Origin of the sequence: Pseudomonas putida NBRC 14164 (assembly GCF_000412675.1) — a bacterium.
In the GTDB taxonomy this organism is placed as follows: domain Bacteria; phylum Pseudomonadota; class Gammaproteobacteria; order Pseudomonadales; family Pseudomonadaceae; genus Aquipseudomonas; species Aquipseudomonas putida.
In genome coordinates this window covers 1,522,568-2,442,151 of the sequence record NC_021505.1, presented here as the reverse complement: position 1 = coordinate 2,442,151, position 919,584 = coordinate 1,522,568, and the positions used below count along the sequence as shown (strand labels likewise).

Annotated in this window: 839 protein-coding genes, 12 tRNA genes, 1 other RNA gene and 9 pseudogenes (1 of these 861 running past the window's edge); 406 read left to right on the top strand and 455 right to left on the bottom strand. The window is 62.4% G+C overall.

Annotated elements, in window-relative coordinates:
* Positions 1-99 precede the first annotated feature (99 nt).
* A complete protein-coding gene (locus PP4_RS10900; protein ID WP_016499233.1) occupies positions 100-483 on the top strand; it encodes a nuclear transport factor 2 family protein in 384 nt (127 codons plus the stop codon).
* Between the two features lie 69 nt (positions 484-552).
* Positions 553-1,623, top strand: a complete 1,071-nt coding sequence (locus PP4_RS10895; RefSeq protein WP_016499232.1) for a maleylacetate reductase — start codon at positions 553-555, stop codon at positions 1,621-1,623.
* Positions 1,624-1,681: 58 nt separating this feature from the next.
* On the opposite strand, the gene PP4_RS10890 is transcribed toward PP4_RS10895, so the two are convergent.
* The gene (locus tag PP4_RS10890; protein ID WP_016499231.1) at positions 1,682-2,596 is read right to left on the bottom strand and encodes a LysR family transcriptional regulator; all 915 of its coding nucleotides are present in this window, start codon (positions 2,594-2,596) and stop codon (positions 1,682-1,684) included.
* 157 nt (positions 2,597-2,753) lie between these two features.
* On the opposite strand from PP4_RS10890, the gene PP4_RS10885 reads away from it, so the two are divergent.
* Positions 2,754-3,626: an intradiol ring-cleavage dioxygenase gene (locus PP4_RS10885; protein WP_016499230.1), complete on the top strand. Its 873-nt coding sequence runs from the start codon at positions 2,754-2,756 to the stop codon at positions 3,624-3,626.
* 61 nt (positions 3,627-3,687) lie between these two features.
* Complete coding sequence (locus PP4_RS10880; RefSeq protein WP_016499229.1) at positions 3,688-3,993, top strand: Dabb family protein; 306 nt, start codon at positions 3,688-3,690, stop codon at positions 3,991-3,993.
* Between the two features lie 143 nt (positions 3,994-4,136).
* On the opposite strand, the gene PP4_RS10875 is transcribed toward PP4_RS10880, so the two are convergent.
* The 3 genes from PP4_RS10875 to PP4_RS10865 all read right to left on the bottom strand — a co-directional run bounded on the left by PP4_RS10875 (position 4,137) and on the right by PP4_RS10865 (position 9,141).
* Positions 4,137-5,495: a carbohydrate porin gene (locus tag PP4_RS10875; protein WP_016499228.1), complete on the bottom strand. Its 1,359-nt coding sequence runs from the start codon at positions 5,493-5,495 to the stop codon at positions 4,137-4,139.
* Positions 5,496-5,719: 224 nt separating this feature from the next.
* On the bottom strand, positions 5,720-7,183 hold the full coding sequence (locus PP4_RS10870) for a sugar porter family MFS transporter (RefSeq protein WP_016499227.1): 1,464 nt from the start codon (positions 7,181-7,183) through the stop codon (positions 5,720-5,722).
* Positions 7,184-7,590: 407 nt separating this feature from the next.
* Entirely contained in the window at positions 7,591-9,141 is a 1,551-nt protein-coding gene (locus PP4_RS10865; RefSeq protein ID WP_041167685.1) for a PAS domain-containing protein, read from the bottom strand.
* A gap of 278 nt (positions 9,142-9,419) precedes the next feature.
* Between PP4_RS10865 and PP4_RS10860 the strand changes: the two genes are divergently transcribed.
* A complete protein-coding gene (locus PP4_RS10860) occupies positions 9,420-9,791 on the top strand; it encodes a response regulator (RefSeq protein WP_172439607.1) in 372 nt (123 codons plus the stop codon).
* 36 nt (positions 9,792-9,827) lie between these two features.
* Here the strand turns inward: PP4_RS10860 and PP4_RS10855 are convergent, their stop codons facing one another.
* Positions 9,828-10,532, bottom strand: coding sequence for an NUDIX domain-containing protein (locus PP4_RS10855; protein WP_016499224.1), 705 nt, complete (start codon positions 10,530-10,532; stop codon positions 9,828-9,830).
* 138 nt (positions 10,533-10,670) lie between these two features.
* Here PP4_RS10855 and PP4_RS10850 point away from each other — a divergent pair, with 138 nt between their 5' ends.
* Both PP4_RS10850 and pncB read left to right on the top strand, forming a co-directional pair.
* On the top strand, positions 10,671-11,321 hold the full coding sequence (locus tag PP4_RS10850; RefSeq protein WP_016499223.1) for an isochorismatase family protein: 651 nt from the start codon (positions 10,671-10,673) through the stop codon (positions 11,319-11,321).
* The gene (pncB, locus tag PP4_RS10845; protein ID WP_016499222.1) at positions 11,318-12,517 is read left to right on the top strand and encodes a nicotinate phosphoribosyltransferase; all 1,200 of its coding nucleotides are present in this window, start codon (positions 11,318-11,320) and stop codon (positions 12,515-12,517) included. Before PP4_RS10850 ends, pncB begins: the two co-directional genes overlap by 4 nt.
* A gap of 42 nt (positions 12,518-12,559) precedes the next feature.
* Here pncB and PP4_RS10840 read toward each other — a convergent pair whose 3' ends face one another.
* Positions 12,560-13,447, bottom strand: coding sequence for a LysR family transcriptional regulator (locus tag PP4_RS10840; RefSeq protein ID WP_016499221.1), 888 nt, complete (start codon positions 13,445-13,447; stop codon positions 12,560-12,562).
* Positions 13,448-13,558: 111 nt separating this feature from the next.
* Here PP4_RS10840 and PP4_RS10835 point away from each other — a divergent pair, with 111 nt between their 5' ends.
* On the top strand, positions 13,559-14,620 hold the full coding sequence (locus tag PP4_RS10835) for a YeiH family protein (protein WP_016499220.1): 1,062 nt from the start codon (positions 13,559-13,561) through the stop codon (positions 14,618-14,620).
* Positions 14,621-14,813: 193 nt separating this feature from the next.
* Positions 14,814-16,187: a nucleotide 5'-monophosphate nucleosidase PpnN gene (ppnN, locus tag PP4_RS10830; RefSeq protein WP_016499219.1), complete on the top strand. Its 1,374-nt coding sequence runs from the start codon at positions 14,814-14,816 to the stop codon at positions 16,185-16,187.
* 157 nt (positions 16,188-16,344) lie between these two features.
* Here the strand turns inward: ppnN and PP4_RS10825 are convergent, their stop codons facing one another.
* Entirely contained in the window at positions 16,345-17,490 is a 1,146-nt protein-coding gene (locus PP4_RS10825) for a GGDEF domain-containing protein (protein ID WP_016499218.1), read from the bottom strand.
* Between the two features lie 165 nt (positions 17,491-17,655).
* Positions 17,656-18,585 (bottom strand): LysR substrate-binding domain-containing protein, encoded by a 930-nt coding sequence (locus tag PP4_RS10820; protein WP_016499217.1) that lies wholly within the window; start codon positions 18,583-18,585, stop codon positions 17,656-17,658.
* A gap of 101 nt (positions 18,586-18,686) precedes the next feature.
* Between PP4_RS10820 and PP4_RS10815 the strand changes: the two genes are divergently transcribed.
* The gene (locus PP4_RS10815) at positions 18,687-19,652 is read left to right on the top strand and encodes a DMT family transporter (RefSeq protein ID WP_016499216.1); all 966 of its coding nucleotides are present in this window, start codon (positions 18,687-18,689) and stop codon (positions 19,650-19,652) included.
* A gap of 48 nt (positions 19,653-19,700) precedes the next feature.
* Here the strand turns inward: PP4_RS10815 and pssA are convergent, their stop codons facing one another.
* The gene (pssA, locus tag PP4_RS10810; RefSeq protein WP_016499215.1) at positions 19,701-21,029 is read right to left on the bottom strand and encodes a CDP-diacylglycerol--serine O-phosphatidyltransferase; all 1,329 of its coding nucleotides are present in this window, start codon (positions 21,027-21,029) and stop codon (positions 19,701-19,703) included.
* A 180-nt stretch (positions 21,030-21,209) separates the two neighbouring features.
* Between pssA and PP4_RS10805 the strand changes: the two genes are divergently transcribed.
* Positions 21,210-22,217, top strand: a complete 1,008-nt coding sequence (locus tag PP4_RS10805; RefSeq protein WP_016499214.1) for a GlxA family transcriptional regulator — start codon at positions 21,210-21,212, stop codon at positions 22,215-22,217.
* A gap of 67 nt (positions 22,218-22,284) precedes the next feature.
* Here PP4_RS10805 and PP4_RS10800 read toward each other — a convergent pair whose 3' ends face one another.
* The 3 genes from PP4_RS10800 to katG form a co-directional block, all read right to left on the bottom strand.
* The gene (locus PP4_RS10800; protein ID WP_016499213.1) at positions 22,285-23,619 is read right to left on the bottom strand and encodes an MFS transporter; all 1,335 of its coding nucleotides are present in this window, start codon (positions 23,617-23,619) and stop codon (positions 22,285-22,287) included.
* 181 nt (positions 23,620-23,800) lie between these two features.
* Positions 23,801-25,012, bottom strand: coding sequence for a M24 family metallopeptidase (locus PP4_RS10795; RefSeq protein ID WP_016499212.1), 1,212 nt, complete (start codon positions 25,010-25,012; stop codon positions 23,801-23,803).
* Positions 25,013-25,267: 255 nt separating this feature from the next.
* On the bottom strand, positions 25,268-27,523 hold the full coding sequence (gene katG / locus PP4_RS10790; RefSeq protein ID WP_016499211.1) for a catalase/peroxidase HPI: 2,256 nt from the start codon (positions 27,521-27,523) through the stop codon (positions 25,268-25,270).
* Positions 27,524-27,828: 305 nt separating this feature from the next.
* Between katG and PP4_RS10785 the strand changes: the two genes are divergently transcribed.
* The gene (locus tag PP4_RS10785; protein ID WP_016499210.1) at positions 27,829-28,731 is read left to right on the top strand and encodes a LysR family transcriptional regulator; all 903 of its coding nucleotides are present in this window, start codon (positions 27,829-27,831) and stop codon (positions 28,729-28,731) included.
* Between the two features lie 8 nt (positions 28,732-28,739).
* Here the strand turns inward: PP4_RS10785 and PP4_RS10780 are convergent, their stop codons facing one another.
* The gene (locus PP4_RS10780; RefSeq protein WP_016499209.1) at positions 28,740-29,618 is read right to left on the bottom strand and encodes a DMT family transporter; all 879 of its coding nucleotides are present in this window, start codon (positions 29,616-29,618) and stop codon (positions 28,740-28,742) included.
* Positions 29,619-29,864: 246 nt separating this feature from the next.
* Here PP4_RS10780 and PP4_RS10775 point away from each other — a divergent pair, with 246 nt between their 5' ends.
* Positions 29,865-30,689: an aldo/keto reductase gene (locus PP4_RS10775; RefSeq protein ID WP_016499208.1), complete on the top strand. Its 825-nt coding sequence runs from the start codon at positions 29,865-29,867 to the stop codon at positions 30,687-30,689.
* A 173-nt stretch (positions 30,690-30,862) separates the two neighbouring features.
* Here the strand turns inward: PP4_RS10775 and PP4_RS10770 are convergent, their stop codons facing one another.
* The 5 genes from PP4_RS10770 to PP4_RS10750 form a co-directional block, all read right to left on the bottom strand.
* Positions 30,863-32,959 (bottom strand): putative bifunctional diguanylate cyclase/phosphodiesterase, encoded by a 2,097-nt coding sequence (locus tag PP4_RS10770; RefSeq protein WP_016499207.1) that lies wholly within the window; start codon positions 32,957-32,959, stop codon positions 30,863-30,865.
* 163 nt (positions 32,960-33,122) lie between these two features.
* Positions 33,123-33,617 carry a GNAT family N-acetyltransferase gene (locus PP4_RS10765; protein WP_016499206.1) on the bottom strand — a complete coding sequence of 165 codons (495 nt, stop codon included), beginning with the start codon at positions 33,615-33,617 and terminating at the stop codon, positions 33,123-33,125.
* A 184-nt stretch (positions 33,618-33,801) separates the two neighbouring features.
* A complete protein-coding gene (gene catA, locus PP4_RS10760; RefSeq protein ID WP_016499205.1) occupies positions 33,802-34,737 on the bottom strand; it encodes a catechol 1,2-dioxygenase in 936 nt (311 codons plus the stop codon).
* A 43-nt stretch (positions 34,738-34,780) separates the two neighbouring features.
* Positions 34,781-35,071: a muconolactone Delta-isomerase gene (catC, locus tag PP4_RS10755; protein ID WP_016487549.1), complete on the bottom strand. Its 291-nt coding sequence runs from the start codon at positions 35,069-35,071 to the stop codon at positions 34,781-34,783.
* 21 nt (positions 35,072-35,092) lie between these two features.
* Entirely contained in the window at positions 35,093-36,214 is a 1,122-nt protein-coding gene (locus PP4_RS10750; RefSeq protein WP_016499204.1) for a muconate cycloisomerase family protein, read from the bottom strand.
* Between the two features lie 135 nt (positions 36,215-36,349).
* On the opposite strand from PP4_RS10750, the gene PP4_RS10745 reads away from it, so the two are divergent.
* Positions 36,350-37,222: a LysR family transcriptional regulator gene (locus PP4_RS10745; RefSeq protein WP_016499203.1), complete on the top strand. Its 873-nt coding sequence runs from the start codon at positions 36,350-36,352 to the stop codon at positions 37,220-37,222.
* Between the two features lie 126 nt (positions 37,223-37,348).
* Here PP4_RS10745 and PP4_RS10740 read toward each other — a convergent pair whose 3' ends face one another.
* Positions 37,349-38,752 (bottom strand): amino acid permease, encoded by a 1,404-nt coding sequence (locus PP4_RS10740; protein WP_016499202.1) that lies wholly within the window; start codon positions 38,750-38,752, stop codon positions 37,349-37,351.
* Between the two features lie 87 nt (positions 38,753-38,839).
* On the bottom strand, positions 38,840-39,871 hold the full coding sequence (locus tag PP4_RS10735) for a histone deacetylase family protein (protein WP_041167684.1): 1,032 nt from the start codon (positions 39,869-39,871) through the stop codon (positions 38,840-38,842).
* A 123-nt stretch (positions 39,872-39,994) separates the two neighbouring features.
* Here PP4_RS10735 and PP4_RS10730 point away from each other — a divergent pair, with 123 nt between their 5' ends.
* Positions 39,995-40,477 carry an Lrp/AsnC family transcriptional regulator gene (locus tag PP4_RS10730; protein WP_016499200.1) on the top strand — a complete coding sequence of 161 codons (483 nt, stop codon included), beginning with the start codon at positions 39,995-39,997 and terminating at the stop codon, positions 40,475-40,477.
* A 41-nt stretch (positions 40,478-40,518) separates the two neighbouring features.
* Here the strand turns inward: PP4_RS10730 and PP4_RS10725 are convergent, their stop codons facing one another.
* Positions 40,519-41,430 carry a LysR substrate-binding domain-containing protein gene (locus PP4_RS10725; protein ID WP_016499199.1) on the bottom strand — a complete coding sequence of 304 codons (912 nt, stop codon included), beginning with the start codon at positions 41,428-41,430 and terminating at the stop codon, positions 40,519-40,521.
* A gap of 97 nt (positions 41,431-41,527) precedes the next feature.
* Between PP4_RS10725 and PP4_RS10720 the strand changes: the two genes are divergently transcribed.
* The 5 genes from PP4_RS10720 (at position 41,528) to PP4_RS10700 (ending at position 48,009) form a co-directional block, all read left to right on the top strand.
* On the top strand, positions 41,528-42,619 hold the full coding sequence (locus tag PP4_RS10720; protein ID WP_016499198.1) for a tartrate dehydrogenase: 1,092 nt from the start codon (positions 41,528-41,530) through the stop codon (positions 42,617-42,619).
* Positions 42,620-42,813: 194 nt separating this feature from the next.
* Complete coding sequence (locus PP4_RS10715; RefSeq protein WP_016499197.1) at positions 42,814-44,412, top strand: BCCT family transporter; 1,599 nt, start codon at positions 42,814-42,816, stop codon at positions 44,410-44,412.
* Positions 44,413-44,532: 120 nt separating this feature from the next.
* Positions 44,533-45,654 carry an aromatic ring-hydroxylating oxygenase subunit alpha gene (locus PP4_RS10710; protein ID WP_016499196.1) on the top strand — a complete coding sequence of 374 codons (1,122 nt, stop codon included), beginning with the start codon at positions 44,533-44,535 and terminating at the stop codon, positions 45,652-45,654.
* A gap of 78 nt (positions 45,655-45,732) precedes the next feature.
* Positions 45,733-46,704 (top strand): PDR/VanB family oxidoreductase, encoded by a 972-nt coding sequence (locus PP4_RS10705; protein ID WP_016499195.1) that lies wholly within the window; start codon positions 45,733-45,735, stop codon positions 46,702-46,704.
* Positions 46,705-46,929: 225 nt separating this feature from the next.
* Positions 46,930-48,009: a helix-turn-helix domain-containing protein gene (locus PP4_RS10700; RefSeq protein ID WP_016499194.1), complete on the top strand. Its 1,080-nt coding sequence runs from the start codon at positions 46,930-46,932 to the stop codon at positions 48,007-48,009.
* Between the two features lie 76 nt (positions 48,010-48,085).
* Here PP4_RS10700 and PP4_RS10695 read toward each other — a convergent pair whose 3' ends face one another.
* From PP4_RS10695 to PP4_RS10620, 16 genes are all read right to left on the bottom strand, one after another.
* On the bottom strand, positions 48,086-48,919 hold the full coding sequence (locus tag PP4_RS10695) for a helix-turn-helix transcriptional regulator (protein ID WP_172439629.1): 834 nt from the start codon (positions 48,917-48,919) through the stop codon (positions 48,086-48,088).
* Between the two features lie 53 nt (positions 48,920-48,972).
* A complete protein-coding gene (locus PP4_RS10690) occupies positions 48,973-50,385 on the bottom strand; it encodes an aminotransferase (protein ID WP_016499192.1) in 1,413 nt (470 codons plus the stop codon).
* A gap of 33 nt (positions 50,386-50,418) precedes the next feature.
* Complete coding sequence (locus PP4_RS10685; protein ID WP_016499191.1) at positions 50,419-51,522, bottom strand: polyamine ABC transporter substrate-binding protein; 1,104 nt, start codon at positions 51,520-51,522, stop codon at positions 50,419-50,421.
* A gap of 236 nt (positions 51,523-51,758) precedes the next feature.
* Complete coding sequence (locus PP4_RS10680; protein ID WP_016499190.1) at positions 51,759-52,460, bottom strand: NAD(P)H-dependent oxidoreductase; 702 nt, start codon at positions 52,458-52,460, stop codon at positions 51,759-51,761.
* A 43-nt stretch (positions 52,461-52,503) separates the two neighbouring features.
* A complete protein-coding gene (locus PP4_RS10675; RefSeq protein ID WP_016499189.1) occupies positions 52,504-53,916 on the bottom strand; it encodes an aldehyde dehydrogenase family protein in 1,413 nt (470 codons plus the stop codon).
* Positions 53,909-55,099 carry a pyridoxal phosphate-dependent aminotransferase gene (locus PP4_RS10670; protein WP_016499188.1) on the bottom strand — a complete coding sequence of 397 codons (1,191 nt, stop codon included), beginning with the start codon at positions 55,097-55,099 and terminating at the stop codon, positions 53,909-53,911. The genes PP4_RS10675 and PP4_RS10670 overlap by 8 nt, the downstream gene beginning before the upstream one ends.
* 24 nt (positions 55,100-55,123) lie before the next feature.
* A complete protein-coding gene (alr, locus tag PP4_RS10665) occupies positions 55,124-56,353 on the bottom strand; it encodes an alanine racemase (RefSeq protein ID WP_016499187.1) in 1,230 nt (409 codons plus the stop codon).
* 34 nt (positions 56,354-56,387) lie between these two features.
* Positions 56,388-57,995 carry a 5-guanidino-2-oxopentanoate decarboxylase gene (locus tag PP4_RS10660; RefSeq protein WP_016499186.1) on the bottom strand — a complete coding sequence of 536 codons (1,608 nt, stop codon included), beginning with the start codon at positions 57,993-57,995 and terminating at the stop codon, positions 56,388-56,390.
* The gene (locus PP4_RS10655; protein ID WP_016499185.1) at positions 57,988-60,105 is read right to left on the bottom strand and encodes an acetate--CoA ligase family protein; all 2,118 of its coding nucleotides are present in this window, start codon (positions 60,103-60,105) and stop codon (positions 57,988-57,990) included. Before PP4_RS10655 ends, PP4_RS10660 begins: the two co-directional genes overlap by 8 nt.
* A 17-nt stretch (positions 60,106-60,122) precedes the next feature.
* Entirely contained in the window at positions 60,123-61,283 is a 1,161-nt protein-coding gene (locus PP4_RS10650; RefSeq protein ID WP_016499184.1) for an acyl-CoA dehydrogenase family protein, read from the bottom strand.
* A 32-nt stretch (positions 61,284-61,315) separates the two neighbouring features.
* Entirely contained in the window at positions 61,316-62,110 is a 795-nt protein-coding gene (locus PP4_RS10645; protein ID WP_016499183.1) for an enoyl-CoA hydratase/isomerase family protein, read from the bottom strand.
* Positions 62,111-62,351: 241 nt separating this feature from the next.
* On the bottom strand, positions 62,352-63,758 hold the full coding sequence (locus tag PP4_RS10640; protein ID WP_016499182.1) for an amino acid permease: 1,407 nt from the start codon (positions 63,756-63,758) through the stop codon (positions 62,352-62,354).
* A 196-nt stretch (positions 63,759-63,954) separates the two neighbouring features.
* Positions 63,955-66,207 carry an ATP-binding protein gene (locus PP4_RS10635; protein ID WP_016499181.1) on the bottom strand — a complete coding sequence of 751 codons (2,253 nt, stop codon included), beginning with the start codon at positions 66,205-66,207 and terminating at the stop codon, positions 63,955-63,957.
* Positions 66,204-66,989, bottom strand: a complete 786-nt coding sequence (locus PP4_RS10630) for a substrate-binding periplasmic protein (RefSeq protein ID WP_016499180.1) — start codon at positions 66,987-66,989, stop codon at positions 66,204-66,206. The genes PP4_RS10635 and PP4_RS10630 overlap by 4 nt, the downstream gene beginning before the upstream one ends.
* On the bottom strand, positions 66,986-67,702 hold the full coding sequence (locus PP4_RS10625) for a response regulator (RefSeq protein ID WP_016499179.1): 717 nt from the start codon (positions 67,700-67,702) through the stop codon (positions 66,986-66,988). Before PP4_RS10625 ends, PP4_RS10630 begins: the two co-directional genes overlap by 4 nt.
* Positions 67,703-67,775: 73 nt before the next feature.
* On the bottom strand, positions 67,776-68,420 hold the full coding sequence (locus PP4_RS10620; RefSeq protein WP_016499178.1) for a TetR family transcriptional regulator C-terminal domain-containing protein: 645 nt from the start codon (positions 68,418-68,420) through the stop codon (positions 67,776-67,778).
* A 102-nt stretch (positions 68,421-68,522) separates the two neighbouring features.
* Here PP4_RS10620 and PP4_RS10615 point away from each other — a divergent pair, with 102 nt between their 5' ends.
* Positions 68,523-69,269, top strand: a complete 747-nt coding sequence (locus PP4_RS10615) for an enoyl-CoA hydratase-related protein (protein WP_016499177.1) — start codon at positions 68,523-68,525, stop codon at positions 69,267-69,269.
* 211 nt (positions 69,270-69,480) lie between these two features.
* On the opposite strand, the gene PP4_RS10610 is transcribed toward PP4_RS10615, so the two are convergent.
* The 4 genes from PP4_RS10610 to PP4_RS10595 form a co-directional block, all read right to left on the bottom strand.
* Positions 69,481-70,536, bottom strand: coding sequence for a lipocalin-like domain-containing protein (locus PP4_RS10610; protein ID WP_016499176.1), 1,056 nt, complete (start codon positions 70,534-70,536; stop codon positions 69,481-69,483).
* Positions 70,526-72,979 carry an ABC transporter permease gene (locus PP4_RS10605; RefSeq protein WP_016499175.1) on the bottom strand — a complete coding sequence of 818 codons (2,454 nt, stop codon included), beginning with the start codon at positions 72,977-72,979 and terminating at the stop codon, positions 70,526-70,528. Before PP4_RS10605 ends, PP4_RS10610 begins: the two co-directional genes overlap by 11 nt.
* Positions 72,979-73,644, bottom strand: coding sequence for an ABC transporter ATP-binding protein (locus PP4_RS10600; protein WP_016499174.1), 666 nt, complete (start codon positions 73,642-73,644; stop codon positions 72,979-72,981). The genes PP4_RS10605 and PP4_RS10600 overlap by 1 nt, the downstream gene beginning before the upstream one ends.
* Before the next feature lie 123 nt (positions 73,645-73,767).
* Positions 73,768-74,628, bottom strand: a complete 861-nt coding sequence (locus tag PP4_RS10595; RefSeq protein WP_041167683.1) for a DMT family transporter — start codon at positions 74,626-74,628, stop codon at positions 73,768-73,770.
* A 514-nt stretch (positions 74,629-75,142) separates the two neighbouring features.
* Between PP4_RS10595 and PP4_RS10590 the strand changes: the two genes are divergently transcribed.
* Positions 75,143-76,210 (top strand): aromatic ring-hydroxylating oxygenase subunit alpha, encoded by a 1,068-nt coding sequence (locus tag PP4_RS10590; protein WP_016499172.1) that lies wholly within the window; start codon positions 75,143-75,145, stop codon positions 76,208-76,210.
* Between the two features lie 12 nt (positions 76,211-76,222).
* On the top strand, positions 76,223-77,173 hold the full coding sequence (locus PP4_RS10585) for a PDR/VanB family oxidoreductase (RefSeq protein WP_016499171.1): 951 nt from the start codon (positions 76,223-76,225) through the stop codon (positions 77,171-77,173).
* Between the two features lie 6 nt (positions 77,174-77,179).
* Here the strand turns inward: PP4_RS10585 and PP4_RS10580 are convergent, their stop codons facing one another.
* The 6 genes from PP4_RS10580 to mdlC form a co-directional block, all read right to left on the bottom strand.
* Positions 77,180-77,893 carry a GntR family transcriptional regulator gene (locus PP4_RS10580; RefSeq protein ID WP_016499170.1) on the bottom strand — a complete coding sequence of 238 codons (714 nt, stop codon included), beginning with the start codon at positions 77,891-77,893 and terminating at the stop codon, positions 77,180-77,182.
* A gap of 280 nt (positions 77,894-78,173) precedes the next feature.
* Positions 78,174-79,127 carry an IS110 family transposase gene (locus PP4_RS10575; protein ID WP_016499057.1) on the bottom strand — a complete coding sequence of 318 codons (954 nt, stop codon included), beginning with the start codon at positions 79,125-79,127 and terminating at the stop codon, positions 78,174-78,176.
* A gap of 367 nt (positions 79,128-79,494) precedes the next feature.
* Positions 79,495-80,748 (bottom strand): OprD family porin, encoded by a 1,254-nt coding sequence (locus PP4_RS10570; protein WP_016499169.1) that lies wholly within the window; start codon positions 80,746-80,748, stop codon positions 79,495-79,497.
* A gap of 119 nt (positions 80,749-80,867) precedes the next feature.
* Entirely contained in the window at positions 80,868-82,343 is a 1,476-nt protein-coding gene (locus PP4_RS10565; protein ID WP_016499168.1) for an aldehyde dehydrogenase family protein, read from the bottom strand.
* Between the two features lie 14 nt (positions 82,344-82,357).
* Complete coding sequence (locus PP4_RS10560) at positions 82,358-83,698, bottom strand: MFS transporter (RefSeq protein WP_016499167.1); 1,341 nt, start codon at positions 83,696-83,698, stop codon at positions 82,358-82,360.
* Between the two features lie 55 nt (positions 83,699-83,753).
* On the bottom strand, positions 83,754-85,340 hold the full coding sequence (gene mdlC, locus PP4_RS10555; protein ID WP_016499166.1) for a benzoylformate decarboxylase: 1,587 nt from the start codon (positions 85,338-85,340) through the stop codon (positions 83,754-83,756).
* 117 nt (positions 85,341-85,457) lie between these two features.
* Here mdlC and PP4_RS10550 point away from each other — a divergent pair, with 117 nt between their 5' ends.
* Positions 85,458-86,354 carry a LysR family transcriptional regulator gene (locus PP4_RS10550; RefSeq protein ID WP_016499165.1) on the top strand — a complete coding sequence of 299 codons (897 nt, stop codon included), beginning with the start codon at positions 85,458-85,460 and terminating at the stop codon, positions 86,352-86,354.
* On the opposite strand, the gene PP4_RS10545 is transcribed toward PP4_RS10550, so the two are convergent.
* Positions 86,351-87,682, bottom strand: a complete 1,332-nt coding sequence (locus tag PP4_RS10545) for an MFS transporter (RefSeq protein WP_016499164.1) — start codon at positions 87,680-87,682, stop codon at positions 86,351-86,353. The genes PP4_RS10550 and PP4_RS10545 overlap by 4 nt on opposite strands.
* Positions 87,683-88,245: 563 nt before the next feature.
* On the opposite strand from PP4_RS10545, the gene mrdA reads away from it, so the two are divergent.
* The gene (gene mrdA, locus PP4_RS10540) at positions 88,246-90,141 is read left to right on the top strand and encodes a penicillin-binding protein 2 (protein WP_016499163.1); all 1,896 of its coding nucleotides are present in this window, start codon (positions 88,246-88,248) and stop codon (positions 90,139-90,141) included.
* 234 nt (positions 90,142-90,375) lie between these two features.
* Here the strand turns inward: mrdA and PP4_RS10535 are convergent, their stop codons facing one another.
* From PP4_RS10535 to PP4_RS10515, 5 genes are all read right to left on the bottom strand, one after another.
* Positions 90,376-91,092: an ABC transporter ATP-binding protein gene (locus PP4_RS10535; RefSeq protein WP_016487587.1), complete on the bottom strand. Its 717-nt coding sequence runs from the start codon at positions 91,090-91,092 to the stop codon at positions 90,376-90,378.
* Positions 91,089-91,862, bottom strand: a complete 774-nt coding sequence (locus PP4_RS10530; RefSeq protein ID WP_016487588.1) for an ABC transporter ATP-binding protein — start codon at positions 91,860-91,862, stop codon at positions 91,089-91,091. Before PP4_RS10530 ends, PP4_RS10535 begins: the two co-directional genes overlap by 4 nt.
* A complete protein-coding gene (locus PP4_RS10525) occupies positions 91,859-93,106 on the bottom strand; it encodes an ABC transporter permease subunit (protein ID WP_016499162.1) in 1,248 nt (415 codons plus the stop codon). Before PP4_RS10525 ends, PP4_RS10530 begins: the two co-directional genes overlap by 4 nt.
* A gap of 10 nt (positions 93,107-93,116) precedes the next feature.
* Positions 93,117-94,055 carry a branched-chain amino acid ABC transporter permease gene (locus PP4_RS10520; protein WP_016499161.1) on the bottom strand — a complete coding sequence of 313 codons (939 nt, stop codon included), beginning with the start codon at positions 94,053-94,055 and terminating at the stop codon, positions 93,117-93,119.
* 130 nt (positions 94,056-94,185) lie between these two features.
* Positions 94,186-95,334 carry a branched-chain amino acid ABC transporter substrate-binding protein gene (locus tag PP4_RS10515; protein WP_016499160.1) on the bottom strand — a complete coding sequence of 383 codons (1,149 nt, stop codon included), beginning with the start codon at positions 95,332-95,334 and terminating at the stop codon, positions 94,186-94,188.
* A gap of 330 nt (positions 95,335-95,664) precedes the next feature.
* Between PP4_RS10515 and PP4_RS10510 the strand changes: the two genes are divergently transcribed.
* On the top strand, positions 95,665-96,390 hold the full coding sequence (locus tag PP4_RS10510) for a FadR/GntR family transcriptional regulator (RefSeq protein WP_016499159.1): 726 nt from the start codon (positions 95,665-95,667) through the stop codon (positions 96,388-96,390).
* A 192-nt stretch (positions 96,391-96,582) separates the two neighbouring features.
* Here PP4_RS10510 and PP4_RS10505 read toward each other — a convergent pair whose 3' ends face one another.
* The 9 genes from PP4_RS10505 to PP4_RS10465 all read right to left on the bottom strand — a co-directional run bounded on the left by PP4_RS10505 (position 96,583) and on the right by PP4_RS10465 (position 108,637).
* Complete coding sequence (locus PP4_RS10505; RefSeq protein WP_016499158.1) at positions 96,583-98,031, bottom strand: NAD-dependent succinate-semialdehyde dehydrogenase; 1,449 nt, start codon at positions 98,029-98,031, stop codon at positions 96,583-96,585.
* 61 nt (positions 98,032-98,092) lie between these two features.
* Positions 98,093-99,778 (bottom strand): thiamine pyrophosphate-binding protein, encoded by a 1,686-nt coding sequence (locus PP4_RS10500; protein WP_016499157.1) that lies wholly within the window; start codon positions 99,776-99,778, stop codon positions 98,093-98,095.
* Between the two features lie 25 nt (positions 99,779-99,803).
* Complete coding sequence (locus PP4_RS10495; RefSeq protein WP_016499156.1) at positions 99,804-101,000, bottom strand: NAD(P)/FAD-dependent oxidoreductase; 1,197 nt, start codon at positions 100,998-101,000, stop codon at positions 99,804-99,806.
* Between the two features lie 136 nt (positions 101,001-101,136).
* A complete protein-coding gene (locus PP4_RS10490; RefSeq protein WP_016499155.1) occupies positions 101,137-101,949 on the bottom strand; it encodes an NAD-dependent epimerase/dehydratase family protein in 813 nt (270 codons plus the stop codon).
* Between the two features lie 25 nt (positions 101,950-101,974).
* Positions 101,975-103,177 (bottom strand): pyridoxal phosphate-dependent aminotransferase, encoded by a 1,203-nt coding sequence (locus PP4_RS10485; protein WP_016499154.1) that lies wholly within the window; start codon positions 103,175-103,177, stop codon positions 101,975-101,977.
* Between the two features lie 3 nt (positions 103,178-103,180).
* On the bottom strand, positions 103,181-104,845 hold the full coding sequence (locus PP4_RS10480) for a hydantoinase B/oxoprolinase family protein (RefSeq protein WP_016499153.1): 1,665 nt from the start codon (positions 104,843-104,845) through the stop codon (positions 103,181-103,183).
* 23 nt (positions 104,846-104,868) lie between these two features.
* Positions 104,869-106,944, bottom strand: a complete 2,076-nt coding sequence (locus PP4_RS10475; RefSeq protein ID WP_016499152.1) for a hydantoinase/oxoprolinase family protein — start codon at positions 106,942-106,944, stop codon at positions 104,869-104,871.
* A 195-nt stretch (positions 106,945-107,139) separates the two neighbouring features.
* Complete coding sequence (locus PP4_RS10470; RefSeq protein WP_016499151.1) at positions 107,140-107,895, bottom strand: SDR family oxidoreductase; 756 nt, start codon at positions 107,893-107,895, stop codon at positions 107,140-107,142.
* Positions 107,888-108,637, bottom strand: a complete 750-nt coding sequence (locus PP4_RS10465) for an SDR family NAD(P)-dependent oxidoreductase (RefSeq protein WP_016499150.1) — start codon at positions 108,635-108,637, stop codon at positions 107,888-107,890. The genes PP4_RS10470 and PP4_RS10465 overlap by 8 nt, the downstream gene beginning before the upstream one ends.
* 84 nt (positions 108,638-108,721) lie before the next feature.
* Here PP4_RS10465 and PP4_RS10460 point away from each other — a divergent pair, with 84 nt between their 5' ends.
* The 4 genes from PP4_RS10460 (at position 108,722) to sfnR (ending at position 112,430) form a co-directional block, all read left to right on the top strand.
* Positions 108,722-109,312 (top strand): TetR/AcrR family transcriptional regulator, encoded by a 591-nt coding sequence (locus PP4_RS10460; protein ID WP_016499149.1) that lies wholly within the window; start codon positions 108,722-108,724, stop codon positions 109,310-109,312.
* 250 nt (positions 109,313-109,562) lie between these two features.
* Positions 109,563-110,123 (top strand): FMN reductase, encoded by a 561-nt coding sequence (gene msuE, locus PP4_RS10455; protein WP_016499148.1) that lies wholly within the window; start codon positions 109,563-109,565, stop codon positions 110,121-110,123.
* 9 nt (positions 110,124-110,132) lie between these two features.
* The gene (locus PP4_RS10450) at positions 110,133-111,320 is read left to right on the top strand and encodes an acyl-CoA dehydrogenase family protein (protein WP_016499147.1); all 1,188 of its coding nucleotides are present in this window, start codon (positions 110,133-110,135) and stop codon (positions 111,318-111,320) included.
* A gap of 9 nt (positions 111,321-111,329) precedes the next feature.
* A complete protein-coding gene (gene sfnR / locus PP4_RS10445; protein WP_016499146.1) occupies positions 111,330-112,430 on the top strand; it encodes a sigma54-dependent transcriptional activator SfnR in 1,101 nt (366 codons plus the stop codon).
* 110 nt (positions 112,431-112,540) lie between these two features.
* Here sfnR and PP4_RS10440 read toward each other — a convergent pair whose 3' ends face one another.
* Positions 112,541-113,167: a glutathione S-transferase family protein gene (locus PP4_RS10440; protein WP_016499145.1), complete on the bottom strand. Its 627-nt coding sequence runs from the start codon at positions 113,165-113,167 to the stop codon at positions 112,541-112,543.
* Between the two features lie 165 nt (positions 113,168-113,332).
* Between PP4_RS10440 and PP4_RS10435 the strand changes: the two genes are divergently transcribed.
* From PP4_RS10435 to PP4_RS10420, 4 genes are all read left to right on the top strand, one after another.
* Positions 113,333-114,652 carry an NAD(P)/FAD-dependent oxidoreductase gene (locus PP4_RS10435; protein ID WP_016499144.1) on the top strand — a complete coding sequence of 440 codons (1,320 nt, stop codon included), beginning with the start codon at positions 113,333-113,335 and terminating at the stop codon, positions 114,650-114,652.
* Positions 114,653-114,664: 12 nt separating this feature from the next.
* A complete protein-coding gene (locus tag PP4_RS10430) occupies positions 114,665-115,447 on the top strand; it encodes an NAD(P)-binding domain-containing protein (protein ID WP_016499143.1) in 783 nt (260 codons plus the stop codon).
* A 222-nt stretch (positions 115,448-115,669) separates the two neighbouring features.
* Positions 115,670-117,046 carry an MFS transporter gene (locus PP4_RS10425; protein WP_016499142.1) on the top strand — a complete coding sequence of 459 codons (1,377 nt, stop codon included), beginning with the start codon at positions 115,670-115,672 and terminating at the stop codon, positions 117,044-117,046.
* Positions 117,047-117,058: 12 nt separating this feature from the next.
* Positions 117,059-117,409, top strand: coding sequence for a cupin domain-containing protein (locus tag PP4_RS10420; protein WP_016499141.1), 351 nt, complete (start codon positions 117,059-117,061; stop codon positions 117,407-117,409).
* Positions 117,410-117,636: 227 nt separating this feature from the next.
* Here PP4_RS10420 and PP4_RS10415 read toward each other — a convergent pair whose 3' ends face one another.
* On the bottom strand, positions 117,637-118,695 hold the full coding sequence (locus tag PP4_RS10415; protein WP_016499140.1) for a GlxA family transcriptional regulator: 1,059 nt from the start codon (positions 118,693-118,695) through the stop codon (positions 117,637-117,639).
* Positions 118,696-118,895: 200 nt separating this feature from the next.
* Here PP4_RS10415 and PP4_RS10410 point away from each other — a divergent pair, with 200 nt between their 5' ends.
* The 4 genes from PP4_RS10410 to PP4_RS10395 all read left to right on the top strand — a co-directional run bounded on the left by PP4_RS10410 (position 118,896) and on the right by PP4_RS10395 (position 123,253).
* The gene (locus PP4_RS10410; RefSeq protein WP_016499139.1) at positions 118,896-120,287 is read left to right on the top strand and encodes an NAD(P)/FAD-dependent oxidoreductase; all 1,392 of its coding nucleotides are present in this window, start codon (positions 118,896-118,898) and stop codon (positions 120,285-120,287) included.
* A 10-nt stretch (positions 120,288-120,297) separates the two neighbouring features.
* Entirely contained in the window at positions 120,298-121,266 is a 969-nt protein-coding gene (locus PP4_RS10405) for an NAD(P)-dependent oxidoreductase (protein WP_016499138.1), read from the top strand.
* Positions 121,263-122,714 carry an aldehyde dehydrogenase family protein gene (locus tag PP4_RS10400; RefSeq protein WP_016499137.1) on the top strand — a complete coding sequence of 484 codons (1,452 nt, stop codon included), beginning with the start codon at positions 121,263-121,265 and terminating at the stop codon, positions 122,712-122,714. Before PP4_RS10405 ends, PP4_RS10400 begins: the two co-directional genes overlap by 4 nt.
* 221 nt (positions 122,715-122,935) lie before the next feature.
* Entirely contained in the window at positions 122,936-123,253 is a 318-nt protein-coding gene (locus PP4_RS10395) for a DUF2388 domain-containing protein (protein ID WP_016487609.1), read from the top strand.
* Positions 123,254-123,374: 121 nt separating this feature from the next.
* Here the strand turns inward: PP4_RS10395 and glcC are convergent, their stop codons facing one another.
* On the bottom strand, positions 123,375-124,139 hold the full coding sequence (gene glcC, locus PP4_RS10390; protein WP_016499136.1) for a transcriptional regulator GlcC: 765 nt from the start codon (positions 124,137-124,139) through the stop codon (positions 123,375-123,377).
* Between the two features lie 195 nt (positions 124,140-124,334).
* Between glcC and glcD the strand changes: the two genes are divergently transcribed.
* The 7 genes from glcD to pdxR all read left to right on the top strand — a co-directional run bounded on the left by glcD (position 124,335) and on the right by pdxR (position 132,895).
* On the top strand, positions 124,335-125,834 hold the full coding sequence (glcD, locus tag PP4_RS10385; protein ID WP_016499135.1) for a glycolate oxidase subunit GlcD: 1,500 nt from the start codon (positions 124,335-124,337) through the stop codon (positions 125,832-125,834).
* Positions 125,834-126,886, top strand: coding sequence for a glycolate oxidase subunit GlcE (gene glcE / locus PP4_RS10380; protein WP_016499134.1), 1,053 nt, complete (start codon positions 125,834-125,836; stop codon positions 126,884-126,886). Before glcD ends, glcE begins: the two co-directional genes overlap by 1 nt.
* A gap of 9 nt (positions 126,887-126,895) precedes the next feature.
* Positions 126,896-128,131, top strand: a complete 1,236-nt coding sequence (gene glcF / locus PP4_RS10375) for a glycolate oxidase subunit GlcF (protein ID WP_016499133.1) — start codon at positions 126,896-126,898, stop codon at positions 128,129-128,131.
* Positions 128,124-128,522 (top strand): heme-binding protein, encoded by a 399-nt coding sequence (locus PP4_RS10370; protein ID WP_016499132.1) that lies wholly within the window; start codon positions 128,124-128,126, stop codon positions 128,520-128,522. The genes glcF and PP4_RS10370 overlap by 8 nt, the downstream gene beginning before the upstream one ends.
* A gap of 140 nt (positions 128,523-128,662) precedes the next feature.
* On the top strand, positions 128,663-130,834 hold the full coding sequence (locus PP4_RS10365) for a malate synthase G (protein ID WP_016499131.1): 2,172 nt from the start codon (positions 128,663-128,665) through the stop codon (positions 130,832-130,834).
* A 206-nt stretch (positions 130,835-131,040) separates the two neighbouring features.
* A complete protein-coding gene (locus PP4_RS10360) occupies positions 131,041-131,379 on the top strand; it encodes a hypothetical protein (RefSeq protein WP_016499130.1) in 339 nt (112 codons plus the stop codon).
* Between the two features lie 82 nt (positions 131,380-131,461).
* On the top strand, positions 131,462-132,895 hold the full coding sequence (gene pdxR, locus PP4_RS10355; protein ID WP_016499129.1) for a MocR-like pyridoxine biosynthesis transcription factor PdxR: 1,434 nt from the start codon (positions 131,462-131,464) through the stop codon (positions 132,893-132,895).
* Here the strand turns inward: pdxR and PP4_RS10350 are convergent.
* The gene (locus tag PP4_RS10350; RefSeq protein ID WP_041167680.1) at positions 132,888-134,084 is read right to left on the bottom strand and encodes a cyanate transporter; all 1,197 of its coding nucleotides are present in this window, start codon (positions 134,082-134,084) and stop codon (positions 132,888-132,890) included. The two genes, pdxR and PP4_RS10350, sit on opposite strands and share 8 nt — an antisense overlap.
* Positions 134,085-134,285: 201 nt before the next feature.
* Between PP4_RS10350 and PP4_RS10345 the strand changes: the two genes are divergently transcribed.
* Positions 134,286-134,723: a carboxymuconolactone decarboxylase family protein gene (locus tag PP4_RS10345; RefSeq protein ID WP_016499127.1), complete on the top strand. Its 438-nt coding sequence runs from the start codon at positions 134,286-134,288 to the stop codon at positions 134,721-134,723.
* A gap of 129 nt (positions 134,724-134,852) precedes the next feature.
* Here the strand turns inward: PP4_RS10345 and PP4_RS10340 are convergent, their stop codons facing one another.
* Positions 134,853-135,863, bottom strand: a complete 1,011-nt coding sequence (locus PP4_RS10340; protein WP_016499126.1) for an AraC family transcriptional regulator — start codon at positions 135,861-135,863, stop codon at positions 134,853-134,855.
* Between the two features lie 168 nt (positions 135,864-136,031).
* Between PP4_RS10340 and PP4_RS10335 the strand changes: the two genes are divergently transcribed.
* From PP4_RS10335 to PP4_RS10325, 3 genes are read left to right on the top strand one after another with little or no spacing between them, the layout of a single operon-like run.
* Positions 136,032-137,216 (top strand): acetyl-CoA C-acyltransferase family protein, encoded by a 1,185-nt coding sequence (locus tag PP4_RS10335; RefSeq protein ID WP_016499125.1) that lies wholly within the window; start codon positions 136,032-136,034, stop codon positions 137,214-137,216.
* A gap of 13 nt (positions 137,217-137,229) precedes the next feature.
* Positions 137,230-138,078 (top strand): 3-hydroxybutyryl-CoA dehydrogenase, encoded by an 849-nt coding sequence (locus PP4_RS10330; protein WP_016499124.1) that lies wholly within the window; start codon positions 137,230-137,232, stop codon positions 138,076-138,078.
* A 12-nt stretch (positions 138,079-138,090) separates the two neighbouring features.
* Complete coding sequence (locus tag PP4_RS10325) at positions 138,091-138,672, top strand: TetR/AcrR family transcriptional regulator (protein ID WP_016499123.1); 582 nt, start codon at positions 138,091-138,093, stop codon at positions 138,670-138,672.
* Positions 138,673-138,781: 109 nt separating this feature from the next.
* Here the strand turns inward: PP4_RS10325 and PP4_RS10320 are convergent, their stop codons facing one another.
* The 5 genes from PP4_RS10320 to PP4_RS10300 are packed head-to-tail and all read right to left on the bottom strand — an operon-like array spanning position 138,782 to position 145,281.
* Positions 138,782-139,159 carry a response regulator gene (locus PP4_RS10320; RefSeq protein ID WP_016487624.1) on the bottom strand — a complete coding sequence of 126 codons (378 nt, stop codon included), beginning with the start codon at positions 139,157-139,159 and terminating at the stop codon, positions 138,782-138,784.
* Between the two features lie 44 nt (positions 139,160-139,203).
* The gene (locus tag PP4_RS10315) at positions 139,204-140,430 is read right to left on the bottom strand and encodes a hybrid sensor histidine kinase/response regulator (RefSeq protein ID WP_016499122.1); all 1,227 of its coding nucleotides are present in this window, start codon (positions 140,428-140,430) and stop codon (positions 139,204-139,206) included.
* The gene (locus PP4_RS10310; RefSeq protein WP_016499121.1) at positions 140,424-140,999 is read right to left on the bottom strand and encodes a chemotaxis protein CheB; all 576 of its coding nucleotides are present in this window, start codon (positions 140,997-140,999) and stop codon (positions 140,424-140,426) included. The genes PP4_RS10315 and PP4_RS10310 overlap by 7 nt, the downstream gene beginning before the upstream one ends.
* On the bottom strand, positions 140,996-141,817 hold the full coding sequence (locus tag PP4_RS10305; RefSeq protein WP_016499120.1) for a CheR family methyltransferase: 822 nt from the start codon (positions 141,815-141,817) through the stop codon (positions 140,996-140,998). Before PP4_RS10305 ends, PP4_RS10310 begins: the two co-directional genes overlap by 4 nt.
* Positions 141,814-145,281 (bottom strand): response regulator, encoded by a 3,468-nt coding sequence (locus tag PP4_RS10300; RefSeq protein WP_041167679.1) that lies wholly within the window; start codon positions 145,279-145,281, stop codon positions 141,814-141,816. Before PP4_RS10300 ends, PP4_RS10305 begins: the two co-directional genes overlap by 4 nt.
* Before the next feature lie 241 nt (positions 145,282-145,522).
* Here PP4_RS10300 and PP4_RS10295 point away from each other — a divergent pair, with 241 nt between their 5' ends.
* Complete coding sequence (locus tag PP4_RS10295) at positions 145,523-145,873, top strand: response regulator (protein WP_016499118.1); 351 nt, start codon at positions 145,523-145,525, stop codon at positions 145,871-145,873.
* Between the two features lie 129 nt (positions 145,874-146,002).
* On the opposite strand, the gene cobF is transcribed toward PP4_RS10295, so the two are convergent.
* Both cobF and PP4_RS10285 read right to left on the bottom strand, forming a co-directional pair.
* On the bottom strand, positions 146,003-146,752 hold the full coding sequence (gene cobF / locus PP4_RS10290; protein WP_016499117.1) for a precorrin-6A synthase (deacetylating): 750 nt from the start codon (positions 146,750-146,752) through the stop codon (positions 146,003-146,005).
* 67 nt (positions 146,753-146,819) lie between these two features.
* The gene (locus PP4_RS10285; protein WP_016499116.1) at positions 146,820-148,109 is read right to left on the bottom strand and encodes an OprD family porin; all 1,290 of its coding nucleotides are present in this window, start codon (positions 148,107-148,109) and stop codon (positions 146,820-146,822) included.
* A gap of 361 nt (positions 148,110-148,470) precedes the next feature.
* On the opposite strand from PP4_RS10285, the gene PP4_RS10280 reads away from it, so the two are divergent.
* From PP4_RS10280 to PP4_RS10270, 3 genes are all read left to right on the top strand, one after another.
* Positions 148,471-148,833, top strand: a complete 363-nt coding sequence (locus PP4_RS10280) for a histone-like nucleoid-structuring protein, MvaT/MvaU family (RefSeq protein ID WP_016499115.1) — start codon at positions 148,471-148,473, stop codon at positions 148,831-148,833.
* A 219-nt stretch (positions 148,834-149,052) separates the two neighbouring features.
* A complete protein-coding gene (gene gloA / locus PP4_RS10275; RefSeq protein WP_016499114.1) occupies positions 149,053-149,580 on the top strand; it encodes a lactoylglutathione lyase in 528 nt (175 codons plus the stop codon).
* A 97-nt stretch (positions 149,581-149,677) separates the two neighbouring features.
* Positions 149,678-149,920 carry a hypothetical protein gene (locus PP4_RS10270; protein WP_016499113.1) on the top strand — a complete coding sequence of 81 codons (243 nt, stop codon included), beginning with the start codon at positions 149,678-149,680 and terminating at the stop codon, positions 149,918-149,920.
* 124 nt (positions 149,921-150,044) lie between these two features.
* Here PP4_RS10270 and PP4_RS10265 read toward each other — a convergent pair whose 3' ends face one another.
* Positions 150,045-150,866 carry a shikimate 5-dehydrogenase gene (locus tag PP4_RS10265; RefSeq protein WP_016499112.1) on the bottom strand — a complete coding sequence of 274 codons (822 nt, stop codon included), beginning with the start codon at positions 150,864-150,866 and terminating at the stop codon, positions 150,045-150,047.
* Positions 150,867-151,027: 161 nt separating this feature from the next.
* Between PP4_RS10265 and PP4_RS10260 the strand changes: the two genes are divergently transcribed.
* Positions 151,028-151,372 (top strand): hypothetical protein, encoded by a 345-nt coding sequence (locus tag PP4_RS10260; protein WP_016499111.1) that lies wholly within the window; start codon positions 151,028-151,030, stop codon positions 151,370-151,372.
* 94 nt (positions 151,373-151,466) lie between these two features.
* The gene (locus PP4_RS10255) at positions 151,467-151,649 is read left to right on the top strand and encodes a hypothetical protein (RefSeq protein ID WP_016499110.1); all 183 of its coding nucleotides are present in this window, start codon (positions 151,467-151,469) and stop codon (positions 151,647-151,649) included.
* 96 nt (positions 151,650-151,745) lie between these two features.
* Here PP4_RS10255 and PP4_RS10250 read toward each other — a convergent pair whose 3' ends face one another.
* On the bottom strand, positions 151,746-152,060 hold the full coding sequence (locus PP4_RS10250; protein WP_016499109.1) for a hypothetical protein: 315 nt from the start codon (positions 152,058-152,060) through the stop codon (positions 151,746-151,748).
* Positions 152,061-152,224: 164 nt separating this feature from the next.
* Here PP4_RS10250 and PP4_RS10245 point away from each other — a divergent pair, with 164 nt between their 5' ends.
* The gene (locus tag PP4_RS10245; protein ID WP_016499108.1) at positions 152,225-153,049 is read left to right on the top strand and encodes a S24 family peptidase; all 825 of its coding nucleotides are present in this window, start codon (positions 152,225-152,227) and stop codon (positions 153,047-153,049) included.
* Positions 153,050-153,087: 38 nt separating this feature from the next.
* Here PP4_RS10245 and PP4_RS10240 read toward each other — a convergent pair whose 3' ends face one another.
* Entirely contained in the window at positions 153,088-153,411 is a 324-nt protein-coding gene (locus tag PP4_RS10240; RefSeq protein WP_016499107.1) for a DUF1654 domain-containing protein, read from the bottom strand.
* 242 nt (positions 153,412-153,653) lie between these two features.
* Between PP4_RS10240 and PP4_RS10235 the strand changes: the two genes are divergently transcribed.
* Entirely contained in the window at positions 153,654-154,328 is a 675-nt protein-coding gene (locus tag PP4_RS10235) for a polysaccharide lyase family 7 protein (protein ID WP_016499106.1), read from the top strand.
* A 186-nt stretch (positions 154,329-154,514) separates the two neighbouring features.
* Positions 154,515-154,751, top strand: coding sequence for an Arm DNA-binding domain-containing protein (locus tag PP4_RS10230; RefSeq protein ID WP_016499105.1), 237 nt, complete (start codon positions 154,515-154,517; stop codon positions 154,749-154,751).
* Between the two features lie 709 nt (positions 154,752-155,460).
* On the opposite strand, the gene PP4_RS29510 is transcribed toward PP4_RS10230, so the two are convergent.
* Entirely contained in the window at positions 155,461-155,760 is a 300-nt protein-coding gene (locus PP4_RS29510; RefSeq protein WP_041167678.1) for a hypothetical protein, read from the bottom strand.
* Positions 155,761-156,349: 589 nt separating this feature from the next.
* On the opposite strand from PP4_RS29510, the gene pbpG reads away from it, so the two are divergent.
* Positions 156,350-157,276, top strand: coding sequence for a D-alanyl-D-alanine endopeptidase (gene pbpG, locus PP4_RS10220; RefSeq protein WP_041167677.1), 927 nt, complete (start codon positions 156,350-156,352; stop codon positions 157,274-157,276).
* 86 nt (positions 157,277-157,362) lie between these two features.
* Here the strand turns inward: pbpG and PP4_RS10215 are convergent, their stop codons facing one another.
* Positions 157,363-157,809 carry a hypothetical protein gene (locus PP4_RS10215; protein ID WP_016499103.1) on the bottom strand — a complete coding sequence of 149 codons (447 nt, stop codon included), beginning with the start codon at positions 157,807-157,809 and terminating at the stop codon, positions 157,363-157,365.
* 173 nt (positions 157,810-157,982) lie between these two features.
* On the opposite strand from PP4_RS10215, the gene PP4_RS10210 reads away from it, so the two are divergent.
* The 9 genes from PP4_RS10210 to PP4_RS10170 all read left to right on the top strand — a co-directional run bounded on the left by PP4_RS10210 (position 157,983) and on the right by PP4_RS10170 (position 165,527).
* On the top strand, positions 157,983-159,317 hold the full coding sequence (locus tag PP4_RS10210) for a lysine N(6)-hydroxylase/L-ornithine N(5)-oxygenase family protein (RefSeq protein WP_016499102.1): 1,335 nt from the start codon (positions 157,983-157,985) through the stop codon (positions 159,315-159,317).
* Between the two features lie 176 nt (positions 159,318-159,493).
* The gene (locus PP4_RS10205; protein ID WP_016499101.1) at positions 159,494-160,687 is read left to right on the top strand and encodes a PepSY-associated TM helix domain-containing protein; all 1,194 of its coding nucleotides are present in this window, start codon (positions 159,494-159,496) and stop codon (positions 160,685-160,687) included.
* Entirely contained in the window at positions 160,684-161,223 is a 540-nt protein-coding gene (locus PP4_RS10200; RefSeq protein WP_016499100.1) for a hypothetical protein, read from the top strand. The genes PP4_RS10205 and PP4_RS10200 overlap by 4 nt, the downstream gene beginning before the upstream one ends.
* Positions 161,220-161,540: a hypothetical protein gene (locus PP4_RS10195; RefSeq protein ID WP_016499099.1), complete on the top strand. Its 321-nt coding sequence runs from the start codon at positions 161,220-161,222 to the stop codon at positions 161,538-161,540. The genes PP4_RS10200 and PP4_RS10195 overlap by 4 nt, the downstream gene beginning before the upstream one ends.
* Entirely contained in the window at positions 161,537-162,106 is a 570-nt protein-coding gene (locus tag PP4_RS10190; RefSeq protein WP_016499098.1) for a DUF6162 family protein, read from the top strand. Before PP4_RS10195 ends, PP4_RS10190 begins: the two co-directional genes overlap by 4 nt.
* A 16-nt stretch (positions 162,107-162,122) precedes the next feature.
* Positions 162,123-163,025: a metal ABC transporter substrate-binding protein gene (locus PP4_RS10185; RefSeq protein WP_016499097.1), complete on the top strand. Its 903-nt coding sequence runs from the start codon at positions 162,123-162,125 to the stop codon at positions 163,023-163,025.
* Positions 163,022-163,771 (top strand): metal ABC transporter ATP-binding protein, encoded by a 750-nt coding sequence (locus tag PP4_RS10180; RefSeq protein ID WP_016499096.1) that lies wholly within the window; start codon positions 163,022-163,024, stop codon positions 163,769-163,771. Before PP4_RS10185 ends, PP4_RS10180 begins: the two co-directional genes overlap by 4 nt.
* Complete coding sequence (locus PP4_RS10175; RefSeq protein ID WP_016499095.1) at positions 163,768-164,667, top strand: metal ABC transporter permease; 900 nt, start codon at positions 163,768-163,770, stop codon at positions 164,665-164,667. The genes PP4_RS10180 and PP4_RS10175 overlap by 4 nt, the downstream gene beginning before the upstream one ends.
* A complete protein-coding gene (locus PP4_RS10170) occupies positions 164,664-165,527 on the top strand; it encodes a metal ABC transporter substrate-binding protein (RefSeq protein ID WP_016499094.1) in 864 nt (287 codons plus the stop codon). Before PP4_RS10175 ends, PP4_RS10170 begins: the two co-directional genes overlap by 4 nt.
* Positions 165,528-165,700: 173 nt before the next feature.
* Here PP4_RS10170 and PP4_RS10165 read toward each other — a convergent pair whose 3' ends face one another.
* From PP4_RS10165 to PP4_RS10145, 5 genes are all read right to left on the bottom strand, one after another.
* Positions 165,701-166,753, bottom strand: a complete 1,053-nt coding sequence (locus PP4_RS10165; protein ID WP_016499093.1) for a DUF1615 domain-containing protein — start codon at positions 166,751-166,753, stop codon at positions 165,701-165,703.
* Between the two features lie 26 nt (positions 166,754-166,779).
* Positions 166,780-167,331 (bottom strand): hydrolase, encoded by a 552-nt coding sequence (locus PP4_RS10160; protein ID WP_016499092.1) that lies wholly within the window; start codon positions 167,329-167,331, stop codon positions 166,780-166,782.
* 57 nt (positions 167,332-167,388) lie between these two features.
* Positions 167,389-168,108: a thioesterase II family protein gene (locus PP4_RS10155; protein WP_016499091.1), complete on the bottom strand. Its 720-nt coding sequence runs from the start codon at positions 168,106-168,108 to the stop codon at positions 167,389-167,391.
* On the bottom strand, positions 168,105-168,326 hold the full coding sequence (locus PP4_RS10150) for an MbtH family protein (RefSeq protein WP_016499090.1): 222 nt from the start codon (positions 168,324-168,326) through the stop codon (positions 168,105-168,107). The genes PP4_RS10155 and PP4_RS10150 overlap by 4 nt, the downstream gene beginning before the upstream one ends.
* 131 nt (positions 168,327-168,457) lie before the next feature.
* The gene (locus PP4_RS10145) at positions 168,458-168,859 is read right to left on the bottom strand and encodes a hypothetical protein (protein WP_041168003.1); all 402 of its coding nucleotides are present in this window, start codon (positions 168,857-168,859) and stop codon (positions 168,458-168,460) included.
* Positions 168,860-169,070: 211 nt separating this feature from the next.
* Between PP4_RS10145 and purU the strand changes: the two genes are divergently transcribed.
* The 8 genes from purU (at position 169,071) to PP4_RS10105 (ending at position 177,222) form a co-directional block, all read left to right on the top strand.
* Complete coding sequence (purU, locus tag PP4_RS10140) at positions 169,071-169,937, top strand: formyltetrahydrofolate deformylase (RefSeq protein WP_016499088.1); 867 nt, start codon at positions 169,071-169,073, stop codon at positions 169,935-169,937.
* A complete protein-coding gene (gene folD, locus PP4_RS10135; RefSeq protein WP_016499087.1) occupies positions 169,934-170,845 on the top strand; it encodes a bifunctional methylenetetrahydrofolate dehydrogenase/methenyltetrahydrofolate cyclohydrolase FolD in 912 nt (303 codons plus the stop codon). The genes purU and folD overlap by 4 nt, the downstream gene beginning before the upstream one ends.
* Positions 170,827-172,068, top strand: a complete 1,242-nt coding sequence (locus PP4_RS10130; protein ID WP_016499086.1) for an FAD-dependent oxidoreductase — start codon at positions 170,827-170,829, stop codon at positions 172,066-172,068. The genes folD and PP4_RS10130 overlap by 19 nt, the downstream gene beginning before the upstream one ends.
* 11 nt (positions 172,069-172,079) lie before the next feature.
* The gene (locus tag PP4_RS10125) at positions 172,080-172,385 is read left to right on the top strand and encodes a sarcosine oxidase subunit delta (RefSeq protein WP_016499085.1); all 306 of its coding nucleotides are present in this window, start codon (positions 172,080-172,082) and stop codon (positions 172,383-172,385) included.
* Entirely contained in the window at positions 172,382-175,285 is a 2,904-nt protein-coding gene (locus PP4_RS10120) for a 2Fe-2S iron-sulfur cluster-binding protein (RefSeq protein WP_016499084.1), read from the top strand. The genes PP4_RS10125 and PP4_RS10120 overlap by 4 nt, the downstream gene beginning before the upstream one ends.
* Positions 175,286-175,288: 3 nt before the next feature.
* Positions 175,289-175,894, top strand: coding sequence for an aminomethyltransferase family protein (locus PP4_RS10115; protein ID WP_016499083.1), 606 nt, complete (start codon positions 175,289-175,291; stop codon positions 175,892-175,894).
* Positions 175,895-176,065: 171 nt separating this feature from the next.
* Positions 176,066-176,488, top strand: a complete 423-nt coding sequence (locus PP4_RS10110) for a nuclear transport factor 2 family protein (protein ID WP_016499082.1) — start codon at positions 176,066-176,068, stop codon at positions 176,486-176,488.
* Positions 176,485-177,222, top strand: a complete 738-nt coding sequence (locus tag PP4_RS10105; protein WP_016499081.1) for an SDR family NAD(P)-dependent oxidoreductase — start codon at positions 176,485-176,487, stop codon at positions 177,220-177,222. Before PP4_RS10110 ends, PP4_RS10105 begins: the two co-directional genes overlap by 4 nt.
* A 69-nt stretch (positions 177,223-177,291) precedes the next feature.
* Here PP4_RS10105 and PP4_RS10100 read toward each other — a convergent pair whose 3' ends face one another.
* Complete coding sequence (locus tag PP4_RS10100) at positions 177,292-178,176, bottom strand: LysR family transcriptional regulator (RefSeq protein WP_016499080.1); 885 nt, start codon at positions 178,174-178,176, stop codon at positions 177,292-177,294.
* A gap of 146 nt (positions 178,177-178,322) precedes the next feature.
* On the opposite strand from PP4_RS10100, the gene PP4_RS10095 reads away from it, so the two are divergent.
* On the top strand, positions 178,323-179,342 hold the full coding sequence (locus tag PP4_RS10095) for an alpha/beta hydrolase (RefSeq protein ID WP_016499079.1): 1,020 nt from the start codon (positions 178,323-178,325) through the stop codon (positions 179,340-179,342).
* A gap of 152 nt (positions 179,343-179,494) precedes the next feature.
* On the opposite strand, the gene PP4_RS10090 is transcribed toward PP4_RS10095, so the two are convergent.
* Complete coding sequence (locus tag PP4_RS10090; RefSeq protein WP_016499078.1) at positions 179,495-179,788, bottom strand: DUF1330 domain-containing protein; 294 nt, start codon at positions 179,786-179,788, stop codon at positions 179,495-179,497.
* Positions 179,789-179,866: 78 nt separating this feature from the next.
* On the opposite strand from PP4_RS10090, the gene ribBA reads away from it, so the two are divergent.
* The 7 genes from ribBA to PP4_RS10055 all read left to right on the top strand — a co-directional run bounded on the left by ribBA (position 179,867) and on the right by PP4_RS10055 (position 187,982).
* Positions 179,867-180,988, top strand: a complete 1,122-nt coding sequence (ribBA, locus tag PP4_RS10085) for a bifunctional 3,4-dihydroxy-2-butanone-4-phosphate synthase/GTP cyclohydrolase II (protein ID WP_016499077.1) — start codon at positions 179,867-179,869, stop codon at positions 180,986-180,988.
* Between the two features lie 355 nt (positions 180,989-181,343).
* Positions 181,344-182,369 (top strand): ABC transporter substrate-binding protein, encoded by a 1,026-nt coding sequence (locus PP4_RS10080; RefSeq protein ID WP_016499076.1) that lies wholly within the window; start codon positions 181,344-181,346, stop codon positions 182,367-182,369.
* Positions 182,366-183,283: an ABC transporter permease gene (locus PP4_RS10075; RefSeq protein WP_016499075.1), complete on the top strand. Its 918-nt coding sequence runs from the start codon at positions 182,366-182,368 to the stop codon at positions 183,281-183,283. Before PP4_RS10080 ends, PP4_RS10075 begins: the two co-directional genes overlap by 4 nt.
* Before the next feature lie 6 nt (positions 183,284-183,289).
* Positions 183,290-184,099, top strand: coding sequence for an ABC transporter permease (locus PP4_RS10070; RefSeq protein WP_016499074.1), 810 nt, complete (start codon positions 183,290-183,292; stop codon positions 184,097-184,099).
* Positions 184,100-184,118: 19 nt separating this feature from the next.
* Positions 184,119-185,267 carry an ABC transporter ATP-binding protein gene (locus PP4_RS10065; protein ID WP_016499073.1) on the top strand — a complete coding sequence of 383 codons (1,149 nt, stop codon included), beginning with the start codon at positions 184,119-184,121 and terminating at the stop codon, positions 185,265-185,267.
* Positions 185,268-185,452: 185 nt separating this feature from the next.
* Positions 185,453-186,760, top strand: coding sequence for a substrate-binding domain-containing protein (locus PP4_RS10060; protein ID WP_016499072.1), 1,308 nt, complete (start codon positions 185,453-185,455; stop codon positions 186,758-186,760).
* A gap of 166 nt (positions 186,761-186,926) precedes the next feature.
* Complete coding sequence (locus tag PP4_RS10055) at positions 186,927-187,982, top strand: TerC family protein (protein WP_016499071.1); 1,056 nt, start codon at positions 186,927-186,929, stop codon at positions 187,980-187,982.
* Between the two features lie 21 nt (positions 187,983-188,003).
* Here the strand turns inward: PP4_RS10055 and PP4_RS10050 are convergent, their stop codons facing one another.
* The 3 genes from PP4_RS10050 to PP4_RS10040 form a co-directional block, all read right to left on the bottom strand.
* On the bottom strand, positions 188,004-188,393 hold the full coding sequence (locus PP4_RS10050) for a hypothetical protein (protein WP_041167676.1): 390 nt from the start codon (positions 188,391-188,393) through the stop codon (positions 188,004-188,006).
* The gene (locus PP4_RS10045) at positions 188,386-189,786 is read right to left on the bottom strand and encodes a PAAR domain-containing protein (protein WP_016499070.1); all 1,401 of its coding nucleotides are present in this window, start codon (positions 189,784-189,786) and stop codon (positions 188,386-188,388) included. The genes PP4_RS10050 and PP4_RS10045 overlap by 8 nt, the downstream gene beginning before the upstream one ends.
* A gap of 163 nt (positions 189,787-189,949) precedes the next feature.
* Positions 189,950-191,179, bottom strand: coding sequence for an acyl-CoA dehydrogenase (locus tag PP4_RS10040; RefSeq protein ID WP_016499069.1), 1,230 nt, complete (start codon positions 191,177-191,179; stop codon positions 189,950-189,952).
* Between the two features lie 139 nt (positions 191,180-191,318).
* Here PP4_RS10040 and PP4_RS10035 point away from each other — a divergent pair, with 139 nt between their 5' ends.
* Together PP4_RS10035 and PP4_RS10030 are read left to right on the top strand one after the other, a co-directional pair.
* Complete coding sequence (locus tag PP4_RS10035) at positions 191,319-192,245, top strand: LysR family transcriptional regulator (protein ID WP_016499068.1); 927 nt, start codon at positions 191,319-191,321, stop codon at positions 192,243-192,245.
* A gap of 192 nt (positions 192,246-192,437) precedes the next feature.
* On the top strand, positions 192,438-193,592 hold the full coding sequence (locus PP4_RS10030) for a cysteine desulfurase family protein (protein WP_016499067.1): 1,155 nt from the start codon (positions 192,438-192,440) through the stop codon (positions 193,590-193,592).
* Between the two features lie 7 nt (positions 193,593-193,599).
* Here the strand turns inward: PP4_RS10030 and PP4_RS10025 are convergent, their stop codons facing one another.
* The 6 genes from PP4_RS10025 to PP4_RS10000 all read right to left on the bottom strand — a co-directional run bounded on the left by PP4_RS10025 (position 193,600) and on the right by PP4_RS10000 (position 197,851).
* Entirely contained in the window at positions 193,600-194,037 is a 438-nt protein-coding gene (locus tag PP4_RS10025; RefSeq protein ID WP_016487683.1) for an RES family NAD+ phosphorylase, read from the bottom strand.
* On the bottom strand, positions 194,034-194,483 hold the full coding sequence (locus tag PP4_RS10020; protein ID WP_016487684.1) for an antitoxin Xre/MbcA/ParS toxin-binding domain-containing protein: 450 nt from the start codon (positions 194,481-194,483) through the stop codon (positions 194,034-194,036). Before PP4_RS10020 ends, PP4_RS10025 begins: the two co-directional genes overlap by 4 nt.
* Positions 194,484-194,589: 106 nt before the next feature.
* Positions 194,590-195,366: an SDR family oxidoreductase gene (locus PP4_RS10015; RefSeq protein ID WP_016499066.1), complete on the bottom strand. Its 777-nt coding sequence runs from the start codon at positions 195,364-195,366 to the stop codon at positions 194,590-194,592.
* Positions 195,367-195,536: 170 nt separating this feature from the next.
* Positions 195,537-196,457 (bottom strand): LysR family transcriptional regulator, encoded by a 921-nt coding sequence (locus PP4_RS10010; RefSeq protein WP_016499065.1) that lies wholly within the window; start codon positions 196,455-196,457, stop codon positions 195,537-195,539.
* A 292-nt stretch (positions 196,458-196,749) separates the two neighbouring features.
* Entirely contained in the window at positions 196,750-197,472 is a 723-nt protein-coding gene (locus tag PP4_RS10005) for a hypothetical protein (RefSeq protein WP_016499064.1), read from the bottom strand.
* Positions 197,473-197,551: 79 nt separating this feature from the next.
* Positions 197,552-197,851: a DUF3077 domain-containing protein gene (locus tag PP4_RS10000; protein WP_041167675.1), complete on the bottom strand. Its 300-nt coding sequence runs from the start codon at positions 197,849-197,851 to the stop codon at positions 197,552-197,554.
* 198 nt (positions 197,852-198,049) lie between these two features.
* On the opposite strand from PP4_RS10000, the gene PP4_RS09995 reads away from it, so the two are divergent.
* Positions 198,050-198,673, top strand: a complete 624-nt coding sequence (locus tag PP4_RS09995; RefSeq protein ID WP_016499062.1) for a glutathione S-transferase family protein — start codon at positions 198,050-198,052, stop codon at positions 198,671-198,673.
* A 152-nt stretch (positions 198,674-198,825) separates the two neighbouring features.
* Here PP4_RS09995 and PP4_RS09990 read toward each other — a convergent pair whose 3' ends face one another.
* Positions 198,826-200,001 (bottom strand): MFS transporter, encoded by a 1,176-nt coding sequence (locus PP4_RS09990; RefSeq protein WP_016499061.1) that lies wholly within the window; start codon positions 199,999-200,001, stop codon positions 198,826-198,828.
* Between the two features lie 94 nt (positions 200,002-200,095).
* Here PP4_RS09990 and PP4_RS09985 point away from each other — a divergent pair, with 94 nt between their 5' ends.
* The 3 genes from PP4_RS09985 (at position 200,096) to PP4_RS09975 (ending at position 202,752) form a co-directional block, all read left to right on the top strand.
* Positions 200,096-201,007: a LysR family transcriptional regulator gene (locus PP4_RS09985; RefSeq protein ID WP_016499060.1), complete on the top strand. Its 912-nt coding sequence runs from the start codon at positions 200,096-200,098 to the stop codon at positions 201,005-201,007.
* Between the two features lie 214 nt (positions 201,008-201,221).
* On the top strand, positions 201,222-201,713 hold the full coding sequence (locus PP4_RS09980) for a DUF1543 domain-containing protein (RefSeq protein WP_016499059.1): 492 nt from the start codon (positions 201,222-201,224) through the stop codon (positions 201,711-201,713).
* A 61-nt stretch (positions 201,714-201,774) separates the two neighbouring features.
* A complete protein-coding gene (locus PP4_RS09975) occupies positions 201,775-202,752 on the top strand; it encodes a D-2-hydroxyacid dehydrogenase family protein (RefSeq protein ID WP_016499058.1) in 978 nt (325 codons plus the stop codon).
* A 71-nt stretch (positions 202,753-202,823) separates the two neighbouring features.
* Here the strand turns inward: PP4_RS09975 and PP4_RS09970 are convergent, their stop codons facing one another.
* From PP4_RS09970 to PP4_RS09960, 3 genes are all read right to left on the bottom strand, one after another.
* Positions 202,824-203,777, bottom strand: a complete 954-nt coding sequence (locus PP4_RS09970; RefSeq protein WP_016499057.1) for an IS110 family transposase — start codon at positions 203,775-203,777, stop codon at positions 202,824-202,826.
* Positions 203,778-204,098: 321 nt separating this feature from the next.
* Positions 204,099-204,485: a hypothetical protein gene (locus tag PP4_RS29710; protein ID WP_115283627.1), complete on the bottom strand. Its 387-nt coding sequence runs from the start codon at positions 204,483-204,485 to the stop codon at positions 204,099-204,101.
* A 497-nt stretch (positions 204,486-204,982) separates the two neighbouring features.
* A complete protein-coding gene (locus PP4_RS09960; RefSeq protein ID WP_016499055.1) occupies positions 204,983-205,861 on the bottom strand; it encodes a WYL domain-containing protein in 879 nt (292 codons plus the stop codon).
* 357 nt (positions 205,862-206,218) lie between these two features.
* On the opposite strand from PP4_RS09960, the gene PP4_RS09955 reads away from it, so the two are divergent.
* From PP4_RS09955 to PP4_RS09920, 8 genes and pseudogenes are all read left to right on the top strand, one after another.
* The gene (locus tag PP4_RS09955) at positions 206,219-206,464 is read left to right on the top strand and encodes a hypothetical protein (protein ID WP_016499054.1); all 246 of its coding nucleotides are present in this window, start codon (positions 206,219-206,221) and stop codon (positions 206,462-206,464) included.
* A gap of 59 nt (positions 206,465-206,523) precedes the next feature.
* A complete protein-coding gene (locus PP4_RS09950; RefSeq protein WP_016499053.1) occupies positions 206,524-207,522 on the top strand; it encodes a 5'-nucleotidase in 999 nt (332 codons plus the stop codon).
* Positions 207,503-207,781, top strand: a pseudogene (locus PP4_RS09945) (MarR family winged helix-turn-helix transcriptional regulator); the annotation flags it as partial. The gene PP4_RS09950 and the pseudogene PP4_RS09945, both read left to right, overlap by 20 nt.
* A gap of 440 nt (positions 207,782-208,221) precedes the next feature.
* Positions 208,222-210,381 carry a TonB-dependent receptor gene (locus PP4_RS09940; RefSeq protein ID WP_016499051.1) on the top strand — a complete coding sequence of 720 codons (2,160 nt, stop codon included), beginning with the start codon at positions 208,222-208,224 and terminating at the stop codon, positions 210,379-210,381.
* 46 nt (positions 210,382-210,427) lie between these two features.
* Entirely contained in the window at positions 210,428-212,008 is a 1,581-nt protein-coding gene (locus PP4_RS09935) for a flavin monoamine oxidase family protein (protein WP_016499050.1), read from the top strand.
* Positions 212,009-212,024: 16 nt separating this feature from the next.
* Positions 212,025-212,522 carry a RidA family protein gene (locus tag PP4_RS09930; protein WP_016499049.1) on the top strand — a complete coding sequence of 166 codons (498 nt, stop codon included), beginning with the start codon at positions 212,025-212,027 and terminating at the stop codon, positions 212,520-212,522.
* Between the two features lie 153 nt (positions 212,523-212,675).
* The gene (locus PP4_RS09925) at positions 212,676-215,066 is read left to right on the top strand and encodes a TonB-dependent receptor plug domain-containing protein (protein ID WP_049824911.1); all 2,391 of its coding nucleotides are present in this window, start codon (positions 212,676-212,678) and stop codon (positions 215,064-215,066) included.
* 202 nt (positions 215,067-215,268) lie between these two features.
* The gene (locus PP4_RS09920; protein ID WP_016499047.1) at positions 215,269-216,039 is read left to right on the top strand and encodes an SDR family NAD(P)-dependent oxidoreductase; all 771 of its coding nucleotides are present in this window, start codon (positions 215,269-215,271) and stop codon (positions 216,037-216,039) included.
* Between the two features lie 43 nt (positions 216,040-216,082).
* Here PP4_RS09920 and PP4_RS09915 read toward each other — a convergent pair whose 3' ends face one another.
* The 3 genes from PP4_RS09915 to PP4_RS09910 form a co-directional block, all read right to left on the bottom strand.
* Positions 216,083-217,036, bottom strand: a complete 954-nt coding sequence (locus PP4_RS09915; RefSeq protein WP_016499046.1) for a FliH/SctL family protein — start codon at positions 217,034-217,036, stop codon at positions 216,083-216,085.
* Between the two features lie 318 nt (positions 217,037-217,354).
* Complete coding sequence (locus tag PP4_RS29350) at positions 217,355-217,513, bottom strand: hypothetical protein (RefSeq protein WP_167332718.1); 159 nt, start codon at positions 217,511-217,513, stop codon at positions 217,355-217,357.
* A 169-nt stretch (positions 217,514-217,682) separates the two neighbouring features.
* Positions 217,683-218,501, bottom strand: coding sequence for a hypothetical protein (locus PP4_RS09910; protein ID WP_041167674.1), 819 nt, complete (start codon positions 218,499-218,501; stop codon positions 217,683-217,685).
* Positions 218,502-218,710: 209 nt separating this feature from the next.
* Here PP4_RS09910 and PP4_RS09905 point away from each other — a divergent pair, with 209 nt between their 5' ends.
* Both PP4_RS09905 and PP4_RS09900 read left to right on the top strand, forming a co-directional pair.
* Positions 218,711-219,988, top strand: a complete 1,278-nt coding sequence (locus tag PP4_RS09905) for a bifunctional O-acetylhomoserine aminocarboxypropyltransferase/cysteine synthase (protein WP_016499044.1) — start codon at positions 218,711-218,713, stop codon at positions 219,986-219,988.
* Positions 219,989-220,052: 64 nt separating this feature from the next.
* Entirely contained in the window at positions 220,053-220,817 is a 765-nt protein-coding gene (locus tag PP4_RS09900) for a hypothetical protein (protein ID WP_016499043.1), read from the top strand.
* 439 nt (positions 220,818-221,256) lie between these two features.
* On the opposite strand, the gene PP4_RS09895 is transcribed toward PP4_RS09900, so the two are convergent.
* Complete coding sequence (locus tag PP4_RS09895) at positions 221,257-221,616, bottom strand: hypothetical protein (protein ID WP_016499042.1); 360 nt, start codon at positions 221,614-221,616, stop codon at positions 221,257-221,259.
* A gap of 243 nt (positions 221,617-221,859) precedes the next feature.
* Entirely contained in the window at positions 221,860-222,327 is a 468-nt protein-coding gene (locus PP4_RS09890) for an anti-virulence regulator CigR family protein (protein ID WP_016499041.1), read from the bottom strand.
* A 173-nt stretch (positions 222,328-222,500) separates the two neighbouring features.
* On the opposite strand from PP4_RS09890, the gene PP4_RS09885 reads away from it, so the two are divergent.
* The 4 genes from PP4_RS09885 (at position 222,501) to PP4_RS09870 (ending at position 229,910) form a co-directional block, all read left to right on the top strand.
* A complete protein-coding gene (locus tag PP4_RS09885) occupies positions 222,501-224,201 on the top strand; it encodes an FAD-dependent monooxygenase (RefSeq protein WP_016499040.1) in 1,701 nt (566 codons plus the stop codon).
* A gap of 11 nt (positions 224,202-224,212) precedes the next feature.
* Complete coding sequence (locus PP4_RS09880; RefSeq protein WP_016499039.1) at positions 224,213-224,395, top strand: hypothetical protein; 183 nt, start codon at positions 224,213-224,215, stop codon at positions 224,393-224,395.
* 126 nt (positions 224,396-224,521) lie between these two features.
* Entirely contained in the window at positions 224,522-225,811 is a 1,290-nt protein-coding gene (locus tag PP4_RS09875; RefSeq protein ID WP_016499038.1) for an MFS transporter, read from the top strand.
* Between the two features lie 886 nt (positions 225,812-226,697).
* Positions 226,698-229,910: a T6SS effector BTH_I2691 family protein gene (locus PP4_RS09870; protein WP_016499037.1), complete on the top strand. Its 3,213-nt coding sequence runs from the start codon at positions 226,698-226,700 to the stop codon at positions 229,908-229,910.
* 305 nt (positions 229,911-230,215) lie between these two features.
* On the opposite strand, the pseudogene PP4_RS27880 reads toward PP4_RS09870, so the two are convergent.
* Positions 230,216-230,512: pseudogene (locus tag PP4_RS27880) on the bottom strand (amino acid permease); the annotation flags it as partial.
* A gap of 138 nt (positions 230,513-230,650) precedes the next feature.
* Between PP4_RS27880 and PP4_RS09860 the strand changes: the two are divergent.
* Complete coding sequence (locus tag PP4_RS09860; RefSeq protein ID WP_016499035.1) at positions 230,651-231,559, top strand: LysR family transcriptional regulator; 909 nt, start codon at positions 230,651-230,653, stop codon at positions 231,557-231,559.
* An 86-nt stretch (positions 231,560-231,645) separates the two neighbouring features.
* Here PP4_RS09860 and PP4_RS09855 read toward each other — a convergent pair whose 3' ends face one another.
* From PP4_RS09855 to glsB, 3 genes are all read right to left on the bottom strand, one after another.
* Positions 231,646-232,170, bottom strand: coding sequence for a GNAT family N-acetyltransferase (locus PP4_RS09855; protein WP_016499034.1), 525 nt, complete (start codon positions 232,168-232,170; stop codon positions 231,646-231,648).
* A gap of 142 nt (positions 232,171-232,312) precedes the next feature.
* The gene (locus PP4_RS09850) at positions 232,313-232,723 is read right to left on the bottom strand and encodes a hypothetical protein (RefSeq protein ID WP_156859473.1); all 411 of its coding nucleotides are present in this window, start codon (positions 232,721-232,723) and stop codon (positions 232,313-232,315) included.
* A 259-nt stretch (positions 232,724-232,982) separates the two neighbouring features.
* Positions 232,983-233,891 carry a glutaminase B gene (glsB, locus tag PP4_RS09845; protein WP_016499031.1) on the bottom strand — a complete coding sequence of 303 codons (909 nt, stop codon included), beginning with the start codon at positions 233,889-233,891 and terminating at the stop codon, positions 232,983-232,985.
* Positions 233,892-234,174: 283 nt separating this feature from the next.
* Between glsB and PP4_RS09840 the strand changes: the two genes are divergently transcribed.
* On the top strand, positions 234,175-237,234 hold the full coding sequence (locus PP4_RS09840; protein ID WP_016499030.1) for an autotransporter domain-containing protein: 3,060 nt from the start codon (positions 234,175-234,177) through the stop codon (positions 237,232-237,234).
* A 234-nt stretch (positions 237,235-237,468) separates the two neighbouring features.
* On the opposite strand, the gene PP4_RS09835 is transcribed toward PP4_RS09840, so the two are convergent.
* Positions 237,469-238,338 (bottom strand): DMT family transporter, encoded by an 870-nt coding sequence (locus tag PP4_RS09835; protein WP_041167673.1) that lies wholly within the window; start codon positions 238,336-238,338, stop codon positions 237,469-237,471.
* A 121-nt stretch (positions 238,339-238,459) separates the two neighbouring features.
* On the opposite strand from PP4_RS09835, the gene PP4_RS09830 reads away from it, so the two are divergent.
* Positions 238,460-239,842 (top strand): aminotransferase-like domain-containing protein, encoded by a 1,383-nt coding sequence (locus PP4_RS09830; RefSeq protein WP_016499028.1) that lies wholly within the window; start codon positions 238,460-238,462, stop codon positions 239,840-239,842.
* A 149-nt stretch (positions 239,843-239,991) separates the two neighbouring features.
* Here PP4_RS09830 and PP4_RS09825 read toward each other — a convergent pair whose 3' ends face one another.
* The gene (locus PP4_RS09825; protein ID WP_158490996.1) at positions 239,992-242,184 is read right to left on the bottom strand and encodes a multicopper oxidase family protein; all 2,193 of its coding nucleotides are present in this window, start codon (positions 242,182-242,184) and stop codon (positions 239,992-239,994) included.
* 347 nt (positions 242,185-242,531) lie between these two features.
* Here PP4_RS09825 and PP4_RS09820 point away from each other — a divergent pair, with 347 nt between their 5' ends.
* The 4 genes from PP4_RS09820 to PP4_RS09805 all read left to right on the top strand — a co-directional run bounded on the left by PP4_RS09820 (position 242,532) and on the right by PP4_RS09805 (position 247,069).
* On the top strand, positions 242,532-244,010 hold the full coding sequence (locus tag PP4_RS09820; RefSeq protein WP_016499026.1) for a tyrosinase family protein: 1,479 nt from the start codon (positions 242,532-242,534) through the stop codon (positions 244,008-244,010).
* Positions 244,011-244,018: 8 nt separating this feature from the next.
* Positions 244,019-244,804 carry a copper chaperone gene (locus PP4_RS09815; RefSeq protein WP_016499025.1) on the top strand — a complete coding sequence of 262 codons (786 nt, stop codon included), beginning with the start codon at positions 244,019-244,021 and terminating at the stop codon, positions 244,802-244,804.
* A gap of 166 nt (positions 244,805-244,970) precedes the next feature.
* Positions 244,971-245,798, top strand: coding sequence for a helix-turn-helix transcriptional regulator (locus PP4_RS09810; protein ID WP_016499024.1), 828 nt, complete (start codon positions 244,971-244,973; stop codon positions 245,796-245,798).
* Positions 245,799-245,905: 107 nt separating this feature from the next.
* Positions 245,906-247,069 carry an AAA family ATPase gene (locus PP4_RS09805; protein WP_016499023.1) on the top strand — a complete coding sequence of 388 codons (1,164 nt, stop codon included), beginning with the start codon at positions 245,906-245,908 and terminating at the stop codon, positions 247,067-247,069.
* 151 nt (positions 247,070-247,220) lie between these two features.
* Here the strand turns inward: PP4_RS09805 and PP4_RS09800 are convergent, their stop codons facing one another.
* Entirely contained in the window at positions 247,221-247,937 is a 717-nt protein-coding gene (locus PP4_RS09800; protein ID WP_016499022.1) for a hypothetical protein, read from the bottom strand.
* A 215-nt stretch (positions 247,938-248,152) separates the two neighbouring features.
* Here PP4_RS09800 and PP4_RS09795 point away from each other — a divergent pair, with 215 nt between their 5' ends.
* The 5 genes from PP4_RS09795 (at position 248,153) to PP4_RS09775 (ending at position 253,568) form a co-directional block, all read left to right on the top strand.
* Positions 248,153-248,332, top strand: coding sequence for a hypothetical protein (locus PP4_RS09795; protein WP_174370177.1), 180 nt, complete (start codon positions 248,153-248,155; stop codon positions 248,330-248,332).
* Positions 248,333-248,814: 482 nt separating this feature from the next.
* Entirely contained in the window at positions 248,815-249,057 is a 243-nt protein-coding gene (locus tag PP4_RS09790; RefSeq protein ID WP_016499020.1) for a hypothetical protein, read from the top strand.
* A gap of 162 nt (positions 249,058-249,219) precedes the next feature.
* Positions 249,220-249,483, top strand: a complete 264-nt coding sequence (locus tag PP4_RS09785; RefSeq protein WP_003250694.1) for a DUF3077 domain-containing protein — start codon at positions 249,220-249,222, stop codon at positions 249,481-249,483.
* 612 nt (positions 249,484-250,095) lie between these two features.
* A complete protein-coding gene (locus PP4_RS09780) occupies positions 250,096-252,285 on the top strand; it encodes an AAA family ATPase (RefSeq protein WP_016499019.1) in 2,190 nt (729 codons plus the stop codon).
* Positions 252,282-253,568, top strand: a complete 1,287-nt coding sequence (locus PP4_RS09775; protein WP_016499018.1) for an McrC family protein — start codon at positions 252,282-252,284, stop codon at positions 253,566-253,568. The genes PP4_RS09780 and PP4_RS09775 overlap by 4 nt, the downstream gene beginning before the upstream one ends.
* A 320-nt stretch (positions 253,569-253,888) precedes the next feature.
* Here the strand turns inward: PP4_RS09775 and PP4_RS09770 are convergent.
* The 9 genes from PP4_RS09770 to thrS all read right to left on the bottom strand — a co-directional run bounded on the left by PP4_RS09770 (position 253,889) and on the right by thrS (position 261,378).
* A tRNA-Pro gene (locus PP4_RS09770) sits at positions 253,889-253,965 on the bottom strand.
* 116 nt (positions 253,966-254,081) lie between these two features.
* Positions 254,082-254,438, bottom strand: coding sequence for a MerR family transcriptional regulator (locus PP4_RS09765; protein ID WP_003250681.1), 357 nt, complete (start codon positions 254,436-254,438; stop codon positions 254,082-254,084).
* On the bottom strand, positions 254,419-254,721 hold the full coding sequence (gene ihfA, locus PP4_RS09760; protein WP_003250679.1) for an integration host factor subunit alpha: 303 nt from the start codon (positions 254,719-254,721) through the stop codon (positions 254,419-254,421). Before ihfA ends, PP4_RS09765 begins: the two co-directional genes overlap by 20 nt.
* Positions 254,722-254,725: 4 nt before the next feature.
* Complete coding sequence (gene pheT, locus PP4_RS09755) at positions 254,726-257,107, bottom strand: phenylalanine--tRNA ligase subunit beta (protein ID WP_016499017.1); 2,382 nt, start codon at positions 257,105-257,107, stop codon at positions 254,726-254,728.
* Between the two features lie 31 nt (positions 257,108-257,138).
* Positions 257,139-258,155, bottom strand: a complete 1,017-nt coding sequence (gene pheS, locus PP4_RS09750; RefSeq protein ID WP_016487883.1) for a phenylalanine--tRNA ligase subunit alpha — start codon at positions 258,153-258,155, stop codon at positions 257,139-257,141.
* 109 nt (positions 258,156-258,264) lie between these two features.
* The gene (gene rplT / locus PP4_RS09745) at positions 258,265-258,621 is read right to left on the bottom strand and encodes a 50S ribosomal protein L20 (protein ID WP_009394046.1); all 357 of its coding nucleotides are present in this window, start codon (positions 258,619-258,621) and stop codon (positions 258,265-258,267) included.
* A 27-nt stretch (positions 258,622-258,648) separates the two neighbouring features.
* On the bottom strand, positions 258,649-258,843 hold the full coding sequence (gene rpmI / locus PP4_RS09740) for a 50S ribosomal protein L35 (protein ID WP_003250667.1): 195 nt from the start codon (positions 258,841-258,843) through the stop codon (positions 258,649-258,651).
* Positions 258,844-258,904: 61 nt separating this feature from the next.
* The gene (infC, locus tag PP4_RS09735) at positions 258,905-259,456 is read right to left on the bottom strand and encodes a translation initiation factor IF-3 (protein WP_016499016.1); all 552 of its coding nucleotides are present in this window, start codon (positions 259,454-259,456) and stop codon (positions 258,905-258,907) included.
* Positions 259,456-261,378 (bottom strand): threonine--tRNA ligase, encoded by a 1,923-nt coding sequence (gene thrS, locus PP4_RS09730; RefSeq protein WP_016499015.1) that lies wholly within the window; start codon positions 261,376-261,378, stop codon positions 259,456-259,458. The genes infC and thrS overlap by 1 nt, the downstream gene beginning before the upstream one ends.
* Before the next feature lie 337 nt (positions 261,379-261,715).
* Between thrS and PP4_RS09725 the strand changes: the two genes are divergently transcribed.
* Both PP4_RS09725 and PP4_RS09720 read left to right on the top strand, forming a co-directional pair.
* On the top strand, positions 261,716-262,021 hold the full coding sequence (locus tag PP4_RS09725) for a hypothetical protein (RefSeq protein ID WP_016499014.1): 306 nt from the start codon (positions 261,716-261,718) through the stop codon (positions 262,019-262,021).
* A 163-nt stretch (positions 262,022-262,184) separates the two neighbouring features.
* Complete coding sequence (locus PP4_RS09720) at positions 262,185-262,397, top strand: cold-shock protein (protein ID WP_016499013.1); 213 nt, start codon at positions 262,185-262,187, stop codon at positions 262,395-262,397.
* A gap of 137 nt (positions 262,398-262,534) precedes the next feature.
* Here PP4_RS09720 and PP4_RS09715 read toward each other — a convergent pair whose 3' ends face one another.
* On the bottom strand, positions 262,535-262,852 hold the full coding sequence (locus PP4_RS09715) for an I78 family peptidase inhibitor (RefSeq protein ID WP_016499012.1): 318 nt from the start codon (positions 262,850-262,852) through the stop codon (positions 262,535-262,537).
* Between the two features lie 274 nt (positions 262,853-263,126).
* Here PP4_RS09715 and PP4_RS09710 point away from each other — a divergent pair, with 274 nt between their 5' ends.
* Entirely contained in the window at positions 263,127-263,339 is a 213-nt protein-coding gene (locus PP4_RS09710) for a hypothetical protein (RefSeq protein WP_016499011.1), read from the top strand.
* Here PP4_RS09710 and PP4_RS09705 read toward each other — a convergent pair.
* The 7 genes from PP4_RS09705 to PP4_RS09675 all read right to left on the bottom strand — a co-directional run bounded on the left by PP4_RS09705 (position 263,311) and on the right by PP4_RS09675 (position 270,322).
* On the bottom strand, positions 263,311-264,312 hold the full coding sequence (locus tag PP4_RS09705; protein WP_016499010.1) for a nucleoside hydrolase: 1,002 nt from the start codon (positions 264,310-264,312) through the stop codon (positions 263,311-263,313). The genes PP4_RS09710 and PP4_RS09705 overlap by 29 nt on opposite strands.
* A gap of 138 nt (positions 264,313-264,450) precedes the next feature.
* Positions 264,451-264,849 carry a D-ribose pyranase gene (rbsD, locus tag PP4_RS09700; RefSeq protein ID WP_016499009.1) on the bottom strand — a complete coding sequence of 133 codons (399 nt, stop codon included), beginning with the start codon at positions 264,847-264,849 and terminating at the stop codon, positions 264,451-264,453.
* A complete protein-coding gene (gene rbsK / locus PP4_RS09695) occupies positions 264,846-265,754 on the bottom strand; it encodes a ribokinase (protein WP_016499008.1) in 909 nt (302 codons plus the stop codon). Before rbsK ends, rbsD begins: the two co-directional genes overlap by 4 nt.
* A 15-nt stretch (positions 265,755-265,769) precedes the next feature.
* Positions 265,770-266,792, bottom strand: coding sequence for a LacI family DNA-binding transcriptional regulator (locus PP4_RS09690; protein WP_016499007.1), 1,023 nt, complete (start codon positions 266,790-266,792; stop codon positions 265,770-265,772).
* 4 nt (positions 266,793-266,796) lie between these two features.
* Positions 266,797-267,792, bottom strand: a complete 996-nt coding sequence (locus PP4_RS09685; protein ID WP_016499006.1) for an ABC transporter permease — start codon at positions 267,790-267,792, stop codon at positions 266,797-266,799.
* Positions 267,789-269,342 (bottom strand): sugar ABC transporter ATP-binding protein, encoded by a 1,554-nt coding sequence (locus PP4_RS09680; protein ID WP_016499005.1) that lies wholly within the window; start codon positions 269,340-269,342, stop codon positions 267,789-267,791. The genes PP4_RS09685 and PP4_RS09680 overlap by 4 nt, the downstream gene beginning before the upstream one ends.
* A 20-nt stretch (positions 269,343-269,362) precedes the next feature.
* Positions 269,363-270,322 carry a sugar ABC transporter substrate-binding protein gene (locus tag PP4_RS09675; protein WP_016499004.1) on the bottom strand — a complete coding sequence of 320 codons (960 nt, stop codon included), beginning with the start codon at positions 270,320-270,322 and terminating at the stop codon, positions 269,363-269,365.
* A gap of 404 nt (positions 270,323-270,726) precedes the next feature.
* Between PP4_RS09675 and PP4_RS09670 the strand changes: the two genes are divergently transcribed.
* Entirely contained in the window at positions 270,727-271,815 is a 1,089-nt protein-coding gene (locus PP4_RS09670) for an asparaginase (protein WP_016499003.1), read from the top strand.
* Between the two features lie 150 nt (positions 271,816-271,965).
* Here PP4_RS09670 and hpaR (PP4_RS09665) read toward each other — a convergent pair whose 3' ends face one another.
* Both hpaR (PP4_RS09665) and hpaA read right to left on the bottom strand, forming a co-directional pair.
* On the bottom strand, positions 271,966-272,388 hold the full coding sequence (hpaR, locus tag PP4_RS09665) for a homoprotocatechuate degradation operon regulator HpaR (protein ID WP_016499002.1): 423 nt from the start codon (positions 272,386-272,388) through the stop codon (positions 271,966-271,968).
* Between the two features lie 156 nt (positions 272,389-272,544).
* A complete protein-coding gene (gene hpaA, locus PP4_RS09660; protein WP_016499001.1) occupies positions 272,545-273,450 on the bottom strand; it encodes a 4-hydroxyphenylacetate catabolism regulatory protein HpaA in 906 nt (301 codons plus the stop codon).
* A gap of 171 nt (positions 273,451-273,621) precedes the next feature.
* Here hpaA and PP4_RS09655 point away from each other — a divergent pair, with 171 nt between their 5' ends.
* From PP4_RS09655 to hpaI, 8 genes are all read left to right on the top strand, one after another.
* On the top strand, positions 273,622-274,281 hold the full coding sequence (locus tag PP4_RS09655; RefSeq protein ID WP_016499000.1) for a fumarylacetoacetate hydrolase family protein: 660 nt from the start codon (positions 273,622-273,624) through the stop codon (positions 274,279-274,281).
* A 10-nt stretch (positions 274,282-274,291) separates the two neighbouring features.
* On the top strand, positions 274,292-275,056 hold the full coding sequence (locus PP4_RS09650; RefSeq protein WP_016498999.1) for a fumarylacetoacetate hydrolase family protein: 765 nt from the start codon (positions 274,292-274,294) through the stop codon (positions 275,054-275,056).
* A gap of 5 nt (positions 275,057-275,061) precedes the next feature.
* On the top strand, positions 275,062-276,522 hold the full coding sequence (hpaE, locus tag PP4_RS09645) for a 5-carboxymethyl-2-hydroxymuconate semialdehyde dehydrogenase (RefSeq protein ID WP_041167996.1): 1,461 nt from the start codon (positions 275,062-275,064) through the stop codon (positions 276,520-276,522).
* Between the two features lie 190 nt (positions 276,523-276,712).
* Positions 276,713-277,636 carry a 3,4-dihydroxyphenylacetate 2,3-dioxygenase gene (hpaD, locus tag PP4_RS09640; protein ID WP_016498997.1) on the top strand — a complete coding sequence of 308 codons (924 nt, stop codon included), beginning with the start codon at positions 276,713-276,715 and terminating at the stop codon, positions 277,634-277,636.
* Positions 277,637-277,699: 63 nt separating this feature from the next.
* Positions 277,700-278,104 (top strand): 5-carboxymethyl-2-hydroxymuconate Delta-isomerase, encoded by a 405-nt coding sequence (locus PP4_RS09635; protein WP_016498996.1) that lies wholly within the window; start codon positions 277,700-277,702, stop codon positions 278,102-278,104.
* Between the two features lie 54 nt (positions 278,105-278,158).
* Positions 278,159-279,466: an MFS transporter gene (locus PP4_RS09630; RefSeq protein ID WP_016498995.1), complete on the top strand. Its 1,308-nt coding sequence runs from the start codon at positions 278,159-278,161 to the stop codon at positions 279,464-279,466.
* 17 nt (positions 279,467-279,483) lie between these two features.
* A complete protein-coding gene (hpaH, locus tag PP4_RS09625) occupies positions 279,484-280,287 on the top strand; it encodes a 2-oxo-hept-4-ene-1,7-dioate hydratase (protein WP_016498994.1) in 804 nt (267 codons plus the stop codon).
* Positions 280,288-280,297: 10 nt separating this feature from the next.
* Positions 280,298-281,101: a 4-hydroxy-2-oxoheptanedioate aldolase gene (gene hpaI / locus PP4_RS09620; protein WP_016498993.1), complete on the top strand. Its 804-nt coding sequence runs from the start codon at positions 280,298-280,300 to the stop codon at positions 281,099-281,101.
* A gap of 149 nt (positions 281,102-281,250) precedes the next feature.
* Here the strand turns inward: hpaI and PP4_RS09615 are convergent, their stop codons facing one another.
* Both PP4_RS09615 and PP4_RS09610 read right to left on the bottom strand, forming a co-directional pair.
* Positions 281,251-282,180, bottom strand: coding sequence for a p-hydroxyphenylacetate 3-hydroxylase reductase component (locus PP4_RS09615; RefSeq protein ID WP_016498992.1), 930 nt, complete (start codon positions 282,178-282,180; stop codon positions 281,251-281,253).
* 79 nt (positions 282,181-282,259) lie between these two features.
* Positions 282,260-283,429 carry a p-hydroxyphenylacetate 3-hydroxylase oxygenase component gene (locus tag PP4_RS09610; protein ID WP_016498991.1) on the bottom strand — a complete coding sequence of 390 codons (1,170 nt, stop codon included), beginning with the start codon at positions 283,427-283,429 and terminating at the stop codon, positions 282,260-282,262.
* 202 nt (positions 283,430-283,631) lie between these two features.
* Here PP4_RS09610 and PP4_RS09605 point away from each other — a divergent pair, with 202 nt between their 5' ends.
* A complete protein-coding gene (locus PP4_RS09605; RefSeq protein ID WP_016498990.1) occupies positions 283,632-284,231 on the top strand; it encodes a TetR/AcrR family transcriptional regulator in 600 nt (199 codons plus the stop codon).
* Positions 284,232-284,242: 11 nt separating this feature from the next.
* Here PP4_RS09605 and hpaR (PP4_RS09600) read toward each other — a convergent pair whose 3' ends face one another.
* On the bottom strand, positions 284,243-284,665 hold the full coding sequence (hpaR, locus tag PP4_RS09600) for a homoprotocatechuate degradation operon regulator HpaR (RefSeq protein ID WP_016498989.1): 423 nt from the start codon (positions 284,663-284,665) through the stop codon (positions 284,243-284,245).
* 107 nt (positions 284,666-284,772) lie between these two features.
* Between hpaR (PP4_RS09600) and PP4_RS09595 the strand changes: the two genes are divergently transcribed.
* A complete protein-coding gene (locus PP4_RS09595; RefSeq protein ID WP_016498988.1) occupies positions 284,773-286,071 on the top strand; it encodes an NAD(P)/FAD-dependent oxidoreductase in 1,299 nt (432 codons plus the stop codon).
* Here PP4_RS09595 and feaR read toward each other — a convergent pair.
* The 3 genes from feaR to PP4_RS09580 all read right to left on the bottom strand — a co-directional run bounded on the left by feaR (position 286,050) and on the right by PP4_RS09580 (position 289,196).
* Positions 286,050-287,033, bottom strand: coding sequence for a transcriptional regulator FeaR (gene feaR, locus PP4_RS09590; protein WP_016498987.1), 984 nt, complete (start codon positions 287,031-287,033; stop codon positions 286,050-286,052). The two genes, PP4_RS09595 and feaR, sit on opposite strands and share 22 nt — an antisense overlap.
* A 113-nt stretch (positions 287,034-287,146) precedes the next feature.
* Positions 287,147-287,719 (bottom strand): DUF3156 family protein, encoded by a 573-nt coding sequence (locus PP4_RS09585; protein ID WP_016498986.1) that lies wholly within the window; start codon positions 287,717-287,719, stop codon positions 287,147-287,149.
* A complete protein-coding gene (locus PP4_RS09580) occupies positions 287,700-289,196 on the bottom strand; it encodes an APC family permease (protein WP_016498985.1) in 1,497 nt (498 codons plus the stop codon). Before PP4_RS09580 ends, PP4_RS09585 begins: the two co-directional genes overlap by 20 nt.
* A gap of 367 nt (positions 289,197-289,563) precedes the next feature.
* Here PP4_RS09580 and PP4_RS09575 point away from each other — a divergent pair, with 367 nt between their 5' ends.
* The 6 genes from PP4_RS09575 to PP4_RS09550 all read left to right on the top strand — a co-directional run bounded on the left by PP4_RS09575 (position 289,564) and on the right by PP4_RS09550 (position 297,040).
* Positions 289,564-291,051 (top strand): aldehyde dehydrogenase family protein, encoded by a 1,488-nt coding sequence (locus PP4_RS09575; protein WP_016498984.1) that lies wholly within the window; start codon positions 289,564-289,566, stop codon positions 291,049-291,051.
* A gap of 179 nt (positions 291,052-291,230) precedes the next feature.
* Entirely contained in the window at positions 291,231-292,541 is a 1,311-nt protein-coding gene (locus PP4_RS09570) for an alginate export family protein (RefSeq protein WP_016498983.1), read from the top strand.
* A 212-nt stretch (positions 292,542-292,753) separates the two neighbouring features.
* Positions 292,754-293,971: a multidrug effflux MFS transporter gene (locus PP4_RS09565; RefSeq protein WP_016498982.1), complete on the top strand. Its 1,218-nt coding sequence runs from the start codon at positions 292,754-292,756 to the stop codon at positions 293,969-293,971.
* A 125-nt stretch (positions 293,972-294,096) separates the two neighbouring features.
* Positions 294,097-295,236, top strand: coding sequence for a tyramine oxidase subunit B (locus PP4_RS09560; RefSeq protein ID WP_016498981.1), 1,140 nt, complete (start codon positions 294,097-294,099; stop codon positions 295,234-295,236).
* Positions 295,237-295,267: 31 nt separating this feature from the next.
* Positions 295,268-295,690 carry a RidA family protein gene (locus PP4_RS09555; RefSeq protein WP_016498980.1) on the top strand — a complete coding sequence of 141 codons (423 nt, stop codon included), beginning with the start codon at positions 295,268-295,270 and terminating at the stop codon, positions 295,688-295,690.
* 54 nt (positions 295,691-295,744) lie between these two features.
* The gene (locus PP4_RS09550) at positions 295,745-297,040 is read left to right on the top strand and encodes an NAD(P)/FAD-dependent oxidoreductase (protein WP_016498979.1); all 1,296 of its coding nucleotides are present in this window, start codon (positions 295,745-295,747) and stop codon (positions 297,038-297,040) included.
* 61 nt (positions 297,041-297,101) lie between these two features.
* On the opposite strand, the gene PP4_RS09545 is transcribed toward PP4_RS09550, so the two are convergent.
* A complete protein-coding gene (locus PP4_RS09545) occupies positions 297,102-299,147 on the bottom strand; it encodes a TonB-dependent receptor family protein (protein WP_016498978.1) in 2,046 nt (681 codons plus the stop codon).
* A gap of 200 nt (positions 299,148-299,347) precedes the next feature.
* Between PP4_RS09545 and PP4_RS09540 the strand changes: the two genes are divergently transcribed.
* On the top strand, positions 299,348-299,590 hold the full coding sequence (locus PP4_RS09540; RefSeq protein ID WP_016498977.1) for a DUF1654 domain-containing protein: 243 nt from the start codon (positions 299,348-299,350) through the stop codon (positions 299,588-299,590).
* 6 nt (positions 299,591-299,596) lie between these two features.
* Positions 299,597-300,289: an endonuclease gene (locus PP4_RS09535; RefSeq protein ID WP_016498976.1), complete on the top strand. Its 693-nt coding sequence runs from the start codon at positions 299,597-299,599 to the stop codon at positions 300,287-300,289.
* A gap of 3 nt (positions 300,290-300,292) precedes the next feature.
* Here PP4_RS09535 and PP4_RS09530 read toward each other — a convergent pair whose 3' ends face one another.
* The 4 genes from PP4_RS09530 to PP4_RS09515 form a co-directional block, all read right to left on the bottom strand.
* Positions 300,293-300,718, bottom strand: coding sequence for a bifunctional (p)ppGpp synthetase/guanosine-3',5'-bis(diphosphate) 3'-pyrophosphohydrolase (locus tag PP4_RS09530; RefSeq protein ID WP_016498975.1), 426 nt, complete (start codon positions 300,716-300,718; stop codon positions 300,293-300,295).
* Between the two features lie 248 nt (positions 300,719-300,966).
* Complete coding sequence (locus PP4_RS09525) at positions 300,967-301,536, bottom strand: SPOR domain-containing protein (protein ID WP_016498974.1); 570 nt, start codon at positions 301,534-301,536, stop codon at positions 300,967-300,969.
* A 132-nt stretch (positions 301,537-301,668) separates the two neighbouring features.
* Positions 301,669-301,745, bottom strand: a tRNA-Val gene (locus tag PP4_RS09520).
* 169 nt (positions 301,746-301,914) lie between these two features.
* Positions 301,915-301,991, bottom strand: a tRNA-Val gene (locus PP4_RS09515).
* Between the two features lie 203 nt (positions 301,992-302,194).
* Here PP4_RS09515 and PP4_RS09510 point away from each other — a divergent pair.
* Positions 302,195-303,478: an NAD(P)/FAD-dependent oxidoreductase gene (locus PP4_RS09510; protein ID WP_016498973.1), complete on the top strand. Its 1,284-nt coding sequence runs from the start codon at positions 302,195-302,197 to the stop codon at positions 303,476-303,478.
* 94 nt (positions 303,479-303,572) lie between these two features.
* Here the strand turns inward: PP4_RS09510 and PP4_RS09505 are convergent, their stop codons facing one another.
* Positions 303,573-304,307: a peptidase C39 family protein gene (locus PP4_RS09505; protein ID WP_016498972.1), complete on the bottom strand. Its 735-nt coding sequence runs from the start codon at positions 304,305-304,307 to the stop codon at positions 303,573-303,575.
* Between the two features lie 165 nt (positions 304,308-304,472).
* Here PP4_RS09505 and PP4_RS29345 point away from each other — a divergent pair, with 165 nt between their 5' ends.
* A complete protein-coding gene (locus PP4_RS29345; protein WP_016498971.1) occupies positions 304,473-304,649 on the top strand; it encodes a hypothetical protein in 177 nt (58 codons plus the stop codon).
* A 61-nt stretch (positions 304,650-304,710) separates the two neighbouring features.
* Here the strand turns inward: PP4_RS29345 and PP4_RS09500 are convergent, their stop codons facing one another.
* Positions 304,711-305,463, bottom strand: a complete 753-nt coding sequence (locus PP4_RS09500) for a TerC family protein (protein WP_016498970.1) — start codon at positions 305,461-305,463, stop codon at positions 304,711-304,713.
* A gap of 29 nt (positions 305,464-305,492) precedes the next feature.
* The gene (locus PP4_RS09495) at positions 305,493-305,732 is read right to left on the bottom strand and encodes a hypothetical protein (RefSeq protein ID WP_019473606.1); all 240 of its coding nucleotides are present in this window, start codon (positions 305,730-305,732) and stop codon (positions 305,493-305,495) included.
* 131 nt (positions 305,733-305,863) lie between these two features.
* Here PP4_RS09495 and nhaR point away from each other — a divergent pair, with 131 nt between their 5' ends.
* The 3 genes from nhaR to PP4_RS09480 all read left to right on the top strand — a co-directional run bounded on the left by nhaR (position 305,864) and on the right by PP4_RS09480 (position 308,834).
* The gene (gene nhaR, locus PP4_RS09490; protein ID WP_016498968.1) at positions 305,864-306,757 is read left to right on the top strand and encodes a transcriptional activator NhaR; all 894 of its coding nucleotides are present in this window, start codon (positions 305,864-305,866) and stop codon (positions 306,755-306,757) included.
* 105 nt (positions 306,758-306,862) lie between these two features.
* On the top strand, positions 306,863-308,074 hold the full coding sequence (gene sstT / locus PP4_RS09485; RefSeq protein ID WP_016498967.1) for a serine/threonine transporter SstT: 1,212 nt from the start codon (positions 306,863-306,865) through the stop codon (positions 308,072-308,074).
* 112 nt (positions 308,075-308,186) lie between these two features.
* A complete protein-coding gene (locus PP4_RS09480; RefSeq protein WP_016498966.1) occupies positions 308,187-308,834 on the top strand; it encodes a YceH family protein in 648 nt (215 codons plus the stop codon).
* Between the two features lie 4 nt (positions 308,835-308,838).
* Here PP4_RS09480 and PP4_RS09475 read toward each other — a convergent pair whose 3' ends face one another.
* From PP4_RS09475 to PP4_RS09440, 8 genes are all read right to left on the bottom strand, one after another.
* Positions 308,839-309,027: a hypothetical protein gene (locus PP4_RS09475; protein WP_016498965.1), complete on the bottom strand. Its 189-nt coding sequence runs from the start codon at positions 309,025-309,027 to the stop codon at positions 308,839-308,841.
* 155 nt (positions 309,028-309,182) lie between these two features.
* Positions 309,183-310,745 carry an alkyl hydroperoxide reductase subunit F gene (gene ahpF / locus PP4_RS09470; RefSeq protein ID WP_016498964.1) on the bottom strand — a complete coding sequence of 521 codons (1,563 nt, stop codon included), beginning with the start codon at positions 310,743-310,745 and terminating at the stop codon, positions 309,183-309,185.
* Positions 310,746-310,870: 125 nt separating this feature from the next.
* The gene (gene ahpC, locus PP4_RS09465; RefSeq protein WP_004375926.1) at positions 310,871-311,434 is read right to left on the bottom strand and encodes an alkyl hydroperoxide reductase subunit C; all 564 of its coding nucleotides are present in this window, start codon (positions 311,432-311,434) and stop codon (positions 310,871-310,873) included.
* A gap of 273 nt (positions 311,435-311,707) precedes the next feature.
* Positions 311,708-313,063, bottom strand: coding sequence for a glutathione-disulfide reductase (gorA, locus tag PP4_RS09460; protein ID WP_016498963.1), 1,356 nt, complete (start codon positions 313,061-313,063; stop codon positions 311,708-311,710).
* Positions 313,064-313,160: 97 nt separating this feature from the next.
* A complete protein-coding gene (gene galU, locus PP4_RS09455; protein ID WP_016487927.1) occupies positions 313,161-314,000 on the bottom strand; it encodes a UTP--glucose-1-phosphate uridylyltransferase GalU in 840 nt (279 codons plus the stop codon).
* Between the two features lie 297 nt (positions 314,001-314,297).
* On the bottom strand, positions 314,298-315,212 hold the full coding sequence (locus PP4_RS09450) for a c-type cytochrome (RefSeq protein ID WP_016498962.1): 915 nt from the start codon (positions 315,210-315,212) through the stop codon (positions 314,298-314,300).
* Positions 315,209-315,859, bottom strand: a complete 651-nt coding sequence (locus tag PP4_RS09445; protein ID WP_016498961.1) for a c-type cytochrome — start codon at positions 315,857-315,859, stop codon at positions 315,209-315,211. Before PP4_RS09445 ends, PP4_RS09450 begins: the two co-directional genes overlap by 4 nt.
* 77 nt (positions 315,860-315,936) lie before the next feature.
* Positions 315,937-316,299: a hypothetical protein gene (locus PP4_RS09440; protein ID WP_016498960.1), complete on the bottom strand. Its 363-nt coding sequence runs from the start codon at positions 316,297-316,299 to the stop codon at positions 315,937-315,939.
* 160 nt (positions 316,300-316,459) lie between these two features.
* Between PP4_RS09440 and PP4_RS09435 the strand changes: the two genes are divergently transcribed.
* The 8 genes from PP4_RS09435 (at position 316,460) to csrA (PP4_RS09405) (ending at position 322,273) form a co-directional block, all read left to right on the top strand.
* Positions 316,460-316,762: a DUF1883 domain-containing protein gene (locus PP4_RS09435; RefSeq protein WP_016487931.1), complete on the top strand. Its 303-nt coding sequence runs from the start codon at positions 316,460-316,462 to the stop codon at positions 316,760-316,762.
* 7 nt (positions 316,763-316,769) lie between these two features.
* Positions 316,770-316,940, top strand: a complete 171-nt coding sequence (locus tag PP4_RS29340) for a hypothetical protein (protein WP_016498959.1) — start codon at positions 316,770-316,772, stop codon at positions 316,938-316,940.
* 23 nt (positions 316,941-316,963) lie between these two features.
* Positions 316,964-318,040: an NAD(P)H-dependent flavin oxidoreductase gene (locus tag PP4_RS09430; protein ID WP_016498958.1), complete on the top strand. Its 1,077-nt coding sequence runs from the start codon at positions 316,964-316,966 to the stop codon at positions 318,038-318,040.
* 170 nt (positions 318,041-318,210) lie between these two features.
* Entirely contained in the window at positions 318,211-318,969 is a 759-nt protein-coding gene (gene modA, locus PP4_RS09425; RefSeq protein WP_016498957.1) for a molybdate ABC transporter substrate-binding protein, read from the top strand.
* Positions 318,969-319,649: a molybdate ABC transporter permease subunit gene (gene modB / locus PP4_RS09420; protein ID WP_016487935.1), complete on the top strand. Its 681-nt coding sequence runs from the start codon at positions 318,969-318,971 to the stop codon at positions 319,647-319,649. The genes modA and modB overlap by 1 nt, the downstream gene beginning before the upstream one ends.
* A gap of 1 nt (position 319,650) precedes the next feature.
* On the top strand, positions 319,651-320,742 hold the full coding sequence (gene modC, locus PP4_RS09415; RefSeq protein ID WP_016498956.1) for a molybdenum ABC transporter ATP-binding protein: 1,092 nt from the start codon (positions 319,651-319,653) through the stop codon (positions 320,740-320,742).
* A 57-nt stretch (positions 320,743-320,799) separates the two neighbouring features.
* Positions 320,800-321,822, top strand: a complete 1,023-nt coding sequence (locus tag PP4_RS09410) for a DNA topoisomerase IB (protein WP_016498955.1) — start codon at positions 320,800-320,802, stop codon at positions 321,820-321,822.
* A gap of 253 nt (positions 321,823-322,075) precedes the next feature.
* The gene (gene csrA / locus PP4_RS09405) at positions 322,076-322,273 is read left to right on the top strand and encodes a carbon storage regulator CsrA (RefSeq protein ID WP_004375914.1); all 198 of its coding nucleotides are present in this window, start codon (positions 322,076-322,078) and stop codon (positions 322,271-322,273) included.
* Between the two features lie 43 nt (positions 322,274-322,316).
* Here the strand turns inward: csrA (PP4_RS09405) and PP4_RS09400 are convergent, their stop codons facing one another.
* From PP4_RS09400 to PP4_RS09385, 4 genes are all read right to left on the bottom strand, one after another.
* Complete coding sequence (locus PP4_RS09400) at positions 322,317-322,670, bottom strand: response regulator (RefSeq protein ID WP_016498954.1); 354 nt, start codon at positions 322,668-322,670, stop codon at positions 322,317-322,319.
* 11 nt (positions 322,671-322,681) lie between these two features.
* On the bottom strand, positions 322,682-324,127 hold the full coding sequence (locus tag PP4_RS09395; protein ID WP_016498953.1) for an ATPase domain-containing protein: 1,446 nt from the start codon (positions 324,125-324,127) through the stop codon (positions 322,682-322,684).
* Between the two features lie 5 nt (positions 324,128-324,132).
* Positions 324,133-325,293, bottom strand: coding sequence for a two-component system sensor histidine kinase NtrB (locus PP4_RS09390; protein WP_016498952.1), 1,161 nt, complete (start codon positions 325,291-325,293; stop codon positions 324,133-324,135).
* Positions 325,294-325,375: 82 nt separating this feature from the next.
* The gene (locus PP4_RS09385) at positions 325,376-325,651 is read right to left on the bottom strand and encodes a hypothetical protein (protein WP_016498951.1); all 276 of its coding nucleotides are present in this window, start codon (positions 325,649-325,651) and stop codon (positions 325,376-325,378) included.
* Positions 325,652-325,853: 202 nt separating this feature from the next.
* Here PP4_RS09385 and PP4_RS09380 point away from each other — a divergent pair.
* Together PP4_RS09380 and PP4_RS09375 are read left to right on the top strand one after the other, a co-directional pair.
* A tRNA-Leu gene (locus tag PP4_RS09380) sits at positions 325,854-325,938 on the top strand.
* Positions 325,939-326,042: 104 nt separating this feature from the next.
* Positions 326,043-326,456: a DoxX family protein gene (locus tag PP4_RS09375; RefSeq protein ID WP_016498950.1), complete on the top strand. Its 414-nt coding sequence runs from the start codon at positions 326,043-326,045 to the stop codon at positions 326,454-326,456.
* Between the two features lies 1 nt (position 326,457).
* Here PP4_RS09375 and PP4_RS09370 read toward each other — a convergent pair whose 3' ends face one another.
* Complete coding sequence (locus PP4_RS09370; RefSeq protein WP_016498949.1) at positions 326,458-326,655, bottom strand: hypothetical protein; 198 nt, start codon at positions 326,653-326,655, stop codon at positions 326,458-326,460.
* Between the two features lie 382 nt (positions 326,656-327,037).
* Here PP4_RS09370 and adhP point away from each other — a divergent pair, with 382 nt between their 5' ends.
* The 19 genes from adhP to PP4_RS09275 all read left to right on the top strand — a co-directional run bounded on the left by adhP (position 327,038) and on the right by PP4_RS09275 (position 343,766).
* Positions 327,038-328,048 carry an alcohol dehydrogenase AdhP gene (gene adhP / locus PP4_RS09365; RefSeq protein ID WP_016498948.1) on the top strand — a complete coding sequence of 337 codons (1,011 nt, stop codon included), beginning with the start codon at positions 327,038-327,040 and terminating at the stop codon, positions 328,046-328,048.
* Between the two features lie 72 nt (positions 328,049-328,120).
* The gene (locus tag PP4_RS09360) at positions 328,121-328,327 is read left to right on the top strand and encodes a DUF6434 domain-containing protein (protein ID WP_016498947.1); all 207 of its coding nucleotides are present in this window, start codon (positions 328,121-328,123) and stop codon (positions 328,325-328,327) included.
* A 469-nt stretch (positions 328,328-328,796) separates the two neighbouring features.
* Complete coding sequence (locus PP4_RS09355) at positions 328,797-329,474, top strand: thermostable hemolysin (RefSeq protein ID WP_016498946.1); 678 nt, start codon at positions 328,797-328,799, stop codon at positions 329,472-329,474.
* Positions 329,464-330,930, top strand: a complete 1,467-nt coding sequence (locus PP4_RS09350; RefSeq protein ID WP_016498945.1) for an AMP-binding protein — start codon at positions 329,464-329,466, stop codon at positions 330,928-330,930. The genes PP4_RS09355 and PP4_RS09350 overlap by 11 nt, the downstream gene beginning before the upstream one ends.
* An 11-nt stretch (positions 330,931-330,941) precedes the next feature.
* Positions 330,942-331,622 (top strand): TenA family transcriptional regulator, encoded by a 681-nt coding sequence (locus tag PP4_RS09345; protein ID WP_016498944.1) that lies wholly within the window; start codon positions 330,942-330,944, stop codon positions 331,620-331,622.
* Positions 331,609-332,415 (top strand): SDR family oxidoreductase, encoded by an 807-nt coding sequence (locus tag PP4_RS09340; protein WP_016498943.1) that lies wholly within the window; start codon positions 331,609-331,611, stop codon positions 332,413-332,415. The genes PP4_RS09345 and PP4_RS09340 overlap by 14 nt, the downstream gene beginning before the upstream one ends.
* Positions 332,412-333,053 (top strand): hypothetical protein, encoded by a 642-nt coding sequence (locus tag PP4_RS09335; RefSeq protein WP_016498942.1) that lies wholly within the window; start codon positions 332,412-332,414, stop codon positions 333,051-333,053. The genes PP4_RS09340 and PP4_RS09335 overlap by 4 nt, the downstream gene beginning before the upstream one ends.
* 2 nt (positions 333,054-333,055) lie before the next feature.
* On the top strand, positions 333,056-333,718 hold the full coding sequence (locus tag PP4_RS09330) for a response regulator (RefSeq protein ID WP_016498941.1): 663 nt from the start codon (positions 333,056-333,058) through the stop codon (positions 333,716-333,718).
* The gene (locus PP4_RS09325) at positions 333,715-335,079 is read left to right on the top strand and encodes a sensor histidine kinase (protein ID WP_016498940.1); all 1,365 of its coding nucleotides are present in this window, start codon (positions 333,715-333,717) and stop codon (positions 335,077-335,079) included. The genes PP4_RS09330 and PP4_RS09325 overlap by 4 nt, the downstream gene beginning before the upstream one ends.
* Before the next feature lie 173 nt (positions 335,080-335,252).
* A complete protein-coding gene (locus PP4_RS09320; RefSeq protein WP_016498939.1) occupies positions 335,253-336,242 on the top strand; it encodes an aldo/keto reductase in 990 nt (329 codons plus the stop codon).
* Positions 336,239-336,829, top strand: coding sequence for a flavodoxin (locus tag PP4_RS09315; RefSeq protein WP_016498938.1), 591 nt, complete (start codon positions 336,239-336,241; stop codon positions 336,827-336,829). Before PP4_RS09320 ends, PP4_RS09315 begins: the two co-directional genes overlap by 4 nt.
* A 24-nt stretch (positions 336,830-336,853) precedes the next feature.
* Positions 336,854-337,846 (top strand): aldo/keto reductase, encoded by a 993-nt coding sequence (locus tag PP4_RS09310; RefSeq protein ID WP_016498937.1) that lies wholly within the window; start codon positions 336,854-336,856, stop codon positions 337,844-337,846.
* Positions 337,847-337,905: 59 nt separating this feature from the next.
* Positions 337,906-338,373, top strand: coding sequence for a (R)-mandelonitrile lyase (locus PP4_RS09305; protein WP_016498936.1), 468 nt, complete (start codon positions 337,906-337,908; stop codon positions 338,371-338,373).
* Between the two features lie 229 nt (positions 338,374-338,602).
* Positions 338,603-339,376, top strand: coding sequence for a carboxymuconolactone decarboxylase family protein (locus PP4_RS09300; protein ID WP_016498935.1), 774 nt, complete (start codon positions 338,603-338,605; stop codon positions 339,374-339,376).
* Positions 339,377-339,497: 121 nt separating this feature from the next.
* Positions 339,498-340,442, top strand: coding sequence for an alpha/beta hydrolase (locus PP4_RS09295; protein ID WP_172439568.1), 945 nt, complete (start codon positions 339,498-339,500; stop codon positions 340,440-340,442).
* Between the two features lie 49 nt (positions 340,443-340,491).
* Complete coding sequence (locus PP4_RS09290) at positions 340,492-341,544, top strand: alpha/beta hydrolase (protein ID WP_016498933.1); 1,053 nt, start codon at positions 340,492-340,494, stop codon at positions 341,542-341,544.
* An 82-nt stretch (positions 341,545-341,626) separates the two neighbouring features.
* Positions 341,627-342,520: a LysR family transcriptional regulator gene (locus tag PP4_RS09285; RefSeq protein WP_016498932.1), complete on the top strand. Its 894-nt coding sequence runs from the start codon at positions 341,627-341,629 to the stop codon at positions 342,518-342,520.
* 177 nt (positions 342,521-342,697) lie between these two features.
* A complete protein-coding gene (locus tag PP4_RS09280) occupies positions 342,698-343,417 on the top strand; it encodes an SOS response-associated peptidase family protein (RefSeq protein ID WP_016498931.1) in 720 nt (239 codons plus the stop codon).
* 28 nt (positions 343,418-343,445) lie between these two features.
* Positions 343,446-343,766 (top strand): hypothetical protein, encoded by a 321-nt coding sequence (locus PP4_RS09275; protein WP_016498930.1) that lies wholly within the window; start codon positions 343,446-343,448, stop codon positions 343,764-343,766.
* 100 nt (positions 343,767-343,866) lie between these two features.
* On the opposite strand, the pseudogene PP4_RS09270 reads toward PP4_RS09275, so the two are convergent.
* Positions 343,867-344,510: pseudogene (locus PP4_RS09270) on the bottom strand (putative metallopeptidase).
* An 87-nt stretch (positions 344,511-344,597) separates the two neighbouring features.
* On the opposite strand from PP4_RS09270, the gene PP4_RS29500 reads away from it, so the two are divergent.
* Genes PP4_RS29500 through PP4_RS09260 form a run of 3 tightly spaced genes read left to right on the top strand, consistent with a single transcriptional unit; the run spans position 344,598 to position 345,558 of the window.
* The gene (locus PP4_RS29500; protein ID WP_080642775.1) at positions 344,598-344,840 is read left to right on the top strand and encodes a Pathogenicity locus; all 243 of its coding nucleotides are present in this window, start codon (positions 344,598-344,600) and stop codon (positions 344,838-344,840) included.
* On the top strand, positions 344,824-345,084 hold the full coding sequence (locus PP4_RS29825; RefSeq protein WP_041167671.1) for a type II toxin-antitoxin system HicA family toxin: 261 nt from the start codon (positions 344,824-344,826) through the stop codon (positions 345,082-345,084). The genes PP4_RS29500 and PP4_RS29825 overlap by 17 nt, the downstream gene beginning before the upstream one ends.
* Before the next feature lie 48 nt (positions 345,085-345,132).
* The gene (locus tag PP4_RS09260; RefSeq protein WP_016498927.1) at positions 345,133-345,558 is read left to right on the top strand and encodes a type II toxin-antitoxin system HicB family antitoxin; all 426 of its coding nucleotides are present in this window, start codon (positions 345,133-345,135) and stop codon (positions 345,556-345,558) included.
* A 256-nt stretch (positions 345,559-345,814) separates the two neighbouring features.
* On the opposite strand, the gene PP4_RS09255 is transcribed toward PP4_RS09260, so the two are convergent.
* From PP4_RS09255 to PP4_RS09215, 9 genes are all read right to left on the bottom strand, one after another.
* Positions 345,815-346,177, bottom strand: a complete 363-nt coding sequence (locus tag PP4_RS09255; protein WP_016498926.1) for a hypothetical protein — start codon at positions 346,175-346,177, stop codon at positions 345,815-345,817.
* A gap of 301 nt (positions 346,178-346,478) precedes the next feature.
* A complete protein-coding gene (locus PP4_RS09250; protein ID WP_016498925.1) occupies positions 346,479-346,841 on the bottom strand; it encodes a VOC family protein in 363 nt (120 codons plus the stop codon).
* Between the two features lie 353 nt (positions 346,842-347,194).
* Positions 347,195-347,392 (bottom strand): hypothetical protein, encoded by a 198-nt coding sequence (locus tag PP4_RS09240; RefSeq protein ID WP_016498924.1) that lies wholly within the window; start codon positions 347,390-347,392, stop codon positions 347,195-347,197.
* Positions 347,393-347,418: 26 nt separating this feature from the next.
* Positions 347,419-348,303: a hypothetical protein gene (locus PP4_RS27485; protein WP_016498923.1), complete on the bottom strand. Its 885-nt coding sequence runs from the start codon at positions 348,301-348,303 to the stop codon at positions 347,419-347,421.
* A complete protein-coding gene (locus PP4_RS27480; RefSeq protein WP_016498922.1) occupies positions 348,300-349,193 on the bottom strand; it encodes a hypothetical protein in 894 nt (297 codons plus the stop codon). The genes PP4_RS27485 and PP4_RS27480 overlap by 4 nt, the downstream gene beginning before the upstream one ends.
* Before the next feature lie 70 nt (positions 349,194-349,263).
* Positions 349,264-349,743 carry a hypothetical protein gene (locus PP4_RS28720; protein ID WP_016498921.1) on the bottom strand — a complete coding sequence of 160 codons (480 nt, stop codon included), beginning with the start codon at positions 349,741-349,743 and terminating at the stop codon, positions 349,264-349,266.
* A 330-nt stretch (positions 349,744-350,073) separates the two neighbouring features.
* On the bottom strand, positions 350,074-350,415 hold the full coding sequence (locus PP4_RS09225; protein WP_016498920.1) for a hypothetical protein: 342 nt from the start codon (positions 350,413-350,415) through the stop codon (positions 350,074-350,076).
* A gap of 12 nt (positions 350,416-350,427) precedes the next feature.
* Positions 350,428-350,928, bottom strand: a complete 501-nt coding sequence (locus tag PP4_RS09220) for a hypothetical protein (RefSeq protein ID WP_016498919.1) — start codon at positions 350,926-350,928, stop codon at positions 350,428-350,430.
* A 55-nt stretch (positions 350,929-350,983) separates the two neighbouring features.
* Positions 350,984-351,358: a DUF3168 domain-containing protein gene (locus PP4_RS09215; protein ID WP_016498918.1), complete on the bottom strand. Its 375-nt coding sequence runs from the start codon at positions 351,356-351,358 to the stop codon at positions 350,984-350,986.
* Between PP4_RS09215 and PP4_RS09210 the strand changes: the two genes are divergently transcribed.
* A complete protein-coding gene (locus tag PP4_RS09210) occupies positions 351,358-351,582 on the top strand; it encodes a hypothetical protein (RefSeq protein ID WP_016498917.1) in 225 nt (74 codons plus the stop codon). The genes PP4_RS09215 and PP4_RS09210 overlap by 1 nt on opposite strands.
* On the top strand, positions 351,579-352,037 hold the full coding sequence (locus tag PP4_RS09205) for a single-stranded DNA-binding protein (protein WP_016498916.1): 459 nt from the start codon (positions 351,579-351,581) through the stop codon (positions 352,035-352,037). The genes PP4_RS09210 and PP4_RS09205 overlap by 4 nt, the downstream gene beginning before the upstream one ends.
* Positions 352,038-352,322: 285 nt before the next feature.
* Here PP4_RS09205 and PP4_RS09200 read toward each other — a convergent pair whose 3' ends face one another.
* Positions 352,323-352,922 (bottom strand): hypothetical protein, encoded by a 600-nt coding sequence (locus PP4_RS09200; protein WP_016498914.1) that lies wholly within the window; start codon positions 352,920-352,922, stop codon positions 352,323-352,325.
* A 97-nt stretch (positions 352,923-353,019) separates the two neighbouring features.
* Between PP4_RS09200 and PP4_RS09195 the strand changes: the two are divergent.
* Positions 353,020-353,437 (top strand): annotated as a pseudogene (locus tag PP4_RS09195) (hypothetical protein).
* A 230-nt stretch (positions 353,438-353,667) separates the two neighbouring features.
* On the opposite strand, the gene PP4_RS09190 reads toward PP4_RS09195, so the two are convergent.
* Entirely contained in the window at positions 353,668-354,612 is a 945-nt protein-coding gene (locus PP4_RS09190; RefSeq protein WP_162471771.1) for a hypothetical protein, read from the bottom strand.
* A 28-nt stretch (positions 354,613-354,640) separates the two neighbouring features.
* Between PP4_RS09190 and PP4_RS29975 the strand changes: the two are divergent.
* A pseudogene (locus PP4_RS29975) lies at positions 354,641-354,706 on the top strand (DUF2786 domain-containing protein); the annotation flags it as partial.
* On the top strand, positions 354,698-355,294 hold the full coding sequence (locus PP4_RS09185; RefSeq protein WP_420793719.1) for a DUF7168 domain-containing protein: 597 nt from the start codon (positions 354,698-354,700) through the stop codon (positions 355,292-355,294). The pseudogene PP4_RS29975 and the gene PP4_RS09185, both read left to right, overlap by 9 nt.
* Before the next feature lie 87 nt (positions 355,295-355,381).
* On the opposite strand, the gene PP4_RS09180 is transcribed toward PP4_RS09185, so the two are convergent.
* Entirely contained in the window at positions 355,382-355,603 is a 222-nt protein-coding gene (locus PP4_RS09180; protein ID WP_016498909.1) for a hypothetical protein, read from the bottom strand.
* Positions 355,604-355,723: 120 nt separating this feature from the next.
* On the opposite strand from PP4_RS09180, the gene PP4_RS09175 reads away from it, so the two are divergent.
* The 3 genes from PP4_RS09175 to PP4_RS09165 are packed head-to-tail and all read left to right on the top strand — an operon-like array spanning position 355,724 to position 357,611.
* Positions 355,724-356,275 carry a hypothetical protein gene (locus PP4_RS09175; protein ID WP_016498908.1) on the top strand — a complete coding sequence of 184 codons (552 nt, stop codon included), beginning with the start codon at positions 355,724-355,726 and terminating at the stop codon, positions 356,273-356,275.
* Between the two features lie 39 nt (positions 356,276-356,314).
* Positions 356,315-356,560, top strand: coding sequence for a DUF4224 domain-containing protein (locus tag PP4_RS09170; protein ID WP_016498907.1), 246 nt, complete (start codon positions 356,315-356,317; stop codon positions 356,558-356,560).
* A gap of 1 nt (position 356,561) precedes the next feature.
* Positions 356,562-357,611 (top strand): phage integrase, encoded by a 1,050-nt coding sequence (locus PP4_RS09165; protein WP_016498906.1) that lies wholly within the window; start codon positions 356,562-356,564, stop codon positions 357,609-357,611.
* Positions 357,612-357,711: 100 nt separating this feature from the next.
* On the opposite strand, the gene PP4_RS09160 is transcribed toward PP4_RS09165, so the two are convergent.
* Positions 357,712-357,785 (bottom strand) — tRNA-Cys (locus tag PP4_RS09160).
* 154 nt (positions 357,786-357,939) lie between these two features.
* The gene (sohB, locus tag PP4_RS09155) at positions 357,940-358,959 is read right to left on the bottom strand and encodes a protease SohB (RefSeq protein ID WP_016498905.1); all 1,020 of its coding nucleotides are present in this window, start codon (positions 358,957-358,959) and stop codon (positions 357,940-357,942) included.
* Positions 358,960-359,157: 198 nt separating this feature from the next.
* Here sohB and PP4_RS09150 point away from each other — a divergent pair, with 198 nt between their 5' ends.
* The 4 genes from PP4_RS09150 (at position 359,158) to PP4_RS09135 (ending at position 362,298) form a co-directional block, all read left to right on the top strand.
* On the top strand, positions 359,158-359,868 hold the full coding sequence (locus PP4_RS09150) for a histidine phosphatase family protein (RefSeq protein WP_016498904.1): 711 nt from the start codon (positions 359,158-359,160) through the stop codon (positions 359,866-359,868).
* Positions 359,869-359,924: 56 nt separating this feature from the next.
* Positions 359,925-360,242: an SCP2 sterol-binding domain-containing protein gene (locus PP4_RS09145; RefSeq protein ID WP_016487959.1), complete on the top strand. Its 318-nt coding sequence runs from the start codon at positions 359,925-359,927 to the stop codon at positions 360,240-360,242.
* A gap of 185 nt (positions 360,243-360,427) precedes the next feature.
* Positions 360,428-361,495, top strand: coding sequence for a phosphotransferase family protein (locus PP4_RS09140; protein ID WP_016498903.1), 1,068 nt, complete (start codon positions 360,428-360,430; stop codon positions 361,493-361,495).
* Positions 361,496-361,530: 35 nt separating this feature from the next.
* Positions 361,531-362,298: an SDR family oxidoreductase gene (locus PP4_RS09135; RefSeq protein WP_016498902.1), complete on the top strand. Its 768-nt coding sequence runs from the start codon at positions 361,531-361,533 to the stop codon at positions 362,296-362,298.
* On the opposite strand, the gene PP4_RS09130 is transcribed toward PP4_RS09135, so the two are convergent.
* Both PP4_RS09130 and PP4_RS09125 read right to left on the bottom strand, forming a co-directional pair.
* On the bottom strand, positions 362,299-363,120 hold the full coding sequence (locus tag PP4_RS09130) for a class I SAM-dependent methyltransferase (protein WP_016498901.1): 822 nt from the start codon (positions 363,118-363,120) through the stop codon (positions 362,299-362,301). It abuts the gene before it with no gap.
* A gap of 127 nt (positions 363,121-363,247) precedes the next feature.
* The gene (locus PP4_RS09125; protein ID WP_016498900.1) at positions 363,248-363,598 is read right to left on the bottom strand and encodes a hypothetical protein; all 351 of its coding nucleotides are present in this window, start codon (positions 363,596-363,598) and stop codon (positions 363,248-363,250) included.
* A gap of 116 nt (positions 363,599-363,714) precedes the next feature.
* Here PP4_RS09125 and PP4_RS09120 point away from each other — a divergent pair, with 116 nt between their 5' ends.
* Positions 363,715-364,005, top strand: coding sequence for an RcnB family protein (locus tag PP4_RS09120; RefSeq protein WP_016498899.1), 291 nt, complete (start codon positions 363,715-363,717; stop codon positions 364,003-364,005).
* Between the two features lies 1 nt (position 364,006).
* Here PP4_RS09120 and PP4_RS09115 read toward each other — a convergent pair whose 3' ends face one another.
* Positions 364,007-365,167, bottom strand: coding sequence for a GGDEF domain-containing protein (locus PP4_RS09115; protein WP_016498898.1), 1,161 nt, complete (start codon positions 365,165-365,167; stop codon positions 364,007-364,009).
* Between the two features lie 224 nt (positions 365,168-365,391).
* On the opposite strand from PP4_RS09115, the gene PP4_RS09110 reads away from it, so the two are divergent.
* The 4 genes from PP4_RS09110 (at position 365,392) to PP4_RS09095 (ending at position 369,660) form a co-directional block, all read left to right on the top strand.
* The gene (locus PP4_RS09110) at positions 365,392-365,577 is read left to right on the top strand and encodes a hypothetical protein (RefSeq protein ID WP_016498897.1); all 186 of its coding nucleotides are present in this window, start codon (positions 365,392-365,394) and stop codon (positions 365,575-365,577) included.
* Between the two features lie 73 nt (positions 365,578-365,650).
* On the top strand, positions 365,651-366,043 hold the full coding sequence (locus tag PP4_RS09105) for a glycine zipper domain-containing protein (RefSeq protein WP_016498896.1): 393 nt from the start codon (positions 365,651-365,653) through the stop codon (positions 366,041-366,043).
* Positions 366,044-366,267: 224 nt separating this feature from the next.
* Positions 366,268-368,097 carry an SLC13 family permease gene (locus tag PP4_RS09100; RefSeq protein WP_016498895.1) on the top strand — a complete coding sequence of 610 codons (1,830 nt, stop codon included), beginning with the start codon at positions 366,268-366,270 and terminating at the stop codon, positions 368,095-368,097.
* A gap of 138 nt (positions 368,098-368,235) precedes the next feature.
* Positions 368,236-369,660, top strand: a complete 1,425-nt coding sequence (locus PP4_RS09095) for a GGDEF domain-containing protein (protein ID WP_016498894.1) — start codon at positions 368,236-368,238, stop codon at positions 369,658-369,660.
* A gap of 1 nt (position 369,661) precedes the next feature.
* Here PP4_RS09095 and PP4_RS09090 read toward each other — a convergent pair whose 3' ends face one another.
* Positions 369,662-370,423 carry a sulfite exporter TauE/SafE family protein gene (locus PP4_RS09090; RefSeq protein ID WP_016498893.1) on the bottom strand — a complete coding sequence of 254 codons (762 nt, stop codon included), beginning with the start codon at positions 370,421-370,423 and terminating at the stop codon, positions 369,662-369,664.
* 98 nt (positions 370,424-370,521) lie between these two features.
* Here PP4_RS09090 and PP4_RS09085 point away from each other — a divergent pair, with 98 nt between their 5' ends.
* The gene (locus PP4_RS09085; protein WP_016498892.1) at positions 370,522-371,445 is read left to right on the top strand and encodes a LysR family transcriptional regulator; all 924 of its coding nucleotides are present in this window, start codon (positions 370,522-370,524) and stop codon (positions 371,443-371,445) included.
* Between the two features lie 113 nt (positions 371,446-371,558).
* On the opposite strand, the gene PP4_RS09080 is transcribed toward PP4_RS09085, so the two are convergent.
* Positions 371,559-371,753, bottom strand: a complete 195-nt coding sequence (locus tag PP4_RS09080; protein ID WP_016498891.1) for a hypothetical protein — start codon at positions 371,751-371,753, stop codon at positions 371,559-371,561.
* Between the two features lie 672 nt (positions 371,754-372,425).
* Here PP4_RS09080 and PP4_RS09075 point away from each other — a divergent pair.
* A complete protein-coding gene (locus tag PP4_RS09075; RefSeq protein ID WP_016498890.1) occupies positions 372,426-372,611 on the top strand; it encodes a hypothetical protein in 186 nt (61 codons plus the stop codon).
* A gap of 164 nt (positions 372,612-372,775) precedes the next feature.
* On the opposite strand, the gene PP4_RS09070 is transcribed toward PP4_RS09075, so the two are convergent.
* The 6 genes from PP4_RS09070 to nicC form a co-directional block, all read right to left on the bottom strand.
* A complete protein-coding gene (locus tag PP4_RS09070; RefSeq protein WP_016498889.1) occupies positions 372,776-374,068 on the bottom strand; it encodes an OprD family porin in 1,293 nt (430 codons plus the stop codon).
* A 140-nt stretch (positions 374,069-374,208) separates the two neighbouring features.
* The gene (locus tag PP4_RS09065; protein WP_016498888.1) at positions 374,209-375,522 is read right to left on the bottom strand and encodes an MFS transporter; all 1,314 of its coding nucleotides are present in this window, start codon (positions 375,520-375,522) and stop codon (positions 374,209-374,211) included.
* Between the two features lie 207 nt (positions 375,523-375,729).
* On the bottom strand, positions 375,730-376,371 hold the full coding sequence (locus PP4_RS09060) for an N-carbamoylsarcosine amidohydrolase (RefSeq protein WP_041167667.1): 642 nt from the start codon (positions 376,369-376,371) through the stop codon (positions 375,730-375,732).
* Between the two features lie 15 nt (positions 376,372-376,386).
* Positions 376,387-377,139, bottom strand: a complete 753-nt coding sequence (locus PP4_RS09055) for a maleate cis-trans isomerase family protein (protein WP_016498886.1) — start codon at positions 377,137-377,139, stop codon at positions 376,387-376,389.
* 13 nt (positions 377,140-377,152) lie between these two features.
* A complete protein-coding gene (gene nicD, locus PP4_RS09050) occupies positions 377,153-377,959 on the bottom strand; it encodes an N-formylmaleamate deformylase (RefSeq protein WP_016498885.1) in 807 nt (268 codons plus the stop codon).
* Entirely contained in the window at positions 377,956-379,104 is a 1,149-nt protein-coding gene (gene nicC, locus PP4_RS09045; protein WP_016498884.1) for a 6-hydroxynicotinate 3-monooxygenase, read from the bottom strand. The genes nicD and nicC overlap by 4 nt, the downstream gene beginning before the upstream one ends.
* A 321-nt stretch (positions 379,105-379,425) precedes the next feature.
* On the opposite strand from nicC, the gene PP4_RS09040 reads away from it, so the two are divergent.
* The 4 genes from PP4_RS09040 to PP4_RS09025 all read left to right on the top strand — a co-directional run bounded on the left by PP4_RS09040 (position 379,426) and on the right by PP4_RS09025 (position 385,192).
* On the top strand, positions 379,426-380,478 hold the full coding sequence (locus PP4_RS09040; protein WP_016498883.1) for a 2,5-dihydroxypyridine 5,6-dioxygenase: 1,053 nt from the start codon (positions 379,426-379,428) through the stop codon (positions 380,476-380,478).
* Between the two features lie 70 nt (positions 380,479-380,548).
* Positions 380,549-381,025, top strand: coding sequence for a MarR family winged helix-turn-helix transcriptional regulator (locus PP4_RS09035; protein ID WP_016498882.1), 477 nt, complete (start codon positions 380,549-380,551; stop codon positions 381,023-381,025).
* 133 nt (positions 381,026-381,158) lie between these two features.
* Positions 381,159-381,632 carry a (2Fe-2S)-binding protein gene (locus tag PP4_RS09030; RefSeq protein WP_016498881.1) on the top strand — a complete coding sequence of 158 codons (474 nt, stop codon included), beginning with the start codon at positions 381,159-381,161 and terminating at the stop codon, positions 381,630-381,632.
* Positions 381,629-385,192 carry a molybdopterin cofactor-binding domain-containing protein gene (locus tag PP4_RS09025; RefSeq protein WP_016498880.1) on the top strand — a complete coding sequence of 1,188 codons (3,564 nt, stop codon included), beginning with the start codon at positions 381,629-381,631 and terminating at the stop codon, positions 385,190-385,192. Before PP4_RS09030 ends, PP4_RS09025 begins: the two co-directional genes overlap by 4 nt.
* Before the next feature lie 3 nt (positions 385,193-385,195).
* Here the strand turns inward: PP4_RS09025 and PP4_RS09020 are convergent, their stop codons facing one another.
* Together PP4_RS09020 and PP4_RS09015 are read right to left on the bottom strand one after the other, a co-directional pair.
* Entirely contained in the window at positions 385,196-385,834 is a 639-nt protein-coding gene (locus PP4_RS09020; protein ID WP_041167666.1) for a TetR family transcriptional regulator, read from the bottom strand.
* A gap of 111 nt (positions 385,835-385,945) precedes the next feature.
* On the bottom strand, positions 385,946-387,112 hold the full coding sequence (locus PP4_RS09015; RefSeq protein WP_016498878.1) for an MFS transporter: 1,167 nt from the start codon (positions 387,110-387,112) through the stop codon (positions 385,946-385,948).
* Between the two features lie 283 nt (positions 387,113-387,395).
* Here PP4_RS09015 and PP4_RS09010 point away from each other — a divergent pair, with 283 nt between their 5' ends.
* Entirely contained in the window at positions 387,396-388,613 is a 1,218-nt protein-coding gene (locus PP4_RS09010; protein WP_016498877.1) for an amidohydrolase family protein, read from the top strand.
* A gap of 188 nt (positions 388,614-388,801) precedes the next feature.
* On the opposite strand, the gene PP4_RS09005 is transcribed toward PP4_RS09010, so the two are convergent.
* Together PP4_RS09005 and PP4_RS29820 are read right to left on the bottom strand one after the other, a co-directional pair.
* The gene (locus tag PP4_RS09005) at positions 388,802-389,680 is read right to left on the bottom strand and encodes a LysR substrate-binding domain-containing protein (protein WP_016498876.1); all 879 of its coding nucleotides are present in this window, start codon (positions 389,678-389,680) and stop codon (positions 388,802-388,804) included.
* A gap of 129 nt (positions 389,681-389,809) precedes the next feature.
* Positions 389,810-390,460 carry a methyl-accepting chemotaxis protein gene (locus PP4_RS29820; RefSeq protein WP_371321161.1) on the bottom strand — a complete coding sequence of 217 codons (651 nt, stop codon included), beginning with the start codon at positions 390,458-390,460 and terminating at the stop codon, positions 389,810-389,812.
* A gap of 1,903 nt (positions 390,461-392,363) precedes the next feature.
* Here PP4_RS29820 and PP4_RS08995 point away from each other — a divergent pair.
* Positions 392,364-393,059 carry a 3-oxoacid CoA-transferase subunit A gene (locus PP4_RS08995; RefSeq protein WP_016498874.1) on the top strand — a complete coding sequence of 232 codons (696 nt, stop codon included), beginning with the start codon at positions 392,364-392,366 and terminating at the stop codon, positions 393,057-393,059.
* An 8-nt stretch (positions 393,060-393,067) separates the two neighbouring features.
* Positions 393,068-393,709: a 3-oxoacid CoA-transferase subunit B gene (locus PP4_RS08990; RefSeq protein WP_003251131.1), complete on the top strand. Its 642-nt coding sequence runs from the start codon at positions 393,068-393,070 to the stop codon at positions 393,707-393,709.
* 240 nt (positions 393,710-393,949) lie between these two features.
* Here the strand turns inward: PP4_RS08990 and arfB are convergent, their stop codons facing one another.
* The gene (arfB, locus tag PP4_RS08985) at positions 393,950-394,363 is read right to left on the bottom strand and encodes an alternative ribosome rescue aminoacyl-tRNA hydrolase ArfB (protein ID WP_016498873.1); all 414 of its coding nucleotides are present in this window, start codon (positions 394,361-394,363) and stop codon (positions 393,950-393,952) included.
* 405 nt (positions 394,364-394,768) lie between these two features.
* Between arfB and PP4_RS08980 the strand changes: the two genes are divergently transcribed.
* Together PP4_RS08980 and PP4_RS08975 are read left to right on the top strand one after the other, a co-directional pair.
* The gene (locus PP4_RS08980) at positions 394,769-395,011 is read left to right on the top strand and encodes a hypothetical protein (protein WP_016498872.1); all 243 of its coding nucleotides are present in this window, start codon (positions 394,769-394,771) and stop codon (positions 395,009-395,011) included.
* A 21-nt stretch (positions 395,012-395,032) separates the two neighbouring features.
* Positions 395,033-395,302 carry a DUF3077 domain-containing protein gene (locus PP4_RS08975; protein ID WP_016498871.1) on the top strand — a complete coding sequence of 90 codons (270 nt, stop codon included), beginning with the start codon at positions 395,033-395,035 and terminating at the stop codon, positions 395,300-395,302.
* Between the two features lie 114 nt (positions 395,303-395,416).
* Here the strand turns inward: PP4_RS08975 and trbK are convergent, their stop codons facing one another.
* A complete protein-coding gene (trbK, locus tag PP4_RS08970) occupies positions 395,417-395,665 on the bottom strand; it encodes an entry exclusion lipoprotein TrbK (protein WP_016498870.1) in 249 nt (82 codons plus the stop codon).
* Between the two features lie 90 nt (positions 395,666-395,755).
* Positions 395,756-395,843 (bottom strand) — tRNA-Ser (locus tag PP4_RS08965).
* Positions 395,844-395,977: 134 nt separating this feature from the next.
* Here PP4_RS08965 and PP4_RS08960 point away from each other — a divergent pair.
* The 8 genes from PP4_RS08960 (at position 395,978) to PP4_RS08925 (ending at position 401,989) form a co-directional block, all read left to right on the top strand.
* A complete protein-coding gene (locus tag PP4_RS08960; RefSeq protein ID WP_003251184.1) occupies positions 395,978-396,649 on the top strand; it encodes a Bax inhibitor-1/YccA family protein in 672 nt (223 codons plus the stop codon).
* A gap of 337 nt (positions 396,650-396,986) precedes the next feature.
* Positions 396,987-398,366 carry a nucleobase:cation symporter-2 family protein gene (locus PP4_RS08955; protein WP_016498869.1) on the top strand — a complete coding sequence of 460 codons (1,380 nt, stop codon included), beginning with the start codon at positions 396,987-396,989 and terminating at the stop codon, positions 398,364-398,366.
* A 174-nt stretch (positions 398,367-398,540) separates the two neighbouring features.
* A complete protein-coding gene (gene tusD, locus PP4_RS08950; protein WP_016498868.1) occupies positions 398,541-398,933 on the top strand; it encodes a sulfurtransferase complex subunit TusD in 393 nt (130 codons plus the stop codon).
* Between the two features lies 1 nt (position 398,934).
* Positions 398,935-399,294, top strand: a complete 360-nt coding sequence (gene tusC / locus PP4_RS08945) for a sulfurtransferase complex subunit TusC (protein ID WP_016498867.1) — start codon at positions 398,935-398,937, stop codon at positions 399,292-399,294.
* Positions 399,294-399,590 (top strand): sulfurtransferase complex subunit TusB, encoded by a 297-nt coding sequence (tusB, locus tag PP4_RS08940; protein ID WP_016498866.1) that lies wholly within the window; start codon positions 399,294-399,296, stop codon positions 399,588-399,590. The genes tusC and tusB overlap by 1 nt, the downstream gene beginning before the upstream one ends.
* Positions 399,587-399,922 carry a TusE/DsrC/DsvC family sulfur relay protein gene (locus tag PP4_RS08935; protein WP_016498865.1) on the top strand — a complete coding sequence of 112 codons (336 nt, stop codon included), beginning with the start codon at positions 399,587-399,589 and terminating at the stop codon, positions 399,920-399,922. The genes tusB and PP4_RS08935 overlap by 4 nt, the downstream gene beginning before the upstream one ends.
* Before the next feature lie 11 nt (positions 399,923-399,933).
* On the top strand, positions 399,934-400,935 hold the full coding sequence (locus PP4_RS08930; protein ID WP_041167993.1) for a glycosyl transferase family protein: 1,002 nt from the start codon (positions 399,934-399,936) through the stop codon (positions 400,933-400,935).
* Positions 400,936-401,029: 94 nt separating this feature from the next.
* Positions 401,030-401,989, top strand: coding sequence for a glutathione S-transferase family protein (locus PP4_RS08925; protein WP_016498863.1), 960 nt, complete (start codon positions 401,030-401,032; stop codon positions 401,987-401,989).
* A 129-nt stretch (positions 401,990-402,118) separates the two neighbouring features.
* On the opposite strand, the gene cysG is transcribed toward PP4_RS08925, so the two are convergent.
* The 6 genes from cysG to PP4_RS08895 all read right to left on the bottom strand — a co-directional run bounded on the left by cysG (position 402,119) and on the right by PP4_RS08895 (position 409,703).
* Positions 402,119-403,510 carry a siroheme synthase CysG gene (cysG, locus tag PP4_RS08920; protein WP_016498862.1) on the bottom strand — a complete coding sequence of 464 codons (1,392 nt, stop codon included), beginning with the start codon at positions 403,508-403,510 and terminating at the stop codon, positions 402,119-402,121.
* On the bottom strand, positions 403,511-404,791 hold the full coding sequence (gene serS / locus PP4_RS08915; protein ID WP_016498861.1) for a serine--tRNA ligase: 1,281 nt from the start codon (positions 404,789-404,791) through the stop codon (positions 403,511-403,513).
* Positions 404,792-404,821: 30 nt separating this feature from the next.
* Entirely contained in the window at positions 404,822-405,196 is a 375-nt protein-coding gene (gene crcB / locus PP4_RS08910; RefSeq protein WP_016498860.1) for a fluoride efflux transporter CrcB, read from the bottom strand.
* The gene (locus PP4_RS08905) at positions 405,193-406,518 is read right to left on the bottom strand and encodes a replication-associated recombination protein A (RefSeq protein ID WP_016498859.1); all 1,326 of its coding nucleotides are present in this window, start codon (positions 406,516-406,518) and stop codon (positions 405,193-405,195) included. Before PP4_RS08905 ends, crcB begins: the two co-directional genes overlap by 4 nt.
* Positions 406,519-406,530: 12 nt before the next feature.
* A complete protein-coding gene (lolA, locus tag PP4_RS08900) occupies positions 406,531-407,154 on the bottom strand; it encodes an outer membrane lipoprotein chaperone LolA (RefSeq protein WP_041167665.1) in 624 nt (207 codons plus the stop codon).
* A 62-nt stretch (positions 407,155-407,216) separates the two neighbouring features.
* Positions 407,217-409,703 (bottom strand): DNA translocase FtsK, encoded by a 2,487-nt coding sequence (locus PP4_RS08895; RefSeq protein WP_162471773.1) that lies wholly within the window; start codon positions 409,701-409,703, stop codon positions 407,217-407,219.
* A 442-nt stretch (positions 409,704-410,145) separates the two neighbouring features.
* Here PP4_RS08895 and aat point away from each other — a divergent pair, with 442 nt between their 5' ends.
* The 3 genes from aat (at position 410,146) to infA (ending at position 411,910) form a co-directional block, all read left to right on the top strand.
* Complete coding sequence (aat, locus tag PP4_RS08890; RefSeq protein WP_016498856.1) at positions 410,146-410,826, top strand: leucyl/phenylalanyl-tRNA--protein transferase; 681 nt, start codon at positions 410,146-410,148, stop codon at positions 410,824-410,826.
* Positions 410,827-410,882: 56 nt separating this feature from the next.
* The gene (locus PP4_RS08885) at positions 410,883-411,590 is read left to right on the top strand and encodes an arginyltransferase (protein ID WP_016498855.1); all 708 of its coding nucleotides are present in this window, start codon (positions 410,883-410,885) and stop codon (positions 411,588-411,590) included.
* A gap of 101 nt (positions 411,591-411,691) precedes the next feature.
* Entirely contained in the window at positions 411,692-411,910 is a 219-nt protein-coding gene (infA, locus tag PP4_RS08880; RefSeq protein ID WP_002553999.1) for a translation initiation factor IF-1, read from the top strand.
* Positions 411,911-412,082: 172 nt separating this feature from the next.
* Here the strand turns inward: infA and clpA are convergent, their stop codons facing one another.
* The gene (clpA, locus tag PP4_RS08875; protein WP_016498854.1) at positions 412,083-414,353 is read right to left on the bottom strand and encodes an ATP-dependent Clp protease ATP-binding subunit ClpA; all 2,271 of its coding nucleotides are present in this window, start codon (positions 414,351-414,353) and stop codon (positions 412,083-412,085) included.
* Between the two features lie 30 nt (positions 414,354-414,383).
* Positions 414,384-414,746 carry an ATP-dependent Clp protease adapter ClpS gene (gene clpS, locus PP4_RS08870; RefSeq protein WP_016488124.1) on the bottom strand — a complete coding sequence of 121 codons (363 nt, stop codon included), beginning with the start codon at positions 414,744-414,746 and terminating at the stop codon, positions 414,384-414,386.
* 230 nt (positions 414,747-414,976) lie between these two features.
* On the opposite strand from clpS, the gene cspD reads away from it, so the two are divergent.
* Positions 414,977-415,243 (top strand): cold shock domain-containing protein CspD, encoded by a 267-nt coding sequence (cspD, locus tag PP4_RS08865; RefSeq protein WP_016498853.1) that lies wholly within the window; start codon positions 414,977-414,979, stop codon positions 415,241-415,243.
* Between the two features lie 70 nt (positions 415,244-415,313).
* Here cspD and icd read toward each other — a convergent pair whose 3' ends face one another.
* The gene (gene icd / locus PP4_RS08860) at positions 415,314-416,570 is read right to left on the bottom strand and encodes an NADP-dependent isocitrate dehydrogenase (protein WP_016498852.1); all 1,257 of its coding nucleotides are present in this window, start codon (positions 416,568-416,570) and stop codon (positions 415,314-415,316) included.
* 412 nt (positions 416,571-416,982) lie between these two features.
* Between icd and PP4_RS08855 the strand changes: the two genes are divergently transcribed.
* From PP4_RS08855 to PP4_RS08800, 12 genes are all read left to right on the top strand, one after another.
* Complete coding sequence (locus PP4_RS08855) at positions 416,983-419,208, top strand: NADP-dependent isocitrate dehydrogenase (protein ID WP_016498851.1); 2,226 nt, start codon at positions 416,983-416,985, stop codon at positions 419,206-419,208.
* Between the two features lie 202 nt (positions 419,209-419,410).
* Positions 419,411-419,851, top strand: a complete 441-nt coding sequence (locus PP4_RS08850; protein WP_016498850.1) for an NUDIX hydrolase — start codon at positions 419,411-419,413, stop codon at positions 419,849-419,851.
* 57 nt (positions 419,852-419,908) lie between these two features.
* Complete coding sequence (mnmA, locus tag PP4_RS08845; protein ID WP_016498849.1) at positions 419,909-421,033, top strand: tRNA 2-thiouridine(34) synthase MnmA; 1,125 nt, start codon at positions 419,909-419,911, stop codon at positions 421,031-421,033.
* Positions 421,030-421,656 (top strand): high frequency lysogenization protein HflD, encoded by a 627-nt coding sequence (hflD, locus tag PP4_RS08840; protein ID WP_016498848.1) that lies wholly within the window; start codon positions 421,030-421,032, stop codon positions 421,654-421,656. Before mnmA ends, hflD begins: the two co-directional genes overlap by 4 nt.
* A gap of 230 nt (positions 421,657-421,886) precedes the next feature.
* Positions 421,887-423,257: an adenylosuccinate lyase gene (gene purB, locus PP4_RS08835; RefSeq protein WP_041167991.1), complete on the top strand. Its 1,371-nt coding sequence runs from the start codon at positions 421,887-421,889 to the stop codon at positions 423,255-423,257.
* A gap of 81 nt (positions 423,258-423,338) precedes the next feature.
* Complete coding sequence (locus PP4_RS08830) at positions 423,339-424,505, top strand: ribosomal protein uL16 3-hydroxylase (RefSeq protein ID WP_016498846.1); 1,167 nt, start codon at positions 423,339-423,341, stop codon at positions 424,503-424,505.
* Entirely contained in the window at positions 424,498-424,926 is a 429-nt protein-coding gene (locus tag PP4_RS08825; RefSeq protein WP_016498845.1) for a GNAT family N-acetyltransferase, read from the top strand. The genes PP4_RS08830 and PP4_RS08825 overlap by 8 nt, the downstream gene beginning before the upstream one ends.
* Positions 424,927-425,124: 198 nt before the next feature.
* Positions 425,125-427,086 carry a DNA topoisomerase III gene (locus PP4_RS08820; RefSeq protein ID WP_016498844.1) on the top strand — a complete coding sequence of 654 codons (1,962 nt, stop codon included), beginning with the start codon at positions 425,125-425,127 and terminating at the stop codon, positions 427,084-427,086.
* Positions 427,087-427,366: 280 nt separating this feature from the next.
* On the top strand, positions 427,367-428,656 hold the full coding sequence (locus tag PP4_RS08815; protein WP_016498843.1) for an NAD(P)/FAD-dependent oxidoreductase: 1,290 nt from the start codon (positions 427,367-427,369) through the stop codon (positions 428,654-428,656).
* A 173-nt stretch (positions 428,657-428,829) separates the two neighbouring features.
* Entirely contained in the window at positions 428,830-429,660 is an 831-nt protein-coding gene (locus PP4_RS08810) for an alpha/beta fold hydrolase (RefSeq protein ID WP_016498842.1), read from the top strand.
* Positions 429,661-429,891: 231 nt separating this feature from the next.
* Positions 429,892-430,782 carry an RHS repeat-associated core domain-containing protein gene (locus PP4_RS08805; RefSeq protein WP_016498841.1) on the top strand — a complete coding sequence of 297 codons (891 nt, stop codon included), beginning with the start codon at positions 429,892-429,894 and terminating at the stop codon, positions 430,780-430,782.
* Positions 430,783-430,928: 146 nt separating this feature from the next.
* Positions 430,929-431,708: a TSUP family transporter gene (locus PP4_RS08800; protein WP_016498840.1), complete on the top strand. Its 780-nt coding sequence runs from the start codon at positions 430,929-430,931 to the stop codon at positions 431,706-431,708.
* On the opposite strand, the gene nudC is transcribed toward PP4_RS08800, so the two are convergent.
* Positions 431,676-432,506: an NAD(+) diphosphatase gene (gene nudC / locus PP4_RS08795; RefSeq protein WP_016498839.1), complete on the bottom strand. Its 831-nt coding sequence runs from the start codon at positions 432,504-432,506 to the stop codon at positions 431,676-431,678. The genes PP4_RS08800 and nudC overlap by 33 nt on opposite strands.
* 36 nt (positions 432,507-432,542) lie before the next feature.
* Complete coding sequence (locus tag PP4_RS08790; RefSeq protein ID WP_016498838.1) at positions 432,543-433,355, bottom strand: crotonase/enoyl-CoA hydratase family protein; 813 nt, start codon at positions 433,353-433,355, stop codon at positions 432,543-432,545.
* A 150-nt stretch (positions 433,356-433,505) separates the two neighbouring features.
* On the opposite strand from PP4_RS08790, the gene nhaB reads away from it, so the two are divergent.
* From nhaB to PP4_RS08760, 6 genes are all read left to right on the top strand, one after another.
* A complete protein-coding gene (nhaB, locus tag PP4_RS08785; protein ID WP_016498837.1) occupies positions 433,506-435,008 on the top strand; it encodes a sodium/proton antiporter NhaB in 1,503 nt (500 codons plus the stop codon).
* A gap of 258 nt (positions 435,009-435,266) precedes the next feature.
* Positions 435,267-435,890, top strand: coding sequence for a dihydrofolate reductase family protein (locus tag PP4_RS08780; RefSeq protein WP_016498836.1), 624 nt, complete (start codon positions 435,267-435,269; stop codon positions 435,888-435,890).
* A gap of 71 nt (positions 435,891-435,961) precedes the next feature.
* Positions 435,962-436,507 carry a lipocalin family protein gene (locus tag PP4_RS08775; protein ID WP_016498835.1) on the top strand — a complete coding sequence of 182 codons (546 nt, stop codon included), beginning with the start codon at positions 435,962-435,964 and terminating at the stop codon, positions 436,505-436,507.
* A 69-nt stretch (positions 436,508-436,576) separates the two neighbouring features.
* Positions 436,577-436,882, top strand: coding sequence for an NIPSNAP family protein (locus tag PP4_RS08770; protein ID WP_016498834.1), 306 nt, complete (start codon positions 436,577-436,579; stop codon positions 436,880-436,882).
* A gap of 16 nt (positions 436,883-436,898) precedes the next feature.
* Positions 436,899-437,858: a ribonuclease Z gene (locus PP4_RS08765; protein ID WP_016498833.1), complete on the top strand. Its 960-nt coding sequence runs from the start codon at positions 436,899-436,901 to the stop codon at positions 437,856-437,858.
* A 34-nt stretch (positions 437,859-437,892) separates the two neighbouring features.
* The gene (locus PP4_RS08760; protein WP_016498832.1) at positions 437,893-438,420 is read left to right on the top strand and encodes a P-loop NTPase family protein; all 528 of its coding nucleotides are present in this window, start codon (positions 437,893-437,895) and stop codon (positions 438,418-438,420) included.
* 111 nt (positions 438,421-438,531) lie between these two features.
* Here PP4_RS08760 and PP4_RS08755 read toward each other — a convergent pair whose 3' ends face one another.
* Positions 438,532-439,815 carry a Zn-dependent hydrolase gene (locus PP4_RS08755; protein WP_016498831.1) on the bottom strand — a complete coding sequence of 428 codons (1,284 nt, stop codon included), beginning with the start codon at positions 439,813-439,815 and terminating at the stop codon, positions 438,532-438,534.
* Between the two features lie 11 nt (positions 439,816-439,826).
* Positions 439,827-441,332, bottom strand: a complete 1,506-nt coding sequence (locus PP4_RS08750; RefSeq protein WP_016498830.1) for an NCS1 family nucleobase:cation symporter-1 — start codon at positions 441,330-441,332, stop codon at positions 439,827-439,829.
* Positions 441,333-441,676: 344 nt separating this feature from the next.
* On the opposite strand from PP4_RS08750, the gene hydA reads away from it, so the two are divergent.
* From hydA to preA, 3 genes are all read left to right on the top strand, one after another.
* Positions 441,677-443,116, top strand: coding sequence for a dihydropyrimidinase (hydA, locus tag PP4_RS08745; protein WP_016498829.1), 1,440 nt, complete (start codon positions 441,677-441,679; stop codon positions 443,114-443,116).
* Positions 443,117-443,281: 165 nt separating this feature from the next.
* The gene (locus PP4_RS08740) at positions 443,282-444,649 is read left to right on the top strand and encodes an NAD(P)-dependent oxidoreductase (RefSeq protein WP_016498828.1); all 1,368 of its coding nucleotides are present in this window, start codon (positions 443,282-443,284) and stop codon (positions 444,647-444,649) included.
* Complete coding sequence (gene preA, locus PP4_RS08735; protein WP_016498827.1) at positions 444,650-445,924, top strand: NAD-dependent dihydropyrimidine dehydrogenase subunit PreA; 1,275 nt, start codon at positions 444,650-444,652, stop codon at positions 445,922-445,924.
* Between the two features lie 117 nt (positions 445,925-446,041).
* Here the strand turns inward: preA and PP4_RS08730 are convergent, their stop codons facing one another.
* From PP4_RS08730 to gnd, 5 genes are all read right to left on the bottom strand, one after another.
* A complete protein-coding gene (locus PP4_RS08730; protein ID WP_026034333.1) occupies positions 446,042-446,662 on the bottom strand; it encodes a TetR/AcrR family transcriptional regulator in 621 nt (206 codons plus the stop codon).
* Between the two features lie 154 nt (positions 446,663-446,816).
* Positions 446,817-447,104: a HigA family addiction module antitoxin gene (locus tag PP4_RS08725; RefSeq protein ID WP_041167664.1), complete on the bottom strand. Its 288-nt coding sequence runs from the start codon at positions 447,102-447,104 to the stop codon at positions 446,817-446,819.
* 256 nt (positions 447,105-447,360) lie between these two features.
* Positions 447,361-449,157 (bottom strand): glycoside hydrolase family 15 protein, encoded by a 1,797-nt coding sequence (locus PP4_RS08720; protein ID WP_016498824.1) that lies wholly within the window; start codon positions 449,155-449,157, stop codon positions 447,361-447,363.
* Between the two features lie 144 nt (positions 449,158-449,301).
* Entirely contained in the window at positions 449,302-450,807 is a 1,506-nt protein-coding gene (gene zwf / locus PP4_RS08715) for a glucose-6-phosphate dehydrogenase (RefSeq protein ID WP_016498823.1), read from the bottom strand.
* A complete protein-coding gene (gene gnd, locus PP4_RS08710) occupies positions 450,804-451,787 on the bottom strand; it encodes a phosphogluconate dehydrogenase (NAD(+)-dependent, decarboxylating) (protein WP_016488154.1) in 984 nt (327 codons plus the stop codon). Before gnd ends, zwf begins: the two co-directional genes overlap by 4 nt.
* Before the next feature lie 203 nt (positions 451,788-451,990).
* On the opposite strand from gnd, the gene PP4_RS29290 reads away from it, so the two are divergent.
* From PP4_RS29290 to PP4_RS08670, 9 genes are all read left to right on the top strand, one after another.
* Entirely contained in the window at positions 451,991-452,158 is a 168-nt protein-coding gene (locus PP4_RS29290; RefSeq protein WP_016498822.1) for a DUF6026 family protein, read from the top strand.
* Positions 452,159-452,700: 542 nt separating this feature from the next.
* A complete protein-coding gene (gene glgA, locus PP4_RS08705) occupies positions 452,701-454,260 on the top strand; it encodes a glycogen synthase GlgA (protein WP_016498821.1) in 1,560 nt (519 codons plus the stop codon).
* A gap of 14 nt (positions 454,261-454,274) precedes the next feature.
* Positions 454,275-456,017, top strand: coding sequence for a malto-oligosyltrehalose trehalohydrolase (gene treZ, locus PP4_RS08700; RefSeq protein WP_016498820.1), 1,743 nt, complete (start codon positions 454,275-454,277; stop codon positions 456,015-456,017).
* Positions 456,014-458,083: a 4-alpha-glucanotransferase gene (gene malQ, locus PP4_RS08695; protein ID WP_016498819.1), complete on the top strand. Its 2,070-nt coding sequence runs from the start codon at positions 456,014-456,016 to the stop codon at positions 458,081-458,083. Before treZ ends, malQ begins: the two co-directional genes overlap by 4 nt.
* Entirely contained in the window at positions 458,080-460,854 is a 2,775-nt protein-coding gene (locus tag PP4_RS08690) for a malto-oligosyltrehalose synthase (RefSeq protein WP_016498818.1), read from the top strand. The genes malQ and PP4_RS08690 overlap by 4 nt, the downstream gene beginning before the upstream one ends.
* A gap of 14 nt (positions 460,855-460,868) precedes the next feature.
* A complete protein-coding gene (locus PP4_RS08685) occupies positions 460,869-461,153 on the top strand; it encodes a DUF2934 domain-containing protein (RefSeq protein ID WP_019470132.1) in 285 nt (94 codons plus the stop codon).
* 152 nt (positions 461,154-461,305) lie between these two features.
* Positions 461,306-463,459: a glycogen debranching protein GlgX gene (gene glgX, locus PP4_RS08680; protein ID WP_041167663.1), complete on the top strand. Its 2,154-nt coding sequence runs from the start codon at positions 461,306-461,308 to the stop codon at positions 463,457-463,459.
* Between the two features lie 181 nt (positions 463,460-463,640).
* The gene (locus PP4_RS08675; RefSeq protein ID WP_016498815.1) at positions 463,641-464,435 is read left to right on the top strand and encodes an endonuclease/exonuclease/phosphatase family protein; all 795 of its coding nucleotides are present in this window, start codon (positions 463,641-463,643) and stop codon (positions 464,433-464,435) included.
* A 319-nt stretch (positions 464,436-464,754) separates the two neighbouring features.
* The gene (locus tag PP4_RS08670) at positions 464,755-465,831 is read left to right on the top strand and encodes an autotransporter domain-containing protein (RefSeq protein WP_016498814.1); all 1,077 of its coding nucleotides are present in this window, start codon (positions 464,755-464,757) and stop codon (positions 465,829-465,831) included.
* A gap of 102 nt (positions 465,832-465,933) precedes the next feature.
* On the opposite strand, the gene glgB is transcribed toward PP4_RS08670, so the two are convergent.
* The 3 genes from glgB to PP4_RS08655 all read right to left on the bottom strand — a co-directional run bounded on the left by glgB (position 465,934) and on the right by PP4_RS08655 (position 473,641).
* A complete protein-coding gene (gene glgB, locus PP4_RS08665; protein WP_016498813.1) occupies positions 465,934-468,144 on the bottom strand; it encodes a 1,4-alpha-glucan branching protein GlgB in 2,211 nt (736 codons plus the stop codon).
* Positions 468,145-471,462: a maltose alpha-D-glucosyltransferase gene (gene treS / locus PP4_RS08660; RefSeq protein WP_016498812.1), complete on the bottom strand. Its 3,318-nt coding sequence runs from the start codon at positions 471,460-471,462 to the stop codon at positions 468,145-468,147.
* A gap of 160 nt (positions 471,463-471,622) precedes the next feature.
* The gene (locus PP4_RS08655) at positions 471,623-473,641 is read right to left on the bottom strand and encodes an alpha-1,4-glucan--maltose-1-phosphate maltosyltransferase (RefSeq protein ID WP_016498811.1); all 2,019 of its coding nucleotides are present in this window, start codon (positions 473,639-473,641) and stop codon (positions 471,623-471,625) included.
* Positions 473,642-473,780: 139 nt separating this feature from the next.
* Here PP4_RS08655 and PP4_RS29330 point away from each other — a divergent pair, with 139 nt between their 5' ends.
* From PP4_RS29330 to PP4_RS08645, 3 genes are all read left to right on the top strand, one after another.
* Complete coding sequence (locus PP4_RS29330) at positions 473,781-473,942, top strand: hypothetical protein (RefSeq protein WP_016498810.1); 162 nt, start codon at positions 473,781-473,783, stop codon at positions 473,940-473,942.
* A 98-nt stretch (positions 473,943-474,040) separates the two neighbouring features.
* Positions 474,041-474,277, top strand: a complete 237-nt coding sequence (locus PP4_RS08650; protein ID WP_016498809.1) for a hypothetical protein — start codon at positions 474,041-474,043, stop codon at positions 474,275-474,277.
* A 415-nt stretch (positions 474,278-474,692) separates the two neighbouring features.
* Positions 474,693-475,553: an RHS repeat-associated core domain-containing protein gene (locus tag PP4_RS08645; RefSeq protein ID WP_016498808.1), complete on the top strand. Its 861-nt coding sequence runs from the start codon at positions 474,693-474,695 to the stop codon at positions 475,551-475,553.
* A 199-nt stretch (positions 475,554-475,752) separates the two neighbouring features.
* On the opposite strand, the gene PP4_RS08640 is transcribed toward PP4_RS08645, so the two are convergent.
* Positions 475,753-477,435 (bottom strand): AMP-binding protein, encoded by a 1,683-nt coding sequence (locus PP4_RS08640; protein ID WP_016498807.1) that lies wholly within the window; start codon positions 477,433-477,435, stop codon positions 475,753-475,755.
* Between the two features lie 320 nt (positions 477,436-477,755).
* On the opposite strand from PP4_RS08640, the gene PP4_RS08635 reads away from it, so the two are divergent.
* From PP4_RS08635 to PP4_RS08620, 4 genes are read left to right on the top strand one after another with little or no spacing between them, the layout of a single operon-like run.
* Complete coding sequence (locus tag PP4_RS08635; protein WP_016498806.1) at positions 477,756-478,919, top strand: isovaleryl-CoA dehydrogenase; 1,164 nt, start codon at positions 477,756-477,758, stop codon at positions 478,917-478,919.
* 19 nt (positions 478,920-478,938) lie between these two features.
* Positions 478,939-480,546: a carboxyl transferase domain-containing protein gene (locus tag PP4_RS08630; protein ID WP_016498805.1), complete on the top strand. Its 1,608-nt coding sequence runs from the start codon at positions 478,939-478,941 to the stop codon at positions 480,544-480,546.
* Positions 480,547-480,549: 3 nt separating this feature from the next.
* Entirely contained in the window at positions 480,550-481,365 is an 816-nt protein-coding gene (locus PP4_RS08625) for a gamma-carboxygeranoyl-CoA hydratase (protein WP_016498804.1), read from the top strand.
* A complete protein-coding gene (locus tag PP4_RS08620; RefSeq protein WP_016498803.1) occupies positions 481,362-483,314 on the top strand; it encodes an acetyl/propionyl/methylcrotonyl-CoA carboxylase subunit alpha in 1,953 nt (650 codons plus the stop codon). The genes PP4_RS08625 and PP4_RS08620 overlap by 4 nt, the downstream gene beginning before the upstream one ends.
* A 336-nt stretch (positions 483,315-483,650) precedes the next feature.
* On the opposite strand, the gene PP4_RS08615 is transcribed toward PP4_RS08620, so the two are convergent.
* Together PP4_RS08615 and PP4_RS08610 are read right to left on the bottom strand one after the other, a co-directional pair.
* Positions 483,651-484,307: a LexA family transcriptional regulator gene (locus PP4_RS08615; protein ID WP_016498802.1), complete on the bottom strand. Its 657-nt coding sequence runs from the start codon at positions 484,305-484,307 to the stop codon at positions 483,651-483,653.
* Positions 484,308-484,352: 45 nt separating this feature from the next.
* Positions 484,353-485,006: a LexA family protein gene (locus tag PP4_RS08610; protein ID WP_016498801.1), complete on the bottom strand. Its 654-nt coding sequence runs from the start codon at positions 485,004-485,006 to the stop codon at positions 484,353-484,355.
* A 130-nt stretch (positions 485,007-485,136) separates the two neighbouring features.
* On the opposite strand from PP4_RS08610, the gene PP4_RS08605 reads away from it, so the two are divergent.
* A complete protein-coding gene (locus PP4_RS08605) occupies positions 485,137-485,448 on the top strand; it encodes a DUF6124 family protein (RefSeq protein WP_016498800.1) in 312 nt (103 codons plus the stop codon).
* Between the two features lie 433 nt (positions 485,449-485,881).
* On the top strand, positions 485,882-486,397 hold the full coding sequence (locus tag PP4_RS08600) for a DUF4880 domain-containing protein (RefSeq protein WP_016498799.1): 516 nt from the start codon (positions 485,882-485,884) through the stop codon (positions 486,395-486,397).
* Positions 486,398-486,416: 19 nt separating this feature from the next.
* On the opposite strand, the gene PP4_RS08595 is transcribed toward PP4_RS08600, so the two are convergent.
* Positions 486,417-487,394 (bottom strand): LysR family transcriptional regulator, encoded by a 978-nt coding sequence (locus tag PP4_RS08595; RefSeq protein ID WP_016498798.1) that lies wholly within the window; start codon positions 487,392-487,394, stop codon positions 486,417-486,419.
* Positions 487,395-487,549: 155 nt separating this feature from the next.
* On the opposite strand from PP4_RS08595, the gene PP4_RS08590 reads away from it, so the two are divergent.
* The 9 genes and pseudogenes from PP4_RS08590 (at position 487,550) to PP4_RS27830 (ending at position 497,984) form a co-directional block, all read left to right on the top strand.
* Entirely contained in the window at positions 487,550-488,860 is a 1,311-nt protein-coding gene (locus PP4_RS08590; RefSeq protein ID WP_016498797.1) for an MFS transporter, read from the top strand.
* Complete coding sequence (locus PP4_RS08585; protein WP_016498796.1) at positions 488,860-489,618, top strand: class II aldolase/adducin family protein; 759 nt, start codon at positions 488,860-488,862, stop codon at positions 489,616-489,618. The genes PP4_RS08590 and PP4_RS08585 overlap by 1 nt, the downstream gene beginning before the upstream one ends.
* A 1-nt stretch (position 489,619) precedes the next feature.
* Positions 489,620-490,552: a 2-hydroxyacid dehydrogenase gene (locus PP4_RS08580; protein WP_016498795.1), complete on the top strand. Its 933-nt coding sequence runs from the start codon at positions 489,620-489,622 to the stop codon at positions 490,550-490,552.
* Between the two features lie 26 nt (positions 490,553-490,578).
* A complete protein-coding gene (locus PP4_RS08575) occupies positions 490,579-491,595 on the top strand; it encodes a histone deacetylase family protein (RefSeq protein ID WP_016498794.1) in 1,017 nt (338 codons plus the stop codon).
* 193 nt (positions 491,596-491,788) lie between these two features.
* Positions 491,789-493,135, top strand: coding sequence for an OprD family porin (locus PP4_RS08570; protein ID WP_016498793.1), 1,347 nt, complete (start codon positions 491,789-491,791; stop codon positions 493,133-493,135).
* A gap of 268 nt (positions 493,136-493,403) precedes the next feature.
* On the top strand, positions 493,404-494,630 hold the full coding sequence (locus PP4_RS08565; protein WP_016498792.1) for a hypothetical protein: 1,227 nt from the start codon (positions 493,404-493,406) through the stop codon (positions 494,628-494,630).
* Between the two features lie 838 nt (positions 494,631-495,468).
* The gene (locus PP4_RS08560) at positions 495,469-495,873 is read left to right on the top strand and encodes an InvB/SpaK family type III secretion system chaperone (RefSeq protein WP_016498791.1); all 405 of its coding nucleotides are present in this window, start codon (positions 495,469-495,471) and stop codon (positions 495,871-495,873) included.
* Between the two features lie 46 nt (positions 495,874-495,919).
* Complete coding sequence (locus PP4_RS08555) at positions 495,920-497,410, top strand: hypothetical protein (RefSeq protein WP_016498790.1); 1,491 nt, start codon at positions 495,920-495,922, stop codon at positions 497,408-497,410.
* Positions 497,411-497,485: 75 nt separating this feature from the next.
* Positions 497,486-497,984 (top strand): annotated as a pseudogene (locus PP4_RS27830) (transposase).
* Here the strand turns inward: PP4_RS27830 and PP4_RS08545 are convergent.
* From PP4_RS08545 to PP4_RS08430, 25 genes and pseudogenes are all read right to left on the bottom strand, one after another.
* Entirely contained in the window at positions 497,940-499,874 is a 1,935-nt protein-coding gene (locus PP4_RS08545) for a hypothetical protein (RefSeq protein ID WP_016498788.1), read from the bottom strand. The pseudogene PP4_RS27830 and the gene PP4_RS08545 sit on opposite strands and share 45 nt — an antisense overlap.
* Before the next feature lie 11 nt (positions 499,875-499,885).
* Complete coding sequence (locus PP4_RS27825; protein WP_016498787.1) at positions 499,886-500,284, bottom strand: type III secretion system chaperone; 399 nt, start codon at positions 500,282-500,284, stop codon at positions 499,886-499,888.
* Positions 500,285-500,569: 285 nt separating this feature from the next.
* A complete protein-coding gene (locus tag PP4_RS08540) occupies positions 500,570-501,016 on the bottom strand; it encodes a hypothetical protein (protein ID WP_016498786.1) in 447 nt (148 codons plus the stop codon).
* Positions 501,006-501,725, bottom strand: coding sequence for an oxygen-regulated invasion protein OrgB (locus PP4_RS08535; RefSeq protein ID WP_167332717.1), 720 nt, complete (start codon positions 501,723-501,725; stop codon positions 501,006-501,008). Before PP4_RS08535 ends, PP4_RS08540 begins: the two co-directional genes overlap by 11 nt.
* On the bottom strand, positions 501,697-502,269 hold the full coding sequence (locus PP4_RS08530; RefSeq protein ID WP_016498784.1) for a hypothetical protein: 573 nt from the start codon (positions 502,267-502,269) through the stop codon (positions 501,697-501,699). The genes PP4_RS08535 and PP4_RS08530 overlap by 29 nt, the downstream gene beginning before the upstream one ends.
* A 108-nt stretch (positions 502,270-502,377) precedes the next feature.
* Positions 502,378-502,830, bottom strand: a pseudogene (locus PP4_RS08525) (EscU/YscU/HrcU family type III secretion system export apparatus switch protein); the annotation flags it as partial.
* A gap of 1 nt (position 502,831) precedes the next feature.
* Entirely contained in the window at positions 502,832-503,611 is a 780-nt protein-coding gene (gene sctT / locus PP4_RS08520; RefSeq protein ID WP_016498782.1) for a type III secretion system export apparatus subunit SctT, read from the bottom strand.
* A 6-nt stretch (positions 503,612-503,617) separates the two neighbouring features.
* A complete protein-coding gene (locus PP4_RS08515) occupies positions 503,618-503,872 on the bottom strand; it encodes an EscS/YscS/HrcS family type III secretion system export apparatus protein (RefSeq protein WP_016498781.1) in 255 nt (84 codons plus the stop codon).
* A gap of 9 nt (positions 503,873-503,881) precedes the next feature.
* On the bottom strand, positions 503,882-504,544 hold the full coding sequence (locus PP4_RS08510) for an EscR/YscR/HrcR family type III secretion system export apparatus protein (protein ID WP_041167661.1): 663 nt from the start codon (positions 504,542-504,544) through the stop codon (positions 503,882-503,884).
* Positions 504,537-505,445, bottom strand: a complete 909-nt coding sequence (locus PP4_RS08505) for a FliM/FliN family flagellar motor switch protein (RefSeq protein ID WP_016498779.1) — start codon at positions 505,443-505,445, stop codon at positions 504,537-504,539. Before PP4_RS08505 ends, PP4_RS08510 begins: the two co-directional genes overlap by 8 nt.
* Complete coding sequence (locus PP4_RS08500) at positions 505,442-506,428, bottom strand: SpaN/EivJ family type III secretion system needle length determinant (RefSeq protein ID WP_016498778.1); 987 nt, start codon at positions 506,426-506,428, stop codon at positions 505,442-505,444. Before PP4_RS08500 ends, PP4_RS08505 begins: the two co-directional genes overlap by 4 nt.
* Positions 506,425-506,880: a hypothetical protein gene (locus PP4_RS08495; protein ID WP_016498777.1), complete on the bottom strand. Its 456-nt coding sequence runs from the start codon at positions 506,878-506,880 to the stop codon at positions 506,425-506,427. Before PP4_RS08495 ends, PP4_RS08500 begins: the two co-directional genes overlap by 4 nt.
* Entirely contained in the window at positions 506,864-508,165 is a 1,302-nt protein-coding gene (gene sctN, locus PP4_RS08490; RefSeq protein WP_016498776.1) for a type III secretion system ATPase SctN, read from the bottom strand. Before sctN ends, PP4_RS08495 begins: the two co-directional genes overlap by 17 nt.
* A gap of 11 nt (positions 508,166-508,176) precedes the next feature.
* A complete protein-coding gene (locus PP4_RS08485; protein WP_016498775.1) occupies positions 508,177-510,228 on the bottom strand; it encodes an EscV/YscV/HrcV family type III secretion system export apparatus protein in 2,052 nt (683 codons plus the stop codon).
* A 21-nt stretch (positions 510,229-510,249) separates the two neighbouring features.
* Positions 510,250-511,353, bottom strand: a complete 1,104-nt coding sequence (gene sctW, locus PP4_RS08480) for a type III secretion system gatekeeper subunit SctW (RefSeq protein WP_016498774.1) — start codon at positions 511,351-511,353, stop codon at positions 510,250-510,252.
* Position 511,354: 1 nt separating this feature from the next.
* Positions 511,355-512,914: a type III secretion system outer membrane ring subunit SctC gene (gene sctC / locus PP4_RS08475; protein WP_016498773.1), complete on the bottom strand. Its 1,560-nt coding sequence runs from the start codon at positions 512,912-512,914 to the stop codon at positions 511,355-511,357.
* 106 nt (positions 512,915-513,020) lie between these two features.
* Positions 513,021-513,545, bottom strand: coding sequence for a helix-turn-helix domain-containing protein (locus PP4_RS08470; RefSeq protein WP_080642770.1), 525 nt, complete (start codon positions 513,543-513,545; stop codon positions 513,021-513,023).
* A gap of 620 nt (positions 513,546-514,165) precedes the next feature.
* Positions 514,166-515,584: an IS1182 family transposase gene (locus tag PP4_RS08465; protein ID WP_016498256.1), complete on the bottom strand. Its 1,419-nt coding sequence runs from the start codon at positions 515,582-515,584 to the stop codon at positions 514,166-514,168.
* A 137-nt stretch (positions 515,585-515,721) separates the two neighbouring features.
* Positions 515,722-515,797: transfer RNA gene (locus PP4_RS08460), tRNA-Gly, on the bottom strand.
* 63 nt (positions 515,798-515,860) lie between these two features.
* A complete protein-coding gene (pgsA, locus tag PP4_RS08455) occupies positions 515,861-516,421 on the bottom strand; it encodes a CDP-diacylglycerol--glycerol-3-phosphate 3-phosphatidyltransferase (protein ID WP_016498771.1) in 561 nt (186 codons plus the stop codon).
* Positions 516,422-516,454: 33 nt separating this feature from the next.
* The gene (gene uvrC / locus PP4_RS08450; protein ID WP_041167660.1) at positions 516,455-518,278 is read right to left on the bottom strand and encodes an excinuclease ABC subunit UvrC; all 1,824 of its coding nucleotides are present in this window, start codon (positions 518,276-518,278) and stop codon (positions 516,455-516,457) included.
* A gap of 6 nt (positions 518,279-518,284) precedes the next feature.
* Positions 518,285-518,924, bottom strand: a pseudogene (gacA, locus tag PP4_RS08445) (response regulator transcription factor GacA).
* Positions 518,925-518,987: 63 nt separating this feature from the next.
* Positions 518,988-519,377 (bottom strand): helix-turn-helix domain-containing protein, encoded by a 390-nt coding sequence (locus tag PP4_RS08440; RefSeq protein WP_016498767.1) that lies wholly within the window; start codon positions 519,375-519,377, stop codon positions 518,988-518,990.
* A 121-nt stretch (positions 519,378-519,498) separates the two neighbouring features.
* Positions 519,499-519,930, bottom strand: a complete 432-nt coding sequence (locus PP4_RS08435; RefSeq protein ID WP_016498766.1) for a GNAT family N-acetyltransferase — start codon at positions 519,928-519,930, stop codon at positions 519,499-519,501.
* Positions 519,931-520,072: 142 nt separating this feature from the next.
* On the bottom strand, positions 520,073-520,459 hold the full coding sequence (locus tag PP4_RS08430) for a DUF488 domain-containing protein (protein WP_016498765.1): 387 nt from the start codon (positions 520,457-520,459) through the stop codon (positions 520,073-520,075).
* Positions 520,460-520,586: 127 nt separating this feature from the next.
* On the opposite strand from PP4_RS08430, the gene PP4_RS08425 reads away from it, so the two are divergent.
* Positions 520,587-522,203: an inorganic phosphate transporter gene (locus tag PP4_RS08425; protein ID WP_016498764.1), complete on the top strand. Its 1,617-nt coding sequence runs from the start codon at positions 520,587-520,589 to the stop codon at positions 522,201-522,203.
* Between the two features lie 310 nt (positions 522,204-522,513).
* Positions 522,514-523,509, top strand: coding sequence for an IS110 family RNA-guided transposase (locus tag PP4_RS08420; protein ID WP_016497900.1), 996 nt, complete (start codon positions 522,514-522,516; stop codon positions 523,507-523,509).
* 51 nt (positions 523,510-523,560) lie between these two features.
* Here the strand turns inward: PP4_RS08420 and PP4_RS08415 are convergent, their stop codons facing one another.
* The 3 genes from PP4_RS08415 to PP4_RS08405 form a co-directional block, all read right to left on the bottom strand.
* Entirely contained in the window at positions 523,561-524,256 is a 696-nt protein-coding gene (locus PP4_RS08415) for a glutathione S-transferase N-terminal domain-containing protein (protein ID WP_016498763.1), read from the bottom strand.
* Positions 524,257-524,343: 87 nt separating this feature from the next.
* Positions 524,344-524,841, bottom strand: coding sequence for a PaaI family thioesterase (locus PP4_RS08410; protein WP_016498762.1), 498 nt, complete (start codon positions 524,839-524,841; stop codon positions 524,344-524,346).
* 57 nt (positions 524,842-524,898) lie between these two features.
* Positions 524,899-526,281 carry an amino acid permease gene (locus tag PP4_RS08405; RefSeq protein WP_016498761.1) on the bottom strand — a complete coding sequence of 461 codons (1,383 nt, stop codon included), beginning with the start codon at positions 526,279-526,281 and terminating at the stop codon, positions 524,899-524,901.
* A 255-nt stretch (positions 526,282-526,536) separates the two neighbouring features.
* On the opposite strand from PP4_RS08405, the gene gcvA reads away from it, so the two are divergent.
* Both gcvA and PP4_RS08395 read left to right on the top strand, forming a co-directional pair.
* Entirely contained in the window at positions 526,537-527,433 is an 897-nt protein-coding gene (gcvA, locus tag PP4_RS08400; RefSeq protein ID WP_016498760.1) for a transcriptional regulator GcvA, read from the top strand.
* Between the two features lie 235 nt (positions 527,434-527,668).
* Entirely contained in the window at positions 527,669-528,919 is a 1,251-nt protein-coding gene (locus PP4_RS08395) for a 2-aminoadipate transaminase (RefSeq protein ID WP_016498759.1), read from the top strand.
* Between the two features lie 3 nt (positions 528,920-528,922).
* Here the strand turns inward: PP4_RS08395 and PP4_RS08390 are convergent, their stop codons facing one another.
* A complete protein-coding gene (locus PP4_RS08390) occupies positions 528,923-529,225 on the bottom strand; it encodes a hypothetical protein (protein ID WP_016488209.1) in 303 nt (100 codons plus the stop codon).
* A gap of 140 nt (positions 529,226-529,365) precedes the next feature.
* Here PP4_RS08390 and PP4_RS08385 point away from each other — a divergent pair, with 140 nt between their 5' ends.
* Together PP4_RS08385 and fusA are read left to right on the top strand one after the other, a co-directional pair.
* The gene (locus PP4_RS08385) at positions 529,366-529,791 is read left to right on the top strand and encodes a hypothetical protein (protein WP_016498758.1); all 426 of its coding nucleotides are present in this window, start codon (positions 529,366-529,368) and stop codon (positions 529,789-529,791) included.
* 73 nt (positions 529,792-529,864) lie between these two features.
* A complete protein-coding gene (gene fusA / locus PP4_RS08380) occupies positions 529,865-531,976 on the top strand; it encodes an elongation factor G (RefSeq protein WP_016498757.1) in 2,112 nt (703 codons plus the stop codon).
* Between the two features lie 130 nt (positions 531,977-532,106).
* Here the strand turns inward: fusA and PP4_RS08375 are convergent, their stop codons facing one another.
* Entirely contained in the window at positions 532,107-533,549 is a 1,443-nt protein-coding gene (locus PP4_RS08375; RefSeq protein WP_016498756.1) for a SulP family inorganic anion transporter, read from the bottom strand.
* Between the two features lie 83 nt (positions 533,550-533,632).
* On the bottom strand, positions 533,633-535,342 hold the full coding sequence (locus PP4_RS08370; RefSeq protein ID WP_016498755.1) for a S8/S53 family peptidase: 1,710 nt from the start codon (positions 535,340-535,342) through the stop codon (positions 533,633-533,635).
* 128 nt (positions 535,343-535,470) lie between these two features.
* Here PP4_RS08370 and PP4_RS08365 point away from each other — a divergent pair, with 128 nt between their 5' ends.
* The 16 genes from PP4_RS08365 to nuoN all read left to right on the top strand — a co-directional run bounded on the left by PP4_RS08365 (position 535,471) and on the right by nuoN (position 554,664).
* The gene (locus PP4_RS08365; protein ID WP_172488770.1) at positions 535,471-536,235 is read left to right on the top strand and encodes a secretin N-terminal domain-containing protein; all 765 of its coding nucleotides are present in this window, start codon (positions 535,471-535,473) and stop codon (positions 536,233-536,235) included.
* Positions 536,236-536,728: 493 nt separating this feature from the next.
* Positions 536,729-538,054 (top strand): isocitrate lyase, encoded by a 1,326-nt coding sequence (aceA, locus tag PP4_RS08360; RefSeq protein ID WP_012273289.1) that lies wholly within the window; start codon positions 536,729-536,731, stop codon positions 538,052-538,054.
* A 592-nt stretch (positions 538,055-538,646) separates the two neighbouring features.
* The gene (locus PP4_RS08355; RefSeq protein WP_041167659.1) at positions 538,647-539,309 is read left to right on the top strand and encodes a lysoplasmalogenase; all 663 of its coding nucleotides are present in this window, start codon (positions 538,647-538,649) and stop codon (positions 539,307-539,309) included.
* 381 nt (positions 539,310-539,690) lie between these two features.
* Positions 539,691-540,104, top strand: coding sequence for an NADH-quinone oxidoreductase subunit A (locus PP4_RS08350; protein ID WP_003251427.1), 414 nt, complete (start codon positions 539,691-539,693; stop codon positions 540,102-540,104).
* Positions 540,105-540,114: 10 nt separating this feature from the next.
* Positions 540,115-540,792 (top strand): NuoB/complex I 20 kDa subunit family protein, encoded by a 678-nt coding sequence (locus PP4_RS08345; RefSeq protein WP_012313769.1) that lies wholly within the window; start codon positions 540,115-540,117, stop codon positions 540,790-540,792.
* Positions 540,793-540,871: 79 nt separating this feature from the next.
* Positions 540,872-542,653 (top strand): NADH-quinone oxidoreductase subunit C/D, encoded by a 1,782-nt coding sequence (nuoC, locus tag PP4_RS08340; RefSeq protein WP_016498752.1) that lies wholly within the window; start codon positions 540,872-540,874, stop codon positions 542,651-542,653.
* Positions 542,654-542,655: 2 nt separating this feature from the next.
* Entirely contained in the window at positions 542,656-543,153 is a 498-nt protein-coding gene (nuoE, locus tag PP4_RS08335; RefSeq protein ID WP_012273294.1) for an NADH-quinone oxidoreductase subunit NuoE, read from the top strand.
* Positions 543,150-544,529: an NADH-quinone oxidoreductase subunit NuoF gene (nuoF, locus tag PP4_RS08330; protein ID WP_016498751.1), complete on the top strand. Its 1,380-nt coding sequence runs from the start codon at positions 543,150-543,152 to the stop codon at positions 544,527-544,529. The genes nuoE and nuoF overlap by 4 nt, the downstream gene beginning before the upstream one ends.
* A gap of 133 nt (positions 544,530-544,662) precedes the next feature.
* Positions 544,663-547,377: an NADH-quinone oxidoreductase subunit NuoG gene (nuoG, locus tag PP4_RS08325; RefSeq protein ID WP_016498750.1), complete on the top strand. Its 2,715-nt coding sequence runs from the start codon at positions 544,663-544,665 to the stop codon at positions 547,375-547,377.
* Positions 547,374-548,381, top strand: coding sequence for an NADH-quinone oxidoreductase subunit NuoH (gene nuoH, locus PP4_RS08320; RefSeq protein WP_012273297.1), 1,008 nt, complete (start codon positions 547,374-547,376; stop codon positions 548,379-548,381). The genes nuoG and nuoH overlap by 4 nt, the downstream gene beginning before the upstream one ends.
* A gap of 11 nt (positions 548,382-548,392) precedes the next feature.
* Complete coding sequence (gene nuoI, locus PP4_RS08315) at positions 548,393-548,941, top strand: NADH-quinone oxidoreductase subunit NuoI (RefSeq protein ID WP_003251442.1); 549 nt, start codon at positions 548,393-548,395, stop codon at positions 548,939-548,941.
* A 10-nt stretch (positions 548,942-548,951) separates the two neighbouring features.
* Positions 548,952-549,452 (top strand): NADH-quinone oxidoreductase subunit J, encoded by a 501-nt coding sequence (gene nuoJ, locus PP4_RS08310; protein WP_016488224.1) that lies wholly within the window; start codon positions 548,952-548,954, stop codon positions 549,450-549,452.
* A gap of 3 nt (positions 549,453-549,455) precedes the next feature.
* Positions 549,456-549,764 carry an NADH-quinone oxidoreductase subunit NuoK gene (gene nuoK / locus PP4_RS08305; protein ID WP_003251446.1) on the top strand — a complete coding sequence of 103 codons (309 nt, stop codon included), beginning with the start codon at positions 549,456-549,458 and terminating at the stop codon, positions 549,762-549,764.
* Positions 549,761-551,614: an NADH-quinone oxidoreductase subunit L gene (nuoL, locus tag PP4_RS08300; RefSeq protein ID WP_016498749.1), complete on the top strand. Its 1,854-nt coding sequence runs from the start codon at positions 549,761-549,763 to the stop codon at positions 551,612-551,614. Before nuoK ends, nuoL begins: the two co-directional genes overlap by 4 nt.
* A gap of 40 nt (positions 551,615-551,654) precedes the next feature.
* Entirely contained in the window at positions 551,655-553,187 is a 1,533-nt protein-coding gene (gene nuoM / locus PP4_RS08295; protein WP_016498748.1) for an NADH-quinone oxidoreductase subunit M, read from the top strand.
* Positions 553,188-553,194: 7 nt separating this feature from the next.
* Entirely contained in the window at positions 553,195-554,664 is a 1,470-nt protein-coding gene (gene nuoN, locus PP4_RS08290) for an NADH-quinone oxidoreductase subunit NuoN (protein ID WP_016498747.1), read from the top strand.
* 81 nt (positions 554,665-554,745) lie between these two features.
* Here the strand turns inward: nuoN and PP4_RS08285 are convergent, their stop codons facing one another.
* On the bottom strand, positions 554,746-555,009 hold the full coding sequence (locus PP4_RS08285; protein WP_016498746.1) for an ogr/Delta-like zinc finger family protein: 264 nt from the start codon (positions 555,007-555,009) through the stop codon (positions 554,746-554,748).
* A 179-nt stretch (positions 555,010-555,188) separates the two neighbouring features.
* On the opposite strand from PP4_RS08285, the gene PP4_RS08280 reads away from it, so the two are divergent.
* Entirely contained in the window at positions 555,189-555,581 is a 393-nt protein-coding gene (locus PP4_RS08280; protein ID WP_016498745.1) for a helix-turn-helix domain-containing protein, read from the top strand.
* Here PP4_RS08280 and PP4_RS08275 read toward each other — a convergent pair.
* Genes PP4_RS08275 through PP4_RS08265 form a run of 3 tightly spaced genes read right to left on the bottom strand, consistent with a single transcriptional unit; the run spans position 555,578 to position 556,540 of the window.
* Positions 555,578-555,940 carry a hypothetical protein gene (locus PP4_RS08275; protein WP_016498744.1) on the bottom strand — a complete coding sequence of 121 codons (363 nt, stop codon included), beginning with the start codon at positions 555,938-555,940 and terminating at the stop codon, positions 555,578-555,580. The two genes, PP4_RS08280 and PP4_RS08275, sit on opposite strands and share 4 nt — an antisense overlap.
* Entirely contained in the window at positions 555,933-556,280 is a 348-nt protein-coding gene (locus tag PP4_RS08270; RefSeq protein WP_016498743.1) for a head completion/stabilization protein, read from the bottom strand. Before PP4_RS08270 ends, PP4_RS08275 begins: the two co-directional genes overlap by 8 nt.
* 11 nt (positions 556,281-556,291) lie before the next feature.
* Positions 556,292-556,540 carry a helix-turn-helix domain-containing protein gene (locus PP4_RS08265; RefSeq protein WP_041167982.1) on the bottom strand — a complete coding sequence of 83 codons (249 nt, stop codon included), beginning with the start codon at positions 556,538-556,540 and terminating at the stop codon, positions 556,292-556,294.
* Positions 556,541-556,760: 220 nt separating this feature from the next.
* Between PP4_RS08265 and PP4_RS08260 the strand changes: the two genes are divergently transcribed.
* On the top strand, positions 556,761-558,833 hold the full coding sequence (locus PP4_RS08260; protein ID WP_016498741.1) for a TonB-dependent receptor family protein: 2,073 nt from the start codon (positions 556,761-556,763) through the stop codon (positions 558,831-558,833).
* Between the two features lie 121 nt (positions 558,834-558,954).
* Here the strand turns inward: PP4_RS08260 and chrR are convergent, their stop codons facing one another.
* Positions 558,955-559,515: a class I chromate reductase ChrR gene (gene chrR / locus PP4_RS08255; protein WP_016498740.1), complete on the bottom strand. Its 561-nt coding sequence runs from the start codon at positions 559,513-559,515 to the stop codon at positions 558,955-558,957.
* Between the two features lie 157 nt (positions 559,516-559,672).
* Here chrR and PP4_RS08250 point away from each other — a divergent pair, with 157 nt between their 5' ends.
* Positions 559,673-559,891, top strand: coding sequence for a hypothetical protein (locus tag PP4_RS08250; protein ID WP_016488235.1), 219 nt, complete (start codon positions 559,673-559,675; stop codon positions 559,889-559,891).
* Here PP4_RS08250 and PP4_RS08245 read toward each other — a convergent pair.
* From PP4_RS08245 to PP4_RS08230, 4 genes are all read right to left on the bottom strand, one after another.
* On the bottom strand, positions 559,875-562,124 hold the full coding sequence (locus tag PP4_RS08245; protein ID WP_016498738.1) for an Orn/Lys/Arg family decarboxylase: 2,250 nt from the start codon (positions 562,122-562,124) through the stop codon (positions 559,875-559,877). The two genes, PP4_RS08250 and PP4_RS08245, sit on opposite strands and share 17 nt — an antisense overlap.
* A 175-nt stretch (positions 562,125-562,299) precedes the next feature.
* Complete coding sequence (dnaQ, locus tag PP4_RS08240; protein ID WP_016498737.1) at positions 562,300-563,058, bottom strand: DNA polymerase III subunit epsilon; 759 nt, start codon at positions 563,056-563,058, stop codon at positions 562,300-562,302.
* 51 nt (positions 563,059-563,109) lie between these two features.
* Positions 563,110-563,556 (bottom strand): ribonuclease HI, encoded by a 447-nt coding sequence (gene rnhA / locus PP4_RS08235; protein ID WP_016498736.1) that lies wholly within the window; start codon positions 563,554-563,556, stop codon positions 563,110-563,112.
* Positions 563,557-563,571: 15 nt separating this feature from the next.
* Positions 563,572-564,345 (bottom strand): class I SAM-dependent methyltransferase, encoded by a 774-nt coding sequence (locus PP4_RS08230; RefSeq protein ID WP_016498735.1) that lies wholly within the window; start codon positions 564,343-564,345, stop codon positions 563,572-563,574.
* Between the two features lie 85 nt (positions 564,346-564,430).
* Between PP4_RS08230 and gloB the strand changes: the two genes are divergently transcribed.
* The 11 genes and pseudogenes from gloB (at position 564,431) to PP4_RS08175 (ending at position 579,253) form a co-directional block, all read left to right on the top strand.
* Complete coding sequence (gene gloB, locus PP4_RS08225; RefSeq protein WP_016498734.1) at positions 564,431-565,210, top strand: hydroxyacylglutathione hydrolase; 780 nt, start codon at positions 564,431-564,433, stop codon at positions 565,208-565,210.
* A 100-nt stretch (positions 565,211-565,310) separates the two neighbouring features.
* Positions 565,311-566,741, top strand: coding sequence for a lytic transglycosylase domain-containing protein (locus PP4_RS08220; protein WP_016498733.1), 1,431 nt, complete (start codon positions 565,311-565,313; stop codon positions 566,739-566,741).
* 265 nt (positions 566,742-567,006) lie between these two features.
* On the top strand, positions 567,007-568,836 hold the full coding sequence (locus PP4_RS08215; RefSeq protein ID WP_016498732.1) for an extracellular solute-binding protein: 1,830 nt from the start codon (positions 567,007-567,009) through the stop codon (positions 568,834-568,836).
* The gene (locus PP4_RS08210) at positions 568,833-570,668 is read left to right on the top strand and encodes an extracellular solute-binding protein (RefSeq protein WP_016498731.1); all 1,836 of its coding nucleotides are present in this window, start codon (positions 568,833-568,835) and stop codon (positions 570,666-570,668) included. Before PP4_RS08215 ends, PP4_RS08210 begins: the two co-directional genes overlap by 4 nt.
* A gap of 1 nt (position 570,669) precedes the next feature.
* Positions 570,670-571,743 (top strand): microcin C ABC transporter permease YejB, encoded by a 1,074-nt coding sequence (locus PP4_RS08205; RefSeq protein ID WP_016498730.1) that lies wholly within the window; start codon positions 570,670-570,672, stop codon positions 571,741-571,743.
* 1 nt (position 571,744) lies between these two features.
* Positions 571,745-572,764, top strand: a complete 1,020-nt coding sequence (locus tag PP4_RS08200; protein WP_016498729.1) for an ABC transporter permease — start codon at positions 571,745-571,747, stop codon at positions 572,762-572,764.
* 1 nt (position 572,765) lies between these two features.
* On the top strand, positions 572,766-574,376 hold the full coding sequence (locus PP4_RS08195) for an ABC transporter ATP-binding protein (protein ID WP_016498728.1): 1,611 nt from the start codon (positions 572,766-572,768) through the stop codon (positions 574,374-574,376).
* A 238-nt stretch (positions 574,377-574,614) separates the two neighbouring features.
* Positions 574,615-574,878 (top strand): annotated as a pseudogene (locus tag PP4_RS08190) (DUF3077 domain-containing protein).
* A 182-nt stretch (positions 574,879-575,060) separates the two neighbouring features.
* Positions 575,061-575,528 (top strand): helix-turn-helix domain-containing protein, encoded by a 468-nt coding sequence (locus PP4_RS08185; protein WP_016498727.1) that lies wholly within the window; start codon positions 575,061-575,063, stop codon positions 575,526-575,528.
* Positions 575,525-576,100 carry a PIN domain-containing protein gene (locus PP4_RS08180; protein WP_016498726.1) on the top strand — a complete coding sequence of 192 codons (576 nt, stop codon included), beginning with the start codon at positions 575,525-575,527 and terminating at the stop codon, positions 576,098-576,100. The genes PP4_RS08185 and PP4_RS08180 overlap by 4 nt, the downstream gene beginning before the upstream one ends.
* 222 nt (positions 576,101-576,322) lie before the next feature.
* Positions 576,323-579,253 carry an aminotransferase gene (locus tag PP4_RS08175; protein ID WP_016498725.1) on the top strand — a complete coding sequence of 977 codons (2,931 nt, stop codon included), beginning with the start codon at positions 576,323-576,325 and terminating at the stop codon, positions 579,251-579,253.
* 3 nt (positions 579,254-579,256) lie between these two features.
* Here PP4_RS08175 and PP4_RS08170 read toward each other — a convergent pair whose 3' ends face one another.
* Positions 579,257-580,492, bottom strand: coding sequence for a flavin monoamine oxidase family protein (locus PP4_RS08170; protein WP_041167657.1), 1,236 nt, complete (start codon positions 580,490-580,492; stop codon positions 579,257-579,259).
* 80 nt (positions 580,493-580,572) lie between these two features.
* Here PP4_RS08170 and PP4_RS08165 point away from each other — a divergent pair, with 80 nt between their 5' ends.
* Positions 580,573-581,478, top strand: a complete 906-nt coding sequence (locus PP4_RS08165) for a LysR family transcriptional regulator (RefSeq protein WP_016498723.1) — start codon at positions 580,573-580,575, stop codon at positions 581,476-581,478.
* Between the two features lie 103 nt (positions 581,479-581,581).
* Here the strand turns inward: PP4_RS08165 and PP4_RS08160 are convergent, their stop codons facing one another.
* The 14 genes from PP4_RS08160 to PP4_RS08095 form a co-directional block, all read right to left on the bottom strand.
* A complete protein-coding gene (locus tag PP4_RS08160; RefSeq protein WP_016498722.1) occupies positions 581,582-582,277 on the bottom strand; it encodes a response regulator in 696 nt (231 codons plus the stop codon).
* Positions 582,274-584,928, bottom strand: coding sequence for a sensor histidine kinase (locus tag PP4_RS08155; protein WP_016498721.1), 2,655 nt, complete (start codon positions 584,926-584,928; stop codon positions 582,274-582,276). Before PP4_RS08155 ends, PP4_RS08160 begins: the two co-directional genes overlap by 4 nt.
* A 133-nt stretch (positions 584,929-585,061) precedes the next feature.
* Positions 585,062-585,619, bottom strand: a complete 558-nt coding sequence (gene kdpC / locus PP4_RS08150; protein WP_016498720.1) for a potassium-transporting ATPase subunit KdpC — start codon at positions 585,617-585,619, stop codon at positions 585,062-585,064.
* Positions 585,620-585,629: 10 nt separating this feature from the next.
* Positions 585,630-587,684 carry a potassium-transporting ATPase subunit KdpB gene (gene kdpB / locus PP4_RS08145; protein ID WP_016498719.1) on the bottom strand — a complete coding sequence of 685 codons (2,055 nt, stop codon included), beginning with the start codon at positions 587,682-587,684 and terminating at the stop codon, positions 585,630-585,632.
* A gap of 9 nt (positions 587,685-587,693) precedes the next feature.
* A complete protein-coding gene (gene kdpA, locus PP4_RS08140) occupies positions 587,694-589,388 on the bottom strand; it encodes a potassium-transporting ATPase subunit KdpA (RefSeq protein ID WP_016498718.1) in 1,695 nt (564 codons plus the stop codon).
* A 9-nt stretch (positions 589,389-589,397) separates the two neighbouring features.
* A complete protein-coding gene (kdpF, locus tag PP4_RS08135; protein WP_003251485.1) occupies positions 589,398-589,487 on the bottom strand; it encodes a K(+)-transporting ATPase subunit F in 90 nt (29 codons plus the stop codon).
* Positions 589,488-589,719: 232 nt separating this feature from the next.
* Positions 589,720-590,772, bottom strand: coding sequence for an AI-2E family transporter (locus tag PP4_RS08130; protein WP_016498717.1), 1,053 nt, complete (start codon positions 590,770-590,772; stop codon positions 589,720-589,722).
* A gap of 12 nt (positions 590,773-590,784) precedes the next feature.
* On the bottom strand, positions 590,785-591,579 hold the full coding sequence (locus PP4_RS08125) for a DUF4892 domain-containing protein (protein WP_016498716.1): 795 nt from the start codon (positions 591,577-591,579) through the stop codon (positions 590,785-590,787).
* Between the two features lie 109 nt (positions 591,580-591,688).
* Positions 591,689-592,543 (bottom strand): alpha/beta hydrolase, encoded by an 855-nt coding sequence (locus tag PP4_RS08120; RefSeq protein ID WP_016498715.1) that lies wholly within the window; start codon positions 592,541-592,543, stop codon positions 591,689-591,691.
* Entirely contained in the window at positions 592,540-593,328 is a 789-nt protein-coding gene (locus tag PP4_RS08115) for an alpha/beta fold hydrolase (protein WP_016498714.1), read from the bottom strand. The genes PP4_RS08120 and PP4_RS08115 overlap by 4 nt, the downstream gene beginning before the upstream one ends.
* Positions 593,329-593,421: 93 nt before the next feature.
* A complete protein-coding gene (locus tag PP4_RS08110) occupies positions 593,422-593,808 on the bottom strand; it encodes a hypothetical protein (RefSeq protein WP_016498713.1) in 387 nt (128 codons plus the stop codon).
* A 101-nt stretch (positions 593,809-593,909) separates the two neighbouring features.
* Entirely contained in the window at positions 593,910-594,368 is a 459-nt protein-coding gene (sixA, locus tag PP4_RS08105) for a phosphohistidine phosphatase SixA (protein WP_016498712.1), read from the bottom strand.
* Positions 594,365-594,712 (bottom strand): DUF4389 domain-containing protein, encoded by a 348-nt coding sequence (locus PP4_RS08100; protein ID WP_016498711.1) that lies wholly within the window; start codon positions 594,710-594,712, stop codon positions 594,365-594,367. The genes sixA and PP4_RS08100 overlap by 4 nt, the downstream gene beginning before the upstream one ends.
* Before the next feature lie 36 nt (positions 594,713-594,748).
* Positions 594,749-595,774 carry an NAD(P)H-dependent glycerol-3-phosphate dehydrogenase gene (locus tag PP4_RS08095; RefSeq protein ID WP_016498710.1) on the bottom strand — a complete coding sequence of 342 codons (1,026 nt, stop codon included), beginning with the start codon at positions 595,772-595,774 and terminating at the stop codon, positions 594,749-594,751.
* A gap of 209 nt (positions 595,775-595,983) precedes the next feature.
* Between PP4_RS08095 and PP4_RS08090 the strand changes: the two genes are divergently transcribed.
* The 5 genes from PP4_RS08090 (at position 595,984) to fabB (ending at position 602,904) form a co-directional block, all read left to right on the top strand.
* Positions 595,984-598,131: a TonB-dependent receptor plug domain-containing protein gene (locus PP4_RS08090; RefSeq protein ID WP_172488771.1), complete on the top strand. Its 2,148-nt coding sequence runs from the start codon at positions 595,984-595,986 to the stop codon at positions 598,129-598,131.
* Positions 598,131-599,021 carry a hypothetical protein gene (locus PP4_RS08085; RefSeq protein ID WP_016498708.1) on the top strand — a complete coding sequence of 297 codons (891 nt, stop codon included), beginning with the start codon at positions 598,131-598,133 and terminating at the stop codon, positions 599,019-599,021. Before PP4_RS08090 ends, PP4_RS08085 begins: the two co-directional genes overlap by 1 nt.
* On the top strand, positions 599,018-600,949 hold the full coding sequence (locus PP4_RS08080) for an ATP-binding protein (protein ID WP_016498707.1): 1,932 nt from the start codon (positions 599,018-599,020) through the stop codon (positions 600,947-600,949). Before PP4_RS08085 ends, PP4_RS08080 begins: the two co-directional genes overlap by 4 nt.
* 207 nt (positions 600,950-601,156) lie before the next feature.
* Complete coding sequence (fabA, locus tag PP4_RS08075) at positions 601,157-601,672, top strand: 3-hydroxyacyl-[acyl-carrier-protein] dehydratase FabA (RefSeq protein WP_016498706.1); 516 nt, start codon at positions 601,157-601,159, stop codon at positions 601,670-601,672.
* Positions 601,673-601,683: 11 nt separating this feature from the next.
* Entirely contained in the window at positions 601,684-602,904 is a 1,221-nt protein-coding gene (gene fabB, locus PP4_RS08070; RefSeq protein WP_016498705.1) for a beta-ketoacyl-ACP synthase I, read from the top strand.
* Between the two features lie 158 nt (positions 602,905-603,062).
* Here fabB and PP4_RS08065 read toward each other — a convergent pair whose 3' ends face one another.
* Entirely contained in the window at positions 603,063-604,070 is a 1,008-nt protein-coding gene (locus PP4_RS08065; RefSeq protein WP_016498704.1) for an amidohydrolase family protein, read from the bottom strand.
* A 117-nt stretch (positions 604,071-604,187) separates the two neighbouring features.
* On the opposite strand from PP4_RS08065, the gene PP4_RS08060 reads away from it, so the two are divergent.
* A complete protein-coding gene (locus PP4_RS08060; RefSeq protein ID WP_016498703.1) occupies positions 604,188-605,051 on the top strand; it encodes a pirin family protein in 864 nt (287 codons plus the stop codon).
* Positions 605,052-605,167: 116 nt separating this feature from the next.
* Here PP4_RS08060 and PP4_RS08055 read toward each other — a convergent pair whose 3' ends face one another.
* The 4 genes from PP4_RS08055 to PP4_RS08040 form a co-directional block, all read right to left on the bottom strand.
* Complete coding sequence (locus PP4_RS08055; RefSeq protein WP_016498702.1) at positions 605,168-605,893, bottom strand: dienelactone hydrolase family protein; 726 nt, start codon at positions 605,891-605,893, stop codon at positions 605,168-605,170.
* Positions 605,894-605,971: 78 nt separating this feature from the next.
* Complete coding sequence (gene htpG / locus PP4_RS08050) at positions 605,972-607,876, bottom strand: molecular chaperone HtpG (protein WP_016498701.1); 1,905 nt, start codon at positions 607,874-607,876, stop codon at positions 605,972-605,974.
* Positions 607,877-607,945: 69 nt separating this feature from the next.
* Positions 607,946-608,428: a PaaI family thioesterase gene (locus tag PP4_RS08045; protein ID WP_016498700.1), complete on the bottom strand. Its 483-nt coding sequence runs from the start codon at positions 608,426-608,428 to the stop codon at positions 607,946-607,948.
* A complete protein-coding gene (locus PP4_RS08040) occupies positions 608,425-608,901 on the bottom strand; it encodes a PaaI family thioesterase (protein ID WP_041167656.1) in 477 nt (158 codons plus the stop codon). The genes PP4_RS08045 and PP4_RS08040 overlap by 4 nt, the downstream gene beginning before the upstream one ends.
* 154 nt (positions 608,902-609,055) lie before the next feature.
* Between PP4_RS08040 and PP4_RS08035 the strand changes: the two genes are divergently transcribed.
* A complete protein-coding gene (locus PP4_RS08035; protein ID WP_016498698.1) occupies positions 609,056-609,358 on the top strand; it encodes a hypothetical protein in 303 nt (100 codons plus the stop codon).
* Between the two features lie 67 nt (positions 609,359-609,425).
* Here PP4_RS08035 and PP4_RS08030 read toward each other — a convergent pair whose 3' ends face one another.
* The 11 genes from PP4_RS08030 to sdhC all read right to left on the bottom strand — a co-directional run bounded on the left by PP4_RS08030 (position 609,426) and on the right by sdhC (position 623,443).
* Positions 609,426-610,175 (bottom strand): DUF599 domain-containing protein, encoded by a 750-nt coding sequence (locus PP4_RS08030; RefSeq protein ID WP_016498697.1) that lies wholly within the window; start codon positions 610,173-610,175, stop codon positions 609,426-609,428.
* Positions 610,176-610,422: 247 nt separating this feature from the next.
* The gene (gene brnQ / locus PP4_RS08025; RefSeq protein WP_016498696.1) at positions 610,423-611,736 is read right to left on the bottom strand and encodes a branched-chain amino acid transport system II carrier protein; all 1,314 of its coding nucleotides are present in this window, start codon (positions 611,734-611,736) and stop codon (positions 610,423-610,425) included.
* Between the two features lie 373 nt (positions 611,737-612,109).
* On the bottom strand, positions 612,110-612,994 hold the full coding sequence (gene sucD, locus PP4_RS08020; protein WP_003254203.1) for a succinate--CoA ligase subunit alpha: 885 nt from the start codon (positions 612,992-612,994) through the stop codon (positions 612,110-612,112).
* Positions 612,994-614,160 (bottom strand): ADP-forming succinate--CoA ligase subunit beta, encoded by a 1,167-nt coding sequence (gene sucC, locus PP4_RS08015; RefSeq protein ID WP_008091914.1) that lies wholly within the window; start codon positions 614,158-614,160, stop codon positions 612,994-612,996. The genes sucD and sucC overlap by 1 nt, the downstream gene beginning before the upstream one ends.
* 172 nt (positions 614,161-614,332) lie before the next feature.
* Complete coding sequence (lpdA, locus tag PP4_RS08010) at positions 614,333-615,769, bottom strand: dihydrolipoyl dehydrogenase (RefSeq protein ID WP_016498695.1); 1,437 nt, start codon at positions 615,767-615,769, stop codon at positions 614,333-614,335.
* A 93-nt stretch (positions 615,770-615,862) separates the two neighbouring features.
* The gene (odhB, locus tag PP4_RS08005; protein ID WP_016498694.1) at positions 615,863-617,083 is read right to left on the bottom strand and encodes a 2-oxoglutarate dehydrogenase complex dihydrolipoyllysine-residue succinyltransferase; all 1,221 of its coding nucleotides are present in this window, start codon (positions 617,081-617,083) and stop codon (positions 615,863-615,865) included.
* 42 nt (positions 617,084-617,125) lie between these two features.
* Positions 617,126-619,957, bottom strand: coding sequence for a 2-oxoglutarate dehydrogenase E1 component (locus PP4_RS08000; protein ID WP_016498693.1), 2,832 nt, complete (start codon positions 619,955-619,957; stop codon positions 617,126-617,128).
* Between the two features lie 245 nt (positions 619,958-620,202).
* Complete coding sequence (locus tag PP4_RS07995) at positions 620,203-620,907, bottom strand: succinate dehydrogenase iron-sulfur subunit (RefSeq protein WP_008091906.1); 705 nt, start codon at positions 620,905-620,907, stop codon at positions 620,203-620,205.
* 11 nt (positions 620,908-620,918) lie between these two features.
* Positions 620,919-622,691 (bottom strand): succinate dehydrogenase flavoprotein subunit, encoded by a 1,773-nt coding sequence (gene sdhA / locus PP4_RS07990; protein ID WP_016498692.1) that lies wholly within the window; start codon positions 622,689-622,691, stop codon positions 620,919-620,921.
* Between the two features lie 3 nt (positions 622,692-622,694).
* A complete protein-coding gene (sdhD, locus tag PP4_RS07985; protein WP_016498691.1) occupies positions 622,695-623,063 on the bottom strand; it encodes a succinate dehydrogenase, hydrophobic membrane anchor protein in 369 nt (122 codons plus the stop codon).
* Positions 623,057-623,443: a succinate dehydrogenase, cytochrome b556 subunit gene (sdhC, locus tag PP4_RS07980; RefSeq protein ID WP_008091902.1), complete on the bottom strand. Its 387-nt coding sequence runs from the start codon at positions 623,441-623,443 to the stop codon at positions 623,057-623,059. Before sdhC ends, sdhD begins: the two co-directional genes overlap by 7 nt.
* Before the next feature lie 352 nt (positions 623,444-623,795).
* Between sdhC and gltA the strand changes: the two genes are divergently transcribed.
* The gene (gene gltA, locus PP4_RS07975) at positions 623,796-625,085 is read left to right on the top strand and encodes a citrate synthase (RefSeq protein WP_016488282.1); all 1,290 of its coding nucleotides are present in this window, start codon (positions 623,796-623,798) and stop codon (positions 625,083-625,085) included.
* 100 nt (positions 625,086-625,185) lie between these two features.
* On the opposite strand, the gene PP4_RS07970 is transcribed toward gltA, so the two are convergent.
* The 9 genes from PP4_RS07970 to PP4_RS07930 form a co-directional block, all read right to left on the bottom strand.
* Positions 625,186-625,791: an START domain-containing protein gene (locus tag PP4_RS07970; RefSeq protein ID WP_016498690.1), complete on the bottom strand. Its 606-nt coding sequence runs from the start codon at positions 625,789-625,791 to the stop codon at positions 625,186-625,188.
* A gap of 33 nt (positions 625,792-625,824) precedes the next feature.
* A complete protein-coding gene (locus tag PP4_RS07965) occupies positions 625,825-626,079 on the bottom strand; it encodes a YkgJ family cysteine cluster protein (protein ID WP_009684718.1) in 255 nt (84 codons plus the stop codon).
* A 129-nt stretch (positions 626,080-626,208) separates the two neighbouring features.
* Positions 626,209-626,688, bottom strand: coding sequence for a hypothetical protein (locus PP4_RS07960; RefSeq protein ID WP_016498689.1), 480 nt, complete (start codon positions 626,686-626,688; stop codon positions 626,209-626,211).
* 64 nt (positions 626,689-626,752) lie between these two features.
* On the bottom strand, positions 626,753-628,195 hold the full coding sequence (locus tag PP4_RS07955; RefSeq protein ID WP_016498688.1) for an aminotransferase-like domain-containing protein: 1,443 nt from the start codon (positions 628,193-628,195) through the stop codon (positions 626,753-626,755).
* 279 nt (positions 628,196-628,474) lie between these two features.
* On the bottom strand, positions 628,475-629,287 hold the full coding sequence (locus tag PP4_RS07950; RefSeq protein WP_016498687.1) for an OmpA family protein: 813 nt from the start codon (positions 629,285-629,287) through the stop codon (positions 628,475-628,477).
* Positions 629,284-629,637, bottom strand: coding sequence for a DUF4398 domain-containing protein (locus tag PP4_RS07945; RefSeq protein WP_016498686.1), 354 nt, complete (start codon positions 629,635-629,637; stop codon positions 629,284-629,286). Before PP4_RS07945 ends, PP4_RS07950 begins: the two co-directional genes overlap by 4 nt.
* A 9-nt stretch (positions 629,638-629,646) precedes the next feature.
* The gene (locus PP4_RS07940; protein WP_016498685.1) at positions 629,647-630,468 is read right to left on the bottom strand and encodes a substrate-binding periplasmic protein; all 822 of its coding nucleotides are present in this window, start codon (positions 630,466-630,468) and stop codon (positions 629,647-629,649) included.
* Positions 630,469-630,543: 75 nt separating this feature from the next.
* Complete coding sequence (locus PP4_RS07935; RefSeq protein ID WP_016498684.1) at positions 630,544-631,473, bottom strand: electron transfer flavoprotein subunit alpha/FixB family protein; 930 nt, start codon at positions 631,471-631,473, stop codon at positions 630,544-630,546.
* Positions 631,474-632,223, bottom strand: coding sequence for an electron transfer flavoprotein subunit beta/FixA family protein (locus PP4_RS07930; RefSeq protein ID WP_016498683.1), 750 nt, complete (start codon positions 632,221-632,223; stop codon positions 631,474-631,476).
* 532 nt (positions 632,224-632,755) lie between these two features.
* On the opposite strand from PP4_RS07930, the gene PP4_RS07925 reads away from it, so the two are divergent.
* Positions 632,756-634,438: an electron transfer flavoprotein-ubiquinone oxidoreductase gene (locus PP4_RS07925; protein WP_080642769.1), complete on the top strand. Its 1,683-nt coding sequence runs from the start codon at positions 632,756-632,758 to the stop codon at positions 634,436-634,438.
* Positions 634,439-634,811: 373 nt separating this feature from the next.
* Here PP4_RS07925 and PP4_RS07920 read toward each other — a convergent pair whose 3' ends face one another.
* The 3 genes from PP4_RS07920 to PP4_RS07910 form a co-directional block, all read right to left on the bottom strand.
* The gene (locus tag PP4_RS07920; RefSeq protein WP_016498681.1) at positions 634,812-636,137 is read right to left on the bottom strand and encodes an MFS transporter; all 1,326 of its coding nucleotides are present in this window, start codon (positions 636,135-636,137) and stop codon (positions 634,812-634,814) included.
* Between the two features lie 73 nt (positions 636,138-636,210).
* Positions 636,211-636,690, bottom strand: coding sequence for a response regulator (locus PP4_RS07915; RefSeq protein ID WP_016498680.1), 480 nt, complete (start codon positions 636,688-636,690; stop codon positions 636,211-636,213).
* 168 nt (positions 636,691-636,858) lie between these two features.
* On the bottom strand, positions 636,859-637,335 hold the full coding sequence (locus PP4_RS07910) for a sigma-70 family RNA polymerase sigma factor (RefSeq protein ID WP_016498679.1): 477 nt from the start codon (positions 637,333-637,335) through the stop codon (positions 636,859-636,861).
* A 239-nt stretch (positions 637,336-637,574) separates the two neighbouring features.
* Here PP4_RS07910 and PP4_RS07905 point away from each other — a divergent pair, with 239 nt between their 5' ends.
* Genes PP4_RS07905 through PP4_RS07895 form a run of 3 tightly spaced genes read left to right on the top strand, consistent with a single transcriptional unit; the run spans position 637,575 to position 642,137 of the window.
* On the top strand, positions 637,575-638,747 hold the full coding sequence (locus PP4_RS07905) for an efflux RND transporter periplasmic adaptor subunit (protein ID WP_016498678.1): 1,173 nt from the start codon (positions 637,575-637,577) through the stop codon (positions 638,745-638,747).
* Positions 638,748-640,718: a MacB family efflux pump subunit gene (locus PP4_RS07900; RefSeq protein ID WP_016498677.1), complete on the top strand. Its 1,971-nt coding sequence runs from the start codon at positions 638,748-638,750 to the stop codon at positions 640,716-640,718.
* 3 nt (positions 640,719-640,721) lie between these two features.
* Positions 640,722-642,137 carry an efflux transporter outer membrane subunit gene (locus PP4_RS07895; RefSeq protein WP_016498676.1) on the top strand — a complete coding sequence of 472 codons (1,416 nt, stop codon included), beginning with the start codon at positions 640,722-640,724 and terminating at the stop codon, positions 642,135-642,137.
* A gap of 138 nt (positions 642,138-642,275) precedes the next feature.
* Here PP4_RS07895 and pvdP read toward each other — a convergent pair whose 3' ends face one another.
* Entirely contained in the window at positions 642,276-643,895 is a 1,620-nt protein-coding gene (gene pvdP / locus PP4_RS07890) for a pyoverdine maturation tyrosinase PvdP (protein WP_016498675.1), read from the bottom strand.
* A 186-nt stretch (positions 643,896-644,081) separates the two neighbouring features.
* Here pvdP and PP4_RS07885 point away from each other — a divergent pair, with 186 nt between their 5' ends.
* Positions 644,082-645,428, top strand: a complete 1,347-nt coding sequence (locus tag PP4_RS07885) for a dipeptidase (protein WP_016498674.1) — start codon at positions 644,082-644,084, stop codon at positions 645,426-645,428.
* 17 nt (positions 645,429-645,445) lie between these two features.
* Positions 645,446-646,738, top strand: a complete 1,293-nt coding sequence (gene pvdN / locus PP4_RS07880) for a pyoverdine-tailoring periplasmic protein PvdN (RefSeq protein ID WP_016498673.1) — start codon at positions 645,446-645,448, stop codon at positions 646,736-646,738.
* Between the two features lie 49 nt (positions 646,739-646,787).
* Here the strand turns inward: pvdN and PP4_RS07875 are convergent, their stop codons facing one another.
* Positions 646,788-647,756, bottom strand: coding sequence for an alpha/beta hydrolase (locus PP4_RS07875; protein WP_016498672.1), 969 nt, complete (start codon positions 647,754-647,756; stop codon positions 646,788-646,790).
* Between the two features lie 141 nt (positions 647,757-647,897).
* Here PP4_RS07875 and PP4_RS07870 point away from each other — a divergent pair, with 141 nt between their 5' ends.
* Both PP4_RS07870 and PP4_RS07865 read left to right on the top strand, forming a co-directional pair.
* On the top strand, positions 647,898-649,019 hold the full coding sequence (locus PP4_RS07870) for a cupin-like domain-containing protein (RefSeq protein WP_016498671.1): 1,122 nt from the start codon (positions 647,898-647,900) through the stop codon (positions 649,017-649,019).
* Positions 649,020-649,103: 84 nt separating this feature from the next.
* Positions 649,104-649,361, top strand: coding sequence for an SIP domain-containing protein (locus PP4_RS07865; protein ID WP_016498670.1), 258 nt, complete (start codon positions 649,104-649,106; stop codon positions 649,359-649,361).
* Between the two features lie 153 nt (positions 649,362-649,514).
* Here the strand turns inward: PP4_RS07865 and PP4_RS07860 are convergent, their stop codons facing one another.
* From PP4_RS07860 to PP4_RS07850, 3 genes are all read right to left on the bottom strand, one after another.
* Complete coding sequence (locus PP4_RS07860) at positions 649,515-650,906, bottom strand: aspartate aminotransferase family protein (protein WP_016498669.1); 1,392 nt, start codon at positions 650,904-650,906, stop codon at positions 649,515-649,517.
* Positions 650,907-651,120: 214 nt separating this feature from the next.
* Entirely contained in the window at positions 651,121-652,443 is a 1,323-nt protein-coding gene (locus PP4_RS07855; protein ID WP_016498668.1) for an ATP-binding protein, read from the bottom strand.
* Complete coding sequence (locus PP4_RS07850) at positions 652,440-653,123, bottom strand: response regulator (RefSeq protein WP_016498667.1); 684 nt, start codon at positions 653,121-653,123, stop codon at positions 652,440-652,442. Before PP4_RS07850 ends, PP4_RS07855 begins: the two co-directional genes overlap by 4 nt.
* Before the next feature lie 258 nt (positions 653,124-653,381).
* Between PP4_RS07850 and PP4_RS07845 the strand changes: the two genes are divergently transcribed.
* The 3 genes from PP4_RS07845 to PP4_RS27820 are packed head-to-tail and all read left to right on the top strand — an operon-like array spanning position 653,382 to position 655,506.
* On the top strand, positions 653,382-654,728 hold the full coding sequence (locus tag PP4_RS07845) for a DUF6861 domain-containing protein (RefSeq protein WP_016498666.1): 1,347 nt from the start codon (positions 653,382-653,384) through the stop codon (positions 654,726-654,728).
* A gap of 18 nt (positions 654,729-654,746) precedes the next feature.
* On the top strand, positions 654,747-655,364 hold the full coding sequence (locus PP4_RS07840; protein ID WP_016498665.1) for a GAD-like domain-containing protein: 618 nt from the start codon (positions 654,747-654,749) through the stop codon (positions 655,362-655,364).
* Between the two features lie 22 nt (positions 655,365-655,386).
* Positions 655,387-655,506 (top strand): GAD-like domain-containing protein, encoded by a 120-nt coding sequence (locus PP4_RS27820; RefSeq protein WP_231859014.1) that lies wholly within the window; start codon positions 655,387-655,389, stop codon positions 655,504-655,506.
* Between the two features lie 23 nt (positions 655,507-655,529).
* Here the strand turns inward: PP4_RS27820 and PP4_RS07835 are convergent, their stop codons facing one another.
* Genes PP4_RS07835 through PP4_RS07815 form a run of 5 tightly spaced genes read right to left on the bottom strand, consistent with a single transcriptional unit; the run spans position 655,530 to position 661,662 of the window.
* On the bottom strand, positions 655,530-656,102 hold the full coding sequence (locus tag PP4_RS07835; protein WP_041167655.1) for a nucleotidyltransferase family protein: 573 nt from the start codon (positions 656,100-656,102) through the stop codon (positions 655,530-655,532).
* Entirely contained in the window at positions 656,099-657,070 is a 972-nt protein-coding gene (locus tag PP4_RS07830) for an XdhC family protein (RefSeq protein WP_041167654.1), read from the bottom strand. The genes PP4_RS07835 and PP4_RS07830 overlap by 4 nt, the downstream gene beginning before the upstream one ends.
* 2 nt (positions 657,071-657,072) lie before the next feature.
* Entirely contained in the window at positions 657,073-658,299 is a 1,227-nt protein-coding gene (locus PP4_RS07825) for a c-type cytochrome (RefSeq protein WP_016498662.1), read from the bottom strand.
* 2 nt (positions 658,300-658,301) lie between these two features.
* Positions 658,302-658,838: a (2Fe-2S)-binding protein gene (locus PP4_RS07820; RefSeq protein ID WP_016498661.1), complete on the bottom strand. Its 537-nt coding sequence runs from the start codon at positions 658,836-658,838 to the stop codon at positions 658,302-658,304.
* Positions 658,831-661,662, bottom strand: a complete 2,832-nt coding sequence (locus tag PP4_RS07815) for a xanthine dehydrogenase family protein molybdopterin-binding subunit (RefSeq protein ID WP_016498660.1) — start codon at positions 661,660-661,662, stop codon at positions 658,831-658,833. Before PP4_RS07815 ends, PP4_RS07820 begins: the two co-directional genes overlap by 8 nt.
* Before the next feature lie 248 nt (positions 661,663-661,910).
* Here PP4_RS07815 and dsbD point away from each other — a divergent pair, with 248 nt between their 5' ends.
* Genes dsbD through dsbG form a run of 3 tightly spaced genes read left to right on the top strand, consistent with a single transcriptional unit; the run spans position 661,911 to position 665,222 of the window.
* Entirely contained in the window at positions 661,911-663,626 is a 1,716-nt protein-coding gene (gene dsbD, locus PP4_RS07810; RefSeq protein WP_016498659.1) for a protein-disulfide reductase DsbD, read from the top strand.
* The gene (locus PP4_RS07805; RefSeq protein ID WP_016498658.1) at positions 663,626-664,462 is read left to right on the top strand and encodes a TlpA disulfide reductase family protein; all 837 of its coding nucleotides are present in this window, start codon (positions 663,626-663,628) and stop codon (positions 664,460-664,462) included. The genes dsbD and PP4_RS07805 overlap by 1 nt, the downstream gene beginning before the upstream one ends.
* 1 nt (position 664,463) lies before the next feature.
* The gene (gene dsbG / locus PP4_RS07800) at positions 664,464-665,222 is read left to right on the top strand and encodes a thiol:disulfide interchange protein DsbG (RefSeq protein WP_016498657.1); all 759 of its coding nucleotides are present in this window, start codon (positions 664,464-664,466) and stop codon (positions 665,220-665,222) included.
* Between the two features lie 135 nt (positions 665,223-665,357).
* On the opposite strand, the gene PP4_RS07795 is transcribed toward dsbG, so the two are convergent.
* Positions 665,358-678,311: a non-ribosomal peptide synthetase gene (locus tag PP4_RS07795; RefSeq protein WP_016498656.1), complete on the bottom strand. Its 12,954-nt coding sequence runs from the start codon at positions 678,309-678,311 to the stop codon at positions 665,358-665,360.
* Positions 678,312-678,617: 306 nt separating this feature from the next.
* On the opposite strand from PP4_RS07795, the gene PP4_RS07790 reads away from it, so the two are divergent.
* The gene (locus PP4_RS07790; RefSeq protein ID WP_016498655.1) at positions 678,618-679,148 is read left to right on the top strand and encodes an RNA polymerase factor sigma-70; all 531 of its coding nucleotides are present in this window, start codon (positions 678,618-678,620) and stop codon (positions 679,146-679,148) included.
* Positions 679,149-679,201: 53 nt separating this feature from the next.
* Here the strand turns inward: PP4_RS07790 and PP4_RS07785 are convergent, their stop codons facing one another.
* Both PP4_RS07785 and PP4_RS07780 read right to left on the bottom strand, forming a co-directional pair.
* Entirely contained in the window at positions 679,202-680,215 is a 1,014-nt protein-coding gene (locus PP4_RS07785) for a GNAT family N-acetyltransferase (RefSeq protein ID WP_016498654.1), read from the bottom strand.
* 63 nt (positions 680,216-680,278) lie between these two features.
* On the bottom strand, positions 680,279-681,079 hold the full coding sequence (locus PP4_RS07780) for a substrate-binding periplasmic protein (RefSeq protein WP_016498653.1): 801 nt from the start codon (positions 681,077-681,079) through the stop codon (positions 680,279-680,281).
* A 171-nt stretch (positions 681,080-681,250) separates the two neighbouring features.
* Between PP4_RS07780 and PP4_RS07775 the strand changes: the two genes are divergently transcribed.
* Together PP4_RS07775 and ppnP are read left to right on the top strand one after the other, a co-directional pair.
* A complete protein-coding gene (locus PP4_RS07775; RefSeq protein WP_016498652.1) occupies positions 681,251-681,802 on the top strand; it encodes an exonuclease domain-containing protein in 552 nt (183 codons plus the stop codon).
* Positions 681,803-681,875: 73 nt separating this feature from the next.
* The gene (ppnP, locus tag PP4_RS07770) at positions 681,876-682,160 is read left to right on the top strand and encodes a pyrimidine/purine nucleoside phosphorylase (protein WP_016498651.1); all 285 of its coding nucleotides are present in this window, start codon (positions 681,876-681,878) and stop codon (positions 682,158-682,160) included.
* Between the two features lie 114 nt (positions 682,161-682,274).
* Here ppnP and PP4_RS07765 read toward each other — a convergent pair whose 3' ends face one another.
* Positions 682,275-682,967, bottom strand: coding sequence for an alpha/beta family hydrolase (locus PP4_RS07765; RefSeq protein ID WP_041167653.1), 693 nt, complete (start codon positions 682,965-682,967; stop codon positions 682,275-682,277).
* Between the two features lie 50 nt (positions 682,968-683,017).
* Here PP4_RS07765 and ccoN (PP4_RS07760) point away from each other — a divergent pair, with 50 nt between their 5' ends.
* The 16 genes from ccoN (PP4_RS07760) (at position 683,018) to PP4_RS07685 (ending at position 698,671) form a co-directional block, all read left to right on the top strand.
* Positions 683,018-684,442, top strand: coding sequence for a cytochrome-c oxidase, cbb3-type subunit I (gene ccoN, locus PP4_RS07760; RefSeq protein WP_016498649.1), 1,425 nt, complete (start codon positions 683,018-683,020; stop codon positions 684,440-684,442).
* Positions 684,443-684,455: 13 nt separating this feature from the next.
* Positions 684,456-685,064, top strand: a complete 609-nt coding sequence (gene ccoO, locus PP4_RS07755) for a cytochrome-c oxidase, cbb3-type subunit II (RefSeq protein ID WP_016498648.1) — start codon at positions 684,456-684,458, stop codon at positions 685,062-685,064.
* Between the two features lie 5 nt (positions 685,065-685,069).
* Positions 685,070-685,273, top strand: coding sequence for a cbb3-type cytochrome oxidase subunit 3 (locus PP4_RS07750; RefSeq protein WP_016498647.1), 204 nt, complete (start codon positions 685,070-685,072; stop codon positions 685,271-685,273).
* Positions 685,270-686,211 (top strand): cytochrome-c oxidase, cbb3-type subunit III, encoded by a 942-nt coding sequence (ccoP, locus tag PP4_RS07745; RefSeq protein WP_016498646.1) that lies wholly within the window; start codon positions 685,270-685,272, stop codon positions 686,209-686,211. Before PP4_RS07750 ends, ccoP (PP4_RS07745) begins: the two co-directional genes overlap by 4 nt.
* A gap of 446 nt (positions 686,212-686,657) precedes the next feature.
* On the top strand, positions 686,658-688,100 hold the full coding sequence (gene ccoN, locus PP4_RS07740) for a cytochrome-c oxidase, cbb3-type subunit I (RefSeq protein WP_016498645.1): 1,443 nt from the start codon (positions 686,658-686,660) through the stop codon (positions 688,098-688,100).
* A complete protein-coding gene (ccoO, locus tag PP4_RS07735; RefSeq protein WP_016488340.1) occupies positions 688,100-688,708 on the top strand; it encodes a cytochrome-c oxidase, cbb3-type subunit II in 609 nt (202 codons plus the stop codon). The genes ccoN (PP4_RS07740) and ccoO (PP4_RS07735) overlap by 1 nt, the downstream gene beginning before the upstream one ends.
* Positions 688,709-688,713: 5 nt before the next feature.
* Positions 688,714-688,905 (top strand): CcoQ/FixQ family Cbb3-type cytochrome c oxidase assembly chaperone, encoded by a 192-nt coding sequence (locus PP4_RS07730; RefSeq protein WP_024718181.1) that lies wholly within the window; start codon positions 688,714-688,716, stop codon positions 688,903-688,905.
* Positions 688,902-689,882, top strand: coding sequence for a cytochrome-c oxidase, cbb3-type subunit III (gene ccoP / locus PP4_RS07725; RefSeq protein ID WP_016498644.1), 981 nt, complete (start codon positions 688,902-688,904; stop codon positions 689,880-689,882). The genes PP4_RS07730 and ccoP (PP4_RS07725) overlap by 4 nt, the downstream gene beginning before the upstream one ends.
* Before the next feature lie 317 nt (positions 689,883-690,199).
* Complete coding sequence (gene ccoG / locus PP4_RS07720) at positions 690,200-691,615, top strand: cytochrome c oxidase accessory protein CcoG (protein ID WP_016498643.1); 1,416 nt, start codon at positions 690,200-690,202, stop codon at positions 691,613-691,615.
* A gap of 15 nt (positions 691,616-691,630) precedes the next feature.
* A complete protein-coding gene (locus PP4_RS07715) occupies positions 691,631-692,158 on the top strand; it encodes a FixH family protein (protein ID WP_016498642.1) in 528 nt (175 codons plus the stop codon).
* 155 nt (positions 692,159-692,313) lie between these two features.
* Entirely contained in the window at positions 692,314-694,788 is a 2,475-nt protein-coding gene (locus tag PP4_RS07710; protein ID WP_016498641.1) for a heavy metal translocating P-type ATPase, read from the top strand.
* Entirely contained in the window at positions 694,767-694,982 is a 216-nt protein-coding gene (gene ccoS / locus PP4_RS07705; RefSeq protein ID WP_016498640.1) for a cbb3-type cytochrome oxidase assembly protein CcoS, read from the top strand. Before PP4_RS07710 ends, ccoS begins: the two co-directional genes overlap by 22 nt.
* Positions 694,975-695,658: a sulfite exporter TauE/SafE family protein gene (locus PP4_RS07700; RefSeq protein WP_016498639.1), complete on the top strand. Its 684-nt coding sequence runs from the start codon at positions 694,975-694,977 to the stop codon at positions 695,656-695,658. The genes ccoS and PP4_RS07700 overlap by 8 nt, the downstream gene beginning before the upstream one ends.
* Before the next feature lie 105 nt (positions 695,659-695,763).
* Positions 695,764-697,146 carry an oxygen-independent coproporphyrinogen III oxidase gene (gene hemN / locus PP4_RS07695; protein WP_016498638.1) on the top strand — a complete coding sequence of 461 codons (1,383 nt, stop codon included), beginning with the start codon at positions 695,764-695,766 and terminating at the stop codon, positions 697,144-697,146.
* 186 nt (positions 697,147-697,332) lie between these two features.
* Positions 697,333-698,067 (top strand): Crp/Fnr family transcriptional regulator FnrA, encoded by a 735-nt coding sequence (gene fnrA, locus PP4_RS07690; protein ID WP_012273416.1) that lies wholly within the window; start codon positions 697,333-697,335, stop codon positions 698,065-698,067.
* A 55-nt stretch (positions 698,068-698,122) separates the two neighbouring features.
* Complete coding sequence (locus tag PP4_RS07685) at positions 698,123-698,671, top strand: adenine phosphoribosyltransferase (protein WP_016498637.1); 549 nt, start codon at positions 698,123-698,125, stop codon at positions 698,669-698,671.
* A 41-nt stretch (positions 698,672-698,712) separates the two neighbouring features.
* Here the strand turns inward: PP4_RS07685 and recR are convergent, their stop codons facing one another.
* The 3 genes from recR to dnaX all read right to left on the bottom strand — a co-directional run bounded on the left by recR (position 698,713) and on the right by dnaX (position 702,059).
* The gene (gene recR, locus PP4_RS07680) at positions 698,713-699,315 is read right to left on the bottom strand and encodes a recombination mediator RecR (RefSeq protein WP_016498636.1); all 603 of its coding nucleotides are present in this window, start codon (positions 699,313-699,315) and stop codon (positions 698,713-698,715) included.
* Positions 699,316-699,584: 269 nt separating this feature from the next.
* On the bottom strand, positions 699,585-699,920 hold the full coding sequence (locus tag PP4_RS07675; RefSeq protein ID WP_041167979.1) for a YbaB/EbfC family nucleoid-associated protein: 336 nt from the start codon (positions 699,918-699,920) through the stop codon (positions 699,585-699,587).
* A 63-nt stretch (positions 699,921-699,983) separates the two neighbouring features.
* Entirely contained in the window at positions 699,984-702,059 is a 2,076-nt protein-coding gene (gene dnaX / locus PP4_RS07670; RefSeq protein ID WP_016498634.1) for a DNA polymerase III subunit gamma/tau, read from the bottom strand.
* Positions 702,060-702,207: 148 nt separating this feature from the next.
* Here dnaX and PP4_RS07665 point away from each other — a divergent pair, with 148 nt between their 5' ends.
* From PP4_RS07665 to PP4_RS07655, 3 genes are all read left to right on the top strand, one after another.
* Positions 702,208-702,951, top strand: coding sequence for a substrate-binding periplasmic protein (locus PP4_RS07665; protein WP_041167978.1), 744 nt, complete (start codon positions 702,208-702,210; stop codon positions 702,949-702,951).
* Between the two features lie 492 nt (positions 702,952-703,443).
* Positions 703,444-703,638 (top strand): hypothetical protein, encoded by a 195-nt coding sequence (locus PP4_RS07660; protein WP_041167652.1) that lies wholly within the window; start codon positions 703,444-703,446, stop codon positions 703,636-703,638.
* Positions 703,639-703,670: 32 nt separating this feature from the next.
* On the top strand, positions 703,671-703,850 hold the full coding sequence (locus PP4_RS07655) for a hypothetical protein (RefSeq protein ID WP_016498630.1): 180 nt from the start codon (positions 703,671-703,673) through the stop codon (positions 703,848-703,850).
* Between the two features lie 15 nt (positions 703,851-703,865).
* On the opposite strand, the gene PP4_RS07650 is transcribed toward PP4_RS07655, so the two are convergent.
* Complete coding sequence (locus PP4_RS07650; RefSeq protein ID WP_041167651.1) at positions 703,866-704,354, bottom strand: DUF2938 domain-containing protein; 489 nt, start codon at positions 704,352-704,354, stop codon at positions 703,866-703,868.
* A gap of 83 nt (positions 704,355-704,437) precedes the next feature.
* Here PP4_RS07650 and PP4_RS07645 point away from each other — a divergent pair, with 83 nt between their 5' ends.
* The 3 genes from PP4_RS07645 (at position 704,438) to PP4_RS07635 (ending at position 706,076) form a co-directional block, all read left to right on the top strand.
* A complete protein-coding gene (locus PP4_RS07645; RefSeq protein WP_016498628.1) occupies positions 704,438-704,848 on the top strand; it encodes a helix-turn-helix domain-containing protein in 411 nt (136 codons plus the stop codon).
* Positions 704,849-704,946: 98 nt separating this feature from the next.
* On the top strand, positions 704,947-705,372 hold the full coding sequence (locus PP4_RS07640) for a hypothetical protein (RefSeq protein ID WP_016498627.1): 426 nt from the start codon (positions 704,947-704,949) through the stop codon (positions 705,370-705,372).
* Positions 705,373-705,515: 143 nt separating this feature from the next.
* Positions 705,516-706,076, top strand: a complete 561-nt coding sequence (locus PP4_RS07635) for a hypothetical protein (RefSeq protein WP_016498626.1) — start codon at positions 705,516-705,518, stop codon at positions 706,074-706,076.
* A 440-nt stretch (positions 706,077-706,516) separates the two neighbouring features.
* On the opposite strand, the gene PP4_RS07630 is transcribed toward PP4_RS07635, so the two are convergent.
* The 6 genes from PP4_RS07630 to PP4_RS07610 all read right to left on the bottom strand — a co-directional run bounded on the left by PP4_RS07630 (position 706,517) and on the right by PP4_RS07610 (position 716,075).
* Positions 706,517-707,602, bottom strand: coding sequence for a type I restriction endonuclease (locus PP4_RS07630; RefSeq protein ID WP_016498625.1), 1,086 nt, complete (start codon positions 707,600-707,602; stop codon positions 706,517-706,519).
* 273 nt (positions 707,603-707,875) lie between these two features.
* An RNA gene (gene ffs / locus PP4_RS27575) (signal recognition particle sRNA small type) lies at positions 707,876-707,972 on the bottom strand.
* A gap of 292 nt (positions 707,973-708,264) precedes the next feature.
* A complete protein-coding gene (gene ligA / locus PP4_RS07625; protein WP_016498624.1) occupies positions 708,265-710,595 on the bottom strand; it encodes an NAD-dependent DNA ligase LigA in 2,331 nt (776 codons plus the stop codon).
* A gap of 232 nt (positions 710,596-710,827) precedes the next feature.
* Positions 710,828-711,718, bottom strand: coding sequence for a cell division protein ZipA (zipA, locus tag PP4_RS07620; protein WP_041167650.1), 891 nt, complete (start codon positions 711,716-711,718; stop codon positions 710,828-710,830).
* Positions 711,719-711,923: 205 nt separating this feature from the next.
* Entirely contained in the window at positions 711,924-715,412 is a 3,489-nt protein-coding gene (gene smc, locus PP4_RS07615; RefSeq protein ID WP_016498622.1) for a chromosome segregation protein SMC, read from the bottom strand.
* A gap of 3 nt (positions 715,413-715,415) precedes the next feature.
* Entirely contained in the window at positions 715,416-716,075 is a 660-nt protein-coding gene (locus PP4_RS07610; RefSeq protein WP_016498621.1) for a GntR family transcriptional regulator, read from the bottom strand.
* 268 nt (positions 716,076-716,343) lie between these two features.
* On the opposite strand from PP4_RS07610, the gene xdhA reads away from it, so the two are divergent.
* From xdhA to guaD, 4 genes are all read left to right on the top strand, one after another.
* A complete protein-coding gene (gene xdhA, locus PP4_RS07605; protein ID WP_016498620.1) occupies positions 716,344-717,798 on the top strand; it encodes a xanthine dehydrogenase small subunit in 1,455 nt (484 codons plus the stop codon).
* On the top strand, positions 717,791-720,190 hold the full coding sequence (gene xdhB, locus PP4_RS07600) for a xanthine dehydrogenase molybdopterin binding subunit (RefSeq protein ID WP_016498619.1): 2,400 nt from the start codon (positions 717,791-717,793) through the stop codon (positions 720,188-720,190). Before xdhA ends, xdhB begins: the two co-directional genes overlap by 8 nt.
* A 149-nt stretch (positions 720,191-720,339) precedes the next feature.
* On the top strand, positions 720,340-721,185 hold the full coding sequence (gene xdhC, locus PP4_RS07595; RefSeq protein ID WP_016498618.1) for a xanthine dehydrogenase accessory protein XdhC: 846 nt from the start codon (positions 720,340-720,342) through the stop codon (positions 721,183-721,185).
* Positions 721,186-721,195: 10 nt separating this feature from the next.
* Positions 721,196-722,500, top strand: coding sequence for a guanine deaminase (guaD, locus tag PP4_RS07590; protein WP_016498617.1), 1,305 nt, complete (start codon positions 721,196-721,198; stop codon positions 722,498-722,500).
* Here the strand turns inward: guaD and aqpZ are convergent.
* The gene (aqpZ, locus tag PP4_RS07585) at positions 722,497-723,195 is read right to left on the bottom strand and encodes an aquaporin Z (RefSeq protein WP_016498616.1); all 699 of its coding nucleotides are present in this window, start codon (positions 723,193-723,195) and stop codon (positions 722,497-722,499) included. The two genes, guaD and aqpZ, sit on opposite strands and share 4 nt — an antisense overlap.
* A gap of 235 nt (positions 723,196-723,430) precedes the next feature.
* Positions 723,431-724,186 (bottom strand): GntR family transcriptional regulator, encoded by a 756-nt coding sequence (locus PP4_RS07580; RefSeq protein WP_012273431.1) that lies wholly within the window; start codon positions 724,184-724,186, stop codon positions 723,431-723,433.
* 283 nt (positions 724,187-724,469) lie between these two features.
* Between PP4_RS07580 and PP4_RS07575 the strand changes: the two genes are divergently transcribed.
* On the top strand, positions 724,470-725,819 hold the full coding sequence (locus PP4_RS07575; RefSeq protein WP_016498615.1) for an NCS2 family permease: 1,350 nt from the start codon (positions 724,470-724,472) through the stop codon (positions 725,817-725,819).
* Positions 725,820-726,010: 191 nt separating this feature from the next.
* Here the strand turns inward: PP4_RS07575 and uraH are convergent, their stop codons facing one another.
* Positions 726,011-726,364, bottom strand: coding sequence for a hydroxyisourate hydrolase (gene uraH / locus PP4_RS07570; RefSeq protein ID WP_003254328.1), 354 nt, complete (start codon positions 726,362-726,364; stop codon positions 726,011-726,013).
* A 399-nt stretch (positions 726,365-726,763) separates the two neighbouring features.
* On the opposite strand from uraH, the gene puuE reads away from it, so the two are divergent.
* From puuE to PP4_RS07535, 7 genes are all read left to right on the top strand, one after another.
* Positions 726,764-727,690: an allantoinase PuuE gene (gene puuE / locus PP4_RS07565; protein ID WP_016498614.1), complete on the top strand. Its 927-nt coding sequence runs from the start codon at positions 726,764-726,766 to the stop codon at positions 727,688-727,690.
* Positions 727,690-728,205 carry a 2-oxo-4-hydroxy-4-carboxy-5-ureidoimidazoline decarboxylase gene (uraD, locus tag PP4_RS07560; RefSeq protein WP_016498613.1) on the top strand — a complete coding sequence of 172 codons (516 nt, stop codon included), beginning with the start codon at positions 727,690-727,692 and terminating at the stop codon, positions 728,203-728,205. Before puuE ends, uraD begins: the two co-directional genes overlap by 1 nt.
* A 49-nt stretch (positions 728,206-728,254) precedes the next feature.
* Positions 728,255-728,758, top strand: coding sequence for an ureidoglycolate lyase (locus PP4_RS07555; RefSeq protein WP_016488365.1), 504 nt, complete (start codon positions 728,255-728,257; stop codon positions 728,756-728,758).
* A gap of 43 nt (positions 728,759-728,801) precedes the next feature.
* Complete coding sequence (locus PP4_RS07550) at positions 728,802-730,130, top strand: urate hydroxylase PuuD (protein WP_016488366.1); 1,329 nt, start codon at positions 728,802-728,804, stop codon at positions 730,128-730,130.
* 213 nt (positions 730,131-730,343) lie between these two features.
* On the top strand, positions 730,344-731,699 hold the full coding sequence (locus tag PP4_RS07545) for a nucleobase:cation symporter-2 family protein (RefSeq protein WP_012273436.1): 1,356 nt from the start codon (positions 730,344-730,346) through the stop codon (positions 731,697-731,699).
* Between the two features lie 140 nt (positions 731,700-731,839).
* Entirely contained in the window at positions 731,840-732,625 is a 786-nt protein-coding gene (locus tag PP4_RS07540; protein WP_041167649.1) for an outer membrane protein OmpK, read from the top strand.
* A 355-nt stretch (positions 732,626-732,980) separates the two neighbouring features.
* On the top strand, positions 732,981-733,763 hold the full coding sequence (locus tag PP4_RS07535; protein WP_016498611.1) for an outer membrane protein OmpK: 783 nt from the start codon (positions 732,981-732,983) through the stop codon (positions 733,761-733,763).
* A gap of 78 nt (positions 733,764-733,841) precedes the next feature.
* Here the strand turns inward: PP4_RS07535 and PP4_RS07530 are convergent, their stop codons facing one another.
* Complete coding sequence (locus tag PP4_RS07530) at positions 733,842-734,156, bottom strand: hypothetical protein (protein WP_016498610.1); 315 nt, start codon at positions 734,154-734,156, stop codon at positions 733,842-733,844.
* Positions 734,157-734,309: 153 nt separating this feature from the next.
* On the opposite strand from PP4_RS07530, the gene PP4_RS07525 reads away from it, so the two are divergent.
* The gene (locus PP4_RS07525) at positions 734,310-736,253 is read left to right on the top strand and encodes an LTA synthase family protein (protein ID WP_016498609.1); all 1,944 of its coding nucleotides are present in this window, start codon (positions 734,310-734,312) and stop codon (positions 736,251-736,253) included.
* Between the two features lie 132 nt (positions 736,254-736,385).
* On the opposite strand, the gene PP4_RS07520 is transcribed toward PP4_RS07525, so the two are convergent.
* Positions 736,386-737,300 carry a DUF808 domain-containing protein gene (locus tag PP4_RS07520; protein WP_016498608.1) on the bottom strand — a complete coding sequence of 305 codons (915 nt, stop codon included), beginning with the start codon at positions 737,298-737,300 and terminating at the stop codon, positions 736,386-736,388.
* A 132-nt stretch (positions 737,301-737,432) separates the two neighbouring features.
* On the opposite strand from PP4_RS07520, the gene PP4_RS07515 reads away from it, so the two are divergent.
* Positions 737,433-738,044, top strand: coding sequence for a TetR/AcrR family transcriptional regulator (locus PP4_RS07515; RefSeq protein WP_016498607.1), 612 nt, complete (start codon positions 737,433-737,435; stop codon positions 738,042-738,044).
* A gap of 135 nt (positions 738,045-738,179) precedes the next feature.
* Here the strand turns inward: PP4_RS07515 and PP4_RS07510 are convergent, their stop codons facing one another.
* Entirely contained in the window at positions 738,180-738,620 is a 441-nt protein-coding gene (locus PP4_RS07510; RefSeq protein ID WP_016498606.1) for a GlcG/HbpS family heme-binding protein, read from the bottom strand.
* Between the two features lie 257 nt (positions 738,621-738,877).
* Here PP4_RS07510 and gcl point away from each other — a divergent pair, with 257 nt between their 5' ends.
* From gcl to PP4_RS07465, 9 genes are all read left to right on the top strand, one after another.
* Entirely contained in the window at positions 738,878-740,653 is a 1,776-nt protein-coding gene (gene gcl / locus PP4_RS07505) for a glyoxylate carboligase (RefSeq protein ID WP_016498605.1), read from the top strand.
* A gap of 54 nt (positions 740,654-740,707) precedes the next feature.
* Positions 740,708-741,490, top strand: coding sequence for a hydroxypyruvate isomerase (hyi, locus tag PP4_RS07500; protein WP_016498604.1), 783 nt, complete (start codon positions 740,708-740,710; stop codon positions 741,488-741,490).
* A 152-nt stretch (positions 741,491-741,642) separates the two neighbouring features.
* Positions 741,643-742,536: a 2-hydroxy-3-oxopropionate reductase gene (locus PP4_RS07495; RefSeq protein WP_016498603.1), complete on the top strand. Its 894-nt coding sequence runs from the start codon at positions 741,643-741,645 to the stop codon at positions 742,534-742,536.
* Between the two features lie 178 nt (positions 742,537-742,714).
* Complete coding sequence (locus tag PP4_RS07490; protein ID WP_016498602.1) at positions 742,715-743,989, top strand: glycerate kinase type-2 family protein; 1,275 nt, start codon at positions 742,715-742,717, stop codon at positions 743,987-743,989.
* Positions 743,986-745,401: a pyruvate kinase gene (pyk, locus tag PP4_RS07485; protein ID WP_016498601.1), complete on the top strand. Its 1,416-nt coding sequence runs from the start codon at positions 743,986-743,988 to the stop codon at positions 745,399-745,401. Before PP4_RS07490 ends, pyk begins: the two co-directional genes overlap by 4 nt.
* 207 nt (positions 745,402-745,608) lie before the next feature.
* Entirely contained in the window at positions 745,609-746,481 is an 873-nt protein-coding gene (locus PP4_RS07480; RefSeq protein WP_041167648.1) for an urea transporter, read from the top strand.
* 45 nt (positions 746,482-746,526) lie between these two features.
* Positions 746,527-747,348 carry an ion transporter gene (locus tag PP4_RS07475; RefSeq protein ID WP_016498599.1) on the top strand — a complete coding sequence of 274 codons (822 nt, stop codon included), beginning with the start codon at positions 746,527-746,529 and terminating at the stop codon, positions 747,346-747,348.
* A gap of 213 nt (positions 747,349-747,561) precedes the next feature.
* Positions 747,562-748,560 (top strand): sulfate ABC transporter substrate-binding protein, encoded by a 999-nt coding sequence (locus PP4_RS07470; RefSeq protein ID WP_016498598.1) that lies wholly within the window; start codon positions 747,562-747,564, stop codon positions 748,558-748,560.
* Between the two features lie 173 nt (positions 748,561-748,733).
* Positions 748,734-750,758, top strand: a complete 2,025-nt coding sequence (locus PP4_RS07465) for a mechanosensitive ion channel family protein (RefSeq protein ID WP_016498597.1) — start codon at positions 748,734-748,736, stop codon at positions 750,756-750,758.
* A gap of 120 nt (positions 750,759-750,878) precedes the next feature.
* Here PP4_RS07465 and PP4_RS07460 read toward each other — a convergent pair whose 3' ends face one another.
* Both PP4_RS07460 and PP4_RS07455 read right to left on the bottom strand, forming a co-directional pair.
* Positions 750,879-751,805, bottom strand: coding sequence for a class I SAM-dependent methyltransferase (locus PP4_RS07460; protein WP_016498596.1), 927 nt, complete (start codon positions 751,803-751,805; stop codon positions 750,879-750,881).
* Between the two features lie 145 nt (positions 751,806-751,950).
* Positions 751,951-752,847, bottom strand: coding sequence for a DMT family transporter (locus tag PP4_RS07455; RefSeq protein ID WP_016498595.1), 897 nt, complete (start codon positions 752,845-752,847; stop codon positions 751,951-751,953).
* A gap of 133 nt (positions 752,848-752,980) precedes the next feature.
* Here PP4_RS07455 and PP4_RS07450 point away from each other — a divergent pair, with 133 nt between their 5' ends.
* The 3 genes from PP4_RS07450 (at position 752,981) to PP4_RS07440 (ending at position 756,251) form a co-directional block, all read left to right on the top strand.
* Entirely contained in the window at positions 752,981-753,418 is a 438-nt protein-coding gene (locus PP4_RS07450; protein ID WP_016498594.1) for an Lrp/AsnC family transcriptional regulator, read from the top strand.
* 555 nt (positions 753,419-753,973) lie between these two features.
* Entirely contained in the window at positions 753,974-755,506 is a 1,533-nt protein-coding gene (locus tag PP4_RS07445; protein WP_016498593.1) for an NCS1 family nucleobase:cation symporter-1, read from the top strand.
* 16 nt (positions 755,507-755,522) lie between these two features.
* Positions 755,523-756,251, top strand: coding sequence for an aspartate/glutamate racemase family protein (locus tag PP4_RS07440; RefSeq protein WP_016498592.1), 729 nt, complete (start codon positions 755,523-755,525; stop codon positions 756,249-756,251).
* A gap of 120 nt (positions 756,252-756,371) precedes the next feature.
* Here PP4_RS07440 and PP4_RS07435 read toward each other — a convergent pair whose 3' ends face one another.
* The 16 genes from PP4_RS07435 to ccmA all read right to left on the bottom strand — a co-directional run bounded on the left by PP4_RS07435 (position 756,372) and on the right by ccmA (position 769,237).
* Positions 756,372-757,565, bottom strand: a complete 1,194-nt coding sequence (locus PP4_RS07435) for a D-amino acid dehydrogenase (RefSeq protein ID WP_016498591.1) — start codon at positions 757,563-757,565, stop codon at positions 756,372-756,374.
* Positions 757,566-757,609: 44 nt separating this feature from the next.
* A complete protein-coding gene (locus PP4_RS07430) occupies positions 757,610-758,272 on the bottom strand; it encodes a hypothetical protein (RefSeq protein WP_016498590.1) in 663 nt (220 codons plus the stop codon).
* A 713-nt stretch (positions 758,273-758,985) separates the two neighbouring features.
* Positions 758,986-759,324: an FKBP-type peptidyl-prolyl cis-trans isomerase gene (locus PP4_RS07425; protein ID WP_016498588.1), complete on the bottom strand. Its 339-nt coding sequence runs from the start codon at positions 759,322-759,324 to the stop codon at positions 758,986-758,988.
* A gap of 82 nt (positions 759,325-759,406) precedes the next feature.
* Positions 759,407-759,814, bottom strand: coding sequence for a GFA family protein (locus tag PP4_RS07420; RefSeq protein ID WP_016498587.1), 408 nt, complete (start codon positions 759,812-759,814; stop codon positions 759,407-759,409).
* A gap of 79 nt (positions 759,815-759,893) precedes the next feature.
* Positions 759,894-760,682 carry a PhzF family phenazine biosynthesis protein gene (locus tag PP4_RS07415; protein WP_016498586.1) on the bottom strand — a complete coding sequence of 263 codons (789 nt, stop codon included), beginning with the start codon at positions 760,680-760,682 and terminating at the stop codon, positions 759,894-759,896.
* A gap of 49 nt (positions 760,683-760,731) precedes the next feature.
* Positions 760,732-761,670, bottom strand: a complete 939-nt coding sequence (locus PP4_RS07410) for a 2-hydroxyacid dehydrogenase (protein ID WP_016498585.1) — start codon at positions 761,668-761,670, stop codon at positions 760,732-760,734.
* 221 nt (positions 761,671-761,891) lie between these two features.
* Complete coding sequence (locus PP4_RS07405; RefSeq protein ID WP_016488394.1) at positions 761,892-762,308, bottom strand: hypothetical protein; 417 nt, start codon at positions 762,306-762,308, stop codon at positions 761,892-761,894.
* 12 nt (positions 762,309-762,320) lie between these two features.
* Entirely contained in the window at positions 762,321-763,517 is a 1,197-nt protein-coding gene (gene ccmI, locus PP4_RS07400; RefSeq protein WP_016498584.1) for a c-type cytochrome biogenesis protein CcmI, read from the bottom strand.
* Positions 763,510-763,986 (bottom strand): cytochrome c-type biogenesis protein, encoded by a 477-nt coding sequence (locus PP4_RS07395; RefSeq protein WP_016498583.1) that lies wholly within the window; start codon positions 763,984-763,986, stop codon positions 763,510-763,512. The genes ccmI and PP4_RS07395 overlap by 8 nt, the downstream gene beginning before the upstream one ends.
* Complete coding sequence (locus PP4_RS07390; RefSeq protein ID WP_016498582.1) at positions 763,983-764,519, bottom strand: DsbE family thiol:disulfide interchange protein; 537 nt, start codon at positions 764,517-764,519, stop codon at positions 763,983-763,985. The genes PP4_RS07395 and PP4_RS07390 overlap by 4 nt, the downstream gene beginning before the upstream one ends.
* A complete protein-coding gene (locus PP4_RS07385) occupies positions 764,516-766,504 on the bottom strand; it encodes a heme lyase CcmF/NrfE family subunit (RefSeq protein WP_016498581.1) in 1,989 nt (662 codons plus the stop codon). Before PP4_RS07385 ends, PP4_RS07390 begins: the two co-directional genes overlap by 4 nt.
* A complete protein-coding gene (ccmE, locus tag PP4_RS07380; protein WP_016498580.1) occupies positions 766,501-766,956 on the bottom strand; it encodes a cytochrome c maturation protein CcmE in 456 nt (151 codons plus the stop codon). The genes PP4_RS07385 and ccmE overlap by 4 nt, the downstream gene beginning before the upstream one ends.
* Positions 766,953-767,129 (bottom strand): heme exporter protein CcmD, encoded by a 177-nt coding sequence (gene ccmD, locus PP4_RS07375; protein ID WP_012273475.1) that lies wholly within the window; start codon positions 767,127-767,129, stop codon positions 766,953-766,955. The genes ccmE and ccmD overlap by 4 nt, the downstream gene beginning before the upstream one ends.
* Entirely contained in the window at positions 767,126-767,893 is a 768-nt protein-coding gene (locus PP4_RS07370) for a heme ABC transporter permease (RefSeq protein ID WP_016498579.1), read from the bottom strand. The genes ccmD and PP4_RS07370 overlap by 4 nt, the downstream gene beginning before the upstream one ends.
* 46 nt (positions 767,894-767,939) lie before the next feature.
* A complete protein-coding gene (gene ccmB, locus PP4_RS07365) occupies positions 767,940-768,608 on the bottom strand; it encodes a heme exporter protein CcmB (protein WP_012051653.1) in 669 nt (222 codons plus the stop codon).
* Positions 768,605-769,237 (bottom strand): cytochrome c biogenesis heme-transporting ATPase CcmA, encoded by a 633-nt coding sequence (gene ccmA, locus PP4_RS07360; protein ID WP_016498577.1) that lies wholly within the window; start codon positions 769,235-769,237, stop codon positions 768,605-768,607. Before ccmA ends, ccmB begins: the two co-directional genes overlap by 4 nt.
* A gap of 264 nt (positions 769,238-769,501) precedes the next feature.
* Between ccmA and PP4_RS07355 the strand changes: the two genes are divergently transcribed.
* The 3 genes from PP4_RS07355 to PP4_RS07345 all read left to right on the top strand — a co-directional run bounded on the left by PP4_RS07355 (position 769,502) and on the right by PP4_RS07345 (position 774,150).
* Positions 769,502-771,058: a flagellar hook-length control protein FliK gene (locus PP4_RS07355; RefSeq protein WP_041167647.1), complete on the top strand. Its 1,557-nt coding sequence runs from the start codon at positions 769,502-769,504 to the stop codon at positions 771,056-771,058.
* Positions 771,055-771,396, top strand: coding sequence for an EscU/YscU/HrcU family type III secretion system export apparatus switch protein (locus PP4_RS07350; RefSeq protein ID WP_016498575.1), 342 nt, complete (start codon positions 771,055-771,057; stop codon positions 771,394-771,396). Before PP4_RS07355 ends, PP4_RS07350 begins: the two co-directional genes overlap by 4 nt.
* Positions 771,397-771,465: 69 nt before the next feature.
* On the top strand, positions 771,466-774,150 hold the full coding sequence (locus PP4_RS07345) for a dermonecrotic toxin domain-containing protein (protein WP_016498574.1): 2,685 nt from the start codon (positions 771,466-771,468) through the stop codon (positions 774,148-774,150).
* Positions 774,151-774,235: 85 nt separating this feature from the next.
* Here the strand turns inward: PP4_RS07345 and PP4_RS07340 are convergent, their stop codons facing one another.
* From PP4_RS07340 to PP4_RS07005, 68 genes are all read right to left on the bottom strand, one after another.
* On the bottom strand, positions 774,236-774,631 hold the full coding sequence (locus tag PP4_RS07340) for a DUF2802 domain-containing protein (RefSeq protein ID WP_016498573.1): 396 nt from the start codon (positions 774,629-774,631) through the stop codon (positions 774,236-774,238).
* Position 774,632: 1 nt separating this feature from the next.
* Positions 774,633-775,112: a chemotaxis protein CheW gene (locus PP4_RS07335; RefSeq protein ID WP_003254393.1), complete on the bottom strand. Its 480-nt coding sequence runs from the start codon at positions 775,110-775,112 to the stop codon at positions 774,633-774,635.
* Positions 775,113-775,155: 43 nt separating this feature from the next.
* A complete protein-coding gene (locus tag PP4_RS07330; RefSeq protein WP_016498572.1) occupies positions 775,156-776,049 on the bottom strand; it encodes a CheW domain-containing protein in 894 nt (297 codons plus the stop codon).
* Complete coding sequence (locus tag PP4_RS07325; RefSeq protein WP_016488407.1) at positions 776,049-776,837, bottom strand: ParA family protein; 789 nt, start codon at positions 776,835-776,837, stop codon at positions 776,049-776,051. Before PP4_RS07325 ends, PP4_RS07330 begins: the two co-directional genes overlap by 1 nt.
* A gap of 217 nt (positions 776,838-777,054) precedes the next feature.
* Positions 777,055-777,912 (bottom strand): flagellar motor protein MotD, encoded by an 858-nt coding sequence (motD, locus tag PP4_RS07320; protein ID WP_016498571.1) that lies wholly within the window; start codon positions 777,910-777,912, stop codon positions 777,055-777,057.
* Positions 777,913-777,915: 3 nt separating this feature from the next.
* Positions 777,916-778,656, bottom strand: coding sequence for a flagellar motor protein (locus PP4_RS07315; RefSeq protein WP_016498570.1), 741 nt, complete (start codon positions 778,654-778,656; stop codon positions 777,916-777,918).
* On the bottom strand, positions 778,656-779,780 hold the full coding sequence (locus tag PP4_RS07310) for a protein-glutamate methylesterase/protein-glutamine glutaminase (protein ID WP_016498569.1): 1,125 nt from the start codon (positions 779,778-779,780) through the stop codon (positions 778,656-778,658). Before PP4_RS07310 ends, PP4_RS07315 begins: the two co-directional genes overlap by 1 nt.
* Positions 779,781-779,826: 46 nt before the next feature.
* A complete protein-coding gene (locus tag PP4_RS07305) occupies positions 779,827-782,070 on the bottom strand; it encodes a chemotaxis protein CheA (protein ID WP_016498568.1) in 2,244 nt (747 codons plus the stop codon).
* Positions 782,071-782,082: 12 nt separating this feature from the next.
* Positions 782,083-782,871, bottom strand: coding sequence for a protein phosphatase CheZ (locus tag PP4_RS07300; protein ID WP_016498567.1), 789 nt, complete (start codon positions 782,869-782,871; stop codon positions 782,083-782,085).
* A gap of 20 nt (positions 782,872-782,891) precedes the next feature.
* Positions 782,892-783,266: a chemotaxis response regulator CheY gene (locus PP4_RS07295; protein WP_161775562.1), complete on the bottom strand. Its 375-nt coding sequence runs from the start codon at positions 783,264-783,266 to the stop codon at positions 782,892-782,894.
* 120 nt (positions 783,267-783,386) lie between these two features.
* The gene (fliA, locus tag PP4_RS07290) at positions 783,387-784,127 is read right to left on the bottom strand and encodes an RNA polymerase sigma factor FliA (RefSeq protein ID WP_016498566.1); all 741 of its coding nucleotides are present in this window, start codon (positions 784,125-784,127) and stop codon (positions 783,387-783,389) included.
* Positions 784,124-784,957 carry a flagellar synthesis regulator FleN gene (fleN, locus tag PP4_RS07285; protein ID WP_016498565.1) on the bottom strand — a complete coding sequence of 278 codons (834 nt, stop codon included), beginning with the start codon at positions 784,955-784,957 and terminating at the stop codon, positions 784,124-784,126. Before fleN ends, fliA begins: the two co-directional genes overlap by 4 nt.
* 93 nt (positions 784,958-785,050) lie before the next feature.
* Complete coding sequence (gene flhF, locus PP4_RS07280; protein ID WP_016498564.1) at positions 785,051-786,364, bottom strand: flagellar biosynthesis protein FlhF; 1,314 nt, start codon at positions 786,362-786,364, stop codon at positions 785,051-785,053.
* A gap of 11 nt (positions 786,365-786,375) precedes the next feature.
* A complete protein-coding gene (gene flhA / locus PP4_RS07275) occupies positions 786,376-788,505 on the bottom strand; it encodes a flagellar biosynthesis protein FlhA (protein ID WP_016498563.1) in 2,130 nt (709 codons plus the stop codon).
* Positions 788,506-788,728: 223 nt separating this feature from the next.
* Entirely contained in the window at positions 788,729-789,871 is a 1,143-nt protein-coding gene (flhB, locus tag PP4_RS07270; protein WP_016498562.1) for a flagellar biosynthesis protein FlhB, read from the bottom strand.
* A 2-nt stretch (positions 789,872-789,873) separates the two neighbouring features.
* Entirely contained in the window at positions 789,874-790,650 is a 777-nt protein-coding gene (gene fliR / locus PP4_RS07265; protein WP_016498561.1) for a flagellar biosynthetic protein FliR, read from the bottom strand.
* A 7-nt stretch (positions 790,651-790,657) separates the two neighbouring features.
* On the bottom strand, positions 790,658-790,927 hold the full coding sequence (gene fliQ / locus PP4_RS07260) for a flagellar biosynthesis protein FliQ (protein ID WP_012273497.1): 270 nt from the start codon (positions 790,925-790,927) through the stop codon (positions 790,658-790,660).
* Between the two features lie 21 nt (positions 790,928-790,948).
* The gene (gene fliP, locus PP4_RS07255) at positions 790,949-791,716 is read right to left on the bottom strand and encodes a flagellar type III secretion system pore protein FliP (protein ID WP_016498560.1); all 768 of its coding nucleotides are present in this window, start codon (positions 791,714-791,716) and stop codon (positions 790,949-790,951) included.
* Positions 791,716-792,150 carry a flagellar biosynthetic protein FliO gene (gene fliO / locus PP4_RS07250; RefSeq protein ID WP_016498559.1) on the bottom strand — a complete coding sequence of 145 codons (435 nt, stop codon included), beginning with the start codon at positions 792,148-792,150 and terminating at the stop codon, positions 791,716-791,718. The genes fliP and fliO overlap by 1 nt, the downstream gene beginning before the upstream one ends.
* A 12-nt stretch (positions 792,151-792,162) precedes the next feature.
* Positions 792,163-792,627, bottom strand: coding sequence for a flagellar motor switch protein FliN (gene fliN, locus PP4_RS07245; protein ID WP_041167975.1), 465 nt, complete (start codon positions 792,625-792,627; stop codon positions 792,163-792,165).
* 47 nt (positions 792,628-792,674) lie between these two features.
* Positions 792,675-793,643 carry a flagellar motor switch protein FliM gene (gene fliM / locus PP4_RS07240; RefSeq protein ID WP_013973595.1) on the bottom strand — a complete coding sequence of 323 codons (969 nt, stop codon included), beginning with the start codon at positions 793,641-793,643 and terminating at the stop codon, positions 792,675-792,677.
* A 9-nt stretch (positions 793,644-793,652) separates the two neighbouring features.
* Complete coding sequence (fliL, locus tag PP4_RS07235) at positions 793,653-794,150, bottom strand: flagellar basal body-associated protein FliL (protein ID WP_016498557.1); 498 nt, start codon at positions 794,148-794,150, stop codon at positions 793,653-793,655.
* Between the two features lie 155 nt (positions 794,151-794,305).
* Entirely contained in the window at positions 794,306-795,562 is a 1,257-nt protein-coding gene (locus PP4_RS07230; protein ID WP_016498556.1) for a flagellar hook-length control protein FliK, read from the bottom strand.
* A gap of 72 nt (positions 795,563-795,634) precedes the next feature.
* Positions 795,635-795,982 (bottom strand): Hpt domain-containing protein, encoded by a 348-nt coding sequence (locus tag PP4_RS07225; protein ID WP_016498555.1) that lies wholly within the window; start codon positions 795,980-795,982, stop codon positions 795,635-795,637.
* Between the two features lie 48 nt (positions 795,983-796,030).
* Positions 796,031-797,722 carry a fused response regulator/phosphatase gene (locus PP4_RS07220; RefSeq protein WP_016498554.1) on the bottom strand — a complete coding sequence of 564 codons (1,692 nt, stop codon included), beginning with the start codon at positions 797,720-797,722 and terminating at the stop codon, positions 796,031-796,033.
* Positions 797,723-797,730: 8 nt separating this feature from the next.
* Positions 797,731-798,036 (bottom strand): STAS domain-containing protein, encoded by a 306-nt coding sequence (locus PP4_RS07215; protein WP_016498553.1) that lies wholly within the window; start codon positions 798,034-798,036, stop codon positions 797,731-797,733.
* A gap of 123 nt (positions 798,037-798,159) precedes the next feature.
* Complete coding sequence (gene fliJ, locus PP4_RS07210) at positions 798,160-798,612, bottom strand: flagellar export protein FliJ (protein WP_016498552.1); 453 nt, start codon at positions 798,610-798,612, stop codon at positions 798,160-798,162.
* Positions 798,613-798,618: 6 nt separating this feature from the next.
* Positions 798,619-799,974 (bottom strand): flagellar protein export ATPase FliI, encoded by a 1,356-nt coding sequence (fliI, locus tag PP4_RS07205; RefSeq protein ID WP_016498551.1) that lies wholly within the window; start codon positions 799,972-799,974, stop codon positions 798,619-798,621.
* Positions 799,964-800,758: a flagellar assembly protein FliH gene (fliH, locus tag PP4_RS07200; RefSeq protein ID WP_016498550.1), complete on the bottom strand. Its 795-nt coding sequence runs from the start codon at positions 800,756-800,758 to the stop codon at positions 799,964-799,966. The genes fliI and fliH overlap by 11 nt, the downstream gene beginning before the upstream one ends.
* A 178-nt stretch (positions 800,759-800,936) precedes the next feature.
* Positions 800,937-801,956: a flagellar motor switch protein FliG gene (gene fliG / locus PP4_RS07195; RefSeq protein WP_016488432.1), complete on the bottom strand. Its 1,020-nt coding sequence runs from the start codon at positions 801,954-801,956 to the stop codon at positions 800,937-800,939.
* A complete protein-coding gene (gene fliF, locus PP4_RS07190) occupies positions 801,949-803,727 on the bottom strand; it encodes a flagellar basal-body MS-ring/collar protein FliF (RefSeq protein ID WP_016498549.1) in 1,779 nt (592 codons plus the stop codon). The genes fliG and fliF overlap by 8 nt, the downstream gene beginning before the upstream one ends.
* 15 nt (positions 803,728-803,742) lie before the next feature.
* Positions 803,743-804,075: a flagellar hook-basal body complex protein FliE gene (gene fliE / locus PP4_RS07185; RefSeq protein ID WP_003254438.1), complete on the bottom strand. Its 333-nt coding sequence runs from the start codon at positions 804,073-804,075 to the stop codon at positions 803,743-803,745.
* A gap of 217 nt (positions 804,076-804,292) precedes the next feature.
* Positions 804,293-805,648: a sigma-54-dependent transcriptional regulator gene (locus PP4_RS07180; protein ID WP_016498548.1), complete on the bottom strand. Its 1,356-nt coding sequence runs from the start codon at positions 805,646-805,648 to the stop codon at positions 804,293-804,295.
* On the bottom strand, positions 805,648-806,865 hold the full coding sequence (locus PP4_RS07175) for a sensor histidine kinase (RefSeq protein WP_016498547.1): 1,218 nt from the start codon (positions 806,863-806,865) through the stop codon (positions 805,648-805,650). Before PP4_RS07175 ends, PP4_RS07180 begins: the two co-directional genes overlap by 1 nt.
* A 211-nt stretch (positions 806,866-807,076) precedes the next feature.
* A complete protein-coding gene (locus PP4_RS07170; RefSeq protein ID WP_231859013.1) occupies positions 807,077-811,939 on the bottom strand; it encodes a glycosyltransferase in 4,863 nt (1,620 codons plus the stop codon).
* 81 nt (positions 811,940-812,020) lie between these two features.
* Positions 812,021-813,427, bottom strand: coding sequence for a glycosyltransferase family A protein (locus PP4_RS07165; RefSeq protein ID WP_016498545.1), 1,407 nt, complete (start codon positions 813,425-813,427; stop codon positions 812,021-812,023).
* A complete protein-coding gene (locus PP4_RS07160) occupies positions 813,424-814,365 on the bottom strand; it encodes an FkbM family methyltransferase (RefSeq protein ID WP_231859012.1) in 942 nt (313 codons plus the stop codon). Before PP4_RS07160 ends, PP4_RS07165 begins: the two co-directional genes overlap by 4 nt.
* A 5-nt stretch (positions 814,366-814,370) precedes the next feature.
* The gene (locus tag PP4_RS07155; protein ID WP_080642767.1) at positions 814,371-815,537 is read right to left on the bottom strand and encodes a class I SAM-dependent methyltransferase; all 1,167 of its coding nucleotides are present in this window, start codon (positions 815,535-815,537) and stop codon (positions 814,371-814,373) included.
* Between the two features lie 74 nt (positions 815,538-815,611).
* Entirely contained in the window at positions 815,612-816,955 is a 1,344-nt protein-coding gene (locus PP4_RS07150) for a polysaccharide pyruvyl transferase family protein (RefSeq protein ID WP_016498542.1), read from the bottom strand.
* Positions 816,952-818,031: an NAD-dependent epimerase/dehydratase family protein gene (locus PP4_RS07145; protein WP_231859011.1), complete on the bottom strand. Its 1,080-nt coding sequence runs from the start codon at positions 818,029-818,031 to the stop codon at positions 816,952-816,954. The genes PP4_RS07150 and PP4_RS07145 overlap by 4 nt, the downstream gene beginning before the upstream one ends.
* Positions 817,982-818,965: a class I SAM-dependent methyltransferase gene (locus PP4_RS07140; RefSeq protein WP_229610047.1), complete on the bottom strand. Its 984-nt coding sequence runs from the start codon at positions 818,963-818,965 to the stop codon at positions 817,982-817,984. Before PP4_RS07140 ends, PP4_RS07145 begins: the two co-directional genes overlap by 50 nt.
* Before the next feature lie 47 nt (positions 818,966-819,012).
* Positions 819,013-819,648, bottom strand: a complete 636-nt coding sequence (locus tag PP4_RS07135; RefSeq protein ID WP_016498539.1) for an HAD family hydrolase — start codon at positions 819,646-819,648, stop codon at positions 819,013-819,015.
* Positions 819,648-821,477, bottom strand: a complete 1,830-nt coding sequence (locus PP4_RS07130; protein ID WP_016498538.1) for a thiamine pyrophosphate-binding protein — start codon at positions 821,475-821,477, stop codon at positions 819,648-819,650. Before PP4_RS07130 ends, PP4_RS07135 begins: the two co-directional genes overlap by 1 nt.
* Position 821,478: 1 nt before the next feature.
* A complete protein-coding gene (locus tag PP4_RS07125) occupies positions 821,479-823,005 on the bottom strand; it encodes an N-acetylneuraminate synthase family protein (RefSeq protein ID WP_016498537.1) in 1,527 nt (508 codons plus the stop codon).
* A complete protein-coding gene (rfbH, locus tag PP4_RS07120; RefSeq protein WP_016498536.1) occupies positions 823,005-824,330 on the bottom strand; it encodes a lipopolysaccharide biosynthesis protein RfbH in 1,326 nt (441 codons plus the stop codon). The genes PP4_RS07125 and rfbH overlap by 1 nt, the downstream gene beginning before the upstream one ends.
* Positions 824,323-825,390, bottom strand: coding sequence for a CDP-glucose 4,6-dehydratase (gene rfbG, locus PP4_RS07115; protein WP_016498535.1), 1,068 nt, complete (start codon positions 825,388-825,390; stop codon positions 824,323-824,325). Before rfbG ends, rfbH begins: the two co-directional genes overlap by 8 nt.
* Positions 825,381-826,151, bottom strand: coding sequence for a glucose-1-phosphate cytidylyltransferase (gene rfbF / locus PP4_RS07110; RefSeq protein ID WP_016498534.1), 771 nt, complete (start codon positions 826,149-826,151; stop codon positions 825,381-825,383). The genes rfbG and rfbF overlap by 10 nt, the downstream gene beginning before the upstream one ends.
* 334 nt (positions 826,152-826,485) lie before the next feature.
* A complete protein-coding gene (fleQ, locus tag PP4_RS07105) occupies positions 826,486-827,961 on the bottom strand; it encodes a transcriptional regulator FleQ (RefSeq protein ID WP_016498533.1) in 1,476 nt (491 codons plus the stop codon).
* 168 nt (positions 827,962-828,129) lie between these two features.
* Positions 828,130-828,423, bottom strand: a complete 294-nt coding sequence (locus PP4_RS07100; RefSeq protein ID WP_016498532.1) for a hypothetical protein — start codon at positions 828,421-828,423, stop codon at positions 828,130-828,132.
* Positions 828,424-828,439: 16 nt separating this feature from the next.
* On the bottom strand, positions 828,440-828,841 hold the full coding sequence (gene fliS, locus PP4_RS07095; RefSeq protein WP_016498531.1) for a flagellar export chaperone FliS: 402 nt from the start codon (positions 828,839-828,841) through the stop codon (positions 828,440-828,442).
* A gap of 127 nt (positions 828,842-828,968) precedes the next feature.
* Positions 828,969-830,357, bottom strand: a complete 1,389-nt coding sequence (gene fliD, locus PP4_RS07090) for a flagellar filament capping protein FliD (RefSeq protein ID WP_016498530.1) — start codon at positions 830,355-830,357, stop codon at positions 828,969-828,971.
* Between the two features lie 83 nt (positions 830,358-830,440).
* A complete protein-coding gene (locus tag PP4_RS07085; RefSeq protein WP_016498529.1) occupies positions 830,441-830,797 on the bottom strand; it encodes a flagellar protein FlaG in 357 nt (118 codons plus the stop codon).
* Between the two features lie 76 nt (positions 830,798-830,873).
* Positions 830,874-832,316 (bottom strand): flagellin N-terminal helical domain-containing protein, encoded by a 1,443-nt coding sequence (locus PP4_RS07080; protein WP_016498528.1) that lies wholly within the window; start codon positions 832,314-832,316, stop codon positions 830,874-830,876.
* A 401-nt stretch (positions 832,317-832,717) separates the two neighbouring features.
* On the bottom strand, positions 832,718-833,647 hold the full coding sequence (locus PP4_RS07075) for a ketoacyl-ACP synthase III (RefSeq protein WP_012273519.1): 930 nt from the start codon (positions 833,645-833,647) through the stop codon (positions 832,718-832,720).
* Between the two features lie 280 nt (positions 833,648-833,927).
* Positions 833,928-835,490 carry a flagellar hook-associated protein 3 gene (locus PP4_RS07070; RefSeq protein ID WP_016498527.1) on the bottom strand — a complete coding sequence of 521 codons (1,563 nt, stop codon included), beginning with the start codon at positions 835,488-835,490 and terminating at the stop codon, positions 833,928-833,930.
* Positions 835,491-835,503: 13 nt separating this feature from the next.
* Positions 835,504-837,546 (bottom strand): flagellar hook-associated protein FlgK, encoded by a 2,043-nt coding sequence (gene flgK / locus PP4_RS07065; protein ID WP_016498526.1) that lies wholly within the window; start codon positions 837,544-837,546, stop codon positions 835,504-835,506.
* A gap of 12 nt (positions 837,547-837,558) precedes the next feature.
* Positions 837,559-838,713, bottom strand: a complete 1,155-nt coding sequence (gene flgJ / locus PP4_RS07060) for a flagellar assembly peptidoglycan hydrolase FlgJ (protein ID WP_016498525.1) — start codon at positions 838,711-838,713, stop codon at positions 837,559-837,561.
* 11 nt (positions 838,714-838,724) lie between these two features.
* The gene (locus PP4_RS07055) at positions 838,725-839,834 is read right to left on the bottom strand and encodes a flagellar basal body P-ring protein FlgI (protein WP_041167972.1); all 1,110 of its coding nucleotides are present in this window, start codon (positions 839,832-839,834) and stop codon (positions 838,725-838,727) included.
* A 12-nt stretch (positions 839,835-839,846) separates the two neighbouring features.
* Entirely contained in the window at positions 839,847-840,542 is a 696-nt protein-coding gene (gene flgH / locus PP4_RS07050; protein WP_016488460.1) for a flagellar basal body L-ring protein FlgH, read from the bottom strand.
* 36 nt (positions 840,543-840,578) lie between these two features.
* Complete coding sequence (flgG, locus tag PP4_RS07045) at positions 840,579-841,364, bottom strand: flagellar basal-body rod protein FlgG (RefSeq protein ID WP_016498523.1); 786 nt, start codon at positions 841,362-841,364, stop codon at positions 840,579-840,581.
* Positions 841,365-841,411: 47 nt separating this feature from the next.
* Positions 841,412-842,152 carry a flagellar basal body rod protein FlgF gene (locus PP4_RS07040; protein WP_016498522.1) on the bottom strand — a complete coding sequence of 247 codons (741 nt, stop codon included), beginning with the start codon at positions 842,150-842,152 and terminating at the stop codon, positions 841,412-841,414.
* A 159-nt stretch (positions 842,153-842,311) separates the two neighbouring features.
* The gene (locus PP4_RS07035; protein ID WP_016498521.1) at positions 842,312-842,494 is read right to left on the bottom strand and encodes a hypothetical protein; all 183 of its coding nucleotides are present in this window, start codon (positions 842,492-842,494) and stop codon (positions 842,312-842,314) included.
* 155 nt (positions 842,495-842,649) lie between these two features.
* A complete protein-coding gene (flgE, locus tag PP4_RS07030) occupies positions 842,650-843,972 on the bottom strand; it encodes a flagellar hook protein FlgE (protein ID WP_016498520.1) in 1,323 nt (440 codons plus the stop codon).
* 28 nt (positions 843,973-844,000) lie between these two features.
* A complete protein-coding gene (gene flgD / locus PP4_RS07025) occupies positions 844,001-844,702 on the bottom strand; it encodes a flagellar hook assembly protein FlgD (protein ID WP_016498519.1) in 702 nt (233 codons plus the stop codon).
* A gap of 12 nt (positions 844,703-844,714) precedes the next feature.
* Positions 844,715-845,158: a flagellar basal body rod protein FlgC gene (gene flgC, locus PP4_RS07020; protein ID WP_016498518.1), complete on the bottom strand. Its 444-nt coding sequence runs from the start codon at positions 845,156-845,158 to the stop codon at positions 844,715-844,717.
* A gap of 2 nt (positions 845,159-845,160) precedes the next feature.
* Entirely contained in the window at positions 845,161-845,571 is a 411-nt protein-coding gene (gene flgB / locus PP4_RS07015) for a flagellar basal body rod protein FlgB (protein WP_016498517.1), read from the bottom strand.
* 367 nt (positions 845,572-845,938) lie between these two features.
* Positions 845,939-846,766: a protein-glutamate O-methyltransferase CheR gene (gene cheR / locus PP4_RS07010; RefSeq protein WP_016498516.1), complete on the bottom strand. Its 828-nt coding sequence runs from the start codon at positions 846,764-846,766 to the stop codon at positions 845,939-845,941.
* Positions 846,767-846,815: 49 nt separating this feature from the next.
* The gene (locus PP4_RS07005; RefSeq protein ID WP_016498515.1) at positions 846,816-847,745 is read right to left on the bottom strand and encodes a chemotaxis protein CheV; all 930 of its coding nucleotides are present in this window, start codon (positions 847,743-847,745) and stop codon (positions 846,816-846,818) included.
* A gap of 77 nt (positions 847,746-847,822) precedes the next feature.
* Here PP4_RS07005 and flgA point away from each other — a divergent pair, with 77 nt between their 5' ends.
* The 4 genes from flgA (at position 847,823) to PP4_RS06985 (ending at position 850,392) form a co-directional block, all read left to right on the top strand.
* On the top strand, positions 847,823-848,575 hold the full coding sequence (flgA, locus tag PP4_RS07000) for a flagellar basal body P-ring formation chaperone FlgA (protein WP_041167646.1): 753 nt from the start codon (positions 847,823-847,825) through the stop codon (positions 848,573-848,575).
* 162 nt (positions 848,576-848,737) lie between these two features.
* Entirely contained in the window at positions 848,738-849,052 is a 315-nt protein-coding gene (gene flgM, locus PP4_RS06995) for a flagellar biosynthesis anti-sigma factor FlgM (RefSeq protein WP_016498513.1), read from the top strand.
* 49 nt (positions 849,053-849,101) lie between these two features.
* On the top strand, positions 849,102-849,569 hold the full coding sequence (locus tag PP4_RS06990) for a flagella synthesis protein FlgN (protein ID WP_016498512.1): 468 nt from the start codon (positions 849,102-849,104) through the stop codon (positions 849,567-849,569).
* 79 nt (positions 849,570-849,648) lie between these two features.
* Positions 849,649-850,392: a flagellar brake protein gene (locus PP4_RS06985; RefSeq protein ID WP_016498511.1), complete on the top strand. Its 744-nt coding sequence runs from the start codon at positions 849,649-849,651 to the stop codon at positions 850,390-850,392.
* A gap of 168 nt (positions 850,393-850,560) precedes the next feature.
* Here the strand turns inward: PP4_RS06985 and PP4_RS06980 are convergent, their stop codons facing one another.
* The 3 genes from PP4_RS06980 to bkdR all read right to left on the bottom strand — a co-directional run bounded on the left by PP4_RS06980 (position 850,561) and on the right by bkdR (position 853,951).
* Positions 850,561-851,901 (bottom strand): MFS transporter, encoded by a 1,341-nt coding sequence (locus PP4_RS06980; protein WP_016498510.1) that lies wholly within the window; start codon positions 851,899-851,901, stop codon positions 850,561-850,563.
* Between the two features lie 128 nt (positions 851,902-852,029).
* Entirely contained in the window at positions 852,030-853,268 is a 1,239-nt protein-coding gene (locus PP4_RS06975) for a glutamine synthetase family protein (protein WP_162471783.1), read from the bottom strand.
* A gap of 197 nt (positions 853,269-853,465) precedes the next feature.
* A complete protein-coding gene (bkdR, locus tag PP4_RS06970; RefSeq protein WP_012273540.1) occupies positions 853,466-853,951 on the bottom strand; it encodes a Bkd operon transcriptional regulator BkdR in 486 nt (161 codons plus the stop codon).
* Positions 853,952-854,149: 198 nt separating this feature from the next.
* On the opposite strand from bkdR, the gene PP4_RS06965 reads away from it, so the two are divergent.
* From PP4_RS06965 to lpdA (PP4_RS06950), 4 genes are read left to right on the top strand one after another with little or no spacing between them, the layout of a single operon-like run.
* Positions 854,150-855,382: a 3-methyl-2-oxobutanoate dehydrogenase (2-methylpropanoyl-transferring) subunit alpha gene (locus tag PP4_RS06965; protein ID WP_016498508.1), complete on the top strand. Its 1,233-nt coding sequence runs from the start codon at positions 854,150-854,152 to the stop codon at positions 855,380-855,382.
* A gap of 1 nt (position 855,383) precedes the next feature.
* On the top strand, positions 855,384-856,442 hold the full coding sequence (locus PP4_RS06960; RefSeq protein ID WP_016498507.1) for an alpha-ketoacid dehydrogenase subunit beta: 1,059 nt from the start codon (positions 855,384-855,386) through the stop codon (positions 856,440-856,442).
* Positions 856,443-857,714 carry a dihydrolipoamide acetyltransferase family protein gene (locus PP4_RS06955; RefSeq protein WP_016498506.1) on the top strand — a complete coding sequence of 424 codons (1,272 nt, stop codon included), beginning with the start codon at positions 856,443-856,445 and terminating at the stop codon, positions 857,712-857,714.
* A gap of 2 nt (positions 857,715-857,716) precedes the next feature.
* Entirely contained in the window at positions 857,717-859,096 is a 1,380-nt protein-coding gene (gene lpdA, locus PP4_RS06950) for a dihydrolipoyl dehydrogenase (protein WP_016498505.1), read from the top strand.
* A gap of 115 nt (positions 859,097-859,211) precedes the next feature.
* On the opposite strand, the gene PP4_RS06945 is transcribed toward lpdA (PP4_RS06950), so the two are convergent.
* Positions 859,212-860,210: a sensor domain-containing diguanylate cyclase gene (locus PP4_RS06945; protein ID WP_016498504.1), complete on the bottom strand. Its 999-nt coding sequence runs from the start codon at positions 860,208-860,210 to the stop codon at positions 859,212-859,214.
* A gap of 215 nt (positions 860,211-860,425) precedes the next feature.
* Between PP4_RS06945 and PP4_RS06940 the strand changes: the two genes are divergently transcribed.
* The 3 genes from PP4_RS06940 (at position 860,426) to PP4_RS27570 (ending at position 862,672) form a co-directional block, all read left to right on the top strand.
* Positions 860,426-860,950 (top strand): hypothetical protein, encoded by a 525-nt coding sequence (locus PP4_RS06940; RefSeq protein ID WP_016498503.1) that lies wholly within the window; start codon positions 860,426-860,428, stop codon positions 860,948-860,950.
* Positions 860,919-861,173, top strand: coding sequence for a hypothetical protein (locus PP4_RS06935; RefSeq protein WP_041167645.1), 255 nt, complete (start codon positions 860,919-860,921; stop codon positions 861,171-861,173). The genes PP4_RS06940 and PP4_RS06935 overlap by 32 nt, the downstream gene beginning before the upstream one ends.
* Positions 861,174-861,262: 89 nt before the next feature.
* Positions 861,263-862,672, top strand: a complete 1,410-nt coding sequence (locus PP4_RS27570; protein WP_016498502.1) for an amino acid permease — start codon at positions 861,263-861,265, stop codon at positions 862,670-862,672.
* Here the strand turns inward: PP4_RS27570 and PP4_RS06920 are convergent.
* Positions 862,651-862,727 (bottom strand) — tRNA-Arg (locus PP4_RS06920). The genes PP4_RS27570 and PP4_RS06920 overlap by 22 nt on opposite strands.
* A gap of 111 nt (positions 862,728-862,838) precedes the next feature.
* On the bottom strand, positions 862,839-863,432 hold the full coding sequence (gene phnN, locus PP4_RS06915) for a phosphonate metabolism protein/1,5-bisphosphokinase (PRPP-forming) PhnN (RefSeq protein ID WP_041167642.1): 594 nt from the start codon (positions 863,430-863,432) through the stop codon (positions 862,839-862,841).
* A 344-nt stretch (positions 863,433-863,776) separates the two neighbouring features.
* Here phnN and PP4_RS06910 point away from each other — a divergent pair, with 344 nt between their 5' ends.
* Positions 863,777-864,103: an Arc family DNA-binding protein gene (locus PP4_RS06910; RefSeq protein ID WP_003254499.1), complete on the top strand. Its 327-nt coding sequence runs from the start codon at positions 863,777-863,779 to the stop codon at positions 864,101-864,103.
* 184 nt (positions 864,104-864,287) lie between these two features.
* Here PP4_RS06910 and mgtE read toward each other — a convergent pair whose 3' ends face one another.
* The 8 genes from mgtE to alaS all read right to left on the bottom strand — a co-directional run bounded on the left by mgtE (position 864,288) and on the right by alaS (position 871,105).
* The gene (mgtE, locus tag PP4_RS06905) at positions 864,288-865,730 is read right to left on the bottom strand and encodes a magnesium transporter (RefSeq protein WP_016498500.1); all 1,443 of its coding nucleotides are present in this window, start codon (positions 865,728-865,730) and stop codon (positions 864,288-864,290) included.
* A gap of 432 nt (positions 865,731-866,162) precedes the next feature.
* Positions 866,163-866,239: transfer RNA gene (locus PP4_RS06900), tRNA-Arg, on the bottom strand.
* Positions 866,240-866,312: 73 nt separating this feature from the next.
* Positions 866,313-866,389, bottom strand: a tRNA-Arg gene (locus PP4_RS06895).
* A gap of 71 nt (positions 866,390-866,460) precedes the next feature.
* Positions 866,461-866,537, bottom strand: a tRNA-Arg gene (locus PP4_RS06890).
* 106 nt (positions 866,538-866,643) lie between these two features.
* Positions 866,644-866,734, bottom strand: a tRNA-Ser gene (locus PP4_RS06885).
* Positions 866,735-866,806: 72 nt separating this feature from the next.
* A complete protein-coding gene (gene csrA, locus PP4_RS06880) occupies positions 866,807-866,995 on the bottom strand; it encodes a carbon storage regulator CsrA (RefSeq protein ID WP_003254503.1) in 189 nt (62 codons plus the stop codon).
* Positions 866,996-867,160: 165 nt separating this feature from the next.
* Complete coding sequence (locus PP4_RS06875) at positions 867,161-868,396, bottom strand: aspartate kinase (protein ID WP_016498499.1); 1,236 nt, start codon at positions 868,394-868,396, stop codon at positions 867,161-867,163.
* Between the two features lie 84 nt (positions 868,397-868,480).
* Entirely contained in the window at positions 868,481-871,105 is a 2,625-nt protein-coding gene (gene alaS / locus PP4_RS06870) for an alanine--tRNA ligase (protein ID WP_016498498.1), read from the bottom strand.
* 307 nt (positions 871,106-871,412) lie between these two features.
* Here alaS and PP4_RS06865 point away from each other — a divergent pair, with 307 nt between their 5' ends.
* Positions 871,413-872,606 (top strand): M91 family zinc metallopeptidase, encoded by a 1,194-nt coding sequence (locus PP4_RS06865; protein ID WP_016498496.1) that lies wholly within the window; start codon positions 871,413-871,415, stop codon positions 872,604-872,606.
* Positions 872,607-872,648: 42 nt separating this feature from the next.
* On the opposite strand, the gene astE is transcribed toward PP4_RS06865, so the two are convergent.
* The 13 genes from astE to acs all read right to left on the bottom strand — a co-directional run bounded on the left by astE (position 872,649) and on the right by acs (position 887,338).
* Positions 872,649-873,656, bottom strand: coding sequence for a succinylglutamate desuccinylase (gene astE, locus PP4_RS06860; RefSeq protein WP_016498495.1), 1,008 nt, complete (start codon positions 873,654-873,656; stop codon positions 872,649-872,651).
* A gap of 10 nt (positions 873,657-873,666) precedes the next feature.
* The gene (locus PP4_RS06855; protein WP_016488488.1) at positions 873,667-873,957 is read right to left on the bottom strand and encodes a hypothetical protein; all 291 of its coding nucleotides are present in this window, start codon (positions 873,955-873,957) and stop codon (positions 873,667-873,669) included.
* A 14-nt stretch (positions 873,958-873,971) separates the two neighbouring features.
* Positions 873,972-875,321, bottom strand: a complete 1,350-nt coding sequence (gene astB / locus PP4_RS06850) for an N-succinylarginine dihydrolase (protein WP_016498494.1) — start codon at positions 875,319-875,321, stop codon at positions 873,972-873,974.
* A gap of 23 nt (positions 875,322-875,344) precedes the next feature.
* Positions 875,345-876,808, bottom strand: coding sequence for a succinylglutamate-semialdehyde dehydrogenase (gene astD, locus PP4_RS06845; protein ID WP_016498493.1), 1,464 nt, complete (start codon positions 876,806-876,808; stop codon positions 875,345-875,347).
* The gene (gene astA / locus PP4_RS06840) at positions 876,809-877,837 is read right to left on the bottom strand and encodes an arginine N-succinyltransferase (protein ID WP_016498492.1); all 1,029 of its coding nucleotides are present in this window, start codon (positions 877,835-877,837) and stop codon (positions 876,809-876,811) included.
* Between the two features lie 78 nt (positions 877,838-877,915).
* The gene (gene aruF / locus PP4_RS06835; protein ID WP_016488492.1) at positions 877,916-878,935 is read right to left on the bottom strand and encodes an arginine/ornithine succinyltransferase subunit alpha; all 1,020 of its coding nucleotides are present in this window, start codon (positions 878,933-878,935) and stop codon (positions 877,916-877,918) included.
* Between the two features lie 135 nt (positions 878,936-879,070).
* Entirely contained in the window at positions 879,071-880,291 is a 1,221-nt protein-coding gene (locus PP4_RS06830; RefSeq protein ID WP_016498491.1) for an aspartate aminotransferase family protein, read from the bottom strand.
* Positions 880,292-880,634: 343 nt separating this feature from the next.
* Positions 880,635-881,615: a transcriptional regulator ArgR gene (argR, locus tag PP4_RS06825; protein WP_016498490.1), complete on the bottom strand. Its 981-nt coding sequence runs from the start codon at positions 881,613-881,615 to the stop codon at positions 880,635-880,637.
* A gap of 98 nt (positions 881,616-881,713) precedes the next feature.
* Positions 881,714-882,478, bottom strand: a complete 765-nt coding sequence (locus PP4_RS06820) for an ABC transporter ATP-binding protein (protein ID WP_016498489.1) — start codon at positions 882,476-882,478, stop codon at positions 881,714-881,716.
* A gap of 22 nt (positions 882,479-882,500) precedes the next feature.
* Positions 882,501-883,199, bottom strand: coding sequence for an ABC transporter permease (locus PP4_RS06815; RefSeq protein ID WP_016498488.1), 699 nt, complete (start codon positions 883,197-883,199; stop codon positions 882,501-882,503).
* Complete coding sequence (locus tag PP4_RS06810) at positions 883,196-883,885, bottom strand: ABC transporter permease (protein ID WP_016498487.1); 690 nt, start codon at positions 883,883-883,885, stop codon at positions 883,196-883,198. Before PP4_RS06810 ends, PP4_RS06815 begins: the two co-directional genes overlap by 4 nt.
* Positions 883,886-883,973: 88 nt before the next feature.
* The gene (locus PP4_RS06805) at positions 883,974-884,759 is read right to left on the bottom strand and encodes an ABC transporter substrate-binding protein (protein WP_016498486.1); all 786 of its coding nucleotides are present in this window, start codon (positions 884,757-884,759) and stop codon (positions 883,974-883,976) included.
* Positions 884,760-885,376: 617 nt separating this feature from the next.
* Positions 885,377-887,338: an acetate--CoA ligase gene (gene acs / locus PP4_RS06800; protein ID WP_016498485.1), complete on the bottom strand. Its 1,962-nt coding sequence runs from the start codon at positions 887,336-887,338 to the stop codon at positions 885,377-885,379.
* A gap of 397 nt (positions 887,339-887,735) precedes the next feature.
* Between acs and PP4_RS06795 the strand changes: the two genes are divergently transcribed.
* Positions 887,736-887,990 (top strand): DUF2790 domain-containing protein, encoded by a 255-nt coding sequence (locus PP4_RS06795; RefSeq protein ID WP_003254526.1) that lies wholly within the window; start codon positions 887,736-887,738, stop codon positions 887,988-887,990.
* A 151-nt stretch (positions 887,991-888,141) separates the two neighbouring features.
* Here PP4_RS06795 and PP4_RS06790 read toward each other — a convergent pair whose 3' ends face one another.
* Positions 888,142-889,701, bottom strand: coding sequence for a sigma-54-dependent phenylalanine hydroxylase transcriptional regulator PhhR (locus tag PP4_RS06790; RefSeq protein WP_016498484.1), 1,560 nt, complete (start codon positions 889,699-889,701; stop codon positions 888,142-888,144).
* A 255-nt stretch (positions 889,702-889,956) separates the two neighbouring features.
* Here PP4_RS06790 and phhA point away from each other — a divergent pair, with 255 nt between their 5' ends.
* The 4 genes from phhA to PP4_RS06775 all read left to right on the top strand — a co-directional run bounded on the left by phhA (position 889,957) and on the right by PP4_RS06775 (position 892,852).
* On the top strand, positions 889,957-890,745 hold the full coding sequence (gene phhA, locus PP4_RS06785) for a phenylalanine 4-monooxygenase (protein ID WP_016498483.1): 789 nt from the start codon (positions 889,957-889,959) through the stop codon (positions 890,743-890,745).
* Between the two features lie 40 nt (positions 890,746-890,785).
* A complete protein-coding gene (locus tag PP4_RS06780; RefSeq protein ID WP_016498482.1) occupies positions 890,786-891,142 on the top strand; it encodes a 4a-hydroxytetrahydrobiopterin dehydratase in 357 nt (118 codons plus the stop codon).
* Between the two features lie 291 nt (positions 891,143-891,433).
* Positions 891,434-891,562, top strand: coding sequence for a hypothetical protein (locus PP4_RS29675; protein ID WP_016488505.1), 129 nt, complete (start codon positions 891,434-891,436; stop codon positions 891,560-891,562).
* A 90-nt stretch (positions 891,563-891,652) separates the two neighbouring features.
* Positions 891,653-892,852, top strand: coding sequence for an MFS transporter (locus tag PP4_RS06775; RefSeq protein WP_016498481.1), 1,200 nt, complete (start codon positions 891,653-891,655; stop codon positions 892,850-892,852).
* Between the two features lie 137 nt (positions 892,853-892,989).
* Here the strand turns inward: PP4_RS06775 and ydiJ are convergent, their stop codons facing one another.
* Positions 892,990-896,010 (bottom strand): D-2-hydroxyglutarate dehydrogenase YdiJ, encoded by a 3,021-nt coding sequence (gene ydiJ, locus PP4_RS06770; RefSeq protein WP_016498480.1) that lies wholly within the window; start codon positions 896,008-896,010, stop codon positions 892,990-892,992.
* Positions 896,011-896,162: 152 nt separating this feature from the next.
* Here ydiJ and PP4_RS06765 point away from each other — a divergent pair, with 152 nt between their 5' ends.
* Positions 896,163-897,047 carry a LysR substrate-binding domain-containing protein gene (locus PP4_RS06765; protein WP_016498479.1) on the top strand — a complete coding sequence of 295 codons (885 nt, stop codon included), beginning with the start codon at positions 896,163-896,165 and terminating at the stop codon, positions 897,045-897,047.
* Positions 897,048-897,228: 181 nt separating this feature from the next.
* Here the strand turns inward: PP4_RS06765 and PP4_RS06760 are convergent, their stop codons facing one another.
* The 6 genes from PP4_RS06760 to PP4_RS06735 all read right to left on the bottom strand — a co-directional run bounded on the left by PP4_RS06760 (position 897,229) and on the right by PP4_RS06735 (position 903,743).
* The gene (locus tag PP4_RS06760) at positions 897,229-898,647 is read right to left on the bottom strand and encodes an amino acid permease (protein ID WP_162465267.1); all 1,419 of its coding nucleotides are present in this window, start codon (positions 898,645-898,647) and stop codon (positions 897,229-897,231) included.
* A 645-nt stretch (positions 898,648-899,292) separates the two neighbouring features.
* Positions 899,293-900,360 (bottom strand): 23S rRNA pseudouridine(2605) synthase RluB, encoded by a 1,068-nt coding sequence (gene rluB / locus PP4_RS06755; RefSeq protein WP_016498477.1) that lies wholly within the window; start codon positions 900,358-900,360, stop codon positions 899,293-899,295.
* 274 nt (positions 900,361-900,634) lie between these two features.
* A complete protein-coding gene (gene scpB / locus PP4_RS06750; protein ID WP_016498476.1) occupies positions 900,635-901,402 on the bottom strand; it encodes an SMC-Scp complex subunit ScpB in 768 nt (255 codons plus the stop codon).
* Complete coding sequence (locus tag PP4_RS06745) at positions 901,389-902,114, bottom strand: segregation and condensation protein A (RefSeq protein ID WP_162471782.1); 726 nt, start codon at positions 902,112-902,114, stop codon at positions 901,389-901,391. The genes scpB and PP4_RS06745 overlap by 14 nt, the downstream gene beginning before the upstream one ends.
* 125 nt (positions 902,115-902,239) lie before the next feature.
* Positions 902,240-902,869, bottom strand: a complete 630-nt coding sequence (locus PP4_RS06740) for an L-threonylcarbamoyladenylate synthase (RefSeq protein ID WP_041167971.1) — start codon at positions 902,867-902,869, stop codon at positions 902,240-902,242.
* Positions 902,870-902,882: 13 nt separating this feature from the next.
* Positions 902,883-903,743: a PHP domain-containing protein gene (locus tag PP4_RS06735; RefSeq protein ID WP_016498473.1), complete on the bottom strand. Its 861-nt coding sequence runs from the start codon at positions 903,741-903,743 to the stop codon at positions 902,883-902,885.
* A gap of 67 nt (positions 903,744-903,810) precedes the next feature.
* Here PP4_RS06735 and PP4_RS06730 point away from each other — a divergent pair, with 67 nt between their 5' ends.
* The 5 genes from PP4_RS06730 to PP4_RS06710 all read left to right on the top strand — a co-directional run bounded on the left by PP4_RS06730 (position 903,811) and on the right by PP4_RS06710 (position 907,445).
* On the top strand, positions 903,811-904,404 hold the full coding sequence (locus tag PP4_RS06730; protein WP_041167641.1) for a septation protein A: 594 nt from the start codon (positions 903,811-903,813) through the stop codon (positions 904,402-904,404).
* Between the two features lies 1 nt (position 904,405).
* A complete protein-coding gene (locus tag PP4_RS06725; RefSeq protein ID WP_012273585.1) occupies positions 904,406-904,705 on the top strand; it encodes a YciI family protein in 300 nt (99 codons plus the stop codon).
* A gap of 143 nt (positions 904,706-904,848) precedes the next feature.
* Complete coding sequence (locus tag PP4_RS06720; protein ID WP_016498471.1) at positions 904,849-905,526, top strand: response regulator transcription factor; 678 nt, start codon at positions 904,849-904,851, stop codon at positions 905,524-905,526.
* 101 nt (positions 905,527-905,627) lie between these two features.
* On the top strand, positions 905,628-906,044 hold the full coding sequence (locus PP4_RS06715; protein WP_016498470.1) for a Spy/CpxP family protein refolding chaperone: 417 nt from the start codon (positions 905,628-905,630) through the stop codon (positions 906,042-906,044).
* A 60-nt stretch (positions 906,045-906,104) separates the two neighbouring features.
* On the top strand, positions 906,105-907,445 hold the full coding sequence (locus PP4_RS06710) for a sensor histidine kinase (RefSeq protein WP_041167640.1): 1,341 nt from the start codon (positions 906,105-906,107) through the stop codon (positions 907,443-907,445).
* A 127-nt stretch (positions 907,446-907,572) separates the two neighbouring features.
* Here PP4_RS06710 and PP4_RS06705 read toward each other — a convergent pair whose 3' ends face one another.
* Positions 907,573-908,130, bottom strand: coding sequence for an NAD(P)H nitroreductase (locus PP4_RS06705; RefSeq protein ID WP_016498468.1), 558 nt, complete (start codon positions 908,128-908,130; stop codon positions 907,573-907,575).
* Positions 908,131-908,232: 102 nt separating this feature from the next.
* Here PP4_RS06705 and PP4_RS06700 point away from each other — a divergent pair, with 102 nt between their 5' ends.
* Positions 908,233-909,687 carry a TrkH family potassium uptake protein gene (locus tag PP4_RS06700; protein ID WP_016498467.1) on the top strand — a complete coding sequence of 485 codons (1,455 nt, stop codon included), beginning with the start codon at positions 908,233-908,235 and terminating at the stop codon, positions 909,685-909,687.
* Here PP4_RS06700 and PP4_RS06695 read toward each other — a convergent pair.
* A complete protein-coding gene (locus tag PP4_RS06695; protein ID WP_041167639.1) occupies positions 909,644-910,705 on the bottom strand; it encodes an AraC family transcriptional regulator in 1,062 nt (353 codons plus the stop codon). The genes PP4_RS06700 and PP4_RS06695 overlap by 44 nt on opposite strands.
* A gap of 154 nt (positions 910,706-910,859) precedes the next feature.
* Between PP4_RS06695 and PP4_RS06690 the strand changes: the two genes are divergently transcribed.
* Positions 910,860-911,171: a DUF962 domain-containing protein gene (locus PP4_RS06690; RefSeq protein ID WP_016498465.1), complete on the top strand. Its 312-nt coding sequence runs from the start codon at positions 910,860-910,862 to the stop codon at positions 911,169-911,171.
* Positions 911,172-911,198: 27 nt separating this feature from the next.
* On the opposite strand, the gene PP4_RS06685 is transcribed toward PP4_RS06690, so the two are convergent.
* Positions 911,199-911,996, bottom strand: a complete 798-nt coding sequence (locus PP4_RS06685) for a UDP-2,3-diacylglucosamine diphosphatase (protein WP_016498464.1) — start codon at positions 911,994-911,996, stop codon at positions 911,199-911,201.
* Between the two features lie 127 nt (positions 911,997-912,123).
* Between PP4_RS06685 and PP4_RS06680 the strand changes: the two genes are divergently transcribed.
* Both PP4_RS06680 and PP4_RS06675 read left to right on the top strand, forming a co-directional pair.
* Entirely contained in the window at positions 912,124-912,891 is a 768-nt protein-coding gene (locus PP4_RS06680; protein ID WP_016498463.1) for a helix-turn-helix transcriptional regulator, read from the top strand.
* Between the two features lie 234 nt (positions 912,892-913,125).
* Positions 913,126-914,016, top strand: coding sequence for a DMT family transporter (locus tag PP4_RS06675; RefSeq protein ID WP_016498462.1), 891 nt, complete (start codon positions 913,126-913,128; stop codon positions 914,014-914,016).
* Here the strand turns inward: PP4_RS06675 and PP4_RS06670 are convergent, their stop codons facing one another.
* Positions 914,017-914,298: a SelT/SelW/SelH family protein gene (locus PP4_RS06670; protein WP_016498461.1), complete on the bottom strand. Its 282-nt coding sequence runs from the start codon at positions 914,296-914,298 to the stop codon at positions 914,017-914,019.
* Positions 914,299-914,365: 67 nt separating this feature from the next.
* On the opposite strand from PP4_RS06670, the gene PP4_RS06665 reads away from it, so the two are divergent.
* Positions 914,366-916,552: a patatin-like phospholipase family protein gene (locus PP4_RS06665; protein ID WP_016498460.1), complete on the top strand. Its 2,187-nt coding sequence runs from the start codon at positions 914,366-914,368 to the stop codon at positions 916,550-916,552.
* Positions 916,553-916,585: 33 nt separating this feature from the next.
* Here the strand turns inward: PP4_RS06665 and PP4_RS06660 are convergent, their stop codons facing one another.
* The gene (locus PP4_RS06660) at positions 916,586-917,023 is read right to left on the bottom strand and encodes a MarR family transcriptional regulator (RefSeq protein ID WP_016498459.1); all 438 of its coding nucleotides are present in this window, start codon (positions 917,021-917,023) and stop codon (positions 916,586-916,588) included.
* A gap of 150 nt (positions 917,024-917,173) precedes the next feature.
* Entirely contained in the window at positions 917,174-919,321 is a 2,148-nt protein-coding gene (recQ, locus tag PP4_RS06655; RefSeq protein ID WP_016498458.1) for a DNA helicase RecQ, read from the bottom strand.
* A 245-nt stretch (positions 919,322-919,566) separates the two neighbouring features.
* On the opposite strand from recQ, the gene PP4_RS06650 reads away from it, so the two are divergent.
* Positions 919,567-919,584, top strand: the start of a protein-coding gene (locus PP4_RS06650; protein WP_010955200.1) for a YecA/YgfB family protein. The gene runs 570 nt beyond the window's last position; only the first 18 of its 588 coding nucleotides appear in the window; it begins with the start codon at positions 919,567-919,569; its stop codon lies off the right edge, out of view.

Genomic DNA, 919,584 nt, shown 5'->3' with positions numbered 1-919,584 from the left:
TTTCACAGGTGAAATAAAGATTTCCCGAAAATCGGTTTTTAACCGATAAAGGTAAATATACGCTGACCCGATCAAGTACAAGGTTCAGGTCAGTCCAGCATGATCCACATCACCGAAGAGATCAGATCTCACATTCATGATCTGGAAGGTCGTCGATATCGCGCCATGCTTGAGGGCGATATCGACACCTTTATCGCCCTCTCCCACCCGGACCTCGCCTATACCCACTCCACAGGTGTCATCGACTCGCTATCGAGTTATGTGGCCAAGTGCAGGGACGGCTACTACCAGTACCTCAACCTCGACGTCCCCATCGACAACATTCAGGTCCTCGGCAACGTTGCGATTGTGCACGGTCGAATGGCCGGTGAGATCGTAGCCGGCGGCACTCACAAAACGCTGAATAACCGCACCCTTTCCATATGGTCGTCATTGGGTGGCGAGTGGAAGTTTCTGGCCTACCAGCCGACCCCCATCAAATAGCGCACCGTAATTCATCTGCAGCGCTCCGCCTGCTGCCATTTGCAGTCAACAACAATAGGACTAGAACCCGTGGCTATCGCGAATTTCACCTACACCGGTCTTCCTTCCCGCGTCATCTTCGGAAAAGGCTCTCTTCAGCAACTCGAAGCTGAAATTGATCACCTGGGATCGCGCCGTGCGTTGGTACTCTCGACTCCAGAACAGCGCAGCCAGGCAGAACGCATCGCTGACATGTTGGGCTCTCGCGCTGCCGGCATCTTCGACAAAGCCGTCATGCACGTCCCAATCGAAACGGCGCGTGAGGCTCGTGAGGTTGCTCAAGCGCTGGGGGCTGACTGCGCTGTGGCCATCGGCGGCGGCTCGACCACCGGCCTGGGTAAAGCGATTGCCCTGGAATCCGGCCTGCCAATTCTTGCAATCCCGACCACCTACGCCGGCTCCGAAATGACCTCGGTGTATGGCCTGACTGAAAACGGCATCAAACGGACGGGCAAAGACGTGCGCGTTCTGCCGAAGACCGTCATCTATGACCCTGAGCTGTCGGCGACCCTTCCGGTCGAATTGTCTGTAACCAGCGGCATGAACGCCATCGCACATGCCGCGGAAGGGCTGTACGCCCAAGACGGTAACCCCGTGATGTCGCTGATCGCAGAAGAAGGCATCCGAGCAATGGCTGAAGGCCTCAAGCTGATCATCGAGAACCCGGAAGATCTGGATGCCCGCTCTGACTGCCTGTACGGTGCCTGGCTGTGCAGCACCGTCTTGGGCAACGTCGGTATGGCGCTTCACCACAAGCTCTGCCACACCCTGGGCGGCAGCTTCAACCTGCCTCACGCTCCAACGCACACCATCGTGCTGCCGCACGCTATTTCATACAACTCAGAAGCAGCACCTGAAGCGGCTGCCCGCATCGTTCGAGCCCTGGGCGGTAAATCTGCCTCGGCTGGACAGGCTCTGTACGACCTGTCCAAATCCTTGGGTGCGCCACTGGCGCTCAAGTCTCTGGGTGTTAGCGAAGCTGATATGGATCGCGCCACAGAAATTGCGTTAGCCAACCCATATTGGAACCCTCGCCCAATCGAGCGGGATGCGATTCGCGAGCTGCTTCAGAATGCTTATGAAGGTAACCGCCCGATTTAAGTTGCGGACTTTCCTTAACCCACTCAATCCTCGTGCGGGGGGCTGAGTGGGTCTTTTTTTAGCGAGTCCAATAGCGCTCGTAGCCTTCCTTCTTGAAATGCTCCAGCAAGAAGTCGATGAACAACCGGGTTTTGGCAGGCATGTATCGACGATCTTGGAAAGCAAGGTTGATCGTCAGTCGCGGCAGGTCCCAATCATCGAGAACAGGTAGCAACCTGCCAGCAACCAAATCGTCGTAGATAATGTATTTGGGCTGCACCAAAATTCCCGCACCAGCTAGCGCAGCCGCCCTGACTATCTGACCGTCATTCGATTCCATCGAAGGCTGAATCTTGACCGAAGCTCTCTCTTCTCCCCTGGTGAACTCCATCGAGTTGGGATGGTTGGCGTGGCTATAAATAAGCAGGTCGTGATGCTCGAGGTCGGCCACTGTTTGTGGAGAGCCACGCTGGGCCAGGTAGGACGGTGATGCTGCAAGTACTCTTCGCGTCTGCGCCAAGCGCCGAATCGTGATGTTGGAGTCCGCTTCAAACTCCCTGGTACGGATCGCGAGATCAATCTCGGTATCCATGATGTCGTAGTAACGGTTGGCACCGATGATCTTCACCTTGATACCCGGGTACAGACGCTTGAATGCCGGCACCAGAGGCGCCAGGTGCAGCATGGAGAAGGAAATCGTCGCAGTGATGGTGAGGGTACCGGTGGGCTCAACCAACGCCGCATTCACCGACGCTTCAGCCTCCGCCCATTCGGCGAGCAGCGCCTTACACCGCCCGTAAAAATCATGACCCGCGTTGGTCAACGCCAAGCGCCGGGTATTCCGGTCGACGAGACGGACACGAAGCCGACTCTCGAGCGCAGCCAGGTGACGGCTCGCTGCAGCATTGGAAATGTCCAACTTCTCAGCAGCCTTACTCAGCGTTCCCAGCTCCGCTGTCTGGACGAAGAGCTCAATCTCGGTGTAGCGATCCACGGGCTGCCTCTCAGTTTTTCACGGGTGAAACAAAGAATTTCATTGTCAGTATTTTATTCCACTGGGAAGCACTTTAGCGTAGTTACACCAATTCGAAAATGCTGGGGGAGCACCCCGACATCGCCGATTACAAGAAAGAAGGAACCAGGGGCAACCAATGAGAAATCTGGACGAACACACGATTACCCAAGCTGTTTTGACACGAAACGCCAACGCTGATGACGCGCGTCTGCGCGAGATCATGACCAGCCTGGTTCAGCACCTTCACGCTTTCGCTCGTGAGACCAAACTCACCGAGCCAGAGTGGGAGAAAGGCATCGAATTCCTGACTGCAGTGGGCCAGATCTGTTCTCCGACACGCCAGGAATTCATCCTTCTCTCGGATACGCTGGGCCTGTCCACCCTCGTGACGGCACAGAACCACAAGAAGCCAGACGGCTGCACTGAAGCCACCGTGTTCGGCCCATTCCACGTGCAGAATGCCCCGCAGTACGACCTCGGCGCCGACATCAGCGATGGTTTGCCGGGCGTGCCGTGGTATGTACGCGGCTCTATTAAAGACATTGATGGCAACCCAGTGCCTCACGCTGTCATCGAGGTATGGCAGGCTGACGACGCCGGCTTCTACGACGTCCAGAAACCCGAACTCGGCCAAGAGACTTATCAGGGCCGCGCGGTGCTGCAGGCAGACAGCGAAGGCCTCTACCACTTCAAGACCATCGTCCCTGAGTGCTATCCGATTCCCCACGATGGCCCGGTAGGCAAAATGCTGCAGGCGCTAGACCGCCACCCGTGGAGACCTGCGCACCTGCACTTCATGATCATCTCGCCGAACCATGAGCGCCTGGTAACCCACGTCTTCCGTGAGCATGGTGAGTACCTGGATTCCGACGCCGTATTCGGTGTCCGCTCCTCGCTCATCGCCGACTGGGTAGAGCATCAGCCAGGGGTTGATCCATACGGTGAGAAAGTCGACACCCCGTACTTCACGCTCGACTTTGACTTTGTTCTGAATCCTGTCACCCGATAACAAAATTCCACTACAGCCCGAGCAAAATTGCTTGGGCTTTGCCCTTCCATGGAGCACCAACATGCAACCTGTCAAACACATTGTCATGTGGAATTTACGCGGTGACAGCGAACAAGAACGCACCGAAAACATTCATAAAGTGAAGCAAGAGTTTGAAGCAATCCGGCACGAGATTCCTGGCCTCAAGCTTCTCGAAATCGGTGTCGACTTCAGCAAGATCGACTACGCATGCCATGTCGTCCTGTACTCAGAATTTGTGTCGGCTCAGGCGCTCCAGGACTACGCGACCCACCCCGCGCACATTCGCGTGAAAGAAGCACTGGGGAACCTGCGTACACATCGCTACCAGGTTGATTACGTAGGCTAAACCCACGACAAAGGAGCCCGTTCACTGAACGGGCTTTTTATCGCCTGTTGATTCTCTGCATGCAGCATCATGAGACACTACCCACGATTGGCGCCCAACAAAAAGCCCGACATAAATGTCGGGCTTGTTGCTCTAGGATCGGCTTAGAACTTAACAGCCATCTTCAGGCCCGCAACCACCGCACTGTCGACCTCATCCACGCCACCCGGGTGACGAATGTACTGAAGGTTCGGCCTCAGGGTGAGCCAGGGCGTTATTGCAAACCCGTAGTAGATCTCCGCATCGTATTCGGTATCACGGATAGGCATGAACGCCGGGTTGTCGTAGTCACTGATGTCAGCGAGCTGGTTGGTGAGGCTCGCCTGCTTGGCGACTGCTGGATTGACGTGGATGCGTGCGACCCCAAAGCCGAAGTCATCCTTCGGTCGTGAGTCGAACGGGCCTTTATACGACACACCTGCCTGAACGAAATTGTCGACCAGGTTGGTTTCCTTATCGTGCATCGTGGCATTGAAGAAGACAGACAGACCTCGATCAGTGGAACCACCGCGAGACGTCAGCTGTTGCTGGATGACTATCCAAGCCCCGTGCTTGCTGCCGTGACTCTGGAATGCGCCACCTGAGACCGGCTGTGGCTGGCCGTCGGCGCCGTCGAAGACATCGTCAGCCTTCGCATTGCTGTAGTAATACCCAGCTCGATATTCGCCTGGCAAGCCATTTACCTTCGGTGTCCAGACCAGCTCTACAGGGAACAAGGCCCCCTCAGCACCACTGCCGCTGAGCTTGAAGCCATTGCCGGTCTCAAGGTAAGAGGAGTTGACCTCAAAGGCCCCCACCTGCGCATATACCTCTGGTGTGATCTTGTACTTCACCCGCGCTGCCCATTGGCTTACAGGCCAGTTGTACCAAACGGAGCCCGCCCAGTTCGCCACCTGGGCACCGCAGAAGGCGTTGTTCTGGAAATCGCAGGGGAAGGCGTTGAAGTCCTCACCTTCACCGAAGCGCCCGAATTTCACATCCAGATCACCCTCCAGAAACTCCTGGCTCAGCCACATCTGGGTCAGGCGCCAGGTCTGTCCACGGCCATACACCTCCTGAGTCGAGCTGAGCATGCCTGCGCGTGGATCACCAATCCGGTCCCCCGCCAGGTTGCGACCGGTGCGCTCGGTAACCATCAGCTGGAACTTCGCTCCGTGCCATCCGGCAAGCTTGTTCATGTCAAGGGTCGTCCCCAGGGCGAGCTGGTCGGTATAGCGCGCAGTCTTGTCCTTGTTGTACCCACCGTGCAAATTTGCAGCGGCCTCCCCCACATACTCGACTGTGATATCAGCACCCTTGTCGTGCAGCTCAGACCTCAAACCGCCCCAGTCACCAGACAAGTAGTTTGAGGCATCAAATTTTTCATCAGCCCTTACATGATCCGACATTAAACCAATTAACCCCAATACAGTAACACCCAGCAGAAGACGCGGATTAACGGGACGAAGATAAACGACTGGCATATACTCTCCTACGGTACTTTTATTATTGTTACTTAAGGCGGGCTTATCGGCAGCAAGCCCCAATGCCTGAACGACACGCAAACGAGCTCGCCCCCACGCGCCAAGCAGTGAAAGCAAGCAATGAACGAGAGGGATTAAGCGGACGAATTTAACGGGGATGGCATTAATACCCAGTGGCACTACGCTTCGGTAGCGCCACTGCGATTTCAACTACTTACACAGTTTCACCAGGAAATACTCGCATTAGGTTTAACGCCCGCCTCTTGAAGAGCATCGCCCTTGCCACCAAAGCGACGCTCCATGAGCCGCTCGATCTCTTCTAGCGAAAGCCCCTTGGTTTCAGGGATGCAGCGCAGGCAGAAGATGATGGAAAAGACATTCACCACTGCGAACAGGAAGAAGGTCATTCCGCCGAAATAGCTGAGAGCAATCGGGAAAGCAAAGGCCACGATAGCGTTGAAGATCCAGAACAAGCCAACCGCGATCCCGTTCATGACGCCACGGGCGTGGGTGGGGAAGATTTCCGACATCAGCACCCAGTAAACGGGGCCGATGCACATCTGCATGAAGAAGAGGAACACCAGAATGCCGGACAGGGCCAGATAGCTCTGCGTGAGCGAGCTCGGCATGAAATTGATGACGATACCAAGGAAGATTTGGGTCAGGACTACAACTGCAAGACCCAAGAGCAGCATCGGACGCCGACCCATACGGCTAATAGCCCACATCCCAATCATGCAGGCTATTACCGAAATGACCCCATTGCCAATCGTAGCGACCAGCGCCGCACTGGTACCCATACCAGTGGATTTTAGAATGCTCGGTGTGTAGTACATGAAGGCGTTGACGCCAGTAGCCTGGATAACGAAGCCAAGACCGATACCCACCAACAGCAGCTTCATCAGCCAGGGCTCACTGAGCTTGCTGACAAGGCTGGTATGAGTCCGCTCGAAACTGCACTGCTCGACGATTTCCCGCACCTCTTCATCGGTTTCTTTTTCCGTATCCCGAAGACCGAGCAACACCGTGCGAGCCTCGTCAACGCGGCCTTTGGCAACCAACCAGCGTGGCGAGGTCGGAACGAAATTTGTACCCATGTACAGCAATGCTGCGGGAATCAAGGCAATGGCCAGCATGTATCGCCAGATGGCAGGGTTCTCAAACAGGTGGGCCAGTAGTGCGCTGGACACGTATGCCAAACACTGCCCAGAGACGATCATCAACTCGCTCTGGCAGACCAGTCTCCCCCGATGCTTAGGGCCGGCGAGCTCGGCGATGAACACAGGAACGATGGAGGAAGCCCCGCCGACAGCAATGCCCAAGGCGAAGCGAATCATGATCATGGCCCAGATACTCGGGGCCAGCGCGCTACCGATAGCGCCGAAGGCAAAGAGGAGGGCCAGGAGCTTTAGAACAAGAAGGCGCCCGTAGCGGTCCGCCAGTTGACCGGCCGCAAACGCCCCAATCGCGCCACCAAAGATCAGAGAGGATGCAACCGCACCCTCAGTCACAGGGGTCAAACCGAGCCCCCCCTGACCAGGGTCGAGTGTCATGAATGGAAGAGCGCCAGAGATCACGCCGGTGTCGTAACCGAAGGCAAGAGAACCCATGGTTGCGATGGCCGCTACGCGCCAGAGGATCTTGGATTTTTGGCTAGGCAAGGCATGGTCGCCAGGATGCATGATCATCTACCTTTCTTAGAGTTATTAATGTATTTGGTAGTGGGAGGCTATCCCCCCTATAGCCAAAAAAAAACTGACTCAGGGGGAAATGTGTTTTTCAGTAGTGAAATTCTGTTCAGCTAAAGCGCCTGCATTGTTTCATTGACAACGCAGACGCAATGAGGAGCTGCCTTCGAAGCGGTAGCAGGCGTCGCAAACATGGCTAGTCACCGCCAAGTCCAGGTGCTCGTACCTTTGACCGTTAGTGCCGATACGGCACGCGGCCCGGGCCTGGTTTCAGATCAGGCTGATAACGAAGGCATACTTGACGGCGAACGCTGACCTGTCAGCAAACCAGGGCCCTGCTGGCTCTGGTTTGCTCCTGCATGGCCAACCTGGAGCGCGGTGCGGGCCAAGGCGGATTCAACTGCCCCCTACAGCTTGAACTTCACACAAATCGTACTGTTCTCGGCTAGCCGGTCCAGCGTAATTGCATTGGCCCCATACCCTGAATAGCTTTTCACCAGCCGCATGCCCAGGCCTGTTCCGCTTGGTTCGGGATAAGACTCCGGAAAGCCCTCCCCCTCGTCCCTTACCGTAATGACAGCATGGTCGCCTGCATCCTGGACGCTCACGCCTATGGTGCCCTTGCCGTACTTGAGGGCATTGGTAATCAGCTCGGAAATGACCAGGCCCAACGGCGCCATCCGCTGTGGAGGGAGAATGAAAGCGTCGGCATCGAGAACGATCTTTCGCTCAGCCAGCGCCGCCCCCAGGTCACTCAACAAGGCGCCAAGATACTCTGATGCCAGAACACCCTGGGTTTCTGCGGTCTGATAGAGGCGTTCATGCACACTGGCTATCGTCAGCACACGGCTCGCCGCCGTCTGCAGCTGGATCTTGACCGCCTCATCCGCCGACAGGTTGGCCTGAAGCTGCAGCAGGGTGTTCACCAGGTGCAGGCTGTTCTTCACCCGATGGTGAATCTCTTCGAGATAGAGATCGCTGTCGCTCAGCTTGGTATTCTGCACGGCAATCAGCGACAGCAACTGAGCCTCATGCTGATGCCGCTCGGTAATGTCCCGCGACACTGCGATCAGCCTGTCCACCTTGCCCTCGGTGCTGAGAATGGGCGCAATGGTGACGTCCCACCATCTCGGCTCATCGGTGGCCGTAGGGCAGTAGGCCTCAAACCTTGCCGACTCGCCGGCCACGGAACGCGCCATGGCATCACGCACCACCGCCCTGGAGTCATCAGGCCACAGCTGGGCCCAAGGTTTGCCCCGCACCTCTGCCAGCTCGCCGATGTGCATGAGGCACATGCCGGCCTCATTCATGAATTCGATGTCGCCGTGCGTGGTGAGGATCTTTACACAGTCCGGACTGGCATTGAGCATGCTCTCGGAATAGCGGTCCGGTAACTGATCATCCGCCGCATTTGCCAGGCGCTCCACGGCCATGGAGATGACGTTGGAGATACCCTCGAGGAATACCAGGTCGCTTTCGATGAAGTCGTCACCGTCGGTGCTGTCCGCCTCCAGCACACCAAAGGGCCTGAGCGCACCCCGGATGGGCACGTTGATGGCGCGTTCGATACCGTACTTTTTCAACAGGTCCGGCGTGCGGAAGCGTTGCTCCTGGCCCAGATGGTTGGAAAGCACCGGCCGGTAGGTGGAAATGGCATAACCCGCCGGACTGGCCACATCCCCACCGACCTTGGCGTGGCCGATATCCGAGGGATCCCAACCGACGCCGTGGGTCAGCAAAAAGTCGTCACTCCCAGGCAAGGGCATCAACACCTTGGCAAAACGCGTGTTCATGCCGTTGGCCACCACGCTACAAGCCTGCGTGAGCAAAGTATCGAGATTCGTCGACCTGAGCGACGACACACCATACTCCACCACCAACTGATGCTGCTTGTGTAAACGGGCCTGTGACTTCTGTAGTGCAAGCCTGATCATTTCATCGGGAGGCAGTTGATGCATGGGTTCATCCACAGCTGGCCAATATGGAAGATTATTTTCGAGCGTGCCTTTCGACACCGTAGACCCTGCGCACGTGCCGGACCGGGATCGAAAAAGTTTCGTGGCTTCATTTACCAACGATCCTGGATCGATGGCAATGACGAAAACCGTCTAAGCGCGACGGTAATGGGCAAGTATAGATCGCTGGGCTTGCCAACAACCCAAGCACCACCCGTCAGCCGCACGAAACCAGTGGTCATGGCCGCTGGCCGTATGGCTACATGATCGGGGTTTTTATTATGGCTCGCAGTGTATTGGTGGTAGAGGATGACGAGTTGATCCGAACGCTCGCCTGCGAGGCGCTGGAATCGCTCGACCTCGACGTGCACAGCTGTAGTTGTGTCGATGAGGCGATAACAGTGCTGGAAACAATGGCCCACCTGGACCTCGTATTGACCGATATCCAGATGCCTGGCCAACTCAATGGAGTGGATCTTGCCCACCTGATCATTGATCGTTGGCCTGCTACCGCCGTGATCGTGATGTCGGCCGGCCAACTTGATCCCGGCGTTCGCCTGCCTGAGTGTTCAACGTTCCTGTCCAAACCCTGGACGGTTGACCAGTTACTGAACGCTGTTGAGCGACAGCTATCGCCTAAGGCAAGTGTTTAGACATCGGCATTTCTGCCAGGTCAGCTAGCTCCTCATTTATCCGCTTTCAGGTAACAAACTGCGGTCAAACATGAATGGCTTCCCCCCCTGCGGCGTGTACTGATACACCTGCTGCGGCCTGCCCAGCCTAGGCTGGTGCTTCTCCCCCGTATCCCTCACCCACCCCAGCTCGCGTAAACGCTCCAGGCGTTTGCGCACAGAGGTACCGTTCACCGCCTGGCCCAGGCAAGCCTGCACCGCCCCGAGCGCATCCTGCACTGTAAACTTCTGCGCCAACAGGTAAAGCGGCAGGCTGCTGTACACCGTCTTTGCCGCCAGCCGTTCGCGGGCCCGCTCCACCAGCAGATTGTGGTCAAAGGGCAACAGCACCTTGCGCCCCAGCACACTGTCCAGATCGAAAAACGCCAGTTGCTCGCCTTCGACGGCCTGCGCGGGGTCGAGCAACGCCAGGTAATAGGTGCTCAACGACCACCCTCGTGGATCGCGAAATGCATTGCCCTCGGTACCCACCTGCTCCATGTAGCACGGTTGCACCCGGGCCTTCTCGTGCAGGGCCCGGCTGGCGGCATCCTCCAGACTGGTGTCGGGGGTACGCCCATTTACGATGACCCCGGGCAAGGCCCATTGCCCGGCATGCGGCTCGCGCTCACGACGGTGCAACAACACTTCCAGATGCTGGGCATCAGGGGCCAGGCGCAGGGCGACAATGTCGACACTGGCCAGGACTTCGACTGTACTCACCGTGCAGCTCCTTGTTCAGTAGCACAATAATCCACCAGAGCATCTAAGTAAGGCAACCACCAACCCCATATCGCTTTCCACTTGACACACTTAATACACCAGGTGAATTATATAGCCATTCCAGCAAGGAGAACCGCCATGAAGATCGCCAGTTTCGATGTCGACGCGCAAAACGGCTTCACTGCTAACGCCCCGCTGGAGCTGCCCGTGCCCGAAGGCGACGAAATTGCGGCTGACCTGAACGACATGGCCTTGCGCGCCGACCTGCGCCTGGGCAGCAAGGACGCGCACCCGGCCAACGCCGCCTGGGTGGTCGCCGACCCTGCGCACATGCTGCAACCCCTGCAACTGGCCAACGCCGACCTGACCTGGGTCAGCCACTGCGTCCCCGGCACACCGGGCTTCGCGCTACTGCCCGGCCTGCCCGCCCCCATCGACTATGACTACTTCGTGTGGAAAGGCGTCGAACCTGACCTGCACCCCTACGGCGCCTGCTACCACGACCTGGCCGAGCGCCGGTCCACCGGGGTGATCGAATACCTCAAGGTACAGCAGGTGGGCGCGGTGATCGTCGGCGGCCTGGCCCTGGACTACTGCGTCAAGACCACCGCCCGCCAGTTGCGCCAGGCCGGCTTCCAGGTGCTGCTCTACCTGCCGGCCTGCCGCGCGCTTACCCAGGCCGGGGCCATCGAGGCGTGTGGTGCGTTGGCCGCCGAGGGCGTGATCCTCTGCGGCGACGAGGACGCGCTTGACCACCAGCTTGCCCTGATCAAGGAAGACCGCCCATGAGCGACAGTGTTTTTGGCCCACGCATCATCCAGAACCTGCTGGACACCGACTTCTACAAGATCACCATGATGCAGGCGGTGCTGCACAACTACCCCAACGCCGAGGTGGAATGGGAGTTTCGCTGCCGCAATGGCGAAGACCTTTCCCCCTACCTGGCCGAGATCCGCTATCAGGTGGAGCAACTGGCCGAGGTTACCGTCACCCACGACCAACTGGCCTATCTGGAAAAAATCCCCTTCCTCAAGCCGGACTTCATTCGCTTCCTCAGCCTGTTTCGCTTCAACCTGCGCTATGTCCAGGTGGGCCTGGATGGCGCCGGGCAACTGGCAATCCGCGTGCGTGGGCCGTGGTTGCACGTGATCCTCTATGAAATCCCGCTGCTGGCGATCATCAGCGAAGTACGCAACCGCTACCGCTATCGCGAAGTGGTGATCGAGCAAGTTGGCGAACGCCTGTACCAGAAGCTGGACTGGCTCAAAGCCGAGGCCAGCGCCGATGAGCTGGCCGGCTTCCAGCTGGCGGACTTCGGAACCCGACGGCGCTTCTCCTACCGCGTGCAGGAAGAGGTGGTGCACATCCTCAAGCACGATTTCCCCGGGCGCTTCGTCGGCACCAGCAATGTGCACCTGGCCCGCGAGTTCGAGCTCAAGCCACTCGGCACCATGGCCCACGAATGGTTCATGGCCCACCAGCAGCTCGGCCCACGCCTGGTCGACAGCCAGGCCGCTGCGCTGGAGTGCTGGGTACGGGAGTACCGCGGGCTGTTAGGTATTGCGTTAACCGACTGCATCACCATGGATGCCTTCATAGGCGATTTCGATCTGTACTTCGCCAAGCTGTTCGATGGCTTGCGGCACGACTCGGGCGATCCACTGGCATGGGCGGAAAAAGCCATTGCCCACTATGAGCGGCTGGGGATCGACCCGAGGAGCAAGACCCTGGTCTTTTCCGACGGGCTGGATTTTGCCAAGGCGCTGGGGCTGTACCGGGCGTTGCATGAACGGATCAATGTGAGCTTTGGCATTGGCACCAAGCTCACGTGTGATATCCCAGGGGTTGAGCCGATGAACATGGTGATCAAGATGACCGGCTGCAATGGGGCGCCAGTGGCGAAGATTTCCGACAGCCCGGGCAAGACGCAATGCCGGGACGAGAATTTTGTTGCTTATCTGAAGCATGTCTTTCATCTGAATTGAGGGTGCCTGCACCGGCCTCTTCGCGGCACAAGGCCGGTACAGTCAACCGACCTGTTGCATACCCACACACAACTCAAGAAACCGCGCCGCCGCCCGCGATGGCGTCGCGGCATGCGGCATCAGAATGGAAAACCGCCTGACCAAAGGCTGCGGCGCAACCTGCAACCTGTGCAGCGCCCCATCCTCATGGCGGATGGACATCGCCGACACAAAGCCAACCCCCATCCCCGCACGCACCGCCTCCTTCACCCCTTCCACCCCGGCAATTTCCAGCGCTACGCGCATCGCCACACCATCACGGGCAAACGCCCGCTCGACAATCTGCCGCACTCCCGAGCCGCTCTCGCGCAGCACCAGCGGGTAAGCACCCAGCGACGCCAAGGCCTGCTGGTCACTGCCTGCCAGCGGATGACCACTGGGCACGATGGCAACGATCTCGTCCTCGCGCCAGGCCGTCACTTGCGTGCCCAAGGGCAACTCCTGCCCAGGCGGCCCTTCGATCAGGGCGATGTCGACACTGTCCAGCGCAGCGACGATCTCTGCCGTGTTGCCGTGCGATGTAGTCACCAGCACGTCCGGGTGGCGGGCATGGAAGTCGGCGATCAGGTAAGGCAGCAGGTAGCTGGCAGGTGTGGTACTGGCACCGATACGCAAGGTACCGCGCTCCAGGCCACGCATGGCCTCACGCAGTGCCCTGGCCTGGCGGAAGGTTTCGCGCAGGCGCTCGGCATGGGCCAGCAACTGCTCGCCGGCTGCCGTCAACCGCACACCACGGCCGGCACGCTGATACAGCGGCTCGCCAAAAGCCTCCTGCAGCAGCTTGAGCTGGCCGGACACCGCCGGCTGCGACAGGTGCAGCGCCTGGGCCGCATGGCTGATGTTGCCGTGCTCGGCGACAGTGGCAAATGTTATCAGTTGTTCTGGGGTCATTATTCAAAAATATCAGCTAAACGGATATTTGCCATTCCAAATTACGATTTTTTATAAGCTTATAACCAGATTAACGTAGGCCTTGTCGAAATACCTTTCCGGAGGACTCACATGGCCACGGTTCCGTCCCACCCCGCTTATTCGCCTACCCTCTCTACCCGAGGGCGGCTCAACGGCATCCTGTTCGTCGCGCTTTTTGCGCTTGCAGTCACTCAGCTGGCGGCCTTGCCTGCCATCGCCAACCTGGGCATCAGCCCGTTGATTGTCGGCATCGTCGCCGGCGCGCTGTACGGCAATGCCTTGCGCGATGGTGTACCGGCCAGCTGGGCTGCCGGCATAAACTTTTCGGCCCGCGGCCTGCTGCGCATTGCCGTGGCCTTCTTTGGCCTGCGGGTCAGCCTGCAGGAAATCGCCGAAGTCGGCTGGTCGGGGCTGCTCGTGTCGTTGCTGGTGGTGTCCAGCACCCTGCTGATCGGCCTGTGGTGTGGCATGAAGCTGTTCAAGCTGGACCGCGATACCGCTCTGCTGACCGCCGCTGGCAGCGCCATCTGTGGCGCCGCCGCCGTGCTGGCCTTCGAATCGGCACTGCGCAGTGCACCGCACAAGAGCGCCATGGCCGTCGGCAGCGTGGTGTTGTTCGGCACCTTGTCGATGTTCCTCTACCCGCTGGCCATCAACGCCGGCTGGCTGCACCTGGACACCCTGGGCGCCGGGCTTTTCCTGGGCGGCACTATCCACGAAGTCGCTCAAGTAGTGGGCGCAGCCAGTAACGTCAGCCCTGAAGCCACCCACATCGCCACCATCGTCAAGATGACCCGGGTGATGCTGCTGGTACCGGTACTGCTGGTGGTAGGCCTGTGGATCAGCCGCTCGCGCAAGGCCGGCCAGGCGCAGGGCAATGGGCGCATTGCGATGCCCTGGTTCGCCTTCGGCTTCCTTGCCCTGGTGCTGGTGAATTCACTGCAGGTACTGCCGGGTAGCGTGACCCAGGCGGTGAACAGCCTCGACACTTTTGCCCTGACCATGGCCATGACTGCACTGGGTATGGAAACCCGCTTCAGCCAGATTCGCCAGGCCGGGCCAAAGGCGCTGGCTACCGGGGCGATTCTGAACCTGTGGCTGGTAGGCGGTGGCTTGGCAATTACCCTCGGCGTGCAGAAGCTGTTGGGATAAATCGGGACCGGGTTGGCTTCTTCGCGGGCTCGCCCGCTTCCACAGGGATCCGCACTGTACCTGTGAGGGCGGGCAAGCTCGCGAAGAAGCCAAACCGGTCTCAAGGTTTTTCACCAGCCCCCTCGTTGCCGTCCACATTTCTCGGTATGGTGTTGTCAAAGAAGGATGTTTTACCCGCACAGGAAAGACTTAGATGCCTCAACGCAATGTCATCAATGCATCCGTCAGCCCCAAAGGCAGCCTGGAAACGCTGTCACAACGTGAAGTGCAGCAACTGAGTGAAGTCGGTACCGGTAGCCTTTACACCCTGTTCCGCCAGTGCGCCCTGGCCATCCTCAACACCGGCGCCCATGTCGACAATGCCAAGACTATCCTCGAGGCCTACAAGGACTTCGAGGTTAAAATCCACCAACAGGACCGCGGCGTGCGTCTGGAGCTGCTGAATGCCCCGGCCGACGCCTTCGTCGATGGCGAAATGATCGCCAGCACCCGTGAAATGCTGTTCAGCGCCCTGCGCGACATCGTCTACACCGAGAGCGAGCTGGCCAGCCAGCGCATCGACCTGGAAAGCTCCCAGGGCATCACCGATTACGTGTTCCACCTGCTGCGCAACGCGCGCACCCTGCGCCCGGGTGTGGAGCCGAAGATGGTGGTGTGCTGGGGCGGCCACTCGATCAGCACCGAGGAATACCAGTACACCAAGAAGGTCGGCCACGAACTGGGCCTGCGCAAGCTGGACGTGTGCACCGGCTGCGGCCCTGGCGTGATGAAGGGGCCGATGAAAGGCGCCACCATCGCCCACGCCAAGCAGCGCATGCATGGCAGCCGCTACCTGGGCCTGACCGAGCCGGGCATCATCGCCGCCGAGGCGCCCAACCCGATCGTCAACGAGCTGGTGATCCTGCCGGACATCGAGAAACGCCTGGAAGCCTTCGTGCGTGTCGGTCACGGCATCATTATCTTCCCCGGCGGTGCCGGCACGGCCGAGGAGTTCCTCTACCTGCTGGGCATCCTCATGCACCCGGACAACCACGACGTGCCGTTCCCGGTGGTGCTCACCGGCCCGCGCAGCGCCGAGCCTTACCTGCAACAATTGCATGCCTTCGTCGGCGCCACCCTGGGCGAGGCGGCGCACTGCTTGTACGAAATCATCATTGATGACCCGGCCGAAGTTGCCCGGCACATGGTCGAAGGGCTCAAGGAGGTCAAGCAGTTCCGCCGTGAGCGCAACGACGCCTTCCACTTCAACTGGCTGCTGAAGATCGAAGAGAGCTTCCAGCGCCCGTTCGACCCGACCCACCAGGCCATGGCCGAGCTGGACCTGCGCCGCGAGCTGCCACCCCATGAACTGGCTGCCAACCTGCGCCGGGCTTTTTCGGGCATCGTTGCCGGGAACGTCAAGGACAAAGGCATCCGCCTGATCGAGGAACACGGGCCGTATCAGATCCACGGCGACAGCGCTGTACTGGACCCCCTGGGCCGGCTGCTACAGGCCTTCGTCGACCAGCACCGCATGAAACTGCCCGGCGGCGCAGCGTATGTGCCGTGCTACCAGGTAGTAACCTGACACCCGCTGCCTGAACAGTCATCCCAGGCTATTGGGGCCGCTTCGCGGCCCATCGCCGGCAAGCCAGCTCCCACAGGGCCCGCGCAATACTGAAGGTCTGCGCAGTACTTGTGGGAGCTGGCGTGCCGGCGATGGGCTGCGCAGCAGCCCCATTAGTCTATTGGTTGAGGTCAGCCATCGGCCGCTCAACAAACCGAATGCTATCGCGCCCACTGCGTTTGGACTGGTACAAGGCCACATCCCCCTGCTCGATCAACGCCGCCAGGCTCGCCGGCGGCTGGTCGAACAGGTTCACGCCGATGCTCAAGGTAACCGCGTGCGGCGTAGGCACGGTCTTGCTGGCATACTGCTGAAATTGCTCACGCAAAAACCCACCCAGCTCCATGACCCGCTCGCTACTCGCCCCGCTCAACAAGATGACGAACTCATCGCCGCCCAACCGCGCGGCCAGCGCGCGCTCGGGTAGCACCGTACGAATCATCTCGCTCAGGGCAATCAGCAACCGGTCCCCGGCGATATGCCCGTGCAGGTCGTTGACCAGCTTGAAGTTGTCGATGTCGATCAGCAGCAACGCCCCGGGCTGCGCCGGGCTGACGTCCTTGAAGAAATGCCCTGCCCGTACCTCCAGCGCTCGCCGGTTGTACAGCGCGGTCAACGGGTCGCGGGCTGCCAGCCGGGCAATCCGCTCCTCGCGCCGATAGCGCACTGTGCCGGTCATCGACAAGGCAATCAGCATGATCGCCATCGCCCCCTCGACCAGGGAAATCTGAATGATCATCCCGCCAAAGGTGGCCAGGTCAATCAACGTTCCCGGCGTGATCGCAATGACCGCCTTGGCCACATAGAACAGCCCGTGAACCAGCAGTACATAACGCAGCTGCACGGCCCCGACACTCAGCGACTTGCCGTGGGGCCGCAACAGGAAGCTGGCCTTCAGCGTCAATGCCGCCACCAGCAACGAGTTGACCATCAGCATCACCTTCGACCACTGCGGCCCTACGGGCAACAACAGCAAGGCGAACCAGACCACCACAATCATCAGCCAGGCCCGCGACAAGCGGTCCTGGGTAAAGCGCAGTACGCCCATCAGGAAAAAACAGTGTGCCACCACCAGCAAACCGTTGGCGAACCAGATGCCGATGAACAACAACCCGACCCCGCGCAACAAGGCCAGGATACAACCGACAGTAATAGTGGCAAAACCGGCACTCCAGAACAGCAGTGAGGTTTCGCGGACACTGCGCCACTCAATCGCCAGGTACAGGGCAGCCGCCGCTGCCAGGGCGACCGAGATGGTCAGCATCGTGGGTGGATCTAGCGCCATATACGCATTGGCCTATCTGGTTAACGAGGAAAAGGCCCGATTGTATGCGCTCGTGATGACTTTTCAGAGGGGCCTTGCACGGTTGACTGCAAATGATAGCCCAGCCCCTGTAGATAGAGGCATGCCAGCAATATCATTTTGACATCAAGGCACAGTGTTCACTACAGAAATCGCAGTGGTCTCGCCCCCCTCAAGCCCGGAGAGAAAACTCACCAGTTGCCGCCCATGCGAGCTCAATTGCTCCCAGTCACGGAAGCACAGGCGAAGCTCCAGGGTGGCCCAGCTTTCGGCCAGGGCCACCCTGCGCACCGGCAGCTCCTGTTCGGCGCGAAGGGCCGCTGTTTCAGGCAGCATTGCCACCCCTGCACGCTGTGCCACCAACTGAGCGATCGCCTCGAAACTCGGTGCACGCACCCGAACCTTCAGGGGCATGGCCAGCTTCATCGCCATTTCCTCGACAAAACGCTGCATCGGCCGCTCACCCGGGAGGCAGATGAACGCAAAGCCCAAGGCGTCGACCAGGCGTAGCTGCTCGCGCCCGGCCAGTGGATGACCGGCAGGCACCAGCATCACCAGGCGCTCGGTGCGAAACGGCAGCGATACCACGCCCTCACTGTTCAGGATGCCGTCATACACACCGATCTCGCATTCGTTGGCCACCACTACCCGCAGCACATCCACGCTCTTGTGCTCGACCAGCTGCAGGTCGACTTCCGGGTAGTCCGCCAGGAACGGCCCCAACACGGCGGGCAGCAATGTGCTGTTGGTCACGGTGGAAGCCGCCAGGCGCAAGGTGATGCGGTGCTCACCAGACAGCTCTTTCAAGGTGCCCTGCAGCTTTTGCGCCTCAGCGAGGACGGTTCGCGCGCCCTCGAGCACCAGTCGCCCGGATGGCGTTAGCTGCATGCCAGCGGCATTACGGATGAACAGCGCCAGCCCGCAGCGCTCTTCCAGCAGGCGCAGGCGATTACTGGCGGCCGATACGGCCACCGGAAAGGTGGCAGCCGCCTTGCTCAGGCTGCCTGTGGCAGCGATGGCCAGCAGCAGGCGCAGGTCAGTCAGGTCGAATGGCATGACTTCTCCAAAAGCGAACACCCTGTTCGATTAAAAGCGATTCTAGCTTAGCCGCCTTCTGTTCAGAATAAGCCCTGTCATTCTTCTGCTTCGGGTACTCCATGAACGCATTACGCAGCCTGATCCAACGCCAGATGCAGAGCGGCGCCTTGTACGCCGTGCTGGCCGCCCTGGGCTTCAGCTTCAAGGCGATTTTCGTCAAGCTCGCGTACGCTGCCGGGCCGGTGGACGCCATCAGCCTGCTGGCGATGCGCATGGGGCTGGCGCTACCGTTGTTCGCCTGGCTGGTATGGGCCAGCCGTAGCCAAGGCAGCGCCCCGCTCAAACTGGGCGACGGTTTGCGTGTGTGCTTGCTTGGGCTGCTGGGTTATTACCTGGCCAGCCTTTTCGACTTTTATGGTTTGCAGTACATCAGCGCCGGGCTCGAGCGGCTGATCCTGTTCACCTACCCGACGCTGGTGCTGGTGTTCCAGGCCATCGCCCTGCGTGAGCGGCCAAGCCTGCGCACCTTGTCGGCCATGGGCCTGTGCTACCTGGGGCTGGGCATCGCCTTCGTCCACGACGTCAGTGTCGCCGGGGTTGGCCAACAGGTGGTGCTGGGCTCGCTGTGGGTGTTCGCCAGTGCGGTGACCTACGCGCTGTATTATTCCGGCACCGGGATGATGCTCAAGCGGATGGGCTCGATGCGCCTGGCCGGGCTGTGCGGCACCGCGTCGTCGCTGATGGTGCTGGCGCATTACCTGCTGGTGGCACCGGTCGGGCAGCTGTGGCAGTTGCCGGGCGCGGTGTGGGCCAACGCCGGGTTGATGGCGGTGTTTTCCACGGTATTGCCGATCTACTGGGTGGCGCTGGCAATCCAGCGGCTCGGGCCGACTCACACTGCGGCAGTGGGCAACCTGGGGCCGGTGCTGACGGTGTTGGCGTCATGGGCACTCTTGAGTGAAGAGATTTCGCTGTACCAGGTCATCGGGCTGGCAGTGGTGCTGTTTGCAGTGTCGCGGCTCAAGCCGCAAAGCAAGAAGAAAGCCGAGATAGCCACAGCGACCGAACCGGCACGTTCTCTGTAGGAGCGGCCTTGCCGGGACGCTCCTGCGAAGAGCGCACCCGACAAATCATCAGAGCACCCGCTTGATCAACGGCTCCAACCGGCTAAAACGCAACCGCCGCAGAAGCTTGCGTACTTCCTTGGGGTGTTCGGCCTTCACCCCCAAGGCCTCTGCCGAGGCAATCTTCGGCGCATGCCGGCGTAGCTCGGTCAGCTCCGCTTCCCGTGGCGCCAGCCATTGCCCTTGCGGGTCATCGATCAGCAGGCCGTTTTCCAGGTCCAGGTTGAACCCGCGCGGGTTCAGGTTGTTCCCGGTCAGCAGCGAATAGCGCTGGTCGGCCCACACGCCCTTGGCATGGAAGGTATGCCCGGGATCGTTCCAGATCCGCACTTGTAGCTGGCCGCTGGCAATCGCCGCATGGCGGCGTCGGGCGAAGGCACGCAGGTTGTCTTCGTACAGATAAGGCAAGGCGCCACTGGCACTGAACGGCTCACCCGGGGCGATATAGAAGTCGTTGGCCGTGCGGTCACCGACGATCAGCTCGACGTGCACCCCCCGCTCCAGCGCATGGTCAAGCTCGCGCATGACCACACGCGGCGGGTTGAAATACGGCGTACTGATGATGAGTTGCGTGCGCGCCGCCGCCAACAGGGCGCACATTGCCCGGTTCAACGGGTTGCCACGGCCCACGCCCAGCAGCGGAATCACCCGCAACCCCTGCCCTGCCACGCTGGCTGGTGCCTCGTAGGCCATGCGCCGCAACCGCGCTCGCAAGCGCCGGATATCGCCGCGCAGGCTGCGGGTGGCAGGTTGTGCAGGCAAGTCGAGGCGTGGTGTAGCGGTGTGGTGCAACAGGCGCTGTACCAGGTCGACCATGGCGTCGGCAAGCCCCGGCGACTGGAACAGGTGGTAGCGGTCCAGGCGATAGCGGTCGAAGCGGTGCAGGTAGACGTTGTTCAGGCTGGCGCCGGTGTAGATCACGCAATCGTCGATGATGCTGCCCTTCAAGTGCAGCACGCCGAACAGCTCGCGGGTCTGCACCGGTACCCCGTGAATGACGATATCCAGCCCGCGCAACTGGCGCTGGGCCTGATACCAGGCAGCGTTACCCGGCTGGCGCCCGCCCCCCAGCAGACCACGGCGGGCACGGAACCAGTCGACCACGATGGTGATTTCCAGGCCTGGCCGCTCGGCCTTGGCCTGGTACAAGGCATCCAGCACTTCCTGGCCGGCCTCGTCTTCCTGCAGGTACAGTGCGACGATGACGATGCGCCGGGTCGCGGTGCGGATGCGCTCGAGCAGGCAGGCGCGGTATGCCTTGGCATCGGGCAGCACCTGGATCGACTCGGGCGATATGGCGTAGCCTGGCAATGCCGCCAGCATGGATTCGGGGTTCACGAACGATCACCTTCTCTGTGCAATCACTGTCGGCCCTGCCAGCCGGCGGGGCCATTCCTGGCCGCTGCGCCCGGGGTGTAAGATCAACCCGGCAACGACCTATAACAACAAGAACCACGCGAGGCTGTATTTCTTTCTGCCCCTGACGAACTCTGCCTCAGCTTGCACAGGAACAGCGCAATGGTCCACCCCGCTTCTACAAACCTGTCGCCGTCTATTGTAAAGAGTTGTTCCGTAAAGACCTTCGGCTTTCTGATTTTGCCCAATTTCACCACCATCGGCCTGGCGTCGGCGGTGGAAACCCTGCGCATGGCCAACCTGGCCGCGCGCAAGCCTCTGTTTCGCAGCGTGCTGATTGCCGCAGACGAGGCACCCGTGGTCGCCAGCAACGGCATGCGGGTACTGCCCGACTACAGCATCGCCAACGCTCCGGAGCTGGACACGTTGCTGGTGGTCGGCGCCAACCCGATCGACCGTGGCCGTAGCAGCCGCCCGCTGATCGACTGGTTGCGCAAGCTGGCCCGCCAGCACCTGCCATTGGGCGGTATCTGCACCGGTAGCTACTTGCTGGCCAAGGCCGAACTGCTCAAAGGCTACCGCTGCACCATCCACTGGGAAGACCTGCCGACATTGCAGGCGCACTTCCCCGGCATTGTCATTTCCAGCCAGCTGTTCGAACTGGACCGCGACCGTTATACCTGCTCGGGCGGTGTGGCAGCCATGGACATGATGCTGCAACTGGTGGCCCGCGAACCCGGGGGCCAGGACATTGCGGCCAAGGCGGCAGAGCTGTTGCTGTGCGACCGGGTGCGGGGCGAGCGCGATCGCCAGCGGGTACCGCTGCGCACCCTGCTTGGCAGCGCCCAACCCAAGCTGAGCCAGGTGGTGGCGATCATGGAGGCCAACCTGGAGGAACCATTGGGGCTCGAGGAGCTTGCCAGCCTCAACGAGGTGACCGTGCGCCAGCTGGAGCGGCTGTTCCACAAGTACCTGCAGCGCACGCCCAGCCAGTATTACCTGGAGCTGCGGCTGTCGCGGGCGCGGGAGTTGCTGCTGCGCAGCGATGTGCAGGTGCGCGAGGTGGCGCTGGCCTGCGGGTTCAGCTCGCCGGCGCATTTTTCCAAGAGTTACAGCCGGTTCTTTGGCTTGTCACCGCTGGGGGAGCGACGGCAGGCTTCGCTGCATTAATTCAAGTTTTTACTGGTTTTACCGGCCTCTTCGCGGGCATGCCCGCGAAAAGGCCGGTACAGGTTAGTTAATCCTCCAGGGCGGAATGTGCGGTCTCCCGACACATCAGCATGGCTACCAGTGCCACCAGTGCTGCTGCCAGCAAATACCCCGCCGGCGCCAGCTTGCTGCCAGTCACCTGAATCAGCCAGGTAGCAATGAACGGTGCAGTCCCGCCAAACAGCGCGTTGGCCACATTGAAGCTGAGGGCAAACCCACTGAAGCGCACGCGGGTCGGGAAAATCTCGGCCAGCAGGCACGGCAAGGTTCCGTCGTTCATTGCCAGTATCGCCCCGAAGCAAATCTGGATCGCCAGGATGACCAGCAGCGGTTGCCCGTCAAGCAGGCGGAACAACGGCACGGTCAGCCCCAGGAACAACAGCGAAGCCACCACCAGCATGGTCTTGCGGCCAAACCGGTCGGACAGCCGCCCCATCAGGAAGATCAAGCCAATATAAGTGGCGAGCGATACTGTCGAAGCAATGAATGAATCCCGCTCGCTCATGCCCATTTCACTGGACAGGTAGGTCGGCATGTAGCTGAGCAGCAGGTAGAACGCCACCGCGTTCAGGCAAGTAACGCCAATGCCGATGGCCAGGCTGCGGCGGTGCTGGCCCAGCAGCTCGCGCAGCGGCGTCGGGCCCATGCCGGCCTTGTGTTCCAGGCGCTGCTCCATCTCCAGGAACTTGGGCGTGTCCTGCAGGCTCATGCGGATATAGCGCCCCACCAGGCCGAACGGCGCCGCCAGCAGGAACGGCAGGCGCCAGCCCCATTCATGCAGGGCTTCGCTGCTGAGCAGTTCGTGCAGTACCGCCACGAACGCCGCACCAAACAGCAACCCCGCTGCCGTGCTGGCCGGCACGATACTGGTGTACAGGCCACGCCGGCCGGCCGGCGCGTATTCGGCCAGGAACGCCGCAGCACCGGCGTACTCGCCCGACGCAGAAAAACCCTGCACCAGGCGGATCAGCAACAGCAGCGCCGGCGCCCACAAACCGATTTGCGCATAACCAGGCAGCAGGCCGATGCAGAAGGTCGATACCGACATGATCAGGATCGACCACGACAGTGCGTTGCGCCGACCATGGCGGTCGCCAAAGTGCCCCCAGACGATACCGCCTAGCGGGCGGACCAGGAACGACAGGGCAAACACGGCGAAGGTTGCCAGCAGGCCGGTGGTCTTGTCGGTCTGCGGGAAGAAGGTGGCGGCGATGATGGTGGCCAGGTAGCCGTAAGCGGCGTAGTCGAACCACTCGACGAAGTTACCCATGAAACTGGCCCGGGCGGCCTTGCGCAGGGCCTGGCGTTCGGCGTTGTGTGCGGGACCGGCGACGGCGGATGGGTCAAGTGTGGTGCTGGACATGACGGGTACCCTCTGGTTCTTTTAATTGGAGGCAGGGTCTGGTGGTCATACAGTGATATTTTTGTTGTCCGGGTTGGCCTCATCGCCGGCAAGCCAGCCCCCACACGGGACTCCACAGGCATTGCATGCTGTGCAGTATCTGCAGGCGCTGGCTTGCCGGCGATGAGGCCAGCTGCGGTCTTTATTTGCGAATGATGTTGTGCTCCGGCCCATACGGGAACCTGGTGATGTTCTCGGCGCCGTTGTCATTGACGATCAGGATGTCATGCTCGCGGTACCCGCCCGCCCCCGGTCGCCCCTCGGGCAGCATGATCATCGGTTCGATCGACACCACCATGCCAGGCTCCAGCACCGTGTCGATGTCTTCGCGCAGCTCCAGCCCCGCTTCGCGGCCGTAGTAGTGGCTCAAGGTGCCGAACGAGTGGCCATAGCCAAAGGTGCGGTACTGCAGCAGGTCGTGGCGCAGGAAGATTTCGTTCAGTTCACGGGCGATGTCGCTGCAGCGCATGCCTGGGCGTACCAGTTTCAACCCAGCCTCGTGCACCTCCACGTTGGCCTGCCAAAGGCGCAGGTATTCATCCGGGCAATGGTCGAGGAACAGTGTGCGCTCCAGCGCGGTGTAGTAGCCAGCGATCATCGGGAAACAGTTGAGGCTAAGGATTTCACCCTTGCCGACGCGACGGCTGGTCACCGGGTTGTGCGCGCCATCGGTATTGAGCCCGGACTGGAACCAGGTCCAGGTGTCCATCAGCTCCGCATCGGGGAAGCGCCTGGCAATTTCACGGACCATCGCCTGGGTGGCATGCAGCGCTACTTCATACTCCGGCACCTGCTCGCGCAGCGCCTCGACCACCGCCGCACCGCCAATGTCGGCCACCTGCGCACCGTGGCGGATCAGCGCCTGCTCCTCAGCCGACTTGATCATGCGCATGCGCATGCACGGCGCGCCAATGTCCAACAACTCGGCTTTGGGGTAGCAGGCGGCCAGCTTGGCGTGGTTCTGCAGGTTGAGGTGGTCGTGTTCGACGCCGATGCGCGAGGCCAGCGGCAGCGCCTGCTGGATGGCAACGAAGTAGTTGTCGCGTTGCCAGTCGGTGTAGACGATGTTGTCAGTGCCGACCGTGCGCCGCCAGGGCTGCCCGCCATCGATATTGGCGCTGATCGAGACGACTTTGTCCTGGGTGATCACCAGCGCATATGGGCGGCCGAACGAGCAGTAGAGGAAGTCGCTGTAGTAGTTGACGTTGTGATACGACGTGAAGATCGCCGCTTCAATGTCCTGCTCGGCCATGTAGGCCCGCAGCCGGGCGTGGCGGGCTGCATATTCCTGCGCCGAAAAGGTCGGCTGCACCTTGTCGCCATTGCGGATTTTCAGGGTCTTGGGCATTTGCATGGTCGGGGTTCCTTGTCGTTGTGAGCACGCTGTTCAGGCCGGCCGCCTGAGAAGCATTGCAACAGAACCGACGAGGACGCTTTTGTATCTATCCGACCTGGAATTGGCGGGATCACCAGGGCCAAGGGGCTGCTCTGCAGCCCATTCGCGGGCTTGCCCGCTCCCACAGGATTTTCACCGCCTTGAGAGGCTGCGCTGTACCTGTGGGAGCGGGCAAGCCCGCGAATGGGGCGCAACGCGCCCCCCGCAACACCGTTACTTCAGGTCAAAACGATCCAGTTCCATGACCTTCTGCCAGGCGGCCACAAAGTCCCGCACGAACTTGTCACCCCCATCACTGCTGCCATACACCTCGCTCAACGCCCGCAGCTGGGCATGCGAACCAAACACCAGGTCAACCCGGCTACCACTCCACTTCACCTGCCCGGTCTTGCGGTCGCGGCCTTCGAAGGCCTCGTTGTCCGCCGAGGTCGGCTTCCATTCCACGCCCATGTCCAGCAGGTTGCGGAAGAAGTCGTTGCTCAGGGTGCCGGGCTTGTCGGTGAACACGCCCTGCTTGCTGCCGCCATGGTTGGCGCCCAGCACGCGCAGGCCGCCAATCAGCACGGTCAGCTCCGGCGCCGTCAGCGTCAGCAACTGGGCCTTGTCCAGCAGCAGCTTCTCAGCCTTGACGCTATAGCGGGCCTTGGTGAAGTTGCGGAAGCCATCGGCCAACGGCTCCAGCACGGCAAACGACTCGACATCGGTCTGCGCCTGAGACGCATCGACGCGGCCCGGGCGGAACCCTACGCTGCCCGTGTAACCGGCGTCCCTGGCGGCTTTTTCAACGGCTGCGGTACCGGCCAGCACGATCAGGTCGGCCAGAGAAACCTTCTTGCCGCCGTTGTTGAACTCGCCCTGGATCTTTTCCAGCGCCGCCAGCACTTTATCTACACCCTGGTTTGCAGCCCAGTCCTTCTGCGGTGCCAGGCGCAGGCGGGCGCCATTGGCCCCACCGCGCTTGTCGGAGCCACGGAAAGTCGACGCGGATGCCCACGCGGTGGAGACCAGTTCGCCCACGCTCAAGCCCGAAGCCAGGATCTTGGTCTTGAGATCTGCGATGTCTTGCTCGCTGATCGTGGCTGGATCTGCCTTGGGCAACGGGTCTTGCCACAGCAACTCTTCGTTGGGCATTTCCGGGCCCAGGTAACGGGCCAGCGGGCCCATGTCGCGGTGGATCAGCTTGTACCAGGCACGGGCAAAGGCATCCGCCAGCTGGTCCGGGTTGTCCTTGAAGCGACGGGCGATCGGCTCGTAGATCGGGTCGAAACGCAGCGCCAGGTCGGAAGTAAGCATCGACGGTGCGTGTTTCTTGCCCGGATCGTGGGCATCCGGCACGGTGCCTGCGCCTTTGCCCTCTTTCGGCCGCCACTGGTGCGCACCGGCCGGGCTCTTGGTCAATTCCCACTCAAAGTTGAACAGGTTGTTGAGATACTCGTTGCTCCACTTGGTCGGGGTAGAAGTCCAGGTCACTTCCAAGCCGCTGGTGATGGTATCCCCGCCTTTGCCGGTACCAAACTTGTTGGGCCAACCCAGGCCCTGCAGCTCAAGGCCCGCAGCTTCCGGCTCGGGGCCGACGTTGTCCGCAGGGCCGGCACCGTGGGTCTTGCCAAAGGCGTGGCCGCCGGCGATCAGCGCCACGGTTTCTTCATCGTTCATGGCCATGCGGCCAAAGGTTTCACGGATGTCCTTGCCCGAGGCCACCGGGTCGGGGTTACCTTCCGGGCCTTCCGGGTTCACGTAGATCAGGCCCATCTGCACGGCGGCCAGCGGGTTTTCCAGGTTCCGCTCGGCCGACAGGTCACGATTCTGTTCTTCGCCGTGCTTGGCCGGCTCGGCCACCAGGTCACCCTGGCCTGGCGGCTGGGCCTTGACCTGTTCCTTGCCGTAGCGGGTATCGCCGCCCAGCCAGACCTTTTCCGAGCCCCAATACACATCTTCGTCCGGCTCCCACACATCGGCGCGCCCGCCAGAGAAACCGAAGGTCTTGAAGCCCATGGATTCGAGGGCAACGTTACCGGTGAGCACGATCAGGTCGGCCCAGGAAATCTTGTTGCCGTATTTCTGCTTGATCGGCCACAGCAGGCGCCGGGCCTTGTCGAGGCTGACGTTGTCCGGCCAGCTGTTCAAAGGGGCGAAACGTTGCTGGCCAGAACCCGCACCACCGCGGCCATCGCCGATGCGGTAGGTGCCCGCGCTATGCCAGGCCATGCGGATGAACAACGGACCGTAGTGGCCGAAGTCGGCGGGCCACCAGTCCTGCGAGTCGGTCATCAAGGCGGTCAGGTCTTGCTTCAGGGCCTGGAAGTCGAGGCTCTTGAACGCCTTGGCATAATCGAAGTCCGGATCGGGGCTGGATTTCGACGAATGCTGGTGAAGAATGCGAAGGTTGAGCTGGTCAGGCCACCAGTCACGGTTGGTGGTGCCGCCACCTGCGGTTTGATGGAACGGGCATTTCGATTCGTTCGACATCTGCGGGTACCTTTGGGTCGGTTATCCAGATTTCCGGTCTATGCCAGGTGTTCTTTCAGCCGAGCGTGTGGGCTCGTGCTACCCCTCATCAGGTCTACACGGGGCCACGGGAAAGACTAGACGAGCTTGGGCAGAGTTCTAATAGAGTGGCTGTTAGGGGTTGATAGGCTGGCTCTGTCAGGTTTGCTGGTGCTGGCCTCTTCGCGGGTGAACCGCTAAGAGGCCGGCACATTCATACAAGGCAAGCAGGCCAGCGGCGTGCTTCAATACACCGCCAAGCCCTCTATATCCGGAACCTGAGCCCAATGAACCGCAACGACCTGCGCCGCGTCGACATGAACCTGCTGGTGCTGTTCGAAGCCCTGATGATCGAACGCAACCTGACCCGTGTCGGTGAAAAGCTGTTCATCACTCAGTCCACCGTCAGCGCCGCCCTCGCCCGCCTGCGCGAACTGTTCGACGACCCGTTGCTGATCCGCAGTGGCCGGGCCATGGAACCCACGCCAAGGGCCCTGCAGATCTTTGCCGAACTGGCGCCAGCGATGGACGTGATTTCCGCCGCCATCAGCCGCGCCCGCGAATTCGACCCGGCCAGCAGCTGCAATGTGTTCCGCCTGGGCCTGTCGGACGATGCCGAGTTCGGCCTGTTCCCGGCCTTGCTGCAGGCCCTGCGCGAAGAAGCCCCGGATATCAGTGTGGTGGTGCGCCGGGCCAACTTCCTGTTGATGCCAGGCCTGCTGGCCAGCGGCGAAATCTCGGTAGGTGTGAGCTACACCACCGACCTGCCGGCCACGGCCAAACGCCGCAAGCTGCGCGACATCGGCGTGCGCGTGCTGCGCGCCGACGACCGCCCCGGCCCGCTTACCCTCGATGAATACTGCGCGCGCCCGCATGTGATGGTGTCGTTCTCCGGCGACATGAGCGGCAACATCGACCTGGACCTGGCGCGCATCGGCCGTTGCCGCAAGGTGGTGCTGGCGGTGCCGCAGTTCGGCAGCCTGCGCGCCCTGCTGCGCAACACCGAGCTGATTGCCACCGTGCCGGACTACGCCGCCTGCGCCCTGGCCGACGACGGTAGCCTGCGCGCCGACCCGGCGCCGTTCGACATCACCGAGGCCGAACTGTCGATGGTCTGGAGCGGCACCCAGGACAACGACCCGGCCGAGCGCTGGCTACGCGAACGCATCTTGCAGTTCATGGCCCGGTAGCTAATCACTCACTTCTTGCGCTGCATCCACGCCGCGCCCAGCCCACTGAGGCAGATCACCGAAATACCCACCAGGCTCAGGGTATCCGGCACCTGCCTGTAGATGATTACCCCCAGCAGCCCGGCAAACACGATCTGGCAATAGCTGAACGGCGCCAGCAACGCCGGGGCTGCATGGCGGAAAGCCTGGGTCAGCAGCAGGTGTGCAGTCATGCCAAAGCCACCCAGCGCCAGCATCAGCAGCGCATGGTCCCAACGCGGCGTCTCCCAGAAGAACGGCACCAGCGCACTCATCGCCAAGGTGTTGCACAGCCCTGCATAGAAGTTGCTGGTGGTCGGGCTGTCATGGGCTGCGAGGATGCGCGTCAGCAACTGATAGAAGCAGAAGCCCAGCGCAGAGCCGAACGGGTACAGGATTGCCGGGGTGAACATCGCTCCACCCGGGTGCACCACCACCAGCACGCCGATAAAGCCCATCACCACCGCCACCCACTGCCCCACAGTCACCCGTTCTTTCAACAAAGGTGCCGATAACGCGGTGACCAGCACCGGGGCAAGAAAGTTGACCGCAGTGGCCTCGGCCAGCGGCAGGTATTGCAGCCCAGTGGTAAACAGCAGGCTGGTGCTCAGCAGGCTCAAGGCCCGCAGCGTCTGCAACACCGGGCGGCGCGTACGCAGCACGTTAAGGCCTGACTTGGGCAGGAAGATGCCGGCCATCAGCAGCGTATGCACCACGTACCGGGCCCAGACCACCATGACGATCGGGTACAGGCCGCCGAGGAATTTGGACAAGGCATCGTGGCTGGCAAACAGCAACGTCGCCACCACCACCAAGGCGATGCCGCGCAGGGGTTGGTTGACGCCGGACAGCGGTGTACTGGAACTCATGGCTCTCTCGATGACGGCGCGCCAGCAGGCAAGCCCAGGGAAGGCCGCACAGGCGTGGCCTGGCGGATGCGACTGCTCGAATTCTAGAAGAGATGCCGCAGCATAAGGAAGTTCATTTGCCGCTTGTCCACGCCGGCTGCAATTACTGTTCGCTGATCGACCACTTTGTGCCTTGAACGCATGGCCCGCGCCTCGCTGATCACCCACCATCGAGTGCGAACCCTGCACACCCTACAAGGAATTTACATGCAAAGGCTCACCACCCGTAGCGGTCTGGACCTGCCAGCAATCGGCTTGGGCACCTGGCCAATGACCGGCACCGAATGTACCCAGGCCGTGCACCAGGCGCTGGACGTGGGTTACCGGCACATCGACACTGCCACCGCCTACGAAAACGAAGCGGCCGTTGGCCAGGCCCTGCGCGACAGCGACGTGCCACGCGAGCAGATCCACCTCACCACCAAGGTGTGGTGGGACCGCCTGGAGCCCAAGGCCATGCGCCAGTCGCTTGAAGACAGCCTGCGCGCCCTGGGCACCGAGCAGGTCGACCTGTTCCACATTCACTGGCCCGGCAAGGACTGGGACCTGGCACGCAGCATCGACACCTTGGTAGCGCTGCGTGACGAGGGCAAGGCGCGCCACATTGGTGTGGCCAACTTCCCGCTGGGCCTGCTGCGCCAGGTGGTGGAAACCCTGGGGGCGCCGTTGTCGGCGATCCAGGTGGAATACCACGTGCTGCTCGGCCAGCAACCGCTGCTGGACTATGCCCGCCACCATGACCTGTTGCTTACCGCCTACACCCCGCTGGCCCGCGGCCAGGCGGCGGCGCAGCCGGTGATCCAGGCGATTGCCCGCAAGCACGGCGTGCTGCCCAGCCAGGTGGCGCTGAAGTGGTTGCTGGACCAGGACGGTGTGGCGGCGATTCCAAAGGCCAGTAGCCGCGAGAACCAGCTGGCCAACCTGGCAGCATTGAACGTGCAACTGGACGACGAGGATCGCGCGGCGATTGCCCAGTTGCCGAAAGATCAGCGGGTGGTGAGCCCGCCGTTTGCGCCAGACTGGAATAGCTGAAATTCGTAAGCGCGACACGGACCTTGTGGGAGCGGGCGTGCCCGCGAAGAAGCCAACTCGGTGGCTGGCACCGGCTGCGCCGGTGTTCGCAGGCATGCCCGCTCCCACAAGGATTGCACAAGCTCTTAAAATTTGAGCAAGACAATTACCCCCACAATGGGCTGCGTGAGCCGTCAGCCTGGCGTAATGACCTGCTTCAACCGCTCACTCGCCGGTGCCGGCCGCCCGTACAGGTAGCCCTGGAAATGCGAGCACCCTTCCGCCGCCAGCCGGCGCATCTGCTCTTCCGACTCCACCCCCTCGGCCGTGGTCTTGATCATCAGGCTGTTGGACAGGTCGGTAATGGCACGGATGATCGACATCGCCTCACGGCTTTCGCACATGTCATGCACGAACGACTTGTCGATCTTGATCCGGTCGAACGGGAACGACCGCAGGTAGCCGAGCGATGAATAGCCGGTGCCGAAATCGTCCAGCGAAATGGACACGCCCAGGTCTTTCAGCGCGCGCAAGGTGCGCACGTTTTCCTCGCTGTTACCCAGCAGCACCGACTCGGTGATTTCCAGTTCCAGGCGCTGCGCCGGCAGGCCCGAGTCGGCCAGGGCCAAGGCCACAACCTGCACCAGGTTGGCATTCTTGAACTGCACCGGCGACAGGTTGACCGACACCGTCTGCTCGCTGTCCCAGCTGGCCGCTTCCTGGCAGGCCAGGTTCAAGGCCCGGGTGCCCAGCTCATGAATCAACCCGGTTTCCTCGGCAATGGGGATGAAGTCCATGGGCATCACCATGCCACGGCTCGGGTGCTCCCAGCGCAGCAAAGCCTCGTAGCCAGTGATGCAATGGGTCTGCTGGTCGACCACCGGTTGGTAGTGCAGTTGCAGCTGGCCCAGGTGCAGCGCAGTACGCAGGTCGGTTTCCACCAGGCGGCGCTGGCGGGCTGCAACGTCCAGTTCCACCTCGAAGCACTCGTAGCGGTTTCGCCCGTTGCGCTTGGCCTCGTACAGCGCCATGTCGGCATAGCCGAGCAACTGCTCGGCCTGGTCATTGTCATCGGGGGCAATGGCAACGCCGATGCTCACCCCCACCGTGAACTGGTGGCCTTCGATCTGGAACGGCGGGCAAATGGCATTGATCAGGCGCTGCGCGGTGTTGCACGCGGCATCGCGGCCATCAAGCCCGGTCAGCACCACGGCAAACTCGTCACCGCCCAGGCGGGCCAGGGTGTCGTGTTCACGCAGCTCACGGCGCAGGCGCTTACCCAACTCACGCAACAACTTGTCGCCGAAGGCATGGCCCAGGGAATCGTTGATGTTCTTGAAGTTGTCCAGGTCCAGGCACAGTGCAGCGGTCAGCTTGGCGTTCTCGCTGCCACGCACCAGCGCCTGGCGCAGGCGTTCGTTGAACAGCGTGCGGTTGGGCAGCCCGGTGAGCGCGTCATGGTGCGCCATGTGGTGGATCTGCGCGTGAGCGGCCAGTTCCTCGGTGGCATCTTCGGCAACAAACAGCACGTAATCAGCCTGGCCTTCGCGGTTCTGGCTGAGCAAGGTACGGCTGCGCAGGGTACGCGGGCCACGGGCGGTGTCGACCCGGGTCTCGGCAGCATGGCCCTTGGTGCTACGGGCACCACGGGCCAGTTGCTGCTCAAGGTAGTCGGCAGCCGCCGGGCTCAGGCACTCGCCAGGCAGTTGGCCGATCATGCTGCGCTCTGGCCCGCCGAACAGGCGCTCGGCCTGCTGGTTGGCCAGCAGGATACGCTGGCTTTCCAGGTCCTGGACGATGACGCTGGCGGGGATATTGGCAATGACCGAATCCAGGAACTGCGAAAGCTTGGCCATTTCCTGGCTGTACTGCTCGGCCAGTTCCTTGGCCTGCAGCAGCTCCAGCTCCTGACGGCGGCGTTCGGAAATGTCGCGGGTAACCTTGGCAAACCCCACCAGTTGGCCGGCATCGTCGTACACGGCGTCGATCACCACATGGGCGTGGAAGGCCGAGCCATCCTTGCGCAGGCGTGAACCGATCTCTTCAAAGCGCCCGGTGCTGCGCGCCTGCTCCAGGTTATGCGCGGGCAACCCGGCGGCGCGCTCGGCATCGGTGTAGAACAGAGAGTAATGCTGGCCGACGATTTCCTCGGCGTGGTACCCCTTGGCACGCTGAGCGCCGGGGTTCCAGTTGGCGACGACACCTTCGGGGGTGAGCATGTAGATGGCATAGTCCACCACACTCTGAATCAATAGCCGGTACATGATGTCGGGGCTTGCGACTAACGACATGAACTTTACCTGAACCTTCGAAGCGCATGAAAAGGGACCCCGGCAAGCAGTGGCCGGGTTTTTGAAAGCGTTGATGGCATTATGCCGCTCATGACGATTTTGTGAAGTAGCTCACAAAAATGTCGCTATTCCTCTTCAAGGACGAACGAAGGCGGGCAAGCCCTCAATGGCGGGCGCCGCTCACCAGGAAACTGAGCAGGTCCGGTTCATCAGCCAGGGCAATGGCCTGCGCCGGGCGCGACAGGTTCGCCAGCACGGCCTTGCAGAACGCCACGGCCGGGGCATCATGTGCGTAGCACCGCAGCAACCAGTCGCCCTCGCCGCCCAGCAGCTGCAACGCCACCGCCTGGCCGATGCCCTGGCGGCGGTACTTTTTCAGGATGAACAGGTCAGCCAGTTCCAGCGCTTCGATGCCCGGCAATTCGCTGCGTTCCACCAGTACGAAGCCGGCGATGAAGCCGTCCGCCAGCACCAGGTAGGCGCCCCAGCCGTCGTCCTGCCAGTAGCGGTGCAGGTGCTCGTCGTGGATATAGAAGCGGCCGTCCACTTCGACGTCCTCCTGCTCCCAGTCGGAGGACTCGTAGGAATAGAACTGGTAGAGGTTGCGGATCAGCGGGGCCTGGTCAGCGGTGGTTGGCAGCAGCGCAATGGGCAGCATGGGGTGGGGCTCAGGCAAAAGGTCGATTCTAGATCACCGGGCCTAACAGCAAAAAGCCCGGGCCCTCCCCGCACGGAAAGGCCCAGGCAAAAACACAGCGAAAAATGGTCAGCATTTTGGGGGCGCTGTGCGCCCCTTTCGCGGCCTTGTGCCGCGAACGGGCTGCACAGCAGCCTCAACGGTTTCAGCCTTCCTGCAACGCACGCGGCCGGTGGCTGCGTGCCTCGGCCTCCACCGCCGTGGCCCCCTGCAGGTGGAAGTCGAACGCCAGTTCGGCAAAACGCGCGCCTTGAACGCCGCGGTCACGCGCCGCCGCAGCATCCTCGACAAAACGCAGCTCGCCGATCAGCCCGTCACGGGTGGCGTAGGCAAAGTCGTCCCACAGGTACTTGTCACCCTCGAAGTTGATCTGCGTGGTCAGATGGCGGTGCCCGGGTGCCGAGATGAAGAAGTGCACATGCGCCGGGCGCTGGCCATGACGCCCGAGCAAGTCCAGGCATTCCTGGGTCGGGCCCTGCGGGTCGCAGCCATACCCCGATGGCACGATGGAGCGCGCACGGTAGCGGCCCTCGGCATCGGTGATGATGCGGCGGCGCAGGTTGTACTCGGACTGGGTCGAGTCGAAGTACGAATAAGTACCTTGGGTGTTGGCGTGCCAGAGGTCGACGGTGGCGCCGGCCAGCGGCTTGCCTTCGGCGTCGAACACCTGGCCTTTCAGGAACATCACCACCCCTGGGTCGGTGCCGTCGTCCATGCGCGCTTCGCCTTGTACCAGCGGCGCCCCGGCGACATACAGCGGGCCTTCGATGGTACGCGGGGTGCCGCCACCCAGGCCGGCTTCGGCATCCTTGGCGTCCTGCAGCAGGTCGAGGAAGTGCTCGATGCCCAGGCCTGCAGCCAGCAGGCCGGCTTCGTTACGGCCACCCAGGCGGTTGAGATAATCAATGGCGTGCCAGAACTCGTCTTCGGTGATTTCCAGGTCTTCGACCAGGCGCGCGGTGTCTTGCAGCACACGCAGGATGATCTGCTTGAAGCGTGGGTTGCCTTCGGCGTGGTCCAGGCCCGCCACTTTATTGAAGAAGGCTTGAATGTCGGCAGTGTGGGAAATTTTCACGGTCATCGGGCGTACCTCATATTGTTCTTGTCAGGTAGACAGGTGCGTATCAGCGGTCGTCGCTGTGGATCGACGAGGGATGCCGGCACAGGCCGTCGACCTCGATGTCCATGTACGGGAACAACGGCAGTTGCATCAGGGTGTCGTGCAACGCCTCGACGCTGGGCACATCGAACACGCTGTAGTTTGCGTAGTGCCCGGCAATGCGCCACAGGTGGCGCCAAGTCCCTTCACGTTGCAGGCGCTGGGCCAGTTCCTTTTCATCGGCCTTGAGCTGGGTAGCCTTGGCCGGGTCCATGTCCACCGGCAGTTTCACGGTCATCTTCACGTGGAACAGCATGATTATCTCCTTGTTTGCTGATCAGCGACGGGCGAAGCGCGCCAGGCGCTGTTCGTCCAGGGTCAGGCCCAGGCCTGGGGTACGGGGAATGTGCAGCTGGAAGTCGCGATATTGCGGCGGCTCGTTGACGATTTCTTCGGTCAGCAGCAGCGGGCCGAACAGCTCGGTGCCCCAGGTCAGTTGGCGCAAGGTAAGGAAGGCGTGGGCCGAGGCCAGGGTGCCGATCGAGCCCTCGAGCATGGTGCCGCCATACAGGCCGATACCGGCGGCCTCGGCGATTTGCGCAGTGCGCAGCACAGCACGCGGGCCGCCGTTCTTGGCGATTTTCAGGGCAAAGATGCTGGCGGCGCCGTCGGCGGCCAGGCTGAAGGCATCCTCGACGCTTTCGATGGACTCATCGGCCATGATCGGTGCAGGGCTGCGCTGGTTCAGGCGCACCTGGCCACCGCGGTTGATACGCGAAATCGGTTGCTCGATCAGGTCGATGCCGTTGTCGCCAAGCACCTGGCAAGCGCGGATGGCCTGGGATTCGTCCCAGTACTGATTCACGTCCACTCGCACACTGGCGCTGTCGCCCAGTTCGCGTTTTATCGTCACCACGTGTTTGAGGTCCTGCTCCACCGGGTTGGCGCCAATCTTCAGCTTGAACACCCGGTGACGGCGAATTTCCAGCATGTGTCGGGCTTCGGCGATATCACGGGCCGTGTCGCCACTGGCCAGGGTCCAGGCCACTTCCAGGCTGTCGCGCACGCGGCCGCCCAGCAGTTCGCTGACCGGCAGGCCCAGGCGTTTGCCCTGGGCGTCGAGCAAGGCGCTTTCGATACCCGACTTGGCAAAAGTGTTGCCCTTGGCCAGCTTGTCAAGCTTGAGCATAGCGGCGTTGATGTTGTCCGCCGCCAGGCCGATCAGCGCCGGGGCCAGGTGGGCGTCGATGTTGGCCTTGATGCCCTCGGGGCTTTCGTAGCCATAGGCCAGGCCACCGATGGTGGTGGCCTCACCGATACCTTCCACGCCATCGCTGCAACGCACACGCAATACCACCAGGGTCTGCTGCTGCATGGTGTGCATTGCCAGCTTGTGCGGGCGAATGGTCGGCAGGTCGACGATAATTGCATCAATACGTTCAATCAGCGCGCTTGTCATTGTTGCCAGGTCCCGTCAGGTCGGGCTGCCAGTTGCAGGCCCGATTGGTGCATTTACTTGATTGTTCAAGGATTGCGCGAGACCCTGATGACCGTCCAATATCAAATGAATCTCCCACCATACCCTGGAGGTCTGATGGAGCTGCGCCACCTGCGTTACTTCAAGGTCTTGGCCGAGACCCTGAACTTCACCCGCGCCGCCGAGCTGCTGCACATTGCCCAACCGCCCCTGAGCCGGCAGATCAGCCAGCTGGAGGACGAGCTCGGCACCTTGCTGATAGCGCGCGAACGCCCTCTGCGGCTGACCGAGGCCGGCCGCTTCTTCTATGAGCAGACCTGCACCGTACTGCAGCAACTGCAGAACATCAGCGACAACACCCGCCGCATTGGCCAGGGCCAGCGCCAGTGGCTGGGCATCGGCTTTGCCCCCTCGACCCTGTACAACGTGCTGCCAGAGCTGATCCGCGAGCTGCGCCAGGACAGCGAGCTGGAACTGGGGCTGAGCGAGATGACCACGCTGCAGCAGGTGGAAGCGCTGAAGAGCGGGCGCATCGACATCGCCTTCGGGCGCATTCGCATCGAGGACGCGGCCATTGCGCAACAGGTCCTGCGTGAAGACCCGCTGGTGGCCGTGCTGCCCAAGGGCCACCCGCTGGCGGGCAGCCCGCTCAGCCTCGCCCAGCTGGCTGGCGAGGCGTTCATCCTCTACCCGGCCAACCCCCGGCCCAGTTATGCCGACCACGTGCTTGCGCTGTTCGCCCAGCACGGCATGAGCATCCGCGTCAGCCAGTGGGCCAACGAACTGCAGACGGCCATCGGCCTGGTGGCCGTCGGCGTGGGGGTAACCCTGGTGCCAGCATCGGTACAACAGCAGCACCGCACCGATATCGAGTATGTCGGCTTGCTTGATAGCAGCGCCGTCAGCCCGATCATACTTAGCCGGCGCAAGGGTGACGTGAGCCCGATCGTGCAGCGGTGCCTGGGGTTGATCGCCCTGCAGATCGGGTGAGTAAAACCAGAAGCCACGCGGGACCTGTGGGAGCGGCTTTAGCCGCGAACACCGGCGCAGCCGGTGCCATGCACCGCGTTGGGGCCTTCGCGGGTGAACCCGCTCCCACAGGGATATGTCATCCGCTCAGGGGTGTGCTGCGCGGCGGCGGTAGGCCAGCAGCAGGAACACGAACCACAACGGCATCACGCACAGCGCCAACCGGGTATCCGGCTGCAGCGCCAGCAGCACCAGCACAAAGCCGAGAAAACCCAGGGTGGTGATGGCCATCGGCACCCCGCCCGGCAACTTGAACGCCGAGGCATCGTGCGCAGACGGGTTGCGTTTGCGATAGGCAAGGTACGCCGCAAGGATCATCGACCAGGTAAAGATCACCAGGATTGCCGAAACGGTGGAAATCAGCGTGAACACCGTCATCACCTCCGGGATGATGAACAGCAGGCTCAACCCGATCAGCATGCATACGCCGGAAAACACCAGGCTATACACCGGCACGCTCAGTGCCGAAAGCCTGGCGAACAGGGCCGGCGCGTTACGCCGCTCGGCCAGCCCGAACAGCATCCGGCAGCCCGAGTAGACACCACTGTTGGCCGAAGAGGCTGCCGAGGTCAGTACCACGAAGTTGATCATGCCGGCCGCCGCGGGGAAGCCGGCCAGCAGGAACAGCTCGACGAAGGGGCTGCGGTTGGCCGGCACCTCGGCCCACGACACCACGCTGATGATGCACACCAGCGCCAGGATGTAGAACAGCAGAATGCGCAAGGGGATGGTGTTTATGGCCTTGGGCAGCGAGCGATGCGGGTTCTTTGCCTCGGCGGCGGTGGTGCCGATCAGTTCGGTGCCGGCAAAGGAAAACACGGCAATCTGGAAGCCCGCAAAGAAACCGCTGATGCCATGGGGCAGCACCGCACCCGGCGCGACCACGTTGGACAGCGAAGCAACCACGCCATTAGGTGAGGTGTATGAGGTCGCGATCATCACCGCCGCCGTGATGATCAACAGCACGATGGCGACGATCTTGATGATGCCGAACCAGAACTCCACCTCGCCAAAAATCCGCACCGCCAGCATGTTCAGCCCCAGCAGCACGAACAGGGTGAAGAACGCGGGTAGCCAGGCCGGTGCATCGGGGTACCAGTACTGGAAGAACCCGGCCACCACGACCACGTCGCCGACCACCGCCACGCTCCAGCTCAGCCAGTACGACCAGCTCAGCACAAAGCCGGCGCGCGGCCCCAGGTAATGGGCAACGATGTCGGCGAACGACTTGAAGCGCAGGTCGGACAACAGCAACTCGCCCATGGCGCGCATGACGAAGAACACGAAAAACCCGAGGATGGCGTACACCAGCAAAATCGAGGTGCCGGACAGCGCGATCACCTTGCCGGAGCCCATGAACAGGCCGGTGCCGATGGCGCCGCCTATGGAAATCAGCTGAATGTGGCGGTTTTCCAGCGTGCGTTGCAGGTGCCCTTCACGGTCGGGCGTTACCGGTTTGCTTTGCTCAAGGCTTGCGGGCATGTCTTGCATGGCGACCTCTTGTTATTGTTGGCCTGTCACATGTCGCGGTGCCGTGGCAAAGCCCTTTACAGGCTTCGCCACGGCTTGTTACGCGGGTTAGCGCGCGCTTTCGAACCCTTGCAGGGTGTTCACGGCATTGATGCCGATTTCGTCGACCATGTAGCCGCCTTCCATCACGAACAGGGTCGGGATACCCGCACTGGCGATCTCGGCGCCCATGCGCAGGAAGTCTTCGCTGGTGAGCTTGAAGTGGCTGATCGGGTCATCCTCGAAGGTGTCGACCCCCAGCGACACAACCAGAAACTGCGGCCTGTGCGCGACGATGCGCTTGAGTGCATCCTGCAAAGCCGGCTGGTACTGGGCCCAGCGTGTGCCCTTGCCCATCGGGTAGTTGGCGTTGAAACCCTCGCCAGCGCCTGCGCCTTGTTCATGGGCGTAGCCGGAAAAGTACGGGTAGGACACGTGCGGGTCGCCATGCAGGGAGGCGAAGAAGACATCGGGGCGATCGTAAAAGATGTTCTGTGTGCCGTTGCCGTGGTGGAAGTCCACATCCAGCACGGCAACGCGTTTGGCGCCTTGACTGAGGCAGCGCTCGGCTGCGATGGCGGCGTTGTTCAGGTAGCAGTAGCCGCCCATGTATTCCCGTGCTGCATGGTGCCCCGGTGGGCGGCACAGGGCGAAGGCGCTGTCGGCACCGTCGATGATGCGCTGCATGCCGGTCAAGGCAACGTTGGCGCTGCTGCGCACCGCCTCCCAGGTGCCGGCGGTGATCGGGGCCCCCGCGTCCATGGCATAGAAGCCCAGCTTGCCGTCGATGAAGCCGGGCTCACGGTCGATGGCCAGGTCGCGCACTGGCCACACCAGCGGCAGCGCATCGTGGGTTTTGCCGGTGTCGGCCCATTCCGACCAGGCACTTTCCAGGAAGCTTACATAGCGCTCGCTGTGCGCCGCCACGTAGCAGCCACGGTCGAAGGCCTGTTCGGCAATGACATCGCCAAGGCCGGTGCTGTGCACCCGGGCCAGCACGGTGTCGGCACGCTGGGGGTTTTCGAACGATGGCGTAATGGCGCCGTCCTTGAGTTCCGAGCCATGGTGCAAGCGGTGGTTGTTGCTAAATACTGTCAGCACACGAATGTCCTTTTCCAAGGGGTTACCGGATAACCAATTTTCGCGACAGAGCGGTGAAAATGCTTTGCTTTATGCTCAATCAAACCGGATGCTTGAGCAAAGTATTCACAAGGTTGGTTACCTATGAGCAAAGCCTTTGCTATTGAACAACTGGACGACACCGACCGCGAGCTGCTGCGCCTTCTGCAGGAGGACGGCACCCTGTCGAGCGCTGCGCTGGGCGAGCGTTTGTCGATGACCGTGACGCCCTGCTGGCGCAGGCGCAAACGGCTGGAGGAGCTGGGCATCATCAAGGATTACCAGGCCAACCTCGACCGCAGGAAGCTGGGCTACGACGTGATGGCGTTTGCCCAGGTGCGCTTTGGCAACCATTCGGCCAACGCACCGGATGAGTTCGAGCAGGTGATCCTGAAGCTGCCGCAGGTGCTGTCCTGCCACAAGGTTACCGGCGAGGCTGACTATGTGCTGACGGTGTTGGCAAATGACCTGGAAAGTTATGGGCGATTCGTGGAAGAGGTGTTGCGTCGTCAGCCAGGCATTGCCTCGATCCAGTCGAGCCTGGCGCTGCGCGAAGTGAAGGCGGTTTCCCGAATACCCGTGCCCTGAAGGCCTTTACCCAACCTGCTTTTGACTTTTGTGGGAGCGGCCTACTCCGGCAAGCTGTACCGCTCGGCAAAGTAATGACGGAAAAAGTCCACCGCCACCCGCACCTTGGCCGAGCTGGCCAGCGGCGAGGTGTACACCGCCCAGATGTCCGCCGGCTGGTGATAAGCCTCCAACACCTGCACCAGGCGCCCGTCCTGCAAGCTGTCGTGCACGTCCCACCATGAACGCAGTAGTATCCCGCGCCCGTCCAGGCACCACTGGTGCGCCACTTCGCCATGGTTGGTCGACAGGCCGCCGGTCACCCGCACGCTTTCTTCACCCAGCGGCCCCATCAGTTGCCACACGCCGAACGGGTGGTCGCGCTCCTTGATCACCAGGCAGTCGTGGCTGCCCAGGTCGCCCAGCACCTTGGGCGTGCCGCGCCGCGCCAGGTACGCCGGGGCGGCGCACAGTACCCGGCGGTTGCGGGCCAGCGGCTTGGCGATCAGGTTGGGGGCAATGGCGTTGCCCACGCGGATGTCCAGGTCGACACCTTCGGCAATCAGGTCCACCAGGCGGTCGTGCACATCCAGGCGAATGTCCAGCCGCGGGTAGCGCTCGGCCAACTCCGACAGAGCCGGCGCCACGAAGCGCCGACCCAGCCCCAGGCTGCTGGCAATGCGCAACTGCCCGGTCGGCTCGCGGTGCTGGGCACTGATGTCATCGCCCATGCGCTGCACGGCGTCGAATATCTGCAAGGCCCATTGATACACCCGCTCGCCCTCCTCGCTCACCGTCACCCGCCGGGTGGTGCGGTGCAACAGGCGCACTTCCAGGGTTTGCTCAAGCACGCGAATGCGCTTGCTGATGTACGCCGCCGACATGCCCAGCTCGTCGGCAACGGCCGCGAAGCTGGCGCGCTTGGCCACTTGCAGGAAGATATTGAGGTCGTCGAGGCTGGGCAGATTGTTCACGTATCGTGTTCCAAGAATCAATGATTGGCCAGATTATCTCCAGGCCAAGCCCTTATAGCATGGCCAGCACCTGTTCCCTAGACAACGAGTGCACCCCATGAGCAAGACCTTCAGAATCGCGGCAATCCCAGGCGACGGCATCGGCAACGAAGTACTGCCTGAAGGCATTCGGGTGGTCGAGGCCGCTGCGCGCAAGCATGGCCTGGACATCAGCTTCGAGTTCTTCGAGTGGGCCAGCTGCGACTACTACCTGGCCCACGGCAAGATGATGCCGGACGACTGGTTCGAACAGCTCAAAGGTTTCGACGCCCTGTACTTTGGTGCCGTGGGCTGGCCAGACAAAGTGCCGGACCACATCTCGCTGTGGGGTTCGCTGCTCAAGTTCCGCCGCGACTTCGACCAGTACGTGAACATTCGCCCGGTGCGCCTGTTCCCCGGCGTACCCTGCCCGCTGGCTGGTCGTGAACCCGGCGACATCGACTTCGTTGTCATCCGCGAAAACACCGAAGGCGAGTACTCGTCGCTGGGCGGGCGCATGTTCGAAGGCACCGAGAACGAGTTCGTGCTGCAGGAATCGGTGTTCACCCGCCGTGGCGTCGACCGCATTCTCAAGTACGCTTTCGAAGTGGCCCAGACCCGCGAGCGCAAGCACGTCACCTCGGCCACCAAGTCCAACGGCATGGCCGTGAGCATGCCGTACTGGGACGAACGCACCGCCGCAATGGCAGCCAATTATCCGGAAATCAGCTGGGACAAGCAGCACATTGATATCCTCTGCGCCCGCTTCGTACTGCAACCAGACCGCTTCGATGTGGTCGTGGCCTCGAACCTGTTCGGCGACATCCTGTCCGACCTCGGCCCGGCCTGCGCCGGCACCATCGGCATCGCGCCATCGGCCAACCTGAACCCCGAGCGCAAGTTCCCGTCGCTGTTCGAGCCGGTGCACGGCTCGGCCCCGGACATCTACGGCAAGAACATCGCCAACCCGATCGCGATGATCTGGTCCGGTGCGCTGATGCTCGATTTCCTCGGCAACGAAGGCACCGACCCACGCTACCGCGCTGCCCATGATGACATCCTCAAAGCCATCGAGCAGGTCATCGCCGCCGGTGACGTAACCCGCGACATGGGTGGCCAGCAGTCTACCCAGCAAGTGGGCCAGGCCATCACCGCGCTGATCGAAGCCTGATGTACCCGGGGCCGATTGTCAGGAGTGTCTGACAATCGGCCCTTTGCCTCTTGCGAGCGGCGTGGATTGTATGCAAAATCTGTTAACCATTAGATATCAGTTAACTTATAGTTAACAACCAAGGAAGGAGTGGTACCGCAACACCCCGGATGCCTGCCGGGTATAACAAGTACGCCAACGTCCAGGAGACGATGATGTCGCACAAGAATAAAAAGATTGATGTGTTCCTGATTACCGTGAGCCTGATCGCCGTACTGCTCACCGTGATCGGCCTTGCAGCCTTCCCCGCCCAGGCTGAAAGCGCCGCCAACCAGTTGTTCGAGCTGTCCACCCGCACCTTCGGTACCAGCGTGCAGGTGCTGGTGTTTGGCAGCACCCTGGCCGTGCTGTACCTGGCCTTCAGCAAGTACGGCAACATCCGCCTGGGCAGTGGCAAGCCTGAATACGCCACCGCCACCTGGGTGTTCATGTTCATCTGTGCCGGCATGGGTTCGTCGACCCTCTACTGGGGCGTGATGGAATGGGCCTACTACTACCAGACCCCGGGCCTGAACATCGCCGCGGCCACCCCCAAGGCACTCGAGTACAGCGTGGGCTACTCGTTCTTCCATTGGGGTATCAGCGCCTGGTCGATCTACGCCCTGGCCTCGCTGGCCATGGCCTACCACTTCCATGTACGCAAGAAGAGCGGCCTGAACCTGGCTTCGGTTATCGAAGCGGTGACAGGTTTCAAGGCCACCGGGCCGGTGGGCCGTACCGTCGACCTGATCTTCCTGCTGACCATGATGGGCGCACTGACCGTGTCGCTGGCCCTCACCGCCTCTACCCTGACGCGCGGCCTGCATGACCTGACCGGCACCCCGGATACGTTCACCGTGCAATTGATGGTGATCGGCGGCGTGGCGGTGATGTTCTCGCTCAGCTCCTACATCGGAATCGATGGTGGCCTGCAGCGCCTGAGCAAGATGGTGTGCATCGGCGCGCTGGTGTTTGCCGCGGTTGTGCTGTTGGTGGGCCCGACCCAGTTCACCCTCAACAACACTGCCAACTCGATTGGCCTGATGATCCAGAACTACGTGCACATGAGCCTGTTCACCGACCCGGCGGGCGACGGTGCCTTTACCCGCAACTGGACGGTGTTCTACTGGCTGTGGTGGGTGTCGTACGCCCCGGGCGTGGCCATGTTCGTCACCCGCGTTTCGCGCGGCCGGCAGATCAAGGAAGTGGTCCTGGCCCTGCTGCTGGGGGGCAGCTTCGGTTGCTGGTTCTTCTTCGGCGCGCTGGAAAGCTACAGCATGCACCAGTTCATCACCGGCGCCGTGGATGTGCCGAAAATGCTCGCCGAACAAGGCGGCGAATCGGCCGTGACACACCTGCTGCTGGCCTTGCCGTGGGGCCAGGTGTTCCTCGGTGTGTACCTGTTCATCATGGCCATCTTCTGTGCTTCGCACATGGACGCCGCGGCTTATGCGGTGGCTGCCACCAGCACCCGCAACCTGCGTGAAGGTGACGACCCGACACCCACCCACCGCCTGTTCTGGTGCGTGGTGCTGACCCTGGTGCCACTGGCCATGCTGTTCGCCAAGGCCTCGCTGTCGACCATGAAGACCGCCGTGGTGCTCACCGCAATCCCGTTCATGGTGATTCTGCTGGTGAAGATCTATGGCTTCTTCAAGTGGATGATCGCCGACTACGGCCAGGTACCGGCCCACGTCATCGAAGAAGAGGCTGCACGGATGGCCGGTGAGCAACCTGCCGAACATGCCCCGCGCAGCGCTGCTGCCGTGCATTGATTCAATCAGAGGGGCCGTACTGCGGCCCCTCTGAAAGGCTGCAAATTTTTTTGCCTGACCTGTTAACCAACAGGTACGCGTTAACCAACAACTATAAACCGAGCTTGTGAGAAAACTGTCATGAACGACTTCAAACGCCTGCCCGCCGATTTCTGTGCGAACGCCGACGAGGCCTTCACCATCCCGGCCAATTTCTACACCAAGGCCGCAGTGTTCGAACACGAGAAAGAAGCCATCTTCGCCCGCAGCTGGATCTGCGTGGGCCACCGCAGCGAAGTTGCAGACAACAATGCCTACATCACCCGCGACGTGATTGGCGAAAGCATCATCGTCGTCCGTGGCCGTGACAGCGTGCTGCGTGCGTTCTACAACGTCTGCCCGCACCGTGGCCACCAGCTGCTCAGCGGCAGCGGCAAAGCCAAGAACGTCATCACCTGCCCGTACCACGCCTGGACCTTCAAGCTCGACGGCGAACTGGCCCACGCCCGCAACTGCGACAACGTGGTCAATTTCGACAAAGAGAACTCCACCCTGGTGCAGCTGCGCGTCGAGGAATACGCCGGCTTCATCTTCATCAACATGGACATGGATGCGGGCTCCGTCGAAGACCAGCTGCCAGGCATGCAAGCACGCATGCGCGAAGCCTGCGCGGTAATCGACGACCTGCACCTGGCGGCGCGCTTCGTCAGCGACACCCCGGCCAACTGGAAGTCGATCGTCGACAACTACCTGGAGTGCTACCACTGCGCCCCGGCCCACCCAGGCTTCTCCGACTCGGTCGACGTCGGCCAGTACAGCCACACCATGCACGGTAACTGGACCCTGCAATATGGTCTGGCCAAGCCTTCGGAGCAGTCGTTCAAGTTCGACGAAAACGTGAAAGACCCGTCGTTCGCCGGTTTCTGGGCCTGGCCGTGCACCATGTTCAACGTGCCGCCAGGGGCCAACTTCATGACCGTGATCTACGAGTTCCCGGTCGATGCCGAAACCACCCTGCAGCACTACGACATCTACTTCCTCAACAAGGACATCACCGAGGAGCAGCAGAAGCTGATCGACTGGTACCGCGAAGTGTTCCGCCCAGAAGACCTGCGCCTGGTCGAGAGCGTGCAGAAGGGCCTGAAGTCGCGTGGTTACCGTGGCCAGGGCCGGATCATGGCCGACCGCGAGCGCAGTGGCATGAGCGAACACGGCATTGCCCACTTCCACAACCTGATCGCCGTGGCCCACCTCGACGATTGATGGCAACCGCTCCACGTTTATTTGCACGTAAAGGTGCGCGGCAGGGCCTGCCGTGCACCCAGGCAGTCGAGGTGAACCATGGCCAACACTTATGAAATGTTCAGCGTACGCGTAACCGACGTGGAACACGCTACGCCGCTGATCAAGCGCTTTACCCTGGCCCGCGAAGACGGCGCGGCGATGCCCGCCTTCACCGGCGGCAGCCACGTCATCGTGCAGATGCAAGGCGCTGACGGCAGCCAGTTCAGCAACGCCTATTCGTTGATGAGCGACCCGCGCGACACCCGCAGCTACCAGATCGGCGTACGCCTGGAAGAGCAGTCCAAGGGTGGTTCGGCGTTCATGCACCAGCAGGTGGAAGTCGGCACCCGCCTGACCATCTCCTCGCCCAACAACCTGTTCGCCCTCGACCCTTCGGCTGGCCGCCACGTCCTGATTGCCGGCGGCATCGGCATTACCCCGTTCCTGGCGCAACTGCATGAGCTGGAAGCTGGCAGCGCCGATTACGAGCTGCACTATGCCTTCCGCGCGCCTGAGCACGGCGCGTTCCAGGACCAGTTGGCCAACGGCCCGCACGCCGCCAACACGCGGTTCTACATCGACAGCCTCGACCGCAAGCTTGATCTGGCCGCCCTGTGCGCGGGGCTGGACGAGCAGGCGCACTTGTACGTGTGCGGCCCCAAACCGCTGATCGACGCGGTCATCGCCTGCGCCGCCAAGGCCGGCATTGCCGAGCAGCGCGTGCATTGGGAACAGTTTGCCGCCACCCCGGTCACCGGCAGTGCTTTTACCGTAGTGCTGGCGCAATCGGGCGTGGAACTGCAGGTGGAAGAAGGCATGACCATTCTGCAGGCCATCGAGAAGTCCAAGGCTGCCAAGGTCGAGTGCCTGTGCCGAGAAGGCGTGTGCGGTACGTGCGAGACGGCCATCCTTGAGGGTGAAGCCGAGCATTACGACCAGTACCTGAGCGATGAAGAGAAAGCGGCGCAGCAGAGCATCATGCTGTGCGTTTCCCGCGCCCGTACGGCGCGGCTGGTGCTGGACCTTTAACAACCGCCCGGCTGATGTTGCCTGTACTGGCCTCATCGCCGGCAAGCCAGCTCCCACATGGACCGCATCGTCCTGTACCTGTGGGAGCTGGCTTGCCGGCGATGAGGCCAGTGCAGGCAAGACAAGGTCATTCCCCCAGAAGAGGCAGCGTGAGGACCCGTCAACCAAAAGTTGACAGCTTGGGTATACTGGCAGGCTCTTGGCCCAGATCAGGACACCCTGCCGATGTTGGAAAACAGCTTCGCCTTCCGCCTCAAGGAACTGCTCGAGCATCACAAGCTGACCCTGCAAGCCGTGGGCACGGCGTTGGGCATTTCGCGCACCGCCGTGCACAAGTGGACCCGCGGCGGCGAGATCGACTACGACAACCTGCGCAAGCTGGCCGACTTTCTCAAGGTCAACTGGATCTGGCTGCGCTATGGCGACGAAGCACTGCAGAACATCCAGCAACCGCAGGTGGTCGAGCTGCCGATGACCGACGTGCGCCGGCGCCTGACCGCGGAGATCATGGAAAGCGAAACGCGCATGAAGCTGGCCCAGGAAGGCGCGCGCATCGTCACCTGGGAATGGAACCTGATCAGCGACGAAGTCACCTACTCGCCCAACGTCGAGCAGGTCTATGGCTGGCCGGTCCACCACAACGAAGACTTCTGGAAGCACCTGCCCAACGAAGACGTGCAGCGCATGCAGGTGATGTACGCCGACGCGGTGGCCGACGGCAGTGGCTGTGAATGCGACTTCCGCATCACCCGCCCGGACGGTGAAGTCCGCTGGATTTCTTCCCGCGCCACAGTGGTGCGCGACAGCGCCGGGCGCTCGGTAAAGATGGTTGGCATCAGCATGGACACCACCGAACGCCAGGTGGCCCAGCAGGCGCTTAGCCAGAGCGAGGAGCGCTTCCGGGCGATCTTCGAGCTGGCCTGGGGTGCCCTGGCCTACATCGACCCGGACGGCACCTGGCAGCGGGTGAACAACAGCCTGTGCGAGTTGCTGGGCTACAGCGCCGATGAACTCTACGGCATGACCTTCCAGCAGATCACCCACGCCGACGACCTGGCGCAGAACCTGCAGCTGCTGCAACGCATGCTGGCCGGCGAAACCGAGCGCTACGAAGTGGAAAAACGCGTGCGCCACAAGAACGGCGAGTACATCTGGGTACGCGCCCGCACCTCGCTGCAGCGCCGGGACAACGGCGAACCGGAACACCTGATCAGCGTGTTCGAAGACATCAGCGCCGAGCGCCAGGAGCATGAACGGCTACAGGCGCACATTGCCGCCCTGGAAGCCCGCCTGGCGGCTTCGTGAACTACCCGAAATTTCAAAACTGACGCGATTGCTGTGGGAGCGGGCATGCCCGCCCCCACAGGGACCGCAAAAACTTCTAGATTTTCAGCTGATCGCCGCGCAGCCAGTCGATAAACCGTGCAAACAACTCGGACTGCGAGTTGATCTCCAGCTTCAGGTACAGGTTCTTGCGGTGCATGCGCACCGTCTCCGGTGAGATGCCCAGCTCCAGCGCGGTCGACTTCACCGAGTGCCCGCGCAGGATCATGTGTGCCACCTCCCGCTCACGGTCGGTCAGCACCTGGCAACCAAAGCTGTCGAACGCTGCCTGCAGGCTGCCGTGTTCGGCCGATGCTGCGCCGGGCTCCAGGTTATGCCGGGCATAACGCCCCAACAGTTCTCGCACCATGGGCTCCAGCGCCCGCAGCAGGTCGACCTGCCCGGCACTCAGAGGCGTGCCGCTGCAACCCTGGAACAGGCTCAGCGACAACTTGCGGCCAGCGCTGAGGTCGACGATGTAGTAGCTGTCTTCGCTGCAACCGGTGCCCAGGTAATAGGCCTTGTAGTAGTCGCTGTCGAAGAAGTTGTCGGGGGCGATTTCCTGCAGGTGGTAAAAGCCTTCGGCCAAGCCGCTTTGCACGGCCAGGCAGAATGGGTCGAGCAGGTAGCCGGCACTGAAATAACGCTCAAGCACCGCGGCACGGTGCAGCTCGGGGATGCCTTGCTGGTACAGCAGCTGCGGCGCCCGCCCCTGGCACTCAAGGCTGATCATCATCGATTCAACCTGCACCAGCTGGCCGATGGCAGCGGCCACATACTCCAGCGCCTCGGGCGTATCGCTATTGGCCAGCGCACGCTGCAGCGCCGCATGCCATTGCTGCAGCGCGCCCATTGTCAGGGTAAGCGGGGTGTCGGGAGTGGCCTGGGTCATGCCCGGCAGTCTAGCCTGCCAGGCACGCCCCCGCACAGCCCTTTGCGCCAGGTTCATCGGCCTTGGTACAGACCAAGCGCAGTCAGTTCGCGCGCGGTTTCGAGGATGCACTGGCGCAAGGTCTCGACGATCTCGTCCACCTGCGCATGGGTGACGATCAGCGGTGGCGACATCACGTTCAGGTGCATGATCGGGCGCACCAGCAATCCGCGGGCCTGGGCCTTGCTGTGGATGCGCTCACCGATGTTCACCTCATCCGGGAACAGCGCCTTGCTGGCCTTGTCGGCCACGAACTCAACGCAGGCCATCAGCTTCATGCAACGCACATCACCCACCAGCGGCAACTCGCGCAGGCTTTGCAGGCGCTGCTCCAGGTAGCCACCCACTTCCTTGACGTGATCGAGCAGTTGCTCGCGCTCGATGATCTCGATGTTCTTCAGCGCCGCTGTACAGCACACCGGGTGACCACTGTAGGTAAAGCCATGGGTGAAGCAGCGGCCCTTGCCCGGCTCGGCAATCACTTCCCAGATACGCTCGGAGAAGATACACGCGCCCAGCGGCAGGTAGGCCGAGGTCAGGCCCTTGGCGGTGGTGATGATGTCGGGGGTGACGCCAAACAGTTCTTCGCTGGCGAAGAAGGTGCCCAGGCGCCCGAACGAGGTCACCACTTCGTCGGCGACGAACAGGATGTCGTAGGTCTGGCACAGCTGCCACATGCGCTGGAAGTAGCCCTCGGGCGGAATGATCACCCCGCCCGAGCCCATGATCGGCTCGGCGAAGAACGCCGCCACATTGTCGGCCCCCAGCGACAGGATCTTGTCCTCGAACTCGGCCACCAGATAGTCGAGGAATTCGGCCTCGTCCATGTCGTGCGGGGCACGGTACGGGTTGGGGTTGGAGACGTGGTGGATCAGGTCGTGGTGATAGTCGAACTCCGGCACCCGGTCGGCGGCCTTGTTGCCGATCGACATGGTCAGGGTGGTAGAGCCGTGGTAGGCGTTGTAGCGGGCAATGATGTGCTTCTTGTGTGGCTTGCCGCGGCAGTTCTGGTAGTACTGGATCAGCCGGTAGGCGGTGTCGACAGCGGTCGAGCCGCCGGTGGTGAGGAACACATGGTTCAGGTCGCCCGGCGCCAGCCGCGCAAGCTTCTGGCACAGTTCGATGGCCACGTCGTTGGCCATGTCGGAGAACGGGTTGGAATACGCCAGCTGGCGCACCTGGTCGGCGATGGCCAGAGCCATTTCCTCCCGGCCCAGGCCGATGTTGGTGCACCACATGCCGCCGACGGCATCGAGGAAGCGGTTGCCGTGGGTGTCACGAATGTAGGCGCCCTCGCCGGCCACGATGTTCAGCGCGCCTTGCTCGCGGTGCTCGTCGAACACATGGTAGCCGTGCATGTAGTGGGCCTTGTCGGCCTCCACCAGCGGGTCGTGGGCGATAGCGAATGCTTTGCTTGGGGTGGCCATGGGCAGCTCCTTGGCGAGAATTTTGGGCAGTGTTCAGAAACCGGTCTTGACGGTGCTCCAGACCCGGGTGATGGCGCGCATGTCCTTGGGGCTCTGGGTTTTCTGCGCGAACAGGCGCTCACGGGTTTGTGCGTCGGGGTAGATGGCCGGGTCCTGGCGGATATCGTCACGCACCAGCGCGGTGGCGGCGGCGTTGCTGTTGGCGTAGTGGATGTAGTCAGTGACCTTGGCCATGGCCTGCGGCTGCAGCAGAAACTCGATGAAGCGGTGGGCGTTGGCCGCGTGCGGCGCATCCTTGGGGATGTACAGGTTGTCGAACCAGATCAGCGAACCTTCCTGGGGGATGAAGAACGACAGCTTGATGTCCTTCTTCGCTTCCACCGCACGGGCCTGGGCGGTGGCGTAGTCACCGGACCAGGTCAGCGCCAGGCAGACATCGCCGTTGGGCAGGCTGGTGAGGTAGTTGACCGAGTCGAACTTGCGAATGTAGGGGCGGATGCCCAGCAGCAGTTGTTCGGCTGCCTTGAGGTCGGCGGCCGACGCGCTGCGCGGGTCCTTGCCCAGGTACTGCAGGGCCAGCGGGATGACCTCGGTGGGCGCGTCCATCAGGGTGACGCCGCAGTCGGCGAAGCGCGAGACGATCTTGGGGTCGAACAGCATGGCCAGCGAACCGATCGGCGCGTCGGGCATGCGCGCGGTGATCTTGTCGACGTTGTAGGTGACCCCCGAGCTGCCCCAGGTATAGGGCGCCGAGTACTTCAGGCCAGGGTCGTAGCCCTGCAGGTTGTTGACCACCTGCTGATCGAGGTTTTGCCAGCTGGGCAGTTGCTGCTTGTCCAGTGCCTGGAACACGCCGGCGCTGATCAGCGGGGGGACCAGCGAGGCGTTGAGCATGACCAGGTCGTAGCCGGAGCGGCCAGTCAGCAGTTTGGTCTGTACCGTTTCGTAGCCGTCGAAGGTGTCGTAGATGACCTTGATGCCGGTGGCCTTCTCGAAATCGGCCAGGGTGGTTTCGCCGATGTAGTCGGTCCAGTTGTACAGCCGTAGCGTGTTGGCGCTGTCCACCTCTGCCGCCTGGGCCAGGCTGGCACCAGACGCCAGCAGCAGACCACCAATCACCTTCAGTACCTTGCGCATGGCAACTCCATCGTGTGAGTGCTCCGAGATCGAGCCGATGGGTTCACTATCGAGGGATTTGCCGAGGGGCAACATACCCCGAATGTGTGGGTGGTCGTTTTTGAGCAGGTAAGTCTTGTAACAAATTAACTGGCCTCATCGCCGGCAAGCCAGCTCCCACAGGAAAACCACAGTCCTGAGGCCTCGTGGTCTTCCTGTGCGAGCTGGCTTGCCGCCGATAAGGCCAGTGCGGGCGATCACACCAGTGGGTACAACGCCTCATCGAACTGGGTCAGGCGGGGGAACACCAATGGCTGGTCGTCCGCAAGCTGCTCCAGGCGCTGCCGGTATTGCTGCAAAAAATCTTGCCGCGCCTCGGCGCTGATGTAAGGCACATGCCAGGCCACAAACGGCGGCAGCACCTCGAAACCCACATAGGCGAGCGTACCCCGCAGTATCGGCCGCAGCATGTCTTCCAGCGGGCCATGAATCGCCCCTTCGCCAAACATGTGCTCACGCCCGCCCAAGGTCACGGTCACCAGCGCCTTCTTGCCCGCCAACCCGCCCTGGTCGTAGAAACGCTTGCCGCCATAGCACACCCCCGACACCAGCACACGGTCGATCCAGCCCTTGAGCATGGCCGGGGCCGAGAACCAGAAGATCGGGAAGTTCAACACCAGCAGATCGGCCCACAACAGCTTGTCCAGCTCCTGCTGGATGTCCGCGGCAATGGCACCACGCTTGACCCCCTGGCGTTGCTCCAGGGCATACACCAGGTACTCGGGGTTCTCCCGCTGGGTAAAATCATCGGCGCTGGCCACCGGGTTCCAGCCCATGGCGTACAGGTCGCTGACCTGCACCTGGTGGCCCTGGGCGCGGAAGGCTTCCACGGCCTGGTCCCGCAGGGCAGCGGTGAACGATTGCGGCTCGGGGTGAGCGTGGACGATCAGTACATTCACAAACATTCTCCTTACACAAAACAGGTTGTCTTGCAGCGGTGGCTCAGCACTGTACGGCTTTCACCTCGACGAACTCCGCCAGGCCCTCTTCGCCCCACTCGCGGCCGTTGCCCGACTGCTTGTAGCCACCGAACGGCGCCTGGTAGTTGAACCCGCCACCGTTGATGAAGCACTGCCCGGCCCGTATCTGCCGCGCCAGCGCAAGGCCATGCTCGCGGCTGCCCGCCCACACTGCGCTGGACAGGCCGAACGGCGAGTCATTGGCCAGCGCCAGCGCCTGGGCCTCGTCGGCGTAGGGGATCAGGCACAGCACCGGGCCGAAGATTTCTTCCTGGGCAATGCGCATGCGGTTGTCGACGTCGGCGAACAACGTGGGCGCCACGTAGAACCCGCGCTCCAAGCCGCCGTGATCGCCACCGCACACCAAGCGCGCGCCCTCCTCCTGGCCCTGGCGAATGTAGTCGAGCACCGTGCGCCGCTGGCCTGCCGAACACATCGGCCCGAGGAAACTGGCCGGGTCACGCGGGTCGCCCATGACCAGCGCGCGGGTTTCGGCCTCGGCGATTTCCAGCGCCTCGGCGTAGCGGCTGGCCGGCAACAGCATGCGGGTCAGTGCCGTGCAGGTCTGCCCCGAGTTGATCATCACGTCCTGCACGCCGTGGCGCACCGCAGCGTGCAGGTCGGCATCGGCGGTAATCAGCAACGGTGATTTGCCACCCAGCTCCAGGCACACCCGCTTCACCGTCGGCGCGGCCGCTTGTGCCACCCGCACCCCGGCACCGGTTGAGCCGGTGAACGACACCATGTCCACCTGCGGGTGCCGGGCGAGGGCTTCACCGACTTTGGCACCTGGGCCGCTGACCAGGTTGAACACCCCTGCCGGCAGGCCGATGGCGTCGATCATTTCGGCCAGCACAAATGCGTGCAGCGGCGTTTCCTGGCTGGGTTTGACCACCACCGTGCACCCGGCAGCCAGGGCCGGCGCCAGCTTGCCGATCATCTGGTGCAGCGGGTAGTTCCACGGGTTGATGAATGCGCACACGCCAACGGCCTCGCGGTACACCAGCGAATTGCCGATTTCGCGCACCTCATCCATCAGCCCGGCCAGTTCGGCGTACTGCGCAAGGCCCACAATCGGGCCTTCGACCTGCACCGCCTGGCACCACTGCACCGGCATGCCCAGCTCGTCGGTAATAACCTCGGCCATTTGCGCCGCACGGTTTTTCAGCTGTGCGGCCAATGCCCGGATGTACCCGGCGCGCACGCTGGACGGCGTGCGCGACCAGCCATCGAAGGCCCGCCGCGCCGCCATCACCGCCCGCTCGACATCGGCCTCGGCGCCCAAGGGTACCCGGCCAATGGCCTGTTCGGTGGCCGGGTCGATCACTTCAGCCATGCCCTGCCCGCTCGGCACCTGCCAGGCGCCATCGATGTACAGCCGCGCATACTCACGCATGGCCGTACTCCCGTTTCAGCTCGTCGGCACAGCGGGCAATGCGCTGGCAGGCATCGACCAGCGCCGCATCACCCAGCACCAGGCCCAGGCGGATATGCCCGGCAGCGCTGGGGCCGAACGCTTCGCCGGCGAGCACCGACACGCCCTGGCGGTCCAGCAGGCGGTCGGCAAAGGCCTGGGCACTTACGCCGGTCTCACGGATATCAACCATCACGAACATGCCACCATCGGGCTTCAGTGCCTTCAGGCCCGGGCAGCCGGCCAGCTGTTCGCACACCAGGTCACGGCGCTGGCGGTAGGCCTCGCGCATGGCGGCCAGCTCGGACAACGGCTGCTCCAGCGCCACCACGGCGGCGTCCTGAATGAAATCGGGCGAGCCATACAACATGCACAGGGCGAGGTTTTCCAGGTGGGCGGCCAGCTCGGCCGAACCCACTACCCAGCCCACCCGCCAGCCGGTCATGGCATGGGACTTCGACAAGCTGTTGAGGGTGGCGGTGCGTTCGGCCATGCCCGGCAGGCTGGCAGGGCTGACATGCTCGCCCTCGTACAGCAATTCGCTGTACACCTCGTCAGAGATCAGCCACAGGTCGTGGGCGATGCACAGTTCGGCCAGTGCTTCCCAGGTAGTACGGGGCAGGCTTGCCCCCGACGGGTTATGCGGGCTGTTCAAGGCCAGCGCGCGGGTGCGCGGGGTGATGCGCTCGGCCACGTCATGCGGGCATACCCGAAAACCGTTTTCCGGCTTGACCGGCACCGGCACCACCTTGGCACCACAGGCACCGAACACCGCCTCATAGGTCACATACATCGGTTCGGCGACAAGCACCTCGTCGCCTGGGTCCAGTACGCACTGGGCCACGCAGTACAGCGCGCACTGGGCCCCTGCCAGCACCGTCACCTGGTCGGCGTCGACGGCCTGGCCGCTACGCAGCTGGTGGCGCCTGGCGATGGCCTGGCGCAGGGCCAGCTTGCCGCGTACATCGGCGTAATGGGTGTGACCCGCCCGCAGGCTGTCGATGGCCGCCTCGACAATCGGCGCGGGGGTGTCGAAGTCCGGGTCCCCCACCGACAGCAGCAGGATGTCCTTGCCCTCGGCCTGCAGCGCCAGGGCGCGGTAGTGGATGTCCCAGGCCGCAGCCCCGTCACCGGCGATGCGTTGGGTAAGCTTGGCGTAGCGCATGGCAATCTCCCTTCTTTGGCGGTTTCAGTCGACGAGGATCTTCGGGTTGGAACTGCCCCACACGGTGTACAGGTCGGCCAGCAGCGCGCCGTTGATTTCTTCCATCTCGGCCTGGGTGATTTCGCCCCCGGCCTGCTTGCCGAACAGCACCACTTCGTTGCCACCCTTCACGTCCGGGAAGTCGGTGACATCGACCATCAGCGTGTTCATCGACACCTTGCCCACCACCGGTATGCGGTGGCCGTTGATCAGCACATGGCCCTTGTTGGTGAACACCCGGCGATAGCCATCGGAATAGCCGACGGTGATGTTGGCCAGGCGCGAATCACGGGCCAGGGTGAAGGTGCGGTCGTAGCCGACGGTGTTGCCGGCCGGGTAACTGTGCACCGCCGCCACGTGCGACTTGAACTGCATGGCGCGTTGGTACTCGGTGCGCGCCGGTACGGTGTCACCGAACAGCGCGCCACCGGTGCGTACCATGTCCAGGCGCGCCTCCGGCACCTCCAGCGTAGCGAACGAGTTGGCGGCGTGCAGGGTGAGCGTGCTGCGGTCGAGCTTCGCGTGCTTGATCAACCAGTCGGTCTGCTCGTTGAAGGCCGCCAGGCCCTTGCGCACATCGTCCTTGTCTTCCACGGCGAAGTGGGTCATCAGCGCGACCAGTTTGAGGTGCTTCTGGTCGGTGATCTGCAGCGCTTCGCCACGGCCGGACCAGGTGGCCATCTCCACCCCGTTGCGGCTCATGCCGCTGGAGTTGAGCGCCATGTGAATGCGCAAGGTCTTGCCATGGCGCGCGGCGACGGCATCGACCTGGCGGGCAAATTCGGCGCTGCCCACCAGCTCTTCCATGTCGTACTGCAAGGCATCTTCCAGCTCGCTGAGGCTGGCCAGGCGTACCCGCACCAGTTGCCCGGTGAAGCCACTGGCGCGGACCACGCGGGCCTCCTCGTTGCTGGCCACCGCCACGCAGGGCACGCCCTGGGCGATGATCGATGGCATTACCAGGCCGATACCGTGGCCATAGGCATCGGCCTTGAGCACGGCGCACAGCTTGGACTTGCCGGCCAGCTCGGCCTGCAGGGTGCGGATGTTGTGCTGCAGAGCGCTGGCGCTGACTTCGACCCAGGCGTTGCTGTTTTGCACGGTCAGGGCGTTTGTACCGTTGTCCATCGACAGCGGGGGGGCGGCATACAGTGGGGCTTGGCCGGTGATCAGCAGGGCCAGGGATGCGGCCAGAAGTGTACGGCGAAATGGCATGTAGGTTTCTCTTGTTCTTTTGGTTTGTGCGCCCTTAACAGACGCAGGTGTGTTTGAGTTCGATGAAGGTCACGCCGGGTGTGGCGAAACCGCTGGCCAGGTCGGCCTGCAGCGCGTCCAGGTCACGCGGCTGGCGCACCGCGCAACCAAAGGCACGGGCCAGGCCGATGAAGTCCGGGTTACGCGGCAGCACGCCGACGGGCTCGATGTTCAGGCCGAGCATGTCATCGCGGATCTGCCCGAGGGCGTCGTTGTTCCACAGCAGCACCACCAACGGCCGGTCCAGTTCCTCTACAGCCGTGGCCAGCTCCTGGGCGGTATAAAGGAAACCGCCGTCGCCTACCAGCACCAGGCCTGGGCGATGGTCGGTGGCAAGCATGCCGCCGATACCGGCCGGCAGGCCGTAGCCGAGTGTGCCGTAGCCGGTAGGATGCAGCCAGCTGCGCGGCGCCCGGCTGGCGAAGGCGTAGTTGCCGGTGTAGGCCAGTTGGGTCATGTCGCTGCTGATGAACGCATTGTCGGGCAGCACGGCGGCAATGCGGTCCAGAATCGCCTGATGGGTGGCCTGCAACGGTGTATGCCCATTACGAATGGCCTGGCGCAGGTTGCTCACCGCTTCGCTGGCCTGGGCCGGGTCTCGATCGAGTGCTGGCAGGTGTTCGAGCAAGCCGGCCAGGGTTTGCCGGGCATCACCTTGCAAGGCAATGGCACAGGGGTAGAAGTCGTTGAACTTGCGCGAGTCGATGTCCACGCGCAGCAGCTCGCCAGTGATCGGCAGGCGCTCGCGCCAGAAGTCGGTATCGGCCATTTCGGTGCCCACGGCAAGCACCACATCAGCCTCGCTGATCAGCCGCCAGCCAGGTTCCACGCACAGGCTGGAACCGGCATTCAGGGGCGCCTGCGGCGGCAGCAGGCCCTTGCCGGCCACGCTGGTGAATACCGGTGCCGCCAGCCGGGTGCTCAACTGCGCCAGTTGCTCGGCCGCGTGCAGCGCACCGCCACCCGCGATGATCATCGGACGCTTGGCCGCTGCCAGCTTCAGGGCAGCCTGGTCGAGGGTTTCGCGGCACGGCTGGCCACGCTCGGGGCGGCGCGCCACCTCATCGCTCCAGTCACGGCTGACGGGTGCGGCCAGCACGTCCAGCGGCACCGAAATGTGCACCGGGCGCGGCCGTTCACTGTCGAACACGGCCCAGGCACGGGCGATCAGCTCGGGCAGGTCATCGCCGCGCAACGCCACGGCCGAAAACGCGGTGATCGGCGCAGTCATGGCGCGCTGGTCCTGGGTTTCATGCAGGCAGCCCCAGCCTTTGCCCAGGCTGGCGGTATGGTTGACGCTGGAAATCACCAGCATCGGGATGGAGTCAGCATAGGCCTGGCCGATGGCGGTGGCGGCGTTTGTCACCCCCGGGCCGGTGATGACAAAGCACACCCCCGGCTTGCCGCTCACCCGCGCATAGCCGTCAGCCATGAAGCCTGCGCCCTGCTCGTGGCGGGTCAGCACATGGCGGATACCACTCCCCGGCAGGCCGCGGTACAGCTCCAGGGTGTGCACCCCGGGGATGCCGAACACGGTTTGCACGCCGTAGTTGGCCAACAGGCGCACCAGCGCCTGGCCGGCAGTCAGGGTAAGGTCATTCATGTCGTTCTCCTTGCGCCTGGCCGAGGCGGATCAGCGCGTCGACCGCGGTGGTGCCGTGGGCACCGACCATCAATGGGTTCACATCAAGCTCCAACAGCTGCCCGGCGTTTTCGCAGGCGTAATCGGCCACCGCACGGATAGCTGCAACCAGTGCGTCGAGGTCGGCGGCCGGGCGGCCACGGAAGCCTTGCAGCAGGCTGGCACTGCGCAGGTTCAGCAGTGCGGCGCGGATGGCGCTGTCGGTGGTGGGCAACAACAGGCTGACACTGTCCTTGAGCAGTTCGACCAGCACGCCGCCGGCACCGATCACCAAGGCCAGGGCAAAGTCGTGTTCACGTTTGATGCCCACTATCAGCTCGGCCAGCGGGGGCTCGGCCATGGGTTCGAGCAGTACCTGATCGAACGCGACGTGCGGGGCGTAGGCAGCGATGCGCTGGCGCATCTGCACCAGTGCGGCTTCCAGGGCGGCGGCATCACGCAGGTTCAACGCCACCGCACCGGCCTCGGTCTTGTGCGGCAGCTGTTCGCTGACCGCCTTCAGTACCAGCGGGTAACCCACGCAGGCGGCGTCTGCCACGGCGCGCTCGGGCGTACTCAGCACGCCCGCTGGCACCGGCAAACCGAAGGCGCGCAGGGCGTGCTTGGCTTGCCATTCGTCCAGCAACCGGCTTTCGCCCGTGAGGGCTTGGGGGCACAGCGGTACCCGTGCGGCCTCGCCTTGCTCCAGCAACCGCCGGCGGTTGCGCTGGTAGGCGACAATGCGGCCCCAGGCCGCCAGGCCGTCTTCCACGCCCTGCAGCGCAGCAATGCCCCGGGCATGCAGGCGCTCACGCGCACTGGCGGGCAGAAGCTCCGGGAAAGCGGAGGTGACAAAACCGATCTTGCCGTGACGCTCCAGCGCGTCGCAGTACAGCGCCAGCAGCAGGTCGCACTCCTTGCGTTCGCCAGTGAAGGCCGCCGGGTAGTCCAGCACCAGCATGGCGGCATCAGCTGCCCCGCTCAGGGTGCTGTCAAGCATGCGTTGCAGGGCCGCTTCATCGCCCCAGATGGCAGTAGTGAAATCCAGCGGGTTGACCAGGTTGGCATAGGCCGGCAGCACTTCGGCCAACTGCGCCACCTGCCCTTGTCCCAGTTTCGGCAGACTCAACTGGTTGCGTTCGGCATAGTCGGCGATCAGGCCAGCATCGCCGCCTGAGCAGGCCAGCGCGATCAGTTCCCCATTTGCCGGCAAGCGCCCGCAAGCGGCGGCCTTGAGCGTTTCGACAAAGCTCACCGGGCCGCTGACGCGGATCACGCCCAGGCGCTGGAACAGGCTGTCGTACAAGGCATCGGAGCCGGACAACGAGCTGGTGTGGCTCAGCGCCAGTTCAGCGCCGATCTGCGACACGCCCGTCTTCAGGGCAATGACCGGTGTACCCTGCTGCAATGCCTTGTAGGCTGCGCGTGCAAAGCCCGGCACGTTCTTCAAGCCTTCCAGGTGCAGCCCGATGGCCGTTACCCGTGGGTCGTCGAGCAGCACGTCCATCAGCTCGGCCACGCCCAATTGCGCCTGGTTGCCGACCGAGGCCATATAGGCCACCGGCAGCGAGCGGTCGCTCATGGACAGGTTGTAGGCGAAGTTGCCGCTCTGGGTCAGGATCGCCACGCCCTTCTCCACCCGCTTGCCGCCATGGGCCACCGGCCACAGGGCGGCACCGTGCAGGTAATCGAGCAGGCCATAGCAGTTGGGGCCGAGCAGGGCCATGTTGCCGGCCGCAGCGAGCAGGCGCTGCTGCAACTGGCGGCCCTCTTCGCCGCTTTCGGCAAAGCCGGAGGCATAGCAGATGGCACCACCGGCGCCACGCGCGGCCAGCTCGGCAACGCACTGCAAGGTCAGCTCACGGTGGGTGGCGATGAACACCGCGTCCGGGGGGTAAGGCAAGTCGGCCACGCGGGCAACGCAAGGGATACCTTCCAGGCTTTCATGCTGCGGGTTGACCAGCCACAGCTCGCCGCCGTAGCCACCTTCGGCGCAGCGCTTGAGCGCCCGCGCCATGCTGCGCCCACCAACGAAGGCCAGGTGCCGGGGCGCCAGCAGGCGCTTGAGGTTGTCACGAATCGATTGCGACATGGGTGTTCTCCTGGCGCTCAGCGCAGCAGCGGGCGCAGCAGTTCGCGGGCGATGATGTGCCGCTGGATTTCCGAGGTGCCCTCCCAGATACGCTCGATACGCGCGTTGCGCCAGATGCGCTCGACCGGCCCTTCGTCCATCAGGCCCATGCCGCCGAAGATCTGCACGGCTTCGTCGGCCACCTTGCCCAGCACTTCGCTGGCAAACAGCTTGGCCATGCCGGCTTCACCGTCGGTCATGCTGCCCTGGTCCATCTTCCAGGCCGTGTGCAGCGTGAGCATTTCGGCGGCGCGAATCTGTGTGGCCATGTCGGCCAGCTTGAACGACACGCCCTGGTAGCTGCCGATGGCCTGGCCGAACTGCTTGCGGTCGGCGGCCCACTGCAGCGACAGGTCGAGGGCGCGCTGGGCTTGGCCCACGCAGTTGGCCGCGACCATCACCCGGCCGGCGGTAAGCCAGGCGTTGGCCACTTCCCAGCCCTTGCCGACTTCGCCCAGCACCTTGCTGGCCGGCACCCGGCAGTCGTCGAAGAACAGCTCGTAGGTGTGGTAGCCACGGTTGCTCACGCACTTGGGGCCGCGGCGGATGGTCATGCCCGGTGTGCCGCGGTCCACCAGCAGCGCCGTGACCGCATTGCGCTTGCGCCCGTTGTGCTCGTAAGTGTCGGTGACCGCGAAGACAATCGCGAAATCGGCGTGGCCGGCGTGGCTGATGAAGTGCTTGCTGCCGTTGATGACAAAGTCATCGCCCTGGCGCACGGCGCGAGTCTTGATGGCGTTGGCATCGGAACCGGCACCCGGTTCGGTGAGGGCGAAGCAGTCGGTTTTCTCGCCCTGCACACAAGGCAGCAGGTAGTCGTTGATCTGCTCGTCCTTGCAGGCCATGAGGATTTTCGACGGGCGTGCGACAAACACGTGCAGCGCCCAGGACACCTTGGACAGCTCACGTTCGATCAGCGCCTGGGACAGATAGTCCAGGCCACCGCCGCCGACTTCCTCAGGCATGTTGAAGGCATAGAACCCGGCGGCGATGGCCTTGCCACGGATGTGCGCGGCCAGCTCTGGCGACACGGCATCGGCGCGGTCCACCGCTTCCTCATGGGGCAGCAACTCTTTGGCAGCAAAGCTGCGTACCGCTTCCACCAACATTTCTTGTTCTTGGGTCAGTTGGAAATTCATCTGCGAAGGTCCTGGTCAGGGTCGGTATCGGGTTACTGGCCGGTGAAACGGGGGGCGCGGCGTTCAACCGAGGCTTGCAGCGCCTCGGCGCCATCCTGGCTGCGGCCGCACAGCAGGCCGGCGTGGCGCTCGGCCTCCAGCTGCTCGGCCAAGGTGCGGCGGGCGCCGTCGCGGATCAGCTGCTTGGTCTGCGCATAGGCGAACGTCGGGCCATTGGCCAGGCGCCCGGCCAGCTCGGCCGCCACGGCGGGCAGTTGCTCGTCGGCGCAGACTTCGCTGACCAGCCCGGCCGCCAAGGCACGCTCGGCGCCCCACAGTTCATCGAGGAACAACAAGCGCTTGGCCTGCTCGCTGCCGATCAGCCGTGGCAAGTGCCAGCTGGCGCCGGCATCGGGGCTGTAGCCCATGCTGGTGTAACCAGCCTTGAAGCGCGCAGAAGCGGCGGCGATACGCAGGTCGCAGCACAGGCTGAGGTCCATGCCCCCGCCCACGGCGGTGCCGTTGATGGCGGCGAGGGTGGGCTTGTCGAGGCTGTGCAGGCGCAACATCAGGGCGTGGGCGGTTTCGGTCCAGCCGTAGCTTTCCAGGGTGCCCGCGGCTTCGGCGGCAGCCCATTCGGCCAGGTCGGCGCCTGCGCAGAAGCTGCGGCCGCTGCCGGTAATCACCACCACGCGTACGGCCAGGTCGCTGTTGTGGCTTTCGAGCAAGGCGTGCAGTTGCTTGAGGGTGGGAATGTCCAGCGCGTTGCGTTGCTCGGGGCGGTTGAGGGTGATCCAGGCAACGCCGGCTTCGACTTTGCTCAACAGTGACGACGACGGGGTGGTCATGGGGGGCCTCGGTGTTGTTGTGATGGTTTTGGGAGGGCTTGATGAGGGAGATACTAAACGAGTGTTCAACAAGGCGGGATGGGCTGTTACAACTTCGCACAACTCGGTTTTTGCTGTTACGCGGGTTTCTTTAGGCATTGCATTTTCGTTGCCTGTGAGATCGAGCGCCGCCCGCGCGGCGCTCGATCTCACAGACAATAAAAATGCTTCGCCGAACACTTACAACCAACGCCCAACGGCATCAAACGCCAGGCGCGCTCGGCTCAAAGGCACCCTGCCGGCGGCGATTGACGAAGAAGTACGCCGCGTAGCACAGGGCAATAAAGCCAAAGCCCCAGTACAGCGACGGCCGCTGGGTTTCATCCAGTGCCAGGAACACAAACAGCGAGCTGCACAGGGTGATGCACAGCAGCGGCACCAGTGGGTACAGCGGCGCCCTGTACTTCAGGTCCTGCAGTTGCCCACCTTCACGCAGGTAGGCCTTGCGGAAGCGGTACTGCGCCAGGGCGATGACGATCCAGGTCACGGTGCCGGACATGCCGCTCACCGCCATCAGCACCATGAACAGGGTGTCGGCGGCAATGAAGCTGGTCATAAGCGACACCAAGGCAAAGCACAGGGTGATGCTCAGCGCCCGCAGCGGTACGCCGCGCTTGCTCAGCGGCGCCAGGCTTTTCGGCGCCATGCCGCTCTTGGACATCGCCCACAGAATGCGCGTAGACGCATACAGCCCAGAGTTGCCCACCGACAGGATGGCGGTGAGGATGACGAAGTTCATCACGTCGGCAGCAAAGGGAATGCCGACCATGTCGAACACCTGCACGAAGGGGCTTTCCATCAGGCCGGCCTGCTCGAACGGCACAATGGCCGACAGCACGGCAATCGCCAGCACGTAGAAAATCAGCACACGGAACACCACATTGCGCACCGCCCGCGGGATGCTCTTTTCCGGGTGCTCGGTTTCACCGGCCGCCACGCCCATGATTTCACAGCCCTGGAACGCATAGACCACGGTCATCATCACCGCGAACACCGCCGACAGGCCGTGGGGGAACAGCGACTCGCCCACCAGGTTGTCCAGCATCGGCGCCGGTGCCCCGCTGCTCAGCGGGATGGCGCCAAAAATCACCAGCAGGCCAATGATGATAAAACCAAGGATGGTCGCCACCTTGATGCCCGAGAACCAGTACTCGGCCTCGCCAAAAGCGCGAGTGGCCAGGGCGTTGAGGCCGAACAGCACGACCACGAACAGTGCCGACCAGTACCAGATCGGCACCTCGGGGAACCAGCGGGTCATCAGCATGCCGGCAGCGGTGAACTCCAGGCCCACGGTAGTGGCCCAGCTCATCCAGTACACCCAGCCGATCATGAAGCCGGTGGCCGGGCCGATGAACTTCGTGGCGTGGGCCTGGAACGAGCCGGACACCGGCATCTGCACCGACAGTTCACCCAGGCAGACCATCACCAGGTACATCAGCAAGCCGGCCACCAGGTACGCCAGGATCGCGCCCACCGGCCCGCCCTGGTTGATGGTCACGCCCGAACCCATGAACAGGCCGGTGCCGATCACCCCGCCCAGCGACAGCATGAAGATGTGCCGGCTTTTCAGGGCGCGGGTGAGCTGGATTTTTTCGTGGTTGTCAGTCATGGCGCACCTCGCCATTGCGGCAGGTGCGGGGGGCGGTACGAAGGAGGGGCTGAGCGCTACGGCATGTCATTATTCTTGTCTCCAATAAGCCTCATGGACCGCGTGCAACACGGTTGCCATGGATTATTGGAAACGGATGTAAGGTGCCGTTGTACGAACGGATCGAAGATGTAAAAAGTCGTAAGATTTTTGTACGTCAGCTCTGGATCAACTGTTCCAGGGTCGCACGGGCCTGGCCGAGCTGGTTTGCCAGTGGCTCGGCAAGTGCGTTCAGCGCCTGCCCGTCATGCTGGCGGGCTGCGTCTTCCAGGCGTCGCAACAGCGCAGCAAGGCCAGAAAAACCCAGGGAATCGCAACTGCCGGCCAGGCGATGGGCCAGGTGCAGCACTTCGGTAAAGTCCTGGGCCGGCAGCGCCTCGGCCAACCCCGTGGCGTGCTGTTCCAGTGACTGGTGCAACACCTTCAGCAGGCCTTGCAGCTTCTGCTCGCCCAGCAGCGAGCGGTGGGTGGCCAGCAGCGACCAGTCCATGTTCGCGTCAATACCGGCCTCTTCAGTCGGCTTCGCGTCGGCCAGCGCCTGGCGCAGGTTGGCCAGCCGCAGAGGCTTGGCCAGCACACCTTGCATGCCGGCTTCCAGGTAACCCGACACTTGCCCCGGTTGCACGCCAGCAGTCAGCGCCACTATCCGGCTGTAGTGGTTTGGCCCGGGGGTGGCCCGAAGCTGCCGGCAAAGTTCCACCCCGCTCATGCCGGGCAGGTGAACGTCGAGCAGGATCAGGTCGAAGCGCCGCTGAGCGCACAGCTGCAGGGCCTGCCCGGCATCCTCGGCAAAGCTCACCCGGTGGCCATCGCGCACCAGCAGGCTGCCCGCCACCTCACGGTTCAGCGCGACGTCCTCGACCACCAGGATATCCAGGCTGGCGCTGACCGAGTGGGCCGGGGTATTGGCCGCAACGGGCTGCCCAAGGGCGATGTCGAGTTCGAACCAGAAGCAGCTGCCCTGCCCTTGCACACTGTCCAGGCCAATGCAGCCCCCCAGCTTTTCCACCAGGTGCTTGCAGATCGCCAGGCCCAGACCGGTGCCGCCGTAGCGGCGGGCCACGGCTTCGCTGGCCTGGACGAAGCGGTCGAAGATTTTTGCCTGTACAGCCGGCTCGATGCCGATGCCATTGTCACTGACAGACAGCCGCAGGCGCTGCGTGGTCGCATCGCTGGCCAGCACCTGTACCTTGAGCCGCACCTGGCCGTGCTCGGTGAATTTGATGGCATTGGCCAGCAGGTTGCTGAGCACCTGACGCAGGTACTGCTCGGCGCCGTGCTGGTAACCGGCCAACTGCTCATCAACCTCCAGATGCAGTGTGTCGCCGTTGTCCGCAGCCATGGGTTCGAGCAGCGCCAGCACTTCCTGGCACAATTGGCGCAGCGAAAAGCCGACCAGCTCGGCGCGGCTCTCCCCTTCTTCGAGCCGGGCGAAGTACAGCACTTCGTTGAGAATTGCCAACAGCCCCTCGCCGGCCTTGTACAAGGCTTCCAGGCGCTGACGGTCGGCTGCATCCAGCCGGCCACCGCGTAGCAGCTCGGCCATGCCCAGGATACCGTTGAGCGGGGTGCGCAGCTCGTGGCTCATGGTTGCCAGAAAGCGCGACTTGGCCAGGTTGGCGGCCTCGGCGTCATCCTTGGCCCGGGCCAGGCTGGCGGTACGTCGCTCGACCATGGCCTGCAGTTCGTCGCGCTTGTCTTGCAACGCCAGGCGGTCGCGCTCGCGGCGTTCAATGTCGCTGAGAATGGCGCGGCGCATATCGTCCAGGGCATTGGCCACCGTGTCGATTTCGTCAGGGCGCGATGAACGGCGGCGCCCCAGGCGCAACGGTTCCTGCCATTGGCCGGCGCCAATACGCCGGGCGAACTCGGCCATCACTTGCAGATGGCGGGTGACCAGGCGATAGAACAGCCCCGACAGCGCCACTGCAAGGCCGCACAGGAACACCCCCATCCACAGCAGGCTGGCAAGGCCGGTGGCATACAACCGATGGTGCACCGCCCCCAGGTCGATACTCACTTCCAGCTCACCCAGGTGCCTGGCGGGGCCCGAGGGGGGCTGATAATCCAGGGGGAAGCGCTCGATGCGCAGCGGCCCCTTGGGTTCGGCCTCCCCTCGCAGCAGTTGAAAATCGTCGCTAACCAAGCGCACCCGGGCCACGTCGGAAAAATCCACCAGGCCGCGCAATTGCGTATCGAGCTGCGCCTCGTCGAGGTCCCACAGGCTGCGCTCCAGGCTGGCGAGGTAGCCGGCGCGGATCAACGCCATGCGTGCCTCGATGTCGCGCATCTCGCGGCGGTATTCGAAATACAGCTGCACGCTACTGGCCAGAACGGTAAAGCACAGGCTGAACAACAGGATGAACCGAAGCAGGCGGCGCAGCAGGCCATCGGTGTGCAGGCGAATCATCGGGCATCCGCCGGCAGGTTGATCATGTCGCGGTAGGTGACCTCGCTCTGCTCCAGCCAGCGCGTGATCTCGCCAGCCTGGTTCATGCGCCGCAACTGCGCGTCTATTTCATCCATGTGCTGGCTCAGGGGTGATTGCCGCGACACGGCAACGCGCAGGTAGTCCACACTCAGCGCGCTGGGCAATACGCGGATGTCCTGCGCGCCTGGCAGGTGCTCGATGAACAGTTGACCGGTGCGCCGCTCCTGGATCACGTAGTCGATGCGCCCGCGGATCAGCTTGCCGAAGTTCTGCTGGCTGGAAGACACCCGCTCGATGTTCTGATGCCGGGCGACGAAGCGGTCGAATTCGGCGCCGTAGCTTTCGCCGTACAACAGGCCGCCGCGGTAACCGGCCAGGTCCTCCAACTGCTGAAACTGCACTGGCCATTTGCGGTTGTAGAACACAGCCACTTCCTCGCGCACTACCGGCTCCGTGGAAAAATGCATGCGCTGGTCACGTTGGTCGCTGTTGTAGGCCAGCACCACGTCTACCCGCCCGGCGGCAGCGTCCATCAGGCAGCGCTTCCAGTTACCCAGCACCACGGTCTGCACGTCGTAGCCCATGCGTGCGAACAGTTCGCGCACCACGGTTGGCGCCAGGCCACGCACCTGGTGGCCGTCGCTCCAGGACATCGGCGGGTACACCGGGTAATCGCAATAGCGCACCGTCTGTGCCGCACCGGCCGGCACACTGAGCAACGCCAGCGCCATCCCCCAGGCACGGCGGGCGCGGTGGGTCATGCGGCCACGCTGGCAGTGAACAGGTAGCCGGTGCCGTGAATGGTGATGATCAGTTGCGGCTCGGCCGGGTCATCGTGCAGCTTGCGCCGCAGGCGGCCGACCAGCACGTCGATGGAGCGATCGTTGGGCACCCACTCGCGGTTGCGAATCTGGTCCATCAGCTGGTCGCGGCTCAGGGTATGGCCGCTGTTGCGCAGGAACACGCTGAGCAACTGGAACTCACCGTGGGTCAGCAGGGTTTGCCCGCCGCGTGGGTCGATCAGGCGACGGCGGTCGGTGTCCAGCGCCCAGTCGGCAAACTGCTTCAGCGACTGAGCGCAGGCCGGTGCCGGGTGCACTTCGCGGGCATGGCGCACGCGGCGGATCAGGTTTTTGGCGCGTGATACCAGCTCGCGGGGGTTGAGCGGTTTGATCACGTAGTCGTCGGCGCCGCATTCCAGGCCGACAATGCGGTCGATGTCGTCGTTGCGGCCGGTGATGAGGATGATGCCCACCTCCGAGCGCACCCGCAGCTCGCGGGTCAGGGTGAGGCCGTCCTTTCCGGGCAAGCGGATGTCCAGCAGCACCAGGTCGACATCCTGGCTGCCAAGCAGGGCTTCGGCCTTTTCTGCCGTGTCGGCACAGTGAACGTCGTAGCCTTCCTGGGACAGATAGGCCTGCAGCAAGTCACGAATAAGCGGATCGTCATCGACGATCAATACCCGAGGCGTCATTGCGTGTTGTCTCTTTTTATTGGTGTTGTTCTACACACTCGCGCCAGCAGCGTACTCGTTACTGAACAGACGATCAACAGCCCTCGGGCAGGCTGAAGCGCCGCCGACCACCGGCCTGCAGGCCATCGACCCAGGCCTCGCAGATAATCACGCCCTGCTCGGGGGTGAAGGTGCCGGGGTTGAGCCCCGACTCCAGCCACAGGCCATCGAGCAGGGCACTAAGGCTGATGGCCGCGAGGTCGGCATCGAAGCCCTGCCAGCCCTCCTGCGTGGCCAACTCGGCCAGCAACCGGCTCAGCTCCTTGCGGTACTCGCCATAGGAATGATCATGCACCTGGTTGATCGCATCGGCCGTCTTGACCGCGCCCCAGAAGGCCAGCCAGGCGTCGAGCAGCTGCGGGTCGAGCAACTCTGCGCAAAACGAGGCGCGGAAAAACGCCGACAGCCGCTCCCGGGCATTGGGCGCGGCCTGCGCCATGGCTTCACGCAGCAGCCCCATCACCCGCCCGGTGACGGCCAGGTAGGCTTCGGCAACCAGCTCGTCCTTGCCAGCGTAGTGGTGGCTGATCAGCCCGACCGAGACCCCGGCCTCGGCCGAAATCTTGCGGATCGAAGCCCCTTGGAATCCGTGGCGTTTGAGGCACACCAGAGTCGCTTCGACCAGGTTGGCCTTGCGCAATTCCGGCAGCATGCGGTGGTAGCGGGCTTCCTGGCTCATCAAGGGTTCTCGGTTCAGGGGCTGGACTGAACGACTGTACAACAAGCCGGACTGCGTGATAAACCCTTGGCACACGTACCCACAACAACAAAAGCGGCTGCCATGAACGACCCGATCACACGCGAGCTGGACCAAGGCCTGCTGACCCTGGCCTTCAACCGCGCGGACAAGCTCAACGCCCTGAACACCGCCATGTACCAGCAACTGGGCGACCTGCTGCTGGCAGCGGGTGAAGACCCTGGCGTCGATGCCATTATCATCACCGGTGGCGCCCACTGCTTCACCGCTGGCAACGACCTGCGCGACTTCCTCGACAACCCGCCCACTGACCTGGACAGCCCGGTGTTCCGCCTGATGCGGGTGGTCATGGGGCTGGACAAGCCGCTGATCGCGGCAGTCAGTGGCGCAGCAATCGGCATCGGCGCCACCTTGCTCCTGCATTGTGACCAGGTGCTGGTCAGCCGCTCGACCAAGCTGCGCATGCCTTTCGCACCGTTGGGGGTGTGCCCGGAGTTTGGCTCCAGCCTGTTGCTGCCACGCTTGCTTGGCCAGGCCCGCGCCGCCGGCCTGCTGCTGGGTAACGCGTTGCTGGATGGCGAACAGGCGGTTGCCTGGGGGCTGGCCAATGAGCTGCATGAAGATGGCGAAGAGTGCCTGGCCGCAGCGCGCAAGCTGGCACGGCAGCTGCAAACTTACCCGCAGGCGGCGCTGCGCATCAGCAAGCGGCTGATGAAGGACAGTCAGCGGGCGGAGCTGGAGGCCACGGTGGTGCGGGAAAGCCAGTTGTTCATCGAGTGCTTGCGCACCGAAGAAGCACGCGCCGTGTTACGGCGGCTGATCAAAGATTGAAACGATGACGCGCCCCTTGTGGGCGCGACTGTGTTGCTCAAACCTTTCAAGTTCGCGCGGTACCTGTGGGAGCGGGCATGCCCGCGAACACGGGCATAGCCCGTGCCATCCACCGAGCAGACTGCTTCGCGGGCTTGCCCGCTCCCACAAGTACCGCGCAGGTTTGGGCCATGCTGTATTTGTGGGTGCATGATCGCGGGAATGTGTTGCACTAGTACCCGGTCATCTCCAGATACCCGCGCCCACCGGCATTCCCGCTCAACCGCACCGGCCCTTCCCAGTACGGGAACCGTGTGTCCATCCAGGCCTGTGGTTCCACCGCCTCGACCTGCACATCCACCCCATGCGCCGGCACCTGCACCCGCCAGCGCGTCGGTACCTGTTTGCCATTCTTCTGCTCGGCCCAGGCCAGGGCCTGCAACTGAACCTGCGCGCCTTGCAGCGCTACCACTTCACCTTGCGGGCCAACCCACGTGCCGGCGCGGTAGGCATCGCCCTCGGCCTGACGCACCTGGAACAACATCAGCCTGGCGCCACTGTCCAGGTGCAGGGAAAACCAGTCCCACCCCGTTTGCCCGGCCGCCAGCGGCTGGCTGCTCCATTCCCGGTCCAGCCAGGCCTGGCCGGTGACCGCGATGCACATGCCTCCACGCTCTACCTCCCCGTGCACACGGTAAAACGGCTGGCTGTAATAGTAAGAGGCCTGCCCCTTGCCGGATTTCTCGCTGTAACCCTGGTCGCCGTGCAGCACCAGGGGGCGATCACTGCGCAAACGCAAGTCGTAGCGAAAACCTTCGCCACCGGCAGCCATTTGCAGGCTTTCGATGCCCGCCCTGCCCTGCAACGACCAATCATTGATCCAGGCACGGAACGGCTGGGCCTGCACGCCGGCCTGGCCGATACCGCCGCGCGCCAGGGTTTCGCCAGACTGGTGACCACCCGGCCCGGTCAGGGCCGCGTGCCCCATCCACAGGTTGGGGCTGTTCCAGTCGGTGGTTTCAGGGCCGGGGCGCAGGGCCGAGCGGAACAGGGTCCACTGGGCGCCCCAGTCACGCCCCTGGGCGTCCTTGAGGTTGGCAGTGACGTACCACCATTCGATGCGAAAGCCATCGTGTGCGCCATGGTCACGCGGGAATTCCAGGCGATGCGCGCGGGCCACCTGGTTGAAACCGTCCGCCTGCTGCCCCAACCCGGCATAGCTTGGTGGCGCCGGCGGGTCACAAGCGCATAGCAGGCCGCATAGCAACAGCAAGGCGTTACGCTTCATCGGTAAACGGCCTCAACAGTTCGCGGGGCTGGCGGCGCGCCAGTTGCCACAACGGCCAGGCGCTGGCCAACAGGCTGGTGAACAACCCCAAGGCGGCCAGTTGCAGCAGCTGCACGGGGAATACGTAAAGCGGCAGGCGCCAGCCGAACGCCTGCACGTTGACCACCGCCACCAGGCACCATGCCAGCAACACCCCCAACGGGATTGCCAGCAGTACCGTGAAACTGCTCAGCATCAGTGTCTGCCCCAAGCTCAGCCACACCAGTTGGCTGCGCTGCACACCCAACGCCCACAGGGGCGCCAGCTGGCTCAGCCGCGTCTGGCCCAGCGTCAGCAGGTTGATGAACAGCGCCACCCCGGCCACGCCAAGCGTGAGGCTGTTGAGCGCGGCAGTGGCGGCAAAGGTGCGGTTGAACACCTCGGTAGACCAGCGTTTCAGGCGCGCCTGCTCCACTACGCGGCTGTCGTCCAAGGCGAAGTGCTGCTGCAACGCTGCCTTGATGACGGGCAATTGTTCAGCGGGCAGATCAACGCTCAACCCGGTCAGCGTGGCCTGCGGCCATTGCTTGCGCAACCAGCTGGCATTGACCAGCACGTGCCCCTTGGGGTTACCGTAATCGGCATAGATCCCCACCACTGTCATCGCCTCTGAAGGCAGCGCCAGGCGGTCGCCCAGTTGCACCCTCAGGCGCCTGGCCAGCTGTTCGCTGAGCATCACCGCATGCCCGCCGGCCAACGCTTCCCAGGCGTGAGGCTTCTCCTGCAGCAACGGCCAACGCTTCAGGTATCCCGGGTGATCGACGATGCCCTGAAGCTGCACCGGCCAGCCCTGCAACTGCGTTTCTACGCGCCAGCCGGGCAGCACCACACTGGCTGCCGATTGCTGCCCTAGCCATTGCGCAATTTCCAGACCTTGGGCTGTATCCCGAGGGCTGACGTACAGGTCGGCAGACAGGCGCAGGTCCAGCCAGCCGACAAAGGTCTTGCGAAAGCCTTCGGTCATGCTGCCCACGCCGACACTGGCAGCCAGCGCCAGCAACAGTGCCATCAGCGCCAAACTCAGTGCCGGCAGTTGCTGGCGGCTATCGGCGACGAACCATTGCGCCAAAGGCCGCCGGCAATACCGCGTCAGCAAGGCCAGAGCCCGGTCGAGCAAGGCCGGCAACAACAGCGCCGCCGCCAGCAACAGCCCAGCAAGCATGGCAAACGCGCTGGCCAGGCGGTTACCCAGCACGCCACAGCCCAAGGCCAGCAGCAACAGGACGCCCGCTATGCAAGCCTGGCGCCTCAACCATGGCCCCTGCGCCAGCCGCCAAGCCTGAGGCTGCGCCAACGCCAGCAATGGCAACCGGGCTGCACGTAACACACTGCCCAGCCCTGCCAGCAATGCCCCCAGCACACTCACAAGCAGCCCCACCAGCCACCACCACGCGGGCAGGCTCAGGGTACCGGCAACCTGGGCGCCGTACAGGCCGCGCAAACTGGCTGCCACATCGGGCAACAACCACGCGGCCAGCACATACCCGCTGGCCACACCGGCCAGCCCGCCCAGGACGGCGAACAGACCCAGCTCCAGCATCAAGGCGCACAGCAGGGTGTTCAAGCTGACGCCACAGGCGCGCAGATTGCGGATCAACCCACGCCGCTGTTCTAGCGCCAGACCGATTGCGGCATGGGCGATAAACAGGCCCACGACGAACGCCAGCAGGCCGAGAGCAGTCAGGTTGAGGTGAAAGCTGTCAGTCAGCCGCTGCAACCCGCCGTCGTCCTGTTGCGGTTGCAGTTCGAGGTAAACCGCAATATCAGCAGGCAGCGGCCCTGGCTTGCCGGCCACCAGCAATCGCGACAACTGCTCAGGCGCGTGCAGCAACCGCTGGGCATGGCCGATATCGACCACGATCACCCCAGGCGCCAATGCAGGCTGCAGGATCATGGGGGGTAGCAATTGCCCTTCGCTGTCGCGCACCGCTGCCCCCCGCTCTGCGCCCAGTTGCCGCAAGGTGTCTGGCCCCGCCCACGCTTGCCCGGGCGTGCCGATGAACGCTTGCACATCGAATGCTTGCGGCTGCACACCGGCAATGCTGCTGGCCGGCGGCAGGCTCAAAGGTTCGATGCCCAACAGGCGCACACTGCGCGCGGGCTCCCCAGGCAAACGCAAGCGCCCTTCCAGCACGGGCGTTACTGGCCAACCCTGCTTGCGCAATTGCACGTAAAGCCCTTGGTCGAAGCGCTCACCGTTGCGCGGCACCAGCTGCGCCTGCAGCGGCCCGGCCAGCACGGCACTGGCGCGGGCGTAGTCGCTGCGTGCCTGGCTGTTCAGCGCCTGCACGCCCGTCCACAGCGCCGTGGCCAGCCACAGCCCGGTGAAGATGCTGAAAAACTGCACACGATGGCGCCGCCAATGGCTGAACAACGCCAACAGGGCCAGCGACAAAAGCCTCATCACCCCGACTCTGGCTGAACGTGACCGGCCTGCAGCTGGCAACGCCGCTGCAAGCGTGCCGCCAGCCGGGGGCTGTGGGTCACCATCAGCACACCGCTGCCGGCCTCGGCGACCAGTTGCAGCAACAGGCTCAGCACCTCGTCGCTGCTGGCTTCGTCAAGGCTGCCGGTGGGTTCGTCGGCCAGCAGCCAGGCCGGGCGCCCAGCCAGGGCGCGGCCGATGGCGACCCGTTGCTGCTGGCCACCGGACAACTGCTCAGGGTAGCGCGCCAGCAAACCTGCCAAGCCCAACTGCTCTGACAGGTAACCCACCCATTGTGGGTCATGCCTGCCAGCCAGCCTGGCCTGAAAGGCGAGGTTCGCCGCCACGTCCAGGCTACTGATAAGGTTATATTGCTGGAACACCAGGCCAATCCCCTCCCGCCGCCACTGCGCGAGCGACGCCTCGGAACGGCCGTCGAGCGGGACGTCGTCGATCAGGATGCGGCCGCTGTCGGCACGGTCCAGGCCGGCAATCAAGTGCAGCAACGTGCTCTTGCCGCTGCCCGACTCCCCCATCAGCGCCAGGCTGCTACCGCGTGGCAGGCGCAGGTCCACCCCCTGCAGGACAGGGAGCGGGCCTTGGGGGGTGGGGAATGATTTGTGGAGCTGTTCGATGGCGAGCATCGACGGGCCTTTATGGTGTGCGTCTGCTTAGTAATAGCAGGTCCGAACCGCAGGGGTGTACAGTCATCCCCGTCGCAGTTATGTTTTCTTCCCTCCGTGATTCATCTTGGGTTGACGTAGCGCCTACAGCAGATGCAGCACTACCGCGCCTAGCAGAACGAAACTCACGCCCAACAACTGCCCTGCCGTTAAACGCTCTTTATAGAACACATAGCCGAGCATGGCCGCCACACCGCCAGAAAGCGTACTAATAACCGTTACAACGGCAATCGAACCCTCAACCACCCCAAATGAAAACGCTGCGAAACCACCCAGATTGAAAAGACTGGCACCGCTCAAGGCGCCGTAATCTTTTAAGGTCAAATTGGTACCCCCTCGAAAATTACGATACATAAGCAACAGAAACAGAGCGCCCACGCAGTAGTTCAACCAGAGCATGTTGACTGGGCCTACAGCGGGCAGCGCATATTTACCTTGAACCCAGAAACTGAAGCCGTAAAAACCAGCTGCCAGCAGCGCAAAAACAATTGCCTGCCCCTCGCGTCGGTTTAAGCGAGACGCGGGATTGCTGTGCCCCAGGCCCACAGCCATCACACCAAATGCGCAGATGGCGATCCCAATCAACTGATAGGCAGTCAAGCGTTCACCCCCTGCCCAAGCCAAGATTGTTGTGACGATGCCGTAGGACGTGACCACTGGCGCAACAATTGCGGTGCGTCCCTCGGTTAACGCCTTGGCCAGGGAGAGAGCGCCGAGTAGCGTCAACACCGCCGCGACAAGACAGAGGATCACGGATTCTACACTGACTGCGACAATCGAATTGAGGCTGCTTGATTGCAAAGCAAAAATACTCAGAATCACCAGTCCCAATACCTGGCTGTAGAGCACTGAACGCCTGATACCAAGTGACCTGCCATTTACGCTCACCAAATAATCTGTAGCCCCCCAACATAAGGCTGCCACCAAGCCCATTACCACATCCACTTCGACACCCCTTTGTTGTATTTAGCGGGCCTCACTTCGCGTACACCTATTATGTTTGCGACCACTTCATTCAATAAGCCGCTTGATGGCGCTGTCAATGGCGTGTATTGCAACTAAGCGTGACGAGAGTCATCACGTAGGAATCATCTGATCTTAGAAAGATCCTTTAGCCTACAAGAAATCGAACAATGCTTAGGTCACTTATGTCATCTACATAACTCGCAATCAAATGACACAGGCGCCGCCGGTGTTCGCGGGCAAGCCTGCTTCTACAGAGGGTGGGTCAGCCCTTGCCTCTTGACCTAGGCACACGTCCACCTGCCTTCAAGACCTGCCGCTGAAACCGCACCATCTCCTACCGACAGTGACCTGACGAATTGGCACCAATGGATCCATTGGTGCGTTCGATAACCGCACATGACTCGCCATTTTTATGCGGAATGTGTTGACCTCGCTCCAACACCAAAGCTCTAATGGATCCATTAAATAAAAACAAAACCCTGGAGAGCCCCCCATGTACCCCAAAAACACCTGGTACGTCGCCTGCACCCCCGACGAGATAGCCGCCAAGCCCCTTGGCCGGCAGATCTGCGGCGAGAAGATCGTGTTCTACCGCGCCCAAGAGAACAAAGTGGCCGCCGTCGAGGACTTCTGCCCCCACCGTGGCGCGCCGTTGTCGTTGGGCTATGTCGAGGACGGCAACCTGGTGTGTGGCTACCACGGCCTGGTCATGGGTTGCGACGGCAAGACCGTCTCGATGCCGGGGCAGCGGGTGCGTGGCTTTCCCTGCAACAAGACCTTTGCTGCCGTCGAACGCTATGGCTTCATCTGGGTCTGGCCCGGCGACCAGGCACAAGCCGACCCGGCGCTGATCCCGCACCTTGAATGGGCGGTGAATGATGGGTGGGCATACGGCGGCGGGCTGTTCCACATTGGTTGTGACTACCGGCTGATGATCGACAACCTGATGGACCTCACCCACGAAACCTACGTGCATGCCTCCAGCATCGGCCAGAAGGAAATCGACGAGGCGCCGCCAGTCACCACCGTCACCGGCGACGAGGTGGTTACCTCCCGGCACATGGAAAACATCATGGCCCCGCCCTTCTGGCGCATGGCCCTGCGTGGCAACGGCCTGGCCGACGACGTGCCGGTGGATCGCTGGCAGATCTGCCGCTTCACTCCGCCCAGCCATGTGCTGATCGAAGTGGGCGTAGCCCATGCCGGCAAGGGTGGCTACCACGCCGAGGCCCAGCACAAGGCGTCGAGCATCGTGGTGGATTTCATCACCCCGGAAACCGACACCTCCATCTGGTACTTCTGGGGCATGGCACGCAACTTCGCCGCCCACGACCAGACCCTGACCGACAACATTCGTGAGGGCCAGGGCAAGATTTTCAGCGAAGACCTGGAGATGCTGGAACGCCAGCAACAGAACCTGCTGGCCTACCCCGAGCGCAACCTGCTGAAGCTGAACATCGATGCTGGCGGCGTGCAGTCGCGCAAGGTGCTGGAGCGGATCATCGCCAAAGAGCGTGCGCCGCAACCGCAACTGATCGCTACCAGCGCCACCCCTGCCTGAGGAACAGCCGACATGATCGATGCCGTAGTGGTGTCCCGTAACGATGAAGCGCAAGGTATTTGCAGCTTCGAGCTGGCGGCAGCGGATGGCAGCCTGCTGCCGCCGTTCAGCGCTGGCGCGCATATCGACGTGCACTTGCCCGATGGGCTGGTGCGCCAGTATTCGCTGTGCAATCACCCCGAAGAGCGCCACCGCTACCTGATTGGCGTGCTCAACGATCCGGCCTCGCGGGGCGGCTCACGCAGCCTGCATGAGCAGGTGCAGGCCGGTGCACGGCTGCGCATCAGCGCGCCGCGCAACCTGTTCCCGCTGGCCGAGGGCGCGCAGCGCAGCCTGCTGTTTGCCGGTGGCATCGGCATTACCCCGATCTTGTGCATGGCCGAGCATCTGTCCTACAGCGGACATGATTTCGAGCTGCACTACTGTGCCCGCTCCAGCGAGCGTGCAGCCTTTGTCGAGCGCATTCGCAACGCGCCGTTCGCTGATCGCATGTTCGTGCATTTTGACGAGCAACCGGAGACCGCACTGGATATCGCCCAGGTGCTGGGCAACCCGCAAGAGGATGTGCACCTTTATGTATGCGGGCCCGGCGGGTTCATGCAGCATGTGCTGGCCAGCGCCAGGGGGCTGGGCTGGCAAGAGGCCAACTTGCACCGCGAGTATTTTGCTGCGGCGCCAGTGGATGCCAGCAACGATGGCAGTTTCTCGGTGCAGGTGGGCAGCACGGGGCAAGTATTCGAGGTGCCAGCCGATCAGACCGTGGTGCAGGTGCTGGAACAGCACGGTATCGAGATTGCAATGTCGTGCGAGCAGGGTATTTGCGGCACCTGCCTGACCCGCGTGCTGCAGGGCACGCCGGACCACCGCGACATGTTCCTCACCGAAGAGGAGCAGGCGCTGAACGATCAGTTCACGCCCTGCTGCTCGCGCTCGAAAACGCCGTTGCTGGTGCTGGATATCTGAGCCGGTTTACGACGAGGGCAGGATAACCTTCATGCCCGCGTCTGGCGTTGCCCCGCCAAAGGTCTCGGCGTAGCGCAGGGTGGCATTGGCGTGCTCGCGCATGATCGCTTCGGCGCGGGCACCCTGGCGGTTGCTCAGGGCGTCGAACACCGCGTGGTGCTGCATATGGGCGAAGTTGAAGCGCCGGTATTCGCGGGCCAGGTCATGGCGGTCCACCGCCAGTGCGGTGACCGACGCGAACGGCAGGTGGTCGTTGCGCGCCAGGGCATCGGCGATGGCCGGGTTGTTGCTGGCTTCGATGATCACCTGGTGAAAGCGCATGTTCAGGTCGTGGTAGGCCTGCAGGTCTTCTTCGGTCACGAAGCCCTTGTCGAACAGCTGGTCGCCATCGACCAGACACTGTTGCAGCGCCGCACGTGCTGGCGCTGACAAGCCACGCTCTGCGGCCTGGCGAGCGGCCAACCCCTCCAGTACGCCGCGTACCTCGACCGCGCCAGCGATATCATCGGCGCTGACCGAGCGCACCTGAAACCCCCGGCCGCCAAAGCGCACCAGCAGGCCTTCCTGCTCAAGGGTACGAAACGCCATGCGCACCGGCATGCGTGAGACGCCGAACAGTTCGGCGGTAGGAACTTCCATCAGGCGCTCGCCGGCCGCCAGCTCGCCCGAGGCGATCATCTTGCGCAGCGCAACCAGCACCATTTGACCGGGTTTGCTCATCCAGGCTACTTCCAGGGGCATGAGCGGGCATCTTAGCGCAAGCCGAGGGGTTGCTGCAGGCCTGTTCGGAGTGCACCCCACAAGGCTGAGAAAGATGTGTTTGCGGGTTCACCCGCGAAGCAGGCAACGCTGTGCCTGGCACCGCCTTCGCCGGTGTTCGCGGGCATGCCCGCTCCCACAGTGATTGCACTGACTTTCAGGTGTTGCGCAAGGACAGTTGTCCCACAGGTACTGCATAAACCTGAAGCCTGCGCGGTACCTGTGGGAGATTCTATGGTTTTCAGCAAGGCGCTTTCCCACCCTTGGTGACATATTCGTCCTGATTCTTCATCAGGGCGAATGCCACTCGTGCAAGCTTCCTGGCCAGGATTACCAACGCCTGGGTTGTTGCTTTACCCGCATTGCGATGTTGTTCGTAGATCCCTTTCCAAGTGGCCGTCCGGCTGGCTGACATCGCCGCGTTATGCAGCAGGCGACGGATTTCTGAGCAGCCTCGCTTGGTAAGGCGACGACGTCCATTCTTCTGCCCAGAATCAATCACTCGTAGATCCATTCCCAGGAATGCAATGTACGAATCACTGCTCTTGAACTCGCCCCGCATAAAAGCCATTACCAAGGCAGTGGCCGTGAGAAACCCAATACCCTCTACCGCCTGGCAGCGAGCAACTTGCTCGTGCAGCCCTGCTTCGCGCAGCACTTCTTTAATTTTCTTTTGGATCAACAAATCCAGCCGGTCTATCGATTTTACAAAGGTTGTGAAGGCGGCTTTCAAAAGGGCTTCATTAGCCCAGCTCTGGGTCATCGCCGTGCGGGCAGTCACCAAGGCCGCTCGGCGTCGCAGAAGGCTCTGAAGCTTGCCGTAGACGGCGGGAGGGGGAGTCCAAGGGCGGAGGTCTTCCCCCTCGTTTCTCAAAAATCGGGACAACAACCGAGCATCAGTGGGGTCCGTTTTTACCCGCACACCCACGCTTTTGCGGTAGTTGCTCAGTTGGAATCCATCAATGACATAGACCTCGAAACCCAGGCTATGGGCCAGCTCAACCAAGTCCAGGTGGTAAACATTGGTCGCCTCAACAGCAATTGCCGTGTTGAGAGGCTGTTGCTTCAGCCATTTCTTGATTTCCGGTTTGGTATTTTTCACCTTGATGATCTCGTCGCGATCATCGTGATGAATCACTAATTCTGCTTTCGCGACATCCGCACCCACGATCAATTTGCCAACCTGCATTGCCACGGGAGCCTCCTCACGTTATGGTTTTTTGGCTTGAAGGGGTTTCACCAAGAGGCGCTGGCTTGCTTCTATCGTCGTTTGCAAACGATGCATTCTTTATCGGCGCTTTGGTGGAAGGGGTGGGGCGATGTCTCCCACGGTCTGTACTGCTGTGAACAGTCAGAATCGGGCATTTAGTCCCACCACCCCTTCAAGTCTAACCATACAAGCGGGCGTGCCCGCGAAGAACCCTGCGCGGTGGATGGCACCGGCTCCGCCGGTGTTCGCGCTAGCGCTTAGGTGCTGTGCAAGGCAGTTGCCCCCATAGGTACTGCATAAGCCTGAAGCCTGCGCGAACCTGTAGGACCGTGCTCACCGGGCACATTGCTGCTTACAGCGTCAGCGGGTAGCTGACGATCAGTCGCGTCTGGTCGAAATCGCTGTTGAAGCTGCGCCGGTTGGTGGCGTTGTTCAGGCGGATGTTGAGGTTCTTCAACGCCCCGCTCTGGAACGTGTAGTTCACCTCGGTATCACGCTCCCACTCCTTGCCATTGCTGCCCGCCGCCGTGGTGGCATTTTCGCCATGCCCGTAACGCACCATGGCCAATAGCCCAGGCACACCCAGCGCGGCAAAGTTGTAGTCGTAGCGCACTTGCCACGAGCGCTCGTCGGCGTTGCTGAAGTTGCCGTTGAACATGTCGTTGCCCAAGGTGCGCCCGCTGCTGCCGTACACCGACATCCACTGGCTGTCGCCACTCACTTTCTGCAACCCCACGTACAGCGTGTGACCACTGTGCGAAGCTGACAGCAAGGCGTAGCCCGTGCGGCTCTGGATATCGCCGATGCGCGCCTGGCCGTCATCACGGTCGATGAAGTAACCCAGGTTGGCCCCCAGCGTCCACTCGCCCACTCGCTGGCTGTGCAGCAGGTTGAAGTAGCTTTGCTGGTATATGTCTTCCAACTGCGAATGCCACGCGCCGATCAGGGTGCGCTGCTGGTTGAAGCGGTACTCGGCGCCGGCGTAGTTGAAGCCGTCCGAGGTGACCCCGGGCGCGGCCCAGGCAGAGAGGTCCTGCATATCGGACGAGTTGCGCAGGCTGACCTCGCGGTACTGGCCGGCTTGCAGGCTCAGGCCTTCGATTTCCCGCGAGTCGAACATGGCGCCACGGAAGGTCTGCGGCAGCAGGCGGCCATCGTCGTAGCGCAGCAGCGGGATATCCGGCAGCAGTTCACCCACCTTCAGCTCGGTCGATGAAATACGCAGCTTGGCCGCCAGCCCTGCGCGGCCATAGTTGTCGGCCGCACGCCCGTCGTCGTGCACCGGCAGCAGTTCGGAACCGCTGGTACCGCGGCCACTGTCCAGCTTCATGCCGAACATGGCGATGCCATCCAGGCCCACACCGATCAGCCCCGGGGTGTAGCCGGAGCTGAACTTGAAGATGAAGCCCTGGGCCCATTCTTCGACTTTGCTCTTGGCCGCCCCCGGGTCACGGAAATCGCGGTTGAAGTAGTAGTTGCGCAGCGTCAGCCCGGCCTTGGCATCTTCAAGGAAGCCCCCCTCCCCGGCCCAGGCCGGCAAACCCAGGCCAAGCGCCAGCGAAACCGCCAGGGCCGAACGGGCAAGGGTGCAGTGTGTGTGCATCATTATTATTGTTCTCCGCGTTACTTGGGCGCAGCCACCCCCCGCAGGCTGCCCAGAGCCCGTGGTCGAATGGCTGCATGAATGCCCGGCCTGGGCCGGGCGCTACTCAGTGGCTCAATGCATCAGAACGGATACTGGCGCGGCACGTGCTGCACGCTTACCCAGTGATCGCGGGTAAACTCGTCGATGGCCCAGTCCCCGTTGAAACGGCCAAGCCCCGAGTTCTTCTCACCGCCGAACGGCGCGTTGGCCTCGTCGTTCACCGGGATGTCGTTGATGTGGCTCATGCCTGCACGCACCTGGCGGGCAAAGCGCACGGCACGCTCCAGGTTGCGGCTGAACACCGCGCTGGAAAGGCCGAATTCGCTGGCATTGGCCAGCTCCAGGGCATGCGCTTCGTCACGCGCGCGCAGCAAGCCCACCAAGGGGCCGAAGATTTCGTTACGCGCAAGGTCCATGTCGACGGTGACCTCGCCATACACATGCGGCGCCAGCAAGTTGCCGTCGACCCCGCCCTCGTACAGCGGCTCGGCACCTTCGCCGCGTGCCAGGCTGATCTTGTCCTGAAGGCCCTGCAGTTGCCGGGCATTGATTACCGGCCCGATCACTGTAGCTGACGAGTCCGGATCGCCTACCACCAGCGCCCTGACACGCTCGACGAAGCGCTGCGCAAAAGCGTCGTAGAGGCTGTCGTCGATGATGATCCGGTTCACCGCCATGCAGATCTGCCCCTGATGCAGGAACTTGCCAAACACGGCAGCATTCACCGCCTGTTCAAGGTCGGCATCGTCCAACACCACGAACGGGCTGTTGCCGCCCAGCTCCAGGGCAACGTGCTTGAGGTATTCGCCACCGCTCGCAATACGGCCAATGCCACGCCCCACCGGGGTGGAGCCAGTGAAGGTGATCAGCGCCGGCACCGGGTGCTCGACAAAGGCATCACCGATATCGCCGCCCGCGCCGACCACCACGCTGAGTACGCCGGCTGGCAACCCGGCCTCTTCGAAAATGCGTGCCAGCAGCAGGCCGCCGCACACCGGGGTGTCGCTGGCAGGCTTGACCACCACGGCATTGCCCAGCGCCAGCGCCGGGGCAATCGAGCGCTGGGTCAGGTGCAGCGGGAAATTCCACGGGCTGATGACCCCGACCACACCCAGGGCGCTGCGGTACACGCGGCTTTCCTTGCCCGGCACGTTGGACTCGACGATGCGCCCATGCACCCGCGACGGGAACGATGCCGACTCCAGTGCAATCGCCCGCGCCGCGCCCCATTCCAGCTGCGCCTTGAGCCGGGTACTGCCGGATTCGCGGATGATCCAGTCGATGATCTCGTCGCGGCGACGATCAAATATCGCCACCACTTCGTACAGCACCGCCGCGCGTGCGGCGGGGCCCAGTGCCGCCCATTTTGACTGTGCCCGGGCTGCCTCCAGATAGGCGGCATCCAGGTCGGCACGACTGGCCTGTTGGACCTCAAGCAATAAGTCGCCGTTGTATGGGTTGTACACATTCAGGGGCTTGCCGGCACTACCGGCGCGCCACTCGCCGGCAATCGGCAGCAGTTGAAGGTCTTGATAACGAGGGCAATTGGCAGACATGCAAGGCTCCTTGGTCAGCACGTAGGTTTGTTGGCAGCTTCAGGCTCACTGGCCTGTTGTGGCGCACGCACCTGGATGAAGGCGATGGCAAGCGCACCGATCACCCCAGGCAGGGCGAAGGCGAGGAAGTTTTGCTGGATCGGCAGTTGCATCGACAGCAGGCTGCCACCCAGCATGGGCCCGGCGATGGCGCCGAGGCGGCCGATACCGGCAGCCCAGCCCACCCCGGTGGAGCGGATGTGCGCCGGGTAGGCGATAGAGGCATAGGCATGGATTACTGCCAGAGTGCCGATGGTGGTAGCGCCGGCGACCAGCAACAGCAGGTTGAGCAACAGCGGGCCCGGGTTGAGCCCCAGCGCCGCCAGCGACAGCGCTGCCAGCACGAAGAACAGCGCCAGCGTGCGCTGCACCCCCAGGCGGTCGGCGAGCCAGCCACCAAACAATGCACCCACCGTGGCGCCAATGTTCAGCGTCACCAGAAACGCCAGGCTCGAGCCCAAGGGGTAGCCGCCCTGCGCCATCAGCTTGGGCAACCAGGTATTGAGGCCATAGCTCATCAGCATGCACATGGCGAACGCCACCCATAGCAACAAGGTGGCCAGGGCCTGACCAGGGCCGAACAACTGCGCCAGGCGCGCCTTGTCTACCGGTTGGTCGCTGCCCGCCAAATGTAGCTCGGTGCCCGGGCGAAACCCCGGGTCGACCTTCGCCAGCAACCGTTCAAGCTCGGCACGGCGCCCCTTGAGCTCAAGAAACGCCGCCGACTCCGGCAGGTAGCGCAGCATGAACGGCACGGCCAGCACCGGCAGCACAGCCACATAGAACACAGCTTGCCACCCCCACTGCGGGATCACCGCGATTGCCAGCAAAGCCGACAGCACTGCGCCCACCGAATAGAAGCTGGACATCACGGTGATCATGGTGCTGCGCCGCCCTTGCGGGGCGAACTCGCTGATCAGGTTGACGGCGCTGGGCACCAGCGCGCCCAGGGCCAGCCCGGTCACCAGGCGGCAGGCACCGAGCGCCAGCGGGGTTTCTGCATGCCCGGTCATGAACGCCGCCAGGCTGGCCAGCAGTGTGGTGAGGATGATCAGTTTGCGCCGGCCGAAACGGTCGGCCAGTGGCGCCAGCAAAGTACCGCCGAACAGCATGCCGAACAGCGCACAGCTGCCGAGCGTGCCGGCTTCGATGGCGCTAAGTTGCCATTCCTGCATCAGGCGTGGCACCACCGAGCCGTAAATCACCATGTCATAGCCATCGAACAGCATGATGAAACAGCCCCACAGCAGTATCAGCAGGTGCGTGCGATTGAAGGGTGCAGCATCGATCACTTCACTTACGGAAGTCGTCTTCATAGCCACCTCGGTTCTTGTTTTTGTGGGTGTCGCGTGGTGTGCGTGTGTGTCGGGTTCAGGGCTCGATGGTCTGGGTCGGCACTTCGATCAGCACTGGCCGGTCGCTCTCCAGCGCTTCACGCAAGGCCTGGGCGAAGGCGCTGCCAGTGGCCGCATGCACCGCCTGCACGCCATAGCCACGGGCGATGGCGCAGAAGTCCAGGCCAGGCACGTCCAGCCCGGGCGCATCGTTGACGTCGAGCACATCGGCGAACCAGCGCAATGCGCCGTAGGTGCCGTTCTTGAGGATGATGAACACCACCGGGATGTTGTATTGCGCGGCGGTCCACAACGCGGTGATGCCATAGTTGGCCGAGCCGTCGCCGATCACGCCGATCACCTGCCGGCCAGGCGATGCCAGCTGCACGCCTACGGCTGCTGGCAGGCCAAAACCCAGGCCACCGGCTGCGGGGAAGAAATAACTGCCCGGCTCACGCATTTCCACGCGGCGCCAGAACGCACCCACGGTAGAGGTGGACTCCTTGACGTAGATGGCGTCCTTGGGCGCCAGGGCGTTGAGCAGGTCGAACACTGTTTCAGGGCGCAACAGGCCACCGTCATCCGCCACCGGTTCAGCAGCAGGCAAAGCGGTGGGCATCTGCCGCACGCTCTGCGGCACGCCGTCCAGCACGGCCTCGAGGGTAAGCGCAATGTCGCCGACCAGGGCGTCGCCCATGGGCGCGCGCGCCGCTTCGCCCGGGTCACAGGTCAGGTGCAGCAGCTCGCAGCCGGCCGGCAGGTAGTTGCCTGGGGCGAACTGGTGGTAGCGGAACACCGGAGCCCCCACCACAAGGATCAGGTCGTGCCCGGCCAAATTGTGGCTGATGCCGGCAATGGCTGCCGGCAAAACCCCGCGGAAGCACGCATGCCGAGTGGGGAACGGGCAGCGCGACGCCGAAGGCGCGACCCAGGCCGGCATGCGCAGCTTCTCGGCCAACTGCACAGCCAGGCCATTGGCGGCGCTGCCATCGACATCCGGGCCCAGCACCAGCACCGGGTTGCGCGCCGCTGCCAGGCGTTCGCACAGGTGCTGCAGCTGCGCAGGCGACGGCAGCCCGGCACTGCTCACCTGGCGCCGTGCCAGGTGCTCGACACCGCTTGGCGCTTCGCACGCCCAGTCGTCATAGGGGATCGACACGTACACCGGCCCGCGTGGTGGCAAGTTGGCGGTGTGGATCGCCTGGCTCAGGGCGCGCGGCACGTCCTGCGCGGTAGCGGGCTCGTGGCTCCACTTGACCAGTGGCTTGGGCAGCTGTGCGGCATCGACATTGGCCAGCATCGCTTCCACCCCGATCATCGAGCGCACCTGCTGGCCGGCGGTAATCACCAGCGGGCTGTGCGAGTACCAGGCATTGGTGAGGGCGCCCATACCATTGCCGGTACCGGCAGCCGCGTGCAGGTTGACGAAGGTGGGCTGGCCGCTGGCCAGTGCGTAGCCATCGGCCATGCCGACCACGGCGCCTTCGTGCAGGCCGAGGATGTAGCGGAAATCCTCCGGGAAGCCCTTGAGAAACGGCAGCTCGTTGGAGCCGGGGTTGCCGAAGATGGTGGTCAGGCCATGCTGGCGAAGAATGTCGTAAGTGGCGCCGTGAACAGTTTTCATAAAGCCCCTTGCAGCTTGTTTTTGGAATTCGGGTTACTTTTGCAGCCACGGCCAGATTGATCAAATTGATACTATCTTTACCAAAAATAAAACCTATCTATGCGAAGCCAGTGCCCCATGAGCCACATCGACCTGAACCTGATCCGCACTTTCGTCACACTGTACGAGGCCCGCAGCGTCACTCTTGCCGCCGAGCGCCTGTTCGTCACCCAGCCCTCGGTCAGCTATGGCCTGGCCCGCCTGCGCGAACTGTTTGACGACGCCCTGTTCAGCCGCACGCGTGACGGCATTCAGCCGACCTTTGTTGCCGAGCAGCTGTACGGCACCCTGCGTGACGCACTGACGCGCATCGAAGGTGCTGTGCAGAGCACCCGCCAGTTCGACCCCGCGACCACCGAACGCAGGTTTCGCATCGCCCTTTCCGACCTTGGCGAAATGGGCTTCTTGCCGCTGATTCTGGCGCGCCTGAACCGCGATGCCCCGCAGGCGGAAGTCGAGGTGCTGCCACTGCAGGTGGACCAGGTGGGCGACTGGCTGGCCAGCGGCAAGATCGACGCCGCCATCTGCCGCCCGCCGGTGCCGGGCACGCGCAGCCAGGTACTGATGCGCGAACGTTATGTATGCCTGCTCAGCTGCGACCACCCTCGCATCGGCAATGAACTGAGCCTTGAGCAGTTCATTGCCGAACGCCATATCAGCGTTACCCGTACCACCGGCCACGGCAGTGTCGAAGACGTGCTCACCAGCATGCAGTTGCAGCGGCGCATCAGCCTGCAGGTGCCGCACTTCTCGGTGCTGCCGAAGATCATCCCCGGTACCGACCTGCTCGCCGTGCTGCCGGCACAGATCGGCCGGCTGTTCATGCAGGACGGGGGTTTGAAAATGCTTGAGCTGCCGTTCCAGGTTGCCGAGTTCAACGTGTCGCTGAACTGGCACCCCAACAGCGACAACTCCGCCGCCCTGCAATGGTTCTACGCCACGGTCGCCCAAGCGATCATCGATGGCCAGGCTTAGGCGTCGGCCAGCACTGGCCGCGCGGTGCTGGCCGCGGGGCGCAGCAACAGCAGGCAACCGGCGGCAAGCACGAAGACGCTGGCAAACACCCCGTACAGGTGCAGCGGTTGCCAGCCGCCATCGAGCAACATGCCGGCCACGGTCGGCGACAGAATTGCGCCCATGCGGCCAATGCCGATGCCCCAGCCCACGCCGGTAGCGCGCACCGAGGCGTCATAAACCACCGGCGACAGGGCATACAGGCCGGCCACGCAGCCATTGGAGAACAGCCCGATCAGCAACCCCAGCGCCAACGCGGCACTCACCGACGCGCCATTGACCACGAACAGCACCAGCAGCACCGCCGTGATCAGCATGAACAGGGCCAGCACGCGGGTGAGTGGCCAGCGCGAAGCCAGGCCACCGATCAGCGCCGCGCCAAGGATGCCGCCAACACTCAACAGCACCCCGCCGGTGATGCCCTGCTGTGCCGACAGGCCGGCGGCAACCAGCAGTTTCGGGGTCCAGCTCATGACGAAGTAGAAGCCGAACATGACCAGGAAAAACAGCAACCAGATCACCAGGGTGGTGCGGCGCATGGCAGGTGTCAGTAGCTGCCGGAAGCCGCGGGCGGCGCCCTGCTCCCTTGCCATGGCTGTTGGCAGTTGTGCCAGCGCCGGCTGGCCAAGGCGCGCGGCCAGGCGGTTGACCCGTGCCAGGGCATTGGCCGGGCGACGCGCCAGCAGAAAGTCCAGCGACTCCGGCAGCCACAACAGCACCAGCGGGATCACCAGCACGGTGACAATGCCGCCAAACAGGAACACCGAGCGCCAGCCCCAATGCCCCAGCAGCCATACCGCCAGCAAACCACCCAGCGTCGCCCCCAGGGCATAACCGGTTGACTGCAAACTCACCGCCAGGCCGCGCCAGCGTTTGCTGGCGTATTCGCTGGCAATCACGTTGCTGCTGGCCAGGATGCCACCGATGCCCAGCCCGGTCAGGCCACGCAGCAGCGCCAGTTGCAACGGGCTCTGGCTCATTGCCGAGAGCAGCATGCCGATGCCGGAAAGCGCCAGGCACAGCAGGATCAGCGGGCGACGGCCAAAGCGGTCGGCCCACGGTGCGAGGAACAACGAACCGGCCGCCATGCCGAACAAGCCGGCGCTGAGCAGCAGCCCGACCTGTGCGCCGTTCAGGGTCCACTCGGCAGACACCGACGACGCAGTGAAGGCCATGACCAGTACGTCAAAGCCATCGATCATGTTGAGGACGATGCAAATACCAATGGCCAGGTACTGGAAGCGGCCCATCGGGTCGTTGTCCAGGCGTTGCTTGAGATCGGTATTCATGGAGTCACCTGCCGGTTGGCCACAGGCGGGAGGACAGATGCGCACGCGCAGGCAAGACGGGGGGAACCCTGACAGTTCCGGGCCGCTGGATAGCCATTCATGACTGAACCCTTTTTGTAATTGTTATTGCATACGGCAGGAGGGCTCCGGCCGTTGTCAGGCGCTAATCAACCAGATAATGGATCCACAAACAACAGGCCGTATGCGATCACTCCCACAAAATCTCTCATGACCAAGGATGAAAATTGAGATTCAGTGCATTTTATTCTTGTTTATCAGTAAGTTAATAATTTAACGCTTAGTCCAATTTTCGTTCGTTTACCGAACACTACATATCTATGGATCCATAAAACACTAAAAATCCATATCTGCCCCTTAAGGACCAAGGTGCCATGAACAAATCTTCATGTTCCCCGCCAGCGCCCTGATTGCGGGGCGAACAGCCGTTATCCACCCAGCGCCAGCCGCCGCTCGCCTTGAGGGCGCGGTGGCTGTTGCGTAGCATCCCCGGCCCGATCGCGCGCCCGCACAGCCGCCGCGATACCTGCTGAAAAGAGCTACTGATGCCACAACCCATCCCCCTCAAGGACCACGAAAAGGAAAAGCACCTGGTCAATCGCCGGCTCCTGGCCTGCGCCATCCTGGTCTTCAGCCTGGTCGCCGTGCTGGTGGGGCGGCTGTATGTCTTGCAGGTGCTGCAGCACGACCAGCAGACCGCCGTGTCGGAAAACAACCGTGTGCACGTGCTGCCCATCGCCCCCGAACGCGGGCTGATCTACGACCGCAACGGCGTGGTGCTGGCCGACAACAAACCCAGCTTCGACCTGACCATGACCCGTGAGCGGGCCGGCGGCGACTCGGCCAAGGTGCTCGACACCCTCACCCAGGTGCTAGGCCTGACCGAAGACGACCGTAAGCAGTTCGACAAAGACCTGCGCCGTGGCCGCAAGCCGTTCGAACCGGTGACCCTGATGGTGGGCCTGAGCGAAGAGCAGATCGCTCTGGTGGCGGTGAACCAGTTCCGCCTGCCGGGCCTGGAGGTGGAACCGCAGTTCATCCGCGAATACCCGCTGGCTGGGCATTTCGCCCACTCGGTAGGCTACGTGGGTCGCATCAACGAGAAAGAAGCCAAGGTCCTGGACAGCACCGAGTACCGTGGCACCCAGTCAATCGGCAAGACCGGTATCGAGCACTTCTACGAAAGCCAGCTGCATGGCCACGTGGGCTACGAGGAAGTCGAGACCAACGCCCAGGGCCGGGTGATGCGCGTGCTCAACCACAAGGCCCCGACCCCGGGCCAGGACATTGTCCTGACCCTGGACGCCCACTTGCAGGTAGCCGCAGAAAAGGCGCTGGGCGACCGGCGTGGCTCGGTGGTGGTACTGGACCCGGCGAACGGCGATGTGCTGGCAATGGTCAGCAACCCCAGCTTCGACCCCAACCTGTTCGTCAAGGGCATCAGCTTCAAGCAGTACGCCGAACTGCGCGATTCCATCGACCGCCCCCTGTTCAACCGCGTGCTGCGCGGCCTGTATGCCCCGGGCTCGACGGTGAAGCCGGAAGTGGCCATCGCCGGCCTCGACAGCGGCGTGATCACCCCGGGCAGCCGGGTGTTCGACCCGGGCTACTACGAGCTGCCCAACTACGACCACAAGTACCGCAACTGGAACCGCAGCGGCGACGGCTGGGTGGACATGTACACCGCCATCATGCGGTCCAACGACACCTACTTCTACGACCTGGCGCACAAGCTGGGCATCGACCGCCTGCATGACTACATGGCCGAATTCGGCCTGGGCCAGAAGGTGTCGCTGGACATGTTCGAAGAGGCCTCCGGACTGATGCCGTCGGCCCAGTGGAAGCGCGCCACCCGGCGCCAGGCATGGTTCCCGGGCGAAACCCTTATCCTGGGTATCGGCCAGGGCTACATGCAGGTCACCCCGCTGCAGCTGGCCCAGGCCACCAGCCTGCTGGCGAGCAAGGGCGTGTGGCATCGCCCGCACTTGGCCATGACCGTGGGTGGCGATGCGCCGGTGGACCCCAACCCGATGCCCAACATCGTGCTGCACGACAAGCATGCCTGGGATCAGGTCAGCCAGGGCATGCAGATGGTCATGCACGACCCGCGCGGTATTGCCCGCGCCGCTGCGGCAGGCGCGCAGTACCGGATCGCCGGCAAGAGTGGTACCGCGCAGGTGGTGGCGATCAAGCAGGGTGAGCGTTACAACCGCAACAAGACCCTGGAGCGCCACCGCGACAACGCCCTGTTTGTCGGCTTTGCACCTGCCGACCACCCGAGTGTGGTGGTGGCGGTGATGATCGAGAACGGTGAGGCTGGGGGCCGGGTGGCGGGGCCGGTGGTGCGCGAGGTGATGGATGCTTACCTGCTGGATGAGCAAGGGCACTTGAAGCCGGAGTATGCAGGCGGTGCAAGTGGCCGTAACGTGCCACACATCTGAGAATTCGGGGCTGCTTCGCGCCCAATGGCTGCGGTGCGGTGCTGGGCTCGGGGAACCTGCCTGGGAGGAAATCGGGCATGGGCCTACTGGCCTCTTCGCGGGCACGCCCGCCCCCACAAGTACTGCACAGATCCTGAGGCCTGTGAGATTCCTGTGGGAGCTGGCGTGCACACGAAGAGGCCAGCAAGGCAAACACTCAACCCCAGGGCAAGTCCTCTTGTCATTGTGATTGGATCATTCGCCCAGGTAGGCCTTCTTCACCTGGTCGTCATGCAACAAGGTCTTGGCACAGCCTTCCAGGCTGATACGGCCGCCATCGATCACGTAGGCGCGCTGGCAGGTCTGCAGCGCCAGGCGGGCGTTCTGCTCCACCAGCAGTAGCGTTACCCCGCCCTTGACCACCTCGACGATGGTTTCGAAAATCTTCTGCACGATGATCGGCGCCAACCCCATGGAGGGCTCGTCCAGCAACAATAGCTTGGGCCGCCCCATCAGTGCCCGTGAAATGGCCAGCATCTGCTGCTCGCCACCCGACATGGTGCCGGCCAGCTGAAAGGCACGTTCTTTCAAGCGCGGAAAGATACCGTACATGCGTTCGATGTCGGCACCGATGGCGTCCTTGCCGTCGCGCCGACTGAAGGCCCCCATCTCGAGGTTTTCGTGCACCGTCAGCTTGGGGAAAATGCCCCGCCCTTCCGGCACCAGCGCCAGCCCTTCGCGGATCAGGTCATGGCCCTTGATCGCCGCGTGCGCCTTGCCATCGAAGGTGATGCTGCCGGCGCTGGGCTTCAGCAAGCCGGCCAAGGTTTTCAGGGTGGTGGTCTTGCCGGCGCCATTGGCGCCGATCAGCGCCACCATCTCACCCTCGCCCACCGTCAGGTCGATGCCCTTGATGGCCTGGATAGCCCCGTAGCTGACCTTCAGGTCACTCACTTGCAGGATGTTTTTCATGCCACTGCCTCTGCACCCAGGTAGGCCTCGATCACGCGTGGATCCTTGCGCACGTCGGCCGGCAGGCCGTCGGCGATCTTGCGGCCGAATTCCAGTACGGTGATGTGGTCGCAAAGGCCCATCACCAGCTTCACGTCGTGCTCGATCAACAACACTGTCTTGCCATCCGCCTTCATCTTGCACATCAGCTGGCGCAAGCCTTCGGTTTCCGAAGCGTTCATCCCCGCCGCCGGTTCGTCGAGCGCAATCAGCTTTGGCTCGGTGGCCAGCGCCCGAGCGATTTCCAGGCGGCGCTGGTCGCCGTAGGACAGGCTCTTGGCCAGTTCACCGGCCAAGTGGCCGATGCCGACGTAGTTCAGCCAGTAACGCGCGGCCTGGCGGATTTCCCGCTCTTCACGCACACAGGCCGGGGTACGCAGAATTGCGCCGAACACACCACTACGGGTGCGCACGTGGCGGCCGATCATCACGTTTTCCAGGGCGGTCATGTTGTGGAACAGACGGATGTTCTGGAAGGTGCGGGAGATGCCTGCCTCCACCACCTTGTGCGGTTTGCTGATGCGCAGTGGCTTGCCGTCGAACATCACCCTGCCCTGCTCGGCCCGATACAGCCCAGTGAGCACGTTGAACAGCGTGGTCTTGCCGGCGCCATTGGGGCCCAGCAGGCCGCGGATCTCGCCGCGACGGATGCTCAGGTCAATGCCATGCAGGGCCTGCAGGCCACCGAAGAACTTGCTCACCTGATGCAGCTCGAGAAGGAAATCGCTCATGCCTTGTCCGCCTGTTTGATCGGGAGTTCGAAGGAGGCTTCGCTGGCCGGTCCATTGATTGCAGTGCTGAGCACCGCAGGCGCCGGCTCGGCTTCAGGGTCGTCATCGTGCAGTTCGGCACGGCGGCGACTGGACGGCCAGAGTCCTTCGGGGCGAAAACGCATCACCAGGATCAGCGCCAGGCCGAATACCAGCATGCGCAGGGTTGAGGCATCCAGCACGTTGCGCAGGATATCGCGACTGATGAAGGTGACGTTGTCCATCACCCACGGCTGGACCCAGTTGACCAGGTCGCGGAACAGTTCGGGCATCACCGACAGGATCAGCGCCCCCAGCACCACGCCCCGGATCGAGCCCATGCCGCCGAGCACCACCATGGCCAGGACCATGATCGACTCCATCAGGGTGAACGATTCGGGGCTGACGAAACCCTGGTAGCTGGAGAACAGCACACCGGATACCCCGCCAAAGGTCGCCCCCATGGCAAAGGCCAGCAGCTTGAGGTTGCGCTTGTTCAGGCCCATGGCCTCGGCCGCCACTTCGTCTTCGCGCAGGGCCATCCAGGCGCGGCCGATACGCGACACTTCCAGGCGCTTGGACAGTACGATGCAGAGAATGACGACGAACAGGAAGAACAGGTAGTAGCTGATCACCGGCGACACGGGCAGGCCGAACAGGCTCCAGCTTTGCTGCAGCGACAGCACCGGCGTTGCCCCGGCACCTGGCGCGTGCGCCCATGCCCCGAAGTCGACGTGCAGCGGGGCAATGTTGCTGATGCCCTGGGGACCGTTGGTGAGGTTCACCGGCTGGTCCAGGTTGTTCATGAAGATGCGAATTATCTCGCCGAAGCCCAGGGTGACGATGGCCAGATAATCGCCGCGCAACTTGAGTACCGGCGCACCGATCAGCACCCCGCAAATGGCCGCAGCCAGGGCAGCCAACGGGATGATCACCCACACCGGCCAGTCCAGCACAGCCTCAAGCAGGCCGGCCATTTGCAGGTGGGGCGAAGCCAGCAGTGCGTACAGGTAGGCACCAATGGCGTAGAAGCCGATGTAGCCCATGTCGAGCAGGCCGGCATAACCGATGACAATGTTGAGGCCCAACGCCAGCAGCACGTAGAGCATGGCAAAGCCAAGAATGCGCACCCAGGTAGGGCCCAGCATGGGAATGGCCTCGACCAGGAACGGCAAGGCGATGAAGCCGAGAATCAACAACAGGTACTGGGTCTTGAGGTTTTTCATGACTGCCTCCTCACGCCCGGTCAGCCTGGCGTTCGCCAAGCAGCCCATTGGGCCGGAACAGCAACACCAGGATCAGCACCGCAAAGGCGAAGATGTCCTGGTAGTTGGCCCCCAGGAAGCCGCCCGTCAACTGCCCGGTGTAGCCTGCCGCCAGCGATTCGATCAGACCCAACAACAGGCCGCCAGCCATGGCCCCGAACAGGTTGCCGATACCGCCAAGCACCGCTGCGGAGAACGCCTTCAGGCCCAGTAGCAAGCCCATGTAGGCATCGGCCTGGCCGTAGTTGATGGCGCGCATTACCCCGGCGATGGCACCCAGGCTGGCGCCAATCAGGAAAGTGGCGCTGATCACCCGATTGATGTTGATGCCCATCAGCCCGGCCACTTCCTGATTCTGCGCGGTGGCGCGCATGGCTTTGCCCAGGCGGGTCTTGTCCACCAATAGCCACAAGCCAAGCATGATCACCACGGCAACCAGCATGATCGAGAGCTGCACGTTGGTGACAGTGGCGCCGAACACGTCCACGGGCCGCGTCTCTACCACCTCGGGGAAGGTCTTGTAGCCGCGCCCCCAGATCATCATCGCCAGGTTCTGCAAGGCGATGGAGATGCCGATGGCAAGGATCAGCGGGGTCAGCCGCGGGGCTTTGCGCAAGGGCCGATAGGCGTACTTTTCCATGCCCTGGGCCAGCAGCATGCACACCACCACAGCAGCCATGATTGCCAGCAGCAACGTGATGATGCCAGGGGCAAAGCCGGCGCCAGCGAGCATTGTCAGTACCGAAATGGTGACCATGGCGCCGATCATCACCACCTCGCCGTGGGCGAAGTTGATCAGGCCGATGATGCCGTAGACCATGGTGTAGCCCAAGGCTACCAGGGCATAGATGCTGCCCAGCACCAGGCCGTTGAGGACCTGTTGCAACAAGATATCGAAATTACCGTCCACGCGCTGAATCCTCGAAACTGCGTTGTCGTCGGCGCGCGGCGGCTCAGCGCCACACGCCGACTGGCCTGGCAGGTGGGAAAAGTCTTCTTGTTATGTCGCAGGCGTGCGCCCGCTTGTTATGGGGTGAAACTCAGTCGCGTTCGACCGACAAGGTTTTCCAGCCACCGTCGGCGAACTGGAACACGGTGGCAGCCGGGTTCTTCAGGTTGCCCTTGTCATCGAAGGCGATGGTGCCGGTGACGCCGTCATAGCTCTGGCTTTTGAGCACTGACAGATACACTTTGGGGTCGTCGGAACCGGCCTTGACCATGGCGTTGATCGCGGCCCAGGTGGCGTCATACGCAGCGGGTGACGACTGCACCACACCCACGCCGAACTTGTCCTTGAGCTTCTGTTCGAAGGCTGCCCCTTTGGGCATGTCCAGCAGCGGCGTGCCATAGTTCCAGGCATAGGTGCCTTCGGCGGCGCTGCCAGCCATCTGCTTGAACGAGTCATTGGGCAGGTTGCCGATGTTCATGAAGCGCGCCTTCAGGCCCAGGTTCTTCATCTGCTTGGCCATGGGTGCTGCCTGGTAGTCGAGTGCCGCGAAGAACACCGCGTCGGCCTTTTGCGCCTTGGCAGTGGTGAGGATGGCGTTGAAATCGGTGGACTTGTCGTTGGTGTACTCACGCACCACCACATTGCCGCCAGCCGCCTTGACCGCCCTGGTCACCTCGTCGGCCAGGCCTTGGCCATAGGCGGTGCGGTCATCGAAGATGGCGATGCGCTGGGCCTTGAGCTGGCTGACGAGGTAGTTGCCGGCGTAGCGGCCCAGGGTGGCGTCGTCGTTAACCGTGCGAAACACCGAAGGGATGCCCTGCTGGGTCAAGGTGGGGTTGGTGGCCGAGGGCGAGATCTGCGGGATGCCGGCGGCGGCGTAGATCTTCGAAGCCGGGATGCTGGTGCCGGAGTTGTAGTGGCCGATCACCACCGCCACTTTCGAGTCCACCAGGCGTTGCGCCACCGCCGTGCCCGTGCGTGGGTCGGCGACATCGTCCTCGGAGACCAGTTTGAACTGGGCCACCTTGTCACCGATTTTCAGTTGCTGCTGGTTGGCCTCTTCCACGGCAATCTGAATGCCATGCTCGACGTCCTGTCCCTGGTGCGCCGAAGGGCCGGTCAGAGGGCCGGCGAAGCCGATCCTGACAACTTCACTGTCTGCTGCGTTTGCCGTCCCCATGGCCATCAGCAATGTTACCGCGGTCGCGAGGGCTGTACGCCCTCCCTTGTTGTTATTCATGCTCAGCTCCCAGTAGTGATTGGACGAACCTCGACATCGCTTACCGCATGCGAAATGGCCGGAACGCCATCGCACTTGTAAGATAACAGTCAGCAGGCAACTGTCAATGGGTGTATGCTACGCGAGAAGGTAAAAATAATTTTCCCGGCGACGAGATCTGCGTGGTCAAGAAGTGGGGCATCAGACGAGCTAGTAAGATGTTTGATAACATATGCCGACAACATCACCGCTGGTTGGCTACGGATCCCGCCGCAAGGGGCATGAGGGCTGCGCGCAACCTGCCGGAGAATCAACCGTGATGAGCCAATCAGTTTCAGGAGCAACCCTTCTATGAATGCGTCGTTAGGCACGCGTCGCGCCAATCTGGCGGAAATCGTGATCCAGGAGCTTTCCAGCCGGATCGACAATGGCACCTACGGCCCGGGCGACAAGCTGCCGTCCGAACAGGCGCTGTGCAAAGAGTTCAACGTCAGCCGCCCGGTCATCCGCGAAGCGGTGGCCTCGCTGCGCCTGGGCGGTCGCCTGATTGCCCGTCAAGGTGTGGGCGTATTCGTGGTCGAGCAGGATGTGAAACGCATCGGCTTTGCCATCGACAGCGTTGTCGATGACGTACGCGCTGCGGCGCAGATCCTTGAATTGCGCCTGGGGATCGAGGCGGAATCGGTGGCCCGCGCCGCCGAGCGCCGCAGCCCGGCCAGCATGGCGGCGATCACCGAGGCGTTCGACCGCTTCAACTCGCTGGACGGTGCCACGCAGGAAGAGGAAGCCAAGGCCGACTTCGAATTCCACCTGGCGATTGCACGTGCCACCAACAACCCGCATTTCACGCAATTGCTGGAAGCGCTGGGGCCGGACATCATCCTTGACCTGAACCTCAAACATGGCCAAGTAACCGGCAAGAACCGCCAGGCACACATCAAGAAAATTGCCCGCGAGCACGGGGCAATCCTGTCAGCGATCAGCATGGGCGATGTGGCCAGCGCACGTACGGCGCTGCGCAAGCACCTGGAAGAAAGCCTGTCGCGCTACCAGCGGCTGCTCGACAGCAAGGCCTGATCGTAACCCTGTGTCGGCCTCTTCGCGGGCAAACCCGCTCCCACATTGACCGCACGGCCTTCAAATCATGCGCCGTACCTGTGGGAAATTTCCACAGGTGCCATGCAGATCTTGAGACCTGTGCAGTGCCTGTGGGAGCGGGTTTGCCCGCGAAGAGGCCGGTACAGGCAACCTCAGGGGCTCAGGAATGCCTTATAGCCCAAGGCACACATACTTGAGCTCCAGGTAATCCTCGATCCCGTAGCGTGACCCTTCCCTGCCCAACCCCGAGGCCTTCACCCCACCAAACGGCGCCACTTCGGTCGCCACCACGCCGACGTTGACCCCGACCATGCCGTACTCCAGCGCTTCCGTCACCCGCCAGATGCGCCCGACATCCCGGGCATAGAGGTAGCAGGCCAGGCCGAACTCGGTGTCGTTGGCCTGGGCAATCACCTCCTCCTCACTGCCGAAGCGGAAGATCGGCGCCACCGGCCCGAAAATTTCCTCGCGCGCCACGCGCATGTCCGGCGCCACATCCGCCAGCAAGGTCGGCTCGAAGAAGGCCTCGCCCATCGCGTGCCGACGCCCTCCCGTCACCACCCGCGCACCGGCCTCCACAGCCTCGCCGACCAGCCGTTCGACACCACTGGCCGCACGCCCGTCGATCATCGGCCCGACCTGTGTACCTGGTGCATCGCCCCGCCCGACGACCAGCTCACCCACGCGCTCGGCAAAGCGCGCCACGAAGCGCTCGTAGATGCCGTCCTGGATATAGAAGCGGTTGGCGCACACGCAGGTCTGCCCGCTGTTGCGGAACTTGGCGATCAGCGCGCCTTCCACCGCCTTTTCCAGGTCGGCATCGTCGAACACGATGAACGGGGCGTTGCCGCCCAGCTCCATGGTCACCTTCTTCACCGTTGCCGCCGACTGCTGCAGCAACTGGATGCCGATGGGGGTCGAGCCGGTGAACGACAACTTGCGCACCACCGGGCTGGCCGTCAGCTCGCCGCCAATGGCCGCCGAATCGCCCGTCACCACGCTGAGCACACCCACCGGGATACCGGCACGCTCAGCCAGCACGCACAGTGCCAGCGCGCTGAACGGGGTTTGCGAAGCGGGCTTGAGCACCAACGTGCAGCCCGCCGCCAAAGCCGGCGCCGCCTTGCGGGTGATCATCGCCGCCGGGAAGTTCCAAGGTGTAATCGCCGCACACACACCAATCGGCTCCTTGGTCACGATCAAGCGCCGATCAGCGTTCGGCGAAGGAATCACATCGCCATAGATGCGTTTGCCTTCCTCGGCATAGAACTCTACATAAGCGGCGGCAAAGGCAATCTCGCCACGGGATTCGGCCAGCGGCTTGCCCTGCTCGGCGGTCATGATGCGCGCCAGGTCTTCCTGATGAGCGAGGATTTCACGGAACCAGGCCTGCAGCCGGGCGGCACGCTCCTTGGCAGTCAGCGCCCGCCACGCTGGCAAGGCGCACTCGGCAGCCGCGATGGCACGGCGGGTTTCTTCTGCCCCCATCCGCGGCACATGGCCCAGCACTTGGCCGGTGGCCGGGTTGGTCACGGCAATGCGCTGGCCGCTGTCAGCCGCCAGCCATTTTCCATCGATATAGCAAACTTCACGCAGCAGATCACGATCGGCAAGTTTCATGTCGATTGGCTCGTTCGAATAATGAAAAAGGTGGGGCCGGACCGCCCCCACCTGAGGTGAATCAGCGCTTGGCTTGCAGGGCCTTGTCGCGAATCTGGCTGAGGGTCATGCGCGGGGTCAGGGCTTCGGGGTCGACCTGCACTTCGATCAGCGCCGGCTTGCCGGACACTTGGCAACGCTCGAAAGCGGCAGCGAAGTCCTCGGTACGGGTAACGGTTTCACCGTGCAGCCCATAGGCGCGCGCCAGGGCGGCGAAGTCCGGGTTGTGCAGTTCGGTGCCGGACACCCGCCCAGGATAGGTGCGCTCCTGGTGCATGCGGATGGTGCCATACATGCCGTTGTTGACCACCACGGTGATCACCCGTGCGTCGTAGTGCGCCGCAGTGGCCAGTTCCTGGCCATTCATCAGGAAACAACCGTCACCGGCAAACGCCACCACCGTGCGCTGCGGGTAGGTCAGCTTGGCCGCCACTGCCGCCGGCACGCCGTAGCCCATCGAGCCGTTGGTAGGCCCGAGCAGCGTGCGGAATACGCGGTGCTGGTAGCCACGGTGCACCCAGCCGGTGTAGTTGCCGGCACCACAGGTTAGGATGCTGTCGGCCGGCAGGGTCTTGTTCAGCCAGGCGATCACTTCGCTCATCTGCACATCACCCGGCGAGCGCGGTGTTTCGAAGTTGCCGCGGTAGCCGCTGTTCAGGCTGGCGACCCAGTCGGCGAATGCCGCCGGGCGCACCGCCTGCAAGGCAGCGGCCTGGGCCAGGAAGCTGCCGGGGCCGGCATTGATGCCCAGGGTCGGCTGGTAAACGCGGCCGATCTCCTCCGCGCTGGCATGTACATGCACCAGCGCCTGCTTTGGCGTTGGAATGTCGACCAGCGCATATCCGCCCGTGGTCATCTCACCCAGGCGGGCACCCACCACAATCAACAGGTCAGACTGCTTTACCGCATCGACCAACACCGGGCCGGCAGCCAGGCCCAGGTCACCGGCATAGTGCGGGTCGGTGTTGTCGAACAGGTCCTGGCAGCGGAACGACGCCGCCAGTGGCAGGTTCTGCGCCTGCACGAAGCGCTTCAGGTCGGCCACCGCCTGGTCGTTCCAGCCACCGCCACCGGCAATCACCAGTGGCCGCTGGGCCTTGGCCAACAGCGCCTGCAATTCGCCCAGTGCCTGGGGCGCCGGAGCAGCCTCGACACGCTGGGCCGGGCGCGCATCGGCGACCTGCACCAGGTCGGTGAGCATGTCTTCTGGCAGCGCGATTACCACCGGACCAGGGCGGCCACTGATGGCGCGCTGGAAAGCCTGGTTGACCAGTTCGGGAATGCGCGCGGCATCGTCGATCTGCACCACCCACTTGGCCATCTGGCCGAACATGCGCCGGTAGTCCACTTCCTGGAAGGCTTCGCGTTCGATCTGGTCACGGGCCACCTGGCCGATGAACAGCAGCATCGGCGTGGAGTCCTGGAACGCGGTGTGCACGCCCACCGAGGCGTTGGTGGCGCCTGGGCCGCGGGTGACGAAGCAAATGCCTGGCTGGCCGGTCAGCTTGCCGTAGGCTTCGGCCATGTAAGCAGCACCGCCCTCCTGGCGGCAGACGATCAGGTCGATCTCATCCTGCACATCGTGTAGCGCATCGAGCACTGCCAGGTAGCTTTCACCTGGCACGCAGAACGCACGCTCGACACCATTCACCCGCAGGGCATCGACCAGTACCTGGCCGCCACTGCGCTTCACTTCGGAGTTGCTCATTGTTGTTCTCCCTAATGCGCTGCGGTCAGATGACCGAATCTTCCAGGAACGGCTTGTTGTCGATCACCCGCTGGTAACTCAGCGCGCCCAGGTCGAGCGACCGGTAGCCGCCATAGGTGATCAATTCGGACAGCCCGCGACCAATGGCCGGTGCCTGCTGCAGCCCATGCCCGCTGAAGCCATTGCAGAACAGGAAGTTGTTAACCTCGTTATGCGGGCCGACGATGGCGTTGTGGTCCAGCACGCAGAAGTCGTAGTGCCCGGCCCAGAAGTTGACCACCTTGATGCCTTCGAACGCCGGCACCCGCTCAGCGAGGATCGGCCACACCTCTTCGTCGAACTCCTCGTGCAGCACGTCGAAATCTTCGAAGTCCACTTCCGGGTCGTTTTTCGGGTAGGTACCGCCCAGGTAGAACTTGCCTTCGGGGCGGAAGAACACCCCGGTCGGGTCGATGGTCAGGGGCACGGTGCCTTCCAGCGGGGTACGGCAATCGAACACGAACAGCGAGCGGCGGCGCGGCTCGACCGGGATACCCAGGCCGGCCATGCGCGCCACCTTGGTACCGCGGGTACCGGCACAGTTGACCAGCAGGCCGCAGCCGATGCGCTCTCCGCTGGCCAGTTGCACGCCGGTAATCCGGTCGCCTTCACGCTGGACACTCACCACTTCGTTCTCGATGTACTCGATGCCCATCGAGCGCGCCTTGCGGCGGAAGCCGTTGAGCATGCCCAGGCTGTCGAACCAGCCTTCGCCGCTACGCCCGTAGCTGGCACCGGCGAGGCTGTCGATGTTCACCCAGGGGAATTTGCGCTGCAGCTGCTCGGGGTCGAGCAAGTGCACGTCGGCGCCGTGGGATACCTGGGTATCGTGCAGGCGGCGCAGCACTTCGTAGCCTTTGTCATCACCCAGAAACAGGTAGCCGTTCTCGTGGAAGGCCAGGTCCGGGCGATCGCCATCCACCTCCATCACTTCGGGGAAGCTGCGCACGAACTCGGCACCGAATCTGGAAATTTCGATGTTGATCGGGTTGGAGAACTGCTGGCGGATCGAGCTGCTCGATAGCGCGGTGGCCGACTTGTTGTAGGTCCAGTCACGCTCGATGACCAGTACCGAACCGTTGAAGTCCGGGTTGTTGGCCAGGAAGTAGGCGGTGGCGCTGCCGTTGACCGCGCCACCGACGATCACCACATCGTAATTCTGTTGTTTAGCGGTGGAAGCCATGGAGTTAGCTCTCTCCTGATGTTGTGATATACAAGATTCACACTCGCCACGCGGGCTTCTTTTGCCCGCACCGGCCTCTTCGCGGGTAAACCCGCTCCCACAATGGGCCGCGCTGTCCCTGTGGCAGACGAGGCGATTATTTTGGGTCTTCGAAGTGCCCGGCGCCGGCGAAGTTGCCCCCGTGGTAGCGCGCGGCCGGTTCGTTCGGATCCAGTGGCGGGTGCTCGGCCAGCACCTTGTCACGGTAGTCGTCGGCGCTGTCCTTGGGCACGTAACCGATGGACGAAGCCAGGCGGTTGTCCCACAGGCTTTCGCGGTTGGCCGACATGCCGTAGATGATCATGTGCCCGACCCGCGGCGCCAGCAGCGAGCGCTCGGTGAGCTGGGCGAAGTCGTCGAACGACAGCCAGGTAGCGAGCATCCGCCGGTCCAGTGGCTCGGGGAACGACGAGCCGATGCGCAGGTTGACCGACTCGATGGCGAACTTGTCCCAGTAGTAGCGGCCCAAGTCCTCGGCGAAGCACTTGCTGACGCCATACAGGCTGTCGGGGCGGTGCGCGGCGGTTGCGTCGATGGTTTCGGTGCGGTCGTAGAAACCGATGGCGTGGTTGGAGCTGGTGTACACCACACGCTTGACGCCATTGCGCCGTGCCGCTTCGTAGATGTTGTAGGTGCCAACGATATTGCCGTTGAGGATCTTGTCGAAGGTGTCCTCCACGGGTACGCCACCCGCATGCACGATGGCGTCGACACCTTCAGTCAGCGGCAGCACATCGTTGAAATTGGCCAGGTCGCAACGCACCAACTGTTCATGGGGCGCAGCGTGGCCCATCTCGGCGATGTCGGTCAGGCGCAGCTCGTCGGCGAAGGCGGCCAGGTGCTTGCGCAGCACGCTGCCAAGGCGTCCGGCGGCGCCAGTGATCAGCAGTCGTTTGAAAGGCTTGCTCATGTCTTACCTCGAATGCTTGGTGGGGTCAGGACAGCGCCGCGAACGCATCGCGCAGCTGCCCCAGGGCTTGTTCCAGTTCCTGCCGCGAAGTGGCGAACGACAGACGAAGGTAGGGCTCAAGGCCAAACGCCGAACCCGGCACGGTCGCGACCTTGCCAACCCGCAGCAGGTAGGCCGAAAGGTCGGCATCGTTACCAATGACCTGGCCATCGGGGGTGCGCTTGCCAATGAAGGCACTGACCTCAGGGAAGGCATAAAACGCGCCCTGTGGCATCTGCAATTGCAGGCCCGGGATCTGCGCCAACCCCTGTACCACCAGCGCGCCACGCGCCTGGTACTCGCGGTTGGCTTCGCGCACGAAGTCCTGCGGCCCATTCAGCGCCGCCACGGCCGCCAGCTGCGAAATGCTCGACGGGCAGGTGGTGGTCTGCGATTGGGTCTTGTTCATCGCCACCACCAGGTCTTTTGGACCGGCGGCGTAGCCAAGCCGGTAGCCGGTCATGGCATAGGCCTTGGACACACCGTTGATCAGCAAGGTGCGCTCACGCAACTGCGGGCAAGCCGTGACGAAGGACACGAACGGCTGATCGCCCAGCACGATGTGCTCGTAGATCTCGTCAGAGATGATCAGCACGTTCGGGTGCCGCTCCAGCACCGTCCCCAACGCAGCAAACTCTTCCCGGGTGAAAATCGCACCGCTCGGGTTGTTCGGCGAGTTGAGCATCACCCAACGGGTGCGTGGGGTGATGGCAGCTTCCAGCTGTTCGGGCTTGAGCTTGAAGCCCTGCTGCGCGCTGCACGGGATGACCTTTGGCACGCCACCATTGAGCAGGGCCATGTCGGTATAAGACACCCAGTACGGCGCCGGGGTGATTACCTCGTCACCCGGCTCGAGCGTAGCGAGGAAGGCATTGAACAACAGTTGCTTGGCACCATTGCCCACGCAGATTTCGTCCAGGCCATAGACCAGATCGTTTTCCCGGGCAAACTTGTCGACGATGGCCTGGCGCAACACTTCAAGGCCATTGGGCCCGGTGTAGTGGTTGTTGCCCGCGCGCATTGCCTGGTACGCGGCCTCGATCACGTGAGCCGGCACGTTGTAGTCTGGCTCGCCAAGGGCCAGGTTGATGACCGGTTCGCCCTGGGCCAGCATCTGCTTGGCCAGTACCGACACCGCCATGCTTGGCGAGCTTTTTACCGCACGCACGCGGCTGCTTTGCACGTCCATTTTCTAGCGCTCCTGGGCGGCGTCGAAGCCGTAGTCGTTGCGTGCCTGTTCGGCGCTGATGTAGCCCGCACGCACATCGCGTTCAACCTGTCTGGGGTCGCGCTGGCGCGGGTCACCGTAGCCACCCCCACCGGGCAGGCGCAGCACCAGGCGACGCTCGGCAGGCACGAACTGCTGGCCCTTGCCGCGCAGCAGGCTGCCATCGTCCAGGCCGACAAAACCTTCGGCGCCCGCTTTGCCACCCTCCAGGCCGCGTGCCGGGTACTGGATACGGTCGAACATGGCACTGAAGCGGAAGCTGTAACCCTCGGCCGCCGACACTTCGATCTCCTGGCCCAGGCCGCCGCGCAACTGGCCGGCGCCACCAGAGCCTTCACGCAGCTCCTTGCGCCACACCACCACCGGGCCAGCATGCTCGGTGGCTTCCACCGGCATGGTGTGCACGCCGCTGGGGAACGCCGTGGCACTGAGGCCATCCATCGCCGAACGGGCACCCATGCCGCCACTGTTGAACATCAGCATCTCGGCATTCCGGCCAGTCGGGTTGCTTTCCAGCGGGCGCACGCTCAGGTGCAGGTTCCACAAGGCACTGGCGCCCTCGGCCGGCACTTTGCCGGGCAGGCACTTGTGCAGTGCGCCGAGCACCAGGTCGGGCACGAAATGGCCCAGCACATGCCGCACCGACACCGGCGCCGGGTGCTTGGCGTTGAGGATGCAGCCTTCCGGCGCAGTGACCTCGAACGGCGCCAACGATGCAGTGTTGTTCGGGATTTCCGGCGCGACGATGCATTTGAGGCCATAGCAGGCATAGGCCTTGGCGTAGCCCAGCGGCACGTTGATGCCGAACTGGCTCATGCCCGAAGTGCCGGTGAAATCGCTCTTGATGCCGTCGGAGCCAACAGTGAGGGTCACCACCAGGGTCACCGGCACGTCGTAGCCATCCAGGGTCATGCTGTTGGTGTAGGTACCGTGGGGCAACGACTTGAAGCATTCAAGGGTAGCGCGGCGGCTGTGCTCCAGGATGAAGCCACCGATGTGTTCCAGGTCATCCAGCTTGAACTCTTCGAGCATGTCCAGCAGGCGTTTGTGACCGGTCTCGTTGCACGCCGACAGCGCATAGAAGTCGCCGACTACGCGGTCGTTCTCGCGCACGTTGTTGCGCAGGATGTTGATCAGGTCGCGGTTGACCTTGCCGCGCTCGAACAGCTTCATGATCGGAATGAACAGCCCTTCCTCGTACACCTCGCGGGCATCGGGGCCAAAACCGCGGCCACCGATGTCCACCACGTGGGCGGTACTGGCGAAGTAGCCGATCAGCCTGCCTTTGTAGAACGACGGCGAAACGATGGTGATGTCGTGCAGGTGGCCGGTACCCTTCCACGGGTCGTTGGTCACGTACACATCGCCTTCGAAGATGTTATCTTCGCCGATGTCGTTGATGAAGTGCACCACCGCCTCGGCCATGGTATTGACGTGGCCCGGGGTACCGGTGACTGCCTGGGCCAGCATGTTGCCGGCGCGGTCGAACACCCCCGCAGACAGGTCGCCGGCTTCACGTACGCTGGTGGAAAACGCGGTGCGGATCAGGGTCAGCGCCTGCTCTTCGACCACCGAGACCAGGCGGTTCCACATCACCTGCATTTGAATGTCGATCAAAGTATCGCTCATGGTTCTGGATTCCGAATCAGGCGTTAGCGGCGCACGACCAGCAGGCAGCCGTCTGGCTGGACCGTGGCGGTGAAGTTGGAGGTGACGAAGGTCGAAGTTTCGCGCTCGACGATGATCGCCGGGCCGTCCATACGGGCACCGACCTGCAGGTCTTCGCGTGGGTAGATGCTGGCTTCGACGAAACCGCCAGCGGCCACGTCGAACACCTGGCGCCGCGTGACTTCGTGGGCGCGGTAGGCAGCGCCCACTTCTTCGATGCGTGCCACCGGCGGCAGCGGCGAACTGGCCCGGACCGACCAGCTGACGATCTCGATGTCCGGCCCTTCGATGGGGCGGCCGAAGAAGCGGGTGTAGGCTTCTTCGAAGCGCGCCTTGAACTCCACCGTGTCGGCAGCGCTGAAGGCTTTGAAAGGCAGCGCAACGGGGATTTCCCAGCCCTGGCCGACATAGCGCATGAATGCGGTGCAATCCATTTCCGGCTCGCCTTCCGGCATGCCCTGGCGCAGGAAGCCCAGCGACTCGGCTTTCATCTCGTCGATCAGGCCGTTGACTTGCGCGGCCTCGAACTCGGACAGGCGCACGAAGGCGCTGCGTACGGCCTCATAGCCGAACGGCGCACGCAGGAAGCCAATGGCCGAGCCCACCCCGGCACCGGCCGGGACGATGAAACGCGCCACGCCCATTTTTTCGCACAGCCGCGCAGCGTGTAGCGGGCCTCCACCACCAAAGGTGATCATGGTGTAGTCGGCGATGTCTTTGCCGCTTTCCACCGCGTGCACACGGCCCGCGTTGGCCATATTCTCGTCGACCACTTCGCACACACCGAACGCTGCTGTGTCGGCCTGCATGCCCAGCGGCTGGCCGATCACCCGGGCCATGGCGTTGGCGGCGTTGTCTCGGGACAGGCGTAGCGCGCCACCGGCGAAGTTGTCGGCATCCAGGCGACCAAGCAGCAGGTTGGCGTCGGTGATGGTCGGTTCCAGGCCGCCACGGTCATAGCAGGCCGGGCCAGGCTCGGAAGCCGCGCTGTGCGGGCCCACGCGAATCTGGCGCATGCTGTCGATGCTGGCGATGGAACCGCCACCCGCGCCGATTTCGACCATTTCCACCACCGGGATGGAAATCGGCATGCCGCTGCCCTTCTTGAAGCGGTAGGTACGTGCAACTTCGAAGGTTTTCGCGGTTTTCGGCACCTGGTCTTCGATCAGGCAGATTTTTGCGGTGGTGCCGCCCATGTCGAACGACAGCACGTTCTCCAGCTGGTAACGGCGGGCGATGTCGGCAGCAAAGATAGCACCACCGGCCGGGCCGGACTCCACCAGGCGCACCGGGAACTCGGCTGCGCTCTGCACCGAGATGATGCCGCCGCCGGAGTGAATCATGAACACCGGGCAATCGGCGCCCTCTTGCTTGAGGGTAACCACCAGGCGGTCCAGGTAGGATTTGATCAGCGGCTTGACGTAGGCATTGGCGCACACGGTATTGAAGCGCTCGAACTCGCGCATCTGCGGCGAGACTTCACTGGAGATGGAAATCGACAGCTGCGGCAGGCGCGCCTGCAGGGCATCGCGCAGCTGGCGCTCGTGGGCGCCGTTGACGTAGCTGTGAATGAAGCCGATGGCGACGCTCTGGTAGTTGCCTTCGGCGATGCGCTCGACCAGGGCATCGATTTCGGCCTGCGCTGGGGCAATCAGCACTTGGCCTTTGACATTCAGGCGTTCACGCAGGGTGTAGCGGTGTTCGCGGTCGATCAGCGGCGGCGGCAGGACGATGTTGATGTCGTACTGCTCGAAGCGGTTCTCGGTGCGCATTTCCAAGGTGTCGCGCAAGCCTTCGGTGGTGATGAAGGCTGTGCGTGCGCCACGGCGCTCGATCAGGGCGTTGGTGGCCAGGGTGGTACCGTGGATCAACTGATCAATGTCCGACAGCGCCAGGCCTGCCTGCTCCACCACCTGGCGCACGCCGGTGAGGATGGCCCGCTCGGGCAGCTCATAGTCGGTCAGGATCTTGGTCGAATGCAGCACGCCGTTCACGTCCAGCGCGATATCTGTGAAGGTCCCGCCTATGTCCACGCCGACCCGGCATGATGTCGCAGTCATCGTCATATCCCCTGCAGTGCTTTGTAGTTTTCTCGACCGGCTGAAACGGTCTTCATGTAAGTTATATGTTGTCTTACAGGTGGTCAAGCATCTCTTTACTCGAATCTTGCCTTCCTATGCCGGCTTCTGCGGGAGCGGTTCATTGAGGGGTCGAACCGCCGCGAAGAGACCGGCACAGGCAACACAACTGCTAGATCAACCCGCAGTCTTGACCATCCGCCCGCCACCCACCGCCTGCGCCGTGGGGAACACTTCCAGCCGCGACACATCCACCTGCCGGGGCATCTTCAGCGCCGCCAGCAGCAGCTGTGCGATGTCTTCCGGCTGGATCGACTCGTAGCCGTCATACAGCTCGCTACCCGCTGCCTGCATGCCCATCGCTGCCTTGTACAGCTGGGTCTGCACCCTGCCCGGGGCAATTTCGGTCACCCGCACCCCGCTGCCCAGAAGGTCACAGCGCAAGGCATCGCAGAACAGGCTGACGCCGGCCTTGGACGCCCCGTACACCGCCGCACCAGGGTGCGGCGCACGGCCAGCACTGGAACCGATGAAAAACAGATGCCCCCTGCCCCGCCCGACCATGCCCGGCAACACCTGGCGCGCCAGGTGCAGCGGCGCCTTGAGGTTGATGTCGAGCATATTGTCGATTTCGGCTTCGTCGATGTCCTGGAACGCCGCACGGGTAGACAGAATGCCCGCATTGTTGACCAGCACATCCACCGCCTGCCCGTCCAGCGCGGCAGCCAGCGACCGGTAGTCGCGCACATCCGCCTGCAAGGTTGTCACACCTGGCTCGCCAGCAAGCTCCGCCAGCGCCTGCGGGCTGCGCCCCACGGCAATCACCTGCAGGCCGGCGTCACGCAGCGCCAGCACGATGGCCTTGCCGATACCGCTGGTAGCCCCGGTGACCAGCGCGCGCTGGTAGCCCTCGGGGAATGCGACTTCAGGCATAGATGTAACCCCCGCTGACAATCACGTTTTCCCCCGTGGCATAGCTGTTGCGGCTACTGCCCATCATCACGATCCACTCGGCGATTTCTGCCGGCTCCGCCGCGCGGCCCAGCGGGTTGGCGGCGGCCAGTTCGCCAAGGAAGCCCAACTGCTTGGCGCGCTCGGTGGCAAAACCGGCCGGCGCCACCGAGTTGACCAGGATCTGGTCCTTGGCACAGGCCTGGGCGAACGATTTGGTCAGGCTTACCACCGCAGCCTTGGTCGCCGCATAGTGGGCGTTTTGCGGGTGGGCCTTGAAGGCATCAACCGAGGTGACGTTGACGATGCGCCCGGTCACCTCCGGGGCTGCCACGTACTGCTGCATGTGGCGCACCGCCGCGACCATCATGTGGTAGGTGCCCTTGATGTTGACGGCGTTTTCCAGGTCCCACTCATCGTCGGTGATCTCGAAGATGTCCTGGCGCGGGTAGATGGCCGCGCTGTTGACCAGGCAATGCACCCGCCCCAGACCTTCGACGATCTGGACAAAGGCTGCGTGGGCGGTGTCCTTGCGGGCAATGTCACCGACTGCGATTGCCACCTCCACGCCCTGCCCGCGCAGCTCTTCTGCAGCTTGTACCAACAATTGCTCGTTGCGGTCGATCAGGCCGATTTTGCCAGCCCCACGCTTGACCATCAGTCGGGCTGTTTCCAGGCCCAGACCCGAGGCACCACCTACGATCACCACCGTTTGATTATCCACAAAACACCTCCGCGATTGAGTCTTTACGTAAGATGCCTGTTGTCTTACATTTGGTCAAACATCAATTCGCCGACAGGTGCTGCCATGCCCGCTTCCAGCCTTTCGCCCGTACCCACCCCACACGCCCGGGACCGCTTGCTGGACGCGGCTACCGCGCTGTTTGCCAGCCATGGCTACCAAGCCATCGGCCTGCGTGACCTGGCCAGCCACCTGGGCCTGCGCGCCGGCTCGCTGTATCACCATATCGAGAGCAAACAGGGCCTGCTGTTCGAGCTGATCGAGTCGAGCCTGACCGACCTGCTGTACGAAACCCGACAATGCCTCAAAGGCGCCGGAGCGACCAGTGAACGTTTGCCCTGTTTTGTGCAGGCCTTTGTGACTTACAGCCAGGCCAACCCGGACAAGCTGGTGTTGCTGATGCGGGAGGCCATGAACCTGAACGAGGACCAACTGTTGCAAGTTGAACAGTTGAAAGCTGAATACATCGGGCTACTCAGCGACATCGTCGCCGCCGAGTGCGGCCTGACGACACCGCGCGCGCGGTCGATTGCCCATGCAGTGATGGGCTTGCTGTGCGGGCAGGCGCAATGGGGGAAGGTAATGACGGCCAGGGAGCAACTGGTGACCTTCGTGCAGGGCATCGTCGGTACTGGCAAAACAGCAGTACCACAATAAAATGGAATAACAATATAAATTCTTATTCTTTTTTTACTAGAGAATAATCCTCTATAACTTTCCCCACTGCACAGCCGCCAACACTTGGCCAACTGTTGGCAGCGCAACAACCGATCAACACGAAACACCCGTCCGGCAACAGCAGCACGCTCTTTTAGGCTGTTAACTTGTTGATTTATATGTATTTTTCTAATTCGGCACGACGATTGCTCAAGCAAAGTCCCGCTCAACCAGAACCGGAGACCTGCCCATGAGCACCCCACTGAACGTCGTAGCCCTGTCCGGCGGTACTTCCCGCCCTTCGCGCACCCTGGCCCTGACCGAGGCGATCCTCGCCGAACTGGGCGAGCACCTGCACATAAAGCCGCACCTGATCGAACTGGGCGACATCGCCCGCCCGCTGGGCAGTGCCCTGTGGCGCAGCGAACTGCCCGAGACCGTCGAACAGCAGCTGCGCCTGGTGGAAAAGGCCGACCTGCTGGTGGTGACCACCCCCGTGTACCGCGGCAGCTTCACCGGCCACTTCAAGCACCTGTTCGACCTGATCGGCCAGGACGCCCTGGTCGACACCCCGGTACTGCTTGCCGCCACCGGTGGCAGTGAACGCCATGCACTGGTGCTCGACCACCAGCTGCGTCCGCTGTTCAGCTTCCTGCAGGCCCTGACCCTGCCCATCGGCGTGTTCGCCAGTCAGGCGGAACTGGCCGACTACCAGGTGTCCAGCGATGCCCTCGCCGCCCGTATCCGCCTGGCCGCCGAACGAGCCGTGCCGCTGTTCGGCGCCCACCACGCATTGCGTAAAAGCGCCTGAGGAGCGGCCATGAATGCACCGGTAAATGCCCCCCTGCGCCCGGCCCTGGCCATCGCCCGAGAACTGGCCGGGCAGTTTGCCCAGACCGCCGTCGAGCGCGACGAGCGCGGCGGCACGCCAAAAGCCGAGCGCGATGCCCTGCGTGGCAGCGGCCTGCTGTCGCTGGTAATCCCGCAGGCCTTCGGCGGCCAGGGCGCCAACTGGCACGACACCTTCGCGGTGGTGCGCGAGTTCGCCCGGGTCGACAGCTCCATTGCCCATGTATTCGGCTTTCACCACCTGATGCTGGCGACCGTGCGCCTGTTCTCACGCCCGGACCAGTGGCAGCCGTGGTTTGAACAGACCGCCCGCAAACAGTGGTTTTGGGGTAATGCCCTGAACCCGCTGGACACGCGCACGGTGGTCAAGCACTTCGACGGCTGGTGCGAGTTTTCTGGCAAGAAAAGCTTCTGCTCCGGCGCCAGCGACTCGGAAATGCTGATCGCCTCGGCGGTGGACGAACGTGCCGGCGGCAAACTGCTGATCGCCGCCATTCCCAGCGGCCGCACCGGCATCAGCCTGCACCGCGACTGGAACAACATCGGCCAGCGCCAGACCGACAGTGGCAGCGCCACGTTCGAGCGGGTGCGGGTCGAGCACAATGAACTGCTGCTCGACCCGGGCCCCCTGAGCACGCCGTTTGCTGCCCTGCGGCCGCTGATTGCCCAGCTGCACTTCGCCAACCTGTTCCTCGGCATTGCCGAGGGCGCCTTCGACGAAGCCCGCCAGTACACGCTGAAAGAAAGCCGGCCGTGGTTCCGCTCCAGCGCCGCCAGCAGTGCCGAAGACCCTTACGTGCTGCGCCATTACGGCGAGTTCTGGGTCGGCCTGGAAAGCGTGCGCCTGCTGATCGAAAGGGCCGCGCGCCAAATGGACGCCGCCTGGGCCAAGGAACACGCGCTCACCGCCGAGGAGCGCGGCGACCTGGCCCTGGCCATCGGCACCGCCAAGGTCGCCGCCAGCCGCCACGGCCTGGACATCTGCAACCGCCTGTTCGAAGTCACCGGTGCCCGTGCCACCCATGCCTCGCTGCGCTTCGACCGGCACTGGCGCAACCTGCGCACGCAAACCCTGCACGACCCGGTGGACTACCGCATTCACGAACTCGGCGAGTGGGCCCTCAACGACAAACGCCCTGCCCCATCCTTCTACTCCTGAGGACTGCCCATGCAACTGCTGACCCTCCCCCCGTCACCGACACTGGCTACCTCGATCAGGGCGACCGCACAGGTCTTCGAAGACCCCAGGTCGCAGGCGCTGCTCGCCCACTTGCAACAGGTCGCCCCCAGCGAGGCCAGCGTCCTGATCATCGGCGAAACCGGCACGGGCAAGGAGCTGGTCGCACGGCACATCCACAACCTCAGCGGCCGGCGCAACGGGCCGTTCGTTGCGGTCAACTGCGGCGCGTTCTCTGAATCGCTGGTGGAAGCCGAACTGTTCGGCCATGAAAAAGGTGCCTTCACCGGCGCCCTGTCGGCCAAGGCCGGCTGGTTCGAGGAGGCTAACGGCGGCACGCTGTTCCTCGACGAGATCGGCGACCTGCCGCTGCCGATCCAGGTCAAGCTGCTGCGCGTGCTGCAGGAGCGCGAGGTGGTGCGGCTCGGGTCGCGCAAGAGCATCCCGATCAACGTTCGGGTATTGGCCGCGACCAACGTGCAGCTGGAAAAGGCCATCAACGCCGGGCATTTCCGTGAGGACCTGTACTACCGGCTGAACGTGGTGACCTTGCAGTTGCACCCGTTGCGCGACCGCCCGGGTGACATCCTGCCGCTGGCCCGGCACTTCATCCGCAGTTACAGCGACCGGCTGGGCTACGGGCCGGTGGAACTGAGCCCCAAAGCCCAGGCCAAGCTGGTGGAATACAGTTGGCCGGGCAATATCCGCGAGCTGGAAAACGTGATTCACCACAGCTTGCTGACCTGTGGCGAAGGTACGATACAGACACAGGACCTGCGTTTGTCCAACCTGCGCATCGAGCGGCAAGAAGAGGAGCCGACATGCAATGGGGTGGAGGATTTGCTGCAGCGGGCGTTCAGCCGTTTGTACGAGGAGCAGTCGGGCGACCTGTACGAGAAAGTGGAAAACGCCCTGCTGCGCTCGGCCTATCGGTTCTGCCATTACAACCAGGTGCATACCGCGCAGTTGCTGGGGTTGTCACGCAACATCACGCGCACGCGGCTGATTGCGATTGGCGAGCTGGTGGTGAACAAGCGGCGCGGGCAGGAGCAGCAGGTGCTGGATAACCGGGTGGTGCGGTTGTCGATCTGAGGCTTGTAGTGCCTGAGCTGGCCCTTTCGCGGCTAAAGCCGCTCCCACAGGGACAGCGCAAGCTTAAAGCTTATGCAGTAACTGTGGGAGCGGGCGTGCCCGCGAATGGGTCAGGATGCCGTGCGCGGCATCAGCTCATAAGGGTGCTTCCACCCTGGCAGCCCCTGGATTCGCGCCTTCCACGCCTCTATATGGGTGAAGTCTGCCAACGCAATGCCAGTGTCCTCCGGCATGAACACGTACCCTGCCAACGACAGGTCGGCGATGGTCAGCCGGCCGCCGACCATGAACGGCGTCTTCGCCAGGTGCGCGTCGACAATGCGGTAAGCCGCCGTGGCACGCTCCCGCAGGAACCGGGTCACGTCCGTTTCGCCGGTGTTCTTCAGGCAGAACAGGAAGCGCAACGCGGCGTAATAGCTGGTGAACTTGTGGTTGTCGAACAGCATCCAGCGCCAGATCTCGCGCTTTTCGTCATCGTCACGCGGGCCGAACTGGCCGGTCTGTTCGGCAAGGTATTCCAGGATCAGCGCAGACTGGGTGAAGGTCTTGCCGGCGTGCTCCAGCACCGGCACCTCGCCCTGCTCGTTCACCTCGTCACGCCAGGTTTGTTCCCTGGTCTGGCCATGAAAGAAGTCGACGAACACCGGCTGCCAGTCCTGGCCCGTGAGTTCAAGCATCAGCGCAGCCTTGTAGGCGTTGCCGGATTCGGCGAAGCAATGCAGCTTGTAGTCGGGCATGGTGGGACCTTCAATTTCCTTTGAATGATCTGTAGCCCGAGCAAATCACGCCCGACCCGAAACGGTCAATGCCCTCAGCCAAAACATCCCATTCCCCGTCCCTCCCGTCATAGTCCCCGCCCAACCGCCAATGCCATAGTGGAGAAAACAACACGGATAAAAACCATGTACAGAAACACCTCTACCCCCGCGGACGACAACGGTTGCGGCTGGTTCCACCTCAGCCCGCCGCGCCAGCCACGCGCCGCGCACCAGGGGCGGAGCGAGGCGCGCTGGGTGGTGCTTGGCGCGGGCTTCACCGGCCTGGCCGCCGCGCGGCAACTGGCCTTGCATCACCCTGACGACGAAGTGATCCTGGTCGACGCCCAGGAAGTCGGCTTCGGCGCCTCGGGGCGCAACTCCGGGTTTGCCATCGACCTGCCCCACGACATTGGCGCCGCCGACTACATCGGCGACCTGCCCACGGCGCGGATGAACCTCAAACTCAACCTGCGCGCGCAGGCGATCTTGCGCGAATTGATCAACCAGCACGGCATCGACTGCCAGATCCGCCCGGACGGCAAGTACCAGGCGGCCGTCGAAGACAAAGGCCTGGCGGTGCTCGAAGCCTACCGCAGCGGCCTGGAAAAACTCGGCCAGCCTTACCAGATGATCGATGCCCGCGACCTGCCCGAGCACTTCGGCACCACCTTCTACCGCAAGGCGCTGTACACCCCGGGCACCCAGTTGCTGCAACCGGCGGCCCTGGCCAAAGGTCTGGCCGACAGCCTGCCGGGCAACGTGACCCTGCATGAACGCACCACCATCACCCACATCGAGCAGGACCGGCGCATCACCCTCAAGCACGCCAATGGCCAGGTCGTCGCCGACCAGCTGTTGCTGACCAACAATGCCTTCGCCTCGTACTTCGGCTTCCTGCCTGGCCGCCTGCTGCCGATCTTCACTTACGCCAGCATGACCCGCCCGCTGACCGAGGACGAACAAGCCCGCCTGGGCGGCAAGAACACCTGGGGCATCATCCCGGCAGACCCGTTCGGCAGCACCCTGCGGCGCACCCCGGACCAGCGCCTGCTGGTGCGCAACAGCTTCAGCTTCAATGCCGACGGCCGCGCCAACCCACGCCACATCGCCCGTGCCGGGCGCCAGCATCGCGATTCGTTCGAGCGGCGCTTCCCGATGCTGTCGGGCATGGCGTTCGAATACACCTGGGGTGGCTCGATGTGCCTGTCGCGCAACCACCTGTCGCACTTCGGTACCCTCGCACCCAACGTGCATGCGGCGCTGTGCTGCAACGGCCTTGGCATCACCCGTGGCACCGCTACCGGCAGCCTGCTGGCTGACTGGCTGAGCGGCGAGCGCGACGAGCTGATCGACTTCCTGCTGGGCTCCGCAGGCCCCAACCGCAACCCGCCGGAGCCGCTGCTGAGCGCGGGCGTCAACCTCAACCTGCACTGGGGCCAGCGCCGTGCCGGCCTGGAAAGCTGACAAGGAGGCACCATGCATAGCCTTGGCATTCTCGGGGTGGGCGAACTCACCGAAAAAGTGGTCATCGGCCTGCGTCGCAGCGGTTTCGAGGGCCCCATCCTGCTGTCACCCCGCAATGCGCAACGGGCAGCCCTCCTGGCCCAGGAGCATGGCTGCCAGGTGTTGCCGAGCAACCAGGCAGTGGTCGACCAGGCAGATCTGGTGATCCTTGGCGTGCGCCCGCATTCGCTCGCCGAACTGGCAGATGAGCTACACCTGCGCCCCGGCCAGCGCCTGGTTTCGCTCGCCGCCGGGGTCAACCTTGCACAGCTGTCCACTGCGTTCCCTGGCGCCCTCTGTGTGCGTGCGATGCTGTCGTATGCGGCGCAGTACAACCAGTCCACGGTAGTGGTTTGCCCACCCGATGCGCTCACCACCCAGTACCTGGGGCCACTGGGCAAACTGGTGGTGCTGCACGGCGAGCCAGAATTCGAACTGGCCACCGTGGCGGCGTGCATGAATGGCTGGTTCTACTTCCTGCTGCACGACCTGCAGCAGTGGCTGATGGACAAAGGCCTGCCCGCAGCCGAAGCGCGTGCGCTGGTGCTGGGCAACCTGCAAGACTGCGTGGCCAGTGCCGGGCAGCAGCCAGCGTACACGCTCAAGGCCTTGGGCCAAGCCATTGCCACCCCGGGCACCTTTACAGCCGATGGCCTGGCGGTGCTGATGCATCAGCCGGTAAGCGCCACCTGGGGGGCGGCATGCGAGGTGGTGCTGGACGGGTTGTTGACGCGGTCAGGGCTGGCCGGGCACTGAGCGTCACAGGGCCGACGACAGCATCGCCGGCCCCGCCTGCCGCTACACCCGCGCCGTGTCCTTCTCAGCGCCTCAGCCGTATCTGCGCAGCAGCTCCACCGTCCGCACCACCCACAGTCATCCCATCCCATGACTCGTCCGAGCCGTTATAGGGCGCCCGCGCCAGCCGGTGCCATAGTGCCGCCACGTTAGTGCACCACATAACAACAAGAGGTAAGCCGTATGTCCGTTTCCAAACGCTCCGTAGAAGATGCGCCGCTCAACGGGTTCCACCGCAAACTGACGGTCTATTCCGCTGGCGGGCCTTTTCTCGATGGCTACGTACTGAGCATCATCGGCGTCGCCATGCTGCAAATTACCAATGCCTTGCAGCTGTCGGCCCTGTGGGAAGGGCTGATCGCCGCGTCAGCATTGATTGGTGTGTTCCTGGGTGGTTTTCTCGGTGGCTGGTTCACCGACAAGTACGGGCGCAAGGTCCTGTACCTGAGCGACCTGGTCGCCATCGTCGGTTTTTCAGTGGCGCAGTTCTGGGTCGAGTCGGCCTGGGCCCTGTTCGCCTGGCGGTTGCTGATCGGTATCGCGGTCGGTGCCGACTACCCGATCGCCACGTCGTTGCTGGCCGAGTTCCTGCCACGCAAGCAACGTGGGCCGTTGCTGGCGGCCATGGTGCTGATGTGGTTTGCCGGTGCCGCCGTGGCCTACATGGTCGGCGAACTGCTGCTGCGTGTGGGCGGTGAAGACGGTTGGCGCTATGTATTGGCCAGCGCCCTGATACCGGGTGCGCTGTTCCTGATTGCCCGCAGTGGCACACCGGAATCGCCACGCTGGCTGCTAAGCAAAGGCCGAACCGCCGAAGCCGACGCCGTGATCAAGAAAGTCTATGGGCCAGACTACTCCATTGCCGACCTTCCGGAGCAGACCACCGATAAGCCGGTGTCGGTGTGGTCGCTGTTCCACTCCGGTTACGGCAAGCGCATGGCCTTTGTCACCCTGTTCTGGACCTGCGCGATCGTGCCACTGTTCGCCATCTACTCGTTCGCCCCCAAAGTGCTGCAGGCACTGCAACTGACAGGCGACTGGGCGGCCTTTGGCTCCATCGCCATCACCTTGCTGTTCACCCTGGGCTGCCTGCTGGCCACCAAGCTGATCAACCGCCTGGGACGGCGAAACATGCTGATCCACAGTTTCCTCTGGTCGGGCATGTCGCTGGTGCTGCTTGGGGTGTTCCCGGATGCCTCGCCAACGACCGTACTGGTGCTGTTCGGCGCCTATGCCGTACTGATCGGCGGCGCCCAGGTGCTTGAATATGTCTACCCCAACGAGTTGTTCCCGACCGAAATCCGTGCGTCGGCGGTGGGCCTGGCCACTTCGTTGTCACGCATCGGCGCGGCCGTGGGCACGTACCTGGTGCCGATATCCCTGGCCTCCTACGGCATTGCCAACACCATGTTCGCTGCCGCCCTGATCTCGCTGTTCGGCGCCCTGATTTCCTGGTGGCTCGCCCCCGAGACCAGCAAGCTCGACCTACAGCAAGCCGCGGCGCTTGGTAACCCCACCCGCACCTCTACCGCTACCAAACCCGCTGTTCGTAAAGCCTGAAGGAGCCTTTTCGTGAACCAAGTACTGACTGTCGTGCGCAATGCCCCCCTCGCGTCGCTGGGTGCCCCTGCCCCGGCCCGCCTGCCGATCGGTGAACCCGTCGCCCAGGCAGCCACCGCCCAGGACCAGACCGACGAAGCCGTCGGCGCCAGCATCGGCGTATGGGAAAGCAGCCCGGGTGTGTTCCGCCGGCACCTGAAAAACCGTGAGTTCAGCCACATTGTCAGCGGCTGGTGCACCTTCACCCCCGACGGTGGCGAGCCGGTAGAGCTGCGCGCCGGCGACGCAGTGCTGTTTCCGGAGAACTGCGAGGGTGTCTGGGACATTCGCGAAACCCTGCGCAAGACTTACGTGCTGTTCTAAGGAACAAATAGATGATCGAACGTATCAGCCCCGGCAAACGGACCAGCCGGATGGGGATGCAGGTCATCGGCCAGCTCTGACACCCACGCGGTCCCTGTAGGAGCGGCCTTGTGTCGCGATGGGCCGCAAAGCGGCCGCGGCAATCTGTGCTGAATGTGCGATCCTGGGGCTGCTCTGCAGCCCTTTCGCGACGCAAGGCCGCTCCTACACCCGACCGCGATAGCTTGTTAGGGCTCCGGGTCCAACCCCGCCTTGTCGCCATGCCAGTCAAACCGCTCCACTTCATGCCTGCGCTTGCGGAAGCTGTACGGCGTCTCACCGTACTGCTTGCGAAACCACAAGATAAAGTGCGACGCATCGGAAAACCCGCACGCCAACGCAATGGTGGTGATGTTCTGGCTGGTGTTCACCAGCAACCGCCGGGCATGGTCCAGGCGCAACTTGCGCCAGTAGTTGGCCGGCGGCTCCTGGGTATTAGCCACAAATTCACGGTGCAACTGCCGGGGGTGGGTGCCCACCGCTTCAGCCACGGCCTTGAGCGTCATCGAGGCATCCAGGTTGGCGCGCATGAAGCTGATCGCCCGCTGCACGCGGTCGTTCTGGTACACGCATTCGCTGGCCGTCTTGTCCTGCTCTTCGGCGCGCTCATCCACCAGCAGGTATTCCAGCCCCTTCTGCGCCCGCACTGCGCCGCAATGCCGGCGGATCAGGTTGGCCGCCAGGTCAATGGCCGTGCCGCCCGGGCAGGTGATGATGCCGCGGTCGTCCACGTAGCTCTTGTCGATCACCGCCGTGGCCAGTGGAAAACGCTCCTTGAACTCGTCACGCAAGGTGAAATGCAGCGCACAGCGCCGACCATCGAGCAGCCCGGCTTTGCCAAGCACGAACGACCCCGAGCACAAGGCAATTATCGGGATATTCGCCGCATGCACCTCACGCAGCGCATCCAGCAGCCAGGCCGGCGGGTTGCGAGTTTCGTCCAGCAGGCCACCGGCCAGCACCACATAGTCATACTGGGCAAACAGGTTAAGCGGCTTGGTCGGCGAAATGGGCATGCCGCAACTGGCGGTGATCGGCCGGTCGTCCAGCGTCATCCAGTCCCACTGGCAGAACACCTGCTGGCTGCGGAATGACTTGTCCGCAGCAAAGCGCAGCGAGTCCACCAAGCCCGCCACCGGCACCAGGGTGAAGTGGTTCATCAGCACGAAGCCTACCCGCAGTTCTGGCTTGACCTGCGCAGTGATGACGGGGGCTTTTACCGGTTCTTCTTGTTGTTCGGCAAACATGAACGCTGGCCTCGTGACATCCTTAATGGCGCCATTCTAAAGCGCGCCCTGCGTCCGTCATATCATATGCATCCCCACAAATAGGAAATGCGTGACAAAAGGCGGCGCCGTTCTATCAATTGTCATGGCTGTAATATCAGCGCACTCGCCCGGCTGAGCATCATGCAGGCACAAGACAAACATGCTCAGAGGCACCCCTCATGTACCGTGGATTCTGGTATGCCCAGGCGCTTGACCTGGACAACGACCTGGCCCCTGCCCTGCAGGACTCGATTCAAGCCGACGTGTGCATCGTCGGCGGTGGCTTCCTTGGCCTGTGGTCAGCTATCCGCCTGAAACAGGCGCACCCGGAAAAAACCATCGTCATCGTTGAGCGCGACCGCTGCGGCTCGGGTGCCAGCGGGCGCAACGGTGGCGTGGCCACCAACTGGTGGGGCAAGTACCTGTCGGTGCGCAACATCTGCGGTGATGTCGAAGCGCGGCGCATCTGCGAAGCCGCCGAGTCGGCCATCGACGAGATCGGCAGCTTCTGCCAGGAGCACGGCATCGACGCCCAGTACCGCAAGGACGGCTGGCTGTGGACGGCCACCAACCAGCGGCAGATGAACTCCTGGCGCGTGCTCACCGACGGCCTGCAGAAACTCGACGTAAACCCGTTCCAGGAACTGGACCGCCAGACCATTCGCGGGCGCGTCGGCTCGCCACTGGTGCTGGGTGGCATCTTCGACCCCAACGCGGCCACTGTGCAGCCCGCCATGCTGGCCCGCGGCCTGCGCCGCGTGGCACTGAAACTGGGCGTGCAGATATTTGAGAAATCGCCGTTCACTCACCTGCAGCGTGGCAAGCACCCTGTGGTGCACACCGCCAAAGGCCATGTAAAAGCCAACCACGTGGTGCTGGCGCTCAACGCCTGGGGCGCGCAATTCCCCGAGCTGCGCCGGATGATCGCGATCATGTCCAGCGACATGGTCGCCACCGCGCCGGTCAAGGCCAAGCTCGACGCCATCGGTTTCAGCGGCGGCGAATGCATGACCGACTCGCGCACCGTGCTCAACTACTGGCGCAACACCCCTGACGGGCGCGTGGTGTTCGGCAAGCCGCTGGGCCAGTTCGCCTATGCCGGGCGCATTGGCGACCTGTATGAAAAACCCTCGCCGGCCGCCGACAAGGTCGCTGCCGAACTGCGCCGCCTGTACCCGCAGTTGCAGGATGTACCGGTGGTCAGCAGTTGGACCGGGCCGATTGACCGGGCCATGAAGGGCCTGCCCAACTTCGGCTACCTCGACCATCACCAGACCGTCAGCTACGGCATCGGTTTTTCCGGCAACGGCGTGGCCACCACTGTGTTTGCCAGCCGCATCATCAAGTCGTTGGCCACCCATGCCAACGACGAGTGGGCCAACTGTGGCCTGGTCAACCAGAAGATGAAGCTGCTGCCGCCAGAGCCGTTGCGCTTCATTGGTGCGCACCTGGTACGCGATGCGCTGGTGCGCAAGGAGTCGCTGGAAGACCACGACCAGGACGCCGGCTTCATCACCCGCCAGCTTGTGGGCATGGCGCCCGCCGGTTACGTGCCCGCGCAGAAAAAATAAGGACAAGACCGTGAGCGAACATATCGTCTTCCTTGACGACGAAGGCCTGGCGCCTTCCACCCGCCTCAAGCGCCCCGACTGCGATCACAGCTGGCAGCAGTACGCCTACACCCACCCCGACCAGGTGTCGGAGCACCTCAAAGACGCGACCGTGGCGCTGACCTGCAGCGTGCCGCTGCGCGAAGAGCACTTGCGCCAGTTGCCCAGGCTGAAGATGATCTCGCTGGCCCTGACCGGCCGCGACATCGTCGATGTCGACTACTGCGAAGCCCACGGCATCGAAGTGTCGAGCGTACCGGGCTATGCCGCCAACACCGTGGCCGAGCACAGCCTGGCGATGATCCTTGAGCTGTTCCGCCGCCCGGCCGCGTTCACCCGCCTGATGCGCCAGGTGCATGCCGGCGACAAGCCGTACCAGAACATCTACTTCAACCACCGCATCCGCGATGTGCGCGACAAGCAGTTGGCAATCATCGGCAGCGGCCCGATTGCCCTGCGCCTGGCACACCTGGCGCGGGCATTCGGCATGCAGGTGCTGTTCGAAGACCGCGGCGGCAAGCGCCAGGGCGCCGATTGCCGGCCGCTGGCGGAGCTGCTGAAAAGCTGCGACGTGCTGTCGATCAATTGCCCGCTCACGCCAGAAACCCACAACCTCATTGATGCGGGGCAACTGGCATTGATGAAGCCCGATGCCATCGTGGTCAACACCGGCCGCGGCGGCGTGGTAAACGAAGCGGCGCTGATTCAGGCGCTGCAACAGGGGCGCCTGGGCGGTGTGGCGCTGGATGTAGTGGAAGTGGAGCCGCTGCACCCCAGCAACCCGTTGTTCGACCTGATCGACCGCGACGACTTCCTGCTCAACCCGCACATCGCCTGGAGCAGCGAAGACGCCATGCAGCAACTGATGGACAGCGCCGTGGACAACATCAGCGACTTCGTCGCCCGCCAGGTTTCTGAAAAAAGGATTCGCACCGCATGACCCTTGCCACCAAAAGCAGCTACGTCGATGGCGCCTTCGTCCCGCTCGGCAGCAGCGCCGACGTCCTGGAAAACCGCAACCCGTCCAACCCGGGTGAAGTGATAGAGCGCTTCGAACGCGCGGATCAGTTGCTGACCGAGCGGGCCATCACCGCTGCCCGCCGCGCGCAACCGGCGTGGGCGCGCAGCAACCCGCAGCAGCGTGCCGACGCGCTGGATTTCATCGGTACGGAAATCCTCGCCCGCCGCGAACAACTGGCAACCCTGCTTGCCCGCGAAGAAGGCAAGGTGCTGCGCGAAGCCCTGGGCGAAGTGGAGCGTGCCGGGCGCTCGTTCAAGTTCTACGCCCAGGAAGCGCTGCGTGCCGAAGGCGAGAAGTACCAGTCAGTGCGCCAGGACGTGGGGATCGATGTGTTCACCCAACCACTGGGCGTGGTCGGCATCATCGCTCCGTGGAACTTCCCCATCGCCATCCCGGCGTGGAAGATCGCCCCGGCGCTGTGTTTTGGCAACTGTGTGGTGTTCAAACCGGCCGAACTGGTGCCATCCTCGGCCTGGGCGCTGGCCGACATCATCTCCCGCGCCGGTTTGCCGGCAGGTGTGTTCAACATGCTGATCGGCCCGGGCCGCAGCGTCGGCGATACCATCATCCGTTCGCCGTTGGTCGATGGCATCAGCTTTACCGGCTCTGAGCATACCGGCCGGCAAATTGCCCGGCTGGCCGCCGAAGGTATGAAGAAAGTGCAGCTGGAGATGGGCGGCAAGAACCCGCTGATCGTGCTGGACGATGCCGACCTGGAACAGGCAGTGGAGGTGGCGCTGAACGGTTCGTTCTACAGCACCGGCCAACGTTGCACCGCCAGCTCGCGGGTGATCGTGACCGAAGGCATTCATGATGCCTTCGTCGCACGCCTGGCCGAACGCACCCGCGCACTGGAGGTAGGCGATGCGCTACAGGCCAGCACCGACATCGGCCCGGTGGTCGACAGCCGGCAGCTGGAGCAGAACCTGGCGTACGTGGCCGCCGGCCTTGAACAGGGCGCGAAACTGGTGTGTGGCGGCGAGCGGATCGACAACCTGGCAGGGGCGTACTTTTTCACTCCGGCGCTGTTTACCGAGGTGACGCCGGACATGCGCATCTACCGCGAAGAAATTTTCGGGCCGGTGCTGAGCGTACTCAAAGTGCGTGACCATGACGAAGCGTTCGCTGCCGCCGAGGACACGGCGTTTGGCCTGTCGGCCGGTATCGTCACCACCTCGCTGCGTCATGCCGAACATTTCAAGCGCAACAGCTCGGCGGGGATGGTGATGGTCAACTTGCCGACTGCCGGGGTGGATTATCACGTGCCGTTCGGGGGGAACGGGGCATCGAGCCTGGGTTCGCGTGAGCAGGGGACGCATGCACGGCAGTTCTTCACCCGGGTGAAGACCACCTACCAGTTGGCCTGAACGGGCCGGGGGGCTGCTGCGCAGCCCAATCGCGACACAAGGCCGCTCCCACACAAGGTCCTGCGTATGCCGATCCATGTGGGAGCGGCCTTGCGTCGCGATTGGGCCGCATGGCGGCCCCGACAATCTCCAGCCCGCAAAGGGAACTACCTGCACTGCTCGGCTCTCTTAAGCACTGAGTGGTTTATTTCCCTGTGCTTCACGCTACTGGAGAACACGTCATGCGCCACCTACTCCTCGCCCCTGCGCTGCTGCTCCTGCTGCCTGCCGGTGCTGCCCTGGCCCGCGTCGATGCGGGCGACGTCGCCACCTCGGCCGGTGTTTCCGCTTCGCTGTATTCGACCTTCAAGGACGACAAACGGATCATCCCGGCCCGTGACGAGCTTTCGGCTTTCGTCGCCAGCGGCGGTGCGATCCGTGGCGCCTATGTAGAGTCGGCGCTGGAACAGGCCCGCAAGGATCATCCGGGGCTGCAGGCCAATGATGAAGAGCTGGCCAGGGCTATTCTTTCCCAGGATGACCGTATAGCCGATCATTGAAGTCAGCCAGTACCGGCCTCTTCGCGGGTAAACCCGCTCCCACAGGGACTGCACAGCCTTCAGATCTAGTGCGTTTCCTGTGGGAGCGGGTTTACCCGCGAAGAGGCCGGCACAGGCGACTTCACCCCCAGCCATCCATGCGCATGGTCGCCCTGACCAGGCGCTGCTCTTCCTGTTCGATCTCCCGCAAACTGTCGCGTATCCCGTTGATATGCTCACGCGCCGCCCGCTGCGCCTGCTCCGGCAGTTGCTCCATCACCGCGTGATACAGCCGCGCATGCTGCCGATCAATCTGCCGTTTCTGCGCAGGGCGGCAATACAGGTTGTTGACCGATGCAAACACGGTGCTCAAGGTCAGGTCACTGAGCGATTGCAGGGTATGTACCAGCACCGGGTTGTGCGACGCCTCGCTGATCGCCCGGTGGAAGGCATGGTCACGGCGGGCGTGCTCACGGGCGTCCAGCGCCTCTGCCGCCTCGTGGGCCGCCAGCATTTCTTCATAACGCCGGCGAATCAGCAAGCGGTCGACCTCGGTGGCGCGTAACGCCGCCAGCCGCGCCGACTCGGCCTCCAGCAACGCCCGCACCTCCAGCAGGTCGAACAGCGTGCGTGGCTGCGAGCTGAACAGGTGCATCAACGGTGTGGTACCCGCCTGCCCCGTCAGGTCGGCAACGAACGAGCCTCGCCCCTGCTCGGTGTCGATGATGCCGCGCCCACGCAAAATGCGTAGCCCTTCGCGCAGGGCCGAGCGTGAACAACCCAGCTTATCTACCAACCGCCGCTCCGAAGGCAGGGCCTGGCCCACCTTCAGCACGCCATCGACGATCAGCCGCTCCACCCGCTCGGCCACCTGGTCGGCGACCTTGGCCTTGCCATCAGTAACCACTGCGCACCCTCCTGCTGGTAGGACCAGTTAGACCACCTGCCCCAATCTAGCCGGGTAAACCCATCAATCACCAGTACCCGGAAGAAAAACTGGTAGGACCAGTGCCTGCCATGCTCGACCACTGCTGCTGGCACGCGCAGGCTGCAACGGTGACCGCTTTGCCAACAACAACAAAAACCGTTGCCGAGTGAGCCGATGAATATCCTGTACGACGAACGCGTCGATGGCGCGCTGCCCGCCGTGGACCAGGCAGAGCTGCTGCAGGCACTGCGAAGTGCCCTGCCGGACCTCGATATCCTGCACCGCGAAGAAGACCTCAAACCTTACGAATGCGATGGCCTGTCGGCCTATCGCACGGTACCGCTGCTGGTAGTACTGCCCGAGCGCCTGGAGCAGGTGCAGACGCTGCTCAAGCTGTGCCACCAGCGCGGTGTACCGGTGGTCGCGCGTGGCGCCGGTACCGGCCTGTCGGGCGGTGCCCTGCCGCTGGCCAAGGGTATCCTGCTGGTGATGGCACGCTTCAACCGTATCCTGGAGGTCAACCCGCAGGGCCGCTACGCCCGTGTGCAGCCCGGCGTACGTAACCTGGCCATCTCCCAGGCCGCCGCACCCCATGGTATGTACTACGCACCAGACCCCTCCTCGCAAATTGCCTGCTCCATCGGTGGCAACGTCGCCGAGAACGCAGGTGGCGTGCACTGCCTGAAGTACGGCCTGACCGTGCACAACCTGCTCAAGGTGGACATTCTCACGGTCGAAGGGGAACACCTGACCTTGGGCAGCGATGCCCTGGACAGCCCCGGCTTCGACTTGCTGGCGCTGTTCACTGGTTCTGAAGGCATGCTCGGCATCGTCACCGAAGTCACCGTTAAACTGCTGCCCAAGCCTCAGGTGGCAAGGGTGCTGCTGGCCAGCTTCGACAGTGTCGAGGACGCTGGCCGGGCGGTGGCCGAAATCATCGCCGCCGGCATCATCCCAGGCGGCCTGGAAATGATGGACAACCTGGCCATCCGCGCTGCCGAAGACTTCATCCACGCCGGCTACCCAGTGGACGCGGCGGCCATCCTGTTGTGCGAACTGGATGGCGTGGAGGCCGATGTGCACGACGACTGCGAACGGGTGGCCGCCGTGCTGACCCAAGCCGGCGCGCGCGAGGTGCGGCTGGCCTGCGACGAGGCCGAGCGCGTGCGCTTCTGGGCCGGGCGCAAGAACGCCTTCCCGGCGGTGGGGCGCATTTCCCCGGACTACTACTGCATGGACGGCACCATCCCCCGCCGTGAACTGCCGCGGGTGCTCAAGGGCATCAGTGACCTGTCCAGCGAATACGGCCTGCGCGTGGCCAACGTGTTCCACGCCGGCGACGGCAACATGCACCCGCTGATCCTGTTCGATGCCAACCTGCCCGGCGAGCTGGAGCGGGCCGAAGCCATCGGCGGCAAGATCCTCGAACTGTGCGTGGCGGTGGGCGGCAGCATCACCGGCGAGCACGGCGTAGGCCGCGAAAAAATCAACCAGATGTGCGCGCAGTTCAACAGCGATGAAATCACCTTGTTCCACGCGGTCAAGGCCGCCTTCGACCCCCAGGGCCTGCTCAACCCCGGCAAGAACATTCCCACCTTGCACCGCTGCGCCGAGTTCGGCGCCATGCACGTGCACCACGGCCAACTGCCGTTCCCCGACCTGGAGCGCTTCTGATGAGCATGAACCGCGACATCAGCCAGGCCCTGCTGGAGCAGGTCAACCAGGCCTTGAACCTGGGCACGCCACTGCGTATCCAGGGCAGCAACAGTAAGGCCATGCTCGGCAACCCGGTGGCCGGCGAAGTACTCGACACCCGCAGCCACCGTGGCATCGTCAGCTACGACCCGACGGAACTGGTGCTCACCGCCCGGGCAGGCACACCGCTGCGCGACATAGAAGCAGCCCTGCACGAGGCTGGCCAGATGCTGCCCTGCGAACCCCCACACCTGGGCCCCGAGGCCACCTTGGGCGGCATGGTCGCGACGGGCCTGTCCGGCCCCAGGCGGCCGTGGGCCGGGTCGGTACGTGACTACGTGCTCGGCACACGGGTGATCACCGGTCACGGCAAACTGCTGCGCTTTGGTGGCGAGGTGATGAAGAACGTGGCCGGTTACGATGTATCTCGGCTGATGGCGGGCAGCTTTGGTTGCCTGGGGTTGTTGACGGAGGTGTCCCTGAAAGTGCTGCCTCGGCCGCGCGAATGCCTGAGCCTGCGCCTGCCGATGGGCTGCCACCAGGCATTGGAAGCGCTGGCCGAGTGGGGGCAGCAGCCACTGCCGATCAGCGCCGCCTGCCATGACGGCGACGCGCTGTACCTGCGCCTGGAAGGCGGTGAAGGCTCGGTGCAGTCGGCACGCCAGCGCCTGGGCGGCGATACCCTCGACAGCGGTTTCTGGAGCGACCTGCGCGAACAGCGCTTGGCGTTCTTCAACGACCCTGCGCCGCTCTGGCGCTTGTCACTGCCCAACGCCACCGGCGAGCTGCACCTGCCCGGCCGGCAACTGATCGACTGGGGGGGCGCCCAGCGCTGGCTGAAATCCAGCGCACCGGTGCAGGCGATTCGCGACCACGTCGCCAAGGTGGGTGGCCACGCCACCTGCTACGCCCCCGGTGCAGCCAGCAGCGCGCCCCTGCCCGCCGCATTGATGCGTTACCACCGCGCCCTCAAGCAGCAGCTCGACCCCCAGGCGGTATTCAACCCTGGCCGCCTGTACCCGGACCTGTGAGGCCAGACCATGCAAACCAACCTGAGCGAAACATCCCGCCAGCTGGCCCGCGCCGACGAAGCCGAAAGCATCCTGCGGTCCTGCGTGCACTGTGGTTTCTGCACCGCCACGTGCCCCACCTACCAGCTGCTGGGCGATGAACTGGACGGCCCGCGCGGGCGTATCTACCTGATCAAGCAGATGCTCGAAGGCGAGCCGGTAACCGCCAGCACCCAACTGCACCTGGACCGCTGCCTGACCTGCCGCAACTGCGAAACCACCTGCCCATCCGGGGTCAGGTACCACGACCTGCTGGACATCGGCCGCGCCGTGGTCGAACAGCAGGTACCGCGCCCGCTTGGCCAGCGCCTGCTGCGCCAGGGCCTGCGCGCGGTGGTGCCGCGCCCGGCACTGTTCAAGGCCCTGACCCGCGGCGGCCAAGCCCTGCGCCCGCTGTTGCCGGCCACGCTCAAGCGCAAGCTGCCGGCGCGGATAACCCCACCCGGCCAGCGCCCGACACCGCGCCATGTACGCCGGGTGCTGATGCTGGAAGGCTGCGTGCAGCCGGCACTGTCGCCCAATACCAATGCCGCCGCCGCACGCCTGCTGGACCGCTTGGGCATCAGCATCGAACCCATCCACCAAGCCGGCTGCTGTGGCGCGGTGGACTACCACCTCAATGCCCAGGAGCAAGGCCTGCAACGTGCACGACGCAATATCGACGCCTGGTGGCCAGCCATCGAAGCAGGCGCCGAGGCCATCGTGCAAACCGCCAGCGGCTGCGGCGCGTTCGTGCGCGACTACGGCCACCTGCTGGAGCACGACCCGCGCTACGCAGCCAAAGCAGCAAGGGTCAGCGCCCTCTCCCGCGATCTGGTAGAAGTATTGCGCGATGAGCCGGTCGAGCAACTGGGCCTGTGCGCCGAACAACGCCTGGCCTTCCATTGCCCCTGTACGCTGCAACACGCCCTGAAACTGGGGGGCGCGGTAGAGGCGCTGCTGACGCGCCTGGGCTTTACCCTGACCCCGGTGCCGGACGGCCACCTGTGCTGCGGCTCGGCTGGCACCTATTCGCTGACCCAGCCGGCGCTGTCGCTGCAACTGCGTGACAACCGCCTCAACGCACTGGAAAGCGGCAAACCGCAAGTCATCGCCACCGCCAACATCGGCTGCCAGGCCCACCTCGATGGGGCCGGGCGCACGCCAGTACGGCACTGGATCGAAATCGTCGAAGCAGCCTTGAACCCGGAGACCCCTCATGCATAGCAAGTTCGTTATCGGCCAGGCCGAAGTCGCCCGTGTGCTGACCGCCGCCCGCCAGGAAGCCCTGGCTCAACACTGGAACGTGACCATCGCCGTGGTCGACGACGGTGGCCACCCCCTGGCCCTGGAGCGCATGGATGGTTGTGCGCCGGCCAGTGCCTACATTGCCGTGGAAAAAGCCCGGACTTCCGCGCTGGGGCGCAAGGAAACACGGGATTACGAGGAAATGGTCAACGGTGGCCGTACCGCATTCGTCACCGCACCGCTGCTGACCAGCCTGGAAGGTGGCGTGCCATTGCGAGTGGATGGCCAGGTGGTGGGTGCCATTGGCGTGTCCGGGGTCAAGTCCGAACAGGATGCCCAGGTGGCCAAGGCTGGGGCGGCTGCCCTCTGAGTCCTGTAGCGGCCTCTTCGCGGGCTTGCCCGCTCCCACAGGTCCCGAACCCACGCAGTAACTGTGGGAGCGGGCAAGCCCGCGAAGAGGCCCGCACAGGCAACTGATTTCCCGAAGAAAGACAATCGAGCGGACAGACAATGCCAAACCACCAACTCCAGATCGCCCCCACCCTCCAGCGCTTCATCGAAGACGAAGTCCTCCCCGGTACCGGCATCGAAGCCAACGCCTTCTGGCAAGGTTTCAGCAACCTGGTCCACGACCTCGCCCCGCAAAACCGCGCCCTGCTCGCCGAACGCCAGCGCCTGCAAACCGAGCTGGACAACTGGCACCGCCAGCACCCCGGCCCGATCCACGACATGGCCGCCTACCAGCACTTCCTGCAGGGCATCGGCTACCTGGTCGACGCCCCCGAACACGTGCAGATCAACACCGCCAAGGTCGACCGCGAAATCGCCGTGCAAGCCGGCCCGCAGCTGGTCGTGCCGCTGAGCAATGCCCGCTACGCCCTCAACGCCGCCAACGCCCGCTGGGGTTCCCTCTACGATGCGCTGTACGGCACCGATGCCATTGCCGAAACCGCTGGCGCCGAACGCGGCCAGGGCTACAACCCGGTACGCGGCGCCAAGGTGATTGCCTATGGCCGGCAGTTCCTCGACGCTAGCGCCCCACTCGACGGTGCGTCACACAGCGACGCCAAGGCCTATGCGATCAACCAGGGTACGCTGCACGTGACGTTGGCCGACGGCCGCCAGGTCGGGTTGCAGAATCCAGCACAACTTCATGGCCACCAGGGTGAGCCGAGCACACCCACGGCGATCCTGTTGCAGCACCACCGGCTGCATTTCGAAATCCGAATCGACCCGACCAGTGCAATCGGCCAACAGGACCTGGCCGGGGTCAAGGACATCGCCCTGGAAGCCGCGCTGACCACCATCATCGACTGCGAAGACTCGGTAGCTGCCGTGGATGCCGACGACAAGGTCAACGTCTACCGCAACTGGCTGGGCCTGATGAAGGGCGATCTCAGCGAGCAGGTCAGCAAAGGCGGCAAGACCTTCAGCCGCACCCTGGCCGCCGACCGCCAGTACCAGGGTGCAAACGGCCACCCCCTGACGCTGCCGGGCCGCTCGCTGCTGTTCATCCGCAACGTCGGCCACCTGATGACCAACCCGGCCATCCATGACCGCGATGGCCGGGAAATCCCCGAAGGCATCCTCGATGCCGTGGTCACCAGCCTGATCGGCCTGCACGATCTCAAGCGCCGCGGCAACTCCCGCGAAGGCAGCCTGTACATCGTCAAGCCGAAGATGCACGGGCCGGCCGAAGTGGCCTTCGCCGACCAGCTGTTCGGCCGTGTCGAGGCCCTGCTGGGCTTGCCTGCGCATACCCTGAAGATGGGCATCATGGACGAGGAGCGGCGCACCAGCGTCAACCTCATGGCCTGCATCGCCAGTGCCGCATCACGGGTGGTGTTCATCAACACCGGCTTCCTGGACCGCACCGGGGACGAGATGCACAGCGCCATGGAAGCCGGCGCCATGCTGCGCAAGGGCGACATGAAAGGCAGCGCCTGGATCCAGGCCTACGAACGCAGCAACGTGCTGGTCGGCCTGGCCTGTGGCCTGCGCGGCAAGGCGCAGATCGGCAAGGGCATGTGGGCCATGCCTGACCTTATGGCGGCCATGCTCGAACAAAAGGTTGCCCAGCCAAAGGCCGGTGCCAACACCGCATGGGTACCGTCGCCCACTGCCGCCACGCTGCATGCGCTGCACTACCACCAGGTAGACGTCGCCGCCGTGCAACAGGCGCTTGAACAGCTTGACCTGGGCGCCCAGCGCCAGGCGTTGCTGCATGACCTGCTGAGCATTCCGGTCAGCCCCGAACGGGCGTGGAGTGCCGCAGATATCCAGGCCGAGCTGGACAACAACTGCCAAGGCATCCTCGGTTACGTGGTGCGCTGGGTCGAGCAAGGGGTCGGCTGCTCCAAGGTGCCTGACATTCACGATGTGGGCCTGATGGAGGACCGCGCCACCCTGCGCATTTCGGCGCAGCACATTGCCAACTGGCTGCACCATGGGGTGGTGGATGACGAACAGGTCGAAGCGAGCCTGCAGCGCATGGCCAGGGTGGTCGACCAGCAGAATGCCGGGGACCCGGCGTATCGGCCGATGGCGGCCGGTTTCGAGGCATCGCATGCCTTCCGCGCTGCGCGGGAGCTGGTGTTCAAGGGGCGTGAGCAGCCGAGTGGCTATACCGAACCGTTGTTGCATGGCTGGCGGTTACGCTTCAAGCAGGAGGTTCAACGCTAGATGAGGCTACGCGTCCCCAACACGGGATCGGTGCAGGCCGGCGAAGTTTGCCGCCGGCCTCTACCACCTGCCAGTCAAGGGCGGTAGTTCGGCGCATTCAGAAATTTCCCACAGCCCTCTCGGAAGCGTCCTACTTGCTGCCTCTGCACGCAGAAAACAAGATCGGTGCTGGACAACGCAAGGTCGCGATCCAGAGGAGGTTCCGTATGCACCTGTACGCCCGCTCCATTGCCGAACTGCGCAGCAGCCTGCGCGAAATGCTGACCCATGACATCAGCAACCCCGACGAAGACCCCCACCTGTCGGGGGTGATGTTCTTCTGCGCCACCGACGAGCACTCTCGGCAACTGATCGAACGTATCGAGTTGCTGGCCAGCGAGGTGTTCTTCGACCCGAACGGGCGGGCCATTACCGAACACCTGAAAGCTGCCGCAGTGGATGGCGTGCGTATCAAGCGCAACCGCCAGGCGCCAGCGGACGAGACAGTGATCCGCATCGCGGTGGCGGACAAGGGCTATATCACCGTGAGCACCGCCCGGTTCTGAGCATTTTGGGGCTGCTTTGCAGCCCCATGCCCTTCCCTGTCCAATCCGCTATCCTGAGCACTCCCCCGCTCCGGACCACCCCATGGAACTGCACATTCGCCTGGAAGGCCGCAAAGGCCTGGCCGATCAGCTTTACCAGCAACTGCGCGCCGGTATCGACAGCGGCCACCTGGCCGCTGGCACCCAACTGCCGCCCACCCGACTGCTGGCAGAACAACTGGGCGTATCGCGCAAGACCGTGGCCGAGGCCTACTCACGGCTGACCTACGACAACCTGCTCAGCGGCGTGGTCGGCCGTGGCACGTTCATCACCCCGCGCCAACCACTGCGCAACCATGAGTCCGCCAGCATTCCCCTGGCCGGTGCCGCATCCCTCGAACGCTGGCAGCAGCGCGCCACCGTGCTCGCCCAACGCCAGCTGCAAACGCCCTCGCGCTATGACTTTGTCGGCGGGGCATCGAGCAAGTCGCAGTTCCCGTTCGACCAATGGCGCAGCTGCCTGAATTACGCCCTGCGCCGCAGCCAGCGTCACCCCGAACGGCAGTTCCAGGCGCAGGGCCTGCCGGAGCTGCGCGAAGCTATTGCCCACCACATCGCCTACGCCCGCGGCGTGCACTGCAGCGCGGCCGACCTGCTGGTGTGCAACGGCGCCCAGCAAGCGCTGGACCTCATCGCCCGGGTACTGGTCGAGCCAGGCTGCCAGGTGGCTATGGAAGACCCCGGCTACCCGCCGGCACGGCAACTGTTCCTGGCCCTCGGGGCACGCCTGCAATCGGTGCCGGTGGATGATGAAGGCCTGTGCGTGGAGCAGATCGCCGACGGCACCCGGCTGATCTACGTAACACCCTCGCACCAGTTCCCGCTGGGCATGCCCATGAGCGAGCCGCGCCGGCATGCCCTGCTGGCGCGAGCTGCCGGGTTGGGCGCACTGATCATCGAAGATGACTACGACTGCGAGTTCCGCTACCACGGGCCAGCCTCGGATGCCCTGCAGCGCCTCGACCGGCATGGCCTGGTGGCCTACGTGGGGACCTTTTCCAAAACCCTGCTACCCGAGTTGCGGCTGGGTTATGCCGTGCTGCCACCAGCCGTGCTGCAGGCCGCCTGCGTGGCAAAGCACCTCAGTGACTGGCACAGCCCGACTTTGCTGCAGTGGGCGTTGGCGCGCTTTTTGGGCGAAGGCCACCTGAACAAGCACATCCGCCGCTGCCACGAGGTCTACAGCGCTCGCCGCGAGCGCATCCTGGCGCGCCTGGGTGGCGACCTGGCACCATGGTTCAGCCCAATCCCCGCCAGCGCCGGGTTTCACCTCAGCGCCTTGGCTGCGCCCGGGGTGGATGTGGAACTGCTGGCCAACCTCGCACGCAAGGTAGAGGTCGGCCTGTATTCACTGGCGCCATTCTTCAGCGAAGCGCCGGCGCGCCCGGGGCTGTTGCTGGGCTTCGGCGCCATCGAACTGCTGGACATCGACCCGGCACTGGACCGGGTGCGCGATACCCTGCAACGCCTCAGTTGACTGGCACGGGCTTGCCTGTTGGGGCTGGGCGCGCGATGGCTGCGGCATAGCCACGCGGGTTGAAGCAGGTGGTCACCAGCAGCATGGCCAGCACCGTCACGGTGAGCAGCGTCCACGACGCCTGGAAGTCGCCACTCATGTCACGCAGCCAGCCGGTGATATACGGCACGATACCGGTGATGATGAAGCCGATGCCCTGCACGAACGCCGCCAGGCTGCCGGCCTCGGCGGGCGTCTTCAGGTGCTCCAGGGTCAGCGTCAGGCTTTGGCTGAAGCAGGCGCCCAGGCCAAAACCGATCATCGCAACCCACAGCCCCGAAGCCTGCGTAGGTGCCAGCAGCAGGCCGAGGAAGCCGGACAGCTGGATTGCCAGCGCCAACCACAGGCCTGGGCGGCGGTCAGCCCAGCGCCGCAGCAACAGCGGCAAGCCCAGTGCACCGGCTACCTGGAAGACCGTCATCAGGCCAACCAGGTCTGCGCCGCCCTGAGCGCTGCCGCCGTGCTCGATGTGGTACGCCGGCAGCCAGGCCACCATGCTGGTATAGCCGCCATTGATCAGGCCGAAGTACAAAGCCAGCAACCAGGCCCGGCGCGTGCCGAACCAGTGCCCGCCAGCGGCCCCGACCAGCTTTGGCGGCCCCTGCCGAGGCCGCAGCACGGCCCAGGCCAGCAGCGCCAGCAGTGCCGGGATCGCCCACAGGCCAAGGCCGACCTGCCAGTGGCCGAAGTGGCCGCTGATATGCGGGCCAAGCACGGCGGCCATGCCGCCGCCACTCATCAATGCCGCCGAGTACAAACCCATAGCCCCCGCAAGGCGGCTGGGGAACCAGCGGTTGACCAGCCCCGGCATCATGCCCTGCACCACCGCCACCCCCAGGCCGGCGACCACAGCACTGGCAATCAGCGCCCAGGCGCTATCTAGTTGCAGTCGCCACAGGCAGGCCAGCGCAATGGCCGCCAGGCCTGCGAGCATGCCGCCGTGCTCGCTGATCCAGCGTCGCAGCCACGGCTGCAGCAACGGCACCAGGCCCATGCACAGCACCGGCAACGCCGTCAGCAGGGCGGCCTGCTGGTAGCCCAGGCCGGTGCTGGCGCGCATGGGTTCGAGTAACGGGCCGATACTGGTCAGGATCGGCCGCAGGTTCAGCGCCAGCAGAATCACCAGCAACAGGTTCAAAGCAGCTCTCATTGTGCATCGGTTCTCTGGTAGCAGGACCGGGCCATTATCCCGGCTTGCCAGCCCTGGCAGAAATGAAGAGATTGGATGCTTGTCAGTGGCCACCTGAATGGACGATTGGCCTCCGGCTTATGTGTGCAATTGGCTATCGGGGAGGCCAGAAGGCAGCGCTACAGTAGAGCCATTCCCACCCCACACCTTTTGGAGACAGCCATGCACAACCGTATCGAATGGGCCAAGCACGCCCCGGAAGCCTACAAAGCCATGGTCGGCCTGGAACAGGCCCTGGCCAAGAGCGGCCTGGAAAGCTCCCTGCTGGAGCTGGTGCGCCTGCGGGCCTCGCAGATCAACGGCTGCGCCTACTGCGTCAACCTGCACGCCAACGATGCACGCAAGGCCGGTGAGACCGAAGCACGCTTGCAGACCTTGAGCGTGTGGCGCGAAACCGCCTACTTCACCCCGCGTGAACGTGTGGCGCTGGCCTGGGTCGAGAGCCTGACCCGCCTGCCGGAGCGTGGGGCACCGCAGGGGGAATATGAAGCCTTGCAGGAGCACTTCGAACCGACCGAAGTGGCCAACCTGACCCTGGCGATTGCCACCATCAATGCCTGGAACCGCTTCGGGGTCGGGTTTGCCATGGTGCCGGCCTGATCATTCATTGATCGCCGTACCGGCCCTATCGCCGGCAAGCCAGCTCCCACAGATACTCCACAAACCTCGAATATCATGGGGGACATGTGGGAGCTGGCTTGCCGGCGATAGGGGCCGTACAGGGAACAACTAACGCCCGGCCAACCGCGCCCTATAGCTGCCGGGGCTCTGCCCGGTCCACTTCTTGAACGCCCGGTGAAACGCACTCGGCTCCTGGAACCCGGCCTGCTCGGCTATCTCGGCAATGCTCAACACCCCCTCGCGCAACCGCTCGAAGGCCATCGCCCGGCGCACCTCATCCTTGATCTGCTGGTACGACCGCCCTTCCCGCTCCAGCTGCCGGCGGAACGTACTGGCACTGATCCCCTGCAACTGCGCCAGCGCCGCCAAGGTCGGCCACTGCCCATAGTGCCGGGCGCGCAAATGCCGGTACACCTGCGCCACCAGTCCGTTCTGGTTGCGAAAACGGATCACCAACCCCTGCGGCGCACTGCGCAGAAAGGTTTTCAGGGTCGCCAGGTCCTGCACCACTGGCAAACGCAGGTAGGCGCTGTCGAACTCCACTTCGGTACGCCCGCTGCCCAGGCGCAGGTCCGGGCCCCACAACAGCAGGTCGTCGTCCTGGGCCGGGCGCGACACGGCCAGCTCGGTGCGGTCGATGGCGATGCGCCGCCCGGCCAGCCAGCACAACATGCCGATCATCAGCACCAGGTAGGTTTCCTCGGCATACACCCGGGTCAGTGGGTCGGCGATGTTCGACTGCACGCTGATCAGCGCGCGCCCAGCGCGCACCGTCAGGCTGCCGCGCAGGTCGCGCAGGAACAGGCCGAAGCCACCCAGGCACTGGCGCAAGGCCTTTTCCAGGTTTGGTTCAAGGATCAGCCCCCGGCAAATCAGGGCGAAACTGCCCAGCGGCATGCCATGGCTGTCGAGACGGAAGAACTCGTCGTCCAGCCGCTGAATCTGTGCCAACCACAGCTCGGAGAAGGCCTTGGCCGGTACGCGTGCCTGGGGCTGTTCGAGCAGTTGCGGGTCGATGCCCACGGCACGCAGCTGCGCATCACGCTCGGCTGGGCAGTCGCGCAGGGCGTGGAGCATGGCATTGAGAAAGTACACGGCGACCGAATCGCTATCGCGCATGGTGGTTTTCGCTGTCTATGCTGAGTGGCAAAAAGTGCCAGGTTGTTTGAACAGATCCGGCATAGGCTGCAACAGAGCCTTTGCCTAGACTCGACCCCACTCCGGGACCGCCGGCCATTCTCGCAGAGCCTGGCCCGGTCCCGCCATGCCTAAGCTTACGGAGCCTCTATGAGCAGCCCAGAAATCTACGTCGTCAGTGCCGTGCGTTCCGCCATCGGTGGTTTTGGAGGCTCGCTCAAGGACCTGCCCCTGGCCGACCTGGCAACTACCATCACCCGCGCCGCCATCGAGCGCTCGGGCGTGGCCGCCGAGCAGATCGGCCATATGGTCATGGGCACGGTGATCCCGACCGAACCGCGCGATGCCTACCTGTCGCGGGTTGCCGCGATGAACGCCGGCATCCCCAAGGAAACACCTGCCTTCAACGTCAACCGCCTGTGCGGCTCGGGCCTGCAGGCCATCGTCTCTGCCACCCAGTGCCTGCTGCTCGGTGATGCCGATGTGGCCGTTGCCGCCGGTGCCGAGTCCATGAGCCGTGGCCCGTACCTGCTGCCGCAGGCACGCTGGGGCGCGCGCATGGGCGACCTGCAAGGCATCGACTACACCGTCGGCGTGCTGCAGGACCCGTTCGAACACTTCCACATGGGCATTACCGCAGAAAACGTCGCCGCCAAACACGGCATTACCCGCGAAATGCAGGATGAACTGGCCCTGACCAGCCAGCGCCGCGCCGCCCGCGCCATTGCAGAAGGCCGTTTCGACAGCCAGATCGTCCCGCTGGAGCTGAAAAGCCGCAAAGGCACCGTACAGTTCGCCGTGGACGAGCACGTGCGTGGCGACGTTACCGCCGAGCAACTGGCCGGCATGAAGACCGTGTTCAAGAAGGACGGCACCGTGACTGCAGGCAACGCCAGCGGCATCAACGATGGCGCGGCCGGCCTGGTGCTGGCCAGCGGTGACGCGGTGCGTCGCCTGGGCCTGAAGCCGCTGGCGCGCCTGGTGGGCTATGCCCACGCCGGTGTCGAGCCCGAACTGATGGGCCTGGGCCCGATCCCGGCCACCCGCAAGGTGCTGGAAAAGACCGGCCTGAAACTGCAGGACCTGGACGTGATCGAGTCCAACGAAGCGTTCGCCGCCCAGGCTTGCGCCGTGGCCCGCGAGCTGGGCTTCGACCCGGAGAAGGTCAACCCCAACGGTTCGGGCATTTCCCTGGGCCACCCGGTGGGCGCCACTGGCGCGATCATCGCGACCAAGGCCATCCATGAACTGCAGCGCATCCAGGGCCGCTACGCCCTGGCCACCATGTGCATCGGTGGCGGCCAAGGCATTGCCGTGGTCTTCGAGCGCGTCTGAGGGAGCCTGACACATGAGTATTGAACAGATCGCCGTGATCGGCGCCGGCACCATGGGCAATGGTATTGCCCAGGTGTGTGCAGTAGCTGGTTACCAGGTGCTGCTGGTGGATGTTTCCGACGCGGCGCTGGAGCGCGGCGTGGCCACCTTGAGCAAGAACCTCGAGCGCCAGGTCAGCAAAGGCACCCTGGGTGCGGACAAGGCGGCGGCGGCAAAAACACGCATCCGCACCAGCACCGACTACGCCCAGCTCAGCAGCGCACAGTTGGTGATCGAGGCCGCCACCGAAAGCCTGCAGCTCAAGCAGCGCATCCTGCAGCAAGTGGCCGCCAACGTCACCAACGACTGCCTGATCGCTACCAATACCTCGTCGCTGTCGGTCACCCAGCTGGCCGCCAGCATCGAGCACCCCGAGCGTTTCATTGGCGTGCACTTCTTCAACCCGGTGCCGATGATGGCGCTGGTCGAGATCATCCGCGGCCTGCAGACCAGCGACAGCACCTACGCCCAAGCACTGGTGGTAACCGAAAAGGTCGGCAAGACGCCGATCACCGCCGGCAACCGCCCAGGCTTCGTGGTCAATCGCATCCTGGTGCCGATGATCAACGAAGCGATATTCGTGCGCCAGGAAGGCCTGGCCAGCGCCGAGGACATCGACACCGGCATGCGCCTGGGCTGCAACCAGCCCATCGGCCCGCTGGCCCTGGCCGACCTGATCGGCCTGGACACCCTGCTGGCGATCATGGAGGCCTTCCATGAAGGCTTCAGCGACAGCAAGTACCGCCCTGCCCCGCTGCTCAAGGAAATGGTCGCGGCCGGTTGGCTGGGGCGCAAGACCGGCCGCGGTTTCTTCACCTACTGAGGACAAGCCGCCATGCCCCCGGTCAATGCCGCAATGCGCTGTGCCAGCTTTGAGGAGCGACGTGACCGGGCCATGGCGCTGTTTGCCGAAAAGGGCTTTGGCCAGGTCAGCATGCGCGAGCTGGCGGCCCATGTGGGGCTGACGGCAGGCTCGCTGTACCACCACTTTCCCAGCAAGCAGGACCTGTTGTACGACTTGATCGAGGAGTTGTACGAAGAACTGCAGGCCACTTTGGACCAAGGCCGCCGGGCCATGGCACGCGGGGCCTCGGCACTGGGCTGCCTGATTGCAGCACACTGGCAATTGCATGCCGAGCGGCCGATGCAGTTTCGGCTGGCGGAGCGCGACTTGTGCTGCCTGAGCGATGACCAGCAGGCGCGCCTGGCCTTGTTGCGCAAACGTTATGAGGCGGGGTTGCTGAGGCTGATCGCGCCGCAGGCGAAGTTGCAGGGGCAGGCACTGGTGGCCACGGCGCATGTGGTGGCGACGCTGCTGAACCAGTTGCCGGGGATGTTGAAGGCATTGCCCGAGGAACAGGGGCTGGGGCTGATGGAGAGCATGTTGGCAGGTGGTATAGAGCGGACCCTGCGATAGCCTTTACTGGCCCTATCGCCGGCAAGCCAGCTCCCACAGTTACGCTGCAGATCTCAAGGCCTGTGCAGTACTTGTGGGAGCTGGCTTGCCGGCGATGGGGCCACCCGCTTTAACGCAAAAGTCTCTGGATCTGCTCGTGCAAGGTGTCCAGGTCAAACGGTTTGGCCAGGATCGGTGCTTTGCGGGTGATCGGGCTGCCTGACTCGAGAATCTCTGCCGGGTAGCCACTGATGAAGATTACCTTCAGGTCCGGGCGCAGCTTCACCGCTGGCTCGGCAATCTCCACCCCGGAGATGCCACCCGGCAAGCGGAAGTCCGTCACCATCAGGTCCAGGTGCGGTTTGCTGGCCAGGATGGCAAACGCCTGCTCGCCATCTTCGGCCACCAGCACGTGGTACCCCTCACCTGCAAGGTAATCACGCAAAATCATGCGAATCGCCGGTTCATCCTCGACGACCAACACCACATCTTGTGCATCTTCACTCATGTTAACGCCTTGAAATTCTTACAGTTGGCCATCAGACCCCAGGCTTACGCAGAGGTTGCCCGAGCCTGGTCGTTTTGTTCTTTGAATGTTGCCAGCGGCAATTGCAGGGTGAATGTGGCGCCCTTGCCTTCCTCGCTTTCAACCCGTATCCGGCCACAGTGCGCCTGCACGATCTGCTCGGAGATGTACAACCCCAAGCCCAAGCCCCCGCTGGCTTGCTGGGCAGCGACCCGCTCGAATTGCTGGAAGATCCGCTGCTGGTTGGCGGCGCTGATACCGATGCCGTGATCCTGCACCTGCACCCAGGCCATGCCCTCCTGCTCGAACACCCGCACCTGCACCGGTTTGCGCTCGCCGTAACGCATGGCATTGGACAGCAGGTTGGCCACTACTTGTTCAATCCGGAATTCGTCCCACTCCCCCTTCAATGCTTCACAGCGCTGCAGTTCGATGTGTGTGTCCAGGGCCATGGCCTGGGCGGTGAAGTTTTCCACCAACCCGCGCACCAGCTGGCCGAGGTCGAACAGCCTGGGACGCAGCGACAATTTACCGGTACGGATGCGCGAAACATCCAGCATGTCTTCGACCAACCGGATCAGGCTGTTGATCTGCCGCTCGTCGCGCTCGACCATGGCCTGCAGCTTGTCGGCGCTGAAGGCGTCCAGGTTGCCCCGTGCCAGGTGCATCTTGCGCAACTGGGTTTCCAGGATCAGGCCATTGAGCGGCGTACGCACCTCGTGGGAGACGATCGACATGAAGTCGTCACGCATGCGCACTGCATGCTCCAGCTCACATCGCGCCACCTGCAGCTGGCTGAGCAACAACTCTTGCTCCTGGCGGCTATGCTCCAGGGCCTCCAGCTGCCGGCCCAGCACCTTGCGCTGGCGGAACAGGTCGACGAACACCGAGACCTTGCTTTTTACCGCCAGGGTATCGAGCGGCTTGTGCAGAAAGTCCACGGCGCCGCTCTCGTAGCCCTTGAAGGCATAGTTCATCTCCCGGCCTGCGGCGCTGACGAAAACGATCGGGATGTTCTTGGTCTTGTCGGTGCCGCGCATCAGCTCGGCAAGTTCGAAACCGTTCATGCCCGGCATCTGCACATCGAGGATGGCCAGCGCGAACTCGTGCTCGAGCAGCAACGACAACGCCGCTTCGGCAGACTGGGCCTGGTGCACCTCGCGGTCGTCGCCCTGGATCAGGGCATCGAGCGCCAGCAGGTTTTCCGGCAGGTCGTCGACAATCAGCAGTTTGGCGGTGGTGTGGCTTAGCATGCGCTGTATTCCAGGGTCGCGAGCAGCTGCCCGATACCACTCAGAGTAAGGATATGGTCGGGCTGGTGCAGGGCCAGGGCGGCCTCCGGCATCAGGGCGACCTGTGCGTCGCGAGGGTCTTGGACTATCGTGCGGCCCCCATTGTTCTTGATATAGGCAAGGCCCCTGGCGCCGTCTTCGTTGGCACCGGTGAGCAGCACACCTAGCAGGCCGTCGCCATAGGCATCGGCCGCCGAGATGAACAGAAAATCGATTGCTGGACGCGAGAAATGAACGGGTTCTTCCTGGCTCAGCGACAGCGTCAGGTCGTGTTCCACCGACAGGTGGTAACTCGGACCCGCCACATAGATCTGCCCGCTGCTGATGCGTTCCTTGTCACGTGCCTCGTGCGCCGGCCGATGCAGCCGACGCTGCAGCACTTCGGCCAGTTGGCTATGGCGGTCGTCCGGCAGGTGCAGCACGCAGAGCACAGGTAGGGCGAACGCCGGTGGCAGCGCGCCGAGCACTTCAAACAATGCAGCCACGCCGCCAGCCGAGGCGCCGATCACCACTGCGCGTACGCCGTTCATGACTTACGGAAGATCCGTTCGGGCTTGACCAGCGGCTCGAACCGGTCGCTGTAGGCCGAAAAGTCCACCGACTCCTTGCTGCCCAGCACCAGGAAACCCCGGTGGCAGAGCGACTCATGGAATAGCCCGAGGGCGCGGTCCTGCAGCTCCTTGTTGAAGTAGATCAGCACATTGCGGCACGACACCAGCTGGGTCTCGGAGAACACGCTGTCGGTGGCCAGGCTGTGGTCGGCGAAGGTCACGTTGTCGCGCAGGCTGCTGTCCATGATGGCGTTGCCATAGGCCGCTGTGTAGTACTCGGTAAAGTCACGACGGCCACCGGCCAGACGGTAGTTTTCCTCGTACTCGCGCATGCTCTGCATCGAGTAGATACCCTGCTTGGCCCGGTCCAGCGAATGCGGGTTGATGTCGGTGGCGTAGATGATGGTGCGCTCGAGCAGGCCCTCCTCACGCAACAGGATGGCCATCGAATACACCTCCTCGCCTGTGCTGCAGCCCGCGATCCAGACCTTGATCGAGGGCCAGGTACGCAGCAGCGGCACCACTTCGTTGCGCACGGCAAGGAAGTGGTCAGGGTCGCGGAACATCTCGCTGACCGGGATCGTCAGGTACTGCAGCAACTGCATGAACATGCCGGGGTCATGCAGCACGCGCTCCTGCAGCGCCGATACAGTCAGGCAGTCGAACTGGCGCAGCGCATGCAGGATCCGGCGCTTGATCGAGGCGCCGGAGTAATTGCGAAAATCGTAGCTGTACTTGAGGTAGATGGCCTCGATCAGCAAGCGGATTTCAATGTCGGTGTTACGTTCGCTAGTCAAATTCGCTCCAGTTGCGGCAGCCATACACGAATCAACGAGAACAAACGGTCCAGGTCGATCGGTTTGGCCAGGTAATCATTGGCTCCGGCCTGCAGGCAACGCTGCTGGTCATCCTTCATGGCCTTGGCGGTCACGGCGATGATCGGCAGTTTGCGCCAGCGCGGTTGCTGGCGAATCAGCCGGGTGGCCTCGAAGCCGTCCATTTCCGGCATCATCACGTCCATCAGCACCAGGTCGATGTCGTCATGCTGCTCCAGGCGCTCGATGGCCTCGCGGCCGTTACGGCCAATCTCGACGATGGCACCCTTGTGTTCCAGGGCACTGGTCAGGGCGAAGATATTACGCACGTCGTCGTCCACCAGCAGCACCTTGCGCCCCTCGAACACCTTGTCGCGGCTACGCGCAGTCTTGAGCATGCGCTGGCGTTCGTTGGACAGCTGCGATTCTACCTTGTGCAGGAACAGCGTCACTTCGTCGAGCAGGCGCTCCGGCGAACGCGCGCCCTTGATGATGATCGACCGCGAGTACTTGAGCAGGTCGGCTTCTTCTTCGCGGGTCAGGTTGCGCCCGGTGTACACGATTACTGGCGGGAAGGAGCGGATATCCTCGGCGGTCATGCGCTTGAGCAGCTCGTTACCGAGCATGTCGGGCAGCTTGAGGTCGATGATCATGCAGTCGTAGATGTTCTCGCGCAACAGCGCCAAGGCATCCTGGGCCATGGCCACGGCAGTGATCTCGATATCGTCGTCGCCAATCAGCCGGGCGATGCTCTCGCGCTGCAGGTCGTCGTCTTCCACCAGGAGGATATGCTTGAGCTTTTGCGTAAGCTTGGCTTCCAGGCGAGCGAAGACTTCTTTGAGTTCTTCGCGACTGGTCGGTTTCACCGCATACCCTACCGCGCCCATGTGCATGGCCGCCTCGACGCGGTCTTCCACCGAAATGATGTGCACCGGGATATGGCGGGTGCCGGCCTGCTCCTTGAGGCGCTGCAGCACGGTCAGGCCCGAGTGGTCGGGCAGGCGCATGTCCAGCAGGATGGCGTCCGGTATGTACTGGGCCGCCAGCTCGAAGCCTTCGTCGGCACCATGGGCCACCAGGCAGCTGTAGCCCAGTTCGTGCGCAAGGTCGAAGAGGATGCGGGCAAAGTTGGGCTCGTCTTCGATCACCAGAATGCACCGGGTATCGAAAGGTGCCCGCTCGCGATCGTCGGCAAAAGTCGGCGCCGGGCGCAGGGTGGTAGCGGCCACAGGCACTTGCGGCGCAGGTGGCAACGCGTCGACGGCAGGGCGCAGGCTTTGCGGCTCGATATCTTCAGCCTCGGCGGCATAGCGTTCCGGCAGAATCAGGCTGAACACACTGCCCTGGCCCGGGGTGCTCTCGACATTGATCTGGCCACCAAGCAAATGCGCCAGGTCACGGGAAATCGACAGCCCCAGGCCGGTGCCACCGTAGCGGCGGTTGCTGGTGCCATCGACCTGATGGAAGGCGCCAAAGATCGCCTGCTGCTGATCGGCAGCAATGCCGATGCCGCTGTCACGCACCGCGAACACGATACCATTGCCAGCCTGGAAGCTGACGTTCATGCTGACCTGGCCACGCTCGGTGAACTTGATGGCATTGGACAACAGGTTCTTGAGGATCTGCTCAAGGCGCTGACGGTCCGTGAACAGGGTGGTCGGCACCTGCGGCTCGACCTTGACCTCGAAGGCCAGGCCCTTGTGGCCGGCAAGCGGCTGGAACATGCCGCGCAAGCCTTCTGCCAGGCGCTCGACCTGGGTGGTCTCGGGGCGTACTTCGAGTTTACCGGCCTCGACCTTGGCAATGTCGAGAATGTCGTTGATCAAGTTGAGCAGGTCGTTGCCGGCCGAGTAGATGGATTCGGCGAACTTGACCTGCTCCTCGCTGAGGTTGCCTTCGCCGTTTTCCGCCAACAGCTTGGCCAGGATCAACGAGCTGTTCAGCGGCGTGCGTAACTCGTGGGACATGTTGGCGAGGAATTCGGACTTGTACTTGCTCGAGCGCTGCAAGTCGTCGGCGCGGGCCTGCAACTCCACCTGCGCCCGGCCCAGCTCATCGTTCTTGCGGTCGAGCGCATCGGTGCGTTCCGACAACTGCTCGTTGGTCTGCTCCAGCTCGGCTTGTTGGGTCTCCAGGTGGGCCTGGGACTCCTTGAGCACTCGTGACTGCTCTTCAAGCTCTTCGTTGGCAGTCTTGAGTTCTTCCTGCTGCACCTGCAGCTCTTCATTCAGTTGCTGGGTTTCGGCCAGCACTTCCTGCAGGCGCTGACGATAACGGGCGCTTTCGATGGACATGCCGAGGTTGCCGCCGACGCGCTCCAGCAGCTCTTCATCGCGTTCTTGCAGAGGGCGCAGGAAACCCAGCTCGATCACCCCGTTGATCTGACCGTCTTCGGTGGCCGGCATCAGCAGCGCACTGCGCGGCAAGCCGCTGCCCAGGCCGGAACTGAGGCGATAGAAGTCTTCTGGCAGGTCGTCCAGGCGCAAAAGGCGGCCTTCGCGCACCGCCTGGGCCAACAGGCCGTCGTGGTCCAGCCTGATCTGCTCGCGGGCCTGCTCTTCGGCACCCAGGCCATAACAGGCCACCCGCACCAGGCGGCCATGCTCGTCGCGCACATACACGGCGCCCACCACGCTGCCCAGATAAGAAGCGAAGAAGCGCAGGATGTTGTCGCCGAGCATGGGCAAGGTCAGTTGACCGAGCACCTGTTGAGCCAGCTGGGTCTGGCCATTGCGCAACCAGGCCTGGTGCTCCAGACGCTGCGCCGAGCGCTGCTGGGCCTGAAGGTTTTCATCGTAGCTGGTCGACAGGGCCAGCAGGTCTCGACGGCCGAGGTACGCCAGCAAACCACTGAGGCTGACGATGAACAGCACGAAGGCCGAAATCGCCGTCACAGTAACCGAGCTGACCGTTTCGTTCCGGGCCATGCGCAGCTGTTGTTCGGTGCTGATCAGGCCATCGAATTCCTTGCGGATTTCATCGGTGATGCGCTTGCCCCGGCCATTGCCGATTGAGGCCTGGTAATCGCCCTGGCTGCGGCGCAGGGTGATCATCTCGTTGCCGAAGTCGTTCCAGGCGTGCTGCAAGGCAATCAGCCGGTCGATGCGATCAACCTGCTGCGGGTTGTCCTCGACCATCGCGCGCAGGCTTTGCAGGCTGCCGAGAATACGTGGCTTGGCCACCTCGTAGGGGTCAAGGAAACGCTCGTCACCCGTGATCAGGAAGCCGCGCATACCGGTTTCCATGTCGATCGACAGTTTGACCGTCTCGTTGGCATTGCCGATCACCCGGTCGGTGTGCTCGACCCACTGCATGGCCGAAAGCAGGTAATTGATCACCGCGACGAAGGCCACCGCGCCCAGCAGGCCAACCCCCAAGGGTAGGCCGATGTTACGGCTCAACAGTTTGCGGAAGCTTCGCTGGTCCATCGAGGCTGCTTGAATCATGTGAAAACGCCCGAGCAAGAAAAGTCCATTGGAAAAGAGTGGCGGATTGTTGTTATCTGCCACTGCGCCGTCCTGATAAGCGAGTCTAACCAGCTTTACCGGGTCTGGCAGGGCATTTAGCCAGTATTTGAAGGCGCAGTGCGCCAATCGTTCCATCTGATTGCAGGGATCGGTATCCTCGGGAACTTCTGCTGCCAACCGGAGCACAGATTAAAGACATTCATTGCACAGGACCCAAACCATGCACCTTCTGGTAGTCGAAGATGACGACATCGTCCGTATGTTGATGGTCGAAGTGCTCGACGAGTTGGGCTACTCGGTCATCGAAGCCGAAGACGCCGCAGCCGCGCTGCGGGTGCTCGAAGACCCGAACCAGACACTGGCACTGATGATGACCGATGTGGGTTTGCCGGACATGCGCGGTGAGGTACTGGCGGGCAAAGCACGCGAGTTGCGCCCGTTGCTGCCCGTGCTGTTCGCCAGTGGCTATGCCGACAGTATCAATGTGCCCGAGGGCATGCACCTGATCGGCAAGCCGTTCAGCATCGAGCAGTTGCGCGACAAGGTGGTGGCCATGCTCGGTCCGGTTTGAGATTGGGACTGCCTGTACCGGCCCCTTCGCGGGTAAACCCGCTCCCACAGGGACCGCACCGTTTCGAACGCTGTGGAGTCCCTGTGGGGGCGGGTTTATCCGCGAAGAGGCCAGTACAGGCAACACAGCTCAGAGCTCCCTGCGCAACAGATAGGTATCCATGATCCACCCCTTGCGCCGCCTCTCCTGCTCCCGCACTTCCAGTATGCGTGCCTTCACCGCCTGCAAGGGCCCGGCAATCAGCACTTCATCCTCGGTCCCCAGGTACGCGCCCCAGTAGATCACCAGCTCCGGGTCATCAAGCTGGGCAAACGCGCACTGCCCGTCGAGCATCACCACCACATTGTCGATAGGCCCCTGCCTGGCCAGGCGCCGCCCTGGCAGCACGGTCAGGGGCTCGCCGATGCGGTTTAGTGGCACCTGGTGCCGCGCCGCCAGCGCCTGCACACTGCTGATGCCAGGGATGACCTGCAAGCGCAACGTCACGCCATGTTCGCGGACCAGGTCGAGAATGCGCAGGGTGCTGTCGTAAAGGGTTGGCTCGCCCCACAGCAGAAAGGCGCCGGTTTCCCCATCGCCAATCTCCTGCTCGATCAGTTGGGCATACAGCGCAGCTCGCTGTCGATGCCAGTCCTGCACCGCGCCCAGGTAGTCATCCGCCTGGCCATCCCGCAAGGGGTCGGCCACCTGCACCAGGCGATAGCCACCCTCGGGACGGTAGCGTTGCAGAATGGCCTTGCGCAGGCGGACCAGCGCATCCTTTTCGCCGCCCTTGTCGAGCACGAAGAACACGCAGGCGCTACGCAGCGCATCCACTGCTTCGTAAGTGATCTGGCGCGGGTCACCCGCACCGATGCCAATCAACAACAGGTCTTTCATTGCCCTGCCCTTTGCGGGAACCAGCAGCCATTGTCAGGCGGCCGCCGGTATTTGGCAAAAAGCTCGCCTAGAAGATCGAGAAGTTGTAGCTGACAATGACACGTGTCTCATCCATGTCACGCGCCCACTTCTCATAGTTGCTGCGATAGGTGGAATTACGCAGGCGCACGCTGACATCCTTGAAAGTGCCACTTTGCACCTGGTACTTGAACTCGGTGTCGCGCTCCCATTCCTTGCCTTCGGCGCTGCTGCCCGGCACCTTGATATTGTCGCCGTTGATGTACCGGGTGAAGAAGGTCAGGCCGGGCACGCCCAGCGCCTTGAAGTCATAGTCGTAACGCACCTGCCAGGAACGCTCCTGAGCGGCGGCGAAGTCGTTGACCTGGGCATAGTTGACCAGGTACGGGTTGCTGCCATCCAGGTAGGGCATGGCGCTGTCGCCATACATCCGCTGCCGGCCGGCACTGATCTTGTGGCCGCCCAGGCTGTAGCCGAGCATGCCGCTGAAGGCGCGATGGTCGATTGCACCCGCGCGGGCATTGCCAATGTCATCACTCTTGATCAGGCGCAGGTCAGCCGACAGGCTGCCCACCGCCAACGGCTGGCTGGCGACCAGGCCGAGGAAGTGCTGGCGGTAGATGTTTTCCAGCTTGGCCACCTGGTACTGGGCACTGATTCGCTCGTTGAAGCGGTAATCGACACCAGCCAGGTCGAAGTGGTCGGCTTCGATATCGCAGGCATAGCGCTTGTTCTTGCAGTGCACGCGAATGTCCTGGCGGTCGGTCGAATCCCGTGCGGTGTATTTGTCCAGGCGGGCCAGGGTGAACTTCAAGTCGCGCACTTCCTCAGACGTGAGCATGGCGCCATGGAACATGGTAGGCAGCAGGCGGCCATCGTTGTATTTGAGCAAGGGCACATCGGGCATCATCGAGCCGTACTTGAACACGGTATTGGACACCTTGACCTTGGCCGCCAGCCCCATCTTCGCGTACTGGTCAGCCGAGTGCCGAGGATCATGCCCGGAAGAAGGCAGCAAGCCGCTGTTACTGTCGGCCGGGCTGGAGTCGAGTTTGAAACCGAACATGCCCAGCGCATCCACGCCAAAACCTACCGGGCCCTGGGTATAACCCGACTGCACATTAAGGATGAAACCTTGTGCCCATTCTTCCCGCTTGGACGCACCTTGGCTGGAACTGCTATGGCCGTCACGAAAATCCCGGTTGAAATAGACATTGCGTGCTTCAATCTTGGCGCTGCTGTCTTCAAGAAAACCGGCGGCCTGGGCGTTGACGCCGGCACACAACAGGAACAGGCCGGCAACACGGCGCCCAGGGGCGAGGGGGAAAGGGGAAAACATGCGAGGGAACATCCAGAATCAAAGGCGAGATTACACACTGTGGCACGAACTGGCCACGGCACTGCGACAAGGCCGAACAATCGCCGGCCATCATCTGAAATGATCGCGCAAAGGCTCTGGCACAGGCCATTGGACCATGGTCTAAACGTGCCGAAGGGCAGGCGCAAAAAACCCGGAAAATACCGCACGCAAAACTAGGAAAGTTCCCGCCTTACTTACAAAAGTTAGCAGTTTACCAAGTACCCATGAATGACTACACTCGATATCAGCGAACAGCGGAACCCACCCGCGTGGCTGGCGTTTTTATGCGTATTCAATGTTCGTCACGCCCTGCCACGACCGACGTACAGGAGTGATTACAGTGTCCAGACTTGCAGAGTTTCGTGCTGCCGAAAAAGCGCTCCAGGAGCAGATCGCGCAACTGGAAGCCTTGAAAAAGGATGCCGGCCTCAAACGCGAAATCGAATTCGAGCAGAAACTAGTCGGCCTGATGAAAAGCTATGACAAGAGCCTGCGCGATATCATCGCCATCCTCGACCCCAAGGCGGTAAGCAGGGGTACCAGCACAGCGCCCAAACAACAGCGCCGTCCGCGCGTGGTAAAGGTTTATCAGAACCCGCACACCGGCGAGCGGATCGAGACCAAAGGTGGGAACCACCGGGGCCTCAAGGCCTGGAAAGAACAGTACGGGGGCGCCACGGTAGAAAGCTGGGTACGCGGATGAAACGTCCACACTTGCTTCACACTTTTTTCACAAGGGCTGGCTCAGTATCGAGACAGCTAAAGGACTAGCGACCCCACGCGCCCGCACATGCGGGCCTCTAATTCTAGCGCCCTGCCTTGTGCAGGGCGCTTTCATTTGCGCAATCAGCGCACTGCCGTATCATGGCCAGCCTGTCTGTTTTGCCGGTGCCCTGCGCCCGGCCCCGTCTCAGGAGTTCCCATGAGCCTGCACGATCTGCAAACCCTGCCTGGCGTCACCGCCCAACCGGATGCCGCTACCGCCCAATTCGTCTTCAACCACACCATGCTGCGGGTCAAGGACATCAAGAAGTCGCTGGACTTCTACACCCGCGTGCTGGGCTTCCGCCTGGTGGACAAGCGCGATTTCCCGGAAGCCGCCTTCAGCCTGTACTTCCTGGCCCTGGTCGACCCGGCGCAGATTCCCGCTGATGACGCCGCACGCCACCAGTGGATGAAGTCGATCCCTGGCGTACTGGAGCTGACCCACAACCACGGCACCGAAAACGATGCCGAGTTTGCTTACCACAACGGCAACACCGACCCGCGCGGGTTTGGCCACATCTGCATCTCCGTGCCGGATGTGCGCGCAGCTTGTGCGCGCTTCGAAGCACTGGAAGTACCCTTCCAGAAACGCCTGCAGGACGGGCGCATGAACCACCTGGCCTTCGTCAAGGACCCGGACGGTTACTGGGTCGAAGTGATCCAGCCGACCGAGCTCAAGGGCTAAGCGTTCGTCGTCGTTCGCTCGTCGGGCCGGGAACTCCCGGCCCCTTGCTGTGGTATATGAAGGTAACTGCTTCACATGCCACAGCGAGGTAAGGACGATGCAATCTCTTCACTGTGAATACCGCGAGCACACCATCACCGCCAGCGTGATGCCCCACCCCGACTCCCCCCTGCCCTACGCCGCCGGCTGCATGATCACCGCGCCCGACGGGCATACCAGCAAGCGCCTGTCGATGCCAATGAAGTTTTTCTCCAGCCTTGAGAATGCGCAGCATGTGTCGCTGGCCCATGGCCGGGCCCTGGTCGACCAGCAGCTGGATGACGGGCACAAGGTGTTCTGACATTCCAGCTCCCTGTACCGGCCTCTTCGCGGGCTTGCCCGCTCCCACAGGGAACTCACGCACTGACATGTGTGCAATACCTGTGGGAGCGGGCAGGCCCGCGAAGGGGCCAGCACAGGAGTAACTAGATATCCCGGGCGTAAGCCACTGCCGCATCTACCTGCGCCCGCGTCGGCCGGATACCCGTGTACAGCACAAACTGCTCCAGCGCCTGCAGCGCAATCACCTCCAACCCGGTAATCACCGGCTTGCCCAACGCCTGGGCCCGGCGGATCAACGGCGTCTGTGCCGGCATCGCCACCACATCAAACACCCGCTCCGCCGCCGCTATGGCCTGCTCGGAAAACGCCAGCGCCTCTGCCTCCGGCCCGCCTGCCATACCGATCGGCGTCACGTTCACCAGCATCGGCGGGCAGATGTCGCCCAGCTCCGCCACCCATCGATAGCCGCACACATCCGCCAGTTGCCGACCGGCCTGCTCGTTGCGCGCAACGATGATGCCTTCTGCAAAGCCGGCATCACGCAGGGCACTGGCCACGGCCTTGGCCATCCCACCACTGCCACGCAAGGCAAAGGCGGTGCCCGGATCGACCTGATGCTGCGCCAGCAACTGGCGCACGGCCAGGTAATCGGTGTTGTAGGCTTTCAGGTGGCCATCGGTATTGACCAAGGTATTGACCGACTCGATGGCCGCTGCCGACGGGTCGATTTCGTCGACCAATGCCATGCAGGCCTCCTTGTACGGCATCGACACGCCGCAACCGCGGATACCCAGCGCGCGGATCCCCGCCACCGCCGCAGGCAGGTCATCGGTGCGCATGGCCTTGTAGTAGAAGTCCAGGCCCAACTGCTGGTACAGGTGGTTGTGAAAACGAACGCCGAAGGTGCCGGGGCGGCCGGCCAGGGAGATGCACAGCACGGTATCCCTGCTGGGAGTTGTCGACATAACCTGCTCCTTTGTCATAACTGAAACGTTTGTTCAGCGTAACAGAGCCAACCACTGGTCGTCCCTTACACAACCTTTACCGTTCCCCTGTGCTCAGCTGACAGAGACTGGAGTCATATTAGTAAGGCCCCGAACGTGGGGTTTCTCTGCGAGGTTGCTCTATGAACCGTCACATTCCCGGAATCGCCCTGCTGGTCGGCGCCTTGGCCATCAGCGGGCCCGCTGCTGCCCACGGCGGCCATGGCGGCGGTGGCTGGTATGGGCCGGGCCCGCTCCTGGGTGCGGCGGTGGTCGGCGCTGTGGTAGGCGCGACGGTTTATGGCGGGCGTGACCGTACGGTGTACGTCGAACGCCAGCCGGTCTATTACGGGCCGCCGCCGGTCTACGTGCAACCACCGCCGCAGCCGGTGTATTACCAGCCGTACTACGCGCCGGCACCACCGCCCCCGGGCTACCGCACCTACTACGGCCCGCCCCCGGTGTATTACGGCCCACCGCGCTGGTAAGGGTTGATAGAACTAATGACCACTATCGAGGAAGTTGATTTCAAACCGCCCAGGCTGCTGCGTATGGTAGAGCCATGTTTCACAGGAGGTCCTCATGGCCACTATCCAGATCATGTCCGTTGTCGGCAGCGCCGTCCCCACTTCACTGCGTGAGCAGGGCCTGCTGGCATGCTGGTACCTGGTGCGCAACGGCGAAGCCGTGAGCGGGCCAATGCCATCCCTTGCCTCGGCCCAAGCCCTGGCTGAACAGCTGCAACCAGGCACCTTGGTCGCCTGACCGAATTTGTTGTGCGTTGCTCCCTACGCCCTTATGGCCCGCCAATTTGGCGGGCTTTTTTTTGGTTTTTGCCGGCCCTGTCACCCCAATGTTGGCTCAGCGTTGTGAGCTACGCCGCAGCTGGCTCGTCAGCGCCAGCACTTTGCCTTGCAGCCGCCCTACGGTCAGCACCAGATCGTTGCGCTCCCTGGCGAGCTGATCAGCTTTGGCTTCTGCCTCTCGCCGGGCGTCCCGCTCAATGTCCAGCAACTCGGTCAGGCGGCGGATAACTGCAATATCTGCGTTGTCCATCGCACGCTCGGCTGCATCCCGGGACAGCCACTTGCGCAGCCATAGAAATGCACCTAGCAGCACAGTGCCCGTGCCGCTCAGCCAAGTGACTGTGCCCGGGCCGAGGTCAGTCGGATCCATGTAAACCTCTTTACCGATGATGATGCGACGAGCCCTGGACAAAAATGCCTCAGTGGCTTTTCTTGTTGATGGATTTAATTTAGCCTACAGCTAACATTGCAACAAGAGCTAATTTAGCCATGCGCACATTTAGCAGCAAGCTAAACACTGGCATGCTTCGTCCTATGGACATCTACGACATTCGCAAGCACAACCTGGTCAAGCTTATCGGCAGCCAGAAGAAGGGATCCTGCGCAGAACGCTGGGGGATGGCGCCTGCACACCTGAGCCAGATTCTTTCCGACAAGACCGCGAAAAACCTGGGCGATGATGTGGCCCGCAGAATCGAGGGCATCGAAGGCCTGCCCCGGGGTTGGTTCGACGCACTGTCGGCAGGCGACCCCGTGCAGCCGTCGGTCGAAGCGGGCGAAGGCAAGCTTTCGGCGGCCGACCTGGTCATGCAGATGCTTGCCCGAAGCGGCAAGGGAATCCCTGAAGAAACCCGGCAAAGGCTGCTGGCCGCTGCAGAAGAACCGCAGGATGCCACGCTGATAAAGGCTGACTTTGTTCGCCCGGGCCTGGTCGGTGACGAAGTGTGGATTGCCCACTACGATGTGCGGGCCGCCATGGGCGGTGGCCAGATCCCCCACGACTACCCCGAGATGTTCAAGGACGTTCGCGTCAGCCCCAGCCATCTTCGCGAGCTGGGTGTGGCGTTCACTGAACACCACCACCTGAAGATGATCACCGGCTGGGGCCAGTCGATGGAGCCGACCATCAAGCACCGCGACCCGCTGATCGTCGATGTCAGCATCCGCGAGTTTGTCGGCGATGGCATCTACTTCTTCTCCTGGGGTGATCACATCTATATCAAGCGATTGCAGATCGCTGACGATGACCACTTCGAGATGATTTCCGACAACTCGCGGCACAAGGACCGCATGATTCGCCGGGAAGAAACCTACATTCAGGCCAGGGTGCTCTTGGTGTGGAATGCGCACCTGGTATGAAGCCGAAGCCCGCCACCCAGGCGGGCTTTGCATAACGCTCAGAAAGGCGCTGCCGCTTCAACCTCCTCCTTGCTGAACTGCTCGACGATAAAGTCGTCACGCTCCTCCACACTGCTACGCTCCCAGCGCACGGTGACGCTTTCGTCGTCGTTGAACGTCAGGTCCAACTCAGGCGTGTCGGACAGCAGGCCCATCACTTCCTCCCACTCCGCATCACCGTCGGAATCCAGGCGATGCACGACGACCCAGCGCTGCGTCTGTGCGAGCGGGTGGTTGATCATCGACGACACCCGCAGGCCAAGCCGCTCTACTCCGGTCATTTCCTGATGCTGCTGGGGTGCTGCATTCATGTGCTTAGACATATTCTCATCCTGATAGCTGTATATTCGTACAGTGCTCGACGAAAGCTTATCTCACCCCCAAATCCAGCGTAAAGCCCTGTCACAGAAAAATTTCGCCAGCAGGTAATTTGTCTCAGAGCGAATTTATTTAGCTGCCAGCTATTGACCATATTTTAGCTTGAGGCTAATTTTCGATTCGACAGCCAGATGCAAGGCTGCTCGATCGGTTCATCCTTCAAGCCACTTTTTCGTCAGGAGCTCCCATGACCGTAGACATCAGCAACCTCACCATCGCCACCCCGGTGGCCGTCTCCTCAACCAATCCTGTAGCACTCGAACTCAACGGTGCCGAAGCGATCGCGCGGTTGCCGAGTGTGGTAACGGTACTCAGCGATGGCTCGATCCAGCTTTCAGCCCCTACCAAAGGTGCTTCGAGCAAAAGCACCCACAGGACCCGCTGCGAGTGGACAGAAACCGAAGACTGGACATTGTCCAGCGCCCAGGATCACTGGAATCGCCAAACCATGACCCTGACCAAGGTCAACTCGGCGCTGAAGGTGGTGATCGCCCAGATGCACGTGCGTGGGGATGACAGCCCGCCGGTGAAGGTGTTCTGGAACAAAGGCAACATTACCCTGGGGTTTCGGCGGACCTACAACCAGACCGACCCGGTAAACTCGACCGTGCTCAAAGGGGTGCCTCTGGGGGCGCAGTTCAACGTGAGCATCCACACCACGTCTGCAGGCGTGGTGAATGTAACGGCCAAATGCAACGGGGTGTCCGGCGCCTCTGGTGATTTACAGCTCGACAGCACTTGGGCGTCGCGCCTGTTCGAATTCCACGGCGGCATCTACAACCAGGTTGACTACACCGATGCAACGCCGGCCACTGACGGCTCGGTCTGCATCATCAGCGAGCTCTCGCTGATCCATCGCTGAGCGTCGAAAGCCGGCAACGCATCCCGATGCCCCGCCCGTCACAAATGGCATCGGGACGCCGGCTGACCAAAAGCGCGTGGTTGACACGCGTGACACGCCACGCCATTGATTAGTCTCGATGAGTCATATTGTTGCCTCCCCGCTCTCAGACTAATAATTAGCTATCTGCCTGGGGAGGTGCGAAACATGCAACCAAGATTCGTTATCGTTCCTGCTGTGCCAGTGGAAGGCGAGTCCTTCTGCATTGGCAACCGGTTCTATGCCGCTACAACTTCGGGCGGCTTCGATATCTACGACAACCAGGAGAAACAGCGGCTCAAGCGCGGCTTTATCAACAAGTCCGAGGCCGCGACTGCGTGCGCATTGATGAACGCCGAATCACGCAATCCAGCGGCGCAGTTCCCGATCTTGCGCACAGATTGATGTGCGGTATCACGCTGCCTTAACGCTAGCGGCTGCAGCGGATCAGTCCGCCCGGTGAAGCGGCAGGAAACAGGCGCTCGAAAGGGCTTGCAGTGTCATGTCGCCGTGCCGTAGATTTGCCCGATCCTGTCATTCCTGCTGGTGTTGAGGAGTGACGCTGAAGCCCAACACTCAGTTGGGCTTTTTCGTTTTTGCGACAGGGCCATTTTTCAGGGTGTGCCGATTGTTGCGATTCATTAAAAGAAAGTTCTCCAGAATGCTGCGAAAGTGGTTTGTATACCTTGCGGTTGCAGGGCTGGCGGGTAACTACAGCCGCTTGTTCGATCATCTTTCAATCTGGAAACCTTGGCGCTTGGCCAAGGGCATAGCGGCCCACCTCATCGCATCCTGACGCGCTGCCCGCCAGCGCCTTCCTCTACTCAACCAGCCCCCCCCCGCCCGGCGAGTTCGAGTCGTCCAAGGGTCAAATTTTTACCCAGCTCATAATCTGGTTTCCATGTAGCCACATTGTGACCTTGGCGCGGTCTTGTCCGGCGACAATCACCGCGCAAGTCGAGTGCAGGCAGTAGCCGTTGAGCGTCGGCGATATTCCGGATCGCACTTCCCCTTGTTTTTGACAGTCCGCTCTGCTGCAGCATGTTTCTCTGGTGATAGGGGCCAATTGATGTAGAGCACATTTGTACTCCAGTCAGCTTTAACCCGTCTCCCTCTATTTCGAGACGGCGAGAAGATCGGCGGCAGGAGCGCCCTCGGCAGCGATCCGACGAGCTTGCGCCACTCCCCTAGCAAGGATCCTCGTCATCGACTCGCCTGGCTGAGAGGTGAATGCCTCTTCGTATAAAGCCATCCCTGACCGCGCATAAATCCCCAAGAACATCTGCGTCCCGCCAGGTCGGCAAGGCCTCACCCGAACATCAATACGAGTGCCGTCACTCAGTGTTTCTTCATGACTTTGGTGGTGCAGTGTAGGGTCAGCCCAAGCCCAATACACGTGGCCCCTCATTCGCATAAAGCTCTCCTTCATTGCCGGCTGGTGGTTGGTGGAACCAGGACTGGCAGACCCCTTCATTTGGAATTAGGCCTATCCAACTAGCTTGACCACTGGCCACGAACGAAAGCTCCATTTTTTTACGCCACTGGCCTCTATTCACTGCCGCGATATTGGCGACCAAGGAATACCCGCGTCCGAAAATTGAGTTGGACTCGAAGCTATCGAGGCAGCGGCCAAGGCTGCGGCGGCGAAGGCGTCGTCAATCTGGTAGCTGACTACCTGAACTACGAGGGGCCAGACGCTGGGCGTCCATTTCCACGGCATCGATTGAGTCGCCGCGCAAGAACAAGAAGCAGGTAGACCCCTCCACGCTCGAGTGGATGCACGATAACTTGTCCCGGTGCAACCCGGTGTTCGCGGCGTTCTCCGAGCGAAACTGGAAAACAACCTAATTGGTACAGAATTGGTAAAGGATTAAATTTCGTTCACCTTGCGCCCTTTAGTCATAAGGCATTCGACAGCAATTCAGCCATACTCCAGAATGCATCGGTTTTTGGGGAAAACCCTTGCACAGCCAACGACATACCAACTTTTAGTGAGCCTCAACGTGAAAACATCCCTGTCCATCCTCAGCCTGCTGCTGTTGCTCACAGGTACCGCGACCCTTCCGTCGACTGCTGCTGCACAACCCCCGGCTCAAGTCCAACGTGACCCGTCCAAGTTGCATCTGGCTTCAGGTAGCGCCCTGCTGATCGACCTGAATACCAACCAGGAGCTGTATTCGAGCCACGCCGACCGCGTGGTGCCGATCGCTTCGGTAACCAAGCTGATGACAGCGATGGTGGTGCTGGATGCCAAGCTGCCCATGGATGACATGCTCACCATGACCATTGCCAACAACCCGGAAATGAAAGGCGTGTATTCGCGCGTGCGCCTGGGCAGCCAGCTCGACCGCCGCGAAACCCTGCTGATTACCCTGATGTCGTCGGAAAACCGTGCCGCCAACAGCCTGGCCAACGCCTACCCCGGCGGCTATCCGGCGTTCATCAAGGCGATGAATGCCAAGGCCCGCAGCCTGGGCATGGCACATACCCGCTACGTCGAGCCGACCGGCCTGTCGACGCAGAACGTGTCCACCGCCCGCGACCTGGCCAAATTGCTGATGGCTTCGCGCAAATACCCGATGCTGAGCGAGTTGTCGACCACCCGCGAGAAGACCGTGGCCTTCCGCAAGCCTAACTACACCCTGGGCTTCCGCAACACTGACCACCTGGTAAACAAAAGCAACTGGGACATCAAGCTGACCAAGACCGGGTTCACCAACGAAGCCGGGCACTGCCTGGTGCTGCTGACCCGCATGGACAACCGCCCGGTGGCCATGGTCATCCTCGACGCCTTCGGCAAATACACCCACTTCGCCGATGCCAGCCGCATGCGTCAGTGGCTGGAGACCGGTGCCGCCAAGCCGGCACCGGCAGTGGCCATGCAGTACAAGAGCGACCGGCAGAACAAGGGGCGCGTGGCGTCCGAATAACCGCCTGCCACTGGCGCTGTGTGTAGGAGCGGCCTTGCGGCCCATCGCGACGCAAGGCCGCTCCGACAGGTTATTGCGCCAGACAGTCAGGCCGTGGCGCTGACCATCCCGCCCGAGCTGCTGCCACCCTCTTGCTGCAACAGCTCCAGTAGCTGCGCCGTGGCAGCCATGATCTGGCCGTTGATGGTTGCAATGCTCGCCTGCTTGGCGCCCACCGCAGCCGCCTTGGCAGCGTCATCCATCTTGCTGTTCTGCAACGCGGCCAACTGCTTCTGCTCCTCGACAAGCTGCTTCTGCAGGTCCTTGATCAGCTGACGCAGCTCGGTTACGGCCTCGGACTCACCACTGTCTTCACTGTCCGTAGGTTGCGCCTGGCTACCCGCAGAAACCTTCATGCTGTCGCTACTGATGCTCAAGGGGCCCAGTGCCTCGCCAGCCTGTTTTGCCTGTTCGCGTTCGGTCGTTGCGTTCGCGCTCAGCGTCTGCGCTGAAATGCCATTGATCATCAGGTTGCTTGCCGTGATTCCGCTCATGTCGATTCCCTGCTGAAAGATAGGTCCTTGCCGTAACCACCCTATCGGCCCCCCCTCGCAGTTCTTTAGCCCGCTTAAATTCCCCCGCGACTGGCTCGTTCCAACACATGTACTTGCGCAGGAGCCGGAGCCCCGGCGGGCGTCCATATTCGACCATTCAGGGAATCGCAGCCATGAGCCAGTCCTCACAGCAGGAAACCATCAAAGATCTGATCGGCGTGGGCTTCGGCCCTTCCAACCTGGCCTTGGCCATTGCCCTGGAAGAACTCGCCGAGTCCCAGGGCCATGCCCTCGACGCACTGTTCATCGACAAGCAGCAAGACTACCGCTGGCACGGCGAAACCCTGGCCACCCAGAGCGAGCTGCAGATCTCGTTCCTCAAGGACCTGGTGTCGTTGCGCAACCCCACCAGCCCCTACAGCTTCGTCAATTACCTGCACCAGAAGCAGCGCCTGGCCGACTTCATCAACCTCGGCACCTTCTACCCCTGCCGCCTGGAGTACAACGACTACCTGCGCTGGGCCGCCGAACATTTTGCCACCCAGGCGGTGTATGGCCAGGAAGTGCTGCGCATCGAACCGGAGGTGCAGGCTGGCCGTGTCGAGCACCTGCGCTTGGTCTCGCGCGACGCCCAGGGCCGCGAATACAGCCGCCGCACCCGCTCGGTGGTGGTCGGCAGCGGCGGCACGCCAAAAATCCCGGAAAAGTTCGGTGCCTTCAAGGACGACCCGCGGGTATTCCATCACTCCCAGTACCTGAGCAGCCTGAACAAGCTGCCGTGCACAGCCGGCAAACCGATGCGCATCGCGGTGATCGGGTCGGGGCAAAGCGCCGCCGAGGCATTCATCGACCTCAACGACAGCTACCCGTCGGTCAAGGTCGACATGATTCTGCGTGGCTCGGCGCTCAAACCCGCCGACGACAGCCCCTTCGTCAACGAGATCTTCTCGCCGGACTACACCGACCTGGTCTACAACGAACCGGCCGACCAGCGCAGCAAACTGCTGGGCGAATATCACAACACCAACTACTCCGTGGTGGACCTTAACCTGATCGAACGTATCTACGGCATCCTGTACCGGCAGAAGGTCGCCCACCAGCACCGTCACAACGTGCTGTGCCGCCGCCAGGTCGAAGCCGTTGTGGCTACCCGCGAAGGCCTGGAACTGACCCTGCGCGACCTCGCCACCGGCCAGCAGCAAACCCACCGCTACGACGCGGTGATTCTCGCCACCGGCTACGAACGCCGCTCGCACCGTGACTTGCTGGCACCGCTGGGCGGTTACCTGGACGACTTCAGCGTTGACCGCAACTACCGAGTGCTGGCCAGCCCCGACCTGCAGGCCTCGGTGTACCTGCAGGGCTTCTGCGAGAACAGCCACGGCCTGAGCGACACGCTGCTCTCGGTGCTGCCGGCCCGCGCTGCGGAAATTGGCCGTGCGCTGTACCAGGACCTGGCGCAGCTGCACGGCAAACCGCAACCTGCCGTGGCCCTGACCCGCGCCTGACCCCTCTGCAACATCTCTTTTCAAGGCCGGCTGACGCCTCGCGCGCAGGCCGGCCTTGCGCTTAGAAACATTTGCTTGCATTTAAAACGGCAGGTTTTCAATTCTCATTCGTCCTTATCAGTACAGCCCTCTTTGGTTGGGCACACGCTCGACCACCCAATGCAGAAGACCGTCTGATGGCCAAATCACCGAAAAAATCCAAATCCAGGCTGTGGTTCCTGGTCCATAGCTGGCTCGCCCTGCCGATCTGGTTCTTTGTGCTGATCGTCTGCTTTACCGGCATGCTCGCCGTGGTCAGCCAGGAGATCGTCTGGCTTGCCAACTCCGATGTGCGTGCCAGCAAGCCCTACGCCGACGCCGAGCGCCTCAGCTTCCAGCAGGTACTGGACGCCATGCACAAAGCCGATCCGGACATGGTCGTGGAGTCGCTCAGACAACCCGACGGCTCTCACTTTGCCCTCACGGCGGATGTGACATTGCCAGACGGCACCAGCCCGACGCTGTACGTCAACCCGTACACCGGCGCCATCCAGGGCAAATCCCCCGACTTCAACTTCGAAGGCTTCACCCGCGCCCTGCACGGCTGGTGGCTGGTGCCCTTCACCAACGGTTTCAGCTGGGGCTGGTACCTGGTGTCGATTCTCGGCTTGCCCATGCTGGCATCGTTGGTAACCGGGCTGGTGGTGTACAAGAAGTTCTGGAAGGGCTTCTTCAAACCGGTACGCACGGGGCATGGCTCGCGCATCTTCTGGGGCGACTTGCATCGCCTTGCGGGCGTCTGGTCGATCTGGTTCATTGCGGTCATTTCCATTACCGGTACCTGGTTCCTGATCCAGGCAATCCTGTTCGACAACCACATCACCATTTCCAGCCGGCCCATCGTGCCGGTGATCGCCCGCGAAGATGTGCCACAAACACCCGATGGCAGCCCTGCCCCGCGCATCGACCTGGATGAGGCAGCGCGCATCGCCGGCCTGGCGATCCCGGGCCTGGAAATCAGCTTCATTTCGTTGCCGTCCACCGCTTACAGCCATGTTTCAATGGGCGGGCGTGGTTGGTATCCGCTGATGTTCCAGAGCGCCGACGTCAACCCTTACACGCGCAACGTCGACAGCCAGTTCCTGCTCAGCGACCGCTCGACGCTGGAGTTCGTCACCGAGTCCATGCGCCCCTTGCACACCGGCGACTTCGGCGGCCTGCCGATCAAGCTGATCTGGTTCTTCTTCGGCCTGGTGCTCACCCTGATGGTGTTCAGCGGCTTGCTGATCTGGACCAAGCGCACCGCGCAGGCCACCGCCGCCGCCCTCAAGCGCAGCGAACGCACACCCCGCGCTGCGCGCGCCCAGACCTCCCTGGAGACCCAACCATGAGCCACGCACAGGCCGTGCCCGCCCGCCCACTGAAGCAATGGTGGCTGAAGTGGCGTTTTCACCTGAACATCCTGTTGATCCTGGTGCCGCTGGGCTTCATGCCCAAGTATTTCAACGACGCAAAGCTGTTCCGTGGCGACGCCGGGCTGGGGGCCAACGTGATCACCGGTATCCAGGCAGGCCCCTATACCCTGGACCTGGCTGAACTGCGTGACGAAGCACCACGCCAAGACGGCCCGGCTGGCAATTTCAAATCCTTCAACGCGGCGCTATGCAAAGCCTGCATCAATGACGTCAAGGCCGTTTACCTGCGCATTGGCAAACCGCGCAGCCTGCGTGCCGCCGGCACGATCTTCTTCGGTGCGCCTTATCGCATGGGCACCAACCTGCCCATCCCGCCCCGCACCAAACCCGACGCACAGATCTGGATCACCCTGGAAGGCTGGGACGGCAGCATGCACCAGGCGTCGGTCCCGCTGGCCAAAGCATCGCCAGCCACCGTGGCCTGGCTCGAAAAACAAGGAGGCAAGAAATGAAACAGCTGATGCGAACCCTCGCCCTGCCCTTGCTGGTGCTGGCCGCCGGCCCTGCCCTGGCGCACAACCCGATGTGCGAATGCGAAGAAACGGCCGGCGGCCAGGTCACGTGCACCGGCGGTTTCTCGGACGGCAGCGGTGCCCCGGGGGTGACCCTGGATGTGATCGGCTATGACGAGCAAGTGCTGGTCGGCGGCAAGCTTGGCGACGACTCGACGCTCACCTTCAAGCGCCCGGACGGCGAGTTCTACGTGCTGTTCGATGCAGGCCCCGGGCACGTTGTTGAAGTCGACTACGCCGATATCGCCCAGCCATGAGCCGCGCCCAAGTGATTCGCCCGGCCGGCGCCGGGCACGAAACCCTGTACGTGCTTTTGATCAGCCTGCTGATTGTGGTGCTCGCTGCCAGCGTAGTGCTGCTGCGTGGCGAGCGCGAAGACGAACAGACCATCGCCAGCCACCAGATCGACGCCCGGCGCGACCTCACCGCCGCCGAACAAGGCCTGTACACCGACCTGCGGGTGGCCTTCGACGAAATCCAGCTGTTGCGTGAAGAAAACGCTGCCGTGCCTAGCGTGCAGGCCCTGGCCGAAGAAGGCCTGCCACCCTTCGTGGTCGATGCCGGCAGCCAGAGCCGCGGCGGCCACCAATGGTCGTGGCTGGAGCCCGGCGCTTACCTGGGCCGCAGCCAGGCCCCGGAAGTCGCCGGCAGCCTGCTGCTGATCCTGCCGGCCGACAGCACTGGCCAGGCCGATGTCTGGCTGCGCCGCGACAGCGCCGCCATGACCCCGGACGACCTCGGCCAGGCAGCCCTGATCGCCGCGGGCTGGCAGCAGGTGGTCAGCCACTACGACGCCGGGGTTACCCGCGAACACCGCCACTGAACCCAAGGACTTCCCCATGTTCCGCTCCGCCCTCGCCCTGCTCCTGGCCCTTGCCCTGCCGGCAATGGCCCTGGCCGATAACGGCAAGCCGCTGCGCATCGGCATCACCCTGCACCCCTACTACAGCTACGTGACCAACATCGTCGGCGACAAGGCCGAAGTGGTACCGCTGATTCCAGCGGGCTTCAACCCCCACGCCTACGAACCACGGGCCGAGGACATCAAGCGCATCGGCACCCTGGATGTGGTGGTGCTCAACGGTGTCGGCCACGACGACTTCGCCGACCGCATGATCGCCGCCAGCGAAAAGCCCGGCATCAACACCATCGAAGCCAACCAGAACGTGCCGTTGCTGGCGGCCACCGGCATTGCCGCCCGTGGCGCAGGCAAGGTCGTCAACCCGCATACTTTCCTGTCGATCAGCACCACCATCGCGCAGGTCAACAACATCGCCCGCGAACTGGGCAAGCTCGACCCGGACAACGCCAAGCTCTACACGCAAAACGCCCGCGCCTACGCCAAGCGCCTGCGCGCGCTACGTGCCGAAGCCCTGGCCAAGGTCACCGAGGCGCCCAGCGCCACCTTCCGGGTTGCCACCATCCATGCCGCCTACGACTACCTGGTACGCGACTTCGGCCTGGAGGTGACGGCCGTGGTCGAGCCTGCCCATGGCATCGAGCCCAGCCCGGCCCAGCTGAAAAAGACCATCGACCAGCTCAAGGCCCTGGACGTGCAGGTGATCTTCTCGGAAATGGACTTCCCGTCGGCCTACGTCGAGACCATCCAGCGCGAATCTGGCGTGCGTCTGTACCCGCTGACGCACATCTCCTATGGCGAATACACCAAGGACAAATACGAGGTGGAGATGAAGCGCAACCTCGACACCGTGGTCCGCGCCATCCAGGAGAACCGCGCATGACCGCCGCCGCCAACCTGGTGACGGGCTTCGGGCCGCGCATCGAGTTCGCCGGCATCGACCTGACGCTAGGCCGCACACGCATCCTGGAACAGGTCGGTTTCAGCGTGGCCGCCGGCAGCGTGCACGCCATCGTCGGCCCCAACGGCGGCGGCAAGAGCTCGCTGATCAAGACCCTGCTCGGGCAGATGCCGCATCAGGGCCAACTCACCCTGCATTGGCCAAGCGAACGCGAAGTGATCGGCTATGTGCCCCAGGCATTGGAGTTCGACCGCGGCCTGCCAATGACCGTGGACGACTTCATGGCCGCCATGTGCCAGCGCCGCCCGGCCTTTCTCGGCCTGTCGCGCCGTGTGCAACCGGCTATCGACGCGGCTCTGGCGCAGGTCGGCATGCTCGACAAGCGCAAGCGGCGCATGGGTGCGTTGTCCGGGGGCGAGCGCCAGCGCGTGCTGCTGGCCCAGGGCCTGATCCCCGAGCCGCAGTTGCTGGTGCTGGACGAGCCCATGTCGGCACTCGATGAGGCCGGTATCCAGGTGTTCGAGCAGTTGCTCAAGGGCTGGCGCCACGCTGGCACCACCGTGCTGTGGATTGAACACGACCTTGAAGCCGTGCTGCGCCTTGCTGACCGGGTAACAGGCCTGAGCCGCAAGGTGCTGTTCGACGCCCCACCCGCCCAGGCCCTGACCCCGGAGCGCCTGCTCGGCCTGTTCTCCGTTCACCCGCGTAGCGAGAGCCTTGCCTCATGAGTTTTGAAGCATTTCGCCAACTGGTCCAGGAATGGGCTACCGCTGGTTACCTGCCCGAGGCACTGGCCTACGGTTTCGTGGTCAACGCCCTGCTGGCCGGCATGATGATCGGCCCGGTGCTGGGCGGCCTGGGCACCCTGGTGGTGGTCAAGCGCTTTGCCTTCTTCTCCGAGGCAGTGGGCCATGCCGCGCTGACCGGCGTGGCCATCGGCATCCTGCTGGGCGAGCCCTACACCGGCCCCTATGGCAGCCTGTTCGGCTACTGCCTGCTGTTCGGTATCTTGCTCAACTTCCTGCGCAACCGCACCGGGCTGTCGCCGGACACGCTGATCGGCGTGTTCCTGTCAGTGTCGCTGGCGCTGGGTGCCAGCTTGCTGCTGATGCTGGCTGGCAAGATCAACGTACACATCCTCGAAAACGTGCTGTTCGGCTCGGTGCTGACCGTCAGCGGCCAGGACCTGGTGGTGTTGGGCATCGTCGCGGTACTGGTGCTGGCCTTGGCGCTGCCGCTGTACAACCGCATCATGCTGGCCAGCTTCAACCCACAGCTGGCGGCCGTGCGCGGGGTAGCGGTGAAAACCCTGGACTACCTGTTCGTGGTGCTGGTGACCCTGGTGACCGTGGCCGCCGTGAAGGTGATCGGGGCCATCCTGGTCGGTGCGCTGCTGGTCATCCCCGCTGCCGCCGCTCGCCTGGTGAGCCAGTCGCTCAAGGGCTTTTTCTTCCTGTCGGTGGTGATTGCCACCATCAGCACCCTGTTTGGCATCCTGCTGCCGATCGTTTTCGACCTGCCGGTGCCGTCAGGCGCCGCGATCATCCTGGTCGCCGGCATGTGCTTTGCCCTGGCCGCCCTGGCCCGCGCCCTCGTCCCCCGCCTGCAAGGAAACCCGGCATGAACTTCAAACGCCTGACCCTGGCGCTGGCGCTGGCCGGCCTGCCATCGCTGTCTTTTGCCACACAAGTGCTGACCACCCTGCCCGTCACCCACAGCCTGGCCAGCGCCCTGCTCGACGGCACTGCAGTACAGCTAAAACGTGCGGCGCCGGCCAACCTGCCGGCCAGCCGCCAGCCGTCGTACTTCAGCGGGCGCGGTGGCGCCAGCCTGGAGAAAGCCGCACAGCAGGCCGACGCGGTGATCGGCGTGCGTTCGATCTGGCGAGACGACCCGCTGTACCCAATGGCCCGGCGCAGCAACATCCGCATCGTCGAAATCGATGCCGCACGCCCGGTGGACGGTGCGCTGCCAGGGATTGCGGTCTCGGGTGATGACGCCTATGGCGCCTACCCCTGGCTCAACCCGACCAACCTGGGGCGTATGGCGGATGTGGTGGCCAACGATCTGGAGCGCCTTGCCCCAAGTGACAAAGCGAAGATCCAGGGCAACCTGGCGGGCCTCAAACGCCAGTTGCTGGAGCTTTCGGCCAGCAGCCAGACACGCCTGGCCAAGGTCGACAACCTGACCGTGGTGAGCCTGTCCGACCGGCTGGGTTACCTCGCCAGCGGGTTGAACCTGGACGTGGTGGAGCAGCCGCTGCCGGCCGAGTGGGATGCTGCCGCGCTCAAGGCGTTGGAGGAAAATCTGAAAGCGCAGGATGTAGCGTTGGTGCTGGACCACCGCCAGCCGGACGCGGCGGTGGCCGAAGTGATCAAGGCAGCCGGGGCGAAGCTGGTGGTGGTGGAGAGTGACCCTGACGATGCGTTTGCAGGGTTGAAGGCCAGTGTCGACCAGGTGGTGGGGGCATTGGGCGAAAGCTGATGGTGCCTGCGCCGGCCTCTTCGCGGGTAAACCCGCTCCCACCGGGACCTCACTGCCTTCCGAACCAATGGTATCCCTGCAAAGGCCTTGAGGTACTGCACTGACCTCATGGTCAGTGCCAACCCTGTGGGAGCGGGTTTACCCGCGAAGAGGCCGGCAGAGGCAACACATGACTAACGCTTCATGCACCGCTGATAACGCTCATCCACCCGCCCGGCAAACCATGCCGTGGTCAGCTTGCGGGTGATCTTCGGGCTCTTCAGCTCGATCCCCGGCAATACAGCCCGTGGCACCGGTTTACCGGCCTTGGCATCCGCCAGGGCAAATACTCCGCTGTACAGTTTGCTGTCTTCGAACGCCAGGCTGTCGCCCTCCTCCAGCTGGCTGCGAATCTGCGGGTTACGCAGCCCCAGCTTCACCCCCAACTTTCTCGCGGCCTGCTCGGTGGTGCCTGGCATGATCGCCCCCGGTGCAATCAGGTCGCCGTCCAGGGCAAGCGGCACGCCGGTCGCCTTGCTCAATGCCGCCTGGAACGCCGCGTTGCGGCTGGCGTACCAGCCTGCGTTGAAGTCGCCAAAACGGTACAACTGGCGTTCATAACTGGCCGGGTAGCCCAACAGGTGGGCAATACCGAAATACATACCGCCGCGCCGGGTGAACACTTCCTGGCGAATCGTGCCGTCATGGCTGTAGGGGTAAGCCTGCGCATGCTTCTCGGCGAAGTCGATGCTGACCTGCATCGGCCCGCCGGTGTGCACCGGGTTCAGCCCGCCCAGCAAAGTCTTGCCCAGCGGTACACGGGCAATGACCTCGTCATACAGCTCGCTCAGCTGCTTCTCGCTGCGCACTGCCTGCAAACGCTGCTGGTAGCTCTGGCCGTTGCCCGAAGGGGTTTTCAGAGCGCCGTCGACCAGCAGCCTGGGAACATGCAGGCGTGCGGCACGGCGGTCGATTTCCTCACGGGCGATACGCCCCAGGTTGGGCACCTGCGGGTCGGCAGTGAAGGTCGACTCTTGCTCGGTCACCGCCAACACGGCGCACAGGTTGCTTTTGCTCGGTGCAATGCGTTGGGCTTCGAATGCCACTTGAATGTCCCTGGCCCAGCCCTCGCGGTCCCTGGTCTGCGCAGGCAGCAACCGCAGCAGCTGGGCGCGGACCTTGGCCGGGTCTGCTTCCGGTGCTTCTTCACGGCGCCCGGCACAACCTTGCAGCAGCGCCAGGGCCATCAACCCGGCAGCCAGTAACCGGCCGTTCAGGGCTGTTCACCGACCAGGTAGGTTTTACTGATGTGGCGGAACAGCGGGTGGCTAGCACTGCCCATCAATTCGAACAGCACCATCTCGCGGGTCACCACCTGGGCCCCGGCAGCACGCATGCGCGCCAGCCCCGCCGCCTTGCTGGCCGGCGTGCGGCTGTCGCAGGCATCCTCGACCACGAACACCTGCTTGCCCAACGCCAGCAGGCCAAGCACCGTCTGCAGCACGCAGACATGGGTTTCCATACCACAAACGATCACCTGCTCACGCGCCATCAGGCTGGCCGGCAGGCATTCGGCGGCCACGCAGGAAAAATGGCTTTTTTCCACCACTTCGGCTGCCGGGGCTGCGGCCAGAAGATCCGCCACGGTATGCCCCAGCCCTTTGGGATACTGCTCGGAAATCACCGTCGGCAACTTCAGCTCGGCAGTCGCAGCCAGCAACCAGCGGGCCCGTGCCCGGGTGCCCTCGGGGTCGCTCATGGCGCCGATGAGTTTTTCCTGGATGTCGACGACCAGCAGCGTGGCCTTGTGTGGATCGATCAGCATTGTCCGCCCCTTGCCTGGGAAAAGGCCTAGCCTCCCCCAGGCAAGCGGTAACGTCAATCAGGCAGAAAGCCGAAGCGGTTCCAGCGAAGCAGTCAGCGCGCCGAGCACGTGGTCCTCCTGCTCATGGATGAAGAAGTGGCCGCCCGGGAACATCCGCAGCGAGAACTCGCCGTGGGTTTCCTGGCGCCAGGCCTGCAATTGCTCGTCGCTGGCCCGGTCATCCGCGCCGCCCAGCACGTGCAGCGGGCACTGCAACGCCGGTCGCTGGCGGTAGGCGTAGGTGCCGCAGAGCAAAAAGTCCGCGCGCAGGGTGGGCAAGGTCAGGCTCATCAACTCCGCGTTGGCCAGCACTTCCTCGGGCGTACCCTGAAGCTCGCGCAACTCGTTGATCAGCTCGGCGTCACTCTTGGGCTCGCGCCAGTTCTTGCCGTCGTAGTCCTCACGCCGCGTGGGCGCCGCCGTGCCGCAGGCGAACAGCGCCAAGGGTGGCGGGCAGCCCAACGCCTGCAGTTCATGGGCCAGCTCGAAGGCCAGCAGCGCGCCCAGGCTGTGCCCAAGCAGCGCATAGGGGGCACTGGCCGCCAGGCGCTGCTCGCTGGCCAGTTGCCGGGCCAGGGCTTGCATATCGGTGTGCAGCGGCTCGGCCATGCGCGCACCACGACCGGGCAGCTCCACCGGGCGCACTTGCAGCCAGGCTGGCAGCTTGCGCCGCCAGCGGCTGTAGACCATGGCGCTGGCCCCGGAATACGGCAGGCACAGCAGGTTCAGGGCAGTCACTGAGTAGCGGCTTCGGCCATTTTCTGACGCAGGCTCAGCGGGCGCATGTCGGTCCACACCTCGTCGATGTAGGCCAGGCAGTCCTTTTTCAAACCACTCTTGCCCACGGCACGCCAGCCGTTGGGGATGGCCTTGTAGTCCGGCCAGATCGAGTACTGCTCTTCGTGGTTGACCACTACCTGGAACTGAATATCGTCGCGGTCGAAAACGGAAGTCATTGCCTGTCTCCTTGAATGGTAAGTGCCGCTGCACGCCTGGTGCAGGGGGGCTTTCAAGTAGACGTAGCAAGCGTTGAAAAAATTAGAGGAACTGACGCGCTACCGTGTGGGAGCGGTGCAGAAATCAAAGGTCAGGCATCACGCAGCAGGTCGTGGGTATCCAGCAGACGGAAGGCCACCTGCGGGTTGCGCTCCAGCCCGCGCCGAATTGCTGCCGGGATCGACTGCCGGGTCTTGCGGCACAGACCCGGCTGGTCATCCAGTTCAATGACGATACCGCGCATGGTCCGCACTTCGTTGTAGCCGGGGGCAATGTGCACGCGGATGCCGAGGTTTTCGTACAGGCGTTGCTGCAGGCGTTGCAGGTCCTCGAGGTCCTTGAGGTTTTCCAGGCGTTCAAGCAGGCGCTTTTCTTCCTGTCGGGTCAGCAGGAGGATGCGCCGGGCCGCCTGCGGGTGATCGACCAAGTGTTCGCGGCCGCAGTCGCAGGCACCAGGAGGGCAAGGTTGGCGCAGAGGCGGTGGTGTGGTCATGGAGCAAGCATAGCCCGGCAAAGGCCTCAAAAAAAACTTTCCTGTCAGGATAAAAAATTTCACAAACCGCTAGACCGGCCCCCCTCATTTCGCCTATAAATCGCCTAAAGGAAATTTATATTCCTACGAAGAAACACCACTTCGCCCTCTCGCGAAGCTTCTTTTGCCCTTGTGCCCGACCTGCCCCACTCCATCACGAGGCCTATCCGACATGCACCCCGCTCCCGATCACTTCATCCTGCGCGTCAGCTGCCCGGCCGTGTCTGGCATCGTCGCCGCGGTGACCACCTACCTGGCCGAGCACGGTTGCTACATCAGCGAGATGGCGCAGTTCGACGACGAGGACAATGGGCGCTTCTTCATGCGCGCCGTGTTCCGCTTCAACACCGGTATCAGCGGTGACACGCCGCAGCTGGAGGCCGGCTTTACCGACGTGGCCCAGCGCTTCGACATGCAATGGAGCCTGCACAGCAGCGCCCGGCCCATGCGTGTGCTGCTGATGGTGAGCAAGTTCGACCACTGCCTGTCCGACCTGCTGTACCGCCACGCCAAGGGCGAGCTGGACATGCACATCACCGCCGTGGTTTCCAACCACCTGGACCTGCGCCCGATGGCCGAGCGCCAGGGCATTCGCTTCGTCTACCTGCCGGTGAGCAAAGACACCAAGGCCGAACAGGAAGCCGCGCTGCTGCGCATCGTCGAGGACACCGGCACCGAACTGGTGGTGCTGGCGCGCTACATGCAAATCCTCTCCGATGACCTGTGCCGCCAGCTGTCGGGCCGGGCGATCAACATCCATCACTCGTTCCTGCCCGGTTTCAAAGGGGCCAAGCCCTACCACCAGGCCTACCAGCGCGGGGTCAAGCTGATCGGCGCCACCGCCCACTATGTGACCAGCGACCTGGACGAGGGCCCGATCATCGAGCAGGAAGTGCAGCGCGTTGACCACGCCTACGCGCCAGACGACCTGGTGGCCATCGGCCGCGACACCGAGACCATCGCCCTGTCCCGCGCCGTGAAATACCACCTGGAACACCGGGTGTTCCTTAACCACGACCGCACGGTGATCTTCAAATGAGCGCCCTTCCCAGCGTCAAGCTGATCGACGGCAAGGCCACCGCCGCGCGGGTGCTGGCCGAAGTGCGCGCGCAGGTGCAGGAACTGCGCCAAGGCGGCGTGCAACCAGGCCTGGCCGTGGTGCTGGTGGGCGCCGATGCCGCCAGCCAGGTGTACGTACGCAACAAGGTGCTGCGCGCCGAAGAGGTGGGCATCCGCTCGTTGGAACATCGCCTGCCCGCCGACACCACCCAGGCCCACCTGCTGACCTTGATCGACCGCCTTAACCGCGACCCGGAGGTAAACGGCATCCTCGTGCAACTGCCGTTGCCCGCGCACATCGACGAGCACTTTGTTTTGCAAGCCATCAGCCCGCTCAAGGACGTGGACGGCTTCCACAGCGAGAACGTTGGTGGCCTGGCCCAGGGCCGCGATGTGCTCACCCCGTGCACCCCCAACGGTTGCATGCGCCTGCTGCGCGACGCCTGTGGCGAGCTGCGCGGCAAGCATGCGGTGGTGGTCGGCCGCTCGAACATTGTCGGCAAGCCCATGGCTGCCCTGCTGCTGCAGGCCGACTGCACGGTGACCGTGGTGCACTCGCGCAGCCGCGACCTGCCGGCGCTGTGCCGCCAGGCCGACATCCTGGTGGCCGCAGTGGGCAAACCTCGGCTGATAGGCGCCGACTGGCTCAAGCCCGGCGCGGTGGTGATCGACGTCGGCATCAACCGCGTCGATGACGGCGGCCACAGCCGCCTGGTCGGTGATGTCGACTTCGCCGCTGCCCTGCCCCAGGTCGCCGGCATTACTCCGGTGCCCGGTGGCGTCGGCCCGATGACCATCGCCTACCTGATGAAAAACACCCTGCTCGCCCTCGACCTGCAGCAACAGGCCGCCCACCAGGAGCGCACCGCATGCCTTTCGCCCTGCTGAAATACGGCCTGAGTGCCGACTACCCGGTGGAGGTCGACCTGCCGCCACCGTGCGAACTCAAGCCTCGTTATGACGTGGTGATCATTGGCGGCGGCGGCCATGGCCTGGCCATCGCCTACTACCTGGCCAAGTACCACGGCGTGACCAACGTCGCCGTGCTGGAAAAGGCCTACCTGGGAGGCGGAAACACCGCACGCAACACCGCGGTTATCCGCTCCAACTACCTCACCAGCGAGGGTGTGCGCTTTTACGCAGAATCGGTGCGCATGTTCCAGAACCTGTCCAACGAGTTCGACTTCAACATCATGTATTCCGAGCGCGGCCAGCTCACCCTGGCGCACACCGATGCCACCGTGCGCGCCTTCCGCCAGCGTGCCGAGGTCAACAAGCACTTTGGCGGGCGCACCGAAATGATCGACCGCCAACAGATTCGCGAACTGGTGCCCAGCCTCAACCTCGACCCTGGCCACCTGCCGGTGCTGGCAGGCCTGTGGCACATCGACGGTGCCACTGCACGCCATGACGCAGTGGCCTGGGGCTACGCCAAACAGGCGGCCAAGCGCGGCGTGGAAATCCACCAGCTGACCGAAGTACAGGACCTGCTGATTCGCAATGGCCGCATCGAAGCGGTGAAGACCAACCGTGGCACGGTGCAGTGCGGCTGCGTGGTCCAGGCCGTGGCCGGCGCCAGTTCGCTGCTGATGGCCAAGGCAGGCATCCGTGCGCCGATTCACACCTACCCGCTGCAGGCCATGGTCACCCAACCGTTCAAGCCATTTCTCGATCCGCTGGTCAGCTCGTCGGCGCTGCATTGTTATGTGCAACAGACCAGCCGTGGGGAAATCGTCTTTGGCGGCGGCTCCGACCCGTACCCGCTGTACAACACCCGCTCCACCCTCGACCTCAAGGAAAGCCTGCTGGCCCACGCCATCGAGATGTTCCCGTTCATGGCCAACGCCAAGCTGATGCGCCAGTGGGCCGGGATGACCGACATGACCCCGGATTACAGCCCGATCATGGGCCTGTCGCCAGTGCACAACTACTACCTGGATGCCGGCTGGGGAACCTGGGGCTTCAAGGCCACGCCCATCTGCGGCAAGACCATGGCCGAGCTGGTGGCCAGCGGCGGCAAGGTACCCGAAATGATCGCCCCCTTCGCCCTGGAGCGCTTCAGCCGCTTCCAGCAAGTCAACGAAATGGGCGCCACTGCGGCCAGCCACTAGGAGCAACGACGATGAAGATCCTGACCTGCCCCTTGAACGGCCCGCGCAACATCAGCGAGTTCACCTACGGCGGCGAGTTCAAGCACATGCCCGACCCGGCTAGCTGCAGCGACGCCGAGTGGGCCGACTATGTGTTCAACAGCGACAACCTGGCCGGGGTGGTGACCGAGTGGTGGCTGCACAACGCCTCCAGCTACTGGTTCCTGGCCGAGCGCCACACGGGAAGCGACCAAGTGCTGCGCACCTTCGACCCGAAAGCACTGTTCGACCGCCGCGTCGACTTCACCCCCGCCGCCACCCCGGAGATCGCCGGATGAACAGCCCTACCCGCCTCCCCGTGCCCATGGGCCTGCTGATCGACCGCGAGCGGCCCCTGCGCTTCGAGTTCGACGGCCAGGCCTGCCAAGGCTTTGCCGGTGACACCATTGCCAGCGCCCTGCTGGGTAACGGCCGCTGGCTGCTGTCGCGCTCGTTCAAATACCATCGCCCACGCGGCCCGCTGAGCATGGCCGGCCAGGACGCCAACACCTTGGTGCAATTGCCTGAAGAACCCAACGTGCTGGCCGACCTGGAAGCCGCCCGCGAGGGCCAGGTGGTCGAAGGGCAGAACTTCAACGGCAGCCTGACGCAGGACCGTGACGCCTACCTGGGCAAGTTCTCACGCTTCATGCCGGTGGGCTTCTACTACCGCTCTTTCTACAAGCCCAAGGGCATGTGGAAGGTATGGGAGCCGCTGATTCGCAAGAAGGCCGGCCTGGGCGTGCTCGACCTTGGCTTCAAGCCGCAGTACTACGACAAAGCCTACCTGTTCGTTGATGTGGCGGTCATCGGCGGCGGCCCCGCCGGCCTGCGCGCCGCGCTGGACGCGGCCAATGCCGGGGCCAAGGTGCTGCTGATCGAACAACAGCCTGTGCTGGGTGGCTCGCTTGCCTACGCCCGCTTCGACATCGCCGGCACCCGCGCCGCCAGCCTGCGCCAGGAGCTGCTGGCCACCCTCGAGGGCCACCCGAACATCCAGGTGCTGCTGGAGGCCACCTGCAACGGCTGGTTCACCGACAATTACCTGCCGGTGATCCAGCACAAGCGCTTGTACAAGGTACGCGCCAGCCGTTGCCTGGTGGCGGCCGGTTCGTTCGACCAGCCGGTGGTGTTCCGCAACAACGACCTGCCGGGGGTGATGCTGACCAGCGCCGCCCAGCGGCTGATGAAGCTGTACGCGGTCAAGCCGGGCCAGCGCGCGGTGATCCTCACCGGCCACGATGATGGCTACCTGGCCGCCCTCGACCTGCAGGAGCAAGGCGTGGCTGTGGCTGCCGTGGTCGATATGCGCGCCGCGCCAGCCGATGCCGCACTGGCTGCCGAACTGAAGCGCCGCGATATTCCCGTGCACCTGGGCAGCACGGTGTACGAAGCGCTGCACGAAACAGGCATGCGCCATGTCAGCGGGGTGGACATTCGCCCGATCACCGGCCAGGGCAAGGTCGGCGCGCATGGCCTGCGCCTGGCCTGCGACTTGCTGTGCATGTCGGCGGGCTACATGCCGGTGTATCAGTTGCTGTGCCAGGCCGGTGGCAAGCTGGCTTATGACGTCAACCGTGACGAGTTCACCCTCAGCCACCTGCCGGCCGGGCTGGATATCGCTGGCTCGGTAAACGGCCGTCACTCGCTGGCAAACGTGCTGGCCGATGCCACACGCGGGGCCGCCGATGCACTGGCAGCGCTGGGCCTGCAAGCGCCGTCGCAGCCTGTGTTCAGCGCCGAAGCCAAGGTCAATTTCCCCTGGCCGATTTTCCCGCACCCCAAAGGCAAGGATTTCGTCGACTTCGACGAAGACCTGCAAGTGCGCGACATCGTCAACGCCACCCGCAGTGGCTACCGTGACATACAACTGGTCAAGCGCTTCTCCACGGTCGGCATGGGCCCGTCCCAAGGGCGCCACTCGGCGCTGCCCACTGCACGCCTGGTCGCCCATGCCACTGGCCGCAGCATCAGCGAGACCGGGGTGACCACCGCGCGCCCACCGTTCCAGGCCGAAAAACTGGCGCATGTCGCCGGTCGTGCCTTCGACCCGTACCGGCAAACACCCATGCACCGTCGCCACCTGCAAGCCGGGGCGAAAATGATGCCTGCCGGTATCTGGCAACGTCCGGCTTATTACGGCAAGCCAGAGGAACGTGAGCGCTGCATGCAGGAAGAAGCCCGCCATGTGCGGGAAAAAGTTGGCCTGATCGACGTTTCTACTCTGGGCGGCCTGGACGTACGCGGCCCCGACGCTGCAGAACTGCTGGAGCGCGTATACACCTTCGGCTTTGCCAAGCTGCCTGTCGGCCGCACCCGCTATGCGCTGATGACCAACGAACAGGGCGTGGTGATAGACGACGGCGTCTGTGCACGCCTGGGCGAGCAACACTTCTATGTCACCGCCACTACCAGCGGTGTCGACCGCATCTACCAACAGATGCTGAAGTGGAACGCGCAGTGGCGCCTGAACGTGGACATCACCAACGTTACCGCCGCCCTGGCCGCCGTCAACCTGGCCGGGCCACTGTCACGCCAGGTGCTGGCCAAGGTGTGCGAAGACGTGGACCTGTCGGCAGAAGCCTTCCCCTACCTCGGCGTACGCCAGGGCGAGGTGGCTGGCATTTCGGCGCGCATCCTGCGGGTGGGTTTCGTCGGTGAACTGGGCTATGAAGTGCATGTGCCGGCGCGCCATGCCGAACGCTTGTGGGACGCCCTGATGCAAGCCGGTACGGACCTGGGTATTCGCCCGTTCGGTGTCGAGACCCAGCGCCTGCTGCGCCTGGAAAAAGGCCATGTGATCATTAGCCAGGACACCGACGGCATGACCCACCCGGCAGAGATCGACATGCAGTGGGCCATCGGCCGCAAGAAGCCGTTCTTCATCGGTAAGCGTTCCATCGAAATCCTTGAGGCGCAGCCGCTCAAGCGCAAGCTGGTCGGCTTCACCCTGCCACAGGGCAGCCCGCAGCCACTTGAGGGGCACCTGGTACTGGACGGGCTGGACATCACCGGCAATGTCACTTCCTGCGAGTACTCGCAAACCTTGGGGCAAATCATCGGCCTGGCCTATGCCGGCGCCCACCAGGCCACCCCCGGCACGCACATCCCGATCCGCGTGGAAGGCGGCGCGATGGTGCACGCCAAGGTGGTGCAACTGCCGTTCCACGATCCCGACAACCTGCGCCAGGAGCTCTGAGCCATGACCAGTTTGCAAGCCGAAGCGTTTATCCCTCGCAGCCCGCGGGCCGAGTTGTTGCACACCTGTGCTTTGACCGACCTGACCGATGTGGCAAGGGTCGGCTTTCGCGGGGGCGACAGTGCTGCCTACCTGCAGCAACGTGGCTACCGTTTACCTCAGCAGCCGAACCAGGCCGCGCGTCAGGACGACGGCGGCTGGGTAGCGCGGTTGTCGCAAACCGAGTACCTGTTGCTGGGCAGCCTGGCCGACGAAGGCGCACGGGTGGCTGCCGCGGAAGCCGAGTGGGTGCAGGATGCACAGCGTAACTACCTGCTGCCGCGCCAGGACAGCCATGCCTGGTTGCAACTGTCAGGGGTGCATGGCAGTGCGGTGATGGCCAAGTTGTGCGGGGTGGATTTACGTGCCGGGGCGTTTCCGGTCGGGGCGGTAGCGCAGACTTCAGCGGCACGGATCAATGTGATTGTGGTGAATGTAGGCAGTGATGAGCGGCCGGCGTTGCAGTTGCTGTTCGATCGGGCATCGCTGGCTTACTTGCGCGAAGCGATGCTGGATGCCATGGATGAGTTCGATGGCGGTTTGATCGGGCTGGGCGAGCTCACCACATGATTTTCTGCGCCAGGGAGATCGAGCGCAGCGCGGGCGGCGCTCGATCTCTCAGGCGCTGAAAAGCTCATGTCGAACGAACACACCCTGTACAGAATAATTATTCTGTATAGATTTCTACAGAGACCTGCACTATACCTTGTACAAAGAACCTAACTTGTACAGGTATTGTGCATGTCCAGCTACCTGCAATCCTTCGCCGAACGCTTTGCCACGCTCGATACACACAACCTCGACTTGCTGAACGACCTGTACAGCGAGGACGTAGCATTTCGCGACCCTCTGCACCAGCTCACCGGCCTTCCCGCGCTGCGGGCTTATTTCGCCCAGTTGTACGCGAAGGTGCCCGAGTGCCATTACCGCTTCGAAGGCACCGACGAGCTGGAACCGGGCCACGGCTACATTCGCTGGACCTTGCAATATCGCCACCCGCAGCTGGCCCGTGGCCAACTGATCAGCCTGCAGGGGTGCAGCCACCTGCGCTGGCATGAGCGGGTGCACTTTCACCAGGATTACTTCGACGCCGGCGCGCTGCTGTACGAGCATGTGCCGGTCATGGGCCGCGCCATTCGCTGGCTTAAAGGCAGGCTGGCATGAGCCGTTGCTGGCTCACCGGTGCCGGCAGCGGCATTGGTGCTGCGCTGGCATTGCACTTGCTGGAGCAAGGCCATCAGGTGGCGTTGGGTGCACGCCACGCAGACAAGCTGACGGCACTGGCCGCGCAGTTCCCGGGGCAGGTACTGCTGACCGTGGGCGATATCGACCAGCCTGGGCAGGTGGCGCAGATGGCCGGGGAGATCGAGCGCGCCTGGGGCGCACTGGACCAGGTGATCCTCAATGCGGGCACCTGCGAGTACCTGGAGCCGGGGCACTTCGACCCGGCGCTTGTCGAGCGAGTGATACGTACCAACCTGACCGGCACCAGCCTTTGCCTGGCCGCCGCCCTGCCGTTACTACGCCGCGGCCAGCAGCCACACCTGGTGGTGATGGGCAGTTCGGTCAGCTGGTTGGCGCTGCCGCGCGCCGGCGCCTATGGCGCGTCGAAGGCGGCATTGCGGTATCTGGTCGAGTCCCTGCGCATCGACCTGGCGGGCGAAGGTATCGATGTCACCCTGGTCAGTCCCGGCTTCGTCGACACCCCCCTCACCCGCCGCAACGACTTCCCCATGCCCCAGCTATGGAGCGCCGAACGCGCCGCCACTCATATCATCGCGCGCCTGCCACGCCGGCCGCTGGAAATCGCCTTCCCCGCCACCTTCATATTGGTGCTGCGCTTGCTGGGCGCTTTGCCGGCGCGCTGGCGCCTCAAGCTGGGCCGCCATCTGGCTTGATCCTGGCGTCGATCCGGACGCTCGCCTTGCCGCTGGCGTTGCGCTTCGCGGCAAGGTGCCGAGGCTGGCCTACAACTGCACCAAGCGCTCGCGCAAAAAGCTCACAAACCCCTGCACCGGCCGCGCCACCTGCCTGTGCTGCGGATACACCGCTGATAACTGCAAGGCAGGCGGCGTCCACTCTTCAAGCACATTCACCAGCCGCCCATCCGCCAACGCCTGCCCAACGATGAAGGTCGGCAGGTAGGTCACCCCCATCCCGGCGATAGCGGCATCCCTGAGCAACTCGCCGTTGTTCGCGCGCATGCGCCCTGTCACCTGAATCGCCTGCGCCTTGCCGCCCTGGCGGAACTGCCACTGCACCTGGCGAGAATGACCATAGGGCAGGCAGTCGTGCCCGGCCAGATCCTCCGGTTTTAGCGGTACACCCCGCGCCTGCAGGTACGCCGGGCTCGCGCAATACACCCGCTCGACACTGGCAATGCGCCGCGCAATCAGGCTGGAGTCCTCCAGCGCGCCAATCCGCAGCGCCAAGTCGTAGCCTTCGCCGATCAGGTCCACGGCACGATCACTGAGGTCCACCTCGACATCGACTTGCGGGTGCAATTGCAAAAACTCGGTCAACAGGCAGCCCAGGTGTGACATGGCGAACGACAGCGGTGCGCTCAGCCGCAAGGTGCCGCGCAGGGCCTGGGCCTGGCCGCTGATGTCGTGTTCCACCTGCTGCACCTCGCCCAGCAGGCGCAGCGCCGACTGGTAGTAGTGCTGGCCCAGCGGCGTGGCGTCCAGGCGCCGGGTAGAGCGGTTGAGCAGGCGTACGCCCAAGCGCTCTTCGAGCTGCATCAGGCGCCGGCTGACCGATTGCTTGGACATGCCCAGGCGGTCGGCGGCGGCGGTGAAACTGCCGGCCTCCATGACCTGGGCAAAGATGCGCATATCTTCGTAGGGGTTCATTGTCTCGCTCATGGTGACAGTCAAACGCTTTATAGCGGCTTTTTCCCGCCAGTGCATCTGCCTAACCTACGCACAAGTCGCAGCGATGGCCCAACAGGCCAGGCAAGACGCCCACTACCAACACTTGCATGGAAAAGGATTCGCTCATGAACATTGTCCACAAAACCCTTACCGCCTCCCTTCTGGCCCTGTCCGTTTCCAGCGCTTTCGCTGCGGGGAGCCCTGGTGTCGAGCAGCACACCCAGGCGTTTCTCGAAGCCCTGGAACAAGGCGGCGGCAAGCCTCTGGAACAACTCAGCCCGAAAGACGCCCGGGCAGTGCTGACGGGGGCCCAGGCATCGGTCAAGGTCGACCTCTCCGGTATCGAAGTAAAGGAACGCACCGTCCAGGCCAGCGGCGAGTCGATCAAGCTGCAAGTGGTCCGCCCGGCCAATGTGAAGGGTGACCTGCCAGTATTCATGTTCTTCCACGGCGGCGGTTGGGTGCTTGGCGACTTCCCGACCCACCAGCGGCTGATTCGCGACCTGGTCGTCGGCTCGGGTGCGGTGGCGGTCTATGTGGACTACACCCCGTCGCCGGAAGCGCACTACCCGACGGCGATCAACCAGGCCTACGCTGCGACCCGCTGGGTGGCCGAGCATGGCAAGGAGATCGGCGTGGACGGCAAGCGCCTGGCGGTGGCCGGCAACAGCGTTGGCGGCAACATGGCGGCAGTAGTGGCGCTGAAAGCCAAACAGGCCGGCACCCCTGCCCTGCGCTTCCAGCTGTTGCTGTGGCCGGTGACCGATGCCAGCTTCGAGACGGCATCGTACAAGCAGTTTGCCGAAGGGCACTTTCTGACCACCGGGATGATGAAGTGGTTTTGGGACAACTACACCACCGATGCCAAGGCGCGGGAACAGATCTACGCCTCGCCGCTGCGGGCCAGCAGTGAACAGCTCAAGGGCTTGCCGCCAGCGCTGGTGCAAACGGCTGAGTTCGATGTGTTGCGTGATGAAGGCGAAGCGTATGCACGCAAGTTGAACGCTGCTGGGGTAACCGTTACCTCGGTGCGCTACAACGGCATGATCCACGACTACGGCCTGCTCAATCCACTGAGTCAGGTGCCAGCGGTGAAGGCAGCCATGCGCCAGGCGGCCGGTGAACTCAAATTCCACCTTAAATAACCTTACCCCCCAGACGGCAGAGGCTGGAATGCCGTCAGGCAGGTCCGGCCTCTTCGCGGGTAAACCCGCTCCCACAGGTACACCACAGAACTGGAACTTTGTGGTGTACCTGTGGGAGCGGGTTTACCCGCGAAAGGGCCATCAGCCCAACATCAGGGCTCAAACCCTTCGACAATGATCACCTCTGCCTTCGCCACCCCCTGGCGATGGCTGCACGCCTCCTGGTAAAGCGCGGACCGATAACACGCCACCGCCTGCTCGTAAGAATCGAACTCGATCACCACGCTACGCTGAGGGGTAGGCCGCCCTTCCATCGCCTCGCTGCGCCCGCCACGTGCCAGGAAGCGACCGCCGAATGCCTCGAAGGCTGCCGGCGCGCGTTGGGTGTACTGCTGGTACTGCTCGGGGTTGGTCACGTCCACATGGGCGATCCAGTAGGCCTTCATGCGCTGCTCTCCTGTTAAGGCGATATTTGTGTATGATGGTATACCATAAAAATCACCCCACCACAGTGAGCGTGCAACATGGCATTCAACACCATCGAGGAGCTTCTCGAGGACTACCGGCAAGGCAAGATGGTCCTGCTGGTGGATGACGAGGACCGGGAAAACGAAGGCGACCTGCTAATCGCCGCCGAGCGTTGCGACGCCCAGGCCATCAACTTCATGGCCCGCGAAGCGCGTGGCCTGATCTGCCTGACCCTGACCGACGAACACTGCCAGCGCCTGGGCCTGGAACAGATGGTACCCGCCAACGGCAGCGTGTTCAGCACGGCGTTCACCGTGTCGATCGAGGCGGCCACCGGCGTCACCACCGGCATCTCCGCCGCCGACCGGGCGCGCACCGTGGCGGCGGCCATGGCTGCCAACGCCCGCCCCGAAGACCTGGTGCAACCCGGCCACATCTTCCCCTTGCGCGCCCGCGAAGGCGGCGTGCTGACCCGCGCCGGCCACACCGAAGCAGGTTGCGACCTGGCGCGCCTGGCCGGCTTCAGCCCGGCGTCGGTAATCGTTGAGGTGCTGAATGACGACGGCACCATGGCCCGGCGCCCCGACCTGGAAGTGTTCGCCGCCCGGCATGGCATCAAGATCGGCACCATCGCCGACCTGATCCACTACCGCCTGAGCACCGAGCAGACCATCAAGCGCATCGGCGAGCGCGAGCTGCCGACCGTGCACGGCACCTTCCGTCTGGTCACCTATGAGGACCGCATTGAAGGTGGCGTGCACATGGCCATGGTCATGGGCGACATCCGCCGCGAGCAACCGACCCTGGTACGGGTGCACGTCATCGACCCATTGCGCGATCTGGTCGGTGCCGAATACGCAGGCCCCGCCAACTGGACACTGTGGGCGGCGCTACAGAAGGTGGCCGAGGAAGGCGCTGGCGTGGTGGTGATCCTGGCCAACCATGAATCCTCCCAAGCCTTGCTTGAGCGCATACCACAGCTGACACAGCCGGTAAGGCCGTACCAGCGTGGGCAGTCGAAGGTGTACTCCGAAGTAGGCACCGGGGCGCAGATCCTGCAGGACCTGGGCGTGGGCAAGCTGCGTCACCTGGGGCCACCACTGAAGTACGCCGGCCTGGCAGGGTATGAGCTGGAGGTGGTGCAGAGCATCCCGTTCGAGCCAGGCCTCCCGACCTGACACAGTCCCCTTGTAGGAGCGGCCTTGTGCCGCGAAAGGGCCGCATAGCGGCCCCGTCAATGTGTGTGTCGACGCTGAACCCCTGGGGCCGCTGTGCGGCCCTTTCGCGGCACAAGGCCGCTCCTACAAAGGGTTGCGGCGGTTGGTAAAGGCCGGGTGATGGCCGGTCGCCTCATACCTCTTGCCAAAAGTTTGGAATACCATAATATGGTATCCCGTAGACCTTGAATCTGCAGGCCGGCACCTACAATCACAAACGGCCACCAAGACACTTTGTTTTAGCTGCTCCCCGAACACTGTTGGCGGGCGCACCACAAGCCCCGCCTCGAATAACAAAAGCAACGAGGGCGTAACCATGCTGTTGAGCAAACGTGTAACCGCAGTGCTGTCCGCCAGCCTGCTGACCCTAGCATGTCAGGCCGCCCAGGCCGCTGACAGCCTGAACTTCGTCAGCTGGGGCGGTACCACCCAGGACGCCCAGAAAGAAGCGTGGGCCGTACCCTTCACCAAATCCACCGACATCAAGGTCGTGCAGGACGGCCCCACCGACTACGGCAAGCTCAAGGCCATGGTCGAAAGCGGCAACGTGCAATGGGACGTGGTCGATGTCGAAGCCGACTTTGCCCTGCGCGCCGCCAGCGAAGGCCTGCTGGAACCCCTCGACTTCACCCAGATCAAGCGCGACAAGATCGACCCGCGCTTCGTCTCCGACCATGGCGTCGGCTCGTTCTTCTTCTCCTTCGTACTGGGCTACAACGAAGGCAAGCTCGGTGCCAACAAGCCGGTGGACTGGACTGCACTGTTCGACACCAAGACCTACCCGGGCAAACGCGCCCTGTACAAATGGCCCAGCCCGGGCGTGCTGGAACTGGCCCTGCTGGCCGACGGCGTAGCGCCGGACAAGCTGTACCCGCTGGACCTGGACCGCGCCTTCAAGAAACTCGACACCATCAAGCAAGATATCGTCTGGTGGGGCGGTGGCGCCCAGTCGCAGCAGCTGCTGGCCTCGGGTGAAGCCTCGCTTGGCCAGTTCTGGAACGGCCGTGTCTATGCCCTGCAGCAAGACGGTGCACCGGTGGGTGTGAGCTGGAAACAGAACCTGGTCATGGCCGACTTCCTGGTCATCCCCAAAGGCGCAAAGAACAAGGACGCGGCCATGAAGTTTCTGGCCAACGCCAGCAGCGCCGAAGGCCAGGCCGAGTTCGCCAACAAGACCGCCTACGCCCCGGTCAACGTCGACAGCGTGGCCAAGCTGGACAAGGACCTTGCGCCCAACCTGCCAACTGCCTACGCCCAGGACCAGGTCACCCTCGACTTCGCCTACTGGGCCAAGAACGGTCAGGCCATCGCGGCCCGCTGGAATGAGTGGTTGGTCAAATGAAAGTCGCCATCAACGCCCTGCATAACGCGCAAGGTGCCCCCACGGGCACCGGCGCCCCCGGAACGGCCCCTCGCCGCGCCAGCCTGAGCCAGCGCTGGAAGGGCAGCCGCAACCTGCTGCCGGCCCTGCTGTTCCTTGGCCTGTTCTTCTTCGCCCCACTGGTCGGCCTGTTGCTGCGCGGGGTGCTGGAGCCAACGCCGGGGCTGGGCAACTACGAGCAGCTGTTCGCCAACTCGGCCTACGCACGGGTGCTGTTCAACACCTTCTCGGTGGCCGGTGTGGTCACCCTGATCAGCGTGCTGCTGGGCTTCCCGCTGGCCTGGGCGATCACCCTGGTGCCCAAGGGCTGGGGCCGCTGGCTGCTGAACATCGTGCTGCTGTCGATGTGGACCAGCCTGCTCGCGCGCACCTACTCGTGGCTGGTGTTGCTGCAAAGCTCGGGTGTGATCAACAAGGCGTTGATGGCCATGGGTATCATCGATACCCCGCTGGAAATGGTGCACAACCTCACCGGCGTGGTAATCGGCATGAGCTACATCATGATCCCGTTCATCGTGCTGCCGCTGCAGGCCACCATGCACGCCATCGACCCGATGGTGCTGCAGGCCGGCTCCATCTGCGGCGCCAGCCCGTGGACCAACTTCTGGAAGGTGTTCCTGCCACTGTGCCGTTCGGGGCTGTTCTCCGGCGCGCTGATGGTGTTCGTGATGTCGCTCGGTTACTACGTCACCCCGGCACTGCTGGGCGGGGCACAGAACATGATGCTGCCCGAATTCATCATCCAGCAGGTGCAGTCGTTCCTCAACTGGGGCCTGGCCAGCGCCGCCGCCGCACTGCTGGTGGCGATCACCCTGGTGCTCTTCTACCTGTACCTGAAGCTGCAGCCGGAATCCCCGGTTGGCAACGCGAGGTAAACCGCCATGCTCCTGTCTCCCAATGCCATGGGCCGCCCGCTGCGTACGGGCCTGTACCTGACCACCGGGGTCATTGCGGCCTTCCTGTTGCTGCCGGTGGTGTTCATCGTGTTGCTGTCGTTCGGCTCGTCCCAGTGGCTGGTGTTTCCGCCCCCGGGCTGGACCTTCAAGTGGTACGGCCAGTTCTTCTCCAACCCAGAGTGGATGGACGCCGCACTGGCCAGCCTGAAAGTGGCCGTGCTGACCACCGTCGCCGCCGTGCTGCTGGGCCTGCCCAGCGCCTTCGCCCTGGTGCGTGGCCGCTTCCCCGGCCGCGAGCTGCTGTACGGGCTGTTCACCATGCCGATGATCGTGCCGCTGGTGATCATCGCCGTGGCGGTGTACGCACTGTTTCTCAAGCTCGGCTACACCGGCACGCTGTTCGCCTTCGTGGTCAGCCACGTGATCGTCGCCCTGCCCTTCACCATCATCTCGATCATCAACTCGCTGAAGCTGTTCGACCAGTCGATCGAGGATGCCGCAGTGATCTGCGGTGCCTCGCGCCTGCAGGCGATTTTCAAGGTCACCTTCCCGGCCATTCGCCCGGGGATGATCGCCGGCGGCCTGTTCGCCTTCCTGGTGTCGTGGGATGAGGTGGTGCTGAGCGTGATGATGGCCAGCCCCGACCTGCAGACCCTGCCGGTGAAGATGTGGACCACCCTGCGCCAGGACCTGAGCCCGGTCATCGCCGTGGCCTCGACCCTGCTGATCGGCCTGTCGCTGCTTGTCATGTTCATTGCCGCCGCCTTGCGCCGGCGCACCGAAACAAACGCCTGAGCGCGCGGAGAAAACAACAATGAGTGCAGTGATCAAAGACAACGCGCCAGGCAAGACCCTGGTCAGCCTGCGCGGCCTGAACAAGCACTACGGCGACTTCACCGCCGTGGACAACCTCGACCTGGAAATCCAGGACGGCGAGTTCCTGACGTTCCTCGGTTCCAGCGGCTCGGGCAAATCCACCACCCTGTCGATGCTGGCCGGCTTCGAAACCCCCAGCAGCGGCGAGATCCTGGTAGACGGCCAGTCGCTGGTGAATGTACCGCCGCACAAGCGTGACATCGGCATGGTGTTCCAGCGTTATTCGCTGTTCCCACACCTGAACGTGCGCGACAACATCGCCTTCCCGCTGGCCATCCGCAAGCTGAGCGCCAGCGAGACCAAAAAGCGGGTCGACGCCATGCTCAAGCTGGTACAGCTGGAGCAGTTCGCCCACCGCAAGCCGTCGCAGATGTCTGGCGGGCAACAGCAGCGCGTGGCGATTGCCCGGGCACTGGTGTACGAGCCACGCATCCTGCTGATGGACGAGCCGCTCGGCGCGCTGGACAAGAAACTGCGCGAAGACCTGCAGGACGAACTGCGCCAACTGCACCGCCGGCTGGGTATCACCATTGTCTACGTCACCCATGACCAGGAAGAAGCCATGCGCCTGTCGCAGCGCATCGCCATCTTCAGCCACGGCAAGATCGTCGGCCTGGGCACCGGTTACGACCTGTACCAGAACCCACCGAATGCCTTTGTCGCTTCGTTCCTGGGCAACTCCAACTTCCTGCGTATCAAGGCCAGCAGCAATGGCGCCGGGAGCTTCGAGGGCCAGCCAGTGGCCATTCGCCTGACCCCAGGCCTGTCCCCCTCGCAGGATGCACTGATCATGGTGCGCCCGGAAAAAGCCCTGGCCCTGACCGCCGAACAGGCTGCGCGCGAGCCGCTGCCGGCGGGCTGGAACGAGGTCAGTGCCAAGGTTGGCGAAGTGCTGTTCCTGGGTGAAAGCCAGACCTGCCATGTGGTGACTGCAGGCGGTACCGAGCTGACGGTGAAGGCACTCTCGGCCGCAGGCATGCCGATGCAGCCGGGCGACACCGTGAAGGTGCGCTGGGCGGTGGCGGATGCGTGCATCTATACCGAGTGGGCCGAGAGTGATTTGAGCAAGTCTGCCGGGGCGCATTGAGATAACCGGGGCCGCTTTGCGGCCCTATCGCGACGCAAGGCCGCTCCCACAAGGAATCGCGGTCGTCTGTGGGAGCGGCCTTGTGTCGCGAATGGAGGGCAGAGCCCTCCCCTACGCTCTGTCACATTATCATCACGCCACTGTCGTAATCTGCCGGCCAACTCTATGCCACAGGGCCACCCGGCATGCCCCGCCTGCTTGTATTGCTGCTCACCCTGATCCCGTTTGCGACCTTGGCCGAGCCCATGCACATGCGTGCGCAAGGCTCCAACACCATCGGCGCGGCCTTGCTGCCAGCGCTGGTGAAGGGGCAATTGCACGCGCAGCAAGCCACCGCCATCGAGCAGCAACCCGGCAAGCGGGCCAACGAGACCGTGATCACCGCACGCGATGCACATGGCCAACCCGTGCGCATCGACATCGCTGCCCACGGATCCAGCACCGGCTTCATCGCCCTGGGCCGGGGCGAGGCCGACCTGGCAGCCGCCTCGCGGCCGATCAACGACAGCGAAGTACGCCAGCTGCGGGCCTTGGGCGACCTGCGCGCAGCCGCTGCCGAGCAAGTCATCGGCCTGGATGGCGTTGCGGTTATCGTCCACCCCGACAACCCGATGCCGCAACTCAGCACTCAGCAACTGGCGCAGATTTTCTCCGGGCTGATCCAACGCTGGGAGCAATTGGGTATTGCTGGCGGCGCCATCCACCTGTACGCCCGTGACGACCGCTCCGGCACCTTCGAGACGTTCAAGGCGCTGGTGCTGGAGCCCCAGCACAACGAGCTATCGACCAAGGCCCGGCGTTTCGAGTCCAGTGACGAGCTGGCCGCGCAGGTGGCCACCGACCGCCAGGCCATCGGCTTCAGCAGCCTGGCTGCGGTACACGGGGCCAAGGTGCTGGCGGTAGCCGAAGGCGACGCACCGGCCATGCTGCCGGAGCGCGCGCTGGTAGCCAGTGAAGATTACCCGCTGTCACGGCGCCTGTACTTCTACCTGCCGGCCAACCCCAAGCCACAGGCCAGGGCCCTGGCCGACTTTGCCCAGAGCCCGGCCGGCCAGGCGATCGTCGCCCAGCAGGGCTTTGTTTCGCAGCAGATCAAGGCCCTGGCAGTAGCGCCCCTGGCCGACATGCCGCCGCGCTACCGCACCCTGGCTCAGCGCGCGCAACGGCTGAGCGTGAACTTCCGTTTCCAGGAAGGCAGCGCCAGCCTCGACAACAAGGCCCTGCGCGACGTGCAGCGGGTGGCCGAGTACCTGCGCCAGGCTGGCAAGCTGCAGAGCAAAGCGGTGCTGGTAGGGTTTGGCGACCCCAAGGAAACGCCTGGCCGCGCCGCCCTGCTCTCGCGCCTTCGGGCCCAGGCGGTACGCCGCGAGCTGGCGCGCGATGGCGTGGAGTTGCTGGAAGTGACGGGTATGGGCGATGAACTGCCGGTGGCCGGCAATGAGCTGGAGCAAGGGCGACTGCGCAATCGGCGGGTCGAGGTGTGGGTGTATTGAATTGATGCAGTGGGCTCCGGCAAAGAAATGTAACAGCTCCCCATTCGGTATCTCCTGCAATCGGGTCTAGGCTCAAATTCATGTGATACCGGGCCCCTCTGACGGCTGCCAAGCCGCCATGTCGGATCACTGTTGCCATGCAACGTCGACATTCAAGGAGGGGCTCATGACAGCTCTGCAAGCATTCCTCACCACCCCTGTACTCGGTACCAGCGCCTGGTTGTGGCTGGTGTTCATGGCCATTGTCATCGGTTTGCTGGTGCTCGACCTGGGCGTGCTGCACCGCCACGACCGGGAAATCGAGATGCGCGAAAGCCTGCTGCTGTACTCGGGGTACTTCAGCGTTGGCGTGTTGTTCGGCGCCGGGGTCTGGTACCAGCTGGGCGCCCAGTCGGCGCTGGAGTTCTATACAGGTTTCCTGGTCGAGCAATCGCTGTCGATGGACAACGTGTTCGTCATGGCGATGATCTTCAGCTACTTTGCCATCCCCCGACGCTACCAGCATCGCGTGCTGTTCTGGGGCATCCTGGGGGTGGTGTTCCTGCGGGCGATCATGATTGGCGTGGGCGCCGCGTTGGTGCAAAACTTTGCCTGGGTGCTGTATATCTTCGGTGCCTTCCTGTTGTTTACCGGGGTGAAGATGGCGCTTTCGAAGGAAGACAGCCACCCTGACCTGGCCAACAACCCGATACTCAAGTTCGTGCGCCGGCACATGCGGGTCACCGACCAGATCCACGGTTCGCACTTCTTCGTGCGCCAGACCCCGCCCGGGCACAGCAAGGCCCTGCGTTACGCCACCCCGTTGTTCCTGGCACTGGTGCTGATCGAACTGGCCGACCTGGTGTTTGCCGTCGACAGCGTGCCGGCGATTTTCGCCATTACCCAGGACCCGTTCATTGTCTACACCTCGAACATCTTTGCCATTCTTGGGCTGCGTTCGTTGTACTTCGCGCTGTCGGCGTTGATGCACCGGTTTGTTTACCTCAAGTATGCGTTGGCGCTGGTACTTATCTTCATTGGTTGCAAGATTTTCTATCACGGCATGGTGGGCAAGGTACCGGCGCTGCTGTCGTTGGGGGTAACGTTCGGGTTGCTGCTGGGTGGGGTGGTGGTTTCGTTGGTGAAGACGCGGGGGGAGAAGGCGGAGATACAACCCAAACAGCCTGCGAATGCCGATGGTGAATTTAGCAATAAAAAGGAAGACCCGCAGATGCGGGTCTGAAGTTACGAATCTGGGCGGAGATCATTTCTTTATAATGAAATACCCCACCACCCCCCAGACTGATGAGATCAGGATCAGCCAAAGAGCTGCTCCTAATTTTCGCCTCAACTTGGGCGGAAACCTTTCAAGTTCCGCCTCCTCCAACCATCCCAAGCGCAAATGAAGCCAAGGAAATGTAACCAACGCGCTGACCGTGCTCATCAGTAGACATCGAGACCTCAGATTCCCTCCGCCCCACACGGGCTTCATCTGTTCGAGGTAGGGATTGCTGGTAATCGCTGAAAGAGCAATATCAAAATCCGTTGACAGCGCGATCTGTACATTCATAGCAATACCGACAAGGCCGATAATGAAGGGCGCGACTAAGAAAGCTATGCGCAAGTATGGAGACCAGCTATCAAAGTCAATCATCCATCACCTCATAAATCATTTCACCGACCTTCTCCCCAGCTGCGCCAATACCCATAGAGCCTGCCGCAGAGCCGGCGCCAATCGGGACAATCCCGCATACGGGAACACCAAGGCCGCCGGTACCCACCGCGAAAACACCGCATAGCGCGGCAGCGGCAGCACCTGCGATGTAACCTCCCACCATCCCTCCTCCTAAGCCACCAGCGAAACTACCCGTTTCAGTAAATCGGACTTTCCGGCAGTCATCAGTTTCACCTGCAACACAGACCTCTTGCACTTTCAGAGAAGATGACGTAGCCCCCAGCCCAATTGCAGCATACCCACCATATTCAAGATACTTGCTCAGCCGCACCACCTTATCCAGATGCGTTGCATACCCCGGGATTTGCCCCGGCCCGCCCGCTTTCGAGCAGTGATGGACTAGACTCTTGGTCGAAATATTCAAGCTCTTCCTCAAGCGCTCATAGCTCCCAAGGTTCAACTGCTTGTTCAAAAATGCCGTTTTCAACTGCCCATCCAGCTGCTGCAGAAGCCGCCGCCGTTCCGCGAAAAAGCCCGGGCTGTTCAGATGGCCGTGGCGCATGAACTCCCGCTGGTGCAACTGCTCGATACTGGTCAATGTATGACTGACCTGTTTCAAACCTTGATCGAGCATGTCCTTGCCGACGCCCATGGACAGGCTGGCGTTGCTGAGCAAGCCGGCGATTTCGGCCTGGTGCTGCATCATGAAATCCGCTTCGGCGTAGTCGAGCACCTCCAGAGCACGCCGCGCATGCTGCGCAGCCGCCATCAGTTCTCCCTCTTCGCGCGTACAGGCATTGGCGTTGTCAGGATCACCGATAACGAAGATCTCCCCAGCCTTGAAGCCTTGCTCAAACGTCGGGTTGAGCCTTTGCAACCGGGAGATCGGCAAAGTGGCATCATGCTCGGCCAATTGCAGCAGCACCTGGGGGAACGACATGCGTCGAGGAACTACATAGAAACCAGGCTCCAGCGAATCGGGCAGTGCACCTAGGACGGCTCGGGGGAGGCGCTCGGGGTAGGCGGTGGCTGACGGCGGGTTTAAGTGGGTGTTGGTAGGCCCCGCAATGGAATACATGGAAGGCGGTGCTTCATATAACGGTGCGACCACCCGGTTGCTGCCCGGCGAACAGCCACAGACAACCAGCGCACCATCCATGGCCACCCGCTGGCCATCGGAAATAAAGTGATCCACACCTTCAGCGACAGTTCCCACCTGCCCACAAAGAGGGCATGGCGTGGTGTGGTCGCCCTCACGGAGCACCATTCGGCCTTCGTCCAGGTAGCCCGCCCCGGTCGCAATACAGACAGCACCCGTTGTAGTGACATCACCATCTACCGCCTGACCCTTTCCCTCCAAATTGACGCGCATCCCTAAACTCCCTGTACCTGGTTACGGTTGAAAACCTATCACCAGCAAGGGAAATTCAGGGGGCCTCAGCCGAAATTCAGATACTTCCTACACATTGCGGGAGTTTGTGCGATCACTGTGGGAGCGGGTTCACCCGCGAAGAGGCCGGCTCAGGCTGACGACTTCATCGCCCGCTACGCAACAGCTCCACCGGCACATACTTGCCAATTTCATATTTGCCAATCGCCGCCCGGTGCACTTCATCCGGGCCGTCGGCCAGGCGCAGGGTGCGCTGCATGGCGTACATGTAGGCCAGCGGAAAATCGCCGCTCACCCCTGCCCCGCCATGCATCTGGATCGCCCGGTCGATCACCTTCAACGCCACGTTTGGCGCCACCACCTTGATCTGCGCGATTTCGCTGCGGGCCACCTTGTTGCCGACGGTGTCCATCATGTACGCCGCCTTCAACGTCAACAGCCGCGCCATGTCGATTTCCATGCGTGAGTCGGCGATCTTGTCGACGTTGCCACCCAGCCGTGCCAGTGGCCGACCAAAAGCAGTACGCTCCACCGACCGCTTGCACATCAGCTCCAGCGCACGCTCGGCCATGCCGATCGAGCGCATGCAGTGGTGGATACGGCCCGGGCCAAGGCGCCCTTGAGCAATCTCGAAGCCGCGCCCCTCGCCGAGCAGCACACTTTCATAAGGCACCCGTACGTTCTCGAAAAGCACCTCGGCGTGGCCATGAGGGGCATCGTCATAGCCGAACACCGGCAACGGGCGGACGATCTTCACGCCCGGCGCATCGGTGGGCACCAGCACCATCGAATGCTGCTGGTGGCGTGGGCCTTCAGGGTCGGACAGGCCCATGAAGATCATGACCTTGCAACGCGGGTCGCAGGCGCCGGAGGTCCACCATTTGCGGCCATTGATGACCCATTCGTCGCCGTCACGCACGGCAGTGGCGGCCATATTGGTCGCGTCCGAGGAGGCAACGTCCGGCTCGGTCATGGCAAACGCCGAGCGGATCTCACCGCGCAACAACGGCTCCAGCCACTGGCGTTTCTGCGCTTCGCTGCCATAACGCACCAGCACTTCCATGTTGCCGGTGTCCGGCGCCGAGCAGTTGAACGGCTCCGGCCCGAGCAACGAGCGGCCCATGATTTCCGCCAGCGGGGCGTATTCCAGGTTGCTCAGGCCGGCGCCGTATTCCGATTCGGGCAAGAACAGGTTCCACAGCCCTTCGGCGCGGGCCTTGGCCTTGAGTTCTTCCATGATTGCCGTGGGCTGCCAGCGGTCGCCCTCGGCAACCTGGCGCTCGAACACGGCTTCGGCGGGGTACACGTAGGCGTCCATGAACGCAGTAACGCGCTCGCGCAGTGCCTGGACCTTGGGCGAATAGGCGAAATCCATCGGGGCTACCTTCACGGTTCGGAGTACATGGGCAGAGCCTAGAGCAGCGGGGCCCCATCCACCTAGTCTATTTTCCGCGTGTATAAACATTCATAACCGATATATGATCGGCCAATAATTCCAACAAAGAGCGGCGCCCATGAACCTCAGCAAGGTCGACCTCAACCTGTTCATCGTGTTCGATGCGATCTACACCGAAGCCAACCTGACCCGCGCCGGGCAGATTGTCGGCATTACCCAGCCTGCAGTGTCCAACGCCCTTTCGCGGCTGCGCGAAACCTTCAATGACCCGCTGTTCGTGCGCACCGCACAAGGCATGGTGCCCACGCCGATGGCGCAGAACATCATCGGCCCGGTGCGCAACGCCCTGGCACTGTTGCGTACGTCGGTCCAGGAAAGCCGCATCTTCAACCCGCAACAGGCCAACAAAACCTTCCGCATCAGCATGACCGACCTGACCGAGGCGGTCATCCTGCCGCCGCTGTTCCAGCGCCTGCGTCGCCTGGCGCCGGCGGTGCTGATCGAAAGCTTCCTGTGCAAGCGCCGCGAGACCACCAAGGAACTCGCTGCCGGCCGCCTGGACTTCGCCATCGACGCACCCCTGAACACCGACCCGCAGGTGCGCCACGTCAAGCTGATGCAAGACCGCTATGTGTGCGCCCTGCGCCAGGGCCACCCACTCGCTGACAGCAAACTGACCCTCGACAGCTACCTGGGCATGACCCATATCCATATTTCCAGCCGCCGCAACGGCCTGGGTTACGTCGACCTGGCGCTGGGCAAGATGGGGGTTCAGCGCAAGGTCGCCCTGCGTTCGCAGCACTACCTGATGGCGTCGCAGGTGTTGCAGCAGACCGACATGGCGATGACCGTTCCCGAGCGTTTCGCCCGTCGCCATCAGTTGCGTTACCAGCCACTGCCAGTGGAGGTGCCCGCACTGGAAACGCACCTGTACTGGCATGAAAGCACTGATCAGGACCCGGCCAACCGCTGGATGCGCGAGCAGATCACCGAATTGTGCGAACGCGTGGTAGACGAGGAAGAGAAGGCCCTGCAGCCCGCCTGAAGCTGCCTGCGAGAGGCGGCCCATAGCCTCGCCCTCCTGAAGAAAAATATTCTATCAACGGTTCGAAAGAGAGAAATTTTTCTCACGCCCATTGAGAAAATAGCGGCGGGAAGCGAAAAATATCTCAGCCATGGCGGATACGCTTACCCCATCAATCGCCGATTTCACGGCGACAGACATGGACCCGCCCCAATGCCCAGCGCCCCACTCTATTTCGATTATGCCGCCACCACCCCCGTCGACGATCGGGTCATCGAAACCATGCTTGCCTGCCTTGGTAGCGAGGCCAACTTCGGCAACCCGGCGTCCAGTGGCCACGCCTACGGCCAGGCTGCCCGACAGGCCGTGGAGCAAGCCCGCCAGCAGGTGGCCGAGCGCGTCGGCGCGCAAGCCGACAACCTGGTCTGGACGTCGGGCGCTACCGAATCCAACAACCTGGCACTCAAAGGCATTGCCCAAGGCTTCGACCAGCCTGGGCACCTGATCACTAGCCAACTGGAGCACAAAGCCGTGCTCGACACAGTGGCCGAACTGGAGCGCCAAGGCTGGGCCGTGACCCGCCTGACGCCGGATGCCGCCGGCCTGATCCAGCCTGCAAGCGTGCAGGCAGCGTTGCGCGCCGATACCCGCCTGGTATCGTTGATGGCGGTCAACAACGAGCTGGGCACGGTTACCGATTTTGCCGCCATCGGCCAACAGGTGCGTGCCCACGGTGCCCTGCTGCACGTGGATGCCGCACAGGCCGTAGGCAAGCTCGCCATCGACCTGAACGCGATGGCCGTGGACCTGATGTCGCTCTCGGCGCACAAGGTTTACGGGCCAAAAGGGATCGGCGCGCTGTATGTCGGGCCACGCGCCCGTACGCTGATGCGTGCGCAGATGCACGGCGGCGGCCATGAGCAGGGCCTGCGTTCCGGCACTCTGGCAACCCATCAGATCGCCGGCATGGGCAGCGCCTTTGCCCTGGCCGGCCAACCAGGTGACAGCGAGCACCAGCGCCTTGAGCAACTGGCCACACGCTTGCGCGATGGCCTGCTGGTTTTACCCGGCGTGACCCTTAACGGCAGCGCCAGCCAACGCATCCCCCATACCCTGAACCTGTGCATCGACAGCAAGGGTTTCAACAGCGCGGCACTGGCAAGCGAGCTGGCCTTGTCGACCACCTCGGCCTGTAACTCGGCGAGCAACGCCGCCTCGTATGTACTGCTGGCACTGGGGCTGGACGAACGTCAGGCACGCAACAGCGTGCGCTTGAGCATCGGCCGATTCACCACCGAGGCGCAAGTAGACCAGGCGCTCGCCGTGTTTGACCGAGTGCTGACGAGGGCGTCGGCTGCACTGTGGTGAACACGCGCTAGAACAAGCGGCTGTCCGGGGTAAAATCCTCGACCTGGATTTTCGCGCGCTGCGCCTGCGCGTGCCGTGGGTTGAACAGGTAGTTGATGGTGCTGGGCATGATCGCGCTGGGCACCGGCAGCAACAATGCCGAGCAGTCATCCAGAAAGCGATTGCCCAGCGCCCGGGTCAACTCAGGCTGAGCGGACCAGCCGGGCTGCAAGGCGGGCAGCTGCGCTTGTGAAACCGTGTCGGGCAATTCGATACGGATCAGGCGCATGGTGGTAGGAAAATCCTCGGGGTCGATCTCCAGGTGCACCAGCACCTCGAGCATGGCCCCGGAAGGGCTGGTGGCGGCATACACTACCGGCCGGCCCGCCTGGTGCCAGCGGCCGCTTACACGCAACCCCCCAGTGCCACTCAAATCTGCATAGGCGCTGATACGCCACAAAATCACAGGCCAAAGCCCTCGGCAATCTGCAGCAGCATCTCTTCCACCTGAGTGGTGCCTTGCTGGGTGGTGAGCATCTGCATGGGCGTCAGCCCCGAGAAGCGTTCCTTGGGCTTGGACAGCCAGCGCTTGGCCTTGTCCGCTTCACCGAACACGGCTTCGGCCATGGCGGTGATGTGGGCCGAGCGGAACAGCCGATCACTCTCTTCCACGGTCAGCGGCTGGTCACGCTCGATACGGGTTTTGAGGGTGCGCAGGGGAATGATCTGGTCCCGCTCCACCGGGGTGAACACACCACGCTCGGTCAACTTCACCAGCCAGGTGGCGGCAAACCCATGGGTGATGCGGGTGTGGATTTCGAAGTCACTGGCAAGTTCGGGTATCTCCAGCAGCGCCTGCAGGCGCGCCCGGTACTCGTGGTAACCGTTGTCGCGAAGCACTTCGGCAAGCATGGCATACTCCTGTTTCGGCGTTTGCCGACAAGTATGCGGTATTCGCCGGATCATTGCCAGTTTGCCTGCGGCCCTTCGTTGTGGGGGCAATGCGCCCCCGCACCTTTTAGAAGGTACCCGGATACGCCCCGCCATCGATCAGCAGGTTCTGCCCGGTGATATAACCGGCATGCGCACTGCACAGGAACGCACAGTACGCACCAAACTCCCCGGCATCGCCAAAGCGCGCCGCCGGGATGGCCTTGCGCCTGGCCTGGGCGGTGGCTTGCACATCGCCACCCGCCGCCTGCAAAGTCTTTTGCAAACGCGCCGTGTCGAACGCCCCAGGCAGCAGGTTGTTCAGTGTCACATTGCTGCCCGCCAGGCGCTGCTGCCGGGCCAGGCCAGCAATGAAACCGGTCAGGCCACTGCGTGCGCCGTTGGACAAACCGAGGATGTCGATCGGCGCCTTCACCGCGCCAGAGGTGATATTCACTACCCGGCCGAAACCGCGCTCGGCCATGCCGTCGACCACCGCCTTGATCAGCTCGATGGGGGTGAGCATGTTGGCGTCCAGCGCCTTCAGCCAGTCGTCACGCCCCCAGTCGCGGAAGTCCCCCGGTGGCGGGCCACCGGCGTTGTTGACCAGGATGTCGACCTGCGGGCAGGCCGCCAACAGCGCCTGGCGCACCTGGGCATCGGCCACATCGCCGGCCACGGTAAGCACCTCGATGCCCGGGCAGGCCGCACGCAACTCGGTGGCGGTCTGCTCCAGGGTGGCTTGGGTGCGGGCATTGATGACCAGGTTCACGCCTTCTTTGCCAAGCGCCTCGGCGCAGCCTTTGCCCAGGCCTTGGCTGGCCGCGCAGACGATGGCCCAGCGGCCGGTAATGCCTAGATCCATTGGGTTGCTCCTTGATGCAATAGGGTTACAGGGGTACTGGCAGGCCGTTCCGGGGGTAATCTAGAGCACAGGCAGGGCCGCCGATAATGAAAAGAGCTGATCCACCAATAACCATCGCTTATCCCCACCAGCCCGCCAGCAATGGGCTGGAGGGCGAGCGCCGTCAAACTTCAATTGGCCGTCAATTCCTCTACCAGCAACCGCGCAGCTGGCGATAGCGGCGCCGCCACACGGTGCACGATGCCGAACGGCTCGCTCAACGCCCGTAGCTGCACCGCCAGCGACACCAGCAACCCGCGCTGCTCGGCAAACGCCGCCACGGCACAGGGAATGACCGCCACCAGCGTCGGGTCATCCTCCAGCAGCATGAACGTCGCGAAGGTGGAGAAGGTTTCCAGCGGGTAGCGGGGCACCTCCACCCCTGCCTCGCTCAACTCGCGCTCCAGCGCCTGGCGCATGGGCATGTTCGCCGGGTAGACCACCCAGCGGTAATGGCTCAAGTCGCTGATCGCCAGTGCCGCTGCCCCGGCAAGCGGATGCTGCGGGTGCGCGACCACCACCAACGGCTCCTGGGCCAGTTCGACAAAGGTATAGTCCGCCGCGTTGCGGCCCAGCCCCGGCCGGCAGATGGCCAGGTCCAGGCGCCCCTCGTCCAGCTGGCCGAGCAGGTTGGCGCTGGTATTCTCGGCAATTTCCACCGCCAGCTGCGGCTGCTTGCGGCGCAAGCGCCCCAAGGCGCTGACCAGTGTCGGCATGGCCCCCATGATGCTGCCCACCGCCAGCCGCCCACCCTGGCCCTGGACGATGCCTAGCACCTCTTCGCGCAAGTGCCCCAGGTCGCTGTGGATCAGCCGCGCATAGCGCACCACGCAACGGCCCACGTCATTGGCTACCAGGCCGCTGGGCAGGCGCTGGAACAATGGTACCCCCAGCACCTCCTCCACCTCGCGCAACGCCTTGGTGGCCCCGGGCTGGGAAATGGCCATGGCTTCGGCCGCCTTGTGCAGCGAACCACAGCGATCCAGCTCGATCAGCAGGCGCAACTGACGCAGGCGCAGGCGAGAAAAAATGGAATCCAGGGAAGGGATCATCAGGCAGGCTCGAGATGGCTCTTGTAATGCCGAGCACTATAGAGGGTCGTCAACGGGGGTGTGTTGAGTTTCAAGCAAATGATCCTTGATCGCAGAACACGCATGTCACACCGTTATGCTGCGCTGTCGCCCGTGGAACAAGGCTTTGGCAAGCGCAGCTTTATCCTGTGGGAGCGGGCGCGCCCGCGAAGAGTGCGACGCGCTGCATGGCACCGGCTGCGCCGGTGTTCGCGGGCTTGCCCGCTCCCACAGGTGCCCCGCCCAATCAGATATTTATGTTCGAGTGAGGCGTTTACCGCGGTTTACGCCGCGCCAGGCAGGCATAACCCAGGCCCAGCACGCTGACCGCCAGTACGCCCAGCAACACCATCAACTCGCGGCTGTAGCGGGCCACCATGGCCGGAAAACCGATGACCTCGTGGTACACCTGCACATTGGCCACTCCGTCGGCGTGGCTGATGCTGACCCCGCCCTGGCGGATCTGCAGATAGTCTGCATCGAAATAGACCCAGACCTTGCACGTGCCACCCGGCTCGATGGCCGGGATGTCCACCTGCGCGGTAGCGGCCTCCAGCAGGGTGTCGTTGCCGGCAGCATCACGCACCTGCACCAGGCCCTTGGCTGGCAGACGGATCTTTACCTCCCGTACCGGCGCGTCACCACTGTTGCGCAGTTCGATAAGCAAGCCGGTACGGTGATCGACCAGCCCGGCCTCGAAGGGCTTGGCGAACAACTGCGCATAGGGTGCCTGGGCCATTTCAATCAGGCGCTCGACCTGATCGTGGCTCAGACCGCCCTGGCCGATACTGTTGATACGCCCCTGCAACTGCTCATACTTGAGTTGCTCGCTGGCTTTGCTTATGCGCTCGCTGAACTGGGTGGGATAGGTGAGGTAGGCATAGGTGAGTGACGCCTCCAGGCGCGGGCTGCTCCTGAGCAACACGTAGGCGGTCAAAAGCACCATCAGGCCTAAAAGCACGGCTACGAGGAGTTTCCCCACCTTGTCCCAGCTCAATGCAAACTTCCTTCTGTGGTGATACAGACGATTCAAACCGCCCAAGGGTGCCAAGTTAAGGGCCCCCAGGCAAGCTTGACTAGGGTTCGCGCTCACCTTCACGCGCCTGACGCACCTGCAGCAGCTGGCCATCGATCAGTGCTTTGGCCATGCCGGCCAGATAGAACGTGGCCTGCATCATCACCTTGCGGTCGGCTGGCCTGTCGATGGCCTTGCGGGTAATTTCAGTGATGCAGCCCATGATGCCCGAGGCCTCCGTCAGTGCGGCCCTCATTGGCAGCTGCGGTTTCATCTGCACCAGTTCGGCATCGGCGTTGCCAAACCGGCTCGCTGCACGCACGACATTGAGCTTGCGGCTTTTCGGGGTGTCGTTGTCCATGTCCATTCCTCGGGGTTACGAGCATACCCAGCCTAGGACGCCACCTCCCCCATCACAATGACCAGCAGGATGGAAAGAACCACTTTCGGAAATGGACTACACGAACCCCATGAAATGGGCGCTCTGCCACCGATCAGCCCCTTGACCGGCACCTGCCAGTGTCGGACGATCAACCTCCCCCACACCAGGACGAACACCATGCTACGGATACTGGGCAGAGCTTCTTCCATCAATGTGCGAAAAGTCCTGTGGGCCTGCGCCGAGTTCGAGGTCGCATTCGAGCGCGAAGACTGGGGCTCTGGCTTCCAGGCCACTGACAGCGCGGAGTTCCTGGCATTGAACCCCAACGCCATGATCCCGGTGATCCAGGATGGCGACTTCACCTTGTGGGAGTCCAACAGCATCATCCGCTACCTGGCCAACCGCTACGGTGCCACCGCGTTCTACCCCGACGATGCCCAGGCGCGGGCCAGGATCGACCAGTGGATCGACTGGCAGGCCTCGGACCTGAACCGCTCGTGGAGCTACGCATTCATGTCACTGGTCAGGCACTCCCCCTCCCACCAGGACCCGCAAGCACTGGCCGCCGGTTGCGCCGAATGGTCGCGCTACATGCATATCCTCGACCGCCAACTGGCCAGCACCGGTGCCTACGTAGCCGGCAGCCAGTTCACCCTGGCCGATATCCCTATCGGCCTCTCGGTCAACCGCTGGTTCGAAACGCCGTTCGAGCACCCGCACCTGCCAGCGGTTCGCGATTATTACGAACGCCTGAGCGAACGCCCGGCCTATCACCTGCATGGCCGTAACGGTACGCCCTAACGTACAACCCCGGTTTTCACTGCATTTCAGCCCTATCGCGACACAAGGCCGCTCCCACAAAGACCGCGCAGCACCTGAAGCGTGCGCTGTACCTGTAGGAGCGGCCTTGTGCCGCGAAAAGGGCGCACAGCGCCCCCGGCGATCTCGGCTTGTTACACCACAACCTGCCCCGCCGCTGCCACCACCCGCCCACGCCAGGCAAACAGCAACACCATCACCAACCCCAGCGCCGCCATCGCCGCGCCCGCCAGGGAAATCGCCGGGTAGCCCAAACCTGCGTTGATCACTGCGCCACCCAGCGCCGCGCCAATCGCATTGCCCAGGTTGAATGCACCAATGTTCACCGCCGATGCCAGGTTGGGCGCATCCTTGGCTGCCTCCATCACCCGCATCTGCAGTGGCGGCACCAGTGCAAAGCTGGCCGCGCCCCACACCAGGATCGCCAAGGCCGTCGGCAGCGGCCAGTCCAGCACCAGCGGGAACACCAGCAGCACGCCAATCAACAACGCCAACGACACGATCAGCGTGCGGTCGATCGAGCGGTCTGCCGCCTTGCCGCCCCACACGTTGCCCAAGGTCAGGCCCACACCGAACAACACCAGCATGGCTGTCACGAAGGTGGTGGACGCCGCCGCCTCGCTCTGCAGGATCGGCGCAATGTAGGTGAACACCGTGAACATCGCACTGGAACCCACCACCGTCAGCAGCAACGCCGCCAGTACGGGGCCGCGGCCCAGCACCCGGATTTCGGCCATGGCCCCGTCACCTTTGGGCGACGGCACATTGGGCAGCGCGTACCAGAGCGTGGTCATCGCCACCAGGCCAAGCCCGGCAATACCCCAGAATGCCGTGCGCCAACCCAGCATTTCACCAAACCAGGTCGCCAGCGGCACGCCGCCGATGGTGGCCAGGGTCAAGCCCATGAACATTGCCGCCACCGCCCCGGCGCGCTTCTCGGGCGGTACCACGCTGGCCGCGACAATCGAGCCGATGCCAAAGAAGGCACCGTGGTTGAGCGAGGTGACCACACGGGCCACCAGCAGGCTGGTGTAATCGCTGGCCAGGGCCGACATCAGGTTACCCAGTGTGAAAATGGCCATCAGCCCGATCAGCAAATAACGCCGCGGGATCTTCACCGTGGCCAGAGTCATCAGCGGTGCGCCGATGAGCACGCCAATGGCATAGGCACTGACCAGCAGCCCGGCAGCGGGGATGGAGACGCCAAGGTCAGTGGCGATACTGGGCAACATGCCCATGGGGGCGAACTCGGTGACACCGATGCCAAAGGCACCGATGGCAAGTGCGACGAGAGGCGGATTGATACGCATGGCAAGCTCCTTATCTATGCCGCAAATGCTACGATCCATTTCAAAAGCGCACTAGACTGCTTTTTTGCCAACCACCTTTGCGCACGAGGCACAAATGGACTTCAGTGGAAGATCCGGCGAGATGGAGATATTTGCCAGGGTGGCGCAAGAAGGCAGCCTGTCGGCCGCCGCGCGGGCACTGAACCTGACGCCTTCTGCGGTCAGCCGCATCATCGCCCGCACCGAACAGCGCCTGGGCACCCGCCTGCTGCTGCGCACCACCCGCGCGATCACCCTCACCCCCGAGGGTGAGGCGTACCTGCGCGGTGCACGGCGGGTGCTGGCCGACATGCTCGAAGTGGAAGAAGCCATCACCGACCAGGGCGTGCCGCGCGGGCGCTTGCGGGTAAGCGCTGCGCTGGGCCATGCCCGGCTGACCGTGGTACCGCTGCTGGCGGCCTTCAGCGCACGTTACCCGCAAGTGCTGGTTGACCTTACCCTCAGTGACGAAGTGGCCGACATTCTCGGCGGCCAGGCCGACGTGGCATTGCGTTTCGGGCACCTGCCGGACAGTTCATTGAGCGCCCGCGCCATTGGTGAAACCGGCCAGGTGGTGGTTGCCTCGCCCGAGTACCTGCAACGCTGCGGCACCCCGCTTGAGCCTGAAGACCTGGCCCGGCATAACTGCCTGCGCTTCAACTTCCGCCGTGCCGCGCCCGACTGGCCGTTTCGCCGCGACGGGCAGGTATTCTCGTTGAAGGTGACGGGCAATATCGAATGCAGCAGCGGCGAAGCCTTGGCGCAACTGGCCAGGATCGGTGCCGGCGTGGCACGCATCGGTACCTTCACGGTGGTCGACGACCTGGCCAGCGGGCGGCTGGTGCCATTGCTGGAGGCGTACAACCCTGAGGACCGCGAGCCGATCCATGCGGTGTTCGTCGGTGGCCAGGCGATGCCGGCGCGGGTGCGGGTGTTTGTGGATTTTCTGGTAGAGCACCTGTCTGGCGGCCTGCGCAATCCCTTGTAATCGGTGGACTCGTCCCCGGCGAGGCGTCACAGTGCCACGGTGGCATTCGAGTAAGCCAACGGCAGCGCGGGCGAGAAGGGCGAAGCCCCTGCCATCCACCGCGCGGCCTGCTTCGCGGGCATGCCCGCTCCAACAATGCTCAGGCATCGCTTCATCGAACTGGCTGTGGCTGGGTACAATGCACTTTCACTCAATGCCACGCAAAGGACCGCCCATGCTTTACGTCGTCATGCTCGGAGGCCGCCACCCCGGCGCCAAGATCGAAGTCCACGACGTGGTATTCGCCCAGGCCGACACCTTCGAACAGGCTTACCCGCAGCTGCGCCAGGCCTGGTTCGGTAGCGCGAAAGGCTTGCACATCGATTCGTGGCTGGAAGTGCACGGCGTGGACGGCCAACGGATCGAACTGCGCCCGGACGCCCCCGCCCGCAGCGCACTGCACCTGTACTTCATCAACCTCGGCGGTTACGAGCGCGATGTGTTCGGCGAGGCGCACCGCTACCTGCTGGTTGCCGCCCACAACAAGACCGAAGCCAAGGCCCTGGGCAAGCAGCGCATGCAGGCACACTGGCTGAAGCCGCACACCGACGCCTTGCTCGATGTCGACGACTGCCTGGCAATCGACCAGGTGGGCGGGCAGTTCGTGCACCTGGTCGAAGGGGCGCATGAGCCGGTGGTGATGCGCAGCGACTACATCCTGATCTGACGTTGATGCGCGCAGTTGGGTTATCTTCGACGCTTCACTGTACCGCCAGGGCCAGACCACCATGCGCATTGTCATTCCCGACGACTACCAGGATGTGATCCGCACGCTCGATTGCTTCGGCAAGCTGAGCGGGCACGCTGTCAGCGTGCTTCATGAGCGCCAGCCGGCCACGCTGGAGCAACTTGCAGCACGCTTTGCCGATGCCGACGCACTGGTACTCACCCGGGAACGTACCCGCATCGACGCCGCCCTGCTCGACCGCCTGCCCAACCTCAAGCTGATCAGCCAGACCGGCAAGGTGTCCAGCCACCTGGACCTGGCTGCCTGCACCGCACGCGGCATTGCGGTGACCGAGGGGCGCGGCTCGCCGGTGGCGCCTGCAGAACTTGCCTGGGCGCTGATCCTCAATGCCCGCCGGCAACTGGTGCCGGCCATCGATGCTTTCCGCCAAGGCCAATGGCAGGTCAATCTGGGCCAGGCGCTGGCCGGCCAGCTGCTGGGTATTTGGGGCTACGGCAAGATCGGCCAGCGTCTGGCGCGTTATGCCCAGGCGTTCGACATGCCTGTGCTGGTGTGGGGCAGCGACAGCAGCCGCGCCGCAGCCCAAGCCGATGCCCATCGCGCTGCTGCCTCGCGTGAGGCATTCTTTGCCGAAGCGGATATTGTCAGCCTGAACCTGCGCCTGTCCGACCAGACACGCCACGGGGTGACCTTCGACGACCTGTCCAAGATGAAGCCTGACGCCTTGCTGGTGAACGTCAGCCGCGCAGAACTGATTGCCCCGGGGGCATTGCTACAGGCACTGGATGCTGGGCGGCCGGGTTTCGCGGCGGTGGATGTGTACGAGGAGGAGCCGCTGCTCGACCTGGCCCATCCGCTGCTGCGCCACCCACGCGTACTCAGTACGCCGCACCTGGGGTACGTGGAGAAGAACGGCTACGAGCTGTACTTTGGCGATGCCTTCGACAATGTGCTGGCGTTTTTCGAAGGAAAGCCAAAGAACGTTGCCAACCCTGAGGCCCTGGCAGCTCGACGCTGAGCCCTGCGGGAGCCACTGTCGTGTTAAAAATGTCAGAGTCTGCGCGATCACTGTGGGAGATTCTATGGTTTTCAGCAAGGTGCTTTCCCACCCTTGGTGACATATTCGTCCTGATTCTTCATCAGGGCGAATGCCACTCGTGCAAGCTTCCTGGCCAGGATTACCAACGCCTGGGTTGTTGCTTTACCCGCATTGCGATGTTGTTCGTAGATCCCTTTCCAAGTGGCCGTCCGGCTGGCTGACATCGCCGCGTTATGCAGCAGGCGACGGATTTCTGAGCAGCCTCGCTTGGTAAGGCGACGACGTCCATTCTTCTGCCCAGAATCAATCACTCGTAGATCCATTCCCAGGAATGCAATGTACGAATCACTGCTCTTGAACTCGCCCCGCATAAAAGCCATTACCAAGGCAGTCGCAGTGAGAAACCCAATACCCTCTACCGCTTGGCAGCGAGCAACTTGCTCGTGCAGCCCTGCTTCGCGCAGCACTTCTTTAATTTTCTTTTGGATCAACAAATCCAGCCGGTCTATCGATTTTACAAAGGTTGTGAAGGCGGCTTTCAAAAGGGCTTCATTAGCCCAGCTCTGGGTCATCGCCGTGCGGGCAGTCACCAAGGCCGCTCGGCGTCGCAGAAGGCTCTGAAGCTTGCCGTAGACGGCGGGAGGGGGAGTCCAAGGGCGGAGGTCTTCCCCCTCGTTTCTCAAAAAACGGGACAACAACCGAGCATCAGTGGGGTCCGTTTTTACCCGCACACCCACGCTTTTGCGGTAGTTGCTCAGTTGGAATCCATCAATGACATAGACCTCGAAACCCAGGCTATGGGCCAGCTCAACCAAGTCCAGGTGGTAAACATTGGTCGCCTCAACAGCAATTGCCGTGTTGAGAGGCTGTTGCTTCAGCCATTTCTTGATTTCTGGTTTGGTATTTTTCACCTTGATGATCTCATCGCGATCATCGTGATGAATCACTAATTCTGCTTTCGCGACATCCGCACCCACGATCAATTTGCCAACCTGCATTGCCACGGGAGCCTCCTCACGTTATGGTTTTTTGGCTTGAAGGGGTTTCACCAAGAGGCGCTGGCTTGCTTCTATCGTCGTTTGCAAACGATGCATTCTTTATCGGCGCTTTGGTGGAAGGGGTGGGGCGATGTCTCCCACGGTCTGTACTGCTGTGAACAGTCAGAATCGGGCATTTAGTCCCACCACCCCTTCAAGTCTAACCATACAAGCGGGCGTGCCCGCGAACACCGGCGAAGCCGGTGCCATCCACTGTGCAGGATTCTTCGCGGGTGAACCCGCTTCTACAACGACCGCGCAGGCCTCAGGTTTGCCGTTAAGTTGCGTTCAACCGAACAGGTTCAGCCCCAGCGCAAACACAGCCACCGCCAACGCCACCAGCGGCACTGCATTGCGCTCCAGATACACCGCCCAGCCCGTCCCGCACACCTGCTGCAATTGCAGCTCGCATTCACGCTGGCGCTCCACCAGGCTGGCCAAATGCGTCTCGACGCTATCAACGCGCTGAGCCTGGGTGCTGGTCGCCAGCGCAAGCCTCTTCAAAGCCGTCGTCACCGTGGTAGACAGCGCTTCCCGTGCCAGGTTGCTGGCGGCCAGCTGCTCCTGGTACTGCTCAAGGCTCTTGCGGATTGCCCCTTCCTTTTGCACGCGGGCCAAGGTACTTGCCACCAGCTTGCGGTTCTGCACCTCGGCACTGGCCTGCAGCGCGGCCATTTCGATTTCATGCTGGCCTTGCACACTTGCCAGGCGCTCCACCGCTTGCCTGCACAAGGCATGACCATCGGCCAGCGCCAGCAGTTCGTCGAGCTGTTGCCTGAGTTCGCGCAACACCCTCAGTGGCCCCTGCAGGTCGCCATCCGGGGTCGCGACGCCTGCGTTCAAACGTTCTATTTCGCCCGCCAACGCATCGTTGAGGCCACGCAGTACCTTGTTATCGGAAGTAGCGTCCAGACTGCCAAGGGCGGTCTCGATCACCCTGTCCACAATCGGCTTCGCGACCGGGGTCAGAGTGCCGTGTTCGTATAGCTGGTTCATCAATTCCTATCCGGATACAGCGGTAAGGGGCGGAAAGCTATCAAATTGGCATCACTGGATCCACTGATGAACGAGAGATTTGAGTGGTTGATCTGTAACGGGGAGGTCTGCACTGCGTGGCCGCGTGCAGTACAGGCACCTGCCCTGCGGCCCCGTTACCTGCCGTTGCCCAAGCTTCAATCAAGGTTCAGCCAAGGCTTCAGTTCGGCCCGGTTCGCCAGCACCAGCTGCTGCGCTTCGGGCCTTGCATCATGCATGTTGGGGTTCACCCCGAAGCGCTTCACCACATACTTGACCAATGCCTGGGAGCTGCCCACCACCAACTGCCCGTCGGTCATGCCGTAGTCCACCTCGATGATGGCCCGCTGCGCGGGTGTCAGGCGTTCGTCCGGCTTGAAGATCACATCGACCGGTGTGTTCCATTCCACGTCCTGGTCGATACCATTCTCGGTCTCCTCCTCGTGCACATCTGGCACACCACGGAAACGGCTGAGTACAAAGTCGCGGTACATGCGGTTCTTTTCGCAATAGGCCCGCACGTGCCAGCGCATGCCGGTGTACACCAGCGTGTGCGGGGCGATGATGCGTCCCTCGAGTTCGGGGGTGTTGAACGACACGTAGTCGATGTCCAGGCGACGCTTTTCGCGGCAGGCCTTGAGCAACGGCCGCAGGACCTCGGGTTTGACCGAGCGGTCGGGCACCTTCAGCACTTCGGTGTGGGCATAGGCCAAGGCCAGGCCTTCGATATGTGGGGCGCGTTCGTTGTTCTGGTTGAGCAGGTCGAGGTAGGCGCTGGCGCTGTCGTCGATGAACAGCGGCTTGAACTGTCGGGTCGGGACATAGCCTTTGATCTGCTTGTCGTAGACCAGGTTTTTCGACGCGTAGTCATTGATGTAGGTGTTGATGTCCTTCGACGCCTGCTGGCGGCTGATGCCGAAGCTCTGGATCAGGTGATTGGTGGTCAGCCGACCTTCCCACCAGACCACCGTCTCGATCAACCGGTAGCGCAAGGCCAGGTCCCAGCGGGTTTGCTCCATGCGTTGCGTGCGTTTCATGTCGGCTCCTGTAGGGTGGCAACAAGCACCTCGATAGATGACGTGTCGCCTGATCATACATATCCATCCGTTTGCACATCAAGCCTGACAGATATGTAAAGTAAACAGGCATATGCTGACAAAATCGTTCATCGCCGCTGTGATACAGCGCGATTGCAGCCAAGGGCTTGTCTAGCGCGGCGTCGCCGGCAGCCATGATGCCAAATCGCCTTCAGCACTCATCCTAAACTGCCCGCAAGCAGCCCGCCGGATATGCACCATTGCTTTACCTGTACAAGTCTCCATTATCGACATGTAGTCTTTATGGACATATCGTTTCGCTTACCGGCAAACTGCCACTACCCAAGGAAGCGTCACATGGAAGCTATCGAAATCTCTCTGCTGGGCGTCTGCGGTATCACCCTGCTGCTGGTGTGTCTGCAGCACGCTCGCCAAGGCGAGATGTGGGACCTGCTGCAAGGCGACCGCGAGCTGGAGCGCTCCGCTCGCATCCATAAACAGGAAAACCGCGAGCTGCAGTCCGCGCTGCGTGCAGAGCGCGAGCATGTGAGCCAGTTGCAGCGCCAGGTTCAGGTGCTGCTCGGACTGGTGCCGGAGGCCTGAGGGCTTTCGTCACCGCGCAGGCGTACACTTGCCATCAGCACAGGCTCAGGAGTTGCTCAATGCCCTACCCCATCGAACAGAAACTGGTCATTGGCGTTGCCTCGAGTGCGCTGTTCGACCTTACCGTCTCGGACGACATCTACAAGACCCAGGGTGTCGAGGCGTACCGCCATCACCAGCAGCAGAACCTGGACGAGCCATTCCCCAAAGGCGTGGCGTTCCCGTTCATTCGCCGCTTCCTGAGTATCAACCAGGCCTTCCCCGAGCAACTGCCGGTAGAGGTGGTGCTGCTCTCGCGCAACTCCCCGGAAACCGGCCTGCGGGTATTTCGTTCGATCAACCATTATCAGCTGGACATCACCCGCGCGGCGTTCATGTCGGGCCGCTCGCCCTATGAGTACATCCCGGCATTCAACGCCTCGCTGTTCCTCAGTGCCAATGAGGAAGATGTGCAGAAAGCCATCGACGCCAACTACCCGGCCGGGCGGGTACTGCCGACGCGCATCTACGATGACGAGATCGACACCGAATTGCGCGTAGCCTTCGACTTCGATGGCGTGATTGCCGACGACGAGGCGGAGAGCGTGTACAAGCGCAACGACAACCTGGATGACTTTCAGGAGCACGAGCGCGTACACAAGGGCATTCCGCATTCGCCAGGGCCGCTGGCGGACCTGTACCGCAAGCTTTCGCTGATACGCATGCTGGAGGACCGCAAGCTGGCCGAGAACCCGGACTACAAGCGGATCTTGCGGATTGCCATTGTCACGGCGCGCAATGCGCCTTCACATGAGCGGGTGGTGACGACGTTGAAGGACTGGGGCGTATCGCCGGACGAGTGCTTCTTTCTCGGCGGCATGGAGAAGCCCAGGGTGTTGTCGATTCTGAAGCCCCATGTGTTCTTCGACGACCAGCGCAGCCACTTGCAGTCGCCGGCGGGGGATTTGCCGATGGTGCATGTGCCGTTCGGGGTGGCGAACAGGGGGCGTTCAATGACGCTCTCCCCGCACGACACGCCTGTGCGGGAGCAGGACGACACCGGCGTTGCTGCAGGCTGACCTGGCGCGCTCGCTGGCGATCGAGCCACCGCAGGTGGTGCCCCTGCTGAACAAGCTGGAAGAACGGGCCTTGGCCGTGCGCGTGCGGTGCAAGCCGGACAAGCGGTCTTACGGGATCTTCTTGAGCAAGGCGGGAGAAGCGCTGCTCAAGGAACTGAAGCAGATCGCCAAGGACAGCGACCGCGAGGCGACCTCGGCGCTGGATGATGAGGAGCGGGATCAGTTGTTGCGGTTGTTGACCAAGATTTACCAGGAGTGACGCTCAGGCGCAGGGGTGCAAACAGGAGACAGCTAGCCCCCTGCGTTGGCCAAAGACGTTTGCTTTTCATCCTTGAGGCTTACGAACCTTGGCCCGCAGCGATTCGAAGTAACCCTCGTCGGCACGGGCGCCAGCCGCCGTTGCGCCACCCGCAAGCAACAGGTTCATGGCCACTCGGCGCCTGAAAACCACCTCTATCTCAACCATAAAATGCATTTATTGAATTTTAGGCATTTTTATTAATTCATTTTAATAATATTAGCTTAGACGCAAAAAGTATTTCAAAACGTTTTTTCATAGAGATATGTTCTCACCAGACCGACCCCTGACTGGCGGAGGCAAAGGAACCTAATACCTCCTTGCGCCTCGGTCATCACACCCGGCTGCGGTATTCAGGTATCCGAAATCCCACTCGATGCTGGTTATCTGGAAGCTGCAGCATGAAGCCTTTGCCCTACCCTGTACGCCCTCACCTGTCCGCCGCCGTTGCATTTGCCCTCTTCACGCCCACGACCTTCGCCGAGCCTGCCCAAACGCCGGGCGACAAGCTGCCAACCGTCACCGTCACAGCGGAGCACCGTGAAGAGAACCTGCAGAAAACCCCGCTGGCGATCAGCGCTTTCGACGAGCGCACCCTGCAGGATGCGCAGATCAACAACATCCGCGACCTGTCCGGTCGGGTGCCCAACCTCACCCTGAACCGCCAGTCCATTTCCTACAGCGCACAAACCTACGGCATACGCGGTATTGGCGAGACCGACCCGATTCAGGAAGCGGCCGTTGCGGTATACGCCGATGACCTGTACATCCCGCGGGCGATTTCTTCGATGCTGGACTTCAACGACGTGGAGCGCGTTGAAGTGCTGCGCGGCCCACAAGGCACCCTGTACGGGCGCAACAGTGCAGCCGGCGCGATACGGGTAATCACCCGCGACCCGACCCAGCAGGCCCGCGCCTTCGTCGAGCTGGGTGCCGGCAACTTCAACGCACAGAACGGCCGCCTGCTGGTCAGCGGGCCATTGGTGGACAACACCCTGTTCGGCAGCTTCTCGGCCATACGCCTGACCCGCGACGGCACCGTGTACAACCGCACCCGTGACAAGGACGTCAACAACATCGACATCCAGTCCTACCGCGGCAAGCTGCGCCTGGCCCCGCAGGATTCGCCCTGGGACGTGCAACTGACCCTGGCCGGCACCTTCGACCGCGGCGATACCACCAGCTATACCCCCTTCAACCCGGCCAACGGCCATTTCGACAAGTTCAAGACCTACAGCAGCCTCGACCCGAAGAACAAGCTGGACCAGGGCAGTGCGGTGCTGCGCGCGATCTACAGCATCGATGACCATCTGAACTTCAAGTCGGTCACGGCCTGGTCCGAGTTCGACCAGCCGGTGGACTACGACAACTCCGGCCAGGCCAACAGCGGCACCGCGTCGCCGATCCAGAACAACCTGATCACCTACAAGCAGCGCTACGCCACCCAGGAGTTCCAGCTCAACGGCGAATACGACAGGTTCAGCTACACCCTCGGTGTGTACCTGTACAAGGAGCGCTTTCGCGCCGAGCGCGACAGCCTGACCTTTTCGGTGGCGCAAAACCGGGTCAATGCCAGCGGCCAATACAGCACCACCGATACCGAAAGCTACGCGTTGTACGGCCAGAGCAATTACAAGCTCACCCCTCGCCTGTCGCTGACCACCGGCCTGCGCTTCACCCACGAGCACAAGAATTTCGATTACAGCAACTACGCCATCACCACCGACCGGGTAATCACCGGCACCAACTTCGCTGCCGAAACCAGTGATTCCTGGGCATCCCTCAGCCCCAAGATCGGCCTGGAGTATGCCTGGAGCGATAACCTGGTGCAGTACGGCTATGTGGCCCGGGGCTTCAAGGCCGGCGGCTTCGACAACCGCGCGCCAACCCGCGCCGCTGCCGAGCAGGGCTTTGATCCGGAAAACGTCACCACCTATGAGGTGGGCTTCAAGGGCGACTTTGCCGATGGCCGCCTGCGCAGCAACATCGCCTTCTTCTATAACGACTACGACGACCTGCAGACCAATGCCTGGGACCCGGCCATCAGCGCCAACCTGCGTACCAACGTCGGCAGTGCCCACACCTACGGCGTGGAGCTGGAAAACACCGTGCTACTGGCACGCGACCTGCGCCTGACTGCCAATCTGGGCTACCTGAAAAGCCAGTACGACGACTTCCAGAATGCCAGTGGCCCAGGCGTGAGTGCCGACGGCAAGGAAATGATCTTTGCACCGGAATGGAACGCCAGCCTTGGCCTGAACTGGACGGTGCCCGTCAACCTGCCGGGTGAGCTGGTGGCCAACACCGACTACCAGTACCAGACCCGCTCCTACGCCAACCCGCTGAACGCCGATATCTACGAAGTACCTGCCCAGGGCTTCTGGAATGCCAGCACCAGTTATGCCAGCGCCGACGGCCACTGGACCACCACCTTGTCGGTCAAGAACCTGCTCGACCGCGCCTACCCGCAAAGCATTGCCTACTCGGCCGCCAGCCGCACCGCCTATTACTCGGTCAACGACCCACGCACCGTGCTGCTGAGTGTGCGCTACGAGCTGTAGCGCCGCGCTGAACGGACTCACTTTCCACTTGCAAGGAGAACACACCATGGGCTTGACCCGTAGAGACCTTATTGCCCACCTGATGGCCGCTGGCAGCTACGGCGCCGCGCTTGGCAGCCTGTCCGCGCTGGGCCTGTTGCCTACTGCGGCCACGGCCAGCACCTTCCAGCCGCTGGGCCTGCCGACCACGTCCGGCAACGGCAAGCGCGTGCTGGTGGTGGGGGCTGGCATCAGCGGCCTGGTGGCAGCCTATGAACTTGGCAAAGCCGGTTTTGAGGTGCGCGTGCTGGAAGCCCGGGAGCGAATCGGCGGGCGTGCGTGGACGCTGCGCAACGGCGACGAGGTACTGCACAATGACGGCAGCCGCCAGCAGGTGCGTTTCGACAACGGCCACTATTTCAATGCAGGGCCCGCACGCCTGCCCAGCCATCACCTGACCATCCTCGGCTACTGCCGCGAGCTGGGCGTCCCGCTGGAAGTGCTGGTCAACAGCAGCCGCAACGCCCTCGCCCAACCGGACCTTGCGCAGCCACCGTTACTGCTGCGCCAGGCGGTGAATGACACCCGTGGGCACCTCAGCGAACTGCTGTCGCGCAGCATCAGCGGCAAAGCGCTGGACAAGGAACTGGACACCGGCGACCAGAAGGCCCTGTTGGACTTTCTAAAGGTATACGGCGACCTCGACGAGCAGCGCCATTACAAGGGCTCGGTCCGCGCCGGCTATACCCGCTTCGCCGGGGCGGGCGACCAGACCCCGATCCAGCGCCAGCCCGTGGCACTCAGACAACTGCTAAACCCTAACCTGATGCTGCCGCTGGTATTCGACGAGATCCCGGAGTTTTCCGCCACCATGTTCCAGCCGGTCGGCGGCATGGACCAGATTGCCAAAGCCCTGTACGCCAAGGTGCAGGACAAGGTGCAACTGCACGCCGAAGTGCTGGCAATCCGCACCGGCGACAACGCGAGCCAGGTTACCTGGCGTGACCGTCGCAGCGGCAAGACCCAGGTGGAAACCGCCGACTACGCCATCGTCACCATTCCCCTGCCACTGCTGGCCCGGGTCGACCACAACTTTGGCAAGACCACCCAGGCGGCCATCGCCCAGGCCAAGCCAGACCTGGCCAACAAGGTGGCATGGCAGGCGCCTCGTTTCTGGGAAAGCGAGTTCCAGATCTACGGCGGGCTCTCCTACATCAACCACGAAGCGCGGCTGCTGTGGTACCCCAGCGACCACCTGAACAGTGCCCAGGGCATCCTGGTGGGCACCTACAACACCGGCGAAGTGGCGCGCACATTCGCCACGCGTTCGACAGAGCAGCAACTGGCGTCGTCGCGCCAGGCCGTGGAGTCGCTGCACCCGGGCCATGCCGGCAAGTTGCAGCGCGGGGTGGCGGTGAACTGGTCCAAGGTGCCGTTCAGCGAAAGCCCATGGATTGTCCACGACGTGCTGGCCGAACCCGGCTACTCGCACCTCAACCAGCCCCAGGGCCGCACCTGGCTGGCCAGCGATGCACTGGCCCATGGCGGGGTGGGCATCTGGCAGAACAGCGCTGCGGACTCGGCACGCCATGTGGTCGGGCAGATCGCCCGGCACGCCCTGCAACAGCAACGCGGCGTCGCCGCCTGAACAAGGAAGCCCTCTGATGAACAAGACTGCCCTGCTGCTTGGAGCCTTCATGTCACTGTCCGCACTTACCGCCCAGGCCGACACCATCAAGCGTGTCGACCCGCCAGGCTCGAAGTTCCCCATTTCGCAACTGGTCACCGTACCCGCCGGCACCTCGCTGACCTTCGTCAGCGGCACCTTGCCCGACGTTGCCGACCCCAAGGCACCACCACAGACCATTGCCGCCTATGGCAACACCGAAACCCAGACCCGCTCAGTGCTGAAAAAGATCCAGGCTGCGCTGCAAAGCCAGGGTCTGGGCCTGGGTGACGTAGTACAGCTGAGGGTGTTTCTGGTAGGCGACCCGGCCACCGAGGGCAAGCTGGATTTTGCCGGGCTGCAAGCCGCCTACACCGAATTTTTCGCCACTGCCGAGCAACCGAAAAAGCCAACCCGCACCGCCTTGCAGGTGGTGGCCCTGCCCCTGCCGGGCGCCCTGGTCGAGATCGAAGCGGTCGCTGCAAAAGCGCCCTGATACGCCGCTAGCCAATTTCCCCTATTGCTTGCCTGCCGGGGCCACCCGGTGGGCGGCCCCTGTGCACCCGCTGTTCGACAGCGCTCATGGAGAGCGAACATGCTTCACGCCTTGAAACTGCCCAGCCCGCGCCTGCAACCCGCACTGCTGACCATGGCCCTTGGTACCACCGGCCTGGCCGCGCCTGACGCATTTGCCGAGGGCGCTGCCCAGGCCACGGCCCCGTCACAGCTGGGCACCGTGATCGTCACCGGCAACCGCGGCTCGGAAAAACGCACCGTCACCACCAGCCCGGTGCCGATCGATGTGATCAGCGCCAAGCAACTGCAGCAAACCGGCAAGCCCGGCCTGATGGAAGCCCTCAGCGCCACCGTGCCATCCTTCACCCTGCCGGAAAAGACCGGCTGGGACGCCAGCGGCATGGCCCGTGCGCCCAGCCTGCGCGGGCTGAATGCGGCCCAGGTGCTGGTACTGGTGAACGGCAAGCGCCGCCATACCAGCGCCACCCTTAACATCAGCGGCATCCATGCGGGCGCAGCACCCACCGACCTTGACCTGATCCCCATCAGCCTTATCGACCACGTCGAGGTACTGCGCGATGGCGCAGCCGCACAGTACGGCTCCGACGCCATCGCCGGGGTGATCAACGTGATCCTCAAGGCCGACGCTTCCGGCACCTCGGTGACCAACGCAGGCCAGGGTTACGACGGCAAGAAGCAGACCGTGCAGCAAGGCTTGAACAAGGGCTTCGAGGTCGGTGACAGCGGCATCGTGCAGCTGGCCCTGGATGCGCGCAGCCAGAACGACGACAACAAGGCCAGCGCCAACGGCTACAGCTATGCCGAAGCCTTCGACAAGGCCGGCAAGTCGACCTACGGCGGCTACGGCACGCCGAAGATCAACCTGCTGACCCTGGGCTACAACGCCGAACTGCCGCTAAGCGACGACCTGACCCTGTATTCCTTCACCACCTATTCGCACCGCAAGGCCGAGCAGGGCCAGAACTTCCGCCTGCCGACCATCACCAACACCATCACCACCGGCCCCAACGGCTACCCCGGTGGCTACACGCCCACCTGGTACATCGAGGAAGATGATGTGCAGGGCGCCTTCGGCGCCAAGGGCAATGCCGGGGAATGGGCCTGGGACCTGTCCAGCACCTACGGGCGCAACGAGGTGCTGCAGGGCACCACGCACAACCAGAACGCCTCGCTGGGCGAGGCCACGCCCAACCATTTCGAATCGGGCACCTGGATTGCCACACAGCTGACCAGCAACCTGGACCTGCAACGCAGCTTCGACATCGGCCTGGACAAGCCGCTTGACCTGTCCTGGGGCCTGGAACACCGGCGTGATACCTATCAGGTGCGCGATGGCGACTGGGCCTCGTGGGCCAACGGCGGCTACTGCCGTGCGCCCGGCGACTGCGCCGCCTCCGGTGCACAGGTCACCAACGGCATCTCGCCGGACGAAGCCACCAGCACCAGCCGCAACAGCGTGGCCAGCTACATCGAGGTCGGCTTCAACCCGCTGCCGCAGTGGTACCTGGGCAGCGCGCTGCGCTATGAACACTACAACCGTGGAGTGGGTGCCACCCGCAGCGGCAAGCTGACCACCCGCTACGACTTCACCCCCGAGCTAGCCGTGCGCGCCACGGTCAGTAACGGCTTTCGTGCACCTTCGCTGGCCAACAGCCTGTTCAGCGCCCGCTCGACCACCTACGGCGTGGTCAATGGCGTATACCAGTCGATCAACTACGGCGTACTGCCGGTGGACTCGGCGGCAGCCAAGGCATTGGGCGCCACCGCACTCAAGCCCGAGCGCTCGACCAACTACAGCCTGGGCCTGACCTACCAGCCTGCCCCGCAGCTGTCGTTTACTGCGGATGCCTACGTGATCAATGTGCGCGACCGCATCACGCTCACCGGTACCCTGCTGGGCGACGAAGTGACCCAGGCGCTGCTGGACAACGGCATCGACTCCACCTCTGGCGGACGCTATTTCACCAACGGCGCCAGCACCCGCACCAAGGGCCTGGACCTGGTGGGCAATTTCGACCAGAACCTGGGCAACTGGGGGCAACTGAAATGGACAGCTGCCTTCAACTGGAACCAGACGCAGATCCTCAGCTACAAGGAGAACGTCACTATCCAGGGCACGGACTACAGCCTGATGGACCGCCAGGCGCGCAACTTTTTGACTGAGGTGCAGCCGCACACCAAGTTGATTCTGGGCGCCAACTGGCAACGCGAGCGCTGGACCAGCAACCTCACCCTGACCCGCTATGGTTCATGGCGTGAAGTGAACTCGGCGACCGACCGCAGCCTGGACCGGGAGTACAAGGCGCGCTGGATCACCGATATCGACGTGGGGTATCAGCTGACCAAAGACCTCAACCTGGCCGTGGGGGCGCAGAACCTGTTTGATGTTTACCCCGAACGGCAGAACCCCAGCAGCAAGACCATGACCAAGGGGTATGGGGCCTATTCGCCTTATGGCTTTACCGGGGGTTACTACTTCACCCGGCTGACTTACAACTTCTGATATGCACCGTTTGCAGACTGGGGCTGCTGCGCAGCCCATCGCGACACAAGGCCGCGCCTACAGGAATTGCGATCGCCTGCAGGAGCAGTCTTGTGTCGCGATGGGCCGCAAAGCGGCCTCGAAAAACCCAAACTAGAGAGCATATTTAAAACAAAAGACCATGCCGGTAGGCTAGATTCATTCGAAACATGAGGCGCCCCCAATGAGCCTGATCCCCGGGTTATCTGACAAAGCCCACGTGCTGATATGTGGTGCCAGCCGAGGTATCGGCCTGGCACTGTGTGCGGCGTTGCTGGCCCGCGATGATGTAAGCCGGGTCTGGGCTGTGTCGCGACACGCCCGCACTGCTGACGGCCTGCTTGCGCTGGCCCAGGCACATGGCGAACGCGTGGTACAGCTAGATTACGATGCTCGCGACGAGCAGGCGCTGGCTGCGCTTGCAAGCGAGGTGGGCCTTGCCTGCCCGCACCTTCACCTGGTTATCAGCACACTCGGCATCCTCCAGCAGGAGGGCACCAAAGCCGAGAAATCACTGGCCCAACTGGACCTCACCAGCCTGCAAGCCAGCTTCGCCACCAATGCATTCGCGCCGATCCTGTTGCTCAAGCATCTGTTGCCACTGCTGCGCAGTCAGCCCGCCACCTTTGCAGCCCTGTCGGCCAGGGTTGGTTCGATCGGCGACAATCGACTGGGCGGCTGGTACAGCTATCGCGCGAGCAAGGCGGCGCTGAACCAGCTGCTGCACACCGCAAGCATCGAACTGAAACGCCTGAACCCGGCCGCCACGGTGCTGGCACTGCATCCGGGGACTACCGATACCGAGCTGTCGCGGCCATTTCAAGGGAATGTGCCGGAGGGGAAGCTGTTTGAGCCGGCGTTTGCGGCACAGTGTGTGATTGAGCAGGTGGGGCGGCTTGGGCCGTCGGAGACTGGCAGTTTTTGGGGGTGGGATGGCGAGCGGATAGCGTGGTGAGCTAGCAGGCCAACCCCGCGCTGAGGAGCGCCAAGCCCTTTCATCAATCTCGGGAAGGCTCGCCTTCATCAAGGTCATCCGGAACATCAACCAAAACCGGCCTGATGGTGCTGCCATCCATGATGAGGGACGTGATCAGATCGGGAAATGGTCCACATAAAGGATAGCGTGCTTGAGCCATGGAACTTATGTGATGGACGCGGCGCATGACAGTAAATAGCTGATCACTAAACTGAGGCGCCCAAACCTGCAGATCGGCATCCCTGTCCGGCGAAGTACCAATGAGGCCTGCCTTCAACGCGTACTCCAACCGGTCAAAATAATGCCGCTCGAATGAAGCCTGGACATTCACAGCCCTTGATAGCGCGTGGGGCTCCTCCTGTTCTTCGAATGCAGCAAAGACGGCAGTCATAACCAGCATTGTGTGGTTGAACACACGCACGAGGGTTTTATTGGCTTCATCAACCCATTCACGATCGGTTTCCAATTCGCGAGCATAGACCTGCCCACTCTTCAAGCAATCAACCAACTCTGAGACTTGCTGGTGCATTCGCTGGCGCTGCTGCTGACCATCCGTGTTCTCTACAACAAGCGCTTCCAGCCTCTTTTCTTGCCCCTCAATAAAAGCGGCGCATTCTTCGCCGTACGCCCTTAACCGATCGCTATAACCCTGCAGCTCAGCATTTTCTGAAGTCAATGTATCGACCTGCGCGTCCTGCGCTTCCAGCAGCGCTTTCAGCTCATCGATATGAGCTTCTTGGTGCAGAACCTGTTTTTCCAGTTCATAGGCATGTGCGTGCATCTGCTGCATTACAGCCGTTTGATAATTCACTTGCAGGCGCAATTCATCAATCATCCCACCCGCTTCATACCACGCCTGGTCATAGCCGATCTGCTCACCTTTTTTGCGCCCGTCGCTGTGACCTTCGTCATAGCCCAGCTGATGACCTTGCTGCCGGCCAGCGATGAGCCCATCGGTATAGTTTCCGTAGTACATGAATGTGCCTGAACGCCTGGAGAGCCACTGTAGGGAATTGAGCCAGGAATACTGAAGGAAGCCTGAACGACATCATTTTGTCATCATCGGAACGACAGCGTCCAACGGCTGCTCGAATCGGCGAGCACCACATCGCGAAGGGTTACGCGGGAGGTAGAACTTGGGCAGCCGGAGGGGAGCGGCTTCTAGGGGCAGGATGGCAAGCAGCTAGCTGGAGAGGCGAACGAGCGGTCGGCCCTGCAAGTGCTGATGAATGCTCTCGCGCCGGGTGCCCAGTTGCATCCCGGCCGAGGCAGTGCGTTCCATCGCGATGTCAGCTCAGCGAGGGCCGCCGCCCTGATGGCCGCCGAAGCCACCGCCACCGTGGCCACCACCGTGACCGCCGCCACCGCCCGGCGGCATGAACATCCAGCAACCCGACAGGCTAGATACCAGGACTGCAACCAGGGCTGCACGGAAAAGCTGTTTCGACTTCATTGGAACGCTCCACAGGGTTAGATCTGCTGCCTGCCAGTAGCCGGTTCGGCAGCGGGCGGATTCTAGAGCTGTGGGGTGATGGCACAGGGAAACTTTGCATAACTTTACAGTTGGCGCAGTCATCAGGGCGTAGTGAACAAGTCTTGCCAGCGCTTGGGCCGGCGGGTAGTCAGCATGTGCCGGTGTCGCGCTCCTGCAGCAACTTGCGGGCTTCGCGGGCCAGCTTGTCGAGACGGTCGACCAACTCGACCATCACTTCCAGCGTGTCCGCTTCTTCATCCCGCTCGTGATTCTTCCTGACCGCAGCGATGCATTCACGCATGGCCGGCGACCAGCGTTCCTCGGCTTCTTCGCTCAGGGCAATAAGGGTATTGATGCCTCGCCGCGCCCCCGAGGTAATGTCCTGCGCTTCGGCGGCGAGCTCCGTGGGTGCGGCCAGCCGCACTTCGGGCTCATAGGCGCTGTCTTCCTCAACGCCCCCCACCTCTGCCTCATCAGCCGGGCAGGCAGCCTTGACCAACGCGTCGGTCAGCTCGCGAATGTCATCGCTGAGGAACTGCACGGTGGCCAAGTGCGTATTGCGGCGCGGGGCCTGCGGCAGAAAGAACTGCACCTGCTCGCCTTCGCCCAGTACCGCGTCGCTCCACTCGCGCAAGGTCTGCCCATAGCTGAAGCGCGGGTAGTTGACCCGCGGGTAGAGGCGCTCGATCACTTCATCGCTGAGTGAGCTTGGGTCCACCATGACCCCGTACTTGTGCAGGAGGTCGAAGGCGACTTTGTAACGCGGGGTCAGCAGCTTGCGGTTGATGCCCTGATGAAATGGCGCCGACAAGGTGCGCATTGCGTCGTTCAGGGTTCGGTTATCCAGCACCCCGACCAGCTCGCCCAAGGTGTCTGCGTCGCTGGCACCTTCTGGTACCACCCAGTCGGCCATCAAGACACGTGCTTCATCCAGCGCCTGGGTGATCGTTTTTACAGCGTGTGGCATGGGAAATCCCTTTTGTATAAGCGTCCATGCACAGGGCCTGGAACACTGCATGATATCTTTTTGATATTGCAGCGGAGATTGCCTATTTATGCCGGCTTCGGCAAGCCGCGCCCGAGGGCTGCGGTATGGCGCCACCACGACGTCCTTGACCCACTTCCCCCGCCGCCGCATGCTCGAACGCTTCCACCCCACGCTCAAGGAACGATTGCATGAAGCTGGAAACTCTCGCCATCCACGCGGGCTTCAGCCCCGACCCGACCACCAAGGCAGTGGCCGTACCGATCTACCAGACCACCTCCTTCGCCTTCGACGACACCCAGCACGGCGCGGACCTGTTCGACCTGAAAGTGGCCGGCAACATCTACTCGCGCATCATGAACCCGACCAACGATGTACTCGAAAAGCGCATGGCAGCCCTGGAAGGCGGGGTTGGCGCGCTGGCGGTGGCCTCGGGCATGGCGGCCATCACCTACGCCATCCAGACCGTCGCCGAGGCTGGTGACAACATCGTCTCGGTGGCCAAGCTGTACGGCGGCACCTACAACCTGCTCGCCCACACCCTGCCGCGCATGGGCATTCAAACCCGTTTCGCCGCCCATGACGACATCACTGCGCTCGAAGCCTTGATCGACGCACGCACCAAGGCGGTGTTCTGCGAATCCATCGGCAACCCCGCCGGCAATATCGTCGATATCGCCGCACTGGCCGAAGCCGCCCACCGCCACGGTGTGCCGCTGATCGTCGACAACACCGTGGCTACCCCGGTGCTGTGCCGACCGTTCGAACATGGCGCGGACATCGTCGTGCACTCGCTGACCAAGTACATCGGCGGCCACGGTACCAGCATCGGCGGCATCGTCATCGACTCCGGTACGTTCCCCTGGGCCGATAACAAGGAACGTTTCGCCCTGCTCAACACCCCCGACCCGTCCTACCACGGCGTCACCTACACCGAAGCCTTCGGACCCGCCGCCTTCATTGGCCGCTGCCGCGTGGTGCCGTTGCGCAACACTGGCGCTGCGCTGTCGCCGTTCAACGCCTTCCTGATCCTGCAAGGCCTGGAAACCCTGGCCCTGCGCATGGAGCGCCACACCGAGAACGCGCTGAAGGTCGCCCATTACCTGCAAGCGCACGAGCAGGTGGCCTGGGTGAAGTACGCCGGGCTGCCCGACCACCCCGAGCATGAACTGGCCCAGCGCTACACCGGCGGCAAGCCGGCGTCGATCCTGTCGTTCGGCATCAAGGGCGGCCAGGCAGCCGGTGCGCGTTTCATCGATGCGTTGCAACTGGTGGTGCGCCTGGTGAACATCGGCGATGCCAAGTCTCTGGCTTGCCACCCCGCCTCCACCACCCACCGCCAGCTCAACGACGAGGAGCTGGAAAAGGCCGGCGTGCCGCGGGACATGGTGCGCCTGTCGATAGGCATCGAGCACAGTGACGACATCATCGCCGACCTGGCCCAGGCCCTGGAGGCCAGCCGCGGGTGAATCATCCGCGCCCTACCCAATGCCGACGGCGGGCGCACCGTCATCTAGCCTGGATACACCCGCAATGACCTTGTTCTACCTGAAACTTATCGTCACCCCCCTGCTGATGTGGGCCATCTCCCTCGCCTCGCGCCGCTGGGGCGGTTTGCTGGGTGGGTTGCTGTCCGGCCTGCCGATCACCTCGGCACTGGTAATGACCTTCCTGTGCCTGGAACAGGGCAATGCCTTCGCCTTGGGCGCGATACCCGGCGCACTGGGCGGCCTGGCGGCAGTGCAGGCCACCTACACCTTCTACCTGTTGGCCACGCGCAGGCTCGGCACCGCCGCAGCCGTGCTGCTGGCGTTGCTGTGCTATGGCGTGGCCGCCTATGCGTTTACCCACTGGGGCAACCTGTACCTGTCGATTGCCGTGGCACTGGTGCTGATCGGCGTGCTGATACGCGCCAGCGGCCGTGAGCCCAAACCCGACACTCTGAGCCGCAGCCGTCAGCGATTTTGGGAGATCCCCCTGCGCATGGTGTCTGCTACTTGCCTGCTGATGATCATCACCAGCCTGGCCAGTTGGTTGGGCCCGGCGACCAGCGGGATGCTCGCCCCGATACCGGTGATTGCCTGGCCGCTGGTGGTGTTCGCCCATGTACAAGCCGGGCGGGCCGGGATGGTAGCGATGGTGCGGGGCAATGCGATCGGTGCGGTGGGGGTGATCGCGTTTTATCTTGTGCTGGCGGCGCTGCTCGAAGTGTGGGGCGTTGGCCTGACCATCGGGGTGGCCATGCTTTGCGCCGTAGTGCTGACCGTTGGGCTGGCTACCCTATTACGAAAGCGTTGATGCGCCAGAGGGGCTGCTGCGCAGCCCATCGCAGGCAAGCCAGCTCCCACAGGGACGGTGCAACGTCTGAGCCTGGCGCCATACCTGTGGGAGCGGGCTTGCCCGCGAACACCGGCGCAGCCGGTGCCATACTCCGCGCAGGATGCTTCGCGGGTAAACCCGTTCCCACAGTGGCCGTGCCAGATCAATGAATTGAGGTAACCCCATGAAGTATCAGATTCGCAGGGCGCGACCAGAAGATGCTGCGGATATTAGCCGAGTGATCATCGCTGCCCTGCGGCAAACGAATGCAGCGGACTCCGATGCCGCGACCACGCCAGGGTCGAGCACTCGTTCAGCGAAGCGGGCATTGCTGGCCTGCTGGAGAAACGCCTGATCATGATGGCAGGGCCTGGACGCCTTGTAGTTGTTGGCATCAGGCCCTGTAAGGCAAATTCCATCAACGCGGTTGAGGATGCTCGGCGGATACCGAGTTATTGGCCTCCACGTCTTTCATTTCCTCTTCAATCGGGCCTTCATCATCTGCGGGTAACGGAACCTCTCCATCACCTGCACCCGCCTGCTCATCGTTGGTTCTTGCGGTACCGTTGTCCCGGTCGAGCTGCCCGTCCTGGTCCGAACCGGGATTGCCGGGAGGTGGGTCCCAGTCTACCGGGCGCTTTTCGGACCAGGCTTCACCGACGCCTTGCTTAGGCTCGGACTCGGCTTGATCAAGGCCCGAGCCGTGCCCCCCTGCGTCGGTGGTATTTTCCGTAGGCCCCGGGTACGGCGAGTCCGGGCCATTGTGGTCGATTGCCATGGGCGTTCTCCTGGTTGCAGCGCAGCGATGGTGCGCTTGTTGTTCAGAGAGAAATCGGCAGGCGTGAGTGCCTTGTGTTCGACCGGTGGTGCAAAAGGCCGGGCTCGCGGCTTTTGCTTGCCAGGTTGCTAGCGGGCGGCATTACCAGGCTTTTTGCGCCATCACCCAAGTGAAGCACCATCAAGTAAAGCGCCGCTTCGTGCAGGGCGAGTTCGTCCTGTTTCAGTTCAAAAGCCTGCGGCCCTAGTCGAACGCCCCGTTCAACACCTCATAGATGATCCCGGTCGCCACAGCGACCAGAATCAGGTCCGCGCCCGCCTGCATCCACTCATAGCCGTCATAGTGCGGCAGCTGCCCCACCAGGCGGCCATCCAGTTTTTTGGCGATTCCGGGCGGCAAGGGCTTGCCGCGCGCAAGGTTCTTCTGAATGCCTGGAGGCAATGCGGGGCCTGGGCTCCAGTAACTGCGGTGGCCACCGACAATGCCCAGCACATCACCGCGGTCGATGGACGGGCCGGCGTGCCAGTCATTGCCACCAGCGCTCTGCTTGTGGCCACCCGTATTGCCCTGGCCTTGGGAGTGTTGAGCCTGGCCCTTGCCGTGCCCCTGACCTTGGCCCTGGCCTTTGCCGTTACCCGGGTCAGCGAGCGCCGGGCCAAAGGCCAAGCCCAATGAGGTGAGAACAGCTGTAAGGACTGTTGATCTGGCCATGTGAGCATCCGTTGCGCGAAGAGTGGCCCAGATTATAGACAGTGGGCAGCGCCTGCTTCGCTCTGCAGGCTGTGGAAATAGCAGTTGTCCCCTCAAGGGGACATCGCTGGCTGTCGCCTCGAGTACAGTCAGTTGCACACCTGAAAAGCTACAAAAATAAGGATGTGCACCACATGCATCAGCCCCATAGCGAGCCGCGTCGTTCCCTCTATTTCAACTATCAAGTCTTCCCCGCCCATACGGCCAGCGTCGGGGCCGCCCGCGTTGAACGCAAACCTGTAGTGGTGGTAGGCGCCGGCCCGATCGGCCTGACCACTGCCCTGGACCTTGCCCGTCATGGCATAGCCTGCGTGGTATTGGCGGCGGAACGGCAAGTGAGCGAGGGCAGCCGGGCGATCGTGTTCACCCGTCGCTCGATGGAAATCCTGCAGCAGGTAGGTGTCGCCGAGCGGGTCTGCGAGCTTGGCTTGCCGTGGAGCTGTGGCAATTCGTTCTACCGCAACCAGCTGGTGTTTCGTATGGAAAACCCACACGACCCTGACGACCGCTACGCGCCCATGACCAACCTGCAACAACCCCGCCTGGAGCAGTTGCTGGTCGAGGCCGTCGAGGCCAACCCGTTGGTGGAACTGCGCTGGGGCAACCGCGTAACGGGCCTGGCGCAGCATGACGACTTCGCCCGCCTGAACATCGATACCCCTGCCGGTAGCTATGAGCTGGACGCTGACTGGGTGGTAGCGGCGGACGGTGCCCGCTCGACACTGCGCACCCTGCTGGCGCTGAAACTGGAGGGTACCGCGTACGAAGGGCGCTTCGTGATTGCTGATATCAAGATCGACCTGGGCCTGCCCACCGAGCGCCTGGCCTATTTCGACCCGGACTGGAACCCGGGCAACACGGTATTGATGCACCGCGAACCGGGTGATATCTGGCGCATCGACTACCAACTGCCCGAAAACGAAACCCCGGAACAGGCGTTGCAACCGGAATCACTGCGCACACGCATCAATGCCCAGCTGCGCATGCTTGGCGTTGAAGACCCACAGTGGGAAATGGACTGGAGCTCGGTCTATTCCACCCGGGCGCTGACCCTGCCGAATTACATCCACAAGCGCGTGATATTTGCCGGGGACGCGGCACACCTGTTGCCGATTTTCGGCGTGCGTGGCGCCAATACCGGGTTCCAGGACTGCCATGGCCTGGTGTGGAAACTGGCCCTCACCCACAAGGGTTTGGCAGGCCCCAAGCTGCTGCCGTCCTATTCCACCGAACGCGTCAGTGCGGCGCGGGAAATCATCGGCGAGGCCGGCAAGAGCACCCGGTTCATGGCGCCACCCACTGCGGGTTACCGCCTGGTACGCGATGCGGTGTTGTCGCTGTCGCTGACCCAGGCATTCGTCCGCCCGTTGTACCACTGGCGCACCTCGCGGCCACACGACTACGCGGACTCGGTGCTCAACTGTGCAACTGACGACAATGAGCATTTCACTGCCGGCCCGCGCAACGGCGCCCCGCTGCTGAACATCAGGCTGGCCGAAGACGACTACCTGTTCGACCACTTGGGTGCCTGCTTCTACCTGCTCTATTTCACCGACAGTGACTGCATCCCAAGTGACGTGATCGAGCAGGCGACTGCCATTCGCAGCAGCGGCGTGCCCTTGCAGATAATCGCGATTGCGCAAAACGCCCAGGCCATCATCACCGGGGCAGACCAACTGATCGACGACACCACCGGCCGCATCGCCGCCAAGTATGGCATCCCCCGCAATGGCGCTTACTTGGTGCGCCCAGACCAGCACATCTGCGCCCGCTGGCTGCAGGTATCGGCCGCACAACTGCAATCCGCCATCGACACTGCCTTGGGCAAGCACTGAGAGGAAGCGCCATGAACACCCTGACCGCAACAGACCTGGAAGTGGTTTACGACGTACTGGCAGACGCTTTGGACCAGGCCACACCGGCCAAGGCCGAGCTGTTCCTGACCAAGCTGGCGCTGCTCAGCGCCCATGCGCTTGGCGACGCCCAGGCCTTCACTGAACTTGCCCTGTGCGCGCTTCAAGACCTGTAGTACCAGCACTGGCCAATGCACCGAAGCCGGTGCCGCTGAAACCAATAATAACCAGGCGCCCACATGCATCAGAACACTGCCCCCATTACAACGATAAAAACCGCCAGCAGTCCCCAGCAAACCGTGATGCGCAAAGTGTCCAGGCGCCTGCTCGGCTTTCTGTTCCTGTGCTTTGTGCTGTCGTTTCTCGACCGGATCAACATCGGCTTTGCCGGCCTGACCATGATGGGTGACCTGGGCCTGAGCAGTACCCAGTTCGGCATGGCCACCACGCTGTTCTACATCGCCTATATCGCCTGTGGTATCCCCAGCAACATGGCTTTGGCCAAGGTTGGTGCACGCAAATGGATCGGCAGCCTGATGATCGCCTGGGGGCTGGCCTCGACCGCGACGCTGTTCGCGACTGATGCCAGCAGCCTGTACCTGCTGAGGATTCTGGTGGGTATCACGGAGGCAGGCTTTCTGCCAGGTGTGCTGCTGTACCTGACGTTCTGGTTTCCGGCGGCTTACCGGGCACGGGCCAACGCCCTGTTCATGATCGCGATGCCGTTTACCGCAGGCTTCGGGTCGGCGCTCTCTGGGCTGATACTTGGCCTGGATGGTGTATGGGGTTTGCACGGCTGGCAGTGGCTGTTCCTGCTCGAAGGCATGCCTTCGGTGATCATGGGCTTCGTGGTGTTCGGCTACCTGAACGATACGCCGCAGCAGGCCCGCTGGCTGAGCCGCGAAGACAAGCAACATCTGCAGCATGCCCTGGCCGCAGACAACCCAGCTTCCAACCGCACAACAGGGGACGGCCCCGCTAGCCTGTTGCACGAAATGCTCTCACCCACGGTGCTGATGTTCAGCCTGGTGTATTTCTGCCTGGTCAACACGCTGGCCATGATCGCCGTGTGGACGCCGCTGATCATCAAGAGCATCAGTGCCGCCGACAGCAGCAACAGCACCATTGGCTTTCTGGCGATGATCCCGCAGGTGTGCACCATCATCGGCATGGTGGTATGGGGGCTGCATTCCGACCGCAGCCAGGAACGCAAATGGCACCTGGTGCTGCCCATGCTAATGGCCGCTGCCGGCTGGATGTTTACCGCTTATGCCGGTAACCCGATGGTGCAACTGTGCGGCATCTGCATGGCCGCCACCGGGTCGTACACCGCCATGTCGATATTCTGGACTACCCCGGACCAGGCGCTTACGTTCAAGGCGCGCGCCATTGGCATTGCGGTGATCAACGCCTTCGGCAACACAGGTTCGGCGCTGAACCCGCTGGTGGTTGGCTGGTTGAAAGACCTGACCCAAAGTTTCACGGCCGGGATTCTCTATGCCGCAGTGCTGTTGGTGATAGGCGCGTTGCTGACCTTCATGCTGCCCCTGGCCTCGCCCGCATCGGTCCCAAAGCATGCACAAAAGCTGTAGCCGGCGGTTGGCCGCCTCGATAAACCCGAGCCTTATGCAAAACCTGTGGGAGCGGGCATGCCCGCGAGGAATTCGACTCGATGGATGGCACCGGCGTTGCCGGTGTTCGCGGCTAAAGCCGCTCCCACTTGTATTACGCAAGCCTGAAGCCTGCGCACCCCCTGTGGGAGCGGGTTCACCCGCGAAGAATCCAACGCGGTAGATGGCACCGGCGCTGCCGGTGTTCGCGGGCCCGCCCGCTCCCACAGGTATCACGCAAGCCGGAAGCCTGCGCAATACCTGTGAGACCGGGCTCCCCCGCGAAGAACCCAACGCGGTAGATGGCACCGGCGTTGCCGGTGTTCGCGGCTAAAGCCGCTCCCACTGGCCTCTCGCAAACCTGAAGCCTGCACAGTACCTGTGAGACCGGGCTCCCCCGCGAAGAACCCAACGCGGTAGATGGCACCGGCTTTGCCGGTGTTCGCGGCTAAAGCCGCTCCCACGGGTATTCCGCAAGCCTGAAGCCTGCACAGTACCTGTGGGAGCGGGTTCACCCGCGAAGAATCCAACACGGTAGATGGCACCGGCTTTGCCGGTGTTCGCGGCTAAAGCCGCTCCCACGGGTATTCCGCAAGCCTGAAGCCTGCACAGTACCTGTGGGAGCGGGCACGCCCGCGAAGAATCCGACGCGGTGGATGGCACCGGCGCTGCCGGTGTTCGCGGGCGCGCCCGCTCCCACAAGCCTCGGCATGGCTCCCGAGCCTATGAATGGACAGCTTTATGACTGTCCAATGGCTCATTTAGAGACGTTTCCTACAAGGTTTTAGGACGCCCCAGGAGCCTCCGGCAAGCGATTCCTCGTTAGTGTTCAGGGACCATCACGGTCCCTTTCAATGCGAGGTCGTTTTTGACAATCAGCCAACGTATCGCCATTGCGGCAGCCGAAGCCGGGCTGCCTTCTGACCAGTGCATGGCCTGCGAGCGGCAAGGTTTGCCGATCCTGCCGCTGCGCCGCGCCCTGGTGCCGGATACACGACCGGACTGCATCACGACTGTGGCGGGTAGCCTCCATATCTCGGCCAAGATCGGCCTGCGCACTTTGCGCATGGGTTACCTGTATGTGCTGCTCGATCAGCAGGTCTGGCATGCCTACGAAGTCAGCGATCAGGGCCACCTGCGCCGCTTCAACCCCTACGAACCGTCAGACGGCCTACCCGCATCGCTGCCCGAAAAGTGCGTGAATGAGAACCACGACATTCCTTCATCCTTCCTGAACATCGATACCGACCGGTATGGCACAGCCTGGCTGGCCTTCTCCAGCGATGCCTGGCCGGTCAGCGTGCTGAATGCCTACAAGAAGGGCCAGGCACCTGCACATCGCTTCGCGGGGGTTGACCTGACCCAGGCGCGTAACAACCCAGAATTACTGGGCATTGCCATGACGCCGGATAACCTGCAGGTCGACAAGGATGTGTTCGAGTACGCCCAGCATGGGTGCTCGCCGTTTGACAGTGCGCATGGGTTTCACACTCGCAAGCTGCGTAGGTTTGCCTTGAAGGGGTACCTGGTCAACGCGATGAACCGGCACAAGCTGGAGAACGGCGTGCTGGCGGTGGTGCTCGACGATACCGTTGGCCTGGTTCAGGAATTCAACCACCAGCGCCTGAGCTGGGTGGTGAAGCGCCAGGTCTGGCGTGAAGACCCCATGCGTGCCTACCAGTTGCAGACCTCGCAGATCCTCCAGGTCATTCGCGCCACGCACCGGGAGTGGGCGGCGCAGAAGGTGCCGTCGCTGGAACCGATGACCGGCGATGGGCCACCGGTGTTCGTCGACCCGGCAGTGGAACGTCAACGGTTGGTAGAACGAGCCCAGCTGGAAAGTGACGAGCGTCTTGAAGAGCGCTACCACGAACCGAAGCGAGCGGCGTTCCAGGCCGGGTATGACCAGCAGGAAGCCGAGTTCCAGCGCTACATCGACAAGGACGCCCATGCTTATACCGCGCTGTTCGACACGCCCATGTTCAAGGTGGCCGAGCAATACGACTACGACGGCGATCATCGTGAGTCTGGCGTGGCGTATGCCAAGACCATGGCCTTATGCCTAGGTGGCGGTATTACCGAGGCGGCGGCGTCCGATGTGAGTCCCGCTTCCGGCACCACCGAAACGCTCTGGCAGAAATGGCTACAGTATCCTGATAGCCCTCCCTATCGCGCGTTGTTGATGCGTGACCGTGCGTTGTTGGCCGGGCTGCTTCCCAGCTTTTCCGACGTCACCAACTGGAATGACAGCGACAAGCTCTACGGCATGCTGAGCAAGATCATTGCGAGCGACGACGCCGGCTTGCGCATGCGCAATACCCTCAAGCAAGCGATTGCGGAAACCCAGGGCGCGCTCAACGCGGCGAGCCAGCGCCTTGCGCCCAATTTGCCACCTGGTATTCAGACCGCCGTGCGGCACCTGAACAGTGCAACCCAGTTCCTTTACAACGGCGTGCACCTGATCGAGCTGGAAGTGAAGATGAAGCTGGGCGAGTACCACGCCTTGCAGAGTGCTCATCTACGCGAATTGCAGCACAAGGCCAATGCCTCGATTGCCGAGGCACGGGACCGGATGCATCGCAGCATCGATGACATCGACATCCATTCGACCAAGGCCTGGAACAAGGTGCGGCCGATCATTCAGCACGGGCTGATGAGCCTGGCAGTGCTCGACCCGCGGTTTACCCACACCATGATCAGCGTAACGGTGTGGGTCGAGGGCACCGCTGAAGACGTGCGAGGCCGGTTGATTGAGGAAGCCAGCAAGAGGGTGACCCAGGCGAGCAGCGCGACGCAGATTGCCTTAATGGATATCTCGGTCGCGGCGGGAACCTTGGAGGCGAATGCACGAAAGGTGTTGCAGGACATGCGCATCACTTCGCAGCAGGCGGCACAGCTTGTGCGGACCGGCTTTAGCGGATTGCGCGGAGTGGCAGGTAGTTGGGAGTTGCTGCTGGCTATAGGTGGGTTGTATTTACAGCATGACAGCCTGAGCAGAAATCAGGCAAAAGCGGAAGTGGAGATTGGGCCAAAGGCTCATGAAGCCAAGCTGGCGTTACATGGGTCCCAATTAGGAATATTGGGCGGGCAAATTGAGGTAATTGGACTCGTAATGCGCTCCAGTGTCAGCGCCATACGTAGACCATGGGCTGAGGGAACTGCTATCACTGGAGAGGCCATAATAAAAATCGGTGCGGTACTGAGTGCAGTTGCAGGGGTTTTCGACACGGCACAAGCCAATTTGGCAAGAAAGCGCAGTTTAGCCATTGGGGACACTAAAGCTGCTCTGCAATATAAATATGCCGCGTTAGCATCTGGGGCGGGTACAGTAGCATTTGCGCTTGCAGTTTTCAGACCTTTCGTATTTGGCCCTTTAGGTTTAGCAATTTCATTGTCTCTAGTCGCCTATGAGTTGAGTAAGCGAGCAGAAAACAACGAATCAACTGCTCTCGAACGCTGGGCGCGTCGGTGCTATTTCGGGCTTGCTAATGAAACACCTTCCATACACTGGAATGCTCCGGAATTTTCAGACATAGCATTCGCTGAGCTCAATGCTGCGACGTTGGGTGTGCAGGCAAAGCTAAATTTTGAGTCAAGTATGGCTACGGATCCTACACTCCCAAGAATAGGAGGTTTGGTCAGCTTGAGCACGGTGCAACAGCTCAAGTTTCTCGTCGTATTACCCAAGTTCAATAAAGCGAAATCCGCATATCGCTGGAAATTAATAGCACATCGTGTCGGCGATGGAGCGTTTCCAGATTACGTTGGCGGAGAAAGTATTGCATCGAGTGATTACTTTTCGCATCCAATAAGCCCACTTTCTCCGTCCTCCTCTTTTCCTAAGTTTACACCCCCGCGACATCCAGACTATGGGAGTGATTTTTCCACTGATGAATATCAAAGACCTTACTCCACTGAAGATGGCAGTGTTTTTCAGCTTGAAATATCAGGAGTTGTGCCGCTAGCACCTACGATTGGGAGCCATAGCTTAAGCGCCGCCACCCTACTGGTTATGTATTGGCCTGACCGCGATTTGCCGGATGCCTATATTGAAGTTTGTTCTCGAGGAATGAATGAATGACATTTAAGCCCAAGGTGTTATGGGAGCGCGCGATAGGTTGGAGCTATGACCTGCCTCCGACGGGAGAGGAGCCAGATGACCGCTGCTGGGTAGAGACTGTAAATCCCTCGCCTAATTATTTTGACGACATATACCTTGAACTACCGAGAAAAACAATAAGCCTTCGCGGGTTTTCAGCATTAATCGGTATTCCCGGTTTATGTTTTTGCGTCGGATTAACACTTTCTTTGTACTGGGATTTATTCGTATACGGCTGGCAGCGGGACTGGTTGATGAGCGTATTTATAGTGCTCGGTCCACCAGCAGCTACCGTGGCTGCCAATGCTGGTCCAGGGATAAATGGCCATGAGCACGAACAGGGTAAGGATATAGAACAGCAGAATGCGCAGAGGCACCGAGTTGATGGCCTTAGGCAGCACGCGCTTCGGGTCCTTTGCCTCGCCTGCGGTAATGCCGATCATTTCGACCCCGCCAAAAGCGAACATCACAACGGTGAACGAAGCAATCATCCCACCGATGCCATTACGTACGCAGACAGCACCATCACGCTGGAAAGCTTCGATGGTTTCTTCGCTGAGTTGAAATTCGGCGGACTGTTTCATAAAGCACCCTTTGGTCTTTTTATTGGGCAACAGCACCACTGCCAGAAGTTAAGCGGGCCAAGCAGGGTGCACGGCGAGTATTGCGTTTCGGCACCAATAGGAAAAGAATATATTTCCTAATCCGGAGTATAGGAAAAAATGATAGGTTTCTCGTTCCGGCAGTTAGAGTACTTCGTCGCCGTGGCCGAACACGGCAGCATCAGCGCTGCTGCAAGAGCCCGCCATGTATCACAGCCGTCGGTATCGGTCGCTATTGCCCAACTTGAAGAGGCGCTGAATGAGCGGCTATTCCGGCGCCAGGTCAGCCGAGGGCTGGAGCTGACGTCAGCGGGCACGCGATTGCTCGCACAAGCCCGCGATATCATTGGCATGGCCATCGCCATGAATCAGAACGCCGATACAGCGCAAGGCTCGCTTCGCGGCAACCTGTCGCTTATCTGCTTTCAAGACTTAGGCCCTTACTTCGCACCCCGGCTGCTATCGAGCTTTCGCAAGCAGTATCCCGATGTCGAGGTAACGCTGTTCGAAACGGACCTGGCAGGCGTGCACCGCCACCTGAGCGCCGGTAAAGCAGAGCTTGCGCTTACTTACGACATAGGCCTTGATCCCTCGCTGCCGCGCCAGGTACTGGCGGAGTTGAAACCCTACGCGCTCATCGCTACGGACCATCGCCTGGCCCACCTGCCAGCGATACCGCTGCATGAACTGGCCCAGGAATGCCTGATTCTTGAGGACATCGCACAAACGCGTGAATACTTCCTTTCACTATTTTGGGCGCATAACCTGCAACCACGCACGCAGCAATACACCCAAACCTTCGAGATGCAACGTGGCCTGGTCGCGCATGGCTATGGGGTTGCCCTGTCGTGCACCCGCCCCGCCGGCGACCACTGCTATGACGGTACACCGCTGCTGTGCCGGCCATTACTGGAAGAGGTGTCACCACAAAAAGTGGTGCTGGCTCAGTCAGGCGCCATGCACCCGTCGCCGGTAGCGGAGGCGTTCAAGGGTTGGGTTGCGCGGGAGGTTGCAACCGGGGCCAACTGAGCTGGCAAGGCCAGGTTCCACAAGAAGACAGGTGCTCCCACAGGTTTTTATGCTTGTTTCAGCTAGGGCACAATCCTGTGGGGCTATTAATCATGACCTCTGTCCCGATATGTGCCCAGGATCAGCTCCATCGATTGCGACATCAACGCTGAACCCTCGCGCAAAGGCTCCGGTATGCCAACAGGGTGAAAACCGCTTGCCTTGTACAAGCGCATCGCCGGGCTATCGGCGAGTGTCACACCCAAGCGTACACGTTGCGCCCCCTGACCAATAGCCCAGGTCACAGCACGCTCAAGCAAGGCCCGCCCTACTCCAAAGCCGCGCACATCAGGCGCTACCCACATCTGGAAAAGTTCGACCACGTCCACTTCAATGCCCGAGGACTTGCACCACACCAGGCCGCAAACCTCATTGTGCTGCGACGCAAAGAACGCTTGGGCACTGCTGGACGAAGCCATGGCTGAGACGCGGGCCTCCCACTCGCCCTCTTCCCTGGCTGACTCGTGCTCATAGGTACTTGCAAAGGCATCCTGCGACTCACGCAGGGCCCTGAGGCGTAACTCCCTGTATGCTCGCCAATCACTTGTTGTTACAGAATGAACAATCGCCATGGCACTTCCATTTGCGTTGTCTCAGCGCGAGACTAAAGATATCAGCCTAGCAAACCTGCAGAAGAAAATGGAGCACTCTCTCGATAGCCCTTATGCCGGGCGCGAAAATCGTAATGTTAATGCTCGAACGTACGCGGCCAGACTACAAGGCTACGGAGACGCTAAAATCATCACCCCCCAAGTGCCGAACGCTCACTTGATTGCTGACATCCCGCCCATTACCCGTTACAAACTTGTAATGGGACAATAGAAAATCTTCACGATGAACAATGCCTTCATTACGCTGTTTCCCGCCCCAAGCAATCATCAATCCGCCAGCAATTGAAATGAGCCCAGGGTTCAATTGTACGTGTTGGATCAGGGTAAGGCCCGAGAACCGGTCATAATAAATAACTTCAGGACCGAAGATGGCGATACCCATACCCAGCGCCGCAACTACGGAACCAATGAATATGAGCAACCTACCATAAAAAACTTGATCCCCAGCTCGCCCCTCAAGATGAGTCGCGTAAGCCTCGGAAAAACCGGGGACACTGTAGCTCTGCTCAGCCATCTTCAAATCTATCTGCCCTATCAGGCACCCTTCCGCCCCCCTTTGCATGCTCAACTCCCCGAAAAGAGTCGATACTAAGCGAACAATGCTAGCTAAAGTGCAGCTCGATCCAACTTCAGAAATGTCTTACAGCCAAAGTTAACACGTCCTAAATCATTATATTTGTAACGATTAAGACCTCTTTCAAACATTCTCTCACTCAATGCATAGTCGCCTTGTGAAGGCGATTCAGCGCCTACCGGCAGGCCCTGCCCACGAATCAAAACACCGACCACCCGATCCGCGAACTCAGCAACTCCAGCGCCGCCATGCCCGCGAGGGAGTTGCCCGCAGCATTCAACTCGGGAGACCAGACGCATACGGTAAATTGCCCCGGCACGATTGCCACGATGCCGCCACCCACGCCACTCTTGCCTGGCAACCCCACTCGGTAGGCGAAATTACCGGCTTCGTCATACAGCCCGCTGGTGGCCATGATCGAGTTCACCTGCTGGGCCTGGCGCCGGGTGAGGATTTGCTCTTCGCTGTGCTTGCAAAACCCGTCGTTGGCCAGGAAGCAGAATGCGCGGGCCAGGTCCAGGCAGTTCATTTGCAGCGCGCAGTAACTGAAGTAACTGCGCAGCACCGGCTCGACCTCGTTATGGAAGTTACCAAAAGACTGCATCAGGTAAGCCATGGCAGCGTTGCGCGCGCGGAACTGATATTCCGAATCGGCGACACGGGCATCGATCGAAATGTGAGGGTTGCCCGAAAGCCGTCGAACAAAATCACGCATCGACAACGTGGGTGCTGCGAAGCGTGACTGGTTGATATCGCAGATCACCAACGCCCCCGCATTGATAAACGGGTTGCGCGGGCGCCCGCGCTCGAACTCCAGCTGCACCAGCGAATTGAACGGCTGGCCTGAAGGCTCATGGCCAAGCCGCTCCCAAATGGCTTCACCTGAGTGGCCTATTGCCTGAACCAGGCTGAACACCTTGGAAATACTTTGCACCGAAAAAGGCACGCTTGCGTCGCCTGCGCAGTAATGGCTGCCATCGTTGCTATAAACCGCAATGCCCAACTGCTGCGCCGGTACGTCGGCCAGCGCAGGGATGTAGTCAGCCACTTTGCCCTTGCCGATCAAGGGGCGTACTTCTTCAAGAATCTCGTTCAACAGCGTTTGCATGAAAGGCCCTGGCTCAATCCCCTTCAGACGTCGGTAAGGGGTCGCATGCTTGACGAAGACTGGGCGGTATAGATCACACATTTGGCAAGAAACGCATGTGCGCCACACAGCACACTGTGTGAGCAGCGTCACGTTCCGCAAGCCGCTAGCACATGCGTACTATTCTCAGCGCGGCAAGGGCTTGCCGATACTCCCAGCGTTAATCCGTTGCACATATGGAACGCCATTGCCCTCAGGGCTGGCAGCCACTTGCGTGGCATCTAATGGAGTATCTGGAGTCGCTATGAATCCCCTTTTCCGACTATCCCCGCTGACGTTCGCGATCAGCCTCGCCCTGCTGCCCAGCGCTCAAGCAGCTGACTACATCCTCGACAGTGGCGAGGACACCTTCAGCAGTGACCGCGCCTACGATGGCACGGTGTCGCTGCGCCCCGGCAACGGCCTGCCCGCCAGCCTGACCATCAACAATGGCGCCGAACTCACCAGCAAGGGCGGGCGGATCGGTGGCTCGCTCACCAACAACGAAGCCAGTGCGGCCATGGCGACCGTCACGGTCCAGGGCCCTGGTACGCGCTGGGTGGTGCCCCGTACCACTGCCGTGCTGGGTAATACCATCGTGGTCGGCGGCGCCGGCCAGGGCACGCTCAACGTGCTCGACGGCGGCCAGGTATCGGTGCGCGACCTGCAGCTCAGCGACAACGGCAACGCCGGCAATGCGCTGTCCCGGGCGAACCTGCTGGTCAGTGGCCAGGGTGCGAAGGTGGATGCGGTCAACGTGACTTCTGGCGGCGTATTCCTTTACGACTCGCGCATTACCCTGCGCGATGGTGGGCAGCTTGCCAGCGAACGTGTGGCCATCAACTCGATCAGCGACCTGTCCGGCGCCAACACTCGCTGGGACAATACCGGCACCTTCAGGAACCGCAACGACCTCAGCCTGAGCAACGGTGCGGTGCTGACCAGTGACTCGATGGAGCTGGGCTCGGCCAACCTCAACCGCAACACCGTGGTGAGCGTGTCCGGCGAAGGCACGCGCCTGGCCACCCGCGCACTGACCTTGGGCACCACCACCTCCAGCACCAACCTGGTGCTGGCCAACGGCGCCGAGCTGAGCAGCACCGAGGGCATCGACATCAGCGTGCTGACCAGCATCAACTCGGCCGCACGCGGTACCCTCAGCATCGGGGGCGGGGTTGTACGGGACGACAGCCGCACCGATATCGACGCCCTCACGGCCATCGCCGCACAGGCCGCCGGCCGCCTCGACCCGCAAACGGCAATCCGCTTCGGCGCCGGTAGCGGAGCGCTGGCGTTCAACCACACCGACAGCGACTTGCAACTGAGCAACAACATCAGCGGTGCGGGCCGCGTTTACGCCTTCAGCGGCAACACCACCTTGAGTGGCGACCTGACCGGGATGTCCGGCAGCACGGTGGTGCGTGGCGGGCGCCTTGTGCTGGCCGGTGATGTCGACCAGACCAACCCGCGCGGCACCTCGCTGCTGAGCGTCGGCAACGGCACCCTGGTGGTCAACGGCACCGTGGGCCACACCGACGCCTCGGGCAACTACAGCAACCGCGCCCAGGTGCTGGCCGGTGGCGTGCTGGCCGGTAGCGGCCAGGTCGGCACTACCCAAGTCGCTTCGGGCGGTACCCTTTCGCCGGGTGAAGGTGCGCTGGGCACCCTGTCGATCAACGGCGACCTGGACATGGCCGACGGCTCGCGCTACGCCGCAGACATCGCCGGCAATGGCGGCGCCGACCGCGTCAACGTCAGCGGCACCGCGACCCTGCGTGGCACGCGGGTCGATGTCACAACCCTCAACGACGCGCAAAGCTACCAGACCGGGCAAACCTACACGCTGCTGGCCGCCCAGGGGGGTGTCGTGGACGGTGCAGCCGCCGGCACGGCCTATGCCCAGGCGTTCACCAACTCGGCGTTTCTCAACGTCAGCCTGCAACGCACGGCCAACGAACTGAACCTGACCATCGCGCAGAAGACCACTCCCCCTGTTGAGCCACCGGTTGAACCACCTGTTGAACCCCCCGTGGAGCCGCCTGTAGAACCACCGGTGACGCCTCCGGTGGAACCGCCCGTCGAGCCGCCAGTACAACCACCGGTACAGCCCCCGGTCGAGCCGCCCGTACAGCCGCCTGTACAGCCCCCCGTACAACCCCCGGTGCAGCCGCCAGAAACGGGCGGTCCTGGCACCCCCGGCATCTTCCAGACCGTGGCGCAAACCGAAAACCAGTGGCACACCGCAGGCGCGCTGAGCGTGCTGCAGCAAAGCGGCGACCCGCTGCGCCTGTACAACAACCTGCTGGTGCTGGATGCCGACAGCGCGCGCAATGCCATCGACCAGCTCTCCGGCGACTACCACGCCAGCACCGGCACCGCGCTTATCGCCAACAGCCAGGTGGTTTCCGGCGTGCTGGGCACCCGCCTGCGCAGCCTGTTCGACAGCACGAGCGTGCGCATGCCGCTGGGTGCATCGAACCTCATGCCAACCACCCCTGAAGCGCAGGGCGGCGCCTGGGTGCAAACCTTCGGCAACTGGTCGAAGCTGGACGGCAACAACGGCGCTGGCGGCCTGCACCAGAGAACCGGCGGTGTGCTGATTGGCGCCGACGGCAGCATCAACCCGGACTGGCGCGCCGGTGTTTACGGTGGCTACAGCCGCACCAAGTTCGATGCCGACGACCGCGATGCCAAGGGCCACAGCGACAACTACCACCTGGGCCTGTACACCGGCGCCCAACTCGATGCCCTGCGCCTGAGCGCAGACGTCGGCTACACCTGGCACAAGCTGGACAGCAAACGCAACGTGGCCTTTGCCGGGTTCGACGACCACCTGAAGGGCAAGCGCGACGCCAACACGTTGCAGGCCAGTGGCGAAGCGGCTTACCGCATCGGCCTGGGTGCGGTGGCGCTGGAGCCGTTCGTGGGCGTGGCCTACGTGAAGTACGACGCCGACAGCTTCCACGAAAAAGGCGGTGCGGCTGCCCTGGACGTGGCCAGTGAAAAGCAGGACACCTGGTTCTCGACCGTGGGCATGCGCGCTTCAACCCGCACCCGCGTGGCTGACCACGACACCCAGTTCTACGGTTCGCTGGGCTGGCGCCGCGCCTACGGCGACCTGGACCCGAGCAGCACCCAGGCCTTTGCCGGTGGCCCGGACTTCGCGGTGCAGGGCATCGCACAGACGCGTAATGTGGCAATGACCGAAGTGGGTGCGAAAGTGCAGCTGAATCGCCAGACCGAGGTGGGGCTGTCGTATCAGGGGCAATTCGGTTCGGATGCCCGCTTCCACTCAGTGAATGCGGGGGTTACGGTTCGGTTCTGATGCGCATTGGCAGGCCTGTAGATTTGCAGTGCCTGTGAGGTCGAGCGGCGCGCAGTCGCGTAGAGGACAAAGACTGAGCGCGCGCCGCCGACCCTGTGGGAGCGGGTTCACCCGCGAAGAATCCAACACGGTGTATGGCACCGGCTACGCCGGTGTTCGCGGGTGAACCCGCTCCCACAGGGTGTGGCGGTATGCTCGCGGTCTTTGTACTGCGGTATTACGAAGACGCTTTATCTACCGGGCATATTTCTTGGCCCCGGCCACACAGATCACAGCCCCCAGCGTCACCACAAGCATCATCCAGCTGACGTGCTCATGCAAAAGCAACGCAGCCAGCCCAAGCCCCATGAACGGCTGAACCAGTTGCAGTTGGCCCACCGCTGCAATGCCACCCTGAACCAGCCCTCGATACCAGAACACAAACCCGATCAGCATGCTGAACAGCGAGACGTAGCCGAAGCTGAACCACGCAGGGGCGCTGACCTTGGCGAAGGCATCAGGCGCGGGGAAATTAGCGATCGTCAGCAACAGCATGAACGGCAACGCCACCAGCAATGCCCAACTGATCACCTGCCAACCACCCAACGTGCGCGACAGACGCGCCCCTTCCGCATACCCCAACCCACACACAACGACCGCAGCCATCATCAGCAGGTCGCCCACCGCCGACGCCTCTCCCCCATTTATCAACGCATAGCCAACCACCAGCCCCGCACCTGCCATCGAAAACAACCAGAACAGTGGCCGAGGCCGTTCACCGCCCCGCAGCACGGCAAACCCTGCGGTGCAGAGCGGCAGCAGCCCGACAAAAACAATGGAATGAGCAGAGGTGACATGCTGCAGGGCCAGTGCCGTCAGCAGCGGGAAGCCGATAACAACCCCAAGCGCTGTCAAAGCCAATGACGACAAATCACCCCGTGATGGTCGAGGCTGGCGTAGCACGATCAAAAAAAGCGCACCCAACAACGCGGCGATGGTCGCCCTGGCACAGGTCAGAAACGTAGGCTCGAAGGCCGCCACTGCCACACGGGTTGCCGGCAAAGAGCCCGCAAAGATTGCGACGCCTATGAAGCCGTTGATCCATCCGCTTGTTGATTTTTCCATCGGTAAGCCCTCGACAATTCAGGGGTCAGTACATCACTGACAGGCTCACCAAGGCCACGTACAATCCAATACAATTAAACCGAACTGTTATGCATATGAATCCAGCACAGTTGAGGGTGCAATGAAACGCAACGGCACGCGAATTCACACTGTCATGGGTGAAATCCAGTCCAGGATAGCCGCTCGAACCTACCCACCAGGGGCCAGAATTCCTTCGGTCCGCGCAATGGCGCAGACCATGCAAGTTTCGGTTTCTACCGTGCTTGAGGCCTATGAACGGTTAATGGCAGAAGGTGTGCTCAGCTCTCGCCCTGGCTCCGGCTTTTACGTAGCCGGGCCAGCGGCGCCACTGGCACTGACCGAACTCGGCCCCAAACTGGATCGTGTTGTCGACCCGCTGTGGATCTCCCGCCAGTCGCTTGAAACCGCCAGCGATGCCTTGAAACCAGGGTGCGGGTGGCTCCCACCCTCCTGGATGTACGAAGCTGGCATGCGTAAAGCGCTCCGAGTCGTTGCCCGTTCTGACACAGAGAAACTGGCGGAGTACGCATCACCGCTTGGCAGCCCGCCCCTTCGGCAATTCTTGGCGCGGCGGCTGGCAGGCATCGGGACCGAAGCCACGCTTGAACAGATCATGCTCACGGAATCCAGCACGCACGCCATCGACCTGATTTGCCGATTTCTGCTGGAACCGGGCGACACTGTCCTGGTGGACGACCCCTGCTATTTCAACTTTCACGCATTATTGAAAGCACACAGGGTGAAGATTGTAGGCGTACCCTACACGGCGACGGGCCCGGATATCGATGCCTTCGGCGCTGCCCTGCTCGAACATGCGCCCCGGTTGTACATAACAAATTCCGGCATCCACAACCCCACCGGGGCCACCCTGTCGCCGGTCACAGCGCACAGGCTGCTAAAACTGGCCGACGCTTCTAGCCTGGTGATCGTCGAGGACGACATCTTCGGGGATTTCGAGACTACGCCCGCGCCACGCCTGTCTGCCTTCGATGGCCTGTCTCGTGTCATCCAGATTGGCAGCTTTTCCAAAACCATCTCCGCTTCGGTGCGATGCGGCTACATCGCTGCCCGTGGTGAATGGATCGAGAGCCTGGTAGACCTCAAGATTGCCACCACATTCGGGGGTGGACGCCTGGCTGCGGACATCATCCACCACGCTATTACCGACAGCGGCTACCGAAAGCACATGGAGAGTGTGCGCCTTCGGTTAGCCGAGGCAATGGACAAGACGGCAACCAAGCTTCAAGCCATCGGTATCAAGCCCTGGATAATGCCCCAGGCAGGCCTGTACCTCTGGTGCCAGCTGCCTCAAGGCAAAGATGCCGCAACGCTGGCCAGGGCCTGTTTGAATGAAGGTGTAGTACTGGCGCCTGGAAATGCCTTTAGCCAGTCCATGACTGCGGGGGATTTTCTCCGTTTCAACGTTGCTCAATCAGGTGATCCCAGAATCTATGAAGTGTTGAAACGGGCCCTGGGTGGTTAGTCGCGAGACTAAGTAACGTGCGTCCCGGGCCCGGTAACAGCCTGCGCTACGATCACATCTTTTCCATTGAACGTGAGCGCAGGCATGCCATGCTGACGACCTGATCACAACGGCCCCCGTTGTACTGGCAGGGCGTTGTAGCCCGCCGCTCAGTGCGCATGCGCCAGGCTCGCCGATTCGTTGGCCGCGCCCCCGGCGCCTTTGCCATGTTGTTCGATAAAGTCCAGCCCACCGGGTATACCTGCCTCGAAAATCTCGACCAGGCGCATCATCCCGCCGTCCTCATGGGGCAGGATGTGGCAATGCAAGACGAATCGCCCAACGTAGCGCTCATAGTGCGAACGCACTACAACTTCGACGCCGGGCTCCACGATGATCGTGTCCTTGTACACGTCCTTCATACCAAAATACTGCGAAGTCGCATCCCCCGTCATATCCACGCCATCGGCCAACCGCGTTACACGTACCACCTGGAATGGGTTGATATGGATATGGAAGGGGTGGGCGACATCGGCGGTGCGCAGGCGCCACTCATCCGTGTTGCCAAGTTGCAGCGCGATCAGTTCTTCCGCTCGTTCGCTGAAACGGACATCTTCGATCTTTCCCCAAGATGCTTGCGGGGCGGGGTCAGACGCTGCCTCAAAGTTGGCACGTGAAAGCCGAGCATGCCCCAACCCCGCGCCCGAGGGTGCAGAGGCCACGCCTTTCTGCACTGACTTCAGGTTGAAGCGAAGCAGGCGGACGTTGTCCACCCGCAACCAGGCATCTTCCTGCTCCCGCAAGGTTTGCCCTGTCAGCCTGTCGTGTGGAGAGAAATGCTCAAGCTTCAGGCCAGCGTCGAGGTCGGCCAGAATCGCCGGCAGTTTCGAGGTGTCGAGCCCCTGCTTTTGGCGGTCTGCGGCCAGCCGCTTGGCAGCGCTGACCAGCGTGTCATGAATGACCACCTTAGCGTCTGCAATCTGCTGCTGGGCATCGTTGCGCTCGACCCTGACGGTGAAGAGCAGGCGCCGGCTGTCCACCGACCCTTCCACACTGGCCTGCGCCGATAGAGGGGCATCGATGACGCAGTAGTGCTGATGGCGCAGATCGCCGGCAGGCTGAGGGAAGGACACCAGAATGTCACTGCGGTAACCCGGCTGCAGCACACGGCTATCAGCCTCCAAGGCCTGGTATCTGGTCAGCCCATCGGCAGCGATCTCGAACACTTTGAGTGGCGGGCCATCGACCTCGCACTCACGTGCAATGACACGGTCATTGTCAGCGGCGGACGTGTTGCTGAACACCGCCTTCAGCAACGTTGTTTCAGCCTGTGCCGGGCGTGGCTTTGCAGGGAAGATCTGAACCTTGATGCTGTCATTGAAGCCCGCATGGATAAGGCGCCAGCGCTCAGGCTGCCCGGCAATGACCTTTTCCTGGCCAGGTTCGCTGCCAATGCCGAGCATGTCGGTGACGCGGCCGTTGACCGTAGTGAAGCGCCCCGAGGCGGTCCAGTTGGCCGGGCCGCCCAGATCGTTGTAGTCCACGATGGCGCCGATATCGCCTGCGGCGCAATTCCATTTGTCCGCTTTCGGCGTACCGTCCGGCGCAAAGCATTTGTACTGGATCTGCTGCAACATGAAGACCCGGTCGGGGATCGGCTTGCCATCGGGCCTGCTCAACAGAACATCGATGTCGCCACTGCGCAAGCCTTGACCATTCACGCCTGGGACCGGCCACCGATCGCCGTTCACGATCAGCGGCCCGGCCACGCCGCTGGCGACCTGCAAGGCGGTGGAGCCGTGGACGTGTGGGTGATACCAGAAGGTGCCGGCAGGATGATCGGCAGGGATGTTGTATTCGTATTCGTGCGCCACACCCGCACTTGGGTACAGGGTGCGCAGCACGTTGTCGCTGTTGCCCGCCGGGTTCACCCAACTGCCGTGGAAGTGGTTATTGGTGGTATTGAAACAACCCGGGCGGCTGTTGGGAATATTCATCGTGGCAGGGTCATGGGCTGCAGGGTCGCACTGCTGCTGCGGGATCAGCTTTTCGTATACCTCCTTGCCAAGATTCGCCTGGGTATAGCCCTGGCGCAGGCCCGCTGGCAGTTGGTCCCAGGGCAGCAGGTGATTGTAGATATCGAAGCGTACCGTCTGGCCCGGGAACGCCTTGATCAGCGGGGCCGCGACCAGGCCATCGGCGCTGGTGGCGTTGAGGTCGGCATAACCGCGCAACCAGACCTTGTCGTTGCTGCCCTTTTTCGGGTCGTGGATTTCGGCTTGTTTCAGGCGCAGTTCCAGTTGCGCACCGGGGTCTTTCTGGCGGATGACCGTGCGCGAAGTAACGCCGCTGGCTTCAAGCATGGCGTTAGCCGTTGCGGCCCCAGCCCGGTCGATGCCCATGGTCAATGCCGGTGGATTACTGATGCCCTCCTCCTGAGCGGAAAAAGCGCTAGCGACCCAAAAAAGCGATGCCAATGACGCGCCGCATCGAGCCAATCCTTTTGACTGCATGTCAGGTTCCTTCCCAAAAAATTGCCACTGGCTGGCAACAGATACTCAACTGGAAAAGTAGTTTGAGACGATGAAAACGCAAGGAGATGGCAATGTGGCAATCCCGCCTATACTGAGGCCGGACAGTTTTCTGGAGTGAGAGTTCAACGGGTCTGCAGGCGCGGCCGCCTGCAACTGTCATCAAGGAGAAGATGCTAATGGCAAGGGAAAGACAAGACGTCGCCACACTGGGCTCTGGTTGGGACAACAAGACGCTGCTGCATTACGCCTTGGCGGTTCGCGAACTGGACAAATTACCCATCACCGACCACAACAGCTGGAAGTTTCTGGGTGCCATCCACGGTTTCGATCAGGAGTTGTGGATTCAGCGTGAGCTGATCAACCACGACGACCCGGTTCCACAGGCGCTGCTCGACAACACCTATAGCAATCAATGTCAGCACGGCAGCTGGTATTTCGTTTCATGGCACAGAGGCTACCTGTTCTCATTCGAAGCCATCGTAGCTGCGAAGGTGAAGGAGTTGACCGGTGAAGACTGGGCGCTGCCGTACTGGAACTACTTCAACCCCGATGACCCGCAGGCACTCAACCTGCCGGCCGCGTTCCTGCTGGACACCCTGCCGGACGGCTCACCCAACCCGTTGAAAAAATACCCACGCCGGCCCGGCCTGACCAAACTGGAGCCTGGCCCGGCCGATGCGTTCAGCCTGGATGCCATGAAAGAAACCGACTTCACCGTAGACGGCGGCATCGGGTTCGGTGGCGGGGTCTCGGGGGATTTCGTTCAGTTTGGCGGCTGGACAGGCGACCTGGAACGCAACCCGCACAACACCGTGCACCGCCTGATCGGCGGTAACTACGGATTCATGGCTGACCCGCTGCTGGCTGGCCTGGACCCGATCTTCTGGCTGCACCATTGCAATATCGACCGCCTTTGGGAAGCCTGGATGAGCACAGCGGGCAAGCACATGGTACGTGACCCTCAGTGGCTGAACGGCCCGCTCGACCGGGTTTTCATCGTGCCGCAAACAGGCAGCGCTGCATCCGGCATTACATTCACCAGCCGCGATACACTCCCAGAGGGCAGCCTGCACCGCCCCTACGACAACTTGAGCATCGGCACCGGCGTAACACCAGGAGTGCTAGGCGTGGCGCGAGTCAGCATGGGTTCACCCGACCAGCAAAGCGTTGTACCTATTGGCGCCAACGCCTCGGTGGTGACTGTAGGCGCTGCCCCGGTCGTCACCCATGTTGATCTCGACCCCGCAAGCACTCGCGCGGGCGTGGCAGCACTTGGCGCCAGCGTTGCGGGTGAGCAAGTTACCCGGTTGTATCTGCGACTTGAATCAGTACGTGGCAAAGCGCCCTCACCGCTGCTTGATGTGTATGTCAACCTTCCCGCCGGCGCGCCCCCCGAAAACCACCCTGAGCTTCACGCCGGTAGCCTCACGCTGTTCGGCTTGAACGTGGCGTCCAAAACCGACTCTGGCCATGGCGGTAACGGCCTTGGCTATACGCTCGACATTACCGACCTGGCCCAGCGACTGATGGCCAGCGGCACCTTCGACCCGGCACACCTGCAGGTAACCCTGGTACCAGGCGAGCAGATTTCGGCAAACACACCGGTGACGGTCGAGCGGATCAGCGTGGTCAAACGCACGGGCATCGTGAGCTGATCGCGGGCATGGCCAAACCGGGTTCGATACTGCGCGGTTTCACTCGGGCACCCTGGCCGTTGCTGTTCGCAACGGCCGGGGTCGGCCTGGTGTTGTGCATCTACAACAATGGGCATGCTGCTTACGCGGCGTTTTGCATCAGCGCAGAGGGCCTGGACGTAGCGGCGCTGTGGTTCAGCGCCATACGGGCCGAGCTGGTCATGACCCCATTGCATGAGGTGCTGAGCAGTTGGGCACTGATGCTGGTTGCGATGATGCCGCCCCTGCTGGCAATGCCACTCATGCATGTTTGGCGCTCCAGCCTGCCACGTCGGCGTGTGCGCGCGCTGGTTGGTTTTTTGCTGGGCTACAGCACCCTGTGGATGGCCGCCGGGCTGTTGCTCAGCGCAATTGCGCTGCTGCTGTCGCTGGTCTTCCCTGACAGCGCCCTCGGCCTGAGCGTACTGCTGGCCGTACTTTGGTCTGCCAGCCCGTGGCACCGGGCAGCGCTCAACCGGGGGCACCGGCTGCAGCGTATCGGCCTGTTCGGGTGGAAGGCAGACCGGGACTGCCTGGGTTTCGGCCTGAGCCACGGGGTGTGGTGCATCGGCGCATGCTGGGCCTGGATGCTGGTACCGCTGCTGGTCCACCATGGGCACATTCCCGTCATGCTGCTGGCCGGGGCAATCATGCTGGCCGAACGCTTGGCTGCGGGTGACCGGCCAAGCTGGCGTGTGCCGCTGATCGCCAAGGCGCTGGGTATTTGCAGGCTTTCGACCTATGCCGTAGAAGCCCTCAGCAGTAAGCGCCACTGAAACCTGGTAGGTCACCTCAGCTTTTTTCAGGTCATCGCGTCGCATATTTTTCTGTCGCGCCGCCTTCGTGGCCTTGTTTCGGCTATGGATTAGGTATTCTGTGCGGCAACACCGCCCGAGGGGCCGCCCACAATAATAAAACCTGCCGAGCCCAAGGGAGTGCAGCATGGAATTCTGGCCATTACGCGCATCCAAGACCGACTTTCGCCTAAGCATCGAGCAAACAGCCACCCTGCTATCACGCGTAGGGCAAGGCCACGACAAGATGCTAGCGGCCGACATGCTGAAACTGGTCAGCGCCCAAGTCCCCTTGGCCCAATGCACCATCTTCGCCTACAGCCCCAACCGCAGCCCGCAAGTCATCTCGTTCGCCGACCGCGCACGCATGATCGAGCTACCCAGAATCTCCAGCAACTACGCCGAACGCTTCTACAGCATGGATGGCAACCAACAGGCAATGACCGCGCGCCCTGCCCTGTCGACCGCCGACCGCATCATGGTGCAACGCCAGGCCATCGAAGACATCGCCCACCGCGACTACCGACGCATCTGTTACGAGCTACCGCAAATCTCCGAACGCGTCGCCCTGCTGACCCATTGCGAGGGCAACCGCTGGCTGTCGATAAACTTCTACCGAGGCCGCGAGCACGGCCGCTTCTCACCCAACGAGATCAACGTCATCGAAACAGCCGCCCCGCTGATCGTACAAATCTCGCGCCTTCATTACCGGGCCTATCTCGAAGCCAATGAAATGCCGGCACTGCTCAGTGAACGGGTTGTCAGCCTGTACCCGGAACTGACCCGGCGTGACCAGGAGCTGCTGCAACTGATGCTGGCTGGGTGTGAGGTTGAGGACATTAGCGTGAGCATGGGTATTCAGCGTTCGAGTGCGGCTACGTATATCAAGCGGCTGTACCGCAAGCTGGGTATTTCGGGGCAGCGTGAGTTGCTTGCGCTGGCTACCCAGCGCAAGTGGCCTGGCCAGGTTCATTAACGCTAGCCAGCGGCCTTGCAGGCACGCGGCTGAATACCTGATGAAGCTGGCAAGGCAGCCCCGCTTCGGCCACAATCGGTCGCTTGGTACACGCTGGAAAGCACTGCATGCTCACTACCCTCGCCATCGGCAACTACCGCTCGATCAACCACCTGGTACTGCCGCTGGGCCAACTCAACCTGGTGACTGGTGCCAACGGCAGCGGCAAATCCAACCTGTACAAGGCCCTGCGCCTGCTGGCCGAAACCGCCCAGGGCGGCGTGATCGAAGCCCTCGCCCGTGAAGGCGGGCTGGATTCGACCTGGTGGGCCGGCCCGGCAACCAGCGCACGGATGAAGCGCGGCGAAGTGCCCATCCAAGGCCAGCACCCGAGCGAAGCCAGGCGCCTGCGCCTGGGCTTTGCCACCGAGGACTTCGGTTTTGCCATCTCCCTCGGCCTGCCGATTCCCCTGCCGTATCCAACCGCGTTCATGCTCGACCCTGAGATAAAGTGCGAGGCCATCTGGGGCGCTGGTGCCTATCGGCCCGCCTCCTTGCTGGTCGAGCGCAAGAACGCCATGGTGCGGGCCCGCGAAGGCAACGGCTGGGCAGTGCTGGATCAGCATGCTGACAGCGGCGAGAGCTTCTTCAACATCGTCGGCCGGCCCCGCCAGGCGCCGGAGATTGGTGAGCTGCGCGCGTTCATCAACAGCTGGCGGTTCTACGACCACTTTCGCATCGACCGCGACGCGCCTTGTCGACAGCCACAGCTGGGTACCCGGTCGCCAGTGTTGCATCACGACGGCCGCAACCTCGCTTCGGCGCTGCAGACCATTATCGAGATAGGTGATGTCGAAGACCTGGTAGCGGCGCTGGACGACGCGTTTCCCGGCAGCCGCCTGGCGATTGATGCACCGCCGGGCGGGCTGTTCAGCGTGCGGCTACACCAACATGGGCTGCTGCGCCCGTTAGGGGGTGCTGAATTGTCCGATGGCACCTTGAGGTACCTGTTGCTGATGGCAGCGCTGCTGACACCCCGCCCGCCGTCACTGATGGTGCTGAACGAACCGGAAACCAGCCTGCATGCCGACCTGCTACCTGCGCTGGCCCGCCTGATCATCCCCGCCTCGCAACGTAGCCAGGTGTGGGTGGTGTCGCACAGCAAGCCGCTGATCGACGCATTGACCGCGTGCGACGGGTGCAATGTGCTGGAGCTTGAGAAGCACCACGGGCAAACCCAGTTGCGAGGTGTCGGTTTGCTGGATGAGCCACTGTGGCGATGGGTTGACTGACCACGGCTGCCCAAGCCTCAAGCCCCAAATGCAAGCCATGCAACGCACCTGTAGGAGCTGGCTTGCCTGCGATGGGCCGCAAAGCGGCCCCATTGGCCATAGCTGTCCGACCTCAGGCCCAGCCCCACCCCGGCCCACTTCGGAAATACCCTTAAGGCCTCATCAGCGGCTCAATCCCGATCCATTTCTTCACAGGGTGATAACAGAGCCTCAACGGCGGAATCTCCACCTTGCGGCCCAGCACATCCAGTGCCCCCAGATGAATCGTCCATTTTGAATCCGCATCAAACTTGTCCGTCTGGAAAATCACATACGCCGAGCCATAGCGCTTGTTGTTGGTCATCTTGGGAATCATCCGGTGCACTTCATCGCTGTTGATGTCGTACGGCGATCGCCGAGCGGTCTTCTCATTCACCAACGGAAAGTCGTAAGTCTCGTTGACGCCCACGTACACCTCGGGCCGTGCATTCAGGCGCGAACCGTCTTCTAAGGTAATGTAAGCCTGACGGCTGTCGTACAGCACCGGTATCGGCGGCTCACCACGCTTGGAATCAGTCGATGGGCGCTGACGGTCTTTGTTGTAGGCGACCATTTGCACATAAAATTCCTGCCGCGAGTACTTCTCGCCCGGGTACTGCACGTACAGGGCTTGCTCGTAGGCCTTTTCGCCCCATAGAGCAGCGTGGTCATAGAGGTAGGTTTCCAGGTAGAGCGTGGTCTCACCCTGCGGCCCTGGCACCTTGAACTGGAACTCGGACTCGCAAAGGTCCGCGTAGGCGGCGCGTTCGCGTTTCCAAGGGACGCAGGCGGTTAACGAGGCTACTGCCAGCAGTAGCATGAGAAAGGTGGTCCGTTTCAGGTTATTCATGACCTGCCCTGGTCGAGATGAGAGTGGATCAGTTTCGAGGGCCGAATGGCGGAAGTCCATGCTGCCCCTTTGCCATTATCGCGCTACAGACAGCAGACCGCGCAGCCGCTGTGGATGTGACCACAAAGCCGCAAACGGATTTGCTAAGATCGCGTCATTTCCGCTGGGTGACCTGCATCCTCACCCAAGCCATTTGCAGCTTGCTGGAAGACCCGATGAACAAATTGATACTGCCTTTCGCCATTTTCGTTAGCGTCATCCTCACTGGGAAAATCGCCGAGCATTACGGCCTGGAGGGCAGCTGGAAAATCGGCCTGCTGTGCCTCGTGGCAGCTGCCGTCCAGATCGCTGTTACCCGTTTTCAGCGCTACCAGCGGCAGAAAGCCCAGCTGTAAAGGGCGCGAGGCCCCGCTAACGTTTCTGGTTGATCACATTCTGGGGATTTTTCTTTCACCCAATTTTCACAGTGGCTTGGGCAGTATCAAGCTATCCCTACGTGATAGTACTTAGCCCGCCTCGGCGGGCTTTCTTTTGCCCGCATGTTTCCTGTCGACGTCTTGAGGAACGGCAACGGGTCGAAAAATCAGAAATAACCCCTTCCTTGTAGGCCATTTCCCAAAGATACTCCTCGCGCCTGTTTTTCGTTGCACATGGAAATAGTCAGCCCTAGTCTCGATCCGTCGCTGCCAATTCGGCGACCGGTTTTGACGGACCGATGACGCTGTCCTCATGTGCACACTTTTATGGTGGCTGTACGTGCGGGCACCCTGTGGTGCGCCGAGTGCCAACGTCTCGGTCCGTCAACCCGCGTACAGCTACCACCCATTGCTTGACGGCATGGCCGTGGTAGCTCCTCCCTATACGTTGGAGCTTCACCATGCTCAAGATCGTTCCAGATCCACCCCACAAAACTCTCTGCCTCGAAGACACCCTCATCGAAGCCTCGGACTACGCGCTTTGCGCTACGACTGTCGTGCATCAGGCGATGCTGCTACAGCCTAAGTCGCCAGCATCGATTTTGATGATGACCTCGATGCATGAACTGGAGACGCTGCGGGCTTTACTGGAGTCCGCAATAGCCCAGGTGCAGATGCCTACTGAGCCTGGGACTTCGCACTGAAGCCAAATTGATGTGTCGCCCAGGCCCCCAAACGCCTGCAAGCCGAGCCTCCACATGGATCTGAGCCATGTCGCAGATCTTGAAGCCTATGCAGCACTTGTGGGAGCTGGCTTGCCGGCGAGAGGCCAGCCCAGGCACTAGAGATTTCGGGGAGATTGACCAATGTCCACAGAAGAAACCAAATTCACCGTCGGTAAAACCACCTTCTATCAGGGTGAAAACCAGACCCATCCGCTGTTTCGTATTGAAGCCGGTATCCCTTGCCAGAGTGCGCGGGAGCAGGCATCGGAGCTGATGGGGTATGCACGGGATATGACCTTGGATGGCTTGATGGAAGATAAGCCACAGCTGATTTGGGCATCCCACTACCTCTGCGCTTTAGCCAAAGCACTGATGGATGATGCAGAGCTGGGAATGATGCGCTGAACTACCCCTCACGTGATGCCTTCAAGATCTGCCTCGACCCGAGGTTTTGAAGGCGCTCCAACTACCTGACCCTCTCTGAGCAACCACGCTTAAACAACTCCAACGCCACAAGTGTCACTCCGCAAAGCACAATGCTGAGCGACTAATTGCCCTGATTCGATCGCCCCCTAAATGGCCTCAGATTCAACTCCATTGAGTGCGACACCAAAACCTCCATTGACGCAAAGTCTCGGGTAGGCTGAGAAATGAAGCCCGCTCGCTTTTTGAGAATTGCAACGCGGCGCTATTCCCTCTAGCCATACCCAGGCAAGTACTCGCCACCTCACGACATTCAGCATCGCCTCCCTCAAGCTAGGCTCCACCTGCTCCAACTCTACGTGCGGCCAGCGTTATTCCTACATCGACCTCTAGAGTGAGCTAAACACCGCCGCCGGCTTTTGTGCCGTCCATTGATCACTTCCGGCAGAGAAGCTGCTCCAGATAGGAGAGCAAAACGGCCCAAAAAGTTGACCCTTCACAAGCCCCTGCTTCCCCATCGAATGTGCGCCCATCTCTGTAGGAAAAGACCGTTATCAGTGTAGGATTAGCGCAGCTATTCATCGAACCAGCGCAATGGGGCCGCGCGCCAAGACGGTTACCCCTGACGTCTGGTTACATACCTGGAGAACGCTAGGGTCCAACTTCATCTCCTATGGATCTAGCGGCAGTGGAGCATTTGCATTGAAGGAACGCGGCGTGGCGTTGAACCAAGTGCTTTTCGGGCCACCTGGTACCGGGAAAACCTATGCGACTATCGATCTGGCACTAGAAATTTTGGATCCTGAGACGCTTCGGGAGCACCAGAAAAACCGCGCTGTGCTCAAGCGTCGATTCGATGAACTCGTCCAACAGGATAGAGTGCGCTTCGTCACATTCCACCAAAGCTTCAGCTACGAGGACTTCGTAGAAGGCTTACGCGCAACCACCGATGAAAGCACTCAGCAGTTGCGTTATGAAGTCGTGGACGGTGTCTTCAAGTCGATGTGTGAGGCCGCAGCCGCAAAGGTGACGCACCAGGCTCAAGCACCAAGCGACCTGAAAGGTCGACGGGTATGGAAGATGTCCCTTGGAAATACCCTGGGAGACGATTCCCACGTTTACGATGAGTGTTTGCAAGGCGAATATGTGTTGCTGGGATATGGCGAAGATATCGATTTTACGGGTTGTACTAGCCGCCAAGAGGTTCAGCAACGCTTCGCTTCGGCAGGCATAATTCCTGCCAACCCAACCAACGACTATCGCATCACGAGCGTGACAGCCTTCGTCACGCGCATGAAAATGGGTGATCTGATTGTGGTGTCGGATGGTAACTTCAAGTTCCGCGCCATCGCAGAAATCACCGGCGACTACCAATTCAAGCCTCACGCAGAGTTCGATACGGGTTACTCACAAATGAGGTCAGTGAAGTGGCTCCGTGAATACAGCCCTTCCCTGCCTCACACCGAACTGCTCAACGGCCAGTTCAGCCAGATGACTCTGTATGAGATGAGCAGCTCAACCTTGGATCGGGAAAAGCTCGCAGGACTGCTCGGTACAGCTTCTAATGCTGGAGAATTCGCCCTCCAGGTAGACCAACGATTTGGCAACTACGTTGTGCGTAAAGTCGGTAGCGAGCAAATCGAGTTCGATAAGCCCAGCGGGGGTAGCCTGCCTCTTCCGCTGAGCATTATCCGTCAGCTCCTCTCATACGTTCGAGATGGACGCATAACGGTGGAGGACATTCGCCAAAAACGGGTTTTCGAACGGGTAGCCGAGTCGGACCTTGAGAAATATCTCGTGAACGGTTACCAGAATCTTTTTGCGGCCGTGGTCGAGCGCCTGCTCGAGCCCACCGGTGGCCCCCGAGTCAATGACGCGCGAGTGTTGATCATCGATGAAATCAACCGGGGCAATATGTCACGAATATTCGGCGAACTTATCACTCTCATAGAGCCGAGTAAGCGCGCGGGCGCGGATGAAGCGCTCTCGGTAGTGCTGCCTTATTCAAAAAAGTCATTCAGCGTCCCAAACAACCTGTTCTTGATTGGCACCATGAATACCGTCGACCGCTCCCTTGCCGGATTAGATATTGCCCTGCGGCGCCGATTCACGTTCCGTGAAATGCCACCAAAGCCCGAGCTGCTAGATAATGTTCTGATCGAAAACCAGCTGCACATCGGGCAGCTGTTGCGCGTGATGAATCAGCGGATAGAAGCGCTACTGGACCGGGACCACCGTCTGGGCCATGCCTACTTTATACCATTGCAGAACGACGCCTCGCTCTCACGACTGGAAGAGATTTTCCGGAACCAAGTGTTCCCGCTACTACAAGAATACTTCTTCGAGGATTGGCAGCGTATAGCATGGGTTTTGAATGATCATCGCAAATCACCTTGCGATCAATTTGTACGCAAGCTACCAAGCCAAGTAGAAGAATTGTTTGGCAGTGACGTCGGTGCAGGTCTGGAAGAATTTTCTTGGGAAGTTAACGAAGAGGCATTTCAACGGCTGGAAGCCTTCCTCCGTATCCTCGACATTCAGATCCCAGCCAGTCTCGAGGTCGTGAAACGGGAAGCCTCATCCGGTGACTTCGTCTTACGAGAGCTCAACAGTGGCTCCATCGAAGTATTGCACCAAGGGCGTCCGCAACAGCCCACACACCCAGCGCTGCGAGAATTGGCAAATCAGATAGGTATGAGCATCCAAGGCGAAACCGGTCATAGACTAAATACGCGTACCCTCGGCCGTAATCTGCTGAGTCACCTTCAGAATCAAGAGTCGTGAAAACCAATATAACGATCCGCGAGTATGCACGTCTGACTACCGACGACGTGCACGCCACTCTTGACCTGGCGCAGGTATCCCAAAGCGCTTTCGATTGGTTGTGCGATTTCAATGGCGGCGCCGAAGGTAGCGGTACAAGTCTGCTCAAGCTCACCAATCGCCGCACCTTGAAGTGGGACTCATACGTAGGCGTGCTGGAGACCCCGTGCGGTACACGTCTAGAGATTCTTCCTAAGCATCATGAGCAGGACGACTGTGTAGTAAAAAGTCGCCAGCTGTTATGGAAACTCATTCAAAACGCGCTCCAGTTGAAGCCGCGAAAAGCTGGCGCTGCTAACGTCGAAACTTTTGACGCACCACTCAGTGAATGGCTAATGGAACAGTTTCTCTACGAGCTAGACTTGTTGCTGAAGCGCGGCCTACGTTTTGACTACCAACGAATCGAAGAAGAGCAACGTTATCTTCGAGGCCAGCTAAATGTGGTCGCACAAATGCGCCAGCCACCAGGACGACAGCACAATTTTTCCATTCGCCATTACATATTTGTGCCGGATCGTGCCGAGAACCGACTGCTTAAGCTCGCATTGGAGCAAGTGGCTAAACTCACAAAAAACGACCAGAACTGGCGACTAGCTATTGAATTGCAGGCACTTCTAGCTAGCGTTCCTCGTAGCCAAAATATCACTCAAGATTTAGGCGCTTGGAGCGATAATAGGCTGATGAGCCACTACAAGCCAATCAAGCCATGGTGCGAGTTGATTCTGAGTCAACACATGCCTCTGGCGGTGGCAGGCAAGACTTCCGGCATTAGCCTACTGTTCCCGATGGAGCGGCTATTCGAGCGATATGTGCAGAATTGGCTAAATCGTAGACTCACGACCGAAGCTCAAATGAGAACCCAGTCCGGGAACAGATACTTGTGTGAACACGAGGGCAAGAGTAGGTTCTGCCTGAGGCCAGACATATTGATTGACTTACCTTCACAAAGGTGGATTCTGGACACCAAGTGGAAGCGTATTGACTCGCAAAAGCACGAGAGCAATTATTATGTAAGCCAGGCGGATTTTTATCAGCTTTTTGCCTACGGACATAAGTACTGGAATGACAAAAACGCACCCAAACTAGTATTAATTTATCCATACTGGTCAAAATTACAGAATGAACTCCCGATTTTCGATTACGGAAATCGGCTTCAACTGAGGATCCTGCCTTTTAACTTAGACACAGATTGTTTATTAGTGAAAGATGAACAGCACCTGCCTTTTATAAAGGCCTCGAATTAGCTGTACGGCAGTGGGAAATGGACAGTGTGCGTTTGGAGACGGGAATATCTCTTACCTGAGAAGTCCGCCGCTCGTTCAACCGCCTATCAATGTGTTTACGCGGACGGGAGTTTAGATCCCCCGGCTCGTGGCAGCGGACCCTGAGCCACTGCCGCATTCGGTCAAGTACCTAACTGGGGGCGACAAACGCTAACCCCGAAAGAGAATACCGAATGCGTATAGAGCACACTTGACAGGCAAACTGGCTGCAAGACTTGTAGTGCACTTTTTTACTGAACAAACAAAAAATCCACCCGTAGGTGGCTTTTTCGTTTCAATAATGGTCGGGACGGAGTGATTCGAACACTCGACCCCTTGCACCCCATGCAAGTGCGCTACCGGGCTGCGCTACGCCCCGACTGGGCTTGAAGCATGTTCTCAATCTTGCCGAGAACGTTGAAGAATGTACCCTAACCCTCTGATAAATGAAAGCTTTTTCTCAAAAAAATTTCCACCCATCAGAAAAATCCCAGCTCACTTCTTCAAAACCACCAGCACATCCTCCAACTCAACAATCATCTGCCGAATCAGCTGCTTGTACTGGCTGGATTCATCCTTAGCCTCATCACTGGAAAGCCTCAATCGAGCCCCGCCAATGGTGAACCCCTGGTCATAAAGCAGCGCACGAATTTGGCGGATCATCAGCACATCCTGCCGCTGGTAATACCGCCGGTTTCCCCGCCGCTTCACAGGGTTAAGCTGGTCGAACTCCTGCTCCCAATACCGCAGCACGTGTGGCTTTACAGCACACAACTCACTCACTTCACCAATGGTGAAGTAGCGTTTGCCCGGTATGGGGGGCAGTTCGTCGTTATGGCTTGGTTCCAGCATAGGCCTCAACCCGGGCCTTCAACTTCTGCCCTGGACGAAAGGTGACGACGCGCCGTGCAGTGATCGGGATCTCTTCCCCTGTCTTGGGGTTGCGGCCCGGCCGCTGGCGTTTGTCGCGAAGGTCGAAGTTGCCGAAACCGGACAGCTTGACCTGCTCGTTCTCTTCAAGTGCGTGCCGAATTTCTTCGAAAAACAGCTCGACCAGCTCCTTGGCCTCACGCTTGTTAAGCCCCAGCTCCTCGTACAGCCTTTCGGCCATCTCAGCTTTCGTCAGAGCACCCATGCCGTTATTTCCTTAACGTGGTGTTCAACCTTTGTTCGAGCGAGGTGAGGATGTTTTGCAGGGTAGTGTTCACCTCATCGTCGTTAAGAGTGCGCGATGGATGCTGCCAGGTCAAGCCAACGGCAAGGCTTTTTCTATCAGGATCAATGCCTTTACCTTGGTAGACATCAAACAGCCTGAGGTCTGTGAGCCATTCGCCTGCATTGTCACGAATTAATTCAAGCACCGCGCTAGAAGCTACATCACGTCCTGCAATCAAAGCCAGGTCACGACGGGTTTCCGGGAACTTGGACAGCTCGCTGAATTTCGGCAGGCGGCCTTCGACCACGTCGCCCAGCACCAGCTCGAACAGGAACACCGGGCGGTCCAGGCCCAGGGCTTTGGCCAGCTCTGGGTGGATGGCGCCGAGATAGCCGACCAGTTTGCCGTCGCGCTCGATGGCGGCGGTCTGGCCTGGGTGCAGGGCTGGGTGTTTGCCGGCGCTGAAGGTGAAGTCGCTCAGGGCGCCGGAGTAGCCCAGCAGGGCTTCCACGTCGGCTTTGACGTCGAAGAAGTCGACGCCGTCGCGGCCGTTGGCCCAGCCTTCTGGCAGGCGGCTACCGGTGATGACGCCGGCGATCATAGGCTGTTGCTGCAGGTCACCCAGCTGGCCGACGAAGCGCAGGCCGCTTTCGAACAGGCGCACGCGGTCTTGCTGGCGGTTCAGGTTGTGCTGCAGTGCCTTGACCAGGCCCGGCCACAGGGATGCACGCATGGCGGCCATGTCGTTGGAGATGGGGTTGGCCAGCAACAGCGGCTCTACGCCCGGGCTGAACAGTTCGAACAGTTTCGGGTCGATGAAGCTGTAGGTGATGGCTTCCTGGTAGCCGCGGGCAACCAGCAGGCGGCGCAGGGTTGGCAGGTCACCGCGGGTTTCCGGCTTGCCCTGTGGGGCCAGGCGGGCTTGCGGGTAGCGAACCGGCAGGTTGTTGTAGCCGTACAGGCGGGCCAGCTCTTCGATCAGGTCCACTTCCAGGCTGATGTCGAAGCGGTGGCTTGGGACGGTTACGGTCCACTGCCCTTCCCCATCACGGGTCGTGGTCAGTTCCAGGGCGTTGAGCAGTTGCTCGACCTGGGCTGGGTCCATTTCCATGCCGAGCATCTGGGTGATGCGTTCGGCGCGCAGGGTAACTGGGGCCACTTGCGGCAGGTGCTGTTCGCTGACAGCTTCGACCACCGGCCCGGCTTCGCCGCCGACGATGTCCAGCAGCAGCTGGGTGGCGCGCTCGATGGCTTCGCGGGCCAGCTGCGAGTCGACGCCGCGCTCGTAGCGGTGCGAGGCATCGGTGTGCAAGCCGTAGGAACGGGCTTTACCGGCGACGGAAATCGGCTCGAAGAAGGCGCTTTCCAGGAACAGGTCGCGGGTTTTTTCGGTGTTCACACCGCTGTGCTCGCCACCCATCACGCCGGCGATGGCCAGGGCGCGGGTGTGGTCGGCGATGACCAGGGTGTCGGCGCGCAGGGCAACTTCCTGGCCGTCGAGCAGGACGAGCTTTTCGCCCTCTTCGGCCATGCGTACGCGGATGCCGCCGTTGATTTCTGCCAGGTCGAAGGCGTGCATCGGCTGGCCGAGTTCGAGCATCACGTAGTTGGTGATGTCGACGGCGGCGTCGATGCTGCGCACGTCGCTGCGGCGCAGGCGTTCGACCATCCACAGTGGGGTCGGCTTGCTCAGGTCGACGTTACGGATAACGCGGCCCAGGTAGCGTGGGCAGGCCGCCGGGGCGCTGACTTCGACCGGGCGCACTTCGTCGTGGGCAGGCGCTACGGCAGGCACCACCGGGCGGGTGACCGGGGTGTCGTACAGGGCGCTGACGTCACGGGCCAGGCCGGCGATGGACAGGCAGTCACCGCGGTTCGGCGTCAGGCCGATTTCGATGCTGGCGTCGTCCAGGCTCAGGTAGGTGCGAATGTTTTCGCCAACCGGGGCATCAGCCGCCAGTTCCAGCAGGCCGTCGTTCTCTTCGCTGATTTCCAGCTCGGCCGCCGAGCACAGCATGCCGAAGGACTCGACGCCGCGCAGCTTGGCCTTTTTGATCTTGAAGTCGCCAGACAGCTCGGCACCGATCATCGCGAACGGGACCTTGATGCCTGGGCGGGCGTTAGGCGCGCCGCACACGACCTGGAAGGTTTCCTGGCCGTTGGTCACCTGGCATACGCGCAGCTTGTCGGCGTCCGGGTGTTGTTCGGTGGCGAGGATTTCGCCCACGACAATGCCGCTGAACTGGCCGGCAGCGGGGGTAACGCTGTCGACTTCGAGGCCGGCCATGGACAGGCGGGCGACCAGTTCGTCACGGGAGACTTGCGGGTTTACCCAACCGCGCAGCCACTGTTCACTGAATTTCATGCTGTTCTCCTAGAATGTGCGTCGATTGGGCCTAGCGGAATTGGGCAAGGAACCGCAGGTCGTTATCGAAGAACAGACGCAAATCGTTGACGCCATAGCGCAGCATGGCCAGGCGCTCGGCGCCCATGCCGAAGGCGAAGCCCTGGAACTCTTCAGGGTCGATGCCGGACATGCGCAGCACGCTTGGGTGCACCATGCCGCAGCCCATCACTTCCAGCCAGCCGGTCTGCTTGCACACGCGGCAGCCGTTGCCGGAACACATCACGCACTGGATGTCGACTTCGGCGGACGGCTCGGTGAAGGGGAAGAACGATGGGCGGAAACGCACCGCCAGTTCTTTCTCGAAGAATACGCGCAGGAATTCTTCGATGGTGCCCTTGAGGTCGGCGAAGTTGATATCGCGATCGATCAGCAGGCCTTCGACCTGGTGGAACATCGGCGAGTGGGTGATATCCGAGTCGCAGCGATATACGCGGCCCGGGCACACAATGCGAATGGGCGGCTGGGTGGACTCCATGGTCCGCACCTGCACCGGCGAGGTGTGGGTACGCAGCAGCATGTTGGCATTGAAGTAGAAGGTGTCGTGCATCGCCCGGGCCGGGTGGTGGCCGGGGATGTTGAGCGCTTCGAAGTTGTGGTAGTCGTCTTCGACCTCTGGGCCTTCGGCGATGCCGTAGCCGATGTGGGTGAAGAACTGCTCGATGCGCTCGAGTGTACGGGTGATCGGGTGCAAGCCACCGGTGGCCTGGCCGCGGCCTGGCAGGGTGACGTCAATGCATTCGGCAGCCAGGCGAGCGCTGAGCTCGGCTTCTTCAAAGGCGGCCTTGCGGGCATTGAGCACAACGGTGACGCGCTCTTTGGCGTCGTTGATCAGCGCGCCGACTTTCGGCCGCTCTTCGGCTGGCAGGTTGCCCAGGGTCTTCATCACCTGGGTCAGCTCGCCCTTCTTGCCGAGATAGTTAACCCGGATCTGTTCCAGGGCATTGATGTCTTCAGCGCGCTCCACGGCCTCTAGGGCTTGGGAGACCAGCGCATCCAGGTTTTCCATGTACAGACTCCAGATACGAAAATAGGGGAAGAGCTTTGAAGGCTCTTCCCCTATCGATGACGTTCAATGCCCGACGGCGCTAGCGCCGCCGGGTGATTGTCGCGGGTACTTAAGCCAGAACGGCTTTAGCTTTCTCGACAATCGCAGCAAACGCCGCTTTTTCGTTCACTGCCAGATCGGCCAGAACCTTACGGTCGATTTCGATCGAAGCCTTTTTCAGGCCAGCAATCAGACGGCTGTAGGACAGACCGTTGTTGCGAGCACCGGCGTTGATACGAGCGATCCACAGTGCGCGGAACTGACGCTTCTTCTGGCGACGGTCGCGGTAGGCGTATTGGCCTGCCTTGATGACCGCTTGCTTGGCTACGCGGAATACGCGCGAGCGTGCACCGTAGTAACCTTTAGCCAGTTTCAGAATTTTCTTGTGACGCTTACGAGCGATGACGCCACGCTTAACACGAGCCATGAGTAACTTCCTCTATCTTAACCAGAATTAACGAACGCGCAGCATGCGCTCGACTTTTGCCACGTCAGACGGGTGCAGCAAGCTGGCACCGCGCAGTTGACGCTTACGCTTGGTCGACATTTTGGTCAGGATGTGGCTCTTGAAAGCGTGCTTGTGCTTGAAGCCCGAAGCTGTCTTCAGGAAGCGCTTCGCAGCACCGCTCTTGGTTTTCATTTTTGGCATGTTGAACTCCGCATTCGAAAAAAATTACACAATAATCATCAGGCCTGCCGTGCCCGGGAGATTACTTCTTCTTTTTGGGGGCGATGACCATCATAAGCTGGCGTCCTTCCATCTTCGGATGCTGCTCAACGGTGCCGTATTCAAGCAGGTCAGCTTCAACCCGCTTCAACAGCTCCATGCCCAGCTCCTGGTGGGCCATCTCACGACCACGGAATCTCAGAGAGATCTTGGCCTTGTCCCCATCGGTAAGGAAACGTACCAGGTTGCGTAGTTTTACCTGGTAATCCCCATCCTCCGTCCCTGGACGAAACTTGATTTCTTTAATCTGGATCTGCTTCTGGTTTTTCTTGGCTTCGTTGGCCTGCTTCTTCTTCTCGAAGAGGTGCTTGCCGTAGTCCATGACCTTGCAGACCGGTGGTACCGCGTCTGCAGAGATTTCTACCAGATCCAGCTTCGCTTCATCAGCGATACGCAGCGCTTCATCAATCGAGACGATGCCAACCTGCTCGCCGTCTGCGCCAATTAACCGAACCTCGCGGGCCGAGATATTCTCGTTGATCGGGGCCTTCGGTACAGCACGCTTATCGTTTCTCATTTCACGCTTAATAGTCATTACTCCGATTCTTGGCGACCACGCCGGGAAACCGCTTGTGTCAGAAGCTCAGCGAATTGGGCGACGGGCATGGAGCCCAGGTCTGCGCCTTCGCGAGTACGCACTGCAACGGTCTGCGTTTCGACTTCGCGATCCCCTATAACCAAAAGGTACGGGACCTTGAGCAAAGTATGCTCGCGGATTTTAAAGCCGATCTTCTCATTTCTCAAGTCCGACTTGGCACGGAAACCGCTACCGTTCAGAGATTTCTCAACCTCTAGGGCGAAATCGGCCTGTTTGTCGGTGATATTCATGATCACCGCCTGGGTCGGTGCCAGCCACGCCGGGAACACGCCAGCGTAGTGCTCGATCAGCATGCCGATGAAGCGCTCGAACGAACCGAGGATGGCACGGTGCAGCATGACCGGGCGAACACGGCTGTTGTCTTCGGCGATGTAGCTGGCGTCCAGACGCTCTGGCAGGTTCGGGTCGTACTGCAGGGTACCACACTGCCAGTTACGGCCGAGGCAGTCGCGCAGGGTAAACTCGATTTTCGGGCCGTAGAAGGCGCCCTCGCCTGGCTGGTACTCCCACTCAAGGCCCGATTCGTTCAGGGCGTCGGCCAGTGCGCTTTCGGCACGGTCCCACAGCTCTTCGGAACCAACACGCTTGGCCGGACGAGTGGACAGCTTCATGGCGATGTCGCTGAAGCCGAAGTCCTTGTACACGTCCAGGGTCAGCTTGATGAAGTCGGCGGCTTCTTTCTTCACCTGTTCTTCGGTGCAGAAGATGTGCGCGTCATCCTGTACGAAGCCACGCACACGCATGATGCCATGCAGGGCACCGGACGGCTCGTTACGGTGGCAGGCGCCGAACTCGGCCAGGCGCAGCGGCAGGTCGCGGTAGCTTTTCAGGCCCTGGTTGAACACCTGCACGTGGCACGGGCAGTTCATCGGTTTTACCGCGTAGTCACGGCTTTCCGACGAAGTGGTGAACATGTTCTCGGCGTAGTTGGACCAGTGGCCGGAACGCTCCCACAAAATACGGTCGACAACCTGCGGCGTCTTGATTTCCAGGTAGCCGTTGGCGCGCTGAACCTGGCGCATGTACTGCTCGAGTACCTGGTACACGGTCCAGCCGTTGGCGTGCCAGAACACCATGCCCGGGGCTTCTTCCTGCAGGTGAAACAGGTCGAGCTGCTTGCCGATCTTGCGGTGGTCGCGTTTTTCGGCTTCTTCGATGCGCTGAACGTAGGCAGCCAGCTGCTTCTTGTCGGCCCAGGCGGTGCCGTACACGCGCTGCAGCTGCTCGTTCTTGGCATCACCGCGCCAGTAGGCACCGGACAGCTTGGTCAGCTTGAATGCCTTGAGGAAGCGGGTGTTCGGCACGTGCGGGCCGCGGCACATGTCGACGTATTCTTCGTGGTAGTACAGGCCCATGGCCTGCTCATCCGGCATGTCTTCGACCAGGCGCAGCTTGTAGTCTTCGCCACGGGCCTTGAACACGTCGATGACTTCGGCGCGCGGGGTCACTTTCTTGACCACGTCGTAGTCTTTCTCGATCAGCTCCATCATGCGCTTTTCGATGGCGGCCATGTCTTCAGGAGTGAAGGGGCGCTCGTAGGCGATGTCGTAATAGAAGCCTTCGTCGATAACCGGGCCGATCACCATCTTGGCGGTCGGGTACAGCTGCTTCACCGCGTGGCCGACCAGGTGGGCGCACGAGTGACGGATGATCTCCAGTCCCTCTTCATCTTTAGGGGTGATGATCTGCAGGGTGGCGTCGTGACTGATCAGGTCGCAAGCATCGACCAGTTTACCGTCGACCTTGCCGGCGACGGTGGCCTTGGCCAGGCCGGCGCCGATGGAAGCGGCAACGTCGGCTACGGATACGGCGTGATCAAACGAACGTTGACTGCCATCGGGAAGAGTAATAGTGGGCATGGCGCCTCCTCTCCTAGTGGTGACCCCTACCAAAGGTCACGTGGGTTGGGATGAGCCAGTACAAGATCCGACCTGCCCTCCTTTATAAGGAAGCCTGCCTCACAGTGGCAGAAGCCTTTCGGCTTGCAAGGGACGAACCAGAGTGACTGGAAAGAAAAAAGATAGCTGCAGCCGGCACAGCGCGACCACAAGCCGAGCATGCTAGCACGCGGGTTGCACCCCAGGCAGAAATATTTGGAAATTGCACCGCAGCGGTGAACTAACGCGGAAAAATACCGCTCAGACTTTGGGAAGCAACCTACTCTTGATGAGACCTTAACCCAAGGAGTAACTGGTTATGCGAGTTCCGTCTCTTCTGGCCCTGGCGGCCGCTGGCGCCCTGCTGCTGCCCGTGGCTGCGAACGCCGGCAACTTCCCAGCCGGGAAGGAGGCCGCCTACACCGCCCAGTGCACGCAAGTGGCCGGCAGCCAGGGCGTTGACGCTGCCACGGCGAAAAAACACTGCGACTGCGGCGCACAAGCGATCAAAAAGAATTTTACCGACGCCGAGATTGCCGACCTGGACAGCAAGGATGGCGTTGACGCCAAGCTGATGCAGAAGGCCCAGACCGTGGTACAACAGGCCTGCGCACCGAAGCGCTGAAACCTTAAAGCCGGTGGTGGCTGACGATTATTTTGCGCTGGATCAACATCCGGTGAAGGTAAAAGGCGCTAGTTCCGCAGAATTAGACTATGATGTCATCTGTGCCAGACAGCTCAGGCGTCTAGGCACTTCGAAAAATTTCAAGTTTCTGGAGATTCATCCCATGTCCAATCGCCAAACCGGCACCGTCAAATGGTTCAATGATGAGAAAGGCTTCGGCTTCATCACCCCACAAGGCGGCGGCGACGACCTGTTCGTTCACTTCAAGGCCATCGAATCCGACGGCTTCAAGAGCCTGAAAGAAGGTCAGCAAGTTTCCTTCGTCGCCGAGCGCGGTCAGAAGGGCATGCAGGCTGCACAGGTTCGTCCGGAGTAATTCGGAAGCTGTGAAAAAACCCGCCCTTGTGGCGGGTTTTTTTATGGGCGCTTACCAGGCGGTATACGCTGCTCTTTGCGGCCCTTTCGCGGCACGAGGCCGCTCCTACAGGGGCCGCATGGGCCTTTGGAGCTGCATCAACCGCAGTTGACGCGGGTTACCTTGCCTTGCTCGTCCACGTTCAGGTTCAGGCGGTCGGAGCGGTATTCCAGGGTTACTACATCGTGCGGCTTGAGGATGCGTGCTGTCTGCGAGCCACTGCCCTTGCGCGCCTGCTCCAGCAGCTCGGCGCTGCCTGGTTTGCCAATGGCAAAATCGGCGCCGCTGGCTTCGCAGCGGCCATCGTTGCCAGCCGATGCGGCCGGCGCATCGCCACCAGCGTTGCCACCTGTGCTGCAACCAGCCAGGACAGCAGCCACCGCCAGGGTTGCCAGGTAAGCACGGGTACGGAACATGAAGCCTCCTAAATGGGTCCGGGAACTGTCTGTTCCGACAGCTCCGCTCAGTATTCGTTGCAAAACCGGTCAAGTCTGCCTGAACTCTAGCACCGAGGCGAAAAGCAATCGTGACCGGATTTTGCACAACCCCATGCGTTTGCCATATGCTTAGCGCGCACGGTCACTGGCGCAAAGCCATGATTTGCTGCAAGAAGTGGAGCGCATCCCGCCTCCATCGAGCACCAGGGTCAGGTGCTCCCCCTTCGTTCCGGGCCCCCAGCGAGAGCTTTTCATGAGTACCCACAGCATCGATGCCGACATCAAGGTCAAATGGGCCGAGGGCCAGAGCGCGTACAGCCCTGGCACACCGGAAGAATTGCTGTTGATCGCCATCGACCTGTTGGTACGGGACAACGGCGCCGAGGCGGCACGCAGCTTCATCGACCAGGTGTTCGAGCGCTACGCGCCGCACGCGGCTATTCCAATCGCGCCAGACGTGCGCTGAGCAGGTCGAACAGCCCCTGGGCATCGCCCTGCTCCACCCACAGCACATTCGCTGGTTGCTTGAGTACGCCGTACCAGTCGGCAATGGTCTGGCCGAAGGTCGGGCCTTCACGGCTGTCGATGCTCATATGGATGCGTCGGCCGCTGAACAGCTCTGGCTTTAACAGGTAGGCAATGACGCTGGCGTCATGCACCGGGCCCCCGGGCATACCGTACAGGTCCATGTCGTGGGTGATGTAGGCATTGAGGATATCGACCACGCGCTTGCTGGCCTGATTGTTCAGGGCTGCCAGTTGTTTCAGGCGGGCGGCGCTGGTCAGCAGCTTGTGGGTGACGTCCAGCGGCAGGTAGGTGAGTGCTACACCGCTGGCCAGCACCACTTCGGCGGCGTGCGGGTCTGCGTAGAGGTTGAATTCTGCTGCCGGGGTGATGTTGCCGCCATTGAAGTGGGCGCCGCCCATGACCACCACCTCCTTGATGCCTTGGGCGATGTCCGGGCGCTGGATCAATGCCAGGGCCAGATTGGTCTGCGGGCCGAGCATGGCGACGGTGATGCTGTGCGGTTTGGCTGCGCCGAGGGTATCGACCAGGTATTGCACGGCATTACCCTGGGCCAGGGCTGCTTTCGGCTCGTGCACCTGCACACCGGTAAGGCCTTCTTCGCCATGAACGTCGGCGGCGTAGATCGGTGTACGCACCAGTGGGCGGCCGGCGCCGGCATACACAGGAATGTCTTCGCGGCCCGCCCATTCGCGGGCCAGGCGGGCGTTGCGCGAAGTTTTATCCAGGCGCACGTTGCCGGCCACGGTGGTGATGGCACGGATATTGAGCTCGTCAGGCGAGGCCATGGCCAGGAACAGCGCGACCACGTCGTCGGCGCCGGGGTCGGTGTCTATGATCAAGTCGATGGGGGCCGCCTGGAGGGTGGTGGCTGTGGCCATGAAGGCGATTCCTTGTAGCAGGGGCTTGAGCATACGGGCACTCCTGTTGCCTGGGTAGAGGGTTCCGGGGCCGCGCTGCGGCCCAATCGCCGGCAAGCCAGCTCCCACAGGTACAGCGCGACACCCTTTTGGGAGCTGGCTAGCCGGCGATCGGGGGCAAAGCCCCCGCGTTCAGAAAGTGACGCCGGAGATGAGGGCGATGTTGCTGTAGGGCTGGCACTCACCGGTGCGCACCACCGCGCGGGCACTGCGCGACAGCACCTTGAAATTTTCATGGCTCAGCCATTCGCGCTTGCCCAGCTTGCCCTTCAACCGCTCGATCTCTACCAGCGCCGGCGGCACCACTTTCTGCATTTCTTCAGCCAGCACATGCCGCTCTACCTGCAACTCGCTCAGCACTACCCGCAACACACTGGCGAAATCCGGCAGACCGGGCGTGATGGCAAGGTCGATCATTTCCACGCCCGGCGGCACCGGCAGCCCGGCATCGCCGATCACCAGGATATCGCCATGCCCCATGCCGGCAATGACCCGCGACAGGGCAACGTTCAGCAAGGGGGTTTTCTTCATGGTGTCAGCTCCGCCAGGTAGGGAATGGACGGCTGGGCACCGGCACGGGTAACCGACAAGGCGGCGGCACGCTGGCCAAAGGCAATGGCCTCGCCCTCCTCCAGCCCCCGAACCAGGCCGGCAGCAAAGCCGCCAATGAAGGTATCGCCAGCAGCAGTGGTGTCCAGCGGTTGCACCACAGGCGCCGGGAAGTGCTGGTGGCCCTTGGCAGTCACCAGCAAGGCCCCTTGCGCGCCCAAGGTGATGATCACTTTGCCCGCCCCCAGCTGCAGCAGGCGCTCACCGGCGCGCCGGGCGCTGTCCTGGTCGGTCACCGGCACCCCGGTCAGGGCTTCGGCCTCGCTTTCGTTAGGCGTGAGGTAATCGATGCGCGCAAACCAGTCCGCCGGCAAGGGGCCGGTGGCCGGCGCCGGGTTCAGGATCACCTGTTTGCCCAGCTCATGCGCCCTCGTCAGGGTCCAGGCCACGGTGCCGGCCGGCACTTCCAGCTGGCAGATGACCACCTCGGCCGCCTGCAGCAACGCATCAAAGCGCTGTACCGACTGCGGCGTCAGCAGGCCGTTGCCGCCAGGAATGATGACGATGCAGTTCTGGCTGGCGGCATCCACGGTAATCAGTGCCACACCGCTGGACACCCCTGGGCAGGTGCTGACGCCCTGGCAGTCGATGCCCTCGACATACAGGGCCCGGTGCAGTTGCCGGCCATAGTCATCGTCACCCACGTTGCCGATCATCGCCACGCTGCCGCCAAGCCGCGCCACCGCCACGGCCTGGTTGGCGCCTTTGCCGCCCGGCACGGTGAAAAAGCTTTCGCCGGGGAGTGTTTCGCCGGCCCGGGGCAGGCGCTGGGCGCGGGCCACCAGGTCCATATTGAGGCTGCCGACCACCACAACCTTGGCATTCATGACGTTTCCTTAGCGTTAGCGGTAATCGTTGAACAAGTCCGGGCGCGGCCCGGTGGACTCACGCAGCACGATGCGCGGGGCCACAATGCGTTGCTCCGCCGCGCCTTGCCGGGGTGTTCCTATACGTGTCAGCAACAGTGAGGCGGCGCTCTCGCCCAGCTCGCGAATCGACTGGCCCACGGTGGTCAACGGCGGATACACGTAGCGGCTCAGCTCGATGTCGTCGAAGCCGATCACCGACAGCTCGCCGGGCACGCTGATATTGCGTTCGGCCGCAGCACGCAGCACGCCGAAACCGATCATGTCGTTGCCGGCAAAAATCGCCGTGGGCCGTTTACCCTCCAGCACCTGCGCCGCTGCTGCGTGCCCACCCGGGCTGGTGAAGTCGCAGTGCAGCACACGGCTGCCCAGCACCGGCACGCCGGCTTCGGCCATGGCGCGGCGGAAGCCGTTCAGACGCAACTGGGTAACCCCGGTTTCTGCCGGGCCGCCAATATAGGCGACATCGCGGTGGCCAAGCTCCAGCAGATGCTGAGTGGCCAGGTAGGCGCCGTGTTCGTGGTCGATGCGCACCAGGTCGGCATCCACGCCTTCCAGCTCACGGTCGACGATAACCATCGGCGTGCGCACGCAGGCCAGGCTTTGCAGCAGGTCGCTGTCCTGGCCCACCGAGGCCACCACCAGGCCGTCGATGCGCTTTTCCAGCAGCACGCGCAGGTAACTGCGCTGCTTCTGTGGGTTGTCATCGGAGTTGCACAAAATTACACAGTAGCCGTTGCGCTCACACGCGTCTTCAATGCCACGTGCCAGCTCGGCGAAGTATGGGTTGACGCTATTGGGCACCAACAGGCCGATGGTGGCCGTGCTGCGCGCCTTCAGTGAACGCGCCACCGCGCTGGGCACGTAGTCCAGCTCGATAATGGCGGCTTCAACCTTCTGCCGCACGTGTTCGCTCACCGGTCGGGTCTTGTTCAGTACATGGGACACGGTGGTGTAGGAAATGCCCGCCAGTGCCGCGACGTCTTTGATGGTTGCCATATTGTCAGTTCCGCCGGGCTGCACGCCGGCTGCGGTAAGTGTCGAGCACCACGGCGATGACGATCACCGCCCCGGTAATGATGCGTTTGGTCGGCTCGCTGGCGCCAATCTGAGCCAGCCCGGCGGCCAGTACCGAGATGATCAGTACGCCAAAGAAGGTGCTGATGACCGAGCCACGCCCGCCCATCAGGCTGGTGCCGCCGATCACCACGGCGGCGATCACCTGCAGCTCCAGGCCGGAGCCGGCATTGGGGTCGGCCGCCTCCAGGCGCGATATCTGAAACAGCGCGGCCAGGCCTGCCAGCAGCCCCATCAGGGCGAACACCAGCACTTTGTACGGGCGCGGGTCGATACCTGCCAGGCGCACCGCCTCTTCATTGGTACCGATGCCGATCAGGTAGCGGCCGAACACCGTGCGGGTCAGCACCAGATGGGCCAGTACGATCACCAGCAAGGCAATGATGAACGCTGGCGAAATACCAAAGGCAACCGGGTTGGAAAACCACGCATAGGCATCGCCGATATAGGCGGTGCGCGAGTCGGTGAACTGGTAGGCCAGGCCGCGGGCCATTTCCAGCACGCCAAGCGAGACGATGAACGACGGAATACGCCAGGCCACCGTAACGCCGCCGGTAATGCTGCCGGCCAGTGCGGCCACGGCCATGCCCAGCAGCGCCGACGGCAGCGGGTCCCAGCCCCAGCCGAGGATGGCCACACTCACGGCAGAAGCCGCCAGGGCCAGCACCGAGCCCACCGACAGGTCGATTCCGCCGATGATCAGTACAAAGGTCATGCCCACCGCCAGCACCATCAGGTCGGGGATCTGGTTGGCCAAGGTACTGAAGGTGTTGTAAGACCAGAAGTGGCTGCTGAGGAACGAGAACAACACAATCATCGCCAGCAAGGCGCCAGCCAGGCCCAGGTAGGTGCCCAGGCCAAAGTAGGTGCCACTGCGGCGCACAGGGGCGGCGCCTTGGCTATCGAGCGGGGTGGTTTTCATGCGTCCATCCTGGGGGCTGCATCGTGCAGCAGTGCGTCACGTTTCTGATAACCGGCAAAGGCTGCGGCCAGCAGCTGGTCCTGGCTCCAATGATCACGCTCGAAGGTGTCGATCAGGCGACCGGCCGACAGCACGGCGATGCGGTCGCAGACCAGCATCAGCTCGCGCAGGTCGCTGGACACCACCACCAGCGCCTTGCCCTGGCGCGCCAGTTCGGCCAGCAGGCCATAGATGTCGAACTTGGCACCCACGTCGATGCCTCGGGTGGGCTCGTCGAACAGCAGCACCTGGCAGTCGCGCTCCAGCCAGCGGCCAATCACGACCTTCTGCTGGTTGCCGCCAGACAGCTCGCCCACAACCTGGTGGGCGCCGGCACTGCGAATACGCATGGCCTGGATCTGGCGCTCGGCCAAGGCCTCCTCTGCCTGGCCGTCAAGCACGCCAGCGCGTGACACCGCGCCCAGGTTGCCCAAGGCGATGTTGGCGCTGATCGACTGCGTCAACAGCAGGCCCTCGCCTTTGCGGTCTTCGGTAATCAGCGCGATACCCGCCTTTACGGCAGCCTTGGGCGAGTCGATGGTGACGGTTTGTAGTGGTTGGCCGAGCGCGATGCTGCCACTGTCGGCACGGTCGGCGCCGTAGATCAGCCGCAACAGCTCGGTACGGCCGGCACCAATCAGGCCGGAAATGCCGAAGATCTCCCCTGCCCTGACCTCAAACGACACCTCGCGCACCTTGTCAGTACGGCTGAGCTTGTCGACCTTGAGCAACGGCGCGCCGATCTGCCGGCGGCCCAGGTCGATATGCTCGCCCAGCTCGCGACCGACCATCAGGTTGACCAGTTCGGCACTGCTGTAGCGCTGGATTGGCTCGTCGCACACCAGCTTGCCGTCGCGCAGCACGACGATGCGCTGTGCAACACGCTGCAGTTCTTCCAGGCGGTGGGAAATGTAGACGATGGCCACGCCACGCTGGCGCAGGCGCTCGATCTGGGTGAACAGCAGCTCCACCTCGCGCGCGGTGAGCATCGCGGTGGGCTCATCGAAGATCAGCACATGGCAGTCGCCGATCAGGTTGCGGGCAATCTCGACCATCTGCTGATGGCCAATGCCCAGTTCGCCCACCGGGGTATCCGGGTCGATGGCATCGAGCCCTACCTGCGCCATGGCGGCGGTGGCCAGCTGGCGCAGGCGCTTGTGGCTGATCCAGCCGAAACGGCTGGGCAGGTTGTCGAGAAACAGGTTTTCCGCCACGGTCAGCGTCGGCAACAGGTTCAGCTCCTGCATGACCATGCGCACACCCAGGCGCTCGGCCTCGCTGCGGCTGGCAGGCGCATAGGCTTGGCCGCGGTAGGTCATGCGCCCGCTGGTGGGCACCTCCAGGCCGCTAATGAGCTTGGACAGCGTACTCTTGCCCGCGCCGTTCTCGCCGGTCAGGGCCAGCACTTCGCCGGCCCGCAGGCTCAGGCTGACCTCGCCGAGCACGGGCTGGGCGTAGGTCTTGCCCAGCCCGCTGGCGGACAGCAGCACTTCATGGGCCGATGCAGCCATGGCCGTTTCTCCTGGCAGCGTCAGGGCTTCTTGGTGATGAGTTCGACCGGGGTCTGGATGACGTTGTCGGCATCCACGTCAGGCTTCTCGCCCTTGACCATTTTCAGCGCAGCCTGGATGCCGTACACCGCCTGCTGGCTGGCGGCCTGATCGAGGGTGGCAAGCACGCGACCATCGGCAAGCATCGGCTTGATGGCGTTGATGTTGTCATAACCCACCACTTGCACCTGGCCGGTCTTGCCGGCGGCGCGCACGGCAGACACGGCGCCCAGCGCCATGCTGTCGTTGCCGGCCAGCAAGGCTTTCAGCTCGGGGTATTCGTTGAGCATGGCGGCGGCGACGGCGTTGCCTTTGTCGATTTCCCAATTGCCGCTTTGTACCGAGACGATTTTCATCTGCGCGGCATCCATGGCGTCCTTGAAGCCGGCGGTGCGCTGCTGGGCGTTGGTGGTGGTCGGCACCCCTTCGATGATGCCCACCTGGTCGCCGGCCTTGAGCTTCTCGTTGGCCAGGTAGTCGCCCACCAGGCGCGCGCCCTTGCGGTTGTCGGGGCCAACGAACGGCACGCTGATGCCTTTGCTCTTGAGCAGATCAGGGTCCAGGCGGTTGTCGATGTTGATCACCACCACGCCCTGGTCCATGGCCTTCTTCACTACCGACACCAGCGCCTTGGAATCAGCCGGGGCAATCACCAGCGCCTTGGCGCCGGAATTGACCATCTGCTCGACGATGCGGATCTGTTCGCCAGTGTCGGTCTCGTTCTTGATGCCGTTGGCGACCAGGTCGAATTCGTTGGCGTGGGTTTTCTGGTAGTCCTTGGCGCCGTCTTCCATGGTGCGGAAGAATTCGTTGGCCAGTGACTTCATCACCAGGGCGACCTTGGGCTTGTCTTCGGCATGGGCGGCAGACAATGGCAGGGCGAGGGAAAGGGAGGAAACGACAGCGAGGGCCAGCAGACGACCGGGGAACGGCAGTTTCATGGACGATGACTCCGAATCTTGTGTTTTTTATCGGATCGCAAACGTTTGCGTTGACTAACTATGGAAACAGGACCGGGGTTTGTCAAATCCGTTTGATTTCGGAGGTCAAAGCACTGCTGTGCCGATTATCCAGATTTTTCCGGAAAACCGAACACCTTTTCCTATGCTTGTTCGGAATTACGAATGAAAGGATGCCCTTTGCAGGAGCGGCCCTGTGTCGCGATGGTCTGCGCAGCAGCCCCGGCAATGTGTGCTGAACACAGCATTCCGGGGCTGCTGCGCACCCCATCGCGACGCAAGGCCGCTCCCACACAAAGAGCCGTCCGCGCAAGCTGGTACGAAACATGCCTGAAGCCCTGCGCGACTCAATAACTATCTCACTAGGAAGAGAGAGAACAATAACGATGAATGCCGCACTTAAAACCTTCGCCCCCAGCGCACTCGCCCTGCTGCTGATCCTGCCAACCACCGCCTCTGCCAAAGAAGCCGAAAACCAGCAGAAGCTGGCCAACGTGGTCATCCTCGCCACTGGCGGCACCATTGCCGGCGCCGGCGCCAGCGCGGCCAACAGCGCCACCTACCAGGCTGCCAAGCTGGGCATCGACAAGCTGATTGCCGGCGTGCCGGAACTGGCCGACATCGCCAACGTACGCGGCGAGCAAGTGATGCAGATCGCCTCTGAAAGTATCACCAACGAGGACTTGCTCAAGCTCGGCAAGCGGGTTGCCGAACTGGCCGAGAGCAAGGACGTCGACGGCATCGTCATTACCCACGGCACCGACACCCTCGAAGAAACCGCCTACTTCCTCAACCTGGTGGAAAAGACCGACAAGCCAATCGTGGTGGTCGGCTCGATGCGCCCGGGCACCGCCATGTCTGCCGACGGCATGCTCAACCTGTACAACGCCGTGGCCGTGGCCGGCGACAAGCAGTCGCGCGGCAAGGGCGTGCTGGTGACCATGAACGACGAGATCCAGTCGGGCCGTGACGTGAGCAAGTCGGTCAACATCAAGACCGAAGCCTTCAAGAGCGCCTGGGGCCCGATGGGCATGGTGGTGGAAGGCAAATCCTACTGGTTCCGCCTGCCGGCCAAGCGCCACACGGTCAATTCCGAGTTCGACATCAAGCAGATCAGCAGCCTGCCACAGGTGGACATTGCCTATGGCTATGGCAACGTGACCGACACCGCCTACAAGGCACTGGCGCAGAACGGTGCCAAGGCGCTGATCCATGCCGGTACCGGCAACGGTTCGGTGTCGTCGCGGGTGGTGCCGGCGTTGCAGGAACTGCGCAAGAACGGCGTGCAGATCATCCGCTCGTCGCACGTCAACCAGGGTGGTTTCGTGCTGCGCAACGCCGAACAGCCGGATGACAAGAACGACTGGGTCGTGGCCCACGACCTGAACCCGCAGAAGGCGCGGATTCTGGCGATGGTCGCCATGACCAAGACCCAGGACAGCAAAGAGCTGCAGCGGATTTTCTGGGAGTACTGATTAACTCGCCGCGCCCCCCTGTAGGAGCGGCCTTGCGCCGCGAATGGGCGGCGTAGCGGCCCCAGGATTTGAGCTTCACCGCAGAAATCGCCGGGGCTGCTGCGCAGCCCATTCGCGGCACAAGGCCGCTCCTACAAGACCAGAAAAACGTTATGGCGCGATGCGCTTCAGGTCATTCAACAACCCCATCAGCTGCTGCAGCTTCTCTTCACCAAACTGCGCCTGAATCTTCTGGTAGTTGGCCTCCATGCCTTCCTTCATCGAGGCAAAGCACGCCTCCCCTCCTTCGGTCAGGCTGACGAACACCCGTCGCTGGTCCTGCGCGGCCTTCTGCCGCCGCACCAGCCCGTCGCGCTCCAGGCGCCCCAGTACCCCGGTCATGCTCGGCTTGAGGATGCAGGCCAGTTCCGCCAACTGGTAATTCTCCAGCTCGCCGTGCTGCTTGAGGATGCGGATTACCCGCCATTGCTGCTCGGTCAGGTCGTGCTGGTTCAACAGCGGCCTGAAAAATGCCATCGCGGCTTCTCGGGCCTGCAACAGGCTTAGCGTGAGCGAAGGTTGCGTCTTGGTCATGGTCAAACCTGTGGCTTTTTCTCAATTCACGAATTTAAGGGCATGCACAATGGAAAGTGCAATCTGTTCCACGGAAAACCCATTCAAGCCCGGCGCACGGGCTGCGAGCATCCGCTGTAAACAACAACAGCACCCGGGTGAGCCGCCATGGCCATTTCACTGCAATTCTGCCTGCCGCTGGCGGTACTCCCCGGGTGTGAGCTTGGCGTAGCGGTTGAAGAAGCGGCTGAAATAGGCCGGGTCCTTGAAGCCGAGCTGGTAACAGATTTCGTTGGCCGTGCTGCCGGAAAACAACAGCAAACGCTTGGCCTCCTGCATCAGCCGTTCCAGCACCAGGCGCTTGGATGGCAAGTCGGCGATGCGCCGGCACACATCGTTCAGCCGTGCCTCGGTCACGCCAATCTGCTGCGCGTAGCGGGCCAGCGGCCAATGCTCAAGGTAATGCGCTTCGATCAGGGCATTGAAACGGTGGAAGATCTTCAGGTCTTCATGCCGCGCCGGGGTCGATTCCAGCGAGTTGGGGCACAGCCGCAGCAGGCTGATCATGATCAGGCGGGTCAGCGACTGCAACGCCGCCTCGCGACCCGGTTGCTGCGTGGCAAACTCGTCACTCAACGCGTCCAGCCAGCCTTGCAGGCGCTGCGCCTCGGCCTTGTATTCGGCCGGCAGGTTGCCCAGCGCCACACAGGCTGGCTGCACCTGCATGCCCGCCGGCAGCAGGCTGGCGTCGGCTTCGATCAATTGCCACACCAGTTGCTGGCGCACCGTCAGCACATGCCCGTCGCTGTCCGCTTCGGTGACGAACGCGTGTGCCACCGTGGGTGGCGTGAGGAAAAACATCGGCCCGGCCTCGATGTATTGCTGGTCATCCAGATACACCCGCACTGTGCCCGACTTCACGTAATGCACCTGGAAAAACCGGTCATGCCGGTGCACCGGCATGTTGCGCCCGAAAAAGCCCGCCAGGTTGCCCAGCCGGTCGTAATGCACCTCGCTGTCGCTGTAGCGCTGGTCGTAGACCTGGCCAATGTTGATGTTCGGTATCGGATGCCGGTCGCTCATGGCTGCTTGCTCGCAAATCGCTTGACCCTGTTGACGATGGCCCATGGTGCCTTGCCTTGCCGGCAGGCGCCACTGGCCACCCCTTGACCATCGTTAACATATTAACTATAACATTAACACATTAACGAAATCCGCAGGACGGCCACCGCCCTGCACTGCCAGGAGAAGAGCATGAGCCATGCCCTGCATGACGTTGCCAACGGCACCCTGTTCGGCGTCGCGCTGAACTACCAGGGTTTGCTGCAGCAGCACCAAGCGGCGTTCGTGAAAGCACCGTACAAGCAACTGCCGGTCAAGCCGGTGTTGTTCGTCAAGACCCCGAACACCCGCAACCAGCATGAAGGCCAGGTGGTATTCCCGGCCGGCGTGCAGCGCGTGCAACCCGGCCCGGCGCTGGGAGTGGTGATTGGCAAGGACGCCAGCCGCGTCAACGTGGCCGATGCCCTGGAGCATGTGGCGGGCTACACCATCGTCAACGAAGTGAGCCTGCCCGAAGACAGCTACTACCGCCCTGCAGTCAAGGCCAAGTGCCGTGATGGTTTTTGCCCGGTCGGCCCTGAACTGGTGCCCGCCAGCCAAGTGGCCAACCCCGATGCCCTGGGCCTGCGCCTGTATGTGAACGGCGAACTGCGCCAGCACAACAACACCGCCAACTGCGTACGCACGGTGGCGCAGCTGATTGCCGAAATCAGCGAGTTCATGACCCTGCACGCCGGCGACATCCTGATCACCGGAACCCCCGAGGGCCGCGTCGATGTACAGCCAGGTGACCGCGTCGACATCGAGATCGACGGCCTGGGCAAGCTGACCAACCACATCGTCGCCGAGTGAGGAATTACCTGTGAAACACGCCCGTATCCAGTTCGACGGCCAGGCCCACGATGCCACGGTCGAAGACGATCACCTGCGCCTTGCCGACGGCCGCCTGGTCCATCAGGACCAGGTCACCTGGCTGCCACCCGCCACCGGCAGCATGTTCGCCCTGGGCCTGAACTACGCCGACCACGCCAGGGAGCTGGCCTTCGCGCCGCCCACCGAACCGTTGGCTTTCATCAAGTCGCCAGGCACCTACACCGGCCACAACCAGGTCACCTGGCGCCCGGACAACGTCGAATACATGCACTACGAGTGCGAGCTGGTGGCGGTGATCGGCAAAGCGGCGAAGAACGTCAAGCGTGAGGACGCCCTGGCCTACGTTGCCGGCTACACCGTGTGCAACGACTACGCCATCCGCGACTACCTGGAAAACTACTACCGCCCCAACCTGCGGGTGAAAAACCGCGATGCCACCACCCCGGTCGGCCCGTGGATCGTCGATGCGGCCGATGTGCCAGACGTCAGCAACCTGAAGCTGCGCACCTGGATCAACGGTGAGCTGAAGCAGGAAGGCACCACCGCGGACATGATCTTCGACATCCCGCACCTCATCGAATACTTCTCCAGCTTCATGACCCTGCAACCGGGCGACATGATCGCCACCGGCACGCCAGAAGGCCTGGCCGATGTGGTGCCGGGTGACGAAGTGGTGGTGGAAGTGGAAGGCGTCGGTCGCCTGGTCAACCGTATCGTCAGCGAAGCTGACTTCTTCACGAACAACAAGGCATGAGCAGCATGATCAAGCACTGGATCAACGGCCGTGAGGTCGAGAGCAAAGACACCTTCGTCAACTACAACCCCGCCACCGGCGACGCCATCTGCGAAGTCGCCAGCGGCGGCGCCGAGGAAGTGGCCCAGGCTGTGGCTGCGGCCAAGGAAGCCTTCCCCAAGTGGGCCAACACCCCGGCCAAGGAACGTGCCCGGCTGATGCGCAAGCTGGGTGAGCTAATCGAGCAGAACGTGCCGAAACTCGCCGAGCTGGAAACCCTCGACACCGGCCTGCCGATCCACCAGACCAAGAACGTGCTGATCCCGCGTGCCTCGCACAACTTCGACTTTTTCGCCGAAGTGTGCACGCGCATGGACGGCCATACCTACCCGGTCGACGACCAGATGCTCAACTACACCCTGTACCAGCCGGTGGGTGTGTGCGGCCTGGTAAGCCCATGGAACGTGCCGTTCATGACGGCTACCTGGAAGACTGCGCCGTGCCTGGCGCTGGGCAACACCGCCGTGCTTAAGATGAGCGAGCTGTCGCCTCTGACCGCCAACGAACTGGGCCGCCTGGCGGTAGAAGCCGGCATCCCCAACGGCGTGCTGAACGTGATCCAGGGTTACGGCGCTACCGCCGGCGATGCACTGGTCCGCCACCCCGATGTGCGCGCCATTTCCTTCACCGGCGGTACCGCCACCGGCAAGAAGATCATGCAGACCGCGGGCCTTAAAAAGTACTCGATGGAACTGGGCGGCAAGTCGCCCGTGCTGATCTTCGAAGACGCAGACCTTGAGCGTGCGCTGGACGCCGCGCTGTTCACCATCTTCTCGCTGAACGGCGAGCGCTGCACCGCCGGCAGCCGCATCTTCATCCAGGAAAGCGTGTACCCGCAGTTTGTCGCCGAGTTTGCGGCGCGCGCCAAGCGCCTGATCGTAGGTGACCCGACCGACCCGAAAACCCAGGTCGGTTCGATGATCACCCAGCAGCACTATGACAAGGTCACCGGGTACATCCGCATTGGCATCGAAGAAGGTGCACGCCTGGTCGCCGGGGGCCTGGAGCGCCCGGCCAACCTGCCTGCGCACCTGGCCAAGGGGCAGTTCATCCAGCCCACCGTGTTCGCCGACGTGAACAACAAGATGCGTATTGCCCAGGAAGAAATCTTTGGCCCGGTGGTGTGCCTGATCCCGTTCAAGGACGAAGCCGAGGCGCTGCAACTGGCCAACGACACCGAGTATGGCCTGGCCTCGTACATCTGGACCCAGGACATCGGCAAAGCCCATCGCCTGGCCCGTGGCATCGAGGCCGGCATGGTGTTCATCAACAGCCAGAACGTACGCGACCTGCGCCAGCCGTTCGGCGGCGTGAAAGGTTCCGGTACCGGGCGTGAGGGCGGGCAGTACAGCTTCGAGGTCTTTGCAGAGATCAAGAACGTGTGTATTTCCATGGGTAATCACCACATTCCCCGCTGGGGCATCTAACCCTCTGTGCGGTTTACACCGCCCGTGTAGGAGCGACCTTGTGCCGCGATGGGGCGCGCAGCGGCCCCTGGATTTCGGCCTCGCCGCAGATATCGCCGGGGCCGCTGTGCGCCCCATCGCGGCACAAGGCCGCTCCTACAAGGGACCGGGTCAGCCCCAAAACAACAACAGCGTCTTATCGGAGACCCCCATGGGCAAACTCGCTCTCACTGCCAAGATTACCCATGTACCGTCCATGTACATGTCCGAGCTGCCAGGCCCGCGCCAAGGCTTTCGCCAGGCGGCCATCGACGGGCATCACGAAATCAGCCGCCGTTGCCGTGAGCTGGGCGTGGACACCATCGTCGTGTTCGACACGCACTGGCTGGTAAACGCCAACTACCACGTGCTGTGCGGGCCGCATTTCGAGGGCGTGTACACCAGCAACGAACTGCCGCACTTCATCAGCAACATGCCCTACGCATTCCCCGGCAACCCCGAGCTGGGCAAGCTGCTGGCCGAGGAGTGCAACCGCTTCAACGTCGAAACCATGGCCCACCACGCCACCACCCTCGCCCCGGAATACGGCACCCTGGTGCCCATGCGCTACATGAACCAGGACCAGCACTTCAAAGTGGTCTCGGTCTCGGCACTGTGCACCTCGCACTACCTGGCCGACAGTGCCCGCCTGGGCTGGGCAATGCGCAAGGCTGTAGAAGACCACTACGACGGCACCGTGGCGTTCCTGGCCAGCGGCTCGCTGTCGCACCGCTTCGCGCAGAACGGCCAGGCGCCGGACTTTGCCACCAAGGTATGGAGCCCGTTCCTCGAAACCCTCGACCACCGTGTGGTGCAAATGTGGCAGGACGGCGAGTGGGAAGCGTTCTGCGGGATGCTGCCGGAGTACGCCGCCAAAGGCCACGGTGAAGGCTTCATGCACGACACGGCAATGCTGCTGGGTGCGCTGGGCTGGTCCGATTACGACGGCAAGGCCGAAGTGGTCACGCCCTACTTCGGCTCTTCCGGCACCGGCCAGATCAACGCGATCTTCCCGGTCACCCCGCAGGACGGTGGTGCCATCCCCGCTGCCCAGGCCGCCAACCCGGCCGCCGTGGTGCCCACCAGCCGCCTGTAACCCACCCGTTCGCGGCTGGTCGCCCTGGCGGGTGGCCAGCCGCCCCTCACCGAGGAGGCCTCCATGCCACACCTGGTTCTGCTCTACACCCCCGACCTGGAAACCGACGCCGACATCCCCGGCCTGTGCCGCGCCCTGGCCGACACCATGCTCGAACAGCGCGATGCCGAAGGCAAAGCCGTGTTCCCCACTGGCGGTACACGCGTGCTGGCCTACCCCGCCGCCCATTGCGCGGTGGCCGACGGCAAAGGCGAATACGGCTTTCTGTACGCCAACCTGCGCATGGCTACCGGCCGTAGCGCCGAGGTGCACAAAACAGTGGGCGACAGCTTGCTGGCAGTGTTGAAAGCGCGCCTGGACCCACTGCTGCAACAGCGCCCGATCGGCATCACCGTGCAGATCGACCACAGCACCGCCCAGGTCTACGACGCCAAGCACAGCACCTTGCACCCACTGTTCAACCGCTAGCGCGCCGGCTCAAACCACGCCCTCCCCGACTCATTACAGAACAAGTACAAAAACATGAGCACACTCGAACAAGCCTCGCCGTGCGAGGCAAACGCTGAACGGGCCGACAGTACCCATCGGGCAGTCACCTGGCGGCTGATGCCGCTGCTGCTGGTGTGCTACCTGTTCGCCCACCTGGACCGCATCAACATTGGCTTCGCCAAGATGCAGATGAGCCAGGACCTGCACTTGTCCGACACGGTCTATGGCCTGGGTGCCGGGCTGTTCTTCATTGCCTATGCGCTGTTCGGCGTCCCCAGCAACCTGATGCTCGACCGCGTTGGCCCACGCCGCTGGATCGCCTGCCTGATGGTGGTGTGGGGGCTGTTGTCGACCAGCATGCTGCTGATCGAAAGCAGCAGCGCGTTCTACCTGTTGCGCTTTGCCCTGGGCGCGGCCGAGGCCGGGTTCTTCCCGGGCATTCTGGTTTACCTCAACCGCTGGTACCCGGCCGGGCGCCGCGCCCAGGTCACCGCGCTGTTCGCCATTGCCGTGCCGTTGGCCGGAGTGGTCGGCGGGCCAGTGTCCGGGGCCATCCTGGCCTTCATGCACGACACGGCCGGGCTGCGTGGCTGGCAGTGGATGTTCCTGCTCGAAGGGGCGCCGGTGGTGTTGCTGGGCCTGGTGGTACTGGCCGTTTTGCCGGAGCACTTCGAGCAGGTGAGCTGGCTGGATGAGCAGCAGAAAGCCACGCTGCGCGCGCAATTCGGTGAGGAAGAACAGCGCAAGCCCGTAACCTCGTTCGGCGCCATTTTCGCAAGCCGTGCGCTGTGGCTGTTGGTGGCCGTGTATTGCGCGGTGATGCTGGCGGTGAACACCCTTGCGTTCTGGATGCCCAGCCTGATTCACAGTGCCGGTGTGGCCAGCGACGCCAGTGTCGGCCTGCTCAGCGCTGTGCCGTACGTGGCCGGCTGCGTGTTCATGCTGGCGTGCGGCCGCTCCAGCGACCGCCAACGCGAACGCCGCTGGCACCTGTGCGTACCGCTGCTGATGGCTGCCATCGGCATCGCCATTGCGGCCATTGCCCCCGAGCAGGCGCTGCCGGTAATGGCCGGCCTGGTGCTGGCCGGCATGGGCGCCAGCGCTGCGCTGCCGATGTTCTGGCAACTGCCGCCGGCGTTCCTCAACGCCCGTACCCAGGCCGCCGGCATTGCCCTGATCAGCTCGCTGGGCAGCATCGCCTCGTTCTTCACGCCCTACTTCATCGGCTGGGTGCGCGACACCACCCACAGCGCCAGCCTGGCCCTGTACGTACTCGCCGTCTTCATCGCCCTGGGCGGCCTGCTGGTGCTGCGCACCCAGGCTGCCATCGTCAACCCTTGAATCAAGAGACCGCCCCCATGCTAGACAACGCTTTCATCCAGCACGCCGCCGACCGCCTCGACCAGGCCGAACGCTCCCGCGAGCAAGTGCGCCAGTTCTCGCTGGAGCAACCGGCAATCACCATCGAAGACGCCTACGCCATCCAGCGCGCCTGGGTGGCAAAAAAGATCGCCGCCGGGCGCAAGCTGGTGGGCCACAAGATCGGCCTGACCTCGCGCGCCATGCAGGTATCGTCGAACATCACCGAGCCCGACTACGGCGCCTTGCTCGACGACATGCTGTTCGACGAAGGCAGCGACATCCCCTTCGAACGCTTCATCGTGCCGCGGGTTGAAGTGGAGTTGGCGTTCATCCTCGGCAAGCCGCTGAAGGGCCCGAACATCACCGTGTTTGATGTGCTGGACGCCACCGAGTGGGTGATCCCGGCGCTGGAGATCATTGACGCGCGCATCCAGCAGGTGGACCCGCAAACCCAGGCCACCCGCAAGGTGTTCGACACCATCTCCGACAACGCCGCCAATGCCGGCGTGGTGTTGGGCGGGCGGGCCGTGCGCCCCACCGAAATCGACCTGCGCAAAGTGCCGGCGGTGCTCTACCGCAATGGCGTGATCGAGGAGTCCGGGGTCAGCGCTGCCGTGCTCAACCACCCGGCCAAAGGCGTTGCCTGGCTGGCCAACAAACTGGCGCCGTACGACGTCACCTTGCAGCCCGGCCAGATCATCCTTGGGGGTTCGTTCACCCGCCCGGTCGCCGCTCGCCCAGGTGACACCTTCCACGTCGACTACGACATGCTCGGCTCCATCGCCTGCCGCTTCGTTTAAGGACCTGCCCATGGACATGCCCATCAACCACTTCAAGCGACGCCTGCACAGCGGTGAACCGCAAATCGGCCTGTGGCTCGGCCTGGCCGATGCCTACTGCGCCGAGCTGGCGGCCAATGCCGGTTTCGACTGGCTGCTGATCGACGGCGAACACGCGCCCAACGACCTGCGCGGCATGCTCGCCCAGTTGCAGGCGGTGGCACCCTACCCCAGCCAGGCAGTGATCCGCCCGGTGATCGGCGATACCGCGCTGATCAAGCAGGTGCTGGATATCGGCGCACAAACCTTGCTGGTGCCGATGGTGGAGACTGCCGAACAGGCGCGGCAACTGGTCAAGGCCATGCATTACCCGCCCAAGGGCATTCGCGGGGTGGGCAGCGCGCTGGCGAGGGCTTCGCGCTGGAATACCGTGCCCGGTTACCTGGACCACGCCGATGAGCAAATGTGCCTGCTGGTGCAGATCGAGAACAAGGAAGGCCTGGCCAACCTGGACGAGATCGTTGCGGTGGAAGGTGTGGATGGCGTGTTCATCGGGCCTGCAGACCTGAGTGCGGCCATGGGGCATCGCGGCAACCCCGGGCACCCGGAGGTGCAGGCGGCGATAGAAGACGCGATCGTGCGCATTGGCAAGGCGGGCAAAGCCGCCGGCATTCTCAGCGCGGACGAGAAACTGGCGCGACGCTACATCGAGCTGGGTGCGGCGTTTGTGGCGGTGGGTGTGGATACCACGGTGCTGATGCGCGGGCTGCGCGAGCTGGCGGGGAAGTTCAAGGATACAGTGGTAGTCCCCAGTGCCGGGGGTGGTGTCTACTGAGGCTTCTGGTTGGATGGCACCGGCTTTGCCGGTGTTCGCGGCTAAAGCCGCTCCCACAGGGACCGCGCCGAAGTTGCTACTGGCGCTGGACCTGTGGGAGCGGGTTCACCCGCGAACACCGGCACAGCCGGTGCCATCCAAAGCGATGTTCAGATGTTGATAAGGGCCTTGAGCACGGTCTTGAAAGTCTCCAGCTGCTGTTCACTGAACTGCCCGAACACCTTGTCCTGCTGTTGCCGGGCAATGGTCCACAACGCCTCGGTCTCGTCCACGCCCTTCACCGATAGCCGCACTCGCCCTTCATCATCAGCAATCAGCCCTTTGCGCTTGAGGTTGGCAACCGCTTCCTCGATCTCCCGCGCCGGCATCGCCACTTCGCGTTGCAGGTCGTTCAGGCTCAGGCCCGCATCGTTCTCCAGCACCATCAGCATGCGTGCCTCGCTGGTGCGCAGGCCGGTGCACAGCTGGCGTGGCTGGTAGTCAGCCTGATAGGCACGCAACGCCTGGGTCATCAGGTAGTACAGGTTGTGCTGCAGGCGGCCCTGGAAGTGGCTGCTCGGTGCCTGCCCCTCTGCGCCTTGGGTCATGCGGGTATGCGGCAGCACCATTGAATAGGCGCCCTGGTGATACAGCAGCGGCGAGCGGCCAAAGTCATCAAAGGCCACTACCTTGCCCACCAGGATCCAGTGATCGCCACCGTCCAGCTGCTGGTACTTTTCACACTCAAAGCGCGCCGCGCAATCGGCGAACAACGGCGCGCCGCCAGTGCCGGTCTCGTAGTCGATACCGGCAAAGCGATCTTCCTTCGGGCGGGCAAAGTTGTTGGACAGGTCGATCTGGTCCGCAGCCAGAATGTTCACGGCAAAGTGCGAGGCCTCTTCGAACACTTCATGGCTGGTGGAGCGCTTGTCGATGCTCCACAGGATCAGCGCCGGGTCCAGCGACACCGAGTTGAAGCTGTTGGCGGTAACGCCGACCTTGCGGCCACTGGGGCCGGCGGCAGTCACCACCGTCACGCCGGTGGCAAAGTTGCCCAGGGCGCGGCGGAAGGCACGTGAATCGAAGGTTTCTTTGGACATGCAAGACTCCCGGGCAGGCCTGTCAGCCTGCCCTGTTTGTTGTTGTGCTTGTAGGGGATGGGTGAAAACAAGTGGCGGCTCAGACCATCGCCGGGTCAGGCTCCAGGCCCATCAGCTCGCGGCCGAGGATTTGCGCACACACGTCGTAATCGGTGTAGGCATGGGCACCGGTCATGTGCGAATCGCGGAACAGCCGCTGCAGTTCGTTGCTCTCGAACCAGGCGCCACCACCGGCCGCTTCCATCAGGCGGTCGACGGCCTGGATGCACATCTTCACGGCGTAGCCCTGGTTGGTACGCCAGAACGCCAGCGTGCCACGCGACGGGTATTCGTGGCGGGCACTGTGCTCGGCAATCTCGTCCCAGCTCTTTTCCAGCAATGCCCGGGCAGCGGCCACCTGATGGGTCGACTCGGCCAGGCGCATCAGCGCCGGGGTGGCGGCGCCCACGGCAGCACCGGTGTAGGCACGTACGCGGTTGCGGGTTTTCTCGCGGAACACCTCCAGCATGCGCTCGGCAACGCCCAAGCTGACCGTGGAGAAGCCGCTGGCAAAATACGGGCGATACGGGGCGAAGAAAATCTTGCTGTCGGGGTACAAACCAAAGCCCGCCGACGTGCCCTCCATCATGTCCTTGGCCTTCTGGATGCGGTGCTCGGGCACGAAGGCATCACGCACGATCAGGGTCTTGCTGCCGCTGCCGCGCATGCCCACGGCATACCAGTCATCACGGATTTCATAGTCGCTGCGAGGCAGGATGGCGAAGCAGTAATCCTGAGCGCCTTCGGCATTCTTGCGGCGGAAACCGAGAATCGCCCATTCGGCGTGGTCGCAACCGGAACTCCAGCCCATTTCGCCGCTGAACGACACGCCACCCTCAACCTCTTCGGTGCGGCCGAACGGCGCGATACTGCTGCTGGCGGTAGCATCCGGGTCGCTACCCCACACCTCCTGTTGTAGCTTGGGCGAGAACATTGCCATCTGGTGGCTGTGGGTGCACAGCAGGCTCATGGCCCAGGCTGTGCTGGCGCAGGCCCCCGCCAGCAAGGCGATGCACTGGGCGAACTCCGGCAGGGTGATCTCCATGCCGCCGAAGTGTTTGGGCAAGAAAGCGCGGTGCATGCCGATGCTTTTCAGCAAGGCGATATTCTCTGCCGGCACACTGCGGTCCTGCTCTGCACGCATGGCATTGGCGGCAATGGTCGGCAGGACGGACTTCAGGTCTTCCAGCAGGGGGTTTGGCTTTTTCATGAGCGGTCTCTTTCTTATTGGATTCGAAGACGCGATCAGTATGTGAGCGGCGATTGGGTGGCGGAATGCACGTTACGAGGGGAACATTGCACTTTCCATGGCGCCCGGAAATTGCCTTGCGACAAGCATTGACCCGTGCATTTTCGATCACCACAATCCCACCCTCAAGACGCGCGCGGCCCGCCGCGCCCCTGACGGAGTGATGCTGTTGAAAGACCTTTCCCCTTCTGCGGTGCGTGTGTGCGATGCCGCCGTCGGCCACTTCGCCGAGTACGGTTATGACGCCTCTTCGCTGAACGAAATCGCCCAGTTGGCGGGCATGCGCAAGGCATCGCTGTATGCGCATTTCGCCAACAAGGACGCCTTGTTCGTGGAGGTGTTCCAGCGTGCGCTTGTGCAGGAAACGGCCTTTGTCGAGCACGGCTTTGCGCAGGAAGCCCGCGACGGCCTGGCGGCGGGGCACTGGCTGGCCCTGCACCTGGCCGAACGTTATCGCGACTCGGCCGAACTGCGCTTCGTGTTGCGCACGGCGTTCCTGCCCCCGGCGGGCATCAAGCCGATTGTCACTTCGGGCTTTGAACAATACCTGGACGGCATACGCGAAGGGTTCAGCGTGGCCCTGCAAGCTCGCCACGGCTGGGCGCATGAGCAGCACAGCCGCCTGGCGCTGTATGCCGATGCCTACCTGGGCATCATCGACAGCCTGTATGTAGAGCTGATGTACGCAGGCCCCGACGCCTATGAGCGGCGCGCGGCAGCACTGCTGAAAGTGCTGGAAGACTCGCTGTCACTCAACCGCTGACGCCTGCCGCGTCAGGGTTTGATCTTCTTCATTTCACCCAGCAGCTGCATCAGCTGCTGCAGCTTGTCATCGCCAAACTGGGCGAGGATCTTGTCGTAGTTGCGGGTCATCTCCTCGCTCATCGCCAGAAACGCTTGCTGGCCAGCCTCGGTCAGGCTGATGAACACCCGGCGCTGGTCTTCCGGCGACTTGCGCCGCGCCACGATGCCGTCACGCTCCAGGCGCTTGAGCACCCCGCTCATGCTGGGCTTGAGGATACAGGCCAGCTCCGCCAACTGATGGCTTTCCAGCTCGCCTTGCTGGCGCAGGATACGGATTACCCGCCATTGCTGCTCGGTCAGGTCATGGGCATTCAGCGCCGGGCGGAAGAACGCCATGGTGGCTTCGCGCGCCTGCAGCAAGGTCAGGGTCAGGGAGGGTCTCGGTGTGGTCATGCGGGCTCAAGGAGGCTGGAAATAGCAAACCGGCGAGTATGCCAGTGCACAATCATTAATACATTAATAGAATGATTTCTACCCATTTCCAGTCAGCAGGCGGCGTCATGATCACCCTCGAGAGCCCCACCTACTACTCGGCGACCAAGAAGTACAACCTGAGCTTCCCAACCCTGGAACGCGACATCGAGGCCGATGTCGTGGTGATCGGTGGCGGTTTCTCCGGCATTAACACCGCCCTGGAGCTGGCGGAACAAGGCGTGACCAATATCGTCGTGCTCGAGGCCCGTTACCTGGGCTACGGCGGTAGCGGGCGCAACGGCGGGCAGATCATGGCGGGCATCGGCCACGACCTGGAGAAGATCCGCAGCAGCGTCGGCGATCAGGGCGTGAGGGATATTTTCGAAATCAGCGAACTGGGCGCCGGCATCATCAAGGACCGCATCGCCCGCTACGCCATCGACGCCGACTTCTGCCACGGCTATGGCTACATGGGCTTCAACCGCCGCCAGGAACAGACCCTGCGCAAATGGGAGAAGGCCTTCAAGGCGATCAATACCCGCGACGAGATCCGTTTTCTCGGTGGCAGCGAAGTGCGCCAGATCATCGGCAGCAACGCCTACAGCAGCGCCCTGCTGCACATGGGCGGTGGCCATGTGCATTCCCTGAACCTGCTGCTGGGCGAAGCGCAGGCACTGGTGGGCCATGGTACGCGCATCTTCGAACACAGCCCGGCCCTGGAAGTGACCTACGGCGAGCGCATCACGGTACGCACCGGCCGTGGCTCGGTACGCGCCAGCAAGCTGCTGTGGGCGTGCGACAGCTTCCTCAACAAGCTGGAGCCGCAGCTGCACGCACGCACTATAAACACCTATGCCTTCCAGATGATGACCGAGCCATTGCCGGATGAGCTGATCGAGCGCATCAGCCCGATACGCGGGGCCTACAGCGACATCCGCCCGGTGATCGACTACTACCGGGTCACCCGCGAGAACCGCCTGCTGTTTGGCGCAGCCACGCCCTTCGTCGAGCACTTCCCGCTGGACCTGAAGGCGTGGAACCGCGCGCTGATGCTGAAGATTTTCCCCTACCTGAAAGACGTGCGCATCGACCTGGCCTGGGGCGGCCCGATGGCCACCAGTGCCAACCTGTTTCCGCAGATAGGCACCCTCGACAACCGCCCCAACGCTTTCTATGTGCAGGGCTACTCCGGCTTTGGCGTCACGCCCAGCCACATCATTTGCAAGATACTCGCCGAGGGTATGCAGGAAGGATCGAAGCGCTATGACCTGGTCAGCTCGGTCAAGCATGCGCGCATCCTCGGCAAGGACCATTTCCGCCCGCTGCTGCTCACTGCCGGCAAGACCGTGCACCAGTTGTCGGGCTACTTCAACGGCCGTCGCTGAACCGCCGCCAGGTGACTTGCGGGCCTCATCGCCTGCGCCCGGTAGTCCTTGGGCGAGCGTTCGAACTGTTTCTTGAACGAGCGGCTGAAATGCGCCGAGTCGGTAAACCCCCACTTGTAGGCAATCGAGGTAATCGACTCGCTCCTGAAGAACGGGTTGGCCAAGTCATCCGCACTGCGCTTCAGGCGCGCCCGCTGAATGTAGCGGCACACACTATCGCCCTCCTCCTCGAACAGCCGGTACAGGTGACGCACCGAGATGTTCAGGCGACCGGCCAGGTTGGACGGGGTCAGCCCGGGCTGTGACAGCGACTCGTCGATCACCTGCTGCACGTAGCCCCGCAGGTTGGCCCCGTTCAAGGCCCCAAGGTTGCCCAGCGCTTCGCCATGGCGCTCGAAGCCTGGCTCCAGCAGGGCAATGAAGGCGGTCTGCAGCGCGTCGCCCTGGGCCCCATCACCGCTTACATTGCCGTCCTTGCACAGTTGGTCCATCAGCACATGCAGCATGCGCCCGCAGGCGTTGCTTGAGGAGATCTTGCCAAACATCGGGCCGCTGCCTTGCACGTACTTGCGTACCTGCTCACGCGACAGGGCCAGCGAGACATGTTCGATCAACCCACTGGGGGTGATTTCGCAGCGCCCGACCGAATCCATCAGCAGCAGCTCACCCGGCGCCAGGCTGACCTGCATGCCCCCCTGGGACACGGTGGAATGCCCCGCACGCTGGCTGACCAGGAAACAATGCTGGTCATCGTCAAGGGTCGGGTTTTCGCCCAGCCGGCGGATGTTGCCGGCATTGGTTCGCAGGTTGGCCAGCGGCAAGCCGGCACGGGAAAAGGTAGAAATCTCGCCGATGAACAGCGAGTGATTGGACGCAAGTTCCGTCTCGAAACGGCCACAGATCTGTCGCATGGCCGTGGTCCAGCGTTCCAGCCCCTGACGGTTGGATTGTTGAGTATGCATGGCTGCCCTCGACGCAGGATTTGTTCTTATGCGCACATTGTTAACATGTTATCTATGTGCGCACAACTGTCATCATTCGTCGCTAGATACAGCAAGGCGTATGCCAGTTTGCGTCAAAGGTTGGGCAGCAAAGTGTTGAACTGGGCCAGGCTGGCCATCAGGTGCGCCCGCTGTTGCGGGCTGATGGGGATGTAGCGGCGAAACGCCGGCATGCGGTTGACCACTTCGCTACCGCCCATGTGCTCCAGCGTCAGCAGCCATTGGCCGTCGCGCCAGGCCAAGGTCAGGCGCTTGAAATCCAGCGGCATCAGCGCCGCCACCAGTGCGGCCTGCTGCAGCAACCGGTCGCGCAGTCGGGCGAAGCGCGCCCGCTCGCCCTTGCGGTACACACAGGCCAGACCGGTACGGCGTAGTGCACCGGTATGGCGCAGCTCCAGGCTGACCTCGCCCCCTTGCGGAGCAGGCAACTGCAGCTGGAACTCACAGGTGACGATGTGCATCAGCAGGTGGGCCTCGACGCGTTCGTGCACCCTGGCCTGCCAACCCTGGGCCGGGTCGTGGATCACCCCGGCCGCCACCAGGTTCTGCTGCCCCAGGTTGCGCGCCAGGCATGCCAGCGTGGCGCCTGGGCGATAGCCAGAAGGCGCCCGGGGCGCCAGCAAGCGTTCACGCAAATTTCTGATCATGCAGCACGTGCTCCACGGCGTGGCCAGGCTCGGCAGCAAACTCTTTCTCGAGCACATCCTCGACCCGCGCCGGCTTGAACGGGTTGACCTTCTGCACGCACAGCGTCCAGAACAATGCATAGGCCGCAGTGGCGCCAAGCATGATGGCGAACGGCACGTAGACATCGGCAGGGTTCATGCCCGGCGGTGTGATGAACGCCATGCCGATGAGGATACCGCTGCTGGAGAATATCTGCGGCAACGGGAACAGCGGCGAGCGGTAGGCACGCGGCAGGTCCGGGCGGCGAATGCGCAATATCACCACCGACAGGGTCACCAGCAGATAGGCGGTGCTCCAGGCGCACACGGCGGCCAGCACCAGGTGCAGGATGTTGTCCGGGTTACCGCCCAGGTACCAGGCATGCAGGCAAGGGATCAACGCCACCACCAGGATGCACAGCAGCGGTGTCTTGAAGCGCGGGTGCAGGTAGGTGAACACCTTGGGCAACGCGCCGTCCACCGCCATGCCGTAAAGAATGCGTGGCACACCGGCCATCAGCGTGTTGATGGTGGCCGCGCCGGCGAACAGGAACCCGATACCCAGCCACACTGGGCCAATATCACCCATCACCTGCTCGGCGAAGCGCGGGATGGCCATGGGCGTGTCCAGCAGGTGCACGCCACTGGCGGCATCCAGCACCACGTTTTCCACCTGGCGCTTCATCGCCGCTCCGTAGATGAACATGCAGCTGGCCACGCCAAACAGGCCCAGCGCCATGGCACGCGGCAGCACCCAGGCCGAGCGACGCAGTTCGGGGGCAAGCGGCGTGACGAACTCGCAGCCAACGAACATGAACATGGCCATGCCGACCAGCGAGAGGATGGTCATCAGGTCGGTGCCCACCAGCGACACGCCGAACGGGCCGTCCAGTTCCACTGCGGGTGCGGCGATCAGGCCAAGCACGCCGAAAACCATCAAGGTGGTCCACATGCCGAAGGTGAGGACCACTTCCGCGCGGCTGAAGGCGCTGACGCCAAAGGCATTGAGCACCGCAAACGCCACCACGAAGCACACCCCCAGCAGCCACGAACCGCCGGCGGATTCCGCCAGGGTATTGAGGTGCTCGAAGTTCACCAGCGCCATCACCCCCGACAGGATGGTTTCGGCGGTACCGGCGAACACATGCACGATCAGGTAGGCCGACAGCGTGCCGGTAATGGCGAAGAAGCGGCCCATGCCACAGTTGATGTAGTCGTATACCGAGCCCGTGGTCGGCAGGATCGACGCAGCCTCGGCAAAGGTGGTGGACTGCGCCAGCATCATCAGTGCGGCGATCACCATGGCCACGGCGAAGGCGCTGCCGCCGATGCCAAAGCCCATGGTCGCGGTGAGGATCACCGGGCTGGCCATGATCAGCCCGACAGTGCTGGCCAGTGCGGTGGGGAAACCGACCGTGCCGCGGTTGAGGTGCTCGGTGAGCTTGTTATTGAGTGACATCGTATGCCCCGGCTTGTTTTTGTGGCGTTGAACGAGTGATTACTGTGCGCTGCCGGTGGCATGGCGTCTTGCCGATGGCTGCCGCCGGGCTTGTTGCTGCCTGCCAGCAATCAGCCCGGCCTACGCTCGCTTTTTTTGTGGGAGCGGCCTTGCGTCGCGATAGGGGCGCGAAGCGGCCCCAGCATTTTCAGCTTCGCCGCCAACATCGCCGGGGCCGCTCTGCGGCCCTATCGCGACACAAGGCCGCTCCCACAAGGCTTACCCAGTGCGGTTGGCAGCCACAGTCATGCACCTGTCACGCAGGCACAAGCACCGCACTGCCCCGCTTATTAAGCTGCAAACTTTGGCCACCTGCCCCGGAGTCTGCATGAGCGACATCACCCTCCTACCTGCCGTCACGGCCTTCCTGGCCCGCGAGCATGGCGTGTTCATCCACGGCCAGCACCTCGCCAGCCAGTCGTCGTCGAACATTGCCGTGGTCAACCCGGCCAACGGCCAGACCATCGCCCACATCGCCGACGCCAACCAGGCCGAAGTCGACCATGCCGTCAGCTCCTCGCGCCAAGGCTTTACCGCCTGGTCGCACACCAGCCCCGCCGCCCGCGCCGCAGTGCTGTTCAAGCTGGCCGACCTGCTGGAAGCCAACCGCGAAGAACTGGCGCAGCTGGAAACCTTGCAATCCGGCAAGCTCATCGGCATTTCCCGTGCCTTCGAAGTAGAGCAGGCCGCGCACTTCCTGCGCTACTACGCCGGCTGGGCGACCAAGATCACCGGCCAGACCATCACCCCGTCGCTGCCCTCGTTCGCCGGTGAGCGCTACAGCGCCTTCACCCTGCGCGAGCCGATTGGCGTGGTGGTGGGCATCGTGCCGTGGAACTTCGCCACCATGATCGCCATCTGGAAGCTGGCCTCGGCACTGACAACCGGCTGCAGCATTATCCTCAAACCCAGCGAATTCACCCCGCTGACGCTGCTGCGCATTGCCGAACTGGCCACCGAAGCAGGCCTGCCGGCCGGTGCACTGAACGTGCTGACCGGTGGTGGCCTGGTGGGCAAGGCACTGATCGAGCACGCAGGTACCGACAAGGTCTCGTTCACCGGCTCCGTGCCCACTGGCATCGCCGTAGGCCAGGCTGCCATGGGCGCCAAGCTGACCCGTGCGACACTGGAACTGGGCGGCAAGAACGCGGTGGCCTTCCTGCCCGACGTGGCAACCGACAAGGCTGTGGACGGCATCATCGAGGCCGGCTTCCTGCACTCGGGGCAAATCTGCGCCGCGGGCGAGCGCTTCTATGTGCACCGCTCGCGCATCGACCCGCTGCTGGACGCCCTCTCCCAGCGCTTGGGCCAACTGAAAATCGGCTCGCCACTGGACGAGGCCACCCAGTTCGGCCCGGTGGCCAACAAGCCGCACCAGCAGAAGCTGGCCGAACTGTTCGCCATCGCCCGCGCCGAAGGCAGCCAGATCATTCACGGCGGCACCCTGGGCGACGGCCCCGGCTGTTTCGTCGAACCGACGGTAATCCTCGCCCGGTCAGCCAGCGACACCCTGCTCACCCAGGAAACCTTCGGCCCGGTGGCGACCTTCCTGCCTTATGACGACGAAGACGAACTGCTGCACCTGATAAATGCCTCGCCCTACGGCCTCAGTGCCAGCCTGTGGACCAACGACCTGGGCAAGGCCATGCGCATGATCCCGCAAATCCAGGCCGGTACCCTGTGGGTCAACATGCACACCCTGCTCGACCCGGCTGTACCGTTTGGGGGCATCAAGGCTTCCGGCATTGGCCGCGAGTTCGGCTCGGCCTTCATCGATGACTTCACCGAGCTCAAGTCGGTGATGATCCGCTACTGACCGCGCCTGTGGCCAAGGCGTGCAAGCGCCTTGGCAGCCACGAACAAGACCCCGCCCCACCGCACACGCCCTAATAGGCCATCGCCGCCAACCGCGATGGCCCCTCGCCAGAACCGAGGGTGCCCCCGAACAACAAAGGCCCCTGTGAAGGTGGCCGAGAACAAACGAGGGATGTGCAAATGGTCAAACCACAGACGATGTCCAGCCTGGCCCTGGCAACCTTGCTGGCCAGCCAGGCCGCGCCGGCCGTTGAGCTGTACGCCGACGATGACAGCCACCTGAACGCCGACATGCTGGCGGTATGGGGCATGTTCAACAGCCGCAAGAACTACGACGGCACCACAGGGGGTTCGACCTGGCGTGAAGGCTTTATCAAGTATGGCCTCAGCGGTGACCAGGGCCTGGCCGGCAACGGCACGCTGTACGGCAGCCTGAACTGGGTGAGCTCGGCCACCTGGGGCGATGGCGATGCGGCCGGCAACACCGATGGCTCCGAACGCACCACCAAGATCGAAGACGCCTTCCTCGGCTGGCGCTCGGCCGACCTGTTCCCGGTGCTGGGCAAGGATGGGGTGGACGTTTCCGCCGGCCGCCAGACCATTCGCCTGGGCAGTGGTTTTTTGATCAACGACGACGGCCCGAACCTGGGCAACGGCGTCGCCGACGGTGCGCTGGACCGCGGCGGGGCCTACTACCTGGCCGCCCGCCACGCCTTCGACCGCACCGCAATGCTGCGCCTGGGGGGCAGCGATGGCCTGCATGGCAGCCTGCTGTGGCTGAAATCCGACAACCGCGCCCAGGCCGAAACCGAACTGGCCGCCGGCACGCTGGACTACACCCACGCCTTGGGCACCCTCGGGCTGACCTGGATTCACGGCATCGACGTCACCGACCAATGGGCCAGCGACTTTCAGAAAGCCCGCGAAGGCATGGACGTGTATAGCGTGCGCGGCGAAGGCAACGCTGGCATCGACAATGCCAGTTTCGCCTTCGAATACGCCTGGCAGGACAAGACCGACGGCCCCGAGCAAGCCTGGTACCTGCAGGCCGGCTACACCTTCGCCGACCTGCCGTGGGCACCGCAGGTTACCTACCGCTACACACGCTACTCGGCAGGCTGGGACGCGCTGTTCAGCGGCCTGTCCAGCGGTTACGGCACCTGGTTCCAGGGTGAAGTCGCTGCCAACTACGCCGGCCCCTTCAACAGCAACACGGGCATCCACCATGTGGGCGTGAAGGCGACACCGCTGGAAAACCTCACAGTCGGGGCGCTGTACTTCGACTTCGACACCGTACGCACCCGCGAAAGCCTCAACCTCGATGCGCGGGAGCTGGACCTGTATGTGGAATGGGCAGTCAACGAGCACCTGATCATCAGCCCGCTGGTAGGCCTTTACCAGCCGCGCAAGGACGAGAGCAACGGCGGCAACCAGGTGGGCGGGAATGGTACCAATGTGTATAGCCAGCTGACCGTGGCTGTGCCGTTCTGACGCAACCACCGTAACCAACCTCTGCGGTCAATGTGGGAGCGAGCATGCCCGCGAAGAAGGCGACTCGGTGGCACCGGCTTTGCCGGTGTTCGCGGGCATGCCCGCTCCCACAGGAATCAGTGGCCTTGCGCAAGGGTTTGACCTTGGCCGACTCGGCGCATAACATTCGCCAACCTACCGGACGGTAGGCGATAAATCAGCCAGAGAGAACCATGCAAGCAAATCCCTCCCCTCCCATTCCCTTCAGCTTCGCCCTGGGCCTAGGCCTGATCGGCGCCCTCGGCCCTTCCGCCGTCGACATGTACCTGTCGAGCCTGCCGGAAATCGCCAGCCACTATCAGGCTAGCTTCACCCGCGTACAGCTGACACTGACCTTCTTCCTGCTGGCCATGGGCGCCGGCCAGCTGATCTTCGGCCCCATCGTCGACGCCTATGGCCGGCGCAAGCCGCTGCTGGCCGGACTGCTGCTGTTCATCCTGTGCTCGCTGGGCGCAGCCGCAGCCCCCAGCCTCGGCACCCTGATCATGCTGCGCTTTTTCCAGGGACTGGGCAGTGCGCTGACCCTGGTGGTGATCATGAGCATGGTGCGTGATGTGAGCCAGGGCGTGGCCGCGACCAGACTGTTCGCCCTGCTGATGACCATCGAAGGCGTCGCACCGATCCTGGCACCTGCCCTGGGCGGCGTGATCGACGCACATTTCGGCTGGCGTGCAGTAATGCTGGTACTCGCCGGCATGGGCGTGACGGTGCTGGTCAACAGCCTGCTGAACCTGCCTGAAACCCTACCGCCCAGCAAACGCGAACCCCTGCGCCTGGGCCACGCCTGCAGCACCTACCTGGCCATCCTCGGCGACCGCCGCTTCCTGCGCCCGACCCTGGCGGTGGCTGCGGTATTCTTCTTCCTGTTCGCCTACATCGGCGGTGCCACCCTGGTGTACCAGGCCCACTACGGCCTGAGCGCCCAGGCCTTCGGCCTGCTGTTTGGCGCCACCGGGGTGTCGATCCTGCTCGGCGCCATGACGGCCAGCCACCTGATCAGCCGGCTGGGCCTCAATACCCTGACTCGGGTGGGCGTGCTGTGCATGGCCGGCGGTGCCTGCATCAGCCTGCTCGGTGCACTGACCGGCCTGGGGCTGCCAGGTGTGGCCGGCGGCATGGTGATAGCCCTGTTCGGCCTGGGGATAGCCGAGTCGACGCTGATGTCGCTGGTGATGGCCTCGCAAGAAAAGGCACTGGGTTCCACCGCAGCGCTGCTGGGCGCCATCCAGCTGTCGGCGTCTGCCGGCGCCGCCCCGCTGGCCGCAGTGGTACTCAACCACGGCCCGACCGCATGGGCCGCGCTGCTGGCCCTGTGCACCCTGGCGGTGTGCCTGCTGACCGCCCTCAGCCTGCGCGACACCCCGGCCAGCTTCTCGCTCGCGGGCCATTGAAGCCCTGGCACTGACGGTCAACTCGGCTGGCAGGCAGACACAAGACGACCTACCAGTCGTTAGCGAAACTGGTTGCCTCGAAACCAACAACAAATCCGACGGCAGCCAGCCCTGCGAGACCCGCCATGACCCTCGATACCAGAATTGACTTCATCTACCTGTCCGAGCAGGACATGATCCGTGCCGGCGTCACCGACATGCCGGCCTGTGTCGACACCATGGAAGAAATGTTCGGCCTGCTGTATCAGGGTGACTACCGCATGGCAGGCCCGAACAGCGATTCGCACGGCGCGATGATTACCTTCCCCGAGCACTCGCCATTCCCCAACATGCCCAAGCCCACCGCCGACCGGCGCATGATGGCGATGCCGGCGTACCTCGGCGGCAACTTCCAGACCGCAGGCGCCAAGTGGTACGGCTCGAACATCGCCAACCGTGAGAAAGGCCTGCCCCGCTCGATCCTGATGTTCACCCTCAACGATGCCGACACCGGCGCGCCACTGGCGCACATGTCGGCCAACCTGCTGTCGGCCTACCGCACCGGCGCCATCCCGGGCGTCGGCGCCCGCCACCTGGCGCGCAAGGACGCTAAGGTGATCGGCCTGGCCGGCCCGGGGGTGATGGGGAAGACCACGGTCGCTGCGTTCATGGCCGTCTGCCCGCTGATCGACACCCTCAAGGTCAAGGGCCGTGGCCAGAAGAACCTGGATGCCTTCGTCGCCTGGGTGAAAACCAGCTTCCCGCAAATCACTCATGTCCAGGTGGTTGAAACCCTGGAAGAAGTGGTACGCGGTTCCGACCTGGTCAGCTACTGCAGCTCGGGCGAAGTCGGCGACCCCAGCCAGTACCCGCTGGTGCGCCGCGAGTGGGTCAAGCCTGGCGCGTTCCTGGCCATGCCAGCCCCGTGCAGTATCGACGCCGGCATGGAGCGGGACGACGTGCGCAAGGTGGTGGACAACACCGGCCTCTACGAGGCCTGGTTCGAAGAGCTGCCCAAGCCTGCGCACAACCACGTGCCGCTGGTAGGTGTGCGCTTCATGGACATGATTGCCGAAGGCACGCTGGCCGCCGAGCAGGTGGAAGACATCGGCAAGATCATCAGCGGCGACGCACCGGGCCGCCTGCATGACGACGAAATCATCCTGATGTCGGTGGGCGGCATGCCCGTCGAAGACGTGGCTTGGGGCACCGTGGTGTACCGCAAGGCGCTCGAGCAAGGCATCGGCGTAAAACTCAACCTCTGGGAAACCCCCGTTCTCAGCTGATCCCCCGCAATCAGATAACAAGGCAAAGCCCATGACACAGATCATCAAACTGAAAACCGGCTCCAAGTTCGAAGACATGGCCAGCTACTCCCGCCTGGTGGCGGTGGACAACTGGATTCACGTCTCCAACACCGCCGGACGCAACCCGCAGACCCAGGTCATTCCAGAGGACGTCATCGAACAGACCCACCAGGTGTTCGCCAACATCGAAACCGCGCTGGCCGCAGTCGATGCCAGCCTGGCCGATGTCATCAACTCACGCGTGTTCATTCAGGACCCTGCCGATGTACCACGGGTCATGGACGTGATCGGCGAGAAGTTCCGCGGCATCGACCCGGCCACCACGGTCACCTGCCCGCCGCTGGGCTCCACCGTTTACAAGGTCGAGCTGGAGGTCACCGCCTACCGCGGTGCAGGGCAAGCGCAAGTGACCCTGATCCGCCTTGGCCAGTGAGGCCGCCGGCTGGCGCTGAACACTCCCCCTGCACGCACAACAAAGAGTAAAGCCATGTCTCCCACGATCGCCCCTGTGCAAACCAGCACCCGCCACCCCGACGCCACTACCGTGGTGATCATCGGTGGCGGCATTATCGGCCTCACCGCCGCACTGAGCCTCGCCGAACGCAACATACCGGTGGTGGTGCTGGAAAAGGGGCGCATCGCTGGCGAGCAGTCGTCGCGCAACCTGGGCTGGGTGCGCAAGACCAACCGCCACGCCCATGACATTCCCCTGGCACTGGCGGCTGATCGGCTGTGGGCCGAGATGCCCGCACGGGTTGGCAGCGACGTTGGCTATCGCCAAGCCGGCATCATGTTCATCGGCCGTAACGACACGCAGATGGGCATGCATGAAGGCTGGCTGAAAAGCGTCGAGGCGCTGGGCCTGGATTCGCGCCTGCTGAGCACGCGGGAAATCGACCGGATGGTGCCGGGTGGTCGGGCGGATTGGGCAGGTGGCATCTTCACCCCCTCCGACGCCCGCGCCGAACCGACCCTGGCCGCCAGCGCCATCGCCCGGGCGGCGATCGCCAAAGGTGCAGTGGTAGTGGAGAACTGCGCGGTGCGCACGCTGGTCATCGCAGCCGGCCGTGTCAGCGGGGTGCTCACCGAGCAAGGTGAAATCCGCTGCGACCAGGTGTTGCTGGCCGGTGGCCTGTGGTCGCGCAAGTTCCTCGGCAACCTGGGCATCAACCTGCCGACCTTGCCGCTGACCTGTTCCGTGCTGCGCACAGAGCCCATGGACGGGCCAACCGACATCGCCGTTGGCGCACCAGATTTTTCCTTCCGCAAGCACAAGGACGGCGGCTACATCATCACCCAGCGCGGCGCGCTGGACGCCTTCCTCACCCTCGATCACCTGCTGCTGGGCAAGCGTTACCTGCCCCAGCTGCGTGCCCAGCGGGATTTTTTGCGGATCAGCTTTGGCAAGTACTTCTTCAAGGACCTGGCCTTGGCCCGGCGCTGGAAGGCCACGGATGTAACCCCCTTCGAGCGTGTACGGGTACAAGACCCGCACGCCAACCCGGCACTCAACGACGAGGCCATGCGCAACCTGAAAGCGGCCTGGCCGGTGTTCGAACAGGCCCGTATCGCCAGCGCCTGGGCCGGCACGATTGACGTCACCCCCGACTCCAACCCGGTCATCGGCCCGGTGGCCAGCATTCCGGGCCTGACCCTGGCCACCGGCTTTTCCGGGCATGGCTTCGGCACCTCGCCTGCTGCTGGCCAGCTGGCGGCAGACCTGGTGGCCCAGGCCACCCCGCTGATCGACCCGTCCCCGTACTGCTTCGAGCGTTTTGCCTGACACAAGTGGGGGTGGGCAAGCCCGTGCAATACACCGCGCTGCCTGGTGAGGATGTTGCCGGCTACCTGAACTGGTACTCCAACCCCGCCCCCGCATACCACGACCGCCCAGGCGCTGCCTCGTAATAACGCCCGTTGCCGTCACCGACAATCACCGACCCCACATACTGCCGGTCAAACAGGTTGTCCAGCCGCAGCAGCTGGTGGAACGTCCAGGGCCCCACATGTTGCTCGAACCGGGTCCGCCAGTTGAATACCGCATACGCAGGTGCGGCCTTGGCGGTGTTGCTGTCGTCCACATACACCTTGCTGCGGTACTGCCCTTCAACCCCCATGCTGATGGACGACACCGGCTTCCAGACCAGCTCGCCAAACAGGTTGTTCAGCGGCACACCGGGCAGGCGGTTGCCACTTTCGATGGTCTGGCTGATGTCATCGGCATAGCGGGCATCGGTGCGGGTATACACCAGGGTGGTCTGCCACTGCTCGCTCAAGTCACTTTGCAGGCTCGCCTCAAAGCCGCGTCGTACAGTACGCCCTGCATTGCGATAGCTGGTTCGACCATCCGTAGCGCTGGCAACGACGATTTCGTCATCGGTATGAATCTCATACACCGCCGCATTCAGGCGCGTGCGCTCGCCAAGCCGGTACTTCACACCCATTTCGTACTGCATGCTGGTGGCAGGCTTGAGGCCGAAGTTGAAGCTTTCGGCCAAGCCCGGCGCATAGGCCATCTCGGCCTGGGTGGGGGTTTCGAAACCTTTGCCGACGCTCACGTAACCGCGCAGGTCCGGCGTGAACGCGTACATCACCGACAGTGACGGCGTGGCCTGCTGGTACTTCTTCGAGCCGCTGGAGTCACCGTTGGCCAGGTAATGGTCGTCGACACGCATTTCCATGGTGCTGTAGCGCAGCCCCAGCTCGCTGGTCCAGTTGCCGATTTCCCAATGGGCCTGGAGGTACGGGTCCAGGCTGGTAGCGGTGTCTTTCTCGTCACGGCGCAACTCACCTTTCACGCCCAACCGGTCACCGCTGAAATTCTGGTAGCCGCGGCGGTCGTCCTTGCTCTGGTCGTAATCGGCGCCGATGGTGAAGGTGAGATTGCCGGGCACATCCGCGACCGGCTGTATCCAGCGCAGGGTGCCGCCGTGGAATTGACGATCAAAGTCCACAACCCCGCCGCCACGCTGGCTGTTAGAGGCCACCGTTCTGGGGATGGACAAATACTGCACCACGCTGCGCCGCCCCGCATACAGGTTGAACTGCAGCGTGGCATCGCCAAAGTAGCGCTCGTAGTTCATGCCTAGCTGCTGGTCGTCGATGCTTTTGCGGGTGTTGTAGGTTTCGGCCACTGCCGCTGTGGAGCGTGGGTCATGCTTGTAGGCATCCCAGGTCTGCCCCAGCGGGTCCTGCGTGTTGTTCTGCTCCAGGCTGCTGTAGATCAGCGCCATGCGCGAGTCTTCATCGGGCTTGAAATTGACCTTGGCGAAGGTCTGGTCACGGCGCGCGGCACTGTGGTCGCGATAGCCATCGGTATCCAGGCGCGAGGCATCCAGCACGAAACCTGCGGTGTCGTTGCCGCCCTCTGCCGACAGGTGGTTCTTGTTGAAGCCGTCGCTGCCAAAGGTGGTTTCGGCACCCACGCGTGCAGGCCCCTGCCCGTCGCGGGTAAACATCTGGATCACGCCACCGGCGTTGCTGCCGTACAGCGTCGCTGCCGGGCCGCGCAGCACTTCGATCCGGTCGGCCACGTCCAGGTTCAGCGTGGCGGCCTGCCCTTGCCCGTCGGGCGTACTGGCCGGTATGCCGTCACTCAGCAGCTTTATGCCGCGCACGCCAAAGGCCGAGCGAGCACCGTAACCCCGCGAGGAAATCTGCAGGTCTTGCGCGTAGTTCTGCCGGTTCTGCACCACCAGCCCAGGTACTTTGCTGAGCACTTCCGACAGGTTGACGCCAAGCTGGTCATCCGTGCCGTGGGACAGGTCAACGGTATCCACCGAAAACGGCAGGTCGAATGTGCTGGTGGGCGCATAGACGCCGGTCACCACCAGCGGGTCCATAATGACTATATCGGGTGAATTGGCCTTGGCACCGCCATTGGCGCTCATGCCACCTGCAAACAGCAGGACCAGGCTTGGAGATGAAGGAAAACGAGAAAGAAATCGATACATGCGCAGCTTCCAGAAATTGCCGGTATTACACCAGACCAGCAGCGGCAGCGCGAACGCAGGATTTTTCCTGGCAAGCAGTTGCGAATTTACTTACGCTGAAATACTGTATACGCATACAGCAAAACAAGGAATTTCCTGTGTCCAGCACCGCCTCCGCTACCCCGAGCAGCTATGAACAGTTGGGTGTACGCATCCAGAAGATCATCAACAGCCCCACCGCCCAGCGCAGCCGTGCGGCGCTGATCTTTCGCCTGGAGCAGGAAAGCCCGGATGACTGGGAAACCTTGCTCGAGGAAATCGCCGAGAACGACAACGTCACCCTCGCCCACCGTGACGACGGCGGCGTGCAGGTTTTCTGGACCGTACCGAAGGAAGACTGACCGCGCATGAGAGTTTCGCTTTTCGCGGCAGCCTGCCTGTTACTGACCACTCCACTTGTACAAGCCGACGCCCCGCGCACCTTCCAGGAGGCCAAGAAGGTCGCCTGGAAGCTCTATGCGCCGCAATCGACCGAATTCTATTGCGGCTGCAAATACAAGGGTAACAAGGTCGACCTGGCGTCCTGCGGCTATGCCCCGCGCAAGAATGCCCAGCGCGCATCGCGCATCGAGTGGGAACACATCGTACCGGCCTGGCAGATCGGCCATCAGCGCCAGTGTTGGCAAAGCGGCGGGCGCAAGCAGTGCTCGCAGCATGACGAGGTGTACAAGCGCGCCGAAGCCGACCTGCACAACCTGGTGCCGAGCATCGGCGAGGTCAACGGCGACCGTAGCAACTTCAGTTTCGGCTGGCTGCCAGAACAGCGCGGCCAGTATGGCAGTTGCCTGACCCAGGTCGACTTCAAGGCCAAGAAGGTGATGCCACGCCCGTCGATCCGCGGCATGATCGCCCGCACCTACTTCTATATGAGCAAGCAGTACAACCTGCGCCTGTCCAGGCAGGACCGCCAGTTGTACGAGGCCTGGAACAAGACCTACCCGCCGCAGGCATGGGAGCGGCAACGCAACCAGCAGGTAGCCTGTGTGATGGGACGAGGTAACGAGTTTGTGGGCCCGGTCAACCTCAAGGCGTGCGGTTGAGCATTAGGCCAGTGCTTGCAAATAGGCGCTGGCTTCCCGGTAACGGGCCAGCCGCGCCAGGTCCGCGGGGCCAGGGCAGGGAATGCGGGAAAGGTCACTGTTGTCGGCCAGGTCGGCCAGCTTGACGGTGCGCGCCAGCGGATCATCGCCCAGGCGTGCCACGAAGTCCTGGTAGGGCTCGCCCTCACGGCGGCTGAGCGCCAGCAAGGCTGCAAGGATTTTCAGCGCAAACCCCTCGCGCGCCAGGTCGGACAACGTCAGCGGGGTGTCCTCGATCACATCGTGAAGCACTGCGACAATCCGTTGCTCGGGCGTGGACACCCGCATCATCACGCGTAGCGGGTGGAGAATGTACGCCACCCCACCCTTGTCGTATTGCCCTTCATGCGCTCTGGCGGCCACGGCAATGGCCCGCTCCAGTGTAGACATGAGGCCCCTCCCCGTTCGGCATCTTCCACCCAAGCATAGCCAAACTTGTGTGAACAATGTCTAACTCACGCCTGACAAAGCTACACACACCCGGTTGGCGCGGCCTTATGAAGGCAAATGTTGTGGGAGCGGGCATGCCCGCGAACACCGGCAACGCCGGTGCCATACACCGCGCCGGGTTCTTCGCGGGCATGCCCGCTCCCACAGGTGCCGCGAAGGCTCCGGGCTCCCACCCCACTGCTGCAGTTCTAGCGGGCTGCGCCGTGCTGGATCACCACCGAATCGGTGCCGAGCTTGGCCATCACTTCGTCCTTGCGCGCTTGCGCTTCTTCACGGGTAGGGAACGGCCCCAGCAGCACCACCGGCTTGCCGTTGCGGTATTCCACCGAAGACGGGATGCCCTTTTCGATCAGCCGCGCGGTCATGTCGCTCAGCGCGCCCATGTTGGCGCCCTGGATCACTTCAACATCCCAGCCTTCTGGTGCCGGCTGCCCAGCCAGTGCATCGGCACGGCGCTGCAGGTCGGCGCCACCGCACACTTCGCGGATGCGCAGGTTGTTGCCGTTGTCGTCAACGATGATGTCGTACTGGCCGTCGCGCTTGATGGCCACGTAGCTGCGGTAGGCTTCGTACTGCCCGGCGTCGTCCTTGCCGCGGACCTGGCCGCAGATGGTGCCCTGGGTGTCGATCCGCACGTTGCCGAACTTGGCGGTCTTGGGGTTGTGCAGGTGTTCGGCCACCTGCTTGTGCACGCCTTCGACCTCGTTCTCACAGCCCGCCAGGGCGAGCACTGCCATTACCACAGCCAGTTTGCGCACGCGTGTACCTCCAGTTTCGAAGGCGCGGATTCTAGCACGCCGGGGTATGCCCCGAACCGCGACCAAACGTTACACGCTAATTCACGCGCACATGAAAAAAGGGCGATCATTTCTGATCGCCCTTTCTCGATTTGGTAGGCACAATTGGACTCGAACCAACGACCCCCACCATGTCAAGGTGGTGCTCTAACCAACTGAGCTATGTGCCTGTCGTGTGGTGCGCATATTAGTGATGCAATGCGTACCTGTAAAGCTTTTTTTTGAGAAAAATCAAAAACTTTCGACTATGAGCGCTGTCTGCCCATACCGCGGTTTCGACGCCCGCGAAATGGACAATGAAAAAAGGGATGACCCTTTCGGATCACCCCTTCTTCGATTTGGTAGGCACAATTGGACTCGAACCAACGACCCCCACCATGTCAAGGTGGTGCTCTAACCAACTGAGCTATGTGCCTGTCGTGTGGTGCGCATTCTACGCATTAGAAAAACCATGTCAACACTTTTTTTCGAGCTAACCTACTGAATCTTAAACTCTTTATATAGAGAGGCGCCGGCAGGTCCGCCGTAAAGGATTTTCACCAGACGACTAGCGGGTGTTTATTATTATTGATAGCATCGGTACATTCGTTAAAAATATAAAACACGAGGTTCCTGCAGCATGGCTAACACCCCCTACCCCCAGTCCTACTACGCCGCCTCGGCCAACCCGGTGCCGCCACGTCCGGCGCTGCAGGGTGAGGTGGAAACCGATGTGTGCATCATCGGCGCCGGCTACACCGGCCTTTCCAGCGCCCTGTTCCTGCTGGAGAACGGCTTCAAGGTGAGCATCGTCGAAGCGGCCAAGGTCGGCTTCGGCGCATCGGGCCGCAACGGCGGCCAGATCGTCAACAGCTACAGCCGCGACATCGACGTCATCGAACGCACCGTCGGTCCCAAGCAAGCGCAACTGCTGGGCCACATGGCCTTCGAAGGCGGGCGCATCATTCGTGAGCGCGTGGCCAAGTACAACATCCAGTGCGACCTGAAAGACGGTGGCGTGTTCGCCGCCATCACCAGCAAGCAGATGGGTCACCTGGAGTCGCAAAAGCGCCTGTGGGAACGCTTCGGTCACAACCAGCTCGAGCTGATGGACCAGAAGCGCATCCGTGAAGTGGTCGCGTGCGACAGCTATATCGGCGGCATGCTGGACATGAGCGGCGGCCACATCCACCCACTGAACCTGGCCCTGGGTGAAGCTGCTGCGGTCGAGTCGCTGGGCGGCATCATCTATGAGCAAACCCCGGCAATCCGCATCGAGCGCGGTGCCAACCCGGTCGTGCACACCCCACAAGGCAAGGTGCGCGCCAAGTTCATCATCGTCGCCGGCAACGCCTACCTTGGCAACCTGGTGCCGGAACTGGCCGCCAAGTCCATGCCATGCGGCACCCAGGTGATCACCACCGAACCGCTGGGCGAAGAGCTGGCGCGCACCCTGCTGCCGCAGGACTACTGCGTCGAGGACTGCAACTACCTGCTCGACTACTACCGCCTGACCAGCGACAAGCGCCTGATCTTCGGCGGTGGCGTGGTGTACGGCGCGCGTGACCCGGCCAACATCGAGGCGATCATTCGTCCGAAGATGATCAAGGCCTTCCCGCAGCTGAAGAACGTGAAGATCGACTACGCCTGGACCGGCAACTTCCTGCTGACGCTGTCGCGCCTGCCCCAGGTTGGCCGTATCGGCGACAACATCTACTACTCGCAGGGATGCTCGGGCCACGGCGTGACCTACACCCACCTGGCGGGCAAAGTGCTGGCCGAGGCCCTGCGCGGCCAGGCTGAGCGTTTCGACGCCTTCGCCGGCCTGCCGCACTACCCGTTCCCGGGTGGCCAGATGCTGCGTGTGCCGTTCAGCGCCATTGGCGCCTGGTACTACAGCCTGCGCGATCGCCTGGGCTTCTGATGTAAGCAGGCCTGGCGCTATCGCCGGCAAGCCAGCTCCCACAGTTACCGCACAGGCGTCGAACCCAGTGCACTACCTGTGGGAGCTGGCACCGCTATTTGTTCAGGCTGCTGATAGCCTGCTTCGCCGCAATTTCCTGCCCCGCCCGCGCCAGATCATCCGCAGCCTGTAACCACCGCTGGCGATCCACCTGGGCCGGCAACTGCCGCGGTGGCTGCACCAGCACCGCCCAACTCCCCTGCTTCGCCCACGCCGATGCAAAGTCATCGAACGCCATCACCTGCCGCCGGTGCATGCCCGAGCGCAGCAGTACACGCTGCTTGTAGCGGTCATAGCCGATCAGCACCGCATAACGTGGCTCACCCCACCAGGCCGAGCCCTCCTCGTAACGCAGCAACACCGGGTTGCCCGCCGCCACCTGGGCCAGCAGTGCGTCCAGTTGTTTGTCCAACGGGTACACGACCATGCCATAGTCCCGCGCCACGCGAGGGATGCCAGTGTCCAGCGCTTCGGCGCCTTGTGGCAGGTTCAACGGTTTGTCCAGCAAGCCCGGGGTGATGGGTGCGCCCTGTTGCGACAGCACCGCTGCCAGCGCCATGGCACCGCTGTGGTTGGCGTTGCCACGGTAGAACGGCACGCTGCTGATCTCGACCCGCTGCGGCAGGCCTTTGAGGTTGGCAGGCGGTGCGCTGGCACAGCCGGCCAAGGTGGCCGCCATCAGACAGGCGACCAACAGCCGCCGGGGGGCAGCTTTGATGGAATGTTGCTGCATGGACACTCGCTTGTTCCAACGCCAGGCAGGCAGCGCCCGGCTCTGGCCACCGATCATAGGTCCGACAGCGGCGCGGGTATAGTCCGACAGCGGCTTGGAGCGAATCGGACTCAGAGATAGACCTTTGTTCGATGGAACGTCACAGGCGAAGGGCTAGACTAAAGCAGTGTCTGGAAGGCAGCGCTGGCCAATCGAGCGCTTGCCGTAGAGATGGAGGCACAGATGAGCCTGACCATGGCAATTTTCATGCTGGTAGGCATGTGGCTAAGCGTTGCAGCCGCCATGCTGTGGGGCGTACTGCGCATCGTGCGGCGCCATTCCCACCACCACCTGCCACCGCAGGCCCCTGCCAAGCCGCAACCTGTGCGCCGGGCACGGCGGCCAGCCGGGGTGCATTAAGACTTCATAAAACGCGAACGGGGCGCAATGCGCCCCGCCTTTTGCATCAACCTTCTTTACATCAACCTTCAGCCGCCTCACGCTTCAATCGCGCCCGGCGAGCAAAAATGTTGAGCATCTCGATCACGGTCGAGAACGCCATGGCCGCATACACATACCCCTTCGGTACATGAGCGCCAAAACCTTCGGCGATCAGCGTCATGCCGATCATGATCAGGAAGCCCAAGGCCAGCATGACCACCGTCGGGTTGTCATTGATGAAGTTGGCCAGCGGGTCGGCGGCCACCATCATGACGATGACTGCCGTGATCACGGCAATGATCATGATCGGCAAGTGCTCGGTCATGCCCACAGCGGTGATGATGCTGTCGACCGAGAAGACGATGTCCAGCAGCAGGATCTGGAAGATTGCGGCAGCGAAGCCCAGGGTAATGGTCGAACCGACTTTGGCTTCTTCTTTCGCACCGTGCGGGTCAACGCTTTCGTGGATTTCCTTGGTCGCCTTCCACAGCAGGAACAGGCCACCGGCAATCAGGATCACATCCTTCCAGGAGAAGGCGTTTCCGAACACTTCGAACACCGGGTCGGTCAGCTGTACGATCCAGGCCACCGTGCTGAGCAAGGCCAGGCGCATGACCAACGCCATGCTGATACCGATACGTCGTGCCTTGGAACGGTACTCCACGGGCAGTTTGTTGGTCAGGATGGAGATGAAGATCAGGTTGTCGATGCCCAGTACAACTTCCATGGCGACCAGCGTAGCCAGGGCAACCCAGGCGGTGGGGCTAGCGGCGAGTTCCAGCAAGTATTCCATTGTTCAAATCCTGCAGCGGCGGTTTAGGGTCAGATTTCCTGGGTGTCTTTTTTCTTGTCGGCATCTTCAGGCTTTTGCCCTTCGCCGCCGATGGCCTCGTTCAACGCCTGCTGAGCGGCCTTGTTGGTGTCGTCAATCGCCTGCTTGGCCGACTGTGCGGCCTGGTCGAGCATCTGCTGGGCGGATTTCTCAGCCTGGTCGCAGCCTGCCAGGGTGAACAGGGCCAACGCCAGCACCAATGGGGTACCGATGGATTTGAGTTGCAGCATGGTGTCCTCGCTTGAAATGTCCCGTCGGCGCATGGCGCCTGATGCGGTGCATTCTAAAGACGCTGATAGTTCAGGAAAATTCGTATTTTCATGGCGTATACTTCGGTTTTTACGAATCGGGACGACCGACGGTGCTCAACTATCGCCAGCTGCATTACTTCTGGGCCGTGGCCAAGACGGGCAGCATTACCCGCGCCAGCGAACAACTGAACCTTACACCGCAGACCATCAGCGGGCAGATCAGCCTGTTCGAGCAAACCTACGGCCTTGAATTGTTTCAGCGCGCCGGCCGGCAGCTGGAGCTGACCGAGACCGGCCGCCAGGCGCTGGTATATGCAGAGCAGATGTTCCAGATTGGCGGCGAGCTCGAAGCCATGCTGCGCGCAGGCCCGCAGGAGCAGATCCTGTTCCGCGTGGGGGTGGCCGACGTGGTGCCCAAATCCATCGTCTACCGCCTGCTGGCACCTACCATGGAGCTGGATGAAGTGCTGCGCATCAACTGCCGCGAAGACAAACTTGAGCGGTTGCTGGCCGACCTGGCCATCCAGCGCCTGGACTTGGTGATTTCCGACAGCCCGATGCCCGGCAACCTGGACATAAAGGGCTATAGCCAGAAGCTGGGTGAGTGCGGGCTGAGCTTCTTCGCCACGCCGGCGCTGGCACAGCGCCTGGAGGGCCCCTTCCCGGCTTGCCTGCAGGACGCCCCGTTGCTGGTTCCCGGCCAGGAGACCGTGGTGCGCAGCCGCCTGTTACGTTGGCTGAGTGAGCAACAGGTGCAGCCACGTATCGTGGGCGAATTTGATGACAGTGCCCTGATGCAGGCGTTCGGCCAGTCGGGCAGCGGCATTTTCGTTGCCCCCAGCGTGATCGCCGAAGAAGTATGCCGCCAGTATGGCGTGACGCTGATCGGCCAGACCGAGGCCGTGCACGAGTCGTTCTATGCCATTTCGGTGGAACGCAAGGTCAAGCACCCGGGGATCGTGGCGATTACCGAGGGGGCGCGTCGGGAGTTGTTTCATTGGTGATTGCGGCGGCCTGTTCGCAGGTTTACCCGCGAACAGGCCGCAACAGCCCCACAAGTACTCTATGGTAAAGTCGCGCCCTTTCCAGATTTCGAGATACCGCTGCACATGACCCCCCTTCTCCGCCTCCTCAACCGCACCAGCCTGGTGACGCAGATCGTCATCGGCCTGCTCGCCGGCATCGCCCTTGCCCTGCTCGCGCCGGCCATCGCCCGCGACATGGCCTTTCTGGGCAAGGTGTTCGTCAGCGCCCTGAAAGCCGTGGCGCCCGTACTGGTGTTCGTCCTGGTCATGGCGTCCATCGCCAACCACCGCCACGGCCAGGAAACCCACATCCGCCCGATCCTCTGGCTGTACCTGCTGGGCACCTTCGCCGCAGCGGTGGTGGCTGTAGTTGCCAGCATGCTGTTCCCGTCCAATCTGGTGCTGAGCACTGGCGAGGCAACGTTGAGCGCGCCAGGCGGCATCACCGAGGTGATGCAGAACCTGCTGCTGAGCGCGGTCGACAACCCGGTCAACGCCCTGCTCAACGCCAACTTCATCGGCGTGCTGACCTGGGCCATCGGCTTGGGCGTGGCCCTGCGCAATGCGGGCGAAACCACGCGTACCGTGGTCGATGACTTGTCCAATGGCGTGACCCTGATCGTGCGCGTGGTCATCCGCTTCGCCCCGCTGGGCATTTTTGGCTTGGTCAGCTCCACGCTTGCCCAGTCTGGCCTCGACGCGCTGCTCGGCTACCTGCACCTGCTGGCTGTGCTGATCGGCTGCATGCTGTTCGTGGCGCTGGTGATGAACCCGCTGATCGTGTTCTGGAAAATCCGCCGCAACCCCTACCCACTGACCCTGCTGTGCCTGCGCGAAAGCGGCATTACCGCGTTCTTCACCCGCAGCTCGGCGGCCAACATCCCGGTCAACCTGGCACTGTCGGAGCGCCTTGGCCTGCATGAAGACACCTATTCGGTGTCGATCCCGCTGGGCGCAACCATCAACATGGCCGGCGCGGCCATCACCATCACCGTGCTGACCCTGGCTGCGGTGCATACCCTGGGTATCCCGGTGGACCTGCCAACGGCGGTGCTGCTCAGCGTGGTGGCGGCGGTGTGCGCCTGCGGTGCTTCAGGCGTGGCCGGGGGCTCGCTGCTGCTGATTCCACTGGCGTGCAGCCTGTTCGGCGTCCCCAGCGAAATTGCCATGCAGGTGGTGGCGGTGGGCTTCATTATTGGTGTGTTGCAGGACTCGGCCGAGACGGCGCTGAATTCGTCGACCGATGTGCTGTTCACAGCGGCGGCTTGCCAAGCCGAAGAGCGGCGTAGCGCTTGAAGGCCAAGGGGCCGCTGTGCGGCCCCTTGCAGGCAAGCAATGATGCCAGTGATTGCTTAAGCCAGGCGCATTACCTAGGCTAGTGGCCTTTCCCCAGTAATGAGACAGGGCCATGTCAGAACACGAAACCGCAGGTGAAGGCCGCTTCAACAGCGTTGAGATCCGCATTCTCGGTTCGCTGATCGAAAAGCAGGCCACCAGCCCGGAAAGCTACCCGCTCACCCTCAATGCCCTGCTCCTGGCCTGCAACCAGAAGACCAGCCGCGAGCCGGTGATGAACCTGACCCAAGGCCAGGTCGGCCAGGCCTTGCGCGCCCTTGAAGGGCAAGACATGACCCGCCTGCAGATGGGCAGCCGTGCCGACCGCTGGGAACAAAGGGTGGACAAGGCGCTGGAGCTGGTGCCAGCGCAGCTGATACTGATGGGCCTGATGTTCCTGCGTGGCCCGCAAACCCTCAACGAACTGCTTACCCGCAGCAACCGCCTGCACGACTTCGACGACACCGAGCAGATCCAGCACCAACTGGAGCGACTGATCTCGCGCGGTCTGGCATTGCACCTGCCACGCCAGGCCGGCCAGCGCGAAGACCGCTACACCCACGCCCTGGGCGACCCGGCTGAAATCGAAGTAATCCTCGCTGCACGCCAGCAGGAAGGTGGCGCGCGCAGCAGTGGCGGCAGTGTCTCGGAAGACCGCATCGAAGCCCTTGAAGCCCGCATCGCGGCGCTGGAGGCGCGCCTGGCCGAGCTGGAAGGCTGAGCCTTTACGGCTCGCGGTCGGGGAAGTTTCGGCAGCTCTTGCGTTCGGCCAGCTCCCGGTCACTGGGGCGCTGGTCGACGAACACGGTGCGGCCGTCGGCGTAGATTTCCAGGTAGCCCCAGTGCAGGTCCTGCTCTTGCTGACCGGGCTTTGGGGGGACTAACCACCAGGGTTCGCGGCTGATCAGGGTCATGGGTGTGATTCCTGAGGGGATCTGCACTAATCATAGACACCCTCAGCCTTCAAAGGCCCTATCGCCGGCAAGCCAGCTCCCACAGGTACACCAGAGTTTCGAATTCTGTGATCACCTGTGGGTGCTGGCTTGCCGGCGACAGGGTCAGCGCAGGCTTATGCCGGAGCCGAAGTACGGATCAGGTGATCGAAGGCTGCCAGCGAAGCCTTGGCCCCTTCACCCACAGCAATCACGATCTGCTTGTACGGCACGGTAGTCACGTCACCGGCGGCAAACACGCCCGGGATGCTGGTCTGGCCCTTGGCATCGACGATGATCTCGCCACGCGGCGACAGCTCGACGGTGCCCTTCAGCCAATCAGTGTTCGGCAGCAGGCCGATCTGTACGAAGATGCCTTCCAGCGCCACGTCGTGCGTTTCATCCGTAGTGCGATCCTTGTAGCGCAGGCCGGTCACTTTCTCACCATTGCCCAGCACTTCGGTGGTCAGCGCGCTGGTGATCACTTTCACGTTCGGCAGGCTGTGCAGCTTGCGTTGCAACACTGCATCGGCACGCAGCTGGCTGTCGAATTCGATCAGCGTCACCTGGGCGACGATGCCGGCCAGGTCGATGGCCGCTTCCACGCCCGAGTTGCCGCCGCCGATCACCGCCACGCGCTTGCCTTTGAACAGCGGGCCGTCACAGTGCGGGCAGTAAGCCACGCCACGGCCGCGGTATTCCTGCTCGCCCGGCACGTTCATTTCGCGCCAGCGGGCGCCGGTGGCCAGGATCACGGTCTTGGCCTTGAGCGAGGCACCGCCGGCCAGGCGTACTTCATGCAGGCCGCCATCGGTGGCCGGAATCAGCGCTTCGCCGCGCTGCAGGTTCATGATGTCCACGTCGTATTGCTTGACGTGTTCTTCCAGTGCCGTGGCCAGTTTCGGCCCTTCGGTTTCCTGCACCGAGATGAAGTTTTCGATGGCCAGGGTATCGAGCACCTGGCCGCCGAAGCGCTCGGCAGCAACACCGGTGCGGATGCCTTTACGTGCGGCGTAGATGGCCGCTGCCGCGCCGGCCGGGCCACCACCGACCACCAGTACATCGAAAGCGTCCTTGGCGTTGATCTTCTCGGCCTGGCGAGCACCGGCACTGGTGTCGATCTTGCCGAGGATTTCTTCCAGGCCCATGCGGCCCTGGCCGAACACTTCGCCGTTCAGGTAGACGCTTGGCACCGCCATGATCTTGCGCGATTCCACTTCGTCCTGGAACAGCGCACCGTCGATGGCCACATGGCGCACATTAGGGTTGAGCACTGCCATCAGGTTCAGCGCCTGGACCACGTCCGGGCAGTTCTGGCACGACAGCGAGAAGTAGGTTTCGAAGGTGAACTCGCCTTCCAGCGCCTGGATCTGCTCGATCACTTCGGCACTGGCCTTGGACGGGTGGCCGCCGACTTGCAGCAGCGCCAGCACCAGCGAAGTGAATTCGTGGCCCATGGGTATGCCGGCGAAGCGCAGGCTGATATCGCTACCCGGGCGGTTCAGCGAGAACGACGGGCGACGGGCATCGGTACCGTCCGCGCTGAAGGTAATGAGGTTCGACAAACCGGCAATTTCCACCAGCAGGTCGTGCAATTCGCGGGACTTCGCGCCGTCGTCGAGGGAGGCTACGATCTCGATCGGCTGGGTGACCCGCTCCAGGTAGGTTTTCAGTTGCGATTTAAGCGTGGCGTCCAACATACGGGCGATTCCTTTTTTCAAAACTCGGATACAAAAACGCCCAGGCGATGTCGCCCGGGCGTTTGACGGGGCGGTAGGTATTTCAGCTTTGGCGGCTGCTTACCGCCCGCGTTATGGGCATGACCTTAGATCTTGCCTACCAGGTCCAGCGATGGCGCCAGAGTGGCTTCGCCTTCTTTCCACTTGGCCGGGCACACTTCGCCTGGGTGGGCGGCAACGTACTGGGCAGCCTTCACTTTACGCAGCAGTTCGGCAGCATCGCGGCCTACACCACCGTCGTTCAGTTCGACGATCTTGATCTGGCCTTCCGGGTTGATCACGAAGGTACCGCGATCGGCCAGGCCGGCTTCTTCGATCAGCACGTCGAAGTTGCGCGAAATGACGTGGGTCGGGTCACCGATCAGTGGGTACTGGATCTTGCCGATGGTGTCCGAGGTGTCGTGCCAGGCTTTGTGGGTGAAGTGGGTGTCGGTGGACACGCCGTAGATTTCCACACCCAGTTTCTGGAACTCGGCGTAGTTGTCGGCAAGGTCGCCCAGCTCGGTCGGGCAGACGAAGGTGAAGTCAGCCGGGTAGAAGAACACGACAGACCACTTGCCTTTCAGGTCGGCTTCGCTGACCTGGACGAACTCGCCCTTGTGGTAGGCGGTGGCGTTGAACGGTTTGACTTGGCTGTTGATGATTGGCATGAGAGACGCTCCTTCATGGGGTTGGAATCAGTTGATGGATAGAATCCTAACTAATCATCCCGCTGAAGGCTCATTGGCAAAGCTCATGCTTGTGATTGGTTTTGGCTATAACCCGGGTTAATTAATAGAAGGGAATGGGCTGAGCAAAGGATTGCGAACGCAGTAGCTGCACGAGGAGCGCTTTTTGTGTGAGCGGCCTTGCGTCGCGAAAGGGCCGCATAGCGGCCCCAGCTATCTGTACACCCGCGCTGAATCCTGGGACAGAAAAGAGCGTCAGCGGGTGACTGTACGCATGGTCACGAACTCTTCGGCCGCCGTCGGGTGCACGCCGATGGTCTCGTCGAATTGCTGCTTGGTCGCACCGGCTTTCAAGGCAATGCCCAGGCCCTGGATGATCTCGCCAGCGTCAGGGCCAACCATGTGGCAACCCAGCACCTTGTCAGTCTCGGCATCCACCACCAATTTCATCAGGGTCTTTTCCTGAATGTCGGTCAGGGTCAGCTTCATGGCGCGGAAGCGGCTTTCGAACACCTGCACCTTGTGCCCGGCCTCCAGCGCCTGCTCCTCGGTGAGGCCAACAGTACCGATAGGCGGCTGGCTGAACACCGCCGTCGGGATGTTCTGGTAGTCCACCGGGCGGTACTGCTCCGGCTTGAACAGGCGCCGCGCCACGGCCATGCCTTCGGCCAGGGCCACCGGGGTAAGCTGCACACGGCCGATCACATCGCCAATGGCCAGGATCGAAGGCGCAGTCGTCTGGTACTGCTCGTCGACACGAATGTAACCACGCGCATCCAGCTCGACGCCGGTGTTTTCCAGGCCCAGGTTGTCCAGCATCGGGCGCCGCCCTGTGGCGTAGAACACACAGTCTGCAACCAGCTCGCGGCCATCCTTGAGGGTGGCCTTGAGGCTGCCATCTTCAAGCTTGTCGATACGCTGGATATCGGCATTGAACTGCAGGTCGAGGCCGCGCTTTTCCAGCTCTTCCTTCAGGTGTGTGCGCACCGAGCCATCGAAGCCGCGCAGGAACAGGTCGCCACGGTACAGCAGCGTGGTGTCGGCCCCCAGGCCCTGGAAGATGCCAGCGAACTCGACGGCGATATAACCTCCACCCACTACCAGCACCCGGCGAGGCAGGTCCTTGAGGTAGAAGGCTTCGTTGGAGGTGATCGCCAGTTCCTTGCCCGGGATGTCCGGGATCTGCGGCCAGCCACCGGTCGCGATGAGGATGTGCTCCGCGGTGTAGCGCTGGCCTTCCACCTCCACTTCATTGGCGCCGGTCAGGCGTGCGTGGCCTTGCAGCAGGGTGACGCCACTGTTGACCAGCAGGTTGCGGTAGATGCCGTTGAGGCGCTCGATCTCGCGGTTCTTGTTGGCAATCAGGGTGCCCCAGTCGAAGTGCCCTTCTTCCAGGGTCCAGCCGAAACCTGCGGCTTGTTCCAGTTCGTCCGCGACATGCGCGCCGTACACCAGCAGCTTTTTCGGCACACAGCCGACGTTGACGCAGGTCCCCCCCAGGTAGCGGCTTTCGGCCACCGCCACTTTCGCGCCAAAGCCCGCGGCAAAGCGCGCTGCGCGCACACCGCCGGACCCGGCACCAATCACGAACAGATCAAAATCGTAGGCCATGTATTCACTCTCCTCGGCAGGCGCCCAGCATAACGCCGTTGGCCGCCGCAAACAAAAAAGCCACCCCGAAGGGTGGCTCTCGTACCAGCTGGGCCAATCAGTAAGCCTTGCCAGCCTTGTAGAAGTTCTCGAAGCAGAAGTTGGTCGCCTCGATGTAGCCTTCGGCACCACCGCAGTCGAAACGCTTGCCCTTGAACTTGTAGGCAATCACGTTACCTTCGGCCGCTTGCTTCATCAGCGCGTCGGTGATCTGGATCTCGCCACCCTTGCCCGGCTCGGTCTGCTCGATCTTCTCGAAGATATCCGGGGTCAGGATGTAGCGGCCGATGATGGCCAGGTTCGACGGCGCATCTTCAGGCTTGGGCTTCTCGACCATCGAGTCCACACGGAAGATACCGTCACGGATCTCTTCGCCGGCGATGACGCCATATTTGTTGGTTTCCTGCGGGTCGACTTCCTGGATCGCGACGATCGAGCAGCGGTATTGCTTGAACAGCTTGACCATCTGCGCCAGCACACCGTCACCGTCAAGGTTGACGCACAGGTCGTCCGCCAGCACCACTGCAAACGGCTCGTCGCCAATCAGCGGGCGGCCGGTGAGAATCGCGTGGCCCAGGCCTTTCATTTCGGTCTGGCGGGTGTAGGAGAACGAGCACTCGTCGAGCAGGCGACGGATACCCACCAGGTATTTTTCCTTGTCGGTGCCCTTGATCTGGTTTTCCAGCTCGTAGCTGATGTCGAAGTGGTCTTCCAGGGCGCGCTTGCCGCGACCGGTCACGATGGAGATTTCGTTCAGACCGGCGTCCAATGCTTCTTCAACGCCATACTGGATCAGTGGCTTGTTGACCACCGGCAGCATTTCCTTGGGCATGGCTTTGGTAGCGGGCAGGAAGCGAGTGCCGTAGCCGGCCGCCGGGAACAAGCATTTTTTGATCATATACGTCCTTAACAAAGGCTAGGCCTGTGGAATTCGGCGCAGTCTAATCAGGCGGCACTTACCTTACAATGCCCCTGATAGCGACCGATGCCATCATAGAGATAACCCAGTGTAGATAGTTCCGGGGGATCGTAAATATTACCGTCATACATGACGGGCGGATGACAGCAAAATCAGGGTGGCTGTACCGGCCCTTTCGCGGGTAAACCCGCTCCCACAGGTACCGCATCAGGCTTGAGCTCTGCACAGAGCTGTGGGAGCGGGTTCACCCGCGAAGAGGCCGGCACAGGCGCTGCATCAGCTACCGGTGCCCTGCCCGATCAGCACCCCATCTACCTTCTGACCATACAGGTTCACGCCGTCATTGGCATGGAACTTCACCCGCGTCTTCTCGATGGAGCCCTCCACCAGTCGCGGGTCCTGCGGCCGTTCATGGCGGTTGACCCATGCGGCAACGTCCCAGGCCTGCTGATCACTGAGGCTGCCCGGCTTGCCCAGCGGCATGTTGTACTTGATGAACGACGCCGCCGTGTTGATGCGGTGCATGCCAGCGCCCCAGTTGTAGGAGTCCTTGCCCCACAGCGGCGGCATCACGTAATCACCGGCCACCTTCTGCCCTTGGCCGTTGTCGCCATGGCAAATCGCGCATTGCTCGTCGTACACCTGCTGGCCCCGCTTGAAGTCATAGCCGCCCTCGGGCTGCGGCACCTCCGGGTAACCACGCCCGGCAATCTCGACGCCAGTGGGCGCCTTGGTCGACAGCCAGTACGCATAGGTCGCCAGTGCCGTCATCTGCGGGCTATCGGCGGCAGGTGGCTTGCCGTTCATGCTGAACTGGAAGCACCCCTGGATGCGCTCTGCGTAGGTATTCACCTTGTCGTTCTTCTTGCGGTACGCGGGGTACATCGGGTACGCGCCCCACATCGGCGCGGAATGCGCCAGGCGCCCCTGGTCGAGGTGGCAGTTACTGCAATTCATGCCGTTGCCTACGGCCTCGGGCATCAGCCGGCGGGTATCGACGAACAGGGCATGGCCCTCACGCACCATCTTGCCAAAGGCATTGTCGGGCAACTCGCTTTCGGCGGGCGGCACAAACTGCGGCGCGGCCTGCACGCCGGGTACCTTCAGCTGCGACTGGTCTTCCATGGCGATCGGGGCGGCCTGGACGCTGCTCATGGCCACCAGTAAAAAGGCTGGAATCAAGGGTTTCATGGCGTGACCTCCTGGCTGGCGGAGCGGGCGAAGAACTCGGCGACAGCCTTGATCTCGTCATCGGTCATGGCCTTGGCCACGCCGACCATCAGCTGGTTGGGGTCATTGCTGCGGCTGCCCTCGCGCCAGGCATTGAGCTGCGCCACCAGGTAACTGGCAGGCTGGCCGGCCAAAGGCGGGAAGTGTTCGCCAACCCCGCCGCCGCCAGGGCCATGGCATTGCACGCAGCCCGGTATCTGCCGGTTCCAGTCGCCGTACAGGGCCATGCGGGTGGTCGGGTCATCGGCAATCTGCTGGCGCCACAGGTTGCCGGCGGGGTCTGCCGGCAAGCTGGCCAGGTAGGCACTCACCGCCTTGATTTCATCTTCGCTCAAGGCCTTGGCGAGCGGTTCCATCACCGGCTGCTTGCGGCTGCCATTGCGCCAGTCATGCAGTTGCTTGCTGAGGTAACCAGCCGGTAGCCCGGCCAAGCGCGGAAAGCCGGCGGCGGCAATGCCCTTGCCGTCGGGGCCATGGCACCCGAGGCAAGCCATGGCAGCGGGGTTTGCCCCACCCTGGGTGAAGACTTTCTGGCCATCGGCGGCATGCGCCATGGGCCAGGCCAGGATCAGCAGGCTGCCGATCACGACGCGTCTCAACGGTGTCATCACGAATCTCCCTTTCTTTTGTTATATGTTTAGGCTTAAAACATATAAGCAAAGACAGGAAGGTCCGTTGCCTCAGATCAATGCCCGGAGATGCATTGGGTGGCCGCGGTGCGGACATCGCCCAGGCGCAGGGGGAAGTTGTTCAGCCGCTCACGCAGCTTGATGCTGCTGCCGCTGCCTCGCTTGTCGATGTCCACCAGTGCCGCCGGCCCTACCCCCGAGCTGATCTTCTGCGGCACGATCAGGCGCAGGCCGTCACCACGCGGCTCTTCCACCAGCGGATCGCGCGTGTCGGCCAGCTTCTGCTTGATGCAGTCGGCATATTCACGCGGGGTCTTGCCAGAAATCACATCCAGCGTTTCGTGCGATTGCTCCAGCTCCGAAACGCTGACACAACCGCCCAGCGCCGCCACAGACACCACCGCCACCATCCACTTCATTTAGAGCACCTCAGCCTTCAAGAATCCTGTTCGACCGCAGCCAGGCGGTTTTGCTCCCTGCATTGGCAGATTTATCGGGGCCTGGCCATCGAGCGCGCCAGTGTAACGGCACATCGTGGTATCTTTTGCCTTTACAGATCCAAACCTTGCGGAGCATCACATGAAATTCGTACACCAGCGCGAGCACCTCAACGAGGACGACATCGTCGTTATCGAATGCTCCCAGCGCTGCAACATCCGCCTGATGAACGACGCCAATTTCCGCAGCTTCAAGAACGGCGGCCGTCACACCTACCATGGCGGCCAGTTCGTTGACTTCCCGGCCAAGATCACGGTACCCAGCACCGGCTTCTGGAACATCACCATCGACACCGTGACCACCCGCCCGATCTCGGTTACGCGCAAGCCCACCTTGAGCCACAAGATCAAGATCATCCGTCGCTCGTCGTCGAAACTCAGATAAGACTGCCATGACCCAGAACATCAAGTACGTCATCAAATACAAGCTCGACGGCCAGCGCCGCTGGGATTTCGCCGTCATGCCCGACGCGTCGCAGGAACAGGCACTCGATGCCCTGCGCAAGATCCACGGCGACGACGCCGACAAGATCAGCGACATTCAGGTGAGCAAGGCACTGTAAGGCTGCGCGCCAAGGAGAACTGCATGAGCAACTGGCCCGACCGTCGTATCCTCGATCTGCTGGGCATCGAGTTGCCCATCCTCCAGGCGCCCATGGCCGGCGCCAGCGGGTCGGCGATGGCCGTCGCCGTGGCCAACGCCGGAGGGCTTGGCGCCCTGCCCTGCGCCATGCTCACAGGCGAACAAGTACGGGGCGAGATCGCAGCCTTTCGAAACGCTTGCCCGGGCCGCCCGCTGAACCTGAACTTCTTCTGCCACCAGCCGCCAGCGCCCGATGCCGAGCGCGATGCCCGCTGGAAGCAGGCCCTTAAGCCTTATTACAACGAAACGGGTGCTGATTTCACGGCCCCCACGCCAGTGTCCAATCGTGCGCCGTTCGACGAACAAAGCTGCAAGCTGATCGAGCAACTGCGCCCGGAGGTGGTGAGCTTCCACTTCGGCCTGCCCAAGGCTGACCTGCTGCAACGGGTGAAGGCCAGTGGTGCCAAGGTACTGTCCAGCGCCACTACGGTAGAAGAAGCGGTCTGGCTGGAACGCAATGGCTGTGACGCGATCATCGCCATGGGGTATGAAGCCGGCGGCCATCGGGGCATGTTCCTCAGCGACGACATTACCAGCCAGATCGGCACCTTCGCCCTTGTGCCGCAGGTGGTGGACGCGGTCAGCGTGCCGGTGATTGCCGCAGGCGGTATCGGCGACCACCGTGGCCTGGTGGCGGCGCTGGCACTGGGCGCTTCGGCAGTGCAGATCGGCACGGCTTACCTGTTCTGCCCCGAGGCCAAGGTTTCGTCGGCGCATCGCCTGGCGCTGGACAGCGCGCCCGCGAGCGACACGGCGTTGACCAACCTTTTTACCGGCCGCCCGGCGCGCGGCATCAACAACCGCATCATGCGCGAGCTGGGGCCGATGAGCGACCTGGCACCGCGCTTCCCTCTGGCGGGTGGAGCATTGATGCCATTGCGGGCGATCACCGATCCACAAGGTAACAGTGACTTCAGTAACCTGTGGTCGGGGCAGGCGTTGCGGCTGGGGCGGCACGTGCCTGCGGGGGAGCTGACCCGGGATATTGCCGAAAAGGCACTGGCCCTGGTTAATCGTTAGGCATCTTCATATACAGGTTCGGCCTCTTCGCAGCACAAGGCTGCTCCTGTAGGAGCAGCCTTGTGCTGCGAAGAGGCCGAGCCTGCAAATGCATCACCCAGCCCCTTCCCGGCAAATGGCCTATCGCTATATAGTTCAGCACATAACGATAACCCCAAGGAGCTGTCTGCATGCGTATCCGCCCATCCCACCTGGCCATCACCGCCCTGGCCACCCTGTTCGCCTTCAACACTGCCTGGGCCGATGAGGTTCAGGTCGCGGTCGCAGCCAACTTCACAGCCCCGATCCAGGCCATCGCAAAAGACTTTGAAAAAGACACCGGCCACAAACTGGTCGCAGCCTACGGCGCCACTGGGCAGTTCTACGCACAGATCAAGAACGGCGCACCGTTCGAAGTGTTCCTCGCCGCTGACGACAGCACCCCGAAGAAGCTTGAAGAAGAAAAGGAAATCGTCCCTGGGTCGCGCTTCACCTACGCCATCGGCACCCTGGCCCTGTGGTCGGCAAAGGAAGGCTACGTAGATGCCAAGGGTGACGTACTGAAGAAAAACGATTACAAACACCTGTCCATCGCCAACCCGAAAGCGGCACCTTACGGCCTGGCCGCCACCCAGGTGCTGGACAAGCTGAAGCTCACCGAAGCCACCAAAGGCAAGATCGTCGAAGGCCAGAACATCACCCAGGCCTTCCAGTTCGTCTCCACCGGCAATGCCGAACTGGGCTTCGTCGCCCTGTCGCAGATCTACAAGGACGGCAAGGTAACCAACGGCTCCGCCTGGATCGTGCCGTCCAACCTGCACGACCCAATCCGCCAGGACGCGGTGATCCTGAACAAAGGCAAGGACAATGCGGCCGCCAAAGCGCTGGTCGAATACCTCAAAGGCCCGAAAGCCGCTGCGGTGATCAAGTCCTACGGCTATGAACTCTGATGCCACTGGACGCCAGTGACCTGGGTGCAATCTGGCTGACCGTCAAACTGGCCAGCCTGACCACCCTGATCCTGCTGGTTATCGGCACCCCCATCGCCTGGTGGCTGGCGCGTACGCGCTCATGGCTACGCGGGCCGGTGGGTGCGGTGGTGGCTCTGCCGCTGGTATTGCCACCCACGGTGATCGGCTTTTACCTGCTGATCGCCCTCGGGCCGCACGGCTGGCTCGGCCAGGCTACCCAGGCGCTGGGCCTGGGCAGCGTGGTGTTCAGCTTCACGGGCCTGGTGATCGGTTCGACGGTGTATTCCATGCCATTCGTGGTGCAGCCGCTGCAGAATGCATTTGGCGCGATCGGCCAGCGCCCGCTGGAAGTCGCCGCCACTTTGCGCGCCAGCCCATGGGACACTTTCGTTCATGTGGTGCTGCCGCTGGCCCGCCCCGGTTTCGTCACCGCCAGCATCCTCGGCTTCGCCCATACCGTGGGCGAGTTTGGCGTGGTGCTGATGATCGGTGGCAACATCCCCGACAAGACCCGCGTGGTCTCGGTGCAAATCTTCGATCACGTCGAGGCCATGGAGTATTCGCAAGCCCACTGGCTGGCCGGTGCCATGCTGGTGTTTTCCTTCCTGGTGCTGCTCCTGCTGTACGCCGGACGCCGCGGCAAAGCTGGCTGGAGCTGAAATGACCGCATCGATAGTGGCGCGCCTGAACCTGGCGCGCGACGACTTTACCCTGGACGTTGACCTGCACCTGCCCGGGCGCGGCATCAGCGCGCTGTTCGGCCACTCGGGCTCCGGCAAGACCAGCTGCCTTCGCTGCCTGGCCGGTCTGGAACGGGCCGCCAGCGCCTACATCGAGGTTAACGGCGAAGTCTGGGAAGACAGCGGCCGCGGCCACTTCCTGGCCCCGCACCTGCGGCCAGTGGGCTACGTGTTCCAGGAGGCCAGCCTGTTCCCGCACCTGTCGGTGCGCGGCAATCTGGAATTCGGCTGGCGCCGGGTGGCGGCGGCTGAACGCAAGGTGAGCCTGGACCACGCCTGCCAGTTGCTGGGCATCGGCCACTTGCTGGAACGCCGCCCCGCGACGTTGTCTGGCGGCGAGGCGCAGCGGGTGGGCATTGCCCGTGCCCTGCTCAGCAGCCCACGCCTGCTGTTGATGGACGAGCCGCTGGCGGCCCTCGACGGGCCGCGCAAGCGTGAGATCCTGCCTTACCTTGAGCGCCTGCACGATGAACTGGACATTCCGCTGGTGTATGTCAGCCACGCCCAGGATGAAGTGGCGCGGCTGACCGACCACCTGGTGTTGCTGGAGCAAGGCCTGGTGGTCGCCAGCGGCCCGATTGGCGAAACCCTGGCCCGCCTCGACCTGTCGCTGGCCCAGGGCGAGGACGCTGGCGTGGTGTTCGAAGGCCTGGTGGTCGGCCACGACCCGCACTACGACCTGCTCGACCTGCGCCTGCCCGGCGGCTCAGGGCCGGTGCTGCGCATCGCCCACCCGGCCCACGTGATGGGCAGCACCTTGCGCGTCAAGGTGCAGGCCCGTGACGTCAGCCTGGCGCTGGCGGCCGACAGCACATCGAGCATCCTCAACCGCTTGCCGGTGCAGGTGCGCGAAAGCCGCCCGGCCGATAACCCTGCCCATGTGCTGGTCAGCCTGGATGCCGCCGGCAATGCCTTGCTCGCGCGCATCACGCGCTTTTCGGCACACCAGCTCGGCCTGCACCCGGGCCAACTGCTGTTCGCCCAGATAAAGTCGGTGGCGTTACTGGGCTGAGCATCCTGCGCGCGGGTGTTGTCCATTGATCAATGACCTGATCGAGGCCTGCCCGCCATGCTCGACTGCCCCCTGCCGCGCAGCTTGCACTACGTTGACGACAGCCAGCCGGGCCTGACCCGGCGACGCTGGCGCGACCGCTTCATTTACCTGGATGCCGATGGCCAGCGGGTGCGCGACAGCGCCACCCTTGCGCGCATAGCCGCGCTGGTGATTCCGCCTGCCTACACAGATGTGTGGATCTGCACCGACCCGCAGGGCCATTTGCAGGCAACCGGTCGCGATGCCCGTGGCCGCAAGCAGTACCGCTACCACACGCAGTGGCGCGAACTGCGCGACCAGCACAAGTACGGGCGCATGCTGGCCTTCGCCGAGGCTTTGCCAAAACTGCGCGCGCAACTGGAAACCCACCTGGCACGGCCAGGCCTGGACCGGGAAAAGGTCATGGCATTGGTCGTGAGCCTGCTGGACCACACCTTGATCCGCATCGGCAACCAGCGCTACCTGCGCGACAACCAGTCCTACGGGCTGACCACCCTGCGCAACCGCCATGTTCAGGTCAAGGGCAGCAGTATCCGTTTCCAGTTCCGCGGCAAGCGGGGTGTCGAGCACGACGTCACCCTCACCGACCGGCGCCTGGCCAACCTGCTCAAACGCTGCATGGAACTGCCCGGCCAAGCGCTGTTCCAGTACCTGGATGAAAACGGCCAGCGCCACAGCATCGGCTCCAGCGAGGTCAACCAGTTCCTGCAGGAGCTGACCGGCGCCGACTTCACTGCCAAGGACTACCGCACCTGGGCCGGCAGCAGCCTGGCCCTGAACCTGCTCAGGCCCTTGGCCTGGGAGCCCGAGACCGAGGCAAAGCGCCAGGTCGCTGCCATCGTCCGCCAGGTGGCTACACGGCTGGGCAACACGCCCGCGGTCTGCAGGCGCTGCTACATTCACCCGGCCGTACTTGAACACTATGCCCTGGGGCGGCTGGGCAACTTGCCGAAGCGCCGTATGCGCAAGGGCCTGGACCCTGAAGAAGTGGCCTTGTTGCTATTTCTTCAGGCACTTGAGGAACAGGATGGCCATTAAGCCTGTCTATTCAGGCGATGATGCGAAGAAATTTCCCATTGGCCGCCAAGCCCCCTATTCTTGCCATCGAGCACCTTGGCCGACAAACCGCTGGCGGTTTGTTTCGGCACCTGCAACTGAAGATACGCAACAGAATTTGTCTGTCGGGGAATTACTATCCGCCGAAAGCGTCTTTAATGAGAAGGAAGAGGGACACGCTCCCACCGCCGCGGCAACTGGCCCAGCGGTTTTTTACATCACCAAGGAGAACTACATGCTGATACTCACCCGCAAGGTTGGCGAAAGCATCGTCATCAACGATGACATCAAAGTCACCATTCTGGGCGTCAAAGGGATGCAGGTGAGGATCGGGATCGATGCACCGAAAGATGTCCAGGTCCATCGCGAAGAAATTTTCAAACGCATCCAGGCCGGTAGCCCAGCCCCGGAAAAGCACGACGACTCACACTGAGCCTACCCTCTCCAGCGTGCAAGGACGCGCTCGACCGCCAGCCTCAGGTGCCCAGTAGCTGACGCACCTTGGCGATCATCTCGTCCATGTCGAACGGCTTGTCGAATATTGCGGCGAACAGGGCCGGGCATCCTTGGCTGGCCTGCGCGCCGCTCATCAGAATGACCGGCAACTCGCACAGCGTCGGGTCTTCGCGCATGGCACGTACCAGTTCCTCACCGTTGAGCAGCGGCATCATGTAGTCGGTGATCACCAGCTCAACGCGTTTCTCCCTCAACGCCTCCAGCGCCTTGCTGCCGTTGCTCGCCTTTTCCACCAGATAGCCTTCGTCCTCCAGCGCAAAACCGAGGATATCGGCAATCAGGTATTCGTCATCTACGATCAGGATGGTGTTCATTGGCTCATCCGTCACCCACTCCCCTGTGGTGTCGGCGTACCCGAGAGCACACCGCAGGCACCTTCGAATGCCCTGCGCAGGGTAATGCCCTGCGGCCCGATCAGCAGCTCGTGCAAGGCAGGGTCGTGGTGACTGTCACGCACTTTGAGGATCGACAGCATGCGCCGTAGTTGCGAATCCAGCTCGACGAAGCGCATCAGCATCAGGTTGTCGACAATGCTCGACAGGTCCGGGGCCGGGGCGCTGATCTCGGAGCCGAAGATGTCGCGCATTTCCCAGGTCAGCATCACGCTCACATCACGCGCACGCAGCTCGCCAGCGATGGCACGGAAAAACGCATTGAGCCGCGTCGGGTCGACAGCGAGGCGACTGAACGCCCCGAGGCTGTCAATCAATACGCGTTTGCTGCCATGGGCCTCCACACGCTCAAGCAGGCGCGCACCGATCTGGTCCAGCAGCCCCTCGGTAGTCGGTTGCCAGCACAGCTGCAGGCTACCCTCCTGCTCCATGGCTGCAAAGTCGTAACCCAGCGATGCGGCCTTGTTGCGCAGGCGGTCGGGCGTTTCGTAAAAGCCGAAGTGCAACCCCGGTGCCTGCTTGGTGCTGGCGCCAAGAAAGGCCAGCCCCAGTGAAGTCTTGCCGATACCCGACGGCCCGATCAACAGACTGACCGAACCCATGGCCAAGCCGCCATCGAGCATCTCATCGAGGGATGGCACACCGCTGCCGATGCGCGCCGGGGTGGCGCTGCCCATCTGGCTGGGGTGGCTGAACAACGCCTCCAGGCGCGGGTAGACGTGCATGCCGCTTTCATCGATAAGGCATTCGTGGCGCCCCGACAACGCCCCACTGCCGCGGGTCTTGCGCAACTGGATATGGCGCACGGCGCGGCTGCCCACCAGTTGCTCACCCAGCTCGATCACCCCGTCGACCATGGTGTGCTCCGGGCTGCCCTCGTCCAGCCGTGCGCTGGTAAGCAGCAGCACGGTGCAGCCGGCAAAGGCCGCATGGCCCTGCAGCTCGGAGACAAACTTCTTGGTATCCAGCGCGGTTTCGGCGCGCACCCGGGCATTGAGCACGCCATCGACAATCAACAGGCTGGCCTGCTGCCGGGCGATTTCCTGGCGCAGCAGCCGCACCACGGCATCCAGCCCTTCCTGCTCAAGGGTGTCGAAGGCACTGACGAACTGGATCTGGTCGCCGACCAGCGTCGGGTCGAAAAAGTCCAGGGTGGACAGGTACTGGAACAGCCGTTCATGCGACTCGCTCAGCAAGGTGGCGACCAGCACCCGGCCGCCCGTACGCACGTGCCCGCAGGCCAACTGATTGGCCAGGATGGTCTTGCCGGCACCCGGCGGGCCTTGAATGATATAGGAGGCGCCGGCTACCAGGCCGCCCTTCAGCAGCGCATCGAGCCCTTCGATACCTGTCACCAACCGCCTGAGTGCCTGCGCCATGATGCTTACCTGTCGAGTGGGCTGTTGGTCTTGTCCTGATACGTTGGCAAGTAAAGCTGCATGGAAGTTCCCTGGCCGAGCTCACTGGCGACACAAATGGCGCCACCGCTCTGCCTGGCGAAACCATACACCTGGCTAAGGCCCAGGCCAGTGCCCTTGCCGAACGGCTTGGTGGTGAAGAATGGCTCGAAGATGCGCGGCAATACTTCTGGTGCAATCCCTTCGCCGCTGTCTTCCACCACAAAGCGCACGAAGCTGCCTTGCAGCCCTTCCACCTCGCCAACCAACTCGACCACCTCGGCCGTCAGGCCTATCCGGCCCTCCCCGGCGATGGCATCGCGGGCATTGAACAGCAGGTTCAGCAGCACCATCTGCAACTGCCCGGCATCCACTTCGATCAACGGCAAGCCCGCTTGCAACTGCACCTGCAGTTCAATCGAGCTGGGCAGTGCGTGCTCCAACAGGCCACGGGTGGCAGCGACAAGGTCTTGCGGTGCGACGCACGCCACATCGAGGCGGCGGTGACGGGCAAAGCTGAGCAGTTGCTGGGTCAGTTCGGTGCCCCGCTGCCCCGCATCGAGAATGTGCTGCAGCATGCGCTGGATACGCGCCGGGTCCTGACTGGCCAGCGCCAGGCGCGCCGAGCTGATGATGATGGTCAGCATGTTGTTGAAGTCATGCGCCAGCCCCCCGGTCAATTGGCCCAAGGCTTCCAGCTTCTGCGCCTGGAACAGCTGGGCGCGCACGGCGTCCAGTTGCGCCGCCGACTCGCGACGGTCGGTGATGTCTCGCGTGACCTTGGCCAGGCCGATGATCTGGCCCTGGTCATCGCGGATCACGTCCAGCGCCGCCAGCGCCCAGAACTGTGTGCCATCCTTGCGCACCCGCCAGCCCTCATCCTGCGCCACACCCTGCTCCAGCGCCTGGCGCAGCAAGCGCTCGGGGCGGCCGTCGGCACAATCCTGGGGGGTGAAGAATAGCGAGAAATGCTGGCCGATCACTTCATCGGCGCGGTAGCCCTTGATCCGTTGCGCGCCGGCATTCCACGACACCACATGGCCGGTCGGGTCGAGCATATAGATGGCGTAATCCACCACCGACTGCACCAGCTGTTCATAGCGCTGGGCAGGTATGGCGGGGTGATCGAGACAGTCAGCTGAAACCATGAAAACTCCACTGGCACAGCAGGAGGGACGATGTGAGCTTAGCCGAGGGTAACCGCCAACGGCCCCCTGTGGCTACCAATGGTCAGCGTTCAGGCTCGACCAACGCAGGGCTGATACGGCGCGGCATGGCAACTTTCAGCAGCCACAGGCCAACCAGCATGATCCCCCCGCCGCCAGCCAGAGCCATCCACCGCTGCGGCTGTGGGTGCTCGGCATCGAAACCGAGCATCAACAGGTAGCCACCCAGGCTGATCAGGCTGAGGTAAAGAAACGCCCCCAACACGATCACCAGCGCAAACAGCAGCCGCCAGAGCAGCCGTGGGCGCACGACACGCTCGCTAGCGTCGGACTGAGCCATCGCCGCATACTCTTGGATCCAATAAAGGGGGCAACAGTGGCGTAATGACAGCAAGGTGTCAATTATCCAGTGGTTCGACCCTTCATTCTGTTGATCATAGGTGCTGCAGTTGACTCAACTATAACAATGGGTTATAAAGCGCGCTTGATTGCAAAGCCCTTCTGCTTAGAAGCGAGCTGGTCGTTGCGGCCCTTTCAAGCGTGCGAGTGTGGTGGAATTGGTATACACAGCAGACTTAAAATCTGTCGGCGTGAGCCTTGCGGGTTCGAGTCCCGCCACTCGCACCAAACTTCGTTGAAAAGGCGCCCTTGCGGCGCCTTTTTGCTGCCTGCCAGCAATGTCTTGCGCAGCTGCTAGAGTGGAACGTGTCCCCGTCCACTGGAACGCCACCATGCGCTACTCCCTGTTCGATGGCCAACGCGACATCATTATCCTGATCGCCCGCGTACTGCTGATGATCCTGTTCGTCTTGTCTGGCTGGGCCAAGCTCACCGGCTTTGATGGCACGGTTGGCTACATGACGTCGTTAGGCGCCCCTGCCCCCATGCTGGCGGCTGCAATTGCCGTAATCATGGAGTTTGTCGTCGCCATCCTGCTGATCCTGGGCTTCTACACCCGTCCGCTGGCGTTTCTGTTCGCGCTGTTCGTGCTGGGCACGGCGCTGCTGGGCCACCCGTTCTGGAACATGGTCGACCCCGAACGCAGCGCCAACATGACCCAGTTTCTGAAAAACATGAGCATCATGGGCGGCCTGCTGTTGCTGGCCGTGAGCGGCCCAGGGCGTTTTTCGGTGGACGGGCGCTGAGTCAGTCGTCTTCGCAGTCATCGAACCAGGCTGGGTGATCACGCTCCTCGTCATCGAGGTCATCCAGCGTTTCCTCGTCTTCTTCCACTTCATCCTCGGCGCCTTGGGCATCCGCCTCGGGCTCCATGTCGTCGTAGAAAAATTCATGGTCAAGCAGGTGATCGTGCTCGGGTTCGTGCAGGTCGTCTTCGTCGTGCATGCTGGCTCCTGGGGTGATGGCAGGCCTGTATAGGCGTATCAGGTTCCGAGGTCAATGTGTTGCCGCTTAATCCTGGGTTAACCGGCCACGCGCAGCCTGCAGTCTCTCCCTTCAAACGTCTTTTGCCCGCCTTTCATGGCGGGCTTTTTTATGGCTTTGGGAGCATGACAGGCTCATGACCTGAGCTTCACGAAATACTGACAACCGGATTGGCACACTGGCCCCGCTCCGTACGTTTTTGCAGCCCGCCGCATCATTGCCGCGGGCTTTTCTTTTACGACGTGTTCTTGAAGCATGACCTGAAGCAGTTTTGCCCTACCCGGCAAGGGCTATGCTAACCCAGCGATAACCCAAGCTCACTCGGATAGACACGGAGGCTCTTATGAAAGCTGCTGTTGTTGCACCAGGCCGTCGCGTGGACGTGATAGAAAAAACCCTGCGCCCCCTCGAACACGGCGAAGCGCTGCTGAAGATGCAATGCTGCGGTGTCTGCCACACCGACCTGCACGTGAAAAATGGCGATTTCGGTGACAAGACCGGCGTTGTGCTGGGCCACGAAGGCATCGGCGTGGTTCAGGAAGTCGGGCCGGGCGTCACCTCGCTCAAGCCGGGCGACCGTGCCAGTGTTGCCTGGTTTTACCAGGGTTGCGGGCATTGCGAGTATTGCAACAGCGGCAACGAAACCCTGTGCCGCGAGGTGAAGAACTCCGGGTACACCGTGGATGGTGGCATGGCCGAAGCCTGCATCGTCAAGGCCGACTACTCGGTCAAAGTACCCGACGGCCTCGATTCCGCTGCCGCCAGCAGCATCACCTGCGCCGGCGTCACGACCTACAAGGCAGTGAAAATTTCCAACATCCGCCCAGGCCAATGGATTGCCATCTACGGCCTCGGCGGGCTGGGCAACCTGGCCCTGCAATATGCCAAGAACGTCTTCAACGCCAAAGTGATTGCCATCGACGTCAATGAGCAGCAGCTGCGCTTCGCCAGCGAAATGGGCGCAGACTTGGTGGTCAACCCGCTCAACGAAGACACCGCAAAGGTTATCCAGGCCAAGACCGGTGGCGCCCACGCCGCCGTGGTGACTGCCGTCGCCAAAGGCGCGTTCAACTCGGCCGTAGACGCCCTGCGCGCTGGCGGGCGACTGGTTGCCGTCGGGCTTCCGTCGGAATCCATGGACCTGAACATTCCCCGCCTGGTGCTGGACGGCATCGAAGTGGTGGGCTCGCTAGTCGGGACACGCCAGGATCTGCAGGAAGCTTTCCAGTTTGCGGCTGAAGGCAAAGTGGTGCCCAAGGTGACTTTGCGGCCAATCGAGGATATCAACCAGATCTTCGACGAGATGCTGGAAGGCAAGATCAAAGGGCGTATGGTGATCCAGTTCGAAGGTTGATAGCCTCAACCACAACGCCCGTAGATGATCCTCTACGGGCTTTTTGCTTTCTCAACAGTCAAGGAACAGACCATGAGCTTCGACTGGCACGCCGGCCCGATCACCAGAGCCACCCCGCTGGACAAGCATTACCGCAACACGCAGAAGGTTCGTCAGTTTCTGCTCAGTGAATGTGGCGCGTCATTCAAGTTCGACCGTACCTTTATGGCATGGATCAAAACCGGGGCACCCTCAACGATGGGCGAAGTCGCGGACGAATGGCAGCGAATCCATCGATGACAGCCGGCACCTGATGCCTGCAAGCCTGATTGTGCTGTAGCCGCGTCTTTGAGCATCTTGTCCAACGATTCAACCATGCTGGAATAATCCATTTCCTGACTCCATCAATGTTGGATTGGGCTTGAGTTCACCATAGCTTGAGAACGTTTCAATATTTGATGAGGGCGCCGAGACGATATCACTCGCCCTCTTGCTGATGACCATCGCCTCAGAGATGAGGTTCAAGATAACTGCTCAAGACGCAGTGGGGGGCCTGGCATAGACTGACGGGATCCATTTGGCCAAAGCGCGCTGGTGCCTGCATCGGGCTTTCACTGTCATCAAGTTGAACACGCAGCGGGTGCAGTGACCGAGTGCTCGATCTCCTGCGACTAATCCGGATCTCAGACGCTTTGTGCTGTCTGACTTCAGATTCCCTTCAGATTCGCGCCTGATAATTCTCTCCGTCGAACCCAATCGGGGGAGTTTTATGAGCGAATCTGAATGGAGCAGCCTGCTCCCGCTTCCTATAGGCAGTCACGCCGACCACCACGCGCAATTGTCGCTTCATCTGGCAGGGGGCGCTTCACGCGAGGATCTGGAGCACTTCATCCACCAGTGCTTTGCCACCGTGCACCAAGCGGATGTGCAGCACTACTTGCCAGAGCTGCTGGCATTGCATGACAGCCACGGACGCCTGATCGCAGCGGCCGGCATGCGACCAGCCTGCGACGGGGCTCTGTTTCTCGAGCGGTATCTGGACGCCCCTTTGGAGGTCGCTGTTTCGCAGGTCGCCGGTGTTGCCCTGGACCGTACAGGCATGGTCGAAGTGGGCAACCTGGCCTCACTCAGCGCTGGCAGCGCCCGAATCATGATCATTGCCGTGACTTGGTTGTTGGCTTCGCGTGGCCTGGAGTGGGTGGCATTCACCGGCGCTGCGACACTGATCAACAGCTTTCAACGGCTGGGCTTGATGCCTACCGTACTGGCTGCGGCTGATCCTGAGCGCTTGCAGGGGCAGTCTAATCAGTGGGGAACGTACTACGACCAACGACCACAGGTGTTCGCCGGCAACATCGGCCATGGCTTCGATGCCCTGACCCGGGCGGGGGTGTTCCAACGCCTTGGGTTTCCCAAGCTGGCCCAGGAGACCGGTCATGCCGCATGAACTGCATCTCTTTCACGCGTTGTTGCTCCAGCATGCCCAGCAAAAACCCGATTCTGTAGCTGTTCGGGGCCTGGGGCAGTGTTTCACCTACCGGCAATTGCTTGACGAGGTCGAATTCCGTGTAGCCCGCTTGCTGACCAGGCCAGCGGGCACGTTCGTCATGGTGCTGGATAACGGGCCTGAGCTGCTTTTCTGGGACTTGGCGGCTCTTTTCGCCGAGCGCACTTGTGTGATCGTACCGCCGTTCTTCAGCCCGGCTCAGTTCCGGCACTGCCTGCAGCAGAGTGGTGCCACGAGCGTGCTGTGCGAGACGCAGTGGACCGCCCTTCTCCTTGAGCAAGGGTTTACCCAAAGGCCGGCAGAAGGCTTTCTGACGCGTGATGGCGTCGTCGCGCCTGAATTGCCGGCGGGCACCGCAAAAATCACCTACACCTCCGGTAGTACCGGGAGCCCCAAGGGCGTATGCCTGGGCGCCGAGGCCATGCTGCGGGTAGCGCGGGAGCTGGAAGCTGCAAGCCGACCAACCGAGCCTCAGCAATACCTGGCAGTACTGCCACTGGGTGTATTGCTGGAGAACCTCGGCGTATATGCCGCGCTCATGGCCGGCGCCTGCGTCCAGCTCTACCCGCAGCAACAGTTGGGCATGGGCGGCGCAAGCCAGGTGGATTTCAAGCGCTTGCTCGCTGCGATTGCCCTAAGCGGTGCACAAAGTCTGATCCTCGTGCCGCAACTGCTGATGGGGCTGGTCACCGCTATCGAGCGCAGGCTCATGGGGGTTGGCCCACTGCGATTCGTGGCCGTGGGCGGCGCCCGGGTATCACCCCACCTGCTGGCTCGGGCCGATGCAGTGGGCTTGCCAGTATTCGAAGGCTATGGCTTGTCCGAATGCGCCTCGGTGGTTGCGCTGAACCGACCGGGGGCCGTTCGCCCTGGCAGCGTCGGTAAGCCCTTGCCCCATGTGCAGGTGCGCATTGCTGACGACGGCGAGGTGCTGGTGGCTGGCTCGACCTTGCTGGGTTACCTGGAAGAGGCGCCGGTCACCGGCGAATGGTGGGCGACGGGCGACCTCGGTCACCTCGACGAAGAGGGCTATCTGTACCTTGACGGGCGCAGTAAGCACCAGTTCATCACCAGCTTCGGTCGTAACGTCAACCCGGAGTGGGTTGAGTCGGAGCTGACTCAGGGCGGCGTGATTGCACAGGCATTCGTGCATGGCGAAGCCTTGCCGCACAACCTGGCGCTGCTCTGGCCACTGGACCCCGTTGCCAGCGACGAGGCTATCGAGCAGGCCGTACGGCACTGCAACGCGCAACTGCCCGATTACGCCCATGTGCATGCCTGGCGCCGTTTGCCGGCCCCGCTAAGCCCCATTGATGAAACCCTGACTGCCAACGGCCGCCCACGGCGCGAGGCGATCCTGCAGCGTTACCACACCCTGTTATCCGACATCGCGTAGTGAGGTTCACCATGTCATTTTTCGATGCTTTGCAAACACAAACTGCCGAGGAGCGTCAGGCGTTGTTCGCAGTGCCCGTAATCCGGGACGCGTTGGCCGGCCAGGTCAGCCTGGACAGCTACGTCGCCTTCCTGACCCAGGCCTACCACCATGTCCGCCATACCGTGCCGCTGATGATGGCCTGTGGCGCGCGTTTGCCGTCGCGCCTGGAATGGCTGCGCGGTGCCGTGTGCGAATACATCGATGAGGAATACGGCCACGAACAGTGGATCCTCAACGACATCAACGCCTGCGGCGGCAACTGGGAAGCCGTGCGTGATGGTCGGCCAGCGCTACCAATCGAGCTGATGGTCGCCTACCTCTACGACCTGATTGCACGCGGTAACCCTGTCGGGCTGTTCGGCATGGTCAACGTACTGGAAGGCACCAGCATCGCCCTGGCCACGCAGGCGGCGGCCACCATCCAGAGCACGTTGGGCTTGCCTGGCCAGGCGTTCAGCTACCTCAGCTCCCATGGTGCGCTCGACCAGGACCACATGGTGACCTACAAGCAGTTGATGGACCGCCTCGATGACGAGGGCGACCAGCAGGCTGTGATCCACGCTGCAAAGGTCGTCTACCGCTTGTACGCCGAGATGTTCCAGGGCTTGCCGCGCGCCGCGCAGCACGAGGTGCGTCATGCGCTTGCCTGAATCCGTGGTGGTCCTCACCGGCGCCAGTGGGGGTATTGGTCTGGAGCTTGCCGGGCAATTGTGCGCTGCCGGTGCCCAGGTGCTGGCGGTCAGCCGGCACATGGGCAAGCTGGCTGGCCTGATGAATCGGTATCCGGACCGTTTGCGTTGGCAAGAAGCTGACCTGCGCAGCCAGGCAGGGCGCGAGCAAGTGGTTGGTCGAGCCCGCGAGATGGGCAATGTCAACGTTCTGATCAACGCTGCCGGGGTGAACCGCTTCGCCTTGCTCGATCAGTTGGGCGAGCACGAGCTCGATGAGCTGCTGGACATCAATCTGAAGGCGCCGATACAACTGACACGTGGCTGCCTGCCGTTGCTGCGCACCCAGCCCAAGGCGCTGGTGGTCAATGTCGGGTCCACCTATGGCTCGATCGGCTACCCCGGCTATGCCACCTACTGCGCCAGCAAATTCGCCCTGCGTGGCTTTTCGGAAGCGCTGCGGCGCGAGTTGGCCGACACCACGGTGAATGTGCTCTATGCAGCGCCCCGCGCGACCCGCACCGCGATGAATAGCAGTGCTGCGACAGCGCTGAATCAAGCGTTGAAAGTCGGCATGGACGACCCGGCGGATGTCGCTCGTGCAGTGCTTCAGGCCGTGGAGTCTGAACGCAGCGAGCTTTACCTGGGCTGGCCGGAAAAGCTCTTCGTGCGCATTAACGGCATGTTGCCGGGTGTAGTCGACCGCGCACTGCGCAAACAATTGCCTGTCATTCGCCGCTACATCGGCAGCCACTCCAAGGAGTCGATCAAATGAAGCGACTGCTCATCGCCAGCTTGCTGGCATTCGCACCCTTCACCTGGGCACTGGATCAGACCGGGACACAGCACCTGAGTGAGCTACAGCAGCGCTGGGCGCAGATCCAGTACCAGTTACCCAAGGACAAACGTGCTGACGCCTTCGAAAAGCTGGCGAGTGACGCGACGGCCTTCGTTCACCAGTATCCCGGTACCCCAGAGCCATTGATCTGGGAGGGCATCATCAACAGCAGCTGGGCGGGGGCCACCGGTGGTCTTGGCGCGCTAGGCAAGGTCAAGGCCGCGAAGGCTAGCCTGGAGCAGGCCATGAAACTGGACCCCAACGCCCTGCAGGGTTCGGCCTATACCAGCCTGGGCACGCTGTACGATCAAGTGCCCGGTTGGCCGATTGGTTTCGGTGATGCCGAGATGGCCGACAAGATGCTGCGCAAAGCACTGCAGATCAACCCCGGCGGTATCGACAGCAACTATTTCTGGGCTGATCATCTGTATCGGCAAAAACGCTACCCGGAGGCTACCGCAGCCCTACACAAAGCCTTGCAAGCCCCACCGCGGCCAGGGCGTGAGCTGGCTGATCAGGGTCGTCGCGCGGATATCGATGCTTTACTCAAGGCGATCAAGGACAAACAGGACTGAACATGCGGCTTTTGCTGGTTGAGGACGATATCGCACTGGGAGAGGGGATCTGCGACGGTTTGCGCCAGCAGGGCTACACCCTCGACTGGTTGCGGGACGGTGTCAGTGGTTTGCATGCGTTGCAGCACGAGAGCTTCGACCTGGTGATCCTGGATCTTGGATTACCGCGCATGAATGGCATTGAACTCCTGCGGCGGGTACGCGCCGGCGGCGACAGCCTTCCGGTGCTGATCCTCACCGCACGGGATGCCCTCGATGATCGCATCACCGGCCTCGATGCCGGCGCCGACGATTACCTGGTCAAGCCGTTCGACCTCAACGAGCTGAAGGCACGCTTGCGCGCGTTGCTAAGGCGCAGCGCCGGCCGCGCCAAGGTCATGATCGAGCATGCCGGCGTCAGCCTCGACCCAGCTACCCAGCAAGTTCATTACAACGGCGTCGAAGTGGTGCTGACCCCCAAGGAATACATGCTATTGCACGAGTTGCTGGCGCAGCCGGGCAAGGTTTTCACCCGCGAACGCCTGACCCAGCTGCTGTATGGCTGGGATGAGGAACCCGAGAGCAATACGCTGGAGGTGAATATCTACCAGCTGCGCAAAAAGCTGTTCAACGGGCTGATCCGTACGGTGCGCGGCATTGGCTATCTGGTCGAGGCCAAGGCATGAGCTCGCTGCGCCAACGCACCCTGTGGCGGGTGATGCTGTTGCTGCTGCTGGGGACCGGCCTGCTGGCGCTCTATAACTATCACGACAGCCGCCATGAAATTAACGAGGTGTACGACGCGCACCTGGCTCAAAACGCTCGCTTGCTGCAGGGCGTCATGAGCCTGCCGGTGCAAAGTGGCTCGCGTGAAGCGATGTACCAGGCATTCAACGAGGCATTGGCCCAGGCGGGCCACCATCGGGTAGGCCACCCCTACGAGAGCAAGCTGGCATTCCAGGTCTGGCAGGACGGCGCTGGCCTGCTGGTGCACACACCCAGTGCGCCGACCATCGACCCTCCACCGACGGCCCCCGGTTTCTACGACTTTTCGAGTGGTGGCGAGCAATGGCGCGGTTTCGTGCTGCCGGTGCCGGAACGACACTGGGTGATCTGGGTGGGCGAGCGTGACGATGTGCGCTACGACTTGATCGATCGCATCGTTCGCCACACCCTGTTCCCGTTCCTGCTCGGCAGCCTGGTGTTGGCACTGCTGGTTTGGGCTGCTATCGGCTGGGGACTGCGGCCGTTGCAGAACATGGCCAACATCATCCGTGGGCGTCACGCCGATTCGCTTGAGCCGTTGCAGTTGGTGCCTCTGCCCTCGGAGCTGGAGCCCATGCAGGCCGCCATCAACCGCCTGTTGGCGCAGATCGAGGACCTGTTGCGGCGTGAGCATCGGTTCATTGCCGATGCCGCCCACGAAATGCGCACACCCTTGGCCGTCCTCCGCCTGCACGCGCAGAACGCGCTGGAGGCCAGCAACGAGGCCGAGCGACACAAAGCGCTGGGCTTTCTGATGGGTGGGGTGGACCGGCTTACCCGGGTTGTCAATCAGTTGCTGACGCTGGCCCGTGTCGAGCCAAGGTTGGGGCAGCGAGCCAGTACTGAGATCGACCTGGCCGAAGTGGCCACCGAGACCTTGGCCGACCTGACCCCGTGGATACTGGACCGCGGCCTGGAGCCCTCGCTGGATATCGGTGAAGGCGACCATCACCTGACAATCGATGCCGGCGCCCTGGGCATCGCCCTGCAGAACCTGGTGTCGAACGCGGTGGAGCACTCACCGCCCGCTGGCCGCATCACGGTGTCACTCAGGCGCCTGGAGAATCACGTCGAGCTGGTCGTCGAGGACGAAGGGCCGGGTATCGATGAGGCCAGCCTGTCGCGCGTATTCGAGCGCTTCTACAGCCGTAACAGTCCCAATGGTGCAGGCCTTGGGCTTTCCATCGTGGCGACCATCGTTGACCGGATGGGCGGGCAGGTGCGTTTGCATAATCGAGCAAGCGGCGGGCTAGCCGCCACCTTGCTGTTTCCGGTGGGTTGAATTCCCCAGCATACTCGCCACCAACCCTGCACTGGCATCTGACGCTGAGCACTTCAGGCCCTCGATTCCGGGACTGATGAGCAAACCTCATGAACCCTTGCCGAATTAACCGTCTAGTCCTCACTCGTTAGCTCGCTTAGTGTTCTCCCAACGCCAAATGTCGGGAGATCCAAATGCACAAGCGCACACTCGGAAACAGTTCACTCGAAGTGTCAGCCCTGGGCTTCGGTTGCATGGGCTTGAGCCATGGTTACGGCCCGGCGACCGACACACAACAAGCCATTGCGCTGATCCGATCGGCGGTTGACCGAGGCGTCACGCTTTTCGATACCGCCGAAGTTTACGGCCCCTACCTGAACGAACAGGTGGTGGGCGAAGCCCTGGCACCGATGCGCGATCAAGTGGTCATCGCCACCAAGTTCGGTTTCACCTTCGGCGACGACAATAAACAGCAGATTCTCAACAGCCGACCAGAGCACATCCGGGTCGCGGTCGAGGGTTCGTTGCGTCGACTGAAGACCGATTACATCGACCTGCTTTACCAACACCGCGTCGATCCGGACGTGCCGATCGAGGACGTCGCCGGGGTGGTGAAGGACTTGATTGGCGAAGGCAAGGTCAAGCACTTCGGCCTGTCGGAGGCCGGCGCCCAGACCATTCGCCGTGCGCACGCGGTGCAGCCGGTCACAGCGCTGCAAAGCGAATACTCACTGTGGTGGCGCGAGCCTGAGCAAGAAATCCTGCCGACGCTTTGGGAGTTGGGGATCGGCTTCGTCCCGTTCAGCCCATTGGGCAAAGGTTTTCTCACCGGCACGGTGTCGGCGCAGGCCACTTACGGCAGCGACGACTTCCGCAGCATCGTCCCGCGTTTCAGCCAGCCGGCGCTGCAAGCCAATCAGGGCCTGGTGGTGTTGATCCGGCAGATCGCCGAGCAAAAACAAGCCACACCCGCACAGATCGCGCTGGCATGGCTGCTCGCACAGGCGCGGTGGATTGTGCCGATTCCGGGGACGACCAAACTGCATCGTCTGGAAGAAAACCTCGGCGGCGCAGATATCACGCTCGACGCCTTGGAACTGAAAGCAATAGATACAGCGTTGGCGCAGATCCGCATCGAGGGCGAGCGTTATCCCGAGGCCCTCAAGGCGCGTGTCGGTCGATGAGCAACGATCACGATCCGTTGCGGCGCACGGTGATCGCCGCGCTGGCCAGCGCCCCGCTGCTGTCTCTGGCCGACACGCAAGGCGCCAGTCAAACACCGCGCTCAGGCTCGCGGATTCTGGTGGCGTACTTCTCGCGCTCGGGCAATACCCGCGTGGTCGCCGGGCTGATCCAGCGTGGACTGGGTGCCGACCTCTTCCAGATTCGCCCGGCCTACCCTTACCCCGAGGACTATCTGCAAACCGTGGAGCAGGCGCGTCAGGAGCGTGACAGCGGCTTCGAGCCCGAGCTGCAAGAGAAGGTTCACGCACTCAGCGACTACGACACGCTCTATCTCGGGTTCCCGATCTGGGGTGAAACCGCCCCGCCCATCGTGCGCGCATTTCTCAGCGCACACGACCTGACCGGCAAGACCCTCATCCCCTTCAACACCCACGGCGGTTATGGCTTGGGTAACAGCCGCAGCGTGCTGGTCAACCACGCGCCGAAGGCAAAGGTTCTGGAAGGTTTTGTGATGGAGAGTGAGCAGGAGCGCAAGACCATGGAACGTGTGAACGGCTGGCTGAGCGATCACCCCCGCACGCGTTAACCGAATTCTGTACGGAGTGACATGATGAAAATCCGCACGTTGGGCAATGGCCTGGAAGTGTCCGCACTGGGCCTTGGCTGCATGAGCATGACCTCGGCCTATGGGCCGGCTGGCGACAAAGCCAGCATGATCAAGCTGATTCGTTCGGCCCACGAGCAAGGCATCACCTTGTTCGACACCGCCGAAGCGTATGGCCCGTTCGCCAATGAAGAACTGCTGGGCGAGGCCTTGCAGCCAATTCGCGAGCAGGTCGTCATCGCTACCAAGTTCGGCTTCGATATCGACCTGATCACCGGCGCACGCGGCGGCGGAACCAACAGCCGCCCTGAGCATATACGCGCCGTTGCAGAGGCGTCGTTGCAGCGTCTGCGCACTGATTGCATCGACCTGTTTTATCAGCACCGCGTCGATCCCCAGGTACCCATCGAAGACGTCGCCGGCACCGTCAAGGATCTGATCGCCGAGGGCAAGGTCAAGCATTTCGGCCTGTCTGAGGCGGGTGTGGAAACCATTCGCCGGGCGCACGCGGTGCAAGCGGTCACGGCGGTGCAGAGCGAATATTCGCTGTTCTGGCGAGGCCCGGAGCTGGAGCTGCTGACAGTACTGGAAGAACTGGGAATCGGTTTCGTACCGTTCAGCCCGCTCGGCGCCGGTTTTCTCACCGGTCAGATCGACGAGCACACGCAATTCGACGCCAGCGATTTCCGCAACTATGTACCACGCTTCTCCCCTGAAGCGCGCAAGGCCAATCTGGCGCTGGTCGATGTGGTAAAAGCCGTCGCGCATCGCAAACACGCCACACCGGCGCAAGTGGCGCTGGCCTGGCTGCTCGCACAGAAACCGTGGATTGTGCCGATCCCAGGCACGACCAAACCCCATCGACTGGAAGAGAACCTGGGCGCAGTCGAACTGCAATTGACCAGTGACGATCTGCGCGAGATCAACCAACAGATTGCGCAGATTCAAGTGCACGGTGAACGCCTGCCAGAGTCGGCACTGAAAATGACCGGGCTCTGAGTCTGCCCAACGCGGCGCCAAGTGCGGCGCCACTTTCCCTTCTGACCGGAGTTGATCCGATGACCCGATTGATCGCACCACTCGTTGCTTTGTCACTCATGGCAGCAGAATCCCAGGCCGCCGGTGAAATCCGCGTTACGCCGAATGGCGCGCAGCCCTCGGTCAATGGCGCGGCGCAAAACTTTACCGGCACGGTGCGCGTTGATGGCCTGTTCAACGGTGATGCGCCGGCGCGCATCGGCGGCGGCACGGTGACCTTCGAGCCAGGCGCACGCACGGCGTGGCACACCCATCCGCTGGGGCAAACGCTGATCGTCACAGCAGGCGTCGGATACGTGCAGCAAGAGGGCGGCCCGCGTCAGCAAATCCGACCGGGCGACACTGTCTGGATTCCGCCGCACACCCGTCACTGGCATGGCGCCACGGCCAGCAACGGCATGACCCACATCGCCATCGCTGAAGCCGAGGACGGCAAGACCGTCACCTGGGCGGAACAGGTCTCGGAGGCGCAATACACCGGCCAATGAAGTTACGGAATGTGTCGAAGTTGCTCGCCCGGCACCTCTGTCACAAACCGTCAGCCGCCCTGCAGGCCCGGCATCAGCGGGGTCGCGCCGAAGTTGCAGCGGTGACGGCAATTTCGACTCATGAATTCTGCTCAGAAGTCCATGCGCAATTTCGGGGTTAATCGACACAACCATCCTCCGTACGATCCAGCGACACAACGCTGACCCGCAACGGATGGAGCCTTTCACGATGACCACTGACGCACGCAACCACTCTACCCTTCCCACGCTCATGGCGCTTTGCCTGGGCGTCGGGGCGATGTTCAGCGTTACCACTCAAGCAGCCGAGGCATCGCAGACCATGGCCAGCCCCTCCGCCAGCGCAGCTAGCTTGTCGCGCCAGCAACAAACGATTCCCCTGATCGCCGCGTTCATGGCGACCAGCGACATACCCAACCTCAACACCGCACTCAATCAAGGCCTCGATGCCGGCTTGACCATCAGCGAAACCAGGGAAATTCTGGTGCAGCTGTACGCCTATGTGGGCTTCCCGCGCAGCCTCAACGCCTTGAACGAGCTGATGGCGGTGGTACAGAAGCGCAAACAGCGCGGTATCGAAGACGCGCCGGGGCGTGAGCCGAGCCGGGCGATTCCGGTCGGGGATGAGCTGCTGGCCGCCGGCACCGCAAATCAAACCAGGATTTCCGGTGCCCCGGTCAAAGGCCCGGTGTTCGAGTTCGCTCCGGTAATAAACCGGTACCTGCAAACTCACTTGTTCGGCGACATCTTCGAGCGCGACAACCTCGACTGGCAAAGCCGCGAACTGGCGACCATCGGCGCGCTGGCGGCAACGCCTGGGGTCGAGCCACAATTACGCTCGCACATGGCGGCGAGCCTGCGCGTCGGTCTGAGCGCGGCGCAGTTGCACGAAGTCACGCAGCTGCTGAAACAACACGGCGACGAGCAGACGGCTGAACGTGCCAAGACCGCGTTGACCCAAGCCCTCACGGCTTCGGGTAAATGACATGACGCCTGCCAAGTCCCTACTGAGCATCGCGCTGTTGAGCCTGCTGGCGGCCTGCGCGAACAACCCCGATGGCTCGTTGCAGATTCAACGACAAGGCAGCTTCGCCGCCGGCGGAACGGTGACCACTGCACCGGGCACCTTCAACCCGCACCAACCGATGACGCCCAACGGCCAGACATACCACGGTGACCACGCCTACGCCTTCTATCAAATCCCGGTGGATGCGCGAAAACTGCCCATCGTCATGTGGCACGGTGCGGGTCAGTTTTCCAAGACCTGGGAAACCACCGCCGATGGTCGCGAAGGCTTTCAGAACATCTTTCTACGCCGCCATTATGGCGTCTATCTGATCGATCAGCCGCGGCGTGGCGATGCCGGGCGCAGCATGGTCGAGACCACAATCAAGCCTGTACCTGACGAACAATTGTGGTTCAACCAGTTCCGCATCGGGTTGTGGCCCAACTACTTCAGCGGTGTGCAAGTGGCACAGGATGCCCAGACCCGCGAGCAATTTTTCCGGGCGATGACGCCGAACACCGGGCCGTTCGACATGGACGTGGTCTCTGATGGCGTATCAGCACTGTTCGACAAAATCGGCCCGGGGATTTTGTTCACCCATTCGCAAGGTGGCGGGCCGGGCTGGTTGACCGCGATCAAGAACGACAAGGTGAAAGCCATTGTGGCGTTCGAGCCAGGCAGCAGCTTCGTGTTCGCTCAAGGTGAAGTCCCTCCGCCAATTCCCAGCGCGTTCGACACAGTGCAAGGCGCGGCGGTGCCGATGGAGCAATTCAAGGCCCTCACGCGCATTCCGATTCTGATCCTTTACGGCGACAACATCCCGGAGCAGGCGGTCGACCTGCCCGCCCAGGACAGTTGGCGCGCACGCCTGAAAATGGCCCGGCTCTGGCGTGACGCGGTCAATCGCCACGGCGGTGATGTGCGACTGATCCACCTGCCGGAGATCGGCATTCATGGCAATACCCACTTCCCCATGTCGGATCTGAACAACGTGCAGATCGCTGACCTGGTCGCGCAATTCCTCGAAGAAAACCAGTTGGACTGACCCAAATACTTTTGCAACTGCCGCCCTTTTGATTGCTCAGGAGCTTCAGGTGAAAAACACACTCAAGGCCACGTTTATGTCGGCATTGGTCGGCCTCTCGGCGGGCGAAGCCTTGGCCGCCGATTACAAAAAGAACCCGTTCACCCTCGCCTACGACGGCGCGATCAGCAAGAACGAACCGGGCAAGGTCAACATCCATCCGGTCAGCTACAAACTCAACGGTCTGGATATCGCCGCCAACGTATACACCCCGGTTAACTATGACGCGAAGAAGACCTACCCGACCGTGGTCGTTGCACACCCCAATGGTGGCGTGAAAGAACAAGTCGCCGGGCTGTACGCCCAACGCCTGGCCGAACAGGGCTACATCACCATCACGGCCGATGCGGCGTATCAGGGCGCCAGCGGTGGCCAGCCGCGCAGCATCGATAAGCCGGCGTATCGCATCGAAGACATTCACGGCATGGCCGACTTCATCAGCCAGTTTGCCGGCGTCGATGACAAACGCATGGGCCTGCTCGGCATCTGTGGTGGCGGTGGTTATTCGTTGGCGGCAGCGCAAACCGACAAACGCTTCAAATCGTTGGCAACAGTAAGCATGTTCAACTCAGGCAGAGTACGTCGCAACGGCTACAACGACTCGCAAATGGACAGCATTCAGCAACGCCTGCAACAGGCGTCAGCAGCCCGCGCGCAAGAAGCGGCCGGCGGCGCGGTGCTGTACTCGGGCGATGCCAACCTCACCGACGAGCAAATTGCCAAACTGCCCTTCGAGCTGTATCGCCAAGGTTATGAGTACTACTGGAAGACCCACGCACACCCTAACTCGACCTTCAAATACACCACCAGCAGCCTGATCGACTTGATGCGTTTCGACGCCACTGACCATATCGAGCTGATCAACCAACCGTTGCTGATGATCGCCGGCAGCAAAGCCGACAGCCTGTACATGACGCAGGATGCTTTGCCCAAAGCCACCGGCACCACCGACAAGGAGGTGTTTATCCTCGACGGTGCGACGCACATCGAGACCTACTGGGTGCCGCGTTATGTCGATGCCGCAATTGGCAAACTGACCACGTTTTACGCCCGCACCTTGTAACCAGTCTCTTGAGGGGTCGCGCATACGTGTGCAACCTGCTTTCATGGATTAATCCCGCGCCCCTCATGAGAGGTTCTCATCAATGTCCCGCGCCAATCTAAACGACCTGCAAGCCTTCGTGGTCATCACCCGCGAAGGCAGTTTCACCCGCGCGGCCGCTCAGCTTGGCGTTTCGCAGTCGGCGCTGAGCCACACCATGCGCGCACTGGAAAGCCGATTGGGCGTGCGCTTGCTGACACGTACCACCCGCAGCGTTTCGCCGACCGAGGCGGGTCAGCGGCTGTATCAATCGATGGCGCCGCGGTTCGATGAGATCGAACTCGAACTGGCCGCGGTCAGCGAGTTTCGTGACACCCCGGCAGGCAGTGTGCGGATTCAAGCGTCCGAACATGCCGCCAACAATATTCTGTGGCCCAAGCTTTTAAAGGTGCTCCCCGACTATCCGGACATCAAAGTCGAAATCACTGTCGACTACGCCCTCTCCGACATCGTCGCGCAACGCTATGACGCCGGCGTACGCCTGGGAGATCAGGTGGCCAAGGACATGATCGCCGTTCCTATCGGGCCACCCCTGCGCATCGCAGTCGTGGGCTCACCCGAGTATTTCAACAAGCGGCCATTGCCCAAGGTGCCCGGTGACCTTGCGGCGCACAATTGCATCAATTTGCGCCTACCCACTCATGGCAGCCTGATGCAATGGGATTTTGAAAAGGATGGTCACGAGCTGAAGGCCCGTGTCGAAGGTCAATGGACATTCAACAGCAGCGTGCCGATCCTGCGTGCGGCCGTGGCGGGATGTGGCTTGGGTTTCCTGCCGGAGGACATGGTGGCGAAGGAGCTAGCCGACGGCAGCCTTGTGCGGGTGTTGGAAGATTGGTGCCAACCCTTTGCCGGTTACCATCTCTACTATCCTAATCGCCGTGAACATTCATCAGCGTTCGGCGTTGTAGTTGAAGCGTTACTCTACAAGCACTGAGTCATCGACGTTCAAGCCGTCTGAATTTGACCCGCCCCACCAACCCGCGAATGAGTAAGACGTCTCTCGCCACAGTGCGAAGGGCCTAACGAAACTGTATGTATATACAGATCATCTGGCATCGGGTGCCCGGTAAATCCTGGGCAATGAAAAATCTGACGGGCGAGAGGTGGGAAAATGTGCGGACGATATTCGATCTATGAGTCGATGGATCATTACCTGCGCCAGCTGTCGCTGGACCTGGTGGTGATCAATGGCTACGACCACGCGCCAATCAACCGCTTCAACGTGGCACCGTCGACACGCGTCGAAATCATCCGCCCGGTCGACGATGGACTCAGCGTAGATCGGGTCAAGTGGGGGTGGTCGCCGTTTTGGGCGAAGGGGAAGCGGCCGGACCCGATCAATGCCCGGGCTGAAACGGTGCTAACAGGGAAATTCTTCAAAGACCTGTGGCCAGGTGGTAGAGCCCTGGCGCCGGCGAACGGCTGGTTCGAGTGGATACCAGACCCAGCGGATCCGAAGCGCAAGCAGCCGTACTACATCACAAGCGCCAACGGCGCCCCGCTCTATTTCGCTGCGCTTGCAGAAGTGCACCAGAACACCGAGCCAGACGAGCGCGATGGATTTGTGATCATCACCGCAGCAGCGGATCAGGGACTGATCGACATCCACGACAGGAAGCCCTTGGTGTTGCCCCCCGAGCTCGCGCGGGAATGGATCGACCCGACTACATCGCCGCAGCGGGCTGCGACGATCGTGGAGCAAGGTTGCATGCCAGCTGCGCAATTCCGGTGGTATCCGGTCGGCAAGGCGGTAGGAAATGTGAGGAATGAGGGTGAGTCGTTGATTACACCGATGAACAACGAAAATCATCAGGGTCAGCTAGAGTTTTGATGAGTACAAGCACCGCGAGATAACGATCATGCTAAAACAAGAAGCAGACGACGTGATTGAACGCATCAGGGACGATCTGAAAAGGCACGGTGTGCTGATCGGCTTTGATCCAGAGCTTACCACTGCTGAGTTCGGGTGCGACCTGGACCACTACGTTGCTCAGGTCAGAGAGGATCCGAACAACCGTGTACTAGGTATCGCGATACATGACGAAGGCTTATGGGCCCAGCTCCAGCAAGGCACGGTGTATCGCTGTGTTGTCAGTGATTGTCGAGGGAAGCTTTTCGGTATTCCTATTACGATAGAACCGAGAACCGATGCGTCCTACACCATTCAATACAAGCTCTGAATGCTACCTGCAGATTGATAGCCATTCAGCCCTGCCCAGTGGAGGGCTGATGCAGACACGATCAGGTTTTTCAGCGCACAAAGAAAAACCCCGCAGATTTTCATCTGCGGGGCTTTCGAATGGTGGAGGTCGAGGTCGGAATCGAACCGGCCCCGCCCGGCGTACTTGGTTGGGTCATGCCCCTCGCAATGTTGATCTTGGCCACCTCAGGCGGCCGGCTTGCAGCGTCGATCAGCTGCTGTACGTCGTGGCTTGGCCCACACCCACGAACTCTTCGACATCATGGCCGCGCAGGTAGAGCTTGGGTAAACCGTCTTGGGTGAACTTGGGCGCGCCGTACTCATCGGTTGCCTTGGCGATGTGGTAGAGCTCGTGCTCGACCCGGGTGCAGAACTGAGCGTCGGAGCACTGGGCGCAGTTGTCGGCGGCCAGGGTGATGAGGTAGGTCGGCTCGTCTCCAAACCATTCCCGCATCTGCTGCTCTTGCCGAGCCTTTTGCCACCCGCCTGCGCGGAACATCAGCTGCTCGGCCTGGCCGAGAACTACCCGCCCCTGCTTAGCGAATCCGGACGATGCCCATAGCACGCAGATGTTGGCATCCATCAGGTGGGCGTGATCTGGGTTGTGGATGCCGCCGGTGTCAGTGAGGATCTCGCTCTGCACCCAGTCCCATACGCCGGTAGCCGGGCGCAATGTGAGCCACAGCGATTCGAGCAGGTCTACCGGTGGAAGGGGTCTAGCCAAAGCGCTTGGCCTCCAGTCGCTTGTGGTACCGACTACCAACATGAGGCAATCTTACAAAGCACCATTGATCAGATAGGGATTTCACTGATGCCATTTCCACCGAAGGAACGTGCTGCACTATTACAACTCAAGGGCGTAGGCCCAACGGTCATCACCAGACTTGAGCAGATGGGTATCGCCTCATTGGCCGAACTGAGCAGAGCCGATGTAACCGACATCTTGGCGCGAGCATCTGCCGCATTGGGATCGACATGCTGGAGAAATAGCCCTCAAGCAAGAGCTGCTATTACTGCCGCCGTCGATTTTGCGAAAGATGCACTTAGCCGCTAGCCCATCCTTACGTGAACACCATCCTGTGCGTCTCGGCATGTTAGCTCTGAGTGAGATCGCGGTAACCGGTGATCTTCTTGTGCTGATTGTCCATAAGTGGTCCTCAGATTGTCGCAAGTCAGCCAATGGCAGTCACTTCAAGATTCGCTACAAGGACCGCCAGACGATCTTCCCGAGCCACGGATCCAAGGAAATTGGTGAAGGACTCTGGAAGGCAATCATCAAGCAACTGGGCCTCAAATGAGGCCCCACCACCCTGAACAGACGCCCAGTCAGCCCCATGAGAGGAAACATGTACGACTACAAAATCGTGGTTCATGAAGAAAACGATCACTTCTGGTCGTCTTGCCCAGACATCCCTGAGGCTCACAGCGTGGGCGATAGCCTGGAGGAGCTTCTGGCAAATGCGGTGGACGGGCTCACCCTGGCGCTGTCAATCTACGTGGACCAGAAGCGAGCAATTCCACCTGCCACCGAAGCCGGCGATCACATCGTTCGACTTTCTGGCGTAACGGTCGCAAAAATCGCACTCTGGAATGAGCTGGTCCGCTCCGGCAAGACCCGGGCTGACCTAGCCTCGATGCTCGGCATCTCCCCTACCGCAGCCGGGCGCTTGGTCGACTTCGAGCACACCTCGAAGCTCGAGAGCCTGGAAGAAGCTCTGGCCAAGTTCGGAGTTCGACTCCAGGTGATACCTACCGCGCTGCAGGCTGCTTGATCGCGCAACTCTCACCGGCCCTCTTGAGGGCCTGTTTGGGCAATAAAAATCCCGGTACTTGGCCGCGCTCATGAATGGGTGCGGATGACCGGCGCTGAAGCCGTGTCAGGGTGCCTGTGATCTGCTGGGGACGGGCCTTTAAACAGCGTTGCGACCTCTTCGCTTTTCGCTCCGGCCGCCTTGCCCCTCTCACACTGCACTTTCAGCGTCATCTACATAAGCGAAAAAGCCCAGCGCTAGGCTGGGCTCGGAGGATTTAGTTGGAAGGCTGTCTACTGTGATGCCAGTAGAGGTACAGCAATCCCAGTGGCGCGATGAAGATCGCCAGGAACCAGCAGATGAACATCGTCATCACTTTGATAAACAGCATCAGCAGCGCATTCACGAAGAACATGTTGCGGCCCATGATGAAGCCCACCACGCTCTCGTACACAAATCGAGAATAGGGATAGAGCAAGGTACTCACCACCGAGATGGCTACCGTTGCGAAATCAATACCTAGTGGAGCGCGTGATTTCATGTAAATGAAAAAAGCCCCAAACAGCGCGCCGAAGAATAACTGCCGAGCGTAGTAGCTCGGGGTTAGCCCCCCAAAAGTCATTGCCAAAAACTGTCGCATAAGATCCATCTCAAGGTTCAAGGGGCGCAAATTCTACCAGTCTGGCCCCACCTCAAGTAAATCCCTAAACGAACAAGCCCAGCTCTATGGCTGGGCATTTTGGCGATGTTTGTCGAGTATGCGACCTACTCGACATCGGGCCTGGCGCCACCTTCGTACGCAATGGAGGCGATTATGGCTCTGACGATGCCCGGCCCCATGCCGGTCACCCCTAATACCCCATCCCAAACCAAACCAAATTGCCACCATGCCGCATCCGGCCACGGAGGGCGGCGCATACATAGAACCATCGGGGGCAAATCTAAACCTCTGGAATATCGGTACTCCAAACAGCCAGTTCGTATCCATCGGGGTCGGTGAAGTGGAATCTCCGCCCTCCAGGGAAAGAGAATATTTCTCGACTGATACGGGCGCCCGCCGAAACAAGTTTACGTTGCGACTCTTCGAGATCAGTTGAATACAAGATCACCAGCGGGCCTCCGGGCTGCACGGGCTCCCCGGTCGTAAAACCACCAGTAAGACGCCCATCGCTAAATTCTGTGTAGCTGGGGCCATAGTCCACAAAGCTCCAGCCGAAGGCCTCACCGTAGAAAGCCTTGCTGCGCTCAATGCTCGCCACATTGAACTCAATATTATCGATCTTGCTGTCTCTGCTCTGGCTCATCTAAACCTCCTTGTTTGATGCACGCAATCTAACACGACGCAGTCTTGTTCACCTCTAACAGCCACAGACCAAATCAATTTTTCGCCATTCACATTGCCACCATGCCGCATCCGGCCACGGAGGGCGGCGCATGCATGGACAAAGCCATGAACATCGAGACATCGACCGTCACCAAGCTGCTGATCACCGAGGTGCACGGCCTCGACCCGATCAGTGTGTACCTCGCCGACCTGGCGCCATGGAGCCGAACCCTGACTGGGCTTACCTCTGCCGCGCCATCGCGACAGTTCAGCAGGCCCTGGGCAAAGAGTTTCCGATCGCCGCCTGCCCCTCCGGCGCTGCCCGCCAGCACCTCAACGCTTGCCGCCGAGTGTGGGCGGCAGGGCCGTGAAGAACCAGTAGATTCCAGTTCCCAGCACCAGGGTCCACCGGCTTTGCGGGTTGAGAAACATCCCAACCACCCCAAGCGCGATCAGGGTCACGCCAGCCCACCGTCTGCGCTTCGGGTTGAACCATAGCTGGAACTCCCGAAGTCTTTCACGCAACTGCATTACCACTCTCCCTGCTTGGTAAGCGGCTAAGTATGGCCGGCCGATGTGGCCTTGGCGTCTGCATCACCGGCGGCATTGGTTGACTCGGCCTTGCTGTCCATCTCTTTGTTGTAAAGCGAAACACGCTCACCAGCTTTGCGCGCGCTCTGGCTCACGGTCGAATAACTGCCGGCGGCTTCGCGCATGCTGCGCATCGCTTCTTGGGGGATGTTGAAGCGCTTACCGAGATCATCCAGCCACTCGGATAGGCCCTTTCCCGCCTTCCGTGCTTCGTCCGCCTCGCCGGAAATACGAGCGGCGACTGTTGAACCCACCCCCCTCTTCACCGTGATGAGAAAGTCCTGGTAGGACTTATCGGCATCGGCGGCTGCTTGTTCCTGCACGCGCATTGCGCCGACCAGCGCAGCTCCGCGCTGATCCTTGTCCAACTCTCTAAATGCTTTGCGCAGTTCCTCGATTGGCCTTTTCAGGTCATCGAGATCTGCGCCGGCCGGCTGGGCATTGCTGCCCATGGTCAGGAAGGCGATACCGGCGCCGACAGCCAAAGCAGCCAGGCCTGCGGGACCACCGAGAACGGTCATTAGCACGCCCGACGAAGCTTTCACTGCTGCTTGGGCCACACCAAGACGGGCAGTCGCTGCTGTTTCTGCCATCCTTGCCTGCGCAAGCTCAAGCGACAACGCCGTCTGAACTGCGGTGCCGCGAGCAGCGTCAGCCTCTTTCTGAGCGCGGACTACCGCCGAAGCTGCTGCGATCTGATCGGCTTTGGCCGCCATGAGCGCAGCTTGAGCCTGGGCATTTGTCGCTCGAGTAGCCTCAACCGTTGAGTAGATACCCTTGCCCAGCGCAGCCACATAGCCGATGAAACTTGCAGTCAGCTTTGTACCGATCACGCCAAGCAGGATGTTCACGTTGTCAGCAAGGAACGCGATGCTTGGCCTAAGGCTTTAGAGCTACCATTGTCTGTCATGCCCTGGAGCATGCTGGTTACACTTTCAATGCCTGGGACAAGCCCTGCAACCAACTGATGGCTTGCGCCGCTCCATGAATTTTCCAAGTCATGAACGGACTTGTTCAGCTTCACCATCTGGCCAATGTCGAAAGCAGAGATGATTGCGCCAGTTTCATCCGCCCGCTCACCAGCATCCTTGAAGCCTTGGCCGGAGTTTTTGAGCAGTGGAACAAGAGCAGTCGCTTCATCGGCCATCTGCTCCATGTAGCTGGTGATCTGCTGCTGGCTGGCCCCTGCTTTTTCCAGCGACGTGTAATACAGCTGCAGGGCCTCCGGGCCGGAGAGGTTTTTGAAACTCTCCACAGTCACCCCAACCTGCGGTGCGATGTCCTTGAAAAAATCTTGCAGCTCCCCGCCGCCACGAGAAATAAATTCCCCTACGCGATCAGTAGTGTCCTTGTAAATGTCAGCGAGCTTTTCCTGTTCGACGCCTACGGTCTTCGCACCTACTGCGAGACGCTGGAAGTCCTCGACAGAAGTGTTGGAGAGGCTGGCGAGATTCTGAACTTCTTGGGCATAGGTAAGAGTGGATGTGGTCAACGCCACCAAGCCAGCAACCGCACCCGCGGCGGCGAGTCCGATGCCATTGAATGCACGTCCCACCCCCTCCCGGAGAGCAACCGAGTTGGCCTCAACCCTATCGAACGCTTCATCCACCTGCTTTAGGCTGCTGTCGATTTTCCCACTGGTTTGCGACACGCTGGACTCAGCGCGAGCCATCTCTTGCCGGAGCTGAGCCGTGGTTGCCTCAATCCTGACCAGCATACCCTGAATGTCGGTTTCAGCCATATTTGCCTCAACAAAAAGCCCGCGCTAGCGGGCTGTAGACAGATCGGCTTAAAAATTAATTCACGTCTCGCTACTCGATTGCGTTAGACGAGCTCAAATATTTAGGCCTTGGATTGCTGACAAAAACCATTAACAAGTCAGTACCCGAATAGCTTTTCCCGGCAACTGACACGGAGCCTAGGACAGGTCCATCCCCCCTATCCATAAACCAACAAATTGCCTGCCCCCTTCGAGCTAAAGAAGACTTATCCGTGTAATCAATACTCGCATAGCTCTCCTTCAGCTTATCAAGTTCTTTTACTTGAATATCGTACCAAGCCTTACTATCGCCAGTTAGCTCACCATCGAAATTCAAAGAGGCGAACCTGAACAAACTTTCTTTTGTAGGGATGGCCTGAACAACAGACCCGGAATTAACCAACAATGACGAAGGATCAGCGACAGACATTTTTGCAATATCTGTGCAAACCGAGACCATCTTATCCTCAGGCGACTTACATCCAGAAAGGACTCCAACTCCCATTGCCATTACCAACAATACACGTTTCATGCGACTCTCCCTGTGGTTGGCGCAAATCTACCATCGTTGATCAACGCCAACAAAAATGTTCTCACAGGTGAGTTGGGCAAAAACGTCACTGTGCCTTTCGCCCAGACAACGCCTGCCGAATTTTCTCGGCGACGTTCGAAGATTTCGACTTCGATCCTTGCCCCTCCGGTTTCGAGCTGACAGCAAATGGATGCGTCATGCGAGCCCACTCTACCCGTGCATCGATGGCCAGGAAGAGCTCCTGCAGCGGCGTTGTCCAGGCCACTTGCGGCGACCAGCCCAGCCAGCCTACGACGACGGAGAACATCCGGTCGACGTAGCTCCCGTTCTCTACGGCGCTGACCCCGTCGGTGCTGGCGGCTTCCCCGGGTCACCGCCCCGCGGGTTGTAAAGTGCATAAAGGAAGGCCGTCGCGGCTGGCACCAGGTCAGCAACGCCCTGCTGCCAGATCTCCTCGGCAAGTTCTTCGACGGCGCCCTTGTCTTCCATCCCGGAGCCGGCAGCGAAAACGACGACGACAGCATCAACGCCTACAGCACGCAGCCGCTCGGACGCGCCTCGGAGCCCACCAAAGTAGGCCTCGATGGTACGAACCGCTTTGAGCGTCGGCGACAGGACAAGCACCCGACCGCCTACGGTGACCTCGGTAGTACCGTGCAGGGTTTTGCTCACTGAAGCCCCCTATCAAGCAGCGGCGGCGGCTGGAATTTCCAGCACGTCGGAGTTGATGCCCATGGTGATGTTCCGGCGCACCACGTTGTCAGCAGCACCTGGTGCAACGGTGTTGTTCATCACCTTGACGCGCATGTAGAAGGTGGTCGGGTTGATCACCGGGGTGGCGGTCGGGTCACCGTCATTCAGGGTGATCTTGAGGTTGTAGTCGCCCTTGCTGCGGTCCTTGTGCGCGGTCTTGACTGCGCGCTGCCCGGCATCACCACTGTCCATGCCGACAGTGACGGTCAGGTCTCCGGCGTCAGCGGTGCCCTTGTACTTTCGCACGCGACCGTCTTTCAGCGAGGTGAAGTTTACGCTGCTGAAGGTGTCGCCGAATTCGCCAAGGTCCTCGATCTCGCCCACTTCGACGTAGGTGTCGGCCTTGTAGTCGGTCTCGGTGTCCGCGCCTGTTTTCCCGCCGATGAAGAGTCGGCAGCCGGCGGCTGTGTTCAAATTGTCTGCTGCAGGCATGGGTATTCCTCCAAAGCCGCATTGGATAGAGGCCGCGGGGCGGCCGGTAGGTTTTTTAGTGGGTGGTGATCACGCGGACGGTGAGCGAGCCCTGGTAAGTGATGCCGTCGGCGTCGGACTGTTCGACCCGAACGGAAACCGCGCGCCCCACCTCCAGCGGCAGCCGGCGCTCATCGAGGGCGGCGATAACTTCGCCGTTGATGCGCTTGACCTCGGCCTGGCCCACGGCATCGGACCAGACCGACAGGTACAGCAGGCGCGTTTCGCGCTTGCGGCCCGATATCGGGCTGCTGTTGACCGAAACCTCTCGATCGATGGAGAGGTACGGCATTTCGGCGTTCAGCGGCGCGCCGTCGTAAATCGGGCAGCTTACCTCCGCCTGAAGCCTGGCAAAGACTGCCTCCTGCAGAGCCAGAGATGGATCAGCCATTGCCTACCCCTTGGCTCGCCTTGCGCAGCGTGCGGTTCTACGGCCGCAACACCAGCTATCCACAGGCAGCTCGCTATGCGGAAAGTCTGGAGCGCGCCATCGAGGCCAAAGCCCTGCCTGTTGTCGCACTGGTGAGGGCCCGCCAGGTCGGCGAGCGCGCGACCCGCTGGTGCTCACTCCTTGCCCTACTGTTCATCGTTGCGGCAGCGGTTGCTCAGTCATGAGTCGCGGGGTCAACAAGGTCAGTTTGGTAGGAACCTGCGGCCAAGACCCTGACGTGCGCTACCTGCCGAACGGCAACGCCGTCACAAACCTCAGCCTGGCCACAAGCGAGCAGTGGACTGACAACCAGTCGGGGCAGAAGGTCGAGCGCACAGAGTGGCACCGGGTGTCGCTGTTCGGAAAGGTCGCCGAGATTGCCGGCGAATACCTGCGAAAGGGCTCCCAGTGCTACATCGAGGGCAAGCTGCAGACCCGCGAGTGGGAGAAGGACGGCATCAAGCGCTACACCACGGAAATCATCGTGGACATCAACGGGACCATGCAGCTACTCGGTAGCCGGCCGCAGGGTCATCAAACAGGGCAAATCCCCGATAGGCAGCCACGTCAACAACGCCCCGCCCGCCAGCAGCAGAACCAGCAGTCAGCGCCGCCTGACCACGACAGCTTCGACGACTAAATACCGTTCGCCCCGCTCCACCACCTGGCCGGTGCGTAGTAATGAAGCGCCGGCAGCAGGTTCACCCCACCGCCTACTATCTCGGGCGTGCCTGCCGCGACAACAGCCTGTCACGCGATGCTCAGCCATACGGTTGGATGACCGTGGGCTGCGGCTGGTGGCTTGCCGGCTGGCATGACCGTGACATGGAGCTTTCCGCTTGAAACGCATCACCGCTCGCGTCCGGCATGGCCGACGCCAGCAGCACGTCAATTAACTACTTCTTGACTCGGTTAATTGAGTGGATCACGTTTCAAAACTTCGTACGGCATTAAAGCTATCGTCAATAGCCGTGAGCTCACTTTCCATTTTTGCACGCACCTCTTGAGTGCTGCCAAATTCATAGACTGAGACCACTAATGAAAGCTTCAGAAGCTTTCCGACGCGACTTTCGCACTCTTGAATCGCACGATCCAACACCAACAAGTGTTCTCGCTGAGATACGTTAGTGGCTTTCGATAGTTCCAGCAACCGAAGTCCCTCTTGATTATACCTATCGATCATTCGCTCATTCATATTGATTTGCTGGTCTAGCAGTTTAAGTTGGCAGGTTTTGTAGGCTTCAACCCTCTGCTGAGCGCCATCACGGACGAAATGCTCACTTTGCTCCAACTGCAGTCCTATAGTGCGCATTACGGCAAAAAGGGTGACCAGGGAAACAACTGGCCCCAAAACCCCGCCAAAATATGACCCAAATGCAGACCATTTATAAGCGCTAACCGACAGACCATCATTAAACACAATCAAATACAGTGACAAAATGATTAGCAGCGTAACAAGCAAAGAGACTAGACCGACCGTTAGGAGAGCCCCCCACTTTTCCTGCAATTTTGGTTTCTGCCTCATGGCTTAGCGGTCCCTTAAAATTTTGACATTTAGCTTACACCGAATATGAATCATGCCGCATCCGGCCACGGAGGGCGGCGCATGCATGGAGAAAGCCATGAGCAACTACAACTGCGACTACGTCCGACGCCATTACGGCGTACCAGCTGAGATAGGCCGGCGCGTCATCGCCAACGGCGAGCCTGGCGTAATCATGGCCGACCGCGGGCAGTACATCGGCGTAATCCTCGACGGCGACCCGAAGAAACGCATCCGCAACTATCACCCCACCCTGGGAGATGCAGTATCGCGAGATGGCCGAGAAGCTTCCGCTCAAGCAGTGGGAGGTGCTCACCAACAGCATGTACAACTGGGATGACGTCCGATATATGCTGGGTGACGCCCGTCACTATGTTCGGCGTACTTGGGCAGCCACGCGCAGCCAGGCCAAGTACCGGGCCTATCAAGAGCTGGCCGAATGCTTCAACGACGACGCCACCGCAATGCTGAGTTTCAAGGTTCGCGCCGCCGGCTGACCCGCCAGCGCAGCGCATCCCCTGCTAGCGCTCCGTCAGATGAACGCCAATAGCGAAGGCCGCCATGACCAGGACTACCTCTGCCACGACGTAAGCAACGAAGAACTCATCCGAAAACATGCCTGGATCTCTGAGACGCCGCATTGCCCTGTGCAGTGCGGGAATGGCTCAGAGCCATCAACTTTCGCAAAAGTTCACTCACTACGTGGCGCTGCCCGCCAGCGCCTTACCTATTCAGCAATCACGCCTCTCCGGTGATGAACGGGCGAACCGGCACTCTCATCAGGGCACTGCAACGGCCCGGGTTTAACGCTAAGTTCAGATGAAATATCGATCAGCTTTAGCTTGTATCTCTCGTTACAATCGTAGATCAAGAACTTACCCGACACTGAGCCTAAGAGAATACCTAGCACCTCACGGGAGTCCGATGTAACAATCGGAACAGGCTCTTTAGCCCTTAATAGCACGTTATAGTCATCTACTGCCCGCATGGCCGGGAGCATCAAAAGAGTCATCCCCAGCCCTAACAAGGCTGTAGCAGTCGCTTTCTTAGTATCTGATCCCTCAAGTATCATTTTTACTGCCATGGCTATCGCGGAGCTGAACAAAAGAGATAACGCTACTTCTATGCCCCCACTAACTAGTGGATGCTTCTCCAAATTCAGGTCAAAAACCCAATAGCCTATTTGGCTCAAAACCATTATCACAAACCCTAGAGCCATAATCACGGCCAAACCAACTCTGCGCATCGAGTCGGAATCTCTAAACCGATTGAATGCCACGAGAGCGATACCAGTGCAGACTGTGACCCACGGCAACCCTTCTTTGATCAGATCCTGAGGCGAAAGAAAACCTAAAACCCATGACGACCTGAAATATTTATAAAAAACCCAGTTATAAACTAACCCCGAGAAATATGCGAAACCGATCACAACACTTGATACAAATGCGACCTTGCTAAACCCATCGAGCAAACTCTGATGAGCGGTACCACTCGAACTCTTTTGCATCATTCCCCCAAGCTTCATCCAGCCTAAACTATGCGCCAACAATAAATACCAAAGGTAAATGATACCTTTATGCGCGCTGAGCAGCGCTATGTATGTTGGTGCCTGCGCACAAGGACACAACATGACCGAACAACAGCACGACGAATGCAAGCTCGAGCGGGTCATCCTCAAGATCTAGCGGTGCCTAGCCCTTTCCAAAAGCTCGAACGAGCACGAGGCCGCCACCGCAATGCGCCAAGCCCAGGCACTCATGCGTGAGTATCGTCTCACCGAGCTGGATGTGCGCCTGAGCGATGTAGATGAAGTCCAGTCGGAGAAGCCCAGGGCGAACCGCCGGCCAACCTGGGATCGGCACCTAAGCGGCATTGTGGCCAGGGTGTTCGGGTGCCGACCGCTCTCTTATAAACACTGGTGCGAGTCGTCCGGGCGAATGGTTGAGCGGGCCTTGTTCGTAGGCGTGATGCCTGCGCCGCAGATCGCGATGTATGCCTACGAGACCTTGCTCACCAAGCTGACGCAGGCTCGCCGCGACTACGTGGCCTCGGTCAGGAGTGGTAAGCGCCGCAGCGCCTACTCCCCCAAGACAGCCGGCGATCACTTCGCAATCGCGTGGGTTTCAGTGGTGCACGGCAAGATCCATGAGCTGGTGCCGGAGGGCGAAGAAGATCCAGCCATCGAGCAGTGCACTAGTGGGCGCGACCTGGTAAAGGTGGAAAGCCAGGACAAAGCGCTGATCGAGAAGCACGGGATATGGATCGAGCGAGGCTGGAGGTGGGCTTGGCTGGCCCGCGTGTCCAGGGCGGTGCTCGATCGCCAGCCCGGCGATACCCGGGCCGACGCAGCATGACGAGCCATCGTCTACCACAAGCGCGGCGCCACCATGAAGGTTCCGAAGGAACTCACACAGTGATCATTCAAGCGCGCATGAGGGAAATCAACCTCTAGCCGCTCGCCCCAACGCTCTTGCAGCTGCGGCCTTCAGCTCTAACGGCGTACCTGAGATGGCGGTAACAATTTTAATTAATGCAGCACGCGCATCTTCACCACCGGCATGGCCAAGCCCTTCAGCAGCTGCGACCTTAAGCTCGAGCTGGACGCCCGATATAGCATTCATGGTTTTAATCAGTTGCTGAATAGCATCATTCGTAGTTGCCACTGGCCCTTCTCCTTTAGGTGTGGTGAAGGGCCCGATCCTATGCATTTCAATCCTGCCGTTCAACCCCTCCATTACTAATCAAACCCGCCGGGTACCGCGCGGGCGAGGAGATCTATTGCCATGATCATCGACGACGTGATGACGGACAAAATCACGCTCCACGGCCCGGGCTTCGTCCAAGTCCAGCTGCAGGGCGATCAGCGCCTGCACGTGTGGCACCCAGAACTACCGCGCCGCAACTGCTTCGAGCACTCGGCAATCCACGACCACCGCTTCAACTTCGTGTCGCGGGTACTGGTCGGTAAGCAGATCAACCACTGTTACGACATGCGCCGGCTGGATGAAGGCGAATTCGTTCTCTATCTGCATGAAGGGCCGCGGCAGGCTGGCGGCGGAAGACCATGGACGCCAGATGGTAGGGCCAACATGGTTCAGCACTCCACCTGCACGATTGCAGCCGGCGATGTGTACACCACAAGGGCCTACGAGTATCACCGGACCGAGCCAGGCGGTGACGGCCGCGTGGCCACCATCATGCAGAAGCGCGGCGAGTACCCGGCCGGCGCCCACTCAACCTGCCGCTACGGCATCCAGCCAGACACCGACTTCGACCGCTTCCAGTGGCCAGCTGCCCGGCTCTGGGAAGTCGTGCGCGACGTGCTTCTGACCTGACCACCAACCTGCCGCCACTGGCGGCGTGGAGACCATCCCATGGAAACCGAGATCCTTTCGGACGAAGAGCTGGTGGCGATCACCGGCTACAAACCCCGGGCGTGGCAGCGCCGTTGGCTCACAGAAAAAGGCTGGCACTTCGTAGAGAGCCGCGGCGGCAGGCCACTGGTTGGCCGCCAGTACGCCCGCCAGAAGCTCAGCGGCGTGGTGATCGACACCGTGCCGGTCGTAGCAGCCCCTCCACCAGCACCCGCCTGGACCCCTGATTTTTCCCGAGTGAAGTGAAATGCGCCCAAGGAAGACCGAGAATCGCGACCTGCCACCAGGTATGTATCGCCGCAAGAGACAAAAAGCCAATGGCAAGGTGTGGGAGGCCCTGTACTACAGAGACAAGTCGGGCAAGGACATCTTCCTCGGCAATGACTTGATGAAGGCCAAGCTGAAGTGGGCGGAGCTGGAGGCCAAGTCTGTGCCGAAAGAACTGACCACGATGAAGGGGATCTTCGACGAGTACCTGCTCAAGATCATCCCAGGCAAGGCCGTCAGGACCCAGAAGGACAACATCTACGAGCTCAAGCAGCTGCGCAATGTGTTCGACTCGGCGCCGATCGACGCCATCACTCCGGCCATGATCGCGCAGTACCGCGACTCGCGGTCGGCGAAGACCAGGGCAAACAGGGAAATCGCCCTGCTCTCCCACGTATTCAACACGGTGAGGGAATGGGGGCTTACCACCCGGGACAACCCGTGCCTGGGCGTAAGGAAGAACAAGGAGAAACCGCGCGACTTCTACGCCAACGAAACAGTGTGGCAGGCCGTGTACGAGGAGGCTACACCGGAGCTGAAGGATGCGATGGACTTGGCCTACCTGACTGGTCAGCGGCCATCGGACGTACTGTCCATGCGTAAGGACGATATGGAGGGAATCTACCTTCTGGTCAGCCAGGGCAAGACCGGCAAGCGATTGAGGATCGTCCTGGAAGTGGATAGAGTGAAGAACAGCCTGGGCCTGCTGCTCGAGCGAATCATGCACAGGACCAGCGAACACTTGTCGCCGTTCTTCATCGTCAACGAGCACGGAAAGCGCATGAGTTGGCCAATGTTGCGCAACCGGTGGGCAGACGCCCGCGAGGACGCAAGGGTGAAAGCCGAGGTCGAGAAGAAGCCGGACCTCGCCAACCGAATCGCCCAGTTCCAGTTCCGCGACATCCGACCGAAGGCGGCCTCGGAGATCAACGACCTGAGCGATGCAAGCGTGCTGTTGGGCCACTCGAGAGAGGGAATTACCGAGCGCGTTTATCGGCGCGTCGGGGCTATCGCCAAGCCTTCCAAATGAGGAAGTTTTGGGACTGGTCTCAATTAGTTTTGGGACTTCGGTATTTTCTGGCGCGGAAATAAAAGCCCCGCAGACGTTAATCTGCGGGGCTTTCGAATGGTGGAGGCCGAGGTCGGAATCGAACCGGCGTAGACGGATTTGCAATCCGGAGCATAACCACTTTGCTACTCGGCCTCAAAGGTCGGATCTAGCTGCTTGCGCTTTGCTATCTCCTTGAAACGCTGAACCTTTTTTAAAGTTTGCTGCGTTTCGATGGGCGCCATTATGTCTTCATTCCTTTCACCTTGCAACCCCCTGAACAAAAAAAAATTTCAACGGGTTCAAGGTGTTAGCGCAGCCGGCTGAGTTTACTCCATAAGCCCACCACGGTGTTCTCCACCGTGCCGCTGGCAGCCATGCCGATTCGCTCTTGAAGGCTCTTGCGTTCGGCATAGTGCAGGTGAAACAGGTTGGCGTTGCGCGCGCGGGCGCTGAGGTACTCGTCGCTGGTTTGCAGTTCGTCCACCAACTGGCGGTTGAGTGCGGCAACGCCGAGCCAGACTTCGCCTGTGGCCACTTCATCAATATGCAGTTGCGGGCGATAGCGGGCGACAAAATCCTTGAACAGCTGGTGGGTGATGTCCAGGTCTTCCTGGAACTTCTCCCGGCCTTTGTCGGTGTTTTCGCCAAATACGGTCAGGGTGCGCTTGTACTCACCGGCTGTCAGCACTTCGAAGTCGATGTCGTGCTTCTTCAGCAGGCGGTTGATGTTGGGCAACTGCGCCACCACCCCGATCGAACCCAGCACGGCGAACGGCGCACTGACGATTTTCTCGCCGATGCAGGCCATCATGTAACCACCGCTGGCGGCCACCTTGTCGATGCACACGGTCAGCGGGATGCCCGCCTGGCGAATGCGCGCCAGTTGCGATGCAGCCAGGCCGTAGCTGTGCACCAGGCCACCACCGCTTTCGAGGCGCAGCACCACTTCGTCACGCGGGGTGGCGAGGGTCAGCAGCGCGGTGATTTCGTTGCGCAGGCTTTCGGTGGCAGAGGCTTTGATGTCGCCATCGAAGTCCAGCACGAAGACCCGGCCCTTTTCCTCGGCCTTGCCTTTCTTCTGCTGTTTTTCCGCCTTGGCCTGCTGCTTGCGCAACGCCTTGAGCTGGGCCTTGTCGAGCAGGCCGGACTCCAGGCGCTCGCGCAGGTCCTTGTAGAATTCGTTCAGGCGGGTGACCTGCAGCTGCCCACCCGGCTTGCGCCGCCCTTTGCTGCGCAACCCGGCGATGGCCGACAGCACCACGAGGATGGCGATGACCAGGGTGGCGGTTTTGGCGAGAAAGCTTGCGTACTCGGCAAGAAACTCCACGTTGACTCCTTAAATACCTGCGCCAAAGCGGCGCGTAACTGTTGCAAGCATACCGCTGCACCTGAGGTGCTGCCAGCCGGTGTAAACGCTGGCAACACCTTTCAAACAACCTTTTCAAACGCTTGTATGTTTTTTCGTTGACAGCCCGTGTGCTGCATCCTAACCTCGCAGCAACCTCCAAACAGGCCGGAACCTTTCGTGGGCAACCTCTACCTGATCCGACATGGCCAAGCCTCCTTCGGTGCCGATGACTACGACGTCCTCTCGCCCGTGGGCGTGCGCCAAAGCCAGGCCTTGGGTGAGCACCTGGCCCAACTGGGTATTCGGCTGGACCGCTGCGTGGCAGGCAACCTGCGCCGCCAGCAGGATACCGCACGCCTGGCCCTGGAGGCCTTGCATGCCAGCGGCTGCCCGGTGCCGGCTGTTGAGACCGACGCCGCGTTCAATGAGTTCGATGCCGATGGCGTCATCCGCGCCCTGTTGCCCGGGCTGCTGCCAGAAGAACCCGATGCCCTGCACATCCTGCGCAACGCTGCGCAGCACCGCAGCGAGTTCCAGCGCCTGTTCGCCTTGATGGTGCAGCGCTGGCACGCGGGCGAACACGCCGACGATGGCCTGGAAAGCTGGCAGGCGTTCACCCACCGTGTACAAGGTGGCCTGCAGCGCGTGCTGGATGCCGCCGGCAGCGGCGACAATGTCGCCATCTTCACATCGGGCGGCACCATCGCCGCCCTGCTCCACCTGGTTACCCGTATTACCCCCAGCCAGGCGTTCGCGCTGAACTGGCAGATCATCAACACGTCGCTCAGCCAGCTGAAGTTCCGCGGCCGCGACGTGGCACTGGCCTCCTTCAACAGCCAGGCCCATGTGCAGCTGTTGAGGGTACCGGAGCTTGTCACCTATCGATGAGCCCGGTTTGTTGTGTCCCTGCGGGGACGTGTAAATAACTCTATAAGGAATGCGCCATGACCTCCGTAGCTGATGCCGTCAAAAAGATGCAAGAGAAGTTCAACCCATCCGCTGCCGCCGGCCTGGACCTGGTGTTCGGCTTCAACATCACCGACGAAGGCAAGCAATACGCGCTGATCGTCAAAGACGGCACCTGCGACCTGCAGGAAGGCGAAAACCCGGACGCCAACTGCACCCTGGTGATGGACAGCGAAACCCTGAAGGGCATCGTCAGTGGTGAAACCGACGGCATGCAGGCCTTCATGGGCGGCAAGCTGCGCGTTGAAGGCGACATGATGCTGTCGATGAAACTCAGCGAGCTGTTCCCGTCCTGAGGGCTGGGTAAACCGGATGATCGAAAAACCGAAGCCGTGGCGGCTTCGGTTTTTTTTTGCCCTGCATTCGGTGCAGTGATCGACCTGCAACACCCTCGCCTATATGGCACTTGGCACGCTTGTTCCAGCGCCGCCAGGCCATTAGATTAGCCAATAGTCCTTGCGATCGAGAATAAGGAAAACGCATGACGCTCACCGACCAGTCCACCCAGGTACGCCCCGGCGAAGAACTCGACGCGGCCGTCATCGACCCTTACCTCAAGGCCAACATCCCCGGCCTGGACGGCCTGCCGAGCATAAGCCAGTTTCCCGGGGGGGCCTCCAACCTCACCTACCTGGTCAGCTACCCGGGCCGGGACTTTGTGCTGCGCCGCCCGCCCTTCGGGCAAAAGGCCAAGTCGGCCCACGACATGGGCCGCGAGTTCCGCATCCTCAATCAGTTGAACAGTGGTTTCCCCTTCTGCCCCAAGGCGTATGTGCACTGCACCGACAGCAGCCTGATCGGCGGCGAGTTCTATGTCATGGAACGGGTCAAGGGCATCATCCTGCGCTCGGACATCCCCCCCGAGCTGAAACTGGACGCCAGCCGCACCGAGGCCCTGTGCAAAAGCTTTATCGACCGCCTGGTAGAGTTGCACCAGGTGGACTACAACGCCTGCGGCCTGGCCGACCTGGGCAAGCCGGAAGGCTACGTGCAGCGCCAGATCGAGGGCTGGACCAGCCGCTACGAAAAAGCCCTGACCCCGGATGCCCCGCGCTGGGAAAAGGTGACCGCCTGGCTGCACGATAAAATGCCCGCCGACCATCCGAAACCCGCCATCGTGCACAACGATTACCGCTTCGACAACGTGATCCTCGACGCCGACAACCCCATGCGCATCATCGGTGTGCTGGACTGGGAAATGGCCACCCTGGGCGACCCGCTGATGGACCTGGGCAACAGCCTGGCCTACTGGATCGAGGCCGACGACCCGGCGCCGGTGCAACTGATGCGCCGTCAGCCGAGCAACGCCCCAGGCATGCTCACCCGCCGCCAGTTCGTGGATTACTACGCCGAGCGCGCGGGCATCCCGCTGGACAACTTCGATTACTACTATTGCTATGGCCTGTTCCGCCTGGCCGGCATCGTCCAGCAGATCTACTACCGCTACTTCCACGGCCAGACCCAGGACAAGCGTTTCGCCCAGTTCATTCACATGAACCGCTTGCTGGAGCAGATGAGCTTGCAGGTCATCGCGAAGTCCAGCCTCTGAACAACGCCACGACGACGGATAACAAGGAAAACAGCATGTCCAAGACCCACCTGTTCGACCTCGACGGCAAGATTGCCTTCGTTTCCGGCGCCAGCCGCGGCATCGGCGAAGCCATCGCCCACCTGCTGGCTCAGCAAGGTGCCCATGTAATCGTTTCCAGTCGCAAGCTAGACGGTTGCCAACAGGTGGCCGAGGCAATCATCGCGGCGGGTGGCAAGGCGACGGCGGTGGCCTGCCACATCGGTGAGATGGAACAGATCCGGCAGGTGTTCGCCGGCATCCGCGAACAGTTCGGGCGCCTGGACATCCTGGTCAACAACGCCGCCACCAACCCGCAGTTCTGCAACGTGCTGGACACCGACCTGAATGCGTTCCAGAAGACGGTGGACGTGAATATTCGCGGTTACTTCTTCATGTCGGTGGAAGCCGGCAAGCTGATGCGCGAGCATGGCGGCGGCAGCATCATCAACGTGGCGTCCATCAACGGCGTGTCCCCCGGCCATTTCCAGGGTATCTATTCGGTGACCAAGGCGGCAGTCATCAACATGACCAAAGTCTTCGCCAAAGAGTGCGCCCAGTTCGGCATTCGCTGCAACGCCCTGCTGCCGGGCCTGACCGACACCAAGTTCGCCTCTGCACTGGTGAAGAACGACGCCATCCTGAACGCCGCACTGCAGCAGATCCCGCTCAAACGCGTGGCCGACCCCAAGGAAATGGCCGGCGCGGTGTTGTACCTGGCCAGCGATGCCTCCAGCTACACCACCGGCACGGCACTCAACGTCGACGGCGGCTACCTGTCCTGATCAGGCTTTGACCGCCACCAGGGTGTAACTCAGGGGCAAGCGTGCAGGCTGCTCGCGCAAGCGGTACTCACCATCGCTGCCCTTGAGCATCTGCCCCGGCAGCGCCTCCCAGGGGATGCTCTGGTGCTCGACCAGTGCCGTCAATTGCAGCCCGTGCGCCAGCAGGGCAGTCACGACTTCACCCAGGCCGTGGTTCCATTCGTGGGTTTCGGTGTGGGCAAGGCGCTGTTCGGTCTCGACGTAGGTCTGGTCGTTGTGCCACACCGTCGGCGCTTCGTGCTCGAAGTACGGGTATTCGAGCTGCAGGCGGTCCTGGTGGTCTTCGTTGATGGCCATCAGCATCGGGTGCCCATCGCGCAGGAACAACCGCCCGCCAGGCTTCAGCAGCGCAGCGACCGCACGCGCCCACGGCTCGATGCGGGGCAACCAGCAGAGCGCGCCAATACCGGTGTAGACCAGGTCGAACGTGCCTGCCGGCAGTACCTTGTCGGCGGCATAGACGTCGGACTCGACATACGCGATGGGCATCGCGCAACGCTCGGCCAGTGCCCGCGCCTCCACCAGCGAAGCCGCCGAATAGTCCAGGCCGCAGACCTTGGCGCCAAGGCGTGCCAGCGACAAGGTGTCGGTGCCGATGTGGCACTGCAGGTGGACGGTGTTCAGCCCGGTGATGTCGCCAAGCAAAGGCAGGTCGAAGCGGACGGTTTCGGAAAGGTGCCCGGGGCGCTGGACCAGAATATCGACTTCGTATTCCTTGGAGGCAGCGTGCAGCGGGGCGCGTTCGTCCCAGCTGGTGCGGTTGAGTTGCAGTGAGCGGTCCATGGTGTCTTCCTTGAGTGGTGACGGCTCATGCTAGCCGTCACCTGCTCATCTACGACACCACTGCCTTGCTAAAAATTGTAAAGGTCGAAAAACACCCAACGAGCAAACAACCGGGCTGCACTGGCCCTTACAGGCAGGTAGCCGCCGCTGCCCGGCGCTGCAGCGCCACGCCGTCATTCTTCTGCGCGTAGTAGTCGACCCGCGCCCCGCCCGCCTGGGGGTAAACATCCACAAACGCCTCGGCCTCACGGGTATACACCGTGAACCCGCCCTGCTTGCGGGGTTCCAGGTAACCACTGGCGTCGTCGCCGAACACCTTTTCTTCCTGCCAGCTGAACTGGATGCACTGGGCCACCAGTTCCGGCGCCTTGTGCGAATCGAGCTGCGCAGTCGGCTTGCCGCCGCGGGCCGTCTCCATGGTCGCAGAAGCACAACCGACCAGCATCAGCGCTGCGGCCATCGGCAGAATCGCACGCATGTTCCATCCTCAGGGTATTGAAAAAGATGCGACTCTAGCACTGGCGGGCATCGCGAGTGAATTGTCACGCGCATGCCGCTGTCGCAGATAAGGTATGCCGCCATCAGGAGCACCACATGAAGCTTCACTATCTGCTACTCGCCGCCCTGCCCTGCTTGCCTCTGGCAGTCAGCGCCGCGCCCTCCAGCGAAGAAAGCATCACCGCCCCGGAAACCCACAATCGCACGCTTGAAGTGGGCGACAAGGCCCCGGACCAGTACAAACGCGACGAGGAGGCCATCAAGGACTGGAAAGCCAAAGGCTTGCCAGCACCCGAGAAGGAAAGCCATTGGGTACGCATGGGTGACCACTACGTGCTGGTGCAGATCACCAACGGGGTAGTGCTGGCGATTCAGCCGGCATCCTGATTCATCCCGCCTGGATCAACGCCGCCATGTGCACCGTGTTGCGCCCGGCGGCCTTGGCCTGGTATAGCGCCGCATCGGCCTGGGCCAGCAGGTTGGCAGTGCTGTCTTTGGGGCCCGGCACACCACACCACAAGCCGACGCTGAAGCGCAGTTCGATCTGGTCACCGGCAAAGCGCGCCGGGCTGCGCGCAATGGCCTCGCGCAGCCCTTGCAGCGCAGCCATCGCGCCACTGCGGTCACTGCCCGGCAGCAAAAGCAGGAATTCTTCGCCACCATAACGGCCCAGGCTGTCACCCTGGCGCAGCCGCTGCTGCAACTGGCGCACGCAATGGCACAACACCTCGTCGCCGGCCAGATGCCCATACAGGTCGTTGATGCGCTTGAAATGGTCGATGTCGATCATTGCCACAGCCAGGCTGGCGTGTTGCTGGCGAGCATGGTCCAGTTCCACGGCAAACCGTTCCAGTATCGCCCTGCGGTTGAATGTGCCGGTCAGCACATCGTGCAGGGCCAGGTGCTGCAAACGGGACTCGCTGCGCTCCTTGGCCATCAGCACCAGCCCGATCGAATACATCATCACCGTCGCCGTGCCGATTGCCACGGAAATGCTTTGCTTGAGGTTGCTGGTGTCGTAACGCATTTCCACCGCCGTGCCATTGGCCACCGCGACCACACGCATGCCCAGGCCGATCAGGCTGATCAACGCACCGATCTGCAGCAGCAGGTGGGCCCTGCCCGGCCGCTCGGCATGGCGCCACGCCCAGTAAAGAATCATCGAGCACTGCAGCATCAATACCAGCGTCGCCAGCAGCATGCGCGGCTCCAGCGTATCGAGCAGCATCATCAGCCCCACCAGCATGCAGGCGGGGATGAGGAAAATGACACGCCAAGGCACCACCTGCTCACGCACCCGGAACAGGCTGGCGGTGTAGAACGCCAGGGCCAGCGACAGCAAGCTGTTGCCCAGGCCGTAGCTGACCCACAGCGGGGCCTGGGCATAGACGGTGTAGCAGACATAAGCCAGCGCATGCACCAGCAGCCCGCAACCGGTGAGCAGCAGGTTGTCACGGCGGTTGCTGCGCCCGACCAGCAACAGGCAGAAGGCCAGAATGGTTGCAACCAGTGCAACGGCGGCGAACAACGTGGGGGTATGGGCGATCATCGTGATTCACCGAGTGGCAGATTGCCGTCTTGACTGCGGCTTGCCCCACAGTTTAGAGGGACATTGCCCGCGCGACCATGACCGAATGGGACAGAACAACAGCCTGCAAGCACGCCGCTCATCACCGCAGCGACAATTTTTTGCCCGCCCGGGAAACCAAATGGATCATTCCCAGTCTCAGGAAGTGTCCCGTAAACCGTTGCGGATCAAGGACCTATATCGTGATGACCCGCTTTGCAAGCCTTACGCTGATTGCTGCATTTCTGCTGACCGCAGGCTGCCACAGCCATCGCTACCATGACGACGACGATGGCTGGCGTGACCGCGACCGTGGCCATCGCCACCACCATCGGCATGACCGCGATGACGATGACAATCGTCAGTACCGCGGTGACCGCGACTATCGCTGAAGCGTCTTTGCCCCCCTGACCTGCCGCCCGTTGCGCGGCAACTTAACCTGATGATTCCTTTGAGGTTCGTATCATGCGTCTGACTCTGCCTTCCCTTGCCCTCGGCCTGCTGCTGTGCCAAGGCGCTTTCGCCGGTGACGGTACTGCCGCCATCGGCGGCGGCCTGGGTGGTGTCCTGGGTAACGTTGTCGGTCAACAACTCGGCGGCAAGACCGGCGCGGCCATCGGTGCCGGCGTGGGCGGCGCAGCCGGCAGTGCGGTAGGTGCACGCAAGGGCAACCGTACCGAAGCCGCTATCGGCGGTGGCCTGGGTTCGGCTGGCGGCTCGCTGCTGGGCGGCGCGGTGGGCGGCAAGACCGGTTCGACCGTGGGTGCCGGCCTGGGCGGCGCCGCTGGCGGTGCCCTCGGCAACCACCTGGGTGACGACAACCGCGGCAGCAAGAAGCACCGCCGTCACCGTCACTGATTAGCTGACTCAAGGGCTGCTGCGCAGCCCATACCCGGTAAACCAGCTCTTACCTCGACAGCATTGGCCGCAAGGCATATGCAATCCTGTGGGAGCCTGGCTTGCCGGCGATGGGCCGCATAGCGGCCCTTTTTGTTGCAGCACATCAACACCCCCTTCATCACAAGCTGGCACACTGACTGCTACTGTCTATCGTGCCCCGTGTGAAGGAACACCCCCTCCCCATGAACCAAGATCTGCTCTGGGTCCTCGGCCTGCTGGCCATCGTCGTTGTCCTGTTCATCATCAATCGCCCACGCATGGACGTGGTCGCGCTGATGGTGATTCTGGCCCTGCCGCTGCTCGGCATCCTCACCGTGGAGCAGGCCCTGGCCGGCTTCAGCGACCCCAACGTGGTACTGATCGCCGCGCTGTTCGTGATCGGCGAAGGCCTGGTGCGCACCGGTATTGCCTACCGTATTGGCGAATGGATGAGCGAGCGGGCCGGCAATAGCGAGACACGCCTGCTGGTGCTGCTGATGGTGGCCGTGGCCGGGCTGGGGTCGATGATGAGTTCCACCGGCGTGGTGGCCATTTTCATCCCGGTGGTACTAAGCATTGCCGCGCGCCTGCAGCTGTCGCCCAGCCGCCTGATGATGCCTCTGGCGTTTGCCGGGCTGATCAGCGGCATGCTCAGCCTGGTGGCCACGCCGCCCAACGTGGTGGTGCACAGCGAGCTGGTGCGCAATGGCGAAGCGGGCTTCAGCTTCTTCAGTTTTACCCCGTTCGGCCTGGTGGTGCTGGTGCTGGGCATCGGCTACATGCTGTTGACCCGCCACTGGCTGAACGGCGAAGTACGCAAGGACGGCCGCGTGGAAACCCGCCGCACACTGCTGGACCTGGTGCTGGACTACAAGCTCAACGGCCGTGAACGGCGCCTGCGCATACGCCCTGATTCACCGCTGATCGGCCATACCCTCGGCGAGCTGGAGTTGCGCACCCGTCACGGCGCCAACGTGATCGGCATCGAGCGCCAGCACAAGTTCACCACACGGGTGATCGGCGCCGACTCCAACACCGTACTGCACCAGGGCGATGTGCTGCTGCTTGACCTGTTCGCCAACCGCGACGATCTGCGCAGCCTGTGCCAGACCATGCAACTGGAGCCCCTGCACTTCAAGGCAGCCTACTTCATCGATCAGTCCCAGGAGCTGGGCATGGCCGAGGTCTCGCTGCCGCCGGGCTCGCAGTTGATCGGCAAGAGCATTCTCGAACTGGCCTTTCGCACCCGCTTCGGCCTCAACGTGGTCGGCCTGCGCCGCGAACAGGCCGCTATCGAAGAGCAACTGGTGGAAGAAAAGCTGCGCCTTGGCGATACCTTGCTGGTGGTCGGCCCGTGGAAGGCCGTGCGCCAGTTGCAAAGCCAGCCCAAGGACTTTCTGGTACTGAGCCTGCCAGCCGAGATCGACCAGGTCGCGCCAGCCCGCACCCGCGCGCCACAGGCGTTACTTAGCCTGGCGGTGATGGTCGGGCTGATGGTGAGCGGTGCCGTGCCCAATGTCATCGCGGCCTTGATCGGTTGCCTGCTGATGGGCGCCGGCCGCTGCATCGACATGAACAGCGCCTATCGGGCCATTCATTGGCAAAGCCTGGTGCTGATCGTCGGCATGCTGCCGTTCGCCCAGGCACTGCAAAAAACCGGTGGTATCGACCTGGCGGTGGGCGGGCTGGTCAGCGTGCTGGGTGGCGCCGGCCCCAGTGCCATTCTCGCCTGCCTGTTCGCCGTCACGGCGGTGATTGGCCTGTTCATTTCCAACACGGCCACTGCGGTATTGATGGCGCCGGTAGCTGTCAGTACCGCCGCGCAACTGGGCATGTCACCCTACCCGTTTGCCATGACCGTGGCCCTGGCCGCATCGGCGGCATTCATGACGCCGGTGTCATCGCCGGTCAACACACTGGTACTGGGGCCGGGGCAATACCGCTTCGCCGACTTCGTCAAAATCGGCGTGCCGTTCACCGTGCTGGTGATGGTGGTCACCGTCGTGATGGTGCCGTGGTTCTTCGGGTTGTAAAGGAAAGCAACAAGGATTAGAGGCAATTTGACATTATCTCGGCCGATCGCGGCAGATTGACATCAACTGGGCTGACGAAACACACTGCGGGTTATTGCCCCAGGTGCTTCAAGGCGTTGTCCTGGATTTCGTTTCCGCTTGCCGGTCGAGTTCATGGTTTTTCCAGCCCAATCGCGCTTGTTGTCTTATGTCGTTCTGCTTTGCCTGACCTTTGCCCTCACCCTGGGCGGCATCCTGGCACGCCCGATCGAATCGCTGTCGCTGTTCTGGCCAGTGAACGCTGTGGTGGCCGGCGTACTGTTGCGCTACCCCCGCCAAGCCACCCTGACCGGCTTCAGCCTGGTGTGGCTGGCCATGGTCGGCGCCGACCTGTTGTGTGGCAGTGCCTGGGGGCCGGCCCTGTGGTTCAACCTGTGCAATCTTGCTGTGGTAGTAACCCTCTGGCAGCTGCTGTCGCGCTTGCCACGGCTGCACCGGCGCATGCGCACCCCGCACGGCGTACTCAGCGTGTTCGCCGCCTGTGCCGCCGCCGCCATGGTGGCGGCCAGCATGGCAGCGGTCATGGCTGCACCCTGGTTCGAGCAATCCTTGCGCGCCACCTGGCTGGCCTGGTTCAGCGAACAGTTCTCGACTAGCGTGCTGGTGCTGCCGGTGCTGCTCACCGCGCCCTCGGTACGGGCCCTGGTGCGCGGAGGTGCCCAGGCCATCCGCCTGGCGCCGCTGCTGGTGCTGCTGGTCTCGCTGGCGCTCAGCATTGCCTTTGGCGGCCCCGGTGCCATCGCCTTCCCGATTGCCGCCTTGCTGTGGTGTGCCTGGACCTACTCGCCATTCATGGTTTCGCTGCTGACACTCACCGCCGGCAGCACCTTGATTGTGGCGGTGGCGCAAAACCTCATGCACTTCAGCGTGCCGCAAAGCGAGCCCGGGGTGACCACGCTGATGTCGGCCCGCCTGGGCATTGCCATGCTGGTGCTCGGCCCGCTGGTGGTGGCCTGCGTCAGCCAGGCCAACCGCAGCCTGATGGCCCGCCTGGCGCACCAGGCCACCATCGACCACCTGACCGGCGTGCTCACCCGCAGTGCCTTCACCCGCCGCGCCAACGCGCTGCTGGACAGCCGCCAGCAGCATGCCCAGGCACTGCCACTGACCCTGATGATGCTGGACATCGACCACTTCAAGTCGATCAACGATGCCCATGGCCACGGGGTCGGTGACCAGGTGCTGCGCCAGTTCGCCAGCACCCTGCAAGACCAGTTGCACAACGATGAACTGCTCGCGCGTCTGGGCGGCGAGGAGTTTGTCGTCATCCTCCCGGGCCTTGCGCCAGAACGCGCCAAGTTCACCGCCGAACGCCTGCGCCGCGCGGTACAGGACCTGCACGTGGTGCAGGCCGACCAGCGCCTGCAGATTACCGTGAGTATCGGCCTGGCCGGCTGCGACGCCAATATCCCGGCCCCCAGCCTGGACGCGTTGCTGGCAAGCGCCGATCAGGCGCTGTACCGGGCCAAGGCCCATGGCCGCAACCGTGTGGAGCAGGCCGAAGCGCAGCGCCAGGTGGTGTGACTCAACCGGCCAGCAAGTCCCACGACAGCTTGGCGATCAGCACGCACAGCAGTATCAGGAACAGCCCGCGCACAAAGCCTGCGCCCTTGCGTACTGCCAGCCAGGTGCCGGTAAGGGCCCCAAGCACGTTGCACGCCGCCATGGGCAGGGCGATGGCATACAGCACGTTGCCCGAGGGCACGAAGAACACCAGCGCCGCCAGGTTGGTGGCAATGTTCACCACCTTGGCCGAGGCCGAGGCGTGCAGGAAGTCCAAGGCGAAGAAGCGGATGAAAAGGAAGATCAGGAAGCTGCCGGTGCCCGGGCCGAACAGGCCATCGTAAAAACCGATCGCGCCACCGATCAGCACCGCCAGGCACTGCTCCTTGCGGCCGATCTTCGCGGGTTTGTGCAGCGTGCCGAAGTCTTTCTTGCAGAAGGTGTAGATGGCCATCAGCACGATCATCACCAGCACTGCCGGGCGCATCACACTGGGCGGCACCAGTGATACCGTGGCCGCGCCTGCGAACGACATGACAAAGGCGCTGAGCGCTGCCGGCACGATCAGCCCCCAGTCCAGCGTCACCTTGCGAATGAACGAGCGCGCCGCGAAGGCCGTACCACACACTGACGCCAGCTTGTTGGTGCCGAGCAACGCCGCTGGTTGCGCGGTGGGCAGCACGTTGAACAAGGCCGGGATCTGGATCAGCCCGCCGCCCCCCACTGCGGCGTCGATCAGCCCGGCGGCAAAGGCGAACACAGAAAGCACAGCAACATCCATCATGACGCGGTTCCAGGCAGAGAAGACCCCAGCAAGGCTAATCAAAGTGCTGCGCTTGTGTTGAAATGCCATATTGCAAAAACTGCAACAAGGAGCAGGCAATGGCATTGGACATGTTGCGGGAAATCCAGGCGTTCGTCAGCGTGGCACACAAGCGCAGCTTCGTGGCCGCCGCTCGCGCGCTGGGGCGCTCACCCAGCGCGGTAACCCGTGCGGTGCAAACCCTTGAAGACAACGCAGGAAGCAAGCTGCTAAACCGCAACGCCAACGCCGTCACCCTCACCGAAGCCGGTGAGCGCCTGCTGCCCCATGCCGAACGCTTGCTGGATGTGCAACGTGATGCGGCCGAAGAGTTGGCCGCGCTCAGTGGTAGCGCCGAGGGCTGGATACGCTTTGCCGTGCCGCAACTGCTGGGTGAGCATGTGCTGCCACAGGTGCTCGCCGAGTTCTCCCGCTGCCACCCCAAAGTCACCCTGGACGTAAGGTACTGCGACGAAACCCTCGACCCGCTGCAAGGCAAGTTCGATTTCGTGGTACGTGGGGCCTTTCCGCAATCGAGCGAGCTGATCGGCTACCCGCTGTGGGCCTACCAGCGCCACCTGTATGCCAGCCCGGCTTACCTGGCGGTGGCCGGCACACCTCAGCACCCTGAAGAGCTCGAAGGGCATGCGTTGATCCTGCACACCGCCCCGCGCATTCTCAAGGCCTGGCATTTTTGCCGCGACGACCAGATTACCAGCCTGCGGCCCAGGCCCAGGCTACGCCTGGACTCCGGTGACGCGGTGTACCACAGCACCCTGGCCGGGGCAGGCATCGCCCGCCTGGCTGCCTGGGTTGGCGAAGCGCAGGTCAAGGCCGGGCGGCTGGTCCGGGTGTGCCCGCAATACCGCCTGACTTCCAGCAGCGGCCAGGACCCGCAAATGCATGCCGTGTACCCTGCTGGCGAACTGCCGGCGCGGGTACGCGACCTGCTAGCGGCATTGCGCCGTGCCGGCCTGGCCTGCCAAAACAGCCCCCCGAAATGACTGTTCAATTTCTGCTCAATTTAACAGAGCCCGCCGCGGGCCTGGCTTACAGCACTTTATCCACAGACCTACCCACGTTTTTTGTGGACAGATTTCCCAACGCAAAGAACGACTTATCGCACAACCAGCAACGCCGTGTTTGCCAGCTTGACCAACTCGATCCACTCCGCCGTGCTGATCACTCCGGCCTGTTCCAGCACCAGGGCATCGCGCAATGCCTGGTCATATCCCTGCTCATCAAGTGTGCCTTCGGCAAGAAAACGGCTACGCCACTCCAGCATGGCTGAAGTGCCTTTCTTGTATTCCATTGATGTATCGACTCCACGGCAAAAAGACCGGCCCGAATGAGCGGCGGCGGGAGACTACACGAGGCTTTTACACTTGAGAATGACTTGCAGCTACCGCTGGTCCAGCAGTGCAAGCAGGGGGAATACTGGCCAATTGGTCAGGCATTGGGCCCGTCAGTTGAAATAGACGGGCCGCGCAGGAAAAAAGCAGTTGAAGTCAGCTTGGCGGAATGGTGCCAAGAATACCAATCAGAATGGTCAGTAGCAGAAAACCACCCAGGAACAGCGCCAGCTTGCCCATTGGAACCTCTACAGTTGTGATGCGGGGATGGACATATTGTCGAGCCTGAGCTGATACGGTTACAGATTCAGGTTTGTGGAAAAAAAGCGGATCAGATGCGGCGCAGATACATTATTGCTACATGAGGTTTCAAGACGGGTTACAGGCTCCGGCTGTAACCACGCAGGTGGCCTGCCCTTCAAAAGGCGACTGAACGCAGCTGACACGGGAAGTCGAGCTCGATTGAGAGCACATGAATTGAAACGTAGTTTGTAGGACTTTTTACTGTGCGCTGTGGGAAGAATCGCGGCAGGGGCACAAACCTGTATGAAACATCAGTTTCTCCAGTTAATTCGAGCTGCTACGGTTCCTTTTTCCTACAACGGCACGGAAGCCTACAGCTCGAGAAAAGCATGGACCCGTTCAACACTTCGGCACTGAAGTTACAGAAAAAATTGCTGGACCTGCGCCTTGAGTGCGACCGCCTGAGAAGTGAGGGCAAGGACATGGAAGCGGACCGCCTCGCCGGGTCGATCGCGCGGATTGAGGCGGCTATCAGGCAGTTGCCGGATAACCTCAAGCCCGTGACCCTGCAGTGACCGCTACTGCTCCCGCAAGGCATGCACCAGAGCTGTAGGAGCGGCCTTGTGTCGCGACAGGGCTGCATAGCAGCCCCGGCAATTTATGCATTTTCGCTGAAACCCTGGGGCTGCTGCGACACAAGGCCGCCCATACACGAAGCGCGCAGCACAGGCCATCCGCTTTAGAACAGCTTTACCGTGTAACTCAGGATCAAGCGGTTCTCATCGATGTCGGTGCGGTAGTTGGAGCGCGCCATCACGTTGCGCACGCGCACCCCAAGCCCGGCCAGCGGCCCGCTTTGCACCACGTAGGCCAGGTCCAGGTCACGCTCGCGGTCACGCCCTTCAAAGCCCAGCCCGGTGTCCACATCGCGCCCTTTCACATAGCGCAGGGTGGACGTCAGGCCCGGAAGGCCCAAGGCGACAAAGTTGTAGTCATGCCGCACCTGCCAGGAGCGTTCGCCCGGCGCCGAGAACTCATAGGTCGGCAGCGTATTCCCCATCGGGTTGGTGTTTGCACCTACCTGGATGAAGCCATCATCGCCGCCGATCTGCTGGTAGCCCATGTAAAAGGTATGCCCGCCGGTCTTGGCCGAAAACAGGCTGAACAGCGCATGGTTGTCATAGTCACCGGCAATCTTGCGCCCGTCCTCGCGGGCATCGAAGTAGCCGGCATTGACCCCCAGCGTCCAGTCCCCCAGCGGCTCGGCGTGCTTGAAGCTGTAGAAGCGCTGCTGGTAGATATCCTCCAGTTGCGCCTGCCACACACCGACGCTGGTACGGTTGTCGTTGAAGGCGTAGTCGGCGCCAACGTAGTTGAAGCGGTCACTGGTAAAGCGCGCCAGCCGCGCCGGGTTGATCGGGTCGTTGACCAGCGCGTACATTTTCTGGCTGTTGGACGAGTCGCGCAGGCTGGTGGAGCGGAACTGGCCGGCATTCAGGGTCAACCCGGCAAACTCGCGCGACTCCAGCATCGCGCCCTGGTAGGTAGGCGGCAGCAGGCGCAGATCGCTGAACAACAGCACAGGCAGGTTGGGCATCAACTCGCCCACCTTCAGTTCGGTTTGCGAGACCTTGAACTTGATCGCCGCCCCCAGGCGGCTGTATTCGTCCGCCGACTTGCCGCTGTCCAGGCTGGGCAGCAACCCGGACCTGGCATGCTGCGGGCTGCTGTCGAGCTTGAAACCAAGCAGGCCCGTAACATCCACGCCGACGCCGAGCGTGCCCTGGGTGTAGCCGGAGCTTGCGTTCAGGATAAAACCCTGCGCCCATTCCTGGGTACGCGACTGGGTGCTCGCGCCCTTGATATCGGCATAATCGCGGCTGAAGAAGTAATTGCGTGCCTGCAGCGTGGCGCGGGCACCTTCGATGAAACCGGCCTCCTCTGCCGAGGCCTCGGCGCACAACGCGGCGGCGATACACCCGCCGGCCAGGCACGCAGACGAAGAAAAACGCGGTGCAATGGAACCTTGCATGGAGCTACTCCTGGATTCGGACAACAGCAACCCGGCGCGGCGGCCGTGTGTGGCTACCAACGTGCAGGTTGCATCGAGAGAGGGGTCGGCAGGCGGGCACCCGGCCCGCCTGCCCTGCCGTTGCTTGAAGCGCTGGGCCGCTAGCGGTTGACCAGCTTCGCCGGCAAGGCGATGACCAGGAAGCAGCTGAGGATCAGGCAGCCGGCAAACACCCACAATGCGGCGTGGGAGGTACCGGTGAGGTCGGTGACCAGGCCCATCAGTGAGTTGCTCACCAGGCCTGCGATGTTGGCCACCGAGCAAGCCAGGGCAAAGCCGGTGGCGGCCGCAGTGCCTTTGAGGAAGGTAGCCGGCAGGCTGAAGAACACCGGCACCGCGCCGATGATCGCTGCCGAGGCAATGGCGAACAGCGCCACGGTCATCACCAGGTTCTGGCTGAACAACGTGCTGCTGGCCATGGCGATTGCACCAATGATGAACGGCACGATGATGTGCCAGCGGCGCTCACGGTGGCGGTCGGAGCTGGCCCCGATCATCAACATGCCGGCCAGTGCGGCCAGGCTCGGAATGGCCGTCAGCAGACCGATGTGGAAGGTATCGCTGACGCCAGCATCGCGGATGAAGGTCGGCATCCAGAAGCCCATGGCATAGGCGCTGAGCAAAATCGAAAAGTCGATGCCCCCCAGCATCCACACCTTCAGGTTGAAAAAGCCGTCGCGAAAGCTGTGTTTGCTGTCCTTGCCCTCGGCATCGTCAGCCGCCAGGTCCGCTGCCAACTGCGCCTTGTCGTCAGCCGACAGCCACTTGGCCTGCTGGAAATGGTTAGGCAATGCCCAAAACGTGAGGATGCCCAGCAACACACTGGGGATCGCCTCCAGCAAAAACAGCCACTGCCAGCCGTGCAGGCCATGCACCTGGTCGAAATGCCCCATGATCCAGCCAGAAATCGGCCCGCCGATCACGCTCGACAAGGGCAGCCCGATCATGAACAAGGCAATGATGCGCCCGCGCCGATAGGTGGGGTACCACATGGTCAGGTAGTACAGCACGCCCGGCAGGAAGCCGGCCTCGGCAGCCCCCAGCAGAAAACGCAGGACATAGAACTGGGTGGTGGTGGAAACGAACATGGTGCAGGCCGACAGCAGGCCCCAGGTGATCATGATGCGTGCGATCCATAGCTTGGCGCCAACGCGCTGCAGGATCAGGTTGCTCGGCACTTCGAAAATGATGTAGCCGACAAAGAACAGCCCGGCACCCAGGCCATAGGCCGCTGTGCTGAACTGCAGGTCTTCGAGCATCTGCAGCTTGGCGAAGCCGACATTGATGCGGTCCAGATAAGCTGCGAGGTAGCAGAAGCACAGGAAGGGGATGAGCCTCCAGGTGATCTTGCTGTACAGCGCTTTAGTGCCATGGTCGATGTCACTGTGGACCGTGGTTGCATTCGCAATTGGCATTTCCTGTCTCCTGGCGGGCGACTTTGTGGTTGTTTTAAGGCCAGCAGTGTTCGACGCGCCGGGCACCCCGCGCACTATACGCGGCGTGCCTGGGCAGCGCCTGAAGACCCCGAGTGCTCCTGCGGGGCGACCACCCGGACAGCAGGCGGTCATGGACGGGCTTCCCGCACCGGTCCTTGATTGTTATTGGTAAGGGCTACCCGGCGTTCAGCCGGCCAGGTGCCTGAGTTGCTGCATCGCCTCCTGGCGGGTGACGACATCGCCATACTTGCTGTCGATGTCGAACAGGTTGGCTTCGTGCGGGTCGTTGTGGCGATCACCGACGCACTCGCGCACCACGATGGTTCGAAACCCGTGCTGCATGGCATCCACCGCACTGGCCCGGATGCAGCCACTGGTGGAGCAGCCAGCCAGTACCACGGTATCCACGCCTTGAGCATGCAGCAGCGGGGCCAGGCTGGTGGCGAAGAAGGCACTGGCGTACTGCTTGCTCAGCACCACCTCCCCTGCCTGTGGCGCAACGGCCTCGCAGAACGCCGCCAGCGGGTTGCCTTCGACCATGTCCTTCATCACCGGCGCCTTGCGCACCCACACGCCGCCGTCAGCAAAATGCGGCGGCTGGTAGCGGATGTTGGTGTGCACCACCAGGGTACCGCAGTCGCGGGCCAGCGCCAGCAGGCCGGCAGCCTGCTCGACCGCCGCGACCACGCCCGGGGCGTACAGCGGTGCGCCGGGGGTGGTGTAGCCCTGCATGAAGTCGATCATCAACAGGGCTGGTTTGCGGCCAAAGCCGATGCGCTGGCCCCATACGCCCTGGTAGTTGTCACGGGCGCTTTGTGCGTCGCTCATGTCCATCTCCCGATTTCAGTAGGCGCCCGACAGCAGGGCACCGGCACCCGGCACGACCGGCTCCAGGTCCAGCGCCTTGAGCATGGCGTACGTGGTGGCGATGGCAGCGGTCACCACCGGCTTGCCGGTTTGCGCCTCAACCTTGGCCACGGCCGGCAGCGATTGCATCTGCACGCAGGCCGAGAGCACCACCACATCGACCCCCTCAAGGTTCATGCCGGCGACGATGCCTGGCAGGTTGGCCGGGTCATGGCGGGCCACGGCGAGGTTGTCGGGGATTTCCAGCGCGCGCCAGTCCTGCACCTCAAAGCCTTCCTCGCGGATGTAGTTCACCACCAGCTCGGTCAAAGGCTTCATGTACGGCGCGACGATGGCAATGCGCTTGGCCTTCATCACATGCAAGGCCTCGACTAACGCCCCGGCGCTGGTGATTACCGGTGCCAGCGCGTCGTTGTCGGCGGTGGCCTGCTGCAAGCGCTTTTCCGATTGCCGGTGATAGCCCAGGCCCATGGCCATGATCGCCACCAGGCAGGCGTAGCCCAGCACATCCACCTTGGCGTCGGACAGCTCCATTGCGCAGCGGTCGGACTCGGCGTCCATGGCGGCCAACTCTTCCTTCTTCACCTGCTTCATGCGCATGCGGCTGGAATGGAAGGTGAAGCGCTCGGGACGGATCGCCTGGCGCGCGTTGAGCATTGCCGGGATTTCGGTTTCCATCGTGGTGTTCGAGCTCGGCACGATCTGGCCGATGCGGTATAGCTTGGTCATGTCTCGTGCTCCGTCAGACAAGGGGTTGGTCGAGGAAGTCGCCAAAGGCGGCGAAGAAGCCGTCCAGGTCGTCCCATGGGATCATGTGGCCGGCGTTGTCGACATGCGCGACCTGGATATCCGGCTTGAGTTCGCGTATTTCAGCGATGTCACGGGGCTCGATTACCCCACCTTGCCCGGCCACCATCAGCAATGCCGGCTGGCGCACCGCGGGCAGGTATTGGTGGATATCCACGTTGTGAAAATCATCAAACGCCCGCACGATCGCCGGCTCGTAACAGGTGTGCAGCCATTCGGCCCGCAGCGCCAGCTGCTCGTCGCTCCAGGTGGCGCAGAATGCGCGCATGTCGTCGCCGCTCATGCCCACCGTGGCCTGGCGGATCGAATCCACATACCACGGCAGCTTGCTCGGGTAGGCACGGCGGCCTGGCCCGGACACCGGCGGGTCGACCAGCACCAGCCGCTGCAGCCCCGGTGCTCCCTGGGCAGCCGCGCGAATGGCAAAGCGCGCGCCCATCGAGTGCCCGACCAAGTGGTAGCTGTGCAGGCCCAGCGCTGCGGCAAAGGCCGGAATGTCCGCAGCACAGGCGTCGGTGCCGTAGTCCAGTTCGGGGCCGCTTGAAGACAAGCCGCGGCCGCGCACATCCAGCACGTAGGTGTCGAAGTACAACCCAAGGCGCTCGGCGACGAAACCCCAGGTGATCGCCGGGCTGGTGATGCCTGGCACCAGGATCAGCGCATGGCCCTTGCCGCCATAGCGCAGGTAATGCTGGCGGATGCCATTGGCGCAGACGTTGCCGCCGGCGACGAAGGTGCTCATGCCGCCTCCCCGCTTTTCAGCGCCTGGCCGTACAGGTCATAGCCGTAGACCCAGGCCGGGTCCTCCTGGCTGTAGAGGAAGGTGTTGGCGTTGGATACCGCCTGCACCCGGGATGCCCGCTCCTTGCGATTGGCCTCGTACAGGGCGAACGCGGTGCGGTGGTCGGACAGCCCGGTTTCTTGCAGGCAGCGGGTCAGCATGGCTGCATCCTCGATGGCCATGCACGCGCCCTGGGCCATGTGTGGCTTCATCGGGTGGCAGGCATCACCCAGCAGCACCAGGCGGCCACGGCTCCACAGCGGCAGCGGGTTGCGGTTGCGCAACGGCCATTTGGTGATCGACTCGGTGGCGTCGATCAGCTTCTGCACGGTGGGGTGGTAGCCCTCGAAGGCAGCGCGCATTTCCTCCTGGCTGCTGTCGACGTAAGCCCCCTGGAAGTCCCAGGCCGCGTGAGGTACGCCGGTGACGAAGTAGTACTCGTCGCGCTTGCCGGTGGTGTAGTAGACCATCATGTGGCGGTCTTCGGACCACCACTTGACGCAGGGCTCGAACACATCGGCATGCTGCGCCAGGTTTACCCCGCGGATCAGCGCACGGTGGGCGACCCAACCGCTGTAGATCGGCGCTTCAGCGCCCAGCAGTTCTTCACGAATCCTGGAATGGATGCCGTCGGCACCGATGACGATGTCGGCCACGGTGTGGGTGCCGTCGGCAAAGTCCAGGCGCACCTGTTCGCCTTCGTCGACGATCTTTTGCAGGCGCTTGCCAAAGTGCACGGTACCCGGCTTGATCGCCTCGATCTGCAGGGCGTGCAGGTCGCCACGGTGGATGGTGATATAGGCCGCGCCATACTCGCGGCGGGCAAACTCGCCCAGCGGGATACGCGCCAGGTAGTCACCGCTACTGCCATCGCGACTGAACCAGAAGTCCGGGTGCGAGCCCATCAGTTCCAGCTTCTGCTCCAGCCCCATGCGGCGGAAGATCTTCATCACGTTAGGGCCAATATGGATGCCCGCCCCCAGGCGGGTGAACTCCGGCGCCTGCTCGAACACCTCGACATCGAACCCGGCCTGCTGCAGCAACGTGGCGGCGGCCGCCCCACCCAGACCCGCACCGACGATTGCGATTTTCTGCCTACCACGCATGGGTATCTCTCCTCTTGTTCTGATATATGGCCAGCGGTTCGACCGCCTGACGATTTAGAGCGTATACGCTGTAAATGAACTTTGGATAGAGGCACGGAAAAATATTTTTCAAACGCCTGATCGAAAGCCAATACCGCCTATATGTTACCGCAAACATTGGCTAATGTGTGAATAGGTAACGTTTGACAGATAACTTGCGCTTGCCGTGCGGATGCGCTTTCATCTGCCAAAGTAGGGTGTATACACTATTATTTTGCACCGAGACGAAGCGCCAGGCACTGCCATGGTGCACCCCTGTCAACGCCACCCAGGAGAACCCCGATGCCGGTGAGCAATGCACAACTGACCCAGATGTTCGAGCACGTACTGAAGCTGTCCCGCGTGGACGAGACGCAGAGCGTGGCCGTACTCAAGAGCCACTACTCCGACCCGCGCACGGTCAACGCCGCGATGGAGGCCGCGCAGCGCCTGAAGGCGAAGGTGTATGCGGTAGAGCTGCCAGCGTTCAACCACCCGACCGCCATGGGTAACGACATGACTGCCTACTGCGGCGACACCGCACTGACCGGCAACCTGGCAGCGCAGCGGGCGCTGGAAGCGGCCGACCTGGTCGTCGATACCATGATGCTGCTGCACTCGCCCGAGCAGGAGCAGATCCTCAAGACCGGCACGCGCATCCTGCTGGCGGTGGAGCCACCCGAAGTGCTGGCGCGCATGCTGCCGAGCGAAGACGACAAACGCCGGGTGCTGGCCGCCGAAACCTTGCTGAAACAGGCGCGCAGCATGCATGTGCGGTCCAAGGCCGGCAGCGACTTCCACGCCCCGCTTGGCCAGTACCCGGCCGTGACCGAATACGGCTATGCCGACGAACCAGGGCGCTGGGACCACTGGCCCAGCGGTTTCCTGTTCACCTGGCCGAACGAGGACAGTGCCGAGGGCACGCTGGTGCTGGATGTGGGCGACATCATCCTGCCGTTCAAGAACTACTGCCGCGAGCGCATCACCCTGGAGATTGAAAAAGGCTTTATCACCGGCATCCACGGCGGCTTCGAGGCCGAGTACCTGCGCGACTACATGAAGTACTTCAACGACCCCGAGGTGTACGGCATCTCACACATCGGCTGGGGCCTGCAACCGCGCGCGCAGTGGACGGCCATGGGCTTGCACGACCGCAACGACGGCATGTGCATGGACGCCCGCGCGTTCTACGGCAACTTCCTGTTCTCCACCGGCCCGAACACCGAGGTCGGCGGCAAGCGCAAGACCCCCTGCCACCTGGACATCCCGCTGCGCAACTGCGATATCTACCTGGATGACAAGGCCGTGGTGCTGGCCGGCGACGTGGTCGCACCAGAAGAATCACGGGCGCGATAGTGGTTATACTGGCCGGGCGCTCCGCTATTGGCGGCCGGCCAGCACCTTTCCACCCAGCCCAAGCCATCCCATGCCAAAGAAAACCACCCCCAGCAGCGCCCCGCTAGACACCACACCCTATGACGTCACCGAACAAGTCGGCCACCTGCTGCGCAAGGCTTACCAGCGGCACACGGCAATCTTCCAGCAGCAGGCCTGCGACCCGCAGCTTACCTCGATCCAGTTCGTTACCCTGTGTGCCCTGCGCGACCACGGCCCCAGCTCCCAGGCCGAACTGATCAAGGCCACCGCGGTGGACCAGGCAACCATCCGCGGCATCGTCGAGCGCCTGAAGGCGCGCGAGCTGGTGCAGCTGTCACCAGACCCGGGCGACCGGCGCAAGGTCATTGTCGAACTCACCGACAGCGGCGCGGCATTGCTCGACGCAATGATCCCCTGCGCCCGGCAGATCAGCGAATTGAGCATGGGCAGCCTGAATGCCGGCGAACGCGTGGCCATTTTGTACCTGCTGCGCAAGATGATCGACAGCGACGAAAACCCCGGCTGACAAGCTGAGGTGCCCGGCAAACCATCTCTGGCCTGCTTCTTGCTCACTCATTTCATGTAGTGAGTACTTACCGAAACTCTCGCGTCATGTGAGTCCTTTGGTAGCGCAAGCAACCTCCAGAGATGAGCCAACAATGCAAACAACCATCTCCCTGCGGGTCAACGGCCAGCCTGTCGAAGTCAGTGCCATGCCCGACACCCCGCTGCTGCTGATCCTGCGCAACGACCTGTGCCTGAACGGGCCCAAATACGGCTGCGGCCTGGGGGAATGCGGGGCGTGCACGGTGATCATCGACGGCGTGGCCGCACGCTCGTGCGTCATCCCCCTGGCCGGCGCTGCGGGCCGCGATATCACCACCCTCGAAGGGCTGGGCAGCAAGGCCGCGCCACACCCGGTGCAACAGGCGTTCATCGACGAACAGGCAGCACAGTGCGGCTACTGCATGAACGGCATGATCATGACCACCAAGGCCCTGCTCGACCGCATCCCCGACCCCAGCGACGAACAGATTCGCCAGGAACTGTCCGGCAACCTGTGCCGCTGCGGCACTCACGTCGAAATCCTGCGCGCCGTGCGCCGCGCCGCCGAGACCCGGAGAAAAGCATGAACCACTCACAACAGGTGCCCAGCCGCGACCAGCTGCTGGCCAAGACTGGCGTGTTGCTGATCGTCGACCAGATCACCCCACCCTCGGGCCCCGTGGCCAAGGGTGTGACGCCTGTGGTCAAGGCGCGCGAGCTGGCGCTGTTCATCGCTGTCAGCGACGACGGCATGGTCTACGCCTTCAACGGCCACGTCGACCTGGGCACCGGCATTCGCACCTCGCTGGCGCAAATCGTCGCCGAAGAGCTGGACCTGCGCATGGACCAGGTGCACATGGTGCTGGGCGACACCGAGCGGGCACCCAACCAGGGCGCGACCATCGCCAGCGCCACCCTGCAGATTTCCGCCGTGCCCCTGCGCAAGGCAGCCGCCACCGCGCGGCGCCACCTGTTGCAGCAGGCCGCGCATCGCCTTGGCTGCACGCCCGAAGTGCTACGCATCGAAGACGGCGCGGTCATCGCCAGCGATGGCAGCACGCTGCGTTTTGCCGAACTGGTACAGGGCGAAAACCACCAGCTGCACATTGCCGACGATGCCCCGCTCAAGGCCATCGACGACTACCGCCTGGTCGGCCGCAGCGCTGCACGGGTAGACATTCCCGGCAAGGCCACCGGCGAGCTGACCTACGTGCATGACATGCGCCTGCCCGACATGCTTCACGGCCGGGTGATCCGCCCGCCCTACGCCGGTCATGACAGCGGCGACTTCGTCGGCAACAGCCTGCTGGCAGTAGATGAATCGTCCATCGCCCATTTGCCCGGCGTGGTGGCCGTGGTCGTCATCCGCGACTTTGTCGGCGTGGTGGCCGAGCGCGAAGAACAAGCGATCCGCGCGGCCCAGGCGCTGAAAATCAGCTGGAAGCCATTCACAGGCAAGCTGCCCGACCTCAGCGATGTCGCCCAGGCCATCCGCGACAACCCGCGGGTACAGCGCACCGTGCTGGACCAGGGCGATGTCGACGGCGGCATCGCCAATGCCACTCAGCGCCTGAGCCGCAGCTACCTGTGGCCGTACCAGCTGCACGCATCGATCGGCCCCTCGTGCGCGCTGGCCGACTTCACCGATGGGCCGATCCGCGTGTGGTCTGGCACGCAGAACCCGCACCTGCTGCGCGCCGACCTCGCCTGGCTGCTGGAGTGCACAGAGGAGCGCATCGAGATCATCCGCATGGAGGCCGCCGGTTGCTACGGCCGCAACTGTGCCGATGACGTGTGCGCCGATGCGGTGCTGCTGTCGCGCGCGGTACAGCGCCCGGTGCGGGTGCAGCTGACCCGCGAGCAGGAGCATGTGTGGGAGCCCAAGGGCACCGCGCAGCTGATGGAAATCGACGGCGGCCTGAACGCCGACGGCAGCGTGGCCGCCTACGACTTCCAGACCAGCTACCCGTCCAATGGCGCACCTACCCTGGCCCTGCTGTTGACCGGCGCCGTGGAGCCAGTGCCGGCCCTGTTCGAGATGGGCGACCGCACGTCGATCCCGCCCTATGACTACGAACACATGCGCGTCACCATCAACGACATGACGCCACTGGTACGTGCCTCGTGGATGCGTGGCGTGTCGGCCATGCCCAACAGCTTCGCCCACGAGTCGTACATCGATGAGCTGGCCTTTGCCGCTGGCGTTGACCCGGTCGAATACCGCCTCAGGCACCTGTCCGACCCGCGCGCCATCGACCTGGTCAAGGCCACCGCCGACCGCGCCGAATGGCAGCCGCATACCCGGCCCATGCAGGCGCAGGCCGAAGGCGATGTGCTGCGCGGCAGGGGCTTTGCCTATGCACGCTACATCCACAGCAAATTCCCCGGTTTTGGCGCGGCGTGGGCGGCATGGGTGGCCGATGTCGCGGTGGACCGGCGCACCGGTGAAGTGGCCGTCACCCGCGTGGTGATCGGCCACGATGCCGGGATGATGGTCAACCCCGAGGGCGTGCGCCACCAGATCCACGGTAACGTCATCCAGTCCACCAGCCGGGTGCTCAAGGAACAGGTCAGCTTCGAAGAGTCGACCGTGGCCAGCAAGGAATGGGGCGGCTACCCGATCCTGACCTTCCCCGAGCTGCCGGCCATCGACGTGATGATGCTGCCGCGTCAGCACGAAGCGCCGATGGGCAGCGGCGAGTCGGCCTCGGTACCGAGCGCGGCAGCCATCGCCAATGCCATTTTCGACGCGACCGGCATTCGTTTTCGCGAGCTGCCGATCACGGCGGAACGGGTGCGTGCCGCCCTCGATGGCCAAGGTCAGGGCCCTGAAGCGCCCGCGCCAGCGCAGCCGACCACCAAGCGTTCGAAGTGGTGGTTCGGCTCGCTGGCCGGGGTATTCGGCGCTGCATTGGGCGTACTCGCCACAGCCCTGCCCTGGCGCGCTGAAATCGCCCCGGTCACCCCGCCAGGCCCTGGCAGCTGGAGCGCCGCGATGCTCGAGCGTGGGCGCCAGGTGGCGGCGGCCGGTGACTGCGCCGTGTGCCATACGGTCAGCGGCGGCAAGGTCAATACAGGCGGGCTGGCGATGGAAACACCATTCGGCACGTTGTACAGCACCAACATCACCCCGGACCCGGAAACCGGCATCGGCCGCTGGTCGTTCGCTGCCTTCGAGCGGGCCATGCGCGAAGGCATCAGCCGCGACGGTCGGCACCTGTACCCGGCGTTTCCCTATACCTCGTTTCGCAACATCAACGACGCCGACATGCAGGCGCTGTATGCCTACCTGATGTCGCAAACTCCGGTACGCCAGGAAGCACCCGCCAACCAGATGCGCTTCCCGTTCAACCAGCGGCCACTGATGGCCGGCTGGAATGCGCTGTTTCTGCAACGCGGCGAATACCAGCCCGACCCGCAGCGCAGTGCGCAGTGGAACCGCGGCGCCTACCTGGTCGACGGCCTGGGCCACTGCACCGCCTGCCACTCGCCTCGCAACCTGATGGGCGCGGAAAAAGGCGGCAGCAGCTACCTGGCGGGCGGCATGGTCGATGGCTGGGAAGCCCCGGCCCTGAATGCACTGGGCAAATCATCCACGCCGTGGAGCGAAGACGAGCTGTTCAGCTACCTGAGCACCGGGTTCTCCGAAAAGCACGGTGTGGCGGCCGGCCCAATGGGCCCGGTGGTCAGCGAACTGGCCACCCTGCCAAAGAGCGACGTGCGTGCCATTGCCCACTACCTAGGTTCACTCGACGGCGAGCCACAGGCAGTGGCCGCCAAGGCCGCGCCCCAGGTGGACACGCAAGTGTCGCTGAGCAACGGCGAGCGGGTATTCAAAGGCGCATGCATGGCCTGCCACAGCGATGGGCTGGGGCCGAAGCTGTTTGGCGTCAGCCCGTCGATGGCGGTCAACAGCAACGTCCACAGCGCCCTGCCGGACAACCTGCTGCGCGTGGTGCTGCACGGCATTGCCACCCCGGCCACCCGTGACCTGGGCTACATGCCCGGCTTCAAGGACAGCCTGTCGGACCGCCAGGTCGCCGACCTGGCAGCTTACCTGCGCCAGCGCTTCGCTGCCGACAAGCCGGCCTGGCAAGGCCTGGCGGCCAAGGCCGCGCAGGTGCGGGCCAACCCCGGCAGCCACTGAGCGTCAGCGGCGCAGGCCGCGCAGGGCAAGGTCGCTGATAAACACCAGCCAGTCGGCCTTGGCCTGCTTGTCGGCCAGGTCTACGGCCAGAAACGAGCTGAGGGTGTGGCGGTTGGAATTATAGAAATAGCAGAGCGAGGCAATCATCAGGTAGGCGTGGGTGATGTCGATGTCGTCGCGGAACAGGCCCTTGGCCTGGCCTGCTTCAATGATCGGCCGCAGCACGCCGACCGCTTCGCCGGACAGCGCCTTAAGGTTCTGCGACTTGCGCGCGTGCTGGCCCTGGTGAAGGTTTTCGGTGGCGAGGATGGTGACGAATTCGGGGTGGCGCACGTAGTAGTCCCAGATGAACGCCACCAGCTCACGCAGGGCCTGTTCCGGGTCGCCTAGGTCGATGCGCAGCTTGGCTTCGGCCCGGTTGAAGCTGGCGTAGATATGCTCCAGCACGCTGATGAACAGCTTTTCCTTGCTGCCGAAGTAGTAATAGATCATCCGGTCGTTGGACTTGGCCAGCGTGGAGATCTGCTCGATACGCCCACCGGTGAAGCCTTCCTTGCTGAAGACCTTCACCGCAGCCTTGAGAATGTTGTCCCGGGTGCGGTCGGCCTGTTGGGCACGAACACCGGTTTTGCGAGTTTGCATGTCGGTCCCTGAGGGGCTGGCCAGATAACCAACACTGCCACAGACGTTGGGCCTTTGCGAGACAACGTGCTGTATCACCACGCTGCCCGCACTGCTCCAGCAGGCTTACAGCTAAACCGTCGAATCATGCACACTTCCTTGCCTGGCAGGCTTGGCCCCAGCGCCCAGGCAGGTAACTGCAAAGGCAATCACCAATGCCCCGGTACCCAACAGGAAAATCAGCTGCTGGTTGGAGCCCTCCACCAGCATGGCAATCAGTGCCGGCGTCACTGCTGCAGCCCCCATCAAGGTAATGCTGACCAAAGGCGTCAGCTTGCCGGTCGGGTCGTTGGTGGTGATCAGCGCCATGTAGTACGACAACGACAGCACCCAGCCAAAGTTGATCAGCAACAACGCTATGAACAGCTGCATTGGCGTGCGGGTATGGCCGGTGAGCATGGCGATGGAAATGAACACCGCCACCAGCCCTACGGCGATCATCAATTGGCGATTGACCCGCGCACCCAGCAGGCTAGGCAGCCCCGCCCCCGGCAAACCACCGAGGGCCGACAGGCCGAACGCCCAGCCGATATCGACGCCGCTGATGCCCTGGTCTCGCGCCAACTGGTCAATGAAGCCCCATACGCAGTAGATGGCGATCTGCATGAAGAGCATGCCCACCAACGCAGTGCGCCCCGTGCGCGCCGAACCACCCTGGGCAGGCGAGGCTTCGCCACTGGCCAGCAACGCCGCCGGGCGACGCGGCAGCGCCAGGCTGGCGCCGCAGATCAGCAAGTACCACAGGCCAAACGCGCACAAGGCGGTCACCGTGCCACTCTGCGCGGCCAGCAGCGGCAACGCTGCGGAAAACAGCGAGTACTCTGGGGTTTGCAGCAACAGCATCAACCCGAACGAACGGTCCTGGTTGGGCAAGCGGCCCAGCGTGGACACCGCATAGGCATACACCAGTCCCGCACAGGTGCCGGCCGCCAGGCGCACGATCAGTAGCAGGGTGTTGGTGGTGGCAAAGGCGGTCGCGATGCTCAAGGCCACGCACAGTGCGCCCACGATCAGGCACAGGCTGCGCCCGCCGTGGCGCTTCATCAGCACCGGGCAAAGCAAGGTACCCAGGGTCATGCCGATCATCTCGACCGACACCACCCAGCCCTGCTGATCGAGTGACAGGCTCAGTTGCTCCGTGACCAACCCCATGAAGATGGGTTGTACGCCACAGACGATGAAGGAAGTACAGGCGATGAAAATCAGCGCGGCACGCAGCAGCTTGGAATCTTGCGTCATGGGGACCCCGACACGGCATTTGTTTTTATTGTGTGTGGCGACCTGCCCTGAAAGGCGCCGTAGCTGGCGGCTGGGCGGGTCTCATGGGCAATCGTGGGCCGAGATGGAAGGCTTTGAAAGTTAATTATCGGCATCGATATCAGTGGGCTTTTTAATGCAGGCCAGACTGCCCTGGGCTGCATCCATAAATGCACTGAACCCGATCCTGATAATTAATTGGAGACCTATCGGCATCCCCCCTACCGTGGTACGTCACCCAAGCCTCAGTAGAAAAGGCCCGATCATGAACGACCGTGAGTTCATCAACGCCATCGACGCCGATGGCATGCCTCTGCACATTGCCGTAACCAACGGGCGCATCAGCCACATCGGCCCGCAACGCGCCAGCACCCCAGCCCGTGAAACCATCGACCTCGAAGGCCTGCTGGTGCTGCCAGGCTTTGTCGATGGCCACATCCACCTGGACAAGAGCTTTGTCGGCGACCGCTGGCGACCGCACCAACCGGTCGCCAGCCTGCGCGAGCGCCTGGCCGTGGAAAAACGCGAACTGGCCAGTGCCCCACCCATCGTCGAGCGCGCCGATGCGCTGATGCGCCAAGCCGCCTCGTTCGGCACCCTGGCGATGCGCTGCCACGTGGACGTGGACGCCACCACCGGCCTGACCAATCTGCACGCCATGCTCGAAGCCCGGGACAAGTGGAAAGACCTGCTCGACATCGAGCTGGTGGCCTTCCCCCAGGCAGGCGTGGTGAGCTGCCCCGGCACGGCTGAAGTGATGGAAGCGGCCATCCGCGAAGGCGTGCAGGTGGTCGGCGGCATCGACCCCACCACACTGGATGGCGACGCCGACGCCCAGCTGGACATTGTCTTCGGCATCGCCGAACGGCATGGCGTGAAGGTCGACATTCACCTGCACGAGCCGGGCGATATCTGCATCGCCCAGCTCGAGCGCATTGCGGCACGCACCCAGGCACTGGGCATGCAAGGCCTGGTGGCGGTCAGCCACGCCTATGGCCTGGGCGACGTATCCGATGCTGTGGTCGACCGCACGGCCGAAGTACTGGCGGGCGCCGGCATTTCCATCATGACCAACGCCCCCGGCGAACATGCGTTCCCACCCGTGCTGCGCCTGCGTAACGGCGGCGTGCGGGTATTTACCGGCAACGACAACATCCAGGACGCCTGGTGGCCCTACGGCAATGGCGACATGCTGCAGCGGGCGATGCTGGTCAGCTATCGCTCGGGCTTCAATACCGATGACGAGCTGCGGGTTGCGCTGGAAATGGCGACAGAAGCCAGTGCCGGGGTGATGGGCAAACAGGACTATGGTTTGAAAGTTGGTAACGAGGCCAGCTTCGTGCTGTTCAAGGCACCCAATGCCGCTGCGGCGGTGGCGGCTGCCATTCATGAACGGGTGATCGTGCGCCACGGCGCGTTCTGGGGCGGGCCTGCGCAGTTGCAGTTGAAGGCAGTGCAGTTTGCTACCGAACTGCGCCGTTAATCGCAGGCAAAGTACAGACCCCAGCCCTGCGCGGCCCCTGTGGGAGCGGGTTCACCCGCGAACACCGGCAGCGCCGGTGCCATACACCGCGTTGTCTTCTTCGCGGGTAAACCCGCTCCCACAGGGTACGCGGCACGGTTTCGAGCTTTGTACGCTGAGCGAAGGCGCAGCCAATGGGCTGCGCAGGCTCATTCCTCCTCAGCCCGCAATATCCCGATCAGAATTTCAGCCAGCGCCATGACCATAGGGTCCGCCGTAGGCCGATGAAAAATCGCCGCCTCAAACACCTTGATGGGCTTGAACCCCTGCTCCGCCCCAAGCACTCGATGCCCACCCGTCACCACCCGCGACGGCAACAGGCTAACCCCCAACCCGTTAGCCACCGCCTCCTGAATCCCCGCCAGGCTCGAACTGGTAAAAGCGATCCGCCAACTGCGTCCCATTGCCTCGACCGCTCCGATCATGTCATCCCGGTACAATCCCCGCGGCGGAAAGGTCACCAGCGGAATGGGGTCTTGGGCAAAACACGGGTACTGCGCACTGTCGATCCACTCGATGCGCTCTGGCTGGCAGGCATTCGCCTCGCGGCTATGGCGCCGTTGCTTGATCAACACCAAGTCCAGCTCGCCTCGGTCGTAGGTACTCATCAAATCGCGGCTCAACCCACCGGTAATCTCCAGCTTCACTGTCGGATTACGCCGGTTGAACGCCGCCAGCGCCTGCATCGTCTTGCCCGCGACAAAATCGTCCGGCAGGCCGATGCGTACAGTCACTGTCACCCCGCCCGACATGGCCTCGGTCAGTTGACTGCTCACTGCCAGCAGGTGCCGCGCATACCCCAGCAGGGTTTCCCCCGCATCGGTCGGGTGTACCTCGCGGTTGCTGCGGTCGAGCAACTGCTGGCCAACCATTTCCTCCAGCCGGCGCACCTTCTGGCTGACCGTGGACTGGGTGGAGTGCAGGCGCGCGGCAGCGGTGGTGAAACTGCCGCAGTCGGCCACCATGACCACGGTGCGGAGCATGTCCAGGTCATAGATGGCACGGTTGGGTTTGATGGAGTCAGGCATCTGCGGGTTCAGCTTTTGTGGATGGGGCTGGGTACATGATGCCTGAAGCGGCAGTGCATGATGCAATGCCAGAGGGCAAGGCATACCTTGTATGCATGCACGAACCCTTTCGCAGATGCGGTGCTTTGCTCAAGCTGCAGCTGCCCCCTTCTCCTCGCCACTCACCTCGAACTGCCCCACCAGCTTCTGCAACTTGCCAGCATCCACCCGCACCTTCTGCGCGCTGCTCTGCAGCACCACCGCCGTCTGGCGCATCTCGCTGGAGGACTGGTTGACCTGGTCGATGGTCTTGCCGTATTCCACGCTACGCCGGTTGAGCTGCTGGATGATCGCGAACATGCCCTCCACGGCCTGGTGCAGTTGAACGTTCTCGGACGAGGCATCTTCGGCAAGGCGCAGGCTGTTGTCGACGTCCTGTACGCCCTGTTCCATGAAGCTGACGGCCTGGCGGGTTTCGCCCTGAAGGCTCTCGACCATGTGGCGAATGTCTTCGGCGGCGCGCGCGGTTCGCGCGGCCAGGCTGCGCACCTCGTCGGCCACCACCGCAAAACCGCGGCCATGCTCGCCAGCACGCGCCGCCTCGATGGCAGCATTGAGCGCCAGCAGGTTGGTCTGGTTGGTGATGTCGCTGATCAACCCGGTGATGTTGTCGATCTCGACCATGCGGCTGTCGAGCCGCTGCACGCTGGAGGACGAACGCGCCACCACATCGCGAATCGACTGGGTGCCTGCCTGCACCGCCAGAAACTGCTCGCGGGCACGGCTGACCACCTCGTCCATGGCCTGCTTCATCTGCTCGGCACTGACCGAGGCCTGCTGCAGTTCGCCGAGCTGCTCCTCCATGATGATCATCATCTGGTGCACGGCGTCCGCCACATCGGCAGAGCTCACACTCGCCTCCTGGCTGCGCCCGAGCATCATCTGGTTGGTGCTGCCGACCGTGCGACTGGCCTTCACCACCTGCCCCACCACCGCGTCCAGGCGGTCGATGAAGCTGTTGATCCACCGCGCCATGTCGCCGCTCTCATCGTTGCCCAGGGCGCTGGTGTCCAGGCGCTGACGCAGGTTGCCTTCACCCTCGGCGATGGTGCGCAGCACGCTGCTCATGCCATTCAACCTGGCTGCCAGGCGCTTGGGCCCGAACACGCCGAACACCAGCGTGGCGCCGAGCATGCTCACGGCCAGAATCACGTCATTCAGCCCTTGCGGCAGGCCGGCATGGTGCTGCACCAGGTAGTTGCAACCGAATAACCCGGCCATGGTCGCCACGTAGGGCTTCATCAAGCCATAGCTCAGCGAGCGGCGTCGGTAGACCTCTTCCAGGTCCGCCTCGCACATCATGCCCCAGCGGTCGGGCGAACCCGGTAACTGGAACGTTACGCCCTTGCCGACCACCGGCACGTGGCGGTAGTCCGAGTAGCCCGGGTAAGTCACGAACAGGTTGGCACCACGTCTGATGGTTTCCCTTACCCCCGGGTGCAGTTCGCGTGTGGAGGGGTCGGTGAAGCGCAGTTCCAGCTCGGTATGGCGCTGGACCTGCACGGTGGTCCAGGGCGTGTGCACACCACTTTTGAGATTTTCGCCGTGGGTAAAAGTGCCGTCCTCGAAGCGCGAGCGAGACAGGGCTGTGCCAGGCTGGATGGCCGGGTCGAAACGCGACTGCGCCATGAACAGGTAGTTGTCGCCCGACTCGGCGAAAATATGCCCGGCCTCGCGCTGGATCAGGTCGCCCAGAACATCGTTGGGTACCCGACCGCACAGGCAGCCAACGACTTTACCGCCAGCCTTCACCGGCTGGTAGAACATCAGCGTCACTTCGTCGTGGAAGCGTGAAGACGACGGGCCAATGCGCAGGGTCAGCGGGTCGCTGTAAGGGCCATGCAGAAAGGGCGCCTTCAGCCCTTGGGCCAGCGCTGCAGTCTGCTCGATACGTGGCGTACCACGTTGTGGCCAGGTCGAGGCGATGATGCTGCCCGCAGCATCGACGACAAACAGCTCGGAAAAGTCTTCGGCCTGTGCCAGCTTGTCCCGCAGCAGCGTGCTGTCGGGTTGAGCGAACCCTTGCGCGAGTTGCTCCGCAAGTTCCGCCAAGTGCTCCCAGTGCTCGCACGCCCATTCATGCAACAAACGTACGCGGGTCTGGGCGATGGCTTCGAAGGTTTGCTCGATCTGCGGGTAATTCGCCCGGTTCAGGTGACATGCCCAGCCCATTCGGAGCTTTCCGGTTTTACCGAACCAGGGCAGCCAGCCCTTCTCGCTGGATGACAACTGCATGGAACCACTGGAAAGCGACATTATCTTCACCATACGCGACATCGGATGGCAATCTGATAGCAAGTCGCACGCCAACGGCGGGAGCGGTGATTTATGGGGAATTCAAGTCATTGAATGCACAGCACTTGTGCAAGAAAGGTTATGGCAGGCCCTGAATGCACCAACGAGGCGCGAATCACATGAAATCAGGCCCTTATCTGGAATGTGACGAATAACCACCAGAACTGCTCGCACATCGCACAACAGTTCGATAATCGCACAAATTCCGCTAAACCCCCTCTACTGTTGCCCTATCTTGCGGCACGCTATAGCGAAAGTCAGCAAACAATTTAAGCGCTGATTGGCCCCATCGCCTCACACGCGCCGGCCAGCCCGACAACCATACTCCAGGAACAACCAGGAGCTCGCCTTGATCAATAAAACGTACGAGTCCATCGCCAGCGCGGTGGAAGGGATCACCGACGGTTCGACCATCATGGTCGGTGGCTTCGGCACAGCCGGCATGCCGTCCGAGCTGATCGATGGCCTGATCGCAACCGGTGCCCGCGACCTGACCATTATCAGCAACAACGCCGGCAACGGCGAGATCGGCCTGGCCGCCCTGCTCATGGCGGGCAGTGTGCGCAAGGTGGTCTGCTCGTTCCCGCGCCAGTCCGACTCCTACGTGTTCGACGAACTGTACCGCGCCGGCAAGATCGAGCTGGAAGTGGTGCCGCAAGGCAACCTGGCCGAGCGCATCCGCGCAGCGGGTTCGGGCATTGGTGCGTTCTTCTCGCCGACTGGCTACGGCACCCTGTTGGCCGAAGGTAAGGAAACCCGTGAAATCGACGGCCGCATGTACGTGCTGGAAATGCCGCTGCACGCCGACTTCGCGCTGATTAAGGCGCACAAGGGTGACCGTTGGGGCAACCTGACCTACCGCAAGGCCGCGCGCAACTTCGGCCCGATCATGGCCATGGCTGCCAAGACCGCCATCGCCCAGGTCGACCAGGTTGTCGAACTCGGTGAACTGGACCCGGAACACATCATCACCCCGGGTATCTTCGTCCAGCGCGTGGTTGCCGTTTCCGGCGCTGCCGCTTCTTCGATTGCCAAAGCTATCTGAGGCCCGCCATGACCATCACCAAAAAGCTCTCCCGCACCGAGATGGCCCAGCGCGTGGCCGCAGACATCCAGGAAGGCGCGTACGTAAACCTGGGCATTGGCGCACCGACCCTGGTGGCCAACTACCTGGGCGACAAGGAAGTGTTCCTGCACAGCGAGAACGGCCTGCTGGGCATGGGCCCAAGCCCTGCGCCGGGCGAGGAAGACGATGACCTGATCAACGCCGGCAAACAGCACGTCACCCTGCTTACCGGTGGCGCCTTCTTCCACCACGCCGACTCGTTCTCGATGATGCGTGGCGGCCACCTGGACATCGCAGTACTGGGCGCCTTCCAGGTGTCGGTCAAGGGCGACCTGGCCAACTGGCACACCGGTGCCGAAGGTTCGATCCCGGCCGTAGGCGGCGCGATGGACCTCGCCACCGGCGCTCGCCAAGTGTTCGTGATGATGGACCACCTGACCAAGACCGGCGAAAGCAAGCTGGTGCCCGAGTGCACCTACCCGCTGACCGGCATTGCGTGCGTGAGCCGCATCTACACCGACCTGGCCGTACTGGAAGTGACGCCTGAAGGGCTGAAAGTGGTAGAAATCTGCGCGGATATCGACTTTGACGAGTTGCAGAAGCTGAGCGGTGTGCCGCTGATCAAGTGATCGGCGGAACCGGCGGGCAAGCGCCCGCTTGCCGATGTTGCATGGCTACTGTGGGAACTGCCATTGCGCCGGCCTGCACTGCCCCATTTGTGGGAGCGGCCTTGTGTCGCGAAAGGGCTGCAAAGCAGCCCCCAGCAACAGTTGATGTAACCCCAAAATCCGGGGGCCGCTTTGCGGCAGGACTAGCCACGCTGGCATCACCAGATGCTCAGACTCGCCAGCGACGGTCCAACATCAGCCCTAGAAATCCACCTTGCCCCGACCGGCCTTGACAGTGCTCCGCCTGGCTTTGCCCTCAAGCCGGCGGGTCTTCGAGCCAAGGGTCGGCTTGGTGGGGCGGCGTTTCTTCTCGGTCTTGCCGGCAGCGATGATCAACTCGGCAAGACGCGCCAGTGCGTCAGCACGGTTCTGATCTTGAGTGCGGTATTGCTGGGCCTTGATGATCAACACACCGTCGCCGGTGATGCGACTGTCACGCAGCGCCAGCAGCCGCTCCTTGTAGAACTCGGGCAATGAAGAGGCCGGGATGTCGAAGCGCAGGTGCACGGCGCTGGACACCTTGTTGACATTCTGCCCACCCGCGCCTTGCGCGCGGATGTAGGTGAGTTCGATTTCGGCATCCGGCAGATGCACGTTATTGGAGATGGTCAGCATGGCATGGCCCTTGTCATTGCGGCCATTATCACAGCCTTGGCCGCGCGCCCATAGAACAATGCACGATTTCTTGCTATCCCCACCCAAGATGATGTCTATCTGTGTCGAAAAATCAGAATTTTTCGCTTTCTTGTAGGGCATTTCCCAAAGATACTGTTGCCGCCTATTTTCCGTTGCGGGTGCCCTATTGGGGCTCTAGTCTGGGCCGGTCGCTGCTCATCAGCGGCACGGCTTTGACGGGCCGTAACGGTATATAGGTTCTGCGGCGCCCTCAATGGCGGCTGCGCGTGGGGCACGCTTGCGTGCGCCGGAACTTCCTATATCCGCCGGTCTGTCAACCCACGCACAGCTGCCACCTAACCTGTTTGACAGCGGGATCGGCGCAGCCTATCTGGAGATATAGGAATGTTAAAGATGGTCCCCGACCCACCCCACACGCTCCACTCCCTCGAAGACACTCTCATCCAAGCCGCGGAATATCCCGTCTGCGCGCTAGCGATTTCGCAACAAGCGATGCTGATGCAGCCCAAGTCACCTGCAGCGGTGTTGATGATGGCGACGACCCATGAACTTGAGTCCCTGCGCTCGTTGCTTGAGTCCGCATTGATTCAGGCACAGACGCCGCACGAGCTGCGAATACAGCACTGAGCCGATCAGGGAGATGGACCGATGACTACTGACGAGTCGAACGAACAAACCACAGTAGGCAAGACCACGTTCTACCAGGGTGAAAACCAGACCCACCCACTGTTTCGCATCGAAGCCGGTATTTCCTGCAAAAGCGCCCGGGAGCAATCTTCGGAGTTGATGGGGTACGTGCGGGAGCTGACGATTATTGGGTTGATGGAAGAGAAACCGATGATGATCTGGGCGGCGCATTACTTGAGTGCGTTGGCCAAGGCACTGATGGATGATGCCGAGCTGGGCATGATGCGCTGATTTGCCTGGCCAGCTAGTCGGGGTACAAAAGCCTCCGACGTAGGCTCGAGAAGCGCCTACTGCTCCAACCCAATGCCAAAAGCCCCAGCATTACTGCCGGGGCTTTGGCTGTGCTCAGAAGCTGTCAGGTGGGCTCTTTTCGAACTTCCACTTGGTCATCTTTTTGGCAGCATGGAAGCTTTTGCAGTTGGCGATGAACTCATTGCGGTCCCACTCCTTGGAGAGGCTCGCCAGGATTTGCTCATAGGTTTCACCCGAGCAATTCGCTTCGTTGGGTTCAGGCACCCTGTCTTCGGCAATGGCTGTAAGGCTCACGGCAACGCCAAGCGCTGCAACCAGACGTGCAAAAGGCACAATGGACATTCACTCACTCCTTTGAATTGACCCGCTCCAGAAGCCCGTTTTACAGGCCCCAAAAACGCAAAAAGCCCTGAATAATCAGGGCTTTGAATATGGCGGAAGCGTAGAGATTCGAACTCTAGGATAGTTGCCCATCGACGGTTTTCAAGACCGTTGCCTTAAACCACTCGGCCACGCTTCCAGCTCGTTTTGCGGCCGCCATAATACCGTAATGAAACACGCTGTCAAACTCTCTGTGTCGCGGGTTGCAGGAGCTCTGATAGACTCCTAGCATCTGAACGTCTGAAACCACAGGTTTTACCAAGGAGTGTCGCCATGCGCGAACAGGATTACGCCGTCCATCACGGCCAGCAGGTCGAGCAGCAGGAGATCAGCAAGGTCCTGCGCAACACGTACAGCCTGCTGGCGCTTACCCTCGCCTTCAGCGGTGTCATGGCATTCGTTGCCCAGCAGATGCGCGTCGGCTACCCGAACGTGTTCGTGGTGCTGATCGGCTTCTACGGGTTGTTCTTCCTGACCAACAAGCTGCGTGATTCGGCTTGGGGTCTGGTGTCCACCTTCGCCCTCACCGGCTTCATGGGCTTCATTCTCGGCCCGATCCTCAACCGTTACCTGGGCATGGCCGGTGGCGCTGAAGTGGTCAGCTCGGCGTTTGCCATGACTGCGCTGGTGTTTGGTGGTCTGTCGGCCTATGTGCTGATCACCCGCAAGGACATGAGCTTCCTCAGTGGCTTCATCACTGCGGGCTTCTTCGTGTTGCTGGGCGCTGTCGTTGCCAGCTTCTTCTTCCAGATCAGCGGCCTGCAACTGGCGATCAGCGCTGGCTTCGTGCTGTTCTCGTCGGTCTGCATCCTGTTCCAGACCAGCGCGATCATTCATGGTGGCGAGCGTAACTACATCATGGCGACCATCAGCCTGTATGTGTCGATCTACAACCTGTTTGTCAGCCTGCTGCAGCTGTTTGGCATCATGGGTCGCGATGACTGATTGATTGCTGTGTGAGAAAGCCCGCTTCGGCGGGCTTTTTTGTGGGCGCGGGAAATTGGGGGCGCCTGGTCGCGAACGCCAGTTTAGCCATTGCCTCGCACCGCGGTGGATTCTTCGCGGGCTTGCCCGCTCCCACAGGTATTGCGCAAATTCCAAAAGGCAACGGTGTAGGCCGGGACTTTGTTTTCCCTGATAAGTCAGCATCAAATAACTGACTAAAAAGTCAGATAATCAGGCGAATGCTCGCCGATCATGCTGCCATCATGCTTTTCTCTACCGCAATCCCTCTTCACCCCGTAGAATGCGCTCCTTTTTTCTTCCGGGGCGGCTTTCAGCAATGAGCTCACACGAACACAGCCCAGGCGCAGCGGCGCCTGCCAATGAACTGGTGCTTGGCCTGGAGGACAAGCCACGGCTGCTGATCGGCCTGCTGGCTGCCCTGCAGCACCTGCTGGCGATCATCGTGCCGATCGTTACCCCTGGCCTGCTGATCTGCCAGGCGCTGGGCGTTTCTGCGCGCGATACCAACCTGATCGTTTCCATGTCGCTGGTGATCTCGGGTATCGCCACCTTCGTGCAGTGCAAGCGCTTTGGGCCATTCGGCGCCGGGCTGCTGATTGTGCAGGGCACCAGCTTCAACTTCGTCGGCCCGCTGATCGCGGGCGGCGCGCTGATGGTGAAGCAAGGCACGCCGGTAGAGGGTGTGATGGCAGCCATCTTCGGCGTGGTGATCGCGGGCTCGTTCGTGGAGATGGGCGTGTCGCGCATCCTGCCGTTCGTCAAACGCCTGATCACTCCGCTGGTGACCGGTATCGTGGTGCTGATGATCGGCCTCACCTTGATCAAGGTCGGCCTGATCAGCATGGGCGGTGGCTTCGGCGCCATGGCCAATGGCACCTTTGCCAACGGCGATAACCTGCTGCTGTCGGGCGTGGTGCTGGCGATCATCGTGATCCTCAACCGCGTACCCGTGGTGTGGATGCGCAGCTGCGCCATCGTCATTGCCCTGGCGGTTGGCTATGCACTGGCCGGCTACATGGGCCGCCTGGACTTTACCGGCATGCACGAAGCCGCGTTGTTCCAGGTGCCGACCCCGCTGCACTTCGGCCTGGGCTTCTCTTGGGCGCTGTTCATTCCGATGCTGGTGATTTACCTGGTGACCTCGCTGGAAGCCATCGGTGACGTTACCGCCACCAGCAAGGTGTCGCGCCAGCCGGTCGAAGGGCCGGTATGGATGCAGCGGATCAAGGGTGGCGTGCTGGTCAACGGTGCCAACTCGCTGCTGGCCGGTGTGTTCAATACCTTCCCTAGCTCGATCTTTGCCCAGAACAACGGGGTGATTCAGCTGACCGGCATTGCCAGCCGTCACATTGGTATGTGGATTGCCGTGATGCTGGTGCTGCTGGGGCTGTTCCCGAGCGTTGCCGGGGTGATCCAGGCCGTGCCGGAGCCGGTGCTGGGTGGTGCGGCCATGGTGATGTTCGGGGCGGTTGCGGCTTCGGGGATCAATATTCTGGCCAGCACCCGGCTGGACCGCCGTGCGCTGCTGATCATTGCCGTGTCGTTGGCGCTGGGCCTGGGCGTGGCGCAGGTGCCGGAGTTCCTGGCGCATATGCCGGCGGCGATTCGCAATGTGCTGGAGTCGGGTGTGGCTACCGGGGGGATCTGTGCGCTGGTGCTGAACTGGTTCTTGCCGGAGAGCAAGGAGCAGGCTTGAGTCTTGTGTCCTTCTGACAGGGCCATGGGGCTGCTTTGCAGCCCATCGCGACACAAGGCCGCTCCCACAGGGGCGCGTAGGGCACACGGATACATAGAAAGCCCGCGCCGCTTGCACAAGCGGGCGCGGGCTTTTTTGCTTTATCATGGCGGCATTCCTTTGCATGAGTTAGCCATGAAATTCGCTATCGCGGTGTTCTCCCCGGCCCATGCGCCCTCCTCGCGGCGCGCCTTGCGCTACGCCGAGGCGGTGCTGGCCGGCGGGCATGAGATTGCCCGGCTGTTCTTTTATCAGGACGGGGTGCACAGTGCCTCGGCCAACGTGGTCGCGCCCCAGGACGAACTGGATGTGGCCAGCCAATGGCGTGCCTTTATCGAGACTCACCAGCTGGACGCCGTGGTGTGCATCGCCGCCGCCCTGCGCCGTGGCGTGCTCGACGAGGCCGAAGCCAACCGTTACCAACGCCCGGCGGTGAACCTGCCCAAACCTTGGGAACTGTCGGGGCTTGGCCAGCTGCATGAAGCGGCGCAGGTTGCCGACCGCCTTGTCTGCTTTGGAGGCGACTGAAATGGCCAAATCCTTGTTGATCATCAGCCGTCAGGCCCCCTGGAATGGCCCATCAGCCCGCGAAGCGCTGGACATCGCCCTGGCCGGCGGGGCCTTCGACCTGCCGCTGGGCATGCTGTTTCTCGACGACGGGGTGTTCCAGCTCGCTCCCGGCCAGCAACCCACCGCCGTGCAACAGAAGAACCTGGCCGCCAACCTGCAGGCGCTGCCGATGTTCGGTGTCGAGGAGCTGTTCGCCTGCAGCCACAGCCTCACCCGCCGCGGCCTGGCAGTCGATGCCCTGGCGCTGCCGGTGCAAGTGCTGGATGACGCGGCCCTTGCCGCGCTGATCGCCCGTTTCGACCAGGTGGTAACGCTCTGATGACAACCCTGCATGTAATTGCCCACTCCCCGTTTGGCGACGAGCGCCTGGCCAGCTGCCTGCGCCTGCTCGGCACCGACGACGCGTTGCTGCTATGCGGCGATGCGGTGTATGCCCTGCGCAGCGGCAGCGAGCCGCACCGCCAGCTGCAAGCTGCCGGCCTGGCCCAGCGCCTGTTCGCCCTGGACGAGGATGTGCAAGCCCGCGCGGTCGACAACGACTTGGCCAAGGCCGTGGACTACGCCGGGTTCGTCGAACTGTCGCTGCATTACGACAAGGTCAACAGCTGGCTATGAGTACGCTCAACGTTGGCGATCAGGCGATCGCCCTGGACAAGGACGGTTTTTTGGTCGACCTGCAAGACTGGTCCCGCGCCGCCGCCGAGGCTTTGGCCGAGCGCGAGGGTATCCCATTGACGGCGGACCATTGGGAAATCCTCGAACTGCTGCGCCAGTTCTACCAGGAATACCAGCTGTCCCCGGCCACGCGCCCGCTGATCAAGTACGCGGCCCTGAAGCTGGGCCCGGAAAAGGGCAACAGCCCGCACCTGAACCGCCTGTTCAATGGCACCCCCGCCAAACTTGCCGCCAAGCTGGCGGGCCTGCCCAAGCCGACCAACTGCATATGACCCAGCCCCTCTTGAATGAAGTTCGTCCCCTTACCCTGGAGACCCCCGCCGAACACCCGTTCGCTGAATTCGTGCGCATTCTTGGCAAAGGCAAGCGCGGCGCGCGCGGCCTGACCCGCGAAGAAGCCCGCGCGGCGATGACCCTGCTGCTGGAAGGCAAGGTCGAAGACACCCAGCTGGGGGCCTTCCTCATGCTGCTGCGCCACAAGGAAGAAAGCGCCGAAGAGCTGGCCGGCTTCACCGAGGCCCTGCGCGCCCACCTGCAGGCACCGAGCATTGCGGTGGACCTGGACTGGCCCACCTACGCCGGCAAGAAGCGCCACCTGCCCTGGTACCTGCTGGCGGCCAAGTGCCTGGCCGGCAATGGCGTGCGCATCCTGATGCACGGCGGCGGCGCACACACTGCCGGGCGCATGTACAGCGAGCAACTGCTCGACCTGCTGCAAATCCCGCTATGCCGCGACTGGGCCGCCGTCGGCAACGCCCTCGACCAGCACCAATTGGCGTTCTTCCCGCTGCACGACTGGGCGCCGCAGTTGCAGCGCATGATCGACCTGCGCAACACCTTGGGCCTGCGCTCGCCCATTCATTCGCTGGCCCGGGTACTTAACCCGCTGGGCGCACGCTGTGGCCTGCAAAGCATTTTCCACCCTGGTTACCAGGCCGTGCACCGTGAGGCCAGCCGCCTGCTGGGCGACCATGCTGTGGTGATCAAGGGCGATGGCGGCGAGATCGAGGTCAACCCCGATGTCATCAGCCACCTCTACGGCACCACGGCGGGCGAAGCGTGGGACGAAGAGTGGCCAGCACTGAGCGAGCGCCGCCATGTCAAACCGGGCAGCCTGCAGGCCGAGCACCTGTGCGCGTTCTGGCGCGGTGAAGTGGAAGACAGTTATGGCGAAAAGGCCCTGATCGCGACCATGGCCCTGGCCCTGCGTGGCCTGGGGCAAGACCGCGAACAGGCATTCACGACAGCGCAGGGCTACTGGGATACGCGGAATAGATCGATTTAGCCGATAATAGCACCCCGATATTTGCGCTATTTGTTCGAACGATTTGGCCTAGACTGGGCTCCAACGACAAACAACTTTGTTTCAGGAGCTCACCATGGGCCTTTTGATCGACGGCCGCTGGCACGACCAGTGGTATGAAAACGGCAAGGACGGTACGTTCAAACGCGAAAACGCTCAGCGCCGCAATCAGCTGCCCGCCCCGGAGGCTGGCCGTTACCACCTTTACGTCTCGCTGGCCTGCCCATGGGCCCACCGCACCCTGATCTTGCGTGCCCTGAAAGGCCTTGAGCCACTGATCGATGTGTCGGTGGTCAGCTGGTTGATGCAAGACAATGGCTGGACCTTCGACCAGCAGCAAGGGTCCAGCGGTGACCACCTTGACGGCCTGCAGTACCTGCACCAGCGCTATACCCAGGATGACCCGCATTACACCGGCCGCGTCACCGTGCCCGTGTTGTGGGACAAGCAAGAGAAACGCATCGTCAACAACGAGTCGTCGGAGATCATCCGTATCTTCAACAGCGCGTTCAACGAGCTGACCGGCAATATGCTGGACCTCTACCCCGAGCCACTGCGGCCGACCATCGAGGCATTGAACGAGCGCATTTACCCGGCGGTGAACAATGGCGTGTACCGCGCAGGCTTTGCCACCACGCAAGACGCCTACGAGGCAGCCTTCGACGACGTGTTCAACGAGCTGGATCATCTGGAAGACGTGCTGAGCCGTAACCGCTACCTGGCCGGTGAGTACCTGACCGAGGCCGATGTACGCCTGTTTACCACGCTGGTGCGCTTCGATGCGGTGTACCACGGGCACTTCAAGTGCAACCTGCGCCGCCTGAGTGACTATCACAACCTGTCGAACTGGCTGCGTGAGCTGTACCAGTGGCCAGGGGTGGCGGGGACGGTGGATATGGAGCATATCCAGAAGCACTATTACATGAGCCACAAGACCATCAACCCGACCGGGATCGTGCCTAAGGGGCCGTTGCAGGACTTTGGCTTGCCGCATGATCGAGAGAAGTTGGTGGGGAAAGGGATCTGGCAGGCTTGAGATAGCCGGGGCTGCTTTGCAGCCCATCGCAGCACAAGGCTGCTCCTACAGGAATCACGCAGGGCTTCACGCGACCCCTGTAGGAGCAGCCTTGTGCTGCGAATGGGCCGCAAAGCGGCCCCGACAATTTCAGCTGTTCTGCGAACCTTCGAACCAGGCCAGCTTGTCACGCAACTGCACCACTTCCCCCACAATCACCAGGGTCGGCGCATGCACTTCATGCCGGGCCACCAGCTCTGGCAAGTCCGCCAAAGTACCGGTAAACACCCGCTGGTTACGCGTAGTCCCCTGCTGCACCAACGCCGCCGGGGTACTTGCCGCCCGCCCATGGCGAATCAGCTCGGCACAGATGGTCGGCAAACCGACCAACCCCATGTAGAACACCAAGGTCTGCGCCGGCGCCACCAGGTCATTCCACGGCAGGTTGCTGGTGCCATCCTTCAGGTGCCCGGTGACGAAGCGCACCGACTGGGCGTAGTCGCGGTGAGTCAGCGGTATGCCGCCATAAGCGGAGCAGCCACTGGCCGCCGTAATGCCCGGCACTACCTGGAAAGGGATGCCATGCTCGGCCAGCTCTTCGATCTCTTCGCCACCCCGGCCGAAGATGAACGGGTCGCCACCCTTCAGTCGCAGTACACGCTTGCCCTGCTTGGCCAGATCGACCAGCAGGCGGTTGATCTGGTCCTGCGGCACGGAATGATCGGCGCGGCGCTTGCCCACGTAGATGCGCTCGGCATCACGGCGGCACATCTCGATGATTGCAGGTGCCACCAGGCGGTCGTACAGCACCACGTCGGCCTGCTGCATCAGGCGCAAGGCACGGAAGGTGAGCAAGTCCGGATCGCCCGGGCCCGCACCTACCAGGTACACCTCACCACCCTGCTGCACCGGCGCGCCATCGACCATCGCCTGTAACAGGCGTTCGGCCTCAGCGCCCTGCCCGGCCAGCTGGCGCTCGGCAATCGGCCCCTGGAACACGGTTTCCCAGAAGCCGCGACGCTGGTTGACGTCCGGGTACAAGGTTTTGACCTTGTGCCGGAAACGCGCAGCCAGCCCGGCCAGCTCACCATAGGCCGACGGAATCCAGGCCTCCAGCTTGGCGCGGATCAAACGCGCCAACACCGGGGCGTCACCGCCACTGGATACCGCAATCACCAGCGGTGAACGGTCGACAATCGCCGGGAAGATCACCGTGCACAGGGCCGGGGCATCCACCACGTTGACTGGCAGGCTGAGTGCCTGGGCATCCGCCGACACCTGGGCATTCAGCCCAGGGTCGTCGGTAGCCGCGATCACCAGCCGGCAACCGACCAGGTCGGCTGCCTGATAGCCACGCACCAGCACCTCACCGCCACCTTCCCGGGCCAACGCAGCCAACTCGCCGTCGACATCCGGCGCCACCACGCGCAGCTCGCTACCGGCATCCGCCAGCAGGCGCGCCTTGCGCAAGGCGATCTCACCGCCACCGACGACCAGCACGCGGCCGCCCTGCAGCTTGTGGAACAGCGGCAGGTAATCCATTTAGCGGATGACCTCGACGCCGCCCATGTACGGCTTCAGCACGTCTGGCACACGGATCGAGCCGTCAGCCTGCTGGTAGTTTTCCAGCACGGCAACCAAGGTACGGCCTACGGCCAGGCCGGAGCCGTTGAGGGTGTGCACCAGCTCTGGCTTGCCGGTTTCCGGGTTGCGCCAGCGGGCCTGCATGCGGCGTGCCTGGAAGTCGCCACAGTTGGAGCACGAGCTGATTTCGCGGTACTTGTCCTGGCTCGGTACCCACACTTCCAGGTCGTAGGTTTTAACGGCGCCAAAGCCCATGTCGCCGGTGCACAGGGCCAGCACGCGGTACGGCAGCTCCAGCAGCTGCAGCACGCGCTCGGCGTTGGCGGTCAAGCCTTCCAGGGCTTCCATCGACTTGGCCGGCTCCACCACCTGCACCATCTCGACCTTGTCAAACTGGTGCTGGCGGATCATGCCGCGGGTGTCACGGCCAGAAGCACCGGCTTCACTGCGGAAGCAAGGGGTGTGGGCAACCAGTTTCAGCGGCAGCTGCTTGGCGTCGAGGATTTCACCCGCTACCAGGTTGGTCAGCGACACTTCGGCAGTCGGAATCAGGTAGAAGTCAGCTTCACCTTCGCGGGTGATCTTGAACAGGTCTTCCTCGAACTTCGGCAGCTGGCCAGTGCCCTGCAAGGCAGGCGCTTGCACCAGGTACGGGGTGTAGTGCTCCTCGTAGCCGTGCTCGCCGGTGTGCAGGTTGATCATGAACTGCGCCAGGGCGCGGTGCAGGCGGGCAATCGGGCCACGCAGCACGGCAAAGCGGGCGCCAGACAGCTTGGCTGCGGCCTCGAAGTCCAGGCCACCGCTGACTTCACCGAGGGCGACGTGGTCCTTGATTGCGAAGTCAAAGGCGGTCGGCGTACCCCAACGGCGCACTTCGACGTTGTCGTCTTCGCTGGCACCGACCGGTACGCTGGCGTCCGGCAGGTTGGGGATGGTCAGCAGGATACCGTCCAGTTCGGCCTGAATGCCGTCCAGCTCAGTCTTGCCGGCCGCCAGTTCGTTGGCCATGCGCTCGACGTCGGCCATCAGTGGCGCGATGTCTTCGCCCTTGGCCTTGGCCTGGCCGATAGACTTGGAACGAGCGTTACGCTCAGCCTGCAGCTGCTCGGTGCGGGTCTGCACCGCCTTGCGGCGCTCTTCCAGTGATTCGATGCGCGCGACATCCAGGATATAGCCACGGGAGGCCAGGCGTTGCGCCACTTCCTGAAGTTGGCCGCGTAACAGTTTGGAATCGAGCATATCGTTCTCTCGTTATAGGTAGGTGTTGGTTCAGAATCGGGTCAAAGACAGGCCGGCCCAGGTCGCGAGCAGCCCGCCCACCACGCTGATACTGGTATAGCCCAAGGCAAGGGGCACTTGCCCGCTTTCCATAAGGCGCACGGTATCGAGCGAGAAAGAGGAAAAGGTTGTAAGGCCTCCGAGGAAGCCGACAATCAAGCCAGCGCGCAGCTCGACCGGCGCCAGCGGCTTGTGCAAGAACAAGCCATAGAGCAGGCCGATCAGCAGGCAGCCAACCAGGTTGACCGCCAGCGTACCGGCATAGAAGTGCCGTGGCCAGTGGGCCGCTACCCAGTTGGCGGTAGCAAAGCGCAACAAGGTGCCGACGATACCGCCCGCGCTGACGGCGGCAATGAGTGCAATCACGGCTTTCTCCGCTGGCGGGGGCTGTTGCGATCGAGGTCGGCCAGGTGGCGCAGCTTCTCGCCAATCTTCAGTTCCAGGCCACGGGGCACCGGTTGGTAGTACTGGCGTGGCTCCAGCTCATCGGGGAAGTAATCTTCACCGGCGGCGTAGGCATCGGGTTCATCGTGGGCATAACGGTACTCGTCGCCATAGCCCAGTTGTTTCATCAGCTTGGTCGGGGCGTTGCGCAGGTGCAACGGCACTTCCAGCGAGCCATGCTCGGCCGCTTCGCGCAGGGCGGTCTTGAAGCCCATGTACACCGCGTTGCTCTTCGGCGCACAGGCCAGGTAGGTGATGGCCTGCGCCACCGCCAGCTCGCCCTCGGGGCTGCCCAGGCGCTCCTGCACGTCCCAGGCGGCCAGGCACAGGCTGAGCGCGCGCGGGTCGGCGTTGCCGATGTCCTCGCTGGCCATGCGCACCACGCGGCGGGCGATGTACAGCGGGTCGCAACCGCCGTCGAGCATGCGGGCAAACCAGTACAGGGCGCCATCGGGGTTGGAGCCGCGCACCGACTTGTGCAGCGCGGAAATCTGGTCGTAGAACGCCTCGCCGCCCTTGTCGAAGCGGCGACGGCTGTCACCCAGCAGGCTCTGCAGCATCTCGACGTCGATTTCGCTGCCGTCTTCCGCCAGGTCCGAGGCGTTCTCAAGGAAGTTGAGCATGCGCCGGCCATCACCGTCGGCGGCGGCCATCAGCATCTTGAAGGCGTCGTCGCCCACCCGCAGGTTGCGCTTGCCCAGGCCACGCTCTTCGGTCAGCGCACGGTTGACCAGCTTGCGCAAGGCCGCCTCGTCCAGGCTCTTGAGCACATACACCCGCGCCCGCGACAGCAGCGCGTTGTTCAGCTCGAACGACGGGTTCTCGGTGGTGGCGCCGATGAACAGCAGGGTGCCGTCTTCCACATAGGGCAAAAAGGCATCCTGCTGCGACTTGTTGAAGCGGTGCACTTCGTCGACGAACAGGATGGTGCGCCGGCCATACTGGCCGGCCTGCTGCTTGGCCACCTCGACCGCCTGGCGAATCTCTTTGACACCGGCCAGTACCGCCGACACCGTCTCGAAGTGCGCATCGCAGAACTGCGCCAGCAGCCGCGCCAGGGTGGTCTTGCCCACCCCAGGCGGCCCCCAGAAGATCATCGAGTGCAGCGCACCCTGCTCCAGCGCCTCACGCAGCGGTTTGCCGCGTGCCAGCAGGTGCTCCTGGCCGACGTATTCGTCCAGGCTGGACGGGCGCAGGCGGGCGGCCAGGGGCTGGGCGACAGGCTCGCTTCGAAACAGGTCCATGACGAGCTCCGGTTACTCCTTGATCACGTCAGCACCTTTGGGGATGTCGAACTTGAACTTGCTGTCCGGCACCGCCTGGTTGGCCTTGACGCCATTGAACAGGATGTTGGTACGCTGGCCGACGCTGTCGACCAGTTGCATGTCATTGATCAGGCCCTTGCGGAACGACACGCGCAGCGAGTCGAACAGGGTGTCCTTGGTCTTCGGCTTGAGGGTGAAGTCCATGACTTCGCCCTGCTCTTTCGAGGCGATGTCGAAACTCTGGCTGATTTTCGACACGTCGCCGGACAGTAGCAGTGCCGGGGTCTGGTTCAGGCGCACGTCGAGCTTCTTGACGGTAGCCTGTTCCAGGTCCGGGTCCCACAGGGTAACCATCTTGCCATCAGACACCACCACCTGCTCCTGTGGCGCATTGGTGTGCCAGTAGAACAGGCCCGGGCGCTTGACGATCATCTGGCCAGCAGTCTCCTGCAGGCTGGTGCCGTCGGCCCCCAAGGTCAGCTGGGAAAAGTTGGCCTCGATGGTCTGCGACTTCTCCAGCAGCTGGGTCAGGCGTTGTACATCTTGCTCACCGGCAAAAGCCGAAACGCTGCCCAGAGCAAGGGCAGAAACCAACAGCATGCGAATCGCGCGCATGGTAATCCTCATTGAGCATTGAAAAGGCCGGGCGCCATCGTTGGCGCCCGGCAAGGTGTTCATCAGTCGCGCGGGCCGCCCGGGGCAATCACTTCCCGCGAGCCGTTGCTGTTCATCGGGGTGACCACGCCAGCCATTTCCATGGCTTCGATCATGCGGGCGGCGCGGTTGTAACCAATCTTCAGCTTGCGTTGCACGGCCGAGATCGACGCACGGCGGCTTTCCAGCACGAATTGCACGGCCTCATCATACAGGGCGTCGCTTTCCGAATCATCGCCATCGCCACCACCGCCGCCGCCTTCAAAGCCGCTGCCGGCCTCTTCCACGCCGTTGAGGATGTCGTCGTTGTAGTCCGGCGCGCCGCGCAGCTTCCACGCTTCCACTACGCGGTGCACTTCGTCGTCGGAGACGAACGCACCGTGCACGCGGATCGGCAGGCTGGTACCCGGCGGCATGTACAGCATGTCACCGTGGCCCAGCAGCTGCTCGGCGCCACCTTGGTCGATGATGGTGCGCGAGTCGATCTTGCTCGACACCTGGAACGCCATGCGGGTCGGGATGTTGGCCTTGATCAGGCCGGTGATCACGTCCACCGACGGGCGCTGGGTGGCAAGAATCAGGTGGATACCGGCCGCCCGCGCTTTCTGGGCGATACGGGCAATCAGCTCTTCGACCTTCTTGCCGACGATCATCATCATGTCGGCGAATTCGTCGACCACCACCACGATGGTCGGCAGGGTTTTCAGCGCAGGCGGCACGTCGTCCATGCTCTCGCGGCGGAACAGCGGGTCATGGATGACCTCGCCGGCTTCCTCGGCATCCTTGATCTTGCGGTTGAAGCCGCCCAGGTTACGCACGCCCATGGCCGCCATGAGCTTGTAGCGCCGCTCCATCTCGGCCACGCTCCAGCGCAGGGCGTTGGCGGCGTCCTTCATGTCGGTGACCACCGGGCACAGCAAATGCGGGATGCCTTCGTAGATCGACAGTTCGAGCATTTTCGGGTCGATCATGATCAACCGGGCGTCTTCCGGGCCGGATTTGAACAGGATCGACAGGATCATCGCGTTCACACCCACCGATTTACCGGAGCCGGTGGTACCAGCCACCAGCAGGTGCGGCATCTTGGCCAGGTCGGTGATGACCGGCTTGCCGCCGATGTCGTGGCCCAGGGCCAGGGTGACCGGCGATTTCTGCTCGTCGAACTGGGGCGTGGCCAGCACTTCGGAGAAGCGCACCATCTGCCGGTTTTCGTTGGGGATCTCGATACCCACGGTGGTCTTGCCAGGAATGACCTCCACCACCCGCACGCTGGTCACAGCCAGCGAACGCGCCAGGTCCTTGGCCAGGTTGGCGATGCGGCTGACTTTCACCCCAGCGGCCGGCTGAATTTCATAGCGGGTAATCACCGGGCCGGGGTGGATCGAGTCCACCGCCACTTCCACGCCGAATTCCTTGAGCTTGATTTCCAGCAACTGGCCGACACTGGCCAGGGATTCTGGCGAGTACTCGATCTTTTTCTGCTCTGCCGGGTCGAGAATGGAGATCGACGGCAGGGTGCCTTCGATGGCGCTGTCGACGAAGAGCGGCGCCTGCTTCTCTTTCATCACGCGCTTGCTCGGCTCAGGCGCCTTGGCCGCTGCCGGTGGCACGATGGTCGGGCCCGCAGGCTGCTCGCGGGGCACCAGGGCTTCACGCGCCACTACCGGCTCGCGCGGCACCACGGGCTCACGAGCAAGGGTCGGTTCGCGCTGCACAACAGGCTGGGCGGGCGCTTCTTCACGCTTGAAGATACGCTCGCGCAACGCCGGCTTGGCAGGCTCGCGCTTGTCGGCGGCCGTCGGCGGTGCCTTGAAGACTGGCTCGTCCTCACGCAGCTGCGCCTCCAGGCGTTTGCGCTCATTGCGCGCCTCCCACCAGCGGTTGGCGGCGCCCTGCACCAACTCGAACAGGTCGAGGGTGATCTTGCCGGTCAGGTCCATCACCTTGAACCACGACAAATCGGTGAACACGGTCAGGCCGAACAGGAACAGGGCAATGAACATCAGCGTACTGCCCTGCACGTTCAGCAGGTTGCGCGCCAGCTCGCCAAGGCTCTCGCCCAGCGCGCCACCCGCGGAAAACGGCATGCTCGCCGGCGGATGGAAGTGGATATGCGCCAGCGCTGCACCGGACAGCACCAGGAACACCAGGCCGATCAATCGCCAGGAGAACAGCCAGCCGCTCCAGTCCCAAGGCTGATGGCGCTCACGGAAGATCTGCCAGGTCTTGACCGCCAGCAACAGCGGGAAGATGTAGGCGAAGTAACCCAGCACCATGAACAGGATGTCGGCGAAGTAGGCACCGGCCCGCCCGGCGGCGTTCTGCACCTGGTCGACGTTGCTGGTGTGGCTGAAGCCCGGGTCGGAGGTGTCGTAGGTCAGCAGCGCCATCCACAGGTACAGGCACAGGGCGCCGATCGCGATCAACGCACCTTCCTTGAGGCGGTAATGCAGCTGCTGCCGCCACAGGGGCACAGGCAGAGGAGCTGGGGTTGCGGTGGATTTCTTCAAAACGCGTCTATTCCTGCGCGTGGTGCGCGTCCAATAGTGATCGGCCGGCTATGCGGCCAATGAACCACTACTTTTAACATTACTGCCCGCCAGCCGCCATGGCGGCACGCCGCATGGGGGTTTGCCGGGGGCGACTTTCACATGGCTGCAATTTGAGCATGCATTTTCTTTTGTGACAAAGGCTTATGCTGTGTTTTTGCACAGGTGTGACAGCAAATGTAGCGGATGGTGCCTGCGGTTTCATGAATGTGCAGGAAATTGCCTGATTTCCTGGCCTGTGCCGGCCTCTTCGCGGGCTCGCCCGCTCCCACAGGCCTGCGCAAGCCTGAAGACCGTGGGGTTTCTGTGGCAGCGGGCGTGCCCGCGAAGCAGCCAAAGAGATTGACCCTGCTTTTCACCCGCGCCATGCTGCCCTCTCCCCTCCCCCACCGCACGATAGACCATGCTCACCTGGCTGACCCGCGACTCGCTGACCTTCCCGCCCCTGGAAAAGGCCCTGCACGACCCCAACGGGCTGCTTGCCGCTGGCGGCGACCTGAGCCCCGAGCGCCTGGTGCAGGCCTACCGCCATGGCTGCTTCCCGTGGTACCAGGACGGCCAGCCGATCCTGTGGTGGTCACCCGACCCGCGCACGGTGCTGCTGCCCGGCCAACTTCACGTTTCACGGTCGCTGGCCAAGCTGATGCGCCAGGGTCGCTACCAGGTCAGCTTCGACACCGACTTTGCCGCCGTCATCGCTGCCTGCGCCGCACCACGCGACTACGCCGACGGCACCTGGATCACCGACACCATGCGCAACGCCTACTGCGAACTGCACCGCCGTGGCATCGCGCATTCGGTGGAGGTACGCCAGGACGGCGAGCTGGTTGGCGGCCTGTACGGCCTGGCCATGGGCCAGCTGTTTTTCGGCGAATCAATGTTCAGCCGGGCCGACAACGCCTCCAAGGTTGGCTTCGTGACCTTGGTCAACCACCTGCGCGAAGCCGGTTTCGTGCTGATCGACTGCCAGATGCCCACCAACCACCTGCACAGCCTGGGCGCCCACGCCATCAGCCGCGCCGAGTTCGCCGGCTACCTGGCACGCCACCTCGACCAACCCAACAGCGCAACGTGGGTTGCCTAGGCGAGTTGCCATAGCTGGCTTACACTTAAAACAAAGTCTCACCGAAGGGGTTGATCATGACAGAGTTGGCGCGGTTGAAGTTTTATGCCACTCAGCCCCACTCCTGCAGCTACCTGCCTGACGAGCAGGCGACCACGCTGTTCCTCGACCCCAGCCAGCCGATGGACGTGAACGTGTACGCCGATCTGTCGGAAATGGGCTTTCGGCGCAGTGGCGACCACCTGTACCGCCCCCACTGCCAGAACTGCAACGCCTGTGTGCCGGCGCGCATCCCGGCGGCGCGCTTCATTCCCAACCGCCAGCAACGGCGCATTCTCAAGCGCAACACCGACCTGACCGTGAGCGCTGCGCGCCCGACGTTCAAGGAAGAATACTTCGAGTTGTACCGGCGCTATATCGAAACGCGCCACGCCGACGGTGACATGTACCCGCCCAGCCGCGACCAGTTTTCTACCTTTCTGGTGCGCGACCTGCCGTTCTGCTGGTTCTACGAGTTCCGCCTGGAAGGCCGTTTGCTGGCGGTGGCAGTGTGCGACCTGCTGCCCAATGGCCTGTCGGCGGTGTACACCTTCTACGAGCCGGACGAGGAGCGACGCAGCCTTGGCCGCTTCGCCATCCTCTGGCAGATCACCGAGGCCGTGCGCCAGGACCTGGAAGCGGTTTACCTGGGCTACTGGATCAAGAACTGCAAGAAAATGAACTACAAGACGCAGTATCGGCCCATCGAGTTGCTGATAAACCAGCGCTGGGTCACCCTCAACTGAAAGCATTGGCTTGACACGCAGATTTCCGGCATAATCGGCGCCACTTTTTTGCCCGGTGCGGATATGCGTCGGGCTAACACTGGATCCGAGGGCTCAACTGCATGTCGAAAGAAGACAGCTTCGAAATGGAAGGTACTGTCGTCGACACCCTGCCCAACACCATGTTCCGCGTGGAGTTGGAAAACGGGCACGTCGTAACCGCGCACATCTCCGGAAAGATGCGCAAAAACTACATCCGTATTCTCACTGGCGACAAGGTCCGCGTCGAGCTGACGCCGTACGACCTGAGCAAGGGCCGCATCACTTACCGTGCGCGCTAAGCTCCAGCCATGAAAAAGCCCGGCCATGTGCCGGGCTTTTTTGTGCCTTCATGATTGCAGTATTGCGTCGCCTTCTGTGGGAGCGGGCGTGCCCGCGAAGCAGACTCCGCGGTGCATGGCACCGGCTTCGCCGGTGTTCGCGGGCACGCCCGCTCCCACAGGGGCCCCGCTATCAGGCAACCTCAGCCGTGGTCTCGAAGTCGAACACCAGTTCGTCATCGCGCAGGTCGATGTGCACCACACCGCCATGCTCGGCCAGTTCACCAAACAGGATCTCCTCGGCCAGCGGCCGTTTGATCTTGTCCTGGATCAACCGCGCCATCGGCCGCGCACCCATCTGCACGTCGTAGCCCGACGCCGCCAGCCAGCCGCGTGCCTCATCGCTGACTTCCAGCAGCACACGCTTGTCCTCCAGCTGCGCCTGCAGTTCGATAAGGAACTTGTCGACGATGCTTTTGATCGTTTCGTGGCTCAGGCGGCCGAACTGGATGATGGTGTCCAGGCGGTTGCGGAACTCTGGCGTGAAGCTCTTGCGGATGACTTCCATGGCATCGGACGCATGGTCCTGATGGGTGAAGCCGATCGAGGCCCGTGCCGCGGTTTCCGCGCCAGCGTTGGTGGTCATGATCAGGATCACGTTACGGAAGTCGGCCTTGCGCCCGTTGTTGTCGGTCAGGGTCCCGTGGTCCATCACCTGCAGCAGCAAGTTGAAGACTTCCGGGTGGGCCTTCTCGATTTCATCGAGCAGCAATACGCAATGCGGTTGCTTGGTAATCGCCTCGGTCAGCAAACCACCCTGGTCAAAGCCAACGTAACCAGGAGGCGCACCGATCAGGCGCGACACGGTGTGGCGCTCCATGTACTCGGACATGTCGAAACGCACCAGCTCCACGCCCAGCGCCTTGGCCAGCTGCCGCGCCGCTTCCGTCTTGCCGACGCCGGTAGGGCCAGCGAACAGGAACGAACCGACAGGCTTGTCTGGCGACTTGAGGCCAGCGCGGGACAGCTTGATGGCGGTAGACAGCGAATCGATGGCCTGGTCCTGACCGAACACGGTCAGTTTCAGGTCACGCTCGAGGTTACGCAGCAACTCCTTGTCGGAACTGCTGACATGTTTCGGCGGAATTCGCGCGATCTTGGCGACGATATCCTCGACCTGCGGCACGTCGATGCGCTTGACGCGGTTGGCCTCCGGTTGCAGGCGCTGGTAGGCACCGGCTTCGTCGATCACGTCGATGGCCTTGTCCGGCATGTGCCGGTCATTGATGTAACGCGAGGCCAGTTCGGCGGCGGCGCGCAGGGCTTCGTCGCTGTATTCGATATTGTGGTGGCTTTCGAAGCGCCCCTTCAGGCCGCGCAGAATACCCACGGTGTCTTCGACCGACGGCTCGCTGACATCCACCTTCTGGAAACGCCGTGCCAGGGCACGATCCTTCTCGAAGATGCCCCGGAACTCCTGGAAGGTGGTCGAGCCAATGCAACGGATCTCACCCGACGACAGCAACGGCTTGAGCAGGTTGGAGGCATCCATCACCCCGCCTGACGCCGCACCGGCACCGATGATGGTGTGGATTTCGTCGATGAACAGGATCGCCTGCGGGCGTTTGCGCAGCTCACCGAGCAGCGCCTTGAAGCGCTTCTCGAAGTCGCCGCGGTACTTGGTACCGGCCAGCAGTGCGCCAAGGTCGAGGGAGTACACGACACTCTGCGCCAGCAGGTCGGGCACCTGGCCATCGACAATGCGCTTGGCCAGGCCTTCGGCGATGGCCGTCTTGCCCACGCCAGCCTCACCCACCAGCAGCGGGTTGTTCTTGCGCCGACGGGCAAGGATTTGCGCCACCCGCTCAACTTCCTGCTCGCGGCCTACCAACGGGTCGATACGGCCGGCACGGGCCAGTTCGTTCAAGTTGCTGGCATAGGCGTCCAGCGGGTTGCTCGAAGAGGAGGCTTCACCGCCCTCATCGTCCTGCATTTCCTGGTCGCTGTCAGACTGCGAGCCATGCCCCGGCACCTTGGAGATGCCATGGGCGATGTAGTTGACCACGTCGATGCGGGCCACGCTCTGCTGCTTGAGCAGGAACACGGCCTGGCTTTCCTGTTCGCTGAAGATCGCCACCAGCACGTTGGCGCCGGTCACTTCGCGCTTGCCAGAGCTTTGCACGTGGAACACGGCACGCTGCAGTACGCGCTGGAAGCCCAGGGTCGGCTGGGTTTCACGGTCTTCATCGTTGACAGGAATCAACGGCGTGGTGGAATCGATGAACTCTTGCAGGTCGTGCTTGAGCTTGTCGAGATTGGCGCCACAGGCGCGCAGAACGGTCGCGGCAGCCTCATTGTCAAGGAGTGCCAGCAGCAGATGTTCGACGGTCATGAACTCATGACGTTTCGAACGGGCCTCCTTGAAGGCCAGATTGAGGGTGACTTCGAGCTCGCGGTTTAACATAGCTTCACCTCATACCCAAGTGGTCGGCGATTAACCGTCCTTCTCGATTTCACAGAGTAGCGGATGCTGGCTTTCCCTGGCGTATTGGTTGACCTGCATAGCCTTTGTTTCGGCGATGTCACGGGTAAACAATCCGCACACTGCCCGCCCTTCTGTATGGACGGTCAGCATGATCTTGGTCGCCAGCTCGCGGTTCAGACTGAAGAACGTCTCGAGCACTTCGACGACGAAATCCATTGGCGTGTAGTCATCGTTGAACAAAACCACCTTGTACATCGGTGGCGCCTGCAGGATCGGCTTGGCTTCCTGGACTGCAAGACCCGAGCCGTCGTCCTCATTCGTTTGCGGGCGATCCTGATTGAATGTTAGTCGAATCTCACTAGGTGCATGCATGGAAAGAATTTCATCATGAGCGTCAGGTTAAGGTTGTGGGTTGACGGCATAGGCCACGGCCGGCGCAGGCGCCGGGCGACCTTGACTATCGGCAAAACGGTGTTACAACCAATAAGAACCCACCGTGGTCGATAAAGATCCGCGCAGTCAACCAGATTTTTCGCAAGGTTCGTATGCGGATGAAGTGGATGATACTCCAGTGATGGAGTCCTTTGCAGAGGGACATAGGGATGGCAAGCGGTAAAGTCAAGTGGTTCAACAATGCCAAGGGCTATGGATTCATCAATGAGGAAGGTAAATCCGATGACCTGTTCGCCCATTATTCGGCCATCCGGATGGACGGATACAAAACCCTCAAGGCAGGCCAGTCCGTAGTATTCGACATCGTGCAGGGCCCCAAAGGTTTGCACGCCGTCGAAATCAAAGACGCTGCGGTGGCCGCGGCAGAGCCCGACAGAACCCTGGGCGAGCCGCAGAGCGAAACTGCCAAAGCCTGACTGCCTGCGCTGCGCCGGTATACGAAACAACCGGCCGCTTCTTTACAGGAGCGGCCGGTTTTATGTTGCCTTACATATGCTTGATCATTTCGTCGCCAAAGCCTGAACTGCTCACGAGCGTGGCGCCGTCCATCAGGCGCTCGAAGTCGTAGGTCACGGTCTTGGCCGCAATGGCGCCGTTGGTGCCCTTGATGATCAGGTCGGCCGCCTCGGTCCAGCCCATGTGCCGGAGCATCATCTCTGCCGAGAGGATCACCGAGCCCGGGTTTACCTTGTCCTGCCCGGCATACTTGGGCGCGGTGCCATGGGTAGCCTCGAACATGGCCACGGTGTCGGACAGGTTGGCGCCCGGCGCAATGCCGATACCCCCCACTTCCGCCGCCAGCGCATCGGACAGGTAGTCACCGTTGAGGTTGAGGGTGGCGATCACGTCGTACTCGGCCGGGCGCAGCAAGATCTGTTGCAGCATGGCGTCGGCGATGGCGTCCTTGACGATGACTTCACGGCCGCTTTTCGGGTTCTTGAACTTCATCCACGGGCCGCCATCGAGCAGTTCGGCACCAAACTCGTCACGGGCCACTTCGTAACCCCAGTCCTTGAAGGCACCCTCGGTGAACTTCATGATGTTGCCCTTGTGCACCAGGGTCAGCGACTCGCGGTCGTTGTCCACCACGTACTGCAGGGCCTTGCGCACCAGGCGCTTGGTGCCCTCGCGCGATACCGGCTTGACGCCGATGCCGCAGTCCTGGTCGAAGCGGATCTTGGTGACGCCCATTTCCTCCTTGAGGAACTTGATCACCTTGTTCGCCTCAGGCGAGCCGGCCTTCCACTCGATACCGGCATAAATGTCCTCGGAGTTCTCGCGAAAGATCACCATGTCGACATCACCGGGCTTTTTCACCGGGCTCGGCACACCCTGGAACCACAGCACCGGGCGCAGGCACACATACAGGTCCAGTTGCTGGCGCAGGGCAACGTTGAGCGAACGGATGCCACCCCCCACCGGGGTGGTCAACGGGCCCTTGATCGACACCACGTAGTCCCGCACGGCATCGAGGGTTTCCTGCGGCAACCAGGTGTCCTGGTCGTAAACCTGGGTGGCTTTTTCGCCAGCATATACCTCCATCCAGGCGATCTTGCGCTTGCCGCCGTAAGCCTTCTGCACGGCCGCATCCACCACTTTGATCATTACCGGCGAGACATCGACGCCAATCCCGTCGCCTTCGATATAAGGAATGATGGGGTTGTCAGGAACGTTGAGCGAATGGTCTGCATTGACGGTGATCTTGTTGCCGTCGGTCGGAACCTTGATTTTCTGGTATCCCATGCTTGCACTACTCCGCTGTCGGGTGTGATTGGACATCGTGCGATCCACTGAGCCTAAACCACATCTGCCGACCTGCAAGGCATGCGACAACCCGCCACATTGCAGCTACGTCTTTGGTCTTATAAATGGGCCGATATCACTTGGCCTTGCTGATTAGCCCGAATGGTTTGGTATACTCCGCCGCGACCGTAGGGTCATCGGGGCGAATCCCAGGAAAATGCGGACCGCCCTTGGCCATGAATGGCCGAAAAGCCTGGGTTGTTACCGCAGCTCAGCATTGACGCTCGACTGATGCATCCACCATCACCGCTCGCAGCCTCTCGACTTTCCGCTCATGGCGCTGCCAGGGCGATGCGCCTACCCTGCGCACCACGAGACTCGAGCACGCTCAGCACACAGAGAGTTAACCCGCATGCCCACCCGTTCCAAGATCATCTATACCTTCACCGACGAAGCCCCCGCCCTCGCCACCTACTCGCTGCTGCCGATCGTCGAAGCCTTCACCGCTTCGGCTGACATCGCCGTCGAAACTCGCGACATCTCCCTGGCCGGCCGTATCCTTGCCGCCTTCCCGGAGCAACTGGGCGCAGAGAAGCAAGTAGGCGATCACCTGGCGGAACTGGGCCAGCTGGCTACCACCCCTGAAGCCAACATCATCAAGCTGCCGAACATCAGCGCCTCGGTACCGCAGCTCAAGGCCGCGATCAAGGAACTGCAAGGCAAGGGCTTCAACATCCCTGATTACGCCGACGAGCCGGCCACCGCGGACGAGAAAGAGTCCCGTGCCCGCTACGACCGCATCAAGGGCTCCGCCGTGAACCCGGTGCTGCGCGAAGGCAACTCCGACCGCCGCGCGCCGCTGTCGGTCAAGAACTACGCCCGCAAGCACCCGCACAAGATGGGCGCCTGGGCCGCCGACTCCAAGTCGCACGTTGCCCACATGACCCAGGGCGACTTCTACGGCAGCGAGAAGGCCGCACTGATCGAAGCTGACGACAGCCTGCGTATCGAGCTGGTCGGCAAAGACGGCACCACCACCGTCCTGAAAGAAAAGACCGCCGTCAAGGCCGCCGAAATCATCGACTGCGCCACCATGAGCCGCAAGGCCCTGAAAGCCTTCATCGCCGAGCAGATCGCCGATGCCAAGGCCGCCGGCGTGCTGCTGTCGGTGCACCTGAAAGCCACCATGATGAAGGTTTCCGACCCGATCATGTTCGGCGTCATCGTCGAAGAGTTCTACAACGACGTGCTGGCCAAGCACGCCGCAGCCCTGGCCGAAGTAGGCTTCAACGCCAACAACGGTATCGGCGACCTGTACGCCCGCATCAAGGACCTGCCAGCCGAGAAGCAGGCCGAGATCGAAGCCGACATCCAGGCCCTGTACGCCCAGCGCCCGGCCCTGGCGATGGTCAACTCCGACAAAGGCATCACCAACCTGCACGTGCCGAGCGACGTCATCGTCGACGCCTCGATGCCGGCCATGATCCGTGACTCGGGCAAGATGTGGAACACCGCCGGTGAACTGCAAGACGCCAAGGCCGTGATCCCGGACCGTTGCTACGCCGGTATCTACCAGGCCACCATCGAAGACTGCAAGCAGCACGGCGCCTTCGACCCGACCACCATGGGCAGCGTGCCGAACGTTGGCCTGATGGCGCAGAAAGCCGAAGAGTACGGCTCTCACGACAAGACCTTCCAGATCAAGGCCGACGGTGTCGTGCGCGTGGTCGATGGCAAGGGCAACGTTGTGCTGGAGCAGAACGTCGAAGCCGGTGACATCTTCCGCATGTGCCAGACCAAAGACGCGCCGATCCAGGACTGGGTCAAGCTGGCCGTCAACCGTGCCCGCCTGAGCAACACCCCTGCGGTGTTCTGGCTGGACCCGGCCCGCGCCCACGACGGCGTGATGATCGAGAAGGTGCAGCAGTACCTGAAGGATCACGACACCACTGGCCTGGACATCCGTGTTCTGCCCCCGGTCGATGCCATCAAGTTCTCCCTGGCCCGCATCCGCGAAGGCAAGGACACCATCTCGGTGACCGGCAACGTGCTGCGCGACTACCTGACCGACCTGTTCCCGATCATGGAGCTGGGCACCAGCGCCAAGATGCTGTCGATCGTGCCACTGATGAACGGCGGTGGCCTGTTCGAGACCGGCGCCGGCGGTTCGGCGCCCAAGCACGTGCAGCAGCTGGTGGAAGAGAACTTCCTGCGTTGGGACTCGCTGGGTGAATTCCTGGCCCTGGCCGCTTCCCTGGAGCACCTGGGCAACACCTACGACAACCCGCGCGCCAAAGTGCTGGCCAACACCCTGGACCAGGCCACTGGCAAGTTCCTCGACACCAACAAGTCGCCTTCGCGCAAAGTTGGCGGTATCGACAACCGCGGTAGCCACTTCTACCTGACCCTGTACTGGGCCCAGGCCCTGGCCGCCCAGGCTGACGACGCTGCCCTGCAGGCACGCTTCGCCCCGCTGGCAAAAACCCTGGCCGAGAACGAGGAGACCATCGTCGCCGAGCTCAACGCCGTTCAGGGCAAGCCAGCCGACATCGGTGGCTACTACGCCCCGGATGCCGAGCTGACCGCCAAGGTGATGCGCCCAAGCCAGACCCTGAACAGCGCCATTGCTGCCCTGTAAGGTTCGCTTGAAGTAACAGCACAAACCCCGGCCACGCACCGGGGTTTGTGCTTTTTGGACATTGGGGCTGCTTTGCAGCGCATCGCCGGCAAGCCAGCTCCCGCAGATACTGCAAGGCTCATGATCTGCACAGTACCTGTGGGAGCTGGCTTGCCGGCGATGGACCGCAAAGCGGTCCCGACCATCTGAAAGGACACCGCAAATGACCTGGCAACCCCACATCACCGTCGCCACCATCGTCGAGCACGAAGGCAAGTTCCTCTTCGTCGAAGAATTCAAAGCCAACCAGCACGTCTTCAACCAACCCGCCGGCCACCTCGAACCCTTTGAGACCCTGCCCCAGGCAGCCCTGCGCGAAACCCTGGAAGAAACCGCCTGGGAAGTCGAGCTCACCGGCGTGGTCGGCATCTACCTGTACACCGCCCCCAGCAACGGCGTGACCTACCAGCGCATCTGCTTCGCCGCCCGCCCGGTGCGCCACCACGCCGACCTGGCACTGGACAGCGACATCGTCCGCGCCGTGTGGCTGACCCGTGACGAGCTGCTGGCCGACCCGGCCCGCTGGCGCAGCGAGCTGGTGCCACGTTGCCTCGACGACTACCTCAACGGCCCCTTGCACAGCCTTACCCTGCTCCGCGACTGACGCGTCGCCACGGGTTTGATAGAATCGACGTTTTTCCCTTGATACACACCGGTACCCATGACCAGCCCAGCACTCAAAGACCCCGCCAAGACCCGCGTCATCGTCGGCATGTCCGGCGGCGTGGACTCTTCCGTCTCCGCCCTTCTGCTCATCGAGCAGGGCTACCAGGTGGAAGGGCTGTTCATGAAGAACTGGGAAGAAGACGACGGCACCGAATACTGCACCGCCCGTGAAGACCTGGCCGACGCCCAGGCCGTGTGCGACCGCATCGGCATCAAGCTGCACACCGCCAACTTCGCCGCCGAGTACTGGGACAACGTGTTCGAGCACTTCCTTGAAGAATACAAGGCCGGCCGCACGCCCAACCCGGACATCCTCTGCAACCGCGAAATCAAGTTCAAGGCGTTCCTCGACTACGCCCTGTCACTGGGTGCCGACCTGATTGCCACCGGCCACTACGTGCGCCGCCGCGACACCGACGGGCTTACCGAACTGCTCAAGGGCCTGGACCCGAACAAGGACCAGAGCTACTTCCTGCACGCCGTCGGCGGCAAGGAAATCGCCCGTACCCTGTTCCCGGTCGGCGAGCTGGAAAAACCGCAAGTGCGCGCCATCGCCGAAAAGCACGGCCTGGCCACCGCCAAGAAAAAAGACTCCACCGGCATCTGCTTCATTGGCGAGCGCCGCTTCAGCGACTTCCTCAAACAGTACCTGCCAGCCCAGCCGGGCAACATCGAAACCACCGAAGGTGAAGTGATCAGCCGCCACCATGGCCTGATGTACCACACCATCGGCCAGCGCCAGGGCCTGGGCATCGGCGGCCTGAAGGATGCCGGTGACGAGCCGTGGTACGTGCTGCACAAGGACCTGACCCGCAATGTGCTGGTGGTCGGCCAGGGTAACGAACACCCTTGGCTGTTCTCCCGCGCCCTGCTCGCCTCGGAAATCTTCTGGGTCAACCCCATCGACCTCAGCAGCCCGCGTCAGCTCACCGCCAAGGTACGCTACCGCCAGAGCGACCAGCAGTGCACCCTGGAACTTACGGCCAGCGGCTACCGCGCGGTGTTCGACGAGCCGCAGCGCGCCGTTACCCCAGGCCAGTCGGTGGTGTTCTACGACGGTGAAGTGTGCCTGGGCGGCGGCGTGATCGAAGCCGCCGAGCCGTGGAGCCCGCGCGCATGAGCAACCTGCAGGAGCAGCTGATTGCGTTGGGCGGTGTGTTTCAGGCCGCTGTGTTGGTGGACCGTATCGCCCGCACCGGCCAGGCCAGTGAGGCCAACATCGGTTGCATGCTTGGCAGCCTGCTGGTACGTGACCCCAAGGACACCCTCGAGGTGTTCGGCGGTGACGACCTGAACCTGCGCGACGGCTACCGCGCGCTGATCGGCGCACTGGAGCGCGACCCCAACAGCCTGCAGCGCGAGCCACTGCGCTACGCCCTGTCAATGCTGGGGCTGGAGCGCCAGCTGAACAAGCGTGGCGACCTGCTCGATACCATCGGCAACCGCCTGCCGCAAATCCAGTCCCAGGCTGACCATTTTGGCCTTGTTCATGAAAACGTCATTGCCTCCAGTGGCGCCTTGTACCAGGACACCCTGAGTACCTTGCGTCAGCGCATTCAGGTGCATGGCGACATGCGCTTCCTGCAGCAGGCCAGCAACGCGTCGAAAATCCGCGCCCTGCTGCTGGCCGGCATCCGCGCCGCACGCTTGTGGCGCCAACTGGGCGGTCACCGCTGGCAACTGGTGTTCAGCCGGCGCAAGCTGCTGAACGAACTGTACGACATGATGCGCAGCCCCAACTGACGGGCTGAGCTGCCCTTTGTGGGAGCGGGCGCGTCGAGGCGTCGAACCGCCGCGAAGCAGGCGACTCGGTGTATGGCACCGGCTACGCCGGTGTTCGCGGGCATGCCCGCTCCCACAGGGCCTGCCACCAGATCCAAATTGGGCCGACCTTTGGTCAGCCACCCGACCTGGGCGCAATTTTCATGTATGATATGCGCCCTTCCAAAAGCCTGACTGTCCGAGAACACCCCATGCAGCTTTCTTCGCTCACTGCGGTTTCCCCTGTAGACGGCCGTTATGCCGGCAAAACCCAGGCCTTGCGCCCCATTTTCAGCGAATTCGGCCTGATCCGTTTCCGCGCCCTGGTCGAAGTGCGCTGGCTGCAGCGCCTGGCCGCCCACCCGCAGATCGGCGAAGTGCCGGCGTTCTCCGCCGAAGCCAACGCACTGCTGGACAACCTGGCCACCGATTTCAAACTTGAGCACGCCGAGCGCGTCAAGGAAATCGAGCGCACCACCAACCACGACGTCAAGGCGATCGAATACCTCCTCAAGGAGCAGGCCGCCAAGCTGCCTGAGCTGGCCAAGGTCAGCGAGTTCATCCACTTCGCCTGCACCAGCGAGGACATCAACAACCTGTCCCACGCCCTGATGCTGCGCGCCGGCCGTGACGACGTGCTGCTGCCGCTGATGCGCCAGATCGCCGACGCCATCCGCGCCCTGGCCCACGCCCACGCCGACGTGCCGATGCTGTCGCGCACCCACGGCCAGCCGGCTTCGCCGACTACCCTGGGTAAAGAGCTGGCCAACGTCGTGTACCGCCTGGAGCGCCAGATCGCCCAGGTCGCTGCCGTACCGCTGCTGGGCAAGATCAACGGCGCCGTGGGCAACTACAACGCCCACCTGTCGGCCTACTCGCAGATCGACTGGGAAGAGAACGCCCGCGCCTTCATCGAAGACGAGCTGGGCTTGCAGTTCAACCCGTACACCACCCAGATCGAGCCACACGACTACATCGCCGAGCTGTTCGACGCCATCGCCCGCTTCAACACCATCCTGATCGACTTCGACCGTGACGTGTGGGGCTACATCTCGCTGGGCTACTTCAAGCAAAGAACCGTTGCCGGCGAAATCGGCTCGTCGACCATGCCGCACAAGGTCAACCCGATCGACTTCGAAAACTCCGAAGGCAACCTGGGTATCGCCAACGCGCTGTTCCAGCACCTGGCCAGCAAGCTGCCGATCTCGCGCTGGCAGCGCGACCTGACCGACTCCACCGTGCTGCGCAACCTGGGCGTGGGCTTCGCCCACAGCGTCATTGCCTACGAAGCCAGCCTGAAAGGCATCGGTAAGCTGGAAGTCAACGAAGCCCGTATCGCCGCCGACCTGGACGCCTGCTGGGAAGTGCTGGCCGAGCCGATCCAGACCGTGATGCGCCGCTTCAACATCGAAAACCCCTACGAGAAGCTCAAAGAGCTGACCCGTGGCAAGGGCATCACCCCGGACGCGCTGCTCACCTTCATCGACGGCCTCGACATGCCAGCCGAAGCCAAGGCCGAGCTCAAGCAGCTGACCCCCGCTACCTACATCGGTAACGCGGCAGCCCAGGCCAAACGCATCTAAGCTGACCGTCGCGTGCAACGCCCGGCCTGGCCGGGCGTTTTTATTCCCGGACGAAAATTACGTTTTTTCAATAGGTTGAACATGAATCCTGATACTCCACTGCAGCTGCTCGGCGGCATCTCGGCCCGCGAATTCATGCGCGACTACTGGCAGAAGAAGCCCCTGCTGGTGCGCCAGGCCTTCCCGGACTTCATCAGCCCGATCGACCCCGACGAACTGGCTGGCCTGGCCCTGGAAGAGGAAGTCGAATCGCGTATCGTGCTCGAGCACGGCGCCCACCCGTGGGAGCTGCGCCGCGGCCCGTTCAACGAAGACACCTTCGCCGAGCTGCCGGAAAAAGACTGGACCCTGCTGGTACAAGCGGTGGACCAGTTCGTCCCGGAAGTGGCCGAACTGCTGGAGAACTTCCGCTTCCTGCCCAGCTGGCGTATCGACGATGTGATGATCAGCTTCGCCGCCCCCGGTGGCAGCGTTGGTCCGCACTTCGACAACTACGACGTGTTCCTGCTGCAAGGCCACGGCGAGCGCAACTGGAAGATCGGCCAGATGTGCAGCAGCGACAGCCCGCTGCTGGAGCACGCCGACCTGCGCATCCTTGCCGAATTCGAGCAGAGCGAAGAGTGGACCCTGGAGCCAGGTGACATGCTCTACCTGCCACCACGCCTGGCTCACTACGGCGTGGCCGTGGACGACTGCCTGACCTACTCGGTGGGCTTCCGCGCGCCAAGCGCCGCCGAAGTGCTGACCCACTTCACCGACTTCCTCGGCCAGTTCCTGCCGGACGAAGAGCGCTACAGTGACGCCGACGCCCAGCCGGTCAGCGACCCCCACCAGATCCAGCACGACGCCCTCGACCGCCTCAAGGCCCTGCTCGATAAGCACATGGGCGACAAGGACCTGCTGCTGACCTGGTTCGGCCAGTTCATGACCGAGCCGCGCTACCCCGAGCAGATCGTTGGCGAAGAGCTGAGCGAGGAAGAGCTGGTGGACGCCCTCGAGCAAGGCGCCATCCTGATCCGCAACCCAAGCGCACGCATGGCCTGGTCGGAGTTCGAGGACGACCTGCTGCTGTTCGCCAGCGGCCGCAGCTGCCCGCTGCCAGGCAAGCTGCGCGAGCTGCTGAAGCTGGTGTGCGCGGCAGACGCCCTGCACATCGACAACCTCGCAGACTGGCTGCAGGACGAAGATGGCCTTATGCTTCTACAGCAGCTGGTCAAACAAGGGAGCCTGGGATTCGCCAATGAATAAGATCAGCGTTCGCCTCGCCGACTGGCAGAAAGACAACGCCGACATCCGCCGTATCCGTGAAGCGGTGTTCGTCGCCGAGCAGCACATTCCGCCAGAGCTGGAGTTTGATTCGGAAGACCAGGACGCCCTGCACTTCCTGGCCATGGAGGGTGACTATCCGATTGGTACCGCGCGCCTGCTGGCGGACGGCACCATCGGGCGCATCTCGGTGCTCAAGGACTGGCGCGGCCTGAAGGTGGGTGACGCGCTGATGAACGCAGTGATCGTCGAAGCGCAAAACCGCGACCTGAAGCAGCAGATGCTCAGCGCCCAGGTGCACGCCACGCCGTTCTACGAGCGCCTCGGCTTTCGCATAGTCAGCGAGGAATTCCTCGAAGCCGGCATCCCGCACGTGGACATGGTGCGCGACTCGCGCGTCTGATCCATCACCTCCCCACAGGCGCCCCACACATTCTGAAAAATGTGCGGCCCTGTGGGAGCGGGTTTACCCGCGAAAGGGCCGTACAGCTCAAAACACTTCCCCTGACAAAAACCTGTACATCCATCCAGATAAAACTTGCCTCCGCGCCCCCGCTTGCGCATCCTAGTGCCCATCACCTCCGATGAAGCGTCCCCGGCCATGCGCCTGTTCCTCTGCGAAAAACCCTCACAGGCAAAAGACATCGCCAAAGTGCTAGGCGCCACCCGCAAGGGCGACGGCTGCTGGCAAGGCACTGACGTCTGCGTAACCTGGTGCATCGGCCATCTGCTGGAAACCGCCCCGCCCGACAGCTACGACGAACGCTACAAGCGCTGGAACCTGGCCGACCTGCCGATCATCCCGGACAAGTGGAAGATGCTGGTCAAGCCCAAGACCGCCAGCCAGTTCAAGGCGGTGAAGCGCCTGCTGGGCGAAGCGCGGGAGCTGGTGATTGCCACCGACGCCGACCGCGAAGGCGAAATGATTGCCCGCGAGCTGGTCGAGCATTGCCGCTACCGCGGCCCGGTGCAGCGCCTTTGGTTGTCGGCGCTCGACGACACCTCCATCCGCAAGGCCCTGGCACGCCTGCTGCCAGGCCACGAAACGTTCAACCTTTATCACTCGGCGCTGGGCCGCTCTCGCGCCGACTGGCTCATCGGCATGAACATGAGCCGGCTGTTCACCCTGCTTGGCCGCCAATCCGGCTACCAGGGTGTGCTGCCGGTGGGCCGGGTGCAAACCCCCACCTTGCGCCTGGTGGTCGACCGCGACCGCAGCATCGCCGACTTCGTGCCGGTGCCGTTCTGGGCCATCGACGTACAGCTTGAACATGCAGGACAAGCTTTCAACGCCCAGTGGCGTGCGCCCGAGGACGCCTGCGACGACCAGGGCCGCTGCCTGAACCAGAGCTTGGCGCAACAGGCCGCCGCCGCCATCGGTAACGCTGGCACGGCACGGGCCGTAAAAGTGACCACCGAGCGCGTGCGTGAAGCCGCGCCCTTGCTTTTCGACCTTGGCACCCTGCAAGAGCTGTGCTCGAAAAAGTTCGGCCTCGGCGCCCAGGAAACCCTCGACATTGCCCAGGCCCTGTACGAAACCCACAAGCTCATCACCTACCCGCGCAGCGATTGCGGCTACCTGCCGCTGAGCCAGCACGCCGAAGCACCGGCCATCCTCGCCGCCCTGCAACGGGCCGATGCCGGCCTCGCGCCGCTGCAGCCCCACCTGGAGCCGCAGCGCCGGTCGCGGGTGTGGAACGACGCCAAGGTCAGCGCCCACCACGGCATCATTCCTACTGCCGCCGCCAGCGACCCGTCGCGCCTGCCGGCCAAGCACAAGGCGGTGTACACCCTGATCCGCGCCCGCTACCTGGCGCAGTTCCTGCCCAACCACGAATATGATCGCACCCAGGCCGACTTCGACTGCGCCGGCCATGCCCTGCGCGCGGTGGGCAAGCAAATCGTCGAGCCGGGCTGGCGCCGCGCCCTGCCCGAAGCGCTGACCCCGGCCAAGGGCCGCGAAGCACCACCGGCCCAGGTGCTGCCAGCGCTGAGCGAAGGCCAGGACTGCACCGTCCAAGGCCTGCAACTGAAAGACCTGTGGACCCAGCCGCCCAAGCCGTTCACTGAAGGCGACCTGATCAAGGCAATGAAAAACGTGGCCAAGCTGGTGGACGACCCGCGCCTGAAGCAGAAGCTGAAAGAAACCACCGGCATCGGCACCGAGGCCACCCGCGCCAGCATCATCCAGGGCCTGCTCGACCGCGGCTATCTCGTAAAAAACGGCAAAGCGCTGGCGGCCACGCCTGCGGCCTTCAGCCTGATTGATGCCGTCCCCCGCGCCATCGCCGACCCTGGCACCACGGCGATCTGGGAGCAGGCGCTGGACATGGTGCAAAGCGGCGAGATGAGCCTGGAAGAATTCGTGGCCCGACAGTCGGCGTGGATGGGCAAGCTGGTCGAGCGTTGCAGCGGCATGCGCATGACCATCAGCGGGCCGGCAGCCGGTGCAGCGCCGCCCTGGAAGAAGAAGCGTCGCGGTGGAGGTGGGAAAAGCAAAGCAGCCGGAAGCAAGTCAGCAGCAAGCAAGCCGCGTCAGCCCCGAAAAAAAGCGACAACCTGAAGCTTCTGCACTGGCATTACAGGCCCTATCGCCGGCAAGCCAGCTCCCACAAGCCTTGTAGAAGGACTGAAGCCAGTGCATATCTTGAGAACCTAAGTCTTATACAGGTGCTGATGCCAATTGGGTACTTGTGGGAGCTGGCTTGCCGGCGATAGAGCCAGCTCAGGCAGCATATTGATAACAGGTAAATTACCAAACCCTGCCTGACACATTGGCACCATGAAATTTCCCTGCTAAGTTTTCATGAAAATAATCACAATAATTTTCACGAGGCTTCTGCATGTTCAAACAATCCGCCCAGCACGTCGCCAGCTACTACGCCCAGACCTACCCCGCCAACATCCCGCTGCGCCCTACCCTGCAAGGCACCCACGACACCGACGTGCTGATCATCGGCGCCGGTTTCAGCGGCCTGCATACCGCCCTGCGCCTGACCCAGGCAGGCAAACGCGTAACACTGCTGGAGGCCAGCCGGGTAGCCTGGGCTGCGTCCGGGCGCAACGGTGGCCAGGCACTGCTGGGCTGGTCATGCGACATGCCGCCACTGGAAAAGGCCTTGGGCGTGGAACGCACCCGGCGCCTGTGGGCCAGCATGTGCTGGGCCGCCGACGAGATGCGCGAACTGCCACAACGCCACGGCTTCGATATCGACTACCGGCAGGGCAGCCTGTGGACTGCGGTATTGCCGCGCCGGGTGAAAATGCTCGAAGAAGCCCTGCACGACGCCGAACACAAATGGGGCTACGACGCCCTGCGCCTGATCGGCCGCGACGAGCTGCCACAATGGATCGACAGCCCGCGCTACCAGGCTGCGCTGTATGACGCCAAAGGCGCCCACCTCAACCCGCTGAAGCTGGCACAAGGCCTGGCCAGCACCATCGAAGCCAGTGGCGGGCATATCTATGAACAGAGCCAGGTACTCAGCTATCAGCAAGACGGCAACGGCTATACCGCCCGTACCGAAAATGGCGAAGTGCGCTGCCAGGTGTTGGTGCTGGCCTGTAACGCCTACATCGACCGCCTCGACCGTGGTCTGTCGCGCCGCCTGTTGCCGGTCGGCTCCTATCAGGTGGCAACGGCGCCACTGGACGCCGACTTCGCCCAGTCGCTGCTGCCGCGTAACAGTTGCGTGATCGACAACCAGTTCGTGCCGGACTACTTCCGCCTCACCCCGGATCACCGCCTGCTGTTCGGTGGCGGCTGCACTTACCTGGGCGGTATTCCCAAGGACGTCGCCAGCGCCACCCGTCCGTACCTGGAGCGGGTGTTCCCGCAACTGGCCGGTGTTGCCATCGACTATGCCTGGGGCGGCCATATCGATTGCAGCATCCAGCGCACCCCGGACGTCGGGCACGAGGGCCAGCGCTATTGGTTGCAGGGTTTCTCCGGGCATGGCGTACTGCCAACCCTGGCCGCAGCGCGAGCCGTCAGCGATGCCATTCTTGGCGATGAAGACCTGTTGGCGCTGTACCAAGGCATCGACAATGGACGCTTCCCCGGGGGAGATCTGCTGGCTGCGCCTTTGGAAGCTGCGGCAAAAGCCTGGTACCGCATGCGCGACCGCGTCTGAAGGGCATCAGTATTGCCTGTGCGGGCCGCTTCGCGGGTGAAAGGGAGCTCACAGTGTAAGAGCGGGTTCACCCGCGAAAAGGCCCGCACAGGCAACACAACTTCCTGATGCCCGACAAAATCCCTCCTATTCTCAATAGCTCCCTTCGCTTCCTGCACCCAGGAGACACGACCATGAGCTATGTAACCACGAAGGACGGCGTACAGATTTTCTACAAGGACTGGGGCCCGCGCGATGCACCGGTGATCCACTTCCACCACGGCTGGCCGCTCAGTGCCGATGACTGGGACGCGCAGATGCTGTTCTTCCTCGCCCAGGGCTACCGCGTGGTGGCCCACGACCGCCGAGGTCATGGCCGCTCCAGTCAGGTATGGGACGGCCACGACATGGATCACTACGCCGACGACGTAGCCGCCGTGGTTGGCCACCTGGGCACCCAAGGCGCCGTACATGTCGGCCACTCGACCGGGGGTGGCGAGGTAGTGCGTTACATGGCTCGGTACCCTGAGGACAAAGTGGCCAAAGCCGTGCTGATCGCCGCCGTACCGCCCTTGATGGTGCAAACACCCGGCAACCCCGGCGGCCTGCCCAAGTCGGTGTTCGACGATTTCCAGAACCAGGTCGCCAGCAACCGGGCGCAGTTTTACCGGGATGTGCCAGCCGGGCCGTTCTATGGCTACAACCGACCCGGTGCCGAAGCCAGCGAAGGCATCATCGCCAACTGGTGGCGCCAAGGCATGATCGGCAGTGCAAAGGCCCATTACGATGGCATCGTGGCCTTTTCCCAGACCGATTTCACCGAGGACCTGAAGGGCATCCAGCAGCCGGTGCTGGTGATGCACGGCGACGATGACCAGATCGTGCCCTATGAAAATTCCGGGGTACTGTCGGCCAGGCTGTTGCCCAATGGCACGCTGAAAACCTACAAAGGCTACCCGCATGGCATGCCGACTACCCATGCCGATGTGATCAATGCGGATTTGCTGGCGTTTATCCGTAGTTGATGTAATTAGCCTGCACCGGCCCTTTCGCGGGCACGCCCGCTCCCACAGGTACTGCACAATTCTTCAGATGTGCATATAACCTGTGGGAGCGGGTTCACCCGCGAAAGGGCCGGCACTGTCAACACACTTATTTTATGTGCGTACGCAACTGGCAGAACTGCCAGTTGCGCGCCTGTCTGTTTTGCATGAAGGTAATTTAAATTCATTACTACTCGCACCAGCAGGCTGACCATGGCACAGAACAGGAAGCAGCGCTTATTCTACAAAAATGGCCAACTGTCCTCAGAGATTGGCAACGGCCAAAGCGTGACGATATTTTCAGCCTCTAACACTCCTCTGGCGGAGCGTTCTGCCGAGACAACGCTATTGGCAGAAAACTCGCAGAGCTCCATAGTTAACAGCTCATCTCGCAACAGCAGGAAATATCTTAGCTATACAGCTTATGGGCACGGCCATACTGACCTGATCCTGGGATACACCGGGCAACGTTATGATCGGCTCACAAACTGCTATCACCTAGGCAACGGTTATCGTGCATTCAGCCCGCAGATAATGCGGTTCCTTTCGCCCGACAGCCTCAGCCCCTTCAGGAACCGTACGCTTAACGCTTACGCTTACTGCATGGGAGACCCTATAAATCGCCATGATCCTTCGGGACACACGTGGAAAGCCATCAAGGCGTCGATTACGCAAGCAGGCACAGCGGTAAGGACTCTTTTCAAAAAACAGGAGCCCGACTATCGCGCCGCAGCCACCGCGGCAATTGAAACAAACGCAGAGCTGAAGGCGCAATACGGCTTTATACTTGGTCATCCGGACGCCGAGCAAAAACATTTTAAAGCGCTCGCAAGAATCCCCGAGCACAACCAAAACATCAAAAGCATTAAAGACGCTGGCACTGACACCCGACGCCACTTTGAAGGGCCGGAGTCCTTACCAATAAATGTCGACGAACTCGATAACACAAAATACCTAGCCTTCGAAGAGCAACTAAGACTAGAGGGCTCGTATGCAAAGATTGCAAGGTACACCCAAAGGCTAGATAAGCTTAAACCCCAACCACTCAACCCACAGGAGGCAGGTCCGGCGATACGAGAGTCATGGGAAAAATTTGATGACTGAGCCGTTCGAGCCGGTAAACGCATGAGGTCTGGATGTTGAGTCAATTAAACAAATCGAGAGACTGACAACCGCAGGCACCAAGTATTACCATGGCGGTTCTTTTGCGGCCATTTGACGCAACCTGCCCTTCAGCTTGAAAGCCTCCCATGCCCTTCGAACTCACCGTAGAACCCTTAACCCTGCTGATCCTGGCCCTGGTCGCCTTCGTCGCCGGTTTCATCGATGCCATCGCCGGTGGCGGGGGCCTGCTCACCACCCCGGCCTTGCTCACCGCCGGCATGCCACCGCACCTGGTGCTGGGCACCAACAAGCTCAGTTCCACCTTCGGTTCGGCCACCGCAGGTTTCACCTACTACAAGCGCAAACTGTTCCACCCCGCGCAGTGGCGCCCGGCGTTGTTCGCTACCCTGACCGGGGCGTTGCTAGGTGCGGTCATCGCCCACTACATGCCAGCCGAATGGCTGAACAAGATGCTGCCAGTGATCGTCTTCGCTTGTGGTATCTACCTGCTGTTCGGCGGCACACCCAAGGCGCCGCTGGATGCCGATGCGCCGATCAAGAAGAAGTGGCAAGTGCCGCAGGGCTTCACCCTGGGCTTCTACGACGGCGTAGCCGGCCCGGGTACCGGGGCGTTCTGGACGGTCAGCACCCTGCTGCTGTACCCCATCGACCTGGTCCGCGCCAGCGGCGTGGCGCGTAGCATGAACTTCGTCAGCAACATCGCGGCGCTGACGGTGTTCATCATTTCCGGGCAGGTGGATTACGTCGTCGGCCTGTGCATGGGCCTGTCGGTCATGGTTGGTGCCTTTTTTGGCGCACGCACGGCGATCAGTGGCGGCAGCAAATTTATCCGCCCGGTGTTCATCACCGTGGTGCTCGCCTTGACCGTGCGCCTAGCGTGGCAGCACTGGTTCGGGCAAGCGTAAGCGCCTGGCCACATAAAGATCGATCAGGTACCGGGCAATCGACCGTCCGGCCGGCAACGGTGGCAGGTCGTGGACGCTGAACCACTGGGCGTCCTCGATCTCGTCCGGCTGCATGACGATATCGCCCCCCGCGTATTCGGCATGAAAGCCCAGCATCATCGAGTGCGGGAATGGCCAGCACTGGCTGCCGACGTACTGGATGTTCCGCACGTCCACCGCCACCTCTTCACGCACTTCGCGCACCAGGCAGTCTTCTGCCGACTCACCCGGCTCGGCAAAGCCCGCCAAGGTGCTGTACACCCCGGTGACGAAGCGCGGCGAGCGCGCCAGCAAGATTTCATCGCCACGGGTCACCAGCACGATCATGCTCGGCGAAATACGCGGATAGCTGCGCAGGTCGCATGGCTGGCAGTACATCGCCCGCTCCCAGCGAATTTGCGTCATCGCCTGGCCGCAGCTGCCGCAGAAACGGTGCTCGCGGGCCCAGGTGCCGATCTGCGCGGCATAACCCAGTATTTTGTAGGTGTCGAAGTCGCCTTCGAGCATGAATGCCCGCAGGCCACGCCAGTGGCAACCGGGCACGTCGGTGGCGCTGCGCAGCTCCAGCAGGAACACCGGCTGGCCGTCGAAATGGCCGATGCCGTGCTCGCATAACACGTCGAGGTCCTGGCGTTTGAGCCAGTCGCGGGGAAACAGCGCGCCGTTGTCGTCCACCAGAAACCCTTCCGGGCTGCGGGCCACGGCCACGCCCCCGGTGATCTGCGGGTCGAGTACTGCAGTAGTCCAGCGTGCTGACATGTCGGGGGTTCCTTGACTGCGCGTCCCCCGGCCCGATCAGTCGGCGAACGTCGGTTTCTGTTTGCTCATGTGCGCCGCCACGGCCACGCGCAGGTCTTCGGACTGCAGCATCGCGGCGTTCCAGGTGGCGATGTAGTCCAGGCCATCGTCGATGCGATGGTCACGCATGTAGCTGAGCATTTCCTTGGTGCCGGCCACGGCGATCGGCGATTTTGCAGCAATCTCCCGGGCGATGGCAAAGACACCGTCCAGCAGTGCGGCCTGATCATCATAGACCCGGTTGACCAGGCCGATGCGCAGGGCCTCGTCGGCCGCAACGTTGCGACCGGTGAAGGCCAGCTCACGCATGATGCCGTCGCCAATGATACGTGGCAAACGTTGCAGTGTGCCGACGTCGGCGGCCATGCCCATGTCGATTTCCTTGATCGAGAACTGCGCGTCGCTGCTGCAGTAACGCATGTCGCACGCCGAGATGAGGTCGATGGCGCCGCCGATACAGTAACCCTGCACGGCCGCCAATACGGGTTTGCGGCATTTGTCGACGGCGGTGAACGAGGCTTGCAGGCGCTGGATGGTGCCACGCAGAAAGCGCGCATTGCGCCCCACGTCCTTGCCCATTTGCCCGGCCAGCGAAGCCAGCATCATCAGGTCGATGCCTGCGGAAAAATGCTTGCCGGCACCACTGATCACTACCGCCCGCACGGCATCGGTGTCGTCGACCCACTGGAAGATAGTGATGATCTCTTCCCAGAAGGCCGCGTTCATCGCGTTGACCTTTTCCGGGCGGTTGATCTGAACGTGGGCGATGTTGTCGGTCAGTTCAACCTTGAACGCACTGTACTCGGTCACGGGCGGCACTCCTGCGGGTGAAGGATTCATGGCGTGGATGTTAACCCAGCCCGATGGCCGTACTTGTGCCAAAAACGGGACTGCACGCCTTGCCTAAGACGCGCCAATCCGGCACCGTGCGCCATCGCCGAATCATAAGGATACATATTCATGTCACGCTCCCTGTCCGGCGCCCTCGCCCACGGTTTTCTGGGCCAGTCGCCGCTTTGGTACAAGGCGGTCATCTGCCTGTTCCTGGTGCTCAACCCGCTGCTGCTGGTTACCGTTGGCCCGGTTGCAGCCGGCTGGGCGCTGGTGCTCGAATTCATCTTCACCCTGGGCATGGCGCTGAAGTGCTACCCGCTGATGCCTGGCGGCCTGCTGCTGATCGAAGCCTTGCTGTTGCAGATGACCACGCCACAGGCGCTGTACGAGGAACTGCAGCACAACTTCCCGGTGATCCTGCTGCTGATGTTCATGGTCGCCGGTATCCATTTCATGAAGGAGCTGCTGCTGTTCCTGTTTTCGCGCATTTTGCTCGGGGTGCGCTCGAAGGCCGTTCTGGCGTTGCTGTTCTGTGTGCTGTCGGCGTTTCTGTCGGCGTTTCTCGATGCGCTGACCGTGACGGCGGTGATCATCAGCGCTGCGGTCGGCTTCTACGCCGTGTACCATCGCGTCGCGTCCGGCGCCAACCCGCGCGAGGAAAGCGCGGTGGACAGCGACCAGCAGATCGCCCACCTGCACCGCGAAGACCTCGACCAGTTCCGCGACTTCCTGCGTAGCCTGCTGATGCACGGCGCAGTGGGTACCGCCCTGGGTGGCGTGTGCACCTTGGTGGGCGAGCCACAGAACCTGCTGATCGGCCACGAGATGGGTTGGCACTTCGCCGACTTCTTCTTCAAGGTGGCACCTGTGTCGCTGCCAGTGCTGGGTGCCGGCCTGCTGACCTGTGTGCTGCTGGAAAAACTGCGCCTGTTCGGCTACGGCACCTTGATGCCCGAGCCGGTGCGCCAGGTGCTGGCCGCCTACGCGGCCGAGGACGACGCCGCACGTACCCAGGCCCAGCGCATCGCGCTGTGGGTGCAAGGGTTTGCAGCGCTGATATTGATCGTCTGCCTGGGGCTGCATGTGGCTGAAGTCGGCCTGATCGGCCTGATGGTGATCGTGCTGATCACGGCGTTTACCGGTATCACCGATGAACACCGGCTAGGCCGCGCCTTCCAGGACGCCATGCCGTTCACCTCGTTGCTGGTGGTGTTTTTCGCCGTGGTCGCGGTTATCCATCAGCAGCAGCTGTTCAGCCCATTGATCAGCTGGGTGCTGACGCTGCCGGCCGAACAGCAACCGGGCATGCTTTACCTGGCCAACGGTTTGCTGTCGGCGATCAGCGACAACGTGTTCGTCGCCACCATCTACATCACCGAGGTGAAGCAGGCGTTTCTCAATGGCAGCATGAGCCGCGAGCATTTCGAAACGCTGGCGGTGGCGATCAACACCGGCACCAACCTGCCCAGCGTGGCAACCCCGAATGGGCAGGCAGCGTTCCTGTTCCTGCTGACCTCGGCGATTGCGCCGCTGATCCGGCTGTCGTACGGGCGTATGGTGTGGATGGCCTTGCCCTATACCGTGGTGATGGGTGGGCTGGGTTGGTGGGCGGTGACCTACTGGCTGTGATGTAAACCTGCACGGGCCCCTTGTAATCGGCTAATTCAGTCTCTTGTAGGAGCGACCTTGTGTCGCGAACGGGCTGCGAAGCAGCCCCGGCAATTTGTGCATTTGCGCTGAAATCCTGGGGCTGCTTCGCAGCCCGTTCGCGGCACAAGGCCGCTCCTACACAGGAACTGCATCACTTTCGAGACCTGTGTCGATTCTGCCTGGTGCCATTCGACTACCCATGAAAGCAGCCACCGGGCTGCCAACAGGAGAGTCCCCATGCGCAAACTCATCGTAGCCGCCTTCATCAGCCTCGACGGCGTGATGCAAGCTCCCGGCGGCCCGCAGGAAGACACCAGCGGCGGTTTTGCCTACGGCGGCTGGATCGTGCCCTACGCCGAGGAAGTGTTTGGCCAGGCGATGCAGGCATTGTTCAGCCAGCCCTTTGAGCTGCTGCTGGGCCGGCGCACCTACGACATTTTTGCCGGCTATTGGCCAAACATCAAAGACAACGCCGAAGACTTCTCCATCGCCAACCTGTTCAACAGCGTGCCCAAGCATGTGGCCACCCACACCCCTGCCACCCTCGACTGGCACAACAGCCACGCTCTCGGCACGGACATCGCCGCTGCGGTACGCTCGCTCAAGCAACGGGACGGCGCCAACCTGCTGACCCAGGGCAGCGCCGACCTGGTGCAGCAACTGCTGGCGGCAGGCCTGGTCGATGAACTGCAACTGCTGACCCACCCGCTGCTACTCGGCCACGGCAAACGCCTGTTCGGTCATGACGCAGCAGCAGCGGCCTTTACCTTGCTGCAGTCGCAAGTCTCGCCCAAGGGTGTGATCATCAGCCGCTACGTGCGCGCAGGCCAGGTGCAGACCGGTTCATTCGACGTGGTGTGATCCCATACAACTTTTGCCCCGCGCAGGCATCGAAACACAGGAAGCCCCTATCCGCTCCAAGGAGGTCAACCATGGCGCTGCGCACTACGCTGCTGCTTTCCTGCATGACCCTGGCGCTGCTCGGCTGCGCCGGCAACGATCAACCGGCACCACCGCACACCCAGCAGGTGGACCTGCAACGCTACCAGGGCACCTGGTATGAACTGGGCCGGCTGCCGATGTTCTTCCAGCGCAACTGCGTGCAGTCCGAGGCACACTATGGCCTGCGCCCGGATGGCCGGATCGACGTGACCAACCGCTGCAAGGAAAAGGACGGCCAGTGGAACGAAGCCAAGGGCATCGCCGAGGCCCAGCAGCCGGGCAGCACCGACAAGCTGTGGGTGCGCTTCGACAACTGGTTCAGCCGCCTGGCACCGGGCCTGACCAAGGGCGAGTACTGGGTGCTGTACCACGACAAGGACTACCGCGTGGCGTTGGTAGGCCACCCCAACCGCGAGTACCTGTGGCTGCTTTCACGCACGCCTGCGGTCACCGACCAGCAGCGCGAGCAACTGCTGACCATCGCCCGGGAGCAAGGGTATGACACCAGCAAGCTCATATGGCGGCAGGGAGACTAGCAGGCCGTCGACGGCTGGCGGCAATGCGGCTAAGGTGTGCGCCCGTCATACCTCGAAGGAGCGAGCACATTGATCACCTGCCACGTCAAATACATCGTCGACCCTTTCCAGCTGCCTGCGTTCGAGGCCTATTCACGCCAGTGGATAGGCCTCGTCACGCGCATGGGCGGCCAGCATCACGGCTACTTCCTGCCTGCTGAAGGCGCTAACAACATCGCGTACTGCCTGTTCAGCTTCCCCAGCCTGGCGGCCTACGAGCAGTACCGCAGGCAGGCCGAAACCGACCCGGAATGCGTCGCTGCAGTAGCCACAGCTACAGAGCAACGCTTCATCCTCAGCTACGAGCGCAGCTTCCTGAAACCGCTGCTGGGCTGAATCAAGGAGGTTGCACATGGACCTGCTGTTCCTGGGCACCTGCGCCGGGGTGCCCACCAAGGCACGCAATGTTAGCGCCACCGCGTTGATCGAAGCCAGTGGCAGCCACTGGTACCTGGTCGATTGCGGCGAAGGCACGCAGCATCAGCTGCTGCGGACCCCGCTGTCGATCCGCGACCTGCGCGCCATTTTCATCACCCACGTGCACGGCGATCATTGCTTCGGCCTGCCCGGCCTGCTGGCCAGTGCCGGCATGAGCGGGCGTACCCAACCGCTGGAGCTGATCCTGCCGGCTGCGCTGCATGACTGGGTACGCCAGGGCCTGGTAGCCAGCGACACCTTCCTGCCATTCGAACTGCGCCTGCTGGCCGTGGAAGAGTTGGTCGAATGGCGCAACGATACCCTGCAGGTGACCACCGTTCAGCTGTCACACCGCGTGCCGAGCGTCGGGTTCGTGTTCACCGAACTCAACCCCGAACCGCGCCTGGACATCCCCCGCCTGGAAGCCGAAGGCATACCGCGTGGCCCGCTGTGGGGCGAGCTGGCCAAGGGTTTGACGGTACAGTATGGCGAGCAGTTGCTGAACGGCAACGACTACCAGCGCCCTTCCCGGCCACCGCGGCGGGTGATCGTCTGCGGCGACAACGATACCCCCGAGCTGCTGGCCGACGCTGCCCAAGGCGCGGATGTGCTGGTGCACGAAGCCACGTTCACCCAGGCCGTGGTCGAACGCACCGGGGTCACCTTCGGCCACAGTACCGCGGCGGCGGTGGCGCGCTTTGCCGAAAGCGCAGGCGTGCGCAACCTGGTGCTGACGCACTTCAGCGCCCGTTACCAGAACGACCCGCGGCGCAGCCCGAATATCGACAACGTGCGTGACGAAGCCCTCGCCCACTACCACGGGCAACTGATCCTGGCGCAGGACCTGCAGCGCTATCGCATTGGCCGTGATGGCTGTCTTGAGCCAGCCGGATGAATTAGCATGGCCGGTTTTCCAAAAGGACTTGGCCATGCAACGCATCGTGATTCTGGGCAACGCCGGCAGTGGCAAATCAACCCTGGCCCGGCAGATCGGCGCCCGCTTTGGGACGTCGGTGGTACACCTCGACACGTTGTTCTGGGAGGCCGGTTGGGTAGAACCGGATGCCGAGACCTTTCGCAGCCGGGTACGCGATGCGGTTAGCGGGCAAGCGTGGGTATGCGAGGGCAACTACAGCCGCCGCACCTTCGACCTGCGCTTGCCACGGGCCGACCTGGTCATCTGGCTGGATACACCGCGGCTGACATGCCTGAAGCGGGTCATCCTGCGCAGTGTGATGAACAAGCCACGGCCAGACCTGCCGGCCGGGTGCACAGAGCGGCTGGACCGGGCGTTTCTGACCTTCCTGAAGTTTGTGTGGACGTTCGACCGGGGCTATCGCCCAGGTATCGAAGCGAACCGCCAGGCAATCGGGCCGCAGGTGCCGGTTGTGCATCTGCGTGGTGAGCGGCAGATCGCGGCGTTTCTGGCGAGCCTTTCATTGCCTGTTCCGGCCTGATCGCCGGCAAGCCAGCGCCCACAGGGGTATCACCGGGCCTGAGGGCGGCGCTGTACCTGTGGGAGCTGGCTTGCCGGCGATAGGGCCCGTGCAGGCAACACCGATCTCTGGCTAGGCCGCCAAGCGCCCGCTGGCAATCGCTTCCGACGCCTCCAGCATCGCCCGCAGCAACACTGCGCAGCCCGCCGCCAGGTCATCGGGCGTGGCGTTCTCGATTTCGTTGTGGCTGATACCGTTTTCGCAGGGCACGAAAATCATCCCCGCTGGCCCTAGTTCGGCCAGGAAGATCGCGTCATGCCCCGCGCCGCTGACGATGTCCATGTGCGGGAACCCCAGCGCCTGCGCCGAGGCGCGCACGGCATCGACACAGCCTTTGTCGAAGTACAACGCCGGGAAGTCGGCCGTAGGCACCAGTTCGTGGCTCAAGCCATGCTTGGCACAGGTTGCCTCGATCACCCCGCGCACCTCGGCGATCATCGCATTCAGTTGCTCGCCCTCCAAATGGCGGAAGTCCAAGGTCATGCGCACCTCACCCGGGATCACGTTACGCGAGCCTGGGTACGCCTGCAGGCAACCCACAGTGCCACAGGCATGGGGCTGGTGGCCGAGGGCGGTACGGTTTACCGCCTCCACCACGGCGGCAGCGCCGACCAGGGCGTCCTTGCGCAGGTGCATGGGTGTCGGCCCCGCGTGGGCTTCGACACCGCGCAGGGTCAGGTCGAACCACTTCTGTCCCAGCGCCCCGAGCACCACGCCGATGGTCTTGGCCTGGTCCTCAAGGATCGGGCCCTGTTCGATATGGGCCTCGAAATAGGCCCCGACCGGGTGACCCAGCACCGCGCGCGGGCCCGCATAGCCGATAGCGTTCAGGGCTTCGCCAACGCTGACGCCCTGGGCATCACGCTTGGCCAGGGTTTCCTCCAGGGTGAACTTGCCGGCGAATACCCCTGAACCCATCATGCACGGTGCAAAGCGCGAGCCTTCTTCGTTGGTCCACACCACCACTTCCAGCGGGGCTTCGGTTTCTACGCCCAGGTCGTTCAGGGTACGTATCACCTCCAGCCCGGCCATCACCCCGAAGCAGCCATCGAACTTGCCGCCCGTGGGCTGGGTGTCGATATGGCTGCCGGTCATCACCGGGGGCAGCTTGGGGTTACGCCCCGGGCGGCGGGCGAAGATGTTGCCGACGGCGTCGATGCTGACCGTACAACCGGCAGCTTCGCACCACTGCACGAACAGGTCGCGGGCCTGGCGGTCGAGGTCGGTCAGGGCCAGGCGACAGACGCCGCCCTTGGCGGTGGCACCGAGGCGGGCCAGGTCCATCAGCGATTGCCACAGGCGGTTGCTGTCGACATGCCGAGCGGTGGTCTTGAGGATCTCTTTGACTGGGGTCACGGGTTTCTCCTTCAGGCTTTTTTTGTTGTCGGTGCGGGCCTCTTCGCGGGTGAACCCGCGCCCACCGCCAAGCTGGCGAATACGTAGTACAGCGCGCCGCCCAGCAGCGAGCCGGTAAACCAACCATAGTCGTAGAACCAGCTGAAACTGCTGTTGCCAATCGCCATTACCGTCAGCGCCACCGGCAAGGCAAAGGCCGCAAACCCGGCCCAGTTCCACGCCGGGTACACGTCGTCGCGGTACAACCCGGCCAGGTCCAGCTGCTGCCGACGGATCAGGAAGTAGTCCACCACCATGATCCCGGCAATCGGCCCGAGCAGGCTGGAATAGCCCAGCAGCCAGTTGGAATAGACGCTCTCCAGGCTCAGGTCGGAAACGATCAGGCCCAGCTTCTTCAGCAACTCATGGCCCATCAGCACCAGGCCGATAAAGCCGGTCAGCCATACCGCGCGGGTGCGCCCGATCAGGCGTGGGGCGATGTTCTGGAAGTCGTTGGTCGGCGACACGATGTTCGCCGCCGTATTGGTCGACAGGGTGGCAATCACGATCAATGCCATGGCCAGGGCTACCCAGAACGGGCTGTGGATCCTGCCGATCAGGCTGACCGGGTCGGACACCGTCTCACCCACCAGCGACGCCGAGGCGGCGGTCAGCACCACACCCAGCGAAGCGAACAGGAACATGGTCAGCGGCAGGCCGAAGATCTGCCCGAGAATCTGGTCCTTCTGGCTGCGGGCGTAGCGGCTGAAGTCGGGAATGTTCAGCGACAAGGTGGCCCAGAAGCCGACCATGGCCGTAAGCCCTGCGCAGAAGTAACCGACCACGCTCGCCCCTTCCGGGCGCTTGGGTGGTTGCGCCAGCAGTTCGGTCATCGACATGTGTGGCAAGGCCCAGAACAGCAGGCCGACGCCCACCGCCACCAGCAGCGGTGCCGACAGCGTTTCCAGCCACTTGATCGACTCGGCGCCGCGCAGCACCACCCAAAGGTTCAGGCACCAGAAAATCATGAAACCAATCACCTCGCCCGTGCCGGCCAAGGCCTTCCAGCCATCGAACACCGAGCCAAGGAACAGGTGAATGGCCAGCCCGCCGAACATGGTCTGGATGCCAAACCAGCCACAGGCAACCACGGCGCGGATCAGGCACGGTACGTTGGAGCCGAGGATGCCGAACGACGAGCGCAGCAGCACCGGGAACGGGATGCCGTACTTGGTGCCGGGGAAAGCGTTGAGGGTAAGCGGGATCAGCACGATCACGTTGGCCAGCAGGATCGCCAGCAGCGCTTCGCCGACACTGAGGCCGAAGTATGCGGTGAGCACGCCGCCCAGGGTGTAGGTGGGTACGCAGATGGACATACCCACCCACAAGGCGGTGATGTGCCATTTGTTCCAGGTGCGCTGGTGCACCTTGGTCGGTGCGATGTCGTGGTTGTAGCGCGGGCTGTCGAGGACATCACTGCCCTCGGACAGCTCAAACAGGCCATCCTGCTCGACCACTTCCGATCTGCTCTGTTGCATGGGCCCTTCTCCAGATTTTCTTGTAGTTGTTTGCTCATCGGGCTAATTCGATGGCCGGAGTACACACGCGTATTTGTGCTTAGAAATCTTGACCAGAATTCCATCTTGTCAAGTCAGTCAACAACCCCTGAAAGGCCCGAAGTCAGCGGGTCTTTAAAAATTAATCCTTAAATATCAGATAGTTAAAAACCATAAAATTTATAGGAAAATTTTCTTGAAGATTCCCAGATCAGCATCTAGCCTCGAATCTTGTCAGGTCTGACAGGATTAACCACCCTGCCTGGCCTGCACCCGAAACAATTCCAAGAACCGGCCCAGACCGGTCAGCCTGCGAGGAAAACGGCATGTCCCTGTTGATCCGTGGCGCCACCGTGGTTACCCACGAAGAGAGTTACCCCGCCGATGTCTTGTGTGCCGATGGCCTGATCCGCGCCATCGGGCCAAACCTCGAACCGCCCACCGACTGCGAGATCCTCGACGGCAGCGGCCAGTACCTGATGCCCGGCGGCATCGACCCGCATACCCACATGCAGTTGCCATTCATGGGCACGGTGGCCAGCGAGGATTTCTTCAGTGGCACCGCTGCGGGCCTGGCCGGTGGCACCACGTCGATCATCGACTTCGTCATCCCCAACCCGCAGCAGTCGCTGCTGGAGGCCTTCCACACCTGGCGCGGCTGGGCGCAAAAGAGCGCCAGCGACTACGGCTTCCATGTGGCCATCACCTGGTGGAGCGAGCAGGTAGCTGAGGAGATGGGTGAACTGGTGACCAGGCATGGGGTGAACAGCTTCAAGCACTTCATGGCCTACAAGAATGCGATCATGGCCGCCGACGACACCTTGGTGGCCAGCTTCGAGCGCTGCCTGCAACTGGGCGCGGTGCCCACCGTGCATGCCGAGAACGGCGAGCTGGTTTACCACCTGCAGAAAAAACTGCTGGCCCAAGGCCTGACCGGGCCAGAGGCACACCCGCTTTCGCGCCCTTCGCAAGTGGAAGGTGAAGCGGCCAGCCGCGCCATCCGCATTGCCGAAACCATTGGTACGCCGCTGTATGTTGTGCACATTTCCAGCCGTGAAGCGCTGGATGAAATCACCTATGCGCGCGCCAAGGGCCAGCCGGTGTACGGCGAAGTCCTGCCCGGCCACCTGCTGCTGGACGACAGCGTCTACCGTGACCCGGACTGGGCCACTGCCGCCGGCTACGTGATGAGCCCGCCCTTCCGCCCGCGTGAGCACCAGGAGGCGCTGTGGCGCGGCCTGCAATCGGGCAACCTGCACACCACGGCCACCGACCACTGCTGCTTCTGCGCCGAGCAGAAAGCCATGGGCCGCGACGACTTCAGCCGCATCCCCAACGGCACTGCCGGCATCGAAGACCGCATGGCGGTGCTGTGGGATGCCGGGGTCAACAGCGGGCGCCTGTCGATGCATGAGTTCGTGGCGCTGACCTCAACCAACACGGCAAAAATCTTCAATTTGTTCCCCCGCAAGGGCGCCATCCGCGTGGGTGCCGACGCCGACCTGGTGCTGTGGGACCCGCAAGGCACCCGCACCATCTCGGCCCAGACCCACCACCAGCGGGTGGACTTCAATATCTTCGAGGGCCGCACGGTGCGCGGCATCCCCAGCCACACCATCAGCCAGGGCAAGGTGCTCTGGGCCGATGGCGACCTGCGCGCCGAGGCCGGTGCGGGGCGGTATGTGGAACGGCCGGCGTATCCGTCGGTGTACGAGGTGCTGGGGCGACGCGCCGAACAGCAGCGCCCGACGCCCGTTCAGCGCTAAGGCCATTGGGGCTGCTGCCCAGCCCATCGCCGGCAAGCCAGCTCCCACCTCGACCGCGCAGCTCTCAAGGCCTGTGGGATTCCTGTGGGAGCTGGCTTGCCGGCGATTGGGGCGCACAGCGACCCCCGTTTCAAGCCAAATATAATAAAGAGAGAGGCTACAACCGTGATCGACGCCCTGAACCACTTGCCGCGCCCCCGGGCCGGTGCCGACCAGTTGGCCGAGCGCTTCAGCGACCTGGCCCCACCCCTCACCGCCCGCCAGGCCGCCGTCGAAAGCGCGCGCTGCCTGTACTGCTACGACGCCCCCTGCGTCAACGCGTGCCCCAGCGACATCGACATCCCGTCATTCATCCACCGCATCAGCGACGAAAACCTGCAGGGCTCCGCCGAGCGCATCCTCTCGGCCAACATCCTGGGAGGCAGTTGCGCCCGCGTCTGCCCCACCGAAATCCTCTGCCAGCAAGCCTGCGTGCGCAACAACGCGCAGGAGTGTGCACCGGTACTGATCGGCCAGTTGCAGCGCTACGCCCTGGACAACGCCCACTTCACCGAACACCCGTTCAAGCGCTCACCGGCTACCGGCAAACGCATCGCCGTAGTCGGCGCCGGCCCTGCCGGGCTGTCCTGCGCACACCGGCTGGCCATGCACGGGCATGACGTGGTGGTGTTCGAGGCCTGCGACAAGGCCGGCGGGCTTAACGAGTACGGCATCGCCCGCTACAAGCTGGTCGACGACTACGCCCAGCGTGAAGTGGAGTTCCTGCTGGGCATTGGCGGCATCGAAGTACGCCATGGCCAGCGCCTGGGCGGCAACCTCAGCCTGGGCGAACTGCGCGATCAGTACGACGCGGTGTTCCTCGGCCTCGGTCTGAACGCCGTGCGCCAGCTTGGCCTGCCCGATGAAGAATCCCCGGGCGTGCTCGCCGCTACCGAATACATCCGCGAGTTGCGCCAGGCCGATGACCTGAGCCAGCTACCCTTGGCCGACCGCTGCCTGGTGATCGGTGCTGGCAATACCGCCATCGACATGGCCGTGCAGATGAGCCGCCTGGGGGCCCGCGACGTCAACCTGGTGTACCGCCGTGGCCACACCGACATGGGCGCCACCGGCCACGAGCAGGACATCGCCAAGGCCAACCAGGTGCGGCTGCACACCTGGGCCCGCCCCGACGCCGTGCTGCTGGACGACGCCGGCAAGGTGCGCGGCATGCGCTTCGCCCGCACCGAGCTGGCGGACGGCCGCCTGCGCGACACCGGCGAAACCTTCGAGCTGGCCGCCGATGCCATCTTCAAGGCCATCGGCCAGCGCTTCGACGATGCCTGCCTCGTCGACCCGGTGGCGGCGCAACTGGCCCGCGAGGGTGAGCGCATTCGCGTTGACGAAACCCTGCAGACCAGCCTGCCGGGCGTGTATGCCGGCGGCGACTGCACCGCCCTGGGCCAGGACCTTACCGTCCAGGCCGTGCAGCACGGCAAGCTGGCCGCCGAAGCCATCCATGCCCAACTCATGCTCAACGTGGAGGCAGCGTAAATGGCCGACTTGTCTATCGTATTTGCCGGCATCAAGGCACCCAACCCGTTCTGGCTGGCGTCCGCACCGCCAACCGACAAGGCCTACAACGTGGTCCGCGCCTTCGAGGCCGGTTGGGGCGGCGTGGTCTGGAAAACCCTGGGCGAGGACCCGGCGGCGGTCAACGTGTCGTCGCGCTATTCGGCGCACTACGGCGCCAACCGCCTGGTGCAGGGCATCAACAATATCGAGCTGATAACGGACCGTTCGCTGGAAATCAACCTGCGCGAAATCACCCAGGTGAAGAAAGACTGGCCCGACCGAGCCTTGATCGTGTCGCTGATGGTGCCGTGCGTGGAGGACTCTTGGAAGTTCATCCTGCCGCTGGTGGAAGCCACCGGTGCCGATGGCATCGAGCTGAACTTCGGCTGCCCGCACGGCATGCCGGAACGTGGCATGGGTGCGGCAGTCGGCCAGGTGCCGGAATACGTGGAGCTGGTCACCCGCTGGTGCAAGACGTACTGCTCGCTGCCGGTGATCGTCAAGCTCACGCCGAACATCACCGACATCCGCCAGTCGGCTCGCGCTGCGCACCGCGGCGGGGCCGATGCGGTGTCGTTGATCAACACCATCAACTCCATCACCAGCGTCGACCTGGACCGCATGGTCGCCCACCCCATCGTCGGTGATCAGAGCACCCATGGCGGTTATTGCGGCTCGGCAGTGAAGCCGATTGCCCTGAACATGGTGGCGGAAATTGCCCGCGACCCGGAAACACGCAGCTTGCCGATCTGCGGCATTGGCGGCATCGGCAACTGGCGTGATGCGGCGGAGTTCATCGCCCTGGGCAGTGGCGCCGTGCAGGTGTGCACGGCGGCGATGCTGCACGGGTTCCGTATTGTCGAGGACATGAAGGACGGCCTGGCGCGCTGGATGGACCAGCATGGGCATCACACTGTCGAAGCGTTCCGCGGGCAGGCGGTGGGGCACACCACTGACTGGAAGTACCTGGACATCAACTATAAATCGGTGGCGCACATCGATCAGGAGGCGTGCATTGGCTGTGGGCGCTGCCACATCGCCTGTGAGGATACCTCGCACCAGGCCATTGCCAGCACGCTGAAGGCAGATGGCACACATGCCTACAGCGTGATCGAAGAGGAATGCGTGGGCTGCAACCTGTGTCAGATCACCTGCCCGGTTGAAAACTGCATCGAGATGCAGGCGCAGGATACCGGCAAGCCGTACCTGAACTGGACACAGGACCCGCGTAACCCCTACCGCGAGGCCAGTTGAAGCAATGGGGGCTGCTGTGCAGCCCTTCGCGGGCTTGCCCGCTCCCACAGGTTTTGCGCAGCCCCTGTGGGAACGGGCAAGCCCGCGAAGGGCCGCACAGCGGCCCCCATCGCCGGTTCAAGGCTCCAGCCCGATCCCCCGCAAGATCACGCTGGTCACCGTCTGCACCGCACTCTCGAACGCCATGTCCGACAGCATCTCGCCACCATTGAGCAACTGCACCTGGTAACCAAAGTCGGCATAGTGCTGGGTAGACGCCCAGATCATGTACAGCAATGCCGACGGCTCTACCGGCAGAATACGCCCCTCCTCCACCCAACGGCGGATCTTGGCTTCCTTCAATTTCGCCCAAGGCACCAGGCTGTCATCCAGGTTCACCCCAAGCACCGGCGCCCCGTGCAGCATCTCTTCGGCCCAAATCTTCGAGCCCAGGGGCCGCGAGCGCGAATGGCCCATCTTCGCCCTGATGTAGCTGGTCAGCACCACGCGCGGGTCGTCGAAGTTCTCGAAACACAGTGCGTCCTGCTTCCATACATCCAGCAAGTCCTGCAGCACCGCGCGGAACAACTCGTCCTTGGTGCTGAAGTAATAGTGCAGGTTGGAGCGTGGCAATTCGGCCTGCTCGGCGATGTCCCCCATGGAGGTGGCGCCGTAGCCTTTCTCGGCAAACACCTTTTCCGCCGCCTGCAAGATTTTCTCGATATTGCGCCGGCGAATTTCGATCTTGTGATTGGCCATCAGGCTTGGGCCGCCCACACCGCCAAGCCACCGGTCAACCGGCCGTCACTTAACTCGATATTGTCGATTTGCCGGTCAGTACCGCGAATGCCCATGTGTGCTCCGTGCCGAAGGGGTTTGGCCTAGTCTACTCCGCTCGTTTCACACTTTTATATCAGGCGGCCTGAAACAACCGGGTAATCACGGGCTGATGGCGGTGGCGCGCCTGCCAGATATCGTAATCAGCCTGAATGGCCAACCAAAGGCGGGCGGTACTGATACCCGCCATCTCCAGGCGTACCGCCAGGTCCGGAGACATTGCCGCGCGGCCATGCAGTACCCGCGAAAGCGCTTCGCGAGAAAACCCAAGGTGCGACGCGAAGGCTTTTACCGTCAGGCCAAGCGCTGGCAAAACATCTTCGCGCAAGGTTTCGCCAGGATGTGGCGGATTGTGCAAAGGCATGAACAGCTCTCCGAAGTAGGTGTACGCAGCTAGTGTGACCCTACACATCACACTCATACAGACAATATATGTGACGCAATGCGTCACAATTGACGGAGTACCAAGCCTATCGCGCACCTTGTGGGAGCGGGTTCACCCGCGAACACCGGCGAAGCCGGTGCCATGCTGCGCGTTGTATTCTTCGCGGGTAAACCCGCTCCCACAGGGATCTCACGCGATTCTAGATATTGAGCAAGGCAGTTGCTACGTTCATCCGCTACCCGCACCTCGCCCGATCACGCACCGGGCACTGTGCGCGATGAAGATTGAGTGCGGTGTTGATGATGCCGATATGGCTGAACGCCTGGGGGAAGTTGCCGAGCATGCGCTGGCCGGCCGGGTCGTATTGCTCGGCCAGCAGGCCGAGGTCGTTGCTCAGGCCGGTCAGGTGCTGGTACAGCGCTTCGGCTTCAGCCTGGCGGCCCAGCAAGACATAAACGTCTGCCAGCCAGAACGAACACACCAGGAAGGTGCCCTCCCCCGGCGTCAGGCCGTCGCTGCAGCTGTCGCTGTCGTAGCGCATCAGCAGGCCGTTCTTCAGCAGGCGCTGTTCGATCTGCTCCAGCGTGCGCAAGAAGCGTGGGTCATCAGCCGGCAGGAAGCCGGTCAGGGCGATCTGCAGCAGGCTGGCGTCCATTTCGGTCGAGCCATAGGCCTGGACGAAAAACCGGCCGTTGGCGTCCAGGCCGTGCTCGCACACTTCGCGGTGGATTTCGTCAGCCACCTGGCGGTAATGGTGCCCGCGTTCGCGGCCTTCTTCAGTGGTGTCAGCCAGCCCCGCGGCACGGTCGAAGGCAACCCAGGCCATGACCTTGGAGTGCACGAACTGCTGGCGGCCGCCGCGCACTTCCCAGATGCCTTCGTCCGGCTCGCGCCAGATGCGTTCGACGTAAGGCAGGATCAGGCGGGAGATGGCGGCGCTGCGCGGGTGGCGGGGCAAGCCGCCCTTGATCGCCTGGGCCATGGCATCGGCCAGCTCGCCGTAGATGTCCAGTTGCATCTGTTGCGACGCTGCATTGCCTACCCGCACGGGTTGCGAATGCTCGTATCCGGCCAGCCACGGCAAGGTGTATTCCTGCAGGTCGCGCTCACCGGCCAGGCCATACATGATCTGCATCTGCTCGGGGTTGCCGGCCACTGAGCGCAGTAGCCATTCACGCCAGGCCTGGGCCTCGTCGAAGTAGCCCAGGTTCATGAACGCCAGCAGGGTCATGGTGGCGTCGCGCAGCCAGCAGAAGCGGTAGTCCCAGTTGCGCTCCCCACCCACCCGCTCAGGCAGCGAGGTGGTGACGGCGGCGACGATGCCACCCGTGGGGGCGTAGGTCATTGCCTTGAGTGTGAGCAACGAGCGGCGCACCAGGGCGGTGTATGGCCCTACCTGAGGGCAGCGGGTGGCGAAGGCCTGCCACTGCTCGACGGTTTGGGCAAAAGCCTGGTCGATATCGCAGTCGGGCTGCACTGGCAGGTGCGAGGGTTGGTGACGCAGGCTGAAGATTTGGCGCTCGCCCGTGCCAACACGAAAGCGCGCGACGGTATGGTGGTCGAGTGCATGCGGGGGGACGGTGCTGCACAGGATCAGCCGGTCAGGGCCGGCAACGGCGCTGAGGGTCAGTGGGGCGAGCCGTTCCACCCATGGCACACTGCGACCGTAGTCGAAGCGCATGACCAGGTCCATTTCAAAATTGGTTTCGCCACTGAGACCCTCGACGATCCGCACCACCGAATTGACGTCGCCCAGTGGCATGAAGTCGAGCACCCGGGCACGGCCGGTGGCAGTGACCCAGGTGGTTTCCAGCACGAGGGTGTCGTCCAGATATTGGCGGCTGCTGTGCTCGACGGGGTCGCAGGGGGCCACGCGCCAGCGGCCGTTTTCTTCGTTGCCCAGCAGGGCCGCAAACACGGCGGGGGCGTCGAAGCGTGGCAGGCAGAGCCAGTCGAGCGAGCCATCGCGGCTGACCAGGGCGGCGCTGCGGCAGTTGCCCAGCAGGGCGTAGTCTTCGATATGGGCGGGCATTAGGTCTCCTTGATGTGATCGCCAGTGCCGGCCCTTTCGCGGCTAAAGCCGCTCCCACAGGGATACCATTTCCCTCAGGCCTGATGCGATACCTGTGGGAGCGGCTTTAGCCGCGAAAGGGCCGGCACTGGCTTTACAAAAGCATCAGCCCAAGCGGTGCCACTCGCGCTTGTCGCGGGTCAGCAATTCATTGCCAGCGTCAGGCCCGTCTTCACCGGCCGGGTACTGATGCACCTCGCCATCCTGGGCCCAGGCATCGAGAAACGGCTGCACCGCTCGCCAGCCGTTCTCGATGTTGTCAGCCCGCTGGAACAGGGTCTGGTCACCGGTCAGGCAGTCGTAAATCAGCGTCTCGTAGCCGGTCGCCGGGGTCATCTTGAAGAAGTCTTTATAGGCAAAGCCCAGCTCCACATTCTCCATCACCAGCTCCGGCCCTGGCCGTTTGGCCTGCAGGTCGAACCACATGCCTTCGTTGGGCTGAATCTGGATTTTCAGGTAGTTGGGCTTGGGCCGCTCCAGCTCCGACTCGCGGAACTGCGCATACGGCGCGGGCTTGAAGCAAATGGCAATTTCGGTGTCGCGCACGCTCATGCGCTTGCCGGTGCGCAAGTAGAACGGCACGCCGGCCCAGCGCCAGTTGTCGATCATCACCTTCAGCGCCACGTAGGTTTCGGTCTGGCTGTCAGGCGCGACATTGGGCTCCTGCCGGTAACCGGGCAGCTGCTTGCGCCCCTGCTTGCCGGCACTGTACTGGCCGCGTACCGAGTTCTTCAGGGCCATTTTCGCCGACCATGGGCGAATAGCACCGACCACCTTGGCCTTTTCGCCCCGCACCGCGTCAGCCCCGAACGCAGCCGGCGGCTCCATGGCCACCATCGCCAGCAACTGGAACAGGTGGTTGGGAACCATGTCGCGCAGGGCCCCGGTGCTGTCGTAGAACGCACCACGGGTTTCGACGCCGACCGTTTCCGCAGCGGTGATCTGCACGTGGTCGATGTAGTGGTTGTTCCAGAACGATTCGAACAGGCCGTTGGAGAAGCGGCTGACCAGAATGTTCTGCACCGTCTCTTTGCCCAGGTAATGGTCGATACGGTAGATCTGCCGTTCGCCCATCACTTTCAACAGGCAGGCGTTGAGCGCCTCGGCGCTGGCCAGGTCGGTGCCGAATGGCTTCTCGACCACCACGCGGCGAAAGCCGCCGCCAGACTCGTCGAGCAAGCCGGCCTGCCCCAGGCGCTGCGCCACCTCGGGGAAGAAACGCGGCGAGGTGGCCAGGTAGAAGATGGCATTGCCGTGGCTGGTTTTGTCGATGCGCTTGGCGAGGGCCTGGTAAGTGGCCGGGTCGAGGAAATCGCCCGTCTGGTAATCCAGGCGTTTGGCCAGGCGTACCCAGAGCTTTTCGTCCAGGCACTTGGCGCTGCCCTCGCCGCTTTTATCCCGCTCGAGCATGAACGCATGCAGGCGCTCTGCAAATTCCTCGGCGCTGGCCGGGTTGTGGTCCACGCCAACGATGCGCAGGTTGCGGTCCAGCAAACCGTCGCGGCTGAGGTTGTACAGCGCCGGCATCAGCAGGCGCTTGACCAGGTCGCCATTGGCGCCGAACAGGAACAGGGTACAGGGAGGAGCGGCTGGAATGGTCTGTTTGGTCATTCGCCTTTCTTCTCGACGTGGCCACCGAAGCCCAGGCGCATGGCCGAAAGGATCTTGTCACCATACGTGCCCTGCTGCTGGCGCGAGCGGAAGCGCGCAAACAGTGCGCTGGACAGCACCGGCACCGGCACCGCCTGCTCGACGGCGGCATCGATGGTCCAGCGGCCTTCGCCACTGTCGGATACCGAGCCACTGAACTGCGACAGCTGCGGGTCGGCCACCAAGGCATCGGCGGTGAGGTCGAGCAGCCATGAGGTTACCACGCTGCCACGCCGCCACACCTCGGCGATCTCGGCCACGTTCAGGTCAAAGCGCTGGTCTTGCGGTAGCTCGTTGCCACCTTTGCTGCGCAGCAGGTCGAAGCCTTCGGCATAGGCCTGCATGAGGCCGTACTCGATACCGTTATGCACCATTTTCACGTAGTGCCCGGCGCCGGGTGGGCCCGCGTGGATATAGCCGTGCTCGGCGCGCTGATGCTCCCCGCTGCGGCCATGAGTACGCGGGATGTCACCCACGCCCGGGGCCAGCGCCTTGAACAGTGGCTCCAGGCGCTCGAACACGTCCTTTTCGCCGCCGATCATCATGCAGTAGCCACGGTCCAGGCCCCATACGCCGCCAGAAGTGCCGACGTCCAGGTAATGCAGGCCGCGCTTTGCCAGCTCGGCAGCGCGGCGCATGTCGTCCTTGTAGAAGGTATTGCCGCCGTCGATGATCGCATCGCCCGGTTCCAGCAGGTCAGCCAACTGCGCGATGGTCTGCTCGGTTGGCTCGCCGGCCGGCAGCATCACCCACACTGCGCGTGGGGCTTTCAGCTTTTGTACCAGCGCACCAAGGTCGTGCGCGCCTTGGGCACCCTCGCCCTCCAGCCCGGTAATGGCCTCGCGGTTGCGGTCGTGCACCACGGTGCGGTGGCCGGCGCGCATCAGGCGCCTTGCGATATTGCCGCCCATGCGGCCCAGCCCGACGATTCCCAATTGCATGAGCCGATGCTCCCTTACGAAATGGATGACAACACAGTCCAGCGTTTCAGATTAGTCCAGCATGCCGCCCGAGGGTTCAGCGACGAACGGCAAGACCACGATAAACAAAAAAGTTCCCACCAACTGCAAAAGAATTCAGAATGCGCCCCGCGTGAAGCGTCTACGCTTTGACTTGTCACCAGCCAAAACCGCGAGGTGTGCTCATGGGTACCTTGATGCCTGCAACCCCAACCCAGACACTTTATGTCTCCGTGCGCCGTGATGAGCTGCGTAAACTGAAAGACGAACGTGACCAGTTGCGCCAACAGGTCGCCCAGTTGAACCTGCTGCTGGCGCAGGCGCGTACCGACGGCAAGGCCGTCAACCTCTGACCCTTCCTCTCAGTGGGGGCTTCTAGGGCTCCCACGCTGCTGCCCCTTGCGAAAAAGCAAACACACCTGCAGCGCCCCATTATGGTGCGCCAGCCCACTCCAGCCACAATTCGGCGCACCCTCCAAACACCCCCGCCCTACCTTCGCCCACCCCGTTCCATGACCGGTCACAAACGCCAACGTTTGCGTCTATTCCGCACATAACAATAGTGACCAGTGGGTCACCTTTTTATCACTTTCTCTCCTACACTCGGTTTTCGGCCCGCCATTTGCTCAATGGAAGAGTGACGTAAAAAAGTCGAACTTTCAGGAAAGCGGGCAGGTCAGGAACTAAGTAGGCCAAACGCAGGGGATATACCCAGGCTCGGCCGCCACACCCCAACCAGTCCAATCGCCTTCGGCCGGAATGCCGACAGCGCTGTGCCTGCGCGCACGACTCAGGGGCAAGGAACGCACTACGCAGTATTCAGAACCAGAGAGAACCAACACGAAACATCGCCACGGGTGCCAGCACCCGGCCAAGCATAGGGACGGAGAGAAGTATGATCAGTGCCGCTGTCGAGCCTCACGTAGATTCATTCAAACCGGACAACCGCGAGCCGCTTACCCCGGATTTCGCCACGACAGGCAAGGCACCCGGCGCGCAGCGCCAGCAAAACCCGAACATGCGCAAGATTCTGTTCGTCACCTCGGAAATCGCAGACCTGGTCAAGACAGGAGGCCTGGGTGACGTGTCCGCCGCCCTGCCCCGTGCCCTGGCGCACCTGCACGATGTACGGGTGTTGATCCCGGGGTACCCCCAGGTGATGGAGAGCGACAACCCGATCCACATCGTCGGTGAACTGGGCGGCCACGCGGCCCTGCCGCCGTGCAAGATCGGGCGCATGGACATGGCCGACGGCCTGGTCATCTATGTGCTGATCTGCCCCGAACTGTACCAGCGCGATGGCACCCCCTATGGTGCCAACAATGGCCGCGACTGGCCCGACAACCACATCCGCTTTGCCCGCCTGGGCCTGGCTGCCGCCGAGATTGCTGCGGGCGAAGGCAAGATCCACTGGACGCCGGAAGTGGTGCACGCGCATGACTGGCCCGCCGGCCTGGCCCCGGCCTACATGCACTGGCGCGGGCTGAATACGCCGACCCTGTTCACCATCCACAACCTGGCCTACCAGGGTGTGTACAGCCGTGGTTGCAGCCCGGAGCTGGCGATTCCCGACCACGCCATGCAGCAGGAAGGCATGGAGTTCTACGGCAAGCTGTCGTTCCTCAAGGCGGGCTTGGCGTATTCCAGCCACATCACCACGGTCAGCGCCACCTATGCCCGGGAAATCACCACCCCGGAATTCGGTTGCGGCCTGGACGGTTTCCTCGCCAGCAAAGCCCAGCAAGGCCTGCTTGGTGGCATCCCCAACGGCATCGATGAAAGCTGGGACTCGGCCACCGACAAGCACCTGCAGCACAACTTCAGCATCAACGACTGGGAAGGCAAGGCGCGCAACACTCAGGAGGTACGCGCTCTGTTCGGTCTGGAGGATTCTGACGGACCGCTGTTCGCCGTGGTATCACGGTTGGTGTACCAGAAGGGCCTGGACCTGACCTTGGGTGTGGCCGACTACATCGTCGAACAAGGCGGGCAGATTGCGATCATCGGCCGTGGCGAGCCGGAAGAAGAACAGGCCATGCGCGAGCTGGCGCTGCGCCACCCGGGCCGCATCGGGGTGCGCATCGGCTTCAACGAAACCGACGCCCGGCGCATGTTTGCCGGCAGCGACTTCTTGCTGATGCCATCGCGCTACGAGCCTTGCGGCCTCAGCCAGATGTACGCGCAACGCTTCGGCTCGCTGCCGGTAGCGCGCAACACTGGCGGCCTGGCCGACACCATCGAGTGCGGCGTCACGGGCTTCCTGTTCAATGAGTCCACCGTCGAGAGCTACCGCCAGGCACTCAGCCGCGCCTTCTATGTATACGGTAAAAAGGATTTGCTGAACGCCATGCGCTGCCTGTCGATGACCCAGCCATTCAACTGGTGCCAGGCGGTGGAACCCTACGCCCGCCTCTACGAGGACCTGGTCAAGCAGGCACAACTGAGCCACTACTGAGCGGGGGCTGGAAGATGCACAGGCATGGCGCACACTTACTGGACGCCACGTCGGCGCGCTTCGCCCTCTGGGCACCCGATGCGCGCAGCGTGAGCGTAGAACTGGAGCAACAGCCGGCCATCGAGCTGCTGCCCGACGACGATGGCTGGTACACCGGTGTGGCTCCGTGCCAGGCCGGTGACCGGTACCAATACCGTATCGACGGTGAGCTGCAAGTGGCCGACCCGGCCTCCCGCTACCAGCCTGAGGGCGTAAAAGGCCCGAGCCAGGTGGTGGATGTGGCCGGTTACCAGTGGCAACACCCTTGGCAAGGCCGGCCTTGGCACGAAGCAGTGATCCAGGAGCTGCATGTCGGTTTACTCGATGGCTACGCCGGGGTTGCCCGGCAGCTCCCGCGCCTGGCCGAGCTGGGCATCAGTGCCGTCGAGCTGATGCCACTGGGGCAGTTCCCCGGCGAGCGCAACTGGGGCTACGACGGCGTGCTGCCTTACGCACCGCAGAACACCTATGGCAGCCCCGAGCAGCTGTGCGCGCTGGTCGACCGGGCCCACGGCGAAGGGCTGATGGTGCTGGTGGATGTGGTCTACAACCACTTCGGCCCCGACGGCAATTACCTGCACCAGTACGCCAGCCCGTTCTTCCGCGAAGACCGGCAGACGCCCTGGGGCGCGGCCATCGATTTCCGCCGCCCGCAAGTGCGTGAGTACTTCATCCAGAATGCCCTCATGTGGCTGTGCGACTACCGCTGCGACGGCCTGCGCCTGGATGCCGTACATGCCATCGACCAGCCCGATTTCCTGATCGAGCTGGCGCAGCGCGTACGCGCCGCCGTGGAGCCGGGCCGGCATGTGTGGTTGGTGCTGGAGAACGAGCACAATCAGGCCGGCCTGCTGGAACAGGGCTTTGACGCCCAGTGGAACGACGACGGCCACAATGCCCTGCATGTGCTGCTGACCGGCGAAACCGAAGGCTACTACGCCGACTACCAGAAGCGCCCCATCGACCAGCTGGCCCGCTGCCTTTCTGAAGGCTTCGTGTTCCAGGGCCAGGCAAACCGCCACGGCACGCCCCGCGGTGAACCCAGCGGGCACCTGGAGCCCAGCGCCTTTGTGTTGTTCTTGCAAAACCACGACCAGGTCGGCAACCGCGCGCTTGGCGAACGCCTGACCCGCCTGTGCCCGCCGCCAGCCCTGCGTGCGGCCACCGGCCTGCTGCTATTGGCCCCCATGATTCCGCTGCTGTTCATGGGCGACGACGACGGCAGCTGCCGGCCGTTCCTGTTCTTTACCGACTTCCATGACCAGTTGGCCGACGCCGTACGCGAAGGCCGCCGTGGCGAGTTCGCCCACTTCACTGCGTTCGCCGACCCCGAGCAGCGTGAGCACATTCCCGACCCCAACGCCGAACAGACCTTTGAATCTTCACGCCCGCAAAACAAGGAAGTGATCGCCGGCTGGCACGGCCTGTACCAGCAACTGCTCGAACTGCGCCGCCGCCACGTCATCCCGCACCTGCCGGGCAGCCGCTCACTGGGCGCCGAGGTGCATGGCGACAAAGCGCTGACCGCACGCTGGCGGCTGGGCGATGGCAATACCCTGCGCATCGACCTGAACCTGGCGGCAACTGAGCAGGCGGTCGAGCTGCCCGCTGCCGCCACACGGCTATTCGACAGCAGCGACACCCGACACCCAGATACCCAAATGGCCGCGTACAGCTGCGTGGTCAGCCTGCTTCCCCCTGACCAGGAGCGCCCATGAGCGAAACCGCCCTGCACCGCTTGGCAAACCGCGTCGGGTTGAGCCGCGACTGGATCGACGCCAATGCCCGACCCCAGCGCGTCAGTGACGAGGTGCTGCGCACCATTCTTGAAGGCCTGGGCCACGCTGCCGCTGACGACGACGCCATCGCCATCAGCCTGCGCACGGTGGAAGCCGCCGAAGACAGCGAACACCTGCCGCCCCTGCTGACCGCAGACCTGGGCAAGCCCTTGGCGCTGGCGCGTTACTTCAGCGCCGCCAGCGTCGCCCACTGCACCCTGGAAGACCACGCCTCACTCACCCTGAAACTTGACGACCAGGCACGCCTGCCCGGTGAGCTGCCAATCGGCTACCACCAGGTGGAAATCGACAGCCGCCACTTCACCGTGGCCGTGGCCCCGCCCCGCTGCCACAGCCTCGAAGACACGGTGCAACAGCCACCACCACGCTGTTGGGGCCTGGCCGTGCAGCTGTACAGCCTGCGCCGCCCCGGCGATGGCGGCTACGGCGACTGCCTGGCGCTGGAGCAGCTGGCCCGCTCGGCTGCCGAGCGCGGTGCCGATGCCTTGGCCATCAGCCCCATCCATACACTGTCGGCCATCGACCAGGAGCACTACAGCCCCTACTCGCCCTCCAGCCGCCTGTTGCTCAACACCCTGTACGCCAGCCCCGCCGCCCTGCTGGGCGAACGGGAGGTACGCATGGCCATCGAAGCCTGCGGGCTGGAGCAACAACTGGAAGAACTTGAGCAACGCCCGCTGGTCGACTGGCCACGCGCCGCCAGCGCCCGCCTGCGCCTGCTTGAAGCGCTGTACCAGGGTTTCAGCCAGGGTGACCACCCGCTGCGCAGCGATTTTGACAGCTTCCGCGAAGCGGGCGGCCAGGCGCTGGAGCACCACTGCCGCTTCGAGGTGCTGCAAGCCCAGGCCGTGGAGCACGGCCTGGGTGCCGACTGGCGCAACTGGCCCAAGGCCTGGCACGACCCCTACCACCCGGAAGTTGAAGCCTTTGCCAATGCCTACCCGGCCAAGGTCGAGTTCCATGCCTTCTGCCAATGGCTGACCGAGCGCGGCCTGCAACGTGCCCAGGAAGCAGCCCGCGGCAACGGCATGGCAGTGGGCCTGATCGCCGACCTGGCGGTGGGTGCCGACGGTGCCGGCAGCCAGGCCTGGAGCCGCCAGGACGAATTGCTGGCGGGCCTGAAAGTAGGCGCGCCACCCGACATCCTCAACCGCGCCGGTCAAGACTGGGGCATCTGTGCGTTCTCGCCCGAAGGCCTCAAGCGCAACGGCTACCGCGCTTTCATCGAGATGCTGCGGGCCAATCTGGCCCATGCCGGTGGCTTGCGCATCGACCATGTGATGGGCCTGCGCCGGCTATGGCTGATCCCGCAGGGGGCCAAGCCCAGCGAAGGCGCTTACCTCAATTACCCGGTGGACGACCTGTTGCGCCTGCTGGCGCTGGAGTCGGTGCGCCACCAGGCGATCATTCTCGGTGAAGACCTGGGCACCGTGCCCGACGGCCTGCGCGAAACACTGGCCGAGAAGGCCGTGCTGGGCATGCGCGTGCTGCCGTTCGAGCAAACCCAGCCCGGCCAGTTCAAACCGATACTGGACTGGCCGGACAACGCCCTGGCCACCACCGGCACCCACGACCTGGCACCGCTGGCCGGCTGGCTGGAAAACCGCGACATCGACTGGAGCCACCGCTTGCAACTGATCGACGCTGCCACCGAACAGCACTGGCGCCAAGGCCGCCAGATAGAACACGACGGCCTGCGCCGTACCCTGGAGACCAACTACGGTGAACTGAAGGACAACGACGCGGTGATCGATGCGGCCATCCGCTTCGTTGGCCATACCCGTGCGCCCTTGGTGCTGATACCGCTCGAAGACCTGCTGGGCTGCGACGAGCAGCCCAACCTGCCGGGCACCACCAGCGGGCACCCCAACTGGCGGCGGCGCTTCACCCGGCCGGTGACAGAACTGCTCGATGACGAGGATGCCGCGCGGCGCCTGGAGCTGCTGGCCCAGGCCCGCGAACAGGCTTGGGAGCGTGACCGATGAAGCCGCTGACCGCGACCCTGCGCCTGCAGTTTCACAGTGACTTCACCCTCGATCACGCCGTACCGCTGGTGCCGTACTTCGCCCAATTGGGCATCAGCCACCTGTATGCCTCGCCCATCCTCAGGGCCCGGGCTGGCTCGCGCCACGGCTACGATGTGGTCGACCCAACCTGCGTCAACCCCGAACTGGGCGGCGAGGCAGCACTGGAGCGGCTGGTCGCCGCGCTGCGCCAGCATGGCATGGGGCTGATCCTCGACACCGTGTCCAACCACATGGCCGTGGGCGGTGCCGACAACCCCTGGTGGCAAAGCCTGCTGGCCTGGGGCCGGCGTAGCCCGTATGCGGAGTTCTTCGACATACAGTGGCACTCCAGCGACCCGCTGCTGGCCGGGCAACTGCTGCTGCCGTTCCTTGGCAGCGACTATGGCGTAGCGCTGAAGAAGGGCGAGATACCGCTTGAATTCGACAAGCAGCACGGCACGCTGCAAATCGCCCATTACGATCACCGCTTCCCGGTGTGCCCGGTCGACTATGGCTGGATTCTCGCCCTCAGCCCGGAGCCGGCGCTCAAGACTCTGGCCGAGCACTTCACGGCATTGGCCGAATCGACCACCCCGCTGGCCGATGCCCTGCCGCTGCACACCGAACTGGCACGCCTGGTGCGCGAAGGTGCCGACCTGGAATCGGCGCTGGTGGCATTCGACAGCCGCGCCAAAAATGGCCTCAAGCGCCTGCACCTGCTGCTGGAGCGCCAGACCTACCGCCTGGCCAGTTGGCGAACCGCTGCCGACGACATCAATTGGCGGCGCTTCTTCGACATCAACGAGCTGGGTGGCCTGAGGGTGGAGCGCGCCGTGGTGTTCGAGGCCACCCACGCCAAGCTGTTCGAGCTGATCGGACGCGGCCTGGTGGACGGCCTGCGCATCGACCATATAGACGGCCTGGCCGACCCGCGCGGCTACTGCCGCAAGTTGCGCCGTCGGGTCGATGGCCTGTTGGCGCAGCGGCCTTTGCAGGCGGCCCTGGAGCACTTCCCGATCTATGTGGAAAAAATCCTCGGCGCCGGCGAGCACCTGCACCGCGACTGGCTCACCGACGGCACAACCGGCTACGAATTCATGAACCAGGTCTCGCTGCTGCAGCATGACCCAGCCGGCGAAACGCCGCTGACCGAGCTTTGGGCGAACGTCACCGAACGGCCGGACTTCCCTGAAGAAGTGCGTCAGGCGCGTTACCTTGTGCTCAATGCCAGCCTCGCCGGTGACTGCGAATCGGTGGCCCAGGCGCTGCTGCAGGTTGCGCGCAACGACCTGATGACCCGCGACCTGACCCTGGGCGCGATCCGCCGGGCGTTGCAGGCACTGGTGGCGCATTACCCGGTGTACCGCACCTACTTCAACGCCTGCGGGCGCCCCGCTGAAGACGAAGGGTTTTTCCAGCAGGCGCTGGCCAACGCCCGGCACGACCTCGGAGAAGCCGATTGGCCGTTACTGGACCACCTTGAACAATGGCTGGGCGGGCAAGCCTGGCGGCAGTTGCCACCGGGTCGCGCCCGCAAGCAACTGCGCCACGCCTGCGTGCGCTTCCAGCAACTGACCGCGCCCAGCGCCGCCAAAGCCGTGGAAGACACCACCTTCTACCGCAGCGCCCGGCTGCTGTCGCGCAACGACGTGGGCTTCGAGGCAGAGCACTTCAGCGCGCCTCCCATGCACTTCCATAACGAAGCCCAGCGGCGCCTGCGCGACTTCCCCGACAACCTGCTCGCCACTGCCACCCATGACCACAAGCGCGGGGAAGACACCCGCGCGCGCCTGGCCGTGCTCAGCGAACGCGGCCCGTGGCTGGCCAGCCGGGTGGAACACTGGCGTGAACTGGCAGCGCCGCTGCGCGCACAGCTGGACGATGGCCTGGCACCCAGCCCCGGCGACGAGCTGATGCTGCTGCAAACCCTGCTTGGCAGTTGGCCGCTGGGCCTCGACCTGCACGACGACAACGCCCTGCGCCAGTATGCCGAGCGTATCCGCCAGTGGCAGCAGAAGGCCTTGCGCGAAGCCAAGTTGCGTAGCAGCTGGAGCGCGCCGAACGAGGCCTACGAAGGCGCCTGTGCCCGCTACATCGAAGGCTTGCTGCTGGACAGCGAGAACCAGCAACTGCGCAAATCCGTGGCAGATGCCGCGCAACTGCTCGCCTGCCCCGGCGCCCTCAATGGCTTGGTGCAGGCCCTGCTGCGCATGACCACACCCGGTGTGCCCGACCTGTACCAGGGCAACGAGTACTGGGACTTCAGCCTGGTCGACCCGGACAACCGCCGCCCCGTGGACTACGCTTCGAGGCGTCGCACCCTGGACGACGCCACGCCGCCAGCCGAGCTGCTGGCGCACTGGCGCGACGGCCGCATCAAGCAGGCCCTGATCGCCCGGGTGCTGGATTGCCGCCAGGCGCACGCCGAACTGTTCCGCCGTGGCGCCTATCTGCCGCTGACCGTGCTGGGCAAACACGCTGACAAGGTGATCGCCTTTGCCCGGTTGGGCGACGGCGAGCGGGCCGTCATCGTTGCGCCACGCCTGGCCAGTACCCTGCTCGGTGGCAACCCTACACCGTTGATCCCGGCACAGAACTGGGACGACACCCGGCTGGTACTGCCGTTTGCCTTGTCACCTGCCAACTCGACGGGACTTTTCCCCTGCGCGGCGGTCAGCTCTTCCAAGGAGTTGATGTTGAGTGCTGTGCTGGCGGAGTTTCCGGTCAACGTGTTGATACAACAATCTTGAGCATCAGGAGCGTCATGATGAGTGTCGATGAAAAGCGTATTCGCGAATTTGCCTACCAGATCTGGGAATCTGAAGGTAAGCCCGTAGGGGAGGAAGAGCGCCACTGGGATATGGCCCGCAAGCTGGCCGAGGCCGAGGCATTGGCCCCCAAGGCCGAGCCCCGCAAGCGGGCGCCGGCCAAGCCCAAGGCAGCCGCTGAGCCCAAGGCGCCTGCCGAGCCCAAGGTAGCTGCCCTGCCGGGGGTCAAACCCGCTGCGGCGAAAAAGCCTCGGGCGGTGAAAAAGCCTACTGCCGGGTAAGCCTGTCCCGGCCACTTCGCGGGTAGACCCGCTCCCACAGGGTCATCACAGGTGCTCAAAGCAGTGCAGTACCTGTGGGAGCGGGTTTACCCGCGAAGTGGCCAATGCAGGACACCACATTCCCCTTCCATCACGGCCATTTGAGGATCGTCATGAGCCCCCGCACCCCTAAGAAAACCCGCTCGGTCGCACCATCGCGCATCCGCGAAGGCATGCCCTTCCCCCTCGGCGCCACCTGGGATGGCCTTGGGGTCAACTTCGCCTTGTTCTCGGCCAACGCCACCAAGGTCGAGCTGTGCCTGTTCGACTCCACCGGCGAACAGGAACTCGAGCGCATCGAACTGCCCGAATACACCGACGAGATCTACCACGGCTACCTGCCCGACGCCCACCCCGGCCTGGTATACGGCTACCGGGTGTACGGCCCCTACGAGCCGGAAAATGGTCACCGCTTCAACCCCAACAAACTGCTGATCGACCCTTACGCCAAGCAACTGGTCGGCAGCCTGGAATGGTCAGAGGCACTGTTCGGCTACACCGTCGGCCACCCCGACGGCGACCTGTCGTTCGATGAGCGCGATAGCGCGCCCTTCGTGCCCAAATGCAAGGTGATCGACCCGGCCTTCACCTGGGGCCGCGACCAGCGTGTGCTGATACCGTGGGAGCGCACGATCATCTACGAGGCGCATACCCGCGGCATCAGCATGCGCCACCCGGCAGTACCAGAAGAGCTGCGCGGCACCTTTGCCGGCCTTGCCAATGACGAGCTGCTCAAGCACATCAAGGACCTGGGCGTTTCCAGCATCGAACTGCTGCCGATCCACGCCTTCGTAAACGACCAGCACCTGCTGGACAAAGGCCTGAACAACTACTGGGGCTACAACAGCATCGCCTTCTTCGCGCCCCATCCGCGCTACCTGGCCAGTGGCAAGATCGCCGAGTTCAAGGAGATGGTCGCGCACCTGCACGACGCCGGGCTGGAGGTGATCCTCGACGTGGTATACAACCACACCGCCGAAGGCAACGAACGTGGCCCGACCCTGTCGATGCGCGGCATCGACAACGCCTCGTACTACCGGCTGATGCCGGACGACAAACGCTACTACATCAACGATTCCGGCACCGGCAACACCCTGGACCTGAGCCACCCCTGCGTGTTGCAACTGGTCACCGACTCGCTGCGCTACTGGGCCGGTGAAATGCACGTGGATGGCTTTCGCTTCGACCTGGCGACCATCCTTGGCCGTTACCACGACGGCTACAGCGAGCGCCACGGCTTCCTCGTCGCTTGCCGTCAGGACCCGATGCTGAGCCAGGTGAAGCTGATTGCCGAGCCGTGGGACTGCGGCCCCGGTGGTTACCAGGTGGGCAACTTCGCCCCGGGCTGGGCCGAATGGAACGACCGCTTCCGCGATACCGCACGCGCCTTCTGGAAAGGCGACGAAGGCCAGCTGGCCGACTTCGCCGCACGCCTGACCGCATCGGGCGACATGTTCAACAATCGTGGGCGCCGGCCGTACTCCTCGGTCAATTTCATCACCGCCCACGATGGCTTTACCCTGCGCGACCTGGTGTCGTACAACCACAAGCACAACGAAGACAACGACGAGAACAACCAGGACGGCACGGACAACAACCTGTCGTGGAACTGCGGTGCCGAGGGGCCGACCGACGACCCGGACATCAACGCGCTGCGCATGCGCCAGATGCGCAACTACTTTGCCACCCTGCTGCTGGCCCAAGGCACGCCGATGATCGTCGCCGGCGACGAGTTCAGCCGCACCCAGCACGGCAACAACAACGCCTACTGCCAGGACAGCGAAATCGGCTGGGTGAACTGGGACCTGGACCAGGAGGGCAAAGAGCTGCTGGCCTTCGTCAAACGCCTGACCCGCCTGCGTCTGGCCTACCCGGTGCTGCGCCGCTCACGCTTCCTGGTGGGTGACTACAATGAGGCAATCGGGGTCAAGGACGTGACCTGGCTGGCACCGGATGGCAACGAGATGAGCGTGGAACAGTGGGAGGACCCGCACGGGCGCTGCCTGGGCATGCTGATCGATGGCCGCGCGCAGGTCAGCGGTATCGCCCGGCCGGGTTCCGAGGCCACGGTGCTGCTGATCGTCAATGCCCACCATGATGTTGTGCCATTCAAGTTGCCGACGGTACCTGAAGGTGATTACTGGAGCTGCCTGGTCGATACCGACCGGCCGGAGTTGCGCAAGGGGCAGCACCTGCAGTTCGACAGCACGTTCGAGGTCAAAGGCCGTTCGATGCTGCTGATGGTGTTGCAGCACGAGGAGGAGTGAACCTGGGGTGGCCGCGCCTGTCCGACTGTGTATTGGTTGCCTGTATCGGCCCTATCGCCGGCAAGCCAGCTCCCACAGGTATGGTGCAGGCCATCAGACGGTGCAGAACCTGTGGGAGCTGGCTTGCCGGCGATAGGGCCGGTAGATGCAACACACATGCACCTGCGATCGAGGAGGAATTGTGAACCCCGAAGCCGGCAGCACAGGTTTTGCCAGCGTCAACCAGGCCGCGGCCGTGAAGCGGCTGCGGGTACTGACGGTGAACACCCATAAGGGCTTCACCGCCTTCAACCGGCGCTTCATCCTGCCGGAACTGCGCGAGGCGGTGCGCAGCACCCAGGCCGACATCGTCTTCCTCCAGGAAGTGCTTGGCAGCCACGACCGCCACGCCGCGCGCTACCCGGGCTGGCCGCAGACCTCGCAGTACGAATTCCTCGCCGACAGTATGTGGAGCGACTTTGCCTACGGCCGCAACGCGGTCTATCCCGACGGCCACCACGGCAATGCGTTGCTGTCCAAGTACCCGATCATCGAACACCGCAACCTCGACGTGTCGATCACCGGCCCCGAACGCCGTGGCCTGTTGCACTGCATCCTCGACGTACCCGGCCAGCATCAGGTGCATGCCATCTGTGTGCACCTGTCATTGCTGGAAAGCCACCGGCAGAAGCAACTGCAACTGCTGCGCAAATTGCTCGAGTCATTGCCCGCCGACGCGCCGGTGATCATTGCCGGCGACTTCAACGACTGGAAAAGCCGCGGCAACCGCACCCTCGGCCTGCAGCCTGACCTGCACGAAGCGTTCGAGCGCCACCACGGCCACCTCGCCCGCACCTACCCTGCCCGCCTGCCGCTGTTGCCCCTGGACCGCATCTACCTGCGCAACGCCGAAAGCCATGGGCCGCGGATTCTGGGGCACAAACCTTGGTCGCACCTGTCAGATCACTTGCCCTTGGCGGTGGAGGTCAGGCTCTAGCAATCATTCTTCATAGCCACGAAGCGGGAAATAGCGAACCCCGCTATACCCTGGCGTTTTTCTCGGGGAATCAAGTACTTGAGAGAAATTACACAACCTGAACAGTTCTTTCACGCTTTCTTGACGCAAGCGGCGTCCTCTCCTTAGCTGAACATTACCAAGCAGTAAAGATCTCGCGCCGGGCCTCTAGCTCGCGCCTTCGTGCGCGCTTGCAAAGGCTGGCGTGCTGGTTTGGGTCGCCCACTGTTTTTGCCGTACAGCTCGTGACAACAGGCCAGGTCCTCGGGCTGTATCCCACAAAAACAACAGGAGATCCGCCATGAAAAGCACCTCGAACCCCTTGCGCTTCGACAGCATTTTCTACGCGGTTTCCACGTCGCTGCTTCTGGCAACCCCGGTGGAAACTTTCGCGTACGAACTGCAGGGTGACCCCACCTCGCCCGGTTTTCTGCAACAGCCTGCAATGCCGCAGATGTCGCTCGACCCGGTCAGCGCCAGTAGCTTGAGCATCGGCACCCTGAGTGCGTTTTCGCAAACCATGAGCGCGCGCCACGGGCAGACAGCACCGGACCTGATCGCCAGCCAGTGGGCACAGTTTTTCCCGACCACCTCGCGCAGTGGCACGCAACCCCCAGACCAACTGGAAGCCCCCAGCCAGCAACTGACAATCGGCCCGGACCTGTTCGTGCGTGAAACTGCAGCGGGCACCGTGCACCGCGCAGGGGTTTTCGTAGGGCACAACAACCTGCAGAGCAGCTTCAACGGCATACGCCCGTTGTTGGGCGACAAGCAGCGCAATGCGGTGAACCTGAGCGGGGAAAGCCTGGGCGTGTACTGGAGCATGACCCATGAACAGGGCTGGCACCTCGATGCGGTGGCCATGGGCTCACGCATCGATGTAATGGGCCGGGGTGAAAACGGCCAGCGCCTTGACGAAAGCGGCCATGCGATGACGTTCTCGGTGGAAGGCGGCTACCCGATCCGCCTGGGCGGCAACTGGGTGATCGAACCCCAGGCACAGTTGATCAACCAGCAGTTCTTTCCCGGCAACCAGGTGCAGGAAGAAACCCTGCAGGCCTTCGACAGCCAGCCGAGCTGGAGCGGCCGGGTCGGTGCGAAATTGTCCGGGCGCTACGACGTGCGCGGCATGCCCATCGAACCCTATGTGCGGACCAACGTGTGGTACGACTTCAGCAATCCCGACGAGGTGAAGCTGGACCAGGTCGACAAGATCTCCAGCTCACGCTACTCGACTACGGTGGAACTGGGCTTGGGGCTGGTGGCGCGGGTGACGCCTTCGGTAGCCTTGTTTGTCAGCGCCGATTACAGCAGCGATGTGGATGACAATGACCTGAACGGGCTGATTGGCAGCCTTGGGGTACGGATGCGGTGGTAGGCAGGCGCGGCCCTTTCGCAGCACAAGGCTGCTCCTACAAGGGAATGGCGCCCACCTGTAGGAGCAGCCTTGTGCTGCGAAGAGGCCGGTACAGGCAACCTGTCAGGCCGGCTTCATTATCAGAACGCCAAGCGGCGGCAAATTCAGCGCCAGCGACAATGGCTGCCCATGGCTGGCCAGTGCCTCACTGGCCACTGCCCCCAAATTGCCTACGTTGGACCCTGCATACAGCTCGGCATCGCTGTTCAGCAATTCCTGCCAGCGCTCGCCAAACGGCACACCAATGCGGTAGCCCTCGCGTGGTACCGGGGTAAAGTTGGCCACCACCAACACCGGCTCGCCGCTGCTGCTCCAGCGCAGCCAGGCGTAGACGCTGTTTTGCGCGTCGTCACCGATCAGCCACTGGAAGCCCTGCGGCTGGCAATCCTGCTCGTGCAGCGCCGGCTCTTCGCGGTACAGGCGGTTGAGGTCGCCCACCAGGCGCTGCACGCCTTGGTGCTCGGGGTACTGCAGCAGGTACCAGTCCAGCTCGCTGTCATGGTTCCACTCACGCCACTGGCCGAACTCGCAGCCCATGAACAGCAACTTTTTGCCTGGGTGCGCCCACATGAAAGTGAGGTAGGCGCGCAGGTTGGCGAATTTCTGCCAGCGGTCGCCGGGCATCTTGTCGATCAGCGAGTGCTTGCCGTGCACCACTTCGTCGTGGGAGATGGGCAGGATGAAGTGTTCGGAATAGGCGTAGATCAGCCCGAAGCTCATCTCGTTATGGTGGTGGTTGCGATGCACCGGGTCATTCTGGATGTAATGCAGGGTGTCGTGCATCCAGCCCATGTTCCACTTGTAGGCAAAGCCCAGGCCGCCCTGCTGGGTCGGCTGGCTGACGCCGGGCCAGGCGGTGGACTCCTCGGCGATGATCAATGCACCGGGGGCCTCGTGGGCAGCCACGCCGTTGAGGTGGCGGATGAAGTCGATGGCCTCCAGGTTCTCGCGCCCGCCGTGGCGGTTGGGCACCCATTCGCCGGCCTTGCGCGAATAGTCGCGGTACAGCATCGAGGCCACCGCATCGACCCGCAAGCCGTCGATGTGGAAGTGCTTCAGCCAGTGCAGCGCCGAGGCCATCATGAAGCCACGCACTTCGTTGCGGCCGAGGTTGTAGATCAGCGTGTTCCAGTCCTGGTGGTAGCCCTCCAGGGGGTTGTCGTATTCGTACAGGGCAGTGCCGTCGAAACGCGCCAGGCCGTGTTCGTCGGTGGGGAAATGCGCCGGCACCCAGTCCAGCAGCACGCCTATGCCGCCTTGGTGGCAGGCATCGATGAAGGCGGCAAAGTCCTCGGCACTGCCATAGCGTGAGGTGGGCGCGAACATCGACAGTGGCTGATAGCCCCAGGAGCCGCCGAACGGGTGCTCCATGATCGGCAGCAATTCGATATGGGTAAAGCCCAGTTCCTGCACATAGGGCACCAGCCGCTCGGCCAGTTCGCGCCAGTTGTAGTAGCGCCCGACTTCGCCTGCCTCGTCCAGCTCGCAGCGCCAGGAGCCTGGGTGCAGCTCGTAGATCGACAGGGGTGCGCTGTAGGCATGGCGCTGCGCGCGTTGTGCCATCCAGTCTTGGTCTTGCCACGCGTGGCTGAGTTCACCGGCCACCTTGGATGCGGTGCTCGGCGGCAATTCAGTGGCGCGGGCCAGCGGGTCTGCTTTCAGTGGCAGTATCCCGTCCTTGCCCAGCACCTCGTACTTGTAGGTTTCGCCCACGCCCAGGCGCGGCACGAACAGCTCCCACACCCCGGCGCTGTGGCGCAAGCGCATGGGGTGGCGGCGGCCGTCCCAGTTATTGAAGTCACCCACCACCGACACCCGCCGGGCATTCGGCGCCCACACCGAGAAACATACACCGTCGACGCCCTCGACCTGGATCGGTTGGGCGCCGAAGCGCCCGGACAGGTCGCGGTGGTTGCCTTCTGCGAACAGGTGCAAGTCCATGTCGCCCAGTTGCGGGCCAAAGCTGTAAGGGTCTTCGGTGACTTGCTCGCCACCGGCCCAGCCAATTTGCAGCAGATAGGCTTGTGCATCATCGAGGTGCGCCGTGAACAAGCCCGGTACTGCGCTTTGCACCATTTCGGCCAGTACGCGCCCATCATGGCGCGCCAGCACCCGTGCACTCAGCGCATTGGGCAGGAAGGCGCGGATGAACACCCCGCCTTGGCCATCGCCGTGGGGGCCTAGCACTGCGAAGGGATCGGCGTGCTCGGCGCGGGCCAGGGCATCCAGGTCCCGTTGCCGAAGGCCGCCGTTTTCACGCGTGGTTGCATTCATTTATGACTCTCCCCAGGTACTGATCAGTCCATGCAGGCCATGCAAAGGCACGGCCAGCCAGCTTGGACGGTTTTCGGCTTCATATGTGATCTCGTAGGCGGCTTTTTCCAGGCAGAACAATTCCAGTGCGGCGCGCTCGCCCTCAGCCTGTTGCCAGGCATGGGGCATGGCGGCGGTGGCCAGGCCATAGGCTTCGACAAAGGCGTGGCGCGACTGATGCAGGTACTGCCGGGCAACCCGCTGACGAGCCTGCTGCGCCGGGCCGGAAAGGTCGACCGCAGAGGCGCTGCGCAGGATCATCGCAGCAGCATAGTCGAAGGATCGCAACACGCCGCTGACATCCTTGTACGGGCTGTGTTTTGCCCGGCGTTCTTGCAGTGGACGGGACGGTTCGCCCTCGAAATCGATCAGGTAGGCATCCCCCTGCACCACCAGCACCTGGCCCAGATGCAGGTCGCCGTGCACCCGCATCAGCAAGCCACCCTCGGCCTGCTCCGCCAGGCTGGTGATGTGCTGGGCCAGGCCGTCGCGCTGCTGTTGCAGGTCGTCGACCAGGGCCTGGCTGTCGGGGTCGAGGGCGTCGCGGTGCTGGGCCAGCAGGTCGAGGGCGTGGTTCAGTTCGGCGCTGATCTGCGTACCCCAGCGCTGGCTGTCGTCAGCATCGCTGGGGCGTGGGCGGAAGGCCTCATCGTCGGTGGGCGCGGCCAGCAGCAGGTGCATCTCGCCCAGGCGTTGGCCAAGCAAGGCGGCAAAGCCGGTGAGTTCCAGCAAGGCATCGGTGTGTGCCTCGGCATCGCGGCTGGGTGGGGCCATCTGGTCGCGGATAGCCCGTTCAAGGGTGTTCTGGGTCCAGGCCCAGGCATCGCCCTGATTGCTCAGGTAGCCTTGGGCGATCATCAGCAGGTGTGGGGCGTTTTGCTCATCCACCCGGCTGACCCAAGCCAGCAATGGCGAGATATTGGCAAAGCCGGCAGCGGTCAGGTAGGCGCTCATTTCCAGTTCCGGGTGAATGCCCGGGTTGACCCGGCGGATCAGCTTGAGCACCACGCGGTCGCCGATCACCACCGAGCTGTTGGACTGCTCGGCGCTGAGGTAGCGCACGGCGCTTTCATCGTTCAACCCAAGGGCTGCCAGCAGGTCGGTGCATTCGAAACGCAGTTCGCCCGCGCCGCTGCCGCAGGGCAGGCGCAGGCCATCCTGGCAGGCGTGCAGTACTGCGCGGATAAACGGTTCGAGCACGAAGGCATCGGTAATCAGGCCAACCTGATGGGCACGGCGCACCCGCGACAAGGCCAGCTGCTGCGGCAGCGCTGTGTTGATCTGGTCTTCGGGCAGCAGGCCAAACGGTAGTTGGTAGTGGTTGGCCGTCCCCCCGCTGAGCACTTCGATTTCGCTGAGCAACACGGGCGTGGTAGCGGTAGCGAAGCGCACGCCGTAGCGCAGGCGCACCTCGTCAATGGGCCCCTCCTTGCCGGCGAACCAGCGCCGCTTGGGCAGGTATTGCGGCAGGATGGTGGTTTGCAGGGTGTCGCGGGCGGGTGCTTCCAGCAGTTCTTCCATGCGCTTGCGCAAAACTAGCGTGGTCAATTCGGGTAACCCCTCGGTGGCCTGGATGTGCCAGCTGGGCATGCGGTCATGGGCGGCCAGCAGGAACCAGTAGAAGGCATAGGGTGGCAGGGTGAGCAGGAACGGCAGTTGCCCGATGGGCGGGAAGGCACTGCCGCCGAGCATCTCCACCGGTACTTTGTCGGCGTATTGTGACAGTTCGAGTTCCGCGGCCTGGGCCGCACGGGAAACGTTGGCCACGCACAGGATGACCTCGGTGTGGCCATCGGCATCGGTGTACTCGCGGATATACGCGAGGATGCGCCGGTTGCTGGGCGTAAGGGTTCGCAGGGTGCCGCGGCCAAAGGCCTTCTGCTGCTTGCGTACGGCCAGCATGCGCCGGGTCCAGTTGAGCAGCGAGTGGGGGTCGTGGCTCTGGGCCTCGACATTGACCGTCTGGTAGCCGTATAGCGGGTCCATGATCGGCGGCAGCACCAGGCGCTGCGGGTCGGCGCGGGAAAAGCCGCCGTTGCGGTCGGGCGACCACTGCATGGGAGTGCGCACGCCGTCTCGGTCCCCCAGGTAGATGTTGTCGCCCATGCCCAGCTCGTCGCCGTAGTACAAGGTGGGTGTGCCGGGCATCGACAGCAGCAGGCTGGTGAGCAGCTCGATACGACGCCGGTCACGCTGCAGCAGAGGCGCCAGGCGCCGGCGGATACCCAGGTTGATGCGGGCGCGGCGGTCTTCGGCGTAGTAGTTCCACAGGTAATCGCGCTCGCGGTCGGTGACCATTTCCAGGGTCAGCTCATCGTGGTTGCGCAAAAAGATCGCCCATTGGCAGTTGGCCGGAATCTCCGGCGTCTGGCGCAGGATGTCGGTGATCGGGAAGCGGTCCTCCATGGCCAGGGCCATGTACATGCGCGGCATCAACGGGAAGTGGAAGGCCATGTGGCATTCGTCGCCCTCGCCTTCGCCGAAATATGGGCGGGTGTCTTCGGGCCACTGGTTGGCCTCGGCCAGCAACATGCGGTCGGGGTAGTTGGCGTCGATTTCAGCGCGAATGGCCTTGAGTACCGTGTGGGTCTCGGGCAGGTTTTCGTTGTTGGTGCCGTCGCGTTCGATCAGGTAGGGGATGGCATCCAGGCGCAGGCCGTCGACGCCCAGGTCAAGCCAGAAGCGCATCACCTTGATCACCGCATTGAGCACCTGCGGGTTGTCGAAGTTCAGGTCTGGCTGGTGCGAGTAGAAGCGGTGCCAGAAGTACTGGCCGGCGACCGGGTCCCAGGTCCAGTTGGACTTTTCGGTGTCGAGGAAGATGATGCGCGTACCGTCGTACTTCTGTTCGTCATCCGACCACACGTAAAAATCCCGCGCCTTGCTGCCGCGCTTGGCATGGCGGGCGCGCTGGAACCACGGATGCTGGTCGCTGGTGTGGTTGATGACCAGCTCGGTGATTACCCTCAGGCCGCGCTTGTGTGCCTCGGCGATGAAGCGGCGGGCATCGGCCAGGCTGCCGTAATCGGGGTGCACGGCCTTGTACTCGGCGATGTCATAGCCGTCGTCGCGCCGCGGCGAGGGGTAGAACGGCAGCAGCCACAGGGTATTGACGCCCAGCTCGGCGATGTAGTCGAGTTTGCTGATCAGGCCCGCGAAATCGCCGATGCCGTCGTTGTTCGCATCGAAGAACGACTTGATGTGCAACTGGTAGATGACGGCGTCCTTGTACCACAGCGGGTCGTCGATGAAGGCTGCCGGGCGGGAACGCTTGGCCATGGATGACTCCTTTCAGTTTCCAGGTTGCTCTGCAAGCAACTGATTACCCCATACCTGTGGGAGCGGGCATGCCCGCGAATCAGACACCGCGGTGTTTGGCACCGGCGGCGCCGGTGTTCGCGGGTAAACCCGCTCCTACAGGTGCACAGTCTGAGCCTTGTTAACGGGCTTTTTCGATGCGCCAGATCCCGAATGGCTGATGCCAGGGCTCGATACGCATCCACTGGGTCTTGCCATGCCAGGTCCAGCGGTGGCCGTTCATCAGGTCTTCACCATGGGTTTCGGCGTTGTCATCAAGCCCCAACTCCCACAGGGGCAGCTCGAAATGCGCCTCCTGGGCGTTGTGCGGGTCGAGGCTGATCGCCACCAGGATGTAGTTGTCACGCTCTGGAGTGCGCTTGGCGAAGTACAGGATGTTGTCGTTCCAGCAGTTGAAAAACGCCACGCCCAAGTGAGTTTGCAAGGCACGGTTCTGCCGGCGAATGCGGTTGAGCTGGGCGATCTCGGCAATGATGTTGCCCGGCTGGGTGAAATCGCGCGGGCGGATCTGGTATTTCTCCGAATCCAGATATTCCTCCTTGCCTGGCAACGGCGCGCTTTCGCATAGCTCGAAGCCGGAGTACATGCCCCACAGGCCCGAACCCATGGTGGCCAGCGCGGCGCGGATGAGGAAGCCGGCGCGACCGGAGGTGTGCAGGAAGAACGGGTTGATATCTGGCGTGTTGACGAAGAAGTTCGGCCGGTAGCACTGGCTCCACGGCGGCTGGTTGAGCTGCTCGTAGAATTCGCGCAGTTCCTGCTTGGTGTTCCGCCAGGTGAAGTAGGTATAGCTTTGCGCGTAGCCGACCTTGCCCAGGCGCGCCATCATCGCGGGCTTGGTGAATGCCTCGGCAAGGAAGATCACATCCGGGTAGCGGGCGCGCACATCGGCGATCATCCATTGCCAGAACGGCAGTGGCTTGGTGTGCGGGTTGTCGACGCGGAAGGTCTTCACGCCCTCCTCTACCCAGCCGAGCACCACGTCGCGCAGCGCCAGCCACAGCGAAGGGACGGCGTCCGGGGCGTAGAAATCGACGTTGACGATGTCCTGGTACTTTTTCGGCGGGTTCTCGGCGTAGCGAATGGTGCCGTCAGGGCGCCAGCTGAACCAGCCGGGGTGCTCTTTGAGCCATGGGTGGTCCTGCGAGCACTGGATAGCGAAATCCAGGGCGATTTCAAGGCCATGCTCAGCGGCGGCGGCAACCAGTCGACGAAAGTCTTCCCGCGTGCCCAGCTGGGGATGGATGGCGTCATGGCCGCCTTCGGCACTGCCGATAGCGTACGGGCTACCAGGGTCGCCGGGCTCGGCCTTGAGGGCGTTGTTGCGGCCCTTGCGGTGCTGCGTGCCGATGGGGTGGATGGGCGGGAAATACAGCACATCGAAGCCCATGTCACGGATCATGGGCAGGCGCTGGTGCACGTCATTGAAGGTGCCGTGGCGCTGCGGGTCATCGGTGATCGAGCGCGGGAACAGCTCATACCAACTGGCGAACTGCGCGGCCGGGCGGTCGACATCGACGGGCAACTCGCGGCTGCGGGCCAGGTAACTGCGGTGCCCCGCTTCGCTAATCAGGTGCGCAACGTCCGGGCCCAGCAACAGTGCCACCTGCCCGTCGGTATCCAGCTCCGCCAGGCGCTGCTGTAGCGCTTCGAGCTCATCGCGCAAGGCACCGCTGCACAGCTCGGTGCCTTTGCCCAGCATCAAGCGGCCCTCTTCCAGTTCCAGTTTTACCTCGACACCGGCGTTGTACTTTTTCTCCAGGTCATGGCTATAGGTGGCGAACGGGTCGACCCAGGCCTCGATGCTGAAAAGGTGCGGGCCAAGTTCGGTGGGGGTGAACTCGGCCAGCCACAAGTCGTTGCCCGCCGATTGCATCGGCACGCAATGCCAGCGCCGGCTGTTGGCCTGGCGCCAGTTGAGCATCACCGCCAGGCGGTCGTGGCCATCGCTATAGACCTTGCTGCTGACCGCCACTGGCTGGCCGCTGATGGCTTTGGCGGCGAAGGTGCCGGCTTCGAGCGCGGGTTCGGTGTCTTCGATCACGATACGCGGCGCCAGCAGCGCCTGGGACAGGCTGATGGCCTGGTCCGGGTGATCGTTCGCCGTGGGCACGCTTTCAAAGGGCTCGTTTCGTGACATCGACCTTGCTCCCTCAGGCTGGTGGCGGTAAGGGTTCAGAGCCGGGCACAGGCGGGGGGTTCAAAATAATTGAGCGAACGGCAGCTGCCAGCGGTCAGAGCCTACAGCACCTCTTCACCCACCCACGCGAGGTCAGGCCATGAACATTCCCATTCCACCGGAAACCCCCGATCCAAATATCGACGACCCCAGCTTGCCGCCGCCCGTGCCGGAAGAAGACCCGGACGAGCTGCCGATCAAGCCAACCATGCCGCCAACGGTGGGCGACCCGCCGACCCAGGAGCCACCGGTGAAGGCTTAAGGGTAGACCACGCCACCTGATATTTTTGCCAGTAGCGGTGCCGATGGGTTGCGCTGAAGATTGGGGCTCCAGATATCAAGCCAGGAGCCTCCTTCATCGTGGATACCGCAACCCGCCGGCAGCGTGAGGAATACGAGCGACAAGTGGTCGATATGCTTCAGGATGCAGGTGTGGTCGACTCGGGGCCAGGTACCTTGTTGGCACATCTGGACAGGGACAAATGCGAATTTGCGTTGATGCGCCTGGAGGCGCGTTACAGCGTTCGTTTGCGGCGTGATTACCTGAGCGTTGCCGAGATTGCCGACGAACTGTACAAGGCGCTGGATGGGCGTTGACCATTTCGGCCCTTTCGCGGGCTTGCACGCGCCCACAAGTACTGCGCCGTATCGTAGGTCGGCGCGGGCCCTGTAGGAGCAACTGTCTTCTCGTGGAAGCTGGCCTTGCCTGCGCGAAATAGGGGCCGGACAGCCCAGCACATCATCCATTTTGACGCGATTTAACTGTGCTCGCCGCTACGAATTACCGTTACTGGATCACTGAATCGCGACAGCTGTTAAATCCATTAGCTAGGATTTACACAGAGTTCAATACAACTGACATTTCTGCCAGTAGCACAGGTGTTTACCTTAGAGCATGCTCTCCGTGATTACCCTACTAAAAGCGGCTTGGCTTGGCCGTACATAGACCGAGGCGAAATCACAGCACTTTCAAGAAGCAAGCCGAGAACTGCGCGAAGCAAAGGAGTTATGAATGGCCCCATCAACGCCACACACTCAAAGCCCTCAGCCTGTATGCTTTACCCCCTATGGCCACAGTGGGGCGATCGGCGACGCGGCCATCGCCACTGGTTTCAATGGTGTTCCGTTTGATATTTACGCCAATTGCTACCACTTAGGCCAGGGCTATCGGGCATTCTTTCCCGGGTTAATGCGATTCTCCAGCGCCGATAGCCTTAGCCCGTTTGGGGTCGGTGGACTGAACGCGTATGCCTATTGTAAAGGCGACCCTGTTAACTACGGCGACCCCCAGGGCACAGCCGGAGTGCCCATTGGACGGACTGGGAACACCCCTCGTTCTGCGGTCACCGCGAGAGGGCAATTTGGCATAGGCCAGTCATCGCGTGAAGTAAAATCCCGCAGAAATGAATTGCGCCTCGAACGGATGATAAAGCAGGCGCAGGAGACGCATGAGCAGGCGCAGGCGCAGGGAGTTAATCTCGCTCTGGATCTCTTAGAGCATGAAGAGGATCTATTCAAGCGCGTAAACCAGCATCTGGGAGTTGGCGTCCTTCATCGCGCCGCCGATAAAAACTTCCGCGTCCAGGAACGGCTCAGCACGGCTGCTACCCGGGCGTATACAGACCACATGAAGGATATATTAAAAGGCCAGGCGCGACATTATGCTGATGATGGTATTTTAAACATCGCGCAAAGTACCTACCTAAGTGACCTCGATAGAAGCTTGATAAATGCCTACGCTCCGTTCACTGAAAATCTTAGCGGTAAGTACAGTGGTGGGTATGAATGGGATCTCAGACTGTTAATGGCACAATGGAAAATAAGAGAAGCTGAAAAATTTCTCAGTGGCCGTCATTCACACTTTTCCGTATGACGTAAAAGGTGAGTGCGCTTGTCATAGAGGGACCTCTGGCTTTGACTATGACGAGCGGCGCGCAAAGCTGAGAAACGCAAGTCTTCCTGGCATGCAGTGACCTCAATATCGAGCCAAAGTAATAGATCCGGAATCTGATGCTGGCATGGCCTGGCCTCATCGTGGGTTCACCCGCGAAGAGGCCGGATAACTCTGTGCATCAACCTGCAGAAACAGCCGAAATTTCTGCGACACTGATCTCACGCATCCTGAATTTTTGCACCTTGCCGGTCACCGTCATTGGGTATTCGTCAACGAAACGGATATGCCGTGGCACCTTGAAGTGGGCGATGCGTGCCTTGCACCAGCCCTGCAGTTCCTCGACCGTGGCGCTATGCCCCGGGTGCAGCTTTATCCAGGCTACGATCTCTTCGCCATAGCGGCTACACGGGATGCCGATCACCTGCGCATCGGCCACCGCCGGGTGGGTGTAGAAGAACTCCTCCAGCTCACGTGGATAAATGTTTTCGCCGCCGCGAATGATCATGTCCTTGTTCCGCCCAACGATGCGCACATAGCCCTGCTCGTCCATCACCGCCAGGTCACCCGAATGCATCCATCCGGCCGGGTCTATAGCATCCGCCGTGGCCTGGGGGTTGTCCCAGTAGCCCAGCATGACGCTGTAGCCGCGGGTGCAAAGCTCGCCAATCTCACCGCGCACGACGATGCAGCCATCAGCGTCCACCAGTTTGTTTTCCAGCTGCGGCTGGGTGCGCCCGACGGTGGTCACGCGCAGCTCCAGATCGTCGTCCGGTCCGGTCTGCAGCGACACCGGGCTGGTTTCGGTCATGCCGTAGGCGATCTGCACTTCTGCCATGTGCATCTGGTCGATGACCCGGCGCATCACCTCGATCGGGCAGGTGGCACCGGCCATGATGCCGCTGCGCAGGGTCGACAGGTCCATCTGCGCACGCGAGGGGTGATCGAGCATCGCGATGAACATGGTCGGTACGCCGTACAGGATGCTGGCACGCTCCTCGGCCACGGCGCGCAGGGTAAGCTCGGCGTCGAAGGCGTCGTTGGGGTAGATCATGGTGCTGCCGTGGGTGATGCAGCCGAGGTTGGCCATGACCATGCCGAAGCAGTGGTACAGCGGCACCGGGATCACCATGCGGTCGCAGGCCGTCAGGCCAAGGCTTTCTCCCACCATGAAACCGTTGTTGAGGATGTTGTAGTGACTGAGCGTGGCACCTTTGGGCGCACCGGTGGTGCCGGAGGTGTACTGGATGTTCACCGGTTGGTCGAACTGCAGGCCTTGCTGGCGGGCGGTGAAGGCCTCTAGCGTTGTCTGCCCAGCCTTTTCGGCCAGGGCATGCCAGCGCAGGAAGCCGGCAGGCGGGTTGGCGGCCAGGCTGATCACGCCGCGCAAGTCCGGCAGGCGCTCACTGACCAGTTTACCTGGCGAGGCGCAGGCCAATTCTGGCACCAGTTCCTGGACCATGGCGTGGTAATCAGACGTCTTGAAGGCATCTGCACACACCAGCCAGCGGCAGCCGGACTGACGCAACACGTATTCAAGCTCACCCACGCGATAGGCCGGGTTGATGTTGACCAGGATGGCGCCGACCTTGGCACTGGCCAGCTGCAAAATGCACCACTGGGCGCAGTTGGGTGACCAGATGCCGACACGCTCGCCGGTGTTCACGCCCAAGGCCATCAGCGCGCGGGCATGCACTTCGACCTGCTCGGCCAACTGCCGCCAGCTGTAGCGCAGGCCCTGATGGCGCGACACCAGCGCCTCTGCATCGGCACAGCGGGCCACCGTGGCATCGAAGGCCTGGCCGATGGTCTGGGTCAGCAAGGCTTGGTCCTGGCGACCGCGGGTATAGCTCGGTTGACTCATGGGTGTCCCTTCTTGTGGTTGTTCTGGGCACGACTGAAGCAAGCGGGAATACTCTGGCGCAGATTTACGTTTACGTAAAGGTGATGAGTGGATTGACAGTGATCTCTCGCAGGTTTACGTTAACGTAAAGGTGATGAACGACATCCACTCGAGGCGCCACGCCGACCCCTGTGGGAGCGGGCATGCCCGCGAATGCGACGGATCAGGCAATGACGGTGACCCTGCTGACGTATTCGCGGGCATGCCCGCTCCCACAGGGGTCGGGTTGGATCCCCAAACTACGATGTAACCCCATTTCAAGAACAAGAAGGTGCCCCAGCATGCATTACCCCTCCCTGAACTTCGCCCTGGGCGAAACCATCGACATGCTCCGCGACCAGGTGCGCACCTTCGTTGCCGCCGAACTGGCCCCGCGGGCCGCGCAGATCGACCACGACAACCTGTTCCCCGCCGACATGTGGCGCAAGTTCGGCGACATGGGCCTGCTGGGCATCACGGTGTCGGAAGAGTATGGCGGCGCCGGCCTTGGCTACCTGGCCCACGTGGTGTCGATGGAAGAAATCAGCCGTGCCTCGGCCTCGGTGGCACTGTCCTACGGCGCCCATTCCAACCTGTGCGTCAACCAGATCAACCGCAACGGCACCCATGAACAGAAGCTCAAGTACCTGCCCAAGCTGATCAGCGGCGAGCACATCGGTGCGCTGGCCATGAGCGAGCCCAACGCCGGCTCCGACGTGGTATCGATGAAACTGCGCGCCGAAAAGCGCGGCGATCACTACGTGCTCAACGGCAGCAAGACCTGGATCACCAATGGCCCCGACGCCAACACCTACGTGATCTACGCCAAGACCGACCTGGACCAGGGCGCGCACGGCATTACCGCGTTCATCGTCGAGCGTGACTGGAAAGGTTTCAGCCGCAGCAACAAGTTCGACAAGCTGGGCATGCGCGGGTCCAACACCTGCGAGCTGTTCTTCGATGACGTGGAAGTGCCGGCAGAAAACATACTCGGCCAGCTCAACGGCGGCGTACGCGTGCTGATGAGCGGCCTGGACTACGAGCGCGTGGTGCTGTCCGGCGGCCCGACCGGCATCATGCAAAGCTGTATGGACCTGGTGGTGCCCTACATCCATGACCGCAAGCAGTTCGGCCAGAGCATCGGCGAGTTCCAGCTGATCCAGGGCAAGATCGCCGACATGTACACCCAACTGAACGCCAGCCGCGCCTACCTCTATGCCGTGGCCCAGGCCTGCGACCGTGGCGAGACCACCCGCAAGGACGCCGCAGGGGTCATCCTCTACACCGCCGAACGCGCCACACAAATGGCCCTGGAGGCGATCCAGATTCTCGGCGGCAACGGCTACATCAACGAATTCCCGGCGGGCCGCCTGCTGCGCGATGCCAAGCTGTACGAAATCGGTGCCGGCACCAGCGAAATCCGCCGGATGCTGATTGGCCGCGAACTGTTCAACGAAACCCGCTGAACATAAAGGACGGGCGCACATGGCTACCTTGCACACCCAGATCAACCCGCGTTCGGCGGAGTTCGCCGGCAACAGCGCGGCCATGCTCGAACAGGTTCAGGCCCTGCGCGGCCTGCTCGCCCAGGTGGCACAGGGCGGCGGGCCCAAAGCCCAGGAACGGCACACGTCGCGTGGCAAGCTGCTGCCGCGCGAACGCATCGACCGCCTGCTGGACCCGGGCTCGCCATTCCTCGAAATCGGCCAGCTGGCTGCCCATGAGGTATACGGCGAAGACGTGCCCGCCGCTGGCGTGATCGCCGGCATCGGCCGCGTCGAAGGCGTGGAATGCATGATCGTGGCCAACGACGCCACGGTCAAAGGCGGTTCGTACTACCCGCTGACGGTGAAGAAGCACCTGCGTGCGCAAACCATCGCCCAGCAGAACCGCCTGCCGTGCATCTACCTGGTGGATTCGGGCGGCGCCAACCTGCCGCGCCAGGACGAAGTGTTCCCCGACCGCGAGCATTTCGGGCGGATCTTCTTCAACCAGGCCAACATGAGCGCCCAGGGCATCCCGCAGATTGCCGTGGTGATGGGCTCGTGCACAGCTGGCGGCGCCTACGTACCGGCCATGGCCGACGAAGCGATCATGGTGCGCCAGCAGGCGACCATCTTCCTCGCCGGCCCGCCGCTGGTAAAAGCCGCCACAGGTGAAGTGGTGAGCGCCGAAGACCTGGGTGGCGCCGATGTGCATTGCCGCACCAGCGGCGTGGCCGACCACTACGCGGATAACGACGAGCACGCCCTGGCCATCGCCCGGCGCAGTGTGGCCAACCTCAACTGGCACAAGCTGGGCAAGCTGCAGCGCCTGGCACCGGTGGCGCCGCTGTATGCCGCCGACGAGCTGTATGGCGTGGTGCCAGCCGATGCCAAGCAACCGTTCGACGTGCGTGAAGTGATCGCGCGGCTGGTCGATGGCTCGGTGTTCGATGAGTTCAAAGCCCTGTTCGGCACCACCCTGGTGTGCGGCTTCGCCCACCTGCATGGCTACCCGGTGGCGATCCTGGCCAACAACGGCATCCTGTTCGCCGAAGCCGCGCAAAAAGGTGCGCACTTCATCGAGCTGGCCTGCCAGCGTGGCATCCCGCTGCTGTTCCTGCAAAACATCACCGGCTTTATGGTGGGCAAGAAGTACGAAGAAGGCGGCATCGCCAAGCACGGCGCCAAGCTGGTCACCGCCGTGGCCTGTGCCCAGGTGCCGAAGTTCACGGTGATCATTGGCGGCAGCTTTGGCGCCGGCAACTACGGCATGTGCGGCCGCGCGTACGACCCGCGCTTTTTGTGGATGTGGCCCAACGCGCGCATTGGCGTGATGGGTGCCGAACAGGCCGCTGGCGTGCTGGCGCAGGTCAAGCGCGAGCAAAGCGAGCGCAGCGGCCAGCCCTTCAGTGCCGAGGACGAGGCCAGGCTCAAGCAACCGATCCTCGACCAGTACGAGCACCAGGGCCACCCCTACTATTCCAGCGCCCGCCTGTGGGACGACGGCGTCATCGACCCGGCACAAACCCGCGATGTACTTGGCCTGGCGTTGTCTGCCGCGCTGAACGCACCGATCGAACAGAGCCGCTTCGGCATTTTCCGGATGTGACCCATGAGCGATTTCAGCACCCTTGAAGTGATCCGTGACCCACGCGGCTTCGCCACCTTGTGGCTGAGCCGCGAGGACAAGAACAACGCCTTCAACGCGCAGATGATCCGCGAGCTGATCGTGGCCATCGACCGCCTGGCCGAAGACGCCAGCCTGCGTTTTGTGCTGCTGCGCGGCCGTGGCAGGCACTTCAGCGCCGGCGCCGACCTGGCCTGGATGCAGCAGTCGGCGCAGCTGGACTTCAACACCAACCTGGATGATGCCCACGAACTGGGCGAGCTGATGTACGCCCTGCACCGCCTCAAGACGCCAACCCTGGCCGTGGTGCAAGGTGCAGCCTTTGGCGGCGCGCTGGGCCTGATCAGCTGCTGTGACATGGCCATCGGCGCCGAAGACGCCCAGTTGTGCCTGTCGGAAGTCCGCATTGGCTTGGCCCCGGCAGTCATCAGCCCCTTCGTGGTCAAGGCGATTGGTGAACGCTCCGCGCGCCGCTATGCCCTCACTGCCGAGCGTTTCAGCGGCATACGGGCCCGCGAGCTGGGGCTGCTGGCCGAGGTGTACCCGGCCAGTGAGCTGGACGCCCAGGTCGAAGCGTGGGTGAACAACCTGCTGCAGAACAGCCCGCAAGCGTTGCGCGCCACCAAGGACTTGCTGCGCGAAGTGGACGACGGCGAACTCAGCCCGGCCCTGCGCCGCTACTGCGAGAACACCATCGCCCGCATCCGCGTCAGTGCCGAAGGCCAGGAGGGCCTGCGCGCTTTCCTGGAAAAACGCCGCCCCGCCTGGCAAACCGATGACAAGAAGGAACCGCGCCCATGAGCCGCCCCGTTTTGACCACCCTGCTGGTCGCCAACCGTGGCGAAATCGCCTGCCGGATAATGCGCACCGCCAAGGCCATGGGCCTGACCACTGTTGCCGTGCACAGCGCCACCGACCGTGACGCCCGGCACAGCCGCGAAGCGGATATCCGCGTCGACCTGGGCGGCACCAAGGCCGCCGAAAGCTACCTGCTGGTCGACAAGCTGCTGGCCGCTGCCAAGGCCAGCGGTGCCCAGGCCATTCACCCGGGCTATGGTTTTCTGTCGGAGAACGCTGGCTTCGCCCGCGCTATCGAACAGGCCGGGCTGATCTTCCTTGGCCCACCTGCCACCGCCATCGACGCCATGGGCAGCAAGTCGGCGGCCAAGGCGCTGATGGACGCCGCTGGCGTGCCGCTGGTGCCGGGCTATCACGGCGAAGCCCAGGACCTGGACACCTTCCGCGCCGCCGCCGAACGCATCGGCTACCCGGTGCTGCTCAAGGCCAGCGCCGGCGGCGGCGGCAAGGGCATGAAAGTGGTGGAGGAAGAAAGCCAGCTGGCCGACGCCCTGGCCTCGGCCCAGCGTGAGGCGCAGTCGTCGTTCGGCGATGCACGCATGCTGGTGGAAAAGTATGTGCTCAAGCCGCGTCACGTCGAAATCCAGGTATTTGCCGACCAGCACGGCAACTGCCTGTACCTCAACGAACGCGACTGCTCGATTCAGCGCCGCCACCAGAAAGTGGTCGAAGAGGCCCCTGCCCCCGGCCTGTCGCCCGAACTGCGCCGGGCCATGGGCGAAGCGGCGGTGCGTGCGGCGCAGGCTATCGGCTATGTGGGTGCCGGCACCGTGGAGTTTCTGCTCGATGCCCGTGGCGAGTTCTTCTTCATGGAGATGAACACCCGCCTGCAGGTGGAACACCCGGTCACCGAGGCCATCACCGGCTTGGACCTGGTGGCCTGGCAGATTCGCGTGGCCTGCGGCGAGCCCCTGCCGATCACTCAGGAGCAGGTGCCGCTGATCGGCCATGCCATCGAAGTGCGGTTGTACGCCGAAGACCCGGCCAATGAGTTCCTGCCTGCCACCGGCACGCTTGCGCTGTACCGTGAGTCGGCGCCAGGCGAAGGCCGGCGGGTGGACAGCGGGGTCAGCGAAGGCGACGTGGTGTCGCCCTTCTACGACCCGATGCTCGGCAAGCTGATTGCCTGGGGTGAAAACCGCGAACAAGCGCGCCTGCGCTTGCTGGCCATGCTCGACGAGTTCGCCATTGGCGGGGTAAAGACCAACATTGCTTTCCTGCACCGCATTCTCGCCCACCCGGCGTTTGCGGCGGCAGAGCTGGACACCGGCTTCATTCCCCGCCACCAGGATGTGTTGCTGCCGGCGCCCCATGCGCTGCCGGCGGGCTTCTGGGAAGCGGCAGCCGAAGCCTGGCTGCAGGGGCAGCCCGGGCATAAGCGTGATGACGACCGCAGTTCGCCGTGGGGTGCGCACAACGGCCTGCGCTTGGGCCTGCCGGCACGCAGCAGCCTGCATCTGGCAAGCGCCGGGCAGGACCAGGCGGTTGCCTTGGAGCGCAGCGCTGCGTCCACCTGGCAGCTAGCGGGTGAGCAACTGGTGCACGATCAGGCAGGCGTGCGCCGCCAGCATTTGGCAATCCGCCGCGATGGCACCCTGTACCTGCACTGGGATGGCGAGATGCACGCCATTCAGGCCTTCGACCCGATTGCCGAAGCCGAGGCCGGCCACGGCCATCAAGGCGGCCTGGGCGCGCCCATGAACGGCAGCATCGTGCGGGTGCTGGTCGAGCCGGGGCAGGTAGTTGAAGCCGGTACTGCACTGGTGGTGCTAGAGGCCATGAAGATGGAACACAGCATTCGTGCGCCGCATGGCGGAACGGTGAAGGCGTTGTTCTGCCAGGAAGGGGATATGGTCAGCGAAGGGACTGTGTTGGTCGAGCTGGCTGAGTGAGGAAAGCGGGGCAACTGCCTTGCTCAGATTGTGAAGGTTTGCGCGATCACTGTGGGAGCGGGCATGCCCGCGAACACCGGCAAAGCCGGTGCTATACACCGCGTTGGATTCTTCGCGGGCGCGCCCGCTCCCACAAGTGATGCGCCAACTTCAGCGCAACGCTGTACCTGTGGGAGCGGCTTTAGCCGCGAACACCGGCAAAGCCGGTGCCATACACCGCGTTGCATTCTTCGCGGGTGAACCCGCTCCCACAGGGCCAGCGCAATGCTTGAGGTCGGCACCGTACTTGTGGGAGCCCGGCTTGCCGGCGATGGGCTGCACAGCAGCCCCGGCAATCTAGAAGGCCCCATGCACCCGCACGACTACTCCCAGGATCTCGCAACCTTCTTCGCATAGTAGCGCCGGGTAGTTGCCGTTCAGTGCCTTCAAATAACGCTGCCCACCTTCCTCGGCCAACTCGCGGAAAATCGCCGGTTTGCCCGGCTGACGAGCGATGACCAACCGCCCAGCCTCAGCCTCCACGCCCGGGTCGACCAGCATCCGCATGCCCTGTGGCACGCTCCGACCACTGACAGCGCTCATCGCGTCATTTTCAACCGTCAGCCAGAAAGCCTTGCCCTGGGCCAGGTAGTCCGTCTGCTCGAACACACCCGGCTCCTCACGCTCTTCAACACCTAGCTCGCTCCAGGCCAGCACCGGGTAGCGGAAACACGCGATGCACTGCATGAGGTCCAGATTGTTATCAGCGCCCTCCTCCCGGCAAACCTCCTCAACCAGACCATGAATACGCAACTCCAGGCTGACGTTGTAATGAGGAATACCAAGCTCGACAAACGTGCGGTTCATCGACTCGATCTTTGGCTGTCGCCGCTTGTTCACCCAATGCCCCACGCTGCCCTGAGACACTCCAACGCGCTCGGCAAGCTGCTCTTGAGTGAGCCCTAACGTCTCCATCCTCTTGCGGACGAGGGCAATCCATCTATCCATATTCATCGTTGACACGATACTCCTTATCGAGCCCTGCCCAGCCCCGGCAATCTAGAAGGCCCCATGCACCCGCACGACCACACCCAGAAACTCGCAGCCCTCTTCACACAGGATTGTCGGATAGCGCGTATTCAACGGTTTGAGCATCTTGTCGCCACCCTCCTCGACCAACTGCCGCAACACTGCAGGCCGCCCCGGCTGCCGCGCAATCACCAACTTGCCGGGTTCTGCCTGCAGGCCGGTGTCCACCAGCACTCGCATGCCCTCAGGCACGCTCTTGCCACTGGCTGCATTCATCGAGTCGTTTTCCACCACTAGCCAGAACGCATTGCCTGCGGGCATGTAATCCGTCTGTTCGTGGCATTTGCCCGCTTCAGGTAAAGGCCCCTGCAAGTCAGCCCAGGTCAGAACCGGGAAGCGGAAGCTTGCATAAAGCAGCGCTTGGGCTGATACCGGCTGCTCGACCGCATAGCGCCCAGGGGCTTCGCGCAAGATGTCACGCTCTACCACCATGACTTGTGCCTCCAGAAACACCAGGCCCAGTTTCTCCAGCTTTTCGTTGATGGTTTCCAGCGTCGGCCGCCGCGTGCCACGTAGCCAATGACCCACGCCACCCTGAGTCATGCCCAGCCGTTCGGCCAGCTTCAGCTGGCTGAGGTTGTGTTCGCGCTTGTAGCGCTTGAGAAATGCGTTCCAGTTTTCCATGAGCGGAAACAATACGGACTGTATTATCCGCAGCAATACACAATCTGAATTATTTATTTGAGCGTAGTCAGTACAGATTGACCTATCCTCTGATTCCATTGTGTTTGAAGGGAAATCACAAGGTATCGCGATGAAACCACCGAAAAACGACGAAACAGATCTCGACAGCGAAGCCGCCCGCCGCGCCCTCGACTACTACCTCAACCCCAAGCCGCAGCGCCCGACCCTCGACAACAAGATCTGGACCCTGCACGAGAGCGTCACCGGCGACCAGGCCCGGGAGCACGCCATCGCCCTGCTGCGCTGCGCCGCCGCTACAGCGCAGGAAACCGCCAGCCACCAGCACGGCAGCCAGCGCGAGCTGACCTACGCGTTGATGCATATGGTGGACATGGCCCGCGCCCTGCTGGAGCACAAGCGCGCCGCAGATCCGGATTTCTGAGTAAAAAAGGAGGGAGAGAACGTGAAGGCCGCGAACGGCAGAAGCCCCGACTGCCGGGACAAGGAAGCGCATCGGTAAAACTTTTTTACCGAATTAGCGAAAATTCATTTGACTGGCAAATGATAACGATTATTATTGCACTCAGCTGATCGCGAGATCTGCTGGATAACCTGGAGCTTAGGTCGCTCTCAGATTATCTCCTCATCAGGCTAATCACGGTTTTTGACCCGGCTTTTTGCCGGGTCTTTTTTTTTGCTCTTCAGGCTAATGAAGATCGTGATGGCGCGCATGATAGCAAAGGTGTTTCAGGGCGTGAACGCTCATTACAAAACTTTGCGGAATCAGCACTTGAGAATCAATCTCGTTTCGCCTACGCTGGTCTCGCATCAAGGAAGATGCCCCCACCCCTCCCCCTTCAAGCAAGGAGCTGTCCATGACCCGTCTGCTACTGCCGCTTGAACACCCAACGCCTGTTGCCGAACACGATGCCGACCATGCCCTGCTGCACGCCCTGAAGCGGCTGCCCCGCCGCGTGCAGCAAGTGTTCCTGCTCAACCGCCTCGACCAGTTGGATTTCGCCACCATCGCCGCCCGCCTCGACCTGCCCTTGGCGAGCATCGAGCGGAACATGGACCAGGCGCTGCAGGCCGGTCGCTCGCGTCGTGATGTGCTGTCGAGCGTTGCAGGGCAATGGTATGTGCGCTTGCAGAGCCCACAGGTGACGGCTTGCGAAAGGATCGACTTTCGTCGCTGGCTGGATGCGGATACGGCGAACCTGCAGGCGTTTCACGAAACGGAACTGCGCTGGCGCAGCCTGCTGGCGCCGGCACGGCAACTGGGCCATGACGGCTGGTACCGGCAAGGCCGGGCGGCACTGTCGCTGGGCGGGTGCTCGATCGCGCTCGGGCTTGGCGTGGCGGCCTTGGTGCTGTTTGGACTCTGGGCCTGAGCACCTTTTGGCCAGCCGATCAAAAGCGCTCGGCCGGGTCTGTAGTCATTAGCATTTGCTGGAACCGCTCCAGAAAGATCGACTCGGCCTGCGTCAACTTCTGCTCCCGGTTCCAGAGCAGGTACACGTTCACATCGATCACCCCTTCCCACGGCGGCAAGCGCCACAGCTCATTGGCCTGCACATCCGCCGCGACGATGTGCTCCGGCAGGCAACCAATGCCATAACCGGCCCCCACCAGCCGCAGGATTTCATCCAGGCTCGGTGAAGATGCGACGATACGCCCGGTAAACCCCTGCTGATCACGAAACACCGTCAGCGGCGACAGGTTGCCGCCCATTTGGTCACTGGTGAAGCTCACGAAGTTCTCGCCCTGCAAGTCGGCCACGGTAAGGTTCTTGCGACCAAACAAGCGATGGCGCTTGCCGCAGAAAAACGCGTAGCGCTGTTCGAGCAGCACCCGTTGCTCCAGCCGGGGCTGGGGGGTGCGGCACAGGCTCAAACCGAATGATGCGGTCTTCTGCAACAAACCACTGGCCACATCCGAACTGCGCAGCACGTCTATTTCCAGCTCCACCTGCGGATAGTCGCTGTGAAATTGTGCAAGGAAGTCATCGTAGGCACGCGACTGGATGCGGCTGATGCTGAGCAGACGGATCTTGCCTGTCACCGTCTCGGCCGGGCTGTCCAGCGCAGGCCCCAGCCGCGAGACCGTGCCGTACAGCTCGGCCGCGATCTGCATTACTTCCTCCCCCGCCTTTGACAGGTTGATGCGTGGCCCGCGGCGTACCACCAAGGCACTGTCCAGCTGCTCCTCCAGGCGCCTGAGCGCCTGGCTAACGGCCGGCTGGCTGAGGTGCAGGCGTGCCGCGGCCCGGCTGATGCTGCCCTCTTGGCCGATCACCAGAAAGGTGCGCAACAAGTTCCAATCGAGGCGGTCATTGAGGAAACGCTTGGCTTCGGGGTCTCTTGCGAGGGTCGTTGTCGTCGGCGTCATTATTTGTTGGTCTTATACTTGAGTATTTAAATTAGAAGCTTTTCCTAGCATAGGACTTGGCTCAACATCTAGCAACGCACCGCCAGAGTGCCTTTGCCCTGCCCGTGCAGGGCTCTCCTTCTCCTGCCTATAACAATGACGCCCAGGAGCCTCAGATGAAGAGCAATACCCCCACCCCGCGTCGTGCCGCGGCGGCTGCCTTTATTGGCACCACCATCGAATTCTATGATTTCTACATCTACGCCTTCGCCGCAGCCCTGGTGCTCGGGCAGCTGTTCTTCCCCAGCGAAAACCCGATGCTCAGCACCATGGCCGCGTTCGGCAGCTTTGCCGTGGGCTTTATCGCACGGCCGTTCGCCGGCATGGTGTTCGGCCACCTGGGCGACCGCCTGGGGCGCAAGAAAATGCTGCTGGTCACGATTGTGCTGATGGGCGTGGCCACCACCTGCATCGGCCTGCTGCCGACCTACGCACAGGCCGGTATCTGGGCCCCCATCGGCCTGATATTCCTGCGCCTGCTACAAGGCATCTCGGTCGGTGGTGAATGGGGCGGCGCGGTGCTGATGGCCAGCGAGCATGCGCCCAAGGGCCGCAAGGTGTTCTTCGCTTCGTTTGCCCAGTGGGGCAGCCCGGCGGGCCTGCTGCTGGCGCTGATCGCCTTCCGCTTCATTACTGCAATGGAGACGGAAGACCTGATGAGCTGGGGCTGGCGTATTCCGTTCCTGATGAGCGGGCTGCTGATGATCGTCGGTTTGCTGATCCGCTTCGGCGTGCCGGAATCACCAGAGTTTGCCGAGGTCAAGGACAGCGACCAGACCAGCGACAACCCGGTGCGCGAAGTGCTGCGCAACCACTGGCGGAACATCGTCTTCGCAGCCCTGGCCGTAACCATAGGCTCTGGCGGGTTCTTCTTCACCAACACCTTCATGATCACCTACGTCACCCAGTATCAGGGCATCGCCAAGACCACCATTCTCGATTGCCTGTTCGTGGTCACCATCCTGCAGTTTCTCTCGCAACCCTGTTCGGCCATGCTCGCCGAGCGCCTTGGTGAAGGGCGCTTCCTGAAGTGGGTCGCGGCGCTGTGCATGGTGGTGCCGTACCCGATGTTCCTGCTGGTGCAGACCGGCAACGTGGTCTACATGACCGCTGGTATCGCCCTGGCCGTGGTCCTGCTGTCGGCGCTGTATGCCGTGATTGCCGGCTACATGGCCGAAGCATTCCCGGCCCGGGTCCGTTACTCGGGCATTTCGATCGCCTACCAGCTGGGCAGCGGCCTGACCGGTGGCCTTACGCCAATGCTGGGCACGTTCGTTGCCGGCCAGTTCGCCGGGCAATGGCTACCGTTGGCGCTGTTCTTCAGCGTGCTGGCCTTGATGTCGCTGGCCGGCGTGCTGGGGCTCTCGCACCTGCGCAACGCCAGCGCCAGGCCGGTCGCCCTCTCCACTTCGCAAGGAATCGCCTGATGAGCAACAAGCCTCACGCCATGTCAGAAACCGAATGGCAAGCACGCTGCGAGCTGGCTGCGCTGTATCGCCTGATCGCCTACTACCGCATGACCGACCTGATCGACACGCACATCACCCTGCGTGTACCCGGGCCTGACCGGCACTTCCTGATCAACCGCTATGGCGTGGCATTCGAGAAGATGCGCGCCAGCGACCTGGTGCTGATCGACCTGGACGGCAACGTGGTCGACAGCCATTTCAACGGTGGCAAGGTCAATGCGGCCGGCTTTGTCATCCACTCGGCGATCCACGAGGCGCGCCCGGACCTGCACTGCATCATCCACACCCACACGGCAGCGGGCATGGCGGTGGCAGCACAACGTGACGGCCTGCTGCCACTGACCCAGCACGCGCTGAAGTTCTACGGCAACCTGGCGTATCACACCTACGAAGGCATCGCGCTGTCACTGGAAGAACGCGAACGGCTGGTCGCCGACCTTGGTACGCACAAGGCGATGATCCTGCGCAACCATGGGCTGCTGGCCGCAGGTAGCAACGTGGCGGCAGCGTTCCACGAGATCTATTTCCTGGAGCGCGCTTGCCAGGCTCAAATCCAGGCGATGTCTGCCGGCGTGGCGTTGAACATCCCCAATGAGGAAGTGTGCCGGCACACCGCCGCACAGTTCGGGCGCGATGGCATCGACGGCATCATCGACATGGCCTGGCAGGCCGCGCTCAGCCTGATCGACGCGCAGCGCAGCGAGTGGTGCAGCTGACATGGCCAGCCTCGTATTGCTTTGCCAGAACCCGGCGCTGACTGACTGGCTTGCCGCGCTGTTCACCGAGCACGCCCCGCACCTGAACGTGTTGCGCCCGGAAGATGCCGGCGCAAGGCACGCCGAAGTGGCCGTGTGCTGGTTCCCGCCCGAAGGTAGCCTTGGCCGCTTGCCGAACCTGCGCCTGGTGCACTCGATCGGCTCGGGCATCGATCACCTGGCGCAGGACAGCTCACGCGATGCGTCGCTGCCGGTGTGCCGGGTGGTCGACCCTGACCACACCCAGGGCATGAGCGAGTACGTGCATTGGGGCGTGCTGCACTTTCACCGGGGCTTCGACCGGGTAATCGCCGGCAATGCCAGCCAGCACTGGCAGCGCCCGGTGCAGCGCAAGGCGGGGGATTTCCGGGTCGGCGTGATGGGCCTGGGCGCGATTGGCGCACCGGTGGCGCAGCGGCTGGCGGCGGCGGGTTATGACGTGCGCGGCTGGGCCCGCACGCCGCGCCAGGTCGATGGCGTAAACACCTTCGCAGGCCCGGCTTCGCTGCAAGGCTTCCTCGCCGGGCTGGATGTGCTGGTCAACCTGCTGCCCCTCACCGCCAGCACGCATGGCGTACTGAACCATGCCGTATTCCGGCACATGGCCGAAGGCAGCGCGCTGATCAACTGTGGTCGTGGCCAGCACCTCAACCCGCACGACCTGCGCCAGGCGCTGGCCAGCGGGCAGTTGCGCGGCGCCTTGCTCGATGTGTTCGAACAGGAGCCGTTGCCTGCCGATTCGCCGCTGTGGCACACGCCCGGCGTGTGGGTGACACCGCACATGGCCTCTGCCGCTTCCGACCTGTGCATCGCCCGGCAAGTGGCCGACAACGTGTCGCGCCTGAGTGCCGGACTGGCACTGAACAATCTGGTCGATCCCGAACTGGGTTATTGACCGCACGCGTTACCAAGAGGTGATTCATGAAAACGTTTTTCCATCCTGCTCAACGCCTGCACCACCCCCGCTCCTACCTGTCGCGTGGCCAGATGCGCCAACCGCAGGAAGTGCCGGCCCGCATCGACCCGCTACTGGCAGTAGTCGAAAAGCTCGGCTACCCGCTTTTCGAACCCGCCGACCACGGCCTGGCCCCGCTGGCGGCCGTGCATGGCCAGGCGTACCTGGACTACCTGGCCAGCGCCTACCAGCAGTGGCACGAAGTGCCGGAAGACTGGGGCGACGAGGTGATGTCCAACATCTACATCCGCGAAGGCAACCCCTTGCGCGGCATCCTCGGCAAGACCGCCCGCTACCTGGCCGATGGTAGCTGCCCGATCGGCGAGCACACCTGGCAGGCCGCCTACTGGTCGGCGCAGAGCGCGGTGGCCGCGGCACATGCGGTGATCGAAGGCGACCAGGCCGCTTATGCCCTGTGCCGGCCACCAGGGCACCATGCCCGCGCCGAAGCCGCAGGTGGGTTCTGCTTCCTGAACAATGCCGCAATCGCCGCCCAGGTGCTGCGTGGCAAGTTCGGCAAAGTGGCCGTGCTCGACACCGACATGCACCACGGCCAAGGCATCCAGGAAATCTTCTACGAGCGAGACGATGTGTTGTACGTGTCGATTCATGGCGATCCGACCAACTTCTACCCGGTGGTCGCCGGCTTCGATGATGAGACCGGCGCTGGTGCAGGGGCTGGCTTCAACCTGAACCTGCCCATGGCCCATGGCGCCAGCGAAGCGGATTTCTTTGCCTGCATGGACCAGGCGGCAACGGCGCTGCGCGCCTTCGCCCCGGACGTGCTGGTGCTGTCGCTGGGCTTTGACATCTACGAAAACGACCCGCAGTCCAAGGTACACGTCAGCCATGAAGGGTTCCGCCTGCTGGGGCAGCGGATCAAGGCACTGGGCCTGCCTTGCGTGGTGGTCCAGGAGGGTGGCTACGACATTGCGACCCTGGATGAAAATGCCGCGCGCTTCTTTACCGGCATGACTGCCTGAGGCAAAACCCCATGTGCTCCGGGTTGCCTTGAGCAACCCGGCCTACCGAGTAATACAACAATAAAGAGCGCAACTTGCCGCACCCGCAAGTTAGCGATCAGGCCCCCGGCTGCCCGCCGCAGACGCAGACGCAGGGGCAATAACAATAAATCTTCACGCTGCCGTTCTTGAATCTGGCAATAAGGAAGTCTTCATGTCGCTCAAAACTTTCACATTGGGGATGGCAGGCGCGAGTGCCTGCCTGTTTGGCTCGATTGCCTGCGCGGCTGAATCGGACCATGGTTTTATTGAAGACAGTACCACCACGGTCGGCTTGCGAAACTTCTACTGGAACGCCGACAACCGCAACGGCAGCTACCTCAACCCGGCCGGTGAGCGGCAAAGTTATCGCCAGGAATGGGCCCAAGGTGTGCTGGCCAAGTTCAATTCCGGCTATACCCAAGGGCTGGTAGGGTTCGGCCTCGACTTGCATTACATGGGCGCAATAAAGCTCGACGGTGGCAAGGGCCGGGTTGGCGACGGTATCGGCAATGGCGGTATCGTCTCCCGCGATAACCAGGGCGACCCCAAGGCTGAATATTCCAAGGCCGGTGGTGCGGTAAAGATGCGCGTCGGCAGCACCGAACTGGCTTATGGCGACCTGTTCCCCAATTCACCGGTGCTGAAGTACGGCGATATCCGCCTGCTACCGCAAACGCTCCGAGGCTGGAACGTCACCGATCATACCTTCGGCGGGCTGGCCCTCAATGCAGGGCGCTTTACCTCCAGCAGCGACCGTGCAGCAACCAATCACGGCGGCAAGCTGGGTACCGCTTACGGTGGTCGCCAGGCCGACAGTGACTTTGTCAGTTATTACGGCGGTATCTACACCGGCGTCGACAATGTGAAGATCAAGCTGTTCGGGTCGGAACTCGACAACATCTGGAACCAGCAATTTGCATCTATCGAATACCGGGTGCCTTTGAAAGCGGGTGGCGTGTTCAATACCGGCGCCAATTACTACCGTACGCGTGACACCGGCACCTCGCTGCTTGGCGATATTCGCAACGATGCCTGGAGTGCCCGGGTAGGCTACGCAATGGGTGGTCACAAGTTCGAAGTTGCTTACACCCGCATCGACGGCGACCAGCCTTTCGACTATGTCTGGAACAGTTTCGACATCGAACTGGATGCGGCCTCCCAAGGCAGCGACTTCAACAGCCCCAACGAAAGAGCATGGAGTGCACGTTACGACCTGGACGCCGTCATCTTTGGCGTCCCTGGGCTGAGCTTCACAGCGCGCTACATACGCGGTACCGATATCGATGGCCGCGATGCCGGGGGTGCCTATACACGGTTCGAGGCGGTGCGCGACGGGTCGCAATGGGAACGGGACCTGTGGGTGAAATACGTGGTGCAGTCAGGGCCTGCGAAAAACCTTTCCGTGCGGCTGCTGCATGCGTCGATGCGCACGGGCGGCGACTACGGCGCAATCGCCAATGACCTGGACCAGACCCGAATCATTCTGGACTACCCACTGGACCTGAACTTTCTGAAATAGCCCCGCAACAATTTGCGGCCGCCTTGCGGCCCTTGAGCCATGAGCTTTTTTTGAAAGCGGCGCGACAGACTTCGATGCATCTTAGGCACTGTGTGAAATGTCTTGAAACGAAGGTCAGGCGAGGCAAAAGCGGCCAGGGAACGGCCAAGGTCACGCCCGACTTCACGGGTGGTAAACCAACATTCCGAGGTTGTTCTCAACGCAGCATTACCGAATTTCAAGGCTTTTCACACAGAGCCTAGCATCCCCTATTCGGACAGACCTGATCATGACTATATCAAATATTACTTCTCAGCCGCCGGTATGGACTTCTACAAACCATAGCTCTCCCACCCCCTCCTCCAATGAAGCCGAACCAAAAGCCTTACACAACGAGAGAATCTACCAAAACACATTCACAATGATCAGTGAGCGATATCAAGATTTCCGCCCGGATACGGAGGTCGGCTTCCAGCAACGCCCTGGTGTGACCGCAGATATCGAACCTATTTCCAAAAAGGATCTTATCTCCATACTTGAACACATCAAGGCCGACGATAAGTTACTGAATAGCTGCAAAAACAAATCTGCTAAAGCTGCGTTTTTCAACAAATTCTACTTGATGTCCAACGCGGATCAGGGCTGGAATCTCCGACTCCACTCTTTTAATGTCCGAGGCAGCGGCCTTGGTGAAGAGGATAGCCCGCACTATCATCGCTGGACATTGGCTTCAAAAATACTGTCTGGAGGCTATCTCAACGTCAACTACCAAGAAGGTCCAAAAACCGACTCAACCTCACAAAAAGATAGCTTTTCTAAATATGAACTTAGTTCTTCAAAGGCACAAACGAGCGCTGGAGCCCGTGAGTCCAGGTACATTTCAGAAGCAGAAATGAAAGTCACAAACAAAACCTTGTATGCGCAAGGTGGCCTTAATCACTTCCCCATAGCTCAACCTCACAGCGTGGAAGCCCATGCAGCCGTCATGGGCACTACACTGACCCTTGCCCATACAAGCAAGCCGGCCCACGACACTTCGGTTTCGTTCAAAAAATCCAATAACATAGAAACAATTCCAGAGATAAAAATCGAAAGCAATGAAGCGTTCAAGACCATGCTTCAAGATCAGATAACTCATCTACAGGTTCTTGTATTAAGCGATAGCCTCAACACTTCACTTTCAGCAAAATTTGAACAAGGATCCCAACTTACAACTGGAGAGGAAAAACATCTGGCCGACTACAAAGAGCCAAACTATGTAGAAACCTCCCTCTTACCGGCGCTAGCCATTTATCAAATGGAAACACTTAACAATATTGAACACAGTGAGTTTTCTGACGACACCGTAGCGCTCATTGATGCCACACTGACTGAAATAGATCCCGAATCCTTGGACACATTGATCGCAAACAACCAGCACGACCTCTACGACAAGCAACTTACCATCGAGATCGATGACCCTGAATTGGCTAGACAATTGAGTAAACGCGCCAACCAGGCCATTGCACTGCACTGATCAATCCCGCTAATCCTTAAAGTGCTAATGCCAGTCGGCTAAGCTATTTCGAGCTGCAAATGCCTCGACAGTTTTTTATCACCCAAACTTTTTAGCGGGCTGGCATTACCTTTCTTGTCGGTCTGTCCAGGCAACTATTTCCGCAACATAAAATAACTCACCAATCAAGCGACTTTCTCTCCACGCGCCTGGACGCTTCATCCAGGCGATCGCCTCAAACCTCAACTCTATTTCTTACGAGCACTGATTGCAGGGGGGAAACATGCCCAAAGCCCCCCCAAAACCAAGCGCCCAGCCTTCATAAAATGAGCGTTTTTTGAAAGACATGGCCATTGGCGAAATCTAGGCTGCAAGAAAATCCAAAAAACGTGCATTAAAAGAATGAAAATCATGCAAAACCACGTTAAAACATTTCATGCAACAACAACAACAACAACAACAACAACAACAACAACAACAATAAACGCATGCGCCGGCCAGGTTCGCAGGCGATTAACGGCCTCGTAGAGGATAACCCTCCTGCAACAGCATCGTCATCGCAAAGCGAAACCAGTGATAGATGCCCGGGCGTGTGTCTATTGACGGAGGAGATGAAGCGCGTTTTGCGTTCACCGTGAAATACACGCTCCCTACTTCAGTGGCTAAGCCTGTGCAGTAAGGCCTGCTGAATATCGTACCGAATACCAGTTTTCGTCAACCGCATGCAGTGCCATGAGCTAGTTACGTGCCTGACAATCCGAATACTGCGTTTTAAGACGTCAGCGACGGCGCCTCTCAAGACAGCAGATAACATAGCGCCCTTGAAACCCTTGACCTTTAGCGTAAGAGATCACAAGCAATGAACCGCGATATTTCGACAATCCTATACACAACATTGATAAGTCTCGGAGTTCCTGAGAAAAGAATCGGCGCATTCGATCACCACTCATCCATAGAACTAAACTTCAAAATTATCAACCCAATCATTATCACAACAAACAACAACAGGACATGGATATGGAGCGAACTCAAAGAGCTGAACAGCCTCAACATCAACTTTTATGCAGCCAATCTACTCGATGCACTACAGTACGCTTTGCCAGGCGTTCTAACGGGGCAAGCGGTACTGGGGAAAGCAAATGATTGCTACGAAATAAAAGCATTGCTCGCCGACGAGTGCGTCGAATCACCCGATGAGCTACGCCGGGCACTGAATGAATTTTACAGCCTGACATTGTCGATCCACAACATACTCAACCACTGAACCACCGCCCCCAAAAGGCTCAACTACCTTACACAGGTAAGAGAATATGCCGATCAACAATGACATAAAATGCATTGCGCCAGCTACCGCACAATATCACGCTGACAGCAACGACCCCAATAATACCGATTTTGTGAGAAACTTCGATCTCGCCAGGAACTGCTCCAATGAAATCGCATCAAATGTAACTTCCACTGCGACTGTAAAAAATGGAGACGGAGAGCAACCCGTTCGCTTCCGCCGCGATGAAAGCAGCAGTCCACAAGTCGGGAATGGTGTTATCAATAACGTTTTCATTGACAGCAACATAACTGTCAAGCATACGAGTAGTCTCACCCCTATGAGTGAGGCGCCCATCAAAGATGGGGCGTTCGGCATACACAGGGTCGAGAGTTCGACCCTTGGAAACACAGACGCACAAAAAATTCTCGGCAAGGACTCTAGGCACCTTAAAAATACCCACACCAACCCGGCAGCTCCGCACACGCTGAGGCAGACAAAGGATTTGGCCATGAAACAAACTGTGGACGGAAGAAGAGTTCTTTACAGCCCGGGCGAAGCACTCATCAAAGAATTGAGCACTGCAGCCATCGTATTGCATCGAATCGTTTCAAATCTGAGTGCCGACAGCCAGATAACCATCGGTGCTCGTGTATTAGGAGAAGAAGGTCTGCTCGACGGAAAAACAATCGCAGATTTGCTCGCTGCTCTAAAGCGTGTCAGCACAAAAAACAATTCATCCAGTGCAGTGGCTGCCAGTGCTACAGACAGAGCCGCGGTGATTGCCTTGATGGGAGATATCGGCGTGTTTTATTCCCGCCCAGAAGACGCGAAGGTGGAGCTGATGACCGAATTAAACAGCCAGCTAACAGCGGCTGGTCTGCATGTGCCAGAGGATTCGGAAATGGAAATCATGCGCAGGACAGGCGGTTCTCGCACAGTAGGACCAGATAAAAAGGCTGAGCGAAGTGTTGTTGTTTTTGACTCGCGTGCAGACATCCCCCTGCGAACGGGCATTCATAACATGGGGCTGGAAGCAGATAAGATACTAGACATTGCCGAACACAATCGTATCCCAGAAAACCGCTGGCCGGTCTTCGACATCAGTATGCACCGTATCAATGAAACTACAGAGCCGTTAACCGCGCACATGTCGGGTTCGCCGGCCGAGATCTTACAGACTTGGGACATGTTATGCGGGGTACCAGGGAAGGATCAGTACGTGGAGGCTCTGACCCGAAGTTCGGCTCGCCAAGAGAACGAGAAGTTCCATCACCCCCTGTCTGACCTGACATCGGCCGAGCAAGCGCAGCGCTATGCTCGTGCGGCAGGTGCCAGTGCATTCTTAGTAGGGTTGGGTTACCACAGTGCCGTCGAAGTGCTCGAGGGCATTCTCGTCTACACGGGACAAAGCATTAGGACACAAGGAACGCTGTCTTCATTACAACGAGATTCCGCTCATTTGTTTGGGCATGGTGCAGCGACGGACCTCATGACCGAATTATTCAAAACCAATACACTACCCGGCTCTGTATGAAATTCCGAGAAGCCCAATCGAGTCCCTAGAAGCTGAAACTTTGTAGAGTTTCCAGCCCTTACGGAAAGGAATCCTGTGGCAAATCGCTACGAACTCTCGGATGGCCCGGGCTGTGGTTGCTGATCTCTTCACCAAAACCCACGGCCGAGGGCGACCGCGCCTGAGCGACCGCATGATGCTCGATGGCGTGCTCCGGGGGCTCTGCTCAGGTACTGCGTGGCGGGATATGCCGGAACGCTTCGGCCCGTGGTCAACGGTTCTACGCCGCTACAGCGACCAACGTCGAATGCAACCTGTCATCCCGATGCGCTCGATTAAGCGCAAACCCACGCCTGGCTTACCAAGACTGTTCGATCGACCCAAGTACCGACAGCGCAACATCATCGAGCGTATGTTTGGCCGGCTTAAAGAGAATCGCCGGATTGTGACACCCTTTAACAAGCTCGCGAAAAGCTAAGCCGCCATAGCCTCGCTGGCTTGTTCCACACGGTATTTGTCACATCTCTTTTCATACAGAACCTGGCCAGCTTTATTTAAGCAGTTCGCATTCATTAATCACATCGGACGCTGTTGATGTGATGTCTTCTGAAGTAAGCATTTCTGTCAACACCTTCAGCTCATTCTGGCTAAGCACACCTTTATCGATATCATCATTTATCATGCCGAACGCGTTCTGCAGTCGGGCTAAATCAGTTGAACTCTTCGAAAGACCTATGAATGCCTTAGAGGAGTTTCTTTCCATGCCATTTTGCAGCTTGCGATTTTCGGCCATAGAAATCATTTCCCGCCTTATTTCATCACGCTTGATTTCTGTATTAAGCTTTAAATAACCCGTTGTGTTTTCAGTAATTAGCCTGCGATAAGGAATGTTCCCCTGCCAGCTGGCATGCCGCTCCGGGGTGAACATATTTTTGTGTTCTAGGTATATTACATTGTGGCCCATCAATGCGAAAGGCTCCAGTGCGCCGCTACGGATACCTATTAATCGCCCCCCGGTTTTGGTTAAGAGCTTGTCCATAAAGAACCATTGATTCTCACGTGGTGCAAGCAATTGACTTCCATCTACTTTTGCCGCCCAAAAGCGACCAATATGAGGCATGCCCGACAAACGATAAGGGTGTCTATTTACAACTGCCTCATTGTCATCGGCCGGACTTGCCCGATTAATATAGGTATCAGCAATATTGTAAGCACCAAAACCTTGTGACTTTAGATGCTGTGCAATCAAGTCAAACATTTTTGGGCGAGATATTGCTTCAGCCTCCCTTTCATTAGCAAATTCACGATCAGCAATCCACAGTGCAACATCGCCTTCTTTTATCCCATGAAACTCTACTAGCTTATCGACCAGTGCGTCAATCTTCTGCCTGTCACTTGCAGAAACCAAGTTCCCCAGCTTCTCCCTTACATCCAAATATTTTTCAGCTTTGCTGGTTGTAGCATCCTGGAAATGGCGATTAATAATTTCCGTGGTCACCGAAATATGAAACACATGAGGAGCGTCCCCTTCACCGCACATAAGAGGCGAGCTTTTAGCACCACCCATGTACTCAAATAATGATTTGGTTCGTGGACTGTCCAGCGACTCCCTTACACTTTTTAAACTTTCTCCATTATATGAAAGCAATGTAACTCTTTTTTCGGGATTAGCGTCACCATTACTTCTCAACGCACCAACGATGACGTCGTAAGCTTCTTTGGCCGCTTTCTCCTCTTTGGGATCACCGTTACTGTAACTGATTGAAATGTTTAACCTGGGCTCTATCAGAGCAGTAAAAATCAATGTATAGCGATCACCCGTAGCATACCCCGGCAAAAACACATTGATGTCTTCGCTGCCCGACAGAATATTTTCATATTGCCTGTCTCTTTCATGAAGATAAGGCAAACCTTTTCCAGTTTTCGGGTCTATACAAAACTTCTGATTTTTGGACAAGGCAGATTGATTGACAACCGCATCAAGTCGGCGGCTTGTTTCTACGGACTGGTTTACGCTTTCAGAAGCGATTTCCTGACTAACAAATGAGCTTTCCATTACAGATTTTTTATAGAAATCATCAACCTTGAAAGCGATTGCACTATTATCAGTAGGGTTACTCGCTGTAAAGAAGAAATTCCTCTCTGCCGTAGGTGGTCTGACCTGTTGTTCAGCGTAAGAATTAGACCTTAAACGCTTAGACGACGGTTCATAATTTTCTGGCTTTATCTGATTTTCATTTTTGGAATACCCAAGCCGAGGATCCTCCGTGTCATTTTGTGCATCAAGCCTCAAGCAATCCCACCCCGCCACAAATTTATCCGCCTGCAGGGATTTGTTATTTCTGACTGGGAGGCTATATTCGGGCGAGGTTATTTCATTTAATTTTTCAGCCTGATGGACACCGGTGAAGATCCTTAAATCCTGATCCAGACATGCATTATGACGCTGTAAAAAATCTATTGATGTCTGATGCTGTAACTTCATCTCTCAATTACTCAACCAAGGCCCACTGAAAAATCTTTTTTTATGACACTTGCCAGATGAATGAATCCCCTTAAATGCTCGCACATTAAATTCGCGGTCAAGGAATCAATCTGAAGGACCTTAAATATTCTGCATGACTGAGTCGCCTGATGCAGGCCAAACCACGCCCCCTGCATAAATGAATAATCTGCGTTTAATTCCAGTAATTTATTCATCCACGCGGAATCACCCACTCTTAACCCGGAAAAATTGTGATGCAACAATAAGTGACTTCCATCATCTGCAACTTCAACACCCCATTTTTCTCCATTCGCCTGTTGAAAACACACAGCCCCAGTAGTAAGACTTAGCGCCAACCCTTGCATAGAGCTAAATTCCGATATTATTTTTTCAGCATAATAAAATGACATGAGCCCCCTCATGAAGTCCCTCGAAATCTGAGGATGTCATTTACCTTGCAAATGACATCTCACTGACCATACTTGGACTTATCAAATAACCACAGCACGCCCGGCTTAATTTTGTGCGTCATGCTGCGCAACAGGATCACCGCTAGATTCGATAGGCGGGCGCAGTACGATCACATAGATTCGGCGGAATGCCCCTTGGCCAGCAAGAGCCAGCGGCATGGCTTACGTGACCTGCACAAAAATAACCTAGACAGCACCCCACCCACTAAAAACATCAACAGACAACTACCAACTGATATTTTCGCGACTGTCTTCGTCCTCAGATGGTTGAAACACTTCCTGCATAAATTGGTTAACGAACATATTCGCGGATGAAACCGACACCAGTGCAGCTTTTATCTCCTTATAAGTCTCACTGTCTTCCAAGCCCTGCTCTTTCAGCCGCACCATCACCTGCGTCAACGCATCCATTTGCTTCTGCGTCGTTTTATAGGGCAGCTCGCCACCGGCATTCGCGTATTGTTTCAAGTAACCCTGAATGCTGCCCGGCGAGGGTGCCGTGGACGCTATCCACTTCATGAACTCATCGTAGAACTGCGCAAACTCAGGATCCGGATCAGAACGGGTTTCCCCGCCCTGAAGCCCTATGCGCTGGTCCAGGGGTACAATCGCCTCTGTGCCTCGGGGCAAGGCGTGGGCGGGACCCGCGAGCGAATAGCTGTCAATGTTCATCACTGTTCTCCGATTCAGAAACAGGGTTAGGGACATCGCCCCCTTTGTTCAGGTCGGCAGCCCAACTGACGAGAACGCGCATCGACGCTTCATCCAGCTCGCGCACGCTCTCCGGTAACTGCTTGAGTTGGGCGATCAGGCGCAGCGACAGGCGCTCCTGGGTGGCGCCGATGTCGAGTTCGACAACTTGATCCGCCAGGCGAAACAAGTAGCGTTCCTGGGCATGGAAACGGATATCCACACGCTCGACTCCCAAGCCCGTCAACTTGTTTTTAAGCGCCAGCTGTTGGGCTTTGCATCGCAGCGGCAGGATAACCTGCAGCGGCTCCTGGCCTTGACCTGTCCAGCCATCCTGCCAGCGCTCCAGCAGCGCATCGAGCAGTCGTTCATCCATCAGCAAATCCCCCAGCAATGACCGGGCGGCCTGTGCCAGTTCAGCTTGCAGCGCGCTCGCCATTAGCCGCGACCGCAGCAGAAGCCCGCTCAGGTCAGCAGCAGCTTGTAGCACCCCCTGGGAATAACCTTCCTGAAAGGCGTTCGCACGGACAATGTCAGCCTCTTGTTGCGCCTCTTCCATACAGGACCTGGCACGCTCGCGGGCTTGCTGCATCAACAGCCGGCGATTGCGCGCAGCCGTCCGCTCTTCATGCCTCATCAGGAGGGCATCCGTCGACGGAATATCAACAAGCGTTCTGATGGATTCGAGCATGTTGTACCGCCAAGATAAAAAGTGATGGATTCGGCGCCAGTAGCGGCAACGTTTGCTGGAGCTCGACAACGGGTGGTGAGAACTGCAAGAACAGACGCTGCATGAGCGCCTCCGGGATGTGTTGATGCCAAGCTGCCAAGGCAGCTAGCCCCAGGGCACTGAGCGACTGCTCAAGCCCATCCGCTTCGCTGACCGCGACCATTGGCCGATTGCCCAGATCGATACGGGCGAAGGCTCTTGTCGGCGCACTGAGCTCACGTATCCGCGCCCCGCGAGCCAGCCGCGGCCACATCAGGTGCGCCCCCATTAGACGGGAGACTACGGGCAACTGCTGCCAATTCGCGATCCAGCAATCAGTCCATGGATTGCGCTTGAGTTGCTGCGGATCGGGACCACTGAGTTCCAACCTCCTTAGTAACGATTGGTTGAGCAACGCCCGGGTTGCCGGCTCGCCAAACAGCGCTGGCACAACACCCCGCTGCGGATGCAGATAGTCCAGCGGCTGCTGCAGGATCGCGCGCAGCGCTTCAGTTCGGCGGGGCATGTTCGATCTCTTTCGGCTTCCGATACAGCACGACCCAGTACGCTACCGCAGCCAGAATGCCTAACAAGAAAATGCCATAGAGCCAGGGAAACCCGGACACGCGAGGCTCCATAATGCGAGCACGAAACTACCCAGATACAACAGGGCTTTAACGGCATCCTTCAGTGTTCTGAGACTGAACAGCTTTTTGAAACCGTTTACCGGGTTGAGTGCTCCGAAGTTCAGCTTCAGGGCCTCGCTGGCAATGGCCAGGCCTGTCTGCAACAACGTGGGCAAGGCGCTGGCGAGAAAGCACACGACGATCAGCGGGGCGACGACCTGGAGCAACAGCACCCCCAGCTCTGCAGCATAACGCTGCTGATCTGCCGCGAAACCCGAGGCGATTATGCGTCGATAAACCTCCATTACCTCCAGCAAGCTACCGTTGCTCGTCAGATAGATAATCGCGCACAGCATCAGGCAGGAACTGGAGAGATCCTTGGCCTTGAAGGTCTGGCCCTTTTTCGCCGCGTCGCGACGCTTCTTGGCGGTGGGTTTTTCGGTTTTCGAGGCGCTGGACATATCAGTGGGCCTCTGGCAGTACGAACCACTGGGCAAGCTGATCCGGCTTGATGGCCATGCGCAGTATTTCGTCCGGCAGGTGAACACCCAGATACTGAATCAACACCAGTAACGCGATGGCTCCCTTTACAGTGAGCGACACTGAAAACGCGTTCATTTGCGGCGCAAAACGCGCCAGTAGGCCGAGCAGCGCCTCGGTGAGCAACAAGGTCGCCACCACCGGTGCACTGATGATCAGCGTTTTGCTGATCAACGGATCGAGCAGCCCGAGCAACGGCTGGATCTGCAGTTCGCATCCGGATACCGGCGAGCAGAGTTGGTAGCTGCGGCTCAGGGTTTCCACCAGCAACCTCATGCCCCCACCCTCCAGGTAGATCACTGCCGCGAACAGCTGGAGAAAATTGGCCAGCTCCGAGGTGTCGTCGCCGTTGGCCGGATCGACTGTGCTACTGAGCATCGCTCCGCGCTGGTTATCGATCAGGTTGCCCATGGCGTGCAACAACCAGAACGGCCAGGACAACAGGCAGCCGAGAATCACGCCCACTCCGGCCTCCCGCAACAACAACCCGTAGAAGCCAAGCGAGTCCAGACGGGGCAGCGTACCGGCGGTATAAGGCCAGAGCGCCATGCCAACCAGCACAATCACGGCGTTTCGTGGTGCTCCGGTAAGCACGCGGCTGTTGAGAAACGGCAACATGAAAAACACCGGTGCCAGGCGAGCGAAGCAAATCACCGCACCGGCCAGCCAGCCATGCAGGTCAAAAAAAAGGCTTACGTTCATCCAGATTCACTTCAGGGCCAGACGCATGACTTCCCGGCTGAAGCCCAGCAGCGTCTCGCCGTACCAGCCAGAAAGCAGAAACAGACAGATCGACACCGCCAGCAGCTTGAAGCCGAAGGGCAAGGTTTGCTCCTGAAGCTGGGTCACGGTCTGAAACAGACCGATCAGCAATCCCACCAACGTAGCGACGATGATCGGCCAGGCCACGAGGATCAATATCAGGTACAAGGTTTGGTTACCGGCAAACACCAGGTCATTCATCGCGGCGTCTCATTGAGCCAGGGACAGGTATTGTCCAACCAGTCCGGTAGAAAGCAGCGACCAGCCATCCAGCGCAACGAACAGCACCAGCTTGATAGGTACCGAGATGATCACCGGGCTCATCATCATCATGCCCAGGGCAAGCAAGATACTGGAAACCACCAGATCGACGATGACGAAAGGCAGATACAAGTAGAAACCGATCTTGAAGGCGGCTTTGATTTCGCTCAGTGCATAGGCAGGCAGCAACGCGAACAACGACGGCTCCAGCCTTTCATCGAACTCGCTGTTGACGGCCCTCGGGTCCTCGCGCGCGATCTGTGCCCGCTCGAAGAACTGTGCCAGGTCCGGGTCGGTGTACCTGGCCAGATATTCGCGATAACCGCCCAGACCGTTATCGAGGAAGTCGACCACCGCATCGATGCGGGTAAATTCCACACGATTTTCCTTGTAATAGTCATAGCCCTGCTGCACCACGGGGCTCATGACGAACATCGCCAGCAGCAGCGCAACGGCGTTGAGGGTCATGTTCGATGGCACCTGCTGCAGGCCCAGAGCATTACGCACGATAACGAAGACAATCGAGAACTTGATGTAGCAGGTGCCCGCAGCGATCAGGAATGGCAGCAATGAAGCCACTGCCAACAGCCCAATCATTGAAATGTCATTCATTACCGATGCCCCGACCCACCTCACGCAGTTCGACACCCAGGCGATCGCCAAACTGAACCAGCTCACCTACAGCGATACACTTGCCACCGACACGAACTTCGACGTTGCTCGCGGCCGTAGCCTCCAGGGGCAGAACCTGGCGCTCGATGAACTCGTTGAGCGTAGCCATGCTCAGGGTGAGTTCGCCCAGCACGAATTCAAGTTTCACCGGCAGCTCAGAGAGCATGCAGGGAGCGCTCGGCGACGGGGTATCCGGGGGAGAGAGTTTCATATGCAGCCCTTGCTTGACGAAGGTGAACTGGCCGATACACCGATCGGCCATGAAGAGTTGTCGGGTTTGCTGGGCGATGACCAGCACATCGCCCCTCGCCAGTTGCCGAGAGGGCAATCGAGCCAGTTCGCTGTTGCCGAGCACGATTCGCAGAACCTGCGGCACTGCCTGCACCCAAGCCTGTAGTGAGCGCGACGGCTCCTTGCGCTGGCTCGGCCCTTCCATGACCCACAAGTCGCTCTGGGCCGTTGCAATACAGGGCAGACGAGCCCCTTGCAGCGCCTCTCCCTGAATGAGCGTGAACTCGAACAGGCGCTGGTAGTCCAGCAGGTCAGGCGCGATTTCGATGGGCCGGCTTATCGCCGCGAACAGCTCCAGAATCTCCTGACCCGCGCCTTCCTGATGCAGCCATTGCGACCATTGCGGCGCCACCGCTTGCATCCACTCGCGAGCCCCGATCATGCCTTGCCAGGTACCGTGGCAACCTTGTGCCCGGAAGGCTATATAACGTGTCTCTGGCGACAGGTGGCTCAACCGCACAGGGTGCCCCTCACGCTGCCAGCGGGCCACCGCCTGGCGCCGCTCAGAATCACGTAGCGCAACGCAGCGCAAGAACAGAGTGGATGTCACGTCTGATGCTCTCCCCGCTCTCTTCTTTCCCGAAGCGCTTGACGGCTCGGCTCTTCGACCTCCTCATCCGGTCGTTCCGGCTCTCGCCCCTGACGGAATTCATGCCCCTGCTGGTCAGTCAAACGCCAGCGCGCATCCGGCGCCTGCGCCAGGTTGTCGCTCAAATAGCTGAAAACCAAGGCACTGCTTGGATTGAGCAGCAACTGCTCGGGGCGTTCGGCGCCTGCCTTGCTGACCGTAATCAGACCAACAGCATCACCTTTGCTGAAGGGCACCTGGAGGTAGTTCTTCGCCTCCCTGACAATGCTGGCTTCAGGCGCCGAGTTCGCTCCAGCGGTCGCTTTGGCAGGCACCGCCACACGCGTGGGCTGGTTCAGATACGATGACTTTGCCAGCACTGGCAATGGCTGCGCCGGTAATGCTTGAGGAGTTTCCTGTTTTATCAGCCTATCGCCTACAGGTTGACCGGAAGCCAAAGGCGCACTGGCAACAGCCGTCTGATCAGGCACGTGCGCCGGCATGGCGAGCGGTAAGCGGGTAGACGACAATGGCGCTTTCTGCTCCGCCGGCGCATCGGCGGCAGCCTGATCGAGACTGGCGAGGGCACTGGCAATGGGCGCCTGAACAAGCACCTGCGCAGTGACCGGCAAGCGGTCCGTCAGCGGCAACCGAGCATTAACCAGGGCCGGCGATGAAGGCACGCAAGGCTGCTTCATGGGTAGATGCATCGGCTGAGCCTCCGATACCTTACCCAATGTGGACTCAGTGCCCGCCCCCGAGCGCAGCGCTGGCAGCGATAACTGCAGCGGGAGCTCGCGCAATGGTTGCAATTGCGCCAACAACATCAGCGCACCCTGGGGCAATTCGTCCAGTGCATCACGGTCGTCAGAGACTCGCGATTGGTCTTTATGGCCGGGCTCCTCGCTGGCCAAAAGATCCCTTACCGGACGGAGTTGCGCAGCAGGAAGTCTCACTATGCTCATTTCCAAATCACCAACAGTTCATCGATGTCATTTTCTTCCTCGCGCAACCGACGTGAACGACGCTCGCCCAGCAAACGTTGCTCCAGACTCCGGTACTTCAAATGCTTCCTCTGCAGCGCCTTGCGACGCCCTTGCAAGCGCTCGACCTCTTGAGCCACCTCCTGGTGCTGCTCCACCACGCGGATGCGTTCCAAGGCCAAGTTACCGATCTGCCGCCGAATGACAGCCTGACGCCGCAACAGCGCCAGCAACTGCGCATGGCTCAACCGCTGGTTCTGGGGACGCTGACTTATCAAGAGCTCACTGAGCCCAAGTGACTGCTGTTCGATCTGCTGCAACTCACGCTCAAGTGGAGCCAGTGCGCGCACGGCCTTATCAAGCCCTCGTTCACACTCATCCTGCCGACGATCGCTGAACGCCTGCAGGCGCCGGACACTAGCCAAGGAGACCATGCAGGCTCTCCAGCGTGGCCTGAGGTGCACATCCCTCTTTCAAATCCTGACAAAGCCACGCCATCAAGGCATCGCGACAGGCCATGGCCTGATCGTTGGCGGCATTTTCACCGTGTCGGTATTCCCCCAAATCGAGCAACACCTGCAACGCCTCGAGACGAGCCAACACCTTGCGGGTACTGGCCGCCAGTTGCTGAACATCGGCGCCGGTGACCTGATGCGCGACCCGGCTGGCGCTACGGAGCACATCGATTGCCGGAAAATGACCGCTGGCGGCCAACTTGCGACTCAGGTAGATATGCCCGTCGAGGATGGAGCGAATCTCCTCGGCAATGGGGTCAGTTTCATCGTCGCTTTCCGTCAATACGGTGTAGAACGCAGTAATGCTCCCGTTGGCGGTCACGCCCGGACGCTCCAGCAAACGCGGCAGGGAATCGAACACCGAGGCGGGATAACCGCGCCGCGCCGGTGCCTCCCCCGCCGCCAGCGCGAGGTCTCGGCGGGCGCGGGCGTAACGGCTCATGGAGTCAAGCATCAGCACCACCTGCCGGCCTTGATCACGGAAATACTCAGCGATTGCCGTTGCCTGTAACGCTGCGTTGCAGCGGTCAATCGAGGAGAAGTCCGAGGTCGCGTAGACCACCACGCACCGCGTGCATTTATCAGAATGACGCAACGTCTCGACAAATTCGGTGACCTCCCGCCCTCGCTCACCGATCAGCCCGATAACAAATACATCCGCTTCGCTGTGGGCGATCAGCATGTTCATCAATGAAGTCTTGCCTGATCCGGCGGCGGCAAAAATGCCGATACGTTGGCCTATGCCGCACGTGAGCAGGCCATCGATCGCCCGTACGCCGGTGGCCATCGGCTGGCTCACCGGACGACGCTGGTTGTAGGCTGGGGGAGCAGCATCCACCGGACAGTCGCGACCATCGAATGCATCGCCGGGAGCCAAACGTTCGACTATCCGCCCCTGCGGGTCGATCACACTACCCAGCATGGCAGCGCTGCAATGCAGGCTGAGCAAAGCACCAGTCGGTACAATCAGCGACTCACGGGACAACCCTCGCGCATCACCCAACAAGCTGAGCAATACCGCATCGGGGCTGAAGCCGATCACTTGCGCTCGGGCGCTCACCGCAGCGTGACGCCAGTTGCTTCGCACCTCGCACACTTCGCCGATAACCACATTGTGCAGCGCCGCTTCAAGCAATGGACCATTCAGACGCAGCGGGTGGGCAGCACGGCGCTCCAGCGATGCCTGACTCATTGGCGGTTGCATAAAGCACACTCCTAAAGGGTCTTGATCACTTGTACTGAAATGCTGTCGGAAATCTCACCAAACGACACCACGTCCAGCTCCCGAAAACGGCCCTCAATCAGTTTTTTGATGTAGCGCCGCACATCCACCGAGGCCAGGATGACCATGTCTTTCTGAGGGATGTGCAGGCTATCGAGCCCGACTGCCAGCCGGTCCATAAGCTCTTCGCTGGCCGAAGGCTCCAGGTTGATGAAGCTGCCCGTAGAGGTCTGGCGTATGCCCCTGCGCACCACGTCCTCGAACTCCGGCGAGAGCAGCAACACTCGCAGGTCGTTGCCGTTGGCAAATTTGTTGCTGATGTAGCGCGCCAGGCCGCCGCGCACGTGCTCGACCAAGGCAATCACGTCCTTCTCGCGCAAAGCCCAGTGAGCAAGCGTTTCAAGAATCAGTTTCATGTTGCGCACGGAGATACGCTCGGCGACCAGGCGCTGCAGCAGCTCCGCGACTTTCTGCACCGACGCGTGGCGATAGACTTCTTTGACCAGGTCGGGGTAGCGGGCTTCCATCTCGTCGAGCAGGACCTTGCTTTCCTGCACGCCGAAAAACTCCGAAATATTGCGAGCCAGCAGGGTCACCAGGCAGCGATAGAATTCATCGTAAGCCGGACGCAACTGATGCCCCAGGTTCTGCAGTTTTTCGCGCTCGGTGCTGCGCACCCATACGCTGGTTTGCATATTGCTGTCGACACCCGTGGTCAGATCCAGACCAAGATGCTCAAGCTCCGGCTTGTAATCGACAACACGTAGCAGATCGAAGTGGATATCGAACTGGTCTGCACGCACTTCGTTGATCAATACCGCGACTTGCCCCGGCGGCAGTGAGTCAGTACCGCGCAATCGGGGTTCGGGGATCCGGATGCCGTAATCGATAAAGAACTGACTACGAAAACGCTCACATAACCGAGCAGCGCGCAGTGCTTCGACGCGGGCGCTCGGCACCAGCAGCATCAAGGCGACTGTTTCGGTGGCCATGTTGTCGACGTTCTCGATCAGGCCCAATTCACTTTCGGCATCTCCCTCATCAGCCGCCAAAGGGGTGACGGGGGCGTTACCCGAGGTTTTCTTCTCGAGCCGGTGGCGAAAGAACAGCAAGGCCACCAATGCACTGGCGATGATCAGAAACACCGCGGCCGGGAACCCTGGCAGCATCCCCACACCGACAGCGAGCAAGGCAGTAATACCCAGCACAAAGGGATGCCCCAACAGTTGGGTCATCATGTTGCGCCCCAGGTTGGCTTCGTCTCCGTTGACCCGGGTCACGATGAAACCCGCTCCGATGGCGATCAGCAGCGCGGGAATCTGCGCCACAAGGCCGTCACCGATTGTCAGCAATGTGTAGGTCGACAGCGCCTCGGACATGTCCATTCCCAGCTGCCCGACACCGATTGCGATCCCCCCGAGAAAGTTGACGAAAATGATGATGATCCCGGCGATCGCGTCCCCCTTGATGAACTTCATGGCGCCATCGAAGGATCCATACAACTGGCTTTCGCGCTCTAGCGTACTGCGCCGCTCACGCGCCTCCTTGGCATCGATGACACCGGCCTTGAGGTCGCCATCGATACTCATTTGCTTGCCCGGCATGCCATCAAGGGAGAACCGGGCAGCTACTTCCGCTACGCGCTCGGACCCCTTGGTAATGACGATGAACTGGACGATGGTGACGATAGCGAAGATCACGAAGCCCACCACCAGGCTGTCGCCAATTACAAACTCACCAAAAGACGCGATGATCTCGCCCGCATCCGCCTGCACCAGGATAAGCCGACTGGTACTTATCGATAGCGCCAGCCGGAACAATGTGGTGATCAACAACAGCGCGGGAAAGGTGGAAAAACTCAGGATCCGTTCGATGTAGAACGAGCCCATGAATACCAGGATCGCAATGACGATGTTCAGGCCGATCAGAAAATCCACCAGCGGCGTCGGCAATGGAATGATCAGCATGGCGATGATCATCACCATGAGCGTCAGGATCAGCAGCTCGGGTCGAGAAATGATACTGCGCAAGAATTTATCGAGCATGATAAGTACAGGCCTTGAAAACTAGGAGGGGCAGCGAGCAACCAACGCGGCATGCCGCCCAATGGCTTCATGGGCAAACACCAGGTCCGCCAGGCGCGTGAACTGCTCGGCGATCCGCTCTAGTGCCTGGTCATCGCCAAACAGCTCCTGCGGCAACGCCAGGCAGCTCAGTCGCAACAGTTGCAGCAGTTGGGCGCGCTCATGGTGCGCGATTAGCAACAGTCGCTCCCCCAACAGGCCTGACAGCAAATGGTCGAGCTCGTCGGGAAACTGAAGCAGCCCCAGCATGAACACCAGCCAGTCCGGCTCGCTGGCGTTATGCCGGCAAACCTGTTCCTCTGCGAGCACTCCCCGGATGAACACGACATCGACCGAACGCAGGCGCTTGATATCACCCAGTTTTCCTAACAGCTGCCCAAACTCGTCACGAGAACAACTGGGGTCGTGGGCATCGATGTCGGTCAGTAACGCAGCCTCGATGAACTCCAGGACCGAGCCTCGATGCCGGTAGCCGTAGATAGCTATCCAGTCCTCATAAGACTCGACCGGACCGCCTTCAAACTCCAAAAACGAACGATAGGTGTCACGCAGCAAGGCCGCTCGCAACGCCAGCGCCTTGCCGAACATCTTGGCTTTCAGGGCCGAATTGATACCGGCCTTCAAACGCTTGGGCGGCGACTGAACGAGCACCTGTTGCAGTAACGCCTCCAGACGCTGGCGAGTCGCTTCAGCCATCACTTTTTCACGCAACAGTTCGCGCAGTACCAGCACCAGATCACTGTCATCGGGGAACAGCCCCCGAGCCTGCGCCAGCATCCATTCGATGCTGCGCTCAGCGAGTTTGGCCAGCGACTGGATCTGCCGAGCCTTGGGAACCACATCTTCATCCAGGACCCGCTCGAAGCTTTCCGCAAAGCCTTCGAACTTGCTGCCGAAATCGCCTCTTCGGCGAAACTGAGAACGCAGAGCAGCCGCCATCTCATCGCTGTCCTCAACAAAGCGCTGGACGCTGGCTGCCGGGGTAGCGTCGTCGTCAGGCGCTGCAGCGACCTTGGGCTGGGGCTCGCTGCTCTGATGCGGGCGCAACATCGGCATGCGCAATGGCACTTGGCCAATAGTTGCCATATCAGCGCTCCAGCACGCGAAGCACCGCGCGCTCGGCCGGATCACGGGCCACATTGCCGATCACTTGCGAACCAATCTGCATAGCGCCTGGTTCCAAGGGGCTATCGAGCTCTCTAGGTTGAATCAGGAACACCCGGACCGTGTTGGCTTGACGGGTCTGCCGATAACTGAACACCCTCCCCAGATAAGGAATATGCCCCAGCAGCGGGATACGCTTGATCACCTCTGCACGCTCGTCACGGGTGAAGCCTCCGACCAGCAAGCTTTTACCCTGTGGCACGCGAGCAACAGTACTGATACGCGTTCGGCCAACGGTCGGCAGCGTGTCGGCCCCTGAGGACTGCTCCCTGGCCGACTCGACCACACTGCCGTCCTCGATGTTGAGTGCCATCTCGACCTCTCCGGAGGGTGAAAGCCGTGGCAAGACGCTGACCAAGGTGCCGTAAGTGACGTGTTCAAGTTGAACACTGCGCTCACCAATCAGTCGCGCATAAAACGTGCGGTTATTGTCGAAAATCGCTGGGACGTTTTCTTGAGTCAGCACGACTGGCCGCGAAACCACCCGTGCGCGGTTGTCGGTTTCCAGCGCTGAAATCGCAGCCATGAACGAAGCGCTATCCAGTGTGCTCAGCGAGCCGCCATTGAGCGATGCCGCCACCTTCGAGCCGACCTTGAACGACCCCCTCCAATCGACTCCCAACTCATTGAGATCGTCTTTATGCAGATCGATGATCCACAGGGACAGTTCGACATGACGTTTTGGTTCATCGAGCGCTGCTACCAGATTCTCAATAAACTGCACCTGTTCCGGGAGCCCCTTGACCAACAGGCTATTGGTGTCGGGGTAGGCCACTACGCGGATATTGCCCGCAGCCAGATCGCGCGCGATGATCTGCCGCGATGTGTTGTCGCCAGATGCGGCTTCGTGGGCTCCCAGCTCCTCCAATGGGAAGCTCGGCATGCCACCCGGATGCCCTTCAGCATCCTTGTGGATCACTGCGTCGGCACCACGGCCTTCACCCTTGAGCAGAGTCTCGATAGCCGTCGCAATGCCGGGTACCGTGATGCTTTGCTCGCGCAACTCGTACGTGCGGTCTGCAACGAAGGTATTGCGCAGATTGATAACGCCAATGCGCTGCTGTCCGAGTTGCAAGCTGGCACTTTGGTTATCCATGAATTGCGCGGCCTGTGCCACCAAGTCGACATAGATCGGCGGGCCAGAAATGTAGAAGGTCCGCAAGCCATCGTGCCGCAGAGGGTATCGGGTATCGCGCAAACCGGAGCTGCGCAGGAAGGCATCCAGCTTATGGACAGTGATGGTATTCAGCGAGATAACGGCGCTTTTCGCCTCGGCCGCCTCATAGATGTACAACGTCTGACCATCGCTGTACCAGACCAGCCCCATTTGCCGAACAACACGCTCCAAAGTCTGCTGCGGTGCGACCATTGAAAAATCGCCACTGATGGTGCGGCGAGCAGCTGCTTTGCTGAGAATGACCGGCTTGTCCAAAGACGCTGACAATGCGTCGAAGAACGTACGCAGGCCTTCTTGACGAGCCACATAGCCCTCTTTTGCATGTACGGAGGCAACCGATAAAGCCGCCGGCAACATACAACAAAGCGCTAGCATGAACGCGCGCGGGCACATAGTTTTAACCATCATGAGTTCATTCGCTCGAAAGGCGGGTTATATCGATCAAACTACTCGGCGCAACCCCGACCAGCTCTCGAATCTCTTTGGAAAAATGCGAGGAAGAGGCATAACCAAACTCCAAGGCAACGTCGGTGAGCGAAGCAGCACCTTCAACCATGCTCAGAAGCGCACGGGCCGTACGCCACCCACGCAACTCGGACTTGGCTGCACCACCCAGCGCTTGACGGCAAAGCCTTCGAAAGTGCGAGACCGATACGCCATATCGACCAGCAAGGTCCTGGAGCTTTTCCCTACCCGAGCCTTGCTCCAACAAAAAACCGAGCAGTTGATAACTCTCACTACTGCGTAAATGACAGGCGAAAGCTCGATAGGCCACACCACCCTGCAACGCAAGGCTGAGATACCAGGACTCCAGCCCCGGGTCCGCGCCCCCCTGACCAAGGCCTTCGCTCAGTACGCCCCAGGGCTCGCTGCGGGCAGGCCGCACCCCAGACACGTCCCCCTGATCGATAAAAAACTGCAATTTGAAGAGGCTCATTTGCGACAACGGGAGCACCCAGGCACTTCCACTGAGCACTTGCAACCCGGGACGTACAACCAACAAGCCCTGCCACCCAGGCGCCAGGCACAATGGGGCCGAATGCTCGCGATGCGCGAGGCACAAAATGTCGCAACCATTGCGAATACGAAGAACCTGCTCACCAGACTTAACAACGGCACACCAATGCCTCAGGGTTACAGCTGAGTCCGGTTTTTCGCCGGCTCCCACATCAGCTACCACCATCACAATCACCCGGAATACATTCCCAGCTACTATGATGAAGATCCGCCGAACAATCTTGATGAGAAGCTGATGGCCATCGCCAATGGATGGCGCTAACGCCTGTCAAACAGGCCGCCGTTGCGTCCGTCAGAAACGTGAGTTCGAAGACCGTGAGGGGTTTCTGGGGTGCAGTGGTGTTGGTCTACCGGCATACCCAGGGCACCGGCCGGGGGTTGGCTGCTGGCACGTCGATGTCGGGCTGAGAGGGGGACTGAGGCAGAATGCGCCGGAACGAAAAAAGGCCCCGAACAGACTGTGTGAAAACGCACTGGTAGGCCCTATACCAAACGCCCCGACTTGTTCGGGGCGTTTGTTTTTGTGCTGAAAAAGGCCCTTCAGCCCATCAGTTGCATGATTTGCTTGGCACCCAGGACACTAATCGCCCGCTTGAGGTTGTAAGCGGTCACAGCGAGAGCCATTTCAGCTCTTGTGCCTGCGAGTTGTCGCAGCAGGAAGCGCCCGTTGCCAAACAGCCATTGTTTGAGATTGCCAAACGGGTGCTCCACGATGGATCTGCGCCGTTCCATCATCTCTGGATGCATCTGCATCCGCTGCGCCATACGCTCAAAGGCTTCCTCTTGAGCGTGGCGCGAGACATAGCGGCGCTTGGCCGTCGTGCATTGGGATTTCAGCGTGCACCCGGCGCAATCACTGATCGCCGCCTGGTAGATCCGGTCGCCCTTGTGACGCTGCTTCAGCGTTAGCCACTGCCCTGCCGGGCACTGGTACCGATCCTGTTCGGCGTCGTAGGTAAAGTCCTTGCGCTCGAATAATGCCTCACCGCCTGGGTTCGAGGTTCGGTTTGGCGGAACGTACGCGGTAATGGAGGCTTCCTCACATGCCTGGAACTGCTGGCCATTCGAGTAACCCATATCAGCTGTAACGGTCAGCGCTTTCTGTTTCAGCTCAGCCTTGGCCGCTTTAGCCATGGGTTCAAGCTGCTTGCGATCATCGCCCTCTTGCGTCACCTCGTGATGCAAAATCAGGCAGTGTTCTGCGTCAACGGCGGTCTGCACGTTATAGGCAACCCGCGCTCCTTTGGGAGTGCGCATCATGCGGGCATCGCTTTCGTGCGTGTTGAATTGCTCCAGCCCCATTGATTTCATCAAGGCCTGGCAAGTGCGGTTGTCTTGCTGCTTGGCCTCAAGCTTCGCCAAGGCCGCTTTGATCGCAGTGCGATCGACCACTTGCTCGCCCTCAGACTTGTCAGCGGCATCCAGATCAGCCAGATATTGGGCGATCCGCTTGTCCAGTTTCTCATCCTGACGCTTGAGTTGACTCAGGTTCAAATGGCGCCGGGGGGAAGCGACCGCCTGAAACTTGCTGCCGTCGATGGCAACCAAGTCACCAGCAATCAAACCGGCGGTTCGGCAGAACTGTACAAACGCCCGGCACGTCGCAACGAAAGCGGCTTTGTTGTTCTTGCGAAAGTCAGCGATGGTCTTGAAGTCAGGTTTGAGCCGGTTGATCAGCCACATCACCTCGATGTTGCGCTGGCACTCGGCTTCCAAACGCCGCGAGGAACGGATGCGCTGAAAATAGCCATAGAGGTAGAGCTTGAGCTGATCGGCGGGGTCGTAGGCGGGGCGCCCTATGGCCTTGGATTGCGCTTTTTCGAAGCCGAGCTGGCCCAGGTCGAGCCTGGCGACATACAGGTCAATGACCCGTACGAGGTGATCTTCCGGGATCAGCTCCTCCAGCGAGACCGGGAACAGACTGGTCTGGCTGCGAGACTCTCCTTGTATGTAGGCCATAACGAAAAATGCTCCGTATCTTCCGATACGGAGCATTCTCTTAAAGGGCCGGGCAGAATGCTAGGTTTTCACACAGTCTGCGAAGGGCCTTTTTTCGACGACTTACAGACTTCGAGCGAAACCTGTAGATCTTTATTTGGAGCGGGAAACGAGACTCGAACTCGCGACCCCGACCTTGGCAAGGTCGTGCTCTACCAACTGAGCTATTCCCGCGTCGTGATGGGTGCCATTCTAGCGATTTCTAAAACAGCGTCAACCCCTTGATTCAAAAAAAGTTTATTTCTGCTCGGAGCCTTCGCGCAGGTGCGGCCAGGCAGCCAGCAGGTAGTGCACCATCGACCACAGCGTCAGCCCCGCCGCCACCAGCAGCAGCCCGTAGCCCAGAATCACCCAGAACGTTACCGCTGGCGGGTTGGCCAGCAGGATCACCAGCGCCAGCATCTGCGCCGCGGTCTTCCACTTGCCAAGGTTGGATACCGCCACATGCGCCCGCGCACCCAGCTCGGCCATCCACTCGCGCAGTGCCGACACCACGATTTCGCGGCCAATGATGACCGCCGCCGGCAGGGTCAGCCAGAAGTTGGCGTGGGTCTGTACCAGCAGCACCAACGCCACCGCCACCATCAGCTTGTCGGCCACCGGGTCGAGGAAGGCACCGAACGGCGTGCTCTGCTGCAGGCGACGCGCCAGGTAGCCGTCCAGCCAGTCGGTGGCGGCGGCAACGGCAAACACGCTGCTGGCTGCCATGTAGCTCCAGTGATAGGGCATGTAGAACAGCAGAATGAAGCACGGAATGAGCAGGACGCGTAGAACGGTGAGCAGGTTTGGAATATTCATCGGTACGACTGGCTGCAAGTTGAGCCCGGCATTCTACTCGCTATGCAGGCTGGCATAAATCGACTCGGCAAGCTTTTTACTGATGCCGGGGGCTTTGGCGATTTCATCGACACTGGCGCGGTTGAGCTCCTGCAGGCCGCCGAAATGTTTCAGCAGGTCGCGCCGGCGCTTGGGCCCTACACCGGCTACATCCTCCAGGCTGGACACCCGGCGGGCCTTGCCGCGGCGAGCGCGGTGGCCGGTAATGGCGAAACGGTGGGCTTCGTCGCGGATTTGCTGGATCAGGTGCAGGGCCGGTGAATCACCTTTCAGCGTGAACTCGTGATGCACGTCGTTCAGGTACAGGGTTTCGAAACCGGCCTTGCGGGTTACGCCCTTGGCTACACCGAGCAAGGTCAGGTCGGTGAAGCCCAGTTCCTGCATCACATCGCGAGCCATGTTCAGCTGCCCCTTGCCGCCGTCCACCAGCAACACGTCGGGCAGCTTGCCCTCACCGTCCTTGATGCGCCCGTAACGGCGGGTCAGGGCCTGGTGCATGGCGGCGTAGTCATCGCCAGCCGTGACGCCTTCGATGTTGAAGCGGCGATAGTCGGACTTCAGCGCGCCTTCTGGGCCGAATACCACACAGCTGGCCACGGTAGCTTCGCCACTGGAATGGCTGATGTCGTAGCACTCCAGGCGCTGCGGCACTTCGTCCAGGCCCAGTACTTCGGCCAAGGCCTCGAAGCGTGCAGCCATGTGCTGGCGGTTGGCCAGGCGAGCATTGAGCGCCTGCTCGGCATTGGTCACTGCCAGCTGCTGCCAGCGAGCGCGCGTGCCGCGTACCCGGTGGCTGATGGTCAGCTCACGGCCCCGCAGCGTGTGCAGTGCTTCGGTGATGGCGTCGAAGTCTTCGTGAACAACGTTGACGATCAGCTCGCCGGGCAGTTCGCGCTCTGCGTTGCCCAGGTAGTACTGGGAGAGGAATGCGGCCATGACCTCGGCCACCTCCTCCTCGATGCCCACCTGCGGGAAGAAGTTCTTGCTACCCAGCACCCGGCCACCGCGCACGCTGATCAGGTGCACGCAGGCACCACCCGGGTTTACGAAGGCGGCGATGACATCGACGTCGCCGCTGCCGCCCTCGATGTACTGCTGGTCCTGCACGCGGCGCAACAGGGCAATCTGGTCGCGCAGCTCGGCGGCTTTTTCGAAATTGAGGGCCATGGCGGCCTTCTCCATCTCGGCATTCAGCTCGTTGCCCAATTGCTGGCTACGGCCTTCAAGGAACATCACCGAATGGCGCACGTCGTCGGCGTATTCCTCGGCGGTGACCAGGTCGGTGCAGGGCCCTTTGCAGCGTTTGATCTGGTACTGCAGGCAAGGCCGGGTGCGGTTGGCGTAATAGCTGTCTTCGCACTGGCGCACCGAAAAGGCCTTTTGCAGCAGGCTGAGGCTTTCGCGGATGGCCCCGGCGCTGGGGTATGGGCCAAAGTAGCGGCCCTTGGCCTTCTTCGCCCCACGGTGAATCCCCAACCGCGGGAACTCGCCGTCGGACAGGAACACGTAGGGGTAGGATTTGTCGTCGCGCAGCAGGATGTTATACGGCGGCCGCCATTCCTTGATCAGGTTCTGCTCCAGCAGCAACGCCTCGGTTTCGTTGGCGGTGATGGTGGTTTCAACCTGGGCGATACGGGCTACCAGCGCGGCGGTCTTGGGCGCCAGGCCGGTTTTGCGGAAATAGCTGGCCAGGCGTTTTTTGAGGTTCTTGGCCTTGCCCACGTAAAGCAGCCGGGCTTCGGCGTCGAACATTCGGTAAACGCCCGGGCGACCACTGCAGGTCGCCAGGAATGCGCTGGCATCAAAAGCTTGGGACATGAGGTTTTACAGGCTTGCGTCGACCATACCGTGGCGAACGGCCAGCAAGGTCAGTTCGACGTCGCTGGTGACCGAGAGTTTTTCAAAGATCCGATAACGGTAAGTATTGACGGTCTTGGGCGAGAGGCACAACTTGTCAGAGATGATCTGCACTTTTTGGCAGCCGACAATCATCAGGGCAATCTGGATTTCCCGCTCCGACAACGTGTCGAACGGTGACCCCTGCGGCTGGAACGGTTTCAGCGCCAGCTGCTGGGCGATTTGCGGGCTGATGTAGCGCTGGCCGGCAAACGCCAGGCGGATGGCCTGGACCATTTCGTCAATGGCCTGCGCCTTTGGTCAGGTAACCGGCCGCACCGGCCTGTAACAGACGCGTGGGGAACGGGTCTTCCTCGCACACGGTCACGGCCACTACCTTGATGTCCGGGTGGCTGCGCAGCAATTTGCGGGTGGCCTCCAGGCCGCCGATGCCGGGCATTTTCACGTCCATCAGCACCACGTCCGGTTTCAGCTCACGGGCCAGCTTGAGCGCGGACTCGCCCGAGTCCCCCTCACCCACCACCTGCAGGCCATCGATGTCGGCCAGCATGCGGGTGATACCGGTTCGTACCAGATCGTGATCGTCGACCACTAAGACCCTAATCAAGCACACACCTCGTCAACAGGGCGATTGGATCCCGCCACCTTAACAAAATTTTTCCAAACGGGTCTAACGCATTACTTCTGTAAGAAACGCCTGACGCTCAACAGTGACAGGCCTCACTGTTTGCCTGGGTTTTCTATCGCTGCTCAAGCGGCCCAGCAGGTGCCAGATGGCCGCCTGGTCGTCGATGGGCAATTGCCGGAAGGCGCCCAGCAGCCCCGACTCATCCGTGCTCAGGCCCTCCAGCGGGGCCGGCGTGCGTATGCCGCTAAGCACGTACAGTGCATCCACCCCCCTGACCGCGAGGGCTGCCAGGTAATCGACCCGTGGCGTGCGCTCGCCGCTTTCGTACTTGCCCTGGGCATTGGGCTCCACCCCACCGATATCGCCAAACACGCGCTGGGTCATGCCCAGGCGCTCACGCTCTTCCCGCAGCCGCGGACCAATCCCGTTCATTGTGGGCTTCTCCTTATCCCCTGATCACGCTCATCCCTAACCGCCGCGTCAGCGGGCGACCGTGAGCGCCTGGGTTTACTATGCCCCTGCGCTTCGGTCGCGACAAGCCATCATTGCGCTACTAGCCAATCGTGCGCTGCATGCGCACAAAACACGCGTCCTCACCCATTTCGACAAAGCCGTGGCGCTGGTACAACCCGCGCGCCGGGTTGCTGCGAAACACCATCAGCCTCAGCAACGGCAGGCGCCGTTGCCCGGCCCACAGCGCCAGCTCCTCCAACACCCAGCTGCCGACACCGCGCCCGCGATGCTCGGGCAACAGGTGCAACTCGCGGATAAACAGTGCCTGGCGGTCCTGGCTGAGGCTGCAGAAACCCAACAGGCTGTCGCCTCCGCTAACCAGCCACTGCTCGCGCCAACCCCAGGCCTGGTCGAAGGCGTCCTCGATCCAGAGCAGGTCAAATTCACGGTAATACGGCAGCATGGCGCGCCGCGTGAGGTCGCGGGCGAACGTACGGTGACTGTCGTTGGCGGGAATCAAATGTAGCGGCATCGCACAATGGGCTCTGGAGTTGGGCAGGGCCGGCCTCATCGCCGGCGAGCCAGCTCCCACAGGTCCAGTACTGGCTTCAAGGCCATCTGTGTGCCTGTGGGAGCTGGCTTGCCGGCAATGAGGCCGGTGCGGCAAATATCACTCACTGGGCATAGCATACGGGTGAACTGCCAGGCCCATGCCGGTCCAGTTCGCTTTCCAGCCATTCGGCCAGCACCCGGGCGTTATTGTGCTCGGTGTCCTTGCCTGCATAAAGCAGGGTTATCGACCCCTTTCCGGCCAAGTCCAGCAGGGGGTACCAATGCTCTGGATGGGCAGCCAATTCTTGCTGGTAGCGCTGGGTAAAACCGGTAAAGTCCACCGCCCCTTGGTGAAACGCCTTGCGCAATTCATTGGAGGGTGCCACTTCGCGCAACCACTGCCCGTGCAGGTTTTCCTTGCGCAGGTTGCGCGGCCATAGGCGGTCTACCAGCACACGCTGGCCATCGTCGGCTGCGGCTGCATCGTAGACACGCTTGCAGCGGATCATGGGTTTCTCCTGCTTTTACCGTCTGTCTTGAGCCTAGATAATTCATTGATCGAGGTCACGGTCGGGTTGCGAATTGTTTCTATGCTCAAGGCCTTCGGCAACTTGCCCAACGCCAACCGGAGCCATCATGGCAACCCCGTCACTGGCCAGCCAGCCGCACCTGGCCCAGCGCGACGCCCGCCCGCAGCTTGCCCACAAGCCTGGGCGCGCCACCCTCGTGTTGTTCTTCGGCCTGCTGCTGGCCGGTATCGCCTACACCGCCTGGAGCCTGAAGCAGGATGTAAACGCCAGCGGCACGGTGATCACCACAGTCACGCCGTTTCTGTTGTTGGGCCTGGCACTGTTGATTGCCCTGGGCTTCGAATTCGTCAATGGCTTCCACGACACCGCCAACGCGGTGGCCACCGTGATCTACACCAACGCGCTGCCGGCACCGGTCGCAGTGGTGTGGTCCGGGCTGTGCAACTTCCTCGGTGTGCTGCTCTCCAGTGGCGCAGTGGCATTCGGCATCATCGCCCTGCTGCCGGTGGAACTGATTCTACAGGTGGGCTCCTCGGCCGGCTTTGCAATGGTCTTTGCCCTGCTGCTGGCGGCGATCATCTGGAACCTCGGTACCTGGTGGCTGGGGCTGCCGGCGTCATCCTCGCACACCCTGATCGGCTCGATCATCGGTGTGGGTGTGGCCAATGCCCTGATGCATGGGCGTGACGGCACCAGCGGCGTGGACTGGGCCCAGGCCAGCAAGGTGGGCTACGCCTTGCTGTTCTCCCCCCTGATCGGCTTTGCCTGCGCCGCCCTGTTGTTGCTCGCCCTTCGAGCACTGGTGAAGCGTCAAGCGCTATACCAGGCGCCGCAAGGCCAGACACCGCCGCCCTGGTGGATTCGTGGCGTACTGATCCTGACGTGCACCGGGGTGTCCTTCGCCCATGGTTCCAACGACGGCCAGAAAGGCATGGGCCTGATCATGTTGATTCTGGTCGGCACCCTGCCAATGGCGTATGCGTTGAACAAGACCATGCCCAATGAGCAGGCCCTGCAGTTTTCCGCCGTCGCCGAAGTGACCCGCCAGGCGCTGGTGCGAAGCAACCCGCAAGCGCCTCCGGCCGACCCACGCCAGACGCTGACCGCATTCATTGGCGAACCCAAGGCCAGCCCGCAACTGGTACCGGCGCTGGCCGCGCTGACCGGGATGATCGGTGAAGAGGTCAAAGGCTACGGCTCACTCAAGCGCATACCCGCCGAAGCCATGGCCAACGTACGCAATGACATGTACCTGACCAGCGAAGCCATTCGCCTGATCGAGAAAAACCGTTTGGTGGCATTCGACGCCGACACCCACAGCCATGTGCAACTGTTCAAGACCCAACTGGACGACGCCACCCGCTACATTCCCCTGTGGGTCAAGGTGGCCGTGGCCATCGCGCTGGGGCTGGGGACCATGGTTGGCTGGCGGCGCATCGTGGTGACCGTGGGCGAGAAGATCGGCAAGACCCACCTGAGCTATGCCCAAGGCGCCTCGGCGGAGGTCGTTGCCATGTGCACCATTGGCGCAGCGGACATGTTCGGGTTGCCAGTTTCGACCACCCACGTGCTGAGCTCGGGGGTGGCGGGGACCATGGTGGCGAATGGGTCGGGGATTCAGAAGCGCACGCTGTTCAACTTGCTGATGGCCTGGGTGCTGACCCTGCCGGCGGCGATGCTGTTGGCTGGCAGCCTGTACTGGTTGCTGAGCCACATTTTCTAAACCTGTACTGCGCCCTTTGTAGAAGCGGCCCTTTCGCGGCACAAGGCCGCTCCTTGTATGTTGTGCCTAGCCTGATGAGAGAGGTTATTCTCGTCAGGCTATAGAAGCACTTCCGGGGAGGCCGATCGCTCCTGAAGGCAGGGTTTGCCCCTGACCTTGTCTGTAGAGAGGCCCCCCGCCTCATTGCCCACTACGAAGAGTATCGAGAAGCCGACAAGTCGGACTTCGCATTACAAGGTTGCAGCGGCATGAAGTTCGAGGTCGGGGAACCGGAGGCCATTGTTACCTAACTCGCTTGGGAGTGGGAAGAATGAATGTCTGTGTGGGCCTGGATATTGGTTCTCGTACGTCGATCGTTGGGGTGCGTAAAGATGGGCGTCCCGCTGGACAGTGGGATATCGCTCAAACCCCTGCTGGTCGTAAGGCAGCGGTGAAAAAGCTGCAGGCGCTCAAGCCCAAGTCGATCGTGATGGAGGCGACCGGAATCTATTACCTGGACCTGGCCCTTGAGCTGCATGCTGCGGACCTTCCTGTTTCGGTGATCAACCCCAAGAGCTTCCATAATTTCGCCAAGCTGATGCTGGTGAACAGTAAAACTGACTCGATAGATGCTCAGTTGCTGTCCGAGTACGGTGAACGTATGACACCGCGCTTGTGGACACCGCCAAGCTCCGTACAGCTTGAGCTGAGGGCTCTTGGCCGGCACATCAATCGTCTGGTCGGGCACCGCACCAGGGCGAAGAATGAGCTGCATGCATTGCAGGCGACCGCTACGACCGTGTCGATGCTGATCGAAGATCAAGAGGAAGCGATTGCCACTTTGGACAATCGCATTGAGCGTTTCCGCAAAGCCGGACGTGAGTTGATCGCTCAGTGTCCGACGCTTAACCGGCAGTACAAGCAGTTACTAGCGGGCCCGGGAATGGGAGAAGTCTCGGCACTTGCTGCCTTGGCTGAGCTGACCACCCTTCCTCAAATGCTCAAGTCCTCTCAGGTCGCTCGTCATGCTGGTCTAGATGTTCGACAGACACAGTCGGGGACAAGCATTGATAAACCTGGTCGGCTCGGCAAAAGCGGGAATGCCTATTTACGGGCGGCCATGTACATGCCGGCGCTGACGGCGGTGCGCTGCGATCCTTACGCGAAGGCCTTTTATGAATCGCTGGTCAGCAGGGGGAAGAAAAAAATGCAAGCGATCGCCGCTGTCATGCGCAAGTACCTGACAGGCATATGGGCATGCATGCGCGGCGATGAACCATTTGATACGGCCAAGCTTTTCAGCTCTGAACACCTTAGAAAAGCTTGACCGCCAACAGAGTATCTACAGGGAGCGGTGTACGTGACCGGTTCGGCGTTATCAGCTCGGGATTTTCAGGCCGCGCTGCACCGCCGGCCGTTCGAGGAACGTCGCCAGCACCCGCTTCACTTCCTTGAACTGGTCAAAGCCCACCAACTCACGGGCGTTGTAGCGATCCACCAAATTGCGCACCCAGGGGAAGATGGCGATGTCGGCAATACTGTACTCGTCCACCATCCACTCCCGGCCTTTCAAGTGCCGGTCCAGCACACCCAGCAGCCGCTTGGACTCGTTGACATAACGGTCACGCGGACGCTTGTCTTCATAGTCCTTGCCAGCAAAGAAATGGAAGAACCCGACCTGGCCGAACATCGGCCCGATACCGCCCATCTGGAACATCAGCCACTGCAGGGTCTGGTAACGCTGTGCAGGCTCCTGGCTGAGCAGTTGCCCACTTTTCTCCGCCAGGTACTGCAAGATCGCCCCTGACTCAAACAGCGGCAACGGCTGCCCGCCCGGGCCGTTGGGGTCCAGGATGGCCGGTATCTTGTTGTTGGCGCTGAGCGAGATAAATTCAGGGCTCAACTGGTCATTGTTGTCGAAGCTGACCTTGTGCGCCTCGTAGGCCAGGCCGATTTCTTCGAGCATGATCGACACCTTGACGCCGTTGGGCGTCGGCAGCGAGTACAGCTGCAGCCGTTCGGGGTTTTTGGCGGGCCACTTGCGGGTAACAGGGAAAGCACTGAGATCGGTCATGATCAACCTTGCCTGGGGAATGGACCTGTCACTCTAGAGACATCCCCGGCCGCTGACCATCACCGACCACTCATCAGCCCGGGTCACTCAAGCCTGGCCGTGGGCCTTGAGCTTGAGCTTTTCGGTATCGACACGGACGAACACCGAGTCGGCGGTCACGGTCAGCACATCCTCGGCCCAGACTTCGCAAAGCACCCGGCTCTTGCGCCCCACTTCCCCTTCCACTCGGGCCTTGAGCAAAAGTTCGACGCCCATCGGCGTGGGTTTCAGGTAGGTCAGGTTAAGTGTGCCGGTAACGCAGTCGATACGCGGCAGGCTGCCCGGCTCGCGGCCTTCGTTGCGGTAGTGGTAGGCCATGGCCGTCCAGTTGGAATGGCAATCGACCAGCATCGCCAGCAGGCCACCGTAGACCAGGCTAGGCCAGCCGATAAAGGTGCTGTCGGGTGCATGGCGGCATACCAGGTGGATGCCATCGGTGTCCCAGTGGCTTTGCAGGTGCAGGCCACTGGGGTGGGAACAACCGCAGCCGTAGCAGGTGCCTTCCGGCGCCGCGAGGGCCTGAAGGGAAAGTGGGTGGTCAGTCATACGCTTCCTGTGCTTGTTGGAATGGGGGCGCGCAACGCCCCCATTAAAGCAGATACATCAGGCCGTCTGGGCAACCACCTTGGCATGCCGCTGGGTCAGCGAAACCAGCAGGATGAACGCAGTCACCCCAGCGGTCATCAGCGTTTCATAGCGGTAGGCATCGCTGAACAGCATGTAGCCCAGCACCATGACGATGGTGCCGATCACCAGCCAGGTCAGCCATGGGAACAGCCACATCTTCAGCTCCAGCGGGCGCCCTTCACGGTCGGCGCGGGCACGCATGCGCAGCTGCGACACGGCAATCACCAGGTACACCAGCAAGGCGATGGCGCCGGTGGTGGACAGCAAGAAGCCGAAGACCTTACCCGGGAACACATAGTTGACCAGGCACCCGGCAAAACCGGCCAGCGTCGAGAAGATGACCGCCACGGTCGGCACGCCCGACCCGGAGATACGCTTGGTCATGCTCAGTGCCTGGCCGCGGGCGCCCAGCGAATAGAGCATGCGTGACGCGGTGTACAAGCCCGAGTTCATGCAGCTGGTCACCGCCACAAGCACCACCAGGTCGACCAGCAGCTTGGCGCCCGGCACGTTCAGCACTTCCAGCACACGCTGGAACGAACCGACCGCTTTCAGCGCGGGGTCGTTCCAGGCTACCAGCGACACCACCAGGAAGATCGACGCCAGGTAGAAGATGGCAATGCGGTACACCACCAGGTTGGTGGCACGGCGGATCTTGTCTTTCGGGTTGGCGGTTTCGTCAGCGGCAATGGTGACGATTTCGGCGCCGAAGAACGAGAAGATGGTGATCAGCACGCCACCGAGCACAGTGCCGAACCCGTTGGGCATGAAGCCGCCGTTTTCCCACAGCCGGCTGACCCCGGACACCTCGGCCAGCGGCCAGAAGCCGAATACCGCCAGGCTGCAGACCACGATGAAGGCAATGATCGCCACCACCTTGACCAGCGCGAACCAGTACTCGAAGGCGCCGAAGTTCTTCACGCTGATCAGGTTGGTACCCGACAGCACCAGCATGATGAGGAAGGCGAACAACCAGGACGGTACGCCTGGGAAGTAAGCATGCAGGATGTCGGCGCCGGCAATCGCCTCGACCGGAATGATCAGCACCCAGAACCACCAGTACAACCAGCCGATGGTAAAGCCTGCCCAAGGGCCGATGGCCTCGGAGGCATAGGTGGAGAACGACCCGCTGTTAGGGTTGGCTATGGCCATTTCGCCCAGCATGCGCATCACCAGCAATACCAGCAGGCCGGTCATGGCGTAGGAAATGAGGATGGCCGGGCCGGCGGTGGCGATGGCGTTCGACGAGCCGATGAACAGGCCGGCGCCGATGATGCCGGCAATGGAGATCATGGAAACCTGACGGGAGGTCAGGCCGTGCTGCAGGGAACGCTGTTTCTTGTTGTCTTGCGAAGCCATGAAGAACCCTCGAATGGGTCGGCCGCTTTGAGGCGGCTGAAGGTCGGAGCAGAATTCTTGTAAATTTCTGATAGTCGTTTTTGTTGTTTTGCAGATGCCGGAAGCGGGTACAGACCTCCTCTTCACATGACCGGTTGTAATCGTTGATCCAGGTCAGTATTAATCTATAGGCCGGGGTCAACAAACGACCTTTTCGAACCACATGATTCCGCTTTGGAATGAACTCCTTCCTTTTTTGCTCGGTATTTGCCTGTCATGTCCAAACGCCTGATGCCTTCGACCACCGCCCTTCAGTGCTTCGAAGCGGCCGCCCGCCACCTCAGCTTCACCCGCGCGGCCCAGGAACTGCACCTGACCCAGAGCGCCGTCAGCAAGCAGGTCGCGCAGCTCGAAGACATGCTTTCGCACTCGCTGTTCCAGCGCATTCGCCGGCGCCTGCACCTGACACCGGCCGGCGCGCTGTACCTCACCGAAGTGAACAAGATCCTCACCCAGATCGATATTTCCAGCCGCTACATCCTCAGCTACGGCGACGAAACCGAAGTACTGCGCATCGCCACCCAGCCCACCTTTGGTGCGCGCTGGCTGGTGCCAAAACTCAAGGGTTTCGGCGATCGCTACCCACGTATCCACCTGGATGTGCGCAACGAACTGGAGCCATTCGACCTGGTGCAGGCCAAGGCCGACGTGGCCTTTTTCTTCGGCCAGGGCACTTGGCCGGGGGCAACCTGCATCGAGCTGTTCAGCGAAGAAGTGGTGCCGGTGTGCAGCCCGCAGTTGCTGGCCAACCACCCCTTTGAAAGCGCCCAGGCGCTGACCGAGCACCGCCTGTTGCAGTGCGTGTCACGGCCGGAGGCCTGGCATGAATGGTTCCTGGGGTTGGGGCTGCACAGCCAGAACAGCTACCACGGGCCGCGTTTCGACACGTTTTACCTGTGCATTCGCGCGGCGATTGCCGGCTGCGGTATCGCCCTGATTCCGCGCTACCTGGTGGCCGAGGAGCTGAGCGAGGGCAAGCTGGTGGTGGCCTGGAACCATCCGGTGGCGAGCAATGGCCGGCACTTCATTGCCCATGCCGAGCATGCCGCCGAAGTGCCCAAGATCAGGGCCTTTGTACAGTGGATTTGCGAGCGGGTGGCTGAGGGGGACTGATTTGACCTGTGCCGGCCTCTTCGCGGGCTTGCCCGCTCCCACAGGACCACCACAGCTTCGAACAATGTGCTTAACCTGTGGGAGCGGGCAAGCCCGCGAAGAGGCCGGCACAGGCAACAATAATTCCGGCTAGTTCACGAATTCAGGGAATGACCGCAATCGAATAATTCGTTTGCGGAATAACCCCTCAGCACGCTTCGATAATAAGAAACTTGAACAAAGGTCCCGCGTGCCCATGAACCAGGAAAGTATCAGCCAATCCATCGCCATCGTTCACCCGATCACACTTTCCCATGGCCGCAATGCCGAAGTCTGGGACACCGACGGCAAACGTTACATCGACTTTGTCGGCGGTATCGGCGTGCTCAACCTGGGCCACTGCAACCCCGCCGTGGTGGAAGCGATCCAGGCCCAGGCCACCCGCCTGACCCACTATGCCTTCAACGCCGCGCCCCATGGCCCGTACCTGGCGCTGATGGAACAGCTGAGCCAGTTCGTACCGGTCAGCTACCCGTTGGCCGGCATGCTCACCAACAGCGGTGCGGAAGCGGCAGAAAACGCCCTGAAGGTTGCCCGCGGTGCTACAGGCAAGCGCGCCATCATTGCCTTCGACGGCGGTTTCCATGGCCGCACCCTGGCCACCCTGAACCTCAACGGCAAGGTGGCACCGTACAAGCAACGGGTCGGCGAGCTGCCCGGGCCGGTGTACCACCTGCCCTACCCTGGCGTGGATACCGGGGTTACCTGCGAGCAGGCACTCAAGGCCATGGAACGCCTGTTCAGCGTCGAGCTGGCCGTGGAAGACGTGGCAGCGTTCATCCTCGAACCGGTGCAGGGCGAAGGCGGTTTCCTCGCCCTCGACCCGGCCTTCGCCCAAGCCTTGCGCCGCTTCTGCGACCAACACGGCATCCTGATCATCATCGACGAGATCCAGTCCGGCTTCGGCCGCACCGGCCAGCGCTTCGCCTTCCCGCGCTTAGGGCTCGAGCCCGACCTGCTGCTGCTGGCCAAGAGCATTGCCGGCGGCATGCCGCTGGGTGCGGTGGTCGGGCGCAAGGAATTGATGGCAGCACTGCCCAAGGGCGGCCTCGGTGGCACCTATTCGGGCAACCCGATTGCCTGTGCGGCGGCGTTGGCCAGCCTGGCGCAGATGACCGACGAGAACATCGCAACCTGGGGTGAGCGCCAGGAGCAGGCCATCGTCAGCCGCCACCAGCGCTGGAAGGCGTCGGGCCTGAGCCCGTACATCGGCCGCCTGACGGGTGTGGGCGCCATGCGCGGCATCGAATTCGTCAATGCCGACGGCAGCCCGGCGCCGGCGCAACTGGCCAAGGTAATGGAGTCGGCACGGGCCAAGGGCTTGCTGCTGATGCCCAGCGGCAAGGCGCGGCACATCATCCGCCTGCTGGCCCCGTTGACCATCGAAGCCGAGGTGCTCGAGGAAGGGCTGGATATCCTCGAGCAGTGCCTGGTGGAACTGAACTGAGGCTTACAGGCCCAGTTCTTCGGGGGTCAGCATGTCGGATTCGAAGGCGATCCAGCCGCCTTCGAGTTCGGCGTGGCCGTTGACGATCGGGCCGTAGTAGGTCAGGCCGTTCTCCAGGGTCACGCAGATGTGCGTGGCCTGTTTTTCAGGTGCCGCGAGCGTACCGACGAAATGCACCTTCTTCAGGGTTTCGGTCACCGCTTCCAGGCCCACGCGCATGCTGGGGTTTTCCGAAGCTTCGGTATCTCCGCCACGGTCTTCGGCGCTGATGGTCACGGTGGCGGTGTACGGGTACTTGGTGCTCAAGCGGGGTTACCTCAGTGGGTGTGTAGGCGTAAGGGCGCGTAGAGTACGGCAGGCGGTCTCTGTTGTCTCTACAGGTGATCTGAATGCCTCGATCTGTTAGGGTGCCCGCCGATGCACGCCCCACCACACGAGGATCCCGAGTGAGCGCCGAAGAACCCCTGATCGCCGACCTGTTCGATGTCGACAAACGCCTGTCCCTCAAGCCCGTCGTGGACTTCAACAGCTACCTGCGCAACGCCTTCGGCGAAGGCCCGTGCCGCTGCCACCGCTGCACTGAAGGTGGCGACGAAAGCACCTACAGCCACGCCCACACCTTCACCTTCGAAAGCCGCCAGTGCCACCGCCGCTTCGCCAGCACCTCGGGCAGCGATGTCGCCCAGGTACTGAAAAAGGCTTGGCTGTCGTACACCAAGGCCGACCTCAACCTGGTCGGCACACTGGACCTGACCACCCTCAAGACCTTCACCGAAGCCGCCCTGCACTCGCGTCTGCTGGCGCTGCTGACGGCCAGCGGCCTGGCCCGTGAAGTGGATGGCCAGTGGATGCTGCAAGCCCAGGCCGACTGACGGCCCGGCGGCAGGGCAGGATTCCACCGGTCTGCTAACGTGGTGGAATCCGCCCATTCGCAGGTAGTCCGCCATGGCCCGCACAACGCCCATCGAGCTGTACCGCAATATTGGCATCGTCGCCCACGTGGACGCCGGCAAGACCACCACTACCGAGCGGATCCTGTTCTACACCGGGGTCAACCACAAGATGGGCGAGGTGCACGATGGCGCCGCGACCATGGACTGGATGGCCCAGGAGCAGGAACGCGGCATCACCATCACCTCGGCGGCGACCACCGCGTTCTGGCAAGGGTCGACCAAGCAGTTCCCCGACAAATACCGCTTCAACATCATCGACACCCCCGGCCACGTAGACTTCACCATCGAGGTGGAACGCTCGTTGCGCGTGCTCGATGGCGCGGTGGTGGTGTTCAGCGGTGCTGACGGGGTAGAGCCACAGTCCGAGACGGTCTGGCGCCAGGCCAACAAATACCATGTGCCACGCCTGGCCTACATCAACAAGATGGACCGCCAGGGTGCCGACTTCCTGCGTGTGGTCAAGCAGATCGACCAACGCCTGGGGCACCACCCGGTACCGATCCAGCTGGCCATCGGCAGCGAGGAGAACTTCATCGGCCAGATCGACCTGGTGAAGATGAAAGCCATCTACTGGAACGACGCTGACCACGGCACCAGCTACCGTGAAGAAGACATACCCGCCGAACTGCAGACGCTTGCCGACGAATGGCGCGCGCACATGATAGAAGCAGCCGCCGAGGCCAATGACGAACTGCTCAACAAGTTCCTCGAAGGCGAAGAGCTGAGCATCGACGAGATCAAGGCCGGTTTGCGCAAACGCACCATCGCCAACGAAATCGTTCCGACCATCCTCGGCTCCTCTTTCAAGAACAAGGGCGTACCGCTGATGCTCGATGCGGTAATCGACTACCTGCCCGCCCCGTCGGAAATCCCCGCCATTCGCGGCACCGACCCGGACGATGAAAACAAGCACCTGGAACGGCACGCCGACGACAAAGAGCCGTTCTCGGCCCTGGCTTTCAAGATTGCCACCGACCCATTTGTCGGCACCCTCACCTTCGCCCGCGTTTATTCCGGCGTGCTCAGCTCAGGCAACGCGGTACTCAACTCGGTCAAAGGCAAGAAGGAACGCATCGGCCGCATGGTGCAGATGCATGCCAACCAGCGTGCCGAAATCAAGGACGTGTGCGCCGGCGACATTGCCGCGCTGATCGGCATGAAAGACGTGACCACCGGCGACACACTGTGCGACATGGACAAACCAATCATCCTCGAACGCATGGACTTCCCTGACCCGGTGATTTCCGTGGCCGTGGAGCCCAAGACCAAGGCCGACCAGGAAAAAATGGGCATCGCCCTGGGCAAGCTGGCCCAGGAAGACCCGTCATTCCGCGTGCGTACCGACGAAGAAACCGGCCAGACCATCATCTCGGGCATGGGCGAGTTGCACCTGGACATCATCGTCGACCGCATGCGCCGCGAGTTCAACGTCGAGGCCAACATCGGCAAGCCGCAGGTGGCCTACCGGGAAAAAATCCGCAATACCTGCGAGATCGAGGGGCGCTTCGTGCGCCAGTCCGGCGGCCGTGGCCAATACGGCCATTGCTGGATCCGTTTCGCCCCTGGCGACGAAGGCAAGGAGGGCCTTGAGTTCATCAACGAGATTGTCGGCGGGGTGGTACCGCGCGAGTACATCCCGGCGATCCAGAAGGGTATCGAAGAGCAGATGAAGAACGGCGTGCTTGCCGGCTACCCGCTGATCAGCCTCAAGGCCGCCGTATTCGACGGTTCGTACCACGATGTCGACTCCAACGAAATGGCCTACAAGATCGCGGCTTCAATGGCCACCAAACAGCTGTCGCAGAAAGGCGGCGCGGTGTTGCTGGAACCGGTGATGAAAGTGGAGGTGGTGACGCCGGAGGAATACCAGGGCGACATTCTGGGCGACCTCAGCCGGCGCCGCGGGATGATTCAGGACGGTGACGAAACACCCGCCGGCAAGGTAATCCGTGCCGAAGTGCCGTTGGGCGAGATGTTCGGCTACGCCACCTCGATGCGTTCGATGACCCAGGGCCGGGCCAGCTTCTCGATGGAGTTCACCCGCTATGCCGAAGCCCCGGCGAGCATTGCCGATGGCATCGTCAAGAAAAACCGCGGGGAATGATTCATTCGCCTGTGCCGGCCTCTTCGCGGGCACGCCCGCTCCCACAGGGGATCGCACAATGCCCGGGCCTGCGGCGATCCTGTGGGAGCGGGCATGCCCGCGAAGAGGCCGGCACGGGTGACAACCAGGCTCAGTGCTGCTCACCTGCCCGCTTCAACAGTTTCTTGCACCGCTCTGACAAATGCACCACGCGCAAATGCTTGCCCGCCTTCGCATACCGCTCACGCAGGGTCCTGAGCGCCGCAACCGCCGAATAATCGACAAAGCTCAAATGTTGGCAATCCAGCGTGACCTTGTCCGGGTCCTGGGCCGGGTCAAACTGGTTGAGGAACGAGGCGGTCGAGGCAAAGAACAGCGTGCCATGTACCTGATAACGCTTGCCGCCTTCCGCATCCTCATGGCTGTCCGCATAGAGTTCCCGCGCATGCTGCCAGGCAAAGTTCAGCGCCGCGATGATGATGCCGAACAGCACCGCCATGGCCAGGTCGGTAAACACGGTGACCACGGTCACTGCAATGATCGCCAGCACATCGTTCACCGGCACCTTGTGCAGCACCCGCAGCGACGCCCAGGCGAAGGTCTGCTGAGCCACCACGAACATCACCCCGACCAGCGCCGCGAGCGGAATACGCTCGATCAGCGGCGACAGGAACAACACGAACAGCAAGATCATCACCCCGGCTACTACCCCGGACAGCCGGCCGCGGCCATTGGAACTGAGGTTGATCACCGTCTGGCCGATCATTGCGCAACCGCCCATCCCACCGCACAGGCCCGAAACCATGTTCGCCGCGCCCAGTGCCACGCACTCGCGGTCCGGGAAGCCACGGCTCTCGGTCACTTCATCGGTCAGGTTGAGGGTGAGCAAGGTTTCCAGCAGACCGACCATGGCCATCAGCACGGCGTAGGGGGCGATGATCTTCAGGGTTTCCAGGTTCCAGGGCACATCCGGCAGTGCCAGCCCCGGCAGGCCACCGGCGATATGCGCCATGTCGCCCAAAGTGCGGGTGGGCAGGTCGAGCAGGTACACCAGCAGGCCCACGCCAAGGATCGCCACCAACGCTGGCGGCACCGCACGGGTCAGTTTCGGCAGCACGTAGACCACCGCCATGGTGAGTGCCACAAGGCCGATCATCAGGTACAGCGGCGCGCCGCTGAGCCAGTGCTCACCCGCCTTGAAGTGCTCAAGCTGCGCCATGGCAATGACGATGGCCAGGCCGTTGACGAAGCCGAGCATGACCGGGTACGGCACCAGGCGTACCAGCTTGCCCAGCCGTAGCAAGCCGAACAGGATCATCACCACGCCACCCAGCAAAACCGTGGCCAGCAGGTATTGCGCGCCGTGCTGCACAACGAGTGCCACGATCACCACCGCCATCGAGCCGGCCGCGCCGGAAATCATCCCCGGTCGACCGCCAAACAGCGCCGTAAGGGTGCAGATGACGAACGCGCCATACAGGCCCATCAGCGGATTAAGGTGCGCCACCAGGGCAAAGGCGATGCACTCGGGCACCAAGGCAAACGAGGTGGTCAGGCCGGCGAGCAGGTCGGCGCGTAGTCGGGCGGGTTTCATGGGTTTCCTGTGGGGCAGTACGGGCGGACGTTACAAAAACGAGGGGCGCGATGTTACGGAATTTGTCTGACAGCGGCCACCGTTCAGCGCACCCGCTCCCGGCTCTGCACTGCCAGGTCCAGCGCGCGCTGCATGTCCAGGCGCGCCGAACGCCCCAGGTCGGGGTGGTTCAGGCGCCCACCACGCTCCGAAGGCAGGATCGGCGCCGTCAGGTCTTCGGCATCCATCGCCTCGAAATCCTGCTCGGTACCCAGGGTCAGGGCACTGCGCCGCAACAGCATGCGCACCTGTTCCGGGGTGAGGGCCGGGTTGATCGACAGCATCGCTGCCACGGTGGAAGTCACCAGGGGTGTTGCGTACGATGTGCCGCAATGCGCAGCCGGGGCAGCCGCCGGGCGTATGCAGGCAGCAGCACTGACATCCACGCGCATGTCGATGTTGGAACTGTGGCGCTTGCGCACATGGTCGGGGGCTTCGACCGCCGTCGCCTTGTCGCTGCGCTGGTGCCCGCCCACCACCAGCAGTTGTTCGGTGATGAACGACGACGGCAGGCGGTATTCATCGGTACCTGACCACGACGCACCGTTGCCCGCCGAATTCACCACCACCACATCCGGGTGCTCTTTGCGCAGCCAGAGGAAGAACTCCTCAAGCAACTCCTCGTAGCCACTCATCGCCAGGCCGGAACGCACCAGCGAATCGACCTCATCACCGTTGACGTCGCGTGCGCCGACCCGGTGGATGCCCCAGCTCCAGTTCAGCACCCGCACGCCATCCTCGACCAGGTTCACCGATGCAGCGATGTTGGCGGTGATACCTGCATCCGAGTTGCGCTCTACAATCACCTCGAAGCCAGGGCTGTGCTTGCCCAGCCCCGGCAAAAATCCCTCACCCTGCGCGGCGAGAATGCCTGCGACATGGCTGCCATGGCCTGTCGCGCGATCCCCGTCGCGAGCGTACAGGCATGTCTGGCCCTGCTCGCAGCCGCCTCGGTATTGGCTGAATCCAGGGGCATCAAAGTCCACCTCACGCTCGATTACCCCAACCCGCACGGGCTGCACCGGCAAGCGCGAAGCGCCAATCCGTCGCTGGTAGAAATACAGCGCGTCCATGAAGCGGTTGGCGGCCCATTCGTCTGCCTGGTCTATGGCGCGAGTGTCGCGCCCACTTCCCTCTTCCTCACCCTCCGGGGCGGACTCCTCGACAATTACGGCATCCACGCTGACCTCACTACCCATGCGCAGGATCATCGCGTCACGCTGCACCAGGTCGTCCACCGGCAAGCGCAGCTGGTAGACATTGAGCGGCGGTATGGCACCGACCACCTGGGCGCCGTATTTACCGGCAATGCGCCGGGCCTCGCCAAGGCCGTCGTGTTGTTCTTCGATCAACAGGCTGACCAGGTCGACATAGGTAGTCAGGCCATCCATGTTCTTCGCCACTTCATCAGGCCCTGCGGCGACAACATGACTGCGCTGGCGGGTCAGCCATATCGGGTTGCTGGTGCGGCCATCAAATTCCAGCCAAAGAGGCGCGCTGCGCTGGGCTTTTTTCGCCAGGTTCAGGGTAAGCCGGTCACCTTTGCGCTCGATATCGGCTGCTGGCAGTCGCACACCGCCAAGCCATACCGTTGGCACATCTGCACCGAGCCCCTCGGCACGCAGGCACCATTGCTGCCCGCCTTCGCCGGGCAGGTCGCCGCAACGCTGCAGTTGCTTGATGCGCAGCGTATCCGGTGCAGCCTGTGCACCAAGGCTGCAAAGCCATAACAGCAGGATCAGACCACCCCTCATGCAATCACCCCACGCGTTCCCTGTGAGTGCGACTGGCGGGACAACTCAAAGGTTCATCCACGGCCAGCAACTGCCTCAACAGCGCCGGCGTGATCCAGATCCGGCAGGAAGCCGGCAAATTTGCCATCATGTTGATTCCACCTGCGGAGATCATGGACATGCCGCTACGCCCCCTTTTCACTTCCCTGCTGCTGCTTGCCAGCCTCGCCGCCCAGGCCGCTACCGAGGTGGTGCCGCTGCAGCACCGCGCCAGCGCCGAACTATTGCCTGCCGCGCAGGCATTCATCGGCAAGGACGGCACGGTGAACGCCTTCGAGAACAAGCTGATCGTCAACGCCAGCCCCGAGCGCATCGACGACCTGCGCGCCTTGCTGCAGCAACTGGACACCGCTCCCAAGCGGCTGCTGATCAGCGTCGACAACAACGACAGCAACTTCCAGGACAACCGCGGCAACGCACGCATCATCCACTACGGCACCAGCAACCGCGACGGCGGCATGCAGCAGGTGCAGGCCAGCGAAGGCCAGCCTGCGCTCATTCAGGTTGGCCAGAGCATCCCGATTACCAGCACCAGCACCGACGGCTATGGGCGCGTACAGAGCAACACCGAATACCGCAATGTGACCCAAGGCTTCTACGTCACGCCGAGCTTGAGCGGTGACACGGTTCGTCTGCAAATAAGCACCAATAATGACCGCATCAGCCAGGAACGTGCAGATGTAGTGAACGTGCAAAGTACCGACACGACAATCACCGGCAAGCTCGGCGAATGGATCACCCTGGCCGGCTACAACCAGCAGAGCCAAGCCGACCGCAACGCGTCAAGCCGCAGTTACAGCACCCAGCGCGGTGAAAACATGACTTTGCGTGTAAAAGTCGACCTCCTCGACTGAACCCAGGCAACTCAAGGCCTCGACCAAAGGCCTAGAAACTGACCGCCAAGTCGCATTAGACCAAAGATGTAGTAAGTGAAAAAAGTCACTACAAAACATTTGACAGGGTCTTTTTCCCAAGGGCATGATGGCCTCGCTCCCGCTAATCAGGGGCCCTGGCAAGGGCCTTCGAGGCGTGCTCCTCCCACCCCTGGAGGCGCCTCGTGTCTATACGGCCCACAAGGCGGTTCGACGGGATTGCGACTGCAACGAAGAAGTTGTCCCGAGGGACGGAAGCGCATCACCGCAGTACTGGCAATCGCGTAGCACCGCAGCAAGGCAACCACGAGCCGACCTGCCGGAGCACACCTTCGCCTGGCCTGCCCACCCTTCCCCCTTCGAGCCTTCGCGTTCGCCGCCGCACTCCTTAGAACAGGACAGCCGCCAAGCACCCTGATCTGCACCCGAGCATCAGCACAATTAACCCAAGATCGATGCGACGAGGTTTATTTCCATGGCACTGACACGCGAACAGCAAATTGCAGCCCTCGAGAAAGACTGGGCCGAGAACCCGCGCTGGAAAGGCGTGACCCGTACCTACACCGCCGCTGATGTCGTTCGCCTGCGTGGCTCCCTTCAGCCAGAGCACACCCTGGCACGCCAAGGTGCAGAAAAACTGTGGAAGCTGGTCACCCAAGGTGCCCACCCGTCCTTCCGCCCAGAAAAAGATTTCGTCAACTGCATGGGCGCCCTGACCGGCGGCCAGGCAGTACAGCAGGTAAAGGCTGGCATCCAGGCCATCTACCTGTCCGGCTGGCAGGTTGCCGCCGACAACAACTCGGCCGAGTCCATGTACCCTGACCAGTCGCTGTACCCGGTTGACTCGGTACCGACCGTGGTCAAGCGCATCAACAACTCGTTCCGCCGCGCCGACCAGATCCAGTGGAAAGCCGGCAAGAACCCGGGCGACGAAGGCTACATCGACTACTTCGCGCCGATCGTGGCAGACGCCGAAGCCGGTTTCGGTGGCGTACTGAACGCCTACGAGCTGATGAAGAACATGATCGAAGCAGGCGCCGCTGGCGTGCACTTCGAAGACCAGCTGGCCTCGGTTAAAAAATGCGGCCACATGGGCGGCAAGGTGCTGGTACCAACCCAGGAAGCCGTACAGAAGCTGGTGGCCGCGCGCCTGGCAGCTGACGTGTCGGGCGTACCGACCATCATCCTGGCCCGAACCGACGCCAACGCCGCCGACCTGCTGACCAGCGATTGCGACCCGTACGATCAGCCGTTCGTGATTGGCGAGCGTACCCGTGAAGGCTTCTACAAGGTCCGCGCCGGCCTCGACCAGGCCATCTCCCGCGGCCTGGCCTACGCGCCATATGCCGACCTGATCTGGTGCGAAACCGCCAAGCCGGACCTGGACGAAGCCCGTCGCTTCGCCGAAGCGATCAAGAAGGAGTACCCGGACCAGATCCTGTCGTACAACTGCTCGCCTTCGTTCAACTGGAAGAAGAACCTGGACGACGCCACCATCGCCAAGTTCCAGCGCGAGCTGTCGGCCATGGGCTACAAGCACCAGTTCATCACCCTGGCTGGCATCCACAACATGTGGCACGGCATGTTCAACCTGGCGCACGACTACGCCCGCAACGACATGACCGCCTACGTGAAGTTGCAGGAGCAGGAATTCGCTGACGCCAGCAAGGGCTACACCTTCGTGGCGCACCAGCAGGAAGTGGGTACTGGTTACTTCGATGACATGACCACCGTGATCCAGGGTGGCGCATCGTCGGTGACTGCCCTGACCGGCTCGACCGAGGAAGAGCAGTTCCACTGATAGCGGCTTGCCGCTGAAGAAAGGCCCAGGGCTGCGAACGCGCTGGGCCTTTCTTTTTGTCGATACCAGACCGACCAGAAATGCACGGAACCTGTAGGAGCGGCCTTGTGTCGCGAAAAGGCTGCGGTATGTCAGTGCTTCATTGTCATTGTTCAATCCCCTGAAAATTCTCTAATGCCTGGGCCGACCCTTTCGCGGGCACGCCCGCTCCCACAGGTACTGCGCAAGTCTTGGAGCCCGTGGTGATCCTGTGGGAGCGGGTTTACCCGCGAAGAGGCCCATCAGGCGATACATCGCTCAAGCCTTGGTGCAACTGGGTGCATGACTGGAGATTAATCAAGAGCAGTGATGCAACCTTCAATATCGAAGAAGACAGACAAGGCGGGCAGCGGCAGCCTCACAGGCGTGACTGGCCCGAAACAGATGTAGGAGCAGCCTTGTGCTGCGAAGCGCCGCGCGGGCGGCGCTCGATCTGATAGGCGCTGCATTCCTTTCGCCATACCCATGGCAGCCCCCACTCAAACCAATGGCGTCACCAGCAAACCCCACAATCACGTCTATGCTTGAGGCAGCACAGCAGCAAGGACCGCCCATGCCTCGTCCAAGCCACCTGATGATTCTGGCCCTGGCCGCCGCCACCCTCTATATATATGCACTGGCCAGCGACAATACCCTGGTCGCACTGCTGGCCAAACCCGTTCCCGTCCTGGCGCTTGTCGCCTGGCTGCGCGGCGCCCCGGCCACACCTTATCGGAAGTGGATCTCGATCGGCCTGGGCTTTTCGGTAATGGGTGACATACTGCTGGCCATCCCCGCCGACCTGTTCGTATTCGGCCTGGCCGCCTTCCTCTGTGCCCACCTGGCTTACCTGCGCGGCTATTGCGGCATTACCCTGCGCCCCGCCCTGCCCGCACTGATCTTCAGCGCGATCACCGGCATGGCGCTGCTCGGCGTACTGGCCAGCCACGGCCTCGGCCCGTTGCTGATCCCGGTCGCGCTGTACGCCCTGGCCATCAGCGCCATGCTCTGGCGCGCCCTGGCCTGTGGCGGGCTGGCCGCAATCGGCGCCGGCCTGTTTGTGCTCTCCGACAGCCTGATCGGCATTGACCGCTTCGTCAGCCCGTTCGCCGCCGCGCCGTACCTGATCATCCTCACCTACTGGCTCGGGCAGTGGGCGATTGCTTCATCAGCCAGTCACCGCTCAACCGATAAAGTATTGACCCAGAGCGGTGCGCGCAGTGTCGGAAGCTGCTAGAACAGGAGTCTTTCGCATTTGCAAGTAGAGGGAATCGCCGGATGAACTTTACAAGGCGCAGAACAGCCAAATTACATAGCATCAGGTCAAATGATACTAATTATCATTACGCAACTTGTAATTCGTTACCAGTCGCAAGAAACATAATTAACAAAACCGCACGCAATGCCCGAATTTCAAGGCTTTCAGCCATTTACGAGTGCCTTTTGTTCTTAATCCTACGAATAAATTTGCGACAGAAATTTTACTTGCACCGGGTTTACCCATAAAATCAGCGCGATTGATTCAGCTGCGACATTTGGTCACTGCACCTGCGACACCACGTCGCCGCTCTACTTATTTCAGACTGCAGAGCTGGGTCTCTGTATAAGGATCTCTAGCATGTCCGATTCGGCAGGACTCATCGCCCACAACTGGGGCTTTGCCATCTTCCTCCTGGGTGTCGTCGGCCTGTGCGCCTTCATGCTCGGCCTGTCCAGCCTGCTCGGTAGCAAGGCCTGGGGTCGCGCCAAGAACGAACCCTTCGAATCCGGCATGCTGCCCGTCGGCAGCGCCCGCCTGCGCCTGTCCGCCAAATTCTATCTGGTCGCGATGCTGTTCGTGATCTTCGATATCGAAGCCCTCTTTCTCTTTGCATGGTCTGTGTCCGTCCGCGAAAGCGGCTGGACCGGGTTCGTCGAAGCTCTCGTTTTCATAGCAATTCTGTTGGCAGGTCTTGTCTACCTATGGCGCGTCGGTGCTCTTGACTGGGCTCCCGAAGGTCGCCGCAAGCGGCAAGCGAAGCTGAAACAATGAGGCTTTGGCAATGCAATACAATCTCACCAGAATCGATCCGGATGCGCCTAACGAGCAGTACCCGGTAGGTGAACGGGAAACCGTCACCGATCAGCTGCTAGAGGACCAGGTCCACAAGAACATCTACATGGGGAAACTCGAAGATGTGCTGCGTGGCGCGGTCAACTGGGGTCGCAAGAACTCCCTCTGGCCGTACAACTTCGGCCTGTCCTGCTGCTACGTGGAAATGACCACGGCCTTCACGGCACCCCACGACATCGCCCGCTTCGGCGCCGAAGTCATCCGGGCCTCGCCGCGTCAGGCCGACTTCATGGTCATCGCCGGTACCTGCTTCATCAAGATGGCGCCGATCATCCAGCGCCTCTATGAGCAGATGCTCGAGCCGAAATGGGTCATCTCCATGGGTTCGTGCGCCAACTCCGGTGGCATGTACGACATCTACTCGGTCGTTCAGGGGGTCGACAAGTTCCTCCCCGTGGACGTCTATGTGCCTGGCTGCCCGCCACGCCCTGAGGCTTTCCTGCAAGGCTTGATGCTGCTGCAGGAGTCGATCGGCCAAGAACGACGCCCGCTTTCCTGGGTTGTTGGTGATCAAGGTATTTACCGTGCCGAGATGCCAGCCCAGAAAGACCTGCGTCGTGAGCAGCGCATTGCAGTAACCAACCTGCGCAGCCCCGACGAAGTCTGATCCAGCGACCTGCCGCCCGCTCCCCCTGGACCCGGCGGCCTGGCTTCATTCTTAACGTTGACCCAAAGCGACCGAGACCATGACAGCGGACAACGCTATTTTTATTCCGCCCTACAAGGCTGACGACCAGGATGTGGTCGTCGAACTGAACAACCGTTTTGGCGCCGAAGCATTCGTCGCCCAGGAAACCCGCACCGGCATGCCCGTGCTGTGGGTCAAACGCGCCCAGCTCAAAGAGGTGCTCAGCTTCCTGCGCGGTGTCGCCAAGCCTTACAGCATGCTGTACGACCTGCACGGCGTCGACGAACGCCTGCGCACCCAGCGCCGTGGCCTGCCGGCCGCCGACTTCAGCGTGTTCTACCACCTGCTGTCGATCGAGCGTAACAGCGATGTGATGATCAAGGTGTCGCTGAGCGAAGGCGACCTGAACCTGCCGACCGTGACCGGTATCTGGCCAAACGCCAACTGGTACGAGCGCGAAGTGTGGGACATGTTCGGCATCGACTTTGCCGGGCACCCGCACCTCAGCCGCATCATGATGCCGCCCACCTGGGAAGGCCACCCGCTGCGCAAGGACTACCCGGCCCGTGCCACCGAGTTCGACCCCTACAGCCTGACCCTGGCCAAGCAACAGCTTGAAGAAGAGTCGGCGCGCTTCAACCCGGAAGCCTGGGGCATGAAGCGTCAGGGCGCCAACGAGGACTACATGTTCCTCAACCTTGGCCCCAACCACCCTTCGGCGCACGGTGCGTTCCGTATCGTCCTGCAGCTGGACGGTGAAGAGATCGTCGACTGCGTCCCGGACATCGGCTACCACCACCGTGGCGCCGAGAAAATGGCCGAGCGCCAGTCCTGGCACAGCTTCATCCCCTACACCGACCGTATCGACTACCTCGGCGGGGTGATGAACAACCTGCCGTACGTACTGGCGGTGGAAAAGCTGGCAGGCATCAAGGTGCCGCAGAAGGTCGACGTAATTCGAGTGATGCTGGCCGAGTTCTTCCGCATCACCAGCCACCTGCTGTTCCTGGGTACCTACATCCAGGACGTGGGCGCCATGACCCCGGTGTTCTTCACCTTCACCGACCGCCAGCGCGCCTACACCGTGATCGAAGCGATCACCGGTTTCCGCCTGCACCCGGCCTGGTACCGCATCGGTGGCGTCGCCCACGACCTGCCGCGCGGCTGGGAGAAACTGGTCAAGGACTTCGTCGACTGGCTGCCAAAGCGCCTGGACGAGTACACCAAGGCTGCCCTGCAGAACAGCATCCTCAAGGGCCGTACCATTGGCGTTGCCGCGTACAACACCAAAGAAGCCCTGGAATGGGGCACCACCGGTGCCGGCCTGCGCTCCACCGGTTGCGATTTCGACCTGCGCAAGGCCCGCCCCTACTCCGGCTACGAGAACTTCGAATTCGAAGTACCGCTGGCCCACAACGGCGATGCCTATGATCGCTGCATGGTCCGTGTCGAGGAGATGCGCCAGAGTATCCGCATCATCGACCAGTGCCTGCGCAACATGCCGGAAGGCCCGTACAAGGCGGATCACCCGCTGACCACGCCGCCACCGAAAGAGCGCACCCTGCAGCACATCGAGACCCTCATCACGCACTTCCTGCAAGTCTCGTGGGGCCCGGTCATGCCGGCCAACGAGTCGTTCCAGATGATCGAGGCGACCAAGGGCATCAACAGTTACTACCTGACGAGCGATGGCGGCACCATGAGCTACCGCACCCGGATCCGTACTCCGAGCTACCCGCACCTGCAGCAGATCCCTTCGGTGATCAAAGGCAGCATGGTTGCCGACCTCATTGCGTACCTGGGCAGTATCGACTTCGTTATGGCTGACGTGGACCGCTAAGCATGAACAGCACGCTTATCCAGACAGACCGTTTCGCCCTGAGCGAAACAGAGCGCTCGGCCATCGAGCACGAGATGCATCACTACGAGGACCCGCGCGCGGCGTCCATCGAAGCCTTGAAGATCGTCCAGAAGGAACGTGGCTGGGTGCCGGACGGCGCCATTCACGCGATCGGCGAAGTGCTGGGCATCCCTGCCAGCGACGTCGAAGGTGTAGCCACCTTCTACAGCCAGATCTTCCGCCAGCCGGTCGGCCGCCACATCATCCGCGTGTGCGACAGCATGGTCTGCTACATCGGCGGCCATGAATCGGTCGTCAGCCAGATCCAGAGCGAGCTGGGTATCGGCCTCGGCCAGACCACCGCCGACGGCCGCTTCACCCTGCTGCCGGTGTGCTGCCTGGGCAACTGCGACAAGGCCCCCGCGCTGATGATCGACGACGACACCTTTGGCGACGTGCAGCCTGCTGGCGTCACCAAACTGCTGGAGGGTTACGTATGACCATTACTTCCTTCGGCCCGGCCAACCGCATTGCGCGCACCGCCGAAACCCACCCGCTGACCTGGCGCCTGCGTGACGACGGCGAGCCTGTGTGGCTTGCCGAGTACCAGGCCAAGAATGGCTACGCCGCTGCCCGCAAGGCACTGGGCGAGATGTCGCAGGACGACATCGTGCAGACAGTGAAGGACTCCGGCCTGAAGGGCCGCGGTGGCGCAGGCTTCCCCACTGGCGTGAAGTGGGGCCTGATGCCCAAAGACGAATCCATGAACATCCGCTACCTGCTGTGCAACGCGGACGAAATGGAGCCGAACACCTGGAAGGACCGCATGCTGATGGAGCAACAGCCCCATCTGCTGGTCGAGGGCATGCTGATCAGCGCCCGCGCGCTGAAGGCCTACCGTGGCTACATCTTCCTGCGTGGCGAATACACCACCGCAGCGAAAAACCTCAACCGCGCCATCGATGAAGCCAAGGCCGCCGGGCTGCTGGGCAAGAACATCCTGGGCTCCGGTTTCGATTTCGAGCTGTTCGTGCACACCGGTGCCGGCCGCTACATCTGCGGTGAAGAAACCGCACTGATCAACTCGCTGGAAGGCCGTCGCGCCAACCCGCGCTCCAAGCCGCCCTTCCCTGCAGCCGTCGGCGTGTGGGGCAAGCCGACTTGCGTGAACAACGTCGAAACCCTGTGCAACGTGCCGGCCATCGTCGCCAACGGCAACGACTGGTACAAGTCGCTGGCCCGCGAAGGCAGCGAAGACCACGGCACCAAGCTGATGGGCTTCTCTGGCAAGGTGAAGAACCCGGGCCTGTGGGAGCTGCCGTTCGGCGTCACCGCCCGCGAGCTGTTCGAAGACTACGCCGGTGGCATGCGCGACGGCTTCAAGCTCAAGTGCTGGCAGCCAGGCGGCGCCGGTACCGGCTTCCTGCTGCCCGAGCACCTCGACGCGCAGATGTACGCCGGTGGTATCGCCAAGGTCGGCACCCGTATGGGCACAGGCCTGGCCATGGCGGTGGACGACAGCGTCAACATGGTCTCGCTGCTGCGCAACATGGAAGAGTTCTTCGCCCGCGAGTCGTGCGGCTGGTGCACGCCATGCCGTGACGGCCTGCCGTGGAGCGTGAAGATGCTGCGTGCACTGGAAAACGGGCAAGGCCGTGCCGAAGACATCGAGACGCTGCTGGGCCTGGTCAACTTCCTCGGCCCAGGCCGTACCTTCTGTGCTCACGCACCGGGTGCCGTCGAGCCACTGGGCAGTGCCATCAAATACTTCCGGTCCGAGTTCGAGGCCGGTGTCGCTCCAGCATCCGCGGGTGACACCCTGCGCCCAGACCTGGCCAAGCCAATCCAGGCCGGGCCGATCGTGGTCGGCGCATAACAAGATGATTAGGCGGGTGGTCCGTGCCACTCGCCAGCTTGCCGGCAGGCCCGATTCATTCGCGGCGTGTCGCAAGCTCACCGATTTCCATTAGCCACGCCCGCTCACGCGGGCCAACGAAGAACTTTGAACAATGGCCACTATCCACGTAGACGGCAAAGCGCTCGAAGTCAACGGTGCAGACAACCTGTTACAGGCGTGTCTGTCGCTAGGCCTCGACATCCCTTATTTCTGCTGGCACCCGGCGCTTGGTAGCGTTGGCGCCTGCCGGCAGTGCGCGGTCAAGCAGTACACCGACGAGAACGACACCCGTGGTCGTATCGTCATGTCCTGCATGACCCCTGCCTCCGACGGCACCTGGATTTCCATCGAAGATGACGAGTCCAAGGCGTTTCGCGCCAGCGTCGTCGAATGGCTGATGACCAACCACCCGCACGACTGCCCGGTGTGCGAGGAAGGCGGTCACTGCCACCTGCAAGACATGACGGTAATGACCGGCCACAACGAGCGCCGCTACCGTTTCACCAAGCGTACCCACCAGAACCAGGACCTCGGCCCGTTCATCGCCCATGAGATGAACCGCTGCATTGCCTGCTACCGCTGCGTGCGCTACTACAAGGATTACGCCGGTGGTACCGACCTGGGCGTCTACGGCGCCCACGACAACGTGTACTTTGGCCGCGTCGAAGACGGCGTGCTGGAGAGCGAGTTCTCCGGCAACCTGACCGAGGTCTGCCCGACCGGTGTTTTCACCGACAAGACCCACTCCGAGCGTTACAACCGCAAGTGGGACATGCAGTTCGCCCCTAGCATCTGCCACGGCTGCTCCAGCGGTTGCAACATCAGCCCCGGCGAGCGCTACGGCGAACTGCGTCGTATCGAAAACCGCTTCAACGGCTCGGTCAACCAGTACTTCCTGTGCGACCGCGGCCGCTTCGGCTACGGCTACGTCAACCGCAAGGACCGCCCACGCCAGCCACACCTGGCCGACGGCACCAAGCTGGGCCTGGACGCCGCCCTGGACAAGGCCGCCGACCTGCTGCGCGGCCGTACCATCGTCGGTATCGGCTCGCCACGCGCCAGTCTCGAAAGCAACTACGGCCTGCGTGAGCTGGTCGGTGCCGAGTACTTCTACTCGGGCATGGAAGCTGGCGAACTGGCCCGCGTGCGCCTGGCCCTGAACGTGCTGAACAACAGCCCGCTGCCGGTGCCTACCCTGCGCGACATCGAAGACCACGACGCCGTGTTCGTGCTCGGTGAAGACCTGACCCAGACCGCTGCCCGCGTCGCCCTGGCTGTACGCCAGGCCACCAAAGGCAAGGCCGAGGCCATGGCCGAAGCGATGAAAGTGCAGCCGTGGCTCGACGCCGCGGTGAAGAACATCGGCCAGCACGCGCTGTACCCGCTGTTCATCGCCTCCCTGGCTGAAACCAAGCTGGACGACGTCGCCGAAGAATGCGTGCACGCCGCCCCGGCCGACCTGGCCCGCATCGGTTTCGCCGTGGCCCACGCCATCGACCCGAGTGCACCGGCAGTCGCCGGCCTGGACGACGAAGCCAAGGCCCTGGCCCAACGCATCGCCGATGCCCTGGTCGCCGCCAAGCGCCCACTGGTTGTAGCCGGCACCTCGCTGGCCGACCCGGCGTTGATCGAAGCCGCCGCCAACATCGCCAAAGCCCTGAAGCTGCGCGAGAAAAACGGCTCGCTGAGCCTGGTGGTGCCTGAGGCCAACAGCATCGGCCTGGCCATGCTCGGTGGCGAGTCCATCGATGCCGCGCTGGACGCGGTCATCAGCGGCAAAGCCGACGCCATCGTCGTACTGGAAAACGACCTGTACGCCCGCGTACCGGCCGCCAAGGTCGACGCTGCCCTGGCTGCAGCCAAGGTGGTGATCGTTGCCGACCACTCCAAGACCGCCACTGTCGACCGTGCCCACCTGGTACTGCCAGCGGCCTCGTTCGCCGAGGGCGACGGTACCCTGGTCAGCCAGGAAGGCCGTGCCCAGCGCTTCTTCCAGGTGTTCGACCCGCAATACCTGGACAGCAGCATCCAGATTCACGAAGGCTGGCGCTGGATGCACGCCCTGCGTGCCACCCTGCTGAACAAGCCGGTCGACTGGACCCAGCTGGACCACGTTACCAGCGCCTGTGCCGAAGCCGCCCCGCAACTGGCCGGCATCGTCAACGCCGCGCCAAGCGCCGCGTTCCGCATCAAGGGCATGAAGCTGGCCCGTGAACCGCTGCGTTACTCCGGCCGTACTGCCATGCGCGCCAACATCAGCGTGCACGAGCCGCGCACCCCGCAAGACAAGGACACCGCGTTCGCCTTCTCCATGGAAGGTTACTCGGGCTCCGCCGAACCGCGCCAGCAGGTGCCGTTCGCCTGGTCGCCGGGCTGGAACTCGCCGCAAGCCTGGAACAAGTTCCAGGACGAGGTCGGTGGCCACCTGCGTGCCGGTGACCCTGGCGTACGCCTGATCGAGCCGCAAGGCGACCGCCTGAGCTGGTTCAGCGTCATTCCGGGTGCCTTCAACCCGGCCCGTGGCACCTGGACTGCCGTGCCGTTCTTCCACCTGTTCGGCAGCGAGGAAAGCTCGTCGCGCGCCGCCCCGGTGCAACAGCGCATCCCGGCTGCCTACGTGGCCCTGGCCAAGTCCGAAGCCGACCGTCTGGGTGTCAACGACGGTGCTCTGCTGAGCCTGAACGTTGCCGGTGTGGCCCTGCGCCTGCCGCTGCGCATCAATGAAGAACTGGGCGCTGGCCTGGTCGCGTTGCCGAAAGGCCTGGCCGGCATCCCGCCTGCCATCTTCGGTGCATCCGTCGAAGGTCTGCAGGAGGCAGCACAATGAGCTGGTTCACCCCCGAAGTGATCGACGTGATCATCCAGGTCGTCAAGGCTATCGTGGTGCTGCTGGCCGTGGTGGTCTGCGGCGCCCTGCTCAGCTTCGTCGAGCGCCGCTTGCTGGGCTGGTGGCAGGACCGCTACGGCCCGAACCGCGTTGGCCCGTTCGGCATGTTCCAGATCGCTGCCGACATGCTGAAGATGTTCTTCAAGGAAGACTGGAACCCGCCCTTCGTCGACAAGATGATCTTCACCCTGGCGCCGGTCGTGGCCATGAGCGCCCTGCTGATCGGCTTCTCGATCATCCCGATCACACCGGGCTGGGGCGTTGCCGACCTGAACATCGGCCTGCTGTTCTTCTTCGCCATGGCCGGCCTGTCGGTCTACGCTGTGCTGTTCGCCGGCTGGTCGTCGAACAACAAGTACGCCCTGCTGGGCAGCTTGCGTGCTTCGGCACAGACCGTGTCGTACGAAGTGTTCCTGGGCCTGGCGCTGATGGGCGTGGTGGTGCAGGTAGGCTCGTTCAACATGCGCGACATCGTCGAGTACCAGGCGCAGAACCTGTGGTTCATCATTCCGCAGTTCTTCGGCTTCTGCACCTTCTTCATCGCTGGCGTCGCCGTGACTCACCGTCACCCGTTCGACCAGCCGGAAGCAGAACAGGAACTGGCCGACGGCTACCACATCGAGTATGCCGGCATGAAATGGGGCATGTTCTTCGTCGGTGAGTACATCGGCATCATCCTCATCTCGGCGCTGCTGGTAACCCTGTTCTTCGGTGGCTGGCACGGCCCGTTCGGCATCCTGCCGCAAGTGCCGTTCCTGTGGTTCGCCCTGAAGACCGCGTTCTTCATCATGCTGTTCATCCTGCTGCGCGCCTCGATCCCGCGCCCGCGCTATGACCAGGTGATGGACTTCAGCTGGAAGTTCTGCCTGCCGCTGACCCTGATCAATTTGCTGGTGACCGCTGCGATCGTGCTCTACAACACGCCAGCCGTCGCGGCCCAGTGAGGATTTGACCCATGTTCAAGTATATCGGCGACATCGTTAAGGGCACCGGCACTCAGCTGCGCAGCCTGGCAATGGTGTTCTCCCACGGGTTCCGCAAGCGCGACACCCTGCAGTACCCCGAAGAACCCGTGTACCTGCCGCCGCGCTACCGCGGCCGCATCGTCCTCACCCGCGACCCCGATGGAGAGGAGCGCTGCGTAGCGTGCAACCTCTGCGCGGTGGCCTGCCCGGTTGGCTGCATCTCGCTGCAGAAGGCCGAGACCGAGGATGGTCGCTGGTACCCGGAATTCTTCCGCATCAACTTCTCGCGTTGCATTTTCTGCGGCCTGTGTGAAGAAGCGTGCCCGACCACCGCGATCCAGCTGACTCCGGATTTCGAAATGGCCGAGTTCAAGCGTCAGGACCTGGTGTACGAGAAAGAAGATCTGCTGATCTCCGGCCCCGGCAAGAACCCTGACTACAACTTCTACCGTGTTGCGGGTATGGCAATCGCTGGCAAGCCGAAAGGCTCTGCACAGAACGAAGCCGAACCGATCAACGTGAAGAGCTTGCTCCCATAAGGACAGAAAGATGGAATTCGCTTTCTACTTCGCATCCGGGATTGCCGTGGTCTCCACCCTTCGGGTGGTGACCGGCACAAACCCCGTGCACGCCTTGCTTTACCTGATCATTTCGCTGATTTCCGTGGCCATGATCTTCTTCTCCCTGGGTGCGCCGTTCGCCGGCGCCCTGGAAGTGATCGCCTACGCCGGCGCCATCATGGTGCTGTTCGTGTTCGTGGTGATGATGCTTAACCTGGGGCCGGCTTCGGTCGCGCAGGAGCGCGGTTGGCTCAAGCCCGGCATCTGGGCAGGGCCGGTGATCCTCGGCACCCTGTTGCTGCTGGAACTGCTGTACGTGCTGTTCGTCGCCCCGAGCGGCGCTGGCATCAGCGGCACTACCGTGGGCCCTAAAGAAGTGGGCATCAGCCTGTTCGGGCCGTACCTGCTGGTGGTCGAACTGGCCTCGATGCTGCTGCTGGCTGCAGCCGTCACCGCCTTCCACCTGGGCCGCAACGAGGCGAAGGAGTAAATCATGGGTGCTATCCCTCTCGAGCATGGCCTGGCGGTCGCCGGTATCCTGTTCTGCTTAGGTCTGGTTGGCCTGATGGTCCGCCGCAACATCCTCTTCGTACTCATGAGCCTGGAAGTCATGATGAACGCCTCTGCCCTGGCGTTCGTCGTCGCCGGTGCCCGCTGGGTCCAGCCCGACGGCCAGGTGATGTTCATTCTGGTGATCAGCCTGGCAGCCGCCGAGGCCAGCATTGGCCTGGCCATCCTGCTGCAGCTGTATCGCCGCTTCCACACTCTCGACATCGATGCTGCCAGTGAGATGCGCGGATGAACCTTCTCTTCCTGACTTTCGTCTTCCCCCTCGTCGGCTTCCTGCTGCTGTCGTTCTCGCGCGGGCGGTTCTCGGAGAACCTGTCCGCCCTGATCGGCGTCGGCTCGGTGGGCCTGTCGGCTGCTACCGCCGCCTATGTCATCTGGCAGTTCAATGTCGCGCCACCTGAAGGCGGCGCGTACAGCCAACTGCTGTGGCAGTGGATGTCGGTGGACGGCTTTGCGCCGAACTTCACCCTGTACCTCGACGGCCTGTCGGTCACCATGCTCGGCGTGGTTACCGGTGTCGGCTTCCTGATCCACCTGTTCGCGTCCTGGTACATGCGTGGCGAAGCCGGCTACTCGCGCTTCTTCTCGTACACCAACCTGTTCATCGCCAGCATGCTGTTCCTGATCCTCGGCGATAACCTGCTGTTCATCTACTTCGGCTGGGAAGGTGTAGGCCTGTGCTCGTACCTGCTGATCGGTTTCTACTACAGCAACCGCAACAACGGTAACGCGGCACTCAAGGCGTTCATCGTCACCCGTATCGGCGACGTGTTCCTGGCCATCGGCCTGTTCATCCTGTTTGCCCAGCTGGGTACCCTGAACGTGCAGGAACTGCTGGTGCTGGCACCGCAGAAATTCCAGGCTGGCGACACCTGGATGGTGCTGGCAACGCTGATGCTGCTGGGCGGTGCGGTCGGTAAATCGGCCCAGCTGCCACTGCAGACCTGGCTGGCCGACGCGATGGCTGGCCCGACCCCGGTTTCGGCACTGATCCACGCTGCAACCATGGTGACCGCGGGCGTGTACCTGATCGCCCGTACCAACGGCCTGTTCCTGCTGGCGCCGGACATCCTGCACCTTGTAGGTGTGGTCGGTGGCGTGACCTTGGTACTGGCCGGCTTCGCCGCGCTGGTACAGACCGACATCAAGCGTATCCTCGCCTACTCGACCATGAGCCAGATCGGCTACATGTTCCTGGCCTTGGGCGTTGGCGCCTGGGATGCGGCGATCTTCCACCTGATGACCCACGCCTTCTTCAAGGCCCTGCTGTTCCTTGCCTCCGGTGCAGTGATCGTTGCCTGCCACCACGAGCAGAACATCTTCAAGATGGGCGGCCTGTGGAAGAAACTGCCACTGGCCTACGCCAGCTTCGTGGTCGGTGGTGCTGCCCTGGCCGCCCTGCCGATCGTGACCGTGGGTTTCTACTCCAAGGACGAGATCCTCTGGGAAGCCTTCGCCAGCGGCAACACCGGCCTGCTGTACGCCGGCCTGGTCGGTGCGTTCATGACCTCGCTGTACACCTTCCGCCTGATCTTCATCGCCTTCCACGGCGAAGCCAAGACCGAAGCGCACGCGGGCCACGGCATCAGCCACTGGCTGCCGCTGGGCGTGCTGATCGTGTTGTCGACCTTCGTGGGTGCCTGGATCACCCCGCCGCTGGCAGGCGTGCTGCCTGAAAGCGCCGGCCACGCCGGTGGCGAAGCCAAGCACGCGCTGGAGATCACCTCGGGTGCCATCGCCATCGCCGGTATCCTGCTGTCGGCCCTGCTGTTCCTGGGCAAGCGCAGCTTCGTCAGCGCCGTCGCCAACAGCGGCATCGGTCGCGCCCTGTCGGCCTGGTGGTTCGCCGCGTGGGGCTTCGACTGGATCTACGACAAGCTTTTCGTCAAACCGTACCTGCTGATCTGCCACATCCTGCGCAAGGACCCGGTAGACCGCAGTATCGGCCTGATTCCGCGGATGGCGCGTGGCGGTCATGTCGCCATGAGCAAGACCGAGACTGGCCAACTGCGCTGGTACACCGCCTCTATCGCCGTGGGTGCCGTGCTGGTGCTCGGTGCCGTGCTAGTGGCTGCGGTATGACAATGAATCTTGCGACTTTGCCAAAGGAAACCAACCCGTCATGATTTTGCCTTGGCTGATCCTGATCCCCTTCATCGGCGGCTTCCTGTGCTGGCTGGGTGAGCGCTTCGGCGCCACCTTGCCGCGCTGGATCGCGCTGCTGACCATGTCCCTGCTGCTCGGCATCGGCCTGTGGCTGTGGGCGACCGGCGACTACACCCTCGCCCCCGCTCCGGGCGCCGAGCCTGCCTGGGCCCTGGAATACAAACTCCAGTGGATCCAGCGGTTCGGCATCAGCATCCACCTGGCCCTCGACGGCCTGTCGCTGCTGATGATCCTGCTCACCGGCCTGCTCGGTGTGCTGTCGGTACTGTGCTCCTGGAAAGAGATCCAGCGCCACGTCGGCTTCTTCCACCTCAACCTGATGTGGATCCTCGGCGGCGTGGTCGGTGTGTTCCTGGCCCTGGACCTGTTCCTGTTCTTCTTCTTCTGGGAAATGATGCTGGTGCCGATGTACTTCCTTATCGCGCTCTGGGGTCACAGCTCGGCAGACGGCAAGAAGACCCGGATCTACGCGGCGACCAAGTTCTTCATCTTCACCCAGGCCAGCGGCCTGATCATGCTGGTGGCGATCCTTGGCCTGGTGCTGGTCAACTACAACACCACCGGCGTGCTCACCTTCAACTACAGCGACCTGCTCAAGGCCGAGCTGCCAGCCGGTGTCGAGTACGTGCTGATGCTGGGCTTCTTCATCGCCTTTGCGGTGAAGCTGCCGGTGGTACCGTTCCACTCCTGGCTGCCTGATGCGCACGCCCAGGCACCGACCGCAGGCTCCGTCGACCTGGCCGGTATCTTGTTGAAGACCGCGGCCTACGGCCTGCTGCGCTTCGCCTTGCCGCTGTTCCCGAACGCCTCGGCCGAGTTCGCGCCCATCGCCATGACCCTGGGCCTGATCGGTATCTTCTACGGTGCCTTCCTGGCCTTTGCGCAAACCGACATCAAGCGCCTGATCGCCTTCTCCAGCGTCTCGCACATGGGCTTCGTGCTGATCGGTATCTACTCCGGCAGCCAGCAGGCCCTGCAGGGCGCGGTGATCCAGATGCTGGCCCACGGCCTGTCGGCTGCGGCACTGTTCATCCTGTCCGGCCAGCTGTACGAGCGCCTGCACACCCGTGACATGCGTCAGATGGGCGGCCTGTGGCACCGCATCGCCTACCTGCCGGCGATCAGCCTGTTCTTCGCCGCAGCATCCCTGGGGCTGCCGGGTACCGGCAACTTCGTCGGCGAGTTCCTGATCCTGATCGGCAGCTTCGCGCACGTACCATGGATCACCGTGATCGCCACCACCGGCCTGGTATTCGGTTCGGTCTACTCGCTGATCATGATCCACCGCGCCTACTTCGGCCCGGCCAAGGCCGATACCGTGCTGGCCGGCATGGACGGTCGCGAACTGATCATGGTGCTGGGCCTGGCGGTACTGCTGATCCTGCTGGGCGTATACCCGCAGCCGTTCCTCGACACCTCTGCCGCCACCATGAGTGGTGTGCAGCAGTGGCTCGGTTCCGCTTTCACTCAACTCGCTTCGGCCCGGTAAGAGCGCTATGGAATTCACCACTCAACACTTCATCGCATTGGCGCCGATGCTGATCACCACCATCACCACGGTGGTGGTGATGCTGGCGATCGCCTGGAAGCGCAACCACTCGCAGACCTTCCTGCTGTCCACCGTGGGCCTGAACCTGGCCCTGCTGTCGATCCTGCCGGCGCTGAAAGTAGCGCCGCTGGCGGTCACCCCGTTGATCACCATCGACAAGTTCGCCTGCCTGTACATGGCGATCATCCTGGTGGCGACGCTGGCGTGCGTGACATTGGCCCACGCCTACCTCGGCGAAGGCTCCAAGGGCTTCCCGGGCAACCGTGAAGAACTGTACCTGCTGCTGCTGATGTCGGCCCTCGGTGGCCTGGTGCTGGTCAGCGCCAACCACCTGGCCGGGCTGTTCATCGGCCTGGAGCTGCTGTCGGTACCGGTCTACGGCCTGGTGGCATACGCCTTCTTCAACAAGCGATCACTGGAAGCCGGCATCAAGTACATGGTGCTGTCGGCCGCCGGCTCGGCTTTCCTGCTGTTCGGCATGGCCCTGCTGTACGCGGATGCCGGTAGCCTGAGCTTCGACCAGATCGGCAAAGCCCTGGCAACCACCAGCATGCCAAGCCTGGTGGCCCAGCTGGGCCTGGGCATGATGCTGGTCGGCCTGGCCTTCAAGCTGTCGCTGGTACCGTTCCACCTGTGGACCCCGGACGTATACGAAGGCGCCCCGGCGCCGGTCGCCGCGTTCCTGGCAACCGCCAGCAAGGTTGCAGTATTCGCCGTTGTCGTGCGCCTGTTCATGCTCTCCCCTGCTGCCAGCAGCGGCGTGCTGAGCACCGTACTGGCGGTGATTGCCGTGGCCTCGATCCTGGTCGGTAACCTTCTGGCGCTGACCCAGAGCAACCTCAAGCGCCTGCTGGGTTACTCGTCCATCGCCCACTTCGGCTACCTGGTCATTGCCCTGGTTGCCAGCAAGGGCCTGGCCCTGGAAGCCATGGGCGTGTACCTGGTCACCTACGTGATCACCAGCCTGGGTGCCTTCGGTGTCATTACCCTGATGTCCTCGCCTTATGGCGGGCGTGACGCCGATGCCCTGTACGAGTACCGCGGCCTGTTCTGGCGCCGTCCGTACCTGACCGCGGTACTGACCGTGATGATGCTGTCGCTGGCGGGTATCCCGCTGACCGCTGGCTTCATCGGCAAGTTCTACATCATCGCCACCGGCGTCGAGTCGCACCTGTGGTGGCTGGTCGGTGCCCTGGTGATCGGTAGCGCCATCGGCGTTTACTACTACCTGCGCGTCATGGTCACCCTGTACCTGGTCGAGCCTAACCTGCGTCGCCACGACGCCCCGCTGAAGTGGGAACAGCGCACCGGTGGCGTCATGCTGCTGGCCATCGCCATTGTTGCCTTCGTGCTCGGCGTCTACCCGCAGCCGCTGCTGGAACTGGTTCAGCAAGCCGGCCTGCAACTGATCGGCTGATCGCCTCGGCAATACAAAACACCCCGCCTATGCGGGGTGTTTTTTTATCGGCGCATTTATTTGCCTGCCCCCTATGAAGCCTCACTCACCCGGGCTGGCCTGGCCTGCCCCAGGCAGAGCGGCCTTGCGCAAATCGCCATTGGCCGAAGGCAGGTACACTTCCGGATTGGGCATCCCGCTGGGGGATAGTTCATGGGTCATTTCGAATTCGGCGCGTACTGACCAGCCGCACGCTTCAGTGGTGCATTGCAAATAAGCGATACGCAAGAAAATATGGCGCCCTTCGCTAGTGCGTATGCGCATCCGGCTATGGCAATGCGGGCAAACCAGCTTGTAAGTACTCACGGCAAGTACCTGCTAGCATTGCCCAGGCCAACCTGTGTGTCAGTATTGGCTGCAACTGTGGGTGTATTCTTCAATTTGATGGTTCTCATTGCAGAAGTGCTCCTTAAAACGCAGGGCTGTATTCATAACGAGTAGTTTAAGCCCATGGAATATCATTAAACCAGTCATGGATATTTGTTATGAGTACTCACGTACTTGCTGAGGTGCTCACGCGCCTTAAGCTTCTTACTGGCGCCCAGACTGATGCCGAGCTGTCTCGTGCGTTGTCGGTCAGCCCGCAGACGCTGAGCAGCTGGAAAGTTCGCGACAGCGTCCCATACTCACTTTGCATAGATCTAGCCAGACAGCATGCGTGCTCACTGGACTGGTTGCTGTTGGGCGAAGGGGACCAACGCCCGGTATGCCAAAGTGAGGGAGGCTGGGAGTTCGACATGCTCGACCGGCTGCGCACGTTGGCGCCAGGTGATCGCCAGGCCATCCTGCTGCTGATCAAGGACAAGCAACGCATCCAGCAGTTGGAACAGCAATTGAGCGAACTGACCAGTCACTTGCCCAAAGCCGCCAGCGGCTAACCTCGGCGCCGCCAGCGCTGCATGAGTTCGCGCGGATCGAGCGTATCCAGCCAGACCATGACCTTGAGGCTGATGGGGATCACCACCACGGCAGCAACGAATGCCGCCATGCCACGGGTCAACAAGGGCGCCAATGACGAAACCAGCGGCTCGAACAGGTGCCCCACACCCACGGTCACGAACACCAGCAACAACTTCTTGCCCAGCGTCAGGCGACTGGTCGCACTGGTGATCAAGCGGTCGCGCGCCGCGCCCACCAGCAAAGCCCCCAGCAGCGCGGCAAACAACACACTGCCATCCACGCTCAGCAGTTCAATCAGCCCCAGGGCCAAGCGGTCGATAACAGATGCCTCAGGCATGAGCAGCCCTCCGACGCACATTGGTCAAACATGAGCTCGCGCCCAGGCTGTACATGACTGCGGCCTCGACAAAGCGGACGTAGCACACCCGCAAAGCACGCCCTTGGTCATGCCCGGCCACATCCTCCAGGCGCTTGTAGCCCCGCTCTCGCAACACCGCGCGCCAGCGCGCAAATTCCCGCGCTGCATCAATGGCGGCACAACGTGCGGCGACTTCCAGGGCGGCCTCACTGACGGGCCATGTCAGGTTCAGGCGCTCACGCAGCCTGCCAAGGTCCACCCGTGGCCAGAACGGGTCATGGCTGTCGGCATAACGCGGTAACCGAGGGTCGTTGCTCATACCTCACCCCCTCATTGCTCGGCCAGCATGCCGTAGCGAATGGCCTTGATCACTGCCGCCACCCGGGTAGGCACATCGAACTTGCGCAGGATGTTGGACACGTGGAAGTTCACCGTCGACTCCTTGCATTCAAGGATCCGGCCGATCTCCCACGAGCTCTTGCCGTAGGCACACCACAACAGCACTTGCCGTTCACGTGGAGTCAGGCGAACCGGGGCGTGCGCCGGGGGTTGCTGTGGGTGTAGTGCGTTGTCAGTCATGCGGGTACTCCACGGGTGATTGAGCGAGGCATCGCTGCCGGTCTGCAACCACCTTACGAAGCCCATGCCGCCTCGCTCCACCGGTGCGGCTTGTAAAGAACTTTCGTACAAAAGCGTCTGACGAAAGCAGTGCAAGATTTGCTGAGTTTCTTCGTGCTCCAAGCGGCATTTCGCTCGTCTCAACGCCGTTGTCCATTCGTCTTTCGCCTGGAGTCGTACAATGCGTTCCGTTTTTTCCCCATCGTCCTGCCTTGGCCTGCTGGCTGCCTTTGTTGCCGCCCAGCCCGCCCTGGCAGCATCCTCGGTCGAATTGGGCCAGGTGCTGATCACCGATGAGGAGCAGAACGACCTGACAGCTGCCAGCGAACGCCTGCGGGAGGTGCCAGGCGCCAGCAACCTGGTGGACATGCAAAGCGTGGGGCAAGGCCGAGTGGCCAGCAACCAGGACGTGCTGGCCTACCAGCCCGGCGTATTCGCTCAATCGGCGGGCAACGATGGCATCAAACTGTCGATCCGCGGCTCGGGCATCAACCGCGCGCCGGGGGCCCATGGCTCCGGGGTGTACACGATGTTCGACGGCCTGCCACTGACTGGCCCGGGCGGTACACCCTACGAGTTGTTCGAGCCGCTATGGCTGAGCCGTGCCGAAGTGCTGCGGGGCGCCAATGGTTTCGACCAGGGTGCCCTGGCGCTGGGCGGCGCGATCAACTACGTCACCCACACCGGCTACGACGCCGCACCGCTGCAGGTGCGCTACGAGGTCGGCAGCCGCGGTTACCAGCACCGGCACATCAGCTCGGGGCAAGTGCTGGGCAATCTCGACTACTACGTGGCCCTGACCGACTCGGAATATGACGGGTATCAGGCGCACAGCAGCGGCAGTGCCAAGGGCTTTGCTGCCAATGTCGGCTACCGCTTCAACCCGAACCTGGAAACCCGCTTCTACCTGCGCTACCGGGAGACCGAAAACGAACTGGCCGGGCGCCTGACCAAAGACCAGATCAAGCACCACCCGCGTGCGGCCAACCCGGCTTACCTGGCCCGCGACGACAGCCGCCCGCAACCAGGCAGCACCTGGGTGGGCAACAAGACCACCTTCTACCTCGACGACGATGCGCGCCTGGAAGCCGGCCTGGTCTATCACGACTACCCCATGGACCTGCGTGAAGGTCCGATGCGCCTGAAGGTGGCCTATACCGATGTCAGCGGCACGCTGAACTATTTCCGCCGCGACACGCTGCTTGGTCACGAAAGCAAGACCACCATCGGCTGGCGCACCACCAAGCACCTGCCCAACAGTGGCGCTTCACAATTTACCCGCGATGGCGATGTATTCGGCGCGCGCACCCGTGACTTCACCTACCAGGGCTCGGACACCGTGCTGCATGTCGGCAACGACCTGGAACTGGTCCCGGACCTGTGGCTGACCACGGGTCTTGCGATGATATACACCCGCCGCGAAAGTGCCGTAACCTACCCGGCCGAAGGTGGCAAGGTGAGCATGCATGACTGGGACTACGCACCGCGCCTGGGGCTGCGCTACGACATCCGCCCGGACCTGCAGGTGTACGGCAACCTCAGCCGCTCGGTAGAACCGCCACACCCGTGGTCGCTGATCTGGAGCGCGCCCAGCACAGGCGGCAAACAGATCCAGCCGATCGAGATGCAGAACCAGACTGCCACTACCCTGGAGCTGGGCGCGCGTGGCGACTCGGCGCTTGGCCGCTGGGACCTTGCCTGGTACTACTCGCAAGTGAGTCACGAACTGCTGGCCGTGGAGGTGGTGCCTAACTTCACCTCGGAGTTCAACGCCAGCGCTACCATGCACCAGGGCGTGGAGGCCGGCCTCGACAGCACCCTGTGGGAAAGCGCCGGCACCGGCAAGCTGAGCTTGCGCCAGGCCTATACGTTCAGCGACTTCCACTACCGTGATGACGACAAGTTTGGCGACAACCGCCTGCCCGGCATCCCCATGCACTACTACCAGGCCGAACTGCGCTATGACTGGCCGAGTGGCTTCTATGCCGGGGTCAACACACAAATGGCGTCGAAGGTGCAGGTGGACTATGCCAACAGCTACCACGCCGATGAATATGCCTTGCTCGGCGCGCGCCTGGGCTGGAATTCACCCAAACACGACTGGCAGACCTGGCTGGACCTGCGCAACCTGACCAACAAGCGCTATGCGGCCACGGTGACACCCACCTACAACGATGCCGGCAAGGACAACGCCCGCTCTACGCCGGGCGAAGGGTTTGGCGTTTATGCCGGCGTTTCCTACAGCTTCCGCTAGAACATGCGGCGCACTGTTTCTGCAGGAGCAGCCTTGTGCTGCGAAAGGGCCGGTACAGATCACGCATCAGTATGCGTCTGTGCCGGCCTCTTCGCAGCGCACTGCTCCTGCAAAGACCGCGTCAAACCGCCCTGTTCAGCTTCACCCACGAAGCAAACTTGTCGACAAACGCCTGCAAGAACGGCCGGGTCTTGTCGTTGAGCTTGCCCGAATCGTCGAACAGGCTTGCGGCACCGCCAATGTAGGCTTCGGGCATCTGCATGCACGGCATGTCCAGAAACACCAGCGACTGGCGCACGGCATGGTTGGCGCCAAAGCCGCCAATGGCCCCGGGCGATACACTCACCACCGCCGTCGGCTTGCCACTCCAGGCACTTTGCCCGTACGGCCGCGAGCCCACATCGATGGCATTTTTCAGGCAGCCCGGCACTGATCGGTTGTATTCTGGCGTGACGAACAACACCGCATCACTGCGACGGATCTCCTCGCGAAACCGCTTCCACGCCTCCGGCGGCGCTTCGGCCTCGACGTCCTCGTTGTACAACGGCAAATCGCCAATCTCGACGATCTTCAGAGCAAGGCTGGACGGCGCCAGCTCCGAAAGTGCGCGGGCGACCTTGCGGTTGTACGACTCCTTGCGCAAGCTACCCACGACAACCGCTACCGAATACACCTGGCTCATGGCAATTTCCAACCTTTGCTGGGTAAAGGGACGTTGTAGTTATAGATGACCGTTCCTCGGCGCTTTGGTTTTTTTTCCGCAGGGTGAAAACTTCCGAGGCTGTTCCACGGTCTATGCCTTCAGACATTTTCTACGTAATTCAGAGGTTTCCACCCAAATGGCAGCAGTAATGGTCGGCCAATTCCACGCCCGTGACGCCGAAGGCCGTATCTACCCCGTGCACGAGTTCCAGGAATCAACCCTGCAACTTGACGGCAGCACGCTGGGCGCCCCCATCACCACCTACCGCCTGGCCATCGGCGACAAGGTCAACCACCTCGGTGAAAACCGTTTCGAACTGGCGCGCAGCGGCGTCGAGATCATTCGCATTCCGTGATGCAGTCCACGGTGTAACGGCCGCTCTCGTTCTGCAGGCCATGCACATCGGCGACAAAACCGGGGAAGCCCTGGTTGAATGCCCGGGCAAAGGCCAGGTAATCGAGTATCGAGCGGGTCGCCTCGGTGAACCGCTCGCCCGGCATGATCAATGGAATACCAGGCGGATACGGCACCAGCATCACCGCTGCCACACGCCCCAGCAGCGCCTCGATCGGCACCGCCTCCACCTCGCCACGCACCATCTGGTCATAGGCCCGGGCCGGGCTCACAGCCACCTCCGGCAAGCGCGTGAACAGCCGCTTGAGTTGCTTGGCCGTGGCATTGGCGCGGTAGCAGCCATGCAATTGCTCACACAGGTCGCGCAGCCCCATCCTCTGGTAGCGTAAAGCATCGGCTGCCACCACACTCGGCAGGCAACTGCTCAGGGCTGTATTGCCATCATAGTGGCGCTTGAACTCCAGCAACTCCGTAAGCAAAGTGCTCCACTTGCCTTTGGTAATGCCCATGGAGAACAGCACCAGGAAGCTGTACAGGCCGGTTTTCTCCACCACCAGCCCCCGCTCCCAGAGAAACTTGCTGACCACCGCCGCCGGGATGCCATGCTCGCCCAGCACCCCCCCCGCGCTCAGGCCCGGCATCACCAAGGTCACCTTGAGCGGGTCGAGCAGCACATAGTCGTCCACCACCTCGCCAAAGCCATGCCACTCCGCCCCCGGTTGCAGCAACCAGTCTTGCGCGGCCAGGCGCTGGGTACCTTCGGTGCGCGGCGGCTGCCAGATACTGAACCACCAGTCCTCCGCAGCAATGTGCTCGCGCAGGTTGGCCAGGGCACGACGAAAACTCAGCGCCTCGTCGAACATCTCTTGCAGCAGCGAATGCCCGGCCGGCCCTTCCATCATGGTCGAGGCCACGTCCAGCGAGGCGAGAATGCTGTACTGCGGCGAGGTCGAGATATGCATCATGAACGCTTCGTTGAAGCGGTCACGGTCCAGCTGACGCCTGGCCCCGTCCTGCACATGGATCATCGAGGCCTGGCTGAAGGCGGCCAGCAGTTTGTGGGTGGAATGGGTACTGAACACCAGCGGGCTGTCTGCCGTGCAGGCAGTGCCCATGGCATAGCGCCCGGTGAAGAAGTCATGAAACGCCGCATAGGCGAACCAGGCCTCGTCGAAATGCAGCACCTCGACACTGGCACCCAGGCTCTGCTTGATCATACCGGCGTGGTAGCACAGGCCGTCATAGGTGGAGTTGGTCACTACCGCCAGCTTGATTCGCTGCCCACGATCGCGGGCAAGGGGGTTGGCCAGTATCTTCGCCGCGATTGCCTCGGGGCTGAATTCACTGAGCGGGATCGGGCCGATGATGCCCAGTTCGTTGCGCTCCGGGCACAGGTACAGCGGAATGGCGCCGGTCATGATGATCGCGTGCACTACCGACTTGTGGCAGTTGCGGTCCACCAGCACCAGGTCGTCGCGACCGACCATGGCGTGCCAGACAATCTTGTTGGCGGTGGAAGTACCGTTGATGACGAAGAAGGTATGGTCAGCGCCGAAGTTGCGCGCCGCCCTGGCTTCGGCTTCTGCCAGCGGCCCGGTGTGGTCGAGCAACGAGCCGAGTTCCGGCACGGAAACAGACAGGTCCGAGCGCAGGGTATTTTCCCCGAAGAACTGGTGAAAAGCCTGGCCCACCGGGCTTTTATGGTAGGCCACGCCGCCGCCATGGCCCGGGGTGTGCCAGGAATAGTTGGATTGCGCAGTGTGCTGCACCAAGGCCTTGAAGAACGGCGGCAGCAGGCCGTCGAGGTAGGTGTGTGCGGCGCGCGCCACCTGGCGGGCGAGAAACGGCACGGTATCCTCGAACAGGTAGAGGATTCCTCGAAGCTGGTTAAGCTCGCTCATAGCCTCGGCCGGGGCGTTTTCCAGGGTTACCTGTTCACCCAGGGCGAAAATCGGCAGGCTGGGTGCGCGCAGGCGGGCCAGGCGGATCAGCTCGGCCATGTTCTGCAGCAGGTGGGTGTTCTCGCCAACGCCTTCGGCAGCGATCAGCATGCAGGCCAGGCCGTGGTGGGTGGCGGCAACCAGGCGGGCTTCGGCATGGTCGGCGGCGGCGAGAATGGCGAAGCCATCCTGGCGCAGCTCCTCGGCGATGCCCCGCACGCGCTCGCCGGCAACGCTGTCCGCCTTGATGGCGCGGTGGACGATGAGGATCGGGAACTTGAGGTCCTTGTACATCAGGTGGCTACCTCCGAAGGACATGGCATCCATTTCAGGGTAGTTGAACCTGTGTTCTCAGGGCCGGCCTCTTCGCGGGCACGCCCGCTCCTACAGGGAACCCCACTGCACTCAAGCCTTGCGCAGTACCTGTGGGCGCGGGTTCACCCGCGAAGAGGGCGGTACAGGCTAAAAATCAGCCAGCCGCTGCCTCGGTAAGGGCCTGCCACATGGAGGGCCCGCCCGCCGACTTGGCAACGGCAGCCAGCCGCTCGGCATGCGCCTCCAGTTCTTCGGCATTGGCCATGATCACCCGCCCCGGCGTACGCCCGACAATCCGGCGGATCTCGCTGCCGCCAGCGCCCTGCCCATCACCCTCGGCGTCTGCGCCATGGCCCGCCAGCGACAGACTGGTCTGGCCACCGGTCATCGCCAGGTAGACGTCAGCCAGCAGTTCCGAGTCGAGCAATGCGCCGTGCAGCTCACGGCCCGAGTTGTCGATGTCGTAGCGTTTGCACAGCGCATCCAGGCTGTTGCGCTGCCCTGGGTGGCGCGAGCGCGCCAGCAACAGGGTGTCGAGAATGGTGCAATGCTGCGAAATGTCAGCGCGATGCTGCTGGCCCAACAAGGCGAATTCGTTGTTGATGAAGCCAACGTCAAACGCCGCGTTATGGATGACCAGCGTGGCGCCCTGGATGAATTCGAAGAATTCCTCGGCTACATCGCCAAACCGTGGCTTGCCGACCAGGAAGGTGTCGGTAATGCCGTGGACGTTGATAGCGCCCTCGTCACTCTCGCGGTCCGGCTGCAGGTAGACGTGGAAGTGCCGCCCGGTCAGGCGCCGACCGAGCACCTCGACACAGCCGATCTCGATGATCCGGTGGCCTTCGCTGACCGGCATACCCGTGGTTTCGGTATCGAGAATGACGAACCGTTTATCTTGCTGCTGCTCCACGCGGGGCGCTCCAACTTGCATCAGTTACAAAGGCCGCGATTGTACCCCAGCTCAACGCTGGGCGCGCACCTCATCGACCCCACGGTTGGCCAGCTGGTCGGCGCGTTCGTTGCCAGGGTGGCCGATATGGCCGCGCACCCACTTCCAGCTCACCTTGTGGCGGTTGACCTGCTCATCGAGCTGCTGCCACAGGTCGGCGTTCTTCACCGGCTCCTTGGCTGCGGTCTTCCAGCCGCGCTTCTTCCAGTTGACCATCCATTCGTTGATGCCCTTCATCACGTACTGCGAGTCGGTGGTCAGCACCACCTCGCATTCGCGCTTCAGCGACATCAGGCCCTGGATCGCCGCCATCAGCTCCATGCGGTTGTTGGTGGTTTCACGCTCGCCGCCCCACAGTTCCTTCTCGACGCCCTTGTAGATCATCAGGACCCCCCAGCCACCTGGGCCAGGATTGCCTTTGCAGGCACCATCGGTAAACATTTCGACGCTATCGCTCATGTACCACTCTTGAATTCAGTGCTTGTCAGTTTCAGGGTTGACCGCCGTGCGGTTCACCTTGGCCAGCGGCAGCGGCAGCAACTTGCCCATCGGCTCGCGGCGTTCCGGGCGCAACGGCCGCAGGCCCACCACCATCTTGCGCGCCACCAGCAGGTACACCCCGCCACCGGAGCTCTGCCAGCCGCCGGCCATCCGCTCCCAACCCGCCAGGCGCTGCTGCCAGGCTGGTGAAGCAAGCGGCGGACGATAGCACCCGAAGCGGCGTTTCTCCAGCGCGAAGCCCAGCAGGTTGAGCCAGTCGCCTACCCGCGACGGCGAGATGCAGCGCGCCTTGCGCAAGGCACCATGGCTGAAGAAATGGCGCATGCCCCAACTGCTCCACGGGTTGATCCCGACGATCAGCAGGTGCCCGCCCGGGCGCACGGCGCTGGCGGCCTCGCGCAGCAAGCCATGGGGCGACAGGCTGAAATCCAGGCCATGCTGCAGCACCACCACATCGGCGGCGTGCTCGCTCAGCGGCCAGGCCTGCTCTTCACAGGCAATTTCCACGCCCGGCAGCGGCGCCCCAAGGCGGACGTTGCGTTGCACCTGGGGGGCACTGGGCGGCGGCTCCGCACAGGGGCCGTAGTGCACAAGGTAGCCCCCGAAGAAGCGGCCGAGCTCTTCTTCCAGCAGCTTTTCCTCTTCCTTGAGCATCAGTTGGCCGATCGGGCCATTGAACCACTCACGGGCCAGGCTGATCAGCTTGACCCAGTCCGGGTCAGCCTGGGCAAAAGCTTGGTCGGTCATTGCGCTCTCCCTCGAAGGTTCTCCCACCGCGCCATCGCGGCTAAGATGCCTTCATGTGCCACGCTAGGCGAATCGGATCCGCACCATGATACAGATCGATGCTCTCCCCGCTTTCTCCGACAACTACATCTGGTTGTTACAGGATACTGCCAAACGCCGCTGCGCGGTGGTCGACCCGGGTGAAGCCGGCCCGGTGGAGCGCTGGCTGTCGGCCAACCCCGAGTGGGTGCTCAGCGACATCCTGATCACCCACCACCACAACGACCATGTCGGCGGCGTGGAACGGCTCAGGCAACTGACCAACGCACGGGTGTGCGGCCCTGCCAACGAGCGGATTCCCTGCCGCGACGTGGCCCTGGACGAAGGCGACCAGGTGACGGTGCTGGGCGTGACGTTCCAGGTACTGGCAGTCCCTGGCCACACCTTGGGGCATATCGCGTTCTTCAGCGACCAACCGGAAACGCCAGTGCTGTTCAGTGGCGACACCCTGTTCGCCGCCGGCTGCGGGCGCATGTTCGAGGGTACACCCGAACAGATGCAACCGGCCCTCGCCCGCCTGGCGGCACTGCCGGCCCACACCGAAGTGTACTGCGCCCACGAATACACCCTCAGCAACCTGCGCTTTGCCAAGGCGGTGGAACCCACCAACCAGCACGTTCTAAAGCGGTTCGAAGACGTTACCCGTTTACGCGCGGACAATCGCATCACCTTGCCATCAACGATTGGCCTGGAACGCCTGACCAACCCCTTCCTGCGTACCTCTGAAACATTAGTTAAACAAAAAGCAGACGAATGGAAGGTACATCCAAACGACTCGCAGGTCACTGTTTTTGCTGCCTTGAGGTCTTGGAAGGACACCTTCTGATAACCTCAAGATATATCGCAATCGATGGTCAAAGGTTGACCAGGCCCGGAGCGGTTTCTAGAATCGCCGAAATTTTTCGCCCGGATACCTGTCTCAGCCGATGTCTTCCCGTAGCCGCAGAACCTCTCATTCCGTCGCCCTGACGCGCCTGGCCCAAATCAGTGCGCTGGCTCTGGCCGCCACCCTGGTGGGCTGCCAGAGCACCCGTCAGCTTGACGAATCCGAAAGCGTTCGCGCGCACAACTACCAGGCGCGGATCAAGCACAAGCCTGCACCGCTGCTGGTCAAGCCGGCCGAGCAGGCACCGCAGGATGTCTGGGAGCGCATGCGCCAGGGCTTTGCCCTGCAGGACAGCATCGACGTCAATCCGCGCATCGAGCAGCAGCGCCTGTGGTTCGCCAGCAACCCGACCTTCATCGAAAGTGCCGGCGAGCGCGGCAGCCTCTACCTGCACTACATCGTCGAGCGTCTTGAAGAGCGCGACATGCCGCTGGAGCTGGCCCTGCTGCCCGCCATCGAAAGTGCCTACAACCCGATGGCCTACTCACGCGCCAGTGCTGCCGGCATGTGGCAGTTCATGCCAGCGACAGGCCGCCACTTCAACCTGCGCCAGACCAATTTCTACGATGGCCGCCGCGATATCACCGCGTCGACCAACGCCGCACTGGACTACCTGAGCCGCCTGCACGACATGTTCAACGGTGACTGGCTGCTCGCCCTGGCCGCCTACAACGCCGGCGAAGGCACGGTGAGCCGCGCCATGGAGCGCAACGAACGGCTCGGCCTGCCAACCGACTACTGGAACCTGCCGCTGCCTCAGGAAACCCGCGACTATGTGCCCAAGCTGCTGGCCCTGTCGCAGGTAGTGCTCACGCCTGAAGCCTATGGCGTGAACCTGAACCCGATTGCCAACGAGCCCTACTTCGAAGCGGTCGCCATCAATGATCGCCTGGACCTGTCGCGGGTGGCGGCCTTTGCCAACATCGACGAGGACGAGCTGATCCAGCTCAACCCGGCCTTCAAGAAGCGCATGACCGTGGACGGCCCGCAGCAACTGCTGGTGCCGACGGCCAAGGCGCAGCTGCTGAGCGACAGCCTGTCCAACCTCAAGCCCGAGCAACTGGTCAGCCTGCAACCGAACAAGGCCGTGTTCGCCCGCGCCGTGGCCGAAGCCAAGGCACCGGTGGCGGCGCGCAGCTACCGGGTCAAACGCGGCGACAACCTGGGCGCGATCGCCAAGGCCAATCGCGTCTCGGTCAGTGACATCAAGCGCTGGAACCGTTTGTCCGGCAACAGCCTGCGGGCCGGCCAGGTGCTGGCCCTGCGAGGTGGCAAAGGGCCGAGCGCTGCCGGTAACCGGGTAGCGGCATCCGGCAAGCGCTCCACCCAGTACAAGGTGCGCAAGGGCGACTCACTGTACCTGGTGGCCAAACGCTTCAACGTGGAAATGCAGCACCTCAAGCGCTGGAACCCACGCAGCGGCCACGCCCTCAAGCCAGGTCAGACCCTGACCGTCTACCTCTCGCATTGATCTAGTACGCGGAGCTGTGGGAGCGGCCTTGCGTCGCGAAAGGGCTGCGAAGCAGCCCCGGCGATACGCGCTGCGAAGCTGAAATTCTGGGGCCGCTCCGCGCCCCTTTCGCGACACAAGGCCGCTCCCACAGGTACAGTGTCTCCCCCAACAGCATGCACCGGACCGCGCCGCCACTTCCTCCTTCAAAACCTCTCTTTTTCCAACCCCACCAAGCTGTTACTGTACCCGATCAAAGCCCAACGCCTCTGGATCGGATGCCGACTTGATACGTCCCCTCCTGCTGTCAATCAGCCTGGCCTTGAGCTTCCCCGTAGCCGCGATGGTGAGCGAAAGCCACGGATACGCGCAGTTCGGCACGCTCAAGTACCCAGCCACATTCACCCATTTCGACTGGGTCAACCCGCAAGCGCCCAAGGGCGGTACCTTGCGCGCCATGGCTTTTGGCACGTTCGATACCCTCAACCCCTACACCTTCAAGGGGTCGAGCCCGATCACCACGCCCAATTTCCAGCAGTACGGTATCAGCGAGCTGAACGAGCCGCTGATGGTCGGCACCGGTCAGTACGACCCGTCGGGTGACGAGCCGACCTCCAGCTACGGCCTGATCGCCCGTTCGGTCGAATACAGCGAGGACCGCAGCTGGGTGGTGTTCAACCTGCGCCCGGAAGCCCGCTGGCACGACGGCCAGCCGATCACCTCGGCAGACGTGGCCTTTTCCTACCGCACGCTGCTCAAGGACGGCCACCCGATCTACCGCACCAACCTGCAGGAAGTGCAACGGGTAGACATCCTCGGCCCGCTGCGCATCCGTTTCGTGTTCAAGCGCGCGGGCAACCCGCTGCTGATCCTGCGCCTGGGCGAAATGCCGGTGCTGCCCAAGCACTACTGGCAAAAACGCGACTTCAAGGCCACCACCTTCGAGCCCCCCTTGGGCAGCGGCCCCTACCGCATCACCCAGGTACAACCCGGGCGCCGCCTGGTGTTCGAGCGGGTCAAGAACTACTGGGGCAAGGACCTGGCGGTCAACCGTGGCAAGTACAACTTCAAGCGCGTGGAATACGAGTTCTACCGCGACGCCACGGTGGCCTTCGAAGCGTTCAAGGCTGGCGAATTCGACATCTACATCGAGCACCAGGCGAAGAACTGGGCCAACGGCTACAACTTCCCGGCCGTGCGCCGTGGCGAAGTGATCAAGGCGCAGATCCCGCACCAGATCCCCACGCAAACCCAGGGCCTGTTCATGAACAGCCGTCGGGCCACCTTCAGCGACCCGCGGGTGCGCCAGGCGTTGGGGCTGATGCTCGACTTCGAGTGGACCAACCGCGCCCTGTTCAGCAGCGCCTACCGCCGCTCGACCAGTTACTACCCCAACAGCGAGTTCGCTGCCAGTGGCCTGCCCACCGGCAAGGAGTGGCTGTTGCTGGCGCCGTTCCGTGACCAGTTACCGGCCAAGCTGTACAGCGAACCGTACAAGGTCAGCCACACCGATGGCCGCGGCATCAGCCGCCAGACCCTGCGCCAGGCCTTGGGCCTGCTTGCCGAGGCTGGCTGGAAGCTGAACGGCCAGCGCCTGGTCGACAGCAAGGGCCAGCAACTGCGCATGGAACTGCTGTTGGTAAACCCCAACCTTGAACGCATCCTGCAACCTTATGTCGAAAATCTGTCCAGCATCGGCATCGATGCACGCTTGCGCACCGTGGACCGTGCCCAGTACAAACAACGTCTGGACCAGTTCGATTTCGACATGATTCTGATGACCCTGAACCAGACCCTGAGCCCGGGCCTTGAACAGTGGCTGTACTTCCATTCCAGCCAGGCCGCCACCAAGGGCAGCAAGAACTATGCTGGGGTCAAGGACCCGGTGGTCGACCACCTGCTCGACACCCTGCTTGCCGCACGCACCCGCGACGACCAGGTCGCCGCCGCCCGCGCCCTGGACCGCGTGCTCTCATGGCAGTACTACATGATCCCCAACTGGTACCTCGACAATCATCGCCTGGCCTACCGCAACCGGTTCGCCTTCGTCACCACACCGCCCTACACCCTTGGGCTGAACAGCTGGTGGATCAAGACTTCGGAGAAAGCCCAATGACGCCAACGCACCGTCTGCGCCGGCTGGCATGCAGCCTGTTGCTCGCCTGCCTGAGCCTTCCCACCCTGGCCGCACCGCAGCACGCGCTCACTCTGTACGACGAGCCACCCAAGTACCCAGCCGATTTCAAGCACTTCGACTACGTCAACCCCGACGCCCCCAAGGGCGGCACCTTCCGCCAGTCCAGCTTCGGCGGCTTCGACAGCCTCAACCCGTTCATCAACAAAGGCGTGTCGGCCGAGAACATCGGCAGCATCTACGACACCCTGATGCGCCAGAGCCAGGACGAGCCGTTCACCGAGTACGGTCTGGTGGCCGGCAAAATCGAGAAAGCCCCGGACAACAGCTGGGTGCGCTTCTACCTGCGCCCCGAAGCCCGCTTCCACGACGGCCAACCGATGCGTGCCGAAGACGTGGTGTTCACCTTCAATGCCCTGATCAAGGACGGTGCGCCGCTGTACCGCCAGTACTACGCCGACGTCGCCGAAGTGGTCGCCGAAGACCCGCTGAAGGTGCTGTTCAGGTTCAAGCACAAGGGCAACCGCGAGCTGCCGCTGATTCTCGGCCAGTTGCCCGTACTGCCCAAGCACTGGTACGCAAACCGCGACTTCAACCGCGGCAACCTGGAAATCCCCTTGGGCAGCGGCCCGTACAAGGTTGCCGAGGTCAAGGCCGGGCGCTCGGTGCGCTACGAGCGGGTCAAGGACTACTGGGCCAAGGACCTGCCGATCAATCGCGGGTTCTATAACTTCGATGCCATGACCTTCGACTCCTACCGTGACACCACCGTTGCCCTGGAGGCGCTCAAGGCCGGGGCGTTCGACTATGCGCTGGAAGTCAGCGCGAAGAACTGGGCCACCGCCTACAACGTGCCCGCCGTGCGGGAAGGCCGCCTGATCAAGGAAGAGCTGCCCAACGGCAACCCCACCGGCATGCAGGGTTTCATCTTCAACATCCGCCGCCCGGTGTTCCAGGACGTGCGTGTGCGCCAGGCGCTGAGCCTGCTGCTGGACTATGAGTGGACCAACAAGCAGCTGTTCAACGGTGCCTACACCCGCACCGGCAGCTACTTCGACAACTCGGAAATGGCCGCTCACGGCCTGCCCAGCCCCAACGAGCTGAAAATCCTCGAGCCGCTGCGTGGCAAAGTCCCTGACCAGGTATTCTCCGAGGCCTTCAAGAACCCTGTCAGCGACGGCAGCGGGATGATCCGCGAGCAGCAGCGCCAGGCCTACAAGCTGCTGCAGGAAGCCGGCTGGAAAATCGTCGACGACAAGATGGTCGACGCCCAAGGCAAGCCGGTAAGCATCGAGTTCCTGCTGGCGCAGACCGAGTTCGAACGCATTCTGCTGCCGTTCAAGCGCAACCTCGCCGACCTGGGCATCGACCTGAGCATCCGCCGGGTCGACGTTTCCCAGTACATCACCCGCCTGCGTTCACGGGACTACGACATGATCGTCGGCGGCTACCCGCAGTCCAACTCGCCGGGCAACGAGCAGCGCGAATTCTGGTCCAGTGCCGCCGCCGACAACCCCGGCAGCCGCAACTTCATCGGCCTGCGCGACCCGGCCATCGACCAGTTGGTGGAAGAGCTGATCAACGCCGACTCTCGCCAGAGCCTGATCGACCACTGCCGCGCCCTCGACCGCGTGTTGCTATGGGGCTACTACGTGATCCCCAACTGGCACATCAAGACCTGGCGCGTGGCCTACTGGAACCACATCGGCCACCCGAAAGTGTCGCCCAAGTACGACATCGGCATCGACACCTGGTGGATCAAGCCCGGGGTAACCCCGGCGGTGAACGACGCCCCTGCGGACGAGGCCAACTAACATGCTGGCCTATATCCTGCGGCGCCTGCTGCTGATCATCCCGACCCTGTTCGGTATCCTTGTCATCAACTTCATCATCGTCCAGGCCGCCCCCGGTGGCCCGGTAGAGCAGATGATCGCCAAGCTCGAAGGCTTCGAGGGCGCCACCAGCCGCATTGCCGGTGGCGGCGCCGAGGTTTCGGTGGCCGGCTCCAACTACCGCGGCGCCCAGGGCCTGGACCCGGCGCTGATCGCCGAAATCGAGCGCATGTACGGCTTCGACAAGTCGCCGCCCGAACGCCTGTGGATCATGATCAAGAACTACGCCCAGCTGGACTTCGGCGACAGCTTCTTCCGCGATGCCAAGGTGATCGACCTGATTGTCGAGAAGATGCCGGTGTCGATCTCGCTGGGGCTGTGGAGCACGCTGATCATGTACCTGGTGTCGATCCCGCTGGGGATCGCCAAGGCGGTGCGCCACGGCAGCCACTTCGACGTGTGGACCAGCTCGGCGATCATTGTCGGCTACGCCATCCCGGCGTTCCTGTTCGCCATCCTGTTGATCGTGCTGTTCGCCGGAGGCAGCTACTTCGACTGGTTCCCGCTGCGTGGCCTCACCTCCAACAACTTCGACGAGCTGAGCACCACCGGCAAGGTGCTGGACTACTTCTGGCACCTGGTACTGCCGATCACCGCGCTGGTCATCGGCAACTTCGCCACCATGACCCTGCTGACCAAGAACAGCTTCCTCGACGAGATCAACAAGCAATATGTGGTCACCGCCAAGGCCAAGGGCCTCAGCCGGCCACGGGTGCTTTACGGCCACGTGTTCCGCAACGCCATGCTGCTGGTGATAGCCGGCTTCCCGTCGGCGTTCATCGGCATCTTCTTCACAGGATCCTTGCTGATCGAGGTCATCTTCAGCCTTGACGGCCTGGGCCTGATGAGTTTCGAAGCGGCTATCAACCGCGACTACCCGGTGGTCTTCGGCACCCTGTTCATCTTCACCCTGCTGGGGCTGGTGGTGAAACTGATCGGCGACCTGACCTACACCCTGGTCGATCCACGCATCGACTTCGCGAGCCGGGAGCACTGACATGGCCTTGTCCCCCCTCAACCGCCGGCGCTTCGAGCGCTTCAAGGCCAACCGCCGTGGCTGGTGGTCGCTGTGGCTGTTCCTGATCCTGTTCGGCCTGAGCCTCGGCGCGGAGCTGATCGCCAACGACAAGCCCGTTGCCGTGCGTTACGACGGCGAATGGTACTTCCCGGCGTTCAAGCGCTACCCGGAAACCACCTTCGGCGGCGAATTCCCGCTGGAGGCCAACTACAAGAGCCCGTACATCCGCGAACTGCTGGCCAAGAAAGACAGCTTTGTGCTGTGGCCGCCAATCCCGTTCAGCTACCAGAGCATCAATTACGACCTGCGCGTGCCCGCCCCGGCGCCACCCTCCACGGACAACTGGCTGGGCACCGACGACCAGGGCCGCGACGTGCTGGCGCGGGTGATCTACGGCTTCCGCATTTCGGTACTCTTCGCCCTTACCCTGACCGTGGCCAGCTCCATCGTCGGCGTCATCGCCGGTGCCTTGCAAGGTTTCTATGGCGGCTGGGTCGACCTGGCCGGGCAGCGCTTTCTGGAAATCTGGTCGGGCCTGCCGGTGCTGTACCTGCTGATCATCCTGGCCAGCTTCGTGCAGCCCAACTTCTGGTGGCTGCTGGGTATCATGCTGCTGTTCTCGTGGATGAGCCTGGTGGACGTGGTACGCGCCGAATTCCTGCGTGGGCGTAACCTGGAATACGTGCGCGCCGCCCGTGCGTTGGGCATGCGCAACGGTGCGATCATGTACCGGCACATCCTGCCCAACGCCATGATCTCGACCATGACCTTCATGCCATTCATTCTCACCGGCGCGATCGGCACCCTCACCGCCCTGGACTTTCTCGGCTTCGGCCTGCCTGCCGGTTCGCCATCGCTGGGCGAGCTGGTGGCGCAGGGCAAGTCCAACTTGCAAGCGCCGTGGCTGGGCATCAGCGCTTTCGCCGTGCTGGCGCTGATGCTGAGCCTGCTGGTGTTCATCGGCGAATCCGCCCGCGATGCCTTCGACCCGAGGAAGTGACATGAGTGAACAGAACCTGATCGAAGTGCGGGACCTGGCCGTGGAGTTCGTGACCGGGGACCAGGTCAACCGGGTGGTGGATGGCATCAGCTTTGACATCCGCAAAGGCGAGACGCTGGCGCTGGTGGGCGAAAGTGGCTCGGGCAAATCGGTCACCGCGCACTCGATCCTGCGCCTGCTGCCCTACCCCCTGGCCAGCCACCCCAGCGGCAGCATCCGCTACGAAGGCAAGGACCTGCTGCAGCAGAACGAGAAGACCCTGCAGCGCATTCGCGGCAACCGCATTGCGATGATCTTCCAGGAGCCGATGACCTCGCTCAACCCGCTGCACTGCATCGAGAAGCAGATCAACGAAATCCTTCTGCTGCACAAGGGCCTGACCGGCAAGGAAGCGACCGCACGTACCCTGGAGCTGCTGGACCTGGTCGGCATTCCCGAGCCGCACAAACGCTTGAAGGCCCTGCCCCACGAACTGTCGGGCGGGCAGCGCCAACGGGTAATGATCGCCATGGCACTGGCCAACGAGCCGGAACTGCTGATTGCAGATGAACCGACCACGGCGCTGGACGTGACCGTGCAGCTGAAGATTCTCGACCTGCTCAAGGAACTGCAGGCGCGCTTGGGCATGGCGCTGCTGCTGATCAGCCATGACCTGAACCTGGTGCGTCGCATCGCCCACCGCGTGTGCGTGATGCAGCGCGGGCAAATTGTAGAGCAAGCCGAATGCGCCACGCTGTTCAGCTCGCCACAGCACCACTACACCCAAATGCTCATAAATGCCGAGCCCAGCGGGCTGCCGGCGCACAACCCGGTGGGCTCGCCGCTGCTGGAGGTGGATGACCTCAAGGTGTGGTTCCCGATCAAGAAGGGGCTGCTGCGGCGCACGGTTGACCATGTAAAGGCCGTGGACGGGGTCAACTTCAGCTTGCCGCAAGGGCAGACGCTGGGGATTGTCGGGGAGTCCGGGTCGGGCAAGTCGACGCTCGGCCTGGCGATCCTGCGGCTGATTTCCAGCCAGGGCGGCATCCGCTTCCATGGGCAGAACCTGCAAGGGCTGAACCAGAAGGCCGTACGGCCGCTGCGGCGGGAAATGCAGGTGGTGTTCCAGGACCCGTTTGGCAGCCTGAGCCCGCGCATGTGCGTGGCGGACATTGTGGGTGAAGGGCTGCGCATTCACGGCATTGGCACCGCGCAGGAACAGGAAGCGGCGATTATCGCGGCCCTGGAGGAAGTAGGCCTGGACCCGCGCACGCGCCATCGCTACCCCCATGAGTTTTCCGGCGGGCAACGCCAGCGCATCGCCATTGCCCGGGCGCTGGTGCTGAAGCCCGCACTGATCCTGCTGGACGAACCTACGTCCGCGTTGGACCGCACCGTACAGCGGCAAGTGGTGGAATTGCTGCGTAACCTGCAGCAAAAGTACAACCTGACGTACCTGTTCATCAGCCATGACCTGGCGGTGGTCAAGGCGCTGAGTCACCAGTTGATGGTGATCAAGCATGGGCAGGTGGTGGAGCAAGGGGATGCGCAGGCGATCTTCCATGCGCCGCAGCATCCGTATACACGGCAGTTGCTGGAGGCGGCGTTTTTAGAGGTGAATGCCGTTGGTTAGCTTTGGGGGGCTGCTGCTTCGGCCAAAATCCCCGGCTTCGATCCTGGTGATGACCTCGATGCATGAGCTGGAGGCGCTGCGGGTTTTGCTTGAGTCGGCATTGATCAAGGTACAGATACCCGCTGAGCCCAGAACTTCGCCCTAAGGCTGATCAACGTGCTGCAAAGGCCGGCCCTTTCGCGGGCATGCCCGCGAAAGGGCCGGCGCAGGCACTAGAGATTTTTCAGGGGATTGAACAATGACAACAGAAGACACCCAGTTCACCGTCGGCAAAACCACCTCCTAACAAGGCGAAAACGGCACCCACCCACTGTTCCGCATCGAGCCAGGCATCCCCTGCAGGGACGCCCGCGAGCAGTCTTCGGAATTGATGGGTTATGTTTGCGAGCTGCCTATTACCGGTTTGATGGATGAAAAGCCGATGATGATCTGGGCTGCGCATTATCTGAGCGCCATGGCCAAGGCACTAATGGATGACGCCGAGCTGGGCATGATGCGCTGAGGATGAGGTTGCCGGGGACCCGTTGGCTGTCCCCCATCGAACGTCATCCACTCCTCCGAGCAACCCTCCATTCAACCGGTCGTTTCGTTTATTGCGATTTTCGAATATTTCGAATATAACTCGAACTCAGGCTGTTGCATCGTCGCCACAGCCCCGCAATCGATACCGCTCTGGAGATGCTCATGACAACCGCCAACCTCTCTCGCAATGTTCTTCCTGATGAAAAAGAAATTGCCGTGTCTGTCGAGTCAAGCCGCACGCTAGCGGCGTTCCTCTCGACAAAATCAGATACCCAACGGATCGAACTGCTCAACGAGGAAAATCAGCGCCAGGTTGTTGAAGTGCCTACTTTCGCCCTACGCCTGTTCGGCGAGATTCTCAGCGAGCTGGCGTTGGGGAACTCGGTCAAAGTCGTCCCAATCCACGCCGAACTGACGACCCAGGAAGCAGCAGACCTGCTTAACGTCTCCCGGCCGCACTTGGTAAAGCTGCTCGACGAAGCGGTGATTCCGCACACCAAGACGGGCCGCCATCGGCGTGTCAGATTCTCCGACCTGGTTGCCTACAAGGACCAACGTGACGGGGTGAGCCGCGCTGCAATGGATGCGCTGGCAGCCCAAGCTCAGGAATTGAAGATGGGGTACGAATGAAGCACTCGCCCTTCACGGCCATATACGACGCGAACGTACTTTACCCTGCTCCCCTGCGTGATTTCCTGATGAACCTGGCGCTGACGGGTATTTACCGGGCACGCTGGTCAGCGGGCATTCATGACGAGTGGAAGCGCAATCTGCTACTCAACCGACCTGACCTTACGCCTGAACATGTGGATCGCACGTCATCGCTGATGGATGCTGCGGTACCAGATGCACTCGTCACTGACTACGATTCACCGGTCGAAGGACTGGACTTGCCAGATGAGGATGATCGACATGTCCTCGCAGCAGCAATAAAGTGCAACGCCTCGGTCATCGTCACCTTCAATTTGAAGGATTTTCCCAAGTCGGTTCTCGGGGTCTTCGATATTGAACCCTTGCATCCGGACGACTTCATCGCTGACCTGTGGGACCTGGACAAGGCAGCAGTCCTCGAAGCTGCCCAGCGCCAGCGAATATCGTTGAAGAACCCACCTCATAGCGTGCAGCAGTATCTCGACAGGCTGCTTCAGCAGAAGCTTCCCGAGACAGTGAAATTGCTTTCAGGATTCAAGTTCCTCCTGTGAGTACTCTCAGCAGTGGCTTTCTGGGGAGCAAGGCGATTAGCCGGCAAGCAATAACGATGCAGCCCCGAACACCCAGAAAATTTTTCTGGGTTACCCCGCTCTTCGCCTCGCAACCAGAAATCAAGGGCAGTGATCAATTTTTCTGACAACAATCGTCTTCCATCATCAATCGATTCGGGCATAAATTCTTCACCGTCAACCCCAAGTACCAACGGTAGAGCCATGTCCAGCCCACAAAACCCGCCCGCTTCCCCTGCCCTGGCCACGCTGATACAGCGCTCTGGCCGGCCCAGCCCAACGCTGAGCGAAACCCACGCCCACGCCGTGCTTCAGGCCCACTACGGCGTTGCCGGCAACCTTTCGGTACTGGGCAGCCAGCAAGACCTGAACTTTCGCGTGACCACGCCCCAGGGTGGCTATGTGATGAAGGCCTGCCATGGCAGCTATGCCCAGCTGGAACTTGAAGCGCAGCACGCCGCCTTGGCCTTCCTGCGCGAGCAGGGTTTGCCGGTACCCGCCGTACGCTTGGCCCACAACGGCATGGGGTTGCTGGAACTGGACATCGACGAACAACCACTGCGCCTGCGGCTGCTCGATTACATCGAAGGGCAGCCGCTGACCCGTCTCAAGCACATGGAGCCACACCTGATGGCTGAGCTGGGCGGGCTCTGTGCGAAGCTGGACAAGGCCCTGGCCGGCTTCGACCACCCAGGCCTTGCGCGCACCCTGCAATGGGACCCGCAGCATGCCCAGGCGTTGATCGATCATCTGCTGCCGGTACTGCAGCACAGCGGGCAGCGCGCCCGCATCGAACACGCCACCCGCCAGGCCCGAGAGCGCCTGATGCCGCTGGTTGATGATTTGCCAAGCCAGGCCGTGCACCTGGACATCACCGACGACAACACCGTGTGGGCCCGTGATGCCCAGCGCCAGTGGCAACTGCAAGGCGTGATCGATTTCGGCGACCTGCTGCGCACCTGGCGCATCGCCGACCTGTCGGTAACCTGCGCTGCGCTGTTGCACCACGCCGAGGGCGACCCACTGCGCATCCTGCCAGCCGTGCGGGCCTACCAGGCGCTCAACCCGTTGACCGAGGCCGAACTGCGCGCGCTGTGGCCATTGGTGCTGAACCGCGCTGCCGTACTGGTGCTGAGCAGTGAAAAGCAGCTCGCCGTCGACCCGGGCAACCAGTACACCCGCGACAACATTGCCCACGAATGGGAAATTTTCAACACTGCCACCGCCGTGCCCATCGCCCTGATGGAGGCGGCCATCCTGCAGGCTGCGGGCCTGCAACCCAAGGCGCCGGACTTCAACGGTTGCGCACCCCTGCTCCCCGAGCTGGCCAGGCAGGCGGTAACACGGGTGGACATGGGGGTACTCAGCACACACTGCGAGGCCGGCAACTGGGAGCAGCCCGGTTTCGACCAGCGTCTGCTGGCTTCGCAGGCCGCTCCGGCCTGCAGCCTGCACGGGCAATATCGCCTGTCGCAAACCCACATCGACCGCCCCGAAGAGCCCGCCACCTGCGCCCTCGGCGTTGAGCTGCACCTGCCCAACGGTACCCTGGTGCAAGCGCCAGCACCCGGCACCTGGCAGCGACACGGCGACGGCCGTGGCTGCCTGCGCACCGCGCATTGGGCTTTGTGGCTGCACGGCCTGGAAAACGCACCGGCAGACGGCCAAGCCGTGGAAAAAGGCCAGTCCCTGGGCAACAGCTGTGGTTTCCTCAGCATACAGGTGTGCCTGGACGACGGCATCCAGCCGCCATTCTTCGCCACCCCGTCACACGCTGCCGCCTGGCTGGCCCTGTGCCCGTCGCCAGCCGCGCTGCTGGGCTTCGATTGCGATGCCCAGCCGCTACCCGATCCGCAAGCCCTGCTGGCCCGCCGCGACGCCAGCTTCGCCCGTTCGCAGAAGCACTACTACGCGCAGCCGCCACACATCGAACGCGGCTGGCGCAACTACCTGATCGACATGCAGGGCCGTTCATACCTGGACATGCTCAACAACGTCGCGGTGCTAGGGCATGGCCACCCTCGCATGGTCGCCGAGTCGGCGCGGCAGTGGTCGCTGCTGAACACCAACTCGCGCTTCCACTACGCCGCCATCACCGAGTTCTCCGAGCGCCTGCTGGCACTGGCACCCGAAGGTTTCGACCGGGTGTTCATGGTCAACAGCGGCACAGAAGCCAACGACCTGGCGATTCGCCTGGCCTGGGCCTACAGCGGCGGGCGTGACCTGCTCAGCGTGCTGGAGGCCTACCACGGCTGGTCGGTGGCCACCGATGCCATCTCCACGTCCATCGCCGACAACCCGCAAGCCCTGGAAACCCGCCCGGACTGGGTGCACCCGGTCGAGGCACCGAACACCTTCCGCGGGCGTTTCCGCGGTGCCGACAGCGCCGCGGACTACCTGCAGGACGTCGACGCCAAACTGGCTGACCTGGATGCCCGTGGCCGCCAGCTGGCGGGCATCATCTGCGAGCCGGTGTACGGTAATGCCGGCGGCATCTCGTTGCCGGCCGGCTACCTGAGCGATGCCTATGCCAAGGTCCGCGCCCGTGGCGGGGTATGCATCGCCGACGAAGTGCAGGTGGGTTATGGCCGCCTGGGCGAATACTTCTGGGGTTTCGAGGAGCAGGGCGTGGTGCCCGACATCATCACCATGGCCAAGGGCATGGGCAACGGCCAGCCGCTGGGCGTGGTCATCACCCGCCGCGAAATCGCCGAGGCGCTGGAGGCCGAGGGTTACTTCTTCTCCTCGGCCGGTGGCAGCCCGGTCAGCTGCCGCATCGGTATGGCGGTGCTGGACGTGATGCAGGAAGAAGGCCTGTGGGACAACGCCCGCGACACCGGGCGCTACTTCAAGGCCCGCCTGCAGGCGCTGGTCGACAAGCACCCACTGGCCGGGGCGGCACATGGCTCGGGCTTCTACCTGGGGCTGGAGCTGGTTCGCGACCGCGCAACCCTGGAGCCGGCCACCGAAGAGACCATGACGTTGTGCAATCGCCTGCGTGACCTGGGCATCTTCATGCAGCCGACCGGGGACTACCTGAATATCCTCAAGATCAAGCCACCGATGTGCACCACCCGGGCGAGCGTGGACTACTTTGTCGACTGCATTGACCGAGTGCTAGGCGAAGGGCTGTAAGTATCACGGCGTGGGCCCGATGGCTGCGGCCCACGCCTGCAATGCCCCCGTTGCTGCCATGGCGATCTGTTCATCCGTGCGCCCGCTGAACTGGCGCTCGATCGCATCGGCGGCAATCAGCCCGGCAATGGTGGGCTTGCCTACGGCATCAGTCAGGTCCAGCCACTCACCCCAACTGGCAGGCACGTCATACCAGCGCAGGTAGCCGGAGGGTGAACACGGCCACCAGCGCTCATCGAACTGCAGAATCACCTTCTCCAGCTTGCCCATGCCCAGATGTACCAGCGCTTGTTGCTGTGTTTCAGGTAACGCCGGGGTGAAGTGCAACATCTTCAACGCCCCCACAGGGACAGTGCAAATGCAGAAATCGCACACCTCTTCATTCACCTTGACGCGCGCGCTCGACCAGTCGATGTGGGTTACCGGAGTGTTCAGGTGGATATCCAGGTCCTTTGCCAGCAAGTCGACAAGCTCGCTGTAGCCGCCTGGCAGCATGCTATCGCCATGCCCGACACCCTCTTCGTCCAGCGCACTGAGCGACAGTTGCTCCACTGGCAAACACGCTTCCAGGACAAGATTGGCGTCGATGGCAAACTGTGTGGCGCGCCTGCGCGCAGGGTCGAGTGTGGCCAAGTAGCGGTTGATCGCCTCAGACAAGGGCTGCCGCCGGTCGATACTTTTGGTCAAGGCAGCCCAGGCGCCGTCGACATCGGGCAGTACCCCGCCCCTTGCAGCTGCAAGCGGGCGGCTGAAGTCGGTCTCGACGCAAGCCAAGCCGTGCTGCTGCGCAACGGTGGCCAATGGGTTCTCAGCGAAATGCTGCAGCCATGCAGCGCCTTCATCCGCCTTTATCCCGCCCAGGCCGACAGAATGCGTGCGGCCACCTGTTCGCCCCCGTGCCTCCAGCACAGTGCAATCGATACCCTGCGCCCGCAGGCGTTGTGCTGCAGCCAGGCCTGCACAGCCCGCGCCGATCACGATCACCCTTCGCGCGCCGGCACTCAAGGCTGCCTCGGCGGCACGCAGCCCGTCATTCCAGGCGCCATGAGTCATTGCCGGGGCGCTGGCGTCACAGGCTTCCCCGGCGATGACCAAACGCTCATGCAGCACCTGGCCCAGGTCACTTCGATGCTGCGGCGTCCCTCCAGGCAACAGCGCGCTGTAGGCACCGAGGCTGAACGGGTCTGTACTCCAGTGAGTGACATGCCACGCGGTTGGTCTATGCACGCTCTTCTCCATCGGGGGGGGACTGTCCTGTACGCGCATTAGTGTTCATAATTTCTAGCAATAAAAGATGATCATCATCAGGTTTGCTGACAATGGCCTTTACCAGCGACTCCTTGGCAATTTTCCTCGCGGTGCTGGATGCCGGCTCGTTCTCCGCCGCCGCGCGCAAGCTGGGCCGCGTGCCTTCGGCCGTAAGCATGGCAATCGCCCAACTGGAAGCGGAGCTGGACCTGCCGCTGTTCGACCGGGCCACGCGCAAAGCCTTGCCCACCAGCGCCGCCCTGGCGCTTGAGCCCCAGGCCAGGCAGGTGATCTGCCAGCTCAACCTGCTGGATGCCCAGGCCCTGCAACTGCACAAGGGCCTGGAAAAACGCCTGACCATCGCCGTGGCGCCCGAGCTACAGACTGGCCGCTGGAGCCAGCCACTGGAAACCCTCGCCCAGGAATTTCCCAGCCTGGAAATCGAAGTGCGCTCCGCCACCCAGACCGAAGCCATTCGCCTGTTGCATGACGGCAGTGTGCAACTGGCACTGGTGTTCGAACGGCCCGGCATCGACGAACGTGAGTCGTTCCTCGAAGCCGGCAGCCAACTGCTGGTGGCCGTCGCCTCACCGCGCCATCCGGCCGGGCAGAACAGCGGCACGCCACTGCCTGAAGAGGCCTTTGCCGAACAACGGCAGATCATCGTGGCCTCGGGCAAGGCCACCGGGTCGGACCCGCGCATGGTGCTGTCGCGGCGCATCTGGCTGACCGACAGCTACCTGGCCACGCTGGACCTGGTGCAGTCCGGGCTGGGCTGGGCCTATCTGCCGCAGCCGCTGGTTGAACCGCTGATTGCTTCCGGTGCACTGGCCGAGGTGCGCTTTGACAACATGGCCAGCCGCCTGCGCCTGTGGGTGGACATCATCTGGATCAAATCGCGCCCGTTGGGCCTGGGCGCTCGACGCTACCTGGAGGTAATGCGCCAGCTGTTCGAGAAGGAGCCACCCAGGGCGTGAAGCCCGTTCCAGGCGTCGCTGCCCTTTTGGAGATTGCCCAGGCCTTTAGGCTGCGCTGTCACGTATAGAACAGGGGCAATGAGCTCGTTGCTGTGGAAGCGGGTCAGGCTATCGGCGCCACCAATCTGTACCCCACCCCTGCCTCGGTGATGATGAACCGTGGCGCCGTGGGGTCATCGCCCAGCTTCTGCCGCAGATGCCCGACCACGATCCGAAGGTAGTGGGTATTCTCTACATGGGTAGGCCCCCAGACATCCTTGAGCAGTTGCTGCTGGGTAATCACCCGCCCTGGGTGCCCGGCCAATAGCGCCAGCAAGGCATACTCCTTGCGCGTCAACGCCACCTCCACACCGTCCAGGGTCACCCGGCGAAAGGCAAAATCCACGGTCAGTGGCCCAAAGCTGGCTGCCACTTCCGAGCCCCCGGCCTGTGGCACCTGGCGTAGCAAGGCCCGCACCCGCGCCAGAAATTCCTGGATGCCAAAAGGCTTGGTCACGTAGTCATTGGCCCCGCCGTCCAGCGCATCCACCTTCTGCACTTCACTGGCGCGCACCGACAGCACCATCACCGGCACCGCGCTCCATTCGCGCAGTTCACGCAGCACCTGCTGGCCGTCCATGTCCGGCAGGCCCAGGTCGAGCACCACCAGGTCCGGCCTGCCCAGTGCAGCCTGGGCCAGCCCTTCCTGGCCGGTAGCGGCTTCGAGCACCTTGTAGCCCTGCGAGGCCAGGCTGATGCGCAGGAACTTGCGGATCTGCGGTTCATCGTCGATGACCAACAGGGTGGCGGACTGGCTCATGGGGTTTCGCTTTCGGCTTCAGGTTGAGGGGGTAGCGGCAAGCATAAAGTGATGCCGGTGCCCTGGCCATCAATGCCTTCGCCCACCAGAATCTGCCCGCCATGGGCGCCGATCATGCCCTGGCAGATTGCCAGGCCCAGGCCTGTGCCCTGCCCGCCGCGGTCACCACGGGCAGCGGTATAGAACATGTCGAAAATCTTCTCGCGGTCGGCGACTGGAATGCCCGGGCCCTGATCGCTGACGGTAAAGCGCAACTGGTCTTCATGCACGGCCACTTGCAGCTCCAGCCGACCATTGGCCGGGGAGAAGCGTGCGGCGTTTTCCAGCACGTTGACCAGCGCCTGTTCGATCAGCGCCGCATGCACGAACAGCAACGGCAGCTCGGCCGGTACGTCGGTGTGCACCCGCAGCGGCGCCAGCACGACGCGCAGGCGGTTCAGCGCACTGCCAACGATGTCGCCCGGGGCTACCCAGTCGCGGGCAAGCTTGAGGCCACCATGGCCCAGGCGGGTCATGTCCAGCAGGTTCTGGATATAGCGGTCGAGGCGTTCGGCCTCGTTGCGGGTGCCCTCCAACAGCTCGCGGCGGTCTTCAGGCGGGATCGCTTCGCCCAACGCCAGCAGGCTGTCGATACTGCCGCGCATGGCGGTCAACGGCGTGCGCAGGTCGTGGGAGACGGACGCTAGCAAGGCGCTGCGCAGCTGCTCGGTTTCGCCATGCAGGCGCGCAGCCTCCAACTGCTCGGCCAGACGGGCGCGGGCCAGGGCCTGAGCCAGTGGCTGGCCCAAGGCCGTCAGCAGACGCCGGCGTGGGTCGTTGAGCGGCTGCCCGTTGCGCGGGCGCACACCCAGCAGTGCCAAAGGCTGTTCGTCCACCGCCAGCGGCCACCACCACCAGCGGCCATTGGGCAAGGTGTCGCTGCCATGGCCAGCGGCCTGGCCGTGCTGCCAGGCCCAATCGGCGGCAGCCCGTTCGGTGTCGCTGAAGGCGTGGGCTTCGCCGCTGGCCACCTGCAGCTGGCCTTCAGCGTTGCGCTCCAGCAGGCACACCTGCATGTCTTGCCAGCCGTCCAGATGCTGGCCGGCGGCATTGAACACGGCCTGGCGGTCGGTGGCCACGGTCAGTCGGCGCGACAGGTCAAGCAACTGGCTGGTCTGCGCCTGGGTTTCGCGCAGCGCCTGCAACTGGCGGCGCTGGCGCGCGGCGAGGTTGCCGGTAAGCGCGGCCATCAGCAGGAAGAACACCAAGGTCAGCACGTCTTCTTCGCGCTGGATGCTGAACGAGAAATTGGGTGGAATGAACAGAAAATCGTAAGTCAGGAACGATAACGCGGCGCACGCCAGCGCAGGCCCCAGGCTGCTGCGCACCGCCACCAGCAACACCGCAGCCAGAAACACCAGCGAGATGTTGGGCAGCGCCAGCACACTCGACACCGCCCAGGCCAGCCCCGCCGCCATGACCGTGGCCAGCAGCGCCAGCAGGTAGTGGCGCCACACCCACACCCGCCGCACCGCCGACCGCGGTGCGTGCGGCTGCATGTCGCGGTCCAGCACGTTGATTTCCAGCCCATGGCTTTCGCGCAGCAGCCGCGCAGCCACACCGGCACCGAACAGGCGACGACGCAGGCGGTCACGGGACTGCCCCACCAGCACCAGGCTGGCCCGCCGTTCGGCGGCATGCTGGATCAACGTGCGCGCCACTTCGCCAGCCCTTAGCAGCACCACCTCACCGCCCAGGCGCTCGGCCAGCTGCTGCGCGGCCTGCAAACGGTGACGCGCGGTTTCGTCGCGCAGGCGGCCGTTGTCCACATGCACCAGGCTCCAGGGCAGGTGGCGGCGTTGCGCCACGCGGCTGGCATGGCGCACCAGGCGTTCGGCCTGGTCGTCGCCGTCCACGCCTACCAGAAGCCGCCCGCGCAAGGCCGGGGCCTCTTGGCCACGCTGGCGATAGCCGTCGGCGAGGTCGGCATCGACCTGCGCGGCGGCAGTTTGCATGGCCAGTTCGCGCAAGGCGGTGAGGTTGGTTTGCGAGAAGTAAGCATCGATGGCCGCCCGCGCCTGCTCGGGCACGTAAACCTTGCCTTCACGCAGGCGTTCGAGCAGTTCACGGGGGGGCAGGTCGATCAGCACCAGTTCGAAGGCTTCCTGCAGCACCCAGTCCGGCAGGGTTTCACGCACTTGTACCCCCGTGATGTCGCGCACCTTGTCGTTGAGGCTTTCCAGGTGCTGGACGTTGACCGTGGTGTACACGTCGATGCCGGCGGCCAGCAGCTCCTGCACGTCCTGCCAGCGCTTGGCGTGGCGGCTGCCGGGGGCGTTGGTGTGGGCCAGTTCGTCGACCAGAGCCAAGGCCGGCGCAGCCTTGAGCAGGCCGTCGAGGTCCATTTCCTCAAGGGTGACGCCACGGTACTGGCTGCGCAGCAACGGCTGCTGCTGAAGGCCGGCGAGCAGCGCTTCGGTTTCAGCACGGCCGTGGGTTTCCACCACCCCGGCCAGCACCTGCACACCCTGACGTTGCTGGCCGTGGGCGGCCTGGAGCATGGCGAAGGTCTTGCCGACGCCGGGGGCGGCGCCGAGGAACACCTTCAGCCGACCCCGGCCGGTGCGCGGTAGGTTAGCCAACAGCGCATCTGCGCGGGCGGAATCACTCATGTTTCATCCTTTGCTTTTTCAGGGGCAAGCACCGTAACTGTGGGAGCGGGTTCACCCGCGAATGCGTTGCCGGCAGCACTATCGCATTCGCGGGTGAACCCGCTCCCACAGGGTCCCTGCTACCGCTTCAATTTCATTTGGTAATTGCGAGCTTTTCCAAGGCCTTGTTCAACGCCAGTACATTGACCACCGGTGGGCCGATCAATGGGTGGAGGGTGGCCTCTTCCTGCAAGGCTTGCAAGCGCTCCACCGGCAGTTTCCGCGCCGCCGCCACACGTGGGATCTGATAGGCAACCGCCTCCGGTGGCAGGTGTGGGTCGAGGCCGCTGCCCGAGGTGGTCAGCAACGCCTGCGGCACCGGCCCCTGCTGCACCTGATACAGCGCAGCCGCCTCCCCCTTGACCCGCTCGGCCAGCGCCGGATTGCTTGGCGAAAGGTTGCTGGCACCGCTGGCCACCGTGGCGTAAGCGCCTGCCGACGGCCGTGCATGGAACCAGCCATCACCCTTGAATTCCTGGGCGATCAGTGCCGAACCGCGCACCTGGCCCTGGTCATCCCGCACCAGGCTGCCATTGGCCTGGTCCGGAAAAACAACCTGGGCGATGCCGGTCACTGCCAGCGGATACAGTGCGCCGGTCACCAGCGTCATCAACAGGGCCAGGCTCAACGCCGGGCGTACATAAGCATTCATGGCGGCCTCCTCAGACCAGGTTCAGGGCATTGAGCAGCAGGTCGATCAGCTTGATCCCGGCAAATGGCACCAGAATGCCGCCCAGGCCGTAGATCAGCAGGTTGCGCCGCAACAGGTGCGCCGCACTGGCCGCCTGCACCCGCACGCCACGCAACGCCAGCGGGATCAGCACGATGATGATCAGCGCGTTGAACACGATGGCCGACAGGATCGCGCTCTGTGGGCTGGCCAGGTGCATCAGGTTGAGTACGCCCAGCTGCGGGTAGATGGCCGCAAACAGCGCTGGCAGGATGGCGAAGTACTTGGCCACGTCGTTGGCAATAGAGAACGTGGTCAACGCACCGCGGGTCACCAGCAACTCCTTGCCGACCTGTACTACATCCAGCAGCTTGGTCGGATCGCTGTCCAGGTCGACCATGTTGGCCGCCTCGCGCGCGGCCTGGGTGCCGTCGTTCATGGCCATGCCCACATCGGCCTGGGCCAGTGCCGGGGCGTCGTTGGCGCCGTCGCCGCACATGGCCACCAGGCGACCGTCGTTCTGCTCCTGGCGAATGCGCGCCAGCTTCTTCTCGGGGGTGGCCTCGGCCAGTACGTCATCCACGCCCGCTTCGGCGGCGATGGCAGCGGCAGTCAACGGGTTGTCGCCGGTCACCATCACCGTGCGGATGCCCAGCTTGCGCAGTTCGGCGAAGCGCTCGCGGATGCCGGGTTTGACCACGTCCTTGAGGTGGATCACGCCAAGCAGGCGCTTGTCGATACACACCAGCAGTGGTGTGCCGCCACTCTGGGCAATACGTTCCACTTCGCGGGCCAGCGCCGGGGGCATTTCCAGGCGTTGCATGCCGACGAACGCCAGCACTGCATCTACCGCGCCCTTGCGGTAGCGGTGCTGCTGGTAGTCGATGCCCGACAGGCGCGTTTCGGCGCTGAAGGCCACGGCTTCGAACTGACCGGCGGGAGGCTCGACGAAGTCGTGCAACTGGCGCAGGTACTCGACAATCGACTTGCCCTCGGCAGTATCGTCAGCCAGCGAGGCCAGCAAGGCGCCCTCCCCCAGTTCCTTGGCAGCGATGCCCGGTGCTGCATGCAGCGCGCTGCAGCGGCGGTTGCCGAAGGTGATCGTACCGGTCTTGTCGAGCATCAGCGTATGCACGTCACCGGCGGCTTCCACTGCACGGCCCGAGCGGGCAATGACGTTCAGCCGCACCAGCCGGTCCATGCCGGCGATGCCGATGGCCGACAGCAGCCCGCCGATGGTGGTGGGGATCAGCGTCACCAGCAACGCAGCCAGGAAGATCAGCGGCAGGCTGCCCCCCACAAATTGGGCGAACGGCTGCAAGGTCACCACCACGATCAGGAAGATCAGCGTCAGGCCGATCAGCAGGATGTCTAGGGCGATCTCGTTGGGAGTCTTCTGTCGCTTGGCACCTTCGACCAGGGCAATCATGCGGTCCAGGGTCGACTCGCCTGGGTTGCTGGTAATACGGATCAGCAGCCAGTCGGAGACCAACCGGGTGTTGCCGGTGACCGCCGAGCGGTCGCCGCCGGACTCGCGGATCACGGGTGCAGACTCGCCGGTAATGGCGGCCTCGTTGACCGCCGCGATACCTTCAAGCACCTCGCCGTCGCCGGGGATCATCTCGCCGGCTACCACGCGTACCACGTCGTCCTTGCGCAGCGCGCTGGCAGCAACCGTCTCGTAACTGCCATCACGCTGGCGACGCTGAGCGGTCAGGCCTTGGCTACCGGCCTTGAGGCTGTCGGCGCGGGCCTTGCCACGGCCCTCGGCGAGGGCTTCGGCGAAGTTGGCGAACAGCACGGTAAACCACAGCCACAGTGCGATTTGCACGGCAACACCCGTGCTCACGCCATTACCGGGGGCGAAGCACAGCACGGTGGTGAGCACTGCGGTCAGGGCCACCACCAGCATCACCGGCGAGCGTTTGAGCTGACGCGGGTCGAGCTTGACGAACGCCTGCACCAGCGCCGGGCGCCACAGCGCGGCGAAGCGGGTCTGGTCCTTGGCAGTGTGCCGGGTATTCACTTCAGGAATGGGCATGTTCATGATCGGTCCTCAAAAACCCAGGCTCAGGTGTTCGGCGATTGGCCCAAGGGCCAGGGTCGGCAGGAAGGTCAGGCCACCGACCAGCAAAATGGTCACCAGCAGCAGGCCGGTGAACAGCGGGCCGTGGGTGGGGAAGCTGTTCTGCCCCTGTGGCGCGCTTTTCTTCGCCGCCAGGCTGCCGGCCAAGGCCAGGATCGGCAGGATGTAGCCAAAGCGGCCGATGAGCATGGCCAGGCCGATCATCAGGTTGTGGTACACCGTGTTGGCGCCAAAACCGGCGAACGCCGAGCCGTTGTTGGCCGTGCCCGAGGTATAGGCGTACAGCAGCTGGCTGAAACCATGCGCCCCAGGGTTGGTGACCGCCCCCGCCGGGCCTGGCAGGCTGGCAGCAATGGCGCCAAGCACCAGCACGCCCACCGGCATCACCAGCAGGGTCGCCACCAGCAACTGCACCTCACGGGCCTGGAGTTTCTTGCCCAGGTATTCCGGGGTGCGGCCAATCATCAGCCCGGCCAGGAACACCGCGATCAGGACGAACAACAGCATGCCGTAGAGGCCAGCCCCGACGCCGCCGAAGATCACCTCGCCGACCATCATGTTGACCATCGCCACCATGCCGGTCAGCGGGTTCAGGCTGTCGTGCATGGCGTTGACCGAGCCGTTCGAGGCCGCGGTGGTAGTGACCGTCCACAGCACCGAACCGGTGGTGCCGAAGCGGCTTTCCTTGCCCTCCAGGGGGCCGGTCTGCTGCACCTGCGGGTTCTGCAGGGCCGGGTTGGGTTGATGCTCGGACCACAACGCCGTGCTGCCACCGATCAGGAACAGGGCAAGCATGCAGGCGAGGATGGCGCGGCTCTGGCGCAGGTCCTTCACGTAGTGGCCGAAGGTGAACACCAAGGCCACCGGAATGAGGATGATCGAAGCCACCTCGAACAGGTTGCTCCAGGCCGTGGGGTTTTCGAACGGGTGCGCCGAGTTGACGCCGAAGAAGCCGCCACCATTGGTACCCAATTGCTTGATAGCGATCTGGCTGGCAGCCGGCCCCAGTGGAATGGTCTGGTCAGCACCTTGCAAGGTCAGCGCATGGGCATAGTCGGCAAAGGTCTGCGGCACGCCCTGCCATACCAGCAACAGCGCCAACAGCAAGCACAGCGGCAGCAAGCAGTAGAGGGTGGCACGGGTCATGTCGACCCAGAAGTTGCCCAGCGTCGAGGTGCTGCGCCGGGCAATGCCACGGCACAGCGCAACCAGCACGGCCAGGCCGGTGGCAGCACTGACAAAGTTCTGCACGGTCAGGCCGAGCATCTGGCTCAAATAGCTGACCGAGGCCTCACCGCTGTAGGCCTGCCAGTTGGTGTTGGTCACGAAACTGACGGCGGTATTGAACGCCAGCGACCATTCCTGGCCTGGCAGGTGCTGCGGGTTGAGCGGCAGGTAGCCCTGCAATAGCAGCACGGCGAACAGCAGCAGGAACCCGACCAGGTTGAAGGCCAGCAGGGCCAGGGTGTACTGCCGCCAGTTCTGCTCCTGGCTGTCGTTCACCCCCGCCAGCCGGTAGCAAGCTTGCTCGACCGGGCCGAGTAGTGGCGACAGCCAGGTGCGCTGGCCTTCCATGACCTTGAAGTAGAACCGCCCGAGCCAGGGTGCCGGTAGCAGCACGATGGCAAAGAACGCCAGGAGCAAGGCGAAATCGTAACTGTGCATGGTCGCTCCCTAGCTGCGATCGGCGCGCAGCAGCGCCACCAGCAGATAAAACGCCAAGGCCACTGCCAGCAGCAGTGACAGCCCGTCGAGCATGTTCATGAGTGGTTCTCCCCGTGTTACGGCTTGGGCCGCTTTGGGGAAATTGTCTTAGGGAGGGGCGTAAAGGGGCGAGATCTGGGGATGGGGGGAGGTATAAAGAATGCGTAAAGATCAGCTTGTTGGGCTGCCTGTACTGGCCTCTTCGCCGGTGAATCCACCGGTACAACACAGGCCATGAAGACTGTGCAGTACATGTGGGAGCGGGCGTGCCCGCGAAGAGCCCGTTACAGGCTTATTGCTGTGGCGGCTGCTGTGCGGCGTTACGGCTCCAGTCCAGCAGCAGGCTGTAACCGACCGCCAGCAAGGTCGGCCCAATGAACAGGCCAATGAAGCCAAACGCAAGCAAGCCACCGAATACACCCAGCAGCACGATCACCAGTGGCAGGTTGCCGCCACGGCTGATCAGGTACGGCTTGAGCACGTTGTCCACGCCGCTGATGACGAAGGTGCCCCAGATACCCAGGAACACCGCCATGCCGTATTCGCCCTTCCACACCAGCCAGGCAGTGGCCGGGATCCAGGCCAGTGGCGGGCCCATGGGGATCAGGCTGAGCATGAAGGTCACCAGGCCCAGCACGATCGCCCCGGGCACCCCGGCAATCAGGAAGCCGATCAGCGCCAGCAGCGCCTGCGCCGCCGCCGTGCCGATCACCCCGTTGACCACCCGCTGCACGGTACCGGCTACCAGCTCCAGGTAATACTCGGCGCGCTCGCCCATCAGCCGGTGCAGCAAGCGCAACACGAAGGCTGCCAGACGCGGCCCGTCGCGGTAGAAGAAGAACACGAACACCAGGCTCAGGGTCAGTTCCAGCACACCGCTGCCGATCTGCGCACTGCGCGCCAGCAACCAGTTGCCCACCTGCCCGAAGTAGGGCTTGGCCGAGGCCAGCAAGGCCGCGCCTTGCTGGTCCAGCGATTGCCACCCGTTGACCAGGCGCTCGCCCACGAATGGAATGCCACCCAGCCAGGCCGGCGCATCGGGAAGGCCATCGACCTGCACGTCACGTACAAACGCCGTGGCATCGCGAATGTGATCGGCCAGGTTGAACCCCAGCCACACCAGCGGCAGTGCCACGATCAGGATCCAGGCCGTGGTCAGCAGGCTTGCCGCGAGGGTTTCACGCCCGCCCAGCACACGGGTCAGCAAGCGCATCAACGGCCAACTGGCAAAGGCCAGGATGGCCCCCCACAGCAATGCCGAAATGAACGGTGCCATCACCCACAGGCCGGCGCCCAGTAACGCCAGCAGCAGAATCTGGACCAGCAGGCGATCATTGTTAACCATGGTGGCGCTCGTTCAACGGATCAGTTCAAGGTGCAGGCCGTCTGTAGGCGCACTGCCGACCTCAAGGCGGCCATTGCGCACACCGGCCTTGACCAGCGCCTCGCGCCAGGCTTCGGCCTGGGCGCCACTGAGGCTGGCGCGCAAGGTGCTGTCGAGGTTAAGGCTGCGGGCCAGCAGGTTCACCCAGGTGTCTTGCGGTGCAGCAAGGTCAGGGTAGTCGAGCTTGCCGGTGTCACGCATTTCGCGCAGCACCGTGGCGGCGGTTGGCAGCAGCTCGCCCAGCGGGCTGCCGGCGACGAACTCCTCCACATGCAGGTAGGCGCGGCGGTTGCCACGGGTGACGCTGTACAGCGCGACCAAGGTGTCGGCCTCTTCTGCCGAGCGGCGCAGCAAGATGAACGCCTGCTGCTCGTCGCCACCGTTGAGGCGGGCATTGGCGAACACATCGTTGGCCCACAGGCTGGCCTCGCCGCAATCGCGGCCCTGGCACCAGAACAACGGGTAACCGCCGTCACGCTGCAGCTCTTCGCGGGCACTGGTGAAGGCTTCACGTGCAGTCCGTTCGACTGGCAGTTCGTAGGTTACCGAGCTGACCTGGCCGCGGCTCTCGACCTTGTTCTCGACCCGCAGGCGGCCGCTGATCTTGCGCAGCGGGCCCATGGGGTAGACACGCTCCTGCTCCACGGCCGGGCGCTGGTCAACGACCTTTGCGTCCACCGGCACCGGCAGGCTGCCCGCCCACAACAAAGGGCTGGCCAGCGCCAGGCAGGCGGCGACAGCAGTACGGATGGCAACAGGCGCGCTCATTGGCGAACCAGGCGGCGCGCGGCGCCGAAGTGAAGCTCCAGGATGTCTGGCAGTTGCATGGTTGTCTCCCTGTTCAACCCGCCAAGCCTCGACACTTGTCCGGTGCAAGTCAAGCAAAGCCAAAGAAGCGATTGATACAGTCTGCGACAAGGGCCGCGCCCTGCTCATCATTCAGGTGCAGGTGATGGCCACCGGGCAGCGTCACCTGCTCAAAGGGTAGCTGCTCAAGCAACGCGGCGTGGCGCGCCAGCATGCCGTCGGCGGCCACCACCAACAGCGCCGGGCAACTCACCCGGCGCACATGGGCCATGGCCTGGGCTTCACTCAGGCGCACCGGCGATGGCAGGGTGAGGCGGCTGTCACTGCGCCAGCTGTAGCCACCGGGTACCGGCATCAGGCCACGTTGCGCCAGCAATTCTGCAGCCTCGCGGCTGACCGCGACCATGCCTTTCATCCGCGCATGCACGCCTTCTTCCAGCGTTGCGTACACCGACTTGCGTTTGCCATCCAGCCGCAACTGGGCTTGCAGCGCCATCCCCAAGCGCTCGCCTGCGTCCTGCTCGGCACCGGTCGGCGGGATGACGCCGTCGATCAACGCCAGGTGGCTGACCCGGTCGGGCAAGGCGCCGGCCAGTTGTACCGAAATGATTGCGCCCAGCGAGTGGCCCAACAGGGCGAAACGCTGCCAACCCAGCTGCTCGGCAACCCGCAGCACGTCGTGGGCGTAGTCGGCCAGGGCATAGCCGGCACCAGGCGGACGGTGTTCCGAGTAACCGTGCCCGGCCAGGTCCAGGGCGACGATGCGCAGGCCCTTCAGTAGCGGCGCCAGGCGGGCGTAACTGTTGGCGTTATCCAGCCAGCCATGCAGGGCAATTACCGGCAGCCCGTCCTCGGGGCCGAACAGGTGAGCCGCCAGTTCGATATGGCCCAGGCTGAGGCGCACTTCCTGCACCTGCGCGCTCATGCCTGGCTCCAGCGGTCGAACAGGCCCTTGATCAGGCTGGCGGTGTCGGTCGGGCGCTCCAGCGGGAACATGTGGCCGCCGGGCACACTGTGGTATTCGCCTTTGGGCATACCGCGCACCGCCAGGGTGTGGTGACGGCGAATGACGTTGCTGCGCTCGCCGCGCACCATGGCCAGCGGCACCTGCAACTGCCGTGCGGGCGCGGGGCTGGTGTGCGGGATGCTGCGGTAGATACTGATTTCGGTGGCCGGATCGAAGCGCAGTTGCAGCCCCTGCTCCATCGCCTGCAGGCCATGTTCTACATAGGCTTCGAGGCAGTCGGGGTCAAAATGGCGAAACAGTGACTTGCCAGCAAAATAGTCCCGGGCACTGTCGCGGTCATTGAAAACTTCGCGGCGCCCCAACGTGCGGCCGGCCGGGGTAATGCGGTCAATGAAACCGAAACGCTTGGCGGTGCGCAGCAGCCACTGGTCGGCACGGGTGAGCACCGGCGAGTCGAGCATCACCACCCCACGGTAGTACTCGGGGCGACGCAAGGCAGCATGCAGGTGCAACACTCCTCCCAGCGAATGCCCGACACCCCAGATGGGCTGGTCCTGCTGCGCCAGGTGATGCAGCAGCTCATCGACCAGGCTCTGCCAGTTGTCGTCTACCGGAAAGCGCGGATCGTGGCCGTGCTGGGCCAGGTGCCGCACCTGGTAGTCCGGCGCCAGGGCAGCGAACAGCTTGCCATACGTGGCCGAAGGGAAACCGTTGGCATGAGCGAAGAAGATCTGCTGCGACATGGCGCCTGGTCCGGACGGAAGATGATGGCTCATTGTCGGCATCGGGGCGCGATTCAGCAACATTCGGAAAGGTCATCAACGAGGGCTATCAGGTCACGCCGAGCGGTCGAAGCTGGCCAAAGACCGGCGCAAGCAGGCCTGCATGTAGGCCAACTGGCTTTCCAGCGCCTCACGGGCCAGGCGCTGGTCCTGAAAGTCGAGTTGCAGACGGCGCAAGGCCAGGCAACTGGTTTGTAGCAGGTGGGAGACTCGCAGGCAGGCATCCTGCAGCGTGCGCAGGTCCCGATCGCTTTGCTGCCTGATAGCAGGCTCCAGGTTGCCGTTGCGGTTGACCTTGTGCAGCAACTGGTAGAGCTTGGCGTCGGCCGAATCGCGCAGCAGGCTGTACTGGGCGAAGTCCAGCGTAACGCCTTGCTCCACCTTGTCCACGGTGGGTTGCAGGTCCAGGGAACTCAACAGCTCCCGCATTTCACCGCTCATCCGCTGCTCCCTGCCTGATTGCTTTGAGGCAACGCTAGCAAGGGGCCATCAAGTGCGGCAACTGACAAAAATGCCAGTTGCCTTATCGATTTGCCGGGGAATCACACCGGTGGGCTGATCGCTCGGAGGGTCATCAGCCCAGCCAAGGGCCACTCCCCTTCCAGCTCCGCCAGGCTGGCGGTGCTCATGGCGGCTGGTTGCTGTTGGTGACCATGCTCCAGCGCACCGATCAGATTCCCCACCAGCGGCTGGTGGCTGACCAGCAGTACATGCTCCAGCCCCAGGCGCTCGATTTCGCCGATGACCTGCTGCACATCACTCTCTGGCGTCAACCAGGGCACGGTACGCACCGGCTCCCTGAAACCCAGCGTGTCATGCACCAGCGCCGCCGTTTGCTGGGCGCGCACGTAGGGGCTGGCGATAATCGCCTGCAGCGGCTGCCCAAGCAGGCGGGCAGCGCTGTGCAGCACCTGCTCGCGACCATGGCCGGTCAGGCGGCGCTCGGCGTCGGTATTGGCCCGCGGCTCCGCCTCACCGTGGCGCAGCACCCACAGCTTCACAGCTTGGGTTCCTCGTCCCGCACCGGGTGCGGGGCCGGTGCCACGGCATGCGGCGCCTCGCCTTCCGGGGCACGCGGTGCTGGCCAGTCGGCAAATGGCCAGGGCTTCTGCTCAGTGTGAAAGCTGCCATAGCGGCCGATCTGCGCCAGGTACTGGCTCAGGCTGTCGCCGAAGTTCATCAGGCTGGCGCTGGGCGCGCCATACACCAGGCGGTAGATGAGTTGCACCAGTACCAGGCCGCCGAGCAGCAATTCGGCCAGTTGCCAGACCACCAGGAACACCAGCATCCACAGCACCCGCAGGATGATCGACTCGCGCTGGGCGCGTTCGGGTGTATCGTTCATGTGTTGCTCCTTGCTCGTGTCAGAGCCGCCAAGGGCTCAGTTGAAACCGCTGATGGAAATGAAATCGACATCGGTCTTGGGCTCGGCGCGCATCAGGTGCTCGATCACCTGGTTCAGTGTGCGGCCTTCGAACAGGATGGCATGCAAGCCCGCCACCAGCGGCATGTACACCTGTACCTCCTGCGCCTTGGCCTTGAGCACCTTGAGGGTGTTGACGCCTTCGGCCACCTCGCCCAGGCGGCTGACAGCCTGTTCCAGGCTCAACCCCTGGCCCAGCGCATGGCCCACCTGGTAGTTGCGGCTCTTGGGCGAGGAGCAGGTGACGATCAGGTCACCGACACCGGCCAGGCCAAGGAAGGTCATGGGGTTGGCGCCCTGGCTGACGGCAAAGCGGGTCATCTCGGCCAGGGCCCGGGTAATCAGCATGCTCTTGGTGTTCTCGCCCATGCCCAAGGCCACGGCCATGCCAGCGATAATGGCGTAGACGTTTTTCAGCGCCCCACCCAGTTCGACGCCGAAGCGGTCGGCGCTGGCGTAGACCCGGAAGGTGCGCCCGTGCAGTACATCCTGCACTTGCTGGCAGAGTTGTTCGTCCTCGCTGGCGACCACTGTGGCGGTCAGCGCATGTTCGGCGATCTCGCGGGCCAGGTTGGGGCCCGACAGCACCCCGATGCGGGCGTCAGGGGCGATCTCTTCAAGGATCTGGCTCATCAGCTTGAAGCTCTGCGCCTCGATACCCTTGGTCAGGCTGACCAGGCCCTTGCCCCGCAACAGCTCGGCGTGGGGCGTCAGGACACTGCGCAAGGCACTTGATGGCAGCGCGACGAAGATCAACTCGCTGGCCTGCAAGGTGGCCAGCAGATCGTTGACCGGCTCCACGCCATCCTGCAGGCGGATGCCCTTGAGGTAGCGCGGATTCTCGCGATTGACGCGCATGGCCTCGGCCTGCGCCGTGTCGCGCATCCATTGGCGCACCGGCACACCGTTTTCCGCCAGCAGGTTCGCCACGGCGGTGCCGAAGCTGCCGCCTCCCAGAACTGCAACAGGTTGCTGTTCAGTCATATCCAATCCGTTAAAGCCAAAAATTAAGTGGCGACCCGGCCATTATACGGCTCGCCTGCTACAGAACCAGTGTCAGTACTGGCCTCTTCGCGGGCAAGGCCGCCCCCACAGGTACACACAGCGTTCAGCCGCTGTGAAAGCGGGCTCATCCAGGAAAGGGCCAGAACAGCCGACGCAGATCACTGGAAAATACGCCAAGGTCAGTTACCATGCCTGTTTCAATCCTGATACAAGGCTGCCCCGTGTTCCCTGGCTCGCCCCCGTTCCCGCGCCTGCTGATACTGACTGCCCTGCTCGGTGGCCCGGCCATGGCCGACGACCTGTTCATCGACAACAGCGACCTGCCGCAGGTTCTGACCGCCACGCGCCTGAAACAATCCCCGGCGGCAGTCCCGGGCAGCATGACCGTGCTCGACAGCGAGCTGATCCGCGCCAGCGGCGCCCGCGACATCCCCGAACTGCTGCGCCTGGTACCGGGCATGATGATTGGCTACGGCGCCGGCAACCAGCCGACGGTCAACTACCACGGCAGCAACGCCAGCGAAGCGCGGCGCATGCAGGTGCTGATCGATGGCCGCTCGGTGTACCGGGCTGGCCTGGCCACGGTGGACTGGAGCGACATCCCCCTGGCCATGGAAGACATCGAGCGCATCGAGGTGTTTCGCGGCCCCAACACGGTCAGCTACGGTGCCAATGCGCTGATGGCGGTGGTCAACATCCTCACCCGTAACCCCGCCGACAGCCATGGCACACGATTGAAAGTGACCCGCGGCGAGGACGGCATCAACGACTTCTATGCCAGCCACGGTTTCGGCTGGGATGGCGGCGACATGCGCCTGTCGTTGTCGGGCCAGCAGGACGACGGCTTCGACCACGACCAGTTCGGCCAGGACTACCGGGACAGCCGCCGGCTGACCCGTTTCAACCTCAGTGCCAGCCACAACCTGGCGGTCGACCAGACCCTGGAGTGGCAACTGGCGGCAAAAGAAGGCAGCAACCAGCGGCCCTATACCTACCAGCCGGTATTCCCCTACGTTACCCAGCGCGGCGACAATGCCGACGTCAATGCCAAGGACTACGCAGGGTCGGTGCGCTGGAACATCGACTTCAATCCCGACCACAGCCTGTATGTGCAGGGTTCGGCACAGCATTTCGACCGCCAACAGGTCTGGCGGGCGTGTGATGCCGCACTGTCGTTCAGCCCCGAACTGACCCGGCTGTGGCAGATGAACCCCAATTACGCCGAGCTGGTCGCACGCGGCGCCAACAACCCGCCACCCAGCAGCAACCCGGCAGAACAAGCGCTGGTCGATGCCATCAAGGATCAGTGGAACAACCAGGGCGGCAGCAGCGTGGTCTGCGGCGATGTGGACCAGAGCACCCGCGAAACCCGCTACGACCTGGAAATCCAGGACACCCTGAGCCTGACCGACAGCCTGCGCCTGCTCAGCGGCATGAACTACCGCTATGACCGTGCCGACTCGCAGACCTACTTCAACGGCAGCATCGACGACCAGACCTGGCGCCTGTTCGGCCAGCTGGAATGGCGCGCCGACGAGCACTGGATCTTGCAGGGCGGGGCGATGTTCGAAGACTCGCGCCTGTCGGGCAGCTCACTGACCCCGCGCGTTGCGGTCAACTACCTGATTACCCCGCGCCATGGCCTGCGCGCGGTGTATTCCGAGGCGGTGCGCTCGCCCGACATGTTCGAGAACAACATCAACTGGAGCTACACGGTCAAGAACCTCAGCCCCAATGCGTTCGGCCAACAGCATGGTGAGTATTTCGTCAAGACCCGCGGCCCAGGCGACCTCGATCAGGAGCGCATGCGCTCGCGCGAACTGGGCTACAACGGCTATTTCAGCGACCTCGATTTGAGCATGGACGTGAAGCTGTTCTACGACGAGATCACCGGCATGATCAGCGAGCCCCTGCGCAACAACCAGTACATCGCCAGCAACGCCAACAAGGCACGTTTCAGCGGCAGCGAGGCGCAACTGGACTGGCGCCCCACCCTGCGTGACCGCCTGCGCCTGACCTACGCCTATGTCGATGCCTGGGCCAGCAACCCCGACGACCGCCGCCTCAGCGCCCGCAACAGCGGCTCGGCCGGGTGGATGCGCGAATGGGGCGATGGCTGGTCGAGTGCGCTGTTCTACTACGGTGACGATGCGCTCAACCAGTACCGCTACGAGCGCCTGGACCTGCGCCTGGCCAAGCGCCTTCGGGTGCAGGGCAGCAACCTGGAGCTGGCGGCGCTGTGGCAACAACGCCTGGACGACGAGCCGACCACCACCGTTCAGAACCGCTACGACAGCCGCCACCGCCTCAGCTTCAGCGCGGAGCTGGCGTTCTGATGGCCCTGGTGCTGCGCCTGTTGCTGCTTTGCCTGTGGCCATTGGGGCCCTTGTCCGCCAGCGAAATTCTGCTGGTAGGCGCGCAAGACCAGCCCGGCATCCGCAGCTTTGTCGCCGCACTCGAAAGCCGTCGGCCGCACGATCATGTGCATTTCCAGACCACTGCCGACCTGCCCCCCCCTGGCAAGCTCAAAACCGACCAGCGCCTGATTCTGCTCGACAGTGCTGCCCTGGAGTGGCGCCTGGGTGAAAACGCCGGCCCGCCAGCCCTGGCCATGCGAATAAGCCGGGTGCAGGCTGAACAGCGCCTGGGAAAGTCGCGCCCGGCGTTTCTCACCTTGCTGTGGAGCGACCCGCCGTTGGGCCGGCAACTGCGCCTGGCGCGCTACCTGCTGCCACAGGCCCAGCGCATTGGTGTGCTGTACGGCGAGCACAGTGGTTTTCTGCTCGAAGAGCTGCGCCATGCGGCCCGCCCGCTGGGCCTGGAAATCATTGCCCAGGACTGGCCCGACCTGCGTGACAGCCGGCCCCTGCAGCACCTGCTGGGTAACAGCGATGTGCTGCTGGGCCTGGATGACCCGGACCTGTACAACTCCAAGACTGCGAAGAACCTGTTGCTGAGCAGTTATGGCCGGCAGATGGCGCTGATCGGCCCGAACGCCGGCTTTGTTCGCGCCGGCGCACTGGCCAGTACCTACAGCGACCAAGAGGACTGGCTGGCAGTACTTGACCAGTTGCTCGACCAGCCTCCGGGGCGCTGGCCGCGCAGCCTGTATCCGGCCCGTTTCGGCGTCAGTGGCAACCAGCAGGTGGCGCGCGCCCTGGGCCTGCAACCGATCGATCCGTCCGCCGCCGCCAAGGCCCTGGCCGAAGGAGAGCCCACCCCATGAGCAAAGGCCTGAGCTGGGACATCCACACCCGCACGCAAATCATAAGCCTTGGCCCTGCCCTGCTGCTGACCTTGCTGCTGATCAGCTTCTTCACCTTCGTGCGCATCCAGGACCTGCGCCAGGAGCTGAACCACACCGGGCAGCTGATCGCCAACCAGTTGGCCCCGGCCTCGGAGTACGGGGTGATCTCGGGCAACAACGAGGTGCTCGAAGGCCTGATGCGCGCCACCCTCAGCATCCCGCACGTGCGCTTCCTCGAGGTGCAGGACAGCCGCAACCACATCCTTGTGTACGTCGAGCAGTCCGACGAAAGCGCCAACCGCGCGCAGCGCGTAGAGGTGTTCCAGGCGCCCATACGCTTGCAGCAAATCCGCCTGGACAGCGACTTCCTGCAGCAGGGCAAGGCCGCCACACCCGCGATCGGCGATGACTACCTGGGCCGGGTGATCGTCGGCATGTCCGATGACGCCTTCAGCCAACGCCAACAGGAAATCGTGATCAAGGCCGGCATCCTGGCGCTGTTCGCCTTGCTGTTCACCTTCTTGCTGGCGCGCCGCCTGGCCCTGAGCCTGGCCAAGCCGATCAGCGACATGGGCCATGCGGTCAAGGCCATACAGCAGGGCCAGTACAACACCCCGCTGCCCGTGGTCGATGATAGCGAGCTCGGCCACCTGGCCCGCCATATCAACAACCTGGCCAACGCCCTGGAGCAGGCCAGCGATGAACAGAAGCAGGCCATTGCCGAGCTGATCCAGGCCCGCGAGGAAGCCGAACAAGCCAACCGAGCCAAATCGGACTTCCTGGCGATGATGAGTCACGAGCTGCGCACCCCGATGAATGGCGTGCTGGGCATGCTGCAGCTGCTGGAAACCACGCAGCTAAGTACCGAACAGGCCGACTACACCGCAGTGGCCAGCGAATCCACCGGGCATTTGCTGAAAGTCATCAACGATATCCTCGACTTCTCGCGCATCGAACGCGCTGCGCTTCAGCTGGAACACATCAATTTCAACCTGGGTGAGCTGATTACCAGCAGCGTCCTGTCGTTCCAGCACAGTGCCCAGCAGCGTGGCCTTGGCTTGCACCTGCAACTGCCGGCCGACATCGAGCAGTTGCAAGTGAACGGCGACCCCACGCGCATCCGCCAGATCCTGCTGAACCTGGTCGGTAACGCACTGAAGTTCACCGAACGCGGCCAGGTTCAGGTCGAAGCACGCTGGCAGGTGCTCGACCGGCAGTTGATCTGGCTCACCTGCAGTGTGCGCGACACGGGTATCGGGATCGATAGCGACCGCCTTGAAATGATGTTCGTGGCCTTCCAGCAGGCCGACAGCTCGATCTCCCGCCGTTATGGCGGCACCGGGCTGGGCCTGTCGATCGCCCGCACCCTGGCCGAACGCATGGGCGGCAAGCTGCGCGGTGAAAGCCGCGAAGGCCTGGGTTCTACATTTACCCTGGAGATGCCGCTGGCCCTGGCCAGCCCTCCCCCCAGCCAGCCGACGTTGCCAACGCACGCGAAAACGACGGCGCCCGGCAGTGATCAGGTGCTGCTGGTAGAGGACAATCCGGTCAACCAGAGCGTCATCGAAGCCATGCTGCGCAGCCTGGGCCTGGCGGTATGCACAGCCGAAGATGGACTTGAGGCCGTCGACCTGGTCAGCCGCCAGCGCTTTGCCGCCGTGCTGATGGACTGTCGACTGCCGCACCTGGACGGCTATGAAGCCACCCGGCGTATCCGCCAATTGCCCAACGGCACCGGGTTACCGATCATCGCCCTGACGGCCAATGCGATGCAGGGTGACCGCGAGCGTTGCATGGCCGCTGGCATGGACGACTACCTGAGCAAACCCTTGCGCCGTACCGAGCTGCAGCAGGTGCTGGAACGCTGGTTACCCGGTCAGACAACCGCGACTGGCGATAAATGCTAAAGTGCGGCAGTCTTAAACACTGGACAGGACCATCGTCGGACCTGAAAATAGACGTTTCAGTGCACACCTGTACTTCTTTCACCGGGTGCACTGTGACTTTCACCACAACGCAATAGTCTACCTGTAGGCTGCCGTCTTGAACGCGATGCGTATCAGGCCGGCCGGGAAGATTCATCCCCTGCCGCAGGGGGTTATTGAGGAGCTCGCATGACCAAACAACACGCCTTTACTCGGGAAGACCTGCTGCGCTGCAGTCGCGGTGAGCTGTTCGGCCCAGGTAATGCGCAACTGCCCGCGCCGAACATGCTGATGGTCGATCGCATCACCCATATCAGCGAAGAAGGCGGCAAGTACGGCAAAGGTGAATTGGTCGCCGAGCTGGATATCAACCCGGACCTGTGGTTCTTCGCCTGCCACTTCGAAGGCGATCCGGTCATGCCGGGCTGCCTGGGCCTCGATGCCATGTGGCAGCTGGTAGGCTTCTTCCTCGGCTGGCAAGGCCTGCCGGGCCGCGGCCGCGCCCTGGGCTCGGGCGAGGTGAAATTCTTCGGCCAGGTACTGCCAGAGGCCAAGAAAGTCACCTACAACATTCAGATCAAGCGTGTCCTGAAGGGCAAGCTGAACATGGCCATCGCCGATGGCTCGGTCAGCGTCGACGGCCGTGAGATCTACACTGCCGAAGGCCTGCGGGTCGGCGTGTTCACTTCCACTGACAATTTCTAAGGGTTATTCGCATGCGCCGCGTCGTTATCACTGGTCTGGGCATCGTATCGTGCCTGGGCAATGACAAAGCTACCGTCACCGAAAACCTGCGTAAAAGCCGTCCGGGTATCCGTTTCAACCCGGAATACAAGGAAATGGGGCTGCGCAGCCAGGTTTCCGGGTCCATCGACCTCAACCTCGAAGAACTGATCGACCGCAAGGTATACCGCTTCGTCGGCCACGCCGCGGCGTACGCCTACCTGGCGATGCAGGACGCGATCAAGGACGCAGGCCTGACCGAAGAGCAGGTTTCCAACCCGCGTACCGGGCTGGTAGCTGGCTCCGGCGGCGCCTCGACCCTGAACCAGATGGAAGCGCTGGACACCCTGCGCGAGAAAGGCGTCAAGCGCGTCGGCCCATACCGTGTCACCCGCACCATGGGCAGCACCGTTTCGGCGTGCCTGGCCACCCCGTTCAAGATCAAGGGCCTGAACTACTCGATCTCGTCGGCATGCGCCACCTCGGCACACTGCATCGGTACCGCCCTGGAGCAGATCCAGTGGGGCAAGCAAGACATCGTCTTCGCCGGTGGCGGTGAAGAAGAGCACTGGAGCCAGTCGTTCCTGTTCGATGCCATGGGCGCCCTGTCGACCAAGCGCAACGAAACCCCGGAACTGGCCTCGCGTGCCTACGATAACGACCGTGATGGCTTCGTCATTGCTGGCGGTGGCGGCATGGTTGTGGTCGAAGAGCTGGAACACGCCCTGGCCCGTGGCGCCAAGATCTACGCCGAAATCGTTGGCTACGGTGCGACTTCCGATGGCTACGACATGGTTGCCCCGAGCGGCGAAGGCGCCATCCGCTGCATGCAGCAGGCACTGTCCACCGTCGACACCCCGATCGACTACCTGAACACCCACGGCACCTCGACCCCGGTCGGTGACGTTGCCGAGATCAAGGGCGTTCGCGCGGTATTCGGCGACAAGGCACCGAAGATCAGCTCGACCAAGAGCCTGTCGGGTCACTCGCTGGGCGCTGCTGGCGTGCACGAGGCGATCTACTGCCTGCTGATGATGGAAAACAACTTCATCGCCGGCTCCGCCAACATCGACGAACTGGACCCGGAGGTCGCCGACCTGCCGATCCAGCGCGAAACCTTGGAAAACGCCAAGATCGATACGGTCATGAGCAACAGCTTCGGCTTCGGCGGCACCAACGCCACCCTGGTGCTCAAGCGCTGGGAAGGCAAGTAAGACGCTGATGCGGTAATCGAAAACGCCCCGACTGGTTCGGGGCGTTTTCATTTGTGTTGCCTGTACCGGCCTCTTCGCGGGCGCGCCCGCTCCCACATGTTCCGAAGCCTCTACAGTACCTGTGGGAGCGGGCATGCCCGCGAAGAGGCCGGCACAGGCTATTGCTGATCCTTGGGCAACACTGCCAGAAAATTCTCCCGGGCCACTTTGTTGGCTACCTGTTCTGGCAATGCATCCAGAAACGGCCTGAACCCGTGCATCTGCTCCCCCAGGCTGCCAAAGCGCCCCACCACATCCGACCCCAGCATGAACCGCTCCGGGTACCGCTCGACCAATGCCACCCAGGCCTTGCGCGGCACGCCCTTGTCATCCAGCAGATAGGGCTGCAGCACACTCCACGACAGGTCGACATACAGGTTCGGGTAATCCTCCAGCAACCGCGTCAGCACCGGGAGCAAAAAGTCCATCTGCGTCTGGTGCCGGTGGATCTCCATGCTGCTGCCGGCGTGCGCCCAGATGAACCGCGTGTGCGGGTGATTGCGCAGCGGCTCTTCGATCTCTGCCAGGTACAGCGGGTTACGCTCGCGTTTTGAAGTGATATTGGAATGCAGCAGTACCGGCAGGTCCCGCTCGGCCGCCAGATGGTAAATGCGCGTCATGGCTTCGTTGTTGGCGCGCGGCGTGTCGCCACTGGTCAGCGCTGTCAGGTCATCGTGACGGGTGAAAACCTCGCCGATTCCCTCCCACAGCCCCGGGTACATATCGAGCATGCGCTCGATATGGCTGACAGCGTTCTTGTCCACCGGGTTGAAACCCGTCAGGAACGGATGAAAGCGTTTGCGCTGCTCTATCGGCAACTGCTGCAGGGCGGCCGCCACGTAGGTATCGGTGGCGCTGTACCAGTAGGCATCGGCATCGTCACCGGCGTAATACCGCGGGCGCTTGGGCTCGTCTTCATGCCATTTTTTGGCCACCGGTATGCCGGAAATCATCGACTGCTCGATGCCTGCGGCATCCATGGCCTTTAGCAACGCCGGCATGCCTTCGCTCTCCTGGAAGAAGTCGACGTAGTGCAGGTGGGCATCGCTGTAGCGGTAGTCGCGTGCCTGTGCCGCCTGGCACAGCCAGCCAGACAACAACACGCAGGCCAGCGCTCGGGCAATCATGGGCAGCTTCCTTCTACGGGTATGGAAACAGTAGACCGGCCGGCAAACGATACGGTTCAGCCGCACCAGGCAAACCGCTATGCTTGAGGCATTTCCACCGCGCCTGGAGCCCACCCCATGAGCAGCCCCCTGATCATCCGCCCACGTGCCGAATCGGTCGAGGGCCAGCCGATCCTGCGCCCGCTGCCGGCAGCACAGTGCCGTAGCGTCGGCCCGTTCGTGTTCTTCGACCATATGCTCGAAACCGACTATGCCCCGGGGCATGGTATGGACATCCGCCAGCACCCGCACATCGGCCTGTCGACCCTGACCTACCTGTTCGAGGGGGCGATCCTGCACAAGGACAGCCTCGGCTCAGAGCAGCGGGTGCTCCCCGGCGATGTCAGCTGGATGACGGCTGGCAGCGGCGTGGCCCATGTCGAGCGTACGCCGGCAGATGCCCTGGCCCATGGTTCGCGCCTGCACGGCTTGCAAGTGTGGCTGGCTTCGCCGCGCGCGCACGAACAAGGCCCGGCGAGCTACAGCCACCACCCGGCGGCGAGCCTGCCGGTGAGTGACCACCTGGGGGTACGCATCTGCCTGATTGCTGGCACCGGGTTCTGCCTGGAGTCACCGGTGCCGGTGCTCTCCCCTACCCTTTATGCGCACGTACAGATGCAACCGGCGACGACGCTGCTGATACCAGCTGAACACGAGCAGCGGGCGCTTTACCTGCTGGATGGCGAGTTGCTGCTGGGCGATGAGGATGTGGAGCCTTGCAGCCTGGTGGTGCTGCCGGAGGGCGAGGACGTGACGCTGTATGCGGACGCAGAGTGCCAGTTGGTACTGATTGGCGGGGAGCCACTGGATGGGCCGCGGCGAATGAACTGGAATTTCGTGGCAAGCGACCCGGAACTGATCGAGCAAGCCAGGGCACGGTGGGCTGCGGGGGATTGGCCGGTGGTACCGGGGGAAACTTCAAGGATCGAGTTGCCCCGGTAATTTCGGGGCTGCTGTGCAGCCCATCGCCGGCAAGCCAGCTCCCACAAAGAGCAGCGCACGCTGTACCAGTGGGAGCTGGCTTGCCGGCGATGGGGCGCAAGGCGCCCCCTGCTATATCAGCGCTGGAACACTTCTGTCAGCAGGTTGTGCATCGCACGGAAAGCCCGTTCCGAGGTGCGGCGGTCATACTGCATCTTGCCCGGCACATTGGCATTCGGATCGGTAAACGAGTGCACCGCCCCGCCATAGCTCAGCAACTGCCAGTCTACCTTGGCCGCGTTCATCTCCTCCTCGAACGCTGGCAACTGCTCTTTCGGCACCAACGGGTCGGATGCACCATGCAACACCAGCACCGAGCCCTTGATGTGCTTGCCATCTTCAGGCTTCGGGGTGTCCAGGGTGCCATGGAACGACACCGCCGCACGCAGGTCGGCACCACTACGAGCAAGCTCCAGTGCACAACAGCCACCGAAGCAGAAGCCGAACGTGGCAACCTTGCCAGGCTCCAGCAGCGCCTTCGACTGCCCCAGCAGTTGCGCCAGGGCTTCCTGCATACGCTTGCGCAACTCGCCACGGTCGTTTTTCAGCGGCATCATCGCCGCACCGGCCTCGTCGGCATTGGACGGGCGCACCGATTGGCCATACAGGTCGGCAATCAGCACCACATAACCCTTCTCGGCCACTTCCTTGGCGATGCGCTCGGCACCTTCGCCAATGCCCATCCAGTTCGGCGCCATCACCAGGCCTGGGCGGCCCAGCGCCCCTGGCTCATAGACCAGGCGGCTTTCGTAAGCCTTGCCGGACAGGTGATAAACCAGCGATTCGACGATTACCTTGCTCATCAAGCACTCCTTAGGCACTTTCGATAAAAAGCCCGCCATGAAAAAAGCCCGCCGAGGCGGGCTTTCCTTTACATCAACTTAAACAGACAGCTCTACCAGCAGCTTGTTCAGGCGACGAACGTAGGCCGCCGGGTCCTTCAAGCTGTCACCGGCCGCCAGGGCCGCCTGATCAAACAGAATGTGCGACAGCTCGGCGAAGCGGTCTTCGCTCTGCTCGTTGTCCAGTTTCTCGATCAGCGGGTGGCTTGGGTTGAACTCGAAGATTGGCTTGGACTCCGGTACCTTCTGCCCGCTGGCTTCCAGAATCTGGCGCATCTGCAAGCCCAGGTCCTGCTCGCCAATGGCCAGGATAGCCGGGGAGTCGGTCAGGCGGTGCGACACGCGCACGTCGGCCACGCTGTCACCCAGCGCGCCCTTCAGGCGCTCGACCAGGCCTTCCTTGTCCTTGGCGACTTCTTCCTGGGCTTTCTTGTCTTCTTCCGAATCCAGGTTGCCCAGGTCCAGGTCGCCACGGGCGACGTCGACGAAAGCCTTGCCGTCGAACTCGTTGAGGTAGCTCATCAGCCACTCGTCGATACGGTCGGTCAGCAGCAGCACTTCGATGCCCTTCTTGCGGAAGACTTCCAGGTGCGGGCTGTTCTTGACCTGCGCGTACGACTCGCCGGTGAGGTAGTAGATCTTGTCCTGGCCTTCCTTGGCGCGAGCCAGGTAGTCGGCCAGGGCAACGCTCTGCTCGCCGCTGTCGTCGTGGGTAGAGGCGAAGCGCAGCAGGCCGGCGATCTTCTCCTTGTTGGCGAAATCTTCGGCCGGGCCTTCCTTCAGCACCTGGCCGAAGTTTTTCCAGAAGCCCTTGTACTGCTCGGGTTCGTTCTTCGCGAGCTTCTCCAGCATGTCCAGCACGCGCTTGGTCAGCGCGGTCTTCATCGACTCGATGATCGGGTCTTTCTGCAGGATTTCGCGGGACACGTTCAGCGACAGGTCGTTGGAGTCGACCACACCTTTGATGAAGCGCAGGTACAGCGGCAGGAACGATTCGGCCTGTTCCATGATGAACACGCGCTGCACGTACAGCTTCAGGCCGCGCGACGCTTCGCGCTGGTACAGGTCGAACGGTGCACGGGCCGGCACGTACAGCAGCGAGTTGTATTCGAGCTTGCCTTCGACCTTGTTGTGGCTCCAAGCCAGCGGGTTTTCGAAGTCATGGCCGATGTGCTTGTAGAACTCCTGGTATTCCTCGTCCTTGATCTCGGTACGCGGACGGGTCCACAGGGCGCTGGCACGGTTGACGGTTTCCCACTCTTCGGCTGGCTGCTCTTCGCCTTCGGCGGCAGCCTGCTCCTTCGGCAGCTGGATAGGCAGGGCGATGTGGTCGGAATACTTCTTGACCACGTTGCGCAGGCGCCAGCCATCGGCGAACTCTTTCTCTTCCTGCTTCAGGTGCAGGACGATACGGGTACCGCGCTGTGGCTTGTCGATGGTGGCGACTTCAAACTCGCCCTCGCCTTTCGACGACCAGTGCACGCCTTCGGCAGCAGGCTGACCGGCGCGACGGCTGTACACGTCGACCTTGTCGGCCACGATGAACGCGGAGTAGAAGCCCACACCGAACTGACCGATCAGGTGCGAGTCCTTCTTCTGGTCACCGGTGAGGTTCTTCATGAAGTCGGCGGTGCCTGACTTGGCGATGGTGCCCAGGTGAGCGATGACGTCTTCGCGGCTCATGCCGATGCCGTTGTCCTCAAGGGTAACGGTACCGGCATCCTTGTCGAAGCTCAGGCGAATTTTCAGTTCATCGCCACCTTCAAGCAACTCTGGCTTGGCCAGGGCTTCGAACCGCAGTTTGTCCACCGCGTCGGAGGCGTTGGAAATCAGTTCCCGCAGGAAGATTTCCTTGTTCGAGTAAAGCGAATGAATCATGAGGTGCAGCAGTTGCTTTACCTCGGTCTGGAAGCCCAGCGTTTCCTTTTGTGTTTCCACAGTCATGGTCTTCGAAACTCCGATCTGATTGCAGTGGCGCCTGGCGGCCGGTTCGGCCTGCGTTAATGGCGGATGTCATTCAGATGGGGGCTGCCCGGATGATTTCAAGGGCTTTTCCGGCTCGATCTTGAAATGCGCACGGGCGGTGGCAATTGGCGCCTGCCTGTCGCCCTGCCATGCGGTAATGGCCACATTGGTCACCCGGCGGCCCTGGCGCCACAGCTGGCATTGGGCGTAGGTATCGCGAAAATGCCCAGCGCGCAGGTAGTCGATGGAAAAATCGATCACCTTCGGGATACTCGCGCTTTCGCTGTAGATCAGCAGGTACAGCGCGGCGGACAGCTCCATGAAACCCGCAATCACGCCACCATGGATGGCGGGCAGCAACGGGTTGCCGATGTTGTCGGGGTTTGCTGGGAGGCGGAACAGAAGGTCATCGCCCTGACGCTCGCATTCGATGCCAATCAGCCCTGCGTAGGGAATCAGTGCCAGCAATGGCCGGTAATCACCGACCGCGTGGGCGGCGTTGAGTTGCTGGCGAACCGCGTACGGAATCATGCGCCTCCCTCCTTCAGGTTATTGCCGAACCGGATACCGCCCTTGATCTCCTGGCCCAGGCGCATGAAGGTCCCCACCACCTGGCAGATCGGCTGGTCGGGGTCGTCCTGGTAGGCGGTGCCACGGGTGAAGATCACGTCGCGGGTAACCCGGTAGCACTGGGCGTGGCCGTAGATGGCCTTGCCGGCTTCGGCCGGGTGCATGTAGTCGATGCGCAGATCCAGTGTCGGGCACACCTCGAAGCGCGGCAGCACGCAGAGGGTGGCCATGCCGCAGGTGGTATCCATCAGCGTGGTCAGCGCCCCGCCATGTACCGCGCCCGTTTGCGGGTTGCCGACAATGGCCGGCGACCAGGGCAATACCAGGGTCATGCCATTGCCATCGGCCTGGGCCACACGCATGTTCAGCAACTGGCAATGTTTAAGGGCCGAGAGAAAACGCTCGGCCATGGCCATCAAGGTTGAATCGCTCATTCGCTGTTTCCACCCGCACTGCCGCAGCGGCATAAAAATGTTAAAAAGTCTATATAGAACGGGGCGTTATATATCTGTAATCTTCGCGGAACTTATTCCGCGTAGTTGCACTCGAAGGAACAAGTCACTTATTCCACCAAGGAGAAACACCCCCATGCGTAAACCTTTTGCTTTTGCTCTGATGCTGGCCGCTGCCATGGGCCTGGCCGCTTGCGATAAAGCGAGCGAAGACAAAGCCCAGGACGCACAGCAACACGCCGAGCAAGCCCAGGAGAAAGCGGGCGAAGCTCAGGATAAAATGAACGAAGCCGCCAAGGAAAACGCTGAAGCCGCCAAAGATCAGGCTGAAGCCGAGCAGAAGGCTGCCGAAGAAGCCGCTCCGGCTACTCCGGCTCCGGAAGCCGCGCCAGCTACCCCTGCGCCAGAAACTGCTCCGGCAGAACCTGCCAAGCAGTAATTGGCTAAAACAAAAAAACCCGACACTGTCGGGTTTTTTTGTACCTGCAATTTACGGATTAAACGTTTCAGTTACCCGTGACCGTACTTTCCCGGGCCGGTTCACCCGGCACACTTTCCGTGGGCGTGAACACCATCACATCCAGCACATCCGAATGGAACTCGCGACGGTAGAGAATCAACACGACCCCCACGCTCATGGCCATGAACAACCACGGGCTGATGAACCAGCTCAACATGGCCATGCCGAAGTAATACGAACGCAGGCCCAGGTTGAACTGGTTGGCGGCAAGCGACAATACCCGCGCAGCCCGCGAGGCGAATGCCTTGCGCTCCAGTTCGTTGACCAGCCGCTCTCCGATCATGGGCGCCGAACCCACCAGCACCGCTGCAAAGTTGTATTGGCGCATGCACCAGCTGAACGTGAAAAACGCGTAGACGAAGACCGTGGCCAGGCACAGCAGCTTGATCTCCGACATGCCCTGGGAGGTCTGCTGCACCAGCGGCAAGTCGGCCAGCAGCGACAGCGCCCGGTCGGAGGCACCGAGCACGGTAAGGATGCCGGCGAGGATGATCAGCGTGCTGGAGGCAAAGAACGACGCGTTGCGTTCGAGGTTGCCGATCACGCTGGCATCGGCGATACGGTTGTCGCGCAGCAGCATGCGGCGCATCCAGTCCTCACGGTACAGGTGCAACACGCTGGCCAGGCACGCGGTGTCGCGCCCCTTCCAGATGGCATAGCGGGTATAGCCACCCCAGCACAGGGCAAACCAGGCGATAGCCAGCAGGTTGTTGAGGTTGGTTTGGATGAAGTTCATGCAGGGTTCCCGAAAGGGCCAGATGCCTAGAGGATAGGGATCAGGTTTCGACGCTGGCAAGCGGCAAAAGACACAGCTGCACAGCGAAATGTGCATGGCTGGCGCAATCAGCTGCAGGAGCGCAAGGCGAAGGGGTTGCCCAAAAAAAGCCCCGCGTCCTTCCGGATGCGGGGCTTTCGCGTCTAGACCCTTGGCGAGCACCCTTCGGCTTGTGGCCGGTGCCGCCCTCAGGCTTCAACTTTTCAGGTCAGGCCAGCGCCTCGCGCGGCTTGCCAAGCATGCGGTCGCAGGCCACGGCACCAACCAGGGTCACCACCGAAGGCACCAACCAGGCAAGGCCCTGGTCGCTCAGCGGCAAGTGCGCCATGAAGTCCGGCAGCACGTGGGCAATGCTGCTGCCCTTGATTGCGTCGACCATGCCGAACAACAGCGACACCAGCATCACCGGTGCCAGGATGCGGGTCGGCGAGTTCCACAGGTCTTTCACGAAGCTCAGGCCCACCACCACGATGCACGGTGGGTAGATGGCAGTGAGTACCGGGATCGAGAACATGATCAGCTTGGTCAGACCCAAGTTGGAGATCAGCAGCGAGGAGCCTGCCAGGATCACTACCAGCGCACGGTACGACAGCGGCAAGATCTGGCTGAAGTACTCGGCACAGGCGCAGGTCAGGCCAACCGCAGTCACCAGGCAAGCCAGGGCGATGAGTACGGCGAGGAAGCCGCTGCCCAGCGAGCCGAAGGTGTGCTGCACGTAGGCATGCAGTACCGCCGCACCGTTGGTAGCGTCAGCCGCGATATCGTGGCTGCCGGCACCCAGGCGGAACAGGCTGATGTACACCAGGGCCAGGCCGACACCGGCGATCAGGCCGGCGATGATGGCGTAGCGGGTGATCAGCTTCGGCGACGTGACACCGCGCGAGCGGATGGCGTTGACGATGACGATACCGAACACCAGCGCACCCAGGGTATCCATGGTCAGGTAGCCATCGGAGAAGCCCTTGGAGAACGCGGCGGCGGCATAGGCCGGCTGTGCTTCACCAATGGTGCCGGCCGGCAGCGCGAAGGCAGCGATGCCCAGCACGGCCAAGGCGATGATCTTCAACGGTGCCAGGAAGCGGCCGACGGTGTCGAGCAGCTTGCCCGGATACATGGACACGGCCAGCACCACGGCGAAGTACACCAGGCTGTAGATGAACAGCGCCAACGGGCTTTCACCGGTCAGCGGTGCAACACCTACTTCGAACGACACGGTCGCCGTACGCGGGGTGGCGAACAGCGGGCCGACCGACAGGTAGCACACAGCCGCCAGCAGGCCGCCGAAGAATTTGCCGATCGGGCTGCTCAGGGCATCCATGCCGCCACCGACCTTGGCCAGGGCGACCACGGTGATGACCGGCAGACCCACGGCGGTCACCAGGAAGCCTAGTGCTGCCATCCAGACGTGCGGGCCGGACTGCAGACCGACGATAGGCGGGAAGATGATATTGCCCGCGCCAACGAAAAGCGCAAACGTCATAAAGCCAAGCGCCAGGATATCCTGGCCTTTGAGAACTTTCATTTAAGGTAGTACCACACTGCTGAAATCGGGATTCGAGAAGGGATTTCCCCAGGGGTGAGGGAAATGCTGCCCGGCTTGATAGGCCAGACCCGTTTAGCGTGTCGTTCCCTTTTGGGGAGCGGGCACAGAGTGGCGCGTAGATTAACCGTTTTACCCGACAAACGCACTGTTACAGTGCTGCTTGTCCGATGTGCGTACATGTTTGTCGTCTGGATATCTGTGCCAAGCGATAATTTATTGCCAATTAGCGTGAATGTCTGGTGGAAAAACCTGATAGGAACTATCGAATGTTCCATGTCGATAAAATACCCGGCGCAACAACGACAAAGGCCACCCGAAGGTGGCCTCTGTGCGCGTGGGGGGTGTAGCAGTATTACTTCTTGGCTTCCCAGCCAGTCAGCTCGGCCAGGGCCTTGCCGATGTCAGCCAGCGAACGCACGGTCTTCACACCAGCGTCCTGCAGGGCGGCGAACTTCTCGTCCGCAGTGCCTTTGCCGCCGGAAATGATGGCGCCAGCGTGGCCCATGCGCTTGCCCGCAGGTGCAGTAACACCGGCGATGTAGGAAACGACTGGCTTGGTCACGTGGGCCTTGATGTAGGCCGCGGCTTCTTCTTCAGCCGAACCGCCGATCTCACCGATCATCACGATCGCTTCGGTCTTCGGGTCTTCCTGGAACAGCTTCAGGATGTCGATGAAGTTGGAGCCCGGGATCGGGTCACCGCCGATGCCGACGCAGGTCGACTGGCCGAAGCCGGCGTCGGTGGTCTGCTTCACAGCTTCGTAGGTCAGGGTGCCGGAGCGCGAAACGATACCGACCTTGCCTGGCAGGTGGATGTGGCCTGGCATGATACCGATCTTGCACTCGCCCGGGGTGATGACACCTGGGCAGTTAGGGCCGATCAGGGTCACGCCCAGCTCGTCGCACTTGACCTTGGCATCCAGCATGTCCAGGGTAGGAATGCCTTCGGTGATGCAGACGATCAGCTTGATGCCGCCGAAGGCAGCTTCCAGGATCGAGTCTTTGCAGAATGGAGCCGGTACGTAGATGACCGAAGCGTCAGCGCCGGTAGCTTCCACGGCTTCCTTGACGGTGTTGAACACCGGCAGGCCCAGGTGGGTGGTGCCACCCTTGCCTGGGGTTACGCCGCCGACCATCTTGGTGCCGTAGGCGATGGCTTGTTCGGAGTGGAAAGTACCCTGCGAGCCGGTGAAGCCCTGGCAGATGACTTTGGTGTCTTTATTGATCAGGACGCTCATTACTTGCCCTCCGCAGCTTTGACAACTTGTTGAGCAGCGTCGGTCAGGCTGGTTGCCGCAATGATGTTCAAACCGCTTTCTGCCAGTACTTTAGCGCCCAGTTCGGCGTTGTTGCCTTCGAGGCGAACCACAACCGGAACCTTAACGCCGACTTCTTTCACTGCACCGATGATGCCTTCGGCAATCATGTCGCAACGAACGATGCCGCCGAAGATGTTGACCAGAACGGCCGCGACATTGCTGTCGGACAGAATGATCTTGAAGGCTTCGGTAACGCGCTCTTTGGTAGCACCGCCGCCAACGTCGAGGAAGTTGGCTGGCTTGCCGCCATGCAGGTTGACGATGTCCATGGTACCCATGGCCAGGCCGGCACCGTTGACCATGCAGCCGATGTTGCCTTCCAGGGCCACGTAGTTCAGCTCGAAGCTGGCAGCGTGGGCTTCACGAGGATCGTCCTGCGACGGGTCGTGGAAGGTTTTCAGCTTAGGCTGACGGTACATGGCGTTTGCGTCGATGTTGATCTTCGCATCCAGGCAGTGCAGGTCGCCGTCGGCCTTGATGACCAGCGGGTTGACTTCCAGCAGGGCCAGGTCGTGTTCTTTGAACAGCTTGGCCAGGCCTACGAAAATCTTGGCGAACTGCGCAACTTGCTTGCCTTCCAGACCCAGCTGGAATGCCAGTTCACGACCCTGGAACGGCTGAGCGCCGACCAGTGGATCGATAGTAGCCTTGATGATCTTCTCAGGAGTTTCGTGAGCGACTTTCTCGATGTCCACACCACCTTCGGTGGAGGCCATGAACACGATACGGCGGCTCGAGCGATCGACTACAGCGCCCAGGTACAGCTCTTTGGCGATGTCAGTGCAGGATTCGACCAGGATCTTGGTCACTGGCTGACCGTTGGCGTCGGTCTGGTAGGTTACCAGGCGCTTGCCCAACCATTGCGCAGCGAACGCCTTGGCGTCTTCCTTGCTGCGAACCAGCTTGACGCCGCCCGCTTTACCGCGACCACCTGCGTGAACCTGGGCTTTTACAACCCACTCGGAACCGCCGATCTTGTCGCAAGCTTCTGCTGCAGCTTCAGGGGTATCGACTGCGAAACCCTTGGAAACTGGCAGGCCGTATTCAGCGAACAGCTGCTTACCCTGATACTCGTGAAGATTCATGCTTTTTACCGTCTTCGTTAGGTACTGCGCTTCGGCGCTGCGCCATTACTGGCGCCGCACCACCTGTGACCGTTGACCCCGGGTTTTCCCGTGTGATCCGGTCCGGCGGACGTTCCGCGGTGAGTCATGCACGCAAGACTCACGACGGGCTGCCCGCCGTGGTTTCTTATAATTAACGCTTCTTACGGTTGGCCACGTGAATGGCGCCGCCATTCACCGCCAGCGCTGCTTCATGCAACGCTTCGGACAGGGTTGGATGGCTGAAGACCATCATGCCCAGATCCTCGGCACTGGTGCCGAATTCCATTGCGATTGCACCCTGCTGCACCAGTTCGGCAGCCGATGGGCCAATCACGTGTACACCCAGAACGCGGTCGGTCTTGGCATCGGCGATGACCTTGACGAAACCACCGGTGTCGTTGGCTGCCATCGCACGGCCGCTGGCCGCGAACGGGAAGGTGCCTACGTTAACCTCAACACCCTCGGCCTTCAAGGACTGTTCGGTCTTGCCGACCCATGCAATTTCCGGGTGGGTGTAGATAACCGACGGGATCAGGTCGTAGTTCATCTGGGCCTTGTGGCCCTTGATGCGCTCGACAACCATGATGCCCTCTTCCGAGGCCTTGTGGGCCAGCATCATGCCGCGTACCACGTCACCGATGGCGAACACGCCCGGAACGCTGGTGGCGCAGTGATCGTCGACGAAGATGTAGCCACGCTCGTCGATGGTCACGCCGCTGTCGGAAGCCAGCAGGTCGGTGGTTACAGGGCGACGGCCGACCGCAACGATCAGCTTGTCGAAGGTGATCTTCTGCTCGCCTTCGGCGTTGGTGTAGGTCACTTCGACTTCGTTGCCGTTGACTTTCGAGCCAGTAACCCGAGCGCCCAGCTTGATGTCCAGGCCTTGCTTGGTCAGGGTCTTCTGGGCTTCTTTCGACACGGCAGTGTCGGCAGCCATCAGGAAGGTGTCCAGGGCTTCCAGGACGGTGACTTCAGCACCCAGGCGAGCCCATACCGAGCCCAGCTCCAGGCCGATCACGCCGGCACCGATAACGCCCAGGCGCTTCGGTACGGTCTGGAATTCCAGGGCGCCGGTGGAGTCGACGATGACGTTCTGGTCGACCGGAGCCGGTGGAATGTCGATCGGGCGCGAGCCGGAAGCCAGGATCACGTTGTCGGCTTCGATGATTTCGGTGGTGCCGTCAGCCTTGGTGACTTCGACTTTCTTGCCAGCCAGCAGCTTGCCGTGGCCCTGGATCGAAGTAACGCCGTTGGCCTTGAACAGGGTGGCAACGCCACCGGTCAGGTTCTTGACGATGCCAGCCTTGCGGCCAACCATCGCGGCAACGTCCATCTTCACTTCACCAGTGGAGATACCGTGGACGTTGAAGCTCTCTTTGGCTTCCTTGTACTTCCAGGAGCTGTCCAGCAGCGCCTTGGAAGGAATGCAACCTACGTTCAGGCAGGTGCCGCCCAGGGCCAGCTTGCCCTCGGCGTCAGTGTACTTCTCGATACAGGCAGTCTTCAGACCAAGTTGGGCAGCCTTGATGGCAGCTACATAGCCGCCAGGACCTGCACCAATCACCACTACGTCGAATTTCTGGGTCATAAAAGATTCCTTATCAGCAACTAGCTACAAGCCGCGAACCGCGCGGCATGGCTTCTCGCGAAGCCAAGGCCGGCACGGTACGCAGCCAGAGGGTTAGATGTCCAGCAGCAGGCGGGACGGATCTTCCAGCAGGTTCTTGATAGTGACCAGGAAGGTTACCGCTTCCTTGCCGTCGATCAGGCGGTGATCGTACGACAGCGCCAGGTACATCATCGGGCGAATCACGACCTGACCATTGATGGCCATCGGGCGCTGGATGATGTTGTGCATGCCGAGGATGGCGGCCTGCGGCGGGTTGACGATCGGGGTCGACATCATCGAACCGAAGGTACCACCGTTGGTGATGGTGAAGGTGCCACCGGTCATCTCTTCGATGGACAGCTTGCCGTCACGGGCCTTCTTGCCGAAGGTGGCGATGCCGTTCTCGATTTCAGCCAGGCTCATCGATTCGGCGTTACGCAGTACCGGTACCACCAGGCCACGGTCGCTGGACACGGCAACGCCGACGTCGGCGAAGCCGTGGTAGACGATGTCGTTGCCGTCGATCGAGGCGTTGACCGCCGGGAAGCGCTTCAGGGCTTCGGTAGCAGCCTTGACGAAGAACGACATGAAGCCCAGGCGCACGCCATTGTGGGTCTTCTCGAACAGGTCCTTGTACTTCGAACGCAGGGCCATGACTTCGGTCATGTCCACTTCGTTGAAGGTGGTCAGCATCGCCATGTTGGACTGGGCTTCGACCAGACGCTCGGCGATCTTGGCACGCAGGCGGGTCATCGGCACGCGCTTCTCGGTGCGGTCGCCAGCAGCGACGACAACCGGGGCAGCAGCAGCGGCAGGCTTGGCAGCCGGGGCAGCGGCAGGTGCCGACTTCTTGTTGGCAACAGCAGCAACCACGTCTTCCTTGGTGACGCGACCGCCTTTACCGGTACCGGCAACGGAAGCCAGGTCGATGCCGTTTTCTTCAGCCAGCTTGCGGGCGGCCGGGGCAGCAACCGGGTCATCTTCACCAGCATCGGCGGCAGCGGCAGCCGGTGCAGCCGCAGGAGCGGCTGCGGCGGCTGGAGCAGCGGCAGCACCGCCTTCAACGATCGAACCCAGCAGTTCGTCGGACAGGACGGTGTCGCCCTCGCCCTTGACGATGTCGCCCAGCACGCCATCGGCGGTAGCCAGTACTTCCAGGACAACCTTGTCGGTCTCGATGTCGACGATCAGCTCGTCACGCTTGACGGCGTCGCCCGGCTTCTTGTGCCAGGTGGCAACGGTGCCATCGGCAACCGATTCCGGGAAGGTTGGGGCTTTGATCTCGATAGCCATTATCTGTGTTTCCTTAAATTCGGTTTCAGGTGCGCGAAGGCGTTAGACAGTGAAGGCGTCTTGCAGCAGTTTTTCCTGCTGTTCGGCGTGCTTCGAAGCGTAACCACAGGCTGGTGCGGCAGACGCGTCGCGACCGGCGTATTCCAGGACCAGTGCCTTGTTGTGGCGGCCCAGGATACGGCGCATGTGGTGCTGGCTGCTGTACCAGGCGCCCTGGTTCATCGGCTCTTCCTGGCACCATACGGCGTGCTTGAGGTTGCTGTATTGCGCCAGGATTTCGACCAGGTCGTCTTCCGGGAACGGGTACAGCTGCTCGAGACGCAGGATGGCGATGTCTTCGCGGCCTTCGGCACGGCGTTTTTCCAGCAGGTCGTAGTAAACCTTGCCGCTGCACAGCACCAGGCGCTCGACCTTGGCCGGATCGATTGCGTCGATTTCCGGGATCACGGTCTGGAACGAGCCTTCTGCCAGTTCTTCCAGGGTCGAGATGGCCAGCTTGTGGCGCAGCAGCGACTTCGGCGTCAGGACTACCAGCGGCTTGCGCAGCGGGCGGATGACCTGGCGACGCAGCAGGTGGTAGATCTGTGCCGGAGTGGTCGGTACGCAGACCTGGATGTTGTGCTCGGCGCACAGCTGCAGGTAACGCTCCAGACGCGCGGAGGAGTGCTCCGGGCCCTGCCCTTCGTAACCGTGTGGCAGCAGCATGGTCAGACCGCACAGGCGGCCCCACTTGTGCTCACCGCTGGTGATGAACTGGTCGATCACCACTTGCGCACCGTTGGCGAAGTCGCCGAACTGGGCTTCCCAGATCACCAGCGCGTTCGGCGTGGTGGTGGAATAGCCGTATTCGAAGGCCAGCACCGCTTCTTCCGACAGGAAGGAGTCGTACAGGTCGAAGCGCGGCTGGCCCGGGAACAGGTTCTGCAGCGGAATGTAGGTGCTGGCGTCCTTCTGGTTGTGCAACACCGCGTGACGGTGCGAGAAGGTGCCACGGCCGATGTCCTGGCCGGTCATGCGGATCGGGTGACCTTCGAACTGCAGGGTGGCGTAGGCCATGGTCTCTGCATAACCCCAGTTGATCGGCAAGCCACCGGCCTGCATCTTCTGGCGATCTTCGTAGATCTTCGAGACCTGACGCTGAACGACGAAGCCTTCTGGCAGTTCCAGCAGCTTGGCCGACAGGTCTTGCAGGGTCTTGAGGTCGAAGCGGGTGTCGTGACGCGCAGTCCAGGCGTGGCCCAGGTACGGACGCCAGTCGACGAACAGCTCGCGGTTCGGTTCCTTGACCAGGCTTTTCACAACGTGCAGGCCATTGTCCAGCGCGTTGCGGTACTCGTCGATCTTGGCCTGAGCGCGTTCGGCGTCGATACGACCGGCCTGGATCAGCGCCTCGGCATACAGCTCACGGGTAGTGCGCTGCTTGCTGATCTGCTGGTACATCAGCGGCTGGGTGCCGTTCGGTTCGTCAGCCTCGTTGTGGCCGCGACGACGGTAGCAGACCAGGTCGATGACCACGTCACGCTTGAACTGCATGCGGTAATCGATGGCCAGCTGGGTGACGAACAGCACTGCTTCCGGGTCATCGCCGTTCACGTGCAGGATCGGCGCCTGGATCATCTTGGCAACGTCGGTGGCGTACTCGGTGGAGCGCGCGTCCAGCGGGTTGCTGATGGTGAAACCAACCTGGTTGTTGATCACGATGTGCACGGTACCGCCGGTCTTGAAACCGCGGGTCTGCGACATCTGGAAGGTTTCCATGACCACGCCCTGGCCGGCGAATGCTGCGTCGCCGTGGATCGAGATCGGCAGCACCTTGTCGCCGACGGTGTCGTTGCGACGGTCCTGACGGGCGCGCACCGAACCTTCAACCACTGGCGAGACGATTTCCAGGTGGGACGGGTTGAACGCCATGGCCAGGTGAACTTCGCCACCGGTGGTCATCACGTTCGAGGAGAAGCCCTGGTGATACTTCACGTCACCGGAGCCCAGCTCGTTCATCTTCTTGCCTTCGAACTCGTCGAACAGCTCGCGCGGGTTCTTGCCGAAGGTGTTCACCAGTACGTTCAGGCGGCCACGGTGGGCCATGCCGATCACGACTTCCTTGGTGCCGTAAGAACCGGAACGCTGGATCATTTCATCCAGCATCGGGATCAGGCTCTCGCCGCCTTCAAGGCCGAAGCGCTTGGTGCCCGGGTACTTGGTGCCCAGGTACTTTTCCAGGCCCTCACCGGCAGTCACGCGCTCGAGCAGGTGAGCCTGCACGTCAGCGGAAAACTCCGGACGACCGCGCACGCTTTCCAGACGCTGCTGGAACCAGCTGCGCTGCTCGGAATCGACGATGTGGGTGAATTCGGCGCCAATGGTGCGACAATATGTCTTCTGGAGTGCATCGAAGATGTCGCGTAGGCTCGCCTCCTCTTTGCCGATGAACAGGTCGCCGGCACGGAAGGTCGTATCAAGATCGGCATTGGTCAAGCCGTAGTGATTGATCGACAGGTCTACGGGCGCTGGACGCTGCCACAACCCCAACGGGTCAAGCTTGGCAGCCTGATGGCCGCGCATACGATAGGCCTGGATCAGTCGCAGAACTTCAACCTGCTTCTTCTCGTGTTCACTGCTCACGCTCCCGGCGGATACCGGTTGGGCGCGGCGCTGGTTCTTTGCCAGCAGTACGAAATGGTCGCGGATTGTCGAGTGCGATACATCAGTAGCGGTGCTGCCGTCGGCTGGCAACTTCTGGAAGTAAGTGCGCCACTCTTCTGGCACAGCGTTAGGGTCGTGCAGGTAGAGCTCGTAGAGCTCTTCCACATATGCAGCGTTACCACCTGAAAGGTGGGCGCTATCCCACATGCGCTGCATCACGCTTTCTTGCATGCTTGGTCACCCTCGATTAGGGGACTGATCGGCGAGAGCCACAGCAAACCTGGAAAAGTCCGAATAAAGCGACTGAACCACGCCACTTGGATCCTGCTGATTTTCCGGGTACCAGCCCGGAAAGCCCCTGCTGGTCTCATATCTTCATAGGTATGAACGCGGGCTTTGTGGGCCCTTGTTCGGGTTTTACCTCAGTGCGGGCTCAGCGCCCGCACCTCGGCTTACTGCAGTTACAACACTTTGTATCAGGTGCCGCTTTGCAGCAGCATGTTACGTACGTGACCGATTGCCTTGGTCGGGTTCAGACCTTTCGGGCAAACGTTTACGCAGTTCATGATCCCGCGGCAGCGGAATACGCTGAACGGGTCATCCAGGGACGCCAGGCGCTCCTGAGTCTTGGTGTCACGGCTGTCGGCCAGGAAGCGGTAGGCCTGCAGCAGTGCGGCAGGGCCCAGGAACTTGTCCGGGTTCCACCAGAACGACGGGCAGGAAGTCGAGCAGCAAGCGCACAGGATGCACTCGTACAGGCCGTCCAGCTTGTCACGTTCTTCAGGCGACTGCAGACGCTCGATGGCCGGGGCCGGCGTGTCGTTCTGCAGGAATGGTTTCACCTTCTCGTACTGCTTGTAGAAGATGCTCATGTCGACGACCAGGTCACGAATGACCGGCAGGCCCGGCAGCGGGCGCAGAACCAGCTTGTTGCCCTTGACCACGCCCGACAGCGGGGTGATGCAGGCCAGGCCGTTCTTGCCGTTCATGTTCATGCCATCGGAACCGCACACGCCTTCACGGCAGGAGCGACGGTACGAGAAACCCTCGTCCTTTTCCTTGATCAGCGCCAATACATCGAGAACCATCAGGTCCTTGCCGCCGGTATCGACGTCGAACGACTCCATCTTGGGCGCCGAGTCGGTGTCGGGGTTGTAACGATAAACTTCGACTTTCAACATAGCAGCCACCCTTAGTAAGTCCGGATTTTTGGCTCGAAGGCCGGAACGGTCTTCGGCGCAAAGTTGACGCCACGCTTGGCAACGCGCTTCTCACCCGGGTAGTACAGGGTGTGGCACAGCCAGTTTTCGTCGTCACGGTCTTCGAAGTCTTCACGGGCGTGAGCGCCGCGGGACTCTTTACGGGCTTCGGCCGCGATGGCGGTAGCTTCGGCGACTTCCAGCAGGTTCTGCAGCTCCAGCGCTTCGATACGCGCGGTGTTGAAGGCCTGGGACTTGTCGTTGATCTTGACGTTGGCGATGCGGTCACGCAGGCCGGCCAGCTGCTCGATACCCTTCTGCATGTATTCGCCAGTACGGAATACACCGAAGTAGTTCTGCATGCAGCTCTGCAGTTCGCGCTTGAGGCTGGCAACGTCTTCGCCAGTGGAGCGCTCGTTGAGCTTGTTCAGGCGGTTCAGGGCAACTTCGATGTCGGTGTCGCTGGCGTCGAGATGCTCGATGCCGTCGCTCAGCGCCTTCTCCAGGTGCAGGCCGGCAGCACGGCCGAATACCACCAGGTCGAGCAGCGAGTTGCCGCCCAGGCGGTTGGCACCGTGAACCGATACGCACGCCACTTCACCTACGGCGAACAGGCCAGGGATGATGTGATCCTTGCCTTCTTCGTCCATGGTGATGGCCTGGCCATGAATGTTGGTGGCAACGCCGCCCATCATGTAGTGGCAGGTCGGAACGACCGGCACCGGCGCGACGACCGGGTCGACGTGGGCGAAGGTCTTGGACAGTTCGCAGATACCTGGCAGGCGGCTGTGCAGCACTTCCTCGCCCAGGTGGTCCAGCTTCAGCAGTACGTGGTCCTTGTTCGGGCCCACGCCGTTGCCGGCGATGATTTCCTTGACCATGGAACGGGCAACCACGTCACGGCCGGCCAGGTCTTTCGCGTTCGGCGCGTAACGCTCCATGAAGCGCTCGCCGTGGGCGTTGATCAGGTAACCACCTTCACCGCGGCAACCCTCGGTGACCAGTACACCGGCGCCGGCGATGCCGGTCGGGTGGAACTGCCACATCTCGATGTCCTGCACCGGTACACCGGCACGCAGGGCCATGCCGATACCGTCACCGGTATTGATCAGGGCGTTGGTGGTGGAGGAGTAGATACGGCCCGCACCGCCAGTGGCCAGAACGGTGGCCTTGGACTTGATGTACATGGTTTCGCCGGTTTCGATGCAGATCGCGATCACACCGACGAAGGCGCCTTCCTGGTTCTTCACCAGGTCAACGGCGTAGTACTCGTTGAGGAAGGTGGTACCGGCTTTCAGGTTGCCCTGGTACAGGGTGTGCAGCAGCGCGTGACCGGTACGGTCGGAAGCGGCACAGGTACGGGCGGCCTGGCCACCTTTACCGAAGTCCTTGGACTGGCCACCGAACGGACGCTGGTAGATGCGACCGGTTTCGGTACGCGAGAACGGCAGGCCCATGTGGTCCAGCTCGAAGACCGCAGCCGGGCCTTCCTGACACATGTATTCGATAGCGTCCTGGTCACCGATGTAGTCGGAACCCTTGACGGTATCGTACATGTGCCAGCGCCAGTCGTCGTTCGGGTCGGCCGAAGCGATGGCGCAGGTGATGCCGCCCTGGGCGGATACGGTGTGCGAACGGGTCGGGAAGACCTTGGTGACTACGGCAGTCTTGTGGCCGCCTTGAGCCAGTTGCAGCGCTGCGCGCATGCCGGCGCCGCCGCCACCGATGATGATGGCGTCGAAGGAAATGGTTGGAATGCTAGCCATGGATCAGATACCCCAGAGAATCTGCACACCCCAGACGAAGTAAGCGAACATCGCAACGCCGCATACCGCCTGGAACAGGAAACGAATCGCAGTTGCCGACTTGCCGAACGACATAGGCGTCAGGTAGTCGGTTGCAATGGTCCACATGCCGACCCAGGCGTGAGCGCCCAGGGCAACGAGGGCCAGCAGACTGAAGATCCGCATCGCGTTGTTGGAGAACAGACCATGCCACTGGGTGTAGTCGATGCCTGGGTGGGCGATCACGTAGCCGATCAGGAAGAGGAAGTAAGCCGCGAGAACGACCGCAGAAACGCGCTGCGCCATCCAGTCATAGAGGCCCGAACGCGACAGGTTCGTGACATTGGTTACCATACCCAAACTCCCACCAGAACGATCAGCACCACGGAGATGACGATCACGATTTTCGAGCCCAGCTTGCCGCCTTCCAGCGTCTCACCGATGCCCATGTCCATGATCAGGTGACGAACACCTGCCACGAGGTGATAAAGCAGGGCGGACAGCAGGCCCCAGGTCACGAATTTGGCCAGCGGGCTGGTCAGACACGCCTTCACCTCACCGAAGCCTTCCTCGGAACCCAGCGATTTGCCCAGTGCATAAAGCATGATGGCAAGGCCGATGAACAGGATGACGCCGGAGATACGGTGCAGGATGGACGTGTACGCAGTGACAGGGAGCTTGATGGTCCTTAGGTCTAGGTTTACAGGTCGTTGGCTTTTCACGGCTTTTTTCACACTGAAGAGCCCCTAGCGAATCAGGGCAAAGTTGTTGGTAAGTGTACTGGTCAGGTACCCACCACCCAGGGAACGGCGACCCCCAGCAGTTCGGGCTTGCAAGCCCCTGGCGGTCGGGTGCCGAGTATAGACAGTTAGGCTGCTTATGACAACGTGACGGGGTAGCCCAAATAGCGCATTGCCTTTAACGAACAAAAGGCGTAAATGGGCGAGAATTTCGGGAAAAATCAGGCTTGAATGCCTGTTTCAACAAGCCTTTAGGCAAATTGACATCTGAATTTATCCCTCTATAGTGGTGCGGGCCCTGCGTGGGGGGTCTGTCTGATGATTTCTAGCATTAATAGGAGGCCACATGGCTGACAAAAAAGCGCAGTTGGTCATCGAGGGCGCTGCCCCCGTCGAGCTGCCCATTTTAACCGGCACCGTTGGTCCTGATGTAATCGACGTCCGCGGGTTGGGGGCCACTGGTCACTTCACCTTCGACCCTGGTTTCATGGCGACTGCCTCGTGCGAGTCGAAGATCACCTACATTGACGGCGACAAAGGTATCCTGCTGCACCGCGGCTACCCGATCGAGCAACTCGCCGAGCAATCCGACTACCTCGAAACCTGCTACCTGCTGCTCAACGGCGAACTGCCGAATGCCGAGCAGAAGGCCCAGTTCGTCAGCACCGTCAAGAACCACACCATGGTTCACGAGCAGCTGAAGTCCTTCTTCAACGGCTTCCGCCGCGACGCTCACCCAATGGCGGTGATGTGCGGCGTGGTCGGCGCCCTGTCGGCGTTCTATCACGACTCCCTGGATATCAATAACCCGCAACACCGCGAAATCTCCGCGGTGCGCCTGGTCGCCAAGATGCCGACCCTGGCCGCGATGGTCTACAAGTACTCCATGGGCCAGCCGATGATGTACCCGCGCAACGACCTGTCGTACGCGGAAAACTTCCTGCACATGATGTTCAACACCCCCTGCGAGATCAAACCGATCAGCCCGGTGCTGGCCAAGGCAATGGACCGGATCTTCATCCTCCACGCCGACCACGAGCAGAACGCCTCCACTTCCACCGTCCGCCTGGCCGGCTCGTCGGGTGCCAACCCGTTCGCCTGTATCGCCGCCGGTATCGCCGCACTCTGGGGCCCGGCCCACGGCGGTGCGAACGAAGCCGTCCTGACCATGCTCGATGAAATCGGCGATGTCTCGAACATCGACACGTTTATCGCCAAGGCCAAGGACAAGAACGACCCGTTCAAGCTGATGGGCTTCGGTCACCGCGTGTACAAGAACCGCGACCCGCGCGCCACCGTGATGAAGCAGACCTGCGACGAAGTCCTGCGCGAGCTGGGCATCAAGAACGACCCGCAGCTGGAACTGGCCATGCGCCTCGAAGAGATCGCCCTGACCGATCCGTACTTCATCGAGCGCTCGCTGTACCCGAACGTCGACTTCTACTCGGGGATCATCCTCAAGGCAATCGGCATTCCGACCAGCATGTTCACCGTGATCTTCGCCCTGGCACGTACCGTGGGCTGGATCTCGCACTGGAAAGAAATGCTCTCCAGCCCGTACAAGATCGGCCGTCCGCGCCAGCTGTACACCGGCGAGCAAAAACGCGACATCACTGCACTGAAAGACCGCAAGTAAGCTTTTTAGCCGAACGCAAAAAGGCTGCCCTTAGGCAGCCTTTTTTATTCCAGGTCCTGATGGCCGCAGCTCGGCCCTTGCGGGAGCCACGCGTTAAACCTCAGTTTTTCTCAGCCCGCTCGCGCAGCCCTTTCAGGGTATTGAACGGCGCATCCACCACGAACTTGTTGGCCACCATCGCCGGCACGCTACCACCCGGCTCGGTGTGCACCTGGTAGGTCACTTCCGTACTGTCGCCCTTGGGCACCAGCTTCCAGAAGCCCTCAACCTTGGCTACCCGCACAAAGCCCTTCTCTTCCGGTAGATAGGTCGGTTCTTCCTTCAAGTTCCGCACCAGGCTGCCGTCCGCCCCCTTGACAGTCGTCACACGCAAGATCGAATCACGCGGCGTCACCGGCCATGGCGTATTGAACTGGGTGTAGGTCCAGCTCTGGTCACCCTCATGCTTGAGCAGCTTCTGCGACTTGCACTCATGAATCCATGCACAGGCCCCGACCGCGTCTTCCTGCAACGCCTGCACCTTGGCCAGCGGTGCCTTGATCACGGTGACGCCCTGATAGGCCTTGTACTTGGAACCAGCCACTTCGCTGAGGGATATCTTGATCCCCTCCTCGTCCTTGGCCACCTGCCAGTTTTCGGCCCAGGCCGCAGGCGACAGCAGAACACCCACGCCACACAGCAGTGCAATACGCTTGAACGATCTCATCATGTTTATCCTTGTTGTCGAAGATCCAGCCTGTCACGCCGCCGTCATCTGTTCCCACCAGCCAAGAATCCTGATTGCCTCGTCACGATCACTGCCGCACACCTCGACATCTGCCTTGAAGCCGCCACATACCGCCGGCCGCTCGGGCTTGCCGAACAGGTCGCAGAGGTTGGCAGCCGTCAGGTGCAGGCAGCGCTCGCCAGCCGGCTTGCCATTGGGCATGCGCGGCATCGCAGAAGTGATGGACGGGGCGATGCAGCAGGCACCACAGCCCTCACGGCAATTCATGGTTATTCACCAAAATCAGGACTCCCTGGAACAAAACGGGACGAACGTCCCTGGATAGTAACCGCTCAAACAGGCGTTTGAAATTACTGGCACGATGAAATTTGCCGTGACCCGGCAGTCAGTTCCCGGCTACTGGCGATACTCGAAATCGATGGCTGCCCCTTCCACGTCATGACGGCTGTCATTACGCAACTGCAGCTGCATTTCGTTATTGATCAAGCGGCCATTGAGCTGGAACGGGCTGTCGCTGGTTTCCGGCTTTTCGGTAAACATGGGCGGCAGCAAAGGTTTGCGCCGCTGGATGGGCGACGGGGTACCCACATTCGGCTCCAGGTTGTCGACCATATCGACAGGCAGGCTGAGGTCCAGCTTTGCCTTGGGCAATGGTTTGGCGACCGCTTTGCTGACCGGCTTGTGCGCCTTGGCCTTGCTGTTGCCAGCCTTCTTCACCACCTGCTTCTGCGCAGGCTTGGCTGGCGCCTTTTTTTGCACATTTTTGCCCTGGGCTGCCTGCACCTGGCTTGCCGGCTGCGCAGCCAACGCTGGGCTGCCCAGGTAGCAGAACGGTGCTAGGCACAAGATCAAGGCAAAACGGCGCAAAGCTTTCATGGCAAATGGACAGACTGGCAAGAAAGGTGCGTATGCTCCATGTTCCACGGGCGGCTGGCAAGCCTTACAAAAGTGTGAGCGCAGGCTCCCTGCACAACTGCTGAGCCAGCAAACCCAGCGTAATCACTGCCCGCTCGGCCTCTTTGTTCCACGGGATGCCACAATTAAGGCGGATGCAGTGGTTGAACTGTTCTGTGTTACTGAATATTAACCCCGGCGCGATACTGATGCCTTGCTCCAGCGCCCGCACATGCAGCTCCTGGGTATTGACCCGCCCGGGCAGGCTTATCCAGAGGATGAAACCGCCCGTGGGCCGGGTCATCTGGGTACCCTCGGGGAAGTGCTGCTGCACCGCCAACTGGTAGGCACTGAGGTTCTTGCGATACTCCTGGCGGATGTAGCGCAGGTGCCGGTCGTAACCGCCATTTTCCAGGTAGGCCGCCACCCCCATCTGCGTCACGCTACAGGCCGAATGGGTGGTGAAGGTCTGCAGGCGCTGAATTTCGTCCTGATAGCGCCCGGCGATCATCCAGCCAACGCGCACACCAGGGGACAGGGTCTTGGAGAAGCTTGAACAGTAGATCACCCGGTCCAGGCGGTCGAATGCCTTCAGCGCCTTGGTCTTGCCTTGCTCGAACATCAACTCGCCATAGATGTCGTCCTCGATAATCTGAATATCGAAGTCTGACGCCAGACGCAGCAATTGCTTTTGCCGCTCCTCAGGGACCGTGCCACCCAGCGGATTGCTCAGGCGCGCCGTCAATACCAGGGCCTTGATCGACCACTGGTTAGCCGCCAGCTGCAAGGCTTCAAGGCTAATACCCGTGGATGGATCGCTGGGGATTTCGATCACTTTCAGGCCCAGCAAATCGGCCAGTTGCAGCAACCCGTAATAGGTCGGCGACTCGGCAGCGATCAGATCGCCCGGGCGGGTCAAAACGCGCAGGGACATTTGCAGGGCATCGACACAGCCATGGGTCACGATCACTTCACGCGGGTCGACCAGCACGCCGGCATCGCGCATGCGAATGGCGATCTGCCGGCGCAGCGGCTCGAAACCGGGGCTGAACATGTAACTGAAGGCGCGCGGACTGTGAAAGCGGGTGACCTTGGCAATTTGCTGATGCAGGGCACGCACTGGCAGGTAGTCGACATGCGGCACCGCGGCGCCGAACGGGAACACGCCATCACGGCGCGCCTCGGTCAGCACTTGCTGGATGATGCTGGCACGGGTGACCAGGCCCGGGCGCTCCACCCGGGCAATGTCCGGGGTTTGCGCGGTCAGGGCCGGCGTCTGGTGCACGTAGTAGCCAGATTGTGGCCGCGCGCGGATCAACCCTTGGTCTTCGAGGTTGGCATAGGCCTGCAGCACCGTGGCATGGCTGACATTGAGCTGGGCACTCATCTTGCGCACGGAGGGTACCCGCTCGCCTGGCTGGTAGACACCACGACGGATGTCATCGGCCAGTTGCTGGGCGATACGCTGGTACAGCAGCAGGTTGGTCATGGCGGCGGCTCGTTGTTCTTGTACGGCTCAGTGACGGTAGAGGATACCGTAACAGTTGCAAAGTGTACTGGGACAGAATGCAACATAGTCGACAATACAATAGCGTGATAGCTATCGAAACGACTAAGCCGACAAAAAGCAGGGCCGCATTGCGGCCGTTTCGCGGCACAAGGCCGCGCCTACAGGTTCTGCACATGTCCTGGGCTTGACACTACCCTGTGGGAGCGACTTTAGCCGCGAACACCGGCAAAGCCGGTGCCGTCCTCCGCACGCCAGCGATCAGCGCGCAGGCGCGAGCCTGCCCTTGTCGTCGGAGAACACGATCTCCACGCGGCGGTTCTGCGCCCTGCCCCGCTCAGAGGCGTTGGCCTCGATCGGATACTGGTCGCCATAGCCCTCGACCTGCAGGCGCTTTTCGTCGATGCCAAGGTCCACCAGCATGTCGGCCACGGCCTGCGCCCGGTCGCGGGACAGTTTCAGGTTGTCTTCGGCCGCGCCAGTGCTGTCGGTATAACCTTCGATACGCACTACCCGCCGCGGGTTGAGCTGAAGGAACTGCACCAGCTTGAGCACGGTACGGCTGGCCGAATTCTTCAGCTCAGCACGGCCAGTATCAAACAGCACGTCACCCAGCGTCATCACCAGGCCACGATCAGTCTGCTCCGAAGCCAGCGCAGCGATCTGCGACTCGACCCACTTGCCCTGCTGCTGCACGCTGGCCAGCTTGGCCTCGCGCAACGCCAACTGCAGGCGCTGACGCTCGAGGTCAAGCTTGGCCTGGCGCTCCTGGTTCAGCGCCAGCTTGGCATGCTCACTGGCAATTTCACTGTAGCGCTGGCTAAGGTAAGCGTAATGACGCACATCGGAACCGGTGCCGATATAGCTGGACAGGCGCTCGGCACGGGCCAGCGACTCACCTGCGCGGATCACGTCACGTGGCGCACTGCGCAGCACATCGGAATCATCCTTGACCTTGGCGAAGGTGGCACTGGCTTCATCCAGCGCAGCAGAGCTGCGCTGGCTGGCACAACCTTGCAAGCCTGCTGCCAGCGCCAGCAACGCCAGCGCGGCCAATGGTGTACGGCGCATCATGGCTGCACCTCCAGTTGCTTGCGCAAGCGCTTGACCCGCGACTGCAGCAGTTGCAGTTGCTCTTCGCTTTTCTGGTTCAGCACCTGGGCCTCGGCCAGGCGGGCATCAAGCTCGGCCTGCTCGGCGCGCATGCGCGCATCACGGTAGTCCTGGGTCAGCATGTTGGCCTTGGCCCGGGCCAGCTTGTCTTCAGCCATGTGCAGCGTTTCGACCTGCTCGGTGGCACCTACGGCCCTGGCCTGCTCCAGTGCCTGTTCGGAAATGCGCATCTGCTCGTCAGGGGCCGGATCATTGGCGCAGCCAGCCAGGCCGAGCACGGCCAAGGCAAGGATTAGTGGTTGGGTTCTCACGCAATCTTCCTAGTGTTTGGGGGCGTCCGCCGGCACCTGCAACTGCGCTTTCCAGCGCTCGACATTACGTTGCAGGACCGCCTCGGACGCACCGGAGATCGGCAATTCTGTCAGTTTTTTTGCCAATTGCCCACGCAACCAGCTGTCATTGCATGCCGAGTTGTGCGACAGGGCCAGGTACAGGCCTGGCCGGTCCACCGGCAGGCCGCGGGCGATCAGGTCATTGTTCATGCCCAGGCTCTGGGCCATGGCCATGCCCGAATAGCGGCCAGCAAGCACATAGTCCACCTGGCCAAGCACCAGTTTCTGGAACGCCTGGGTCAGGTTCTGCGCTGGCACCAGCTTCAGCTGGGCCTTGGCAAACGCGGTAAAGGCCGGGGTCAGGCGCGCGCGTTCGGACAAGCTGCCCTGGTACTGGGCCAGGTCCGCAGGGCCATCGAAGGTCAGCGTGGCATCGTGGCGTGTCCACACCAGGTATTCGTTGAGTTGAAGGGGTGGGTGGATGTAGTCCAGCGCGGTCAGTTGTTCCACCTGCATCGGCGTATCGAGCAGCAGGTCCATACGCCCGCTGCGCACTTCCTCCAGGGCCTGGTCGCGACGGCCAGCACTTAGCACCTCCACCTTCACCCCCAGCTCGCCAGCCACCTGGCGCAGCAGGTCGACGTTGGCGCCGATCAGGTGTTTCGGGTCTTTCGGGTCCTGCCACGAATAAGGCGGAGCATCAGGGCTGCCGGTTGCCACCAGGCGCTCGCACTTGCCTGCTGCCATGGCCAATGGCGTCACCAACGCCACCATGCATGCCAGCACCCTGCCCGTTCCGCGCAACGTCATCCCTCACTCCTCAACCCATAAAAAAACCCGACCCTCAATGCGAGGGCCGGGTTCTTTATAAGTGAAGCAGGCGGATCAGACCAGCTTTTCCAGCTCCGGAACCGCTTCGAACAGGTCGGCAACCAGGCCGTAGTCGGCCACCTGGAAGATCGGCGCCTCTTCGTCCTTGTTGATCGCAACGATCACTTTGGAGTCTTTCATGCCGGCCAGGTGCTGGATCGCACCGGAGATACCGACGGCGATGTACAGCTGTGGCGCAACGATCTTGCCGGTCTGGCCGACCTGCATGTCGTTCGGCACGAAGCCTGCGTCGACCGCAGCGCGCGAAGCGCCGACGGCCGCGCCGAGCTTGTCGGCCAGGCTGTACAGGTGCTTGAAGTTGTCACCGTTGCCCATGCCGCGGCCGCCGGAAACGACGATCTTGGCAGCGGTCAGCTCTGGGCGGTCGGACTTGGCCAGCTCTTCACCGACAAAGGCCGAGATACCGGCGTTGTGCGCGGCACTCACCGCTTCAACAGCAGCCGAGCCACCTTCGGCAGCGACTGGGTCGAAGCCGGTGGTACGCACGGTGATGACCTTGATCGAAGCGCTCGATTGCACGGTGGCAATGGCGTTACCGGCATAGATCGGGCGCTTGAAGGTGTCGGCGGACTCGACCGAGACGATCTCGGAGATCTGGTCCACGTCCAGCAGCGCGGCAACGCGCGGCAGGATGTTCTTGCCATTGGTGGTGGCCGGGGCCAGCACGTGGCTGTAGCCCTTTGCCAGCTCGACGATCAGCGGCGCGACGTTTTCCGGCAGCGCGTGGGCGTAGGCGGCGTTATCGGCCACCAGCACCTTGGCCACACCAGCGATCTTGGCAGCGGATTCGGCAACGCCACCGACGTTCTGGCCTGCGACCAGCACGTGCACATCACCACCGATCTTGGCGGCTGCGGCGACAGTGTTCAGGGTGGACGGGGCTACTGCACCGTTTTCGTATTCAGCGACAACCAGGATAGTCATTTAGATTACCTTCGCTTCGTTCTTCAGCTTCTCGACCAGTTCGGCCACCGACTTGACCTTGATGCCAGCGCTGCGGGCAGCCGGCGCTTCAACTTTCAGGGTCTTGTTGGTGGAGGCGAGGGAAACGCCCAGCGCGTCTGGAGTAACGGTCTCCAGCGGCTTCTTCTTGGCCTTCATGATGTTCGGCAGCGACGCATAGCGTGGCTCGTTCAGGCGCAGGTCGGTGGTAACGATGGCTGGCAGGTTCAGCGACACGGTCTGCAGGCCGCCATCGATTTCACGGGTGACGTTCAGCTTGTCGCCGGCGACTTCCACCTTGGAGGCGAAGGTGCCCTGGGCGTAGCCGGTCAGCGCAGCCAGCATCTGGCCGGTCTGGTTGTTGTCGCTGTCGATGGCCTGCTTGCCAAGAATGACCAGCTGAGGCTGCTCCTTGTCGACAACGGCTTTCAGCGCCTTGGCCACCGCCAGGGAGTTCAGCTCGTCAGCGGCTTCTACCAGGATGGCACGGTCGGCACCCAGGGCCAGGGCGGTACGCAGTTGCTCCTGGGCAGTGGTCGGGCCGACGGAAACGACGACGATCTCGGTCGCAACGCCTTTTTCCTTCAGGCGTACGGCCTCTTCCACGGCGATTTCGCAGAAGGGGTTCATGGACATCTTGACGTTAGCAAGGTCGACGCCGGAGTTGTCCGCCTTGACGCGAACCTTGACGTTGTAGTCGACCACTCGTTTGACAGCTACAAGAACCTTCATGGATTCCTCGTTACTCTCCGGTGAATAGATAGTCGCCTGGGGCTGAGCCCGGCGATGCGCGTGGGTACAAGGGCACCTCTAAAAACGTACCGGGAGCCAGTATCTTCACTGTGACCGAACAGTCTTGTCCGGACTCTTGCGACAAATACTCACGGGTGATTTTCTGTCGTGGCGTGTAAACTCCACTACAAACCGGCCCAAGGCCGCAAAACCCTGCTCCACACCTGGTCTTTAGAGGTGTACCTGCGCCCGGCTGCAAGCCTACGGCGAACGTAAAACCGCTCGTATCTTGACCGTAACACCCCATCCGGTCAATACGGCAAATCGGTCACCCTCCAGCCGTGTTCCTGTGATTTTACTGGCCTGCGGCAAATTCAAACAAACGTTTGTATTGGACCCGCCAAGTGGTGTAGATATAATGCGCGGCCAAGACAAAACGGTGTAGTCCGTCATTTGCGCAGCTACAGTTTCGCTCCCGTGATGAGCCACTGTGCGCAAGCACCCATAAGACAAAGCAACAGCACGAGCCTTGATGAGTAGGAGAGAACCAGTGGAACGCGAATACATGGAATTCGACGTGGTCATCGTCGGCGCCGGCCCGGCAGGCCTGTCCGCCGCCTGCCGCCTGAAGCAGAAGGCCGCCGAAGCCGGTAGCGAAATCAGCGTCTGCGTGGTGGAAAAAGGCTCTGAAGTCGGCGCCCACATCCTCTCCGGCGCGGTGTTCGAACCCCGCGCCCTGAACGAACTGTTCCCCGACTGGAAAGAGCTCGGCGCACCGCTGAACACCGAAGTGAAGCGCGACGACATCTATGTGCTCAAGGATGCCGGCAGCGCCACCAAGGTGCCGGACCTGTTCGTGCCCAAGACCATGCACAACCATGGCAACTACATCATCTCGCTGGGCAACCTGTGCCGCTGGCTGGCCCAGCAGGCCGAGAACCTGGGCGTGGAAATCTACCCGGGCTTCGCCGCCCAGGAAGCGCTGTTCGACGACAACGGCGTGGTCCGCGGCATCGTCACCGGCGACCTCGGTGTCGACCGCGAAGGCAACCCGAAGGAAGGCCTGTACACCCCGGGCATGGAACTGCGTGCCAAGTACACCCTGTTTGCCGAAGGCTGCCGTGGCCACATCGGCAAGCAGCTGATCAAGCGCTTCAACCTCGACAGCGAGTCCGATGTCCAGCATTACGGCATCGGCCTGAAAGAAATCTGGGAAATCGACCCGGCCAAGCACGAGCAGGGCCTGGTGGTGCACACCGCCGGCTGGCCGCTGGACGTGGTAGCCAAGGACAACACCGGTGGCTCGTTCCTCTATCACCTGGAAAACAACCAGGTGGTGGTCGGCCTGATCGTCGACCTGTCCTACGCCAACCCGTACCTGTCGCCGTTCGACGAATTCCAGCGCCTGAAGCACCACCCGGTGATGAAGCAGTACCTCGAAGGCGGCAAGCGCATCAGCTATGGCGCCCGCGCCATCTGCAAAGGCGGCCTGAACTCGCTGCCGAAGATGGTGTTCAACGGTGGGGCGTTGATCGGTTGCGACCTGGGCACCCTGAACTTCTCCAAGATCAAGGGCAGCCACACCGCGATGAAATCGGGCATGCTCGCGGCCGAAGCAGTAGCGGACGCACTGATCGCTGGCAGCGAGGGGGGCGATGCGCTGAACACTTACGTTGACGCCTTCAAGGCCAGCTGGCTGCACGAAGAACTGTTCGCCAGCCGTAACTTCGGCCCTGCGCTGCACAAGTTCGGCCCACTGTTTGGTGGTGCATTCAACTACGTCGACCAGAACTGGTTCGGCGGCAAGCTGCCGTTCACCCTGCACGACACCAAGCCGGACTACGCCTGCCTCAAGCTGGCTGCCGACTCGAAAAAGATCGACTACCCGAAACCGGACGGCAAGCTGAGCTTCGACAAGCTCAGCTCGGTATTCCTCTCCAGTACCAACCATGAAGAGGAACAACCCTGCCACCTGAAGCTGACCGACCCGAGTATCCCGATCGCCAGCAACCTGCCGCTGTACGACGAGCCTGCCCAGCGCTATTGCCCGGCAGGCGTGTACGAAGTGGTCACCCAGGAAGACGGCAACAAGCGCTTCCAGATCAACGCGCAGAACTGCGTGCACTGCAAGACCTGCGACATCAAGGACCCGGCCCAGAACATCACCTGGGTCACCCCTGAAGGCGCTGGCGGGCCGAACTACCCGAACATGTAAGGCCTCTGCCCTGGCGGCAACAAAAAGCCCCCGGTTCTCACGAGCCGGGGGCTTTTTGTTGCGAGTATGCGTCTGGGCTGCGAGATGCTCGCCGTGAGAGGTGCAGCGCCTATCAGATCGATCGCCGCCCGCGCGGCGCATCGCGAGCTACGCTCGCTCCTACGCTTGTTTCGGGCCAAATATTTTTGGGGAATTTGCGCGCGTGCGCCTTGGTACATGTCTCGATATCGCGTCGTACAAACAAGACGGTCGCGCGCACCTGTCACAGGCGTTACTGGCCGAAAATAAACGTAGGAGCGAGCGTAGCTCGCGATGCGCCGCGCGGGCGGCGCTCGGTGTATGCCCTGCTACACACCCCAAGACATGTACTTGCTCATTTGTCACCACACATGATCGGGATCGGCTCCGCAGTAAACGTCAATGACTCGCGGCGCCCGAAATACAGGGCCGTCAGCAGCCCCACCGTACCCATGATCAGACAAAAGCCGACACACACCCACGGGCTCCACGGCATCAGCGCGATCAATGCCAGCGGCGTGGTACTGGCCCACAGTGCGTAGGCCACGTTATAGGTGAAGGAAATACCCGAAACCCGGATCTCGGCGGGGAACAACCCGACCATCACCGACGGCACCACCCCCACCACGCCGCAGGACAGCCCTGCCAGCGCGTAGGCCAGCCAGGTCATGCCCCACTGCCCATTCAGGCTGGCGTACAACGCGCCGATGCCCAGCGGCAGCAGCACGCTGTAAAGCATCAGCGCACGCCAGGCGCCCACGCGGTCAACCAGCAGGCCGGCGAGTACGCAGCCGATATTGAGGAAGACGATGCCCACACTGCTCAGGGCAAAGGTGTGCCCGGGGCTCATGCCGAAGCGCTGCTGCATCACCGTCGGAGTTATCACCACCAGCACCACAACGGCAGAGGTCAACACGCAAGTCAGCAGCGCCGCCGGAATCAGCGCACGGCGGTGCTCGCCCAGTACCCGCCGCAGCGGGAACTTCACCGGCTGTTCCTGACGTGCGCGCAAGGCCAGGAACACCGGTGTTTCGCTCAGCCAGCGGCGTAGCCACACGCCAACCACGCCAAACACCCCACCCAGCAGGAACGGGTAACGCCAGGCGTAGTCGAGGATTTCCTGCGGTGTGAATACTTGCGCCAGCAAGGTCGCGGTCAGCGCCCCCAGCAGGTAACCGAAGGTCAGCCCGGCCTGCAGGAAGCCCAAGGCATAACCGCGTCGGCCGGCCGGCGCGTGCTCGGCAACGAAGGTCCAGGCACTCGGCACCTCACCCCCCACCGCCGCACCCTGGAAGATACGCAGCGCCAGCAGAATCAGCGGCGCGGCATAGCCGATGTCGGCATAGGTCGGCATCACGCCGATCAGCAGGCACGGCAGGGCCATCATCAGAATGCTCAGGCTGAACACACGTTTACGCCCCAGGTGGTCCGCAAAGTGCGCCATCAGGATGCCGCCCAGCGGCCGCGCAAGGTAACCGGTGACGAAGATGCCGAAGCTTTGCAGCAGGCGCAGCCACTCGGGCATTTCGGGCGGGAAGAACAGCTGGCTGAGGGTCAGCGCAAAGAACACGAAAATGATGAAGTCGTAGATTTCCAGCGCGCCGCCCAGTGCCGCCAGGCCCAGGGTCCGGTGATCGCCGCGGCTGAACCGGGGCGGGCGAGCGGTATCGATGGCAGTCATGGCAGGGGTCCGCAAATCGGCAAAGGGCAAGAGGATAACAAATAGCTGCCCCCTTGCCCTGCACGCAGCGCCGCTAGCGGTTGAACACCGTGTGCGCGAAGTTGGCCCGCGGCCGTGGCCGCGCCGCGGTAGCCGGCATGCTGCCCGGCAGCGGCAACTTGCCGACCACCAGTGGCGCGTCGATGATCGCCATGAATGACTCCAGCGCCTCGTTATCAGGCACCTGCGGGAGGCTCAGGCTGACCGCCTGGCGTTCGGTCTGCGGTACTGAAGGCACTTTCAACTGACTGGAGTGGTAAAGCAGGGCGTGCTGGATCTGCGTGCTGACGCGGCAGAAGCGCGCCAGGTCGACCCCGGCATGATTGGCCAGCTCGATATTGCCCAGCAGCAGATGAAAAGGCTGCAAGGCGCAATGAACAAGGCGCTGGAGCTCCTCGAAGCTTTCCACGGGGGCGATCCGGTAATAGCCCAGGCCATTGAGCAACCGCTCCAGCTGCAGGCGCTGGCACGGGTGTGCGTCGGCGATGAGGATGCGCAGGGTCTTGTTTGCCATGGTGGGACCTGGGCAGTTGGGTAATGGGTACGCTCCATGACCATACTGCGCCAGTAACGGCTACTGCCAAGGCCATGCCTGGCAGCGGTCTTCTTTGATAGAAGTCGGGAAACCCGCATAAATCAAGTGATTGACTGACGGAATTTGCATTTGCCTTTAAGCCGGCCTTTACGATTCCCACTCGCGCATGCGTAGTCGGCAGTGCTTCATCGCATTGACGATGTGTTTCTCCACCATGCTGCGGGATATGCCCAGGTGTTCGGCAATTTGCGGGTGCGACAGGCCATCGAGCTTGCGCAGCAGGAAGCAGTCGCGACACACCTTGCTCAGCTCATCCAGTGCACGCTGCATCAACGCCAGCCGCTGATCAAGCTGCAAGTCATGGGCCGGCGCCGCCGTGTGCCAGCGCTCGTCGCTATCCAGTACTTCCAGCGGCTCGGCTTGGCGCACCTGATATCGCCGGTGGCGGTCAACCACCAGATTGAGCGCCGTGCGGTAGAGGAAGGCGCGTGGGTGCTCGATACGCTCGGCATCGGTGCGCTCCAGCACCCGCAGGTAAGCATCGTGCGCCACATCCTCGGCGGCCTGACGACTGCCCAGGCGTGCGGAGAGGAAACCCACCAGTTCGCGATAGTAATGTTCCACGACGATACCTGAGATGTCCTGCCAGCTTTTGCCAGAAAGCCCTTTCAGGCAGCAGTGCAGGACCGAGTGATGTCAACGTGCGATCTTACAAATTATAATTATTCTCAGCAACAAGCGCGGCTGGCCACATGTTAGCCCGCCCCCCTGCTAAATCCCCCGCTACCGCTTTCGTCTATCTGGCACCCGGTCCGCGCCCGCCACTTGATGCGCGCCCCCACACCCCTTGGCTGGATGTCTGCATGAGACCTTTAACCAACACCCGTCGCCGTGCCCTGCTCACGGGCCTGGGCTTGCTCGGCCTCGGCAGCCTGCTGGCCTTGAAGGCCCTGCCCTACGGCGCCCAGCCGTTGAGCACGGTCGCCGTGACCCGCGCTGATATCGAGAGCAGCGTTACCGCGCTGGGTACTTTGCAACCGAGACGTTACGTGGATGTTGGCGCCCAGGCCTCCGGCCAGATCCACAAGCTGCACGTTGAAGTTGGCGACACCGTGCGCAAGGGCCAGCTGCTGGTCGAGATCGACCCCTCCACCCAGCAAGCGCGTCTGGATGCCGGGCGCTTCTCTATCGACAACCTCAAGGCCCAGTTGGCCGAACAGCGCGCGCAATACCTGCTGGCCCAGCAGCAGCTCAAGCGCCAGCGCGACTTGGCCGCCGCTGGCGCCACCCGCGATGAAGACGTGCAAACCGCCTTCGCGCAGATGAAGGTCACCCAGGCGCGCATCGACATGTTCCTGGCGCAGATCCGCCAGGCCCAGGCCAGCCTGCGAAGCGACGAAGCCGAATTGGGCTACACGCGCATCTACGCCCCCATGGACGGCACGGTGGTGGCGGTTGATGCCCGCGAAGGGCAAACCCTCAACGCCCAGCAGCAAACCCCGTTGATCCTGCGCATCGCCAGGCTCTCGCCGATGACCGTGTGGGCACAGGTGTCGGAGGCCGACATTGGCAAGGTCAAACCAGGCATGACCGCCTATTTCACCACCCTGGCAGGGGGCAAGCGCCGCTGGACCAGCACCGTGCGGCAAGTGCTGCCAATCCCGCCCAAACCACTGGAACAGGCCAGCCAGGGCGGCGGCAGCCCGGCCAGCGTCAGCAATGGCAGTGCCGGCAGCCAGGTTGTGCAATACAGCGTGCTGCTGGATGTCGACAACCCGGACGGCGCGCTGATGGCCGAGATGACCACGCAGGTGTTCTTCGTCGCTGGCAAGGCCAGCCAGGTGCTGACGGTACCGCTGGCTGCGCTGGATGACGGTGACGGCGTGCGCCTGGCGCACGTGCTGACGGGGGACGGCAAGGTGGAACAGCGTCAGGTACGCACCGGGCTCAGTGACCGGCTGCGGGTACAGGTGCTGGACGGCCTCAACGAAGGCGAGCGCCTGGTCATCGGCGCCCCCGCCGTGAGCGGAGGCTGAATGAGCACACCTTTGATCGAGCTGATCGACATCCGCAAGTCCTACGGCGGTGTGGGTACCCCCAAAGTCGATATCCTCCATGGCATCAGCCTCAGCATCCACCCCGGCGAGTTCGTCGCCATCGTCGGAGCCTCAGGCTCGGGCAAATCGACCCTGATGAACATCCTTGGTTGCCTCGACCGCCCAACCTCTGGCAGCTACCGCTTTGCCGGCAAAGATGTGGCTGAACTGGATAGCGATGAACTGGCCTGGTTGCGCCGCGAAGCATTTGGCTTCGTGTTCCAGGGCTACCACCTGATCCCCTCGGGCTCGGCCCAGGAAAACGTCGAGATGCCGGCCATCTATGCCGGCATTGACGCCAGCGAACGCCACGCCCGCGCCAGCGCCCTGCTCGGCCGCCTGGGCCTGGCCAGCCGCACCGGCAACCGCCCGCACCAGCTGTCCGGCGGCCAGCAGCAAAGGGTTTCGATTGCTCGCGCACTGATGAACGGCGGCCATATCATCCTCGCCGACGAGCCCACCGGCGCCCTCGACAGCCACAGCGGCACCGAGGTGATGGCACTGCTCGACGAACTGGCCAGCCAGGGCCATGTGATCATCCTGATTACCCATGATCGCGAAGTGGCCGCGCGGGCGCAGCGGGTGATCGAGATCCGCGACGGCCTGATCATCGGTGACTCGGCCGGCGAACAGCCGGCGATCGACCAAGGCCAAGACCAAGGCCTGCAAGCCGAACAGTTGCGCCAGCGCCTGGACCGTGGCGCTACCCTGCGCGGAGCATGGAAGGGTGAACTGCTCGAAGCCCTGCAAGCAGCCTGGCGGGTCATGTGGGTCAACCGCTTCCGGACCGCCCTGACCCTGCTGGGTATCGTCATCGGCGTGGCCTCGGTGGTGGTGATGCTGGCCGTGGGCGAAGGCAGCAAGCGTCAGGTCATGGCACAGATGGCCGCCTTTGGCTCCAACATCCTCTACCTCAATGGCAAGCCGGCGACGCTTGGCGAGCCTGCCGGCACCATCACCCTTGATGATGTGGCAGCCATTGGCGAACTGCCGCAGGTCAAGCATGTGATGCCGGTGATTGGCGAAAAACTGATGGTGCGCCATGGCAACAACAGTCAGAGATTCTACGTGGGTGGCAATAACACCTTTTTCCCGGAGATCTTCAACTGGCCGGCGGCCCAAGGCAGCTTCTACAGCGAAAGCGACGAAGCCAATGCGGCCGCCGTGGCCGTGATCGGCCAGAAAGTGCGGGAGAAAATGCTCGACCCAGGGCGCGATCCGCTGGGGCAGTACATCCTGATCGGCAATGTGCCCTTCCAGGTGATCGGCATCCTGGCTGGCAAAGGCGCAAGCTCCGGCGACCAGGACAGCGATGGGCGCATCGCCGTGCCCTACTCTGCCGCCGCCATCCGCCTGTTCGGCCAGCGCGACCCGGACTACATCGCCGTCGCTGCCCTTGATTCTACCCGGGTCAACCAGGCCGAAGCAGCCATCGACCAGCTGTTGCGCCAACGCCACAATGGCCGCCAGGACTTCGAGCTGACCAATGACGCGGCACTGATCCAGGCCGAAGCGCGCACGCAGAACAGCCTGTCGCTGATGCTGGGGGCGATCGCCGCAATCTCGCTGCTGGTAGGCGGCATCGGCGTAATGAACATCATGCTGATGACCGTACGCGAGCGTACCCGGGAAATCGGTATCCGCATGGCCACCGGCGCGCGACAGCGCGACATTCTGCGCCAGTTCCTCAGCGAGGCGGTAATGCTGTCTATGGTCGGCGGCCTGGCTGGCATTGTACTGGCCCTGGCCATTGGCGGCGGCCTGATGCTGGCCGAGGTGGCAGTAGCCTTTGCCCTGCCAGCCATGCTCGGTGCCTTTGCCTGCGCCGTCGTCACCGGCATCGTGTTCGGCTTCATGCCGGCGCGCAAGGCCGCCCGCCTCGATCCGGTCAAAGCCCTTACCAGCGAATAACCCATGACATTGCCTAGCCGTATCAGCCTGTTGACGTTGTGCCTGCCCCTTTGTGCAACCATTGCCGCCTGCAGCAGTCCCCCCACGCCTACCAGTGGAATCGTCGCGCCACCTGCCTGGCAAGGCGATGCCGCAGCGCCTTCGGCCCACTTGCCCGCAGCACGGTGGTGGCACAGCTTCGCCAGTCGCGAGCTGGACCGCCTGGTACAGCACGCCCTGGTCAACGCCCACGATCTGGCTGCTGCCACGGCGCGCGTACGCCAGGCCCAGGCCCGCGCGCTCATTGCAGGCGCACCCTTGTTGCCAGAACTGCAACTGGACCTGAACGGCAGCCGCCAGCGCCTGCTGCATGGCGAAGGCAATGACCAGTTGGACGTAAGCCGTAACGCGCCCACCAGCACATCGTTCGACGCGCAGCTTAGCGCCCGCTACGAAATCGACTTCTGGGGTGGCCTGCGGGCAACGCGCGACAACGCCCTGCGCAGCCTCGACGCCAGCCGCTTCGACCGCCAGACGGTGGAGCTGACCCTGGTCAGCGCAGTCGCCGACAGTTACCTGCAGGGCCTGGCCCTGGAAGAGCAGCTGCGCATTGCCCGCCTCAACCTGCGCAATGCCCAGGACGTGCTAGGCCTGGTAGAGACGCGCCAGCGTAGCGGCTCCGCCACGCGTCTGGAACTGGCCCAGCAGCGCAGTCTGGTGGCCACCCAGCAACGCCAGCTGCCATTGCTGGAGCAGAAATGGCAAGACAGCCGGGTTACGCTGGCAACACTGCTCGGCGAACCCGTGCAGTCGCTGCCCGCCAGCCCGGAAGCGATCGATGCGTTGCACTGGCCGACCATTGGCAGCGGTCTACCCAGCGAACTGCTCACACGCCGCCCGGACATTGCCGCAGCAGAAGCGCGGCTGGCTGCAGCCAGCGCCAATGTGCAGGTCGCCCGCGCCGCCATGCTCCCCAAGCTGACCCTGGGGGCCAACCTGGGCGCTGGCGCCAATACCTTTGCCCACTTGTTCGACAGCTCGTACTACACCCTCACCAGCGGCCTGGTTGCGCCGATTTTCAACAACGGCCGACTACGCGCTGCCCGAGAGCTGGCCGAGGCTGAACAGGAAGAATTGCTGGAGACCTACCGCAGCAGCATCCTGGCGGGCTTTGCCGATGTCGAGAAAGCACTCAATGCGATCCACGGTGTGGACCAGCAGCGGCAATGGCAGGATGAGGAGGTGCAGCAGGCACGACTGGCATTCGACCTTGCTCAGCAGCGTTACGGCGCGGGGGCCGAGACCTTGTTGAGCGTGCTTGAAACCCAGCGCACGTTGTATGTGGCGCAGGACCAGCAGGCGCAACTGCGCCTGGCCCGCCTGCAGGCTAGCGTGGCGTTGTACAAAGCATTGGGTGGGGGGTGGCAGGTCGAACGTTAGTCCAGGTCGCCTTCGGGGGCCGCCGCGCAGCCCAATCGCGACGCATGGCCGCACCCACATTGACCGCGCAAGATTCAAGCGGTGCGCCGACCTGTGGGAGCGGCCTTGTGACGCGATTGGGGCGCAACGCGCCGCCAGTCAGCCCGAACGCTGCGCCACCCTGAGGTTACGCGCATACCAAGGCCGCTTAGGTACTTTGGGCTGCAACTTGTCGAACAGGTCTTCATCACTGTAAATGATGCGCAATGCCAGCTTCATCGTCTCCGGGTCCATCTCCACGCTGCGCCCGGGCCGTAGACCCGGTACGGTCGAGCAACCGTGGGTGTCCGGCCCCAGCCACGGGTCTGCCACCTCGACCCAACGCCCCGGCGCAAACCACTGCACACCGTTAACCTCCAGCCGCCGCACCTCGCCCGGGTGCAGCCGCTCATGGGCACGGAACCAGTCTTCGATACGGTCGTCGATCCAGCCGTGAAAATGCCAGAACACCGGGTTCACATGAGAAGAAAACGGGTCTCCGAGAAAGTCGTTGTCCGCCGCGAACCAGCGTTCGGCAAAATCGTCCGGGGTGCGCGCCGTCGGCACCGGCATGCCGTTGGAAGGGTCCCGCGGCACCGATGCCCAGCGCATGTGCAACCAGTCATGCAGGCCCAGTTCCACCTCCGAGCCGAACTGGCCCAAGGTCAGGCTGCTCAAGTAATCCGGGTCGGTGTAGCGCGATTCCCATACCTGGAAATTGCCGTGGAAGGTATCCGGTGACTTGATGTCACGTACCCACTGGGTGTACTCCTCGTCATCACTGGCCAGCCAGGTGGGTGGCAGGGCATTGCCGTCGTGGTTATCGAAGTAGCGGGCAAAGCCTGCCCGGTCACGCTCCAGCTCCGGTTGTGGCAACGGAAAGCGCGGCCAGGAAGGCAGGTCCTGGATGGCACGGGCGCTGCCAAGCATGTGCCGGTGCATGAAGAAGAAGTCCTCACCCGAACCGTTGCGGTCCTTGTGCCGCCCGCGTGCGTCACGCTCGCGGTCACGCGGCCCCGGTTGCCAGCCAAGGCCACGCAGGGCCTTCTGCTTGCCCTTGTCCAGCTTGTGCCATTTGTCCCGCGAGGAGTGCCACAACTGATGAAAAAGGCGATGCTCCGGCGCAATGAGCCAGGCCAGCAGTCGAGGGTTCAGCGGGGTTCGTTCGCGCGCTTCGGGGAAGGTGCGTTTCAACGCCAGGAAGTGGTTGTCCTCCACCGGCAATGTCAGCGCACGGTCCATGCGCGCAATGTGCCCGTTGAGGGTTGCCGGACCGGCATTGCCGAACCGCCCCCAGACTTCATCGAGTACGATGTGGCATTCATAGCGCGCCTGGGCCGAAAACAGCCGCCAGCGCACGGTGCCTGGCTTGTCCGCCAGAAGGTCGCCGACCACCCGGTAGCGCGGCTCCTCGTCCCCACGCAGGCGCTCTGGAGTGTCCAGGTAACCGCGCAGTGCACGACCGCTGGCTGCCACATCCAGGAACAACTCCAGTTCACCTCCCGGCAGGCCATCCAGCCCCGCGTCCTTGCCCTGCAGGGTCCAGCGCCAGATGCCGCGCAGGGTATCACCCAACTGCTGCAAGGCGGTGTCGGCCAGCTCGACCACGGCCTCGCCAGGGGTTTGCGGAAACGCTTCGGCATCCCGCTGGCGCTGCACATACAACGCACCCAGCGCGCCAGGTACCACCACACCCGTCAATGCCACACCGGCGATGAAACCGCGTCGGGAAATCGTCATTGCTTACCTGTGCATTCATTGCGGCCATGGAGCACGGCCCGTCCAAGGCTAGAACGTTGCACGGACAGCGAAATTTAACGGCGCATGGCCAAGGACGCTGGCTAAATTTTGCGGGTGCGAGCTCGTTCATTGCAGGTAGCGGCGGCCTCTGTGCCCATCCCTGACGGTGAACCTACTGAGACCAAGATGACGACTCCACGCTGGAAGAAAGCCCTGTTTATCAGCCTGGCCACGGCGATTGCCGCCGGTGCCGGGTTTGCCGCCTGGCACTACGTGGCCACCCCAGCCGGCTATTCCCGCGAGGTGACCCGCCAGGCCAACGACCTGCAGGAACGCATCATCTCGTTCGACAGCCACATCACGTTGCCGCTGACCTTCGGGACCGAAGGCAGCGAGGCCGACAAGGATGGCAATGGCCGCTTCGACCTGGCCAAGGCCGCACAGGGCCGTTTGTCAGGCGCCGCCCTGACCATCTTCGCCTGGCCAGAATCCTGGACCGGCAACGATGGCCCGCACCGCCCTACCCCAGGCTTCGTCGAGGCCGCGCGCCACACCCAGGAGGTGCGCTACAACGCAATCACCGCCATGGTCCGCGACTTCCCGCAGCAGGTCGGTATTGCCTATACCCCGCAAGACATGCGGCGCCTGCACGGCGAAGGCAAGTTCGCGGTATTTCTCAGCATGCTCAACGCCTATGCCCTGGGTGACGACATCGACCAGCTCGACCGCTGGGCCGCGCGCGGCGTGCGTATGTTCGGCTTCAGTTACGTGGGCAACAACAGCTGGGCCGACTCTTCGCGCCCGCTGCCGTTCTTCAATGACACCGTCGATGCGCTGGAAGGCTTGTCACCAACCGGCAAGCGCGCCGTGCAACGACTGAACAACCTGGGCGTGATCATCGACGTGTCGCAGATGTCGAGCAAGGCGCTGGCCCAGGTTGCCGCCCTGAGCCGCGCGCCGTTGGTGGCCTCGCACTCGGCGCCACGAGCGATGGTCGACATCAACCGCAACCTCTCCGACAAGGAGCTGCAACTGATCAAGGACAGCGGCGGGGTAATCCAGTTGGTGGCCTTCTCCACCTACCTCAAGCCACTGAGCAGCAAGACCCAGGACAAACTCGACATCCTGCGCGCCCGCTACGGCCTGCCGCCCTTGGCCAACCTTAACTACGCCCTGATGCCTGGCGACCCGGTGATCGCCGGCTGGCCCGAGCAGAAGGTCGGCCAGTACGCCAACGAGCTGTACGGCATCCTCGACGAAGAACCACCTGCCACGCTCAAGGACTATGGTGACGCCATCGACTACACCGTACGCAAGGTCGGTATCGACCACGTCGGCCTGAGCTCGGACTTCAACGAAGGCGGCGGCATCGAGGGCTGGCAGAACGCCGGCGAAGCACGCAACGTCACAGCCGAACTGATCAGCCGCGGCTATTCCGAAGCAGATATCGCCAAGCTCTGGGGCGGCAACTTTCTGCGCGTGTGGGAGCAGGTGCAGCGCGCCGCGCACCCCGTCGCCACTTCGTCCCCATGACCCTTGCGAGCACCTTGATGAACGACCGTCGCACATTCCTCAAGCAGGCCGGCCTGCTGGCTGCCGCCCTGCCACTGACCGGCCCCGGCCCGCTGCTGCCTGTCGCCCACGCTGCACCGGCGAAGCCCGCCACGGCCGATGACTGGGCCGCGTTTCGCGGCCTGTTCGAGCTGGACCCGACCTACGCACACTTTGCCAACTTCCTGATCACCTCGCACCCAAGGCCCGTACGCGAAGCCATCGAAGCCCTGCGCGCGCAGTTCGACCGCCAACCGGCCTACATGGTCGACTGGGACAGCCAGTCGGAATGGAAGCACGAAGCTGACGTGCGTGAATGGGCTGCGCGTTACCTTGAAGTGAAACCGCGGCAGATTGCCTTGACCGGCAGCACCACCGAAGGCCTGGGGCTGATCTATGGTGGGCTGAAGATTGCGCCGGGGCAGGAAATTCTGACTACCGTGCACGAGCACTCGGCGGCTCGCCATACCATGGGCTTTCGCACCGCGCGCGATGGCACGGCTGTGCGGCGCCTGCGGCTGTTCGACGACCCCGCCAAGGTGAGTACCGACCAGGTGCTGAGCACGATTTCGGCCGCGATCGGGCCGAGAACCCGGGTTCTCGGCATGACCTGGGTGCATTCGGGCAGCGGCGTGAAACTGCCCGTGGGCGAGGTCGGCAAGCTGGTACGCGAGGTCAATCGCCAGCGTGACGAGCAGGACCGGATCATCTATGTGATTGATGGCGTGCATGGCTTTGGCGTCGAAAATACGCACTTCGCCGATTTCAACTGCGATTACTTCATCGCCGGCACCCACAAGTGGATGTTCGGGCCACGCGGTACAGGGATCATATGTGCAGCCTCCACCGAGCTGAAACAGCTGACCCCGACCATTGCCACGTTCTCCGAAAATGAAGACTTCGCCACGGTGATGACCCCAGGCGGCTACCACGCGTTCGAGCATCGCTGGGCGCTGGGCAAGGCCTTCGAGTTGCACCTGCAACTGGGCAAGGCAGCCGTACAGGCGCGTATCCACGGGCTTAACGACTTCCTCAAGCAGCGCCTGGAGGCACTGCCGGGGATAGAACTGGTAACACCGCGCAGCGCTCACTATTCCGCAGGCTTCACCTTCTTCAGGGTCAAGGGGCAGGATGCCGATGAGGTGGCCAAGCACCTTAACAGCCAGCGCATCGTGGTGGATGCAGTATCGCGGGATGCGGGGCCCGTGGTGCGCACCGCGCCAGGGTTGTTGAACACCGAGGCCGAGATCGAGCGATTGGTGGATGTCCTGAAGCGCTATCGGCGCGCCTGAGGGCTGGCTTGCCGGCGATGGGGCGCGAAGCGCCCCTGGCAAGCCTGAGTCATGGCTGACCGGCAATCCCTCTCAACCACTGCCCGACATCCCGGTAAATCTCCTCCACCTGCCCCACGATCCCCGACATGCGCAAGAAGTCATGGGTCAGCCCTTGCACTCGCGCAAACGTCACAGCCGTCCCGCCAGCCAGCAACCAGTCACGGTAGGCAATGCCCTCATCATGCAATGGGTCATACTCGGCCACGAACAGGCAGGCCGGCGCCAGCGGCTCACACAGCGTCGACAGAAGCGGAGACACCCGCCAGTCCCGGCGCTGCTCCGGCTGCGGTGCATAGTGCTGGTAGAACCACTCCAGGGTTGGGGTCTCCAGCAGGTAGCCCTCGGCATGCTCGCGATGCGAGCCCCGCTGGCAGGAAATATCGGTCACCGGATAGAACAGCAACTGTGCCAGTGGCTTGAACGCCAGCACTTCGGGCTGCTCGACCGCCGTAATCGCCAGCACCGCCGCCAGACTGGCGCCCACGCTGTCCCCTGCCAGCACCACTCGGCGGTTGTCCAGGCCGAGCACCGCTGCCTGTTCGGCCAGCCAGTTGGCAACATCCAGCACATCGTGCAGGGCGACCGGGAACTGCTGTTCCGGTGCCAGCCGATAATCCGCCGCCAGCACCGCGAACTCACCAAGGGCCGCAAGGCGGCGGCACACCGAGTCGTGGGAGTCGAGGCTGCCAACCACATAGCCGCCCCCGTGCAGGTAGAAAATCACCGGTCGCAAGTCTGCGCCCGCTTCGCCCTGGCGATACAAGCGCGCATCCAGGCTGGCACCGTCGCGCGCGGTAGCCTGCAACTCGCTGACCGTGACATTTCCCGGTGGGCTCGGGTCGAGCACCTGCGAGCTGCCGGCGAACTCGGCCCGGGCCTGGGCCACGTCCATCGCGTGCATGGGCAGGCTCCTGCCCGTCAGCCGGCCAAACTCGACCAATTCCAGAAATGCCGCCAGATCAGGGTGCAGTGCCATGTGGGTTCCTTGGGTAAACAATGTGACTCAAGCATCCCTACGGGACGTAGCAGCACGCCGAAAAATTACCCGCCATACGGCTAAATCGTTGGCGCAGGCGCTCGTTATCCCTGCACAACGAAACACCGCCCGAGGCACACCGTGGACCTTCAGAGCATCCTCAGCAAACTGTTCGCCAACGCCCATGCCGTCGGCATCGAAGGCGTATTCCAGTTCGTCTTCGCCCAGGACCTGGCCTTCTGGTCGGAGGTACGAGACACCAGCCGCACCGGCGCCGGCCGGCACAGCGCCCCCGATGTCACCATCGAGGTGGCCGAGCGCGACTTCCTCGGCATCATGGGCGGTACGGCCAATGTCGAGGAACTGTTCGCCAGCGCACGATTGAAGATTACCGGCAACATGGGCCTGGCCACCCTGCTGCCGCAGATCATCAGCAACGCCCGTCGGGGTGCCGCAGCGGCCAAGGTGTCGATGAACCAGCGCTACCCGACCCCTGCCCGCCTCAGCGAACGGGTGTCGATCGCGCAGCCCGTGCAGCGTGAGGTGGTACGCATTGCCCACACCGACATGCCAGTGGCACGCTTCAAGACCGAGTATTTGCAGCACGGCACGCCGGTGGTCATCAGCGATGCCTTGCAAGACTGGCCGCTATTCACCATGGGCCGCGAGGCATCACTGGAGCACTTCGCCGAATTGCAGGGCATCACCCGGCACGGTGACTACGTGAAGAAAACCTTCTCCACCGACCGCGATTTCCGCTCAACCTCCATGGCCGCGTTCATCGCCTCGCTGGACACCCCGGCCAAACCGGGGGACACCCCGGCCTACATGGGCAACAACATCGTGCCGGAGAAGCTGCTGAAACTGATCAACTACCCGCAATACTTCAGCCGCGACAAATTCATCGCACCGCGCATCTGGATCGGGCCAAAAGGCACCTTGACGCCCCTGCACCGCGACGACACCGACAACCTGTTCGCCCAGGTGTGGGGGCAGAAGTCGTTCATCCTCGCCGCGCCGCATCACCGTCCTGCCCTGGGCACGTGGTCAACCAGCCCCAAAGGCGGCCTCGACGGCTGCGATTTCAATCCTGACGCCCCGGATTACCAGCGCTTCCCCGCAGCGCGCGACGTGCCGTTCTTGCGCGTAGTGCTGCAGGCCGGCGACCTGCTGTTCCTGCCGGAGGGCTGGTTCCACCAGGTGGAGTCGGTGTCTACCTCGCTGTCGGTGAACTTCTGGGTAAACTCCGGGCGCGGCTGGTAACGGCCGATGCGGGGTTAATTTGCAACGCCAGCGGCTCGTCCCTAGAGGAAACCGCTTGCAAGAGGCCCATCGCATGTCCAGGCCATGCAGCATGCAGTGCGCGAACTGGCCAGCCTGCCGCAGGTGCAAGCCGCGCCGCGAATAAAGCTGGAAGAGGTGGATATCGACACGCGGATACTGTGGGAGCAGGCCAGTAGCGCCGACAGTGCGTTCCATGCCTGGGTGGCGGGGGAATCGGCGACAGTCATGGATATTCGCCGCTACCTGATCAAGGAACGCGGGCTGCAGCGCGAGTGCCTGACCTTGATGGGCTATTGGCGGGCCGGGCGGACCTTTGATTGACTGGAAATAACCGGGGGCGCTTTGCGCCCCTTTCGCCGGCAAGCCAGCTCCCACAGCAACAGCGCCGACCAGAGCGCTTACACTGTAGCTGTGACTGTAGCTGTGGGAGCTGGCTTGCCGGCGAAAGGGCCGCACGGCGGCCCCTGCCATGATTCAGACCGCCGCGATCAACGCCTGGGCAAAACGCTGCGCCACTTCATCAACCTGCTCTGCGCTGATGATCAGTGGCGGCAGGAAGCGCACCACCGCACCATGGCGCCCGCCCAGTTCCAGGATCAGCCCGCGCTTCAGGCACTCACGCTGCACCTTGGCCGCCAGCTCGCGGTTGGCCACCGGGTGACCCAATGCATCCGCATTGCCCTGTGGGTCCACCAGTTCGACCCCAAGCATCAAGCCACGCCCGCGCACATCACCCAGTTGCGGATAATCGCGCTGCAACTGCAGCAGGTGCTGGCGCAAGCGCTGCCCCATAGCCTCGGCGTGTTCGGCCAGGCGGTGCTCGACCAGATAGTTGATTACCGCCGACCCCGCCGCCATGGCCATCTGGTTGCCACGGAAGGTGCCGGCATGTGCGCCCGGCTTCCAGGTATCCAGCCAGTCGCGGTACACCACTACCGCCAACGGCAAGCTGCCGCCAATGGCCTTGGACAGCGTGACCACGTCCGGCACGATGCCGGCATGCTCGAAGGCGAACATGCGCCCGGTGCGGGCAAAGCCGCTCTGGATCTCGTCGATGATCAGCGCCACACCGGCCTGCTCGGTGATACGGCGCACACCCCTCAGCCATTCGATATCGGCCGGGATCACACCACCCTCGCCCTGCACCACCTCAAGGATCACCGCCGCCGGAAGTGGCACGCCGCTTTCCGGGTCGAGCAGCAGGTTTTCCAGGTAATGCAGGTTGGCCCTGACCCCCGCTTCGCCGCCCAAGCCGAACGGGCAGCGGTAATCGTAGGGGTACGGCATGAACTGCACGCCGTTGCCGAGCAAGGCGCCCAGCGGCTGTTTCGGCCCGTTGCTGCCCATAAGGCTCAGCGCGCCCTGGCTCATGCCGTGGTAGGCGCCATGGAAGGCCAGCACCGTGCTGCGACCGGTAGCCGTGCGTACCAGCTTGAGCGCCGCCTCCACGGCATCGGTGCCGGTCGGGCCGCAGAACTGCACCTTGGCCTCGCGGCGCAGCGCCTCGGGCAGGATGCCGAACAGGTCCTGGACGAAGCGGTCCTTGACCGGCGTGGTCAGGTCCAGGGTGTGCAGGGGCAGCTCATCGGCCAGCACACGCTGGATGGCCTCGACCACCACCGGGTGGTTGTGGCCCAACGCGAGCGTACCGGCGCCGGCCAGGCAATCGATGAACTGGCGGCCTTCGACATCCTCCACATAGATGCCACGGGCGCGCTTGAGCGCCAGCGGAATGCGCCGCGGGTAGCTGCGGGCGTTGGACTCCTGCTGTTGCTGGCGTTGCAGCAGGGGTGATTCGGTAAACTCGTACAAAGGTTGCGACGCGCTGACCGGTGCAACCTGGGCAAGGCTGGAAGCGGTGGACATGGGTAAATCCTCGCAAGCAAGCGAATGGGCAGTTATCGCTTGGAAAACGCTTGAGTGCCGGGAGGATTTAGCGGTTGTTACTGGATTTTACTTTGCCTGCAGCGGCCTCTTCGCGGGTAAACCCGCTCCCACAGGAATCGCACCGCTCTGGAAGCGTGCGCAGTACCTGTGGGAGCGGGTTCACCCGCGAAGAGGCCCGCACAGACGATAAAGATCAATGCCCGGAGCGCGCCGGTACTTGCAAGAGCACCCGCAACCCATCACTACGGCTGTCAAAGCGCAGGCTACCGGCACAACGTTGCACTATCGCCTGGACAATCGCCAACCCCAACCCGCAGCCCCCGCTCTGCCCATTGCGCCAGAAGCGCTCGGTCAGGTGCTCAAGGTCGGCTTCGGCAATCCCAGGCCCGTGGTCGCGCACCATGAAGCCCACCTGGCCGTCGGCCATCTGCACCTCCAGCTCCACCGCCTCGTCGCCGCCATGGCGCAGTGCGTTGTCCAGCAGGTTGCGCAGCGCGGCCACCGCCAACGGTGCGGGCATGCCCAGATAGATCTGAGTGGCTGCTTCAGGCAGACGTAGCACGATACGACGGTTGTCACCCCCACCGGCGTCCTGCACTGCCTGGCGGGCCACCTGCTCGGCACTGCACTGCACACCATCTTCAAAGGACAGGCTGCCTTCTACCCGCGCCAGCATCAGCAACTGCTCCAGCGTGCGGTGCATGCGATCGGTGCCCTGCTCGGCATGCTCCAGCGCCTGCTCGCGCACCGCGCCATCGGTCATGCGTGCCACCTGCAGGTGGGTCTTGATCGCGGTCAGCGGGCTGCGCAGTTCGTGGGCGGCATCGTCGGTCAGGCGCCGCTCGCGCTCGATGGTCTGGGCAATGCGCAGGAACAGCTGGTTCTGGGTTTCCAGCAAGGGCTGCAACTCGCTGGGCATGCCCGCCACCTGCAACGGCTCGACACTGTCCGCTCGCCGTCGGCGCAAGGCGTCGCGCATGCGGTTGAGGGGTTCCAGGCCTTTACCCAGGCCGATCCACAACAGCCCCAGGCTGCCGAGCAAGGCCATCAGCACGGGTGCCGACGCCGCCAGCAGAATCGACTGGTTAAGCGCCTCGCGCTCCATGTGCCGGTCGGCAGTGGTGATGCGCACATCACCGTGGTTGTAGGTGAAGGTGCGCCACAGTGCATCGTCGATGGTCTGGTCACGGAAGCCGCTGCGCTCGTCGTCCATGGCGCCATCGTGCTTGTGGTTGCTGGCGAGGATCTCGCCACGCAGAGAACTGACCTGGCAGGCCATGCCGTCCGGCACACTGAACTGGTCGGCAGAGAAGTGCGCCTCTCCCCCCTTGGCGGTCAGCGGTTGCGGCAACTGGTCGATCAGCCCGGCGACCATACGCGCCGATGCCACCAGGCGCTGGTCGAGGGAAAACATCATCTGCTGGCGCAGGTCACGCAGCATCCACGCCGCGGCCAGCGCCCAGATGATCACGAAAGCGCTGCCCAGGATCAGGCTCAGGCGAACCCGCAGGCTCATGATGCAGCCTCTTCCGGTGCCTGCGCCGGGCCCAGCCGGTAACCCAGGCCACGCACAGTCTCGACGATGCCGTTGCCAAGCTTGCGTCGCAGGTGGTGGATATGCACGTTCAGGGCGTTGCTTTCGACTTCGTCGCTGAAGCCGTACACGCAGTCTTTCAGTTGTTCGCCGGACAGCACCCGCCCGGGGTTCTGCAGCAGTGCCTGGAGCAAGGCCTGCTCACGGCGGGACAGGTCGACGGGCTGCCCGGCCAGGCTCGCCTCGCAGCTGCTGGGGTCATACCGCAACGGCCCGTGCTCGATCACATTCACCGCCCGCCCGGCCACCCGCCGCAGCAGGGTATGCAGGCGAGCGGCCAGTTCGCGCAGGTCGAACGGCTTGAGCAGGTAGTCGTCGGCGCCGGCCTGCAGGCCATCGACGCGGTCGGTGACGGCATCGCGGGCAGTGAGCACCAGCACTGGCAAGTCCACCCCCTGCTGGCGCAGGCGACGCAGCAGCTTGAGGCCGTCTTCGTCGGGCAGGCCGAGGTCGAGGATCATCACGTCGAACTGCGCGGCCTGCAGCATCGCCCGCGCATCGGCGGCATTGCCCACCCGGTCCACGGTCAGGCCCTGGGCGGTAAGGCCGGCGCAGATGCCGGCGGCGATCAGGTCGTCGTCCTCGCAGAGCAGAACGTGCATGGTGGGGCTCCCGGAGTGGTGTGGCTGGCATTGCACCTTGGGCGGATTAAGGGGGGATTATGGACCTTTCAGGGAGGGTTGGGGGGAGATCGAGCGCCGCGCGGGGTCGCCACCCTGCCCTAAGCAGCCTCACCCCAATCCCCGAGCTTCTCGAACACAACAGAAACGAAGTCGCCTTTTCCTACAGCTGACGCAGAAACCTCTGATCCGAATCCATGATGGGATTTCCCCCTGCACACGTTGTCAGGGAGACACCCCATGTACCTGGATTACCTCGTGCCCTCGTGGCACGAGATCGAGTCACGTGTCATCGCCATGGTGGGCTACCAAAGCACTGGCCAGTTCCGCACCAGCCTCAATGAAGAAGTCGCCTCACTGGGCCTCAACCTGCGCCGGGTCGACGCTGTACGCACAGCCTTCTACCAGGCTGAATGGCAGGCGGCGCACATGCTACGCCAGCGCTTTGCCGACCTCGACATCAACAGCATCAGCGACGAACTGCTGAGGATCGTGCAGCAGATGGCGATGATCGTTGCCGGCAGCACCATTACCGGTGGCCTGCTTGGCGCGGGGGTAGGCGCATTCGCTGGCGGCGCCGGAACCATTCCGTTCGCTGGCGCAGGCGCGGTCATGGGCCTCAAGGTCAGCGGCTGGATCCTCGGCGCGCTGGGGCTGGCCTCCATTGCCGAGTTCTTCATCGACGGCTTGCCGCGGATCGGTGAGTACTACGTCGATGGCATCCGCTTCGCCTGGGAAGGCACCTGCGGCAATGAAGGCACCGGCCCGTTCTGCCGGGACGACCCCTATGCGATATCCCGGGCCACGCATCAGATTGCCCAAGGCCATGTGGAAGTCGTGGTGCTGTTGTTGGGGGCGATCGTGTCGTACCTCACCCGCGGGCGCGGCGATGCCCGAGTGCTGGCCCAGGAGATGGCGGCCAGCCGCAAAGGCGCGCGGCTGGGGCAATGGATGCTCCAGCATGAAGAGGGGTTGAAGAAACGGCCGGATCTGCAGGTGCCGGAGCGGCGCAAAGGGGCGATGGATGATCCGCAGCCAGTTCAGCCGAATCGGCAGGCGGGAAAAGACAAAGAGCCCTCTACAGCTAAGCCCGGTAGGATGCCGTTGCATACGGTGGCGTGTTTCAAGGCAGATAAATTGCCAGCGTCGAAGCATGGCGAGTTTGAGCGGCAGCTGAAGGGGCAACAGGATGGGTTGAATCGGCTGACGGTTGAGGAGTTTTTGGAGAACGTTGCCGATCCTGTAAAGCGTGACCCTGCGATCGCACGCGCTGCACGCAGGGATCTACAAGACAGGTTGGAAAAAAGAATAAACAAGGAGCTGCTCGCCGAAATGAGCCCAGCAGAAGCAACAAAACTGTCAACCCTAAAGGCGAAGGAGGCGATGGCCACCTTGGCCGCGCTACACAATCCCGACTTAAGCGCGGGTGGCAGAGACATGATCTCAGACTTTGGCGACAGGCAAGTCAACTCCAGCATTGGTGCTCAATGGCGAAACAGACTAGTCAGCATCAAAGAGGCCGCGGAAAAATCGCCGAAACTCGGCACCCACTTGAATTACATGAATGTGAGACTTCATAAGTGCTAACGACAAGAGGCATCGCTAATGGATGAGGTATTCTCGATATTCCTTGACAATATAGGCGCGCCTTTTTCGCGTCGAGAGGTGCCACCCTCCAGCATTGATCGGTATAAGGGAAAACTTCCAGAGTTGTTACTTTCATACTGGAAAGAGCATGGATGGTGTGGTTTCGGCGAAGGTATATTCTGGCTGGTTGATCCACAGGAGTATCAGGCCGTTGTCTCATCCTGGACCGAGGGCACCATCCTTGAAAACCGGGACACTTACCACTTGATTGCCAGAAGCGCTTTCGGCGACCTGTATCTTTGGGGAGAGAACAGTGGCTTTTCAGTAAAAATCACAAGTCTTCTGTCCCGTTATACAGGTGAAAACTGCACACTCACTGAAACGGAAGCAACCAGAGAGGTCCAAAGCTTTTTTCTATCAAGAAAAAAAGAACACAACGATTTTGAAAACCTTTTTGAGCCCGCGAAGAAAAAGCTGGGCATCTTGAAAGAAGATGAGATGTATGCCTTTGTTCCTGCATTGATGCTGGGAGGGCGCCCCGACCTCAAAAACCTGGAAAAACTTAAAGCAATAGAGCATTTAATTTTGCTGACTCAAATCACCGAACTCGAACCCTACAGCTTCTCTGACTTCTGAGCACACAAAAGGACCTAAACGAATGGATGTCATCTTAAGCATTTTCCTGGAAACCTTCGGCGCCACCATCGGCCAGCAACCCATACCACCTGCCGCTGTCGATCATTACCAAGGCAAACTCCCCAATCGCCTCCTTGAATAGTGTCAAGACCACGGCTGGTGCGGCTACGGCGGCGGTTTGTTCTGGCTGGGCCTATCGACATCCTGCAACACACCGGCATCCTGCACCTCCAGCCTGACGCAAACCGCCGGGTTGGCTTTGACCACCGAACGCCCCCCTTCATCACCCTTCAGCCGGGCAAGCGCCGGCCAGAAATCGCGCCCGAACAACACCGGATGGCCCTGTCGTCCAGCATGACAAGGCAGGACTATCGTTGACCCACTGGACTCCCGTGCAAGCAAATCCAGGGTCGCGGACGCCACCCAGGGCATATCTCCCAACAGAATCGCTACTGCCTGCGCCTCGCTGTCAGCCAGCGAAGCGGCACCGGCCGCCAGGCTATGGCCCATGCCCAATGTGAAATCCGGACTGGAGATTACCCTGCACCGCGCTGGCAACCCCAGGTCCACACCTCGCTCCCCTTCACGCAACACCACCCGAACATCATCGAACACTGCGCAGGCGCTCTCTACGCTGTGCACCAGCAAGCTTCGACCGTCAGCCAGCAGCGAACGGCGCTTGTCAGAGCCAAAGCGCACACTGCTGCCTGCCGCCAATACCAACGCAACCACGCTCACAGCGCCACCCGCGGGATGCCGTTGCGCACACGAAGGATATCGGCCAGTACCGCCAAGGCAATCTCGGCCGGGGTCTTGCTGCCCAGGTTCAGGCCAATCGGCGCATGGATGCGCGCCAGCTCGTCGCAACCCAGGCCACCAATTCGCTGCAAGCGCTCGCGGCGCTTGTCGGAGGTCACCCGGGAGCCCATCACACCGATATAGAAAGCCTCGGTGCGCACCGCTTCAAGCATCGCCAGGTCGTCGATCTTGGGGTCATGGGTCAATGCCACCACTGCCGTGTCGGCATGGCAACCGCCATGGCGGATAAACTCCGACGGCAACTCGCGGCGCACTTCGATGCCGTCCAGCCGCACGCCATCCAGCACTTCGTCCCGCGGCTCGCAAAGGATGACTTCAAACCCCATGCCCTTGCCGAACTCGGCGCAAAAATGCGCCACGCTGGAATAGCCGGCCAGAAGCAGGCGCTGGGCGGCGCCGACACGTAGGCGAACACGGGCGTTATCCCGCTCGACGCGTGGCCCCTGGCAATGGTCATCGGCCAGCTGGCGAGTACCGTCCGGCAGGCTCACTTCACGCAGCACCCGACGCTGGCCCAGCAGCGCGCTTTCCAGCTGACGCAGGTGCGCCTGCACCTCGCACTCGGCGGGCAGGTTCTCCACCAGCACTTCGAGCACGCCACCACAGGGCAAGCGGATACTCGAACGCGGGTCGCTGTCGTCACCGTAGCGCACGATGGCAACCGGCTCCGGGAACTCACCCAGGGCCACACGCTCGAGGAAGTCGTCTTCGACGCAGCCACCCGACAGCGACCCCAGCCACTGGCCGCTGGCATTGACTGCCAGCAGCGAGCCCGGCGCGCGGGGCGCCGAGCCGTAGGTGGCGAGCACCGTGCACAACCAAACCCGCTGACCGTTGCACGACCACTGCAAGGCCCGGCGAACCACCTGTAGATCGAGATGCTGCACGTTTACTCCGCCTTCAGCTCGGCGAGCTGCTGTACGTTCAGGTCACCGGGCAGTCCACCCCAGGCCTGGCGCAGGTAGTTGACCATATCCGTCACTTGCTGGTCATCAAGCTTGTCGGCAAAGCCCGGCATCGGCTGCATGCGCTCGAAGCCGGTGAACTGCTGCTCACGGATGCCTTCGAGGATGACCTTGACCAGGTTGCGCGAGTCACCCTGGCGCAGCACGGTGTTGCCCTGCATGGCCACGGCAATGTGCGGTTTGCCTTCGCCGTCGACACCATGGCAACCGGCGCAAACGTTGAGGTACTGCTGGTGGCCGCGCTTGGCGCTGTCGCTCATCTGCTCCAGGGCAACGGCCTGGATGGCCTTGGCCGGCGGTGGCTGGTCGCCCAGCAGGTAGATGGCCATGGCCGCCAGGTCGGCATCTTCCAGGTGTTGGGTGCTGTGGTGCACCACCGGGAACATCTCGTTGAACATGCTGCCCTGGGCGCTGATGCCATGCTTGAGGAAGGTGGTCAGGTCTGGCTGGGTCCAGCCGCGCTCGGCCAGGTCCTGGGCCAGCAGGCTCGGCGCCAGGTAGCCGCCCAGCAGGCCGCCGGTCATGCGCTGGTCCTGCTGCAACGCGCCGATGGGGTTGCGCGGGGTATGGCATTCGCCACAATGGCCCATGACTTCGACCATGTACTGACCACGCTGCCAGGCCGGGCTTTTGCCTTCGGTTGGCTGCAGCTGCACGCTCTTGCCATACAGCATGTTCCAGCCACTCAGGCCCATCCGCACATTGAACGGGAAGCGCAACGCGGTCTGCGGTGCCGGGCGGTTGATCGGCGGTATGGTCATCAGGTAGGCGAGGATCGCGTCCGAATCTTCACGCTTGATCAGGTGGTACGAGGTGTAAGGCATCGCCGGATACAGATTGGCGCCGTCCTTGCGCTTGCCCTGGGTGACTGCGGCGAAGAACTCGTCGGCACTGTAGTTGCCGATGCCGTACTGCTTGTCCGGGGTAATGTTGCTGCCATAAATGGTACCGAACGGTGAATGGATCGGCAGGCCGCCGGCATACGGCGCGCCGCCTTCGGCGGTGTGGCAGGCCATGCAGTCGGCCGCGCGTGCCAGGTATTCACCGCGCTTGACCTGAGCCTCGTCGGCCGCTTGGGCAACCGAGCTGACGGCCAGGGCCATTGAACTGACGGCAAAGGCCAATGCCAGTGCGTTACGAACGAAGCCCATGCTCAACCCTCCTTGACCAGGCCAAGATCGTTGAGCACCTTGCGGGTGGCGTCGTAATAACGCACGTAGCCGGTGCAGCGGCAGATGTGGTGGCCGAGGCTGGCCTCGATGCGGTCTTCCACTTCGCTCTTCTTCAATGGCTGGCGCTGGGCGGTTTCCACCAGCACGGTAGCGGCGTTGACGAAGCCCGGCGCGCAGTAGCTGCACTGGAAGGCGAACAGGTCGACGAACTTCTGCTGGATCGGGTTCAGCGTGAGGTTACCGGCCGCGTCCGGTTTGGCGTGGCCCTCGATGGTGCGTACCTTCTTGCCCTCAAAGTAGTGGGCGCCGGTGATGCAGGTGCGCACTTCTTCGCTGGTGCCGTCGGGGTTGTCGACGATCACCACACAGGCATGGCAGATGCCCTGGCCACAGCCCAGGCGCGAGCCGGTGAGGTTCTGGTGTTCGTGCAGGTAGTCGATCATCGCCAGGTCAGCGGGGACCTCGACCGGGCCGACCGGTTGACCGTTGAGGGTCAGTTGCAGTGGACGGTTAGCCATTGAGGGCCTCCTTGATACGGGCTGGAGTGATGGGAAGATCGCGCACGCGCTTGCCAATGGCATGGGCGACGGCATTGCCGATGGCCCCCACGACCGGGATCATCACCACTTCGGCAATGCCCTTGGACGGGTCGGTCGGTGACAGCGGCGGGAGGATTTCACTGGTCTGCTTCCACACCGCCACGTCGCGCGCATGCGGCAGGCGGTAGCGGTTGAAGTTCCAGTCGCCCTCCCCGGGCCCGCCCTCGTACATCGGCATTTCTTCGGTCAGCGCGTGGCCGATGCCCATGGCGATACCGCCTTCGAGCTGGCCCTTGACCAGCTCCGGTACCAACACTCGGCCGCACTCGACCCAGCTGTGGTGGTTGAGCACCTGCACTTCATGGGTGCCCTTGTTCACCTTGACTTCAACAATGGTCGCCACCGGGCTGTAGTAGGTAACCATGGCATTGTTCAGCTGGGTGTCGGGGTAGGCAGCGTTCTGCCGGTCGAGCAGGTGGTAACCGTGGCTGCTCATCTGCGCCTTCTTGGCGTTCACCGCGCCATCGCCGTATTTCACCGCCACGGCGTCAAGCGGGAAGCGCTCGCGCACGCCGTCGATGACGAAGTCGGCCTCAGCCCAGCTCCAACGGTTGAAACCGTGCACGCTGGCGCCGGTGACCAGGCCCATGTCGTGGGCCTTCTGTGCCAGCTGGGCGAACGGGATCGGTTGCAGGCCGTTACCGGTCAGCTCGCCGTTGACCCACACCGCGTTCTCGCGGCGCACCACCAGCGGGTTGGCCTGGCCGCCATGCGGGCCCTGGCTCCAGATGGCCATGGCCGCCGGCCACAGGCCGTGGTTGAACAGCACGCGCGCCGCTTCGCGGGTGGCATGGCTGAAGTAGAAAGCCGAGTTGGTCGCCGACGATGGCGACGCCAGCTTGCCGACCCAGCGCGGGTTGCGCAGCGCGGCGTCCTGCTCGGGCTGGCTGATCAGGTACGGGTTGCCGCTGGTGCTCAGTTGCAACTCTGGCCATTCGGTAACCGCGGTCCTCACCTCGTCAGCCGAGCGCCCCAGGAAGTCGCTGACCACCAGGGCCTGGGAGGTAGACATGCCGGTGCCCAACTCGGTGCCGATGTGGCGCAGGCTGATGCGGCCGTCGCGGCTGAACTCGATGCTGGCCATCGGTGCTTCGGAACCGGTGCCGAAGTCCTTCTGGCAAATCGCAAAGCCCACACCGTACCAATGGTCCTGGTCTTGCGCATCCATCTGCTGCTTGCGTGCGTCGCGGTTGCGCCACCAGTCGTGCACGGCGGCCTTGTCGAGAATCTCGTACAGACGCAGCGCGCCCGCCGGGACCGCGCCCTGGGTGTTCTTCATGCCCGATTTCAGCGCGTTGGCACGGCGCAGGTCGATGGCATCGACGCCCAGGCGGCCTGCGATTTCGTCCACCATCATCTCGGTGGCAGCCATGCTCTGCAAGGTGCCGTAGCCGCGCATGGAGCCGGCCTCGACACCGCGGGAATGGTAGGCGGTAACCGACAGGTCGTTCTGCGGCATGTAATAGATCGACTGCGCAGCAGTGGCGCCTACCGCAGCTACGGACGGGCTGTAGTTAATGCGCCCGCCGCCGTCGCAGCTCATGTCGGCGCGGAAGATCTTGAAGCTGTTGTCCTTCTTGTCCACGGCCAGCTGGTAGCGGATATCGAAGGCATGGCGCTTGATGCCGCTCTGGAACTGCTCGTAACGGTCATTGGCCAGGCGGATCGGCACGCCGGCGCCATACAGCGCGGCCACGGCGGCGTAGAAGACGAAGATGTTGTTGTCTTTCGAGCCGTAGCCCACGGTATAGCCCGGGTGCATGTTCAGCGTGTTCAGGGCGAAGCGCGACGGCTTGATCATGTGCACGCATTCCTGCGCCACTTCGAACGGGCACTGGGTGGCAACCACGAAGTGCAGCGTGCCGCTGGCCGGGTCGTACCAGCCGTTGCCGTTGTCCGGTTCCAGCGCGGCGGGTTCAATGGACGGCGTCTTGTAGCGCTCGTCGAACACCAGCCAGTCCTGGGGCGGGTTGTCCAGCTGCTCGGCCATGCGATTGGCGTAGAACAGCCCCTGCTCGGTCAGGTCGCCGTGCTGGTTGGGCTGCTTCGACCACACCGGCTTGCGGTTGAGAATGGTCGGGAACAGCATGGAATTCTTCAGGCTGGAGAACTCATCGTCGTCGAACGGCGTGGCACCGCCCACCCGCACGAAGCGAAAACTGCCGTAAGGGTCGCGCTGGTACAGCGGCGCCTGGGCGCCGTAACGGATCGCCTTTTCGTTGAACTGCAGCTTGCGCTTGGCCTGGCGGAAGCGCTCGAAGTCGTGCCAGATCAGGATCGCCACCGGGTGGCCGATGAACATCGGCACCTTGCCGGGCGGCAGCAGCGGGTCGGGCGAATGGGCTTCCGGCCAGGCAATGCCGTCTTTCTCGAGATCGGCGGCGGTAACGATGCGGTCAGGCTGCAGCTCGGCACCGAGCAGGCTGAGGTCGTGACCGGCATAGATACGGTCGGCCTTGGTCGCCTTGAGCAGCAGCGCATGGCCCTGCTGCGTGGGCCAGCCGGGCATGTCCTTGGCGCGGATATCGCGGGCGAACACTTTGTCGCCGCACACCTTGGACAAGGCATCGTTACGGAAGCGCGCCTTGCCGTCATGGCTCATCCACTTCTGCGGCGAGGTGGTGACGCGTTCCTCCATCAGTGCGGCGAATGCCTGGCTGCCAAGTGGCACCATGGTCACGCCGACACCAGCGATCAGGCCGCCTTGCAAGAAGGCGCGCCTGGAAATATCACGGTTGGACATGCTTGATCCTCTGGGCAGTTGGGGGCCTGCCCTATTTTTGATTCTAGTGCTAGCGGGAAAAGCTGACTTGTGCGTCAACTTTACAGGAATTGTGTAGGGATTGGCAAAGTCAAGCCGACAATATGTCGCTGTGTGTCTGGGAGGATGGGTGGGACTGGGGTGGGCTCACAGACCAAAACCAGCGTTAACCTTCATTTAATCAGCCCCAGCCAGCATGGCCCCATTCCTAGATCTGCCAAGGCGAAGACATGCGCGTCCTCCTGCTCTTCCTGACACTGCTTCTGGCCGGCCCGTTGCAGGCCAACCCGTTTGATGTAAAATCGGATTTCCTGCCGGTCGACCAGGCCTTTGTACTCACCCACGACCGCCAGGCCGACGGCCAGGTGCGCCTGTACTTCCAGATCAAGCAGGGCTACTACCTGTACCAGAAGCGGCTCAAGTTCGACGGCCTGCCTGCCGAGCAGCACCCGCAATTGCCGCCGGCGCTCAACCACAATGACGAATTCTTCGGTGACAGTGCGGTGTACCGCGATCAGCTCGAACTGCTGCTGCCGGCCAATGCCCAGGGCCAGTTGCGCCTGGGCTGGCAAGGCTGCGCCGACGCCGGCCTGTGCTATCCACCGCAGACTACGCTGATCGACCTGGGCGGTAGCGTGGCACCCGCCGCCGAGCAAGCCAGCGACCAGGCTCTGGCCAGTGGCCTGCAACAGGGCCACCTGGCCTGGAGCCTGTTGGCGTTCTTCGGCCTGGGGCTGCTGCTGGCCTTTACCCCCTGCTCGCTCCCGATGCTGCCGATCCTTGCCGGGCTGGTGCTGGGCAATGGCGCCAGCGCCCGACGCGGCTGGCTGCTGGCCGGGGTGTATGTGCTGAGCATGGCACTGGTGTACGCCGCCTTGGGGGTGGTGGCCGCACTGCTGGGTGCCAGCCTGCAGGCCTGGCTGCAGCAACCCTGGCTGCTGGGCAGCCTGGCGGGGCTGTTCGTGCTGCTGGCCCTGCCCATGTTTGGCGCCTTCGAACTGCAACTGCCCGCCGCCCTGCGCGACCGCCTTGACCGCGCCGGGCAAGGCACCCGGGGCGGCAACCTGTATGGCGCGGCGCTGCTCGGGGCGTTGTCCGGCCTGCTGCTGGGCCCATGCATGACCGCGCCGTTGGCCGGCGCCCTGCTGTACATCGCCCAGAGCGGCGACGTGCTGCAAGCGGCACTGGTGCTGTTCAGCCTGGGCCTGGGCATGGGCGTGCCGCTATTGTTGCTGGTGACCCTGGGCAACCGTTACTTGCCGCGCCCAGGCGCCTGGATGGACCGGGTCAAGGGCGTGTTCGGTTTCGTGTTCCTGGCCATGGCCTTGTACACCGTGCGTAGCCTGTTGCCCGCCACGCTGCTGCTGGCACTGAGTGGCGGCTGGTTGATCGCCCTGGCCTGGGCCACCTGGCCAGCCCTGCAGCGCCTGCCAGCATTGCGTGCAGTACCGCTGCTGGGTGCCTTGTGGGGCAGCCTGTTGCTGGTCGGTGCCGCCGCCGGTGGCGATGACCTCTGGCAGCCGCTGCGCCCGTTCACCGGTGGGGGTACCGCGCCCGTTGCTGCCCAGCATGCCGAAGACAGCTTCGTCACGGTCAGCCGCCCTGAAGACCTGCAACGTGAACTGGATGCGGCCAAGGCCCGTGGCCAATGGGTGATGCTCGACTACTATGCCGACTGGTGCGTGTCGTGCAAGGTCATGGAAAAACAGGTGTTCGCCCGTGGCGACGTACAGGCCGGCCTGGCCGGCGTGCACCTGCTGCGCCTGGACGTCACCGCCGACACGCCGGCCAGCAAAGCCCTGCTGCAGCGCTACCAGGTACCCGGCCCGCCCAGCATCATCTGGATCGGCCCGGAAGGCGACGAACGCCGCGCACGGCGTATTACCGGTGAAGTGGATGCCGCCGCGTTCCAGCAACACTGGGCCCAGACCAGGAGCCAAGGCTGATGTTGACCGTAACCCTCGGGCCACTGACCATGGCCCTCAACCACCTGCTGATGCTCACCGCCCTGGTGATTGCCAGCGTGGTCGGCTGGTGGGTCGCCCGGCGTGGCGGCGAAAGCCCGGAATCGGCGCTGTTCAACCTGTTCCTGATCGGCCTGCTGTGCGCCCGTGCCGGCTTCGTGCTGGCCTATTGGCCGATGTACCGTGATGAGCCGTTGCAAATGATCGACATCCGCGACGGCGGCTTCCTGCTCTGGTCGGGCCTTGCCGGCATCGTCCTCGGTGCGGTGTGGCAGGGCTGGCGTCAACCGGGCCTGCGCCGCCCGTTGGGCTGGGCATTGTTCAGTGGCGCGCTGTTCTGGGGCCTGGCCAGCTTCGGCGGCCACTTGTACAGCAAAGGCACCGAGCTGCCTGAACTGAGCCTGCGAAACGCTGGTGGCCAACCGGTGGCGCTGCACAGTTACCGCGGCAAGCCGCTGGTCATCAACATCTGGGCCACCTGGTGCCCACCGTGTCGGCGTGAGATGCCAGTGCTGCAACAGGCACAAAGCGATTACCCGCACGTGACCTTCCTGTTCGTCAACCAGGGCGAAACTCCGGAAAATGTCAGCACCTTCCTCGCCACCACCGGCCTGAGCCTGACCCACGTGCTGTTCGACGGCACCGGCCTGCTGGCCCAGCGTGTCGGTTCCATGGCCTTGCCCACCACCCTGTTCTACGACGCCAATGGGCGGCTGGTTGGCAGCCACCTGGGCGAGCTGTCCCGGGCCAGCCTGCGCCACGCCCTGGAACCTTTCGACCGGGCCATTGCGCCCGCCCCTGCCGCACAAGGAAACTGACATGCGATTGACTGCACTGCTGCCCCTGTCCCTGGCCCTGCTGGCCTCCCCTGCCCTGCAGGCCGAAGAACTGCCCAAGGCAGTTCAGCAGCTGCAAGCCAAGGGCGCCGTGATCAAGGGCAGCTTCGATGCGCCCAACGGCCTGCGCGGTTATGCCGCCGAGTACCAGAACAACGCCCTGGCCCTGTACCTGACCCCTGACGGCAAGCACGTGCTGGTCGGAAGCCTGTTCGACGAACAAGGCAAGGACCTTAGCGCCGAGCCGCTGGAAAAGCTGGTGTATGGGCCGATGAGCAAGGCCATCTGGGCGAAGCTGGAGAAAACCGCCTGGATCGCCGACGGCAAGGCCGATGCGCCACGCAAGGTGTACCTGTTCAGCGACCCGAACTGCCCGTACTGCAACATGTTCTGGGAGCAGGCGCGGCCGTGGGTGGAGTCGGGCAAAGTGCAGTTGCGCCATATCATGGTCGGCATCATCCGTGAGGACAGCCCGGGCAAGTCGGCGGCGCTGCTGGCGGCGAAAGACCCGGCCAAGGCCCTGCAACAACATGAAAAAGCTGGCAAGGCCAGCACGCTGAAGCCCCTGGACCAAGTGCCGGAAGCGGTACAGCAGAAGCTGGCGGCGAACATGGCCTTGATGGAAGAGATGGGGCTGCAGGCGACTCCGGCCATTTTCTATCAGGATGAGCAAGGCAACCTGCAAAGCCAGCAAGGGGCACCGCGGCCGGAAATGCTGGGCAAGATTCTCGGGAAGCGCTGAAACATTGGCTGCCTGCACTGGCCTCTTCGCGGGCACGCCCGCTCCCACGGGTATTGCAACAGCCTTGAGAGCGGCGCGATAACCTGTGGGAGCGGGCGTGCCCGCGAAGAGGCCGGTGCAGGCTAGCCAATCACTTCAAAGCCCCTCGAGCTCGGCCATCAGGTCACTGAGCCGGTCGACCTTGTCGTCATCCAGCGCACTGCCCTGCAACCCCAGCACATACTCGGCCAGCTCCTCCACCGTGCTGCACTCGAACATCGCCCGCAGCGGCACGTTCAGCTGCAGCTGCTTCTGCACCCGCGAGGCGATCTGCGTGGCCAGCAGCGAATGCCCGCCCAGCTCGAAGAAGTTGTCGTGCACCCCCACTCGCTCGGCCTTCAGCACATCGGCCCAGATACAGGCCAACACTTCCTCCAGCTCATTGCGCGGCGCCTGATAGGCCTGGCTGTGCTGACCGCCAATGTCGATGGCTGGCAGCGCCTTGCGGTCGAGCTTGCCGTTGGCGTTGTGCGGCAGGCTGTCGAACCAACCCCAGTGCAGCGGCACCATGTACTCCGGCAACTCGGCACGCAGGCGCTGCTTGATCTGCTCCAGCAATGTGGCATCGGCGGCGACACCCTGGTGTGCCACCAGGTAACCGACCAGGTGCTTGCCATTGACGCCTTCCTGCACGCCCACCGCAGCATCACGAATCTCGGCCTGCTCGTGCAGGCGGGCTTCGATCTCGCCCAGTTCGATGCGGTAGCCGCGAATCTTCACCTGGTGGTCGATGCGCCCGACGTACTCCAACACACCGTCCGGGCGCTGGCGCGCCAGGTCACCGGTGCGGTACAGGCGCTCGCCCGCGGCACCATGGGGGTGTGGGATGAACGCCAGGGCAGTGCGCACCGGATCGCCGACATAGCCACGGCCCACGCCGGTACCCGCCACGCACAGCTCGCCCACCGCGCCCAGCGGCACCAGCGCCTGCTCTTCGCCGAACAGGTACAGGCGGTTGTTGTCGGTCGGCGTGCCGATCGGCAGGTAACTGCCTTGGGTCGATGCGGCATCGACGCGGAAGAACGCCACATCATCGGAGCATTCTGCCGGGCCGTAGGCGTTGACCAGGCCGATCTGCGGGTACCGCTGCAACCACTGCGCGGCCAGCTCAGGTGGCATGGCCTCGCCGGTCGGCAGCATCCAGCGCAGGCCGGCGAGGGCCTGGTGGTCGTTGGCCAGCATGCCCTGGATCAGCGACGGCACGCTTTCCAGCACGGTGATGCCGGTGGCCTGCACATGCGCCAGCAGGCCCTGCGGGTCATGGGCGATGGCATTCGGCACGATCTCGACCTTGGCGCCGAACAGCGGCGCGGCAAGGAACTGCCACACCGAAATGTCGAAGCTCTGCGAAGCAGTCTGGGCAATGACGTCCTGATTGCTCAACGCCAGATACGGCACCTTGCTCAACTGGTTGTTGAGCATGCCGCGCTGCTCGACCATCACCCCTTTTGGCAAGCCAGTCGAGCCTGAGGTGTAGATCACATAGGCAAGGTTGTCCGGGCCACTGTGGATGCCCGGGTTGTGGCTGGCAACCTGGCTGGCCTGGGTGTCTTCCCACACCAGCAGCTGTGGCCGTTCTGCAACGTCCAGCTCACCCAGCAACTGCCGGCCCTGCTCGGCACAGGCCGCGCTGCACACCAGCACCGGGGTACGGCTGAGCTGGATGATGCTTTGCAGGCGGGCGGCCGGCAGCCCCGGGTCCAGCGGCAGATAGCCGGCGCCCGCCTTGAAGCTGCCAACGATCATGCCCAGCAGCGGCAACCCGCGCTCGGCCAGCAGCGCCACCGGCTGGTCCACCTTTACGCCGGCCGAGATCAAGGCGTGGCCCAGGCGGTTGGCCGCCAGGTTCAGCCCGGCGTAGTCATAGGAGGCCTCCAGGCAGCGGGCCACAGTACGTTCAGGGTGCGCAGCCACCTGCGCTTCGAACTGCGCGATGTAGCTCTGCTCCAGCGGATAAGCCCGCTCGGTGCGGTTGCAGTCTTCCAGCAGGAAGCGCTGTTCGTCTGCCCCCATCAGAGGCAGCGCGCTCACCTCCCCATCAAAGCCCTGCACCAGCGCCAGCAGCAGGCGCTTGAACTCGGCCAGCAGGCGCTCGACGGTCGGGTAATCAAAGTAACGCTGGTCAAACGACAGGTGCAGGCCCAGGTCATCACCCGGGTAGCACACCGCCGTCAACGGGAAGTTGGTGTGGGTACGGCCCGAGTCGGAGCTGGCGTTCAGGTGCTGGGCGTGGTCGAGCACGGCGGTTTCCACCGGCGCGTTCTCGAACACGAACAGGCTGTCGAACAGCGGCTGGCCCTTGGGCAGCTCGCTGCACTCCTGGATCGCCACCAGCGGCAGGTACTCGTACTCGCGCAGCTCCATGTTGCTTTGCAGCAGGCCCTGCAACCACTGGCGCACACTGCAACGCTCACCCGATACCGGCAACTGCACACGCAGGGCAACGCTGTTGATGAACAGGCCAACGGTGCGCTGCATCTGCGGCATGCTCACCGGGCGCCCGGCCACGGTCACGCCAAAGGCCACATCGCGGTCGCCACTGTAGCGCGCCAGCACCAGCGCCCAGGCCGCCTGGGCGAAGGTGTTGACGGTAAGCTGGTGAGCCTGGGCCAGTTCGCGCAGGCGCACGCCATCACTTACCTCCAGGCGGGTGTAGCAATCGCCGACGATCATGCCGCTACCGGCGTGGTCATGGCGCAGCGGGCGGTCGCTGGGGATGGCCGTGGCGCGCTCGAAGCCGGCCAGGTTGGCCTGCCACCAGGCGCGTGCGTCGTCCAGGCCCTGGCGCTGCAACCAGCCGATGTAATCGCGGTAACGCGGCGGCACCGGCAACTGGGCCTGACGGCCTTCGCCGAGGGCCTGGTAGACCTCGAAGAAATCGTTCATCAGCAGCGAGCGGCACCAGGCATCGATCAGGATGTGGTGGTTGCTCATCATGAACCAGTAGCGCTCGTCGGCCACGCGTACCAGGCGCAGGTGGAACGGTGCTTCACTGAGCAGGGCAAACCCGGCCTCGCGCTCCTGCTTGTGCAGGGCTTGCAGGCGCTGCTCCTGGGCGTCGTCAGCAAGGCCGCGCCAGTCCTGGTAGTCCACCGCGAGGTTGCCCGGTTTGTGGATGATCTGCAGCATCGCCTCGCCGCTGTTCCAGCTGAACGAGGCGCGCAACGCTTCGTGGCGCGCCACTACCGCCTGCCAGGCCTGGGCGAAACGTTCAGGGTCCAAGGCGCTGTTGATGCGGTAGCGGTCCTGCATGTAGTAGAGGCCGGTGCCCGGCTCCAGCAGGGTGTGCAGCAACATGCCTTCCTGCATTGGCGTCAGCGGGAAAACGTCCTCGATCTGCACAGCCGGTACCGGCAATGCGTCGATCTGCTCCTGGGTCAGGTGCGCCAGCGGGAAGTCCGACGGGGTGAAGCTGCCGTTGCCATCGGCCAGGCAATGCGCGACCAGCGCCAGCAACTCCTGGCGATAGGCCTCGGCCAGGCGGGCGATGGTCTGCGGGTCATAGCGCTCGGCGCTGAAGGTCCAGCGCAGTTGCAAGGCGCCGCCGTACACCTGGCCATCGACGCTCAGCCAGTTTGGCAGCGGTGCGTCGAGGTCATGCGCCAGACCGGCCGGTGCCTCCAGTGGCTGGAACAGCGCCGCACTGTCAAATTGCTGGTCGAACTGGCCCAGGTAGTTGAAGGTGATACGCGCCTGCGGCAAGGCCGCCATCTGCTCGCGCCCGGCCGTGTCGCCCAGGTAGCGCAGTACGCCGTAGCCCAGGCCCTTGTGCGGCACCTGTCGCAGTTGTTCCTTGATGCGTTTGATGGAACCGGCCCGCGCCGCGTCGTCCTCGCCCGGTAGCGGGCGCAGGCTCAGCGGATAGGCGTTGGTGAACCAGCCGACGCTGCGGGTCAGGTCCATGTCTTCGAACAGCCCGTCACGGCCGTGGCCTTCAAGCTGCACCAGCACTTCCTCATCGCCGCTCCAGCGGCTCAAGGCACGTGCCAGTGCGGTCAGCAGCAGGTCGTTGACCTGGGTGTGGTAGGCGGCCGGGGCCTGTTGCAGCAGTTGCCGGGTCTGCTCCACGTCAAGGCCGATGGCCAGTGTCTGGGCGTGGCGGTGCAGGTTGCCACCCTGGGGGTGATCGCACGGCAGTTCGCGGCGCACGCCGCCCAGCTGGCCTTGCCACCAGCCCAGTTCGTCGCGCAGCGAATCGCTGCCGGCGTAGCTGGCCAGGCGCGCGGACCAGTCGCCCATGCTGTGGGTCTTGGCCGGTAGCGGTTGGCCACGGTAAAGCGCCTGCAGGTCTTCCAGCAGCACCCGCCAGGACACGCCATCGACCACCAGGTGATGGATCGCCAGCAACAAACGCTGGCTGCCCTGCCCGTCACGCACCAGCAAGGCGCGCAGCAGCGGACCTTGCTGCAGGTCGAGGCTGCGCTGCAGGTCGGTATACAGCGCCTGACAATCGGCAAAATCGGCCACGGTGGCGGTCCACAGCAATTGCCTCGCGTCAGGCTGGGCGTATTCGGCCTGCCAGCGGCCACGGGCCTCGTCGAAGCGCAGGCGCAGGCTGTCGTGGTGCTGCACCAGTGCAGCCAACGCCTGGCCAAGCGCGGCCTCATCCAATGGTTGGCGAGCTTCCAGCAGCACCGCCTGGTTCCAGTGCTGCGGCTGTGGCACTTCACTGTCGAAGAACCAGTGCTGGATCGGCGTCAGGCCGGTCTGGCCTTGGCGCAAGCCCTGCTCGATGCTGCTCGCGGCTTCGCTGTACCGAACCACGGCCGCCAGGGTCTGGATGGTCTGGTGCTGGAACAGGTCGCGCGGGGTGAATTGCAAGCCGGCCTGACGGGCCCGGCTGACCACCTGGATCGACAGGATCGAGTCGCCGCCCAGTTCGAAGAAGTTATCCTGCACCCCTACCCGGGCAACGTTGAGCACGTCGCGCCAGATCTGCGCCAGTTGCGCTTCCACCTCGTTGCCGGGGGGCTGGTACTGTTGACGCGCCTGCTCCAGGTCTGGCAGTGGCAGCGCACGGCGGTCGAGCTTGCCGTTACCCATCAGCGGCAAGCTGTCGAGCAACACCAGATGCGCCGGCACCATGTAATCCGGCAGGTGCTGGCGGGCATCGGCCTTCACTGCTTCACGCAGCTGGCTTTGCGCCTCGCTGCCAGCCGTGGCCTGCTTGCACAACAGGTAACCCACCAGCTGCTTGCCGCCCGGTAGATCCAAGGCCAGCACCACGGCCTCGTCGACATCGGCATGCGCCTGCAAGCGGCTCTCGATCTCGCCCAGTTCGATGCGGAAACCGCGAATTTTCACCTGCTGGTCGGCACGGCCGACGTACTCGACCAGGCCGTCAGTGCCCAGGCGCACCAGGTCGCCCGTGCGATACAAGCGGCCCCCTTCGGCGCTGAACGGGTCAGCGACGAATCGCTCGGCGCTCAGGCCCGGCCGGTCGTGATACCCCTGAGCCAGCCCGGCGCCGCCGACATACAGCTCACCAATGCCACCTTGCGGCAACACGGCCAGGTCTTCGTCGAGGATGTAGGCGGAGCGGCTACCGATGACATGGCCAATCGGCACACTGCCAAGGTCTGCAGGCAACACCTCTGGCGCCAGGCAGGCCAGCGGCATGACCACGGTTTCGGTCGGGCCGTAGGCGTTGAAGAACTGCTGCGGCGCAAAGGCCTGGCGAATACGCTGCAGGTGCTCGCCGGTCAGCGCTTCGCCACCGGTGATCACCAGGCGCACCGGCAGTTGCTCGCCCTGCCCGCCCAGGTATTGCGCCAGCTGGCTACCGTAGCTGGGGGTAAAGCCCAGGATGCTCACCTGCTGCTCGCGCACCAGCTGGCAGATGTCCTCGGCGCCCCACTGCCCCTGGGCGCGCATCACCACACGGGCACCGCACAGCAACGGCACCCACAGGCGCTCGCTGGCAGCGTCGAAGTTGATCGAATAGAAATGCAGCTCGCAATCATCGCTGCGCATGCCGAACGCGGCGATGACCGCCTGGCAATGCATGGCGAACTCACCATGGCTGACCACCACGCCCTTGGGCTTGCCGGTGGAGCCGGAGGTGTAGATCAGGTAAGCCTGATGCTGCGGCAGGTTGAGGTTGTCCAGCGGCGCATCGCTGTAGGCCGACAGGCTGGCGGCATCGTCCTCCAGGCTCCAGCGGGCCACGCCCTCGGGCAGCTCGCCCAGGGTTTGCAACAGCTCACGCTGGCTGAGCAGCAGGCCGATGCGGCTGTCTTCGATCATGTAGCGCAAGCGGTCGAGTGGGTACTCGGGGTCAAGCGGCACGTAGGCGCCGCCGGCCTTGAGGATGGCCAGCAGGCCGACGACCATTTCCAGCGAACGCTCCAGTGCCAGGCCCACGCGCACCTGCGGGCCGACGCCACGCTCACGCAGGGCACGGGCCAGGCGGTTGGCCTGCTGGTCGAGCTCGGCATAGCTCATGTGCTGGCCGGCGAAGGTCAGCGCGCCAGCCTGTGGCGTGCGGGCCGCCTGGGCGGCGAACAGGCCGTGCAGGGTCTGGTCGAGGTCGAAGTCCTGCTCGCCCTGCAACTGGCCCGCCAGCACCTGCTGTTCGGCGCTGCTCAGCATCGGCAGCTCGCACAGGCGCTGCTGCGGGTTGTCTAGCAGGCTGACCAGCAGCTGCTGCCAGTGCTCGGCCATGCGCGCTATGCGGGGTTCGTCAAACAGGTCGCGGCTGTAGGTCAGGCAGCAACCCAGGCGGCCGTCGAGGTCGGTGACCTCCAGGTACAGGTCGAACTTGGTGGCACTGGCGTCATTGAGCAGGTAATCCACCTGCATGCCGGCCAGTGTGCGGCTTTGCTGGAAAGCCCAGCGCTGCACGTTGCACATCACCTGGAACAGCGGGTTGTAAGCGCTACTGCGCGGCGGTAGCAACGCTTCCACCAACTGGTCGAACGGCAGGTCCTGGTGCGACTGGCCTTCGATGGCGGCCTGGCGCATCTGCTCCAGCAGTGCGTTGGCGGTCATCTGGCCATCCAGCTCGCAGCGCAGCACCTGGGTATTGAGAAATGCGCCAATCAGGCCTTCGCTTTCCGGGCGGATGCGGTTGGCCACCGGCGCGCCAATGCGCAGGTCACGCTGGCCGCTGTAGCGGTGCAGCAAGGCGGCCAGGGTGGCGGTCATGGTCATGAACAAGGTCAGGCCGCGCTGGCTGTTGAAGGCATGCACGCGGGCGACCAGCGCCGGGTCGAGTTCAAAGCGGAACAGCTCCCCGCGGTGGCTCTGTACTGCCGGGCGCGGGCGGTCGGCAGGCAACGCCAGCACCGGGTGCTCGTCACCCAGGCGGTCCTTCCAGTAGGCCAGTTGACGAGCGCCCTCGCCGCTTTCCAGCCATTGCCGTTGCCATACGCTGTAGTCCAGGTATTGCACCGGCAGCGGCGCCAGCGGCGACTCGCGGTCATCGACAAAGGCTTCGTACAGTTCGCCTAGCTCGCGGGCGAAAATGTCCATGGCCCAGCCTTCGGTGACGATGTGGTGCAGGGTGAGCACGAAGAAATGCTCGCGCTCGTCAGCCTTGACCAGGCAGGCGCGCAGCAGCGGGCCGCGCTCCAGGTCGAACGGCTGGTGCGCCTGGTCGTCGGCAAGTTGTTGCAGGTGTTGCTGGCGGGCATCGAGGGGCAAGGCACTGAAGTCCTGCCAGTCGAGGTGCAGGCCACTGTCTTCGGCCACGCACTGGTACGGCACCCCGTCGACGCTGGGGAAGGTGGTGCGCAAGGTTTCATGGCGCACGATCAACGCCTGCAACGCACGCTCGAAAGCGTCCACATGCAGGGTGCCGCGCAGGCGTGCCATGCCGCCGACGTTGTACGCCGGGCTGTCCGGCTCCATTTGCCAGAGGAACCACATGCGCTGCTGCGAATACGACAGCGGCACCGCCTGACGCCGGTCGACGCGGGCGATTGCGCCTTGCAGGTTGCGCTCGCCGGCCGCGCGGATACGTGCAATCTCGGCACAGAAGGCGCCCAGTTCGCTGGCTTCGAACAGCGCCTTGAGCGGCAGCTCGACATCGCAGGCCTGGCGGCTGCGCGAGACGATCTGAGTGGCCAGCAGCGAGTGCCCGCCCAGGGCGAAGAAGTCGTCCTGCAGGCCGACGCGCGGCAGGTTCAGCACCTCACGCCAGATGGCGGCGACCTGTTGCTGCAACTCGGTGTGGGGCTCGACATGTTCGCGTTGCTGCCACACCGGTGCCGGCAGTGCCTTGCGGTCGACCTTGCCGCTGGGGCCCAGCGGCAGCTGTGCCAACGGGATAAGCTGGGCCGGCACCATGTACGCGGGCAGTTGCTCAGCCAGCACGGCCAAGACTTCGGCTGGCTGTGCACTGCCACTGTAGTAACCCACCAGCTGCGCGCCAACGGCGTCCTTGTGAATCAGCACCAGCGCCTGTTCCACGCCCGGCTGTGCCAACAGGCAGGCCTGCACTTCTTCTGGCTCGACGCGGAAACCCCGCACCTTTACCTGCTGGTCGAGGCGACCGAGGTATTCCAGGGCCTCAAGCTGCACCTGCCAGCGGGCGCGGTCGCCGCTGCGGTACAGGCGCTCGCCATGGCCGTCGGCCTGGGGCACGAAGCGCTCGGCAGTGAGGCCCGGGCGGCCCAAATAGCCACGGGCCAGGCCCGCGCCACCGAGGTACAACTCGCCCGGTACCCCGGGGGCGGCCAGTTCAAGCTCATCGTCCAGCACACGGCACAGCACATTGCCCAGCGGGCGGCCGATGGGCGAGCGCTCGCCGTCCTCCGCCTGGCAGTGCCAATGGGTGACGTTGATGGCGGTTTCGGTCGGGCCATAGCGGTTGTGCAACTGCACCTGCGGCAACACTTGCAGCACGCGGCCACGCAGCGCCGCAGGCAATGCTTCGCCACCGGAGAACACCCGGCGCAGGCTGCTGCAGGCGCCCGCCTGCGGCTCCTGGGCAAACACCTGCAACAGCGGCGGCACGAAGTGCAGCGTGGTCACGCCATGGGCCTGTACCAGCGCGGCGATGCGCTGCGGGTCGCGGTGTTCGCCGGGGCCGGCGAGTACAAGCTTGCAGCCGGTTACCAGCGGCCAGAAGCATTCCCACACTGACACATCGAAGCTGATCGGCGCCTTTTGCATCAGCACATCGCTGTCATTCAGCGCGTAGGTGGCCTGCATCCACTGCAGGCGCTCGGCCAGCGCCGCATGGGTATTGCCCACGCCCTTGGGCTGGCCAGTGGAGCCGGAGGTGTAGATCACGTAGGCCAGGTTGTCGCCGTGCAGGTGCAGGCCGGGAGCCTGGCTGGGCCAGCTGTCCAGGTGCAACTGGTCAATGGCGATGGCGCTGACTCCGTCGACCTGCGGGAGCTTGCCCAGCAGGCTGCTGTGGCTCAGCATCAGGCCGGCGTTGCAGTCGGCGAGCATGTAGGCCAGGCGTTCGGCCGGGTAGTCGACGTCCAGCGGCACGTAGGCGCCGCCGGCCTTGAGGATGGCCAGCAGGCCAACCAGCAACTGTGGCGAACGCTCGATGGCAATGGCTACGCAGGTGTCGGGGCCGACGCCTTTGTCGCGCAGGTAATGGGCCAGGCGGTTGGCCTGCTGGTGCAGTTCGGCGTAGTCGAGGCTGCCGCCGTCCCAGGCCAGTGCAGTGCGTTGAGGGGTCCGGCGGGCCTGTTCGTTGAGCTGTTCTACCAACAGGCTTGGCGGCGCGGCAGCCGGTGCGCGGCCCCAGCCCAACAGTTGCGCGCGGCCAGGCTCGTCGAGCAATTGCACTTCGCCCAGCGGCCGCTGCGGCGCGCCGCACACCTGTTCCAGCAGGGCCAGCAGGTGATGGGCCAGACGTTTGACGGTGCTGGCTTCGAACAGCTCTGCGGCATAGTCGAAGGCCAGGCTCAGGCGGCCCTGATGGTCTTCTTCGCTGTGCAGCTGAAGGTCAACCTTGGCTTCGCGGCTGTGCCACGGCAGCTCCTCCGCTAACAGCCCCGGCAGGCGGCGCAGGGCCGACAGGTCGCGTTGCTGGTGGTTGAACATGACCTGGAACAGGCCTTGCTCACGGGCTTCCGGCAGGGCTTCGACCAGTTGTTCAAACGGCAGGTCCTGGTTGGCCTGCGCCTCAAGGGTGGCCTGGCGCACCTGGGCCAGCAACTGCGCGAATGGCAAGCGGCCATCGAGCTGCGCGCACAGTACCTGGGTATTGATGAAGAAGCCGACCATGCCTTGGGCTTCCAGGCGCGGGCGGTTGGCATTGGGCACACCGACATGGATGTCGGCCTGGCCGCTGTAGCGGTGCAACAGCGCCTGCCAGCCGGCCAGCAGGACCATGAACAGGCTGGCCTGCTGTTCACGTGCCAGGCCCTTGAGGGCTTCGGCAAGCTTGGCAGGCACTTTGAGGTTGAACCGCGCAGCACCGTACCCGCGCTGGCTGGCGCGGGGGTGGTCGGTGCACAGGTCAAGCACCGGCAGTTCATCGCCCAACTGTGCCTTCCAGTACTGCAGCTGGCGCTCGGCTTCACCGGCGGCCAGCCATTGGCGCTGCCAGGTGCCGTAGTCAGCGTAACCCAGGGTAAGCGGCGCCAGGCTGGCCCCCAGGCCCTGGCAGCGGGCCGCGTAAAGCTTGGCGAATTCATCCAGCAGGATGTTCAGCGACCAACCGTCAGCGACGATGTGGTGCAGGGTCACCCACAGCTGATGGTGTTCGTCGTCCAGGCGTGCCAAGGTCACCCGCAGCAACGGGCCCTGGGTCAGGTCGAACGGCTGACGGGCTTCGGCTTCACGCGCGGCGCTGACCTGCTCGGGGGTTTGGCCTTCGAGGCCCAGGCGGCGCAGGCTGAACGGCTGGTGCGGCAAGATGCGTTGCAGGGCCAGGCCGTTTTCTTCGCAGAATACGGTGCGCAGGGATTCGTGACGCACCACCAGCATCTGGAAGGCGGCTTCCAGGGCGCTTTCATCCAGCTCGCCGCGCAGTTGCAGGCCGGCCGGGATGTTGTAGGCGGCCGATTGTGGCTGCAACTGCCACGTCAGCCACAAGCGGTTTTGCGCCAGCGACTGGGGCAAGGCCTGGGCGCGTTCCAGCGTTGCGATGGTGGCGGTGCCGGCCGCGCCTTCAGCGATGATCGAGGCCACGGCGTTACTGTAATCAGCCAGCACTGGCACTTCGAACAGGGTGCGCAGGCTCAGGTTGATGCCCAGCTCATCGGCCAGGCGTGCGGTGGCCTGGGTGGCGGCGATGGAGTTGCCGCCCAGCAGCAGGAAGTGGTCGTCTGCTGCAACCGCCTCCAGCTTGAGGATGTCGCGCCACACGGCGGCGATGCGTGTTTGCAGTTCATCGCCACCAGCCGCGCTTGCAGCGGCTTCGCTCACATCAGGGAAGCGGGCGTAGCAGTCCAGGCTGCCATCGTCCATGCGCAGGCGGCAGGCCGAGCGCTGCAGCTTGCCACTGGAGGTCTTGGGCAGCGCGCCCGGGTTCAGCAACAGGACCACAGCCGGGGCCTGGCGGCAGGCGTCGGCGATCACTTGGCGCAGGGTTTTGATCAGGTCCTGGGGCTTGATTGCCTTTTGCACGTTGCGGCTGATCTCCACCGCCACGCCGATGCCCTCCTCGCCCTGCTGCTCGACGGCAAACACTGCCACCCGGCCCTTGCGCAGCACCTCGACCTCGCGTTCGAGGGTTTTTTCCAGGTCCTGCGGGTACAGGTTCTGGCCGCGCACGATCAGCATGTCTTTCAGGCGCCCGGTGACAAACACCTCACCGTCGCGCATGAAGCCCAGGTCACCGGTGCGCAGCCAGGTCTGGCCGTCCATCTCGACGAAGGTGCGGGCACTGGCCTCGGGGTTGCGCCAGTAACCCAGGGCGATGCTCGGGCCACCGGCCCAGATTTCGCCGACCTGGTTGTCGCCCAGCACCTGCAGGTGCTGCGGCTCGACGATACGTACCGCGTGACCGGGCTGCGGGTAGCCGCAGCTCATCAGCACGCTGCCTTTGCCCGGCTCGGCACGGTTGGCGGCGAAGGCTTCGGCGTCCAGTTCCAGCGCGGCGATGCCCTGGCCACGGCGGCTGCCGCTGACGAACAGGGTGGCTTCGGCCAGGCCGTAGCTGGCGAAGTAGCTCTGCGGGTCGAAGCCGCAGGCCCGGAACTTGTCGGCGAACGTCGCCAGGCTGTCCTGGCGGATCGGCTCGGAGCCGGAATAAGCCACGCGCCAGCGGCTCAGGTCGAGCCCGGCCAACGAGGCCTCGCTGACCCGCTCGCTGCACAGGCGGTAGGCAAAGTCGGGGCCACCGCTGATGGTACCGCCATACTCGCTGATGGCCTGCAACCAGCGCTGCGGCCGGGCCAGGAAGTAACCCGGCGACATCAGCACGCACGGCACGCCGCTGAAGATGGGCTGCAGCAGGCCGCCAATCAGGCCCATGTCGTGGTACAGCGGCAACCAGCTGACGATCACGTCGTCGGGGTTGAGGTCGATGCCGAAGCCCTGGCGGATCAACTGCTCGTTGGCCACCAGGTTGCCATGGCTGACCTGCACGCCCTTGGGGAGCGCAGTGGAGCCAGAGGTGTACTGCAGGAAGGCGATGTCATCACCTTGCAGCGCGGGCTCGCGCCAGTCCGCGGCCAGCGCCGGGTCCAGGCCGTCCACTGCCAGCAGTTCAGGGCCGTTGTCCGCCGCCAGCGCTTCCAGGCCTTGCAGGCTGCCGTGCAACGCCGCGACCGTCAGCAGCAGGCGCGGCTCGGCATCGTCGATGATCGACAGCAAACGTTCCTGGTGATGCTGACGCGCAGACTCCGGCGGGTAAGCCGGCACCGCGATCACCCCGGCATACAGGCAACCGAAGAACGCCGCCACGTAGTCCGGACCACTGGGGAACAACAGCACCGCACGGTCGCCGAAGCCGGCACGGGCCTGCAAGGCGGCGGCGATGGTGCGTGCGCGCTGGTCGAGGTCCCGGTAACTGAGCACGGCCTGCTCGCCGGGGGCGTCGGCCAGAAAGCGCAAGGCGATCTTGTCCGGGGTCTGCGCGGCGCGTTGCGCCAGTGCCTGGACCAGCGAGAGCGGGAGTTCGAAGGCGTCCGTCATGGGGTGTTCCTGCCAGTGTCTGTTGGGGCGTGCCGGCTACTCCGCGAACGTGGGCGGACAGCGAGTGGCGACCGAGGATGTACACAGGAGAACGGATGGGCGGGGGCAGAAATTAGCGGGGATTACGCGGTGCCAGAAGGGGCCAAGGGTGAACCGTTTCACACTGCGGGCTTAGAACTGAAAGATACAGATACTAATTACGTTTCGTATTTGACAATCATTATCATTCTGAATAGCTTGTCGCACGTCGTAGGAAGCTTCCCAGCCTTGGGGGCCTCCTTTCCCCTCTGTGACAAGGTGATTTCCATGGCGGAACAACTATCCACAAGTAAGTGCGATTCACCATTACTGCAGGCCTTCGTCGACAATCGCAGCATCCTGGTCAAGATCGCCGCCCGCATCACCGGTTGCCGCTCGCGCGCCGAAGATGTGGTGCAGGATGCCTTTTTCCGGCTCAACGCTGCCCCGCAGATCACCTCGTCGTTCAAGGCGCAGCTCAGCTACCTGTTCCAGATTGTGCGCAACCTGGCGATTGACCACTACCGTAAGCAGGCGATGGAGCTGAAGTACTCCGGCAGCGAGGAGGAAGGCCTGAACGTGGTCCTCCAGAACGCCTCGCCCGAAGCGACCCACATCAACCTCGCAGCGCTGGACGACATTGCCGAGGCGCTGAACGAACTGCCGCAGCGTACCCGCTATGCGTTCGAGATGTACCGCCTGCATGGCGTACCGCAGAAGGACATTGCCAAGGAGCTGGGGGTGTCGCCGACACTGGTCAACTTCATGATCCGCGATGCGCTGGTGCATTGCCGCAAGACCGCCAATCGGCAGGCCTGATCACACAGGGTTTGCTTCTTCGCGGGCATGCCCGCGAAGAAGCAAACTCGGTATCAAGCCAGCTTGCAGCGATCGAAGAACCGTTCCCGCCCCAGAATCATCAGCGCCGCACGCTTGTGCGGGAAGTCGAATTCCTTGTCGCAATGGAAGCACTGGTCGTGCATGTAGCCGATCATCTTGCCGTTGTCGGCACGTGGCTCAGCCACCACCCGCTGGGTACGCGGGTCATCCAGAAACAGGTAGTGCACCAGCGCCGATAGCCAGCTGGCCACCTTGGGCGGCCCGCGATGGTTCTCCTCCCCTACCAGCATGTGGATGCCGCGGTCGTAGTCATCGGCCGCGTAGAACGGCGCAATGCGATCTTCCTTCGCCCAGTACGCCTCGAAGTAGGCAAACGGCTCATCATCAAAGCAGCCGATCAGTGTCAGGGTATGCGGGTCGGCCTCCAGCTTGCCCAGGTACTCGCGGTGCTGCGCCAGCGTGCCGCCCTCCTGCCAGAACGCATCCACCCGCGGGTTGTTCTGCCAGCGGTTGAAACGCTCCAGGTCGTGCTCGATCTCCAGCGTGCGCAGCGACACCCAGCTACCCAGGCGCGCATCGAAGCGCCGGTACACCTCACCGCGGGGCTTGGGCGCGCGGCGCGGGTGACGCTTGCCGTTGCTGATTTGCATCTGCTGCGGGTACACCGAGGCCAGCGCATCACCCAGCCATGGCTGTGGCAGTTGCCAGAACAGCGCCCGCTCGCACAGGTACTGGCCAGCTTGCTCAGCCACCAGCAGCAAGCCACTGGCCAGTGCCTGGGGCTGTACCTCGGGCAAGTGCCAGACCAGGCGCTGGCAGCCCGTATCGCGGGACAGCAGCCAGTAGCAGGCAGCCCACAAGGCTTGATAGGGGCGCTCATCGCAGGCGCGCTCGAGGTGGACGTGCAAGGTAGCGCCCGCCTCCAGGCGCACCTGGATCAGTGGGCGGCCTTCGAGGGTGAGGCTTAGCCAGCTGTCACCCTCCTCGGCACTGAGGCTGCGCCAGCGTGGCGGTGACTGGGGCTGCGAAGCGGCATCAAACGGCATGGGCTGGACTCACGAAAATGAAGAAAAGGCTCACTGTTGAGAACGTTGCCGCAGTGCGTGAATTTAGTCCTGGGGGACCGAGACGGTAATTCGGTAGGGCTCGAAGATCCGTGCCAGTTCACCGCTGTCACGCAGGTCACGCAGCAGGCCGGCAAATGACTGCTCGCCGATAGGGGCACCCGGGCGCAGCAAGGCGTAGTGGTGATAGACCTGGTCGATGCGCTGCGAAGGCACCAGCTGCGCCCTGCTGGCCGGGTTGCGCGCCAGGAAATCACTGAGGTAGGAGCGCGTGACCAGGGCGATATCGGCGCGGCCGGCCTGCACCATCAGCAGGTTGCTGTCGTGGGAGTAGGTCAGGGTCGCGTTGTAGGCTTCGCGCAGGTAGTCGGGGTCGGAGTTGAAGCGGGCGAACGCGTAGTGGTAGCCGTTGAACAATGCCAGGCGTTTGTCACTCAGGTCGTCGAAGTAATGCGGGTCGCTGCCATTGGCCTGGCGGGCAACGAACACTTCGGCATCCTCCAGGCCCATGTCGACGGTCTGGTGGGCAATCTGCTCCCAGCCCCATTGTGGGTTCTCGAAAATCGCCATGTCGGTGCGGCCTTGCTGGAAGTCACCAAAACGCCGCTGGATGGAAGTGGGCACCAGGACGAAGTGATAACCCTGCTGCAAGCGGTTGAGCGCGTCGACCAGTTGCGGCAACAGGCCGGTGTCGGCCCCCTGTTCAGGGCGCACCGTGTAGGGCGGGAAATGCGCCGCGCCAATCTTCACCTCGACGGCGTCGGCAGCCCATGCCGGCACCGCCAGCCAATACACGGCCAGCAACATCAGGGTGGACAAGGCCTTGGGGCCGGGTGCTGGAGTCAAGACGGACGCTCATCACGGTTCATGCCTGGGTCCGCTTAAGCTAGGCGTTTTCCGGAAGCGGCACAACTGCTGGTGCGCGCTCTTTGTGACAAAGCAGGCGGCAATATGCCAGGGGGTGCCGTATGCGCGGAGTTTGGCTACGCTCTAGCAGGATCTGCAAGGGAGCCTGGTATGGGCCATTGGTTGGTGATCGACCTGGAAGCCACCACCGACGAGGGTGGGTGGCCGGTAACAGAAATGGAAGTCATTGAAATCGGCGCCAGCTTGGTTACCCGCGAAGGCCGCGAGGTCGACCACTTTCAGTGTTTCGTGCGGCCACGGCGGCGGCCACAGCTGACCCCTTTTTGCCGCGAACTGACGCACATAAGCCAGGCCGATGTGGACAGCGCTGCGCCGTTTCGCGATGTGTGGGCAAGCTTCGAGCGCTGGCTCGGGCCCCACCGTGAGCAGCTTCAGGCCTGGGTCAGCTGGGGCGACTACGACCGCCAGCAACTGCACCAGGAATGGCAGCTTCACGGGCTCGACAGCCTGCTACGGACCTTGCCGCACATCAACCTCAAGCAACGCTTTGCCAAGGCCCGCCACCTGCAGCGCCCCACAGGCCTGAACGGTGCACTGCACCTGGCCGGCATGCACTTTTGCGGGCAGCAGCACCGGGCCCTTGAAGATGCGCGCAACACGGCGCGGCTTTTACCGTTGACCCTACCCGCCAGCAGCCCCTGAAAGCAGATGACGAGGCCTGTGGGCTTGGGCATACTGGCCAGCCCTTTTTCATCCCCCTTTTCAGGAGTCGCCCATGTTCCAGGTCAACGAGTACTTCAACGGCACCGTCAAGTCGATCGCATTCGCGGGCGAAGAAGGCCCGGCTACTGTCGGCGTCATGGCCCCGGGCGAATACGAGTTCGGCACTGCCAAGCGCGAGATCATGCACGTGGTATCGGGCGCGCTGACCGTGAAGCTGCCAGGCAGCGACAACTGGGAAACCTTCAATGCGGGCGACAAGTTCAATGTTGCCGCCAACAGCAAGTTCCAGCTGCAGGTGAAGGTGGATACCGCTTACCTGTGCGAGTACCGCGACTAAGCATCAGCCTGTGCCGGCCTCTTCGCGGGCATGCCCGCTCCCACAGGGTTCTGCGCCGATCTTTGAAAGGATGCGGCCCTTGTGGGAGCGGGCAAGCCCGCGAAGAATCCAGCACTAATCCTTCAGGAAATCAGCAACGCGTTCCGCCGCCGACTGCATATGCTGCTCATGGCTGAACCCCGAGGCCTTCAACGGCTTCAGGTCATGGTCCCCCGCCACTAGCCAGCTCACTTCGATTGCCGGCGACAACGCATACCCCGCCACCGCCTCGCGGTTACCCAGCGCATCCCGTTCGCCCTGCACGATCAATGTCGGGGTTTTCAGCCCGGCCAGGTGCTCCACACGTGGCTTCTCGGGTTTACCCACCGCATAGAACGGATAGCCCAGGCACACCAGCGCATCCGCGTCCAGTTCGTCGGCCAACAGGCTCGCCATGCGCCCGCCCATGGACTTGCCACCCACGGCCAGCTTGCCCGCGACCAAAGGTCGCACCTGCCGGTACACCTCGCGCCAGCATTCCAGCAGCACTTTCTGCGGGTTCGGCGGCCGTTTGCCGCCGGTAACCCTGCGCTCGGCCATGTACGGGAACTCGAAGCGCACTACCGCCACCCCAAGCGCCGCAAGCCTTTGCGCCATTTCGTCCATGAACCCGCTGTCCATCGGCGCACCTGCGCCGTGGGCCAGGATCAGGCAGCCCTTGTAGCCGTCCTTGCCCTGCGCTTGTGGTGGATCGCAGCGCAAGCCTGGGACATTTCCGACCTTCGCCCATTGATCCCCGTCAATACCGGCACTTTGCCCATTAATCATGCTTGCCTCGCTGTAAAGCCTGCCAAATAACCGTGGATGGGAACCCATACATGAACACAACCAGCAGTACCGCCTATAACTACAAGGTGGTCCGCCAATTCGCCATCATGACGGTGGTGTGGGGAATCGTCGGGATGGGGCTCGGCGTCTTCATCGCCGCCCAGCTCGCCTGGCCTTCCCTCAACTTCGACCTCCCCTGGACCAGCTTTGGCCGCCTGCGCCCCCTGCATACCAATGCGGTGATCTTCGCTTTCGGCGGCTGCGCGCTGTTCGCCACCTCCTATTATTCGGTGCAACGCACCTGCCAGACCACCCTGTTTGCACCGCGCCTGGCCGCGTTCACCTTCTGGGGCTGGCAACTGGTGATCCTGCTGGCGGCCATCAGCCTGCCACTGGGCTACACCAGCTCCAAGGAATACGCCGAACTGGAATGGCCGATCGATATCCTGATCACCATCGTCTGGGTGGGCTACGCCATCGTGTTCTTCGGCACGCTGATGAAGCGCAACACCAAGCACATCTACGTGGGTAACTGGTTCTTCGGTGCCTTCATCCTCACCGTGGCGCTGCTGCATATCGTCAACAACCTGGAACTGCCGGTCAGCCTGACCAAGTCGTACTCGGTGTACGCTGGCGCCACCGATGCCATGGTGCAGTGGTGGTACGGCCACAACGCAGTAGGCTTCTTCCTGACTGCGGGCTTCCTGGGGATGATGTACTACTACGTGCCCAAGCAGGCCGAACGCCCGGTGTATTCCTATCGCCTGTCGATCGTGCACTTCTGGGCGCTGATCACCCTGTACATCTGGGCCGGCCCGCACCACCTGCACTACACCGCCCTGCCCGACTGGGCGCAGTCGCTGGGCATGGTGATGTCGCTGATCCTGCTGGCACCGAGCTGGGGCGGCATGATTAACGGCATGATGACCCTGTCGGGCGCCTGGCACAAATTGCGCAGCGACCCGATCCTGCGCTTCCTGGTGGTATCGCTGGCGTTCTACGGCATGTCCACCTTCGAAGGGCCGATGATGGCCATCAAGACGGTCAACGCCCTGTCCCACTACACCGACTGGACCATCGGCCACGTGCATGCCGGCGCCCTCGGCTGGGTGGCAATGATCTCGATCGGTGCGCTGTACCACACCATCCCGAAAGTGTTCGGCAAGGAACGCATGTACAGCCTTGGCCTGATCAACGCGCACTTCTGGCTGGCCACCATCGGCACCGTGCTTTACATCGCCTCGATGTGGGTCAACGGCATCGCCCAGGGCCTGATGTGGCGCGCAGTCAACAGCGACGGCACGCTCACCTATTCGTTCGTGGAAACCCTGGTGGCCAGCCACCCAGGCTTTGTCGTGCGCTTCGTCGGCGGCGCGATCTTCCTCAGCGGCATGTTCCTGATGGCCTGGAACACCTGGCGCACCGTGCGTTCGCCAGCGCTTGACGTCGCCCCTGCGAACGCCCAGTTGGCTTGAGGAGAAACGCCTGATGAAACATGAAGTCATCGAGAAAAACGTCGGCCTGATGGCCCTGCTGATGGTGTTCGCCGTCAGTATCGGCGGCCTGACCCAGATCGTCCCGCTGTTCTTCCAGGACGTCACCAACAAGCCGGTGGAAGGCATGAAACCCTACACCGCGCTGCAACTGGAAGGCCGCGATATCTACATCCGCGAAGGTTGCGTGGGCTGCCACTCGCAGATGATCCGCCCGTTCCGCGCCGAAACCGAGCGCTACGGCCACTACTCGGTGGCCGGCGAGAGCGTGTGGGACCACCCGTTCCTGTGGGGCTCCAAGCGCACCGGGCCGGACCTGGCCCGTGTTGGCGGCCGTTACTCGGACGACTGGCACCGCGCGCACCTGTACAACCCGCGCAACGTGGTGCCGGAGTCGAAGATGCCGTCGTACCCGTGGCTGGTCGCCCAGCAGGTCGACAACAGCCACACCGACGTCAAGATGCGCACCTTGCGCACCCTGGGCGTGCCGTATTCCGACGACGACATTGCCGGCGCCCGCGACGCGGTCAAGGGCAAGACCGAGATGGATGCACTGGTCGCCTACCTGCAGGTGCTCGGCACCGCGATCAAGAACAAGAGGTGAGTGCGATGGAAATGGACATCGGCATGATCCGCGGCCTGGGCACCCTGGTGGTAATGATCGCCTTTATCGGCCTCTCCCTGTGGGTATTCAACCGCCGCCGCGACCGTGATTTCGCCGAAGCGCGCCTGCTGCCCTTCGTCGACGACCACCTGCCCACTAGCGGGCAGGAACCTGCTGCCACGACTGCTGCAAGGAGTAACGGGCAATGACCACCTTCTGGAGTACGTACATCAGCGTACTGACCATCGGTAGCCTGATCGGCCTGACCTGGCTGCTGCTCGCCACCCGCAAGGGCGAGAGCAAGAACACCACCGACCAGACCATGGGCCACAGCTTCGACGGCATCGAGGAGTACGACAACCCGCTGCCCAAGTGGTGGTTCTGGCTGTTCGTCGGCACCTTGGTGTTCTCGGTCGGCTACCTCATCCTCTACCCGGGCCTGGGCAACTGGAAAGGCATCCTGCCGGGCTATGAAAATGGCTGGACCGGCGTCAACGAATGGCAAAAGGAAATGGACAAGGCTGACGCCAGGTTCGGCCCGATCTTCGCCAAATACGCCGCCATGCCCGTAGAAGAAGTGGCCAAGGACCCGCAGGCGCTGAAAATGGGCGGCCGCCTGTTTGCCTCCAACTGCTCGGTGTGCCACGGCTCGGACGCCAAGGGTGCCTTCGGCTTCCCCAACCTCACCGACAAGGATTGGCGCTGGGGCGGCGAAGCAGAAACCATCAAGGCTTCGATCATGAATGGCCGTCATGGCGTGATGCCAGCGTGGGCCGAGGTGATCGGTGATCAGGGCGTGGCCGATGTGGCCGCATTCGTGCTGACCAACCTTGACGGCCGCAGCCTGCCTGAAGGGAACAAGGCCGACGTGGTCAAGGGCAAGGAGATCTTCGCTGCCAACTGCGTGGCTTGCCACGGGCCTGAAGGCAAGGGTACCCCTGCCATGGGCGCACCCGACCTGACCCACCCGCAGGCGTTCATCTACGGATCGAGCTTTGCCCAGCTGCAGCAGACCATTCGTTATGGTCGCCAAGGGCAGATGCCGGCGCAGGCCGATATCCAGGGCAACGACAAGGTGCACCTGCTGGCGGCTTATGTGTATAGCCTGTCGCAAGATAGCGCTGCTGAAACGGTGACCTCCAAGTAGTACCCCGGGGCCGCTTTGCGGCCCATTCGCAGCACAAGGCTGCTCCTACAGGGATCGCGTAACAACTGTAGGAGCAGCCTTGTGCTGCGAATGGGCTGCAAAGCAGCCCCTCTCCCCGCTCTACCCCCTCCTTGCACCCCCTCCGAACACAACTAAGCTTGTTGCCTCAGTGGGCTTCGCTCCGAAAGGACTGAAGCAGACGCGGCGCATAGCCTGTCGCCGCCCCAAAAAAAGCTTGACCGATCGATCAGAAAAAGGTGAAAAACGGTACACATTACAAATATTTATTTGTGTACAATCGTCCAGACCCGATCACTGCGGGACATCAGTGAACGGGCCCGGACACGGGTCGGCGTACCAAAGTTGCGTTGCAGTAGCCTTGCTGGTTATCAATACTGGCGCCGATTTTTCGACCAACAAGAACATTAAAACCGTGGAACCTTAGAATGAGCACAGCAATCAGTCCGACTGCTTATAACTATAAGGTCGTCCGCCAGTTCGCCATCATGACGGTGGTCTGGGGGATCCTTGGCATGGGCCTCGGCGTCTTCATCGCCTCGCAGCTGGTATGGCCGCAACTGAACCTGGACCTGCCCTGGACCAGCTTCGGCCGCCTGCGCCCGCTGCACACCAACCTGGTGATCTTCGCCTTCGGGGGCTGTGCGCTGTTCGGCACCAGCTACTACGTGGTGCAGCGCACCTGCCAGACCCGGCTGATCTCCGACAGCATGGCCGCCTTCACCTTCTGGGGTTGGCAGGCGGTGATCCTCGGCGCGCTGATCACCCTGCCGATGGGCTACACCACCACCAAGGAATACGCCGAGCTCGAATGGCCGCTGGCGATCCTGCTGGCCATCGTCTGGGTCACCTACGGGCTGGTGTTCTTCGGCACCATCGTCAAGCGCAAGACCAAGCACATCTATGTCGGCAACTGGTTCTACGGCGCCTTCATCGTGGTCACCGCGATGCTGCACATCGTCAACCACATCTCGCTGCCGGTCAGCCTGTTCAAGTCGTACTCGGCCTACGCCGGTGCCACCGACGCGATGATCCAGTGGTGGTACGGCCACAACGCCGTGGGCTTCTTCCTCACCACCGGCTTCTTGGGGATGATGTACTACTTCGTGCCCAAGCAGGCCGAGCGGCCGATCTACTCGTATCGCCTGTCCATCGTGCACTTCTGGGCGCTGATCACCCTGTACATCTGGGCAGGCCCGCACCACCTGCACTACACCGCACTGCCCGACTGGGCGCAGTCGCTGGGCATGGTGATGTCGATCATCCTGCTGGCACCCAGCTGGGGCGGCATGATCAACGGCATGATGACCCTGTCCGGTGCCTGGCACAAACTGCGCACCGACCCGATCCTGCGCTTTTTGGTCGTTTCGCTGGCGTTCTACGGCATGTCCACCTTCGAAGGCCCGATGATGGCCATCAAGACCGTGAACTCCCTGTCGCACTACACCGACTGGACCATCGGCCACGTCCACGCCGGCGCGCTCGGCTGGGTGGCAATGATCTCGATCGGCGCCGTGTACCACATGATCCCGAAACTCTACGGCCGCGAGCAGATGCACAGCATCGGCCTGATCAACGCGCACTTCTGGCTGGCCACCATCGGCACCGTGCTGTACATCGCCTCGATGTGGGTCAACGGCATTACCCAAGGCCTGATGTGGCGCGCCATCAACGATGACGGCACCCTCACCTACTCCTTCGTCGAAGCCCTGCAGGCCAGCCACCCTGGCTATATCGTCCGCGCCCTGGGCGGTGCGTTCTTCGCCAGCGGCATGCTGCTGATGGCCTACAACGTGTTCCGTACCGTACGTGCCGCCAACCCGGCACAGGCTGAGGAAGCCGCCAAGATCGTCGTTGTGGGAGCGCACTGATGAAGCATGAAGCCGTCGAGAAGAACATAGGCCTGCTGGCCTTCTTCATGGTCATCGCCGTCAGCGTCGGTGGCCTGACCCAGATCGTCCCGCTGTTTTTCCAGGACGTCACCAACAAGCCGGTCGAAGGCATGAAGCCGCGCACCGCGTTGGAGGTGGAAGGCCGTGATATCTACATCCGCGAGGGCTGCGTAGGCTGCCATTCGCAGATGATCCGCCCGTTCCGCGCCGAAACCGAGCGCTACGGCCACTACTCGGTGGCCGGTGAGAGCGTGTGGGACCACCCGTTCCTGTGGGGCTCCAAGCGTACCGGGCCGGACCTGGCCCGCGTTGGCGGCCGCTACTCCGATGACTGGCACCGTGCGCACTTGTACAACCCGCGCAACGTGGTGCCGGAATCGAAGATGCCGTCCTACCCGTGGCTGGTCGAGAACAAGCTCGATGGCAAGGACACCGCGAAGAAGCTGGAGGTGCTGCGCACACTCGGTACCCCGTACACCGATGCCGACATTGCCGGCGCGCGTGACGCGGTCAAGGGCAAGACCGAAATGGACGCCATCGTCGCGTACCTGCAGGGTCTTGGCACCATCATCAAGAGCAAACGGTGACGCTGATGGATATCGGGATGATTCGCGGCCTGGGCACCGTCGTGGTGATGGTGGCCTTCGTGGGCCTGGCGCTGTGGGTGTTCAACCCACGGCGTAAAAAGGACTTCGACGAAGCGACCCAACTGCCCTTCGCGGATGACCCCGAGGCCACCCGGCACGTCGAGCAAGCAAAAGCTTCTGGGAGCAAAAAACAATGACAACCTTCTGGAGTCTGTACGTTACCGTCCTGACCCTGGGCACCATCTTCTCGTTGACCTGGCTGCTGCTGTCGACCCGCAAGGGCCAGCGTGAAGAGGTCACCGACGAAACCGTCGGGCATGCCTTCGATGGCATCGAGGAATACGACAACCCGCTGCCAAAATGGTGGTTCTGGCTGTTCGTCGGCACCATCATCTTCGCCCTCGGCTACCTGGTGCTGTACCCGGGCCTGGGCAACTGGAAAGGCATCCTGCCGGGCTACTCGTACCTGGATAACGACAAGCAGACCGAGTTTTCCAACGGCCAGCCGGGCTGGACCGGCGTGCACGAGTGGGAAAAGGAAATGGCCAAGGCCGACGCCCGCTTCGGGCCGATCTTCGCCAAGTTCGCCGCCATGCCCATCGAAGAGGTGGCCAAGGACCCGCAGGCACTGAAAATGGGCGCGCGGCTGTTCGCTTCCAACTGCTCGGTATGCCACGGTTCCGACGCCAAGGGCGCCTTCGGCTTCCCCAACCTGACCGACAACGACTGGCGCTGGGGCGGCGAGCCGGAAACCATCAAGACCACCATCATGGGCGGCCGCCACGGCGTGATGCCAGCCTGGGCCGAAGTGATCGGTGATCAGGGCGTGGCCGACGTGGCGGCATTCGTGGTCAGCAAGCTCGATGGCCGCACCCTGCCTGAGGGCGCGAAGGCCGACGCCGAGAACGGCCAGAAGATCTTCGCCGCCAACTGCGTGGCCTGCCACGGGCCAGAAGGCAAAGGTACCCCAGCCATGGGTGCACCGAACCTGACCCACCCACAGGCGTTCATCTACGGTTCGAGCTTTGCCCAGCTGCAGCAGACCATTCGCTATGGTCGCCAAGGCCAGATGCCCGCCCAGGAACAGTTGCAGGGTAATGACAAAGTGCACCTGCTGGCGGCTTATGTTTACAGCCTGTCGCAACGGGACCAGGCGCAGGCCAAGGCCGAGTAAGCAGGCCTGGCCTCTTCGCGGGCTTGCCCGCTCCCCCAGTTGCTCACCATCTTGAGGTCGGTGCAGCTCATGTGGGAGCGGGCAAGCCCGCGAGAGGCCGCTACAGCCAGTGCATTTCTGGCAGGCTGATGACCTGGATCAATTGACACCCGCCATAACACGATTCATACCACGAACCCAACGCGACTAAAGGTCGCAGTGCGGCCCCATACTGCCATCAGCGGCGTATCATGGACCGCAGAGCGCTAGCAGATTGCGCGAGACTGCGGCCGGCACGCACTGGCCGCGGCGTTTCTCCACTGCCGTGGGACTTGATGATGAGCAAGCAAATTCCGGTACATGATGTGACCCCGCCTGCCAGCAAAGGGAAGGATTCCGTCGACCTCTACGCCTCCCGGGAAAAAATCTACACCCGCGCCTTCACCGGCCTGTTCCGTCGCCTGCGCATGGTCGGCGGTGCGGTGCTGTTTTTGCTGTACTTCGGCACCGTGTGGCTGAACTGGGGCGGCCACCAGGCCGTATGGTGGAACCTGCCCGAGCGCAAGTTCTACATCTTCGGCGCCACCATCTGGCCGCAGGACTTCATCCTGCTGTCGGGCATCCTGATCGTCGCCGCCTTCGGCCTGTTCTTCGTCACCGTGTACGCAGGCCGCGTATGGTGCGGCTACACCTGCCCGCAAAGCGTGTGGACGTGGATTTTCATGTGGTGCGAAAAGGTCACGGAAGGCGACCGCAACCAGCGCATGAAGCTCGACAAAGCCCCCATGAGCAGCAACAAGTTCCTGCGCAAGTTTGCCAAGCACAGCCTGTGGCTGCTGATCGGCTTTGTCACCGGCATGACCTTTGTCGGCTATTTCTCGCCCATCCGCGAGCTGGTCATCGAATTCTTCACCGGTCAGGCCGATGGCTGGGCCTACTTCTGGGTCGGCTTCTTCACCCTCGCCACCTACGGCAACGCCGGCTGGCTGCGCGAGCAGGTGTGCGTGTACATGTGCCCCTATGCACGCTTCCAGAGCGTGATGTTCGACAAGGACACGCTGATCGTGTCCTACGACCCGCGTCGTGGCGAAACCCGCGGGCCACGTAAAAAAGACACCGACTACAAGGCCCAAGGCCTGGGCGACTGCATCGACTGCACAATGTGCGTTCAAGTCTGCCCCACCGGCATCGACATCCGTGACGGCCTGCAGATCGAGTGCATCGGTTGCGCCGCTTGCATCGATGCCTGCGACAGCATCATGGACAAGATGAACTACCCCAAGGGGCTGATCAGCTACACCACCGAACACAACCTGTCCGGGCAAAAAACCCACATGCTGCGCCCACGCCTGATCGGCTATGCCGCAGTGCTGCTGGTGATGATCATTGGCCTTGCGACTGCCTTCGCCACCCGCTCGCTGGTTGGCTTCGACGTCAGCAAGGACCGCGTGCTGTACCGCGAGAACGCCCAGGGCCGGATCGAAAACGTGTACAGCCTGAAAGTGATGAACAAGGACCAGCGCGACCACGTCTACGTACTGGACGCTGCCGGCCTGCCGGACCTCAAGCTTGAAGGCCAGCGCGAGATCCGCGTGGCTGCCGGTGATATCGTCAGCCTGCCGGTGCAGCTGTCGGTCGCGCCCGAGAAACTGCCATCGACCACCAACGAAATCACCTTCACCCTCAAAAGCGCCGACGACAGCGACGCCCAGGTTGAAGCCAAGAGCCGCTTCATCGGCCCACAGATCCGCTGAGAGAGATAACGCACAATGCCTGCCGCTACCGCCGCCAGCCCTTGGTACAAGCACCTCTGGCCCTGGATCATCATCGGCATCCTCACCACCTCGGTGTGCCTGAGCCTGACCATGGTCAGCATTGCCGTGCGCAACCCGGACAACCTGGTGAACGACAACTACTACGAGGCCGGCAAAGGCATCAACCGTTCGCTGGACCGCGAACTGCTGGCGCAGCAACTGAGCCTGAAGGCCACCGTGCACCTGGACGAGTTGACCGGCGAAGTGGACCTGCGCCTGACCGGCAGCAGTGGCCCGCAAAACCTGGAGCTGAACCTGATTTCGCCCACCCAGGCGGAGAAGGACCGCAAGGTACTGCTCACCAGGGTCGACGCGGGGCGCTATGTGGGGCAGCTGGAGGACAAGGTCGACGGGCGCCGCTTTGTCGAGCTGCTGGGCAGTGAAGGTGGCCACGTGTGGCGCTTGTTCGAAGAGGAAAAAGTGGAGCATGGTGTGACCTTGCAGCTGGGTGACGAAGCTATCCAAGGCGCTGAGCACCTGTAGGAGCGGCCTCGTGTCGCGAAAGGGCTGCACAGCAGCCCCGGCAACCTATGCTGCGAAGCTGAAATCCTGGGGCCGCTTCGCGACCCTTCGCGGCACAAGGCCGCTCCTACAGGGGTGCGTGCCCGACCGGCCGATTTGTGTAAGGCAATGATGTGATGACCCAGCCCACCCCCTGCTACCACTGCGCCCTGCCCGTCCCCGCCGGCAGCCGCTTTAACGCCGTGGTCCTCGGCGAGCCCCGGCAGTTCTGCTGCCCCGGCTGCCAGGCGGTGGCCGAGTCGATCGTCGCCGGTGGCCTGGAGCACTACTACCAGCACCGCAGTGACAACAGCGCCAACCCCGAGGCCCTGCCCAGGCAGTTGCAAGACGAACTGGCCCTGTACGACCGCAGCGACGTGCAGCAAACCTTCGTCCGCCACCAGGGCGAGCTGGCCGAAACTACCCTGCTGGTCGAAGGCATCAGCTGCGCCGCCTGCGGCTGGCTGATCGAGAAGCACCTGCGCAACCTGCCCGGCGTCGCCGAGGCGCGCCTTAACCTGTCCAACCACCGCCTGCTGCTGAGCTGGGACGACAAGCAACTGCCGCTGTCACACCTGCTCGCCGAGTTGCGCCAGATCGGTTACGCCGCCCACCCCTACCAGCCCGACAAGGCCGCCGAGCAACTGGCCCAAGAGAACCGTAGCGCTTTGCGCCGCCTGGGCGTGGCCGGGCTGCTGTGGTTCCAGGCGATGATGGCGACCATGGCCACCTGGCCGGAATTCAACATCGACCTGTCACCCGAACTGCACACCATCCTGCGCTGGGTGGCCCTGTTCCTGACCATCCCCATCGTCTTCTACAGCTGCGCGCCGTTCTTCAAAGGCGCAGCACGCGACCTGCGCACACGCCACCTGACCATGGACGTTTCGGTGTCGCTGGCCATCGCCCTGGCTTTCGGCGCCGGCATCTGGACCGCGATCACCGGCAGCGGTGAGCTGTATTTCGACACCGTGGGCATGTTCGCCCTGTTCCTGCTCACCGGCCGCTACCTGGAGCGCCGTGCCCGCGAACGCACGGCTGCGGCCACCGCGCAGCTGGTCAACCTGCTGCCGGCCTCGTGCCTGCGCCTGGACGCCCTTGGCCGCAGCGAGCGCATTCTGCTCAGCGAGCTGCACTGCGGTGACACGGTGCAGGTGCTGCCCGGCGCGGTTATCCCCGCCGACGGGCGCATCGTCGAAGGCCGCTCCAGCATCGACGAGTCGCTGCTGACCGGCGAATACCTGCCGCAACCGCGCCGCGTGGGCGAGCGGGTCACCGGCGGTACGCTGAATGTCGAAAGCACCCTGAACGTGGAAGTCGAAGCCCTCGGCCACGATTCGCGGCTCTCGGCCATCGTCCGCCTGCTGGAACGCGCCCAGACCGAAAAACCGCGCCTGGCCGAAATCGCCGACCGGGCCTCGCAGTGGTTTCTGCTGTTCTCGCTGGTGGCTGCCGTGGCCATCGGCCTGTGGTGGTGGTACCTGGACCCTGCACGGGCGTTCTGGATCGTGCTGGCCATGCTGGTAGCCACCTGCCCCTGCGCGCTGTCCCTGGCCACGCCTACGGCACTGACTGCCGCCACCGGCACCCTGCACAAGCTGGGCCTGCTGATAACCCGCGGCCATGTCCTCGAAGGCCTCAACCAGATCGACACCGTAATCTTCGACAAAACCGGCACATTGACCGAAGGCCGCCTGACTTTGCGCAGCATCCGCCCGCTCGGCAGCGTACCCGCTGACCGCTGCCTGGCCCTGGCCGCCGCCCTGGAAAACCGCTCCGAACACCCCATCGCCCGCGCATTCGGCCGTAACGCGATACCCGCCGACGATGTACAGACCGTGCCAGGCCTGGGCCTGGAAGGACTGGTCGACGGCCAACGCCTGCGTATCGGCCAGGCCACCTTCGTCTGCGCCCTGAGCGGTGCGGAAATCCCCGGCGTGCCAGAGCCCCGCGGCCAGTGGCTGCTACTGGGTGACCGCCAGGGGCCGCTGGCCTGGTTTGGCCTGGACGACCGCCTGCGCGAGGAAGCCCCGGCCCTGCTCGCCGCCTGCAAGGCGCGAGGCTGGCGCACGCTGCTGCTGTCGGGCGACAGTTCGCCGATGGTCGCCGAAGTGGCCGCGCAACTGGGTATCGACCAGGCCATTGGTGGCCTGCGCCCGGACGACAAGCTGGACCGGCTGAAGGCGCTGCAGGCGGCCGGGCGCAAGGTGCTGATGCTCGGCGACGGGGTCAACGACGTGCCAGTGCTGGCCGCCGCCGACATCAGCATCGCCATGGGCAGCGCCACCGACCTTGCCAAGACCAGCGCCGACGCCGTGCTGCTGTCCAACCGCTTGCAAGCCCTGGTGCAGGCCTTCGACCTGGCCCGCCGCACCCGCCGCAACATCCTCGAGAACCTGCTGTGGGCCACCCTGTATAATGGCCTGATGTTGCCGTTTGCCGCGCTCGGCTGGATCACCCCGGTGTGGGCCGCCATCGGCATGTCGGTCAGCTCGCTGATCGTGGTGCTCAATGCCCTGCGCCTGACCCGCATGCCGCTGGTATCGGGCTTGCCGAAAACCGAAGCACCCTTGCCCGGGAGGAAGTCGCCATGCCCGCCCTCTATGTCATGATCCCCGCAGCCCTGCTGCTGGTCGGCGTGGCCGTGTACATCTTCTTCTGGGCGGTGGACAGCGGACAGTACGACGACCTCGAAGGCCCGGCCCACAGCATTCTGTTCGACGACCAGGACCCGCGCCACCAGGCTGCGGTGAAGCCTGACGACACCCCGGCCGACGCCGACAAGGAACCACCACCCCGTGCCTGACCTGCTTCCCCTGCTTGGCTCGGCACTGGTCCTTGGCCTGCTTGGCGGCGGCCACTGCCTGGGCATGTGCGGCGGCCTGATGGGCGCGCTGACCCTGGCCATCCCGCCAGAGCAGCGCGGCCGGCGCTTGCGCCTGCTGCTGGCGTACAACCTTGGGCGCATTCTCAGTTATGCCAGCGCCGGCCTGTTGCTGGGCCTGGCCGGCTGGGCCGTGGCCAGCAGCCCGGCAGCATTGGCGCTGCGGGTGGTGGCTGCACTGCTGTTGATCGCCATGGGGCTGTACCTGGCCGGCTGGTGGAGCGGCCTGACCCGTATCGAAGCCTTGGGGCGCGGGCTGTGGCGGCATATCCAGCCGCTGGCGTCGCGCTTGCTGCCGGTGTCCAGCCTGCCCCGGGCATTGCTGCTGGGCGCCCTGTGGGGCTGGCTGCCCTGCGGGTTGGTGTACAGCACCCTGCTTTGGGCAGCCAGCCAAGGCAACGCCGGGTACAGCGCGGCGTTGATGCTCGCGTTCGGGCTTGGAACCTGGCCGGTATTGCTGGCCACCGGGCTGGCGGCCGAACGGGTAAACGCCCTGTTGCGGCGACGGAGTGTGCGGGTGGCGGGCGGTGTGCTGGTGATGCTATTCGGTATCTGGACCATGCCGGGCCCACACCAGCACTGGTTGATGGGGCATTGACGGGGGCCGCTCTGCGGCCCCAATGCCCTTGATGCAAATCAACACCCATCCCTACAGACAGCCATAGACTCCGGAACACTGCTGCTCTTTCCGGGGACCGCCCTCATGCTCGACGACCTTCGTTGGGATACCGACCTGATCCGCCGCTACGATCTGGCCGGGCCACGCTACACCTCCTACCCGACCGCCGTGCAACTGCACAGCGAGGTGGGCTCGTTCGACCTGCTCCACGCCCTGCGCGAGAGCCGTCGTGCCGTGCGCCCGCTGTCGTTGTACGTGCACGTGCCGTTTTGCGCCAACATCTGCTACTACTGCGCCTGCAACAAGGTCATCACCAAGGACCGTGCCCGCGCCGCGCCCTACCTGCAGCGCCTGGAGCAGGAAATCCAGCTGATCGCCTGCCACCTGGGGCCCAAGCAACGGGTTGAACAGCTGCATTTCGGCGGCGGCACGCCGACCTTCCTCAGCCATGTGGAACTGCGCCAGCTGATGGCCACCCTGCGCCAGCATTTCCACCTGCTGGACGATGACTCCGGCGACTACGGCATCGAGATCGACCCCCGCGAGGCTGACTGGTCCACCATGGGCCTGCTCCGTGAGCTGGGTTTCAACCGCGTCAGCCTGGGCGTGCAGGACCTCGACCCGGCCGTGCAGCGTGCGGTCAACCGCCTGCAGAGCCTGGAACAGACCCGCACACTGATCGAAGCTGCGCGCACTCTGCAGTTCCGCTCGGTCAACCTGGACCTGATCTACGGCCTGCCCAAGCAAACCCCGGAAGGCTTTGCGCGCACCGTCGAAGAAGTGATCCGCCTGCAGCCCGACCGCCTGTCGGTGTTCAACTACGCCCACCTGCCCGAGCGCTTCATGCCCCAGCGGCGCATCGACAACAACGATCTGCCCAGCCCGGCCGCCAAGCTGGAGATGCTGCACGCTACCATCGACCAGTTGACCGCCGCCGGCTACCGCTACATCGGCATGGACCACTTCGCCCTGCCCGACGACGAACTGGCCGTCGCCCAGGAAGAAGGCACCCTGCAGCGTAACTTCCAGGGCTACACCACGCACGGGCACTGCGACCTGATTGGCCTTGGGGTGTCGGCTATCAGCCAGATCGGTGACCTGTACTGCCAGAACAGCAGCGACCTCAATACCTACCAGGAGAGCCTGTCCAACGCCCAGCTGGCCACCCAACGCGGCCTGCTGTGCAACCACGACGACCGCCTACGGCGGGCGGTGATCCAGCAGCTGATCTGCCACTTCGAGCTGGACTTCGAACCGATCGAGCAGGCCTTCACCATCGATTTTCGCGGTTACTTCAACGACCTCTGGCCGGAGCTGCTGACCTTGCAGCGCGACGGCCTGATCAGCCTGGATGCCAAGGGCATCCGCATCCTGCCGGCCGGCCGCCTGCTGGCGCGCTCGGTGTGCATGGTGTTCGACGCCTACTTGGCGATGCACAACCGCCAGCGCTTCTCGCGGGTTATCTGAAAACCGAGTCGTTCAACCGCATGGACAAGCTTCCTTGCCAGGCACAATATGGGCACACAAGGACTCCCGGCAGGACGTCTGCCGGGGTTTCGCCAGGGCGCACCATCAACGCGCACGCTGGCCTACACCCTGTGTCGTGGGTTACCCTTACGACTTATGTGTGCTTTCCCACAAGGATCGATTCAAATGTCCGAGCCAGTCAAACTGCGCCCACACAACCAGGCCCATTGCAAGGATTGCAGCCTGGCCCCCCTGTGCCTGCCTCTTTCGCTGAACCTGGAAGACATGGATGCACTGGATGAAATCGTCAAGCGTGGCCGGCCGCTGAAGAAAGGCGAGTTCCTGTTCCGCCAAGGTGACAATTTCGGCTCGGTCTACGCCGTACGTTCCGGTGCCCTGAAAACCTTCAGCCTCAGCGACAGCGGCGAAGAGCAGATCACCGGCTTCCACCTGCCCAGCGAGCTGGTCGGCCTGTCGGGCATGGACACTGAAGCTTACCCGGTGTCGGCCCAGGCCCAGGAAACCACGTCGGTGTGCGAAATCCCCTTCGAGCGGCTTGACGAGCTGTCGGTACAACTGCCGCAGCTACGTCGCCAGCTGATGCGGGTGATGAGCCGGGAAATCCGCGACGACCAGCAAATGATGCTGCTGCTGTCGAAGAAGACTGCCGACGAGCGCATTGCCACCTTCCTGGTCAACCTGTCGGCGCGCTTCCGCGCCCGCGGCTATTCGGCCAACCAGTTCCGCCTGAGCATGTCGCGCAACGAAATCGGCAACTACCTGGGCCTGGCAGTGGAAACCGTGTCGCGGGTGTTCACCCGCTTCCAGCAGAACGGCCTGCTGCGCGCCGAAGGCAAGGAAGTGCACATCCTTGACCCGATCCAGCTGTGCGCGCTGGCCGGTGGCGCAATCGAAGCCTGAGGCCTGCGTTTAGCGGGTATACTTGGGCATTCGTTTTCCCAGGATACCCGCACCAATGCACAGCGACGCCTTCGACCTCAAAGCCCTGATCCGCCCGGTAGTGGACTTCCCCAAACCGGGCGTGATCTTCCGCGACATCACCCCGCTGTTCCAATCGCCGCGCGGGCTGCGCTATGTGGCCGACCAGTTCATCGAGCGCTACGTCGAAGCTGAGTTCAGCCACATTGGTGCCATGGACGCGCGGGGCTTTTTGATTGGCTCGATCATCGCCCACCAGCTGAACAAGCCGCTGATCCTGTTCCGCAAGCAGGGCAAGCTGCCGGCTGACGTGCTGAGCGAGGGTTACCAGACCGAATACGGCGAAGCCTTCCTGGAAGTGCATGCCGACAGCCTGTGCGAAGGCGATTCGGTGCTGATCTTCGATGACCTGATTGCTACGGGCGGTACGCTGCTGGCGGCGGCCAACCTGGTGCGCCGCACCGGGGCGCAGGTGTTCGAAGCGGCAGCGATCATTGATCTGCCGGAGCTGGACGGGTCGCGCCGGCTACAGGCCGCGGGCGTGCCAACCTTCTGCCTGACCGAGTTTACCCTCAGCGAATACTGAGTTGGCTTTTGGGGCTGCTTTGCAGCCCCAGCATTTTTGAATCAGAGCGAAATTGGCCGGCGCCCTGCAAAGGCATGGGCCAAGGTCCCGCCATCCACCATCTCCAGCTCGCCGCCCAGCGGCACGCCATGGGCAATCCGCGACGCCATCAACCCCTTCTCGCTGAGCAACTGCGCGATGTAATGCGCCGTCGCCTCCCCTTCCACCGTCGGGTTGGTCGCCAGGATCACCTCGGTAAAGGTGCCCTGCTCCTCGATGCGCGCCATCAGCTGCGGAATGCCAATGGCCTCCGGCCCCAGGCCGTCCAGCGGCGACAGGTGCCCCTTGAGCACAAAGTAGCGGCCACGGTAGCCCGTCTGCTCCACCGCATACACATCGGTCGGCCCCTCGACCACGCACAGCTGGGTATCGTCACGGCGCGTGTCGGCGCATTGCGGGCACAGCTCTTGCTCGGTCAGGGTGCGGCACTGCCGGCAATGACCCACCCCTTCCATGGCCTGGGTTAGGGCCTGGGCCAGGCGCAGGCCGCCGCTGCGGTCACGCTCGAGCAGTTGCAAGGCCATGCGCTGGGCGGTTTTCTGGCCGACACCTGGCAGGATGCGCAGGCCGTCGATCAGTTGGCGGATGAGGGGGCTGAAGCTCATGGGGATGGCCTGACAAATCAATAAGAGGCGGTTTATACCCAGCGTGGGCAGTGGCGTCAAATCACGTCATGCCAAGTCTACGCGGCCTGCAGTTATGTGAGAGCAACTGCCTTGCACAAAACTGGAAAGCTCCCACAGTTATCGTGCAAAATTTCAAAGTTTGAGCAAAACCGTTGCTCCCACATGAAAGCAGACCGCGCCTGGGTTGAAATCTGGGCAAAAAAAAACCGCCGCTGATATCAGCGGCGGTTTCCGGTATCGCAATGCCCTTAGAACGGCATCTTGAAGCCCGGTGGCAGTTGCATGCCGGCGGTCATGCCGCCCATCTTGTCCTGGCTGCTCTGCTCGATCTTGCGCACGGCATCGTTCAGCGCGGCGGCAATCAGGTCTTCCAGCACTTCCTTGTCGTCCTCGTCAGTCGACATCAGGCTTTGGTCGATGCTGACGCGCTTGACGTCGTGACGACCGGTCATCACCACGCTCACCAGGCCGCCACCAGACTGGCCGGTGACTTCGGCGTTGGCCAGCTCTTCCTGCATTTTCTGCATTTTTTCCTGCATCTGCTGGGCCTGCTTCATCAGGCCGGCCATGCCACCTTTCATCATGGGGTATACCTCGATTGGGTCATGTGATGCGGCCTGGCGCAGGGCCAGCCGCATGGTTATCCGTTACTGGCCCTGTTTGGCCAGGGCCTCTACAGGCTCAATAGTATCCTGCCGCACCTTGGCACCGAACAACTTGATCATCTGCTGGATCAACGGATCCTGCTCGATCGAGGTTACGGCGTCCTGCTGGCGCTCTGCGCGCTTGCGCGATGCCGCCTGGGCCGGGGTTTCCTGTTCGGGCAGGATCAGCTCGATCCGCAGGTTCAGCGTGCGCCCCAGGTGCTGGTTAAGCGCTTCGTTCAGGCGCCGCTGTTGGGTCGTGTTGAACAGCGCGCCCTGGCCAGGGTCCAGGTGCAGCAGCCAATCGTCGCCATCGGCGGCAATCAGCGTACAGTTTGCCGCGATGTTGCCTGTCATCCCGGACACAGGCAACTGTGGGAATAATTCCAGCCATTGCAGGGCCAGCCCGGTGGCCGGCTTGGCTGCCGGCAGCGGTTCGGCCGCAGGCTTGGACACGTCCTCCTGAACATGTTCGGCCAACTCGTCCAGGTAGCTGAAACCGACCGGGTCGCTTTCACCACCGTAATAGTCTTCGTCCAGCGGCGGCTCATCGTCGCGATCCATGCCTACGGCTGCGTAGGCGGAGGGGTCGAAAGGCGGCTCGTCGTGGGTCGCGGTGGCCTGTGGTGCCGGCACAGGGGCTACAGGCTCGGGCGCAGGTGCGGGTGTAGGCACAGGTTCAGCGGCTACCGGCGCGGGTGCCGCTGCCGGCTCTTCCCACGGAAGGTCGACCACCTCCGCAACAGGCTCGGGTACGGAAATGGCCTCGATCTCGGCCTGCAGCTCAACATCTGGCTCGGCCTCCGGCTCATGGTCGGCTGTCGCAGGTGCAGGCACTTCCAGCTGTGGGGCGGCCGCTACAAGCTCTGCCGGTACGGTCGCGACAGACGATGAGGGCCCGGCCGACGCCGAGGCTGCCACCGGCGCTGCAGGATCAGCTGTGGCTTGGCTGATCCCCACTGGCTTTAGCACCGGTTTCGGCGCATCGTCAGTATCGGCCGGGCGGAACGCCAGCATGCGCAGCAGGACCATCTCGAAGCCACCACGCGGGTCTGGCGCCAACGGCAGGTCTCGGCGACCGATCAGGCCCATCTGGTAATAGAACTGCACGTCTTCGGCCGGCAAGGCCGAAGCCAGCGCCAGCACCCGCTCACGGTCGCCCTGGCCGTTGTCCACCGCTTCAGGCAGCGCCTGGGCAATAGCCACACGGTGCAGCACGTTAAGCATTTCGGCCAGCACCCCAGCCCAGTCCGGGCCCTGCTCGGCCAGGTTGCGCACGGCCTCCAGCAATGCCCGGGCATCGCCTTCGAGCAACGCCTGCAACACGCCATAGACCTGGCCATGATCAAGGCTACCAAGCATGGCCCGCACATCCGCGGCCAGCACCTTGCCTTCGCCAAAGGCGATGGCCTGGTCGGTAAGGCTCATGGCGTCACGCATCGAGCCATCGGCCGCACGGCCCAGCAGCCACAGGGCATCCGGCTCGAACGGCACGTTTTCGGCAGCCAGTACGTGGCTGAGGTGTTCAACCACCCGCTCCGGGCTCATGTTCTTCAGCGAGAACTGCAGGCAGCGCGACAGGATGGTGGCCGGCAGCTTCTGCGGGTCGGTGGTGGCGAGGATGAACTTGACGTAGGGCGGCGGCTCTTCCAGCGTCTTGAGCAAGGCGTTGAACGAGTGGGTCGAGAGCATGTGCACTTCGTCGATCAGGTAGACCTTGAAGCGCCCACGGCTCGGGGCGTACTGCACGTTGTCCAGCAGTTCGCGGGTGTCCTCGACCTTGGTGCGGCTGGCGGCGTCGATCTCGATCAGGTCGACGAAGCGGCCTTCGTCGATTTCACGGCACACCGAACAGGTGCCGCACGGCGTGGAGGTGATGCCGGTCTCACAGTTCAGGCACTTGGCGATAATACGGGCGATGGTCGTCTTGCCCACGCCCCGGGTACCGGTGAACAGGTAAGCATGGTGCAGGCGCTGATTGTCCAAGGCATTGATCAAGGCCTTCAGCACATGGGCCTGGCCGACCATTTCGCGGAACGAGCGCGGACGCCATTTACGTGCAAGAACCTGATAACTCATCGAAAAACCATCGTAGCCTGATAGAGCGGAAGATCGCTAATGCTAGCGGAGCGGTGGCAAAATTGCACCCTGCGCGCGTCGTCTACGCTTTGAGACAGGCGCGTTATTCAGGGAGGATACGCCTTTGCCAATTCTGCTGGCGCTTCTGATGCTCTGGTCCGCTAACAGCCTGGCGGAACAGCCGGTGCTGCGTTTCTCGGTCGCAGAGAGCTGGAGCATGCCACTGGTGCGCCTCGAAGGCGACCAGCCAGTGGAGGGATTGCTTTACGACCTGACACAGGCCGTTGCCAAGGAGGTGGGCGCTCGTCCCAAGTATCACGTCATGGCCCGCCTGCGCCTGGAGGAGGCCATGAGCAGTGGCGACATCGATGTGCGTTGCTACGTCAGCACCCGATGGCTCAATGACCGCCCGGGGGATTTTGTGTGGAGTATCCCGCTGATTCACCAGCGCGACGTGCTGGTTGGCCGCGTCAGTGACAGCACCCCGATGCCGCCAGAGCAGCTGTCACCCCAGGCTATCGGCACAGTGCTGGGCTACACCTATTCAACCCTGCAACCGCTGCTGGACAAGGGCCAGCTGCACCGTGAGGACAGCCGCAGCCAGTTGCTGGTGCTGCAAAAGCTGCAGGCCGGGCGGTATCGGCATGCGGTGAGCAACCAGCTGTCGTTGCAGTGGTTCAACCAAGGCCTGCCAGCCGAGCAGCAATTGCAGGCGCTGGCGGTGTTGGAAGAACAGGATTTGGGGTGCATGGTGCGCAACGATCCGGCGATACCGACACAAGCGCTGTTGCGGGCGCTGGTACGAATGAAGCAGTCAGGGGAGATCGAGCGGATTGTGCAGCGGTATGGGGGAGCGGGCGACCCGGACAACATGTCTGTGGCCCGGCCCTGATCCGGCCCATCTGATGGAAGGCAAAACCCTCGCGAAGCTTGCGCGCCCTCCTGTGGGAGCGGGTTCACCCGCGAACACCGGCAAAGCCGGTGCCATCCGCGGGGTGCAAGACCAGGGGTATGGCAAACCCGGCAGGCCCGAAGGCCTCCCACGCACAACCGTCATATCGACAGCCGCCAAACCACCCAGGCTTCCACACCCGATCGCTGAACTGACAGCGACCGCGAAAGCCTGGTGGGCGAGGTTGACCGGGACAATCAGACGGGAGTCGACGGAGATCGTAGGATAATTCGCTATACCTACCTGACGTGTAGGAGCTTTCTTCGATTGATATCAGATCCGTCTAAAATTACTCCGACGTGACGTGCCTGACGAACTTGATCGCAATTGGACTACAACACTCACTGGAAGACGGCGGCTTCGCGACCGAACCAAACCACACACAATCAAGCCCGCCCCTGGCACCTTCGCCGCAACAGAATAGACAGCCCGATGCATCAGGATGATCGTGAACATCTCGAACTTGAGAAGTTACAAAATGAAGGCCGCAAGTTAAGGGCCGAGGCACAGAAATTTGTAGCAGAAGCGCGTAAGCTCCGGCAGGAGGCGTTCTGGTACCCAATCGCAACGGGTTCAGCAGTTGTTACAACCATAGTTGGCGTAATGGCAGTGGCCAGCAAGCTCTGAGCTTCGATTAATCCAGCCACAAGGAGTAACACATGCACCGCGCCGCCCAGGATCACACGAGAACAGCACTGAATGAAGCAGAAGCGTTCGCCGAAGAAATGCGCAACCTTCGAGCGTCTTCGCCATGGACGGGTGTGCTCCTTTTTTACATCGGCGCAATCTCTACAGGGGTACTGCTGTTAGCAGGCATGCTGATTATGCGCTCGCTCTGACCCAACTCCCTGCCGTCACACTAAAGCAAGTAAACCCGCACTCAAGAACAACCCCACACCAAACACAAAATGCGTGGCCAGGCTCTTCAGGCAGTTACGCGCAGGTGTCGGCGTTCTGGACGCAAAGAACCCCGCCCCCATCGCCGGCTGCATGAAGCACAGCGGTGCCACGACTGTACCCACACCCACAGCTACTGCAGGCAAAAGAGTAGGTGACCGCAACCAGCTCTCCCCTGCGATCACAACCAGCAGCAACGCGAAAAGCACGCCAGTGGCGTAATGAATCACCCATCCCCACGCCAACTCATTTCGCACCGGTTCCGCTTTGGCAATCGCTTGGTGCGACACACGCCCGCGTAGCAAATGTCCTGCCCAACGCCCGACCATGGCAAAGTTCAGCGTTGCCACACCCAACCGCCTCAGCAGCAACCCCCACAGGTCCATCACCACAGTGGCCCCGATGCCAATCGGCAAAGCAGCTAGAAACATCGCAGTAAACGTCATTGAACAAGCCCTCGAACGTTGACGGTCAATACCCTTGCCGCGCAGCATAGAAGTTGAAGTCAACTTCAAGTCAAGGGCCGGAAATGGACATTGCCGACGTCGCCAAACGCACAGGCGTACCCGCATCGACACTGCGTCACTACGAGAAGAAAGGCTTGCTCAAGTCGCTGGCCGGGCGCGGCCAGCGGCGGCAGTTTGCGGCTGATGTGGCAGACCGGCTGGCATTGATCGCTTTGGGGCAGGCTGCGGGGTTTTCGCTGGATGAAGTGGGGGCGATGCTGGTGGACCTGCAGGTCGACCGGCAGATGCTGATCGCCAAGGCGGACGAACTGGATGCGCGAATCAGGCGGTTGCAAGCGATGAGCAAGGGATTGCGGCATGCGGCGCAGTGTCCTGAACAAGATCATCTGGCATGCCCGAAATTCCAGCGGCTGATGAAGCTCTCGGCGGCGGGGCTCGGGAAAAACAGGGGCTGCATCGGCCTGACTAGATGATGGCACAATGATTCTAATACGCCACTACTCAGTGTAAAGTTACGCGTCTCGACGCCCAGCCGTGCGCGAGAACAGCACTTACACTTAGGAAATGTTGCATGTCCACAATTAGAAATCTGACCGCCGCCGCCCTGATAACGCTTACCACCGGTTGCGCTACCGGCCTCAATTCGGCTCAAGAGTCGGAACTTGCTAGCTACCGTGCCAAAAACCTCGCGGTTGAAGAAAAAAGCCCTGGGCTCGCTGCCGGCCTCGGCCTACTTCCGGGAGGAGGCTCGTTCTATGGTCGCGCCTACGGTTTTGGCGTCGTGAACTTGCTGTTTTGGCCCCTCTCAATTCTCTGGGACCCAGTGAGCGGGCACGATGCTGCAGAGTTCATCAACTACCAGGCCACCAAAGCTCACGTTGCGACGCTTAAGAAGCATGACATGGACGAGCTAGATGCCAAGCTGGAGTCCGACGCAATCGACCTCAAGCGGTACACGCTGGACAAACGCAGGATCGATGACAAGTACAACCTGTAAGGGCTGCCGATCAGCGCAACGCTCGGCATGAGGCATACACGCTCCTATGATGCCGCTCAGCGCGGACGTAGAAACCACTGAGGCCATACTCGACGTATGGCTCCAGTCTCATGTGACTGACATACCATTCAAGGATTATTCGAGTGACCTACTTCCGTCTGTTTCTAGCCTCGGCATTTATTGCGCTTTGCACAGGGTGTGCTTCACCTGCCCAGATCTCCGGAATGTCCGTAATATCGGATCAAACCGATGCGCAATTCTATGACCAGCGCCTGCATCGCAACATCCAGGTGACCGAGGTGAATGGCGGAGACACCACCAATCCTCTCTGGACTTCGGAAATTGACGGCCCCGACTTTGGCGCAGCCCTCAAGCAATCGCTTGCCAGTGCCGGTTTACTAGGCGAAGGCACCACTGCCTACACACTGCGCGCCAACCTGCTACGCGTCGATCAGCCCATTTTTGGCGCGGATTTCGAAGTCACCTGCGAGGCTGAATACACACTGACCGAGTCAAGTTCAAACGCCGTCATCTTCCGAGAGATCATCCGGACGCCATATACCGCCGGGATGGGCGACTCACTAATCGGGATCAAGCGTCTTCGCCTGGCCAATGAGGGTTCGGCCCGCACCAATATCAGCACACTTATGAAGCGTCTCAAGGCGCTCAACCCTGAGGCCAAGCAAGTCTCTTTGAAGCAATAAGGCAGATGTTCGTTTGGCTGAGCGATAGCGCCTCCTGAATGCAGGCGTTATGAGGCAACGGTTTCAGACTGACGAGGAGGCCGGCCATTCAACCATGCGGATATCCATCATGGGTGCTCAAGACTCGGGGTGTGATCAGAATTGTTCCACTCAATTGCTCCACTTTTCTGGTCCACTCCGGTGACGTTTTTGACTTACATCTTCCGACGCCAAGTTTTCTACCTATATCTTCGACTCCCGAAGCGTCTGCTCCCCAGCCGCCATACCCTTCGCATAGCCCTCTATTGCATGACGTCAAGCTCCACTGCTTCTCGAAACATTGTTGGTGAAGCAAGCGAGCAGGAAATTAGGCGAACTCCCTCTCACAGCAACTTTTCGGAAATAATGGCGAGAGCACCGCTCGAAAACTAATTAGATCGGTGCCCGCCAGAAACAAAAACTTACTGGTACAGCGAAATGGCACCCTTCAACTGCTCCGCAAATCCGTAGAGATCATCCACAGATGCAATTGGGTGGCGCGTTTCGTTCTTTTCAGCGTCGAAGATCCCTATGTACTTCTGGCTGCGATTGAAGTGCAACCGGCAAATCGGTTTACGATTATTATCGTCCAGCAGAATCCCGAAGTAACTTTGGGTATCACGGTGAACGATCCGCTTGGCATCCACAACCGCCCGCACAATTGCCTTGACGATATGGAAGCCCTCAAGCTCTTCAAGAGTAGTCTGGACACGATCGTCGTCGCCGCTTCCCTCAGCAGACTCAGGCGCCGGAGCTGCTTGAACGGCCATCATGGCATAAGACGGCTCGACCGCACCGCTCATAGCCGACTTCAGCCTGTCGTTAATCTGATCTCCTAGGAACTGGATTGCCGCCTTCCTAGTCAAGGTGGTGAATTGCTCCCTAACTTTCTGGGTAATGATCCCGTCGTAGACCCGAGTAGCGAAGAACTTTACGAACTCGTCACTAGGCTGACTGAACTGCGAAGCCATCTCTTTCTTGATCTGGCCAACATACTTCAGTTCTCCTGCAGCACTGATGATTGAGTCAACATCGAACGCAGACTTGGTTAGCTTCTGAAGCTCCGGAAGGGCGTGCTCGTCCAGATCGAGAAGGTCTAGCTCCAAGAATGGCTTCTCATCCATCTTGTTAGGGGCATCGAGATCGGTAAAGAACCGGTAAACCTGGCCATTGGTAAGGATCGAGATACGAGCGGTGGTAACGTGGAAATACCGAAAGAGCTGGCTCGCGTGGTTGATATGCAGCGGCTCACCTATCTTCTTGCACTCGATCAGGATCTGAATCTCGCCGTTCTTCATGATGGCGTAGTCGATCTTCTCGCCCTTCTTCGTCCCCACGTCGCAGACGTACTCTGGCGTAACCTCAGAGGGATCAAAGACGTCGTAGCCTAGGACGGAGTTGATGAAGGGCATGACAAAGGCAATCTTGGTCGCCTCTTCTGTCTGGATAGCAGGGCCCTGCTGGCGGATTTTGGCTGATAATGCGTTCAGTCGCTCTAAGAATTCCATCTCTTGCTCCTCGCTCAGATGCCACATCCTAGTAGCACAGCCACCGTACTGGCAATTGCAAATCACAGCGAGAGACAAGGGGAAACCACCACATGAGCGGATGAGAGGGTAGCGCCAAGATCGGCGTAACCAGAGCGGGGTTTTGGAGGGCACGATGACGAAGCTAGAATGCTCAGCACAGTGCACCACTTAGGTGTACTACAGCACTAGTCCACTTCGAGATTTTGAGCGAGAAAAGCCCTTTAGAATTAAGGACCTACAGAATGGAGGCGGCCCCACCAGCCACACCCCGGCACTCGATGTTCCCGCTATGGCTGCTCCCTTCCGGGCCTGACCAGGTTAACGGGTAATCAATGCGGGGGGACCGATGGGGCCACCACTACATGCCTCGCTGAGCAGCGAGTGGCGCCATTGTACCGGTCTTGAGGGCAGATACAACCTCTGAGGTAGAAAAAGTCATCATTTCTCAATGACTTGTCAGGCGCATGGGCGCTGAGCCGGCGCGCAAACCTGTGGGAGCGGGCGCGCCCGCGAAGAAGGCAGCGCCGTGGATGGCACCGGCTTTGCCGGTGATCGCCGGCAAGCCAGCTCCCACAGGGACCGTACAAGCTCTGAATCTTGGTATCGAGCCAGAATGTTTGGGCCGGGGATAGCGCTGGGCTTCAGATAGCAATGCCCTGTTCGGCCAGGAAAGTGACGAAGGCATCTTCGTCCAGCACCTTCACGCCCAGCTCAGCGGCCTTGGCAAGCTTGGAGCCTGCCCCTGGCCCTGCCACCACGCAGTGGGTCTTGCCAGACACCGAACCGGCCACCTTGGCGCCCAGGCTTTCCAGCTTGTCCTTGGCGATGTCGCGGCTCATGCGCTCCAGCGTACCAGTCAGCACCCAAGTCTGGCCGGCCAGCGGCAAGCCCTCGGCTACCTTCTTCTCGCTGCTCCAATGCATGCCGAACGCCAGCAACTGGGCTTCGATATCCCGCGCCAGCTTCTGATTCGCTTCATCCTTGAAGAACTCACGCACGGCGTCAGCCTGCTTGGCCGCCAGGGCTTGGCGCAGGTCGATGCCGTCGGCGGCGATGATCTTGTCCAGGCTGTCCAGCTTGGCCACCAGCTTCTCGGCACCGGTCGGGCCGACCGAGGCGATGTCGAGCTTGGCGATCATCCCGGCCAAGGTGGTGCTGGCAGCAAATTCGGCAGCCAGTTCGCCTTCGTCCTGTAATTGCATGCCGCTGGCCAGAAGCTGTTCAATGACCTTCTGGTTATGCTCGTCTTCGAAGAAGTTGTGAATCTCGTAGGCCACTTCCAGGCCGATGTCGGGCAGGTAGGTAAGCACCTGTGGCAACGCCTGCTGCACGCGCGCCAGGCTGCCCAGCGAGCGGGCCAGTACCTTGGCGGTCTCTTCGCCTACGTCCGGGATGCCCAGGGCGTAGATGAAGCGCGCCAGGCTCGGGCGCTTGCTGGCTTCGATGGCGTCCAGCAGCTTCTTGCTGGACACCTCGGCAAAGCCTTCAAGGCCGACAATCTGCTCGAACTCCAGCTTGTACAGATCCGCCGGCGAGCGGATCAGGCCTTCGTCCACCAGCTGCTCGACGCTCTTCTCGCCCAGGCCGTCGATGTCCATGGCACGGCGCGACACGTAGTGAATGATCGCCTGCTTGAGCTGGGCGCCACAGGCCAGGCGACCGACACAGCGGTACACCGCACCTTCGCTGGTGGTTTCCTTGCCTTTGCTGCGCTTGACCAGCTGGGTACGCTCGACCTGCGAGCCACACACCGGGCACTCGCTGGGCACTGCTACCGGGCGGGCATCATCCGGGCGGCGCTCCAGCACCACCTGCATCACCTGGGGGATCACGTCACCGGCACGGCGGATGATCACCGTGTCACCAATGCGCAGGCCCAGGCGGGCGATTTCGTCCATGTTGTGCAACGTGGCGTTGGACACGGTCACACCGGCAACCTTGACCGGCTTCAGGCGCGCCACAGGCGTTACGGCACCTGTGCGGCCAACCTGGAACTCGACGTCCAGCACCTCGGTCAGCTCTTCCATGGCAGGGAACTTGTGGGCAATCGCCCAGCGTGGCTCGCGGGCACGGAAACCCAGCTCGCGCTGGGCCGCCAGGCTGTTGACCTTGAACACCACACCGTCGATTTCGTAAGGCAGGCTGTTGCGCCGCTCGCCAATGTCGCGGTAGTAGGCCAGGCATTCATCAATGCCGGCAGCGTGCCTGAGCTCGCGACTGATCGGCAGGCCCCAGGCCTTGAGCTGCTCGAGGGTGCCGATGTGGCTGTCGCCGATGCTCTCGGACACCTGGCCAACGCCATAGCAGCAGAACTCCAGGGGGCGGCTGGCGGTAATCTTCGAGTCCAGCTGACGCAGGCTGCCGGCGGCGGCGTTGCGCGGGTTGGCGAAGGTCTTGCCGCCGGCTTCGGCCTGGGCCGCATTGAGCCGGTCGAAACCGGCCTTGCTCATGTACACCTCGCCGCGCACCTCCAGCACTGCCGGCCAGCCCTTACCCTGCAACTTGAGCGGGATGTTGCGCACGGTGCGCACGTTGGCGCTGATATCCTCACCGGTGGTGCCGTCACCACGGGTGGCGCCCTGCACCAGTTGGCCGTCGCGGTACAGCAGGCTCACCGCCAGGCCGTCGAGCTTGGGCTCGCAGCTGTAGTCAACCGCCCCGGGCTGGTCGAGGCCTTCTACCACGCGGCGACCGAACTCACGCAGGTCGGTTTCTTCGAAGGCGTTGCCCAGGCTGAGCATGGGCACTTCGTGGCGCACCTGGCTGAAGGCGGACAAGGCTTGGCCGCCGACGCGCTGGGTTGGCGAATCGGGGGTTACCAAGTGGGGGTTTTCAGCCTCAAGCGCCTTTAGTTCGTTGAACAGGCGGTCGTATTCGGCATCGGGCACGCTGGGTTCGTCGAGCACGTAGTAGCGGTAGTTGTGCTGGTCGAGTTCGGCACGCAGTTCGTGGATACGGGTTTCGGCGGTCATTGTCAGGGTCTCTTGCAAAGCAAAAAGAGCAGCCTGGGGTGGTGTCTGGGGCCTGGATTGGTAATTGCCTGACCCGGCCCTTTCGCCGGCAAGCCAGCTCCCACAGCTACACCACGAGCCTGGAAGGCGGTGGTACTCCTGTGGGAGCTGGCTTGCCGGCGACAGGGCCGGGTCAGGCAGTAACTCCCGAACCGACCAGCACGCCCTCAGGCTGCTCTTTCGTCTGGATCTGTCAGCGCTTCTGGGTCAGCGCACGGCGCTCGAACTCGACGATGCGCTGGCGGTAGTGCTCGATGGTCTGGGCCGTCAGCACGCTGCGCTGGTCGTCCTTGAGCTCGCCGTTGAGTTCGTGGGCCAGTTTGCGCGCCGCGGCGACCATCACGTCGAAGGCCTGCTTCGGATGACGCGGGCCCGGCAGGCCAAGGAAGAAGCTCACCGCACGGGTGCTGAAGTGGTCGATGTCGTCCAGGTCGAACACGCCAGGTTTTACCGCGTTGGCCATGGAGAACAGCACTTCGCCGTGCCCGGCCATGCTTTCGTGGCGGTGGAAGATGTCCATTTCGCCGAAGCGCAGGCCGCTTTCCAGAATGTTCTGCAGCAGTGCCGGGCCTTTGAAGCCGCCTTCGTCACGGGAGATCACGCTGATCACCAGCACTTCCTCGGCCGGTGGCAGCTCCTTGAGGCTGGTGGCAGGCGCCGGGCTGCTGCTGCGGGTGTTGTCGGCGGCAAAGTCGTCATCGCTGTCGGCAAACAGGTCCGGCTCGCGCGTGTCGGCACTCAGGTTCAGGTCACCCTGCTGCACATCCGCCGATGCGGTGGCGCGCTTGTTGCGCTTGCTGGCCTTGGCCGGCTTGGGCTCACGTTCGCGATCACGCGAAGAAGCGCTGAGCGACGGCAGGTCGCTTTCGTCCAGCTCAGGCTCCTTGTGGGTGTCCAGCACACGCGACGGGCCGAGCACTTCGGCGCTGCCACCCTCTTCGTCCGGCTGGTTGGAATAACTGCGATCCAGACGGAATTTCAACTTGCCTTTCCCGCCGCGCATGCGGCGCCAGCCGTCGAAAAGAATCCCGGCAATGACAATGATGCCGATGACGATCAGCCACTCGCGCAGACCGATTTCCATGTAATCCCGTGCCTCTATAAAAATATGCTTGAAAACAAAGGGTTCAAAGCCCTTTAACACGTGGCGCCAACTCTATGTTCTGACAGGCGTTTTACCCACGCAAAAAACGAGTGACATTAAGCTAGCACGACCAAAGACAACTTTACACCGTCTGTCGCACATGACGGGGGCATTTCGCTCCAGAATGTGCCCCCATCGTCGCACATCAAGCGTCGACCATGGCCATGGCCGCCTCCACATCAACTGCAACAAGACGTGAACAACCTGGTTCATGCATGGTCACCCCCATCAATTGGTCCGCCATCTCCATGGCAATCTTGTTATGCGTGATGTAGATGAACTGCACGCTTTCACTCATTTCCTTGACCAGGCGCGCGTAACGCCCGACGTTGGCATCGTCCAGCGGTGCATCGACCTCGTCGAGCATGCAGAACGGTGCGGGGTTCAACTTGAAGATGGCAAACACCAGCGCCAAAGCGGTCAGTGCCTTCTCGCCGCCGGACAGCAGATGGATGGTGCTGTTCTTCTTGCCCGGCGGTCGCGCCATGATCGTTACCCCTGTATCGAGTAGATCTTCGCCCGTCAGTTCCAGATAAGCGCTGCCACCACCGAAAACTTTTGGGAAAAGTGCCTGTAATCCGGCATTTATCTGATCAAAGGTATCCTTGAAGCGGTTGCGCGTTTCCTTGTCGATCTTGCGGATGACGTTTTCCAGGGTCTCCAGGGCTTCGACCAGGTCGGCGTCCTGCGCGTCCAGGTAGCGCTTGCGCTCGGACTGCTGTTCATATTCCTCGATGGCGGCCAGGTTGATCGCGCCCAGGCGCTGGATGCGTGCTTCGAGCTGCTCCAGTTCCTGTTCGGTGCCCTGCTCGCTGGCCTCGGCCTCCAGGGTGGCGAGCACGCCTTGCAGGTCGTAGCCATCGGCCAGCAACTGCTCCTGCAGGGTCTTGCGTCGTACATCCAGGCCCTGGCACTCCAGGCGCAGTGTTTCCAGCTGGCCGCGCAGCAGTTGGGCTTGCTGCTCGGCCTGGGTGCGGCGTTTCTCGGCATCACGCAGTTCGCGGTCGGCTTCGTCCATGTGCAGCCGGGCCTTGCGCATTTCCTCGTCAACGCTCATGCGCCGCTCCAGCAGCTCTTCGAGCTTCAGGCGCAGTTCTTCCTGGGGTGCCTCGCCCTCTTCCAGGTTCAGGCTCAGTTGCTCCTGGCGCTCGGTAAGGCGCGCAGCCTGCTGCTCCAGGCGCTCCAGAGCCTGACGGGTGGAGTCGTGCTGGGCACGCAACGAGCCTAGGCGCACGGCCAACTGGTGGGCGTGGTCCTTGTGCTGGCGAGCCTCCTGGCGCACCCGGTCGAGGCCTTCGCGCAGGGTGTCGCGGCGGGCCATCAACTGCTCACGCTGCTCGGTGTCCTGGGCCATCAGTTCCAGGGCCTCCTGCAGCAGCAAACGGGCTTCGCCCAGCTGCTCGTGCTCGAGGGCGCGCTGCTCTTCCAGCTCGGCCAGTTCTTCAAGCAGGCGCCGACGGCGCAATTCGACCTGCTCGGCTCGGGCACGGCTGGCTGACAGGCTGGCGTTCAGCTCGCCATGCAGACGGTTTTCCTCCTGGGTGCGGCGGCGCAGCTGTTCGCGCTGCTCTTCCTGGTCCAGCTGCTGCTCGCGCAGGGCCTGCAGCTGTTGCTCCAACTGCTCCAGTGCCGCTTCCTGCTCATGTTGCTCCTGGCCCAGGCGCTCGATCTCCTGGCCGCGCGCCAGCACGCCGCCTTCAGCTTCACCGCCACGGCACACCCGCAGGAAGTGCCGGCCAACCCAGTAGCCATCGCGGCTGACCAGGCTCTGCCCTTCGCCAAGCGACGCGCGCTGCTCCAGTGCCTGGGCCAGGTCTTCCACAGGTTTGACCTGGCCCAGCCAGGGCGCCAGGTCGATACGGCCCTCGACCTTTTCCAGCAGGCTGCCGGGCAACGACGCACACTTGCCGCTGGCCTGCAGCAAGCGCAGTTCGCCTTGCTCAAGGCCTGTGAAATCGAGCGTATCGAAATCATCCACCAGCACGGCCTGCAGATCGGCGCCAAGCACCGTTTCTACTGCCAACTCCCAACCCGGCTCTACCCGCAAGCCTTCAGCCAGGCGTGGCTGTTGTTCCAGGCCTTGGCCTTGCAGCCAGTCTGCAGCACCTGCACCCGGTTCCAGGGCTGCCTGCTGCAAGGCTTCAAGCGAGGCCAGTCGACCACCCCGGCGCTGCAGGTCGCCCTGCGCCTGCTGCTGGGCCTGGGTGGCCTGTTGCAGTTGCTCGCGGGCGCCTTCCAGGCGCTCCACTACCTGCTCTTCGGACAGCTGCAGTTCTTCCAGCAGCATTTCACTGCTGGCCAGTTGCTCGGCCAATTCGAGCATGGCCGCGTCCTGCGGGTCGCTACCCAGCTGCTCGCGCTCCTCGCCCAGCTTGCGCTGGCGCTCGGCCAAACGCTCCAGGCTGGCTTCCAGCTGTTGCAGGCGCGCCTGCTGTACTTCGGCCTGGCGGCGTGGCTCGGCGGAGCGGCTGTTGAAGCTGTCCCACTGCTCCTGCCAGCCGTGCATGCCCGACTCGGCTTCTTCAAGGGCCGCAGCGGCCTCTTCAGCGGCAGCCAGGGTCATTTCCTGCTCAGGTTCGAGCATGGTCAGCTCTTCGCCCAGGGTGGCCAGCAAGGTGCGGTCGTGGCCCAGGTGCGATTCGGTCTCCAGGCGCGTGCGCTCGGCTTCCTTGAAGTCGTCCTGCAACTGGCGCAGGCGCTGCTGGCCGTGCTGGATACTCTGTTCGACCCGGGCAATGTCACCGGCTACCGAGTAGAAGCGGCCCTGCACCTGGTTGAAGCGTTCGGACAATTCATGGTGGCCATCGCGCAGGCGCTCGATGCTGGCATCGGCGTTGCGCTGCTCGGCCACCAACGCCTCATGAGAGACATCCTGGTCGCCAATCACCGACTCGCGCTGGCGAACCTGCTCGTCCAGGCCGCGCCAGCGCAAGGCCGACAGGCGTGCCTTCGACTGGCGCTCCTGGGCCTTGTATTCGCGGTACTTCTCCGCCGCCTGGGCCTGGCGGTGCAGGCGCTCCAGCTGGCGCTCAAGCTCTTCGCGCAGGTCGGTCAGGCGTGCCAGGTTTTCCTGGGTGCGGCGGATGCGGTTCTCGGTTTCACGGCGGCGCTCCTTGTACTTGGAGATGCCGGCGGCTTCCTCGATAAAGTTGCGCAGCTCCTCGGGCTTGGCCTCGATCAGCTTGGAGATCATCCCCTGCTCGATGATCGAATAGCTGCGCGGCCCCAGGCCGGTACCGAGGAAAATATCGGTGATGTCGCGTCGACGGCATTTGGTGCCGTTGAGGTAATAGCTGTTCTGCCCGTCGCGGGTGACCTTGCGGCGGATCGAAATTTCGGCGTAAGCGGCGTACTCGCCTACCAGGGTGGTTTCGCTGTTGTCGAACACCAGCTCGATGCTGGCCTGGCTGACCGGCTTGCGGCCGCTGGAGCCGTTGAAGATGACGTCGGTCATCGACTCGCCGCGCAGGTTTTTTGCCGAGCTCTCGCCCATCACCCAGCGCACCGCGTCGATGATGTTGGACTTGCCGCAGCCATTGGGGCCGACCACGGCCGCCATGTTGCTGGGGAAATTGACCGTGGTCGGGTCGACGAACGACTTGAAGCCGGCCAGGCGAATGCACTTCAGGCGCATCGGTCAGCCTCGGGCCAGCGCCGCCAGCACCAGTTCGCAGCTGCGCTGGCCATAGGCGGTAAGCACCTCGCGAATGCGCGGCAGGTCGCGTGCGACAACGGCGTCGAGCAGGCGGGCGAACAGGTCGAGGTAGTCGATCATGTTGGCCTGGCGCTGATCCAGCGACAGGTAGTAGGCACGGCTCATGGCCGGCTGCAGGTTTTCCACGGTTTCCTGCAGGAACGGGTTGTCGGCGAACGGATAGGCTGCGCGCATCACCGCGAAGCTATCGGCGACAAACGTCTTGATGTCGAGCTGGTCATGGGCACGCTGCAGGCGCTGCTGAATATCCAGAAACGGGCGCAGGTCGGCATCAGTGCGCCATTTTTGCGCAACCGCATTGCCCAGCAGGATGTAGAACTCGCCCATCAAGGAACACAGGCTGCGCACGCTGCGCTCGTCCAGCACGGTCACGTGGGCACCCCGACGCGGCAAGATCGCCACCAGGTGCCGGCGCTCGAGGATCAACAACGCTTCGCGCACCGAGCCACGGCTGACGTTGAGGGCCAGGGTCACCTTCTGCTCCTGGATACGCTCGCCTGGCGCCAGCTCGCCGCGGATGATGCGTTCGGCCAGGTAATCGGCAATCTGCTCGGAGAGGCTGTCCGGGGCCTTGAACGTCATGGTTTTCCTTCAAAATCATTGAACTGGGCACAAGGGGCGGATTGTAGCGTACTTGGGCGGTAATCGCGCAGAGGGGCCAGGCGGTTTATTTGACCTGCCAGACAGCCGCGCGCCCGGCGCGATCTATGCTTGCTATAGAGGCAATGTGTTCGGCCGGGCGTTGATCCGAGTAATTTCCTGACCTTTGAGTCAGAAAAATATTGACCAGATAGACAGGTGTTGCTTAGAGTCCGCCCAACAACAATAAAACCATTGCGAGGCCATCCCCGTGATCCAGTTTCTCGTCAACCAGGAGCTGCGTAGTGAGCACGCCCTGGACCCGAACATGACGGTGCTGCAGTACCTGCGCGAGCACTTGGGCAAACCCGGCACCAAGGAGGGCTGCGCCAGTGGTGACTGCGGCGCCTGCACCGTGGTCGTCGGCGAATTGACCCAGGACGAACAAGGCAATGACAGCCTGCGCTACCGCAGCCTCAACTCGTGCCTCACCTTTGTCTCGTCGCTGCACGGCAAGCAACTGATCAGCGTCGAAGGTCTCAAGCACCAGGGCCAATTGCACAGCGTGCAACAGGCCATGGCCGATTGCCATGGCTCGCAATGCGGCTTCTGCACCCCAGGCTTTGTCATGTCGCTGTTCGCCCTGCAAAAGAACAGCAGCGGCCCCGACCTGCACCAGGCCCAGGAAGCCCTGGCCGGCAACCTGTGCCGCTGCACCGGCTACCGCCCGATCCTCGACGCCGCCGAGCAGAGCTGCCGCCAGCCCTGCCGCGACCAGTTCGATGCCCAGCAGGCGCACACCATCAGCCGCCTAAAGGCCATTACGCCGACCCAGACGGGAGAGCTGAACAGTGGCGACAAGCGGTGCCTGGTGCCGCTGACCGTGGCCGACCTGGCCGACCTGTACAGCTCACACCCCGAAGCCCGCCTGCTGGCCGGCGGTACCGACCTGGCCCTGGAAGTGACCCAGTTCCACAAGACCTTGCCGGTGATGATTTATGTCGGCCACGTGGCCGAGCTCAAGCGCATCGAAAAAACCGCCAGCCACCTGGAAATCGGCGCGGCCACCCCGCTTACCGACTGCTACGGCGCACTCCACGAGGAGTACCCGGACTTCGGCGACCTGCTGCACCGCTTCGCCTCGCTGCAGATTCGCAACCAGGGCACCCTGGGCGGCAATATCGGCAACGCCTCGCCCATCGGCGACTCGCCTCCCCTGCTGATTGCCCTGGACGCGCAGATCGTCCTGCGCCAAGGCGAGCGCCAGCGCACCATGGCACTGGAAGACTACTTCATCGACTACCGCATCACTGCCCGCCAGGACAGCGAGTTCATCGAGAAGATCATCGTGCCTCGCGCCACCAGCGACTGGGCGTTCCGCGCCTACAAAGTGTCCAAGCGCCTGGACGACGACATTTCTGCCGTGTGCGCGGCCTTCAACCTGAGCATCGAAAACGGCGTGGTCAGTGGTGTGCGCATCGCCTTCGGCGGCATGGCGGCCATCCCTAAACGGGCCCGTGCATGCGAAGCCGCATTGCGCGGCAAGCCATGGAACCAGGGCGCCATCGAACGTGCCTGCCAGGCCCTGGCCGAGGACTTCACCCCGCTCAGCGACTTCCGCGCCAGCAAGGAATACCGCCTGCTGACCGCGCAGAACCTGCTGCGCAAGTACTTCATCGAACAGCAAACGCCGCACATCGAAACCCGGGTGACCGCTTATGTCTAACCATCACGTAGCCAAGAGCCAGGCCGAGATGGCCGAGCTGTTCAGCCAGGACCTGACCACCGGGGTGGGCCGCAGCGTCAAGCACGACAGCGCCGACAAGCATGTATCCGGCGAGGCGCTGTACATCGACGACCGCCTGGAATTCCCCAACCAGCTGCACGTTTATGCGCGCACCGCCGACCGCGCCCATGCGCGCATCCTGCGCATCGACACCACGCCGTGCTATGCCTTCGAGGGTGTGCGTATTGCCATCACCCACGAAGACATCCCCGGTCTGAAAGACATAGGCCCGGTGGTGGCCGGCGACCCGCTGCTGGCCATCGACAAGGTCGAGTTCTTCGGCCAGCCAGTGCTTGCCGTGGCCGCCCGTGACCTTGAAACCGCACGCCGTGCGGCCATGGCCGCCATCGTCGAATACGAAGACCTTGAACCGGTGCTGGATGTGGTCGATGCGCTGCGCAAAAAGCACTTCGTACTCGACAGCCACACCCACCAGCGCGGCGACTCCGCTGCCGCCCTGGCCACAGCCCCGCACCGCATTCAGGGCACCCTGCACATCGGCGGCCAGGAACACTTCTACCTGGAAACGCAGATTTCCTCGGTGATGCCTACCGAAGACGGCGGCATGATCGTCTACTGCTCCACGCAGAACCCCACCGAGGTGCAGAAACTGGTCGCCGAAGTACTCGACGTGCCGATGAACAAGGTGGTGCTGGACATGCGCCGCATGGGTGGCGGTTTTGGCGGCAAGGAAACCCAGGCCGCCAGCCCGGCGTGCCTGTGCGCGGTAATTGCGCGCCTGACCGGCCAGCCCACCAAGATGCGCCTGCCGCGGGTCGAAGACATGACCATGACCGGCAAGCGCCACCCGTTCTACGTCGAGTACGACGTGGGCTTTGACGACACCGGCCGGCTGCACGGTATCAACTTCGACCTGGCCGGCAACTGCGGGTACTCGCCCGACCTGTCGGGCTCGATCGTCGACCGCGCCATGTTCCACTCCGACAACGCCTACTACCTGGGCGATGCCACCGTGCATGGCCACCGCTGCAAGACCAACACCGCCTCCAACACCGCCTACCGCGGTTTTGGCGGCCCGCAGGGCATGGTCGCCATCGAGCAGGTCATGGACCATATCGCCCGCCACCTGGGCCGTGACCCGCTGGCGGTGCGCAAGGCCAACTACTACGGCAAGACCGAGCGTAATGTCACCCACTACTACCAGACCGTCGAGCACAACATGCTCGAAGAGATGACCGCCGACCTGGAAGCCAGCAGCGACTACGCCGAGCGCCGCGAGTCGATCCGCCGCTTCAACGCCAACAGCCCGGTGCTGAAGAAGGGCCTGGCGCTGACGCCGGTCAAGTTCGGCATTTCGTTCACCGCCACCTTCCTCAACCAGGCCGGTGCGCTGATCCACATCTACACCGATGGCAGCATTCACCTGAACCACGGCGGCACCGAGATGGGCCAGGGCCTGAACACCAAGGTGGCCCAGGTAGTGGCGCAGATCTTCCAGGTGGACTTCAGCCGCATACAGATCACCGCCACCAACACCGACAAGGTGCCCAACACCTCGCCGACCGCAGCCTCCAGTGGCGCCGACCTGAATGGCAAGGCAGCGCAGAACGCTGCCGAAATCCTCAAGCGGCGCCTGACCGAGTTTGCCGCACGGCACTATCAGGTGACCGAGGAAGACGTCGAGTTCCGCAACGGCCATGTGCGCATGCGCGACCAGATCGTCAGCTTCGAGCAACTGGTGCAGCAGGCTTACTTCGCGCAGGTGTCGCTGTCCAGCACCGGGTTCTATCGCACACCGAAAATCTTCTACGACCGCAGCCAGGCACGCGGCCGGCCGTTCTACTACTACGCCTTCGGCGCTGCCTGCGTGGAAGTGATCGTGGATACCCTGACCGGCGAATACAAGATGCTGCGCGCCGACATCCTGCACGACGTGGGTGACTCGCTTAACCCGGCCATCGACATTGGCCAGGTGGAAGGCGGCTTCATCCAGGGCATGGGTTGGCTGACCACCGAAGAACTGGTATGGAACGCCAAGGGCAAACTGATGACCAACGGCCCGGCCAGCTACAAGATCCCGGCCGTCGCCGACATGCCGCTGGACCTGCGGGTGAAGCTGGTGGAAAACCGCAAGAACCCGGAAGACACCGTGTTCCATTCCAAGGCCGTGGGCGAGCCGCCGTTCATGCTCGGCATTGCGGCCTGGTGTGCGATCAAGGATGCCGTGGCCAGCCTGGCCGACTACCGCGTGCAGCCGAACATTGACGCGCCCGCGACACCGGAGCGGGTGCTGTGGGGTTGTGAGCAGATGCGCAAGGCGGTGGCTGCCACTCAGCCTGTAGAACAGCAACTGGAAACCGTCACTCACTGAGGTTGGGTGGGCGCCTGTTCGGGCCCTATCGCCGGCAAGCCGGGCTCCCACAGGTGCTGCACCGCTGGCAAGCCCTGTGCTCTGCGTGTGGGAGCCCGGCTTGCCGGCGATAGGGCCCGAACAGGCCACCTGGAATGAGGAACTGCATCATGCACCAATGGATCAACGCCCTCGCCGACCACCAGTCCCGTGGCGAAGCCTGCGTGCTGGTTACCATCATCGAGGAGCGCGGCTCGACCCCGCGCAACGCAGGCTCGAAGATGGTGGTCAGCGCCAGTGGCCTGTTCGACACCATCGGCGGCGGCCACCTGGAATACAAGGCCCTGCACATCGCCCGGCAAATGCTCGAAGAGCAGCGCACCACCCCACACCTGGAGCGCTTCAGCCTTGGCGCCAGCCTGGGCCAGTGCTGCGGCGGCGTCACCGTGCTGCTGTTCGAGCCCATGGCCGCCGTGCAGGCGCAGATCGCCGTGTTCGGCGCGGGCCATGTCGGCCGGGCTCTGGTACCCTTGCTCGCCGCGCTGCCCTGCCGGGTGCGCTGGATCGATTCGCGCGAACAGGAATTCCCCGAGCTCATCCCCAACGGGGTGACCAAGGTCGTCAGTGAGGAACCGGTCGACGAAGTCGCAGACCTGCCACCAGGCTGCTACTGCATCGTCATGACCCACAACCACCAGCTCGACCTGGAGCTGACCGCCGCCATTCTCAAGCGCAACGACTTCACCTGGTTCGGCCTGATCGGCTCGAAGACCAAACGGGTCAAGTTCGAGCACCGCCTGCGCGAGCGCGGCTACGACGAGGCCGTGCTGGCGCGCATGCGCTGTCCGATGGGCCTGCCCGAGGTAAAGGGCAAGCTGCCCATCGAAATCGCCGTGTCCATCGCCGGCGAAATCATCGCCACCTACAACGCCTGCTTCGGCCAGCACGACGCTGCTGCCAATGCCGGCCCCATTGCCCAGTTGCTGCCGCCCTCCCGGCGCAGCCAAGCTATTTGACGAGTGTGTTATGACCGTTACCCGTAAAGCCTACCGTGCCGCCATCCTGCACAGCATCGCCGACCCGGCCGAGGTGGGCCTGGAGGCTTCCCATGAGTATTTCGAAGACGGCCTGCTGGTGGTCGACGATGGCCGCATCAGCGCCATTGGCCACGCCAGCGAACTGCTGCCGACCCTGGACGCAGGCATCCCGGTGGAGCACTACCAGGACGCGCTGATCACCCCGGGTTTTATCGACACCCACATCCATTTCCCGCAAACCGGCATGATCGGCTCTTACGGCGAGCAACTGCTGGACTGGCTGAACACTTACACCTTCCCCTGCGAAAAGCAGTTCGCCGACAAAGCGCACGCCGACCAGGTGGCGAAAATCTTCCTCAAGGAACTGCTGCGCAACGGCACCACCACCGCGCTGGTATTCGGTAGCGTGCACCCGGAATCGGTCAACGCCCTGTTCGAAGAGGCCGAGCGCCTGGACCTGCGTCTGATCGCCGGCAAGGTGATGATGGACCGCAACGCCCCGGACTACCTGACCGACACCGCCGAATCCGGCTATGCCGAGAGCAAGGCGCTGATCGAGCGCTGGCACGGCAAGGGCCGCCTGCATTACGCAGTTACCCCGCGCTTCGCCCCGACCAGCACACCCGAACAGCTGACCCTGGCCGGCCAGTTGCTCAAGGAACACCCGGGCGTGTACATGCACACGCACCTGTCGGAAAACCTCAAGGAAATCGACTGGGTCAAGTCGCTGTTCCCTGAGCAGAAGGGTTACCTGGACGTGTACGACCACTTCGAGCTGTTGGGCGAGCGCTCGGTGTTTGCGCACGGCGTGCACCTGTGCGACGACGAATGCCAGCGCCTGGCCGAAACCGGCTCGGCCGTGGCCTTCTGCCCCACCTCCAACCTGTTCCTCGGCAGCGGCCTGTTCAACCTGCCCCAGGCTGAGCGCTTCAAGGTCAACGTGGGCCTGGGTACCGACGTCGGCGCCGGCACCAGCTTCTCGCTGCTCAACACCCTGAACGAAGCGTACAAGGTGATGCAGCTGCAAGGCGCGCGCCTGCACCCGTACAAGTCGCTGTACCTGGCCACCCTCGGCGGCGCCCGCGCCCTGCGCCTGGACGACCGCATCGGCAGCCTGCGCCCGGGCAACGATGCCGACTTCGTGGTGCTGGACTACAAGGCCACGCCGCTGCTGGACTACCGCATTCAGCAGTCCAACAGCATCGAAGAGACCCTGTTTGTGCTCACCACCCTGGGCGACGACCGCACTGTGCGTGAAACCTACGCTGCAGGGCGTTGCGTGCACCAGCGCTAAGGCTCTTTTGCCAGGCCCCGGTAAAGCGCGCCGCCGATTGCAGCACCGATCAGCGGCGCTACCCAGAACAGCCACAGCTGTTGCAGGGCCCAGCCACCGACGAACAAGGCCGGCCCCGTGCTACGCGCGGGGTTGACCGAGGTGTTGGTGATCGGGATCGATATCAGGTGGATCAGGGTCAGGGCCAGGCCGATGGCTATGGGCGCAAAACCTGCCGGCGCCCGGGAGTCGGTCGCCCCCATGATCACCACCAGGAACATCGCCGTCATCACCACTTCACTGATGAAACCCGCACCCAGCGTATAACCACCGGGCGAGTGGTCGGCATAGCCGTTTGAAGCCAATCCCGACGACAACTCGAAACCGGCCTTGCCGCTGGCGATGAGGTAGATCACCCCGGCCGCCAGGATGGCGCCAATCACTTGCGCGATCACGTAGGGCAGCAGCTCTTTGGCAGGAAAGCGCCCCCCCACCACCAGCCCCAGCGACACGGCAGGGTTGAGGTGGCAGCCAGAGATATGGCCGATGGCGAAGGCCATGGTCAGCACTGTGAGGCCGAAGGCGAAGGCAACACCGAGAACGCCGATACCGAGAGGCGAACTGGCAGCGAGGACCGCACTGCCACAGCCACCAAGGACCAGCCAGAAGGTGCCGATAAGTTCGGCACCCATGCGTTTACCGAGGGACATGCTCATGAATCCATTCCTCAAGAAGTTGAACGCAACGAATGCGCAAGCCCAACTGCTTGATGAAGGTTTGCTCACAAGAATTTAGCAGACGTTTGGTTTATGGCCAGAAATGACTGGGGGCCGCTGCGCGCCCATTCGCAGCACAAGGCTGCTCCTACAGGGATCGCGTAACGCCTGTAGGAGCAGCCTCGTGCTGCGAATGGGCTGCAAAGCAGCCCCCTTCACTCACCTTGGCAAACGATCAACCCTTGGCAGAAACCTTGGGCTTTTTCAGCAAATGCGAGAACACCGCATGCAGATCGTCCGAGGCGCTCTCCTCATCCAGGTTCAGCTTGCTGTCGATGTGGTCCATGTGGTGCATCATCAGGCTCACGGCCTGCTCGGCATCACGCGCCTCGATGGCATCGATCAGCTGCATGTGCTCGTCATACGAGCAATGCGAGCGGTTGCCGCTTTCGTACTGGGCAATGATCAGCGAAGTCTGCGACACCAGGCTGCGCTGGAAGCTCACCAGCGGCGCATTGCCCGCGGCTTCCGCCAGCTTGAGGTGGAACTCGCCGGAAAGACGAATGCCGGCACCGCGATCACCGCGAGAGAAGCTGTCGCGCTCCTCGCGCACCATCTGCCGCAGTTCGTTGAGCTGATCCAGGGTGGCGTGCTGCACGGCCAGTTCGGTAATGGCCCGCTCCACCATACGCCGCGAGAAAAACACCTGGCGCGCCTCTTCTACCGTGGGGCTGGCCACCACTGCACCGCGGTTCGGCCGCAGCAGCACCACGCTTTCGTGGGCCAGGCGCGACAGGGCGCGGCGGATGATGGTGCGGCTGACGCCGAAGATTTCGCCCAGCGCTTCCTCGCTCAACTTGGTGCCCGGCGCCAGGCGCTGCTCGAGGATCGCCTCGAAAATGTGCGCGTAGACGATGTCGTCCTGGGTACCACTGCGGCCGGCCTTGCCGACACGTGCAGGTTTCTTCAGAGGTTGCAGCTGTTCGTTCATGGGCTCTCGAGGCACGAAGAGAAAGTATGGCGCCATTGTACACAGGCTGAGGCGATTCCGCAGGGGGCGTTTTACCTATATAGCCGTTGTACGACGCATTGCGCACACAAAACATAAAACATTATTTGCATTCTTTGTACACAAAAGCATAATCCACCGAGCAACTTCTTGACCCATGAGTCAACAAAACGGTCAGACGTCTGCCTTCCCTCGCGGAGCCGCCAAGTGCATTGCGCAGGAAACTGGCTCCATAACAACAAGAAAGACTTGAGGAGTACTCGCTGTGGAAAGCCGCAAATCCGAAGCCCCTACGCTGGATCTCGCCCCACCGCTCGAAACAAGCTGGCTGGAGCGGATTTTCAAACTCAAGCAACATGGCAGCACCGTCAAAACCGAAATGATCGCCGGGGTGACCACCTTCATCACCATGGCCTACATCATCTTCGTCAACCCCAACATCATGGCCGACGCCGGCATCGACCATGGTGCCGCTTTCGTCGCCACCTGCATCGCCGCCGCGCTGGGCTGCCTGCTGATGGGCCTGTACGCCAACTGGCCGGTGGGCCTGGCGCCGGGCATGGGGCTTAACGCCTTCTTCACCTACACCGTGGTCGGCACCATGGGCTACAACTGGGAAACGGCACTGGGGGCGGTGTTCGTCTCGGGCGTGCTGTTCATGTTCCTGACCTTGTCGAAAGTGCGCGAATGGTTGCTCAACAGCATCCCGGTCAGCCTGCGCCATGCCATGGGGGCCGGCGTCGGATTGTTTCTCGGGCTGATCGGCCTGAAAACGGCAGGCATCATCGTCGACAGCCCCGCCACCCTGATCAAGCTGGGCTCGCTGCATGAGCCGGGGCCGCTGCTGGCGGCAATCTGCTTCCTGCTGATCGCCATCCTCAGCTACAAGCGGGTGTTCGGCGCGATCCTCATCAGCATCATTGGCGTCACCCTGGCAGGCTGGGGCCTGGGCCTGGTCAAGTTTGGCGGGGTGATGTCGATGCCGCCAAGCCTGGCACCGACCTGGATGGCCATGGACGTGGCCGGCGTGTTCAACGTCAGCATGATCAGCGTGGTGCTGGCGTTCCTGTTCGTGCACATGTTCGACACCGCCGGCACGCTGATGGGGGTTGCCCAGCGAGCGAACCTGGTAGCGCCGGACGGGCGTATCGAAGGCCTTTCACGCGCTTTGAAGGCCGACAGTGCTTCCAGCGTATTCGGTGCTGTGGTCGGCGTGCCTCCAGTGACCAGTTATGTGGAGAGTGCCGCCGGTGTAGCCGCAGGTGGTCGTACCGGCCTGACTGCGGTGGTGGTTGGCCTGCTGTTCATCGCCGCGATGTTCTTCGCCCCACTGGCCGGGATGATTCCCGCCTACGCAACGGCGGGTGCGTTGATCTACGTGGCAATGCTGATGATGGGCAGCATGGCGCACATCCATTGGGACGAAGCCACCGACAGCATTCCGGCGATCGTCACGGTCATCATGATGCCGCTGACCTTCTCCGTTGCCGATGGTATCGCGCTGGGTTTCATCACCTACGTCGCGTTGAAGGCAGGCACCGGCAAGTACAAGGAAATCTCGGCCAGCCTGTGGGTGCTGTGCGCCATCTTCATTGCCAAGTTCGTGTTCCTCTAAGCACCGGTAGCCTGGCTATAGAGTTTTGGTGTCTTCGAAATCGAGCGCCGCGCGAGCGGCGCTCGATTTCATTCCGGCTATAAAACCCACGCCGAACACCCCGCATCACCCACCACTTTCCTGCAGACGAAAAAAAGCCCGCCAGTGTGAGAGCGGGCCAAAGGACCTACGAAGATTCTTCTAGCGACCAACTAGCTTCCACGATAGGTCGAATAGCTGTACGGCGAGATCAGCAGCGGCACGTGGTAGTGCTCCTGCGACTCATCGATGCCAAAGCGCAGCACAACAACATCCAGAAACGCCTGGGCCGGCAACTGCACGCCACGGGCGCGGTAGTAATCGCCAGCGCTGAACTGCAACTGGTAAACACCGGTGCGGTAGTCGTCACCCTGCAGCAGCGGCGCGTCGACGCGGCCATCGCTGTTGGTCAGGGCGGTGTTCACCAGCTCCAGTTGCTGGCCTTCGACGCGGTACAGCTCGACCTTGATCGAGCTGCCCGGGCAGCCATGCGCGGCATCCAGTACGTGTGTGGTCAAACGTCCCATTGCGTGTCGCCTCTTGTTCAATCTGTGGGCAAAAAATACTCAGCCATCGCACCAGCATAGCGCCTGCGGCAGGCGGGAATGACGCCATTAAGACATTCCATCGCCAGATTGTACACAATTTTTTAAACCCATCTGTCGCGCCCGGTATTTCCTGCCCATAAACGATCCATCGGTCGCAAATACAGGCCGCGTAACGAGGCTAACGTCATTAGCTGACCAATCAGGCAGGTTTCTTGCACTGTATTTCCAGGTCGCTGCGCGGCGACAAAAGGGAAGAAATGCGGAAAAACAGGCTTACAAAAGATTTCAGAAGTTGTATACAATCAGCCCATCCGGTGGTGCGACATACCGACGCGGCCCGCCCACCACCCGCACTAACGCACAAGAAGGAAGACTGCAGTGAGCGCTGACTACCCTCGCGACCTGATCGGTTACGGCAACAACCCTCCTCACCCGCAATGGCCGGGCAACGCTCGCATCGCGCTGTCTTTCGTCCTCAATTACGAGGAAGGCGGCGAACGCAACATCCTGCACGGTGACAAAGAGTCCGAAGCCTTCCTGTCCGAGATGGTCGCTGCCCAGCCGCTGCAGGGCCAGCGCAACATGAGCATGGAGTCGCTGTACGAATACGGCAGCCGTGCTGGCGTGTGGCGCCTGCTGAAGCTGTTCAAGGACAGCGGCGTGCCATTGACCGTCTTCGCCGTGGCCATGGCCGCCCAGCGCCACCCTGACGTGATCCGCGCCATGGCCGAAGCCGGCCACGAGATCTGCAGCCACGGCTACCGCTGGATCGACTACCAGAACATGGACGAGGCCCAGGAGCGCGAGCACATGCTCGAAGCCATCCGCATCCTCACCGAACTCACCGGCGAGCGCCCGGTGGGCTGGTACACCGGCCGCACCGGCCCGAACACCCGCCGCCTGGTGATGGAAGAAGGCGGGTTCCTGTACGACAGCGACACCTACGACGACGACCTGCCCTACTGGGAGCCGAACAACCCCACCGACAAGCCGCACCTGGTGATCCCCTACACCCTGGACACCAACGACATGCGTTTCACCCAGGTACAGGGTTTCAACTGCGGCGAGCAGTTCTTCCAGTACCTGAAAGACGCCTTTGATGTGCTGTACGCCGAAGGCGCCGAAGCGCCGAAAATGCTCTCCATCGGCCTGCACTGCCGCCTGGTCGGCCGCCCGGCACGCCTGGCTGCACTCAAGCGCTTCGTCGATTACGCAAAAAGCCATGACCAGGTCTGGTTCGCCCGTCGCGTGGATATCGCCCGCCACTGGCACGCCACCCACCCGTACAAGAAAGAGAACGCCTGATGACCGCCTTCAACACCCTCAAGCCCTCCGCCCTGAGCCGTGACGCCTTCGTCGAGGCCTTCGCCGACATCTACGAGCACTCGCCGTGGGTTGCCGAAAAAGCCTACGACCTGGGCCAGTTGGGCGAGCTGGACGAGATCGAAGCGCTGCACCAGCGCATGAGCGACATCCTGCTCAGCGCCAACCACGCCGACCAGCTGGCGCTGATCAACGCTCACCCGGACCTGGCCGGCAAGGCCGCCATCCAGGGCGAGCTGACCGAATCGAGCACCAACGAACAGGCCGGCGCCGGTATCCACCAGTGCACCGCCGAAGAGTTCGCCCGCTTCACCGAACTGAACGATGCCTACAAGGCCAAATTCCAGTTCCCGTTCATCATGGCGGTGAAGGGCAGCAACCGGCACCAGATCCTCGCCGCCTTTGAAAAACGCATCCACAACGATGCAGATGCCGAATTCAAGGAAGCCCTGGCGCAGATCAACCTGATCGCCCTGTTCCGCCTGCTGCAGTTGTAAGCGACAGCCGAACCTTTTTCAGTACAACGAACATATAAGAGAGACCCGCATGCGCACCCTGATGATCGAGCCCCTGACCAAAGAAGCCTTCGCCCAGTTCGGAGATGTGATCGAAACCGACGGCAGCGACCACTTCATGATCAACAACGGCTCGACCATGCGCTTTCACAAGCTCGCCACGGTCGAGACCGCCGAGCCCGAAGACAAGGCGATCATCAGCATCTTCCGCGCCGACGCGCTGGACATGCCGCTGACCGTACGCATGCTGGAACGCCATCCGCTGGGCAGCCAGGCTTTCATCCCGCTGCTCGGCAACCCCTTTCTGATCGTGGTCGCGCCCGTTGGCGATGCACCTGTATCAGGCTTGGTCCGCGCCTTCCGCAGTAATGGCAGGCAGGGCATCAATTACCATCGCGGCGTTTGGCACCACCCGGTGCTCACGATCGAAAAGCGGGATGATTTCCTGGTGGTTGATCGCAGTGGTTCTGGCAACAACTGCGATGAGCATTACTTCACCGAGGAACAGATGCTGATCCTCAATCCCCACCAATAAGAAAAGGTCGATCATCGTCAGGTGATCGGCAGAGGTACATACTGTGGAAGCACACCTTCACGAATGGCTGAACCTGAGCATTCGCTGGGTTCACATGATCACCGGTGTCGCCTGGATCGGTGCATCGTTCTACTTCGTCTGGCTGGAGAACCACCTGAACCGAAGCAACCCGCGCGATGGGTTGTCGGGTGATCTCTGGGCAATTCACGGCGGTGGTATCTACCACCTGGAGAAATACAAGCTCGCACCCCCGAAAATGCCCGAGAACCTGCACTGGTTCAAATGGGAAGCCTACTTCACCTGGATGTCCGGTATCGCCCTGCTGTGCGTGGTGTTCTACTGGAACCCGGCGCTGTACCTGCTGGCCCCTGGCAGCACCCTGAGCGGTGCCGAAGGCGTGGCCATCGGTATCGGCTCGCTGATCGCTGGCTGGTTCATCTACGACTTCCTGTGCGACTCGCCCCTGGGCAAGAAGCCAGCGCTGCTCGGCGGTGTGCTGTTCGTGCTGATCATCGCCGCCTGCTGGGGCTTCAGCCTGGTGTTCAGCGGCCGTGGTGCATACCTGCACACCGGCGCGATCATCGGCACCATCATGGTCGGTAACGTGTTCCGCATCATCATGCCGGCCCAGCGCCAGCTGGTGGCGGCGATCGAGAACAACCAGACGCCCGACCCGGTGCTGCCGGCCAAGGGCCTGCTGCGCTCGCGCCACAACAACTACTTCACCCTGCCGGTGCTGTTCATCATGATCAGCAACCATTTCCCGAGCACCTACGGTAGCCAGTACAACTGGCTGATCCTGGCCGGTATCGCAGTAGCCGCGGTTCTGATCCGCCACTACTTCAACACCCGCCACGACAGCAACAAGTACGCCTGGACCCTGCCGGTCGGCGCCCTGGCGATGATCTGCCTGGCCTACGTCACCGGTCCGAAACCGATGGCCGTAAGCCCTGAGCAAGCGGCAGCGAAGGTCGAGTACCAGCCGCTGCCTGCGACTGCCGTCGGTGGCAAGACCGCTGCCGAGCAGCGCGCCGAGGACGCAGCCAAGGCTGCCGAAGCGCCGGCTGCACCAGCGCAAGCACCGGCCCAGGCCGCTGCCCAGGCCGGCGGTGGCGACTTCGACAAGATCCACAATGTCATCCAGGAACGCTGCACCGTGTGCCACTCGTCCAAGCCGACCAGCCCACTGTTCAGCGCCGCCCCTGCCGGCGTGATGTTCGACACCCCGCAGCAGATCCAGGCCCAGGCCGCGCGCATCCAGGCGCAAGCGGTCGCCAGCCAGATCATGCCGCTGGGCAACATCACCCAGATGACCACCGAAGAGCGCAAGCTCGTCGGCGACTGGATCGCCAAAGGTGCCCAGGTCAATTGAAACACCCTCCTACCAGGCGACTGAGTCCCCTGTAGGAGCGGCCTTGCGCCGCGAAGAGGCCGGTTAACCCGGCCTCAAACTTGAAGATTCACGCAACAAGCAAGCATCGAGCGTTCAACTGCAAGCGGGAACCCCGGTCTCTCTTCACCGAGAAACTGCCGCTTGGAGCTTGCCGCTTGGATCCGAGAATAAAAACAAAACTCGAGGTGCTGCATGTCCGAGTCACGCAAGGCGTATATCCCCATTGCGCCGCCGCGCGAACCCTTGCCCTTGTTCCAACTGATCCTGGTTGGCCTGCAACACGTTCTGCTGATGTACGGTGGCGCGATTGCCGTGCCGTTGATCATCGGCCAGGCCGCTGGGTTGTCCCGTGAAGAAGTCGCTTTCCTGATCAACGCCGACCTGCTGGTCGCTGGCGTCGCCACCATCATCCAGTCGTTCGGTATCGGCCCGGTGGGCATCCGCATGCCGGTGATGATGGGTGCCAGTTTCGCTGCTGTCGGCAGCATGGTGGCCATGGCCGGCATGCCCGGCGTAGGCCTGCAGGGGATCTTCGGGGCGACCATCGCCGCCGGGTTCTTCGGCATGCTGATCGCGCCGTTCATGTCCAAGGTCGTACGTTTCTTCCCGCCGCTGGTCACCGGTACGGTGATCACCTCGATTGGCCTGTCGCTGTTCCCGGTGGCAGTCAACTGGGCTGGTGGCGGCCATGAAGCTGAAACCTTCGGCTCGCCGATCTACCTACTGGTGGCCGGCCTGGTGCTGGCGGTCATCCTGCTGATCAACCGCTTCATGCGTGGCTTCTGGGTCAACGTATCGGTGCTGGTGGGCATGGGCCTTGGCTACATCCTGGCCGGCTCCATCGGCATGGTCGACCTGTCTGGCCTGAAAGACGCGCCGTGGTTGCAGGTGGTAACCCCACTGCACTTCGGCATGCCGACCTTCAGCCTGGCGCCGATCCTGTCCATGTGCCTGGTGGTGGTGATCATCTTCGTCGAGTCCACCGGCATGTTCCTGGCCCTGGGCAAGGTGACTGATCGCGAAGTTACGCCAGGGATGCTGCGTCGCGGCCTGCTGTGCGATGCCGGTGCATCGTTCATTGCCGGCTTCTTCAACACCTTTACCCACTCCTCGTTCGCCCAGAACATCGGCCTGGTGCAGATGACCGGGGTGCGCTGCCGCTTTGTCACCATCGTGGCCGGTGCACTGCTGATCCTGCTCAGCCTGCTGCCAAAAGCGGCCTTCCTGATTGCCTCGATCCCGCCTGCGGTACTGGGCGGCGCGTCCATTGCCATGTTCGGCATGGTCACTGCCACCGGGATCAAGATTCTTCAGGAGGCGGACATCGGCGACCGCCGCAACCAGCTGCTGGTGGCGGTGAGCGTCGGCTTCGGGTTGATCCCCGTAGTGCGTCCGGAGTTCTTTGCCCAGATGCCGCAGTGGATGGAACCCATCACCCACAGTGGTATCGCCATGGCCACGGTCAGTGCCCTGGTGTTGAACGTGCTGTTCAACATCCTCGGTGGCGCCGACCGCGCGGTGCACAACGACGCCTGTCACCAGCATTGAGCCATAAGGGGCGGCGCTTTGCCGCCCCTCACCCACATCTGCAGTAACCGCTACGCCGTCGACCCGCCGGAATGGGTCGCCCGGGGCGCCTGCGCGCCAAAAAAACCGCCAACAAAAACAATAAGTCCGGGAATCACAACATGAAGCGCATCACCACGTCCCTGTTGTTGGGCAGCAGCCTGCTGGCCACCCTACCCTCGCATGCAGGCGAATGGCTGCAATGGCATGGCGAGAGCCTGACCTACCTGTATGGCAAGGACTTCAAGGTCAACCCTGATATCCAGCAAACCATCACGTTCGAGCACGCCAACAAATGGAAGTACGGCGACACCTTCATGTTCGTCGACAAGATCTTCTACAACGGCAAGGCCGACGCCAGCAAAGGCGTGACCACCTACTACGGCGAGTTCAGCCCGCGCCTGTCGTTCGGCAAGATCTTCGACCAGAAACTTGCCTTCGGCCCTATCAAGGACGTGCTGTTGGCCATGACCTACGAGCGTGGCGAAGGCGACAACGAAGCCTACCTGATCGGCCCCGGCTTTGACCTGAACATCCCCGGCTTCAACTATTTCACCCTCAACTTCTACGTGCGCAACACCGAGGGCAGCCGCCCCGGCGACAACGTCTGGCAGATCACCCCTGGCTGGTCGTACACCATCGCCGTGGGCAGGTCTGACATTCTGATCGACGGTTACATGGACTGGGTCCCCGACAACGACCAGACCCGCCGTGGCACCTATCACGCCAACCTGCACTTCAACCCGCAGGTCAAATACGACTTGGGCAAGGCGCTGAACCTGGGCGCCAAGCAGCTCTACGTGGGCTTTGAGTACAGCTACTGGAAGGACAAATACGGCATCGACAGCCGCGGCAACCTGGAAAGCAACCAGAGCGTCGCCAGTGCCCTGATCAAAGTGCATTTCTAATAAACTGACCAAACGCACAAGTTTGAACCACCCCGCTCCAGGACGGAGCACTTGAGGCGCGGCGCGCAAGCCAGTAATCTGCGCGCCCCCTCGATCAGGGCAGAACGGATTCTGCCTGCGTTTACTGACCGCTCAGTCAATGAATACGGGCGGTTGGCCAACGTGTTGCCAGCCTGAAAGACCCTTTTCATCCGTTCAGAACGAAGTCGAGCAGGAAGGTTTTGCCAACCCGGAAAAGTTGGCTCAACCCTTGCCAAACAGCTGTGGCCTATCGAAAAAAGCTGACTCGCAAGACAACAAAAAAGCGCCAATACCGAGCGCTGACAACAGATCAATCAAGGGAGCGACACTCGCAATGCGTACCATCAACAGCCTGATCCTCGCCGGCGGCCTGCTGGCCTGTGGCACCACCTACGCCGACGACCTGCTGCAATGGCAGAACAACAGCCTGACCTACCTGTGGGGCAAGAACTTCAAGGTCAACCCGGCGATCCAGCAAACCGTCACGTTCGAGCACGCGGATGGCTGGAAGTACGGCGACAACTTCATCTTCGTCGACAAGATCTTCTACCAAGGCCAGAAAGACGCCGGCAATGGCCCGAATACCTATTACGGTGAGATCAGCCCACGCCTGTCGTTCAACAAGATCTTCGACCAGAAGGTCGAGTTCGGCCCGGTCAAGGACGTGCTGCTGGCGATGACCTACGAGTTTGGCGAGGGTGACACCGAGTCGTACCTGATCGGCCCAGGCTTCGACCTGGCCATCCCCGGCTTTGACTACTTCCAGCTGAACTTCTACAACCGCACCACCGACGGCAGCCGCGCTGGTGACAACGTATGGCAGATCACCCCGGTATGGTCGTACACCATTCCGGTGGGCGATTCCGACGTGCTGATCGACGGCTTCATGGACTGGGTGGTGGACAACGACGAGAACCGCCGCGGCACCTACCACGCCAACCTGCACTTCAACCCGCAGATCAAGTATGACCTGGGCAAGGCATTGCACCTGGGCGAGAAGCAGCTGTATGTGGGTGTGGAGTACGACTACTGGAAGAACAAGTACGGCATCAAGGACAGCGATGCCTTTACGACTGACCAGAACACCATGAGCTTCCTGGTAAAAGTGCACTTCTGATGCGCTGAAACGTGACAGCGCGTTGACTTTTCAACGCGCCGTTACGTGTAGTTCAATGCACACAACGTAAGTGATTTCCTACAACTTACTCAGATAGATCTTACTTACATTAAAACCTGCCTTGAAAGTCAGAGCGAGTACACAGGGTAACAACACGCCAAACAGCAAAAGACCCGCCTCTACCTGCCAGTGCTCAAGCACTCGCAAGATGTCCAGCACCAACATCACGCTACTGATTGTCAACGCCAGGCCGAACACTGCACAGCACTTATACAACGCCTCGACCCCCGCCCCATGAAGCAGCAGCCACAGGCCCAGCGCCCCCCACGCCATGGCCGTAGCCAGGTAAAGCGCCAAGTGGTAAACATCGTAAGTCAACACATTTCCAAACATGGATTACTCCTCCTGACATGTGGGAATAGTAAAATGTTGACTATAAGCGCTGTCACTCCACCCGAACACTGCGAAATTTTGACAAAATTTTTGCACTACACCCTCTAGCATGCTTTTCTTCTTGCACTCAAAAAAAGAAAACAGGCCCACTTAATGCGCACGCCCCTCGCCGCCCCTTGGCGGTATCTTCTGTTAGTTTGCTCACTGTGGTTTGGCATTTTCCTGCTGACCCGCCTGATATTGCTGGCCACCCATCTCGATGAAGTTCATGGCGACTACATCTCGTTATTCTTCAGTGGTGCCCTGTACGACCTGAGCTTCCTCACCTACGCCGCCCTGCCGCTAGGGCTGTACCTGGCCGTGTGCCCGGCAGCTTTGTGGCGCACGCGCTGGCATCGCCGGCTGATGAGCGGGGTACTGGTCGTCAGCCTATTCGTGATGCTGTTTGTCGCGGTGGCCGAGTGGCTGTTCTGGGACGAATTCGGCGTGCGCTTCAACTTCATCGCGGTCGACTACCTGGTGTACTCCAAGGAAGTGCTGGACAACATCCGCGAGTCCTACCCCCTGCCAACCCTGCTGGGCAGCATCGCTGTCGTCGCCGTGCTGCTTGCCCTGGTCTTGCGCAAGCCCCTGGCACAAGCGCTGGCAGCACCGGGCCCCACCCTACGCCAGCGCCTTGGCGGCATTGCCGTGCTGGCGGTTCTGGGTGGCCTGAGTGTGCTATTGGTCGACCAGCAGTTCCCCCGAGGCCAGGGCGGTAACGCTTACCAGCGCGAACTGGCCAGCAACGGCCCATACCAGTTCTTTGCCGCGTTCCGTAACAACGAACTCGATTACACCCAGTTCTATGCCAGCCTTGACGCGGCAGAAGCCGGTGCGCAGATGCATCAGGAACTGGCCGAGCCCAACGCCCGCTTCCAGGCCAGCGAGCCCGAAGATATTCGCCGCCACATCAGCGCCGACGGCACGCCACGCAAACCGAACATCATCCTGGTCACCATCGAAAGTTTCAGTGCCAAGTACATGGGCAGCAACGGCGACCCGCGTAACCTCACGCCCAACCTGGATGCCCTGCGCCGCGAGAGCCTGTACTTCAACAACTTCTACGCCACCGGCACCCGTACTGATCGCGGCCTGGAAGCGATCACCCTATCGATCCCGCCCACGCCGGGGCGCTCCATTGTCAAACGCATTGGCCGTGAAAGCGGCTACGGCAGCCTGGGGCAGCAACTGGCTGCAGTGGGCTACGACCCCGTGTTCGTCTATGGCGGGCGCGGCTACTTCGACAACATGAACGCCTTCTTCAGCGGCAACGGCTATCGCATCGTCGACCAGAGCAGCGTGGCTGAAAGCGAAATCAGCTTCAAGAACGCCTGGGGTATGGCCGATGAGGACCTGTATCGGCAGGCCCTGAAACTGGCCGATGCCGACCATGCCAAGCAGCAGCCGTTCTTGCTGCAGTTGATGACCACTTCCAATCACCGCCCTTATACCTACCCGGACGGCCGAATCGACATCCCCTCGGGCGACGGCCGCGAAGGCGCAGTGAAGTACACCGACCATGCCATCGCCCAGTTCCTGCGCGACGCCAAGGGCAAGCCGTGGTTCGACAATACCCTGTTCGTCTTCGTCGCCGACCACACCGCCGGGAGCGCAGGGATGGAAGACTTGCCGGTGAGCAACTACCAGATTCCGCTGTGGATCTACGCGCCCAAGCTGATCGCCCCCCGCGAAGACGCACAACTGGCCAGCCAGATCGACCTTGCACCAACCCTGCTCGGCCTGCTCAACCTGAGCTACACCTCGACCTTCTTCGGCCGTGACCTGCTGCGCGAAGGTAGCTTGCCGCCACGGGTACTGATCGGCAACTACCAGCACCTGGGGCTGTTCGACGGCAAGGACCTGGCGATCCTCAGCCCACGCGGCGGCATGCGGGTGCATCAGGATGCACTGGGCAACAGTCGGGAAATGGCTGCTGGCACCGACACCCCGCTGGTTCGCCGGGCTATCGCCTACTACCAGAGTGCGGCCAACGACTTCAGCAAAGGGCTGCTGGCCTGGAAACCACAGGATCAAGGTGCGCTGACCGAACAGTAAACCAGTGAGCCGACAACGCGTTATATGGCACCGGCTTTGCCGGTGTTCGCGGGCTTGCCCGCTCCCACAGGGCCAGTGCTATTTCTAAGGTTTGCTGTACTTGTGGGAGCGGGCAAGCCCCCGCCATGCACCTTATGTGGCAGGCCGGATTGCCTGCCACAATTTGCCGGCAACCGCCACCACCGCCAGCACCACGCCACCGGCCAGCACACCGGCTACGCCATTGAGCAGTGCCCCGGTCAACGCCCCGCCACGCCCCTCGCTGAACGCCTCGATGGCATGATGCAGCGGCTCGATGCCATGAACCAGAATGCCGCCACCGACCAGAAACATCGCCGCCGTGCCGATCACCGACAGGCTTTTCATCATGTACGGTGCGGCCCGCAGGATTCCGTTACCAACGGCCTGGGTCAGGCTCGATGCCTTTTGGGTCATCCACAACCCCAGGTCATCGAGCTTGACGATGCCGGCCACCAGCCCGTAAACGCCGATGGTCATGACGATGGCGATGCCCGACAGCACGATGATCTGCTGGCTCAGCGGCGCATCGGCCACGGTACCCAAGGTGATGGCGATGATTTCCGCTGACAGGATGAAATCGGTGCGCACCGCGCCCTTGATCTTGGTTTTCTCGAACGCCACCAGGTCGACAGTGGCGTCAGCCACGGCTTCCTTCCGGGCATTGTGCTGCGCGTCGTCCTCTTCCTTGCTGTGCAGGAACTTGTGCGCCAGCTTCTCGAAGCCTTCGAAACACAGGTAGGCGCCACCGATCATCAACAATGGCGTAACCGCCCACGGAATGAACGCACTGATCAGCAGCGCTGCCGGCACCAGGATTGCCTTGTTGACGAACGACCCCTTGGCCACCGCCCACACCACCGGTATTTCGCGCTCGGCACGCACACCGGTAACCTGCTGGGCGTTCAGCGCCAGGTCATCGCCCAGCACACCTGCTGTTTTTTTTGCCGCCACCTTGGTCATTAGCGAGACGTCATCAAGCACCGTGGCGATGTCGTCGATCAGTACCAGTAGACTGCTTCCTGCCATGTTTGCCTGTATCCAGATAGGTGTGTGCCACGGATTCTAGCCCAAAGCCGCTGCCTTGAGCGCCCGTCGAGCGCGGTGCTACCATGCCCGATCCCTCTTAGAGGTGGCCAGACACGAGGAAGATCCCTGACCATGAGCACCATTCGCGAGCGCAACAAGGAATTGATCCTGCGCGCGGCCAGCGAGGAATTCGCCGACAAGGGCTTCGCCGCCACCAAGACCAGCGATATCGCGGCCAAGGCCGGCCTGCCCAAGCCGAACGTGTATTACTACTTCAAGTCCAAGGACAACCTCTACCGCGAAGTCCTGGAAAGCATCATCGCGCCAATCATGCAGGCCTCGACGCCGTTCAATGCCGAGGGCGACCCCAAGGAAGTGCTGAGTGCGTACATTCGTTCGAAGATCCGCATCTCGCGCGACCTGCCGCACGCCTCCAAGGTGTTTGCCAGCGAGATCATGCACGGCGCCCCGCACCTGTCGCCCAACCAGGTGGAGCAGCTGAACGAGCAGGCCCGGCACAACATCGAGTGCATCCAGCGCTGGATCGACCGCGGGCAGATTGCCCATGTGGACGCGCATCACCTGATGTTCAGCATCTGGGCGGCGACCCAGACCTATGCCGACTTCGACTGGCAGATTTCTGCGGTGACTGGCAAGGCCAAGCTGGCCGACAGCGATTATGACGCGGCGGCCGAGACCATCATTCGCATGGTCTTGAAAGGCTGTGAGCCTGAAGCAGCGTGACAGGGCCACTGGGGCTGCTTCGCAGCCCATTCGCCGGCAAGCCAGCTCCCACAGGGCTTCCACAGTTCCTGATCACTGTGGTGTACCTGTGGGAGCTGGCTTGCCGGCGATGTGGCCAGATCAGGCCATAGCGATTTAGGCTGCTACACCCGCATCCGCCTTCAACCCCACCTCCTCGATCGCACTGATCGCACACTGCTCGTCGATATCCGACGTATCGCCGCTGATCCCCACCGCACCCAGCACCTTACCGTCCTGATCACGAATCAGCACACCACCCGGTGCCGGCACCACCGGCCGTTCACCCATCCCGTTCAACGCGGCAAAAAACGCCGGACGCTGCTGCGCGTCCAGCGCCAGCAGGCGCGACCCCTTGCCCAGGGCAATCGCGCCCCAGGCTTTGCCAGTGGCAACTTCAGGGCGGATAAGGCTTGCGCCATCCTCACGCTGTAGCGCCAGCAGGTGCCCGCCGGCATCCAGCACCGCCACGGTCAGTGGCGCGGCATTGATCTTGCGGCCTGCTGCCAGTGCGGCATTTACCAGGCTGACAGCGACTTTCAGGTTCAAGACGTTCATGGAAAGGTCCTCTTCTTGTTGTGAGAAGCCCTGAGGGCAGTTGAAAACCGATAGGGCAAATAGAACACAACGAAAGGATATTTTGTATACAATATTTTGAAACGATCGTATGCGATGGCGCAAATAGCCGTTTTCACGGCCGCTTTGACGAAACCCGGCCTACCCGATGAAAACCCATTGACCTGAGCCGCCAGCCGTGAATACACTCTGTCGCAAAGCAAGTTGTATACAATTACAAAATCGATGAGGCACAACCCATGAGCAAAATGAGAGCAATCGATGCAGCCGTTCTGGTCATGCGCCGTGAAGGTGTAGATACCGCGTTCGGCATCCCAGGGGCTGCCATCAACCCGTTGTACTCGGCCCTGAAGAAAGTCGGTGGCATCGATCACGTCCTCGCTCGCCACGTCGAAGGTGCCTCGCACATGGCCGAGGGCTACACCCGTGCCAACCCGGGCAACATCGGCGTGTGCATCGGCACTTCCGGCCCAGCCGGCACCGACATGGTCACCGGCCTGTACAGCGCCTCGGCCGACTCCATCCCGATCCTCTGCATCACCGGCCAGGCCCCGCGTGCACGCCTGCACAAAGAAGACTTCCAGGCCGTCGACATCACCAGCATCGTCAAGCCGGTGACCAAGTGGGCGACCACCGTTCTGGAGCCAGGCCAGGTGCCTTACGCCTTCCAGAAGGCCTTCTATGAAATGCGCACCGGCCGCCCAGGCCCGGTACTGATCGACCTGCCGTTCGACGTGCAGATGGCCGAAATCGAATTCGACATCGACGCCTACGAGCCGCTGGCCGTCAACAAGCCGTCCGCCACTCGCGTACAGGCTGAAAAAGCTCTGGCCCTGCTCAACGACGCCGAGCGCCCGCTGCTGGTCGCCGGCGGCGGCATCATCAACGCCGATGCCAGCGACAAGCTGGTCGAGTTCGCCGAACTGACCGGCGTACCGGTAATCCCGACCCTGATGGGCTGGGGCACCATCCCGGACGACCACGCCCAAATGGTCGGCATGGTCGGCCTGCAGACTTCGCACCGCTACGGCAACGCCACCCTGCTGAAATCCGACCTGGTGTTCGGTATCGGTAACCGCTGGGCCAACCGCCACACCGGCTCCGTCGATGTCTACACCGAAGGCCGCAAGTTCGTGCACGTCGACATCGAACCGACCCAGATCGGCCGCGTATTCACCCCGGACCTGGGTATCGTTTCCGACGCTGGCAAGGCACTGGACGTGTTCCTGGAAGTGGCCCGCGAGTGGAAAGCCGCTGGCAAGCTGAAGGACCGTGCTGCCTGGCTGGAAGATTGCCAACAGCGCAAAGCCACCCTGCAGCGCAAGACCCACTTCGACAACGTGCCGGTCAAGCCGCAGCGCGTGTATGAAGAGATGAACCAGGTATTCGGCAAGGACACCACCTACGTCAGCACCATCGGCCTGTCGCAGATTGCCGGCGCGCAGTTCCTGCACGTGTACAAGCCACGCCACTGGATCAACTGCGGCCAGGCCGGCCCGCTGGGCTGGACCATCCCTGCCGCACTGGGTGTTGTGAAGGCAGACCCGAAACGCAAGGTTGTCGCGCTGTCGGGTGACTACGACTTCCAGTTCATGATCGAGGAACTGGCAGTGGGTGCGCAGTTCAACCTGCCGTACGTCCACGTGCTGGTGAACAACGCCTACCTGGGCCTGATCCGTCAGGCGCAGCGTGGCTTCGACATGGATTACTGTGTACAACTGGCGTTCGAGAACATCAACTCGACCGACGCCGCCACCTACGGTGTCGACCACGTTGCAGTGGTCGAAGGCCTGGGCTGCAAAGCCATTCGCGTGTTCGAGCCGGCCGAGATCGCCCCTGCCCTGCTCAAGGCGCAGAAGATGGCCGAAGAGTTCCGCGTGCCGGTTGTGGTCGAAGTGATTCTCGAGCGTGTGACCAACATTTCCATGGGCACCGAGATCAACGCGGTCAACGAGTTCGAAGACCTGGCGCTGGTCGGCAACGACGCGCCAACCGCCATCTCGATGCTGGACTGATCGCCTGACGCCCCCAGGCACGCCCTGGGGGCCTTCATCGCAAGGAGACAACTCATGCCTCGCTTCGCTGCCAACCTGTCCATGCTGTTCACCGAACAGGACTTCCTGGCCCGCTTCAAGGCTGCCGCCGACGCCGGTTTCAGTGGCGTCGAATACCTGTTCCCCTACGACTTCAGCGCTGCAGAAATCAAGCAGCAGCTGGAAGCCAATGGCCTGACCCAGGTGCTGTTCAACCTGCCTGCCGGCGACTGGGCCAAAGGTGAGCGCGGTATCACCTGCCACCCCGACCGCATCGAAGAATTCCGCGCCGGTGTCGACAAGGCCATCGAATACGCCAAGGTGCTGGGCAACACCCAGGTCAACGCCCTGGCCGGCATTCGCCCACAAGGCCCGGACTGCGCCACCGTGCGCAAGACCTTCGTCGAAAACCTGCGCTACGCAGCCGAAAAGCTCAAGGCCGCCGGTATCCGCCTGGTCATGGAAATGATCAACACCCGCGACATCCCGGGCTTTTACCTGAACACCACCCAGCAGGCCCTGGAAATCCAGGCCGAAGTGGGCAGTGACAACCTGTTCCTGCAGTACGACATCTACCACATGCAGATCATGGAAGGTGACCTGGCTCGCACCATGGAAACCAACCTGCAACTGATCAACCACATCCAGCTGGCCGACAACCCCGGCCGCAATGAACCAGGCACCGGCGAGATCAACTACCGCTTCCTGTTCGAGCACCTGGACCGCATTGGCTACCAAGGCTGGGTGGGCGCGGAGTACAAGCCCAAGACCACCACCGAAGCGGGCCTGGGCTGGCTGAAAACCCACAACGCAATCTGAGGAACAACTCGGGACCCTGTGGGAGCGGGCTCGCCCGCGAACACCGGCAAAGCCGGTGCCATCCACCGAGTTGTCTGCTTCGCGGGCGAGCCCGCTCCCACAGGGGGCCAAAGCTTGCTTGAGATATCACAATTACAAAGAGGTAATTTCTCATGGCTAAAATCGGTTTCATCGGCACCGGCATCATGGGCAAGCCCATGGCCCAAAACCTGCAAAAAGCAGGTCACAGCCTGTTCGTTTCCACCCACCACGACGCCGCGCCAGCCGACCTGATCGCCGCCGGTGCAGTGGCCCTGGCCAACCCGAAAGAAGTTGCCCAGGAAGCCGAATTCATCATCGTCATGGTGCCGGACACTCCGCAGGTGGAAGCCGTACTGTTCGGTGAAAACGGCGTGGCTGAGGGCGTAGGCCCGAACAAGATCGTGATCGACATGAGTTCGATCTCGCCTACCGCCACCAAAGCGTTCGCCGAAAAAATCAAGGCAACCGGCGCAGCCTACCTGGACGCCCCGGTGTCCGGTGGTGAAGTCGGCGCCAAGGCCGCTACCCTGAGCATCATGGTTGGTGGCTGCCCGAAAGCCTTCGAGCGCACCCTGCCGCTGTTCGAAGCCATGGGCAAGAACATCACCCGCGTGGGTGGCAACGGTGACGGCCAGACCGCCAAGGTCGCCAACCAGATCATCGTCGCCCTGAACATCCAGGCCGTCAGCGAAGCACTGCTGTTCGCCGCCAAGAACGGCGCCGACCCGGCCAAGGTGCGTGAAGCACTGATGGGCGGCTTTGCTTCGTCGAAAATCCTCGAAGTGCACGCCGAGCGCATGATCAAGGGCACCTTCGACCCAGGCTTCCGCATCAACCTGCACCAGAAAGACCTGAACCTGGCCCTGCAAGGCGCCAAGGAACTGGGCATCAACCTGCCCAACACCTCCAATGCCCAGCAAGTGTTCAACACCTGCCAGGCCCTGGGTGGCGGCAACTGGGACCACTCGGCGCTGATCAAAGGCCTGGAACACATGGCCAACTTCTCGATCCGCGGCGACAAGTAAGTAGTAGACCTTACCGGCTTCTTCGCGGCGGTTCAGCGCGAAGAAGCCAACACCGCTGAACCTGCGACCACAGGTTCAGCGGTAGCACCGAGCAACACCCGCCCCTGGTTCGGCCTGCACGGAGGCAGTTCCAGGGGCGTTTTTGATTCTGCAGAACAACAATAATTGGGAGCCTGCCATGTCGGTCGATCCGCAAAAAATTCTCCGCGAGCTGTTCGACACAGCCATCGCTGCCGCCCACCCCCGCCAAGTCCTCGAACCCTACCTGCCCGCCGACCGTAGCGGCCGGGTCATCGTCATCGGCGCCGGCAAGGCCGCAGCCGCCATGGCCGAAGTGGTCGAAAAAAGCTGGCAGGGCGAAGTCTCCGGCCTGGTCGTGACCCGTTACGGCCACGGCGCCAACTGCCAGAAAATCGAAGTGGTCGAAGCCGCCCACCCGGTACCGGATGCCGCCGGCCTGGCCGTGGCCAAGCGCGTTCTGGAACTGGTCAGCAACCTCAATGAAGACGACCGCGTCATCTTCCTGCTGTCTGGCGGTGGTTCCGCCCTGCTGGCGCTGCCGGCCGAAGGCCTGACCCTGGCCGACAAGCAACATATCAACAAGGCACTGCTCAAGTCCGGCGCCACCATCGGCGAGATGAACTGCGTGCGCAAGCACCTCTCGGCGATCAAGGGCGGCCGCCTGGCCAAGGCCTGCTGGCCGGCCACGGTCTACACCTATGCCATTTCCGATGTACCGGGCGACCTCGCCACCGTGATCGCCTCCGGCCCCACCGTGGCCGACCCGAGCACGTCGGCTGATGCCCTGGCCATTCTGAAACGCTACAACATCGAAGCGCCGAAAGCGGTCATCGACTGGCTGAACAACCCTGCCTCGGAAACCGTCAAGGCCGATGACCCGGCCCTGGCCCGCAGCCACTTCCAGCTGATCGCCAAACCCCAGCAGTCGCTCGAGGCCGCCGCAGTCAAAGCCCGACAGGCTGGTTTCAGCCCGCTGATTCTCGGCGACCTGGAAGGCGAGTCGCGCGAAGTGGCCAAGGTTCACGCCGGTATTGCCCGGCAGATCGTTCAGCACGGCCAGCCATTGAAGGCACCTTGCGTGATCCTGTCCGGCGGCGAAACCACCGTGACCGTACGCGGCAATGGCCGTGGCGGGCGCAACGCCGAGTTCCTGCTCAGCCTCACTGAAAGCCTGAAAGGCCTGCCGGGGGTATACGCGCTGGCCGGCGACACCGACGGCATCGACGGCTCGGAAGAAAACGCCGGTGCCTTCATGACCCCGGGCAGTTACGCCCGCGCCGAGGCCCTGGGCCTGTCGGCCAGCGACGAGCTGGACAACAACAACGGCTATGGCTATTTCGCTGCGCTGGATGCGCTGATCGTCACCGAGCCGACCCGCACCAACGTCAACGACTTCCGCGCCATCCTGATCCTCGAGACTGCCCAACCATGACGCCTGATAAAAAAGTAAAGATCCTCGCCACCCTCGGCCCTGCGATCAACGGCATCGACGACATCCGCCAACTGGTCGAAGCCGGCGTGAACATCTTCCGCCTCAACTTCAGCCACGGCGAACACGCTGACCACGCCTTGCGTTACCAGTGGATCCGCGAAGTGGAGCAGCAACTGAACTACCCGCTGGGCATCCTCATGGACCTGCAAGGGCCAAAGCTGCGCGTGGGCCGCTTTGCCGAAGGCAAGGTGCAGCTGCAACGCGGCCAGGCGCTGCGCCTGGACCTGGACAAGACCCCGGGCGACAGCCGCCGGGTCAACCTGCCACACCCTGAAATCATCGCAGCCCTCGAGCCCGGCATGGACCTGCTGCTGGACGATGGCAAGCTGCGCCTGCGCGTCACCGCCAAGCACAACGATGCTATCGACACTGAAGTGCTGAACGGTGGCGAGCTGTCCGACCGCAAGGGTGTCAACGTACCGCAAGCAGTACTCGACCTCTCCCCGCTCACCGAAAAGGACCGCCGCGACCTGGCCTTTGGCCTGGAACTGGGCGTGGACTGGGTGGCCCTGTCGTTTGTGCAGCGCCCTGAGGACATCGTCGAAGCGCGCCAGCTGATTGGCGATCGCGCCTACCTGATGGCCAAGATCGAGAAACCCTCGGCGGTCGAACAACTGCAAGCCATTGCCGAACTGGCAGACGCGATCATGGTGGCGCGTGGTGACCTGGGCGTGGAAGTGCCGGCCGAAAGCGTGCCGCAAATCCAGAAGCGCATCATCAACACCTGCCGCCAGCTGGGCAAACCGGTGGTGGTGGCCACGCAGATGCTCGAGTCCATGCGCTTCTCGCCGGCGCCGACCCGTGCCGAAGTCACTGACGTGGCCAACGCCGTGGCCGAAGGTGCCGATGCGGTCATGTTGTCGGCCGAGACTGCCTCGGGTGACTACCCGCTGGAAGCCGTGCAGATGATGAGCAAGATCATCCGCCAGGTGGAAAACGGCCCTGACTACCAGGCCCAGCTCGATGTTGGCCGGCCGAAGGCCGAGGCCACCGTGTCGGACGCCATCAGCTGCGCCATCCGCCGCATCAGCGGCATCCTGCCGGTGGCGGTGCTGGTCAACTACAGCGAGTCGGGCGCCTCGACCCTGCGCGCTGCACGCGAGCGGCCACGGGCACCGATCCTCAACCTGACGCCGAACCTGAACACCGCGCGCCGCCTGAGCGTGGCCTGGGGCGTGCATTCGGTGGTCAACGACCGCCTGCGCCAAGTGGACGAGGTGGTTTCCACCGCCCTGGAGATTGCCCAGGCGCAAGGCATGGCCAGCCGTGGCGACACGCTGCTGATCACAGCCGGTGTGCCTTTCGGCAAGCCAGGGTCGACTAACACGCTGCGGATCGAGACTTTGATCTGAGATTGCCGGGGGCGCTCTGCGCCCCTATCGCGACACAAGGCCGCTCCCACAGGGCCCGCGCTGGCACAAGGAAATGCGATCCCTGTGGGAGCGGCCTTGCGTCGCGATCGGAGGGCGCAGCCCTCCCCGTACACCGATCTACCTGCACTGCGGAAAACCGAGGCCCAAAGAGGCCCACCGCTCCCCATCAACCTCACTGACTGCCCCATGTACACCAAAAATTTCGTCAACCCGTGCCCTGACTGGGCCACGGCATTACTCAACGGCTTCAGCCAGGTGCTGCTGCTGCGCAACCCCCTGTGCGGCCTGTGCTGCCTGCTGGCCATTCTGCTGACCGCGCCCAACCTGGTCGGCGGCGCCCTGCTCGGCGCCCTGGCCGGCCTGCTCACCGCCCAGGCCCGCGGCTACGACCGCGCCGACCGCCAGGCCGGGCTGTACTGCTACAACGGCGTGCTGATCGGCATCCTGATCAGCGCCGTGCTGCCCTGGTCGGTCATATTGCCCCCCCTGATCATCGCCGCCGGCGGCCTGTCCAGCATCATCACCCACCAGTGGCGCAAGCGCGGCGGTAAGCTGCTGATTGCCTATACCGCGCCGTTCGTCCTGCTGGGCTGGGGCACGCTGATGCTCACCAGCCCATCGCCCAACAGCTTCGTCGAGGCCGACCCGCTGGACGCCCTGGCGCGTGGTGTAGGTCAGATCTTCCTGCTTGACCAGCCCTTGGCCGGGTTGCTGATCATCGTCGGCATGTTCATCGCCAACCCCTACGCGGCAATGTGGGCGGTGATCGGCTCAGCCATCGGTGGGGGCGTGGCGTTGATTGCCGACCAGGCGCAGGCAGCATGGCTCGGCCTGTATGGCTTCAACGCCGCGCTGGCGGCACTGGCCTTCAGCAGGCAAGGTGAAAAACCCTGGGTGACGCTGCTGGCCATCGCCTTGGCCCTGTTGCTGCAACCGCTGTTCAAGCTGCTGCCCGTGCCGGGCCTGACCGCGCCCTTCGTCGCCGCCTGCTGGCTGATGCACCTGGGCAGCCACCTGGCTCAGCCCAGGCAGCGCAACGCCAGCCGCTTGCACAGCTGAAATGCAACCCCTAGGCTCAGCCCATCGCTTTTTTGGAATGAGCCAATGAATAACCCTGCGAGCCTGCGCGAGCGGCTCTTCGTCATCGTCTTCCAGTCCGATACCGTGGCAGGAAGACGCTTCGACAAAATCCTCCTGCTGATAATCCTGGCCAGCCTGGTCACCGTCATCCTCGACAGCATCGACGAAGTGCACCAAGGCTACGCCGGCCTGCTGGCCGGCATCGAGTGGGGCTTTACGGCGATATTCCTGGCCGAATACATCACTCGCCTGTACTGCTCGCCCAAGCCCTTGCGCTATGCCTTCAGTTTTTATGGCCTGGTCGACTTGCTGGCGATCGTGCCGGGGATCATCGCCCTCTATTACAGCGACGCCCAGTACCTGCTGATCATCCGGGTGATACGGATGCTGCGGATCTTCCGCGTGCTCAAGCTCAGCCCCTATCTCAAGCAGGCTCACTACCTGATGGAGGCGCTGCGCGGTAGCAAGCAGAAGATCATCGTGTTCCTGGTGACGGTATCGACCCTGGTGACGGTGTTCGGCACGCTGATGTACGTGATCGAAGGGCCGGAGCACGGCTTTACCAGCATCCCCAAAGGCATCTACTGGGCCATCGTCACCCTCACCACCGTAGGCTTTGGCGACATCGTGCCAAAGACGCCGCTGGGGCAGGTGCTGTCGTCGCTGGTGATGATTACCGGTTATTCGATCATTGCCGTGCCGACCGGCATCTTTACCGCCGAACTGGCCAATGCCATGCGCGGGGAGCAGCTGCAGCATGATTGCCCGACGTGTCACAAAAAGACGCATGAGCATGGGGCGGCGTTCTGTTCCCGGTGTGGGAATGGGCTGTTTCCCAAACAATGATGCTGCCTGTACTGGCCCTTTCGCGGGTAAACCCGCTCCCACAGGATCACCACAGGCCTTAGCGGTGCGCGGCCCCTGTGGGAGCGGGTTTACCCGCGAAGAGGCCAGTACAGGCAACGGCATAACCAAAGTCATTTTTGTTCTTTAACCGCCACAAACCCACCCGCTATAGTCGCAGGCAAATTGCCAACACCTCGATAACAAGGAAGCAACGTGAAAAAACTCTTCACCGCCTCGCTGCTCGCCGCAGGCCTGGCCCTGGGCAACCTCGCCCAGGCCGCCCCCACCCTGCTGAACGTTTCCTACGACGTGATGCGCGACTTCTACAAGGACTACAACCCGGCCTTCCAGAAGCACTGGGAAGCCGAGCACAAAGAGAAGGTCAACGTGCAGATGTCCTTCGGCGGTTCGAGCAAACAGGCGCGTGCCGTGATCGATGGCCTGCCGGCCGATGTCATCACCATGAACATGGCCACCGACATCAACGCCCTGGTCGACAATGGCAAGCTGGTGCCGGACAACTGGGTAACCCGCCTGCCGAACAACAGCGCGCCGTTCACCTCGGCCACTGTGTTCATCGTGCGCAAGGGCAACCCGAAAGCCCTGAAAGACTGGCCCGACCTGCTCAAGGACGGCGTGCAAGTGATCGTGCCCAACCCGAAAACGTCGGGTAACGGGCGCTACACGTACCTGTCGGCCTGGGGCTATGTGCTCAAGCAAGGCGGTGACGAGAGCAAGGCCCGCGATTTCGTCGGCAAGCTGTTCAAGCAGGCCCCGGTGCTGGACACCGGTGGCCGTGCCGCCACCACCACCTTCATGACCAACCAGATTGGTGATGTGCTGGTCACCTTCGAGAACGAAGCCGAGATGATCGCCCGCGAGTTCGGCCGCGACCAGTTCGAAGTGGTTTACCCAAGCGTGTCTGCCGAAGCCGAGCCACCTGTCAGCGTGGTCGACAAGGTCGTGCTGAAGAAAGGTACCAAGGCCGTGGCCGAGGAATACCTGAAGTACCTGTGGTCCCCAGAAGCCCAGGAGATCGCCGCCAACAACTACCTGCGCCCGCGTGATGCAGCAGTACTGGCCAAATACACCGACCGTTTCCCTAAAGTGGACTTCCTGTCGGTAGAGAAGACCTTTGGTGACTGGCGCACCGTGCAGAAGACCCACTTCAACGATGGTGGGGTGTTTGACCAGATCTATACCGGTCAATAACTGATGCAGGCAGGTACTGCACAATGCCCGAGGCGTGTGCAGTATCTGTGGGAGCTGGCTTGCCGGCGATAGCGCCAGTCGTTTTGACACACCTCTTCGAACTTTCTCCACCAACCTGCAATCAGTTCCTTGAGTAACCCTGCCCCGCTCACCCCGGCCCAAGGAGTACTCCAGTGCTGCATTTTCTCTCTACCCTGCTGCTCGGCTGCCTGCTGAGCACCCACCTGTTGGCCGCTGACCCCACCCCCACTGAAGAACAACCCGCCGAACCCGAACCGGTACTGCAAGGCGGACTGCTTGGCGCCCTGGCCGACGGCCTGGACAGCGCCGCTCAGGAGCTGGACCTGGACGCCCATCTGGTGGATGCCTGGCGCCTGCGAACCGACCGCGCCGCCAAGGAAGTCGAGCGCCTGGTTGACCGCCATTCGGCCACCGATACGCTGCAACTGGTCGGCAACTTCATTCTGCTCACCCTGACCTGGGCCGCCAGCTTCGCCGCATTCACCAGCCTCGGCCGCTGGGTCGCCAAACGCACTTCCGGTACGCCCTGGCTACGCGAACGCAAACGCGCCAGCAGCCTGCTCGGCTACCTGCTGCCCTACACCCTGCCGGCGCTGGCCAGCCTGCCGCTGACGCTGTACGCCAGCCGCTTTCTCGACCCGTCAGTGGCCCGCGCCCTGGGCCTGAGCCTGGCTTACGCCACCAGCAGCGGCCTGTTCTCGACTTCGATCATCCTGTGCCTGGTGACCCTGTTCGATGCCGGGCACAAACGCGACGCCGTGGCGGTCATCAAACGCCTGGCCCCCCGCCCGCTGTTCATGATCGGCTTCCTCGCGGCCTGGAGCGACGCCCTGACCAGCCCACAGATCGCCCGCCAGCTGGGCGGCAACATCACCGCCAGCATCGCGGTGGCCACCGGCCTGATTGCCACCTTCATCTTCGCCAGCCTGGTAATCCGCCTGCGGCGCCCGGTGGCGCACCTGATCCGCAACCGCGCCTTCAAGGACCGCGTGCAGCATCGCGCCGTGCAGGAGACCCTGCGGATCTTTTCGGTGCTGTGGTATCTGCCGATCCTGCTGATGATCCTGGTGTCGGCCATTCACCTGATCGGCGCCGGCGAAGAAAGCCAGAAGGCCCTGCAGAAAGCCTTGCTGACCACTGTACTGCTGGTCTGTACCGTGTTCCTCAGCACCTTGCTGCAACACTTGCTAGCCCAGCGCGAAACCGACCCGGCGCAGCGGGTACGCCCTTACAAGGAGCTGCTGCGCAGCCTCGCCCATGCGCTACTGCGCATCGCCATGGCGGTGACCTTCATCGAACTGCTGGGGCGCATCTGGGGCTTCTCGGTGGTGGATTTTGCCCTGAGCAACCGCCTGGGCCAGGCGATCAGCAACTCGCTGTCGAGCATTGGCCTGATCCTGCTGGTCACCTGGCTGCTGTGGGTGGTACTCGACACGGCCATCCAGGAAGCACTCAAGCCACCCGTGGGCCGCCGCAGCGCACGCCAGCCGAGCACCCGGGTACGGACCATCCTGCCGATGCTGCGCAATGCGATCAAAGTGATCCTGATCGTCATCTGCACCATCACCACCATGGCCAACCTGGGCATCAACGTCGCACCACTGCTGGCCGGTGCCGGGGTGATCGGCCTGGCCATCGGCTTTGGCTCGCAGCAACTGGTACAGGATGTGATTACCGGGCTGTTCATCCTGATCGAGGACACCATTTCCATCGGCGACTGGGTGGTGCTTGATTCCGGCCATGCCGGTACCGTCGAAAGCCTGACGATCCGTACCTTGCGCCTGCGCGATGGCAAAGGCTTCGTGCACTCGGTGCCGTTCGGCCAGATCAAGGCGGTTACCAACCAGTCGCGGCAGTTCGCCTATGCGTTCTTCTCGGTGCAGTTCACCTACGACAGTGATGTGGATGCGTCACTGGCGCTGATCCATGACGTGGGCAAGTCGATCAGCGAAGATCCGCTGCTGCGCATCAACCTGCAAGGGCCGCTGCAAGTGTTCGGGGTGGACCGCATGGACTTGAACGGGTTTGTGCTGACGGCGCAGTTCCGCACCATCTCCGGCGGGCAGTATGCGGTGAGCCGGGCGTTCAACGAGCGGCTGAAGAAGCGGGTGGACCAGACCGACAACGTGAGTTTTGCCCAGGTGTACCCGCTGCCACTGCAGGCCCTGGGGGCATGAATTCGCCTGCACCGGCCCTTTCGCGGGCTCGCCCGCTCCCACAAGGATCATCACAGGCCTTCGTGCTGTGCGGTCCCTGTGGGAGCGGGCATGCCCGCGAAGAGGCCAGTAAGAGCAACATCAAACCTGGCGGAATACCAAGGCCTTGAGCCCCCCGGCCGGGTCCACATCCGGAAACTCCGGCGGGTTCTCCAGCCGCTCTACAAACACCAGCGATGGCGCCTGCTCAGCCATCCCCTCGATCAGAAACTCCGGCCCGACACCCGGGTCGTTGACACAGGCTAGCACCGTCCCACCCGCGCTCAGCAACTCCGGCAAACGCCGCAGGATCTTCGCGTAATCCTGGGTCAGCACGAAGCTGCCACGCTGGAAGGTCGGCGGGTCGATGATGATCAGGTCGTAGGGCCCATACTTGCGCACCTTGCCCCACGACTTGAACAGCTCATGCCCCAGGTAGGCCACACGCGATGCATCGTGGCCATTCAGGCGATGGTTATCGCGCCCGCGGGACAGCGCCGACTTGGCCATGTCCAGGTTCACCACCTGCTCAGCGCCCCCGGCAATCGCTGCCACCGAGAAGCCGCAGGTGTAGGCGAACAGGTTCAGCACGCGCTTGCCCGCCGCCTGCTCGCGCACCCAGCGCCGGCCATAGCGCATGTCGAGGAACAGGCCGTTGTTCTGCCGCACGCCCAGGTCCAGCAGGTAGGTCAGGCCGTCTTCGACCACCTCACGTTGGTGGCACGGCTCGCCCAGCAGCCACTGGCCCGGGCTGTCGGGCAAGTAGCGGTGCTGGATGAGAATGGCCTGGCCGGCCCATTGCGGGGACTGGGCCACAGTGCGCAGCATGGCTTCCAGTTCGGCCAGTTGGCCCTCGGGCAGCTCACGGAACAGGGCTACCGAGAGCACGCCTTGCAACCAGTCGACAGTGACCTGCTCCAGGCCTGCCCAGCAGCGGCCACGGCCATGGAACAGGCGGCGGGTTTCCTGCGGGGCAGGGTCGAGGGCGGCGAGCAGGTGCTGCTCCAAGGTGTGAATCGGGGAAGTCATGGTGGGTCGCAGGCTGGCAAAAGCGGCATTCTACCTTGCCGGCCTCTTCGCGGGTAAACCCGCTCCCCCAGGGACCCCACAGTATTCAGAGCCACGGTGATCCTGTGGGAGCGGGTTTACCCGCGAAGAGGCCCGCAAGGTCACTTCAGTTCTTGACTGCAAGCCGCGCCGGCCGGAACCACCATCCCTGCTGCATCCCCGCCGCTGCCAGCAGAATCAGCCCTACCCCCAGCCATTGCAGCGGCGCCAAGCGGTGCCCGAACGCCACCCAGTCCACCAGAATCGCCGCAATCGGGTAAATGAACGACAGCGCCCCGGTCAACGCCGTGGGCAAACGCTGGATGGCACTGTACAGCAGCACATACATGAGGCCGGTGTGGACCATGCCTAGCGTCAACAGGCTGGCCAGCGCTGACACTTCACCCGGCAATCCGCCGAGCTTGACCCACGGCGCCAGCAACAGCACACCCGTCGTTACCTGGATCAACGCGATCAGGTGAGGCGGGGTGCCTTTCAGCCGCTTGATGATCAACGCCGCAATGGCATACAAAAACGCCGCGCCCAGTGCCAGGCCAATGCCCAGCAAGTATTCCTCACCACCGCCCTGCCCCGCACCATGGGCGCTGACGATGGCCAACATGCCAAGGAACGCCACGCTAAGCCATGTAAGCTTGGCCAGTGTGATCTTTTCGCCCAGAAACAGCGCTGCCAGCCCCACCAGCATGAACGGCTGCACGTTGTACACCGCTGTCCCGATGGCGATCGACGCACGGGAATACGAGGCAAACAGCAGCAGCCAGTTGCCGACAATGGCCACGCCGCTGGCGATCGCCAACAGGAACGCCGTACGGCTGATGACTCCGGCCCGCAAAAAGCCGAAAGCGGCGCAAATCACCAGCAGGGTCACGGCGCCGAAAACGCAGCGCCAGAACACCACCTCGAGCACCGGCTGCCCCGACACCAGCACGAACCAGCCGATGGTCCCGGAAATCAGCATGGCGGCGACCATTTCCAGCGAGCCACGGCGCAATGAACTGTCCATCTCGCACCTCCCATTGACGATGAAAACAGTATGCAAAGGTTGCAGCCTTGCCTTCCAGCGGTTTACCAAGGCAAATTTGCAGCCTTGCCTTTACTATCAAGGCAAATAAGGCGAATTACCTGACGAGGTGACCATGACCGATGCCATCGACCAACTGCTGATCAACGCACTGATGGAAGACTCGCGTCGCTCGCTCAAAGCCTTGGCGCAAGTCAGCGGGCTGTCCGCGCCCAGCGTCAGCGAGCGCCTGCGCCGACTGGAAGAGCGTGGGGTGCTGCGCGGTTACACCGTGGAGGTCGACCCGCGCGCCTTTGGTTACCAGTTACTGGCCATCGTGCGCATCCGCCCACTGCCGGGCCAGCTGCAGGAGGTAGAACGGCAGATCATTGCCATCCCCGAGTTCACCGAGTGCGACAAGGTCACCGGGGAGGACTGTTTCATTGCCCGGTTGCATGTGCGCTCGATGGAGCAACTGGACACCCTGCTCGACCGCATCAATGTGCTGGCCGAGACCAACACCGCCATCATCAAGAAAAGCCCGGTGAAGCGGCGATTGCCGCCAATGGAATGAATTCGCCTGTTCCGGCCTCTTCGCGGGCACGCCCGCTCCCACAGATACTGCACAGGATTCTGGCCTGTGGTGATCCCTGTGGGAGCGGGCGCGCCCGCGAAGAGGACCGGGCAAGAAAAGCTGACTATTTTTTGTACACAAGAATGTCACCATAAGTGCCATTTTTGTGTGCACTTTCTCCAATAGCGCCCCAATCCGTTACACACTCATCGCCACTTATTTTGACCAATTGATCAACTATTACACTTTATAAAAAATTAAACCTGCTCAATTGGTCAACTTATACTTTTTTTATTTCATTAACTTATCTTTCAACACGATAAGTTCGAAATCTCCATCTGTTGAAACTTGCATTCCCTTGGCATGGAACTCGCTTTTGTGTGCTTGTGTTTTGTATACAACTTAAACAAACCATAAATACACAAGAACCCGCGACGCCGGTCCAAAACCGGCCGCCGCGCCCAGAACCCTGTGATGCCAAGCTGCACCGAAGAGATGGCGAGCCCGTGCGCATGCCCGCTCATCGCAGTCAAAGTGCATCAGGAGCCCGCCGGAATGAGTAGCAGCCTCGACCTTGCCCCTGAACTATCCGTCGCCAGCACCCACCCCGCTTCCAGCCTGGTCGGCAATGCGCCGGAACTGGCCCTGAGCCCGCGCCTGCACAACCGCGACCTTGCCCCGACACGCACCGAAGGGCGTCGCTGGGGTGGCTATAGTATCTTCGCGTTGTGGACAAACGATGTGCACAATATTGCCAATTACTCGTTCGCCATGGGCTTGTTCGCCCTTGGCCTGGGTGGCTGGCAGATTTTGCTGTCGCTGGCCATTGGCGCGGCGCTGGTGTACTTCTTCATGAACCTGTCCGGCTACATGGGGCAGAAAACCGGGGTACCGTTCCCGGTCATCAGCCGCATTGCCTTCGGCATCCATGGCGCACAGATACCGGCGCTGATCCGCGCAGTCATTGCCATTGCCTGGTTCGGCATCCAGACCTACCTGGCCTCAGTGGTGCTGCGCGTGCTGCTTACAGCCGTGTGGCCGCAAATGGCGGCCTACGACCACGACAGCATCCTCGGCCTGTCGAGCCTTGGCTGGGTGTGCTTCGTGTCGATCTGGCTGGTACAGCTGGTGATCCTGGCCTACGGCATGGAGATGGTGCGCCGCTACGAGGCCTTTGCCGGCCCGGTAATCCTGCTGACCGTGGCCGCCCTGGCGGTGTTCATGTACTTCAAGGCCGACGCGCGCATTGCCTGGTCGGTGGCTACCCCGCTGACCGGCTACGAGATGTGGCGCAACATCTTCGCCGGCGGCGCACTGTGGCTGGCCATCTACGGCACCCTGGTGCTGAACTTCTGTGACTTCGCCCGCTCCTCGCCGTGCCGCAAGACCATCCGCGTCGGCAACTTCTGGGGCCTGCCGGTGAACATCCTGGTGTTTGCCGTGATCACCGTGGTGCTGTGCGGCGCGCAGTTCCAGATCAACGGCCAGATCATCGACAGCCCGACCCAGATAGTCGCCGCCATCCCCAGCACGTTGTTCCTGGTACTGGGCTGCGTAGCCTTCCTGATTGTCACCGTGGCGGTGAACATCATGGCCAACTTCGTCGCTCCGGCCTTCGTGCTCAGCAACCTGGCGCCACGCCACCTGAACTTCCGCCGCGCGGGGCTGATCAGCGCCACCCTGGCGGTGCTGATCCTGCCGTGGAACCTGTACAACAGTCCGCTGGTGATCGTGTACTTCCTGTCCGGCCTGGGCGCCCTCCTCGGCCCGCTGTACGGGGTGATCATGTCCGACTACTGGTTGCTGCGCAAAGGCTGCATCAACGTGCCAGAGCTGTACACCGAGCACCCGACAGGCGCCTACCACTACAGCAAGGGTATCAACCTGCGCGCCGTGGCCGCCTTCGTGCCTGCTGCGTTGCTGGCCATCGTGCTGGCCCTGGTACCCAATTTCCACAGTGTGGCCCCGTTCTCCTGGCTGATCGGTGCCGGCATCGCCGCCGTCCTGTACCTGCTGATCGCACCACGCAACCGCCACTACCACGACGTCAGCGGCGAATGCATCGCCGTCGACCACAGCAGCCATTAATCAGGGAGGACTGCCCATGCGTATTCTGATCGCCAACGTCAACACCACCGAAGCCATCACCGAAGCCATTGCCCAGCAAGCCCGAGCGGTAGCAGCGCCCGGTACCGAAATTGTCGGACTTACCCCTTGGTTCGGTGCCGAGTCGGTGGAAGGCAACTTTGAAAGCTACCTGGCCGCCATCGCCGTGATGGACCGGGTGCTGGCCTACGAGGGCCCCTACGACGCCGTGATCCAGGCCGGTTATGGCGAACACGGCCGCGAGGGCCTGCAGGAATTGCTGAACGTGCCAGTGGTGGACATTACCGATGCAGCCGCCAGCACCGCGATGTACCTGGGCCATGCCTATTCCGTGGTGACCACGCTGGACCGCACCGTGCCACTGATCGAAGACCGTCTGAAGCTGTCTGGCCTTTATGACCGCTGTGCGTCGGTGCGGGCCAGCGGGCTGGCGGTGCTGGAGCTGGAAGCTGACCCACAACGGGCTGTGGAGGCGATTGTCGAGCAGGCCGAACGCGCCGTGCGTGACGACAAGGCAGAGGTGATCTGCCTGGGTTGCGGTGGGATGGCCGGGCTGGACGAGCAGATCCGCCAGCGCACCGGCGTGCCGGTGGTGGATGGCGTGAGCGCGGCGGTTACCATCGCCGAATCGCTGGTGCGCATGGGCTTGAGCACCTCCAAAGTGCGCACCTATGCCACGCCGCGGGTGAAGAAAGTGGTGGGTTGGCCGATGCGCTTGGGCCGCTGAGCCTTCATTTGCCTGTACCGGCCTCTTCGCGGGCTTGCCCGCTCCCACAGGGACCCCACTGTTCTCAGAGACTGTGCGGCACCTGTGGGAGCGGGCAAGCCCGCGAAGAGGCCAGTGCTTTCAACCCATCATCTCGACCAGGCGCTGCGCACTGCCACAGGCCAGGGTAAACCCCAACGCCCCATGTCCCAGGTTCAGCCACAGGTTGCGATACGCCGTCCCACCAATGATCGGCACCCCGGTCGGGGTGGCCGGTCGCATCCCCGCCCACTCAACCGCCTGGCCATAATCCGCTGCCGTCGGTAACGTCTCCAGCGCCAGCCGCCTCATGCTCTGCAACCTGCGTTTTTCCACCGACTCGTCGAAGCCGACAATGTCCACCATCGCCGCTACCCGCAGCTGCTGCCCCAGGCGGGCATAGACGATCTTGCGTTCATAGTCGGTAAGGCTCACCTCCGGCGGCCGATGCCCGGCGCTGATGGGTGCCGTCAGGCTGTAGCCCTTAAGCGGATACACCGGTATCTGCACCCCCGGCAATGCCAAGCCTGGGCCACGATGCCCGGTACAAAGCACCAACTGTTCCACCACCCGTTGTTCGTTGCCCAGTTGCAGCGCTACGACCTGGTCCTGGCGCCGTACCAGCTGCGTCACTGGCCGGCCAAGCAGGAAACGGCATTGCCCCGAAGCGCGCAACAGAGCCTCCAGGCGCTGGCAGAACAAGTGACAATCGCCAACCTCTTCATCCGCTGTGAACACGCCACCCACAAACGGTGCGCCCTCCAGGGCAGGGTCCAGCGCGCGCAACTCGGCGGCCGCCAGCACCCGCTGGCTGGCCGGGTCGGTCAATTGCGCCCGGCCATGGGCAAAGGCCCGTTCGCTGCGAAAGGCCACCAGCTTGCCATTGCGCCGCCAGGCAAAATCACCAAAGTCCTGGCTGTCGCGCCACTGCGCCAGAACGGCTTGGCTGCGCAGCGCCAGCTCCAGCAGTTGCCCGGCATTTCGGCGATTGACGCTGCGCCGGCATGCCAAGGTGAATGCCAGCAGCCAGCGCCACTGCGCCGGGTCCAGACGCAAGCGCAGGCGCAGCGGCGACTCGCCCTGCAATAGCCAACCCAGTGCCTGCCAGGGCACCCCGGCATCAGCCAGCGGTGCCACATAGCGATAGGACAATTGCCCGCCATTGGCGAAGCTGGTGGCCGACGCCAGGCTGTCACGGGCCTCGATCAAATCAACCGACCACCCTTCACGAACAAGCGCGTAGGCCGTTGCCAGGCCAACCACCCCACCACCGATTACCGTTACCCGCTGCTTCATCACCCTTCCCTGTTCCGGCTTCCTGGCCAAACAGTACCAGCGGATCAGGTCGGGCAGCTATGCGCACCGTCATTCAGGCCCTGGCGCACGTTGCGGCTGAGCAGGCTGGCCTTGCCGTCGTGCCAGGTCAGGGTCAGTACATAGAGGGTGTCAAAGTCATCGCCGCTCCAGTCCTGGGTGATTACCCGCTCTTCACCCAAGGCCTTGCCGGCCACCGTGTTGATCAGTTCAGGCAGGTAGCCGTGGGACCAGGCGGTATAGACGGTCGCATTGCGGTATTTGTCGCTCAGCAACTCATCGGCCAGTTCGTCGGTGTCGTTGACGCCGTAGTCGATATTCACCGGCAAGCCGAGGCGGATGGCGCTGGGGGTGATGGTCATCAGCGGGCGGATGTAGCTGTAGCTTTCGTCCTTGCTGCCTTCTTCGACTTGCCGCGAAGGGTTGGCGGCAAACACGTAGTCGGCATTGCCGAAGCGCTCCGGCAGCAAGGTTGCCAGGTCCAGTGCGCGGTTGAGGCCCTGGCAGTTCAATTGCCCAAGCCCCTCACCCGGTTTCTCGGCATGGCGCAAGAACACCAGGGTCTGGGTGCCATCCACCGGTTCAGCCCGGCTTTCGACAGCCTCCAGCGCCAGCGGCACGGCGACGGCCGTGAGTACCAGGCTCAGCAGCAAATGGCGACGACGGCGGAAGAATGTTGGCATCTTCATCAAGGCAGGCTCGTGTGGCAGAGAAAATCGGGTTGACCCGCCACATCGCCCTGTCAGCTGCAGGGCGGCCTTGTAGTGAATGCCATCCTTGGCAACGAGTGAGGGTCAGAGTGCCCTGAACCCGTTTGGTTCCTCCCTGGAGGTGAATGCCGTTCCCTAGGCAAGGCCTAGATTAGAGGATGGGTGTTGCTGAATTATGTCCAGTCTCAACTAATCACTCTGGGGAGTAGCCGTCACAGTGCTCCTGCAGCTTCGCTCGCAGGGACAGAGTTGATGATGGTGACATCAAACACCTGTTCGATGACCTGTTTCGGACCTTGACTCAAACTCCAGGCGAAAAACACCAGAAAACCTAGCAACAATACAAATAGAACTGAACCTACAAGACTTTGTGCCACGCCCAACCAGAACCCAGGTTTGGCTTGCCTGATTTCACCCCTTGCGCAGGCGGAAGTAAGCGGCTGTAAAGGCTGCCTTCAGTTCCGAACGGGTCTTTCGCGGGTTAGTGATCACGCTGGCCAGTTCACGCGGTAGCGAAATTTCCATACGTGCACCTGATGCAACTAGCAAAGCGTTAGCTTCGCGTACCACCCTCGAGGAAAAATGCGACTTCATGGAATTGCTCCCCTCTCGCTTGTTGAGTCGGCAAGCTTAACTGGCTGTGAATCGCCCCTAAATCAGACACACGCCGACAGCGCGTGTAGTCCTTTTCCTCAATCATCCCGCGTCAGCACTTCCAGCAATTCGATCTCAAAGGTCAGGTCCGAGCCCGGCGGTATGGCCCCCACACTGCGCTCGCCATAGCCCAGATGCGCTGGAACCAGCAGTTTGCGCTTGCCGCCAACGCGCATGCCCATCAGGCCCTGGTCCCACCCCTTGATCACTCGACCGGTACCAATCACGCACTGGAACGGCTTGCCGCGTGACCAGGATGAATCGAACTCGCTGCCATCGGCCAGCCAGCCGGTGTACTGGGTGGTGATCAGGGCGCCTTTGACGGCGGCTTTGCCTTCACCCTCGACCAGGTCGATGATCTGCAGTTCTTGGCTCACGGGCACACTCCAACGCTGGAAAACAAAGCCGCCCTTTTCTCAGGAATGCACCGGTTTGGCAAGCAGGATCGACGGCACACGATTAGCTGTTCTGCTCAAACACCTCTTGGCCGGTCAGCTCTTTGGTGTGGTTGGCAAAACAGTACCAGGCGGGCTTCTGCTCGACAAAAATCTGCAGATCGAAATCCCATTCCTGATCCCCATCCAGCAGGCCGACCGGCACTGCATGGAAGTCGTTGGCCTTCAGCCGGTAATACAGGTGCGTGCCGCATTGGCCGCAAAACCCTCGCTGGGCCCAGTCGGACGAGTCATAGACACTGGGGGCACGCCCTTCGATCACCGGTGGCTGGCTGCAATGCACCACCAGCAACGGCCCGCCGGTCCACTTGCGGCACATGCTGCAATGGCATGCGCTGATATGAGTGTTGTCGACGGTGACCTTGAGCGTGGTGGCGCCGCACAGGCAGGTACCTTGTTTTTCCATGGCCATGGCTGGTTCCTTTAGCGAGGGTTGGGCCAGCAATTATAGATGCCAGCTGCAACCCGCCTACAAAGGATCGCGTGAAGCTTCAGATGTACACAGTGCCGCGCAGGTACAACGCCGCTCGCCCGCTGATGATCACCCGGCCATTGCCCGGTACTTCACACAGCAGCTGGCCTTTGCGTGCCCCGCCCTGCTCGCAGCTCAGCAACTGCTTGCCCAGGCGGTCAGCCCATACTGGCGCCAGCGAGGTGTGTGCCGAGCCGGTGACCGGGTCTTCATTCACGCCAACCCGTGGGCCGAACCAGCGGGTGACGAAATCAAAGCCACGCCCTGCCGCCGTCACGGCAATGCCACGCACGTCGAAGGCCGACAGCGCTACAAAGTCCGGCTTCAGCGTGTCGAGCAACAGGGCGTCATCAATCACTACTACATAGTCATCGCTGCGGTACACCGCCTGCGCCTGGGTCAGGCCCAGCGCTTGCAGCAGGCCCACCGGGGTTTCCACGACGGCCGGTTGCCTGGCCGGGAAATCCATGGCCAGCAGCCCGTCAGTGCCACGGCTGACACGCAATTCGCCACTGCGGGTGTTGAAGCGCAGTACCTGCGCCTGCTCACCCAGCTGCTCGAACAGCACATAAGCCGAGGCCAGGGTGGCGTGGCCGCACAGGTCAACTTCTACGGTCGGGGTGAACCAGCGCAGGTCGAAGGTTTCGCCGTTGCGCACGAAATAGGCGGTTTCCGACAGGTTGTTTTCTTCGGCAATGCGCTGCAGCACATCGTCCGGCAGCCAGGCTTGGAGCGGGATCACCGCCGCCGGGTTGCCACCGAACGGTTCAGCGGAAAAGGCATCGACCTGGAAGATTTCGAGTTGCATGCACACACTCCTTGTTGCCCGGGATTTGCCAGGCAGATGTCTGAAAGGGTTACTGGCTCACCGGGGTCAGTACTGGTTCACCGGCAAAGAATGCCTGCAGGTTGTGCAGCACCAGGGTCACGGTATCGCGCGCGGCCTCAGGCGACTGGCCGGCCACGTGGGGTGTGAGCACCGTGTTGGCCATAGCCTTGAGAGCATCCGGCACCGCCGGTTCGTCATCGAATACGTCCAGGGCGGCGCCGGCCAGCTTGCCTTGCTCCAGGGCGGCCGTCAGGGCGTCGGTGTCGACCACGCTGGCCCGGGCGATATTCACCAGATAGCCCTTGCCGCCCAGCGCCTCTAGTACCTGGGCATCGACCAGATGCTGCGTACTGGCGCCACCGGGAGTGGCCACGACCATGATCTCGACAGCTTCGGCCAGGTGAAGCGGGCTGTCGTACCAGGTGTAAGGCACATCTTCGCGTGGCGTGCGGCTGTGATAGCTGACGGGCATGTCGAAGCCCAGGCTGGCGCGCTTGGCAATGGCTTGCCCCACCGCCCCCAGGCCAAGAATGCCCAGGCGCTTGCCGCTCACCGAGGGGCTGATCACCCGGTTCCATTCACCGCGCCGGGTGCTGGCATCAGCACGGGGAATGTCGCGCAGCAGCGCCAGTAACAGCGCCAGGGTATGGTCGGCGACTGCACTGGCATTGGCACCCGCGCCGTTGGTAACGGTGATGCCGCGGGCGGCGGCGGCAGCCAGGTCGACTTGCTCGTAACCGGCACCGATCACGCAGATGATCTGCAACTTGGGCAATGCGTCGATTTCTGCGGCAGTCAGCCCCAGCGGGCCGCGAGTGAGCACGGCATCGATTTCACTGGCGTGGCGCTGGATGGCGTCGGCGCGCAGTTGCGGCGAGGGGGCGCGGATCAGGCGGTAACCGGCCTGCTCCAGCATGGGCAGGTAATCGTCGACGGTTTCTACCAGTACCAGGACTGTCTTGCGCATGCCACCTCCCAATGTTGAAGGGGCATTATGCGGAATTACCGTGCAGTACAGTCAATCGGTAATTGCGCGGAAAATTGTACTGTATAGGTGGAGTGGGAAACGAGATTGCATAACTGCCGGGAAGTCCGGCGTTAGGGATGCGGCGCATGGGAGATCGAGCACCGCCCGCGCGGCGCTCGATCTCGAACACCCAAATAACTCAAGACGGACCTGAAAGCCCCCTACTGGGCGAACGCTCGCCCCAACCCACCCGGCACACCACTGCTGTCAGTATCCTGCCAAGGCCCATTCGGGCTCAGCGACCAGCTCCAGCCATTATCAAACCGATAATAGGTACGCTGCCGGTAGAAGGTATTGGGCTGTTTCTCCAATACATACACACCCAGCTTGGGGTCCCAGTGGCTCGCCCCGCCAGGTGGTGGCGCAAAGCTGGCCGAGGTGCGCGGCATCGGCTTGGGTATCGCCGCCGGTTTGCTCGGCTGGGTGGACGGCTGCCCACCCGGCAACGGCTTGACCACCGGTCCTTGCGGCGGCACGCGCTCGATCGGGGGTGCCGGCTGTTCATACGGCTGGTGCACCGTACACGCAGACAAACCCAGGGCAAGGGTAATCAGGGTCAGGCGGACGGTGCTGTGCATGGCTTTGCTCTCTTACGGGTCTGGGCTGTCGATGGTCAGGTGCTGGGTAGCCTGGGTGGCACTGGGCAACGGCGCGCCCTGGCCAATCCACTCGCCGCGGGTAGGCTGGCCAGCGCGGGAAACACGTGCAACCAGTTGGACTTCGGCAAATTGCGACAGTTTCATCTGCGGCATCATCGCGTCAGCATCGGACAACTCCACTTCGATCGGCAACTGCGCCACCGTCACCCGCTTGGCTGCCAGGGGCATCGGCGGGCCATTGCTGGCGCGAGCGAAGATGAACACCGTATCGTCCGGTTTTACCTTGTCCTTCAGTGCCGCCGCCAGTTCCACCCGTACTTTCAGCCGCGCAGCCACTGGTGCGGGCGCTGCACCCTGCACTACCGGGTCACCCAGGCGTTCGGCAGCGCGGTCGATGCCACCTTGCAGGGCCGCACGCGAGGCATCGCCTTCCGGCAGCTGCGCCAACAGGCGCTTCCAGTAGTCGATGGCTTCCTGGTAACGCTCACCTTCAAAGGCGGCAATACCGCGCAGGCCCAGGCTGGTCACTTCGTTGGGGTCGGCCTTCAGCGCTTCATCCGTCAGTGCCTGCAACTGCGGGTTCCACTGCTTGTCGGCGGCAAAGTACAGGGCCTGGGCCCACTGGCCCAGCAGCTCGGGCTGGCGGCCAGCCAAAGCGACCGAGCGCTCGAAGGTACGCGCAGCATCGGCCGGGCGCTGCTCGGCCATGTAGGCACGGCCCAGAAAGTACAGGGCCTCTGCAGACTCCGGCTGGGCCTGGACCACACGCTCCAGGCGCGTGGTCATTTCTTCCATCGACTTGGGCGCCTCGGCGAATTCCTGGGTCAGCGCCACCTTGTCGGCAGCACCAAAATGCAGGTAAAGCCCCAACGCCATCAGCGGTACCAGCACTGCAGCCAGCAGCGGCAGGGCTTTGCCCAGATGGCCCTGGCGCGGGGCTTCGGTGCCTTCGGTATCGGCCAGCAGCTCACGGGCAGCCTCGTCACGGCCCTTGGTCAACTGCGCCGTATCGAGCACACCGGCAGCCTGCTGGGCAGCCAGTTCGGCAACGCGTTCCTGGTACAGGGCCACGTTCAGGGCGGTACGGTCTTCTTCCTGCTGGCGGCCACGGCCACGCAGGATCGGGATCAGCAAAAAGCTGAGGGCGGCGAGCAGCAGCAGGCCCGCGCTAAGCCAGAATTCAGTCATGGGTCTGTTCTTTTTCCAGCAGTTTGGCGAGTCGCTCGCGTTCTTCGACGGAAAGCTCATTATTGCCCGGCAAAGCCGTACCACGGCGTCGGCGCACGATCACCGCCAGCACCGCAAAACCACCGACCAACAGGATGCCGGGCCCGAACCACAACAGCCAGGTACGCCCGCTGAGTGCCGGTTTGTAGCGCACAAAGTCACCATAGCGGTCGACCATGAAGTCGACGATCTGCTGGTTGCTCTTGCCTTCGCCAAGCATGCGGAAGATCTCGCGGCGCAGGTCGGCAGCGATCGGCGCGTTGGAGTCGGCAATGTCCTGGTTCTGGCACTTGGGGCAACGCAGTTCCTTGGTCAACTGCTGGTAGCGTTCGCGCTCGGCGTCGTCGCGGAACTGGTACGTGTCGATGGCCGCCTTGGCCACACCGGCCAGGCTCATGCCCAGCACGGCAGCTGCCAGCCAGCGCCTCATGGCCTGGCCTCGTCGACCAGGCCCTGGTACAGCGGCGCCAGCTGCTCACGCCAGACAGTTGCATCGACAATGCCCACGTGCTTGTAGCGGATGATGCCCTTGGCGTCGATCAGGAAGGTTTCCGGCGCGCCGTACACCCCAAGGTCCAGGCCCAGGCTGCCCTGCTCGTCACGGATGTCCAGCTGGTAGGGGTTGTGGAACTCGGCCAGCCATTTCTGCGCGGCGGCGTTGTCGTCCTTGTAGTTGACCCCGTGGATCACCACGCCCTGCTGCGCCAGCTGGTTCAGGTACGGGTGCTCGACCTTGCACGACGGGCACCAGGTGGCCCACACGTTGACCAGTGCCGGGCGGCCCTGCAAGTCGGCCTGGGTCAAAGTGCGGTCGCCCTGGGTCGAAGCCAGGGAAAACACCGGGAACGGTTTGCCGATCATTGCCGACGGCAACTCGTCGGGCTTGAGAAACAGCCCCTTGTAGAGGAACACCGCCACCAGCAGGAACACTGCGAGGGGGACTACCATGATCCAACGCTTCATGCAGCTGCTCCAGACACGCCCAGGGCATCACGCACCCGGGTCTTGACCTTGACGCGGTAGCGCCGGTCGAGTGCCGCCAGCAACCCGCCCAGGCCGGTCAGCAGACCGCCCAGCCAGATCCAGCGGACATAAGGCTTGATGTGCACACGCACCGCCCAGGCGCCGTTTTCCAGCGGCTCGCCCAGGGCAACGTACAGGTCGCGGGTAAAGCCGGCATCGATGCCAGCTTCGGTCATCATCGACTGCTGCACGGTGTACAGGCGCTTTTCCGGGTGCAGGGTAGTCACTTCACGGCCATCACGGCTGACAACGACGGTACCTTTGTCGGAAATGAAGTTCGGCCCCTCGAAGTGCTTGGCGCCCTGGAACAGGAAGTGATACCCACCCAGCTCCACGCTTTCGCCCGGGGCCATGCGCAGGTCGCGTTCGGCGCTGTTGTTGCTCGACAGCACCACGCCCAACGCACACACCGCCAGGCCAAGGTGTGCCAGCTGCATGCCCCAGTAGCTGCGCCCCAGGCCAGGCAGGCCCTTGAGCAGGCCTTTGTGACGGGTCTTGTCGAGGATGTCGCGCAGCCCGCCGAGTACCACCCAGGCCGCCAGGGCGAAGGCGGTCAGCGTCGGCCAGTCGAAGTCGTCAACGATAAAACCGGCAACCGGGGCAAGGATGGCACTGCCGATCAGCACCGGGGTGATCATGCTGACCAGCCATTTGCCTGGGGTGTCCTTCCAGCGCACCAGCACGCCCACGCTCATTACCACCATCAGAAGTGCCATCAGCGGCAGGAACAAGGCATCGAAATACGGCGGACCCACCGACAGCTTGGCCCCGGTCAGGGCATCAAGCACCAGCGGGTACAGCGTGCCGAGCAGAATCATCGACGCGGCCACCACCAGCACCAGGTTGTTGGCCAGCAGCAGCGTCTCGCGGGACCACAGGGCGAAGCCGACCTGGCTCTTGACCACCGGTGCGCGCAGGGCGAACAGGGTGAGCGAACCACCGACCACGAACAACAGGAAGAACAGGATGAAAATGCCCCGCGACGGGTCTGCGGCAAACGCGTGCACCGAGGTCAGCACGCCGGAGCGCACCAGGAAGGTACCCAGCAGGCTCAGCGAGAATGCGGCAATTGCCAACAACACGGTCCAGCTCTTGAACACCCCACGCTTTTCGGTCACCGCCAGCGAGTGGATCAGCGCCGTGCCCACCAGCCAGGGCATGAACGAGGCGTTTTCCACCGGGTCCCAGAACCACCAGCCACCCCAGCCCAGCTCATAATAGGCCCACCACGAGCCCAGGGTGATGCCAACCCCCAGGAAGGCCCAGGCGACGATGGTCCACGGCCGCGACCAGCGCGCCCAGGCAGCGTCCAGGCGGCCGCCGAGCAAGGCGGCAATGGCGAAGGCAAAGGCCACCGAAAAGCCCACGTAGCCCATGTACAGCATCGGCGGGTGAACGATCAGGCCGAAGTCCTGCAGCAGCGGGTTGAGGTCGCGGCCGTCGGTGGGCACTTGCGGCAGCAGGCGCTGGAACGGGTTGGAGGTGATGATCAGGAAGCTCAGGAAGCCGACGCTGATCATGCCCATCACCGCCAGCACGCGGGCCAGCATCACCTGCGGCAACTGACGCGAGAACACCGACACGGCAAAGGTCCAGCCGCCCAGGATAAACGCCCACAGCAGCAACGAACCTTCGTGGGCGCCCCATACGGCGCTGAACTTGTAGTACCACGGCAAGGCGCTGTTGGAGTTGCTGGCCACATAGGCGACGGAGAAGTTGTCGGTCATGAAGGCATGGGTCAAACAGGCGAAGGCAAAAGCCAGGAAGGCGAATTGCCCCCACGCCGCCGGGCGCGCCAGGCTCATCCACAGGCTGTCGCCACGCCAGGCGCCGAGCAGCGGCACACTGGCCTGCACGGCGGCAAAGCAGATGGCCAGAATCATCGCCAACTGGCCGAGCTCAGGGATTACCAGTGCCGCATTCATGGCTTGGCCTCCGTACCGGTGGCAGCCTGGCCGCTTTCCTTCAGGGCCTTGGTGACCTCGGGCGGCATGTACTTCTCATCGTGCTTGGCCAGTACTTCATCGGCCACGACTACGCCGTCGGCGTTGACCTTGCCCAAGGCGACGATGCCCTGCCCTTCGCGGAACAGGTCGGGCAGGATGCCGCGGTAGCTGATTGGCACCGACTTGTTGAAGTCGGTGACCACAAAGCGCACGTCCAGCGAGTCGGACGAGCGCTGCACCGAGCCCTTCTCGACCATGCCGCCAGCACGGATGCGGGTGTCCAGCGGCGCTTCGCCGTTGGCGATCTGGGTCGGTGTGTAAAACAGGTTGATGTTCTGCTGCAATGCGCTCAAGGCAAAGCCGACGGCAACCCCGACGCCGGCCAGCAGGCCGACGATGAGCAACAGGCGTTTCTTGCGCTGCGGATTCACTGGTTGTTCTCCCGGCGCAAACGGCGCGCCTCTTCTTGCAGGTAGCGACGGCGGGCCAACAGCGGCGCAGCGACATTGAGCGCCAGCACCGCCAGGCAGATGCCATAGGCCGACCACACGTACAGGCCATGGTGGCCCATGGCGAGAAAATCACCGAAGGTGGCAAAGCTCATTGTGCGCTCCTCCGCCCCAGGCTGTTCAACACTTCGTCCCTGACCCAACTGGCGCGCGCCTCGCGCTTGAGCACTTCAAGGCGCATGCGAAGCAACAGCACAGCGCCGAAGAAACAGTAGAAACCCAACGCCGTGCACAGCAGCGGCAACCACATTTCTGCGGGCATCGCCGGTTTTTCGGTCAGGGTGAAGGTCGCGCCCTGATGCAGGGTGTTCCACCACTCCACCGAGTACTTGATGATCGGGATGTTGACCACGCCGACAATCGCCAGCACCGCACAGGCCTTGGACGCACTGTCACGATTACTGATTGCCTGGCCCAGCGCAATAATGCCGAAGTACAGGAACAGCAGGATGAGCATGGACGTAAGGCGGGCGTCCCACACCCACCAACTGCCCCAGGTCGGCTTGCCCCAGATGGCGCCGGTAACCAGCGCCACGGCGGTCATCCAGGCACCGATGGGCGCAGCACATTGCAGGGCGACGTCGGCCAGTTTCATCTTCCACACCAGCCCCACCACCCCGGCGACCGCCAGCAGCACGTAGCAGGACTGCGCCAGCATCGCCGCCGGCACATGAATGTAGATGATGCGGAAGCTGTTGCCTTGCTGGTAGTCCTGGGGGGCGAACGCCAGGCCCCAGGTGATACCGACCAGCAACAGGAGCACGGCAGCGCCGGCCAGCCATGGCAGCATACGGCCGCTGATGGCATAGAACCATTTCGGGGAGCCCAGCTTGTGGAACCACGTCCAGCTTATTTTCATCAGGGTACATCCAGGGTATTTGCCGGGCTTGAAAGCCCGGGACTCGTTATTCGCCGACGCTGATCTTCAGGCCGGCCGCTATCGCAAAGGGTGCCAGGGTAACGGCCAGGGCCGTCAGGCTGGCGAGCCAGAGCAGGTGGCCGGTTGCGGGCATATTTTGCAACGCCGCTTGCAACGCACCACTGCCCAGGATCAATACAGGGATATACAACGGCAGAATCAGCAACGCCAGTAACAAACCACCGCGCTTCAGACCGACTGTCAGCGCCGCACCTACCGCACCCAGCAGGCTCAGGACCGGTGTGCCCAGCAGCAGGGAGCCGAGCAGCACCGGCAGGCAATGGCTCGGCAGCCCCAGCATCAGCGCCAGTAGCGGCGCCAACAATACCAGCGCCAGCCCGGAAAAGATCCAGTGCGCCAGCACCTTGGCCAGCACCAGCAGCGCCAGCGGGTGCGGCGACAGGACCCACTGTTCCAGCGAGCCATCCTCGAAATCGCTGCGGAACAAGCCGTCCAGCGACAGCAGCACTGCCAGCAGCGCCGCTACCCAGACCAGGCCTGGCGACAAGGTTTGCAACAATTGGCTTTCCGGGCCGACTGCCAGCGGGAACATGGCCACGACGATGGCGAAGAACACCAGCGGGTTGGCCAGCTCGGCAGGGCGACGGAACAGCAGGCGCGCTTCGCGACGCAACAACAGGATGAATACGCTCATGCCGCCCATTGCCCCAGGTTCAGTTCACGGTAACCGGAGGGCTTGCGTTCCAGCGTATGGTGGGTGGTCAGCACCACCGTGCCGCCCTGCTCGCAGTGGGCCGCCAGGTGCGCTTCGAGCTGCGCTACGCCTTGCTTGTCCAGGGCAGTGAACGGCTCGTCGAGAATCCACAGCGGCGGGCTGGCCAGGTGCAGCCGGGCCAGGGCCACGCGGCGCTGCTGGCCGGCCGACAGGGTATGGCAGGGTACGTCTTCGAAACCGCGCAAACCGACCGCCGCCAGTGCCGCCCAGATCGCCTCGCGGCTGGCCGGCTGGTGCAGGGCGCACAGCCAGGTGAGGTTTTCCTCGGCGGTGAGCAGGTCCTTGATGCCCGCGGCGTGACCGATCCACAGCAGAATGCTGGCCAGGGCATGGCGCTGCTCGGCCAGGGGCTTGCCGCCCAGCAATATCTGCCCGGCGGTGGGTTGCATCAACCCGGCCAACAGCCGCAGCAAGCTGGTCTTGCCGCTGCCGTTGGGGCCGCTGATCTGCAGCATGTCGCCGGCGCCCAGCTCGAAATCGAGCTGCTCGAACAGCAGGCGCCAGTCGCGCTCGCAGGCCAGGCCCGCAGCTTGGAGGTGAAGGGTCACGGTTTCGCCTTATCTTTGTAGGGCTTCGGGCCGGCGTCGCCTGTTTCGCGGGCTTGCCCGCGCCCACCAGGTCTTGTGCAGTTTGAAAGCTGCGCTGAACCTGTGGGAGCGGGCAAGCCCGCGAAGCAGGCGACGCCGCTCCAGAACCCTTGTGTCTCAAGTCGCCCCGCGCGCTGCCGTTATACTGGCAACCACGGGCGGTCGGCATTATTACACGCGCCACCGCGCTGCCAAGAGGCCGGGTCCGACAGGTTGTATACAATCATGACTGAAATCAATAGTCTCGGCGCACAAACCGCGATCAACAGCCAAGCCATGAAGGCGGGCATGACCGGCGAACTGCTGCGCCTGATCCAGGCGCAGCCTGGCCTGCTGGCACCCGGCGAGACCGCGCAGGCCGAGGTCGTGTCGTTGCGCCAGACGGGCCAGGACTTCCAGCTGGTGCTGCGGTTGATACAGGCCAACGGCGTACAGACCCAACTGCAAGCCAGCGCCAGCCAGCCCTTGCCCCAAGGCAGCCAGGTCACTGTCAGCCAGACCGAAAGCAACCGCCTGGCAATCATGCTGCAGCAGGCCAACGCCAGCCAGATCACCACTCTCACTCGCCTGGATACCAGCAAAGTGCCCGTCGGCACGCTGCTGCAAGGCAAGGTCCTGACCAACCAGGCATTGGCCCAGGCGCCTGGGCAACCGGCGAGCTACAGGGCGCTGGTCAGCCTGCTCAACACTGCCCAGGCCGGCTCCACGCTGAGCATCGACAGCCCGCGCCCACTGGCCATTGGCAGCCTGCTCAGCGCACTGGTGCAGGGCGACCAGTCGCTGCGCTTTGTCCCGCTTAGCGGCAGGCAGGACCAGCTCAGCATTGCCCAGCAACTGCTGACCCAGCAAAACCGCCAGGCCTCGCTGCCCGGCCTGCTCAACGCCCTGCAACAGCTCACCCGCGACCCGGGCGTCGATGGCGACCTGCGTGCCAGCGCCGAGCGCCTGCTGGCCGGCCTGCCAGACGCCCGCCAGCTGGGCGACGCCAAGGCCGTGGCCCAGGCCCTGAACAACAGTGGCACTTTCCTTGAAGCGAAACTGCTGGGCGGCTTTCCTGCCAGCGTGGCCACAGACCTGAAGGCCCACCTGCTGCGCCTGATCACTCAGGCCCCGGCCAGCACACCCGGCACGCCCGACCTCGCGCCCGCCAGCCTGGCCGTGACCATGCCGGCGCTGGCCCGCAGCGCGCTGGGCATGCTCGAACGGGTCAGCCCCAAGCCGCAGCCAGGGGCGTTCCCCCTGCCCTCGCGCCTGCTCAAGGCCATGGAAGACGAAGGCGACCTGCAACAACTGCTGCGCCTGGCCGCTGCGGCCATCTCGCGCCTGCAAAGCCATGCCATGAGCAGCCTGCAACAAACCGGCACGCTGGAAAACGGCAATCTGCAGACCACCTGGCAAACCGAAGTGCCGATCCGCCACGGCCAGGAGTTCATCCCATTGCAGGTCAAACTGCAGCGTGAAGAAACCCCGCAACAGCAGGCAGACCGCCAACACGAAGCACAGGACCCTCTGCAAGCCCTGTGGCGCATCGAACTGGCCTTCGACCTTTCACCTCTCGGCCCACTGCAAGTACAGGCCCAGTTCAGCCAAGGCCGCCTGAGCGGGCACCTGTGGGCAGAGCGCGAACAAACCGCAAAGCTGATCGACAGCCAGCTCGGTGCCTTGCGCCAGCGCCTGCTGGAGCGCGGCCTGGAGGTTGGCGACCTGGAATGCCACCCGGGCATCCCCCCTCAAGGCCCGCGCACACGGGTTGAGCAACGCTGGGTAGACGAAAACGCATGACACAGAAACCACCCCGCCAGGCCATTGCCCTGACCTACGACGGCCAGCAGGCCCCAACCCTCAGCGCCAAAGGTGACGATGCGCTGGCCGAGGCCATCCTGGCCCTAGCCCGCGAGCATGAGGTGCCGATCTACGAAAACGCCGAACTAGTGCGCCTGCTGGCACGCCTGGAACTGGGCGAGCAGATCCCGGAGGCACTGTACCTGACCATTGCCGAGATCATTGCCTTCGCCTGGCAACTGCGGGGCAAGGTGCCCGCCGGTTTCAGCGACGACGCCGAGGCGCCGCGCGACATCACTCCGGTCACCGCACTGCTGCCGCCGGCAAACCACCGGTAGTTATCTACCACCGCCGTCGGCGTCAGCCGTTCAGCCTTGCCATTCCTGTCAATGAGCAAGGTGAACACCATGTCCACAAGCCGCATCAACACCGCCGCCGTGCAGTACGTTCGCGACCACCTGAGCCATATCCCCCGCCCTGACCGCGAAGCCAGCCGTGCGATCCACCAATGGCTGACGCAGCAGGGCCATGACCTTGACCCCGACCAGACCGACGTAGTCACCCTGCACTACCGTGGCAATCAGGCAGTCATCGTCCAGCGCCTTTCACTTACCCAAGCGACGCTTTCAGACTGGCAGGGTGAAACAGCCAAGAACCTGATCGGCCAGTTGCTCCCTGGCCACTGGGCAGGCACGTTGCCAGATGGCCCGCTGACCATCGTCGAGCGCCTGCCCGAACCTGGGGTGTTTGACAACAGCGCCCGCTTCTCGGTTTTCAACGGCCTGTTCCGGCGTACGACCCCGGCCCGCTACGACAGCAGCACACACCTGCCGGTCGACGTCGAGGCCATGCAGCAGTTCATCTGGGACCTGGACTTTCACACCCGCTTCGTGGGCATGCTCGACAATTACTGGCAACAGGCTGAGCAAACCCACCGGCAGTCAATGCAGATCAGCTTCATGGCCGCCTGCAACAAGCAGGTCCAGGAAGGCTCGTTGAGCGATGCAGGTCGCCAGATGGCGTGGCAAGTGGCGGGGCTGATGGCAAAAGCACCCGGTTTGCAGGCAAGGCCTTTGAACGTATACGGCTACGCAGCCACCGACCTGATCTGCATCACAGACGAGGCACAGCCAAAAGTACTGCTGTACCTGCCAGGCAATGCATCGCCCTTGCATGAGTTCGACGGTATGGCTGCCATGCAAGACTGGTTCGCCGAACAGTGCCGCGACGACGAAAAACGCCTGCGCCTGCGCCAGTACTTCAAACTGGCCGACACCCCCGATGGCCTGGACTTCAGTGGGCTGGATACCGCGCTGGCGGGCCTTGGCGCCTACCCCGGTTTTCACCACCGATCGCCCAACCGCGCAGGCTTCACCGTCGACGGCCCCTGGCCCCCCCGCGAGTACATCAACTACAAGGCCGGCCACTACAGCCCGTTGCTCGCAGGTGATCTGTTCACAGCCCTCACCCAACGCCAGCGCGAGCGCAGCTATGCCGATGCCGATTTCATCATCACCAGCGATGCGCAGGTGACCAAGGCTCGCTGGCGCGGCTACCTGGTGGCGTCGATCAACCTGCTGGCACCACTGGCGCTGGTGGTTCCCGAGCTGATCCCGCTGCTGGCAGCCGGCGGTGTCGCGCAATTTGGCCTGGGGCTCGATCAGGCGATCAACGGCAAGACCCTTGCAGACAAGGACGCTGGTGTGAGCAACATCGCCTTCGGCCTGCTTAATGCCGCCCCACTGGCCTTGCTCCCTGCAGACGGCCTGCGAATGCTGTTCCCAGGCAAAAGCTCGCGCTTCGTCCTGCCCACGCGTCTTAACGATCAATGGGGCTACCCGCTGGGGCCCAACAGCCCTCCCCGGCTACCTGAAGAAATACTGGCAGACTTTTTCGTGCCAGCCGAGCCACCTGTGGAAACCACGCGGATTGCCAGGGGACCCTTGAATCGGGCAACGGGTACCAACCCGCTGCTGGCGCTCAAGGACGGCAACGAAGTCCAGGTACTGTATGACACTGAAAACGATGCCTTCATCCTCCAGGAGGATGCCAACGAAGTCCTGCCGAATTACTACCAGGTAAACGCGGGCACGCGCGACCTGTACCAGGTCAACCCGGCCACGCGTGGCGCCAGCGATGCAATGCGCATGTACACGCTACGTAACCTGGACGTCGACCTGCAACTGCCGCTCAGCGTGCCTGTGGTCAACAGCTCGGAAGTAACCCCACTGCCCAAGAAAATCCTCAGCATCTGGGTCGGCGGCAAGAGCATCCCGGATGAGCTGGTGGAGAACATCACGAGCAATGCAAAACGCCTTGAGGGTACGGGCTTTACCTATGAGTTCTACCTGTCGAAGTCCAACCCTAAAGCTTTCATGAAAAACCGCGCCAAGCTGACCGCTGCTTCGAACGTTCAGATCAAAACCCTGGAAGAGCAGCCCTTCTACGCGGCCTTCGAGCAAACCGACTACTACCATCAGTACCGCCAGGCACTGGACAGTAACGGGGCAAACTTCTCGTCGGCCTCCGACGTACTGCGCTACCCGTTACTCCATTCGGAGGGCGGAATCTACATGGACGTCGACGACACGCTGCGCAGCTTCGAAGACAACCCCGACAGCTTCGCCATGATCAGCTCGGTAGCCTTGAAAACCACGCCTGATGGCCTGGTCCTCGGCAGCCCGGTGAACAACGAGCTGCTGGGCATGCATTGTGACTACAACAGCAACATGATCGGCAGCCATGCCAACAACCCGACCCTGCGCGCAATTTCTGCAGAGATGGACGCACGCTACCGCAGCAATCTATCGTTCTACGACATCAGGCCGCTGGCAGGCACCCACGGTTACGCAGCCTACGCCAGGGAATTGAGCAGGATGACCGGGCCTGGCTTGCTCAACGATGTAGTTGCGCGGCATCTACCCAGGCTGCAGTTCCTGCGGCAACTCAGCAAGCTGGAGTCGATTCCGCAGACCACTTATCGCGCCCTCACGGAAAACCTGGCCATCCCCATTGCCCAGGCGCGCAACAACGACCAGGCACTGGGTAGTGTGGCAACCATCGGCAACTACCATTCCTGGGGCAAACCCTGAGGTCGGCGTCCTGAGTTACCTGACCCGCAGCGCGATACAGGATCAGCCCCTGCTCCGGTGGGCCCAGGCAGGCCTGTAACCCAGGTCAGCCGCTGCGGTGCAGCTTGCTCATCAGCTCCGCCTCGGCTTGGGTCAGGCCACAGCTTTCGGTCAGCTCGGCCACGCTGGCGCCCATGCCGACCAGCTTGGCCGCCTGGGAGAAGGTGACGTTGTTGGGGTCGCGCTGCTCCAACTGCTGGAGCCTGTCAGGCAGCGGGGCCATCGTCACGCTCAGTTCGTGCAGCGCCTCTCCCATGCGCACGGTACCGTTCTGGTAGTCGTCCAGGCGCTTGGCCAGGTCCTTGATGCGCTGGTCACGCAGCGCATCACCCTCGGCTTGCTGCGCAGCCAGCTCGCGCTGGCGCTTGCTGTAGTTGAGGAAGAACCACAGGCTCAGCGCCCAGACCAGCGCCAGGAAGATGACAGCAACCTGTAGGATCAACTCAGATATTCTCCAGCTCGGACCACTCTTCCTCGGTCATCATCTTGTCCAGCTCGACCAGGATCAGCAGTTCACCATTCTTGTTGCACACGCCCTGGATGAACTTGGCCGACTCTTCGTTACCCACGTTCGGTGCGGTTTCGATTTCGGACTGGCGCAGGTAAACCACTTCGGCCACGCTGTCGACCAGAATACCGACCACTTGCTTGTCGGCTTCGATGATGACGATACGGGTGTTGTCGGTAACTTCGGTCGGCATCAGGCCAAAACGCTGACGGGTGTCGATCACGGTCACCACATTGCCGCGCAGGTTGATGATGCCCAGCACGTAGCTTGGAGCGCCCGGTACCGGGGCGATCTCGGTGTAGCGCAGCACTTCCTGTACCTGCATCACGTTGATGCCGTAGGACTCGTTGTCCAGACGGAAGGTAACCCACTGCAGGATCGGATCTTCGGAACCTTGTGCAGACGACTTTTTCATTCCCCTACCCTCAAAATCCGCTGTTTGGCGGTTGTGTTCTGTGTCATTTCTGTTTGGCGTGCATCTGCTTGACCGCGCCGCTGGCGATCAGCTCGGCCAGTGCGGCGACGTCGAGCAGTGCACACATGTGTTCAATCACCGTGCCGGCAAGCCACGGCCGCTGGCCGCGCTGGCTACGCCACTTGATCTCGGACGGGTCCAGGCGCAACGAGCGGCTGACCTGATGCACGGCCAGTCCCCATTCGTAGCCTTGCACCGAAATCACGTAATTCAGGCCTTGACGGAAATCGTCGCGGTAGCGGTCGGGCATTACCCAACGCGCAGTGTCCAGCACCTTCAGGTTGCCGGCCTGGCAGGTCAAAATACCCAGGAACCAGTCAGGCTGGCCGAACAGCGGCGTCAGCTCCTGGCCGGCCAGGTTGTAGATCGAGCCCAGGCACACCAACGGCACCGCCAGGGTCAGGCCGGCGACGTCGAACAGCAGGCACTCGAACGGCTCCGCCGCCCACACCGGGCGGCCGTCGACGGTCGCCGGGGGCACCGGTAGATTGGGCGCTGGCAGGTGCACATCGACCAGAGGCACTGCGGGTTCCACAGTTTGTTCTTCGACCAGCACCGGAATGGCGGCCTCGGCGAGCACCTCCTGCTCGACCACCGTCACCACCGGCGCCTCTACTGGCACGACGCTGGGCAGCACCGCCAGCCTGGGTTCGGCAAACGGCCGTGGGGCAAGGCTGGCAGGGGCTTCGGCGGGTACCCGTCGCGCCAGCTGACGGGCATCACGTGCCTGCTCCTCACGCACCGCCTCGGCGAACGCGTCCGCCGTGGCTGGCGGCTCAAACAGGTCTTCGGCCTCGGTGGCCTCCTGCAGCAGGCCATCGAGGTACGACTGCAAGGCCATCTGCGGCCGGGTGCTGGTGTGTCGGGTCTGGGTCATCAGGCCACCTGCACTGCAGTCTTGTAGGTCAGCAGGTGCTTGAGCAGCGCCCGGTAAGCAATCAACCCGCGGCTCTTGCTGTCGAACTGGGAGGGCGTGACGCCCTTGCGGCTGGCATCGCGCAGGCGCGTATCCACCGGAATATAGCCCTGCCACACCTGTTGGCCGTAGGTGTCACGCAGTAGTTTGAGTGTGCCCAGCGAGGCCTGGGTGCGGCGGTCGAACAGTGTTGGCACGATCTGGTACGGCAGCGCCTGCTTGCGCGAGCGGTTGATCATGGCCAGTGTGCCGACCATGCGTTCCAGGCCCTTCACCGCCAAAAACTCGGTCTGCACCGGAATCACCAATTGCTGGCTGGCGGCCAAGGCATTGACCATCAGCACGCCCAGCAATGGTGGGCTGTCAATCACGGCATAGTCGAAATCCTGCCACAACTGCGCCAGACTCTTGGCGATCACCAGGCCCAGGCCATTCTGCCCCGGCGACTGACGCTCCAGCACGGCCAGTGCGGTGCTCGACGGCAACAGCGAAATGCGCTCATCGCTGGTGGGCAGCAGCAACTGCCCGGGCAGGCCGTCTGGCACTGCGCCCTTGTGCAGGAACAGGTCGTAGCAGCTGTGCTCCAGCGCATCGGGGTTGTGCCCGAAATAGCTGGTCATCGAACCGTGCGGATCGAGGTCGACAACGACCACGCGCTTGCCTGCCTCAGCCAGCAGGCCAGCCAGGGCGATGGTTGTGGTGGTCTTGCCGACGCCACCTTTTTGATTAGCTACTGCCCAGACTCTCATCAAGCAAACTCTATCTATTGATTTGGCAGGGACACTGTAGAAACTACTGCCTTGCTCAACACTTGGAAGCGTGTGCAATCAGTGTGGGAGCGGGTTTACCCGCGAACACCGGCGTAGCCGGTGCCATACACCGTGTCGCCTTCTTCGCGGGTGAACCCGCTCCCACAGGGATTTGGCAATCTCATCAACTGGGTAACGGTGACAGAGAATTGACGAGTTACTGCCCCGCCACCGTTGCTGGCGTTGCAGGTGCACTTTGTGTGCCAGCCCGGCGCAACGCGGCATCCGGCGTGGCATGGGCACTGCCCGAGCCGGTCAGGCTGCGGCGCACTTCGAGGTTGCGCGAAATCACCAACACCACCCGGCGGTTACGCGCGCGGCCTTCGGCGGTGTCATTGCCGGCCACCGGCTGGTACTCGCCATAACCCACCGAGGCCATGCGCGCCGGGTTGACCCCTTCCATGGCCAGCAGGCGTACGATACTCGCCGCCCGCGCCGAAGACAGCTCCCAGTTGGTCGGGTACTGCGCCGTGCGGATCGGCAGGTTGTCGGTAAAGCCTTCGACATGCACCGGGTTGGCGAACGGTTTGAGGATGCTGGCCACCTTGTCGATGATGGCAAATGCCTTGTCGCTGGGCATGGCATCGCCACTGCCGAACAGCAACGACGAACTCAACTCGATCTCGATCCACAACTCGTTGCCGCGCACGGTCATCTGGTTGCTGTTGATCAGGTCGCCAAAGGCATCACGCACGTCATCGCTGATGGTTTTCAGCGGGTCGACATTGGTCGCTGCCAGGCCCGCTTCGGTCTGCTCGCTGTCTTTGACCAGCGGCTCTGCCGGACGCACGCTCAACGGCTGCTCATCGCCGATGGGGATCGGTTTCATGCTGCGCTCAGGGTCGTTGAACACCCCGAGCAAGGCTTGAGAAATAACCTTGTACTTGCCCTCGTTGATCGAGGAAATCGAGTACATCACCACGAAAAAGGCGAACAGCAAGGTGATGAAGTCGGCGTACGACACCAGCCAGCGTTCGTGGTTTTCGTGTTCCTCGGTATGACGACGGCGACGCATGGGTTACTCCATGAAGCCTTGCAGCTTCAACTCGATCGAGCGCGGGTTTTCACCCTCAGCAATCGACAACAAGCCTTCAAGCAGCATCTCGCGATAGCGCGACTGGCGCATGACATTGGCCTTGAGCTTGTTGGCGACCGGCAGCAGGATCAGGTTGGCGCTGGCCACGCCGTAGATGGTGGCGACGAAGGCCACGGCAATGCCGTTGCCCAGCTGCGAGGGGTCGGCCAGGTTGCCCATCACGTGGATCAGGCCCATCACCGCACCGATGATGCCGATGGTCGGCGCATAGCCGCCCATGCTCTCGAACACCTTGGCCGCCTGGATGTCACGGCTTTCCTGGGTCAGGAAGTCGACTTCAAGGATGCTGCGGATGGCTTCTGGTTCGGCACCGTCCACCAGCAACTGCAGGCCCTTGCGCGCATACGGGTCGGGCTCGGCGTCGGCCACCCCTTCCAGGCCCAGCAGGCCCTCCTTGCGCGCGGTCAGGCTCCAGTTCACCACGCGGTCGATGCCACCCGCCAGGTCGACCCGCGGCGGGAACAGGATCCAGCGCAGAATCTGCAAGGCGCGCTTGAAGGAGGACAGCGGCGACTGCAACAAGGCAGCCGCCAGGGTGCCACCCAGCACGATCAGCGCCGCCGGGCCGTTGACCAGAGCGCCGGCATGGCCGCCTTCAAGGAAGTTGCCACCGACGATGGCGACAAAGGCGAGAATCAGGCCGATCAGGCTGAGGACGTCCATCAGACGCATGCCTCCACCAGGTGCTTGCCGATGTCGTCCAGGCTGTACACCGCGTCCGCCAGGTTGGCTTTGACGATGGCCATGGGCATGCCATAGATCACGCAGCTGGCTTCATCCTGGGCCCACACGGTGCTGCCGCCCTGCTTGAGCAGGCGCGCACCTTCGCGGCCATCGGCGCCCATGCCGGTGAGCACCACCGACAGCACCTTGTCACCGTACGACTTGGCTGCCGAGCCGAAGGTGATGTCCACGCACGGCTTGTAGTTCAGGCGCTCGTCACCGGGCAGGATCTTCACCGTGCCACGGCCGTCGATCATCATCTGCTTGCCGCCGGGGGCCAGCAGGGCCAGGCCTGGGCGCAGCATGTCACCGTCCTCGGCTTCCTTCACGTTGATGCGGCACAGCTTGTCCAGGCGTTCGGCAAAGGCCTTGGTGAACGCTGCCGGCATGTGCTGGATCAGCACGATCGGCGCCGGGAAGTTGGCCGGCAGCTGGGTCAATACCCGCTGCAGGGCCACCGGGCCGCCCGTGGAGGTGCCGATGGCCACCAGCTTGTAAGGCTTGCGCTTGGGGGCTGGCGAGTGCGACGCCGCCGGGGCCGCTGCACGGGCAGTCGCCGCAGGGCGGGCCGGCGCCGGGCTGGCGAAGCTGCTGGCCGGCGCAGGGCTGCTGGCGGGCACAGGGGCGGCGACCGGCGCCGGCCTGGCATAGCTGCCGAGGCGGCGGTTGCTGCGCGAAATGGTATGCACCTTCTCGCACAGCATCTGCTTGACCTTGTCGGGGTTGCGCGAAATGTCCTCAAAGTTTTTCGGCAGGTAATCCACCGCGCCAGCATCCAGCGCGTCGAGGGTGACGCGAGCGCCTTCGTGGGTCAGTGAGGAGAACATCAAAACCGGCGTCGGGCAGCGCTGCATGATGTGCCGCACAGCGGTGATGCCGTCCATCATGGGCATTTCGTAGTCCATGGTGATGACATCGGGCTTGAGCGCCAGCGCCTGGTCGATTGCTTCCTTGCCATTGGTCGCGGTACCTACTACCTGGATCGTCGGATCCGCGGAGAGGATTTCCGAGACACGGCGGCGGAAGAAACCGGAATCATCCACCACCAGGACCTTGACTGCCATAAACACTCCATTAGGCGGCGCAACCCGCCAGGGTGCGCCACCGAAATCAAATACGCCGCGCGGCGTAACGCTTGAGCATGCTCGGGACGTCGAGAATCAACGCAATGCGACCGTCACCGGTGATGGTGGCCCCGGACATGCCCGGGGTGCCCTGCAGCATCTTGCCCAGCGGCTTGATTACCACTTCTTCCTGGCCAACCAGTTGATCGACGACAAAGCCGATGCGTTGCGTGCCGACCGACAGGATCACTACATGACCCTCGTGCTGCTCTTCGTGCACCTGGCCCTGTACCAGCCAGCGCTTGAGGTAGAACAGCGGCAGCGCCTTGTCGCGCACGATCACCACTTCCTGGCCGTCGACCACATTCGTGCGCGACAGGTCGAGGTGGAAGATCTCGTTGACGTTGACCAGCGGGAAGGCGAATGCCTGGTTGCCCAGCATCACCATCAGGGTGGGCATGATCGCCAGGGTCAGCGGCACCTTGATGACGATCTTCGAGCCCTGGCCCTTGGCCGAGTAGATGTTGATCGAGCCGTTGAGCTGGGAAATCTTGGTTTTCACCACGTCCATGCCCACACCACGGCCAGACACATCGGAAATTTCGGTCTTGGTCGAGAAGCCCGGGGCGAAGATCAGGTTGTAGCAGTCAGATTCGCTCAGGCGATCAGCGGCATCCTTGTCCATCAGGCCTTTTTCCACGGCCTTGGCGCGCAGGATGTTCGGGTCCATGCCCTTGCCGTCGTCAGAGATCGACAACAGGATGTGGTCACCTTCCTGTTCGGCCGACAGCACCACGCGTCCGGTGCGGGCCTTGCCCGAAGCTTCACGCTCGTCGGGCATCTCGACACCATGGTCGACGGCGTTGCGCACCAGGTGCACCAACGGGTCGGCCAGGGCCTCGACCAGGTTCTTGTCCAGGTCGGTTTCTTCGCCGACCAACTCCAGGTTGATCTCTTTTTTCAGCTGACGGGCAAGGTCGCGTACCAGCCGCGGGAAGCGGCCGAACACTTTCTTGATCGGCTGCATGCGGGTTTTCATCACCGCCGTCTGCAGGTCGGCAGTGACCACGTCGAGGTTGGACACGGCCTTGGACATGGCCTCGTCGCCGCTGTTCAGGCCCAGGCGCACCAGGCGGTTACGCACCAGCACCAGTTCGCCGACCATGTTCATGATCTCGTCCAGGCGCGCGGTGTCGACGCGAACAGTGGTTTCCGCTTCGCTGACGGCATGCTTCTCGGCAGCCGGCGCAGGCGCACGGGGGGCCGGCGCAGGCTTGCTGGCGGCCGCAGGCACCGGCGCAGCAGCGGCTGGCTTGGCCGCCGGCTGGCTGTCGGCCAAGGCCTGGGCAGGCGCTTGCGCCTTGGCCACAACCGGGGCCTCGACCGCAGCAACGTCACCACCAAACTTGCCCTTGCCGTGCAACTGGTCCAGCAGGGCCTCGAACTCGTGCTCGCTGATTTCGTCGCCAGCGGCGCTGTTGTCGACCGCGACCGGCGCCGGTGCTTTGACGGCAGGCAAGGCATCAGCCTGGAACGTGCCCTTGCCATGCAACTGGTCGAGCAGCGATTCGAATTCTTCGTCGGTAATTTCGTCGCTTACCGCTTCTGCGGGCGCGGCAACCGGCTGTACCGCAGCTTCGACACTGAACTGGCCTTTGCCGTGCAACTGGTCGAGCAGCGACTCGAACTCGGCGTCGGTGATTTCGTCACCTGAACCACTGACAGCCTCGCCCTGCATCTGCTCATCGACCGCAGCTTGCGCCTTGACCGCATCGAGCGAATCGAGCAGCTGTTCAAACTCGCTGTCGGTGATGTCCTGGTCATCGGCAGGGCCCATGGCCGCAACCGGTGCCTCGGCTACCGGTGCCGCTGGCGCAGGCGCTTCAGCGGCCTCGGCACCACCGGGTTCGGCCAGGCGCGACAAGGCCGCCAGCAACTCGGGGGTGGCCGGGGTTACGTCGGCGCGCTCGCGCACCTGGCCAAACATGCTGTTGACCGTATCCAGTGCTTCAAGCACCACGTCCATCAGTTCCGCATCGACCCGGCGCTCACCTTTGCGCAGGATGTCGAACACGTTCTCGGCGATATGGCAGCACTCCACCAGCTCGTTCAGCTGGAGGAAGCCGGCGCCCCCTTTTACAGTGTGGAAACCGCGAAAGATCGCATTGAGCAGGTCGGCATCGTCAGGTCGGCTTTCCAGCTCGACCAGTTGCTCGGACAGTTGCTCAAGAATTTCGCCGGCTTCTACCAGGAAATCCTGGAGGATTTCTTCATCGGCGCCGAAGCTCATCAAACGTGCTCCTTAAAAACCCAGGCTGGACAGCAAATCATCGACATCGTCCTGACCGGACACAACGTCTTCACGCTTATCGGCATGAATCTGCGGACCTTCACCCCGAGTCGGATGTTTTTCTGCATCTTTTTCTGCGCGCAGTTGATCGTGGTCATGCTGGATACCGGCAAAACGGTCGACCTGGCTGGCCATCAGCACCAGTTTGAGCAGGTTGCTTTCCACCTCGGTCACCAGGCTGGTGACGCGCTTGATCACCTGGCCGGTCAGGTCCTGATAGTCCTGAGCCAGCAGAATGTCATTGAGATGCCCGGCAACCTTGCGGTTACCTTCAGCGCTGTGCGTCAGGAAACTGTCGACGCGCTTGACCAGGTCACGGAACTCCGGCGCAGCCACTTCGCGGCGCATGAAGCGCTGCCAGTCGGTGCTCAGCGCCTTGGCTTCGCTGGCCAGGTCGTTGAGCACCGGGGTGCTTGCCTCGACCAGGTCCATGGTGCGGTTGGCCGCGCCCTCGGTCAGCTTGACCACGTACGACAGGCGCTCGGTAGCGTCGGTAATCTGCGACACCTCCTCGGCCTGCGGGATGGTCGGGTCGATCTGGAAGCTGACGATAGCGCTGTGCAACTCGCGGGTCAGCTTGCCGACTTCCTGGTACAGGCCGCGATCGCGGGTCTGGTTCAGCTCGTGAATCAGCTGTACCGCCTCGCCAAAACGGCCCCGTTCCAGGCTTTCGACCAACTCTTGGGCATGTTTCTTCAGGGTCGATTCGAACTCCCCCAAAGACGTTTGTGATGAATCCATGGCGCGCCCCCTGACGTGACTCAGCCGTTGACGCGTTCGAAGATCTTCTCGATCTTTTCTTTGAGCACCTGAGCGGTGAACGGCTTGACCACATAGCCATTGACGCCGGCCTGGGCCGCTTCGATGATCTGGTCGCGCTTGGCCTCGGCAGTCACCATCAGTACCGGCATGGTTTTCAGCTTTTCACTGGCACGCACTTTACGCAGCAGGTCGATGCCGGACATGCCGGGCATGTTCCAGTCGGTCACCAGGAAGTCGTAGTGGCCGTTTTCCAGCATCGGCAGCGCCGTGGTGCCATCGTCGGCTTCTTCGGTGTTGGTGAAGCCCAGGTCACGCAACAGGTTCTTGATGATCCGCCGCATCGTCGAAAAGTCGTCAACGATGAGGATTTTCATGTTCTTGTCCAATTAGACCTCCAAGCAGTCTCAAACGCGCCCGGTCTACCGGGCACGCACTCATTCAATTCGGTACAACGTGGATAACGCACGTGGAAAACGACTGCAACGACACCGGGCTCAACGTGCCCGCCATTCCCCCAGGCGGCTACGCAGGCGCGCGGCGCACTGGCTGTGCAACTGGCTGACCCGCGACTCGCTGACCCCAAGCACCTCGCCGATTTCCTTGAGGTTCAGCTCTTCGTCGTAGTACAGCGCCAGCACCAGGCGCTCACGCTCCGGCAGGTTGGCAATGGCCTCGGTCAGGGCAGCCTGGAAGCGTTCGTCCTCCAGGCCACGCGCAGGTTCGACATGGCCACTGGCGCCATCCTCATGCAGCCCTTCGTGCTCGCCGTCCTGCAACAGGTCGTCAAAGCTGAACAGACGGCTGCCCAAGGTATCGTTCAAGATCCCGTAGTAATCATCGAGACTCAATTGGAGTTCGGCAGCAACTTCATGATCTTTAGCGTCCCGGCCTGTTCTGGCTTCAACGGCACGCATCGCGTCACTTACCATGCGGGTGTTGCGGTGCACCGAACGCGGTGCCCAGTCGCCCTTGCGCACCTCGTCCAGCATGGCCCCGCGGATGCGGATGCCGGCATAGGTTTCAAAGCTGGCGCCTTTGCTGGCGTCATATTTGCTGGACACTTCAAGCAGGCCGATCATGCCGGCCTGGATCAGGTCCTCGACCTGCACGTTGGCCGGTAAACGCGCCAACAGGTGGTAGGCAATGCGCTTCACCAGCGGGGCGTAGCGTTCGATCAGCTCGTACTGGGCGTCTTTCGCCGCCCGGCTGTACATCTTGAAGCCGCTGGCGTTCATAGCACGGGTCCCGCGCTGGTGGGTTGCACCAGACGCTCGACAAAGAACTCCAGATGGCCGCGCGGATTGGCCGGCAGCGGCCAGCTGTCGAACTTCTGGGCGATCGCCTTGAAAGCCAGCGCGCACTTGGAGCGTGGGAAGGCTTCGTAGACGGCGCGCTGCTTCTGCACTGCCTTGCGCACACACTCGTCGTACGGCACGGCGCCCACGTACTGCAGGGCAACGTCGAGGAAGCGGTCGGTGACCTTGGTCAGCTTGGCGAACAGGTTGCGCCCTTCCTGCGGGCTCTGCGCCATGTTGGCCAGCACACGGAAACGATTCATCCCGTAGTCGCGGTTGAGCAGTTTGATCAGGGCGTAGGCATCGGTGATCGAGGTGGGCTCGTCACAGACCACCAGCAGCACTTCCTGGGCGGCGCGAACGAAGCTGACCACTGACTCGCCAATCCCCGCCGCAGTGTCGATCACCAGCACGTCGAGGTTGTCGCCGATTTCGCTGAACGCCTGGATCAGCCCGGCATGCTGGGCCGGGGCCAGGTGCACCATGCTCTGGGTGCCCGAGGCCGCCGGTACGATGCGCACACCGCCAGGGCCCTGCAGCATCACGTCACGCAGCTCGCAGCGCCCCTCGATGACATCGGCCAGGGTACGTTTGGGGGTAAGGCCCAGCAACACGTCGACGTTGGCCAGGCCCAGGTCGGCGTCCAGCAGCATGACCCTGCGGCCAAGCTCGGCCAGCGCCAGGGACAAGTTCACTGAAACGTTAGTCTTGCCGACGCCACCTTTGCCACCGGTCACGGCGATCACCTGTACGGGATGCATGCTACCCATGTCTGTTCTTTACCTTGTCTCGCTGGGACTCAGGCCACACGTGGGGCAATTCTGCGTACCCCTTGGCATAGCTACTTTGCACACGCTTCATGGTCAACCCGCTCGCCGGGGGTTGTGATAGAGATCAGCGAACATGTCGGCCATGGCCTCCTCGCTGGGCTCGTCCTGCTGCTGCACATTGACCGCACGGGACACCAATTGGTGGCCACGCGGCAGATGCAGGTCGTCAGGAATGCGGGGGCCATCGGTGAGGTAGGCCACGGGCAGTTCATGACTGATGGCAAGGCTCAGCACATCGCCAAGGCTTGCCGTTTCATCCAGTTTGGTCAGGATGCAACCGGCCAGGCCACAGCGCTTGTAGCTGTGGTAGGCGGCGGTCAGCACTTGCTTCTGGCTGGTGGTAGCCAGCACCAGGTAATTCTTCGCGGCAATGCCACGCCCGGCCAAGGTTTCCAGCTGCATGCGCAGTGCCGGGTCGCTGGCCTGCAGGCCGGCGGTATCGATCAGCACGACGCGTTTGCGCAGCAGTGGCTCCAGTGCCGCAGCCAGCGACTGGCCCGGGTCGACGTAGGTCACTGGCACGTTGAGGATGCGGCCCAGGGTCTTGAGCTGCTCCTGGGCGCCGATACGAAAACTGTCCATGCTCACCAGCGCCAGGTTCTGCGCGCCGTACTTGAGCACGTAGCGGGCAGCCAGCTTGGCCAGGGTGGTGGTCTTGCCCATGCCGGCCGGGCCGACCATGGCAATCACCCCACCCTCTTCGATCGGCTCGATTTCAGGAATGTCGATCATCCGCGCCAGGTGCGCCAGCAGCATGCGCCAAGCCTGGCGTGGCTCTTCGATCTCGGCGGTGAGGTCGAGCAACTCACGGGCGATAGGCCCGGACAGGCCGATGCGCTGCAGCCGGCGCCAGAGGTTGGCCTGCTGTGGCTTGCTGCCCTGCAGCTGGCTCCAGGCCAGCGAACCGAGCTGCACTTCCAGCAGCTCGCGCAGGCCCGACAGCTCGGAGCGCATGGCATCGAACAGGCGCGGGTCGACCGGCGCCGCAGCAGGGGCAGGGGCAGCGGCAGCCTCAGGGGCATCGACATGCGGCTCGATCAACGGCTCGGCGGCCGTCAGCGACTGCCCGGCAAACAATTGGCGGTTGTTGTCGCTGCTGTCCTGGCGGTGGTCCAGCTCGGCCTGGGCAGTGGCGATGCGCGTATGGGTCTTACGCAGCTCTTCTTCCAGCTCGGCGTTGGGCACGCGCGGAGCCAGGGCGGACAGCTTGTAGTCCAGCGCGGCCGTCAGTTCGACACCACCGGCAATGCGGCGGTTGCCAATGATCGCGGCATCGGCGCCCAGCTCGTCACGGACCAGTTTCATGGCCTGACGCATATCGGCGGCGAAAAATCGCTTAACTTGCATTATCCACTACCTCAGCCGTTAGGGCCCACGGTGGCAACGATGGTGACTTGCTTGTTGTCCGGTATTTCCTGATACGCCAGAACATGCAAATTCGGTACAGCCAGGCGACCGAAACGCGACAGCATGGCGCGGATCGGGCCGGCGACCAGCAGGATGGCCGGCTGGCCCTGCATTTCCTGGCGCTGGGCCGCTTCGATCAGCGAACGTTGCAGCTTCTCGGCCATGCTCGGCTCCAGAAGAACACCATCTTCCTGACCCTGCCCGGCCCTTTGCAGACTATTGAGCAAAATCTGTTCCAACCTTGGCTCCAGGGTAATCACTGGCAGCTCCGACTCAACGCCGACAATGCTTTGCACGATGGCGCGACACAATCCGACGCGCACCACCGCCACCAGCGCGGCGGTATCTTGACTCTTGCCAGCGTTGTTGGCGATGGCTTCGGCAATACTGCGAATATCGCGCACCGGCACCTGTTCCGACAACAGCGCTTGCAGCACCTTGAGCAGGCCCGACAAGGAAATGACACCCGGCACCAGCTCTTCTGCAAGTTTAGGCGATGCCTTGGACAGCACCTGCAGCAGTTGCTGAACCTCTTCGTGGCCAATCAGCTCATGGCAGTGCTTCTGCAGGATCTGGTTGAGGTGGGTGGCCACCACGGTGCTTGCGTCGACCACGGTGTAGCCCAGCGACTGCGCCTGGGAACGCTGGCCGACGTCGATCCACACCGCCTCCAGGCCAAACGCCGGGTCACGCGCGGCAATGCCGTTCAGGGTGCCGAACACTTGCCCGGGGTTGATCGCCAGCTCCCGGTCCGGGTAAATCTCCGCTTCGGCCAGGATCACCCCCATCAGTGTCAGGCGATAGGCGCTGGGCTGCAGGTCGAGGTTGTCACGAATGTGCACGGTGGGCATGAGGAAACCCAGGTCCTGGGACAGCTTCTTGCGCACACCCTTGATCCGCGCCAGCAACTGGCCGCCCTGGTTGCGGTCGACCAGCGGGATCAGCCGGTAACCGACTTCCAGGCCGATCATGTCGATGGGCGTCACGTCGTCCCAGCCCAGCTCCTTGGTATCAAGCGCGCGCTGCGGCGAGGGCAACAGGTCTTGCTGGCGCTGCGCCTCTTGTAGCGCCTCCAGCTTCACCTTGTTCTGCTTCTTCCACACCAGGTAGGCGCCGCCGCAGGCCAGCAGGCCAAGGCTGAGGAAGGCCACATGCGGCATGCCCGGCACCAGCCCCATGACGATCATCAGCCCGCCGGACACCGCCAGGGCCTTGGGCGAATCGAACATCTGCCGGTTGATCAGCTTGCCCATGTCCTCGGAGCCCGAGGCGCGGGTGACCATGATCGCGGCGGCGGTGGACAGCAGCAGTGATGGCAATTGCGCCACCAAACCGTCACCGATGGTCAGCAGGGCGTATACCTTGCCGGCATCGCCAAAGCTCATGCCGTGCTGCAACATGCCGATCAGCATGCCGCCGATCAGGTTGATGAACAGGATCAGCAGGCCGGCGATGGCATCACCGCGGACAAACTTGCTGGCACCGTCCATCGAGCCGTAGAACTCCGCCTCTTGCGCCACTTCGGCACGGCGGTGCTTGGCCTGGGCCTGGTCGATCAAGCCGGCGTTGAGGTCGGCATCGATGGCCATCTGCTTGCCGGGCATGGCATCGAGGGTGAAGCGCGCGCTCACTTCGGAGATACGCCCGGCGCCCTTGGTCACTACCACGAAGTTGATGATCATGAGGATGGCGAACACCACCGCACCGACCACGTAGTTGCCGCCGATCACCACCTCGCCGAAGGCCTGGATCACCTTACCGGCAGCGCCGTGGCCCTCCTGGCCATGCAGCATGACCACGCGGGTGGACGCCACGTTCAGGGCCAGGCGCAGCAGCGTGGCCACCAGCAGGATGGTGGGAAATGCGGCGAAGTCCAGCGGGCGCAAGGCGTACACGCACACCAGCAGCACCACGATCGACAGGGCGATGTTGAAGGTGAAGAACACGTCGAGCAGGAACGGTGGTATCGGCAACATCATCATTGCCAACATCACCAGCAGCAGCAGCGGCACGCCCAGGTTGCCCCGGCCGAGACCGGCCAGGTTGTTGCGGGCGTTGCTGATTAACTGAGTGCGATCCACCGCGAGTCCTCTTGATGCAAAACTTTGACGCCCAGGGGGCGCCTGGGCGTGGCTTTGCAAGAAGCCTTCCAACTTTGCTCGGGAGAGGATGCTGTTTTTGCAGGAGCAGCCTTGTGCTGCGAAGAGGCCATTGCAAGCGAAGATCAACTTCAGCCTTACCGGCCTCTTCGCAGCGCAAGGCTGCTCCTACAGGCACCGCGCCGCCTTCAAGGATAACAAGAGGTCAACTGTCGCGACGCAGGTCCGGTGGGATCGGCAGGTCTTCTTTCAACGGCTCTGGCCGCTTGCCCCTGCCAGCGCGGTACTGACGGATCTGGAACACATAGGCCAGCACCTGCGCCACGGCCAGGTACAAGCCGGCGGGGATCTCCTGCTCTGGCTCGGTGGAGTAGTAGATCGCCCGCGCCAGCGCCGGCGATTCGAGGATCTGGATCTTGTGCTCAACGCCAATCTCCCGAATCTTCAAGGCCATGAAGTCGGTACCCTTGGCCAGCAGCAACGGCGCCGCCCCGCCCTTCTCCGGGTCGTACTGCAGGGCCACCGCATAGTGCGTCGGGTTGGTGATGATCACATCGGCCTGCGGCACCGCTGCCATCATGCGCCGCTGCGACATCTCGCGCTGCAGCTGGCGAATGCGCTGCTTGACCTCGGGCTTGCCCTCGCTGTCCTTGTACTCGTCGCGCACTTCCTGCTTGGTCATCTTCATTTTCTTGTGCGTCTGGTACAGCTGGATGGGCACATCCGCCGCCGCGATCAGCAGCAACCCGGCCGACATCCACAGCGCACTCCAGCCCACCACCTGCAGGCTGTGAATGATCGCCTGCTCCAGCGGTTCGTTGGCAATCGACAGCAATGCCTGGCGGTCGTTGATCAGCACCACCACCGCCACCGCCAGGATCACGAAAAACTTGGCCAGCGCCTTGAGCAGCTCGGTCAGGCCATGCATGGAGAACATGCGCTTGAGCCCTGCCAGTGGGTTCATGCGGCTGAATTTTGGCTGCAGCAGGCTGCCAGAGAACAGGAAACCACTGAGGGCAATTGGTGCCACGAAGGAAATCACGAACAGCAGGATCAGCACCGGCTGCACCGCCCATATTGCCATCTTGCCCGAGGCCAGCAGGAAGGCGCCCATGGCTCGCTCGTCGACAATGATGTCGCGGGTCAGGCTGAAGTTGATGCGCATGATGCTCAGCAACGTCTCGGCCATATGACCGCCGAATGCCAGCAGGCCACCCGCGCCAGCCAGGGTCACCGCCACCGTGTTCAGCTCCTTGGAGCGGGCGATCTCGCCTTTCTCGCGGGCATCGCGCTTGCGCTTGTCGGTGGGGTCTTCTGTCTTGTCCTGACCGCTCTCGCTTTCTGCCATGCTCAGCGCGCCCTCGCCAGTTCACGCAGCCATTGCAGCGCTTCGCTGGCCAATGCCTGGTAGTGGGACAGCACATCGGCCAGGCCGACCCAGAAAATGAACATGCCCATGACCAGGGTCAGCGGAAAGCCAATGGAGAAGATGTTCAACTGCGGCGCGGCGCGGGTCATCACGCCGAAGGCAATGTTCACCACCAGCAACGCAGCGATCACCGGCAGGATCAGCAACAGGCCGGCAGAAAATACCCAACCCAGCCGCCCGGCCAGCTCCCAGAACTGGTTGACCACCAGCGCATTGCCCACCGGCAAGGTGGTAAAACTTTCGGTCAGCACCTCGAACACCACCAGGTGGCCGTTCATCAACAGGAACAGCACGCTCACCAGCATGGTCATGAACTGGCTGATGACCGTGACGTTAACGCCGTTGGCGGGATCGACCATCGAGGCGAAGGCCATGCCCATCTGCACCGCGACGACCTGCCCGGCGATCACGAAAGCCTGGAACAACAACTGCAAGGCCAGGCCGAACAGCGCACCAACGATGATCTGTTCGGCGCACAGCAGCAGGCCGCGCAGGCTCAACGGGTCGAATTCAGGCAACGGCGGCAGCGCCGGCACGATCACCACGGTAATGGCCACCGCCACGTACAGGCGCACCCGCGCCGGCAGCATGCGTGTGCCAAGGATCGGCATGGTCATCAGCACCGCAGTCACCCTGAACAACGGCAGGATGAAGGTGGCAACCCAAGTGCCGATCTGCGCGTCGGTCAGCTCCAGCATATCCGCGTCAACCGATCAGCTGCGGGATGTTGGTGTAGAGGGTGGTGATGTACTCCATGAACTTCTGCACCAGCCATGGCCCGGCGACGATCAGCGTGATCAGCATCACCAGCAGACGCGGCAGAAAGCTCAGGGTCTGTTCGTTGATCTGGGTGGCAGCCTGGAACATCGCAACCACCAGCCCCACCAGCAGGCTCGGTACCACCAGCACAGCGACCATCAGGGTGGTCAGCCACAGGGCATCACGGAACAGGTCGACAGCTACTTCAGGTGTCATCGGCGGCTCTCCTTGACGGCGTCAGACGCCGCCGAAACTGCTGGCCAAGGTACCCATGATCAGCGCCCAGCCATCCACCAGCACGAACAGCATGATCTTGAAAGGCAGTGAGATGATCAGCGGCGACAGCATCATCATACCCATGGCCATCAGCACACTCGCCACCACCATGTCGATGATCAGGAACGGGATGAAGATCATGAAACCGATCTGGAACGCGGTTTTCAGCTCGGAGGTGACGAATGCCGGCACCAGGATCGTCAGCGGCACCTGGTCGGGGCCGGCAATGTCGGTGCGCTTGGACAGGCGCATGAACAGGTCGAGGTCGCTTTGCCGGGTTTGCGCCAGCATGAAGTCCTTTAGCGGCACCTGGGCCTTGTCGATGGCCTGCTGGGCGGTCATCTGCTCCTTGAGGTACGGCTGCAGGGCGTCCGAGTTCACCCGGTCGAACACCGGTGCCATGATGAACATGGTCAGGAACAGCGCCATGCCGGTCAGAATCTGGTTCGACGGCGTCTGCTGCAGGCCCAGGGCCTGGCGCAGGATCGAGAACACGATGATGATGCGGGTAAAGCTGGTCATCAGGATGACGAACGCCGGGATGAAGCTGAGCGCCGTCATGATCAGCAGAATCTGCAGGCTGACCGAATACTCCTGCTGCCCGTCCGCCCCGTTGGACAGGGTAATGGCCGGGATCGACAACGGGTCGGCGGCCAGGGCGAGCGGCGCAGCCAGCAGCAGCGCCACACCCAATAAAGAGTTCAACAACGTACGCAGCGGGCCGCTCATCACAACTTGTCCTTAGGGTCCTTGCCCATCAGCTCCATCAGCCGCTGGGCAAATTCCGGCGTTGCCTGACGTGCGCCAGCCGGCACTTCCACAGGTTCGGCCAGCACATGCAAGGCCTCGATGCTACCGGGAGTGTGGCCAATCAGGATCTGCTCTTTGCCCACCTGCACCAGCAGCAGGCGGTCACGCGGGCCGATGGCCCGGCTGCCGACGATCTCGATCACCTGCCCGCCCTTCACCGCCGTGCTTTGCATACGCCGCAGCACCCACGCCAGGAAGAAAATCAGGCCCACCACCAGCAGCAGGCCGAAGACCATCTGCGCCAACTGGCCGCCAAGGCTGCCAGGCGCCGTCGCCGGGGTCGCCGTTGGCGTGGCCGCGGCCAGGCACACCTGGCTGGCCAGCAGTGCAGCGAACGCCGCAATGGCGCGCATCGTGCCCTTCACTCAGCGCAGCTTCTTGATACGTTCGCTGGGGCTGATCACGTCGGTCAGGCGAATGCCGAACTTCTCGTTGACCACTACCACTTCGCCATGGGCGATCAGCGTGCCATTGACCAGCACATCGAGCGGCTCGCCAGCCAGGCGGTCCAGCTCGATCACCGAGCCCTGGTTGAGTTGCAGCAGGTTGCGAATGTTGATCTCGGTGCTGCCCACTTCCATGGAGATGTTCACCGGGATGTCCAGGATCACGTCCAGGTTCGGGCCTTCGAGGCTGACGTTTTCGTTCGGCTTCGGCGAGCTGGCGAATTCTTCCATCGGCATGCGGCCAGCGCCGCCGTTGCCGGTGTCACCGCCCAGCAGCGCATCGATGTCGGCCTGCCCGGCCGAGCCGGTTTCCTCAAGGGCTGCAGCCCACTCATCGGCCAGCGCCTGGTCCTCTGCGGAGGTGATCTCGTTTTCGTTAGCCATGGTTTCCTCGACAGGCATTCAATTCGTTATGAGCGACCGGCACGCCGTCAGCGGCGTTCGATCGGGTCGATGATCTGCAGGGCCAGGTTGCCCTTGTGCGAACCCAGCCGCGCCTTGAACGACGGCACACCGTTGGCGCGCAGCACCAGGTGCTCGGGCAGCTCCACCGGGATCACGTCACCGGGCTGCATGTGCAGGATGTCGCGCAGCTTCAGCTGGCGGCGGGCGACCGTGGCGGTCAGCGGCACGGCCACATCCAGCACGTCCTCGCGCAGGGCCTTGACCCAGCGCTCATCCTGGTCGTCCAGGTCGGACTGGAACCCGGCATCGAGCATTTCCCGCACCGGCTCGATCATCGAGTACGGCATGGTCACGTGCAGGTCGCCGCCGCCACCGTCCAGTTCGATGTGGAAGGTGGACACCACCACTGCTTCGCTGGGGCCGACGATGTTGGCCATGGCCGGGTTGACCTCGGAGTTCATGTACTCGAAGGTGACCGGCATGATTGCCTGCCAGGCTTCCTTGAGGTCGACGAAACACTGGTCCAGCACCATGCGCACCACGCGCAGCTCGGTAGGGGTGAACTCGCGGCCTTCGATCTTGGCGTGGCGGCCATCGCCACCGAAGAAGTTGTCCACCAGCTTGAACACCAGCTTGGCATCGAGGATGAACAGCGAGGTGCCGCGCAGCGGCTTGATCTTGACCAGGTTGAGGCTGGTCGGCACGTACAGCGAGTGCACGTATTCGCCGAACTTCATCACCTGTACGCCACCCACGGCCACGTCGGCGGAACGGCGCAGCAGGTTGAACATGCTGATGCGGGTGTAACGGGCGAAGCGCTCGTTGATCATTTCCAGGGTCGGCATGCGACCCCGTACGATACGGTCCTGACTGGTCAGGTCGTAGCTTTTGATACTGCCAGGCTCGGATGCACTTTCGGTCTGCACCAGCCCGTCGTCGACGCCGTGCAACAGGGCATCGATTTCATCCTGGGACAGCAGGTCCTGTACGGCCATTGCGGACTCCTACTGCAATACGAAATTGGTGAACAGCAACTGGTCGATGACCGGCTTGCCGACTTCCTTCTGGGCCACTTCCTGAACCACTGCGGTCGCCTTCTGGCGCAACATCTCCTGCCCGACCGGGCTGCTGGCCAAGGTGTCGAAACCCTGCCCGGAGAACATCATCACCAGGTTGTTGCGGATCACCGGCATGTGCACCTTCAGGGCATCCAGGTCGGCCTGGTTGCGCGCCTGCATGGTGATGCTCAGCTGCATGTAGCGCTGGCGGCCGTTCTGGTTGAAATTCACCACAAATGCCGGGGTCAGCGCCTCGTAGATCGCTGCTGGCTTGACGTTGCCGGCCACAGGCTCGGCGGCCGGGGCCGAATCGCTCTTGTGCATGATGAACCAGGTAGCGCCCACCGAAAGGCCGATCGCTAGCAACAGGCCTACGACGGCCAGCAGGATCAGTTTGAGTTTGCCTTTAGTGGCGGGGTCTTTGACTGCTTCGCTCTTCGCCATGCCAATAATCCGTCGTCCATCAGGGGTTCAAAGGTGGATGGCTTGGCTTGAGCAAGTGTTATGCCAGATTTTGCAGACGATGGGTTCCAGCAGGTTTTGCGGTGCTGCCTTCTTCGCGGGCATGCCCGCGAAGAGGCCGACACTGCAAATGAAGGTCAGGCGTAGTAATCAACCGCACTGTCGCCAACAACCACCTGCTGCTCCACAGGCCGGGTGCCCTCGACGGGCTCGCCCCCGCCCTGCTCCGCCTGGCGCGCCGCCACCCCGGACAGGTTGCTGCCCTGCGCCTGCCCCTGCTGCTGTTGCTGCCCGCGCGACTGGTCGGCCACGTTGACATCCGGCTGGGCCAACCCCTGCTGGGCGAACAGTTCGCGCAGGCGGTGCACCTGGCTGTCGAGGGCATCACGCACACCGGCGTGACCGCTGATGAAGGTGACCTGGGTCGACTGGTCCGTCGCAACATTGACGCGAATGTCCAGGCGGCCCAGCTCCGCCGGCTCCAGCTGGATATCCGCCGACTTGAGGTTCTGGCTGGACAGGTACATGACCCGGTTGACCAGGCCCTCGGCCCAGGCACCCTGGTTCATCGGCAATGGCTGGTGTAACGGGCTGGCATTGGCCGGCACGGCATTGGCGGTCTTGGCCGTGGCCGCCTGGGTCAGGCTGGCCAGGCGATTGGCGAAATCATCGATGCGGGTGTCGCTGCTGGCACTCTTGCTGTCTTTCAGGCCATCTTCAAGCAAGGCACCAAAGGCTTTGTCGCCCGGCTCACCTGCTTCACCCTCGGCATTTTCCACCAGATTCGCCAAGGTATTGACGGCTGCCTGCCCATCTTCGCCCTGGGCCTGGGACGGATCCAGCGCATGTGCCGAGGTGCCACCCTTGGCCTGGGCGCTGTGCTCCAAGGCCAGCCGCAAGGTTGGCAGGTTAGCCAACGGGTCGGCATCGGGGTCGAAGGCTTCTTCGGCAGCGGGTTCTTCGGGCAGCGCAGCAACCTGCGCCGTGGCGGCCTGCAGTACCGGCGCAACGGCCTCGGCCTGGGCCTGGATCAGTTGCGCACCAGGCTGGGCGTCGGTGACCTGGCCGGCCACCAGGCTGGCATCACGCAGCCCGGTATCGGTCTGGGCCGCGTCGTCAGCTGGCAATTTGTTGCCGTCATCGGCAACCGCAGTTTTGTCGGCGGGGTCTTTCTTGCCACCCGCTGCCGCCTCAGGTTTGTCCTTGAGCTTGGCCGGGGCAGCCTTGTCATCCTGCCCGACGGCCTTATCACGCCCCTGCCTGGCCATCACCTGGCCAAAGCCGTCGCCCTTGTCACCCAGCGCCTGCAGCGGTTTATCCGCCTGCGCGCTGGCCGAACGCGAGGTGCTTTTAATGGCGTTGGCTTGCAACAAAGGGTTGGGTGCGACAGGCATCGAGCGGTCTCCGCGCCAGGAACAGAAAGATCATCCAGCCGGAGAAAAGCAAGACTCGCGCCAACTCACACATCAGCCTGCAGAAATACGCTGCTGCTCATCGCGGTAGAAGTGCTGCACCTCGACGTATTCCAGATCGATGCGGTTGATCAGGTCTTCGATCCCATAGAGCGGGCGCTGCCGCGCGCGGTCTTCCAGTTGCTGGCACAGGCAAGCCAAGGCCACGGCGCCCATGTTGCTGCTGCTGCCCTTGAAGCTGTGGGCGGCCGCACCAAGCTCTTCGGCGCTTTTGGCCGCGTGCAGCTGGCTCAGGCGCCGTTCAGAGTCGTCGAGAAAGGTTTGCACCAACTGCAGGTAGCCATCCTCCATGACTTCACGCAAGTCACTGAGGACCTTGTGGTCAATATGCATGTCAGTCACTTGTTCACTCCTTGATCAAGCCAGATTATGCCCGAGCCAACCTGTGGCTCACCATACGAACTCCACATGTGCGCAACGCCCGCCTTCGCTCCAGCGGGCATTGCTGGCCAGCCGCTGAATCAGGTTCAGGCCACGCCCGCTCAGGCCCTGCGCCAGCGACGGCCGCGACAGCACACGCTGCACATCGAACCCGGCGCCACTGTCGAGCACCTCGATCATCAGACGCCCACCCTCGGCGTGCGGTTCAACCCTCAAGTCGATGCGCACGAAACCGTCGCTCAACGCACCCAGCCGCCGGGCGCGCTCCTGATAATAGTCGGCGAACCCCTGCACATCGCGCTTGAGCTGCGAGTCCAGGCCCAGCACCCCATGCTCCAGCGCATTGGAATACAGCTCGCTGAGCACCGCGTGCAGGCTGCCGGTCCGCGCCCGCAGGCCGTGGATTTCTTGCAACAACTGCACCAGATACGGCACCGGGTTGAAGCGCTTGAGGCTCTCGCCACGCACCTCGAACCCCAGCGACCAGTCCAGCGGGCTGGAACGGCCGCTATCAGAGTAGATCATCGGCGCCGGCACCCGCTCCTCCGCGCTGAACATGCGGATGTCGCACAGGCTGATGTCATCACGCGGGTGCCCGCCAAATTGCTCCAGCGCCTGCATGACTTCATCGAACAGCTGCGCAGGGTCGCGATTGTCGGCCAGCACCGCACGCAAACGCTCCACGCCGAATAACCGTTCCTGGTCATCGGCGGTGTCCAGCACGCCGTCCGACAACAGCAACAAGCGCTCGCCCTGTGCCAACGGCAGCACTTCAGTGCTGTCATCGAAACGCTCTGCAGCCAGGATACCCAGCGGCAGGTGCCGAGAGCTCAGTGATGATAGCACATGGCCACTTACCGACAGGCGATAGCCATCGGGCATACCCCCGTTCCACACCTCGACCGAACCGCGCTGCAAGCTGAGGTCGAGCAGCAGTGCACAGCAGAACATGTCCACCGGCAGGATACGTTTGAGCTTGGCGTTCATCTCGCGCAGGATCTGCGCCATGCCGTAGCCCTTGGCGGTCATGCCGTAGAACACTTCAGCCAGCGGCATCGCCCCTACCGCCGCTGGCAGACCATGGCCGGTGAAATCGCCAAGCAGCACACGCATGTCACCGGCCGGGGTGAACGCAGCCAGCATCAGGTCGCCGTTGAACAGCGCATAGGGCGATTGCAGGTAGCGGATGTTGGGGGCAGAAAGGCAGCCGGAGTGGGCCACCTTGTCGAACACCGCCTTGGCAACCCGCTGCTCGTTGAGCAGGTGGTGGTGGTGCCGGGTAATCTGGTCACGCTGCTCCAGCACGGTAGCCTGCAACCGGCGCAGGCGGTCCATGGCGCGGATCTTGGCGCCGAGGATCACCGCACTGTAGGGCTTGGCCATGAAGTCATCGCCCCCGGCCTCCAGGCAGCGCACCAGGCCCTCCTCCTCATTCAGCGACGTCAGGAAAATGATCGGCACCAGCGCCTCGCCGGCCAGGGCCTTGATCTGCCGCGCCGCCTCGAAGCCATCCATCACCGGCATCAGCGCATCCAGCAGCACCAGCTGCGGGCGCCGCTCGACGAACAGCGCCACCGCCTGCTCGCCGTTTTCTGCGGTGAATACCTGATGGCCCTGGCGGCGCACGATCTGCGCCAGCAGCATTCTGTCGGCGGCCCCGTCTTCGGCGACCAGCACGGTCAACGCCTGTCGGGGCGGCATGTCGGCGCTCAACTGATGTCGAACAGTTTTTCGAAATTGGAGATGGCGAGGATCTTGCGTACATCGGAGCTGGCGTGCACCACGCGCACATCCGACTCATCGCCGCCCGCATGATCCCTCAGCAACAGCAGCATGCCGAGCGCAGAACTGTCGAGGTAGGTGGTGTCCTTCAGGTCGACGATTACCGAATCGGGCCGATAGGGCTGGCGTTCGTAGGCGTCACGAAACTCCTGATGTTTGCCGAAATCGAAGCGCCCCTTGATCTTGATCGTCAGCTTATTCCCTTCCCGCGAAAAATCAGTCTCGACTGCCATGCTAGCGATTCCTTCGATGATGGCGGATGCAACTCCATTAAGGTTTAGCAGGCGATGGCATGGGTGGCAAGCACATGGTTCCAGCAGGCGATGCGGCCCCCTGATTGATGGTGCAAGACAGGATCAGAAATGGTTTTGCCGGGGCAAGCGCTGCGACAGTTCGTCCAGCAACCGCTGCTCACGCTTGTCTTCGGCGCGCCGGGCTTCGTCCATGTAGCGCTGCACCAGCTTGCGCAAACCCTCTACCCGGGCATAGGCCTGCTGCCAGGTGCCACGGGCGTTGTTGAGGTTGTTCTGGTGCCACACCAGGCTCTGGCGCTGCTGGGTCATGGCCGTTTCCAGCTGCCCCAGAAAACGCTGGTAGTTGACCAGCCAGCTGCCATTGACCCCCTGCCCGCCGCGGTTGATCCACTGCAGCTGGTAATCCTCACGAAACCGTTCGAGTTCGGCCAGCTTGGCCTGGGAGGTGGCCACCTGCTGCTGGAAATGCCCCAGGCGCTGGGCTGCCTTGCGCTCGGCTTCCTCGGCCATGTCCACCACCGGCGCCAGGCGCGCAGCGCGTCCGGGCAGCGCCATGGCCTATCAGCCCGCCGGGGGCGTGAAGATCGCCCCCAGCTGTTCGCGGCTCTGCGCCATGCCCACATTCTCCTGCAGGCCTTGGCGCAGAAACTCCACCAGCTTCGATTGCAAGGCAATGGCCAGGTCGGTTTCCGGGTCGCCGCCGGCCACATAGGCGCCCACGCTGATCAGGTCGCGGCTTTGCGACAGGCGCGACCACAATTGCTTGAACTTCTGCGCCTGGCGCAAGTGGTCGGCATCGACCACCTGGGGCATCACCCGGCTGATCGAGGCTTCGATGTCGATGGCCGGATAATGCCCCTCTTCGGCCAGCCGGCGCGACAGCACGAAGTGGCCGTCGAGCACACCGCGCGCCGAGTCGGCGATCGGGTCCTGCTGGTCATCACCTTCGGACAACACGGTGTAGAACGCGGTAATCGAACCACCACCCGCCTCGCCATTGCCCGCCCGCTCCACCAGCTTGGGAAGCTTGGCGAATACAGACGGCGGGTAACCCCGGGTGGCCGGCGGCTCGCCGATGGCCAGGGCAATTTCACGCTGGGCCTGGGCGAAACGGGTGAGCGAGTCCATCAGCAACAGCACGTTCTTGCCCTTGTCGCGGAAGTACTCGGCGATGCGCGTGCAATACATGGCAGCGCGCAGGCGCATCAGCGGCGCATCGTCGGCAGGCGAAGCCACCACTACCGAACGCTTGAGGCCCTCTTCACCCAGGATGTGCTCGATGAACTCCTTCACCTCACGGCCCCGCTCACCGATCAGGCCAACCACGATGATTTCGGCTTCGGTGAAGCGGGTCATCATGCCCAGCAACACCGACTTACCTACGCCAGTACCGGCAAACAGGCCAAGGCGCTGGCCGCGACCGACGGTCAGCAGGCCATTGATACTGCGGATGCCCACGTCCAGCGGCTTGCTGATGGGATCACGGTTGAGCGGGTTGATCACCGGGCCGTCCATCGGCACCCAGTCCTCGGCCTTCATCCCGCCCTTGCCATCCAGCGCACGCCCCGCGCCGTCCAGCACACGGCCGAGCATGCTCATGCCCATGGGCAGCCGGCCGCCGTCATCCAGCGGCACCACCCGGGCGCCGGGGGCGATACCGACAATGCTGCCGACGGGCATGAGGAACACCTTGGGCCCGGCAAAACCCATGACTTCGGCTTCTACCTGGACCGGGTGGTAGCTGTCGTCGTTGATCACCAGGCAGCGGCTTCCCACCGCGGCACGCAGGCCTTCGGCCTCCAGGGTGAGCCCGACCATGCGCAGCAGGCGGCCTTCGACGATGGGCTGGGCCGGCAGCTCGATGGCCTCGGCATAACTGCCCAGGCGTTTGCCGAAGCTGGTGCGGTCAAGGCGCATCAGGGCTTTCCACCGAACGCTCGACCGGGGCGTCCAGGTCTACCGACATGTCTGGCGCCGCCGGGTGCAGGGAATGGTCATGCAACTGGTCGAACAGCTGCGCCACGGCTTTCTCGATGCGCGTTTCCATGGTCGCATCGATGCGGCTATGGGCAGTTTCGATACGGCAGCCCCCCGGCAGAAGTGCGCTGTCTTCCAGCAACCGCCAGTTTTCCTCATGGCGTTCGCGCAGGGCCTTGGCCAGCTCGAAGTCCTGCGGGTTGAGGTGGATGCGGATATTGTCCGCGCCCATGGGCAGCAGCTTCAATGCTTCGCGCAGCACCTGGGTGATCTGGCTGGAGTCGTTGTGCAATTCGCGGCCGATCACCTGGCGAGTCATGTGCGCCACCAGGTGCACAAGGGTTTTCTCGATCTGCGTGTCTTGCTCGGCGATCGGCTCCATCAGGTTGGCCATCAGTTGCTCAAGGCCGTCGAGCTTGGCCTTCAGGGCCACTTCGGCCTCTTGGCGCACCTTGAGCTGGGTGCTGTGAAAGCCCTCTCGCTCGCCGGTGGCGAAACCTTCGTTGTAGGCTTCCTGGCGGATGGCCTCGAGCTCCTCCAGGGTGAGCGGCTGGACTTCTTCCAGCGGCACTTCCTCGATTTCTTCCTCGACCGGCTCGGGTTCCGGCTCAGGCTCGGGTACGGGCTCTGGCTCCGGGTCGAAGCTGGGCAGCGTCCACACGTCCACGCCCTCGAGGTCGCGGGCGCGGATCAGGTCGCTGGGGTGATGTTCTTTGCTGGACATGTTTTAAAGTACTCAACAAGCATGTTCGACCCATAAGGGCCTTGTGGGAGCTGGCTTGCCGGCGATCAAGGGCGCAGCCCTTGCCATGCAACGACTCTGCCTGGGCTGGCCTCATCGCCGGCAAGCCAGCTCCCACAATGACCGCACCAGCCCCACCATTTTTTCCTGACCTGATGGATCAGATCATTTCCTCGGCACCCTTGCCGCCGAGCACGATCTCGCCGGCCTCGGCCATGCGGCGGGCGATGGTGAGGATTTCCTTCTGCGCCGTTTCCACGTCGCTGACCCGCACCGGCCCCTTGGCCTCCAGGTCGTCGCGCAGCAGCTCGGAGGCACGTTTGGACATGTTCTTGAAAATCTTGTCCTTGACCCGCTCGTCGGCGCCCTTGAGCGACACCACCAGCACATCGGACGACACTTCGCGCAGCAGCGCCTGAATACCCCGGTCGTCGACGTCGGCCAGGTTGTTGAAGACGAACATCAGGTCTTCGATCTGCTCCGACAGGTCGCTGTCGACTTCGCGGATCGCATCCATCAGTGCACCTTCCACGGAGCTGTCGAGGAAGTTCATGATGTCGGCAGCGCGCTTGATGCCGCCCAAGGTGGTGCGCGCGGCGTTGGAGTTGCCCGAGAACTGCTTCTCGAGGATCTGGTTCAACTCTTTCAGCGCCGCCGGCTGCACGGTGTTCAGCGACGACACGCGCAAGACGATGTCCAGGCGCACCTTGTGGTCGAAGTTGCTCAGCACTTCGCCGGCCTGGTCAGGGTCGAGGTAAGCGACCACGATTGCCTGGATCTGCGGGTGCTCGTAGCGGATCACGTCGGCTACCGCGCGCGGTTCCATCCATTTCAGGCTGTCCAGGCCACTGGTGTTGCCACCCAGCAGGATGCGGTCGACCAGGCCATTGGCCTTGTCCTCGCCCAAGGCCTGGTTGAGCATCTTGCGGATGTAGGCATCGGACCCCACGCCCAGGCTGGTCTGGTCGCCGACAATGTCGACGAACTCGCTCATTACCTGCTCGACCTGGTCACGGTGCACATTACCCATCTGCGCCATGGCCACACCCACCCGCTGCACTTCCTTGGGGCCCATGTGGCGCAGCACCTGGGCCGCATCGGTCTCGCCCAGCGAAAGCAGCAGGATTGCGGCCTTGTCGACACGGCTCAGCTTGGCGGTAACGGCTCGGTTATCACTCATCGGCGTTGATCCAGTCTTTGACGACCTGGGCTACACGGCCCGGGTCTTCGGCCACCAGGCCTTTGATTGCGTTGAGCTGTGCCTCGTAACCCTCGCTCGGGCTAGGCAGCAGAATGCTTGTCGGGCCACCCAGACTGACGCGGTCGTTGGCCAGTTCGCCATCCAACCCCACCATGCCGCCCAGCTCCATGTCGCTATCCGAAGCGGCCTGCTTGCCGCCCCCTGTGATGTTGTTGAGCACCGGCCGCAGCACGCCGAACACCAGCACCAGAATGAACACCACGCCCAGCACTTGCTTGACGATGTCCCAGAACCACGGCTGCTGGTAGAAGGCGATATCGGCAATTTCTTCGTTACGGTCGGCGGCAAATGGCACGTTGATCACCGTCACGCTGTCACCACGGCTGGCGTCGAAGCCGACCGCGTCTTGCACCAGGCGGGTGAAGCGCGCCAGGTCTTCGGCGGCCCACGGTGCACGGCTGGTGTTGCCGGTGGCCGGGTCGATCTTGACCTGGTCGTCTACCACCACTGCCACCGACAGGCGGGTCATGCGCCCCTGCTGCTGGCGGGTGTGGCTGATGGAGCGGTCCAGCTCGAAGTTCTTGGTGCTTTGCTGGCGTTTGTCCGACGGGTACGGTGCGAGCATCGGCTGGCCGGTGGCCGGGTCCATGATCTGCTGGCCGTTGGCATCCACCAGCGGCTGGCCAGGCTGAATGGCTGCGGCCGGGGTAGCGGCGCCACCGGTGGTTTGCGGCGCCGAAGCGGCGCCTGGCGGCTGGTTGCTCAGCGCACCAGGCACACCTTGCGGGCCCTGGCTGCTGGCGCGTTGCTCGTCAACCGACTGTTCGCTGCGCAGCGCCGGCTGGTCGGGGTTGAACTGCTCGGCAGTCGACTCGACGGCACTGAAGTCCAGGTCGGCAGACACTTCGGCCTTGTATCGGTCATTGCCCAGCACAGGCTGCAAGATGTTGCGCACGCGCTGGGTAAGCATGCTTTCCATACGGCGGCTGTAGTCGTACTGCTTGCCGGCCTCGGTCAGGGCGGAGTCCTGCAGCTGCTCGGACAGCAAGTTACCTTTCTGGTCGACCACGGTGACCTGGGATTTGTCCAGCTCCGGCACACTGGTCGCCACCAGGTTGACGATGGCCGACACCTGACCGGCTTCCAGGGCACGGCCCGGGTACAGCTCGACCAGTACCGAGGCGCTCGGCTTGCGGTCGTCGCGCACGAACACCGAGCTTTTCGGGATGGCCAGGTGCACGCGTGCGGCCTTGACGTTGTTCAGGCTGGAAACGGTACGCGCCAGCTCGCCTTCCAGGCTGCGGCGGTAGCGAGTGGCTTCCATGAACTGGCTGGTGCCCAGCCCCTGCTCCTTGTCGAGCAGTTCGAAACCGACATTGCCATCGCTGGGCGCCACGCCGGCGGCCGCCAGTTTCAGGCGCGCACGGGAGAGGTCGTCGGCCTTGACCAGCAGAGCACCGGAGTTGGGCTCGACGTTATAGGGGATGTCAGCAGCACCCAGGGTGTCCATGACCTGCTTGGTATCCATGCCCGACAGGCTGCCGTACAGCGGACGGTAATCGGGTTGTTGCGACCACAGCACCACGGCAAAGCCGATTGCCACGCTGGCCGCCAGGCCGACCATGAGGCCGACTTGGCGCAGCATGGGCATCTGCGCGATGTTTTCCAGGAACGACATACCTGGCAGCGGGCGCTTGGCCGCTGCCGGGCCCGTCTTGGCGGGGGGGTTGTCGACGACTGCTTCAGCCATGGTCTACGTCCGTCCTCAAACCGGCATCTGCATGATGTCCTGGTACGCCTGGACCAGCTTGTTGCGTACCTGGGTCATGGCCTGCATCGACACACTGGCCTTTTGCGAAGCGATCATCACGTCTGTCAGGTCGACGCCGCTCTTGCCGATCTCGAAGGCATTGGCCAGCTGGGTCGAGGCCTGCTGGGTCTCATGCACCTTGCCGATTGCCTGGCCAAGCATGTCGGCAAAGGTACTCTGCCCCGGCGCCAGCTCGGGGGCGGCGGTGACCTTGGGCAGCGACATTGCATCGGCCTGCATGGCCCGCATGTCCAGCATCAGACGATTGAATTCAACACCTTGGCTCATGACCCTTCTCTCTCCTGCGGCCGCATTTTTTTGACACTCATGCGGCGAATAGCCTACGTAAAGCAACAAAGGTGCCAGCCTATATAGTTCAGGCAACACAACCCCTGTGGGAGCGGGTTCACCCGCGAAGAATCCGACTCGGTATATGGCACCGGCTTCGCCGGTGTTCGCGGGTGAACCCGCTCCCACAGGTATCGCGCCCTCTGCGGGCGGAGTGTCAGCCGAACAGGCTGGCCTCGACGTCGAACCCGGCATCGCGCATCTGCGCCAGCTTATAGCGCAGGGTCCGCGGGCTGATGCCCAGGCGCTCGGCCGCCTCTTTGCGCCGACCGCGCTCGGCGCGCAGGGTATCGATGATCATCTGGTACTCATGGCGGCGCATGTCATCGCCCAGCCCGCTGACCTCGGCAATGGCTTCGACTGACGGCCCCGTGCCAGCCGACAAGGGAATGGCGCCTGCCAGACAAAAATCCGCCGCCTCGATCACCCCACCCTGCTGCAGGATCAGCGCCCGCTGAAGCGCGTTGTCCAGTTCACGCACGTTGCCCGGCCAGGCATAGGCCTGCAAGCAGGCCCGGGCCTGCGGCGACAGGCGCACCGGGGCGTGTTTCATCTTGACCGCGTGGCGGGCCAGCAGGCGCTCGGCCAGTTGCAGGATGTCGCCCGGGCGCTCACGCAGCGGGCACCAGGCCAGGGGGAACACTGACAGGCGGTAGAACAGGTCTTCACGGAAGCGACCGGCTGCCACTTCCCCGGCCAGGTCACGGTTGGTGGTGGCCAGCACGCGGATGTCCAGGCTGATCGGCTTGCGCCCGCCCACCCGTTCCACTTCGCGCTCCTGTAGCACGCGCAGCAGCTTGGCCTGCAAGGCCATTGGCATTTCCGAGATTTCGTCGAGCAGCAGGGTGCCGCCTTCGGCCTGCTCGAACTTGCCGGCCTGGGCGGCGATGGCACCGGTGAAGGCCCCCTTTTCATGGCCGAACAGGGTGGCTTCGAGCATGTTGTCGGGGATGGCCGCGCAGTTGATGGCCACAAAGGGCTGCGCCGCCCTCGGCGACTGCTGGTGAATGTAGCGCGCCAGCACTTCCTTGCCGGTGCCGGACTCACCAGAAATCAGCACGGTCGAGTCACTGCGCGCCACGCGTGCGGCCAACTCCAGCAACTGGCGGCTGGCCGGCTCACAGGCCACCGGCCCCTCGTCAGCGGACACCCGCCCGGCGGCATGCCGCTCGACCAGGCTGAGCAGCGCCTTGGGCTCGAACGGTTTGACCAGATAGTCGGCAGCACCTTGGCGCATTGCTTCGACGGCACGCTCGACGGCGGCGTGCGCCGTCATCAACAGCACCGGCAGTTGAGGTTGCTGGCGGCGCAACTGGCTCAACAACTGATGCCCGTCCATACCGGGCATGTTCACATCGCTGACCACCAGGCTGAAGGCATCATCCACCACCGCCTCCAGCGCCTCTTCGGCACTGCCCACTGCCTGGTAGGCGAAACCGCCGATTTCCAGGGTATCGCCCAGCGCTTGGCGCAATACGCGGTCGTCCTCGACCAGCAGCACCTTGATTGCCATTACACCCCCTCCGCCAATTGCCCGTCGATCAACGGCAGCTCTACCCGCACGCAGGTGCCTCGGCCCACCTTCGAACGCAGGCTGATAGCGCCCTGGTGTGCACGCACCACAGCCTTGACCACCGCCAGGCCGAGGCCGGTGCCAGTGGCCTTGGTGGTGAAAAACGGCTCGCCAAGGCGCGCCAACAACTCGGCGGCGATACCGCTGCCGGCGTCACTGACACACAGATGCAGGGTGCGCTCGCGACGGAACAGGTGCACCTTCAGGCGCGCTGGGCCGTCGCTGGCCTGCAGGGCATTTTCGATCAGGTTGAGCAAGGCGCCGACCAGGGTGTCACGATTGCACAGCAGCTCACCGAGATGGCTGTCGCACTGCCAGCGCACGGCGTGCCCCTGCACATGCGCCTGAGCCGCCTGCTGCAGGGCCTGGAAAAGGGCTTTTGGGGTAACACGATCACCCAGCGGCAACTCGCCACGGGCGAACACCAGCATGTCACGCACCTGGTGCTCCAGCTCGTGCAGGCGCTCCTTCAAGGTACCGGCGAAACGCTGGCGGGTTTCCGGGCTCAGTTGTTGCTCGCTGTCAGCGAGGTGGCTGGCGTAGAGCATGGCGGCCGACAGCGGCGTGCGGATCTGGTGCGCCAGCGAGGCGACCATGCGCCCCAGCGACGACAGGCGCTCGTGGCGGGCCAGCTGGTCTTGCAGGCGACGGGTTTCAGTCAGGTCGTTGAGCAGCACCAGCTGGCCGGGTTCGGCATCCAGCGAGCGGGTGGCGATGGACAGCCGCCGGCCGTCGCGCAGCGAGATTTCATGGCCATCGTCCTTGCGTGGCGCAAAGCTGCGGGCGATTACCTGACGCCATAACTCGCCGATCAGCGGTTCGCCGAGCAGTTCGCAGGCAGCCGGATTGGCTTCACGTACAAGGCCATGGCCATCGATCACGATCACCCCGCCAGGCAGCAGGTCCAGCAGGTTCTGCAGGCGGTTGGCCAGGCGTTCCTTTTCGCTCAGTTCCTCGATGCGCTGGGCACTGACCACGGCCAGCTCGCCCTTGAGCTCACTGACCCGGGCTTCGAGCAGGCTGTAGGACTGGCTGAGTTGGCTGGAGACCTGATTGAACAGGGCGAAGGCTTGCTCGATACCCTGGTGGCTATCCTGCTCGATCGGGGTCTGCCCCTGATGATCGGGGGCTCGGGTTACGTGGGCGGCCTGGGGCATCGTGCTCTCTCGCGTGGCTGACCGTCATAAAAACGGTGTGTTGCCAGCGGTGTAGCAATAGCCGTGCCGGAGATGAGGGTTTTTATTGCCTGTGCGGGCCTCCTCGCGGGTAAACCCGCTCCCACAGGGACTGCGCAAAGCTCAGGGCCTGCGCTGTACCTGTGGGAGCGGGTTTACCCGCGAAGAGGCCCGCACAGGCGACCGCCGTGTATCAGTCCGGCAGCCAGGCCTTGCGCCAGTTGCTCAGGTTGTCGCCTTCGAGCATCCAGCCGCCCAGCACTGCATTGCGCAGTGCATCGCCCGCCTTCGCCGAGGCATCCAGATCAGAGATGTGCATGCGAATGGCATCTACCCAGCCTCGGAAACGGTTCTTTACCAGTGTGACCGGCAAATCGCTGTAGCCCTGGTAGCAACGCAGGTCGCTGGCGATCACCGGGAAACCACAGGCGCCGTACTCCAGCAAACGCAGGTTGCTCTTGCACTCGTTGAACAGGTTCTGCTCGACCGGCGCCAGGGCCAGGTCCAGGTTCATCCTGGCCAGCGTCGCGGGGTATTGCTCAATCGAGACACTCGGGTGGAACTCATGAACATAAGGCCGCAGCTTGTCCGGGCACATGCCGAAGAACACCCACTCCACCTCGTTGGCCAATTCCTTGACCACGTCCGCGATCACTTCCAGGTCGCCCGTATGGCTCGCCCCACCCGCCCAGCCGACGCGCGGTTTGCGCGACTGCCGGCGCAGGGCCTTGAGGCCGCTCCAGTAGCGGGTATCCAGCGTGTTGGGTACCACGCGGATATCGCCATGTACGCCGGCGAAGGCCTCGGCCAGCGGCTGCGTGGAGACGACAAAGCGGTCCACATGGGAAAGACCGCGACGTATGGACCGCAGAATGTCCTTGGGCATGTGCGCCCTGTGCACGCTCTTGAGCGGCAGGTTGGGCAGGTAGTCGTCCAGCTCGAAGACCTTGAAGGCCCGCGAAAACGCATGCATCCGGCGTATATGCTCAATCTGCTCGTCGCCAACCTGGCGCTGCAGGATGATGCTGTCGGGCTGATAACGCTCAAGCTCCGCAGGCGCCAGATAATTCCACGCCACCACCCCCTCGGCCAGCCCCTCGCGGTTGAGCGTATCCAGCGGCTGGATGACCCGGTAGTTACCACACCCACCTCGGTCCGCCGCATGGGCGAGGATGGTCGGCAGCGGTTTCCAGGACGACAACGGTCGCCAGCTCAGACCGGAGGGCGCCAGGCCGAGGCCATTGCTGGAAGACAGCGAGAAGTTCGGGTTGTGGAGCGGGTCGCGTGCCAGTATAGGCAGCCAGCGGTCATACAAGGCATCTTCTTCTGCTGCGGTGGCCGGCGTTACAGCATCCTCACTTAGCAGCAACTGAACACGCGGCGTCCACACGTTCAGGTAGCCGCCACGGTGCAGGCGCAGGCACAGATCAACATCCGTCCAGCGCTGCAACTCGGGGGACTCGTCGAAACCGCCCGCCTCCAGGAACAGGCTTTTGTTCACCAGCAGGCACTTGCCGCTCACGGCGACATAGTTCTGGTCCACTTGCAGGCGCTGCAGATAGCCGGACGCGTCCATCGGCTGACCGGCAAAAGCTTCGCCAACAGGGCCATTCAGGCCGAGCACGAAACCGGCATGGCTGATGGTAGCGTCCCCCGCCAGCAGTTTGGCCCCCACCACGCCGACTTCCTGGCGCATGCCGTGGTTGAGCATCTGCTGCAACCAATCGTTATCGAGCACCGCAGCGCCTTCGTCCAGCCACAGCAGGAAATCACCACGGGCCTGCCCGGCGGCCTGGTTGCGCATTTGCACAGGCGCCATGCCGGCAGGGAATCGCAGGCAACGAATGGCATCGGTGCCAAGCCGGGCAACGTTGTCGAGCCAGCCGTTTACTGCCGGGCCGGCATCATCACGCGCCAGCAGCAGCACCTCGTAGTTTCGATAGGTGGTCTTCTCCAGAATGGTTTCCATGCAACGCTGCACCCGCTCAGTGCTGTTGCCCTGGAGCAGGATGAGGATGCTGACCGGTGCGTCGCCGCGGGCGCCATAGTCGAGATCATAACGCCCTGGCAGACGAGACCCGACGCGCGCCTGGGCAAAACCGCGTGCATGCAGATGGCGCTGAATGACCCCGCGTTCGTCCGGGCAGTCGCGCAGCGACGGGGCATCACAGACCAATAACGGCTCGCTGATATGCCCCAGCCCCTGGAAGCCAGCGGACTCGATCAGGCGCAGGATGTAATCCAGCTCGAATGCCTGGCCCGCCTCCTGGCGGAAGCCGCCCATTTCCAGCCACACCTGCCGGTTGAACAGCCAGTGGCGTGACAGGCTCGCCGGCAAACTGAGCAGCAGATCAAGGTTGAGATCAGGGCGCAGCGCAGCGCCCATTTCCGCTCCATCGGAACGCAACCCTTCATCACCATAAACGGCCCGACAGCCAGGCGCCGCCAACAGGTCAAGCGCGGCAATCAGCAAGCCACTTGCAGTGAACTCACTCCCCGCCTCTACCAGCATGAACCAGTCGAACTCACCCGCCTGAACTGCCTGGTTCAGCTGATCGCTCAGGCTGGCATCGGTCAGACGCATGAAATGCAGCTTGTCCTGCGCCGAAGTCGCGGGCGCCTCGCCCGACGTCAGCGCCACAATTTTCAGCGTGGAATAAAGGCAGTGATCGCTACCCAGGCTTTGCAGAGAAGCTTTCAATGCATCGGCGCGCCCGTCAGCGTCCACCACGATTACCCCGATCACAGGGCCACCCTGATTCGCGTGCAGACGCTGTGCGATCAAGCGGCTCTGTATGGCATCCGGAACGCGTTCGGCCAGCCAGGTTTGCAGCGTCAACGCCTTGGGCTTGTCGCCGAGATGCTCCAGCATTTGCTGGCGCCCGCGCTGTACTTCTTCGTTGCCAAAGTCGCCATGGCGCGCATACAACTCGCGATAAAGCGCTGGGTAATCTTTCAGTGCCTGCTCGGAACGTCGTGCAGGCGCACTGTCATCCAGGCGCATACGGACTTCCACCGTCTCGCTGCGCACATGATGGAAGGCGCTTCGCGCGCTCAGGCGCATGAGGAAATCCCAATCCTCCAAGCCTGCCAGCGACTCGTCGAAGTCCCCCACGGCAAGTGCAAGCGCGCGTGGGCAGGCAAAGGTGTTGATCGGGATGTAGTTGTTTACCAGCAAACGCTCCCGAGAGTATGCCTCGTGTGGATAACGTTGTTCACGCGCCACCTCGGTCCGCTTGCCCGCCGCAATCGTTTCCTGAATGAACACTGCATCCGTGTACACCACACTGTCAGGGTGGGTATCCAGCGCTTTGGCCAGTGTTTCAAGGTGGTCAGGCAGGTACAGGTCGTCGTCGTCCAGATACACGACATACCGACCACGGGCCAGGTGCAAAGCGGTATTACGGGCCGCAGCAGGGCCGCGATTGCGGCCTTGGCGGATGTACGTGATCGGGAAATCGTACTCAGCAAGCAGCGACTCGACCGGGTCGCCATTGTCGTTGACCAGAATGACGTCAAGGTCCTTGAAGGACTGATGAGCAATGCTGTTCAGCGCATCCTTGAGCAATTGCGGGCGGTTGAATGTAGTCAGGATAACAGAGAACAACGTCTGTTCTTGCTGCCGCGCCTGTTCTTCCAGGCGCTGGCAAAGCCGGCGTGCCCGGGCCCCCAGCTCGGAACCCTGCTCGTCAGGATACAGATCCAGACGCCGCTTGAGGTGCCCCGCCACCTCGCGCTCACGCCCGTGAAGGTGATGCTGCGCATTGCGCTCGAATACCCCCTCGACAATGGCAAGGTGCCCCATCAATGGCTCGCTGGAGGCATAAAACCCGCTCGAATACTGCGCACCATGCCAGCGATAGCTGACACCCGGCATATCGACGTAGGCGAAATCGGGGTAACGCTCCGCCATCTGCACGACCATTTCCCAGTCGCCGGCACCGTAGCTGTTGCCTGGATTCCAGACCCGGCAAAAAACCTCACGCCGGTAGATGACGGCCGAAGGCGTCATGTAACTGTCGTAGATGAGCAGATCAGCGACTTCATTACGCCCGCCGACATAGTCGCCATTGCGGTAGCCGGGGTGACGAGGCTGGTTCAATGCTTGCCCCGAACCATCGACCCAGCGAATGCCGGTATAGCCAACCGCCACGTTGGGCTGGCTCTCCAGCGTAGGCAACAGCCGCGACAGATGGCCCGGATTGAAATAGTCGTCGGCGGAAAGGAACGTGAAGTAACGCCCCTGCGCGATACGCAGGCCATTTCGCCAGTTGTAACCCGGGCCGTAATTGTATCGGTTGCGTATGTAACGCACTTTCGGGTTGCCCGCGAATGCCGCCATTACCTCGGCGGTATCGTCCGTGGAAGCGTTGTCCAGCACCAGGATCTCGATATTGTCCACACCCTGATCGAGCACCGACTGAACACACTGGGCAAGATAGCGCCCATAGTTGTACGTCGGAATAACGACACTCAGCAGCGGCTCGAACTGCCGTACGGCAGCAGCATCATCAGCGATTGCAGTGGTGACTTTATAGAGCCAGAAGTCCGCCGAACAATGGTAATTCCTGGAATGGTCGCGGTCTTCAGCTTCTCGCGTCAGTGGCCACGCTTGCGCATCGGATCCGGGCGCATCGGGAAGTTTCAAGTAATCGATGTGCACCCTCGAAGTACTGACAGGCTCTCCCTTTGCCGGAATCAGAACCTTGCTGAAGCAGGTTTCGTCCCGTAGCGCCGCAAATTGCTCGGAAGAACGTAGCAGCAGATAACGCCGCGCCTGTGACGGCAACGCGAACAAGGCATTGGCTTGACGAGGGTGGGCAATCAGAAAGACGCCATCGCACTCTGCGGCGGCTTCGGTAGCTCGCTCGAACACCAGCCCATTGCCCAAGCCATAGGCCGCCAGGGGCTGCAGCGGCAATTGTCGTTGCAGTTCTTGCCAGTCCGCATCGGACAGCAGGAAGGCCTGCTCATCGTCCAGGCAAAACCCGGCAACCAGCACTCGCCAAGGTTGCCCGGTACAACGTCCACCTGCGATCAAAGCCCAATTCGTCATGCTGTCACTTCCCCCAAAAAATGTTGCTCGCTTGCGTCAAGCGACATGGCGCCTGTAGGCACGAAGCCTGTATGCCCTGAGTCACGCAGATTCCGTCAGCTCTTTCCACGACACGATGCGTGCCGGCGCCGTGAGATGTTGGCGGACAAGCGCTTCGATGTAATGTTCATGGTCCCGCTCGGAGCTGATGATCACGACATCGTCCTGCCCCACTTGCTCACTCATCCAGGCCAAGGGCTGGATGGGCACGCCCAGCATTTGCGTGCCCTGGCGATTGAGGTTGGAGTCGACACAGGCGACGACCTGTCCACCTTTGTTTCTGGCTTCAAGGATCAGCAATGCGGCGATGAAGGCGCTACCAAAGATGATGATCCTGCGCCCTTCCAGGCCGGCCAGAATGCTCGCGCCCGGGTTTTCAACGGTTTTGCGCGTCCATTTCAGAAGTTGCCGGGTAGCGCTGGCATGCCCGGAAACCGACAACTTGTCCAGCGGGCACACCTGGTCGCCCAGCAACAGAAGCTGGGCGAGCTGGAAGACCGGCAAGCCCGCCAGAAAGGCGTCGGGGGCCCGTTCCAAGTTGCGCTGCAGGCTGTCGGCCGTTTTACCAATCTTCTTCAGAATGTGCTTGTCGATCGCCTGCCCCACCTGGGTGGTAATGGCTTCCTGGATCGCAAAGCGCGCCACGTAGGCATCAAAATGAAGGGCCTCTACCTCCAGACCAGGCACGCCCCTGGCAATCTGCTTCAGGTCTCGATAGAGAGCGACCCCTGGTAGCGACAGGCTTGCCACATGGGAAAACTGCCTGGTGTGCAGCCGACGGCGCAGCAACGGCTGATCGAGGAAGCCGATAGCATGCCGGCGGTTGATGCGCGCCGGCATCAACACGTCCTCGATACCTGCCGTCTCCAACGTTTTCTTGTGGGCAGCCGCGTCGCCGAGGCACGCGTGTACCGCATAGAAGCTGGGCAGTACGGCCCGCTCCAGCATCACGCCGCTGGGCATAGGCCACAACCGCTCCTTGAGAAAACTGCTGATGTATTCCCCGGGCGCGAAGACTCGCTCCGATTCAGGCAGGGTGCGTTCGCCGACCAGCGCATCCCCATCCTGATCAATATCACTGACGCGAGTCCACACCAGCCGCACTTCTGGATGGAAATCCATGAAACGCATCTGCCGTTCAAGCATGTCTCGCTCCATGACATCATCGTCATGGGTCACGATCACCCGTCGCCCAAGGGCAAGGTGATAAGCCGAACGGCAGTTGAACTCCACGCTGGAGATGTTGCGGGAATTCCTGACGTAGCGGATTCGCGGGTCCTGCAAGCGCAGGATAAACTCCGCAGTCCCGTCACTGCTGCCATTGTCGAGTACCAGCAGCTCGAAATCCTCATAGCTCTGGGCCAGGACGGCAGCGATGGACTGCTCGAGGTAGTGCAGTCGATTGTAGGTCAGCAGTGCAACGGTCAGCGACGGAATGGCTGGGTTCATGGCAACGACCGCACCAGATCAGGGATTTCACGGTGCTTCTGCCCGTGGATAAAGACAAAGTTGGTTTCCTGGGTTTCCTCGTCAATGCCAGGGCACGGGCGTAGCCCCTCTTCGCTCAGGGTGTAAGCCTGGTAGCCAAGACCACCGAGCCGCTCCACCACCTCGTTAGGGTGGTAGTCGAACTTCCTGGCCCACTTTCTCAACAGCTCGATCAGAATCACCGGTTTGTGTTGGGCGAGTATCGCCTCACCACCCTGGATCACCATCAACTCCGCCCCTTCCACATCGCACTTGATGATCTGGGGCGCCAGCTCATGCTGCGCGCAAAAGCTATCCAGCGTCGTGGCCGGGCAGCACACCTTCTGCAGGCTTTCCTGGCTGCCTGGTTGCCCGGCCAGGACCTGGGAAGTGGCGCCGGAACAGTTGGGCGTGTAGAGAAACTCCAGCGTCGCCTGCTGGTTTGAAAAGGCCAGCCGGTGCGCCTCTATGTTGAACAAGCCGTTGTGGCGGATGTTGCGCTCGAGAATCTCATGGGTATGGGGGATCGGTTCGAAGGCGTGAATCCGCGCCGACGGGCAATGCCGAGCCAGCGCCAGGGCATACCAGCCGCAATTGGCGCCGATGTCCAGAATCACCGCGTTTTCCTGGGTGATGGCTTTGAGGAACTCGGTTTCCTGTGTTTCATAGGCACGGAAGTTCATCAGGGTACAGGGCACCAGATGCTGGTCCTGGGGGTCCAGAAACAACTCGATCTGCTGCGAGCGGGAACGCACGAAGATGCCCTCTGGCAGAATGCGCAAAGACTCCACATCGGTACCGGCGATAAACTCGGGGTACTCGAACAGGCTGGCGTGCCGCGCGTGAATGGCCTCGATGTAATCCTGCTTGGCAGAGCCCCCGGCCTCATAGGCCGTACGGATGTGGTTGAGCGTGTTCATCGGCATTACCGGGCTCCGGTTGCGAGGCTGAGGATTCTGCCGCGCCAGTGATGTTGCTGGGTCAGTGTGTCGCGGATTTGTGCAGCGTAAGTGGTACTGGCAATGAAGACCGTGGCCCCCTGGTGCTGCGCCAGCTCATCGGGGCCGGTAATGGTCACACCGAGCAGGGATTTGCCCTGCAGGTTCCTGTTCCGGTCGACGATGCCGCAGACATTGGCCTTGCCCAGTCGGGTATCGCAGAGCAACCGGCTGGTAAGCGCGCCAGCGCCCCAGATCAGCACCGGCTCAGCACTGGCCTCCAGTTGCTCGGCCAACGCTTCCACCGGGCGCAATACCTGCCGTGAAAGCTCGACATAACTGAGCAGGCTGGCAGCCGCCACAGCATCAACCGTGAAACGCTTCGCTGCCGGGCTGGTCTTGCGGTACATGGCCAGCAGGTAATGGTTGTCGTAGAAATCGTTGTGCTGGGAGATCACCGTCACTTTCTCGAAGCCGTTAGCCGCCAGCAGGTTGTCGAGGCTGGCAGCACTGAAGAAGTTGATGTGTTCCAGTGCAAACTCGAGGAAGGGCTCAGCCGGCGGCGTCTTGCCGAAGGCTTCGGCATCGGGAACAGCGATGAACAGATAGCCGTCATCCGCCAGCAGCGCCGCAATCTTCGCCAGGCTGTTGCGCAGGTCGGCAATATGCTCGAGCACGCCGCAAAGACTGATCAACTGGAAGCGCTCTTCAGTGACGAAAGCATCCACGGTCGCGCTTCTGATCTCTACTCCGTAGATTTCGTGCGCCAGCTTGGCTGCAGCTGGGCTGGGCTCCATGCCTAGTAAGCGCTGGAAGCCTGCCTGTTTGAAATGTGCAAGGAAATGACCCATGCCCGAACCGATATCGAGAATGCGAGCGTCGCTTGCCAAGTCTGCATGTTGCTGGACGAAGTGGAAGAAATCGCCATGAATACGTGCCAACCCGGGCGGCAGGTCGGCATGCAGGTGATGCTCGACGTTCTGATAGAACTGATCGAGCGCCGACTGATCCGGAATGTCGCTGGCGTAGGCAAAACCGCAGTTGCGACAGGCCACAACATCGTAATGGACTGCCTGGGGAAGCCCCGGGAACAGAAAATGCTGACGGTGCAGTTGCTCTAGATGGCTTGCGCCACAAATTTCACACGCTCTCATATCGCCTACCCTGAACTTTACGAACGGCCTTGCCAAAACAGAAGACGCAACAATAACTGGCCAAAAGAGCGGTCTTAGCCCGCCTGTGTATTGAGGCGAGAACGGTACCAACTTTGAGAAATATCACGGATCTGGGCAAGCCTCACAAAGGCCTCGTCCGGAATCCCGGCGCAAATGGCAAGTTGCTGTTCCAGGTTAAACATTTCTTCGGGTGAGTAACGGGGGACTCGCTCCTCGCCGGCCACCTGCACGTCAGGCGCGGGCTCCCAGCAGTCAATAATCGAACCCGCTGCATCGATATTGCCGTCCAGCCCAAGCGCGCGTAGCGTCTGAACGAATCGCGCATACGCGTCCTGATACTGCGAAAGCGTTGCGGTGTAGTCACAGCGTGACAAGAAGAAGTTGATATCCATTGACGCGGGCAGTGCATGTTCCGCCACAAACGGCAGTGAAAAGAACTCGCACATTTCCCGCACCCTTGAATCGTGCGCAATGAAAACGGCAGGTTTTCCGGCATGGATCGCCGGCGTCAAACCGTGCATTCTGGCCCCGAACACAAAATCCATCGACCCGAGGAATTCCTTCCACAGGCTGTAGTTTGTAAAGTAGCGAACGCGCTTTTGTTTCAACAAGGCAAGCACAGGCGCCAAGTCTTTATAGAACCGCCGCGCCGCATGGATATCGGCCCCGCTGACCTTCCCGGGGTAATAGAGTGCCTGCGTAAGCAGGCCAAAGACCTGCTCGACATAGTAATAATTCTGCTCACTCGCCAGGCGAAGAAAGTCGTCGATCCGGCTATGCCGATTGCCCTGATAATTCGAGTAGCACACCGCAACCTTTTCAGGGTTGCTCGGCACCTCCAGCAAGGACGTGCGCAGCGCAGGGCCATTCAAGTAGAGGGATGGGCAGCCTAAGGGAACGGCATTCTTGATCCCGAGGCTATTCAGCACATCCGCTGAATAATAACCGCGCGTCCCCACCACCGGCGACCTATCAGCGATCACATTCAGATAGCGGACCACCGCAGGCGAAAGCTGCTTGTGGAACCCAGGCTGATAATCGTACCCCCTGGCTTGAATGGATTCGCCAAGGCTGAAAAAAGGAATCTTCAGTTTTTCGATAAAGTCCGTAACGTAGGCGTAAGGATAACCATCCTGGTCATACGGAGGCGGCGCAATCCTGCAAGGGATGAAAAATATCACCTTGGAGAATCGTTCATTGACCTCTTCTGCGGTCATCCGAAAGTTCCAGGCCTCAAAATTGCGCCCCGAAGTCAACAGCGCGCCGGCATGGGCGTAAACAATATCCCCAATGTTGATAAATTGGGAATGATACTGGTAATTGGCCCCTGTCTTTTTAATCCCCTCAGGCGGGGGAAGGTAACCAATAAGAGTCGGACGCGAATCGGGAGCGTTCATGTGTTGGCCTGCAAGAGTCTGGATAAACCCACATCCAGAGATGTGAGTGGCGCCCACCCCAATGCGCGGATCTTGTCGATATTGAAATGCCCGGCGCTTCTCACGGCGGGCGCCGGACCACTGCGCGCCTTCGGCCTCACCATGAGCTGCCCTGCCTTACCGGCTGAAGCAATCATCTTCTCGGCCAATTCCAGGATGCTGGTTTCCTGCGTTTCACCAACGTTATAGGCATGGCCTGCTTCACCCCGAAACAGGATGTGGAACAGCCCAAGCACGGTGTCCGAGACATAGCAGAACGGACGCGAGGCGCTTCCATCGGAATCCAGCTGGATATCCCGATTGTGAAGTACATCGGCAAGCAGATCGGAAATCGCCCGGCCATCATCCAGACGCATACCCGGCCCATAGCAATGGGAAATTCGCGCAATCCTGGCATCCACGCCGTACTGGGTCTGGTAGGCCCGGCACAGGGTTTCGGCCAGGCGCTTGCTCTCGCCATAGCAGGCCCGTGGAGCCAACGGGTCTTCACGGCCAAAATCACCTTCCGCGATCGCATCGGTTTGCCAGGGATTGTCGCCGTACACCGCACCGCTGCTGAGGAACAGGAAACGTGCCTGCTTTTCCAGGGCCAGCTCAAGCAGTGCCCCGGTGCCATCGGTATTGGCGCGAATCGTATCGACCGGCCGCTGCAGATAGTCCTTGGGGCTGGCAGGGCTGGCGGCATGGATGATGAAGTCCAGCCGCGCAGCAAGGCCGCAGGGCTGGGTGACATCCTGGATCAGGGGCGTCACTTCACCAGGCATATCCAGCCAAGGCATGCGTTGACGCAGTTTTTCCAGGTCACGAGCCAGGGCATACACATGCAGGTTCGCCTGGGGCTGAAGGCGATTGAGCCAGGCCAGGGCCTCGACTACGTGCCCACCGATAAAACCCGAGGCCCCAGTGACCAGGATGTGGCGACCGTACAGGGCCTCCCAAGGCAACGAGGCGGCGAGAATACCGCTCAAATCCCCGGCGAGAATGGAATCAGGCGTCTTCATAGATGCTATCCAGACCGATGATACGCTGCGCTGCAATCCCGAGGTTGAGCAGGTGCTGACGGATTTCTGCGGCGAAGCGGATGGAGCAGATGACGATGGGTAATTCCGCATGCACTTGCGGGTCGTAGGCACACACCACGTGTTTACCCAGGCGTTGCCCCCATTTTGCTTCGGATGAGTCCAGCAAGGCGTGGATATCCAGCGACTCGGCTAACGGTGCCAGGTAATTGAGGTAGTCGCCGCCAATTCCGTACACCAGGAACGGGCCGCCGGTTCTTTCACGAAAACGCTGCAGCAGAAGCTGCTCGCGGCGCTCTGCCCCAAGTTGCAGGCGGGCGACGATGCGGATCGAGTCCGGGTAGACCGGTGATTCGTAATGCCCCACGGACACCCCATCACAACTAAAGCCGCAACGTGCAAGCAGCAGGGTCAGCGACGCCGGGGTGAACTGGTGCAGGTGCTCGAGATTGCGATCACTGGCCAGCAGCGGATGCCCCGCCTGGTTCGGCACCTCGATCAGCACACGCCCGTCTGCACCAAGAAGACTCGACCAGGCCGCAAGCTCCTGCTCGGGTCGGGCGATGTGCTCCAGCACATGAAAGGACACGATCAACTGGTACGGCGTTGCCTCGATCTGGCTGGTCGGCGTCTGGAATACGCGGTCAAGCTTCTGCTGGGCCAGCACTCCGTCTCGCGACAACTCCACACCCTCATAGGTGACGGCAAAGCGCGCCTTGATCTCACGCCCGAGTTCACCTTCCGCACAGCCGACTTCGAGCACACGCTCCCTGCCCGTCTGCAGCATGTCAGTAACCGCAGCGACGCGCTCACGCATCTTGCGCTTGAACCAAGGTGTGTTCAGATCGTTACGTGCAACCAGCGTCTCATAGTAGCCCGCCTGGTCCATCGGCAGCCGCCAACGATGCCCACACAGCTGGCAGGGTGTGTACTCCGGGCTGGGCAACAGCATCTCCATGGATCCGCAGCAGGGGCATGCACTGGCTGTCGTGGTTGTCATCATGCGCGCACCAGGCGTTCCAGCAATTGTTGCGGCGAAGGCAATGGCTGCTCATGACTGGCAAATTGACCATAACCCCAAGCGACGGGCCAGAACTCGACACCATTGGCAGCCGCTGCACGACCGTCTGCGACGGTATCGCCAATGTAGAGAGCCGATTGCGCTGCAATGCCGCCATCCTCCAGCAAGGCAGCGATCATGCCGGCCTTGTCCGAATAGCGATCAGGGTAGGAGTCACTGGCATACACTTCGCTGAACAGCCCTTGCCAACCTAATGCCGCAATGATGCGCTGGGTTGGCAGCAACCGCTTATTGGTCGCGATGGACAGATTGAAGCCCTGCTGGTGCAGCTGTTCCAAGGCCACCTGGCACCCGGCATAGGCGGCCGTTTCCAGGCAGGCTTCGGCGTCGTAGATGTCCTTGAACGAAGCGCTCAGGGCATCCAGCAATGCTGCGTCGCTACTACCGCTGAGTGTCGCCAGCGTCTGGCGCAAGGGTGGCCCGATCAGGCTGGCGTCTATGGGGCACATGGCCTGCAGGCCGTGTGCTTTCAGCACACGGGCAAAGCAGGCCAGAATGGCCGGCGCGGAGTCAACCAAGGTGCCGTCGAAGTCGAACAGGACGTGGCGCTTCATCACTTGACCTGCTGCCGAACCTGGCGCGATACCGGGGCGATGTTGCCAGCCATTTCTTCCTCCAGTACCGCCAGCGGCAGCAAGGGCGACATATCCTCCAGCGGCATGGAGGTCATCGAACCATCGGCCTGCGGAATCGCGGCGACTTTCGGGCTCAATGCCTCATCCTTCATCAACAGGACTTCCAGAATCATCGGCCGCGGCATTTGCATCGCCTCGGCCAGGCCCTGATCCAATTCGGCGGCATCGCTGATACGCTTGAACGGCAAATGGTAGGCACGCGCCAGTTCTTCAAGGTCCGGCATCCACAAGCCTGCTTCAGGGCCTGTGCCGACATAGCGGCTTTCGAAGTAGTTGCGCTGGGTGTTGCGGATCGAGGCATAACCGCCGTTGTTCATCACCACCAGGCAGATCGGCAGGTTGAAACCGCGTAGCGTGGCCAGCTCCTGAATATTAAGTTGCAGGCTGCCATCACTCTCCACCGCCACCATCGGCTTGCAGCCGTTGGCGAAGCAAGCGCCAATCGCAGCTGGCAGGCCGTAACCCATCGCACCCAGACCCGAGGTCAGGAATACACGCTGGCCTGGACGATTGCGGAATACGGTGTAGAACACTTCGACCGCCAGCCCGGAGCTGCCGGTGCTGACCAGGGTATTTTCCGGCACTGCATTGGAAAGCGAGTCAGCAAACTGGAAGTGGCTGATCGGCCCGCTGGCGGCGAAGGGCTTGCCGTCGTTGACGCCATAGCGTGACTTCCAGTCGCGGCAACGTTCCAACCATTGTGGCCGGCTGAACGAAACACCTTTCAGAGAAGCAGCCAGTGTGTCGACGAAGCTGGCGGCGTCGCAGGTAACGGCGACATCGATATCCATGTCGAGCTTGGCGATCTCGTTGGCATCCACATCAACGACGATCTTGCGTGCATTGCGCGCAAAGTCTCGTGGTGCATAGGCGGTGATGATGTTGTCCAGACGACAGCCGAGGGTGATCAGCAGGTCGGCATTCTGTACCGCGAAGTTCGGTGCACGCAGCGCTACCACACCTGGCCGCCCCACATACAATGGGTGCTCATGCGGCAGCAGGTCCATTGCATTCCAGGTCGTCACCAGCGGCACGCCCATGGACTCGATCAGATCACGAAAGGCTGCGGCCGCGCCGCTCAAGCGAACACCATGGCCGGCGAGGATCAGCGGTCTCTCGGCACCCTCAAGCAAGCTGCGGATCTGCGCCAGCGTTTGCGCCTCCAGCGCTGCAACGGGTGCAGCGGCCTCGTCCCACCCCACCAGGTTGTCGGGGTCGATCGGCGCGCCCTGCACGTCCAGCGGTACGTCGATCCACACCGGGCCGGCACGGCCATCTCGTGCCACAAAGACCGCGCGCTCCAGCTCCCGGCGAATGTCTTCTGGCTGCTGGATGGTTACCGCGTACTTGGTGATCGGCTCGACCACACTGACGATGTCCACTTCCTGCACGCCTTTCTGCCGCAGGGGCGCGCCACGCAGCAGGTCGGCACGCTTGACCTGGCCGGAGATGACCAGCAACGGCACCGACTCGATCCACGCGCCCGCAACGGCAGTCACGGCGTTGGTCGCACCCGGGCCGGTGGTGACCATGGCCACACCGATATTCTCATTGATACGGCAATAGGCTTCGGCAGCAATCGCGGCGGCCTGCTCATGGTGGCAGGCCACTACATCCAGGTTGGGGTGCTTGCCGACCGCGTCGTTGAGGTGCATGGCACCTCCGCCCGGCAACAGGAAGACGTGCTCCACCCCCAGATCGGCGATGAAGTCAGCAATGTAGTCAGCAACACGATAGGGGGTAGGCACGTCAGTCCATCCAATAGCTCAAGAGGGTTTTACGGTCGCGATTGGCATTGATCGCTTCGTCGGTATAGAACGAATCATTGCTGAAATGCGTGGAAGACAGCTCTTCGATGATTGCCCCTTCCTGACTGTGGAAGGCATGGCGAACACCTGGCTCGACAGTGACCACATCGCCCGGGCGGCAGGCACGACTTACACCGTCCAGCTGCAGCGTCAGCTCGCCATGCAGGACGTGGAAGGTCTCTTCCTTGCGCTGGTGATATTGCTCCGGGTGCTGCTGACCCGGCAGGAGCATCAGCAGCTTCTTGCAGTAACCCCTGTTGACCACTGTGAGCATGGTCAAACCGACCTCGTCGAAATGCTCCAGGCCATAGTGGTGGGATATTTCCAGGTCCACCCGGCCCGGTACCACCACGTGGCTGCTGCTCAGCTGCGCCCGAACGCGCTGGACAATCTCCCAGACCTTGTCACGCACATCGCGCCGCGTGCTGTTCTGCGTGCTCAGCGCTGCATGCTCGGGAATATCCGCCTGGGCTGTGAAGGTGGCGTATTTCGACCAGTCATTGGCAGTGATCTGCCCATCCTGCGGCGGGAAAGCAAAATACACATCGTCTGCCTGTACCACCTCGCCCGCGGCAATGGCCCTGCGCGCAAATACGCCACGACGCAGGGAGCGCAGGCTGGCGACTTCACTCTCGTTTACCGGCAAACGCTGCTCGCCTTCACCGCAGAGCAGCAAGGCATATTGCGCGGCTTCCAGCCAGCGTCGAACCTGCTCCGGGCTTGCCGAATAGGCGTTGAGCGGGAACTGCTCGGTGGGCAAGCCGACGTGCTTTTCGAAAATGCGCGCGCCCTTGGCGAGTGCAATCTTGACGATATCGGTATTGTCCGGATTTTCATGCGTTGAAAAGCCCACGCGCACACCCGGATAACGCCGGCGCAGAAAATCCACCTGCGACAGATGCATGTTGGCATCGGCGGTCGGGTACTCGCCTACACAATGCAGGATGGCGAAGTTCTTTTCCCGATGGGCAAGGAAACTGACCAGGCGATCGAGCTCTTCCAGGGTCGATCCGGCAGTGGAAACGATCAGCGGATGCTGAGTCTGTACCACGCGTTCCAGCAATGGCCAGTCGCTCATGGAGCAACTGGCGATCTTGATCGCATCCAGCTGCTGCTCTTCGATCACCTCCACCGATGCCTCATCGAACGGCGTGGACAGGCAGAGGAAACCGTTGGCACGGATTTCCGCCACCAGGCTATCGAACTGCTCACGGGACAGGCGCGTCTCGCTGAAGCGCTTGATGTACTTCACATCGTCACGGCCACGCATCGCCGGGTGAATGAAGGTGTCCAGATCACGGTATTGCAGCTTGAAAGCGAAGCGGAACGGAAATGCCTTGCACACCTCGGCAAAGGCGCGGATCAGCGCCACGCCATGCGCCACATCGCCCATGTGGTTGTTCGCCATTTCCAGGATGAACAGCGGTTTGTCGAACAAGGTACCCGCGCTGGCGGTAGGGGTGCTCATCATTGGGATCCTCGGTTGAGCCAGGCTTCGATGTGACTGGCCGCATGTTCCAGGTGGGCGTCGCTCAAGCCCGGCCACAGGCCGATCCAGAACGTGTCGTTCATGATCTTGTCGGTTACCGGCAACTCGCCGGAAACCCGGTAGTTCAGCCCCTGCATGTAGGGCTGGCGGGTCAGGTTGCCGGCAAACAGCAAGCGCGTGCCCACGCCCTGTTCATCCAGGTAGCGCACCAGCTCGACGCGATTGATGCCGCAGCCATCGCGCAGGGTGATCGGATACCCGAACCAGGACGGGTCGCTGTCGCGGGTGGCCTGCGGCAGGATCAGTTGGTCCGCACAACCGGCCAGCCGGTCGCTCAGCCAGGCGAAGTTGCGCTTACGGGCGGCAACGAAATCATCAACCCGGTCCATCTGCGCCAGGGCGCAGGCGGCCTGCATGTCGGTGATCTTCAGGTTGTAGCCCAGGTGCGAGTAGGTGTACTTGTGGTCGTAGCCTTGCGGCAGGTCACCCATTTGCCAGCAGAAGCGCTTGCTGCAGGTGTTGTCCTCGCCCGGCGCGCAGTAGCAATCGCGGCCCCAGTCGCGGTACGACTCGATGATGCGCTTGAGCAACGGCGAGTCGGTAAACACCGCACCGCCCTCGCCCATGGTGATGTGGTGCGCCGGGTAGAAGCTGAGGGTGCCGATATCGCCAAAGCCGCCAACCATACGGCCCTGGTAAGTGGAACCCAGGGCATCGCAGCAGTCTTCGATCAGCCACAGGCCGTACTTGTCGCACAGGGCGCGCACAACGCCCAGGTCGAAGGGGTTGCCCAGGGTGTGGGCCAACATGATGGCCTTGGTCTTCGGGCCGATGGCCGCTTCGATCAGCGCCGGGTCGATGTTGTAGGTGCCCATCTCGACATCGACGAACACCGGTACCGCGCCGAACTGCAGGATCGGGTTGACGGTGGTGGGGAAGCCGGCAGCAACGCCGATCACCTCGTCACCCGGCTTGATCGCCCGGTCGCCGAGGCGTGGCGAGGTCAGTGCGGAAAACGCCAGCAGGTTGGCCGACGAGCCGGAGTTGGTGGTGAGTACACAACGACGCCCCAGGTACTTGGCCAGGCGCTTCTCGAACGCCTCGTTGAAGCGGCCGGTGGTCAACCAGCCATCCAGCACGGCCTCGGTCATGGACTGCAACTCGCCGGCGCCGATCACCTTGCCGGAGGGCGGCACGCTGCTCTGCCCTGCGACAAAAGGTTTGGGTGCCATCTGCAGCTCGGCATAGCGCCCGACCAGTTCGGCAATCTGTTGGCGCAACTGCTGCGCCGTACTGTCACTCATGGGTTCCGCCTTGGTGAGCCGCGATCTGCTCGCGGGTAACGATGTTCATGTCACGCCCTGCGCGCCAGGCCAGGTGCCAGTCCAGGGTATGTTTCAGGGTTTCATCCAGCGACCAGCGCGGTGCCCAGCCAAGCACTTGCCGCGCCTTGCTGGAATCCAGTGCCAGCAAACCGGCTTCATGCGGCTGGGCATCGCCGGCGACCGACCAGCGCGCCTCGCCCGGCCAGCGCAGGGCAAGACGACGGACGATTTCGCCGACGGTAGCCAGGCCTGCGCTGTCCGGGCCGAAGTTCCAGGCAGTTGCGTATCGCTCGGCGTCTGTGAGCAAGCCCTGCGCCAGCTGCAGGTAGCCCATCAGCGGGTCGAGCACGTGCTGCCAGGGGCGGGTCGCATGGGGGTAGCGCAAGACCACTTCTTCACCGTCTTGCCAGGCGCGGAAGATATCCGGCAGCAAGCGCTCGGCAGACCAGTCCCCGCCCCCCAGAACATTGCCAGCACGTGCCGTGGCCAGGGCCACGCCGGCGGAACGCAGGAAAGAGTCGCGGTAGCTTGCGCACAGCAGTTCGACGCAGGCCTTGCTGCTGCTATAGGGGTCGAAGCCGCCCAGGGCATCCTGCTCACGGTAGGGCCAGGGCCACTCGCGGTTGTCGTAGCACTTGTCAGTGGTCACCACCAGCACCGCACGTACCGAGGGCGTGCCACGCACGGCCTCCAGCAGGTTCAGCGTACCCATGACGTTGGTAGCGTAGGTGTCAGCCGGCGCCCGGTAAGACTCGCGCACCAGCGGCTGAGCCGCCAAGTGCAGCACCAGTTCGGGTTGGAAATCCTGCAGGCCACGGGCCAGGGCCGAGGCATCACGGATATCGGCGAAATCACCTGGAATCTGCTGTTGCAGTTGCGCGACCTGCCACAGCGATGGTGTGGTGGCGGCAGGCAAGGCGAAACCGCGCAGCTCGGCGCCAAGCTGGCGCAGCCACACTGCCAGCCAGCCGCCCTTGAAACCGGTATGCCCGGTCAGCAGGACGCGGCGCCCTGCCCAGAATGCCGGGCTCAACGCCATAGCTGCCATGCTGCGTCGCCGTTCTTCCAGTGTGTTTCAAGCAGCGTGCGATCACGCAGGGTATCCATCGGCTGCCAGAAGCCACGGTGCAGGTGGCTCATCAACTGGCCGTCTTCGGCCAGGCGGCGCATGGGCTCGTCTTCCCAGGTAGTGGCATCACCCTGGATGTATTCGAGCGCGGCAGGTTCGAGCACGAAGAAGCCACCATTGATCCAGCCACCGTCGCCTGCCGGCTTTTCCTGAAAGCCGCGCACCTGCTCGCCGTGCACATCCAGGGCGCCGTAACGGCCCGGCGGTTGTACGGCGGTAACCGTGGCCATCTTGCCGTGCTGACGGTGGAATTCGATCAGGCGCGGAATATCGACGTCGGACACACCGTCGCCGTAAGTGAGGCAGAAGGTTTCATCGCCCACGTAATCGCGAACACGCTTCAGGCGGCCACCGGTGGCGGTGTTTTCACCGGTATCCACCAGCGTCACCCGCCATGGCTCGGCGTGGCGGTTATGGATATCCATGCGGTTTTCTGCCATGTCGAAGGTCACGTCCGACATGTGCAAGAAGTAGTTGGCGAAGTACTCCTTGATCACATAGCCCTTGTAGCCCAGGCAAATGACGAAGTCGTTGATACCGTAGTGCGAGTAGATCTTCATGATGTGCCAGATGATCGGCTTGCCGCCTATCTCGATCATCGGCTTGGGGCGCAGGTGAGATTCTTCGCTGATGCGTGTGCCCAGCCCACCGGCCAGAATGACTGCTTTCATTGTACTGTTGGTCCGCATTGGTCGGAGGGGCGGCGACAAAAAACTGGCCCTTGGCCCTTTATGCTAGGCAAAGCAAAACGCATGCCTGCTTTAGGATCGCACTGGCTGCGAAATCGGTTTTGTTTACTGGGGGGGGGCTCGAGAAGGCTCAACCCATGCCGGGGCCGGCCCTGGCCGACTGGCGAGCGGGGAAGAATAAATAATGGAGGGAATTTTGCTTGCCTCGTCGCGGGTAACCCGCCCCCACAGGTGTCGCGCAATACTTAAAACTTGCGCCATTGCTGCGGGAGCGGGTTTACCCGCGAAGCGGTCATTTCAGGGGCGCCACCAGGCGTCAATCCTCCGCCTGGTCCTCGCCACCTTGGCGGCTCATGCCGTACTTGCGCATCTTCTCGACCAGGGTGGTACGGCGAATACGCAAACGTTCAGCCGCGCGGGCAACGATACCGTTGGCATCGTCCAGCGCCTGCTGGATCAGGCCCTGCTCCAGGCTACCGAGGTAGTCCTTCAGGTCCAGGCCTTCAGGTGGCAGCATCGCAGGGTTGCTGAAGTTTGGCGTGTGGCCGTTGATGGCCACGCGTTCTTCCAGATCGCTGCGCAGACTGTCGACCATCTGCTCGTCTTCGTCATCGACGTAGCGGAATTTCTTCGGCAGCTCGGACACGCCAATCACCCCGTACGGGTGCATGATCGCCATGCGCTCGACAAGGTTGGCCAGCTCGCGCACGTTGCCCGGCCAGCCGTGGCGGCACAACGACATTATCGACGCCGAGTTGAAGCGAATGGAGCCGCGCTTCTCGTGCTCCATGCGCGAGATAAGCTCGTTCATCAGCAACGGAATATCTTCCACCCGCTCACGCAGCGGCGCCATCTCGATGGGGAATACGTTCAGGCGGTAGTACAGGTCTTCGCGGAAGGTGCCGTCCTCGATCATGGTTTCGAGGTTCTTGTGCGTTGCGGCGATGATGCGCACGTCGATGCTCTGGGTCTTGTTGCTACCCACACGCTCGAAGGTACGCTCCTGCAGCACACGCAGCAGCTTGACCTGCATCGGCAACGGCATGTCGCCAATTTCGTCGAGGAACAGCGTACCGCCATTGGCCAGCTCGAAACGCCCGGCGCGGCTGGTGATCGCCCCGGTAAAGGCACCTTTCTCGTGGCCGAACAGTTCGCTTTCCAGCAGCTCGGCCGGGATCGCGCCACAGTTGACGGGTACAAACGGCGCTTCGCGGCGCTTGGAATGGTAGTGCAGGTTGCGCGCCACCACCTCCTTGCCGGTGCCCGACTCACCCAGGATCAGCACGCTGGCGTCGGTATCGGCCACCTGCTGCATCATCTGCCGCACGTGCTGGATGGCACGGCTGGTGCCGACCAGGCTGCGGAACAGGTTAGGCTCGCGCTGACGGCCGCGCTCGCGCGCCTGGTCGTACATCTCGCGATAGACCTGGGCACGGTGCAGTGAATCCAGCAACTGGCTGTAGCTTGGTGGCATTTCCAGGTTGGAAAGCACCCGGCGGCGAAGGTCTTCCGGGAACTCCGCAGAAGAAATTTCACCTAATAGCAGCACCGGAAGGAACTCATCCCACCCGGCCACTGTCTTAACGAGCCCAAGGAGATTGCCCGGAGCGTCTACGCTGCCGATGAGCACGCACAATATTTCACGGCTCGAAGACAACGACTCGACCGCTTGCTGCCAGTCATGGCTCGAGCAAGCGAGGTTTTCTTCACCGAGGAAATTCAGCACCACCGCCAGATCGCGGCGGCGCGCGCTGTCGTCATCGATCAGCAGAATCTTGGTTTCACGCCACATGCAATAGCAACTTCCCTAGTCATATCGCCGCCCTGCAGGGGCATGCTCGACATCATTCCGACTGAATGGTCAGTGTTCGGACGTCTGGAATTCGAGAACAGACACTAGTAAAGTCAAAAAGGCCCACACAGTCAAATTTATGGCGCCTTTTGTCAAGTTGTGCGCATCTTAACTGAACAGATGGTAAACCTTCGAAGCATTTTTCGCTTGGTTGATCTGCATCATCTCTTCGGCAATTGCCTGGCGTTCACCGGTTGTCACGTCGATCAGGTTGCGGTAGACCAGCAGCACATCTTCCAGCTTCTCGCGCAGCAACGCCTGGTCCACCGCGTGGGTTTCCAGCACCTCGTCGATGCAGGCGCGGCACGCCACATCCAGCTTGGCAATGGCTTCCCAGTCACGCTCGCTCAGGGCGCCGACCAAGGCATCACAGGTGTCATCGAGGCGTTGCAGTGCGGTCACGGTAATCTCCTTGCCGTCAGCTGGCAGGCTGGGCGTCGGCAATGCCGTCCCAACCGCTTTTCACGGTAATCAGCAGCTGGGCAACTTCGTCGATAATGCCGGCATCGTTGTCGACATTGGCCTGCATAAGCCGGTTAGTCATGTAGACATATAGCGCGTCGAGCTTCTCGACAGTCTCCGGGTTTTCACTTTTTTCGGGCTGCAGGCCGTCGCGAAGGCCGATGATGATGTCGATCGCCTTGCCGAGCATCAGGCCCTTTTCCGCGATGTCGCCCCGCGCCATGGCACCCTTGGCCTGGGCCATGCGATCGAGGCCACCTTCCATCAGCATCTGCACCAGGCGGTGCGGCGTGGCTTCGGAAATCTGGGCATGGGAATTGACCTTCTGGTACTGACGAAGGGCTCTCATGGGATTCATCTTGCGACCTCGTGACGGGCAGGCTTAAGGGAGAGATATTCCTTGTATCGGGCAGACGCTGAAAAACTTTACCGGCCGATGACATGAAGCCGGGCATCATGCCCGTACTTCATGCAATGTTCACGGTTTAATCGTCACTGCTCGACTTGTTCAGCGCGTTTAGCGTACTCAGCACGGAACTCTGCTGTTGGCGCAGCTGGGTGACCAAGGTATCCATGTTGTTGTACTTGTCCTGCAGGCTCTTCTGCAGGGCTTCCATCCGGGTGTCCAGGGTATCCTGCTCGCTCTTGAGCTTGGTCAGGCTTTCACTCAGGACCTTGGAGCGCTCGGCCAGGGTACCGGTACTGGCTTTGGCAAACGGCTCGGTCACCTTTTGCAGGCGCGCCAGCAGGCCATCCTTGCCATTGAAGATGCTGGTCAGGTCCGCCGCATTGGTGGAGGCAACCTTGTCCCATTTCTTGTCATCCAGGCTCAGCGCACCGCCATCCTGGGCAGAAGTGACACCAAACGCAGCGAGCGATTTCAAGGTGCCGTTGCCCGACACCGCATTGAGCTCCTCACGAATGGAGGACATCAACGTACGCATCGTGGCATCACCGGTCAGCGCCGCAGACGTCATGGTGCCATCAGCGTTTTTGGTGACCTTGGTTTCAGCATTCATGACTTTGAGCAGGGCGTTGTAGGTATCAATGAAACCCTTGAGGCCCGACTTCAACGTAGTAGAGCTGGTAGTCAGCGAAAGTACCGTCGCTGTTACCTCGCCACTTGTCGCGTTTTTAGGCGACGTACCCACCAGCTTGATGTTGAGACCACTGACGGCATCGGTGATGTCGTTGGTCTTGGACTTCATGGCAATGCCGTCCAGCGTGTACTCAGCGTCCGCCGGCGGATCGACAACGGTATAGCCAGTATCAATGCCCGAATTGCCCGAAAGGGTGATGTCGGAGCCGTCACCCATCTTGGTCGAGGTGATGATCAGACGCGAACCCGTGGCGTCGGTCAGTACGTTGGCACTCAGGCCTGCTGTACTGAACTGGCTGTTGATGCTATCGCGCACCTGCTGCAGCGTTGCGCCGGCAGGAACGCTCAAATCGTAGGCCTTGCCATTCTGGGTCATGGTCAACGTGGTCGGACTGCCAGTGGCGTTGACTACAGAGCCGGCGCCATTTGCGTAGACCTTCGTTGACACCTTCGACGCAGTCGCCAGCTTGTCGACAATCAACTTGAACGAACCGTTGGCAGCCCCGGTACCCATGGTGACGGTGGCCACCTTCTCATCCGAAGACTTCAGGCTAAGGCCACCGAAACTGTTGGTGTCGGTCATGTTGGTCAAGGCGCCGCGGAAGGCATCCAGCGCCGACTGAATCTTGCCGATAGAGGACAACGTGGTGGTTGCCTTCAGCGTTTGGGTATTGATCTGCGCCTGCTTCGGCGCCTTCTGCGCGGCCACCAGGGAATCGACGATCGCCTGGGTATCAATGCCCGAGCCAATACCGCTGACTGTTGTACCTGCCATCATTGCTCTCCTTGTTCAGTAGCTGCCGGATCCTTGGCGGATAAATCCATCAATCGGCCGACAGCAACAAAAATCATGCCAGCCTATGCCTGATCATCGAACAGCAGGCTGCTGGCTTCACTGAGGCTCTGCGCCAATTTCAGCGCAGTTTCCGACGGAAGCTGCCGGATCACCTCACCGGACTGGGTGGCAATTACCTTGACCACGACCCGACCAGTGGAATCATCAATGGAAAAATCCAGCTGACGCTGGCTTGACTGGACGAAATCACGGATCTCGCCAACCGCTTTTTCCAGGTCTTCGCGCGAGTGCGGCTGGTTATCGGGGGCCGCAGCGTCCTGCACCTTGGCAGGCACTGCCGGGTCCCGATCCCGATCAGCGACTGGCGCCTGGGGTAACACCGACGGATACACCTGGCTCAGCTTGACACTCATGTCCATGTTTCGAACTCCTCATGTCAAAAAGGGTGAAAGGGCACGTAAACGCGCCCTTTCACCCTTTACTCAGGCGCCTGAATTACTGGAGCAGTTTCAGGACCGAAGATGGCAGCTGGTTAGCCTGCGACAGGATCGCAGTCGAAGCCTGCTGCAGAGTCTGCTGCTTGGTCAGCTCGGCAGTTTCCGAAGCGAAGTCCACGTCCTGCACGGTGGAGCGGGCAGCGGTGGAGTTCTTCTGGATGTTCTGCAGGTTGTCGACGGTGGTTTGCAGACGGTTCTGGGTAGCACCCAGGCCCGAACGGACGCTGTCGATCGAACCGATGGCCTTGTCGATAACGGCCAGGGCGTTCTGGGCGTTGACGGCCTCGGTAACATCGGTATCGGCGATGGTGGTCTTGGCCGAGGACTTGGAAGCTGCACCGAACAGGTCGGTAGCGCCAGTACCGGTGGCGCCGTTAGCTACCGAGTAACCTTTGGCAGAGTCCAGAGAAATCTGGCCAGTAACGGTCGATTTGTCGTTAACGGTAGCGGAAAGCGTGGTCAGAGTACCTGGGAAATCACCGTTGCCGTCGCGTGCACCCACCGAGATGGCGTCTGCGCCGGCCTTGGAGGTGAAGGCCAGGTTCTCGCCAGTGTCCGACTTCACCGACAGGCTCTTGGTCGATTCGTCGTAGTTAACGCTGATACCCAGCTTGGCGGCGTTGGACTTCAGCTGATCAGCCAGGCTTGCGGTGTCAGTAACACCGATGAAGCTGACGGTGCTACCGCCTACAGTCAGGTCAAAGTTGGCTGGAGTAGCTGCAGCGCCACTGGCAACAGCCAGTTTGACTTCGGTGCTGGCAGAAGCAGTCAGGCCACCGATGGAGCCATTGAGTTTGGCAGCGATGTCTTTGGCCGAGGAGCCCGCATCATAGCTGACGGTTTTGCTCTGACCGTTGCCAGTGACAACCAGATCAGCTGCGGCCACACCGCTGGCGCTAGGCGCGATAGTGCCCGACTTGATCTGCTGCGAGCCGATGCTCTTGGCCGAAACGTTGTCCAGCGCCAGGTTGATGGTTTCGTTGGCGTTGGCGCCGACCTGGATGGCCTTGGTGCCGTACGAACCGTCCAGCAGCTTCTGGCCACCGAAGGTGGTGGTTTCCGAGATACGGTTCAGCTCAGCGGTCAGAGCCTGGTATTCGTCGTTGTTCGACTTACGGTCGTCGTTGCTCAGCGAGCCAGTAGCCGAGGACAGGGCCAGGGTACGCATTTTTTGCAGGATGTCGGTCGAAGCCTGCATTGCACCTTCAGCGGTCTGAGCGATCGAGATACCGTCGTTGGCGTTCTTGACAGCCTGGCCCAGGCCATTGATCTGGCTGGTCAGACGGTTGGCGATCTGCAGGCCGGCAGCGTCGTCTTTAGCGCTGTTGATACGCAGACCCGAGGACAGACGCTGCATCGAAGTGGTCTGAGCGTTGCTAGCCTTGGTCAGGTTGCCCTGAGTAGTGATCGACGCAATGTTGGTGTTTACAGTTAAAGCCATGACGAAATCCTCGTTGGATGGGTACTGCGGCTTCCGGCCTTGGCAACCGCCGGACTGGCCTAGAGAACCTTCGTAATAGTTATCGTCGGGTGCGCGGGATGCTTGAGGGGTTTTTCGAAAAAAAAATGCTGGCATGGGGCCAGCCCCGATAAATCAAGGGGTTAAGGCGGTTTATTGGCGTCAAAAACCACTCCAAATCCAGCTTGAGTTCACCAGCCAGCCACTCCATCTGTGGGAGCGGGCGCGCCCGCGAACACCGGCAAAGCCGGTGCCATCCACCGAGTCGCCTTCTTCGCGGGCATGCTCGCCCCCACAGAAAGCGGCGCCACGCCACAGAATCTTGCAGGCAAAAAAAAAGCGCCGGGCGGTGGCCGCCGGGCGCTTTTGGGACTGCTGGGGGATCAGTCGCGGTACAGGATGGCCGAGCCCCACGACAGGCCTACGCCAAAGCCGCTGATCGCCACGCGCTTCCAGCTGCCGTCGAGCATGTGCTTCTGCAGCAGCAGCGGCACACTGGAGGACACGGTATTGCCGGTTTCCAGCATGTCCTTGACGAACTTCTCCGGGTGCTGCTCTTCGAAGCGCCGCGCCACGGCGTCGACAATCGCCGCACTGCCCTGGTGGATGCAGAACGCGTCGATATCCGAAGACTTCAGGCCACTGGCATCCAGCAGCTCGTGCAGGTGCGCCGGCACCTTGACCAGGGCGAAGTTGAACACTTGGCGGCCGTTCATGAAGAACTTGCCGTCAGTTACTTTCAGGTGCTCGGCACCGGAGCCGTCAGTGCCAAAACGCGCCTGGCCCAGGTTCCAGACCGCGTCTTCACCCATCCAGGTGGCTGTGGCGGCATCGCCGAACAGCATGGTGGTGTTGCGGTCTTCCGGGTCGACGATCTTCGAATACGGGTCGGCCGTGATCAGCAGGCCGTTTTTCAGCCCTGCCGCTTCCATGAAGCCTTTGATCGCGTACAGGCCATACACATAACCGGAGCAACCCAGCGACACATCGAACGCCGCCACGCGGGTAGACAGGCCGAGCTTGCTCTGGACGATGGCTGCGGTGTGCGGCAAGCCTTCTTCGTCACCGTTCTGGGTGACCACGATCAGCGCATCGATCGACTGCGGATCAAGGTCAGGGTTGCTGGCAAACAGGGCCCGGGCGGCTTCTACGCACAGGTCGGAAGTTTCCTGCTCTTCGGCCTTGCGCGGCAGGAACGACGCGCCGATCTTGCCGAACATGAACTCTTCGTCCTTGCCGAACTTCGCACCCTGGACGTAGTTGTCCAGGCCAGCGGTAGGCACGTAACTCGCAATGCTTTTGATGCCAATCATTCTGGCTTCCCAATGAAAACAGCCAAAGACCACCACTCGATGAATTGAGGGCGCCAAATACCGGGGCGCGTCACCGCCAGAGGTTGAAGGCAGGGCTCACCTGCGCACCGGTAACAAAATGCTGCAACAGCTGCTGCATAGAATACAGGGAAGATGATCGTTTTGACTCATTGGTCACATTGAAATGCTACGAAAGCCGTGCCGAGGGCGTGAGAAACAAGAATTTTCGCGGGCATGAAAAAGCCGGGGCCGCTTTGCGCCCCGGCTTCAGCAAGACAGATCAGAGCTTGTTGAACAGGCTCAGCTGCGAAATGCGCGAAAAGGCCAGCTGTGAGGCCTCCAGCATGGCCTGCTGCAAGGTCAAAGTGATGGCCGCCTGCGACATGTCGGTGTTGCCGATGGCGTTCTGGGTGGTCTTGTTGGCCAGGCCCAGGCTGGTGTTCTCCTGGCGCTGGATCTCCAGCGAATTGCCCCGGGCGCCGATCGAACCACGGGTGATATCGACCTGCTCACGGGCACTGGCCAGGTTGGCGATTGCCGAGGCCGCCGCATCCTTCAGCGCATTGGCCTGGCCTACACCCGTTACCGGCGTATCCAGCGCAGCACGCAACTGGCTGAGGGTTTCCAGGACATTCTGGTTCTGGTGCGTATTGGCGGTAACCGCGAACTGGTCACCCGCCTCCGGCGAACCACTCACCTGATACGTGACACCCGCCACCGTCAAGGCTGGTGCGGTGTAAGTACCCGTGGCCACTGCCTTGCTGTCAGCCGTCAGCGGCTGGGCGTAGAGCTCGTAGGCGCCAGGCCCGGTGAACTTGATCACAGCCCCGTTGCTGGGGAAAGTGCTGCGATAAGCCGCTTCGTCGGTCACGCTGCCGCTGGTGACCTGGGCGCTGGAGGTGTTGCCGGCGTTGCGGGTGGTGTTGAACGAGTCGGGGCGGGCCGCCAGCGAAAACTCGCGCCCTGCCACCGCGGCGTCGGCATCGGCGCCCTCCTCCACGGTAACGGTGATTTCAAACTCGACGCCACGCAGGGCAATGCTGTTGGCGCCTTCGGTCTTGCTGTCGAAGGTACCGTTGGTGGCGGTTTCAGAGGTGATGTCCCTGCCACTTGCATCGGTGATGGTGTACTGAGTCGCGCTGGTGAAGGTCAGCTTATACGGCTGGCCGGCAGTAAAGCTGTTGTTGTAGCTGGTACTCGAGGTCATCAGGCCAGACGATACCCCGACCACGCCATCGTCAGTGGCGGGCACCACCAGGGTCGACTGCGTGCGGCTCTTGTTGCTGGCGGAATCGAAGATGGTGAAGCCGGTGTCGTTGGTGGCCAGATTCAGGGTGTCGGACACCTGCAGACTCAGCTGGGTCTGGTCACCGTTGTAGCTGTAGGTGCCGTCGGAGTTGCGCACATAGGGTGGCGTGGTGCTCTTGGAGCCGCCGAACATGTAGTCGCCGTTGGCATCGCGCGAGTTGAGCAGGCCGAAGATGTTCGCCTCGATCTCTTTCAGCTCGGTACTGATGGCCACACGGTCAGAGTCGGTAACCCCAGGGCCGCCAGCACGGATCGCCAGCTCACTGGCGCGCTGCATGGCGTCGTTGATGGTGGAGAGTACGCTCTCCTCCTGCAGCAGGGCGTTGCTCACCGTGTTGATGTTGCCGCTGTACTGGTCCAGCAGCGACTGCTGCTGTTGCAGCAGCAGCAGACGCGCCGCGCCGACCGGGTCATCAGCCGCGGTCTGGATGCGAATACCCGACGTGACCTGATCGTTGGTCTTGTTCATGGTGGAGAAGTTCTTGGAGTAGCTACTGGCGCTGGCCTCATAGAACTGAGCAGTGGAAATACGCACGAGAGTCTACTCCTTACAAGGCATTGATCAGGGTGCTGAAGGTTTCTTGCGCCGCCTTGATGATCTGCGACGAAGCCGTGTAGTAGTGCTGGAATTTCACCAGGCTGGCCGCCTCGTCATCGAGGTTGACGCCAGACACCGCGCTGCGGCTTTCGCTGGCGGACTTGAGTACCGCCTCGGTCGCCGTGGTGTCGATGGTCGCCTGGTTGGCCTTGGCACCCACGCGCTCGACCAGCGAGGCATAGGCCGACGTGAAGCTGGTGCCACCGCCGGAACCGGTGTTCACCGTCGACTTGGTCTGCAGGCCCAGCAGCGCCGTGGCGTTGCGGTTGTCGGCCTTGCCGTCGGCATTGAACGACAGGGTAAAGCTGTCATTGGCCGCCGGGCTGCCACCGATGGTGGTCTCGACGCTGAACGTGCGCGGGTTGCCGCTGCCATCGAGAATCGGCTGCCCGGCAGCATCCAGCATTGGCACAGCCACCGACAGCTTGTTGTCGGTACCCGGGACCACGCTGCCGGTGCCAATCTGGGTGCCCTTGGCATCGAACAGCTTGTAGCCCTGGGAGCCACCACTGGCGGCGTCGAACACTACGCGCACCGGCATCGAGTCGCGAATCGACTGCTGGATCAGTGCGGTATCGGTACCGCCATAGATATCCAGCGATTCGCCCAGCGTAGGTTGGGTGATGGTGCCGGTACCGCTGTTGCCACTGCCTGCCGCAGCACTGATCGGCCCGGCAAAGGCCAGTTTGTTGGCATCGGTCAGGGTAGTGGTGATGCTGCCGGCCGCCGCACGGGTAGGGATCACCTTGAAGCTGTCGCCGGCCGCCAGGCCACCGCCTTTCAGCGACAGGCTGAAGCCGTCGATCACCGGCGCCGGGTCGGTGTTGAGGTCGAAGCTGCCCATGTCGGTGCCGTCGGAGCGGCGCACGCTGTACTGGTTGGCGCTGGTGAACTTCACCTCGTAGTCGTAGGTGGTCAGCGCACCACTGTTGGCGATGGTCACGTCCAGGTTACCGGAGCCGGTGCTGTTGTTCGACGAAGCCAGGCTGCGCTGGGCAACGGCAGTGGCGCTGTTGATGCTGGAGAACAGCGAGCTGCCAAACTGGCCATTGGCATCCAGGCCCTGCCCCAGCTGGCTGTTGATGCTGTCCGACACCACCAGGGCAACACGGCCCAGCTCGTTCATGGACGGTATCAGCACGTCCTGGCGGTAACGCACCAGGCCGCCGATCGCGCCACCGGTCACCACCGAGGTCACGTCGGAGCTGAACGACTCATAGTTGATGCGCAGGCTGGCCTGGCTCTTGTCGGCAGTACCCGGCTGCACCGACAAGGTGTTGGCTTTGTTGCCGGTCACCAGCGACTGGCCGCTGCCCAGGTACACGTCGTAGTTGCCGTCACGTTCCTGCACGGTCACGCCAACCAGCTCGTTGAGCTGGCGCACTGCTTCGCTGCGCGCATCCAGCAGGCTGTTGGGCGTGTTGCCGGTGCCCGAGGCCGCCGCGATCTGCTTGTTGTACTCGGCGATACTGGCGGTGAGCTTGTTGACCTGGCCAGCCATGGTGTCGAGCTGGGAGTTGATCGTTTCGTTCTGCTGGGTCAGCTGAGTGCTCACCGCGTTGAAACGGTTGCTCAGGGTTTGCGCCTGGGTCAGCAACAGCTGCCGGGAGGCAACGTCACCGGGCTTGGCCGCTGCCGTCTGCAGGGCCGAGAAGAACGCGGTAAGGACCGAGCTGATGCCGGTATCACGGTCGGCCAGCAGCTTGTCGATGCTGGTGATCTGGTCCTGGAAGGCAACCGAGTCCGCTTGCAGCGACGTAGCGGTCTGCAGCTGGTTGTCCAGATACGAGCTGTAGATGCGGCGCACGTCCGCCAGCGTGGTACCAGTGCCCAGGAACCCCGCGCCGATGTTGTGCGAGGGCCCTGCCGCCTGAACCGTCTGCTGGCGCGAGTAGCCACTGGTCGCGGCGTTGGCGATGTTGTTACTGGTTACCGACAAGGCCGCCTGGCTGGCACTCAGGCCACTCAGGCCGATGGAAATCAGGCTCGACATGATTTAGTCCTTTTATAGATTCGTGGTTCTGCCAGCCATGGCGTATTGCGGGGTTGACTGCATTTGCTGGGCGATGCTGATGATCTTCTTCGCATAGCCCGGGTCGGTCGCATAACCTGCTTTCTGCAGCTCTCTTGCAAACTGCTCAGGGTTATCGGCCGAGTCCAGCGCATCTTGATAGCGAGAATTGCCCTGCAGCAGGTTCACCAGGTCGTGGAAGCTGTCCTGGTACGAGTCATAGCTGCGGAACGCTGCGGTTTCCTTGACGAACTGGCCATCGCGGAACTCGCTGGTGATCGCCCGCGCCTGCTCACCCTGCCAGTTGCCGGTGGCCTTGATGCCGAACAGGTTGTGGCTGCTGCTGCCATCGGTATTGCGCATCACCGATTTGCCCCAGCCGGTTTCCAGCGCGGCCTGGGCCACCAGGTAGCGTGGGTCGATACCAATGCGCTTGGCCGCTTGCTCGGCCATCGGCAACATGGTGGCGACGAATTCGTCACTGTCGGTAAACGCCTTGTTCGGCGCCAGCGGCGGCTGGGCCACGGCGCGGCCGACAATGCGCAGGCCGTTGTCCGGTACGGCGAAGGCCTTGGCCACTTGCTGGCCGTCACGGGCCGGCACGGCGGCGTTATTGGCCGTGGCGGCCGATGGCACGATGCCTGCCAGCAGGCGGTCGGTAAGCTTGCTCGGCAAGGCCAGGCGCCGCGAGTTGAGCGCGGCGACGTCGTTGCGGGTGGTGGCCGAGTCCGTGGCATGCACCGGCTCCGCCACCTTGTTGCCCCACAGCGCCGGGCCACTGCCATCTGCACGCGGGAACGGGCTGGTGTTGATCGACGCACTGCGGCCCTTGGTCAGCTGGCGCACCAGCACATCCTGCAGACCGATACCACCACCTTCGCGGGACATGCTCACGGCCAGCTGCTGGTCGTACATGTCGCGGTACTGCTTGACCGTTTCGGTGTTCATCGGGTTGTCATCAGCCAGCACGTCGCTGGCCTTGCGCGAGGCCTTGAGCATTTCACTGATGAACAGCGACTCGAACTCCTGGGCCACCTTGCGCACGTTGGCGTCGCTGTCGCGGTCACCGTGCTTGAGCGCACTCAGGCGGTTGAGGTCGGTGTAGGCGCCGCTGTCGGCACTGCCGGAAACCTGGCTTTTGATGTTCATCCGAGCCGTCCTCAGATCACGATCAGGTCGGCCTGCAAGGCGCCGGCCTGTTTCAGGGCTTCGAGAATGGCCATCAGGTCGCCGGGCGCTGCGCCCACCTGGTTCACCGCGCGGACGATCTCATCCAGCGTGGTGCCCGGGCCGAACTTGAACATCGGCTTGGCTTCCTGCTCGGCGTTTACCCGCGAGCGTGGCACCACGGCCGTCTGGCCATTGGAGAACGCCCCCGGCTGGCTGACGATCGGGTCTTCGGTAATGGTCACGGTCAGGCTGCCGTGGGTCACCGCTGCCGGCGACACCTTGACGTTCTGGCCGATGACGATGGTGCCGGTACGCGAGTTGATGATGACCTTGGCCACCGCCTGGCCCGGGTCGATTTCGAGGTTTTCCAGGATCGACAGGTAATCTACGCGCTGGCTGGGGTCCATCGGCGCACTGACCCGCACCGAACCACCATCCACGGCCTGGGCCACACCCGGGCCGAGCAGGTCGTTGACCTTGTCGACGATGCGCTTGGCGGTTGTGAAGTCGGGGCGGTTGAGGTTCAGGGTCAAGGTGTTGCCCTGGTTGAAGCCGCTCGGCACTGCCCGCTCGACACTGGCACCCCCGGGGATGCGACCGGCCGACGGAACGTTGACGGTGATCTTCGAGCCGTCACGGCCTTCGGCGTCAAAGCCCCCCACCACCAGGTTGCCCTGGGCGATGGCGTAGACGTTGCCGTCGATACCCTTGAGCGGGGTCATCAGCAGGCTGCCGCCACGCAGGCTCTTGGAGTTACCGATCGACGACACGGTAATGTCCACCACCTGGCCGGGCTTGGCGAACGCCGGCAGGTCGGCATGCACCGACACCGCCGCGACGTTCTTCAGTTGCACGTTGCCGGAGCCGGCCGGCACCTTGATGCCGAACTGCGACAGCATGTTGTTGAAGGTTTGCAGGGTGAACGGCGTCTGGGTGGTCTGGTCACCCGTGCCGTTCAGCCCCACCACCAGGCCGTAACCGATCAACTGGTTGGAACGCACGCCAGAAATGCTGGCGATGTCCTTCAGGCGCTCTGCGTGCGCACCGAAGGCACAGGACAGGAGCAGGGTTGCGGCAATCAGCTGCCTCACGTTGAACATGGTCATCCGTACTCAGAAAGGCCAAAGCGGGCTGATGAAGAAGCGGTCCAGCCACCCGGGCTGGCTGGCATCGGCGAACGAGCCGGTACCGGAATAGGTGATGCGCGCGTCGGCCACACGGGTGGACGGCACGGTGTTGTCGGTGGCGATGTCGTCGGCGCGGATCATGCCGGCAATGCGCACCAGCTCTTCGCCAGTGTTCAGGGTCAGCCACTTCTCGCCGCGCACGGCGATGATGCCGTTGGGCAGCACTTCGGCCACGGTCACGGTAATCGAACCAGTCAGGGTGTTGCCCTGGGTGGCCTTGCTGTCGCCCTTGGTGGCGCGTTCGCCGTTGTAGCCGGCCTCCAGCGACAGGTCACCGCCACCGAACGGGTTATTGGTGTTCGGGGTGCTGCCGAACAGCGAGGTCAGGCCGATGTCGGCCTTGCTGTTCTTCTGGATCTGCGAACCTGCGTTCTTGCTGGCCGACGTTTTCTCGTTGAGGGTGATGGTGATGATGTCACCCACCCGGAACGCCTTGCGGTCGCTGTACAGGTTCTGCTCGAAACCGGCCTGGTAGATGGAACCGTTGTTGGCCGCTGCCGGCAACGGGGTGCGCGGCAGTACCGGCGCGTAGTACGGGTCGTTGGGCTTGGGCGTCGGGCCGACGCAACCTGCCAGCAACACCGCCCCCCCCAGGGCGAACACGGACAACAGACGATTCATGGTGCATACCTCACGGGTGTAACGAAGCGACAGGGCTTAGAGCTGTTGGGTCACGAACGACAGCATCTGGTCGGCGGTGGAGATGACCTTGGAGTTCATCTCGTAGGCGCGCTGGGTGGTGATCATGTTCACCAGCTCTTCCACGGTGCTGACGTTGGAGTTTTCCAGGGTCTGCTGCTGGGTGGTACCGAAACCGTTCAGGCCCGGGGTGCCCACTTGCGGCGCGCCACTGGCGGCAGTTTCCAGGAACAGGTTGTCGCCGATGGCCTGCAGGCCAGCCGGGTTGATGAAGTCGGCAGTCTGGATGTTGCCGATCACCTGCGCTGCAGGGTTGCCGGCCGTGGTGATCGACACGGTGCCGTCCTGGCCGACGGTGAAGGTTTGCGCGTCGTTCGGCACGACAACGGCAGGCTCCAGGGCGTAGCCGTTGGCGGTGACGATCTGGCCGTCGGAGTTCAGGTGGAAGGTGCCGTCACGGGTGTACGACACCGTGCCATCCGGCTGCAGGATCTGGAAGAAACCACGGCCGTTGACGGCCATGTCCAGCGGGTTTTCGGTGGTCTGCAGGCTGCCGGCGACGAAGCTCTTCTGGGTGCCGACAATGCGCACACCGGTACCGACCTGCAGGCCCGAAGGCAGCTCGCTGTCCTGGGTGGACTGGGCGCCGGGCTGGCGACGGATCTGGTACAGCAGGTCAGCGAACTCGGCACGGTCACGCTTGAAGCCGGTAGTGGAGACGTTGGCCAGGTTGTTGGAAATGACCGTCAGGTTGGTGTCCTGGGCGGACAGGCCGGTTTTAGCGACCCAAAGAGCCGGAAGCATGTAGTTTCTCCTCGTGCGCCTGTTTTACGGCACCCGTTCAAAAGTGATTAGCCGATTTGCAAAACCCGAGCCATGGCTTCGTCGCCTTCCTTGGCCGTGTTCATCATCTTGACGTGCAGCTCGAACTGGCGGGACAGCGCCAGCACCGAGGTCATTTCCTCGACAGCGTTGACGTTGCTGCCTTCCAGGAAGCCCGCCACCACTCGCACGTTGACGTCGGCGTCGGCCGGCTGGCCAGAGGTGGTGTGGATCAGACCGTCCACGCCTTTGGTCAAGCCTTTGGTGTCCGGGTTGACCAGCTTGATGCGGTCGACCTCGGCCATCACCCGCGGGTCTTCACCCATGGAGCGAATGCTGAGGGTGCCGTCGGCGCCGACCTCAACCTTCTGCTCCGGCGGGATGGCAATAGGGCCACCGTTGCCGATCACCGGCATGCCGTTGCCCGCACGTAGCACGCCGAGGGCGTCGATGTTCAGGCTGCCGGTACGCACGTAGGCTTCGCTGCCGTCCGGCGCCTGCACGGCGATGAAGCCCTTGCCGGTCACGGCAACATCCAGGTCACGACCGGTCTCGACCAACGGGCCTTCACTGAAGTCGGTGGCCGGGCGCTCGGTCATGGCAAAGGCGCGCGCCGGAAAGCTGTCGCCGAACACCGGCATCGAACGCGCCTGTTCCAGGTCACGCTGAAAGCCGTTGGTGGAAATGTTCGCCAGGTTGTTGGCGTGGGCCTTTTGCGCCAGCGCGTTCTGGCTGGCGCCGGTCATGGCCACATAAAGCAACTTGTCCACAGTATCTCCTCTGCGCGTCGCTGCCGCGCTGTCACTGGGCAGGTTCGAAGCAATAATCGAACCAAGTCTGAAACCGCCTGTTTACGGGGGTTTCAGCGCGGCAAGGGGCAACAAACGTCAGTTTGTCGGCGGATGTTTGCCGCCTGCGGCAAGCGCGTGTCAGAAGGTGCGGCAAGCGGCGTTGTTGTAGGGGCCGGAATGGCGCACCCAACCCTCGCCCGGGTTGCTGGCCGAGCACAGGTAGCGGCCGGTGGCCAGGCTTTGCCATTGGTAGAACGGGGCGGGAGCGGCCGAGAGCGGCAAGGCCATGGCCAGGAGGGCGGTGAGCATTAGCCGTTTCATGGGCGTGAACCTTGAAGAACCTGGGGCCGCTTTGCGGCCCATCGCCGGCAATCCAGCTCCCACAGGGGATTGCAACCTCCTGTGGGAGCTGGCTTGCCGGCGATGGGCTGCAAGGCAGCCCCAATTACAGACAAAACCACACTAGCAGGCGACCATCAGGTCATCTGGATGATGGTCTGCATGATGGTGCTTTCGGTGGAAATGGTCTTGGCGTTCGCCTGGTAGTTGCTCTGCGCCTTGATCAGGTTGACCAGTTCGCCGGTCAGGTCGACGTTGGAGTCTTCCAGTGCGCCGCCGGTAATCTGGCCCAAGGTACCGGTGTCCGGCGCGCCGATCACCGGCACGCCCGAGGCGTAGGACTCTTTCCAGCTGGTGCCACCAATCGGGGTCAGGCCCTGCAGGTTGGCAAAGTTGGCGATAGCCACCTGGCCGATCACCTTGTCCTGGCCATTGGTGAAGTTGGCGAACATGTTGCCGCTTTCGTCGATGGTCAGGCCCGACAGCTCACCGGTGGCAAAGCCGTCCTGGCTCTTCGCGGTGGTGGCGGAGGCGGCGTTGTACTGGGTGGTACCGAGCATGTCCAGGTTCACCCCGGCAACGTTGGCGGTAGCGCCGTTGGCACCCCATACACCGGCGGCGTTCTTCTGTGCCGGGATCCAGTTGCTGAGGGTGAAGGTCTTGTTGGCGGCTATGGTCATGCCGCCGGCTACCGGACCTTCCGTCATCGAGGCGGTGTCCAGGGTGCCGTCAGACTTGAACGGCAGCTTGTTGGCCAGCGGCGTGGTCGAGGTCGGGTCGGCCGGGTTACGCCCGTCGATAGTGGTGTACATGGTCCAGGAGTTGCTGGTGGCGTCCTTGACGAAGTACTGGTTCAGTTGGTGCGCGTTACCCTGGCTGTCGTACACGTCGGTATTGAACGTGTAGTTGTAGGTGCCGGTGTTGGTCGGATCGAACGGCGTCTGGGTGGGTGCAGTCGCGGTGGAGTTGAGGTTGACGTTCTCGGAGATGCGACCGGTCGGGTTCGGCGTCAGGTTCGAGGTGTCGATCTGCAGGTTGGTCAGCACACCCTGGATGATCTTGCCGTTGGCATCCACTGCATAACCTTGCAGGTTGGCGCCCGACGAGCTGACCACGTAGCCGTCCTTGTCGCTGTAGAAGGCACCGGCACGGGTGTAGATCTTCGAGCCGTTGTCATTCATCACGAAGAAGCCGTTGCCATCGATGGCCATGTCCAGCGCCTGGCCGGTGCCATTGATGTTGCCCGGGGTGAACATCTGCGACACGGCGGCAGTCTTCACGCCAGTGCCCACCACGTTCTTGCCGGCACTGGTGCCGCGAATGGAGTTGGAGTACTGGTCGGCGAACTCGGCGCGCGACGACTTGAAGCCGGTGGTGGCAACGTTGGCAATGTTGTTGCCGGTAACGTTCAGGGCCTTGTTTGCTGCATAGAGGCCGCTAAGGCCGATATTGAAAGACATGTGTAACTCCTGTCGTTTTGCTCAGGCCCTAGATGCCGATGCTTTGGATTTTGGAAAGCGCAACACTGCCCAACCCGGCCAGGTTGAGTGTCATCTCCGAACCGTTGGTACCCATGGTCACGCTGGTGACCGAGGCCGGCAGGTTGGTGGTCATGGCCGTGGCCTTGCCGTCGATCGAGGCAGTAGCCTTGAAGGTGTAGGTACCTGCTGGCGCTGCTTCGCCGTCGTCGTTCAGGCCATCCCAGGTAAAGTCGATCTTGCCGGCTTTCTGAGTACCCAGGTCGAGCGTGCGCACCAGCTTGTCGTCCTTGTCGTAGATGCCCACCGAGGTGGCGGTGCTCGACGACGTCAGGTTGACAGTGCCTTTCATATCCTTGCTGGTGTCGACCACGGCCTTGTCGGTCTGGACAATCACATTGCGCCCGACCAGCGACGAAGCCTGCAGCGCCTGGGAGGATTGCAGCCCAGCCGCGATGTAGGTCACCGAGTCATTGAGCGACTGCATGCTCTCAAGGCTGCTGAACTGCGCCAGCTGCGCCACGAACTCGCCGTTTTCCTGCGGATCGAGCGGGTTCTGGTTCTTCATCTGGGTAACCAGCAACTGCAGGAAAGCATCTTTGCCCAGCGCGCTGCCGGCAGCACCGGTGCTGCTGTCGGTCTTCGACGTCTGCTTCTGCAGCGATGTCAGGTACGCGCTGCTGACGTCAGAGGTGGAATTGGTAGTGGTCATGTCGGCTTCCTATCACTGCCCCAGGGTCAGGACTTTCTGCATCATGCTCTTGGCCGTGTTCATCAGCTCGGCGTTGGTCTGGAACGCACGGCTGGCGGAGATCATGTCAGCCATTTCCTCGACCACATTGACGTTCGGGTAGTAGACGTAGCCGTCCTTGTTCGCCGCCGGGTGGTTTGGCTCGTAGCGAGCCTCCAGGGTGCTCTGGTCTTCGACGATGCCTTTGACCTGCACGCCCTGCCCTGCTTCACCCTGGTCGTCGAACAGCGACTGGCTGGTGCCAGCCTGCGCATCCTGGAAGGTGGTGGCGAACACCGGGTGGCGAGCGCGGTAGGTCTGATCAATGCTCGACGAGACGGTTTCGGCGTTGGCAATGTTGGAAGCCACGGTGTTCAGGCGCGTGTTCTGCGCGCTCATGCCGCTACCGGCAATGTTGAAGACGCTGGAAAGGGACATGGTCATTCTCCCCGCAGGGCCGATACCAGCCCCTTGAATTTGCTGTTGAGCAAGGTGAAGCTGGCCTGGAAGCCAATGGCGTTTTCGGTGTAGTTCGATTGCTCGATCTGCGCGTCCACGGTGTTCTGGTCAATCGATGGCTGCAGCGGCGTGCGGTACTTGAGGGTATCGTCGGCCGCGATGGCGAGGCCTTCGGCTTCGATGTGGCGGCTATTGGTGCGGTCCATGGCGAAGCGGCCGCTCTGCTGCTTGTCGCTTTCGGCGGCCAGCACAGAGGCGAAGTCCATGTCACGCGCTTTGTAGTTAGGCGTGTCGGCGTTGGCGATGTTGTTGGCCAGCACTTCGGCGCGCTGGGCGCGGAAGCCCATGGCCTTTTCGTGAATACCAAGCGCCTTGTCGAAGCTGATGCTCATGTCGGGGAAACCTTCGGAGGTTGACCGGAATATCGTTGAGCAAGGTATAGCAAGGGCTGTGCCAATCAGTGCAAAGCCCGGAAACATGGGCTTTCGAGGTGGGGTGGTGTCAGGGTGATGCCAGAAAAGCGGCAAAGGCCTTCCGCCTTGGGCGGCGAAAGCGGCAATTGCCGGGCGGCAAAAGCGGCAAACCAAAAAATTGACGTCAGTGTTTTTCCTGCACCGGCCCCTTCGCGGGTAAACCCGCTCCCACAAGGACCTGTGCAAGACCCGAGGGCGGCACCGAACCTGTGGGAGCGGGTTTACCCGCGAAGAGGCCGGCACATACAGCAAAAAGGCCGGCAGTTTTCGCTGCCGGCCTTCTTGATTACTTGGCCTGGTAGATGATCCCCGGGCTGCACTGGACCATCTGGTAATGGTCCGGCAACCCGTTCAGCGCCTCCGAGGCGCCAAGGAACAGGTAGCCACCAGGTTTCAGTGTGCTGTGAATGCGCAGCAGGATGTCGCGCTTCACCTGTGCCGAGAAGTAGATCAGCACGTTGCGGCAGAACACGATGTCGAACTTGCCCAGGCTGGCATAGCTGTCAAGCAGGTTGAACGAGCGGAACTCGACGCGACTGCGAATCGCCGGCTTGACCGCCCAGCGCCCCGCCCCCTTGGGGTCGAAGTAGCGTTGCAGGCGTTCCTGGGACAAGCCGCGGGCAATGGCCAGGCTGTCGTACTCACCGGTCTTGCAGTTGGTGAGCATGGTGCCGGACAGGTCGGTGGCAACGATCTGCGCCCCCATCTTCAACTGGCCAAGGTTGCTGCGCTCGAACTCGTCGATGGCCATCGAAATGGAATACGGCTCCTGCCCCGACGAACAGGCCGCCGACCACATGCGCAGGCGCTGGCCGGGGTTGTTGCGGATGAACTCGGGGATCACCTTGTTCTTCAGCACTTCGAACGGGTAGGTATCGCGAAACCACAGGGTCTCGTTGGTGGTCATGGCATCGACCACCTGCTCGCGCAAACCACTGCGCGGCTGGGCCTGGATGCGCTGCACCAGCTCGCCCAGGCTCTTGATGCCCTGTTGTTCCATCAGCTTGTTGAGACGGCTGGAAACCAGGTACTGCTTATTTTCGCCCAGCAGGATGCCACAGGCTTTCTCCAGGAATACCCGGAACTGTTCGAAATCCAAATTACCCGTAGACACTACTGCCGCCTCTTTTCAATCACTGGTGCCGGGGCTTGCCCCGGCTGCTTCAATGCGCTGCCTTGATCCGGTCGACCACCCGCTGGGCCAGGTCGTCCGGCTTGAACTTGGCCAGGAAGTCATCGGCGCCGACCTTCTTGACCATTGCCTGGTTGAACACCCCGGAAAGCGAAGTATGCAGGCAGATGTGCAATTTTTGCATGCGCGGGTCGCTGCGGATCTCAGCCGTTAGCGTATAGCCGTCCATTTCCGGCATTTCAATGTCCGAGATCATCATAAGGAACTCTTCTTCCGGCTTTTTGCCCTCATCCACCAGCTGACGCAGGTAGTTCAGGGCCTGACGGCCATCATTGAGTGCCACGACTTCCACCCCCACGGTCTGCAGGCAGCGGCTGACCTGTTTGCGCGCCACCGACGAATCATCGACGGTCAGCACCCGCATCAGCACGGCCTTGTCCTGCACCTCGGCATCGATCACCCCGGCCGACACCGATTCGGACGACGGCGAAACCTCGGCCAGCACCTTCTCCACGTCGATGATTTCGACCATGCGGTTGTCCACCCGGGTGACTGCGGTCAGGTAGTGGTCACGGCCGGTGCCCTTGGGTGGCGGATGGATCTCTTCCCAGTTCATGTTGACGATGCGCTCCACCGAGTGCACCAGGAAGCCCTGGGTCTTGGTGTTGTACTCGGTGATGATCACGAAGCTGTTGCGTGTTTCTTCCTGCAGCGGCCGCAACCCGGTGGCCATCGACAAGTCGAGGATCGGGATGGTCGCCCCGCGGATGTTGGCAACGCCACGCACCACAGGGTGCGCCTTGGGCAGCAGGGTCAGCGCAGGGCATTGCAGCACTTCCCTGACCTTGAACACGTTGATGCCATAAAGCTGTTCGCCATTGAGGCGGAACAGCAGCAATTCCAGGCGATTCTGCCCCACCAGCTGCGTGCGCTGGTTGACCGAATCCATAACACCCGCCATGCCAGACTCCTTAATCTTTCAGCCTTTCGTTGCAACTCAAGTTACGAGTCGGCACGGGCTTTGCTTTTTTGAGCGTCATGCATACGAAAACGACATTTTTCCGACGATTGACGCGCCTGCTGACTGGCTCGCTGGCCACGCTGTGCCTGCTGGCGCCCGGCGTTCGCACGGTAGCGGACGCGCTTACCTTGCCTGAACAGCTTATCGGTGTCACCCAAGGGTTTCTTGAATTCACGGTAGAAGATTACCTGGCCACCACCCAGACCCCCGGCCGCTATGAAATCCAGGTGAACCCGCTGGACCCACGCCTGCGCATGCCATTGTGCAGCCAGCAGCTGGACGCCTCGCTGGAAAGCCCTTCCCTGCCACTTGGCCGGGTGACGGTACGGGTGCGCTGCGACAGTGCGGCCCCGTGGACGGTGTTTGTTCCGGCCACGGTACGGCTGTTCCGCGACGTGGTGGTGGTCACCCGCCCACTCAAGCGCGATAACACGGTGGGCGAAGGCGACGTGGCCCTGCGCGAGCGCGATGTCGGCACCCTTGGCCAGGGTTTTCTGACCGAACTGGACCAGGCGGTGGGCATGAAGATGCTGCGCCCCACGGTGATCGACCAGGTGCTCACCCCGCAGCATCTGGAGCAGGCCGAGGTGGTGCGCAAGGGCGACCAGGTGGTGATCATCGCCCGCAGCGGCAGCCTCAGCGTGCGCATGCCGGGCGAGGCCCTGAGCAAGGGCGGCCTGAGCGAACAGATACGGGTACGCAACCTGAATTCCAAACGGGTGGTCAAGGCCCGGGTTACTGGCCCGGGCCAGGTCGAGGTCAGTATGTAGCCAGCCACAGATTGCGCTGGCAGTGAGGAACCGCATTTCCTAAACTGTGTCAGAGAACGGGTTCGCGAGCTTGCTGACAGGCGGCTATGCATTTGTGCCTAAAGTTTCTTTCGGGTTGGCCGAAAACAAGGCAAGCGTCCAAATACCCAGAGGTTCCTGATCATGGTCATCGACTTCAGTCGTTTGAATAACTCTCCGTCCGTCACGGGCGGCGTGCGCGGCAATACCGCGTCCGGCAGCGCCGAAAAACCGGCCGCCAGCCAGGAAGCGGCCACCAGCACCAGCGCCAGCGGAGAAGCGGTACACCTCAGCCAAGAGGCACAGCAGTTGCAGAAGATCAGCGACAAGCTGCGCGACGAGCCAGTCGTCAACAGTGCCCGTGTGGCCCAGTTGAAACAGGCGATCGCCGACGGCAGCTATCAGGTCGATGCCGGCAAGATCGCCAGCAAACTGCTCGATTTCGAAGCCCAGCGCTGACCGTTCGGCGCGCTGACTTCACGGACGCTAGAAAAGCCAAGAGTTAGCCATGCACGACACCACCTTGCTGCAACTGATCGAAGATGACATTGCCCCGATGCAGGAACTGCTCGACCTTCTGAATAAAGAAGCGATCGCCCTGCATGGCCGCGACATGCCGCTGCTGGAACAGATTCTGGCGCGCAAGCAGTCGCTGATCATCTTGCTCGAGCAGCATGGCCAGCGCCGCAGCCAGTTGCTCGGCAGCCTGGGCCTGAGTGCCGATCGCACTGGCGTGCAAGCAGTGGCCGCCCAATCGCCCCATGGCGAGGTGATGCTGCAGCGGCTCGACATGCTGTCGAAACTGATGGACGACTGCCAGCAGGTCAACCAGACCAACGGCCGGATCATCCAGGTGCAGCAACACGTCACCAACAACCAGATCAGAATCCTCATGGGCGGCGACTCGCCGTCGCTTTACGACAGCCGCGGCAGCACCTCGCTGCTGGCCAAGCCACGGGCCCTCAGCCAAGTGTGATTTTTCTATCAAGGCACGGAACATACTGGCAAAATGCCGTTACTTGCGTGTGTCGCTTTTGCCTGGAGAACGATAAGCCGTGTTCAATGAAACCGAAGCCCCGCAACCGCCAAAGGTGCTGAACACCCCCTTGGAGATTGCGGCCAACTTGCGGCAACTGCAGGAAAGCCACGATCCCCTGATCATCACCTTCCATGACCGCAGCCAGCGCTTCCAAAGCTACGTGGTGCACGTGGACCGTGAAAGCAACACCCTGGCGCTGGACGAGATGATCCCGCGCGACGGTGAAAAATTCATCGAAAACGGCGAGCACTTCCGCGTTGAGGGCTTCCACGACGGCGTGCGCATCGCCTGGGAATGCAACCACGCGCTGAAGATCAGCGAAGTCGACGGCCACCGCTGCTACAGCGGCGCCATGCCGCAAGAGATGACCTACCACCAGCGCCGCAACGCCTTCCGCGCCGCGCTGAAGCTGTCGCAACTGGTCGACATCATCCTCGATGGCACCCACCTGAAGGGTAACGGCGCCCTGCGTGGCAAGCTGCTGGATATCTCGGCCACCGGCTGCAAGCTGCGGTTTGAAGGCGATGTAGAAAGCCGCCTGCAACTGGGCCAGGTGTACGAGCGCTTCAAGGCGGGTAACCCGCTGGGCCTGGTGGACACCATGGTCGAACTGCGTCACCTGCACTATGAAGAGCACATCAACACCACCTTCGCTGGCGTGCGCTTCCATAACCTGAGCGGGCAGGCACAGCGCAAGATCGAGAGTTTTGTGTACCAGCTGCAACGCGAGGCGCGGCGGTTCGACAAGGACGATTATTGATCGTCGGCCAAATGCAAAAACGCCACCTATCGAGGTGGCGTTTTCATTTGTGTTCTTCCAGAACCGGCCTCTTCGCGGGCTCGCCCGCTCCCACAGGTAATGCACAGATTTCAGGCACTGTGCGGTACCTGTGGGAGCGGGCAAGCCCGCGAAGAGGCCGGTACAGGCTTACACCGACTTGCTGACCTCCTCCGGTTCAGCTGCTGGTTGCTCAGCCCCTTTATCTTCATCCTCGGTATCTTCCGCGGCCACCGGCGCCTGCATCACGTCCTGCACCGTCTGCTCATCCACCCGAGGGTCCAGCGCTGCCGACAAGGGCGAACCTGCCGCCGGCATCGCCACGTGGCCCAGTGGTGCATCCTGCACCTGGTGCAGACCGGTAACCGCTTTCGGCCGAATGCGCCACACCAGCACCAGGGCGAAGAACACGAAGAACGCATAGAGCATCTGCGGGCCCAGCACTTTCATCAGCACGCCCGCCGCCAATGGCCCGATACACGCGCCCACGCCATAGGTCACCAGCAGCATGGCCGTCAGCGACACCCGCCGCTCGCTTTCCACGTGGTCGTTGGAAAACGCCACCGCCAGCGGGTACAGGCAAAACTGCAGCAACGAAATCAGGAAGCCGATACCGAACAGCATCTCCAGCGGCACACTGGGCAGTATCGCCAATGGCGCAGCCGCCAGCGCCAGCCCTATTGCCACGCTACGGATCAGCACCGCCCGGTCGTAACGGTCAGACAACCAGCCCAGCGGCCACTGCACCAGCAGGCCGGCAAAAATACAGCTACCCATGAACAGACCGATCTGCTCGGTCGCCATCCCCTGGCTTGAGGCGTACAAAGGCGCCAGGCCGTAGAACGAGCCGACGATCAACCCCGAGCCCAATACAGTACTGAGCGACTGCGGCACGCGCTTGATGAAGAACTTCGGCTCCATCGGTGCCGGGCGCAAGGGCGCCGGGTGAATCCGCCGGGTCATTGCCACCGGCACCAGGCACAGGGCAAAGCACATCGCCACCAGCATCAGCAGCTCCGGGCCAAGCTCAGGGTGCACCACAAGGATCAACTGGCCGAGCACCAGCCCCAGGTACGAGGCGATCATGTAGCCGCTGAACACCGCCCCGCGGTGTTTCACATCGGCCTGCTCGTTGAGCCAGCTCTCGATGACCATGTACTGGCACATCATGCCCAGGCCGACGATCATCCGCAGCCCGACCCAGGCCGGTAGCCAATTGGTCAGCCCATGCCCCAGCACCGCCGCACCGACGATACCGGCGCAAGTGGCATAGGCGCGAATGTGCCCGACCCGGCCAATCAGCCGGTGGCCGACCTTGCCGCCGACAGCCAGGCCAAAGTAGTTGGCCGCCATCAACGCACCCACCCACAGGCTGTCGACATGGTCGGCCGCCAGGCGCAGGGCCAGGTAGGTACTGAGCAGGCCCGAACCGATCAACATCATCAGCGCGGCGAAATACAACGACTGAAACGGCTTCCATACATTTCGCATACGTACCGAGAAGCTCCCTGGTCAGGTGGCGGTAGGTGCTAGCAGCATAAGGGCAAATGCCGGTCAGTGCAGGCCCCCGCCAGCAAAATGCCGTGGCGGGGACGTGTCCGGTGCAGGTCGTGTCGCGATCAGGCCTGTGCCGCCAGCACCCGGCGCTCCCACGGGGTGATCTCGTCGAAGAAATCAGTCAGCTCCAGGGTCTTGCTGGCGATGTAGCCTTCGATGAACTCGCTGCCGAACAGTTCCCGTGCCAGCGCACTGCGCTTGAGCCGTTCGAGGGCGGCATGCAGGGTACACGGCAGGCTCAGGTGCTCGGGCACTTCAAACTCGCCCTGAATGGCCGGCGCAGGTTGCAGGCGCTGCTCGATACCGTGCAGCCCGGCAGCCAGGCTGGCGGCGATGGCCAGGTATGGGTTGGTGTCGGCACCGGGCAAACGGTTTTCGACCCGCCGCGCTGCCGGCGCACTGGCCGGAATGCGCAGGCCAGCGGCGCGGTTGTCCTCAGACCAGCAGGCATTGTTTGGCGAGGCATAGGGGTGGCACAGGCGCTGATAGGAATTGACGTTGGGCGCGAACAGCGCGGTGAAGTCGGCCATGCACGCCTGCAGGCCGCCGATGAAATGGTAGAAGGTGTGGGTCGGCTGGCCCTGCTCGTCGCTGAACACGTTACGCCCGCTGCTGGCTTCGACCAGGCTCTGGTGAATATGCATGGAGCTGCCGGGCGTGCGCGCCAGCGGCTTGGCCATGCACACCACGGTCAGCCCATGCTTGAGCGCCACTTCCTTGAGCAGGTGCTTGAACAGGAAGGTCTGGTCAGCCAGCACCAGCGGGTCGCCGTGCAGCAGGTTGATCTCGAACTGGCTGACGCCCATTTCGTGCATGAACGTGTCGCGCGGCAGGCCGAGCGCGGCCATGCAGTGGTAAACCTCTTTGAAGAACGGGCGCAGGCCATTGTTGGAACTGACACTGAACGCCGAATGGCCGAGCTCGCGACGGCCATCGCTGCCTACGGGTGGCTGGAACGGCTGCTGCGGGTCGCTGTTGGGGGCAAAAACAAAGAATTCGAGTTCGGTCGCCACCACGGGCGCCAGCCCCAGGGCCGCGTAGCGGGCGATGACCGCCTTGAGCTGGCCACGGGTGGACAGTGCCGAGGGCCGGCCATCCAGTTCAATGGCATCGCAGATGGCCAGGGCGCGACCGTCGTTGCTCCAGGGCAGGCGATGGACCTGGCTGGGTTCGGCCACCAGCGCCAGGTCGCCGTCGTCGCTGCCGTAGAATTTCGCCGGCGGGTAGCCGCCCATGATGCATTGCAGCAACACCCCCCGGGCCATCTGCAGGCGGCCTTCCAGAAAGCCTTCGGCGGTCATCACCTTGCCGCGCGGGACGCCGTTGAGGTCGGGGGTGACGCATTCGATTTCATCGATGCCCTGAAGCGGAGCGGTGCTCATGACGCTTGTCCTTGTTGTTGTACGCTGACAACAACATAGGCTGGGGGTGTTTAAAATATCAAGCACCTACGAGGCACCCCGGGATCCGTAGGGTCAGCGCAAGTCTCGACGATGGGCTACTCGCGCAAGGTCATGCCGTTGGCCGGCAGTGGCAAGGCCGTCTTGTACCGCACCTGCTTCAAGGCAAAACTCGAGCGAATATTGGCCACCCCCGGCAACCGCGTCAGGTAGTCAAGAAACCGCTCCAGCGCCTGGATGCTCGGCAGCAGTACCCGCAACAGGTAATCCGGGTCCCCGGTCATCAGGTAGCACTCCATCACCTCGGGCCGTTCGGCAATTTCTTCCTCGAAACGGTGCAGCGACTGCTCCACCTGCTTTTCCAGGCTGACATGGATGAACACGTTTACATCCAACCCCAGCGCCTCGGGTGACAACAAGGTCACCTGCTGGCGGATTACCCCCAGTTCCTCCATGGCCCGCACCCGGTTGAAACAGGGCGTGGGCGACAGGTTGACCGAGCGTGCCAGCTCGGCGTTGGTGATGCGGGCGTTTTCCTGCAGGCTGTTGAGAATGCCGATATCGGTACGATCGAGTTTGCGCATGAGACAAAATCACCGGTTTTTTGTGTTTATGCGGAATGTTTATCTGCACCGCTCGGCAAAGGCAATCAACTTGAGAGAAAAATTCTCCTGCCGGGCCACTAAGATGTAGATGACGCTGACCTACCAGTCACAAGCCGGTATTCAGCGGCGGCCGCTTCAGAGCTCACAAAAACAAATACCCGAGCGAGCGTAAAAAGCATGAACGAGTACGCCCCCCTGCGTTTGCATGTGCCCGAGCCCACCGGCCGGCCAGGCTGCCAGACCGATTTTTCCTACCTGCGCCTCAACGATGCAGGTCAAGCCCGTAAACCCCCTGTGGATGTCGATGCTGCCGACACCGCCGACCTGTCCTACAGCCTGGTCCGCGTGCTCGACGAGCAAGGCGACGCCCAAGGCCCGTGGGCTGAAGACATTGACCCGCAAATCCTCCGCCAAGGCATGCGCGCCATGCTCAAGACGCGGATCTTCGACAGCCGCATGGTGGTTGCCCAGCGCCAGAAGAAGATGTCCTTCTACATGCAGAGCCTGGGCGAAGAAGCCATCGGCAGCGGCCAGGCGCTGGCGCTGAACCGCACCGACATGTGCTTCCCGACCTACCGCCAGCAAAGCATCCTGATGGCCCGCGACGTGTCGCTGGTAGAGATGATCTGCCAGTTGCTGTCCAACGAGCGCGACCCGCTCAAAGGCCGCCAGCTACCGATCATGTATTCGGTACGCGAGGCCGGCTTCTTCACCATCAGTGGCAACCTGGCGACCCAGTTCGTGCAGGCAGTCGGCTGGGCCATGGCGTCGGCAATCAAGGGCGATACCAAGATTGCTTCGGCGTGGATCGGTGACGGCGCCACCGCCGAGTCGGACTTCCACACAGCCCTGACCTTTGCCCACGTTTACCGCGCCCCGGTGATCCTCAATGTGGTCAACAACCAGTGGGCGATTTCTACCTTCCAGGCCATTGCCGGTGGCGAGTCGACCACCTTCGCCGGCCGTGGCGTGGGCTGCGGCATTGCCTCGCTGCGGGTTGACGGCAACGACTTCGTCGCCGTGTACGCCGCCTCGCGCTGGGCCGCCGAACGCGCCCGCCGCGGTCTGGGCCCTAGCCTGATCGAGTGGGTCACCTACCGCGCCGGCCCGCACTCGACCTCGGACGACCCGTCCAAGTACCGCCCCGCCGATGACTGGAGCCACTTCCCGCTGGGCGACCCGATCGTCCGCCTGAAGCAGCACCTGATCAAGATCGGCCACTGGTCCGAGGAAGAACACCAGGCCACCACGGCCGAGTTCGAGGCTGCTGTGATTGCCGCGCAGAAAGAAGCCGAGCAGTACGGCACCCTGGCCAACGGTCACATCCCGAGCGCCGCCTCGATGTTCGAGGACGTGTACAAGGAAATGCCCGACCACCTGCGCCGTCAACGCCAGGAACTGGGGGTTTGAGATGAACGATCACAACAACAGCATCAACCCGGAAACCGCCATGGCCACCACTACCATGACCATGATCCAGGCCCTGCGCTCGGCCATGGATGTCATGCTTGAGCGCGACGACAATGTGGTTGTCTACGGCCAGGACGTCGGCTACTTCGGCGGCGTGTTCCGCTGCACCGAAGGCCTGCAGAACAAGTACGGCAAATCCCGCGTGTTCGACGCGCCAATCTCCGAAAGCGGCATCGTCGGTACCGCCGTGGGCATGGGCGCCTACGGCCTGCGCCCGGTGGTGGAGATCCAGTTCGCCGACTACTTCTACCCCGCCTCCGACCAGATCGTCTCGGAAATGGCGCGCCTGCGTTACCGTTCGGCCGGCGAGTTCATCGCCCCGCTGACCCTGCGCATGCCGTGCGGCGGTGGCATCTATGGCGGCCAGACGCACAGCCAGAGCCCGGAAGCGATGTTCACCCAGGTGTGCGGCCTGCGCACCGTCATGCCGTCCAACCCGTACGACGCCAAAGGCCTGCTGATTGCCTCGATCGAATGCGACGATCCGGTGATCTTCCTGGAGCCCAAGCGCCTGTACAACGGCCCGTTCGACGGCCACCACGACCGCCCGGTAACGCCGTGGTCGAAGCACCCGCACAGCGCCGTGCCCGACGGTTACTACACCGTGCCGCTGGACAAGGCCGCCATTACCCGCCCCGGCAATGACGTGACCGTGCTCACCTACGGCACCACGGTGTACGTGGCCCAGGTGGCCGCCGAAGAAAGCGGCGTCGATGCCGAAGTGATCGACCTGCGCAGCCTGTGGCCGCTGGACCTGGACACCATCGTCGAGTCGGTGAAAAAGACCGGCCGCTGCGTGGTGGTGCATGAAGCCACCCGTACCTGCGGCTTCGGTGCCGAACTGGTGTCGCTGGTGCAGGAGCACTGCTTCCACCACCTGGAGGCGCCGATCGAGCGCGTCACCGGCTGGGACACCCCCTACCCTCACGCGCAGGAATGGGCGTATTTCCCAGGGCCTTCGCGGGCAGGTGCGGCATTGAAAAAGGTCATGGAGGTCTGAATGGGCACGCACGTCATCAAGATGCCGGACATTGGCGAAGGCATCGCGCAGGTCGAGTTGGTGGAATGGTTCGTCAAAGTCGGCGACATGATCGCCGAGGACCAGGTGGTGGCCGACGTCATGACCGACAAGGCTACCGTGGAAATCCCTTCGCCGGTCAGCGGCAAGGTGCTGGCCCTGGGTGGCCAGCCAGGTGAAGTGATGGCGGTCGGCAGCGAGCTGATCCGCATCGAAGTGGAAGGCAGCGGCAACCATGTGGATGTGCCTCAGGCCAAACAGGTAGAAACTCCCGCCGCCCCTGTGGCAGAGAAGCCAGAACCGCAGAAAGACGTAAAACCCGTTGCGTACCAGGCACCCGCCAACCACGAGGCTGCGCCCATCGTGCCGCGCCAGCCGGGCGACAAGCCGCTGGCCTCACCGGCGGTGCGCAAGCGTGCGCTGGATACCGGCATCGAACTGCGCTATGTGCACGGCAGCGGCCCGGCCGGGCGCATCCTGCACGAAGACCTCGACGCCTTCATGAGCAAGCCGCAGAGCGCCGCCGGGCAAGCCCCCAATGGCTATGCCAAGCGCAGCGACAGCGAGCAGGTGCCGGTGATCGGCCTGCGCCGCAAGATCGCCCAGCGCATGCAGGACGCCAAGCGCCGGGTCGCGCACTTCAGCTATGTGGAAGAAATCGACGTCACCGCCCTGGAAGCCCTGCGCCAGCAGCTCAACAGCAAGTACGGCGACAGCCGCGGCAAGCTGACGCTGCTGCCGTTCCTGGTGCGTGCACTGGTCGTGGCGCTGCGTGACTTCCCGCAGATCAACGCCACCTATGACGACGAAGCGCAGATCATCACCCGCCATGGCGCGGTGCATGTGGGCATCGCCACCCAGGGTGACAACGGCCTGATGGTGCCCGTGCTGCGCCATGCCGAAGCCGGCAGCCTGTGGGCCAATGCTGGCGAGATTTCCCGCCTGGCCAACGCGGCACGCAGCAACAAGGCCAACCGCGAAGAATTGTCGGGCTCGACCATTACCCTGACCAGCCTGGGCGCCCTCGGTGGCATCGTCAGCACGCCGGTGGTCAACACCCCGGAAGTGGCGATTGTCGGCGTCAACCGCATGGTTGAGCGGCCGGTGGTGATCGACGGCCAGATCGTCGTGCGCAAGATGATGAACCTGTCCAGCTCGTTCGACCACCGCGTGGTTGATGGCATGGACGCCGCGCTGTTCATCCAGGCCGTGCGTGGCCTGCTCGAACAACCTGCCTGCCTGTTCGTGGAGTAAGCATGCAACAGACTATCCAGACTACCCTGTTGATCATCGGCGGCGGCCCTGGCGGCTATGTGGCCGCCATCCGTGCCGGGCAACTGGGCATCCCTACCGTGCTGGTGGAAGGCCAGGCGCTGGGCGGTACCTGCCTGAATATCGGCTGCATTCCGTCCAAGGCGCTGATCCATGTGGCCGAGCAGTTCCACCAGACCTCGCGCTTCGCCGGGCCGTCGGTACTGGGCATCAGCGTTGCCTCGCCGCGCCTGGACATCGGCCAGAGCGTGGCCTGGAAGGACGGCATCGTCGACCGCCTGACCACTGGTGTGGCCGCCCTGCTGAAAAAGCACGGGGTCAAGGTGATTCATGGCTGGGCGAAGGTGCTCGACGGCAAGCAGGTCGAAGTTGATGGCCAGCGTATCCAGTGTGAACACCTGTTGCTGGCCACCGGCTCCAGCAGCGTCGAACTGCCGATGCTGCCGCTGGGCGGGCCGGTGATTTCCTCGACCGAAGCCCTGGCGCCGAAAGCCCTGCCGCAGCACCTGGTGGTGGTGGGCGGTGGCTATATCGGCCTGGAACTGGGCATTGCCTACCGCAAGCTGGGCGCGCAAGTAAGCGTGGTGGAAGCGCGTGAGCGCATCCTGCCGACCTACGACAGCGAATTGACTGCCCCGGTGGCCGAGTCGTTGAAAAAGCTGGGCATCGCCCTGCACCTGGGCCACAGCGTCGAAGGTTACGAAAACGGTTGCCTGCTGGCCAACGACGGCAAGGGCGGGCAACTGCGCCTGGAGTCCGACCAGGTGCTGGTGGCCGTCGGCCGCCGGCCGCGCACCAAAGGTTTCAACCTGGAGTGCCTGGACCTGAAAATGAACGGCGCCGCCATTGCCATCGACGCGCGCTGCCAGACCAGCATGCACAACGTCTGGGCCATCGGCGATGTGGCCGGCGAACCGATGCTGGCGCACCGGGCCATGGCCCAGGGCGAAATGGTCGCCGAGATCATCGCTGGCAAGGCACGCCGCTTCGAGCCTGCCGCGATTGCTGCGGTGTGCTTTACCGACCCAGAAGTGGTGGTCGTCGGTAAAACCCCGGAGCAGGCCAGCCAGCAAGGGCTGGACTGTATCGTCGCGCAGTTCCCGTTTGCCGCCAATGGCCGGGCCATGAGCCTGGAAGCGAAGAGCGGATTCGTGCGCGTGGTGGCACGGCGGGACAACCACCTGATCCTGGGTTGGCAAGCCGTTGGCGTGGCGGTTTCCGAACTGTCCACGGCGTTTGCCCAATCGCTGGAGATGGGCGCCTGCCTGGAGGATGTGGCCGGCACCATCCATGCTCACCCGACGCTGGGTGAGGCGGTACAGGAAGCGGCATTGCGCGCCCTGGGCCACGCCCTGCATATCTGACACTGAAGCGGCCAAGGCCGATTTGGCCCGCTGCGCCGAGAGGCGCCGCGGGTCTTTTTTCATCCAGGCACTGATCCCCGTCACCTGCGCGATCCCTTGTGCGGACCGCGTCAGGCTATGGGGCTATGGCATTCTTGCCGGCCGCCTTGGCCCGGTACAGCGCCTTGTCGGCACGCGCCAGCAGCGCATGCTGGTCCTCCCCTTCCTGCCATTGCACCACGCCATAGCTCATGGTCAGCCGGCAATCGCCCACCGGCTCCAGCTGATCCATCACCTGGCGCAAGCCCGCCGCCATCTCCAGCGCCTCGCCCAGCGTGGCCTGCGGCAGCACGATGACGAACTCATCGCCACCCCAGCGCGCCAACACGTCGAGCTCGCGCAGGCAGGTACGCAAGTTATCGGCCACCAACACCAGCGCAGCATCGCCACGGGCGTGGCCGTAGCGGTCGTTGATCGGTTTGAAATCGTCCATGTCCATGGCGATCAGCGACAACGGCTGACGGAATCGCTGGGCGCGTTCGCACTCCGTCTGCAACGACTTTTCCAGCCGGTAGCGATTGGCAATGCGGGTCAACGCATCGCGCTCGGCCAACTCGAGGTTTTCGTCCAGTTGCCGCTGCAACTGCTGGTTCACCCAGGACAGCTCGCGGGTACGCTCGGCCACCTGGCACTCCAGCGACTGGTTCTTCTGTTCCAGCTGCGCCACCAGGCGCTTGCCGGCGTCGATGTTGCGGTGCGCCCCGAGCATGCGCGCCACCGAACCGTCTGCGTTCTGGCCGATGATGTAGCCGCTGTCTTCGATCCAGATGTAGTTGCCATCCTGGCAACGGCAGCGGTATTCGATGAGGTAGCGCTCGTTGCGCTGGTTGATGTAGGCCTCGAAATGCGCCATTACCCGCGGGTAGTCCTCGGGGTGGATCACGCTCTCCCAGGTCAGTACCGAGTTGGCCATGGAGTGGCTGGCGTAACCGAGCATGGCGTACCAGCCGGGGTTGCGATAGACGTAGCCGGTGTTGGCATTCCAGTCCCAGATGCCATCGCTGATCAACTCGAACAAGGTGTGCAATTGCTGTTCACTGAAGCTGGCCGGTGCCGGCCTGGTTTCCTGATTCATGGACGCTCTCCCTGATGCCCAGCAACTGCGCTCCGGTCAAGGGGCTGCCGACAGTGGTGGTAATTGCCGCAGGCGGCAAGATCATGCCTTGGACAGGCAAGCATATGCCCGCCAGCGCGCAACCGAAATAGCGCCAAAGGCCTGATTTCGACCGGCACAGCGCTGGCATGGCTTTTGCGCTGGATAGCTGCCAACGATATTTCCAAGGAGGAAACATGATAATCGCCCCTAACGGCGTCAGCTGGCAGCCCACGCTCCATCAGCCCCGGCACGCCAGCGATGAGCAGACAGTGGCCGAGATTGCGCCAGCCAGCACCCCAATAACCACCGCCAACACGGCGACCCAAGATCAGCGCCAAGGCAATACCGCTCAGCAAAACGCCGAGGATGCGCGCGAAGAAGCCTTTGCCAAATTCAAGGTGATGCTGCAAAACCTGGGCTCTGAGACCACCGAGCCGGTGATAGGAGAACCACTGCCAGCCAAGACTGCCCGGCAGGAGTTTCACGACTTCATGTCCAAGTCGCCCGGCGAGATGATCAAGGAAAAACTGCTGCGTGAAATAGGCCTGACCGAAGAAGAGTACGACGCCCTGCCGCCGGAAATGAAAGCAAAGGTCGACGAGTTGATCGCCCAGCGCATGAAAGAGGACATCGAGCGCAAGATCGAGGAGAAAGCGCAGGAGCAGGTCGCCAAGGCGGACGGCCTGGATGAAGAGCAACAAGCGGCCGGCACGGCATGAGGCAGTGGCGGCGGTCGGCAAGAAAAGTGCCGCGGTTCGTGAAAGGCTCCCCAACCTGACCCGTTTGAAGGCGCCCGGCGGTGTCGATGTTCAGGTGGTGCATGGCGTGGTCAACTGCACCGCTACCGGCGCCATCACCGGTCTCAGGAAAAATCGGCAGGATGTTGTGCAGAGAATTCGTTTGAGGTCCTTGGCCTTATTGTCCAGGGTGGCAGGCTGGTAGCTATTTGCCACGCGTGGACGCAGGCGCATGACGATGCCTGCGTTGGGGGACGTTGTCGGGTCCCCCCAACAATAAGAGAGGACAAGGAAATGCAATCCAACAGTTTGAAGCAAAGCCTCAAGCAGCGGCACATCACCATGATCGCACTGGGCGGGGTGATCGGTGCAGGCCTGTTCATGGGCTCGGGCTCACTGATCGCATCGGCAGGGCCTGCGGCCATCCTGTCGTATTTCATTGGTGGCCTGGTGGTCACCCTGGTCATGTTCATGCTGGGTGAAATGGCCTGCCGCAACCCGGATGCCGGGTCGTTCTCAACCTACGCCAACACCTGGCTCGGCGACTGGGCCGGGTTTGCAGTCGGCTGGCTGTACTGGTTCAAGTCGATGATGACCATCACCCTTGAAGCAGTCCTGCTGGGCGCCATCCTGCATGACTTCCTACCCTGGCTGCCGATCTGGACAGGCGCCTTCCTGATGCTGGTGACACTGATGGCCAGCAACGCCTACTCGGTGCGTTCGTTTGCCGAAGTGGAGTACTGGCTGGCGGCGGTGAAGGTCGCCACCATCCTCATCTTCATGCTGCTGGGCATCTCGATCCTGCTTGGCCTGCACCACGACATCCCGTCGCCTGGCCTGGTCAACCTCACCGCCCACGACGGCTTCATGCCCAACGGCCTGTCGCCGGTAATGGCGGGTGTCATCGTGGTGATCTTCTCGCTGGGCGGCAGCGAAATCGCCGCCGTAGCCGCAGGTGAGTCGGAGAACCCGCGGCAGAACGTGATCCGCGCGATCAAGAGCGTGATCCTGCGCGTGATGCTGTTCTACGTCGGCTCGGTGTCGATCCTGATCCTGTGCCTGCCATGGACCGACAAGGCCAACCTGGCCTCGCCCTATGTTTCGCTGTTCAGCCTGGCCGGGTTCGGTGGTGCGGCGGTGGCCATGAAGCTGGTGTTGTTCGTCTCGTTCATGTCGGTGATGAACTCGTTCATGTTCTCCAACTCGCGCATGCTGTTCTCGCTGAGCCAGCGCGGGCACGCGCCCAAGCTGTTCTCGCGCACCAGCGCCAAGGGCGTGCCGATCAATGCATTGCTGCTGAGCCTGTCGATCTGCACGATGATCCTGACCGTGCACTTTATCAGCGCCGGCGACCTGTTCATGACTCTGGCCAAGAGTACCGGCAGCCTCGTGATGGTCGTGTGGATCTTCATCATCATCGCCCACGTGGCCATGCGCTGGAAAACCCGTCACGAAGCGGTCGACCCCAAGGCCTTCCGCGCCTGGCTGTTCCCGTACGCCAATATCGTTGCGCTGTTCGCCTTGCTGGCAGTGATCGGCACCCAGGCGTTCGAACCGGCATCGCGTTTCCAGTTCTGGTTCACGGTGCTGACGGTGGTGCTGGTAGTGGCGGGGTACTTCCTGACGCGCACACGGATGGCGGCTGCACAGGAGGCGGAGGCAAAAATGGGAGAAACAAGAAATGGCGTCCCAGGCAGGAATTGAACCTGCAACCTTCCCCTTAGGAGGGGGATGCTCTATCCAATTGAGCTACTGAGACGCTACGACCGGCAGCGAGCGCTGCACAGCGGGATGGCCAGCATGTTAACCAGCATGCTGGCGTTTGTCATGCACCTGCCGGGCTTTTTCGCGTAATCCTTTTCTGGCACTGCTACTCCGGTGGCAGAACCCCTTCATCGCGAAGCAGCCCGAACAGCGCTGCGACCGCTGCCTCCAGGGTTGTCGAGTTGTCCAGCACATGCACTGAAGGATCGGGCGGTGCCTGCAAACGGGCGCTGCGAGCCAGGCGCTGTTCGATTTCCTCGGCGTTTTCGCGGCCACGGGCCAGCAGGCGCTGACGCAGCACTTCGGGCCTGACCTCGACCAACACCGCCAGCAGGTCCGGGTAACGCTGGCGCGCTTCGGCCAGGTAGGCCCGCGAGCCATTCACCAGCACTGCCCTGCCCGCCGCCATCCACTCGTCCACCTGCTGCGCAATACCATAGTCCAGGCCGTTGGCGCGCCAGTGCATGGCAAATGCGCCCTGGGCACGCAGGGTCTCGAACTGCTCGGGCGTAACCCCATGAGCGGCTTCGCCCTTGGCTTCGGCCGAACGGGTAATGACGCGACGGGCAATTTCTACCCCGGCGGCCGCCAGTCGCTCACGTGAAGCGTCGATCAGGGAATCTTTCCCCGAACCCGACGGTCCTATCAGAAATATCAACCGGCCTATCCCTGATCGACGGTCGCTTGCGTCATGTTGCATAGCCACTATGCTCTATGAAGGGAAACCGCCGCATTCTAGGTGTTTTCCTTGCCTTTTGCTGCGTTTTACCAGTTTTTGACGGCAAAAGTCTGACGGTTGGGCAAGCCGGAGCATGTAAAACTTTTCAAACCAGTGCTCATTTCTGATAATTGGTACTGGCAGAAAGCCTTTATCCGGCTCACTATTTGTCACAGAATTGACGCCAAGGAAACGGCGATGATGAGGCAAGATGAGCACCCATTTTTACTGCCGGTTGAACATTTTGTCGTCGCCACGGTCGTACTTCCACCCCGTGCGGCCAATTTGAGAACCGCTTCCCCTGAACCAAACTCCGGTCAATTTATATGCGCCCAATGAAACAGGCTATTTATTCGAGCCGCACCGCTGACAAGTTCGTCGTCCGCCTGCCAGACGGGATGCGTGAGCGCATTGCCGAGGTAGCGCGAAACCATCACCGCAGCATGAACTCCGAAATCATCGCGCGCCTGGAACAGAGTCTTATCCAGGAAGGTGCGCTGGGTGACGAGCTGAGCATGCGCCTGGACAGCCCTGAGCTGTCGCTGCACGAGCGCGAGTTGCTGCAGCGCTTCCGTCAACTGTCCCACCGCCAGCAGAACGCTCTGGTGGCCCTCATCGCTCATGATGTGGAAATGGCCGCTGACGCTTCCTGAGGTCTGCAGCGAACATGAAAAAGCCAGCGTAAGCTGGCTTTTTTGTGGCTGGCCTACGGCAACGGCATACGCCATTGCAGGACCACTGTGGGAGCGGGCAAGCCCGCGAATCAGGCGACGCGGTGGATGGCACCGGCTGCGCCGGTGTTCGCGGGCATGCCCGCTCCCACAGGGAAAGATCGGTTTACAGCAGGAACAGCGTAGCCAGGCCGAGGAAGATGAAAAAGCCGCCACTGTCGGTCACGGCAGTGATCATCACACTCGCCCCCATGGCCGGGTCGCGGCCCAGGCGGGCCAATGTCATCGGGATGAGCACGCCCATCAGCGCTGCCAGTAACAGGTTCAGGGTCATTGCGGCGGTCATCACCAAACCCAGTGACCAGCTGCCATACAGCCAGAAAGCCACCGCACCGATCACTCCGCCCCACACCAGGCCGTTGATCAGCGACACTGCCAACTCCTTGCGCATCAGGCGGCTGGTGTTGCCCGGCGACACCTGGTCCAGCGCCATGGCGCGGACAATCATGGTGATGGTCTGGTTACCCGAGTTGCCACCAATACCCGCAACGATAGGCATCAACGCAGCCAACGCCACCAGCTTTTCGATCGAGCCTTCAAACAGCCCGATAACGCGGGACGCGAGAAAAGCGGTAATCAGGTTGATCGCCAGCCATGCCCAACGGTTGCGGAACGAGCGCCAGACCGAGGCAAAGATATCTTCCTCTTCACGCAGGCCCGCCATGTTGAGGACTTCGCTCTCGCTCTCCTCACGGATCAGGTCGACCATTTCGTCGATGGTCAAACGGCCGATCAGGCGCCCGCCTTTGTCTACTACAGGTGCCGATACCAGGTCATAACGCTCGAAAGCCTGCGCTGCATCATAGGCATCTTCCTCGGGCTGGAAGGACACCGGATCGGTCGCCATGACCTCCGCTACCTTCTTCTCCGGGTCGTTGACCAGCAAGCGCTTGATCGGCAACACCCCCTTGAGGATGCCGTCGTAATCGACCACGAACAGTTTGTCGGTGTGGTTGGGCAGCTCTTTCAGGCGGCGCAGATAGCGCAGTACCACTTCCAGGCTGACGTCTTCGCGGATGGTGACCATCTCGAAGTCCATCAGCGCGCCGACCTGCTCCTCGTCGTAGCTCAGCGCCGAGCGCACACGCTCGCGTTGCTGGGCATCGAGGGTTTCCATCAGCTCGTGAACAACGTCGCGCGGCAGCTCTGGGGCCAGGTCGGCCAGCTCGTCGGCGTCCATTTCCTTGGCGGCGGCCAGCAGCTCGTGATCGTCCATGTCGGCGATCAACGATTGGCGAACCGAGTCGGAAACTTCAAGCAGGATGTCGCCATCGCGATCCGAGCGCACCAGCTGCCAGACCGTCAGGCGGTCTTCCAGGGGCAAGGCTTCGAGGATATAGGCGATGTCGGCGGGGTGCAGGTCATCAAGCTTGCGCTGCAGCTCGACGAGGTTCTGGCGGTGGACCAGGTTTTCGACCAGGTCGTTGTGCGCGCCTTCCTGGCGGTGCGTCAGGTCTTCGACCACACGCTGGCGTTGCAGCAGTTCGACCACCTGGGCCAGGCGATCCTGCAGGCTTTCTTGCGCTTTTTTTACTTCTACTTCAGTCATAGGCGAACTCCACTCCCAGCAGCGGAGCACGCCGGGAGAATCAATCGGTCAGATCTTTCTGTATGAATCGTGTTAGCGAGTAACTACTGGGTAAGTCCATGGTGGTTTTCCACAAGCCCCGGCGGGGCTGACGGGCGCAATCATACACTGCTAAAGCTGTCAGATCGCTTAAATTTTTGGCCAGAACAATCGTTTGCGCGATAAAGGTGGGACAACGCTTGAAGCTATCAGTGCGACGGCGGCTCTGGCGTTTAAAGCACATTTGTTGTGTGCGTAGATGTGTTTGCGATGCCTGATCGAATTTGGCGCCGCACCAGCGGCCTCAAGCTACACCACAAACATTACAGAAGAGCTTAGATCGACATGGCCAACAATTCAGTGGCGCAGAAAAACAAAAAGCCCGCTCAACTGAGCGGGCTTCTTGATGGGATATGGCGGACTCAGCAGGATTCGAACCTGCGACCGCTCGGTTCGTAGCCGAGTACTCTATCCAGCTGAGCTATGAGTCCGTGGTGGTAGTTTTAGACCAGGTTACCACTGGTTGACTGAAGCAGCTGTGCAAGCAGAGCCACTTCAAGAAAGTGGCGGACTCAGCAGGATTCGAACCTGCGACCGCTCGGTTCGTAGCCGAGTACTCTATCCAGCTGAGCTATGAGTCCGCGATTGGTAGTTTTAGACCAGTTACCACTGGTTGATTGAAGCAGCCTTGCAAACAAAGCCACTTCAAAAGTGGCGGACTCAGCAGGATTCGAACCTGCGACCGCTCGGTTCGTAGCCGAGTACTCTATCCAGCTGAGCTATGAGTCCGTGTCTTGCCGCGCATTATAGGTCGCTGAAACATTTTTGCAAGAACGTTTTCGTTTAAAAACAACTACTTAGCGTTCCTACCGTTTACAGCGCCCTACGCAAATAATGGCGGTGAAGGGGGGATTCGAACCCCCGATACCCTTATGAGGTATACTCCCTTAGCAGGGGAGCGCCTTCGGCCACTCGGCCACCTCACCGCAACACGAGGCGAATATTAAACAGGATCTTCCTCGCTTGCAACCCTTTTTTTTAAAAAAACTTCAAAAGAATTAAAGGCTTGGCTCCTCGTCCTTCTCTTTCTTGATCCGCAGGTAGATTTCCTCGCGGTGAACAGCCACTTCTTTCGGGGCGCTGACGCCAATACGCACCTGGTTGCCTTTGACGCCAAGCACCGTCACGGTGATCTCGCCGTCTCCAATGATCAGGCTCTCGGCGCACCGACGAGTCAGAATCAACATAGCTTTCTCCTTACGCAAAACATTCAGGGGTAACAGTCTTTGGTATCAGGGCCTGGTCGTGGACGACGACCTAGCCCCGTTACTCGCCACACAGGGCAGGACAGGCCATGCGTGGCGAGCAGAAACGCGAAGGGCGCGGCAAGCCGCGCCCTTCCTGGCAGCGCCTTACTCGCCCTGTCGCACAGGTGCGTCGAGCTCGAACGCGGTGTGCAGCGCGCGCACAGCCAGCTCCAGGTACTTCTCTTCGATCACTACCGAAACCTTGATCTCGGAGGTGGAGATCATCTGGATGTTGATGCTCTCCTTGGCCAGCGCTTCGAACATGCGGCTGGCAACACCGGCGTGCGAACGCATGCCGACGCCAACGATCGAGACCTTGGCGATCTTGGTGTCGCCGATCACTTCACGGGCACCGATTTCGCGGGCAGTGTTTTCCAGCACGTTTTTCGCGCTCTCGTACTCGTTGCGGTGTACGGTGAAGGTGAAGTCGGTGGTGTTATCGTGGGCAACGTTCTGCACGATCATGTCGACTTCGATGTTCGAAGCGCTGATCGGGCCGAGGATCTTGAAGGCCACACCTGGGGTGTCCGGCACGCCGCGAATGGTCAGCTTGGCTTCATCACGGTTGAAGGCGATACCGGAAATGATCGGCTGTTCCATGGATTCCTCTTCATCAATGGTAATGAGGGTACCCGGACCCTCCTTGAAGCTGTGCAGCACGCGCAGCGGTACGTTGTACTTGCCGGCGAACTCCACCGAACGGATCTGCAGCACCTTGGAACCGAGGCTGGCCATTTCCAGCATCTCTTCGAAGGTGATCTTCTCCAGGCGACGGGCCTGTGGCACAACGCGCGGGTCGGTGGTGTAGACGCCATCGACGTCGGTGTAGATCTGGCACTCGTCAGCCTTCAGCGCCGCCGCCAGGGCCACGCCAGTGGTATCGGAGCCGCCACGGCCCAGGGTAGTGATGCTGCCGTGCTCGTCGACGCCCTGGAAGCCTGCTACCACGACCACACGGCCTTCCTTGAGGTCGGCACGAATCTTCTGGTCGTCGATCTGCAGGATGCGCGCCTTGTTGTGCGAGCTGTCGGTGAGGATGCGCACCTGGTTGCCGGTGTAGGACACCGCTGGCACACCACGCTTGATCAAGGCCATGGTCAGCAGGGCGATGGTGACCTGCTCACCGGTCGACACGATCACGTCCAGTTCACGCGGAACCGGCTGATCGGTGATCTGCTTGGCCAGGTCGATCAGGCGATTGGTTTCACCGCTCATGGCCGACAGCACAACCACCAGGTCGTCGCCCGCTTCACGGTGTTTCTTGACCTTTTCGGCTACCTGCTCGATCCGCTCGATGGAACCGACAGAGGTGCCGCCAAATTTCTGTACGATCAACGCCATTTCAATGGTGCCTCAGCCCATACAGGGCCCCAAAAAACAATCCAACATGAAGAGGCCGGCGACTAGACCGCCGGCCCCTTCATCTCAAAGTCCCTGCTCTGCGAATGGCACGGCCAGCGCCAGGGCCTGGTCCAGTGCAGCGACGTCGACGCCACCACCCTGGGCCATGTCCGGACGGCCACCGCCCTTGCCACCCACCGCCGCAGCGGCTTGTTTCATCAGATCGCCAGCCTTGAGTTGGCTGGAGAGGTCTTTGGTCACGCCGGCCACCAGCACAACCTTGCCCTCATGCTCGCTGCCCAGCAGGATCACTGCGTGGCCGAGCTTGTTCTTCAACTGATCGACCAGGGCCAGCAAGGCCTTGCCGTCCTGCCCATCCAGGCGGGCGGCGAGGACCTTGGCACCCTTGACCTCAACAGCCGCGTTGGAGAGATCGTCCCCGGCGGCGCTGGCGGCTTTGGCCTGCAGCTGTTCCAGCTGCTTCTCCAGCTGGCGGTTGCGCTCGAGCACAGCCGACAGCTTGTCGATCAGATTGTCGCGGTTACCCTTGACCAGTTGCGCGGCTTCCTTGACCTGCTCTTCGGCAGCGTTCAGGTAGGCCAACGCAGCGGCGCCGGTAACTGCTTCGATACGGCGTACGCCAGAGGCCACGCCGCCTTCGCTGATGATCTTGAACAGGCTGATATCACCGGTGCGCTTGGCGTGGATACCGCCGCACAGCTCTACCGAGAAATCACCACCCATGCTCAGCACACGCACGGTGTCGCCGTACTTCTCGCCGAACAGCGCCATGGCACCTTTAGCCTTGGCGGTTTCGATGTCGGTCAGTTCGGTTGTCACCGGGGTGTTTTTGCGCACTTCGCGGTTGACGATGTCTTCCAGGGCCTTGATCTGCTCTGGCTTCAGCGCCTCGAAGTGGCTGAAGTCGAAACGCAGGCGCTGGCTGTCAACCAGCGAGCCCTTCTGCTGTACGTGTTCGCCCAGCACCTGGCGCAGCGCTTCGTGCAGCAGGTGGGTGGCGGAGTGGTTCAGCGAGGTAGCGTGCTGCACGTCGGCATCGACCTTGGCCTCGACCGGCGAACCGATTACCAGCGCACCGCTGGCGACCACGCCGTGGTGCAGGAAGGCACCGCCAGTCTTGGTGGTGTCGCGCACGTCGAAGCGCGCAGCGCCGGCCTGCAGGAAGCCGGTATCACCCACCTGGCCACCGGACTCGGCGTAGAACGGGGTGCGGTCGAGCACGACCACGCCCTGCTCGCCTTCACCCAACTGGTCGACGGCCTGGCCGTCCTTGTACAGGGCGATGATCTTGCCCTGGCCTTCGGTGGCGTCGTAGCCGAGGAATTCAGTGGCGCTGTCGACCTTGACCACGCTGTTGTAGTCCATGCCGAAGGCGCTGGCGGAACGCGCACGCTCACGCTGGGCGTCCATCTCGCGCTCGAAGCCGGCTTCATCGATGGTCAGCTCGCGCTCACGGGCGATGTCGGCAGTCAGGTCCATCGGGAAGCCGTAGGTGTCATACAGCTTGAACACCACGTCGCCCGGTACCACGTCGCCTTTCAGCTGGGCCAGGTCCTGCTCGAGGATACGCAGGCCTTGCTCGAGGGTCTTGGCGAACTGCTCTTCTTCAGCTTTCAGCACGCGCTCGATGTGCGCTTGCTGGCTCTTCAGCTCAGGGAAGGCTTCGCCCATTTCGGCGGCCAGTGCGGCAACGATCTGGTAGAAGAAGCTGCCCTTGGCGCCCAGTTTGTTGCCGTGGCGGCAGGCACGACGAATGATGCGACGCAGCACATAGCCACGGCCTTCGTTGGACGGCAGCACACCGTCGGCGATCAGGAAACCGCACGAGCGAATGTGGTCGGCGACCACTTTCAGCGACGCCTGGCCATCATTGCTGCAACCGATGGCCTTGGCCGCAGCTGCCAGCAAGTTCTGGAACAGGTCGATCTCGTAGTTCGAGTGCACGTGCTGCAGCACGGCGCTGACGCGCTCCAGGCCCATACCGGTGTCCACCGACGGCGCTGGTAGCGGGTGCAGCACGCCGTCGGCGGTGCGGTTGAACTGCATGAAGACGTTGTTCCAGATCTCGATGTAGCGGTCGCCGTCTTCTTCTGGCGAGCCCGGTGGGCCGCCCCAGATGTCCGCGCCGTGGTCGTAGAAGATCTCGGTGCACGGGCCGCACGGGCCAGTGTCACCCATGGTCCAGAAGTTGTCGGAGGCGTAAGGGGCGCCTTTGTTGTCGCCGATGCGTACCATGCGCTCGGCCGGCACGCCAATTTCCTTGGTCCAGATGTCGTAGGCTTCGTCGTCAGTGGCGTAGACGGTGACCCAGAGCTTTTCCTTGGGCAGGTTCAGCCATTGTGCCGACGTCAGGAAGGTCCAGGCGAACGTGATGGCGTCGCGCTTGAAATAGTCGCCGAAGCTGAAGTTGCCCAGCATTTCGAAGAAGGTATGGTGACGCGCGGTGTAACCGACGTTTTCCAGGTCGTTGTGCTTGCCACCGGCGCGCACGCACTTCTGGCTACTGACAGCACGGGTGTAGGCACGCTTCTCCGCGCCGAGGAAGCAGTCCTTGAACTGGTTCATGCCGGCATTGGTGAACAGCAGGGTCGGGTCGTTGTTCGGGATCAACGAACTGGAGGCGACTCGGGTATGTCCCTGCTCTTCGAAGAAGCGAAGGAAGGCTTCACGGATTTCTGCGCTTTTCATAGGTTCTTCCACGGAAACGGCGGCCGTTTGGGCTGATACGTCGAATCGACGAAACGACGGCAAAGGGCGCCATTATATCCAGCCTGAACGGCGGATGCAGTGTGTTTATACGCCCGAAACGGTCAATCGGCATGAAATCGTCATTTCGGACTTCAAAGTGGAGGCTATACGGTTCAGCGCCTCGTCACAACGCCCCCTCCTCGTCCATCTTGCCCCTAGATAAGTACCACTCCTCGCCTGCACAACCCTTTAGCTTTGGCCGCAGCGACAACCGCCGCCCCCCCATCCACAGCAAGCGAGCCTTCTCATGCACCCCAACCCCGTCTATTTCATTTCTGGCAGGACCAGCGGTTTTCAACAGCAGGCAGACACGTCCATCGATGGCCAAGCCGTTCATCGCTTCTACGAATACCGGGACGACAAGATAGACGTCCTTCTGGAACAGGTATGGTTCGATCAGGGCCAGATCCCGGGCAAGCACCACATGGTGATTCAGAGCCATGCCTCGGCGGTCGATGTCGACATTTCCGCCTACGACTGCCACCTCAAAGCCATGGTCGGCAACAAGAGGTTCATCCTCGCGCCTACGCACAGACAAACCCTGATCATCAGAACAGCATCGGGTGAGGCCAACGTCCGCGTGGCGAAGGAAGTGAAGACGCCTGTGATCATTCAGGCCGCAAAAGGCCGCGCGCACATCACCACCGGCGGCGGCATCACCGAGGTCTTCACCGGCAGCAGCGATGCACAAATCAACGTGGGCCAGGGGCTGACATTCATCAAGCGTGGCTCGGCGAGCGGCGGTATCGGCGGTCATATCCAGGGAATCGACGGTCATATCCTGGTCGACGACCCCCATGAATCAGTCATTTATGCCCGTAACCAGGCGGGTGACGCCCGCTTCGAGCAACCCCTCTCCGTCCCGCTCGCCGCACTCGCCAACAACACACTCGACATACAAGGCAGCGACACCTTCAAACAGGCCGTTCACAACCACCTGGTGTTTCTTTGCCACACCGATTGCGGCCAGCAACTTCTGACTCAACTGGCGAAACGGTCCTGGATACGGGTTACCGAAACACAGCTGGCCACCCGTTTCGACGTGCACACCTCAGACCCGACCGACAGCGACCATTACCTGCGACGAGACAGCAAACTGGAGTGGGTAGCCGGCTTGCCGGCCGAGGGCGGAAACCTGGCATTCAACCTGACGCGCTCGGACAGCGACAATTTGCCGCTGCTCGACTTTTACCGTTGCTTGTGCGAAGCGTACAGCGCCTTCAACGGTACGACGGTACCTGGCCACACCTTAATCAGCACTATCGATCGCAGGCAGATTCAGGTCGACAACGCACACCTGCAAGCAATTGGCCTGCCGAGCGGCCCTCTGTACGATTTCGACAATAACCCCGACACGGCGCCAACCGACACCAACCCATCACCCTTCAACGAAAACGCGCTGCGAATGGAACTGGGCCTGCCAGTACGCACCTACTACTGAGCGAGCCCATGTGGTGCGCCGGGACGGGCACCACCTCCGCCATCAGCCCAGCCGCTGCCCCGAATCCGGCACAATGAGAATCCCCGCGCGCAAGCCGTTCTTCACCCTGGGGTTGGGGAAGATGATGCGCGCGCCCTCCTCCTCGACCACCCAGCGCGTCTCGGCCAGGTCTTCGGCCAGCAGGTAACCCTTGCTCAACTCGGAAAAGTTCTCGATGTCCGCCGGCAAATGCAGGTGGAAACTGTCGCTGTGCTTGATGATTTCGCGGGCGACGCTGAACAGCTGCAGGCCATCCAGCGAGCCCTCACCCTCTGGCTCGGTGCCTTCGATGATCTGGATCAGGCGCTGCTCCAGCCGGTCGAGGTTGACCTGCTCGTTCTGGCCGAACGGGCGGGCCTTGCCCAGCTCGAGGGTGAAGGCTTCGGCCTCCAGCTGTTCGTAGGTAAAGGCACTGAAAGTGATGGAGGATTTGCTCTGCAGCAGCACCGCCTCCATGCCGGCTGCCGCCAGGCGCGCCAGTTCGCGACGGGAGTGCTTGCGCCCCTCTTTATAGGGGTACAAGGCGAATTGCTCGATCTTCGAACCGCGGATGGCGGTATGCAGGTCGTAATGCAGGCGGCTACGCCCCGGCTTGCTGAAGAACACCCGGGCGAACTGTTCCAGCTCGGCGGCACGCAAGGCTTCGAAACCACTGGAAAGCTCATGGCGGCCATTGAACAGCCGGTTGATGTCCTGCTCGATGAAGCGCTCACCCTTGCGGATCGCCGCAGGGTTGCCGAACAGGAACAGCAGCCGTGCCTTGGGTTTGATCTTGCCGTTGGCCACGCCGTGCAGCAGTCGTTCGAGCAATTCGATCGGCGCCGTTTCGTTGCCATGGATGCCAGCAGACAACAGCAAGTCCAGCCCGCAATCATCGTTTTCGGCGGGGCGCACTTCGAGCGCGCCCTCCCCGAGCCAGCGCAAACGCGCGCCCTTGGGTGTCACTTGGGTCTTCTCGGCCGGTTCGTGATCGGTGAGGGTCAGCTCAAGCAATTTGCCAAGGGCGAGCATAGGGACTTCCTTAGTGGTGGTGGCCGCAGTCGGGGCCATGGACGTGATCGTCGTCTTCGCCAACCTCGGCCGGCTCCATTTCCAGCTGCAGGCTGACCAGGTTGGTGGCCATCGGGCGCAGCAGCAGGTTGGCGTATTCGGTGTCGTCTTCGTCGACGTCCACACCGATCAGCAGCTGGCCACGGCCGTCCTGCTGAATCCACACTTCCTTGCCTTGCCAAACCACGGCAAAGCGGGTGCAGGAGGTTTCCAGCTGGGTGCCGTCTTCATCTTCGAGGATCAGGCGCAGGGCGTCGGTCATTGCAAAGTCTCTCTTCAAGGTTGGCGTTGGAACGGGTATACCGAGCCCAACTTCAGGATCTGGGTCAATTGGTCCAGTGCCGTACGGCATTCCACCAGCAGTTGCGGGTCGGCCAGGTCCGCTTCGCCCAGGCGATCGCGGTAATGCTTGTCGACCCACTGCACCAGGGTGTCGTACAGCGGGGCGGTCATGATAACGCCTTGGTTGACCGCCGCCAGTTCCGATTCTTTCAACGCCACGCGCAAACGCAGGCAAGCCGGGCCGCCGCCGTTCTGCATGCTTTGCTTGAGGTCGAATACCTTGACCTCCTTCACCGGGCCACCCTGGCTGGTCAGCTGGCCCAGGTAGGCCCAGACCCGCTCATTGTTGCGGCACTCTTCCGGCACCACCAGCAGCATGGAACCGTCATCGCGGCTGAGCAGTTGGCTGTTGAACAGGTAGGAGCGCACGGCATCCTCTACCGCCACCGCTGCCCGCGGTACACAGATGGCCTGGAAGTTGCCACCCTTGCTGGCCAGTTTAGCTCGCAGCTGGCCAAGCACCGCGTCGGTCTCGAGGAAAGCGTCCTCGTGGTAGAACAGCACCTCGCCGTTGCCCACCGAAATCACATCGTTGTGGAACACGCCCTGGTCGATCACTGCAGGGTTCTGTTGAGCGTAGACCACCCCGCCACCCCTCAGCCCATGCAGCCGGGCCACGGCCTGCGAGGCTTCCAGGGTTTGCCGGGCCGGGTATTTCTGCGGCGCCGGGTAACGGCTGTCGAACGCACTGCGGCCATAGACGAAGAACTCCACACCCGCGTCGCCATAGGCACGGCAGAAACGCGTGTGGTTGGCCGCGCCCTCGTCACCGAACTGTGCCACGGCAGGCAATGCTTCGTGGTGGGCAAAGTGTTTCTCGTTGTTGAACATGGCGCCCAGCACACGGCTGGTGGTCGGGTGCTCAATGCTGCGGTGATACTTGCAGTTCAGGTTGGCGGCGGTGAAATGCACGCGGCCATCTGCAGTGTCGGCACTGGGGCTGACCGTGGCGGCATTGGCCACCCACATGCTCGACGCCGAGCAACTGGCCACCAGCAGGGGCATGGCCTCTTTGGCAGCACGCTGGATCACCTCGGCATCGCTGCCGCTAAAGCCCAGGCGGCGCAGCGCAGCCACATCCGGTCGTTCTTGGGGCGCCAACACGCCCTGCTTGAAGCCCATGTCGGCCAGCGCTTTCATTTTCGCCAGGCCCTGGCGCGCGGCTTCGCGCGGGTTGGAACCCTGCTGGCTGTTGCTCTGCGAAGCCACGTTGCCGTAAGACAGGCCGCCATAGTTGTGGGTAGGCCCCACCAGGCCATCAAAATTCACTTCATAGGATTTCATCGGCTAGGCTCCGTGACCTGTTGTTATAGGGTGACGCCCGGCGTCAGGGTCGCCGGCAAGGCAAGGCTGGCGGTCTCCAGCGAAGCCACGGGGTAAGCGCAGTAGTCTGCCGCGTAATAGGCACTGGCCCGATGGTTGCCACTGGCACCCACGCCACCGAACGGCGCACTGCTGGCGGCGCCGGTCAGTTGCTTGTTCCAGTTGACGATACCGGCGCGGCTGCGCAGCCAGAAGTACTGGTAGCGGGCACGCGAGTCGGAGAGCAACCCGGCGGCGAGACCGTACTGGGTGTTGTTGGCTTCATCGATGGCAGCATCGAAATCGGCATAACGGATCACCTGCAGCAGCGGGCCAAAGAACTCTTCGTCCGGGCGCTCGGCCACGGCCGTGACATCGACAATGCCCGGGGTCAGCAACGCAGCACCGGCCTGCGGCTGGGTCATTTCCAGCAGCTTCACGCCACCTTTGGCAGCCAGTTCGGCCTGGGCCGTAATCAGCGCACGCGCCGCCTGCAGCGAAATGACCGAGCCCATGAACGGTGCCGGCTGCTCATCGAACGCCCCCACCGTGATGGTTTTGCACACCTCGACCAGGCGCACTATCAGCGCATCACCCCAGGCGCCTTGGGGCACCAGCAGGCGCCGCGCGCAGGTGCAACGCTGGCCGGCGGAGATGAACGCCGACTGGATGATGGTGTACACCGCAGCGTCCAGGTCCCTCACCTCGTCTACCACGAGCGGGTTGTTGCCGCCCATTTCCAGGGCCAGGATCTTGTCCGGGCGACCGGCGAACTGCTGGTGCAGCAGGTTGCCGGTGCGGCTGGAACCGGTGAAGAACAGGCCATCGATCCCCGGGTTGGCGGCCAGCGCCACACCGGTTTCCCGCGCGCCCTGCACCAGGTTCAGCACGCCCGCCGGCAGGCCGGCGGCGATCCAGCAGTTGACGGTCAGCTCGGCAACCTTGGGCGTCAGCTCGCTGGGCTTGAACACCACGCAGTTACCCGCCAACAGCGCTGGCACGATATGGCCATTGGGCAGATGACCGGGGAAGTTGTAGGGGCCGAACACCGCTACCACGCCATGGGGCTTGTGCCGCAGCACGGCCGTGGCGTCGGCCAGCGGGCCGCTCTTTTCCCCGGTGCGCTCGCGGTAGCTTTGTACCGAGATCGCCACCTTGTTGATCATGCTGGTGACTTCGGTCGCCGATTCCCACAGGGGCTTGCCGGTTTCCTCACCGATGCACTGGGCCAAGGCTTCGGCATGCTTTTTCAGCTGCTCGGCGAACTTCTCCAGCACGTCGATACGCGCTTCCAGGCTCAGTTGCGCCCACGCCGGAAAGGTCTGACGGGCTGCCTGGACGGCGGCGTCCACCTGGCTGGCGTCAGCGCCCTGCCCTTGCCAGATGACAGCCTGGGTCACCGGGTTCAGCGACTGCAGGGCTTCGCCCTGCCCCGCCAGCCAATTGCCTGCGATGTAATGCGTGGTCATTTACTGGGCCTCCCGGCTGGCCGATAGCGGCACGGCACGCACGTTGTCGCCGGCACCCATGCGCAGACGCTTGGCGGTCAACGGGTCGACCACCAAGGTACCGGCGGCCAGCCGCGCAGGCGCGGCAGTGATGCGGCAATCGTCGCGTTTGCGGTTGTGGATGATGTAAGGGGTGGCGTCGTCGCCCGGCGTGCCCACCGCCAGCACCAGCGTCTGGCTCTCGCGCACCGCGCGGATCTTGGCGGTATCACACTCGATGGCCGGGCCTGCGTCGAAGATGTCGACATAGCCCTGGTAGTTGAAGCCTTCCTGCTTGAGCATGGCCAGCGCCGGCTCGGTGTCGACGTGCACGCGGCCGATCACGTCGCGCGCCGCCTCGGACAGGAAGCAGGTGTACAGGGGGAACTTGGGCATCAGCTCGGCGATGAACGACTTGTTGCCAACACCGGTCAGGTAGTCCGCCTGGCTGAACTCCATCTTGAAGAAATGCCGGCCAAGGCTTTCCCAGAAAGGCGAACGCCCCTGCTCGTCGGACATACCGCGCATTTCGGCAATGATCTTCTTGCCAAACAGCTCCGGGAACTCGGCAATGAACAGCATCCGCGCACGCGACAGCAGGCGGCCATTGAGCCCGGAGCGGTGATCGCTGCGCAGGAACAGCGAGCACAGCTCGGAATTGCCGGTCAGGTCGTTGGCAAGGAACAGGGTGGGGATTTCGCGATAGATCTTAAGCTCCTGCGAAGCGCTGACGGTAAGGCCGACCCGATAGTTGTACCAAGGCTCGCGCAGGCCGACGGCACCGGCGATGGCACTGATGCCGACCACCAGGCCTTCGTCGTTTTCCAGCACGAACAGGTAATCGGTGTCGCCACGCTCGGCTTCGCCACGGAAGCTCTTTTCCGCCCAGCCAACGCGATGCCCCAGGCGTTCTTCGTTGGCCGGCAGCGTGGTCAGCCCGGTGGTACCGGTGCTGCGTGCCAATTCGATCAACGCAGGCAAATCGCTGCTGCGTACAGGACGAACGATCATGCTATCTCCTTGTGCGGCGGCGTCGGCCGGCGCAAAACTCTTCTAACGCATCAATCCCGAAACGTCTGTTACCAGACCTCAGACCGCGACCAGGCGCACGCTGCCACCCTCGCCCACACCCAGCGCATCGGCCGCCGCCAGGCTCAGGCACACCGGTTTGCCGGGCACCCAATCCAGGTCCAGCAGCACCGCGCGGTAGTCCTGCAACTGGCCATTGCACACCAGGTACGGGCGCCCGCCCTTGCCTGGGGCGTCCTCGATTTTCACCGGCGCCGAGCGGCTCTGGGCAATCGAGCGAATGCCCGAGGTGCGCGCATGCAGGGTCGGGCCACCGTCGAAGATGTCGATGTAGTGCTCGGTTTCGAAGCCTTCGCGCATGAGGATGTCGAAGGTGATCTGCGCGCGGGGGTGCACCTGGCCCATGGCTTCCTGCGCCTCATCGGGCAGCAGCGGCACGTAGATCGGGTAGTGCGGCATCAGTTCGGCGAGGAAGGTTCGGCTCTTCAGGCCACACAGGCGCTCGGCGTCGGAGTAGTTGAGGTCGAAGAAATTGCGGCCGATGGCATCCCAGAACGGCGATTCGCCATTCTCGTCGCTGTAGCCGACGATTTCGGTCACTACCGAGTCGGCGAAACGCTCCGGGTGCGCGGCCATGAACAGCAGGCGACCGCGCGAATTGAGCTCGGCCCAGCCGCTGTTCACCAGCTCCGGCAATACATAGAAGCTGGTCAGCAGGCTGTTGCCGGTCAGGTCATGACACAACGACAGCACGTGGATCTTGTTGTGGATCTTCAGCTCGCGCGAAGCGTGCACGAAGGTCTCGTTACGAAAACTATAGAAAGGCTCGGAATACCCAGCCGAAGCGACAATGGCCGAGCAGCCTGCCAGCTTGCCAGTCTCGCTGTCTTCGAGCACAAAGAAATAGCTTTCCTCGCCGTTGAAGCTGACCTCGGCGGCGAAGGAAGTCTCGGAAGCGGCGATCTTGTCGCCCAGGCGAGCAGCGTCGTCCGGCAGCGAGGTGACACCAATGGGGCTGTCTGCAGCCATGCGCTGCACTTCGTTCAGATCAGCCATTTGCGCGGGGCGCATCACCAGCATGGTGTCACTCCTTTGGAATACGGGCCGCTCACGGCGGCACGGAAAAACGGCAGGTACACGGGCACCTGCAGTGGAATCGGGTATCGCCGGCCAGGCCCGGGAATGGCCTTTGCCGGCGAAGGTGGCGCAGGCGGATCAGCCCTTGGTCAGGGTGGCCACGGCGCGCTCGAAGCGGTCCAGGCCTTCGTCGATGTCGGCGTCTTCAACCACCAGGCTTGGCGCAAAACGCACCACGTCCGGGCCGGCCTGCAGCACCATCACGCCTTCTTTCTCGGCGGCGTTGAGCACGTCCTTGGCCTTGCCTTGCCAGGCCTCGGTCAGCACGCAGCCGAGCAGCAGGCCGACACCACGCACCTGGGAGAACAGGCTGTACTTCTGGCCAATCTGTTCCAGGCGGGTCTTGAAACGTGTGTGCTTGGCCTTGATGCCGGCCAGGGTTTCAGGGGTATTGACCACATCCAGCACCGCGCAGGCGACGGCGCAGCCCAGCGGGTTGCCGCCGTAAGTGGTGCCGTGGGTGCCGACGGCCAGGTGCTTGGCCAGTTCGGTGGTGGTCAGCATGGCGCCGATAGGGAAGCCACCGCCCAGGCTCTTGGCACTGGTCAGGATGTCGGGCGTCACGCCGTAGTGCTGGTAGGCATACAGCGAACCGGTACGGCCCACGCCGGTCTGCACTTCGTCGAAGATCAGCAGGGCGTTGTGCTCGTCGCACAGCTTGCGAGCGCCTTCCAGGTAAGCCAGGTCTGCCGGTACCACGCCGCTTTCGCCCTGGATCGGTTCAATCACCACAGCGCAGGTCTTGTCGGAAATCTGGGCTTTCAGTGCTTCCAGGTCGTTGTACGGCACGTGGCTGATGCCGGTGATCTTCGGGCCGAAACCGTCGGAGTACTTAGGCTGGCCGCCGACGCTGACGGTGAACAGGGTACGGCCGTGGAAGCTGTTCACGGTGGCGATGATTTCGTGCTTTTCCGGGCCAAAGCGGTCATGGGCGACGCGACGGGCCAGCTTGAACGCGGCCTCGTTGGCCTCGGCGCCGGAGTTGCAGAAGAACGCCCGGTCGGCAAAGGTGGCGTCCACCAGCTTGTGGGCCAGGCGCAGGGCCGGCTCGTTGGTGAACACGTTGGATACGTGCCAGAGGGTGTTGGCCTGGTCGGTCAGGGCCTTGACCAGCGCCGGATGGCAGTGGCCCAGGGCATTTACCGCGATGCCACCGGCAAAGTCGATCAACTCGCGACCCGACTGGTCCCACACACGGGAACCCTCGCCTCGCACAGGAATGAAGGCCGCCGGAGAATAGTTGGGGACCATGACCTGGTCGAAATCGGCACGTTGCACCGGGGCTTGCTCAACGGACATCTGAGTCTCCTGAAGAGGAACGCTGGCCTGGAAGTGGGCGAGCGATGGGGGGATTGTAAGGACTGATCCGCGCCTGTCCTTGCGGCCAAGCGACAACTTGTTACAGCGCAAAACCCAGTTTTGACAAGGCTTTCGGCAATGCGACAAACACTGTCGCAATCGCGCAGTGTACGGGAGAGAGGATGCTGGGTGAACGGGTGTTCACATATAGAAGAGTGGCTGTCTACGCCGACCCTATCGCCGGCAAGCCAGCTCCCACAGGGTCACCACAGGCCCTGAGGCTTGCCGGGTACCAGTGGGAGCTGGCTTGCCGGCGATAGGGCCAGTGCAGGCAACAGGGGAATCAGCCCTTTTCGGCAGGCGCCGAGCTCAGTTCGAACGGGCTGCTGCTACGCCGCTGGTTGCGGTCTTCCCGTGGCGTGGCGCCAAAGAAGTTGCGATAGGCACTGGAAAAATGCGGCCCCGAGGAGAAGCCACAGGACAAGCCGATCTGGATGATCGACTTGCTGGTCTGCATCAGCATCTGCCGCGCCTTGTTCAGCCGCAGCTCCAGGTAGTACTGGCTCGGCACGCGGTTCAGGTACTGCTTGAAGATGCGCTCCAGCTGCCGACGCGACACGCACACATGCTGGGCAATCTCGTCAGTGGTCAGCGGCTCTTCGATGTTGGCTTCCATCAACAGCACCGCCTGGGTCAATTTGGGATGGCTAGAACCCAGGCGGTTCTGCAGCGGAATGCGCTGACGCTCGCCACCCTCGCGGATGCGCTCCACCACCAGCTCTTCCGACACTGCCCCCGCCAGTTCCGCCCCGTGATCACGGGCCAGCACTGCCAGCAACAGGTCGGCCACGGCGATGCCGCCACAGGCAGTCATGCGATCACGATCCCAGTCGAACAAGTGACTGGTGGCAATGACCTTGGGGAAGCGTTCGGCAAAATCGTCCTGCCAGCGCCAGTGCACCGCAGCCCGGTAACCGTCGAGCAGGCCCAGCATCGCCAGCGGATACACCCCGGCAGCCAGGCCACCGACCGTGCAGCCACTGCGCGCCAGCTGCTTGAGCGCCGTCGACAAGGCAGCCCCTACCGCCGCAGGCGGCTCGTCAGCGAGCAGGAACAGTTTGTGGCAACCCTCCAGTCGGCCGGTCCACGGCTCGCCCGGCAGGCGCCACTCCCCCTCTGGCGCGGGCTCTGCCTGCAGGAAGGCCAGTTCGTAGACCACATCCGGATGCACCCGCTGCGCCACCTGCAACACTTCCTCGGCCAGCGCCAGGGTCAAGGGCCTGGTGCTGGGCCAGATGAGAAAACCGATTCGCTGGGTGGTCATAGGGTGCGGTCCGAAACCTGAGGTCGTTCGAGTCTGTGCGCCGGGTCAGGCTGCGCTCGCAGCGCAGCATGCCCTATTCTGGTGCAAAAATGCAGCTTTTACTTCAGGCTGCCGGAGAGGAACTGCTTCAGGCGCTCCGACTGCGGGTTGGCCAATACTTCGCGTGGGCAGCCCGCCTCTTCCACCAGACCTTTGTGCAGGAACACCAGCTGATTGGAGACCTCGCGAGCAAAGCCCATTTCGTGGGTCACCACCACCATGGTCCGGCCTTCCTGAGCCAGCGCCTGCATGACCTTGAGCACATCACCCACCAGCTCCGGGTCTAGCGCCGAAGTCGGCTCGTCGAACAGCATAACCTCTGGCTCCACGGCCAGGGCCCGGGCAATTGCCACACGCTGTTGCTCACCACCCGACATATGCCCGGGGAAGGCGTCCTTGCGGTGGGAGACACCCACCTTGGCCAGGTAGTGCTCGGCCTTTTCAACGGCTTCTTTCTTGCTCATGCCCAGCACGTGTACCGGCGCCTCGATCACGTTCTCCAGCGCCGTCATGTGCGACCACAGGTTGAAGTGCTGGAACACCATCGACAGGCGCGAGCGCATGCGCTGCAACTGACGCGGGTCGGAGGCCTTCAGCGCGCCGTCCTTGCCGGCCACCAGCTTGAGCTCTTCGTTGTTGAGCAGGATCTTGCCGGCGTGCGGCTGCTCCAGCAGGTTGATGCAGCGCAGGAAGGTCGACTTGCCCGAACCACTGGAGCCGATGATGCTGATGACGTCGCCGGCCTTGGCCGCCAGGGAAACACCCTTGAGCACTTCATGGCTGCCGTAGCGCTTGTGCAGGTCTTGGACTTCGAGTTTGTACATGCTGTCGATTCTCACAAAGCGGTCAGTGCTTGCGCGGCGCCAGGTAGCCGAGCCAGCGGCGTTCGGCCATCTTGAACAGGCGCACCAGGATGAAGGTCAGGCACAGGTAGAACACGCCCGCCGTGATGTAGGCCTCGAAAGGCAGGTAGTACTGGGCATTGACCGTGCGTGCGGCACCGGTGATGTCGATCAGGGTGACGATCGACGCCAGGCTGGTGGTCTGCAGCATCATGATCACTTCGTTGCTGTACTGCGGCAGCGCCCGGCGCAGGGCCGATGGCAGCAGGATGCGCCGGTACATCTTCATGCGCGACATGCCCATGGCCTTGGCCGCCTCGATCTCGCCGTGGGGCGTGGCCTTGAGGCTGCCGGCGATGATTTCTGCGGTGTAGGCACTGGTGTTGACACCGAACGCCAGGCAGGCGCAGAACGTGGCGCTGGACAGCAGCGGCCAGGCGAAGCTTTCACGTACCGCCTCGAACTGCGCCAGGCCGTAGTAGATCAGGAACAGCTGCACCAGCATCGGCGTGCCGCGAATCACGTAGGTGTAGAGCCACGCCACGAGATTGACCACAGGCTGCTTCGACACGCGCATCAGGCCTAGCGGAATGGCCGCCAACAGGCCGAAGAACAGCGAAATCGCCAGCAACTTGAGGGTGGTCAGCAGGCCGCCGAAGTACAACGGCAATGCCTCCCAGACGACGTTGTAGTCGAAGATCATAGTTCAGCCACCTTGACGCCCACCGAGTAGCGGCGCTCGAGATACTTCAGGGCCAGCAGCGAGACGCTGGTCAGCACCAGGTACAGGGCCGCCACCGCCAGGAAGAAGGTGAAAGGCTCGCGGGTGGCGTCGGCCGCCTGCTTGGCCTTGAACATCATGTCCTGCAGGCCGACGACCGAAATCAGCGCGGTGGCCTTGGTCAGCACCAGCCAGTTGTTGGTGAAACCCGGGATCGCCAGGCGAATCATTTGCGGCACCTGGATGCGGAAGAACACCTGGCGGTTGCTCATGCCATACGCCACGCCCGCTTCGGCCTGGCCCTTGGGAATACCGAGGAAGGCACCGCGGAAGGTTTCTGACAGGTACGCGCCAAAGATGAAGCCCAGCGTGCCGATACCCGCCGCCAGCGGGTTCAGGTCGATGTAGTCTTCGTAGCCGAGCAGCGGTGCCACCCGGTTGATGATGTCTTGCCCGCCGTAGAAAATCAGCAGGATCAGGACCAGGTCCGGAATACCACGGATAACGGTGGAATACAGATCGCCCAGCCAGGCCAGCCAGCGCACCGGCGACAAGCGCAGCGCCACACCGATCAGGCCGAGCACGATGGCCAGGGCCATCGACGACAGGGCGAGCTGCAGCGTCAGCCACGCCCCGTCGAGGATGACTGCCCCGTAGCCTTTCAACATGATGAGGTCCTCGACCTAGAGAATGAAAAATGGTGCAAACCTCAGAGCCTCTGCTGTTTGCACCATTGCACAGGTGAAACCCGATGTCTTAGTTCGAGTCTGGACCGTAGATGTCGAAGTTGAAGTACTTCTTCTCGATTTCTTTGTACTTGCCGCTGGCACGGATGGCGTCGATGGCCGCGTTGATGCGCTCGACGTTCGCCTTGTCACCCTTGCGCACGGCAATGCCGATACCGTCACCGAAGTACTTGGCGTCGGTGAAGGCCGGGCCTACGAAGGCAAAGCCCTTGCCGGCGTCGGTCTTGAGGAAGCCGTCTTCCAGCAGGGTGGCGTCAGCCACGGTGCCGTCGAGGCGGCCGGCTGCCACGTCCAGGTAGATTTCGTTCTGGGTGCCGTAAGGCACCACGGTGGCACCTTTGGCGCCCAGCACTTCCTTGGCGAAGCGGTCATGGATCGAGCCGCGCTGCACGCCGATCTTCTTGCCTTTGAGCTCATCCAGGCTTTCGCTGACAGCGGTGCCGTCCTTCATGACCAGGCGCGCCGGGGTCAGGTAGTAGCGCTTGGTGAAGTCGACCGACTTCTTGCGGTCTTCAGTGATCGACATGGACGACAGAATGGCGTCGATCTTGCGCACTTTCAGCGCCGGGATCAGGCCGTCGAACTCCTGCTCGACCCAGGTGCACTTGGCTTTCATCTGTTCGCACAGGGCGTTGCCGATGTCGTAGTCGAAACCGGCGATGCTGCCATCGGGCTGCTTGAAGGCGAAGGGTGGGTAGGCAGCTTCAATGCCGATTTTCAGGGGTTTTTCATCGGCCTGCGACACCAGGGAAAACACAGACAGCGCCAGGGCGCCAAGCAGTGCGAGCTTCTTCATCAGGTAACTCCATCGGTACGGGGCAATACAAGGCAGGTAACAACTGCCCGATATGCGAATGGGTACAACGCGAGCCGCGCAGGGTTCGACCAAGGTCGCAGACCACGAGCGAGTGAGTGGCATTTTAGCGACAGCCCGGTAGTCGATATTTCTTCAAAGCGACAACTACTTACAGAAGCGCTTGAAACCGCTGCGGGCGATGTTGACAGCCAGTGCAAAATATGCAAAAGCGCAAGAAATAGAACCTATAGACCTAGCAATTCCTGGGCCTATTATTGGCAAAGCCTTGTACTACGGCAAGTGTAGCGTGCTGTGTTGCACAAAATGGCTACGGGAACGCACCGAAACGGGCCTGATTTGTTTCTTCGCGCCCCGAACTTGTGCAGGACCGGTGACAGAACAGTTACCGATGAATGTCGGGTAACAGTAAAGCAAAAACCCCGCCGGTTGCCCGGGCGGGGTTTAGTCTGGTCGTGGCGTGTGCAAGCAGCCCTGTGGGAGCGGGCGTGCCCGCGAAGCAGTCAACGCGGTGGATGGCACCGGCTGCGCCGGTGTTCGCGGGCACGCCCGCTCCCACATAAAGCCACTCCCACAAGGGCCCGCGCTCTGCCTCGATATCAGGCCGAAGCCAGGTTCATGGCCTTGTGGGTATCGATCAGGTGCTGCACCACACCCGGGTCAGCCAGTGTCGAGATATCGCCCAGCGCATCGTACTCACCGGTGGCAATCTTGCGCAGGATGCGGCGCATGATCTTGCCCGAACGGGTCTTCGGCAGGCCCGGCGCCCACTGGATCACGTCCGGCGAGGCAATCGGGCCGATTTCCTTGCGCACCCAGTTTTTCAGCTCCAGGCGCAACTGCTCACTGGCCTCGATACCGGAATTGAGGGTGACATACACATAGATGCCCTGACCCTTGATGTCGTGCGGCACGCCAACCACTGCAGCCTCGGCAACTTTCGAATGCGCGACCATGGCGCTTTCGATTTCGGCAGTACCCATGCGGTGACCGGAGACGTTGAGCACGTCATCCACACGACCGGTGATCCAGTAGTAGCCATCTTCGTCGCGGCGCGCACCGTCGCCGGTGAAGTACATGCCACGGAAGGTCTTGAAGTAGGTGTCGACAAAGCGGTCGTGGTCGCCGTACAGCGAACGCGACTGGCCTGGCCAGGAGTCGAGGATCACCAGGTTGCCTTCGGCCGCACCCTCGATCAGGTTACCCAGGTTGTCCACCAGGGCGGGCACCACACCAAAGAACGGGCGGGTTGCCGAGCCCGGCTTGAGACCGGTAGCGCCCGGCAGCGGGCTGATCAGGATGCCGCCGGTTTCGGTCTGCCACCAGGTGTCGACGATCGGGCAGCGCTCCTTGCCTACAGTCTTGTAGTACCAGTTCCACGCTTCAGGGTTGATCGGCTCGCCCACCGAGCCAAGCAGACGCAGGCTGGAACCATCGGCCCCTTCAACAGCGGCCTGCCCTTCGGCCATCATCGCGCGGATGGCGGTTGGCGCGGTGTAGAGGATGTTGACCTTGTGCTTGTCGACGATCTTCGAGACGCGGGTGATGTCCGGGTAGTTCGGCACGCCTTCGAACAGCAAGGTGGTGGCGCCGTTGGCCAGCGGGCCGTAGACGATGTAGCTGTGGCCAGTGACCCAACCGACGTCGGCGGTGCACCAGTAGACCTCGCCCGGGCGATAGTCGAACACGCGCTCATGGGTCAGCGCGGCATACACCAGGTAACCGCCGGTGGTGTGCAGCACACCCTTCGGCTTGCCCGTGGAGCCAGAGGTATAAAGGATGAACAGCGCTTCTTCAGCACCCATTTCCTTTGGCGCGCAGTGGCTGGAGGCCACTTTCATCAGGTCTTCGTACCAGATGTCGCGGTGCTGGTGCCAGGCGATATCACCACCGGTGCGCTTGCACACGATGATCTTCTGCACGCTTTTGGTTTCAGGGTTGGTCAGCGCCAGGTCGACGTTGGCCTTGAGCGGGGTACGACGGCCGCCACGCACGCCTTCGTCGGCGGTGATCACCACCTTGGACTCGCAATCGATGATGCGGCCGGCCAGCGCTTCAGGGGAGAAGCCACCGAACACCACCGAGTGGATCGCACCAATACGGGCACAGGCCAGCATGGCCACCACGGCCTCGGGGATCATCGGCATGTAGATGGTGACCACGTCACCACGGTGCACGTCCTGGCCACGCAGGGCGTTGGCGAACTTGCAGACCTGCTCGTGCAGTTCACGGTAAGTGATGTTGCGGTGTTCGGAAGGGTCGTCGCCTTCCCAGATGATGGCCAACTGATCACCGCGCTCTTCGAGGTGGCGGTCCAGGCAGTTGGAGGAAACGTTCAGAGTGCCGTCGGCGAACCATTTGATATCGACGTGGTGGTCGTCAAAGGAGGTTTGCTTGACCTTGGTGAACGGTTTGATCCAGTCGATACGCTGGGCCTGCTCGCGCCAGAAGCCGTCCGGGTTGATCACCGATTTCTGGTACATGGCCTTGTAGGTGGCCTCGTCGGTCAGGGTAGTGGCCGCAACCTCGGGACGAACGGGATACAGTGGAGCCGCACTCATCTGTGTTACCTCGGTGTAATAGTTGTTTTTGTATGGAACCGTTTGTAACTGTACCAGAGCGACAAAAGCCATTCGACGTTGGTAGTAATTTGGTACGCCCGTTCCGGCAAAGCCCTCTAGCTCGGGCATTACAGCCCATGGGGGCAAAAAAATAAGGGGTTAACACCGGATTGTTACAGATTCTGTCAAAACACTTTATCAAAAGACCCACTGTTTCGGCCTTGGCCAGCGCCATAAAATTCACCTCGCCAGCAACGGCAAGGCGATTAACAACTGGTAACAGCCCCCACGAAGGCAAGCGTTAATCTCCATCTAATCCCGATAGTTAAAACTAGCAATACTCGCGGCGCCATAAGCGCCGCGTGCCCCCTCACGACCTTAGACAGGTAAATAGAAAATGAAAGCTTTACTGGTATTGGTACTTGGCAGTCTTTGCGGCGCGGCGATGGCCGGCGAAGCCAAAGATGCCGAGCAGATTCCGGTTGAACAGTACAGTTACTCGCAGCACCTGGACATTGCCCGCGTCATTTCCATGAGCGAAGTGCCCAATGTGTGCGAAGTCGTGCCAGCCCGCATGACCTACGAGGACTCCCAGGGCCAGAAGCACATTCTCGAATACCGCGTGATGGGGAACGGCTGCTCCAACGGCTGATACCTTATGAATTGGGGGCCCTGCGGCCCCCTTCGCGGCACAAGGCCGCTCCTGCAGGTATTGCGCAATCCTCAAACCCGCGCCGTACCTGTAGGAGCGGCCTTGCGCCGCGAAAGGACTGCGAAGCAGTCCCAAGTTCTTTGCCCGACAACTAATCCGCAGACTTGCCAAGCGAATAATCCCTTAACTTGTTGGCAATTGTCGTGTGCGATACACCCAATCTTTTGCCCAAAGCCCGACTACTCGAAAACTCCCCCATCAAACTTTCCAGTACCGCCTTTTCAAAGCGCCCGACAATCTGCGAAAGATCCCCTTCCAGCGAAAACTCACCCAACGGTTGCCGCGCGCCATAATCCGGCAAGCGAATATGCTCGCTTTTGACCACGCCGCCTTCACATAAAGAAACCGCCTGGAACAATACGTTTTCCAACTGCCTTACATTACCTGGCCAATGGTATTGCCCAAGTTTGTCCATTGCGGCCGGCGCCAGGCGGGGCATGGCGCAGCCAATCTGCCGGCTGGCCTGATCGAGAAAGTGCTGTACCAGCCCTTCCAGCCCATCCATGCACTCACGCAAAGGCGGAATGTGCAGCGACAATACGTTGAGGCGGTGATACAGGTCCTGGCGAAACTCGCCACGGGCACACAGCTCGGACAAATCCACCTGGGTCGCGCAAATCACCCGCACATCCAGGTAGACCTCTTCATCGCTGCCTACCCGGCGGAAGCAGCCGTCCTGCAGAAAGCGCAGCAGCTTCACTTGCAGGCGCGGGCTCATCTCCCCTACCCCGTCAAGAAACAGCGTGCCGCCAGCGGTCAGCTCCAGCAACCCGAGCTTGCCCTCCGCCCGCGCCCCTTCGAATGCCCCGGGGCCGTAGCCAAACAGCTCGGTCTCGGCCATCGACTCCGGCAACCCGGCGCAATTGAGCGCCATCAGGGGCGACTGGCCGCGCGGGCTGGCCAGGTGGCAGGCGCGCGCCAGCAGCTCCTTGCCGGTACCGGTCTCGCCCTCAATCAGCAAGGGGGCATCCAGCGGTGCCATGCGCCGCGCCTCACGCACCACGGCGGCCATCACCCGCGAGCTCTGGAAGATGCTGTCGAAACCGCGCAGCTCCTGCTTGCGCACGTTGTAGATACGCTCGCCGATGCGGTCAGCCCGGTGCAGGGTAAGTACCGCGCCCGCCAACGCCTCACTGTCATCGTGCTCGGACTGCAATGGCGCGATATCGGCCAGGAACACATCGCCTTTGACCTTGATGCGCATGCCGTTGATGCGCGACTTGTTGGCCCGCACCAGCTCCGGCAGGTCGAAGTCTTCCACGTAGCGCGCCAGCGGCATGCCGGGCACCTCGTCCACCCGTACCCCCAGCAGCTGCGCCGCAGTACGGTTGGCGGCGACGATACTGCCGCCCATGTCGATCGACAGCACCGGGAAATCCAGCGCGCCCAGCAGTGCGTTCAGCTCCATGTGCCGGCGCTCGCTGGGCATCAGCCCCACGCGCTTGACGCCGAATACCCCGGCAATCGCCTCGAACTTGGGCCGCAATGCCTGGAACTGCAGGTTGATCAGGTTCGGGCAATGCAGGTAGATGGCGTTGCCGTGGTCGCCGCCCACCTCACCGCGCAGCACGTTGATGCCGTACTCCACCAGCAGGTTGAGGATGTCGCGCAGGATGCCAATACGGTTCTGGCAATGCACTTTGATACGCATGAGGGCTCTCGAAGCGCCAATGTTTTTCAACACCGCGCAGAAAATTCGTAAAGATAAGCTGACAAAAACCGCGCAACCATCAGCCAGATGCCTCGGATTTTCCGACACCTGCTCGATTTTGTAAAATTATCGTTACGAAAGTAGGGGGACGAGCAACTACAAGCCCTGCCATCCATCGTGCAAACCGACCCGGGTGAGGATATTACTTAGGCATGTCCTGCACATAACAAGAAAAGCCCTCACCAGGAGAGCCTCATGAAACAGACGCAATACGTGGCACGCGAGCCCGATGCGCATGGTTTTATCGATTACCCGCAGCAAGAGCATGCGGTATGGAACACCCTGATCACTCGCCAGCTGAAAGTGATCGAAGGCCGCGCGTGCCAGGAATACCTGGACGGCATCGACCAGCTCAAGCTGCCCCATGACCGTATTCCGCAGCTGGGCGAGGTCAACAAAGTGCTGGGCGCCACCACCGGCTGGCAAGTTGCCCGGGTACCGGCACTGATCCCCTTCCAGACTTTCTTCGAATTGCTGGCCAGCAAGCGCTTCCCGGTCGCCACCTTCATCCGCACCCCGGAAGAGCTGGACTACCTGCAAGAGCCCGATATCTTTCACGAAATCTTCGGCCACTGCCCGCTGCTGACCAATCCGTGGTTCGCCGAGTTCACCCACACCTACGGCAAGCTCGGCCTGGCTGCGACCAAGGAACAACGCGTGTACCTGGCGCGCCTGTACTGGATGACCATCGAGTTTGGCCTGATGGAAACCCCGCAGGGCCGCAAGATCTATGGTGGCGGCATTCTCTCGTCGCCCAAGGAGACCGTCTACAGTCTGTCTGGCGAGCCCGAGCACCAGGCTTTCGACCCTATCGAGGCCATGCGCACGCCGTACCGCATCGACATCCTGCAGCCGCTGTATTTCGTGCTGCCGAACATGAAGCGCCTGTTCGACCTGGCCCACGAAGACATCATGGGCATGGTCCATAAAGCCATGCAGCTGGGCCTGCACGCGCCGAAGTTTCCACCCAAGGTCGCCGCCTGAGCGACCTTGCCGATAACAACTCGAACTGGAAAGACACCCCATGAATGCCTTGAACCAAGCCCATTGCGAAGCCTGCCGCGCCGACGCACCGAAAGTCTCCGACGAAGAGCTGGCCGAGCTGATTCGCGAAATCCCGGACTGGAACATTGAAGTACGTGACGGCCACATGGAGCTTGAGCGCGTGTTCCTGTTCAAGAACTTCAAGCACGCCTTGGCGTTCACCAACGCCGTGGGCGAAATCGCCGAAGCCGAAGGCCACCACCCAGGGCTGCTGACCGAGTGGGGCAAGGTTACCGTCACTTGGTGGAGCCACTCGATCAAAGGCCTGCACCGCAACGACTTCATCATGTGCGCGCGCACTGACAAGGTGGCTGAATCGGCTGAAGGCCGTAAGTAATCGCTTAGAAACTGGGGTCGCTTCGCGCCCTTCGCGGGCTTGCCCGCTCCCACAAAGACGGCGCGCGCCTCTGGTTTTCGCGGTCCCTGTGGGAGCGGGCAAGCCCGCGAAGGGGCGCGAAGCGGCCCCAATTATTTACAGGAAGAATGTGCGCTGTTCGCCCGCAAAACCGACAAACGAACGGTAAAAAATCCAAACTGTCATCCAGACTTGTGTATCCTGCCCCAGCTTTGCGAAGCTTCAACCGCGCCTGGCGCAGACTTTTCACTCACACTTGCGAGGAACGACGAGATGCACGAAATCCCGAATCTTCCCTTCCCAAGCCTGAACCCAGAAGAGCCATCCGTGACCGTTCACGCCGAACCGGCAGCAGCCGTCGAGCAGGATGGTGACGATCAATCCAGCGCTGACCAGGAATAACTGCGCATCCCCGACTGTGTGAAAACGGCTGACCTGCGGGCTACCCCCGTCATCACGTTTTCACACCGTCCTGAACACACGTAGGTCCCCATGCCCGACTCACCGCGCCCCCTTGCGGTCACCCTGCAAGTCGTCTCCATCGTCCTCTTCACCTTCATCGGCTACCTGAACATCGGCATCCCACTGGCCGTGCTGCCCGGCTATGTGCATAACGACCTGGGTTTCAGCGCCGTGGTCGCTGGCCTGGTGATCAGCGTGCAGTACCTGGCCACCTTGCTCAGCCGCCCCACCGCCAGCCGAATCATCGACAACCATGGCAGCAAGAAAGCCGTCATGTATGGCTTGGTCGGCTGCGGGCTTAGCGGGGTATTCATGCTGGCCTGCGCCTTCCTCACCCACCTGCCATGGCTGAGCCTGACCTGCCTGCTGGTAGGCCGCCTGGTGCTGGGCAGCGCCGAAAGCCTGGTGGGCTCGGGCGCGATTGGCTGGGGCATCGGCAGGGTGGGCGCCGAAAACACCGCCAAGGTCATCTCCTGGAACGGCATCGCCAGCTATGGCGCACTGGCCATCGGCGCGCCCCTGGGTGTGCTGATGGTCAAGGGCCTGGGGCTGTGGAGCATGGGCGTCAGCATCATCCTGCTGTGCGCCCTTGGCCTGCTGCTGGCCTGGCCCAAGCAGGCCGCGCCTATTGTCAGCGGTGTACGCCTGCCGTTCCTGCGGGTGCTGGGCAAGGTGTTCCCGCACGGCTCGGGACTGGCCTTGGGCTCGATCGGCTTTGGCACCATCGCCACCTTCATCACCCTGTACTACGCCAGCCGTGGCTGGGCTGATGCGGCGTTGACCCTGAGCCTGTTCGGCGCCAGCTTCATCAGCGCGCGGCTGCTGTTCGGCAACCTGATCAACCGCATTGGCGGGTTCAGGGTGGCGATTGCCTGCCTGTCGGTGGAAACACTCGGGCTGCTGATGCTGTGGCTCGCTCCCAGTGCCGAACTGGCACTGGCGGGTGCAGCACTGAGCGGGTTTGGTTTCTCGCTGGTGTTCCCGGCATTGGGCGTGGAGGCGGTGAACCAGGTGTCGGCGGCCAACCGCGGCGCGGCGGTGGGGGCGTATTCGCTGTTCATCGATTTGTCGCTGGGGGTGACCGGGCCACTGGTGGGCGCGGTGGCGGCGGGGTTCGGGTTTGCTTCGATGTTTCTGTTTGCGGCGGCTGCCGCGGCTTGCGGGCTGGTGTTGAGCCTGTATCTGTACCGGCAGGCGCGCCGGCATAGAGATCGGGGGCAAGAACCCTGACCTTGCAGTGCCTGCACTGGCCCTATCGCCGGCAAGCCAGCTCCCACAGGATCACCACAGGCCTGAACATTGTGGCGATCCTGTGGGAGCTGGCTTGCCGGCGATAGGGCTGCAAAGCAGCCCCGAGGCCCTGAAGATTAACGCTGGGCGTACTGCAACACCACTTCCAGCGGATGGCGCATCTTGCGCTCGGTCATGCGCTTGACCTGGCTACGGCACGAGTAGCCCGTCGCCAACGGCTCCCCTTGCTTGTCCAGCTTGGTCGCCCAGCTCTGCTCGAAGATGGTCCGCGATGTCTCCTGGTTACGTGCCTCATGCCCGTAGGTACCGGACATGCCGCAGCACCCCGTCGCCTCGGTCACCAGCTTCAGGCCCAAACGCTCAAACACCTGCTCCCACTGCCGGGTGCTGGCTGGCACGTTGGTCTTCTCGGTGCAATGCGCCATCAGGCGGAAGTTGCCCGGCGCGGTCGGCGCCTGTTCGGGCAGCACATCCATCAGCCACTCCTGCGGCAACAGCACCTTCGGGCAACCTTCCAGCCCCGGCACTTTCTGGTATTCCTGGCGATACACCAGGGTCATCGCCGGGTCCAGGCCCACCAGCGGCACGCCGCAGTCGGCCAGGGCCTTGAGCTGGGTGGCGTTGCGGATCGCCGCCTTGGCGAATGCACCGAGGAAGCCCTGCACATGCAGCGGTTTGCCGTTGGCGCTGTACGGCGCCAGGAACACCCGATGACCCAGGCGGTGGGCCAGGTCGATAAAGGCTGACAACAGCGGCGTTTCGAAGTAGCGGGTAAAGGCGTCCTGCACCAGCACGATGCTGCGTTCGCGCTGGGCCGGGGTCAGTTCACGCAGGGCCGGCACACTGGCCACGCCAACGCGGCAGCGGGTCAGGGTGGCCTGGAAGTTGAAACGGCTGATCAGCGGGCTGTCGACCATGCCGATCTTGTCGGCCAGCAGCCTGGTCACCCACTTAGAGCCCATCACCGCGTTGTAAAGCCCTGGCGCGTGGGCCAGGTACGGAATGCTGAATTCCAGCGAGCCAATCAGGTAGTCACGCAGCGGGCGCTGGTAGCGGCCGTGGTACAACTCGAGGAAGCGTGAACGGAAGTCCGGCACGTTGACCTTGATCGGGCACTGCCCGGCGCACGACTTGCACGCCAGGCATCCGGCCATGGCGTCGTACACTTCATGGGAGAAATCTTCCTGCCCCTGGCTGCGTGCGCGGTTGTTGCGCAGGCGCGCTGGCAGGCCCTTGAGCCACGACACCTTGTTGCGCGCCGCGGCCAGCACGTCGATGTTCGCCTCGCCCTGCAGGCGCAGCCATTCGCGCATCAGCGAAGCACGGCCCTTGGGCGAATGCTGGCGTTCGCGGGTGGCCTTCCACGACGGGCACATGGCGTCGTTGGGGTCGTAGTTGTAGCAGGCGCCGTTGCCGTTACAGTGCACGGCACTCGGGAAGTCCTGCCACACGCGCTCGTCTATGGTACGGTCGAGGTCGCCGCGCAGGGTCACGCCATCGACCGGGGTCAGGCCTTCGGCGCTGCCTGGCGGGGTGCAGATCTTGCCCGGGTTGAGCTGGTTGTGCGGGTCAAAGGCACCCTTCAGGCGCTGCAGCGCCGGGTACAGCTCGCCGAAGTACTCCGGCACGTATTCGGAGCGCAGGCCTTTGCCGTGCTCGCCCCACAGCAAACCGCCGTAGCTTTTGGTCAGCGCCGCCACCGCATCGGAAATCGGCTTCACCAGCGCAGCCTGGGCCGGGTCTTTCATGTCCAGTGCCGGGCGTACGTGCAGCACGCCGGCATCGACGTGGCCAAACATGCCGTAGGTCAGGCCGTAGCCATCGAGCAGCGCGCGGAAGTCGGCGATGTAGTCGGCCAACTGCTCCGGCGGTACCGCGGTGTCTTCGACAAACGGCTGCGGGCGCACCTCGCCCTCGACGTTACCCAGCAAGCCCACCGAGCGCTTGCGCATGACGTAGACGCGAGTGACCGCCTCGGCGCCTTCTGCCAGGGTATGCCCCAGGCGCTCGACGCTGGTGTCCGCCTGCAAGTGTTCGACAAAAGCCTGCACCCGGGCGTTGACCTCCGCCGGCTCGTCGCCACAGAACTCCACCAGGTTGATGCCCAGGGTGGGGCGCTCGGGGTCGGCCGGGAAGTATTCGGCAACGCTGTGCCAGACGATGTCTTTCATCGCCAGCATCAACACCCTGGAGTCGACGGTCTCGATGGACAGTGGCTTGTGTGCCATCAACGCGTTGGCGTCGCGCAGGGCATCCATGAAGCTGGTGTAGCGCACGTTGACCAGCACCGCGTACTTGGGGATCGGCAGCACGTTGAGCTTGGCTTCGACCACGTAACCCAGCGAGCCTTCGGCGCCACACAGCACGCTGTTGAGGTTGAAGCGGCCCTGCTCGTCGCGCAGGTGCGCCAGGTCGTAGCCGGTCAGGCAACGGTTGAGTTTGGGGAAGGTGGTTTCGATCAGTTCAGCCTGAGTTTCCTGAATCTCGCGGGCCATGCGGTACACCTCGCCGACCCGGCCGGGCGCGGCGCAGGCCTGCTCCAGTGCGGCATCGTCGATCGGCAGGCTGTGCAGGCGCTCGCCACCGAGCAGCACGCTGTGCAGCTCCAGTACGTGGTCGCGGGTCTTGCCATAGGTGCAGCTGCCTTGGCCGCTGGCGTCGGTGTTGATCATGCCGCCGACCGTGGCGCGGTTGGAGGTGGACAGTTCGGGGGCGAAGAACAGGCCGTGCGGCTTGAGCGCCGCATTGAGCTGGTCCTTGACCGTACCGGCCTGCACCCGCACCCAGCGCTCCTCGACGTTGATTTCGAGGATCTTGTTCATGTGCCGCGACAGGTCGACGACAATGCCGTCGGTCAACGACTGGCCGTTGGTGCCGGTACCACCACCGCGCGGGGTCAGCTTGACGTCCTGGAAGCGCGGGTCACCCATCAGCGTGGCAACCCGCGCCACGTCGTCGGCGTCCAGCGGGAACACCGCCGCCTGAGGCAAGCGCTGGTAGATCGAGTTATCGGTGGCCAGCACGGTACGGGTGCCGTAGTCGGCACTGATCTGGCCACGGAAGCCGCTGCTGCGCAGGGCTTCGAGGAATTCGGGGTAGTTGGCGCTCGGTGCAACGGTCGGCAGCTGGGCGATCATCGAAGGATGGCCTCTTGATATTGGCTAATTCACGGGATTCCTGTCGCTCCGGCATAGGTGTTGCAATGCCAGGGTGACGTATAGGCCAATGTTCCTGTAGTTTCGCCTCAGGGGCAAACGGATAATCCTGCCGCTATCAATGACTTTTATGAATGAATTACCGCCACCTGACACCGTCCATGTCGCTGCTGCTGGCATTCGAGGCCGCCGCCCGGCATGAAAGTTACACCCGCGCCGCTGCCGAACTGTCACTGACCCAGAGCGCGGTCAGCCGCCAGGTGCAGGCGCTGGAACAACAACTGGGCCTGACCCTGTTTCGCCGCGAAGGCCGCCAGGTGCAGCTGACCGATGTCGGCCGGCTGTACCAGCGCGAGCTCAGCGAGGCATTGGGGCGCATCCGCAGCGCCACCCTGCAGGCACTGGCCTACCAGTCAGGGGTGGGCACCTTGCGCCTGGCCACCCTGCCCACCTTCGGCTCGAAATGGCTACTGCCGAGGCTGCATGCGTTCTACAGCGCCCACCCGGGCATGCTGGTGCACATTCATTCGCGCATCGAAGCCATCAACTTCGACACCAGCGAAATCGATGCCGCCATCGGTGTGGCCAGCCATGATCTGCCGGGGCTGATCTGCCATCGCCTGCATGCCGAGGAACTGGTGGTGATCCTGCCGCCGGAGGCCGGCGCAGATAGCCAGGGCTGGAGCCCGGCAAGGATCAGTGAAGAGGTGCTGCTGAATGTGGCCAACAACCCCCATGCGTGGGGCGAGTGGTTTTCGCACCATGGCCTGCCGCACCGGTCGATGCGCCTGGGGCCGAGCTTTGAGCTGACGTCGCACCTGATTCAGGCCGTACGGGCCGGGATTGGTATCGGTCTTGTGCCGCGCATTCTGGTAGAGGAGGAGTTGGCCAAGGCAGAGCTGTACAGCCCTGGGGTGGCATTTGCCAGCCAGCGTAGTTACTACCTGATCTATCCGCCCCGGAATGAGGCCTTGCCGTCGTTACGGGCATTCAGGGGCTGGTTGCTGGAGCAGATCTGATCGCCTTCATTGCCAGTCCCGGCCGTTTCGCGGGCACGCCCGCTCCCACAGGTACAGCGTTGCTCCTGAAGCCTGTGGTGATCCTGTGGGAGCGGGCATGCCCGCGAAACGGCCCGGGCAGACAACAAAAAACCCCAAGTCAGTCGCCTGATTTGGGGTTTCTGCAGACTACATTGCCGAGTTACTTGGCTGCGGTACCCGCAACCCCACCGGCATTCATCCTGCGGCGCGGCTTGACCATGTAGACAACGAACATCGCAAACAGCCACACCGGGATCGCATACACCGAAACCTGGATGCCCGGGATCATCAGCATGATGCCCAGAATCAGCACCACGAAGGCCATTACCACGTAGTTGCCATAGGGATACCACAGCGCCTTGAACAGCGGCTTCTGGCCAGTACGGTCCAGGTGCTGACGGAACTTCAGGTGGGAGTAGCTGATCATCGCCCAGTTGATCACCAGGGTAGCCACTACCAGCGACATCAGCAGCTCCAGGGCGTTCTGCGGCATCAGGTAGTTGAGCAGCACGGCGACAAAGGTAACGGCAGCCGACACCAGGATCGCACGCACTGGCACGCCACGCTTGTCGACCTTGGCCAGCGATGCCGGGGCATCGCCCTGCTCGGCCATGCCCAGCAGCATGCGGGCGTTGCAGTAGGTGCCGCTGTTGTACACCGACAGCGCGGCGGTCAATACCACGAAGTTCAGCAGGTGGGCGGCCACGTCACTGCCCAGCAGCGAGAACACCTGCACGAACGGGCTGCTGCCGTAGCTGCCACCCGAGGCATCGATGCTGGCGACCAGGTTGTCCCACGGGGTCAGCGACAGCAGCACCACCAAGGCACCGACATAGAAGATCAGGATGCGGTAGATGACCTGGTTGATCGCCTTCGGGATCACGGTCTTGGGCTTGTCGGCCTCGGCAGCGGTGAAGCCAAGCATTTCCAGGCCACCGAAGGAGAACATGATGAACGCCAGGGCCATGACCAGCCCGCTGACACCGTTCGGGAAGAAGCCGCCATGGGACCACAGGTTGGCGATGGTGGCGTCCGGGCCACCGCTGCCGCTGGTGAGCAGGTAGGCACCCAGGCCGATCATGCTGACGATGGCCACGACCTTGATGATGGCAAACCAGAATTCGGCTTCACCGAAGAACTTCACGTTCATCAGGTTGATGGCGTTGATCAGCACGAAGAACGCCGCCGCCGTGACCCAGGTAGGGATCTCCGGCCACCAGTAGTGAACATACTTGCCGACCGCCGAAAGCTCCGACATGCCCACCAGGATGTACAGCACCCAGCAGTTCCAGCCCGACAGGAAGCCGGCGAAACCACCCCAGTAAGTGTGGGCAAAGTGGCTGAACGAGCCGGCCACCGGCTCTTCGACAATCATTTCGCCAAGCTGGCGCATGATCATGAAGGCGATGAAGCCGCAAATGGCGTAGCCAAGGATCATTGACGGGCCGGCGGATTTCATCACGCCTGCCGAGCCGAGGAACAGGCCGGTACCAATCGCACCACCAAGGGCGATCAACTGGATGTGGCGGTTCTTCAGGCCCCGCTTTAGCTCGCCTGAATGCATGTTTTGTCCACTCATGAACGAAGTCACCTGCATTGTTTTTATCTGTGACGGAATCGGACCCACCGCGCTCGTGGCGCAGCGGAATGGGCAAGGTGGTTACCTTGGGTTTCTTGACCTCAGGTGCCGCCGGAGCGGGTCAACCAGGCGTGATCAAGAGTGCGCGGTACGCAAGAGGGTCACAGGTAAAACGCGGCGCACTGTATACCCCTGCAAACGCGCAGGCGTCAACGCGTTGCGTCCTTCCATCCGGAAAAAACGCAGCGATCCTGTGGTATGGGCCTTGAAAGGCGGAGTGATCGGCGTACATGGCGCCTCCATTTGTTGTTTTGTCAGCCCGGCTCTGTGGGCGGGCTCTTGCACACGGCAATGGCGGCTATAACACCGTGGGGACGGGGGTTTGGGCAAGGGTGGGAGGGCCCAGGACAGCGGCTTTGGCACCTGGACGCCGGCAAGGTTTGTTTACACGATAGGGCTTGATCTGAAATGCGGACTGAAAACGGCTACATTCGTATAAATTTCTTTACACGTCGGTTCAGAAACTTGCCAGTCGTCAGAAAAATTCTTTTTGTTCAATATCTTGGGGCCGCATTGCCCCCCCAATTCCCACAGGCATAAAAAAACCAGCCCGAAGGCTGGTTTCTTGGTTACCACACAGGCTTATCAGCCACGCGGCTTGCCGCGACCACGGCCTGCCGGCTTGTCACCCTCAGGCTTGCCCGGGCGCTTGCGCATATCGCTTGGACGCTCGGCCACCGTGCTGCCACGGTTAGGTTTACGCGGAGCCTCTTCACGCGGCTGACGCGCCGGGCGCTCGCCAGTAGCGGCACCTTCGTGAGCCGGGCGCAGGTTGCGCACGCGCTCGCCACGGCCCAGCGGGCGGGTCGACTTGCGCTGCAGGCGCTCCATCTTGTCCTTGGCCTTGAGCTTCATGGCAGGCAGCGCCACTGGCTGCAGGCCCACTTCGGCAGCCAGGATGTCGATTTCGCCCTGGGTCATTTCACGCCAGCGGCCCATCGGCAGGTCGGAGTTGAGGAACACCGGGCCGAAACGCACGCGCTTCAGGCGGCTGACCACCATGCCCTGCGATTCCCACAGGCGACGTACTTCACGGTTACGGCCTTCCATCACCACGCAGTGGTACCAGTGGTTGAAGCCTTCGCCTCCTGGTGCCTTCTGGATGTCGGTGAACTTGGCCGGGCCGTCTTCCAGCATTACGCCGGCTTTCAGGCGCTCGATCATCTCGTCGTCGACTTCACCACGCACACGTACCGCGTACTCACGGTCCATCTCGTAGGACGGGTGCATCAGGCGGTTGGCCAGCTCACCGTCGGTGGTGAACAGCAGCAAGCCGGTGGTGTTGATGTCGAGGCGGCCGATGTTGATCCAGCGGCCTTCTTTTGGCCGTGGCAGGCGATCGAACACGGTCGGACGGCCTTCCGGGTCGTCACGGGTGCAGATTTCGCCATCGGGCTTGTTGTACATGATCACCCGGCGAGTGGCCTCGGCGGCCTCTTCGCGCTTGATCAGCTTGCCGTCTACGGCAATGGCGTCGTGCAGGTCGACGCGCTGGCCAAGGGTGGCTGCGACGCCGTTGACCTTGATGCGGCCCTGGCTGATCCAGGCCTCGACGTCACGGCGCGAGCCCACGCCAATGCGCGCCAGCACTTTCTGCAGCTTTTCGCCGGATGGCGGGGTGATTTCGGTATCTTGCAGGTCTTGCTCACTCATCTGGGCACCTCCCGGTGTAGGAATGAAAACAGGTTCTTGGCGACGAACGCGCCAAAAGGCCGCGCATCATACGCGGTTCGGCAATGGAACGCACTGGAGGTTAGAGGGTTTTGCAAGTATTGGGAGCGGTTTCAGCCTAGTGGTCTTGTGTTGATCTCACTGGCCCTATCGCCGGCAAGCCAGCTCCCACAAGTACTACACCACATTCAAGACCTGCGAAGCCCCTGTGGGAGCTGGCTTGCCGGCGACAGGGCCAGCACTGCCAAAAGAAGAATCAGGGCTGTAACTTGCCCTCTTGTTCCACGGAAGCCTCGGGCTCGTCTTCGCGCAAATCATCAAAATCAATCTTCAGCCCCTCCTCCATGGCATCCAGCTCCACCAGCAAGCTACGGAAGCTGGTTTCGTCCTTTGGCTCAGCAACCTCTTCTTCCCCAAGGCTGGCATCCGCCAACACCTGCAGGTGCGCCGGCACGGGCGCGTCATCCGGGTCGAGCAGCGGCTCCGGCTCCATTTCGCGCAACTCGGCCAAGGCCGGCAGCTCATCCAGGCTCTTGAGGTTGAAATGGTCGAGAAACCCTTTGGTGGTGGCAAACATCGCTGGCCGCCCGGGCACTTCGCGGTAGCCAACCACACGAATCCACTCGCGCTCGACCAGGGTCCTGATGATGTTGCTGTTCACCGCAACGCCCCGTACGTCTTCAATCTCGCCACGGGTGATGGGCTGGCGGTAGGCGATCAGGGCCAGGGTTTCGAGCAGCGCGCGCGAATAACGCTGCGGGCGCTCTTCCCACAGGCGCCCAACCCAGGGCGCAAAGTCTTCGCGGATTTGCAGGCGGTAGCCGCTGGCCACTTCCTTGAGTTCGAAGGCACGGCCGCTGCACGACTTGCCAAGCACCTCAAGGGCCTGCTTGAACACGTGGGGCTCGGGGCGCTCGCCCTCTTCGAGCAGCTCGTACAGGCGCTCCAGGGATTGCGGCTTGCCCGAAGCCAGCAAAAAAGCTTCGATCAGTGACGCCAGGTCGCGGGGGTCATTCAGGTTCATCAGGTTCTTCAACAAGCGCTGGGCGAAGCCGCACGTGGATGGCGGCGAAGGGTTCATTCTGCACCAGTTCGATCAGCGATTCCTTCACCAGTTCGAGCACCGCCATGAAGGTCACCACCACACCCAGCTTGCCCTCTTCGGCGGCAAACAGCGCGCCGAACGGCACGAAAGCACCGCCCTTGAGGCGCTCCAGCACCTGGCTCATGCGCTCGCGGGTAGACAAGGTCTCACGGCTGATCTGGTGGCTTTCGAACAGGTCGTTGCGGCGCATTACCTCGGCCATGGACACCAGCAGCTCTTCCAGGCGGACCTGCGGCAACAGCTTGCGCACCTTGGCCTGCGGTGCTTCCAGGCGCGGCACCACGACATCGCGGCCCACCCGTGGCAGTTCGTCGATGCCTTCGGCTGCGGCCTTGAAACGCTCATACTCCTGCAGGCGGCGGATCAGCTCAGCGCGCGGGTCGCCCTCCTCCTCCTCGACATCGGCTGAACGGGGCAGCAGCATGCGCGACTTGATCTCGGCCAGCATGGCGGCCATCACCAGGTACTCGGCGGCCAGCTCCAGGCGCACGCTCTTCATCAGCTCCACATAGCCCATGTACTGGCGGGTGATTTCCGCCACCGGGATGTCGAGGATGTCGATGTTCTGCTTGCGGATCAGGTACAGCAGCAGGTCCAGCGGCCCTTCGAAGGCTTCGAGGATGACTTCCAGGGCATCCGGCGGGATGTACAGGTCCAGCGGCATTTCGGTCAGGGCTTCGCCGTAGACCAAGGCCAGTTGCAGCTGCCGAGGCGACTCGGCCTGCTCAGCCGGTGCCTCGGGCGTTTCCACCTGGCTCACGCGCTGACCAGAAACGGCGTGGGGTCGCCGCAGCCCTCGCGGATCAGTTCCGGCTCATCGCCGGACAAGTCGATGATGGTCGACGCCTTGAGGTCGCCGAAACCGCCGTCGATCACCAGGTCGACGTGGTGCTCCAGCCGCTCACGGATTTCGTGAGGGTCGGTCATCGGCTCGCTGTCGCCCGGCAGGATCAGGCTCACGCTCATCAGCGGCTCGCCCAACTCGGCCAGCAAGGCCAGCGTGATGGCGTGGGCCGGTACGCGCAGGCCGATGGTGCGACGCTTGTCATGCAACAGCAGCCGCGGCACTTCACGGGTGCCGTTGAGGATGAAGGTATATGGCCCCGGCACATGCGCCTTGAGCAGACGGAAGGTGCCGGTGTCGACCTTGGCGTACAACCCCAGCTGAGACATGTCACAGCACATCAGGGTGAAGTTGTGCGTCTTGTCCAGCCCGCGCAGGCGACGCACCCGCTCAATCGCCGCCTTGTCACCCATCTGGCAGCCCAGCGCGTATGCCGAGTCGGTCGGGTACACCACCACGCCACCCTTGCGGATGATCTCGACGGCCTGTTTTATCAGGCGCGCCTGGGGGTTCTCCGGATGAATCTGGAAAAATTGGCTCACGTAGTCATCCTGTTCATAGCGCCAAAGGCTGTTCATGGCTGAATCGACGCCACAGAGGTGGCAGGTCCTCGGGCAAAGGCCGGTAGGCACCGATCTCTCCCCAGGTGCCGGGGCCGTGGAAGTCACTGCCAGCGCTTGCCAGCAGGCCGAACTCACGCGTAAGGATGGACATCGTGCCCACCTGCTCGGCCGGCATCATCCCGTTGACCACCTCAAGTGCCTGCCCACCTGCCTGAATATAGTCGGCAATCAGCCTTCTGCGCTTGCTGCGGGTCAGGTCGTAATGCATCGGGTGGGCCAGGCTCACCCATGCTTTGGACTGGCGCAGGGTGGCGACAGTTTCGTCGAGGGTCGGCCAGTGCTGCTTGACGTCGCCCAGCTTGCCGGCACCCAGCCATTTGCGAAACGCCTCACCACGGTCCTTGACGTGCCCGGCACGCACCAGATACTCGGCAAAATGCGGGCGCGCCGGGGCGTTGCCGCTGTCGCCCAGTTCGTGCTGAACGGCGCGGGCGCCCTCCAGCGTGCCGGGCATGCCTTTGGCCGCCAGCCGCTTGTCGATTTCTTCGGCGCGCAACCAACGCCCCCGATGCAGTGATTCAATCGCTGCCAGCAAGGGCGGCGCGTCCAGCGGGAAGTCATAACCCAGCACATGGATGGTCGCGCCACCCCAGGTGCACGACAATTCCACCCCGCTGACCCAATGCATGCCCCGTTCAGTGCAGGCCTGGCGTGCTTCGGCCAGGCCTTCGAGGGTGTCATGGTCAGTCAGTGCCAGAGTTTGCACCCCGTGCTCATGGGCCCGGGCAACCAGTACCGAGGGCGACAGGGCGCCGTCGGAGGCCGTACTGTGACAGTGCAGATCAACATTCATGGAGGAGCGCTTTCGCTGGAATCGATGTTTGTTATTATGCCGTCACATCCCGATTCTGGCTGCCATTGTGAAACAATTCATCGATTTCATCCCGCTGCTGCTGTTCTTCATCGTCTACAAGCTGGACCCGCGCCCCATGGAAGTCGCCGGCCACAGCTTCGAATTCGGCGGCATCTACAGTGCCACGGCCATGCTGATCATCAGCTCGCTGGTGGTGTACGGCGCGCTGTTCCTGCGCCAGCGCAAGCTGGAAAAGGGCCAGTGGCTGACCCTGGTGGCCTGCCTGGTATTTGGCGGCCTGACCCTGACCTTCCACAGTGAAACCTTCCTCAAGTGGAAAGCGCCGGTGGTGAACTGGCTGTTCGCCCTGGGCTTTGCCGGCAGCCACTTCATCGGTGACCGGGTGCTGATCAAGCGCATCATGGGCCATGCCCTGACCCTGCCCGATGCCGTCTGGTCCCGCCTGAACGTTGCCTGGATCGGCTTCTTCCTGTTCTGCGGCGCGGCCAACCTGTTCGTTGCCTTCACCTTCCAGGACTTCTGGGTCGACTTCAAGGTGTTCGGCAGCCTGGGCATGACCGTGATCTTCCTGGTGGCGCAAGGCGTGTACCTGTCGCGCCACCTGCACGACGACCCTTCCATTACCAAACCCAAGGATTGACATGCTCTACGCCATCATCGCCAGCGACGTCGCAAACTCCCTGGAAAAGCGCCTGGCTGCCCGCCCGGCGCACATCGAACGCCTGCAGCAGCTCAAGGCCGAAGGCCGCGTGGTGCTGGCCGGCCCACACCCGGCCATCGACAGCAACGACCCGGGCGAAGCCGGTTTCAGCGGTAGCCTGATCGTTGCCGAATTCGAATCGCTGGCTGCGGCGCAGGCCTGGGCCGATGCCGATCCTTACATTGCTGCAGGCGTGTACGACAAAGTCGTCGTCAAGCCGTTCAAGCAAGTACTTCCTTGACCTGAGACTGAGTCGCCTCCTTCGCGGGCTTGCCCGCGAAGGAGGCGACGCGGTACCCGCAGTTATACGATTGCCATCAGTCTGCGGTATCTTTGCCACTGGCGGGCCGAATAGCCGCCGTCAATGGTTGAATTGAGTGAGTCATGAGCGAGCTGTTACTGATTGATGATGACCAGGAGCTGTGCGAGCTGCTCGGCAGCTGGTTGACCCAGGAAGGGTTCACCGTGCGTGCCTGCCACGATGGCCAGAGCGCACGCCAGGCCCTGGCCGAATACGCGCCGGCTGCCGTGGTACTGGACGTGATGCTGCCCGATGGCAGCGGCCTGGAGCTGCTCAAGCAATTGCGCAGCGAGCATACCGAGCTGCCGGTACTGATGCTCTCCGCACGGGGCGAGCCGCTGGACCGCATTCTCGGCCTGGAACTGGGCGCCGACGACTACCTGGCCAAACCTTGCGATCCGCGCGAGCTCACAGCCCGCCTGCGGGCAGTACTGCGCCGCAGCCACCCCACCGCCACCACCAGCCAGGTGGAACTGGGCGACCTGGTGTACAGCCCGGCACGTGGCGTGGCCAGCATCGACGGCCGTGAAATGACCCTGACCCTGTCGGAAAGCCGTATTCTTGAAGCCCTGCTGCGCCAACCCGGCGAACCGCTGGACAAGCAGGAGCTGGCGCAGATCGGCCTGGGCCGTAAACTGACCCTGTACGACCGCAGCCTGGACATGCATGTCAGCAACCTGCGCAAGAAGATCGGCCCACATGCCGATGGCCGTCCACGCATCGTGGCGCTGCGTAGCCGTGGCTATTACTACTGCCTCTGACCATCTTTACCGAGCCTTTACTATCCGCTGACTGCGCTTGACGGTGATCTCCCTAGACTGTGCTCATCCGGTAACCACCGGCCTATGAAAGGAGAGACACCATGCGCAAGACCCTTATCGCCCTGATGTTCGCCGCCGCCCTGCCGACCGTGGCCATGGCCATGCCTGAAGGCGGCCCGCGTCACGACGGCCCGCATCATCGCGGTGATGCGCCTTTCCATCAACTGGACCTGAGCCGCGACCAGCGCCAGCAGATCGGCAAGCTGATGGGCGAGCAGATGCAGCAGCGCCGTGAAATCAACGAGCGCTACCTGGCCAAGCTGCCAGCCGCCGACCAGAAAGCCATGAAGGACGAGCTGCAAGCCAGCCGCGACAAGACCGACACCGCAGTGCGCAATCTGCTCAAACCTGAGCAGCAGAAGAAGTTCGACGAACTGCAAAAGGAACGCGCCGCAAAGAAAGCCGAGTGGCAGGAGTTCCAGGCCTGGAAAGCTGAAAAAGGCACCAAGGCTCAGTAAGCTGTACGCCCGATGCCCGGCCCGTCTCCCCGCGGGCCGGGCTTTTACCGTTTACAGGAGGTGCACTTGCGTTCACTGTTCTGGCGCATTCTGGCCAGTTTCTGGCTGGCCATTACCCTGGTCGCAGGCCTGTCGATCCTGCTGGGCCACATGCTCAACCAGGACGCCTGGATCCTTAGCCGCCACCCGGGCCTGAATACCCTGGCCAGCAAGTGGGCCAAGCATTACGAGCAGGAAGGCCTGGATTCGGCGCAGCACTTTCTGGAACGACGCAAGGATCGCTACAAGATCGACGTGCAGGTGCTCGACGACAGTGGCGAGGCCGTGGTGCCCGGCACCTTCCCACGCCGTGCGGCAGCCTTCGAGGCACGCCAGCACAATGACGAGCGGCGCCTGCCATGGCGCCGGCTGACCGAGGAATACACCAGCCCCGAGACCGGCGATACCTACCTGCTGATCTACCGCATTCCCCATCCGGCGCTGGATGCCTGGCACCGCGAAAGCCTGATGTGGCCGCTCAGTGCTCTGGGGATTGCGCTGGTGGTACTGACCCTGTTCAGCCTGCTGGTCACCCTGTCCATCACCCGCCCGCTAAGCCGCCTGCGCAGCGCGGTGCATGACCTGGGCCAGACCACCTACCAGCAGAACAGCCTGGCGCAACTGGCGGCCCGGCGTGACGAGTTTGGCGTGCTGGCCAAGGACTTCAACAAGATGGGCGCGCGCCTGCAAAGCACCATTGGCAGCCAGCGCCAGTTACTGCGCGATGTATCCCATGAGCTGCGCTCGCCGCTGGCCAGGCTGCGCATCGCGCTGGCCTTGGCCGAGCGCGCCGGGCCCGAGCAGCGCGACACCTTGTGGCCGCGCCTGACCCGCGAGTGCGACCGCCTGGAAGACCTGATCAGCGAAATCCTTGCCTTGGCCCGGGTCGATGCCGAGCAGGCGCATGCCGAGCCGGTCGACCTCAATGCCCTGCTCGGCAGCGTACGCAAGGACGCCCTGCTCAGCGCACCAGACCAGGACGTGCGCCTGGAGGCGCAGCCGGGGTTGACCCTGCAAGGTTGGCCAACGCTGATCGAACGCGCCGTGGACAACCTGCTGCGCAATGCCCTGCGCTTCAACCCGCCGGGTCAGCCGGTGGAAGTGAGCGCCGTGCGTGAGCAGGACCGTATCGTGATCAGCGTGCGTGACCATGGGCCCGGGGCGGCAGCCGAACACCTGCAGCAGCTGGGCGAACCGTTCTTCCGCGCACCGGGGCAGGACGCGCCGGGGCATGGCCTGGGGCTGGCGATCGCGCGCAAGGCGGCAGAGCGCCATGGCGGGAGTCTGGTGCTGGACAACCATCCACAGGGGGGCTTTGTGGCCAGGCTGGAGTTGCCCTTGGCTGAAGCTACTGGCAGTTGATGTGATCTGCGGGTGAACCCGTTCCCACAGGGACTGTGCAAGCCTTGAAACTTGCGCCGTACCTGTGGGAGCGGGTTCACCCGCGAAGAGGCCGGAAGCCTCAATGGATCAATCAGCCTGAAATGGATTATTCGCCCCAGGCGCTGACGAACTCGGCAGTGTCCAGCACCGGCGCCGTACGCGGCTCGGTCAGCGGCGTGCCGACATACAGGTAGCCGATCAACTCTTCGTTCTCGGCCAGCCCCAGGCCCTTGTGTACATGAGCATCAAACGCCATGTCCCCGGTGCGCCACACCGCCCCGACGCCTTGCGCATGCGCGGCGATCAGAATGCCGTGGGCTGCACAGCCCGCGGCCAGGCGCTGCTCGGACTTGGGCACCTTGAAGTGGTCCTGCAGCTTGGCAATTACCACGATCAGCAACGGCGCCCGCAGTGGCATCGCACGGGCCTTGTCCAGCGCTGCCTGGCTGGCATCTCCCTTGTTCTGCACGGCCTCAGCGAACAGCTCGCCCAGCTTTTCACGGCCCTGGCCTTCGATGGTGAGGAAACGCCATGGCCGCAGCTGACCATGATCCGGGGCGCGCAAGGCAGCCTGGAACAGCGCCTCGCGCTGGGCGGCATTGGGTGCCGGTTCGGTCAGGCGTGGCACGGAAACACGGTTGAGCAATGCGTCGAGAGCCTCCATCGGCTACCCTCCTGGCAGTTGAATGTGCGGCCATTCTAGCGTTTACATCACCAGACCCATAGGTAGAATGGCGCCCTTCCGTTTCAAGTCAGAGCAGATCACATGGCGTTGCCGACCTTAAGGATCATTGGTTTCATCATCGGCATCTTCCTGATTACCCTCGCCGTCGGCATGGCCGTGCCCATGGCAACCCTGGTGATCTTCGAGCGCACCGGTGACATGCCGTCCTTCCTCTGGTCGAGCCTGATCACCTTCATCGCCGGCCTGGCCCTGGTGGTACCGGGCCGCCCTGAGCATGTGCACCTGCGCCCGCGTGACATGTACCTGCTAACGGTCAGCAGCTGGCTGGTGGTGTGCGTGTTTGCCGCCTTGCCGTTCCTGCTGACCCAGCACATCAGCTACACCGATGCCTTCTTCGAGAGCATGTCGGGCATTACCGCTACCGGCGCTACCGTGCTCAGCGGGCTCGATACCATGTCCCCGGGTATCCTCATGTGGCGCTCGATGCTGCACTGGCTGGGCGGCATCGGCTTCATCGCCATGGCGGTAGCGATCCTGCCATTGCTGCGCATCGGTGGCATGCGCCTGTTCCAGACCGAATCGTCCGACCGCTCGGAAAAGGTAATGCCGCGCTCGCACATGGTCGCCAAGTCGATCGTCGGGGTGTACGTCGGCTTCTCGATCCTCGGCTCGCTGGCCTTCTGGTGGGCGGGCATGAGCCCGTTCGATGCAATCAACCACGCCATGTCGGCCATCTCCACCGGTGGCTTCTCCACCTCCGACCAGTCACTGGCAAAATGGGATATACCGGCCGTGCACTGGGTCGCGGTGGTGGTCATGATCATGGGCAGCCTGCCGTTCACCCTTTATGTAGCCACCCTGCGCGGCAACCGCAAGGCACTGATCCGTGACCAGCAGGTGCAGGGTTTGCTGGGCATGCTGCTCGTTACCTGGCTGGTGCTGGGCACCTGGTACTGGTACAGCACCAACCTGCACTGGCTCGACGCCCTGCGCCACGTGGCGTTGAACGTGACCTCGGTGGTCACCACCACAGGCTTCGCCCTGGGCGACTACAGCCTGTGGGGCAACTTCTCGCTGATGCTGTTCTTCTACCTGGGCTTCGTCGGAGGCTGCTCCGGCTCGACGGCAGGCGGTATCAAGATTTTCCGCTTCCAGGTGGCCTACATCCTGCTCAAGGCCAGCCTCAACCAACTGATCCACCCACGCGCGGTGATCAAGCAGAAATACAATGGCCACCGGCTCGACGAAGACATCGTGCGTTCGATTCTGACGTTCTCGTTCTTCTTCGCCATCACCATCTGCGTCATGGCCCTGCTGCTGTCGTTACTGGGCGTGGACTGGATGACCGCATTGACCGGTGCAGCCGGCACGGTGTCGGGTGTCGGCCCGGGCCTGGGTGAAGTGATCGGCCCGTCGGGCAACTATGCCACGCTGCCTGACGCAGCCAAGTGGATCCTGGCGGCCGGCATGCTGCTTGGCCGCCTGGAAATCATTACGGTGCTGGTGCTGTGTATGCCGGCGTTCTGGCGTCACTGACCACTTCGGGATCCGCGCCCAGGCGGGCGCGATACTCGCTGGGGGTAACATCGAACCAGCGGCGGAACGCCCGGTAGAAGTTGCTGGGATCGGCAAAACCCAGCAGGTAGGCGGTTTCCAGCAGTGTCATGCCCGGCTGGGCCAGGTATTGTTCGGCCAGCTCGCGACGGGTGTCATCGAGCAACGTCTGGAAACTGGTGCCCTCCTCCTGCAGCCGCCGCTGCAAGGTGCGCTGCGACAGGTGCAGGGCCTGAGCCAGGGTTTCGCGCTTGGGCTCGCCCTGCGGCAGGATGCGGCACAACACCTGGCGCACGCGGTGGGTAACCCGGCTTTCGGAAAAGCGTGCCAGGTACTCCCCGGCAAAACGGTCGTGCAACACCGCCATGGCCTCGTTGGCAGTCGGCAGCGGCGCTTCCATGTCGGCCCGCTCGAATACCAGCGCATCGTGCGGCGCACCGAACACCAGGGGTGAATGGAACGCCACCTTGTAGGGCTCGATATTCTTTGGCTGCGGCCCCTGCACCAATACGCGGCGCGGCTGCACCGGCCGACCGCTGAGCCATTTGCACAACGCCAGCGCACAGGCCAGCGATGCTTCGGCACTGTGCCGGGTCGGCGGCAAGTGGTCACCATGCACCGTCAGGATCAGCGAGTAGCCTTCGGCGCCAAGGACAAAGCTGAGGTCTGAGCTTTCGGCGATGATGCGCTGGTAACGCACCAGGCGCTGGAAACCTTCGGCCAAGGTGCGGCTGGACATCAATGCATAGCCCACCACATGGAACGACGCAGGGCGTACCACCCGCGCCATGTTCAGGCCGATGGCTTCATTGCCCGACAACTCCACCGCCAACTGCCAGAGCCGGGTCATGGAGTCCTGGGGGAAACGTGCATCGGGGTCGTCAAGGGCAGCGAAGTCCAGCCCCAGCTGCTTGAACATGGACGGGCAGTCCAGTCCTTCCAGTTCGAGTGCCTTCACAATCCCTGATGCCCAACTGGCTGACGTGGTTCTTTCGCTCATGACAGGCTTCTTTTTACCGACCGCTCCTGCGGTGAACCCCAAGGATACTCATTTGGCGCCTATTGTCACTGATAGGCCCCGTCAGTCACTCTAGACTCGAATCAGGCTCCACGCCGTGCATCTTGTCCAGAAGTATTAATCCCGGAGCACTGCCATGAACCGCACAGCGCAGTATCGCAGTTTTGCCGAGTTCTACCCCTACTACCTGGGGGAGCACAGTAATCCCACCTGCCGCCGGCTGCACTTTGTCGGCACCAGCCTGGTGATTGCCCTGCTGGCCTACACCATCGGCAGTGGCAAATGGTTGCTGCTGCTGGCCGTGCCCCTGTTTGGCTACGGCTTTGCCTGGGTCGGGCATTTCTTTTTTGAAAAGAACCGGCCGGCGACCTTCACCTACCCGCTGTACAGCCTGGCCGGGGATTTCGTGATGTTCAGGGATATCCTGCTGGGCAAGATCAGCCTGTAGATTCAGCAGCCCCACGGCCCTCAAGCCCTACGCCGCCACCGCCTGCGCTTCCCGTGCCTGGGCATCGGCCAGCCGGTACAGCTCGATGCTGCCATCCCAGTGCTCGATCAGCGCCGTGCACGACTCCACCCAGTCCCCGCAATTGAGGTACTCCACCTCCCCCACCTTGCGGATCTCGGCATGGTGGATATGCCCGCACACCACCCCATGAAAGCCACGCCGGGTGCACTCGTGTGCAATGGCATCCTCGAAGTCGCTGATGAAGTTCACCGCGCCCTTGACCTTGTGCTTCAGGTACGCCGACAGCGACCAGTAACCATAGCCATACCGCGCACGCCAGTGGTTGAGCCAGCGGTTGAGCACCAGGGTGAACTCATAGGCACGGTCACCGAGAAACGCCAGCCAGCGGTGGTAACGGGTAATCACATCGAACTGGTCGCCATGGATCACCAACAGGCGTCGCCCATCGGCGGTCAGGTGCTCGGCTTCATCCACCAGCTGGATGTTGCCCAGGATCAGGCTGGAGTATCGGCGCAGGAATTCGTCATGGTTGCCGGTGACGTAGATCACCTCGGTACCGCGCTTGCTCATGGTCAGCAGGCGGCGGATCACGTTGGTGTGGGCTTGCGGCCAGTAGATGCCGCCGCGCAGTTTCCAGCCATCGATGATGTCACCTACCAGGTACACGCGGTCGGCCTGGTAACCCTTCAGGAACTGCGACAGGTGTTCGGCCTGGCAGTCGCGGGTCCCCAGGTGCACATCGGAGATCCACAAGGTACGCACGCGTTGCTTGCGCGAGGGACGGGAGAGTTCGGCATGGGTCATGGACAGGCTCCGGCGCAGTTTGCTGGAGACTGGCAGGCGCGCATGACAGCGCCGTGGCAAAACGGTTACGAGTGATGGCCTGCAGGGAATGAGGCACAATGCGCATCTGCCCTGCGAGGAAGCCCCCATGACCGCCGGCCCGATCCTCTCGCTGCGCCACTATCGCGACAGCCTGATCGCCCACAGCCACGAACACCCGCAACTGGTGTTTGGCCTGCGCGGCCGCCTGGAGTTCGAGGTGCAGGGGCAAGGCGCCGGGATCGACCGGCAGGGGCTGGTGGTGGTACCGGCGGGCGCGCATCACAGCTGCGCCAGCGATGCCGGCAGCCACTGCCTGGTGCTAGATGTGCCGGGGGAGCAGTGGCTGCACGAGCAGTTGGGCGAGCATGCCGATGCCAGCCGCCGCCTGCTCGACCGCCCCGCCGCGCTGGGCCTGGACAACCGTCAGCAGCAGCTGGTCGACTGGCTGGCGGCCAGCCCCATGGACGACCCGCTGATTGCCCGGCAAGGCGCAGCGCTGTTGTTGGCAAGCCTGAACCCAACGGCGGCAGCCAACGTGCGCCCCAGCCAGCGCTTGCCTTATGCCGCGTTCGATGCGCACATCGAGCAACATGCTGCCTACCCACTGCAGGTGGCCGACCTGGCGCGGCTGGCCGGGCTGTCCAGTGCCCGGCTGCACGCGCGTTTTATCGCGGAATGCGGGATGACGCCGATGGACTACATCCGCCAGCGGCGGTTGCTGAAGGCGCGGCGGCTGGTGGTGCATACCTTGTTGCCGATGGGGGAAATTGCGGCGCAGGTGGGGTATGGCTCGCAGAGTGCGTTTTCAGCGGCGATGTTGCGGGCGTTCGGGTGTACGCCAATGGCTCTGCGGCGAGAGCCTGGCGACAACTGACAGCAGTCTTGCGACAGAACGCGTTTGCCTGAGCCTATAGACTGATCCTGTACCGGCCCTTTCGCGGGCACGCCCGCTCCCACAGGTACCTCGCTGCTTTGCAGACTTGTGCAATACCTGTGGGAGCTTGATAGCGGCAGACCCGATACCCAAGGGCTGTGCAATACCTGTGGGAGCGGGCGTGCCCGCGAAGAGGCCGGTATTGTCAGTAGAGATCTTCAGCAAGGACCCATCATGAACCACCGTACCGCACTCGGCGCCCTGCACATTGGCGCACTGTTCTTTGGCCTGACCGGCGTCTTCGGCAAACTGGCCGCCAGCGCCAGCCCGGCGATCATCGTGTTCGGCCGCGCCGCCTTCGCCGTAATCGCCCTGGCCCTGTTCGCCAGCGTGACCGGCCCGGGCTGGCAACGCCTGAGCAGCCAGGATATCCGCCGCCTGCTGCTCGGCGGTGTGCTGCTGGCCGGCCACTGGGTCAGTTTCTTCATTGCCGTCAAAGTCGGCGGCGTGGCCATCGCCACCCTCGGCTTTGCCAGCTTCCCGGCCTTCACCGTCATCCTTGAAGGCGTGCTGTTCCGCGAACGCATCCGCCGCAACGAGGCCGTGCTGGTAGTGTTGGTCAGCATCGGCCTGATACTGGTCACGCCGGCCTTCGACCTGGCCAGCGAGGCCACTGGCGGCCTGCTCTGGGCACTGCTTTCGGGGTTGCTGTTCTCGCTGCTGTCCCTCACCAACCGCGTCGGCTCCGGGCGTTTGCCAGCGGTACAGGCTGCACTGTGGCAGAACCTGGTGGTAGGCCTGTGCCTGCTGCCGTTCGCAGCTCCCGGCCTGGCAGGCGTGGCAACCATGGACTGGCTGTGGATCGCCCTGCTCGGCATCTTCTGCACCGGCGTGGCGCACAGCCTGTTCGTCGCCAGCCTGGCAGTGATCAAGGCGCGCACCGCCGCCGTGGTGTTCGGCATGGAGCCGGTCTACGGCATTGCCGTGGCCTGGGCGGTGTTCGCCGAAACCCCGACCCTGCGCATGCTGCTGGGCGGCGCGCTGATCATCTTCGCCATCGTGCTATCCAGCCGCATGGCCACCGAGCAACCGCCCAAGCAGCGGCCTCTGGCCGAGGGCGCCTGATCAGCGGTCGTTGTGGCCCAGGTCACGCTGCGGGTCGATCTGGTCGCGCACCCGCTGCTTCAGCACCTTGGCTTCGGGGAACCCGCCGTCGGCCTTGCGCTCCCAGATCTGCACGCCATTGCAAGTGATGCGGAAGATGCCGCCGGTACCCGGCTCCAGCGCCACCCGGCCAAGGTCGTCGGTGAAGGTGCTGAGCAGCTCCTGGGCCAGCCAGGCGGCGCGCAGCAGCCATTGGCACTGGGTGCAATAAGTAATGACGATTTCGGGCTTGTTGTCGGCCATGCTGAGGCATCTCCAGGTGAGGGGCCGCTTATACTAGCGGTCTTTAGCCCACGGTTTGAGACTCACGATGCACCGTTTGCTGTTCTGTTTCCTGCTTGCCCTTACCGCCTTCACTGCCGCCGCCGCAGAACCTGCCAGGCCCAAGGTCGGCCTGGTGTTGTCTGGCGGCGCGGCCCGTGGCCTGGCCCACATTGGTGTGCTCAAAGCCCTGGAAGAACAGGGCGTGCGCATCGACGCCATCGCCGGCACCAGCATGGGCGCAGTAGTCGGCGGGCTGTATGCATCGGGCTACAGTGTCGAAGAGCTGGAAAAACTCGCCACCACCCTCGACTGGCAACAGGCGCTGTCCGATGCCCCGCCGCGCAAGGACGTGCCGTTCCGGCGCAAGCAGGATGACCGCGACTTTCTGGTCAAGCAGAAGCTCAGCTTTCGTGACGACGGCAGCCTGGGCCTGCCGCTGGGGGTAATCCAGGGCCAGAACCTGTCACTCCTGCTGGAAAGCAAACTGGCGCACACCGCCGACACCCGCGACTTCGACAAACTGCCCATACCCTTCCGCGCGGTGGCCACCGACATCGCCAGCGGCGAAAAAGTGGTATTCCGCCGCGGTCACCTGCCCCAGGTAATCCGTGCCAGCATGTCGATCCCCGCCGTGTTCGCCCCGGTCGAACTGGACGGCCGCCTGCTGGTGGACGGCGGCATGGTCGACAACATCCCGGTGGACGTGGCCCGGGAAATGGGCGTGGACCTGGCCATCGTGGTCGACATTGGTACCCCGCTGCGCGATCGCAAGCAATTACTGACCGTGGTTGACGTGCTCAATCAGTCGATCACCCTGATGACTCGGCGCAATTCGGAAGAACAACTGGCCAGCCTGCACCGTGACGACATCCTCATCCAGCCATCGCTGACTGCCTTCGGCGTGACCGACTTCGGCCGTGCACGGGACATGATCGACGCCGGTTACCGCGCCACCCGGCTGCTCGACCCACGCCTTGCCGCCCTGCGCCAGCCCGAGGGCGACAGCAGCCTGGCCGTGGCCCGCTCGCCGCGCCAGCGCACGCCGGTAATCACTGCGATCCGGATCGAAAACGACTCCAAGGTCAGCGATGACGTGATCCGCTCGTACATCCGTCAGCCGATCGACGCACCGCTGGAGCTGGACCGCCTGCAGACCGACATGGGCACGCTGTACGGCCTGGACTACTTCGACCGGGTGCAGTACCGCGTGGTGCACAAGGGCAACGACAACACCCTGGTGATCAACGCTCGCGGTAGACGCGGCGGCACCGACTACCTGCGCCTGGGCCTGAACCTGTCGGACGACCTGCGCGGTGACAGTGCCTTCAACCTGGGCGCCAGCTACCGGGTCAACGGCATCAACAGCCTGGGTGCCGAATGGCTGACCCGTGGCCAGATCGGCGACCAGCAAGAACTGTACAGCGAGTTCTACCAGCCGCTGGACGTGGGTTCACGCTACTTCATCGCGCCGTACCTGGACGTCAGCTCACAGAATATCGAAGCCACCCTGGACAACGACCCCGTCGCCGAGTACCGCCTGGAGCGCTACGGCTTTGGCCTGAACGTCGGGCGGCAGATTGGCACCAACGGTGAAGTACGCCTGGGCGTGGGCAAGGCCTGGGGCGAGGCCGAAGTGCGCATCGGCGACCAGGACCTGCCCAAGGTCAGCTTCAATGAAGGCTTCTATGAGCTGAAATACTCGTTCGACACCCTCGACAACGTGTATTTCCCGCACAGCGGTGAGGACATCAGCCTGACCTTGCGCAAGTACGACAAGTCGCTGGACTCTGACCAGGATTACCGGCAGTGGCTGTTCAACCTGGACAAGGCAATCAGCAGCGGGCCGAACACGTTCGTGCTGGGCGGGCGCTACGGCCGCACGCTGGATGACACCGAAGTGGTGACATCGAGCTTCGTGATGGGTGGGGCGCGTGAGCTGTCAGGCTTCCGCCAGGACTCGGTATCGGGGCAGAACGTGAGCCTGCTGCGCATGGTCTACTACCGCAGGCTGACGCCACGGGCCTACGTACCGCTGGACTTCCCGCTGTACATTGGCGGGTCGCTGGAGCGTGGGCGCGTGTGGAACAACGACAACGAGTTCGACAGTGGCTACATCAACGCGGCGAGCATCTTTCTGGGGCTGGAGACGCCGCTGGGGCCGCTGAACCTCAGCTATGGCACTAACAGTGCACATCAGCAGGCGGTGTACCTGAACCTTGGGCATACTTTCTGAATCGTCGGGGGCTGCTTTGCAGCCCCAGGGGCCTCAGGATTTTTCGAGGTTGGCCAGGATCGTGGCATGCACACGCATGCACACCTGCAACTCTGCCTCGTCCACCCCGGTAAACAGCTCTACCCGCAGTTGATTGGCGATGGTTTCGATCTGGTCGATCAGCGGCTTGGCCGGCGGGCACAGCAAGATCTTCTTGGCTCGCCGGTCTTCTAACACGGCCTGCCGGCGCACCAGCCCTTGGGCTTCCAGGCTGTCGAGCAGGCGCGCCAGGGTCGGGCCTTCGACGCCCACGCTCTGGGCCAGCTCACGCTGGGTGGGGGCTTCTTCGAACCGCGCCAGGTGCAGCAACACCAGCCAGCGCGCCTGGGACAGGTTCAGCCCGGCCAGGCGGCGGTCCAGCTCGGCACGCCAGCCCCGGGACATCTGGGCCAGCTGCATGCCGAAGCGGTGTTGGTTGTCGGTCAAGGGCATAAGCAACTCATTGAAAAGATCTAATTGTTAGGCAGCTAACCATGACCTGCCCCACGAGGCAAGGCTCGCGCCCTCCTCATTGTTCGATAATCGTCAAAAAGCATGACAAAGGTCAGCAGATGGCGGTTCTGCCCTCGATCTGCATGCCAGTCACATCTCGAACTCGGCCGCCAGCGCCGCACGCACGCAATACAGCACACCCTCCGGCACACGGCCCGCAAACTGCGGCGCAATGGCCGACACCGGCGGCAGCTCGCCCTCGCCATCCAGGAAGGCATCCTGCACTTCCATCAGCAGGTCTTCCGGCAGGTCGAGGGCCTGGTCGAGGCTCAGCTCCTGGCGGCCCAGCGCCTCGGCCAGCAGGCTATACACGTTCTTCTCGCTGCAGTTGAGCTGCCCGGCGATCTGCGCCGGGGTCATGCCGGCCCGGGCCAGGCTGACCAGTTCGTGGCGCAGGTCGAGCACCACTTTCGGCGCCTCTTCGGTGCCACCGCTGCTGTTCAGCACTTCGAGGAACGCCTGGCCGTAGCGTTCCAGCTTGCGCGCGCCCACACCGCTGACCTGGGCCATGTCGCTGAGGCTGACCGGCTGGCTGCGCAGCATTTCCAGCAGCGTCGAGTCGGGGAAGATGACATAGGGCGGCACACTGTGCTCCTCCGCCAGCTTGCGCCGCAGGGTACGCAGCGCTTCCCACAGCTCGCGCTCTTCGGCACGCACCAACTGGCTGGCAGGGCTGCCGCCACCGGACGACGAGGACTTGGCCGTGGTCTGCGGCTTGAGGTCGCGACGCAGTTGCAAGGTCACCTCGCCGCGCAGCAGCGGCCGGCAGCTGTCGGACAGGCGCAGCCCGCCGTAGCCTTCCAGGTCGATATCGACCAGGCCGCGCGCTACCAGTTGGCGGAACAGCGATCGCCATTCGACCTCGGCCAGGCCCTTGCCGACGCCGAACACCGACAGCTTCTCGTGGCCGAAATTGCGCACCTTCTCGTTGTCCTTGCCCAGCAGCACATCGACCAGGTGGCCCACGCCATAGCGCTGGCCCGTACGGAACACCGCCGACAGCGCCTGACGGGCCGGCTCGGTGGCGTCCCAGGTCTGGATGTTGTCTACACAGTTGTCGCAATGCCCGCACGGCTGTTCGAGGGTTTCGTCGAAATAGGCCAGCAGCGACTGGCGACGGCAGCGGGTTTCTTCGCACAGCGCCAGCATGGCGTCGAGCTTGTGCTGCTCGATGCGCTTGTGGCGCTCGTCACCTTCGGAGTTCTGCAGCATCTGCTTGAGCATCACCATGTCTTGCAGGCCGTAGGCCATCCAGGCATCGGATGGCAGGCCGTCACGGCCGGCACGGCCGGTTTCCTGGTAATAGGCCTCAAGCGACTTGGGCAGGTCGAGGTGGGCAACGAAGCGCACGTTGGGTTTGTCGATGCCCATGCCGAAGGCAATGGTGGCGACCATGATCAGCCCTTCCTCGTTGAGGAAGCGGTGCTGGTTGGCCGATCGGGTCTCGGCGGCCAGGCCAGCGTGGTACGGCAATGCCGGGAAGCCCTGTTCACAAAGGAAGGCAGCGGTTTCGTCGACCTTCTTGCGCGACAGGCAGTAGACAATGCCGGCGTTGCCGCGGCGCTCGCCGAGGAAGGCCATCAGCTGCTTGCGCGGCGCTTCCTTGGGTACGATGCGGTAGAAGATGTTCGGCCGGTCGAAGCTCGACAGGAAGCGCTCGGCGCCTTGCAGGTGCAGGCGCTGGACGATCTCTTCGCGGGTTCGCATGTCGGCGGTGGCGGTCAGCGCGATGCGCGGCACATGCGGGAACAGCTCGGCCAACTGCCCGAGTTGCAGGTATTCGGGGCGGAAATCGTGGCCCCATTGCGACACGCAGTGCGCCTCGTCGATGGCAAACAGCGAGATATCCAGCTCGCGCAGGAAGTCGAGCATACGCGGCTGCACCAGGCGCTCGGGCGCCAGGTACAGCATCTTCACTTCGCCACGGCGCAGGCGCCCGGCCAGTTCACGCTGCTGCTCCGCCGTCAGGGTCGAGTTCAGCGCGGCGGCCGATACACCCAGTTCGTCCAGCGTGGCGACCTGGTCGTCCATCAGCGCAATCAGCGGCGAGACCACTACCGTCAGGCCCGGGCGCAGCAGCCCCGGCACCTGGAAACACAGCGACTTGCCGCCACCGGTGGGCATCAGCACCAGGGCGTCGCCGCCATTGGCCACGCATTCGATGATTGCTGCCTGGCGCCCACGGAAACTGTCGTAGCCGAAAATGTCCTTGAGAACGCGCTGAGCCTGTTCGAGCATGTGCAACTCCACAAATCGCCGTACCATCCTGGATACAGGCTGGACGAAAAACCCGCTCCGCACACGCCAAATGCGTAAGCGGTTTTTGCCAGGCGCCGATAAAATCCGCCCCTGGATGAAAAATCGCGGAGTATACCGCAGCACTGCACCGCACAGGGCACCACGGCGATAGACGTTCCCTTTACCCCGCTACCCTTGCTTGGTGCTAGAATTCGGTATCGTTTATTCCCCAAGGTAGCCCTGTAATGTCCTTCGCCGAGCAA

Excerpts from the sequence above, each read along its gene's own strand:
- PP4_RS10900 (WP_016499233.1), top strand. The coding sequence starts at position 100 with ATGATCCACATCACCGAAGAGATCAGATCTCACATTCATGATCTGGAA.
- PP4_RS10885 (WP_016499230.1), top strand. The coding sequence starts at position 2,754 with ATGAGAAATCTGGACGAACACACGATTACCCAAGCTGTTTTGACACGA.
- PP4_RS10880 (WP_016499229.1), top strand. The coding sequence starts at position 3,688 with ATGCAACCTGTCAAACACATTGTCATGTGGAATTTACGCGGTGACAGC.
- PP4_RS10875 (WP_016499228.1), bottom strand. The coding sequence starts at position 5,495 with ATGCCAGTCGTTTATCTTCGTCCCGTTAATCCGCGTCTTCTGCTGGGT.
- PP4_RS10870 (WP_016499227.1), bottom strand. The coding sequence starts at position 7,183 with ATGATCATGCATCCTGGCGACCATGCCTTGCCTAGCCAAAAATCCAAG.
- PP4_RS10865 (WP_041167685.1), bottom strand. The coding sequence starts at position 9,141 with ATGCATCAACTGCCTCCCGATGAAATGATCAGGCTTGCACTACAGAAG.
- PP4_RS10860 (WP_172439607.1), top strand. The coding sequence starts at position 9,420 with ATGGCTCGCAGTGTATTGGTGGTAGAGGATGACGAGTTGATCCGAACG.
- PP4_RS10850 (WP_016499223.1), top strand. The coding sequence starts at position 10,671 with ATGAAGATCGCCAGTTTCGATGTCGACGCGCAAAACGGCTTCACTGCT.
- pncB (WP_016499222.1), top strand. The coding sequence starts at position 11,318 with ATGAGCGACAGTGTTTTTGGCCCACGCATCATCCAGAACCTGCTGGAC.
- PP4_RS10840 (WP_016499221.1), bottom strand. The coding sequence starts at position 13,447 with ATGACCCCAGAACAACTGATAACATTTGCCACTGTCGCCGAGCACGGC.
- PP4_RS10835 (WP_016499220.1), top strand. The coding sequence starts at position 13,559 with ATGGCCACGGTTCCGTCCCACCCCGCTTATTCGCCTACCCTCTCTACC.
- ppnN (WP_016499219.1), top strand. The coding sequence starts at position 14,814 with ATGCCTCAACGCAATGTCATCAATGCATCCGTCAGCCCCAAAGGCAGC.
- PP4_RS10825 (WP_016499218.1), bottom strand. The coding sequence starts at position 17,490 with ATGCTGACCATCTCGGTCGCCCTGGCAGCGGCGGCTGCCCTGTACCTG.
- PP4_RS10820 (WP_016499217.1), bottom strand. The coding sequence starts at position 18,585 with ATGCCATTCGACCTGACTGACCTGCGCCTGCTGCTGGCCATCGCTGCC.
- PP4_RS10815 (WP_016499216.1), top strand. The coding sequence starts at position 18,687 with ATGAACGCATTACGCAGCCTGATCCAACGCCAGATGCAGAGCGGCGCC.
- PP4_RS10805 (WP_016499214.1), top strand. The coding sequence starts at position 21,210 with ATGGTCCACCCCGCTTCTACAAACCTGTCGCCGTCTATTGTAAAGAGT.
- PP4_RS10800 (WP_016499213.1), bottom strand. The coding sequence starts at position 23,619 with ATGTCCAGCACCACACTTGACCCATCCGCCGTCGCCGGTCCCGCACAC.
- PP4_RS10795 (WP_016499212.1), bottom strand. The coding sequence starts at position 25,012 with ATGCAAATGCCCAAGACCCTGAAAATCCGCAATGGCGACAAGGTGCAG.
- katG (WP_016499211.1), bottom strand. The coding sequence starts at position 27,523 with ATGTCGAACGAATCGAAATGCCCGTTCCATCAAACCGCAGGTGGCGGC.
- PP4_RS10785 (WP_016499210.1), top strand. The coding sequence starts at position 27,829 with ATGAACCGCAACGACCTGCGCCGCGTCGACATGAACCTGCTGGTGCTG.
- PP4_RS10780 (WP_016499209.1), bottom strand. The coding sequence starts at position 29,618 with ATGAGTTCCAGTACACCGCTGTCCGGCGTCAACCAACCCCTGCGCGGC.
- PP4_RS10775 (WP_016499208.1), top strand. The coding sequence starts at position 29,865 with ATGCAAAGGCTCACCACCCGTAGCGGTCTGGACCTGCCAGCAATCGGC.
- PP4_RS10770 (WP_016499207.1), bottom strand. The coding sequence starts at position 32,959 with ATGTCGTTAGTCGCAAGCCCCGACATCATGTACCGGCTATTGATTCAG.
- PP4_RS10765 (WP_016499206.1), bottom strand. The coding sequence starts at position 33,617 with ATGCTGCCCATTGCGCTGCTGCCAACCACCGCTGACCAGGCCCCGCTG.
- catA (WP_016499205.1), bottom strand. The coding sequence starts at position 34,737 with ATGACCGTGAAAATTTCCCACACTGCCGACATTCAAGCCTTCTTCAAT.
- catC (WP_016487549.1), bottom strand. The coding sequence starts at position 35,071 with ATGCTGTTCCACGTGAAGATGACCGTGAAACTGCCGGTGGACATGGAC.
- PP4_RS10750 (WP_016499204.1), bottom strand. The coding sequence starts at position 36,214 with ATGACAAGCGCGCTGATTGAACGTATTGATGCAATTATCGTCGACCTG.
- PP4_RS10745 (WP_016499203.1), top strand. The coding sequence starts at position 36,350 with ATGGAGCTGCGCCACCTGCGTTACTTCAAGGTCTTGGCCGAGACCCTG.
- PP4_RS10740 (WP_016499202.1), bottom strand. The coding sequence starts at position 38,752 with ATGCAAGACATGCCCGCAAGCCTTGAGCAAAGCAAACCGGTAACGCCC.
- PP4_RS10730 (WP_016499200.1), top strand. The coding sequence starts at position 39,995 with ATGAGCAAAGCCTTTGCTATTGAACAACTGGACGACACCGACCGCGAG.
- PP4_RS10720 (WP_016499198.1), top strand. The coding sequence starts at position 41,528 with ATGAGCAAGACCTTCAGAATCGCGGCAATCCCAGGCGACGGCATCGGC.
- PP4_RS10715 (WP_016499197.1), top strand. The coding sequence starts at position 42,814 with ATGTCGCACAAGAATAAAAAGATTGATGTGTTCCTGATTACCGTGAGC.
- PP4_RS10710 (WP_016499196.1), top strand. The coding sequence starts at position 44,533 with ATGAACGACTTCAAACGCCTGCCCGCCGATTTCTGTGCGAACGCCGAC.
- PP4_RS10705 (WP_016499195.1), top strand. The coding sequence starts at position 45,733 with ATGGCCAACACTTATGAAATGTTCAGCGTACGCGTAACCGACGTGGAA.
- PP4_RS10700 (WP_016499194.1), top strand. The coding sequence starts at position 46,930 with ATGTTGGAAAACAGCTTCGCCTTCCGCCTCAAGGAACTGCTCGAGCAT.
- PP4_RS10695 (WP_172439629.1), bottom strand. The coding sequence starts at position 48,919 with ATGACCCAGGCCACTCCCGACACCCCGCTTACCCTGACAATGGGCGCG.
- PP4_RS10690 (WP_016499192.1), bottom strand. The coding sequence starts at position 50,385 with ATGGCCACCCCAAGCAAAGCATTCGCTATCGCCCACGACCCGCTGGTG.
- PP4_RS10685 (WP_016499191.1), bottom strand. The coding sequence starts at position 51,522 with ATGCGCAAGGTACTGAAGGTGATTGGTGGTCTGCTGCTGGCGTCTGGT.
- PP4_RS10675 (WP_016499189.1), bottom strand. The coding sequence starts at position 53,916 with ATGCGTGAGTATGCGCGGCTGTACATCGATGGCGCCTGGCAGGTGCCG.
- PP4_RS10670 (WP_016499188.1), bottom strand. The coding sequence starts at position 55,099 with ATGCGCTACGCCAAGCTTACCCAACGCATCGCCGGTGACGGGGCTGCG.
- alr (WP_016499187.1), bottom strand. The coding sequence starts at position 56,353 with ATGCCATTTCGCCGTACACTTCTGGCCGCATCCCTGGCCCTGCTGATC.
- PP4_RS10660 (WP_016499186.1), bottom strand. The coding sequence starts at position 57,995 with ATGAATGACCTTACCCTGACTGCCGGCCAGGCGCTGGTGCGCCTGTTG.
- PP4_RS10655 (WP_016499185.1), bottom strand. The coding sequence starts at position 60,105 with ATGTCGCAATCGATTCGTGACAACCTCAAGCGCCTGCTGGCGCCCCGG.
- PP4_RS10650 (WP_016499184.1), bottom strand. The coding sequence starts at position 61,283 with ATGAATTTCCAACTGACCCAAGAACAAGAAATGTTGGTGGAAGCGGTA.
- PP4_RS10645 (WP_016499183.1), bottom strand. The coding sequence starts at position 62,110 with ATGACCACCCCGTCGTCGTCACTGTTGAGCAAAGTCGAAGCCGGCGTT.
- PP4_RS10640 (WP_016499182.1), bottom strand. The coding sequence starts at position 63,758 with ATGACTGACAACCACGAAAAAATCCAGCTCACCCGCGCCCTGAAAAGC.
- PP4_RS10635 (WP_016499181.1), bottom strand. The coding sequence starts at position 66,207 with ATGATTCGCCTGCACACCGATGGCCTGCTGCGCCGCCTGCTTCGGTTC.
- PP4_RS10630 (WP_016499180.1), bottom strand. The coding sequence starts at position 66,989 with ATGACCCACCGCGCCCGCCGTGCCTGGGGGATGGCGCTGGCGTTGCTC.
- PP4_RS10625 (WP_016499179.1), bottom strand. The coding sequence starts at position 67,702 with ATGACGCCTCGGGTATTGATCGTCGATGACGATCCGCTTATTCGTGAC.
- PP4_RS10620 (WP_016499178.1), bottom strand. The coding sequence starts at position 68,420 with ATGAGCCAGGAAGCCCGCTACCACCGCATGCTGCCGGAATTGCGCAAG.
- PP4_RS10615 (WP_016499177.1), top strand. The coding sequence starts at position 68,523 with ATGAACGACCCGATCACACGCGAGCTGGACCAAGGCCTGCTGACCCTG.
- PP4_RS10610 (WP_016499176.1), bottom strand. The coding sequence starts at position 70,536 with ATGAAGCGTAACGCCTTGCTGTTGCTATGCGGCCTGCTATGCGCTTGT.
- PP4_RS10605 (WP_016499175.1), bottom strand. The coding sequence starts at position 72,979 with ATGAGGCTTTTGTCGCTGGCCCTGTTGGCGTTGTTCAGCCATTGGCGG.
- PP4_RS10600 (WP_016499174.1), bottom strand. The coding sequence starts at position 73,644 with ATGCTCGCCATCGAACAGCTCCACAAATCATTCCCCACCCCCCAAGGC.
- PP4_RS10590 (WP_016499172.1), top strand. The coding sequence starts at position 75,143 with ATGTACCCCAAAAACACCTGGTACGTCGCCTGCACCCCCGACGAGATA.
- PP4_RS10585 (WP_016499171.1), top strand. The coding sequence starts at position 76,223 with ATGATCGATGCCGTAGTGGTGTCCCGTAACGATGAAGCGCAAGGTATT.
- PP4_RS10580 (WP_016499170.1), bottom strand. The coding sequence starts at position 77,893 with ATGAGCAAACCCGGTCAAATGGTGCTGGTTGCGCTGCGCAAGATGATC.
- PP4_RS10570 (WP_016499169.1), bottom strand. The coding sequence starts at position 80,748 with ATGATGCACACACACTGCACCCTTGCCCGTTCGGCCCTGGCGGTTTCG.
- PP4_RS10565 (WP_016499168.1), bottom strand. The coding sequence starts at position 82,343 with ATGTCTGCCAATTGCCCTCGTTATCAAGACCTTCAACTGCTGCCGATT.
- PP4_RS10560 (WP_016499167.1), bottom strand. The coding sequence starts at position 83,698 with ATGAAGACGACTTCCGTAAGTGAAGTGATCGATGCTGCACCCTTCAAT.
- mdlC (WP_016499166.1), bottom strand. The coding sequence starts at position 85,340 with ATGAAAACTGTTCACGGCGCCACTTACGACATTCTTCGCCAGCATGGC.
- PP4_RS10550 (WP_016499165.1), top strand. The coding sequence starts at position 85,458 with ATGAGCCACATCGACCTGAACCTGATCCGCACTTTCGTCACACTGTAC.
- PP4_RS10545 (WP_016499164.1), bottom strand. The coding sequence starts at position 87,682 with ATGAATACCGATCTCAAGCAACGCCTGGACAACGACCCGATGGGCCGC.
- mrdA (WP_016499163.1), top strand. The coding sequence starts at position 88,246 with ATGCCACAACCCATCCCCCTCAAGGACCACGAAAAGGAAAAGCACCTG.
- PP4_RS10535 (WP_016487587.1), bottom strand. The coding sequence starts at position 91,092 with ATGAAAAACATCCTGCAAGTGAGTGACCTGAAGGTCAGCTACGGGGCT.
- PP4_RS10530 (WP_016487588.1), bottom strand. The coding sequence starts at position 91,862 with ATGAGCGATTTCCTTCTCGAGCTGCATCAGGTGAGCAAGTTCTTCGGT.
- PP4_RS10525 (WP_016499162.1), bottom strand. The coding sequence starts at position 93,106 with ATGAAAAACCTCAAGACCCAGTACCTGTTGTTGATTCTCGGCTTCATC.
- PP4_RS10515 (WP_016499160.1), bottom strand. The coding sequence starts at position 95,334 with ATGAATAACAACAAGGGAGGGCGTACAGCCCTCGCGACCGCGGTAACA.
- PP4_RS10510 (WP_016499159.1), top strand. The coding sequence starts at position 95,665 with ATGAATGCGTCGTTAGGCACGCGTCGCGCCAATCTGGCGGAAATCGTG.
- PP4_RS10505 (WP_016499158.1), bottom strand. The coding sequence starts at position 98,031 with ATGAAACTTGCCGATCGTGATCTGCTGCGTGAAGTTTGCTATATCGAT.
- PP4_RS10500 (WP_016499157.1), bottom strand. The coding sequence starts at position 99,778 with ATGAGCAACTCCGAAGTGAAGCGCAGTGGCGGCCAGGTACTGGTCGAT.
- PP4_RS10495 (WP_016499156.1), bottom strand. The coding sequence starts at position 101,000 with ATGGCTTCCACCGCTAAACAACAGAATTACGATGTGGTGATCGTCGGT.
- PP4_RS10490 (WP_016499155.1), bottom strand. The coding sequence starts at position 101,949 with ATGAGCAAGCCTTTCAAACGACTGCTGATCACTGGCGCCGCCGGACGC.
- PP4_RS10485 (WP_016499154.1), bottom strand. The coding sequence starts at position 103,177 with ATGGACGTGCAAAGCAGCCGCGTGCGTGCGGTAAAAAGCTCGCCAAGC.
- PP4_RS10480 (WP_016499153.1), bottom strand. The coding sequence starts at position 104,845 with ATGAGCGATACTTTGATCGACATTCAAATGCAGGTGATGTGGAACCGC.
- PP4_RS10475 (WP_016499152.1), bottom strand. The coding sequence starts at position 106,944 with ATGACTGCGACATCATGCCGGGTCGGCGTGGACATAGGCGGGACCTTC.
- PP4_RS10470 (WP_016499151.1), bottom strand. The coding sequence starts at position 107,895 with ATGCCTGAAGTCGCATTCCCCGAGGGCTACCAGCGCGCGCTGGTCACC.
- PP4_RS10460 (WP_016499149.1), top strand. The coding sequence starts at position 108,722 with ATGCCCGCTTCCAGCCTTTCGCCCGTACCCACCCCACACGCCCGGGAC.
- msuE (WP_016499148.1), top strand. The coding sequence starts at position 109,563 with ATGAGCACCCCACTGAACGTCGTAGCCCTGTCCGGCGGTACTTCCCGC.
- PP4_RS10450 (WP_016499147.1), top strand. The coding sequence starts at position 110,133 with ATGAATGCACCGGTAAATGCCCCCCTGCGCCCGGCCCTGGCCATCGCC.
- sfnR (WP_016499146.1), top strand. The coding sequence starts at position 111,330 with ATGCAACTGCTGACCCTCCCCCCGTCACCGACACTGGCTACCTCGATC.
- PP4_RS10440 (WP_016499145.1), bottom strand. The coding sequence starts at position 113,167 with ATGCCCGACTACAAGCTGCATTGCTTCGCCGAATCCGGCAACGCCTAC.
- PP4_RS10435 (WP_016499144.1), top strand. The coding sequence starts at position 113,333 with ATGTACAGAAACACCTCTACCCCCGCGGACGACAACGGTTGCGGCTGG.
- PP4_RS10430 (WP_016499143.1), top strand. The coding sequence starts at position 114,665 with ATGCATAGCCTTGGCATTCTCGGGGTGGGCGAACTCACCGAAAAAGTG.
- PP4_RS10425 (WP_016499142.1), top strand. The coding sequence starts at position 115,670 with ATGTCCGTTTCCAAACGCTCCGTAGAAGATGCGCCGCTCAACGGGTTC.
- PP4_RS10415 (WP_016499140.1), bottom strand. The coding sequence starts at position 118,695 with ATGTTTGCCGAACAACAAGAAGAACCGGTAAAAGCCCCCGTCATCACT.
- PP4_RS10410 (WP_016499139.1), top strand. The coding sequence starts at position 118,896 with ATGTACCGTGGATTCTGGTATGCCCAGGCGCTTGACCTGGACAACGAC.
- PP4_RS10400 (WP_016499137.1), top strand. The coding sequence starts at position 121,263 with ATGACCCTTGCCACCAAAAGCAGCTACGTCGATGGCGCCTTCGTCCCG.
- PP4_RS10395 (WP_016487609.1), top strand. The coding sequence starts at position 122,936 with ATGCGCCACCTACTCCTCGCCCCTGCGCTGCTGCTCCTGCTGCCTGCC.
- glcD (WP_016499135.1), top strand. The coding sequence starts at position 124,335 with ATGAATATCCTGTACGACGAACGCGTCGATGGCGCGCTGCCCGCCGTG.
- glcE (WP_016499134.1), top strand. The coding sequence starts at position 125,834 with ATGAGCATGAACCGCGACATCAGCCAGGCCCTGCTGGAGCAGGTCAAC.
- glcF (WP_016499133.1), top strand. The coding sequence starts at position 126,896 with ATGCAAACCAACCTGAGCGAAACATCCCGCCAGCTGGCCCGCGCCGAC.
- PP4_RS10370 (WP_016499132.1), top strand. The coding sequence starts at position 128,124 with ATGCATAGCAAGTTCGTTATCGGCCAGGCCGAAGTCGCCCGTGTGCTG.
- PP4_RS10365 (WP_016499131.1), top strand. The coding sequence starts at position 128,663 with ATGCCAAACCACCAACTCCAGATCGCCCCCACCCTCCAGCGCTTCATC.
- PP4_RS10360 (WP_016499130.1), top strand. The coding sequence starts at position 131,041 with ATGCACCTGTACGCCCGCTCCATTGCCGAACTGCGCAGCAGCCTGCGC.
- pdxR (WP_016499129.1), top strand. The coding sequence starts at position 131,462 with ATGGAACTGCACATTCGCCTGGAAGGCCGCAAAGGCCTGGCCGATCAG.
- PP4_RS10350 (WP_041167680.1), bottom strand. The coding sequence starts at position 134,084 with ATGAGAGCTGCTTTGAACCTGTTGCTGGTGATTCTGCTGGCGCTGAAC.
- PP4_RS10345 (WP_016499127.1), top strand. The coding sequence starts at position 134,286 with ATGCACAACCGTATCGAATGGGCCAAGCACGCCCCGGAAGCCTACAAA.
- PP4_RS10340 (WP_016499126.1), bottom strand. The coding sequence starts at position 135,863 with ATGCGCGATAGCGATTCGGTCGCCGTGTACTTTCTCAATGCCATGCTC.
- PP4_RS10335 (WP_016499125.1), top strand. The coding sequence starts at position 136,032 with ATGAGCAGCCCAGAAATCTACGTCGTCAGTGCCGTGCGTTCCGCCATC.
- PP4_RS10330 (WP_016499124.1), top strand. The coding sequence starts at position 137,230 with ATGAGTATTGAACAGATCGCCGTGATCGGCGCCGGCACCATGGGCAAT.
- PP4_RS10325 (WP_016499123.1), top strand. The coding sequence starts at position 138,091 with ATGCCCCCGGTCAATGCCGCAATGCGCTGTGCCAGCTTTGAGGAGCGA.
- PP4_RS10320 (WP_016487624.1), bottom strand. The coding sequence starts at position 139,159 with ATGAGTGAAGATGCACAAGATGTGGTGTTGGTCGTCGAGGATGAACCG.
- PP4_RS10315 (WP_016499122.1), bottom strand. The coding sequence starts at position 140,430 with ATGCTAAGCCACACCACCGCCAAACTGCTGATTGTCGACGACCTGCCG.
- PP4_RS10310 (WP_016499121.1), bottom strand. The coding sequence starts at position 140,999 with ATGAACGGCGTACGCGCAGTGGTGATCGGCGCCTCGGCTGGCGGCGTG.
- PP4_RS10300 (WP_041167679.1), bottom strand. The coding sequence starts at position 145,281 with ATGATTCAAGCAGCCTCGATGGACCAGCGAAGCTTCCGCAAACTGTTG.
- PP4_RS10295 (WP_016499118.1), top strand. The coding sequence starts at position 145,523 with ATGCACCTTCTGGTAGTCGAAGATGACGACATCGTCCGTATGTTGATG.
- cobF (WP_016499117.1), bottom strand. The coding sequence starts at position 146,752 with ATGAAAGACCTGTTGTTGATTGGCATCGGTGCGGGTGACCCGCGCCAG.
- PP4_RS10285 (WP_016499116.1), bottom strand. The coding sequence starts at position 148,109 with ATGTTTTCCCCTTTCCCCCTCGCCCCTGGGCGCCGTGTTGCCGGCCTG.
- gloA (WP_016499114.1), top strand. The coding sequence starts at position 149,053 with ATGAGCCTGCACGATCTGCAAACCCTGCCTGGCGTCACCGCCCAACCG.
- PP4_RS10270 (WP_016499113.1), top strand. The coding sequence starts at position 149,678 with ATGCAATCTCTTCACTGTGAATACCGCGAGCACACCATCACCGCCAGC.
- PP4_RS10265 (WP_016499112.1), bottom strand. The coding sequence starts at position 150,866 with ATGTCGACAACTCCCAGCAGGGATACCGTGCTGTGCATCTCCCTGGCC.
- PP4_RS10260 (WP_016499111.1), top strand. The coding sequence starts at position 151,028 with ATGAACCGTCACATTCCCGGAATCGCCCTGCTGGTCGGCGCCTTGGCC.
- PP4_RS10255 (WP_016499110.1), top strand. The coding sequence starts at position 151,467 with ATGGCCACTATCCAGATCATGTCCGTTGTCGGCAGCGCCGTCCCCACT.
- PP4_RS10250 (WP_016499109.1), bottom strand. The coding sequence starts at position 152,060 with ATGGATCCGACTGACCTCGGCCCGGGCACAGTCACTTGGCTGAGCGGC.
- PP4_RS10245 (WP_016499108.1), top strand. The coding sequence starts at position 152,225 with ATGGACATCTACGACATTCGCAAGCACAACCTGGTCAAGCTTATCGGC.
- PP4_RS10240 (WP_016499107.1), bottom strand. The coding sequence starts at position 153,411 with ATGTCTAAGCACATGAATGCAGCACCCCAGCAGCATCAGGAAATGACC.
- PP4_RS10235 (WP_016499106.1), top strand. The coding sequence starts at position 153,654 with ATGACCGTAGACATCAGCAACCTCACCATCGCCACCCCGGTGGCCGTC.
- PP4_RS10230 (WP_016499105.1), top strand. The coding sequence starts at position 154,515 with ATGCAACCAAGATTCGTTATCGTTCCTGCTGTGCCAGTGGAAGGCGAG.
- PP4_RS29510 (WP_041167678.1), bottom strand. The coding sequence starts at position 155,760 with ATGCGAATGAGGGGCCACGTGTATTGGGCTTGGGCTGACCCTACACTG.
- PP4_RS10215 (WP_016499103.1), bottom strand. The coding sequence starts at position 157,809 with ATGAGCGGAATCACGGCAAGCAACCTGATGATCAATGGCATTTCAGCG.
- PP4_RS10210 (WP_016499102.1), top strand. The coding sequence starts at position 157,983 with ATGAGCCAGTCCTCACAGCAGGAAACCATCAAAGATCTGATCGGCGTG.
- PP4_RS10205 (WP_016499101.1), top strand. The coding sequence starts at position 159,494 with ATGGCCAAATCACCGAAAAAATCCAAATCCAGGCTGTGGTTCCTGGTC.
- PP4_RS10200 (WP_016499100.1), top strand. The coding sequence starts at position 160,684 with ATGAGCCACGCACAGGCCGTGCCCGCCCGCCCACTGAAGCAATGGTGG.
- PP4_RS10195 (WP_016499099.1), top strand. The coding sequence starts at position 161,220 with ATGAAACAGCTGATGCGAACCCTCGCCCTGCCCTTGCTGGTGCTGGCC.
- PP4_RS10190 (WP_016499098.1), top strand. The coding sequence starts at position 161,537 with ATGAGCCGCGCCCAAGTGATTCGCCCGGCCGGCGCCGGGCACGAAACC.
- PP4_RS10185 (WP_016499097.1), top strand. The coding sequence starts at position 162,123 with ATGTTCCGCTCCGCCCTCGCCCTGCTCCTGGCCCTTGCCCTGCCGGCA.
- PP4_RS10180 (WP_016499096.1), top strand. The coding sequence starts at position 163,022 with ATGACCGCCGCCGCCAACCTGGTGACGGGCTTCGGGCCGCGCATCGAG.
- PP4_RS10175 (WP_016499095.1), top strand. The coding sequence starts at position 163,768 with ATGAGTTTTGAAGCATTTCGCCAACTGGTCCAGGAATGGGCTACCGCT.
- PP4_RS10170 (WP_016499094.1), top strand. The coding sequence starts at position 164,664 with ATGAACTTCAAACGCCTGACCCTGGCGCTGGCGCTGGCCGGCCTGCCA.
- PP4_RS10165 (WP_016499093.1), bottom strand. The coding sequence starts at position 166,753 with ATGGCCCTGGCGCTGCTGCAAGGTTGTGCCGGGCGCCGTGAAGAAGCA.
- PP4_RS10160 (WP_016499092.1), bottom strand. The coding sequence starts at position 167,331 with ATGCTGATCGATCCACACAAGGCCACGCTGCTGGTCGTCGACATCCAG.
- PP4_RS10150 (WP_016499090.1), bottom strand. The coding sequence starts at position 168,326 with ATGACTTCCGTTTTCGACCGCGACGATATTCAGTTCCAGGTAGTGGTC.
- PP4_RS10145 (WP_041168003.1), bottom strand. The coding sequence starts at position 168,859 with ATGACCACACCACCGCCTCTGCGCCAACCTTGCCCTCCTGGTGCCTGC.
- purU (WP_016499088.1), top strand. The coding sequence starts at position 169,071 with ATGCACCCCGCTCCCGATCACTTCATCCTGCGCGTCAGCTGCCCGGCC.
- folD (WP_016499087.1), top strand. The coding sequence starts at position 169,934 with ATGAGCGCCCTTCCCAGCGTCAAGCTGATCGACGGCAAGGCCACCGCC.
- PP4_RS10130 (WP_016499086.1), top strand. The coding sequence starts at position 170,827 with ATGCCTTTCGCCCTGCTGAAATACGGCCTGAGTGCCGACTACCCGGTG.
- PP4_RS10125 (WP_016499085.1), top strand. The coding sequence starts at position 172,080 with ATGAAGATCCTGACCTGCCCCTTGAACGGCCCGCGCAACATCAGCGAG.
- PP4_RS10120 (WP_016499084.1), top strand. The coding sequence starts at position 172,382 with ATGAACAGCCCTACCCGCCTCCCCGTGCCCATGGGCCTGCTGATCGAC.
- PP4_RS10115 (WP_016499083.1), top strand. The coding sequence starts at position 175,289 with ATGACCAGTTTGCAAGCCGAAGCGTTTATCCCTCGCAGCCCGCGGGCC.
- PP4_RS10110 (WP_016499082.1), top strand. The coding sequence starts at position 176,066 with ATGTCCAGCTACCTGCAATCCTTCGCCGAACGCTTTGCCACGCTCGAT.
- PP4_RS10105 (WP_016499081.1), top strand. The coding sequence starts at position 176,485 with ATGAGCCGTTGCTGGCTCACCGGTGCCGGCAGCGGCATTGGTGCTGCG.
- PP4_RS10100 (WP_016499080.1), bottom strand. The coding sequence starts at position 178,176 with ATGAACCCCTACGAAGATATGCGCATCTTTGCCCAGGTCATGGAGGCC.
- PP4_RS10095 (WP_016499079.1), top strand. The coding sequence starts at position 178,323 with ATGAACATTGTCCACAAAACCCTTACCGCCTCCCTTCTGGCCCTGTCC.
- PP4_RS10090 (WP_016499078.1), bottom strand. The coding sequence starts at position 179,788 with ATGAAGGCCTACTGGATCGCCCATGTGGACGTGACCAACCCCGAGCAG.
- ribBA (WP_016499077.1), top strand. The coding sequence starts at position 179,867 with ATGGCATTCAACACCATCGAGGAGCTTCTCGAGGACTACCGGCAAGGC.
- PP4_RS10080 (WP_016499076.1), top strand. The coding sequence starts at position 181,344 with ATGCTGTTGAGCAAACGTGTAACCGCAGTGCTGTCCGCCAGCCTGCTG.
- PP4_RS10075 (WP_016499075.1), top strand. The coding sequence starts at position 182,366 with ATGAAAGTCGCCATCAACGCCCTGCATAACGCGCAAGGTGCCCCCACG.
- PP4_RS10070 (WP_016499074.1), top strand. The coding sequence starts at position 183,290 with ATGCTCCTGTCTCCCAATGCCATGGGCCGCCCGCTGCGTACGGGCCTG.
- PP4_RS10065 (WP_016499073.1), top strand. The coding sequence starts at position 184,119 with ATGAGTGCAGTGATCAAAGACAACGCGCCAGGCAAGACCCTGGTCAGC.
- PP4_RS10060 (WP_016499072.1), top strand. The coding sequence starts at position 185,453 with ATGCCCCGCCTGCTTGTATTGCTGCTCACCCTGATCCCGTTTGCGACC.
- PP4_RS10055 (WP_016499071.1), top strand. The coding sequence starts at position 186,927 with ATGACAGCTCTGCAAGCATTCCTCACCACCCCTGTACTCGGTACCAGC.
- PP4_RS10050 (WP_041167676.1), bottom strand. The coding sequence starts at position 188,393 with ATGATTGACTTTGATAGCTGGTCTCCATACTTGCGCATAGCTTTCTTA.
- PP4_RS10045 (WP_016499070.1), bottom strand. The coding sequence starts at position 189,786 with ATGCGCGTCAATTTGGAGGGAAAGGGTCAGGCGGTAGATGGTGATGTC.
- PP4_RS10040 (WP_016499069.1), bottom strand. The coding sequence starts at position 191,179 with ATGGATTTCGCCTATTCGCCCAAGGTCCAGGCACTGCGCGAGCGCGTT.
- PP4_RS10035 (WP_016499068.1), top strand. The coding sequence starts at position 191,319 with ATGAACCTCAGCAAGGTCGACCTCAACCTGTTCATCGTGTTCGATGCG.
- PP4_RS10030 (WP_016499067.1), top strand. The coding sequence starts at position 192,438 with ATGCCCAGCGCCCCACTCTATTTCGATTATGCCGCCACCACCCCCGTC.
- PP4_RS10020 (WP_016487684.1), bottom strand. The coding sequence starts at position 194,483 with ATGCTTGCCGAAGTGCTTCGCGACAACGGTTACCACGAGTACCGGGCG.
- PP4_RS10015 (WP_016499066.1), bottom strand. The coding sequence starts at position 195,366 with ATGGATCTAGGCATTACCGGCCGCTGGGCCATCGTCTGCGCGGCCAGC.
- PP4_RS10010 (WP_016499065.1), bottom strand. The coding sequence starts at position 196,457 with ATGATCCCTTCCCTGGATTCCATTTTTTCTCGCCTGCGCCTGCGTCAG.
- PP4_RS10000 (WP_041167675.1), bottom strand. The coding sequence starts at position 197,851 with ATGGACAACGACACCCCGAAAAGCCGCAAGCTCAATGTCGTGCGTGCA.
- PP4_RS09995 (WP_016499062.1), top strand. The coding sequence starts at position 198,050 with ATGCTACGGATACTGGGCAGAGCTTCTTCCATCAATGTGCGAAAAGTC.
- PP4_RS09990 (WP_016499061.1), bottom strand. The coding sequence starts at position 200,001 with ATGCGTATCAATCCGCCTCTCGTCGCACTTGCCATCGGTGCCTTTGGC.
- PP4_RS09985 (WP_016499060.1), top strand. The coding sequence starts at position 200,096 with ATGGACTTCAGTGGAAGATCCGGCGAGATGGAGATATTTGCCAGGGTG.
- PP4_RS09980 (WP_016499059.1), top strand. The coding sequence starts at position 201,222 with ATGCTTTACGTCGTCATGCTCGGAGGCCGCCACCCCGGCGCCAAGATC.
- PP4_RS09975 (WP_016499058.1), top strand. The coding sequence starts at position 201,775 with ATGCGCATTGTCATTCCCGACGACTACCAGGATGTGATCCGCACGCTC.
- PP4_RS29710 (WP_115283627.1), bottom strand. The coding sequence starts at position 204,485 with ATGGCCGCGCTGCAGGCCAGTGCCGAGGTGCAGAACCGCAAGCTGGTG.
- PP4_RS09960 (WP_016499055.1), bottom strand. The coding sequence starts at position 205,861 with ATGAAACGCACGCAACGCATGGAGCAAACCCGCTGGGACCTGGCCTTG.
- PP4_RS09955 (WP_016499054.1), top strand. The coding sequence starts at position 206,219 with ATGGAAGCTATCGAAATCTCTCTGCTGGGCGTCTGCGGTATCACCCTG.
- PP4_RS09950 (WP_016499053.1), top strand. The coding sequence starts at position 206,524 with ATGCCCTACCCCATCGAACAGAAACTGGTCATTGGCGTTGCCTCGAGT.
- PP4_RS09940 (WP_016499051.1), top strand. The coding sequence starts at position 208,222 with ATGAAGCCTTTGCCCTACCCTGTACGCCCTCACCTGTCCGCCGCCGTT.
- PP4_RS09935 (WP_016499050.1), top strand. The coding sequence starts at position 210,428 with ATGGGCTTGACCCGTAGAGACCTTATTGCCCACCTGATGGCCGCTGGC.
- PP4_RS09930 (WP_016499049.1), top strand. The coding sequence starts at position 212,025 with ATGAACAAGACTGCCCTGCTGCTTGGAGCCTTCATGTCACTGTCCGCA.
- PP4_RS09925 (WP_049824911.1), top strand. The coding sequence starts at position 212,676 with ATGGCCCTTGGTACCACCGGCCTGGCCGCGCCTGACGCATTTGCCGAG.
- PP4_RS09920 (WP_016499047.1), top strand. The coding sequence starts at position 215,269 with ATGAGCCTGATCCCCGGGTTATCTGACAAAGCCCACGTGCTGATATGT.
- PP4_RS09915 (WP_016499046.1), bottom strand. The coding sequence starts at position 217,036 with ATGTACTACGGAAACTATACCGATGGGCTCATCGCTGGCCGGCAGCAA.
- PP4_RS29350 (WP_167332718.1), bottom strand. The coding sequence starts at position 217,513 with ATGAAGTCGAAACAGCTTTTCCGTGCAGCCCTGGTTGCAGTCCTGGTA.
- PP4_RS09910 (WP_041167674.1), bottom strand. The coding sequence starts at position 218,501 with ATGCCACACGCTGTAAAAACGATCACCCAGGCGCTGGATGAAGCACGT.
- PP4_RS09905 (WP_016499044.1), top strand. The coding sequence starts at position 218,711 with ATGAAGCTGGAAACTCTCGCCATCCACGCGGGCTTCAGCCCCGACCCG.
- PP4_RS09900 (WP_016499043.1), top strand. The coding sequence starts at position 220,053 with ATGACCTTGTTCTACCTGAAACTTATCGTCACCCCCCTGCTGATGTGG.
- PP4_RS09895 (WP_016499042.1), bottom strand. The coding sequence starts at position 221,616 with ATGGCAATCGACCACAATGGCCCGGACTCGCCGTACCCGGGGCCTACG.
- PP4_RS09890 (WP_016499041.1), bottom strand. The coding sequence starts at position 222,327 with ATGGCCAGATCAACAGTCCTTACAGCTGTTCTCACCTCATTGGGCTTG.
- PP4_RS09885 (WP_016499040.1), top strand. The coding sequence starts at position 222,501 with ATGCATCAGCCCCATAGCGAGCCGCGTCGTTCCCTCTATTTCAACTAT.
- PP4_RS09880 (WP_016499039.1), top strand. The coding sequence starts at position 224,213 with ATGAACACCCTGACCGCAACAGACCTGGAAGTGGTTTACGACGTACTG.
- PP4_RS09875 (WP_016499038.1), top strand. The coding sequence starts at position 224,522 with ATGCGCAAAGTGTCCAGGCGCCTGCTCGGCTTTCTGTTCCTGTGCTTT.
- PP4_RS09860 (WP_016499035.1), top strand. The coding sequence starts at position 230,651 with ATGATAGGTTTCTCGTTCCGGCAGTTAGAGTACTTCGTCGCCGTGGCC.
- PP4_RS09855 (WP_016499034.1), bottom strand. The coding sequence starts at position 232,170 with ATGGCGATTGTTCATTCTGTAACAACAAGTGATTGGCGAGCATACAGG.
- PP4_RS09850 (WP_156859473.1), bottom strand. The coding sequence starts at position 232,723 with ATGGCTGAGCAGAGCTACAGTGTCCCCGGTTTTTCCGAGGCTTACGCG.
- glsB (WP_016499031.1), bottom strand. The coding sequence starts at position 233,891 with ATGCAAACGCTGTTGAACGAGATTCTTGAAGAAGTACGCCCCTTGATC.
- PP4_RS09840 (WP_016499030.1), top strand. The coding sequence starts at position 234,175 with ATGAATCCCCTTTTCCGACTATCCCCGCTGACGTTCGCGATCAGCCTC.
- PP4_RS09835 (WP_041167673.1), bottom strand. The coding sequence starts at position 238,338 with ATGGAAAAATCAACAAGCGGATGGATCAACGGCTTCATAGGCGTCGCA.
- PP4_RS09830 (WP_016499028.1), top strand. The coding sequence starts at position 238,460 with ATGAAACGCAACGGCACGCGAATTCACACTGTCATGGGTGAAATCCAG.
- PP4_RS09825 (WP_158490996.1), bottom strand. The coding sequence starts at position 242,184 with ATGCTTGAAGCCAGCGGCGTTACTTCGCGCACGGTCATCCGCCAGAAA.
- PP4_RS09820 (WP_016499026.1), top strand. The coding sequence starts at position 242,532 with ATGGCAAGGGAAAGACAAGACGTCGCCACACTGGGCTCTGGTTGGGAC.
- PP4_RS09815 (WP_016499025.1), top strand. The coding sequence starts at position 244,019 with ATGGCCAAACCGGGTTCGATACTGCGCGGTTTCACTCGGGCACCCTGG.
- PP4_RS09810 (WP_016499024.1), top strand. The coding sequence starts at position 244,971 with ATGGAATTCTGGCCATTACGCGCATCCAAGACCGACTTTCGCCTAAGC.
- PP4_RS09805 (WP_016499023.1), top strand. The coding sequence starts at position 245,906 with ATGCTCACTACCCTCGCCATCGGCAACTACCGCTCGATCAACCACCTG.
- PP4_RS09800 (WP_016499022.1), bottom strand. The coding sequence starts at position 247,937 with ATGAATAACCTGAAACGGACCACCTTTCTCATGCTACTGCTGGCAGTA.
- PP4_RS09795 (WP_174370177.1), top strand. The coding sequence starts at position 248,153 with ATGAACAAATTGATACTGCCTTTCGCCATTTTCGTTAGCGTCATCCTC.
- PP4_RS09790 (WP_016499020.1), top strand. The coding sequence starts at position 248,815 with ATGCTCAAGATCGTTCCAGATCCACCCCACAAAACTCTCTGCCTCGAA.
- PP4_RS09785 (WP_003250694.1), top strand. The coding sequence starts at position 249,220 with ATGTCCACAGAAGAAACCAAATTCACCGTCGGTAAAACCACCTTCTAT.
- PP4_RS09780 (WP_016499019.1), top strand. The coding sequence starts at position 250,096 with ATGGGGCCGCGCGCCAAGACGGTTACCCCTGACGTCTGGTTACATACC.
- PP4_RS09765 (WP_003250681.1), bottom strand. The coding sequence starts at position 254,438 with ATGCTGGAACCAAGCCATAACGACGAACTGCCCCCCATACCGGGCAAA.
- ihfA (WP_003250679.1), bottom strand. The coding sequence starts at position 254,721 with ATGGGTGCTCTGACGAAAGCTGAGATGGCCGAAAGGCTGTACGAGGAG.
- pheT (WP_016499017.1), bottom strand. The coding sequence starts at position 257,107 with ATGAAATTCAGTGAACAGTGGCTGCGCGGTTGGGTAAACCCGCAAGTC.
- pheS (WP_016487883.1), bottom strand. The coding sequence starts at position 258,155 with ATGGAAAACCTGGATGCGCTGGTCTCCCAAGCCCTAGAGGCCGTGGAG.
- rplT (WP_009394046.1), bottom strand. The coding sequence starts at position 258,621 with ATGGCTCGTGTTAAGCGTGGCGTCATCGCTCGTAAGCGTCACAAGAAA.
- rpmI (WP_003250667.1), bottom strand. The coding sequence starts at position 258,843 with ATGCCAAAAATGAAAACCAAGAGCGGTGCTGCGAAGCGCTTCCTGAAG.
- infC (WP_016499016.1), bottom strand. The coding sequence starts at position 259,456 with ATGACTATTAAGCGTGAAATGAGAAACGATAAGCGTGCTGTACCGAAG.
- thrS (WP_016499015.1), bottom strand. The coding sequence starts at position 261,378 with ATGCCCACTATTACTCTTCCCGATGGCAGTCAACGTTCGTTTGATCAC.
- PP4_RS09725 (WP_016499014.1), top strand. The coding sequence starts at position 261,716 with ATGCGAGTTCCGTCTCTTCTGGCCCTGGCGGCCGCTGGCGCCCTGCTG.
- PP4_RS09720 (WP_016499013.1), top strand. The coding sequence starts at position 262,185 with ATGTCCAATCGCCAAACCGGCACCGTCAAATGGTTCAATGATGAGAAA.
- PP4_RS09715 (WP_016499012.1), bottom strand. The coding sequence starts at position 262,852 with ATGTTCCGTACCCGTGCTTACCTGGCAACCCTGGCGGTGGCTGCTGTC.
- PP4_RS09710 (WP_016499011.1), top strand. The coding sequence starts at position 263,127 with ATGAGTACCCACAGCATCGATGCCGACATCAAGGTCAAATGGGCCGAG.
- PP4_RS09705 (WP_016499010.1), bottom strand. The coding sequence starts at position 264,312 with ATGCTCAAGCCCCTGCTACAAGGAATCGCCTTCATGGCCACAGCCACC.
- rbsD (WP_016499009.1), bottom strand. The coding sequence starts at position 264,849 with ATGAAGAAAACCCCCTTGCTGAACGTTGCCCTGTCGCGGGTCATTGCC.
- rbsK (WP_016499008.1), bottom strand. The coding sequence starts at position 265,754 with ATGAATGCCAAGGTTGTGGTGGTCGGCAGCCTCAATATGGACCTGGTG.
- PP4_RS09690 (WP_016499007.1), bottom strand. The coding sequence starts at position 266,792 with ATGGCAACCATCAAAGACGTCGCGGCACTGGCGGGCATTTCCTACACC.
- PP4_RS09685 (WP_016499006.1), bottom strand. The coding sequence starts at position 267,792 with ATGAAAACCACCCCGCTCGATAGCCAAGGCGCCGCCCCTGTGCGCCGC.
- PP4_RS09680 (WP_016499005.1), bottom strand. The coding sequence starts at position 269,342 with ATGGCTGCATCGGCCCATGAAGTGCTGCTGTCCGCCAGCGGGCTGGGC.
- PP4_RS09675 (WP_016499004.1), bottom strand. The coding sequence starts at position 270,322 with ATGAAACTGCCGTTCCCCGGTCGTCTGCTGGCCCTCGCTGTCGTTTCC.
- PP4_RS09670 (WP_016499003.1), top strand. The coding sequence starts at position 270,727 with ATGAATGCCGCACTTAAAACCTTCGCCCCCAGCGCACTCGCCCTGCTG.
- hpaR (WP_016499002.1), bottom strand. The coding sequence starts at position 272,388 with ATGACCAAGACGCAACCTTCGCTCACGCTAAGCCTGTTGCAGGCCCGA.
- hpaA (WP_016499001.1), bottom strand. The coding sequence starts at position 273,450 with ATGAGCGACCGGCATCCGATACCGAACATCAACATTGGCCAGGTCTAC.
- PP4_RS09655 (WP_016499000.1), top strand. The coding sequence starts at position 273,622 with ATGAGCCATGCCCTGCATGACGTTGCCAACGGCACCCTGTTCGGCGTC.
- hpaE (WP_041167996.1), top strand. The coding sequence starts at position 275,062 with ATGATCAAGCACTGGATCAACGGCCGTGAGGTCGAGAGCAAAGACACC.
- hpaD (WP_016498997.1), top strand. The coding sequence starts at position 276,713 with ATGGGCAAACTCGCTCTCACTGCCAAGATTACCCATGTACCGTCCATG.
- PP4_RS09635 (WP_016498996.1), top strand. The coding sequence starts at position 277,700 with ATGCCACACCTGGTTCTGCTCTACACCCCCGACCTGGAAACCGACGCC.
- PP4_RS09630 (WP_016498995.1), top strand. The coding sequence starts at position 278,159 with ATGAGCACACTCGAACAAGCCTCGCCGTGCGAGGCAAACGCTGAACGG.
- hpaH (WP_016498994.1), top strand. The coding sequence starts at position 279,484 with ATGCTAGACAACGCTTTCATCCAGCACGCCGCCGACCGCCTCGACCAG.
- hpaI (WP_016498993.1), top strand. The coding sequence starts at position 280,298 with ATGGACATGCCCATCAACCACTTCAAGCGACGCCTGCACAGCGGTGAA.
- PP4_RS09615 (WP_016498992.1), bottom strand. The coding sequence starts at position 282,180 with ATGTCCAAAGAAACCTTCGATTCACGTGCCTTCCGCCGCGCCCTGGGC.
- PP4_RS09610 (WP_016498991.1), bottom strand. The coding sequence starts at position 283,429 with ATGAAAAAGCCAAACCCCCTGCTGGAAGACCTGAAGTCCGTCCTGCCG.
- PP4_RS09605 (WP_016498990.1), top strand. The coding sequence starts at position 283,632 with ATGCTGTTGAAAGACCTTTCCCCTTCTGCGGTGCGTGTGTGCGATGCC.
- hpaR (WP_016498989.1), bottom strand. The coding sequence starts at position 284,665 with ATGACCACACCGAGACCCTCCCTGACCCTGACCTTGCTGCAGGCGCGC.
- PP4_RS09595 (WP_016498988.1), top strand. The coding sequence starts at position 284,773 with ATGATCACCCTCGAGAGCCCCACCTACTACTCGGCGACCAAGAAGTAC.
- feaR (WP_016498987.1), bottom strand. The coding sequence starts at position 287,033 with ATGCATACTCAACAATCCAACCGTCAGGGGCTGGAACGCTGGACCACG.
- PP4_RS09585 (WP_016498986.1), bottom strand. The coding sequence starts at position 287,719 with ATGATCAGAAATTTGCGTGAACGCTTGCTGGCGCCCCGGGCGCCTTCT.
- PP4_RS09580 (WP_016498985.1), bottom strand. The coding sequence starts at position 289,196 with ATGTCACTCAATAACAAGCTCACCGAGCACCTCAACCGCGGCACGGTC.
- PP4_RS09575 (WP_016498984.1), top strand. The coding sequence starts at position 289,564 with ATGAGCGACATCACCCTCCTACCTGCCGTCACGGCCTTCCTGGCCCGC.
- PP4_RS09570 (WP_016498983.1), top strand. The coding sequence starts at position 291,231 with ATGGTCAAACCACAGACGATGTCCAGCCTGGCCCTGGCAACCTTGCTG.
- PP4_RS09565 (WP_016498982.1), top strand. The coding sequence starts at position 292,754 with ATGCAAGCAAATCCCTCCCCTCCCATTCCCTTCAGCTTCGCCCTGGGC.
- PP4_RS09560 (WP_016498981.1), top strand. The coding sequence starts at position 294,097 with ATGACCCTCGATACCAGAATTGACTTCATCTACCTGTCCGAGCAGGAC.
- PP4_RS09555 (WP_016498980.1), top strand. The coding sequence starts at position 295,268 with ATGACACAGATCATCAAACTGAAAACCGGCTCCAAGTTCGAAGACATG.
- PP4_RS09550 (WP_016498979.1), top strand. The coding sequence starts at position 295,745 with ATGTCTCCCACGATCGCCCCTGTGCAAACCAGCACCCGCCACCCCGAC.
- PP4_RS09545 (WP_016498978.1), bottom strand. The coding sequence starts at position 299,147 with ATGAGCGCCAATGGCGGTGCCAAGGCCAATTCACCCGATATAGTCATT.
- PP4_RS09535 (WP_016498976.1), top strand. The coding sequence starts at position 299,597 with ATGAGAGTTTCGCTTTTCGCGGCAGCCTGCCTGTTACTGACCACTCCA.
- PP4_RS09530 (WP_016498975.1), bottom strand. The coding sequence starts at position 300,718 with ATGTCTACACTGGAGCGGGCCATTGCCGTGGCCGCCAGAGCGCATGAA.
- PP4_RS09510 (WP_016498973.1), top strand. The coding sequence starts at position 302,195 with ATGGCTAACACCCCCTACCCCCAGTCCTACTACGCCGCCTCGGCCAAC.
- PP4_RS09505 (WP_016498972.1), bottom strand. The coding sequence starts at position 304,307 with ATGATCGGTGGCCAGAGCCGGGCGCTGCCTGCCTGGCGTTGGAACAAG.
- PP4_RS29345 (WP_016498971.1), top strand. The coding sequence starts at position 304,473 with ATGAGCCTGACCATGGCAATTTTCATGCTGGTAGGCATGTGGCTAAGC.
- PP4_RS09500 (WP_016498970.1), bottom strand. The coding sequence starts at position 305,463 with ATGGAATACTTGCTGGAACTCGCCGCTAGCCCCACCGCCTGGGTTGCC.
- PP4_RS09495 (WP_019473606.1), bottom strand. The coding sequence starts at position 305,732 with ATGCTGCAACTCAAATCCATCGGTACCCCATTGGTGCTGGCGTTGGCC.
- sstT (WP_016498967.1), top strand. The coding sequence starts at position 306,863 with ATGACCCCCCTTCTCCGCCTCCTCAACCGCACCAGCCTGGTGACGCAG.
- PP4_RS09480 (WP_016498966.1), top strand. The coding sequence starts at position 308,187 with ATGTCAGAACACGAAACCGCAGGTGAAGGCCGCTTCAACAGCGTTGAG.
- PP4_RS09475 (WP_016498965.1), bottom strand. The coding sequence starts at position 309,027 with ATGACCCTGATCAGCCGCGAACCCTGGTGGTTAGTCCCCCCAAAGCCC.
- ahpF (WP_016498964.1), bottom strand. The coding sequence starts at position 310,745 with ATGTTGGACGCCACGCTTAAATCGCAACTGAAAACCTACCTGGAGCGG.
- ahpC (WP_004375926.1), bottom strand. The coding sequence starts at position 311,434 with ATGCCAATCATCAACAGCCAAGTCAAACCGTTCAACGCCACCGCCTAC.
- gorA (WP_016498963.1), bottom strand. The coding sequence starts at position 313,063 with ATGGCCTACGATTTTGATCTGTTCGTGATTGGTGCCGGGTCCGGCGGT.
- galU (WP_016487927.1), bottom strand. The coding sequence starts at position 314,000 with ATGATCAAAAAATGCTTGTTCCCGGCGGCCGGCTACGGCACTCGCTTC.
- PP4_RS09450 (WP_016498962.1), bottom strand. The coding sequence starts at position 315,212 with ATGAAACCCTTGATTCCAGCCTTTTTACTGGTGGCCATGAGCAGCGTC.
- PP4_RS09445 (WP_016498961.1), bottom strand. The coding sequence starts at position 315,859 with ATGACACCGTTGAGACGCGTCGTGATCGGCAGCCTGCTGATCCTGGCC.
- PP4_RS09440 (WP_016498960.1), bottom strand. The coding sequence starts at position 316,299 with ATGAAGTGGATGGTGGCGGTGGTGTCTGTGGCGGCGCTGGGCGGTTGT.
- PP4_RS09435 (WP_016487931.1), top strand. The coding sequence starts at position 316,460 with ATGAAATTCGTACACCAGCGCGAGCACCTCAACGAGGACGACATCGTC.
- PP4_RS29340 (WP_016498959.1), top strand. The coding sequence starts at position 316,770 with ATGACCCAGAACATCAAGTACGTCATCAAATACAAGCTCGACGGCCAG.
- PP4_RS09430 (WP_016498958.1), top strand. The coding sequence starts at position 316,964 with ATGAGCAACTGGCCCGACCGTCGTATCCTCGATCTGCTGGGCATCGAG.
- modA (WP_016498957.1), top strand. The coding sequence starts at position 318,211 with ATGCGTATCCGCCCATCCCACCTGGCCATCACCGCCCTGGCCACCCTG.
- modB (WP_016487935.1), top strand. The coding sequence starts at position 318,969 with ATGCCACTGGACGCCAGTGACCTGGGTGCAATCTGGCTGACCGTCAAA.
- modC (WP_016498956.1), top strand. The coding sequence starts at position 319,651 with ATGACCGCATCGATAGTGGCGCGCCTGAACCTGGCGCGCGACGACTTT.
- PP4_RS09410 (WP_016498955.1), top strand. The coding sequence starts at position 320,800 with ATGCTCGACTGCCCCCTGCCGCGCAGCTTGCACTACGTTGACGACAGC.
- csrA (WP_004375914.1), top strand. The coding sequence starts at position 322,076 with ATGCTGATACTCACCCGCAAGGTTGGCGAAAGCATCGTCATCAACGAT.
- PP4_RS09400 (WP_016498954.1), bottom strand. The coding sequence starts at position 322,670 with ATGAACACCATCCTGATCGTAGATGACGAATACCTGATTGCCGATATC.
- PP4_RS09395 (WP_016498953.1), bottom strand. The coding sequence starts at position 324,127 with ATGGCGCAGGCACTCAGGCGGTTGGTGACAGGTATCGAAGGGCTCGAT.
- PP4_RS09390 (WP_016498952.1), bottom strand. The coding sequence starts at position 325,293 with ATGGTTTCAGCTGACTGTCTCGATCACCCCGCCATACCTGCCCAGCGC.
- PP4_RS09385 (WP_016498951.1), bottom strand. The coding sequence starts at position 325,651 with ATGGCTCAGTCCGACGCTAGCGAGCGTGTCGTGCGCCCACGGCTGCTC.
- PP4_RS09375 (WP_016498950.1), top strand. The coding sequence starts at position 326,043 with ATGCGCTACTCCCTGTTCGATGGCCAACGCGACATCATTATCCTGATC.
- PP4_RS09370 (WP_016498949.1), bottom strand. The coding sequence starts at position 326,655 with ATGCACGACGAAGACGACCTGCACGAACCCGAGCACGATCACCTGCTT.
- adhP (WP_016498948.1), top strand. The coding sequence starts at position 327,038 with ATGAAAGCTGCTGTTGTTGCACCAGGCCGTCGCGTGGACGTGATAGAA.
- PP4_RS09360 (WP_016498947.1), top strand. The coding sequence starts at position 328,121 with ATGAGCTTCGACTGGCACGCCGGCCCGATCACCAGAGCCACCCCGCTG.
- PP4_RS09355 (WP_016498946.1), top strand. The coding sequence starts at position 328,797 with ATGAGCGAATCTGAATGGAGCAGCCTGCTCCCGCTTCCTATAGGCAGT.
- PP4_RS09350 (WP_016498945.1), top strand. The coding sequence starts at position 329,464 with ATGCCGCATGAACTGCATCTCTTTCACGCGTTGTTGCTCCAGCATGCC.
- PP4_RS09345 (WP_016498944.1), top strand. The coding sequence starts at position 330,942 with ATGTCATTTTTCGATGCTTTGCAAACACAAACTGCCGAGGAGCGTCAG.
- PP4_RS09340 (WP_016498943.1), top strand. The coding sequence starts at position 331,609 with ATGCGCTTGCCTGAATCCGTGGTGGTCCTCACCGGCGCCAGTGGGGGT.
- PP4_RS09335 (WP_016498942.1), top strand. The coding sequence starts at position 332,412 with ATGAAGCGACTGCTCATCGCCAGCTTGCTGGCATTCGCACCCTTCACC.
- PP4_RS09330 (WP_016498941.1), top strand. The coding sequence starts at position 333,056 with ATGCGGCTTTTGCTGGTTGAGGACGATATCGCACTGGGAGAGGGGATC.
- PP4_RS09325 (WP_016498940.1), top strand. The coding sequence starts at position 333,715 with ATGAGCTCGCTGCGCCAACGCACCCTGTGGCGGGTGATGCTGTTGCTG.
- PP4_RS09320 (WP_016498939.1), top strand. The coding sequence starts at position 335,253 with ATGCACAAGCGCACACTCGGAAACAGTTCACTCGAAGTGTCAGCCCTG.
- PP4_RS09315 (WP_016498938.1), top strand. The coding sequence starts at position 336,239 with ATGAGCAACGATCACGATCCGTTGCGGCGCACGGTGATCGCCGCGCTG.
- PP4_RS09310 (WP_016498937.1), top strand. The coding sequence starts at position 336,854 with ATGAAAATCCGCACGTTGGGCAATGGCCTGGAAGTGTCCGCACTGGGC.
- PP4_RS09305 (WP_016498936.1), top strand. The coding sequence starts at position 337,906 with ATGACCCGATTGATCGCACCACTCGTTGCTTTGTCACTCATGGCAGCA.
- PP4_RS09300 (WP_016498935.1), top strand. The coding sequence starts at position 338,603 with ATGACCACTGACGCACGCAACCACTCTACCCTTCCCACGCTCATGGCG.
- PP4_RS09285 (WP_016498932.1), top strand. The coding sequence starts at position 341,627 with ATGTCCCGCGCCAATCTAAACGACCTGCAAGCCTTCGTGGTCATCACC.
- PP4_RS09280 (WP_016498931.1), top strand. The coding sequence starts at position 342,698 with ATGTGCGGACGATATTCGATCTATGAGTCGATGGATCATTACCTGCGC.
- PP4_RS09275 (WP_016498930.1), top strand. The coding sequence starts at position 343,446 with ATGCTAAAACAAGAAGCAGACGACGTGATTGAACGCATCAGGGACGAT.
- PP4_RS29500 (WP_080642775.1), top strand. The coding sequence starts at position 344,598 with ATGCCATTTCCACCGAAGGAACGTGCTGCACTATTACAACTCAAGGGC.
- PP4_RS29825 (WP_041167671.1), top strand. The coding sequence starts at position 344,824 with ATGCACTTAGCCGCTAGCCCATCCTTACGTGAACACCATCCTGTGCGT.
- PP4_RS09260 (WP_016498927.1), top strand. The coding sequence starts at position 345,133 with ATGTACGACTACAAAATCGTGGTTCATGAAGAAAACGATCACTTCTGG.
- PP4_RS09255 (WP_016498926.1), bottom strand. The coding sequence starts at position 346,177 with ATGCGACAGTTTTTGGCAATGACTTTTGGGGGGCTAACCCCGAGCTAC.
- PP4_RS09250 (WP_016498925.1), bottom strand. The coding sequence starts at position 346,841 with ATGAGCCAGAGCAGAGACAGCAAGATCGATAATATTGAGTTCAATGTG.
- PP4_RS09240 (WP_016498924.1), bottom strand. The coding sequence starts at position 347,392 with ATGCAGTTGCGTGAAAGACTTCGGGAGTTCCAGCTATGGTTCAACCCG.
- PP4_RS27480 (WP_016498922.1), bottom strand. The coding sequence starts at position 349,193 with ATGGCTGAAACCGACATTCAGGGTATGCTGGTCAGGATTGAGGCAACC.
- PP4_RS28720 (WP_016498921.1), bottom strand. The coding sequence starts at position 349,743 with ATGAAACGTGTATTGTTGGTAATGGCAATGGGAGTTGGAGTCCTTTCT.
- PP4_RS09220 (WP_016498919.1), bottom strand. The coding sequence starts at position 350,928 with ATGCCTGCAGCAGACAATTTGAACACAGCCGCCGGCTGCCGACTCTTC.
- PP4_RS09215 (WP_016498918.1), bottom strand. The coding sequence starts at position 351,358 with ATGGCTGATCCATCTCTGGCTCTGCAGGAGGCAGTCTTTGCCAGGCTT.
- PP4_RS09205 (WP_016498916.1), top strand. The coding sequence starts at position 351,579 with ATGAGTCGCGGGGTCAACAAGGTCAGTTTGGTAGGAACCTGCGGCCAA.
- PP4_RS09200 (WP_016498914.1), bottom strand. The coding sequence starts at position 352,922 with ATGAGGCAGAAACCAAAATTGCAGGAAAAGTGGGGGGCTCTCCTAACG.
- PP4_RS09190 (WP_162471771.1), bottom strand. The coding sequence starts at position 354,612 with ATGACCCGCTCGAGCTTGCATTCGTCGTGCTGTTGTTCGGTCATGTTG.
- PP4_RS09185 (WP_420793719.1), top strand. The coding sequence starts at position 354,698 with ATGCGTGAGTATCGTCTCACCGAGCTGGATGTGCGCCTGAGCGATGTA.
- PP4_RS09175 (WP_016498908.1), top strand. The coding sequence starts at position 355,724 with ATGATCATCGACGACGTGATGACGGACAAAATCACGCTCCACGGCCCG.
- PP4_RS09170 (WP_016498907.1), top strand. The coding sequence starts at position 356,315 with ATGGAAACCGAGATCCTTTCGGACGAAGAGCTGGTGGCGATCACCGGC.
- PP4_RS09165 (WP_016498906.1), top strand. The coding sequence starts at position 356,562 with ATGCGCCCAAGGAAGACCGAGAATCGCGACCTGCCACCAGGTATGTAT.
- PP4_RS09145 (WP_016487959.1), top strand. The coding sequence starts at position 359,925 with ATGACCTCCGTAGCTGATGCCGTCAAAAAGATGCAAGAGAAGTTCAAC.
- PP4_RS09140 (WP_016498903.1), top strand. The coding sequence starts at position 360,428 with ATGACGCTCACCGACCAGTCCACCCAGGTACGCCCCGGCGAAGAACTC.
- PP4_RS09135 (WP_016498902.1), top strand. The coding sequence starts at position 361,531 with ATGTCCAAGACCCACCTGTTCGACCTCGACGGCAAGATTGCCTTCGTT.
- PP4_RS09130 (WP_016498901.1), bottom strand. The coding sequence starts at position 363,120 with ATGGACCGCTCACTGCAACTCAACCGCACCAGCTGGGACGAACGCGCC.
- PP4_RS09125 (WP_016498900.1), bottom strand. The coding sequence starts at position 363,598 with ATGCGTGCGATTCTGCCGATGGCCGCAGCGCTGATGCTGGTCGGTTGT.
- PP4_RS09120 (WP_016498899.1), top strand. The coding sequence starts at position 363,715 with ATGAAGCTTCACTATCTGCTACTCGCCGCCCTGCCCTGCTTGCCTCTG.
- PP4_RS09115 (WP_016498898.1), bottom strand. The coding sequence starts at position 365,167 with ATGATCGCCCATACCCCCACGTTGTTCGCCGCCGTTGCACTGGTTGCA.
- PP4_RS09110 (WP_016498897.1), top strand. The coding sequence starts at position 365,392 with ATGACCCGCTTTGCAAGCCTTACGCTGATTGCTGCATTTCTGCTGACC.
- PP4_RS09105 (WP_016498896.1), top strand. The coding sequence starts at position 365,651 with ATGCGTCTGACTCTGCCTTCCCTTGCCCTCGGCCTGCTGCTGTGCCAA.
- PP4_RS09100 (WP_016498895.1), top strand. The coding sequence starts at position 366,268 with ATGAACCAAGATCTGCTCTGGGTCCTCGGCCTGCTGGCCATCGTCGTT.
- PP4_RS09090 (WP_016498893.1), bottom strand. The coding sequence starts at position 370,423 with ATGATGGATGTTGCTGTGCTTTCTGTGTTCGCCTTTGCCGCCGGGCTG.
- PP4_RS09085 (WP_016498892.1), top strand. The coding sequence starts at position 370,522 with ATGGCATTGGACATGTTGCGGGAAATCCAGGCGTTCGTCAGCGTGGCA.
- PP4_RS09080 (WP_016498891.1), bottom strand. The coding sequence starts at position 371,753 with ATGGAATACAAGAAAGGCACTTCAGCCATGCTGGAGTGGCGTAGCCGT.
- PP4_RS09075 (WP_016498890.1), top strand. The coding sequence starts at position 372,426 with ATGGACCCGTTCAACACTTCGGCACTGAAGTTACAGAAAAAATTGCTG.
- PP4_RS09070 (WP_016498889.1), bottom strand. The coding sequence starts at position 374,068 with ATGCAAGGTTCCATTGCACCGCGTTTTTCTTCGTCTGCGTGCCTGGCC.
- PP4_RS09065 (WP_016498888.1), bottom strand. The coding sequence starts at position 375,522 with ATGCCAATTGCGAATGCAACCACGGTCCACAGTGACATCGACCATGGC.
- PP4_RS09060 (WP_041167667.1), bottom strand. The coding sequence starts at position 376,371 with ATGAGCGACGCACAAAGCGCCCGTGACAACTACCAGGGCGTATGGGGC.
- PP4_RS09055 (WP_016498886.1), bottom strand. The coding sequence starts at position 377,139 with ATGACCAAGCTATACCGCATCGGCCAGATCGTGCCGAGCTCGAACACC.
- nicD (WP_016498885.1), bottom strand. The coding sequence starts at position 377,959 with ATGAGCACCTTCGTCGCCGGCGGCAACGTCTGCGCCAATGGCATCCGC.
- nicC (WP_016498884.1), bottom strand. The coding sequence starts at position 379,104 with ATGCGTGGTAGGCAGAAAATCGCAATCGTCGGTGCGGGTCTGGGTGGG.
- PP4_RS09040 (WP_016498883.1), top strand. The coding sequence starts at position 379,426 with ATGCCGGTGAGCAATGCACAACTGACCCAGATGTTCGAGCACGTACTG.
- PP4_RS09035 (WP_016498882.1), top strand. The coding sequence starts at position 380,549 with ATGCCAAAGAAAACCACCCCCAGCAGCGCCCCGCTAGACACCACACCC.
- PP4_RS09030 (WP_016498881.1), top strand. The coding sequence starts at position 381,159 with ATGCAAACAACCATCTCCCTGCGGGTCAACGGCCAGCCTGTCGAAGTC.
- PP4_RS09025 (WP_016498880.1), top strand. The coding sequence starts at position 381,629 with ATGAACCACTCACAACAGGTGCCCAGCCGCGACCAGCTGCTGGCCAAG.
- PP4_RS09020 (WP_041167666.1), bottom strand. The coding sequence starts at position 385,834 with ATGCAAACTCGCAAAACCGGTGTTCGTGCCCAACAGGCCGACCGCACC.
- PP4_RS09015 (WP_016498878.1), bottom strand. The coding sequence starts at position 387,112 with ATGACGCAAGATTCCAAGCTGCTGCGTGCCGCGCTGATTTTCATCGCC.
- PP4_RS09010 (WP_016498877.1), top strand. The coding sequence starts at position 387,396 with ATGAACGACCGTGAGTTCATCAACGCCATCGACGCCGATGGCATGCCT.
- PP4_RS09005 (WP_016498876.1), bottom strand. The coding sequence starts at position 389,680 with ATGCCTGACTCCATCAAACCCAACCGTGCCATCTATGACCTGGACATG.
- PP4_RS29820 (WP_371321161.1), bottom strand. The coding sequence starts at position 390,460 with ATGGACGAGGTGGTCAGCCGTGCCCGCGAGCAGTTTCTGGCGGTGCAG.
- PP4_RS08990 (WP_003251131.1), top strand. The coding sequence starts at position 393,068 with ATGACCATCACCAAAAAGCTCTCCCGCACCGAGATGGCCCAGCGCGTG.
- arfB (WP_016498873.1), bottom strand. The coding sequence starts at position 394,363 with ATGCTGACCATCTCCAATAACGTGCATCTGCCGGATGCCGAAATCGAA.
- PP4_RS08980 (WP_016498872.1), top strand. The coding sequence starts at position 394,769 with ATGTTAAAGATGGTCCCCGACCCACCCCACACGCTCCACTCCCTCGAA.
- PP4_RS08975 (WP_016498871.1), top strand. The coding sequence starts at position 395,033 with ATGACTACTGACGAGTCGAACGAACAAACCACAGTAGGCAAGACCACG.
- trbK (WP_016498870.1), bottom strand. The coding sequence starts at position 395,665 with ATGTCCATTGTGCCTTTTGCACGTCTGGTTGCAGCGCTTGGCGTTGCC.
- PP4_RS08960 (WP_003251184.1), top strand. The coding sequence starts at position 395,978 with ATGCGCGAACAGGATTACGCCGTCCATCACGGCCAGCAGGTCGAGCAG.
- PP4_RS08955 (WP_016498869.1), top strand. The coding sequence starts at position 396,987 with ATGAGCTCACACGAACACAGCCCAGGCGCAGCGGCGCCTGCCAATGAA.
- tusD (WP_016498868.1), top strand. The coding sequence starts at position 398,541 with ATGAAATTCGCTATCGCGGTGTTCTCCCCGGCCCATGCGCCCTCCTCG.
- tusC (WP_016498867.1), top strand. The coding sequence starts at position 398,935 with ATGGCCAAATCCTTGTTGATCATCAGCCGTCAGGCCCCCTGGAATGGC.
- tusB (WP_016498866.1), top strand. The coding sequence starts at position 399,294 with ATGACAACCCTGCATGTAATTGCCCACTCCCCGTTTGGCGACGAGCGC.
- PP4_RS08935 (WP_016498865.1), top strand. The coding sequence starts at position 399,587 with ATGAGTACGCTCAACGTTGGCGATCAGGCGATCGCCCTGGACAAGGAC.
- PP4_RS08925 (WP_016498863.1), top strand. The coding sequence starts at position 401,030 with ATGGGCCTTTTGATCGACGGCCGCTGGCACGACCAGTGGTATGAAAAC.
- cysG (WP_016498862.1), bottom strand. The coding sequence starts at position 403,510 with ATGGATTACCTGCCGCTGTTCCACAAGCTGCAGGGCGGCCGCGTGCTG.
- serS (WP_016498861.1), bottom strand. The coding sequence starts at position 404,791 with ATGCTCGATTCCAAACTGTTACGCGGCCAACTTCAGGAAGTGGCGCAA.
- PP4_RS08905 (WP_016498859.1), bottom strand. The coding sequence starts at position 406,518 with ATGGACCTGTTTCGAAGCGAGCCTGTCGCCCAGCCCCTGGCCGCCCGC.
- lolA (WP_041167665.1), bottom strand. The coding sequence starts at position 407,154 with ATGCGCGCGATTCGCATGCTGTTGGTTTCTGCCCTTGCTCTGGGCAGC.
- aat (WP_016498856.1), top strand. The coding sequence starts at position 410,146 with ATGCTCACCTGGCTGACCCGCGACTCGCTGACCTTCCCGCCCCTGGAA.
- PP4_RS08885 (WP_016498855.1), top strand. The coding sequence starts at position 410,883 with ATGACAGAGTTGGCGCGGTTGAAGTTTTATGCCACTCAGCCCCACTCC.
- infA (WP_002553999.1), top strand. The coding sequence starts at position 411,692 with ATGTCGAAAGAAGACAGCTTCGAAATGGAAGGTACTGTCGTCGACACC.
- clpA (WP_016498854.1), bottom strand. The coding sequence starts at position 414,353 with ATGTTAAACCGCGAGCTCGAAGTCACCCTCAATCTGGCCTTCAAGGAG.
- clpS (WP_016488124.1), bottom strand. The coding sequence starts at position 414,746 with ATGCATGCACCTAGTGAGATTCGACTAACATTCAATCAGGATCGCCCG.
- cspD (WP_016498853.1), top strand. The coding sequence starts at position 414,977 with ATGGCAAGCGGTAAAGTCAAGTGGTTCAACAATGCCAAGGGCTATGGA.
- icd (WP_016498852.1), bottom strand. The coding sequence starts at position 416,570 with ATGGGATACCAGAAAATCAAGGTTCCGACCGACGGCAACAAGATCACC.
- PP4_RS08855 (WP_016498851.1), top strand. The coding sequence starts at position 416,983 with ATGCCCACCCGTTCCAAGATCATCTATACCTTCACCGACGAAGCCCCC.
- PP4_RS08850 (WP_016498850.1), top strand. The coding sequence starts at position 419,411 with ATGACCTGGCAACCCCACATCACCGTCGCCACCATCGTCGAGCACGAA.
- mnmA (WP_016498849.1), top strand. The coding sequence starts at position 419,909 with ATGACCAGCCCAGCACTCAAAGACCCCGCCAAGACCCGCGTCATCGTC.
- hflD (WP_016498848.1), top strand. The coding sequence starts at position 421,030 with ATGAGCAACCTGCAGGAGCAGCTGATTGCGTTGGGCGGTGTGTTTCAG.
- purB (WP_041167991.1), top strand. The coding sequence starts at position 421,887 with ATGCAGCTTTCTTCGCTCACTGCGGTTTCCCCTGTAGACGGCCGTTAT.
- PP4_RS08830 (WP_016498846.1), top strand. The coding sequence starts at position 423,339 with ATGAATCCTGATACTCCACTGCAGCTGCTCGGCGGCATCTCGGCCCGC.
- PP4_RS08825 (WP_016498845.1), top strand. The coding sequence starts at position 424,498 with ATGAATAAGATCAGCGTTCGCCTCGCCGACTGGCAGAAAGACAACGCC.
- PP4_RS08820 (WP_016498844.1), top strand. The coding sequence starts at position 425,125 with ATGCGCCTGTTCCTCTGCGAAAAACCCTCACAGGCAAAAGACATCGCC.
- PP4_RS08815 (WP_016498843.1), top strand. The coding sequence starts at position 427,367 with ATGTTCAAACAATCCGCCCAGCACGTCGCCAGCTACTACGCCCAGACC.
- PP4_RS08810 (WP_016498842.1), top strand. The coding sequence starts at position 428,830 with ATGAGCTATGTAACCACGAAGGACGGCGTACAGATTTTCTACAAGGAC.
- PP4_RS08805 (WP_016498841.1), top strand. The coding sequence starts at position 429,892 with ATGGCACAGAACAGGAAGCAGCGCTTATTCTACAAAAATGGCCAACTG.
- PP4_RS08800 (WP_016498840.1), top strand. The coding sequence starts at position 430,929 with ATGCCCTTCGAACTCACCGTAGAACCCTTAACCCTGCTGATCCTGGCC.
- nudC (WP_016498839.1), bottom strand. The coding sequence starts at position 432,506 with ATGTCAGCACGCTGGACTACTGCAGTACTCGACCCGCAGATCACCGGG.
- nhaB (WP_016498837.1), top strand. The coding sequence starts at position 433,506 with ATGTCACGCTCCCTGTCCGGCGCCCTCGCCCACGGTTTTCTGGGCCAG.
- PP4_RS08780 (WP_016498836.1), top strand. The coding sequence starts at position 435,267 with ATGCGCAAACTCATCGTAGCCGCCTTCATCAGCCTCGACGGCGTGATG.
- PP4_RS08775 (WP_016498835.1), top strand. The coding sequence starts at position 435,962 with ATGGCGCTGCGCACTACGCTGCTGCTTTCCTGCATGACCCTGGCGCTG.
- PP4_RS08765 (WP_016498833.1), top strand. The coding sequence starts at position 436,899 with ATGGACCTGCTGTTCCTGGGCACCTGCGCCGGGGTGCCCACCAAGGCA.
- PP4_RS08760 (WP_016498832.1), top strand. The coding sequence starts at position 437,893 with ATGCAACGCATCGTGATTCTGGGCAACGCCGGCAGTGGCAAATCAACC.
- PP4_RS08750 (WP_016498830.1), bottom strand. The coding sequence starts at position 441,332 with ATGCAACAGAGCAGATCGGAAGTGGTCGAGCAGGATGGCCTGTTTGAG.
- hydA (WP_016498829.1), top strand. The coding sequence starts at position 441,677 with ATGTCCCTGTTGATCCGTGGCGCCACCGTGGTTACCCACGAAGAGAGT.
- preA (WP_016498827.1), top strand. The coding sequence starts at position 444,650 with ATGGCCGACTTGTCTATCGTATTTGCCGGCATCAAGGCACCCAACCCG.
- PP4_RS08730 (WP_026034333.1), bottom strand. The coding sequence starts at position 446,662 with ATGGCCAATCACAAGATCGAAATTCGCCGGCGCAATATCGAGAAAATC.
- PP4_RS08725 (WP_041167664.1), bottom strand. The coding sequence starts at position 447,104 with ATGCCTTTGCACAATCCGCCACATCCTGGCGAAACCTTGCGCGAAGAT.
- PP4_RS08720 (WP_016498824.1), bottom strand. The coding sequence starts at position 449,157 with ATGCCCGCCCATATCGAAGACTACGCCCTGCTGGGCAACTGCCGCAGC.
- zwf (WP_016498823.1), bottom strand. The coding sequence starts at position 450,807 with ATGACCAAACAGACCATTCCAGCCGCTCCTCCCTGTACCCTGTTCCTG.
- gnd (WP_016488154.1), bottom strand. The coding sequence starts at position 451,787 with ATGCAATTGGGAATCGTCGGGCTGGGCCGCATGGGCGGCAATATCGCA.
- PP4_RS29290 (WP_016498822.1), top strand. The coding sequence starts at position 451,991 with ATGGGTACCTTGATGCCTGCAACCCCAACCCAGACACTTTATGTCTCC.
- glgA (WP_016498821.1), top strand. The coding sequence starts at position 452,701 with ATGATCAGTGCCGCTGTCGAGCCTCACGTAGATTCATTCAAACCGGAC.
- treZ (WP_016498820.1), top strand. The coding sequence starts at position 454,275 with ATGCACAGGCATGGCGCACACTTACTGGACGCCACGTCGGCGCGCTTC.
- malQ (WP_016498819.1), top strand. The coding sequence starts at position 456,014 with ATGAGCGAAACCGCCCTGCACCGCTTGGCAAACCGCGTCGGGTTGAGC.
- PP4_RS08690 (WP_016498818.1), top strand. The coding sequence starts at position 458,080 with ATGAAGCCGCTGACCGCGACCCTGCGCCTGCAGTTTCACAGTGACTTC.
- PP4_RS08685 (WP_019470132.1), top strand. The coding sequence starts at position 460,869 with ATGATGAGTGTCGATGAAAAGCGTATTCGCGAATTTGCCTACCAGATC.
- glgX (WP_041167663.1), top strand. The coding sequence starts at position 461,306 with ATGAGCCCCCGCACCCCTAAGAAAACCCGCTCGGTCGCACCATCGCGC.
- PP4_RS08670 (WP_016498814.1), top strand. The coding sequence starts at position 464,755 with ATGAAAAGCACCTCGAACCCCTTGCGCTTCGACAGCATTTTCTACGCG.
- glgB (WP_016498813.1), bottom strand. The coding sequence starts at position 468,144 with ATGAATGCAACCACGCGTGAAAACGGCGGCCTTCGGCAACGGGACCTG.
- treS (WP_016498812.1), bottom strand. The coding sequence starts at position 471,462 with ATGGCCAAGCGTTCCCGCCCGGCAGCCTTCATCGACGACCCGCTGTGG.
- PP4_RS08655 (WP_016498811.1), bottom strand. The coding sequence starts at position 473,641 with ATGTCACGAAACGAGCCCTTTGAAAGCGTGCCCACGGCGAACGATCAC.
- PP4_RS29330 (WP_016498810.1), top strand. The coding sequence starts at position 473,781 with ATGAACATTCCCATTCCACCGGAAACCCCCGATCCAAATATCGACGAC.
- PP4_RS08645 (WP_016498808.1), top strand. The coding sequence starts at position 474,693 with ATGGCCCCATCAACGCCACACACTCAAAGCCCTCAGCCTGTATGCTTT.
- PP4_RS08640 (WP_016498807.1), bottom strand. The coding sequence starts at position 477,435 with ATGAGTCAACCGAGCTATACCCGCGGTCGCCAGGACCAAGCCTTGCTG.
- PP4_RS08635 (WP_016498806.1), top strand. The coding sequence starts at position 477,756 with ATGCATTACCCCTCCCTGAACTTCGCCCTGGGCGAAACCATCGACATG.
- PP4_RS08630 (WP_016498805.1), top strand. The coding sequence starts at position 478,939 with ATGGCTACCTTGCACACCCAGATCAACCCGCGTTCGGCGGAGTTCGCC.
- PP4_RS08625 (WP_016498804.1), top strand. The coding sequence starts at position 480,550 with ATGAGCGATTTCAGCACCCTTGAAGTGATCCGTGACCCACGCGGCTTC.
- PP4_RS08620 (WP_016498803.1), top strand. The coding sequence starts at position 481,362 with ATGAGCCGCCCCGTTTTGACCACCCTGCTGGTCGCCAACCGTGGCGAA.
- PP4_RS08615 (WP_016498802.1), bottom strand. The coding sequence starts at position 484,307 with ATGAATATGGATAGATGGATTGCCCTCGTCCGCAAGAGGATGGAGACG.
- PP4_RS08610 (WP_016498801.1), bottom strand. The coding sequence starts at position 485,006 with ATGGAAAACTGGAACGCATTTCTCAAGCGCTACAAGCGCGAACACAAC.
- PP4_RS08605 (WP_016498800.1), top strand. The coding sequence starts at position 485,137 with ATGAAACCACCGAAAAACGACGAAACAGATCTCGACAGCGAAGCCGCC.
- PP4_RS08600 (WP_016498799.1), top strand. The coding sequence starts at position 485,882 with ATGACCCGTCTGCTACTGCCGCTTGAACACCCAACGCCTGTTGCCGAA.
- PP4_RS08595 (WP_016498798.1), bottom strand. The coding sequence starts at position 487,394 with ATGACGCCGACGACAACGACCCTCGCAAGAGACCCCGAAGCCAAGCGT.
- PP4_RS08590 (WP_016498797.1), top strand. The coding sequence starts at position 487,550 with ATGAAGAGCAATACCCCCACCCCGCGTCGTGCCGCGGCGGCTGCCTTT.
- PP4_RS08585 (WP_016498796.1), top strand. The coding sequence starts at position 488,860 with ATGAGCAACAAGCCTCACGCCATGTCAGAAACCGAATGGCAAGCACGC.
- PP4_RS08580 (WP_016498795.1), top strand. The coding sequence starts at position 489,620 with ATGGCCAGCCTCGTATTGCTTTGCCAGAACCCGGCGCTGACTGACTGG.
- PP4_RS08575 (WP_016498794.1), top strand. The coding sequence starts at position 490,579 with ATGAAAACGTTTTTCCATCCTGCTCAACGCCTGCACCACCCCCGCTCC.
- PP4_RS08570 (WP_016498793.1), top strand. The coding sequence starts at position 491,789 with ATGTCGCTCAAAACTTTCACATTGGGGATGGCAGGCGCGAGTGCCTGC.
- PP4_RS08565 (WP_016498792.1), top strand. The coding sequence starts at position 493,404 with ATGACTATATCAAATATTACTTCTCAGCCGCCGGTATGGACTTCTACA.
- PP4_RS08560 (WP_016498791.1), top strand. The coding sequence starts at position 495,469 with ATGAACCGCGATATTTCGACAATCCTATACACAACATTGATAAGTCTC.
- PP4_RS08555 (WP_016498790.1), top strand. The coding sequence starts at position 495,920 with ATGCCGATCAACAATGACATAAAATGCATTGCGCCAGCTACCGCACAA.
- PP4_RS08545 (WP_016498788.1), bottom strand. The coding sequence starts at position 499,874 with ATGAAGTTACAGCATCAGACATCAATAGATTTTTTACAGCGTCATAAT.
- PP4_RS27825 (WP_016498787.1), bottom strand. The coding sequence starts at position 500,284 with ATGTCATTTTATTATGCTGAAAAAATAATATCGGAATTTAGCTCTATG.
- PP4_RS08540 (WP_016498786.1), bottom strand. The coding sequence starts at position 501,016 with ATGAACATTGACAGCTATTCGCTCGCGGGTCCCGCCCACGCCTTGCCC.
- PP4_RS08535 (WP_167332717.1), bottom strand. The coding sequence starts at position 501,725 with ATGCTCGAATCCATCAGAACGCTTGTTGATATTCCGTCGACGGATGCC.
- PP4_RS08530 (WP_016498784.1), bottom strand. The coding sequence starts at position 502,269 with ATGCCCCGCCGAACTGAAGCGCTGCGCGCGATCCTGCAGCAGCCGCTG.
- sctT (WP_016498782.1), bottom strand. The coding sequence starts at position 503,611 with ATGAACGTAAGCCTTTTTTTTGACCTGCATGGCTGGCTGGCCGGTGCG.
- PP4_RS08515 (WP_016498781.1), bottom strand. The coding sequence starts at position 503,872 with ATGAATGACCTGGTGTTTGCCGGTAACCAAACCTTGTACCTGATATTG.
- PP4_RS08510 (WP_041167661.1), bottom strand. The coding sequence starts at position 504,544 with ATGAATGACATTTCAATGATTGGGCTGTTGGCAGTGGCTTCATTGCTG.
- PP4_RS08500 (WP_016498778.1), bottom strand. The coding sequence starts at position 506,428 with ATGAGCATAGTGAGACTTCCTGCTGCGCAACTCCGTCCGGTAAGGGAT.
- PP4_RS08495 (WP_016498777.1), bottom strand. The coding sequence starts at position 506,880 with ATGGTCTCCTTGGCTAGTGTCCGGCGCCTGCAGGCGTTCAGCGATCGT.
- sctN (WP_016498776.1), bottom strand. The coding sequence starts at position 508,165 with ATGCAACCGCCAATGAGTCAGGCATCGCTGGAGCGCCGTGCTGCCCAC.
- PP4_RS08485 (WP_016498775.1), bottom strand. The coding sequence starts at position 510,228 with ATGCTCGATAAATTCTTGCGCAGTATCATTTCTCGACCCGAGCTGCTG.
- sctW (WP_016498774.1), bottom strand. The coding sequence starts at position 511,353 with ATGGCAACTATTGGCCAAGTGCCATTGCGCATGCCGATGTTGCGCCCG.
- PP4_RS08470 (WP_080642770.1), bottom strand. The coding sequence starts at position 513,545 with ATGAGCCTCTTCAAATTGCAGTTTTTTATCGATCAGGGGGACGTGTCT.
- PP4_RS08465 (WP_016498256.1), bottom strand. The coding sequence starts at position 515,584 with ATGGCCTACATACAAGGAGAGTCTCGCAGCCAGACCAGTCTGTTCCCG.
- pgsA (WP_016498771.1), bottom strand. The coding sequence starts at position 516,421 with ATGAATATTCCAAACCTGCTCACCGTTCTACGCGTCCTGCTCATTCCG.
- uvrC (WP_041167660.1), bottom strand. The coding sequence starts at position 518,278 with ATGTCCCAAGCTTTTGATGCCAGCGCATTCCTGGCGACCTGCAGTGGT.
- PP4_RS08440 (WP_016498767.1), bottom strand. The coding sequence starts at position 519,377 with ATGAACGGGATTGGTCCGCGGCTGCGGGAAGAGCGTGAGCGCCTGGGC.
- PP4_RS08435 (WP_016498766.1), bottom strand. The coding sequence starts at position 519,930 with ATGCCGCTACATTTGATTCCCGCCAACGACAGTCACCGTACGTTCGCC.
- PP4_RS08430 (WP_016498765.1), bottom strand. The coding sequence starts at position 520,459 with ATGATCCGCTGCAAGCGTGTCTACGATGCAGCCGCAGCCGACGATGGC.
- PP4_RS08425 (WP_016498764.1), top strand. The coding sequence starts at position 520,587 with ATGGCAACCCCGTCACTGGCCAGCCAGCCGCACCTGGCCCAGCGCGAC.
- PP4_RS08420 (WP_016497900.1), top strand. The coding sequence starts at position 522,514 with ATGAATGTCTGTGTGGGCCTGGATATTGGTTCTCGTACGTCGATCGTT.
- PP4_RS08415 (WP_016498763.1), bottom strand. The coding sequence starts at position 524,256 with ATGACCGATCTCAGTGCTTTCCCTGTTACCCGCAAGTGGCCCGCCAAA.
- PP4_RS08410 (WP_016498762.1), bottom strand. The coding sequence starts at position 524,841 with ATGACTGACCACCCACTTTCCCTTCAGGCCCTCGCGGCGCCGGAAGGC.
- PP4_RS08405 (WP_016498761.1), bottom strand. The coding sequence starts at position 526,281 with ATGGCTTCGCAAGACAACAAGAAACAGCGTTCCCTGCAGCACGGCCTG.
- gcvA (WP_016498760.1), top strand. The coding sequence starts at position 526,537 with ATGTCCAAACGCCTGATGCCTTCGACCACCGCCCTTCAGTGCTTCGAA.
- PP4_RS08395 (WP_016498759.1), top strand. The coding sequence starts at position 527,669 with ATGAACCAGGAAAGTATCAGCCAATCCATCGCCATCGTTCACCCGATC.
- fusA (WP_016498757.1), top strand. The coding sequence starts at position 529,865 with ATGGCCCGCACAACGCCCATCGAGCTGTACCGCAATATTGGCATCGTC.
- PP4_RS08375 (WP_016498756.1), bottom strand. The coding sequence starts at position 533,549 with ATGAAACCCGCCCGACTACGCGCCGACCTGCTCGCCGGCCTGACCACC.
- PP4_RS08370 (WP_016498755.1), bottom strand. The coding sequence starts at position 535,342 with ATGAGGGGTGGTCTGATCCTGCTGTTATGGCTTTGCAGCCTTGGTGCA.
- PP4_RS08365 (WP_172488770.1), top strand. The coding sequence starts at position 535,471 with ATGTTGATTCCACCTGCGGAGATCATGGACATGCCGCTACGCCCCCTT.
- aceA (WP_012273289.1), top strand. The coding sequence starts at position 536,729 with ATGGCACTGACACGCGAACAGCAAATTGCAGCCCTCGAGAAAGACTGG.
- PP4_RS08355 (WP_041167659.1), top strand. The coding sequence starts at position 538,647 with ATGCCTCGTCCAAGCCACCTGATGATTCTGGCCCTGGCCGCCGCCACC.
- PP4_RS08350 (WP_003251427.1), top strand. The coding sequence starts at position 539,691 with ATGTCCGATTCGGCAGGACTCATCGCCCACAACTGGGGCTTTGCCATC.
- PP4_RS08345 (WP_012313769.1), top strand. The coding sequence starts at position 540,115 with ATGCAATACAATCTCACCAGAATCGATCCGGATGCGCCTAACGAGCAG.
- nuoC (WP_016498752.1), top strand. The coding sequence starts at position 540,872 with ATGACAGCGGACAACGCTATTTTTATTCCGCCCTACAAGGCTGACGAC.
- nuoE (WP_012273294.1), top strand. The coding sequence starts at position 542,656 with ATGAACAGCACGCTTATCCAGACAGACCGTTTCGCCCTGAGCGAAACA.
- nuoF (WP_016498751.1), top strand. The coding sequence starts at position 543,150 with ATGACCATTACTTCCTTCGGCCCGGCCAACCGCATTGCGCGCACCGCC.
- nuoG (WP_016498750.1), top strand. The coding sequence starts at position 544,663 with ATGGCCACTATCCACGTAGACGGCAAAGCGCTCGAAGTCAACGGTGCA.
- nuoH (WP_012273297.1), top strand. The coding sequence starts at position 547,374 with ATGAGCTGGTTCACCCCCGAAGTGATCGACGTGATCATCCAGGTCGTC.
- nuoI (WP_003251442.1), top strand. The coding sequence starts at position 548,393 with ATGTTCAAGTATATCGGCGACATCGTTAAGGGCACCGGCACTCAGCTG.
- nuoJ (WP_016488224.1), top strand. The coding sequence starts at position 548,952 with ATGGAATTCGCTTTCTACTTCGCATCCGGGATTGCCGTGGTCTCCACC.
- nuoK (WP_003251446.1), top strand. The coding sequence starts at position 549,456 with ATGGGTGCTATCCCTCTCGAGCATGGCCTGGCGGTCGCCGGTATCCTG.
- nuoL (WP_016498749.1), top strand. The coding sequence starts at position 549,761 with ATGAACCTTCTCTTCCTGACTTTCGTCTTCCCCCTCGTCGGCTTCCTG.
- nuoM (WP_016498748.1), top strand. The coding sequence starts at position 551,655 with ATGATTTTGCCTTGGCTGATCCTGATCCCCTTCATCGGCGGCTTCCTG.
- nuoN (WP_016498747.1), top strand. The coding sequence starts at position 553,195 with ATGGAATTCACCACTCAACACTTCATCGCATTGGCGCCGATGCTGATC.
- PP4_RS08280 (WP_016498745.1), top strand. The coding sequence starts at position 555,189 with ATGAGTACTCACGTACTTGCTGAGGTGCTCACGCGCCTTAAGCTTCTT.
- PP4_RS08275 (WP_016498744.1), bottom strand. The coding sequence starts at position 555,940 with ATGCCTGAGGCATCTGTTATCGACCGCTTGGCCCTGGGGCTGATTGAA.
- PP4_RS08270 (WP_016498743.1), bottom strand. The coding sequence starts at position 556,280 with ATGAGCAACGACCCTCGGTTACCGCGTTATGCCGACAGCCATGACCCG.
- PP4_RS08265 (WP_041167982.1), bottom strand. The coding sequence starts at position 556,540 with ATGACTGACAACGCACTACACCCACAGCAACCCCCGGCGCACGCCCCG.
- PP4_RS08260 (WP_016498741.1), top strand. The coding sequence starts at position 556,761 with ATGCGTTCCGTTTTTTCCCCATCGTCCTGCCTTGGCCTGCTGGCTGCC.
- chrR (WP_016498740.1), bottom strand. The coding sequence starts at position 559,515 with ATGAGCCAGGTGTATTCGGTAGCGGTTGTCGTGGGTAGCTTGCGCAAG.
- PP4_RS08250 (WP_016488235.1), top strand. The coding sequence starts at position 559,673 with ATGGCAGCAGTAATGGTCGGCCAATTCCACGCCCGTGACGCCGAAGGC.
- PP4_RS08245 (WP_016498738.1), bottom strand. The coding sequence starts at position 562,124 with ATGTACAAGGACCTCAAGTTCCCGATCCTCATCGTCCACCGCGCCATC.
- rnhA (WP_016498736.1), bottom strand. The coding sequence starts at position 563,556 with ATGAGCGATAGCGTCGAAATGTTTACCGATGGTGCCTGCAAAGGCAAT.
- PP4_RS08230 (WP_016498735.1), bottom strand. The coding sequence starts at position 564,345 with ATGACCGACCAAGCTTTTGCCCAGGCTGACCCGGACTGGGTCAAGCTG.
- gloB (WP_016498734.1), top strand. The coding sequence starts at position 564,431 with ATGATACAGATCGATGCTCTCCCCGCTTTCTCCGACAACTACATCTGG.
- PP4_RS08220 (WP_016498733.1), top strand. The coding sequence starts at position 565,311 with ATGTCTTCCCGTAGCCGCAGAACCTCTCATTCCGTCGCCCTGACGCGC.
- PP4_RS08210 (WP_016498731.1), top strand. The coding sequence starts at position 568,833 with ATGACGCCAACGCACCGTCTGCGCCGGCTGGCATGCAGCCTGTTGCTC.
- PP4_RS08205 (WP_016498730.1), top strand. The coding sequence starts at position 570,670 with ATGCTGGCCTATATCCTGCGGCGCCTGCTGCTGATCATCCCGACCCTG.
- PP4_RS08200 (WP_016498729.1), top strand. The coding sequence starts at position 571,745 with ATGGCCTTGTCCCCCCTCAACCGCCGGCGCTTCGAGCGCTTCAAGGCC.
- PP4_RS08195 (WP_016498728.1), top strand. The coding sequence starts at position 572,766 with ATGAGTGAACAGAACCTGATCGAAGTGCGGGACCTGGCCGTGGAGTTC.
- PP4_RS08185 (WP_016498727.1), top strand. The coding sequence starts at position 575,061 with ATGACAACCGCCAACCTCTCTCGCAATGTTCTTCCTGATGAAAAAGAA.
- PP4_RS08180 (WP_016498726.1), top strand. The coding sequence starts at position 575,525 with ATGAAGCACTCGCCCTTCACGGCCATATACGACGCGAACGTACTTTAC.
- PP4_RS08175 (WP_016498725.1), top strand. The coding sequence starts at position 576,323 with ATGTCCAGCCCACAAAACCCGCCCGCTTCCCCTGCCCTGGCCACGCTG.
- PP4_RS08170 (WP_041167657.1), bottom strand. The coding sequence starts at position 580,492 with ATGGAGAAGAGCGTGCATAGACCAACCGCGTGGCATGTCACTCACTGG.
- PP4_RS08165 (WP_016498723.1), top strand. The coding sequence starts at position 580,573 with ATGGCCTTTACCAGCGACTCCTTGGCAATTTTCCTCGCGGTGCTGGAT.
- PP4_RS08160 (WP_016498722.1), bottom strand. The coding sequence starts at position 582,277 with ATGAGCCAGTCCGCCACCCTGTTGGTCATCGACGATGAACCGCAGATC.
- PP4_RS08155 (WP_016498721.1), bottom strand. The coding sequence starts at position 584,928 with ATGAGTGATTCCGCCCGCGCAGATGCGCTGTTGGCTAACCTACCGCGC.
- kdpC (WP_016498720.1), bottom strand. The coding sequence starts at position 585,619 with ATGAATGCTTATGTACGCCCGGCGTTGAGCCTGGCCCTGTTGATGACG.
- kdpB (WP_016498719.1), bottom strand. The coding sequence starts at position 587,684 with ATGAACATGCCCATTCCTGAAGTGAATACCCGGCACACTGCCAAGGAC.
- kdpA (WP_016498718.1), bottom strand. The coding sequence starts at position 589,388 with ATGCACAGTTACGATTTCGCCTTGCTCCTGGCGTTCTTTGCCATCGTG.
- kdpF (WP_003251485.1), bottom strand. The coding sequence starts at position 589,487 with ATGAACATGCTCGACGGGCTGTCACTGCTGCTGGCAGTGGCCTTGGCG.
- PP4_RS08130 (WP_016498717.1), bottom strand. The coding sequence starts at position 590,772 with ATGGTTAACAATGATCGCCTGCTGGTCCAGATTCTGCTGCTGGCGTTA.
- PP4_RS08125 (WP_016498716.1), bottom strand. The coding sequence starts at position 591,579 with ATGAGCGCGCCTGTTGCCATCCGTACTGCTGTCGCCGCCTGCCTGGCG.
- PP4_RS08120 (WP_016498715.1), bottom strand. The coding sequence starts at position 592,543 with ATGAGCGCGCAGGTGCAGGAAGTGCGCCTCAGCCTGGGCCATATCGAA.
- PP4_RS08115 (WP_016498714.1), bottom strand. The coding sequence starts at position 593,328 with ATGTCGCAGCAGATCTTCTTCGCTCATGCCAACGGTTTCCCTTCGGCC.
- PP4_RS08110 (WP_016498713.1), bottom strand. The coding sequence starts at position 593,808 with ATGAGCGGTGAAATGCGGGAGCTGTTGAGTTCCCTGGACCTGCAACCC.
- PP4_RS08100 (WP_016498711.1), bottom strand. The coding sequence starts at position 594,712 with ATGAACGATACACCCGAACGCGCCCAGCGCGAGTCGATCATCCTGCGG.
- PP4_RS08095 (WP_016498710.1), bottom strand. The coding sequence starts at position 595,774 with ATGACTGAACAGCAACCTGTTGCAGTTCTGGGAGGCGGCAGCTTCGGC.
- PP4_RS08090 (WP_172488771.1), top strand. The coding sequence starts at position 595,984 with ATGCCTGTTTCAATCCTGATACAAGGCTGCCCCGTGTTCCCTGGCTCG.
- PP4_RS08085 (WP_016498708.1), top strand. The coding sequence starts at position 598,131 with ATGGCCCTGGTGCTGCGCCTGTTGCTGCTTTGCCTGTGGCCATTGGGG.
- PP4_RS08080 (WP_016498707.1), top strand. The coding sequence starts at position 599,018 with ATGAGCAAAGGCCTGAGCTGGGACATCCACACCCGCACGCAAATCATA.
- fabA (WP_016498706.1), top strand. The coding sequence starts at position 601,157 with ATGACCAAACAACACGCCTTTACTCGGGAAGACCTGCTGCGCTGCAGT.
- fabB (WP_016498705.1), top strand. The coding sequence starts at position 601,684 with ATGCGCCGCGTCGTTATCACTGGTCTGGGCATCGTATCGTGCCTGGGC.
- PP4_RS08065 (WP_016498704.1), bottom strand. The coding sequence starts at position 604,070 with ATGATTGCCCGAGCGCTGGCCTGCGTGTTGTTGTCTGGCTGGCTGTGC.
- PP4_RS08060 (WP_016498703.1), top strand. The coding sequence starts at position 604,188 with ATGAGCAGCCCCCTGATCATCCGCCCACGTGCCGAATCGGTCGAGGGC.
- PP4_RS08055 (WP_016498702.1), bottom strand. The coding sequence starts at position 605,893 with ATGAGCAAGGTAATCGTCGAATCGCTGGTTTATCACCTGTCCGGCAAG.
- htpG (WP_016498701.1), bottom strand. The coding sequence starts at position 607,876 with ATGACTGTGGAAACACAAAAGGAAACGCTGGGCTTCCAGACCGAGGTA.
- PP4_RS08045 (WP_016498700.1), bottom strand. The coding sequence starts at position 608,428 with ATGATTCCGTACGCGGTTCGCCAGCAACTCAACGCCGCCCACGCGGTC.
- PP4_RS08040 (WP_041167656.1), bottom strand. The coding sequence starts at position 608,901 with ATGAGCGATTCAACCTTGATGGCCATGGCCGAGCGTTTTCTCTCGGCC.
- PP4_RS08035 (WP_016498698.1), top strand. The coding sequence starts at position 609,056 with ATGCGTAAACCTTTTGCTTTTGCTCTGATGCTGGCCGCTGCCATGGGC.
- PP4_RS08030 (WP_016498697.1), bottom strand. The coding sequence starts at position 610,175 with ATGAACTTCATCCAAACCAACCTCAACAACCTGCTGGCTATCGCCTGG.
- brnQ (WP_016498696.1), bottom strand. The coding sequence starts at position 611,736 with ATGAAAGTTCTCAAAGGCCAGGATATCCTGGCGCTTGGCTTTATGACG.
- sucD (WP_003254203.1), bottom strand. The coding sequence starts at position 612,994 with ATGAGCGTCCTGATCAATAAAGACACCAAAGTCATCTGCCAGGGCTTC.
- sucC (WP_008091914.1), bottom strand. The coding sequence starts at position 614,160 with ATGAATCTTCACGAGTATCAGGGTAAGCAGCTGTTCGCTGAATACGGC.
- lpdA (WP_016498695.1), bottom strand. The coding sequence starts at position 615,769 with ATGACCCAGAAATTCGACGTAGTGGTGATTGGTGCAGGTCCTGGCGGC.
- odhB (WP_016498694.1), bottom strand. The coding sequence starts at position 617,083 with ATGGCTATCGAGATCAAAGCCCCAACCTTCCCGGAATCGGTTGCCGAT.
- PP4_RS08000 (WP_016498693.1), bottom strand. The coding sequence starts at position 619,957 with ATGCAAGAAAGCGTGATGCAGCGCATGTGGGATAGCGCCCACCTTTCA.
- PP4_RS07995 (WP_008091906.1), bottom strand. The coding sequence starts at position 620,907 with ATGTTGAAAGTCGAAGTTTATCGTTACAACCCCGACACCGACTCGGCG.
- sdhA (WP_016498692.1), bottom strand. The coding sequence starts at position 622,691 with ATGGCTAGCATTCCAACCATTTCCTTCGACGCCATCATCATCGGTGGC.
- sdhD (WP_016498691.1), bottom strand. The coding sequence starts at position 623,063 with ATGGTAACCAATGTCACGAACCTGTCGCGTTCGGGCCTCTATGACTGG.
- gltA (WP_016488282.1), top strand. The coding sequence starts at position 623,796 with ATGGCTGACAAAAAAGCGCAGTTGGTCATCGAGGGCGCTGCCCCCGTC.
- PP4_RS07970 (WP_016498690.1), bottom strand. The coding sequence starts at position 625,791 with ATGAGATCGTTCAAGCGTATTGCACTGCTGTGTGGCGTGGGTGTTCTG.
- PP4_RS07965 (WP_009684718.1), bottom strand. The coding sequence starts at position 626,079 with ATGAATTGCCGTGAGGGCTGTGGTGCCTGCTGCATCGCCCCGTCCATC.
- PP4_RS07960 (WP_016498689.1), bottom strand. The coding sequence starts at position 626,688 with ATGAAAGCTTTGCGCCGTTTTGCCTTGATCTTGTGCCTAGCACCGTTC.
- PP4_RS07955 (WP_016498688.1), bottom strand. The coding sequence starts at position 628,195 with ATGACCAACCTGCTGCTGTACCAGCGTATCGCCCAGCAACTGGCCGAT.
- PP4_RS07950 (WP_016498687.1), bottom strand. The coding sequence starts at position 629,287 with ATGATGCGCCGTACACCATTGGCCGCGCTGGCGTTGCTGGCGCTGGCA.
- PP4_RS07940 (WP_016498685.1), bottom strand. The coding sequence starts at position 630,468 with ATGACGTTGCGCGGAACGGGCAGGGTGCTGGCATGCATGGTGGCGTTG.
- PP4_RS07935 (WP_016498684.1), bottom strand. The coding sequence starts at position 631,473 with ATGACTATCCTGGTTGTCGCTGAATACGAAAACGGTGCAGTAGCCCCG.
- PP4_RS07930 (WP_016498683.1), bottom strand. The coding sequence starts at position 632,223 with ATGAAGGTTCTTGTAGCTGTCAAACGAGTGGTCGACTACAACGTCAAG.
- PP4_RS07925 (WP_080642769.1), top strand. The coding sequence starts at position 632,756 with ATGAGTAGGAGAGAACCAGTGGAACGCGAATACATGGAATTCGACGTG.
- PP4_RS07920 (WP_016498681.1), bottom strand. The coding sequence starts at position 636,137 with ATGACTGCCATCGATACCGCTCGCCCGCCCCGGTTCAGCCGCGGCGAT.
- PP4_RS07915 (WP_016498680.1), bottom strand. The coding sequence starts at position 636,690 with ATGGCAAACAAGACCCTGCGCATCCTCATCGCCGACGCACACCCGTGC.
- PP4_RS07905 (WP_016498678.1), top strand. The coding sequence starts at position 637,575 with ATGAGACCTTTAACCAACACCCGTCGCCGTGCCCTGCTCACGGGCCTG.
- PP4_RS07900 (WP_016498677.1), top strand. The coding sequence starts at position 638,748 with ATGAGCACACCTTTGATCGAGCTGATCGACATCCGCAAGTCCTACGGC.
- PP4_RS07895 (WP_016498676.1), top strand. The coding sequence starts at position 640,722 with ATGACATTGCCTAGCCGTATCAGCCTGTTGACGTTGTGCCTGCCCCTT.
- pvdP (WP_016498675.1), bottom strand. The coding sequence starts at position 643,895 with ATGACGATTTCCCGACGCGGTTTCATCGCCGGTGTGGCATTGACGGGT.
- PP4_RS07885 (WP_016498674.1), top strand. The coding sequence starts at position 644,082 with ATGACGACTCCACGCTGGAAGAAAGCCCTGTTTATCAGCCTGGCCACG.
- pvdN (WP_016498673.1), top strand. The coding sequence starts at position 645,446 with ATGAACGACCGTCGCACATTCCTCAAGCAGGCCGGCCTGCTGGCTGCC.
- PP4_RS07875 (WP_016498672.1), bottom strand. The coding sequence starts at position 647,756 with ATGGCACTGCACCCTGATCTGGCGGCATTTCTGGAATTGGTCGAGTTT.
- PP4_RS07865 (WP_016498670.1), top strand. The coding sequence starts at position 649,104 with ATGCAGCATGCAGTGCGCGAACTGGCCAGCCTGCCGCAGGTGCAAGCC.
- PP4_RS07860 (WP_016498669.1), bottom strand. The coding sequence starts at position 650,906 with ATGTCCACCGCTTCCAGCCTTGCCCAGGTTGCACCGGTCAGCGCGTCG.
- PP4_RS07855 (WP_016498668.1), bottom strand. The coding sequence starts at position 652,443 with ATGAGCCTGCGGGTTCGCCTGAGCCTGATCCTGGGCAGCGCTTTCGTG.
- PP4_RS07850 (WP_016498667.1), bottom strand. The coding sequence starts at position 653,123 with ATGCACGTTCTGCTCTGCGAGGACGACGACCTGATCGCCGCCGGCATC.
- PP4_RS07845 (WP_016498666.1), top strand. The coding sequence starts at position 653,382 with ATGTACCTGGATTACCTCGTGCCCTCGTGGCACGAGATCGAGTCACGT.
- PP4_RS07840 (WP_016498665.1), top strand. The coding sequence starts at position 654,747 with ATGGATGAGGTATTCTCGATATTCCTTGACAATATAGGCGCGCCTTTT.
- PP4_RS27820 (WP_231859014.1), top strand. The coding sequence starts at position 655,387 with ATGGATGTCATCTTAAGCATTTTCCTGGAAACCTTCGGCGCCACCATC.
- PP4_RS07825 (WP_016498662.1), bottom strand. The coding sequence starts at position 658,299 with ATGGGCTTCGTTCGTAACGCACTGGCATTGGCCTTTGCCGTCAGTTCA.
- PP4_RS07820 (WP_016498661.1), bottom strand. The coding sequence starts at position 658,838 with ATGGCTAACCGTCCACTGCAACTGACCCTCAACGGTCAACCGGTCGGC.
- PP4_RS07815 (WP_016498660.1), bottom strand. The coding sequence starts at position 661,662 with ATGTCCAACCGTGATATTTCCAGGCGCGCCTTCTTGCAAGGCGGCCTG.
- dsbD (WP_016498659.1), top strand. The coding sequence starts at position 661,911 with ATGCGCGTCCTCCTGCTCTTCCTGACACTGCTTCTGGCCGGCCCGTTG.
- PP4_RS07805 (WP_016498658.1), top strand. The coding sequence starts at position 663,626 with ATGTTGACCGTAACCCTCGGGCCACTGACCATGGCCCTCAACCACCTG.
- dsbG (WP_016498657.1), top strand. The coding sequence starts at position 664,464 with ATGCGATTGACTGCACTGCTGCCCCTGTCCCTGGCCCTGCTGGCCTCC.
- PP4_RS07795 (WP_016498656.1), bottom strand. The coding sequence starts at position 678,311 with ATGACGGACGCCTTCGAACTCCCGCTCTCGCTGGTCCAGGCACTGGCG.
- PP4_RS07790 (WP_016498655.1), top strand. The coding sequence starts at position 678,618 with ATGGCGGAACAACTATCCACAAGTAAGTGCGATTCACCATTACTGCAG.
- PP4_RS07785 (WP_016498654.1), bottom strand. The coding sequence starts at position 680,215 with ATGCCGTTTGATGCCGCTTCGCAGCCCCAGTCACCGCCACGCTGGCGC.
- PP4_RS07775 (WP_016498652.1), top strand. The coding sequence starts at position 681,251 with ATGGGCCATTGGTTGGTGATCGACCTGGAAGCCACCACCGACGAGGGT.
- ppnP (WP_016498651.1), top strand. The coding sequence starts at position 681,876 with ATGTTCCAGGTCAACGAGTACTTCAACGGCACCGTCAAGTCGATCGCA.
- PP4_RS07765 (WP_041167653.1), bottom strand. The coding sequence starts at position 682,967 with ATGATTAATGGGCAAAGTGCCGGTATTGACGGGGATCAATGGGCGAAG.
- ccoN (WP_016498649.1), top strand. The coding sequence starts at position 683,018 with ATGAACACAACCAGCAGTACCGCCTATAACTACAAGGTGGTCCGCCAA.
- ccoO (WP_016498648.1), top strand. The coding sequence starts at position 684,456 with ATGAAACATGAAGTCATCGAGAAAAACGTCGGCCTGATGGCCCTGCTG.
- PP4_RS07750 (WP_016498647.1), top strand. The coding sequence starts at position 685,070 with ATGGAAATGGACATCGGCATGATCCGCGGCCTGGGCACCCTGGTGGTA.
- ccoP (WP_016498646.1), top strand. The coding sequence starts at position 685,270 with ATGACCACCTTCTGGAGTACGTACATCAGCGTACTGACCATCGGTAGC.
- ccoN (WP_016498645.1), top strand. The coding sequence starts at position 686,658 with ATGAGCACAGCAATCAGTCCGACTGCTTATAACTATAAGGTCGTCCGC.
- ccoO (WP_016488340.1), top strand. The coding sequence starts at position 688,100 with ATGAAGCATGAAGCCGTCGAGAAGAACATAGGCCTGCTGGCCTTCTTC.
- PP4_RS07730 (WP_024718181.1), top strand. The coding sequence starts at position 688,714 with ATGGATATCGGGATGATTCGCGGCCTGGGCACCGTCGTGGTGATGGTG.
- ccoP (WP_016498644.1), top strand. The coding sequence starts at position 688,902 with ATGACAACCTTCTGGAGTCTGTACGTTACCGTCCTGACCCTGGGCACC.
- ccoG (WP_016498643.1), top strand. The coding sequence starts at position 690,200 with ATGAGCAAGCAAATTCCGGTACATGATGTGACCCCGCCTGCCAGCAAA.
- PP4_RS07715 (WP_016498642.1), top strand. The coding sequence starts at position 691,631 with ATGCCTGCCGCTACCGCCGCCAGCCCTTGGTACAAGCACCTCTGGCCC.
- PP4_RS07710 (WP_016498641.1), top strand. The coding sequence starts at position 692,314 with ATGACCCAGCCCACCCCCTGCTACCACTGCGCCCTGCCCGTCCCCGCC.
- ccoS (WP_016498640.1), top strand. The coding sequence starts at position 694,767 with ATGCCCGCCCTCTATGTCATGATCCCCGCAGCCCTGCTGCTGGTCGGC.
- hemN (WP_016498638.1), top strand. The coding sequence starts at position 695,764 with ATGCTCGACGACCTTCGTTGGGATACCGACCTGATCCGCCGCTACGAT.
- fnrA (WP_012273416.1), top strand. The coding sequence starts at position 697,333 with ATGTCCGAGCCAGTCAAACTGCGCCCACACAACCAGGCCCATTGCAAG.
- PP4_RS07685 (WP_016498637.1), top strand. The coding sequence starts at position 698,123 with ATGCACAGCGACGCCTTCGACCTCAAAGCCCTGATCCGCCCGGTAGTG.
- recR (WP_016498636.1), bottom strand. The coding sequence starts at position 699,315 with ATGAGCTTCAGCCCCCTCATCCGCCAACTGATCGACGGCCTGCGCATC.
- PP4_RS07675 (WP_041167979.1), bottom strand. The coding sequence starts at position 699,920 with ATGATGAAAGGTGGCATGGCCGGCCTGATGAAGCAGGCCCAGCAGATG.
- dnaX (WP_016498634.1), bottom strand. The coding sequence starts at position 702,059 with ATGAGTTATCAGGTTCTTGCACGTAAATGGCGTCCGCGCTCGTTCCGC.
- PP4_RS07665 (WP_041167978.1), top strand. The coding sequence starts at position 702,208 with ATGCTCTGGTCCGCTAACAGCCTGGCGGAACAGCCGGTGCTGCGTTTC.
- PP4_RS07660 (WP_041167652.1), top strand. The coding sequence starts at position 703,444 with ATGCATCAGGATGATCGTGAACATCTCGAACTTGAGAAGTTACAAAAT.
- PP4_RS07655 (WP_016498630.1), top strand. The coding sequence starts at position 703,671 with ATGCACCGCGCCGCCCAGGATCACACGAGAACAGCACTGAATGAAGCA.
- PP4_RS07650 (WP_041167651.1), bottom strand. The coding sequence starts at position 704,354 with ATGACGTTTACTGCGATGTTTCTAGCTGCTTTGCCGATTGGCATCGGG.
- PP4_RS07645 (WP_016498628.1), top strand. The coding sequence starts at position 704,438 with ATGGACATTGCCGACGTCGCCAAACGCACAGGCGTACCCGCATCGACA.
- PP4_RS07640 (WP_016498627.1), top strand. The coding sequence starts at position 704,947 with ATGTCCACAATTAGAAATCTGACCGCCGCCGCCCTGATAACGCTTACC.
- PP4_RS07630 (WP_016498625.1), bottom strand. The coding sequence starts at position 707,602 with ATGGAATTCTTAGAGCGACTGAACGCATTATCAGCCAAAATCCGCCAG.
- ligA (WP_016498624.1), bottom strand. The coding sequence starts at position 710,595 with ATGACCGCCGAAACCCGTATCCACGAACTGCGTGCCGAACTCGACCAG.
- zipA (WP_041167650.1), bottom strand. The coding sequence starts at position 711,718 with ATGGAAATCGGTCTGCGCGAGTGGCTGATCGTCATCGGCATCATTGTC.
- smc (WP_016498622.1), bottom strand. The coding sequence starts at position 715,412 with ATGCGCCTGAAGTGCATTCGCCTGGCCGGCTTCAAGTCGTTCGTCGAC.
- PP4_RS07610 (WP_016498621.1), bottom strand. The coding sequence starts at position 716,075 with ATGACGTTCAAGGCCCCGGACAGCCTCTCCGAGCAGATTGCCGATTAC.
- xdhB (WP_016498619.1), top strand. The coding sequence starts at position 717,791 with ATGTCTAACCATCACGTAGCCAAGAGCCAGGCCGAGATGGCCGAGCTG.
- xdhC (WP_016498618.1), top strand. The coding sequence starts at position 720,340 with ATGCACCAATGGATCAACGCCCTCGCCGACCACCAGTCCCGTGGCGAA.
- guaD (WP_016498617.1), top strand. The coding sequence starts at position 721,196 with ATGACCGTTACCCGTAAAGCCTACCGTGCCGCCATCCTGCACAGCATC.
- aqpZ (WP_016498616.1), bottom strand. The coding sequence starts at position 723,195 with ATGAGCATGTCCCTCGGTAAACGCATGGGTGCCGAACTTATCGGCACC.
- PP4_RS07580 (WP_012273431.1), bottom strand. The coding sequence starts at position 724,186 with ATGAACGAACAGCTGCAACCTCTGAAGAAACCTGCACGTGTCGGCAAG.
- uraH (WP_003254328.1), bottom strand. The coding sequence starts at position 726,364 with ATGGGACGTTTGACCACACACGTACTGGATGCCGCGCATGGCTGCCCG.
- uraD (WP_016498613.1), top strand. The coding sequence starts at position 727,690 with ATGACCGCCTTCAACACCCTCAAGCCCTCCGCCCTGAGCCGTGACGCC.
- PP4_RS07555 (WP_016488365.1), top strand. The coding sequence starts at position 728,255 with ATGCGCACCCTGATGATCGAGCCCCTGACCAAAGAAGCCTTCGCCCAG.
- PP4_RS07545 (WP_012273436.1), top strand. The coding sequence starts at position 730,344 with ATGTCCGAGTCACGCAAGGCGTATATCCCCATTGCGCCGCCGCGCGAA.
- PP4_RS07540 (WP_041167649.1), top strand. The coding sequence starts at position 731,840 with ATGAAGCGCATCACCACGTCCCTGTTGTTGGGCAGCAGCCTGCTGGCC.
- PP4_RS07535 (WP_016498611.1), top strand. The coding sequence starts at position 732,981 with ATGCGTACCATCAACAGCCTGATCCTCGCCGGCGGCCTGCTGGCCTGT.
- PP4_RS07530 (WP_016498610.1), bottom strand. The coding sequence starts at position 734,156 with ATGTTTGGAAATGTGTTGACTTACGATGTTTACCACTTGGCGCTTTAC.
- PP4_RS07525 (WP_016498609.1), top strand. The coding sequence starts at position 734,310 with ATGCGCACGCCCCTCGCCGCCCCTTGGCGGTATCTTCTGTTAGTTTGC.
- PP4_RS07520 (WP_016498608.1), bottom strand. The coding sequence starts at position 737,300 with ATGGCAGGAAGCAGTCTACTGGTACTGATCGACGACATCGCCACGGTG.
- PP4_RS07515 (WP_016498607.1), top strand. The coding sequence starts at position 737,433 with ATGAGCACCATTCGCGAGCGCAACAAGGAATTGATCCTGCGCGCGGCC.
- PP4_RS07510 (WP_016498606.1), bottom strand. The coding sequence starts at position 738,620 with ATGAACGTCTTGAACCTGAAAGTCGCTGTCAGCCTGGTAAATGCCGCA.
- gcl (WP_016498605.1), top strand. The coding sequence starts at position 738,878 with ATGAGCAAAATGAGAGCAATCGATGCAGCCGTTCTGGTCATGCGCCGT.
- hyi (WP_016498604.1), top strand. The coding sequence starts at position 740,708 with ATGCCTCGCTTCGCTGCCAACCTGTCCATGCTGTTCACCGAACAGGAC.
- PP4_RS07495 (WP_016498603.1), top strand. The coding sequence starts at position 741,643 with ATGGCTAAAATCGGTTTCATCGGCACCGGCATCATGGGCAAGCCCATG.
- PP4_RS07490 (WP_016498602.1), top strand. The coding sequence starts at position 742,715 with ATGTCGGTCGATCCGCAAAAAATTCTCCGCGAGCTGTTCGACACAGCC.
- pyk (WP_016498601.1), top strand. The coding sequence starts at position 743,986 with ATGACGCCTGATAAAAAAGTAAAGATCCTCGCCACCCTCGGCCCTGCG.
- PP4_RS07480 (WP_041167648.1), top strand. The coding sequence starts at position 745,609 with ATGTACACCAAAAATTTCGTCAACCCGTGCCCTGACTGGGCCACGGCA.
- PP4_RS07475 (WP_016498599.1), top strand. The coding sequence starts at position 746,527 with ATGAATAACCCTGCGAGCCTGCGCGAGCGGCTCTTCGTCATCGTCTTC.
- PP4_RS07460 (WP_016498596.1), bottom strand. The coding sequence starts at position 751,805 with ATGACTTCCCCGATTCACACCTTGGAGCAGCACCTGCTCGCCGCCCTC.
- PP4_RS07455 (WP_016498595.1), bottom strand. The coding sequence starts at position 752,847 with ATGGACAGTTCATTGCGCCGTGGCTCGCTGGAAATGGTCGCCGCCATG.
- PP4_RS07450 (WP_016498594.1), top strand. The coding sequence starts at position 752,981 with ATGACCGATGCCATCGACCAACTGCTGATCAACGCACTGATGGAAGAC.
- PP4_RS07445 (WP_016498593.1), top strand. The coding sequence starts at position 753,974 with ATGAGTAGCAGCCTCGACCTTGCCCCTGAACTATCCGTCGCCAGCACC.
- PP4_RS07440 (WP_016498592.1), top strand. The coding sequence starts at position 755,523 with ATGCGTATTCTGATCGCCAACGTCAACACCACCGAAGCCATCACCGAA.
- PP4_RS07435 (WP_016498591.1), bottom strand. The coding sequence starts at position 757,565 with ATGAAGCAGCGGGTAACGGTAATCGGTGGTGGGGTGGTTGGCCTGGCA.
- PP4_RS07430 (WP_016498590.1), bottom strand. The coding sequence starts at position 758,272 with ATGAAGATGCCAACATTCTTCCGCCGTCGTCGCCATTTGCTGCTGAGC.
- PP4_RS07420 (WP_016498587.1), bottom strand. The coding sequence starts at position 759,814 with ATGGCCATGGAAAAACAAGGTACCTGCCTGTGCGGCGCCACCACGCTC.
- PP4_RS07415 (WP_016498586.1), bottom strand. The coding sequence starts at position 760,682 with ATGCAACTCGAAATCTTCCAGGTCGATGCCTTTTCCGCTGAACCGTTC.
- PP4_RS07410 (WP_016498585.1), bottom strand. The coding sequence starts at position 761,670 with ATGCGCAAGACAGTCCTGGTACTGGTAGAAACCGTCGACGATTACCTG.
- PP4_RS07405 (WP_016488394.1), bottom strand. The coding sequence starts at position 762,308 with ATGCACAGCACCGTCCGCCTGACCCTGATTACCCTTGCCCTGGGTTTG.
- ccmI (WP_016498584.1), bottom strand. The coding sequence starts at position 763,517 with ATGACTGAATTCTGGCTTAGCGCGGGCCTGCTGCTGCTCGCCGCCCTC.
- PP4_RS07395 (WP_016498583.1), bottom strand. The coding sequence starts at position 763,986 with ATGAGGCGCTGGCTGGCAGCTGCCGTGCTGGGCATGAGCCTGGCCGGT.
- PP4_RS07390 (WP_016498582.1), bottom strand. The coding sequence starts at position 764,519 with ATGAAGCGTTGGATCATGGTAGTCCCCCTCGCAGTGTTCCTGCTGGTG.
- PP4_RS07385 (WP_016498581.1), bottom strand. The coding sequence starts at position 766,504 with ATGAATGCGGCACTGGTAATCCCTGAGCTCGGCCAGTTGGCGATGATT.
- ccmD (WP_012273475.1), bottom strand. The coding sequence starts at position 767,129 with ATGAGCTTTGCCACCTTCGGTGATTTTCTCGCCATGGGCCACCATGGC.
- PP4_RS07370 (WP_016498579.1), bottom strand. The coding sequence starts at position 767,893 with ATGAAAATAAGCTGGACGTGGTTCCACAAGCTGGGCTCCCCGAAATGG.
- ccmB (WP_012051653.1), bottom strand. The coding sequence starts at position 768,608 with ATGAGCGTATTCATCCTGTTGTTGCGTCGCGAAGCGCGCCTGCTGTTC.
- PP4_RS07355 (WP_041167647.1), top strand. The coding sequence starts at position 769,502 with ATGACTGAAATCAATAGTCTCGGCGCACAAACCGCGATCAACAGCCAA.
- PP4_RS07350 (WP_016498575.1), top strand. The coding sequence starts at position 771,055 with ATGACACAGAAACCACCCCGCCAGGCCATTGCCCTGACCTACGACGGC.
- PP4_RS07345 (WP_016498574.1), top strand. The coding sequence starts at position 771,466 with ATGTCCACAAGCCGCATCAACACCGCCGCCGTGCAGTACGTTCGCGAC.
- PP4_RS07335 (WP_003254393.1), bottom strand. The coding sequence starts at position 775,112 with ATGAAAAAGTCGTCTGCACAAGGTTCCGAAGATCCGATCCTGCAGTGG.
- PP4_RS07330 (WP_016498572.1), bottom strand. The coding sequence starts at position 776,049 with ATGACCCAGACCCGACACACCAGCACCCGGCCGCAGATGGCCTTGCAG.
- PP4_RS07325 (WP_016488407.1), bottom strand. The coding sequence starts at position 776,837 with ATGAGAGTCTGGGCAGTAGCTAATCAAAAAGGTGGCGTCGGCAAGACC.
- motD (WP_016498571.1), bottom strand. The coding sequence starts at position 777,912 with ATGCGTCGCCGTCGTCATACCGAGGAACACGAAAACCACGAACGCTGG.
- PP4_RS07315 (WP_016498570.1), bottom strand. The coding sequence starts at position 778,656 with ATGGACGTCCTCAGCCTGATCGGCCTGATTCTCGCCTTTGTCGCCATC.
- PP4_RS07310 (WP_016498569.1), bottom strand. The coding sequence starts at position 779,780 with ATGGCAGTCAAGGTCCTGGTGGTGGATGATTCCGGTTTCTTCCGCCGC.
- PP4_RS07305 (WP_016498568.1), bottom strand. The coding sequence starts at position 782,070 with ATGAGCTTCGGCGCCGATGAAGAAATCCTCCAGGATTTCCTGGTAGAA.
- PP4_RS07300 (WP_016498567.1), bottom strand. The coding sequence starts at position 782,871 with ATGGATTCATCACAAACGTCTTTGGGGGAGTTCGAATCGACCCTGAAG.
- PP4_RS07295 (WP_161775562.1), bottom strand. The coding sequence starts at position 783,266 with ATGAAAATCCTCATCGTTGACGACTTTTCGACGATGCGGCGGATCATC.
- fliA (WP_016498566.1), bottom strand. The coding sequence starts at position 784,127 with ATGAACGCCAGCGGCTTCAAGATGTACAGCCGGGCGGCGAAAGACGCC.
- fleN (WP_016498565.1), bottom strand. The coding sequence starts at position 784,957 with ATGGGTAGCATGCATCCCGTACAGGTGATCGCCGTGACCGGTGGCAAA.
- flhF (WP_016498564.1), bottom strand. The coding sequence starts at position 786,364 with ATGCAAGTTAAGCGATTTTTCGCCGCCGATATGCGTCAGGCCATGAAA.
- flhB (WP_016498562.1), bottom strand. The coding sequence starts at position 789,871 with ATGGCAGAAAGCGAGAGCGGTCAGGACAAGACAGAAGACCCCACCGAC.
- fliR (WP_016498561.1), bottom strand. The coding sequence starts at position 790,650 with ATGCTGGAGCTGACCGACGCGCAGATCGGCACTTGGGTTGCCACCTTC.
- fliQ (WP_012273497.1), bottom strand. The coding sequence starts at position 790,927 with ATGACACCTGAAGTAGCTGTCGACCTGTTCCGTGATGCCCTGTGGCTG.
- fliP (WP_016498560.1), bottom strand. The coding sequence starts at position 791,716 with ATGAGCGGCCCGCTGCGTACGTTGTTGAACTCTTTATTGGGTGTGGCG.
- fliO (WP_016498559.1), bottom strand. The coding sequence starts at position 792,150 with ATGCGCGCCATTGCGGCGTTCGCTGCACTGCTGGCCAGCCAGGTGTGC.
- fliN (WP_041167975.1), bottom strand. The coding sequence starts at position 792,627 with ATGGCTAACGAAAACGAGATCACCTCCGCAGAGGACCAGGCGCTGGCC.
- fliM (WP_013973595.1), bottom strand. The coding sequence starts at position 793,643 with ATGGCCGTACAGGACCTGCTGTCCCAGGATGAAATCGATGCCCTGTTG.
- fliL (WP_016498557.1), bottom strand. The coding sequence starts at position 794,150 with ATGGCGAAGAGCGAAGCAGTCAAAGACCCCGCCACTAAAGGCAAACTC.
- PP4_RS07230 (WP_016498556.1), bottom strand. The coding sequence starts at position 795,562 with ATGCCTGTCGCACCCAACCCTTTGTTGCAAGCCAACGCCATTAAAAGC.
- PP4_RS07220 (WP_016498554.1), bottom strand. The coding sequence starts at position 797,722 with ATGCCGCCCCGACAGGCGTTGACCGTGCTGGTCGCCGAAGACGGGGCC.
- PP4_RS07215 (WP_016498553.1), bottom strand. The coding sequence starts at position 798,036 with ATGGCAGTCGAGACTGATTTTTCGCGGGAAGGGAATAAGCTGACGATC.
- fliJ (WP_016498552.1), bottom strand. The coding sequence starts at position 798,612 with ATGGCGCTGCCCGGACGCGCTGCGCGCCTGGCGCCGGTGGTGGACATG.
- fliI (WP_016498551.1), bottom strand. The coding sequence starts at position 799,974 with ATGCGCCTTGACCGCACCAGCTTCGGCAAACGCCTGGGCAGTTATGCC.
- fliH (WP_016498550.1), bottom strand. The coding sequence starts at position 800,758 with ATGTCCAGCAAAGAACATCACCCCAGCGACCTGATCCGCGCCCGCGAC.
- fliG (WP_016488432.1), bottom strand. The coding sequence starts at position 801,956 with ATGAGTGATAACCGAGCCGTTACCGCCAAGCTGAGCCGTGTCGACAAG.
- fliF (WP_016498549.1), bottom strand. The coding sequence starts at position 803,727 with ATGGCTGAAGCAGTCGTCGACAACCCCCCCGCCAAGACGGGCCCGGCA.
- fliE (WP_003254438.1), bottom strand. The coding sequence starts at position 804,075 with ATGAGCCAAGGTGTTGAATTCAATCGTCTGATGCTGGACATGCGGGCC.
- PP4_RS07180 (WP_016498548.1), bottom strand. The coding sequence starts at position 805,648 with ATGGCAATCAAGGTGCTGCTGGTCGAGGACGACCGCGTATTGCGCCAA.
- PP4_RS07175 (WP_016498547.1), bottom strand. The coding sequence starts at position 806,865 with ATGCCCCAGGCCGCCCACGTAACCCGAGCCCCCGATCATCAGGGGCAG.
- PP4_RS07170 (WP_231859013.1), bottom strand. The coding sequence starts at position 811,939 with ATGACGAATTGGGCTTTGATCGCAGGTGGACGTTGTACCGGGCAACCT.
- PP4_RS07165 (WP_016498545.1), bottom strand. The coding sequence starts at position 813,427 with ATGAACCCAGCCATTCCGTCGCTGACCGTTGCACTGCTGACCTACAAT.
- PP4_RS07160 (WP_231859012.1), bottom strand. The coding sequence starts at position 814,365 with ATGAACACGCTCAACCACATCCGTACGGCCTATGAGGCCGGGGGCTCT.
- PP4_RS07155 (WP_080642767.1), bottom strand. The coding sequence starts at position 815,537 with ATGAGAGCGTGTGAAATTTGTGGCGCAAGCCATCTAGAGCAACTGCAC.
- PP4_RS07150 (WP_016498542.1), bottom strand. The coding sequence starts at position 816,955 with ATGAACGCTCCCGATTCGCGTCCGACTCTTATTGGTTACCTTCCCCCG.
- PP4_RS07140 (WP_229610047.1), bottom strand. The coding sequence starts at position 818,965 with ATGCTGTTGCCCAGCCCGGAGTACACACCCTGCCAGCTGTGTGGGCAT.
- PP4_RS07135 (WP_016498539.1), bottom strand. The coding sequence starts at position 819,648 with ATGAAGCGCCACGTCCTGTTCGACTTCGACGGCACCTTGGTTGACTCC.
- PP4_RS07125 (WP_016498537.1), bottom strand. The coding sequence starts at position 823,005 with ATGAGCACCCCTACCGCCAGCGCGGGTACCTTGTTCGACAAACCGCTG.
- rfbH (WP_016498536.1), bottom strand. The coding sequence starts at position 824,330 with ATGAGTGACAGTACGGCGCAGCAGTTGCGCCAACAGATTGCCGAACTG.
- rfbG (WP_016498535.1), bottom strand. The coding sequence starts at position 825,390 with ATGGCGTTGAGCCCGGCATTCTGGGCAGGGCGCCGCGTCCTGCTGACC.
- rfbF (WP_016498534.1), bottom strand. The coding sequence starts at position 826,151 with ATGAAAGCAGTCATTCTGGCCGGTGGGCTGGGCACACGCATCAGCGAA.
- fleQ (WP_016498533.1), bottom strand. The coding sequence starts at position 827,961 with ATGTGGCGTGAAACCAAGATTCTGCTGATCGATGACGACAGCGCGCGC.
- fliS (WP_016498531.1), bottom strand. The coding sequence starts at position 828,841 with ATGAATCCCATGAGAGCCCTTCGTCAGTACCAGAAGGTCAATTCCCAT.
- fliD (WP_016498530.1), bottom strand. The coding sequence starts at position 830,357 with ATGGCAGGTACAACAGTCAGCGGTATTGGCTCGGGCATTGATACCCAG.
- PP4_RS07085 (WP_016498529.1), bottom strand. The coding sequence starts at position 830,797 with ATGGACATGAGTGTCAAGCTGAGCCAGGTGTATCCGTCGGTGTTACCC.
- PP4_RS07080 (WP_016498528.1), bottom strand. The coding sequence starts at position 832,316 with ATGGCTTTAACTGTAAACACCAACATTGCGTCGATCACTACTCAGGGC.
- PP4_RS07075 (WP_012273519.1), bottom strand. The coding sequence starts at position 833,647 with ATGATTGGCATCAAAAGCATTGCGAGTTACGTGCCTACCGCTGGCCTG.
- flgK (WP_016498526.1), bottom strand. The coding sequence starts at position 837,546 with ATGTCGAGCCTGATTTCCATCGGCCTGAGTGGCCTGAGTGCCAGCCAG.
- flgJ (WP_016498525.1), bottom strand. The coding sequence starts at position 838,713 with ATGAACATCAAAAGCCAGGTTTCCGGCAGTGCCGACAGCGGCGCCTAC.
- PP4_RS07055 (WP_041167972.1), bottom strand. The coding sequence starts at position 839,834 with ATGTTCAACGTGAGGCAGCTGATTGCCGCAACCCTGCTCCTGTCCTGT.
- flgH (WP_016488460.1), bottom strand. The coding sequence starts at position 840,542 with ATGAATCGTCTGTTGTCCGTGTTCGCCCTGGGGGGGGCGGTGTTGCTG.
- flgG (WP_016498523.1), bottom strand. The coding sequence starts at position 841,364 with ATGCTTCCGGCTCTTTGGGTCGCTAAAACCGGCCTGTCCGCCCAGGAC.
- PP4_RS07035 (WP_016498521.1), bottom strand. The coding sequence starts at position 842,494 with ATGAAACGGCTAATGCTCACCGCCCTCCTGGCCATGGCCTTGCCGCTC.
- flgE (WP_016498520.1), bottom strand. The coding sequence starts at position 843,972 with ATGTCTTTCAATATCGGCCTTAGCGGCCTCTATGCAGCAAACAAGGCC.
- flgD (WP_016498519.1), bottom strand. The coding sequence starts at position 844,702 with ATGACCACTACCAATTCCACCTCTGACGTCAGCAGCGCGTACCTGACA.
- flgC (WP_016498518.1), bottom strand. The coding sequence starts at position 845,158 with ATGTCCCTTTCCAGCGTCTTCAACATTGCCGGTAGCGGCATGAGCGCG.
- flgB (WP_016498517.1), bottom strand. The coding sequence starts at position 845,571 with ATGAGCATCAGCTTCGACAAGGCGCTTGGTATTCACGAAAAGGCCATG.
- PP4_RS07005 (WP_016498515.1), bottom strand. The coding sequence starts at position 847,745 with ATGGCGGGTGTTATGGATTCGGTCAACCAGCGCACGCAGCTGGTGGGG.
- flgA (WP_041167646.1), top strand. The coding sequence starts at position 847,823 with ATGCATACGAAAACGACATTTTTCCGACGATTGACGCGCCTGCTGACT.
- flgM (WP_016498513.1), top strand. The coding sequence starts at position 848,738 with ATGGTCATCGACTTCAGTCGTTTGAATAACTCTCCGTCCGTCACGGGC.
- PP4_RS06990 (WP_016498512.1), top strand. The coding sequence starts at position 849,102 with ATGCACGACACCACCTTGCTGCAACTGATCGAAGATGACATTGCCCCG.
- PP4_RS06980 (WP_016498510.1), bottom strand. The coding sequence starts at position 851,901 with ATGCGAAATGTATGGAAGCCGTTTCAGTCGTTGTATTTCGCCGCGCTG.
- PP4_RS06975 (WP_162471783.1), bottom strand. The coding sequence starts at position 853,268 with ATGACCGCCGAAGGCTTTCTGGAAGGCCGCCTGCAGATGGCCCGGGGG.
- bkdR (WP_012273540.1), bottom strand. The coding sequence starts at position 853,951 with ATGCGCAAACTCGATCGTACCGATATCGGCATTCTCAACAGCCTGCAG.
- PP4_RS06965 (WP_016498508.1), top strand. The coding sequence starts at position 854,150 with ATGAACGAGTACGCCCCCCTGCGTTTGCATGTGCCCGAGCCCACCGGC.
- PP4_RS06960 (WP_016498507.1), top strand. The coding sequence starts at position 855,384 with ATGAACGATCACAACAACAGCATCAACCCGGAAACCGCCATGGCCACC.
- PP4_RS06955 (WP_016498506.1), top strand. The coding sequence starts at position 856,443 with ATGGGCACGCACGTCATCAAGATGCCGGACATTGGCGAAGGCATCGCG.
- lpdA (WP_016498505.1), top strand. The coding sequence starts at position 857,717 with ATGCAACAGACTATCCAGACTACCCTGTTGATCATCGGCGGCGGCCCT.
- PP4_RS06945 (WP_016498504.1), bottom strand. The coding sequence starts at position 860,210 with ATGAATCAGGAAACCAGGCCGGCACCGGCCAGCTTCAGTGAACAGCAA.
- PP4_RS06940 (WP_016498503.1), top strand. The coding sequence starts at position 860,426 with ATGATAATCGCCCCTAACGGCGTCAGCTGGCAGCCCACGCTCCATCAG.
- PP4_RS06935 (WP_041167645.1), top strand. The coding sequence starts at position 860,919 with ATGAAGAGCAACAAGCGGCCGGCACGGCATGAGGCAGTGGCGGCGGTC.
- PP4_RS27570 (WP_016498502.1), top strand. The coding sequence starts at position 861,263 with ATGCAATCCAACAGTTTGAAGCAAAGCCTCAAGCAGCGGCACATCACC.
- phnN (WP_041167642.1), bottom strand. The coding sequence starts at position 863,432 with ATGCAACATGACGCAAGCGACCGTCGATCAGGGATAGGCCGGTTGATA.
- PP4_RS06910 (WP_003254499.1), top strand. The coding sequence starts at position 863,777 with ATGCGCCCAATGAAACAGGCTATTTATTCGAGCCGCACCGCTGACAAG.
- mgtE (WP_016498500.1), bottom strand. The coding sequence starts at position 865,730 with ATGACTGAAGTAGAAGTAAAAAAAGCGCAAGAAAGCCTGCAGGATCGC.
- csrA (WP_003254503.1), bottom strand. The coding sequence starts at position 866,995 with ATGTTGATTCTGACTCGTCGGTGCGCCGAGAGCCTGATCATTGGAGAC.
- PP4_RS06875 (WP_016498499.1), bottom strand. The coding sequence starts at position 868,396 with ATGGCGTTGATCGTACAGAAATTTGGCGGCACCTCTGTCGGTTCCATC.
- alaS (WP_016498498.1), bottom strand. The coding sequence starts at position 871,105 with ATGAAAAGCGCAGAAATCCGTGAAGCCTTCCTTCGCTTCTTCGAAGAG.
- PP4_RS06865 (WP_016498496.1), top strand. The coding sequence starts at position 871,413 with ATGCACCCCAACCCCGTCTATTTCATTTCTGGCAGGACCAGCGGTTTT.
- astE (WP_016498495.1), bottom strand. The coding sequence starts at position 873,656 with ATGCTCGCCCTTGGCAAATTGCTTGAGCTGACCCTCACCGATCACGAA.
- PP4_RS06855 (WP_016488488.1), bottom strand. The coding sequence starts at position 873,957 with ATGACCGACGCCCTGCGCCTGATCCTCGAAGATGAAGACGGCACCCAG.
- astB (WP_016498494.1), bottom strand. The coding sequence starts at position 875,321 with ATGAAATCCTATGAAGTGAATTTTGATGGCCTGGTGGGGCCTACCCAC.
- astD (WP_016498493.1), bottom strand. The coding sequence starts at position 876,808 with ATGACCACGCATTACATCGCAGGCAATTGGCTGGCGGGGCAGGGCGAA.
- astA (WP_016498492.1), bottom strand. The coding sequence starts at position 877,837 with ATGATCGTTCGTCCTGTACGCAGCAGCGATTTGCCTGCGTTGATCGAA.
- aruF (WP_016488492.1), bottom strand. The coding sequence starts at position 878,935 with ATGCTGGTGATGCGCCCCGCGCAAATGGCTGATCTGAACGAAGTGCAG.
- PP4_RS06830 (WP_016498491.1), bottom strand. The coding sequence starts at position 880,291 with ATGTCCGTTGAGCAAGCCCCGGTGCAACGTGCCGATTTCGACCAGGTC.
- argR (WP_016498490.1), bottom strand. The coding sequence starts at position 881,615 with ATGACCACCCAGCGAATCGGTTTTCTCATCTGGCCCAGCACCAGGCCC.
- PP4_RS06820 (WP_016498489.1), bottom strand. The coding sequence starts at position 882,478 with ATGTACAAACTCGAAGTCCAAGACCTGCACAAGCGCTACGGCAGCCAT.
- PP4_RS06815 (WP_016498488.1), bottom strand. The coding sequence starts at position 883,199 with ATGATCTTCGACTACAACGTCGTCTGGGAGGCATTGCCGTTGTACTTC.
- PP4_RS06810 (WP_016498487.1), bottom strand. The coding sequence starts at position 883,885 with ATGTTGAAAGGCTACGGGGCAGTCATCCTCGACGGGGCGTGGCTGACG.
- PP4_RS06805 (WP_016498486.1), bottom strand. The coding sequence starts at position 884,759 with ATGAAGAAGCTCGCACTGCTTGGCGCCCTGGCGCTGTCTGTGTTTTCC.
- acs (WP_016498485.1), bottom strand. The coding sequence starts at position 887,338 with ATGAGTGCGGCTCCACTGTATCCCGTTCGTCCCGAGGTTGCGGCCACT.
- PP4_RS06795 (WP_003254526.1), top strand. The coding sequence starts at position 887,736 with ATGAAAGCTTTACTGGTATTGGTACTTGGCAGTCTTTGCGGCGCGGCG.
- PP4_RS06790 (WP_016498484.1), bottom strand. The coding sequence starts at position 889,701 with ATGCGTATCAAAGTGCATTGCCAGAACCGTATTGGCATCCTGCGCGAC.
- phhA (WP_016498483.1), top strand. The coding sequence starts at position 889,957 with ATGAAACAGACGCAATACGTGGCACGCGAGCCCGATGCGCATGGTTTT.
- PP4_RS06780 (WP_016498482.1), top strand. The coding sequence starts at position 890,786 with ATGAATGCCTTGAACCAAGCCCATTGCGAAGCCTGCCGCGCCGACGCA.
- PP4_RS29675 (WP_016488505.1), top strand. The coding sequence starts at position 891,434 with ATGCACGAAATCCCGAATCTTCCCTTCCCAAGCCTGAACCCAGAAGAG.
- PP4_RS06775 (WP_016498481.1), top strand. The coding sequence starts at position 891,653 with ATGCCCGACTCACCGCGCCCCCTTGCGGTCACCCTGCAAGTCGTCTCC.
- ydiJ (WP_016498480.1), bottom strand. The coding sequence starts at position 896,010 with ATGATCGCCCAGCTGCCGACCGTTGCACCGAGCGCCAACTACCCCGAA.
- PP4_RS06765 (WP_016498479.1), top strand. The coding sequence starts at position 896,163 with ATGAATTACCGCCACCTGACACCGTCCATGTCGCTGCTGCTGGCATTC.
- PP4_RS06760 (WP_162465267.1), bottom strand. The coding sequence starts at position 898,647 with ATGAGTGGACAAAACATGCATTCAGGCGAGCTAAAGCGGGGCCTGAAG.
- rluB (WP_016498477.1), bottom strand. The coding sequence starts at position 900,360 with ATGAGTGAGCAAGACCTGCAAGATACCGAAATCACCCCGCCATCCGGC.
- scpB (WP_016498476.1), bottom strand. The coding sequence starts at position 901,402 with ATGAACCTGAATGACCCCCGCGACCTGGCGTCACTGATCGAAGCTTTT.
- PP4_RS06735 (WP_016498473.1), bottom strand. The coding sequence starts at position 903,743 with ATGAATGTTGATCTGCACTGTCACAGTACGGCCTCCGACGGCGCCCTG.
- PP4_RS06725 (WP_012273585.1), top strand. The coding sequence starts at position 904,406 with ATGCTCTACGCCATCATCGCCAGCGACGTCGCAAACTCCCTGGAAAAG.
- PP4_RS06720 (WP_016498471.1), top strand. The coding sequence starts at position 904,849 with ATGAGCGAGCTGTTACTGATTGATGATGACCAGGAGCTGTGCGAGCTG.
- PP4_RS06715 (WP_016498470.1), top strand. The coding sequence starts at position 905,628 with ATGCGCAAGACCCTTATCGCCCTGATGTTCGCCGCCGCCCTGCCGACC.
- PP4_RS06705 (WP_016498468.1), bottom strand. The coding sequence starts at position 908,130 with ATGGAGGCTCTCGACGCATTGCTCAACCGTGTTTCCGTGCCACGCCTG.
- PP4_RS06700 (WP_016498467.1), top strand. The coding sequence starts at position 908,233 with ATGGCGTTGCCGACCTTAAGGATCATTGGTTTCATCATCGGCATCTTC.
- PP4_RS06695 (WP_041167639.1), bottom strand. The coding sequence starts at position 910,705 with ATGAGCGAAAGAACCACGTCAGCCAGTTGGGCATCAGGGATTGTGAAG.
- PP4_RS06690 (WP_016498465.1), top strand. The coding sequence starts at position 910,860 with ATGAACCGCACAGCGCAGTATCGCAGTTTTGCCGAGTTCTACCCCTAC.
- PP4_RS06685 (WP_016498464.1), bottom strand. The coding sequence starts at position 911,996 with ATGACCCATGCCGAACTCTCCCGTCCCTCGCGCAAGCAACGCGTGCGT.
- PP4_RS06680 (WP_016498463.1), top strand. The coding sequence starts at position 912,124 with ATGACCGCCGGCCCGATCCTCTCGCTGCGCCACTATCGCGACAGCCTG.
- PP4_RS06675 (WP_016498462.1), top strand. The coding sequence starts at position 913,126 with ATGAACCACCGTACCGCACTCGGCGCCCTGCACATTGGCGCACTGTTC.
- PP4_RS06670 (WP_016498461.1), bottom strand. The coding sequence starts at position 914,298 with ATGGCCGACAACAAGCCCGAAATCGTCATTACTTATTGCACCCAGTGC.
- PP4_RS06665 (WP_016498460.1), top strand. The coding sequence starts at position 914,366 with ATGCACCGTTTGCTGTTCTGTTTCCTGCTTGCCCTTACCGCCTTCACT.
- PP4_RS06660 (WP_016498459.1), bottom strand. The coding sequence starts at position 917,023 with ATGCCCTTGACCGACAACCAACACCGCTTCGGCATGCAGCTGGCCCAG.
- recQ (WP_016498458.1), bottom strand. The coding sequence starts at position 919,321 with ATGCTCGAACAGGCTCAGCGCGTTCTCAAGGACATTTTCGGCTACGAC.